The following is a 922746-nucleotide window of genomic DNA, read 5'->3' on the forward strand; positions in this document are numbered from 1 at the left end:
ACAAGACGATCCATGTTGCACCGGAAACAAAGAAACGGATTTTTGAAGTTGCTGAAAAATTAAACTATGATATCAATAAACGAAAATATATCAAAAAGCGAATGCCCTCGATTGGTGTGATCTCTACGATCAGCAAAGCGAGCGAAGAACAAGATGTTTATTATAAAGAATTACGTATGGGGTTGGAAGAAGAAGCCAATCGATTGCATATCGGTATGAATCGGATCTACAATCTCTCAGATGATCCTAAAGAATGGAAAGATTTGGATCAATTAGGTGCGATCATTGTAGTAGGAACAGTGACAAAACAATCGATCACTGATCTATTAGTACAAAATCAGCATTTGGTCGTCGTTGATAACCCTGACATCCAACAAGAAGTCGATATGGTTTATGGTGATCTGGAACGAATGACCAAAGCTGTTTTAGAATTATTTTTAGAAAATGGCCACCAACGGATTGCTTATATCGGAGGCTATCAAGTCGATATGGATGAACGAGGAGGCAAAACGATCAATCAAGATGAAAAACGTGTACGTGCCTATCTACATTTCATGTCCGATCATCAATTACAAGACTACAGCACCCACTACCTTGGAAATTGGACAGAAGAAGACGGCGAACGACTAGCAGAAGAATTGATTCAAACTGCCGATCCACTTCCAACCGCCTTACTTGTTGGCAGCGATCCGATGGCGATCGGTGTTTACCGCGCGATGAAAAAATATCAAGTGAACATCGGCAAAGACATCGTGATCGCAAGTTTTGACAACATTGAAGCAGCCAGTAAATTAACACCTGGATTGACCACCGTCCAAATCAATGCCAAATCCATCGGCAAAGCCGCCGTTCGCTTAGCCGTCGAAAGAATCGATCAAATCCGCGACGAACCAATCATCCTAACCTACCCCACCCGTTTAGTAGTAAGAGAAAGCTTTGTGCCCAAGAGGTCGTGAAAGGCGCGATCAGCACAGAGGCATAAGTAAGAAAAATAGAAAATGGCTTTTTCATTTTTTATTTTTTGTCTTATGTCCGAAGTGTTGCGCCTTGAACACCGTTTATTAGAGGTCGTGAAATAAGCGTTCTGACCTGAGCAGTAAGATAGAAAATCGGAAAATAGCTCCTCATATTTTTCGATTTTTTAGCTTAGTGTTGAAGGTCAGCTCATTGAACACCGTTTACCAGAGGTCGTGACAAAGCCGTTTAGCTCCAAGCAGTAAGGCGGAAGTTGGGAAAATAGCTCTCCATATTTTTTCAACTTTCGACTTAATGTCGTAGGAGTTGGCTTTCGAACACCGTTTATCAAAGGTCGTGACAAAGCCGTTTAGCTCCAAGCAGTAAGGCGGAAGTTGGGAAAATAGCTCTCCATATTTTTTCAACTTTCGACTTAATGTCGTAGGAGTTGGCTTTCGAACACCGTTTATCAAAGGTCGTGACAAAGCCGTTTAGCTCCAAGCAGTAAGGCGGAAGTTGAGAAACCAACTAAAAGAGAAGCCACTGCGAATCATTCATTCGCTCGTGTCTTCTCTGATTTTATATCATAAAAATATACTTAGTTATTTAAACTTAAACTATCTCTTAATTCCAGACTTCTTCTGCAATACTCTTGATCAAGGCGATTTTCTCCCACTGTGCTTCTTCAGTCAAGATGTTGCCTTCTTCAGTTGATGCAAAGCCGCACTGTGGACTTAAACATAGTCGATCCAAAGGGATATAGCGAGTGGCTTCATAGATCCGCTCAATGATTTTTTGGCGGTCTTCAAGTTCACCGGATTTTGAGGTAACTAACCCTAAAACAACGAGTTTTCCTTCACTCACTTTAGCAAGTGGTTCAAATCCGCCAGAACGATCGTTATCATATTCTAAATAATAGGCATGTACGTTTTCGTCCGTAAATAATGGCTCAGCAACCGCTTCGTATCCGCCTGCTGCTGCCCAAGTAGAGTGATAATTTCCACGACAGACATGAGTATTCAAAATCAGATCCTGTGGTTGATTTTCAAGAACCGCATTATTGATTTGTAAATAGGTCTGCGCCAAATCTTTACGAATCTCGCTTTCCTCTTTATCACTCTCTGCTAAAAATCCTTCTGGTAAAGGTGCTACTAATACGCCCCAAGTACAATCATCCAATTGGATCGTTCTGGCACCTGCTTCATATAAGTCAGCGATCACTTGCCGATAAGCGGTAACGATATCTTGAAAAAGTTCTTCGTTTTCTGGATAGATGGCACGAACAAGTGGTAGGATATCAGGACGTAACAGTTCGACTAATAATTGAGCTGGAGATGGTATCGTTTGCTTTACTTTGATTCCTTCACTTGTATGCGCACGCGTAAATCGAAAATGCTCCACAAACGGATGATGCCCTCCGCTGATTTTTTCTGTGACGGTCACTGTTCCTGGACGTGTCTCTTCTCCATGAAATTGATACCCCCGCTCAGGTACAAAAAACTCGATTCCTTGTAAGCCAAAGAAAAAGTCTAAATGCCACCAGCTTCGACGAAATTCACCATCTGTCACCGCATGTAATCCAGCCGTTTCTTGTTTTTTGATCAAATCGATGATTGCCTGATCTTCTACCTCTTTCAGTTCGGCAGCTGAAATAAGCGATTCGCTATATGCCTTTCGTGCTTGTTTCAATTGATCGGGGCGTAAAAAACTACCAACGATATCATAGCGAAATGGGGATGTTGTTCGATTAGTCATAAAAAAATTCCTCCTTATTTTTGCGTAGTAGCAGATAAACGGATGCAACTAAAAAAGCACTCATCCCCTTTGCCAATTTTGACAAAAGGGACGAATGCTTCGCGTTACCACCCTTATTTACATTATTTTCACAAATAATGCCTCAACGATACCAATTGATATCCGGCGAGTTAACGGTCGCAATCCGGTTCTACTGAATTTGAGTAAAACAAGCTCCAAGTTCATCTTCACTAAGGTTTCTGGTCTCCTTTTTCACCGTCCGGAGTCTCTTGATCCTTCGCCCATTAGTTACTCTTCTCTTCTACGCTTTGATATTGTTCAATAATATCGCATGATTCACTAACAATGTCAACTAATTCCCCTCGTCTTCACTCACATCGATCCATGCTCGGTAATATTCAAAGGAAAGATTTTCTTTTGTCGTGTGGGTCAATAAGTATTGACCAATCGTCTGTCCCGATCGATAGCCTTGCTCAAGCAAGCTTTCTTTTACTTTAGATAAATTATTGTTTTTGGTGTTATTCACTTGTACTTTCAATAAAAAGCGTACGTATTTTTTTTCAAGATCATTTTGCCAGATCGTCTGTGATCCTGGGAGTTCTTTCGTGTGTTCGTCCGTACAGAATCCATAAATACTGTTCTGGCTATTTTCTGGAAAATAAATCACAAAACTTGAATAGTTTTTTAGATATTCTTTTGAATAGAGAATGTCATCAGAAGCTGCCACGACAATTTTTTGAAAAGGAATCTCTTCTTCTGGAAATTCATCTGGTTCACTATCGATCATTTCCTTTAACTGGTTTTTTCTTGATAATACTTCCTTATGTTTTTGCTCTAAAATTTTTCGCTCGTCATTTAATCGCTCTTCCGTTTCAGCTAAAGTCTCAAATAGCTCATTCAAGGATTTACTATAAAGATTTTTCATTTGCTTGATTGGAATGTCAAGATTTCGATAAAAATTGATGTCATAGACCTGAAAAATCGCGTCAATATCAAACATCCGATAGCCATTTTCTTCTTGTCTTGCTGCGTGGATCAACCCTTCTGCATCCCAGTAGCGAATCGTTGATCTTGGTATATTCAGCAACTCGGAGACTTCGCCAATTGAATAAAGTTTTTTCATACACTTCACCTCAATGATCAGTGTATGCTTTTTCCTCTTGACCTTCAAGTAGCTTTAAGGTGTAGAATTCGTATTTGTCGGGAAAAAGGAGGAAAACATCATGAACTTGTTAAAAACATCTATCAAAAACAATTAAGGGATTGCTTTACTTACTCTCTTATTTATTTGTTTACAACTTCTAGGAACGCTAGGCGTACCAAAGTTAGTCGCTGATCTCATTGACCATGGGGTTGCTAGCGGTGAAGTGAGTCAAATCCAACAAATCGGGCTACAAATGTTACTTGTTGCCTTACTCGGTTCTTTTGCCGCTGTTGCTTCAAGTTACTATTCTGCGTTGCTAGCTGCAAGATTTGGCTATCAAACACGAGCAACTTTTTTTGATAAATTCCAGCAATTATCGATGAAAGATGTCGACCATTTCAACACCGGATCACTCTTGACAAGAATGACTAATGACGTCGACAACGTACAACAAATGATCGTTATGTTCTGCCAGATGATCATCCCAGCACCAATCATTTCACTTTTTACGATCTTGATGATGTTGGAGCATTCAGTCAAATTGACAGTGATCACACTAGGTTCGATCTTCGTCTATGCGGTAGTCATCTATTTTTTGATGAAAAAAGGAACCCCTTTGTCTTTGAGTATCCAACCAAAAATGGATCGTATCACAACGACGTTACGGGAATTTTTTACTGGCGTGAATATGATCCGTGTCTTCAACAATCAAGACTATGAAGAAAACAGAACAAATCAAACATTTAAAAATTATGCGCAACAAATGATCCGTGTCAATCGAATCTTTGCATGGGTCACACCAATCGCCTTTTTATTGATGGGTATCGTTTATGCCTCGATTCTATGGTTTGGTGGAGGCTTGGTGGCTAACGGCACCTTACAAATCGGGACAGTGACAGCTATTGTGGAATATTCGATGTTAACACTTGCCTATTTGATGATTGCTGCCATGGTGCTTGTCATCGTGCCAAAATCCATGTCATGTCTCAAACGGATCGAAGAAGTCTTACATGCTGACATTGAGATCAAAGATCCCGACAAACAAGAAAAATTGACTTTTGATCCAACAGATGAAGCTTTTTTATCTTTTGAAAATGTTACGTTTCGTTATAACGAAACAGCTGATCCTGTGTTAGAAGCCATTGATTTTGTCGTACCAAAAGGAAAGACGACAGCAATCGTTGGTGGTACTGGCTCAGGAAAAAGTACGATTGCGAAATTGTTGTTACGTCTAAACGATGTATCAAGCGGACAAATCAAATTAGCAGGTACACCGATCACAAAGATGAATCAAGACACACTCCGAAGTTATATCAGCTACGTTCCGCAAAAAGCTTTCTTATTTAGTGGAACGATTTTAAGCAATCTACTGATGGGCAACAAAAATGCTACCGATGAAGAACTGGCGAAAGCCGTCCGTGTCGCACAATTGGATGAAGTCTTAGAAAATCTGCCTGACAAGTTGAATAGCTTTGTTGCCCAAGGAGGCGATAATTACTCTGGCGGACAAAAACAAAGAATGTGTATCGCTAGAGCTTTAGTCAAACCAGCGGAAGTCTATGTCTTTGATGATAGTTTTTCTGCCCTGGATTATCGGACAGATGCGAAATTACGTCGCGCTTTGCATCAAGAAATGGCGGATAAAACCCTGATCATTGTTGCGCAACGACTAAGTACTATCATGAATGCTGACAATATTATTGTTTTAGACCAAGGTCGAATCGTCGGACAAGGAACGCATGAAGAATTATTGAAAACCAATCGATCATACCAAGAATTTGCGAAATCACAAGGTATTTTGAAGGAGGGGTTTGATGGAAATGACTAAAACAACTGTAAAAAAACAAAGCTTAAAACGTTTCTGGAAAATGATCCAACCCGAACATAAAATCTTCTATGGTTCACTACTTTGCAGCTTGATCGGTAACACACTCGTCGTTGCGATGCCTTTGATCATGGGTATCGGGATCGATCAACTTTTAGCACGTATCAAAGCAGTTGGTTTGAACCACATGACTGCAACAGATGTGAAAGAAACATTACTTTTACCTGTCATCCTGTTGGTCCTTTTTTCTTTGCTGAGTAGTGCTACTTCCTTTATCCAAGAATGGGCAATGGCTTCATTGAGTGAGCGTGTTACACTACGAGTGCGTAAAGAAGTCACCAAAAAATTCAAAGCCTTACCGATGGCTTTTTATGATCGACATCAAGTAGGCGATATCATTAGTCGGACAACAACTGGCTTGAATCAACTGTCACAAGTATTGTTAACAGGGATCAATCAATTTTTCACTTCCCTAGTGACGATCCTTTTAGCTGGTATCATGCTGTTTTATATCGATATAAAATTGACTTTTCTTGTCCTGGTTTTGATTGTCACTAGCGCGATCGTCACGACAAAATTTGCCAATAAGAATAAAAAAATATCTGATAACAACCAAGAAGAATTGGGCGAACTTAATAATAAAACGGAAGAATATTTGACTGGTAATCTAGTGATCAAAGCCTTTAATCAGCAAGTATTAGCGATTGAAGAAGTCAAAAAAGTAAATGAAAAACAATCCCAAGCATTCAAAAAAGCACAATTTATGAATTTTGCGATCTATCCAGCGATTCGTTTGATCAATCAATTGGCTTTCATCGTTAGTGCGATCATTGGTGCTTCATCTGTCTTAACTGGTGGCATCACGATTGGTTTCCTGCAAGCCTACTTACAATATATCAATCAGATTTCTGAACCAATTTCTACAGCTTCTTATGTCATCAATTCGGTCCAATCCGCGATGGCTTCGATCGAGCGGATTTTTGAAATCATGGATGAACCTGAAGAAGCAATCGATCGTGCTTTAGAAAGTCCAATCACTCATCCACAAGGAGCAATCGAATTCAAACATGTCCGTTTTGGGTATACACCAGAAAAACCATTGATGAAAGATGTTAACTTCTCCGTGAAACCAAAACAAACAGTTGCGATCGTCGGACCAACTGGGGCTGGAAAAACGACACTCGTCAATCTTTTGATGCGTTTTTATGAAATCAATGATGGCCAGATTTTATTCGACGATCATGACATCACTGATCTGCCAAGGCAAGAGCTACGTCATCTTTTCGGGATGGTTTTACAAAATACTTGGCTATTTGAAGGAACTGTCGCAGAAAACATCGCTTACGGCAAGAAAGATGCAACAAGAGAAGAAATCATCCAGGCAGCTAAGATTGCCCAATGTGATCATTTTATCCGCACCTTGCCTCAAGGATATGACACGATTATTTCAAGCGAAAACGGATCGATCTCACAAGGACAACAACAGCTTTTGACGATTGCGCGGGTCATTTTAGCTAATCCAGCGGTCGTCATTTTGGATGAGGCAACATCGAGTGTAGATACACGTACCGAAGCCTTGATTCAAGAAGCGATGAATGCTTTAACTAAAAATCGTACAAGTTTCGTGATCGCTCATCGTCTTTCGACAATCGAACATGCAGATATGATATTAGTTATGCAAAATGGGGACATCATTGAAAAAGGAACCCATAAAGAGCTACTACAACAACCAACCCTTTACTCAAGCTTATATCATAGCCAATTTCAAAATAATTAAGTAGAAAAAAGCCAACTTCGTCTAGGAATATTCCGAAACGAAGTTGGCTTTTTTGATTGATCGAATCAAGTTTTACGTTTTTTCTTTTTGTTGTAGATGTAAGCAGCAATTGTTCCACTGACGATCGCTAAACCAAGAATGCTGGCGCTCGATTGCAACTCACCTGTTTTTGGTAAGTTTTTCGCCGTATTTTCTTGTGCTTTCTTCTGTTGTGTCGCAGTAGAATTAGCTTGTTTCTTTTCCTGATTTTCTCCGCTTGCGTTCCCATTTCCACCCGCAGCGCCTCGTTTGCTCACTGTTACTTGACTTGTTTCTGAAACTGAGCCATTAGTATAAGTGATCGTGTAAGTTCCTTCTTTGTTCGTATCAACAGTTCCTGATACCATACTTTCATCAAAGGTGACTGAAAATCCTGCACGATTGGTTGCCGAGACGAAACCATCGCTTGGCTTCCACGTATCTCCGATATATAACTGAAGATCTTTCGTCACAATCGTTTCTCCGTTTTCTTTCACGACGACCACTACTTCTTCTGTCGCTCCACCATTAGTATAAGTGAGCGGGTAATCACCTGCTTTTGTTGTATCAACGGTTCCAGTTACCATGCTTTTATCAAAAGCGACCATCTCGCCGTCTTTATTCGTGGCAGACACAAACTGATCACTTGGGTCCCATGTATCCCCGACGTAAATACTACCGTTTTGAGCTTGGATCGTTTCTCTATTTTCAACGACCGTCACTGTGATTCGTTGAGATGCTTCGCCATTCCTATATGTAATGACAAAGTTTCCTGTTCTTCCAGTGTCAACGGTTCCTGAAACCATGCTTTCATCAAATGGAACAGTTTCGCCTGCTCTGTTCGTTGCGGAGACAAAATTGTCACGAGGATGCCAAACATCACCTGTATGGATTCTTGAATCAGTTGCATTGATTGCTTCTTGACTCGCAACGACTGTCACTGTGATTTCATGACTGATTGCCCCATGTGTATAGGTGATTTTGTATTCGCCTACCTGTGTCGTATCGACTTCACCACTGACCATACTCACATCAAACGGAACAGAAGCCCCAGTTTTATCCGTTGCAGAAACAAAATTATCACTTGGCGCCCAAGTGTCGCCAACGATGATCGTTGAATCGACCACTTGAAGAGATTCTTGACTTTCTTCGACAGTGACATTGATCTCTTGACTAGCAGAACCATTGGTATAAGTTACCGGATAGACACCTGCTGTCGTAGTATCGACCTCACCACTGACCATACTTTCATCGAATGGGATCGATTCACCATTTTCATCTGTTGCTAAGACAAAATTGTCGATCGGCTCCCAGCTATCGCCAACATAGATCATTGAATCGACTGCTCGGATCGACTCACCAGCAAGTGGTTGCCATACATAGGTATCTGCCATACTGTTTTGATAAGTCGCCATCAATGAAGAGGAACTTAATACATGGTTACCAAGCGGGATATCTTCAGTACCTGCTCCCACATTTTGCCAATAGCCAGTATGTTCATCTGTTGCTAACAACTCTGGGATATTGGTATCATTTAGTGAGTAAAATTGGACACCTAAAGAGATTTTAGCCAATGAATTGGCACCAGCAAACATCTCTTGCTGCCATTGCACCTTGCCAGTTTTAAAATGTGATAAATCTAGCTCAGTGATATTTTGACAATTTCTAAACATTCCTCGCATAAATCGGAGATTTTCTGTATCGAAACCACTCACATCGATTGCCTGCAAATTGATACATTCTGCAAACATAAAACTCATCGTGGTCACATTACTTGTTGAAAAGTTCGAAACATCTAATTCAGTCAGACCCGAACAACCAAAGAACATATAATACATCGAAGTGACGTTCGTTGTATCGAAGCGGCTCACATCAAGTTTTGTCAAACCTGAACAGCCATGGAACATATAATGCATCAATCTGACATTGCTCGTATCAAAATGAGTCACATCTAGCGCCTGCAATCCTGAACAGCCATGGAACATAAAGGACATATCGGTCGCTTGACTCGTCACAAAACTCGATAAATCAAGTTGACTCAACCCAGAACAGCCACGGAACATATGACTGAAATTCGTCACGTTTGCTGTTTGAAACCCTGTCACATCCAATGATGTTAAAGCGGAACAATCGTAAAACATATAACTCATGTTCGAAACATTCGACGTATCAAAACTGGATAGATCCAATGAAGTCAATGCAGACATGCCATAGAACATATGACTCATGTCACTGACGTTCGCTGTATTGAAACTGCTCAAATTCAATGAGGTCATAGCTGACAAGCCATTGAACATGTAATTCATGGAGCGAACATTTTGGGTATTGAACGTGGTAAGATCTAATGATGTCAGTTGGCGGCACCATGCAAAGAAATAATCCATATTCGTGACTTGACTTGTATCTAAATTACCTAGATTTTCAATCGTCGTTAGCTGATTCAGGTCAAAAAATAACCCTAATGATTCAGCATTTGCGACTACTGGTCCTGTAAAAACGATTTTTTTGATCAGTGAGCGATTGGAAAACCAAGGCGCCCGAGCAGCCATCGTTGTTTCTCCTAAAGTTCCTGAATCTATGTACAAAACGCCTTCCTGGTCGATCCGCCATTGACTAGTACCGAATACACCAGAAATAACTTGATCTTCTACACCCTGTATTTCGCAAACCGTCCGAGCATTGGGATCTGGGATCACTGGTTCATTTGAAGGTGCAGTTACTTCTTCCACAGCTGGAGCAATCGTGGAATCGACAGTTGCTTGCTCTGCCTCAGTCTTGACTTCTTGCGTAACCTCTGTCGTAGGTTCTGTCGGCACTTCTGACGGAACCGTTGCTGAGGATTCTGGGCTCTCACTTTCTTGTTTTTCCGGCTCTTCACTTTCTGCTACTTCCATCGTGACGTCCTCTGTTTGGTCTTCAATCGTCGGACTGGCTACCTCTTCTGTCATTTGTCCACTGTCTAAGTGATCGGCAAATGTAATGATACTCTGTTGGGATGCGTTCATGAGTAATAACATCGAAGCGGTCACTTTTAAGATTTTTCTGTGGTCCATTGCTTATTCAACTCCTCTAATTTAGAAAGATAAAAAAACATCCAACTAAATTTTAACTTATTTCACTAGAGAAAATTTTTTATTTTTTTTTTTTGAAAAAAAAATTTGGAAATGGGTTTGTATTTGAGAAATAAGCAAGCTAAAATAAAACAATCAAAGGAGAATCAAGTAAACGAGAGGAGCAGCGAATGGAAACTTTTTTCAAATTACATGAAAATAAACAATTGCATCGCCAGATCAAGATTCTTACTTATTTGAGAAAAAGAAATGAGATTATTTCAATAACAGAGTTAGTTCAAGAAATAGGCTGTACGCCCCCTACTCTCCGTACAGATATTCAAGCGTTACGTGCGAAGCTACCACCGACGATTCAATTACTTTCAATCAAAATGATCGGTTACCAATTAAAGATTCCTGATGGAGAAACATTGGATACATTTCTTCTACTTCTTGCGAGAGAAACGATCACTTATAAGCTGATTGACCGCAGCCTTCGTGGCTTTCATCAATCGTTTGAAGCCATGCGTTTAGAGTATCATCTATCAAGTTCTGCCTTACGAAAAATCATCCGCCATATGAATCTTGAATTAATCAATCACCGAATCCAATTCTCACCTAAAAACGGGGATCTGCTCGGTAAAGAAAATGATATTCGATTATTCTTTTTTAATTTCTATATGTGCTTTCGCCGAAGCATTGTTACGGATCATACATATTTGTTCTCTCCAGAAACACATAAAGTCATGTTTGCTGAATTGCAGCAAGCATTTGAATCTCACTTACATATTAGTAATTTTCGTGCGATGCTCTGGTTGTCCATCTTAAAAGAACGCTGGTTGCGCCGTAAAAAGGGCGAGATCCCTCAAGAAACATTGACTACCATTCAGTCTAGAAAAAGCTTCAAAAGATTTGAGAAAAAAATCATGCCCTTTTTAAAAAAGACTCTTGGTATTCAGCAGCTTTCTACAAATGAACTTGCATGGGTCTATTTGATTGTTATCCATTGTATTTCCTACAGTTCACCAAAGTGGCACGAATCAATAGCACACACAGCAACGCACTATCAAGAAGAAACAAACATGAAAAACTTGATCAAGCAAAGGCTATCAGAAGAACCATTGATTGATGGTACAAACAACGAGGGCATCGAGCAGATGAGCGCTTATTTAGCCAACCTCCACTTATTAAGAGTCCTCACAGATCAATTTGAGAAGCACTCTCTATCCATCGATCATTTGGTCGATCAACGTTTTCAAAACCTTCACCTTTCATGGGAAAACCGCTTGATTCAGCGGGATTGGCAAGAACTCGTTCCACTGACTCATACAAGAGAAGTTTCATTGTCTTTAAGTATGATCCAATTTTCTACTCAGTACCCGAAAAAAATAAAGAAACAACCAATCATTTTTGCTTTTCACGGGGATGCTGGCTATGACAATTTTTTGATCACGATGATCAAAAAATGGCTACCGCAACAGTACAACGCCCTTTTTCTTATCGACCAACCCGTTACGCAACTAAAAATAAACGAATTACACGCCTCTCTTGTCGTCAGTAATTATGAGTTGGAGAGCACATTATCATGTGAGTTGATCCAAATCGCTCAAGTGCCGACAAAGGAAGAATGGTTGCATTTAAAAAAACAATTGATCGAACGTGCTCTCCATCATTCATTCTTTTGATCAAGCTAACGGAAAGTCACGATCAAATGTACACGATTCAGCAAAAAAATAAGCGTCAAAAGCTACTTTCGGCTTTTGGCGCTTATGGGCTGACCATGTGGCTCCAACTATTGGACACATCGCTTTTTATGAAAAGCGATTACTTGTTATAAATTTTTGGTCCTTTACGCATATTGCGACGATCATTCTTAGGCTCTGCCATTTTTTCCACTCGGCCGCCACCTTGCTTTTTCTTGATTAACTCAAGCATTTTTTCTTTTGAATTCATCTGTATCCCTCATTTACTCTATTCACTTTTTCGCTATCGTGATAAACACTTCGCTATTGTAACACATTTTTACTTGAAAATTTCAAACTTATCGATTTCTTTATGCTTTTCATTATAAAAATGTACAATATCTTTTTGTTCCTCACACGTTAAGATCACATAGCTTTTTTCAGGATAGCGCTTAGGGAAACGGAAACTGCCTGGATTGATACAGAGTACTCCGTCAACCATTGCTGCTTCTCGGACATGGGAATGACCGAAACAAGCGATCTGAGCATTCAGCTCTTTTGCTCGTTTTGCCACTTGTTCAAACGAATATTTGATTCCATGCCAATGTCCATGGACCATATAGATCGTTGTTCCCTTGATCTCATTTAGATATTCTTCTTGAAATGATGAACCATACAGATCACGATTGCCATTCACTACTTGAAATCCAGCTAATGCTGGATGATCTTCTGGTAATTCAGAATCGCCACAATGAAGCATGACATCGACAGTTCCTTCATATTTTCGTCGAAGTGATTGCAGCTCTTCTATCGCCCCATGGCTGTCACTAACAATCAATGCTTTCACCTATGATTCCTCCCGTCTTAAAAATGAATTGATGATGATCAATGTACCTGTTGTAAACAGAACCGTCAAGACAGCCATCGCCATACCTACTGAAACACTTCCTTGTTCAAACTCCCGCATGATGAAAGTGGAAACCACCAATGTATTTGGCGGAGATAAAATACTGGCTGTGACTAATTCACGAAACGATATGATGAAGGTCATCATCCAGCCAACAAAGATCCCACGCAAAAGTAAAGGAAAAATGATTCGTCTAAAAACATAGAAAGGTGTACCGCCAAATACACTTCCTGCCCAAATCAATGAATCAGCAATCTGTGTATAGGAAGAAGTTACGTACTGTACTGAAAAAGGAAGAAAAAGTGTGACATAAGCTAATAGCATGATCCCGATATGGTTGTACAACGGAATGATATGGAAAATACTATTCCAAAAAATCATGATACCAATACTAAAAACGATACTTGGCAACATATCTGGTAACAAACTCATCACGTGTAATACCTTGCGAAATTTGGTTTGGCTAAAGTAAATGATCGAGGCACAGGCGGTACCTAAAACTGCTGCAATCGTTGCAGAAAAAAATGCCAAAAACAAACTATTCCTGAATGCTTGTACCGCGCGAGGATTCTCAGTCAAGAGTTGGCTATAGTGAGCAAGTGTAAAGTTTCCACTAACCATGCCTTGACCTCTTAAACGAATCAATGAGGTCATCACGACTGAAAAATAAGGAATACCGATTGCGACAACTAATAGCGCAATGATATAGCCCCAAGCGGCGATTTTTTGATGCGCGGATAGTTTTTTTTCCACACGTTTCGTGCCTTTTCCACCAACTAATTTATAAGATTTCTTTGCCGTTACATAATTTTGTAAGAACCAAATACAAAAACAGATGAATATCAGTAAACTTGACAGACTGGCGGCTGCATTGAAATTGATTGGAGCAATCGTCGCGTTATGATGAATCGCGGTGACAAAGACAGAAAAACCGATACGTTGACCAATCGTTGCTGGTGTGCCATACTCCGAAACAGCTTTTACAAAGACTAGTAAGGCTCCGATAGCGTAGTTCCCAGTGATCAAGGGTAACGTGACCCGGCGTAACCGATAAAAAAAGCCACCACCAAAGATCACCGCACTCTCGTCCAAGCTAGCCCCAATATTCAATAACGCATTTTTTAAAATCGTCAATATAAAAGGAAAAAGATGAAAACTCATCGTTAGAACGATTCCCCAGAATGAAAAAAAGTTTTCGGAAAAATCACCGGTAAAAGGAAACATTTGCTGAAAGAGACCCCGTCGTTGCGTAAATAAGATCCAGCCCATCGATGCGATATAAGGTGGCGTCATAAATGGAATCAGCAAGACGATATCTAACCATTTTTTCTCGGCGATTTTTGTCCTAACTGTCAAAAAAGCAAGGGGCAAAGCAAGCACAGTCGAACAAATCACGACCGCAATGCCTAATAACAACGTATTTGTGATCGTCTGTAAATTATCCGGATTCATGATAGTCTGGATCGTTTGTCCTACGTCAAGTGTCCCCTCATAAAGTAAGGCGCGATAGAAAATGACACCGATAGGAATTCCCGTCAAGATGAATAAGAGAAGACATATGGGAGCGACCGCCCCATATGTCCATTTTTTAGCATTTATTTTCATTGCGCAGACTCCACAAGTGACAAGAACTCGCTTGTGATATCAGAAGAATGTTCCATCATCCAATCCCAATCCACATCAAGTGTATTGATATCGGCTAAGTTTTCACGTTGCGTACTCGTGATATCACTTCGGCCAGGAATCAAGTAGGCTTCGCTGATCAGCTGTTGCGCACGATCAGATAATAGATAATCCATAAAAGCTTTGGCATTGTCTACATTTCGACTTGAATTGAGGATCATTGCTGGACGTGGATTAACGATCGTTCCACCTTCAGGATAGTAGATTTCTAAAGCTTCTCCTTTACTGATCGAATCATAAGCATTCCAATCCACACCACCAACAAGGATGCCTTTTGCACCAGTAGTTACTTCTTCAAGCGCTGCTGCATTGGCACCTGGTATCGTCATTCCATTCGCGGCTAAGTCCTTCCAAGTCTGCCAACCAGCTTCTTCTCCTTTATTATTGATAAAACCTGCTAAGAAATCTTTAGCAGAGCCAGATCTTTCAGGATCGGGAAAGGCTAATTCATCTTGATACTTTTCAGAAGCTAGTTCATCCCAGTCTGCATCCAACTCCGGGAATAACGTCGTGTTATAAATGACACCGACCGCTGAGCCACTTGCACCAAAGAGCATATTGTCTTCATCCGCCCAACCTTCATGAAGGTTATCTGCACCTTCTGGCGTGTAAGACATCAACGCATCATCAGCTTTCAAACCAAGACCATCACTCCATGAAGCGAGCATGATGACATCTGCTACCGGATTCGCCGATTCCGCTTCGAGACGAGCTAAGATTTCCCCAGTCGTTCCTTGAAAGACATTGACTCTAACTCCTGTTTGCTCTTCAAAGTCCGCTGCCAGCTGATCGCCAAGATTTGCTGGACTTGGCAAGTAGACATACACTTCACCCGACAGATCCGTTGCTTCCGTTTTCTCTTGTGTGCCACTCGTTGATGAAGCATTGGAATCATTTTCTGACGTATCACCACTTGCTGAACCACATCCAGCTAACATGATCGATAAGATACCTACACCTGCGACTAACCATTTTTTCATCGTTTTCTTCCCTCATTCTTCTATAGTATTTGTAAAATATGCTCTTTCTTTACGTAAATAGCTATACTTGTTGATTGCGGTTTATGACTTGAAACGACATACCAGCGTTGTTGATCCTTTTCTAAACAGAGTTCATATCCCTGACCGATAAACTGACTTGAGATCACATCGACCTGATACTTTTCAGCCAACGGATCAGGAATTAAGCTGACTGACTCAGGTCGAAACATTCGGTTCGTATCAAGCCAATTAGAACGGCCGATAAATCGCGCGACGAATTCATTTTCCGGAAAATGATAGATTTCTTCTGGTGTTCCTTTTTGTTGCAACACCGCTTCATTCAACACGATCACATCATCACTCATGCTCATCGCATCCACTTGGTCATGGGTGACGAAAATCGCCGTGATACCGATTTGATTTACCAAATTTCGCAATTCGATCCGCATCTCATTACGAAGTACCGCATCCAAAGCAGACATCGGTTCATCAAATAGTAAACAATTCGGTTCAACTACGATCGCTCGGGCAAACGCCACACGCTGTTGCTGACCACCAGATAATTGATGTGGATATCTTGATTCAAACCCGCTCAATTGAACCGTCTCTATCGCCTGCATCACTCGATCTTTTAACTGGTCTTTTTGTTTGCGCGCTCGTAGTCCGAAAGCGACATTTTCAAATACTGTCAAGTGAGGCCATAGTGCAAAATCTTGGAACACAAAACCTAACTCTCGTTTATCTGGCGAAAGGTTGATTTTTTTTTCTGATGAAAAAACACACTGTTCATCGAACCAGATTTCTCCGGAATCCGGAGTTTCTAAACCTGCGATCATCCGCAGAAGAGTCGTTTTACCACTACCAGAAGGCCCCAACATCGTAGTGATTTTACCTGTTTCAAAGGTCAACTCATCCATATTTGTGACAACCGTTGGACCAAATGATTTTTTCAAATTTTTTATGGTGATCCTCACTCTTGCTCCCCCTAAATGTGCGATGTTTCAGACATTTTGTGTATGTTTATATCTTTGTAAGATCGTTGACGTCCTTAAACCACTCTTTGGTACAACTAGATCATCCATAGTCGAAAGACGAGCGAACAAGTAATCGCGTTGTTTTTCTGTTGCTGCTAGTTCTTGATTTTCTCCAACGAAAGAAGCTTCTACAATATATTCAATTCCTTGACCATCTTCTGTTTTGATCGGTAAAACTTCGATTCTTAATGCATTGCTTCCGCCAAGCTCTGGTACAGAGAACTCATAACGATCAAAATAAACAGGCCCATGGATCAATGTTTGATTGATCAACTGATTGTAATCAATAACCGGCACTAAAGCAGGTTGGTTATCGATCAACAAACGTCGTGCAAGGGATGTATCAGGCAAATCCCCTGGACGTACACCAAGAGGTAAATCGACCGTTTTTGTTGAAGATGTACTTAGAACTGCTGAATCATAGCTCCAATCGATCTCAAATTCCCAGTCCTCTTCTGTAAATCCTTCATTTTCCGCTGTTTTTAAAGCTGCTTGGATACTTCCTTCCGTTACCGGCCAAGCAAGCGGAAATCTTTTTCTATAGGTTAATTGCCAATTATTTTGCCAGTTTCGTTGTCTGATTCGATGAATCCACCCTTGATCATTGAAATCTTGCTCCAATGTATCCATGAATTGCATATCGATTCGACGTTGGCGATTGACAGTTAAATCAAGTGTTTCTAAAAAAGAAGAAGATAATTGACCATCCTCATCTAAAACGAGCGTAGGCTCAAGTAAAAATTTCACTTCTGTATCTACCATTGATTCTGATGAAGCAGAAGCGACATCTTCAGAAAAAAAAGTCAGTGTGCTGATTCCTATCGTAAAAAGTAAAGCTACCATCATCCATTTCTTGTTTGTCATCTTTAACAAATACGTCATCTTACACCTCTTAGCTGTTTATTTTTCTCTGTTACAAATCTATTATAATAATCATTTGTCAATTTCCAGTAAACATCAAGTGAATATCCAGTCAAAAATATGTAAAAATTCTAATATAAAATGTTATTTAAAAGTGTATAGTAAAAAACAAGCTTTCTATTCACTCCTTCACTTATTATGGAGACATTAGTAAAGCACACATAAAAAGCGTTAACAATACACAGCGATTGACTTACTGTATATTTTTAACGCTTTTTATCAATGCCTAATTTATGTTTCCTTTACGAAAACGATGTAAAGAATCGCTATTATTCAATCAGTCATTGAGAGAAGTATCTCGAATCACTAAAGACAATTGGAAGTTTTAAGATAGCCATCGATCAGAATAAATAAAAGTTCACTACCTATCCATTCGAAAGTTCGTTTATTTTTAGTTGTTACAACCGTGCATATATGTGAAGAATCAATACGCTATTATTTCACAACCTTTGGCCCTGCAAACCGATTCAGGATCGGCCCCCAAAGGCTTTTAAAGATCTTTTTATAGTCTTCAAAATCAAACGTTCCACATGTAAAGACTCTTTTAACATTAACTGTTTGTGTTACTTGCTTGTAAATCAGCGGTTTATTAATGATATTTTTTATCATACATTTTTGAATGTCAATTTTGTATTTTATTATTCACTATCTATTTTATAGGAATAAATTTAAAAGATACATGTTATTTTGTAACATCAGAGTTTATCAATTATTTTACTCTCTAAACTTTGAAGGGATAAGAAAAAGACGTTTCCATTGAAAGAAACGTCTTACATTAAGAATTAACCTTTGCGTAGTAATCCGACACATTCCACGTGATGTGTTTGTGGGAATAAATCAACTGGTTGGACTTTTTCTAACTTATAGTCGTCTTCCGCAAATAACTTCACATCTCTGGCAAACGTTGCTGGATTGCATGAGATATAAACGATTCGTTCAGGCGCCATGTCGATTGCTGAATCAATGAAACGAGTATCTAACCCTTTTCTTGGAGGATCGACAACTAAAACGGTTGGTTTGATCCCTTTGTCTTGCCATTTCTTCATAACTGCTTCTGCTTTGCCCACTTCATAATGGGCATTTTCGATTTTGTTTGTCAATGCGTTGAACTGGGCATCTTCGATCGCTGCTGGAACGATTTCCATCCCATAAACGCTTGCTACTTGATCTGCTAAAGATAATCCGATCGTTCCAATTCCTGAATACGCATCGATCACGACATCGTCTTTTTTCAATTCAGCAAACTCGATTGCTTTTTGATACAGTACTTCGGTTTGTACTGTATTGACTTGGTAAAAGGATTTAGAAGAGATACGATACGTTTTACCAAGTAACTGATCTTCGATATACGATTGACCAAAAAGGACTTTCTCTTTTTCACCTAAAATGACATTTGTTTTTTCTTCATTGATATTTTGGATCACTGACACCACTTCTGGTAAAGCTTCATGGATTGCTTCAGCGATTTCTTTCGATTTGAAAAATTTCTCTTTTCGAGTGACTAGAACGACCATCATTTGATGCGTATAATGCCCGCGACGAACGATGATATGACGGATTTGACCTTCATTTTTTTCTTCATTGTAGCCGCGTACTTGGAAACGTTGCAAGATTTCTCTTACCTTGATGATCGCTTGGTCGATTTGTGGATCTTGGATAAAGAAATCTTCAATCTCCACTAAGTCATGACTATTTTTCTTGTAAAAACCAGTTACTAATTCGCCGTCGACACGACGAACAGGAATCTGAGCTTTATTACGATAGCCTGTTGGTTCTGTCATACCGATCGTCGGTTGCACTTGGACTTCAGGCATTTTTGCGATTTTAGTCAGGACATGTTCGACTTGTTTTTGTTTAAATGCTAATTGTTGATCATACTTCAAATGGGCTAAAGGAGCGATTCCTGTACGCAATAAAACGTTACTAGTGATGTCTTGGCGGTCTGGTGAGGTCGTCAACCAGTTTTCCACTTTACCGTAGCCAAATTTATTTCCTGCTTTTACAACGAGGATCTCCACTTGTTCACCTGGCAAAGCATTTTCAATAAATAAAGGATAACCGTCGATTTTGGCAACACCCAACCCTTCATAACTTAAATCGATGATATCAACAGTATACCGTTCATTTTTCTTAATTGTTTGTGTCATTTCATTACTCCTATTCTTCTTGAATGGTTTCTAATTTTGTTCGATCAACAAAGGAAAGAGCTGGGAGATCCATTCATTCCCAGCCCTTTTCAGTCTATTGGAAAAAGCCAGTAATCATAGTGATCCTTGTTTTTTCCTTCTAAGAGTCATCCAATCTTGCTCAGTTCTATTCTTCGTCTGCGATTTTACCATCGCCATCGATATCTTCATCCGTCAAACGTTCTACTTCTTTTACAAATTCTTTGCTGACTTCTTCTAGTTCTTCTTCTTCAGAACCAGTGATTGCCTCATCTGGAATTTGATCGGTGTTTGCATAAAATTCGATATGTTGATGAAGATTTTTGAAGTTCATCGGTGCGTTTCCACCATATTCACCATCTAAATTGATCATGACCGGACGGTTCGCATTGTCTTCTGTCTCTACATAAAGGAAACTTGTTTTCGTGTAGATGACTCTTGGATCGTCTACGTGTTTTCCGCCATTGAGCATCAATGCTGCAATGTGTAGGATCTCGAAAATATTCGCCGTCTTGACGATGATCAAAGAAAATTTCCCATCGTCTAACTTCGCATCTGGGGCAATTTGTTCAAAACCGCCCACAGAGTTCGTCAAACCTAAAAAGAACATGGAGGCATTTCCTTTATATTCTCCTTCATCGTATTTCAAGTGCATCTTGATCGGTTTGACGCGTGGCAACATTTCTGCTCCTTTTGCTAAATAAGCAAGATAGCCAAAAATACTTTTTAATTCAGAAGGCACTTCGTAAGTCAGTTCTGTCAAATAGCCACCAGCTGCAATATTGATAAAATAGCTATTATCAGATTGACCGATATCCATTTTGACTGTTTGGTTCTTTTTGATGACTTCAGCTGCTGCCTTGATATTATCTCGTGGGATCTTCAAGGCGCGAGCGTAGTCATTAGTTGTTCCAGCTGGAATGATCGCCATTTTTGGTCTGACTTCAAGTGGGGCGATCCCATTGACGACTTCATTGATCGTCCCATCGCCTCCCGCTGCAACCACGAGATCAAAACCTGCCTCAGCCGCTCGTCGTGCTTCATTTTTTGCCGAATCCTCTTCTGGAGTCGTTGCAAAAGCACTCGCTTCATAGCCGGACTCCTCCAATGCTTGGAGGATGTCGGCTAGATTACGTTTTAACAGTTCTTTCCCAGAAACCGGATTATAGATCACACGCGCTTTTTTCATAGCATCCCTCTATCGTTTCGCTAATTCTTGATTTAGCAATTTGTTGACCACACCTGGGTTTGCTTGTCCTTTTGTTGCTTTCATGATTTGTCCGACTAAGAAACCGACTGCACGGTCTTTTCCGTTTTTGAAATCTTCAATCGATTGTTGGTTATTATCTAAGATCTCATTGATGATCGGCAATAATTTCGCTGGATCAGATAATTGGACCCAACCGTTTGCTTCAACCACACTTTGTGCTTCTCCGCCATTCATGATCAACTCACGGAAAACTTTCTTCGCAATTTTAGAACTGATCGTGCCATCTGCAATCAAACGGATCATGCCAGCTAAGTTTTCAGGTGTTAATTTCGTTTCAGCTAGCTCTAGTTTTTCACTGTTCAAGTAAGCAGAAACTTCGCCCATCAACCAGTTTGATGCTTGTTTGGCGTCTGCTCCGTTTTCTAATGTTGCTTCAAAGAAATCAGACATTTCTTTTGATAGTGTCAATACTTTTGCATCATACTCTGGTAAACCTAATTCGCGGATGTAACGTTCACGGCGAGAAGCTGGCATTTCTGGTAAGCTTGCTTTTACTCGTTGGATCCATTCGTCATCGATCACGAATCTTGGGATATCAGGTTCTGGGAAGTAACGATAGTCACTTGACCCTTCTTTGACACGCATCAAGATGGTTTTGTTCGTCGTTTCATCGAAGCGACGTGTTTCTTGTTGGATCTCTCCACCAGATAACAATACTTTCGCTTGACGTTTTTCTTCAAATGCTAACCCTTTTTTGACAAATGAGAGAGAGTTCAAGTTTTTCAATTCTGCTTTTGTTCCAAATTCTTCTTGACCATATGGGCGTAAAGAAATATTGGCATCACAACGCATTGAACCTTCTTCCAATTTTACATCACTGACTTCAGTAAATTGGATCACTGAACGTAATGCTTCCAAGTAAGCATAGGCTTCTTCTGGTGAACGCATATCCGCTTCTGAAACGATCTCGATCAACGGTGTTCCTTGTCTGTTTAGATCGACATAAGAATAGCCGCCGATACCGTGCATATTTTTACCTGCATCTTCTTCTAAATGTACACGCTCGATACGGATTTTTTTCTTTTTGCCTTCGACTTCGATCTCGATCCAACCATCATGACCGATTGGTTGGTCAAATTGTGAGATTTGATACGCTTTTGGATTATCTGGATAGAAATAGTTTTTGCGGTCAAAATGCGTATCTTTTGAAATCTCGCAATTCAACGCTAACGCCGCACGCATCCCAAATTCTAAGGCTGCTTTATTCATTACTGGTAAAACTCCAGGGTATCCCCAGTCGATCACATTGGTGTTGCTGTTTGGTTCAGCACCGAAATGCGCAGGAGCTGGAGAGAAGATTTTTGAGTTGGTTTTTAATTCAACGTGGACCTCAAGTCCAATGACTGTTTCAAAATTCATTCGGCTTTCCCTCCTAAAATTGCTGGTTGTTGACGGTGGAACTCAGTTGCTTGCTCAAACGCATAAGCTGCTTGGTACATCGTTTTTTCATCGAAATAATTCCCGATGATCTGTAAGCCGACTGGTAGTCCTTCAGATAAACCAGCAGGAACAGACATACCTGGAAGTCCTGCCAAGTTCACTGGGATCGTCAAGATGTCACTCATGTACATCGTGATTGGATCGTTGATATTTTCACCAAGGCCAAATGCCACAGTCGGTGACGATGGCCCAATGATCAAATCATAGTCTGCAAAGACTTTTTCAAAGTCACGCTTGATCAGCGTACGAACTTGTCCTGCTTTTTTGAAATGCGCATCATAATATCCGGCACTCAATGAGAAAGTCCCTAACATAATACGACGTTTTACTTCTTCTCCGAAACCTTCAGAACGTGAGTTGACATAGACATCATCTAAGTTCTTCACATCTTCTGAGCGGTAACCATAACGGATTCCATCAAAACGTTGCAAGTTAGAGCTTGCTTCAGATGAAGCAATGATATAGTAAACAGCCACACCATATTTTGAATGAGGTAAGCTGACTTCTTCTACAGTAGCGCCTAAAGAACGGAAAGTTTCAGCGGCTTTAAGAATCGCTTCTTTCACGCCTTCGTCGACACCTTCACCTAAATATTCTTTAGGTATAGCGATCTTCATGCCTTTGATGTCACCAGTCAAACCTTCTGCAAAGTTAGGAACAGAGACACCTGATGAAGTACCATCTTTTTCATCGTAGCCACTGATGGCTGTCAAAGCTAATGCATTGTCTTTGACTGTACGAGTCATTGGGCCGATTTGGTCTAAAGAAGAGGCAAATGCAATCAAGCCGAAACGTGAAACGCGACCATACGTTGGCTTCATCCCTACGATTCCATTGAATGCTGCTGGTTGACGGATACTACCACCAGTATCACTCCCTAAAGAGACTGGGATCTGTCCTGCCGCAACAGCTGCCGCTGAACCACCAGATGATCCTCCAGGAACCTTTGTTTGATCCCAAGCATTCTTGGTTTTTTTGAAATAAGAAGTTTCGGTACTTCCGCCCATTGCAAATTCATCCATGTTCAATTTACCAACAGGGATCATATCTGCTTCGTAGACTTTTTCCATGACTGTCGCATCATAGATCGGTTCAAAATTGTAAAGGATTTTTGATGCTGCTGTCGTCAAAAGATCTTTCGTTACGATATTGTCTTTGATACCGATTGGAATACCTGAAAGAACATTGTTTTCGTCGATGCCCTTTTCGTCCAAGGCTTTAGCTTGCGCTAGAGCTTTTTCTTCATTCAATGTGATAAACGCATCGATCTCAGGTTCTGTTTCTTTGATACGATCAAAGGTTGCTTTCACCAGGTCTTGTGCAGTGATTTCTTTTGAAACCAATAAGTCGTGTAGTTCTTCTAATGAACGATTGTATAATTCTGTCATTATGCGCCAGCCTCCCCGTTATCGATGATTGCTGGTACCTTAATGAAACCATCTTCTTTTTCCGGTACGTTTTTCAATAATTCATCTCTGCTCCAACCTAGTTGTGCCCGGTCTTGTCGCATGACGTTGACTGTTTCAACGACGTTTGATGTAAATGGTACGCCTTCAGTATCTACTTCCTCCAGCATTTCTACCATGTCAATGATTTTTCCTAATTGATCAGTAAAACCCGCGCGCTCTTCATCGGCAAATTTTAATTTGGCTAATTTCGCTACATGTTTTACTTGTTCTTCACTAATCGCCATAGTACCCCTTCTTTCTAAATGAAAACTTTGCTTCTTATTTTAACATAAGAAAATCGCATTCTGAAATTCTTTCTTGAAATTTATCTGAAAAACTTAATCTTCTTCACCGACAGGATGACTCTCTGCCAAGGCTTCAGCCATTTGATCTTCCGTCCAGATATCGATTCCTAACTCTTGGGCTTTCGTCAATTTACTCCCTGCATCTTCGCCGGCAACAACGATATCTGTTTTTTTCGAAACACTGCCAGTGACTTTGCCACCTAAGTTCTCGATCGTTTCTTTCGCTTCTTCTCTCGTGAAGCGGGTCAATTTACCCGTCAACACGATCGTCTTATCTTTGAATGGTGATTCAACTTCTTCCAACTGTGTCGAACGAATCCCTTTGTATTCAAGATTGACACCTGCTTGTTTCAGCTCTTCCATCAATTCGTGGACTTCTTCGTTGTCAAAATACGTCACGACACTGTCCGCAATAATGTCACCGATCGTATCTAGCTGAATGATCGATTCAAAATCACTACGACTCAAAGTTTCTAAATCGCCAAAATGCTCTGCTAAGATCTTCGCTGCTTTCGCCCCAACGTGACGGATACCTAAACCAAAAATCAACCGTTCCACCGAGTTATCTTTACTGTTGTCGATTGCAGTCAAAATATTGTTGGCAGATTTTTCTTTGATCTTGTCTAGCGTCAATAGTTCTTCTTCAGTTAGTTTGTAAAGATCTGCAACGTCCGCCACCAATTTCTTGTCGTACATCTGTTCCAAGACTCTCGGCCCTAAGCCATCGATGTTCATCGCATTGCGCGAAACAAAATGGTTCAAGCCTTCTTTCATTTGCGCTGGACATTTTGGATTGATGCAACGCAAGGCAACTTCTTCATCTAAATGGACTAACTCACTGTGACAAACGGGGCAATGCTCGGGCATTGGGTAAGGCTCACTGTCAGCGGGTCGTTTATCTAAAATAACTTGAGCGACTTCTGGAATGATATCTCCTGCCTTATAGATTTGAACAGTATCATTCAAACGAATATCCTTCATTTGGATATAGTCACCATTATGCAGACTCGCGCGACTCACTGTCGTTCCAGCCACACGAACCGGTGTCATGATCGCTGTTGGTGTCACCACACCAGTCCGCCCCACTGTCCATTCGATTTCTTCAATCACTGTTTCCACTTCTTCAGGCGGAAACTTATAGGCAGTCGCCCAACGAGGTGCTTTGACTGTGAAGCCTAGTTGGTCTTGTAATGAAAAATCATTGACTTTTATCACGATGCCGTCGATCTCATAAGGTAAGTCTTTTCTTTTTTCGTGGTACTCTTCAATGAATGCCCAAACTTCGTCGATCGACTGACAAAGACGTTTTTCATGATTCGTATGGAACCCGATCTTATCTAATTCTTCTAAGGCTTCGTATTGCGTAGTGGCTTGCATCGGTCCGAAATCTGCGACGGTATATAAGAACGTATCGAGATTTCTTTTCGCTGTGATCTTGGAATCTAATTGACGCAATGAACCTGCGGCAGCATTCCGAGGATTTGCAAAGACCGTCTTGCCTTCTTCTTCATTTTTTTGATTCAATTTAACAAATGAACGTTTTGGCATAAAGCATTCGCCACGCACTTCAATACTCATAGGTTCTTTTAATTGGATCGGGACAGAACGCACCGTTTTCAAGTTTTCCGTGATATTCTCACCAACAGAACCATCCCCACGAGTGGCACCACGAACAAACTCCCCATTCTCATAACGCAACGACACTGAGAGACCGTCGATTTTCAATTCACAACAATAATCGACTGGATGACCGATTGCTTTTTGAACACGTTGGTCAAAAGCTAACAATTCTTCCTTATTAAAAACATCATTTAAACTATATAATGGAATATCGTGTGTGACTTTTTCAAATGCGGAAAGAATCTTCCCACCTACTCGTTGTGTCGGTGAATCTGCGGTGATCAAATCTGGATATTGCTCTTCGATCGCCACTAACTCAGCATAGGTCTTATCATAGACATAGTCTTCCACTGTTGGTTGGTCCAACACATAATACTCACGAGACCAACGATCTAACTGCACTCTAAGTTCTTCTGCTCTTTTTGTCGCTTCATCGATCGTCATTTCGTGTTCCATCTTTTTCTCCCCCTATTTGAACTAAACTTTTTCGATTGGTGCAAAAGCGGCTAATACACGTTTGACCCCTTGACTTGGAAAAGCAATATCAAGCTCAAGGTCTTTTGCGTCGCCAGTAACTCTGACCACTGTTCCAGGTCCCCATTTTTTATGTTTGACTTTATCTCCAGGCTTCCAACCACCTGTTTCACCACCGGTAGCGACTTTCGCTGAAACACCGGTCTTTGTCGGTTGCTGATACGTCGTTCCAGTTTGTTTCCCGCGAAAAGGTGAAGGCTGCGAAGCACTTGGTGTCGGACGCATCCCATGGATATCCAACAATTCTTGATCGATTTCCTCTAAAAATCGTGAAGGGCGATTGTATTGTGTACGACCATATAGCGTACGTGAAAATGCATTGGTCACAAACAATGCTTCTTCCGCTCTGGTAATTCCTACATAAGCTAAGCGGCGCTCCTCTTCCAATTCACTTTCTTCCATCAATGCTCGGGAAAGTGGGAAGACGCCTTCTTCCAATCCAATCAAAAATACCACTGGAAACTCTAGTCCTTTAGCCGCATGTAAAGTCATCAACGTGACTTGTTTTGTTTCTTCTTCTAAACTATCGATATCTGAAACAAGTGCGAGGTCATTTAAAAAGACGACCAACTTATCTTCTGGTGAGTCGGCATCTTCTAACCCTTCTTTTTCAAACTGCCTATCAAATTCTTGTGTCACCGTCAAAAACTCTTCCAAGTTTTCGATACGTGCTTGTGATTCTAATGTATTTTGGATTTTTAGATCATCTAAATAGCCACTACGTTCCAAGACTTCTTTTGTTAACTCTGTCACTGTCAGATAAGGAATCATTTCAGTCAACTGATGCATCATTTCACCAAAAGAACCTAATTGTGTCCCTGCTTTTCCACCGATATTCGCTAATTCAACATTTCGAGCTGCTTCTAACAAAGGCCACTCGTGCATCGTTGCGAAGCTACGGAGTTTTTCCACTGAACCTGGTCCGATCCCCCGTTTTGGTGAATTAACGATGCGCTCAAAGCTTAATGAATCTTGCGGGTTTGCTATCACATTTAAATACGCCAAAACATCTTTGATTTCTTTACGATCATAGAATTTATGACCGCCAACCATTTTGTATGGGATGTTGGCTTTCAGTAACGTTTCCTCCATCACACGTGATTGCGCATTCGTCCGATAAAGAATCGCAAAATCGCCATAATTCCGATTGTTCGATCGTATTTCTTCTTGCATTCTTTCGACAATGAAACGTGTTTCATCTCGCTCATTATCTGCTCGATAGTAAGTGATTTTATTGCCATCTTGATTTTCTGTCCAAAGGTTTTTCGGTTTACGATTGCGATTGTTTTCAATAACTTGATTCGCTGCATTCAAGATCGTTTTCGTTGAACGATAATTTTGTTCCAGCAAGATCACGGCCGCATCTGGATAGTCTTTTTCAAAATCCAAGATATTTTGCATATCCGCGCCACGCCAACCATAAATACTTTGATCGGCATCCCCAACTACGCAAAGATTTCTAAAACGGCCAGCTAATTGATTGACCAACGTGTATTGCGCATGGTTCGTATCTTGATATTCATCCACATGGATATAATGAAATTTATTTTGATAATACGTCAATGAGTCTGGATGCTCATCAAATAAACGGATCGTGTTCATGATCAAATCATCGAAATCCATGCATTGGTTGTATTGGAGTTCTTTTTGGTATGCCGCATAGCATTTCGCGGCAATTTCTTCATAATAACTGCCCTGCATCTTTGCAAAAGCTTCCGGCGACAACAAGCTGTTTTTCGCTTGTGAGATCGTGCCTAAAAGACTTCTCGGATCGTATTTTTTAGGATCGATATTCAATTCTTTCAAAATCCGTTTCATCAACGATAACTGTTCGGAAGAATCAATGATCGTAAAGTTGCGATTATACCCGATGTAATCGACATCTCTTCTTAAAATGCGGACGCACATGGAGTGAAAGGTCGAGACCCAAACATCTTCTCCACCAGTTTCTAAAATGGCATTGACCCGTTCCTTCATTTCCTTTGCTGCTTTATTGGTAAAGGTGATCGCCAAGATATTCCATGGATTCACTTCTTTTTCTTCAATCAAATAAGCAATTCGGTGCGTAAGTACGCGTGTTTTCCCACTACCTGCACCAGCCATTAATAATAACGGTCCATCCGTATGTAGGACTGCTTCTTGTTGACGAGGATTCATCCCCTTTAGTAAGTTTGCTTTGGATGACATGTACAACATCCTTTCTATTATCAATCCTTCTAATTATAGCATTATCCGGATAGGCAATAAAGTGAAGTTTCTTCATCTTGACGAAAACCTTTGCGAACGACTACTTCTGAAACACTTTCAATAGTAAAAGTACAATCACTTAACAGTACTAACTTATTAGCACCATGAATCGTTCTCTCCATACAAAAAAACTGAAGCGTTGATGCTCGCCTCAGTTCTCTTTCTTCTGTCCATTCATTTGTTCATCTTACGATCAATGATATGATAGCTGATGACTGCGGCTACTAGGAAGATACCTACCCAAGAAACAAACCACGGTTCAGCTTGTTCATTCGTTTTAGGGAAATAATCGATCGTTTGTGTTTCGACTTTGATTGGAACTTGATTCGTATTTTGAGTATCTGTTCGCACAACCGCACTGGTGTCCTTTGTCTGTTCCCGTTGTTCAGAGGAAGACGTCTGATCGGTAGTTGATGTCCGATCATCGGAAGAACTACTTTGTTCCGTAGATGGCTTACTTTCAGTCGGTGGATTGCTATCTTCGGTTGGTGGTTTACTCTCATCAGGAGGCTTGCTTTCTTCAGTCGGCGGTCGACTTTCTAAAACACCTAATTCTCCTTTTAGTTCTATATTTGTGTCCATGATATCCCTTACCTTTCTTAAGTCATTAGATTCCAATCCGAATTATCGTGGGGTCAATTGATAGGTGAATCTGTAACGAACATCGTGTCGTCCGTCAATTGGACCGGAATAATGTCCTCTTAAATAGAGTTTCAATGGATCTTCTAAAAACGGCAGTACTTCGATCGCATTTCCATCGTTGCTACCGACCACTAACGGCCCTGTATGCTGTCCATTCGTAGCGGCTAAATACAATTGCAAGTGTTTCTCTGCACCTGGTACATGGTTATTGACTAAGGTAACCGGGGAATCTATGGATTCTTCTACAACATCAGTGACCTTAAAATCGATTGGGAAATTACTATGGTTAATAATAGGTAGCGCTTTAGCAGATTCATCAAATTCGCCGCTTTCTCGAACATTAAAGAATTTTTCTAGTGGTACTTCGACAGATATTGGATTTTTTGGTACTTCGACCAAAAACTCATGCCAAAGACTTTGACTTGTAAATTTTTGTAACTCCGGATCTTCTTCAATTATCCCTGCTACTCGAACATACGCATAGTACGTTCCAGCAGGTAGTTCCTCGGTTTGCCATGAAGACTCAGTCGTTGAAGATTCAATTGCCAATACACCATTTGTTGCAAGAGTAGCATTGTTTATTTCTTGTTGCGAGCTTATAGTATTTATCGACCTATTTGAAGTTGAACTTGTCCATAACCGACGATCACTAAGTTTCAACTCGTACTTAGTAAGCGGACGACCTGCTGGCTCTACAGTGTTGATCGAAGTTGTTATGTTACTAATCCCTACATCTATTTCGGGTATCGATTTGGCATCTTTAATCACGAACTGTCTATGATAGAGAACCTCTTTCACCTGTGACCCGTAATAGATAACAGATTTCAGACTGAACTCTTGGACTGGTACCTCTTGTACAGCTATGTTTCCAGAAATATCCAAGCTACTTACCTGATATCCGCCTATCTGCCCAAACACCCCATCTTGTCTATTTATATATGGTGCGACACCATGTACAGGTACCATAATAACGCCATCTTCTGATTTCATTCGAAAATATTCTAATTGATTGCTGTATATCCTGAGAAGGCTTGCATTAAGATCTGATTGACTTTCAAAAGATACTTTTGCATCCTTACCAATGTTTATATATGTGAATGGATCAGGCATTCCCTCTAACATAAATAACTCTTGAGAGCCAGGGTGCAGCCTGTATACGGATAGCTGTGCACCTTCTTCAACCATTATATTTATGCTATAAATAGCAGCACCAACATACTCTTTACCAGTCACGATTTCCAAGCTTGCATTATTCTTTATTTCAAGGAGTATCACCGCATTAAAACCAGGAGCATAATTGTCATGATTATTAAATACTGCGTAACCTGTTCCAGTTTCAATATAAGTAGATGAATTTTCTTCAATAATTATATTTGCGCTATTTGTTAAATAAGAATCTGCATTATTGGTTAATACATTGATCTGATTGCTTCCTTTAAATCGAAAATATGACTTGCTATTCATACCATGCCAGATAAGATCAGACGAGTCCGTTCCTCTATTACTATAAAAACTGATATTTTCCATTGTCAAATTGTATATTAGTGAATTGTTATGTGAGTGATCGATCATCCCATAACGGCACTTTCTGCCATATGTTATACCATTTTGATCTACCAACTGACTACTACCAAAATTAATGTTATTAAATGTTACATTTATATTATTTGTTTGAACTGAGAAAAAGCTTGAAGGTAGAGTTCCTTCATTCGGTGCCAACAAATGATAACCTTGACCATCAATTATCGTGTCTTTGTATAGGTTAAACTTATCCGGAACTAAAAGACCACCTGAAGGTACATTCGTTCTAATAATAATATCTGCGATTAAATTAACATGATATGGTCCGACACCTGGATCATCACGAATCGTCTCCGTTACCGCCTGCAACTCCGCAGCCGTCCCAGCCGTAAAAGGATCTTGTTCTGTACCTGTACCAGCATATGCGGTAATCTCTTGCGTTTCATCGTCTATTTTTGTGTCAGGAGAGCGCAGTTCTTCTGGCGATACTTCTCGAGGTGAGGCTTCAGTTGATTCATCATTATCAAGTAACTGATCTAATTTACCAACACCTATCGTTGAACTTTCAGAAGTTCTCTCGGTTTCTTCAGTACTCGGAAGGCTAGTGGCGATGATTACTTGTTCTGCCAATGTACTAAAAATTAATAATAATAAAATCATGAAAATCTTTATTTGTTTCTTCATATCCAGCCTCTCCTTCTCTTTTTGTAATACCTTTGGTTACCAACAATCCTTTAAATTAAACATACATTTTTGATCATTTTCATAACTTTATTTTTACTCTATGTTTTCTCCAGCTATGGTTATTTCTTTACTTGACTAATAATTTATTTGACCTCGCTCCTTTGCTATAACATTAAATTAAGATTAGATTAAGATTACGAAAAAATGATACTATATCCTTTTCTTTTTAGTCAAAACATACTATAGCCCCACTCTTACATAACGATTTTTATATAAAAAAAACTTATTAGATAAACTTCTTAAAAATGAATAAAAATAGATTATCAGTCTATTCAAGTCTATTAAATTGCCATTTTATCCACATAAATATATTTTATATTATTTTTCTCTTAACAAATAATAACAAATAATTTTTTAGTATCATCTATGATACTCTTACTAAAAATCGACATCTAAGCACTCATACATGTGCATTCTGCAGATTAGAATATAATTAAAGAAACTGAAATTTACACAAAAAAAGCAACCATCATCAAGTTGATTTTGGTTGCTTAGAAATGAAAAACGATTTATTTTCATCTGAATAGTCTATTGTACCGTCAACAGATACGTAAATAGAAAGCTTGGGTGATGTTTGTTAAAAATCGGTCCTGAGAACTCTCCGATTAAATAAAGATCATAGGAAGTTTCCCAAAAAGGGAGAATGCCAATTGCGTCGATTTCATTTTCACCAACGAGCATTGGACCAATAGATTGTCCGTCAGTTTTTGACAAATTGAGTATCAATTCATTTTCGCCGTTCACAGATAACTGATCGACTAGAGATATCGTTGCTTCATCCGATTGATCGGTTACTTCTGTGACCGTGAAATCAATTGGGAAATTGCTCTGGCTAACGATTGGTTCAGCCGCATCATTGGCACTGAATGCCCCTGCTTCTTTTGTTCCAAATATCAACTCCAAAGGAACTTCCACACTGATTGGACTTTTTGGTACGACGATCTCTGCTTCAAACCACATGCTCTCCGTCGTGTACACTTGTACGTCCGGGTCATCACTGATAGCTCCAGTCAGTTTAACATACACATAATAGGTGCCTGCCTGTAGTTCTTCATTTTGCCAGACTTGTTCAGTGGATGTATCGACTGCAATTACGCCACTTGTCGCAAGTGTCGCATTTTCGATAGCTGTTTGTGCTTGTGCGTCTGTGATAGCTGCGCCGGTCCATAAACTTTCTTCGCTTAACTTATACTCGACCGTAGTCACTGTCCGTGTAGGCGGATCAAAGCTATTGATTGTTGTCGTCAGTTCACTTTGATTTACTGCTACATCAGGTACATTGCTCCAATCAGTTACTTCGATTCTTTTTTGATAGATTGCTTCCATTAATTGGGGGTTGCTAAAGTAGCTGTTGTTCAATGTGTTGGACGATGGGCCAGCTACTTCTTTTTCCTGCAATTGGCTACTTGCATTTAAATAGCTGAATCGATAGTCTCCAGTTACACTGGTAGTGCTGTCCTGTCGATTAAACGCTAGCGTTCCTGAGAATAAACCTGACCCAGTGGCACCTGCATTTTTAAAGCGAATATAATCCGGAGCATCTACATTTAAAATCACTGAATTTGTTGAATAGAACGGTCCCGTATTGATAAAAGAAACTTGAGCCTCACTGCCCACATTGAAAGTCATAATTACTCCAGTAGTAAAGTGCATCTGGTTCGAACCTACTTGCGTATAGTAAAGTCTTGCACCGTCTGAAATTGTAAAGTCCACACCATTAGAAGCATACGTAAAATATGGTTTAGTCGAAATAATCTCTACTTCCGCATTTTCTTCAATTGTGATTCGTAAACGCCCATCTGTTGGACTACCACCTCCAAAAGCATAAAATAATCCATCTTTAGTATTTGTCTGATGATCAATAATCGTTTTAGAACCTTCCGCAAAAATGACATTATAGCCTTCTAAAAATTCTTCGCTATCCCAACCCGCTCTACCAACAAATGTATTCTCCCCTTGGAAGGTAAAAGTTGACTGTTGATTCCATGAGATAAAAGGCTGAGCGCCTGTTTGGGCATAGTAATTGACATTTTCTAGTATGGCATGGAAAGTCGTTTGATCACTAATCGCCCCAATGATCCCATAATAGGTGCTATTATCATAAATTTGGTTGTTCGCATCCATGAGTGTATCACTACCGAAATTGATATTTCTTAAAGTGACCGTCACACCCGAGGTTTTAGCGCGAAAGCCAGTATCTAGCGCTGCGGTGCTTGAACTATTAGAATACAACATATGAAACCCTTGGCCTTCAATAACAACATCTTTATTGATACTGAACGAATCAGAGTCTTCATAAACGATATTCGCTGTCAATGTGATGTAATAGGGGCCAGGCGTTGTTGCATTGGTAATGGTTTGTAACACGGTGATCAATTCTGTTGCTGAACCAGCGGTAAATGGATCAGCAAATGTACCAGTGCCGCTATAAGGCGAGATTGGTTCTGCTGTAGTTATTACTTCTTCAGACTGTACGACTGGATCGTCACTTTCTTCTGATCTGGTAGCTTCTTCAACCACTTCCTCCGTATTTTCCTGATCCTCATTTTTTCTGTCATCGGTCGAAAAGTCTTCTGTGATTGCTTCTACATCGGAAGACTCCAACTGGGTTTCGACATCTGCATAGATTAAGTGATACGGAAAGAGATGGCTCCATATAAATATAGAAAGCAACAGAATGTTTACTATTTTTTTCATAACGTCCTCCTTTTTGAGGCTAGGCTAAAAAACTTCACACTATTTTTTCAATATTTTAAAAAAACAGTAAGGAAGATTTTGTAAAAATAGCATGGAAAATCAACGAAATTATGAGATAATCATTTAGAAAAAAGAATCAACCTAAGCCTAGGCTTAAATTGATTCTTTCTCTTGCCCCTCTACCACAAAAAGTGACAGAAACGAGTGGAATAGATAGCCATCATGGATTTTTTCTATCTCAATTTATTAGCTTATGGTCTTTCAGGTTGCGACTGATCGCCCATATAAAGCATGCAAGTAGAATAAGCACGAATCCTAAAAGCGAGAGATACATTCCAGTTTGATCATTTGTTTTTGGTAAAGGGTGAACCACCTTCACTTCGGAACGAATCGTTGAATTTGTTTCAGGTGAAGGTGTTTCTTCTTTTGGTGTTGGCGCTTGCTCTGTGACACCTAACATCCCGTTCAATTCAATCGTTGTTGTACTCATGTTATCCCTTCTATCTTAAGTTTAGAAATTCACTGCGTCTAATTGTAGCGTCAGTGTAAATGAAGGATTCGCTTTATCAATAGTAGTTGAATCTACAGAACCACTATAGCTGAATGTGGTAGAACTTGGGTGAGAACCATCGTCATTAGCTGTCAAGTTTCCTTGATTATTTGCTAAAGTAAACAGAATTCCTGATGTTGCAGGTGTAAATGTTCCAAGCACACCATTCGTTATCAAGCTTCTTGCTGATTGCAAAGGTGCTGGCGAAACAAAATTTAAACTAGTGATATCAGAATAATCTCCAGATATACTTGAAAAATTTTGAATTGACACTGAGACTGGTCGACCTGAGTTATTCTCAATGTTATATGTTGGCGAAGCAATGGTAGTTGTTCCGGAAAGATTATAGAAAATCGTTGCTGTATCTAAAGTAACGTTGATCCAATTCGTATCACCTTCCTCAATTTCTTCATCAGGCTTTGTATTGTCTAATCCAAGTGATCCGTTGATTGTGATGTCTGCCGATGAATTTCCAATAACGTCAGTCGCTAAGATCGTTGCTGGTGCTAACGCTCCTAGGCTTGTTCCTACTACTAATAAACTAGATAATAATTTCTTCTTCATTTTGATATTCCCCTATCTATTTTTTTATTTTTATTCGATGACTAATGTCACTCCAGCTGCTACTTGTCCTTTTTTCTGGTTTGTATCTGGATCATACAAACTAAACATTGCTACAGATGGATGCTCTCCTTTCTCTAGTGACTGTTCAAGCGTCACTTCTTTTATTTCATACCCTGGCTGAATAGCTCCAGATGTATAAACAAGTTCATCATTACTCTTTTTCCGTATTTCCACATTGATTGGGTGACCATTTTCGAGTGGATTTTTGATCATCAATTCACCTTGGAGGGTTCGGTGATTAAACGTTGCCTCCGGTGAAATCATTAGATTGAATTTGCTTCTGTCAGCAGCCGTTTGGGCTAATTCGGCTAACTCGTCTTCTGAGATTCGTTGTGCATCTTTCCCGTCTGGCAAAAATTCGCCGCTGACGAGCGTGACCGGCTCAGGTTTTTCTGGAAAGAAATGTTGATAGGCTAGCCAACCGACTATCAGTAATAAAAGTAGTACGAGTATGATGATTATTTGTTTCTTTCGTTTATCTGATGCGTTTTCCATTAGTCCTCAGCTCCTTGTGCAGTTAGTATATAAGTTAATCGAAAATCGGTTTGATGTTTTTTGAAGATGGACCCTCTAAATTCTCCTTTTAGAAAAAGCTCTAAAGGCTCGTCTAAAAACGGCTCTAATGAAACTGTATCTAGCTTATTTTCACCAACCAATAACGGTCCTAATTTTTGTCCATTGGTCACACCTAAATTTAGTACTAAATCATCCTTACCTTCCTCGATGATCTCATCCACTAAAGTGATCGTCGGGTCAACGGAATGGTCAGCAACGTGGGTAACTGTAAAATCAATTGGAAAATTACTATGACTGACGATTGGCTGGCTATGTTCATCTTTATAAAACTCACCCGTTTCACGAACATCAAATAACTTTTCTAAAGGCACCACAACATGGATCGGGCTTCTTTCAATGACGACTTCTTTTTCTTGCCAGAAACTATCACTTGCAAAAAGTAGCTTTTCTGGGTCATCACTGATCGCTGTTGTAACCCGTGCATACACGTAATAAGTGCCTGCACGTAATTCATCGTTTTGCCAAGATAAGTTGGTTGATTTATTTGTCGCAACCATGCCAGGTGTATTTTCTGTTGCCTGTTCGATTGCCGTTTGGGCACTGGTTTCTGTAATCGAAGCACCGCTCCATAATCTTTCCTTGCTAAGTTTATATTCCACATCTGTGACCAATCGCCCAGCAGGATCATACGAATCGATTGTCGTCGTGAGTTTACTTCTGCCAATTCCGACATCCGCCGTATTCGCCAAGTCAAAATTTGTTCGCTTTTTGTAGATCGCATGACGTAACCCGGAGTGACTAAATTGATTGTTTGCTAAAACTCTTGATGATGCTCCTGGAATCCCTCTTCTTACTAGTCGCTGATTTTGATTCATATAGTAAAAGTTATAGCCACCCGTTGCTTCACCCGCACTATCCAGTCGGTTAAAATTCTTGTTTCGTGCAAATAACCCATTTGAACTCGAAAGATTTTGAAAACGAATAAAATCTGGTTCATTCACATTAAAGTTGACGGTATTGCCTGAATTGATCTGACCGTTACTTAAAAAAGTAGCTTGTGCGCCCGGATCGATATTGACAGTCACCGCTTGGTTATTGGAAAAGCTCAAAGGTCGATTGGCTGTTTGTCTATAATGGAACTTAGCATTTTCTGAAATCGTAAAAATCACTTGCGCGTCAAAGGTAAAATGCTGTTTTGAAGAAAGGATATTCACTTCGGCATTTTCTTCCACATTGATTCGTATTCGACCATCACTTCCAGCAGAACCGCCAGTACCAAACGCAAAGATAAAGCCTAAGTGAACATCAGTTTGGTGATCGATCGTTGTTTTTGAACCTTCTGCAAAGGTGATATTATAACCTTCCATAAATTCTTGACTATCCCAACCAGCACGACTAATAAAATGATTTTCTCCTTTGAAGATAAACCGAGATTGTCGATTCCATGTGAGAAGTGGTTGCGCACCCCTCCGTGCAAAATAGTTCACATTTTCAAAAATTGCATCAAAGCGGATATTATCAGTTCCCGCAGATCCTAGGATGCCATAATACGTATTATTGTCATATACTCGTCCAGAAGCATCTGTGAGCGTATCACTTCCAAAGTTCAGATTTCTCAAAGTCGCTTGCACACCAGAAACTCTTATTCTAAAACCTGTATCGCCAGCAGCCGTACTTGAATCGTTAGCATACAACATATGAAATCCTTGACCATCGATGATGACATCTTTATGGATTTCAAATACATCCCAATGATTGTAAAAGATATTGCCTGTTAATAAAATATGATAAGTTCCTGTTCCCGGGTCTGTGCGGATCGTTTGGAGAACACTTCTTAACTCCGCTGCTGTTCCAGCAGTATATGGTTCTTGTTCTGTTCCATTGCCTGTTAATGGCATCAACGCTTCTTTTGCTTCTTTTGCTTCATTTGCTTCATTTGCTTCATTTGCTTCATTTGCTTCATGTCCTTCAGGTGCTTCCTGACTACTATCGATATGTATCTCTTCCTCCTCAATTTCTACGCTCTCTTCAGAGACATCCGTATCAACCTCACCTTCATAATGATACGCTTCGTTATTTTTTAATTCTTCCATCCCCGAATCTGTAGCTTCTGTTCCCTCAATATAAATAACATCTGTTTCTTCTGTGTTCGCATGTAAATCAAGTCCATGCGAAAAAAATAAACAAAATAACCCTAGTAATATTAAGGTTTTTCCCGACTTATACATGTTTCCCTCCTAATGGAATTAAAATGATAAAATAGCGATAATAATATTAAATATTAATAACAAAACGATGATACTATGAGGGAAATAATAAAGTCAAACAATATGTTTTTTGTTTTTTTATACAAAAAAAACACCTTACTAAGAAGTAAATTTCCTTAGTAAGGTATTATGCTTGTAAAGTTATGCTTCACTGACTGTTGGTGATTTTCTCAACCAACCATAAATAACGCCAGATACAACTGCACCAATTGCGATAAACAACAAGTACATCAACGGATGACTTAATAAGAATACAACGAAGATTCCGCCATGTGGTGCTAACAATTTAATGCCGAATGCACCAACTAATCCACCGGTCAATGCTGAACCGATAATGAAACTTGGAATCGCTCTGATTGGATCAGCTGCAGCAAATGGGATCGAACCTTCTGTTACAAACGAAAGCCCCATAACAATATTTGTTAAGCCAGCATCTTGATCTGTTTTGCTGAATTTATTTTTGAACAAACGTGTTGCGACGAAAATCGCTAACGGCGGAACCATCCCTCCTGCCATAACAGAAGCCATTACGACACTACCACCAGTGGCAACCGTTGTTGCTAAAGTAGCTGTACCAAAGACATAAGCTGCTTTGTTGATTGGTCCACCTAGATCGGCAGCCATCATTCCAGCAAGTAATGCGCCTAGTAATGCTGCGTTTGAACCGCTAAGTCCAGACAAGAAAGCGTTCAATCCATCATTGATTGCTTTCATTGGTACGTTGACCATCAACATCAAGAAACCGGTAATCAATAAACCAAAGACAGGATAGAATAAAATCGTTTTGATTCCTTCCAATGATTTCGGTAAGTTTTTGAATAGTTTACGCAAGAAGACGATCACGTAACCAGCTAAGAAACCACCGATCAATGCACCTAAGAAACCTGCGCCACCTGTATTCGCTAATGCTCCAGCGGCAAAACCAACGATCAATCCAGGACGATCACCAATACTTGAAGCAATGAATCCAGCTAAGACTGGTAACATAAAGCCAAATGCCGCTTGACCGATTTGATTGAACCAGCTCGCTGCTTGGTTGTAGTTCCCAAGGTTTGCTAATTGATCTTGTGGTACCCCCATGAATTGGTCGACCATAAATGATAAGGCAATGGCGATCCCGCCACCGATAACGAATGGTAGCATGTGAGAAACACCGTTCATCAAATCTTTATAGATTCGTTGTCCAATCGTACCATCCGCATTTCCTTCATCTGCCGCATTTTCTTTTCCATCACCATGGAAAACTGGCGCTGAACCACTGATTGCTATATTGATCAATTCTTCCGTTTTACGGATACCGTCACTTACTGGGCGATTGACTAATTCTTTTCCGTCGAAACGATTCATTTCGACTTTTTTATCAGCGGCAACGATGACACCGTCTGCACGTGCAATGTCTTCAGCCGTCAAACGATTTTTGATACCTTCAGAACCATTTGTTTCAACTTTGATCTCTACGCCCATCTCTTTGGCTTTTTTCTTCAACGCATCTTCTGCCATGTAGGTATGTGCGATCCCTGTCGGACAAGCCGTTACTGCAACGATAAATTTTTTATCTGGTGAAGAAACTGTTTGCGCTGCTTCTTCTTGTTCCGCTACTGCTTCAGCTTCTTTTTGTTGTTCTGCTGTTTGGAACAATTCTTGGACTTCTTCAGGTGTTGCAGCTTCTTTTAATTTCCCAACAAAATCTGGGTCGATCAGCAAACGTGACAATGCAGCTAATGCTTGCAAATGCGTATCGTTTGCTCCTTCTGGTGCGGCGATCATAAAGAATAAGAAAGTTGGTTGACCATCAAGCGCTTCATAGTCAACCCCTTTGTTACTTTTCGCAAACAAAACAGTTGCTTCTTTCACTGCTGCATTTTTCGCATGTGGCATCGCGATGCCGTCACCTAAACCAGTAGATGTTTGTGCTTCACGAGCTAAAATTCCTTCTTTATAAGTTTCGATATCTGAGATGCGACCTGCATCATACATTTTTTGAACCATTTCATCGATGGCACCTTTTTTATCAGTTGCCTGTAGGTCCATGATCATCGCATCTTTGATCATTAAGTCTTTGATTTCCATGATGTACCCCCCACGATATTAATCAATTTTAGTAATTTCTACTTCTGGTAATAATTCATCGATAAACGAGCGAACCGCTAAATCATCTGAAAAAGCTGTCGCGCTGCCGCATGCCACGCCCCATTTGAATGCTTCCACCGCATCTGCCTGTTTGCTATATGAACCGATAAAGCCAGCAATCATCGAATCTCCGGCACCAACTGAGTTTTTCAATGGACGAACTAAGACGTTTGAACGATAGGTGCCATCTTTTGTAAATAGTAAAGCCCCGTCGCCTGCCATTGAGATCAAGACATTTTTCGCTCCTTCTTCTAATAATTTCTTACCATAAGGAAGGATGTCTTCGACTGAATCAAAAGTTACATTATATAATTCAGCTAATTCGTGATTATTCGGCTTGATCAACAATGGTTCTTTTTTCAAGGCTTCCTTCAAGTCATCGCCCGTCGTATCGATCACAAACTCTGCCCCTTTTTCACGGATGATCTCGATCAACTCTTTGTAGAATCCGGCACGTAAACTTGCAGGCGTACTTCCAGATAACACCACGATGTCGTTTGCTCCAACTGTGGCTAATTCTGCTTTCAAACGGTCGATTGCTTGATCTGAAATCATCGGTCCTTGTCCATTGATCTCTGTTTCAGAATCAGATTTTAGTTTGATGTTGATCCGCGTATCTTCTTCTACTTGCGTAAAAGCGGTCGCGATCTCCTCTTCTTTTAGCCAGTCAGAAATAAAGTTTCCCGTGAATCCACCTAGAAAACCTAACGCAGTCGATTCAGAATCGATGCGTTTCAAAATACGAGAAACGTTGATCCCTTTTCCACCAGGCACTTTGAAATCTTCGGTCATACGGTTTAAATCACCGAGTTTTAATCCGTCAACACGTACGATAAAATCGATTGATGGATTAAGTGTTACTGTATAAATCATTGATTTGCCTCCTTGATTGTTGTCCGTTCGCTATAAGCAGATTGAAATTCTAATGGACAACGTTCGGTTATGATCGTGGCAGCTTGTAGTGGTGCAACAGAAACAAACGTTTGTTTATTGAACTTTGTATGATCAAGTAAAATATAACTATCTTGAGCATTCGCAATCGCTAATCGCTTAACTGCGGCTTCTTCTGGATCTGGTGTCGTAAATCCACGTTCCAGATGTACGCCATTCATTCCCATAAATGCTTTATTAAAATGATAATCACTTAACTGACTGAGCGTGCTTGCCCCTAATACGGCATTTGTTGACAGTTTCACTTGCCCACCCAAGACAATTGTTGGTATTTGCAGATCAACTAAAGCAGAAGCGTGTTTTACCGAATTGGTCACAACAGTTATCTGTTTACCCTTTAAAAATGGAATGATCTCTAAAGTCGTTGATCCTGCATCGAGATAAATGACCTCATCATCATTTACTAGCTCTGCTGCCAATTGAGCGATGACTTGTTTTTCATGAACGTTTTTGAGCGTTTTTTCACTCATATTCTGTTCAAAGCCTAAAAGATCCTCTTTTTTCGCTCCCCCATGGATACGTTGCAATAAACCTTCATCTTCTAATTCTTGAAGATCTCGTCTAATCGTTGATTCAGAAGCATCTAACAAATTAACTAACTCTTGGGACTTGACGATTTTGTGTTGCTCCAATAGTTGCAAGATTTTCTGTTTGCGTTCTTCTGTAAGCATTTCCACGATCACCTCACGATAGATTTTAGCATATTTTATTTTATTATTCAACACAATACGTTCAAAAACATTCAAAAACAATAAAAAACGAGTGTATAGTGATTGATTCCACAAAAAGAAAGCGACATCCCCAAAGCATTTTTTGAGGATGTCACCTTATATCTGCTTGGGAATAGTAATGTTCCCAATTCTTTATTAAGTTATAAAAATCAGTCTTCCAATTCCTGATTGCTCAATTTATAGATTGATTTGAACATCAAGACTGATAAAAAGAACCTTTTGATAATGACTTAATTTTTTTGCATCAATAGGTTCCCTGTTAATTCCGCTTGATCTAACAAGACGACCCGTAGACGTTTTTCTCCTTGGACCGCATCAAAACTTAACCGACCTTTTCTCTTACGGATTCGCTTGAATTTGATCGTTGACAATCGATCGCTGATTTCTTCCATCGGAAAATCGGATAAAAACTTGGTAGGAACGTAAATCCGTAATGAGGTCAGATAATCCCGATACATTTCATCTGGCGCTTCTACGTTTAAATATTCATTGATGTAATAGGCATAAGCATCGATGCCATTATCTAACGTGAAAGTTGGATCGATCACTTTATAACAAATCAACTGACTATGGTTTTCATCGACCCAAGGAAAAAATGCTTGGCGGTTAAGGACGCCTCTCGCTCTTTTTTCTTTATAGTCATAAGTCGCAAAATCATAGTTTCTTGTCACGAAAAATGTTGCTTTTTTCTTTTCTGTTGGTTGCATCAAATGGTTTTGATATTGAACAGATTGTAAGGAATCTTTCGTATAGGCATATTCGACAAATGGTTCCTTCAATAAGCCTACCCCATTATCCCAAGATAAATGATCAAAACCTAATTGATCACGGTAGTATTGTTGAAATTTTAAGTTCGTCTCACTTTGCCAACGGAAAGGATCACGATACAATTGGATACCAATGACTTGATTGTCAAATTGTGTGATCTTTTCCACTTGCTGAACTTCTAAAAATATCTCTTTAGGAATCAAACGATAGTAATAGCTACTATAATACATTTCCCAACAAGAAGTGAAACAACGTCCTTCGACCATCAAATCATAGCCCGGGAACTGGTTGCAATCAACGATCACTTGCCCATCAGACCCTTTGATTTTCGGCAACTTATCGATCATCTGTGAAGATTCAAATGTCAATCGCTCGTCGATCGACTGTGTATTATGGTATAGATATTCTTCGACACTTCTCATATAGGCAAAAATGCCGTGTTTTTGCATTTTTGTTTGAAGATAATTGCGGATCACCGATTCATTTTTTTCGAATATTTTCCAAGTAAACTGATAATCGACTTGAAGGTGGTGGTAGCCAAACTCAAAGCGACAGACGAAATCTCTTTCAATGATTTCAAGCCAACCGATTTCACGATCATCAATTTCATCTAATGCTTGTTTTAGCTTCACCAAGGTATACGGTTCTTTTATCTGACGAGAGGATTGAAAAAATTCAGGGACAAGTAAGATACGAGTAAGTACGGACCAATCATAGGCTTCTTCTTTTTCGTTCTCACGTTCTCTTTTCATGACGAGACGGAGCATCATTTTTCTTTCTGGTACCATCTTTCTCACCTCTCTCAAATCTCTTTATAATCAAATTATAACGAATAATAAAAAAAAACTAAAACTTTTCGTCTTATAGCGCGTAATAAATGGTACCGTGTTAAAATAAGATCAGAGGTGATAAATATGGGATTGAAATTTGAACGTACCGACAACTTAGACAAACTATTCGAATCTTTTGGCGTTGATCCTGAAAAAACCGTCGCTTCAAAAGAAGAAATCGACCGCTTTTTAAAACCAAAGAGCGAACCAAAAAAAGACAAAAAAAAGAAATAAACAAGAAAGACTTGATGTCTTAGTTTTTGAAAGTTCTCCTTTCACACTAAGTCTCAAGTCTTATTTGTTTATTCTGCAATCGCGTCTTCGATCGCTTTCCACGCCTCTTCTTTTCCTTGCTTTGTCACAGAAGAAAACAAGATGAACGTATCATTACGATCAAAATTCAACGCTTTTTTGATTTCGCTTTCGTGTTTGTTCCATTTTCCACGAGGAATTTTATCTGCCTTTGTCGCAACGACGATGACTGGAATATCATAATATTTCAAGAATTCGTACATTTGGATGTCTTCTTGTGAGGGTTTGTGACGAACATCGACAAGTGAGACAACGGCTTTTAGTTGTTCTCTAGATGTCAAATAAGTTTCGATCATCTGTCCCCATTTGGCACGTTCTGTTTTAGAGACTTTCGCGTAACCATAGCCAGGGACATCAACAAAATGCAAGGCATTTTCAATCAAGTAAAAATTCAAAGTTTGCGTTTTCCCCGGTTTTCCTGATGTACGTGCAAGATTCTTTCGATCGATCAATGTATTGATGAACGATGATTTTCCGACATTCGAGCGACCTGCCAAGGCGATCTCTGGTAAATCTGTTTCCGGATATTGTTTTGGTGCAACTGCACTGATCACGATCTCCGCATGATGGACTTTCATATACTCTCTCTCCTTAAAGCGGTATAGCGAATCCGTTCATTTCCGCTTCCTTCGCTAAAATAAAAAGGAGTAGTCGAAAAAGCTTCAAAAACTTTCACGACTGCTCCTTTCATTTTATCCCGCTTTTTTTTCTGAATCTTTGTAGATAACTGTTGGTTTACCGGTAAGTTCGGCTGCTTCTTTAGTAATGATCACTTTCTCGATCGTTTCATCCGAAGGAATATCGAACATGACATCCATCATGATTTCTTCGATGATCGAACGTAATCCACGAGCGCCGGTATTGCGATCGATTGCTTTTTTCGCAATTGCTTTTAGTGCTTCCGGTTCAAATTCTAATGCAGTGTCATCTAGTGAAAGTAATTTTTGGTATTGCTTCACTAAGGCATTTTTAGGTTCCGTCAAGATTCGGACTAGATCGTCTGTTGTCAGTTTTTCTAACGCAGCCATCACTGGTAAGCGCCCGATAAACTCAGGGATCAAACCGAATTTCAATAGATCTTCTGGAATGATATGTTGCATGACACTTTCATTTTCTGAAAGTTTTTGGTTGTTCGTACCGAATCCAATCGTTTTCTCGCCCATACGATTTTTTACGATCGTTTCGATTCCGTCAAAAGCTCCACCGACGATGAACAATACATTCGTCGTATCGATTTGGATGAATTCTTGATGCGGATGTTTGCGTCCACCTTGAGGCGGCACACTCGCAACAGTCCCTTCCAAGATTTTCAGTAAGGCTTGTTGTACGCCTTCACCTGATACATCACGTGTGATCGACACGTTTTCACTTTTACGTGCGATTTTATCGATCTCATCGATATAGATGATCCCTTTTTCAGCACGCTCTACGTTGTAATCAGCAGATTGTAAGAGTTTCAGCAAGATATTTTCCACATCTTCTCCGACATATCCTGCTTCTGTCAAGCTCGTTGCATCGGCAATGGCAAATGGCACATTCAACGTTTTCGCTAAAGTTTGCGCCAAGAAGGTTTTCCCTGAACCAGTAGGGCCGATCAAACAGATATTGCTCTTTTGCAATTCAACATCATCATCTTGCGCTTCTTGATTGACACGCTTATAGTGATTGTAAACAGCTACCGCCAATGAGCGTTTCGCACGTTCTTGCCCAATCACATAATTATCCAATACTTCAAGAATCTCAGAAGGTTTCGGTACTTCGGTAAACTCACGTACAGCTTCTTCGTAAAATTCTTCATCAATGATTTCTTTACATAGGTCAATACATTCGTTACAGATGTAGACCCCCGGACCTGCTACGATTTTCTTTACTTCTTCTTGTGTTTTGCCACAAAAAGAACAGCGTACAGTCTCATTACCACTTGGATTATCATACATGGTCTTCACCCCTTAACTTGCGATGATTCGCAAGAAACTATCAAAGACTTTACAGTCTTTCCCTATCATACCATAATTTAAAAAAAAGCAAAAGTATCAATGAAGTGAAACAAATGAAAGAGTCCGGGCGTCTTCTAAACGCCTGAACTCTTTCCATTCGATGCGAATAAGAATTGTTGTTTCCTTATTCTGCTTCTTTTGCTGTGCTAGTGATCAATTCGATTGCTTTTTTCATGATCACATCATGTTTTAGCATGTCTTCTGTCAATACGCGTTTGATTTGGTCGATCGGCATATTGTAAGTTTCTGCTAATTCTTGGATTTCCGCAGTGATTTCTTCTTCAGTAGCATCTAAGTTTTCAGCTGCTGCTACGGCTTCGATCACAAGGTTTGTTTTTGTACGCATTTCTGCTTCTTCTTCAAACTGCTTGTGCAAGTCTTCTTCTGTTGAACCAGTTAATTGGTAGTACATTTCTGGTGAGATTCCTTGACGTTGCATGTTGTTCAAGAATTCGTCCATTGAACGGTGTACTTCATCGTGAACCATCACATGTGGAAGATCAACGATTTCCGCATTTTCGACTGCTAACTTGATTGCTGCTTCATCTTTTGCATCTTCAGCAGCTTTTTCTTTCGTTTCAGTCAATTCTTTCATGTATTTTTCTTTTAATTCTGCTAATGTAGAAACTTCATCGTCTACATCTTTTGCAAATTCGTCATCCAATTCAGGAACTTCTTTTGTTTTTACTTCGTGAACTGTTACTTTGAAGACAGCCTCTTTACCAGCTAGATCTTCCGCTTGGTAGTTTTCAGGGAATGTCACAGTTACATCTAAGCTGTCGCCTGATTTGTGTCCAACTAATTGCTCTTCAAAACCAGGAATGAATGAACCTGATCCTAATTCAAGTGAATGGTTTTCGCCTTTTCCGCCTTCGAAAGCTTCATCATTGATGAATCCTTCAAAATCGATAACGACAGTATCGCCATTTTCAGCTGCTGCGTCTTCTTTGATCACTAATTCAGCTTGCGCTTCTTGTTCGCGTTTGATGCGTTCTTCAACGTCTGCTTCTGTTACTTCACGGTCTTGTTTTTCAACCACTAGGTCTTTGTAGTCACCTAATTTAACTTCAGGTTTTACAGTAACTTCTGCTGTGATCGTCCAGTCTTGACCTTTTTCCATACTTGCTACGTCGATCTTAGGTTGTGAAACCGGGTCGATTCCTGCTTCTTTGACAGCCGCTTCATAAGCTTCTGGTAAAACAGCGTTCAATGCATCTTCGTACAATGCTTCTTCTCCGTACATACGGTTGAATACTTGACGAGATACTTTTCCTTTACGGAATCCAGGAACGTTCAAGTTTCCTTTTACTTTATTAAAGGCTGTTGTCAATCCTTTTTGGATTTGATCTTGCCCGATCGTAAATGTTAAAACACCATCATTTGTGCCTTTTTTTTCGAATGTTGCAGTCATTTATTTCCCTCCGAGTTTAGAAATTCATTTGATACATCAAAAACGTTTCATGCATACCTTTAAATAGTACACTAACCCTTCCAAATTGTAAACATATTGAACAAATGGAATCCACGTTTTTCATGATTTTTTTTATCTTTTTATCTGTTTTTTTAGGTATTGAATAATAATAGTTCTGTAATTATTTTATTTCTCTTTTCAGCGAATTCTTGTTGCTCAGACGAAGAAAGATCCTCACAAGGCTGATTTGTATAACTAGCTACTGTTTGTTTGAACCATTTATCAAGATCACCGATATAACTATCATAGATCGGATAAACGATCGCAGACTGCATCGTGAACTCTTCTTTTAAGTTCTTGCTCATCAAGGCATCTTCTTGCTCGTAAGCTTCAGCCATTTTTTTGATTTGTTGATAGCTGGTTTGCTCTTCTGGACGTACCATTTTCTTTGGTATGACTTCGATCAATTCCTCGTCGATCGTCAAATAAGCAACTGGTGTCGGTTCTTTAACTTGGACAAGCGATTCAAGCAGCTTTGCCCGTACAAGGACATGGACCGTTTTTAACACGATCAATTTTTTGGCTGTTTGGATAAATTCGTGATAAGGCAATTGCTCGATTTCTTGGATATAACTCAACTGGGTAGTCGGTTTTTCAGAAGGTAGCTTTTCGACTAATTGGTAGATCTCTCGGATCTTCTGTCGTTTCATCTGCCCTACTAATTCTTCTGCCTGTTGGATCTTCAACAAGATCGCTTGTTCAAAATCGTCAGGGAAATCGGCACTTGCAATCAGTTTACGCGCATATAAAAAATCTTTTGCTGTAATCAATAAATCAAAATAAAAAGTGGCCAATTCTTCATTCATTAAATACTGCTTTTCATGTAAAAGTGCTTGATGGAGCGCTTCTTCCCACATATCTAATTCAGATAGTGCCAACACGAACAACGTATTCGATTCAAACGTTGCTTCGAGTTCATAGGCACGTTCAAACAGCTCTTTTGCTTGACTGTATTGATGATTTGCTAATGCTTGTTGGCCAATACGCATCAAATTGTCGTATTTATCAGGAAAATCGATCGGTCTCACTTAGGTTCTTCCCTTCACTGTTTTATCATTTGTCTAACACGACTTATTGAACAATAACCAGCCTTTTCTATACGTAAAAAATCAAGCGTTCATCTCTTGGTTAAATGCTTTGATCAAGTTGATCGTCACCACACTCGTATTGGAGAAATAATCTCCGATGTGCTGCTTTTTCTTGCTGAAAATGACTGGGAGATAACCAATAAATAGTAGTGGAAATCTTAAAATAAAGCGACAAGCGCCCTCACGAACAAGAACGGTACTCCATGACAGCTCTTCTTCATCAAAACTGATCACCCGAATGCCAAAGATCATTTTACCGACCGTCTGTCCGTGATTCCATTTCGTCAACAAAACAAAATAGGCTAAGTAAGCAATCAGTGACAAGGCACCGTAAATACTTAAATAAGAATCAGATACTTGGAGCCAGCCTAAGTTCACAGCAATACCTAACGTTAAGCGGCTGATTGATCCAATACAAATGAGATCGATCAAAAAAGCAGCAAAGCGAATCCAGAAACCGGCAAAGAAATAATTGGGAAAGCGATTGATCGTTGGTTCTTCCGCTTTTTGATCGGTATATTTTTGCCATTTTTTCTGATTTTCTTTGATTTCAGTTTGTGTTAACGGTTTTTCTTCAAAGGAACTCAGTACCTTTTGGGAAAAACTAGGATCAGGTCCGACAGCCGGTTGAGTCGCTTTATCTTGCACTGTAGACTCATGTTCTTCATTTGAACGATGGGAGTTTACTTCACTCGTCGTTTGTCCTTCTGACGTAGTAGCTGCGTCGATCATTTCATCTGTCGTATTATTGCTTTCTTCTACCGTAGAAACTTCTTCCGAGGACAACTCCTTGCTTTCAGATACTTTCGGTTCCCCAATATCCTTTGGCGTTTCCTCGATTGGTGATGAATGAGTAGATTTCTCAGTCATGTTTACTCACCTCCATAAAGATACATTGCTCTTGGAGATTCTGCTGTTCCTAAACTTTCAAGCAATGACAAGATCTGACTAGTTTCAGAAGCTTGTAATCCTTGTAATTCTGCTAATTTTGCGCCAAACCATGTATTGCCAAAGCCGGTCGAGCTCGTTGAATATTCGATCAACTCAGCGTCTTGTAAATCGAGGTCTTCACGCATGGCTGCTAAAGCGTCTGTTGGAAAACCGATTTCGTCTACCAATCCTGCTTCTTTTGCCTGCACGCCGTCGTAGATACGGCCATCGGCAACTTTTTTCACTTCATCTTCTGATTTGTTTCTACCTTCACTCACTATTTTGACAAAACGATTATACGCGTTATCGATATAAGCTTGCAATACCGCATGATCTTGTTCTGTCTCCGGACGAGTCGCTGAACCCATATCTTTTAGCGCACCGCTTTTTACAGTAGTATCTTCAACGCCGATTTTTTCAAGTAAACCCGAATAGTTGAGGCCAGACATGATCACACCAATGGAACCCGTCACTGTTTCTTCCGTTGCAAAGATCTTATCTGCTTGGGCAGAAATATAGTAACCGCCACTGGCAGCCATATTTTTCATGCTGACATACATCGGTAGATCACGTTCTGTCCGAACATTATTTAGTAAGTTGGCAATTTCTGCACTTTCATAAACGCCACCACCAGGAGAATTGACTTCTAAGAAAATCCCACTGACATTTTCATCGGCTTCAATCGCTTCGATCTGTTTCAAAAAGTCTTCATGATTGTAACCTTCAGATGAAAACAATCCTGAAGATCCTCCGCTAGCGATAGCACCATCAACAGATAGTTTTACGATTCGATCCGTACTACTGCCTTCTTCCAATACTACCGGTGTCATTTCTTCATCGCCATATAACCAACTATTGAGACTGCCCATCTGAGCCTCTTCTTGGGGTTGTGTCAAGCTCGAAGAAACGAGTGAAACAACTAATAAACCTGCAGCGATCAATACCGCGATCCAACGTTTTTTATTCATTTTACACTCTCCTAGTATAGATTTCTAATAACGATCACCGCTTCAGAGCCTGGTGTCGCATTCATCTTTTCTGCCTTTTCCTCAAGGGTGTAACCAGTAAATTTTTCGTGGGTCAATTCATCTTCAACGACAAACTGTTGCGCTTGCTCGATTCCGAGCGCATCAGGGGCAATTTCTTGGATACTATCCCAGCCGGTATCCAAAAAGATTTTAGTTTCATCCGTCACACGTTCTGTTTTTTCAAATTCAGCAATTTGTTTTTTTAACATCCCCAACGTCATGATTTCTATTTTCTCTTCCATCTTTTTCCCTCCTATCTATAATTATTGTACCGAACTCAAAGTAAAGAAGATAGTCGAATTTCGTTTTTTTGTTCTTTTCGTTCCCTTTCGATATATACCAATTACATATTTTATCTTTTTTGTTGACAAACCTCACACGTTAACGTTATTATTTTAGATGTTTCCAGGAAAAATACTTTTAGGAGGATAATTAGACCAATAAGGAATAGCGCCAGGTCTGTTTTGACAGATGACGAGGAGAGGGTTTATCGAAACATTCGGCGGATGACCCTAGGGACTGCACTCTAAAAAGAAATATAAAACCTATCTGCGAAGATAGAACAAAAAATTTCTTACGCAGCTGGAAACAGCAAAATCAAGTTTATAACGGAAAGTAGGATGTTTTTTTATGTGCGGAATTGTTGGAATGATCGGATTAGAAAATGTTACCCCAGGATTGATCAATGGTTTAGAAAAATTAGAGTATCGCGGATATGACTCAGCTGGGATCTTTGTCACAAATGGAAAACAGGACCATTTAGTCAAAGCTCGCGGCAGAATCCAAAACCTTAAAGATAAATTAACACCAGAAACAGCTGGTACAGCAGGAATTGGCCACACTAGATGGGCAACCCACGGTGAACCTGCAGAAAAAAATGCCCACCCCCACCACTCACAAAGCGGACGCTTTGTTTTAGTCCATAATGGTGTGATCGAGAATTTTGAAGAATTGAAACAACAATACGTGGCAGCTGATGACTTTATCGGCGAAACAGATACAGAGATCGTTGTTCATGTGATCGAAAAATTCGTAGAAGAAACTCAAGATACACAAGAAGGATTTAAAAAGGCCCTTGAAGTCATCGAAGGTTCATATGCTTTTGCTTTGATGGATCGTACAGCACCAGAAACGATTTTTGTTGCAAAAAATAAAAGCCCTTTATTGATCGGTAAAGGCGAAGGATTCAATGTCATTGCAAGTGATGCCATGGCAATGCTTTCTTATACAAAAGAATTTGTCGAAATCGAAGATCAAGAGATGGTGATCGTTCAAGCGGATGCTATCACGATCCAAACATTGTCTGGCACGATCATTGAACGTGATTCTTATGAAGCACAAGTCGATGCTTCTGATATTGAAAAAGGAACATATCCTTACTATATGTTAAAAGAGATCGATGAACAACCGATCATCATGCGTAAAATCGCTCAAACCTATGTGAATGAAGAAAATGACATTCCTTTGGATCATAAATTGATGGAAGAACTCTTAGCGAGTGACCGGATTTATATCGTGGCTTGTGGTACAAGCTATCATGCAGGTCTAGCGAGCAAGCATTCCTTCGAGCAAATGACTGACATTCCAGTTGAAGTTCATTTAGCAAGTGAGTTTGGTTACACGATGCCTTTACTATCGAAAAAACCATTCTTTATCTTTTTGAGCCAAAGCGGTGAAACGGCAGATAGTCGTCAGGTGCTTGTCAAAATCAATCAATTAGGCCACCCTTCATTGACGATCACAAATGTCGCTGGTTCTACATTATCAAGAGAAGCTGGATTCACTTTGCTGCTTCATGCCGGCCCAGAGATTGCGGTAGCTTCTACTAAAGCATATACTGCTCAAATCGCTGTACTCGCTTTACTTGCAAAAGCAGTCGGGAATAGAAAAGGGAATGCCCGTGCGTTGGCGTTTGATGTCGCTCATGAATTGAGTTTAGTCGCAAATGCGATGGAAACAGTGATTACCCAAAAAGATGAATTACAAGAATTAGCAGCGGAGTTTCTTAATGAAACACGAAATGCCTTTTATATTGGGCGCAGCAATGACCATGATGTCGCTTTAGAAGCTGCATTAAAACTTAAAGAAATCAGCTATATCCAAGCAGAAGGCTTTGCAGCTGGCGAACTGAAACACGGAACGATCGCTTTGATCGAAGAAGGTACACCAGTTATTGGGATCATTAGTGAAGAAGTCACAGGCGCACACACACGAGGAAACTTAAAAGAAGTAGAAAGTCGTGGTGCCAAGACCTTGGTGATTGCTGCACATGGTTTAGAAAAAGAGACAGATCAATTGGTTATCCCCGCTGTCCATGCGTATCTTTCACCACTGGCTATGGTGATCCCTACTCAATTACTCGCTTACTATGCGACATTGCTTCGCGGCTATGATGTAGACAAGCCAAGAAACTTAGCGAAATCAGTAACAGTTGAGTAATCTCTCGCTTACTACTGCTAAATAAATACCGTTCAAAAATCCCTGTAAGAAATGCACTACCGTTTCTTGCAGGGATTTTTTTAACAAGAAAATGAACTACTTCTTTCTCACACGTCGGTTGAAAGCAACTATCGCTAAGAACCTAAAAATAAAAATCAAGCTAATACTCCACAAAAACGCCTGTACTAATGGTGGATTTGGCAAACCTAACAATAACCCTCGTAGCGCTTGGATGATTGGTGTCATCGGTTGATATTCCGCAAACAGACGTATCGCTGTAGGCATGTTGTCAGTCGGCGCAAACCCAGCGCTTAAATAGGGTAATACGGTGGTCAATACAGTGAATAAACTGGCCATTTCAGCTGATTTTGCTAATAATCCAAACAAAACCGAGATCCAAGTAAATGCAAGAATAAAACAAAAAATCAGCAGCCAAGCAACTAGCCATTCCGCAAGATCGGCATTGGGACGAAAGCCAATGAGCCAAGCCACTAGTAAAACGACGAAGCTACTCATCACACTTCGAAGCGCAGCCGCGAATACATGACCATTTAAAAATGCTGACTTTGATAAATTCAGCGTCAAGAGTCGCTCGACCATACCAGAATGTACATCCTGATTTACCACTATCCCCACAACAGAGGAACTTTGAGCAATGCATTGGACTAATACACCCGGTAAAACAAAATCAACATAAGACAACTCCCCCACATCCATGGCTCCGCCAAGTACATATACAAAGAGCAACATCAACAGTACCGGCGTCAATAGTCCACTCATGACCGTTTCTAAGCTTCGCAACGATAACTTCAGATTCCGTTTAAATAATGTATTCGTTTCGCTGATGGTTTTCATTTTAAACTCCTCCTTGTACTAGCTTTAAGAAGATATCTTCTAATGAGGCATTTCTCTGCTGGAAATTAGTGATCGTGATCGGTAGTTGTCTTAATTCGTCTAGAAGATCAACCGAATCGTTGAAAGCATTCCCTACATTGACAGTCACAGAAAGTTTTTCTTCATCCATTGATAATAATCGATGATCCAAATGTGCTGAAAGTTGATAAAAATCACTTTTTGTCAACACATTGATTGCCATCGATTGGCTGTCATATGTGTTTTTAATTACTTGTGGTGTAGCATTCAAAATAATTTTACCTTCATGTAATATCGCCACTTTGTCTGCTAGATACTCGGCTTCCTCCAGATATTGCGTTGTTAAAAAAATCGTACGTCCTGCTGTCGCTGTTTCTTTGATCAGTTGCCAAGTGGCGATGCGGTTTTGTGGGTCTAAGCCTGTTGTCGGTTCATCGAGAAAAATCACTTGAGGGTCACCGATAAAACTCATGGCGATATCTAAACGTCTACGCATCCCTCCTGAATAATTTTTAACTAGGACTTGGCTATGTTTTTGTAAATCAAACCGTTCTAATAGATTCTCGACAACCTTTTCCTTCTCTTTCACATGGCGAAGCTCAGCGATCATTTTCATGTTTTCGTAGCCCGTCAACAGCTCATCCACTGCTGCAAATTGTCCTGTCAAACTAATAGTTTCTCGCACCTTAGCACTCTCTTTTTTTAAATCATACCCGTTGATCCAAGCTTGACCATCATCAAATGGCAGGATCGTTGTCAACATTTTGACAAGTGTCGTTTTTCCTGCTCCATTAGATCCTAAAAGCACAAAAACTTCTCCACGTTCAACTGTAAAATCAACTCCATTTAGTACTTGTTTTTCAGCAAACCTTTTTTTCAGATCGATAATCTCGATTTTTTTCTTTTTTTCCATAGCTTCTTCCTCGTTTCTATAAGATAATTTAACTATATAAAAAATTTCATTCCTGGTTTCTTACAGTTCAATATATTGAAAAAGAAGGTGTGTTTATGAAAACATATGGAAGAACAATCAAAGAGATCCGCTTAAGTAAAGGAATCTTACTCAAAGAACTAATCGATGATCAGCTTTCGATGTCGCTGCTTTCTCAATTCGAAAATGAAAAAACAACGATTTCATGCGAGAGATTTCATCGCTTATTGTCGAAGTTAGAAGTGACCTTTGATGAATTTATCTGGATACAAACTGGCAACACCTTTTCTGCTTCTCAGCTGGAAATTATCGAATATGTCGAATATATGGATATCAATTCCATCACAGAGTGGGCAAAGTTAGAAGCAAAGTATCATGAATTACAGAACTATTATCAGGACAACTATTCTTTAGAACTGGATCATTTGTTACAATTGTTTCGTTTTGATCTAGCCATGAAAAAGGGGATCATCGAAGGCACGCCTCTCTTGACATCCTACCAAAAGCATAGCCACTACTTAGATTCCGCAAAGCACTATTTATTGAATACGGAGACTTGGGGCGTTTATGAGCTGAAATTATTTACCCGAATCGCTGTCGGAATGGAACCTGCTCTTTTGTTTCGCTGTTTGAAACTTGCCATCAAAAAAGGCCAACGCTTTGCCAAAATCTCAGGAAACAAGGATATTCTCTATCAAACTTTTCCAACGATATTTTCGGTCTTTTGTTTATTAAAAGAAGTCGCTTATGCCAAAGATACGTTTGAGTTATGGAAAACACTGATCTTTGAAGAAGAACGGATTGAACAAGCCGTCTTCATGCCATTTTACGAGGGTTGGATCGCATTTTTAGAAGATGATCTGGCGCTTGCTCATCGATTGATGGACCAATCACTGAATCATTTAGAAACATTGGGTATGCTCAAGTCGTTAACAGGCTATCGGAAATTCAAACAACTCATCCTAACAAATAAATTTCCGGGAATCATTGTCAATGATCCGTTATTTGGTGAATTTTTTGATGTGAAAAATTACTAAGCGTCCTTCGTTTGAACATAAAAAAAGAGAATCAACTCCACTTAAGGATTGATTCTCTTTTGCATCGTATGTTTTATTCGATTCCGATCTCAGCTTTGACAACCGCTGCGATCTTGTCAACGTAGTAGTTTACTTTTTCATCCGACGGTGCTTCTGCCATTACACGTAATAACGGTTCTGTTCCAGAAGGTCGAACTAAGATACGTCCTTCACCAGCCATTTCAGCTTCTGCTTCTTCAATGACTTGTTTGATTGCAGGAACTTCCATCGCACCATTTTTGTTGCTTACTCGGATGTTGACTAATTTTTGTGGGTAGATCGTTACTTCAGCCGCTAATTCTGATAGCTTTTTGCCGGTTTGTTTCATGATATTCAATAATTGGATCCCTGAAAGCATTCCGTCTCCAGTAGTATTGAAATCTAAGAAGATCATATGACCAGACTGTTCGCCACCAAAATTGTAATCATTTTTGCGCATTTCTTCCACGACATAGCGGTCACCTACTTGGGTCACGACATCTTTCAAGCCGATTTCTTCAACTGCTTTATGGAAGCCAAGATTACTCATGACTGTTGTGACGATCGTATCTTTTTTCAGACGGTTTTTCGCCGCTAGATACTTCGCACAGATAAACATGATTTTATCGCCATCTACAATGTTCCCTAATTCATCCACTGCAATGATGCGGTCGCCATCGCCATCAAAAGCAAGACCGACGTCTGCTCCTTTTTCGACGACCATTTCTGCTAAACGCTCTGGATGAGTTGATCCCACCCCATCATTGATATTCAAGCCATTAGGATTTGTTCCCATGGTATAGAAATCTGTTTCCAAGTCAGCAAACAAACGGTTGACAGATGTTGCTGTAGCCCCATTTGCGGCATCCACACAGACAGTTAAGCCTGATAGATCGCCATTGATCGTTTGTACTAGAAATTGTGAGTATTTCAATAGACCTTCTGGAAATTCTTCGACTGTGCCTAAGCCTTCAGCTGAAGGTCTTGGCAATTCGTCAACTTCCGCATCTAACAATGCTTCGATCTCTAATTCTTGGTCATCATCTAATTTAAATCCATCTGCACCAAAAAATTTGATGCCGTTATCTTGAGCTGGATTGTGTGAAGCAGAAATCATGACACCTGCGCTAGCTTTTTGCAATCGTGTCAAGTAAGCCACTCCCGGTGTAGAGATCACACCTAATTGAAAAACTTCGATCCCGACAGATAACAGACCAGAAACTAACGCTTCTTCGAGCATTTGACCTGAAATTCTTGTGTCACGTCCAACTAATACACGTGGACGTTTTCCATCTTTCTCATGTTGGCTCAGTACATAACCGCCGCAACGCCCTAATTTGAAGGCTAATTCCGGTGTTAGTTCTTTATTCGCTTCTCCACGGACACCGTCCGTTCCAAAATATTTACCCATAACTGTAAATTTGCTCCTTTAACTTAATTTTCCGATGAATCCTCTTGACTATTCGGTTGACTACTTGATTCTGTCGTCTCGCTTGATGATTCACTCGTCTCTTCACTCGATGTTGACTGCGTCTCTTCCGACTGACGTGTCGTCGATGACGAAGAGTTTGCTGGTGTAGATTCCACACTTGAAGCTGAGCTTTCGTCTGAACTTGAACGGTTCGTATTCCCATCGTCTCTTTGTAGGACCGGTGTGATCTCTACATCGATCGAAGCTGGTGTGATACTAACGCCACTTTCTACCGGTATATCGATTTTTCTTGTCGTACGGTGAACGATGCCAGAAATGTCGATCGGTATCGTAATGCTATTTCCCAGTTGGGCCAGTTGACTTTCTGAACCAGTGACTTCTGCTTCAATGTCAGAAAAACTGAAATCATAACTCTCCACGTTGTTGCCAGGAGTTCCTTGTGCTGTCCCATAAAGTCGAACCGTTTTCGTTGGTTTCGTTACCGTAGCTTTCGCCGTGACTTGGACTGGATCTGAGACGATACTCAAAGGCTCTCCGGCACTATTCAATGCTTGGACCGTGACCTTCGTGTCGATCCCATCATCAGTGATCATCGCAGGATCGATTCTTGCAACGATCTGCTGGATCTCTTCCAGTGTCTGATCACCGGTCGTGACCGACACTTTTTTAGGCGATAGTTCAACATCATTCAATTCAAATCCTGCTGGCGTCGTTTCCGTTTCAAGTAATGGTGTGACATCAAATTCTTTTGTCACTTTTTTCTCGATCGTTACAGTGATGGTATCTGGATCAAGTTTTGCTTTGACCGCACTGCTCAGATTCCTGACTTTCAGCGGCACTTCATGCGTCCCTTCTCCAAGATCTGTCAAATCTGCTGTCACTCGAAACATCCTTGTGTCTTCCATCGCTTCTGCATTCAGCTGCACACGATTGGCGCTGGATAACTTGGCTGTGACGGTACTTTCATAGCCATGGATATAATATTGATCCGTGTCATACAAAAGTTGGACTGACACATCAGAAACGTTTTGCGTATAAGCTTCATTTCCTGATAGAGTATCTTGGACAGATTGGCCATTGGCATTGAAATATAGCACAATACTGAATAATAACGCAACAAACGCATATAAGATACTTTTACGCCTCTCTTTTGAGATCATTTGTGATCCCCTCCCTTAGTCATCACATCTAAGAAGGTTTGGAGCGTATTTTTATTTTTGTTCTTTTCTTCAACGATCAAGTTTTTTCTTAAAATCGTCAAGTATTCTTCTTGAGATAAACCAGGCATCAATTGGTTATCCAACGTAATGCTGACATCTCCTGTTTCTTCTGAGACAACGATCGTGATTGCATCGCTTGCCTCGCTGACTCCGACAGCAGCACGGTGACGGGTTCCGAATTCTTTCGGAATCAACATACTTTCTGATAAAGGCAAGTAGGCACTGGCTACTGCAATCTTTCCATCCTTTACAATTACTGCACCGTCATGCAATGGTGTGTTCGGAATAAAAATATTGATCAGTAACTCGCCAGTGATATCGGCATCTAAAGCAATCCCCGTTTCGATATATTCATCCAAACCTGTATGGCGTTCGATCGTGATCAATGCACCGATTTTACGTTTAGACATATACTGGATCGCTTTGTCGAAAGAAAGGATCATTTGTTCATCTTCTTGCTTCTCACTCTTTGATTGTTTGAAAAGTGAGCTGCGTCCGAGATGTTCTAATCCACGCCGTATCTCTGGTTGAAAAATGACGATAGCCGCAATCACACCATACGTGATCACTTGGTTCATCAACCAAGATAAGGTATGTAGACCAATGATCTCGGCTAAGATCCGAATAACAACAAAAATCCCTACCCCTTTAAGCAATTGGATTGCTTTTGTTCCTCGCAATAGTTGAATGAGTTTATAAACTAAATACCATACAACCAACACATCGAGTATGTTCACCAAAAAATTCTGAGAAAACAAGTCACCGGAAAACATTTGTCGCCAATAATCTAAGTTAAAAAGTTCTCCGATTTGAAATGACATAGACAGCCTCTCTTCTCTTTTGAGATTTCCTCTTTAGTATATCATATGTTTCCCCAGATGAGACTTATCTGCTTGGAATTTCCTAACAAAAATCAATTTTTTCAAGAAATTTACATTTTTTGTTCATTCACTAAAAAGTTGTTTTGTTTAGACCAATTGCTTTATTGATCCTTCTCTTTTCTTCGCTCTGCTCTAGCTGCTCGTCTAGCCGCTCGTCTAGCTTCTGCTTCTGGGTCGATCGTCCGCTCTTTTTTGACTCTGGTTTTTTCGACTTCTGGCTTATCAATAACATCTTCTGGCTCGATTTTGGCTTTGATCTTTTCTAATTGACCAGTCATCGCAGCATAATTATAAAAGCGTTTTTTCGCATCTTGGATCGTTTTGTCGAATAATTGTTCCGCTGCTTGCGGATGGATCGTTTCGAGGGATGAAAAACGGACTTGCTTGCGCATGAAATCAGCCATCATTGTAAAGTCAGGCTTTTTATAATCCAACGTCATCGGTGTTTTATTCTTTGTAAGCAACTTAGGGTTATAACGATACAACGACCAATAGCCTGAAGCTACTGCTTCTTTTGCTTCTTTGATCGACTCTTTCATGCCCCCTAATAAGCCATGAGCAATACAAGGTGTATACGCAATGATCAATGACGGTCCAGGAAACTTTTCCGCTTCTTCAAATGCTTTGATCGTTTGCATTTGGTTTGCACCTGAAGCGATTTGTGCAACATACACATTGCCATACGTCATCGCCATCATGCCTAAGTCTTTCTTCGACGCATATTTTCCATTCGCCGAAAATTTTGCGATGGCGGAAGCTGGTGTTGCTTTGGAGACTTGTCCGCCAGTATTGGAATAGACTTCATTATCCATCACCAAGATATTGACGTCTGCTCCACTTGCTAACACATGATCGATCCCACCAAAGCCGATATCATACGCCCAACCATCGCCACCGATCATCCATTGGCTGTTTTTGACAAACAAATCTTTTTCTTGATAGATCGCTTGTAGTTCAGGAAGCTCTGGCAGTTCAGTTTCGATTGCTGCCCGTAATTTTGCCGCTCGCTGTTGTGTTCCTTCACTTTCGAACATGTGAGTCAACCAATCTTCCATCAATTGACGTAATTCTGCCGAAACTTTTGGCATGACATTTTTCATTGCTTCCGCTAATGCTTCTCGTCTTGTTTGAGCAGCTAAAAGCATCCCGTAACCAAATTCAGCATTATCTTCTAATAATGAGTTCGACCAAGCTGGCCCTTGCCCACAATCATTCGTGGTAAATGGTGAAGCTGGTACGGCTCCGCCCCAAATCGACGAACAACCTGTAGCATTGGCGATCATCATCCGATCACCGAACATCTGCGTCAATAATTTCACATAAGGTGTTTCGCCACAGCCAGAACAAGCACCTGAAAATTCAAGTAATGGTTTGTTGAACTGTGTTGATAACACTGTGTTTTTACCTTTGACTGGATTTTCTTTTTGTCTTAGCGTCATGGCGAACGCCCAATTCATCGCTTGTTTCTTTTGCTCTTCATACGGCTTCATCACTAGCGCTTTGCCTTTTGCTGGACACGCTTCGACACACAAGCCACAACCTGTGCAGTCTTCAACAGAAACTTGGATACGATATTTCAATCCATCTGGTCCACGCATTTCTCGAACAATAAATCCTTCTGGCGCTTCTTCAAGCTCATCTTCGTCTGCTAAAAATGGCCGGATCGCAGCATGTGGACAAACGAACGAACATTCATTACACATCGTACAGCGTTCGCTGATCCACTCTGGAACTTCCAAGGCAACTCCGCGTTTTTCGTATGCTGCTGTTCCTAAAGGCATGTCGCCTCGCGTCATACCATTTTCTGCCAAAGTTCTGACCGAAAGCTGGTTTCCTTCTTGCGCGTTGATTGGTTCAAGGATGTCTCTAACATAGCGATCTTGTGCGTTTGTTTCTTTTTTAGGGAGCTCTAACGTTGCCCATTCAGCAGGTACTTCGACTTTGTGCAACAGTTCCACCGTACGATCGATCGCATGGATATTTTTTTCAACGATCGTCTTTGATTTATGACCATAGCTCTTCACGGCTTCCTCTTTCAAAATAGGCAACACTTCTTCAAAAGGGATGATATTCGCCAATTTGAAAAATGCCGTTTCCATCGCCGTATTGATCCGTCGACCTAAACCGACTTCTTGGGCTAAACGCATCGCATTGATCGTATAAAATTGAATCTCATTTTCTGCTAAATACCGTTTGAGATGAGTCGGTAGATGTGTGGCTAATTGCTCATCTGACCAAAGTGTATTCAATAAGAACGTGCCTTTTGGTTTCAGCCCTTTGACTAAATCATAGCTGTGAAGATAAGCAGGGGTATGACAAGCGACGAAATCCGCATGCTCCACTAAATAAGTCGAACGTATCGGTGTATCCCCAAAACGTAAATGAGAAACAGTCAAGCCTCCTGATTTTTTTGAATCATAGTAAAAATAACCTTGGGCGTATTTGTCCGTATGGTCACCAATGATCTTGATCGCTGACTTATTCGCGCCAACAGTCCCATCAGAACCAAATCCCCAGAATTTTGCTTGGTAGGTGTTCGGTTCTGTCAAATCAAGAGACGGTCCTACTTCAAGAGAACGATAGGTCAGGTCATCAATGATCCCGATTGTAAATCGTTTCTTCATCTCAACTTTTTCTTTTTTCAATTCATCGTAGATTGCAACGATTTGATCAGGTGTGACATCTTTTGAGCCGATCCCATATCGCCCACCAATGACTTTCAGATGACGTTCTGCATCATATAACGCACTTTGAACATCTAGTAATAGAGGTTCCCCTCCAGCTCCCGGCTCCTTGCTACGGTCTAAGACAGCCAGTGCTTTTGTCGAACTAGGCAGTTTTTCGATCAATGTTTCGATTGGAAATGGACGATATAAATGGATATTCAAGAAACCAACTTTTCGTCCGTTTCGATTCAAATGATCAACCGTTTGTTGGATCGTTTGCGCGACTGAACCCATAGAGATAATGACTTCTTCTGCATCTTCTGCACCATAATAAGTGACGAGGTCGTACGCAGTCCCTCGCAATTCATTGATTTTATCCATATATTTTTTGACGATTTGAGGCAAGCGATCATAGTATTGATTGATTGTTTCTCGTTGTTGAAAGTGGATATCAGAATTTTGATTCGTTCCACTAGTCGTCGGTTGGTTTGGATTCATCGCACGTTCACGAAATGCTTGTAATTTTTCTTGATCGATCAATGGGGCTAGTTCATCGTACTCCAACACCTCGATTTTTTGGATCTCATGACTCGTTCGAAAGCCATCGAAAAAGTTGACGAACGGGATCTCTCCTTCTAAAGAAGCAAGATGAGCGACTGGCGCAAGGTCCATTACTTCTTGTACGCTACTTTCTGCAAGCATCGCAAATCCTGTTTGCCGAGCAGCCATCACATCCCCATGATCGCCAAAAATATTCAGTGCATTCGTTGTCACTGCTCGACTAGCTACGTGAAAGACACTCGGTAAAAGTTCGCCAGCTATCTTATACATGTTCGGGATCATCAATAGTAATCCTTGTGAAGCAGTATACGTTGTTGTCAATGCACCGGTTTTCAATGACCCATGAACGACACCAGCGGCTCCCGCTTCGGATTGCATCTCCACGACTTTTACTGGTTGTCCAAAAATATTTTTTTTACCTGAAGCAGACCATTGATCAACAAGTTCAGCCATTGTTGAACTAGGCGTAATTGGATAGATTGCTGCTAATTCAGTAAAGGCATAAGAAATATAGGCAGCTGCTGTATTCCCATCCATTGTCTTCATTTTTCGCATGTTTCATCACCTTTGCTCAATTTATCTAAATTATCTTTACCATTATACCGTAAACGAACCAAGAAAACCTCCTTATTTTGAAAGAAAAATCACATGATGAGGTGATAACAGAAGCACTTCGATTTGATTAACAAGATCGACACTTTGGAAAAAGCTTTTGCATTTTATTATTTAGAGCCTTGCCCATAGACAACTTTTACACAGGAAGGAATATCTGACCGCACACCTTTCTATTTTTTGAACAAATCATTGTCTTTTTTGGTACAAAATTATTACAATAGAAGAAAGAGGTGTTTAAAATATGGATATTTCAATTATTAATGCAACAAAAACAAATACGACGACTGGAATTAGATATGGAAACGAAGATGCGCCCAAAAAAATGATCGAATTTGTCAATCTCGCTTGTCCTTATTGTCGCCAATGGTTTAACGAATCTTTCGATGTTTTAGAAGAAGCAGTTCAATCTGGAAGACTGCTACGAATCATCAAATTATTCGACAAAGAAAAGCCAAGTTTACAAAAAGGAAATGTGATGCACCACCATATCACAACGACGGACGGAGAACGAGCATTAAAACAAATCAAGGCGATATTTGACGCACAAGACGAATGGAAACAACTTGATCTAGCTGGTATCGCTGACTATGCGACTGAAACGCTTGGCTTAACTGAACAAGAAGATAAAGCCGCAACCAAAGCGATCATTGATGAAGCAAATGCTGCGCACATCCAATTCGTTCCAACTGTGATCATCGATGACCACATCTTTGATGAATCGATCAGCCAAGAAGAATTGAGTGAATTGGTGAAATAACACATTATCCAACTTACGGTTGAAATTCAAATCAAAAAACAGACCCAAAGCAACTTCGCTTTTGGGTCTGTTTTTTTGAGGAGCCATCTAAAGAATACTTCATTCGATGACAAGCTACAGTCTCATTTTTTAATTGTTAACGTTGGAGCAAAGAAGTATGTTTGGTTGAACGAAATTGTTGCGGTTTTTCCTGGAGTATTCGTTTGATGTTCTCGATTTTTGAACGTCGCTTGATTTCCTGTTCGATTTGTTTGAATTTTTTTAATTTCTCCACATCTTTTTTCCGTTCATTGATGACTTTGACCCTCTTTTCGTCATTCTGACTTTCTATGACACGAACTGTTTTTTCACTTACACCATGTTTGATGGAATTGGCAGCTGTATCCAAACGACCTCTTTCTGCTAAGATCGCTAACTTTTGTTCGTCTGTGATTCTTCGCTTCGTGTCGGATATTCTTGTTTTGCATTTCATGGATCGTCTCTTACTAACAACCAACGTTTCTTTCACAGAAAGCAAATTAGCAATTTGCCGGTTTGTTTTTCCTGCTCGAATCAATCCCTGAACCGCCTTTGATTGTTCCTCTGATAAATAACCGTTCGTACGTCGTTTGATATTGGGGTACTTAGTCAGATCCGCATGAAGCGTGATTTGATAAATATTGCCCACCGTTGTCTTGAATCGTTTCGCCACGTCTTCTGTTTTTTCACCTTGATTGAGTTTAGTCAAAACCAAATGATTTCTGATTTCATATAATTTACCTGGTTTTAATTTTAGCGTCTTTGTAATCTCCTTCATCGAACGTCCTGCGCTTAATTCGTTTTTAAACTTTGTATATGTATCAACCGGAATAGAAGATAAGGGTTTCCCATCATTCTTAGTATATGTTTTCTCTCTTTTTTTCGGCTGTTTTTGCACACCATTAAGAAAACCGACACGTTGAACTGTATGAATCTTCATATTGAATTTTCTCGCTATAGTATCTGATTGGATTCCTTCCTCCCGATAGACCAAGATCCGCTGATTCCTAATTTTTCTTAATTCATCTTTTGGCGTATAAAATCTACGACTGATTTCTTCGATTGCGTCTTTTCGTTCAAAAGCTTGTTCAATATGACGAATACGTGTCCGATTAACAATCCGTTGATTCATTTTCAATTGTTTCGCAATGTCTCTTGTCGTCTCTCCTCGCTCTATTCTTGAGAGAACTTCTTTTTCCTGCTCCTTGATGTTTTTTAGCCATATTTTGCTTTCTTTGGTCAATGTTTCATTTGGTTCAGAAGGTTGGACATTTTTTTGTCGGATACTTGCGATCTCTGCAACGGATAGACGAAAGGCCTTTGCAATATCTTCTGGATGTGTGTCTCGGAGTCGTTTTAAGATAGATCGTTCACGAATCCTCGACACGTCATTCTCAGACAAGCGCCAGCGATGTGCGATTTTTCTGGGACTCACTTTTTGCAAAAGTTTTTCCACAATTGTCCGATTTCGGATAGCTAGAATATGTTTGGGTTCCATCTGAACTTTTTCAGCGATCGAAGCCACTGGTTCCTTTACTTTCAAACGCTGGTTGATATAATCATTACGCACCCCACGAATATCATCGATCCGCATATTCAATTGGTGAGAAATCTCCTCCATATGGACACCTTTTTTAATCTGTTGCAAGATATGCTTTCTTTTAATATATCTTATTTGCCAATTGGTCAATTGATGTTTCTTGATGATGTACGGGGATGTTTTCCCATTTCTTAAATCCTCTAATACGAATTGCATTTTCGCTTCCGCTTGTGGTTTAGACTCTCTGTTTCTTTTCTTTGCTTTTTTTGTATTTGATTGTTCATCCATTGGTGTTCCCCTCCTTCTTTTGAAAAAAGAATGCGTAGAATTAATTTCTTTCCTTTTTCTGTGTTACTACCGCTGTGCGACTCGTTTTGTTTTTTCGTTTTTTGCTTGTTGAATGATTTTCTTGATATTACCTATTTTCGCTTCTTGTTTCGCTTTTACCATTAATTCTTGAACCTTTTTTCGTGCTTGTATATTTTCTATTTTTCGTCTTTCTTGGATTTCTTTCCCCTTGATTTCTTGGCATCTAGTAGTCAAAACGCGGATCGTCGACTCACTAACGCCTGATTTAGCAGAATTCATGTATGTATTCATGTGCTTGATATCTTCCATGATCTGCTGTTTTTGTTCCTTTGTAACACGGTGTTTCATCTTGAATGTTCCTTTTTGAGATTTCATTTTGGTTTGCACCGATCTGATCAAGGAGGCTTTGATATCTAGCGCTTCGGAGATTTCTCTAATCGACATTCTGCGATTGATGTAATTTCTAATTGCTTTCGCTTGTTCAGGTGTTAAATAATCTAATGTCCGACGCTTGATATTTGGAAATTCGGCCAAATTCCCTCGAAAAATTACTTCGCGAACATTTTTGATATTCATTTTGAATTCATCAGCAACCCCTTGGATATGTTCACCACGGTTCAGTTTTTTTTAAATCTCATCATTTCTCACCTTATAAATCAGTGGAACGATCACCTTTAGCTCTTCTCCTAGCGTCTTCGTTATGTCAGTTTCTTTGATTCGCTTCAAAATCTCTTGTCTCTTCTCTTCAGATACTGTCGAAATATCGGGGATTTTCTGAGAACTTGCTTTCGTACGTTTGATTTTACTCGAAGAATTATTTCTACTCACGATTGAACCGACTCTGGAGCGAGACACATTATATCTTTCTGAAAGAAAAGTGCTTGTCTTTCCTTGATCATTTTGCATCAATACACGAACATCTCTCAGCCGATAGAGTTCTTCGATTTCTATATGGAACCGCTGACTGATTTCTTTACCATCCTGCTTATTTTCGAATGATTTTTCGATTTCACGATTGCGGATATCAATGACCGTTCTTTGGCTGATCATTAATTCTTGTGCCACATCTTTTGTCGCTTTTCCTTCTTCAAGTAAACTTAGTACCTTCGTTTTTCGTTCTTCTAATTGTTCCAAGAGATCTTTGATCGTTATAGAGGAATCACTGATTTCACTATTAGAATTCAAGGAACGTTGCTTGATCAAATATACTTGTTCCATGGATAAATTGAAATCTCTAGCAATTTCCTCCGGATGTTCTTCTTTCAATCGTTCGATGATTTGTTCGTCTCTGATCGAACGAATTTTATCGATCGGTAACTGTGCATCTTTTGCTACTTCTTCGAAACTCAAACCTTTTATCAATTCATTGGCAATTCTTTTATCACGAATCTTTAAAATTTGCTCTTTACTCATCTGTAATTCAGCGACCAATGATGCGACATCTCCTGTTTTTGCCAACGATGTATAAATATAATCATTCCGATATTTACGAACTTGTTCAACCGTCAAATTCAATCGATAAGCAATTGCTTTTTGCCTTTTCTGTCGAATGACTTCTTGGATAGCGAACTTTTTCTTGGCTGCGTATATACGCTCTCTACTGATTTGATACTTCTCCATAATGTCTTTTTCCAGTCGACCTGATACTAACTCTCGATAAATGGATTGATCACGCTTTTCTTTCAGTAGTCTTGTCGGGTACAGTTCATCGATTTTTCGTTTCTTACTTTTCTGCGCTTCTTCCATGATAGAGCCTCCTCATGATTGCTGATTTACATTTATTATAAGTATGTAATGTTCAATCTCGCGCCCATTTTTAGGAAAAAGAAAAAAAAGCGGCCTGACCACATTGTACAGTGCTTCGATGAAACCTAGAAGCTAAGGACAAATGAGTCAAACCACATTGCGTTTGTATCTATTGATCGAATAAAAAGCAATCCATTTTTTTATTAAGATGCTTGTTCTTTTAATTTTTCAGCAAACTCGTTGATTTTACGGATTCGATGATTGATCCCTGATTTTGAGATCGCACCAGATGGGATCATCTCACCTAGTTCTTTCAAGCTGACCTCAGGATGTTGCAAGCGCAATTCTGCGATTTCTTGTAACTTCTCGGGAAGAGCTTGTAACCCTACTCGAGCTTCGATCAACTCGATATTCTCGATTTGCTTTGATGCTGCATCGATGGTTTTATTCAAGTTAGCCGTCTCACAGTTGACTAAACGATTCACTGAATTTCTCATATCACGAACGATCCGCACGTCTTCAAAACGTAGCATCGAATTGGTTGCGCCAATCAGAGTCAAGAAATCCGCAATTTTCTCTGCGCCTTTTAGATAGGAGATATAGCCGTTGCGTCTTTCAAGTGTTCGTGCGTGCAAGCCGTAATAATTCAACATATTACAAATATCCTGATTATGTTGTTCGTAGATCGAATAAATCTCTAAGTGATAGCGACTGGTTTCCGGATTATTGACTGAACCCGAAGCCATAAATGCACCACGCAGATATGAACGCATTTTTTGCGCATTCCCCATGATCTCGTCTGACACATGACCATTGAACATCATACCATCCATGATATCCAAATCCATCAAGACATTTTTCGTTCCTTGCTTCAAGCGAACGATGTAGACGTTGTTCTTTTTCAATTTCATTTTCTTTCGTACGAGTAACTCACTGCGTACTTGATAATGATCTTTTAAAAGTGAGTAGATCCGACGAGCAATTGCGGCATTTTCTGTCTGTACGTTCAAGATGAATTGCTGGTTGACGATGCCAAGCGAACCATTCATACGTAACAATGCGGCTAATTCAGCTTTTGCATGTTCACGATGGACTTCTAAACCAGTCAATTCCTTTTTGACTTCTGCTGCAAAGGACACGTTGTCCACCTCCTTTTGATAAGTTTATTCTTCTTTATTGTTTTGACCCAAAGACTAAGCGGAAAAGTTCTTCAACGACTTTCTCTCCATCATGAAAGACTCCGCCATTTTTCAATTCTAAAAAGTCCGTAGAGATGACTCGACAGTTCTCTTCTCGCAAGCCATTAAAATCATGAGCGACTTGAACAAGGTATTCATCGTAGATTTCTGGATCCATGTAGTCTTCTGGGACTTTTTCTGTGTTCACCAACACTGTATCAATAAAAGGTTGTTCCAAATGTTGATGTAAGACACGGATATGATCCGCATCTGTAAAATGTTCGGTTTCCCCTTTTTGTGTCATGATATTGCAGATATAGACGACCTCTGCTTTAGTTTTGAGCATTGCTTCTCCGACTTCCGGGATTACTAAATTAGGTAAAATACTAGTGAACAAGCTACCTGGTCCTAAGACGACCATATCGGCTTCCATAATCGCCGAAACAACTTTACGTCCAGCTTTCGCTTCACTTTCATCATCTGTATTGCAAACAAATACCCGCTCGATGTTTTTGCGATCAAGCGCGATCTTCGATTCACCGATTGCAGTCGTTCCATCTTTGAACACCGCGTGTAAAGTCAATGGGGTCTCAGAAGATGGATAGATGTGCCCATCTACATGCATCATGCGAGATAAAAGCTGGATGGCTTCATAAGTACTCCCTCTCATTTCAGCGACAGCTGCAATGATCAAATTGCCAATGGTATGATTCGCTAAAAATTGATCTTCTTTTTTGAAGCGGTATTGAAAGATATCTTCATAAAATTGAGGCATATCTGATAATGACACCAAGACATTTCTTAAATCTCCTGGAGGTGCCATTGCAATCGATTTGCGGATCTCGCCACTACTACCGCCATCATCTGCTACGGTCACGATTGCCGTGATATCAGCCCCTTGATTACGCAAACTCTTCAAAATAACAGGTAAGCCTGTACCGCCTCCGACTACAACGATTTTAGGTTTTCGAATTCGGTAAGTTTTCATTTTCATGAGCGATTCACCGTCTCTTTACGCTTGTCTTTGTCACGGTGAGTCACGTTGACTTTATATGTTTCACTAAGCGCTTGAGACAATCTTTCCGTCAAAGCAACCGAGCGATGTTGACCGCCCGTACAGCCGATCGCTACTGTCAAACTGCTTTTTCCTTCTTTGATATATCCAGGCATTACTGTCTTTAATAAATCAAGGAATTTCAAATAAAACAATTCTGTTTCATCAAACGACATTACATAGTCATAAACCGGCTTATCTTTTCCAGTCAATGGTCTTAAATCAGCGATGTAGTGAGGATTTGGTAAAAAACGAACATCCATCACGATATCTGAATCGATCGGTAACCCATATTTGAAACCAAATGACACGAATTCGATACGGAACCCTTGATCATCTTTTGTTTTAAATGTTTGATTGATCTTTTCGCGCAACTGTCGTGGTGTCAAAGTCGTGGTATCGATAATAACAGATGCTTGCGCTTTGATATCATTTAAAATCGCCCGTTCCTTGCGAATCCCTTCCGTCACTAAACCGTCCATCGCCATCGGATGGGTTCTTCTTGTTTCTTTATACCGTGCAACCAATTCTTCGTCAGAAGCATCTAAAAATAAGACAGAAGTATCGATGAAATTTGTATTTTCGATTTCGATCAACATACTTTGGATCTCTTCAAAGAAAGAGCGTGAACGTAAATCCACACCTAGTGCCATTTTTGTGACTTTCCCTGATTCCTTAATTAGTTCCCAAAATTTAGGGATCAATGTTGGGGGCATATTATCGATACAAAAGTACCCCATATCTTCAAAGCTTTGAATCGCCACAGTTTTACCTGCGCCGCTCATTCCTGTAATGATTACTAGTTCTAAATTATCAGCCATCCGTATGGCCTCCTCTCTCGTTCTCCTTTAAAATTATATCATCCCGGGCGTATCATTGCTAGCTCGAATTAAATTCTTTTGTTTTTTTATATATAAAAATAGGAGAAAATAAACATTTCCTTCAAAAAATAAGCGTGGCATCCAAAAATTGAAATGATTTTCGGATTACCGCGCTTATTCGGCTGAACCCATGTGGAACAACTTCAGCCACAACTATTTTTACGATCAATTCGAACGCTTCACTCGTTCGGCCTGAGCAAGCTCGATCGTTCGATCAGCCAGTATCGACTGTGCATCGATCACTGGATAAGGATTGTCAGATGCAACTTCTTGCATTAGAGACAATTCGGTACACCCTAAAATGATCTTCTCACAAGCCAGACGTTCGACTGCTTCTTCTAAAATCTCATAATAGAGTTCTTTATTCAAATGATCAGACTCTTTGATTTCATGATAAATCAAATAATTCACTTTTTCTTGTAGTGCTTGATCAGGGATCACGACTTCAAATCCTAATGCTTTGATCTCTTTTTCATAAACACCAGCAAGAATACTCCCTTGTGTTGCTAAAACAGCCACTTTCCCTGTTGTCTTTTGTCGAACAAGTTCTTTGGCGGCTTCTCGTGGCATATGCAAGATCGGGATCGTTGTCTCTGCTTGCAAGTCATCAAAAAAGTAATGTGCCGTATTGCACGTCAAAACAATGAAATTCGGTTGTAGTAGATTTTGCTTTTTGATGTCCTCTACTAAATAAGGGACTGGATTTTCTTTTGTTTGATCCAAGATGTAGGCCGTTCGATCAGGAACTGTTGCATGATTAAATAATACATAGTTCAAATAATCCTGATCTTTGGCGGCTTTGACACGATGATTGATCAAGCGGACAAAGCTTTCCGTTGCCATCGTACCCATTCCACCTAAGATACTGAAAAAATTCTCCATGAACTAGCCTTCTTTCGAATGAAAGTATTTTTTAAACCTTGGAATATAGTTTCGGAACATATACGTCATCAATAACCAACGTTTCAATGAGTGGTCTTTGTCATAAAAGACGGTCGTTCCATATCGTTTTTCTTTGATCAATTTCAAAGCCTGTTGTTTTTGTTCGTTTTCTTTCGCATAAGTCATAAAGACTTTTTTTGGTACGCCCAACCATAGTTTCGCTTTGTCTGATTGGTTCGTTCCGTATGTTGTTCCAACGAATGGTTCATGAAAAACACGATCTTCTGTTAAAATACGTGCTAAATTCAGTCCATTGAGCGTTACAAAGAAACTGCTTCTTCCTTGACGAAGATTGATCTCAAATAATTTATATTCGCCATCTCGCGGATCATATTTCATATCGAAATTCGCAAAACCAGTATACTCGATCTTTTCTAGAAACGCTTTGATTGTTTGATAGATTTTCTCGTTGTAATCCGGCATGATCACGACATAGTTTCCGATAGAAGCTGGCGTAGGATCTTCAAGTAATGGATGGCCTAGGCACATCATTCTCACTTGGTGTTGCTCATCGACATACGCATTCAATACACGCATGTGACTATCATCGCCTGGAATAAAATCTTGAGCGATCATTTCGCTTGTATAACCCGCTTCATAGATTCGGCCTAATACCAAATCAAATTCTTCACGATTATCAATAATAAATGCTTTTTTACGTCCTTCAAATTGGACAGATAAATACTCGACACTATTTGCCGGTTTCAACGCTACCGGAAAATCGAAAGGCAACTCTTGTTCTAAGCGGCCATTGTTCAACATTTCTTTTCGGATGATCAATGTATTTGGGTAAGGCAGTTGATACTCTTCACATATCTCATAAAAGCTTACTTTATTCACCAATCGTTCAAAGAGTGAATAATCGATATAGGGACAGATAAATGTTTCAGAAAGCTCTTCTTTATGCTGAGAAATCAATTCCGCATATCCGTCGCCACAAGCTATCAGTAAATATTTTTTATTTTTATCCGTATACTTTTCTTTTGCCAAACGTCGCATCGTCTCAATAAAGACCGGATCTTGATCAAATCCTGGAATCACTTCAACGTTGACGATTTTGCTATAGCGGGTAGGCGCTAGTTGGTTCGACGCATAGGCTTGACATACCTTGCCATAAGCTTCATGAAATGAACGGGCCATCCCATAAACGTTCATATCGCTACCTAATAAAATAGGGATAAATGCTTCTTTTTCATTACTGTTCATAATTATCTCTCACTAACTTAATAATCTCTTGTTTTATATTTACACAAGGAATATCATACCATAAAGAAAAAAGCAATCAAAGGAATCTCCTCCGATTGCTCAATTCTTTTTTGAACGGATTGAACTTATAGGAAGTTTTTATCTATACCAATAAGTGTAGAAAGAACTACCATATAAAGTATTCTAGAATACTCGTGAAAAGAAAACAATACATAAAGCTTTCTTTTAATATTTTTTTAACTATAACAATAACGATTCTTATTTTTGCATGATTTTTTTCAAATAATGACCGGTATAGCTTTCTTTTACTTTCACCAATTCTTCTGGTGTACCAGTTGCTAAAATCGTACCGCCACCTTCGCCACCTTCAGGACCAAGATCGATCAAATGATCAGCGGTTTTGATGACATCCAGATTATGCTCGATGACTAAAACAGTATTACCGGCATCAACTAATCGTTGCAAGACATGTAATAAGCGAGCGATATCGTCTGTATGAAGCCCAGTTGTTGGCTCATCTAGGATATAGAAATTCTTTCCATTCGAAATTTTATGCAGTTCACTCGCAAGCTTCATCCGTTGCGCTTCTCCTCCGGATAAAGTCGTTGCTGGTTGTCCCATCGTGACATACCCTAAGCCGACATCGACGATCGTTTGCAGCTTACGATGGATCTTAGGGATCGGTTGGAAAAATTCAACCGCATCTTCCACTGTCATCTCTAAGATATCCGCAATACTTTTCCCTTTATAATGGACTTCCAATGTTTCCGAATTATAACGTTTCCCATGACAGACTTCACAAGGCACATAAACATCTGGTAAGAAATGCATTTCGATCTTGATGATCCCGTCACCACGACAAGCTTCACAACGTCCGCCTTTTACGTTGAAACTGAAACGTCCTTTTTTATAACCACGCATTTTAGCTTCATTTGTTTGAGCAAACAGGTCACGAATATCATCAAAGACACTTGTATAAGTCGCCGGATTACTTCGTGGTGTCCGTCCGATCGGGCTTTGATCGATATCAATAATCTTTTCGATCCCTTCATAGCCAGAAATCGTTTTGAACTTCCCTGGTTTCGCTGAATTACGGTTGATTTTTTGAGCAAGTGCCTTTTTCAAGATACTGTTGACCAACGTACTCTTACCTGATCCAGAAACACCAGTGACCGCCACAAATTCGCCTAATGGGAACTCAACGGAAATATTTTTCAAGTTGTTTTCTGTAGCACCAGTTATCTTGATTGCTTTGCCTGTACCTTTTCGTCTTGTTTCGGGAACTGGGATCGATTTTTTGCCCGATAGATATTGACCAGTCAATGAATGCTTATCTTTTGCCACTTGATCTGGCGTTCCAGCAGAAACGATCTCCCCGCCTTGATGCCCAGCCCCAGGACCAACATCGATCAAGTAATCTGCCGCACGCATCGTATCTTCATCATGTTCAACGACAACTAAGGTATTCCCAAGATCACGCATCTTCTTCAATGAACCGATCAAACGATCATTGTCTCGTTGATGCAATCCGATCGAAGGCTCATCCAAGATATAAAGCACGCCAGATAGATTTGAACCAATCTGAGTCGCTAAACGAATGCGTTGCGCTTCCCCACCTGATAAGGTTCCTGAAGCACGACTAAGTGTCAAATAATCAAGTCCCACATTTTCTAAAAATGACAGACGATCATTGACTTCTTTTAAAATTGGTCGAGCAATGACTTTTTCTTGCTCTGACAATGTCAGATTTTCAAAAAATTCAACGGCATGTTGGATCGACAACTCATTCGTCTGACCGATGTTCGTGCCATTGATTTGCACGGATAAAGCTTGCGGATTCAAGCGATAACCGTCACACGTCTTACAAGTCAATTCTGTCATATAAAGACGCATTTGTTCTCTTGTAAAATCACTGTTCGTATCGTGGTAACGGCGCTTGATGTTCGTCATCACACCTTCAAACGATGTTTCAACATCTCTGACCCCACCAAAATCATTTTCGTAATGAAAATGGAATGGCTCAGATGTGCCGTTCAACACGATTTCTTGATGTTCCAAAGGAAGAGCTTCAAATGGCGTATCCATATCGATTCCATAACTTTCACACGCTTGTGCCAACATTTGTGGATAATATTGCGAGCTGATCGGATTCCAAGGAATGATCGCTCCTTCATTCAACGTTTTGTTTTTGTCAGGGATGACTAGATCGATATCGACTTCTAATTTGACACCCAATCCATCACAATCCGGACAAGCTCCAAATGGCGCATTGAATGAAAATAAACGCGGCTCTAACTCACCGACTGTAAATCCACAATAAGGACATGCATAGTGTTCACTAAAAAGCATTTCTTCTTCACCGATCACATCGATCAGTACGTAGCCATCCGCTAAACGAAGAGCCGCTTCAATAGAATCGAACAAACGAGAGCGCACGCCTTCTTTCACGACGATCCGGTCAATCACGATCGCAATGTCGTGCTTTTTATTTTTTTCTAATTCGGGCGCTTCACTAACGTCATACGTTTCGCCATCGACCCGAACACGGACATACCCTTCTTTTTGGATACGTTCAAAGACTTTTTTGTGTTGTCCTTTTTTCTTAACGACGATTGGCGCTAATATTTGGATCTTCGTTCGATCAGGAAGATCCAACACTTGATCCGCCATTTGATCAACAGATTGACTAGTGATCTCGATATGGTCATTGGGACAGATCGGATGACCGACTCTGGCAAATAATAAGCGCAAATAATCATTGATCTCTGTTACTGTTCCAACAGTTGAACGAGGATTCTTGCTTGTCGTTTTTTGATCGATCGAGATCGCTGGACTGAGGCCATCAATGCTATCGACATCAGGTTTATCCATCTGACCTAAAAATTGACGCGCATAGGCAGATAAACTTTCCACATATCGTCTTTGCCCTTCTGCATACAATGTGTCAAAAGCAAGTGAACTTTTTCCTGAACCGGATAATCCGGTGACGACCACGAACTTATCTCGTGGAATCGTCACATCGATATTCTTCAAATTATGCGCCCTTGCGCCATGAATAATAATTTTGTCGTTAGCCATATGACTTCCTCCTACTCAGATGCTTTTAGTTCAAGAATCATATCACGCACATTGGCTGCGGTCTCGAAATCCAAAGCTTTCGCTGCATCTTTCATTTCTTTTTCTAACTTCATCAATAATGTTGCTTTTTCTTCTCTCGTCATTTCTTCATAAGAGACTTGAACCGTTTCTTTCGCATCATCTTCTGATTCCTTCGTGATCGAGATCAAGTCGCGAATCTCTTTGATGATCGTTTTCGGAACGATCCCGTGTTCTTCATTGTATTGTTGTTGGATGCTGCGACGTCTTGACGTTTCATCCATAGCTAGACGCATGGAATCCGTCACTTTGTCCGCATACATAATTACTTTACCTTCTGCATTACGTGCGGCACGTCCAATTGTTTGGACTAATGAGCGTTCGCTTCGTAAGAAACCTTCTTTATCTGCATCCAAGATCGCGACTAATGAAACTTCAGGAACATCTAACCCTTCACGTAATAAGTTGATACCGACTAAGACATCAAATTCACCTAAACGAAGATCACGAATGATCTCTGTCCGTTCCAGAGTCTTGATATCACTATGCAGATATTTCACTTTGATCCCTAACTCTTTGAAGTAATCCGTCAAATCTTCTGACATTTTTTTCGTCAATGTAGTCACGAATACCCGTTGGTCTTTTTCCACTCGTTCATTGATCTCACCAACTAAGTCATCGATCTGACCCATGATCGGTCGCACTTCGATCACTGGATCTAGTAATCCAGTTGGTCGAATGATTTGTTGGATCACCGTATCTGTTTGTTCATATTCGTATGGCCCAGGTGTCGCAGAGACGTAGACGATTTGATTGACATGCTGCTCAAATTCTTCCAGACGTAACGGACGATTATCTAGTGCAGACGGTAGACGGAAACCATAGTCTACAAGCATTTGTTTTCTCGCTCTGTCTCCATTATACATGCCACGGATCTGCGGCATCGTCACATGGGACTCGTCAATGACCATCAACGCATCCTCAGGGAAGAAATCTAATAACGTATAAGGCGGTTCGCCTTCTTTACGTCCATCCATATGTCGAGAATAATTTTCGATCCCAGAGGTATAACCCATCTCTAACATCATCTCAATGTCATAATTCGTTCGTTGCTCTAAACGTTGTGCTTCTAATAACTTGTTTTCATTACGTAGGACGGTCAAACGTTGCTCAAGCTCTGCTTTGATGTTTGCGACCGCATGTTCCATATGATCATCATCCGTTACAAAGTGAGTTGCCGGGAATATGGCTACATGTTCAGTTTCACCTAACACTTCCCCAGTCAAGGCATTCACTTCTCGAATCCGTTCCACTTCATCCCCAAAAAACTCAACGCGCAACGCACGTTCATCTCTTGAAGCTGGAAAGATCTCCACGACATCACCGCGCACTCGAAAACGACCGCGCTGAAAATCAATATCATTTCGTTCAAATTGGATGCTGACCAAATCTCGTATCAATTGATTACGATCCATCTCCGCCCCTTGTCTGATCGACACCACTTGTTTTTGGTATTCAAAAGGTGAACCTAAACCAAAAATACAAGAGACTGAGGCAATCACGATCACATCATTTCGTTCTAATAAAGAACTGGTGGCAGAGTGACGCAATTTATCGATTTCATCATTGACACTTGAATCCTTTTCAATGTACGTATCACTTGAAGGAACGTAGGCTTCTGGTTGATAATAATCATAATAAGAAACAAAGTATTCGACCGCATTGTTTGGAAAGAACTCTTTGAATTCTCCATATAATTGCCCAGCTAACGTCTTATTATGTGCAATGATCAAAGTCGGTTTATTGACTTTTTCGATCAGATTAGAAATCGTATAGGTTTTCCCTGTTCCGGTCGCCCCTAGTAAAATCTGTGCTTTTTTACCATCATTTATCCCTTCGACCAATTGGTTGATCGCTTCTGGTTGATCTCCAGCAGGTTGGTATTTCGACACCAACTCAAAATGGCGGGAGGTATCTCTTTCAATCATTCTTCGTCCTCCTTTTCATTCATTCCTTCTCTCTTTTCAACAAAAAAGAAAAGGAAAGCAAAGGCATTCCTTGTTTCTCTATTATACCACGGCGAACATACTTTCGCCAATTGAAAGTTTCAGATCTTATTGTAAATCTACCTCGCAAGGTTCGTGTTAGATTTTATTACATAGCATGTAACAAATCGCTACTTTTTTGAATTATTTTTTGTCGGAATCTTGTGTTAAGAATATCTTTTCGCCTATAATGTATTAATGTTGGAAATTATCGAAATTTTTATAGGAGGTTATTTATGAAAAAAAGAAACATGTTACAGACATTCCTTTTCATAATGACAGGACTTGTTACATTCGCACTGTACACACCTGTGCAAGCTGACGAGACGCAATCAACGACATCAAGTAGCGAGACGATGCAAAAAATAGAACCTAAAAAAGACGTTTACGTTATCGCAAGTGATTCAGCCTTTGCACCATTTGAATTCCAAAATGCAGATGGTGAATATGTAGGAATCGACGTCAGCTTGATGGAAGCTATCTCAGAAATGCACGGCTTCAATATTCGTATGGACTTCCGTGGTTTCTCTGCTGCACTACAAGCATTGGAATCTGGACAAGCGGATGGGATGATTGCAGGGATGACGATTACAGATGAACGTAAAAAAACGTTTGATTTTTCAGATCCTTACTTCCAAAGTGGCATCCAAATCGCAGTCAAAAAAGGCAATACTTCAATCAATTCTTATGAAGACTTAGAAGGAAAAACAGTCGGTGCAAAAGTTGGGACCGAAAGTGCAGACTTCTTAGTCGCAAATCAAGATAAATATGGCTACGAAATCAAATATTTCGATGCCGCAGATCAGTTATACGATAGTTTAAGAGTCGGCGCAATCGATGCCATGATGGACGACTACCCAGTAATCGGTTATGCCATCAAAAATGGACAAGAGTTAGAAACACCGATTGAAAGAGAAACTGGCGGCTCTTATGGTTTCGCAGTGAAAAAAGGCGAAAACCCTGAATTATTACAAATGTTCAACGAAGGATTAAAAGAACTAAAACGCACTGGCCAATACGACGAGATCATCAATGAATTCATCTCGACAGACGACAGCGAAGAAGCGCCAGCTGTTGATGAATCAACATTGACTGGCTTGATCCAAAACAACTATAAAGCATTATTAAAAGGGTTATGGCAAACGATCCTATTAACATTGATCTCATTTGCCTTGGCTTTAGTCGTCGGTGTGATCTTCGGACTATTTAGCGTGTCACCAGTCCGTGCATTGCGAACAGTTGCCAGCATCTATGTAGATATCATTCGCGGTGTTCCGATGATGGTACTTGCCTTCTTCATCTTTTTCGGTTTACCAAGTATCGTTGGATTTACGATTCCTGACTTTATCGCCGGGATCATTACATTGACCCTAAATGCGAGTGCTTATATCGCAGAGATCGTACGTGGCGGGATCAACGCAGTCCCTACTGGACAGATGGAAGCTTCACGAAGCTTAGGTCTCTCTTATAACCGCACGATGCAAAAAATCATTTTACCGCAAGCATTCAAAATCATGATCCCATCATTCGTCAACCAATTCGTTATCTCATTGAAAGATACGACGATCATCTCAGCGATCGGTGTGGTCGAATTGTTACAAACTGGACGGATCATTGTTGCTCGTACTACACAAAGTACGTATGTCTACTTGATCATCGCAGTGATGTACTTGATTTTGATCACTGCATTGACAAAATTAGCGAAAGTTTTAGAAAAGAAGGTGAAATAAGATGACAGAAAAAATCTTAGTCGAACATCTTGTAAAAAAATACGGAGACAACACAGTCTTAAATGACATCAACGTATCAATCAACGAAGGCGATGTCGTCTGCGTGATTGGCCCCTCCGGTTCAGGAAAGAGTACTTTTTTACGCTGTTTGAATCGCTTAGAAGATCCGACATCTGGTGATATTATCATCGATGGTGCTCATTTGATGGATAAAAACACAGACATCAACTTAGTGAGACAACACATCGGTATGGTGTTCCAGCATTTCAATCTTTTCCCGCACCTTTCTGTTTTGGAAAACATCATTTTGGCACCTATGGACTTGAAGAAGTTGTCACGTGATGAAGCAGAGAAAAAAGCAATCAAATTACTTGAAACTGTTGGTTTGGAAGATAAAAAAGATATGTACCCAGATAACTTATCTGGCGGACAAAAACAACGGGTTGCCATCGCTCGTGCGTTAGCAATGAACCCTGACATCATGTTGTTTGATGAACCTACTTCAGCCTTGGACCCAGAAATGGTCGGCGATGTGCTGAACGTAATGAAAAAATTAGCCAAACAAGGCATGACAATGGTCATCGTAACCCACGAAATGGGCTTTGCAAAAGAAGTCGCTAACCGCGTGATGTTCATTGATGGCGGAAACTTCCTGGAAGACGGCACACCACAACAAATCTTTGAAAATCCGCAAAACGAACGGACGAAAGACTTTTTGGATAAGGTGTTGGATATCTAATCGAAGAACAAAACTCCTGAAAACATCTGGAAAAATCAGATATTTTCAGGAGTTTCTTTTTATTGATTTTTAGCTAATGTTATATGATCAATCGATACCCATCCTTGCGCTTTGGCATTGACATAAATGCCAATTTCACTCGTACCAGAAGTAATTGGAATATCTTTGATCATCACCTTTGTCCATTCGCCACTTTTACTGATCGTAGCATTCAGCTCTTTACCACCATGATTTTTGATATACAACTGACTAGTGCTCAACTCTCCACCTGCCATCGTATAAGCAGTTAATGTATAGTTTCCCTTGCTTAATCCATTAACCGTTTGATACATCGACATTTGATACGCTTGGTCATCCCAAAATGTTGCTTTGTACGTTCCGGAAAAACCACCAGTTTCAGTTTTCAACGTATCGATTGCTGCACCATTACCTCGCCACACAGACCAGTTCGTCGGTGTATTCGTGAAGCCATTAAGTTCAAAACTTGGATTTTTGAGAATATTTTGCTGTCTTCCAGCTTCTTGAAACGCCTTTAAGCTGGGAAGTGCTTGTCCATTGAAATCAAACATCGCCTGGTTGTCCCACTCATTGCCTGTTTGAGATTGCACACCCAAATAGTTCATTCCAGCAGCTGTTGCCCAAGAGACATTGCCGTTATACCATAAAGGTTCCCAATAGAAAAAGCCATTTCCTTTTTCGTTTGGCACCGTTTGAATGCGTGTCACCAAATCATTTAAATATTCTCGTTGACCTGCTGGTGTTGCAGCATAACCTCCTGCAATTTCTTGTTCTGGTCCAAAAGCATTTGGCATATTATCCGCATTGGCAGTCGTGTGTCCATACGCAGTCTCTACCACGTTGACTTCTTTATCATATCGTGCACTGATCGTGTTCATCGTCGTTTGTAATGCATTCATTGAACCATGCCAATAAGGGTAATAGGAAAGACCGATCAAATCGTAATCTACCCCGCGTTTCGTAATTTCATCAAACCACCAAGTAAAGGCATCCGTATCTCCACCATCGGCTAAATGGAGCATGATTGGAGTATCAACAGGTTGCGTTTCCCTCACTCCACGAATCCCTGATTTCAAGAAATTCGCCAAACGATCAAACTCTCCTCCACCTTCCCCCCATGATTTCCCATCAGGCCAAAGCATCCCACTGTTTAATTCATTTCCGATCTGGATCATGTCAGGATATACGCCGTTGTTTTTCATCTCCGTCAAAACACTTTTCGTATAATCATATAAGGCCGTGTCAAGTTGTTCAAAATTATACTCTTTCCACGCTTTAGGGACATTTTGTTTGCCTGGATCGACCCAGAAATCACTATAATGAAAATCAAGTAACACTTTTAACCCTAAATTTTTTGCGCGTCTTGACAAAGCAATCGTTGTTTTCAAGTCATTTGTGCCTGCACCGTAAGAATTTCCTTGCTCATCATATGGGTTTTGCCATAATCGCAAACGAACATAATTGACCCCATTATTTTTTAAAATTTGCAAGGCATCTTTTTTTACACCATTTTCGTAATAAGACGCTCCGGATTTTTCCATATCAGCTAAAATCGAAACATCTGCTCCGCGAATCAATTCTTTCGCCTCCCCTTGATTTGTTCCGAATGTGAGACTTGCTAATGACACAAGCAACCCTATGACCAACACAAGCCAACCCTTAACTTTGTTCATCCTACGATCTCTCCTTTGATTTAAAATTGATCTAAAACAAACCTTACCGCTTTCTCAGGATCTCTAGTCAAACCAATATATTCTGCACCTTTTGTAGCAATCAATTTGATACCTAAACGATCTGTATCCTCCTTAATGTCTTCATAGTAAGATTGGACTTGTGGCGCCAAAACGATCATGTCAAAATCTGCCATCATTTCATAATGAGAGCCGTAAGCACCTGCTAAGGCACTGATTGGTGCATGAAATTCTTTTGCACCTTCTTTCAGGGCATTGGCAAGCATTGCGCTCGTTCCTGCACCTGCACATAAAACTAATACGTTAATTTCCTTTCCTGTTTCCACTAAATCAGCATTCTCCGTTGCAAGAACTTGGTTACTTGGAATTGTAACAGTCACTTTCGTTTCGTTTTCTTCCGACTCTACTTTCTCCGCTTGTTGCGCTTCTTGCTCAACTAAAGTCGCATCATATGCCTTACAAAACGGGAAATAAATTGCAAAGTCTACGAGAATCAACAGGGCAGCTAAGACAAAAGCTAAGACCCCCATCCCTGTCCCTAAAACTAAACCAATTGGAGCCGGCGTTGCCCAAGGTAAGACATACATAAAACTATTCATCCCAAACACATCAACAAAAAACTTGAATAAGCAAACGTTTACAATCGGAGTCACTAAAAACGGAACAAAGAAATAAGGATTTAAAATCATTGGTGCGGCGAATAATAATGGCTCATTCACTGCAAAACTGACTGGAATCACTGAAGCTTTCCCCACTGCTTTTAATTGTTTCGATTTCGCAAACAGCAAAAAGATAAACGGAACAACTAATGTTGCACCAGTGCCACCCATCGTTCCCACGAAATTTCCTAGACCAACAGTCAATACATGAGAAGCTTGTTCTCCTGAATTGAACAGCTGTAAGTTTGTTTCAACATTCGCATAAATAATTGCGGCAATCGCAGGTTCAACAATTGATGGACCATGCACTCCGACAAACCAGAAAAATGCCATTGCTCCCCATATCACAGCAATTCCTAAATAACCATCCGCAGCAGTAAACAATGGTTGCAATAATGTGATGATTGCTTCTGCAAATGAAATCCCAAAAAAACTACGTGCAACTAGATCGACCAATACTGCCGCAAATACAGAAAAGGAAAACGGAAAAATATCTCTGAATGTTTGAGAAATCGTTCCAGGCACTTCTTTTGGCATTTTGATCGTGATGTCTTTTCGAACACAAAATTTATAAATATTAACGGTAATAAATGCGGCGATAAACGAAGCCAGTAAACCCTTTGTTCCCATATATTCTGTAGAAAAACCACCTTCGATCGGTGAGACACTTAATAAAAGGAAACTAACTAAAGAAGCCAACATCACTGAGGTAGTATTAATGATTTTGTTTTTTGGCATTCTTCGGTTCATTGATTCAGCCAAACAGCGTGCAGTAGTTGTGGATACTAAAATGCCGACAACCCCCATCGAATAATTGTAGATCTTCCACAACCATGTCGATACATCTTCAGGCCACTGAAAACCAAAAATCTCAGGGACTGCCGCAATCAAGATAAAGATACTTGAAAATAAAATCGCTGGCATCGCTGTTAAAAAACCATCTCTTACTGCACCCAAATATATATTACGTGAGATTTTCTCAAAGATTGGTTTACCCTTTTCGATTTGCTTGATAATCCCATTCATGCTTTTCACTCCTAGTGATTATTTGTTTTATAAAGCTCAATAAAATCTTGGATCAAATCTCTTAGCAATAGAGTAGTCATCAAGTGATCTTGTCCATGGATAAAAATAAACCCCATATCCATGTCTTTACCCGAAGCTTCTTCAGCTAAGATTTTAGTTTGTGAATTGTGCGCCAACGTCAAGTTTTCATCTGCATCCTTCAGCGCTTCTTCTACACGATCAAACTTGCCTTGACGAACTTCCCTTAATAATGTTAATAATGTACTTCGTGCATCTCCTGAGTATGCCACAATCTCAAAACCTAACATTTGTAACTCTTCTTTATTCATCTTTCATTCCTCCAACTTAAATGATTGTCTTTGTTTCACTCACAAATTTATACCAATAGGCTGATTCTTTCGGGTAGCGTTTTTGCGTTTCAAAATCGACATAGAATAGCCCATAGCGTTTGTTATAGCCATTTGACCAAGAAAATAAATCCATTAGTGACCATAAAAAATATCCCTTCACATTGACACCATCAGAAATTGCTTGACTCAACGATTCTAAGTAGACTTTTAAATAGTCGATCCGTGGTTGGTCCATGATCACGCCGTCATCGAATTGGTCTTTGAACCCCATCCCATTTTCAGTAATATAAATTTTATTGTAGTGGGGATAATCTTTCTTGATCCGCAGCAATAAATCATATAGCCCTTCAGGATAGATCAACCAATCCCAATCAGTTCTTGGAATCCCTTCTTTATAAATCCGTTCACCAATTCCTTTGACTTTATAAACTGAAGTTCCTTTGTCTCCAGTCCCGTTATGATGAATCGCATTTTCTCCATGATACGCTTTAACAAAGTGACACTGGTAGTGATTTATCCCTAAATAATCATTGCGATTGGATGCACGTTTCATTTCTATCAAATCTTCTTCAGGAAAATCAAAGCTTGCTCCATTTGCTTCACAAATCTCAACAAGTGCCGAAAGTGTTTCTTTTGAATAATAGCCTAAATAAGTGGCATCTAATAGAAAACGAATCGATAATGCATCATCTAAAAAAGCTGCATGTTGATCTTCCTCAGATTCAGATGCTGGATATTTAGTTTCTAAGGAATGAACAACACCGATTTCCCCCTCATATCCATTGTCTTTGAACAAGTTCACTACTCTTGCGTGCGCATACATCATATTGTGTAGGCAAGCAATGATCTTTGTAAAATCATAGGTGATACCGGGAGGGAATATTCCTAGTAGATACTGATTCGTTGCTACCGGATAAATTTCATTGAAAGTACTCCAATACCGAACTTCTTTAAATTCCTCAAAACAAAACTTAGCATATTCAACAAACGCTTCTACATTATTTCGGTTCAAAAAATCTCCTTGATCGAATAAAACTTTTGGTGTGTCAAAATGATGGAGTGTCACAAAAGGCAATACACCATGTTTCTCGCATGAAGCAAAAACTTTATGGTAAAAAGCAACACCTTCTTCATTGGCTTTACCAGTACCTTCTGGAAAGATACGACTCCAGGCAATCGATAAGCGTAACCCGTTCACCCCAAACTTCTCACATAATTCAATATCTTTTTCATATTGATGATAAAAATCACTTGCTGGATCTGGACTGAATCTTCCTTGCCTCTCTAAAAATTCATCCCACGCAACTTCACCTTTTCCGCCTTCCTTCGTTGCACCTTCTACTTGATATGCCGCTGTTGCACCGCCAAAGATGAAATCTTTCAGTAATTTTAGCATTTCTTCCCCTACCTTCTTTTATGCTATTTATATGACAACACGAATTGTAATCGCATTCAAAACATTTGTCAACAATAACGAACATTTTCAATCATAAAAAAGCACATTTTAGTATTTCTATGTGTTTTTATGTTTGTTTATATGATTGTTAATGTTTATACGTGTTTGTTTCTGTTGACTCGTGTTATGCTTTATGATAGATTAATCATGAATTAGGAGTGATGATATGCTAAAAAGAGAGCGCTTACTGATGATTAGTGAAATGGTCAATAAAAAAGGAATACTGACAGTCAATGAAATCATCGAACAATTAAATGTCTCTGATATGACTGTTCGTCGGGACTTAGATGAATTAGAAAAATCAGGAAAACTGCTTCGTATCCATGGAGGTGCGCAAAGCCTAACATATACACTTGATCAAGAATTGTCACATACAGAAAAATCAGTCATGCAAATCAAAGAGAAGCAACAAATTGCCGTGAGTGCTGCTCAACTGATCGACGAAGGAGACACAATTTTTTTAGGCCCAGGAACTACGATCGAGTTATTAGCATCTCACTTGATCCATCGTAAACTGCGGATCATTACGAACAATTACGCCGTTTTTGAAGTTCTTGCTCAAGCAGAAGTACCTGAAATTTTGTTGGTCGGAGGTGACTTCCGAAAAAATACCGGAGCCTTTGTTGGTCCGATCACCAACGACACTCTAAGAAAACTTAAATTTACTAAATCCTTTATCAGTGCAAATGGTGTCCATAATGAAGCTATTTCAACCTACAGTACTGAAGAAGGCGAAGCACAACAGATTGCCCTCAATCATTCGAAAAATAAATTTTTGTTAGTGGATCATCAAAAATTCAATCGTGATGATTTTTATATCTTTTATCAATTACATGATTTTGATTTACTGATTACTGACACTAATATCAAAGAACATGTGAAAGACCACTATTCTCAATATGTTCAAATCAAAATCTCAGAAACACTAGAAAATGAAGTTTAGGAGTGAACTTATGAAAGGAATTATTTTTGATTTTAATGGAACAATGTTCCAAGATTCACATCTTCATGAAGCCGCATGGATTCGAATGATTCATCGTTATTCAAAAAAAGAACTTTCTGACGAAGATATCGTTAAAAACATACATGGTCGAACAAATAGTGAAATATTAGCTTATTTTATATCTCCTACTTTAACAACGGATGAAATAGCAAATTTATCGTATGAAAAAGAAGCTCATTATCGTAGCCTTTGTTTAGAAAAACCTGAAGAGCTAGTCCTCACTGATGGCTTGATTGCGACCTTAGATATATTGAACGAACAAAATATACCTATTACGATCGCTACCGCGACAGTTAAAGAAAATGTCGAATTTTATTTCGAGATTTTTAATTTGTCCAATTGGTTTTCTTTCGATAAGGTCGTTTATGATGATGGTACTTTTCCAGGTAAACCACAACCTGATATCTTTATAAAAGCAGCACAAAAATTAGCACTTGAACCTAAAGATTGCCTCGTCATCGAAGATGCATACTCAGGACTTTTAGCAGCCACACGAGCGAATATCGGTATGATCATCGCAATTGATCCATATGGTAAAAATCGTCAATTATTCTCTGCGAAAGAACTGAGAAAAGATAGCATCATTGAGAATTTTGATAACTTTTATTTTAATTTTTTGACTCCTTCAATTTGATAAAAAAAGATAGACGTATAAACGTCTATCTTTTTTATTTATTTACGCTTTTTTCCACCAAAAGCATCTTTTACCTTATCAAAAAAACCATCTTCTTGTTGCTCTTGAACATGCATGCCGCCAGCTTTAGCAAACGCTCGTAAGGCGTCACGTTGTTCTTCATTGAGGTTCTTAGGTGTAATTAATTTCACGCGTACATGTTGATCGCCAGTTGATCCGCCACGCAATCGTGGAGCTCCTTTGCCACGTAAGCGGAAGTTGGTTCCCGTTTGCGTACCCGCAGGGATCTTCAATTTGACATCCCCATGCACAGTTGGTACTTGGACTTCATCACCTAGTGCTGCTTGCACGAAGCTTAATGGCAATTCGTAATAGATCTCTGAACCATCACGATCGAAGATATCACTTTCTTCTACTCGGAAGACTACATACAGATCGCCAAACGGTCCACCATTTTCACCCGCTTCGCCTTGACCAGCTAAACGCATTTGTTGTCCTTCTTCCACACCGGCTGGTACATTGACTTTGACCGTATGTGCTTTTTTCTCATGACCAGAGCCATGACAAGTCGGACATGGTTCTTTGATTTCTTTCCCAGTACCACGACAAACATCACAAGTTTGACGGCTCATCACACGACCAAGCGGTGTTTGACGTTCCACATTGATCGTACCTGAACCATGACATTTATGACAAGTCGTCGGTTGTGTTCCTGGTTTTGCACCATTCCCACTACATGTATGACAAATCTCTTCACGATTGTATTTGATTTCTTTTTCAATACCAAATATTGCTTCTTCAAATGATAAATTGATCGTATATTGGAGATCCGCTCCTTGTCGAGGGGCATTAGGATCAACTGATCTTCCGCCACCGCCGAAAAATGAATCAAAAATATCTTCAAATCCACCGAAGCCAGCGCCTCCACCAGAGAAGCCGCCAAAACCACCAAATCCGCCACCGCCTGCGCCGTAATTCGGATCAGTTCCGGCATGTCCGTATTGATCGTAAGCTGCACGTTTTTGCGGATCACTTAAAATCTCATAAGCCTCTGAAACTTCTTTGAATTTTTCATCAGCATCCGGCTCTTTATTGATATCTGGATGGTATTTCTTTGATAACTTTCGATATGCTTTTTTAATTTCGTCTTCTGAAGCTCCCTTTGACAGCCCCAAGACTTCATAATAATCACGTTTTGTTGCCATAGGCTTTCCTCCTATTGGTTCTCTTCATTTCCACGTCGTTTGTTATCATATCACACTTTGATCGAAACAAAAACCGGAAATTTTGAAGTATCGACTAAAGAAGAAAAAATCGATCATTGATTTCTATGGCATGAAGAAAAGAAAGTATTTCTCTCCTTGATCCAAAGAAAATCCACAACTGATGACTTATTCCTTTACACTAGTGATGCTTCAATACTCAAACTAAATTCTCCCCTCGGAAATAAGCCGAAGAATCGCGAAAATATGAGAAGCTATTTTCGAATTCTTCGGCTTATTCTAAAGCGGGACTTGACCTCTTTAGGTGAAACTACATGAACTGATTATTTTTTGTCGTCATCGACTTCTTCAAAATCAGCATCTACGACATCATCCGCTCCGCCTTGTGCTGCTTCAGGATTTTCTTGCGCTTGTTGTTGTGCAGCTTGTTCATATAATTTAACTGTCAAGTTTTGCACGATTTCATTCAATGCATCACGTTTTGTTTTCATTTCTTCGATATTGTTTGCTTCTACAGCAGCTTTCAATTCATCACGAGCTGCCTCCGCTTTTTTCACTTCTTCTTCGTCAACTTTACCTTCTAATTCTTTCAAAGTCTTGTCAACTGAGAATAGTAATGCATCGACATCGTTGCGTAGATCAACTTCTTCTTTACGTGCTTTATCTGCTTCTGCATTTGATTCAGCATCTTTTACCATACGTTCGATTTCTTCGTCTGTTAAACCTGAAGAAGATTTGATCGTGATTTTTTGTTCTTTTTGTGTACCTAGATCTTTTGCAGATACATTCACGATACCATTTTTATCAATATCAAATGTTACTTCGATTTGTGGGATACCACGTGGTGCAGCTGGAATATCTGTCAATTGGAAGCGACCTAATGTTTTGTTGTCCGCAGCCATTGGGCGTTCCCCTTGCAATACATGGATATCTACAGCAGGTTGATTATCCGCAGCTGTTGAGAACACTTGTGACTTACTTGTTGGGATCGTTGTATTACGATCGATCAATTTTGTAAATACGCCACCCATTGTTTCAATACCTAAAGATAAAGGTGTTACGTCTAGTAAAACAACGTCTTTCACATCACCAGTGATAACGCCACCTTGGATCGCAGCACCCATTGCTACAACTTCATCTGGGTTTACTGATTTATTTGGTTCTTTACCTGTTTCTTTTCTTACAGCTTCAACAACTGCAGGAATACGAGTTGAACCACCAACTAGAATAACTTCATCGATTTCTGATTGAGATAGACCAGCATCTTTCAATGCTTGACGTACAGGAACTTTTGTACGTTCTACTAGATCAGCTGTCAATTCATCAAATTTCGCACGAGTCAATGTCATTTCTAAATGCAATGGACCTGCATCGCCTGCTGTGATAAATGGCAAGCTGATTTGAGTACTTGAAACACCTGAAAGATCTTTTTTCGCTTTTTCAGCAGCATCTTTCAAACGTTGTAAAGCCATTTTATCTTGACCTAGATCAATGCCGTTTTCTTTTTTGAATTCAGCAACCATGTGGTCGATGATTTTGTTGTCAAAGTCATCCCCACCTAAATGGTTGTCTCCAGCAGTAGATAATACATCGAATACGCCATCACCTAATTCAAGGATCGATACGTCAAATGTACCACCACCAAGGTCAAATACTAAGATTTTTTCATCGCGGTCAGTTTTATCTAAACCATAAGCAAGTGCTGCCGCAGTTGGTTCGTTAACGATACGTTCTACTTCTAATCCAGCGATTTTACCAGCGTCTTTTGTTGCTTGACGTTGTGCATCATTGAAGTAAGCAGGAACAGTGATAACTGCTTTTTCTACTTTTTCACCTAGATAGTCTTCGGCAAAACCTTTGATGTATTGTAAGATCATTGCTGAGATTTCTTGAGGTGTATATGATTTACCTTCAACATCTACTTTATAACCAGCTTCACCGATGTGGCGTTTGATTGAAGAAATCGTGTTAGGGTTTGTCACTGCTTGACGTTTTGCTACTTCCCCTACTTGGATCTCACCATTTTTAAATGACACAACAGAAGGTGTTGTACGATTTCCTTCTGGGTTTGCAATGATTTTTGCTTCGTTTCCTTCTAATACAGCTACTGCTGAGTTTGTTGTACCTAAGTCAATACCGATAATTTTACTCATAATAAACGTCTCCTTATCTTATTACAAAGTTGTTTGTTTCTATTCCATCATGACTTTATTGTGCGACGATGACCATTGTTGGTCTCAATACGCGGTCATGTAATTTATATCCTTCTTGTAGCACTTCAACGATCGTATCAGCCGGTAAATCATCCGTTGCCGGTACCGTTTGAACTGCTTGATGCAATGTCGGGTCAAAAGGTTCTCCTTTTGCAGGGATTTTTTCGATCCCTTCTTCCTTCAACGCATGTTTTAAACTTTCAAGTACCATCTCGACACCTTTTTTCAAGCTTGCGCCTTGTTCATCCGAAACTTCTGTCGCTAATGCACGTTCCAAGTTGTCGATTGAAGGTAACAATTTTTTTGCTAAATCTTGTGAGCGGTATTTTTGCAGTTGCTCACGTTCGTTTTTACCACGATTCGCCATATTAGCGATTTCTGCTCGTGCACGTAAAAACTTATCTTCCATTTCATCAAATTCAGCTTGGAGATTCGCAAGTTCGTTTATTTCTTCCTCTTCTGAAACTTCAACTTCTTCTGTTTCTGGATCAACCTGCGTATCATTCAATTCCTGATCTAATTCTTCCTGGTTTTCTTTCATGATGCAGTCTTCCTTTCCTTATTCAGTCAGATGCTTGATCGCTCAGTTCGAAAAAGAACGATCAGTCACTTTTTCGATTGTTAAAAATCCGAACGGTCAAGCGTGCGGTAATAATCAGCAAGCTTGTACGCCAATTCTTTTCGATAGACATCCACGAGGCCTAACATTTTTGAATAAGGCATACTAGTTGGTCCGAGCAATGCAATCGTCCCACGTCCATGGCCAACGATTTCGTAACTCGCTTGGATCATACTCATATTTTGCAATAGATCATTGCCTAACTCCGAACCGATCTTGATGTGTATCTTACTATCCATCGGTACGATCATCTGTGTCAGTTCGTAAGTATCTGTCATAAATGAAAACATTGACTTGAACTGATCCACATCTTGCAGTGGTTCATAATTTAGCAGATTCATTTGGCCACTTACATAAACTTTATCTTCAAACGCATGACTCAAAACTGTGTCAAAGAGATTAGACATCCCTTCTGTCGTTTGGAAATACTTATGTAAGATCATCGGAATCTCCGTACGCAACTTATTGTATACGGTCACTAACGGGTCACCGACCAAACGATCATTGACAATACGAACCATCTTCTCTAAGTCCTGACTACCTAAGTTTTCAGGAAGAGTAAAAACCTGACTTTCCACATTTCCATTGTCTGTCACCACGATCGCAATGACCTGACGACTATTCAATGGTACGATGCGAAAACCGGTCAAACGGCGATCTTTAATCTCGGGTCCTAACGAAAAAGTAGTGTAACTAGTCAACTCAGATAAGATCTCAGCTGATTGCTTGATGATTTCGTTGATTTCATGGAATTCCTTGTTTAAAGACTGTCGAATTTGGTGCAAATCATCATTTGCTACACGAGCAGGTCGTAAGAGATGATCCACATAGTAACGATAACCCAGCGCAGACGGTATACGTCCAGATGAAGAGTGTGTCTTCAATAAAAGTCCCTCATCCTCTAAAGCCTTCATATCATTACGGATCGTCGCTGGACTTGCCTCGACTCCTTCCGCCATTAACGTTTTGGAACCAACGGGCACCCCACTACTCGTATAGTTTTGGATGATCAGACGTAAAATATCACTTTGTCGCTGTGTCAACATCTTTCTCACCTCTCATTAGCACTCTTATCTTCTAAGTGCTAACCCACTTATAAATATAGCAAGAAGACCAAAAAGTGTCAAGGAAAAGAACCCACTTTTTTAGCACTCTAACATACAGAGTGCTAACCAATTAATGATTGACTCAAATCCCCTTAAAATCAAGCTTTCTCTCCGTAAAACACTTAGTAAATTTGTTTTTTTATCTATCGGTTATAAAAAATTTAAACAATCAATTAAACACTCGGCAACTCTTTATCCAATAAAAACCGCTCGAATACATTATTCCCCAAAAAAGTTCCCTTTTGTGTCAAATACACTCGATCCTTTTCATTCACTAATAGATCTTCCTCCACTAATTCGTCAAGGACAGATTGATACAACGATTCAAGCGATTGGCCATAACGTGCTAAAAAGTGTTGCTTTTCAATGCCCACTTTTTTTCTTAGCCCAAGAAACATCTCTTCTTCGATTTGATTCTTTCGTGACAACTCTTCTTTTTCCAAAACAGGCAATTCACCTTCACGTAACGGACGTAAATAATGTTGGATCGGCCCCTTGTTGCGATACCGAGTATGGTCCAAATAACCACTTGCTCCTGCACCAAATCCGAAGTAATGGTCATTATTCCAATACATCAAATTATGTTGCGATTCGTGACCAGCTATGCCAAAGTTGCTGATTTCGTATTGATGACGTTGATGTTTCTCCATCGCCTCGATCGTTTCTTCAAACATCCGAGTCTCCGTCTCTTGATCCGGCAGCTGCAATCTCCCTTGCCGAACCCAATTCATGAACATCGTTTTGTTCTCTAAAATCAATGAATATAAGGAATAGTGTGGCAAGTCTAGTGCTAATGCCCGCTCCAATGTATCACGATAGCCTTCTAACGTCTGTCCAGGCAACGCATAAATCAAATCTATGCTGACATTCGAGAAATTTTCCGCCTCTAAAAAACGCATCGTTTCATAGACATCTTCTGCCGTATGCTTTCGCCCAATCTTTTTTAATAAACGATTATCAAACGTTTGAACACCCATTGACAAACGATTGACCCCATAATTCTTCATAACTTGTAGCTTTTCTCTCGTCAAATCACCCGGATTCGCTTCAACCGTAAACTCTTTTCCTTCATTAAAAGGTAAAATCTCTCTTGCGCCAGACAGTAACCGATCTAGCTGCTTCGCCGATAACGAAGTCGGTGTTCCACCACCAACATATAACGTCTCCAACTCCTTGACTGGTCGGCGCGCCATCATGATCGCCATTTCTTTTAACAGCATCTCCACATACTCATCGACCGGCTGTCCTTCAAGAAACACTTTATTGAAGTCACAGTAATAACAGATATGTTCACAAAATGGAATATGGATATAAGCAGAAACCTTATGTTCTGCGGATTTGTTTGTTTCTTTCATTGTTTTTTCTTTCTCCTTACGTCAAAAAGTCGTACCGCTTTTCGACCACTCTTTAAACGGTGTTCAAGTGCCAACTCCTTGAAATAAGCTAGCAATTTTCAAAACATGAAAAGCTGTTTCGAAAATTGCTTTCTTATTATCATCGGAGCTAACCGGCACTTTCACGACCTCTTATATACGCATACTAAACGTATTTAACAAACAAATCCACTAAAAAATCCAAGAATCAATTTCTTGGATTAGTTTTTCTTTGGTTGTCGTAGAGACTTGGTTGTAAATTTACAGTGTGGTTTTCATGATTACTCGGATAGAATAGCTTTTGAAAGTTCATTATTTCATTTTGTTTAAAATCATATACCCTAATGTAGAATCATCTACTTATCGAGACCATAAAACACCCATCAACGATTGTAAAATAACCAATAACGTTCAATGACGTCTTTAAATTCCTTCGTAGGATATTTCCCTCTTAAATCAAATTCATGAGTCGTTCCATCTGTAAACTTGATTTCATATTTATAAAGTACTTTATTTTCCGTATCTTCTTGCTTAAAAGAGCCTACATCTGATATTTCATTCCATTTTTTCAAATGATACTTATTGTTTTCAAAATATGCTAACCCATCTTCATCTAACCTATAAATCAATCCATCATATTTTTTTAATCTTACAATGTTGTAAAATCCTGTACTTACTAAACCAAATGAAAGGACACTTATTAAATATACTAAAAATGGTACTCCAGTTAAAACTATTACTAAAAATAAGATACTATTAACCAGCATATCCCATGTATCTTCAGCGCTAAAAAAAGGGTAAAAGAGCCATATAAGTCCGGCTATTGTAAGAGTTATCAATAATACTCCAAAAAATATCATTTTTACTGATTCTCTCCAACCAACTTTAAGCACAAAAGGATCTTGATCTATCATTTTACAAAATCACCTCTTACAAGAATTTTCATAAAATAAATACCTTTTCATTATTCAAAGTCTTAACCAATTGAATTATATTTTTGTTTGCTAAATAATCGAATAAAAATATTTAGCAGACTCAAATCATAGACTGCCAATTCTTAATACTTGAAATTTTAGTCGCTTTTTCTATATAGTTATGAATCAATTTCACATTTTTTTAATATGTATAAATTGCATTTCAAGTATCTAACACACATTTCTACTCCGACAACTGATTTTAAAGATTATTTTTTACATTTACGTTACGAGCAATGTCAATCATCAGCATAATAAACATAATAGGACCAGTTACTCTCACAAAAAATACACCTAAAATTACAGCTAGTAGTGGTACAACACCTAAGCCATTTGGACTTGGATCTAAATTAGGAGAAATTTTAAAAATAACCGAAAATACAATTGGAACAACTACTAAAATAAACAAATTTATTATAAACAACACTATACTTATGTTTCGAATTTTCTTAAACATAAAACACCTCATTTCCAATTTTTCGTTACTTATTATGTATTTAATAAATTTAATCGTTTGTCTAAGGACAAATCTTAACTAGAATAATAAAAAATGGTTATCACTAGTTAAAACGTAATAATATTAAGTTGAGTACAAGAGAAAAAAATCCTATATATACATAAAATCGATATTTAGTTAAATAAGTTTCTACTTTCGTATAATCAGATTTTGATAAACCTTTATCAAGATTTTTTCGTACTATTTTTTTTATTTTCAATAAAAAATTGATACCTATACTGAAAAACATGAGACTTAAGAAACATAAGAGTATTCGAGCCTCTAAATATATCACTTTTACTTACCTAATCCCTTCTTCATATCTACTGTCAAAAGTTTATGTAAAAAAATAGTCTTTTTCGGATACTACATCTAAATTTTCTATAATGACTCTCCAGCTAATGCTTTACCTCGTACTGACGTTATAACACTTTGAGCAACAATAACATTTTCTACGACTCGAGCTATGTTTCACTAATTATTTACGCTGTTTACGATTTGCTGTACTTGTTCTTTTTCAGTCTTTTAATTTTCCCTCCAATTCCTCTAAGTTTCTAGTCATCATATGTACCTTTACAAGCATTGTTAATCAATTTTCGAAGGATATTAAAATGTCTTTTTAACGATAGGATAAATGTTTTACAAAAATCACTCCTTAATTTTTCTGGTTTTGTCATTTATAATTGCTTAAATCCTCAGCTAATTAAGTAGTTTTAGAACGATCTTTCTTTTTTTCTTGGTACCAAAGATATAGAGTATATACCACTAACATGATTACACCAAACGGAGCAGTAATATATATTCCCAACAGCGAAAACCCTATACATGATAATACAATATCACTATCAACAAATTTAGGAAATAAGTTACTCAATACACTCAAAATAAAGGGCATTACAATTAACATAAACGTATTAACACCTAATAGAACTTGACTTATCAAAAACATTTTTTTCATTTGTCCACTCTTTTCTTTTAGTCTATAAGTTCAAACCTGTATTTTTTTATTCTCAACTACTTTCATCAGTTTTCTCCAAAATTACACTGTTGATAAGCTTTAAGGAACGTATGAGCGAGTGACCTTTTGATTTAACGACTTTCTTATAAAAATATACGCAAAAGTTCTGGATTCTATCCTATTAATTATATTCTAATGTTTTTCTCTTTATTCCAGATCAAATTATTTACCTTCTAAAATTATAAAGTATGGATTATTTCTAGTTATACTACATAACTAACTATTACATTTTACGAGGTCTTTTAAGATCATTTCGAGAATCTCTTCTTCTGACATATCACCAGTTATTGTTTTTTCATTGTCTAATCTCAAATAGTCTTTTTCCAGCCACCATTTTTTCATGACTGTTTCACCCCATTGGACACTTTTCTCTCTTGTTTTATGCCGATTCACTGTTTCCTCAAAAGGGATATCAAAGTAATAAATATGCGCATTCTGTTGAAAATTCGTAACTAGCTCAACAAACATCTCTTTATAAATATGACTGCCTAGTATCCCTTCTATCACAATGATTTTAAATTTCCCTTGCCCAAATAATGCGATGGATTGGATCAAGTCAGCCGTAGGATTTTCTATGCGGTCTTTTACGTTGAGGATGTTTAATCTGACTTCATCCTGAGCGATCAGCATCACTTCTCCTCGAGGAAATGATGCTCTAATTTTTGATGCGATGGTAGATTTTCCGCTTGCAGAATTGCCACGCAAAATAATTAATTGACTATTCATTTACTATCCTTCCTTCAGTTTTTATAATTTTTCAAAACAATCATTTCCCCAAGCAGTCCACAGCCTCCTCAAAAGTTGATACAAAATAGAAGTTATTCCCTTTGTTTGCTTCTCGAATAAAATCCTTCAGCGCTTGACTGCCTTCACTAAAATCACCAATGATTGCTAAATGGATATCATAATTGATATATTTTTGCAAAATTTCTCCTGCTATTCCTGAACTTAGATCATAAAATCCATTGATTACGGCTTCTTTCCTTAGAATGATATCAGTTGTTTGATAGTGATAATTTAATGACATTGCCAAATCTAAGGCAGAGGCAGTATCAAAAATCAGTGGTTTATGATTTTCCATTTCAATCACTACGATGTTCTTTTTGTTTTTTTCAACTACGTTTACCAACAATTGTCTCACCTCTTGTTTTTTTTAAGTATATCATAGTGGCGGATTCATTTTTGGAACATTTTACTTACTTGCTGCTTATTTTTTGTTACAAATATGACTGCTAAAAAATCGATAAAAAAATAACTCGTGAAATCCTAAAACTTGAACAGTTTCTTGATTTTTACGAGCTATTTTTTTATGTGCAACCAATTTTGGTTTATTTTATTAATGCAAAAAAATATGAGCAACTTCATACGTTTGTTCTTTTGTTAGAATCACCTATTTAGCGAAGTTCATTGGCAATGCCTTTTCAATCAAAAATGGTCCTGCAAACATAGTATTTCTTATAAAATGACTCCTTCTGAATCTTTATCTGGCAGAAACGCTTCTAATTCTTCTGACTTTTGGAAGAAAGTAATTTCTCCAAAAGTTTCAACGTGTTTGTGGGACCACCTAAAATTTTTTATTGAAACAGAACCGTCACATTTGCTATCGCACGGACTGTTCGCCCATTTGGATAGAAAAGCATTAGTTCTAGCTGGTGTTGACCAACCTTTGATAGAACTTCAGGGTTCAAAATAGTGATTTCAGGGCGATCATTTTCTTCTGTATGGGTGTGATCAACAAAATCAAACGGATCATATGGTTCTCCTAAAACAATCTCAACCGTCTGCCCAACAGGAAAAGCATCTTGTATTGGTACTTCCGCTCCTTTATATTGGTCATACAGCGTGGAATCGATCAAATTTCTCCAATCCTTTGGCATTTTTTCATACTCTGCTGAGGACCAAAACTCAACATTCAATTGACGATCAGGCGTGTCATCACGTGTATTGCCAGAAACATACGTTGTCTCTCCTTTAAAACCTTCAGAAGCTTGATTCATGATCAGCAGCTCTCTTCTGCGGTTAGCAGGAATATTGTGGTAATTGATAAATTTATTATCAATGAATACCCCATTAAATACATTGTCTTTTCCAGTATGCCGATTATACTCTATCCCAATCGCGTATTTATCCTGCCATTCTTTAAAATCAAAGACGTTATTTGCTACTAACCAATTCGATAACTCAGCTACTTGCCCTTGAGCAAAACTATCACCTAGTCCGAATTCTGGTGTTTCGTACATAATAATACCTGTATTACGTAGATAATTATTCATGATCGTGATGTCACGTCCTGATTTGAATTTAAATCCACCATACGGTCCATTTTGCAATCCACGAACGTGATTGCCTACAACCTGAACATTCTGTGATCCTCTTAGATAAATGGCATGATCGCCCACCACACCATATCGATCCTTATTCTCGTACATTTGCTGGAAGAAATTATTTTTTATCAAAACATTTTTCGAATTACTATATGAATTGACAGCACAAGAAAGATAGTTTTGTTCATTATGTTCAAGAGCGATTTGCTTAGACTCTAACGCAGATTGTAGACGATCAATGGTTTTGATGATTTCAGGATTGCTAAAGCTCTTGATTGCCTCTAACTCATTGATCCGTAATCCAAATAGATTATCTGTAATCTCTACATTTTCCATATATTCATATCTTCCAACTGTCGAAAAACCACCAATATAGATTGCACGATTTTCTGTATCTGGCGTTGCATGGTCATGGTCTCTCATAAAGATATTGTTCTGAATGGTTGCCCCATTGGACGTCTGTAAGTTGATCGGGTACAAAGAGACAGGATGATAAAACACATTATCATTGATGGTGATATTATTTGCTAAACGTGTAAAAATTCCTACTCCGTCGAAAAATAATAACTGAATCTCAATATTTTGGCTCGTCTGATAATTTTCATCTGACAAATAAACGTTTTGTCCTGTTTCATTTTTCAATATTGTTGGATTCTCTTCTTCTCCTCTGATCTTGAGGCCACTTCTTAACACTACATTTTTATTGATAATATACGTACCAGCCGGAATATATAGCTGTTTGGTTAAAGAATTAGTGCGATCGATAATTTTTTGTAATGAATCTGACTGATCTTCTAAGCTTCCAAGTTGTAATGCATGCTCACCAAAAATAGTCACATCTGTTGCATCTAACCAATCGGTGTGTTGAGATGAAAAATTTTTTCGATCAACTAACTCATTCGTTGCTTCAGCTTTTGCATTAACTGGTAGGTTTATTAAAAACAGAACCAGAAAACATAGCATCATTTTTAGTTGTAGTTTATTCATTTGACTCTCCAATCTTTTTTCATTTAGACATGTTTAGTTATCATTCTAAATAGAAAGTATTTCGTTATCATTTGGAATAGTGCTACTTTTTCTGTTTCAACACAAGATAAAATAACAAACGATATCCCTTGTAGAGTAGCAAATAAATGAATCGTTCTACAACCAAAAATTTCATTCATGGGTGAAATTTTTGATTTCTTTCACAAAAAGATAGTTAAGTAGAACTACATATTAAAATACCCGACTAAATTTCTCTAGTCGGGTGACAGTTCTATTTGTTATCAATTATTGAAGTTATCTTCAATCTTTTCTCACCATAGACTCGATGCATGGTCCATTGATCAATGAACGGTACCGCTAGATTCATGACAACAATCGCTACTCCAATGCCACCTGGTAAATCTAAGACGATTCTCAAAATGGCACAAACCACACCACAACCGATAGCAAAATAATACTTTCCTTTGTCTGTCATAGGGGAAGTCGTATAGTCTGTAACCATAAAGACCGATGCCATGATCAATGCGCCACTGAGTAAATGTGCTGTGGCAAAAACAAAATTGAACTGGCTATAAATCAAAATCGCAAGATAAAATGCGCTTAGCGTCAATAGAGGAACCAATGGATTGATTATTTTTCGCAGGATCAAGTAACCGCCAGCGATCAATAGAAGCAATTTGCTCGTTTCGCCCATTGGTCCACCTAAGTCGATCCCTAAGAATAGTTTCCACCATTCGGGGGTAGTTACACTAACTTCTCGAGAAAAGTGTCCGAGCGCTACGAGTGGTGTTACAGTCGTGACTACATCTGGTCCTGGGGCGATCCAATTAGTGATCCAAGGAGATAAAAAGAGCTTTAGTAGTACGCGTGCTGCTACTGCTGGATTGATCCAGTTACGTCCTAATCCCCCGCCTAGATGCTTTACAAGAACAATAGCAATAAAATCTCCGATAACTACTGTCCACAAAGGTGCGCTAGTTGGCAACGTCAAAGCGAGGAGCCAACCGGTGATCACAGCTGTTAAATCATTGATCGTAACTGGTTGTTTGGTCGCCTTTTGGACAAGTGTTTCGAGTAACACACAAGTGATAATACTAGTAGTGATCATCACCAAAGAATACCAACCGAAGAAATAAAGCGCGCCGGTCGTTGGAAATAAGAGTGCAATCAACACTTGTTTCATTTTCCACTGACTTGTCCACCCATTACGGATATGTGGCCCATTGACCGTTCCATTACCTGTATATCGTTCACTCATCTTTTTGCCTCCATGATCTGATTTTTAACCGCTCTGATATCTTTTAATAAATCGATTTTTGAAGGACAGATAAATGAGCACGCACCACATTCCAAACAATTTAACGCACCTAGTTGTTCAGCTGTTTGTAGATCTTGATGACGAAATGCTTGGCTGATCAAGATTGGATGTAAGCCGACTGGACAGGCATTTACACATTCACTGCATTTGATACACATTTGTTCCTCAGGAATCGTTGCCTCCCCTTCAGATAATGCTAAAATCAGATTTGTCGTTTTTGTCACTGGTTCGTCTAATGATTGGATCAGTTTGCCCATCATTGGTCCACCGTTTAACATCTTACAAGGTGAGGACGTAAATCCACCACAAGCATCAATCAATGCTTCCACTGGTGTGCCGATCCGTACGCACAAATTTTTCCCTTCTTTGATTGGTGTTCCTGAGACTGTTACAACTCGTTCTACGGAAGCGATTTGTTTGACTGAAGCAATAAAAATACTGTGAACGGTCGCTACATTTAGTGTGATCACACCTAAATCAAAAGGTAGCTTATCCTTAGGAATTTCTTGAGATAATACATGTTTGATCACTAATTTTTCTGCGCCTTGTGGGTATAGATCACCGAGTATATGTAACTGGATACGTGGGTCGGTCAAATTTTTACGCAAATGGGCGATTGTTTCCATTGATGATTTTTCAATCGCAATCATTGCTTTTTTAATTTGATACGTATCTAAAATAAGTTGGATACTTTTTATTATTTCTTCTGTTTTTTCAATCAACAATCGTCGATCACTGGTAATAGCTGGTTCACATTCTGCCGCATTGATGATCAAAGTATGGATAGGTTGTTCGTCATTAGGTTGTAGCTTTACATTCGTTGGAAAGCCAGCACCTCCCATACCAACGATTCCTGCATTTTCTACTATGCTATGTAACTCTTTGTTTTTTGTATGTAATGATTCGATGCGATCTGAGAAGTCATTTTCTATGATAACTACCTTAGTTGATTGATGATTGATCATCCGGTTTTCAATTTTTTTGACGACTCCTGAAACGGAACTATGAACATTGGCAGATATCAGTCCGTCTTTTTCACCAACGATTGTACCAATTGCCACTTTATCACCCACTTTGACCACAACTTTAGCAGGTTTTCCAAGATGCATGGACATTGGTAATATAATTTTTTTCGGTGGTGTTAGTTTCTCAATAACCTTTTGCGCGGTGTCCTTCCTTTTTTCAAGAGGAACGCCACTTAAACGTTTCTTTACTATTATTTTCATTTTTCATTCCCCTAACGATAGATACAAAAGTAATAGATCAAACCGATCGCTACTAATGCTAATTGCATACCTAATCCGATCCATTCATATTTTTTACGATAACCAAATCTTTTCATTTCTCCCCCTATAATAACAAAATATTTTTTATACAAAACAAAATTAAATCTGACAAGCAAGTGAGAAAAATTAATCTCGTTTGCTCAAAGTAAATCTAAAATTTATAATATTCCAGACTGTTTCTAAATACGGCAAAAGAATACAACCTAACATAAAATAACTGTTTTGTGTAAATATAATAACATGTTACGGAGATATATAAAAGAGTATTTTATAAAAATTTTTATCTAATGCTTTTGCTAAATAACAATAAAAAAGTCCTAACTCAAATGTCATTTTGAATTAAGACTTTTTCATAGCTACTGATCGTTATACTTGTTGATTGCATTTTGCACTAAAAGATTTGGTTCATCATAAATTAGATATCTTGTGAGGAAGGTATTACACTGTTTATTTCGCGATTTGTTTCTCCGTATTTTTATCATAGAGAGATTGTTCAAGCAACACTTTCCCATTCGAGAAATATAGTTCTGCATCCAAACACCCATCATCTAGCAAGTGAGTTACCGCGTGTCCCAACTTGATCACAGAAATCCGATCAAAAGCAGTGACCATGGACTGGCCAATCGCTAAATTGTCTAAAACAATGCTTCGGTAGTCTGATAAGGTGGGGCAAAATGTTGCAACAAAAGATTCGATTGAACTAACTGAGCGATTCAGTAAAAAGTACATAGGATGACTGCTCATATGTTTCAACAGATATTTTTTATTCGTCGTTAAATCAAATTCACTAGCAATACAAACATCGATCTCATTCGTCAAAGATAGTTCTTTCGTTACTTTTCCACTGTGAGTATCATCAATTTGGATAAATGTCACTTTTTGGTGAGAATGTCCGGTATCGACGATTCGATCAATCACTTTCGCCACTCCGTTGATAAATGTATCCGAGCCTACTGTATAGTCACCACTTGGATAGTCCAAATAGTTAGAGACTGGCACAGTGATTACTGGAAATCCATGATTGCGTAGTTCATTTGCAAACTCGACACTCATAGTCCCACCTAAGACGATCAAGCAATCGTAGCTATCTTTTTTTAATGATTGTAAAAACTCATACTTTGCTTGATTAGTTACCATACTCAAATACGAACAATCAAACAAATGCCAGTTGTTGGCATTTCGATCCAACTTTGTTTTTATCACTTGTTCTTCGGTGTAACTGATTGCTAGCAATTCGATTTCTTGTTCAGGGGCAGCTAGTGCAATCTGTTCTACCAACCGTTCTGCTCCTTTTACATATCCTTCTATCGATAAAATCCCCACTTTTTTCGCCATATCCGTCTTCTCCTCACTATACTTGTTCATTGATTTTGATTACCAATCCTTTTTAATAAAATACGCATCTTTTTTTCAATTATCGTCTAAATGGTTACGATCGTGATGCACAGATATGCACTATCGATGTAACCGATATCATTTATATGATAAAAAATGAATGGATGTGACTAGATACTTCAATCCATCTCCCGAAAAGCCATTTTTTCTCGCTATTTCTATTTAAGTAAAATATACCATATTTATTCCAATATAGCATAGAGGTTTTTCAAATGACAGAAAAAAGCACAGGGATATCCTATTTCTATCATCTTCAAACCTGTTTTTCACTTCTATCAAAATGAAAAAAGACCGCAAGTTTAACTTGCGATCGATGGATATTATTCTATTTTCGTTCGATAACTCAAAATTAAACAGCTTTAAGCTTTTTGCAAGATCTTCTATACCAGAAAATATGTCAGGATATTAAAAAGTAGAGCTGTTTGATGTTGAATTATCAAACATGCAACAATGTATTTAAACCTTCACTTCACTATGATTGCTCGGTTTAATAGATCCGCTAAAAAATTCTCAATAAATAAATCGGATACTTCTTTTGTATACTCATTCATTTGCTTGAATTTTTCTTTCACTTTTTCTTTGATCTCTGTGAGGGTCTGTTCTTTTTTTAGAAGCTCGAAAATATAGGTCGTTACTTCATTTTCCAATAGAAGGATTCCGTCATCTGCTGATAAATAAATTGTTTTACCTAGTTTTTCATAAGCGATTGCTTTGCTTAACTTCATTGGTTTCTCTCCTTGTATCTAGCTATTCGAATACAATAAAATTTCTCTACTTGAACGGAACGATAATCATCTCTCACCCTTGCATTTATATTTCAAAGACAACAGTATCCTTATTCTAATTGGGTGATTGATTCCTGTATTTACTTTGATTTTAAACATTTAAAAGCGAATAGATAGTTTCTTTCAATTCAAAACGTTATGTAAAATGTATGAATTATTGTATTGAAAAACTATATCATTCTGATTTAAGCCTTGACATCGTTGATTTATTCAATCGATTACTGCGAGACAAATCATAGACGAAGTAATTTGCCTCGCAGATAAGGGAATTTTTAGGAAACTAAAGTTAGTCTATATAAAAAAGGGGAGTTTTTTAGTGTGCTAACTTTGTTTTCTAGAATAAAAAAGAACGGTGTAAGCTTTGTTTTATCTATGAAGCATCTATATCAATTGTATAACATCAATTCGTAATATAGAGTCATTCATCCTTCATAGATAGATTCCTTCTTGTTGACTAACTATCACTTTCCTCCTTTCCATCAATTAGGAAAAACTCATCTCTTTTTTCCTAACTTTAGTATAACGTTATTAATATAAAAGTCAATATATTTGTTAGGAAAATATAGGAACTCAAACATAATTTTCCTATATGTTTCATCTTTTCTAATCTGAGGAAATTTAAGAGTCTGCTGATTTTCCTAATTAGACTTCAGCTATTTTTGAAAGAACATGTATACTGTGCTTTAATTTGTACAATTTTTCGAAATAAATCGATAGTTGAATGATTTACTTGGTATTTTTATTTATTGATAACTATTTGAAAATATAGGAAAACATAACAATAATCTTCAAAACGTATGGTCTTCATACTTTATTTTGAGTATAATAACATGAAAGATGTCCTTGATTTCTTTTTCAGCTATTTTTATTGATTTTATATAATCGATTGTCAATTAGTTTCACAAATCATTGATCTAAATTTACTTAGTAATAGTTATTTTAAACATACAATAAAAGTGAAAGAAGGAAAAAAGATGGGCCCGTATTATTCAGTTAACCAACTTGCCGAGCTACTCGGAGTAACGACTCGATCTGTGCGCAATTATTTGCGTGAAGGCAAACTTCATGGAACAAAAGTTGGAGGAAAATGGCGATTTTCTGAAGAAGATCTGTCAGATTTTCTTCAATTCTCTTTCAAAACGAAACCTAGCTTTGATGGGAGCGATCGAGTAATAGAAAGTGCCGTTGTCCTTAAATTCTATCTTCAGTACGAATCATTAGAGTCTTTGCATCAATTTCGCGATCGGATGATCAGTTATCATCAAGATGTTTATTCAAATAAAGAAGATCGTTACTTCTTTTATAATGTCTTGGATGATGAGTGCGTGGAATTTATTATCAGTGGTAATTTTAATTATGTTCAAAGTTTTGGTGCCTGGTTCAACGAAGCTGTTTTAAAACAAACAGATATCTGGTTGAGTACACCAAAATAAAACATAGTAAGACATTTTATTTCTCAATGTCTTACTATGTTTTTTTCTATATCAACACGGTGATCATGCTTCCTCCGACGATCAAGGCTAATCCGATCAACGTGTATTTCAATTCTTTTTTACTTTTCTTTTCATGTAAAATGACCATACCACCTAGTGTAGAAATCACCACATTCATTTGTGTAATGATGTATGCAGTCGCCACCCCATTGGCGTTTGCAGAAAATATATAAGCAAATGCGGCTAAACTAAAAATGACGCCGACGATCGTTGCTTTCCAACTCTTATCGTCTCCATACGCTTTAGGTTGTTTCAAGACGACGTAGATGGCTGCTGCTAAGAACACACCTAACATTTGTGGAAAGAAGATTGCTACCCCGTCTGCATTGACTAATTTAGGTAATGCACTATATACCCAATAACCGATACTCGTAGAGGCAAGAATCGAAATGCCTTTCGTTATTCCACCTTGTTTGCTTCCTCCATCGGTGATTGCTGTCAATGCCGAGCCAATCACTAGTAAGACGATCGCCGCACCTCCGATGATTTTCCCTGTTGTCCCTGACCATTCACCAAAAGCGAAAACACCGATCAAAGAGGTTCCAACAAGTTGCATCGCAGTCGAAATTGGCATTGTTTTTGAAACACCGATCAAATTGAATGTGGTGTATTGGCCGATTTGTCCAATGACCCAAAATGATCCCGATAAAAGACTGATCAAAAACGTGGAAATTGAAATACCACCTGGTGACATCACCAATTGAACAATCAGGCCAACTAACAATGCCCCTATCCCTGTACCTAATATTTCATTTGTGGGACGCCCACCAATTTTTTTCAAAACAAGCGGTTGGATTCCCCAACCAATCGCTGGTATTAATGCAATCAAGATTCCCATTGATCAATCCCTACCCTTTCCCACCTTGAAATGAAGGATAAAGCGTCATACCACCATCTACAAATAGTGTGATACCTGTGACGTAGCTTGCTTCATCCGAAGCCAACCAGGCAGCGGCAGCCGCAACTTCATTTGGTTTTCCGATGCGTTCCATGGGAATCATGCTTTCTGTTGTCGCTTTTTGTTCTGGATCATCAAATTTTTCGGCATTGATCGGTGTTTTGATTGCTCCCGGACCAATACTATTGATACGTATTCCTTCAGGGGCGTATTCCATCGCAACACTTTGAGTGAATAGTTTGACGCCACCTTTTGATGCAGCATAATGTGAAAAAGTTGGCCATGGGATTTGTTCATGGACGGATGAAAGATTGATGATATTGCCTTTTACATTGTGTTTCTTGAAGTAATTGATGGCCGCCTTTGTTCCTAAAAAGACGCCTGTCAAGTTGACTTGCATCACTGTTTCCCATTCTTCCAAGCTTAATTCATGTGTTGGCTTTTGGTTTTCAGTCCCGGCATTATTGACCCATACATCTAATTGGCCATAAGTTTCAATTGCTTGATCGATTAATGCTTGTACGCCCTCTTCTGTCCCTACGTCAGCTTTGACTGCTACAGCTTCTCCACCCGCTTGTTCAATCGTTTTGACCGCTTCTTCTGCCCCTTCAGCATCGGAATGATAGTTTACGACTACTCGCATCTTTTCTTCTCCAAATCGCTGAGAGATCGCTGTACCGATTCCTTTCGACCCACCTGTTACTACTGCTACTTTGTTTTCTAGTTCTTTATACATCACGGACATCCTTTCTTTATTTACGAAAATAACAAATGTTTTCATTTGTTTATAATCAGCTATAAAGACAGTGTACACTACGCAGTGTGGGGGAAAGCAAATCATACGCACCATGAAAATTGCATAATGATTTTCAAAACAAAAAAAGAGACTGTATGATCAGCCTCTTTCCATTTCAAAAACTTGCTTCAATTACTTCGTCTGTTCAAAAAATTCAGCAGTTATTTGCTCATCTGCTCGCAATTGTTCGATCAAAGCTTCTGCGCCATCAAACTTCACTTGATCGCGAATAAATTCATGCCAGCGAATATAGACATGCTCGCCATAGATATCTTGGTCAAAATCTAAGATATACAATTCGACTGTCAATTCACGGCCATCACCGAATGTGTCGTTATGTCCGATTGATCCCATCGCTGGGTACCAAGTGTCACCAACCTTGATTTCACAAACATAGACACCTACTTTTGGTAAATGAACGGTACTTTTGACTTTGACATTGGCTGTTGGAAATCCTAGTAATCGACCACGGGCATCCCCATGAATAACTACCCCATCGATTTCATAATGATAGCCTAATAAGCTAGCAACAGTTGCAACATCTCCGGCGTCTAACTCTTCACGGATACGTGACGAGCTGATTTTTTCTCCTTCTTGCTGCTCTTTTGGTACAGTAACGACTTCAAAGCGACCTTTCGCATAACCAGGAAGATGAGGAACATCCGCAATCTCTTTCGGTCCGTAGGTATAATCAAAGCCAGAAACAGCATACTTGGCGTTTAGTCCTACGATGTACTGATCCACAAAATCTTGAGGAGCCAGATGAGCAAACGCAGAAGTAAATTCAATTTCGTAAAGATAATCGATACCAAGTTCTGCCATCTTTGCTTCTTTTTGTTCCAAGGTAGTCAAGTATTTAACGTCGCTTGGATTGATTTTTTTAAAGACGATTGACGGATGTTGATTGAATGTCATCAATGCCAATTTCAGACCCTCTTTTTGGGCAATCGTCCGACCGATTTCAATGACTTTCTGATGTCCTAAATGAACACCGTCAAAAAAACCTAAGATCAATACGACGTCTTCTTTCGGAATTTGAGTAGCTTGGTAAGGGTGTCTGATTTTGATGATTTCCATTTTTACATTAAACCTCATTTCTTAAAACTTTGCTTGGTTTCAACTTATTTTTTTCTTTTGGATTTGGTTGGTAGATACTCACTACTTTTCCTTGATAAAAAAGCGCGATTTCTTCTGATGGCATCTCTGGCAGACCAAATACTTGGTAATCTAGGCGCATTCCATTTTTAACTTTTTGCCATACTGCCTCATTGATCTCAACCTGTTTGAATTTCGCCACGCCTGTTTCGATTGGCAGAAGATACTCTTCGATCGTTCCTGCTTCCATATAAGCGGCTACTTGAGCGAGCGTGATTGCTTGTGATTGATCCATCCCCGCACTTGCTGTTCTCGTCAAATCGGACATATGAGCAGGATAGCCTAATTTACTTCCTGTATCAACAGCTAACGTCCGGACATAAGTACCCTTGCCGCATTCTACTTCAAAGCGCCAAGAAATTGTACCTGTTTCCTTTGACCATACAAGCTCACTGGTTCGTTCAAACCGATAGATGTGTGCTGTTCGAACAGGGCGTTCCACTGTTTCGTTATTTCGTGCATATTCGTATAAACGGCGACCGTTGACTTTCACGGCAGAGTACATTGGCGGAATCTGTGTGATCTCACCGACAAAAGAAGCCATCGCTTCATCGATTTGGGCCTCTGTCAACGCTTCGACTACTGCTTGCTGTTCGACGATCTCTCCAGATTTATCTTCGGTGGTCGTACTATATCCAAGGGTGATCTCTCCTTGGTAGGTCTTCCCCGAATCCGTCAAGTATTCAATAACTTTAGTGGCTTTACCAATACAAATTGGAAGAACACCATCCACATCAGGGTCTAATGTTCCCCCATGTCCGATTTTTTTTGTATGTAAAATTTTTCGTAATTTGAATACACAATCGTGGCTAGTCATGCCTCGTTCTTTCCATAAAGGTAATAAGCCTTCCATTATCTGGTCTCCATTCTTTTAAGTATTAACTGAATTATTATAACACAAAGTAGTATAAACTGACGTGTTTGATCGATTAATGTACGATTATTTTGTTTTAGAAACATAAACGTAACAAAAGTTCACACTGTTGTAAATAGAAAGATGGTATTCTTTTGTAAAGGAGGGAGCACCTATGGAAAATCTTTTCTTTGCACCTTTTGATTGGTTATACGGGTGGTTAGCTGGTAAAAAGTAGGCTAACTTTCTGGTCGATCAATCTCTGATCAATGCTTTTAAATCGATGAAAGCTGTTTTCCCCAAAAACGGACAAAGCGGCAAAATTCATCTGCTAGCGATACAGCGAAAAAATTCGAAAATGATTCTTATTATTTTGGATTTTTCCGCTGTATTTCGTGTTTGTTTCTTTGACGATGGACTGACATCAATAATATATAAAAAGAGAGGACGGATACAGTGATCGTATCCGTCCTCTCTTGACTTACGAGACGAAAAAAGTGTTCGTTCGCTTCTTAATCTTTATTTAAATTACGCAATAATTCATCGATGTGATTACCATAAACAACAGATTCATCTAATTCAAACGTCAATTCAGGTGTTTTGTAAATGCTCATGTTATGTCCTAATTCCCGACGAATCAGACCACTTGCTTTATTCAACCCTTCTTGCGCTTTTTTCTTATCTGAAGCTAAGTCAGATAAAAGACTATAATAGATCGTCGCCTGCTGTAGATCACCTGTGACATGTACATCTGTGATCGTTACATTCTCCACGCGTGGATCACGTACTTTTTTGCGTAAGATATCATTCACTTCTTTTAAAATTTCTTGACCGACTCTGCGGTCACGATAGTTAGCCATAATGAGCGGCCTCCTTTTTTTAAATTAGTCTACTTTGACTTCTTCCATGATAAAGCCTTCGATAACATCGTCCACTTTAAGATCATTGAATTTCTCGATCATTGCACCACATTCAAAGCCCATTTTGACTTCTTTCACATCATCTTTGAAACGTTTCAAGCTTGCTAGTTGTCCTTCGTAAATAACGATACCATCACGAATCACACGCACACCGCTATCACGACGAATGTAACCATCTGTTACAAAGGCTCCCGCAATCGTTCCAACTTTTGATACTTTGAACGTTTCACGGACAGTCATTTGACCAGTGATTTTTTCTTCGAATTCAGGATCAAGCATCCCTTTCATCGCTGTTTCGATTTCTTCGATTGCTTTATAAATGATGCGGTGTAGACGGATATCTACTTCTTCCGTATCTGCTTGGATCTTCGCTTGAGGTGTTGGACGAACATTGAAACCAATGATGATCGCATTACTTGCTGCAGCAAGCGTTACATCACTTTCATTGATTGCTCCAACAGCAGAATGGACGATCTTGACACGTACGCCTTCTACATCGATTTTCTTCAATGAAGCAGCTAATGCTTCAGCAGAACCTTGTACGTCCGCTTTAATAATGACGTTGACTTCTTTCAGTTCGCCTTCTTTCAAGCTTTCGAATAGGTTGTCTAATGTCACACGGCTAGTTGCAGCACGTTGCTCTAACATCGCACGTTTGCCACGTTCTTCACCCGCTGCACGAGCTGTTTTCTCATCTTCAAAGACAACGAAACGATCGCCTGCTTGAGGAACATCATTCAAACCTGTGATCTCAACCGGTGTTGCTGGTCCAGCTGTTTTTTCACGGCGTCCTAAATCGTTGACCATCACACGTACACGACCGTAAGTGTTTCCGACAACGATTGGGTCACCGACGTTCAATGAACCTTGTTGAACAAGTAAAGTTGTCACAGGGCCTTTTCCTTTGTCTAATCGTGCTTCGATCACTGTACCGATCGCGCGTTGCGTTGGATCAGCTTTCAAGTCTTCCACTTCAGCAACTAGAAGGATCATTTCTAATAGTTCTTCGATATTTTGACCGAATTTCGCTGAGATCTCGACAAAGATCGTTTCGCCACCCCATGATTCAGGAATCAATTCATATTCACTTAATTCTTGCATCACGTGTTGCGGATTTGCTCCTGGTTTATCGATTTTGTTGACTGCTACGATGATTGGCACGCCGGCTGCTTTGGCGTGATTGATCGCCTCTACTGTTTGTGGCATTACACCGTCATCTGCTGCTACAACTAAGATCGTGATATCTGTGATACTTGCACCACGCGCACGCATACTTGTAAAGGCCGCGTGTCCTGGTGTATCTAAGAATGTGATCGGTTTGCCGTCGATATCGATTTGGTAAGCACCGATATGCTGCGTGATACCACCTGCTTCTCCGCTTGTTACACGAGAATGACGTAACGTATCTAGTAAAGTTGTTTTCCCATGGTCAACGTGTCCCATGATCGTTACAACTGGCGGACGTGAAACTAATTTGTCTGGATCTACTTCGTCCGCTTCAAAGAATTTGTCGATATCCGCGATATCTACTTGGACTTTTTCTTGTGGTTCCATTCCGTAATCTGTTGCTAATAACTCGATCGTGTCTTTATCTAATGCTTGGTTTTGGTTGACCATTACACCTAACATAAATAATTTTTTGATGATCTCTGCTGGTTCACGGTGGATTTTCTTCGCGATATCTGCCACGTTCATGCCTTCTGTATATTCTAATACTTCAGGTAATTCACGGAATTTACGTGGTGGGACTGCTGGCTTGTTCGATGTTTGCTGTTTGCCTTTTTTCCCTTTTTTATTGAAACGATTGCGGTTATTATTGTTGAATTTTCCGCGATTGTTATTATTGTTTCTATTTTGTCCGCCGCCTTGGTTGTTTCCTTGACGGTTTTGGTTACTTCCCTGATTGTTACCTTGGGTAGTACCTTGGCGGTTTTGAGTGCTGCCTTGGTTGTTTCCTTGGCGATTTTGGTTGTTGCTTTGAGTATTCCCTTGACGGTTTTGAGTGTTTCCACCTGTCTGGTTACTCTTCTGATTTGTTGATTGGTTTTTTCCTTGATTCACTTGACCGCTCCCTTGACCGCGATCTTGATAGTTGCGGTTACTTTTATTTTTTTGTTGGTTCGATGGTTCGTTTGTTTTCTTTTGGTTACTTGGCTGCTGTCCGGCTGGTTTTTGGTTTGCTTTTTGTACTGGTTGCTTTTTCTGCTGTGGTTGGTTGAACGCTTGTTGCAGTTTCTTTTCGTCTTGTGTGCTGATCGCACCCATGTGATTTTTCACATCGATTCCAAGTTTCTGCGCTTTATCAACGACCTCTTTACTAGACTTATTCCATTCTTTCGCTAGTTCATAAATTCGTTTATTGCCCATGCAATCACCTTCCTAACCTTCAATTAGCTCCTTGACCCTTTTTGCAAAGCCGGCGTCAGTGATCCCTATCACTTTGCGAGGCTTGCCGATCATCTGAGTGATTTCTTCCTCAGAAAACAGCTCAAAGCAAGGAACTTCGTAATACGAACTCTTATCTTTGATTTTCTTTCTGGTATTCTCACTGGCATCACTTGCGACGAAAACGATCTTCGCTTTTTGGCGGCGGATCTCTCCAATCGTCAATTCTTCACCTGTGATCATTTTTCCTGCACGCATCGCTAATCCAATAAGATTCATGGCTTTTTGCCGATTGACTTGACTCATTCGCCAAATAGCTCTTTTCTGGCTTTTTGGTGTGTGACATAATCCAGCAGTTCTTGATAAAATTCATCTGTTAGCTTAGCTTCAAGTACACGATCCAAGAGATGTTTATCCCATGCTTGTTGTACTTCTTCCGGCTCAAGTGAGACATACGCTCCTCGTCCAGGCATTTTTCCAGTAGGATCGATCGATACCACGCCTTCTTTCGAGCGGGTGATACGGATCATCTCTTTTTTGGGTTTCATTTCACCTGAAACCACAGATTTGCGTAAAGGGATCTTCCTTTGTTTCATCTCTTTGCCTCCTTCACTGACAGTTAAATTTCTTCTTGATCTGTTTCTTCGATCGTTTCATCATTGAATGCAATCGTTTGGTACTCATCATCTGTCAAATCTGATTGGATGATAGCTTCATCATGTTGCTCTTCGGCTTCCACAGACACGCTCTGTGCTTGCTTCTCATAAAATTCAGCCATATCTGATTCTGATTTGATGTCGATTTTGTGGTTCGTCAATTTTGCTGCTAGACGTGCATTTTGTCCACGTTTACCAATGGCTAATGACAATTGGTAATCTGGTACAACGACCGTACAAGCTTTTGGATTTTGTTCGTCGAAAATAACATCAACGACTTGTGAAGGGTTCAATGCGTTGGCAATGAATACCGCAGGATCTTCGTCCCACTCAACGATATCCATGTTTTCGCCTTTCAACTCATTCACGATTGCTTGGACACGTTGCCCTTTAGGACCAACACAAGTACCGACAGCATCGATATTCGGATCAGTTGAACGAACAGCCACTTTTGAACGGTCGCCCGCTTCTCTAGCTACGCTGACGATCTCAACAAGGCCATCATAAACTTCTGGCACTTCTTGTTCAAACAAGCGACGCAAAAGATCTGGATGACTGCGGCTTACAAAGACTTGTGGGCCTTTAGATGTATTCTCAACACGTGAGACGTATACTTTGATACGATCATGTGGTTGATAAAATTCATTTGGCATTTGGTCTTGTTTCGAGAGTACCGCTTCGATTTTACCTAAATTGACGTAGATATAACGTTTGTCTTGACGTTCAACGATCCCTTGCATGATATCTTTTTCATATGCACTGAATTCGTTATAGATGATCGTACGTTCCGCTTCACGCACACGTTGCAAGATCACTTGCTTCGCCGTTTGAGCAGCGATCCGACCGAAATCTTTTGGTGTGACTTCAAAACGGATCTTATCACCGATCTCATAAGCAGGATTGATCAATAAGGCATCTTTTAATGATACTTCTAATTGTGAATCCATCACTTCTTCAGTGACTTCTTTCACGGCATAGACATGGATCTTACCTTTTTTTTGTTCAAATTCTACTTCTACGTTTTGTGCTTGCCCATAATGGCGTTTGTATGCAGAAACTAACGCAGCTTCTAAAGCGTCGATCACGATTTCTTTTGAGATTCCTTTTTCAGCCTCTAAAGCATCTAACGCGTTCAACATTTCTTTACTCATTTTTTCTGTTTCCTCTCCGTGATTAAAATTGGATTGCTAAGCGAGCTTTGGCAATATTCTTACGGTCAAAAACAATTTCTTTTTCCCGTGTCTTTATGCGTATCTTCAATGTAAGCTGTTCAGCATCAAATGATTGGAGAAATCCTTCATATTGTTTTTCTCCGTCAACTGGTTGATATAAAGACACATGGATATACTCTCCTCGTGCTTTTTCATAATCTGCCTCTTTTTTCAAAGGGCGTTCTGCGCCTGGAGATGATACCTCTAGGAAATATGCTTGTGGTATCGGGTCTGGCTCTGTCGTATCAAGCTTTTCACTTAATTTTTCGCTGACAAATGCACATTCTTCAATGTCGATTCCGCCTTCTTTATCTATAAACACTCGTAAAAACCAGCTTTTTCCTTCTTTGACAAATTCTACTTCCACCAGCTCAAACTTTTGTTCATCTAAGATCGGTGTCACCATTTCTGTGACTGTTTCAACGACGCTACTCAAAGATTTCGCCTCCTTAAAATTAGATCCGTAATTCCATTAAAAAGAGTGAGCGAAAATTCCGCTCACTCACAGTTAGTATCATTACCTTAAATAACTATAACATAAATCGCTCTAAATGACAAGCCATATCATTATAACCAACTTGCAACGAGCATTACTACTCTTTGCTTTCATTTTGATTCATTTTCATTTCTCGAATGGACTTTTATAACATATCAAATAACGATAATTGATTTTCGTCGGGTAAATCTTTCAAGACCCCATTTTCCGTCATGTACTCGATCAACGTTTTTGAAACTTTCCCGCGAGTTGCTAAGTCTTCTTTAGATAAGAAAGGACCATCTTTTCTTGCTTCAACGATTTGTTTCGCCACGTTAGTCCCCAAGCTCGGTACAGCGCGGAATGGCGCAATCAGTGTATCGCCTTCGATGACAAAGTTCACTGCATCCGATTTATACAGATCGATCATCCCGAATTTCAGATCACGTTCCAACATTTCATTTGCTAATTCAAGGACAGTCAATTGATTTTTCTCTTTGACAGAAGCATCAAGACCCTTATCCGTGATTTCTTTCATCGCCTCTTTGACGGCTTCTTTCCCTTTACACATCGCGACTAAATTAAAGTCATCCGCACGAACAGAGAAATACGCACAGTAATACAAGATTGGGAAGTAAACTTTAAAGTAAGCGACACGCAGCGCCATCAAGACATAAGCGGCAGCATGGGCTTTCGGGAACATATACTTGATCTTCGAACAAGAATCGATGTACCAGTCAGGTACGTTATTTTCTTTCATGGCTGTCAAATATGTTTCTCGTAAATCATCAGGGATCTTATTCCATAATCCTTTACGCACCGTTTCCATGATCTTGAACGCCATGCCACTATCTAACCCAGCATGGATCAAATAAACCATGATGTCATCCCGACAGCCGATTACTTCAGCAAGTGTTGCATCGCCACGTTTGATCAGTTCTTCTGCATTTCCTAACCACACGTCAGTACCGTGAGAAAGACCAGATATCTGCAATAGTTCCGCAAAAGTGGTCGGATGTGTTTCTTCTAACATTCCTCGAACAAACCGTGTCCCAAATTCCGGTATACCTAAAGTACCCGTTTTAGAATAAATCTGTTCTTGTGTAACACCTAATACGTCAGGTCCGGAAAAGATTCGCATCACTTCTGGATCATCGGTTGGGATTGTTTGGGGATCGATCCCTGATAAATCTTGCAACATCCGGATCACTGTCGGATCATCGTGTCCCAGAATATCAAGTTTCAACACATTGTCATGGATCGAGTGGAAATCAAAGTGAGTCGTTTTCCATTCAGAATTTTGATCATCTGCCGGGTATTGGATCGGTGTAAAGTCATACACATCCATATAATCAGGGATAACGATGATCCCCCCCGGATGCTGACCGGTCGTCCGTTTGACCCCAGTCGCTCCTTTTGCTAAACGATCGACTTCGGCACTACGATAATGCAAATTATGATCTCGCTCAAACCCTTTAACGAAGCCATACGCCGTTTTATCCGCCACTGTACCGATCGTACCGGCACGATAAACGTATTCTTCCCCAAACAATACTTTTGTGTAATGATGGGCTTCTGCTTGGTAGTCTCCAGAGAAGTTCAGATCGATATCGGGTACTTTGTCACCATGGAAACCTAAGAATGTTTCAAAAGGAATATCATGCCCATCTTTATTTAAGCGAGCGCCACATTTCGGACATTTTTTCTCAGGCATATCAAAGCCAGAACCGTATGTTCCGTCTTCATAAAATTCAGAATACTGACAATCTGGACAGTAGTAATGTGGTGCCAATGGATTGACCTCAGTGATCCCTGTCATCGTTGCAACGAAACTCGAACCGACTGAACCACGAGAACCAACCAAATACCCGTCTTCATTACTTTTATGCACTAACTTTTGAGAAATCAAATAAATAACTGAGAATCCATTTCCGTTGATTGAATCCAGTTCTTTTTTTAACCGTTTTTCCACAATATCTGGCAACGGATCACCATATAATTGTTTCGCTTTTGTATAACTTAGATCAGTGATTTCATCTTCTGAACCAGGAATTTTCGGCGTATACAGCTCGTCTTTGACTGGCACGACTTCTTCACAGATATCCGCAATCTTATTGGTGTTTTCAACAACGATCTCTTTCGCTAGGTCTGTTCCTAAGAAAGTGAAGGCAGTTAGCATTTCATCCGTCGTTCTAAAATGAACTTCAGGCAAGCTATGACGATTCAAAGGATTCGCCCCACCCATCGAGTTGACCAAGATTTTACGGTAAATCGCATCTTCTTCATTTAGATAATGCACGTTACCTGTCGCAACAACGATCTTGTCTAACGATTTGCCGATTTCTACTAAATTACGGATGATTTCTTCTAAATCATGTTCATTTTTGACAAGTTCTTGTTCTAACAATGGTGCATAAACAGCTTTAGGCATGACCTCGATGTAGTCATAGAATTTCGCCCGATTACGGGCTTCTTCCACACCTTTTTGCATCATGGCTTCAAAAATCTCGCCTTTGTCACAAGCAGATCCAACTAATAGATCTTGTCGGAATTTCTTCAACTGTGACCGAGGGATTCGCGGCACACGTTCAAAATAATCGACATTGGACATCGAGATCAATTTGAACAAGTCTTTCAACCCGGCTTGATTTTTCGCCAGTAACGTCACATGGAATGGTCGAGCACGCTTGTAAGAATCACCCTCACCGACATGCGCATTTAACTGGTCATGATAATACATCTCATGATTTTCCATCGCTTCTTTGATAAATATCCATGCAAGATGCCCAGTTGCTTCCGCATCATAGATCGCACGGTGATGCTGTTCCAAGCTAACGCCGAATTTTTTCGATAGCACACCTAAACCGAATCGTTTGAATTGTGGATATAAATATCGAGCTAATTCTAGTGTATCGATGACTGGATTCGCTGCTTCTGGGATATTGTATTTCGCATAACTTGTGTTCAAGAACCCCATATCGAAGGCAGCATTATGGGCAACTAGGATTGCGTCTTTTGAAAATTCTAAGAACAACCGTAAAACTTCTTCTTCTGATTTTGAGCCACGAACCATTTCATCTGTGATTCCCGTCAAATCAATCGTCGTTCGTGATAAAGGATGTCCTGGATCGATGAACTCGTCAAAACTTTCAATGACATTTCCTTTGTACATTTTAACGGCGGCTAACTCGATGATCGTATCATAAACAGCGGATAAACCAGTGGTCTCCACGTCAAACACAACATAAGTGGATTCACTTAATGAATCATGGGCATCATTGTAAGCAATCGGTACACCATCATCCACGACATTCGCTTCGACCCCATACAAAATTTTGACGCCAGCTTTTTTACCTGCACTATGCGCTTCTGGAAAAGCCTGTGCTCCGCCATGGTCCGTGATAGCGATCGCTTTATGTCCCCACTTACCCGCTTGAGCAACAAGATCTGCGACACTATTCGTCGCATCCATCGTACTCATGTTGCTATGAAGATGCAACTCAACACGTTTTTCATCTTCAGGAGAATAATCTTTACGTGGCGCATGTTTAACTTCTAAAATATCTTGGGCATTCATCACAAGGTCACGGACAAACGTATCTTCTTGGACACTTCCGCGAACCTTCAACCAATTGCCCGTACTGATAGCTTCAAAGATTTGTTCATCTTTTTCATTGTTTGAAAACTTTTTGACGATAAACGAAGAAGTGTAGTCTGTGATCTTCAATGTCAAAATCTTACGTTTCGAACGAAGCTCACGCACTTCTTTATCAAAAACGTAACCCTCGATGGTTACTCGACGTTCTTCTTCCAAAATATTGATCATCGGTGTGATTGGCTCATCATTTGGAATATTTCTACCTAGTTGGATTGGGCCATCAAGCGTTGGCAACTGCTCTTTGCGCTCTTTTTTCTTTTGTTCATGGACAATCAAACTTTCAGCAGCTTGTTTCATAAATGCTTCCGCTTGTTCTTGTCTTCTTTCTTCAAACAGCTTTAGCACTCTTTCTGCTTGCTGTTCATCGACTTCTGGTTCAATACGGAACTTAGGAAAGCCATAGCTGACAAACAACTGTTCCACTAATGGCAAGTATTGTTGTTTAAGATAACCAATAGCCCCTTCCCCATCCACCGGCAAAATCACCTTATGGTCTTTGATCGTCGGCACTTGTGTCTTTAGAACCTTTTGTACTAAAGGCGTATCGCATTGCTGACTCTCTAATGCTTGTGACCAATAATCTTGCAGAAGTTGCTCATCATACGATTGATCCTCCGCTTGGATCGTGATCTTCACCTCAGCGATCTCTTTAAATGCAAGCATGACATGTTGCATCAACGAGCGATAGATCATGACAGGTAAAATAGCCGGGAACCGTAAAGTAAATTCCCAAAGACGAGATTTACGATGGACGACCACACGTTCCATTTCACCAGCAGAAATAAGCGGATGTGATTTTTCTGTTTCTTCTAATTGGATCTGTTCCAATAACTTCTCAAATAACTCTCGTTTTTCTGACAAAAATATACGCCCTTTCTGTCAAGACCAGAAATCATTCCATTTCCGACCCTTACTTTTCAATACTAACTAGTATAACCCTTTTTGGAGAAATTTTCATCAAGGTTGTGAGAAAGCCGGTCAACTCCAAGTATTAAGGCAGAAATTGAGAAAATAGCTTTTCATATTTTTTCAATTTTTGACTTAATATTGAAGGAGTTGGCTTTCGAACACCGTTTATCAAGGTTGTGAAAGAAGCGCTTTGACCTGAGCAGTAAGATGGAAAATCAGAAAATAGCTTCTCATATTTTTTGATTTTTCAGCTTAGTATTGAAGGTCAGCTTCTTGAACACCGTTTATTAGGTTGTGAGAAAGCCGGTCAGCTCCAAGTATTAAGGCAGAAATTGAGAAAATAGTTTTTCATATTTTTTCAATGTTTGACTTAATATTGAAGGAGTTGGCTTTCGAACACCGTTCATCAAGGTTGTGAAAGAAGCGTTTTGACCTGAGCAGTATGCTTCCTGAACACCATCTCCCACAATCCACCAAAGGAAATGAAAAAGCCGCTTCCGTCTATTCAGAGACCGATACGACTTTTTCATATTTATGCTTATTCGCCTTGATTCAATAAAATCGGTAATGTGTTCACGAGTTCATCTTTACGAACTTCGACCATTTCACCTGTTTTCTTGATTTTTACTTCGACGATTCCGTCTACTGCTTTTTTACCGATCGTGATACGGATTGGACAACCAATCAAATCAGAATCAGCAAATTTTACACCGGCACGTTCGTTGCGGTCATCAACAAGTACTTGATAACCTGCTTCATTCATCGCTTTTTCCACTTCATTCGTCAAATTCGTTTGGAATTCGTCTTTTAAGTTCATTTGTACGACATGTAGATCAAATGGTGCGATGCCTTTTGGCCAGTTAATGCCGTTTTCATCTGCATTTTGTTCAACGATCGCTGATAGCAAACGGCTTACACCGATACCATAGCAACCCATGATGACATGTTTCTCACGACCATTTTCATCAAGAACAGTGGCACCCATCGATTCACTGTAACGTGTACCTAGTTTGAAGATATGACCGATCTCGATTCCACGAGTAAATGCTAATACACCATTATTGTCTGGTGAAGGATCGCCTTCTTGGACAAAACGTAAGTCTTCGTAAGCTAACACGTTAAAATCACGTTCTGGATTGACGTTGATAAAATGATAGCCAGTTTCGTTTGCTCCAGCGATAGCATTTGCCAGATCTTGGACATGACGATCTGCATAGACTTTCACGTCTTCAGATACACCGATTGGTCCAACTGAACCAAAATCAGCGCCTAAATAATTTTTCGCTTCGTCTTCTGTTGCTTCTTCTAAGAAATCTGCGCCTAAGAAGTTTTTCAATTTTACATCGTTGACTTCATGGTCGCCTCGAACTAAAACTAAGACAGGTTGTTCATCCGCTGTGAATAAAACAGATTTAATGATTTTTTGTGGCTGAACATCAAAGAAAGCTGCCACCTCATCGATTGTTTTCACATTTGGTGTTTCTTTCTTTTCCATTTCCAATTGTGTTTCATGCGATTTTTTTGGTACATAATAACTTGTCGCCATTTCTAAGTTAGCGGCATAGTCACTTTCTGTTGAATAACAAATCGTGTCTTCACCGATTTCTGAGATCGCCATAAATTCTTTTGAGTCTTTTCCGCCCATGGCACCACCGTCACCGATGATCGCACGGAATTCCAAACCACAACGTTTGAAGATCTCTGTGTATGCTTTCTCATAATCTTTGTACGTTTCATCCAAGCTCTCTTGTGACGCATGGAAAGAATAAGCATCTTTCATAATAAACTCGCGACCACGTAATAGACCAAAACGAGGACGTTTTTCATCGCGATATTTTGCTTGGATCTGGTAAAGATTCAAAGGTAATTTTTTATATGAATTGACTTCGTCGCGAATCAACTCTGTAAATGTTTCTTCATGTGTTGGTCCTAAAATCATCTGACGATCGTTGCGATCTTTCAAACGATATAGGTTCGGGCCATAGGTTTCATAACGACCAGATTCTTGCCATAATTCAGCTGGTAAAAGCGCAGGCATCAACATCTCCACTGCCCCGATTTTTTCGAATTCTTCGCGCATGATCGTTTTCAATTTTTCTAACACACGATTCGCAAGTGGTAAGTAAGAATAGATCCCAGCTGATACCTGACGGATATAGCCAGCACGTAATAAGATTTGATGACTTAATACTTCCGCATCGTTTGGAACCTCTCTTAATGTTGGGATCAACATTTTTGATTGTCTCATTATATATAAACTCCTTTATTCCTCAAATAATCTAACGCATGTCATTATACCCTACTTTTTCTAGAAAAAGAATCGTTGAATGTCATTCCATGTCACTAATACCATCAACAGCATCAGGAAACCAAAACCAACGAGCGTCAATATGCCTTCTTTTTCCTGACTAAGTGGTTTGCCACGAACACCTTCAAAAATATTCAGTACTAATTTACCGCCGTCTAATGCGGGGATCGGTAATAAATTGACGATCCCTAAGTTCATTGACAAGATCGCCATCAATCCGATGACTGTCATTACACCTTGGTTTGCTGCTTCAGAAGATAATTGGAACATCATCACAGGGCCACCTAATTTGTCTAAGCTAAAGCCTGTAAATAACGAACCTAATGCTTTGAATATTTCTAATGAACTGCTGAATGCACGTTGAGTCCCGCCAATGATTTTATCAAAGAAGCCAGTTTTCATAGGTGCTTGTATCCCAAGCTGACCAATTTTTTCACCGTTTGACTCAACCGATTTCGGCGTTACTTCAATCGTAGAAACTTGACCATTACGTTCGACTTCAAAATCAAGCGGTTTATCTGGATTTTCAGTAATGATCGCTGTTAGATCATTCCATGTTTGGATCGATTTTCCATCCACTTGCAGAATCTCATCATTTTCTTGCAAACCGGCTGCAGCGGCAGCTCCATCCGGCGAAACGACACCGATTTGATTCGTATTTGTGACTGTCACGCCACCTTGCATAAACGCTAACACGATGAATAATAGAATCGCTAAAATAAAATTATTCATCGGACCAGCAAAGTTGGTCAACATCCGTTGCCATAATTTTGCTGATTGGAATTGTACATCTCTCGGCGCAATCCTCAATTCAGTTCCATCTGCCTCAATGATCGAGGCATCGTGATCGACTGCATACGTTACTTCCTGTGTTTCATCGCCATTCACATAACCTGTGATCGTCAGTGCTTCATCAAGATCATAACGGATCAATTCCATTGGGATCGCATTCGTCAATTGGATCTTTTTACTCAAGTTGATTTTCTTTACGACTTGATCTGAATCCATTAAGAGTGACAACGGCATTCCTGGTGCCATTTCCGTTTCGTCATCCCCATTCCCAGCCATTCTCACATAGCCACCGATCGGTAACAAACGCAATGTATAAGTCGTGCCGTCTTTTGCTTGGTGACCGTAGATTTTAGGTCCCATGCCGATGGCAAACTCGCGAACTAGGATTCCTGATCGTTTCGCAAAGAAGAAGTGGCCAAATTCATGTACGATCACTAAGATGCCAAAAACGATAATGAACGTGATAATTGTTCTCATCCTATTCTCCTTTACATTTATCATTATTTTTATTCAGTTAAAATAAAACTACTTAATTTTACCATATTATCCACACTTCACCAAGCACCGATTAAGATGTAAAAAAATAAAAATCCTGTAAAGAATCTCCTCATCGATCATGTCTTGTTGACGCGTAGCTGACTGACCGTTTTGGAAGCTTCTTTTACAGAATTTTTTACTTATATCAATCCAAATAAATACATGACTGGAAAGACGAATAACAGACTATCTAATCGATCTAAGATTCCTCCATGCCCTGGTAAAATATTCCCTGAATCTTTGACCTCATAGTGACGTTTGATGGCTGACTCAACTAGATCCCCAAATTGTCCAACGATCGAAAGGATGATTGTCAGAAGTAACATGATCAGTAATCCATGACCAAACAATTCTTGCGGTGGATATAATAAGAAATACAATAATGCAACAACTACTGCACTAGCGATTCCTCCCAATGCCCCTTCAATCGTTTTATTAGGTGAGATCTCGGGACATAGCTTGCGCTGGCCAAAACGTCGACCAACTAGATAAGCACCAATGTCGGTTGCCCAAACGATGAATAACCCAAACAATAGTACGTTGATTCCTTCTGTACGTGCACTGACAAAGTTCTGAAAGCCAAAACCGACGTACAGACTGGTTACGACTGGAAAACCAGCTTCATCGATCGTGTACATGTTTTTTGAAAAGACGGCTGCGCCTAACAGGATCATCACTGTTAAATAAAATAACATAAACTCATTCGTTTGTTCAGGTAGAAAGAAAAACCATCTTTCTTTCGGCAAAACAAGAAATACTGCTCCGATAGCAGAAAGGATTCCTTCAAAACTTAGTAGTGTCAAGCCTTTCATTCGAAAAAGCTCATAGACACCAACGACTGCTAATAGAGCGGCTACTAATTCAAGACCAATGCCGCCGATCCAAATGATTGGAATAAATAATGCTAACGCTACTACCGCAGTGATCACACGTTGCTTCATGATTGTTCTCCTTTATCTACGCTTTTTACTCCACCAAAACGACGGTCCCGATGTTGATAAGAAGCAATTGCTTCTTCCAAGTGAGCGCCGTCAAAATCTGGCCATAATGCTTTTGAAAAATATAATTCACTGTATGCGATCTGCCACAACAAAAAGTTGCTGATTCGTTCTTCGCCACTTGTGCGAATGACCAATCCAGGATCACGAAGTTCAGGAGGTAAAAATCCGGTCATCAAATGATCCGCAATCATTTCCTCGTCGATTTCTTCCGGAGAAAGATCATTTTCTTTTACCTGTTCACTGATTGCTTTGACTGCCGAGATGATTTCTGCCCGACTGCCATAATTCAACGCAAAGTTTAAAATCATCCCCGTATTATCTTTCGTTTGTTCAATGGCACGACGAACTGCATCTTGTGTATGCGCAGGCAACAACTCTTCGTACCCCATCACTTGGACTTTGACGTTTTCAGCAATCAACTCAGGAACGAACGTATCAAAAAAATCGACTGGTAATTGCATCAAAAAATTGACTTCGTCTTTTGGACGTTTCCAGTTTTCAGTAGAGAACGCGTAGAGTGTCAATACTTTTACCCCAAGACGAGAAGCTTTTTTGGTGACTTTCTTAACAGTTTCCATTCCTTCTTTATGACCGGCTACCCGTGGAAGGCGACGGTTTTGTGCCCAACGACCATTCCCATCCATAATGATGGCGATATGTTTCGGGATATCCCTCTCAGCATCAAAATGGTGTTCACTTTTTTCTTGAATATATTTGTTTTTTTGCGGAAAAAAACGTAACATTCTTTTTCCTCCCATACTAAAAAATTACAGCTATCTCTATTATTATAGCAATATCTGACGTTATTTCCTATGGTATACCCTTTTTTTATGCAAATTCAAAGGATTTTTTAGTATTTCTTAGTCGAAAAGTAAAAAACAGGAGACAGCATTGCTTACTGTCCACCTGTTTTTGTTGATTCTTATACTTCCAGTAATTCTTTTTCTTTGTCAGCAGCAATACTGTCGACTTCTTTGATGCTGTTATCTGTCAGAGTTTGCACTTCTTTTTCTAAGTCACGCAAATCGTCTTCTGTGATATCGCCATTTTTTTGTTGTTTCTTGTATTCATCGATTGCATCACGACGAATATTGCGGACAGCGATTTTCGCATTTTCAGCTTCTTTTTTTACGTCTTTCGCTAATTCTTTACGACGTTCTTCTGTCAACTGAGGAATCACTAAACGGATCACATTTCCGTCATTTGTTGGGCTGATCCCAATGTCACTTGCCATGATCGATTTCTCGATATCTTGAAGGACGCTTTTATCGAATGGCGTGATCATCAATACACGTGCTTCTGGAATTTGGATCGAAGCCAACTGGTTCAACGGTGTTGGTGCGCCATAATAATTAACAGTGATACGATCTAACAAGCTCGCATTCGCACGACCGGCACGGATCTGTCCAAGTTCACGTTGTAGATTTTGTGCTGCTTTTTGCATTTTGTCTTTTGCTTCTGTCATAATTGCATCTGCCATTGTTTATTTCCCCCTTACGGTTGTTCCGATATTTTCACCTAAGATTGCTCGGCGAATGTTTCCATGTTCGTTAAGATTGAATACAAGTAGTGGGATATCGTTGTCCATGCTCAATGAGCTAGCAGTTGAATCCATTACTTGTAATCCTTTTGCAATGACTTCCATATGTGTCAATTCATCGAATTTCACTGCGCTTGAATCGATTTTTGGATCGGCAGAATAAACACCGTCAACATTGTTCTTAGCCATTAAAATAACGTCAGCGCCAATTTCAGCTGCGCGTAATGCCGCAGTTGTATCTGTAGAAAAATACGGGTTACCAGTACCACCGGCAAAAATAACGATACGCCCTTTTTCTAAATGACGCTCTGCTTTACGACGGATATATGGTTCTGCGATTTGTCGCATTTCAATGGAAGTTTGGACGCGTGTAGGAACACCGACATTTTCTAATGTATCTTGTAATGCTAAAGCGTTCATCACAGTCGCTAACATGCCCATGTAATCTGCTTGTGCACGTTCCATCCCCATTTGTGCGCCGATTTGACCGCGCCAAATATTTCCACCGCCGACAACAATTGCCATCTCAACACCTAACTCGTGGACTTCTTTGATTTCTTGGATGATTTCTTTGATAACTGGCGGTTTGATCCCAAACCCTTCATCTCCGGCTAAAGCTTCTCCACTTAATTTTAAGACGACACGCTGATATTTTGGTGTGACCATGTTCATTCCTCCAATATTTTCTATTGACATTCTACCATATCCAGATAGTTTAGGCACGAAAATACCTACACACATCTCTTGCCCTAAAAAAAAGAGCTGTGACGAATGTCGCTGCTCCTCATTTCATTCAAATAAGCGATGTGTCCAATGCGGTCTCAAAGAAAATGAAGAAAACTCTTCACTTTCTTTGGACCAAACATCGTACCCATTAATCAAGTCCGTAAACTGGATTATTTTTTCACTTGGTTCATTACTTCTTCAACAAAGTTATCTTCACGTTTTTCGATACCTTCGCCGACTTCAAAGCGGACAAATGTTTTCACAGTTGCGCCTTTAGAAGCAACGTATTTTTCAACAGTCATATCAGGATCTTTAACGAATGGTTGGTCAACCAATGCGATTTCAGCTTTGAATTTGCTCAAACGTCCTTCAACCATTTTTTCAACGATGTTCGCTGGTTTGCCTTCGTTCAACGCTTGTTCAGTCAAGACTGTACGTTCGTGATCTAATTCAGCTTCAGGAATTTGAGTTTCGTTTACATAACGAGGGTTGATTGCTGCTACGTGCATTGCAACGTCTCTAGCAACTGTATCGTCAGTTGTTCCTTCTAAAACAGCTAATACAGCAATACGTCCACCCATGTGTAGGTATCCGCCAAATGCAGCATTGTCATCTTTTTCGATTACTTCGAAACGACGGAAGCTGATTTTTTCTCCGATAACTTGTGTTGCTTCGATCAAGTCAGATTCAACTGTACCTTTTGATGTTTTGATTTTCATTGCTTCGTCCATGTCAGCTGGTTTGTTTTCAGCAACTAGTTCAGCGATTTCTTTTACTAAATCTTGGAACATTTCGTTTTTAGAAACGAAGTCAGTTTCTGAGTTAACTTCAACGATTGCTGCAGTATTTCCTTTCACTGCAACTGAAGCAAGACCTTCAGCGGCGATACGATCGTTTTTCTTCGCAGCTTTAGCCATTCCTTTTTCACGTAAAAGATCAACTGCTTTTTCAATGTCGCCTTCTACTTCAACCAATGCTTTTTTCGCATCCATCATTCCTACGCCAGTCATATCGCGTAGTTCTTTTACCATTTTAGCTGTAACATCTGCCATTTTTACTTCCTCCTAATTATTTTCTTTAAAAAAAGCTGTTTCAAAGGAGAGTGAGGCTTGTCGCCTAGCCTTTGAAACAGCTCCATCATTTAAAAATTATTCTGCTGAAGAGTTGTCGCCTTCTACAACATCAACGATTTCTTCGATTGAAGTTGCAGTGTTTTCTGCTGAAAAATCTTCTTCAACAACTTGATCTTCCCCTTGATTACCTTCGATGAAAGCATCAGCCATTTTTGAAGTGATCAATTTAACGGCACGGATCGCGTCGTCGTTTGATGGGATAACTACATCGATCTCATCTGGATCGCAGTTTGTATCAACCATTGCTACGATTGGGATATTCAATTTGTGTGCTTCTTGAACAGCAATACGTTCTTTACGTGGGTCAACGATGTACATTACATCTGGAATTCTTGGCATATCAGCGATACCACCTAAGAATTTTTCAAGACGTTCACGTTGTTTGTTCAAACCAGCAACTTCTTTTTTAGGTAGAACAGCAAAAGTTCCATCTTCTTCCATTGCATTGATTTGTTTCAAACGAGCGATACGTTTTTGGATCGTATCCCAGTTTGTCAATGTTCCACCTAACCAACGGTGGTTTACAAAGTATTGTCCAGCACGAGTTGCTTCATCTTTGATCGCTTCTTGTGCTTGTTTTTTCGTACCTACGAATAAAGCAACGCCGCCTTCTTCTGCTACGCTCTTCATGTAATCGTAAGCTGCATCTACTAATTTAACTGTTTTTTGTAAGTCAATAATGTAGATTCCGTTTCTTTCTGTGAAGATATATTTCTTCATTTTTGGGTTCCAGCGACGAGTTTGGTGACCAAAGTGTACGCCGGCTTCTAGTAATTGTTTCATTGAAATTACTGCCATGTTTGTTTCCTCCGATTTGGTTTTTATTTTCCCTCTTCTTGTCTTCCAACTCGCTAGCCAACTTTTTCAAGCACCGACCAACGATCCAACAAGAATGTGGATTTATCGAACAGACGATCAAGATACCCGAAGATAGTCTTTTTCTGCTCAACATTCAATAGTTTAACTGAAAAGCAACGAAATTTCAAGAAAAAATATCAACTTATACGTTTTTTTGTCTTTTCTCTTCAAGACTCTTTTTGATTCTTTTCTTTTGCGAAATTTTTATAAGGCATTCGTGAAAATCGAAAGCTAGATCAAAAATAAAGATGGGCAAATCAACGTTTTTTTGTTATGATACTTGTGAAATGTTTCGTTAAAGGAGAAGTAGGATGCGAAAAAATGAGCGACACATATTAATTAAACAAATCATTGAAGATTATACGATCCGTACACAAGATGAAATGTTAAGCAAGTTGACCGAAATGGGCGTCTCTGCTACACAAGCGACGATTTCAAGAGATATTCGTGACTTAAAAATCGTCAAAGCCCCTGATGAGAACGGGGTGTCCCATTTTGTTCTTTTCAAAGAAAAAGAATCGGCAGAGTCAAAAAGCGAAGATGAAAAGCGTTTGATCCAAATGATTGAAGATATCGTGTTGAAAGTGGAACGTGTCCATTTTTTGACCATCGTCCATACCTTACCAGATAATGCCCCGTTGTTTGCTGCTGTATTAGATGAAATCAAACCGCCACATATCGTCAGTACTATCGCTGGTTTCGATACAACGATCATTATTTCAAAAGATGATGAAGATGCGCAGTTAGTTGAAAAATTTTTGCATCATCCGACTGAAACCTCTATTTTTGACCAATAATCAATAGAAAAAAAGGAGTAGAAATCAATTGCGATTTCTACTCCTTTTTTGTGTCAATCCTCTAGCATTTTTTTCTTTTATATTGGATAAATGAATTTTAACTTATTACATTTTTTCCGGAGCATGCAACCCTAATAGACGTAAATCTTCTTTCAGCAAGACAGTCACCGCATAAACTAATGCTAAGCGTGCTTCTTTTTGTTCATCATCCGCTAAGATTTTTGTATGTGCATAGTATTTGTTGAATGCTTGTGCCAATTTGATTGCGTGTTTCGCAATGATCGATGGCTCATATTTTTCACCTGCTTGAAGCACTGTTTCAGGATATTTCTGTACAAGCTTCACGACTTCCCAACTATTTTCATCGTTCAACGCATAATCTTGTTCTTCAGAAGGGACAAAACCTGCTTTATCTAGCAAGCTCATTGCACGTGCATGAGTATATTGTACGTAAGGTCCTGTTTCCCCTTCAAAACGAACAACTTCTTCAAGATTGAAGTCAAACGTATTCAAACGATCATTTTTCAAATCATGGAAAATAACAGCACCGACACCCACTTGTTTTGCGATGACATCTTTGTTTTCCAAATCAGGATTCTTTTCACTGATTTGTTGTTTTGCTGAGTCGATCGCTTCATTCAATACTTCTTCTAGTAAAACGATTTTCCCTTTACGTGTTGATAGTTTTTTTCCACCTTGTGTGATCAAACCAAATGGGATGTGGTGCATATCATCTGACCAATCAAAGCCTAGTTCTTTCAAAACAGCTTTCAATTGTTTGAAGTGATAGCTTTGCTCATTCCCAACGACATACAATGATTGACTGAAATCATACGTACGTTTACGGTACAAAGCAGCTGCCAAGTCACGTGTGATATATAGTGTCGCACCATCTGATTTTTTGATCAATGCAGGATTTAGGTCATAAGCAGATAAGTCAACGATCTCTGCTCCTTTATCTTCTTGCAAGAGATGTTTTTCTTCAAGTAATTCAACGATCTCATCCATCTTGTCATTGTAGAAAGCTTCTCCGTTCAATGAATCAAAGCGAACTTCTAATAAATCATAGATCTTGTTGAACTCTTTCATTGATTCGTCACGGAACCATTGCCATAGCTCCATTGCTTCTTCGTCGCCTTCTTCTAGACGCTTGAACCAAGAACGAGCTTCATCATTTAATTCAGGTTGTGTTTCAGCTTCTTCGTGGAATTGGACGTATAAACGTAATAACTCATTGATTGGTTCTGCTTTTACCGACTCAGCTGAACCCCATTTTTTGTAAGCAACGATCAATTTACCAAATTGTGTTCCCCAGTCGCCTAAATGGTTGATACGTACTGGTTGATAGCCTAGTTTTTCCATGATGAAACCAATCGAGTTTCCGATCACTGTCGAACGTAGGTGACCCATAGAAATCGGTTTGGCAATGTTTGGTGAAGACATATCGATTGGCACACTTCCTTGGTTTCCGATCGTGCTGTCGCCATAGTGTTCTTTTTCCTTCACTACAGTGCCTAACACTTGCTTACTGATGATTTCTTTGTTCATAAAGAAGTTCAAATATGGACCTACGACTTCGATCTTTTCAAAATTCGTTGCATCGATTTTTTCTGCTAGATCCGCCGCGATCTGTTGAGGTGCTTTACGGAAGATTTTTGCTAATGAGAACGCAGGAAATGCGACATCTCCATGTTCTGCTGATTTTGGATTTTCCAATAATTGGGCAACTTGCTCCAACGTCAAGTCATCTTGTACTACTTCATATAGTGCTTTTGCAACAACATCTTTGTTATTCATCTATTTTCCTCCTATATATTGTTTGCTGTAAAACAAAAAAATCTCTAGCAAATCCATACTTTCCATGAATTTACTAGAGACGAGAATTCCCGCGGTACCACTCCAATTGTCCTAAAAAAGGACCTGCTCCATCTGATATCGGTAGACGACCGTCTGTCTAAAACAGAGTTCTCCAAGTGCGCTTCATTGGGATTTGTTCGTCCGGCTTCCACTCTACCCAGACTCGCTTTGAACGAAATGACACCAATTACTCTCTTGTTCAGCAAACATTGCTCTTATTTAACTTGATTAAATTATAGCAGAAATCCAATCGACTGGCTAGAGTTTTCTTCATAAATAAACGGTGTTCGAAAAGCTGACCTTCAACAATAAGCTAAAAAACCCAAAAATATGAGAAGCTATTTTCTGATTTTCTATCTTATTGCTCAGGTCAAAGCGCTTTTCTCACAACCTAAAATGTCCAGGAGGTCTAAAGGAGAATAAAAACCAACTGGACATTTTATACACACGGTTATAGTAAAACTGTGAGAAAGAGCTTATGCTTCATCCGCAACGATGATCGTTCCTTCTTCTGAAGCCAATAGATTCTCAATGTTTTCTAAAGAAGTAATAATTGCTTTTCCAGCAGGGCGAGCTTCCACAAACGCAATCGCTGCTTCCACTTTTGGCAACATACTTCCTGGGGCAAACTGGTTTTCAGTAATGTACTGTTTCATTTCTGAAACGCCAACTGTTTCTAATTTCTTTTGATCTGGTTTTTGATAATTTACATACACGTTATCGACGCCAGTCAACACGATCAATAAATCTGCACCAATGATCTCAGCTAATTTTTCAGAAGCAAAATCTTTATCGATCACGGCTTCTTTTCCTTCAAGACCTGTCGCTGTTTCCACTACTGGAATACCGCCACCGCCAACAGAAATCGTGATGACACCTTGTTCCACTAATGTTTGGATGACACGAGCTTCTTTGATTGAGATCGGTTTTGGTGAAGCAACAACTTTACGCCAGCCACGACCAGAATCTTCTTTGAACGTTACGGAAGAATCAGCCTTCATTTGTTCATTTGCTTCTTCTTCTGTATAGAAAGGTCCCACTGGTTTGCTCGGATTTTTGAATGAAGGATCATTCTCATCAACGATGACTTGTGTTACTAAAGAAACGACATCTTTATCGATGCCTTTTTCTTTCAACACTTCACCCATTGCATTTTGTAACCAGTAACCGATTGAGCCTTCCGTCATTGCTACACATGTATCCAATGGCATTGCCGGTGTTTTTTCTGAGTCAGCTGCTTGTTGTTGAATCAACAAGTTCCCAACTTGTGGCCCATTTCCATGTGAGATGATCAACTCATCTCCTTGTTCAATAAATTTCACTAAGTATTTTGCTGTTTCCATCAACGCATCTTGTTGCGCTTTTGCACTTGCATCTGTTGATAAAATCGCGTTTCCGCCTAATGCAACGACCACTTTTCTATTTGCCATGTTTATCTCCCTTTCTTTCAGAACATTCTGAATTTTGCCGATGACAAAACAAGCCAGCGTTCCTCTCGAACGATCCTCACGCTGACTCGTTTTGATTATTTACTTGTTAGTGTTTATACACGAGGAATGAATAAGTTTCCTAATGTTGCTGCCATGATTGCTTTGATTGAGTGCATGCGGTTTTCTGCTTGCTCAAATTGGCGTGCATATTTGCTGCGGAACACTTCATCAGTCACTTCCATTTCAGTGATGCCAAAGCGTTCTTTCATTTGCTCACCGTATACAGTCTTAGTATCATGGAACGCTGGTAAGCAGTGTAAGAAGATCAAACGATCTGTATTGTTTGTTTTTTCTACCATATCCATGTTGATTTGGTAAGGTTTCAATAATTTGATACGCTCTTCAAACTTATCTTCTTCACCCATTGATACCCATACGTCTGAGTAAAGAACGTCAGCTCCGTCTACACCTTTCGCTACATCGTCAGTGATCATTAGTTGTGCGCCTGATTTAGCCGCAAACTCTTCAGCCATTTTCACGATTTCTTCTTCAGGTTGTAATTCTTTTGGTGCAACGATACGCATGTTTGTTCCTAAGATCGCACCTGTTACTAATAATGAGTTCGCCATGTTGTTACGGCCATCTCCACAATAAGCAACTGTGATGCCTTCTACTTTACCGAAGTTTTCTTGGATCGTTAAGAAGTCAGCGATCATTTGAGTTGGATGCCATTCGTCCGTTAAACCATTCCATACAGGCACGCCTGAGTATTCTGCCAATTCTTCAACCATTTGTTGGCTAAAGCCGCGGAACTCGATTCCGTCGAACATGCTTCCTAATACTTTCGCTGTATCTTCAGTTGATTCTTTTTTACCCAATTGGATATCATTCGCACCTAAGTATTCAGGATGCGCACCAAGATCGATTGCTGCAGTTGTAAATGCGGCACGAGTACGTGTTGATGTTTTTTCAAATAGTAACGCAATATTTTTTCCTTCTAAGTAATGATGTGGGATGCCACGTTTTTTCAAATCTTTCAAGTGTTGAGAAAAGTCGATCAAATACTGTAACTCTTCCTTTGTAAAATCTTTTTCTGCTAATAAACTTCTTCCTTGAAATACTGATTCTTTCATATGAACATTCTCCTTTAAAATTGTATTCTATTTGATATTTAGGTTAAGAGGAAATCTGATGGCAGCTGACAGTAACTGCCATCAGGAATAAACTATTTTAAATCTTCACGAACTAATGGTTGGCTCATACAACGAGGACCGCCACGACCACGTGACAATTCACTTGAAGTGATTTCCAGCACTTTGATACCGTAGCTTCTCAATAACTCATTGGATACATAGTTACGGTTGTAAGTAACTACTACACCAGGAGCGATTGCTAATGTGTTTGAGCCATCATTCCATTGTTCACGAGGAGCAACAATCGCATCACCATTACCAGTAGGGATCAACACTAGATCATCTAACCCTAAAGCTGATTTCAATGACTCTTGTAAATCATCTGAATGAGAGATCGTGATATCATCGCCAGCTTGTTCAATTGTAAAGACATCCATTTTTCCTTCTTTACTTTGGATTGCTGGGTGGATCGTGAACTTATCATGGTCAACCATTGTAAATACTGTATCTAAATGCATCATCGCACGGTTATTTGGGATCTTGATTGCCAAGACTTTTTCAAATCCTGAATTTTTCGCAAATAAGTGACGTGCTAAACGCTCGATTGCTTTTGCATTTGTTCGTTGTGAGATACCAACAGCGACAACTGTGTCACTAAGGATCAATTCATCCCCACCTTCGATATGGTCTGGATTTTCACGATCCAACCATACCTCAACGCCTTTATTTGCAAAACGTGGATGGTGTTTCAAAATGTATTCTGTGAACATTGACTCACGACGACGTGCTTCAAATGCCATTTTATTCACTGTCATTCCGTTCCCCATTGATGCGGAAGGGTCTCTCGTGAAGTATAAGTTAGGCATTGGGTCCATGTAGAATGGATAATCATCATCAGCTGATAGATCATATAAGCTGCGTGATTTAACATCGATATCTTTTGTACGAACACCAGCCATGATCTTATCAACCATATCTTGTGTATCCATTGATAGAAGGAACTCATGAAGACCATCTCTAACAGCATTTGATGCAATGAAAGATTCGTCTAACATTTTATTTAAAAATTGCTCTTTGACATTGCCAGCATCGATTGCTTCAGCCGCCAATTTTTCTAGATATAATGTTTCTGCCCCTTCACTTTGAAGTACTTGTGCAAATTCATCATGCTCAGCTTGTGCGATCGGTAAATATGGAATATCATCGAACAACAAACGGTCCATAATATCTGGCGTTAGATTTTCCACTTCTTGTCCAGGTCGTTTTAATAATACTGTCTTTAACTTCCCTATCTCAGAGAAAACGTGAATCGGTTTATCCATGTTGTGTTGCCTCCTTCGTTTTGTTTACATTCTTAGAATAAACCGGTTTTGTAATCACTTTCATGCTTTTCTCGCATTTAAAATGAGAAGAATCTCACATTATTAAACATTAATTAAATAATTAAACATTTTTGCAACTTTTATTAATAATTTCTCTTTTTTTTATACTGAAAACTCTCTCAAAAAAATTTTTATTCATCAAAAATTTTTTTATGTATATTTTGAAATTCCAATTAAATTAAGCTTGTTAGCGTTTACTTTATGTATATTATTTGTTTTTTATACAGTTTTATGATAGGTCAACAAATTTTATTCATTCGTTTTGTATAATTCTTACATAATAACAAAGTCTATTGATTTTTTATAATAAATTGCTTTTATCTGCGTGTATTTTCTCTTTTCTATGAAACGTGATTCTACACACAGCACCAAATGGTATTTATGGCTGATCTTTATAAATCGTTATGTCCTCTCTTTTGAAAAATAGTCAAAAACATGAATGTGTTTAAGACTGTTCGTCATTATTTCTTTGGATCTGAATGCTGGTTGATTATTAGATTAATCATTATCCCATTCTAAGTAGTTGAAACAATTCTTTGGCTAGACTTTAGGAAAAGGAAAAATAAGTTTATCTAGTAAATTTTTGTTTCTAAAGGACTGTGCTAAAGCTTTACAAAAGAATTAAAAGAAGTCACAATAGAACTAAAGTATTAATTAGGAAGTAGGAATATCCATGCGTATAAATAAAATCGACTATCATTTTTCTAAACTCAGATATCAACCTGATTTTGAACACTTTACTGATGAGGAATTTGAAGAACTCAAAGAGCAGACTGTCCTACGTTCATATAAGAAAGGACAAGTACTCTTTGATGAAGGAGATGAACGTCAGCGATTCTATGTACTATCAGAAGGCCTGATCCGCTTAGAGCGTTATGACGAAAGCGCCACTTATTACTACTATGATTATGTCACCGCAAATAATCTTTTTCCAATGTCCGGTATTTTTGAAGAAGGAACCTATACGTATACAGCACAAGCCATGACCGATATCGAAACATTTTACTTCCCTGTCGCTTGTTATGAAAAAATCGTCAGAAACAATCCTAGCCAATTGATCTATATGATCCAAAAATTAGCTAAAGTCGTCCAGATGCATGAACTACGCATCCAAATCGGCTTGACTTCCAGTGCCTTTGACCGAGTAAAACAAAACCTATTTGTTTTAAAAGAAGAATTAGGAATCCCTACAGAAGATGGCCACGTATCGATCCCTTACCCTATCACGCTGAAAGAACTTGCTGTGAACAGCGGCACCACACGTGAGACTGCCGGACAAGTCATCAAGCAGCTGAAAGATTCAGGGTTGCTGGATTACGATAAGAAACGATTTACGTTTTGTAAGGAGGCAGTGACGCCGGGGTGGCGGGAGTGATCCGCCAAAGCATTCTACACTAATCAAATAACAATAGATGAGCCAAAGATAGTTTAAATATAAAACTGCCTTTGGCTCATCTTCATTTTTATCTTTAAAATATTCAATAAAAGAAGGAAGTAATTTTTTATTTACTTCTTTTTTCTTTGATAAAAGCAATAATTGGGTTTGTTTTCATCACTGTAGTGAGTACAAAATAGACGAACATAGCGATTAAACCTTGTATTATATTTGTCATTAAACTTGGTGGCATAGCTTGTGTCAACATTCTTGTAATGATCATCATTACAAGTGCTGAAATAAGATAAATAATTATACGACGAAAATTAAAAGAAAAGTTAGTCGACTTGAGAAACGACCTTACTCTCACTGCAGTAACAAAAAACTCTGCCAGTAAATTAGAAATGACGACTCCAAAAAATCCAATAGTTGGTAATAAAATTAAATTACTTATAATATTTATGCCTGCACCAATAATCACAGATTTATTGTATTCTTTTACCTTGCCAATAGGAATAAGGTATTGCCTAGAAACAGCCATGCCTAAAGGAATGATTACAATTAATGGGGTGAAAAACGGAATTACATTATTTATAAATAAAAACTTTTCACCAAAAAACCACGGAACAAGTTTATCATATACAGTTAACATCCCAAACATAATGGGCAAACTAAAAAACAACTGTAAATCAATTGTCTTATCCATTAATTCAACAATACGATGAATACTTTTTTTTGCAAACAAACCACTCATGTGTGGTAGTAAAACAATATCCAGTGTAGTGATGATGGTAATAAACACAGTATTCAGTGTTAATGAGTTTGTATAAAACCCAACTGCTGAAGCTCCTATAAATACGCCCAACAAAGTCTTATTCAAATTCGTGTATAAAGTAATCGCCACTTGTGGTATAAAGAATTCAAAAGAACCTTTGATGTGACTAAAACTTTTTTTTAGGTTAATTTTTTGAAACTTAATATAAGGTTTGATAAAGAACCAAACTAATAATTGTGAAATGAAGGTACCCGTTGTTTGGATCAAAATATAGATACCTACATCATTTGAATCCTTAATAAAAAGCAGTATTAGTACAAAGGTAATTATTTGAACGAATAAACTTGATACACTTGTCAACTTAAAATCTTCAATTCCCATAAAGAACCAGGATATATCGAATAACACTGCTAAAATTGTTAAACTTTGAAAATAAAAATAATTACTGTTAGGTAGAAAGCTGACTACACCAATATAAATAAAAAATACTGTTAACGTCAATATTGCTTTAAACACAACAATTTCCCAAAATAGTTTAGATATATCCTCTTGCCGATTATACGCAAGTGCAATTTCTCTGTTTCCATACATAGCTACGCCTAAACTAGCAACTAATACAAAATATTGTGCGATTGAATTTGTATAATTGAAAATACCTATTCCTGCAGGACCTAACGCCATAGAGACTATCGGTATAGTTACGATTGGAATAACTATTTTCATTATCTGGAATATAGATTGATAAATGAAATTTCGAGCTATGTTTTTCACTCAATCAATCCCTTCTAAAAATGTCTCTGGTATAAACTTTTTCTTCAACGTCAACTAATTCTTCATCAAATCGATTAGATATGATTACATCACTAATATTTTTAAATTCTTCAAGTTCATGAATCACAGGAAAACCAGAAAACTCTGTATCATCTAAAGTAGGTTCATAAACCACAATAGAAATACCTCTCGCCTTCAGTCTTTTCATTACACCCTGAATCGAAGAATAACGAAAATTATCTGAGGCAGCTTTCATTGTTAAACGATAAATTCCTACTACTTTAGGATTTCTAGTTAAAATTTGCTCTGCAATAAAATCTTTTCTAGTCGTGTTTGCATCAACGATTGCACCAATTAAATTACTTGGAACACCACTATAATTCGCACGCAACTGCTTAGTATCTTTTGGTAAACAGTAACCACCATAACCAAACGAAGGGTTATTATAATGTGAACCAATCCTAGGATCTAGTCCGACCCCTTCAATGATTTGCCTACTATCTAAACCATTTGACTCAGCATACGTGTCTAGTTCATTAAAATATGCAACTCTTAGAGCCAAATACGTATTTGAAAATAATTTGATTGCTTCAGCTTCTGTTGAATTTGTTAATAATATAGGGACATCTTTATCGTGTGCATTCTTCTTAAAAAGATTTGCAATTTTTTGCCCTCTATCTGAATTTTCACCAATAACAATTCTTGATGGATGAAGGTTGTCGTATAATGCTTTGCCTTCACGCAAAAATTCTGGAGAAAAGATTATCCGCTCCGTTCCATACTTTTTCTTTAACTCTTCTGTGTACCCTACAGGAACAGTGGATTTGATTATAAAAGTAGCATCCGGTCGAATTGCTAAAGCTTCTTCGATTACTTTTTCAACTGAAGAAGTGTTAAAGTAATTTTTCTTTTCATCATAATCTGTTGGGGTTGCGATAATTAGGTAATCACCAAAAATAACAGCTTCTTCGAAGTCTTTAATAAAATTAATCTTGAGATTATCCTTTTTTAAAAATTCACTGATTTCTTTATCTTCTATAGGAGAGATTCCTTGAATCAGCTGATCTATTTTTTCTGTTACAATATCAAATGCTTTGACTTCCTCGCTTTGGCTTAGAAGTAGTGCATTTGCTAAACCTACATAGCCTAAGCCGAATACTGAGATATTCATATCCTTGTCCTCGTCTTTTCTAAGTTTCTATTTGCTTTTATAAAGTAATATAAATAAGTAACGTTCCACTTTTCTGTAAATGGCACTTTATTTCTTATATTGGTTAACTCTGTTTTTTTCTCTTCATAACACAAGGCGTTATCTGAAGAAATAGCTAGCTGTATTACGGTATAAAGAAATAAGTAATAATATTTTTTTTTAATTTTATTGCAATTTTTTTCGATCCATTCCATTGAAAATTTATACGTGCCACTTCTTCCTACTCGATTTGTTTGCTCCTCATTATGATAGATGACTAATGGTTCCTTGATATGTTTGAAAGAGATTCCTTTATCACTAGCCTGAATGACCCAGTCCCAATCTTGATGTTTAATCAGTTCATTATCGAAGGGTACTTCTTCAAAAATATTTTTTGATCCAAATAATGTAGATGTTTGAATAAATCCGCTTTTCAAACCATATCTATAAGAAAACAAATAATCCACTATGTTTCCATTGCTATTATCGAAGTTTTTTCTTGGTAAAACAACCTCATTAGACTTCATTTTATTTATAACAGAGCAGAATATAATACTTTTATTCTGAAATGATCGACAAAGATTTATTTGCTGTTCGATTTTTTCAGGTAACCACTCATCATCATCATCTAATAATGCAATGTACTTACCTTTTGCCTGATCAATCCCAAAATTTCTAGCATAATTTCCACCTTTTTTTTCTATAGTTTCAAAGCATTCTAAAGGTAAAATACAGTTAGTTTTATAATTCTGTAACATTTTTTTGATTCTATTGTTTACACCATCGATTACAACTACAATTTCAATATCTCTATAGGTCTGTCTCTCAATACTCTTAATAGCTCTTATTAATTCAGTATCCCTATTTACTGTAGTTATAATTGCTGTTACAAGTTCTTCTTTCACCATTATTGATTCGTCCTCTATTTGTTATATTCATTCGATTTAATCCGAATTAGTTGATTTTATTTGTCTTTTATACATTATTTTAGCTGGAACCAAACCTGCAATTATAGGTCTTAGTAAGTAATAATATTTATACTTGGGTATATTCATTAATTTATAGCCTTTATAACGTACTACTATCTCTTCTAATCTATGTTTAAATCGACGTTTATTTTTTATATCATCTATATTCATCTTATATCTTAATAAAGGTTCATTGATATTGGCTCCCAAATAGCCTTTCGAATATCCTCGCATAAACAAATCATAATCTTCAGCTCGAGTGGTTTCTTTAGAAACCCTATATCCGCCCATATCTTTCAAAAAAGATTTTCGAAACATAGTTGCTGGATGAACAAAACTTGATTGCTTCATTAAATCTTTTTTATCTGGAACAGATTTACTAGACCTATTTTTCACAGTAATTTTTTTACCATCAAATATATCTATGTTTGATGAACAAAAGCTATATTCTGGATGCTTATCAAGATAATCCTTTTGTCTAGCTAAGCGCTGTTCGTAGCTAAAATCATCAGCATCCATTCTTGCAATGTACTCACCATTTGCCATATCTATGCATTTGTTTAATGAATATGCAAGGCCTTTGTTTGTAATATTTTTAATAACTATAATTCTACTATCTTTTCTCTGCCATTCTTGTAGACGAACTAATGTATCGTCTATTGAACCATCGTCACATATTATAAATTCAAATTCCTCTAAAGATTGATTCAATATCGATATAATTGCAGAATCTAATTCTTCTTTAAAACTATTTTTCACACTCATTATTACAGAAATCACTACCACACCACCTTTAATTAATGTATGTCATAATTATTTGAGACTTTTTTATCAAATTTATAAAACAATATTGCTAAAACTATCCATAATATTCTTGAATTTTGCAATGAAACTCCGAACGAAAATATGAAAGTTACAATAGATAATGATACTTCCATGTATTGTTTGTGTAATAATTTCGCAAAGAAATTCTTCATAAAAAATATAAAACCTATTATAAGAAATGGTATTCCCCATTCTACAGCAAGCTGTAAATAGGTATTATGTGCTATAGTCGGGCTTCCACTGATTACTCGAGCTACGCTTGAGTAGTCCATAAATCCAATCCCCATAAAATGAGTATCTCTAATAAGTTTATAGGCTGTGTCCCATGCATCTATCCTTCCCGAACCACCTTCAGTAATTGCACCACTAAAATTTTCAAACACAATGTGGATTCGTTCTAATTGTGGAACTGTTTGTGTAAAGGTTAGTAAACTCGTTAGTATTCGATCATAAAATATATAAAATAAAGCCAGACTTCCGCTAATCAGTAAGAACAAAGTAGCTAACTTAGCTGGTGAAAGGCGTTTTTTAAAAATTTTTTCAATACTTAAAATGCTAAGCATAACAATAAAAACAATTAGACCAGTCTTTGAAGCTGATAGTAAAATAGTTATTGGATAAATAACTATTGCCAAAAAATTTGTTGTTTTACGTTTAAATCCTTTAAGATACCAAATACAAAATCCACATATTTGCATATAGGCAAAATAGTTCGGATCATTCATAAACCCTCTCATACGTATCTCACCAAACAAAACGATAGCACGCAGAAACGCCGGGCCGATAAAATAAATCAATACCGATACAGTACCTAAAATCAAGGTTCCATATTTTAATCCTTTAAAAAAGATATCCTTTATTTTGGGATTTACAGTCAAAACAGAAATAAAAAGAATAAAATATAGTAAGCTGATTAGAAACTTTTGAAGCGTAATAAATATAGGCATAAACGATATCGAAATATTCAACCAACTAGTTATTTGCATAGTTGAAAAGAATCGCAAAATCAAAAGTAAAATAAAGTACATTGTAGTTTTTTTTGTTAAATAAATTGAGTTTGTGAAAAATAAAAATATGATTAAAAAAATCATGAAAACATCACTAACAGAAACATTAATACCTAGAAATATCTGTGTAATGTTTACTGTAAATCCAATTAAGAAAATAAATCTATTGATTAATAAATCTCGATATCTATTCTCTTCCATTGATGTTGAAATTTCTGTAAGTTCCATTCTCTTCCTCCTAAAAGGATGTCGATTAATTTCTGTATATTTCGTTAATTTGTTTTGAAACTATGCCCTCGCTATATCCTTTTACTGTTTCATTTGCTCTTTGAATGTATTTATTCATAGGAAGATTATCTGAGAAAACATCTTTAAATAAATCTATTAAGTCAATAGTACTAGTGAATAATATTCCGTTTTCTCCATGAGTAATTAAATCTATATTTCCCCTTATATCAGAAGCCATAACCGGAACCCCATTAGCCATTGCCTCCATAACTGAGACAGGGAGCCCTTCTCTTTTTGAAGGAAAAACAAATAGATCGCTGATTTTCATTATCTCAATAATATCATTTCTATAACCTAGCAGTTCAATTTTATTTGATAGACCAGCCTCGTTTATTTGACGAATCAAATCATCTTCTAGCGGACCGATTCCACAAATCAAATATTTAAAATTTTCATTCTTAAATGCTTTCAATGCTTCAATTACAATCTTATGATTTTTATTGTCATTAAGTTCTCCTACAGATAGAATCACTTTTGTCTCTTGAGCAATTCCCAACTCTTCTCGTTTTTTCATTCTATCAATTGGTCTATCATATTCTTCAAGAGGTAATCCTACGCCATTTACTAAATAAACATTTTTTGCAAAAAAATCCTTTAGCGCACGTTGGTAATCTTCTTGATTTATAGTAATTAGCGTATCTGTATATCTAGATAGATATTTTTCAATTGGATAGTATACAAGCCAGTTTATTATACTTGCGCCTTTATAAAAATGAAAGCCATGGGCAGTATAAAAAACTCTAGACTTCATTTTTTTACATGCTAATCGAGTAATCATTGATGCCACAGGCGTATGGGTATGAACGATATCAAAATTATTTTCATTAATGACTTTCTTAAGTTGTTTGTATGCAGACAAATTATGTTTAGAGAAGGGACTTCTATTAAATGGGACTTTATAAACTTCAACATCATGATCTTGAAAAAATGGCTTCAAAGATTGCTCGATTGAACAAGCAACACTCACCTCATGCCCTTCCTTAATCAACATATCAATATGCGGTATAAGAAATGCATTTAAAGTATTGGATATTGTCGTCACATATAGAATTTTCAGTTTATATCATTCCCTTCAAACTTCTCAATAGTTACACTAGAATTTGAGCTGATTCCTTCATGTCGAATAACTTTCTTAATTGTTGAAAAAAAGATTAGAATATCTTTTTTAAATGTACAGTTTTGCACGTAGTAACAGTCATACTCAAACTTTTCATCCCAGCTAATTGCATTTCTACCCTTGACTTGCGCTAATCCAGTCAGTCCAGGGCGGACACTATGTCTCTTCCTTTGTTCCTCATTATATAATGGTAAATACTCAACTAATAATGGTCTTGGACCCACAAACGACATATCTCCTTTTAAGATATTCCAAAGCTCAGGAAGTTCATCTAAACTGGTTGCTCTTAATAGTTGCCCAAACTTTGTTAAACGTACATCATCAGGTAGATAATTGCCGCTTTCATCTTTTTCATCTGTCATTGTACGAAATTTATACATAGAAAAAATGACTTCATCTTTTCCAGGTCTTTCTTGCTTAAAAATTACAGGAGAGCCTAATTTAAACTTTACTAGCAGAGCTACGAATAAAAGTACAGGTGATAAGAGAATCAGCGCAATAGCTGATAAACATATATCTAATGTTCTTTTTCCCCATTTCTGATATAAACCTTTATTATTCATGATGTAACACTCGCTTTATTGTTTTCACTACTCGATATAAATCTTCATCAGTCATCTTTGTATCGGAGGGTAAACATATACCAGTATTAAACAATGTTTCAGCAACATTACTACCAACATAGTCATATCCTTCGAAAATCGGTTGTAGATGCATTGGTTTCCATACAGGGCGAGCCTCGATGTTTGCTTTGTCCAGTTCATCCATTAACATATTTGTGTCGACATCGGAAAGTAAAATCACACTCAGCCAAAAATTTGGTTTATTCCATTTATTTTCAGGCATGAAAGTAATAGAAGAAATTTCAGAAAGTTCATTTTTATAAAAATCATGGATATACTGTTTCTTTTTGATTCGGTCTGACAACACTTTTAGCTGTCCTCTTCCTATCCCTGCCACGATGTTACTCATACGATAGTTATACCCTATTTCATTATGTTGATAATGTCTTGCTTGTTCTCGCGATTGCGTAGACCAAAATCGGATTTTTTCAACTCGTTCTGGATTATTTGAAACAGCCATTCCTCCACCAGAAGTAGTAATGATTTTATTTCCGTTAAAGGAATAGATACCATATTCGCCAAAGGTACCGGTGTATTGACCTTTATATGTTGTACCTAATGATTCTGCGGCATCTTCGATCAATGTTACTTGATACTCTTTACAAATTTTCACAATTTCGTCTAAATTTGCAGACAGCCCATATAAATGAACCACAATAACCGCTTTTGTTTCCGGATATTTTTCCAACGCGATTTTAAGTTGTTCAGGGTCCATATTCCATGTTTCATAGTCACTATCAACAAAAACTGGTTTTGCACCTTGGTAGATGATCGGGTTTACAGTGGCAGAAAATGTTAACGATTGACAAATGACAATATCGCCTTTACCTACACCAGCAGCTTTTAATGCCAAATGGATAGCTGCCGTACCTGAAGTCAAGGCAGCAGCATGATCAATCCCTACATACTCAGCTAATTCTTTTTCAAAGTTATTCACATTTGCGCCAAGCGGGGCAACCCAGTTGGTATCAAATGCTTCTTTGACGTATTCTTGTTCATAACCTTCATCACTCATATGTGGTGATGCTAATAGTATTCGTTCATTTTCCATCTTCGTCCCAACTTTCAATTATTTTTGCAGGTACCCCCACACTTTTTGTATTGTTTAGAATATCCTTAACAATCACACTTCCTGCGCCTATAATATTTCCTTGGCCTATCGAGACCTGTGGAATCACTTTTGTACCAACACCAATTTCATTTTTATTACCAACTATCGTGTAACCAGATAAATTTACATTTGGATAAATCGAATTATAGTTTCCTATCTGTGAATCATGGCCTATCGTTGAATGGATATTGAACATATTGAAATCACCAATTGATATATCTGCGGTATACGTCGTATAAGGCATCAAGATATTTCCAATACCTAGTTTCACATTCAATCCTACAATAGCCGTAGGGTCAATCAGATTAGGAAAAGTCAGATTATTATTATCTTTTAATTTCAAAAAAATTTTTTCCTTAATAAGTGGGGAAGCAACCCCTATAAATACAGCAGTTTTTTGTTCTACTCTACTTAATCTATCTATTGTTCCAATCACCGGTATGCCAACAATCTGTTCATCTAAAGTTTTTGCATCATCGACAAATGAAACATCGTCATATTCTGAACTTCTGTTTAATAAGAAGGCAATTTCTTTACCAAATCCTCCAGCTCCAACAATCACTGCTTTCATGATACTCCCCCTATTTATTCGAAGCTCTTGCAAATGCCACGACTTCTTTCGCTAATAGTTTATCATCATCAGATAATTTATTTACAAACTGCATAACTTCCTGTATCGGATACCCTTTAATATTCCCAACAAAAATCTTCTCATACACTTGTTCATCATTTCGTTCTTTATCCAACAAAAGCTCTTCATATAATTTTTCGCCAGGTCGGATCCCTGTTTCGACGATTTCAATTTCTTCTTCTGTATAGCCACTTAACCGGATCATGTTTCGAGCAAGGTCTAAGATTTTGACTGGTTCACTCATATCTAAAACGAAGATTTCGCCGCCCTTAGCTAATGCTCCGGATTGGATCACTAATCGGCTTGCTTCTGGGATCGTCATAAAGTAACGGGTCATGCGAAAATCGGTGATCGTGATCGGTCCGCCTTTTGCGATTTGTTCTCGAAACACAGGGATCACGCTCCCACGAGAGCCTAAGACATTCCCAAATCTAACCGCTGAAAATTTTGTACAATTTTCTCCGTTTAAACCTGTAACGATCATTTCTGCAATTCGTTTTGTGGCTCCCATAACGTTTGGTGGATTATTGGCTTTATCTGTGGAAACCATCACAAAATTTTTGACATAAGCTTCTTTAGCTGCTTCGGCAACATTTTTGGTTCCTTTGATATTGTTTTTTACTGCTTCTCTTGGATTGTATTCCATCAATGGCACATGTTTGTGTGCTGCTGCATGGTAGACAATATCTGGTCGATGTTCTTTCATGATATGGAAGATCTTTTCTCGGTCTTGGATATCAGCAATAATTGGAATGATTTCTGTTTCATTATGGGAAGGATCTCCTGATAGTTCGCGATGAATCAAATAAATTGAGTTTTCACCATGACCTAATAAGAGTAATTTTTTGGGTGAAAAAGCAAGCACTTGACGACAAATCTCCGAACCAATAGAGCCTCCCGCTCCGGTAACAAGTATTACTTTTTCTGAGATGTGTGATTTTAATTTATCCAAATCTAATTGGACTTCTTCTCGTCCTAACAAATCAACCACGTCGATTTCTTTTAAACGAGAAACATTGATTTTTCCTGATGCGATTTCTTCAATCGAAGGCATCGTATTCATCTTGACTTCTTTTGTTTCAATCAGGTGGAAAATTTCGCGAATTCTTTTTCGTGGTAAAGAAGGGATTGCGATCGTTACCATATCGATTGACATTTCATCGATCAATCTCGGTAGATCCTTTGTATTTCCAACTACTTTTATCCCTGATAAATACGTTTTGTATTTATTCGGATCATCATCTATAAAACCAACTATTTCCATATCGTTGATGGCTTTTGAACTATTGATACTGTTACTTAAAATACGTCCGCCTTCGCCTGCTCCGATGATCAGTGTTCTATATTTATTGAGTGGTGATCCTTGACGCTGTGCTTTGTGTTCGATATATATACGCCAGAATAGACGACTACTGATGATGAGAAACATCGATAAGACATAAGTTAGTGATTGCAATCTTAAGCTAATTTTTTGCATAAACAAATATTGCACTATAAATGATGAAATAACGGTACAAGTAATGGCTGAAAAAATGGCGGCCATCTCATTTAAATTCGTATATCGATTGATTCGCGTGAATGTTTTGAACAACATGCCATATCCGATGTAAAAGAGGAGGGATACGCCTAAATTCACGGCTAAATAATCTTGATCGATCCCAACAAATGGTGTCATAAAATAATAGCTTGATAATATAGAAATTCCTAATAATAAACTGTCAACCAACACCAAGATGATGACTTTTCTTTTTCTAGTAAGTTCAAACAACCCTTGCGCCCCCTAAAACACTTTTATACAATAGGTCGAAAATCTTTTGCATATACTTGCTCCCCATTGATGATATCTCTTGTAACTTGATCCATTTCTTCGATAACTGTTGGTCCAAATTTTTTCTCTACGATGCTATAAGCTTTCTCCATATAAAAATCCCGATCTTTTCGACTATGGGCATCTGAGGCGATCATCTGAACGAGACGGTTTTGGACCAGTTCTTCACTTAATTTCTTGATCTGTTTGCCATAAACACCTGCAATACTTGGTGCAGTCAATTGAGCCAAACAGCCCATATTCAAATAAGGTAATAACAAATTGGGGTTTTCTTGGAAACCGCGGTTTCTCTCGGGATGGACAATGATTGGCACAATCCCCATTTGTCTTAATTCATAAAATAAACTTTCTGTGTACTCGGGAATATTATTTGTTGGCAGTTCAGCCAACAAATAACGATCGGTGACATCTGCAAAAAGAATCTTGTCCCTGTTGATTTCGTCGATCAAATTTCTGCTTATTCGGACTTCTTGTCCTTCAAATAAAGTTAATGGGATGGACTGTCGATCGAGTTCTTTTTGCAAGTCTTCGACAGCTACTAAAACATCGGCTTTTTCGTTGGAGAAACGTTGGTTGTGATGAGGGGTGCATAAAATGTGGGTGATTCCTTGTCGAACAGCTTCTTCTGCCATGGCAATTGATTCCTTGACCGTTTTTGGGCCATCATCGATACCAGGTAAAATATGACAATGTAAATCAATCATTTCTGCTCACTTCCTCATTAATAATAGTAATAATTGAACTCGGCATTTTTCTTTGCACCATTGTAGACGACACCTAGAATCGTTGCTTGTGCAATCGTTAAAAGTTCTTTTGCTTTGATCAATTCTTGTTTCACTGTTTTCCGTTCGCGTACGACTAAAAGAGTGCCGTCGGTCTTAGCAGCTAAAATTTGGGCATCTGTGACTGTTGCAATGGGTGGTAAATCAAAGATGATCAAATCAAACAATGACTTCAAATGTTCGATCACTTCTTCCATCCGTTTAGAATCAAGTAATTCTGAAGGATTGGGCGGTTTTGGACCACTTGTCATGACCCACATATTTTCCACAGAGCTTTGGTGGTAGTAATTCTCCGCTCTTGCTTCACGATCGCCTAAGAAATTACTTAGTCCATTGACATTTGGCAATTGAAAAGTCAGTGCAACGCTGGGCTTTCTCAAATCAGCATCAACGAGCAATACGCGTTTTCCACTGTTTGCAAAAACAACTGCTAAGTTGGCGGCCGTCGTTGATTTTCCTTCACCCGGTCCTGAGGAAGTCACGACCATTGTCTTCAACTCTCGATCAACAGAAGCAAATTGAATATTGGAACGAATCGTCCGATATTGTTCGGAGATCATCGCATTTTTATCTGTAATACTGAGTAATGAAACAGGTAATATAGTGTTCTTCTTCATAAATAGTTCTCCTTATACACGTTTTCGTGAACGACGGCTTTCTCTTTGGTCGTTTGTTTCAATTGTTTCTACTTGTGTCGGCTGAAACATCCGTCCGTTTTCAAGCTCTTTTTTCGTCATTTCATTGACATCTCCAAGGATCGGCAATCCTAGTTCTTCAGTAACGAAACGTTCATCTTTGACTGTTTTGTCCAACAATTCAAGAAGGAAAGCTAGCCCGATCCCAATCATCAATCCTAATAATCCACCGATTGCGACATTCAACATATTGTTTGGCGAAACTGGTGTTGGATTGCTTTGTGCTGCAGAAGTGATCGTTACTTTATTAACATTCAATACGTCTGCTGCTTTTGATTGGAAGACTTGTGCTGTGACATTGGCAATATCCGTTGCATGATCGGGATTATCGACAGTTGCGACGATTTGGAACATTTGTGAATTTTGTGATTGATTGACACTGATTACTGATTTCAGCTCACCTTTAGTCAGACTTTGTCCATAATTTTGTTCAAGTTCTCGTTGGACATCGTTGATGACGACATCCCCTAAAATCATATCTTTATACGTGTTTATCAACATAACATTTGCGTTGACATCTTGTAGATTGGTATTCGTATTTTCTGCTTTTGACTGAACAATCATCTCAGCAGATGAACTGTACTTAGGTGTGATCAAAAAGAATGTCACGCCTGCAGCTAAAGCAAATCCAGCAAGTGTAGTTGCAAGAATCAGCAACCAACGCTTCCTTAAAATATCAAATAATTCTCCTAGACTAATCGTTTCTTCCATGTTTTCTCCACTTTCTATCGTTAATATCTTTTCTTAACTTTGCGTCTTCTTAATAATTCGCTCAATAACCAGATGATAAAACTACAAATTATGAGCACGATCCCCCATTGAATAAATGTTAAAATGAAATTGGTGAGATACGTAGTTAAAAAATGATAGAGCGACTTAGAATTGATTCCGATACGCTCGACCATTCTGGAAAGGTACACAAAAAGCGGTAACGCTAAAAGCATCAGACCAGCGCCACCAACTGCATAACTTAAATAGCGCAACGCACGATGGAAAAAACGTGTGTCGATAGCAATGATTGCGATCACTAGCAGTGCGGAAACTGTCAGTGTAAAGAAAGTCAATAAGGTCAGCGTTCTCTTGTAGCCCATCACTTGCTTTCCATACGTTAAAAGATAGGGAATCTCAATATATTCACTGTAAGTTTCTATTGCAGATTTCTTCAAATTATCGATGGATTGTTGGGTTTCTGCATTGATTTCATAATCATTTTCTTTCGCATAGTCTTCGATTTTTTTCTGGATCGTTTGATCAACATCTTCTGTCCGTTCAATCATAAAAGGAATGTCGGTGTAGATCGAGCGGATGTAGTGTTCAATATTTGATTGAACGTAGGATTGAGGAACAGCGTCTGCCAATACATCTGCGGGAATATTGCTCCCTCGACCTAAATCGCTGATTCTTTGATTGATTTCTGTGGTGATCGTTTCTGAATAGTTGGCTTCTTCCATGGCTTTTTCCATGAATTGTTGATTGAACAATGTTAGTCTCAATACAACTAAAGTCATGCCGGCAAACAAACTCAAGGAACAGATGAAAGTAAGTACCCAACGGGACCCTTTTTGCATGAATTTTTGCGTACTCATGATTTCCTCCTATTTATTAGGATTGATCAACGGACCGTCAACTAACTCACAGATAACAAAAAGCCGTTCATCCGTCATGCCTAAACTATCAACAGGATAGCATGTATATAGAAGCAGTATTGGTTTATCTTTTTGACTGATCAATTCATTGATTTCCGGATCATCTTTATGACGAATCACCATTTCTTTGACTCGATAACGGTAATTCGCGTAGGTCGTATTCGCTGTTACGATATCATTCGTCTGAATACCGCTCAGTTTACCGAACCCATCAACATTGTGCCCACCAATTAATGAAGTTCCAGTCTCACCTACGTAGACAGAACCCATATATTGTCCGGCACCTTTTCGTAATATCTCATCGGTATCTCCAAAATACAAAGGCACATTCAAATTTAATGAATCCACAATGATCTCACCGTAGCGTTCGCCACCTCGAGGGTAAGTGATACTACTTGATGGTAATTCATTGTTCTCATCTTTTGCGATATCTTCTTCTTTGACAGCTTCAAAGGTCTGTTCATTTGTTTCAAATGTTGGTACATCTGAAAGTAAAAATAAATTGATAGAAGAAGTGGCAAAATGAATGACAGGTCGCCCTATGACGTACATAAGAGAATAGCCTACTGCCAAAAAAAAGACAGGGGCAAAGAGCATTGCCCCTAATCTCTTCAGCAGTTTACGCTTTTTACGCAATTTTCGTTTTTCTTCCTACTACAACCGCACCTGCTGCGACTAATAGTAATGACGTAATTGCTAATGCACTAGCGATATAGTTACCGCCTGTTTGTTTGATTGGAGAGCTAGTGCTAAACGCTGGTGATGTAGTACCATCAGCATTTTTTGCACCGATTTGAATATTGCCACCATTCCAACTTAGTATAACTAACCCTAACGCGTCAGCAACTCTCGTCACCTCTCGTTGGATCTGCATGATGATGTCCCGCGGTAAAGCACGGATCAAATCATCAAGCGTATTGATTCCTGTCATATCTATCGTCACTGAACTTAATAGATTACGCACGTTCTGAATTCCAGTAACGGCTGTTTCTACTTGTGCATCCGTTAAATCATTTTGTTTCAAGTGATTTTCGGCTTGTGTAATGTACGTATCAGGGACAGTAAAATCTTTTCCTTGAATAGTTACAGGTGCTTTCAACAAGTCTAGGATCTGTTGCTCATTCGCAGAAATCGCGCCAGTGGCATCTACAGGTACAGTGAACAATAATGCAGTGAAAAATACAACTAAATATCCGACAAACTTTTTCATCCATTCGACCTCCTTTGCATTGAATTGTGAAAACATTGAATCTTGTAAAAAAACATAGGAAATAACATTATTCTTTATATTTCCTACAGCACTTATACTATCACATAGAATTATATGACACAATTTATATCCCTTGCTTTAACTGATGTTTTTCTGAGGCAATCCACCGCTGAATACGGGACTCTTGGCAAGAATGAAACTAGTTGAATCAATAACTGATACACCATGAGAATAAACTATATCGATATAACCTTTTATAGGACACTCATTTAACTCGCAGTGTTAGGTTTATTACCTAACACTTGCAAGTGAGTTATCTAACACTAAGCTTGGTTCTGCATTTAGTTGATAATTTGCGAGATGCCCTTTTCGCCATTCGATGGAAGCCGCTGCACCGATCATGGCAGCATTGTCGCCGCAAAGACGTAATGGTGGTACGATCAATTCCAATTCGGGTAGCTCAGTTGCCAAGTTTTCTTTCAAACTTTTTCTTAATCCTTGATTGGCAGCCACTCCGCCTGCGAGGATCAATTGCTTCACCGGATAGGTTTTGCACGCTCGGACTGTTTTAGTTACCAACACGTCAACGACGCTTGCTTGAAAGCTTGCGGCTAGATCCGCTCGGTCTAATTCTTCCCCTCGTTGTTCTGCATTATGCACTAAATTAATGAATGCACTTTTTAAGCCACTAAAGCTAAAATCAAAATTATCTTCACGGATCATTGCCCGAGGGAAGTTGTAGGTATCTTTGCCTTGATGAGCCAATTCATCGATTTCTTTTCCACTCGGATAGGTCAATCCTAATACACGTCCTACTTTGTCATAGGCTTCCCCAGCGGCATCATCTCTTGTCTCACCGATGATCTCATAAGCGCCGTCTTCTTCCATATAAACTAACTCCGTATGGCCGCCACTGACCAACAATGCCATCAAAGGAAATTCATATTCTTTTTCAAAACGAGCAGAGTAAATATGTCCTGCCATATGATTGACTGGGATCAAGGGTAAGTGATTTGCCCAGGCAAAGGCTTTTGCTGCCGAGATTCCAATAAGTAAGGAGCCGACAAGTCCCGGTCCTTGTGTGACGGCGACTGCTGTGAGTTGTTCCGCTGTCACTCCCGCCTCAACTAATGCTTCTTCAAGACATAAAGTGATCTGCTCTACGTGATGCCGACTAGCAACTTCAGGGACGATCCCCCCAAAACGTTTATGACTATTGATTTGTGAGGCAACGATATTTGATAAGATCTCTTGTCCATCTTTGACAACAGCTACGCTGGTTTCATCGCAACTTGATTCGATTGCTAGAATCAGTTCTGTTTGTTTTTCATTCAATGTTTCATCGCCTCCGTTTTTAGCTTTGTACACATGATGACCGCATCTTCGACTGGCTCATGATAATAGGCCTTGCGTTTGCCTACTTGGCGAAATTTTTCTGACTCATAAAGATGTTGTGCGGCGACATTCGATTGACGTACTTCTAAAAAGACGCTATAGGCTTGGTTTGCTTTTTCTCGCTGGAGCATTTCTTGTAATAATTGCCTTGCGATACCTTTTTGTTGTTCAGTCGTCAGAACTGCGAGATTCGTCACTTCTACTTCATCAAGCACTCTGGTATATCCAAGAAAGCCAATGATTTTATTCTCTTGGCGAACCACTAAGTAATTGGTTTGTGGTTGTTGGATATCGGTCAAAAATTGTTCTTTTGTCCAAGGTGAACCAGTTGAGAAAGCATCTTCGCTGAGTTGCCAAAGCTCGTATGCTAATTGTTCATCCTTGAAAGCTGTTTTTTCTTCAATCACTTTTTTTCACTCTTCTTTTAATATTTTTACCATGTCCAAGGCGTCTTCATTATTTTCGGTATAATACCCTTTTTTTACTTTCCTCGATTGAAAGCCTAGTTTTCGATATAAACGTTGGGCATTCTGGTTGCTGATCCGTACTTCTAAGGACATTGTTTCACATTGATTATTGCGCGCGAATTTCTCGATCTCATTGATCAAATAGGTTCCGATTTGTTGCCGTTGATAGCTAGGACTGACCGCAATATTCGTGAGATGACAATCTAGTCCTAATATTCTAGAACCAACAAAACCGAATAATTTTTCTTTGTCGAATATCCCTAAATACAAAGTCAAGAATGGAGAAGTCAATTCGGAGATAAACGCCGTTTTTGTCCAAGGTAGTTCACCGAAATAGACTTCGCGTTCGATGCTTAACAGCTCTTTGACGTCATCGACTGTCAGTTCTCTTAATTGGTACTCTTTATCACCAACAGTGATCGTTTTCGGTGGATAATCCTCTTTTTCTTTAAGCATCGTCCGTATATAGGCTTTAAATTTTTTCAACATAGCTTTCTTCTCCTGGCGTATGTGTCTCTAGCCACTTTTCTTCTGCTTCCACTCGTTTTAAGTAACGTGGTAAAAAGGCTTGGATATCGCTGACCGGATGGCTTGAAGCACCTAATTGCGCAACGACGACACCACTAGGAATATCCCAAAGTGGCAAAGTATTACGTTTGGCAGACGGGATTGATTCTGCGATTTCCGACTCAAATTTGTGGCTATCACTACCGACAAAAGTGATCGCTCCATCCATTTGTTTTAATTTCTCCGCTAATTCCGCAAAAGAGATATGGGTGTCTTCTAGAAGTGTTTCCAGTTTCCCATGATGCCAACGATAGGCACCTGCGTAAACATTCTTTCTTCTTGCATCAAACATCGGTACGATGATTCCGTCGATCCCCACACAATTTGCTGCAAGTACGGCAAGGCTGGAAACCCCAACCAATTCTTTATTTAATGTGTAAGCTAATGTCTTAGCAGTTGTTACCCCGATTCTCAATCCTGTATAAGATCCTGGACCGCTTGACACAGCAACTCGGTCGATTTGTTCTGGTGTCAGTTGGCAATCTGAAATCAATTGATCCAGCGCTGGCATCAAGGTTAGACTATGGTTTTTCTTTTTATTTACTTGGATTTGACCTAACACCGTTTGGTCTTCAATCACGCCAATCGTTAAGGTTTGATTTGCTGTATCGATCCCTAATGTAATCATTTGACCGTTCCCTTCTGCTACTCTAATATCGCTTTTCATTGTAGCATACTTCCAGAGAAAAAAGGGAAGGAAAAATCAAGTTTGGCTTATGCCGCAGTTGAAATTTCATCCCTTTCAATGATTGATAACTATTCTTTATTCGTGCCCTGTTTTTGTTGATTCTCGTAAAACAAGTTCAGTGGCGATTGTTATTTTCCTTGCAACTGGTGCAGTCGTATGAATAAGCTGGAGTAAGGTCTCCACAGCCAACTCGCCCATCCATTCGGTATATACTTTGACGGATGATAGTGGTGGCGAAACGTATTTTGCCACGCTGATATCATTAAAGCCAATCACCGAAATATCTTGAGGGATCATTAGACCTGCTTCTTTGATTGCCTTCAATGCACCGATTGCTAATGCGTCATTTGCCGCAAATAGCGCGTCTGGCAACTCCTTTTCTTGTGATAAAAAGTGCCGAACGGCTTGATACCCTGCTTCCACAGAAAAGTCAGCTTCGATGATTCTTCCAGATAGATGCTTCTCTTCATTGATCAATTTTTCAAAAATAGCTGTGCGAGGATCAGTTACCCTTATTCGTTGTTGTTTCGTGTATTCTTTCCCGGCTAGCATGACTACTTGTTTGACTTCTTCTTGCACGAAATGAGCCATCACTAAACGCAGACTTGATTCAAAATCGACCACCAAAGAATCGACGCCAAAAGTTGTGCCATCTGAATCGACAAGCAGAAGGTTTTCTTGTGTACGTTTTAATTCGTTCAATTGTTCATCGTCAAACTTTCCGAGTGCGATGGTTCCATCTGCTGGTTGGTCGCTGATTGCGTCCCATGTATCCTTGATCAAACGAATGTTTGCTTCCTCGGCTTTTTTTTCGATGCCTAGACGTATCGAAAGATAATAGAGGTCTTCTAATTCTTCTTGCGTATCATACCATTGGATCAACTTGATCGTTTGCTTCTCAGAGGCTTGATTTTTATGGTGCTTTGTATAATTCAAGTGTTCCGCTGCTTCAAAAATTTTTTGCTTTGTTTCCAATCCTACTGATAATTTTTCATCATAATTCAGCACTCTGGACACGGTGGCAGGAGAAACTCCCGCCAACTGTGCAATGTCTTTGATTGTGGCCATACGTTCTCCTCCTGTAAGTGACTGATTTCTATAATGTTTCAGTAAAGCGCAAGAACGCAGCTTTTCCTTGCTCATCTCGTTTGAAGACCCCAGCATCTTCTAAGACGCGAGCAAAAACTTTTCCGACAGCTTCTTGGATGACGCCTGTAGCTGTCTCTTCAGTCACATCAGGATGGGCTTGTTTTAATTGATCTGCCCATTCACGGTGATAGTCTGCTACTTGGTTCTCTTCTCCTAGCAAGTAATGCTTCACTTCTTCTAATTCTGTTTTTAAACGAGGCGGCAACACTGCCAATCCCATGACTTCGATCAATCCGATGTTTTCTTTTTTGATATGTTGGATGTCACGATGTGGATGGAAAATACCTTCAGGATGTTCTTCTGACACATTGTTATCGCGCAATACTAAGTCGATTTCAAAATAATCGTCTCTTCTACGGGCAATCGGTGTGATCGTATGATGCGGCGTACCATCTGCTGAAAAAGCAACGACCGATACAGTTTCATCGGAATAGTTCTGCCACTTATTGAGTACAGTATCCGCTGCTTCGATCAATAGCTTTTTATCTGGTGACTGTAAGCGAATCACTGACATTGGCCATTTGACGATTCCTGCAATCACTTGTGGATAGTCACTTAACTTGATCAATTTCTCCATTGGCGCTTTTGCCATCGGAAACTCATGTCGTCCGGCTTGGTAATGGTCATGCGACAAGATCGAACCACCTACGATCGGTAAATCAGCATTCGAACCCACGAAATAGTGTGGCAATACTTCGGTGATTTTCAATAAACGAGCGAATGTTTCTTTTGTGATCCGCATTGGTCGATGTTCTTCCGATAAAATAATCGAATGTTCATTATAGTAGGCATATGGCGAATATTGAAAACCCCAACTTTCTCCGTCTAAGTTCATTCGGATGATTCGATGATTTGTTCGTGCGGGATAATTCAATCTTCCTTTGTAGCCTTCATTTTCCATACATAACATACAAGATGGATAATCCACTTTCACCGCTTTTCTTTCTGCGGCGATCTGTTTTGGATCTTTTTCTGGTTTAGACAAATTGATCGTGATTTCCAAATCCCCATATTCAGAAGGGTACGTGTATACGATATTTTTAGCGATTGCTCGTGTTTTGATATAGTCATTGTTACGGCTCAACTGATAAAAATAATCAGTCGCTTCTTCTGGACTTTTTGAATAATGTTGGGCAAAAAAAGCATTAACAACAGAGGGTGGCGGTGTTAAGAAGTCCATCAGTTGGGCTTCGAACATTTCTCGTTCCGCGACTAAATCGGTCACTTGTCCATTCAATTGTGCTTGTTCAACTAAGCGATGCAACAAGTCCACTGATTCCTCTTGAACTGGACGTACGTCAAAGGCCTCGCCAGCTTCTTCGCCAATAAGTCCTAAAATACGATTTTGTAAGTAAATACGGTCCATTTCCATCCAACCGCCAGAAGCGATGGCTAAAGTGACAAAATCTGCTATCGTTTGACTGATCGTCATTTTCTCTCCACCTACTTTTCATACCCATTAGGATGGCTTTCATGCCATGCCCATGCAGTTTTGATGATTTCTTTCACGTCTGTATATTTAGGCGCCCAGCCCAAGATCTCTCTTGCTTTTTCACTTGATGCAATCAAGCGACTTGGATCTCCTGCTCTTCGTGGCGCGATTTTCGCAGGGATGTCACGACCTGTGACTTCTCGTGCTGCTTCTAGCATCTCTTTCACTGAATAGCCTTTATTGCTTCCTAAATTGAAGAAGTTGCTTTCATTGCCAGCCTTTAGATACTCTAAAGCTAAAATGTGAGCAGCGATCAAATCTTCTACTTGTACGTAATCTCTGATACACGTTCCGTCTGGCGTATCATAATCGTCACCATAAACAGCCAATGCTTCTCGTTGTCCAAGAGCGACTTGTAAGATGATTGGAACTAAATGCGTTTCTGGCGTATGATCTTCGCCGATCGATGCATCCTCTTTAGCACCTGCTACATTGAAATAGCGCAATGCAACGTAGCGCATGCCATAGGCTTCGTCACACCACTTCATCATTTTTTCCATCATCAATTTGCTTTCCCCATAAGGATTTTTCGGATTCGTTGGTGACTCCTCTGTGATCGGCGATTCTTTTGGCTCGCCATAAGTCGCAGCTGTCGAAGAAAAGACGATGCGTTTCACATCAAATTCATGCATCACTTCTAATAACACTTGCATACCATAAACATTATTATTAAAGTAAACTAATGGTTTTTCGACCGATTCGCCAACTAAAGAACTTGCCGCAAAGTGTAAGACACCTTCAATCGTTTCTTTTTGAAAAACAGAACGCAAGAAATCTTTGTCACGAATATCCCCTTCATAAAATCGTGCATCCGTGTGGATCGCTTGGCGATGACCGGTTAATAGATTGTCCACGACTGCTACATCATAGCCCTTTTCAATTAATTGATCGACGGCATGAGAACCAATATAACCTGCTCCGCCTAATACTAAAATTGTCATGTTAAGACTCCTTTATCCATATAATTATATTCGTTATTTATTTTAACAAAAGTGAGGATCAGAAAACAGGGACTTTTTTTGGCAGGACCTTCTTTCGATTTATTTAGTAAATTTATAATAAAACATTTAGTAAACTTTTTCAACATTAACTTGTAAAGGGTTTCAAATAAAATACGAAAGACTAGCGTTTTTCTTTGTTTTGCTTCATAATGAAGAGGTCAAATAGATAAATGAGGTGAATCATTATGAAAAAATTTGTATCAGGTATTTTAATAGGTAGCTTAGCTACTGTAGCAGCTGTTGCTGGATTAGTCACATCTGTAAAGAAAACAGTCATTGATCCAATCGACGAAAAAGAAGCAATGATTGAAGAAAATCGTAAAAAAGCAATGAGAAAACGTGTTTCAAGATAACAGATGATGAAAAAGCGTTTTGACCACTACTCATTCGCTTTTTCTGTCTTATGCTCTAAAAAAGAACGTTCTTTCAAGAAGTGATCACTTACTTGAAAGAACGTTCTTTTTTATGCCTCTTCCGCTAAAATCAATTGCGCGATGTGATCGATTTGCTTTAAATTCCAAAAATCAACATGCGGCCTAGGAACAGAAGCCGTCAACCATTCGACTCCTTCTGTCGGAATACCGATGCAAAACAAATTGTTTTGAACTTCCCCATTTGCATCGATCACATGAGAACTGCTACGCTCCACTGCCACCGCACCAGAAACATATTCTCCGCTTGAATCATGTAACTGGAATGGCTGAAGGATTTGCTTCTCACGTAGATTCTTCAATACCGGATTGCTTGTTGTTTGCAAATCATTTTTTGGTAATCGTGCCTCAATGAGGCAATCGAATGTAAGCTCCCCGTCTTCAAGACAAAAGTGTCCATTCTTTCCGGCAATTGTAAACGGGGGTTCCACCAAACGAAAAATCCCCGCATCGATCAAAGCTGCTAATTCCTGTGTTCTTCGTAAAGGCGGACCAATGGTAAAGAACGCATCAAACGTATTGAACCATTGCCACAAGACTTCTTTGTATTCTTTTGCCGAAAAGACCTCCCACAACATCACTTGATGAACGAGATTACGCCAGTCTTTCAAAGCGTCCAATGTCGCGATCAAAGGTCCGTCAACATTGCCTTTTTGTGCTTCGCTGATCTGATCTTCGATGTATTTCCGACTCATTTCTGGATAAGGCAACGTATGATCGGTCAAGTGATCTAGTAGATCCCAAGACCACAAGTCATGAGATAGTTCAGGATATTGTTGCAGCCATTCGTTTTCTGAAGATACAAGGAAGACTTCTTGAAATTCACTGAGAGAAATCGCTAAACCACGTTCTTCAATCACTTTTTTATAGTAAAATAGCTCAAGTTCTTTCTTTAATTCTGCAAAGAAATCTTGACCACTCAATTTTTTGGTGCGATAGTACGTTTCTAACCGTTCTTGTGTCAGAATAACTGGTTTTGCCACTTCGCCCACTTTTTTCTGATTTCGGCCATGAGGATAATAAGGAAAGCCACGGCGAGAACCACAATATACGATTGGTTCTTCACCAGAAGGTAGATAAACTAATTTCCCTCCCTGTTCTACAAAACGCCCACCACGCTGCTGCGTCAATAAACCGATATAATCAAAGAAACACAGCCCTAAACCGCGAATAAACACTGGCTCTTTCGCAGGGATCATCGATAGATCAACATCCGCAGGGTTTGCTGGTCCTTGATAAAACAAATCGTGCGCAGCAGCATACCCACTCAATTGGCTTTCTTCTGTCGTAAATTCATGTTCCCAGTGACCAGTCGCCAGGATCAGCTGATCCACTACATATGTTTCTTCTATTGTTTCCACGACAAATCGTGTGTCTTTCTTTGTTACTTCAGTGACTAATTGTTGGACATAGTCAAAACGATCAGGAAACCGCTCTTGCAATTCCTCGTAGAACCATTGCAGATAAGCGCCAAAGAACCGACGACTTGTTGGTTGGTTTTCTGATAAGTCAGCCGCTTCACGTAAAAAAACTTCTTTTTCTTTGATATTAGTTTTCTCGAGGTATGAAGGTGCAAGTTCTTTCGCCCATTGATAGAGATTTATCCCGTTAGCGACCACCCCACTGCTACTCAATGTTTCATCCGTGAACATCGTCACTTGTGACGCCAAGGAATTCATCAATACTTCTTTCGGCTGATCCACCCGCCATACTTTACCGCCGATTCCACTTGGATCAAATAGCAGGATCTCGATCTCTTTTTCTTGTTGATTATTATAAAGTAAACGTTCTAACATGCTAAGTCCACGAGGTCCTGCCCCGATAATCCCAATTCTCATCTATCCACCTACCTGTATGTATTCGCTCTACTGCTCACTTCGCTTTAAAAAAATTTTTAAATACTGGAACACTACGACCAGCTATAATCAGAGGTTATACCCTCTGATTCAATCATAGCATAATTTTTCTACGATAAGAAAAAACAACAAGAAAAAAGAGCAAATAACAGCTCTTATTCTTGTTGCTACAAAGGTTATACAAGATGCACGTGGCGCCTCGTTAAATTTTCTTACTTTTGATTTTACCTGACCAGCCGTCATAGCCGCCTTTTAAGATGTAGATATCTTGGTAGCCTGCTTTACGTAATTGGTTGGCTGTACGAATACTCAAACTTTTCTTTTGATCATAAATATATACAGGTTGATCTTTACGAATCGAACCAAGTGAGTTTTTTAGTACTGTATAAGGAATATTTCTTGCGCCTAAAATATGTCCCGCATCAAAGACGTCTTTTTCACGAACATCGATGACTTGTGCACGACGCATGCCTTCACGAAATTCTGCTTCTTCAAGCATTGTCGCTGAACGTTTAGCCATTACTCGCAAGTAAACTTCCCAAAATACGATTGCTAAGATGATCAGTAATAAAATGATGTTAATAATCCATAAAACCATGTCATGCCTCCACGTTATTCAGCATATTTCAAGGCTAATGACGCAGCGCCGATCACGCCTGCTTCATTTCCTAATTCTGCTAATTTGATTTTTGTTGATTCTCTTACTTGAGGGAAGGTAAATTCTTTGAAGTATTTTTCTACGCGACTACGTAAGAATTCCCCAGCAGCGGATACGCCTCCACCAATCACAATACTTGATGGATTCAATGTGTTTCCTAAATTCCCACAAGCTAATCCTAAGTAAAGACAGACACGATCGACGACCATCAAACCAAATGGATCATCTGCTTCTGCTAATTCAAAAACATCTTTACTTGTTACTTCTTCCCCATTATCAAGCATTGCTTTCAATCTAGAATCGCCAGCATATTCTTCTGCTAGATGACGAGCTACTCGAACCACACCTGTGGCACTTGATACGGTTTCTAAACAGCCACGTTTGCCACATGTACATTCAAAACCATTTGGATCGATCGTGATATGACCAACTTCTCCAGCCGCGCCAGTCACACCATGAAGCAAATGACCATCTGCAACGATACCACCACCAACACCTGTACCTAGTGTGATGAACACGACATCAGGATCATTTTCGCCGGCACCTTTCCAACGTTCGCCTAGTGCTGCAACATTTGCATCATTATCGATCGCAAATTTGATACCTGTTCCTTCTTCAATCATTTTTTTGACAAATTGCAACTCACGCCAATTTAGATTATAAGCACCAATCACTGTACCAGCTTCGCTATCTACAGTACCCGGTGTACCCATGCCGATACCGATAAAGTCTTCAGCTTTCATACCGTATAAGTTCAGACGATGATTGATAGATTCAATGATTTCAGGAATAATGTGCTTGCCATCATCCAAAATATTGGTATCGATACTCCATTTCTGTTGAATTTCTCCGTCAGGTGTCAAGATCGCAAATTTTGCTGTTGTTCCACCTAAATCAATCCCAATAATTTTTTTGTCCATGATCAATTTCCTTTCTTTCTGCTCTCTTCGATTCGATGTTCTCTTTTTAAGATGTGCCACGCAGTCATATATGTTTCATGATCGATCAAATGATTCTCATAAAGCTTACGTAATTCGATCGTCATCAATTCAATATCATAAATCCGTGCCCCCACATAAATAAAGATACCAAATCTCTTGAATAGCTGTTGTACGTCGTATAAGCTTTCCATTTAAAGCACTTCCTTCACATTATACAAGTATTCCATAATTTTTTAAACCCACTAAAACACATATTATAAAAAGAAAGAGAAAAACGATGAACGACAAAATACGATGATGGATCGAGTAATCATTGAATCGATCAGGTAACCCTAGTAAATTACCAATCAAGAACCCGCCGATCAAACCGCCAAGATGCCCCAAAATATCTACAGAATTATCTGATAAACCGAATATGAAAGAAAAAACGATGAATAGCATGTAACGACGCACAAGTTGTTTGACGACATAATCGTTTTTATAATGGATACCAAGGACAAACAGTGCGCCAAATAAGCCAAAAAGCGATGTACTTGCTCCACCAGATAATACATTCATTTCATTGAAAGCAAAACTTGCTATATTTCCCATGATACCACTAAGTAAATAAATCAAGAAAAAGCGCCAATGACCGTATACTGTTTCGATTTGTGAACCCATAAAATACAAAACAACGGAGTTCAATACAAAATGCATCATCCCAAAATGAATAAATATCGGCGTGACCAGACGCCACCATTCATTAAAAAAAACAATATGCTGGCCAGACATCCCCAGTTCAAACGCAACGCGATTCCCAGGTAATATCTCCATTGCGATAAAGACGATTGTTTGGATCACTAAAAAGATCTGTGTTAAATATGGCCCATTTAGCCAAGATTTTAAATGAAATTGTTGCTGACGGTTGACTTTCATAAATACCCCCTTGTTTTTTAATCAATCAATAGATGTTGAATTTTTTTATCAAATATTTCTGGTTGCCAATCACTATGAATCATTTCTTTGAAAGCTAAACTACAGGTTTGATGCGGATACTCTTGAAGATAGCGATCATAATACCCTCCACCAAAGCCAATTCTATATCCCTCTGGATGAAAGACGATTCCTGGTACGATCAGCAAATCGATCATTTCTGCCTCATAAAGATGAGTTGACACAGGTTCCAAAACACCAAAATTTGACCGTTTCAATACCGTGTTCTCAGTGTACGCATAAAAAGCCATTTGACGTTTTGGTAATGTCTTAGGGATCACAACGATTTTCCCTGTGGCTCTTGCTTGTTCAATCAACGGTCGTGTATCTATTTCAAATTCATTTGAAAGTGTCAAACCAATGACTTGCGCGTTTTTCCAATAGTCAGTGGCAAACAACTGCGCAGCGATTTTTTGTTCTTTTGTTTTTTTATCGCCACTTACAGCAATTTTTTTCAGCTTATCGATACCAAACTGACGAAGTTTTTCCTTTTTCTGCTTTTCGTCTCCCATATAATCACCTGCCTACCTTCTGTTAAAATGGTAGCGGAAAACGGCGAAAATAGCAATTTAACTTTTTAGATTTTTGCGTTTGTTCGAACTTATTTTAGTTAGAATATCAATCTAGCATAGCTTTACTGAATTTATATTAGTTGAACCATGTTTAACTCGCGACTTCATCATGTAGTTATTTCCATCAAATCCCACAAAAAAAAGACATTCACAAATTAGTGTTGACCGCTACTCATCATTGTGCACAAAGACTCATTCACAGTCTAGGTTTGACTAGTACAGTGCATGAGTCTTGTTTTTTTTAATGCTAAGATTTCATCTAAATGATTCATTTAAATTAAAAGCTTTAGGTATTTATGCAAACTCGTTTTTTACTAATAAAGTCTCTGCTATAGAGTATGTAGTGACCCCAAAAAGTTAGACCAAAAAAGCTAGCTTCTGGGGGTCAGTACAATATTAGGATTCTTCAGAGTATTTCCAATACTTTTCTTTGAACTTTTAAGGGATTTATGTGTATCAAGCATTTCATCAAAATGACCCCACTATTTCTCAGGCTCTCGTCTAAATTGCTTCTCAGCAAACTTATAAATTATATTTCTAAAGTAATTTTAACTCTTTTCAATAATTCTATTAACTCACTATCATCTGATTTTTTTGTTTCTTTTTTTACGTTTTTATCTAAGTAGTTGTAAAAAGTGTCAAAATCTAAATACACTACCTGATTTACTTCTACAGCTGGAGAAGCCAACTCAATCAATACATGTTTGTCATCTAGTGGCTTAGGCAATTGCGCCATATCGTAGTCATCTAAATCATTTTCAAAAGATAAAAAAACAACCTCTTCTCCCCATCCTTCCTTATTAGATAATAAACTTAATACCTTCTTTAGATTTCTATTAGCTGCACAAAAAAAAGTTTCCATAAGGCAATCTATCTCTTGCTCATTTTTTAAAATCTTAAATTCTTCTGTCATCATCTTCACTCCAATCAATAAAAATTAATCTAAAATAGGAAAGAAGTTTTTTACGTTAGTACTTTTAACTTCTTCTAAGTATCCTCGAAATCTTAAACCATTAGAAGCAATACCTTCAATAGTTCGACCATCTGATTGAATTATTCCATTTTCCATCGCTTCTTGTCCCCATCGATATAATTTCTCGTCACTAATTTTAGCAGGATCATAAATTGTTTTAGGTTGCTTGATAGTTTTATAAGATACTGGTTCTAAGATATTTCCAGCAATATCTTTTCTGGGTATTTTATATTCTACTTCATAAACACCATCAATAAAAGAGTGTGGCTTTTTAGAAATAATGAGGGATTCAGGATTAAACCCTTGTTTTTTTAGTGCATTATTGAATTCATCCATATTATGTCCACCAACAACACCCTTTTTAGTATTGACAGTCTCTACATTTTTTAAATGATTCTTTGAGTTATTTCCAAATTTGAAATTATGACCACCATTCGTCTCCTCAATCTTACCACTCTCCACCTCCTTCACACCAGTGGTCGTCAATACTTTGTAAGACGCATAAGTAAAACCCAACACCATCATTGCTTGACCGAGTTCGGATTCGGTAATCCATGTGTAGCCGTCTTTGACATATTGCGAGGTAGAGACGAGACTGCCTACGAGTGGGTCTAGTTTTTCGCCAGTTTCGTAATTAATGCCCTGACGCCAAGCTGCATTGACTTTCTCTTGATAGGTATCATACGTCATGAATTGGATCAGTTCAGGATCTAGGTAATGACCTACTTTCGTGACATATTGATACAGCTCTGGGTTCATGATGCCGTGACCGGATTGCTTGTTCTCAATTTTCCAAAAGACACGTGGATTGCCCTCGCTATCGGAAATAATGAGGGCATAAACATTGTACTTTTCTAGTTCTTTGTTTTTGGTTGGATCGATTCCCTTTTTCTCGTTTTCTGCTTGTTGCCATTTGTCTTGGATCGTGGTTGTCCATGACAGATCTTTCGGCATGGAAAATGTCTTCGTTTGGCTATTCCAAGCAGTTTTTGTTTGGGCGAGGCCTTGATTGACTGCTTGTTCAAGAGAGTTTATCTCGGAAAAGAATTGTGTGGAGCTTTGATTGTAATCTAAAAGCTTTTGGAGTTTCTCTTCCAGCTTTTGTTTCAAGTCATGGTACATCGTGAGTAACAATGTATTTTGATTGAGTTGAAAGCCTTGATGTTCTTCTGGCATATAAGGTGAAAGAAGTAGTTGCCGTATTCCTTCTGCTTGAGTAATATATTGATTCATTTGGCGAATCTGTGCTTCTAATTCGGATTGTTTTAAGCTAATGAAATCAACTTGTTCTATGTATTCCTGCGGAAATCGTTTTGTTGCTTTTTCGACCGCTTCGGAGAGTAAGATCCCTCCTTGGACGAGTGGATAAAGCACTTGAGAAAAATAGGCTTTTGCTGCATCGTACGCTTTTCCCTTGAGATTAGGCGTTTGTAAAGTGAACTGGGTAATCGCTTGTTGGAGATTCTGGTAATCAGTGACTTGTTTTTGGCAAAAGTGACTAGTGCTACTGGCTTGTGTCAGGGAGTCGTTTAGATACATGTCGATACTCATAGGCTCTGTTCCTCCGACATGATTTTTCTTTTCTCAAAAGCAATTTCTTCGAGTTTATTGGTGATTTTTTGTTGCTGGATCATTTCGTGGTGTTGAGACTCATCAAAGCCATTCATCAATCGTCTACTTTGCTGTGAAAATTCTGTGGTGATTGTTTCGATAGATGTAGCGGTATTCGACTTCTGGTAGGACATCTGTAATTGGAATAAGAAGTGCCCAATTCCTTTTAGATGATCCTGATATTCCGAGCGACAGGCATCTAGTTGTTTTCCTTTTCTTTCGTGTCCTTCTCTTTTTGCGAGCAAAAATGTTTCTTCGATATGAAGATCGGTCATTCGTTTCATTAGCGTCTCTCCTTGAAAAGATCTCGACTTAACTGAGTGTCTAGTGTAGAAAAACCTTGGGCGATTGTCTGTAACTGATTGGCTGCACTTGAAATGGCTGTGGCAATTTGGTTGGCAGAGTTTTTAGCAGATGTTATGCTACTTTGAATGTCTTGATTGCCAATAAGCGTGGTTCGTGTGTCATTTTGAAGCGATGTTGATTGTTGTAAAGGTGTGGTTGCACTGTTGATTTTAGAAGTAGACTGCTGGGCTTGTTGAGAATTGCTGCTGAATGTGGTCATCAATTTCCTCCTTTATTCTATAGACTGGGCGTAACGCTTACATATTACATTATAACAATACATAACCTTTCAATGAATAAAAATTTAATTAGATAGGTCCTGTTACTTTATTTCTTATTTGATGACGGTCTTCTTCAATGTACAAAAAACACTGAAGGTAGAATCGCCTTCAGTGTCTCCCTATCCCAACCAATCCAACATTCTGGCTTTCTCTTATACGGATAGTTGTTTCTTTTGAATATGAAATAGTAAGTAAAGAAAGTACGGTGCGCCTAAGACAGCAATCAATATTCCCGTCGGTACTTCCCCATCAGGTAAAATGACTCGGGCAAGAATATCGGCAATATTGACAAAAAGCCCGCCGAACAACCCACTCAATAGGAACGCCCAATGATTTTCTTTACGTACGATGATTTTTGCAGCATGAGGTGCGAGTAAACCAACAAAGGATAAGCTACCCGCTACAGCTACACTGCCACACGCCAAACCGACAGCAAGTAAGAGCAATAATGACTGACTTCGTGACACATTCAGCCCTAAGCTTTGCGCTCGCTCTTGTCCAAATGATAAAAGACCGATTCTGCGACTATAGAAAAACGCCAAGGGAATCAAGATGATCGCCCAAGGTAAAAAGGCAGTAACATAAGGCCAACTTGCACCCCAGATCGAACCCGCTAACCAAGCGTTCACAAAGCCATAATTTTCTTTTGAGATCTTTATTGTACTTAAAAGCATTGCCGCAGAGAAACCCGCATTTACTGCGATACCTGAAAGAAGCAAGCGATTCATTGCTACTTGTCCTGAACGACGATACGCAACAAAATAAACTAAAAAAGCAGCAAACGTTCCACCTAGAAATGCCACGAAAAGTAACAAAAAAGGCGAAGCATGGCTTGTAAAAAAGCCGAGGTATAACATAACGAAAAAACCCGCGCCGGAGTTGATGCCTAAAATACTGGAGTCGGCTAAAGGATTTCTAGTTACTCCTTGTAAGAGGAAACCGGCTATTCCTAAACATGCCCCTGCCAGTAAGCTGATCATCAGTCTTGGCAAACGAAATTCTGTCAAAACCAACTGTTGGACTTGTGTGCCCTTGCCAAACATGACATCTAGTAATTGGTCGATATATAGAAAAGGGGTGCCGATCATTAAACTGATGATTGCAGTCAAAACCCATAAACAGAGTAATAATCCAATGCCCCAATATATTTTTTTCACACGCGTTCCCTCCTAACTTGTACCAATAAGAATGGCACACCAATCAAGGAGATCACTAAGCCGAACGGTGTTTCAAATGGTGGATTGATCATTCGTGCGACAAAGTCGGCTAACATGACTAAGACTCCTCCAGCGATAAACGAAGCTGGTAAGACATAGCGATAATCCGTACCGACAAAGCCACGAACAATTGGTGGTACCATCAAGCCAATAAAGGAAACGGGTCCAACTAAAGAAACAGCAAGCGCAGCTAAGATCGAGACAAAAATGAACACTAAGACACGTGTCCGCTGTGGGTGTCCGCCTAGTGCAATGGCATGTGATTCGCTTAAATGGATCAAGGAAATCGATTTGCCTGACAGAAAAGAGCCAATAACTGCCACTAAATAGATCGGCGAAAGAACGATCAACTGTTGCCAAGTAATATTAGCCGCTCCACCAACGAACCAAAATGTTAAATCTTGTTGTAAATTGAATAGCTGAGTCAACGCTTGGCTGATCGCAGTAAAAAAAGAACTGATCGCCACACCGGCTAAAATCATCTGCATGGTACTAAGCCCGATTTTTGAAAAACTGAAAAAGCCTAAGACGATCATCGTCACGATCAACGAACCAAGTAATGAAAGTAAAAAAATGGCAAATGGCGAAGCTTTTGGTAAAAAGGCAAAGCTAAATGCCATAGCTAGTGATGCGCCAGCATTTATCCCTAACAAGCCTGAATCCGCTAAATTATTTCTAGTGACACCTTGCATCAAAGCCCCACTGAGTGCGAAACAACTGCCGACGATGAATGCACCAACTACACGTGGCAAACGGATATTACGAATGATCTGCTGTGCTTGATCAGTCGCATCAAATTGAAAGAGCGCCTGCCAAACTTCATTGCCTTTAACTGTAGAGGCACCATTATACAAAGCAAAAAAGAAGACGATGATTGCCAATAGCAGAAGTAGCCATAGCGTCATTATTTTTTTCCCTTTTCTCATCATTTCTCCTCCTGTTTCTTGATTAGATCATACGTTAAGAAAACAGGTTTATTTGTCTCAGGTAACTGGACGATTTGTGCATCGATCTCAAAAATCTCTCTCATCCATTCTTTGGTAATGACTTCTTCTGGCGTCCCATCGACAACTAATCGTCCTTCTTTCATCGCGACTAAATAATCAGAAAAACGAGAGGCATGATTGATATCATGGATCGACATCAAGATCGTGGTTTTTTTCATTCGATTGATTTCTGTTAATAAATCTAATATTTCTAATTGATGTGCAGGGTCTAAAAAAGTGGTTGGTTCATCAAGTATCAAGATATCCGCTTCTTGAGCTAACGCCATGGCGATCCAAACTCGCTGCGCTTGGCCACCTGACAGGCTTGCTATATCTCGATCTTTCAATGCGATAAGATTTGTTGCTGTCAATGCCCACTCAATGGCTTGCAGATCTTGATCGTCCATGCCACTAAATAATTTTTGATAAGGATATCTACCATAAGAAACCACTTCTTCTACTGTCATCCCTAATGGATATTCACTCGTTTGAGCAAGTAAGGCAAGTTTTCGTGCTAATTCTTTTGAATGGTAGGTCGTCAATTCACGATCATTGACAAGTATTTTGCCATTTTTTACAGGAAGTATGCGGGTGAAGCTTTTTAATAAGGTAGACTTGCCACTACCATTTGGACCGATCAAACTGGTGATCTTCCCTTCCGGTATTGCGACAGATAAATTTTCAATTATCGTTTTATTGGGGTAACCGGTAGTGATTTCAATGGCATTTAATCTAGACATATACTTCCCCCTCTCATTGAAAATCATTCTCAATTATGACGGTACTTCACAAATTCGTCAAGCATAAATTTCATCGTTTACGCTAGTAAAAAGAGTTGACAGCGCCCTTATCTTGGGGAATAATAGCAATTGAGAAACGTTCTCAATTACATTTGGAGGAAAGACATGAGACTTAAAAATAAACTATTCACAATCTCTAGTGCATTACTGATGGTGGGATTGCTTAGTGCTTGCTCGCCAAGCTCATCAACAACGGAAGAAACAGCTTCTTCAACGACTACCGCTGATAATGGTACACATACGGTGACCGATACATTAGGCCACTCCGTTGAAGTGCCGAACCAACCGAAACGCATCATCGGCAGTTACTTAGAGGATTATCTGATTGCTTTAGGTGAAACGCCTGTCGCACAATGGACAGTCGGTAGCGGTTCGATCCAAGATTATTTACAAGAAGATCTGAAAGATATCCCAACGATTTCCTATGATTTACCTTACGAAAATGTGTTGAGTTTTGAACCTGATCTATTATTGATTTCTTCTTCTGCAACGGTTGAAGGTGGCAAATACGAGCAATATAGTAAAATCGCCCCAACCTACGTCGTTAAAAACGGGACAGATGTCACATGGGAAGAACAATTACAAGACATCGGTAAAGTGTTGAATAAAGAGGATAAAGCCAAAGAAATCATTCAAGACTACCAAGATTATGCGAAAGAAACAAGAGAAGCATTGAGTGACAAGATCAATGGCAAAACAGCCGCTGTCTTATGGGTCACAAATAACTCTGCTTTTATGGTCAGCGAGAACCGTTCAAGCGGACGTATCGTTTATGAAGATCTACAGTTTGGCGTTCCTTCTTTAGTGGAAGAAGTATCAAAAGAAGCAACTTCTGACTGGTCAGCTGTTTCATCAGAAAAATTAGCTGAATTAGACGCAGACTACATCATTTTAGTGAACAGCGATGAACAAGCGGCGATGTTTAACGAACCTACTTGGCAAAATCTGAAAGCAGTGAAAGCCGATCAAGTATTCGAGTTTGGTCCAACTTCTAGCTGGTTATACAATGGTCCGATCGCTAGTCGTCAAATGATCGATGACATCAAAGCAGAGCTAAAATAAAATCAGCTTTAAGTAAAATCATAAAAACAAACGACAATCACCAAATAAATGTATTTGTTGGTGATTGTCGTTTTTTGATGATCATTTTTTCTAGCAATTCCTAAGAACTTCGGTAATCCCGTAACCGATAGCCGACGCCGATCTCTGTGATCAAATATTCTGGGCTGATGGTATTTTTCTCGATTTTTTTACGGATATTTGACATGTTGACCCTTAACACTTGAGAATCGGTTCCATAAGGTCCCCAAACTTCTGACGTTAATACACGATAAGTGACGACTTTGCCGAGATGTTGGAATAAAACGAGTAAAATACGGTATTCATTTTTCGTCAGATGGATCGGTTCTCCGGCTTTTGTCAACAGTTGACTTTCTGTATCCAAACATAATTCTCCGTTCGTAATGATCGCAGGTAATTCTTCTTGTTTACGATGACGAAAAGCTGTTCTGATCCTAGCAAGTAATTCATTCATCCCAAAAGGTTTCGTCACATAATCATCCGCACCAAGATCGAGAGCTTTGACCTTTTCATGTTCGTTGTTACGCGCAGAAATCACGATCAATGGAGTAGCAAGTCGTTTACGGATGATTTTCAATAGCTCGATGCCATCGATATCAGGCAACCCTAAATCAAGCAAAATCAAATCAAAGGAAGTTTCTTGGAACACATTCAAAGCTTCCATGCCTGTTGCCGCTATCGTCACTTGATAGTGTTCTTTTGCTAACACGACTTCCATAAAATCGGTGATTGTTGGATCATCTTCAATCAATAGGACTTTCCTCATGCAGCGCCACCTCCTCACTCTTTTTCAGATAAATACGAACCACTGTTTTTCCTTCTGCTACGGTCATTTCTAGTTTACCACCATGAGCATGGACGATCGTTTTGACAATACTTAATCCAATCCCAAGGCCATTTTTAGAATCGATTGGTACTTCTTCTTCGTTCGATAGATTCATTTGGATTTTTTCATATTGCTTCAACGAGATCTCACCGTCATTTTTTACTTCACAAATGACGTTTTCGCCTTCTTGGTACACGCCGACTTCTACTTGTCCTTTGACTGAGCCATGGCGGAACGCATTTTCCACCAGATTGAACATCGCTTGTTCGATCAATATCGGATCAACTTCTACAAATAAAACAGTCGAAGGTAAATGGACGCGTAATGCTTTATCAGGGTACACCTTCGTAGCATGTTCATACACAGCTTCAATGATTTCTTCGATCGGTTCTGCCGATTTTTTTACTTGCATCGTGTCCATATTGATGCGAGTAATCGAAAGCAGATTTTCCACCATACGGATCAACCACTGAGACTCGGTCTGGATATCGGTCAAAAGCTTTTGCCGCGTCGTTTGTTTCAGCTCTTCATTTGTTTGCAAGAGTGTTTCCGCAATACCAGAGATTGCCGTCAATGGTGTACGCAAATCATGAGAGATCGCCCGCAATAAATTGCTACGGACTTTCTCACGCTCATTTTCTAACTCGATCTGTTCTTTTTCATTTTTAAGCTCAGTTTGCTCTAAAATAACCGCAAGTTGTGTTAATACTAAGCGCAGGTAGTTCAATTGGCTATCCTCGATCGGGAGCACCCGACTGCGACGAATGCCTAACACAGCTAACGTCTTCCCATTTGCAACGATCGGTAAGTAAAAACCTTTTGCCCCACTTAACGTATCAGTGCCATAGCCTGATTCTTTTTGGTTTTTAGCCGTCCAATAAGCCACAGCCGCTTCTTCTGGGTGATCTAATAAGAGCGGTGCTTCTTTCGGTGTATATTGACTTTGCTTCATGGCATGTTTATCAAAGAAAATCACTTCGCGATCTAACAGACGTCCTAAATAAGTCGCCGATAGTTCAACGATTTGTTGCTGGTCTTCTGCTAAAACAAACTGTTTGTTCAATTCATACAAAATTTCCATTTGCTGTTCTTTTTCTCTTGCATGGACCGCTTGCTTTTTCAAACGAACCATTAGATTACTGATCATCAATGCCACGATCAGCATAATGACCAAAGTGATCGGATAGCCTTGTTTATACACGGTCAAGGAATAAAGAGGTTCAACAAAAAACCAGTTAAAAGCCAAGACACTTAAAATGGAAGATAACGCACTCCAAAAGTAACCAGAGGTCAAACGAGCAACAAGTAAAATAAAGAAAATATAGACCAACATCAAGTTTTGTTCCCCAAAGTGAAGATATTGCATCCCTTCAGTTAAAATCGTTGCCACGAAGACACAGATCAATGAAATGGCAAAATCTTTCCCTCCCCCTTCCACTAGTTCTTTGGAATGGGCAAGGAGTGTGGACCGTTTTTCTTTATAAGGAATCAAGTGAAGTTCAGTTTCTGGCAATCGTTTGAGTAAACGTACATCTAACTCTTCTGAAAATAAACGCTCGTACCAAGGCTTTACCAAGTTTTTACCGATGATCAAATCGGTTGCTCCGACTAGTTTAGCATATTCGACGATCGTTTCAAAAGAATGATCCTCCTCGATCACCACGACTTCTGCCCCAAGTTTCTCCGCTAAGTCATTCGTTCCTTGTAAACGGTCATCAGAACGAATGTATAAGACGATCCATTCTGCACCTAGTCCTTGCGCTAATCGTGCGGTCCAGCGAATGCTTTTTTCAGCCATTTTGGGGAAAGCATCTTGAACGATCGTGATCAATTTACTTTGGACACCATTTGTCTTACCGATCACGCGATTGATATGATCCGAAGCCCGCTGGATCGCTAACCCTCTTAATTGTTCCAATTTTTTTGGAATAAAAAAATGTTGCAACGCCCGCTTCGCATTTTCATTGGCGTAGATTTTTCCTTGTGCCAAACGATCGATCAATTCATCCGGTTCAACATCGATGACTTTTAACGTTGCATGCTGGAAAAACGTATCGGGAACCGTTTCTTTTACTTCGATTCCTGTTACTTCTTCAACGATATCATTCAAGCTTTCAATATGTTGGACATTGATCGTCGTATGGACATTGATGCCTGCATTCAATAATTCTTCAATGTCTTGATATCGTTTGCGATTTCTTGACCCTGGAGCATTACTATGGGCAAGCTCATCAATCAACACGATTTCTGGCTGTCGCTTGATGATTGCATCGATATTTGGTTCACTCAAAGTCAACCCTTTATATGTCAGCTCTTTTAAAGGGATCTGTGGTAGCCCCTTTAACAACTCATTTGTATCTGGACGATCATGAGGCTCGATATAACCAACTACGATGTCTTTTCCTAGAACTCTCAGTTCCTGTGCTTCTGCAAGCATCGCATACGTCTTACCGACGCCCGCGGCGAAACCAAAATACACCCGCAGACGCCCTCGACCTTTTTCAGGCTTGTATAATCTCTCTGAAATATTCTGTCTTTCCATCTTTGTTTCTCCTAATCCCTCTGTCCTCTATAAACGATCTAATGACAGATTCAGTTCAAGCACATTGACAAATTTCCGATCCGAAAACCAATCTTTCTGTGCTTTTTCCTGTATTATAGCACGAATCTTAGTCACGTCTTGTCCACGCTCCTTGGCGATCCGTGAGGCTTGACTTTCTGCGGCAGCTACGCTGATATGTGGATCGAGACCACTTGCTGAGTTCGTGACCAGATCGATCGGGATCTCAATTGTTTGATTGTTTTGTTGAGCTAATCTTGTTTTTTCTTCCACTAATTTCTTTTGCTCGACTGACGTTGGTGAAAGTTGTGTTACTTCTTGGTTTCTTCCATTAAAATAAGCAGCTTGTTGAAACGGTTGGCCAATCAATGATGAGCCGACCACCTTTCCTGCAACGACTTCCTGACTGCCGTTGGCTTGATGGGGAAAGAAAAGTTGACCGATTCCAGTAACAGTCACGGTATAAAGCCCACCAAAAAGTAGAATGCTGATAAATAAAAAACTAAGCTGTGCTCTAAGTACCTTTTTCATAAGGGAGTTCCTTCTTTCTGTAAAATGATTCAGTGTTAGATCAAGAAAAAGCTTAAAGCGAGATCGATCAGTTTGATGAATACGAAGGGGGCAATCAAGCCACCTAATCCGTACACTAAAAGATTATGTCGCAAAATCTGACTTGCAGGTTTTTCGGTATACTTGACTCCTTTTAAAGCTAAAGGAATCAAAGCAACAATAATGACTGCATTATAGATAACAGCCGACAAAATCGCTGTAAGGGGGCTACCTAATGCCATGATATTCAACTGCGCCAATTCTGGATAGATGCCATAAAACAAGACTGGGATCACCGCAAAATATTTTGCTACATCATTTGCAATACTGAACGTCGTCAATGCCCCTCTGGTCATCAATAGTTGTTTCCCGATACGAACGACCTTCAATAGCTTTGTTGGACTGGAATCTAAATCGATCATATTCCCTGCTTCTTTTGCTGCTTGCGTTCCGGTATTCATCGCCACAGCAACATCTGCTTGTGCTAATGCCGGTGCATCGTTGGTTCCGTCACCAGTCATTGCGACAAGGTGACCTTTTTCTTGATAATCACGGATCAGATCCATTTTATTTTCAGGTGTGGCTTCAGCAAGAAAGTCATCGACGCCCGCCTCAGCTGCAATCGCCGCTGCTGTCAACGGATTATCCCCTGTGATCATGATTGTTTTGATGCCCATTTTGCGCATGTCAGCAAAGTTTTCTTGCACACCATTTTTAACAATATCTTTTAGATAAATGACACCCATCACTTGGTCATTTTTCACAACAACTAACGGTGTTCCTCCAGCTTGCGCAACTTTCGCAACGATTTGATCACATTCTTCTGGATATTGTCCGCCGCGTGCTTGGACGTATTTCTTCATTGTATCTGCGGCACCTTTACGAATTTGGTCGCCACAATAATCCATCCCACTCATGCGAGTTTGTGCGCTAAAATCAATGAATTTCACTTCTGATTTTTCAAAAACACGTTCTCGCAACGCAAATTTTTCTTTTGCTAAAATGACGATACTTCGCCCTTCCGCTGTCTCATCTGCCAAAGAAGAAAGTTGCGCCGCATCAGCTAATTGTTGCTCTGTGATACCTTTTACCGGTAAAAACTCACTGGCACGACGATTTCCTAAAGTAATCGTTCCTGTTTTATCTAAAAGCAACACATCCACATCTCCAGCAGCTTCGATTGCTCGACCACTCATGGCAATGACATTTTCTTTCGTTAAACGACTCATTCCTGCAATCCCGATCGACGAAATCAATGCACCGATCGTGGTAGGAGCGAGGCAGACAAACAAAGCAATGACAACAATTGTCGCAATCGATTCTCCTTTTCCTGAGAGCATCGTACTTAATTCAGTAAATGGCACTAAACTAACCGAAACAACTAAAAAGATGATCGTTAAAGTGATCAAAAAGATTTGTAAACCAATCTCGTTCGGTGTTTTTTTTCGTTGGGTACCTTCCACCATCGAAATCATTTGATCTAAAAAGGAATGCCCATTCTCTGACGTCACACGGATCACCAAGTAGTCAGAAACAACCGTTGTACCACCAGTGACCGCACTGCGATCGCCGCCTGATTCACGAATCACTGGCGCGGATTCCCCAGTGATGGCACTCTCATCCACTGAAGCAGCGCCTTCGATCACATCTCCATCAGCAGGAATCTGTTGTCCTGAGACTACGTAGATCAAATCACCTTTTTTTAAATCTGAAGATTTGATCTCAATAAATTCTTGATTTTCAATATCTTCTAAGCGGTGGATCTTATACGTGATCACTTCTTTTTTGGCTTGCTTCAAGCTGTTTGCCTGTGCTTTTCCTCGTCCTTCCGCTACTGCTTCAGCAAAATTGGCAAAAAGTAAGGTGATCCATAGTAAGCATGTGATCGTGACTGTAAACCATAAAGGGACAGCCGATTGTTCAAAACAAAGGATCGTAGCCATGATTGCTCCGATATAGACCATGAACATCACTGGATTCTTGATTTGTTGTCGTGGATCTAATTTGATGAATGCTTCTTTCATTGCCCATACATAAATAGTTTTCATTTGATTTTACTCCTTCTAACTTAAGGTAAAATGATCAGCGATCGGACCTAATGCCAATGCTGGTAAAAAGCTCAATGCGCCGACAACGAGAATAACGATCATCAACATGGAAATAAATGTGCCATTCGTTGTTGATAGCGTGCCATCATTGACCGCAATCGTTTTTTTCTTGCCCATGTTTTCCGCTAAGAACAAAATAGCGACTATTGGAATATAACGAGAGCACAACATCAAAACACTTCCCAAAAGATTGAGGAACGGTGTATCAGCTGTCAGTCCAGCAAATGCACTCCCATTATTGTTTGCTAAAGAAGTCACGTTATAAAGCAACTCACTAAATCCATGTGGCCCCTTATTCGTCAACCAAGTTAAGATCTCGGGATGAAGGGAAACTGCCATTGTGCCAAACAACGTCAATAAAACGGGAGTCAAAATTACTAAACTTGCCATTTTAATATCAAATGCCTCGATTTTTTTCCCTAAATATTCTGGTGTACGTCCAACAAGTAAACCGGCAATAAAAACAGTCAACAACAAGAATGCCAACATGCCATATAAACCACTACCAACTCCACCAAAGATGATCTCACCTAATTGCATCAAGAAAAGCGGAATACCACCACCCAAGGGCGTAAAACTATCCAACATCGCATTTACTGAACCATTAGATGCCGCTGTGGTGCTCACTGCCCACAAACTTGACCAACCCACGCCAAAACGTACTTCTTTTCCTTCCATGTTCAAGGAACCAAGGACATTTGCAAAGTTAGGCCCATGGAACTCACTAAATGCTACACCGACGAATGCTGTAAATAGAAAAGCGAGCGAAACAATCAAAATCGTCCGGCCTTGTTTCCACTCTTTGACCCAATAGCCAAAAGCAAAGATCAAAGCAGTTGGTATCAACAAAATGGCGATATTCTCAATGAAATTTGAAAAAATCGTCGGATTCTCAAACGGATGAGCGGAATTAGCGCCGAAAAAGCCACCGCCATTCGTACCTAGTTGCTTGATGGCTACTTGACTGGCTACAGGACCTAAATATAACCACAAGGATTCGCCAGATAAGCCGGTATAAGACATCCCATGACTAAACGTTTGGACCACGCCTTGAGAGATCAAAAGTACGGCAGTAATCAATGATAATGGTAGAAAAATGTAAAGCAAGCCACGGACTAGATCTTGCCAAAAATTACCAAGTTGGCTTGATTTCCTTTGGATGATGCCACGGATCAATGCGCAAAGTACCGCTAAACCTACAGCTGCTGATAAGAAATTTTGAACAGTTAAACCAAACATTTGCGTCGTATTCGAAAGTGTTACTTCTCCAGCGTAAGCTTGCCAGTTTGTATTTGTCACGAAACTTACCGCTGTATTCACCGCTAAATCAAACGGCAAATTCTCCACTCCATTGTTGCCAGGAAGCCACCCTTGAATCATCAAGAGCCCTGTCAAAAATAGCAACGAACAAATCCCTACACCCAACACATGAGCTAAATAGCGTTTGGCAGTCATTTTCTTTTGACTTTCAGAACCAATGATTTTATAGAAAAACCGTTCGAGCGGTTGAATGAAACGAACATATTTCGGTGTTTCGCCTGTCATGATCAACTTGATGTACCACCCAAGCGGTGCGGCTAAAACAAGTAATATAAAAAAGAAAAACAATCCTTGGAATACTGCACTCATCATTGCTCTTCCCCCTTAAATAAAAACCAGAATAGATAACCTAACAAAATAAAACTGATAAAACCTAAAAATAAGATCATGTTCTTCCTCTCCTTTGTTTTTATCATAGACAAAGGGCTATAAAGATAGTGTTAATGTTCTAGAAATTTCTTTATATTTTCTTTATACGATACAAAAACAGCGAAATCTCAAGGACAAACCTTTTCCTGATTTCGCTGTTTCTGTAAAAATCTGTACAAAAAAAGACGTTCCGATCATCTCATGAACATCTTTGTCTGTTTCTTCTTCTCATTTCATTTCTATCACAATAAGCAAATGTTACTTTCTGACCCATTTTTGGAAGCGATGCGCATAATGATTGTCTTGATCCATGATTCCCTCATGTTCTTCTGCTAGCACAAAATCGCTAAAATCGATCTCACCGATATACGTATCTCCTTCAAATTCGCCATCAATCAACGTTCGCCAAATAATCGCTGTTTGAGGTAAAAGCGCTTGAAAGATCCGACTCCCTCCAGAAACATAAATATCTTCTGTAACAGTCTCTTCAAAAGCCAACAATTCATCGATCGAATGCATCACTTCTGCATTTTCTTTGACCTCAAAATCTTCTTGGGTCGTCAACACGATGATATGTCGATAAGGAAGTGATAGATCACCCATTCCTTCATATGTTTTACGCCCCATTACTAATAGACGATCCATTGTATGTTCTCTAAAAAAACGCATGTCATTAGGTAATCGCCAAGGTAATAAGCCATCTTTACCGATCAAGCCATTCTTATCTTGTGCCCACATAGAAATAAACATTCTGAATCGCTCCTTTCCTCTACTACCTATTATACTAAAAATAAAAAAGCTTGGGTACAGACCCAAACTTTTTTAGACGAATTATTTTGTTTCGCGGTGCAAAGTAACTTTACGTTCGCGTGGGCAATATTTTTGCTTTTCCAAACGATCAGGATTGTTACGTTTGTTTTTGTTAGTTAGGTAGTTACGTTCTTTACAAGAAGTACACTCTAAAGTAATGTTTACGCGCATGATTTTCCCTCCCATTTATACTAGAATCCTCTAAGATGACTCTCAGACTTGATTATCTTACCATGATTTTTATCAGATTGCTAGCCTTTTTCACGATTTTGTTAAGTAGTTCTACTTGACGAGCATAAAACGAGTTTCCTCTAAAAACGAAACAGATGATTTTTCTTTTTTACAAGTTGAGATTACACTTGTTATAGTAGTGAAATTCATTCTTTTAGGAGGAATCAATTATGCCTTGGAATATGAAAGACTTTCCACCAGCGATGAAGAACTTAGAAGAGTTGACTAAAAAGAAAGCCATTGATATCGGCAATGCTTTGCTAGATGAGGGTTACCCGGATGATCGAGCAATCCCAATCGCTATCAGTCAAGCGAAAGAATGGTACGAAAGCGCAGATGAGCAAGAAAAAAAAGCTTTTTCAAAAGAGAAAAATCCCCAAAAAGAGGATAAGCATGACAGTAATCCACGAGCATCAAAATTATTAGATGCCAACGTCGAAGTCAAATTTGAAGAAGATCACTGGATCGTTCGCTCAAAAGGCGCTGAAAAAGCTAGCAACCATTTCGACAAGAAAGAAGAAGCCATCGAAAAAGGAAAAGAAGTCGCTCGGAATAAAGAAACTTCTTTGCTGATCTATAAAAAAGACGGTTCATTTGAACGAGAAGTACATTATTGATCGTCAATTTTCAAGTAAATTTGTTTGAACATGGCTCATTCATTTTTAACCGAAATCAGACAGTTATTGCGCAAAAAAAAAACGAAGAACCTATCCAAATCGGATCGGCACTCTTCGTTTTTTGCATTTTTAGAGATAAATTCTTAATCGTTTAAACTGTGACGTATTGGATCGATTCAGCTTGAGGAATCGTTTCATCTACAAAATAAACTTTATACCAAGTCAAGAAACTAAAGATCGTCCAAATCTTACGTTGTTCTTCACTTCGACCTTCATGATGGTCATTTAGTAATTTGATGATTTTATCTTGATCAAAGAACTCTTTCGCAAAATCAGCTTCAAATAATTCTTTGACTTGACGATACCCATGCTCTTCTTTCAACCAAGCTTTGATCGGTACAGGGAAGCCAAGTTTCACACGATTAGACCATTCCTCAGGCAAATGCTTATTCGCAGCTTGTCTAAAGACATCTTTCGTATTGTTTTGATTCAATAGATACTTGCTTGGGATCTGTTGAGCCAATTTCATCACTTCGATATCTAACAATGGTACCCGCACTTCTAGTGAGCTTGCCATTGAAAGTTTATCGGCTTTCAACAAGATATCTTTTGGCATCCACTGATGCAAGTCGACATATTGCATCTTGTTGATCTCATCTTCGATTCCTTCAGTTTTCGCATAATGCTCTGCCATGATTTCTTTGACTGTCGGCGCTTTTTGGAACGCTGGAGTCAACAAGCTAGCCGCTTCGTTTTCTTCAAAGATTCGTGCATGTCCGATGAAATATTCTTTTGCTGGTGCTAAAGATTCATATAAATGGATCCTACCATGGAAGTTACGCATTTTCCCGATTTTTCTTCCTAGATTATAGCGAGTTCCTTTAGGTAATTTTTTCAACCCTTGGGCAATCACTCGGATAAATTTAGAGTTTGTATGGAATCCATATGATTGATAGCCAGCAAATAATTCATCTGCTCCTTCACCGGATTGAACCACACGAACACTTTGCGCCGCAAGATTTGCTAAAAAGTACAGCGGTACACAAGACGGATTGGAATCAGGCTCATCCAAATGATATTGGATCAAAGGAAAAGCTTTAAAGGACATATCGCCGTCGATGACCGCCGCCGTATTATCTAAGTCAAGCATCTCTGTTAATTTACGCGCTTCAATCGCTTCATTATAAGTTTTATCATCAAACCCGATTGAGAATGAATGGTCAGGTTTCAAAACAGAAGTCACATAACTTGAATCGACTCCACTTGATAAAAATGAACCAACTTCGACATCACTGATCGTGTGTGCTTCAATCGATGCTTTGACTGTTTCATCGATTTGATCAATCCATTCTTGACGACTCTTCGTTCCTTTTTCTTCAAAATTCGCATCCCAATACTGTTGGATGTCCATTTGGCCATCTTTGTAAGTGAAATAGTGACCTTCTGGCAAACGATATACGCCTTTAAAGAATGTTTCCCCATTCAAAGGAGAATATTGGAACGTCATATAAGGTTTCAAGGCTGCCTGGTTTAGTTCTTTATTGAAATCTGGATGTGGTAAAAAGCTCTTGATTTCAGAACCAAACATAAATGTTCCATTCATTTCAGCATAATAATACGGTTTGATCCCAAAATGGTCTCTTGCACCGAATAATTCTTTTTTCTCATTGTCCCAAATCGCAAAAGCAAACATCCCACGCACTTTTTGCAATAACTCAGTTCCCCACTCTTCATAGCCATGCAATAACACTTCTGTATCTGCATGAGTTTGGAACACATGACCTGCATTGATCAATTCTTTTCTTAGCGGTTGATAGTTATAGATCTCTCCATTAAAAATAATGATCTTTGTTCGATCTTCATTGTAAATCGGCTGTGTGCCGCCTTCTAAATCAATAATACTTAAACGTCTAAAACCCAAAGCCACATCAGAATCAATGTACTCACCAGAACTATTTGGTCCACGATGAATGATGCGATCCATCATATCATTGATGATTGCTTTTTTATTATCTTTGTCATTAACAAATCCTACGATTCCGCACATTTATTTCACATCCTACTAAAATTACTATTCCATTATTATGTCTACATGAATCTTATCACAGGAAGGCATTCAGAATGAATGATTTCCACTCTTACAATTTCGTCACATGTGAACAAATCAAATGGAAAATCTCTGACTTTAAAAAAAGTAGACTCAACAATTAATTTAACACGTTTTAACCTAGGAAGCTACTGGATTCTCCTACTGTTAACAAATATTTCATGTTATTCATAAATAGGGAGATTTTTGCACACGGACACCCACAAAATAACAAGCGGTTACATTTGCATTTCTAGTCCATGATTCGATTGCTAAATAATAAATTATCTGCGTTTTTACTTACCTCACTCTTTTACATGGAAGTGTAAGAAAAAACTTATGATTGATAAAAGTGTTTTAGCCAAAAAGGTTTATGTTGCCCCTAACACCCCATCAAAAAAGGGCTTATCTACCATGCAGTTTATTTAAAAATAACTAATGAATACCATATTTTTTTGACTTTATCTATACCAAGAAGCAACTTTCTAGAAGCTTAAAAGTCCAAAGAATAACTATAACCTTATATCAAATCACTTGACGAAATGACCGTTTTCATAGATGCTCAATCTAAGAACTTATTTTTGAAGTTAGGACGGGAGACTATGAAAATCGGAAAAGTAATATTAGGAATATTGTTAGGGGTAACAACTATTATCGGGGCGTTCATGTTAGGGCTCATGCTATTTCCATTATTTGCACCAGAAAATAAAGCCGTTCCACCGCAAGAAATAACAAGGCAAGAAACCAACAGTCCACATACGGTAAGTACTAAAGATTCATTGACCACTACAGAAACAACAGGCAATGAAGAACAAGTTTTCTCAAATCAAACACCTAGAGAACAAAATCAATCGCATGATCTAGTATTAGAAAAAGCGTTAAGCACACCCGCCACCCCTTTAACAGCTTTTACTTCAGATCCTTACGGTTGGGATCTAAACCAAGCAAGCATCACAAACGGCACAGCTCAGTCAATCGGTTGGATCCAGGCAGAAGATGCAACTGGACGTATCGAGGTCGAATACCATTGTTTCGCTTGCGACACCAGCTGGGTAGGTAAAAATTACTCTTATGAATGGAACGGACAAACAACTACTACTAAGATCACGCCTTTCACAATCATCGGTACGCCATGTGAACACCAAAAAGCACTCAAAAATAATGGCTATATCAGTTGATTCTTGTAAAATCAAACTTTCATGTATAAACAGTTGCACAGATTACTCATTGATAAAAAGCGCAAAAGCCCAACCGACTGCTTTCATCGTTCTGACTTTTGCGCTTTGAATTGTTCGAATGAATACTTTTACTTATTCAGATAAACGACTACTTCTAGAATGTTCGCTTAGTCAAACCAATTAGTTGTATAACCATGAGAGTAAATCAACTAGTAATTAAAGCTTGTAAAAAACTTCAATCATTCTTTTTTAATTGCAAGAGTTTTTTTTAAACAACCTCTTCCATTATCATGAAAAAATAATACTCTTGATTGCCCATTCTTCCAGTATAATTTACTTATCAACGAGCAAAACGTTGAAATAAATCAGGATGGTAGATAGAGATGGCAATTTATTATTTTAACAAAAAAGCAGATAATCAAGGGAATCACAAAGTCCACGTGATCTCATGTACGCATTGTCCAGAAGATGCCCTTTTTATTGGCGTATTTACTACTTGCGAAGAAGCCTTACATAAAGCAAACCAAACCCACGCATCAAAAAATTTCAATGGGTGTCTTCATTGCTGCAAAGAATGTTATAACGGATAAACGATTAAGGGATAGCTTGGCTATCCTTTTTGTTTGGGGATGATTACGTAAAAATTTGAGTCTAGAACTCGCACAACACATTACTACTTCTCGTCAGAGTTCGAGAATAGGGTTTAAGAATGATTTTTAAGTGCGTTTCGCTTATTATCAGCTTTTTAAATAGATGAAATAAATCTTTTAATTACATATATTTATTGGGGGAACCAAAAGATATACTCTTTTTTATATTTTATTCACTATTTAAATCACTTATAGTGTTACCCTGTAGGACTCGAACCTAAGACCGGAAGTTTATGATCCGTCTTCTCTAACCATCTGAGCTAATAGTACGGTAAGCCCTCACAACTATTGCACACAAAAAGAAGGGTCATAGACTAGATAACAATCGCTTTCATTCTTTTTTTGCGATGGCATATTTATTATTACATAAATCACTAATAAAAAACTATTTTCCATACTTATTAATTTACCTCTTTAAACTTAATGATACCTTTGCTATGATTATTATGGTAAATAAAACAAAGGTTATAAAAACGAAAATATTCTCAAAAAACAAAGGAGTTGTGCACTTATTTTGAATTATTTTAAAAAAAATAAAGTACTGGTTCTCATTGTACTGGTTGCTTTTCTATTGATGTCACCACAAATATATTATCGATCAATCATTGTTGGTCCTGATTGGTGGTTCCATTGGAGCAGATTTTACGAAGCAGCAATGCAAATAAGTAATGGACATTTTAATTACTTCCAATCGATTTATGCTTATAATCAAACTGGAAGAATAATTAATGCTATGTATGGTGCCGATTTTGCCTATTTTCATGGGATACTATTGCTCATTGTAAAAAAATTGGTTTAAAGCTGAATTAATTTCAAGTTTTCTATGTATAGTAATATCGGGATTATCGATGTATAGTCTTTCAAGATATTGTAAACTAAATAGAATAGTTGCAGTTACGAATGCAATATTTTTAATGGGGAATACAACCATCATTTTTTATATAAGTTCTCAAGGTTTTCCTGGTTGGGCTACCGCATTTTTACCCATAGCTTTCATACCCGCTATTAGAATGATATCTAAGGATGAAAAACAGATAAATCCTATTTTTCTTGGAGCATCAGTTGCTTTACTAATTTCTATTCATACGTTTACTACCTTGATGTATGTCATTGCTTTGATCCCGTTCTGGTGTATTGGTTTTTATAAATCAAAAAGTAAATTGTTAATGTTTAGAGATAGCATTTTATCTGTTTTAGTTGCACTTATATTAGCTGGTAATATGTTTATGGGAATCTTAGATGTCAAAACAACTTCATTGATTATGCCGTTTAAAGTACATGATCTCATTGGTACCAGTATGGTTTTATCCGATAGAACGATGGGAAGATATGATTACGGTTTGATATTCTCATTTATATTTCTTTTCCAATTTGCAATTAATATGATGAATTGGAAAAAAATATCTATACTTGAAAAAACAATTATGTTCACCGGTGGATTGTTTCTCCTATTATCTACTAAATATTTTCCTTGGAACGAATTTTTATCTCACTTTCCATCATTAGGAGGATTACAGTTTCCACAAAGATTTAGTGCTATTGCTTCTGTTCTGTTAATTTTAAATAGCGGATTAGTAATAAAAAGAATAATAAATCAAACATCAAAAGAGAATGCAAAAATAGTTATGGCTGTTTTTTTAGTTCTTTCATTAATTAATGTTTCAAGTGGATATTCAGATATGCTTTCGAAAGCAGCTTCATGGAAAACAGATAAATTAGAACTTGCTGGTGATAGGTTAGAAACACAACCTGAAGTAATTAGAAGTAATTTTTCTAGTTCTGATTTAACAAAAGCTTTTGACACAATTAGAAAATCAACAACTGATTATTTACCTAACAATGGGGCTATAGATGCACCTTATAAAGAATATACTAATCAGATATATGACAATCCTATCAACGTAAAAAAAAGTATTACAGAAAAAAATGAATTACAGTTAACTTGGGAGGTAAAAAAATCTGAGAAAGCACAACTTCCTGTATTTGTGTATGAACATAGTACTGTTGAATTAAATGGAAAAAAATTAAATAGGAAAGACTATACCAGTAGTAATATAGGGGCTTTAATTGTAAATGTAAAACCTGGTAAAAATACGGTCATCGTTGGATACAAGCCTTCATTTCTATTCAAGTCCTTTCTTGTCTTAAAAATTATTGCTATTCCACTGACGATAGTTTATTGTTTGTCATATACTTATAGGATGAATAAAAAAAGAAAAGAATAAATAACTCGCTCACTGAAGTGCGCCCCTAAAGTTAGACCAAAATATCTAACTTGGGGGTATTTTAGTGACTAAATACAATTATGCATTAAAAAAACAGGTAGTTGAAGCGTATCACAGAAGCGAAGGCGGTTATAAAACATTGGTAGCTCGGTATAGTATTCCATCCCCTTATAAGGTTGAAAAATAGAGAGAGGCAGTTGATACACTTAGGTTTTATGCTTTGCACAAGAGAAAAACAAACAAAGTTACTCTTCTCAATTCAAACAAGATGTCATACACTTTTATTTGAATAGTGGTAAATCTTATCTTGATGTAGACTTAAAGTTCGGCTTGTACTCGAAAGGTTTAGTTTTATATTGGCCTCAGCCATTCCTAAAAGAAGGAATCCAAGGTCTTTCACCGAAACCGAAAGGAGAATCTTAAATGTCTAAGAAAAGCAAGAAAAAACAATGACGCTTGCCCAAGATCTGGAACTAGAGAATTAGCTGCTTCTCGCAGAACTAGCCTTTGTAACAAAGTTCCGCTCTTTAGAAAGTCGGACAATAATCAGAAAAAAACTGATTATCGTCCAACTTTTTTTGCGTATTTTTGAATTTAATGAAGATATTTTTATTACTGTCACGGAAATTGAAACGGACACTAAAACCTTAACGCCGTTTTTAGACAGTTTTTAGGACAACATAAAGAGCTACCAGAATATATTGTGCCCAATGCAGATTCCGTGAGTTAACAAAATTATATATATATCAATAATGTTCTGCATAAACTTCTTTGATCACCAGCAGTGAGAATTCGTTCGATATAGAAAATTGGCTCTATCTGGAAGAACAACATGAGTATATTGCCCAGCAAACCGACTTGTCCCGTTCAAAGTCTATAGTTGTAGGAAAGATAAAGGCAGGTTTGTCCGAAATTTCAAAGCATAGTGCTAACAGAAGCTTTTGTAAGAAAAAACAGGTTCGATTTACCGTCGATGAAAATTTTGAGAAAGGAGTATTGTCCCACACTCCTTGGTCTCACTATTAGGTCTCGCTTCAAAGGGGTACCCTTTTTTAAAAAGAAAGCTATCCAGCAACTGCCAGATAGCTCACAAACGTTGATATAAAGGAAGGTACGGGACTTGAACCCGTGCACCACATTACTGCGGCTCGCCGGATTTCGAGTCCGGTGCATTACCACTCTGCCAACCTTCCATGCCTACTATTTTTAATCTTTTTCCATAAAATGTCAAGAGAAATTCTAGCGCTGATTTCAAATATATTTGTTTTCTAAAACCACGTTTACACATCACTATTGTTATGTTCAAATACAGAAAACTTTAAAATCACTTAATAAAAAAAACTTCCTCTCTGAGTTTATACTCTCAGAGAAAGAAGTTTACTGCATCACTCTAACGGATTTTTTCTGGATTTTCGATTGCCAATACAGAATCGACCGTTGTTTTGATGATCGAAATGATTTGCTCTTCTGTCGGATGCATAATACTAGAAGACATCAGTGAAGCGATCCCAGTAATCGTTACCCAAGTACCAGTATGAAGTGCATCAATATACTCTTCTGATAGATCTTTGTATCGTGCGTCTTCTTTCAAAAGCTTACGGAAATAATTATAAGAAAAATCATGCATCTTTTGACCATTTCCATGCTCATCGATATATAATGCCATATAAAGGCTATGGTTTTTCTTAGCAAAATAAATGTAATTAAGCCCTAAGTCGATAATCTTATCTCCTGTACGCTCAACAGGAAACACTTCTTCTTCTAACTGTTGGAAGATAACATCTAATAGCGTATTCTTCAAATCTTCCATATTCTTGAACTCTAAGTAGATCGGTTGAGTCGATATTCCCATCTTCTTAGCAATGTTTCTTGCAGTGAAACCTTTGAATCCTTCTTTAGCGACAACTTCGTATGCAGCTTTCAGAATTTGATCCTTCGTATAGACTTTTCTTCTCATAATAAAACTCCCCCACTTCATGCTACAGTCTGTGTTCTTTTATTTTAACCGATAATGATTCATTTTTGCAAATAATATACCTAAATTGTTATATTTTAAAGCATTTATGTGTTTTTTATTGGATTTTCTCAATTTTCTAACAATTTTCCCGCCAAATTTGTTTCCCCTTACAATTTTTGATTTTATGTTGAATTTAAGTTGACCAAAAGTTTTCTTTCAAGTTATAGTTAAATAAAAAGGAAAAGAAGGTGTGTAATGAAGAATAAAAGTGACGTTATTTATATTCATCCTAAAAAAAGAATCATTTCTCAAAGGAAAAACTATTTTTACCTTATTTTTACAGGCGTGTTTTTTTTGATTATTGGATTGCTTAGCGATTCTTTATCGAATAACCTCGTAGGATTAATGGTCATCATGACCTCCCCCAGTAATCTTTTAACAGACTATATTGCTTTAGGTGGATTTGGAAGCGCATTTATGAATGTAGGCTTACTTACACTCTCTTCTGTGTTACTCGCCTATCGCCATAAAGTCATGTTGAATGGTGCGATGTTTGCTTCAATCTTGACTGTCGCAGGCTTTTCTTTCTTTGGAAAAAATCTATATAATTCCATCTCGATCATTCTCGGTGTTTATCTCTATGCTCATTTTATGCACAAGCCATTTTCTCAATATGTGATGATTGGCTTGTTCGGTAGCGCACTCTCCCCTGTTGTCAGCTATATTACGTTCGGGATTGGCTTACCTTTACTTCAAGGTGCCTTTCTTGGGAACTTAGCTGGTTTGATCGTCGGCTTTTTATTGCCGATCTTAGCAGTTCAAACACTTACTTTTCATCGCGGTTTTACACTTTACAATATTGGCTTTACATCCGGCTTGATCGCGATGTTAGTAACAGGCATTCTCCGGCAATTTAGTTACTCGATCGAAGTTCAATCGATTCTTTCAACGGATCATCACCGTGAATTGACCTGGATCATTTTTCTATTCTTTTTATCAACTGCTCTTTGCGGTTTCTTCTTCAACTCATTTAAGTTGAAAGGCTTGCGTGAAATTTTTGAATCATCAGGGAAACTAACAACGGATTTTATTGGTACTGCTGGTATCGGTGCTACTTTGATCAACATGGGCTTAGTTGGCTTGTTACTTTTGTCTTACGTCTTGTTGATCGGTGGGGTATTGAATGGGCCCGTGACTGGCGGGATCATCTCTGTGGCTGGTTTCAGTTCGTTTGGAAGCCACGTAAGAAACTGTTTCCCGATCCTTATCGGTATTTATATCGCTTCTATCTTAGGAACGATGCACGATATGACACAAACGACCATGCTTGTCGCAGCGATTTTTGGCACAGGCTTAGCCCCAATCAGTGGATTTTATGGAGGAGTGTACGGAGTGATTGCTGGCTTTTTACATATTACTCTTGTCCATAATCTCAGTACATTACACGGGGGATTAAATTTATATAATAGTGGATTTTCAACGGGATTCATTGCTGGTATACTAGTGCCTATCCTAGAAAATTTTACGTTTACCGGGAAGGGAAAGAACGCACATGGAAAAAGAGCTATCAAAGAGGATCATTGATGAATTCCTCACGTATTTTTACGAACACGAAATCAATGAGATTCGTATCGGATTAGAATATACCGACGAAGGACTGTATATCGAATTTCAAGGAACCACGATGAATCCGCCAAAAGATTTAAATAATTTAGCAACACTATTGAATACACCTAGAGACCCCAGTATGGAAATCTATTACCACGAACTGCTAGGCACCCCTTCTCACGGTCAAGAATCTTATCGGCTACTTGGAAATTTGATCGATGATGTAGAGATCATGTATGATTCGCCAATTCTGAACATCAAGATTTTTCGTCGAATTGAACTTTAACTTAAATAGGTCACCGAATGAGATCATAAATTTAAGTAAATAAGTCTCTGGTTGGATGTTTTATTTTAACTCATCCTCTATACTTGGTTAGAACTTACAAAATTGTTTGTTGTTTTTCACTTTAAATAGTGGCGAGCGATTACTCACTTCATGTAAAATACAAGTATCAGATGAAAACCTCGAAGGAGTTGACTAGGGATGAACGTTGCAGTATCACGAAAATTAATGAATATCATATCGATCATCGGGATTGGATTCTCAGTGGCAATCACGATTTATTTTATTAATCTAGGCGTATTTAAAGATATAAACGCATTAAAAGGGCTTGTGGGTGATTCAATTATCTTAGGTCCCATTATCTTTATCTTGATTCAAATACTGCAAGTCGTCATACCGATCATTCCTGGTGGGATTAGCACCGCTGCTGGCGTCCTGATTTTTGGTCCTTATGCCGGGTTTATCTATAATTATGTCGGTATTTGTATCGGTTCGATCATCATTTTCTTATTAGGTAGAAAATATGGTAAACCATTTATACTATCGATGATCAGCGACAAAACCTACGATAAATATATCGGTTGGTTGGATAACCAAAGTCGCTTTGAAAAACTTTTTGCACTAGCGATCTTCTTGCCAGTAGCACCAGACGATGCTTTATGTTTGATGGCTGGCTTGACAAACATCTCAGTCAAAAAGTACACTTTGATCATATTGATCGCTAAACCTTTATCGATCTTTTTGTACAGTATGGCATTGATTTATGGTGGCAACTTCCTGACTGGCTTGTTAGGATGATTCCTTAATAGACACACTATGAGTACTGCAAAGAATATTTACTGCAGTACTCCTTTTTTATTTTTTTGCGTTATAATGTTAGGAGTAGGTGATAGTAATGATCGTTTATATAAAACGTAGTTTAGGAAATGCTTGGGACTTCCTCAAAGGGACGCAAGCTTACTTTCGTGACGTAGTTTTGATGCATGGGTTCATCTTATTTATTTGTTTACCTTTGCTTGGAAGTACAACACGTTTGATTTTACAACGTGGGTCGATTGATTATCTCTCCACTGATAATATCCCCACATTGATTTCACAGCATCCAGTCGTTTTTTTCTCCTTGATCGCTGTCTTGTTGATGATTTTACTCCTAGTTTATTTTGAGTTCACTTTTTTACTGATGAGTGTTTATTTTATCAAAAAACAAGAACCGATATCGTTGAAACAATTACTGCAATTGACGATTCGGCAACTAAAAAAAGTTCGTCCGATGATTTTTTTATTTTTCTTGGCTTACTTCTTTCTGATTTTACCAGTCAGTGGAATGAGCTTTAATTCTGATTTACTTTCTAGAATCAAGATTCCTGCATTTATTATCGACTTTATTTTTGCAAACCGCTGGATCGTCGTCAGCTCTTTTCTTTTGGTTTATGTATTCCTCGGCTATATCGGGATTCGTTTGATTTTCTCTTTACCAGAAATGATTTTAAGAGACCGTCCTTTTCGTGAAGCCATTCGAGAAAGTTGGCGTTTGACCAAATCACGATTTTTCGCGATTTCAGGACAGTTCTTGATTATTAGTGGAACGCTTCTCTTGATTTCAACAATCGGTTACTTAGCGATTATCTCCGGTCAGATTTTAGTTGAGTCCTATTTTTCTGAGTATTCATTGATCAGTGCTGTATTTGCAATGACTCTTTTACAAGGCGTCATCTTGTTCAATTTTGTGATGTCGACCGTGGGTATTTTTTATGTCATTGTGGACTTTATGGATGACGAAGGGTTTTTACCCGATATCCCTAGCTGGTTTTCACCACAAGAAGAACCTCAAAAGCATTCTGCTGTAAAGAATACTGCATTGACCTTATTTGCCGTATTTTTTGGTGTCGGTGTGTGTATTTACAATATGAACTACTTGGACTCTGCCTCTGAAACAACCCCCCTCACCATTTCTCATCGGGGAGTTAGCTCTGGGAATAGCGCGCAAAATACGATTGCCGCTTTAGAAAAGACGAGTAAAAATTACCATCCTGATTATGTAGAGATGGATGTTCAAGAAACAAAAGACGGCCAGTTCGTTGTGATGCATGACTTCAATCTTAGAAATCTGACAGGAGTCAATAAGGCACCGCAAGATTTGACACTTGAAGAATTAGAAAAATTGACCGTCACTGAAAATGGTGCCAAAGAACCACTAGTTTCATTTGACTTATATCTAAAACGAGCAAATGAATTAAATCAGAAATTACTCATTGAAATCAAAACGACTAGAAAAGACTCAAAAGATCTAGTCAAAAATTTTGTTAAGAAATACGAAGAGAATATTTTAACACATGGACATATTTTACAAAGTTTGACTTATCAAACAGTTTCAGAGTTAAAAGCTGAAAATCCAGATTTTTATGTTGGGTATATTTTACCTTTTAATATCATTGGTCCTCCAGTTACCCCAGGTGATTTCCTAACCATGGAATACAGTACGATCAATCGTAACTTTATCGATTCTGCCCATCAAGATGGCAAAAAAGTCTATGTATGGACCCTAAATGATTCAGACGATATGAGCCGAATGATGTTTTATGGCGTAGATGGCATCATTACAGATGATATGCAAGCTTTAAATGCTACGATCAAGAACACAGAAGGCGAAATAACCTACTCAGACAAATTATTAAACTTTGTTCTAGGTGTTGGATAAAACAGGCTCTTTGTCAATAAGGACTGATGAGTGCAATCAAGTGAAATCCGGAAGAAGAAGTGAACACTTCTTCTCCGGATTTTCTTCGTTATTTGACGTGAATGACTTGATTCGTCAAAAAGATTCGGATGCGCATGTTCTCAAATGATTTAAAGCCATAAGACACTCGTTTGAGTGTTTTGATGTGGGTGTTTTTTGCTTCAATTTTCCCATTAGAGTAAGGATAAATCAAAGAATGACGAATCCCTTCTTCATAGCTCAGAAGATTTTGTAGTTTTAGCCGAAATTCTTTATCTAATGTTTCTGGTAACTGATGCAAGAGAGTGAAAAATGACTCGTGGTCTTTGTCACGAAAGGCATCCGCTAGTTCATGGAACGCTTGATAGGCGACTTTCAAGGCAGTTGAAGCACTTAATAAACGGTCAAGCACCATGGCTTCTGTCAGGTAAGGATACTTTGGGGCACGAAAGCTACGCCAAGTTTTATATTCTGTGTGGTTGATATTCTTCCGATTTTTGGTGAGTAAGCGCCAATGGCTTTTTAATTTCCTTGGCATTGTCCGATTGCCCGAAGCAATCAGGCGTTTCATTTCACGGACACGAAAATCTTGGAACGCTTGATTCATGTGTTTGACCACATGAAAACGATCAATGACCAGTTTGGCATGAGGAAATACTTTTTTTGTTAGTTGAAAATACGCCGCATTCATATCAGTAACTAAATAGTCGACGTCAGATGGATTCACACATGTCTGGAAATAAGTGGTCAACCGAGACAATTTTCGAGTGGGTAAGATATCAACTAATTGCCCGGTTTCCCCATCGGCACAAATAAAACTCATCTTATCTTCTGAGGATACATGGGAACGAAATTCATCGACCATCAATACTTTGGGCAGGTGGCGCTTGGCTTGTTTTGGTAAATAGGTTTTTAACGACTTCAAAATACGCGTCACCGTTGGAATAGACACCTGGCAATGCTTTGCGATAAAAGATAAGGAGACCTTTTCGGTGAGTAAAGCAATGATTTTCATTTTTACATGCTCGGCAATCGAATGATTTGGCCGAACAAAATAGCTTTGGGCTGTCCAATGGGTATGGCAGTTTCTACAGTGATAACGTTGTTTCTTCAGCCGCATGATTAGCGGTAAATGGTTGAATTGATCGAAACGAATGCAGGTCATTTTCTTGCCATTTTTGACAATGACCGTTTTCCCCTTCGAATCTCTCACGGCAGAGCCACAAGTCAAACAAGCAGAAGTAGGAGGAGCTAACACTGCGTCAATAACTAAAGTATTGGTTTGATGGAACGTTTCGTAAGAAACATCTTGGATGGTTAAATATTTATCTGTTAATCGGAGCATTTTTTTGATAGAATTTTCCATAGAGCATATCGTCCTCTCAGTTGTTTATTTTGTGGTGATTTAATCATACTAGAGAACGATATGTTTTTTAATACCCAAAAAGAAAAAGTGGACTGACGAATCAGAATTGATTCATCAGTCCACTTTATTATAGAGCCATAAAACAAAAGCGTATCGCTCACTGTCCGATTGGATAAGTAAGCGACACGCTTTTTAGTTTATCTTTCTCTTGATTCCTTAATCGCCCGAACGACTGCTAAAACAGCGGGAATAGCAGAAATAACTGCTAGAAAAATACCCAATTTACCAGAATTTTTTCTTTTTTGCATAGCGTTTCGCCCCCTTTCTTTTATTATAATGAACTTTGCGAAATATCTCAAAACAAGTGTTTGCTCGTTTAATTCTTGGATTTCCCACTAATTTACTTCTCCCTCCTTTCAATACCAGTAAACCAAACGTCAGATATGACAATATTGTTTGAACATTCTCCCAAGCTGTTCGTGAGTCTTCATTCAAAAACAGCTACACTTAGATCAAAGAGGTGAATAATAATGGTCTATGTACAAACAGGAGTTTTTTTACTATTAACGATTGGTTTATTGATTGGAATTACGGAAAATTAATCGAGATATCCCTCTCCCCTTTTATGCAACAGCACTTTGATTGCCCAAATTTTGAAATGGTGCTAAACTTGAATTGTATCCGAAAGTTTCACAGAAAGTTTCATGGATACGTTACTTTTCAAGGAAGGGAGGAAACCTATATGACATTCACAAACACAACTATCAGCTATCGTGTAGCTTTTGATAGCTCGACTAACCGCTTCATGGCAATCGATGCAATGAATGAACAACATGTTGCTTATGGGGTCACCATTGAACAAGCAGTAAAAGCATTACACGAATCTAACTAAGGAGTGTCCCTTTTTCATGCCAGCTGATAATTCTATCAAGAAGTAAAAGACGTTTATGGCCAAGTGAGCCACAGAAACGTCTTTTTTGTTTACTTCAAAAAATATTAAACGCAAGTACTACTTACAATAAAATCCACAGTTTATTTTTTACTCCTCCCCTGCTCCTCTGAAAAATCACGCCATTTTTTTAAACGTACTTTAACAAACTCTGGCACAGGAATCCCTAACTTTCGCAAATTTTCAATCACAGACAAACCATAGATTGCACAATACGAGAACACTAAAGCAATCCCAATTGCTTCAAAACCAGTAATCTTTAAATAAGGATATGCAATCGCAACAATAAGAAAAATCATCACGTACTTGACTAGATCTTTCAGAAAAGATTGTTTGCTACGTTTCTTTTTTTCTGTTTTCAAACAAATTCCGCTAATGAAATCAATACATAGAATCAATAAAAATATCTGAATATACACATTACTCCCAAGATTTTTAAACTCATTCAATACCACAGCATTATCTACGATCATTTCCTCACCCTCTACTTTCCAGATTATTTCCCATTATTTTTTAACTCAGCTTGCTGTACTTCTCAATTGTTTGAAATAGTAAAAATATCATCATCTTTGACACAAAATGACTTTTAAGCTATCATAAAATCAATAAAAGAAAAAGAATACGCTTTAACTTAATTGAACTAGCTTGTTTGAACTTCTAAGTTACTGAATTCTTGTCTTTTTAAATGATTAAACGATTGTATAAGTAAACTATAATAGCATAAAAGCTAATTGTCAACTGAAATAACTTTTAAGCTATCTAAAGATCAAGAAAGGTGGTTCCTCATGACACTTGTTACAAGAATCAAACAATTAGCGGAAGAAAAAAAAGTAACCTTTGCTGAAGTCGAACGTGCCGTAGGAATCTCTAATGGGCAAATCAGACGATGGGACCGTGTTTCGCCAAAGTCGGAAAACTTAAAAAAAGTAGCTGATTATTTTGGCGTAACGACTGATTTCCTTTTGGGCAGTAACCAAGCACCGAAATGGGCAAATACAGACGATCTATTTGAATTAGACAAAATGCTTAATTCAAATGTCAACATGGCGTATGGCGGCGAAACATTGACAGAACAAGAAAAGCAACGTGTAAAAGATGTACTGACCGGGCTTTTCTGGGAATTTCGAAAACGCGACAAAGAGAAGTGAGCGTATATGGAGATGGATATTATCAAACTAGTAAGCGAACTGAAGCGCACCTATGATACTGCCAATCCTTTTGTCATTGCTGAAAAATTAGGAATAGAAATCAGATATGTTTCTTTTCTAGATAATCCAAAAGGACAGTTTCAAGAACTATTAGGCTCCCCTATTATCTTATTGAACAACTCACTAAAAGAATCAGAAGAACGTTTTTACATTTGCGCCCATGAACTTGGACACGCCTTGTTCCATCGTGAAATCTCAAGTTACTATGTGTCATCCAGAAACTCAAGAAGCAAATCAGAAAGTGAAGCCAACTGCTTCGCTTCCAATCTGATCGTTTCCTTGTATAAGGAAGATACAGAAACCTATCCAAGAGAAGTCGAGGAGCTGACACGGCTCTATGGACTTCCGGAAAGTTGTTATCGGTTTTTGATATGAAATGGAATAAACTACAGATTTTCGAAAGATGATACTGTAGTTTATTCTATTTTTTAGATCAAAATCATTTTGGATTGTAAGAATTTACTCAGTGTCGTTAGCAAAAAAATACCGAATCATTATAAAAAAAGGTTTTACCAATCTATTTCTCAAAATTAGTAGTTTTCTCTGGTTCAATTTTGATAAATGATGATAAGTAACGCAATAAAAAAAGTAACATTTCCATCTTATATATAACTATTCTGATTTTATTTTTTTTCATATAAGTAAAGCAGCAACTTCGATAACAATCACAAAATTTCTAATAAAACGAATTTCCCCTCTTCTTATTTACTTTACCTAAATTTTTCATAGTCCTTATATAACTAATTTAGTTTATTTTAAACGAAATATGTAAATCCTTGGTGCAAAATCAAATTAATTATCTTTGGTTATATAACGTTTTAAATATGAAAAACGTTGTGTAATATGTACATATATTATTTTACAATAACAAATCATGTGTGCTAACATTTATTTGAAAGCGATTGTAAAAACATCCTGATAATGTGGCTATTTAAAAGAATCTAATGAATAAAATTTACACTATTTTTGAAAGATCAACTGTTCAAGTACTTTTGAAATTTGGGATAATATGCACAAAAATAACATCCGTATCTTTTTTCAAAAAATACAATAATAAAATCTAAAAAATAGCGAACTACACTTAGAAACTTACTCTCGTTTCCTTAAACAAAAAGTGTGAATTTATAGAATTTAGTAGCTAAAAATAAATATTAGAAGGAGGAAAATAGAGAAAATTGAAGCTACTTGGTTTACTTTACAATTTAAAATGAATAACATTCATCAAATTATAAAGGAGTGTTTTATATGAGTACACTATTTGTATTAACATTTTTATTAGGGTGTGTTGGTATCTGGTATTATATTAAAAAAGCACCTCACAAAAGAAACCGGAATCTGTCAATCGCTACTGTCATAATATCTATCTTATTAATAGGAATATTTGGCTCATCGAATGACAGTGCTGATGAGAATACGAAACCAACAACTGTTTCTACCTCAACTGAAGAGACAACAGCTGAAACAGAGCTAATATTAGAGCTCCCTTCAGAAGTTGAAGCTGATGAAAACAGCAATGTTCTTATTACAGGTAAAACTAATCCCGGGGCACACGTTAGTATTGGTATGGGTATTCTAGGTGATTCTACTGAAGCAGATGAGGATGGGAGCTTTAGTCTAGAGCATAGTATTACTGATGATTCAGAGGAAGAATTAACTATCTACACTACATTGAATAATGAATCCAAAAGTACTAAAGTAACAGTAAAACCTAATGCTCAAGTTTTAGCTGACAAAGCAGATGCAGAAGCCAGAAGAAAACAAGCTGAAGAAGAGCAGAAGCAAATCGATGCTCAAAATGAGGCTGAAAAAAAAGACCCTAGTACTTATAATACAGGTATAACCTACGACCAACTCTCTAGAAATCCTGAAGAGTTTATAGGGGAAAAAGTGGTTTTATCCGGAAAAATAATTCAAGTTATGGAAAGTGATGAATATACTCAATACCGTTTAGCAGTTGATAGTGATTATGATAGAGTGGCGCTTATTCAAATATCAAAAGATCAATTATCGACTAGAATTCTTGAAGATGACTTAGTCACTATTTATGGTGAATCTTATGGTCTGATCTCTTATGATTCAGCATTAAGTGGTAAGATTACTGTACCTAGTGTAATTGTAAATATTTTTACACTAAACTAATCTATACTAATTCATAAAACTAAGTAGATATAGCAAATTTAAATTTCGCAAAAAAACGAACTTGCTAAAAACATTTTGTGTCAGCTCCTTACTATATGAAGAAATGATACTGCTATTTAGCTTCATAATTCTGAAACCACTGAGAATGAAAGTAATTAAATCAATCATACGAATTACTAACTCAACAAGGAGTGCTTGTTTATGAAATTTTGCCCTGAATGTGGCTCAAATGTTGTGGAAATGAAATTTTGTCCAAACTGCGGAATGAAGATTCCCCAATCTAACGGAATTAATAATACACCTACAGATAATTTACACTCTAATGATTCTAGTTCAAGATTTGTTGAAAAAGTACTTTGGAGTGGAAAACAGTCAAAACTATTTGGACTTAACGAGAAATTGAGATATAAAGCAACCGATTCAATTGAAGTAAAGATGAAAGAAGACCGCTATGAAATTACAAACTATGTCGTTCGAATAATCCACGAATCTACCACAAAAACAGATGAAGAAGTTTATAATTTTGAAGATATCAAAGATGTTAAAGTTAAACAAACATTGAAGGATAAAGTTCAGGGGATCGGCGATTTGGTTATCTATCTTATGAATGGTAACGAAGTCTATATGAAAGGAATTAATGATCCAGATGAACCAAAGCGTTTGATTATGCAACAGGCACTAGAATATCAAAGATCACGAAATATTATGTATAGAAAAGATTTGTAAAAAAATTGCTAAGGAACAGCAAGCTGGGCGCTTGCTGTTTTTTCTTCCCACAATTTCTTATGATTGTATCGCTTTTCCGATTTCACTTTAAATTTGAAAGCAATAATAATAAAATTTATGGTTCATCTATTAAGTTTTTTTCCAGCACCCTCATTAACCGTCCAAATTGATCTATCTCCTTTGACACTTCCTTGTATCCCCACTTTTCATATAGTCCTTCATGCTGTGTAGTTATATAAACATTTCTAAACCCAATTTCCGTTAATCTACGTTCGCCTATTTCTACTAATTCCTTACTAATGTGATTTCCCCGATATGCTGGTGTGACAAAGACAGTCGCAATATTTGGCGTGTATTCATTCGTGTCGATAATATCTTTTTTGACAAGAGTACAAAATCCCATAATTTCGTCTTTTTCTTTTGCGATAATCACAGATTCCCAATCTGTGAATTCGTGCTTTGCCATTTTATCTGCTGTATACTTTGCTGCCTTCCAATCAAATTGACGAATAGTATCAGCTACTTTAAGCCATTCAGGGTGATCATTCGTTAAGATTATATATTCCATCTACATTTCCTCTTTTCTAATCATTTCAAATATACTTACTTGAGTTGTTGAACCTACCCTAACATTTTAAATAAAAAAACTCAAAAAATCCCCATTCTATGATAATGAGAATTACGATTTCATATATTCATTGAAATATAGATTTTAAACTAATAGTTAATACATTGATTGGCTAAGATTGTCGTATGATAAAAATCTATTGTTTTGCGTACTTCGTAGTTTAAATAAAAAAATAGCTTGATTTATTATGCTACAGTATGTGACGAAATTTCTTTCTGTTTGATAGTATTCTTTGCATTTTAAACTTTTTCATAGTTTTAACTAAAACAGCACAACTTAAAAGTATTAACTTGCTACTTTATTTTTTACATTATTCATATATTAGCAGTATGATAAATAGATAAATAACATATAGGAGATATTATAATGAAAAGATTTTATTCTATTTTTGTGGTGAACAGTCTTTTTTTTACTTGCTTCTTGCGGGACGATCACTTCAAACAATACAACTTCAAGCAGTACCACAGATGTAACGATAAAAAATAAAGCTTCTGCATCTGAAACAAATTCTAATAACCAATTTTCCGAAGGCTCTTCCAGTATTCAAAGTTCTAAGATTCAAGAAACCACAAAGTCTACTCAATCATCTCAGGCAACAACGGAATCGACTATTATCCATTCTAACCCTGTGAATAATTCGCTAAATTCTGAAAAAAAGCAATGCAAGTCCTCATTAGCCTCTCCCCTGAATTACAAAATGATGATATTGTGGTTACATTCTATCAAATGGTTGATTCAGATTATCTATTTAATGCACAAAGTAAATCAATTCTAAGGCAAGGAGGATCCGGATCCATAGGTTTTTATCGAGTTTCTAAACAAGGTGTTGTTACAATAACTGATGCATATGGTAATCCATTAAAATAATTTTAAAAAAAATTTTTATCTAACAGCTGTTAGTGAATTAGATGAATTTTTAAACAGATAAAAAAGCATCTGATCAAGTGGTCCAATTTACATCAAAAAAAGACAGCCAATAACTGGCTGTCTTTCTTCATGTAGTACCATTTGTAGTACTAAAAATAAAGGTTCTATAATATCTAGTGTTGGTGGAAAACAATTTTGTTTTCTGCTAACACTATTTTTTGTAAAAAAAGATAGAAAAAGAGATATCCAAATTGATAGAATTAAGTCGACCAAAACCAACTCATCAAGAAAGGATATCTCCATGGACTATCATACTAAAAAATTACTCGGTTTAACAGATGAAAATATCATTTTCCCTACAGATTGGCTTTCTGAAAAGAAAGAAGGAGGGATTACCTCCCATGTGATTCATGGTCGCTTAGATTACACTCCCTCTTGTTGTACAAGATGTGGGATTAAAAATGAAGGACAAGTAATTAAGTATGGTACTCACCAAACCACGATTCATTTACTGCCGATTCGTTCAAACAAAACTGTCTTAAGTCTTAAAAAAACTCGCTTTCTATGTAAAGAGTGTGGCGCAACTTTCTCCGCTGAAACTTCTTTAGTCGATCGAAATTGTTCGATTTCTGTCGACTTGAAACGAAAAATCATGGCAGAATTAGCGATCAACTCCAGTAGAAAAGACATTGCCATCCGGTACTTCGTATCGGATGTAACGATTTTACGAATCATGAAAGGAGCCGTGAAGAACGTGAAAGTCCGCTTTGACTATTTGCCTTCTGTTCTTTGCTTTGATGAATTTAAAGCGATGAAATCTTGCGTTGGGAAAATGAGCTTTATCTTCATGGATGGTCAAACCAATCAGATTCTAGGTCTTCTTGAAAGTCGTAAACTTGCTTATTTACGTACCTATTTCTCTCGCTACACCCGTCAAGCAAGAGAAAACGTCCAATATATCGTCATGGATATGAACGCTCCTTATTTTGAATTAGCGAAAAGTATTTTTCCCCATGCACAAATTGTCACGGATCGGTTTCATATTATCCAACATATCCACCGGTCATTGAACCATTTACGGATACAAATCATGAACACTTCTCGCAAAAACGATCGCCTGAAGTACAAACGATTCAAACGTTTCTGGAAGTTGCTTCTAAAGGATTCTTATCTATTAAATAGTTCTCATTACCGTTATGATTATTCCTTTAAGCGACCAATGACTGAAAAAGCAATTGTTGATGAACTACTAAGCTATGATTCCACCTTGAAGCTGGCTTATGACACCTGCCAACTCCTTCTTTATCATTATAAACAAAAGGATACGAACTACTTTTTCGAAGTAGTGAACACCTTAGATACACAACTTCCTGAGTGGTTTCGTAAGAAGCTCACTTTCTTCAATAAATATAGAACAGGCATCGAGAATGCCTTTCAAACACCCTATAGTAACGGGGCGTTAGAAGGGACAAACAATAAAATCAAGGTAATCAAACGCGTTGCGTATGGTTACCGTAACTTTCTCCATTTTCGTGACCGAATTTATTTGATTCAAGGATTAGTTTTTCAAGACCAATCCAATACAAAAAAGAATCAATCTAAGCTTCTTTCTGCTTAGATTGATTCACGATGAAATTCTTTCAATTTGAATTCACCAACACTACTTGTCGAAGAGCCAAAATAAAATGGTGCCTACATGTTTTGTAGTCTTCGTTACTAAGAATATTCTCTAAACCCTATCCTACAGGCGTTCGTTCAATTCTTTCGCAAGATCTTCAAACCCTGGTTTACCTAGTAGGGCGAACATGTTTTTCTTATAAGCTTCTACCCCTGGTTGGTCAAATGGGTTGATTCCGTTGATGTAGCCTGAAATGCCGACAGCAATTTCAAAGAAGTACATTGTGTAACCTAAAGTGTAAGCATCCATTGCTGGGATTTTTACTAATAGGTTTGGTACGTCGCCGTCTGTGTGGGCTAATAATGTTCCTTCAAAAGCTTTTGTATTTACAAAGTCAACTTCTTTTCCTTGTAAATAACCAAGTCCATCCAAGTCTTCTGCTTGTTCAGGAATCGTGATCGATTTACGTGGTTTTTCAACTTTGACGATTGTTTCAAAGATATTGCGGCGGCCTTCTTGGATAAATTGACCTAGTGAGTGCAAGTCTGTTGAGAAGTTTGCACTTGAAGGATAGATTCCTTTTTGGTCTTTTCCTTCTGATTCGCCGAATAATTGTTTCCACCACTCAGAGAAGTATTGCATTCCTGGTTCGTAGTTGATCAATAATTCAGTAACTTTGCCTTTACGGTAAAGGATGTTACGCATTGCTGCATATTGGTAAGCTTCGTTTTCTTCAAGTTTGTCACTTGAGTAAGCTTTGCTTGCATCTGCGGCTCCTTGCATCAAGGCATCGATGTCTGCTCCGCTTGCTGCGATTGGTAGTAAACCAACTGCTGTCAATACAGAGAAACGTCCACCAACATCATCAGGAATAACAAACGTTTCCCATCCTTCTGCGTCGGCTTCTACTTTAACAGCGCCTTTTGCTTTGTCTGTTGTTGCGTAGATGCGTTTGTTTGCTTCTTCTTGTCCATATTTTTTAACAAGTAATTCTTTGAATACACGGAATGCAATGGCTGGCTCAGTCGTTGTTCCTGATTTTGAAATGACATTTACTGAGAAGTCACGATCGCCGATCACTTCAATCAAATCAGCAAGGTAAGTTGAGCTGATTGAGTTTCCAGCGAAGAAAATTTGTGGTGTTTGGCGTTTGTCGCTTCCCAACAAGTTGTAGAATGTATGTTGTAGGAAATCGATTGCTGCACGAGCGCCTAAATAAGATCCACCGATACCGATGACTACAAGGACTTCAGAATCAGATTGGATTTTCTTAGCAGCTGCTTTGATACGATCAAATTCTTCTTTGTCGTAGTTCGTAGGTAGGTCGATCCATCCTAGGTAGTCGCTGCCTGCGCCTGTTCCTTCTCGTAATAATTTGTCTGCAGCAGTAACTTGACTCTGCATATAGCCTAACTCATGTTCATTGACAAATGGTGCAACTTTAGAATAGTCAAAATGAATGTGTGCCATTTTTGTTCCTCCTTAAAAGTTTCAATCTACAGATATACTTTACGTTTTTTTTGCTTATTTTTCAAGCAAATATACGAGAAGCTTCTAATATTTACAAGAAACTTCCATTTTTTTAAACTAAGCCTTGCATTGCCATTACTTTTGCGACTTTTTCAAAGCCAGCAACATTGGCACCTAGCAAGAGATTTTTTTCGTTACCAAACTCTTTGGCAGTTTGACGACAAGTTTGATAGATGGTTGCCATGATGTCATCTAGTTCTGTGTCGACTTGGCTGCTTTCCCAAACAAGGCGTTGGGAGTTTTGGCTCATCTCTAGCGCAGAAACAGCAACTCCACCTGCATTGGCAGCTTTTCCTGGACAATACCAGATGTCTGCTTTTTCAAAAACTGAAACGGCTTCAAGTGTCGATGGCATGTTTGCGCCTTCGGCTACGATCTTGACACCATTTTCTACTAAGATCTCTGCCAAATCACCATTGATTTCGTTTTGTGTGGCACAAGGCAAAGCAATATCTGCGGCTTGTTTCAATGTCCAAACAGATTCATTTGCATGATATTCAGCTGACGAGCGTTCTTTGACATATTCTGTTAAACGGGCTCTTTTGACTTCTTTTAATTCTTTTAACAGATCAAGATCAATGCCTTCTGGATCATAGATGTATCCGCCTGAATCGGAACATGTAACGACTTTTCCACCTAGTTCATGGACTTTTTCGATGGCATAGATTGCTACATTTCCACTACCTGAGACAAATACGGTTTTGCCAGCAAATGAATCTTGTTCTTCGTTCAATAAATGTTTTACATAGTAAACCAAGCCGTAACCCGTTGCTTCTGTTCGGATCTTGCTTCCCCAGAAATCGAGTGGTTTCCCTGTCAACACGCCTGCATCGTATTGTTTCAACCGTTTATAGGCACCATATAGATAGCCGATCTCGCGCGCACCAACGCCGATATCTCCAGCTGGTACGTCGATTGAAGGTCCGATATGCTTCGCTAGTTCTAACATGAAACTTTGACAAAAGCGCATGATTTCATTATCTGATTTTCCTTTTGGATCAAAGTCACTTCCGCCTTTACCACCGCCAATCGGCAGACCAGTTAGGCTGTTTTTGAAAATTTGTTCAAATGCTAAGAATTTTAAAATACTCAAGTTGACACTTGGATGAAAACGTAAACCACCTTTATATGGTCCGATGGCTGAATTGTATTGGATTCGATAACCACGATTCACTTGCCAGTTTCCATGATCATCTTGCCAAGGTACACGGAATTGGATCACGCGTTCTGGTTCAACTAATATCCCTAGAATATTTTTTTCAATATATTCTGGATTTTTTTCTAAAAATTGGATGACCGTGGGCATAAATTCATCGACCGCTTGTAAAAACTCGCTTTGGCCTTCATCTTTTTGGTGAAGTTTTTCTTGTATCGATTGTACATATTCTTTTGCATTTGACATAGGTTCACGCTCCTTTATTCTTCTGACTTTATTTTAGCTTATTTCAATCATAGGTCAAAACATTTTCTGCGAATCGTCGTCAAATATGCTACACTCTCTGTGAGGTGAGAAAATGGAAAAAACTTATGACGTGATTGTTGTTGGTGCAGGAACAAGTGGCATGATGGCTGCAATCAGTGCGGCGGAGTATGGTGCGAAAGTCCTGTTGATCGAAAAAAATAAAAAAGCGGGAAAAAAATTATTGATGACTGGTGGCGGTCGATGTAATGTCACAAATAATCGCCCAGTCGATGATTTGATTGCGCATATCCCTGGAAATGGTAAATTCTTATATAGTACGTTTTCTCAATGGAACAATTTCGATATCATGGAATTCTTTGAATCACAAGGGGTTCATTTAAAAGAAGAAGATCACGGACGAATGTTTCCGGTGACGAATAAATCGAAAACAATCATTGACGCATTAGTTCATCGTCTGAATGAATTGAACGTCACGATGTTTTTTGGTGAGCGTGTTGAAAAGTTGATCCATAAAGAGAATCAAATCTATGGTGTACGTACGGAATTTGATGAATTTAAAGCAAAATGTGTCATTTTGACGACGGGTGGTCGAACGTATCCATCGACTGGTGCAACGGGTGATGGATATAAGTTGGTCAAAAAAGTGGGGCATACTGTCACGCCCCTTTATGCAACAGAATCTCCGTTGATCTCTGAGGAGCCTTTTATTGCTGATAAAGTGTTACAAGGTCTTTCTTTACAAGATATTACATTGCGCGTCTTGAATCCAAAAGGAAAAATGATCACGGAACATACGATGGATCTTTTATTTACCCACTTTGGGATCTCTGGCCCTGCTGCTTTACGATGTTCGAGTTTTATTAACAATGAACTACAAAAAACACAAGCGCCTGTCACTGTATCTTTAGATTGTTTTCCGACGAAGTCTGTGCAAGACCTGGTACAAGAGTTAACAGAGTTGAGTAAAGAATCGAAAAAGAATCTAGCCAATGCTTGGCGTGGTTTTCTACCTGAACGTCTGCTACAGTTTTATCTTGAGCGTCTAGAAATGACGGAGTTGACTGGTAGCCAAACAACGGAAAAACAAATTCAGGGGTTTGCTGCATTATGTAAAAATTTTGAGATGTTGATCCACAAGACATTTCCGATCGAGAAATCTTTTGTGACAGGTGGCGGTGTCTCTTTAAAAGAGGTCAACCCGAAAACGATGGAAAGTAAACGATTGAGTGGTTTGTTCTTTGGCGGAGAGTTACTTGATGTCAATGGCTATACAGGCGGCTTTAATATTACTGCAGCTTTTGCTACTGGGCGAGTTTCAGGGATGCATGCAGCGATGCAAAGTCAGTGGTAATAACTAAAAAAGCAAAACAATACTTGAATGTAGTCATCTTTGAAAGGCAACGTGTGTCGTTTGCCTTTCAAGGACGCTCATTCCGTATTTGTTTTGCTTTTTTTAGTTCTAACTCTTGATATCAACAAATGTTGCATTGGTCAACTCGGCGATGGCTTCTGGAGCTAGCTCTATTTGCAGTCCTCGTTTCCCAGCAGAAATGATGATTTGATCATACGTTCTTGCCTGTTCTTCAATAAATGTAGGAAATAACTTTTTCATCCCGATTGGTGAACAACCACCTCGAATATAGCCAGTTGTTTTTTCTAAATCTTTCAGGTGGAGCATCTCCACTTTTTTATTGCCAGATGCTTTTGCTAGTTTCTTTAAATCCAGTTCGGTGCTTCCAGGGATCACAGCGACGATTGGGCCTGTGTTATTGCCGACTGCCACTAATGTTTTAAATATCCTGTCTTCACTTCCAGGCAACTGATCTGCAACGGATGAGGCGCTGATATGGTCTTCATCCCAAGCATATTCATGTTCTGTATAAGCGATCTTTTTTTGTTCGACCATGCGTATCGCATTGGTTTTCACTTGTTTCTTTTTTGCCAAAATCTTCACCTTCGTCTAGCTTAATTTTCATTGAGTAAACTAATGATTTTTTTTAATTGTTTGACTGGTAACTGTCCAGGTGCCGATGCACGTGTCGCGTCTAACGCACCAAATGTGATGGCTGAACCGGTCACGTTGCCAGCAAGTCGAGAGACCATGCCGAGTTCTCCCATCGACATTGTGACTAAAGGCATCGAAACAAACGAATGAGCGCGACGAGTCAATTCCATCATACGTAGAACATCTCGTTCATTATTTGGCATCACAGCAATCTTACCAATACTTGCACCAAAATGTTCCATCATATTCAAACGATACAGCAAAACTGGATCTGCTGGGGTTTCTTTGAAATCATGACTACTGATGACCAGTGGGATCTGACGGCGATGGATATCATGCAGCAGATCTTTGTCCATACTTTCAATTTTGAACAACTCAATATCTAGCATATCCACTAATTCTGTATCGATCAAAAATTTATATAGATCGTGGTAGTCTTTGATTGAGATGTCTTGTGCGCCACCTTCTTCTAAGGTGCGAAAGGTCAAAAGTAAAGGAAGTCCTTCTAGCATCTCATAGATCAATACTAATGTTTCCTTTAATTGTTCGTGATCAAAGACTTCTTGATAACAATCAAGTCGCCATTCTGCTAAATCGGCGCCTGCTTCTCTCGCTAGGATCGCTTCTCTTAAAAGGTCCTCACGAGTCGTGCCAGTCAAGGGCGCACATACTTTTGGACGTCCGGTACCAAATCTTACCCCTTTTACTTGAAACATTGCTTCACGCCCTCTCTATTTTTTTATTTCATATACGAATACCTTTAAATAATTGCCTTCTGGGAAAGAACCAATGGTTTGAAAATCATCAGGCAAACGATACACGCCGCTGATTTGATAATCATACTCCGCTGAGATCAGTTCGTCTTCGATCATCGCTTGAAATTGATCGATCGATACATTGGCTGCATTTGTTGAGGCAATCAAGACGCCTTCGTCTGCTAAGATCGACAAGCTATCTCTGACTAATTCCCCATAATTTTTTGCCACACGAAAGACTTTTTTCTTGTTCCGTGCAAAGCTTGGCGGATCTAAAACGATCACGTCATAAGTAAACCCTTTTCGTTGTGCGTATTTAAAGTATTCAAAGACATCCATAACGATGATTTTGTGTGCATCAGAAGTTAAACCATTGACCTCAAATTGTTCGCGTGTCTTATTTAAGCTTCGTTTCGCGAGATCGACACTTGTCGTTTCTCTTGCACCGCCCATCGCAGCAGCCACCGAAAAAGCACCGGTGTAACTAAACATATTCAACACCGATTTTCCTAATGCCAGTCCATCGATCAAAGCTCCTCTGACTTCTTTTTGGTCAAGAAAAATCCCAGTCATGAGTCCTTCATTCAAATAAGTGGCATAGGTCACTCCGTTTTCTTGGACGAGTAAAGGTTCTTGCGCTTCTTCCCCCGTCACATGCTGGCTCTCAGGTAATCGTGTCGTTTCAAAACGAATTTTTTCGTAAATCCCTACAATTTCAGGATAAGCAGCTTGAAAAGCGTTTAGTAAAACTTCACGAATCAAGTATAAGGTTTCATTGTACCAAGAAAAGACAGCAAACCCGTCATAATAGTCGATGATCAAGCCACCGATACCATCCCCTTCTCCATTGAACAAGCGAAAAGCCGTAGTTTGCTCGTCGTTAAAAAAGCTTGTTCTTTTTTCTCGGGCTGTATGGAATTTTTGTTCAAAAAAGGATTGATCAAATGGTTCATCCTGATCACTTAGTATCCAGCCAATCCCTTTGTTTTGTTTCCCTAAATACCCTTTCCCTATAAATTTACCTTGTTGATCAACTAATTCCACCCATTCTGTTGTTCGTTTCACTTGAACTAGATCTTCTTCTTGGATCAATGGGTAACCTTTTAAAAATTTTTTGACCGCTCTTTTTTTGATTGTTAGTTTCATTGGCTCACCTGCTTTTTCATTCTCCCTTTTAGTATAACAAAAAACAGCCTGCTTGTCTTAGTGATTCCTTGGCCTGAGCCTACTTTCCCTCAGAAAAAGATCATGTACATAGTGGTTCATCCTAAAAGCATGTTTATCTAAAAATGAAGGATATTAAAGAAAATCTTAATCTATTAAGCTTGATTTGTACTTTCAATTGACACTATTTTGGTCTACTAGTAAAATGATGAGGAGTATGTGAGTCGTGAGTATGTTTCATGCCACTCTTTTTTTATGTAAGAGTGCAGAAAGGAAGATTAATTTGAAAATAAAAACACCCGCTTTTTTAAATAAAAGGCTCGGATTTTTTTCTTTACTAGCAGTTTTGTTATGGGTCAAAACAATTGCTACTTATCTATTTGAGTTTCATTTAGGAATTGACAGTGGGATTCAGTACTTCATCTTGTTCATCAACCCAATTGCAACAACTATCCTTCTTTTAGGGATTGCCTTATATGTTAGACGAACGAAAGCAGCGTATATCACGATGCTTGTCATCTATTTCTTGTTGACCTTGCTCTTATTTTCTAACATCATCTACTATCGTGAGTTCACTGATTTTATTACGATCAACGCGATTTTAGGTGCAGGAAAAGTTGCAAGTGGTTTAGGAGAAAGTGCGATACGGTTGTTCCGTCCCTATGATGTCCTTTATTGGATCGATATCGTTCTGATCATTGCCCTTTTAGCAACGAAAAAAATCAAAATGGATGAACGTCCGATCCGCGCTCGGATGGCGTTTGCTTTTTCTACTTTAGCGATCATGATCTTTTCAGGAAATCTCTTTTTAGCTGAAGCAGATCGTCCAGAGTTATTGACACGTACCTTCTCTCGTGATTATTTAGTTAAGTATCTTGGACTAAACGCATTCATGGTGTATGACGGTATCCAAACTTACCAAACGAACCAAGTACGCGCAGAAGCAAGTCCAAATGACATGAAAGAAGTAGCAACGTATGTCAAAGAACATTATGCGCAACCAAACCAAGACCTATTCGGATTAGCTGAAGGTAAAAATGTTATCTATATCCACTTGGAAAGCTTGCAACAATTTGTGATCGATTATAAATTGACCGACGAAAATGGTGTAGAACATGAAGTAACACCTTTCTTGAACAGCTTGTTCCATAGTAATGAGACATTTAGTTTTGATAACTTCTTCCACCAAGTAAAAGCAGGAAAAACAAGTGATGCCGAAACATTGATGGAAAACTCATTATTCGGTTTGAACCAAGGTTCATTGTTCACTCAATTAGGCGGCAAAAATACATTTGAAGCTGCACCAAACATTTTAAAACAAACAAAAGGTTATACAAGTGCCGTATTCCACGGAAATGCTGGTACATTCTGGAACCGTAATGAAACATATAAGAGTTTTGGTTATGATTACTTCTTTGATGCGTCTTACTACGACGTGAATGATGACAACTCATTCCAATACGGTTTACATGATAAACCATTCTTTGAACAATCAGTACCATACTTAGAACGGATGCAACAACCGTTCTACTCTAAATTTATTGCTGTATCCAACCACTTCCCTTATTCAAGATTCACGAATGAGGAAGCTGGATTCCCAGTAGCAAATACAAATGATGAAACAATCAATGGGTACTTTGCAACAGCCAATTATTTAGACCGAGCAGTAGAAGAATTCTTTAACTATTTAAAAGCAAGTGGCTTGTATGAAAACTCAATGATCGTCTTGTATGGAGACCATTATGGTATTTCTAATTCAAGAAACAGATCATTAGCTGAGTTGGTTGGTAAAACAAGTTCAACTTGGACGAATTTTGACAATGCAGCGATGCAACGCGTACCATACATGATCCATCTTCCAGGACAAACAAAAGGCGGGATCAATCATACGTATGGTGGACAAGTTGATGCTTTACCTACACTGCTTCACTTGTTAGGTGTGGATTCAAAAAATTATATCCAACTTGGTCAAGACCTGTTCTCACCAGACAACAATCAATTAGTGGCGTTCCGTGATGGTGATTTTGTTTCACCTAAGTACACATACTACGGTGGCGCGGTTTATCTAACAGAAACTGGCGAACTGCTTTCAGATATGACAGAAGAACAACAAGCAGAAGTCACTGCTTTGCGTGAAGCAGTCAGCAAGCAACTTGCAGTTTCAGACCAAATCAACAACGGGGATCTTCTTCGTTTCTATACAGAAAGTGGTTTAGAACCACTTGATACTTCTACGTTTGATTACAAAAATGGCTTGCAACATCTAAATGATGCTGAACGCGCACTTGGTGATAAATCAACAAGCGTCTTTAGTCAAAACAATGATCAAACAACGCAAAATCTATACGAATCAAAAACGTTCCAGGATCTTCATGGCGTTCCTGATACCGAAGAACCGACGGATAGTGATGATTCAGTAGAAAACAACTAACGAAATCACGTGATTGCAAATACCTTTGTTATCACTCAAAAAAGCACTTGCGAATATTCATTCTGCAAGTGTTTTTTTTGTGTGAAATAATGTCTACTGTTGGTAAGAAACGCTTGTTTGATTGGGCATCGTCCAAACGAAAAGTAATTTACTTTAAACTGTCAGGTAAGATGATCATTCTGTTCATTTTATGGTCATTTCAATCAACGATTCGCCCCCTTCTTTCTTTATTTCGGTTTTTCACTAAATGAATTTCATACTTTATTCATATTCATTTTTTATACTATTCTTGAGGTGAAAAGTATGAATATGATCCGTTATTCTACGGCACGGTTACTTTATTACAAAAAACAAACTTTTTTGTATACTTTATTTTCAAGCTTTTCTGCTTTATTATTACTGATCAGCTTTAACTTATATAATTTACAAACAACTTTACACAAACAAATCCAAGATCGGGTCTTGATGTTTGATGCTTCTGATGTCAAAGAGAATTTACCTTCTTCAGAAACGCTTCAACAAGCCTATCTGATCGTAATCAGTTGTATACTGGCACTGTTTGCATTGTGTTTCTTTTTTTTCTTTTTACACTCACTTTATAAGCATCGCATGGAAATAATTAATTGGCGATTGGCAGGGCTATCAAAACCAAAAATGTTCTTCTTTATTTTTTGGCAATCGTTGATTCCGTTACTCATGAGTTGTCTTGCTGTTCTTTTGCTCGTTTTTGCTTTTCAAAATGGCTATCAAACATTACTTCAAAAAATCAATTTGACCTTGTTGAATTTCTTCGAATTACCAAATCTACCAACTGTCTTTTCATCTGGAAATGGTTTATCGATTTCGATTGACCAAAACACTTTTTTTATGATTGATTTTTTTAGCGATAACTTTTTAACTGATACCTTAAAAGGAATTGGGCAGACGATCATCTGTTTAGTTAGTATTAGTACATTGCTTAGTACCTGTCTATTCATGATTTCAAATCGACTTTTAAAAAGAAAGAAGCTGATCATTGATGAACCCACATGATTCACTGATATCGTTTAACGGTTTTACTGTTTTGCTTGGTTCTAAAGCCGAGCAGCAACTGATTTTTTCAGAGATAAAAGAGCAACTCCTTACTTCTGAACGAACAGATGTGATGATCGTTCAAAAAAACTGGCCCTTCTTCCCTTACCTCAATTTAAAGGAACAAGTATTTTTAGATATCTCTGAAAAACAAAAGAAGTCCAAACAGGAAGATATTCAAAGCAAGCTGATGATCGACTCCTCTTGCTTAAAAAAAGCAGTGGATGAATTAAATACATTTGAAAAAATCAAATTACAACTTATGCACGCGATCCTTGCTGAGAAAACGAATTTGATCATTGAAGATCCTATCGATGATCTTTCGATTACTGAAATCCAAGATCTCTTAGTCCATTTATGTGATCTAGTCAACGAGTTTTCTTTTTCTATCCTTTTATTGACACACGATCTCTCGATTGCGGAAAGTCCATATGTCAACTTTTGTAAAGAAGCAAGTTAAAATTTGATTCTCTTTCAAGCAAAAACGCTAAAGCAAGATTCTTGCCTTAGCGTTTTTTTGTTGTTCAGTTATTCGATCTCCACATCTGGTAGTTTGACAGTAAAGGTCGTTCCTTTGCCTAACTCGCTCGTGACATCAAGCTTTCCTTTATGCAGTCGAACTAATTGTTGGACGATTGGTAAGCCTAACCCAGACTCACCGTATTTGGTATTTTTTCTAGATGGATCGACTTTGTAATAGCGATCCCATATACTTTTCATTTGTTGTTCTGACATGCCGATCCCTGTATCAGTCACTTTGATGATCGTTTCAAGATACCCTTTTTCTAAAGTGACCGTGATCGTGCCATTTTCAGTGAATTGGATCGCATTTTGGATAATGTTGACCATGATTTGCACAAAACGATCATAATCAGCATATACATCTAATTGCTCTGGTGCTTCTAAAATCAATTGGTTGCCCGCAGCTTCTGCTTTTGATTCCAATTGGGCAACGATATTTTTCAAAGTTTCTGTGCCATCAAATTTCTTGATGACCATACTGATTTGATTCGTTCTGATTTTTTCATAATCTAGATTCTCATTGACTAAACGAATAAGACGTTCGGTCTCGTTCTTCATCAACTTGATAGCATTGTCTCGTTGATTTTCTGGGATGGCATTATACTCTAAACCTTCCAACAAGCCATTGATCGTTGTTAATGGCGTCCGCATCTCATGAGACGCATCTGCCATAAATTGCCGGCGACGATTTTCTTGTTCTTCGATTTCTGCACGTGACTCTTTCAGGGAATTCGTCATCTTATTGAAATCGTCTGCTAACTCATCAAATTCATCTTTGTCGTTGACTGGTAACTGCACATCAAAATTGCCGTTTGTCACCTCTTTGGTGGCATTTCTCAATCGATTGATCCGTTTCACTTGGAACGCAGCAAACGCATAGCTGGCAATGATGGCAATAATACTTGAGAAAATGAACCCTTTAAATAGATTCAAGGTCACTGAGCGCACACTATTATCGATGTTTCTTGCAGGTTGGCTGACGACCAGTCCTCCATAAAATTCATGGTTCAAGTTAAAAGGAACCAACGCATATGAGGTGGCTTGATTTTCTCCTGCAATATTTTTATTGGAGGTGAACTTGACTTGTCGGCCATTTTTCAAGCTTTCCCATTGATTGGCGGTGATCGTAAAATTCAAGTAAACGCCAGCGGTTGGATAGATGACACGCTCATACTTATCGATAAAGATAAAGTTGACATTTTGTTCCGTCAACACTTGTTCGGTCAATTCCAAGGCATTTTGGAATGCCTGATCTTGATTGAATTGAGAAAACGTATCTGCAAAAGTTTGCGTCGTTTTTTCCACTGATTCAGCATAGCCAAAGAGTTGTTGGTAATTATTTTCTTCGATCGTCTGCTTCGTCAATTGGGTAAAAGAGATGCCGACGATCAAGATGATCATCGCGATCATCCCACAAAAGGCAAGTAGTTGTTGATATAAATAACGCATCAGGCAACACCTGAATCATCAAATTTATAGCCTACGCCCCAGACTGTTTGGATCACTTGTGGGCCTACTTTCTCAATTTTTTGACGCAGTTTTTTGATATGTGCATCGACAGTTCGTTCATCCCCAAAGTATTGATAATCCCAAACTAATTCCAATAACTGTTCTCTTGAAAAAACTTGTCTTGGTTTTTTTGCTAATGTAAATAAAAGATCGAATTCTTTAGGTGTCAAACCATCGATCGGCTTGTTGTTCAAATAAGCTTCACGTGTTTTCGTATTCATTTTGAAATGATCGGTTTGGATATCAAAGTGTTGATCAGATAAGGTACTTTCTTCTTTCGTTTCCACTAACTCACTGCGGCGGTGTAAGGCCTTCATACGGGCAATCAATGTTAATGGGCTAAAAGGTTTCGTGACGTAATCATCTGCCCCCATTTCTAAACCGATCACTTGATCACTTTCAGAATCACGGGCAGTCAACATAATGATCGGTACAGTACTAGATACTTTGCGGATTTCTCGTCCAACCATCATGCCATCCATTGTCGGTAGATTCAGATCTAACGTGACCATATCCCAGTGCTGTGGATTTTCTAAAAACGCATCTAATCCTTCTTTTCCATCATATTTAAAGGTTGCTTCCCAACCTTCATTCAAAAAAAACATCTGCATCATTTCAGATACGGATTGATTATCTTCAATCATTAAAATGTTCATGCTCGTCTCCTCCATTTTCCAAATCGTAAGTTTGTAATTTCTTTTCTGTTAATATAAAAATCGGCATGATTGGAAAAACTAAGACCAACATTTCAATAATGAAAAAATTTGTATGGCCTGTCGCTTTCAACCAGTACCCGATCAGAGTCATCAATAAACCAAAAAGAAAGAAATATTTTCCGCTCGTTCGTTGGGCGATCTGCCAATGTGCGTCAGATTTAGCAGCACGTTCTGAATGATAACCATATAAAGGCAAGTTACCTTTAGAAGGTAAAATCAAAAATAAGAGACCTATTAAGGTTAAAAAGGCACCTACTGTTAAAAAAATCATTATTTCACTCCCCAATCTCTGTCTATAGTATACTCTAAAATGTTTGTTGAACCAATAAGTTCAGTAATTCTTCACGAAACGTTTGTCTTTTGTTCATTCTTTGATAAGATAAGGGTATTCAATTGAAAAAGGAGTTTTATTTGTGACAAACTATAAAGCAATCACATTTTTTGATCTCGATGGGACTTTACTAGATGGAAATTCTAAAATCACTCCTGAGATCGCCGCAGCCATTCAAGCGCTAAAAGACAATGATATCCTTCCTGTTATCGCTACAGGACGTACAGAAATGGAAATCAGACAAATCATGCGTGATGCGGGTATCACCTCTGCTGCAACAATGAACGGATCGTGTATCAGTGTTGAGGGAGAAGAAATCTATTCTGTTCGTTTTTCTAAGGAAGAATGTCAAAAAATGCGTGACCATATCGAAGAGCAAGGCCATGCACTTTGTTTTTATAACCGAGATAATATTTGGAGTACACATCACACGGAGACTATGAGAAAAGCTTATGGCTTTATCCATTCAGATGTCCCGCCGATCGATCCTTCGGCTTTTCAAGATCATCCGATCAATATGTTGTTGATCCTTTCAGAATCAGGCGACGAATACTATCATGAACATTTTCCAGACTTGACTTTTTACCGCAATAGTCCGTATTCGATCGATACAGTTAAAAAAGGTATTTCAAAAGGTGCTGGTGTCAAACGATTGAAAGAAACTTTAAACTTAGAAAACATTCCAACTTTTGGTTTTGGTGACGGCCCTAATGACTTCGCTTTGCTTCAAGCTTGTGATCATAAAATCGCAATGGGCAATGCGTATGATGAGTTGAAAGAAATTGCCACGTTCATTACAAAGAAAAATACTGAGGGCGGGATTGTTCACGCATTGAAGCATTTTGACTTGATTTGATCGTCTGCTATAGCACAACTAGCTATTTCGATATTCCATCTAAATAACTGAATCTCATAAAAAAGCCCTAGTTATTATCTAAAGTTCAAGGACTCTAACTAGGGCATTGTGCTATACTTTTTTTGACAGTAAAGTTTAATGACGGTGGTGACTTCTGGAAGGTGGTGGTGCTTATGGAAATAAGTACTGAAATCTATGAAAGGAGAAACCTTTTGTCTGCATATGAGACAATTCAAACGATTGTAGCTTTCGGTATGTTTACCATTGCTTTGATCAGTTTGGTTGTGGAACTGCTTAAACATGACAAAACGAAATAGCCGTCACTTTAGCACGGGACGACTATTTCTAAAATAAGAATTACTGTGCCACCGTCTTTAGCGGTGCTGTCAAAAGGAACTGTTGACGCAGTTCCTTTTTTCATTTTTATTATAGCATAGCACGGACGATTCAGCCATTGTTATCTAAACACATGGTCGGAAATTTGATCTAGTCAACATCTCTCAAGTGACAAATAATCACCTTTATTTTTACTATCTCTCAGCAACCTTTAAAACTTAAATACTTGTATTGTAATCAATCGATGTCGATCATCACTTCAACCGTTTGAAGTGGAACGTCATAAAACCGATCTTCGCGACGTCCTAAGAAATCTTTGGCTTGCTGAGGGAATAACGCATAACTCAAAAGATCTTCTGTTGATTTTGCATAGTCGCTGATTTCTTTTTCGAATTGAGGCAATTGTGGTGCCAATAAATCGGCGGGTCGTATAGTGAGTACTTCGTCTTCTCCGATGATTTTTTGTTTGATCTCTTCAGCAATCGGTGCTGGCGGACGGCCATATAGTCCACGGACGTATTCTTTGATTTCAGTTGGGACGAGCTTGTAGCGGTCACCAGAAATCACATTCATCAAGGCCTGTGTTCCTACCATTTGAGATAATGGGGTGACAAGTGGTGGAAACCCAAGATCTGATCGAACTTTTGGTACTTCTGCTAATACTTCCTCATATTTATCTTGTAGTCCTTGTTCGGTCAGCTGGCTTAGTAGATTCGACAACATACCTCCAGGAACTTGATAAATCAACGTTTTGGGTTCGATATCCTTTACTTTGGGATTTAGCATCCCTTCGTTTCGAAAACGATCTCTTAGCGGATTAAAGTATTCTGCTATTTCTGTGATCTTTTTCATGTCTAATCCTGTATCATAGCCCATCTCTGCAAGGACCAAAGCCATTGATTCCGTTGCAGGTTGGCTCGTGCCACCGGCAAAAGAAGAGATCGCTGTATCGATGATATCTGCTCCTGCTTCTACCACTTTTAAATACGTCATTTCGGCGATACCACTTGTGGCGTGCGTATGGACTTCTAAAGGTAATGGGACAGCATCCTTGATCCGACTGATCAATTCATACCCTGTTTGTGGTGTTAGTACTCCTGCCATATCTTTGATACATAAAGAATCGGCACCTGTAGCAGCCATTTCTTTTGCTAATTTAACAAAATAATCGATTGTGTGGATCTCACTGGTCGTGTAAGAAATGGCTGTTTGGCAATGTCCACCAGCTTCTTTGGCTGTCACGATCGATGTTTGTAAATTACGGACATCATTCAATGCGTCAAAAACACGAATAATGTCGATCCCATTTTCGATCGATTTTTCGACAAATTCTCTTACTACATCATCTGCGTAATTTTTATAGCCAAGTAGATTTTGTCCACGCAGTAACATTTGCAGTTTTGTATTTTTTACTTGTGAGCGAATCAGACGCAAGCGTTCCCAAGGGTCTTCATTCAAGTAACGTAAGCAAGCATCAAAGGTTGCACCTCCCCACATCTCTAATGAATGATAACCTGCTTTATCTAGCGTGGTCAAAATCGGCAACATGTCTGCTGTAGTCATTCTTGTAGCAATCAAACTCTGTTGACCATCACGCAAGACAGTTTCCATCATTTGAATTTTTTTCCCCATTTACTCCCTTCCTTTCTCAACGAGTTGTTGGATATGGTTACGTATTTCTTGGAATGGATGTTTCTGTTGACGGCTACATACTTTAGCTTCTTCGGAACAAATGAAACACGTCCGTTGCTTATAGCCCAGCATGTCACGACTGACTGGTTGAAGCTGTCCTTCATCCCAAAAAAGAACGTCTAGATCTACGAGTCGCCCAAAAAGACAAGTTTCTTCAAGTTCGATCATGCGTTTTTTTAGTGTCTCTTTTCTTAATGGAAGAACTAAAAAATACTCGTAACCCGTTTTTTTCTTGCGATACAAATGAACCAATGGTCTGACCTCTGAAACACTTTTTTCGACAGCATCGATCATCACATGAAATACTTGTGCGATTTCTTCTGACGTTTTGACAGGCCCCGGTATATTCATGGTTGCTGAAAGCAATACCGCTTGTGGATTTGCTTTTAATAAATTTTTTTGGATATTCGCCCGTACTTCTTTTGCATGAAGAATTTCTTCATGCGTTACTGTTGGGCCGTCAAATAACATGCTAAACATTTCTGACCACGTCGATCAAGGTACCATCACGATACTCAACTAAAGCAACGACTTTTTCGCCATACTGGATCGGTGATGGTTCTCCAACGATGTCGTATGCTTTTTGTTTCAGTTCGTCAATCGTATACTTAGGAATATCTACTTCCTTGAAATAGTCAATCAGATCTTGGCGTTTAGGATTGATTGCGATCCCTACTTCTGTGACGAGTACATCGATGCTCGTTCCGGGAGTCACAACTGTATTGACATGATCCACGACAGTCGGTATTCGTCCACGAATCAGCGGGGTGATCACCAGACTCATTTTGCAGCCTTTGCTTGTATCTGGATGACCACCCACCGCACCGCGAATCACATCATCTGAGCCGGTCATCACATTGACGTTGTAATCTGTATCGATCTCCAAGGCAGACAAGATTGCTGTATCTAGCTGATTCACCATTGCGCCTTTACTTGCCGGTGAAGCATACATACTCGCATCGATTTCATAGTGCTTGCTATTTTCTCCTAAAGAAATGGCGGATAAATGATCGAAATCTTGGACATCAATGATTTTTTCAACTAGCCCTTCCTCCAATAATTCTGCCATTGCATTTGTAATTCCACCTAATACAAAACTAGCGGTCATTTGATCTTTGAGCATTGCTTCTCGCAAAAAGCGAGTCACTGCCAGTGCAGCGCCACCTGTGCCAGTTTGGAAAGAGAAGCCTTGCTGATAATACGGCGAGTGAGTGATGACTTTTGCAGCATATTCCGCGATCAACAGTTCTTTCGGATTTGTGGTAAAGCGGGTCGCCCCTTTCGCAATCCCTTCAGGGTCACCTATTGCTTCAACTTTCACGACATAATCGACATCCGTCTGCGCAATACTGATAGGCGTATTGGGAAAATCCACCAAAGTATCTGTGAGGATGACGACTTGATCTGCATATTTTGCATCGACCATGGCATAGCCTAATGAGCCACAAGTGGCTTTTCCAGCAGTTCCATTCGCATTTCCGTATTCATCAGAACTTGGAGCGCCTAAAAAAGCCACATCGATAGGCAGATCACCTGTTGCAATAGCTCGCGCTCTTCCGCCATGTGAACGAATGACTACTGGTTTTTCCATCACACCTTCTGAAATGGCAGCCCCTACTTTGTCCCGTAAGCCACTTGTGGTAATACCAGTTACTACTCCATTTTTGATATGCTCGATCAAGGGTTCATGGACATTGGCTATTGAGCTTGGTGCAATCGTAAGGTCTTTGATCCCCATCTGTGCGATTTCTTTCATGACCATATTTAACACAAAGTCCCCTTCACGGAAATGATGATGAAAAGAAATCGTCATGCCGTCTTTCAAACCAGTTTTTTCAATGGCTTCCTTGAGACTCCCAACGATTTTTTTCTCATTTGGCAATACAGGTTTGATTTTCCGACTGGCTTCTTTGTATGTTTCAACATGCGTTAACTCACCTTCGTATAGAAGATGATTTTCCGCTACTGTTTGTGGAATCTCTTTGCCAACTTTATTTACAACCATCCTTAGATTTGCTCCTCTCTGATCAATTTTGCTGCTTTTGCGAGAGCAATCACTCTTTCCGCTCGCTCAACGATCGGTTTATCGACCATCTTGCCATTGACAGAAATCACACCTGAGCCTTTTGCTTCCGCTTCTTGAATGCCCCAGATCACTTCTTTGGCCGCTTGGATTTCTTTTTCTGTTGGTTCATACATCGCATGGACGAAAGGAATCTGACGCGGATTGATCACTGACTTCCCATCAAAGCCCAATTGTTTGATCAGACTCACTTCTTTTTGAAACCCTTCAACATTTTCTACATCGGAATAGACTGTATCGATCGCCGCAATACCAGCAGCTCTCGCTGAATGAAGAATCATATTACGAGCAAAAAATAGTTCTTGTCCATCGGGATATCGTTGCGTTTTCATATTGGTGACATAATCTTCTGCCCCTAATGCGATCCCCACTAAACGGCTAGAGGCATGAGCGATCTCTGTAGCATTCAACACACCTTCTGCGGACTCGATCGCAGCCATCATTTTTGTCGTCCCAACTGGCAGTTGATTCGCTTCTTCGACCGCAGTAATGACTTGATCAACATCGATGATATCTTGCGCTGTTTCTGTTTTCGGGAGTCGAATCACATTGATTCCAGCCAAAATCATTGCTTCAATGTCTTGATCGCCTCCAGCAGACAATGGATTGATTCGAACGACTGTTTCTACTTTGCTGTAATCAAAAGTTTTTAATGCAAAATAAACGAGCAAACGTGCCGAATCCTTTTCTTTCAAAGATACGGCATCTTCTAAATCAAACATGATGGAATCTGCACCATACAATGGGGCATCTCTAAGCATGGCTGCATTTGCACCTGGGACAAACATCATCGTTCTCCTTAAACGTTCCATGAACCGATCTCCTTCCAATCATAACGCTCTTGTTTCGCTGCGCGATAAACGGCTGCCACGGTTCTGGCACGGATCGTGCAATCAAGTGCGCCTTTATCGGCAGCCGTCACTTTTACTCTTTCGATACCTAAATCTTGCAACGTATCCATAATGACTTTTCTGATTTGTTGGCCAAATTGTTTTTCGACACTGCTTGTCAAAGAAAGTTCAATCCCTTTATCTTCCTTTGGATCGATCGTGATCATGATATCGCTTGATTCAATCGTGCCAGCAACTGCACTTTGGTATATTTCCATGTTTAATCACCTCTGTTGTATATGGTTCTTGATATAGTTATAAGTTGAAGCGGGCAAATATGCTTGTAATGTCTCATCATCCGCTTCTTTTAAAGCGCGTCGGACTTTCGTTGCGCTGATTGCTTCATTTTTTATGCGTTTTCTCGGGATAATGATCAGGGAAAGTGATTCTCCAAACACCTTCTTTAAGGTTTCGTTATAGATTTCTGTCACCTTAGAATAAGGTTCTTCACCGACAAATCGGCTTTTGATTGCTAATATTGGTGCAATTTTTTCTTTAAAAAGCTGTGCGTCTAGCGTAGCTTGCGCGATTGTTGCTTTTTCTGTGGCATGGTCTTTTAAAAAATATGCAGGAAATGTGGCGGAAGAAATCAGATAATCTTCTGTTGGTAAAATGGTCACATTAGTTAAATGTGCTACCCCTTGCTTGACCATCTCCAAGCGGTCGTCAAAGGATAATTCTGAGCGATCTTCTGATAAGACGAAAAGATAGACTTGATCTGCTTTTTTTGATGCACATTCAACCAAGTATTGATGACCTTTTGTAAAAGGGTTCGCATTCATCACAATTGCACATCCTGTTCCTTCCTTCTTTTTTTTCTTCAACATGCCAAGATAGTCATGAAAATCCGGTGTCCCATATTCCATAAACAAAATGGTTGCTGTGGCAATGATTTCTTTCAATCCCAGCGCTCGAAAAAATGTTTGATTACCTGGGCTAGTGTAGACAAAGAAATGTCTCCGATTTTCTTCAGACAAATGATTGATCAATTCCTGAACGATTTTTGTTAATAGATTTTCTGATTGATATGTTTTCTCCACAACCAAATATTTCAAGATATTTCTTTCATACGAACCGGTTGCGATCAGTTGTTCTTCTTTATAGATCCCGACTGTATAGTCAACTTTTTCATCGATGGCTAGATCCGCTTGTGTAACTAGCGCGAGCCATTGCTGATATGCTTGCTGATCTTTTTCCAACCATAATCGTTTTATTTTATACATGATCAAACCCTTCTTTTATTTTCGTACTGGAAACAACCGGCTCAAGAGCATCGAAGCAAAATAGATGATCAAGATAACAACGAAAACCCCACCCCATCCTAAAACTAGTAGTTCAAGCGATTTGATTAATTCTGCAGACATTGTCTTTCTCCTTTCTTAGACCAACAAGGCGAGCAATAAGCCACCGGCAATCACTGAAGCAATCTGACCAGACACATTGGCCCCAGCGGCGTGCATCAAGATGAAGTTCTGTGGATCTTCTTCTGTCGCCATTTTCTGTATGACCCGACTAGACATTGGAAATGCTGAGATTCCTGCTGCTCCGATCATTGGATTGATTTTCTCTTTTCGGAATAAATTAAATAGTTTCGCAAACAACACGCCACCGATCGAATCCATAATAAAGGCAACTAGCCCTAGACCAATGACCATCAAGGTATCAATCTGTAAAAATTCTTCATACTGCATTTTGACCGAAATGGATATCCCCAATAAAATACTGATAAGATTCACCAACTCGTTTTGGGCAGTGATCGACAGACGTTCCAATACTCCACACTCCCTCAACAAATTACCAAACATCAAAAAACCGACTAGTGGCAAAGAAACAGGTGCAATCAAGCCGGCGACGACCGAGATCACTAAGGGAAACAAGATTTTTGCTGTTTGCGATACTTCTCCTGCCCGATAAGTCATGCGGATCTGCCGTTCTTTTCTTGTTGTTACAGCTTTGATCGCTACCGGCTGGATGATTGGTACTAATGCCATATACGAATAGGCAGCCACCATGATGGCCCCCATATATTTGGAGTTCAACGTATTCGCGACAAAAATGGATGTTGGCCCATCTGCTGCTCCGATGATCCCGATAGAAGCCGCATCATTCATATCAAACCCTAATAGGATGGCTACAATGATCGTAAAGAAAATCCCAAACTGGGCAGCCGCTCCAAAGAGTAATAAAAACGGATTTTGTAACAATGGGCCAAAATCGATCATCGCACCGATCCCGATGAATAATAAAAGTGGAAACAGCTCCGTTGTGATTCCCATATCAAACAATATTTGGAATGCTCCTGCCTCGCCACCAGCACTTAGAACCCCTGAATTGGGAAAATTGACTAAAATCGTACCTAACCCCATTGGAACAAGCAACGTCGGTTCATATTCTTTTTTGATCCCAAGATACATGAGGACGCCGCCAATCAACATCATCACGATCCGACCCGGCTCTTGCCCCATTCCAATAACTCCTTCAATAAGTGTTTCCACACATGTCACTTCCTTTACCTAATCTAGAGTGAGCCACTCTGCTTTTAAACGATACTTTCTTAACTGATCGTGATAAGTGGATCACCAGGATTCACCATCTCACCTTGGCCAATATGGATACCAGTCACTTTGCCGGCTTTACCAGCAACGATCTCATTTTCCATTTTCATTGCTTCTAAGATCATCAACGGTTGATTGACTTCTACCACCTCACCGATTGAAACTAGTATGCGAGAAATCGTTCCCGGCATCGGGGAAGCCATCGCATCCGCTCCGGCTGCAACTGAGGATTTCACTTCCGGTTCTTTAGGTGATTCCTCCGTCGGAACCGCTGTTTCAACTGGAGTAGCACGTTCAACCATAGGAACAGGACGTGTTTGTGCGCCTTCCCCGATTTCTTCCATTTCCACTAAATATTCTTTTCCATCAATTGAGATTTTGAACTTCCGCAACATTTTTTCTCCTCCAAAATAATTTATTTTTTGGTTATTTTTCGTATGACGAATTGACTATGGGGATGAGCTTCTGCTCCCACAGCCGTAGCAATTAACGAAACCAAAACCATTTCTGGATTTCGTTGCTTTATTTTTTTTATGACAAAGCGACTTTCTGGATAATGTTCCGCTGCTAAACTTGCAGCTATCACACTGACACGTTCAATATCTGCTGGCGATACATCAATGTACGCAGGAACCGCTATCATTTCATCTGTTTCTTCTTTGTTCCTCTCTTCCACCATCGAAGGGGGAGTTTTCATTGCTTGTTGCTGCTTGTTGAATCGTTTTTTAAATAGCCCCATACTTCTTGCTCCTTTCTTCTTTCTATCCTTATTTTCATTATAGGAGGATTGAACCAATTTTGTTTTCCAAAATGAAATAAGATTGTTTTTTTGTTGTTTCTTTTTCTAAAAACAGGAATAAAAAGCACGAGAATCATTGATACAAAAGCTTTTCTATTGAATTAATGTTCTGTTAAGGTACGGTTAAGCATACGCTAAGATTAACTAGACCAAATTGTTTTTTTCATGTTCTTTTTCATCCCTTAATCTATCATCCTTTTAAAATATTGCTTATCCTAGAGTCGTCAAGACGACGTCGATTATAGAAAACACTAATCTTTCTATCCTTTGAAGGGTTTTCTATCCACTTGATTTTGATAACGCTTACAAATAATACAATCAGAAAAGGAGAAGAATATGCTACTAACCGTTTTATCTTATGCGATGATCATTGTTTTTATGTATGTCATCATGAAAAAGAAAATGTCTCCATTTACCTCTCTAGTGGTTATTCCACTTTTGTTTACTTTAGTTGCAATGATTTCCGGTGCTTCAAAGAAAGGAAATATTGGCGATTTTGTATTAGAAGGAATCAAAACAACTTCAAATACAGGAATCATGCTATTATTTGCCATTTTATATTTTTCGATCATGTTAGACGCCGGACTATTTGATCCAATCACAAAGAAAATGATCTATTTTGCCAAAGGCGATCCAATGAAAGTCTTGATGGCAACCGCGATTGTCGCTGCTACCGTCTCCTTAAATGGTGATGGAACAACGACCACGTTGATTTGCTGCTCTGCCTTTATTCCTATCTACAAAAAGTTGAACATGAAAATGATGAACCTAGGCGTATTGATCATTCTGCAAAATACGATCATGAATCTATTGCCTTGGGGCGGACCGACCGCTCGAGCAATGGCTGTCTTAGAAGTTGATGCGGATATTTTGTCTTACTTAGCGCCCGGAATGATCTTGTCTCTACTTTATGTCATCTTTTTTGTCGCCCGCCGAATGGGAAAACAAGAACGGACTCGTTTAGGTATCACTCAATTATCCAATGAAGAAATCGAAGAGATCACTAAGATCACCGATCCTGAAACAGCAAAAATACGCCGTCCTAAGAATTTTATTTTCAATGGGTTCCTTACGATCGCACTGATTGCTTGGCTAGTGGCCAGCTCGTTTATCTCTTCGATCGCCTTGCCTCCGCTTCTCCTATTTTTAGTAGGGACTTGTATTGCTTTGATGGTAAATTACCCCATTCTTAAAGATCAATCAGCACGGATCGGTGCAAATGGTGGCGATGCTGTGCAAGTCGTGATTTTAGTGTTTGCAGCCGGTGTGTTCATGGGCTTGTTCCAAGGATCTGGAATGGCAGAAGCATTAGCAAACAGTTTTACGTATCTCATTCCAAAACAATTAGCCGGCTTCTGGGGATTGGTTATCGCTTTGATTTCAGCACCAGGTACCTTCTTTATTTCAAATGATGGCTTCTACTTTGGGGTATTGCCAGTCTTAGCAGAAGCTGGTCATGCTTATGGATTCACGAATATGCAAATGGCTCTTGCCTCTTTGATGGGTCAAGCCTTCCACTTGCTAAGTCCATTAGTTGCTTTTATCTACCTTCTACTACGTTTGACTGGATTGGATATGGGAAAATGGCAAAGAGAAGCCGGAAAATATGCCTTAGGTATTTTTATTATTTTTATCATCACAATTATCCTTTTAGGACATATGCCGTTTTATATCCCACAATAAAAAAAAATCCGTTCTGAGAAAGACTCCGTAACAACTGAAAATAAGCGATTCGATCTTTTCACTGATACGGAGTTTTTCATAGGCGGTATTACACCATACACTTTATTCCGATTGATCAAACAAAAGTCACTCACTTTTTTCATTCGTTTTTATAAGGCGAACGACAAAACATGATAAACTTATTAATTAATTGGATGATTTAATAGCAAAAGTAGAAATGGGGAGAAAAAAATGAATGAGGTTGTTGAAGCATTACGCAAAAATTTGGATCTAACTCAAAATAAGACATTGAACGTGCTTATTTATGAAGCTTTTCATAAAACGATCATTCTAGGGGATATCCCTGCAAATACACGGATCAACGAAAAAGTTTTAGCAGAAGAACTAAATATCAGCCGGACACCCATTCGCTTAGCCATGAAACAATTAGTCAATGAAAAGTTGGTTCAACATGTGCCTAAAATCGGCATCGTTGTGAAAGGTATCCGCATAAAAGACGCTTACGAAATCTATGACATCCGCAAATCTTTAGACACACTTGCCACGATCAAGGCCATGAACCAAATGACAAAAGAAGACTTCTTCGAGTTGAAAGAGCTATTGTTACAAGGAGAACGTTATAATCAAGCGGACCAAACAGAAAAAGTCCTACAGAATTTCTCGGACTTCAATACTTTCATTTATGAAAAAAGCCAGATGCTCCGTTTAAAATCTATCGTACTAGAGTTACAAGCTTACTTAGTTTATTTTCGTGATATCGCCATTCGTTCATCCAGACGTAGAGATAAAGCCCTTGAAGAACACTGGCTCATCTATCGTGGCATGCAAACGAAAAATGTAGAGCAAATCACTTTGATCACACATGAACATCTTGATCGTTCTTTGCAATTTATTTTAGCTGAAATGGAGCGTAGAAAAATTGACTGATCACGTACTGATACCTTCAATTGCACTTGCTGCAAAACACGCTTTACAATACGAAGTCACATTAAGTCCAAAACCAGGCTTAGTCGATCCATTTTCAAAAGGTGCGCATAACGATATGGATTTTCAGACGTTTCAAACGAGTATTCAAGCGTTATCTCCCTTTTTCTCAAAATATCTTGAAGTTGGGCTTCAGCATAAAGGGAGCAAGAAAAGGTTATTTGAACGTCTACGAACGATCGGCTATCAAGCAGAAAAAATGATGCTTGTTGCAACGAATGGCGTGAATACACATAAAGGTGCGAATTTCTCTTTTGCAGTTATATTGGGCGCTATCGGCTGGCAATTGCAACAACAGTTTATTCAAAAGCTCCCGTTAAACGCTGAACAGACCCAGAAAATTTTACACGTAACTGGTGAATTGACTCATCATTTGATCCAAGAAGATTTTCAAGATCTAACCCGAAAAAAACAAAAAACGCATGGCGAAAAACTTTTTTTAACGTACGGTCTTTCTGGTATTCGAGGCGAAGCATCACAGAGCTACCCTAGCCTTACTTCACTTCTCCTTCCATACCTGCGTTCAACAAAATATGACACAACAGATGAACTATTTTTACGTGCATTAGTGTTGTTGATGAGTGAGATCGAAGATGGAAACTTAGTTCATCGCGGAGGTATTCAGGCGTGGCAACAAGTAAAACAAGAAACAAAAAAAATCCATCAAGCAGACCTTTCGACGAAACAACTACTTGATGAATTAGCTAATTATGATCAACGACTGATCGAACGCAACCTCAGTCCTGGCGGCTCAGCAGATTTACTTTCATTAGGCATGTTTTTCGCTCAATTAGAAGGACTACTCTCTCTGCCAGAAGGCAAAAAAATGTAACCAAGCCCACGAACTGTTTTGAGGTACTGGACATTTTTCGGATCATCCTCGATTTTACTACGCAAGTGATTGATAAAAACCATAAGGGTATTCGCATCCATCTCGCTGTCATGCCAAACACTTTGATAAATTTGTTCTTTAGAAAAAACCTGTTCTGGATTTTCCATAAAAAATTGCATCAATTTGATTTTTTTTGAAGACAATTCAATACACGTATCCTTTTTATATAGCCGATAAAGAGCCTTATCGAAACAAAAATCGCCGACGATGATCTTATTTTTTTTGCATAAGGTCATTTCCTCTTTGATCACCTGATGTCGGTCAAGAATCGCAATCACTTGTGCCTTTAAAAGTGTCGGATTGAATGGCTTAGTTATGTAATAATCCGCTCCCATCTCTAATCCGGTGATAATTTCGATTTCATTTTTATGTTCAGTAAAAAAGACGATTGGCGAGAGCAAATCCTTTTCACGAATCAATTGAACAATATGATAGCCGTCCGTCTGATGTGCTAATCGAATATCTAAAAGATAGAGATCAAAAGTCACTCTAGACATGATATCCAACGTTTTTTCAACAGAATCACTTTGATAGATCAATACGCCTGTTGGTTGCAAAGCCTTCCAAATCATTCTTCTAAACGTTAGATCCTCATCGATTGCTAAAATCTTTTCACTTCTCATTTTCTTTCCTCCTATCGGGTACATCTTTAGAACTAAAAAAATCTCACACTCTTGTCATTACTATTTGATCGAAAAACCAATTGATCACAACATCACAAATCATCTTTCAGTTCTATTATACGCAAAGAAACTTCGAATTTCCGACCGTAAAAAAGAAAATACAATAAAAAAACATTTTTTATCTTGTTGATAGACGAGTCCTTTATAATAAATTACTTTATGGTTTTAGAATCATACCAACTATAAACATCTATCATTAAGCAAAGTACATTTTGACCCTGTTAAAACTTTAAAAGGAAAAACATACTAAAAATAGTGATCAGAATATTTTACCCACTATTTTTAGTATGTTTAATTTTATGTACACTAATTCATTCTAATATAGAATTAAACGCGACTAATGAAGCGAACCTAATCAAGAGTTTTAAAAGCAAAGAATATTACATTAAAAACATTCTGAATCACTCCTAAAAAAAGCTTATTACAGAAAAATAGCCCCACTCCATAAATCTATGAAATGTGGCTATCTTCCTAGGCATAGCGCCCTTCACTAAATAATGTATATCATAGCAAATAGTGTAAATCAATAGATAAATAAATTTTTCATACTATTTTTTTTGAGAATTTTTTCTATATATGGCATAGTCAATGCTAACTACTTAAAATAAAATTCCCGAAACTCGTCATTATTCTAGGCTGGAGAACATATGAGAAATACAAGTACGCTTAGGTCATTCAAATATCCAAACGACTATTCATATCCCTACTCATGTTTTCCTGAAAAGCGGAGTCAAAACCGGAGTCAAAACAAAAAAAATGTAGCAAGAACACTGTACAATCATTGGTACAACAGTGTTTTTGCTACTTAAATGGTTTCTCCGAATGGAGACGGCGGGAGTCGAACCCGCGTCCAAACACATCGCCACTTAAAAATCTACGTTCATAGTCAACTCATTTAGAAGTTCGCTTTACAGCTTGCCGAGTGACAGGCAGTCTGTATCGCTAGTCTGATGTTCTCTTTTTCAACTTACAGACGGAAAGTTGAAACGTATCCCACTAAAGTTAGGACCCTTACTCGAGCACATGGGCGATGCCGAGAGGATCTACGCTAACTGTTTTTAGGCAGCTAAAGCGTAAGAGTTGTTTTCGTTTTTAGCAGTTATATTTAACTGTAACGTTTTAGCGTAGACGTAACCTACGAAACGCAATTCAAGCTCGAACTGTGCCTGTCGAATCCGTAACGTCCCCTTAATAAAAATGGGTTACGGTATTTTTAAGATACTTATACAGTATACCATATATTTCATTTTTTTCAATATGGATGTTTGCTCTTCAAGTAGTCCATTCACTTCTTGAGGCAAACAAGAAAAGCCTAAGGTCTGAATAGACAATGGACTTTTCATGCTCCCTCTTAAAGTGAACGTTCTTTCTACCTTAGACAATCACTTGTTTTAGGCAATTGTTTTTGCAACATTCAATACTGTTTCTTTTTCTGCATATTCTGGCATATTTTTGAACAACTGTTGCAATAATGGGCTTTGGTTATGTCCTTCGATTGCTTGTTCGTCGCGCCAGTTTTCCACCATCGTAAATACATTGACTTGCTCGGTTGACTCATACAATTCATAACTCAAGCAGCCGTCTTCTTTTCGAGTGGCTTCGATCAATTGTGTGACTTCTTCTAAAAATTCAGCGCGTTTTGCTTCTTTAATGGTAAATTTCGCATTGATGATGATCATTTGTCAGTCTCCTTTTCTTTCTATTTGAAAGAAGTGATTTTTTCTGAAGCTAAACGAACAGATTCATATCCTTGATCGACTGCTTTACCGACTGATAAGATCATCACAGGTACATAACGTTCTTTGTCTAAATCAAAAGCTTCTGCCAATTGATCTGCTTCAAAACCGCCGATTGGATTCGTGTCATACCCATGGCTGCGTGCAGTTAGCATAAATTGCATCGCCGCTAAGCTAGAATCGATTTTCACTACGTCATTCATTTGTTCGCGTGTGAAGTTTTTGTAGTAAGGAATGATTGCTGCTAGTTGTTCGTCACGAACTTCTGCGGGCATTTTGCCTTCTTCTACTGCTTGATCATAAATCTCTTCTCCGTACTCGTAGCAGTTCATATCACCAAAAATCAAGACCATGGCAGATGAAGTGTCGTTTTGTTTTGTATTAAAGCGGATCAATGGTTTCAATTTTGCTTTTGCTTCGTCACTTTCAACTACTACAAAACGCCAAGGTTGTAAATTGACAGAAGATGGAGCTGTTGTTGCTTCTTGGATCATTTCCAACATTTCTTCGTGAGGGATCTTCACATTTTCATCGTAAACACGGATCGACTTTCTGCCAAAGACGATATCTGAAAAATCATTGTTTGCTAAAGTTTTATTCATTACTTAACCGCTTCTTTCTTCAATTTGATTTTTAGTATAATTTATCCAGTAATTTAGTCAGTTGATCGATTTCTTCATCTGATAGGGAAACACACAAGGAGTCATCTGATTCTTGATGATTTCTTTCACACGCTGTCAATTCATTTACTGCTTTATTTGATAAGGAAACAAATACTTCACGATTATTGTTTTCGTTTCTTTTTCTAATCACATATCCTTTTTGCTCTAAAATTTTAAGGTGACGTGAAATAGCTGCTAAATCGATTTTTAAATCGCTCTGTAACTTGTTTTGCAAACATTCCCCGTTTTCTTGTAAGAACATCAAGATCTCGTATCTCGTTAAACTAAAACCAGTTTCCTTCTCAAATAATGCGGTTCCTTCTTGACTGATGATCTTTATCTGATAAAGCAATTGACTTAACTTTCTCAGCTCCATATTATTGCCTCCTACTATCATTGACTAATCAATTATTGACTTGTCAATAATATAAATCATTTCCTTACTTTTGTAAAGTAAAAAGAAAAATAAGTATCTGTGATAACATTTGACGTGTTCCTCAAAATCAAATAAACGTTGGAAGCAGAATCGATCTAAAGTATAAAACGGAAGCTACGAAAATTTAAATAACAATTTTCGTGGCTTCCGTCTTTTAATTGTTCAACTATTCGTAGTCGATTTCTTATATGTAGTAAAACTCAATTGATTATGTAAAATATGCGAATTAGTGGAAGTCTGACATTCAAATGTTGCTTATGATGATCAGACTTCCTAATGGTCAGTAGATGTAGTCATACTTTAAGAGACCATCGCTTGTGTATAAAGCTTTGTTGGCGCTTGGAAAACTTGCTCAAAAGCGTTCAGCTCATAAATATCTGTATATTTTGCTACTACTTTGCCACCTTTTTCTAAAATATCCAAATGATCGATACGATCATATTCTTCTACACTCATAATCACACAGTTTTCTAATTTTCCGATTACTTCTCCTACTACTTTGTTTTTGATACCAATTGGATTACATACATATTTTTGTCCTAAAACGATTGTTTCACTTGTCATGATTCATTCTCCTATTTCTTTATTAACATTTTATAAAATGATAATAACATTAAAATTAGATTATGAAAACAAAAATATTCACTAAAACACAAAAAAGTTGAAAAAAAGTGCATTTACACCTTTTTTCAACTTTTTTTCGCTTTATTTCATAACATTTACAGGAAAATCACCTAACAATAACTCAACATATTGTTCCAAAAATTCTTGGTCCAACGCATCATACCCTTCGATCACTCCGCAATCGATATCTAATACGCCGATCAATTGATTCTCTTTGATCATAGGGACAACGATTTCTGATTGAGCCGCTGAATCGCAGGAGATATAATTTTCGTGGGTTTTCACATTGTCAACGATCAATGTCTTTTGTTTTTCTGCTGACTCTCCGCAAACCCCTTTGCCCATTTTGATACGTGTACAGGAGACTTTTCCTTGGAAAGGACCTAAAATCAATTCTTGTCCATCGTATAAATAATAGCCTGCAAAGACTGTTTGAGGTAATGTTTCATTCAATAGCGCAGAAGAGTTAGCTAGATTGGCTAACCAGTTATCTTCCGCTTCTAAAAGACCTTTTTGTTGAAGCAGCAAAATTTCATAAGCATCTCGTTTTTCTTTTTCTGTCCATAACATCCAACATCACTCCTTCTATTCCCAAAATTTTAGCGTAATTCAAGGAGCAATGCTATGATTTATTTCTCGTTCGTACCAATTCGGATCATTCTGCTTGCTCGATTTCAGCCGCTAGATCCGCATAGTCGATTTCCGTTTGGATAAACGTTGGATCGTTCGTTGGAAAATGTTGGATCAACGCATCCATTTGACTGATTTCAACTGTTCCTTCCGAAATCTCAAAATCAAGGATGTGTCCTCCAAATATTTTTTCCTCATCAATAAAATGTAGATGGAAACCGGCGGCTGCTACCCCTTGAAATAGTTCAGGCGTGTAAAAACCGACGATCGTTCCTTGCACATCTGATTGCTGGAATTCAGGTTGCGATTCTGAGATCTTCGCTAAGCGTCGATACGGTTTTTCTTGTTTTGGCATGATCCGGATATGCATGTTTTTAAATAAACCACTGATCTTGACCGCAAAAAAGAGATTTTTTCCGCCTTCTTCTTTGAGGATCTCTTCTTTCAATGTTTGGCTCGCTAAGTGTTGGACTGAAAATGAACGGTCAACTGAAAATGGGGTGATTGCCGCATAAGGAGTAGACTCTTCTCCAGACAAATGGATCAATGCGCCATCAGACCTTCCTTGATAAGCTTTACCATCTAAAAAGATGACCTCCCCGTCCAAGCCGTGTAATGTTCCCAATCCTAGTGTGCCATGTTTTAAGATTTCTGCTATCGACGTAGTGCCATCCATCAACCCCGCCATCAGCGCACCTAGTGTGCCATGTTGGTATAATATTTTCTCTGTCATACGAGCATCCCCTTAATAAAATTGGTCTGGTAAGATTGTTTCGCCTAGTTTTTCATTGTCTCGATAATCGATCGGGATATCGATGATGACTGGTCCTTCTGTTGCAAAGCCTTCTTCTAAAGCGGCTGCCAATTCTTCGGCGTTTCTAACTCGTAACCCTTTAGCACCAAAAGCTTCTGCATATTGAACAAAATCAACGGGGCCAAAATCAACACCTGATGCACGTTTGTATTTCATGATTTCTTGAAATTCAACCATATTATAGCGACCATCATTCCAAATCAAATGAACGATATTCAATTTTTTACGTACAGCTGTTTCTAAATCTTGTGCAGAAAACAAGAATCCGCCGTCTCCTGAGACAGAAATGACTTGTGTATTTGGTCGAACCAACGCCGCAGAAATTGCCCAAGGAAGTGCGACACCTAACGTTTGCATCCCATTACTAAATAGTAAATGACGGGCTTCATAACTTCTAAAATGACGAGCCATCCAAATATAGTGGCTGCCCACATCAACTGTTACGGTCATGTCATCTGTTACTTTGGATTGTAGTGTATTGATCACTTCTAAGGGATGCAAGATACCATCTTCACTGCTTGTTTCACAGATATCTCTTGCTTTTAATTTCTCTTGCAAGGTATTCAAATACTCTTGTGCATCTTCAGAGACTTGTGTTTCTTCTAATGATTCAGTTAGTAAATCTAATGTGGCAGAAATATCACCGATCAATTCTCGTTCAGGTTGCATGTAACTATCGATTTCAGCTGGCGTTTCGTCGATGACGATGATTCGGGCATCTTTTTCTGCATTCCAGTTTCTAGCTTCATATTCAATTGGATCGTAGCCAATCGCAATCACTAAGTCGCTACGTTTCAACAGCATATCTCCTGGTTGGTTGCGGAATAGTCCGACTCTGCCAAAAAAGTGTTCTTCGAGTTGCCGAGAGATCACGCCAGCCGCTTGGAAGGTTTCTACGACAGGTAATCCTGTTTTTTCAACAAGTTGGCGAATCGCTGCTGTTTCCTCTTTGCTTGAGCCACGCATTCCTACTAATAATACTGGTAACTTCGCTTCACGAATGCGTTCGACCAAGTAATCAATATTTTCAGCAGAAGCCGAACCTAGTTTAGGGTCTTGTAATGGCTTGATCACGTCGCTTTTGACTGGTGCATCCACCACATCCTGAGGGATACTGATAAAACTTGCACCTTTTTTCGAGCTTTTTGCCATTCTGTAAGCATTAGCAATGATCTCTGAAATCGTTTCAGGATCTTGGATCTCGGCACTATATTTCGTGATTGGTTCAAATAATGCTGCATTGTTCATGCTTTGATGTGTTAGTTTTAATAAATCGCTGCGTTTAACTTGTCCCGCAATTGCCAATACAGGGTCACCTTCTGCTGTTGCCGTGACTAAGCCTGTCGCTAAGTTACTTGCTCCTGGCCCACTTGTTGCAATCACGACACCTGGTTCTCCAGTAATGCGACCGATTGCTTGCGCCATGAATGCGGCATTTTGCTCATGACGAGTCACGATCAGTTCTGGACCATGATCTTCTAATTCATTGAATACGCCGTCGATTTTTGCTCCTGGAATACCAAATACGTAATCAACTTGATGATTGATCAAACTTTCTACTACAGTTGAAGAACCTTGTTTTTCTTTATTGTCCACAATACATCTTCCTTTTCAAAGCTATTTACATGATTATTACATAATAAATAGAAATTATATTAATACAGTTTTACGAACCTGTTTCATTTATTAGTTTAGCACTAATAGTTGTTTTTGTGTAGTGAGAAGTTCAAAAAAAGACATACATTTTTGTCACTTAGACAAAATGTACGTCTTTTTTTATTGATTCAGATAAGTTTTTCCTAAAATGACTAAGCCGATTTCGTGATCACCCATATCGGCAATTTGCGGTAAGTGTCCCCAAAGCTCATAGCCATTTTTAAGAAATAGTTTTTTGCTTGCTTGATTTACATCAAACACAAGGGCAACGAGCGTACGGATCTTAAGATGTTCCAATTGCGTTTCAACAAAAGCGAGCGCATCTTGTCCTAAATGTTGACCACGCGTGACTGGATCGAGGTAAATACTGATCTCAGCTGTCCGATGATAAGCGGGTCGACCATAAAATTCACTGAGACCGATCCAACCAACGATATGATCGTCATGAGTCATCACCCATAATGGTCGTGAATCGGCGTGATGTGCTTCAAACCAGGGGATTCTCGATTCAACGGTGATTGGCTCTAGGTCTCCCGTCGATCGTTTAGATGCAATCGATTGATTATAGATTTCAACAATGCGCGGTAGATCATCGATCGTTGCATGTGAGTACTTGATATCGATTGGTTCCGCCCCCTTTATTTTTTTGAACAGTATAGCATATTTTTTATGATTGTTATACAACAAAAAAGGGGGCTTTTATTTATTATTTATTTTTCATCCTTTTAGATTGTTGGATGATTTTAAGTGCGCGTTTTCGCGTTTTGATATTCGGGCTTTTCAATCGGCGGTATGCACTTGAAAGATCTTGTTTCTCCATTTTTATCCCACCTCTTCAATTGACTTATTTTACTTCTGTGAATAGCATTTTTTTCCTTAATTTAGGGGAATATTTTTTCAAAGCTAAACGTTCTGGCGTATTTCTTTTATTCTTGCTAGTCAAATAAATCCGCTCACCGGTTTCCTTGCATTCTAATGTAATATTCTGGCGCATCTTTTTTCCTTCTTTCTTTTACTTGATTTGACGATTCAATCGTCGTCTGATTTCAGCTCTTGATCCAACCTACTGACACCGTCTAAATAGTAATGATTACGATTTATAAAAATCAATATACGCTACTAGCATTCTTCTGTCAATAAAAAAACGAATGAAAATTCACTCAAATGAATACACAATCATTTTATACGACCTTAAATAACAAAATAAAAAAGTCACCTCTCTCGATAGGATTGCTCCTTTTTCGAGAAAGGTGATGGCTGTCTATTTCGTTTTATTTACACAAAGCGCTTTTTCTTTTGCTAAAAAGAATGGTCGTAGATACCCGACTGTATTTGATAAAGGAAGCAGTTCTTCATTTAGTTGGATATGCAGCACTTCGGCTAAATACTGTTTACGTGTGATGATGCGCTCCCACATGTCCGGATACTGCTCAGCTAATTCATTTCGCAACCGTTCATCCGCAATGGCGATACATTCTTCCGCACTTACACCGGTATATCCAGCTACCGAAGGAATGATATCTAATTGAAAGATCATACCACTTTGGATGATTTCGTTTGATCCCGAATAGATTGGCGAAGCTAGCCATTCTTCATCCGCTGTCAAATGCCCTGGATTCAAATGCCAGTGATATTGTGCTTGTGGTAAAACGGCTTCAATCAACTCGTACAACTCAGACCCCCGCATCCCGATTTGGATTGCTTCCAACCAACTGACCATCGCTGCATAGTAAGGCTTTGCTACGCGATCGAGATAGTCAGATTGTTCTACTGGTAACTGACTTTCTTCTGCGATCACAAATCCCGTACGACTGGATAAACCACCTTTGAAACCTGTTGTCAATGACATGGGATCGCCTAGTTGGATCGGTTTTGCTGTCGGATAGAGATTCGCATGTTCAAAACGACGACCAGTCGCTGCGATGGTGATCACTGTGTTGGCTTGTCCTTGAGCATTCAATAACTGTCCGATTTCTGACTCTTTCACCTCAGGTTCGATTGCATCCAACGCACGCAACATACAGGAAGAGGCCAGATTTGCACCATATTCGTAGTGTGCCAGTTCATTGGCATTGTTCGTGACGCGTGACCCATTTTCACCAATCAGCACATGTGTTCCATTGACTAAAGAAGTTTCTTTAGGGAGTGCTTGTTTTAACGCCTCAACAATAAAATATGGGACATCGAAGATTTGGGAATTATCTTGTAATGTGGATGTAAAAAGCTTCCAGCCGACTAAGCCGATTTTCTTATTATCTGCTACGTTCAAAGAAGTAAAGATAGCTGATAAGTCTTGTTCATTCGTCATTGGTTGATTTGGCAATGAGAACGCTGGATAGTGGATCAAATCGGCGGTGATCCGCGCATGCGCATTCATTTTCAAGTTCTCATTTCCGAGAATCATCGTGCATTTCCCTGTTTGGTCCAACAGCAACAAGCCTTCTTCAAACCGAGGGATAAATCCAGTAAAATACTCAAAATTACTCCCATGCTCTTTGTCTGCGTAAATCACCAACAGGTCGATTGCTTCTACTCGCATTCGTTCGATCGTTTTGTTGACTCGTTCTATGATCGTTGCATCAGTTAAAAACACGGGAGCAACATCTGGAAAAATCGTTGGTTTTGGTAAAGTCGTTAATTGAATATTTTCTTTTTTCATTTATCATTCCTCGTTTCTATGAGTTGTACATGGTTCTCAGTCAATGCTTTGATTAACTCGTTCGAAGGCTTTTGATCTGTAATCAAATAATCGATCGATGACAGGTCACAAATTTTATAAAAACCGGTCTTATCAAGTTTCGTATGGTCAGCCAGCGCAATCACTGTGCGGCCTTGTTGGATCATCTGACGTTTCACACGCCCTTCTTCTTCCGTGTGGATAAACAACCCATCACTTGATAAAGCAAACACACCAAGTAATGTATAATCTGTCTGGTAATTTTTCAACTGTTCAATAGTTTCTGTGCCATATAAAAACAACTGGGCTTTATGAAGGCTGCCCGGCAATAAAGAAATCGCTGTTTCCGAATAGTTCGCCAATAATAAAGCATGGGATAATGAATTAGTGACTGCTTGTAGCCTTTTATCCGGTAACTGTCTGATCACTGCTTCCACGGTAGTTGAGGAATCAAAGATGATCGATGATGGCTCTTTCATTAGTTGGCGCGCCTTCTCAGCCATTCGCTTTTTTATGTCACTGAGAATCGTTGCCCGCTGTTCATAATCAAAGATCGTTGCTTCTTTTTGGAGGGCTAGAGCACCACCATGCGTTCGTTTGATTTGGTGCTGTTTTTCTAACTGGATCAAGTCGCGCCGAATCGTATCTCTGGAGACAGCTAACTCATCCGCCAAATCTTCGATCGAGGCACTTTTTTCTTGGTCAATGATTTCTTTGATCCGTTGCAAACGCTCTGCTTTTAACATCTAATTCTCCCCCTTTGAACCTAAGATACGCTATATTGCACTTTTTTGCAATATTTTGCATTATTTTTCGCAAAAAAAGAAAGACCAAAATAGTCTTCCTTTTCCCTATTTAGATTCAACTAGTAACGACTTGTTGGGCTTCAATTGTTTCAATCAGTGAAGATAGCTCAGAAAACTGATCAATCACATAGTCTGCGCCCGCTTCCAAATATTCTCGGCGCACTCGTTTGAATAGCGCTTCTTTTTCTGCTTCCGATAATTGCTGATAGGCGTCAAATGAATAACCCGCTTGCGAACTACCTTCAATCACGCCAACAGAAATCACTCCGGCATTTTTCCCTTCTAAAATATCGGAGATCGTATCTCCTAGTTTTAGTACTTCTTGGTTATTTTCCTGTTTGAAATAAGCCAAGTTTGTGAGTAACATTTCCGGCGCAGGACGACCTTTTCCGTCTACCTCATCAGGCGTGACGATGTGATCCGGTTGATACCCTTGTGCGTTTGCTTCTGCAATGACGATTTCCATCATTTCACTTGTATACCCTGTTGTACTGCCGATTTTGATCCCTCGGTTTCGCAAAACAGCAACAGTGTCCAAAACGCCCGGTTTCACTTCTGCATGGTTCGCTAATTGTTGGAACAGTACTTCTTCAAATGTGGCATAGATCGCCTCGATATCTGCTGTTGTAGGTGCCTGTCCATGAGTCTCTAACCAACTCTCAGCAATCCGTGGCATCTCTAGCATCCTCTTGATATGCTCGATTTTTTTCAATCCCATCGGTTCTCTGATTTCTTGCTCCGTCACAGTGATCCCTTGACGCTCAAACGCTTCTCTAAACGCAGCCACCGGTGCCATACACCCAAAATCAACCGCTGTTCCTGCCCAATCTAAAATGACGACTTTAATCATTCTTCAGTTCCTCCATATATTGCTGGATCAAACCAGCTACTTTTTCGATATCTTCCAAATAGATTTCACCAATATTCCCAATGCGGAAACAATCTGTATCACTGATTTTCCCAGGATAAATCGCGTAGCCATGCGTTTTTAAATAGTCATAAAATGCTTGAAATTCAAAATCACTCGTTTCTGGATATTTGAATGATGTGATGAAAGGACCTTGATTGTCACTGACATAGGCTTCAAAGCCGATTTCCGCCATTCGTTCACGTAAACGCTCATTATTCGCATGGTAACGTTGGTAACGAGCAACGATCCCACCTTCTTCTGCTAACTCTTCCAAGGCTTGCCAAAATGCTAATACCGTATGCGTTGGTGAAGTGTAACGCCACTTGCCGTCCACGTCCATTACCCGAAATTGGTCATAAAGATCCATGCTCAACGTACGTGCTTGACCAGCACTTTTTTTCAACAAATCTTTTTGACAGATCACAAAACCAAACCCAGGTACTCCTTGGATACATTTATTGGCACTTGAAACAAGGAAATCAATTCCTAACTCGCCAACAGGAATGGGGATACCACCGAAACTTGACATTGCATCGACGATAAAACACAAGTCATGTTTTCTTGTCAGTTCCGCAATCTCAGGTAGAGGATTCAAAATACCAGAAGTCGTTTCACTATGGATCATCGCCAGTGCTGTGATATCGGGATGCACTGTTAAGAGCTCTTCGATTTTTTCTGCTTGTGGGGTTTCATTTTCAGCAACTTGATAAACCACATGATCAATGCCATGATATTCAGCCATCTGAACCATTCGCTGGCCATACGCCCCATTTGTACAGATCAATAAGCGATCAGCTGGTGTAACTACCGAACTCAAGACAGATTCCACCGCAAAACTGCCGCTCCCTTGCATCAAGACAGCTGTGTACGATTCATTGGAAACTCCAGCAAGATCAAGCAACCGCTGACGGATTGCTTGCGTGATGACCTTAAAATCATCATCCCAGGTACAATGATCGACAAGCATTGCTTCTTTCACCGTACGGCTCGTAGTCAATGGCCCAGGCGTCAATAGTTTATAATTGATTTTATTGTGATTCATTTCTTGCTCATAATGTTCGATTACCTTTGTTTTCCCACTCATTTTTCTTTCTCCTATTCAACTAGACTTGCGTGTTTTTTCAATAGATCTGGTGTTAATGCTTCTGGGAAGACTTTTTGATTCTTCGCAGTTTCAACACCTGTTAAATCATCTGTTTCATACAGTTTGCTTGGATAAAATTGCAATAGATCGGCGCGTCCTTCTTTAAGGATCACATTCAACATCTCTTCTGCTAAAGGATTCGTCTCTTCTCCTTTGTCGATCACCGCAAGTGATTCTGTCAACGCATACGTGCCTTCACTAGGTTCCACAAAATCGATCGGCAAGCCTTCTTTTTTATCCTTGATTGCTTGGTGGCGTAACCCAAAACCTAGTGCCACTTCACCAACGCGAACTTTTTTCAACGGTCCTGAACCAGAAGCTTCGATATGATCGCCCGCATTGTCATAGATATCAGCTAAAATCGATTGTGCTTCAGTCTCACCATATTCATCGATCAATCCTTGGAACAACAACCAAGCAGTGGAAGAATGGTTGATATCAGAAATCGCCAGTTGTCCTTCATAGATAGGATCAGCTAGATCGGCTAAACTCGTCGGTACAGGTAAATCTGCTTCTTCTAAGACCTGCGTGTTATAGAAAATGACACCTTCTTGTGTTGTCATCGGCGCTTGATAATTTGGTAGATCATCGATTGGTTGCATGTCTAGTGATAGTTCTTTGAAGACAGGATCATTTTCTTGAACACCGTCTAGATAAAACGTACTCATCGTGACTAAGTCCGCTTCGATATCTGTCCCTTCTGCCCAAAGTTTGCCGCTCAATTCAGAAGTACCAAAAGATTGCAACAAGTATTGATTCTCAAAACCATTCGCATCAAGGACTTCTTTGATGATTTGCACAGGTTCCTCATCTGCATTGGTGTAAATGATGACTTTGTCTTCACCCTCCGCATTTTCGCTTGCATTTGACGTGCTACACGCCCCTAGAATTCCCAAAGCGCTGACGAATGACAGATAAATCAAACCTTTTCTTACTAATTTTTTCATTTGCTTCAACTCTCCTCATGATTGATTGCGCAAGGATTCTTGCGGTTAAATTAACGAGCAACAATAAAATGGAAAGGATAAAGATTTCAGTAAATCGCCCGAAATGTTGCAATTCTTTGATTTTTGTCGTAATGACCATCGTTCGCGCACTTGTCAGAAAAACGACCGCACTGATCGTCACCATCGAATTGGTAAAATAGTAACAAGCCATTTCCACAATGGTTCGCTTTGAATTTGGCAGAATGATCCGAACCAACGTTTCGAACCAACTATCGCCCATCATCTTCGCCGTATTTTCCCAATTTGGATTCATCTTCAACAAGGCACTTTTTGCTAACTGGTAAGGTGTTGCAAAATAATGGATCATGTTTGCAATCACTAAAATACTGATTGTACTTTGCAGAGTCGTGCCACTAAAAACCAGTAAATAAGCGATCCCTAAGACCATTCCTGGAATCGAATTAGTGACTGAAGCTAAGCTGTCGATCATTTTGAGTATCATGCTCTGTTTCACAGAACGTGCGGTGAAAACTGCTGCTAGATAGGCAATGACCGTCCCCACTAAAGCTGTCCAAAATGCCACGATAAGACCCGTATTCAGCGTCCGACGCAAATCAGACGTTTGCATAAACGCTTCGATATGGCGGGTTGTAAACGTCAAATCAAACGGCCAACCTTCCACAAACGGAATGAGGAACATTACTAGAAATACACCTACAATGAATAATCCACCAATCGTCATACCTATGCTAAAGAGGCAGTCTCTGATACGGTTGCTCTTTATAGATGTGCTTGTACCAGGTGACGTATGGTCGTTTTTTTGGATCTTGCGTAAAAACAAAATACTGATGATCGAAGGAACCAACATGATCAACGCAATGACTGCCCCGCGATTAAAATCTGGGATCGACCCCATAAAATACTCATACAGTAAGGTCGTGATAAATGTTTCTCGACCGCCTACCGCTACAGGAATACCAAAATCAGTAAAACTCATGAAAAATGCTTGGACGAAGGCAACGCCAAATGTTTTGCTTAATGGCTGCAGGATCGTGATCCTCAGCCCTCTCAAAATACCGTCACCCATCAATCTTGATACTGTCAAATAGCGTTTATCCAAATAGTTCATCGCATCGTTCATCAATAAGAAAGTCACTGGGATCGTATAGATCAATAACCCTAAGACCACACCTGATTTCCCATAGATCGAAAATAATTCATGACCGAACAGACGCGTCCATAAGCCTTGACGACCAAAAGAATAGATCAAGACAAACCCGTAAGTGATCGTTGGCAACAACATTGGCAGGAAGAAACATTTCTCGATGATCCACTTAAATCCCTTTGGCAAATTGGTAAAGTGCATGCCATAAGCAAACACAAAACCAAGAAGTGTTGCCAAAAGTGCCGTGATACCGCCAACGATCAGGCTGTTGCTTAGCGCATCCAACCAACCGTAATCTTTTGCGAGTTCTTGAATCAGTTCAAAAGAAAATCGTCCATCTACACTTAATGCCTCTTTTATCACGTTTACTAAGGGATAGAACAACATCAGCGCAAAACTAAACAAGATAAGCGGAGGTAATAACTTTTCTACTTTCAACCTACTCATGAGAAATAAACCACTTTTTCTTGAAGGACTCCTGTTGCTTGCGTAAAGATCCGTTCAATATTTCTACGTTTGATTTTTAATTGATCAACGATAAATGCCTGTACAAAAGGCTCGACAGTATTCGTGACGATTTCTTTTGGCGTACTGTATTGTGCGATCCGCCCATCTTTTAGCACCATGATCTTATCAGAAAGGGTCAACGCTTCTTCCGGATCATGTGTCACGATGATCGTCGTTAAATTCAGTTTTTTGGCAATCGTTTGGATGCGCTCTTTGATCGACTCTTTGATGACACCATCCAAGGCACTCAAAGGCTCATCCAACAATAAGACTTGGGGTTTCATCACCAATGTGCGTCCTAATGCTACTCGTTGTTTTTGCCCGCCTGATAGTTGGTGGATTCGTTTATCTAAATGATCGTTCAAATCTAATAGATCGATCAATTCTTGTAATTCTTCTTTAGAAGTGAGATTTTTTTGTTTTCGCAAACCATAAACTAAGTTTTCATACGCACTTAAATTAGGAAATAAAGCATAGTCTTGAAAAACAATATTAAATGGTCGTTTCTCCATGGCGTGTTTCGTAATATCCTCGCCATCATAAAGTAGTTGACCATTCGTTGGTTGCTCCAATCCTAAGATGATATTCAGTAATGTCGTTTTTCCTGAACCTGAAGCACCGAGTATCGAAACGATCTCTCCTTTATCGATCGATACATTGATTTCTTTTAAAACCTCATGATGATTAAAAGTTTTACTAATACCATCTAGTTTTAACATGCTTTCACTCCTTCGTTCTTTCTATACTGCTAATTGTAGAAAACCATTTTTTACTTCCGATTAACTTTAAGTAAATTATTTGTAGGAATATATATTTTTTATGTAAATTTTCTAATGGTTTTCAGATAAGTATGTCTACAAAAAAACAGTGGCTTGGTATCCAATGCGTCATTTTCAGCATTGAAACCAAACCATTTTTTATTTTAGAACTAATTTTCTTATTCTGTTTGTCAACTTCCTGTAAAGTTGAGGTCAATCAGATAGATGCGCTTCAGCTAACTGGCTGTGACACCTCTTGCTTCCACAATGCACTGACTCTTATGCTTCTGTAAGTGTCTGTTCGATGTTTTTCACAATATTTTCCACCGTCAAGCCATTTTCTGCTAAGAGTGCCGCTACCTCATAGCGGTCGTGGAAAGCTTTATCTAGCCCATAAGTTTGTACATGGATCGCTTCATTGCCTAAATAGCCAGCGACCATTTGGCCATATCCACCTTCCAAAATACCGTCTTCTAGTGTGACGATCAACTGATGCGTTTCTTTCAGTTCATCAAGCAATTCAGTATCTAAACCGGAAATGAATGCTGGATTGATCACTGTGGCTGTCAGTTGGCGTTCTTTTAGTTCAGTCGCAACTTCTTCAGCTAAGCCGTAAAAATTACCCAGACCTAAGATTGCCACTTTTTCACCTTTTTGCATGACTTTGTTCTTATATAACTGACTGTAATCTGTTTGATCCACTTCACCAGTTGATGTCACTGGTCCAACTGGCACTCGGATCGCAACCAATTGATCCGTTTGATCGATCGACCATTCAAGCATCGCTAAGTACTCTTCTTTAGTAGTTGGCGCTAAGTATACCAGATTTGGGATGTGAGTTAAAAATGGAATATCAAAAATCCCTAAATGACTTTCATCATTCATGCCATTAACTGAAGCAAGCGTCACTAAAATCGTTCCTGATAAACGATTCAACGCTAAATCATGTGAAATTTGATCGTAACTTCTTTGTAAAAACGGTGAATGGACCGCCCATACAGGTTTTACGCCACCTTTAGCAAGCCCTGCTGTCATCGTCGCCGCATGCTCTTCAGCAATCCCTACATCCACAAATTGACTACCCACTTGTTGACGTTGTTCCGGTGAAAATAAAATCATCGGTGTCCCTGCATTCACAGCCACGACTGTTGGATCTTCGTTCATTTTTTGTAATAAGAAATCGGTCGTCAAACTGCTGTACGTTTCTGTCGGTTTAGAAGATCTTAAGTATTCCCCTGTTTCTAAGCTGAACGGACCACCCGCATGAAACTTTTCTCGATTTGCTTCTGCATAAGAAAAACCTTTACCTTTGGTCGTGTGGATATGAAGTACGATCGGTTCTTTTTGATCCTTCACTTCTTCAAACAACTCGATCAAAGCAGTTAAATCATTTCCTGCTTCTAAATAACGATAATCAAGTCCTAAAGATTGAAAGAAATTGTTCGTTGCCTGACCATTCGTTTCTCTTAACTCTTTAAGATTTTTATAGAGTCCTCCATGATTTTCCGCAATCGACTGATCATTGTCATTGACAATGACGATCGTATTCGTACCAAGTTCAGAAATATTATTCAAGCCCTCGTAGGCTAAGCCACCTGACAAAGAACCATCACCGATCACTGCAATGACATTCGACGTTTCTTTTTTCAAATCTCGTGCCTTTGCTAACCCATTGGCTAGAGACAATGAAGTTGATGTGTGTCCGATCGTAAACAGATCATGTTCACTTTCTAACGGGTTCGTATAACCAGAAACTTCGTTATAATGCGCTTGAGCCAAAAACGCTTGCGCTCTTCCAGTCAACATTTTATGCACATAGGTCTGATGTGAGACATCAAATACGAATTGATCTTTCGGAGAATCAAACACATAATGAAGTGCTACGGTCATTTCAACGACCCCTAAATTCGGTCCATTATGCCCACCATACTGGCTGATTTTTTCTAATAATGCGGTACGTGCTTCTTCAACTACTTGTTGTAGCTCTTCTTTTGTCAATTGTTTTAGATCCTGTGGACCCTTGATTTGTTCTAATAACATAGACTAACCTCCTTTATTTCTGCTTTATCATACACCTTGAAGCAAACTCCAAGTCAAGTGATTTTTTTAACAAAACATTTTTATTTTTGAAAATTATGTTCTTAGATGATTTTATGCAGTTTCAAACCTAAAGAAAAAAGCCAGAGATCATTTGATCTGTGACTTTCTTCTCTAAATGAATATTATTTCACAATAACCCGACTCATCTTTTTAGGATTTCGCCGTTTCTCACGTACGATTTGATACATGATGATCACGATCAAAACCACGATCACACCTGTTAAAACGTACAGTACTTGCATTTGTTCTCCCAATGGTGGTAGAGCGCTATCTTTAGGTGGTGTACTGGGTGTGACTGATTCTTTTGGATCACTGGGTTTCGGATTTGTCGGGGTTGCTTCCTGCTTATTAGTTGATTCATCTGTTGCGTTCAACTCTAGTTCGCCGATGACTTCTATCGTATTGGCGCTCGCTTCTATATGATTTTCTGGTAACCCAAGAATCAATAGTCCCAAAACCATGAACAAACAAAGAATTGTTTGTTTTTTATGTTTCATCCAATCACCTCACGATTCGAACTATGGATAAGGATCTCCAGCTTCATCTAGTGCTTCAATATTCAATGTCAACGTACTTGCAATCGAGATCGACCCCTTATCTTCTGGGAAATTCAACGTATCACCAACAATTCCATTAAAAGTAAATGTCGCTGTACTATCTCCTTGCAAATCACCTGGACGTGCATTCGGAGAGGCTAAAGTCATTAAGTTTCCTGATAAGTTTGAATTTACGGATCCATTTTCAATCAAAAGATTCGTACTTCCTAAACTTCCAACTAATGACAACTCATCGATTGCTGAGATATCCCCAGAAGACACGGTATAATTTCCTACACTGATCTGTACTGGACGTGCTGAATTATTTGTGATCGTATGCTCTCCACCTTGGATGGAAGTATAGTCTTCTGGTTCAGTGAAGAAGACAGCTTTTAAAGGCAAAGTCACATTTAGCCATTTGTCTGGGTTTCCTGGTTCTGGTGCTCCTGGATCTGTGTTATCAAATCCTAATGTTCCATCGATTTCCACATCTGCTGTAGTATCGATCGACCCACCCAATGAGTTATCGATTGTTTGATTGTCGCCATCGGTAATAATATCCGCTTGAACACTTGCACCTGCTGCCAATACCGTACCACAAATAAATCCTGTTGCTAAAATATTCTTTAATTTCATCAATTTTCTCCCTTTTCTTCTATAATTTTATTCTAAAGCATGACTGCCTTATTTCTTTTTTACTCATTGACATGGATCATGACGTCAACGGTTGTTTTTCCCATCAGTTTTTTATTGTCTAAATCATAAAATTCTAATTCTACTACCCCTGGATATTCCCCACTCGACAGGTTTTTTGTCAAGGTCAATTCGGTTACTTCATATCCAGGTTCTAATAAACCTGTTTCATACAATTTTTCTTGAGAATCTTTCACGGACAATATCGCTTGTTGCCCATAACGATTGGTCGGTAAATTTTGGATCCAGATATTTCCCGTCTTCCCATCGGCATTGATGTTGACTTCTGGATAAACATTGATCGTCACATTACTTTCATCGACTGCTTGATTGGCATATTTCTTCAATTGTTCGCCTGTCATCTTTTCCGCATTTTTGATCTCCGGAAAACCATCTGACAAAATCTGCGTTGGTTGGTTATTGGTGTACCAATACCAACCAATCGCAACTAACGCAAGCAATAATAAAACTAATACAAGTAATCGTTTTTTCTTTTTTTGTTCATTTTTTTCAATTGCTGTTGGTGTTTCTTGCGTTATGATGTTCACCTTCTTGATTTGTTCAATTTGTCATCGCTGCAAAGTGTAAACTTAAATTGCCCGAGACTTTGTTACTCACTGTTACATCACCGAAATAGGTTCCTGTAAATCCTAGCGCCATTTGAGAATCGGGTTGAATGACCTCAGTCCATCGCGCGCCCGTAAAGGTGCTTGATCGTCCCACTAAAGGTTTATCAGACACTGGCTCTCCTAGACGTTGCAAGTATAAAAGCATCGCTTCTTCCCCTTGCACCCCATGCTCGGGTTCTTCTAAAAAGACGACGTTCGATGTACTTGCTAATTCCACATCCTCTTTTGTATGGAATGCTACGGATAGATTTGTTGTTGTCGAGTGATTGATTACTTGGTAATCCGGGCTTATCACTTCCTCTTCAATCACATCAAAGATCATTTTAACTGGTAACGTCACATGGATCGCCGGATCACTTTCTACAACAAAAGGAACAGTATATTCCCATGTAACAGTTTGACCATTCACTAGTTCTTCACTGACAACGATTTTCCCGCTCGTATTCCCTTCCATAGAAGTATCAGGGTATTGACTGAAGCCCTCGATTTTCAATGTAGGATATTGACTGATATCTAAATATCGACTGATTTGTCGATCTAAATCTTCTTGAGTCATCCCTAAAACGGTTTTTTGTTCTCGTGGATTTAAGCGATCAATGGTTAACTGTTCAAATCCGTTCGCAGTGATTTGGTAACGACTTCTTCGCTCCGTCGATCTAGACTGAGCGACATTATTTTGAAAGTTATCTAATCGAGCGCTAGCTTCTCTATGGTATATTTCTACAATTTCGCCTTTCGCAACAGAGATTCTTCGATTTGAACCAAAACTATCCATGATACCCACTCTATCACTTCCATTAGCAGAAAAAGTAACATTTGATGTTTGCTCATTCAACGGGCCATTAGCGATAGTTCCTGAGTTATAGTGCATGATTTGATAGTACATTTCATTCCCAAAATACGAATGAATGGAAACGCCAGATATCAAACTATTATACGTCGCAACAATTTCTGTTTGATCGCTATTCAAACTTAACGTTGCTGCCCGTATATCAGTTCCTTGGAAACTGATTCCTCGTACATTCAACGAATGGCCGAACTGATACGTAACTGGCACGTTAAGCGTTGCTAATATTGTCCCGTTTTTCGACACCTCTACACGTGCTGAATTTCCATTTAATGAATCAGGGAAGCTTACAAAGCGTGCTTCGTAATCATCTGTTTCGCTATGATCTTTATACACAGCCACGAAATCTTTTGCGTCATAATCTTTCTCTTCGTACCCATAGTTCAATACTTGACTGACTGGTTGGATATCAGTGTAATTTCCAATCCCCGTAAAGCCAATAACGCCTTGTCCATTGATGACCCCGATTGAAAAGCGTGTTGCATTGTTACGATTGATCTGGATCGTTCCTGATGCAGCATTTCCAGGCAAATCTGCTTGGTATGGATTAAATAAGCGCATCGATTGACCTGCTAGATCCAATGTCGTTGTTACTTGATTTGTTGATACCGCTCGATCGACTTCTGGTTGGATCGAGTGTAAAAATTCAGAAGGTTGCACGTCATTCGTTTGCCATTTCAAATATGGGTAGGTTCGATTCGCACTGCTCCCCAAAGCAAAGCCTGTCAACCACTTTTCGCCAAATCCAAGCTCACTGATTGTCGCATCGATCAAACCAGTCGTCAGTCGTGCCTCGCCGACACCTGTCGTTGAAGTTTTTCTTGTAGTTGTTGTATCAAAATAGACATTGTTGGCTGTAATTCCTGTTGTTGTATTCGTGATTGGTTGCCCTCCTGTAAATCCAGCAACAAAGAAATTATTTAATTGCACTGTCGCTGCTGAAGCAACCACTCCGATTACTCCATTGCCATTCGTTGAACCAACGCTATAACTATCATTGACACTCAATTGTCCATTTCCTTCAAGCCTACCAATCAAGCCACCAGAACCATCTGTCACACTTCCTAACATATACCCATTGTGATAACTCTCATTGATCGTCACGTTTCCTGATGCACGACCTACAAAACCACCTGCAAAACTGTTTGCACTTCGGATATCACTAGAATTTATACTTCTTTCAATCACTACTCGGGCATTCCCTCCAGTAAGGCCAATCATCCCACCACGATAAGTAGAGGATGCAGAAGCAACCGTTGATTGCGCCTCGCTTTGAGTATCACTGATCGTAATGGTACCCGATGCTTCTCCGATCAATCCACCTAAGTTTAGACTATAATTATTATCACCAGTAAAGCGTACTCTTGAAGTGGTTCGCTCGATCGTAGTCGTTCCTGTCGTACGACCCACTAAACCACCTAGCAGACCATTTGAGGTGTGCGTATGAACAGAGTTTGACAGTAGGCTATTCCTAATCGTCAAACGACCATTATTATTTCCAACAAGAGAGCCACTACCATTTGATTGGTTCGAAGCAATCCTAGTGCTTCGATCAAACATGATGTTTTCCAGTTCAACGACTCCGCCTGTATTGATTTGACCGATCAATCCTGCCGTATAGTTCATAAATGACTGGGATCTGGTATTTCTAACGCTCAAGTTCTCAAAACTCAGATTCTCGATCTGTAAGGAACCAGTGCCTGTTGCTTGGATAAAGCCTAAATCGATTTCTGCACTAGTCAATGTTAAGTTTCTGATCACCGCATGATTACCAATCAGTTTTGCTCCATAGGTTTGTCTGCCAGGGAAGGTCCCTGCATTAGCCATGTCGATTGCGACACCATCTTCTGGCTCGATCGAATAGTTTTCATCATCTCGATCAAAAGGTGCTTGTCTATTCAAAAATCGACTTAGATCTGCAGCTGTTCGAATGACTGTTTGCACATAATTTGCTGTGACAGTAGCATTTTCTATTCCCATTGTAAAAGTAGCGGTGCGATTTGTCTGATTGATATTACTCAATGTGCTTCCCGTTCCAGTGACACTAAAACCAACGAAACGATACCCTTGACTTGGTTCAGCGGCTTGAATCGTCGTTGTTTCCCCTTCGATAAAGTTCGTTAGGTCAGCAGATGGATCGGATGCACTTCCAGTTAACGGATCTCTAGTCAACGTCAATTCCAGCCGGCGTGCGGTAAAACCAACAACACCTTGTGGATTGATGACACCGATTGAAAAGCGTGCCGCACCATTACGGTTGATCGTTCGTTCTCCTGAAGACGCGTTACTTGCCAAGCCAGCTGTATATGGATTAAACAGTTTCAGCGAGCCAGTTTGTAAGTCTAACGTTACAGTCACTTGGTTTCCACTCACCGGACGATCGACCATAGGATTAATACTATTCAAAAACATCGAAGGTTGCGTATTGTTTGTTTGCCAGTTCAAATATGGATACGTTTTATTCGTTCGTTGGCTGACAGAAAAATCGGTTCGCCAACGAGAACCAAACCCTAGTTCATCGGTGGTTGATTCAATCAATTCCAATGTTGTTTTCGCTTCACCGACTCCTGTCGTTGACGATTTGTTTGTGGTACTTGAATCATAGTAGACATTGGTCGCTGTAATACCAGCCGTGGCTGATGTGATCGGTTGCCCACCGGTAAATCCAGCAACATAGAGTTGACTAAGTGTGACCGGATTGTTCATTTGGTTGTTTCCGATCACTCCATTACCGTTCGACGAACCAATGCTGTAACTATCTGAAATAGCTAAAGTGCCATTACCTTCAGAGATTCCTATAAAAGCACCCGTTCCGATCGTTGTACTTCCTTGTACATGTCCATCATGGTAACTTTCCTCGATTCTAGCAGAACCAGATAATCGCCCGATAAAACCACCAACGTAACTGTTATTACCACGCATATCACCAGAGTTGATACTTCGTTGGATCGTGATATTTGCTGAAGCAACGCCACGACCAATAAAGCCTCCTCGGTAAGTCTCATCCGTTGAATTTACAGTGGTACGCGCTTCGCTCTTAGAATCAATGACCGATACTTGTCCACTGGCTTCTCCAACGAAGCCACCGATATTCAACGAGAAATTATTTCCTCCAGTAAAATTCACTCGTGATAAACTATCTTGGATAGTCAATTGACCGATACTAGTACCAACAAAGCCACCGAGCAAGCCATTTGAGGTTTTCGTGCTTAGGGTCCCTGATACACGACTATTCATGATCAGTGTTGTTCCATTATTTTGCCCAACTAATCCTCCGGCTCCATTTGGTTGATTCGCAGAAATCTGGCTCGTTCCATCAATACTGATGTTTTCAAGCTCAGCTGTTCGCCCACCACCTACTTGAGCCATAAGTCCAATATACGTAGTAAACGATTGGCCTCTAGTGCTATCAATTGTCAAACCTTCAAAATGTAGATCTTCTATTCGTGCCGTCCCGCTATTTATCTCACGAATAAATCCGACACTTGATTCACCACCGCGTATAGTTAGATTTTTGATTGTTGCGTTATTCCCTTTCAACACGCCAGTAAAGTTCCCGCGGCCAATAAATTCCCCTTCACCAGACATATCGATTGTTTGACCGTCTACTGGTTCAATCGAATAGGTCTCATCATCTCGATTAAATGGCGCTTGACTATTTAAAAATCTGCGTAGATCTTCCGCTGTCCAAATAACTGTTTGTTGATAATTCGCTGTGACCGTTGCGTCTGCTGTTCCCATCGTGAAAGTAGCCGTTCGATTGACTAAATCAAGATCAGTGATCGTGCTATTCGCACCAGTCACCGTGAAACCATCAAAACGATACCCATAATTTGCTTCTGGAGCAGTAACAACGATCGATTCTCCTTCAAGAAAATTAGTTTTATCAATCACAGGATCACTTGAACTTCCAGCCGCAGGTTGACGGGTCACATTTAAATCCATACGTCGCGCAGTAAAACCAACGACCCCTTGCTCATTGATGACACCAATAGAAAAGCGTGAGGCACCATTACGGTTGATCATTTGTTCTCCTGCTGAAGCATTACTTGCTAACCCTGCGGTGTATGGGTTAAACAGTCGCAGTGAATCATTTTGCAAATCCAACGTCACAGAAACTTGATTGCCAGTCACTGAACGATCGACCATTGGATCGATACTGTTGAAAAACATCGAAGCTTGCGCATTATTTGTTTGCCAACTTAGATAAGGATAGGTCTTATTCGTTCGTTGATTCACGGAGAAATCCGTTCGCCAGCGATTGCCAAAGCCTAATTCACCAGTCGTAGCTTCGATCAGTTCTAATGTCGTTTTCGCTTCACCAACACCTGTTGTTGATGATTTGTTCGTTGTACTTGAGTCATAATACACGTTAGTTGCTGTAATGCCAGCCGTGTCTGATGTGATCGGTTGCTCTCCTGTAAATCCAGCAACAAAAAGTTGACTAAGTGTTACACTATTGGATTCCTGATTCACTCCGATCACCCCATTGCCGTTGGAGGAGCCGATACTGTAACTATCGACAATCACAAGCGAATTATTGCCGTCACCTAAACCAACAAACCCACCAGTTCCCAGACTGGTACTTCCTTGGACATGCCCATTATGGTAGCTTTCTTCGATCCTTGCAGTCCCAGACATGCGCCCGATAAAGCCACCAACTGAACTATTATTTCCTCGCATGTCACTTGAATTGACACTTCGTTGGATCGTGGCACTTCCTGAATGAGCGACTCGAGAAATAAAGCCTCCTCGACTCGTTCCGCTTGCTGAATTGATCCCTGTTCGACTTTCGCTTCTCGAATCAGTGATCGTCACTTGACCATTTGTTTCACCAACCAAACCACCAATATTTAATGTAAAGTTCCCGTTCCCAGTAAAGGTCACTCGAGAAAGACTATTCTCAATTGTTAATTGCCCTTGGTTTTGTCCAACGATACCGCCCATCAAGCCATTCGAAGTACTTGCATGTAACGTTCCTAAAACTTCACCATTTTTGATCGTTGCCATTCCATTGTTGATGCCGATCAAGCCGGCACTTCCATAAGGTTGACTCGCTGAGATTTCACTGTGCTCATCGATTTTGATATTTTCCAGTTCAATCGTCGTACCGCTTGCCACTTGCCCAATCAACCCAGCCGAGTAAAACTGCGTTCTCGTATTGTTGACAGTCACCCGTGACAAAGTTAAATTCTCGATCCGTGATTGGTTGCCTCCATTAAGTGTCTGGATCATCCCAAGTGCCGCACTGGAACCAGCTAATGAAAGATTGGTGATCGTCGTGCCATTACCCATCAAGTTCCCAGAAAATTGACTTCTACCTGTAAAGTTACCTTTTCCAGCCATGTCGATTGTTTGATTTGTCTCTGGTTCAAACGTATAAGTTTGACTATTTGAATCGTATGGAAATTCACTTCGTAAGAATCTTTCTAAATCATCCGCATTGCGGATAACGGTTGATGCGTATTCCGCTGTAACAGTTGCATTTTCACTGCCCATCCTGAATGTTGCCGTGCGATTCGTTAGATCAACATTGGAAATGGTACTATCTGCTCCAGTTACACTAAAACCTGAAAAACGATACCCTGGTAATGCAGGTGCAGCGGTAACGACTGTTTCTTGTCCCATTTGCAAAGTATTTGAACCAGCTGTCGGGTCAGTATTACTCCCGGCTTGAGGATTTCGATTCAATGTGAGTACCTGATCCGCTAGTTCATAACGAGCGGTCACTGTTGCATTTTCGGAACCCATGGTAAATGTAGCAGTGCGGTTGGTTGTATTCACATTACTGATTGTTCCCCCAGTCCCACTTACATCAAATCCTGCGAAACGATATCCAGGAGCTGCAGGAGCCGCACGAACCGTCGTTGTTTCTCCCATCACTAAACTCGTTTTATCTGCTGTTAAGCTTCCTGTGCTACCTGGACCATTATTCTGATTGAGTGACAAAGTTTGAGTAGTTAGCGAATATATTGCCGTTAGAATCGCATCCTCAGTTCCAATAGTCATACTCCCACCTAAGCTAGGTGGTATATGGTTAAGCCAGCTTCCAGCACCTGTGAGTTCAAACCGATCAAACTGATAACCTGGATTGGGCGCTCCGGCACGAATCACCCCCCACGTACCAGGAACCAGTGGTCCTGTTGGAAAGGTCGGTAATACTTGACTTCCTTCAGGAGGTTCAACTCTGCCAGTCACCGTATATACCGGTGGCACATAGGCCGCTTCGGAGAACTCAGTGCGCATTGCTGAAACGAGAGTTTCTCTATGATTTCTATGCCACATTTGTATAAACGAAGAGGAATGATAGAAATATGAATTAACTATCCAACTGACATCAAGTGTAAAAACGTTTGATTGAGCAAATGTACTTCTCCTAACAGATGTTCTTTCTACAACGATTCGATAGGGATGAAAATCTGCTAACACCCCTTCGCTGTCGCCTGAACGAGCCACAGGGTCCTTAAACCCATATGATTCTCTTTCGAAAACCGTAATTCTAAAATTATCACTATTTGCTTGGATCCTTGGGACAAACTCATAGTCACTTCTTACAGGATTCCCCCATATATTAGAACCAGAATTGATGATATCCCCTCCATTTGGAGTATAGATATATTGTCGAGGTAAATAAAATGTCCCTGCAATGGTATCACCAATTTCTGAACCAATCGCATTGTTGCTATTGTCCCAAGCAATAACTGCTCTACTGTCGTTCATCAAATAATTAGAGTATGTTTGTGGAAACTGTGTTCTTCCACTACCACTAGCATTTCCTTTAAGAAAACGAGAAATCCAAAAATTATCTAAGTTCGTCAATTCACCCATTCTGGATGAGATTCCATTTCCATCTAGCAACTCATCTGTTACATCTGGCGTATCTGAATCTTGGATATGTAGATTTTTAATAAGTTCAGCTCGTTCTTCTTCCGTGAATTGAACTGTTGGACTTGACTCTTCTACCACCTCTCCTATTTCTTCTGTTGTCTCAGGTATACCATCTGTCGTTTCGATTTCGGTAATCGAACTATCAATTGTTTCAGCAATCACCCCTACACTATTCCCTAATGACGAGAAGAGCATCAGAACGACCAAAATCATTTGTACTATTTTCTTTCTATAAAAATGAGTCATTTATCTCCTCCTACTCTACACGTGATGCCTCCCGTGTAGTCATCTGCTGATTGTTTTTGGCAGAAAGCTATACTCACTGTTTTTTATGTGTTTTTTCTATATCTTGCGCCTTCTGTTTGATGAAAGCTACAGATACGTAACTGAATATTCTTCCATAACATCGCAACTATAAAAGGTCATTTGATCTCCAACAGTTGTTTATGGTGGCATCTATTCGTTTTTTATTCAACCTACTTTAGGTGTATCACACTCCTTTTAGCTCCGATGAAAATATAATTATAAATAACAAAGGAACACGTTATGGTTTTTAGCTTCCCTTTAGTATAATAACATTAATACACGCATTTTTTATTTTTGTTTTTTTTATAAAGTAGAAAAATTTAACACTCGTTTTTCACTTAGAAGTTGTCAAAACCATATAATAGCAGGGATAAATAAACTTCAAAATCTCTGTTGCAATCAATTATTTTCTTCAACAGAAAAAAATACGAACTTTAAGCCCCGTAATTTTCTATCATCATTTTTTCATAAAAAACAGAGAGATCACTTTCATTTTAAATAACATAATTATTTAAAAAACGTTTATGTATTATTCTAACTTTGACCACATTTGTTTCCTCAATCCATTTTATTTCCAGATTATAATAATTTTTTATTTCAAACAGTTGTTTTTTTTGTATACTTATAATATGCACAAATTCCCCTTGAATCAAAAGTACGATTTTACTTACATAAAAAATAGAAAAATTAGATTGGAAGCCAAAATAATGGAAAATTTACCTATGACTTTGCAACTGGATAATCAGTTCAAGCGTCAATATCAGATTCTGAATATGGTACATATGAACAAAGTAAATCAAATCACTATCAATGATCTCTCAGATAACTTAGAAAAATCGAAACCCACGCTCAAGAAAGATATTGAAGCAATCAACTTAGCATTGGATGCGCATTGCATCTCACTAACGATCGATCAAAAAGGTGCATTATCGATCCAATACAAAAAAGCTTTGACAATCGATACGATGATCACCTTACTGGCAAAGAGAACGATCACTTATCAGCTCATGGATCTACTACTCCATAACGTCACTTACTCAACTGATGAATTAGTGACAGCATTGATGGTCTCTAGAAGTACGATTTTCAAGACGATCCGCCATATGAACAATATCTTAAAAGAATTCAATGTCACGATCACAACTGGGCCGTTGACTTTATCGGGCAGCGAAGAGGATATCCGTTTTTGTTTCTTTGCTTTTTATTCCAGCTTTGGTGATAGTACGATCATTGATGATGATAGCGAACTTGATGCACAGTATTTAGTCAAAGAAGGGCATAAAAGAGATCTCGCTTTTTTACATTTCAGTCATTTCCGCGCTGCGTTATGGTTATCGATTGCCAAAGCCCGATGGAAGTGTAAAAAGTTCTGTAACTTGAATCGTAGAATCAAAGTATTGATCAAGAGTAGTAAAGGCTTCTCTTCACTTGAGCGATTGTTACAGGATTACTATGTTTCACGGTCCAATGAAACACTCTCACTAAATGAAACCATGTGGTTGTATTTGATTTCACTCCACTGCATTTCGTACACACGTCAAAAAAACTTAGATGACGGTCGTTCCTACGCGTTTTATCGGGAAGAAAATCCTAATATTATTGAAGCGATCCATCGTTTTCTAACGACTGTTTTTCCAGAAAAAATGATCGAAGATGGTTCATTAGAAAAAATGGAAGCTTTCTTGGTCAATGTTCGTTTACTTTCTAAAATGAGTCATACATACGAATTACATTCGCCCACGATGATGACGCAAATGAAAGAGCGTCATCCGGAGATCTACCAAGTATGGTATGAAAAACTAACTACGCTAAAAAACAATCCTCTTTTCGGGTTTGTTCATATCGACTATATCGCAGCAGCGTTGACGACGTTTCATGCGTCACTTTTATTAAAACAATCACATCGTCCTTTACGTATCTTATTTACGATCCAAGGACCGCCATCTTTAGATGATTACATCCTGAATGAAATCGAAGCGCTTTTTATGCAACGTTCAACGGTCGAATTTCAAATCGAACAGGCGGTAACGAAAGAATCAATTGAAACGTATCAAGCCGATCTAGTGGTTTGCAATTATGATCTGCATTTGATTGATGAACATACTTGCCAAATCCATCGGATATCGAATATCCCGACGATTGCCGATTGGCGCCTTTTGATGGAGACGATCACTTATTTGTCTCTTCCTAATTATTTAGAAAGCGAATAAAAAAAGTACGATTCATTGGTATATACCCACTATTACAAAAAAGAGTGTCCCGCTTATTGATTGCAGGTCACTCTTTTTGTTATCGTATTCGTCTTATTCGACATCAAAGTTTAGGAAGATTTTTTCTTTTTTTCTTTCTGCTATCTGTAACGCTTGACGATAGTCAGAAATTGGGTAAATAGGTGCTGTATTTAGTAGAGTCAATTGTTTTTGTTCAACCAACTGGAATAATCGTTGAAAAATTTGCTGCCACTCTTCATTTGAGACCGAATCCGCCCAATGCCTTAAATGATAAACTTTAACTTTGATCGGTAATGTATGGATAAACGACCAATCGACCTGGTGACCAGATAGCAATCCGATGGCAATGAACTTCCCATAAGGATGGATCGCTCGTGCCAAGATTTCACCACTTTTCCCACCGACTTGATCGATAGCTGCACGAACACCCTTACCATTCGTATGGGTCAAAATTTGATGCAATGCTGTTTCTTCATCCCAAAGCACGACCAAATCAGCCCCCAATTTAGTCAACTCTTCTTGATATTTTTCATGGCGGACGATTGCAATGACTTTAAAGGATAGGATTCTGCTGAGCTGGATAAAGATTCTGCTAATCGAAGAGTTACCTGCATTGATCAAAAGATAGTCATCATGATTCAACTTTAACTCTTTGGTGCAGATCAGCCAAGCAGTCACAGGATTAATATACATTTGAGCAGCAGTCAAACGAGCGAGCGAGCGAGGAACAACAATTAAGTCATTTTTTGACGATGTGTGATACGTTTGCCAGGTACCCGCGGCTCGTAATGGCAAGACTTGTTGTCCTATCATCGCTTCATCCCGTGGATCGGTCACTTGAACGATTTCACCAACACCTTCATAACCAGCGATCTGTGGTAGGTTGATGCGATGCGCATAGGCGCCATGGATTGGAATCAAATCAGAAGGATTGATTGGAGCGATCAGCATTTTGACCAAGACTTCTCCTGGTCTCAAAGCAAGTGGGTATTCTTCCATCTGGACTACCTCATGGGACAGGCCAAATTCGCGGTAAATCAAACAGCGATTTTTCATATTTTACTCCTTTAACGATCTTTAGCTTCTTTTAACAAGTGTATCATTTACTCGCGACAAAAAGAAGGAGAAGTGACGAATGTCGCTCCTCCTAACTTCTCCATTTCTTAAAATGATTCCTGTCAAAATCAATCTGTCATCAATCAGCCGCTACGACCGTTACCTTGACAGTTTTTTCCCCATGGCCATACTGATTTCCCATAAGTGTCACTTCGTATTCTCCAGGAATAGGCAAAACATTGGTTTGTTTGATTATTGCACCTTTTACAACTTTGCCATCACTATAGACTGTTCGTGCATTGGTCGCTTTGACGATCGATGCTTCATCTGTTTCATCGACTGTAATGACAGCATCTTCTGCCAGAAATGTGTACCCTTCTGTCAGATTCTCAGAACGAACGATCACCTGGACCGTTTTCTCGATATCCCCTTTATCGATACCGATCGTTACTTCATAGTAACCAACTTCGTCTTTAACTGTAGATGCTTTGATGATTGGTTTTGCTTCGACTGGTTGACCAGACAAATCTGTCACAGTGGCCCCGACTGCCGCTAAGATTGTCTGATCATCCGTTTGTCCGATTGTCACGGCTGCATCCCATGCATTTAAAAGATATTCCTGTTGCGGTAAAGATTCACCCATCACTTTGATTTTCACTGTTTTTTCCACATGATCCTCTTGTGCGATACCGATCGTCACTTCATATTCTCCTGGAATATCTTGGACTGTACTGCTTTTGATGATTGGCTCGATTTGCTTTCCTAATGTCTGGTTGAATACAAAAGCATTTGTTGCTATAAGAAGAGAGTTATCATCAATTTGATCAACTGGTACTTCGGCATCGTCTGCTAACAATAAGTAATCAGAACTCGGCTGTTCAGTTTCAGCGCCCTCAACCGTTACATTGACTGTCTTTTCGATAGAAGTATCTTGGCTGATACCTAAAGTCACTTGGTAAACGCCAGCTTCGTCTTTGATCGTTGAATTTTTGACAATAACAGATACCTCTCGCCCTTGACTATCATATGCGACTGCTTTTGTTGCTTCGATGATGGAACGGTCATCTGTTCGTCCAACCGTAGTAAATCCATCATTGGCGTAAAGTTCATAGGACACTTCTGGTTCGGTCGTGCTCTCACCGATGACTGTTACTTGGATCGTCTGCTCAATCGATTGATCTTTATCGACCGCGATCGTTGCTTCATAAACCCCCGCTTTATTCTCAACAGTAGATGATTTGATGATTGGATGAGCTTCGTAAGATAAGAACCCGTTTTGATCCACGACCTCAGCACCACTCGTCCAAAGAATTACTGCTTCATCCGTTTGTCCAACTTGTAGAGTGATTTGTGTTTCCTTTACTTTCAATCGATACTTTGATTGATTTTCTGGATCTTGTACAGTGATCTTCACCGTTTTTTCGACAGAAGCATCTTGGGCGACCCCAAATGTGATTTCATACTCTCCAGGCTTATCTTGGACGGTCGACTGTTTAACGATCACTCTTCCAATTTTTCCTGTTGTACCATCAATGGCAAAAGCTCCTGTTGCCTCGATCAACGATTGTTCATCGGTTTGACCAACATTGACTGTCGCATCTTCAGCAAGCAATTGGAAATCATAAATACCTGTTGTTCCACCATTATCTTGCATGACAGTGACAGTGATCGTTTTTTCAAGACTTAGATCTTTATCCACAGAAATCGTTGCCTGATAGACTCCTGGACTATCTTGGACAGTAGATGACTTGATCACTGCTTTTGCATCTGCTGGTTCGCCGCGATGATTCGTGATCGTTACGTTTGCTGCTGCAATGATCGATGCATCATCTGTTTGGCCCACCATGACATAAGCATCTTGCGCACTGAATGTGTAATTTTCTTTATCTGTGACAGTGACTTTGATCGTTCGTTCCACACGAGCATCTTGATTGATTCCTAGGGTCATCTCGTATTCACCTACTTGATTTTCAACGGTAGAGTTTTTTACGATAACCTCGAATCTTTCACCTTTTTCGTTTCGTGCATAGGCACCTGCAGATTTCAAGATGAAATCTGTATCCGTCTGACCAACTAAGACCGTCACATTATCTGCTATAATCGAATATTTTGTTTCTTCTTTATCCGTCAAAACTGTGACTTTTACGGTTTTCTCCACACTGGCATCTTCTTTTAAGCCAATGGTCAGTTGGTATACCCCCGGTTTTGCTTCAACGTTTGTTTCTATGACATAAGGTGTAAAACCACTTAATGGTTCCCCCTCTTCATCAATGACTTTCGCATCTGCGGCAATCAAGAGTGACATATGATCTGTTTTTTCAGGCAAAACAATCGCATCTTTTACAACTAACTCATACTTTTGTTCTAAGCTATTGATTTGTTCTTGGGCGGAAGTGATCGAGTTTAGTAATGAGTTGTTTAGTTCACTCGTACTTACCGGATCTGCCTCCTTATGCTTTTCTACTGATAACATGGTTGCTGACACACTGGAAAATGGTACCATCATCGTCGACACAGAAAGTCCGAGCAACATCAACTGACACATTGTTTTCCTTTTTTTCATAATGTAGATCATCCTCCTAAAAATTTAACGCAACAATTTCTATGTATAGATATTTTATCTAATCATAGCCCCCTCATATTGGCGCTTTCTACAAAGAAATAACAAGTATCATTTCTTTACACCAAAATAATAACATCTATTATCGTCTGTATTGTGCTTTTTATTTCCAATTACAGAAATAAATTAACACTATAAAATAAAAAATCCTCATCTTTATTTCTCGTTATAAAAAGAACATCAGATTATTAGAATTCTTTCAGTATCTTAAATTTTCTTACTGATTAAAAAAAACAAATTGAACGTTCTCGCATAAGGAAATACGACTTGGACATTACGGATCGTTCGTTTGATGATATACTTGATAAATGAAACCCTTACCAACTATTCACAACAAGCAGTTGAAGGAGGTCCACACTTATGGATACAGCCTATCTATTAAAAAGAAAAATCGTCCAACAAGAACCTATTGATGAGCCAATGAGCTACCTTGAACAGTCTTCGATCGTCAAAAAGTATGAACAACAAGAAAATCTATCTGCCTTAGGAAAGATTTTTGCTTTGATCGGTTTGGCGGAAATTCCTTACGCAAACCAATTGCCAGTTACTCAGTCACTGATCCAATACGTTGATGACCATCTTGCGACAACTGATGGCTTTTCCTATACTGGCAAAGCAGAAGATATCGTCCCTTGTTACAATGCAATGCTACTGGAAGCTTATGTTCGTCTGGGGTTAGGACAGACACCTGCGGCACAGCGAGCGTTGATGTGGATCAAACACTACCAACTATTTGAACGAAACCAAACAACGACTTGGACAGGACGGGGGATTTGTCAACATGGTGGTTGTTTGAGAAAAACACCTTGCTACATCGGTATCGGGAAGAGTGTTCGTGCATTGATCACTTACCAGAAAGTAGTTGATCCAGCTGACCTTAAAGTCAATCAGATGATCGATGAAGGTATAGCCTATATGCAAAAACACCAATGGTTCAAACGGTTATCAAATGAGCAACCCATCTCTGCTCATATTACAGAAAATATGTTTCCACAAGGCTATGTTTTGTCTCTGACAGATCTTGTCTACATTGCTTCTCATCGCAAAGAACTCGATAAAGAGGCATTAAAACCACTGATCGAGTTACTCAAAATGAAACAAACAAAAACAAACGGTTGGAAAAACGAATATATCTATCGCTATAACGGCTATCAACCGTTTAGTTCCCGCCGACAAGATTGTCCGTGGATCACCGAAATAATTTTACAATTTCTGCAATCGAACTCGGAAATACCTTTTTAAAAGAATGGTCGATATATAACAAACGAACGAAATATAAGATTTTTTATCGTTATTAAAAAACGAACGTTCTACATGCTCAACATATCACTAATCACTATAAATCAAGCTTTTTTTGATAAAAACTCCTTATTTTTGAATTTTAACTAAAAAAAATATTTTGTTATGATACTATTATCAGTTTTAAAAATAACAAAAAAATGGTATTATTTGGTTATAAAGATGATAGAGGAGTGAATGACGTTGGTCCAATTAAGTAAGTTTTTATTTTGGTTTCCTTTTAGCATTGCCGCGCTAGCATTCTTTTATTTCTTTAAAATAACTAAGCGCACCTTTTTGATTTTTTTAGCTGCGTGCCCTGTGATTTACTTTATCGTAAAAATCATGGCGTATTACTTTTATGATTCTGTGCGGGTGTTTCTTTATTATGAAATCGGCCTACTGATGTCTGTGATTTTTTTCATCAGTGTGCTGTACTATTTCTATAAGAAACGCTAATTAACAAAAAAGAGATTGTGATCCCTATGCTAAGACTCGTGTTAACATAAGGATCACAACCCCTTTTGATTATTCTTCTTTTTTCTTCTTACGTATGAATAGAAAATAGATCAGCAAGAGAATGATTATTCCAAGTAACACACCGACAACTACATATACCCAAGTTGGGATCGATTGTTGATTGACTTCAGTAATCGCTACCTTATTCACTTCTTTCGCTTCATTTTCACTGATCGTAAACTCGCGATCAAATTCCCACTCATTGTCTTTTGCATCAGCGACTGTCAAATGCAAAGAATAATCCCCTGCTTCTAAACGTTCATTGTCCCAGTCGATTGCAAATCGATACGTTGATAAGGGGGCCATTTGCATATCTTTGTCGTAGGATACTTCTTTTACTGTTTCCCCCGCTGCATTTTTCACTTCAGCATTATATTTCAAATGACCGATTGCATCCATTGTTGGATTCTTCAACGTTGCTACAACACTTGTTTTTCCAAATGAAATCGCTGGTTCGATGTCTTCCAGTTCAAGCTTTCTTTGTACTTCATTCTCATTATTCGTTAGTTTCAATCCTAAAACATAGCCATAATTATTGACGATTTGACCCTCTTGTTCAGCTTGTCCCTCTTTCATAACATGGATCGCTGACAAGATTTGACCGTCGAATTCTTTTTCAGGCATTGTGAGATCTATACTCACTTCTTGTGACTTGCCACCCGCTAAAGTGATACTCTCCGGCACTTTAGCGATCTTGCTTATTTGAAATTCCTCTGGTATCTCTTGATTATCCGCTGGTTGCGTGTAATCAATAAACCCTTGGTCATTCGTGTACGCTTGATTTACTGAGATTTTATAAGTCGACTCTTCATTCGATGTATTCTCTATAAGAAACTTGATTGTTTGTTTTTGACCAGGTTCTAAACGTAGATCAAAATAAGTTAATTTTTTATCGACTTGATTATCGGGAGTAATTGCTTTGATATGAAAGCCTACTTCTGCATCCGTCTCTGTTTCTGCCTCAGCGACTAAGGGAAAGCAAAAAGCAAACAAGAAACAAATGACTAAACTAATTTTTCTCATCACTACACCTCATTTATCGATTCGTTTCCTTTCTTCACATGATCTTTTTATGCGAAAAAAGCGGATAGAAAGAATTGAAGCAATCGACAAAAGCGATTGCTTCAACCTTCGCTCACAATCAGACAGATCAAGAAGCATCTACCGTATTGTACAATTGATAATTGATCGTACCGTTCAAGACATTATTTACTTGTAAGACATTGGTTGGATCGGTAAAACCAATCGCGATCGTTGTCACAGGAGTGGTGATTTGCCCAGTATTATTACCAGCATCTGGTGTTGCAGCTGATCGAGCGACAATCCCAGTTGCACCGGTTCCAACTAATTGTGCGCCGTTGATTTGGAATGAATTTACATCAAATGTTGCTGGCGCAGCTGCACGTGTCAATTGGTTGTTGGCAACAGTTGCTCTTACTGACCATCCTTGAGCGATGCTATCATTTGAAACAACGATATTTCCAGGCGTACCGATCGTTCCTGTACTAAGAGAGTACGTGCTATTTTCAATTTCCGTTTCAAACGCATAACTTGCTGGAACGGCATCGAGTCTTAAATCCCCTGAAGTAGCATCGGTGATCGTCACTGTCGTTGGGGTATTCCCAGTTTGTCCAGGGACTTCTGCTGCGAATGTGGCTACTCCTCCAATATTTACTAAAATCAACCCTGCGAATACTGCACTTAATGTTTTTGTTTTATGGTTCATTTTTATTCCTCCTTGATTTTCAATTAATCTACATCGGCAACCACATTTACGAGGTTGACCGTCTGTATCGCTTTATAGGTTCCACTTGGGCTATTGGCAGGAACGTGTAACAAGATATTTTCTTTTGGGATGACCAATCGATACGTTTGTTTCGTTCCTTGGTTTACTTTGACGAGCTCTTGCGTTTCGCCATTACCGATATCCTCAATATCATTAACTTGATAATCGGTTGGCCCTTCCGCAGTCAAACGGCCATTTTTCATGGAGAGCTTTGCTGCATATTCCTGCTCATTTTTAAAAGCAGATAATGAATAGTCGAGTTTCCAACCATTTTTCCCACTACGATTATCCACCACTTCGATCACTAGATCACGGTCAGCCTGGCGTTCAATGTCCGTTTGTTGGACTGGGTAACGATTAAAGGTTGGCGGTATAACTTCGTTTAGATAAATTTCTGGTTCAATGATTTGAACCTTTATGGCTGATTTTTTCTCTCCATCAACAGACGAGGCTCGAATCCTGGGAGGTGAAGCAAATACCAGGAGTAAGGCAAATAAAAGCAGCCATTTGATTTTACGCTTCATTTCTTCTGTCTCCTTGAAAGATACATCAAGCCAACAAAACCAATGAGTAGTGTCCCAAGGAAAGCAGAAGTTCCATACAATAAACTACCTGTTTTAGGAAGCATTCCACCAAATTGTGAGATAGCATTACCTGAACCATCATTTCCTGTGGGCGCCACTTCGTCTGTTTCATATAATTCAAACTGGATTTCTTTTTGATCTGATGCGACGACCTCATCTGCAAATACAGGAACCGTCCGCATAAAGCCAGTTAACAGAACAAAACTCAGCAGTAACAAAAGAGTTGTAGTTATTCGGTGCATCTCATCGCCTCCTTATTCGATCGTAGCGGTGTTATAAAGCTTCCAATTGGCTGTCGCTCGTCCACTATAGTCTCCGACAGATAGGAGATTTGGACTATTCAGTAAAATACCTGTATTTTCATCCATACTCATCGTGTATTCATAACCACTAGGTGCCACACCGCGAGAATCGAACACTTTGATAGGCGATGTGCTTAATTTTTGTGCTTCACTCGTTGGACTAGTTTTCCAGACGAAGGAGAACGGCGCGTTCGTCCCACTCACAATGGAAAGACCGATCGACCAATCTTTCGTTGTTCGTGGATCTCTCGAATCCCATACTTTCAGATCCATTTGATTCCCCGCATCACGAGCCAGTATGCCTTTACTTTGCCGAACGGTTCGACTCGTCCATTTTAAATTAGTTGGTACTTTATCAAGTCTTAATTCTCCAGTGTAAGTAACTGTTAGATTCAATGAAGCCGCTGGTTCCTCTGGTTTCGTCAGTTTCCCTGAAGAGTAAACTTCGATCACGAAACGGTTATCACCATAATCAAAATATTTTGTAGGAATCGTTAATTGTGTATTTGCGTTAAATCCTGTTGAACCGTTCGTCGTGACATCGGCTATTGGCACATCCGTTAAATAACTCGTTCCTTTTCTGACCTTAAAGCTCAACTTATCGCCTGTATCCAAATCTTTCCAATAAAATGTTTTCTTATAACCCGGATCACGATTGGATGAGATATCCAATGTTTCACTAAAATTTGTCACAGTATTGACATTTTCCCAAGAAAGCGAAGTGAACTGATCGGTTTTACGAACCCAATAATAGACTGTATCTCCATAGTAAGTGACATTTGTTGTATCATTCGGCGTAGTCCCTACTGGATTGGCTAACACTGCCCCTCCATAACTCGTCAAGACATCCGCGGAGAGTGTTTTGGTTGGTGCAGAATAGCTGAGTGTCGCAGAATCACCTGGATTCAGATTGATGGCATTATTGGCAATCGTTGTTACTACGTTGATCACACCAGTCGTTGCATTGTTGGTGACGACTGTCGATAAGTTAGCTGGTGCAATCGTTGTCGTCACACCGGCGGCAGTTGTCTTTGTGATAGTAGGTGTCAAACTTGCATTCGTGGCTAAATTGATGGCTTTTGCATCAAGAACCGTCGTCCATCTCGTCGCATTCAATGCAGCTTCTCCAGCACTGACCTTGATTGTTGATTGGATCTTTGCTGGCTGCTCACTAATCAGGTACTTACTTTTACTCGTATCCGTACTTGGGACAGTCACAGAATTATTGGCACTGTCCAATACTTGGCTTGTCACAGAGGCGCCAATTGGTATGGGCGGTTGAGTAAAAGCGAAACGTACTTGCCCAGAAACAGCACCATTCGCCGCTGTAAATCCCCAATAGGCACGATTATTATTAGCTGATAATTGCAATTCTGAATTCAAATCTGCCCAGGGGATCGTCGTGTCAGCTGTTTTTGTGCCATTTACCGGATTTCTGAAAGAATAGGTAAAATTACGGGTAGTACTGTCAAAATTGTAATTGAACTCATACCACGTACCATCTTGTACATTGGTGCTGACTGCCCCATTTAGTGGGATCAAGCTATTATGTTTGATCCGACCCGAATTGGCGATCGTCAAAGTAAACCAATCATTCGGACCTAGATCTGCATTCACTCCATTCACGGGCTGATACGTTCGACTCAAATTTCCTGGAAACGTATAAGCCATGTGAGGGGTACTTCCAGCAGGTATCTGCGCATCATAACGAGTTCTACCAGTCACTGCATCATTGGCGTACATATCAAATTCAACAGCAACAGAGTTTTTGATTGCGGTTGTCTCAGGGGTTCGTTGCGCTAACAATTCATAATATCCACCGGTCGCACCATAGACACCCAAGTTCTGTCCATCGACACCTACCGCTCGAGAACTCGTTAAAGCAGTTGTTTTTCGAGCGTCATTATGCATCACGAAGGCGACGCCATCTGCTTGCTGCGTCCCAAAATTGACATACACACGTTGTGAAAATGATTTTGTAAAATCTAATCGATAGGCATCATTCGACCAAATCGATGTCCAGTTATTACTACCTGAAAGAGAAATTTGTGAGAAAGGTTTCCCGCCATTATCATTCGTATTCGTGACATTCGATACCACCGCCCCACCATTCGGAGCTGCAAATGCGCCACTGATAGGAATCGCACCAGGTGGGACATACTGAGAACCAGTACCGGTCGCACGAGCTAAAGCTGCTCTTGCAAAAGATTGCCGTTCCGAAGAAGTCTCGGGTTGCTCTTCCTCTGCTTGTGATTCACTTACAGCTGTTTGCGACTCTTCATTTACTTGACTCTCTTCAGTTGGTTTACTTTCTTGCGTGCTACTACTCGTTGTTTCCGTTTGGTCAGTTTCGGTATCATTTGATTCGGTGTCAGCTTCCTGTTGAGCTAACTGAAATAGTTGTCCTTCTTGCGGTGTCAAGTCCTTAAAGGATTGATCTATGGTCTTATACTTGATAAACAGTCGTAAAGGTTCAGCCGTCTTTGTAAAGTACAGCGAAGCAACTTGATCTTCTGTGAGTAACTGCTTTTCCGACAATGGTGCTTCACCTACGAAAAGCGGCATCCTCGTTCCTTTTTCATCAAGGAGAGTAACCTCAAATTGCAACGTTTCTGGTACACTTTTTTCTACGCGAAACTGTATACCTTTAGTTGTCTCTTCAAGATAAAGTGCGACTTCTTCATTTTGCGCTAACGGTTTCGTGGAGTAACTTTGTTCCGTATCCGCGAAAGTAGGGGAGTAAACGCCTCCAAATATGAATAAGAAAAAAAGCACTAACGATGTACAAAAAAGCCTCGAAATCCTCTTTTGGTTTTTCAGTATTTCCATAAAGTTTCCTCCTTTATCCAAACAACTTTCGCTTAGATGACGAAGACTGTCAGACAGTCATTATTTTTTATCGCAAAATTCCATCAACAGCATTTGATTGATAAGCATTTCTAATAAAATATTAACAAAGGTAAGCCAGGTCAAAAACTGTTATGTAGAAATAAAGGGGAGACTATTTTTTTAGGTAAAAATATGTAAATAGAATACTTGATTTAATAAACTTATGATTACAACAGAAGGATAACACACTTTATTTTTGAATTGTATTTTTATGCTTATAACGTGATGTAAATCGATAATATTTGCATAATATACAAGGAAAAGCTCATTCTCAAAAAAATTTATTCAAGTATCCTCAAAAATAAATTGAATAAATGTTCTAGTTCCGCATCATGCCGAGAACAAAAACATCGATCATCTATTATTTTGATCCATCAAAAAAACCACTAGAAAGACTAAATGAATGAGTCAATTCTAGTGGTTCAATTATTTATTTCAATGTAAATGCCAGACACCTACGTTTTTTTCTAGTTCAACGGACTTTTTTCTTCAATCGTTAAACTATTTGATTACAATATCTTCTAGATCAACTAAGCGAGCCCATGTTTGGATTTGCTCTGTAGTGAGGTTCAATGACACGACGGTATGGTGGCCACCACCTGTTCGGATCCACGCACCTACGCCCTCGTGGAAATTCGGTTTGACTTTCCATAGTACTCGTGCGACTGGCAGATGTGGCGCTTCTTCCGTTGGTTCGAATGCTTCAACCTCGTTGATCAATAATTTGTAATGTGTGCCAAAATCCGCCATAGACACTACCACGCCATCGCCGGCTTTACCATCAAAGACAAGACGAGCCGGATCTTCTCGGTCACCCATTGATAATGGTGAAACAACGATTTTTGGTCGATTGACTGCCAACGTAGGATCAACTTCCATCATATGTGATTGTAGGATCGCTTCTTTTCCAGGCGTCAATTCATACGTATAGTCCTCCATGAACCCTGTATTTTCATTTTGAGCCATGATTTTTAGTAAACGATCTAAAGCGGCTGTTTTCCAATCGCCTTCTCCAGCAAATCCATACCCTTCTGCCATCAATCGTTGAACAGCTAAACCAGGCAATTGCTGCATACCGTAAAGGTCTTCAAAGTTGGTTGTAAAGGCATTGTAATTGCCCGCTTCCAAGAAACGTCTGATGCCGATTTCTTGTTTCGCTTGCACTTTGACATGCGCTTCCCATGTCTCATTGTCATAATCAGCATAATCAAATTCATAAAGCTTTTTGTATTCTTCAAATAATGTCTCGACCTCTTCATCAGTGACCGCATCAATCACTTGGACCAAGTCACCGATCCCATAATAATCGACTACCCAGCCAAATTGGATCTGCGCTTCTACTTTGTCTCCTTCAGTCACAGCCACGTTACGCATATTGTCACCAAAACGAGCAACCTTGATCGAAAAGCTTTCATTATAAGCCACAGCCACATTCATCCAATCCGAGATTTGTCGTTGAACATCTTCAGATTGCCAGTGACCTACTACGATCTCATTTTTCTTATTGAGGCGCGCATTGATAAACCCATATTCCCGATCCCCATGTGCCGCTTGATTCAAGTTCATAAAATCCATGTCGATGGTTTCCCATGGAATACTTTCATTAAATTGAGTAGCTAAATGTAACAGTGGTTTTTGTAATAGTTGAGTACCACGAATCCACATTTTTGCTGGGGAGAACGTGTGCATCCAAGTGATCACACCCGCTACTTGCTCTTGGTAATTTGCTTCTTTCATGATCGAAGTGATCGTGTCCGCAGTCACTGCTAATTCTTTTAGTATGATCGGGTAAGGTAACGTTTGTTGATCATTCAGTGCAGTGACGATCGTCTCCGCATTCTTTTTGACCTGCGCTAACGCTTCTTCTCCGTAGAGATGTTGTGACCCTACGACAAACCAAAATTCTTTTTTACTGATCGATAACATACTTTTTACTCCTCTGCTTTTTTATTTATTTTTTTGCCCATAATATGCATCTTTACCGTGTTTCCGTAAATAATGTTTATCCAATATTCGTTGTGGCAAAGCTTCTGAAAAACTATTCAGCTGGCGAGTAAACAAGTTCATTTTTGCCACTTCATCTAAGACCACTGCATTCATCACCGCTTGAGAGGCATCTTTGCCCCAAGTAAACGGTCCGTGACCATGTAATAAAACGCCTGGGATCGCCATGATGTCGATGTTTCGCTGTTCAAATGTTTCAATGATCACATTACCGGTTTCGTGTTCATAGCCAGCATCGATTTCGGCTTGCGTTAAAAATCTGGCACAAGGAACACTTCCATAAAAAGTATCCGCATGAGTCGTTCCCATTGCCGGTAAATCAATACCTGCTTGCGCCCAAATCGTCGCCCATGTCGAATGAGTATGACAGATGCCACCGATTACAGGAAATTGTTTATAAAGAACTGCGTGGGTCGGTGTATCGGAGGAAGGATTCAATTCACCCTCAATGACTCGATTATCCAAATCGACCACGACCATATCTTCTGCTTTCATTTCTTCATAGCTCACGCCACTAGGCTTGATGACGAAATACCCGGTTTCACGATCAAACGCACTGACATTTCCCCATGTATACTTGATCAATCCTTGTTTTGGTAGAGCCAAATTAGCTTGGTAAACCGATTCTTTCAGACTTTCTAACATTTCTTCACTCCTTCTTCCATTGATACGATGGCAGAGGCTTCAATCGGCAATCCTCTTTCATACAACGCAATAAATCGTTCATACCCCTTTAAATCTGCCTCTGTCGGTTTGATCGTTATGCCTTCACTATTTAAAAATACATGCTGTGCTAAAAATTCTTCCAACGACATCGTTTCTGCTTTTTGAAGATATGCTGCTAATAGGGCAATCCCCCAAGCACCGCCTTCTCCAGCTGTTTCCATGACTGTGACAGGTGCTTCCATCGCTGAAGCTAAAATTGTTTGAGCCGCTTTTGGCGTTTTAAAAATTCCTCCATGGGCAACTAAACGATCGATCGTGATTTTTTCAGATTTAAGGATCTCCATTCCTAGACGCATGGCGCCAAACGCACTAGAAAGATGCATCCGCATAAAATTCGCAAGATCAAACTTGCTATCGGGGCGTCGCACGAACAATGGTCTCCCTTGTTCCATTTTTGTGATATTTTCTCCTGAATGATAACCAAAGCTTAGTAGCCCTCCGCAGTCCACATCCGCCTGTAGCGCTTTCGAAAATAGTGTCTCGTAAATTTGTTGGCTGTCGGTCGTCACGCCAAGACTCTCACTGAATTCTTTGAAGATCTTGACCCATGCGTTGATTTCTGAAGAGCAATTATTTGTATGCACCATCGCCACTGGACTTCCGTCAGGTGTCGTTACTTGGTCGATCTCTGGATGGACATTGACTAGCTCTTTGTCTAATACGATCATCGCAAATGCCGAAGTTCCGGCTGACACGTTCCCTGTGCGTAGTCCAACACTATTCGTCGCCACCATACCAGTACCTGCATCTCCTTCAGGCGGACAAATAGGAATACCTGCTTCCAACTGACGAGATCGATCTAAAAGTCTTGCTCCCTTTTCGGTCAGCGTCCCTGCAACTTCACCAGCCAAACGAATCTCGGGAAGAAGTGTTTCTACAGGTTGTAAGAATCCTTCTGTTTTTGCTAAGCGATCAAAAATCGCAAGCTTTTCTGCATCATACCTTTTCGTTTGAGGATCGATTGGAAACATCCCTGAGGCATCTCCAACACCTAATACTTTTTGTCCGGTCAACTGCCAGTGGATATATCCCGCCAAGGTAGTAAAGTAACTAAGATCATTTACATGAGCTTCTTTATTTAAGATTGCTTGATATAAATGGGCAATGCTCCAACGTTGGGGAATCGTATACTGAAACGCCTGACTTAGTTTTTCTTCCGCCTCTGCGGTGATCGCATTGCGCCACGTACGAAACGGTACAAGTAATTCATCCTCTTGGTCGAATGCCAAGTAACCATGCATCATTGCACTAAAACCGATCGCACCGATCGTGGTCAAAGGTGTGTCATACTCCTCGGATACAACTGCGGCTAGTTTCTGATAGCTCGTTTGTAACCCCTTCCAAATCTCATCAAGCGAATAGGTCCAAATCCCATTTTCCAACTGATTCTCCCAGTCATAGCTACCAGCTGCGATCGGTTCATAGTTGTGATCGATCAGTACTGCTTTGATTCTGGTCGAACCTAACTCGATACCCAGTGCCGTTTGCCCAGTCTGAATCGCTTCTTTTCGTTTCAACCTAGTTTCTTTTGTTTCGATTTCAAACGCCCCCTTGGACTCTCTATATGATACCCACAGTATAAAACTTTTTGTACGTACATGTCAATAGTTTTAACGTTATTTGTTCGTACAGAAATATGATTTTTTGTTTATTTATTATGCTTGTTTATTTCATTCATTACATACAAAAAAAGGCAAAGAGAGAAGATTTTTCCCTCTTTACCTTTTTGAAAGATCGAATCGTCCGTACTCAAAACGTTACGATGTTCTAACTGAATAATTTCAGTCCATTCGGTCTGATCTCAGTTTCCGTCAGTAACATTCACTCATTTGTTGAAGCTACCGAATCTCTGATCACCAAGCGAGGCTCATAGACGATATCTTCTCCTTGGTTGCCAGTTTGAATCGTGTGGATGATCCATTCCGCGGCATCTTTCCCCATTTGTTCTTTGGGATGAGCTAAAGTCGTCAGCTTCACTGGTCCTACCTGACTTAAAGAAGAATCATCATTACCGATGATCGACAGTTGTTGTGGCACTTGATAACCGCTAGTGATCACTTCATCGAGCAATTGACTGGCAACTTGATCATTGTAACAAATGAGACCGGTACAAGCTGATTCCTTTAGCTGTTCAAGCACTTTTTCACCGATTTCCCCACGAGAATCTGTCGTGTAGGTAATAATATCTTCTGGTGAAAATTGGACACCATTTGCTTCACACGCTTGAATAAATCCCTTCATTCGATACTTTCCTTGTAAATCATCGATTTTCGTCACAAATAGCAACCGTTGATGACCTTGTTGGATCAAATACTCTGTCGCTTTAAAGCCAACTTTTACATCGTCAACACAAATAGATGCCACCGCTAATTCCTCATACACTGCATTGATCATGACCATTGTAATGCCTTGCTCTCTCAAACGGACATATAAGGCTAAGTTGGGATTGTACTCATTACTTTTTGTTGGCTCTACAATCAAGCCATCCACACCAAACTGAAGCATTTTTTCCAAGCAGTTTTTTTCTTGCTGATGATCATTATTCGTACTTGCCAGCAAAAGTGAATATCCTTGCTCACTCAGCGTTTTTTCGATTCCTCGAATGATCGACGGGAAAATATAATCCGATAGATAAGTCGTGATCACACCAATCGTTTTTTGTTTTTTTCTACTTTCCGATACTTTTTTATACGCATCGTCAACGTAAGTACCTGAACCTTTCTCTTTACGCAGATACCCTTCATTGACTAGTATCGCAATGGCTTGTCTTACCGTGTGACGGCTTACTTGGTACTCTTTTTGTAGTTGGAGTTCAGGCGTTATCGGCTCATTTAGTTTAAAAATCTGTGCAATAATCTTCTCTTTTATTTCATCCGCGATCATTTGATATTTTGTCTTTTCCATGGTTGCTTTGCCAATCCTTTCGACCCGACATAAGTTGTCCGAACAATTATTTTATCCTATTGTAGCACAACTTGTTTGGGAAAGGATCATTGACACGGAAAAAACATCCATAGTTTGCTTTTACTGTTACTGAAATCACGCTTGAAAAAAATTTTCTGTCTTTCTTCACAACAGATTTTTCCAAACCTACTTTCAAAAAAATTTTAAGATATCTGCTAAAACTGCTTCGCCATCAAATGTTTCATAATCTTCTTTACGGATCAATTTGTACGGAACAGCTTTCACCGTTAGAAAGTCTTTTAATCGTGCCACTTCATATTCAGATTGTGGTCCGATCATCAAACCGTCAATGTGTTGATTTTGGATTGCTTGCTCTGCCACGATTGCTGGAGCAGAATATACATGAAGAGGTATCCCTTCTTCATCTGCTGCCTTTTGGATATTTTTAACTAACAATCCTGAGGTGATCCCGGCAGTACAAATCAATAATATTCGTTTTTCCTCTGTTGTTTTCATCTACTCGCCACCTTAAGAGATCTTGCGTTTTTTATTGTAAATATCCAATACGACTGCTAGCAATAGAATCAATCCTTTGATTGCCTGTTGCCAGTCTACGCCGACACCCATGATCGACATCCCATTGTTCAATACACCCATGACTAAGCCACCGACGATCGCTCCAGTGATTGTTCCGATTCCTCCTGAAGTAGAAGCCCCGCCGAAGTAGACAGAAGCCATCGCATCTAATTCAAGTGAAGTTCCTGCCTGTGGCGTAGCAGCATTTAAGCGCGCCGCTAAAATCAATCCAGCCAAGGCAGCCATCACACCCATATTCACAAATACCCAAAAAGTGATTTTTTTTGTCTTTATTCCAGATAATTGAGCAGCTTTCAAATTACCACCGGTTGCATAGATTTGTCGCCCAGCAACTGTTCGATTAGTCAAAAAGCCATATACACCAACGATCACTCCTAAAATGATCAAGATCACTGGAAATCCTTGATAAGAGGCAAAAATATAACTAAGTCCTAAGACAAGAACGATCGTCAATGCCGCTTTGATCAAAAATGCGTTCATCGATGGTACGTCAAATAGATTTTCTTTTCTTCTCGCTCTAGCACGCCACTGCGCAAAAACTAAGCTGACTGCCAACACGACACCTAAAATCAAAGTCAAAAGATGCATCCCAGGAACACCAAACACATCTGGCAAGTAGCCTGTTGAGATTTTTTGGAATCCTCCAGGAAATGGCGCTAACGATTGTCCGCCTAACACAACTTGTGTCAGTCCACGAAACATCAATAGCCCGGCAAGTGTAACAATAAAAGCTGGAATCCCTACATAAGCGACCCAAAATCCCTGCCATGCCCCAATCACCCCACCGACTAACAAGCATAAAGGAATAGCCAACCAAGGACTGATGTTGTTATTGACCATCAGCATACCAGCCATTGCCCCTACAAATGCCATGACTGAACCGACAGATAGATCGACATATCCTAAAAGAACGACCAGAAGCATTCCCGCAGCTAAAATCAAAATATGGCTGTTTTGTAACACAATGTTCGTTATATTCAGCGGTCTTAAAAAGATGCCGCCAGTCATCAATTGAAAAGCAATCAATAAAGCAACCAAGATAATGACCATACTATACTTACTAAAGATATCTAATATCTTTTCTTTTACATTCCAAGTACTTTTTTCCTTACTTTTTTTCGTGACATTCTCCATTACCCGACTGCCTCCTCTTCTTTTGTCATCAGGTTCATCAATAATTCCTGATTCGCCTCTTCTCGAAGCACTTCCCCTGTCATTTTCCCTTCATTCATCGTATAGATTCGATCACACATCCCGATGATCTCAGGCAACTCAGAAGAAATGATGCAAACACACTTTCCTAAGGCGGCCATTTCTTCGATGATCGTGTAGATTTCATATTTTGCACCAATATCGATCCCACGAGTCGGTTCATCCAGAAATAAAATTTCCGGTTCGGTCATCAACCACTTGGCTAAAACGACTTTTTGTTGATTCCCACCGCTTAAACTACCGACGTTTTGGAACACATTCGTCGCTTTTGTCCGCATCTTTTTACGAAAGTTTTCTGCTTCGATGACTTCTTTTTCTTGATCCAAGATGCCACTTCGACTGATTTTTTTGAGGCTGGCAATCGTTGTATTTTCTCTAATATCCATCAAAAGATTCAATCCTACAGACTTACGATCTTCAGATACATACGCAAGTCCATGCTCGATTGCTTGAGAGACATCTTTGATGACCAATTCTTTTCCATCTTTCAATATCTTGCCACTGATATTGCTCCCATATGACCTTCCAAAAATACTCATGGCAAATTCAGTTCGACCAGCGCCCATCAATCCGGCAATACCTACGATCTCTCCTCTTCGGATCGAAAAATCGATATGATCGTTGACGATTCGGTCAGTTGTCAACGGATGATGTACGGTCCAATCTTTTACTTCAAAATAGACCTCTCCAATCTTGGGATGACGATCAGGATAGCGATTTGTTAAATCCCGACCAACCATGCCTTTTATGATCCGCTCTTCACTGATCGCATCGTTTTCTAATGTTTCGATCGTTTGACCATCTCGCAAGATCGTGATTCGGTCAGCTACTGCTACGATCTCATTTAATTTGTGAGAAATAATGATCGACGTGATCCCTTGATTACGAAACTCCTTGATCAATGCCAAAAGATTGGCACTTTCTTCTTCATTCAGTGCGGCTGTTGGTTCATCTAATATGAGCAAACGAACATTTTTGGAAAAAGCTTTCGCAATCTCCACCAACTGTTGATGTCCCACACCGATTTGTGAGACTAATGTATTCGGATCGACTTTCAGTCCCACTGTTTTTAATAGATTTTCGGTTTTTCGTTCAGTCAGATTCCAATCGATGACACCATGCTTTGTTTGTTCATTTCCTAAAAAGATGTTTTCTTTGATCGACAAATACGGACTCAAGGCTAATTCTTGATGAATGATCACGATCCCCTTTGATTCACTGTCTCTAAGATTTTTGAATTGGCATACCTCACCGTCATAGGTGATCTCTCCCGAATAACTGCCATAAGGATACAAACCACTCAACACATTCATCAAAGTTGATTTTCCTGCACCATTCTCACCACAAAGTGCATGGATCTCGCCTCGTTTGATTCGAAGATTCACATTGTTCAACGCACGAACACCAGAGAATTCTTTAATGATTTCTTTCATTTCTAAAATATAATCTGCCATTTTTTCACTTCCTAATCGAGGTTGTGACAGAAGTCTCAACTCCGAAAAACAAGCGTGAAAATCCGTCAACTGTTCTGCCAATCTCTGGTCCTTCACGCTTTTTTTCTGAAAGAGCTACTTCTAGAACACCGTGTATTCAGTTTCAGGGGGACAAGATGACGAATGCCCCAGAACCTATTTGCTGCTACTGACCTAAATCACTCTCACTGTAATACTCCGTATCGATCAACTCTTGTTTGTAGTTTTCTTTGTCAACAGAAACAGGATTTGCTAAATACGTTGGTACGACCTTCACGCCATTATCGTAGGTCTCTTCATCGTTGACTGGCACTTCCTTGTCATTGTTAAGGGCTTCGATCATTTCTACTGTATTATCAGCTAGTACTCGTGTATCCTTAAAAATCGTTTGCGTTTGCTCTCCTGCAATGATCGATTTCACTCCAGCAATCGTCGCATCTTGCCCAGTAATCACCGGTAGTGGTTTATCACTTGAACCATATCCCACTCCTTTTAAGGAGGAAATGATTCCTAAACTGATTGGATCATAAGGTGATAGAACTGCATCTAATTGTTTATCTGTATAATTTGCACTTAATAAGTTATCCATCCGGGCTTGCGCAGTTGAACCATCCCAACGAAGTGTCGCAATCTGGTTGAACTTCGTTTGTCCTGATGAGACGGTCAATTGTTTGCTGTCGATATATGGTTGAAGGATGGACATGACACCGTTGTAGTTGATCAGTGCATTGTTATCATCTGGTGAACCACCAAATAGCTCGATCGTAAAAGGTCCTGCACCATCTTTCAAACCTAATTTATCTTCGATATAAGAAGCTTGTAATACCCCTACGCCGAAATTATCGAAAGTTGCATAATAATCGACATATTCGGAGTTCATCAATAAACGGTCATACGCAATGACTTTGATATCTGCTTGGTGTGCTTTTTCTAATACATCGGTCAATGCCGATCCATCGATCGAGGCAATGACTAACGTATCGACACCTTTTGTAATCATGTTTTCGATTTGTGCCACTTGATTTTCTACTTTATCTTCTCCATATTGCAAATCCGTCTTGTACCCTTTTTCTTCTAGTTGCTTAACGATATTATCCCCATCAGCGATCCAACGCTCCGCAGATTTTGTCGGCATCGAGATCCCTACAAATCCTTTTTCATCCCCGGCTGCACTTCCATTGCTACATCCGGCTAATGTTGTGACTGAGATCAATAAAAAGACAATTGCAACTAACCAATTTTTCCCAACTCGTTTCATCTTTGTCCCTCCAAAACTTATTTGATGGCTTTATTTTACTCATTATATAAAACGCTTTCATTGATTATCTTTTTATATTTCTATAAATTTACGCGTATAATTTCTTCAATTTTATATTTTTCTTCATTTTCTTTTGACAATTCTTGATTTTCTTACGAAATTGACAAACATGCTAATATGAGAACTGGTAACGCTATATGATATAGATAAAAGGGGAGAATGATATGAAGAACAACAGCTTTTTTATCCTGATTGCTTTTTGCTTATTTTTGACCGGTTGTGCTTTTAATGCAAATGAACCTGCAAAAAAAGAATTAACGATCGGCTTTTCTCAAGCAGGCACCGAGAGTAATTGGCGGAAAGCGCAAAATCAGTCCATCAAAGAAGCACTAGAAAAACAAAATTTTCAAGTCCTTCACCGAAATAGTTACTCTGATCCAAAACAACAGATCCAAGATGTGATGACATTTATCGCCTATCAAGTCGATATGATCGTGTTGTCTCCTATCGAAGAAACAGGCTGGGATTCTGTTTTGGAAGAAGCCAAAGAAGCGAATATCCCAGTCATCATCGTCGATCGTAACATCACAACGGAGAAACAAAATCTCTATTTGACCCATATTGGTTCAAGCTTCAAAGCACAAGGCAGCCGAGCTGGGCTCTATGTAACGAATCATTATCAGCAAAAGTCGCAGGAATCGATCCAAGTATTTGAGATACGTGGTTCAGAAAATACATCTCCTACTCGTTTAAGGTCGGACGGATTTTTAGAAACGATTGGACGTGATCCAAGAATCCATGTCACCCAAGTCATCAGCGGCGACTATATTCGATTGAAAGCCAAGGAACAATTCTCAAAAGCGATCGATGAGGGAAAATTAGTTGGGATCGACGTCATTTACTCCCATAACGACGAAATGACTTTAGGTGCTTTAGATGCCATGAAAGAAAAGAACCTTGAAAACAACTTCGTGATCGTCAGCATTGATGCTCAAAAAGAAATGATCGACCAATTAAAAAAAGGAAATGTCAATTGCGTCGTGGAATGCAATCCATTTATGGGTGAATTAGTCGCAAATACCGTCAAACGTTACTTCGAAAAGAAAGCGATTCCAGATGATATCTATGTTTCTGACACTGTTTTTTCAGATCAAAATGATTTTTCAACGATCCCGCCACGCGGCTATTAGGAGGAACACATGAAGAAAAATGAAAGCATCAAAGTCCTACTCCAACATACCAGTTGGCTGATGTTATCTTTAGCAATCGCACCTTTGATCATTAGTATTGCACTTTATACGCATTATCTATTTTCCTATGAGAAAAGTATCCATAATATTTCTATCGCCAATCAAATCGCCAGTACCGTCGAAGAAACCATTATCGAAGAGGCTTTGGGACTGACTTATGGACAGATCACTCCTGAAGAATTCCAAGATAGTAACCAAGTTAGTCGCATCAAAGAAGAAATCAGAGATATCAAGATCACCACTCAAAACTCTCAAGAACTGGCAACACTGAATATCGTTTTACGTTCACTGGACAACGTGACCGATTATTTAGATAAAATCATCGAGAACATCCAACAAAAAAAAGCATTTGCAGAAAATCAAGCGCTGATGCTCCATGTCGAATCGGCGGTCAAACTCGCCCACGATATTTTACAAGACTTTGTTAAAATCGAAATCGATACGGCTTCTGTAAAAAGTGAAGAGGTTCGAAGTTCCTTAGTGATCCTCTCAACGATCGAAGTCATCATTATCGCATTGATTTTCTTATTGACGAGAAGGATCAATACAAAAATGATGTACCAAATCCAACAGCCAATGGATGAAATGGTCAAAATGGCTGATGCTTTAGCAGAAGGACACTTAAATCATCGAATCAAAACGCCACAAAACAATGAGTTGAAAAAACTAAGCAATAGTATGAATGACATGGCTGATAATTTAGTGGTTTTATTAGAGGAAAATGCATTGAAACAATATAACCTTGCCCAAAGCGAAGTCCGAACGCTGCAAGCCCAGATCATCCCCCATTTTATTTATAATAGTCTAGATGCCATTTTAGTTTTAGCAGAAATGGGTGAAATCAAAAAAGTCAAAGAAATGACTTATGCCTTATCTGACTTTTTCAGGATCTCATTAAGCCAAGGAAAAGACTGGATCCCCGTCGAACAGGAAATCAGACATTGCGTCAATTACCTAACGATTTTACAGATTCGCTACGGTGATGAGTTATCCTATCGCTTAGACATCGATCCAAAAGTTCAAAATCATACAATCTTAAAAATGATTCTTCAACCATTGATTGAAAATGCGGTCTATCATGGAACAAAACTTGTTCGCCGTCCAGGGAAAATCATCGTAAAAGCGTATATAGATGTAGAAGGATTGATTCATTTTTTGATCATTGATAACGGCAAAGGTATTACAGAAACCAGACTGAAAGAGATCAATCAGGAACTGGCAGATGGTTTAGATACGAATTTCCATAAAGGATATGGCCTCTTTAATGTCAATAAACGTTTACTTTTGTACTATGGGTCCGATGCAAACATTACGATTACTAGCCGGATCGACCATGGAACAGTCGTCCATGTCATCCTTCCTACGAAAGACTTAGAAGGGAATGAAGCAGATGTATAAAATTTTTATCGCAGAAGATGAACATTTGATTCGAGAATCGTTAAAGAGAATGCTCACTGGATTTTCTAACTTCTTACCACTCGGACCGATCGGTGATGCCAGTGATGGCGAACTTGCTTTAGCAATGATTGCCGAACAGAAACCAGATATCTTATTAACGGACATTCGTATGCCTTTCATGAATGGGCTTGAATTAGCAAATGAAGTAAAAAAACTCCTGCCCGATATCCAAATCATCTTTATCAGTGGCTACGATGAATTCACCTATGCAAAAACGGCCATTCAACTTCAAGCAGCCGATTATTTGTTGAAGCCGATCAAGCCTGATGAATTACAAGAAAGTTTAGAACATATCATTCAAAAATTAGAAGCTGATTCATTGTTGAAACAGGCAAAAGAAACAACTAGTTATTCGCTAGAGGTACAAAAAAATTTCTATTTGAATGCCCTATTCAATAATCAGTTATTACTTTCAGAAGCAATTGATGAAGGTCGTAAGCTCGATCGAGAAATCGCAGGGAACAAATTCATGGTCCTTTTGATTGCCAATCATGCAAATAAATTCTTTTCAGATTATGATGTTTTTCATGAAAAGATGGCAGAACTATTTGATAACGACAAACACATGCTCTTCTCTTCCCTCTCTTCCCGTTTTATCAAATTGCTGATCTTTGATCAAAATGAAGAGATACTCCAGAAGAAAGCGAATCAAGTCGCATTGCTCTCCCACAAAACATTGAGTCATACGACAGATGATCTAGTTATCGCGATCGGTCATCCAGTGCAAAGAATCAGTGAAATTGCCCGTAGTTATGAAACAGCAGTCCAATTGCTCAGCTATTTGACGGTCGATCCTAACCTAAAAATCCTTTCTTATTTGGATTATGAAAAGAAACTCACTAGTTATGGACAAACATTTGACCTAAAAGAATCCATTACATTACTTAGAAAAAGCGAAATTCAACCGTTTATTGAAGAGTTAGTTAAACAGATCGACCAACATGCCGATCCGCTCCTTATTAGACACTTGATCATCAATGAGTTGAACCATCTAGTAAAGATACGTCAAAAACAAAGCAATCAAGTCGTTTCTTTTGCCTCACCAGAAGAGACTCCGGCGATCCTTTCAGAAACGCCACTATTCAAAAAATATCTTGAACAAATGATTCACTTTTTAAAGGAAATGGTCCTTGAGAATCATATGAGTCAATACAAAGAAGTACTTGAGCAATCGATCGAGTATATTGAAATTCATTATTCTGAACCAGAACTTTCATTAAAAGAAGTCGCCGATCATGTCCATTTAAGCAGCTCACATTTTAGCACGATTTTTTCTCAAGCGCTGGGGCAAACATTTATTGATTATCTTACTGAACAACGATTGAGCATGGCGAAACGACTTTTGCGTGAGACAAATTTAAAACTATCTGCGATTGCTGCCGAAGTCGGCTATAATGATCCAAATTATTTTAGTTCTATTTTTAAACGAAAAGAAACTATTTCTCCTAAGGAATATCGAAAAATGAAACAACAACGCGGGCATCTGCTACAAGAAAATAATTATTTAGTCAACAAATAAGCGATGAACAATAGAAATATTTTTTTCAGTTTACTCTGAAAAAGTTGTTACTTTATTGTCCTAACTACTTGCTATAATTATAGAAATAATAGCAAAAAGAAAGGAATGCGCGTGTGAAAGCAGAACTAAAAAAATTACCCGTGATCATCGTTGGAATCATTAGTATTACTGTGGGACTAAACATGTTTTTACTTCCACATCAAATTGCTTCAGCAGGCGTAGGATCAATTGGATTTCTTTTAGAAACAGCTTTACTGATTGATCGAACATTGATTGTTTGGGCAGTCAATATAGCCATGCTTTGCTTGGCTTTTATCTTTTTGGAAAGAGCAGTCTTTTTTAAAACATTAATAGGTAGTTTGATATTTCCGATCATTTTAGCCTACACACCGACTTTATTGATCACCCAGTTTTTCCCAGTCGCTTTAGTTGTCGGTAGTTTTCTATTTAGTTTAGGGATATTCATTCTATACCAAATCGGTGCATCAAATGGTGGAGTGACCGTTCCTCCATTGATATTCAAAAAATATTTTGGGATTGAACATGCCTTAGGAGTTTTATTGACAAATATCGTGATCATTGTCTTAAATCTTGTGATACTTGGAGTCAGACAAGCTGTGATTTCTGCAATCTCCATTTATCTGATCTCTTTTTTCATGAAAAAGTTATTGCAATTCCAAACTCAATTCTTAGCTATTAAGCCAGTCAAGTTGGCTAATGAAAGTACACCAATTCTAAATAAACAACCAAATGAAAATCTTTCTGAATAAACATTCAAACTAACAACCAGTCAAAATAACCCATAAATCCTAAAATAGTATTTTCCTATTTTTAGAGTTTATGGGTTATTTTTTTGTACATTATTTATATGGTCGTAAGGAAATAAAATCATTTCCTCGAAAAATAAAGCGGAATCCATAATCGTACCTTTCATGGATTCCGCCTCATTGAGTCAGCTAGTCTTCTATCTAAATTTTATTTTTTATTTTCTTCTTCTTTTTCCTGTTCTTCCTCTTCTTTGATGACACGTTCGACACGATCTTCATCATTTTGTAAATCACGACGTTTGCGTTTGAAGAGTCCAAAGAATCCCGCAAAAGCAACGAGTATTCCCCCAATGAATTTGCCAAACACGCCGGAAGTTGAACCGGTCTTAGGTAATTGTTTACCTGACGCGTCTTCCGTATCATTTACCGTTTGCGGGTTAGCTGTTTGATCATTCTTTTGTTCATTGCTAGATGATTCATTGTTGGATCTATTATCACTAACTGCTTGATTTGTTGCGCCTAGATTTTCTGTATCAGTAGCCTCGTCTGGTGTTGCAACACTTGAATTTGTTTCGCCATCATCTGTACTTCTTCCTGCTTCTGATGTCGGTGTATCTGGATTGATTTCACCACCACTAGTGTTAGGATCTATTTCTGGCGTCGTTGTGCCGGGATCAGTGGTTTCATCACCTGTACTTGGATCGACTTCTGGCGTCGTTGTGCCGGGATCTGTGGTTTCGTCTCCTGTACCTGGGTCCACTTCTGGTGTCGTTGTGCCGGGATCAGTAGTTTCATCACCTGTATCTGGATCCACTTCTGGCGTCGTTGTACCTGGATCTGTGGTTTCATCACCTGTATTTGGATCGACTTCTGGTGTCGTTGTACCTGGATCTGTGGTTTCATCACCTGTACCTGGGTCCACTTCTGGTGTGGTTGTGCCGGGATCTGTGGTTTCGCCTCCTGTACCTGGGTCCACTTCTGGCGTGGATGTGCCTGGATCGGTTTCACTTCCGCCTCCTGTGCCTGGGTCTACTTCTGGCGTCGTCGTGCCGGGATCCGTTTCTCCGCCTCCTGTGCCTGGGTCTACTTCTGGTGTGGTTGTTCCTGGATCCGTTTCACTTCCGCCTCCTGTGCCTGGATCCACTTCTGGCGTCGTTGTGCCCGGATCCGTTTCTCCGCCTCCTGTACCTGGATCTACTTCTGGTGTTGTTGTGCCTGGTGACGTTTGATCACCTCCGCCGGTTCCTGGGTCTACTTCTGGTGTGGTCGTGCCGGGATCCGTTTCACTTCCGCCTCCTGTGCCTGGGTCTACTTCTGGCGTCGTCGTGCCGGGATCGGTTTCTCCTCCACCTGTACCTGGGTCTACTTCTGGTGTTGTTGTGCCTGGATCTGTTTCGCCGCCACCTGTACCCGGATCTACTTCTGGTGTCGTCGTGCCTGGGTCGACTTGCGGATTAGTTGTATCCGGTGTCGTTGTATCTGGTGAAGCCATATCTGTCATCGAAGAAGAAATATAAGCAAATTCTCCCCCAATTTGATAAATATTGAAGTTTGTATCTTTCACAACGATGGTAAAGTCACTACCGCTACCATTTGCCCCAGTTAAATAACCGGCGTATTGAACGCCATTGACCATGATCGGTTGAGCAACAAACTGATTATATGACACACCATCTACCGTAATATTGACTGTACTTATAACTGAAGAGAAATTCGTTTGAGAAACTTCTCCAGTTTTAACCGTTACTGCTGAATTGGCTGTGATCGTGTGTCCCCCATATCCGCCACCAGAAAATGTTGCGGTTTGATTCCATCCTGCTAAGCCAGCAGCATTTTCGGCAAGATTTCCATCCACTGCTCCTCCGGGACTGATTCCTGATTGAGAACCACTATATGTTGGTGTAGAGATTTCATCTGCATATACTGTATTTGAATCAGCTGTTTCTTGCTGATCTAAACTAACAGTTACATATTCGTATTTCAATGATTCGATCACTTGATCTTTTGCTTGGATCTCATAGTACGTTGTATCTTCATCTGCTAATTGATCAACGAAATTTACTTTTACGTTGATATTTGATTCTTCCGTATTCAACCATGAATCCGTATTTTCAAAACTTCTTACCCCATGTAACGATAAAGCGGTTTGCAAGCTATCGATCGTATCGCCAAACTGCACTGGAGAAACCAAGTAATGACCATTGATCTCTAAAGGCAATCCATGCGTTGATGAAGAAAAAGTAAAATAGCCATCTGCTTGATTTTTACCATGGTCGGTAGAAATCGATTCATCATGATAAACCGCATAATAGGTACTTCCTCCATAAGTGATCGAAAAATTCTTCTCCATCGAATCTTCAAAATCACTTTTGATTTGATCAGTCAACTTCGCTTGTCCATTTTCTGCTTTTACATTCAAAGAGAAGCCAGTATCGATTTTCATATTTCCTAATACTGCCCCATCATCAGCTGTAAAATTGGTACTTTCAGGTTTAGTTTTAGAAGAGAAACTCAATGATTTTTCTCTCGTACTTGCAACTACTTTTGAATCTTTCCAGTTCGCAGAATCTTCATAAGCCTTTTCTTTTGATTCATATAAATGAGGAGAGACCGTTTTATAGTTACCTTCTGAAGTAACTTTCACGTTGGGATTCGCTTTGATCAAATTTCGATAACTTGACATTTTCATTACTTGCGCATCACTTTTAGATAAAGTAGACGTTTGGTAATAGACATCGGCATCTTTGATTCCTAAAATCTGTTGGATATCATAAGCTGTATGACTATCACTGACTTTGATTCCTTCTCCTTCATACATGGATGAAAGTTTTTCTTTACTTGGTAATGTATCCATCAACTTCGCTACATATCCAGTGTTGGTTTTTACACTACTACTTTGACCTTTTTGTAAGGATTGGTTCAATTCATCGACCGAAGTATGCTCGATATCTTGGATCGTATCATCTTCAACGAGTCGTTTTTCAGACAAAGAGGCACTGTCCGCAGAAGCAGAAAGATTCGGGATCGTGACTCCGCCGATAAACGCGCCTGCGCCAACCGTCAACAGCGCGCCAGCTTCAATCATGCGCTTTTGTTTTTTTGACATCTCTTTGTTTGGTTTATTTAACTTCATCTGATTTTTCTTCTTTGCCATCGCGACCACTCTCTCTTTCTTTTTCCCTAACTAAAGAGGCTAATATTTTGGTAAACCCTAAAGGATTCTTATAGCCGTGTTCAAAAAAGAAATCTGTGTACTCTATTTCCGGCACGGTCACGTTTTTCTGGATTGCTAGACTGATGATATTGACGTACTGAGAAATATCAACTGTCCCCAAAACTTGGACTCCTAGGATTCTTTTCGTTTTCTTCTCATAAACAAGATAGATACTTGAATAATGACTTTTTCTACCTTTTTCTGCTGGTGCATATTTCGCAATCGATTCATGGATATATTTACCACCACGCTCTAAATAATGATTCTGATAATGTACCTCATCTGCATCATAACCATATTTTTGGGCTTGATTTAACGTGATTCCTGTATTGGCAATCGTAAATCCGTCCATGTTGAATTTATAGGTTCCAGTTGTCATTGCTACTTCCTGTTTTTTCTCATGGATATTGACAGCAGCAATCAGTCCTTGACGGAATGCATCTGAGGCATGTGGATTATAAATGTTCTCTCCAGTCAAGTCCATGTAAGTAGTCGAGCAATCACCAACTGCCAAAATCGAATCATCGGATGTGTACATATACTTATCGACCACAATTGCGCCACGGTCACCAGTTTCAACTTGTCCAGCTAATAAGAATGAATTTGGACGGAAGCCGACGGAAACAAAGACGCCATCTGCGCGAACTTTCTTCCCAGAAGAAGTTTCCACTTCGATTTTAGGACGGCTCCAAATCTTTTTCTCAATCGTGTGATAGCTTAACACTCGAGTACCAAGTAAAACATCGATACCTTCTTCTTCAAGTTGTTTTTCTACTTCGATTGCAGCGTTTTCATCTAAATATTTATCAAGGATACGGGCATTTGATTGGATCAAGGTCACTTTCATTTTCCGTTGCGCTAAGATCCGCGCAATCTCGACACCGACCAATCCAGCGCCAATCACCACCGCATGATGTGCTTCTGAGATAAATTTTTCGATTGCTTCCGCATCTTTACGCTCTTTTAAAAGAAACAGTGTTTCGTTTAATTTTCCGCCAGTTGGAGGAAGATTAGGATACGATCCAGCAGCCATGATCAATCGATCATAAGATATCTCATGCTCGTGTTGAGTTAAGACATTTCTAAAATTCAAAAGCTTTTTCTTCGCATCAATATTGGTAACTTCTTTTTGAATGCGCAAATCCACCCCTTGAGCAATAATTTCCTGTGGTGTGGCGTAATTTGCTTGGGAGTGGATATCTTGATGCCCCATTAGAAATAATGGGATTGTTTGTGAGACAAAGGTTATCTCGTCTTTTTTTTCGAATACAATGACCTCATCGTCTGGATATTCCTCGCGAATACGAAGTGCTGCGGCAATCCCCGCATGGTTTCCTCCAACAATTATAATCCTCATCAACTGCCTCCTTTAGTTATAAAAGCATGCTATAAATATACACATGGTTATTTTTAATCTACTATTTATATAAATTATATCACTTAGAAAGACTAATTGTCAGTTATAAAGGTCTATCTGGGAAGAGCCAATCAATACAACTATTCCTCCTCTTGCTAATCGAAATCGGTCCATAAAAGAATATAATCATTCTAGTTTCTATTCATAAAAAAACCGTTTATTTTTAGCAAATATCAATTGAAAATCCACTAAAATATTTCAATTTGTGTTTTAAAAACAGAATTATTTTTTTCTAAATATAGAAGAGATATTTTTATGCATAGGATTGGTCTCTTCGAATTTCCCATGCAATCGATCAATGTTTTTACTTCATAAAAAAATATGTATACGACGTTATATTAAACGAGTCATAAACTGGTCGTGACTGACCATTTTATGACTCGTTATTCTTGTTTATTTAAAGAATTTATTCCTCTGAATCTCCTAATGCTTTCACATTTTGGACGTTGAATGTACCTTCCCAATCTTTTTGAAAATTTGTTACCGCCTCTTGTATGGACGGCATACTAAATACTTGTGCAAAAATATCTGGTGACGCCGTCATACTGTGCGCCCCTTTACGGCAAGCTTGATTGACTTGTGCCACATTTTTAAAACTAGCGGCTAATACCTTGCTAGAAGAATGCGTCCGTTTGATTTCCGCTACTAATGCATCGATGATCGCAGCAGCATCGATATTCAGATTTTCCATACGGTTATAATATGGAGCCAAATAATCTGCACCTGCGGCAATTGCTAAGTATCCTTGCATCTCCGAATAGATAGCAGTAGCAGTGACGTTCACACCCTTTTCTTTCAGTTGTTTGATGGCGGCTAAACCGGCTTCATTTACGGGTACTTTGATAAAGATGTCGTTACCAAGCTGATCAAGGATCGCTTGCGCATCAGCTAAGATCTCCTCTGTTGTTTCTCCGACTACTTGAACATGCAAGCTCCCTTTTCCAATGATTTCCTTGATTTCTTTCAAATGAGCAAATAAATCGATTTTTCCTTCTTTTTTGATGATCGAAGGATTTGATGTTACCCCAACTATGGGGAGGATCGATTGGTAATAACGGATTTTCTCGATATTGATCGTATCTAACATAAACTCCATTTCATTCATCCTTTCAACAGATAGTTTTCTCTGTATGTTACTGAATACTGATCTTTGTCTTGATACCGATCTCTGCAATTTCTTTTCCTTCGACGTATAAAGTACCTGGAAGCTCAGGTGTTACCGCGCCATCGAATTTAATGGTGATATGCCCAAGCTCTTTTAGATTATCATTGACCAAACTTCCAACAGAGGTGATACGATAGCTTGTATCATCGACCATCAACTGTTGACCTACTTTGATCTCTCCATGGATGGGCTGAAGTTCGATATTGTAGCAATAAGCCGACAACATATCTGGTGCATCTTTGCCAAACAATATGACGATTTTCTCTTCTTTGAATAGTGCAGCTTCAGCACCGATCGAAGTTACTTTTGTTGAGTAAACTGACATTTTCTTCCTCCTGAATTTAACTATACATCCCAAAACTTGCTATCCACGCAACCAACACTCTTGGGACACCGTTTAAAAAACGTGAATATAAAACGGATGGGACGCCGACTTCCACTGTTTCCGCTTCTGCTTCTTCTAAGCCTAAACCGACCGGTATAAAATCACACGCATTTTGAGTATTGATCGCAAACAACGCGGGTAATGCGAGCTGTGGCGGAATATTGCCTTTTCCGATCTCCACGCCGATCAATGTCCCGATCACTTGACTGATTACTGCCCCTGGACCTAATAACGGAGATAAGAAAGGTAACGAACAGATAAAACCAATGATCATCAATCCCCAAATATTGCCAGCTAGAGGTGCCATGATGTTTGCAAAGAAATTACCGATCCCCGACCCTTGAATGATCCCGATCAGCAATGAAACAAACGCCATAAAAGGAATGACCGTATTGATCATCGTCTGAACACCTTCTCGTGCCGACTGGTTGAAAGTCGCCACTACTTTTCCCGCACCCATACCGATTTTAGCAATAAAATTCTGTTGTTCTGCTTTTTGTTCAGTAATTTTTTTGCTTGTATCGTATTTGTATTCACGGACTGGCGCACTCTTGGTTTCCGGGTTAACAGAATCACTTGCTGTATTTTCTTCAGTAGTCAGTGTGATTTGACTGAGCCCGACTGCTGATACATAAATATCTTCTGTGATGTATTGTGCTAATGGTCCGCTTTTCCCTGTTGGCACGACATTGATCGTAGGGATCCCTTTTTTGGGGTAGATCCCACAGCGCAATGTTCCGCCACAATCAACGATTGCTAAAGCGATTTCATTATCTGGGATAGAAGTTTTGAAGCCATTGACTGCTTCCATACCTGTCAGTTCAACGATTTTATCGACGATCGCTGGTTTTTCTCCGCCACCAGTGATATAAATGAATTTATGTTTCTCTTCTGTTGGTGTGATCACTAATGGTCCACCGAATCCACCAGTTCCTTTTACCACTCGAATACTTTGATAGCTCATCTTGATGCCCTCCTTATTCTGTTACTGTTTCTACTGTTTTACTAAGGGTGATTCCTTGTTGTTTACACACATAAGCCGTGGTAAAGTCTGTTACCCAGCCCCCGATAAAATTCATAAGAATACCGACAAACATATAACGTACAGCTAATTCCATTGAATTGAGTCCTAAGGTTGTGATTCCTTGTGCGATACCTAACCAAACGAATAATTCACCTGGATTGATGTGAGGAAAGACTCCATTACTTGTATGACAAAATTGTGCCTGAGAAGCATAATAGCTTGGCTTATAATATTCTGGCAAAAAGCGTGCCATTGTAAAAGACATCGGATTTCCTAACATGAAGGCAGATAAAAAAGGTAAGATCAAATATCTTGTGACTGGATTTTTTGTCGATAGTTTGGCTACTTTAGTCACTCGTTCTTCACCTAAGAATGCAATCAGCGTGTTCATGGCTACCATTAAAATCAACACTACTGGAACGATTCCGGTCATCCAAGAGATAAATGTATCCGCACCAGTTTCAAATAAACCGATGAAGCCTTCTGCAAATTTTGTGATGTATCCCATTATTCAACACTCCTTTTTCTTGATAGATATTGTTTTTTCCATAAACTGAACTGAATGCCCAGCATAGTCAGTGGAGATGGTAGAGATTCTTCTTGATAATTCCCTAATTCGACTCGTAGATAAATTTCTCTGGCATTTAACATCGCTTGTTGGACTAATTTATTTTCGTTGCGGACAAGCGGATGATAGTTGTCGATGTAGTGGATATCTGTGCCAATGTATTGTGGCAATAAACGAAACTTTGCCAAGACAGTTACTCCTTGCATTTTTCGTGCTTCTATAATGATGCCACTTTGATCCACAGCAAACATGACGATCGTTCCAGCTTTGATTTTCCCGGCTCGTCGTCCGATAGCCACTTTGCCTTTTCTACGCATTTCTACATAGATCTGATTAAAGTGCTTGATTTGCTTCATGCCAAATACTACTTGCAAGCCATAAGCAAGAAGTGCAAATGCACCGAACACATAAATGAAATTCATGTAATGATCCCCTTTCTTCTCATCCAACATTGCAGCCCCACCAAATCCTTCAAGCCACATAACTCACTTCTAAACTCTGGATCACCAATCACAGCGAAAAGTTGGTCGTATAATTTTAACAATTCTTTTTCTTTTTTAATCGTCAGATCTTGAGGGATTGCTAACAACAAAACAACTTGGACTTGTCCGTTGATCGTCGAAAGTGTATTTCTAAAAATCCCCACCGATAAAATGATTTCAGCAGATTTTTTATTGATAGCATGAGGAAAGGCGATCCCATATTCAAAAATCGTGCTTTTTAGTTTTTCACGTACAAACAAATGCGTTATAAATTCCTGATCGACTAATCCTTTTCTTTCAAGAGACACAAGCATGTCCGTCAGATTTTCCTTATACGTTTTCTTATCATCTAAAACTTCAAAATCTAGTTTTAAATGATCGTGGTTGGCAGCTCTCAATTTTTCGGCTTTACGCCATTCTTCTTGTAACCAAGTCTCGTTGAATAAATTGGTTAAACGGATGATTGGAGTATGTTTCTTCACATTTTTTAGAGGAATCGTTGTAAAAACAGCAAAATACTGGTCTAGATTCTCTTTCTGGTATTCCTCTTCAGAAAAATGGACCAGGTTTATCTGAGGACCTAAAACCCGTTCCAACTGACGACGGATGATCAACGCAGTACCTTTACCAGTATTGCAGACAATCGCAATTTCTTTATGCTCGTTGGTACTTGTTTGTCTTCTTAATGCTAGTTCAAAATAAAAAGCAACATAACTGATTTCTACAGGTGGAATGGCTCGTTCTAACCGCTCACCGATCTGCTGTAGCCCGATTTTTGCTAATTCGTAAGCTAAAGGATATTGTGATTCGATTTCACCGTAAAACAAATCTTGAAGCTCCACCCGGAAAATCAAACGATTCAACATGTAGCGAAAGTGGTCTTTTATTTCGTAATATAAGAAAGATTCATCAAGCTCTACTAATAAAGATTCGTGGACTTTTTCCATCATCTGTTGAAATAATCCTTCGATTTTTTGCTCCTCCATGGACGTTTGATCCATACTATCGATCCCACTTAAATTAAGAGGGAAACTGAGAAATGCTTGCTCTGTTTGACTTAGCGTGATGCTATACTCATATTCCAAATGATGGATCAACTCGATAAAATCAGGATGCTCCGTCATAAGATCTATATACTCATGTGGCAAATCAACTAAAATATTTCCCTGGAGCAGTCGTTTCATTGTTATAGAGATCGTTTTTTTCAAGAGAAGTTCTTGCGTTTTAGGCAAACTAAAATTTTGAATCAAGTTTTCAACGTAGTGTTTCGTATGTGCTGATAATGGGTGTTCTGCAAAATATTCTTGCACATAATGAAGGTGTAAAAGTCGTAGATCAAGTTCTTGCCCAACCATACGCAATCCACGATTCGGCGTTCCGATCACTTCCACATTAAAAGAGGCGATCAACTTTTTCATCACTCGTAGGTCTTTGACAACGGTACTTCGACTGACTCCTAACGCCTCGGACAGATCATCGATCAGCACAAAATCTTTTTGCTCGATCAATTGTTTGACGATAAAGAACACCCTTTTACTACTAGAGTTGAAATCGCTCTTTCGTTTCAAACTGCCGTTCATTATCAGATCAAATTTTTCAAAGTCTTCAATTTCGATATGAAAATCATTTTTATGTTGAACGATTTCTGCAATTCCAATCAATTCTTCGTTTAAAGACTCAATGCTGGTTTTCACTGTTTGGGTACTTGCGATCAGCTTTTGTTTCAAACCGCCGATCGTCATTTCTTTATGGGTAACCAGTAATTGCAGAATTTGATACCATCTGTTCACCAGCGTCATTTACTTCCCCCACTTTTTTATCCTCGAGTTTTTCCTCCAGCTACATTGGTCGTCACACCTGTGATATAACTCGATCGATCAGATAGATAATAACTGACTAAATCTGCGACTTCTTTTAATTTTCCACTTCGACCTAATGGAATCGTACTCGTTTTTGCATAACCAGCTCTAAGCTCTTCCACTGTGAGACCCCGAGTATAAGCAAGGGCTTCTTCATAAGAAAGCGTGCGTAAGCCCGTCTCCTCCATGATCCCTGGAGCAACTCCTATTACCCGAACATTGGATTTTCCTAACTCCTTCGCCCAAGAACGAGTAAAGCTGTTAACAGCTGCTTTCGTTGCCGCATACGCACTTTGCCCCTCCGAACCTTCAAGCCCTGATTCAGAAGACATGTTGATGATCACGCCTTGTCCTTTTTCAACTAAGATTCTACTGACTGCTTGAGTCATCAAGTACAGCCCTTTTTGATTGATTGCGATGATTTTATCAAATACTTCATCAGATAATTCATATTTCCCATGTGCTTGCTTTTTATCCACTAATAATCGTGGAATATTGATGCCTGCATTATTGACTAAGCCATCTATCGTACCAAAGTGTTCCTTCACTTTTGCTACGCCAGTTTCGACTTCTTCCCGCGATGTTATGTCGGTTTTCACGAATAATAACCGTGGATGGTTCAATGTTGAATCTCTAATATCAAAATTTGCTACATTGACGTTTTGTTCCAATAAGCTTTCGACGATGCTTTCTCCAATACCCGAGGAACCTCCTGTGACAATAACCGTCTTTTCCTCTATGTTTAGCCAATTTGTCATAACCTATCACCTCTTTTTTTGTTTACGCTTTCAGTATAGCTACGTATAGAGAAATAATTAAGTCAGACTTTTTTTGAGTTTCCAAAAAAAATCTGACTTAATGTATTTTTTATTGAGTGATAGCTAAGTGACTGACCATTTTCTTTGCTATTCTTCTGTAATTTCTTTTAACTTTCAATTTAGTATCGCTACTTACCTGCCGATTTTTTTCGGTGCAACCAACTGATACCTACTGTCAAAACGATGGCCATACCTAAACCGATCAAGACATTCGAGTACATCGCTTGTTCCGCTGTTTTCGGAAGGTTACTTGCTTTTCCATGATGTTTTATTGGTACTTTTGTATAGGTGATTTGTTTTACTTTACTCACTTTTGGCACTGCTTTAGTTGTTACTACTTCTTTTGTTTGGCTGATTGCTGGGATCTTCGTTCTTTCAGTGATTTTCGTTTTTTCTATTTCTTTCTTTCCTTCTGTTTCCTGAATAGGAGGTGTCACCGTTTCGCTGATTTTTGGTATTTTTTCCCACTGTGCAGTATAAGTCATATCACCATCCACAAACTCACTCACCGTTGGCGTCCAACCAAGGAATTTATATCCTTCTCTCGTTGGTGTTCCGCTAAAGCTAGGAGTTGCCATTCCTGCGCTTAGATCTGAGAATACTTGATCATCGAAAACGTTCTCATTTTCAACGCCATCCGTATAAACTACTCGATAAGTTATTTCTTTTGTGATTATCGGCTCCCAAACAGCGGTATAGGTCACATCTCCAGTCACTACATCCGTAACTTCCTTATCCCATCCTTTGAAGATATAGCCCTCTCTTGTTGGAGTCCCATTGAATATTGGTGTTGCAGAACCAGCTGTTAAATTTGAAAATACTTGATCCGCAAAAATCTCTTCCCCAGATACACCGTCTGTATAGCTGACTTGATAAGTCGGAATCGGTTCCCATGTTGCTGTATAGACAACGTCACTAGTGACTGTTTCGCTGACGCTCGGACTCCAACCAGCAAATGTATAACCTTCTCTTGTAGGCTCTGCGCCAAAACTTGGCGTAGCTGCTCCTGGTTCGATTCGGATAAACGTTTTGTCCTCAAATATGACCTCATCCTCTACTCCATCTACATAACTCACTGTATACGATTCGATTGGTGTGAATGAAACATTTACTGTGACTGAGGCAAGACGTGAGGCATTCGATGCTTCTGTAGGTAAAGAAACATGGATCTCAAGCATGTTCACATCACCAATCTCACCTTCGATTAGAAAAGGCACACCGATCATACGAACACTTGGATCTAGGTACGGGCTCGTATTACTGAATAGATCACCGACCTGATATTCCCCCAATGAGCCACCATTTAGAAAAACTTCCAACTCCATCTCACTAGGGTTTCTTCTTTCCGTATCCGTGTTATCCAGCGTAGATAAATCGACCATGACCATTGCCACACCGCTTTGTTGGTTTTGGGATAACAATCTCACTTGTGTTGAAAATATCCCAGGAGGATTTCCCGGGGTAATTTGTGCACCATTAAAATGCTACGGAATCATCGCATCTTCCCCGACAGAATAAAAATCAATACCATTTGCAGAATATGAAACCTCCGAGTTGACGATTGGCGTTGCTGCAAATACGTTTGGGCTAAAACCTAGAAAGACCAGAAATACAATAAAACAAGACACTATCTTTTTCATGATACTCCTCCATTCTGACATGAAGTCAAGAATCACATTGTGTTGTACTCCATAACTTTGCTCAATACCGAACAAAGCGAAGTACATGTGTTTATAGTTTATAAACCCTACCTTTTTTGAAACCATTTTAGTGATAGCTACTCAACCACCAATTTAATCTCCTACCTTCTATTTAATCGTGTTGTACTAGTTGCTTTTAATCTATTGTAAATATCATAAAAATATAAAAGCCGATTATTAATATTTAAAAACGTTATTATTATACTTTCTAATTGATATTTTTTAACTACCTTGAAAATCAATTATTAGTTTACTGTCAAGTTAATTATAGCAAATTTTACATTAAAATTGTATGAGTTTTTTATAAAACACGCTCAAAAACACTTAATCTATTGAATTAAATATCTTCAAACATTTCTTTTCTTCGTCTATCATTTTTGAATAAAATCACCTGTTATCTAACTTATTTCTTGCTTATTTTTTTGTAAATAGTTATAAAAAAACTCAATAACGTTATTTTATTTACAAATTTTAATTTACAATCACTTGCTATTTTCTATCTTAATTGATTATTTTGATCGAAAAAGTAAAACAAATGATTGCTCCTATATTTATAACAATTCACTTTTTTTCCAAAAACTCACAGAAAAATAAGCAACAAGATACGAAAACATCTACAGTTTCCTTATCTCGTTGCTTATTTATTTTAGCTAAGGCTTCGATAAAATTGCTTTAACTTTTCTTTTTCTTCTTTTGTTAAATCTCGTGCACGCTTGCCTTTCATTGCCCCTTCGATACCATAAAGCATTTGTAGACATGCGCCACTGTCCACCTTTTGTCGAATCTCAAAGAATAATTGTTCCGTCCCTTTTTCTTTGAGTTGTTCTTCCGTCGTCACACCAATCGTTCGTAAATTTTCTTCAAGCACTTTCCCGATATTCGGTAGATTTCCTAATTCTGTCATAGAATCCTCCTTCATAAGTTTGGTTTTTATATGTTGCATAATAACTGAGCTTGATCATTCGTTTTTCTTTAGTATAGCATTTTGTGAAATGCGATACCCTTCATTTAAGGACATTATTGAGAATTAATAAAGTAAGCTGTTACTATTATCCGTTCAATGATAGGCAAGTTCTGCAAAACTTGATTCTTTATTTTTTTTCAGATATGATTAACTAGTAACCGAATATGATTTTGTTTGCGGGGGGACGTTATTACGTTGAGAAGGTAAAACCTGACCCTTTGAACCTGTTGGTTGATACCAGCGTAGGGAGCAAATGTCCTTTTTGTTGATGCGAAATCGAAACAATCAAGGCATTCTTCTATACTGGAAGAATGTCTTTTTTTCTATTTTAAGGAGGAACCTGATGAAGAAAGTACTAAGTATTGCCGGTTCAGATTGTAGCGGTGGCGCCGGTATCCAAGCCGATTTAAAAACATTTGCCGCTCATGGTGTTTACGGCATGTCGGTGGTCACCTCAGTCGTTGCTGAAAATACCGCTCGTGTGATTTCATATCAAGACATCTCACCGACGATCATCAACGAACAAATGACAGCTGTTTTTGAAGATATCTACCCAGACGCTGTCAAAATCGGGATGTTGTCTTGTGCAGATACCATGTTAGCTGTCGCTGATGGTCTTAAAGAATGGCAACCTAAACATGTGGTTTTAGATCCTGTGATGTATGCGAAAAACGGGAACGCACTGATGGAGCCTAAAGCGATCGACACATTGATTGCAGAGGTCTTACCATTGGCAACATTGATCACACCAAATATTCCAGAAGCAGAAAAAATCGTGAATCGTTCGATTTCTTCAGTGAAAGAAATGGAGCGAGCAGCAAAAGCCATTCATGAAATAAGTCAGAGTGCGGTTCTGATCAAAGGCGGTCATCGTTCAGGTGAAGCTACTGATGTCTTGTTTGATGGGGAAAACCTATATTCCTACAGTTCAGCACGTATCCCCACAAAAAATACTCATGGAACTGGTTGTACCTTCTCTTCTGCAATCGCTTCACAACTTGCCTTGGGTGCAACATTGGAACAAGCAGTTTCAAAGGCCAAAAAATATATCACCATGGCGATCGAGCATTCACTAGAATTGGGCAAAGGACATGGTCCGACCAATCATTTTTATTCGCTTTATCACAATGGCTTAAAGGAGGAGCAAAACGAATGAACACATTTTTAGAAACAGCTGTAGAGACGGTACGTACGAACAATCCTTTGGTCCACCATATTACCAACTATGTGACTGTCAACGATTGTGCAAATTTGACACTTGCAATCGGTGGCTCACCGATCATGGCGGATGAAGTGCTGGAAGTGATGGAAATCACAGGGATGTCACAAGCATTGGTACTAAACATGGGAACGTTGAACGAACGTACGGTAAATTCCATGCTTTTAGCTGGACAAACAGCTAATAAAAAAGGGATTCCAATCATTTTTGATCCCGTTGGCGCAGGCGCATCTGACTTCCGTAATGAAACAGCCAGATCGATCATTAATATGCTGAATTGTGCCGTGATACGTGGTAATATTTCAGAAATCCGCTTCTTAGCCGGAATCACAAGTTCCACAAAAGGTGTCGATGCCTCGGCGAGTGATACAAGCTCGATTGAAGAAGCACAACTGATTGCAGATCAATTAGCAACAGCGCATAAATGTATCGTAGTGATCACTGGTGCTGTTGATGTGATTTCTGACGGACGACGAAACATCTTAGTGCATAATGGTTGTGCTGAAATGAGTAGAATCACTGGTACCGGTTGTATGCTCACCTCTTTGATTGCTAGCTTTTGTGGTAGTTTCCCCGATCAACTCTTCTATGCAGCCGCTACAGCTGTTTTAGCAATGGGCATTGCAGGAGAACTTGCTTTCGAACAAACAACAGGTACCGGAAGCCTTCGTGTCGCGTTGATCGATGAGATCAGTCGTATCGACCAACAAACATTGACCCAACGAGGAAATTATGTTGAAAAATGACATCGATTATCGTTTGTATCTCGTCACAGATCAGTCACTGCTAAAATCACATACACTTCAAGAAGCAGTGAAACAAGCACTTGATGGAGGAATCACCGTCTTACAGTTGCGGGAAAAAGCAGCCAGCTCACGTGACTTTTTTGAAGAGGCTCATCGTCTCAAAGAATTGACAGATTACTATGGAGTTCCGTTGATCATCAATGATCGCGTAGATATTGCATTAGCTTGTGATGCAGATGGTGTACATGTTGGTCAAACAGATTTACCTGTTGCTATGGTGAGAAAAATGATCGGACCTGAAAAAATCATCGGTGCTTCCGTTCAGACCGTTGAACAGGCGATTTTAGCGGAAAAAGCCGGTGCGGATTACTTAGGTGTAGGTGCGATGTTCCCCACCTCTACCAAGTCAGATGCAATTGAAGTAACAAAAACTGAACTAAAAAATATTCTTCAAAATGTTTCGATTCCTGTTGTTTTGATCGGTGGACTCAACGAACGGACGATTGCAGCATTCAAGGACTTCCCGATCCAAGGTTTTGCCGTTGTTTCAGCGATCTTGGCAAAGCAAGAAATCAAAAAAACAACTCAAGAACTTTTCACCCAAATCAACAAATTCATCAAATAATAAAACAAAAAAAGCAATCTGCGTAAACGTTCATATACATTTACACAGATTGCTTTTTACCTTGTGACTCATTTCAAACTTTTCAAATGATTTTCAACGAGATAAGCTGTTTCTTCAATCGATTTATCCGACACATCGATCACAAAATTGCCATAGCGATCGAAAATCTCTTGGGAGTATTCCAATTCTTTATTGATCGTTTCTAAATTATTGTAGCTAGACGTTTGATGTAATCCTAAAGAATCTAAGCGATTGCTACGAATTCTCACTAGATTTTCTGGATGGCAGATCAAGCCGACGATTTTCTTTTTGTCTACTTCTTCTAATACTTTTGGTAAAGGGACTTCAGGAATCAACGGAAGATTTGACACTTTATAGCCTTTATTTGCCAAATACATACTCAACGGCGTTTTTGATGTTCGAGAAACGCCAAGAAGGACGACATCCGAATCTAAGAACCCTTTTGGATCTTTTCCATCGTCATATTTAACCGCAAATTCGATGGCAGAGATCCGGTTGAAGTACTCTGTATCTAATTTATGGACAGCACCTGGTTCTTCAATCGGTTGCATCCCTGTTTTTGCATGGATGATCTCAAATAGCGGATGCATCAAATCGATATAGAGTAAGCCTGTTTTTTTACTGAAAGCTTTGGCAGCTTCTGATAATTCCAGATTCACTAGTGTGCTGATCACGATCGCTTTATCACGCAATGCATCTGCTAAGATAGGTAACAGTTCTTCTTTCTTGTTCACAAAAGGAAATTTATAGTTATTATTGAATACCAAATTAGGATACTGGACCATCACAGCAGATAACAATTTTTGCGATGTTTCACCTAGTGAATCTGAGATAGAATAAACATTGACTTCATTTTGCATGTAAAAATCCCCCTATCGATTTCGTTCAGCATTTCTCGCTTGCTGAGTAATAAAATTCAATACTTTTGATTTAGTGATCTTCCCGATTACTTTGCTTTCATCCGCTTCATCGACAACGGGTAGAGAGTCTACTTCAAAATCTTGAAGAATCGTTGCCGCTTCCAATATATCGGTATGCTTCGTACAAGTTTTGATGTGCGGTGTCCGAGTCATACAAAGAGCGACAGGTGTGTGATCGATCTCTGTATTCAGTGAAGCACGCAATAAATCTTTTCGCGACAATACGCCGACCAATTGTTTGTTTTCATCAATGACATAAATCGAGCCGACATCATACACGAACAACGTTGTGATTGCATCTCGGATCGAAGTATTCAAATCGATCAGTAAAGGCGGTACCATGACCTCACTCACTTTTACTGTGAACGTTTTAAAGAAAAAAAGCGTTTCTAAGTCTGAGCCAGTGTAGGTATAGCCGATCTTGGGCGTTGCTTCAAGTATACCGGCCATCGTTAAAAAAGATAAATCCGACCGTAATGTCGCTCTGGATACGTCTAAGAGTTCAGAAATTTTTTCTCCACTGACAGGTTGTGTTTTTTTGACGATCTCAATGACTTTTTTTTGTCGTTCACTTAATTTCATCTTAGCCTTTTCCTCCCTCCTTCGTTTACATTATTTATTATACACATATATAAAGCGATTTCAAAATAAATTTGCGTTTTATTTTTCTAATTGACAGATATATATGAGTCATATTAAGATGTATTTATACAAAATATGACTCACATTAAATCAATGGAGGCTCATCTCATGGAAAAATGGATTTATGATTTTAGTGAAGGTAGAAGTAAAGATAAAGCATTATTAGGTGGAAAAGGTGCAAATCTAGCGGAAATGACACACTTAGGCTTGCCTGTTCCTTCTGGCTTTACTTTGACTACGGAAAGTTGTATGCGCTATCTTAATGATGCTACTTTCTTTGAAAAACATTTGGCAGCAGAGCTTCGTACAGCGATCAAACGCTTGGAAGTTGAAACCAACAAAACATTTGGGAGCGACGAGGACTTATTATTAGTTTCAGTCAGAAGCGGTGCCGTCTTTTCTATGCCTGGTATGATGGATACGATTCTTAATCTAGGGTTGAATGATTCACGTGTCCGGACGCTCGCAGAACAAACCAATTTATCCTTTGCATACGACTGCTATCGTCGTTTGTTACAAATGTTTGGCGACGTTGTTTATGGTATCCACAAAGAAAGCTTCAATGTTTTACTGACAGAAGCAGAAAAAGCAAACAATAAATCTGTCGCTGATTTCAACGAACAACAACAAGTATCTTTGATCGAAAAATATAAAGAATTATTTAGTAAACATAAAAAAGTATTTCCTCAACAGCCAATGGATCAGTTGAAAGAAGCGATCCAAGCCGTCTTTCATTCTTGGAACAATCCACGAGCGAATGTTTACCGTGAGTTACATGGTATCGCCCATGATTTAGGAACAGCCGTCAACGTTCAGGAGATGGTTTTTGGCAATAGCGGAAATGAAAGCGGTACAGGCGTCGTATTCACTCGGAATCCGTCAACTGGTGAGAATCAGCTCTTTGGTGAGTTTCTTTTGGATGCCCAAGGAGAAGACGTGGTGGCTGGTATTCGTACACCACAACCGATCCAAGAATTAAGTGAGCGCCTGCCAGATGTTTATCAAGACTTCTTGCACTACGCACAAATGCTAGAAACACATTACAAAGACATGCAGGATATTGAATTTACGGTAGAAAATGGCAAACTATTTATTTTACAAACGAGAAATGGCAAACGAACAGCGAAAGCTGCTTTAAAGATCGCGACTGATTTAGTTGTGGAAAAGAAACTTACAAAAGAAGAAGCTTTGATGCGCATGGAACCAGAAATGATCGATCAACTGATCCATCCAATTTTTGAACCCACTGCCCTCAAACAAGCAACTGCTTTTGCACAAGGTTTACCAGCTAGTCCAGGCGCCGCAACGGGTGAGATCGTCTTCACCGCAGAAAAAGCAAAAGAACGACATGAACTAGGAAGTAAAGTCATCTTAGTTAGGCAAGAAACCTCACCGGAAGATATCGAAGGAATGATCGTGAGTGAAGCAATCGTCACTAGTCGTGGTGGGATGACTTCTCATGCTGCTGTGGTTGCCCGAGGGATGGGAACTTGTTGCGTAACAGGTTCAGAGGCCTTGACGATCGACGAAGAAACAAAAACTGTCATAACGAAAGACGTTCGACTAACCGAAGGCGACATCCTCTCGGTCAACGGCAATACCGGCGAGATTTATTTAGGGGAGCTTCCGACAGTCGTTGCAGAAAACAATCAAGATCTAGCTTTATTTTTATCCTGGGCCAATGAAGTTGCCGATTTGGACGTACGTGCTAATGCTGAAACATTAACTGATTTACGAACAGCTCTTGATTTTGGTGCTACAGGAATTGGTTTAGCACGGACTGAGCATATGTTTTTTGGAGAAGAACGTATTTTAGAAATGCGTCGTTTGATTTTAGCTGATAATACCCAAGAAATGACAACCGCTTTGACAAAGTTATTAGCATTCCAAGAAGATGATTTTTATCAGATGTTCCAAACGATCCAAGAGAAACCGATGGTCATTCGTTTGCTTGACCCACCGATGCACGAGTTTCTCCCCCATGATCCGCAAGACATTCAACAGTTAGCAGAAAAATTGGGTCAGCCAGTCAATGAATTAAAAACTAAAATCGAAGCCTTGAAAGAAACCAATCCGATGTTAGGGCATCGAGGGTGCCGACTAGGGATCACTACGCCTGAGATCTACCAGATGCAAGTCAAAGCGATCATGCAAAGTGCCATTCGCCTAAGACAAGAAGGTGTACCAGTTATCCCAGAGATAATGATCCCGTTGATCGCTGAAAAGGAAGAGTTAGTACATCTCAAAACGCTGTTGATCGAAACGATTGAAGCAACTTTCAACTCACAAAATAGTTCACCGTTTCCATATGAGATCGGTACGATGATCGAATTACCTCGCGCTTGTTTGATTGCCGATCAATTAGCAGAACAGGCTGATTTCTTCAGTTTTGGTACAAATGATCTCACCCAAATGACCTATGGCTTTTCCCGTGATGATATCGGAAAATTCATCAATCGTTACCAAGAAAAAGCAATCATGACACAAGATCCGTTCCAACATTTGGATCAACAAGGGGTTGGTCAATTAATCAAAATCGCTGTCTCGAATGCTAGAAGAATCAAACCAGAGCTATCGATCGGCATTTGTGGAGAAGTTGGCGGAGACCCACAGTCCATTCCATTCTTTCAAGCGATCGGAATCGACTATGTCTCTTGCTCCCCTTACCGGATTCCCGCTGCTCGATTAGCCGTAGCACAGGCTGCGATCTGTAGTCGTCGATCTTAACGATTTGATTCTTTACATTTGATTCCAAAAAAGTAACCACAGCCAACGCAGCGAACGTTTAGGCTGTAGTTACTTTTTTCGATTAGATTATTTAGCATGAGCGATTTTTTGCTAGTTTACCATTGTTTATTACTTGTTTGATTACGCAGTCAATTTACATACACTGATCCTTGAATTCATCGTTGATCTTCAATTCTTTAAACTATTTTGTAGAGGAATCTCTGAAATAAAATGTTTTATGAACATTACTCTAATACTTAAAACATTTGCAATTAAAACTAAGTAAAGTTAGGGGAAACACATTTTTCAATATCTTTCTCTCATTTTATTTTGCAGAATTTTAACCAGATTATTCCCTTAATATTAGGCACTCTCTTATCAAAAAAATGTCTCAAAATTTGTCCAACATTTTGACTAAACTCAACCGAAATATGCTATTTTTACTTACATCTCTCTTTGATGATTTACGTAAGGCTGAGATTTTTCATTCTTACATATATAATTATATCTAACACAACTTTTGTCACCAACAGACCGATAAGTATTAAGGTAATATTTGCAACAAATGAGTGGAAGAAGAACATATTATCTCGGCTCATCCACAACATCACCTTATCGATTTCAAATGTGTTGATTGGGAAGAGATACAGTATTTTATTTGGTACTCCTGATATAAAAACATGTGTCAGTGGTTGCGGAATGACAAAGACTCCTAACGAAATGGCTAAAGCACTAAACGGCGAACTACTCAAACTTGAAATCAACATAGTTACGCCAGCGATGAACAACAATCCTATTAAATGGAAAGCAACACCGAACATGTAACCTTGGAGCATATTCCATTCCAGTGGAAAATCAAAAACCTTCCAATCCAAGTTGGCTTGGATGCTCACATCCCACCCACTAAATCCATAATAAATGCCAAATATTATTAAAATTATTAATTGAACAATAAAGAAGGAAGCTATTGCCATACCTGTTCCAACTAGGATCTTAGATGTTGTCATTTTTGTTCTACCGTATCTTGTAGACAACAACAAAGGAACAATATTTTTTGAAGTATCATTCGCAAAGAGCATCGAGCAGAATAGAATAACAAATAGTGAAACTGGAACAAAAGCAGTGGCGGTGACATTAAACAAATCCGTCCAAGTCTTAAAATTCCCTATTTTGATTGGAAAGCTTACTTTTTTAAAACCCACATCTTCCATAGATAAAAGATTCACATCGTCAATGGTATACTTTTGACCATCCCTAATGGTATTCGTCATTTCAACATAAACATCTTGCTCCTCTTGATTTGTGAATGTATCTACCACTGACCATTGAAAATAATCAAATATTTGATTATTTTTTATTTTCTTATCCTGATAAATTTTCAAATAGTCTGATGTAATCTTTTTAATCTTTTGATCTGTCAACTCTCCCTGATACTCATCTGTAAAATCTAGATATCTTTCAATTGATTCCCTACCCGAAACATCAGTAATATTTTTAGCTCCCCTAAGTTGCGAATGATAAAAGCCAATATAAACTATTGCAAAAAGGCTCAATAACAGGACAAATCCAGCTCCGATAAACGATTTATTTCTCAATATTTTTTGAATTTCAAATTTAAAAATCTGCATTAGTTTGATCATCCGTTCTAAAATAATATAAATACAAATCTTCCAAGTTTGCCTTCACATGGAAAGCATTATCATTTGGTTTTACGGCCGAAATTATTCTTAATAAGACACTATCATCTACATATTTTTGATTGCTTACAAGATATTTTTGATAATATGAATTAATCTCGTCAAGCGATGTTTTGACTTCCCACACACTGTTTTCGATATTAGCCATCAATTGAGTTACTATTCCTCTATCTTGAATCACACCTTTATTTAAAACCAACACTTCATTCGAAATATATTCCACATCAGATACAATGTGAGTAGATAAAATGATAATTTTATTCTCTGATAGGGAGCTGATTAGGTTTCTGAATCTCACTCGCTCTTTTGGATCTAATCCTACTGTTGGTTCATCAAGTATCAGAATTTCAGGATCATTAATCAACGCTTGGGCAATTCCTAATCTTTGTTTCATACCACCCGAATACTTCTTTATTTTTTTATTCTTTTGATCTGAGAGACCAACTAATTCAAGCAATTCCAAACATCGTCTTTTTGCTAGTTTTCCTCTCAATCCTTTTAATGCTGAGATATAAAGCATAAATGTTATCCCCGTAAAATCTGGATAATAACTGAAATCTTGTGGTAAGAAACCGAGAATAGATCTGAATGCTTCACTGTCTGCTGTTACATCCTTGCCGTTATATAAAATTTCTCCACCATCAGATTTAATCACTCCGCAAATCAACCTAAAAAGGGTTGTTTTTCCTGAACCATTGGCTCCAAGTAAACCATAAACCCCTGAATTTAGAGTCAGAGAAACATCATTTAAAGCTTTTATTTCATCGAATTTCTTAGTAATATTCTTTATTTCTAATTTCATATAAAATCACCTCCCATATTATGTTTCTTTAACATTTCGCTTATCAATGCAAAAAGTCCAATTAAAGTCCCCCCATAAATAATCGCCCAATAAGAAAGTGGCAAACTATAAATATTGAACATTCCTTCAATAATAATCGTTGCTGCCACTAGTACCCCTGAACTACTCCAAATCAATATGTTCGACAAGTTGTTTCGCATTAGAGTAAAAATCGAGAATAAAACAATACAGAAAATATTAAATGGCACGAGAAGATACAACACAAAATAAAAAAAAGAAATAGGGAATAACTGTTTACCCGCCATCGCAAGAATCACTATCAAAAGGAAGTCAAATAAACCAAAAATAAGCATTTTCATCGTTGTATGCTGCCTTAAATCATATTTAAACGTCTGCTCTAGCTCCCACATATTACTCGTGAAGCTTTTAAATAGCTCATCTGTAAAAAATATCACTGAAAATAGAACCATTACCGTTAGCCCTCTCAGAACATTCTCATAGCTCATTTCACCCTTTGAGAATATAAGAAACAAGGAGAATCCTATAAGTGTAAATTGAATACTCCACAATTTCCATCCCACAAACTTAATTGATGATAAAAATAAACCTAAATAAGATTTTCTTGAAATTTGGTTTTTAAGCATTTGTTTTTTTCCCAATTTCATTATTCTTTTTTTTGCTTCTTGGGTAGAAGTATCATTTTTCAGATAGTCTCTATTCAAAATAATATTCCTCCTTTTTCAGTATTCGTTTCATCTTGACTAGTCCCTGTTGAATCCTTGATTGCGCTGTTGGCACACTCGTTTTAGTTACTTGTGCTATTTCCTTAATTTTCATATCATAGAAAAATTTTAATATGATTGCTTCTCTTTGATATTCTGGAAGTTGGTCTAACGCACGCTGAATGATCCTACTTTGTTCATTTACAAAGTCAACGTTATAGTCCTGCTCATCTAACTCTTTATTGTAAGATTCATCAAATACTACTTCGTCAAAATCATTTTTCTTGCTGTAGCTATTACACGTATTCACAGCAATGGTGAAAAGATAATTGAAAAAACTTCCTGAGAATTTATAAGAATCGATACTACTTATTACTTTCAAAAACGTTTCTTGAGTCAAGTCCTCGGCTAATCCACTTTTCCCAAAAAATCTTCTTTTACAATAATTGAAAATTTTGTCATAATACTTCTCAACAAGTTTTTCCCAAGCGCCAACATCTCCTGACTTTATTTTCAGGATAATTAGATAGTCTTTGATCTTTCTCACCTACCTCTCTTTCAATCTATCAAGGAGTCAGAATCCGCTTGTATCTACTTTATTTTTGCAACTCTTACTTCTAAAACTGTTCTTCTTACCTTGCCATAACCCCAGGCAATAATGAGTGGAGTTATCACTCCAATCGCCGTACGAAATAAGCCGGTAAGAGGAGTAATCTCGTCATGCCATAAATTAAAAATTTGAATAGGCATCATGTGTAGCAAAAATACACTTTGACTATAAGGTTTCAACTTTTCAAAACCGCTGATTTTATTTTTCGAAATAACTAATAGCCCAAACAAACACATCGTCAATGGAATAGTGAAGTACATGAAGTTCTTATCAACTCCTTGATTTTGAAATACGATCATCCCCTCAAATAAGCCAATAAGAACTGTAAATACCAATCCATAGAAAAGTAACTTGAAGTGTTTTTCTAATCTACACTTATTATCCGCCAAAAAAAAGCCTATGATAACAAATAGTGGACTAAAAAATAAGCCGTTTCTTGTAGTTACAAACACACTGAAATATTTTTCCATGTATGAAACTATGAGAGGATTAGAAAAAAATGCTGAATATGTTTCAATAGAACCAATTGAAAAGAGCAGGAAACAAATGAAAAACATCCATCTATAACCTATTTTTTGAACCAAGTACTTCACAACAACTAACGAAAATACTAAGGCAGGAAAATACCACAAATGATAGAAGCTCCCACTATAAAAGAAGCTGACAACTAGTACTATGGGTAGTAATCCCCAATGAAGATGGACTGTCTGTTGTATTAACTGAATGCCAAGGGGTATGTAAAGTATAAATGTCATTGTATAGAGACGTACTATCTTTCTCAGCCACTTTTGGGAATACTCTTCTCTTTTGCTATTCAATCGAAAGAAGTACGCATTATTCACGAAGAAAAACGGAACCGCAATTCGACATACCATGCTTTTCACTACAAAATGCAATGTCGGATCACTAACGATCGTGCCAGAGTGAACAACCACAACACACACGGATGCAATGAACTGGGCAATGTATAGATTCTGATTTTTGTTCTTCATAACTTCTCCTTATAACCTTACTCTTACATCGGTAATTAACTACAAAACACAAAAAATCATTTAAAGATTAGAAAAATCTAATAAATTTAAACAACTACCGAATGAAAAAACTCTTTAATCGTTTCTCTCATTCGGTAGTTTCATTTTTATCTTAAGTAAACATCGCTCTGAACATTTGGTTTTGTTTTAACAGCTCAGAGTTTTCGGCAACGTTTGTGACCATTCCGTTTTCAATCACAATAGACTTTTCAAAGTGATTTAGCACCGACGAACTATGTGTAACACAAATCACTGTCATCTCCTTTAACTCTGACCGGATAAAATTGAAAATACGATCCTCAAAAATCTTATCAATGTTACTTGTAGATTCGATAATATAAAGGGTTTTACCTATTTCTAAAAATTTTCAATCTTTCTATACGTAAAATCACATTGAGTACAGACATTAAGAAAATTTCAGCCTCATTTTTGGATAATCCACTGAATGTCAAGCTTGGTATACTTTATTCACCGAAGAGCTCTTTACCGAGGCATTGACGCCAAAAGTAACGTTAGTGTCAGAGATAAACTGTTCCATATCTAGCGCTAAGATTATTTGATTGGATGGTATGATTTTAAACATAAGGTATACTCTTTTTAATTAGATTGCGTCACTTTAATCATACAAGGTTGTGTGCTTTTTTATGTTCCATAATTTTCCAAAAAAAAGTAACCACAGCCAACGCAGCGAACGTTTAGGCTGTGGTTACTTTTTTAGAGTTAGACTATTTTATTTCTTTTTTCTTTTATTCTGGAGCTTCTCCTTTTCACGGATTCTCTTTTCTTGAAAGCTCAACTCTTTTTGTAATTTCAAATAGTTCATATAGCGATTTTCTGATAGTTCGCCACTCTCGATTGCTTGTTTGATTGCGCAGTCAGCTTCTTGATCATGTCGGCAATTCCTGAATCGACAATTGAAGGAGAGTTGAACAATATCCTCAAATTGGCTATCTAACTGCTCTTCTTGGAATGGTTGGAATTCTCGCATTCCTGGAGTGTCGATCAAAAATCCACCGGTTGGTAACGCAAGTAATTCTCTATGTGTCGTGGTATGGCGTCCTCTATCATCTTCTTTTCTGATTGCTGACACGTGCATGGTCTCATTCTGCACCAATCGATTGATGAGCGTTGATTTCCCTACACCCGAGGAACCAACGAGTGCGCCTGTTTGCCCGTCTGCTAATAAGTCTGCGATTTGTTGGATACCTTTATCATCGCCAAAACTAGTAACAATAATATCTGTCGTTAACGCATACAGTGGAACGAAATATAGATCGATCGTCGAACATAGGTCAGCTTTCGTAAGAATGATCACTGGTTTAGCGCCACTTTGTTTACCTGCGACTAAATAGCGTTCGATTCTTCGTAGATTAAAATCGTTATTTAAACTACTCACAATAAAAAGCCAATCGATATTCGTTGCGATGATTTGTTCGTCGGAACGGTTGCCCGAGGTTTTTCTAGAAAATTTAGAGAATCGTTCTTCGACAAAATGAATGATGCCTTTATTATCCGGTAATAGTTGGAATTTCACCCAATCACCAACAACCGGTAATTCACTTTGCGAAGCCGCTTGGTGTCTCAGTGAACCCGACAATTTTGCTGAAATTTCTTCATCATTACTCAGAATATGGTAGGTACTTCCATAACTAACTGTAATCCTACCACGAGTAAGTGAAGCATGATGTTTGTTTGATGTCATATTGATACTCCTTTGATAGTTAGAAATAAAAAAAACTTTATGACCCGCTCATTTGCGAATCACAAAGTTATCAACATTCCATCACTATCGTTAGCATTTACGATCAATACTAGACAACTATCCATGGTGAGTATGATAAATTCAAGTTCACAAAGAGCTTCGGTTGGTTGATATTTTTTTCATTATACTCACCTTCTTTCATTTGATTTCACTTTTACTATAGCATAGCTGGTACCACGGCGTAAACAGATTTCTAACGACAAAAAAAGAACCCTTGAAAATTCAAGGGTTCTTCCTCTGTCTGATAATAAGAAATTAACGACGGATTTCTTTGATACGAGCTGCTTTTCCGTGTAATGCACGTAAGTAGTACAATTTTGCACGACGTACTTTACCGTAACGGACAACTTCGATTTTCGCAACACGTGGTGTGTGCAATGGGAATGTACGCTCAACGCCTACACCGTTAGAAACTTTACGTACTGTATAAGTTTCGCTGATTCCAGCACCACGGCGTTTGATTACAACACCTTCAAATAACTGGATACGTTCACGAGTACCTTCGACAACTTTCGCGTGAACACGTACAGTGTCACCAGGGCGGAAAGCTGGGATGTCAGAACGTAGTTGTTCTTTTGTTAATTCTTCGATTAATGGATTCATTGTTTTCTTCTCCTTATTCCAAACATTCTTATGAGTAGTTTCTCACAGCGGAACATCGTAATAGTTAAGTGTTTTTACACTCACCATAGAATACTATCACATTCCACAGTGAGTGTAAAGAAAATTTTCGATTTTTGTGACACATCAAGCTTCTTCTTTTTTGATCTCAGAGAGCATTTTTTCCATTTGTGGGGTCATTTCGAGTTTTTCCAACATATCAGGGCGTCGCAAATATGTCCGACGTAAGGATTCTTTTAGTTTCCATTCTTCAATCAATTTATGATTGCCGTTGGTCAATACTTCTGGCACTTTCATGTCTTTGAATTCTGCTGGTCTTGTATATTGTGGATGTTCAAGTAAACCAGTAGAATGAGAGTCTGTTTGTGCAGACGTTTGATTCCCTAACACATCAGGCAATAGGCGAACAGTAGCATCGATCATGACCATTGCGCCTAGCTCGCCACCTGTCAGGACGTAATCACCTAGTGATACTTCATCCGTTACAAGTGAGCGGATGCGCTCATCATAGCCTTCGTAATGCCCACAAATAAAGATAAGGTGTTCTTCTTCAGAAAATTCTTCTGCCATTTTTTGGTTGAATGGTTTCCCTGCCGGATCAAGTAGAATCACCCGTTTTTTTGTTTCTGGATGTTTTTCCTCGATTGCTTTGATATTGTCATAGATCGGTTGGACTTTCAATAACATGCCTGCCCCACCACCATATGGATAATCATCAACCGTTTGATGTTTGTTATCCGAATACTCACGGAAATTTGATACATTGATTTCTAGCAATTCTTTTGCGACGGCTTTTCCAATGATCGATTCGCCCATCGGCCCTTCAAACATTCGTGGAAAAAGAGTCAATACGTCAATCTTCATCATCGATCAATCCTTCTAATAATGTCACACGGACCAAGCCATTTTCAACATCGACTTCTTGAACAACGGAATCGATATAAGGAATCAGTGCGTCTTTTTTCTTTGGTCGTTGGATGACCCAAACGTCATTTGCACCAGGCGATAAAATCTCTTTGATTTTTCCTAGTTCTTTTTCGTTTTCATCGATCACCTTTAGTCCAATGATTTCATGGTAATAATACTCATTTTCTGTCAGTTCGACCAAATCTTCCTTTGAGACACGTAAAATGCCATCGCGGTATTTTTCAACATCATTGATGGAAGGATGATTTTCAAAGCTGAGTAAATCAAAGTTTTTGTGTTTTCGATGGCTCTTGACCGTTAATTTTACGGGTGCTTTTCCTTCTTGGAAGAGTGTCAAGATTGATCCTTTTTTATAGCGTTCTTCAGGAAAATCTGTGGTTGAGATGACACGGACTTCGCCTTTGATTCCTTGAGTATTTACAATCTTGCCAACATTTAGATATTCAGTCAACTTTTGTCCTCATTTCTTTCATGATTCTTGTCACTCTGCTCATTCGTTCTTCTCTTGCTTTCAGTTCCAGAGTGCATCTACAGTTTCCTGTTTATTTTAGCATGCGGCACTCGGCAATTCTAGTCTTCTTTTATTGTTGTTCCATCGAAACAGCCATTTTTAGTGCATTCATTGAATCTTGGTTCGTGATCGTATAAACAGTGGTTGGTTTTTGCCAAATGATCCGCGTGTTTTGACTCGTCCCGTCGGTCATATTGATTTCAATGGTTCCGACCTTTTCTGGGGCTGGTAATCGTGCAGATTCTAAGTAAGTCACGATCTGTTTAGCCAAAGGAACGGGATCTTGCCCTTCTATATTGCTGGCACGTATGCGTAAACGCCAATTTCCTTCTTGCCATTCAAGAATCGAAGAACCAGCAGCGCCTTGTTGATAGCCGACGATGTTATAGCCGAGATCGACTTGTCTGCCACCGGTATCGATCGTAAATGGCTGGATGGTATTCAGTGTTTCTTGGGAAGACGCGAAGCCATCTTGATAAAGATAAGAGGCGATTGGTTCTGCTTGATTCAATGATGCGTCATTCAACGGTAGTGCTTGCTCTGATTGATAGTATAAAACAGAAAAACCTTGTTTTGTCATGGTTGCTGCAATGTTCAAATGAGCTGATGCAGTTGGGATATCCTGCGGCATTGGTGTACCAGGATGTTCTTTTTTTAATTGCTCGAAGGCAGTTTGAGTCGAATTTTCTTGTGTACTTGTACTCGTTTCAGCTGACGAAGCAGTTGTCTCATTACTACTTGTGGAAGATGAACTCATTTCTTCATTTGAAGTACTTGCTTCTTCCTTTGAAGTACTTGTTTCTGTCGTACGAACACTTTCATTTGTTGTTTCTTGGGTCGTTTCTCTTGGTGCTTGACAAGCACCTAGTAAAGCGACTGCAAACAAACTGACCAAACCTATTTTTTTCATTAGAAACACACTCCTCTCTTACTATTAAGGATACGCTTTGTACCTATTTTTGCCAAATAAGACCTCTAAGGAATATAAAAAAAACTGTTTCGCAAAAACGAAACAGTTTATTCCTTATTGTCGATGATATTCAAACGCACTTTTTTCGGTGCGTTGATCCGTACTCCGTAAACGATCGTGCGGATTGCTTTTGCAACTCGCCCTTGTTTACCGATGATACGACCGATATCTTCGGGAGCCACCGTTAGATTATATTCGTAAAAATCTTGCGACTCAACGACTTCTAACTGGACCTGATCAGGATAAGTAACTAACGGACGAACGATTGTTAAGACTAATTCGCTTAAATCTTTCATATCCGGTCACCTTATTTCTTTGAGAATTTAGCTTCATGATGTTTTTTCATAACGCCTTCTTTTGAAAGGATGTTACGTACTGTATCTGAAGGTTGTGCACCTTTTGATAACCAGTCAAGTACTAAATCTTCTTTTAAAACTACTTCTGCAGGGTCTTTCAAAGGATTGTAAGTACCTACAGTTTCGATGAAACGTCCATCACGAGGAGAACGTGAATCAGCTACGACGATACGGTAAAAAGGACTCTTTTTAGAACCCATACGTTTTAAACGGATTTTAACTGCCATTATATATTTCCACCTCCATTGTTTTATTCACAAGATGTAGTGTACCAGTTTTTTTTTACCCTGTAAAGCTTTTTTTCTTTACAGTCTGATTTTTTTCAACTTTTATTGTTCCTTGATTTAGATAGCGAGTTTTTCAATTACTTCTATAGTGATAGAGAGATGATTGAGATTGCTTTCCTTATCCTTCCAAATAGCCGATTTCTTAACTATTTTCTTACTTAATCTCTCACAATAAATAACCTAAGTCTTTTTATTTGCTCGGTTTACTTATTTTTAGTAAGATAAATATAGAAAGTTTGAAGGAGGAATTGTTTTATGACAAAGAAAATTGGTTTTTTCATCGGAAGTTTAAGAAAAGATTCATACAATAAGAAAGTTGCAGAAACTTTTGCGGACTTATTACCGGAAGGATACGAGCCTGTATTTATAAAAATCGATGACCTTCCTTTTTATAACGAAGACATTGAAACACCTGAGCAAACACCTGCCGAATGGACACGTTTCCGTGAAGAGGTCAAAGATTTAGACGGCGTGATATTTGTGACTCCTGAGTATAATCGTTCCGTACCAGCTGTATTGAAAAACGCATTGGATGTTGGTTCACGTCCTTATGGTCAAAGCGTTTGGGATAAAAAACCTGGGTTAGTAGTTACTGCTTCTCCTGGTGGCGTCGGTGGTTTTGGGGCAAATCATCATTTGCGTCAATCATTGGTCTTTTTAAATGTTCCAACATTACAACAACCAGAAGCGTATATCGGAAATATCACTAACTTACTTGATGAAGATGGCAACATTATCCAAGGAACTGTTGATTTCTTCCAAACGATTTTAGATGCGTATCTTGATTTCGCTGAAAAATTGAACGCTTGATATTACCTATGTTTACAAAAAAACCACGAAACAGCTTTTAGTTTCGTGGTTTTTCTTTGTAAACAACGGCTATTTTTTCCGATAATGCAGTTCGATAAACTCACCAAAGCGTTTCGTGTCCACCAATTGATACCGCTGTACATAGTCTCCTTCTTGAAAAAGACGAATCCCTTTCCCAAGTAATACAGGAGCAATTTGAATGTACCATTCATCGATCAGTTGATGCTCAATGATCGGTTTAAGTAGACTTCCTCCACCAACTAGCCAGATCCTTTGTTCGCTAGATTCCTGCAATTCTTTGATAAAACGAACAGGATCTTCATGAACGACTGTCGCATCCTCTAACTGTAATTCTATATCTGTCGAAAATACATAATTATTTTTTTCTGGATAGATCTTGGCTGTATCTAAATATTTTTTTGCTTCTTCATAGGTTTTTCTGCCCATGATCGTCGTATCGATCGTTTGGTAGAATGCATCATAGGTCGTTTTCTCTCCTGTTGGCGTATCAAAGAGCCACTGCAAGTCATCGTTGCTTGTGGCTAAATAGCCATCCAGACTGATTGCACCATAAAAAATGACTTTAGACATACATGCTCCTCCTTTAAGGTTTGACTTCTCCGTGACGGAAACAAGTCACTAAATGATCGTTGATGATCCCTACTGCTTCTAAAAAGGCATAGATAGTCGTACTGCCAATAAATTTGAATCCCCGTTTTTTCAGGTCTTTGGCGATACGATCAGAAAGTTCGCTAGTGGTTGGCACTTCACTTTGGTCTTTGTAATTACCGGTGACAACTTCACCATCCACAAAAGACCAGAGATAATCAGAAAAACTTTGTCCGGTTGCTTGCATTGCAAGTACTGCTTGTGCGTTAGTGATCGCGGCTTCGATTTTCCGACGATTACGAATGATGCCTTTATTATCCAGCAATTCTTCGATCTTGTTGTCATCGTATTTGGCAACTTTTTCAAGGTCAAACTGATCATAGGCTTCATCAAACGCATCACATTTATTCAAAATCGTTTGCCAGCTAAGTCCTGCTTGGTTGATATCGAGCATCAATTTGCGGTATAGTCTTTGGTCATCGTATTCAGGTACGCCCCAAACTGTATCATGGTAGGTGCGCATGTTTTCAGTTGATTCACTCCATGGACATCGTTTCATCGATTTCATCTCCCTCTCTCTTTAACATCTTAAAACAGTGGATAAAAAAACTCCGAAGACAAAACTAGATACGTCTTCGAAGCTTTTTTCTACGTGGTCACCGATTATTTCTTTTTCTTCTTTTTCTTTTTGTTTTTCTTCATCATGCGATTCATCGCCATTTTTCCTAGCTTCCCTTTGACACCTGTGCCAAACATTTGGTCCATGCCAGGAATGTTCATGTCCCCTTTAGACATTTGTTGCATCATCTTACGGGATTCTTTGAACTGCTTGATCATGCGATTGACTTCAACGACGCTGTTTCCTGAACCAGCAGCGATCCTGCGGCGACGGCTTGGATTCAATAGATCTGGATTTTCACGTTCAGCAGGGGTCATTGAATAAACCATTGCTTTTTTACGTTCCACATCTTTTGGATCGACCTTGATGTTTTCGATCCCTGGCATTTGATTCATTCCGGGAATCATTTTTAGCAGGTCTTCGATTGGTCCCATGCCCATCACTTGATCTAACTGTTCGATGAAGTCATTGAAATCAAATGAGTTCTCGCGCATTTTTTGCGCAAGCTCTTCTGCTTTTTTCTCATCATAGTCTTGTTGCGCTTTTTCGATCAGCGTCAACATATCCCCCATACCAAGGATACGACTAGCCATTCGATCTGGATGGAAGACTTCTAGGTCAGTCAACTTCTCACCAGAACCGATGAATTTGATTGGCGCACCAGTAACGGAACGGATCGACAGCGCAGCACCCCCACGAGTATCCCCATCTAATTTTGTGATGACGACCCCAGTGATTCCTAACTGTTGATTGAAGCTATCCGCAACATTGACCGCATCTTGCCCGGTCATCGCATCGACGACGAGTAAGATTTCGTTTGGCTGCGTCAAGTCTTTGATTTGTTTCAATTCATCCATCAATGTTTCATCGATGTGTAAACGTCCGGCTGTATCGATCAAGACGTAATCATTTTTCTTTTCTTTTGCGAGTTCCATCCCTTGGCGAACGATTTCTACTGGACTAACATCCGTACCCATATCAAACACAGGAACATCTAATTGTTGTCCTAAAACTTTCAATTGGTCGATCGCAGCAGGACGATACACGTCACCGGCAATCAATAAAGGGCGAGCATTTTCGTTTTTCTTCAAATAGTTCGCTAACTTACCAGTAAATGTAGTTTTACCTGCCCCTTGTAAACCGGCCATCATGATGACTGTCGGGATCTTAGGTGATTTATTTAGTTCAACGGTTTCTGATCCTAAAGTGATCGTTAATTCTTCGTCAACGATTTTTACGATTTGTTGCGCAGGTGAAAGACTATCGAGTACTTCTGCACCGACAGCGCGTTCCCGCACACGTTTTGTAAAATCTTTGACGACTTGTAAGTTGACATCGGCTTCTAATAACGCAAGACGGATCTCGCGCATCATTTCCTTGACGTCAGCTTCAGAGACTTTTCCTTTTTTTCGTAACTTTGACATCGCCTGTTGCAGGCGTTCAGTTAAGCTTTCAAATGCCATATTTTTTTCATTCCTTTTTGTTATTCTTCGATTTCTTGGATCTTTTTGATATATCCTTGAAGCGTTTGGTCTTCAGGATACTGTTCATTGATATAGTTCGTCAATTCCGTCAACAACTGTTCACGAACGACATAATCAGAAAAAAGATGGAGTTTTTTTTCGTAATTCTCCAAGATCTTGCTCGTACGTTTGATATTATCATAGACTGCTTGACGACTGACTTCATATTCTTCAGCTATTTCTCCCAGTGAAAAATCATCTGCATAATATAATTCCATATAGTTCATCTGTTTTTCAGTCAACAGTGTCGAATAAAATTCAAAAAGAGCATTCATCCGATTGGTTTTTTCAATTTCCATTCAACTCACCTCGTTGATCCATCCACTCTTCTTCTGAGCAGACACTGATTTTTTGTTGGAGAAAATAGGCGGTGGCTACGCCAGTGCCTTCTTTCAACGTTCCAGAAAAAGTGCCGTCATAAATGCTTGTCGAACCGCAAGAAGGACTATTTGCTTTTAGGATCAACGTTGAGATCTGTTTTTCCTTGAGTCGTTGATAGGCTTTGATTGCCCCATTTTTATACACTTCGGTGACATCTTCGCCAGAGACCGTCAAAACTTTTGCCCGCTGATGCCAAACATCAAATCCATCACCGCCAACGATTTCTGCTGGTTCTCTTGGAATGGGCAAGCCCCCTGCTACTTCGGGACAGATCATGATCGCTTGACCTTCTGCCACGAGTTTTTTTAATGCTGGGATTGCTTTATCTCGACCATCATAACGACACAAAACACCACCTAAACAAGCACTGATTCCGATCATCGTACGTTTTCTCCTTTAACTGAGCAAATTGCTTTTATATTATACCATTTATTTAGCTGGTTAAATAGTCCTTGACCCTGATTCTGTGCTAAAATAAAAGAGATGAAATTTATCAAAAGGAGAAATTATGAAAAAAGTATTAGTTGTCGATGACGAACCCTCAATTGTAACATTACTGACTTTCAATCTTGAAAAAGAAGGTTATAAAGTAACCAGTGCCGCTGATGGTCAAGAAGGTCTTGATCTTGCCCTGGAACATTCATATGATTTCATTATTTTAGATGTGATGCTCCCTTCGATCGACGGAATCGCGATCACTCAAAAACTCCGTCAAGAAAAAAATGAAACACCGATATTGATCCTGACCGCTAAAGATGACCAAGTCGATCGAATCATTGGACTTGAGATCGGCGCAGATGATTATTTGACAAAACCTTTCAGTCCACGAGAAGTCCTTGCACGGATGAAAGCAATCTTTCGTAGGATCGAACCACGAAAAACACAACCGGATGAAGCTGAACCAGAATATTTATCGATTGGACAGATCAGAGCTGATTTGACGAACTATCAAGTCACGATCGAGGATCAGCCGATCGAACTGACGCCAAAAGAATTTGAACTGCTCGTTTATTTCATGAAACGCAAAGATCGAGTGATCGATCGAGATACATTATTAGATCGTATTTGGAATTTTGATTTCTCTGGACAAAGCCGGATCGTGGATGTCCATGTCAGCCATTTACGAGAAAAAATCGAGCGTGATCCGAAGCATCCAAAATATTTACTGACTGTTCGGGGCTTTGGTTATAAATTCCAGGAACCAAAACGATGAAAAGACAATGGAAAAAATTCTCCGAGCGCTTATTCTTTCTCCTCCTATTGCTTGGCTTATTTATTGGTGGATGGCAGATCATCTCCCATTATTTCCAACAACAGATCATTGAACAGCAAGAAAGTTATTTGACAAAAAAGGCCCAGCTCTTAGCACGTCAATTAGACGTTGATGACCCTACTTCCGCTAGTAATAAAACAGTATTGGAAGAATTCGTCCATCAATCCAACGAGCGGGTAACATTGATCGATCAAACTGGAAAAATCATCTTTGATACAGAAGATCGTGGTTTGAATGAGCAACGGAATACACGACCAGAAATCAAAGCGGTTTTAGAAGGAAGCACACTTGGTACTTCTTTGCGTAGAAGTGATACATTGAATGAAGAATTGCTTTATGTTGCCTTGCCACTAAAAGTCAATGGCAAACTTGTAGCGATCATTCGCATTGCGGAACCTACGAGCGGCTTTCTCCCTCGAACAGAAAGTTTTCGTCGCTGGGTATTTGGCTTCTTCTTAGTATTCTTCCTTTTATTGACCTTTATGATCTATTATCTGATCTATCAAAGGAACCAACCGCTCAAAACGGTGATCCCTGTTTTGAAAAAGATGGTCAAAAATCCAGAACAGACAGAGATCATTATGCAAACTTCTGATCAGTGGGAAGAATTATACCAGACGATCAATGGCTTGAGTGAACAAATGACTAAAATGTATCGTGCCTATACAACAACAGAAGAGCAACTGTACAGCTTATTGAATGAATTGATGATCGGTGTTTTTCTTATCGATTCCAACGCAACACTACGGCTACTCAATCCTAAAATGCAAGTTCATTTAGGTGTGAAAGATTATCAAGAAAATCAACATTACACAGAAGTGATCCGTGAACCAAAATTGATCCAGTTGATCCACCAAGTGTCTCCGGCTGAACCGATCGTCCACCAAGAAGTTACGATTGCAGACGGTACGCAAACCCTTGATATCAGCTTGCGTTATTTCAATAGTTCAGAAGAAACTGGTCAGATTTTAGGCGTTGCTTACGATCTGACCAAAGTCAGACATTTAGAAAAAATGCAAAAAGATTTTGTCGGCAATGTTTCTCACGAATTAAAAACACCTGTCACTTCTCTGATCGGTTTTACTGAGACTCTATTGGACGGGGCAAAAGAAGATCCTGAAACACTGACAGAATTCTTATTGATCATGCAAAAAGATGCGATTCGTCTGGATAAACTGATTCGAGAAATCATCCAGTTATCAAAAGATGAAGATAGTTTACATGAAACACAAACGATCTATATGGAGCCTTATTTCCAACAAGTGATCCAAAGCTATCAACCGATGATCCGTAAAAAACAATTGACGATCAAATTGCTTGGCGAAAACAATGCCTTTACGACACATCCTGATTTGCTTTATCCGATCATCAAAAACTTATTTGAAAATGCGATCCAATATTCAAAAGAAGAAAGTGAGATCATTATTCGCTACGAAAGTCACGAGCAACTGATTTTCTCTGTACAAGATTTTGGGATTGGTATCGATCGTGAGGATCAAGAAAGGATCTTTGAGCGTTTTTATCGTGTGGACAAAGCACGCAGTCGACATTCCGGTGGTACTGGACTTGGGCTATCGATCGTGAAAGAATACGTCAACTTGCTTCATGGAACAGTTGAAATCGAGAGTCACCCTGGTGTCGGCTCTACCTTTATTGTCACCATCCCTAAAATCAATTAAGGTGAGTAGCGATAAATAGAATAAGCGTCCCTCTCCAAAAAACAGAAATGTTTTCGGAAAGGGACGCTTTTTTGTCTCTTTACTATCAGTAACTCTTTACTTCCCTCTTCTTAAAGAGGCATAGACTTTTCGCCAACGTTTTTTCGTATGCGTCGCATCGATTTTATCTAAATGCAGATATTTTTCCACGAAGAAAGTCAACTGTCTAAAGATCGATTCCGCTGCGAAAAAGAGAATAAGTACTAATAAGATAGAAACTGGCGAGATGGCTGAAATCGAGAACAACTTATGCAAGAAGACAACAGAAAAGAAGATACCACTTGCACAAAATAGCATGATCCTTGTGCGGAATTGATTCAATGGTTGACAGATTTTATAAAGGACTAAAAAGCCAACGACGATCAACAACATCGTAGAAGCTGTTGACGTATCGGTTTTATTTAGATTTAAAATCGAACCGCCCACCACTAACGCACCAACGACCATCATGTCGGTCAAGCCTCCAGGAATCGCTTTTTCCAAAACATTCTCAATAAATCGACCTTGGATGCGGTTCTCATTTTCTTCCAGTGCCAATAAAAAGGAAGGTAAACCGATTGTAAATAAGCTGATCAACGTGATTTGTGAAGGTTCCAATGGATAAGTGAAGGCAAACAAGACAGAGAAAACAGATAGTAAAAATGAAAAGATATTTTTTACTAAGAAAAGACTGGCAGAGCGTTCGATATTATTCACTACGCGCCGTCCTTCGCCGACGATCTCTGGCATTTTAGAAAAATCTGATTCCAGCAAGACGACTTGTGCCGCTTGCATTGCCGCCTCATTTCCTGATGCCATCGCAATACTGCAATCTGCTTCTTTCATCGCCAAGATATCATTGACACCATCACCGGTCATTGCAACGGTATGATTCTCTTTTAGTAAACGAACAAATTCCTTTTTCTGTTCTGGTTTGACACGTCCAAAAACTGTGTATGTTTCCATTGCTTCTGGAAATTCCTCTTCGCTTAACAAAGAAACATCTACGTATCGCTCCGCGTTCATAATACCCGCTTGTGTTGCTACGTGGGATACAGTCGCTGGATTATCACCCGAAATCACTTTGATCGCCACTTCTTGTTTCTTGAAATAATCAAACGTTGCTTTAGCTTCTTGTCGGATTGGATTGGCAATCAGTAAATAGCCTAAAGGAATCACTGCTTCTTCCAAAACTTCTTGTGAAAGTACACCTTGATATTCACCAAAAACTAATACACGATACCCTTGGCTTGTGTAGGCGTTGAATTCAGGCGCATAATTTGGAAATGCTTCTCGTAAGACCATTTCTGGCGCACCGAGAACATATGACTTCTCCCCAAATGTCACGCTGCTATATTTTCTAACGGAAGAAAACGGGAAGATCTGCGTTGCTTTTTTGTCCGAATGCTTCGTGAAATAGTTTTTGATTGCCTGCATCGTCTCGTTGTCCGCTTCGACAGCTTGCGCATAATCACCAAGCAATTCGTCCAAATGTTCCGCCGTTTGTTTCGCTAAAGAATTTTCTGGAAGTACCACACGCTGAACATCCATCGCATTTTCTGTGATCGTTCCTGTTTTGTCGACACATAAGACATCCACTCGTGCTAATGTCTCAATACTCTTCATGTCATGAAGTAAAACTTGTTGTTTTGCTAAACGAGTGGCACTCATTGCTAAGGCGATCGTCGTAAGTAGGTAGAGTCCTTCTGGTATCATACCGATCAACGCTGCTTCCATCGAAACAATACTCTCTCTCAACGAATTGCCATTGTAAAAATAGCTTTGAGAAAACAAAGTCAGTCCAATAGGAATAATGATGATTCCGACCCATTTGATGATTTTATTCAATGAAGCAATCATCTCCGACTGTTCCCCAGTGCCCATCTCTTTGGCTTGGATCGTTAATTTAGCGATATACGATTCATTTCCGACTTGAGTCAATTGAACGAGCGCTTGACCCGCAATGATGAAGCTACCAGACATCAGTTCGTCACCGATTCCTTTGCTGATCTCATCTGCTTCACCAGTCAGTAACGCTTCATTGACTTGTAAACTCCCCTCAACGATCTTCCCATCCGCTGGAATCTGGTCTCCTGTTTTTAAAATGACAAGATCATCGAGAACCAATTCTTCGATATTTATCTTCTGCTCTTGCCCATTGCGTAGTACCTTGACTGTTGCGGCATGAAGCATACTCAATTGATCTAAGATTTTTTTTGAATGGATCTCTTGATAGATGGCAATTCCTGTATTTGCTAGTATAACTGGTAAGAAAGTCAAATTTTTATAGGAACTGACAACGCATAATAAAATGGCTAAGACTAAAAAAATCAGATTGAAGTAAGTGAAGACATTTTCCATAACGATTTGTTTGTTCGTTTTAAATGTAGCGTTAGTCGCCTGATTGACAGCACCAAGACGTATTCTTTCCTTTACTTGTGCGTCTGTCAACCCTTCATTTGTGTTAGGATCGATACGTTCTAATTGTTCCAACATTTGCTGTGCATGAATTTTTCGTTGTTTTTCTTTTCTTTTCATAACTAATCCCTCAACTTTTTTTCTACTCTTTAACCATACGTTATTTTGTCAAATTAATCCTCAGATATAACTGATATTCTTCTTTCAAAACTGTCATATGGAAAAAAACGAAAAGGAAAATTGAACGATACAATCTTTTGGCAACAAAAAAGCTTAGATTCTCAACGAGAATCTAAGCTTAATGATCAATGGTAGTCGTTATGATAGTTGTTTAGATTGAAAGATCGGATAATTGACGATCTTATGATAAGTTACCTTCTGCATCACGTTCAACTTGCATCAAGCTGATTGGCAAGTAACCAAGATCTCTAACTGGTCCTTCTTGAACTGCGTCAGTCATCATGAAGTCTAAGAATTTCTTCACTTCTGGTTCTGGTTCGCCTTTTGTATACATATGCTCGTAAGCCCAAATTTCCCAGCTGTTGTCTGAAACATTTTCAGGAGTTGGTTCTACACCGTTGATTTTTAATGCTTGTGTCGAATCATCCAAATATGAGAATGCCAAGTAGCTGATTGCACCTGGTGTTTGTGCTACGATCTGACGTACTGTTCCTGATGAATCTTGTTCTTGAGATTGTACTGGCACTGCACCATCTAATGCCCAGTATTCAAATGTCGCACGAGTTCCACTTCCGTTTGCACGGTTGATAACGTTGATTTCTTGATCTGCTCCACCTAATTCACTCCAGTTAGTGATTTCGCCAGTGAAGATGTCGATCAATTCTTCTTTTGTAATATCTTCAACACCTGTATCTTTGTTTACGATTGGTGCCATCCCAACAACTGCTACACGATGGTCAACTAATGCACTCGCATCGATCCCATCTCTTTGCTCTGCAAATACATCAGAGTTTCCGATCGTTACAGCGCCTGCTGCAACTTGGCTAAGTCCTGTTCCACTTCCGCCACCTTGGACAGAGATTTGATAGTTGGGGTTATCTTGTGTGAACATTTCTTGCGCAGCGTCCACTAAAGGTTGCAAAGCGGTTGAACCGACCGCTACGATTTTTACTTGATCATCCGAACTAGCTGAGTCGTTTGCTGCTGATCCATCTGTACTTCCTGAACCAGAACCACATCCAGCTAAGATAAAACCTAATACTCCTAAAGAAAATAAAACTTTTTTCATTTGTATGCCCCTTTCTTAGTTACAAATTGATTGTATCAGGGTACTGTAAATCCTACATATTGAATATGTAAAGTTATTGTTAAGTTGTGTAAATATCTCGTAAAATAAAAAAACGTCCGAGAAATGGACGTTTGCGAAAAAACTATATTTTTTCTGCTAATAAAGATTTTTCACGGATCTCCGTATAATAGAATAGAACAACTGCTAGAGATAAGGAAGCAATCGCTAGATAAAAACAAGGTTTGATGGTCAAAAAGTACATCGAAGAATAAGCTGTATCTTTAAGTCCACTTTCACTTAATCCATTAGGGCCGATGATGATTCTCGGTAACATCGAGAAAAAAGATGTAAAGACGAGCATCGACGAAAACTGGATCAAATGCCAATTATACTTCTTTATAAATGTTTTTGAAACGATCAGGTTCACACTGATCAGAAAATAAAAAAGGGTCAAGGTTGGAAAATTTTTGGAAATAATAAAGCCACTTCCATTGATGATGCCCAGAATCTCGGCACCTTGTACTACTGCATTCACCCATGTAAAAGGTAAAAGAAAAATCGGGAAAAACCAAAGAAACAAATACAATTGTTCTAGTTTTATTCTCTTTTTCATAAAAAACCTCCCAAAAGACACTCCATCTATCATACTATATTCTAATTCTCTAAAAAAACTAAGGGGATAGACTAGTTTTTTAAGAATAAAGCAATGAGAGTTTATTCATTTAATTCAGAATATTGCCAAAAAGAATTGATTATTTTATGTTTGATTTTACAATAAAAATCGTGGGGAAATTATTTGGGGGAATGTATTTTTGCGATTACTTTACATAAAAAAACTAGTCTATTTATTGTTGTGTGTGCCATATCTTTATCTTGCTCTGCTTTTTGATTATTATTATCATTCAGTTAACCTATTCATCGTATTGATATTTTTGGCTTTTCTCTTGGGCTTTGCTTTAAGCCGAGCCAATCGCTTAAGGACGTTGTTGCTTGGCAATCTTTGCTCTACGTTGACATCTTATCTGCTTTTTGCAAAATGTACAGAATGGCATTTTTTGTACCAACCTTTTTCTCCCGAAAAGCTCATCTTACTACTTGCTGGTCTTTACTTATTGCCACAGTTATTAGGGATCGTTTGGGGAAATATCTTTGTTCGTTCACATAGTCAAGCACGGTAAGCACTCGCTTTTAAAGACAAAAAAAGTAAAGCATCCGTAACAGCAACAAGCTGGGGAATGCTTTACTTTTTTGTTGTTTTTGATTTGTTCCACTAATTAACAAGAGATTACTGTCAATCGATGACAATATTTTTTAGATTTCATGTAAATATATTTTTTTGATGATCAACTTATCAAATAGCTGCGATTGACTATCTTGTTCGCCGATGATTTCTGCGATCACGATTTTGCCATTTGGTTTTTTCCTTAATTGATAATTGATTTTACCCGTTTCGGTTAATTCATTAAGCATATCGACAACTCCGCCAAAACCGGTCTTCTTCGTAATGAAGCCTAATGCGACCATTCGTTCATCAAGATTTTTCGCAGAGATCGACACACCAGTGACTAAATATTGCTTTAAAGCACTCACCAATTCATCTAATGATTCAGAAGTTGAAACGATCGCTGTGCGATTTTTCGGGAATGATTCGTTGGTAGCTGGCCCACTTACTTCTATCTCTTCAGTTTCTGTTGTAACAAGTTGGCGCAACGTAGCCAGCTCCTGCAATAACGTTTCATATTGCTCTTGTGTCAACATGACACCAGCAACTTTTTCTCGATTAAAAATATATACGCCCGTTTCAGCTTTTCTAGCTTGGTCAAACACATCCATCGGCGATCTTTTTACTTCTGTAATCGAAGATGTAGGTACTTCTAGTTTCTTTAATTCCAATGGATACCCTCCTTTGTTTTTCCAGTCCATTATAGCATATTCTATCGGTCGATGATTCGTTTACTCGTAAAAGTTATCTTCGTGTTGATCCAATAATCGATGTCTGACAATAGTCTTTCGATCCCTAAGGAATCCTGATAAAAATAAGTTTTCTGGTCACTGTTGAGATTTGCGGAGAAAAAGTGATCCGTAATGACAAGTTGGGCATAACTAGGTGGTTTACTCCTTGTACATACGTGGATCGATGTTCGTTTACGATGACGCAACGTTTTATCTAAAATCGCAGCAAGTCGCCTAGCTTCTTCATGGTCATACCGAAAAAAGAAAACGATCTTCACTTCTGGTGCATACATTTCCAGATATCCTCGTTCATTCAATAATTTCAGTAACATATTTGCCCATTCGATCGTTGGTTGAAACAAAGCCTGTTGCAACGCGAAACGGAACTGGCTTGATTTTTCAATAAAATTAGGGATCGTCTCTGCTAATACTTGGTAGGCATGCGCTTCTTCTGGAGTAAAACGATTATGTAGTCCGATGGAATATTTCAACCACTCTTGAAATAGTACTCTCGTGATTTTCTTTTTGTTGGAACTTTCGAAATCATTCGTCAACCAAAATAACGAATCTAATTTTTCTGTGACGATCGCTAGTTTTTGATAAACAACGGTTTTTTCGATTCTTTGCCAACGTTTATCCGTGATCAAATGGCTATTCAATCGCAGGATCGCTCGATAATTTTTTTCTTTGGTTGAAAGTTTTTTTTCAGAGCGAAAGAGTAGTTCTGGAAAAAGTTCAAAGAAGAATAAACGATTATTTGCGAAAATCTCAATCTCTGAGTGTTGGGAGCGGCGATCCAGTAATTGGATGAATAGCTCTGAAAATGTCTGGTCATGGTCTTCCTTGAAAAAACTTGGAAATTCTTTTAGAAAGCAAAAAAGTAAATATCTGATTTTTCGTTCCGAGCCATAGATTTGCCTTTTTTTATAGGAAAAGGAAAGATGATAATCACCTAACCATTTTTTCAATCGTTCTTGTGCGGAACGATCATATTCAAATGAAAACTTCTTTTCTAGAATCAGATCTCGTAGCAAACAAAAAGAATCCGATCGAATCAAAAATTCGAATAAAAGGAAGGGTTCGTTGTACGCTTGATGGTACACCAATTGGACTTCTTTTTTCTCATATGCCAACTCTAACGGATAATCTTCTGATTTCAATCGTTTCAGATAGCGGTCGACCGTTTTGACATCTACACCCATCCTTTGAGCCAGATCACTCTTCTTCCAGCTCAGATCCTTCATTTGATTGATCAATAAAAAGAGATTCTGTGCTTGTTTTGTTAGTAGTTTTTGCCAGTTCATTCCTTCGCCTCACTCTATTATTAGTCTTTTCAAAGCTATTTATCTAAAACTCCGAAAATGTCTCTTTTATAAAGTACGCAAAGAAATAATTTTTATTTTTCTTCTTTTTCTTGTTTACAAAATTTACTGTAACTTAACCCAGCATGTATCGTTTCTGTAAAGTGGTTTGACGACAAAAAAAAGAGGAACGATTGTCCCTCTCTCCTATCAAGTTGATCATTCTTTGATTTTCAACGTCAATGCATTAAGTGCCACAACGACGGTACTCAATGACATCAACACAGCTCCTACAGCTGGACTCAATAAAATCCCGATTGGTGCGAGAATTCCTGCTGCTAAGGGGATGGCAACAATATTGTAACCAGCACCCCACCATAGATTTTGGATCATTTTCTTTCTTGTTTGTTTTGCAAGATCCAAGAAATGCAAGATATCTTTTGGATCGCTGTTGATCAACACAACATCCGCTGAATCAATGGCGATATCTGTTCCTGCACCAATGGCCATACCGATCGTTGCACGCGCTAAACTTGGTGCATCATTGATTCCGTCACCGACCATGATGACTTTTTTGCCTTGTTCTTGATAACGTTTGACGATGGCTTCTTTGTCGTTTGGCAACAATCCGCCATAATACTCTTCGATCCCTAAGTATTGCGCAACGACTTCTGCTGCATGTTGATTGTCTCCTGTCAGCATCACCGGAGTAATTTTTCTTTCTTTAAGACTTTGAATAAAGCTTTTCGCTTCTGGTTTGATGATATCGCCTAAGGCAACCAAACCAACCAAACGATCATCGATCAATAGAAAACTGACTGTATTTCCTTGTTCTTCATAAGGCGTCAAGCGTTCTTTTGGGAACGCAAGTCCTAAACGTTTGATTTCTTTTTCGTTAACTACTTTGATCGTTTTATCTGCTACTGTTCCAGTCAAGCCGACACCTGAAAGATTTTTTTGGTTTTCGGCTTGATAAGGAGAAATATTTTGTTCTTTCAAATACCGCATGATACCAATCGCTAACGGATGGTTGGCATTCGCTTCTAAGGCACCTAGATATTTCAATAGTTCTTCTTCGGAATAACTATCGTCCAAACGTTCAACACCGGTCACAGTAAATTTTCCTTCAGTTAATGTCCCAGTTTTATCCAACATGATAACATCAAGTTCATTGGCTTGTTCTAATGCCTGACGACTTTTAAGCAACAGTCCATTTTTAGCCGCAATGGAAGTCGAACGTGCAACAACTAGAGGTATCGCTAAACCTAACGCATGCGGACAGGCGATAATAAAGACGGTGACCATTCGTTCTAATGCAGTTGGTAGATCGGTCAATACAAGCCAAACAACGAAGGCTAAAATTCCTGCGACCAACGCCACATAAAACAACCATTTCGCCACTTTGTCAGATAGCGATTCTAATTTGGATTTTTCTCCTTGTGCTTGACGAACCATATCCATGACTTTGGCTAAATAACTATTTTCACCTGTTCCAGTTACTTCGATCTCGATAGTGCCATCGCCATTGATCGAACCACCGATCACTCGATCATCGACTTGTTTTTTGACTCCTTTTGACTCACCCGTTACGGCAGATTCGTCGACGATCGTTTTCCCTTTGAGAATCGTCCCGTCGGTTGGCATTTTATCTCCTGCTCGAACGACTAAGCGATCGCCCTCTTGCACTTCTTTTAAGGAAATTGTTTCTTCAGTCCCATCTGTTCGTAATCGTTTGACGGTTTCTGGTAATAGTTCTGCTAATTTTTGTAAAGCATTACTTGCATTAGAAACGGCACTCATTTCGATCCAATGCCCTAATAACATGATGACGATCAACGTTGCTAATTCCCAGAAAAAATCCATCACATGTGTATGCGGATTGATGAGATTTGCAATAAAAGAATAGAGACTGTACACATATGCTACAGTGATCCCCATAGCAATCAACGTCATCATAGCAGGACTTTTTTGTTTTAGTTCCATCTTAGCGCCACTTAAAAACGGTTGTCCGCCGTAGATGAATAAAATCGTTGCTAGGATCAAAACGATCCAATCAGAGCCAGGAAAAGTCACTTGGAAGGGAAATTCCATGCCCATCATCGGAGAAAACAAGATAATCGGAATCGCTAGCAACAATGACAACCAAAATTTTTGTTTGAAATTCCCCATGTGCATCGAATGATCCATCCCACCGCCCATATGGTCATGCCCCATTGCCTCGTGGTTCATTTTTTCATGATCCATGCCCATATGAGTCATCTGTTGATGGTCCATCTTATTTGTCCTGTTCGTTTGTTGCTTCGTTTCATCATGATGATGTTCGTGCATCTTTCCTTTTTCTTGCTCGTTCATTTTCATCCTGTCCTTTCCTTTTTTGAACCGCTTATTTCTTCATTTTTTGGTTTAGACTCAATGAATTTAGTAATACACTGATTGAGCTGAACGCCATCGCTCCTCCGGCGATAATTGGATTCAATAGGCCAAAAGCAGCAAATGGGATACTGACAACATTATAGATAAATGCCCAAAATAAGTTTTGTTTGATTTTTTTCAGAGTTACACTTGAAAGCTCGATCGTTTGTCCAATCGATGACAGTTGACTATTCATCAACGTCACATCAGCCGTCTCCATGGCAATATCTGTTCCACTGCCCATGGCGATGCCGACATTTGCTAACGCCAATGCGGGTGCATCGTTGATCCCATCACCAACCATACCTACTTGTTTTCCTTCTTTTTGCAGTTTTTCAACATAGCCTGCTTTTTCGTCAGGTAACACTTCAGCAAAGATGTTTTCAGCTGGAATACCAACTTCTTCTCCAATCGTTGTTGCGACAGATTGATTGTCCCCAGTGACCATATAGACTGCCAAACCTTGTTCTTGTAACTGTTTGATCGCCAGTTGCGCGTGTTCTTTGATTTGGTCAGCGACAGCGATCAAGCCCAATACTTGTTTGTCATCTGCGAGAAACATCACGGTTTTTCCTTGACGTTCTAATTGTAACGCTTGTTCTTGATAAGCTTCAAATGAAACGTTCATCTCCACCAAACGTTTTCTTGTACCAATAAAATAAGATTTTCCATTGACTTCTCCGCTGATCCCAGCACCCGGATGCGCTTTAGCCTGAAGGACAGGTAGTGTAGGAATCGATTGTTCTTTTCCATAATTGACGATTGCTTTTCCTAGAGGATGCTCTGACCCTTGCTCTAATGTCGCTGCAATCGCTAAAACTTCTTCGTCACCGATCACGTCTGTAACGACTGGTTTTCCTTGCGTGATCGTGCCGGTCTTATCTAAAAGGATCGTGTCAAGATGTGTCGCAGCTTCTAGTGCCTCGCCACCTTTGATCAAAATGCCCTTTCGTGCGCCTAAACCGGTGCCAACCATGATAGCCGTTGGCGTAGCCAAGCCTAATGCACAAGGACAAGCAATCACCAGAACTGACACACTATGGATCACCGCAAGTTCCCAATTGCCTGTAAATATTCCTGTTAATACTAAAGTGAAAAAAGCGATAACTAACACGATCGGTACAAAAATACCAGAAATCTTATCAGCGATTTTTTGGATCGGTGCTTTGCTTCCTTGTGCATCTTCCACCATTTGGATGATTTGTGAAAGCACCGTGCCTTTGCCCACTTGGGTCACTGTCATTTCAAGAAGACCGGTTGAATTGATCGTTCCACCAAAAAGCAAATCACCTGGCTTTTTCTCAACTGGCACACTTTCACCCGTCAACATCCCTTCATCGATCGCACTGTCGCCTTTTATGACTTTTCCATCTGTTGGGATTTGTTCCCCTGGGCGAACCAATAAGACATCCCCAATAACGACCTCTTCGATCGGGATAGTCTTTTCTTCGCCATTTTTGATGATTTGAGCTGTTTTTTTCTGGAGAGACATCAACTGTTTGATTGCATCACCAGTTTTACTTTTAGCCGTATGTTCTAAATACTTCCCTAATAAGATCAGCGTGATGATCATATTACTACTCTCAAAATACAGATCTGAAGAATGTGTACTAAAGAAGCCATTGTACACACTTAGAACAAACGCAGCAGTCGTACCGATTGCAACCAAGACATCCATATTTGGTGCATTCGTTTTAATGGCATGATAGGCACCTTCATAAAAACGCCAGCCAATATAAAACTGGACAGGAATCGCCAAGATCAGTTGGACCCATGGATCATGGAAGAAGTGGACGAGATTTCCGTGGAAACCTAACATCATGGCAATCATTGCGATCATCATAGGAAAAGTTAAAATAGACCCTATGATGACATCACGTTTCATGTTTTTTAAATAGGTGCGTTTTTCTTCAGCAATTTTTTGCTTATGTGCCTCGTCATATAAAATCGCCCCATAACCAATCGTTTCGACACTTCGAATCAAATCTTCGATGGATACTTCTTGATAATTGATCGTCGCCTTTTCTGTTGCTAGATTGACCGTAGCGGTCAAAACTCCGGGTTGTTCTTTCAATTCCTTTTCGATGCGTGCTGCACAATTTGCGCAAGTCATTCCAGTAATCACGAGTGTGTCTTTTTTAGCTGTATTCTCCATCAAATCACCTCTGCTTGGTAACCTAGATCATTGATTGCTTGACAGATCGTCACCGGTTGGATCACCGTTTCATCTAACGTTACAGTTCCTATCTCTTTTTTTAAGTGAACGTTGACTTTTTTTACACCTGGTAATGCCTTTACTGTCTCTTCTACTCGTGAAACGCAATGGTTACAGCTCATTCCGTTGATTTTTAATTTTGTTTTCATCTTTTCTTTCCTCCTAGTCGTGTTGGTGGCAATTACATTGTCCTGGGATACAATTGCACTGGATCGTTGCTACGGGTTCTTTTTGTTTTAGCTCTGCCAGGATCTGATCGATGTCCGCTTGCGTCAAAGTTGCTTCTGAAACAAGGTCTGCAATCGTCTCTCCGACTTTCTTAGCACAAATATGTGAGAATAAATTTTCTGCGGCACTTTGCACCGTTTCCGATTCAGACACCGCTGGATGATAGATAAATTTTTTCCCTTCTTGTTCTGTCCAAATCGCTTCTTTTTTGACAAGGCGCCCTAAGAGCGTTTTGACCGTTGCTGATTTCCACCCCATCGATTCTGAAAGGATCTGTGTGATTTCTTGGGCAGTGGTGTTGCCTAATGTCCACACCACACGCATGATCTCCCATTCTGAATCACTGATTTTGATTGGCTTTTTCAATGCTTCCATATGTATCGCCCCTTTTCCGTTTACAAACGTAAACTTAATTTCTACCTAAAGATTACACTTGTAAACGAAAGTTGTCAACTACTTTTGTTTCGCCATTTTTCTAAAAATGCTTTTTGCTGATGTGGTCCATCTAAAATAACTACTTTCGCCATTGCATCTTGTTCGGTTAGCATTTTAAGAGCCAATGGTTCTTTTTCTTTTCTGTAGCGCCAAACATACCGCAAAAAATCCAGATACTCCTGATCGAATTTTTCTTTGAATTCTTCTGGAACATCTGGACGTGTACGTTTATCTAATTTGCGTTTGATCGACCGCTTGATTACCCGATAGATTGCATGGTGTCTCGGCAAGCGAAGCAATAGGATCAAGTCCGCTTGTTCGATTCGCTCTTTGGCGATTGATAGATAGTTCCCTTCGATGATCCAATCGCTATTATCTGCCATAAAACGTTCTTGTTCCTGAAACAACCAACGTTCCGCTTCTTTACCATAATCCGTTTTGAGCCACAGCCGATCAAGTGCTAGAAGTGGGCTTCCTGTCATTTTTTGCAAACTTCTGGCAAGCGTAGATTTCCCAGCACCAGATTGTCCCATGATCATGATTTTCATCTTTTGCCCCCCTTAAATCAGTTTTTCTTTATTCTACCTTTAATCCGTAATAACGCAAAAAGAAACCGAATCAATCGTTGCATTGATTCGGTCATCACTATTGTTATAGTTGAGTAACTGGTTGTTTCACTTCATTTTTCTTTTTATCACGACGTGCGATCGCTGGCAAGATCATGCCTAGTAAAATCAAGATGATCGGTGTCACGATATTTGAGATCAATTGGAACCACCAAGCTTTTGGATCAGCGGCGTATTCCACTTTTGGAACCATTCCCAAAATACATGCAAACGCAGTGAAAGCAAAACACCAAGCACCAAAGATGAAGCCAACTTTTGGATTTTTCACGAATTTATATTCAGACGTGAATTTTTTGTATGCTTTGTTCAACATCATGTATGCTAAGAATACCCACAAGTAACGCATTGGCATAACGACTGAATTCAAGTTCGTCAACCATTTGACTAATTCATTCATATCTTTGATACCGACGATCGGTAAGAGGATGATGATCCCTACTAAAATACCTGTGAACATATAACCGTTCACTAATGTACCTTTGCTGTTGCGTTTACGTAACCAGCTTGGGACAAACTCTGGATCTGCATCCGCTAATAAAATCTTCAATGGCGCATCGATTGAAAAGGCCAAGGCAGAGATCTGACCGACCATGTTCGTCAACGCATAGATGATCATCAACAGATTACCAATACCGTAATAGTTACCTAAGATTTGGAAGGCACTGTATGCACCATTTGCCATTAAATCTTTTGGAATATTATCACTTGCAAACAACATACCCATTGCGACAGAACCTAAAACGGCACAGATTCCTACCATTGCAGCTAAGAAAATCATCCCTTTAGGAAATTCTTTTGCAGGGTTACGCGTTGAATTAACATAAGGAGAGATTTTTTCAGCGCCCCCTACAGCAAAAACAAGCATGGAAACAGTTGTGAAGTAGCCAAAATCAAACTTAGGAATATACGTTTGGACTTGATTCATATTCGCTGTCGCAAATTCCATCGTTGGATTGATGAATGGTGCAGTGACAGCAAGTAAAATGAATAATAATGACATGACAAACATTGCTGTACCCGCTAAACCACCAATTACTTTCAACGTAGATAAACCTTTAGTTGATAAATACAAGAAAGCTAAGAAAATGATCAATGAGATAACTGCGACCATTTGGACGGACATCGTATTGACGATATCGCCATTCCCTTGGACTGCCCACCCAGCAGCAATCAAGATTGCTTGCGGTTTTTGTGCTAAATATGGAATATGCACGACCCAGTAAGTCCAAGCAGCATAGTAAGCTAAGCGTTTATTTGACGTGGTATTTTCTACCCAAGAACTAACGCCACCTTTACTATCTTTAAATGCTGATCCTAATTGACCAACGATCAGAGCATAGGGGATAAAATAAATTGCTAGGATCAATAACCAAGAAGTGATTACTGAAATCCCTTGTTGCGCGTAGTTATTGACGACATTCCCCATACCCCAGACCATGTTGAATGCAATCAATGCTACTGTAAACCAGCGCAGTTGTTTTTCGTTCATCTGATTTCTCCTTTAAAAATATTTAATAATTAATCATTGACTATCATATTCAATTTTTTTATTGTTTACAACACTTCGTTATTTTATTTGTGGATTATTTTAGGTAAAACACATTGTTTTTACATTTTCTTTTCATTTTAGACTAAAACTCCCCTTATATAAGCGCATAAAAAAGATTTATTTTCTAACTATTTTGGAATTTTCAGAACAATTAAAATATTCCAGTTATTTTAAGCGCAAAAAAACCACAGTCCTCACTTTACTGATTCCTGTGGTTTATCGTTGCTTTTTTGAATATTTTGTTTACTTTTTGACAGAGAGGCCACGCATCGCATTTAATACAGCGATAAGCGTCACACCGACATCGGCAAAGACGGCATTTCCCATCGAAGCATAACCGATTGCACCAAGAATCAACACGATCACTTTTACGCCGATAGCAAACGCGATATTTTGCTTGACGATTCTCAACGTTTTTCTTGAAAGTTTGATTGCCTCAGCTAGTTTTGATGGTTCATCGTTCATGATCACGACATCGGCTGCTTCAATTGCCGCATCACTGCCCAAGCCTCCCATAGCGATTCCGACATCCGCTCGAGCTAAGACTGGGGCATCATTGATCCCATCGCCGACAAACGCGGTTTTTTGTGATGTGTCGTGCATCAGCGCTTCTAACTTCTCAACCTTATCTTCGGGAAGCAGTTCACTATAGACTGTATCGACCCCTACCTCTTTTGCGACTTGTTCCGCAATGCTTTGAGCATCTCCAGTCAACATCGCCGTCTTTTTGACACCGACTTGCTTCAATGTCTCGATTGCTAATGTTGCATCTGGTTTGATCGTATCAGCAATGACTAAATACCCAATTACTTGATTATCGATCGCTAAATAAATCAAAGTGCCGATTTCATGAGGATTTGCTTGCTTGATTTTAAAACGAGCGAGTAATTTTTGATTGCCGACAAGTACATCTCGTCCTTCGATTTGTGCTTTGATTCCTTCACCAGCAATTTCTTCTGGTGCTTCAATCTCATATATTAACCCACTATATGCATCCATGACCGCCTTAGCAATTGGATGTGTCGAAAGATTTTCAAGACTGGCAATGTACTTCATGAACGCTTTTTCGTCCATGTCTGAAACGATTTTTTGTACCGAAAAATCACCCTTCGTCAATGTGCCTGTTTTATCAAATACGACCGTTTCTGTACGAGCTAAAAGTTCTAAATAATTGCCGCCCTTTACGAGTATCCCTTGTTTACTAGCTCCTCCGATCCCGCCAAAAAAGCTAAGTGGGACAGAGATCACTAACGCACAGGGACAAGAGATCACAAGAAACGTCAACGCTCGATAGATCCATTCAGAAAATCCTCCCCCAAAAAATAATGGTGGGACGATAGCTAAAAGAACAGCTAGAGCGACAACGATCGGCGTATAATAACGAGCAAATTTAGTGATAAATTTTTCAGCTGGTGCCTTTTTACTACTTGCTGTTTCGACTAATTCCAATAATTTACTGATTGTCGAATTTTCATAACTTTTTACTACTTCGATCGTTAATGGCTGCGTCTTGTTGATAAAACCACTTAGTACTGTTTCTCCATTTATAACTTCTTTTGGCAATGATTCTCCTGTCAATGCTGAAGTGTCCACGAGTGATTGCCCTTTGATGATCTTTCCATCTAACGGAATCCTTTCACCAGGTTTGACCATGAGCGTTTCACCAATCTGAACTTCTTCAGGTTGCATACTTACTAAGCCACTTTCAGTGATCACATGTGCAATTTCTGGTCGGATCGCCATCAAGTTGCGAATCGAGCGACGTGACTGATCGACAGCGAAATGTTGAAAATATTCGCCAATTTGATAAAACAACATCACAGCGACTGCTTCTGGATATTCACCAATCAACATCGCACCGATCGTTGCAATCGACATCAAGAAATTTTCATCAAATACCTGTCCTTTACGAATATTCACGATTGCTTGTTGAATGACATCAAATCCGATGAGAACAAAAATGGCAAAGAACGTAATGAAACGGATTGGCTCTGCTGGTTGCCATAAAAATAAGACGAGTAAGCCAAGTGAAGCAAGTACGATCCGCCATAGCGTCGTATTTTTTTCGCTTTCAACTTGCTTATTTTTCAGTTGCGGATTTTTTTTCACTTCTGTAACTGTCACATCTGGTTCTAAACGATTGATTTCTTCTTTTGCTTTCTCCTCAATCGCTGAAATCATTGTTTCATCCGCCTCGATCATCATTTTACCAGTCGCAAAATTGACTGTTGCCTCTTTTACACCAGGTATTGCTTGTACTTTCTTTTCAATTTTCATCGCACAATTTGCACAATCTAAACCTTGTAATTGATAACTTTTCATTTTAAGTCCCTCCTCACTAAACATATGAATATCTCTTCATAAGTTATTATACATGAGTAATCATTCATATGTCAAATGATTATATTAAAACTGCTCATTTTAAGAAAAATCCGAAAATTCATTATTTCTTCAATGGATAAAAGAAGTTGTTTATGTAAAAGTCACGAATGGTAGAATCCATTAACAAGTCTCTTCTTTTAGCTAAAAAAATGACCAAATAAATGATGGATATCACTCGCTACACAAATAAACTCTTTTGTACGATCGTACAAAAGAGTTTATTTAGATCTTAATTATACGATTTCTGCTCCAAATGGCATCAATGCTAATCGTGCAAGTTTAAAGGATTGTTTTGCAAATGGAATACCGATGATCGTGATGCATAGTAAAATCCCACTGATCACATGCCCTAAAGCAATTGGTAATCCTGACACGATCAGCCAAATGATATTGACGATCAAGGATACACCGTTGTTTGTATAAATGACTTCTTTACCGAAAGGGGCAAAAGACAATGAAGCGATTTTAAAGCATTGTAAGCCTATTGGTATCCCAATGATCGTGATACACCACAATACTCCAGCTAACGTCCAACTCAGTCCTCCGAGCAAACCACCAAAAATAAACCAAATAATGTTTCCGATACAACTCATTTCTTATTTCTCCATTCTAACGAAAGTCCTATTCTAAAATCCATTGAAATCGACTCTCTTGATTTTACGTTTTTTTGCTTCTAACAACCACTGCTCCATAAATTGAGCAGCTATGATTCGCTCTTGGTCCCCTGCCACAAATACCGTTCTCACGAGTGTGTCAGCTTTCGGATCAGCCTCTGTGGTTTTCACTTGTCTCACTTGGCTAAAGGCAAGAATCGTTTGTTTTTCTATCTCCTCTTGTTCTGCCACAAGTGATATATTTAGTGGATCTTTTATGTCTTCCAACATTTGTTCCTTCAAAAAACGATCATCTTGCTGTCTGATCAATTCATTGATCTTTGGTAGATCTGCTTTGGTTGCTTGCCGGATGATCACTCAAACCACTCTTTTCTTTTCATGACCGTTTCCATCCAACTATTCGCAATCGTTTCATGTCCGAGTACTGTCGGATGAACGCCATCATCTCCTGTATATTTTTCATAGCCATAGGAGATCCCTAAAGAATTCAATCGTCCATCTAACGGTACAAAGACTGCTTGATATTCGTATGCTAACTGACGGATCAAATGGATCTTCGGATCAAGATCGCGACGCCAAGTTCTACGATCATCAGGTTCTGGCAAAACAAATGGTTCCATCAAGACGATTTTTTTGATTCCATTTTCAACTAAACGATCAAGCAAATAGCGATAATCTGCTTCAAATCGAGCGAGCGACTCCTTTGTCGCAAAAGCTGTAGGTTCACCTACATTGTGCCATGTATCATTAATACCGATCAAAATCGAGACGATGTCGGGCTTTAACTCAAGGCAGTCTTTCTTCCAGCGGTTTCTCAAGTCTGCTATCTTATTGCCACCGATACCTCGATTGAAAAATACCCATGATTTTTTTGGGTCACTTGCCGCCAATTTTGCTGCTGTCAATAGCGCATAGCCATGTCCGAGATCATCCGTTCCTCTGCCAGCATCTGTAATACTATCGCCAATGAATAAAAGTCGTTGTTCCATCACACACCCTACTTTCCATTCCACTTTTAGGTTATTATCCCATAGTCGTCTGCCCAAAGAAAGGAAGAATCGCCACCTTAGTCATTTTTAATATCCTCTTAAATAAAATAAGATCCACGAAAATTCAATGAACAATTTTCGTGGATCGCGTCTTATATTATGGGTAAATACGATTTAACAAACGTGGGAATGGGATAGCTTCACGTACATGGTCGATTCCTGAGATCCAAGTCACTGTACGCTCTAAACCTAAGCCAAAACCAGAATGTGGTACAGAGCCGTATTTGCGCAGATCTAAGTACCATGAGTATTCTTTTTCGTCTAAGCCATGGTTTTTGATTTGTTCTAATAAGAAATCATAGTCAGTCGCACGTTCACTTCCGCCGATGATCTCGCCATATCCTTCAGGTGCGATCATATCTGCACAAATCACAACATCTTCTCTTGTTGGATGTGGTTTCATGTAGAATGGTTTGATTGCTTTAGGATAGTTCAAAATAAAGACTGGTTGCTCAAATGAGTTGGCAATAAAAGTTTCGTGTGGTGAACCAAAGTCATCGCCCCACTCGATATCGTCAAACCCGTTTTTCTTCAATAATTCGATTGCATCATCATATGTGATACGTGGGAAAGGTAATTTTGTATAAGTTTTCAATACTTCTTTGTCACGTTCTAATACGTCTAAAGCATACTCACAATTATCTAGAACACTTTGGACTAAAAAGGCAACGTATTGTTCTTGCACTTCTAAGCTTTGTTCTTGGTGTGTAAATGCCATTTCAGGTTCGATCATCCAGAATTCGATCAAATGACGACGTGTTTTTGATTTTTCAGCACGGAAAGTCGGTCCGAATGAGAATACTTTACCAAATGCCATTGCTGCAGCTTCCATGTATAGCTGACCACTTTGTGAAAGATAAGCTTTTTGATCGAAGTAATTCGTTTCAAATAAGTCCGTTGTGCCTTCTGGTGCTGAACCAGTCAAGATCGGTGGATCGATTTTAACGAATTGGTTGTTGTTGAAAAATTCGTAGGTTGCACGGATGATTTCGTTTCGAATCTGCATCACAGCATGTTGGCGAGAAGAACGCAACCATAAGTGGCGATGATCCATCAAGAAGTCTGTCCCATGTTCTTTTGGTGTGATTGGGTAATCGTGGCTTTCGCTCACTACTTCAATATTCGTGATCCCGATCTCGTAGCCGAATTTTGAACGGCTGTCTTCACGGATCTCACCTGTAACAAGGATCGACGTTTCTTGAGAAAGATTTTTTGCTGTTTGGAAAACTTCCTCTGGTACTTCGCTTTTTACAACAACACCTTGGAAAAATGCTGTACCATCTCGTAATTGTAAAAAGGCGATTTTTCCACTTGAACGCTTATTAGCGACCCAAGCACCGATCGTTACTGTTTCGCCTACATGTTTTTTTGAATCGATGATTTGAATTTGTTCCACGTAAAATTCTCCTTTATCCTATACTATTTCTATTGGTTTTGACTTTTACTCTCAATAAAACGGCGAATACGGCGGATGCCTTCTTCTAGCGTTGCTAAATCTGTCGCATAACTCAAACGGACATTTTCCGGCGCACCGAACCCTTCACCAGTCACCAAAGCAACCCCTGCTTCTTCCAGTAAGTCCTCGACCCATGGTGTGACTTGCTCATAACCACACATTGCCAGCGTCTCTTTGACATTTGGAAACAAGTAAAATGCGCCTTGTGGCCTCTTGACCGACATACCTGGCAGATCAGCAACCAGTGGAAATACGATATCCAGACGTTCTTCAAATGCTTGACGCATCTCTTCAACAGTGTCTTGTTCACCTTGTAAGGCTTCAACAGCCGCATATTGACTCACAGCAGTTGGATTACTCGTTGATTGAGAAGCAATCGCGATCATGCCATCAATGATATCCTGATTACCGACTGCATAACCGATACGCCACCCCGTCATTGCGTAGGTCTTAGATACACCGTTGATGACGATCGTCTGTTCACGTATCTCTTCTGAAATCGATGCTATTGGAGTAAACTCATTGTCATTATAAACTAATCGGCCATAAATATCATCAGCAACTATTAAAATATCATTTTTTACTGCCCATTCACCAATGGCTTGTAGTTCTTCTTTTGTATAGATCATCCCTGTTGGATTCGAAGGAGAGTTGATAATAACTGCTTTTGTCTTGGAAGAACGAGCTTGTTCCAATTGCTCAAGGGTCACTTTGAAATCATTGATTTCTTGACCAGTAACAAAAACAGGGGCTCCTTCTGCTAGTTTGACTTGTTCACCATAACTTACCCAGTAAGGCACTGGAATAATGACTTCATCTTCTGGATCAAGGATCGTTTGAAACAGCGCATAGAGTGCAAATTTTGCCCCATCCGTCACTATCGTCTGTGAAGATTCATAGGTCAAGCCATAATAGGTTTTCAGATAAGAAACGATTGCTTGTCTTAATTCTGGAATACCTGCTGTAGGCGTATAATAACTGGCTTTTCCATTCTTGATCGCCTCGATTGCTGCTTCTTGGATATTTTCAGGCGTAGCAAAATCAGGTTCTCCTACGGTTAGGCTGATAATATCTTTTCCTTGTGCTTTCAATGCCTTTGCTTTTGCCGCAGTGGCTAGTGTGACAGAAGGCTCTAAGCGTTCCACTCTTTTTGACTGTTTCATCCCATCTATCCTTTCGTTCTTCTTTTCTACACCCCGCTGATGACTTTGACTTCTTCTCCTGTTTCAAAGGAAAGCAAATAATAATTCAACTGATCATCTGATGTTTTGGCAATGACTTCCCATACTGGTTCGTCTTGATACATCCCTAAAGAAGCTTTTTCCACTTGTTGATCAGGATGTTGCTTACTGATTTCTTTTCTGGCAGCTTCTTCCGTCAAGCCTGCTTTTTGATCTAATACCTTCACGCGCTCCCCTGATTTAGGAATGATCACTGCAATATCTTGTCCTTTATCATTTTGTCCTGTTAATGAAAAATAAGTGGCTTCTCGAGTAAACCAATAAAATTGGTCGACTTCTTCAAGGTTCGCATATTGTTCCGCCAACTTTGTCGCCTCTTGCTTTGCTTGCGTCATTGGTCGTGTCGCACGCAGATAAAAAATAGTACTGATCACGATCACTGTCAATAAGGCAATGATCAATCCCAATAACACGCGATTGATCGTATGTTCTTTGTTTGTCTGATTCTTCAAGGACCGTCGCTCCTTCTTTTTTCATTGATGTTCATTATAACAGATTTCGAGGCAAAAATAGTCCTCGATTATGGCTTAATTTCTTCGTTTTTCTTTAAGAAATCATGGATGTCCTGACAAATTTCTTCAAAAGAAGCTTCTTGGATAGGCACTTTTTTAGGTAGCGCATGGATGATCCGTGCCCCATATTTTGCAGTCACCAATCGGCGATCTAATATCAATAAGACTCCCTTATCCGTTTCTGAACGAATCAAACGCCCTAATGCCTGTCTCACTTTCAACGCTGCTTTTGGTAAAGATTCTTGATAAAACGGATTGATTCCTTCAGATTCTAAATACGCATTTCTTGCTTTGACCATCGGACGTTGTGGGTGATCAAATGGAAGACGCGTAATCACAACTAATTGTAACGCATCTCCTGGTAAGTCTACCCCTTCCCAAAAGCTATCTGCACCAAATAGCACACTCATTTCAGAAAGTACAAAGCGTTTCAATAACTTCTCACGACTGCCACCGATCCCTTGCGCTAAAATCTCTCTTCCTTGTTCAAGCATCGTCAAATGCATCCGTTGATAGACCTTTTGCAAGACATCATGGGAAGTAAACAAGACAAGGATTGGTCGTTTTTCTTGTCGGATCAATTGGTAGAGGACATCTGTGAGATAGTCGACATATGCTGTGCCACTTAATTGATTGATTTCTGGCGCTTCTTTCGGCACATAGATCCTTGCTTGTTCCTCATAATCATAAGGAGAAGCGATGACTTTTAAAGGTGTTCCTTCAATCCCTAATCGTTTCGCCAGATATTGGCGATCTGGACCTACTTTTAACGTTCCTCCTATATACAAGATCCGCTCATAGCGTTGATACCAGACAGTATTAGGAATCAATGCCGCAGTGAAATCGTGGAGGTGGAACATCGTCTGTTGAGGGGTAGCAGCCGGAACGAACCAATGGACTAAGCTTTCTTGCCAGTTCTCCAGCCATTCTTCCATAAAAATTGCTTGTTGCTCCAAGCGATCAAATAACGCATACAGGCTGGCTAGATCAACCCGCATTTGTTTCGTCCAGCTTTCTTGAAGCACCTCTACCCCTGCACGAATCCTGTCCTGCAATTCCTTTATTTCTTGGTAAAAAAGATGAAGATGATCGATGGCTGTACTTGCCTCAAAAGATAGTTTCTCTATATCTGTTTTCGTAATCATGACTTCTTCAGGATAAGCCTGTCCTTTTTGTGGCGGGACGATCTCAAGTAACCCCTCAGCTAAAAAAAGCTGTGCTTCCCGAAGTGCGGTCAACTCTTCTTTATAGATATCCAGCCAACGCTGCCCCTCATGATTTTTAGGGAGGTACCCTTTGAAGCGATCAAAAAGACGATCCGGTTCTTCGAATAATTGTACTTCTTTATTAAAATAGCTCAAACTAAACCGTTGATCATTGACTTTTTCTGCAATTTCAGGCAGATGATGTGCTTCATCGATCAATAAATAGGGACTCTCAGGTAACAAAGGTGTTTTTCTTTGCGTTTCTTGGACTAAGAAAGCATGATTGACAATCAAAAAGTTACTCTCTTTGATTTGTCTATGCAAAAAGCGGATAAAATCTTGTTCGTAAAATGCTTGTTTTTTTGCTAAAAAATCGATGCCGCGATGGGAGACATCTGTAAAAAATGAATGATTCAAGTTCGTTAAATGTAATTCATCTAAATCCCCAGTTTTCGTTTGCGTCAGCCAGACAAGAACAGTCATTTGGTAAAGGGCATACTGTTTTTGTTCTTTCGGTTCAAGTAGCGTCGCTTTAAAACGTTGCAGATCAAGATAATGGCGATAGCTTTTGATGATCGTTGCCTGGATCGGTTGGTCGAATAATTGATTCAACAAGGGAATATCTTTTTCCATGATCTGCTCTTGTAAAACAAGGGAGACCGTACTGATCACCACCGGCTTCTCGGGTGTAGCGAGATAGCTGAGCGGCAACAAATAGCCAATGGTTTTTCCCATACCAGTTGCTGCTTCGATCATCAAATTTTTTGATTCATCTTTGGTAAAATGATCGTAAACAACATTCATCAAGCGATTTTGTTCTTTCCGATACATCAATGTTTTGCCAAATATTTTTTCTTTTGCCTGTTTTTTTCTTGGATAGTCTTTTTGACCGTAATAGACTTCTGAAAATAATTCGACTTCTTTTTTTTGTAAAGCGATCCCTTCAACGATTTCTATTTCTTCCGATAACGGGGCTGGCTGTTCTCTCATTTCATTGGTGATTTGTTCGATGAATAGCTTGGTATCCATTCCAGTATGATTGCTTAACTTCACGATTTGTTCCAATGTCACTAAAGGTAGCTGGCGCATTCGTTCTTCAATCAATAAAAGCAATTGTGCGGTGACTTCAGCATCACTATCAGCTTGATGAGGATTGTCATGGATAAAGCCCAGGCTTTCTGACAAATCAGCTAAACGAAAGCTTGGCTCAGTCGGCAAGAATATTTGCGCCAACTCAACGGTATCGATACCAGGTATCTTTAATTTTGGTACACCACAACGAGCTAATTCATGGTTCAAAAACTGATAATCAAAATAAATATTATGCGCCACGAAAATGGTATCCGCTAGAAGGTTGTAAATCGTTTGTGCTACATCTTCAAAATAGGGTGAACGATGAACACGTTGATTGGTGATCCCTGTCAAATTCTGGATCTGTTTTGAGATTTTACGTCCAGGATTGATATCCATAGAATAACGAGAAGTGATCCGCCCATCTTCAATCATGACACATCCAAATTGGATAATGCGATCTTCTTTTGGATTTGTCCCAGTCGTCTCAATATCGACGACTGCATAAGTTTTCGGTTTCAACATAGCTTCCTCTTCTCTTCCCTCTAGTCTTCTTTTGAAATTATACTACAAATCACCTAAAAATTCTTAGGAAATCAACCTCAAACGAACGCCTAGACGATCAATTGCCCTCTAAAGAAAACAATGCGTGGGTGTTATACCTTCTATCTCTCCACGACTCAGAGATAATTTATCTTTCTTGTATTCCTTAGTTAGACAGAATCCGACAGTGAATAAGCAGAAAACACAAAAAAGCCCAGACCGCTAGAAACTAGCAGACTGGACTTTTATTTAGTAGTGGGTTAATTAAGCTTTAACAACGTTAGTTGCTTGAGGGCCACGTTGACCTTCTTCAACATCGAAGTTTACTGTTTGGCCTTCTTCTAAAGTTTTGAATCCATCACCTTGGATAGCTGAGAAATGAACGAATACATCGTTTCCGTTTTCTGCTGTAATGAAACCGAAACCTTTTTCTGAGTTAAACCATTTCACTGTACCTGTTTCCATAATAAAAATCCTCCTTGTGTATCAAACACATATTTTGCAATTACTTGAATGGTGAATATCTGGAAGATGTTTATTTGAAACAAGCTACCAAGATTACCGAACAAAAACTACATAGTTATTGTAGCACATTAATTACAGTTTAGCTAGTAAATTTTCGACTTTTTTTATTTTTTCTTCATTCTTTTGCTTATTTTCCAAAAAAAAAACGAACGTTTTGAATTTATGGTAATAAAAAATTCAGTTTTAAAATAACCGTGCCTCCGACTGAAGCTCTTCGAAAAATAAGAAAAGCCATGAAATCAAATGAATGATCTCATGACTTTTCTTTTGTAAGTGTACTGGACTAGGACCTAATAACGCAAGATTGCAGTCAGGCTCTTTTCGTCTGGAGCGTCTTTTTGATCCAGAATAAAGACTTGTCCGCCATTCGTGATCACGTCATCCGCAAGTTGGTTCAATACTTGGCGACGATCATATTCCGTTTCTGGATCTTCACCAAATCCGTTAGCAAGATTAGATGTAGCGATAAATAAGTGGGAAAGTTTCCCTTCTTTTGCTGCCGGCACGATATCGACCAATTGATCGAGGAATTTTTTATCCAATAACTGGTTGTAGCTGCTTGCTTCATTCGCTACTAGTTGTTCCGATAATTTTTTACTACCTGCTTCAATTTCTTTTAATGAAAGTTGGGCAGGTGAAGCGGAGATGGCAACATCTGAGCGGAAATAAGGATTTTTTGCTACTTTTTTGAACATGGTTTGATTCTCAGGTAAAGCGTATAAGAAAATCGGCCATTTCTCAGGATTATCAAATGTATCTCTGAGGAATTCATCGACCGCTTGATAATAGTTGACCCAGTCGATCTCCACTTCCTCGTCTTTCGGGTTCACACCATGGAAATTCGATCCTTCACTTCCATTTGAAGAATAATTGATCCCTCCACCTGTCAGCTCAGACCCTAATGCAGTGACCACATCTGTTGGTGCGCCTTCTGGCAGATCAATTTCTTTGATTTGTTTGTTGCTTACTTCGTAAAGCTTCATTGAGTCACGATTCAATCCTAGTAAATAGTATGAGTAATTAAACTGTCCATTTTTGATGATCGCTAATAAGTAAGGAAGATCACTTACATAATATTGATCGTCTACCGCAATACTCAAACGATGAACAATCGTACTGTCTGTAGACAAAATGACTGCAACACTTGCAGTGGCACTACGCCAAAATGAAGCATCTTCTAATAGTTGATCGATCTTTTTTTGAAAGATTGACCAATCATGCTCCGCATATTTCTTTTCAAAACGTTTTTTTGCTTCTTTTGCAAAGTTCTTGAATTTGATCTGATCTTTTTCCACATCTTGATGTGCAACGTGAGTATTTAGCATAATAGTAATAAATGGTCCTTTGACACCTTCTGAAGTCAGTTGTGACAGTAACGCTCTATCCTTTTTCGCCATAAACGTACCCCTCCTAAAAAATCATTTCTTCAATACTACTAACTAAAGTCTACCACAACCATTTTTATCCATAAAACAAAATGGTCCCTAAAAGAAAAAACGTTTCCAATCCAACCATAGCCAATCATTTATTTCTTCAATGATTCTTCAAAATTTCCTCAATGATTCGTTACACTTCACAGCCAAATTATTCATACATCCATGCTAAGATGAAAAAAAGTAGAAATCGAGGTGTTTTTATGCAATTATTGATGATCTTTAGTTTACTAGGGCTGACCGCTTTATTTGTATTCACTGCCTTTCGTCTAAATGAACCTGAAGTACAACCCGTTCGGATCAAAAAGAATCAACGTTAAGCTTCTTGGGTGTGTTCGTTTTGTTTATCTAAAGTTTTTTTCAGAAAGATTGAAACTACGTACGCTCTCTGATAAAATTTTAATTTGTAGCAAATCAAATTAGAAAACAAGGAGATTGGACATGCGCACTAAGAAAACACATTTCGTTTTACTGTTGGCAACGCTTCTTTTGACGTTAGGAACGTTTCTGCCAACTTTATCCGTACATGCAGATGATACATTTTCTGTGAATTCCCAAGCAGCATTTGCGGTGGACGCAACAAGCGGAAAAATTTTATACAATCAAGATGGGGATAAAACAATGGGGATCGCATCGATCTCAAAAATCATTGGATTATACATCGTACTCGACCAAGTGAAAGAAGGAAAATTATCTTGGGACGATGAAGTGGCAATCTCCGATTATGCTGAAACCCTAAGTATCGCACCCAATTTATCAAATGTTCCCTTACATAAGGAGAATACCTATACTGTAAAAGAACTTTTTGACTCTGCCTTCATCCAATCAGCCAATGCTTCAATGGTCGCTTTAGCTGAAAAGATTTCTGGTAGTGAAACAGCCTTTCTGACTGTCATGAATGATCAATTAAAAGAATGGGGCATTGAAGATGCAACGATCGTCAATGTTTCTGGTCTAAACAATGTTTACCTTGGTGCAAATCGCCCAGAAGGTACTGGCGAGACAGATGAAAATCAAATGTCCGCAAAAGATGTAGCAATCATCGCACGTCACCTATTACTAGATTTTCCTGAAGTACTAGAAGTAACAAGTACAGCCACAAAAATGTTTGGTGAAAATACTCAATCACCGGTTGAAATGGTCAACTGGAATTGGATGCTTCCAGGATTTATCAACGCAAAAGAAGGCGTTGATGGACTGAAAACTGGAACCACTGATTTTGCTGGCGCTTGTTTTGTTGGTACGATCGAAAGAGATGGCAAACGCATTATCACTGTCGTATTGAATGCTGAAGGCCATGAACTAAACCCAAGTGTTCGTTTCACTGAAACAGCTCGCTTGATGGATTATTGCTATGATAACTGGTCAGTCAAAGAAATCGGCAAATCAAATGCAAGTATCCCTTCCCTTGAATCGATCAATGTGAAGAACGGGAAAGAAACTTCTGTCAACGTCGTATTGAAAAGCCCTGTCAGTGTCTGGGTCAGAAACGACATGGATACTGGTCAATTGACGATCACACCAAAAATCGATGAAGAAAAAGTAAAAGACAATGAACTTGAAGCACCGATCGTCAGAGGCACAAAAGTTGGTACAGCAACGATCACTTTAGCTAATGATCAATTAGGCTACTTAGAAGACGATGCCTCTCCTAGCACAGACATCATCACTGCTAGTTCAGTTGAAAAAGCCAATATTTTTGTGATTGGCTGGCGTAATGTCACTAACTTTTTCAGTAATCTATTCTAGATAAAAACTCTTGATCGATTGCATCAAATAGCTACCCAAACGATAAAATTTGGTTCTTCGTCATGTTACGACGTGGATCAATGCCAAAATTATCGTTTGGGTATTTTTTTGCTTATTTCAGAAAATAAATGTAATTTATATTTTTTCTTTTTTTATAACAGCTTTTTTGTTCATTTTTCGTTATACTGTAAAAGATAGATGGTTACTTGAAGGGTTGTTCTTTGAGGGGCAAGTAACACTATCATTTCGTGTGTATAAACTCATCGGTTTTCTGCTATCTATCCCTAGCAGTGATGACTGCACGTTTAGAAAAAGGAGTTGGTTCTATGAATTTAACAAGAGATTTGATTTTTTCGATTCTCTATATTTTAGGGATGACTGGCATCATCACCTGGCGTCGAAAACAAAAAGACCCGGCGCTATTCTTTTATTGTGGTACTTGGACATTTGCATTGATGCTCACGTATTTCATTGTGTTAGAGATTTTTTTTGCAAGTTTTTATTTCTTGATTCCTCTAGCCTTCTTTAGTATTTTTGCTTTTTTTTACTTTACAGAAAAACGACGGCTCATGAATGGATTGATCTTCAATTTATTTTTAGTCAGCTTTGGCACTTATTTATTACTCTTACTCTCTGAGACCCAAAACGTCTTTATCGGTGGTATTTTCGCCTTGATAGCAGTGCCAGTTGTATTGATTTTATTATTTGGTGTTTATATTTTAGTCGTCTTTCTGGTTTGGAATGGGATCATCGTTCTAAAGAGAGAATCTAGGTCTCTAGCAAATCTTTTGACCTTACTACTAGGAATCGCTTTGATGCTTTATGTAGGGACTGCTACCTTTTTGATTAGTTACTTGCCAGCATGGATCAATGTGTTTCTTTCTGGTATAGCAGTTATTTTGATTTATCTATTTATCGTCTTCTATAATTTTATGACCGTTTCTTTCTTATATCAGTTCAACCGACCACGATATAATCAAGACTATATTATTGTTTTAGGCGCAGGACTGATCAACGGTGAGCGTGTTTCCCCTCTCCTAGCCAAGCGAATCGACAAAGCCATCGCTTTTTATTGGGCGCAAAGTCATGCTACTCTAAACCCACCGACACTTTTGATGTCAGGGGGACAAGGTGCAGACGAAAAATTGCCTGAAGCAATTGCGATGAAAAATTATGCGTTAGAAAAAGGGATTCCTGAAAGAGATATTTTGGTTGAGACTAATTCGACTACCACTTTAGAAAATATGCGTTTCTCTAAAGAGTTGATGGACCGAGAGTCTGGTGGCGGTGCTTACCGTGCCATTTTCAGTTCGAATAATTACCATATTTTCCGTGCAGGACTATTTGCGAAACAAGCGCAACTAAAAGCAAATGGCATTGGCGCAAAAACAGCCTTTTATTATTTGCCAAATGCTTTTCTGAGAGAATACATTGCAATCTTGATGCTCCACAAAAAACGTCATATGATCGTATGTGGCACAATCGTTGGCTTTTCGGTCTTGATGGCCTTGCTTACATTGATCGTCTAAAAAAAGAAGTTGCTGAAATAGCAACTTCTTTTTTTAATATGAGATCACTCTTTTGTTTTCCTCTGATTTTTTTCCACTGGTAAAAATAAAATCCCTTTTTTGACCATCACTTTTTGTGCCGAATAGATCCCGTAGTTTCCTGAACACATGAAACTAATCAAGCAAATCATAAAAAAGAAACTAGCTGCTTCACCACCAAAGAGTTCGATCCCCATGATAAAACAAGCAATTGGCGTATTCGTTGCACCAGAAAATACCCCAATAAATCCTAAGGCTGCAAGAAAAGGAATCGAAACATGTAAAAGTGGTGCTAATGCTGCACCTAAAGTTGCACCGATCTCAAATAAAGGCGTCACTTCACCGCCTTGATAACCAGCCCCTAGTGAAAGGACAGTAAAGCCCAGTTTCCCAATAAAATCATATGCGTTGGCTGTTCCTGCAAACGCATCTTGTAACAAAGGCAGGCTAAGTCCTAAGTAGCGTTGGGTCTGGAAGATAAGTGCGACAATAACGACGATGCCCCCACCAATAAAATTTCTAACTACTGGGTCTTTGAACCATTTCGTATACACTTTTTTCAAAAAGACGATCGAGCGGCTAAAAACCCAACCTATCAATCCAAAAGCGATCCCTGCCACCATCAATTTAGCAAATAGTGCGGGACTCCAGACAGGAATCTCCCCCATTGCGTAATGGACATGCGTGACTCCGATACTCTCCGTCACAAAATTTGCAAACAAGGCAGCAAAAAAACTAGGAAAGATTGCTTCCGTTCGCATTTTACCGATTGCTAATACTTCAAGCCCAAAGAGTGTGCCAGCTAAGGGAGTCCCAAAAACAGAACTAAAACCAGCGCTTATTCCACTGACGATCAGTACTTCTCGCTCAATACGACTTAATTTCAACCCTCTAGCAAGATTTTCAGCCAAAGCACCGCCCATTTGGACCGCCGTTCCTTCTCGACCGACTGAACCGCCAAAGAGATGTGTCGTGATCGTACCAAAAAGCGTCAAGGGAATCAATCGAAGGGGGATCTTTTCTTCTCCACCATTTCCTTGATCAATCACCAGATTGTTTCCACGACTAGCATTTCCACCGTACCGTTGATATAAAAAAGCAAATAATGCCCCACTGATCGGTAATAGATACAATAGCCACGTATGAGCTTCTCGTAGATTTGTTACCACCGTCAAGCTATTCAGAAAAAAAGCTGAAAGTCCTCCCATCAATAGGCCCAAACAGGCAGTGATCACTAGCCATTTGATCATATACGTGATTATTTTGATTGGATTGTACAACCATTGTTCCATTTTTTTCATTCCTTCCCACAAAAAAAGCCTACTAAAAAAACGGATTCTCCGATTTTTAGTAGGCGTCATTAGTCATCTATCGATCGACATTTAAAGGTGAACACCATCACCTATTCATTTACGGAAAGTTTATCATACCTTCTTAGAAAAAACAATGACACTATTTCTCTTTCTTCACGATTTCTGTAAATTCATAGAATGGTGCTAACTTTACAAGTTGTTGATTGCATTGATCGCTATCGTGACAAATATAATTCCCTTTTTTGGTATACGTGCCATCTGATCCAGATTTCGTTGTGGAAAGAAACATTGCAACATTTGAGGTCTTATGACAAATCGCACACACCCCTTTGATGATCGTCGGTGAAAGTGTTCCATGCACCCCTTTTAACTGGTCATTCTCGTAATAAAGCAGATATTTCTTTTGTGTTCCTGGGTCGTTCCAACCAACATACGTGTGTTGTTTCAGATCTAAGATTTGCCAATCTGGTTGTTTCAACTTTTTCACTTTTCGGAATATTTTTTCCACTTGGATTTTTGATGGTTGCTTGAATGGCGCAACATGTTCTTTCAAACGCTCGAGCAATTCTGCTGCTTTTTCTTTTTTCAAGTTCGTATCCATGATCTGCTGCACAAATGGTTCAAGTAAAACGATTGCTTGCGGATCATTTTCTACTACCTCATTGATTTTTTCTGTTGCTAACGCTTGGACTGTCGCGACAGTTTTTTTGTCATTCACTGAATGATACACATTCAGTAATTGCTCGATTTCTCGTTTAATAAAGAAATATTGATAGGTTTTAATTGTTGTTTCCATGATTTTTTGAGTCCTTTCTTCTTTCAAAAGTAGCTACTTTGAAGAAAAAAGTGTCCTTCAACAAAGTTAGCTTAATAACTGAAGTCCTTGAACTCTGCTAAATAAGATACATATGGCATCTTATCATCACCCCCTTTATGCTTTTTTCATTTATGTACAGTTACCTAATAAAGAGTTAACCTTATCTCTCTTATTTCGTCAACTACTTTCGTACAAAAAAACAGTCAAAGAATGCCCAAAATCGGGTTCTTTGACTGTTTCGATCCGGCTGGTCAATGGGTTAAACCGATTGTTCTTTACCAAAATATCGTTGCCATTTTTGTTTCATCGTATCTGTTACCGGTTGTGCCGCTTCTTTCACTGCACAATACTTGTCCACAAATGTCACAATGTAGCTTTCTTTGTATTTTGGCGGAGCGATCGTTGCGCCCCACATGTGTTTCAAAATGATGTCGCGTTCTAAATCAGAAAGCTCTGTGATCTTTTCTGCATTTTTTACAGCGATTCTTGGATGCACATACGCATGTGTTCCTTCATCAAATTTTGTCGTACGCCAGTCATAGTAAAATAGGTCATGTAAAAGTCCTGCACGTGCAGTTGCTCTTGCATCTCCACCCCATTTTTTTGCTAATTTGTAGCTATAGTAAGAAACACTGATCGAGTGTTCCAATCTTGTCGAATGTACATGTTGAATATAGTCAGCTAATTTTTGCACAGCTTCTGTTTCTAATAGATCTTCGATATAAGACATGTATTCTTCGTCTTCACGCCATTTTTCTGTCATAATTTTCGATCTGCCACCTTTTTGAATTTCATTTATCGTTGAAATTGTACATAGTATATCACTCGCGTTCGGAATATTCTAGTGAGGTTGACTAAAAATCCAAAAAGCTTAATAGTTCCTTAATCAAGAAGAGAGATGATACAACAATATCCCCGTAGCAACACCGACATTCAATGATTCGGCATGCCCATTCATTGGGATATAGATATTTTTATCGGTCAACGCTAGCAACTCTGATCGCACCCCTTGTCCTTCATTCCCCATAATGATCACATAATTTTTTGTTGGAATGACTTCAGGTAAAGAAATTGCCTCTTCATTGAGTTCTGTTCCATAAATCGCAAACCCTTTTGCTTTTAATTCAGGTATGAGTGCGTCTAATTCTTGCACGATGACGGGTAAATGGTAATTGCTTCCTTGCATACTTCTCAATACTTTGGTGCTATAAATATCAGCTGTTCCTTTACCCAAGATGACGCCGGCTAAACCAAACGCATCGGCTGTACGGATCATTGTTCCGACATTTCCAGGATCTTGGACATTGTCTAATAGCAACCAGCCGCCGGTATCGATTGATGACTGGCTGACTTCTAATGGCATTACTGCCACGATTCCTTGTGGTGTCGGTAAGTCAGAAATCGCTGCCATCACTTCATCCGTGACTAAGAAGTGATTCAATGCGTGTTGCTCGACCCATGCCCCCCACTCTGACCAGCCTTTTTCTGTCAGAAAGATTTCTTTCGGTATAACTTGGGAGTTCACAGCTTCTTCGATCAAATGGAACCCTTCAAGCAGGTATTCCTGACCTTCTTCACGGTGCTTCTTTTTATGTAATTTTTTTAATTCCTTGATTCTAGGATTTTTTGCTGATTGAATTTTTTTCACGTTTTTCCACCTCACTTTATTATAGCATGGAATCAATCTTGGAGCTTGTTAGTTTTTGAAAAAATCGTTATCATAAATTTATAACTAAAGGAAAGAGTGGTGCTTTAGATGAAAAAGGTAAAAATGAATGTACAAGGTCGTGTCCAAGGTGTTGGTTTTCGCTATATGACGAAAATGGTGGCTGATCAATTAGGTGTGACTGGTACAGTTAAGAACGAAGAAGATGGTTCGGTGACGATCGAAGCCGCTGGCGAGGAATCAGTTATTGATCAGTTCATTAAAGAAGTCAAGCAGTCACCTAGTCCAAGCGGTCGTGTCCAATATGTCGATCTGCAAGAACATCCGATGATGGAGGAACGTAAAAAATTCGATGTGATTGGCTAAACTTAGTGATTCGTCTATCCCTATCTCCTAATTTTGGCAGCGGTCTACTAAAAATAGCGAAGGCTCGTGTTTTTTAATTGTATGTGATCATGTACCTTCACTTGATTGACTCGTCTTACGAGGATTATTTGAATTTTCTATGAAGTTCATTGAATTATTCACATATTTTTAGTATAGTTAAGCTTGTGTAAAAATTTTAAAAGAGGAAGTATTTTATGAATAAATGGAAAAACTGGTTACTAGGTTCTGGTCTTGTAACACTCTTACTTTTCTTATCTGGCTGTGTCAGAATGGATGCTGACGGAAACCCTGATACATCTGGGATCATTTATCGAGTACTCGTGCAACCTATGGGACAAGCGATTACATATCTCGTGCAGAATTTCAACTGGTCATACGGTTGGGCTGTTATCTTGATGACTGTGATCGTCCGAATCATCATTTTACCTTTAGGAATCAGTCAATCGAAAAAAACAATGATCCAGTCTGAAAAAATGCAAGCATTGAAACCTCAAGTCAGTGCCGCCCAAGAAAAATTAAAAGCGGCAACGACACGTGAAGAACAAATGGCTGCACAAGCAGAAATGCAACAAGTCTATCGCGAAAATGGTTTAAGTATGACTGGTGGTATCGGTTGTTTACCTTTATTGATCCAAATGCCGATCTTCTCAGCGCTGTACTTTACTGCTCGTTACACAGAAGGTATCCGTGAATCGACTTTTTATGGTATTGATCTAGGAAATCCAAGTTTAGTTTTAGTTGCGATCGCAGGGATCGCTTACTTGCTCCAAGGATATATCTCAACGATCGGTATTCCTGAAGAGCAAAAGAAAACAATGCGTACGATGTTGATCGTGTCGCCAGCGATGATCGTTTTCATGTCGATCAGTGCCCCTGCCGGAGTAACACTTTACTGGGTAGTCGGCGGTATCTTTAGTTGTCTCCAAACATTTATTACAAATGTCATCATGAAACCACGACTAAAAGCACAGGTGGCAGAAGAATTAAAACAAAATCCACCGAAACAAGTCGTGACACCTCGAAAAGATGTGACACCTGAAGAAACAACGAAATCAACGAAAAAAATCAATTCACAAGCAACAGCGAATAGAAACAATACTAGCGGGCGTAATGCTGGCAAACAACAACGTAAAAAATAAAAGAGTTTGGGATGTGTAAACATCCCAGACTCTTTTTGCTCTACTTGGCTTTACTTTGTAATGATTTGATCTAGACTTGCAATACTTAATGCCATATCAGCAATTTCTTGTAACTGCGCTAGACGATTATTGCGGACAGCTTCATCTTCGACCATTACCATCGTTTGATCGAAATACTGATCGATAACTGGTCTCAAGCTAACTAATTGGTCATAATTCTCTTTGAGTGTCCGTTCAGCAAACTGAGCTTTCACTTCTTCGACCGCTGCATACAATGCTTTTTCTGCTTCATTTTCAAATAAGCTTGGATCTACTTCAACTGTCGTGCCTTCCGCTTTTTTCGCTAGATTCATCACACGTGTCAAAGCTTCCATTGATGGTTTGAAGTTTTCATCTTGTAGACGTTCTTTCAATAGACGTGCTGCTGCAAATACTGTAGTCAAATTGCTTTCTTTTGCATTCAAGACAGCATCGATCACATCATGGCGAATGGCTTTTGTTACCAAACGTTGGCGCAAACGTCCTTTGATAAAGTCAATGACGTCATTTCCTTGAACAAATGCTAAACCAAAACGCTCTTGGTTTTCATTGATTGCATCATTTACTTCTTGTTGTAATTGTGCCAATGGGAACGCCCACTGTTTTTCTTCAATGATTCGAACGATACCATAGGCTTGACGACGTAATGCGTATGGATCGTTTGATCCGCTTGGTATCATTCCTACAGTGAAGAAAGAGAAAATACTATCTAGTTTATCCGCAATCGCTAAGACCGCACCAACAGCTGTTTCTGGTAGTTCACCTTCACTGGCGATCGGCAAGTAGTGTTCCCGGATCGCTGTCGCAACTGCTGGATTTTCTCCGTGCAACAACGCATATTTTTCACCCATGATCCCTTGAAGTTCTGGGAATTCGCCAACCATGTTCGTGACTAGGTCAAACTTGTAGATTTCTCCTGCACGTTGTAAGTCAGAAAGTTCTTCTGAAGATAAACCGACTGATTGACCAATCACTGATGAAATCACTTGTACACGTTGCATTTTTTCATAAATGCTACCGATTTTTTCATGGAAAGTGACTGATTTCAATTTATTGACATAATGTTCGATCGGGAATTTTTTATCTTCATTGTAAAAGAATTCCGCATCTTCTAAACGAGCAGTCAATACTTTTTGATTCCCACGAACAACGTTATCTAACTTCACACGATCGCCGTTTCGTACAGCGATAAAGTGTGGCAATAGTTGTCCTTTCGCATTTCGCACATCAAAATAGCGTTGATGTTCCTTCATTGAAGTCAAAAGAACTTCTTCAGGCACAGACAAATATTTTTCTTCAAAGTCACCGGCAAAGACTGTTGGATACTCCACTAGATTATTGACTTCTTCAAGTAGGTCTTCATCAAAATCGATATGCCAGTCATTTTCTGTTGATAATTGAGTGGCTTGTTCCATGATCATTTCTCTTCTCTTTTGTGGAGAGGCAATCACAAATTGCTCAGATAGTTTTTCTTCATACTCCCCTGGATGGGCAAATGTGACTTCTTCTCCTAAGAAACGATGCCCACGAGAAGTACGTCCAGTTTTCACATCTAAAAATTCAAATGGGATGACGTCTTCTCCTAATAAAGCCACGATCCAGTGAATTGGGCGGATGTATTCAAAGTCAAATGAAGACCAGTGCATCGTGACAGGGAATGTCATACTTTTAATCACATCGATCAGTCCTGTTAAGACTTCGATGGCTGGTTTTCCTTGTGTATATTTCGTGACATAAACGTATTCTACGCCTTTGATTTCTCGGAAAGTGATATCGTCTGTTGTCACTCCTTGTCCACGAACAAATCCTTGCGCTGCTTTAGACCAGTTACCTTCTGCGTCTAAAGCAATTTTTTTCGCAGGTCCTTTTACTTCTTCTTCACTATCCGCTTGACGTTCGGGTACGTTTGTTACTTTGATCGCCAAACGACGTGGTGTAGAGAATGTCTCAATTGCATCGTAAGTCAATTGATTGGCTGTTAAAAAAGCTGCTGCTTTTTCTTCTAATTGTTTCATGCTCGGTGTCACTACATGCGCGGGCATTTCTTCCAAGCCGATTTCTAATAATAAGTCTTTAGCCATCTTATTCAGCCTCCTTAACGGTCGTTGATTTTTCTGTTTGATCGTTCAGCAGTGGGAATCCAAGTTTTTCACGTTCTGCGACAAAGATTTTTGCTACAGATTTCGCCATATTACGAATACGTGCCAAGTAACCGGCACGCTCAGTCACAGATACCGCACCACGGGCATCTAATAGATTGAACGTATGGCTGCATTTCAAGATATAATCATATGCTGGATGAACCAGATTTTCTTCAATGCAACGTTTCGCTTCTTTTTCAAAACGGTCAAAGTTGCTTAACAGTAATTCTTGATCACTGACTTCAAATGAATATTTTGAGTGTTCGTATTCTGGTTGTTTGAAGATCTCTCCATATTTGACACCTGCTGACCATTCAAGATCATAGACACTTTCAACTTCTTGGATGTAAGAAGCTAAGCGTTCCAATCCATAAGTGATTTCTGAAGTGACTGGTTTACAAGGCAAGCCCCCAACTTGTTGGAAGTACGTAAATTGAGTGATCTCCATACCGTCTAACCAAACTTCCCAACCAACACCGGCACAGCCCATCGAAGGATTTTCCCAGTTATCTTCAACAAAGCGGATATCATGTTCCAACGGATCGATCCCTAATAGTCGCAAGCTTTCCAAATAAAGTTCTTGGATATTTTCTGGTGATGGCTTCATTACGACTTGGAATTGATGATGTTGGTACAAACGGTTAGGGTTTTCGCCATAACGACCATCGGCTGGTCGACGTGACGGCTCAACATATGCAGCATTCCACGGCTCTGGACCGATTGCTCGCAAGAAAGTATATGGGCTCATTGTGCCCGCCCCTTTTTCTGTATCGTATGCTTGCATCAGCATACAACCGTTTGAAGACCAAAATTTTTGTAATGTCAAAATCATTTCTTGAACTGTTTGCTTCTTACTCATAAAATTACCCCTTTCATCTTAACCAAGAATCAAAAATAGTAACAAAAAAAGTCCCTATGTTTGCATAAACAAACATAGGGACGAAAATGTTCGCGGTTCCACCCTACTTCCGAGTCACTCGGCAGCTTCGTTGATCGTACTCACAAGTGCCTCTTCAAAAATCGTTTGCATCCGGCTCACACTCTCCCGAACTCGCTTGTGCCACATGATTTCCTACTGATCTTGATCATCGTACGTATTTGATTATTGAATGTACTTCATCAGTTACACTCATCTATTGAAAAAATAATCGTTACTATCTAGGCTTTATAATAGACGGTAACTAGCTACTTTGTCAAATATTTTTGAAAAAAAGTGCTTTGTTTCAATTTACCGATCATTCTTCGGTGGGCTTCTCCTGATTTCGATCATTCGCTGGTTTCATGATATGCTCCCAACTTTTCATTTGATCGATAAATTTTTTACTTTTTAAATGGATCCCGACGTATTCTTCATATAGCAGATCGATCAATTGACGAATTTTTTGCTTCGTTTCTTCTTTGACATTGATCCCACTGATACGATCATACGAAATCGCCGAAAACATCCGTACAAAGTAGACTGCTCGCGGGTCGGCATGATAGCGATGATGATCTAACTCCCAGTGGTTTTCACATAAGACACCGCCATATTTTGATGAGTAATCAAATTTTCCTTGAGTCTGCCCACATACCGCACAATGCGTCCAAACTGGCGAGATCCCAAAGCGTTGCAACAATTGGATCTCAAAGATGTTGGTAATGATCTCTGGGTCATCCCCTTGATCCATACGTTGTAGTGCTTGATGGGTAAATTGAAACAGATTGGGATCATATTGTCGATCCTCGATTGCCGCATCGACTAAGTTCAACAAGTACGTCCCATAACCGCTAAGAAAGATATCTTCTTGGATCTTACGAAACGAATGGACATCTTTCACGCTGTTAACAAAGGACAATCCTTCATTATGAAAATGACCGATATAGACTGCTTCCGTAAAAGGGAGCAAAGCCGGCGCGATCGGCTGATTTTGACGATGGATTCCCTTGACGTAAAACATCATTTTACCTGCCGATTCTGTAAATATCTTAACTAATTTATCTTTTTCCTTGTAGTTCCGGCTTGAAAGGATGATCCCTTTTGATTCTGCAAGCTGACTCATCGTCACGCCTCCTCTGATTTAAACATCGACTGCTTTTTTAATAAGCAAGAAAGTAGGAAAAAGTCATGCGAGCATCTAAGACAAAATTACTAGGCTCTTTTTGTCTTAATTGCTTCCATGACTTATTGATCTTTTACGCTACAACTAGATAAACGGTGTTCGAAAGCTAACTCCTACGATATTAAGCCAAAATTTGAAAAAATATGAGAAGCTATTTTCTCAAATTCTTTCTTAATACTCGGAGTTGACCAGCTTTCTCACAACCTTGTTTAGTACTCGTCTTGACGATACCCAAAATCTTGTAAATAAACTCGCTTGTCTCGCCAATCTTTTTGGACTTTGACCCAAAGCTCTAAAAAGACTTTATCCCCCAACAGGTTCTCAATATCTCTTCGTGCTTTTGTGCCGATATCCTTCAGCATCTTACCGCCTTTGCCGATAATGATCCCTTTTTGACTATCGCGCTCCACGATGATCGTCGCTTGGATATGGATTTTATTGTTCTCATTGCGTTTCATTGTGTCGATCACTACTGCAACTGAATGCGGGACTTCATCTCGTGTTAAGAATAAAACTTTTTCTCGGATCAATTCAGAAACGATAAAGTACTCTGGATGGTCTGTCACTTGATCGTCAGGGAAATATTGTGGCCCTTCAGGCATTTCATCCACTAAAACATCCATCAAACGCTCCACATTGTTTCCTTCTGTAGCAGAAATCGGCACCACTTGTGCAAAGTCCATTTGTGTCGAATAATCTTCAATGATTCCCAATAGCTCATCAGGATGAACCTTATCGATCTTATTGATGACCAAATATACCGGTGATTGAACATTTTTCAATCGTTCGATGATAAAATCGTCACCTTTTCCTCTTTTTTGATCGGCGCTGATCATAAATAATACCGCATCGACTTCACGTAATGCACTATAGGCTGTTTCTACCATGAAATCACCTAAGCGATGTTTTGGCTTATGGATCCCTGGTGTATCAATGAAGATCAATTGCGCTTCAGGAGTCGTATATACTCCTTGAATCTTATTTCTCGTCGTTTGCGCTTTATCACTCATGATCGCGATTTTTTGACCAACGATCCGATTAAGCAATGTGGACTTACCAACATTTGGTCGCCCAACGATTGCGACAAATCCAGATTTATGTTCTGACATAGTTACTCTCCTTTTAATTAAAAAACAGTTGATAGATTTTTGGACCAAATAAAATGATCCCGACGATCACAGCAAAACAAGCTGTCAAAAGCACCGCACCAGCTGCCATATCTTTGATTTTTTTTCCAATTGGATGAAAATGGAAGTCTGTGAACATATCGACTACATTTTCAAACACAGTATTCATGATCTCAACGATCCATACGAGAAAGACTGAAAGGAGCAACCAGAGCCACTCCATTCGGTCCAACTGAAAGACGACGCCCATCAGCAATGCAATGATGCCAAAAGCAACGTGTTTCTTCATATTTCGTTCTTCATCGAAAACTGTTTTAACGCCTTGTAAAGCAAACTCCACTGACATCCAAAAATGTTTGTTTTTATCTGCCTTTTGTTCTTCTTTTCTACCTTTTAAGTCCATAAGCATCTAAAATCTCTTTCTGTAGTCCAAACATTTCCGCTTCATCTTCAGGTGTCATGTGATCATAGCCATTGATGTGTAAAAAGCCATGCACGGCTAAGAATCCTAATTCACGATCATAGGAATGACCGTATTCTTCTGCTTGTTCTTTTGCTCGATCGATCGAGATCATGATATCGCCTAACACACGAGGCATTGGCTCATCGTCCTCTTCAAAAATCACCGGGATCTCATCTTCAACCTCATCTTCTAATGCAAAACTGATCACATCAGTTGGTGCATCTTTGCCACGGTACGTACGATTGATTTCCTGAATAGACGGATTATCCATGAACGTGACCGACATTTCTGTTTCATCTGATAAAGAAAGTTTTTTTGCGGCAAATTGAAGAAGTTCTTCGATTTCTTTGATTTTCGTTTCAGATACAGTATTTGTTTCATCGATAAATGTAATATCCATTAGGCATCGCTTCCTTCTTGCTATTCTTTTTCTTGTTTCATTTTTTCTGCTTCAGATTTCATCTTAGGGTATTTGATCCTTGAATGGAAGGTACTGCTCAAGCCGCTAACAAGGGATTTTTCCACTTTGCGGATTTCTTTGAGTGTCAATCCACTGTCATCTAGCTGTCCATCAGAAATTCGTTCTTCAATCAAATTATGCACAAAAGCCTGGATTTTTTCGCTCGTCGGATGATCCATTGCTCGCACAGCGGCTTCGCAACTATCCGCAATATTGACGATCCCAGCTTCGCGGGTTTGTGGTCTTGGTCCAGGATAACGGAATTGTTCTTCCGTTACTTCCGGGTTACGTTCTTTTGCTTTGATGTAGAAATAACGCATCAAGGTCGTCCCATGATGTTGCTTGCAAATATCGATCACCATTTGTGGCATATCGTATTCTTCTAAAATTTTAGCGCCATCTGTCACATGCCCAAAAATAATCTGTTTACTATCTTCAGGAAGTAAAAAATTATGCGGATTTTCTGCGCCAGAAGGCAGGTTTTCGACGAAAAAGCTAGCATGTTTGATTTTGCCGATATCGTGGTAGTAACAAGCTACTCGGGTCAATAGTGACCGCCCGCCGATCTCAGCGACTGCATTCGCACTTAGATTTGCAACCATCATACTATGGTGGTAAGTGCCGGGTGCTTCTTCTAGTAATTGCTTCAACAATGGATGATTTGGATTACTCAATTCATTCAAAACGATCACACTGTCGTCATTTACCAATAATTCGATATATGGATGTAATCCGATCGTCAAGAGATAAGATAGGAATGCACCCATGAAACCACACACTAACGTCAACCAAGTCGTACCATCACTAAAACTCATTCCTTGATAAACCACTAGAACGACATCCATCAATAATGGAAAGACAACGACCCACATGATTGCTGGAAACCATTGTTCTGAAATCCGTTGACGCTTCAAGATCGCTGCTAAAAAGCCAGCAAAAAGATACGAGATCAAAATAACGGTCAAGAAATTCGTACCAATCGAATTATAAAAAATGAACAGCGCTGAAACTGCCTGGAATAACGCAGCCATGATACCTGCTCTTCGATTTAGGAAAAAGTTCAACACAAGCGGTACGAACGCCGCTGGATAAAGCAGCGGAATATAAGTTGCTTGTTCTGTTTGAAAGACTTGGAAAAATTTCATCAATAAAATACTGATGGACATGGCTGTCACATAAAAAAGAATATATTCTGTTCGTTTGAATAGATCTTTATATTGGAGTGAGTTGTAGAATAACACGCCAATTTGTAACAATACCGCTAAAATCATTGCGACAAGTGGAAAAATTGAGGTAGATTGACTCGTCAACCCTAGCAATTCTAACTTTTTCATCGCGGTTGCATCGATCTGGTTTCCTTCACGAACAATGATCTCCCCTTGGAAAATCATGACAGGTTGAATCGAATCTCGTGCCTCTTGCTTCAATTCTTCTGTCCGCTTCTCGTTTAGAATGTCATTGACAACGATTCCCTGATCCACTAAGTAACGGATCATTTCTTGTTGTTCAGCCGAAACATTCAAATATTGGATCTTCTCGTCTGCTTCTTGTTTGAAATTGTCCAGATCACTTTCTCGAACTTGCTTACTCATTTGTTCGTCGATCAATTTCAAGCTTTCATCACGAATCGTCGTGATCTCACTATCGGACATATCCATGATCGTTGAGTAAAAACTATTTGGTAATTTCTGATAGAATGCGACATCATCAGCATTTGAATTTTCAAATATTCGTTTCAAAGCTGCTATCCGTTCTTCTACGGTTGGTTTTGGTACATTTTCATCTTCTTTTGCCTTACTGACTTTCTCTTCGTATTGCTTGTCGATCGTGTCATTGGCACGCCTGATCAATACAAATAGTTGATTGATACGACGATCTTGTTCAGAAGCTAGATCACTTTGATAAGTGTATTCAGGTGTGACCGCTTCAGCAGCTAACTTCCTTTTTTGCTCTGTTTCTTCCGTGTTCTCAATCGTTTTATTGGCACGGATACTTTCTTCTGCTACTTGTCCTTCTCTAAAATCATTGGGCTTTTGTTTTACACTGCTAAACATTATCCCACACATCAAAATGAAGAAAAGCAATAAGAGAAATGGAGCAGCAGCTTTACCTAGTTTCGCTTGAAGGTGCTGCAATATTTTGTTCAACATGTGGTAATCCTCCTAAAAAAGCTATTCCTGATGAAGATCCGCTTTTTCATAAGCTTTGATGATTTCTGCCACGACAGGGTGACGAACGACATCGCTAGCTTCAAAATTCACAAAATCGATTTTTTTGATTTGTTTGAGTGTTCGTTCGGCATGGATCAATCCACTCATTGTCCCTTTTGGCAAATCGATCTGGCTCGTATCCCCATTGACGATCATTTTTGACTGATAACCAAGACGAGTCAAAAACATTTTCATTTGGGCAACCGTCGTATTTTGGGCCTCATCTAAAATGACAAAAGCATCATCTAAGGTTCTTCCACGCATATAGGCAAGTGGGGCAATTTCAATGATTCCTCGCTCCATCAAACGATTCGTATGATCTAATCCAAAAATTTGATACAAGGCATCATACACGGGACGTAAGTATGGGTCGACTTTCTCTTTTAAATCTCCTGGTAAGAAACCAAGATTCTCCCCTGCTTCAACGGCTGGACGAGTCAAAATGATTTTTTGGACTTCGCCTTTTTTCAACGCAGCAATGGCTAGTACGACAGCCAGAAATGTTTTTCCGGTGCCGGCTGGTCCTACACCAAAGACAACATCATGTTTTGCTACAGAATCGACGTATTTTTTTTGTCCGCTGTTTTTGACACGGATCGGTTTGCCGTTCCGGTCTTTGACGATTTCTTGTTCATACATCTCAACAAAATAATCCAGCGTCCCTTTTTGCGCCATTTTTAATGCTGTGACTACATCAGGCATACTGACATGGATTCCTCGTTTGATCAATTCTTGTAATGTTCGAATCACGGAAGCAGCCAAAGAAATATCGGTTTCGTCACCGATGATCTGGATGACTTCCCCTCTTGCATGGATCGTCGTTTCAGTTGTTTCTTCGATCAGTTTGATATGTTTATCATGTGATCCTAAAAGCATACTGACATCATCAGCAGCTGTTAATCTAATATCCAAAGAACTAGACTCTTCTGTCAAAAATAGACATCTCCTTTATTTCAAATCGTTCCTACCTATTCTACCATAATCACGAAAAACTATATAGCGAATAAAATGCGACGTTTTTACAAAAAGATGTTACAAATAAGAATCAACGATTGATCAAGCGGTCTAGACATTAAAATCAGTACTTTATTACTTAAAAAAATTTGGTTCTATAATATCTAGTGTTGGTGGAAAACAATTTTGTTTTCTGCTAACACTATTTTTTGTAAAAAAAGATAGTAAAAGAGATATCCAAATTGATAGAATTAAGTCGACCAAAACCAACTCATCAAGAAAGGATATCTCCATGGACTATCATACTAAAAAATTACTCGGTTTAACAGATGAAAATATCATTTTCCCTACAGATTGGCTTTCTGAAAAGAAAGAAGGAGGGATTACCTCCCATGTGATTCATGGTCGCTTAGATTACACTCCCTCTTGCTGTACAAGATGTGGGATTAAAAACGAAGGACAAGTAATTAAGTATGGTACTCACCAAACCACGATTCAATTACTGCCGATTCGTTCAAACAAAACTGTCTTAAGTCTTAAAAAAACTCGCTTTCTATGTAAAGAGTGTGGCGCAACTTTCTCCGCTGAAACTTCTTTAGTCGATCGAAATTGTTCGATTTCTGTCAACTTGAAACGAAAAATCATGGCAGAATTAGCGATCAACTCTAGTAGAAAAGACATTGCCATCCGGTACTTCGTATCGGATGTAACGATTTTACGCATCATGAAAGTAGCCGTGAAGAACGTGAAAGTCTGCTTTGACTACTTGCCTTCTGTTCTTTGCTTTGATGAATTTAAAGCGATGAAATCTTGTGTTGGGAAAATGAGCTTTATCTTCATGGATGGCCAAACCAATCAGATTCTAGGTCTTCTTGAAAGTCGTAAACTTGCTTATTTACGTACCTATTTCTCTCGCTACACCCGTCAAGCAAGAGAAAATGTCCAATATATCGTCATGGATATGAACGCTCCTTATTTTGAATTAGCGAAAAGTATTTTTCCCCATGCACAAATTATCACGGATCGCTTTCATATTATCCAACATATCCACCGGTCATTGAACCATTTACGGATTCAAATCATGAACACGTATCGCAAGATCGATCGCCTGAAGTACAAACGATTCAAACGTTTCTGGAAGTTGCTTCTAAAGGATTCTTATCTATTAAATAGCTCTCATTACCGTTATGATTATTCCTTTAAGCGACCAATGACTGAAAAAGCGATTGTCGATGAACTACTAAGCTATGATTCCACCTTGAAGCTGGCTTATGACACCTGCCAACTCCTTCTTTATCATTATAAACAAAAGGATACGAACTACTTTTTCGAAGTGGTGAACACCTTAGATACACAACTTCCTGAGTGGTTTCGTAAGAAGCTCACTTTCTTCAATAAATATAGAACAGGCATCGCGAATGCCTTTCAAACACCCTATAGTAACGGGGCGTTAGAAGGGACAAACAATAAAATCAAGGTGATCAAACGCGTTGCTTATGGTTACCGTAACTTTCTCCATTTTCGTGACCGAATTTACTTGATTCAAGGATTAGTTTTTCAAGACCAATCCAATACAAAAAAGAATCAATCTAAGCTTCTTTCTGCTTAGATTGATTCACGATGAAATTCTTTCAATTTGAACTCACCAACACTACTTGTCGAAGAGCCAAAAATTTATATGATAAGGAAAAAACTGTTTTATTGAGGATTTCTCATAGAAACACAAAAAAACTACGGACATTTTCATGTCCGTAGTTTCATTTGCTAAGATTAAGACTGCAATAGTTCTTTTACGATAGCATTGACTTGGTTTCCATCTGCTTTTCCTTTGACTTTAGGCATGATGACTCCCATGACTTTACCAAATTCTTTTACAGATGAAGCACCTGTTTGCGTGATCGCATCTTGAACAAGTTGTCGAATTTCTTCTTCAGAAAGTTGTTCTGGCATATACTTTTCGACTATCACAATTTCACTTTTCACTTTTTCAGCTAAATCGTCACGTCCAGCTTCCTCGAATTCATGCAAAGAATCACGGCGTTGTTTCATTTCGCGAGACAACACTGTTAGTTCTTCTTCTTCTGTCAAGTCGTGACCTTCTTTAATCTGCTCGTTTTGTATAGATGACTTGATCATACGAATCACCTGTAAAGATTCTTTATCTTTAGCTTTCATCGCTGTCTTCATGTCATCGTTCAATCTACTTAGTAGTGACACACTACCAACTCCAATTCATCAAAGAACTAGAATTTTTTGCGTTTTCTAGCTGCTTCAGATTTTTTCTTACGCTTTACACTTGGTTTTTCGTAGAATTCACGTTTACGAGATTCTTGTAAAGTACCCGCTTTTGACACGGAACGTTTGAAGCGACGAAGAGCATCGTCAAGTGATTCGTTTTTGCGAACGACTGTTTTTGACATATTAATTCCCTCCCTCCGAGCTTAAAAAGTAACCGTAATTGTTATTGAAATGTTAATCTCAAGAAACAAGACTGTTCTATAAACATTATAGCTAATGCAGTTTTGACCGTCAAGAGAATCTTATGTTTTTTTTAAATATTCAATTGTTATTTTATTGAAAATTATCATTGACAGCTCTCACAGCGACCAAATATTTCAAAACGATGCCCTTCAATGGTACATCCACTTAATTGCTCTTCGAAGTAATTCATTGGGCACATATGGATTTCTTTTGTCACACCACAAACGGTACAAATAAAGTGATGATGGTGTCCGATCTCGCCTTGGCAACAATGGAAACGGAATTTCATCTCTCCATTTAAATCGGTTTCTTCCAAAAGGTCCAACTCTGAAAAATCGTGCAAATTACGATAGATCGTGTCATAGCTGACCCCTTTAAATTCCTGACTCATATAATCAAAGACTTCCTTTGCAGAGACATACCGATTGCGTTTTATCAAATAAGCGAGCAATGCTTCCCGCTTTTTGGTGTATTTAAATCCGTTATTTTTCAATGTTTCTAAAGATTGTTCGATCAATGTTTGTTTATTCATGATTATCCCCCAAATCAAAATGATTACGAAGTATGGATACTTGAGTATGGTATAATAAACCTAAAAAAAAAGCAAGTGAGGTTTTTTATTTATGACTGCCGAATCAAACGAAGTCGTTACCTTCTTTGTCATTTCAGACTCCGCAGGTGAAACAGCGACAAAATTAGCCCAAGCCACGATGGCGCAATACCCGTCGATCGAATTTAGTTTATTTCGACGAACTTTTGTGACAGACCCGGATACGTTACAGCGTGCGCTAACGGATGCCTTGGCAGAAAAAGCGTTAGTGCTTCATACTTTGATCAATCAAGAATTAGTCGACCTGACCAATGAGTTTTGTCAAAAAAACAAGTTATACAGCTTTGATGTATTGACACCTCCGATTGCCGAGATCGAGCGCTTGACTGGCATCAAACCGACACGTCAACCGGGAGCACTTCATCTCTTGAATGAAAATTATTTCAAGCGTATCAAAGCAATGGAATTTGCAGTGAAATACGATGATGGCAAAGATCCTCGTGGTTTTTTAGAAGCCGATGTCGTCTTACTTGGTGTATCTAGAACTTCTAAAACACCATTAAGTTTGTTTTTAGCCAATAAGAATCTAAAAGTTGCGAATCTACCGCTGATTCCACAAGCACATATCCCTAAACAGTTGTGGGAAATCGATCCGAAAAAAATTGTTGGTTTAACAAATAATCCAGATATTTTAAATAACATTCGTAAAGAACGGATGCGTTCGTATGGTCTTAACCCGGATACTGCTTATTCAGATATTGAAAAAATTCGTGCAGAGCTGGAATTTGCCAATGAACTTTATGAGAAATTAGGTTGTGTGGTCATCAACGTTGCCTCTCTTTCTATTGAAGAAACGGCTTCATTGATATTAAACGAGTTGGAATTGGAAGACCATAGCTATTACGGTACGGAAACATCTGAAGAAAAATAGTTCAACTCTCTTTAGATGATAAAAACAGGATTTGAATCCGCTGATGCGTGGATCAAATCCTGTTTTTCGTCTATCAAGTTAATTTTTTTGATGCGCTACATGCTTGATCGTTTGCTCTAAAATATCCAAAACGTGGAAGTCATCTAGACTATAAAGGATCGTTTTCCCTTCACGTCGGGATTTCACCACATGATTTTCACGCAGTAAACGTAACTGATGGGAAACAGCCGATTGTTCCATTTGAACTGCTTGACTGATCGACGTAACATTCTTTTCACCATCTTTTAGATAAAGTAAAATATTCAAACGTGTCGGATCACTTAATACTTTGAATAGTTGACTCACTTTATCTACTTGTATGTGTTGATTGATTGCCAACAGCTTCACCTCCGTCAAAAAGACTGACTACTAAAGTGTACCACTTTTTTCGTCAGTCTCAACTATTTATTCTTCTGTCATTGATTTGATGCTGGCTTCAAACGCAGAGATTTTTTCTTGGGCTGCTTCATTTGAATCACCTTTGACACCAATATAAAATTTGATTTTTGGTTCAGTTCCAGAAGGACGGATCGCAATCCAACCATCTTCCTCCAATGTGTATTTCAAGACATCTGAAGGTGGTGTCGTCAATTTTTCTGTCTGGCCATTTGCATCTGTTCTTGTTTGTGCTTTGAAATCTTCTGTTTGTAAGACTTTTGCTCCGGCAAATTCAGTTGGTGCATCGTTTCTGAATTTCTCCATCAATTGGGCGATTTTCGCTGAACCTTCTTGGCCACTCATCGTAACTGAGATTGTTTTTTCTGCATAGTAGCCATAAGTTTCAAAAATCGATTGTAAGCCGTCATAAAGCGTCTTATCTTGTTTTTTATAAAATGCTGCAACTTCGGCTAATAATAATAGCGCTTGGATCGCATCTTTGTCGCGAACGAATGGTTTGACCAAATAGCCGTAGCTTTCTTCAAAACCAAACATAAATGTATGGGAGTCTGTCTCTTCAAATTGTTGGATTTTTTCAGCAATAAATTTGAAGCCAGTCAAGACGTTCATCATTTCTGCCCCGTAATGTTTGGCGATCGCTGTTGGCAATTCACTTGAAACGATCGATTTCAAGACTGCTGCATTTTCTGGTAACGTTCCTTTTTCTTGATGTGCTTCCAAAATATATTGAACGAGCAATGCACCGATTTGATTTCCTGTCAGCACTTTATACGAACCATCTGGCAAGCGCACAGCTGCACCTAGTCGATCGGCATCCGGATCAGTAGCGATCAGTAGGTCTGCGCCTTCTTTTTCGCCTAGACGGATCGCATATTCAAAAGCAGAGTGTTCTTCTGGATTTGGTGATTTGACGGTAGTGAAATCTGGGTCAGCGACCGCTTGTTCAGGAACCAAAACGAATTGTTCAAAGCCTGCTTGAGTCAACGCACGCTCGCCTAACATTTTGCCTGTACCATGTAACGGTGTGAAGACTAGCTTCAACTCTTTCCCTAATGTTTCTACTAATTCATGATTGATCGTCACTGCTTTGATTTCTTCCAAGTATGCTTGATCGATTTCTTCGCCGATGATCGTGATCAAATCACTATTTTTTGCTTGTTCTTCCGCTAAAACTTCCACTTTCAATGGATTACTTACGTTGCGGACATATTTTGTCAATGCGTCTGCATCAGCAGGTGGCATTTGTCCACCGTCTTCGCCATAGACTTTATAACCGTTATATGCCGCAGGATTATGAGAAGCTGTAACCATGATCCCTGCAAACGCGTTAAGATGACGAACTGCAAAAGAAAGCTCTGGTGTTGGACGTAAGCTTTCAAACACAAAAGATGGAATCCCATGTTGTGCTAAAGTTTTCGCCGCTTCCATCGCAAATTCTGGCGATTGATGGCGTGAATCATAAGCAATTGCCACACCACGTTTTTTGGTTTCTGTTCCTTGTTCATCCATAAATTGCGCAAGTCCTTCTGTGGCTTGACGTACTGTATAGATGTTCATTCGATTGATACCAGGACCTAAGATCCCGCGCATTCCTGCTGTTCCAAATTCCAAAGGTGCGTAGAACGCATCTTCTAATTTTTCAGGATTTTCACTTAATTCTTTTAATTGTTTTTTTAAATTTTCTTCTAATGATTCTTCAGTTGCCCATTGCTCGTAAACTTGTTTCCAAGACATGAAGCTGACACCTCTTTCTAAAAATATGTTCCTTTCTAAGTATAGCATTCTCTTTTTAGATAGCAAAGCATAAGAAAAGGTTGTGAAAGAAGCGTTCTGCACTAAGGCACAAGAGAAAAAAATCGAAAATGGCTTTTTCATTTTTGATTTTTTTCTCTTGTGTCCGAAGTGTTGCTTCTTGAACACCGTTTATCTAGGTTGTGAAAGAAGCGCTTTGCCCGGAACACATTTTGTCTGGGAGGTAAAAAAATAAGCCTTGCCAGCCGAGAATAGTTTTACCTATCTCGGTCATGGTATGGCTTATCTGCAAAGGTGTTACTTTGGGAACACCTTTTATTCCGTTTTAAAGTTAGAAACAAAAATGAATTTTATTTTTGTTCCAGACACCTTATTACGCTTTTGTTTCTTCTAAAGATTCCAAGTATTTATAAACTTGTTGTCCGGCAATCCCACCATCACCAACTGCTGTGGTGATTTGGCGTAAGTCTTTTTCTCTTACATCGCCAATAGCAAAGACACCAGGCATATTCGTGCGCATGTCTTGATCAGTTGGTATCCAGCCTGCATCATTTGTTAGTCCCGCTTTACGGAAAGGTTCTGTCAATGGATCTAACCCAACGTAAATGAACACGCCATCTGCTGCTAACTCGATTGGTTCACCAGTTTTTGCATTGTGGCCTTTGACACCAGTCACGACCATCTCATTACCGATGATTTCATCAGTGATCGTATCCCAAACAAAAGAGATTTTTTCATTGGCAAATGCACGATCTTGAATGATCTTTTGCGCTCTTAATTCGTCACGACGGTGAACAACGATGACTTCTGAAGCAAATTGTGTCAAATATACCGCTTCTTCTACAGCAGAATCGCCACCACCGATCACAACTAATCGTTTGTTACGGAAAAAGGCTCCGTCACAAACCGCACAGTAAGATACACCACGTCCGGCATATTCTTCTTCGCCTGGTACACCTAGTTTACGATGGATACAACCAGTTGCGATGATCACTGTTTTCGCTTCATAGCTTTTGTCTTCACAAATGACTTCTTTGTAATTGCCATGATCTTTGATATCTTGGACGATACCATAGATGTTTTCGGTACCAAATCGTGAAACACCTTCATACATTTTATAAGCAAGATCTGGACCCATGATCGAGTCAAATCCAGGATAGTTTTCGACTTCTGCGGTATTGTTCATTTGTCCGCCAGGTGCCCCTTGTTCGATCATTGCTACAGATAAGTTTGATCTTGAAGCATATAAAGCAGCTGTCATTCCAGCAGGGCCTGCGCCAATTACGATTACATCATACATATGTAGATTCCTCCGTTTTAAAAATCAAGTAAGCTTACTTTACAGCCAATCACATAAAAAGTCTATTGTTCTGCCTACGAGTCTCGAATAGATATATTATACTCGAAATCGATAGACAAAAACAATAGACTTTAACATTACATCTTATTCGTTCGCCAGGTTTTCTCCATTTGAGGCAATCACTTGTTTGTACCAATCAAATGATTTTTTCTTTGTTCGTTTCAATGTACCATTGCCTTCATTGTCACGATCAACATAGATAAAGCCGTAGCGTTTTTTCATTTCACCAGTTCCAGCAGAAACTAGATCGATACAACCCCAAGTCGTGTACCCTAAAAGATCGACACCATCAAGTTCAACTGCATCTTTCATCGCTTGGATGTGTGAAGCAAGATAAGAAATGCGGTAGTCATCGACAACATAACCATTCTCATCTGGAGTATCCACAGCACCTAACCCATTTTCGACAATAAACAATGGTTTTTGATAACGATCGTAAATATCGTTCAATGTTACACGCAACCCTAGTGGATCAATTTGCCAGCCCCATTCACTTGCTTCTAAATAAGGATTTTTCGTTGATTCAAAAATATTTCCGGCTGTTTGTTCGAGTAGTTTAGGATCTGTTGTTGAGACCCGAGAAGAATAATAAGAGAACGAAATGAAATCAACCGTATGTTGTTTCAATAATTCTAAATCTCCTGGTTCCATCTTGATCTCGATTCCTTGTCGCTCCATTTCTTTTAGCGCATACGCAGGATATTCCCCTCTTGATTGTACATCGATAAAGAAATAGTTTTCACGATCTGCTTGGCGTGATGCCCAGACATCTTCTGGTTTGCATGAGTAAGGATAATAAGCTCCCGCCGCTAACATACAACCGACTTTATTTTCAGGGTCAACTTCATGAGCAATCTTTGTGGCGATCGCACTCGCTAGCAATTCATGATGGGCAGCTTGATATTTGATTTGTTCGACGTTATCGCCTTCTTCAAAATACAAGCCAGCGCCCATAAATGGTGCATGTAAGATCATGTTGATCTCATTGAACGTCAACCAGTATTTCACTAATCCTTTGTAACGGTTAAAAATCACGTGACAAAGATTTTCATAAAAACCAACTAATTCTCTTGAACGCCATGCGCCATATTCTTTGATCAAATGCATTGGACAATCAAAGTGTGTGATGGTGACTAATGGTTCGATCCCATATTTCTGACATTCTTTAAAGACATCTTCATAGAATTTCAAACCTTCTTCATTCGGCTCTTTCTCATCACCCATTGGAAAAATTCGGCTCCACGCAATCGATAGACGATACGTTTTAAAGCCCATTTCTGCAAAAAGAGCGATATCTTCTTTGTAACGATGATACATATCGATTGCTTCTTTTGCTGGATAAAAATGTTCATCATCAAATTCAAACATCTTTTGTTGCCCAGTGATCACCGGAAAACGATCTGGACCGATTGGCACGACGTCTACATTCGCTAAACCACGCCCACCTTCATCGTATCCTCCTTCACATTGATTGGCAGCTGTTGCGCCACCCCATAAAAAGTCTTTTCTAAATCCCATCGTTACACTTCCTCCACTACACGTTTTTCTGACAATTCTCTTGCCAGTTCATCTTGTACTTCGATACCTTCTGCAATCAAGCGATCGATTGCTTCTTTAAATTGTGGCAAATACTCTTGGTGAGCAATAAACAACTCATCCATCATACGTTTTGCTGTTGCGCCAGAACGAACCAACGGATTGATCGTAAAGGCTTGTAATGCCGTGCCATAATCACCTGTGACAGCAGCTTCGATCGTCAGCAATTCCATGTTTTTCATCACTTGTAACCAGCCACGTTCAGCTGGTGGTAATGATCCAAATGCAACATTTCTTGCTCCTTGCGCTCCTACATAGGCTGTTACTTCGACTACACAGTCCGCTGGTAGATCAGGAACCGCGCCATTGTTTTTCGTTGAGACCACGATTTGGGTTTCTTTATTGCCGTAAATCGAAGCAATCGTTTCACATGCCGCATCCGAATAATAGGCACCGCCTCGTTGTTGTAATTGTTCTGGTTTGTGATCAAGTTGTGGGTCTTTGTAAAGTTCAAACAACTCTGCTTCTGTTTGTTTGACTTGCTGTGCCCGAGTGCCGATCGTGCGGTATTCTTCTAACGCATGAGCCAACATTTCTTCTTCACGATAGTAATAGCGGTGATACCCACAAGGAATCATTTGCATTTGGTCAAGTTGCTCTCTGAAAAATGGTACATCAAAAATATTTTTTGGTAATCCATTATCTTCGGCATAAAGTTGTTCGATCAGATCTCCTGTCCGATCATTTCCATTGGCATCCGCTACTTTGTGCCAATGGAAATGGTTTAGTCCAGCAAATTTATAGATCAAATCTTCTTTCTTTTCACTGATCATCACCGGTTCTGTCATCATCGCCATGACTGGAACATTGCATAAACCAATGACTTTATCCCATTTTCCACAACGAACGACTGCTTCAGTCACCATACCACTTGGATTGGCAAAGTTGATCAACCAAGCATTCGGACAAAGACGTTTCATATCTTCTACGACTGCTAAAATGATCGGGATCGTACGAAACGCTTTGAACATGCCGCCAGCACCATTCGTTTCTTGTCCCAACATGCCGTAATAAGCAGGAATACGTTCATCTTTCACACGAGCATCTAACTGACCGACGCGAAATTGTGTGGTGACAAAGTCAGCATCTTTCAACGCTTCTTCACGATCTAACGTTGCGTAGATTTTCACGTCGTAAGGAGAAGCATCCCACATCCGTTGAGCCATTTCACTGACGATCGCTAATTTTTCACGACCAGCTTCAACATCAACTAACCAGATCTCACGAATCGGTAATTCATCGTAACGTTTGATAAATCCTTCCATTAACTCTGGTGTGTAGCTACTTCCGCCACCAATTGTCGCAATCTTGATTCCTTGATTCATATCCTCACTCCTTCTTCTTTTTTACAACTCTATTATCATTTTTGTAAATAAAAGACACAATACTTTTTAATTACTTTGCATATTCATTTACAAAATGAGCGATTATCTTGCGATTATTTGTAAATTTATTGCGCATAACAGAATACTGATCTACGGAGAAAATATTTGATTAACCAACATTTTATATTACATAACCTCAAAAGATAGACTCTTAAATTAGGGGATTCCTTTTATTGACACACCGAATAATACCGTTTACAATTATTTTACATATTTTTCATAAAAAACGTAAAAAAGAGGATAAAATCATGCTATTAAAGGAAAAGCTCAAACAAATCAACTTCTCACCTTCAGAAAGTGAAGTTATTCGCTTTCTTCAAACAAATGAAACAACGTTAGCCGATCAAACAATTCAACAAATTGCAACGACTTGTTACGTCCATCCTTCTACGTTGATTCGGATCGCTAAAAAAATGGGGTTTCACGGGTGGGTCGATTTTAGAGATGCGTTCATTGCCGAAACCGAATACCTTCAAGGGAATTTTCAAGAAGTAGATGCCAACCTCCCTTTTTCCGAAAATGAGGGAATCATGACGATCGCCAATCGAATTGCATCCCTTGAACGAATGACGATCCAAGACACCTTATCGTTGTTGTTGCATGATGATCTCCAACAAGCCAAACAGCTTTTGTTACGTTCCAATAAGATTGTTTTATTTTCTAGTGATACCAACACACTGATCGCTCAATCATTCAAATTGAAGATGAATCGCATCAAGCAGGAAGTGACCATTGTTCCGACTTCTGGCGAGTCTTATTATGACGCCTACAATTGTCAGCCTGAGAACTGTGCGATCTTGATCTCTTATACTGGTGAAAATCAGATGATGTTGCGGACTGCTGAAATATTGAAGGAAAAGCATGTGCCGATTTTATCGTTGACAAGCATTGGTGAGTCGAGCTTATCAACAGCAAGTGACGTCGTGCTGCGGTTGACCACACGAGAACGGTTGTACTCAAAGATCAGTAGTTTCACGATCAATACGTCGATTTCCTATTTGTTGGATGTTCTGTATAGTTGTGTCTTCGCTGAACACTACCGCGAAAACCTCGATTATTTGATTGAAGTCGGTCAAAAAGTCGACACCCGCCAAATCAGCTCGTCGATCATGAAAGAAGAACTCTTCACTGATCCACTCGAGCCAGGTGATTAGGTCGTGTGCCAAGCTGAAAAGCAACTCCTTTAGCAACGAATAAATGACTTCCTCAGAAAAAACCGTAACATCCAAATCATGAGGGAGTTCCTCGGATGTTACGGCTTAATTCTCGGAGAGAGACCTTCCGAACATGATTATCTGTGGAAAAATGCTTGGTGTCTTTTATTCATCCCTTAGAAAACCTTGATTTTATAGGTTTTTTACTCAGTTATGTCAGGGCGGTGATCAACTCATCCCCACTTGTCACGATCTTCGATTGATTCTCGACGATATCTAGATAATCTGCTGAATTTGTAATAATGACAGGGGTTTCTACACTGTATCCTTCACTTTCAATTGCATTGATATCAAAACGCAATAAGACGTCCCCTTGTTTCACCGAATCCCCTTGTTTCACAAATGCTTCAAAATGCTTTCCTTGTAATTGTACCGTATCTAAACCGACATGGATCAACAGCTCTAAACCACTTGCGGAAACTAAACCGATTGCATGTTTTGATGGGAATAAGGTCATCACAGTTCCGTCAAATGGTGCCACGACTTCGCCTTTTTCTGGGTAGATCAAGATGCCACGACCTAACGCACCTTTGGCAAATGCCTGGTCTTTTGCTTCACTTAATGAAGCAATCCCGCCTTGAATCGGTGTTTTAACGATTTCTTTGATTTTACTTTCTTTTTTCTCAGCCACGACTTCTTCCGTATCTTTCCAGAATAAGAAAGTCAAAGTAAAACCAATGACTGCAGCAATCACGATACCAATAAAGGCATTGTACATCCCACTTGCATCACTTCCATCAATGAAGTTGACTACCCCAAAAATACCTAAGCCACCCATTGTGTAGCCTGTCGTACCACTCATCATGAGGAAGATCCCAGAAAGTGAACCGCCGATCATTGAATAGATAAATGGCATTTTTTTAGGAAGTGTGATTCCATAGATTGCTGGTTCTGTAACACCAAAGATCCCTGAGATAAACGCAGGCATACATAGAGCTTTCATTTTTTTATCTTTAAATTTGAAATACATCGCTAACACAACTGCGGTCTGTGCGAAGCTTGCCCCATAAACAGCTACTAACATTTGGCTTGAGCCGTTTTGTGTCACCTGCATGATCGCTAAAGGAATGATACTCCAGTGTAAACCAAAGATGACCAATACTTGCCAGAAGAAGCCAAGAACACCACCATAAAGGGCAGGTGAAAAGGCCATCAACGCTTCGAAACCAGCACTTAACCAGTCTGTCAATAAGCTAACGATTGGGCCGATAACTAAAAAGCCGATCGGTAATGCAATCAATAAGACCATAAATGGCACAACGAACGTTTGAACAACTGCTGGCACGATCTTCTTCGCTAATCTTTGGACTTGTGCCGCAAATGCAATAATAAAGATGACGGGAACGACACTGGATGTATAAGAAGCGCCCACCCATGGGATACCTAAGAAGCTCTCATAGGCAGGTAAACCTAAAAGACTAAATGGTGCGGCTGCCCCTTGATTTGCTGCTTCAAAGCTACTTTGTAATACGGGTCCTTGAACCGTCGGATAGACTAGGGCTGCACCGATCACGATCCCGACCATTGGATTCAATTTGAATTTTTTGGCTGCTGTATAACCTAAAATGACGGGCATGAAATAAAAGATTGAATCGCCGATCCCATTCAGCATGATATAATTTCCAGAAGTCTGTTCATAAAGTCCTAAGAAAACGAATAAAGCATTTAACCCTTTGACCATACCGGCAGCTGCTAATGCTCCTAAAAATGGTTGGAAACAGCCACTTAGAATATCGATCAAGCGATTAAAGATATTTCCCTTGGCAGGGGCTAATTCGGCATCTTCAGAAATGCCTGCCACACTCAATACGTCTGCATATACGTCTGGCACATGATTACCAATGACTACTTGATACTGCCCACCGCTTTTCATTACGGTCACGACACCATCCATATTCTTCAATACTTCATCTGCCGCTTTGCTCTCGTCTTTTAATCGGAACCGTAAACGAGTCACACAATGCGTCAAACTACTGATATTTTCTTTGCCGCCAACATATTTGACGATTTCTTTTGCTAAGTCTTGATATTTTCCCATGTTTTCTTCCTCCAATTGTTTGATTGAAGGTTTAGCCAACTGAATGTCACTATCCTTTGTTACTCCTTCAATAAAAAATCCGTCCCTCCTTTTAATGATTTTTCAAATGATCATTGTCTGCTAAACGAGCCAAATGGATCGTTAAGTAGACAATTTCATCGTCAGACATATGATAATTGAATGTTTCCTCTAAAAATAAAGCGATTTTATCCACACAACCTGAAGCAGTCTGGTATTTTCGCTGGATCATCTGGATCAGCTCTTCTTCGACTTCCCCCTCATGGGTAAGAGAGGTATTCATGACACGATTCAGAAAAAAACGCAGATGTGTCACAAAACGGAAAAAATATATCGATTCTTCATCGAATGGTGTTTGATAATAATAGCGAACGATATTCAAAATATCTTGAATGGTTTTCGTAAACTGGTACATATTATTCATACGGTCTTGCTCAGATTGGGCATTGACTAAATGAAGCGCAATGAACCCTGCTTCGTTTTCAGATAAATCAAAGCCATATTTATGGTGGACTTTTTCGATCGTTTTTTTACCTATTTGATATTCTCTAGGAAATAATTGCTTGATATCATAAAGTAAAACATTGGATAACCCGACCCCTGTCTTATAACGTTTGATCGCATTGTATAGATGGTCGGTCAACGAAATGTAGATTGACTCATTCAACGTCACATCAAGGGTTTCTTTCGTATACTCAATGATTTCGTAGGATAGTTCGAGATATTCCATGGGGATATCCTCTGCTAATTTTTGAAAATGCCTAGACAGTCCATCATCTGTCAAATAAAATTCCTTATCGACACACGTTTCTGAAATCGAATCACCAATCTTTTTTTTAAATGCTAATCCTTTTCCCATGACGATCATTTCTCGATTCAACTTATCCCTTGTGACAACGACATTATTATTTAGAATTTTTTCAATCCGCATAATATCCCCTTTCTATGATTGTCACTCCCAATAAAAACAAAAAAACCCAAAAAGTCGGCCATGGCGTCTATTCATGGTGACTAATTAGGTTTAGCTTGCGTGATGCAATCACTATCCAACATTATATTCTTTTCTTCATATTAGCGAACTATTTTCAAAATGTCAACGCTTTCTTTTTGTTGTTTTACTATTTCCAAAAATATTTTTACGTGTGTACTCAGAAGCTACCACTTCACTATCAAAATAAGGAACGATAAAAGAACAACAAGCTGTCCCCTCCAAAAACGTAAAAATTTTTCGGAGGATGCAGCTTGTTTGTCAACATTGACTGATTTTTCCTCACCTGATTGATCGGTGATATACAAAAACTTCAGTTCTGCTATTATTCACTTTGTAATTTGTACATATCGGCGTATAGCCCTTCTTCAGCTAATAGTGTTTCGTGGTTGCCGCGTTCCACGATATGGCCTTTGTCTAAGACAAGGATCAATTCGGCATCGCGGATCGTTGACAGTCGATGGGCGATTGCGATCGTCGTTCGTCCTTGGCGCATTTTTGCAAGCCCCTCTTGGATCAACACTTCTGTTTCCGTATCGATATTCGCTGTCGCTTCATCAAGGACTAAGATTTTAGGGTCAGTAACAATCGTTCGCGCAAACGTAATCAATTGACGTTGACCACTCGAATAGCTCGCTCCTCTTTCGATCACTTTTGAGTGATACCCTTTCGGCAATTCTTCGATGAACTGATTCGCTTGGACAAACTCCGCAGCCGCTTTGATTTGCTCATCTGTGATATCGGGGTCCATCATACGGATATTCCCTGCAATATCACCATAAAATAAGAAAGCATCCTGCAAAACTAAGCCCATTTTTTTCCGTAATTCCTCGATTGGATATTCACGAATATCATGATCATCGATCAAAATCTGCCCTTCATAAAACTCATAAAATCGCATCAGCACATTGATGATCGAACTTTTCCCACTTCCAGTATGACCGACTAATGCGACTGTTTCTCCTGGATTTGCAACAAATGAGATATTGTTCAATACATTGTTTTTTCCATCATAAGAAAAGCTGACATTACGAAACTCGATCTTCCCAGCAGTGATTGTACGATCCGCTGTTTCGTTTTGCTGTGGGGCATATTCTTCCGTATCCATGATCTTCAAGATACGACTACCCGCGACCGTTCCGTCTGTAAAGACACTCAAGAAGTCCATCATTTGTGACATCGGGTTAAAAAATCCTTGCACATACGTCGTGAAGGCAAAGATCAAACCGACTTCAACTGGTGAATTCAATGCATCAAGTCCGAATAAGGTCAATGTCAAAGCAATCGCTAAGGCATATAGAAAACTGATGATCGGACTCAAAAGAATCGAGTTTGTCTTGATCATGGCATAGCGTGTCGCAAGATATTCTTCATTGACTTCCTCAAATTCCTTTGCCAAACGTGATTCTTGACGGAATTGTTGGATGATACGCATCCCAGAGATCGATTCATTCAATTTTGTATTCAATTGACTCAAACGTTCACGCATATTGCGATAGATCCTTGAACTGAATTTTTGATAATACCAAATCACTACACCAAGGATCGGCAAGAAGATCAAGCACCATAACGCGATTTTTTCATTGATCTGAAACATTGCGATAAATGAGGAGACGACCGCAAAAATACCTGTTAAAACCATTAGAAAAACATACCAAAATTCAAAAAGTGTCTCAGTATCATTCGTCACACGAGATACAGTGGAACCTGCGGGTGTTTGATCGAAGTAACGCATACCTAACGTATGAAGTTTCTCAAATAACTTCACACGGATATGCTGATACGTCTTCAATGAAGCCATCGAATATAAATACCATTGGAAAAACCAAATGATACTTTTGACAATGACCCCAAAAAGATATAACCCAGCAAAGAAAAGAATGACTTGAGTTGTCGCTGACTGCTTGGCTAAATGCTCATCCATGAATGTTTGGATGATCCTCGGCAAAAGAACATTGATGACTGACAGTGCGAAAGCAAATAAAATTGCAATGATGAATGTCGAGCGAAAAGGTTTCGCAAAGTGCATCAAACGTTTGATGATCGAGGCTTGTTCTTTGAAGGTCATGGATTTTGACCATTCTGACTGATATTGATCTTCCATTATTCACCGCCTCCTTCAATTTTTGCTTCTAATTGTTGCTTCTGCCACATTTGTTCGTACCACCCACCAAGAGCTAGTAATTCTTGATGTGTCCCACGTTCAACGATCCGTCCGTGATCGACAACGATGATTTCATTGGCATGCATGACACTACTTAAACGATGCGCGGCAATGATCGTTGTTTTGTTTTTCCGTTCCGCTTTAAGGTTACGCAAAATCGCTTCTTCTGTTTTTGCATCGACGGCAGATAGTGCGTCATCCAAAATCAATAATTCTGGACTTTGGATCAATGCACGAGCGATCGACAAACGTTGCTTTTGTCCGCCAGACAAAGAAACGCCACGTTCACCGACCATGGTCTGATAACCTTCTGGTAAACCTTTGATCTCTTTATTGATATACGCCAATTCCGCTGCTTCTTCCACTTCTTCTGGTGATTTTTGTGGATTGGAGAATCGGACATTATCTAAGATCGTCATCGAAAACAAGAAATGATCTTGTGGTACATAACCGATCGAGCGTAATAACGCATCCAAGGAGTAGTCTTTGATCGTTCGTCCGCCAAACTTGATTTCTCCTTGGTAATGGTCATATTCGCGCATCAATAATTTGATGATCGTAGTCTTGCCGGCTCCTGTTTTACCAACGATCCCTAACGTGTCACCTTCATTGATCGCAAATTTGATGTGTTCTAACGCTGGTTGTTTATCGTCAGGGTAAGTAAATTGCGTGATTGCAACATTCAACTCCCCTTTAGCGGGTGTGTTTTCTGCCCCAGTTTTTTCGACAATGTGTGTTTTTTCATGCAATAACTCATTGACACGATCATAGGAAGCATTCCCACGTTCTAACACGTTGAATAAACGTCCGATCGCAAACATTGGCCAAACAAGCATCCCAATATAACTGATAAATGAAACCATCTGCCCAATTGAAATCGTACCATTCAGTACATAACGTCCACCTAAAATGATCGTCGCCACATAAGACAAGCCAATGATCAATGTGATGAATGGATCAAAAAGCGCATCTAAAAAGTTTACACGCTTATTTTTCTTGATGGCATCATCGATTTTTTCTTGGAAGTCTTCCAAGTCCTGTTTTTCTTGTCCAAATGTTTTGATCACTTTGATACCTGTGATACTTTCTTGCGTTTTATCATTGATACTTGAAAATGCTTCTTGTGAATCACGAAAAGCATCATGTAATTTTGAACCTAAGATCCTTGAAGTGACCGCCAGTAAAGGCAATGGAATCAAGGCAATCAGTGTCAAACGCCAATCAATGAATAGAACCATCGCAATAATCGTCGTCCCGCCAGTAATCACTGAATCTGCAAATGTTAAAATTCCAGCACCTGCCACATTTTGGATTGCGTTCAAGTCATTTGTTGCATGAGCCATCAAGTCGCCTGTTCTGTATTTTTGATAGAACAAACTATCCATTCGAGTAAAATGGGCAAATAGGCGTTGACGTAATTCTTTTTCAAGTCTTGCTGCACTTCCCCAAATGTTCATTCGCCAAATATAGCGGAATAAATATTGTAAAAAAGCAGCTACGATCAGTACCCCGATCCACAATGAAATGATTTGCATCGAGATATTTTGATCGGCGATCTCATCGATGATGATCCCAATGACTTTAGGTGGGATCAATTGTACTAATGCGACCGCGAACAAAGAACATACGCCAATCAAATAGTGCTTTTTCTCTTGTTTAAAAAACCAACCCAATTTTCTGAAAATCGACATATATTTCCTCCTTCTAACTCCTAAAAATTTCATTTTACTTCAGAGGTCGAATTGCGTCCTCTGATATCGTTGATCACAATCGAAAAAATCTGATCATCATACTTTTATAAAATAATTGCTTAACGGCGTAAATGAATGCGCTTTTCTCATTTTGAGAAAAAGAAAAAAGCGAGCTGAAATCAATCAGCCCGCTTTTTGATGTTGTCGGCCAAGAACCTACTTCTTCCCTTGGTTCTTCATCTGTTGCATCATCTGACGAATTTTCTTTTCAGACGGTTTTTGCCCCATAGACATCATCATTGATCTTAACATTTCCTCATTAACGGGAGGATTTTTTTCTAAGTAATCTTTCATATATTTACGCGCAAGAAAGAATCCACCGACTGCGCCGATTAATAATGCAATAACTGCAATAAGTACAACGATTCCTGTTGATACCATGTAAATCTCTCCTTTCCTTTTCCTAATTGCTCTCAATGATACATTCTACTAAAACTTACAAAAAAAAGAAAGGCGTTTTCTTAATAATATGTAAAAAAAAGTCATTTTTATTTCATGATTATCCAAAAAGGCCTGATTTAGAAAGTAAGCCACATTTAATTTTTAGGTTAACCGAATTTTTTTCTTTTATTTTTTTGTTTCTGGGTGTAGAATGAATTCGAAAAGAAATAGAAAGGTGGTTTTCCTTTGAAGAATCACGAAAAGAATCATAAATGGATCGAACATACTAATGGGTTATCCCTTTCAGAAGTAAACGGCACAGTCAAAGTGCCAAAAGGAAAAAGTTTCTTTCGCACTTTGCTTGCTTATTCCGGCCCCGGCGCACTCGTCGCAGTCGGTTATATGGACCCCGGCAATTGGTCAACCTCGATCACCGGCGGACAAAATTTTCAATACTTATTGATGTCAGTCATCCTGATGTCCAGTTTGATTGCCATGTTGCTACAATATATGGCTGCCAAACTTGGGATCGTTAGCCAAATGGATTTGGCACAAGCGATACGCGCTCGGACAAGCAAAACATTAGGAGTCATTCTCTGGATTTTAACAGAGTTAGCGATCATGGCTACAGATATCGCCGAAGTCATCGGTGCCGCAATCGCTCTTTATTTATTATTTGATATTCCTTTGGCAATCGCTGTCTTTATTACTGTTTTGGATGTCTTTGTCTTGCTCCTTTTGACAAAGATCGGTTTTCGGAAAATCGAAGCATTAGTCGTTTGTTTGATTTTCGTTATCCTGTTTGTCTTTGTCTATCAAGTCGCTCTTTCAAATCCTGATTGGGCTAGTTTGTTCAAAGGATTTATTCCTAACAGCCAAACATTTGCGGAAGAACCAAAAATCGGTGGAGAAACACCATTGACAGGCGCTTTAGGGATCATCGGTGCGACAGTGATGCCCCACAATCTTTATTTACATTCTGCTGTTTCTCAAACACGAGAGATCGATCGAAAAGATCCAGAAGATATTGCAAGAGCCGTTCGTTTCTCTACTTGGGATTCAAATATTCAATTGACAATGGCTTTCGTCGTCAATGCTTTACTGTTGATCATGGGGGTTGCGGTCTTTAAAACTGGCGCCGTACAAGACCCTTCATTCTTCGGCTTGTATGAAGCACTCTCTGATCCTTCTGCCATGAGTAACGGTGTCTTGATCGCCGTAGCAAAATCCGGAATTTTATCGACCTTATTCGCAGTGGCACTGCTTGCTTCCGGTCAAAATTCAACGATTACCGGTACCTTGACTGGACAAGTCATCATGGAAGGCTTTATCCATATGCGTATGCCGATTTGGTTGCGTCGCTTAGTGACTCGACTATTATCCGTCATCCCAGTACTTCTTTGTGTCTTGTTCACCAGCTCAAAAGGTACGATCGAAGAACATACAGCATTGAACAATCTAATGAATGAATCTCAAGTTTTCTTAGCCTTTGCTTTACCTTTTTCAATGATTCCTTTATTGATGATGACCAACAGCCAAGCAGAAATGGGCAATCGTTTTAAAAATTCACTCATTGTCAAAATACTCGGCTGGTTTTCCGTTATCAGTTTGACGTACCTAAACTTACGTGGTCTCCCTGGACAAATCGAAGCCTTTTTCGGCGATCAAGCTTCCAGTGCGTCTATCGCCCTTGCTGATCGGATCGCTTACATCATCATCGTGGCGGTTCTCGCTTTACTCGCTTGGACGATCGTGGATCTTTATAAGGGAAATAAACGCTATGCCGAACGATTACAAGAGTTGTCTTGATCAGCTGTTTTTAAACTAAATAAAAAAAGCTTAGATAGCCAAAAATATGTTTAGACATTTTTGGTTACCTAGGCTTTTTTCTTTGTCTGAACTTTTTCCAGTAAGATTACACTTTACTGACTGATCAGGCTTCTACATCTGCTAATAATTCTGGGAATACTTCCGGATCAAAGCTTTCAGCTTTGAACATTGCGATTTCTTTGCCATAAGGAGCATAGGCTAATTTTTTATCTTTACCCACATATGGTGTTTCAAGAATCTTTGAAACATCTTTGAACATCGGCTCATGGACGATTTTATTCAAGGCGTCAAAGCCGATCGTACCAAATCCAATATTGGCATGGCGATCTTTATGTGAACCTTGTGGATTTTTTGAATCATTGATGTGTAAGACTTTTAAACGATCTAAGCCGATCACTTTATCGAACGTTTCCATTACGCCATAAAAATCATTTGCCACATCATAACCGGCATCGTTGGTATGGCATGTATCAAAGGTCACTGACAGTTTTTCATTCAATGTTACCCCATCAATGATTTGTGCCAACTCTTCAAACGTACGACCGATCTCTGTACCTTTTCCCGCCATCGTCTCCAAAGCGATCTGAGCGGTCTGTTCTTTCGTCAAGACTTCGTTTAGGCCTTCAATGATCCTTGCGATTCCTGCCTCTGCACCAGCACCGACATGGGCACCTGGATGTAAAGTGATCTGAGTAGCACCTAATGCTTCCGCTCGAACGATCTCTTCTCTTAAAAACTGGACAGCAAAAGGAAACATCTCTGGTTTGGTTGTATTTCCTAAATTGATGATATACGGTGCATGGACTACTATATTTGTCAGACCATTTTCTTCCATATATTTTGTTCCAGCTTCAATATTCATTTCTTCAATTGATTTTCTTCGGGTATTTTGTGGTGCCCCCGTATAGATCATAAATGTAGAAGCCCCATAACTCGCTGCTTCTTCTGCTGCACCTAATAACATCTTTTTACCGCTCATGCTGACATGTGAACCTAATAACATCGTGTTACCTCCTATAAAGCCCTCTCGGCTGGTCGCTCAGTGAATGGATTTTCTCACTCTACTTTTATCTTAACTGAAACTGATTTGAAAGAAAAGTTTGAAAACTGTCCATTGCTCGGAGCATAAGTAAAATAACCATGGTATTCATTAATATTTTCTCAAAATCAGTATTCGAAAATAGCAGAAAAAAAGCCATGTCTGTTTTTTTGTTCTATTATTTGCTATAATTAGCGAAATAAAACCATTAGTTGAGGTGAAACCTTTGCCACGTAATAATACACGAAGAAAACAAGCACGACGAACAAAAGAAAAGTGGTTTGTTCCTAAGGTCATTTTTCGCGTTTTTCAATCATTAACCGTTTTTATCATGGTTCTTATCATTCTATTCGCTGCATTAGGTGTGGGAGTTGGCGCCGGCTATTTTGCGTATCTAGTTGAAGATACAAAGCTTCCTTCCAAATCTGAGTTACAATCTGAGCTAGGCAATATAACCGAAACATCAAAACTTGTCTATGCTGACAATACAGAGATTTCGACGATCCAAACTGATTTGATGCGTACAACTGTGCCTTCAGATCAAATGTCTCCTTATTTAAAATCTGCGATCATCAGCACAGAAGATGAATATTTCGAAGAGCATAAAGGCTATGTTCCTAAAGCAGTGATCCGAGCGCTCTTCTCTGAAGCAACTGGGATTGGTTCATCCGGTGGATCGACACTGACACAGCAGTTAGTGAAACAACAGATCTTGACTGATGAAACAACCTTCAAACGTAAAGCAAATGAGATTTTGTTAGCTGCTCAAGTCGAGAAGCACTTTACAAAAGATGAGATTATTTCAACTTATTTGAATGTCTCGCCTTTTGGAAGAAACAATAAAGGACAAAATATTGCCGGTGTCCAAGAAGCTGCACAAGGGATCTTCGGCGTCAATGCGAGTGATCTATCTTTACCGCAAGCCGCATTTATCGCAGGCTTACCACAAAGTCCGATCACTTACAGCCCGTACACAAATACAGGGGCATTGAAAGAAGACCTATCTGCTGGTTTAGAAAGAAAAGACATCGTGCTATTTAGCATGTATCGTGAACACCAAATCACGAAAGAAGAATATGAAGAAGCAAAAGCCTATGACTTAACCCAAGATTTCTTAGGTCAACAAGTGGCAGAACAAAGTGACCGCGACTTCTTATATTACACAGTGATGAATGCTGCGACAGATATCATTGCGAGACAATTAGGAGAAAAAGACGAAGCAGATCTTTCTGATGCAGATGTCTACAATGCATACTATCAACGCGCAGAACAAACGATCCAAAATCAAGGCTACACGATCCATTCAACGATCGACAAAGACATCTATGAAGCGATGCAAGCAGGCGTTGCCAATTTTGGTTACTTACTTGATGACGGAAGAGGTACTCCTGTTGAGACTGGTAACGTTCTGATGGACAATAAAACAGGCCGCGTGTATGGTTTTGTCGGTGGTCGTAATTATGCATTGAATCAAAATAATCATGCTTTTGATACTCAAAGACAAGCAGGTTCATCGATCAAACCGATGCTCGTTTATGGTCCAGCGATCGATATGGGCTTAGTTGGTTCTGAATCACGTGTTTCTGATTATGAAACCACTTGGCAAGAAGGCGCGAATGCCGGTGAAGACATCGTTAATGCGACAAACAAAGGTTCAAATACCTTCCAAACAGTGCGTGAATCATTGGAATGGTCGAACAATATTCCTGCCTACCACTTATATCAAGACGTTTTGAATAATGGTGGCTCAAAGCAATACGCATATGAAACATATTTATCAAAAATGAACTATCCAACAAATGCCAACTGGGGCGTTGAATCTGCACCACTTGGAACAGTTGATGTAACGACGCTTCAACAAACCAATGGCTTCCAAACATTAGCAAACAATGGTGAATTCCAGCAAGCATATATCATTGATTCGATCACTGATAACGATGGAAATGTCATTTATCAGCACGAACACAAACCAGTACGTGTCTTTTCTGAAGCGGCTGCTTCGATCGTCAATGACATGATGCGTAGCGTCATCGATGAAAAGATCACTACACCATTCAAAGATGATATCTCTAGCCTTAATGGAAGTTTAGGTCAAGCGGACTGGATCGGTAAGACTGGATCAACGAATGAATTCCGTGATTCTTGGTTAGTTGTTTCCACACCGTCTATCACGATCAGTAGCTGGGCTGGACACGACGATAACACCGGAATGGATTCTCAAGCGAGATTCCGTTCTTCAAAATATCTCGCAAACTTGATCAATCAAGTGTATCAAGTCAACCCGTCGATTTTCGGTACTGATCAGAAATTCTCACTCGCTTCTGATGTGAAGAAAGAAGATGTCGCTGCCTTTACAGGACAATTACCTGGAAAAGTAACAGTTGACCGCAGATCCATCAATACACCGAGCAAAACTGTCGAATCACTTTGGGCAAAAGACGGTCCTGAGAAAAGCACCTTCAAATTTGGTGTAGGTGGAACGGATGAGAACTATAAAGATTACTGGAACACTGTCGGCACATTTGAACGTGAAAATCCACAGAACAAAGATGACGACAAAGACGACGATTAAAAAAGTCTAAGGTAACTACTCTTTCTCAAAATAAAATGAGTCTGATTTTGATCAAACACGTCAAAATCAGACTCATTTTTTTGTTTTTCTTTATGGAAACAGCAGAAACCCACTTCTATTTTCACACAAAAAAGTGGCTGAAATGAACTTTTTGTCATTTCAGCCACTTTGATCATCGTTTTTAAGAAATAAATCTTTGGAACGCTAACTCAACCGTCTTATTTTGTAGAACCTTTTTCTTCGATTCCATATGGTAAGATGATCGTTTTTTCTTCCACTTCTTCTTTATTCATCATTTTTGTCAATAGACGCATCGATACTGCACCTAAGTCATACAATGGTTGAGTAATACTTGTCAAACGTGGACGAGCAACTTCTGTTAATAATGAGTTGTTGCTTGTGATGATCTCAAATTCTTCTGGCACTTTCACACCGCGGTCGATCAAGCCATCTAAAATACCGATTGCTAATTCATCATCAGTAACATACACAGCAGTTGCCCCACTGTTGTAGATGCGATCGACTAATGACAAGCCATCTCTGAAATTATAGCTTGATTCAAAGATCAATCCTTCGCTGTAAGTCAGACCGTTTTCTTTTAATGCTTCTTTGTAGCCTTTCAAACGGTTTTGCCCGTTGATTGGATCAATCAATGCACCACTGACAAAAGCAATTTTTTTGTTGCCATTTTTAGCTAATTTAGTCACTGCATCTTTTGTTGCTGAAGTATAGTCGATATTGACACTACCTACTTGCTCGTCTGGATCGATCGAACCAGCTAAAACGACAGGAGTTTTTGAACGTGAGAACTCACCACGGATTTCATCTGTGATATGGTGGCCCATGAAGATCACACCGTCCACTTGTTTTGCTAACAAGTTGTTCAATACGTTCACTTCTTTTTGATCATTTCCGTCTGAATTTGCCAAGATGATATTATATTTGTACATTGTCGCAACATCATCGATCCCACGTGCTAATGAAGCAAAGAACATATTGCTGACATCTGGGATAATAACCCCAACAGTTGTTGTTTTTTTACTTGCAAGTCCACGAGCGACAGCATTTGGACGATAATCTAAGCGATCAATAACTTCCAATACTTTTTTTCGTGTCGCAGGTTTTACATTTGGGTTCCCATTGACAACACGTGAAACAGTAGCCATCGAAACATTTGCCTCTCTCGCTACGTCATAAATAGTGATAGTTTGTTTTTCCATCGTTGTTCTCCTATTCTGTTTTTATATCTTTTCTGAAAATACGATTTACATTTCTAAAACAGGATATCAAAGATTGACAGAAATTGCAACCGTTTTACTAGCGTTTTCATGAAAAAAAACACCTTTTTCACTTTTAGTCAATTGGTCTTTTTTTATAAGAGTGGTACAATGAATTATCGAAACATGTCATAAATGTGAAAGAAGGATGTCCAAATGAATCTTGAAAAAATCAACGAATTACGCCAATGGATGGCCCAAAAACAAATCGACCTTGCTTATATCAGTGATCCAGGTCATATCGCCTATTTTTCCGGCTATGAAAGTGAGCCACATGAGCGTGTCCTCGCGCTGTTCCTGCCACTTGAGCAAGATCCTTTCTTATTCACGCCAGCTTTAGAAGTAGAAGATGCGCAAAATAGCAGTTGGTCTTATGATGTACGTGGATACCTTGATAGTGAAGATCCTTGGGTCTTGATCGGTCAGGAGATCCGCACACGTTATCCACAACTTAAAACGATTGGGATCGAAAAAAATGCGTTGACGGTTGACCGCTTTGATGCGTTATCACAACAAATGACAGGTACTGTTCAGTATGCTGATCTGACTCCTGCTATCCAACGATTACAATTGATCAAAACAACAAAAGAAAAAGATCAATTGATTGCCGCAGGAAAATGGGCAGATGTTGCTTTTGAGATTGGTTTTCGTTCGATCAAAGAAGGTGTCACGGAACAAGCAATCATTGCTGAAATCGAATATCAATTAAAAAAACAAGGTGTTTCTCAAATGTCTTTTGATACATTGGTCTTAGCTGGGACAAATGCCGCAAGCCCTCATGGAACTCCTGGCAGCACGACGATCCAACCCAATGAACTGGTCTTATTTGATCTAGGCGTCGTATGGGATGGCTATTGCAGTGATGCCACCCGAACTGTTGCTTACCAAAAGCCAACGGAATTTCAAGAAAAAATCTATCAAATCACACTTGAAGCACAATTGGCAGCCCAAGAAGCAGTTCGTCCTGGGATAACAGCCGCTGAACTCGATCAAATCGCTCGAAACGTGATTGAAAGCTACGGCTACGGCGAATATTTCAATCATCGTTTAGGACACGGCATCGGCACGACTGTCCATGAATATCCATCCCTTGTAGCTGGCAATGATCTAGTGATTGAAGAAGGCATGTGTTTTTCATTGGAACCTGGTATTTACATCCCAGATCAAGTCGGCGTAAGAATCGAAGATTGCGTCTATGTCACAAGCAACGGCTGCGTGCCATTTACAACAACACCAAAAGAATTATTAGTAGTGGAGTAAGGTTGTGAGAAAGCCGTTCAGCTCCGAGTATTAAGACAGAACTTGAGAAAATAGCTTCTCCTTAAAAAAGCGAAAAATCCCCAAAAAATAGGAAACTATTTTCGGGGATCATCGCTTTTTTTCAATGAGAAATATCTGATTCATCATGTACTCGGTTTTTGCTGTTGACTTGATAATTGTTTCTTCAAGTAAAATTTTGTCGTCCCCACAAAAGGCATATCTTCGACCGAAGCAAATACGTCAAAACCGTATTTTTCATAGAATCTTCGTGCCTGATAATCTTGGGTATTGACCGTCATATACAGGCATTGATTTTCCAAGGCTTCTTGTTGAACGGCTTCGATCAATTGTGAGCCGATGCTTTCATGACGGTGCGATTGTTCTACACCGAGCAATGAGAGGTGCAAGGTATTCCAAAATAAAGATGCCACTGCTCCTCCGAGCCATTTTTCATCCTTGATGGCACTGATCGAAATTATCTTCGCTGTTAAGGGTTCATTTCCAGTAAAAGATTGCGTATATTGCTCGTTCAATACTGCAATGATTTTCTTTTCGTTTTTTTCAGTATCGCTTTTCTTGATTTCAAACATCGATAAACTCCTTCCTTAACTTCATGATAGAAGAGTAAAAAAGGCACGAAACAGATGGACATCTGATCGCGCCTTTTTGCTTTTACTGGTTACTCTTGCTTATTTAAATGTATCTTTTAAGTCTTCTTTTGCACTCGCTGCATCTTCTTTTGCCATCTCAGACAAGATTTTTGCATCTTCGGCAACTGGTTTCGCTTCTTCGATACCTTCTTTGATCGTGCTACCCGCTTGGTCTGCTGTATCTTTGACATCGATCAAGATATCGTCTTTAGCAGATGCTGCAGTATCGCCTAAGTCAGCAGCAGATTTTTTGAAGCGATCAGATAGATCAGCTGATTGTTCTTTCAATGTAACTAAAATATCTTCAGATTCATCTCCTGCATCTGCTGTAGCGTCTGAAACTGTTTGTTTTACATTGCCAGCTAAGTCGCCAGCTTGTTGTGAAAGATCGTGTGCTTTTTCTTTTGCAATGCTTGTAAATTCAGTTGATTTTTCTTTTGCCATATCTGTATAATCAGAAGCCATATCTAGAAAATCATCTGCTTGTGCTGCTAATTCATCACGTAATTCTTTACCTGATTTTGGTGCAAGTAATAAAGCTGCCACCGCTGCTGCTGTCCCACCAATCACTGCACCTAGTAAAAATCCACCTTTTTTTGCCATGATCATTTTCCTCCTGTCGTATCTGTTGTTGGTTTTTTATGTTTGAAGAATTTCATTGCAGTACCACCGACTTTTCCGGCAACAGTTGCTTTTGCTGTTGTTTTCCCGATGCCACCGACTTTCGTTACGATGTTTCTACTTGAAGAATTCAATTCTGACACGCTCTCGCTCAAATCAGCGACAGCCGTAAATAAAGGATCGATCGTTGCTACTTTTCCATTGATATCATTCAACAATTCGTTACTTTTTACTAACAAGCCCTCGACTTGCCTCGATAAAAGATCAACATCCTTTGTAACGACTTCGATCGTTGTGTTTGCTTCATTTACGGTTTGTTCCGCTTTTTCAATCGTTTTTGCTAATCGAATCAATACGCGTACTAGAAAGACCACGAGTATCGCAAAAGCAATTGCTGCAATCAAGCCAGCAATTTCTCCAACTGTCATAATCAAGCCCCCTTCTCCTCTTCTTGCTATAAGGATAGCATTTTCGTATTTTTTAAACAAATATAAAATAGCAAAACGCTTCAACTACCTACAGTTTGATCAGCAGCTGAAGCATCTCGCTTGTTTATTTTTTGTCGGTTGATTGAGAAGTTTCTGTTGGTTTATTTAAAGATGTAGGAGCCTCTGCTGCTAAAGACTTACCTAATGACATGATATATTCTTTTAATGGTCCACCCACTTCTGGATGCGTCAATCCATATTCGATGCTCGTTTTCATAAAGCCAAATTTATCGCCCACATCATAACGTTTTCCAGTAAACTTACGAGCGAAAACGCGTTGTGTTTTATTCAATGTATCGATTGCATCTGTCAATTGGATCTCGTTACCTGCACCTGGTTTTTGTTCTGCTAACACATCAAAAATCTCTGGTGTCAATAAATAGCGTCCAATAATTGCTAAATCACTTGGTGCTTTACTTGGTTCAGGTTTTTCAACAAAATCTTTTACATTGAATAAACCGTCTTCTAATTCTTCTCCTGGATTGATGATCCCATATTTAGACGTATCTTTATGTGGTACTTGCATGACGGCGATCGTTGATGCATGTGTACGCTCGTAGTCATCGATCAATTGTTGTGTCAATGGGATTTCATCTTCCATGATGTCATCGCCTAACATGACAACGAATGGTTCATTTCCGATAAATGCTCTTGCTTGTAAAACAGCATGTCCTAGCCCTTTAGGATGCGATTGACGAATGAAATGAAGATTGACGTCAGTTGTTTCTTCAACTAATTTCAATAATTCAGTTTTTCCTTTTTCGCCTAAGTTCGTTTCCAATTCAATATTTGAGTCAAAATGATCTTCGATTGGACGTTTTGCTTTTCCAGTGACGATCAAGATATCTTCAATTCCTGATTTCAACGCTTCTTCTACGATAAACTGAATCGTTGGTTTATCAACGATCGGTAACATTTCTTTTGCCATCGCTTTTGTTGCAGGTAAAAATCTTGTTCCTAAACCTGCTGCTGGAATAACTGCTTTTTTTACTTTCATTTTTTTCTCTCCCTTAAAAATGTTAGTGAAATTCATTCTCTTGTTTGCCATCGCGCAACATGATTTCTGTTGCTGCTTCATTTATGTTTTTGTGCTCATACAGCACTTCATAAATCGTTTGAGTGATCGGCATCTCGATCCCCATGGTCTCAGCTAATTCTTTAGCTGCTCGTGTGGTCTGCACACCTTCCACGACCATGCCCATATTGTCCAAGACTTCGTTTAACTCATGGCCTTGTCCAAGGAGATTACCAGCACGCCAATTTCTTGAGTGGATACTTGTACAGGTGACGATCAAATCTCCGACACCGCTTAGTCCTATGAAAGTCAGAGGATCCGCGCCCATTGCGACACCTAAGCGGCTGATTTCAGCTAATCCCCTTGTCATGATGGCCGCTTTGGCATTATCACCAAAACCTAGTCCATGGATTGCACCCGCTCCAATAGCAATGATGTTTTTCAAAGCGGCACCCATTTCAACCCCAATAACATCAGGATTCGTATAGATGCGGAAATAATGATTCAAAAACAATGTTTGAACAAATTGAGCAGCTATTGCTTCTGTACTTGCTGCTGTGATCGTCGTGATATCCCGACGAGCCACTTCTTCAGCGTGACTTGGACCAGATAAGACAACAATTGCTTGTCTTTTTTCTGCTGGGATCTCTTCTGCTAATACTTCAGAGATCCGCTTGTGTGTCCCTTGTTCCAAACCTTTACTTGCATGGATGATCACTGGTTTTGTCTGCAATACTTGGACAAGGTCCTGACTGACAGAACGAATCGCTTTGGTTGGTACTACGAACAACACAGCGTCTACATCAGAAACTGCCTCAGCCATGTCTGTATAAGCGATGATCGATTCGGGCAATTGGTGATTTGGCAAATAACGCTCATTGGTATGCTTTTGATTGATTTCAGTGATCTGTGAGGCACGATGCCCCCAGAGTCGAACGTCATGACCATTTTCAGCTAGCACTTGTGCTAATGCTGTTCCCCACGAGCCAGCACCTAAAACCGCTACCCTATATCTCATTTTACCACTCCTGCAAATTTTTTCATTTTTTTCGACTTGGACCTTAGATAATCAATTGATTTTTCCCTAAAGATCGGTCGTAATCCGGTACATTTCCTTTTTTTCGACGTAAAATGAATAGCACGATCGCTCCGATGAAAAGTACAGCGGATAGAAGCTGCGATACTCGAATCACATCAAAGAGGTAAAGACTATCCGTTCTCAGACCTTCAATGAAGAAACGACCAAAACTGTACCACATCAAATAAACAAGTGCGACTTCACCTTTTTTCAAAAGATGAGTTTTTTTTCGTAACAGCAAGAGAATGATCACGCCAACAAGACTCCACAACGATTCATAAAGAAACGTTGGCTGGCGGTAAATGCCATCGATATACATATTGTCGATGATAAAATTTGGCAAGTATAAGCTTTCTAAAAAACTTCTCGTTGTATCTGGGCCGAATGCTTCATGATTCATGAAATTCCCCCAACGTCCGATTGCTTGTGCTAACAAAACACTTGGTGCCGCAACATCTAAGAATGTCCAAATATCAATAAAGTGATATTTGGTATAAAAATATAACGTGATTCCACCAGCGATCAAACCGCCATAAATCGCTAAACCACCTGAGCGAATATTGAATATCTGGATGGGATTTTCGATATATTGTGGCAAGTCGAATAATATATAATACAAACGCGCTCCGATGATCGAAAGGGGTAATCCCCATAACATAAAGTCAGTGACATCTTCGGCTTTCATTCCAACTCTTACTGCTTCACGGCTGCTTAACCACATGGCAATGATGATGCCTGAAACAATGATCAACGCGTACCAGTAAATAGGGATTCCTAAAAGGTCAAAGGCGACCCGATTGATTTGTGCAACCATGCTTTCACTCCTTGGTATTATTGTCCGCCTGAATTTTCTTCGATCAAACGGCTCAATCTTTCTTCAAATGTTTTCGTTGCATCGAATCCCATTGTTTTTGCACGGAAATTCATCGCAGCAACTTCAATAATGATTGCGACATTTCGTCCGGTTTTCACAGGGATCTTGATTTGTGGAATCCCAACTTCTGCAATTTCAACAGAGGTATCTTCAGAACCTAAACGATCATATTTTTTATCTTTCGCCCAAGCTTCCAAGTAGACAGCTAATTGGACTTGCATCGAACCTCTGACTGCACTAGCTCCAAAAAGATTCATTACATCAATGATCCCGATGCCACGGATCTCAATCAAATGTTCAAGGATCTTTGGTGGCTCCCCAATAACGGTCAGTTCATCTTGTTGATAGACATCTACTCGATCATCTGCAATCAAACGATGGCCTCTTTTGATCAACTCTAATGCCGTTTCACTTTTCCCGATGCCACTATCTCCTTGTATCAAGACACCCAACCCATAGACATCGACTAATACACCGTGAACACTTGTCCTAGGTGCTAATCGTCCATCTAAATAACTTGATAGCTCACCTAGCAACCGTGAAGTTGAAATTGGCGAGCGCAAGACTGCCATCCCGTGTTCATTTGCTGCTTGGATCATTTCTTCTGGCGCAGCTAATCCTCTAGAGATGATAAATGCTGGTATATCTTCACTACATAAGCGACGCATGATCATTAAACGCTCTTCTGGCATCATACGTTCTGCGAAGCTGATTTCTTTACTCCCAAATAACTGTAGTCGATCATGAGAATAATAATTAAAATAACCGGTCAATTCCAAACCAGGTCTGGAGATATCACCAGTTACGATGACACGATTTAAACTTTGCTCGTCACCAGTGACGATTTCTAATGATAGTTTTTCTACTAATTGGCTAACTTTTACCATTTCTGCCATTCGTGTACCCTCATTTCTATTAAACTGTTCTCTTTTATTTTATCATTCTATCGAAAAAAGTACTACCAATAAAAAGAACAAAGGATATCCTTTTCATTACACTCGTTTTTTCTATCAGTCGTTAAAGAAGAAAGCGCTATTAAAACTCCACTAAATAATAAGAGGAAGCGACATTTGCCACTTCCTCATTTGTCTTATTCTATGATGATACAATGTTCTTTGCATTGTTTTCTAATGGTTCTTGTCGAAATTCCGTTTACTCACCACGATATTTACGAATGACATGATCACTGCAATCACCAACGCTGAGCCAAATGACGAAAAGCTGAAATTAGCTGCTCCGACAAAGAAGGAGGTCATTTGTAAAATCAGTGCGTTGATAACAAAAGTGAACAAGCCGAAAGTCAATAAAGTAATCGGGATGGAAAAAAACATGATAAACGGTCTGATCAATAGATTCAATACGGAAAGAACAAAACTAGCCACGACTGCCGTCCAAATACTATTTACAAAAATCATATTTGGAAAGATGACTGCCAGAGAGATAAACGTCAGCGTACTAACAACAATACGTTGAAGATAAGACATTAAAAGTCACTCCATTCGTCATCGTTGATTTTCTCTGCCTCTTTTCGTTTATTGGTTTGTTCTCTGTAGTTATTTTTTTGATAATAATCGTTGTCATGTCCATAACGTCGTGAATCTCTTTTTCCTGACGGCACAAGTAAAGCCAACAGAATATATAAAATAATCGGGCTTCCAAATGCAACTAAACTTAAAAATACGTAGATTACACGTACTACTGTTGGGTCAATACCGATATATTCAGCGATCCCTGCTAAAGTACCAGTCAATACGATATTTTTATTTGATTTTGTCAACTTTTTTCTCATTATCTTTCACCTCTGTTCTACTATTTTAATGGAAGAAAACTGGTCTGACAATCTTACTTCAAAAGATTTATTGAATCGTAAATCTTTTTGATTCATATAAGTACGATTTTCGCTTCGAGCTTCCCCTTTTCAGAAAGTCGAAGCGAAAGAAATTATTTATCTGTGTCTTTTAGATAGATGCTACCTGTTGTCGTAGACAATTGGATATTCGCCATTTCATTTTCAGAAAGACGACGGAATTCTAACATTTGATTCGTGCGCTCTTTCTTTTCACGAATCACTTCATAGTCAGAAAGACGACTATTGATACTACCTAGGCTAGTTTTTGCATGTCCGTCCATACCGATAGTCGTTGGCAATGCAACTTTTACGTTCCCGTTGACTGAGCTTGCTTCGATTTTTTTCAAACGATCTTCTCTTACAGTCAAGCGAACATCGCCATTGACTAATGAAATCGCTAAGTTTTCAGGTGTTGCCCCAAAAGTAACTGTGCCATTGACAGTTTCAATGATGGAATCTAAGATATCGCCATTACGTACGTCGATATTCCCATTCACTCCACCAATCTCAAGCATCGTTGCGGCCATTTGTTCAACCACGATATTCCCATTCGTTGACTTCATGTAAATATCTTTGACATCTAAATCTTCAACTTGGATATTACCATTTAGCAATTTGATTGCTGTGTGGTCGTATGTGCGTTTTGGTAAGTAGAAAACTAGATCAGCACGCACGCGTTTGTTCGGGATTTGGAACGAAATGTGTTCATCGTTGACTTCGATCTGGCTACGTTCAGCAAATGCTTCATAAGGCTCAGCACCCATTTTTCCATAAAGCTTGATTTTCGCTTCCACTTTTACGTCTTCGCTATCCCAAGTCTTCACAGTCACGTTTCCGTTTGCTGCTTTGATGTCGATGATACTTGCTTGTGGTGCGCTGTAGTAAAATTCATGCTCGAATTTAGTCGTAGCGATTCCAGGTACACGTAAGCTGACATCTTTCCATTCCATATTGTCATTGACTGTTACAGATACAGTTTGGAAGGTTTTCTTTAAGAATTTACCTAACTGCGTTCCAGCTTCAGTCATTTTCTCGCCAACTTGGTTCAACGTATCGTTGGCTTGTTCTTTCCAATCTTCTGGTAAGTCAAATTTTTCAGCAAACGTATCTTTTTTCTCGTTCCACTGATTTTTACGGATATCTTTCAACTCAGCTTCAAGCTTGATGCGTTCTTCTGATAAAAGATCGCCAGCTTCTTCTAGTTCTTTGATTTCTTGTTCAAGTTGTTGGCGTTGTGCTAACTCTTCTTCAGACAATTGATCTAACTCTTCTTTTGTATTCAATTGCATCAATGTTTCCTGTTTTTCATTGCGTGCAATTTTATTTTCAAAAAGTTTTGCGTTGACTTCATCCAAGTGAGCAGAAGCTTTGTTTGCTTCAGTTGCCAACTCATCTAAGATTTTTTCTAGATTTTCTTGATCTTCTTGTTCTTTTTGTTTTGGATCTGCTTCTACCGTTTCACGTTCAGCTCTGCCATTTTCAAGTTCATCGATCAAGCGACTCGCTTCATCTGTTTCTTTATGATTAGCATGTACACGATCTGCCTCTTTTGCGATTTGCTTTTCGTCTTTTTCAGTTGCCATACTCTCCAATAGGTCTAAGCCTTCTTCTGTTGAAAGGATGCCCTTTTTAACTAGTTCTAAAATACGTTCTCTTTCTTTCATGGAAATTGCCTCCTTATAGCAAAAATTGTTTGCAAGCTTTTCCTTACATACATATTATGCAATGGTTTGAAGAAAAAGTCATAGGACTTAAGTTGTAACTTTCTCTCATTCTTAGGATGATTTTTCTTGCCGAGTGAAAAAAAATGAAGAAATGACTGATGTTATCGGTAAAACAAGGATTGCTGCACTTGTCGTGATCATTACTGTTACATATTCTAAAACGAACGTTTTTTCGTTGATCAATTGTCCAAAAGATAATTCTAGATCGATAAACCATAAAATCAGCGCTAAACAATTTCCCATAAAAGCAAAGACCAATGTCGTCACTGTGGTCGCTAAGATTTTTCTGCCGATCCGCAGACTTGATCTTACTAACTCACGATAGGTTTGTACTGGATTTGCAAGGTATACCTCATAGGTCGCACTGGCGATCGATACACTTGCATCTAAGACTGCCCCGCTCACACTGATCAATAAAATCGCCCGGGTCAATGCGAGAAAATCCAATGACACATGTAAATCAAAACCTGTCAGCTCATCTAATTCGATTCTTGTAAAACCTTGTATCGCCAATTCAGATAAAAGTGGCGTCACGAATAAAAAGACAACTAGAAAGAATACTACACTAACAAATGCTGCTTTCATCTTTAAGTTATAGCCGTTAACAAAAAACAACGTCACACAAGTGATCAATAAAAAGATACCCACAGCACTTGGCAATACTGGCAAACGAAAATGGTAAAGAAGCAATAAGAGAAAAAACAAAAGTACATTGGCAAACAATCCTAAAATCGTATACAGACCATTTTTGCCTCCCACTAAAAAAATCAAAAGCACTAAAAGAAGTGTCAATAATAATAGTACATTCATCGACTCGCCCTCCGATAGTTCAAATGACCTAAGTAACACAAGAGGGAGATCGGAATCGAAAGGACGATTCCCAGACTCCCGCTGATCACCCGTAACAATTCCAACGAAAGATGCAATTCAATTGCATCTCTCAAAGGCCAACCGTTACTAAAGTAAACAAGTAACATGGGGATCGTGCCGCTAATATAAACGAATAGTAAAATATTGGTCATCGAGCCGATCACATCTTGCCCGACCATTTGACCGGACTGCCACAATCGTTTCATGGTTAGGTTTGGCTGTTTGCTCACCAATTCATCCAAAGTCGTCGTGACAGTTACGACCGTATCCAACACACCACCGGTCATTCCGACTAATAAACTAGCCAAAAAAACGGAACGATAAGGTCGAGTCAAGTAGCTCATTTCCTCATAACGCAAGCCATTATCATTTAAGTATTCCATTACCAATAAACAAATTAGAAATGCGATACCTACACTACTAATAGTCGCTACGATTTTTACCAGTCCGCTTTTTTGCCAACCATCTAACGCAAAAACACCGATGATCGTCCCTAAAAAGACAAAAAGCATACTCGTCATAACTAATGATATTCCTTGTGTCTGTGTGAAGCCTTGCAGAAGGAATATCAGTAAAAAGAGATTGAGACCCACGCTGACCAAAGTGAACACCCCTGCTTTGCCGCCGATGAATAGTAACGCACATATAAATAAACTTGTAAAAAGAAACATCCAACCATCATTCTTTTTGCTCATTATTTGCCATTCATCCCCGATTTTTCTTACGAGATAAAGTTGATCAGGTTGGACTTTCGCGTGTTCGATTTGATTTTCTTGATACGGAACAGCCAGAGTAAGAATCGTTCCTTTCGCTTCTGTATTCATTAATTCCCCTTTGATCACTTGTTGTTCCTCTTCTATCGAAGCTTGCTGGACTTGCATGATTGGTTCTTCATACCAAAATGTCGTGTTTTGGATTGCCCATGCGGCGAGGAAACAACTACAAAGGATCAAACATTTGATCAATAATCGAATTTTATTCTGCATACGCCTTCCTTTCATAGGTTGTGAAAGAAGTGGTCAGCTCCGAGAAATAAGCGGGAAGAACCGAAAATTGTTCTTCAAATTTTTGGGGCTTCCCGCTTATTTCTGAAGGAGCTACTTCTTGAACACCGTTTATCTGGGTTGTGAAAGAAGTAGTCAGCTTCTTGCACACCATTTTTTCAGTTTTAAGGGCACAAGACACTTATGTCCAAGATTCATGAAATTTATAAAATGGTCAACAATGAGCATCAGTCATCACCAAATTACAAATAATCATTCCCTACTTAATGTAAAAGCCAACCTCCAAAAATAGGACTCTATTTTCGGAGGTTGGCTTTTATCTCTCAGAAATCCTGCTCAGCATTTGATAAAAATCAATTGATGCTTTTTATCGTTGATTAGACTCTTCGTTATGGTTTGTGTTCAACTCAGTGATTTTACCTGTGGCTAGATACACGATCCATTCACAGATGTTTGTTACGTAGTCACCGATACGTTCTAAATAACTTGCCACGTTCACATAGTCTGTTCCACTGATCACTGTTTCCGGATTGGATTGCATGTTTTTGATCGTTGCATTATAGATGCGATTGAACGATTCATTGACACGATGGTCCATGTTTGCAATCGTACGTGCGTCTTTCTCATCTGTTTTAACATAAGCGACTAAGACGTTATCCACCATTTTTTTAACGTAATCTGACATATCAGAGATTTCTTTTTCGATTTCAGGAATTCGTGTTTCTCCTTTAAGACGAATCGTTGATTTGGCGATCGATACAGCATGGTCAGCCATACGCTCTAGATCTGAACTTGCTTTCATTACTGTGATGATCGTCCGTAGGTCGGTCGTCACTGGTTGTTGTAAAGCAATCATTTCAAAGCTTTTTTTCTCTAAGCGTGTTTCCATATCATTGATCAAAATGTCATTTTCAATCACTTCTTTTGCCAGAACCTTGTCGTGTTTTGTGTAAGAGCGCACTGATTTATGCACGGCATTACTGACCATCATTCCCATTTCGTAAAATTGATTATGAAGGTTCAATAATTCTTCTTCAAATTGTGTTCGTAACATCCTCTTTCCTCCTTATCCGAATCGTCCTGAGATGTAATCTTCGGTTTCTTTTTTCTCTGGATTCATAAATATTTTTTTCGTATTGTTGAATTCAATCAAATTGCCATCTAAAAAGAAGGCTGTTTTGTCTGAAATACGTGATGCTTGTGACATATTGTGTGTCACGATGATCATTGTGTAGCGTTCTCTTAACTCTAACAACATACTTTCTATTTTACCAGTAGAAACCGGATCTAGGGCACTTGTTGGCTCATCTAGCAAAATAATGTCGGGATTGACTGCCAACACGCGGGCGATACAAACACGTTGTTGTTGTCCGCCGGATAAAGACAACGCACTTTTATGCAGTTTATCTTTAACATCTTCCCACACAGATGCTGCTTTCAAACTTTCTTCGACTACTTGGTCTAAAACTTTTTTGTCTTTTTCCCCTTTGATCTTCAATCCATAGATGACATTTTCATAGATGGAAAAAGGGAAAGGATTGGGTTGTTGGAACACCATGCCGATTTCTTTACGTAGGCCAACGATATCCGTTTTAGGACTGTAGATATCTTTGCCTTTATAAACCACACTACCAGTGATCGTCACACCTGGGATCAAATCGTTCATACGGTTCAATGAACGTAAATAAGTTGATTTCCCACAACCAGATGGTCCGATCATCGCCGTGATCTCGCCTTTATTGAAACTTAGATCAATGCCTTTCAAGGCTTCTTTTTCCCCATAATACAGATGAAGATCTTTTGATGAGATAATTTCTTTTGTCATAGCAAGTCCTCCGTCTTAACCAAAATGACCGGACACATAGTCTTCGGTTGCCTGAATCTTTGGTCTAGTAAATATCTTGTTCGTCTTGTCATACTCGATCACATTTCCAAGATAGAAGAAAGCAGTATAATCACTGATACGGGCAGCTTGTTGCATATTGTGCGTTACAATGATGATCGTATAATCTTCTTTTAAATTGACTAATGTTTCTTCTACCGTCCCTGTTGAGATCGGATCTAAGGCACTCGCTGGTTCATCAAGCAACAAGATGTCAGGTTTCATTGCGATCGCACGAGCGATACATAGACGTTGTTGTTGTCCACCTGAAAGTGCCAAGGCACTTTTGTGTAAACTGTCTTTTACTTGATCCCATAACGCTGCTTGCTTCAAACTCGTTTCAACGATTTCATCTAATTTTTGTTTATTTTTCTCACCGTGTTGTTTCAGTGCAAATGTGATATTGTCATAGATCGATTTACTAAATGGGTTCGGACGTTGGAACACCATACCGATTCTTTTACGCATTTCGTAAACGTCGATTTGCGGTGCATTGACATCAACTTCTTTGTACATGATTTTTCCGGTGATCTTCGTATTAGCGATTCCATCATTCATCCGGTTCAACGAACGAAGGTACGTAGATTTCCCACATCCTGATGGTCCGATCAAAGCCGTGATCTTGTTTTTTTCAAATTCAAGATCGACCCCTTTGATGGCTTCGTTATCGCCATACCATACATGCAAATCATCTGTATATAGAGCGACTTCTTTTTCAGTGCCCATTTTGATGATGTTGGTTTCATTCATATTATATTCTTTCATTCTGCTTCTTCTCCTTAAGCTGAAGTCATTTTACGGTGCAGACGTTTTCCGATTGCTCGAGCACCAAAGTTGAATAGTAACACTGCAATGATCAATACCGCAGAAGCTCCTGCTGAAACGGAAACGCCATCTGGCATCGTTCCTTCTGTATTGATTTTCCAAATGTGGACAGCTAGTGTTTCAGCTTGTCGGAAGATACCGATCGGGCTGGAAATGCTCAATGGATTCCAGTTGGTAAAATCTAAGGCTGGTGCACTTTGACCAGCTGTGTAGATCAAAGCTGCGGCTTCTCCGAAAATACGACCAGAACTTAGGATGACTCCTGTTAGAATCCCTGGTGTCGCCTCAGGAACGACCACACGAAGCACTGTTTCCCAACGAGACAAGCCTAAAGCTAAACCGGCTTCACGTTGTGTGTAATGGACAGCTTGTAATGATTCTTCGACTGTCCGAGTCAACAAAGGTAAGTTGAAGACTGTCAAGGCTAAGGCACCTGAAATAATCGAGAATCCATATTGGAATTGGATAACGAAAACCAAGAAACCGAATAAACCGACAACGACAGAAGGTAATGAGCTAAGGATCTCGATCGATGTGCGGATCACATCTGTCAACCAGTTCTTCCCTGCATATTCAGACAAGTAGATCCCTGCACCAAGTGAGATTGGAAAACTAATGATCATTGTGATGATCAGTAAGTAGATAGAGTTGAATAATTGGATCCCGATCCCGCCGCCTTCTTGATACGCTTTTGACGGTTCAGTCAAGAATGACCATGAGATATGTGGAATACCGCGAACTAAAATATAAAGAAGCAACGCAGCGAGGATCAGGACAATGATGCCTGAAATCACATATAAAACACCTGTTGCTATTTTATCAGAACGTTTTGCATTCATTATTTCAATTCTCCCTTCTTACCAATCAAGCGGATAACGATATTAAAGAATAATGACATCAAGAGTAAGATCAGAGCCAATGACCAAAGAACATTATTTTCAACAGTTCCCATGATCGTATTCCCGATACCCATTGTCAAGATCGATGTCAGCGTCGCAGCTGGTGTTGTAAAGCCTGTTGGCATCAATGCAGCATTACCGATAACCATTTGGATCGCCAAGGCTTCACCGAAAGCACGAGCCATCCCGAAAACGATTGCTGTCAAGATTCCTGGAACTGCCGCACGTAAAACTACTTTATACGTTGTTTGCCATCTTGTCGCTCCCAATGCAAGCGAAGCTTCACGATAATGTCTTGGAACAGCTTTTAATGCATCGACAGTCATTGTCGTAACTGTCGGTAAGATCATGACGAACAAGACAAATGTTCCGGCTAAAATACCAAAACCAGTTCCACCGAAAATGCCACGGATAAATGGAACGATGACTGATAGACCGATAAAACCATAAACAACTGAAGGAATCCCTACAAGTAGCTCAATGACCGGTTGTAAAATCTTTGTTCCGTTTTTGGGTGAAATTTCCGTCATAAAAACGGCTGCACCGATCGCAAACGGTGTTGCAATGATAGCAGATAAAAAAGTGACGATAAACGAGCCCGCGATCATCGGTAGGGCTCCAACCATTGGTTTGCCATCCGGCCCTAACGCACTCGGATTCCAATTTGTTCCAAACAAGAAATCAAAGATATTGATTTTATCAACAAAAAAGGTCGCTAACCCTTTGCTGGCAACAAAATAAAATATTGCTAAAACAACCACTACGATCAACGCAATACATAAAAAGCTGATAAACTTTCCACGTTGTTCCATTTTCGAGCGCTTGGATTTAGTTACTAGTGCTTTTTTTACATCTTCCACAGATGATTCCTCCTTGGTCCTTTAACATACCTATACAGTCTACTAAGCGAATATCAATTTGATTTTAATAACATGTAAATTTTTTGCTAACTTTGTAAATTTTGTGTAAAGATGGTTAATTCACCACATTACCTTCCCAATCACGTTCAACTTCCATTCTGGAAACCGGAATATAGCCTAGATCACCGACAATATTGTTTTGTACTTCATCAGACAAGATGTAAGCTAAGAAGTCTTTCGTCAATTGACTTGTTTCTTTTCGTGTATACATATGTTCATATGCCCAGATCGTCCAATCATTTGTCGTTACATTCTCTTCAGTTGGTTCCACACCGTCGATTTTCAATGTATCTACATCTTTTGATACATAAGAAAAGGCCACGTAGCTGATTGCTCCTGGTGTATCAGCAACGATTTGACGAACCATTCCACTAGAATCTTGTTCTTGTGAACGAATCGCTGTCTCGCCGTCTAAGACCCATTTTTCAAAAGTAGCTCTAGTTCCACTGCCTGCTGCGCGGTTCAAGATGACGATGGGCTGATCTTTCCCACCTAATTGTTTCCAGTTCGTTAGTTCACCAGTAAAAACTTTTCTCAAATCTTCCATTGAAATGTTTTCGATACCGACTTCTTTATTGACGATCGGTGTGATACCGACAACTGCCACTCGATGGTCGATCAATGCAGCTGCATCGATTCCTGATTTCTCTTCTGCAAACAAATCAGAATTCCCGATCTCCACAGCTCCTGATTGGACTTGAGATAAACCAGTCCCGCTTCCTCCACCTTGTACATTGATAAATTTACCAGGATTTTCTGACTGGTAAGTTTCAGCAACCGTCTCCACTAAAGGCTGTAAAGCGGATGATCCGACCGCTGTGATTGATTCTCCTTGATCGACTAGGTTTGAACACCCAGACATTGTTATGGCTAGTACAATCATTGGTAATAATAAACGTAATTTTTTCATTAGAAATCTCCTTCAATCCTAAAGTAAATCCATTTTAACATTTTCATTATTACTTGAAAATCAATTGATTTTATTAAATAACAAATAATTTAATATAATTGAAAAAAATACTATCTCAATAAATTTTTCTATGCTATACTGGCATTGAAATGTGTCTCTGTACCAAGCAAGCATTAACTTATTTCTTGCTTTCCCCAAAAAACAAGAAATACCCCAAAAGTTAATTCCCGCTCTTGCGAGACGCTTTCTCCATTTCTTGTAATGAACTACAGAAATGGCCCCGATAGAAAAGGACATGAAAATCTACTCTAACGAGTCTATTTCATGTCCTTTTTTGTTCACTTTTTTACAAGAGTGGGGAGACAAGACGAGCCAGGCCCTCTTTTAGCTTGATCACCAAACCTCGTGCCTCATAGCGTTCTTTTGTCAGGCGCTCAGAAACTTTCGCATCCTCAAAAAAAGCACCGCGAACTTGCGTGGCGAGTCGTTCATCATAGATCAATGTATTCACTTCAAAGTCTAGACGGAAAGAACGCACGTCGATATTTGCAGATCCTACGGAAACGATGCCGCTATCGATGATCATTGTTTTCGCATGGATAAAACCATTTTCATAGGTTTCGATGATTGCACCATATTCAATCAGTTCTGCAGCAAAAGAATATGTTGCCCAATAGACTAATGGATGATCTGGTTTGTTAGGAATCTGTAAATGAACTTTCACGCCCGACAATAAAGCCAATTTCAAGGCTTCATGAATCGATTCATCTGGAATATAATACGGTGTTTGGATCAAAATCTCTCGTTTAGCAAGTGAGATCATTTTAAGGTACGTCATTTTGATCTGTTCATGTTCTGAGTCTGGACCACTGGTTACGACTTGTAAAGCAATCTCCCCGCCTGAAGCAATGCTTGGGAAATAGCGTGCCGCATAGTTTACTTCTTTTGTATGTTGGGAATTCCAGTCCATCAAGAAACGGTTTTGTAACGCATAGACTCCTTCACCATAGATCCGTAGGTGATTATCTCGCCAATAACCAAATTTTTGTACGAGTCCCAAATACTCATTTCCGACGTTGAATCCACCGGTATAACCAATCTGTCCATCGATCACTACGATTTTTCGGTGATTGCGATAATTGATCCGCGGGTTCAAATAAGGAACAAAAAGCGGGAAAAAGAAAGCCACTTCTCCGCCAGCTTCCTTCAACTCATGGAAGAACTTAGACGAAACTTCTGTTGATCCCCACGCATCTAACAAGACCCGCACTTGAACGCCTCTTTTTGCAGCCGCAGTCAATGCTTGGCATACTTCAACGCCTAAGCTATCACTACGATAGATATAATACTGTAAATGGATGTGATCGGTCGCTTGATCGATATCCTCGATCAGACGGTCAAATTTCTCACGACCATCGGTAAATAATGTGACATCATTACTTGTGGTGTACAAGGTGCTTTCACCAACAGTCAACATGTAGATCAACTGTTTTACATCAACTTGTCCAGTAGGCGGGTGCGGATAAAGCCCGCGCATCAATGCCTGCCGATCCTCTTCAATCTCTAAGTTCTTCCCGATCTTTCCTTGGATCTTCAAATCAAAAATCTTATCTTTTGAAATGCCTCGCCCAAAGAATATGTAAAGGAAAAAACCAAGGATCGGGATAAAAGTCAACACCAGCAACCATGCCCACGTCTGAGCAGTCTCTTTTCTTTCTGTAAATACGATTACTAGAGATAATAGTGTATTCGTAAGTAGCAAGATCGTTGAAAAATTATCAAAAATAATATCCATTGTTTCACCTCTTGTCTGGCTATCTTCTCTAGGATAGCGAAGTTGTTTTGTTAAGTAAAGAAAAAGTATCGATTTACCTGTTATATGCTTTGGTCAGAGCGTTTTTCAGCCTAGACAAACAACTTCCCTAATAAAATAAGAAGAATTTTACGTACAAAAAAACCAGCAGGATCGCTCCCACTGGTCTGTTTCATATCGTAAATTAAAATTTCAAAAATCTTCTCATTGAAATAATCGAACCTAATGAACCAATGATGACACCAATACCGGCCATCAATACGTCGATTTTCCAAACGATCTCCTGTGGCTGTATCAACGAGTAATTTGAGCGCAACAAGGTTGGATTGAGTAAACCATAGATTTGTTGATACCCAAATGTAATGATCAATACAGGAAGAATCGCACCGATCAAACCGATCCAACCACCTTCCAAGAAGAACGGCCAGCGGATATAGCCATTTTTGGCACCAACTAAGCGCATGATCTGGATTTCTCTTTGGCGGGAAATGATCGTAATACGAATCGTATTTGAGATCAAGAACATCGCAACGAACAATAGTAATGCAGCAGCTGCTAAGCCCCACGTACGAACAGCAGCGGCGATATCAAAGATACGGTCAGATGAAGTTCCGCCGTAATCCGAACGGAAAACATTTTTCAACTTCGCTGCTTCTTCAGAAACTTCTTTTGTATGTGAAGGTTCTGTCGTTGTTACTACGTACACATCATACAACGGATTGCCGTCCCCTTCAAACAAACTCCATGAATCACCCATTTGATCTTGGATTTTCTTTAATTCCTGATCTTTACTTGAAAAATCAACGTTCTTGACATGATCAAGCTCTTTCAACTCTTTTTCGAGTGTTTCCATGTCTTTTTCACTTGTTCCGATATCAACGAATACTGAGACATCTACGTTGCCTTCAATATCTTCAGCTAATTTAGTCGCATTCATGATGATCGCCATAAATACACCGACTAGTGTCAATGTGATCGTTACTGCACTGATCGAGGCGATCGTCATCCAACCGTTTCGTTTTAAACTTTTGATACTTTCTAATAAATGGCGGAAAAAGGTTCTAATCATCGTATCCATATTCCCCTTCCGCTTGGTCACGAATAATCCGGCCATTCTCAATAGCGATTACTCGGTGACGAATTGTATTAACGATCGTACTATTATGTGTCGCCATAACGACAGTCGTTCCTTGTGCATTGATCCGATCCAATAACTTCATGATCTCCCATGAGTTTTCCGGATCCAAGTTTCCTGTCGGTTCATCTGCAATCAGTACTTTCGGTGTATTCACGATCGCTCGTGCAATCGACACACGTTGTTGTTCCCCACCTGATAGTTCACTTGGGAAAACACGTACTTTATGCTTCAAGCCAACGAGATCTAACACTTCCATTACCCTTTTTTTAATGTCGCGAGGCTTTCTGCCGATTACTTGCATCGCATAAGCGACATTTTCGTATACCGTTTTTCGAGGTAATAATTTATAGTCTTGGAACACTACTCCAATTTCTCTACGTAAATAAGGTACTTCACGATCCTTGATTTCCATTAGATCATGGCCAGCAACGTTCAACGTGCCTTTCGTTGCTTTTTCTTCTCGGTACATCAACTTGATGAATGTAGATTTACCAGCACCAGATGGTCCTACTACATAGACAAACTCTCCTTGGTCAATGACGATCGAGAGATTTCGGATAGCCGTGGTACCATTTGAGTACTTCTTCATTACATCCTTCATTTCAATCATGGCGTTCTCTCCATATCTTTTCAGTCTTTAGTCATTATAGCATGGGAATGTTTCAGCTTGCTTGCGAAATCTTACAATTTTATTTCAATTTACTGCCAAGACGATCATCTCTTAAATGTGCATTTTTAAGTAACCATCGATGAACGGGTCTAATTCACCATCCATCACCGCTTGAACATTACCTGTTTCTACATTTGTTCGGTGATCTTTGACCATTGAATAAGGATGGAAAACGTAAGAACGGATCTGTGAACCCCATCCGATTTCCATTTGTTCGCCACGTAGCGCCGCTGCTTCTTGTTCTTTCTTTTCTACTTCTAGTTGATAAAGTTTGGCTTTCAGCATCCCCATCGCTTGTTCGCGGTTTTTTAATTGTGAGCGTTGTGCCTGACTGGCAACGACAGTACCTGTTGGCAAATGAGTGATTCGAACCGCAGATTCAGTTTTATTGATGTGCTGTCCACCAGCTCCACTTGCGCGATAAGTGTCGATCTTCAAATCATCAGGGTTGATCTCGATATCGATCATGTCGTCTAGTTCCGGCATCACGTCCACCGAACAAAAGGATGTATGTCGGCGTTTCGCAGAATCAAACGGTGAGATCCGGACTAAGCGATGCACCCCTTTTTCCGATTTCAAATAACCATAAGCATTATGCCCTTTGATCAACAATGTCACACTTTTGATACCCGCTTCATCACCTGCTTGATAGTCTAACATCTCTACTTGGTAACTGTGTTGCTCTGCCCAACGTGTGTACATGCGCAACAACATACTTCCCCAGTCTTGAGACTCTGTTCCACCAGCACCTGGATGAAGCTCAACGATCGCATTGTTGCGGTCATAAGGTCCATCTAATAACATCGCTAATTCATAAGTCGTCATCTTTTCTGCTAAAAGGCTGATTCGTTCTTGCGCCTCTTCTTGCATTTGCGCATCTGGCTCTTCTTGTAACATTTCCACCATCAACTCTAATTCTTCTAACTCTTGAGCAAGTTCATTGAACTGGTCATAGGTTTCTTTGTTTGCGTTGTTTTCATTGATTACTTTTTGTGCAGCTTCACTATCATCCCAAAAACCTGGTTCAGCCATTTTTGCTTCTGCTTCAGCAATATCTTCTTCCAGCTGATCTAAGTCAAAGAGACCCCCTAAAACTTGTGACTTTCTCTTGCATTTCGGTTAGGAGGTTTCGAATCTCAGAAATTTCCATTTCGATTTCCTTCTTTCTGTCTAATCTTCATTGTTTAGTCTACCAGAATCTTGTGCGAACAGAAAGAATAAGATGCGACTGCACGTGCTTCTTCCTCTCACCCAGTTCTTATAAGATAGTAGAGATTTGTGTGTGCCAAAAGCAACCTCTTCGGAAATAAGGTGAAATCCACAAAAATTCAACGAACAATTTTTGCGGATTCCACCTTATTATTAGAGGCTGAATATTTCTTGATCTCAGGGTATCCATACCAATCGAAAATTGGATTTTAGGAATACCCTAACTATTTTTGTGTGTAAAGAGAATCGCTCAGAAAGGTGTGAGCGAAGTTTTCTCTTCTATATTTTTCAAGTAGCGCTAATCAATCTCAATGATTTATTTTTCTGATCATTAAAGGTTAATTAGCATTTTTACCATGACAGTTTTTGAATTTCTTGCCACTGCCACATGGACATGGGTCGTTACGTCCCACTTTGTTGACGTTGACAGGTTGTGATTTCACATTCAAGCGACTGTTTTCTTTCGCGTCACCTTCCGTTGGTTGAACAGGTTGTCCTTGAGACACTTGTTCACGTTGAACGTTTTGACGGATCTCAGCTTTCATAAAGATACGTGTCACTTCATATTCGATTGCACCGATCATGTCTTCAAACATTTTATATCCTTCTGTTTGATATTCAACAAGTGGATTGTTTTGTCCGTAGGCACGTAATCCAATCGATTGACGCAATTGATCCATCGCATCGATATGATCTGTCCATTTAGAATCGACAACACGCAAGATCACAACTTTTTCAAACTCAAGCAATTGCTCAGGGCCATTTAGTTGTGCTGCTTTCGTGTTAAAGATTTCTTGCGCTTTTTCATTTAAGAAATCTTTGATTTGTTGTGGTGTCTTGCCTTCTAGATCAGCCATTGAAATGCTGTCTTCATGGACAAGTGTACTACCGGCAAAGTCAACGATCCCTTCAAGATTCCAGTTTTCTTTTTCAAGTTGTGTATGTGCATCCACCACTCGACTGATCGTGCGTTTGACCATATTCATCAATGGTTCAGATAAACTTGTTTCTTCCATGATCACGTCTTGGCGTTGTTTATAGATGACTTCACGTTGTTCACGCATCACGTCATCGTATTGAAGAACGTTTTTACGTGTATCGTAGTTGTTTCCTTCGACACGTTTTTGCGCAGATTCAACTTGTTTCGTCAACATCTTGCTTTGGATCACTGCATCTTCTTCACCGATCTTCATGCGTTCTAAGAATGCTTTGATTCGTTCTGAACCAAATCGTTTCATCAAATCATCTTCAAGAGACAAGTAGAATTGTGACATCCCTGGATCTCCTTGACGACCTGCACGTCCACGTAACTGGTTATCGATACGTCTTGATTCATGACGCTCTGTACCAATAACAGCTAAACCGCCTAACTCACGGACTCCTAAACCTAACTTGATATCCGTTCCCCGTCCGGCCATGTTCGTCGCGATCGTCACTGCTCCTTTTTGACCAGCATTCATGATGATCTCGGCTTCTTTAAAGTGGTTTTTCGCATTTAAGACTTCATGAGGGACGCGTTCTCGGTTCAATAGATCAGAAAGCAATTCAGATGTTTCAACTGCAACCGTACCTACAAGAACGGGTTGACCTTTACGGTAACGATCTTTGATGTCTTGAACGACTGCATTGAACTTGCTTGTTAATGTTGGATAAAGTAAATCTGGACGATCATCACGAATGACTGGACGATTTGTAGGGATTTGAATAATTTGGATGTTGTAGATTTCTCTAAACTCTTCTTCTTCAGTCTTCGCTGTCCCTGTCATACCAGATAATTTTTTATACATACGGAAGAAGTTTTGGAAGGTGATCGATGCCATTGTTTTAGTTTCATCTTCGATCTCCACGCCTTCTTTTGCTTCGATTGCTTGGTGCAATCCGTCAGAATAACGACGTCCATCCATGATACGACCAGTAAATTGGTCAACGATCATTACTTTACCGTCTTGAACCACATAATCGATATCTAAGATCATGATATAGTTCGCACGTAATGATTGATCGATATGATGCGTCAAGGCAGAATTTTCGATATCGTATAAGTTATCCAAACCGAAAGTTTCTTCTGCTTTTTCGATCCCTGATTCAGTCAAACTGATTGTTTTTGATTGTACGTCGATCTTATAATCTTCTTCTTCTTTCAAGCGTTTGACAAAGTTATCTGCACGAGTATATAAAGCAGTTGATTTTTCTGCTTGTCCAGAAATAATCAATGGTGTTCTAGCTTCATCGATCAAGATCGAATCGACCTCATCGACGATTGCATAGTTCAATGGACGTTGTACCATTTGATGACGGTATACGACCATGTTATCTCTCAAATAGTCAAATCCTAGTTCATTGTTCGTGCTATACGTAATGTCACAATTATAAGCTTCACGTTTTTCGTCTGCTGATTTTGAATTGATATTCAAACCAACTGTCAAACCTAAGAAGTTATATAATTCACCCATTTCATTGGAGTCACGAGTGGATAGGTATTCATTGACTGTGACAACGTGAACGCCTTCTCCTGTCAAAGCATTTAAATAAACAGGCATCGTAGCAGTCAAGGTTTTCCCTTCACCGGTACGCATCTCTGGAATATTCCCATCATGAAGGACGATCCCCCCCATCAACTGGACAGGATAAGGGTACAAACCCAATACGCGCTTCGCTGCTTCACGAACCACTGCGAAAGCTTCTGGTAAAAGTTGATCTAATGTTTCCCCTTTTTTATATCTTTCTTTGAATTCTGTTGTTTTTGCTTGTAATTGTTCATCTGTTAATGCTGCCATTTCATCAGCATGAGCTTCGATTTTTTTTACAATACTTTCTAAACGTTTTAGTTCTTTCTTATCATTTTCGATAATCGAACGAATAAAATTGGCCATGCGTTGTGTAATCTCCTTTTATATAATATCCAAACTATGTAGACTCTTTTCCTATTTTATCATTAGTTGTGGATAAATGAAATAACTTACGTCAATTAAAGTAATATCTTCATAATTATTTCATATTCTTTTTCATATGCTCAAGCGAAAAAAAAGCTTGCAGTAGCCATCATAGGCCACTGCAAGTTTTTTTCATGTTATTATTTCGTTATTTATCAATCAGTTTCGATCAATCCATATTTGCCATCTTTACGACGGTAAACAATGCTTGTACCATTCGTTTCAGCATCTTCAAAGATGAAAAAGTTATGGCCTAACATATTCATTTGTAAGACTGCTTCTTCGCTGTCCATTGGTTTCAATGACAAACGTTTTGTGCGAACGATATCTAATTCAGATTCGTTTTCTTCTTCGTCTTCATTGTTGAACATAACCGCAGCGTTCGCTGTGTTCAAGCCTGTTTCACGAGATTTACGATTGATTTTTGTTTTGAATTTGCGGATTTGACGTTCCAATTTATCAACAACCAAATCAATACTTGCATATAGATCTGGTGAAGTTTCTTCGGCACGTAATACGAGATAAGGTAATGGAATCGTAACTTCCACTTTTGCTGTTTTTTCAGTATAAACTTTTAAATTCACATGCGCCGTAGCATCGGGAGCATCGCTGAAATAACGTTCTAATTTCCCTACTTTTTTCTCAACGTAGTCACGAATCGCTTCAGTTACTTCGATATTTTCGCCGCGTACATTATATCTAAACATAAAAACTACCCCTTTCATCTACCACAATCAAGAAGGAGAAGGACCACTCTTTCCCTCTTCTTATATCCATTATATCGAACTCCTAGGCTTTTGCAAACTAAATCGCTGTCATTTTACGATGGTTTCTATAAAAAGCTTATCTAGCAAGTGAGAACGTCTGTACTTTATTCGGTGACTGCGGAAAGAGGCATGAGGCTGCATGAAACATTGTTTGACCAGTCGTGTAAACATCGTCGATCAACAAGATATTTTTTCCTTCGATTTTATTTTTATCATCTTGATATACGAACGGCTGTGGCGTAGCAAGACGTTGTTCCCTTGTCTTCTTTGCTTGTGGTGTCTGGTGTTTTTCTCTCAGCAATAATTCTTGAAAAGGAAGTCCTGCAGCTTTCAACATTTCGCTGACTTGATTGAACCCTCTTTCTTTGATTCTTTCCTCAGACAATGGAATTGGACAAAAAATAAACGACTTGTAGCGTTTTTTTAATTCTTGCAATTCTACGATAAATGTCTGTGCCAACTGGATGTTTCCCATAAACTTATACTGTTTGAGCCAAGCTTGGAACGCTTTATCATAATGGAACAAAGCTCGATGGCAAAATGCATAGTTAGGATGACGCGCAATCCAAGTCAAACAGTCTGGACAATACCTGCTCTGAGCAATATCAAGGTTACTCACTCCTTTTTGACATCCCTGGCAGTGACGGTTGTCTTCTTGTTGGATACGTTGGAATAAGGAATGACAGGCAGCGCAACATCTAGGGATTTTTGCCAGCCCAAGCAATTCACTTAATTGCAAATTTCTGATGGATGGTTTCTTACAATAGACGCATTTCATCACGTTGCGCTTTTCCTTTTCGGTTCATTTGCTTGATTTCTTTACATGCTTTTGCAATCGCCAGTGTTTTTTCTTCATACAAGAAATAGACTTTGCTATTCGTAAATCCTCCCTTTCGATCCGCCCGCCCTGCGATTTGGACTAGGGACGATTTGCTGAATACAGGGTGGTCAGCACCTAAAACGATGACTGAGATTCGCTCAAAGGTCACACCACGCTCTAAGATCATCGTAGTCAAAAAAAGATCGTATTGCTGTTCTCTCATACTCTGGACTTTTTGGCTACGCCTCTCATCTCTTGAGGAGGCAGATACAATGCGACATGAAAGTTGGTTTTTCAACTGATTTTCCAGTTGTTCCATTAATTGGATACTTGGGCAAAACAACAAGACGTGATTCTCTTTGATCAGTTCATGGATCAAACGGCGCAACGGTCGGTTTTTTCTTGGGTGCAGACAGCGACTCGCCCACTTGTTCCAAAAAAGCAAGCTAGGTTCCGGCAATAACCGTTGATGAAAGCGCAAAGCCAGCTGGTGGATAGCCATCGTGGTTCGACTTTTTTTCAATAATCGGTCGTCTGGTGTCGCGCTTAAATAGATCAGTTTTCCGCTTGGTTGCAAAGCTGTTCTCACTGCGTAATTCAAGCCTTGATCACCAACAAATGGAAAAGCATCGACTTCATCGACCACTAATAAGGCAAATGCCTGATAAAAACGGTACAACTGATGCGTTGTGCAGATCACTACGGAACTGTATCGATAAGGTTCTTTTGCTTTTCCATGAAGCAAACCAATCGTTTCTTCAGGAAACACATTCACTAGTCGGAGATATAGTTCCTGACAAACATCGATCCTTGGTGAGGCAATAGCGACTCTATTGCCTTTTTCTAATGTCTTGCGGATACTCTCGTAAAGCATTTCAGTCTTACCTGATCCTGTGACTGCCCATACCAAATGCTGACCAGACTGCTCACTGAGTTCACTCGAAATCCGTTGTTGCAACACTGTCAGTTGTCCTGCCCAGCAGTATTTTACACGGCGTTCCTGCCCCTTTGGTTGTTCGAATAAGTAGAGTTGTTGCAAGGTATCGCAACGCCCTAAAAGTAGACAATGGGGACAGTAATAACAAGATTCGTTGATCTTTGCTTCTTGCAATGGCGTTCTTTGGCTGCAACGATTGCAGTAAACTTGCTTTCTTTTTAGTGTGACTGCATCGACCACTTTATACTTTGATTCCGTAAAATGATGTTCATTCCCGTCGACTTCTCTCGACAATAAACGGCGCCCATGAAAATCCTCCACTTGCATGTTCAATTCTCTCCTTTCGTAAAATAAATACGATAAAAAAAAGATTCTCACGTGCAAAAGAGATACAAAAAAAGTATGAAACTGAAGTCTGAGAAAAAAGTAAAATTTACTTTTGCTGTATACCTAAAAAACGAATAAACGGCGGGAGCAGAAGTAACCTCTTCGGAAATAAGACGGGAACCACAAAAATTTGAAAAGCAATTTTCGTGGTTCCCGTCTTATTTCTCGAGGCTGAACACTTCTGTCCCGACCTCTCAGATCATACTGATATATGTAGCTAGTCCCTGGAACTGGACTAAAAGCAAGTGCTTGGATCTTCATCGAGTCGAAGAATAGTTATTCGTCAAACAACCAGCTGGATTTGACTAATTGGTTAAATACGATAAATTCTTTTTCTAGATTGATCACAACGACTTCATATCCTGCATTGATCCAACCATAGGCTCCTTTTTCAGGATGTTTGTAATCATTTGCCCACCAATCCGTACTTTCTCGCGCAGAACGGGGCAAGGCACTGCTTGGAAAAAGCAATTCATCGATTTGAGTGAAAGTCAACGTGATCTGAGAACCACCATTCGTTTTTAAATAATGAGTGATTGCATCATATTTTTTGACTCGTTCTTTCATTTTTACGCCCCCTCTCTTTTCTTCATTATCCCATATTCCTTTCGTTAAGCAACTATTAACATAATTGAAATGAAGAAAAAAATTCTCTATACTTGAAAAGAGAGAAGAACAAACAAATGAAAGTAGTGAGACAGATGTTAGAACGTTATTATACGATCAAAGAAAATGGTCAAAGTGAACTCGAAATAAAAAAATCACGTTTTATCTGTTCACTGAAACGTGTCGAAACGGAAGAAGAAGCCAAACAATTTATCCAAGAAACAAAAAAAGAACATTGGAAAGCCAACCATAATTGCAGTGCCTTCGTCATCGGTGAAAAAAATGAAATCCAACGAAGTAGTGACGACGGAGAGCCGAGCGGGACTGCCGGTGTACCGATGTTAGAGGTCATCAAAAAAAATGAATTGATCAATGTCGCGGCTGTCGTGACTCGTTATTTTGGCGGAATCAAACTAGGCGCTGGAGGTTTGATCCGAGCTTATGCGCACTCGGTTTCCCACGCATTGCAGGAAATCGGAATCGTTGAAGGGACATTACAGCAAGAGTTGTCGATTCATCTTGCCTATCCACAGTTAGGAAAAATAGAGAATTTTTTAGAGCTCCAGCAGGTCAATGTCAAAGAGATCCTCTATACGGATAAAGTGATCGTTGTTTGTATGGTCAACGAAAAAGAAATCACTGCATTTCAAGAGTCGATCATTGAGCTATTGAGTGGTCAAGTGAACTTTACTGAGGGAGCTGTCTCCTATTATGAACAGCTCGTTCAACCAAAAGATTGATTTAAGCACTGTATAACAAAAACCAGAGAGTAGGCAATAGCATCGCAGCCTCCTATCCTCTGGTTTTTTGTTCGCGTACGATCATCTTTCTAAATAAAATTCAAAACGATCACCCACGTATTGCGTACGTACGTATTCAAAAGGTGTACCATCTTCGAAATAAGAGATTTGTCTTAATCGTAAGACCGCATCTCCTCGTTTGACATCCAAATATTCAGCAATTTTTTCTGAAGCTAGGACTGCTGAAATCGTTTGTTTGGCCGCACCGATTTTATTCCCTCTTTTTTCTTCAAGGGTTCGATAAAGCGACTCTGTAATCTCCGCTTTGCTGTACCCATTGATGATTTTTTGAGGAATACTGGCAATCTCAAAACAAATCGGAATATCATCAGCAAAACGAATACGTTCCATTCGTAAGATCGTATCCTCTTTATTTAGTTGCAATTTTTCCATTTCGCTTGAACTTGGTGAAGTCAGAAAATAAGAAATCGTTCGACTGGATGGCACACGATTTTGTGACTCCATGATTTCGGTAAAACTTGTTGCGCCAGACATTTTTTCTTGAACCTTTTCTCGTGCAACGTAAGTTCCCGAACCGATTTTTCTTTCAAGAATCCCTTCGTCTGCTAAGTTTTGGATGGCTTGTCTTAAAGTCATTCGACTGACATTGAACTTAATGGCTAATTCTCTTTCTGAAGGAAGACGATCCCCGATCTTCCAAACGCCTTGCTCGATTTCACTTTTGATTTGATCATGGATTTGTATATATACCGGTAATTGATTCGACATAACATCTACCCGCCCTTTCATTTCTTTTATTATAACTGGTATATACCTAATTCACAACCAAAAAGAGTAAACGGACACTGTTCGCTAAAGTACAAACAAACTGACGTACCAGCCTTTATCTAAGTTTCCTTGATTATCAACTCTACTAAAGTATCAGTTTAAAGTAACACGCGCGCTTGATTATTACTCAGTAAATAGGCGATTCATCCACGGAAGTCATCCTACAAACTATTGATTCAAGGCTTTCGTTGCAGTCGCCATCATCAAACGAATACGATTCAGTTGATTGACTACCGAAGCTCCTGGATCATAATCGATTGCTGTGATATTAGCTTTAGGATAACGATAACGCAATTCTTTGAATACCCCTTTTCCTACCACATGATTCGGTAGGCAGCCAAATGGTTGCATACAAATGATATTCGCGACATCGTTTTCCAACAATTCAATCATTTCTCCTGTCAAGAACCACCCTTCACCCGTCTGATTACCGATGGAGAGAATCTGACTTGCTTCCTCTGCTAATTGACTGATCGGCGTTATCCCATCGAAACGTTGCGATTGTCTTAACACTTTATCCATTGGTTTGACCACTTGTTCAATCAATCGAATAAGAAATTGAGCGACCCATTTACTTTTTTTCGCATGACCTAAATGTTCATATTTCCAAACTTGGTTGTATAGCGAGTAATTCATAAAACCCATGATGTCAGGTACAACGACTTCAGCACCTTCTTCTTCTAATAGACGAACGATATTATTATTGGCTGTCGATGAGTATTTGACGAGTATTTCTCCAACGATCCCTACTTTCGGTTTCGTTTGATTGGTTAGCGGGATCGTATCAAAATCACGAATGATTTTTTCCATATTACGGTTGAATCGTATCAGAGAACCATTTTTCACATTGCTTTTTACTTGTTCAAGCCAGTCACGGTGTAACTTATCGACTATCCCTTTTTCGATCTCATAAGGTCTCGTGCGGTAAACGACCCGCTCAAAAAGATCGCCATATAAAAATGCGACAGCTAAACGTTTCAATAAAGGCAAAGTGAACGTAAAGCCTGGAGATGACTCGACTCCTTGATTGCCGAAAGAAACAGAAACGACTGGAATTTGCGGAAATCCCGCTTCATCAAGCGCTTTTCGCAGAAGTGGAATATAATTGGTAGCTCGACACCCACCGCCTGTCTGTGTCATCATCACACTCGTATGTGCTAAATCATATGCTCCGCTTTCTAATGCTTCTACTATTTGTCCAATTGAAATAATCGCTGGATAGCACGCATCATTGTTGACATATTTCAAACCCACATCAATGGCATTTCCACTTTCTTCTGGCAAACAAACGACTTGATACCCTGAAGCATTCAATGCGACATCGACTAAGCCAGATTGATGGATAGGACTTAACATGGGTAACAATAGCGTATGCTTTTTCTTCATTTCTTTGGTAAACGTGATTTTCTTAGGTTCCGCAAATTGCTTCGTCGGATAGAACTGTTGTTTTGTTCGTTCATTGACCGCCGCTTTTAGTGAACGCAAGCGTATCCTGATTGCGCCTAAATTTGCGCCTTCATCGATTTTCAATACCGTGTACAATTTGCCATATTGCGCCATTATTTCTTCGACTTGATCCGTTGTCACCGCATCGATGCCACAACCGAAGGAGTTTAATTGCACGAGTTCTAACTCGTTGGACTTGGCAACGACTCTTGCCGCGGCATACAGTCGTGATTGATAGACCCATTGATTGACTACACGTAACTGACCGACATCTCCTAGATGGGCAATACTGTCTTCTGTCAGGACATGAAAACCTTCTTGTGTGATCAACTCTGCGATCCCATGATTGATTTCTGGATCGAGATGGTACGGACGCCCTGCAAGGACGATACCCCGTTCATTGTTTTCGTGAAGCATCCTCAATGTTTCTTCGCCCTTCTTTTGAAGATCTTTTTTAAACCTTGCTAATGCTTCGTATCCTTGATGTAAGGCTTCTGCTATTTGTTCTTTTGAAAAACCGTAGTCAGCAAATGTTTGATGTAACGTTTTTGCGACAGATGCTTCATTTGCTAGATTCAAAAAAGGATGACGGTAATCGATTCGCCCTTCACGAATCACATCGATATTGTTTTTAATGACATCTGGATAGCTTTGGACGATGGGACAATTAAAATGATTGTCCGCTTGGCGATTCTCATTTTGCTCAAAAATCACACCAGGATAAAAGATACAAGAAACACCAGCATCGATCAATGATTGGATATGACCATGGGCGAGCTTCGCTGGATAGCAGACAGTATCACTAGGAATCGTGTCAATCCCTTGTTCATAGATTTCCTTACTCGAACGAGGCGACAAGACCACTCGAAAGCCTAATGCCCGAAAGAACGTCTGCCATAACGGAAAGTTTTCATACATATTCAACACTCTTGGAAGACCGATCTCGCCATTGACAGCTTCCGTTTTTCGCAATGGCCGGTAACGAAATAACTGTCGGGATTTTTCAGCCACTAAATTGATTTTCTTATCCGCTTTTTTGATCTTGATCTGTGCACCACGTTCACAACGATTCCCAGAAATCAACTTTCTGCCATCTGAAAATAAAGTGACAGTCAATAAGCAATTGTTCTCACATAACCCACAGTGCGTCAATTCTTTTTCTGTCGTCAATTGCGACAATTCTTCTAATGAGAGTAGTTCACTCTTTTCGCCTTTTTGGTAGGCTTCTAATGCAATCAAAGAAGCACCATATGCGCCCATCAATCCTGAGATCGACGGGCGAACGACCTCACGCCTACTGATTTTTTCAAAAGCTCGTAAGACTGCATCATTGTAAAACGTTCCGCCTTGGCAAACGATTTTACTGCCCAAATCTTCTGGTTTTCTGATTTTGATCACTTTGTACACCGCATTCTTGATCACAGAATAAGAGAGTCCAGCTGAAATATCTCCAACCGAAGCCCCTTCTTTTTGTACCTGCTTCACTTTCGAATTCATGAAGACCGTACATCTTGAACCTAAGTCTACTGGATGTTTGGCAGTGATCGCCGCTTTAGCAAAATCTTGGATCTCGTATCCCAATGATTTGGCAAATGTTTCAATAAATGAACCACAGCCCGAAGAGCACGCTTCATTCAACTGGATCGAGGATAACGCGCCGACCTTGATCGTCATTGCCTTCATATCTTGTCCGCCGATATCTAAAATAAAATCAACACCTGGTTGAAAAAAATTCGCTGCTTTGTAATGCGCCATCGTCTCGACTTCGCCGATATCGATCTTCAAGGCACTCTTGATCAACGCTTCGCCATAGCCAGTCACTACTGCTTTTCCGATAAAGCAGCCTGTAGGCATTTGTTGGTACATGTTTTTCAATACACTGATCGTTGTTTCTAAGGGCTGACCTTCATTGTTTCCATAAAACGAGAACAATAGATCTCCTGATTCATTGATCAAGGTGACTTTCGTCGTGGTCGAACCCGCATCGATGCCTAAAAATGCCACCCCATGATGAGTAGCGAGGGGACGTTCTTTCACTGTTGCTTTTTCATGCCTAAGGTGAAACTCATTTAACTCTTGTTCTGTCTGAAAAAGAGGCGCTAAAGAACGAGAACTATCAAGCGACTCTTTGTTTTGACTTTTCAACTTCTGGATCAATTGACTCAATATCTCTTCCTCAGAAGCTTTTGCGTGATACGCTGCACCTAGCGCAACGAATAGTTGAGGATTTTCTGGAAAAATCACATCTTCTGATGAAAGATCAAGCGTTTCAATAAAGCGTTGACGCAATTCAGACATAAAATAAAGTGGTCCACCTAAAAAGGCGACCTTCCCTTTGATTTTTCTCCCTGCTGCTAAGCCGGCAATCGTTTGATTGACGACAGCTTGGAAAATACTTGCGGCGATATCCGCTTTAGCTGCTCCTTCATTGATCAAAGGCTGTACATCTGTTTTAGCAAATACACCACAACGAGAAGCAATCGGATATAGCTGTTGATAGTTTTTGGCTAAGTCATTCAGGCCATTCGCATCTGTTTTTAAGAGTGCAGCCATCTGATCGATAAATGCCCCTGTCCCACCTGCACAGCTACCATTCATCCGTTGTTCTAAAGAAGAACCAAAAAAGGTGATTTTTGCATCTTCTCCACCTAATTCGATGGCCACTTCTGTTTCAGGGATTCTTTCTTCGATCGTTTTTGTACAAGCAATCACTTCTTGGATAAATGGCAATTGCAACTGTTCCGCTAAGCCCATACCACCAGAACCTGTGATCGCAAAAGCAATCGCCTGATCTTGGAGCTTGGCTTGGGCCTCTTCTAATATATTGATGGTTGCTTTTCTAATATCTGCATAATGTCGTTCATATTTAGTAAAAAGAGCTTTTCCGTCTTTATCCAGGATCACTAATTTTACTGTCGTAGATCCAACATCGATACCTCCGTACATTTTCATCGACTCGCCACCTTCTTAAAAAAGACACTTTGTTGAATATTGAACAAACCGTCTGTTATACTACATATATCTATTTTAAAACCTTTTTTATCGATTACAATAAGCAATAACCGTCCGTTTGTGAGATAAACAACAATTGTGAACGATTTGTCGACCAAAAGTGAGGAGATTTTGATGATGAAGAAAAATGATCTTCGAGTGAAGCGTACCAACAAAATGATTATTGAAGCGTTCTTACGTTTACTAGAAACAAAAAGCATGGAACAGATCACGATCCAAGAGATTGCAGATGAAGCAATGATCAATCGGGCAACTTTTTATGCCCATTTCAAAGATAAACAAGATCTTTATGAACATTTATTCCACATCGCTATCCAGACCTTTACTTCGATCTTAGACTTAGAACCATTGATGGAAGGGAATAAACTGAAGTTGAAACGGGTCAATCGGGCATTGACTCAAATTTATCAATTGATTGCTGAAAACAAAGCGATATTTATAACGACGTTAGATGGCACGTCGATCGAGTTTTTCAGAAAGAAGTTAAAAATTTTTTTGTCGGATAAATACGCCACCATTTTTGACCATTTGAGAATCACCGAAAACGAATTAGAGGTACCCATTGACTTTATTACGGAGTACATGACTGCCATTTTCACTGGCACTTTACACTGGTGGGTCACAAGTGATACGGACATGACACCAAAACAATTGGCCGCTTTAGTCATCAAATTAGTTGGTAATGGTCACTTGACCGTCTTAGGTATTGAGATTGAAAAATAACAAAAACTCTGAAGAACACAAGATTATGTGAACTTCAGAGCTTTTGTTATTCTTAACGATTTTTAGACAACCATTTCTTCGTATGATTCGTCGGACGTTTTGCTTTGATTTGGACAAACTTTTCTGATTTCTTCGGTACTTGGATCTCTACATTGTACTTTTCTGATTTGATCAGGTCGTAAATTTTTTCTGCTGTTTCATCTACTTTTTGTTTCCATTTCATTTGTGCCGCCTCCTTTTTTCTTCTTATATCTACTCTAGCCTATAATAGAAAAATCAGCAAGAAACAAGGTGTTTTACACAAAAAAAAGAGTGATCTTCGACGGATCACTCTAGAAACTGGGGTAGCTGGATTCGAACCAACGCATGAGGGAGTCAAAGTCCCTTGCCTTACCGCTTGGCTATACCCCAATGAAATGGAGGAGAGTGGATTCGAACCACTGAACCCTAAGGAACGGATTTACAGTCCGTCGCGTTTAGCCACTTCGCTACTCCTCCGAAAGGTTTGTATCAACCTGACTTAGTTATAATACCTAATTTTCCAAGTGATTGCAACCCTTTATTGAAAATTTTTTTGATATTTTTTTATTCGTGTAGATTCCAATGACGAATCACTGTTTCTATCGCATTTTCAAGACTTTTTTCTTTACCGAAATCTTCTTCGCCCAAGAAAATCTCAAATTCTTTGGGCCCATAAGCTAAAATTTCACCAATCATTTTTTTACCAATAAATAACTGTGTTACATCATATGTGTTCCCTTTGATCGTTTTTTTGATCTCTTCGGTACGCACTTCAATATCTTTATTCTTTTTTGACATCATTCTCCACCTCCTCAATAGTTTATCACATTTGACGGCAGAAAACATTCACTGTGTGTTTTCTAACTGATAATTTATTTCATAGATTCTTGTTGTGCTAAATAATTAGCTGCTGCTCCTATTAAATTCGCATCATTGCGATATTCACATAAAGTAATCATCGGATCAAAATCATTTAACCCAAAATGAGATGTCAATTTTTTCATGCGTTGATTGATTTCTGACAATAACCCTTCTTTCGCTGAGATGCCGCCACCTAATACGATTATTTCAGGATCAAATGAAAATTGGATACTAAATAATCCTTTAGTTAAATAATCATAAAAAGATTCAACTTCTTCCTGTGCGATTGGATCACCTTTTTCAGCTAATTCAAACACTTCTTTTCCACTAAAGGTATGTTTATCTAAGCCTTTGCGCTCACAGTATCGCCACGCCATTTGGACGGCTGTCCCTAACGTACTGAAGGTATGCTCACCATTCAGAAACATCAAGCCAAATTCACCGCCATATAGATGGGCACCTTTATTCAACTCGCCATTGGTGAACATTGCACCCCCTACTCCTGTACCGATCACAACGAAAGCAACATTTTGATAGTCACGAGCAGCACCTTCATAAAATTCAGCCATACCCGCGCAATTCGCATCATTTTCCATAGCAACTGATAGGCCAAATAATTCTTGCAATTCAGTATAAATATCGAAGCCATGGATATAAGGGATCGCGCTGATGCCTTCAATCACTTGTCGCTCACTATTAACTACACCAGGTGCGCTAAAAGCAACCCCGCTGATTGCTACTTCTTGTGACAATCGTTGGAATACCGATAATAATTGCGCTTTCATTTCTTCCCATGTAGCCGGTGTCGTGAATTGATCTTTGTGCGTAAGTGTTTCTTGTTCCCAATAACCATACTTGACAGCTGAACCGCCAAAGTCGAATGCTAAAATACCCATTTTTACTTCTTCCTCCTCAGTACTTGATTTCCCTTATTATGAAACGCTTTCTTTTTTGAGTTACAGTTTTTTGGCTAAGGTTACTTGATCTCTGAGAAGGATTCCTTCTTCATAGATTGGTTCTGGATAGTTATTGATAAAGTAATCCTTTTCCCTTGATACTTCTTCAAATCCTTTTTTCTGATAAAGATGTAACGCTGGATTGGTGATACTTCCTGTACGGATCAAGATTTTTGTTTGTTGCCCACTTTCTTTGCTCAAGCGTTCGATGGCATGATCAAGCAGCTTACCTCCGATGCCTTTCCCTTGATGCGCATCAGCAACAGAAACATTCATGATCTCAAATTCTGTGTCTCTAATTTCATAAACAAGTACACCAATCACTTCATCTTGCTCTTTCCAGATAAAACCATCGCCATTTGTGACATACGCCATCACTTTATCTTTGTCAGGATCTGCTTCTAATAGCAACGCCCATGGCAAATCATTTTTGTTCAATTGTTCAAACATCTTATTCTCCTATCTTGAAAAATCAGTGCCTTTTTTTCGTGTATTTTTTGTATTCTGGCATTTCTTTATCTTCTTTATTACGAGTCAAGCGAAAGTTCCGAGGAACATAATCGATTCCGCCTTTCACAAATGGATGGCAACGAAAGATCCGTGCTGTACCCATCAGTGTTCCTTTAAGCGCGCCATGCACTTGGATCGCTTGGATCATGTAATTAGAACAAGTTGGATAGTATCGGCAACTTGGCGGAAAAGCAGGCGAAATAAACCGCTGATACCCTCGGACTAAATAAATCAAAACTTTTTTCATATTTTCATCTCCATAAAAAAGAGGCAAGACAGTAGCTGCCAGCCTCTTTATTTTATCTTATCTACTTCTTAGTGTACATACTTAACTAAAGAAATCGAAGATATGCAACCATAAGCTCGGTTGAAAGACCTTAAATGGACTTCCACCGCCAATCAAACCATATCCGATCATTGTCCCAATGATGAACAGCAGGAGTACAAGTAATATGACAGCTAAAATTTTTACCATACTTATTAAAATATAGCGTGAATTCGTCATCTCTCGTCACATCCTTAAGCGATTGTTTGTGGTGCTTTTTCGATTGGTGTTTCTTCTACGTTTACTCGTTCCACATCTGCACCTAATTGTTGCAATTTAATATGGAAATTATAATAGCCACGATCTAAATATTTAAGATTACGAACGCGTGTGATGCCATTTGCTTTCAGACCGGCTAAGACAAGTGCTGCTGCTGCTCTTAAATCTGTTGCATAAACTTCAGCACCTTGTAATTCATGATTGCCATCCATGATCGCAATATTGCCATCGATTTTCACATGTGCATTCATTCGGCGCATTTCTTCTAGATGTTGGAAACGGTTCTCAAAGACTGTTTCAGTCACAACGCTCGTTCCTTCTGCAACCAATTGGATAGCAGTCATTTGTGCTTGCATATCCGTTGGAAACCCTGGATGAGGCATTGTCTTAACATCTGTCGGTAAAATGTGTTTTGGACCGATGACACGAACGCCACCAGCTTCTTCTGTGATCGTTGCGCCCATTTCGATCAATTTAGAGATCAATGGACGATTATGCTCAGAAATGGCATCAGCGATCAATAAGTCGCCTTCAGTCATTGCTGCTGCTACCATAAAGGTTCCAGCTTCAATACGGTCTTGGACGATCGAATGATTGACTGCATGCAAATGATCCACGCCTTCAATACGCATCGTTTCTGTACCAGCGCCATAAATGTTTGCACCCATTTTATTTAAGATATTCGCTAAATCGACGATCTCAGGTTCACGTGCAACGTTTTCGATGATCGTTGTGCCTTTTGCTTTGACAGCAGCCATCATGATATTTTGTGTCGCACCAACACTTGGGAAATCAAGGTAAATCGTATTTCCAATCAGTTGATCCGCGATTGCTTCGATATAACCATTTTTTTGAATGATTTTTGCTCCCAATGCTTGGAAGCCTTTCAAGTGTAGATCGATCGGACGTTTTCCAATCGCGCATCCACCAGGCATCGCAACTTTTGCATGACCATTTCTAGCTAGTAATGGTCCCATTACTACGATTGAGGCACGCATTTGGCTTACGTATTCATAAGGTGCTTCAATTTCTAATTCTCTCGATGCATCAAGTGTCACACGATTATTTTCTTCATCAAACGCTACATCTACGTTCAAATGACGGATCACTTGATTCATAGTGAACACGTCAGAAAGAATTGGCACATTATCTAAAACGGTTGTTCCTTCTTCAGCCAATAAACTTGCGGCTAAAATCGGTAAAACCGCGTTCTTTGCTCCTTCAATCTTTACTGTTCCTTTTAATTGATTGCCACCTTTTACGATGATCTCTTCCATGTTGTTCCCCCCAAAAAAAATCCGTTGAGTATACATTCGCTCAAAATCTTTTTTATTATATCACTTCTTGTTTTAAAATAGTACCTTTTTTTAAAATTATAGGCTGACGAAAAGATTTCGACATAGCGCAATGATCTCTAAGAAAAAACTGCTCGCTGTATACCCTAAAAAAATTGAAAAAAGGACAATTGCCATTCTAATTTGTGTCGTATACATTGACCGAAAAAAAGCGTCAACGCGTAAAGAACGCAAAGACCAAAAGGCTAAGTAAATAAATGCCAAGTGACTAACGATCCGAATGATTGCATCAATACCATATACTTGCATCATTACGCCCTTTCTAACAAATGTTTTTTGATAACTAACACACTGATGATACCATAAATTTTATAAAAGTAGAAATTATTGGTTGCAAAAATGATAAATATCTGTAATTTTCTTGACAAACTCTGAAAAATGAATGAAAAAAACATTCATTTACATCATATATAATAAATTTAAATTCATTGATTATTAAGGACTAGCGATGATGAGTTATAGCAACGAAATTAACTTAGAGTTTTTTAATATGGTGTACTGCAAGCAATCAGCACTGTGTAAAAAAAAGAAGAGAACGAGACACTCATGGAAGCTGATGCATCCAAAGGTATCTCGTTCTCTTCTTTTGGAGTTGTTCACTCCATTCAATTACTACTTAGTTGATCAGTAATTACTTATGCTTCGATACATTGATTCGGTTCACTGCTCGGTGTAAAGCAACAGTTGCCCGTTTCAATTCATTCTTATCTTCTTTTTGTTTGGCTTCTTCGATTTGTCGTTCAGCACGTTGTTTTGCACGTTCTGCTCGAGATACATCGATATCTCGTTCACGTTCCGCACTATCAGCGACGATTGAAACTAAGTTATCACGCACTTCCATGATGCCGCCATTGACAGCGATCCAGTCAACGTGTGTATCTGAATCTGTCCGTTTCACACGCACTTCATCGATCGTTAATGGCACGATGATGGGCGCATGTTGCGGTAAAATACCTAGTTCGCCGGCAGTAGTTCGTGCAACAACGATTGCCGCATGGTGATCATAAACTAAACCATCGGGAGTAACCACATTAACAGTTAAATATTGATCCATGGGGCACCCCTTTCTAGTAGCCTAGTTTTTTCGCTTTTTCGACAACGTCTTCGATTCGGCCCACACTACGGAACGCTTCTTCAGGAAGATCGTCGTATTTACCTTCAAGGATCTCACGGAAACCTTTAACCGTTTCTTCGACCGGTACGTAAGAACCTGGAAGACCTGTGAATTGTTCAGCTACATTGAAGTTTTGTGATAAGAAGAATTGGATTCTACGCGCACGTGAAACCAACACTTTTTCTTGATCCGATAATTCATCCATCCCTAAGATAGCAATGATATCTTGCAATTCACGGTAACGTTGTAGTACGTGTTGGACTTCAGTTGCTACTTTGTAGTGTTCTTCTCCAACGATTTCAGGTGACAACGCACTGGATGAAGAAGCAAGTGGGTCAACCGCTGGGTAGATCCCTTGTTCTGTCAATTTACGTTCTAAGTTCGTCGTTGCATCTAAATGGGCAAATGTCGTTGCTGGCGCTGGGTCAGTATAGTCATCCGCTGGTACATAGATTGCTTGGATCGACGTGATCGAACCTTTTTTCGTTGAAGTGATCCGTTCTTGAAGTTGTCCCATTTCAGTAGCTAACGTTGGTTGGTAACCAACCGCTGATGGCATACGTCCTAACAAGGCAGATACTTCTGAACCTGCTTGTGTGAAACGGAAAATATTATCAATAAATAAGAGCACATCTTGTCCTTCAACATCTCGGAAATATTCCGCGATCGTCAAACCAGTTAGTGCGACACGCATACGTGCACCTGGTGGCTCGTTCATTTGTCCGAACACCATCGCTGTTTTTTCGATAACGCCAGAATCTTTCATCTCATAGTATAGGTCATTCCCTTCACGAGTACGTTCACCTACACCGGTAAATACTGAGATCCCACCATGCTCTTGGGCGATGTTGTGGATCAATTCTTGGATCAGAACGGTCTTACCAACACCGGCACCACCAAACAATCCAACTTTCCCACCTTTTAAATAAGGTGCTAATAAGTCAATAACTTTGATCCCTGTTTCAAGAATCTCTGTACTTGTACTTAATTCATCAAAATTTGGTGCTTTTTTGTGGATCTCACTTCTTTGCGCATCTTCTGGAAATGGTGTTTCTAAATCGATCGTTTCGCCCAATACGTTGAACACACGACCTAACGTTTCTGTTCCAACTGGTACAGAGATTGCTTTACTTGTGTCAATGACTTCCATCCCACGTTGCAATCCATCAGTAGATTCCATTGCAATCGTACGGATCACTCCGTCACCTAATTCTAACGCTGCTTCAAGAACAACTTTTGATTTTTTCTCATCATTTTTATAAACAACTAATGCGTTGTTGATATCTGGTAAGGATTGGTCTAAAGAAAATTCCACGTCGACAACGGGACCGATTACTTGAACAATCTTGCCTGAACTCATCTTTTTTCCTCCAATCTCCTTGCTATTCTAGTGCCGATGCTCCGGCAACAATTTCGGTAATTTCTTGGGTGATCGCCCCTTGTCTTGCACGGTTGTATGAAACCGTCAAATCATCGATGATATTCGCAGCATTATCTGTTGCGGTTTTCATAGCGGTCATACCAGCAGCATGTTCTGCGGTTTTCGCATCGACGATCGCGCCATAAATCAAACTTTCGGCATACTGCGGCAATAGTTGAGCCAAGATTTCTTCTTTCGAAGGTTCAAAAATATATTCTTGCTCAAAGCTTTTCGCTTCGCCCGGATCTAAGTCTGAAATTGGCAACATTTTTTCTACACGAAATTGACTAGTCAATGAATTGATGTGATGGTTATAACATACATACAATTCGTCGAATACTTCATTTTGATACATGGTTGTTGCCATGTTCACGATTTTACGAACCTCATCAAAGCTAGGTTGATCAGACAAATTGCGCAGTTCATACGCTAAGTTGATGTCACGAGCTTTAAAGAAATCCGCTCCGGTACCGCCAATAGCGATCATGACATATTCGTCTGGTGATTGATGGTCTTCTTCCAAAATAGACATGGTCTGTTTCAAAATAGAACTATTGTAGCCACCAACTAATCCACCATCAGCTGTGATCACGATATATCCGGTTTTTTTAACTGGTCGACTGATCAGCATACTATTATAATTGACATCTCCTCTTGGATTAGAAGAAGCAATGTCAGTTAATTGTGTCGCTGTTAGATGCGTAACGATTTCTCTGACCTTGTTGGCATAAATCTGGAACTTCTGTGAAGAAGCTTCAGATTTTGTCAATTTAGAGGCTGAGACCATTTGCATGGCACGAGTGATTTGGCTCGTCTTTTTCGTTGACGCGATTCGTGTCTTGATTTCATTTAATGAAGCGCCCATTCATCTCACCTCACTATGCATTTTGAATGGATTTCAATTTGTCTTCTGTTGAAGAATTGTTACCTTTTGTTGCCATAAAAATATCTTTGTATTCTTGGATCGCTTGATTCAACGCTTCTTCTTCTGGAAGATCTTTCGTTGTACGGATCGTTTCAAAGAGATCAGCATGGTTTGTTTCTAGATATTCAAATAATTCATGTTCAAAGTCTAAAATGCTATCAACAGGGATACTGTCTAAGTAACCGTGTGTCAACGCATATAAGATGACTACTTGTTTTTCTACTGCAAGAGGTGCATGTAATTTTTGCTTCAAGATTTCCACAGTACGACGGCCACGATTCAATTTCGCTTGTGTCGCTGCATCTAGATCAGAACCAAATTGAGTAAATGCTTCTAATTCACGGTAACTTGCTAAGTCTAGACGCAATGTTCCGGCAACTTTTTTCATTGCTTTGATTTGCGCTGAACCACCAACACGGGAAACAGATAAACCTGCATCAACGGCTGGACGTGTTCCTGCATAGAATAAGTCACTTTCTAAGAAGATTTGTCCATCGGTGATCGAGATCACGTTTGTTGGGATATAAGCAGAGATATCGCCGGCTTGTGTTTCAACAAATGGCAAGGCAGTCATTGATCCTCCGCCTAGTTCATCACTTAATTTCGCTGCACGTTCTAACAAACGAGAATGCAAGTAGAAAACATCCCCTGGATAGGCTTCGCGGCCTGGTGGACGGCGAAGTAATAAAGAAAGCTCACGATAGGCAACCGCTTGTTTTGATAGATCATCAAAAATGATCAATACATGTTTGCCGTTATACATGAATTCTTCACCCATAGCTGTACCAGCGTAAGGTGCGATGTATAGCAATGGTGCAGGTTGTGAAGCCCCCGCATTGACTACGATCGTATAATCCATTGCGCCATATTTTTTCAGTGTTTCTACTTGGGTACGTACCGTTGAATCTTTTTGTCCAATCGCTACATAGATACAGATCATGTCTTGACCTTTTTGGTTGATGATCGTATCGATTGCAATCGATGTTTTCCCTGTCTTACGATCACCGATAACTAATTCACGTTGTCCACGTCCGATCGGTACTAATGCATCGATAGCTTTCAAACCTGTTTGCATCGGTTCATTAACTGATTTACGTTGCATAACACCAGGAGCCATCGCTTCGACTGGACGAGTTTTGTCAGTCACGATTTCTCCTAGACCATCGATGGGCTGTCCTAAAGGATTGACGACACGGCCGATCATAGCGTCACCAACTGGTACTTCCATGATCTTTCCTGTACGTTTTACTTTGTCCCCTTCACGAATGGATTCAAAATCTCCTAAGATAATGATTCCGACATCATTTGATTCCAAGTTTTGTGCCATACCATATGAACCGTTTGAAAATTCAAGTAGTTCACCACTCATGGCATTTTCAAGTCCATGTGCACGTGCGATCCCGTCACCAACATAAGTGACTGTACCGATTTCTTCGACTGAAAGCACGTTTTCATAATGTTCGATTTGTTCTTTAATCAAGGCACTAATTTCTTCTGCTTTGATAGCCATTCGATTCACCTACCTCTTTGTACTATCTATTTAATTGATTACGCAATTTTTCCAACTGCGTCCGAATGCTTCCGTCGATCACTTGATGATCTGCTTCCACAATTGCCCCACCAATGATCGTAGAGTCGACTAGTTGCTTCAACTCAACCGTTTGGTAGTTCATTGTTTTCGCGACATTTGCTTCAAGTCTGCTCAATTGTTCCTCTGAAAGTGGGACTGCGGTAGTCACACTTCCTAGTAACAAGCCATTGTTTTCATTGTAACGATGTTCATACTCGTCGATCATCAAAGGTAGATCGTTCATACGATTGTACATGAACACGACTTCTAAAAAGTTTTTAACCATTCCTTGATAGCCACTGACTAATTTATCCATGACCAATCGCTTTTCATGAGGCTCTAAACGAACATCACTAAGGATACTCCCTAACTCAGGGACATCGGAATAGATTTTACGTAGACTAAGAAGTTCTTGATACACTTCTTCCGAATTATTTGAATCGATCGCCAGTTCAAATAATGCTTTTCCGTAACGTCTACCTACTGTATATTTATCTAGTTTCATTTGACGAACCTAGACCTTCGATATATTGATTGATTAAAGATTCATGCATTTCTGGAGATAATTCTTTATTCAAGATTTTTTCCGCAATTTGAAGAGAAAGATCGGCTACATCGTCTTTGACTGAGTTCAAGGCAGTATCACGTTCCATCGTGATATCCGCTTGCGCTTTATTTTTCAGACGTGCAACTTCTTCTTGTGTTTCCTTCAAAATATTTTGGCGGCTTAATTCTCCACTTTCTTTCGCATTTTTGATGATATCCGCAGCATCAGAGCGAGAAGCCAACAATTGTTGTTCACGTTCTTGTTCTAATTTTGCTGATTTGATGCGAGATTGTTCTGCAGAATCTAAATCATTGGCGATCTTATCTTCACGTTTTTTCAAAATATCGCTGATTGGTCCCCACGCAAAGTGTTTTAATAGGACCATTAATATCAAAAATGAGCCGCTGACAACGATGATATTACCTAACATCGGATTGCCAACTTCTGCAATTGCCAATTGATTCAGCATAGGTTAGCCTTCCTTTCTCTGAGAATCCAGTTTTTTTAGGTTGCGTAACTATCGATAAAGATTCGATCGTTTTTTGTCGATCACGCAACCTCAGCATTTTTATTACACACCAAAAACTAGGATCAAGGCGATAACAACACCTAGAATAGGAACGGCTTCGACTAAGGCTACCCCGATGAACATTGTTGTACGTAATTGACCTGACATTTCAGGTTGACGTGCCATTGATTCGATTGTTTTAGAAATTACTTGACCATTACCGTAACCAGCTCCGATAGCTGCTCCTAAGATTGCGATTGCTGCTGCGATATAATTCATAATTTACTTCCTCCTAAAATAGTTTAAATAGTCATTAAATATTTTTTACTCTTCTACTTCGATTTTGTGACTCATATATACCATTGATAAAGTGACAAAGACAAATGCTTGGATGCTTCCGATAAATAATGAGAACGCGATCCAGACCATCTCTAACGGAATTGCTAATGGCAATGAGAACCAGCCTAAGCTTGTCATCATTTTTGCGATCAAAGTTAGCAATACTTCTCCCGCATAAATATTCCCATAAAGACGTAAAGCAAGTGTTAACAAGTTTGTGAACTCTTCGATCACCTTCATTGGAAACATAAAACTATAGGGTTTTAGGAATGAGTTGACAAAATAACCTTTGAAACCGAGCTTCTTCACCCCGAATAGATGAGTAAGTGTGATCATAATAAATGCCAATGTTAAAGTTACAAACGGGTCTGCTGTCGGACTTTTCCAAAGTGTCGTTTCGCTACCAGGTAAGACGATTTTTGTAACTAAACCGATATTGTTTGCCACAAAAACAAAGAGGAATAATGTAAATGCCAACAAGTGAAAATTATTCAATTCTTTTCTAGGCACATTATCTGTAACGATTCCTCGTGTAAAATCAATGACCCATTCAAGTGCATTTTGCTTTCCAGTTGGCTTCATTTTTAGATTTCTAGTAAAGAAGTAAACTAAAAAGAAAACGATCAAACAAGTTAACAACACCATCAAACAAACAGTCCCATCAAACCAAACGGGTCCAATATGGAACGTTAGCGAGCGTTCATCCAATCCATTTCACCTCTTTTCCCAAAATTTCACATAAAATCAATTTCATGTGTGTATCTGGTTTTTCTTTATCGGTTTCTAACCAAACGGTATCATACCACCATGAAACAGAAATTTCAAAGCATTTTCATGAAAACTAGACATTTTTTTATTTCAGTCAAAAAATCATAAAAAACACGGATGATACAATGCCATGAAACCGAGGAAAAACCTTTGATAATCATGTTTCATCAGATTAAATGCTAACAAATTTTATCACTAAGTAAATCTAAAAGCACCGAATATGCGAAAAAGGATAATGAAATTATCTAGAGAAATTTTTTAATGTTCGATCAATTTGACGATCGACATCTTTTCGCTTCAAATCTTCTCGCTTATCATACGATTTTTTCCCTTTAGCTAAACCGATCAAGACTTTCGCATAGCCATCTCGAATATAAACTTTTAAAGGAACGATCGTTATACCAGTGTTCTTAGTTTCACTTGATAAACGTGCGATTTGCTTTTTATGCAGTAACAACTTTCTAGTTCTCAGTGGATCATGATTAAAGATATTCCCTTGTTCATAAGGGCTGACATGGACATTATGCAAAAAAGCTTCGCCATTTCTAACACGAACAAATCCATCTTTTAGATTGATACGACTATTACGAATAGATTTGATCTCTGTACCTTGTAAAACCATTCCTGCTTCCATTGTGTCGATGATCGAATAATCATGGCGAGCTTTTTTATTTTGTGCAATCAATTTTCCCTCGCCTTTTGGCATTCTACATTCCCCCAATTCATTTTTTGATTATTTTTTCTTCTTTTTCTTGTTGATGCCTTTGTAAAAAGGTTTTTTCCCTTTTTTACCCTTTTCTTTTTTTGGACCATATTTACTATCGGCCTTTTTTGGACGTTTTTTCTTATCCATTTGCCGGTCACTTGTTTTTCTTGAAGGTCTGCCTTGTTCTTTTCTTCTTGCCTTCGGTGCTTCCAGCGGCGCCAATTCCTCCGCAGCGACTAATTCAAAATCAACTGCACGCTCGGTAGGATCTGCTTTGACTACTTTGACACGTACTTTTTGACCGATCTTGAATGTCAATCCTGTCCGCTCACCCACTAAGGCTAGATGGTTTTCAATATAGTGGAAATAATCTTGACGCAATTCATTGATGTGGATCAATCCTTCCACGGTATTAGGCAGCTCGATAAACAGCCCAAATTTCACCACAGAACTGATGATACCATCAAATTCTTCGCCAACCTTATCCATCATGAATTCAGCTTTCTTCATTGAATCGACTTCACGTTCTGTTTCAACTGCACGACGTTCCATTTTCGAACTATGATCCGCAATGTCAGGCAGTGTTTGTTCCCAATACTCTTGATTACTTTCACTTGGATCTTGACCATAGGAACGAATCAAACGGTGGACGATCAAATCTGGATAACGACGGATCGGTGACGTGAAATGCGTATAATATTCTGCTGCTAACCCGTAATGTCCAAAATTGTCCTCAGAATAGCGTGCTTGTTGCATACTTCTCAACAACATGGTATTGATCACAGCTGATTCAGGTTTTTCCTCGACGTCTTCGATCACTTTTTGTAAGTCCTTAGGTGTGATCGTTCCCTTTGTTCCTTTGACCAAAATCCCTAAAGCAGAGGCAAAATCAAAGAAACGTTGCATTTTCTCTTCTTTTGGTTGCTCATGGATACGGTAAATAAAAGGGAACTTCCCACGAGAATAATGTTCTGCCACCGTTTCATTGGCCGCCAACATAAAGGATTCGATCAACCGTTCACCTACGCCACGACTCCGCAATTGGATATCTTGAGGGTGACCTTCTGGATCAACTAAAATCTTAGCTTCACGATCCTCGAATGAGATTGCGCCACGTCGGATACGCATCGTTTCTAAAATCTCATGCAACTCACCCATCGCCTGGAACATAGGGACCAAAGACTCATACCGAGTCATCGTTTCTTCATCTTGTTCCTCTAAGATTTGATTCACTGCGGTATACGTCATCCGCTCAGTCGTTTGGATCACACTTGGGAAAATTTCATGAGAAATAATGTTCCCAGTAGGATCGATCTCCATTTCGCAACTCATCGTTAACCGAGGTACCTTAGGATTCAACGAACAAATACCGTTTGATAACCGCTGTGGAATCATTGGGATCACGCGATCTGTTAAATAGACACTCGTTCCACGTTCATACGCTTCACGGTCTAATTGACTGCCTTCCGTTACATAATACGAAACATCCGCAATGTGAACGCCTAAAAAATAATTCCCATTCGCTAATTTTCTAACAGTGACCGCATCATCTAAATCTTTGGCATCTTCCCCATCGATCGTCACGATCAATTGGTCACGTAAATCTCTGCGGCCAATCAAATCTTCTTCACTGATACTATCTGGTACGGCATCGGCTTCACTCAATACGTCATCAGGAAATTTAGTCGGGATTCCGTTAGCCACGACGATCGATAAAATATCCATTCCAGGATCATTTTTATGTCCGATGACTTGTTTGATGATGCCTTCTAAACTTGTCGCGTAGCTTTTTTCCGGATAATGTGTCAATTCGATCAACACGATGCTTCCATCTACTGGGCGGACACCTTCTGCTGCGGCATAGACTTTGAATTGATTCATTTTTTTATCTTTAGGGATGACTACCCCATAAAGATCTGTTTCTGCCATTTCGTCATCCGTATAAGCAATGAACTCTCCCGCGATTTGCGTAGTTGCTCGTTGACGAATTTCAACAACTTTCCCTTCCGCTCCACGATCTGTAAAAGCATCCGCCGTTTTGACGATATCGATCGCAACAGTGTCTCCATCCATCGCATATCCTGTTGCTTCCTTAGGGATATATACATCATCTTCTTCAGGGTCGATCGTCACAAAACCGAATCCTCGCTCGTTTGCGCGAAAGATCCCTTCGATCAAAATCGGCTGAAGCGGCAGTTTGACTTTACCTTTTTTCGTAAAGACGATACTTTGTTCTCGTTCCATCTGTGCGATGGTTTGTACTAATAATTTAAAATCTTCACTTTTTTGAAAGCCTAGCCCTTCGGCAATCTCTTCCATCGAAAAACTTTTCTTTCGACTACTTTCAATAAAGAAGAGGATTTTTTCTTTTAATGTTTCTTTTGTCATTTTTACTCCTCATTCCAAGGTAAGTTCTCTAGAAAATCCAACACATCTTTTTCAAAGGCTTTTCTTGCTACTCCTACTGTGATCACATGTTTGCTTTCAGGATACCAATGTAGGGAAATACCCGTATGTGCAAGTTTTTTGGCTGTATCATAGACACCATAAGGATCAATCATTTCATCTTGACCCGCTTGAGCCATGAAGACAGGCGTTTGGATATCTGACAACTTACTTTCTGTAATTGCTGCTTGTTCTTGAATGTCTCTTAACTGTTGCTCTACACGTGGGCGGAAAGCGACGACTTTTTGTTCGATCGTTTCCTCAGATTCTCCAGCAATTTTCAAGACATGACGTACATAGTTCTCAAAGTTTTCTGGCACATGGTTTTCTACTGGAGAAATCGGCGAGCAGAAAAAGCCGCCGCCTACCAGAGAAATCTCTGATAATGCTCGAACTGCAAAAATGCCTCCCATCGATAATCCTAAAACGGCGATGTCAGAAAATCCTTCCTCATGCAGAAATTGAAGCGCTTGTTTTGTATCTTGCCACCAAGTTTCAGCATCTTGATCTAAAATCTCGTTTGGTGCAAGCGTCCCATGCCCAGTAAAAGTGGGCGCATAAATCGTATAGTTTGATTTTTCTAAAAAACGAGCTAACATTCGTACATCGTTCGGACTACCCGAATACGCATGTAATAAGAGAACTGCGCGCTTCCCATGTTTTTCATAAATAGGTTGTGGTAGACTTTTCATTTAATTCACCTCATTAGCCTTATTTTACCATAGTTAACAAATACCTTCTTATATAACGGTCCCTTTTCTATTCAACAAAAAAGGTCTGGGATAATTTCGTTTCCCAGACCCTCTATTTATTTGAAAAATCGATGAACCTTCAATCTATCCTCTAAATCTGCTCTAAGCAAAGAACCACTTCTGCTCTTTGGTTTTAAACGATTTACTTAGAAGATAAAAATGCAAGTACGAATAACAAAATCATCCATACAGCGCCCATAACAGCTGTCGAGCGTTGCATTACTGCTTCAAATCCACGTGCTTTTTGCTTTCCGAATAATTGATCTGCTCCACCTGTAAATGCACTTGCTGCACTATTTTGTTTGCTTGGTTGCATCATGATCGCGATGACCATCATAATTGATATAACGATAACGATCCCTAAAATAATATTATACATCAAACAGCCTCCTTTCTCAAAATATCGTCCTTCTAACTTTATCACATAACACGCCTTGTGACAACAGTGTTTCATCAGATGGTCGATGTTTTAAAGCACACGATTGGAGGGCTCGCTAGTTGATTCTCTAAGGAACTGCGATAGTCTTCAGTTTTTCCGCATTCTTTGGTATTTATTTACGCCAAACATCCTGATATTCAGCTTTTCTTTCAAACTCTGCTTTCGCATACGGACATAGTGGGATCACTTTTTTACCCGTACGTCTAGCTACGTCCACTCCGGTCGCAACCAGTTTTTCTGCTAATTTCTGTCCTCTAAAAGCTGGATCAACAAATGTGTGGTCAATGATCATAATATCCGGACCGGCATCAGACCAAGTCATTTCACCAATTTCTGTTTGTTCATCATCGAACAGTACTAAACGATTCTTTTCTTCTTTGATTTCCATTTTTTCACGCTCCTTATTCTTAAATAACGAACACTATTTTTACACTCTTTGATTTTACCAGTCCTATTTTTTTCAGACAATCATTTGTACTTATAATTGCACTCTTTGTTCAATGAATGAGAAAATCACTGTCCAGTAAGTATCTGGATCTTTGCTGACCGCTTCTAAATGCTCTGCTCCCGGCACTAGCAATAAGGCTTTATCTCCTGCTGTCGCATTTTGGATCGTGTACGCTGCTTCCATTGGCACAAAATGATCATGTTCACCATGGATGATCAGCACTGGTAAATGGTTGCTTCCTAATTGTCTCGTAGCAGAAGCTTGTTTCAAAGAGTAGCCAGCATACTTTTGGGCATATCGATTGGCATATCTCATGATGATTTTTTTCGGAAACGCCGTTAACTTACTTAACATATAACGAAATTCTGAATAGACCGATACAAAACCACTATCAAGAATCAAGCCTTTCACCGCACTCGGCAGCTTTTCTCCGCTAGCCATCATGATTGTCGAAGCACCCATGGAGCCTCCATGGAGTAGAATCGTAGCTTCTGGTTCTTTTTTTAAGATTTCATTGATCCAGAGAATCAAATCCAAGCGATCCAACCAGCCCATTCCAATGATTTCTCCTTCACTTTCCCCATGCGCACGTAAATCTGGAATCAAAACATTGAAACCTTTCTCTGCGTATTTCTTTCCAATGTAAGACATGTCTTTTTTGCCTGTACTACGATAATCGTGAACACAGATCACCCATTTTCCTTTGTTTGCATAAGAAAAGAACATTCTGCCTTTTAGTTTCAATCCTTCATGGCTTTTAGTCGTCACACTTTCGCCCTTTTGCCAAAAGTCTTCCGCTAAGTCTTCTAACTTTTGCCGTTGTTCATCGACCGTCGTCAAAGAAGCTGGGTCCATCAATTGATGCCCTGTTTCTTCATACCAAGGATAGCCTCGTTGCAATCCTATTTTGATCAATTTTTTAGCATATAGATAAGCAACAAAATGATAACTAACGATCATTAATAACATAATTAGTAAAATATAAAAAACAACCACTTGCATCCCACACTTTCTACTTGATCAGCCAAACAAAAAAACAAGTCTATAAAAAAGAAGCAATCTCAGGAAGCCTGGCATTTGAATTTTATAGCCTTCCACTTATTCTCAAATTGCTCACTTCATTTTTTTCGCTTAGTTCAAGTTTATCTAATACATGGTACTCTAAGGTTTGTACCATATCCAATTCACGGTTCATTTCCATTGTACCATTTTCTATAAAAGAGGCAGACAACGAACTATTGATATGTTCTGTTTTTTTATATGTCGATCCATTTGGAGAAGATTCTCTTCGTTCTTCTCACATACAGATCTTCTGAAAAAAAGATTAATTATTTGCATAACATTTACATTCGTCTTAAAAATAAGTATACTAATGCCGTGCATTGGAATCAAGGGTGGACCCCTTGGACTGGTTCGGAAACTTCCCAGGATAAAAAACTAAGTGTCTCTATAGAAAGGAGATTGGAAATAATGCGAAAGGTTATTATTGATTGCGATCCTGGTATCGATGATACATTAGCGCTCTTATTTGCATTAAAATCACCAGAAATCGAAGTTGTCGCAATCACCACCGTTTGTGGAAATGTTCCCGTTCATTTGGGAACAGAAAATGTGATCCGTTGTTTAGAACGCTGCGATCGACTAGACATCCCTGTCTACCAAGGTTCAGCAACCCCTCTAAACACACCATTTATCAGCGCACAAGATACACACGGCATGGATGGTCTTGGGGAAACAAATTTCCCGTTAGTATCAGATAAACAAGCTGAAACGATCCATGCCGTTGATTTTTTAGCGAATTATTTTGCTGAGAAACAAGATACTTCGTTGATTGCGTTAGGGCCACTCACAAATGTCGCCTCTGCTTTACAGAAGAACCCACGAATAGGAAACCAGATGGATCGGTTTGTTTCAATGGGCGGGACATACAAAAGCCACGGCAATTGTTCACCTGTAGCAGAATACAATTACTGGTGTGACCCTGATGCAGCTGCCTATGTCTTTGAACATCTAGGGCAAATGATCGAGATGGTTGGCTTAGATGTCACACGAGAAATCGTCTTTACGCCGACGATCCTAGAATACTGTTGCCAACTTGCGCCACAAGAAGGAAACTATTTAAAAGCAATCACACGTTTTTATTACGACTTTCATTGGCAGCAAGAACGCATCCTCGGTTGTGTCATCAATGATCCTTTAGCAGTTGCTTATTTCATCGATGAACAACTATGCCAAGGTTTTACTAGTTATACCGCTGTGGAAACACAAGGCATCAGTCGTGGTCAAACCTTAGTTGATTGTCACGATTTTTGGCAGAAAAAACCAAATAGTCTGATCATGACAGATGTTGACACCTCTCTTTTTTTCCGGAAGTTTTTAGCCGTTCTTTTAAATGCACAAGAAGAATTGATAAAAAAAGATCTGGAAAGATTAAAGATGGGATGAAATGAAGATGACACAAAAGAAAATCACAACAAGAATGATCACAATCATGGCATTAAGTATCGGAATCAACTTTCTCGGCGGAACGATCGCTTTATGGCTCCGATTACCCATTTATCTTGATTCAATCGGCACGATTTTTGCCGGTGCCTTACTTGGACCAATTCCCGGCGTTTTGACAGGATTGAGTAGTAGCTTACTTAGTGGCGTGACAATGGACATGTTCTCTTTGTACTACTCGCCGATCCAAATCATCACAGGATTGCTCGCAGGTTTGATTTTACCTAAGAAGTTGCATGAGCATGGACTGAAAAGCCGACTTTCATTATTAATATGGACATTCGTGATCTCAGCGCCTGGAACCATTCTAGCTTCACTTATCACGATTCAATTATTTGGTGGTATCACTTCATCTGGTTCAAGCACCATCGTTCAACTTCTTTACGGATTGGGGCTAAACCAAGCAGCCAGTGTCACCATCGTTCAAGCCGCAACAGATTATTTAGATCGTTTGCTATCCGTCCTTGTCGTTTCACTTGTCGTCTTGAAACTACCTAATCAAGCAGTGGCAAAATCAAGAACTCGTTGATGAAGTGATAGAAAAAACGATTATCGCTAAGTAATAAGAAACACTGCTTATTAAATACCGTTTATTCAATGAGTTACAAGATGACGCTTCTCACAGGCAGTTAAATAAAATACCCGAACGATCGAACAGTTTCTCTGCATTCTAGCAGAAATCCCTTCGCTATCGTTCGGGTATAATTTTTATCCAAAAACTTTCTATACTGTTTGACTGGAATAGAAAAACATAAACGCCTTATGATATCATTCCACCAATAAAGCTTTATCTTCGTCTTTGAGCATCTTCTCTCGGTCTTTGTACTTGATTGGTCGAATAACTTTACAAGGATTCCCCGCAGCGACCACATTTTCTGGTATGTCTTTTGTCACGACACTTCCCGCGCCAATAATGCTATTTGCACCGATCGACACACCTTGCAACACATGCACTCCCGCACCCAACCAAACTCGATCTCCAATATGAATCGGTTTCGCATAAACGACATGATCAGCGCGTTCGAACGGATCTTCTGCATGATTGGCTGCATACAAACCAACTCTAGGCCCTACATAAACATCATTCCCAATCGTCACTTCATGGCAATCCAGAATGATCATGTCATGGTTGAGATAAACATTGTTTCCTATAGAAATATTGAACCCAAACTCACATTGGAAATTCGACTCAATATAGACATTTTCACCCATTGAAGCAAACAGATCCCGCAAAATCATATACTTGTAATGATTTTCAGAATTCACGAGAAAATTGTATCTTCTACATTGTCTCAACGCATGATTTCTTGCTTGTACAACTTTTAAGTCCATATCATCATATGGTAACCCTGTATTGGTTAGTCCTTTCACATCATCTTCGCTCATCTTTTTCCTCCTAGAACTTAAGTGCTTACACGTATTGTACCAGAAAGTCGTCTTTCTATAAGGAAGAGCGATTTGTGAAAAAACATGGAAGTTTTTTTCTAGTAATTTATTTCTTGAATTCTTTCTCTTTCTGTTCGATATGACCTTGTTAACTCCTGCTCTTTTTCATCTAATTGTTGCGCATAATTTTGAGCTGTACGTATGAGATCATGATCTATCGTCTCCATTTGATGATAGAACTGTCGACTATCCCAATGATGATTCTTCGTTAAATACATGATTTTTTGTACCAATTGATCAGTTTCTTTCCTAAAATTTACTAGCTGATTATCTATTTCTTCTTGCTGACGGTGTATCTGACGTTTATTTTGGTAGAACTGTTCTTCTAAATGTTGTAGTTTCCGTTGTTTCTCAACTGTCTCCATTTTTTATCCCCTTTTCACAGGTGTGATCAATGTTGGCTGTTTCATTTGCTTCACATACTGTTCTGCTGCAACCGCACTTTCCCCTTCTAACGCGCCTTTCAAATTAGTCGGTAAAACACTATTTGTTTGTTGATACATTCCTTCTGATATTTCTTTTAAGGATTCGATCGAGGTTAACTTTGTCTGGCTGATTCGACTTTCTTTTGCAAGAATAAGTGCTTTTATAGCTACTCGTTCCCGTTCTTTTTGTTCTTGTCCAAGTCTCTCTAGAAATTCTTGTAATTCTCTATCTTCCATCGCTAAACTCCTTTCACTTGATTTTAAATAAATTATTTCCTGCATGTCTGTCGTATTCTGAGAGATTATTTGCTACTACTGACATTTTGTTACTAAACTCTCCCAACTTCTCTTTGTATTGCTTCACTTGATTCGTATTTAATGAGGCTTGTCCACTGTCCCATAAATTATTTTTTCCATAAGGTGAAATCATGTCTTGCACTTCCCAATAAGTCAAATAATTTCTAATCATTCCTGCACCATCTAATAATTCTTTCGCTATTGCATTGATTTCATCTTCAAATTCTTTTTGTGCATTTTTGAAGATCATCTCGTACTCTTCCCCTATATTTTTTGCCTTTTGGATGATAGTCTGAACTAGTTCGGACTGTAAAGTGATTTTTTTAGAACCTGAAGATTTAGAAATTTTTTTATGTAATTCGTTGACTGTCTCATTCCACTCACCAGCAACTTTTGCTTCTGCAATAATCTTGGCATATTCTTTTTCGAAATCTTTATATTCTCCAGATAGCAACAGTTTTATGACTTCTGTAAAAGATAACCCGCCTTCTGGTGTTTCTTTTACTAAACGATTCAAATATTTATCGATCAATTGAGAAACCTTTATACCTGCAGCAAAAATGTAACCATGTTCGTTTAAATTCGCCTCTTTAAGTGTCCCATCAGGATTTATTTGAAACTGTCCAAAATCATGACTCGAGCCGTCTTTATCTTCCATATCAAATGTGGTGTTAAACGATTTAGGTAATAAATAGCGGACATTACCAATCTCATCTACCCCAGGCTTATTTCTATTTAACATCGAAACAATATCAAAAGCGTTGACATAATAGTCGATTTTTCCTTGCTCTTCCAACATTTGGATATTTTTTTGTGCCTGTTCAGACATTTTATTAATACTTTCACGTGCATCAGGTCCTTGAAACAAAACAACCTTGTCGATTTTGGCAATATCTTTTTCAGGGAGATTCACTACAGCTTGAATCGATACCATCGTTCCCAAAGAATGACCTGTGACAGCCATTGTAGCATTGGGTGCTTCTGTAGCCATTTCCGTTATCTTCTGGTGCATGGCTTGATTTGCTAATTTTGCCTGCGGAATATAGGCATTTTTTGTGGTAAACGCCTGATTATTATGCCACCAGTCATTGAGATTCAAGTTACTTGAAGAAATACCATCACTGCCTCTAGTGACAAAGTAAGTGTGTTTGGTCTCTATAGATAGCTTAGGCGTGTCCGTTACATAATAAGCATTGAAGCCAGCTTTCTCATCCGTCAAAAGGCCTTGCTTATATGTGTTTTTCACATAGCTTTGCACTTCATAGCCTCCATTTACTTTCGGCACTCGTATGTTTCCTAACTCTTTGACTGTTTTTACGGTGGTATCGGGTTGGAGATAAACCACACCGTTGTTGGGTAACCGTTTACCTCCTTTTGTTAACTTTCTATTAATTTTTTTATCTTTAGAGAAGTCAAATTTTCTTTTTACCTTTATATTTTGGTAATTTGTAAAAGAATTGGGTCGATTATTATAAGCACTTTCTGCTAGGCTAGCAAAAATATTATCAAAACTCTCTAAATTACTCATAAATTCTACCTCCTACATATAATGAGCTTAGAAGCCCTATTGTATCAAGTTCAGGCATATTTTTTTCATCAACTCCAAAACTTAATATAAAGTTTGACTCCTCAATATCATTAAATTTCCCATTAATGGTCAGTAATTTTCCAGCTCCCATAGGTGTTCCATTACCTATATCCTCAACTTTTAAACTATCCCATTCATACCTAACACTTTGAATCTTTACATTTTGAGATTTCACATACTCTGTCATTTTGCTTTCATGTTCTTTTAAAAAAGCTATTTGTCTTTCTTTTTCTGTTGGTTCGCTCATTTTATTCACTCCTATCGTTGTCAAAAGGACTAATAATACACCTATACTTACTGAAATCAACCATTTTTTCTTTACCATTTGATTATCCCTCATTCCTTGATCTTCTAATTTTTGTGTATGTTCTGACAGTCTTTCGATATTTCACCTAATTGGGCCCTTAAAACATAACAACTTTGTCGATTTTAACATTGTCTATTATTCGAGAACATTTATTAGTATGTACTTTACTCTGTTTACTTTTGGAACACCTATTTCTCCTAACTCTTTGACTATTTTTACGGTAGCATCAGTTGGAGGATAAATTTTACCGTTATTTGGTAACTTTGCTTCCTCATCAGTTACATCCCTATATTAATCAATCTCTTCAATAGAATAATCAAATTCCACTTGATTCATACTATTTCAATATTTCTAAATAGTATTAGGCGGACTATTATAGCTACTTTCGACTAAATTGGCATAATATTATTGAAATTCTCTAGATTTCTCATAGAAGCATCCCCCCAATTCTAAAAGAATTAAAAGCAGTCATACTTCCTATCACTGGCATTCTATTTGTTTTTTCAAGACTGAATTGTAAATAAAAACTGGAGTCAGGAATATGATTGAATTTTCCTTCAATTGTGAGTGCTTCTCCTGCCCCAAAAGGAAGTCTATTTCCAATCATAATAACTTCTACACTTTCCCAGATATATTGAACGCTTATGATTTTATCATTTTGTGACTTTACATATATGGTCATTTCTTTTTCATGTTCTTTCAAAAAAGCGATTTGTTTTTCTTTTTCCGTCGGTTCTATTATTTTTTTCATTCCTAGCACGCCTAAAAGGATTAAGATGATAGTCAAACTTACTACAATAATTTTCTTCTTTTTCCCCACCTATTTATGCTTTTATCTTTATGTAATCAATAGTTACAAGCATACGTTATATTTTTGATCTCATTTCTTCTTGATGTTCGATTAAATGCCCTGACTATACCAAATTTAATATTCATTTGTATTTCACCTTATTGAAAGCTTTTAATTTTAGTAGGATTTGAAATATTATCAGTATAAATATATATTTCAAACCCATCAATCTTTTTATCTGTTTCATCAAAAAGACTGATATTGACAGCTATGGATTTAGGCCTAAACGCCATGCCCTGTACAACTCGAACTGTTTCCCATTCATACTCAATATTTTTAATTTGATAATTTTTTAAAATTACGTAATCGTTTCTTTCCTTAACATATGCTGTAATTTTTTTCTCGTGCTCTTTCAAAAAAGTTATTTGTCTTTCTTTTTCTGTTGGTTCGCTCATTTTATTCACCCCTATCATTGTCAAAATGACTAATAATATACCTATACTTACTGAAATCAACCATTGCTTCTTTCCCAATTGATTATCCCTCATCCCCTGGTTTTCCAATTTTTAACTACTTTCATACATAAGTATCGGGTTAAAGTAGACTGTGCTTACAGGTTTTTCATAACTATTTTTTTTATTTGTAAAAATGGAAAAATTTTTATGAATCATCTAAGTTCACCACTAGTTAACTCCTCCATTGCTTCTTCAAAATTATTGGTCGCTATCTCTTCTATCTTAGTAGGTTTTATTAAGTTATTTGGTAAAACTTGAATTGCTCCACCATCTATTTCATTTTTATCAATGTCATATAACTCAATATCAACTATGTACATTTTTTGGGTAAAAGCTCCGCTATCCTCTATCCTAAATGATTCCCAATCATATTTAATAATAGCTATATTGATTTGTGAATTTTTCTCTATAATGTACTTGGTTAATTCTTCTTCATGTTCTTTCAAAAAAGCAAGCTGTTTTTCTTTTTCTGTTGGCTCATTCATTTTATTCATACCTATTGTTGTAAAAAGGGCTAATAGAAAACATACGCTTACTAGAATCAGCCATTTTTTCTTTTTCCCCAATGGATTATCCCCTCATTTTTTTCCAAAGATTCATAAGCAAAACTATTTAGTTTTACTTTGTGCGGTCTTTGAAATCAAATTACATAAACATTTAAATTGATTTTGAGATTAGTCATTTATCTACATCATTCAAGATCTTTATTCTAAAATATCATTCGTAGTCCACATATCATTTATAGCAGAATACTCATTATTTACATCAATGACTAAAGTATTTCCTTTATTATAGTAGTTTTCTGCACTACTTTTTTTCTTATCAATAACATCAAATTTGATTGCCAGGGTTGGCCTTGAGAATGCCATACTTTGACTGTGTTCTACAGATTTCCAATCATATTTGATTTCGATTTCTGAATGACTTTCTTGTTTTATATACTTAGACAATTTCTCTTCATGTTCTTTTAAAAAAGCAATTTGTTTTTCTTTTTCCGTCGGTTCCATTATTTTTTTCATTCCTAGCGTGCCTAATAGAACTAAGGTAATAGTCAAACTAACTACAATAATTATCTTCTTTTTCCTCACAAGGCTTTCTCCCTTCTCTAACTGCAACTATAGTAATCATAGTTAGCATTGATCGTATACATTTTTTCTATCTTCTTAGGCCTATTAACATCATCTGGATTTATAGCGAAACCAAATGAATTTATTTCCTTGTTATTCTGATCAATAATTTGTATTCGAATAATAAAAACCTCACCGGCACCTTGCGGAAGTCCATTCCCCACTATCTCTTGCTCTAGTGAATCCCAATCAAACACAACTTTATTAACGATTTCATTTTGCTGCTTTACAAATTCTGTCATTTCTTTTTCATGAGCCTTTAAAAAGACTATTTGTCTTTCTCTTTTTGTTGGCTCGTTTATATTCTTTAATCCTATCGTTGCTACAAGGATTGCTACTATACTTATACTTACTAGGATCAACCATTTTTTCTTTCCCAATTGATTATTCCCCATTCCTCGATCTTCCAAATTTTGGATATGTTTTTGTATATGTTCAGTCAATCTATCAATACTATCATCTGTATCAGGGATTTTTTTAACAAAACTGCGTTTTTGATTTTAGCAATATTTTTATTCGAGATTCTTTTTGGTATATAATTGTGCAAAATCAGCATATAGCTTGATTCTCTATATCAGCGATTAAGTTCCTCATTATTTATTTGTTGTCCATAATGTAAAGTTGACATATCAGGTATATTATTTTGATTTAATTCTATATCCAGTCTGAAATCCATATATGGCTTATTATTTACAAATCCAAAAATTTGAATTTTTTTGCCAGCTCCACTAGGAAGACCATTTCCGATAACTACTTGGTTAACATTATTCCAATCATAATTAATCGCTGTTACTTTTTCCCCTTCGGATTGATTAATATACTCCGTCATTTCCTTTTCATGTGCTTTTAAAAAGGTTATCTGTTTTTCTTTTTCTGTAGGTTCGCTTATTCTAATAATTCCTATCGTTGTCAAAAGAACTAATAGTATACCTACACTTACTGGAGGCAACCATTTTTTCTTCTTTTCCAATTGAATATTCCCTCATTCCTTACTCTTCAAATTTTCGGATACTTCTTGTGTATGTTCTGACAGCACAGCAATACTTGATAGTATTTGCTACTTGTACTACTATTTACTTATCTGCTTCGTTCATTATTACTATACGTAATTTTTGTCTATTAAAATTAAAATTTATTGGATAAGAAGCATATAGGTCGTATACGGATGGTTTTAGTCTTATACGATCATAAAGAAATGCTTATTTCGTCGAACCATTTTACAGAGGGAGGCAATTATGTTAAGAAAAACAAGTTTAGTAGTTGGTTCTATTGTTCTAGGAATTTTAGGTTTTAGCCCGATGCTATTATCAGTCGTTCGAAAAAACGACGTCAACGGGGATACAAAATTAAATCCAAAGTATTATGATCAGTTAGAAGAGCCTCTGTTTATTTCGGAAAATAAAAAAAATAAATGATTGTTCGTTTTGTAGACGATACCAGACATGTCTTGGTATTGTCTTTTTTGATATGGATGTGACCTTTACTGTTTGATATATTACATAATAAAGTAAATAGGCTATAATGAACTTGACCACCTCTTTTTAACAATACACAGGAAAACTCACTATATTCATTACTCAAACATCATTCGGAGGTGACTCGTCATGAAGAACCAACTTGCTTTTAAATTTTTACCCAAGTTATGGACTTCTATTTTGTATCTTGTGGTGATTGCTGCTGGATCTTTTATGTATTTATCAAAACATTGGGATATAACGATTTTCACCTCGATTTATTCGGATTTTTATCTTCATATTTCAAACTTTTCAATTAGTTTGATTTTAGGTTTGATTCCTTATTTTTGGTTATTGATGGGTGCAAAGTTCAATTATATCATCATTTTTTCTTTACTTTTACTTGTAGCAAATGCGCTATGTGAAACTGTACTCGGGTTTATAAACACGCCGGATATCATTGATATGTATTTTGGCTTTGCTGGAACCGGAATTTCTTTTCTCACATTATTGATCATTTATAAATTTGGCCTTTCGCCTAATAGCGAAAAACGAGAATCGCAGCCTTAGCTGTTGATTCTCGTTTTCTTATATTTAAGATAAAGTATTACACTTATGACAATCAATAGAGTAGAAAAAATGATTAATAAACCAATCACCCATATATTGTTGCTTTGATTGACAACAACATGATTCGAGCCGTTTGTTTGTTCAATCAATTGTTCAAGTGCCTCTTTTGTATAGCTAAATCTAGTTATTTTCTCCTTGCCATCAACAGTTATGATGAATTGATACTCCCCAGATACCAATTCTGCATCACTAACTAAGGGCAGATTCAGCTTTGTTTTAGTCATTGGAGTTAATGCAATTGCGCGTGTCTCAATTTCCCCTTCAGAAATGATCTCCCCGTTTGGATTGATTACTTTATATGGTCCATTTTCCGCAAAAGTCACCGTAGGATTATTATTAAGTACATAGTAATCAAGTTTTATAGCATCCTGTGAGTTTACAAATTCAAACTCATCATATGTTTGTTCCTTTTCAGTATCTAGTTCATTCATTTTAAGGTGAAACAGGAGTACTTTCTCATAAACATGAACGATATCTACGGAATCTTCATTACTTTGCTCACTTAGAGTTTGAGAGAAATTCACCCCACCTAAAACTTCCCCATCAAGTTCTTCAGTGATATTGAGCGAAATTATGATCGTTTCGCTTTGATTCGCTTCAACTTTTATTTTTCCATCTTCAAGTTCACCATTCTCAGTAGCTATCTTCACATATTTGGCTAAGTCATAATTTTTATCTAAAAGATTTTCTTTGTTTTCCACATAAGTGACACTTCCCATCGTAGATAATGCAACCGATGGAAAGACGGCAATGTCTAAGTCTTTGTCGCCTATATTTGTAATTGTTGCTGTAAATTCATAGTTCTTATTAAGTTCTGGACTAAATTGTATATAGCTATCGCTGATCTCGTATTCTTTAGGTTGTACATCTACTAGAATCGATGCTGGATTTTCCTCGGAAGCATCAACCGGTTGTATGTAAAATAAACATCCTATGAATAATACGAGAATAATAGAAGAAACGCGAAATAACTCATATTTTTTTATTAAACTGTTTTTTATCATCATGGCTCCTATCCAATCTACCAAGAACAGTATTCTGGATTTTGCTAACATTTCTCAGCTTCTATCCAGTATTCCTGTATTCAAGTATTTATTTTCCTAGTAGCGCAAGAACTAGCAGAACCTGTTAACCTAGTTTTGCAATGATCCTTGCTTGAACAACTGTATTTAAATTGTCCCAGTGATTTTTATTATGGATATCCCTAAAGAAAGCAAAATCCTGTGATTCTTCATGAAACAAAATGCCATCAGAGACTAGAACGTCAGCTCCCTCAATAGTAGAAGTAAAGTTAATGATTTTCCTATTAAATATAGTCAGTAATTTATTTTGGATCACTGGTACATATTCAGGATGGTGTAACATTGAAATAGCGATGATCACTGTCTCGCTATTTTGGATAGGCAAATAATAAGATAAGATGTACGCTAACTTATTCGCAAATATCTGTCGATCGCCAACTTTTAAATCCCTATTTTCAACTATTTTTAATACTAGATTCTTCACTTCCTGGATTCTACTGTCAGGACTATGTTGATTGGCCATTCCTTTCAAATTTTCAAAATAAATATTTTTATATGCCCAACTATTAATGACACTTTCATATAAAATCACATTTTCAACTTCAGGCTTTATATTATATTTATTTGACAACGTTTCTACGACATCAATCGAAAAATCAACGATCTCATTACTACTGATTCGTTTGAATTTTTCACCTAAAAATATTTTATCTCGCTTACTTGTCGTTTCAGGTATTAGAAGTTGTCTGCAAAAATAGAAGAAAGCAATTTCTTTTTCCCTATCTTCGATATTTCTAGTTGGTATTAGTTTGGTCAATGAATCATCTTCGTACAACTCTTTCATATTATCGAATATCTCTAGCGCTTCTTTCTCTAAATCTTGCACGAGATACCCACGAGAAACTGCATTTTCAAGTATCGAGAAAAGAATATCATGCTTCACTTTAGTTGTTTTTAAACTTCCATAGCCATCTCCCACTAAATCAATGTTTACTCTTGTCTGGCTATCCGCAAAAACATTATATGCCATAACTTGTACTAAATAATGATACGTTCTGATGGACTTCTCGTTTCCTTCCAAAGAAATTGATTCGAAGTTACTATGAATAGTGATTGGGATTTTTTGTTTCTGAAAAATGTCTTTCAGCCGACTGATCAATTTATAGCAATAAGACTTACTAAACATCAACTTATCAGAAATATCCACTACCCGAGTTTTTCGATGTTTCAAAAGATACAGCAACAATTGAAAATAAGGTGATTCATTAAAAAATTTTTTCTTCAAATTGACAAATACTTGAAGCAATACTTCCTGATTAAATCCTTCGATTAAACCGATCGTACCTTTTTCTAGCAAAAAGAAAGAGGAAAATGTGAAATCCAATTGTTCGAAGTTTTCTTCGAGTTCAACTAGTAATATTTTCGTTTGATACATCGTCAAGTTTAATTCCACGCTCAATTTATTTAATGATAAATATTTTTCTGTTACTAGAACTGTAAATAACTTCAACATTTCGCTTTGCTTTTTTGTTAAGTAATGGCTACTAAATGTATCCATTATATATTCCATGTGTTCTACCAACCTTCATGTTAGAGGATTCTAGACTAAGAGAAATTTACTTAGTCAGAATATTTCATTTTATTTTCCGTGAACGATGCCGCTGTTTCCATGTTCTACTTGAATTGCTAGCGTTTTTTCCTGCCATATACAGACTGTTTTTGTTGCTGAAACCGTGAATTTTTGAGCATGTATCCCTAACTTTTAACTAGATGATGTTTTTAACAATAGCCACTTATATCTACTAAGTTTCTTACTGTCAGATCAATCAACTATAATGGAAACAGCTTGCTGCATGAAAGAATAAAAGAAGGAACACTGATTCGCCAATCAACAAGAACATTTTTTATTGATCGTATCAGCATTTCTTCTTTGATTATTCTATAGGACAGATGAAAGGATGTAAGTATTCCATATAGCACCCCATACTATTTTGTCTACTTCGTACCTTCCGCTCTTTTTATCTATCACTCCATTAACAACTGGCAATAATTACTTTTACTCAGGATTACTCCCCCAAGGATTATTCACTTCTTGTGCTGTTAAAATGATTTTGACGCTATCATCTCTGTTTGATCGCCAGACATAATCATTTGCATCTAAAATGACATCGAAATCTTTTTCAATTTTCGTTGAGCTCATTCTCATTACCTGTTGTGCTTGAAGATACGGATTAGAAGGCTGTACATCTAGTCCATTCCCATATTGGTCAAGTTTTGCAAAAATGTTCACAAAAACATCTTCAGATTTTGTATTATTTACTGTGGCGGTTGCTTTCAAGGTCTTCGTTTGTTTTCGTACATCTGAATTCAAGTCAAAATCTGATAGTTTGAAATCCACTTTATTCGTTGTGCCTTCGTCGAAAGTGATCGCTAATTTTCCTTCTTGCACTTCAATCGGAATTTGTTTTTCACTATTTACCTCGGATGCATTTACCAAGAGTGGTTTACTACCTACTAACAACAAAGTTGATAATAGAATTGTCATTGATACCTTTTTTTTCATTGTTGGATAGCCCCCAGAATTTAATATTTTTTTCACAAAATCAGTTTACATTAAATTCCCGTGGACGGTTTATCCGAACATTCAACTCTTTTTTTAAAAAAGGATAATCCTTCCCATAATTCTTTGTTACACGATCGAAACTTAACATTTCCTATGAACTAGATTTACTATTTTTGTTTACTTGTAAGACACATCTCTAGGTCTTTGACTCAAGAAGTTTTCATTTCAATTGTTCTGTCAGTCATGGTTGCCAAAAATAATTCAAATGACTGCTGGTGCTTCAGTAGATGACTGCTGATCTTAGTCCTTACACTCATTTTTGTTAGAACAGGATATTTCACATGTTTTTGCTTATTTAAACACATGTGCGAGTGACGTCAATAATAGCTGGCGCATTGATTGAGGATGAAAAACAGATGATGAGGATGAAATAATGAGGAATTGTTCGTCGTGTTGAGTATCAATAGACTATAACATAGTAGAAACCAAAAAGAAAGGTTATATATTTTTCGGTTTTCATATCGTAAAAAGTCGAATCGTTTTCACAGTGCGATTGTTTTCACCGTCCATGATCAAACCTATTGACTACGAACTACCTTACTTATAGTTGATTGGTCGCTTTTATCTCTAAGAAAACCAAAAAAATACCCCTCTCATGTCATACGACACAAGAAGGGCATTTTTACAATCATTTGATTATTTGTTTTTTAAGTTGTAGAAAGATTTCAAACCTTTGTACTCTGCAACTTCACCAAGTTGGTCTTCGATACGTAATAATTGGTTGTATTTCGCAACACGGTCAGTACGTGAAAGAGAACCTGTTTTGATTTGGCCAGCGTTTGTTGCAACTGCGATATCAGAGATTGTTGAATCTTCTGTTTCACCAGAACGGTGAGAAACTACTGCAGTGTAACCAGCTTCTTTAGCCATTTCGATTGCTTCGAAAGTTTCTGTCAAAGTACCGATTTGGTTAACTTTGATAAGGATTGAGTTAGCAATTCCTTTTTCGATACCTTCAGCAAGTTTTTCAGTGTTTGTTACGAACAAGTCGTCACCCACTAATTGAACTTTGTCGCCTAGAACTTCTGTCAATTTCTTGAATCCGTCCCAGTCGTTTTCGTCTAATCCATCTTCGATTGAGATGATTGGGTATTTAGATACTAATTCTTCGTAGAATTTGATCATTTCGTCAGTTGTTTTTTCGCCTTCGCCTGAGTCAGCTAATACGTAAACACCTTTTTCTTTGTCGTAGAATTCTGAAGAAGCAGCGTCCATTGCAAGAACAACGTCTTTACCAGGAACATAGCCAGCTTTTTCGATTGCTTCGATGATTACTTCGAAACCTTCTTCGTTTGAACCAAGGTTAGGAGCGAATCCACCTTCGTCACCAACTGAAGTTGCTAATCCACGAGATTTCAAGATTGCAGCTAATGCATGGAATACTTCCGCACCCATACGTAAAGCTTCTTTGAATGTTGGCGCGCCAACAGGCATGATCATGAATTCTTGGAAGTCGATTGAGTTATCCGCATGTGATCCACCGTTGATGATGTTCATCATTGGAGTTGGCAATACTTTTGTGTTAAATCCGCCTAGGTAGTGGTATAAAGGCACTTCTAGGTAATCAGCAGCTGCACGAGCAACAGCGATTGATACGCCTAAGATAGCGTTCGCGCCTAATTTACCTTTGTTAGGAGTTCCGTCTAAAGCGATCATTGCTTTGTCGATAGCCATTTGGTCACGTACATCGTAGCCAATGATTGCTTCAGCAATGATGTTGTTTACGTTGTCAACAGCTTTAATTACACCTTTACCGCCGTAACGAGCTTTGTCTCCGTCACGTAATTCAACTGCTTCGTATTCACCAGTTGAAGCACCTGAAGGAACCATTCCACGGCCGAAAGCACCGCTTTCTGTGTATACTTCTACTTCGATTGTTGGGTTACCGCGTGAGTCTAGAATCTCGCGAGCGTAAACATCAGTAATAATTGACATGTTTTGTCTCTCCTTTGAGTTTGGTTTTTTCCTAAGGGATTTCCCTCATATACGATTTTAGTTAATTTTGTGTCTTAGTGCAAACATTTCTTGCATTTTTCACAAATTTTCAAGAATTATTTTACAGCGTCAAGTAATGCTAAGAATGAATCCGCTTCTAAGCTAGCTCCGCCAACTAATGCGCCATCCACATTTTCTTTCGCCATGTATTCAGCAATGTTCTCAGGTTTTACAGAACCACCGTATTGGATGCGTACTGCTTCTGATACTTCTTTGCCGTAAAGTTTTTCAACTGTTTGACGTACCACGCCACAGATTTCGTCAGCGATTTGAGCATCTGCTGATTTACCTGTACCGATTGCCCAGATTGGTTCGTAAGCAATAACTAGATTACTTACTTGACCTTCTGTTAAGCCTTCAAGTCCAGCAGTGATTTGTCCTTCGATCCACTCAGCAGTTTTGTTTGCTTCGTAAGTTTCTAATGACTCACCACAGCAAAGAATTGGGATCATGCCGTTTGCGAAGATTGCTTTTGCTTTTTTGTTGATGTCTTCGTCAGTTTCGTGGAAATATTCACGACGCTCTGAGTGTCCGATGATCACATATTGAACACCTAAGTCAGCTAAAGCTGCTGGAGATGTTTCACCAGTGAATGCACCTGAGTTTTCCCAGAAAGAGTTTTGTGCAGCGATTTTTAATTCTGTACCTTCAGCTGAAGCCATTAATTCTTGTAAGAATAATGCTGGAGATCCAATAACTGAATCTACTTTATCATTTGAAGGGATGTTGTTTTTTACTGCTTCTGCGAAATCTTTTGCTTCAGATGCAGTTTTGTTCATTTTCCAGTTACCAGCGATAATTGGTTTACGCATGATATGCACTCCTATTCAGAATGAAAGAGGACCACAGATTTGAGCAATCTGTTGGTTATCCTCTCACCATTTTATTTGTTCATTGATTTAATGCTTATTTGTCGTTGATCGCAGCTAGACCAGGTAATTCTTTACCTTCAAGCAATTCTAAACTTGCACCGCCACCTGTTGAGATGTGAGTAAATTTATCTGCGAAACCTAATTGTTCAGCAGCAGCTGCTGAGTCACCGCCACCGATGATCGTTGTTGCATCTTCAAGGTTAGCGATTGCTTCACAAACACCGATCGTACCTTTGGCAAAGTTACTCATTTCGAATACGCCCATTGGTCCGTTCCATACAACTGTTTTTGCTCCTTGCAATGTATCAGCAAATAGTTTAACAGAAGCAGGTCCGATGTCTAATGCCATCAAGCCTTCAGGAATGTCGCCTTCGATGACTTGTGTTTCCACATCATTTGAGAATTCAGGCGCACACACGTTGTCGATCGGTAAAACTAGTTTGTCGCCAGCTTTTTCGATCAATTCTTTTGCTAAAGCTACTTTATCCGCTTCAACTAAAGAGTTACCGATTTTGATGCCTTTTGCTTCGTAGAATGTGTAAGTCATTCCACCGCCGATCAAAATTTTGTCTGCTTTAGGAATCAAGTTTTCGATGACACCGATTTTATCTGAAACTTTCGCTCCACCTAAGATCGCGATCATCGGACGTTTTGGTTCTTCGACTGCTTCGCCGATGAATTTGATTTCTTTGTCCATCAAGAATCCAGCAACTGTTGGGATACCTGTTGAAGCGATCCCTACGTTAGAAGCATGCGCGCGGTGCGCTGTACCAAAAGCGTCATTGACGAATACATCGCCTAAAGAAGCCCAGTATTTACCTAAGTCAGCGTCATTTTTGCTTTCTTTTTTGCCGTCGATGTCTTCAAAACGAGTGTTTTCAAAAACAACTACGTCGCCATCTTTCATGTCAGCAATCGCTGTTTCCAATTCTGAACCACGAGTTTCAGGAACGAAAGTCACTTCTTTACCTAGCAATTCGCCTAAACGTTTTGCAACTGGTGCTAAAGATTTTCCTTCTTTATCTTCTTCTGTTTTCACACGTCCAAGGTGAGAGAAAAGAATCGCTTTTCCGCCTTGCTCCAACACATAATTGATTGTTGGTAACGCTGCTTTGATACGTGTATCATCAGTGATGACGCCGTCTTTCAAAGGAACATTGAAGTCAACACGGACAAGGACTTTTTTATCTTTTAAATCAATATCTTTGACTGTTTTCTTAGCCATTTGATTTCCTCCTAAATAAACATCTTATCAAAAAAAGCGGAGAAGCGCGATTGCTTCCCCGCTTTTAAGTGTACATGGATATAGGTTACACTTGTACGATTTATCTTATAAGTTAGCGAAGTATTCTAAAGTACGTACTAATTGTGCAGTGTATGACATTTCGTTGTCGTACCAAGCAACAGTTTTAACTAATTGTTTGTCGCCAACAGTCATTACTTTTGTTTGAGTAGCATCAAATAATGAACCGAAAGTCATACCAACGATATCTGAAGAAACGATTTCGTCTGTGTTGTAACCGTAAGATTCGTTTGCTGCTTCTTCCATTGCTGCATTAACTTCATCAACTGTTACGTTTTTATCAAGAACTGTAACTAATTCTGTTAATGAACCTGTAGCGATTGGTACACGTTGAGCAGCTCCGTCTAATTTACCGTTCAATTCAGGGATTACTAAGCCGATAGCTTTAGCAGCACCTGTTGAGTTAGGAACGATGTTTGCAGCAGCAGCGCGTGCACGGCGGAAGTCACCTTTAGGATGAGGTCCGTCAAGAGTCATTTGGTCACCTGTGTAAGCGTGGATAGTTGTCATTAATCCTTCAACAACACCAAATTTGTCGTTCAATGTTTTAGCCATAGGAGCTAAACAGTTAGTTGTACATGAAGCACCAGAGATAACTGTTTCTTTACCAGTTAATGTTTCATGGTTTGTGTTGTAAACGATTGTTGGTACATCATCGCCACCAGGAGCTGAGATAACAACACGTTTAGCACCAGCTGTTAAATGTTTTTCAGCAGCTGATTTTGAAGTGAAGAAACCAGTACATTCTAGAACGATATCTACGCCTAGTTCGCCCCAAGGTAATTCTTCAGGGTTACGGTTAGCTAAAACTTTAACTTCTTTTCCGTTTACGTTGAATGAACCTTCGTGAACTTCAACTGTTCCGTTGAAACGTCCTTGAGTTGTATCGTATTTTAACAAGTGTGCCAACATTTTAGCATCTGTCAAATCGTTGATTGCTACTACTTCGATTCCATCTACATCTTGGATACGACGGAATGCTAGACGTCCAATACGTCCAAAACCATTAATACCTACTTTAACTGTCATTTAAGATTTCCTCCTTATGAAAATCAAAAAAATATTTATTTTAAAGGGATACCCCTTTTAAAATCTCATTTGCAGCGGCTTCATCGGTAATGAGCCACGTTTGTTTTGGTGCATTATTCATATACGCTCGAATCGCTTTGGCTTTGGCTTTCCCTCCTGCAACTGCAAGAATGATGGGAACCTTTGCTAAGTCTTTTAATTCGATGCCGATTCGAGGGACTTTATACACCACTTCTCCTTTTTCATTGAAGAAATAGCCAAAAGATTCCGCAACGGCATTGGCCTGTTTCAACATCAGCAATTCTTCTTCATTCATCTTTCGTCGCGCTGCCATATGCAACGCCCGTCCAATACTATGAATAACACAATTTGCCTCACTTATCAAGTTTAACACTTCTTGTATAGACGGCTCATTGAGTAGTGAATTGTAAGTAGCCAAGCTTAATTGTTCCGGCACATACAATGCTCGGTGTTTTCCATTTGCCTTTGTAGCCATTCTAGCACTGACTGAGTTCGCTTGTACAGTAATCGCCTCGCCGATCCCACCTCTTGCGGGTACAAATAAGTTATGGCGTTTGCTATTTTCTAAGCTGGTCAGTTGCTCTGCGACGATCGCCATCGTTGTTCCTCCCATGACTGCGATGATATTATCACCTTCTGGAAGTAATAGATTCAAAGATTCGTCCAAGGCTTCGCCAAAAGCATCTGCTACTTTTGGTTGTTGTTCACTGTTTCCAGAAACAACGATACAGCGCTGATTCCCAAAATACTCAGATAGTTTCATTTCGATCTGATGCATTCCTAGAAGTTGGTCCATAAAGCTTTCGAGGCTTTGATAGACTTCTTCTCCCTTTTTTGTCAGCGTCATACCACTTTTAGAGGCGTTGATCAGTTCAAGTTGTTTGAGCAAATCCGTTTCTGTTCGTAAAACACGTTCGGTCATGCCCATGCTTTCCGATAAACTACGACGACCAATTGGCTGCATCCAGTAAATATTGCGCAAAATCTTATAACGTTCTTGCAAAACATCCATGATGTCTGGTGCAACAGCTTCAATCAGTTTCAATTCATCTAACATAGCGATCTCCTTAGTTGGACACTTTTTGTCCAATGTAGACTCAAAACGACCCATGTGATCTAAAAAAATAAATCGGACTTTCCAACTTGCACGTTCTCATATAGGAAAATCTCAACCTCACATGACTTAGTCTACCAGTTTTATCCTTTTTTATCAACAAAAAAAGACTAGAAAAATGTTTAAGATTCTTCTAGTCTTGCTTTCCTTTACTTATCATACCGTTTTCTTTTCGATGAACTAGGGATTCCTAACAAGTCACGATATTTAGCAACTGTCCGGCGAGAAATCGAAATTTTCTCGTTTTTAAGCAGTTCAACTAATTTTTGATCTGATAATGGCTTGCTTTTATCTTCAGCATCCACCAATTCTTTGACTTTTTTCTTAGCTGTATCAGCGGATAGGTCTTCGGAACTTTCTGTGTTTGTCGGTTGCAGTCTTGTTGTAAAAAACTTTCTCAATTCAAAGACCCCGAACTCGGTTTCAAGATATTTGCCATTCACTGCTCGACTGACAGTCGATTCATGGACATCGATCTCTTCTGCTACCTCTTTTAAGGTCAATGGTCGAATCGGACGTGCTACGTTCGTAAAAAACTCTTTTTGGCGTGAAACGATGATCTGTGCTACACGCATGATCGTATCGCCCCGCTGTAAAATCGTTTTTTGTAGCCACTCAAATTCTTGTTTACGTTCTTTTAGATAGGCTTGCGTTTCTTTGTCTGCTTTTTTTTGCATTTGTTGAAAATAAGCTTCTTGAAAGCGAACATTCGGTTGATTGCCACGATTCGAGACGACTTGGACTTCTTCACCTTGCACAATGACTTTGACATCTGGAATGATATACAAGCCACTACTATGGTCAAATACTCTGCCAGGGCTTGGACTAAGGGTTTGGATATAGTCGAAGATCCGTTGCACGTCGCTTAATGGAATCGAAAAATGTTGCGCGATCTCTTTCCATTTGCGATCCACTAACTGATCGAACCATTCTTCCAAGACGATGTAAGCCAATTCGGGGGCATAATCATCTCTTTCTGTTTGTAACATCAAGCATTCTTGTAAACTTCGGGCACCAACACCCGCGGGTTCTAATTGTTGTATCAATGTCAACGCATCAAGCATTTGGATTGGTGTCGCATTGGTCTGATGAATCGCTTCTTCTAAAGGAATCGTCAAAAAGCCATTCAGGTCAATGTATTCAATCAGATATAAAATCAACTTTCGTAAAAAAGTATCTCGGTAGTTCAAATGGACTTGATCGATCAACGATTCAAAAAGTGAACCTGTCGTATCAGGAATTTGGTTCAGATAACTCGTTTCTTCCCCATCATAACTAGTGCTTCGTTTTTGATAATCGGGTTGCCAATCCGGTTCGACTACTTCTACTAAGGGGTTTTCCAATGCCTGGTTTTCAACAAAAGCTAAAAGCTCTTCGCTGTTGTACTGCAAGACTTGGATGGACTGTTGTAGTTGCTGTGTCATGGCAAGTTTTTGTGTTTGTTGTTGTTTTTGTGAAAAATTTTGTTCAAATTTCATTTTTTTGCCCATTCCCCTTGTAATTTATTTTTGATTTCGATACAATTGTTGCAGTGCTTGCGTCCTTAGTGTAGTGGATATCACGTAAGATTCCGGTTCTTGAGACGGGGGTTCGATTCCCTCAGGACGCGTCTAATGTTATCTTAGCATATTTGCAAGGATTTTGCTTTCAAAATTCTAAGAAAAAAGCGGTTTTCCTATCTAGGAAAACTGCTTTTTTTGATTTCTTTATGGGATTGATTTATTTTTGATGACTGACTGACTTTCTTTCCATACATCATTCTATATTTGCCAAATATTATTCTTTTATATGACCTTCAATGAAAAATATGAATAATAGAACTAACCTCTTTTTCAACAAATCAGATTCCATCATCGTTTCTTTGCTATTTAACTTATTTTCACACTTGGCATACTTAATAAAGAGATCGAGACAACAGTGTTTTACCCAGAGAAACAGACGCTTATCCACAAAAATTGTTCTTCAAATTTTGTGGATGGCGTCTTATTTTCAAGGATGTTGCTTCTATAGGCCGTCGTTTATTCGATTTTATGATAAAGTAAAAAGTCAATTTTACCTTTGTCCTAGATACTTTTCAGTTTCATTAAAAATCCCTACTTGTTCTTTTTGCTTGAATTAGCAAAATAGACGAGTGAAAATCCTACATACATACCTAGTGTTATCCACCACTTAAATTGTCTATTTAATAGATGAGATAGACCCCAGTTAAAAAGTAATACTAGTAGAAAAGCACCCAAAATAATTTTAAGGTCCTTCATAATTACCCCACCTTTATAACATTAAAAATTAATACGTCCATTATTGGGGACTTTATCACGTTGATCCCAATATTTGGCTAAATAAGCACCTGGAGAATTCAAATTAAACACAAAATCAATTACATTTTGTGTGATAAATCCACCAACCATTCCATATTTTATTAACGCTGCTTTTACTGCAGATATAGCAGCATGTTTTCCAACTTTTTTCATAGCCGCAGCAAGTCCTCCAATAGCGCCACCAATAGCTATCCCAATCGCAGTATCAATAAATGCTCCCATTTGATTGACAGTAATTCCTTGCCAAGGTGATCTCAGCGCTAATGATGGGTCTGTTATGTATACACCTTGATCCGTACTAATTGGATCTATAGTATAATCTCCTCGCAATTGTTTATAAACACCATCTCGGAGATATTCCTTAGATAATTCTGGATAATTTTTAGATATTTCAACAACTAATTGTTCTACTTGTTCTTCATCAAATGACTCTTCAGACTTCAAATCTACATACACCTCTTCAGTGTAATTATCTGAAGCGTAAACACTAACTCCTGATGGTACTATACTTCCTAACATCAACAATAACAAAAAAAAACGATACTTTTAAACTGAATACTTTTTTCATGATAACGCCTTCTTCCTGTTTATGATTAAATATAGTGTTACATTTAGAATTTTATCAAAAGAAGGACCTAATTTAATATTTATCATAAAAAGGGCTGTTAGAGTCATTTGTGTTCAAATTATCAAACTAATTTTCTAAAATCGTTAACTAGTATTTTTGGGGACAAAATCATGATACCAAAATACCGTAACATAATACGTCAGTATGTCGAGTTACTAATCACTCGTTTTTTCTTTTAATCAACTTACTCATCATGGGATTTTAAAAAGTAAACCAATCTTCTATGTAACTATAGTAGAAATGATTTGATAAAGGTCCAGGATCATAGCGCTCTGTCACACCATCGCCTCGACGAAGTGTTAAGCCGTTTCTTAAAGTTGCTGTTTTTTGATCATAGAAATCACCATTTATCGTATAGAATATCCGGTTAGGATCTTCTAAATAGGCAAATACATCCCCCGAAAAATGTTTCTCCAATCCTGGGTTAGTTGTTTTCAACTGGACAGACAAAATCGACTTGATTGCCCGAAAATCTCCACTTTCACTCGTTTCACAGTACAACAACAAACTTGGTTGGTATACTCTGTTAACAGTTATGTTTTGAGAAAAGACACGATAGGTTGTGCCATTATGTATTGCGCTTTGCGCCATTTGCTCAGTATAGCCTATATGTTTTCTTGCTTGTTCTTCGGTCAGTTGAAACTCTCTTGAAATGACACGAAGCAGTTGATCAAAGTCCAAATTACTGGACATCGTTCGATATGTATTTGCTTCACTTTGTATTGAAAGATTTAAAGACGTTTGCTCTTTTGGTGACAGATTGACCAACAGGAACAACGCAAATAAAACACCAAGACAACTGATTACTTTTATTCGTATTGATTTTTTCATCGATTACTCCTATTTATTTGTTATTCTTCTGTCTATTATCATAATCGGAAATAGCCACTGACGCAAAGAAAACTTTTATAAAACAATTGTTTTTATTTTTGACTTCTCCTTTCAACAGATTTTTCACAAGAAAAAAGAGCCGTTGCTTCGGCTCTTCAACAGCTTTTCGCTTTTTAGTCATATGGGACATAATTTTCCATACGTTCTTCTTCGTTCAACTCCTCATTTTCAATCAACATATTCATGCCGCCCATCAATTCCGAACTCATCGGACCATTCACAGATAAGTCATGTCGCTGGATCATTTGTTGATATTCCTCTGCACTGATCACTGCTCCAGTTTTCAGATTTTTATACTGCTTCGGCGTTTCCTCAACTTCATCGTCCAATTTTGAAAAATCAGTTTCTTTGTAAGTGACAAAGTAGCCATGAGAAAGTTTCTTTTTGACCACTTCATTACATTCAGGACAGCGGATCGGCATTTCCTTTTCCTGGTGTTCCACGACGTTACTTACTTCATTATAATAGAATTTCGTCTGACAATTGGGACATTTTAGTTGATCATCTAACATATCGATCGTCTCCTTCTATTTTGATTATCGTGTCTCAGTTTCGTTTTCATCATACTCCTTTTTACAGGAAATGAAAAAAGATTCGCTGAGATGAACTAGTTCTTATGATCAAGAACACCGAGTATTGGTAGAAGCACTACTTAGTCAAACACAAAAAAACTGCAAGTATGCTTAGTTATAAGCAACTTGCAGCTTCGAGTAGTTTCCCTTTTTATTCTTCTGGGAAATCTTCGTCTTCGAACTCTTCATCTTCTTCATCATCATCGTCTTCGATAATGCTTAGATCTTCTTCGATGTTTCCTGGGATTTCTTCTTCATCATCACCAGTATCAGCACCGATTTCTTGTAAGTCAGAGTTGTATGCAGCGATTTCTTCATCATCGTCGTCTTCGTCTTCAAATAGATCATCATCGTCTTCATCAGACAAATCAGTATCTTCTGGGTCGTCATCATTATAATCGATGGCATCTTCGTCATCATTGATAAAGGCATTGACTTTTTTGCGTTTACGACGACGTGGTGTATCCTCGTCTTCTTCGTCGATTCCATGGTTGACTTCTTCATCGATTGAATCAATGGCATACCATGAACGCAAGCCCCAACGATTGTCGCCTAATGAAATAAAGCTACCGTCAATATTTAAGTCAGTATAAAATTGTGCGAGTGAATCACGAATGTCACTATCTGATTTGCCAAGATAAGTTTGGATCTCATTTGCTAAATCAGAAAAGTCCATCACATCACCACGCTGCTCTAAGATCGCGTGTGCGACTTCGATCATTGATAATTCGTTTTTGTTTGCACCTTCAAATACACTAATTTCCAATCAGGACACGTCCTTTCACAGTCTACTCCTTATCATACAAAATCACAGGTAAAAAATCAAACGTTTCTTTGCTATTTTATGCAGTAAAATCTAAGACCATCTCATATTCACCTATTTTTTCTATTCCCATGAATAAATCGTACTCGATCATGACTTTGCCAGCGGTTGGTCGATCTTTTAGACTGACGTGTAATTCCTTCGTGAATGTGTCGACTTGAATCATTCCGTAAGGGGTCCGATAATGAGTCTCCAGGCGTTCACGATAGGCAAATTTCAAACGCATACGCATTTCACCAGCACGGATCAATTGTACGTGCCCATCTGGCATGATCTTGATCGTGACAGGAATCTCTTCCTGTCCTTCTTGGATCTCTTTATAGCGTATGTATAAGGTATCGCCAATTTTGACCATCTGTCCTTTCAGATCAAAATAAAAATCTTGTTGTTCTCCTTGTTGTTTCACCTTCGTACGTAATTGTATCGAAATCGGTAATCCAGATCGTTCCATTAGACATTCTCCTTTTCTCATAGCTACATTGTTCCCACTTTCCATTGATTTGTCAACCGACAGGTCTAAAGAGCGGATAACTTTTTTCCTCTCTTCTTTAATAATTTGGAGTATAATGAAGGAAGTGGGCGTGATACTCCTATTGTATTATAACGATTTGGTGGCTGTGACATGAGCCTCTCGTCACACCTAAGTTCAAATAAAAGATAGGTAAAGCACCCGTTCTCAAACAGATTTAACTAGGAGCTGAGTACATGACATCCATCATTTTGGATCAAGAAGTCTACCACACAAATGATTTTTCTCCGTTTGCTTTAACGGATATTTTAACAGAGAATTCAAAAAAAAAGCAACAAACTTTTCTACATTTTTGGCAATATCAACAGACAGTTATTCTTGGTATGAAAGATACTCGGACACCCTTTTTAGCTGATGGGATAAAGGCTATCCAACATGCGGGATTTACTCCAGTGATCCGCAATGCCGGTGGACTTGGCATCATTTCGGATCAAGGAATCTTGAATATCTCATTGATTTTCCCGCAAGAGGATGAGAATAAGATCTCGATCGATGAAGGCTACGAAAAGATGCTCGCTCTGACTCGCCAAGCTTTTCCTGTTTACGCCGACAAAATAGAAGCCTATGAAATCAAAGAGTCCTACTGTCCAGGTACGTATGACCTTAGTATCGATGGTAAAAAATTTGCCGGGATTGCCCAACGTCGCATTAAAAACGGGATTTCAGTCATGATGTACCTTAGCGTGAATGGTGACCAAGAAAGACGTGGCGAATTGATGCGGCAATTTTATCAACAAGCGTTGAAAGAACAATTTGGTACGGATGGCTACCCTGCCGTGAGACCAACCAGTATGGCGACATTAGAAGAGTTATTCGCTACGTCATTGACGATCGTGCAAGTAAAAGAGTCATTTATCAAGGCATTTGATACAATGTATCCAACAAGTATTTCGATGGACTCTGACGCTTGGCAAAAAGCCAATGTCTCACCCGATGAGTGGCAAGTACAAATCGAACGTATGAACCAACGAAATGCACTAAAGGAGGTGGCTTATGACAACACCTTATAAATATAAAATGTTACCGATGGAAAAAGTGTTTAGAGATCCTGTGCATAACTATATCCATGTGCAGCATCAAGTAATTTTAGATTTGATCAATTCTAAAGAAGTCCAACGATTACGGCGGATCAAACAACTCGGTACTTCGTCATTTACTTTTCATGGCGCAGAACATAGTCGTTTTACTCATTCGTTGGGTGTATACGAAATCTCTCGTCGCATCTGTGATATTTTTTCAAGAAATTTCTCCATTGAAAAAATCGGTCCTTCTGGTTGGGATGATCGGGAACGTTTAGTCACATTATGTGCCGCCTTACTCCACGATATTGGTCACGGACCTTATTCACATACATTTGAACATATTTTCCAAACCAATCATGAAGCAATCACTGTTGAGATCATCACTTCGCCAGAAACCGAAGTCTACCAGATTTTGAATCGTGTCGAAGAAGGCTTCCCTGAAAAAGTGGCTAGCGTGATCCAAAAAACCTATCCAAATCCACAAGTCGTCCAAATGATCTCTAGTCAGATCGACGCTGATCGCATGGATTACCTTTTACGTGATGCCTACTTTACCGGTACGGAATATGGGACATTCGATTTAACGAGGATCTTGCGTGTGATTCGCCCCTATCAAGGAGGCATCGCCTTTTCTATGAATGGGATGCATGCGGTAGAAGATTATATCGTCAGTCGTTATCAAATGTACGTCCAAGTGTATTTCCATCCCGTTTCCCGTGGCATGGAAGTTGTGTTAGAGCATCTATTGCATCGCGCCCATGAACTTTATCATCAAGAAGATGATAGCTTTGCACGACATTCACAGCTCCTTCTACCATTTTTAGATGGTACCTTTAGTTTAGAGGAATATCTCAAGCTAGATGATGGGGTGTTGAATACTTGTTTCACGCAATGGACGGACTCGTCTGATCCGATCCTCAGTGATTTAGCCAAACGTTTTTTGAATCGTAAACCATTGAAATCCGCGATGTTTTCTGGTGATCGTCAGTCGCCATTGATTGCTGAACTGACTTCTTTAGTTGAAAAAGTGGGCTACAATCCTAACTATTATACGGCGATCAATTCCAGTTATGATCTTCCTTATGACTTTTATCGTCCTGAAGAAGGCAGACATCGAACACAAATCGAAATCTTGCGAAATGACGGAACTTTGGTAGAATTATCAGAGGTCAGTCAATTAGTTGCTGCATTAGCAGGGCAAGAACAAGGAGATGAACGTTTCTTCTTTCCAAAAGAAATGGTTGATCCTTCCTTGCGTAATCACTATGATCTTTTTGACGAAACCTATCAAGAATTTGCGCGTCATATCCATAATGGCGCATTGATTGAAGAAATAAACTAACTAAGGAGAACATTATGTCTATCAAATTAGTCGCTATCGATATCGATGGCACCCTTTTAAATGAAAAAAGAGAAATCACACAAGAAGTCAAAGAAGCAATTGCAAGCGCTGTGGAAAAAAACGTGGCGATCGTCCTATGTACAGGTCGACCTCTTCCAGGTGTCAAAAATCAATTGAATGAATTAGGATTATACCAAGATAATGATTATGTGATCACTTATAATGGAGCTTTGGTCCAACAAACAAAATCAGGTAAGATCATCGCTCGTCATGGCTTGACTTACGAAGATTTCTTAGAGATCGAAGTGATGGCAAGACGTGTAGGCAGTCATTTACATTCCATCGATGATCAAACGATCTATACTACAAATCGTGACATCAGCCCTTACACTGTCCATGAAGCATTTTTAGTCAATATGCCGTTGAAATATCGGACAGCGGATGAAATGACCCCTGACATGAGTATCGTGAAAATGATGATGATCGACGAGCCAGAGATTTTAGATGCGGCAATCGCTCGTTTACCGCAAACATTCCGCGAAAAATATACGACTGTCAAGAGTTCCCCTTTCTATTTTGAGATCTTGAACAAAGAGGCAAGTAAAGGAGCGGCTGTTGCTAACTTAGCGCAACATCTAGGAATCAATCAAGATGAGATCATGGCGATCGGCGATAACGAGAATGATCTGTCGATGATCGAATACGCTGGATTAGGTGTGGCAATGGGAAATGCTGTGCCATTGATAAAAGAAGCTGCCAACGTGATCACTGCAACGAACGATGAACACGGTGTTGCCGAAGCAATCAAAAAATATGTCTTATAAGACCAATGAATAAGAAACAGCTCATTGAGAGGGTCGAAATGCTGACTCTCTGATGAGCTGTTTTTTGCTGTTCAATTGTTCAGCGCTAGCCATTGCTCGACTGCCCAACGGTGGCTCCCTCGCTTCAATTTCTCCAAAGCAGTTTCAGGAGTGACCCACCAGATCGATTGATCTGTTTCAATTGGTTCCCCCACCTCCTGCCAGCTTTTTGCCACGTAAAAATAGCCAGGATTATGATAATATGTTTTTCGATGCTTTGAGTAAAAATACTCTGCGGCTTCGCCTAAATAACAAGCAATCTCCGCCCTTATCCCCATCTCTTCTAACAATTCACGAGCAATCGCTTCTTCGTTGGTTTCTTCTCCCTCTTTTTCACCTCCAGGTAGAAAAAAGGCACCATTTGGCGCTTCGATCATTGCGATTTTCTCATGTGATTCGACAATGATATACGCTGCATAACGGTCTTGGTAGTTTGCAGACTCGTCTTTTTCGCCAAACATTGGTTTTTCCATAGGTTATATCCTCTCATCTTTTTCTTTCTATTCTACATGAGAGTTTTCTCATAAACAAGCACAAACCCATATTGTACATGTATTTTTTGATATGATAAATAGGAAAAGGTAGAAACAGAAAGGAAGATTTATTTATGAAAATGGCTCATACTTGCGTACGTGTAAAAGATCTTGATGCTTCTTTAGAATTTTATCAAAAAGCATTTGGTTTTGAAGAAAGTCGCCGTCGTGATTTTCCAGAAAACAAATTCACACTGGTTTACTTGACTTTACCAGGAGATGATTACGAATTAGAGTTGACTTACAACTATGACCATGAAGGATACGACTTAGGAAACGGCTATGGTCATATCGCTATTTCAGCGGATGACTTGGAAGCACTTCATGAAAAACATCAAGCAGAAGGCTTTAACGTGACTGACTTGAAAGGACTTCCTGGAACTGCTCCTTCTTATTACTTCGTTGTCGATCCTGATGGCTATAAGATCGAAGTAATCCGTACAAAATAAAACGTTGCAAAAAAGCAGAGGAAGCTTACACGTTGTGTTTGCTTCTTCTGCTTTTATTTTTGATCAGTCACAGTTACCCGATCAGTACACTTTCTTCTGGATATTTATATTTTGCTTCTGTTCGATTTCCTTTGACAAGTAAAGAGAAAAAGACAGTCAAAATGCCTACACGTCCAATATACATCAATGACATGATGATCAGTTTTCCGATTTCTGTCAGGTCGGGTGTCAGTCCCATCGTCAAACCGACTGTTCCAAATGCTGAGAACACTTCAAAAGCGATGTATTCGATGCCTGAAGTCTCTGGGATCGTCTCCGTCACAGACAAAACCATTATCGCTAACATACATAAAGATAATGTGATGAAGAATAACGTTAATGCCCGAAGCACTGCTGCTGGACGAATCGTTCGTCCAAAAGCTTCTGCTCTTGTTTTTCCTTTAAACGTCGCGTGCATTTGAATCACTAAGATACCTAACGTGGTGGTTTTTAGTCCGCCCGCTGTTGAACCTGATGTTCCACCGATATACATCAAGATCATTGTCAGCATCAATCCTGCATGACTCATTTGTAAATAGTCGATCGAATAGTAACCGGCTGTTCTTGGTGTGACACTCATGAAGAACGTATTTGCTAAACGTTCCAGATAAGTTCCTTCAACTAGATGGATGCCATTTCGTTCTGTAAAGAAAAAGACAACAAAACCGCCCACTAATAACACGCCAGTCACGATCAATGCGATTTTTGAGTGCAAGGTGATTTTTTTCACCTTATGATAGCTGAGTAAATCACGCCAGACAATAAAGCCTAACCCGCCAGCAATGATCAACGCAGAAACCACCATTAGTAAATAGACGTTTGGCTGATCATCAGCCAAGCTATTACCTAATAAGTCAAAACCTGCATTACAAAAACTCGACACCGCATGAAAGATACTGAACCAAATCCCCTTTGCCCAGCCGTAGGTCGGTACAAACGTGAAACTCAATGCAAAAGCACCCAGCGCTTGGATCACCAGCGCAAATTTCAAGATATAAAGCATCAAACTCATCACGCCAGACATGATTTCAAGGTTCAGAGCTTCTTTTAATAAGATCCGCATACTAAAACTGACTTTTTTCTTAGCTACTGCAAAGAAAATAATAGGGATCATCATAAAGCCTAAACCACCGATCTCAATCAAGATCATGATCAAAAACTGCCCTGCTTCGTTCCAATGTGCTGCCGTGTTCAAAGTGGTCAACCCAGTGACACAAACAGCTGAAGTTGCGGTAAACAATGCGTCGATGTAATTGGTCGCTTCACCGCTCTTACTGAAAAAAGGCAAAGAAAGTAAGCTGCCACCAACCAAAATCAAAAGAAAAAAGCCAACAGCGATCAATTGGACTGGTGACAGTTGCTTTGTGAACTTCTGTTTAATTCGAATCACTCCTCTAAGGGTACTAACCCTCTTCGTAAAGAACATAGAAAAGCAGCTATATTCCCACAGATATAAAAAGAAATCTATTGATAACTCCCTATTTTTATTCTTTATCTTACCCTGTTTTTGTTATTCTGGCAAAGAATTTGAGACTTTTACATCCCTTCTATCGCTTCGTTTGCTTTCAGTAATTTTCAACCAACGAGGGAAAAACAAAAATACAAAATAAGAAAAAACTCCTATTGAAGTAAGCCATAAACGTCAAAACAGAAAAAATATTTTAGCGTCTACAACTTATTCTTCGGAGTTTAGTACGATCGAACGATAAAGTGATTGGAACTACTTAATCATCGTTCCCCATATTTTTTACTTTGATCAAACGAGTCACTTCCGCTCGTTCATTTTCTTCTAACTTCATTTTGATATAATAGATCGTTTCTTCCAGTTGCGGGATCGTCATGTACTCTAATGCATTGACTCTTCGACGTGTTTTTTCGATTTCACCAGCCATCAATTGACAGGTCTTCTCGATTTCCGTCAACTCAAGCAGCTTAGGAAGAAATGAGGTGAAACGATCGATCGAACGATCTAATTCCGCATTTGAATTCAAATAGCCATATTCTACAGGTGCTTCGCCTAACTGTTCGTCGTATTCAAAATTCATGATTGGGACTTTGACGCTCATGATGTTTTTTTCGATCACAGATAACTCGACATTTTCTGCTGGCAAGACAAACAATTCATCAATGAATGCTTCAGGCAATGAAGCTTTCGCAAGGACAAAATCGCTCATAGCTGCGGTTATTTCTTTTTCTACTGTATGGCGCAATTCATTGTTTTTGCGAATCAGTAAGATGAATTGACGCATCAATTCATCTTGCTTATCTTTTAACAGTTTGTGCCCTCTCGTCGCGGTCGTCAATTGTTTTTTGAGTCGTGTCAATTCCATCCGTGTCGGATTAACATTTAATCGAACCATCTGACACTCACTCTCCTTCTGGCAGGTACTGGTCAAGCAAATCGTCTTTGATCCGTTTTAATTCTGTTCGTGGAAGCATCGCTAAAAGCTCCCAGCCAAGGTCTAACGTCTCAGTGATCGAGCGATTCGTATAAAAACCTTGATTGACATATTCTTTTTCAAAACGTTCCGCAAATTTTGCATAGATCTTGTCCACATCTGACAACGCAGATTCACCTAAAACAACAGCTAGTTCCTTCGCTTGTTTTCCTTGAGCATATGCCGCAAACAATTGGTTCATGGTTGCTGCATGATCTTTTCTCGTCTTTCCTTCACCTGTCCCTTTATCTTTTAACCGAGAAAGGGAAGGCAACACATCGATTGGCGGTTGGATCCCACTCTTATACAATTCCCTCGTCAAAATGATCTGTCCTTCAGTGATATAGCCAGTCAAGTCAGGGATGGGATGTGTCTTATCATCTTCTGGCATGGTCAAAATTGGGATCTGTGTCACAGAACCTTTTAAGCCACGAATGCGCCCAGCACGTTCATATAAAGTTGCCAAGTTGGTATAAAGATACCCTGGATATCCACGTCGACCTGGTACTTCCCGACGTGCCGCTGAGATTTCTCGCAACGCTTCGGCGTAGTTGGTCATATCCGTCATGATGACTAAGACATGCATTCCTTTTTCATAGGCTAAATATTCAGCCGCAGTCAAAGCCATGCGAGGTGTTGCGATCCGTTCGATGGCTGGATCATTTGCTAAGTTCATGAACATCACAGAGCGATCGATCGCCCCTGTTTGGCGGAAATCTTCCATGAAGAATTCTGCCTCTTCAAAGGTGATCCCGATTGCTGCAAAAACAACGGCAAAATCATCGGAAGAATCCAGCACTGTTGCTTGTCTTGCTATTTGGGCTGCTAATTCTTTGTGTGGCAATCCAGAGCCAGAAAACACTGGTAATTTTTGTCCTCTGACCAACGTGTTCAAATGATCGATCGCCGAGATTCCCGTTTGGATAAACTCATCGGGGTAATCACGCGCCACTGGATTGATTACTTCGCCATTGATGTCCAAGTATTTTTCTGGCAAGATTTCTGGCCCATTGTCTTTTGGTCGACCTAACCCGTCAAATACACGACCGATCATATCTTCAGAAACCCCTAATTCCAATGGATGTCCTAAAAAGCGGACGGATGAATCTCTGAGGTTGATTCCACTCGTTCCTTCAAAGATCTGGACCATCGCTTTGTCTTCTTGTACTTCGAGTACTTGTCCACGACGAATCTCGCCATTTTGCATACGTACTTCGATCAATTCTTCATATTTTACACCAGCGACTTTTTCTACCACCATCAAAGGACCGACCACTTCGCCAATCGTTCGATATTCTTTAATCATCGGTCATTCCTCCTTCTGAAACGATTGCTTGGATCGTTGGTTTGATACTTGCTTGGATCTCATCTAATTTGGCTAATTCTGTTTCCGGCACGAATTTGCTACGGCCGATCCGTTCTCTCAATACGACAGTTCCTTTCATGATCTCACTCAAATAAGCACCTAATGAGATCGCCTGACGTGCTTCTTCGCCAAAGGAAAGAACTAATTTCAACATTTTGAATTGTTTTTCTCTGGAAGTAAATGTATCCACATCATCAAAGGCATTTTGCTGTAAATAATCTTCACGAATGGATTTGGCTACTTCAAGAGTCAAACGATCGTTGTCAGAAAGTGAATCGACACCGACAAGGCGGACGATTTCATTCAGCTGTTCTTCTTGTTGTAAGATACGCATTCCTTCTGCTACCATCTCTGACCAATTCTCTTGTAGGATCTGATCCATATAACGTCCGACTTCTGATGAGTAAAGAGAATAGCTTTGAATCCAGTTGATCGATGGGAAATGACGCTTTTGCGCTAAACTAGAATCTAGTCCCCAGAATACTTTCACCACACGTAACGTATTCTGTGTCACTGGTTCTGAGACATCTCCACCAGATGGCGAAACTGCACTGATTGCTGTAATGCTTCCTTCACGTTCTTCAGAACCTAAAGCAATGACACGTCCTGAACGTTCATAATATTCTGCTAAGCGAGAACCTAAATAAGCAGGATACCCTTCATCGCCAGGCATTTCTTCTAAACGTCCACTCATCTCTCGTAACGCCTCTGCCCAGCGAGACGTTGAGTCTGCCATGATCGCCACATCATACCCCATATCACGGAAATATTCCGCAATCGTGATCCCTGTATAGATCGACGCCTCACGAGCTGCTACCGGCATATTCGACGTGTTGGCGATCAATACGGTACGTTCCATCAATGATTCCCCTGTATTAGGATCGATCAATTCTGGAAACTCATTCAATACATCCGTCATTTCGTTGCCACGTTCGCCGCAACCGACATACACGACCATGTCCACATCCGCCCATTTGGCGATTTGGTGCTGAACGACTGTTTTACCGGCACCAAAAGGACCAGGAACAGCGGCAGCTCCGCCTTTTGTCACTGGGAAAAAGGTATCGATGACCCGTTGTCCAGTGATCATCGGTGCGTCTGGATTCAGTTTTTCTTTGATAGGGCGACTACGTCTGACCGGCCATTTTTGTAGCATCGTCAATTCACGTAAGCCGTCTTCCGTCTCGATCACGCAGACTACTTCATCAATCGTAAATGAGCCTGCTTCGATTTTAGTGATTTTTCCTTTGACACCATGAGGTACCATGATTTTGTGTTTGATGATCTTCGTTTCATCCACAACACCAATGACATCTCCTGTGCGAACTTCTTGTCCAATTTCAGCAGTTGCTTCGAACCACCATTTTTTTTCGTGGTCTAATGCAGGTAATTGCACCCCACGGCTTAAAAAGTTGCTTTGTGTCAACTCCATAAATGTATCTAAAGGACGTTGAATCCCGTCAAACATTTGTGAAATGATCCCCGGTGCTAGTTCAACTGATAAAGCTTCCCCTGTTGAACGTACTGGTTCGCCAGGGCCGATCCCTGAAGTTTCTTCGTATACTTGTATTGATGCGACATCTCCACGCATCTCGATGATCTCACCGATTACTCCTAACTCTCCCACTAAGCACATATCTTGGATACTGGCATCTGACATATTTTTTGCCATCACGAGAGGGCCGGAGACTTTTATGATTTTTCCAATTTGCAATGCACTATCTCCTTTACATTCTATAAGATATTTTGTCCAACTGCTTTTTCCACACTCTTTTGGATCTCTGCCACACCGATCCCCATCGTTCCTTGATGGCTAGGGATAAGGACGATTGCGGGTGTCATCGATTCTTTGTAACGTTCAATCGTTTCAGGTGTCAATGTTGCCGCTTGTTCGGTCACATAAATGACACCATACGAGTTTTTTGCCATTCGTTCGATGGCGCTCCTCACATCTTGTGGTTCTGTCGCATATTGCACATCAAATCCAAATAATTTAAATGGTAAAACAGAATCTTTGTCGCCAACGACACCGATTTTATGCGTCATAGACTTGTCTCACCCTTTCTCTGATCGTTTCATTATCGAACTGATTTTTTTTGCCGATCACTAATAGCCGAAGATTTTTGCTCTCGATTTCTTTTGCATTCAAGAAAGCAAGTAAAGGCAACGGACCAAAAGCTTGCGTCTGTGCTGCTTGATAAAGTGAGGACAAGTAGTTGTCTTTGATTTGTTCAAGTTGCACAAAATCTAATTCACCTTCACGGACAGCTGGCTCAATCAATTCACGATAATCCGTTGTTTGTAAAAAGGATAGGTACGCCTCGAGATCACTTTTGACAAAAGTTAAAAACGCTTCTTTCGGAATGCTTCCTGAACTTGATAGTACTGCCGTCATAAACCCGCTCGAACGTTGCTGTAAGATGCCTCGTGCCATCGTTGTGATATTGGTCAAATCGATAAATGCGATGATTTCTTCCAGCAATTCCGGATAGCCGAGTTTCTCTCCAAGACGGCGTTGTTCCGTCAAGAAATAGCGGTCATAGATGACATCGATCCCTTGTAGTACCGATGATTCTTCACAATATTCATGGACTTCACGAATACTGTCCAACAACTGCGGTGGCAATTCTGTAGAAGTTTGTGTATGGATCGCCTGCTTCAATGTTTCGCAAGAATAAAACCCATCATTACGATAGAGATGATCCAAATTTTTGCCAGTCATCTCCGCTTTGGTCAAGACTTTTAAATTATGGAACGTATAGCGCATCGTATAGACCCATACGACTTCGGGTTCTGGTGCTGATTCTTTCAACCAAGTAAATAATTTAGCTGATTCCGCTAACAGATTTGCCTCAAAATCGCGTTCAAAGCCTTCATAGATGTAAGGATGGTAAATCGTTGTTTTTAAAATCTCCCCTAGTGCTTCCAATGACTTTGCTTGAATCATGCGTTCGAAGTCTTCTTTTGATAAGAGTTCTAACTCTCTTCCACGAATCAAGGGATTTAATTCATGATATTCCATTCAACGATCCCTCCTTACTCGAATAGTTGTTTCGCAATCTCAAAGCGCATTTGTTCTTGCACTTCTTGAACCAGATCACTGTAGATAAAATTGTATTGGACACCTTGATCATCGATCAAAAATCCCGCTTCTTTTGCAATCGTTCGTTCACCCAAGTGCAAGGTGAAGGGCAAGATTTGATTCCACGTTTCCAACACTTCATTTGTTAGAATGGCAGCAGACTTTTCTCCAGCAAATAAGGAAACATCGCCAGACAAAGATAATGTCTGCACCATCTCGAACATGAAAGAAAGTTGGTCTTCTACTGACCAGTTTTCTAATTCTTGCCGAGCTTCAGTAAACAAGCGATGTAAAAACTCTTGTTTTTCATTAAGTGTCGCTTGACGTACTTCGACCTGTTGGCGATTTCTTAATTGACGATAATTTTTTTCGATTTCTTCAAGTTCTCTCGCTTTTGATTTTTCGTATTCTGCTTCTAAACGCGCACGTTCGCTTGTTACTTGCTGATCGATTTTTTCACGCTCTGCTTTTTCAAACGCCGCTCGTTCTGCTTCTGCTGTTTCATTCATTTGCTGAATGATGTTATCAATGGCGTTCATTTATTTTCCTCCTCGTTTAAGCATTCAACACTAATAAGAAAGAAATAACGAATCCTAAGATTGCGTATGTTTCAACCATCGCAGCATAGATGATCCCTTTTGTTGCATGTTCTGGTTTCTTCGCTAAGATTTGGATACCCGCAGCAGCCACTTTCCCTTGGGCGATACCAGAAAACAAACCAGTAAAGGCGATCGGTAGTGAAGCGCCTAAGAAATTCAATCCTTGGACAACGGACATATCTCCGTTTAGATTGATGAAGATCAAGAAGGCGATAACGAATCCATAAAGACCTTGCGTACCAGGTAGTAATTGTAAAATCAACGCTTGACCGAATTTTTCCGGTTGACTCGTCGTCAATGCTGCAGCAGCCTCACCAGTCATCCCTACACCTTTAGCTGAACCGATACCAGAAAAAATCGTTGCTGTTGCCATTGCTAATACCGCAAATACCATTCCACCATTTTGAGCAATTAAGTAATCCATCATTTTTTAAATTTCCTCCAACTTTTTTCTATTTTTTCTTATGATTGATATTGACATATTTTTCCGCTGTTTTCAGTGGATCGAAGGCTCGTCCGCCTCCGGTATAAAACTTGCCGAAAAATTCGACATACTGCAATCTTGCCCCATGCACGTAAGCACTCAGCAAGGTTAAGAACATATTCAACGCATGTAAGGCAATGATCAATAAGATCCCTACACTGAAACGAGCTGCTGGCGGCATAAAAGCAACCAACATGTTGAAAGCTGCGCCGATGCTCCCTCCAGAGATCCCGAGTGCCATCAAACGTGTATAACTCACTAGATCACCGATATAACCAGTCAACCCATACAAATTGTACGCACCTTTTGCGGCGCCTTTGACTTTTGAAGAAGATTGAAAAATCGGAATAAACAAAATACACAGCGCTGAAAAAATCGCCAGTCCTGCACCTAGATACACAAATGCGGTATTTTTGACAAGCATACTGCCGATCAGTACTAGAACAAGCCCGACTAAGATTCCTTGCCATGCGAACCCGTCATTGACCGCATCTAGATAATCTTTGCGCTTGATATGTTCTTTTGCTGCCAGAAACAACCCGACTAGGATTTGAATAAATCCAAAGATGACAGATAAGATCAAGATCGTATTCACATCTTCAGTCGTCGACAGCAGTGGAAACGGCAAATGAATGCCAGCGATTTCGGTTGGTAGTGCTTGTCCGAAAAACGAACTGTAAATAAATCCCCAAATGATCGACGGAATCGCTAGGATCTCGAAAAACTTAACAAACCGTTGCATGCCTCGTGGCAATACCAGTAATTTTTGAGCAATGATCGCACCCAATAACATGAGTAGTCCATAACCGATGTCAGCCACCATCATCCCAAAAAAGACGAGGTAAAAAGGCGTCATCCATGGGGTAGGATCGATTTCATGGTATTTGGGCAAACTGTACATTTCCGTCAGCAGCTCAAATGGTGCCACGATTGGATGATTTTTTAATTTCGTTGGGACTTCTTGATCGATCTCTTCTTCTGTCGGCTCTTCAAAGCTAAGATAGACTTCATCCGCTGATAATGTCGCTTCTACCAATTGGATCAGTTCTTGTTTTTCTTCTTCTCCGACCCAGCCTTGGACGACGATCAAGTAAGGCGCCATGACAAATCGATCTTTCACCGCTTCGCGTTCTACCATTGCTAGTAAAATCTCCTCCGCCCATTCCAACTCTTGGATGTAGCTACTGCAACGACCGATTTTGATCGCTAATTTTTTTTGTGCTTCATCGCACGCTTGCAACTCTTGTTTGACTTGCTGTAATTGTTCTTTAGGCGAGCGTTCATAAGGATAAGTTTCTTTCACAAAGCCATAACGAGTAGCGATCTCTTCCACAGCAACTGCTACTGTTTTTAGTACAACATACGTCAAGTAGACGAAATGATCGGTTTCGCTGATTTCTTCCACATAGACTTCTGGGACTTTTGCTAATTCTTCTCTAAACTCTGTTGCATTCGCAACGCTGATCGTTCCCATCACGACGGTTGTTTGCCGACTACTAAAATTTTGAGGTGTGAAGTCTAAGTTTGACCAGTGCGTCAACCATTCTTCTTGCTCTGACAGTTGTTCTCGTTTTTCTGACAGTGTTTCCCATTGTTTTTTCAAATCCAGTACTTCAGTTAATCTCTTCGTAAAATCTTCTTCCGAATAATCCGCTTCTAGCTCTTCCAAAGACAATTCTCTTCGTTTGAGATGTTGCTTTTTTTGTTGCTTGTCTCCATGGTGATCAATGAATTGAACAGCTTCTCTGGTTTGCATGATACGGCTAGAGAGTGCATTGAGGACCGGTTCTTTTTCAAAAATCGTGGCCTTAGGAAAATAAGTATCGACCCATTCATTATTTGTCTTTTCTTGAAAAAGATCGCGGATCTCGACGTTTTGGTTCCCTTGGATCGTTTTCAGCAATGCCTCTTGGTTACGTTTATCGGAAATAAGAGTGACTTTTTCCATCTTAGTGACGGCCATAAGTTTCTTTCACCCTTTCAATGATCGCATCAACCGCTTGCTTTCGTTGCTTCTCATATTGTTCTTGCACAATGGATTGCAACCGTCTGGCATCTTCGTTCAATTTATTTTTTTCAGCAGCCGCTTGTTGCTGTTCTGCTTGTTTTTTTTCTTCAAGCAACTGTTCTAATCGTTGTTTTTGATCCGCACGAAGTTGATTCAATTCTGCTTCTTTGATTTGTTGGTAATCTTTTAGCTCTTGCTGAAGCTTTTGCATGGTTTGTTCATTTGCTTTTTCAGCTTGTTTGATTTTTTCTAAGGCTTCTAGCACATTTCCCACATCCTTCCTCTAAAAAAAAGAGGTACATTCTTTCTTTTTTCATTGAAAGTATGTACCTCTAAAAGATAACTTTAGATAAGCTAGGCACTTTCAAAAACATGTTCTTCTCACCCCTTGAAGAACCAGATCCTTGAAGCTTGCGCCCAACCTTTTTTATTTATTTCTTACCTACAATTATAACAAAACGAGGGGAAATTTCAACTATCTGATAAGGTTTCTTCCTCAAAAAGGCTATTACCGATAGTAAATGTGCAAGTTTAGATAATCTTCTTTCCTATTATATAATCACGTACGTTTTATAAAACAAATGTTTTTATTTTTTCTAAAGTATTGCTAAAATAATACTAGTGAATGAATGGAGGAAAATGTATGCAACAAAAAATCGGTATCGTGGCTAATCAGTTATTACGAGCAACAGAAACTTTCCAAGGGAATCAAGTCACTTACACTCCCCAAGGCTTTGTTAATGCAGTGAAGCAAGCAGGGGGCTTACCGGTACTTATACCTATTTCTTCCCCAGAGACTGCTAGCGATTATATCCAGATGGTCGACAAAATACTTCTTGCCGGTGGACAGGATGTTAGTCCTTCACTTTATAATGAAGCGCCTCACCCTAAACTGACAGAAACGAATCTGGATCGGGATTTGTTCGAGCAGGCGTTGATCAACGAAGCCTTGAAGCAGAACAAACCAATCTTAGCCGTATGTCGCGGGATGCAATTATTGAATGTCGCTTTAGGCGGCAATCTTTATCAAGATTTGACGTTGTATCCGAATTGGTCAGTAAAACATGAACAGCAACCCACTCCTCCACAATTTGCGACCCATGAGATCACAGTGGAACCAGATAGTTTGCTTCATGAGTTACTTCCTACTTCTTACTTTGTGAATTCTTATCATCACCAAGCAATAAGAGATCTCGCGCCCACACTGAAAGCAACGGCGTATTCGCCTGATGGATTAGTCGAGGCTGTTGAAAGCAATGAAGCAGAGCAACGAATACTTGGTGTACAATGGCACCCTGAACTGATCCACCAAAAAAATCCATTGGATCAAAAATTATTCGATTATTTTGTTCAATCGTTGTGATCGACACAAAATAGATAAAACGCCCAACTAGAAGAAACATGTTGTTTCGACTAGTTGGGCGTTTCATTTAATTCCTGCAACAAATCTCAATCATTCATTAACTCTTGCGATATTCAAGTAATTTTTTTAGTTGTTGGATCTGACGTTGTAAGTCATTTCCTTTTGTGGTGTCTCGATTTAATTTTCGTGGCAGTTGTTGATCAATGACTTTTTTGACTTCTGCTAAACCATTCGCCGTTTCAAATTGTTCTTCGATCCCTAAAAAAGGATAATGCGTCACGATTTGAAACCCATAAGAGTTACATAGCAATGAGTAGCCAGCAATTCCTGTCGTTTGTTGATATGCTTTGGATAATCCGCCATCGATCACGAAGACCGTCCCATCGGCTTTGATCGGCGACTCTCCTTTTTTTACTTTGACAGGGGTGTGTCCATTGATGATCACTGAACCAACAAGAGAAACGCCAAATTCACGCCGGACTTTTTGACTCAACCACTCAGTATCTCGTAACCGATAATAGGGATTACTGACTTCTACATGTGTTTCTTTTTCTGCTAAATAATAACGCTCAAACGTCGCCATCTTGCTTTTACCAAATAGCGGAGAATATGGACCGCTCCAAGCATACCAGATCAAATCAGTCGCCAAATCTTCTTTTTCTCTCGGTGATCGGGCACTTTCACGAATCTGTTCCTCGAAGAAAGCCATCAAACGTTTCCCCTGATAAGTCTCATTTCCTAATTTAAAAGTTAGAAACTCCCCATTCTCATCTACTGGCATACATCCATGGAATAGCACACTCTGATTCGTGACTAGGTACATTCTTCCCTTTTCTAAAAGGAAAGCCATATGCTTTTACATACGAAGCGAATGCTGAAAAGAATACATCAAGGTATCAATCACTTGTCGCTCTTCTTCCGTCAAGCGATTTGGCTGCTCCACGGCGATCGTCTGGAAACAAGGATGATGGATCGTGTATTCTTTATCATCTAATCGTAAATGATTCTTTTCGTAATCGATGCTCATGAGTAAATCTCGATCGGCCATCTCAAATTCTGGACGTCGTTCTAACAGTTGCGATTCTAACTTGAATTGCATGATCGCAAGCGCTTGATGGATCTTCTCCATTTCTTCTCTTTCACGTTCCGTCGAGTCTTGCATATTTTTAGGCGTAAACAACGGATTCGTCTGGTACGTGTCTGTCGCAAACGAACATAAAGGACGAAGATTTAGCGCATATTCTTTTTCTAATTCAAACAAATAATTATACCGCGCAGCGATACGCAACAAGGTCAATAAACAAGTTTCAGAGCCACAATAAGCACCCAACCACAAAATATCATGATTTCCCCATTGGATATCAGTCGAAGGAAGTTCCATCAGGCGATCCATCACTTTAGCAGCTTGTGTCCCCCGATCAAAGATATCTCCGACTACGTGGACATGATCGATCACCATTCGCTGAATCGTACGGGCTAATTTTTTTAAAAAGCGTTCTTCTTCATTCATCTCGATCAGCTGATCAACGATTTTACGCACATAAGATTTTTTTCCTTGCACACGATCATCGATGTACAGTAATTCTTCAATAATATAACTATATTCTTTAGGCAATCCTTTTCTTACTTTTGACCTTGTATACTTGATAGAAGTGAATCGCAATAATTCGATCAACTGATGGATCAATGTCGCTTTGTCTTCATTTTCATACCAGTCAGTCGCTAGTGCGTACTCTGGATAAGCAACAAAAATCGTTAATCGTTTCATTTCCTCTTCACTCAAACAATCTTGAAACAAATCTTTGATTTTCTCACGCAGATTCCCTGAACCATTTCTTAAAATGTGATCAAACGCGGGAAACTCACCATGAATATCACTTAAAAATAATTCAGTTCCTTTGGGTAGTTGCAAGATCGCTTCTAAATTGATGATCTCCGTAATGACTTCTTCTTTTGTTGGAAATTTTTCTGACAATAACTCTAAATATTGATCCATCCAAACGCCTCCAAAATTGGTATACCTAAAATTATAGGATACATATCAACTTATTTCAACAAATACAGTAAACAAAACCATAAATAGGTATATGAGATACCGTCAAAGATACTTAAAAGAAGCCTCCGAGATACTAGCCCCAGCATTCTCCTTAACTTTAGATGATCGGTATGGCAAAGTTAACTTCTTCATAAAAAAGAGGCATCCGAAAATTATTAAAATTTTCAGATGCCTCGTCTTATTTTAGCTGAACACTACTTGTCACAGCTTTACGCTTTATTTCTTTTCCGTTCATTCTTCATGATCGAAATCGATTGTTTCAATGAAGTCCAAATACCACCTTCACTGTATACAAGAACGTTTGACTTATACATATTCGCAGATAGGAACATCAATACAAATGTGATGATCACTAACACGACTAGTGAGATCAATGCGCCACTTATTTCAACCGTTTCATTTGCCAAGCGGATTGGCATGATATAAGAAGATAAAAATGGAATATATGACGTGATGCGAATCACGATGTTATTAGGATCAGATGCGCCAAGGATCAAGCCGAGCATATACCCACCTAAAGAAAGGTAAGTTACTGGTAGGATCGCTTTTGCTGTATCTTCGGCTTTGTTGACTAATGAACCACACAATGCCGCTAAGACAGAGTAGATCAAGATACCAAAGAACATGAATAGTAGAGAGTACCATAAGAATGGACCGAAAATACTATCGAGAGAAATCCCATCTAGTACATTTTTTACGATCTCCATATCTTTGAACTGGTTGAACCCTACAGCAAAGATGATGCCGTATAAAGCCATTTGAGTGACGGCTACTAATAGTACACCGGTCAGTTTACCATAAAAATGTTTTTGAGCCGTGGTACTAGATAAAATCACTTCCATGATTCTTGTGCCTTTTTCTGAAGCAATCTCTTGTGCAATGATTTGTGCATACGTCAAAATGATAATAAATAAAATGATCGTAGCCACATAGCTAACTGCATATTGAACCGCTGAGTTATCTTCTCCAATTGTCATTTCACCATTTGCATCGAAGCTGACTTTTTGTCTTGAGAATGACGCCGGTTGGCTTAAAGCCGCCACTTCTTCTGGAGAGATCCCTAAACTACTTGCCCGCATCATCGACTGTAAGCCCGTCAACTGCTGTTGGATCAACAGTTGTGTAGCTTGGCCTAATGAGTTTTCACTGAATAATTCTCCAGTTACTTCGCCATTATCTGTTGTGACGACCATATAAGCATCGATTTTTTCATCAGATAACTCACTTTTAGCTTCATCTTCTGATGAGAAAGCTTCAAAGTGGAAATCCCCCATGTCTGATTGGCTCAAATAATCAGTGATTTGTTGATCTTCAGCAATCACACCGATTTTATCTGTTTCGCTATTTTGTTGCGCAAAATTCCCTGCCAAATAGATAACACCCATCAAGATAAATGGTACAAGGATCATAATAATAAACGAAATCGATTTCACATTTTTCAAATATACATCTTTAGTGATGATCCAAAACTTACGCATGTAGCTCACCTGCTTTCATCTTGAAGATTTCCTCTAAAGTAGGTGGTTGTTGATTGAACATCGGGATATAACCAAATTGTGTTGCCCGAGTAAAGATCTCTTTTCCGACATCTGGATGATCTAGCGTGATCTCCAACGATTGATCTTCACGAAGAACCACTTTTTGAACGCCTTCGATTTCTTCAATTTCTTGTTGCGACAAGCCAGATTCCAAAAACAGCTTTGTCCGTCCAAACGCTTCACGAATCTCGTGGACTTTTCCATCTAACACCATCTCGCCATTACGCAACATGATCAAATGGTCACAAATCTTCTCAACATTGTCCATGTTATGACTGGAAAAAATGACACATGAGCCATTCTTCTTCAACTCAATGATCCCATCTTTCAGTAACTCTGCATTGACTGGGTCTAAGCCACTGAAGGGTTCATCTAAAATGATCAGCTTAGGTTCGTGGATCAGTGTTGCAATCAGTTGGACTTTTTGCTGATTCCCTTTTGATAAGGACTTTACTTTATCTGTTTTCTTTCCTTTTACTTGGAATTTCTCCATCCAAAAGTCGATCTTCGGTTCAATCTCTTTTTTGGTTTTCCCACGCAATTCAGCAAAATAGATCAACTGTTCTTGAATTGAGACTTTGGGATAAAGCCCTCTTTCTTCAGGTAAATACCCAATGATATCGTAATCTTTTTCACTCAAGTGATGACCATTCCATAACACTTCTCCTTGATCTTGCGTCAAAAAATCTAAAATCAACCGAAAAGTCGTTGTCTTCCCTGCACCATTTTGCCCAATCAATCCCATGATTTTCCCGTCAGGTATTTGAAAAGAAACGTGATCAACAGCTGTATAACTGCCAAACGTCTTTACTAAATCCTTTACTTCTAACATTTTTTCACTCCTTTATCCTAAACTTCTATATCCATTACGTGACAACAAAAAAATAATTGCGAAACAAAAACTATTGTTATTGTTTTTTATTGTACATATGAAAATGATAGGACACTTTACAGTTTTTGTAAAGCGCCCTCAATCCAAATTTTTTTCAACTTTCATGCAGTTTATTGAATACATTTTGTGCCACATTTTTCGGTAGACCAATCTCTTGTAATTCTTCGATCGATGCTGCGGTGATGTTTTTTAACGATTTGAACTCTTTTAACAACATTTTTTTCCGTTTTGGACCTAATCCTTCAATTTCATCCAAGCGCGAAGCAAAACTATTCTTACTACGTAGTTGGCGGTGAAATGTGATCGCAAACCGATGGACTTCATCTTGGATGCGTTGCAATAAAAAGAACTCCGGCGAATTTCTTTCAAGGGGTACGACTTCCAATTCATTTCCGAACAATAATTCATTTGTTTTATGTTTGTCGTTTTTAGCCATCCCAGCTACTGGAATGTCGATTCCTAATTGATTTTCGAGAACATCTTTTGCTACATCCACTTGACCTTTCCCACCATCGATCAAAATAAGATCAGGTAAAGGAAGTTCTTCTCGTATCACCCGAGCGTAACGACGGTAGATCACTTCTCGCATGGAGGCATAGTCGTCTGGTCCGACAACCGTTTTTATTTTATATTTTCGATACTCTTTTTTTGCTGGTTTTCCGTCGATAAATACGACCATGGCAGCAACTGGATCAGTCCCCATAATATTAGAGTTATCAAACGATTCGATGCGGATAGGTGCTGGAATGTTCATAGCATTACCTAGACGTTCGATGGCACCAATCGTTCGTTCTTGTTTTCTAGCAATTAAATCAAAGCGTTCGTTCAATGCGACTCTTGCATTTTTACTGGCTAGCTCCACTAATTTTTTCTTTTCACCACGTTTTGGTTGGATGACCTTAGTCGCTAACAATGCTTCCACACTTGGCTGATCGATCGTATCAGGAATCACGACTTCTTTTGGAATGAAGTGTTCATTTTCTTGATAAAATTGACCGATGTACGTTAAGAAATCTTCTTCAGCTTCATTATAAAAAGGAATGATCGATACATCTCGTTCAATCAACTTTCCTTGACGTACAAAGAATACTTGGACACACATCCACCCTTTGTCAATCGCATAGCCAAAGACATCGCGATCGATCAAATCGGTATTCGTCATTTTTTGTCTTGTCATGATCGTTTCGATCGCTCTGATTTGATCTCGGTATTCTGCTGCTTTTTCAAATTCCATATTTTCTGCCGCTTTATTCATTTTCTCATGGATCTCAGTTTCGATTGTTTCATAACCGCCATTCAAAAAGCGTTTGACTTCATTCACGATGCTGGTATATTCCGCTGGATCTACATCAAAATAATAAGGACATAAACACTGACCTAAATGATAGTAAAGACAAGGTTCCTTTGTCTGACTGGGTTTGCATTTTCGCAGTGGAAATAAACGATCTAAAATCTTTTTCGTTTCATTCGCTGCACCTACGTCGGGATAAGGTCCGAAGTAAAAAGCTTTATCTTTTAAGACCTTCCGAGTAATCACTAACCGTGGATATTTTTCATTCGTGATTTTTAAAAAAGGATATGTTTTATCATCCTTTAGCATAATGTTGTACTTAGGATCATTCTTTTTGATCAAATTGATTTCTAAAAGTAAAGCTTCGATATTAGATTCTGTGACGATATATTCAAAATCCTCGATCTCACTGACTAATCGCTCGGTTTTCGTGTTATGACTTCCCGTAAAATAGGAACGCACACGATTTTTCAAGACCTTGGCTTTTCCTACATAAATGATCGTGCCGTTTTTGTCTTTCATCAAATAGCAGCCAGGCTGATCAGGTAGTAATGCCAATTTATTTTTTATTCGTTCATTCATGATGACTGCTCCTTTACATTTCCGATATCGCTATTATAACAGAGGTTGGAAGAGAAGTACCAAGGGAAGAGAAATAAGAATGTTTTTTAAAAGTCTGTTCTGTAAAACTTTGTTTCTCTTCCCGATTTTTCAAAAAAATTACTTCTAGCTCGCTTGATCTACTTTTTGTATTTCACAGCCCCAGCCCTTTAGATGGTTTTTAAGTCGCAAAAAAACCGAGACAGCAATCCATATGATTGTTGTCTCAGTCTGATTTAGTGGTTACTTATCTTATAAGTGTTGGGCAATCATTTGACGTAATTGCTCTTTTGATTGGACACCGATCGCTTTTTCGACTACTTCGCCGTCTTTTTTCAAAAGTAATGTTGGAATACTCATGATCCCGAATTGTTGAGGCGTTTCAGGATTTTCATCAACATCCATCTTCACGATTCTGAATTCATCTTCATCGTATTCTTCTTCTAGTTGGTCTAGAATTGGCGCTTGCATTCGACAAGGTCCACACCAAGTTGCCCAAAAGTCGATCAAAACTAATCCTTTATCTGTTTCTTCGTTGAATGTTGCATCTGTAATTACTTGAGCCATATCAAAGACCTCCATTTATTAGTCTATTCTTAGTATAGCACTATTGATGTTGAGATACGAGCTATTTGCTTACCTTTAGTAAGTTTTATTTAAATTTAACAATCGTCGCACCATTACCACCTTGGTTTCCTGGCGCAAAATCAAAGCTCTTCACACTGCGATGATTTTTCAAATAATCGGTGATTCCTGTTCTTAATGCACCTGTCCCTTTTCCATGGACGATCGTTACTTGAGCATAGCCAGCTAAGATTGCCGCATCTAAATATAGATCGACTTCATTCAGTGCTTCTTCATAGCGTTTCCCACGAAGATCAAGTTGGTTAGAGACCGCTGAATTAGCATCTGAGCGAACAGTATGGATCACTCGTTGTTGTGGTTCTTTTTGTGGCGCGATCGGTGTCAATTCGCTTTCAGAGACATTCATCTTTAAGATACCAATCTCCACCTGCCACTGGTTGCCATTTTTACGTAATAACGTACCACGTTGCCCATAAGTCGTGACTAACACTTCATCACCTGGTTTTAACGTTTTCTGTTCTTTCGCTTTTTTCAAGACTTTATTTTTCTTCAGTTGTTCTTCTTGATGCAAGTTTGCCAGTTGTGATTTTGCATCGATCAATTGATGCTCCTTCACTGTCCCTTGTCCTACTTGTTTTTGTAAATTGCGAATATCTGCGATGATTTTTTCTGCATTCTCTTCTGCTTCAGAAACGAGCGCATTGGCTTTTTGTTTTGCTTTTGCCATTTCTTGTTCACGTTCTTCAAAGAAGTAACTGTATGCTTCTTTCAAATCATTGTAAAGGCGTTGCGCTTCATCGACATAATGACGCATTTCTAAATATTCTGTTTCTGCCATTTTTCGACGATTTTCTAAGTCAGTGATCATTTCGTTCAGGTCTTGACTTTCATCATTCATCAATTGCTTTGCTTCATCGATGACTTGGTTGTCTAACCCTAGACGACTTGAAATCTCAAATGCATTACTTCTACCCGGTACACCGATCAACAGACGGTAAGTCGGGCTAAGGGTATCCACATTGAACTCCATACTTGCATTGATGGTATTTGAACGATTGTAGCCATAGACTTTCAATTCAGGATAGTGAGTCGTTGCCATCACGTATGCTGATTTCTTTCCAAGATCATCTAAAATAGCGATCGCCAAAGCCGCACCTTCTTGCGGATCAGTTCCCGCACCTAGTTCGTCAAATAAAACTAAACTTTTTTCATTGACTTTTGAAAGGATATCCACAGTGTTCGTCATATGTGAGGAGAAAGTCGATAAACTCTGTTCGATCGATTGTTCATCCCCGATATCTGCAAAAATATCTTCAAAGATCCCGATTTGGCTCTCTTCATCCGCTGGGATCGGTAAACCTGCTTGCCCCATCAGTTGCAATAAGCCGAGTGTTTTCAAGGTGATTGTTTTCCCACCAGTATTCGGCCCAGTAATGACGATGGCTTGATAGTTTTCCCCAATCGAGATATCGTTTGGCACAACTTTCTCTTGATCAATCAACGGGTGTCTAGCTTGCTTCAAATCAACAATGTTTTCTGTGCTGATCGTTGGCACGATCGCCTTCAATTCTTTCCCAAAACGTGCTTTCGCATTCATCAAATCCATTTTACCGATGACAAATGCATTGTGGAGGATCTCTTGACGATGAGGGACTAACTCTGCTGATAATTCACTTAAAATTCGTTGGATCTCATTGCGTTCCGCGATTTGGTACTGGCGCAAACGATTATTCAATTCAACGACTTGTTTTGGCTCGACGAATAATGTTTGACCCGAAGAACTTTGGTCGTGGACGACACCACCAAAGACACCACGATATTCTTGTTTTACTGGAATAACATAGCGATCATTTCGCATCGTGATGATGGCATCGCTCAGGTATTTGGCATTTTTTCCACGGACGATCCCATCTAGTTGTTCTCTGACCGCTTGTTCACTTCTCCGGATATTTTGGCGGATCGTCTTCAACTCAGGAGACGCATCGTCTGTCACCCGGCCATCATCGTCGATTGCTTCTTTCAAGCGACGACTTAGTGAAGGAATCGCAACTAATTGATCGGACCAAAAATAAAGACGTTCAAACTCGATTTCGCTATCTGCTAGATCATCAATGAAACGACGTAATTCGCTAGTGGTAGAAAGAACGCGTGACACTTGTGCGAGTTCAAGCCCATTCAGATCAGCACCGATCTCGATTCGTTTCATATGGGGGCGAATATTTTCTAATTTAGGGATCGGGATACCGCCACGTAGGCGTTGGACTTTTAGACCATCCTCCGTTTCGTTTAACCAGTATCTGATCGTTTCTTCTTCATTCACTGGCACAAGTTGAGCTAATTCTTCTTGCCCTTGTGCTGTGATCACGAACTGTCGCACTTGTTGTTTTACTTTTTCAAACTCTAATGTTTCAAGGATACGTTTATTCATTTTTTTCACCTTACTTTCACTAAAAAAGAGGCAGAGGGCTAAGCAGTCTACAAGACTAACCGACACCTTCATAGCCTCTGTCATTGACAAGAAATAATCTCTTACTTAATTGATCACTTGTGTCACCCATAGATCATAGATCCTATTTGCTAAAATCGGTGTTCGCTCGACCATAAATGTCGCCAGGTTATTGCCGCTGAATTGATTTTGGATAAATCCTACTGGAATAAACGTCAGCAAACGCAAAACTAAAAACAACGAAATATAGGTAATGATGACGGACAAGACTCCTCCTGCCACCCAATCCAATTGTTTGAGTACTGGAATGAACGTCAATCCGTGCGCGAAAACCCCGATGAATCGTGTAATCAGCCAACCGACAAATAAAATGATCAAGAACGCCACACCTGCATAAAAAGCTTCATCTAATTTGAACGAAAACGCTTGATCAAAAAAAACTAAGTTAGAATTAGCTGTTACCGCAGGATAAGGAATAAATAATTGCAGATGACTGGCTAAGGTTTTGTAATAGGTTTGCGCTACTAGAAACGATACAAAATAGCCAATCAGATAGATGGCTTGTAACGCAAAGCCGCGACTTGCCCCAGAAAAAAATGCAATCAGCAAAATAAATAAAATCAAAAGACTAAGCATACATTCTTCCTTTCTCTTCTATATAATACTTATTATATCAGTTCGAAGATCTTTGTTTGATTTGATCTTTTCTTTTTTCGTTTAAAATCTGTTGAGCTTCCACATGATTTTTGATCTCATGGTCGCTTCCACTTTCTTTTAATACTTCTCGTGCTTCATTTTCAATCGCTTCGATTCGTTTGATGCGATTCTCCATTTCTGTGTATCTGACCATTTTTTGTTTCAGTTCAGTGACTTCTTTGATCAATTTCAGATTCTTTTCCTGTCTTTTCAATTGATCTGAAAATGCATTGACTGCTAATAAAATAGCTGCTTGTTCATTGTCTAATTGAGGGGACAATTCTTTTAATTCAGCTAATTGTTCATTGATTAGTTTCGTGACCATATCCATATGCTGTTTTGACTCTTGCCCGATAATGGTATATGTTTGATCTGCAATCACAGCTTTATAGCGTGTTTTTTCATGTGACATATGAATCCGTCTCCTCCTATTGCCAAAAATATTAACTAGTGTACCATATAGTTAAGTAATTAACTGTACACATAAGGCTTCATTATAAATACTTTACTATTATATGATAAACTTTGCAAAAATGCTATGTGTGCATTGATTTCAAATCAGCTGGACCTAGTCAAAAAAACCTTTTCACACAGCTTGATCGAAACAGGAGGAATCAACAGTTAAATTAAGTCTATAGATACCTATAAAATTAGCATCTAAACTGCAAGATATGGCGTATTTTTAGTTATGAAAGGATAATGATAACGTCGATTTAGTTGAACAATTGCCAATAAAGTCATCGGTCTACAAATTTTTTTGACTGGGAACTATTCTTAGTATCAAAGCTTTAGCAGTTGCCTAAACAGCTGAATCTACAAAAAGAGGGACGAAATAGTAAGAAGAAAATTGAACGCTTTTGTGTCGGTTACAGCGCAAAGCTTCTCAAAAATGCGAGATGAATAAGGAGGGAACCCTATTTGTCAAAACATGTAACATCTATAAATTAAAAAAATGACAGATACAGCGAAAACAAGCAAATCTTCGTCAGAACTCTATTCATCAAACAACGACAGAGATCGTGAAAACCAAATGATCAAAAATTGTTGCTGAAACATTGGATGTAAAGGTCATGATGAAAAATAAGCATTTAACCAAATCAGTAGCGAAAGTTCTATGGATTCAAACGTCAGTTTCAATAGAAATTTGAAAATGATGGCCTTGAGTGAATAGAAGCAGATCGATTTTATCTAAGTTCTAAACGATGCCACAAAGATTGGACATAAGAAAATAGGTTTAAAAATGTCTGATCGCAATGATCATTACGAGAACTGAAGTTATACAATAGATCGAGGTAAGACCAGTCTGAATTTAGCGAGTTATCGTAATTGATTTACGGTTTTTTAATCAAATAAAAACCTAGAATGATAGGATTCGTTGTATCCGAATTAACGCCTGTGGAGTGTCAGAACAAACGAGAGTAGCAAGAAAGTGGCAAAATCGGACACGGAGAAACAGGAATCAAACATTGATCTGACAACTTTTATTGTTGGTTAGAAATATTTATAGATTTTTTGGCAACGGAACGAATGAGTAATATTATCTTAAAAGTAACACCAAATCAACTAGCAACGATGAAAGACGCCTATCGTGCGTTTTTAGTACAAAAGCCAATCCCTTATACCCATTTTTCAGCTAAGAAAAATGGAACGACGATCACCGCCTATACGTCAGGTAAAGTGATGTTCCAAGGAAGCGGCGCCGAACAAGAAGCAGCCAAATGGGGAACTCCCCTTGCGCCAAAAAAATCATCTCAAGCTGGCGCTGGTTCTGCTTCCTTACCAAAGGATTTACAAACGCTCTCTGTGTTGGGTAGTGATGAAGTCGGCAACGGCAGCTACTTTGGTCCATTGACTGTTTGTGCTGCTTATGTAGACCAGACAAAACTTAAAGAATTACGCACATTAGGTGTCAAAGATTCAAAAAAACTAAAAGATGCGCAGATTATCCAATTAGCCAAAGTGTTAAAGGAAACAATCCCTTATCAATTATTGGTTTTACCGCCTAAAAAATACAATGAGATCCAACCCACGTACAATGCAGTGCGGATGAAAGTTGCTTTGCACAATCAAGCCATCCACTTATTGTTACAAAAGATTGCGCCTGTCAAACCGGATGCCATTTTGATCGATCAGTTCACACCGGAAGCTAACTTTAAAAAATATGCCCGCTCAGAAAAAAATCAAATACAAGAAAAACTTTACTTTGTAACGAAAGGTGAACAATATCATTTAGCGGTTGCTGCAGCCTCGATCATTAGTCGAGCAAGCTTTTTAGAAGAGTTGGATAAAGCTTCCGCTGAACTTGGGATCACTCTCCCATCTGGCGCTGGTACAAAATCTGATCAAGTAGCTGCAGCCATCCTAAAAAAAGATGGCGAAGCTTTATTGGCAAATTATGCAAAATTACATTTTGCGAATACGGAAAAAGCAAAAAAACTTGCCAATTAAGTATTTGTTATAAAACTCTTGCAATTAGAATTGCAGGATCAATCAATTGATTTTTTACGTCACTATTTAAAACAAAGATCCTCGTTGCGTATTGTTTGAACAGCAACGAGGATCTTTGTTTTTTTTAACGGTTCATAAAAATATAGCTAACTGTCCACTCAAAAATACAAGTTAATTAATCAAATCCCATGGTCCCCATTGTTGCGTTCCGGGCTCATCACCTCGTGTCCACCACTTCGCTTGATACGTATGCCCTAAGTGTGTGACTCTGTCCCCAGCAACATAGATTTGTGTCTGATCCCACGCCGGGTATCCAGGCGTAACAGTATCTAACGTTTGAACGATCACCGGTTGACTGGCAGCCGAGACATTGTTTGACGCATCAAAGGCTTTGACTGTATAAGTGTATACCATATCAGGTGTTAACCCGGTATCTGTAAAGGATGGTGTACGTGGTTGTCCAACTAATTGACCATCACGGTAAACATAGTAACCAGCTACTCGGTGATTATCCGTCGAAGCTGTCCAACCCAATGTCACTTCTGTCGCATCTATTGCTGTTGCTGCCACATTAGTTGGAATCGATGGTGCTTCGACATCAGAAGGATCTGGGTCTTCTGCACCAAAAATCACTTGGTGATTGATCTCGATACCATCCGTACCAATTCGTTGGCTTAAAGTCATCGTGTCGAAATGATCCACCGAAACGACGGAATCATCGGATTGTAGTCGGAAATCATAAGAATCTCCTGGCGCGATTTCTCTTCCATCATAAACAGAAGATAGATCAACAGTCACTGTGCTGTCATCCATAGTGACAGTTCCAGCTTTATAATCGCCTGCACTTAATGTTTCATTGCTATTCAGATCGATCGTAAATTTAGGCAATTTAACTGTTTTCTGGGCCGCTTCAACAGCGCTTAATACAGTAGATGACTCTGTTAATGTTTCATTATTTGTTACCGTGATTTCGTATCCGCTTACATTGTTTTCAGTATAAGGAATGATTTCAACGTCGATAGCTAAAGGTGCAGTGACGATTTCATGCTGTGGTAATGGCGTATTACCAAATAATCCATCTTTGATCGCATTCGTCAGCTCATCACGCTTTGTACTCGTGGTTTCTTTGTCTTGTGACTGCATCCAAGAAATCACACCACCCAATTCTTCTTCCTGCACATATTGCGTTTTGTATCCGATCGAGCGCACATTATCGAAACTGAAAAATTCACCTGTTTCTGAACTATACATGTAAGGCGCCTTTGCGACATCGTCCCAATATTCAGTCAATCCACTTGTCGCATTGATCAAATCTGGAATATTGCGGTAAGGCCAAACACCACCGGCTCTACCACCATCGCCTACTACTAATGGACTTTTATTTTTCGCACCGAAAGTTGGTGAAAGATCGGCGTTTCGATTGCTTTGTTCGGCTGTTTGGAACAATCCAGGTAGTAAAGGATCATTGCCCTCTGCTACTTCATGCCAACCACGTGTGTAAAAAGCAGCACCGATTACGATTTTCTCAGCTGGAGCACCTTCATTTCGTAAAAATTGGACCGTCTGATCGACTGAAAGGCCTTGGTTATAATTAGGATCAGCCGGATTGCCATAAAGTGCGGTATGATGGCCACTGCGATCTCCCCAGCCACCGTTCATGTCATAGGTCATGATATTGGCAAAATCAACAACTTCAAATAGACCGTCAATATCGATCCCAGCAGTTAGTCTGCCTTGAGATGCAGGTAGTGCTACTGATAACTCATAGGTTTTCCCTAATTCTTCTCCTTGTTCATCAATGGATTCACGAATCTCATTAAGTAAAGTAATATAATTTTCTTTATCTTCTGGTATCGCATGTGGCGTTCCTTCATCGTTGACATTATCTACCAAGTCAGGCTGGCGAACGTCAACAGGATACTCCCAATCGACATCGACAAAATCCATATTCGTGTATTTGATAAATCGAGTGACATTTTCTACCAAATTCTGTCGTTTGACTGGATCAGCGGCTACTTCAGAAAAATCACCTGATTTAGACCAACCACCTAAAGAAACCCCAATTCTCATATTTGGATTTTTTCCACGCAGATCCTGAATGGCATTCAAGATACCCGAGCTTGCTGAGTTCCACTGAACTCCTGTTTGTCCAACAGGCGCACCTACCGCTGCATCAGCATCCGTAAATTCTAAATCCCCATTGCTGTCAAAATCTAAAAAGGCAAAGTTCAAGTGAGTGATTTGATCGGCAGGAATATCTTTAGGATAGAAATTCCCTTCTCCACCCCAAATCGACCAATCCCCATAGTACATGACGTTACGATAAGGAGCCTCTTGTGTTTGTTGAACCTCTTCAGCATGAACCTCAGGCGCCTCAGAAAATGCTGGAAATGCCATCGAAACAACCGAAGAAAATAACAAAGCGACCAAACTGACTTTCTTTATTTTTTTCATATTTTTCTTTTCTCCCTTTTCATCATTTTTGTTAGCGAAAAAAAACACGATTAAATATTATGGATTTTTAGTTATTTTACCACTCCTTATCACATTAGAAATTAAGTAAAAAAATATTATAAATCTATTACAAATATGAATTTAACATTATTTTATTTTTAATGCAAATATTTGCAATCGGTTTCAAATTTATTTTTTTAGTTATTTTAACTAAATGAACTTTGCATTTATTTTAACTAACATTTTTTTTGAGATGAATCTTAGAAAATAAGATAAATAACAAAATAGAATAACGATACGTAAAAAAAGAACAAGGCAAGCAGCCTTGTTCTTTTTAAATCTAGATTAGCCAATCAGTTCCCATGGTCCCCATTGTTCAGTTCCTGGCTCGTTACCTTGAGTCCACCATTTTGCGCGATACTTGTTGCCTTTATGAGTGACTACTTCTCCTGCAACATAACCTTTTTTACTATCCCAATCGCCTTCGATTGACGGAGTTGTTTCATCTGAATCGATTAATTCCCATGGTCCCCATTGTTCAGTCCCTGGCTCATTGCCACGAGTCCACCATTTTGCACGGTATGTTTTGCCTTTATGAGTCACTACGTCTCCTGCATTGTAATCTTTCTTCGGATCCCATTCACCTTCAGCTGGCGGAGTTGTTTCTTCTAAAGTTTTGACAACTAGTGCTTTACTTTCTTCTGAAACATTTCCTGCTGCATCAAATGCTTTTACTGTATATGTGTATTCGGTATTTGGTGTCAAACCAGCATCAGCAAATGTAGTTGTTGCTGTTTGACCTACTTGTTTGCCATCACGGAAAACATAGTAACCTGCTACTGCTACATTGTCAGTTGAACGAGTCCAAGACAATGAGACATTTTTCTCACCGATCGTTGAAGCTTTCAAATCTACTGGAATTGAAGGTGCTTCTAAATCTGCCGGTGCTTTTTCTAATGTTTTTACAACTAATGCTTTACTTTCTTGTGACACATTTCCCGCGCGATCAAATGCTTTTACTGTATATGAATATTCAGTATTTTCAGTTAGACCTACATCAGTAAATGTAGTTGTTGCTGATTGACCTACTTGTTTGCCATCACGGAAAATATAGTAGCCCGCTACTGCTTTATCATCTGTTGATTTTGTCCATGATAGTGAAACATTTGTTTCGCCGATCGTTGTAGTTGTAAGACCTGTTGGTACTGACGGTGCTTCTGTATCCGGTGTACCTGGTTCAGTTGTTGAGCCTTCACCAAAGATGACTTGTTTATTGATTTCAATTCCTTCATCACCAATTCTTTGGCTTAAAGTGATTGAGTCGATATTGTCAACAGCGACATCTGCTTCAGCAGCGCTTGAGCTTAATCTGAACTCATAAGATGCACCTGGCTTGATTTCTTTCCCATCGTAAACAGAAGACAAATCAACGATTGCAGCGCCATCCACGTTTGTTACTTTACCTGCTTTGTAATCGCCAGCGCCAAGTTTTTCATTTGTCGCCATTGGAATCACTAACTTAGGTAATTTGATTGTTTCTTGTGAAAATTCAACTAATTTCAATACAGAAGAAGTTTCTTCCATTTTTTCCTTGTTCGTAATTTTTACATCGTAACCACTCACGCCATATTGTGTATACGTTGAGATCTCAACATCGACATCCAATGGCGTACTCTTGATTTTAAATTCTGGAAGTTTTTCACTGCCAAACAATCCTTGTTTGATTGCATTGGTCAATTTATCGCGTTTTGTTCCAGTTGTTTCTTTATCTTGTGATTGTTGCCATGAAATGATTCCACCAAGTTGATTTTCTTTCACATACTCAGTTTTATAAGTGACTGATTTTTCATTTTCATAAGTAAAGAATTCGCCAGTTGTTTCGCTGTACATAAATGGCGCTTTCGCTACGTCATCCCAATATTCTTTCAAGCCAGAAGTATTGCCAAGTAAAGTTGTGATATCTCGATATGGCCATACACCACTTGCGCGTCCACCGTCACCTACTGTTAATGGATTTTTATTTTTTGCTCCATAACTTGGTGTTTGGTCCGCATCTTTATTTGATTGTGTTGCTTTTTGGAATAATCCTGGAGTTTCTGCATTGTCCCCTTTTGCTACTTCGTTCCATCCACGAGTATAGAATGCTGCACCAATAACGATTTTCTCTGAAGGCGCACCTTTTTCACGTAGGTATTCAACTGTTTGGTCAACAGAAAAACCATTGTCATAGTTAGGATCATCTGGATTTCCATAAAGTGCTGAATGGTGACCACTTGTGTCCGCCCATGCACCAGTTAAGTCATAAGTCATGACATTTGCGAAGTCTACAACTTCAAATAATCGTTTTACGTCGATTCCTGAATTTAATTTTCCTTGTGCTGCTGGTAATGCCACAGACAATTCATATGTTTTACCTAATTCTTCACCTTGTTTGTCGATCGTTTCGCGAATTTCGTTCAATAATGTTATGTAATTTTCTTTGTCTTCTGGTTTTGCGTGTGGTGTTCCTTCGTCATTTTTGTTATCCACTAAATCTGGTTGACGAACATCGGCTGGATACTCCCAGTCCACATCCACAAAGTCCATATTTGTATACTTAATAAATTTTGCGACATTATCTACAAGGTTCTTACGTTTCGTTGGGTTTGCTGCTACTTCAGAGAAATCACCTGATTTAGACCAACCACCTAATGAAACACCAATTTTCATGTTTGGATTTTTTCCACGTAAATCTTGAATTGCATTTAAGATACCAGAACTAGCAGAATTCCATTGTACGCCCGGTAATCCAACAGGTGCGCCAGTCGCTGCGTCTGCATCAGTAAAGACTAACTCGCCATTACTATCAAAATCTAAAAAGGCAAAATTCAGGTGTGTCAATTGATCAGCTGGGATATCTTTTGGATAAAAGTTTCCTTCGCCGCCCCAAATCGACCAGTCACCATAGTACATTACGTTTCTATAACTTGCTTGCTGTTCAGTCTGTTGGATTTCTTCAGCATTCACTACAGACAATTGTCCAACTGTAGGAAGTGCTGTTGAAACAACAGAAGAAAATAACATTGCTGCCAACCCAATTTTTTTAACACTTTTCATTTTTAACTCTCCCCTTTTTTTACCCTATTCACTTTTCAAAAAACAGTTTATGTAACCAAAAAACACACAAATATGTTATTCATTCCCCCTCTATTTCTTTCAAATAGTGAGTTAAACTCATGAAGCTTGTGTTGCTAAAAAAATATTATCACCTGATAATAGCCTTTTCAAGCGTTTCCTTAAAATTAATTTATAAATCGATTAAAACACAATGGTTATATTTCTATTTTATAATTGTTATTATTAAAAATCTTTATATTCCTTATTTTTTAACTCTTTTTCTCAATTACCATATAAATTAGATATCACTCATTATTCTAATCTAAAAATAACAATCATCTAAAAAAGAATAACAAAAAAACTTCAAAAGAATCAAAAAGACTCTTTTGAAGTTTTTACTCAGCTAATACACCGTGAAGATATAAATCGATCAATTGTTCGACACTAAATGGATTTTCAAGTGAATTTGACGATTCCGTAATGTATGGTGCTAACAGAAGAAAAAAATGTTTTGCAGCTATTTCTGTTGTAACATGCGTACGCATCAAAGGCTGATTTGTCGAAAAGATCACTTCAAATGGTTCACGATAACTTTTTTTCCACAAGCTAAAAAGATGATTTCTCGTCTCGGCAGAAAGGTTTGATTTTAAATCATGGTGCATCATAAAAAGGTCTAAAAGATGGGTATCGATCAAATACTTCGTCATTTTAGTCAAAGATTGTTTAAAATCAAGTTTATTCTCTTCTAAAATCGCTCTTAAGTCTGTACCTACAGTACTCAAATGCTCTTCTAAAACTGCACAATACAATTTTTCTTTATCACTAAAATAATGATAAAGGTTTGGTTGGGTAATTCCAGCATTTTTGGCAATCTCCCGTGTTGAAGTTCCTTGATAGCCTTTTGACATAAATAAACGATTCGCTTCTTTTAAAATTTTCTCTTGTGTATCCTTATTGTATCGATGGACCAAATTTTACACCCTCTGACTTATTTTTTTTCTTGAAAGACACCATCTTCTATCATAAATACTTTATCACATCTGTCAATAAGTCGGGTATCATGAGTAACCATAATGATTGCTTTATTTTTTTCCTTCGATTCTTTCGCTAAGATCTCCACAACTTCTACTGCTTTTTCCGAATCTAAACTAGCCGTTGGTTCGTCCGCTAAAATGATGGAAGGATCATTATAAAGTGCTCGGGCAATTGCAACTCTTTGTCGTTCGCCACCTGAAAGATCTTCTGGATATTTATTGAGTAGTTTATCGACACCAAGTTGTTCGAACAATTGCTTCGCTTCGTCTTGTCGATTTTCGTGTTTGATTTTATCGACTAACATCAGTTGCTTCTTGACGGTCAAAAACGGGACCAGATTGGACGCTTGAAGAATAAAACCGATTTCCTTGAAGCGTAATTTTACCCTTTTTTTCTCCGGTTGTTCACTGAAATCTTCTCCATTGATTTTCACGATTCCCTTATTGGGTGTCTGTAAACCTCCCGCAATCGTCAAGAAGGTACTCTTTCCGGAACCAGATGGTCCAATGATCGCGACAAATTCTCCTTTATCGACACTCATATTTGTTTTTTTCAGCGCTTGGATGGTTTGATCACCATCTTTAAAGCTTTTTTCAACGTCTATAAATTCAATTGCTTTCATTTTCCATTCCCCTTTCTATCCGATTGCTTTTAATGGATCGATTTTTACGATCGTTCTCACTGAGAAGAGTGCCCCTAAAATGGCGACAATCAACATCATCACACTAATGACACCGAAAAACAGCCAGTTACTTTGGAAAGGAACGGCATCGGGTAAAACAAGCGAGGTAACGAACGTTCCAAATAATCCAAGTGCCACACCGAAAAACGAAAGTAAGAATGTTTGTGCAACCACTGAACGGGCAATAAATCCGCCTGTGACTCCTTGTGCTTTAAGTACACCGAAAATATTGATTTTTTGCATTGTCAAAACATAGATGAATATGCCGATCACGATTGCAGCAATCACGATCAAAAAGCCGATCATGAAACCAAAAGTCAATACTTGCGCATTGTATCCTGGTAATTCATTGATAAATTTGGATATACTGATCTTTTCCAAATCACTTGGCAAGTTTTCGACATCTCCTCGGACAACTACTGCATTGATACGTGCATTCTCAGTCGCATCTTCTTTTTCAAATCGAATCTCTTGATATGCATTGATCGTTGTATAAACAACTGGCGAGACATTGAATTTTGCATTTTCAGTGAAACCAGTCAACTTGAACGTCTTATCGCTTCCTGATAATTTGATCGTATCACCGATATCTAACCCATATTCTTCTTTTAAACTGATATCACCAACCGCTTCATCATTTGAATTGAACTCTTCTCCTTCCACGATATTGGGCATAATAAATTGATTTTGATCGATCCCGAAAAAACTAACATTGACTTTATCTGCATCAGGACGATCTGGACTTGTAACTACGCCAGGTGTTTGAGCTAGATAAGCAACTTGATCACCTTTCACTTCTTCTGCTGTCTTTTTCGTGATCATTGACATCCCTAAGTTTGTGTTGGCATCCTTCGATAAGACAATAGTATCAGCTTCCCATTTATCCACAGCAGTACGATTGTCTTGTGCTAAACCATAGGCTAATCCCGTCAAAAAAAAGACAAGATAAGCTATTAGAAACATCACACCTGTCACTAAGGCATAACGTAATTTTGAATGAATAATTTCATTTAGTGCTAAAAACATAAAAATACCTCCTAAAAATTTATCAAGTGATAAACATATCTTATCGCTTGATAAATTTTTAGAGGAGTAATCTGCTCAAAAACAATATTATCGTTCGTTTGGCTCTACAAAATAAAAATCTGTGTGTTTTTTTACAATTAAAAGCCAGCTTCTTTTAATTTCGGCAATAGATAGTTCTTCGCCTCTAAAATTTGCTGTTCATAATCGTGATCCGCACCGCTCCACATTTCGATCAGGAAAGTTCCCTCGTAGTTCAAGCGTTTCAACGTTTGAAGCACACCAGTAAAATCAACACAGCCTTGCCCGAAAACTACTTCTCGAAACTTTCCTTGACTATTAGTAGTTACTGATTGCGTATCTTTTAAATGGATCGAAGTGATATACTCGATTCCTTGTTCAAGTTCAACAGAAACATCATTTTCAGGCCATGCAGATAAATTGCCTAAATCAGGATATACTTGTAAATAAGGGGATGGGATTTGTTTTTTTAAGTACATAAATTTACGTATCGAATTCATGAATGGGTCATCCATGATCTCGACGGACAAAATGATCCCATACTGTGCTGCCTCTTTGATACTAGCACGCATCCCTCTAATAAAAGACTCCCTTGTTTCGATTGATTTTTCCTCATAGTAAACATCGTATCCGGCTACTTGTATGATCCTGATACCTAACCGATACGCAAGTTTTATCGCTTTTTTCATCATGGCCAATGCTTGTGCTTGTTTGTCTCTATCCGCTGAACCAAAAGGAAAACGCCGGTGGCCACTCAAACAAAGGGAGTGGATAGAGATACCCGAAGCGTCGATCGCTTGTTTTAAACGAGTGATTTGTTCATCCGACCAATCTAAACGTGCCAATCGTTCATCGCTTTCATCGATTGACATTTCCAGAAAATCAAACCCTAAGTTTTTGACTGCATCTAGCCGCTCTTGCCATGTCCAGTTACTAGGCAACGCCTTTTCGTATATCCCGATCCTCACCATCTCATTCTCCCCATAAACGTTTGATTTCTGCTTGGAATGCCTGAGCTTGATTAACAGGATCTGCACTTGCCGTCAATCCCCTACCCACAATAAAGTGAAAGATCGGCATCCCTTGGAACAACGCTAAAGTTGAAATCGAAAGCCCTCCAGTCACAGACACGTCAAAGCCTAAATCGATCAATTGTTGAACTAGCTTTAAATCTTTTTCTCCCCAAACTTCACCCGCTAACAAAGCATCTCGACTTTGATGATAGACTACTTGAGAAATCCCAATCTCTCGCCATTGTCTGGCTTGCTCTAGCGTCCACTCCCCGTATAATTCAACTTGAAGTTCTTTGACTTTCTTTTGCGCAGCTCGCATGGTGGGCAATGAGGCACAACAGATCACTGTCATGAAATCAGCTCCAGCTTTTGCTACATTCTCAGCTACCGTTTCTCCAGCATCGGCACATTTCGTATCTGCAACGATTGTTTTTTCTGGAAACATCTCTCTGATACATTCGATCGGCTTCTTGCCTTCTTGAAGACAAAGGATCGTCCCTACTTCGATCACATCAACGATTTCTCCGATCCTTTTGACATCTGCTAAAGCAGAGGCTAAGTTGTTATGATCTAAAGCGATTTGTAATTTTGGTCGTTTCATTTATTTCTCCTTTGATTGCCATTCATTGTATAATTCTGTTTCCTTGAATTTCTCGCAGATTTCCGTTGGTGACATGACATTTTTGATCCCAACAACTGTCACGCCTCGCTCAATTGCTTGTATAAACATCGGCATAAAATTAAGTGGTGTAAATACGACATCATACTGACTCGCAGAGCTTTTCCCTTCAGAAATCGGACAATGATGAATTTTGGTAATTGTAATATTTAGTTCTCTCATTGCTTTTTCTACACTACGCATCATCATTAAACTTGTACCCGAGCCATTCGCACATGAAACTAAAATTCTCAATCAAATCTCCTCCAATCAATTGTTTTCTCCAAAATTCTCTTTATATTTTTGATAATCCTCGACGATCAAAAAATACCCTTCTGGATTTTTTCGATATTGCAGTTGAGGAATAAGCAACAGACCAATAACGACTAGTACGACTCCTACATACCCTAAAAATTTCATCAATACAGTAAATGCTGGCCAAGCACTCGCCCAGTCAAACATCCCAATATAGCCACCATAGCGAGATAACCCGATCCATGTTGCAAACAGAGCAGAACCACCGACTTGGATCAATCCTGATAAGAATGGGAACAAGCATGCCGCTTTAAAGCCCCCACGATTGTTAGAAAACACAGCTATTACCGCATTGTCAAAAAATAATGGAATGAACCCAGCGATCACGATCGTTGGTGATCGGAATAAGATCAATAAAATGATCATTAAGAATTGACCTAATGCCCCAAATAAAAATCCTATCGTTACAGCATTTGGTGACCCAAAGCCAAAAGTCGCAGCAACATCGATCCCTGGCACTGCACCTGGTAAAATAGTATTCGAAATCCCTTGGAAAGATTGTGTCAATTCATCCACGAAAGTCCGTACCCCAAGTTGCAAAATCGCTAAATATACAGCAAAATTCAAAGAAGTTGTCAGGATATAGAAAAGGAAACTTTGTCCTTGCACCATAAACTCTGATTCGATCAGGTACTCTTGTCCTAGTACCAACAATATGATGCCAAAGAAAAACAACATCAATAAAGAAGTCGCTACCATATTCTCATTGAAGATCGATAAGAAACCAGGAAGTTCCATATCTTCCAGTTTTTTATCGGCTTTTCTATTCCCCGATTTTTTACGACTATTTTTTTGCCACCATTTTGCTAGCGTAGAAAAGATATACACCCCAAACATCTGTTGATGAGCAATTGCAAAACCAGCCCCATCGGTTAGTTCTTGCGTCACACCAACAGTCAAATTAGAAGCAACTGCCCAGTAACAACCTAAAATAATACCCATAAATACTAATACTTCTACTCTCCCTAACTCAGGAAAACAGAAAAGTAAAATCCAAAACGCTGTCGCTGCTTGCTGGATTTGGACATTACCGGTCGTAAATACAGCTCGAAGTTTTGTATATTTTTGGAAACGAACTAGCAGGATATTCAAAACAAATGCAATCAATAATAAAATCATTACATCACTGAATGTTCGCCCGAACGTTTCCATCAATCCCGCATCTACAGCATTTTGACCAAAGTATGGATCGGTCACCATCGATTCAAGGTTGAATCGATCCTTTAATCCAACCAAGATCGGGCGAAAATTATTCACTAAACCTCCTGATCCAACAGCTAAGATCAGATAACCTACAGTAGCTTTCAAAAAACCAGCTAAACATTCATATATTGGTCGACCAAGGAGTATATACCCTAATAAAACGATCGAACCGATCAAGTAAGCTGGCTGCGTCAATATGTTTGTCGCAAAATACGTCCATATCTCCATAAAGATATCTCCCATATTTTCCCGTTACCGAAAACCCTCCTAAATCCTCCAAAAACGTTGACTTATTTTTTTAGCGAGTAGGTTTTCAGTTGGACGGACTCCCTCCCTTACATCCTATTTTAGTTTATAAATTTTTATGTTAGACTAAAGCTTTCCCATCAGTCATATGCAACAAGCAATGGGCTACTTCTACCTATGCTTGGTCATATTCTTCCATGACTACTTGGTAATCTTCCAGCGACTCCGTTGCAAGTAGTGCTTGAATCAATCCTTCTTGCATCAGCAATTCCGATAATGATTGGATGTTACTCAGATGCTGCTCTGGTTCTTTTGCTGCTAAAGTGAAAAATAGACTGGCAGACTTTGAGTCATCTTCAAAAGAAACTGGCACTTTCATTTTGGTAAATGCAATCGCTGTATCGAATACATTCGAGTTCCCTTGCATGGCATGAGGCATCGCTACATGAGGAGCAATCAGGATATATGTACCATATTCTTCGACACAACGAATCATTTCTTCAATATAGGTAGGAGCAACGATGCCTTTTTCTAATAAGAGACGACCACTCTCCTCAATTGCTACTCGCCAATCATCGATCTCCGTTTCTACATAATTGACTAATCCATTTTCATAGAAATATCTCAACATCTCCACAAACTGTATCAAGCAGTTTTTAAACTATGCGACAATAATATGTTCACATTACGTGAAGCCTTTGTCTTGCAATCACTGACTTTGATACGTTTTTCCTCCTCTCATTTTTTTTCATCGAGAAAAAATCTCGATTTTGCTGATTTTTTAAAAAATATAGTGCTCGATTTACTATAAAAATGATGGAAATGGCGTATCATTTTCTTGGGTGAAGACATCATGGAAACCACGATCAAAATTGAATGCTAGATCTTGTTTGTTATCTGGATACGTATACTTCCCCCCCACTTGCCAAATATAAGGAGAAAACTGATAAGCTAATCGATCTTTTTTCATTCGCCATAATTGAGTGATCTCGCTAGGATCAGCCATAAAATTTGACCAAATATCATAATGGACTGGGATCACTACTTGAGCTCTTAGCGATTCTGCCATCCTCAATAAATCACTGGCAGTCATCTTATCTGTGATACCTCGCGGATTTTCTCCATATGCACCTAAACAAACATCGATTTGATGTTCATTCCCATGTTTTGCAAAGAGATTGGAATAATGAGAGTCTCCAGCATGATAGATTGAACCGCCAGAAGTTTTGAACAGATAATTGACAGCGATCGTATCCATATCTTGAGGAAACTGCTCTTTTAGTCGGACATCAGGATCATCATGTGTGATCAAAGCTGTCCGATCAAACGCTTCTAGCGCAACGATCTCTACTTCATTGATCCTGACTACATCACCAGGTTTGACTACATCTGTCTTTTCTTTCGGTATCCCCCAAGAAAGCCATGTTTCTACCACTGCTTTTGGTCCGATAAATTTTGCTTTTGGGCAATTTTGATGAACAGCTGCGGCAGTGTGGATATCTAAATGATCAGAATGGATATGTGTCACGACTAAAGCATCCACGTCTTTGATTTCAAAAGGATCGATCACGAAAGGTTGTGTACGTAAATTCGGTTGCATCTTTTCCGTGCCGCTCATCCGCATCATCTGGTGCCCTTTTTTCATTTGTCCATTCCCATGTGTTCGTTTTCCTGTCCCACACCATAAGTCACAAAGGATATTCGTGCCTTCATGTGTCTTCAACCAAATACCTGTACACCCTAACCACCATATAGATACGCTATTTTCTTTTACTTGTTCCATTTCGATTTCTTCGTTCAGGTAAGTTCCCCATTCTGGGAAAGTCGACAGTAGCCAACTTTCTTTTGTTACTTCTGTCACATCCATGCGCCATTTCCCCCTTTTATGTTCGGTATACATAAATAATAGAGCGCTATCATAACGATTGGAATAGCTTTATATGACTGTTATTACTTTATGTGATTGTTTCAAATTTTTTTATGCTCGTTTAGCTATAATCAGTCATATAGAAAAAAACACAATAGAAAAGGAAGGAATGCTATGAAAAATTCTCGGTTGATGATTGAAAAAAGACGGAATGAAATTCTTGATCTACTACAAGGACGTGAACAGATGACGACGATTGAACTAGCTGAAAAACTCCAGGTATCACTGAGCACGATCCGTCGTGATCTAACATTATTAGAAGAGAAAAATGAAATCATACGTGAACACGGTCACTGTCTTTTCAACTATGACAATCAAATGAATTTTGATCTTTCAGGCCCAACAAGGATCAAACATCAGATTGCTCGTTATGCCAGTCAGTATATTGGGGATTATGCCACCGTCTTTATCAACTCAAGCTCCACTGCCTTAGCTACCTTGGATTATCTGGAATCAAACCACGTCACGATTGTTACGAATAATTTGAAAGTTGTTTCCTCTGTTAGACCAGGCAATTATAGTTATATCCTCACTGGTGGTGAACTACGCGTACCTAAAGAAGTGTTGGTGGGTGATATTGCCGCTCGGACATTAGCCGATATGAATGCTGATGTCTGCATCATTGGGTGTAGCGGAATAGACTTGAATAATGGGGTTACAACAAAAATATTGAATGAATCTAAAATCAACGAATGGATGATCAAAAAAAGTATCAAGTGTCGCATCCTCGTTGCAGATCATCGCAAGATTGGACAGACCGCACAATTTAAGATTGCTGATATCTCAGCATTTGATTATTTGATCACTGATCAATACTGTTCGCCCAAACTTGCAAAAAAAATCGAACAATTAGGTGTCTCTGTTATTCGAGTCAGTTTGTCATAAAAGAAAATTTTCACAAAATAGTCAACAGATAAAAAACAGAATCCATTTAAATCAATTTTTTATTTTAAGTATTTTAAACGCCCATAGACTCATCTAAAGCAATAGTTATTCAATAAATAAGAATAAAATAAAACAGATTATTTGCCTGTTTTAAAAACAAGGTGTAGCATAAAAATGTAAACGCTGACAAAACATTTTTTATTGATCGATATTCGGAAAGAAGGATTGTTTTATGGAAAAAATTTATCAAGCTGGCTCACAAGAAGGTCAGATTAATTTTATTAACACAGAAGATTTAGAAATGGCTGCGGCACAAGTGATTCCTACTGGTGGATACGGCTATATCAGTAGCGGTGCTGGTGATTTATATACGTATCAAGAAAATGTGCAATCATTCAATCATCAATTGATTATTCCTCATGTTTTAAAAGATGTAGAAATACCAGATACAACTACCTACTTTGACCAAGAAACACTAACTGCACCAATCATCATGGCTCCTATTGCCGCTCATGGCTTAGCTCATACACAAGCAGAAAAGGCTTCAGCTAAAGGAGTGGCAGATTTTCATACGATTTATACAGCGAGTTCTTACGCTTCCTGTACGTTGGAAGACATTCGTGAAGCTGGTGGCCCAGATGCACCGCAATGGTTTCAGTTTTACATGAGTAAAGATGATGCCATCAATCTCGATATTTTAGAGATGGCAAAACGCAATGGCGCAAAAGCTATCGTCTTGACCGCTGATGCTACAGTTGGCGGAAATCGGGAAACTGATTTGCGGAATGGCTTCACCTTCCCTTTACCAATGCCGATCGTTCAAGCCTATCAATCAGGCGTTGGCCAAACGATGGATGCTGTATATAAATCTTCCAAACAAAAGTTAAGTCCAAAAGATATTGAGTTTATCACTACCCATTCTGACTTACCAGTTTATGTGAAAGGTGTCCAATCAGAAGACGACGTTTTTCGTTCTTTAGATGCCGGTGCAAATGGCATCTGGGTATCCAATCATGGTGGACGTCAATTAGATGGTGGTCCAGCCTCTTTTGATTCCTTAAAATATGTAGCAGAAGCAGTTGATAAACGTGTGCCGATCGTTTTCGATAGCGGTATTCGACGTGGACAGCATGTCTTTAAAGCAATCGCTTCTGGTGCTGATCTAGTTGCTATCGGCCGTCCTGCTATCTACGGTTTAGCCCTTGGAGGAAGTACAGGCATCCACCAAGTATTCGACTTCTTCAAGAAAGAACTCGAAATGGTCATGCAACTTGCGGGAACTCAAACAGTAGAGGACATCAAAAATGTGACATTACGTGAAAATCGTTTCCACTAAACCGAAGAATCAAAAAAACAACTCCAATGTCTTTTGACGTTGGAGTTGTTTCTATAATAATGAGATTTTTTACTTAGCTAGCCATTTCTAGAATTCTCTAGATATACGCTTCCCCTCTTGCAAATAAGGTCGCTTCTCCACTGATCATCACTCGGTCACCCAACCACTGACACGTCAAATACCCTCCTCGTGGAGAAAGCTGTTGCGCAATGAATTGATCTTTTCCAAGTTTTTTTGCCCAATAAGGAATCAAGTTGGCATGTGCTGAACCACATACTGGGTCTTCATTGATCGTTAGTTTTGGGAAAAATGTTCTAGAAACAAAATCTTCATTCTTACCCTCGGCGGTAACAATTACTCCAACTCCTGCTTGCAATTGGGTCATTGCAGTATAATCAGGTGACAGATTTGCCACGGTTTCTTCATCTTCTAAAACAAAAAATAAGTCTCTAGCAAGATACGCCTCTAGTATTTTTACACCGATTGCTTGCTCATATTCTGGTAATATAGCGATTGGTTGAGGTAGAATACTTGGAAAATCCATCGCATATCTTTCCTCTTTCTTCGTCACAAATAACTCACCACTTTGCGTGGAAAATGAAATCGTGTCTTCCGTGATGCCATAGAAATTGAATAAGACAAACGCGGTTGCTAAAGTCGCATGGCCACATAGATCAATTTCACGATCCGGAGTAAACCAGCGCAATTCATAACTCTTCCCTTTTTTTACAGTAAAAGCGGTCTCAGATAGATTATTTTCAATTGCGATTTTTTGCATGGTCTCATCTGATAACCACTTATCCAAGACATATACCGCCGCAGGATTTCCTTTGAAAACCTCATTTGTGAAGGCATCAACTACATAATAAGATAAATTCATTTCAAAACTACTCCTTTATTTTTTCATAAATGTATTCGGCACAGCATAAATCTTCTACTGCTAAGCCCACAGCATCAAATATCGTAATACTTTGTTCGTCTGTACGACCATTTTTCTGATGAGTAACTAATTCACCTAACGATCCGAGAATCGCTGTTTCAGTCAATACACCTTCTGCTAAGGGAATCAAGTAATCGCCACTTTCCCTTTTTATTGCTTGATAATCATCTACATATAATTGGCCAAACGCCATCAAATCACTGGCTAACTCACGTGTATCGGGAGTGAATGTCCCGATCGCATTGATATGGGTACCTGGTTGAATATTCTTTCTTGACAAAATTGGCGTTTTACTTGAGGTCAATGTACAGATAATATCTGTTTCTTTCGTGGCTTCCTCTAGTTTTGAACACTCAATAAAAGTTAGTTCAGGGTAATCTTCTTGGTACTGTAAAATAAATTGTTTTCGTCGCGTTTCATCTAAATCATAGACAAACACACGCTGAATTGCTCGAACACAAGTAATAGCCGCTAGATGTGAAGCCGCTTGTTGCCCAGCTCCGATCAATGTCAGCGCATTTGCTGATTTCTTTGCTAAAAATTTCGTAGCTAAAGCTGAAACTGCCGCTGTTCGTATCCAAGTTACGGCGTTTGCATTGACCATCGCAACGGGTTGTCCGTTTTTTGAATCGAAAAGTAAAACTTCTCCTAAGTGAGAAGGCAAATTTTGTTTGTGGTTATTTGGAAAAGCTGTGATGATTTTGGAACCAAAGTAACGATTCTTTCCTAAATAAGCAGGCATCATAGCAAATACATTATGATTCTCTCCATCAGGTAATTGTTGGACCATTCGTTTTTCTTGAGAAATCGTTCCTGCTTGAAAATCTTTAAAACACTGTTCCATCACTTTGATTGCTTCTATAAAACTCAACTGAGTGATTACTTCATTACTATTGATTATTTTCATGTTCCATCTCCTTTTTCTTTATCCTAATCCTCGAAAACAATACATTCAATGATATAATTGTATGGAATACAATTTTTGAAAGAAGGAACGAGCATGTCAATCAATTCTTATGAGAACTATCCACTGACTTGGCGTCCAGATAAAACAAAATTACATCGCCCAATCTATCAATCACTCATCACGCAATTAGAGACTGATATCTTATCAAATAAATTACAGAAGAATACAAGGTTACCTTCCCAAAGAGAGCTCGCTGACTTTTTAGACATCAATTTTACAACGGTGGGACAAGCCTACAAGTTAGGATTAGAAAAAGGATTACTCTATACGAACATCGGAAGTGGCACATTCGTATCGCCAAATGCGTTCACATCGATCACGATTTCTTCCGACCAAGTGCCCGATCATATCATTGATTTTGGTTTAGTTAGTTCTTTTGAACAATGCAACGAAATGATTACTCCATTTATCCAAGCAGCCTCACAAAACCACGGGATCAGCGGGCTGCTTAGCTATCGTGAGCCTTTAGGTACGAATTATCAATTGACGATTGCCAAAAATTGGTTGGAAACACAAAGCGTCTACACCTCAAATGAACAGATCGCCATTGTCTCAGGCGTTCAAAATGGCTTGGCAGTCACTCTCGCTGCTTTGTTCTCTCCTGGAGATCGTTTGGCAGTTGATCGCTATACTTACTCGAATTTCATTGAGCTTGCTCAACTTTATCATATGGAAATCGTGCCAATCGATTTTGATGATAATGGCATGCTGCCCGAATTACTTGAACAAGAATGCCGCAAAAAGAAGATCCATGGTATTTTTCTGATGCCTTCATGTAATAATCCTATTGGTTTTCAATTGTCAGAAGAACGCAGGCTACAATTAAAAGAAGTGATCTTGAAAGAACAATTGATCGTGATCGAAGACGATATCCATTCTTTTATGACCACTTACAATCAAAAGACATTACTTCCTTCATTCCAGCAATTACTCCCCGAACAAACCATTTATCTTGCAGGAATGACAAAGTATATATGTGCAGGATTGCGTGTCGCTTTTCTAGTATTTCCTGAAAAATACAAAGAAAAGATCCAACAAGCGATTTTCAATATCAATGTCAAAACCTCTAGCTTAGAGGCTGAGATCATCACGCAAATCTTATGTTCAGAAACCGCACAGAAAATACTTGAAAAAAAAGCCAATTACACAAAGCAAGCAAACGAAACATTCGATACATTTTTCAACTTGCCTCGTCCGACCAATCCACTTCCTTTTTATCGGCCTATCGCTGTTCGTGATGACCTATCTCCACGAGCGATCGAACAAGCTTTCTTAAATAAAGGGGTTCGTGTTTATCATTCGCATCGCTTTACGACACATCCACAAGATGATCCTTTCATTCGAATTGCTTTATCCTCTAATCCTTTGGAAGTTTTAACAAAAGGGCTTGAGATCGTCAAAAAAGAAATCATTCACTTCCAACGGTGACTGATTCCATAAAGTCAACACAATTCCACTGACTCTTTTTATTTACTCCCGATCAGAACCACATCAAAGGAGGTCGAGACAAAAGTAAATTTTACTTTTGTCTCAGTTTCCTTTTTTTCTTTTGTCATATAAATAAAATTTATCATAACTACCTATTTTGACTATAGTCAGTAGTGAATCCTATACTTCGTATGTATTAAAACTTAGGAGGAATTACTTATGATTACAGGGTTAAACTTATTAAATAATCCATTTCTAAATAAAGGAACTGCTTTTACAAAAGAAGAACGTAAAAAATATGGGATTGCTGGCATGCTTCCAAGTACTGTCCAAACATTAGAACAACAATCGGTTCAAGCATATGGACAATATTTAAGTAAACAAACTGATTTAGAAAAACGTATTTTCTTAATGAACTTATTCAATACTAATCGTACATTGTTCTATAAATTGATGGGCCAACATTTAGTCGAATTCATGCCTGTAGTATATGATCCAGTTGTTGCAGATGCGATCGAACAATACAATGAAATTTTCTTAAAACCACAAGATGCTGCATTTCTTTCAATCGATGAACCAGAATTGATCAAAGAAAGCTTAAAAAATGCCGCAGACGGTCGTGATATCCGTTTGATCGTTGTTACTGATGCAGAAGGAATCCTTGGTATGGGTGACTGGGGCGTTAACGGTGTTGACATCGCCATCGGAAAATTGATGGTTTATACCGCAGCTGCTGGTATCAATCCAGCGCAAGTATTACCTGTATCGATCGATGCTGGTACCAATAACGAAGAGTTACTAAATAATCCATTATACTTAGGAAACAAACATGCTCGTGTCGAAGGAGATTCTTATTATGAATTCATCGACCAATTCGTTTCATCTGCTACAGAATTATTCCCTGAATTATTGCTACACTGGGAAGACTTTGGTCGTGGCAATGCCGCAACGATCTTAGAAAAATATGAAAATAAAATCACAACATTCAATGATGATATCCAAGGAACAGGTATTGTCGTACTAGCCGGAGTATTAGGTGGATTGAATATTTCTGGTGAATCTTTGAAAGATCAAACGATTCTAACATTTGGTGCCGGAACTGCTGGTGTCGGTATTGCTAATATCTTATTAGACGAAATGATCCGCCAAGGTGTACCCGAAACAGAAGCACGTAAGCACTTCTACCAAGTGGACAAACAAGGGCTATTATTCGAAGATACTGAAGGCTTGACTCCTGGACAAATTCCTTTTGCACGTCAACGTTCTGAATTTGCCAACAGTGAAGAATTAACAAATCTAGAAGCAGTGGTCAAAGCGATTCATCCAACAATTATGATCGGTACATCTACTCAACCTGGAGCATTCACTGAAGAAATCGTCAAAGAAATGGCAAGTCATACACCACGACCAATCATCATGCCTTTGTCTAATCCAACAAAACTTGCAGAAGCAAAAGCAAAAGATTTGATTGAATGGACAGACGGAAAAGCATTAGTCGGAACAGGTATCCCTGCGGATGATGTAGAATACAATGGAGTGACTTACCAAATTGGACAAGCAAATAACGCATTGATGTATCCAGGATTAGGACTAGGCTTGATTGCTTCAACCGCAACTCGTGTCAACGCTGAAATCATCTCACAAGCAAGTCGTGCATTAGGTGGGATCGTTGATGTCACAAAACCAGGCGCAGCTATTTTGCCTCCTGTTGCAAGAATCACTGAATTTTCACAAACAATTGCTGAAACAGTCGCTCAATCAGTCGTTGATCAAAAATTGAACCGTGAAGAAATCACAGACATCAAAGTAACTGTCGAAGCAGCAAAATGGGTACCTGAATATCAAGATCTAGAAGCTTAACTCGCTTGATCTGCTAACTACTCTTTCATAACTATTTGCTACTCAAACATTTCTTATCAAAAAAGACTTGAAGTAGCAAATACGGCATACATCAAAGCCTTGGATCTGTACGAAACGAGAAAATAGGAAAAACAACGATTTCTCAACGAATAGATCCAAGGGGTGTTTTCTGCCGTAAACTATTGAAAATGATTAGCGTCTAGAAGCAAGCGATTTTATAAGTATTTGCAATTCTCGTTAATCAAAGAAAGGATCTGTAAGGATGTTACATCAACAAAAAGCGACTGCTACAGTCACTAAAACAAAAAAAGAAGGCTTTTGGGACACAAAGATCAGTGGCGTCAGCTTACCGCTCTATTTGATCATGGTTCTCGTCTTGATTGTTGCGATGGCATTAGGTAAATTGCCAACGAACATGATCGGTCCTATTGCCGTACTCGTCATTTTTGGGAATCTATTCCATTTTATCGGCACAAAGATCCCCATCGTTAAAAGTTATTTAGGTGGTGGCTCTGTATTTGCGATCTTTGCTTCCGCAGCAATTGCCACATTTGGTATTTTGCCTGATTATGTAGTGAAATCAACTGAAAACTTTGTCAACAACATGGGCTTTTTAGATTTTTATATCGCTGCATTGATTACCGGAAGTATTCTAGGCATGAATCGTAAATTATTGATGAAAGCTTCCGTCCGTTTTATTCCTGTTGCACTTATTTCCATGGTCGTATCATTTTTTGCTGTTGGTCTAGTCGGAATGTTGATTGGTAATGGCTTTGCAAACTCAGTATTGTACATCTCCTTACCCGCAATGGCTGGCGGTGTAGGTGCTGGTGCTGTTCCACTATCAACAATCTATGCAAACGTCTTAGGAACAGATGCTTCTGCTATTATCTCACGTTTGATCCCTGCCACAGCAATGACAAATGTGCTAGCCATCATCGGTGCCGCTTTAGTTGCTCGTGCCGGACAATCTATGCCAAAATTGAACGGGAACGGCAAACTAATGGAAAAAGGAGATCTAGGCGACGGAAAACCACGCGACGTGAAACCTTCTATCCCACAATTAGGTGTTGGTCTAATGGTTTCGATCACCTTCTTTATCCTTGGTCAAATCTGTAATTTCTTTGTACCAAAAGTTCATGCGTATGCTTTTATGATCATCATCGTAGTAATTTGTAAAATCACCAATATTCTTCCTGAGTATTATGAAGATGCAGCCATCATGTTCAACAACTTGATCGTTAAAAACTTAACGGCAGCTGTCTTAGCAGGAATCGGGATTGCCTTATTGAACTTAAATGTTTTAGCTTCTGCTCTTACATGGCAATTCGTCGTCCTTTGCTTAACAAGTGTCATCGTCATCTCACTCGTTTCTGCTTTTGTTGGTCGTCTATTCGGACTTTATCCAATCGAATCAACGATCACAGCAGGGTTATGTAACAATTCAATGGGAGGAACAGGAAATGTTGCTGTTTTATCCGCCGCAAATCGTATGGAATTGATTGCTTTTGCTCAAATGGGTAATCGTTTAGGCGGCGCAATCGTCTTGATTATTTCAGGATTTTTGATGCAACTATTCTCTTGATTCTCATGAATAAAAAACTTCTCGATCAGTAGTCGGGAAGTTTTTTTATATTGTACGATTCAACATTCTTTTAGAAAATGTTTTTGCCATTTTGTTGAATGATAGCCGATACACTCGTAAAAATGATGCGCTTCTTTTCGATGTTCGCCAGAATTTAGTCGAACGCCATGGTAGCCTCGCTCTTTTCCTTGCTTTTCTATCCTATCCATCAATTGCCTACCAATCCCTTGTTTTTGGACGTTTGAAGAAACCGCTAATGCTAAAATATTGAACATCGTTGGACTTAGCAACGTTTCGTACTTCTGCGCATGTACATATCCTAATACTTTCCTTGTACTATCTTCTTCATAAACTTCAATGACATACATTTCTGGTTGAGCTAAGATATTCTTCAATTGTTTCGTCGTTTCCACCAGAGCTATTTCATACCCTAATTCTTCCTTATTAAGCTGATTTATCGCTTCTGCATCTTCCAAACGAGCAGTTCTAATCATTTGATCCTTCCTTTCTTTGTTGTGTTTTATGTACTGAGCTAAGGATAGTATGTTTTTTTCTATGGAAATAGTATTTGATTCATTCTCAAGTAGGTTTTAAAAAAATTCATGATGCAATATGTTTATTCTCATTATTTAAAACTTACGTACCCGAAAATATAGTATTTTTACGAAAAAGGGAAGGAATTCAATTATTGAAACGCTCACTTAGACATGAAGAATGGTATCAAAAAAATTGGCAATTGAAATATATGTTCACGATTTTCTATCAACTGATTGACTTTTTGTAAAAAAATCTATAGTATAGTTTGTGAAGAAAGAGCAGGTAATGCTGCCGCTCTACACTTATGCGTGCATGAGAAAGAGTGCTAGGATACATGAGTAAGGCCAACTATCAAATATGATAGTTGGTTTTTTATTTTATCTCAAATGTTAATTGTAGTAAGAATAAAATTTTTCATAATATTATTGTCAGTTAATAATGGAGATTAGATATCAAATGTTCCTATAAAGTTACATCGACTTCTACAACAATTATATTTTTAAGGAAAGGTAAATCTTTCTGAGAAAGTGTCTACTTTTTTGTATTAATTCAAAAAAACACTAAAAAGTTTATGAAATACTCTTTCGGCTCTATAATAAAGTGGACTGATGAATCAATTCTGATTCGTCAGTCCACTTTTTCTTTTTGGGTATTAAAAAACATATCGTTCTCTAGTATGATTAAATCACCACAAAATAAACAACTGAGAGGACGATATGCTCTATGGAAAATTCTATCAAAAAAATGCTCCGATTAACAGATAAATATTTAACCATCCAAGATGTTTCTTACGAAACGTTCCATCAAACCAATACTTTAGTTATTGACGCAGTGTTAGCTCCTCCTACTTCTGCTTGTTTGACTTGTGGCTCTGCCGTGAGAGATTCGAAGGGGAAAACGGTCATTGTCAAAAATGGCAAGAAAATGACCTGCATTCGTTTCGATCAATTCAACCATTTACCGCTAATCATGCGGCTGAAGAAACAACGTTATCACTGTAGAAACTGCCATACCCATTGGACAGCCCAAAGCTATTTTGTTCGGCCAAATCATTCGATTGCCGAGCATGTAAAAATGAAAATCATTGCTTTACTCACCGAAAAGGTCTCCTTATCTTTTATCGCAAAGCATTGCCAGGTGTCTATTCCAACGGTGACGCGTATTTTGAAGTCGTTAAAAACCTATTTACCAAAACAAGCCAAGCGCCACCTGCCCAAAGTATTGATGGTCGATGAATTTCGTTCCCATGTATCCTCAGAAGATAAGATGAGTTTTATTTGTGCCGATGGGGAAACCGGGCAATTAGTTGATATCTTACCCACTCGAAAATTGTCTCGGTTGACCACTTATTTCCAGACATGTGTGAATCCATCTGACGTCGACTATTTAGTTACTGATATGAATGCGGCGTATTTTCAACTAACAAAAAAAGTATTTCCTCATGCCAAACTGGTCATTGATCGTTTTCATGTGGTCAAACACATGAATCAAGCGTTCCAAGATTTTCGTGTCCGTGAAATGAAACGCCTGATTGCTTCGGGCAATCGGACAATGCCAAGGAAATTAAAAAGCCATTGGCGCTTACTCACCAAAAATCGGAAGAATATCAACCACACAGAATATAAAACTTGGCGTAGCTTTCGTGCCCCAAAGTATCCTTACCTGACAGAAGCCATGGTGCTTGACCGTTTATTAAGTGCTTCAACTGCCTTGAAAGTCGCCTATCAAGCGTTCCATGAACTAGCGGATGCCTTTCGTGACAAAGACCACGAGTCATTTTTCACTCTCTTGCATCAGTTACCAGAAACATTAGATAAAGAATTTCGGCTAAAACTACAAAATCTTCTGAGCTATGAAGAAGGGATTCGTCATTCTTTGATTTATCCTTACTCTAATGGGAAAATTGAAGCAAAAAACACCCACATCAAAACACTCAAACGAGTGTCTTATGGCTTTAAATCATTTGAGAACATGCGCATCCGAATCTTTTTGACGAATCAAGTCATTCACGTCAAATAACGAAGAAAATCCGGAGAAGAAGTGTTCACTTCTTCTTCCGGATTTCACTTGATTGCACTCATCAGTCCTTATTGACAAAGAGCCACTCTTTCGAAGAGAATAAAAATTTACAATTACTAAAGTAAAAGAAAAAGCTGAACCCCTACCATCAAGGGTTCAGCTATCATTCCGGAACTATTCTTCTTCTTCAGCCATGAATGTATTGAAGACTTCTTCAATCATGTCCCATTCAGCGTCTGTTTCGATTTGTTCTAGTTCGCCTTCTGTGCCATCTTCGTTTTCCACATAGGCATAAGCTTGTAATTCTACGTCTTCATCTTCTGGTACACCAGCTGGATAAAGTAATACATAGTTACGGCCAAATTCTTCTTGTCCATCAACTGTCAACAAGATTTCGTATAATGTTTCATTTCCTTGATCATCGACTAATGTGATATGTTCATGTCCTTCATGATCATGTGTATGATTGTGTTCTGCCATTAGAACCCCTCTTTTCCATTTTTTAAAATAGTTGTTTCCCCGAACCATCTAAATAATTTTGTAAAATCATCACCGCAGCAAGCTTATCGATGACTTTTTTTCTTTTTGCTCTTGATGTATTCGCTTGTTCGACCAACATGCGTTCTGCTTGTACTGTCGTTAGTCGTTCATCTTGATACTCGACTGGTAGAGAAAACATTTCTTTGATTTTTTCTCCATAAGCCATTGAGCTTTCTGCTCTAGGACCGATTGAGTTATTCATGTTTTTCGGCAAACCGACAACAAAACGATCGACTTCGTACTGTTTGACTAATTCTGCCAATCGATCGAAGCCAAATTCTTCTTTTTCTTCGTCGATACGAATGATCTCTACGCCTTGTGCAGTCCAGCCAAAAGGATCACTAACAGCGACGCCTACTGTTTTTGAGCCGACATCCAAGCCCATCACTCTCATAGATTCACTCCATGATTTGAGAGATAGTCTTTAACGATCACTTCCATGATTTCATCGCGTTCATGACGACGGATCAAATTCCTTGCATCACGATAACGAGGAATGTAGGCCGGGTCTCCAGAAAGCAAGTAGCCCACAATCTGGTTGATTGGATTGTAGCCTTTTTCTTCCAAAGCCCGATAAACGATCGCTAATGTTTCGCTGACTTCTTTTTTACGACTATCATCAAAACCAAAACGTACGGTTTCATCTGTAAAACCCATGATTCTACACCTCTTTCCGCAGGGTAGTCAAATTACCCTCTACACCCTTTATTTTACTCGAAATGTGGCAAAACTACAAATAAATATTCTAACTTAGTCAGAAATATAAAAATAATAATGATTTCTTATTTTGATTGTATCGATTCCAACATTTGTGAGTAGACTTTCTTACAGTATACGTGATATTGACTTAAAAATAAGCCTTTTCTCTGTTTTTTCAAAAAATTCACAAAATATTCAAATAACGGACACGCATTGATTATGTTTTCTTGGCTTGACCCGTTTGATAGTTGATCGTATAGCCATCTTGGACATTATAAATAAAAACATTGAAAGAGATTTGGTTATCTTCAATACTTTGTGCCTCTAACTGAACACCTCGTGCCACTAGTTCATCATCTTCAAAATGTGGGGTTACTCGATAGCGAACATGATGATTTGTTTCTTTGATGTATGCGGCAATATCGTTCTCATGTGCAAGCATATAAGGGGTATTTAACGAACGTGTCCCCGTCATCAGATTTTTGATGTTATTATTTTGTCCAGTCAGCTGAAAACCTATCAAATGGCTTCGATTGTACAACCACTGTCCATCACTTAATTTTTTTTGCTTCCAACCTGTGGGATCGATATAAAGAGACTCACGCTTTTCTTTAGGAAACATCTTTTTTCCTAACATGGCATTTGCTTGGCCCACGCGATTCAAGCGGTCGATATCGGAATAGCTTTCCCACGTTCCTTTTTCTAAACTCAGTTCTTCTTCTGTAAAGGTTGGTTTATTGTGATTGATTTCGATTTCTTGATGTGTTCCATCATATTCTGGAACATTCGCTACTTGTGACACTTGAGGTTTTGAATCAAATAAACCTGTAATCTGTTGAATGAGATCAGAGTCTTTCTGGGTAGTGGAGATCCCTAATGCGCCCGCTAAAAGGGCAACAGCGACTCCTACGATTGCTTTCGTTGTTTTTTTGTTCATATATCTACTCCTTTATTCCGTTGAACTCCATAAATCTTAACATACGTTCCCCTTTTTATAAATAGAGAAGTACTTTAACTCCTTCAAAAGTTAGATACGCACTTTTTAACAAGTTACTGAAATAAACGTGTAAAGGACATTTGATATCGCTCGTACGTTAAGTCGCTGAAAATTGGAGAAACGCTGTTCTTAAAAAAATGACAATCAGAAATAAGCGTGCATCCTCAAAATTGGCAGAGCAATTTCAAGAATCCACGCTTATTTCTCGGAGTTGAGCACCCAAATGAATACTTTATTTTTCCTATGACTATCTGTTCATTGCCTGTTCAATCATCGCCACTGTTGCTTGTGGATCTTCTACACCTATGATTAGACGGCTGAATTCTTCATCTTTTAATGTGATCACGACTGCATCTTCTTTTCTCTTCAGATCATAGAATATTTTGTTTGAGTCTTGGACAAACGTCCCTGCAAAGTAGTGACCATATGCGTCAACACCTACTCTTTTTTCACCAAATTTTGGTGTATCTTCCCACACATCCGGATCGGCTGTGGCCCCCATCACATTGGTCAAAGGGGTAGCGATCTCACTTTTCATCGCCCAAAGTTTTCTTGCTCCTTCCATGCTGATGATCAATTGATCATTTTTGATTTCAACTTTAGCCATTTTCTACTTCTCCTCTCTTTTGATAAGATTCCCTCGAAGCATGATTCGCTTGGCAATGATCGTCTCAATCGGAATCTTGTTCTTCTTTTCTAATTCGGCGATGACATTCGTTGCGAGTTTGTTCACTTCCTTGTCATCAGCTGACCGTTCTAATAAAGCAACGATCAACAAATCAATCAATCCTTCTTCACTGCTAGCGTCACATTCTGCCACATAGTTGAAGCAAGTTCTAAATAAACCAGCTTTACTATAATAAGCAGAATATAAACTGCCTCGAAGCAAACCAGTGGCTTTTACCAACTGACTGATTGATGTTCCTGCATACCCATTTTTAGCAAATACTTTGGCTGCTTCTGTCAAAACTGTTTCTTCATTAAATTCTCTTGTTCTTCCCATATCTTGATTATGCCATATTCTTGAACGATTGGTCAACAATATAGAAGAAAGCTTTCTTTATCTTAAACATTTGAAGATACTTCTCATATTTAAAAGGCAATTTCTCTTTTTATACGTTTTATCGTTTTTTTGTAGTAAAATAAATTCAAGAAAACAATCATTGGAGAATTTATCATGCCAGAAAGAGATTTGGATTTATTACTTAATACCTGTTTGCTAGCCGGAAAAATCATGACGGAAAGCAATGCAGAGATGTACCGTGTAGAAGATACGATGAGCCGGATCGCTTCAGCTTCAGGAAATTATCGCTTAGTCAGCTATGTGACCCAAACAGGGCTATTTATCGGCTTTGATCGGACTTCTACGATCCGTATGGAACAAATCACTAAGCGGACGATCAATTTAGAAAGAGTCGTCAAGGTCAATAACTTATCGCGAAAGTATGTCGCCAATGAATTGACTTTGGAAGAACTCTATCAAGAGTTACAAGAAGTCGAGAAAGATCGGCGGATGTTCCCAGTATGGCTGCAAATCATCAGTGCTGCGATCATTAGTGGTACGATCATGATTTTATTTGGTGGTGAATTGCAGGATTTACCGATTACTTTGCTGATCGGTGGCGTTGGCTACATTGTTTATCTTTGTAGTTTACGATTTTTTAGGATCAAGTTTTTAGCTGAATTTCTATCCTCATTGATTATCGGTATTGCCGCCATTTTGAGTGTGCGTCTAGGGATCGGCCTCAATCAGGATTTGATCATCATTGGGTGTGTCATGCCATTGGTTCCTGGTGTTCAGATCACCAATGCGATTCGCGATTTGTTAGCAGGCCATTATGTTTCAGGCGTTTCTCGTGGAGCCGAAGCCATGATGACTGCTGCAATGATCGGCTTTGCGATCGCCTTTATCTTTCAAATTTTCTACTAAGAAAGGAATTTATCCATGTGGCATGTAATCATTCAATTTTCTTTTAGTTTTTTAGCGACTGCGGCTTTTGCAATCATCACCAACGTTCCCAGAAGAGCTTTGATCTGGTGTGGTTTTGCTGGAGCAATCGGTTGGATGATCTATTGGTTGTGTCTGGATATGGGCGGTGGAGCGGCTTTAGGCTCATTATTAGGTTCATTAGGTGTTGCTTTTGCTAGTGATCTTTTTTCTAAGCAATTGAAAATGCCGGTCACGATCTTCAATATTCCTGGCATGGTACCGCTAGTTCCTGGAGGATTAGCCTATCAAGCAGTTCGCAGTTTAGTTACGGGTGCTTATCAAGATGCGGCATTTTTCACTGTTCAAGCCATCATGATCGCAGGGGCGATTGCCTTAGGTTTAGTGATCTCTGAGGTCTTCAACCATAATATCCGCAGTTTCAAGCTGAAACGTGAATCAATCGTATTGAAACGCCGCAAGAAAAAATGATTTTTAGTTGTTGCGGCATTTTATTTTTACAGAAAAAAGCGAGAAAAGACTAATCTTACAAAGATTTTGTCTTTTCTCGCTTTTTTATCTGGATAGTCGTATCAAAACTCTGTTTCACAGGTTCAGCTAAAATGCCCGATACACATACTGATTTTCAGGCGCAGTGATTTTCTCTGCTTTTGTCACAACGACTGAAGGAATCTCTCGTTTGAATGGCTGGTAAAAATCCGTTTGGATCGTTCCTTCAACTTTGTACCAATCATCATTTTGCACGGTCATTCCCTCTGGCAGATGAGTCAGCAAGCCAAACACGCCTGAATCGGCAACACAATGAATGATCCCAAATCGAAAGAGAAATGTATCAGTAACATTGTCATTTTTCGACTGATAGATAAAGCCTTCATAAGAAACTTTTTTACCAATAAATTCACTTGGATAATTGTAGATCAATTCCATGATCTCCAAATAGTTCTCATCAGTGATCACAATCTTTTGCTCGTCCTCATACTTATCTTTCAACTCATTCATCTGGTCTTGATAATCAGATTTATTGAAATAGATACTGGTATCCGGCTTCAGATATTGCGTTTGTATTTGTGGATCACCGACAGATTCTTTACTTAATGGGAAGTTGAAGCCTTTCGCTTCAACGATCGTCGTGTTTAGGCTGACAGTCGGAAATAATGTGCCTACGACGATTGGCAGTGCCAATAAAAGATAAGCAATCAATCGTTGATACGGTTTGCTTAATCCGTGATCATGCGAATCATGTGACTCATGCGCTACTTTTTTTCCATCTGCTTTTACCCAAAGATATAACTGGACTAAAGCTAATAAAGCCGATAAAACCATGGACAATACTGCCAAATAACGATAATGGACATTGATATATTGATCTAAGCGCCCTGATACTTGAAGATACATCATCATTTCAAAATAACCAGATAAAATCAAAAATCGCAGCATCTTTCTCCTCCTAAATAAATAGTGTAAAGCCGATCACACTTAATGTGACCAGACCGATCAATAAAACGATGAAGCGAGTCTTGAAGTAACGTTTCATCATCAATAGGTTTTTGATATCCACCATTGGTCCAAAAACTAAAAATGCAACAACTGGTGCTGTACCAAAAAGACTTAGTAAAGAAGAACCAATAAAAGCATCTGCTTCGGAACAAAGTGACATTGTGAACGCCAATAGCAGCATGATCAAAATAGCTAATAATTTTGTTGATCCTAAAGTCAGCATCACTCGAGTAGGTAAGTAGGTTTGCATTGCCGCTGCAATCAACCCACCAAGGATCAAATAGCGTCCTGTATCGAAGAATTCATCAATCGAATGAGTCAAGACATGTAAGACTTGATGACCCCATTTGCGTGGGCCAACTGACTCGTTTTCTTCATGTGTATGGTGCGCAGGTTCAACTACCTCTGGATCAAACGGAAATTTTAAAATCGTTCCTTTTTGGATATAGGCTAACCAAATACCTACGATCAACGCTACTATGAAACTGCCCAACATACGAAGTCCCGCCATCTTCCACGTGTTACCGAATGCAATAAATGTTGAAAAGATCACGACTGGATTAATGATCGGTGCAGTCAACATAAAAGCAAAAGCGGTGTGCACGGGAACACCTTTTTTAACGAACTGATGCACGATGGGAATGATTCCACATTCACAAGAGGGAAAGAAAAAGCCTAGAATCGAACCAACGATAATGGATAAAAAGCGGTTTTTAGGTAGCCACCGCTTCACACGTTCGGGGGTCAAAAATACTTGTAGTGCGCCTGAGATGATACATCCCAATAATACAAACGGCAAGGCTTCGATAACGATCGACAAAAAAATCGTCCCCATCTGCAATACCGAATTTGGAATAAATGAAAACATATAATTTCTCCTTGTCATTTGAACTTCATTCGCCCATCAATATACGCTTTTCTACGGCAAAATACAAGAAACCTTAAATTTTTTTCAGAAGTTTAAGAAATCAAATAAGCTTTTTTATTGACATTCTCCTCTTATGGATTTATTTTTAGCACAGTCAAGAAATCGATTCATCCCAAAAATCAGCGAATCCTTGTCACCTTTTTTGATTTGCTCATGGTTGAATCCTTTTTCACAAACGAATTAATGAACTACCAGAAGCAACTTTGAGGAGCTATCATAATGAAAAAAACGATTGATTTATCTGAAGTCCAAAAGACGATCCAAGAAGAACCGACTGTCGTTGTGGCGATTTCCACACCCGATTGCAGCGTTTGTCATGCAGTAGTTCCAAAGCTAGAACAGCTATTGACCCATTATTCTTTTCCAGCGTTCCATTTAGATGCCATTAAAACTCCAGAAGTTGCTGGTACATTTCAAGCCTTGACCGCACCAGTGATCTTGCTCTTTCATCGTGGAAAAGAAGTCGAGCGCCAAGCACGGTTTATTCGTTTTGAAGAACTGACAAAACGCTTAGATCAACTAAGTCTATCCGGTGATCAAGTCAGCTACGATACTTTATTCGAGTAATATAAAAAGCTACAAGTCATTTTCATACACGAATGACTTGTAGCTTTTTTAGTTAAACACCCATTAAATAACGAGCGGTGATCGATTGTTTACAAGTACTGATATTTTCAGGGATTCCTTCATAAAGGATCTCTCCTCCACGTATTCCCCCATCTATCCCTACGTCGATCAACCAGTCTGCCGCCTTCATGATCTCTAGATTATGCTCAATGACGATGACTGTATTGCCTTTATTGACCAACCGTTCGATGATGTCCAAAATACTCTTGATATCTGCCATGTGTAAACCTGTTGTAGGCTCATCCATAATGTAGATATTCCCTTTTTTGCTTAACTCCTTCGCAAGTTTCAAACGTTGACATTCTCCACCAGACAACGTATTCAATGGTTGTCCTAGTGTCATGTAGCCTAATCCTACTTCTAAAATTTGCTTTAGTTTTCGTTGGATCGATTTTTCTTCAAAGAATCCCACAGCTTCAGTAATACTCATTGCCAGCACTTCATCAATCGATTTCTCTTTTAATTTATATTGATACACTTCTTCTTTGAACCGTTTGCCGCCACAAGCTTGGCAAAGGATCTCAACAGAATCCATGAAAGATAATTCCATTTTGATATGGCCATGTCCTTTACATGTTTCACAGGCGCCTTCTGAATTATAAGAGAATAGTCCGGCAGACACATTATTTTCTGCCGAGAAAACCTTACGGATATCATTCATGATCCCTGAATAAGTTGCTGGATTGGAACGAATATTCCCTGCAACAGCTGACTGATCGATCGTGATCGCCTCTGGATATTCTTTCGCAAACACCCCATTCACCAAACTACTCTTGCCTGATCCTGCCACTCCTGTCACTACTGTAAAAACACCTAAAGGCACTTTAAGAGAAGTATTTTTCAGATTATGCAAGGTAGATTTTGTCGTCTCGATAAAGTCATTCGTCTTTCTAGGTTCAGATTTGAAATCTGCCATTTGACCAAATGCTTTCCCAGTCAACGTATCTGAAACGAGTAACCCTTCGTAACTCCCTTCATAGGTGATGTGGCCGCCATTTTTTCCAGCTCTTGGTCCTACGTCAATGATATGATCTGCCACTTTGATCACATCAGGGTCATGTTCTACGACGATCACTGTGTTTCCTTTATCGCGCAACTTGATCAACAACTCGTTCAACCGATGGACATCTCTTGGATGCAGACCAATGCTTGGCTCATCAAAGATATAGATGACGTCGTTCAAACTAGAAGATAAGTGCTTGACCATTTTCACTCTTTGACTTTCTCCTCCAGACAAGGTTGCTGTCTCCCGATTTAAAGAAACATAGTCTAAACCGATGTTGATCAGGTCTTGCAAACGTGATTGTAGATTTTTCAATACTGGTTGGATCATTTCATCTGTGATCTCGGATAATATTTCTAAAAGTTCATCCAATTGCATCGCTAAGAAATCCGCGATGGAGTAGTCGTTGATCTTACAATCTAATACTTTTTGGTTGAAGCGTTTCCCCTGACATTCTGGACACGTTTGTTCGTCCATAAAAGCGGCAATTTTTTTCTGAGTTGTCGCAGAGCTTTCATTTCCTCCTTTGATATTCGAACGATTGAAACGAGCCACTAATCCTTCGTAGGTCGAACTCATCCCTTCCATATATAACGAATCGATTTTTTCTCCAGAAGCATACAGGAATTTTGCCATTTCCTCTTTTGAGTAGTCCTTCAGAGGTTTATCATTATCAAAAAAACCTGTGTTCGTGAAAGATTTCAATAACCAAGAACCAATTTTGTAACCCGGGAGTAGGATTGCTCCTTCATTCAATGACTTTTCTAGATCTAGTGCTTTGTCGAGATTTAACCCCACGATTCGTCCGATTCCTTCGCATGCCGGACACATTCCGTGAGGATCATTGAATGAAAAATTCCAAGCAGGGCCTAAGTAGGGTGTACCAATACGAGAAAAAAGTAGGCGGATCAGTGGATTGATATCTGTGATCGTTCCTAATGTCGAACGAGAATTCCCCCCTAGACGGCTTTGGTCTACGACGACTGCCATGGAGAGATTATCGATAGCATCAGCTTCTGGTTGACTATACTTAGGTAGGAAATTCTGTACGAATTTAGAAAAATTTTCGTTGAGCTGTCTACCAGCTTCTTGCGCAATCGTATCAAAAACGATTGAAGATTTACCTGAACCGGAGACCCCTGTAAAAATCGTGATTTTTCTTTTTGGAATCTGTAAATCAAAACCTTTTAGATTATTCTGCCTTGCATTATGTATCTTGATATATTCCTGCATTGCTGATCCTCCCGTATGCGCTTGATATTTTTTAGTGAACTATTATTATAACATAGAAACAAGGGATTCCTATAGTATATTTTCAAGATACTCTTCTTTTGCCAATCAAGTTTATCTCAGGAATATAAGCAATCCCCGCTTTCATTTCTTTTCTTTATTATTTTCAAAAAAATATATAAAAAAACAAACTATTTTTTCTTATGACCAGAAAAAAATAGTTTGTTTACTTAATTTGAACATTCTTTGCTTCTTTTTATTCGTGTTCTTCATTTTCATGCAAAGACGAGTCGGAATGCAAGAAATAGATCAATGTCTGTAATTCGTTTGTTAAATCGACATTTTGGATCAATACTTCTGTTGGTGCATTTAGACGAGCAGATGTAAAGTTCAATATCCCTTTAACACCAGCTTCTGTCAAGCGGTTCACAACCTCTTGTGCCTTTTCGGCAGGAATCGTTAAGATTGCGACCTCGATTTGCTGGATCTTGATTTGTTCGATCATATCATCCATCGGATATACAGGGATGCCATCCACGATGCGACCGACGATTTCAGGGTTAACATCAAACGCACAGCTGACACGGATACTATTACTTTGGTGGAATTTGTATTTCAATAAAGCACTTCCTAGATTCCCCACCCCGATCAATGCGACATTCGTCAATTGATCATCATTCAATGTTTTTGCAAAGAAATGCATCAAGTCCTCTACATCATATCCATAGCCGCGTTTACCTAGTTCTCCAAAATAGGAAAAGTCCCGACGGATCGTTGCGCTATCTACTTGGACTGCTTCACTTAGTTCAGTTGATGAAACTTTTTTCTTGCCTGCGTTATTCAAAATTCTTAAATAACGATAATATAAAGGAAGGCGTTTTGCCGTTGCCTTTGGAATTATATGGTCTTTCACTTCATTACCTCCACAGTATTTCTTCTCGATTTATACATCATATCAGTACTTGCACAAAAAAATCAATTTCGTTGCTCGTATATTGTGAATTTTTATTCTTATTCTCATTTTGGCATCCACTTAGAATCTCGCAGTAACTATGAATTTATGGTAGACTACAATAGAAAAAACAAGAGAAAATTCTAGGAGAATTCACAAAGTAGAAAAGAGGATTCGATGATACTATTACAAGCTAATCAAATCGCCCGCCATTTTGGCGCAGAGATTTTATTTGAAAATATCCACTTAGAGATCCAAACTGGCGCCCGTATTGCCTTGGTTGGAAGAAATGGTGCCGGTAAATCGACATTATTGAAGATCATTGCTGGTATCGAAGCGCCAGATTTAGGGAATATTGCAAAAAATAAAACAGCTACCCTTGGCTATTTAGCCCAAGATACTGGGTTAGATTCAACTGAAACCGTCTGGAATGAGATGCTAAAAGCATTTGAAGACGTGCGTTTGATGGAACAACGAATGCGTGATCTTGAAGTGTTCATCAGTGAAGGTGAGCCTGATACACCAGCTTATCAATCTTTCTTGAAAGAATATGATAAATTGCAGCATGATTTTTCTGATAAGAATGGCTATAGTTACGAAAATGAGATCCGTTCTGTATTGCATGGATTCAAATTTGACCCATCTTTTTATGATCAAAAAATCGACACGTTATCAGGTGGTCAGAAAACAAGACTAGCTCTTGCTAGGATGCTTTTGCAACACCCAGACATCTTGATTCTGGATGAGCCGACCAACCACCTGGATATCGAAACTCTAGCTTGGTTGGAAAACTATTTACAAGGTTATACCGGTGCCTTGCTAATTGTTTCCCATGACCGATACTTCTTGGATAAAGTTGCGACTGAAGTCTATGAGTTGAGTCGCAAAAAGATGCGTCATTATAAGGGTAATTATTCTAAATATTTGGATATGAAAGCTGAACAGCTGGCTTCAGATTGGAAAGCTTATGAAAAACAACAGACAGAAATCAATAAACTAGAAGACTTCGTTGCCAGAAATCTTGTACGTGCCTCAACGACAAAACGCGCACAAAGCCGTCGCAAAGCATTAGAGAAAATGGAACGTCTGGATCGACCACAAGGAGATGAGAAACAAGCACATTTTCTATTCCATGTGGCAAAACCCTCTGGAAATGTCGTCTTACAAGTAGAAGATGCCGCGATTGGCTATGATGGAACGGTCTTATCGGAACCAATCAACTTGGATATTCGCCGTCAAGAAGCGATCGCCTTGGTTGGTCCGAATGGAATCGGCAAATCCACGTTACTGAAATCGATCATACAAAAATTACCTTTTATTCGTGGAAAAGAAACACTGGGTACAAATGTCAGCATCGGTTATTATGACCAAGGTCAGGCAGAGCTGAATACCAACAAAACGATCCTCGCAGAACTTTGGGATGAGCATCCAACAGTCCCTGAAAAAGATATCCGTTCAATTTTAGGTGCCTTTTTATTTTCTGGTGAAGACGTAGAAAAAACGATCCCCCTATTAAGTGGTGGAGAAAAAGCCCGGGTTGCACTAGCTAAACTAGCAATGAACCAAGAAAACTTTTTGATTTTGGATGAACCGACCAACCACTTAGACATCGACAATAAAGAAGTATTAGAAAATGCGTTGATCGACTATGAAGGAACATTACTCTTTGTTTCCCATGACCGTTACTTTATCAATCGTATCGCCACAAAAGTGATTGAACTTTCAGAAAATGGGAGCAAAGTCTACTTAGGTGACTACGATTATTATTTAGAAAAGAAAAAAGAAGAAGAAGAGATTGCTGAACTAATAGCGGCTGAACAGCCCGAAGTGAGCACGCCTTCGACCAACAAGTCCACGTATTTCCAAAGCAAAGAGCAACAAAAGTTGATTCGGAGCTTGCAACGTAAAATCACACAAATCGAAGAAGACATGGCTAAACTTGAAGAAACTGTGGAAGAGCTTGAACAACAGATGGTCTCCCCTGCTGTTTTAGATGACCATGTCAAATTGAATGAACTAAATCAAGCGCTTGATGAAGCCCATCAACAACAAGAAGAAAAGTTGACTGAGTGGGAAAACTTAAGTCTGGAGTTAGAAGAAATCGAAACGATTCAGTAAGATCGTTCTCTCGATCTTCGATAAAAAAAACGCTGAAGCTGGCCATACTGCCATCTTCAGCGTTTTTTTAGACTTGATGATGTAAGTCAAAAACATGTTTCAATTCGACCGATACTGGCGAATGGTCTGGATTTGTTTCCATAAGATCTTCCATGTACACCCACCACTTTTGATTGATTTCTGTTTCTGGTACCTGACGCCATTTTTCTTCATCTTCAATCTCTAAATAGCCAAAAAGTGCATTTGTTTCTGGATCAAGAAAGATTGAATAGGAATGCGCGCCATGTTCAGCTAACATCTCACGCATCTCTGGCCACAAATCATTGTGCCGTTTCAGGTACTCTGCTTCATACCCTGGGTACAATTTCATTTTTACTGCTTTTTTAAACATTTAAATTCCCCTTTCACCATTTGTTTTTCTTGATGTGGAACAGTCATCATCTGTTGTTCTTAGCTACTTCTATATTTTCTAATTTACAGCAAGCGTTTACAATAGCAAAAACAAAGGATAACGGTGGCAGATTCACAGGATTTTTTCAGAGAATAAAAAAAGTGACCGCGGTGGGTAGCCGCGGTCTAGGAGTTTATTTTTACTTGAGGAGTAAAAATGAAAAAGTATAGGGTTGTTGGTTGGTATGTATATAGAATAGAAGATAAGTTTGAAGAATTCCTCTATAAATTTTGTCTTTTATTAGGATAATTCTTTAAGAAAAAGTAAAACAGCGATTATTACAGTTATTTACTGATAAATGAATCATCCTATAGGATAACTTTTACGTGTTTACAAACCATCTTAACGATGATAACCAAAATAATCGCCTACTCTTTTGCTGGCTTTCTTATCCGCTTTTATTTGCTGCATCAAGAGATTGACTTTCTGTCGATTTTTGAAATTAAGCTTTCTTAGTTGGCGTCGAATAAAGACGAATCGTCTTCTCTTCATTGATTTCTGATTATTTTTATAAACGGTTATTTTCGGGTTGCTGTTTTTCATTGCTTTTTTATTATTATCGTTCGCACTCTCTTTACCAGCAGCAATCACTGACGATAATTGGTTGTGTTTGTTTAGATTGCCTTTTGATACTAATTTTTCTCGGTCATTAAAATCTTTAGGCTTTTCTATGATCGTCATCTTTCGATTCAGAACCACTGCTGGTTCAATTACCCCCATTCGCCTAGTCCTAGGTTCTTGATCGATTAAATCATTTATTTTGGATGCACGTTCTGTTGGCGAGTTATAAACTAGATCTTCCTTTGGATCCATTACTTGTGCTGCAACTTTCTGCAAATGATTTTGGAGTATTGGATTTAGCATAAAAAAGGCTGTTTTCGCTCGATTGATTACTTCTTCTCTTGTCTCCTCATTCATCTGCAGATTAAATTCCGGCTTATCCAAGCAAATAAGGAGGACTTCTTTTCGTGTAGCGATCTTTTCTTCCAGTAATAGAATCAATTGTGTATGAACCCCAGCATCAACATTTGCTTCCATTGTTTTAATTTTCTGTTGCTGGTATCCATGAAGTTTCTCTGAATCGATATTTAACCATAAATGCAGATAATCCGTTAAATAGAAATTATCTTTAAAATACTCGGTCATTTCAGCACTCAACACAGGTTGTTCTTCATTTTGACAGGACATCGCAATTTCTTGTGCATGCTGCAGACGCTCAATTGCCGCTTCCTTACTTGATGGAACACTTCCAGGTATCTGGCGCTTTTGATACCTTGCTAATTCATCTCTGATATTCCCCGAAAATTGATCTAAAGAAGGCTGTTGACTTTCAATCGTCACCGCTGATTCTTGCGTCTGAGTAAAAATATTTCTGATACGTTGGCTGATTCCCATAGTATCCCTCCTCATTTCTAGTTGATAAAATGAGTATACAGTTTGAAAATCGTTCCGGTCGCCCTTCTTTTCTTAAAACTGAAAAAAATGACTTGGGGGTTTCATTAAACATGGCCAATACTTTTTAAGTAAACAACAGATCATTCCAAAAAAACCGCCATGGAATGATCTGTTGTTCTTCATCTTTAAGAGAGGCGATGCCCCACTCTTTTATTTCATCAACTATACACTTCTTGTCTATTCCTTCTCGTATAACCATACACTGCCAAACTAAGGAAGAATAGAATATAAATAATCAAGATGAGCATTTCTCTGTGGTTGCCTTCCCAGGTTTGCCCCGATTGGAAATTTTTGATCATCGTCAAAATCCAATATTGTGGGGTGATCATCGAAACTTTCTGCATGAATTCTGGCATTACCTCATGTGGGATCAAAGCACCTGACAGTAAACTGGTAACAGTGATCAAGATGCTTTGTAAAGCCGCTGCAACGTTCGTACTTGATGCGAGTACACCAATAGCAATCGACCAACCTACCGCTAGTATACTGAATAGGGTCAGTAATAAAATCAAATCAAACGCACTTAACCCAGGATCGATATCGAATAGACCTGTCATGACGATGACCGCTAAAATCACTTGGATCAGCATAGCAAACATCGCAAAGATCGTTGTGCCAATAAAATAAGTACTTTTAGCAATAGAAGTAGTCATCAAGCGTGTATAAATTTTATTCCGTCGCTCTTCTTGGATAGTCGTCGTGCCAAAATTTCCTGCTTGAAATAAAAGCATCATCAATAAAAAGCCGATGATTTGAACCGACATTTGTTCAGTCGTGGCTCTTTGATCCACTTGACGGATCTCGATTTCTGTCGGTTCCTTCAAGCGGTCAAGCAATTCACCTTCTCCTCCTGCTTCTGCTAATGATTGGATGCTGGCAACCTCTGCTAATGCACGTTGAACTAACCGATCCACATTATTTAGCAGTTCCCCTTTTTGAAATGTCCGTAGAGAAAGTTCCGGAGTTTCAGCAACATTTTCTTGATACCCCTCAGGAATCGTAATGACTGCCACCGCGTTTTGTCGTGAAAGCACTTGATCGATATCTTCTACCGAGGCAATTTTCTGAACAGCCACACGTTTTTCTAAACTCTCAATAAGCAACTCACTGTAGGATGAGCGATCTTGATCCACTACCCCGATCGTCAGCAAATTCGTTTCTTGATCGCCATAGGCAAAAAGATAAAGTACGACACTTAAGAAAGGAATCCCGATAAGAAATAAAATTTGTAATGGGCGATTTCGCCAAAGAACGAACCGTTCTCTAATGACCCAAAAGATATCTTTCATTAGAATACCTCCCTTTTATCTAAAATAACGACTGACAATGTGAGTAGGACGAGCAATATGCCAACATTCCCATAAATACCTACCCAATGCAATGGATTATCCGTCCATAGGCTTTCTCTTACTGATGCTAAGACACAGCCTAGTGGTGAGAACCTCATCATTGTTTCATTCGTTGGAAAATATGCGCCTCCTAGAAAGCCAGTCAATTGGATAAAGATCTGCGTTGTGCTAGATCCAATTCTTTTTTCGCCACGATCCCCAACAGTTTCTAAAAATAGACCTAGTGCTAAAAAACTTCCCATAAGGGCAACGAGATTAAAATAAGAAAAACCAAATCTTAAATACCAAGGTACATCAAATAAAAATTGAGAAAGGAGCATCAAGAGCAATACGACGCACATCCCAAAAACAAAATGGCCGAAAAATGTCGATAAAATAATTTTTTTACGGCTAAGTGGCGTGACTAATTCTCTTTGCACCGTTCCATGTTGCCGTGCTTCGCGAAACATGCTTAGTCCAGTTTCAGAAAAATATAATACAAAGAGACTGATCATCGCAATCGCATAATATTGGTAAGATGTGGCGGTCTCTCGTTGATTTTCCTGATCGATAACGATCGCATCCGTAAACTGATCAGCTGAAACTAAGCCAGTGGTTGGTGGTAATTGTTGTTCCATAATGATACTTTGACGTTTGATTTCCTGTACGATTTCTACTAAATAGCTTTGAAGTATCGTTTTTTCCACGTTGGACAGTTCCCGACTCTGTACCTCGACATGGTCTGAAAAAGACAAGTAGGCATCCGCCGTTTGTTTTCTTATATTCGCTAATCCCTCTTTTTTATTTGCCACTTCTTCAAAATGGATGGTGCCGTCAGTAAAAGAAGTCACCTGTTGGAAGATTCCCCGAACTTCTGGATCGTCGATTTGATATTGTACAGTCAAGGGTTCTATATCAGATACAAAATCATTATTGAACACACCTTGAAGCACTGCCCCGAGAATGAACATCAACGTAATCGGAAAAGCAACAAAATAAATATAATTAGATTTTTCACGTAAACTTTGTATCAGGGTTCGAATAATTATTTTTTTATTCATGATCGCTTCTCCTAATCTCTTAGCGTGCGTCCAGTCAGACTCAGAAAAACTGTTTCTAGATCCGGCGCTTGTTGTAATACATCTACTACCCTGACTTCCTGCTTGATCAATAACATCAAAATCTGGTTCAACAATTTACTTTCAAGCAACGTCATGATCTGCAATTGTTGTTTTTCGAGTGACACATTGATAACTCCATTGATATCACTGATTTCTTGGATATTTAGCGATTCTGGATTCTCCACGGTGATCTGTAGGTTGATTTTATCTATTACAAGACTCACTAAATCTTCCTCGCTGCCGAAAGCAATCACTTGGCCTTGATCGATAATGACGATCTCATCTGCCAAACGCGCAACTTCTTCCATGTAGTGACTTGTGTAGATGATCGTCGTGCCGTTTTCTTTCATTTTTTCGATTGCTGATAAGATATAATTTCTAGATTGTGGGTCGATTCCGACCGTCGGCTCATCCATGATCAGTAAAGCAGGTCGATGGGCAATCGCCATCGCAATATTCAACCGTCGTTGCATCCCACCAGAAAAAGCACTCGGTCGTTCTTTTCTTCGTTCATATAGATCAACCGTTCGCAGTGCTTGTTCTACACTATTTTTTAATTCTTCTCCTCTGATTCCATAGAGTCCACAAAAAAAGCGAACATTTTCTTCAGCCGATAGATCATAATAAATCGCTAGGTCTTGTGGAACCACGCCTAATTTTCTTCTAAGTTCTCTTTTTCGTTCGCTCATCTCTTCTGAAAACAACTGAACAGTTCCCGATGTTTTATTCAACAGACCAGTGATCATATTGATCACGGTTGACTTCCCTGCTCCGTTTGGTCCTAACAATCCTAAAATCGTTCCTTCAGGCACCTCAAATGATACATTGTCCACAGCAACCTTCTGTCCAAACTTTTTAGTCAATTTTTGCACGCTCAATACATTCATCTAATCACTCCTTTCTTATATTCTATAAAAAAAAGAGGAACTGCAGTAGTACAGTTCCTCATGATTTATGAATTAGAAATCTCATGTTCTTGCTCAAAAGGTAAAATCGTAGTGATCTGAAACCCATTCGTTCCATCAATCAACAATTTACCATTCAACACTGCTGTTCGCTCTTCCATTCCTAAAATACCAAGCCCTTTACGAATGTCTCCTGCACTTGCTCCATTATTTTTAGATTCAAAACGCAAAAATTTTTGATAGACATGTAAACGTACCGTTACAGTCGAAGCTTCACTATATTTCAACGTATTCGTTAAAAACTCCTTCAAATTTGCAGCAATGACTTGCCAGTGGAAGCGACTGATTTTATTTAAAGCGCCACTATATTGAAAATCGACAATGATTTGATGGCTATCGGAGAAACGTTGAAGTTCCGCCTTGACTTTATTGATATTGAAAGATTCATTTGTAGGACGTTCATCATGTAAAAGATTGCGCACTTCTTGGATCGATTTTCTTAAAATATCACTCGACTGGATCAACAATCGCTGCGCTTGTTCTGGCTGGTTTTTATTAGTGACTTTTGCTGCTTCTAATTGGATCAAACAGCTCGTCAAGTCGTGCCCTAGATGATCATGTATCTCATGGATGATCCGTTGTCTCTCGACTAATGTTGCTTCTTTTTGCATGACTTCCGCATTCAACGTACTTTGCGAAAAAAGTTTGGATAACTTGTTTCGTTCGATCCGCAAATAATCCGAAGAAATAGTCAGTTCTTCTTGCTCTTTCGTCATCTTTTCCGCAGACCAAATGATACTGATCATCCCACTTACCCACAAAACAAATAAAAAGTACAGCGAAGAAGAAAGAAAGAAACTCCCCACACTATAACTGATCAACCCTATAAATAAAAGCAACCACGGTTTTTCCAAACAAAAATAGCCTTGTAGCAGAGAAAGTGGCAACAAAAAAATCACTTGTTCGACAAAAATCAAACTTAACAAAACGCTGATCAATTGCAAAACAACAAACCAAGGACGATAACTTTGAAAGCTTTCGCCTAAGAAGAATAGTGCTAACCATGCCATACTTAAACCAATCACGAACATCAATGTTTGTGAAGAGGTTTGATCGATCGTCAGTCCGATCAAGCCAATGATCGACAACAAATTGATCGATAATCTGATTGCTTGCATCTATGTCATTACCTCGCCAGTGAGAACGTAGATCGCTAGTTGTGTGCGATGATCCAAGTTCAATTTTTTTAAAATCATTGAAAGATTATTATGGACAGTTCCTTCGCTTAAAAATAGTGTTTGCGCGATCGCTTTATTCGTCATACCTTTTGCGACTAAATGGGCGATCTCTTGCTCGCGCTCTGTTAATACAGTTAGATTCGCTTCTTGATTGTTCTTCTTGGCTAAGTGTTGTGTTGCTTTCACAAGGATTTCTTTTGAAAGGATCGTTTGTCCTTGTAACACACTTTTAATTGCTTGGATCACTGCTTCTGGAGGAGTTGTTTTTAAAAGATAACCACTCGCACCATTGCATATTCCTTCATCTATGTAGCGATCTTCATCAAAAGTAGTTAGAATAATGACGGGTATCTGGTATTCTTCCGTGATCTGCTTCGTAGCAGTAACGCCATCCATTCCCGGCATACGCACATCCATCAATACGATATCCACTTGGTTTTCTTTACAAAATTGAATGGCTGAATCCCCATCATGACAAATGCCAACCACTTGAAAGTCTGCTGCACTTTCTAATATGATTTTCAAGCCACTTGTAATCAGCGCACTATCATCTACTAATAAAATTTTTGTCATAGCGATTCTCCATGTTTTATTTTAAACAAATAGGTACAGCGAGAAAAAGCGAGTAAACAGTGTATCAATTTACTTTTGGTTAAATCATTCGAATCGTCATCTCTGTCTCAACACTTCTTCTTTCTTTTTAGTATACTAGAAAGAATAGGTAAATAGAAGTACGAGTCAGCAGGTCTTGATCGTTATCGGGTATGACACAATCATCTTTAGAAGATAAGAAAAAACCCAAAAACTAAAAGAAACATTTTTGGGTTTTTTCAGCTTGCATCTATGACTATCTTAGTCTTATTTCTTATACCATCGTTTCATTATCTTTCTTACGTTTCAGCCAACTTGCTAGAGCGGTACCTACCGCACCAAAGCCTAACAATGCAAAAGCACTAACTACTTCACCTGTATTCGGTAATTTACCACCTCTGCCAGTACTAGTCGCTGCAGCATTAGTACCACTTCCATTGCCGCTTCCCCCATTTGGAGTTGTACCAGGTTGATTGTTCCCAGGTGAATTATTACCGGAAGGATCACCAGTGTTATTCCCAGTATTTCCACCAGGTCCTCCGTTTCCGCCATTCCCACCATTACCACCTGAACGCGCTGTGGTAAGAACGATTGGGTCAGATTCTTCCCCTGCTGAAAAGTTCGTACTCTCGTCTGAAATAGCAGTAATCCAATAGCTCGTATTAGGACTTAATCCCACAAACGCCCCATCCACCGCGGCTATCCCATCTGCATAAGCAACTACTCGTGCAAGAGGATTAGCTTGAGGGTCCGTATCATAGATCAGGAAAGTCACATCTTGAAGCAACTCCTCTGCATGGTCATGGTACCAATGTTCACCAGGTGTATCTGGTGTATCATCATGATGAAGCAGCGCTGTCCCTGCAATCGTGATCACTTCATGCGTATTGTTTTGTGCTGCTAGTTCTTCGTCAATTCTCAAGTAAGCCCCAGCTGCTTTTGTAATCGCTTCGACTTCAAAGAGATCCTCAATCAGGTAGGTATCCTCTCCGTTAGTTGGTAAGCTTGTTACATCATAATTAGAAAGATCGATCGTTCCCCAATCAAGTGTCCAGTTTGCCCCTTCGATCGTATTTGTGCCCGCAACACTATCTTTATATTTGAAGTCTCCTTCTATCCAAGTCGCTTCATCGCCTGGCGCTAAGCCAGTCAGTGTTGGCGCATCAAAACGATCGATGTCTGTCGTTCCATTGAATGAACGAGCAAAAACCGTCCCTTTTTCTAGCGTAATTTCAGCTGGAGTAACTTCTACAGTTGCTTTATTCCAATGCTGTCCAGGTTCTAGCACAGTCAGACGTCTGAGTGGTGTAGCAGTAATTTCATAAGTGCCAATACTTGTCACCTCTAAAATCAAATATTGACCATCATCTGAGAGACGGAACCCATCTGCATCTGTTCCAAAAAGATAATCAGCAGGATTGCCACCACGTCCAAATACAGAGAACGCATCAGAAAGGAGAACTTTTGTCTCTCTTCCACCATATGGAACTTCGATCGTTTCACCTAATGCATCAATCGGTAACGTATCGACTTCATTACCTATTCCTAACTTAGGATAATTTGTCGTAGTATCCCATATCCAAGTACTACCGAAATCCCATCCATTGGATTTATAGGTACTTTGTGTTCGTAATTCAATGACATCTAACGGTTCGAGAACATCTGGGGTGATTTTGCCCTCCACACGTTCTCCACCGGCTAACACTTTAGAATTATTATAGTAATAACTACGAATACTATAATTTTCTAAATTGAAATGGTGGACATTTGTCTCTCCAATGACATCCCCCATCGCGTAGCTATTCTTTGGCCTATATTGACTAGATTTCCCAACAAATCCGCCAACAAAATCGATCCCAACGACATGCCCAGTGCTATAGCTCCGAGCGACCTCCTTCGCAAGAGCCTGGATCTCTCCGATAAAACCACCAACCTTATTTATTCCAGTGACATCGCCAGTCGCATAAGAATCAACCACTGTACTAGAAGTAAATTGTGTGCCAATCAACCCACCATGTCCCTCGCCTCCTGAGCTAGTGACATTACCTGTCGCATATGAACGACTGACATGCCCATAATGATTATAGCCAATCAAACCGCCGACAGCCTGGTTAGTGTCATTTACATCCCCATTAACTGTAACTGTCGCAGAAGATGAGGAACGAATCACAGCGGTACCATAAGTATTAATCGGTATAAATCCGACTAGCCCCCCTACATAGGTACTACTAGTTTCAATACTTCCACCAATAATAGCAGAATCAGCGACAGTTGTTGGTCTCGTTACATCACTGATTCTGCCAATCAATCCGCCGGTAGCACCTCCGCTGCCTCCTCCGATGACAAGTGGATTTTCTAATGTGACTCCGGAAATTCTTGCACCCTCAGTCACGCCAAAGAACCCACGATTGTCTTCATCACCTGATTGTACGCCCGTAGTCACTCTCATATTACGAATAACTGTTCCAGGCGTGGCTATAAAACTTCCTGTGAATTTTGTTGCTGAAGTTGCCCCATAGCCCACAGGAATCCAGTCTGAAGTTAACGTGATATCATTCATCAATTGGTAGTGAGCGGTTAAATCATTTCTCATTTCATTTAATTGAGCTTCAGTGGTGATTTGGAATGGAGAGTCGATAGAACCATTACCTCCCCCTGAAAATAAAGGTTCAATAGCCATTCCATTTGTCTCATCGAATTCTTCAGACAGTGAGAACTGATCTTCTAGACGATCTGTCGCTTCCTCTTGAGCGGTTGCTTCACCCGGTACACCACTACCACTTTCTGTTTGACTTACCATCTCATCATTCTCTAAAGCGTTTGCAAAAGTTGGTACTGTTTGCGCCAACAACATAGAACTCAGAAGGATATTTGCAATCAGTTTTTTCTTGCTCAACTTAACCATAAAAACCCACCCTTTCATTTCTAACTATTTTTTAATTAACAACATTATTATCTCATAAAATAATAATAAATTGAATTTTTTCGCTGTTTTAAAGCTTATTATAATTAGATAACTCTAATTATATAATAACATTTTTATATTTATTTATTATGTGAATTTTTAAATTTCATCGTAGTGATTTAGGTTAGCGCCTCTGCAATAATTTGATAACGAATGATATTAAAACATCATAATGTTTATCCCCACTCATTTAATTCTCTACAAAAAAATGAGATCCCTCAGATAATTGAGCGACCATCGATCAATTGACTTTATTTCACTGATTATTTTTCCTTGGTATTCCACTCAAATCACTTGATATAAAACGATGCCTAGGAAAAAGGAAATAGACAATACTAAAAAAGATTGAGATAATCACAGTCAGTTTTCAAAAATAGTCCAAAACTTAAAATCTAAACAGCTATTTTAAGGTCATAGGAATATTTATTGAATCTGCCTATCATTATCTCAATCTCATTCTTCAAATTATCGTTTAATTTTTTTTCTTACCTTTCAACCAACTAGCCAAAGCTGTACCTACCGCACCAAAGCCAAGCAGTGCAAACGCACTTGCTACTTCACCTGTCTTCGGTAAATTACCACTTCTGCCATTAGTTCCGGCTGATGCAGCATTCGTAGGAACACTTCCGTTACCACTTCCAGAAGTATTTACACTTCCACCATTTGGAGTAGGGGTAGTTCCAGATTGATTGTTCCCTGACTGATTGTTCCCTGACTGATTATTGCCAGTTTGATTGCTTCCTGAAGGAGCGCCAATGTTATTTCCTGTGTTTCCTGTATTTCCACCAGTGCCTCCGTTATCTCCACCATTATCTCCGTTTCCTCCATTGTCTCCTGAAAGTGACGTAGTAAGAACGATTGGATCCGATTCTTCCCCTGCGTTAAAGTTCGCACTCTCATCTGAAGTTGCAGTTATCCAATATGTGGTATTCACACTTAACCCTACAAATGCCCCGTCTACTGCCGCTACGCCATCTGCATAAGCAACCACTCGTGCCAATGGATTCGCTTGTGGATCTGTGTCGTAAATCAAGAAGGTCACATCTTGAAGTAACTCCTCTACATGGTCGTGGTACCACTGTTCACCAGGTGTATCTGGTGTCTCATCGTGATGAAGAAGGGCAGTACCCGCAATCGTAATCACTTCATGGGTGTTGTTTTGTGCCGCTAACTCTTCATCGATTCTTAAGAAGGCACCTGCTGCTTTGACGATTCCTTCGACCTCGAATAAGTCGGTCACTTGGTACTCACCATTTTCATTTGCTGATACACCAACGACTTCATAGTTTTCTTGATTCACGGTTCCCCAATCAATCTGCCAACTATCCCCTTCGATCGTATTCGTTCCAGCAATAGGATCAGTGAACTGGAATACCTCTTCCTGCCAATTGATTTCGTCACCTTCAATTAAACCCGATAACGTTGGACGTTCAAAATCAAGGATTTCTCTTGTTCCATTAAACGTTTGCTCAAATACCCTGCCTTTTTCCACAGTGATTTCAGCTGGAGTCACTTCAATCGTTGCCCTACCCCAGTTTTGTCCGGGTTCTAATGTGGTTAAACGTCTCAACGGAACCGCAGTGAGTTCATAAACACCCACACTGTCAATCTCCATGATCAAGTCATTGCCATCTTCGGAAATACTGATTGCTCCGCCACTCGACTCAATAAGAAAATCTTCAGGATTGCCGCCTCGACCAATCAAAGAGAAGACTTTTGCCAATGGAATGCGCGTTTCTGGTCCACTATACGTCACTTGAATCGTTTCTCCTAGCGCATTCATTGGTAATGTATCGACTTCATTACCTAATCCTAACTTGGGATAGTTTGTTTCAGTATCCCAGAGCCAAACCGAGTTGAAATCCCAGCCATTCTCGATATAGGTCGTTTGCGTACGTAACTCGATGACATCAACCGGTTCAAGTATACCAAGATCATCTGGTAGTTGTTCAGGAACAGCCCCACCGTCTAAAACTTTTGCAAGATGATAGTAGTAATTATTTACCTTATTTCCTTCACCACCACCAAAAACATCAACATTCCCAGTTCCACTAACATCACCCATTGAATAACTATTTTGAATGGTAGTTGCTCCCAAAGCTCTACCTACGAAGCCCCCAGTATAATTTGTGCCGATAACATTTCCTGTACTATAACTTCGCTGCGTCTCAAGAACGCCACTATCGATCATCCCCACGAGCCCACCTGTATTTTCATTTCCGTTTACATTCCCGGTGGCATAAGAATCGTAGATAGCTGCATCAGAATCGTTTAAACCGATAAGTCCACCTGTATAGTCACCACTACTAGTGACATTTCCTGTCGCATAGGAGCGAGTGACCCTTCCACCAGAATTGTTACCAATCAAACCACCTGTATTCACCTGGGTACTTGTCACATCTCCAGTGGCATAACTGTCGATTATTTGCCCGCTAGTACTTACGCCAAGCAAGCCACCTACTCCTTGACTTCTGATTGAATTAAACCTAATACTAGCGGAAGAAGAGGAACGAGAAACAATACTGGCTCCTGCGTAACCAATTAAACCACCAATAAAACCATACATCGTTGATTCGATGCTTCCGCCAATAATCCTAGAATCACTCACTCTAGTAACAGAATCGGTAGAATCTCTGACACGTCCGATCAATGCCGCAGTTCCAGCACCATCTCCTGCCACAACTCGCGGATTTTCAATAGTGATTCCAGAAATCGTAGCCCCATCGGTTGTCGCAAAAAGACCTCTATAGCCTTGCCCTGACACGGTATCAGACGAATTAGCCGTAATCGTTAAATTCCTGATCACAGTGCCAGGTTCAGCGGTCAAACTGCCTCTAAAATTTCTATTTACAGCGTCAAACGACGTAGAATAATAACCGACAGGAATCCACGCTGAAGTTAATGTAATGTCATTCATGATTCTATAATGCGCTGTCAGATCCGCTCGCATTTCATTCAACTGTTCTTCATTCGTTATTTGATAAGGTGAAACAGCTGTTCCATCTCCTACACCCGTAAACCTTGAACTGACCGAAATTTCTTCCAAATCTTCGTTCTCTTCTTGCGACTCAGCTATTGGTTCGGCAAACGTTTCTGCTTCATCCATCTCAGGTAAGTCTGCCTCTTCCGGTTCATCAGACAAAGATAAAGGTTTTTCTGGAAATGGTTCTTCTGCGTTTTCCTCAGTTTCTACCCTGATATCGCTCGCATCTTCCAATGCCTCTACCTCATTGGATTCAACCTCATTATCCATGATTTCATCTTTAAGATTTTCTATTTCATCTAACTCTTCGACTGTTTCCTCATTTTCAGCTACTGGGTGATTCATTGGATCGACACTATCTAAAACACTTGCAAATGTCGGTGCAGTTTGTGCTAACATCATCGAACTTAAAAGTACACTTGCAAGCAGTTTTTTCTTGTTCAACTTCCTCATAGAAAATCCACCTTTCAAATTATGATTTAAATCATTATTCACCTAATAAAAATAAGAGAGGCAAGTGAAATAAAACAGAAAACTACTCGAAAAAAGAGATTGAAACAAGGATGCATAATTTCTAAAAATAGTCCAACACCTAAAACTAAAAAGCTGATTTAAGGATTTGAGGATTACTTCTTGAGCCTACGCATAATTATCTCAATCTCACTTTTCAAATTATCGTTTAATTATTTTTCTTACCTTTCAACCAACTAGCTAGAGCTGTACCTACAGCACCAAAGCCAAGCAGTGCAAACGCACTTGCTACTTCGCCTGTCTTCGGTAAATTACCACTTCTGCCATTACTTCCGGCTGATGCAGCATTCGTAGGAACACTTCCGTTACCACTTCCAGAAGTATTTACACTTCCACCATTTGGAGTAGGGGTAGTTCCAGATTGATTGTTCCCTGACTGATTATTGCCAGTTTGATTGCTTCCTGAAGGAGCGCCAATGTTATTTCCTGTGTTTCCTGTATTTCCACCGGTTCCTCCGTTATCTCCACCATTATCTCCATTTCCTCCGTTTCCTCCATTATCTCCTGAAAGTGATGTAGTAAGCATGATTGGGGCAGATTCTTCCCCTGAGCTAAAATTCGTACTCTCATCTGAAGTCGCAGTGATCCAATACGTGGTATTCGCACTTAACCCTACAAATGCCCCGTCTACTGCCGCTACGCCATCTGCATAAGCAACCACTCGTGCCAATGGATTCGCTTGTGGATCTGTATCGTAAATCAAGAAGGTCACATCTTGAAGCAACTCCTCTGCATGGTCGTGGTACCACTGTTCACCAGGTGTATCTGGTGTCTCATCGTGATGAAGAAGGGCAGTACCCGCAATCGTAATCACTTCATGGGTGTTGTTTTGTGCCGCTAATTCTTCGTCGATTCTTAAAAAGGCCCCTGCTGCTTTGACGATTCCTTCGACCTCGAATAAGTCGGTCACTTGGAAATTATCACTTTCATCAGCTAATACACCAACGACTTCATAGTTCTCTTGATTTACGGTTCCCCAATCGATTCGCCAATTATCACCAGTAATCGTATTTGTCCCCGCAATGCTATCAGTAAATTGGAATAGCTCTTCCTGCCAAGCGATTTCATCGCTTTCGACTACCCCTGATAACGTTGGAAGCTCAAAATCAGTAACTTCCGTTGTTCCATTAAAAGTACGTTCAAATACTCTTCCTTTTTCTACTGTAATTTCAGCTGGCGTTACTTCAATCGTTGCTTTCCCCCAATTTTGTCCAGGTTCTAATGTCGTTAAACGACTTAAAGGAACCGCAGTGATTTCGTAAATTCCTACACTGTCGATCGCCATGATCAAGTCATTTCCGTCTTCAGAAATACTGATCGCTTCACCATCCGATTCAAAAAGGAAATCTTCAGGATTGCCGCCTCGACCAATCAAGGAGAAGACTTCCGCTAACGGAATGCGCGTTTCTGAGCCACCATAAGTTACCTGGATCGTTTCACCGATCGCATTGATTGGTAACGTATCGACCTCAGTTCCTAATCCTAATTTAGGATAATTCGTTTCTGTATCCCAGACCCAAACGGAGTTGAAATCCCAAACATTCTCGATATAGGTCGTTTGCGTACGTAACTCGATGACATCAAGAGGCTCAAGTTTACCCATATCATTCGGTAGTTGTTCTGGGGCTACTCCACCGTATAAAACTTTCGCAAGATGATAGTAGTAATTATCGACAATAGTTCCGCCTATACCAAAAACATCGACATTCCCAGTTCCACTCACATCTCCCATTGCAAAACTGTTTCGGATCCTAACTGATGCTCCAGACACTCTGCCTACAAAGCCTCCTGTGTAGTTTGTCCCAACGACATTCCCTGTACTATAACTTTGTGCAACTTCAATTACCCCAGTATCGAGCATTCCAACTAATCCACCAGTATATCTACTACCTTGTACATTCCCTGTAGCATAAGAATCATAGATAGATGCCGTATAAGAATTTCCTCCAATAAGGCCGCCAGTGTAATCACCACCACTAGTTACGTCTCCGGTTGCATACGAACGCTTGATCGTTCCACCAAGATTATAGCCAATCAACCCTCCTGTATGTGCTCGGTTACTAGTTACATTCCCTGTAGCATAGCTATCGATGATTTGACCACGACCACTTACTCCAATCAAGCCACCTGTTCCTTCACTTGTTGTTGCAGCTAACGTAACAGTAGCTGAGGAAGAGGAGCGAGAAACAATACTATATTCGGAGTAACCAATCAACCCTCCAATATATCCCTGTACGGTCGACTCAATATTCCCACCAATAACCTTAGTATCACTCACCATTGTAACAGCATTTGGCGAATCTATTACACGTCCGATTAACGCACCTGTTCCAGCACCGTCTCCCGCAATAACATTTGGATTTTCGATAGTGATTCCAGAAATCGTCGCACCATCAGTTGTTGCAAAAAGCCCTCTATACCCTCGAGTCGCTGCTGTATCCGGTGAATTAGATTTGATTGTTAAATTCCTGATCACAGCACCAGGTTCAGACGTCAAACTACCTCTAAAATTTCTATTTATAGTATCATACGATGTAGAATAATAGCCGACTGGTATCCACTCTGACGTTAAGGTGATATCATTCATAATTCTATAATGCGCAGTCAGATCGTCACGCATGGCATTCAGCTGTTCTTCATTTGTGATTTGATAAGGCGAGACAGCTGTTCCGTCTCCTACACCGGTAAATCTTGAACTGATCGAAGCCTCTTCTAAGTCTTCGTTCTCTTCTTGCAACTCAGGCATTTCTTCGACCAGTATTTCTACTTCATCACTTTCAGACAAGTTTGTTTCTGCCAGTTCGTCAGACGAAGGTAGCAAATCCTCTGCTAGCACTTCTTGTTCGATTTTCTCAGTCGCTACCACTATATTGCTCTCATCATCTAGAATATCTGGTTCATTTGATGACACCTCTTCATCTATGATTTCATCGATAAGATTTTCCATTTCATCTAATTCTTCAATTGTTTCCTCTGCTTCAGTGACTGTGTGATTGATTGGATCGATATCTTCTAAAACGCTTGCAAAAGTCGGTGCTGTTTGTGCTAACACCATCGAACTTAACAGCACACTTGCAATCAGTTTTTTCTTGTTCAGCTTAACCATAAAAAACCACCTCTTATTTTCTAATTATATTTTAATTTATATGTAAATTATCTCATAAAACTTTCTTTAAATGAATTTTTTTACTGTTTGAAAAGCTTTTTGTATTAGATAACTCTAATTATATTATAACCTTTTGTTTTTTATTTCATTACGTAATCGTTAATATTTAATCGAAAAGATTTTAGCCTTTCGTTACTTGGAAATAGGAAAACATGCGATATTAAAACATTGTTATATTTAACTCGACTCTCTCAATTATCCACTTAAATAAAACCGCTTACAAAAATAAGTCAGAAGCTATCCTCGGCAACACATTTACCGCTCAACTCCTAAATACTTGTTTATTAACCTTTGCCATTATTCCAGTTGATAATGGTTATAATGTTTTTCAAAAACAAAAAAAAACAAGAAAATAATAACAAACAACCCATTCCACAAACAATTAAATGATTGGACAGATCGTTGATATTATTGATATCACTGAGAGTCTAACACTAAGATACCATCCAATAGACATGAATATTTATTCTTCCAACAAATGATCTAACACCTGAATTTCGTTATTTTATTTTTAGGAAATACCAACCTTTCAACTGATACACATAAGAAAAAAATCGATCGAAATACATCAGAAAATAAAAAAAGAGATTGAGAAATAGGTCAACAAGAAGATTTTTTGAATCTGCTCACCATTCTCTCAATCTCATTCTTTATATTATCGTTTAATTCTTCTTACGTTTCAGCCAACTAGCTAACGCTGTGCCTACCGCACCAAAGCCAAGCAATGCGAATGTACTCGCTACTTCACCAGTTTTCGGTAAATTACCACTTCTGCTATTATTTCCGGCTGATGCAGCATTCGTAGGAATACTTCCATTACCATTTCCAGAAGTATTCACACTTCCACCATTTGGAATCGTCCCAGTTTGGTTGTTGCCTGAAGGAGCGCTGATATTATTTCCAGTGTTTCCGGTATTTCCGGTGTTTCCGGTATTTCCGGTATTTTCGCCGGTACCTCCATTGCCCCCGTTATCTCCACCATTATCTTTGTTTCCTCCATTGTCTCCTGAAAGTGACGTAGTAAGAACGATTGGATCCGATTCTTCCCCTGCGTTAAAGTTCGCACTCTCATCTGAAGTTGCAGTGATCCAATACGTGGTGTTGGCACTTAAACCTACAAATGCGCCGTCTACTGCCGCTATCCCATCTGCATAAGCAACCACTCGTGCCAATGGATTCGCTTGTGGATCTGTGTCGTAGATCAAGAAGGTCACATCTTGGAGTAATTCCTCTGCATGGTCATGGTACCACTGTTCACCAGGTGTATCTGGTGTATCGTCGTGATGAAGAAGCGCTGTTCCTGCAATCGTGATCACTTCATGGGTATTGTTTTGTGCCGCTAGCTCTTCGTCAATTTTCAAGAATGCACCATTTGCTTTTGTAATTGCTTCTATATCAAAAATATCGGTGACAAGGTACTCGTCAGATCCAATAGTGGGCAATCCTGTAATAACGTAGTTGGAGTTGTCGATCGTTCCCCAATCAAGTGTCCAGTTTGCTCCTTCAATCGTATTTGTGCCAGCAGCACTATCCGTATACTGGAAGTCTCCTTCTATCCAAGTCACTTCATCTCCTGGCGCTAGCCCACTTAATGTTGGCGCATCAAAATGATCGATTCCTGTCGTCCCATTAAAGGCACGACTAAAGACCGTTCCTTTTTCTAGAACAATTTCGCTTGGAGTGACTTCAACGATTGCTTTATTCCAATTCTGACCAGGTTCTAACGCAGTCAGACGGCTGATTGGTGTAGCCGTAATCTCATAGGTACCAATACTCGTGATCTCCAAAATCAAATAGTCGCCATCATCTGAAAGACTGACCCCATCCGCATCTGTTTCAAAAAGGTAATCTTCTGGATTTCCGCCGCGACCAAATAAAGAAAATGCCTCAATGAGCGGAATCCTTGTTTCTGCTCCACCATACGGAACTTGAAGCGTTTCGCCTAACGCATCGATCGGTAACGTATCGACTTCGCTACCTAACCCTAGCTTAGGATAATTTGATGCAGCATCCCAAACCCAAGTACTACCAAAATCCCAACCATTCGCTTCATAGGTACTTTGTGTTCGCAATTCAATGACATCTAACGGCTCAATGACGTTTGGGGTAACTTGTCCAGTCACTAGCATACCTTGAGAGCGCACTTCAGCATTATTATAGTAGAAGTTATTGCTATTCGTACCGCCTAAGCCAAAATGGTCTACATTGGCATCTCCCGTTACATCACCCATTCCGAAGCTATTTTCGATTGTCAAATACCCAGCATTACCGACAAATCCGCCGACATAACTAGTACCAACTACGTTTCCTGTACTATAGTTGCGTGCTACTTCGATTGCGTAAGAATCAATAGCTCCGATGAATCCACCGACATTCGCTCGCCCAGTGACATTCCCGGTCGCATAGGAATCGACTACTGTACTATAGAAATCTTGCCCACCGATCAAACCACCAATGTTATTATTACCTTGACCATCGACATTTCCTGTGGCATATGAACGACTCACATTCCCCACACTGTTTAAACCAATCAATCCACCTGTATTGGTTGCGTTTGCTGTGACATTGCCTGTCGCATAACTGTCCTCTACTACATTCCCATTTATTCCGATCAAACCGCCCACTGCTTGAGGGTACATGTTAGGATTCGCATTTACTGTGATCGTTGCTGAAGAAGAAGAACGAAGAACCATAGTACCAGAGACCCTATTCGCCATGTAGCCAACAAGCCCACCAACACTCCCACCAGTCGCTTCGATAATTCCACCACTGATAGCAGAATCAGTGACGGTTGTTGGATTCCCAGATTGATCGTTGATTTGTCCAATCAACCCTCCAGTATTGAGCCCATTCAGCCCGCCCACAATGTGCGGCTTTTCCAAAGTGATCCCTGAAATCGTTGCGCCATCTACTACACCAAAAAATCCTCGATTGCTCACATCACCAGCTTGCGCACCAGAGTTAACTCTCACATTACGGATAACTGTCCCAGGTTCAGCTGTAAAACTTCCAGTGAATTTTGTCGCTAAAGTTAATCCATATCCAACTGGTATCCACTCTGAAGTGAGTGTGATATCATTCATCAATTGATAATGCGCCGTTAAATCATTTCGCATTTCATGTAATTCAGCTTCAGTAGTGATTTGGAATGGTGCGCTGATCGAACCATCACCCGCTCCAGAAAAGTAGGATTCAATCACCGTTTCATTTTGCTCTTCCAGTTCTTCCAACAATGTCTGCTGCTCTTCAATCAGCTGTTCGGTTGTCTCTACTGTTTCTTGGTCAATGTCTTCAGGAATGGTTTCCACATTACTTGCTTCTTCCTGAACCTCTAATTCGTCGGGTGTCACTTGATCAATCAAAGTCTCATCGTTACTATTTTCTATTTTTTCATCTATTGACTCTGCTTCAATCACAGTTTTCCTGTTTGGATCACTCTCTTCTAAAGCGCTTGCAATAGTAGGCGCTGTTTGCGCAAATACCATCGAACTTAAAAGCACACTTGCCATCAGTTTTTTCTTGTTCAACTTAACCATAATAATCCGCCTTCCTAATTCTAATCTTATTTTAATTTATATATTAATTATCTCATAAATTGATTTAAAATTGAATTTTTTAGCTATTTAATAAACTCTTAAAATTAAAGAACTCTAATCATTTTATAATTTTATGTTTTTTATTTATTATGCATAATTTGATATTTAATAAAAAGTTTTTTTATATTACTTTCCTTGAAAACAAAGCAACGATTGATATTAAAATATTGTTATGTTTAATGTCATTCCTTTGATTCCAATTTAAATAAATCCGTTTACATTCTTTGGATAAAAAACTATCGATATGCTACTGATTACATCGCAGTTAAAATACTTTTCCATAAACATTCTTTTTTAATGTATCTATTGGAAATTATAATGTTTCCAGATGATAGAAAAACACTCCACATTTGAAGTATCGTCTTTTTTTTAGAAATAAAATGATAAGAAAGGTCTATTTTTTTTCAAATAAGTGATCGAGAATAATCGATTTATTATCCAGAAATCACGAATATTTATTCCTTCAAGCAATAACCGATAGTTTATCATCGTTATTTTAGTTTCATCATTAAATCCCTCTCGTAACAGGTTAATGTACACCAAAAAAATCACTCAAAGCTTACTGTAGCTTCGAGTGATTCTTGATTATATTTTTCAACCATTTTTTTCATTGATCAAATATCATAACAATCAGTCAAACAAAATTTACTTTTTCAATTGTCACTCTATAGTGATCTCGTCCCCTAATTCAAGTGTCGGAAAAACTTTTGGCTCCACTAAAATTGCTCCAGGAAGGATCTCATTATTTTCAGTTTCTCTAAAATAAACCGAGATATGTCCTAGTGATTCGTAATTCGCATTCGCGTCTGAGCCAACTTCAAGTATTCGATATTTATTTTGACCAATTTTTAGCGTAGCGTTTTTTCTCAACACATTCTCTGGCTTTGTCACGTTCTCATGGATCACACAAATATCTCTTAATTCAGGTGGTGCTTCAGGTCCAAAAAGAACCAATAAAAATTCTTCAGCAAAATCTTCAACGATATGACCAATCTGAGTTATCTTCGTTTTATGCATCGTCAGCCTCCTAATCTTACGCGAATGTTTCGTCCTGCAATCGACGGATCTTGAACACTGTTGTCGATTCATCCAGTTCGATATCGTCCATTGTCAAGAACGCACCATCTTTGATGTCACGTTTTGCTACTGAACCACCGCCGACTAATCCGATTGGCACATTGCCATTTTTCTTCATGTCTGCATGTGTCTCAAGTACACCTCGAACACAATAACCACCGATGCCATCAATTTTCTCACCTGCTTTGATATCACGCTTCGCTACAGCAACTGTTTCAGAAATTGGTGCGCCCATAGGCACGATAGCTGTATCGTTTTCCAAGACTGCTCGAGCAATCGTCAATGGTGTTTCTAAACTGCATAGATGATACGGACGGTATAAGAGGTGATGATCTCTCTCCCCTTTTTTCATTAGATAGTTCAATTCATGCTGGACGCCTTCATTTTGTCCCTTAACGATACAGAAGATTCCTGGCGCAATGCCATCCACATACTCAACCACACCAAAATTATTTAAGATCCCGCCATTTTCTTTCAAGTCTAATTTCTCGACAGTGCCATCTAAATCAGCCGCAATCCCATGCATCCCCACAACGTCTGGTAAGTAGCCGATCGCATTTGAAAGAAGATTCATTTCTGCCATCGTTTTAGTGCCGTCTTGGAAGGCTGCCAACATGTGGCTGTTCATTCCTTTTGCATCAGCTTCCGCTTGAGCTGTATCAGGATTAGCGTTTACTTTCAGCGCATTGTTTTTTCCTTTTCCTGCGACTAATACCTCCATCCCCATACTCTTAGCAAATTCGTACATCTGAACGGTTGCTGCAGGCTCATCCCCATCTGATCCTGTGTAGATCAATCCAGCCGCATCATAAAGCTGTTTCATCAATGGCCCGACTGTAATGTCGATTTCCACGTTCAATAAAACTAAGTGTTTTTTCGCAATCAATGTTGCTAAAGCAATTTTGGCTCCAGCCTCCGGTACTCCAGTGGCATCAACAATAATTTCTACATTATCGGAATTGACGATTTCTTTGAAATCTGTACTGGTCAGAATATTGATTTTCTGCTCTGCACTCGCATTGTATGCATCTGCTGCTCGTTTTGCCGCGTCCAGATTGATATCACTGATTCCGCCAACGATCATACCAGGAATCGTTGAGATTTGTGAGACCATTCCAAACCCCATTTGTCCTGCACCAATGACGCCCACTTTGATTGGCGCACCATCTTTTTCTCTTTGTAAAAGCTTTCCATATAACGTCATTATTGTTCCTCCAAAATAGTTTATTTTCTTTCACTTGCAATGAACTCGATTGCTTGTGTGAGTGCTTCTCCATATTTTCCGTTCAGAAGGTGTTCAGGGATGTCCGTAATTGCTTGCCCATTTACTTCTTCAAATGGTTTGAACTTTGCAAAGATCGTTAAGCCAGACATCACTTGACACTCTTTTATCACACCATCAAGGCTGGTGACCATCAACACAATGTTTCTTTTTTTGAATATACTTTGCGTCATACCAATACCGAAATATCCTTCTGAATTGTTTTGAATGATCTGATTGACTGTCTTTTTGTAGTAATTAGAATGTCTGATCGAAGTCATAACATTCAAACCAAGTAGTATAACGACGAGCAGCACTAAACGAATTTCCCCCATAGCTCACACTCCTGTCTTTTAAAGATATTCATTCACCATGCGATTAGCTAAAATCTTCGGTGAGTTGGCAAAATTTCCAATTGTCGATCCAGCAATATGTGGTGTGATGGTGACATTTTCTAAAGCCAAGTATGGATGATCAGCCGGCAACGGCTCTTGCTCAAACACATCTACTGCGGCTCCAGTGATTTCTTTTGTTTGCAAAGCTTCGATCAAATCATTCTCGTTGATCAATCCTGATCTCGCACTGTTGATGATAACCGCAGAGTCTTTCATTTTTTTAAAATGTTCTTTGTTGATCATATTTTTTGTTTGCTCCGTCAAACGATAGTGCATCGAAATGATATCTGCTTGTTCAATCAGTTCGTCTAGAGAAACTTGAGTATCCTCTGTTTCTCCTTTGAAATAATCATCAAAGAAAATGATTTTCCCACCAAATGGACGTATCAAGTTCGCAACTTTTTGACCAATTGCCCCGTACCCGATCAAACCGACAACAGATTCTTTCAACTCAGGGGTCAAAACACCGTTTGGATAGTGTTTCTCCCATTCACCATTACGCAATTTCCCATCCGCTCTGGCAATATTACGGATCTCAGAAAGCATCAAGCCTACTGTATATTCCGAAACACTTGTCTCACTACGTCCAGGCGTGTTGAAAACGGTGATTCCCTTTTCTTCCGCATATTCGCGATTGACATTTTCAATACCAGCACGTAATACCCCAACAAATTTTAATTTTTTTGCCTGATCAATGACTTTTTTTCCTACAGGAGCGAATTGCGTGATCAAGTAATCGTACGCTTCGATTCCTTCCATTAAATAGTCCGGGAGATCTACTGATTCACTGCCTTGTTTTTCCAAAGTGATATTGTCTTTTTGCAAGGCTTCCAAATCAGCATGTTGCCACTCTTTGACTTCCACTTCGATGCCTTTTTCCTTTAATAACGCTAAACCGTCATCCATCATTTTTTTATCAATGAATAAATCTGCAATTGCCAAACATTTCATCACTTGCTCGCTCCTTTTGAATTAATCTAACGTGACTGATACTCGGTAGTTTCCTGGTGTGCTTGCTGTCTCAAAAGCTTTTTGGATATCATCTAATGGGATGTGTGTCTCCACCAGTTTTGAAACATCGACTCTGCCAGTATTCAACATTTGTGCCGCATCGTAAAAATCTTCTAATGTAGAGCCATATGTTCCAATCAACTCTAGGCGCATATAATGGACCTTGTTTGGATCAACATCCATTTCTGGCGCAGGGTACCCCGCTGCATACATCGATATTTTCCCATCTTTTGGCTTGACCATTTCTAGTGCTTGATTGTTAGCAATTGTTAGCCCAACTGCAACGATCACGATATCTGCACCTTTCCCATTGGTTAATTCTTTTACTCGTTGAACAGGGTCTTCTTTCTTAGGGTTGACCACTTCAAATCCCATAGATTCAGCAATCTCAATTTTCTTTTCCATCAACTCGGAAACAATGACTCTCGCACCAAATGCACGAGCTGTTTCAGCGTTGAGTAAGCCCATTGTCCCTCCGCCGATCACAACGACGGTATCTGTACCAGATTTGATTCTCAATTTTTTCATATTCTGGATCACTGAGGAAAGTGGTTCAACAAATGCTGCTTCTGAAGGCGCTAGATCCGGACTCATCTTGACAAAGCTTTTTGCTTTTCTGATAAAATAGTTCGCAAATCCAAAGATCCCATAAAATTCATCGGAATAATTTTTGCCAAATTGCTTGATGTTTTCACAACCAGTGACTTCTCCATGCTTACATTCATCACAATAGCCACAGTAATCATAGATCACACTCACACGATCTCCAACTTCAAACGTTGCGCCGACTTTACTTCCTTTTGCTACGATCGTTCCTGCCCCTTCATGACCTCCTGCCATTGGATAGCCTTGGTGTTCTCTTAACCCTTGCCACTGTTGGTAATCCGTTGTACAAATATTGCATGCGTCTTGCTTTACCAAAATCTCATCATCTAATAACTCTGGCATTGGAATTTCTGTTACTTTTGCATTTCCTTTTTCTGCTAAATATGCGAATTTTATTTTATTGGGAATCATCTTTCCACCTCGATTTTTATTTTTATAGTCCAAACGACATAAAGTAAGCAACTACAACTGCTAATGGACCGGTAATCACGCGAGAAAATAAGATGGCAGGAACGCCAGAAGAAATCGTATCAGGATTTGCTTCTCCTAAAGTCATACCAACTGGAGCGAAATCACAGCCAACTTGAGAGTTGATAGCAAATAGAGCGGGTAAAGCATAATGCGCCGGTATGGTACCGTTTGCAATTTCTGTCCCGATCAGCAAGCCGATCACAGATGCAATAACTGCCCCTGGAGCGAGTAGTGGTGAAAGAAAAGGCAAACTCGTGATCAGACCTAAAACAACTAAACCAATCAAACTTCCAGCTAATGGTGATAAGACTCGAGCAATCAGATTTCCGATGCCAGTGTAATTGATGATCCCGATCAAGGTAGCGACAAAAGCCATGAAAGGAATAATATTCGTCATCACTGTATCGATCGTTTCACGCCCTGCTTGGTACATGATATTGATAAATGTCCCAGCCCCACGCCCGATCATATCGATAAATCCGAGGAATCCTTTTCTTTTCGTTGAATCTGTCGAAGCTTCCGCAGTAGGCGCTTCCGTTTCATCGACTGCCTTTTCCTCTTGTAAGCCTTCAGTTAAAGTAGTTGGTGCAGTTTGGATCGCTTCATCCGGCAACTCACCATCGACTAGCTGTAAATCATTCACCGTAGTCCCTGATACAAAGATATCTTCAGTCATAAATTTAGCTAGCGGACCCGAAGGCGCTTGCAATTTAACGTTGATTGTTGGGATACCCATGCGAGGATATGTGCCACATCGAGCGGTTCCTCCACAATCAATGACAGCGGCAAGTGTTTCTTCTTTTTCAACTGGATTTTTGAATGAGTCAACTGCGGTCGTTCCTGTTAATTCTGCAATTTTTTCCGCTACAGGATGGATGCCTCCACCTGTGACACTGATGATATATTTCTTTTTATGATCAGGAACTAAGGTCAAAGGTCCACCCCAGCCACCATTTCCTTTATTAACGATTACTTTATTTCCCATTCGCTCTCCTCCTATTTCATTCAGGCATTCACAGCTTTTTTCTTGTCACGACTTGCTAATACAGCGGCGATTCTTTCAGTCAAAATCCCACGAATCAAAATAATCACAAAACCCGCTAAGAGGTAGCGTAAGCCCAATTCGCTCTGATTTCCTACTTGAGCATATCCAGAAGCGACGCCCAGGAAAACGAATAACTCTGCTGAGTTCGCATGAGGAAAGAGTCCAACGATCGGATGTAACATGGAAACTGTTGAATCATAATACGCTGCTTTATGTTCCTCCTTTAAAAAGCGACCAAATGTATAACACATCGGGTTTGTCAGGAAAAAACAAGCTAAAAATGGAATCAAAGTGTATCTAAGAATCATGAATTTTGTACATACTTGCATAAATCCAAATACTCGGTCTTCACCGATGATCTTGATTAAAGCGTTTACAAACAAGATCAAAGTAATCAAAAGCGGCACTATCCCAGTCAGAAACCCCATAAATGTGTCTGCTCCAGCTTGGAACATCCCGATGAAACCGTCTGAAAGCTTTACTAAAAAATCCATAACCTTCCTCCTATGATAAAATTTGCTCTTTAATATCAAAAGACACGATTTGTGTCATTCGATACCTTCGAACTCATAATACCAAGTGACACATTTCTTGTCAAATGGTATTTTCTTTTATTTTTAAATTATTTGGTATAAAATTGATGTAATATTACGAAGAATCCAGTGACCACAAAGGAGAAAAAAATGAATAAATCTGAAGAACGAAACTTAATCAAAGTTGCTACCCTTTATTACAAAGAAGGTTTGACACAAGTCGAAATATCAAAGAAAATGGGCGTTTCTCGATCCTTGATTTCAAAATGGTTAGTTGCTGCCAGAAATCAAGGATTCATTGAATTCTTCTTCAATAGCGAAGAAGTTTATTCCGTCAATCTAGAAAATCAATTGGAAAAAAAATTTGGTTTAAAATCAGCCACTGTTATCGATACAAATAATTTATCTACTTCTGAGATCAAAAAATTGCTCGGTCAGACAGCCGCCTTATCGATCAAAAATAAAATCGAGACAGTCCATTCGATTGGACTGTCTTGGGGGAAATCAATCCAAGCATTAGTCTCACAATTTCCATTTGAATCTTATCAAAATAAAGTGTTTATTCCCCTGATTGGTGGAATGGGTACAGATAATTTTGAAGTTCATTCGAATCATCTATGTTATGAATTTGCGAAAAAAACACGAAGCTCATCTAAATATTTATATGCACCCGCTTTGATCAATGATCCCTCTGCAAAAAAAGTGCTGGAGAACAATCAAAACATCAAAGAAGTGTTGGAAGAAGCCAAACATGTCGATATGGCAATCGTCAGTATCTCTTCCCCACAACACAGAAATACGATGCAAGACATGGGCTATATTACAGACAAAGATATCGCTGAGCTTCTTGAACTGGATATCGTTGGTGATATCAATTCTCGCTTCTTCGATAAACAAGGAAAAGAAGTCAATCACTTGTCAAATACCAATGTGATCGGTATCAGCATCGAAGATTTGAAGAAAATTCCACAAGTGATTGCCATTGCATATCAAAAAGAAAAGTGGTCAGGGATTTACTATGCGTGTATCAATCATTTGATTACTGATTTGATAACAACTGATGAGATCGCGAATGAGATTTTGAATGCAGAATTGTAATTTAGTTTTTTTGAAAAAAAATAAAAAAACCTAGTTATTATCCAAAGTTCAAGGACTCTAACTAGGGCGATATGCTATACTTTTTTAGACAGTAAAGTGAAATGACGGTGGCGACTTCGAAAAAGGTGGTGGTGCTTATGGAGATAAGTACTGAAATCTATGAAAGGAGAAGCCTATTTGTCCGCATATGAAACAGTCCAAACAATTTTAGCTTTCTGTATGTTTACCATCGCTTTAGTTGGCTTGGTTGTTACAATGCTGAAAAATGACAAAGAGAAGTAACCGTCACTTTAGCGAGCCGAGGGTTACTTCTCTTTGAGTTAACTATTACACTTACCACTAGCTTTTAGCGGTGCTGTCAAAAGGGAGCTGTTGACGCAGTTCCTTTTTTCGTTTTTATTATAGCATAGTTTCGGCTTCTTCTTCAATTCTGATTTTTTATTAAGCAGATTTTATGGAGATAAGTACTGAAATCTATGAAAGGAGAAGCCTTTTGTCTATTGCATCAACGCTAGAGCTAATGATTCGTTTCAGTTTATTTACCGCAACTCTGATCTTTGGCATCCTAACCTTGACCAACAAAAACGACAAAAAGAAATAGCCGTCACTTTTTTCCGGGAGACGTCTATTTCAAATTAAAATATAATTCTGTCACCGGTTTTAACGGTGCTGTCAAAAGGGAGCTGTTGACGCAGTTCCTTTTTTCGTTTTTATTATAACACAGCTTCGGCTTCTTCTTAAATTCTGATTGATATTTTAGGAATAATTTATAGGAATAAATAATTTGCAAAACAAAAGCAACTATTGTCCCTATTAATATCTTATTGATACAAAGATTGTCTTTCTTGCTACTGATTTAGATCTCAGTAGTTATCATCCAATAACCACTGTATCAAATTTACATGCGCAATTCCATCGACATCACTTGTAAATGGATCGAGTGTTAAAACCATTTTGTCATAATTATCGGCAATCTCCTTCAAGGGGCGAAACTCTCGCTCACGTGTTTCAGGGGAAGCTAATAAATAACTAACTTGAATATATTTACGGTCGATTTTTGTTTCCGTTTTGCGTTCAGCAATGAAGTCTATTTCGTATTGATTCGTTTTTCCAACTGACACCTCATAGCCTCGTGCCATCAATTCCAACAATACGATATTCTCTAGCACAAGCTCAAGATCTTCTTCATTTCTACCGATAATCGCTTGTCTTAATCCATGGTCTACAACATAATATTTTTCTTGAGAAGCCAAAAATTTTTTACCTTGAACGTCATATCTTTTTAATGGAATGATTGCGTAAGCATCAGTAGCAAATCCTAAATAATTGAGAATTGTCGTTGGCGATACTTTAAGACCCACATTTTTCAAATATTTTGTTATCGAGTTTGCTGAAAAAGTTCTTCCAACATTTCCTAAAACAAAATTCAATAATCTTCTTAATAATTCAGGATCTCTGATATTTTCTCTTTCGATAATATCCTTCAAAATAATTGAATTATAAACATCACTTAAATAATTTAATCGATCCCGATATTGTATATTTTGAAATACTGGAAAGGGCATACCACCTTCAACTAAATAAGATTGAAATAAATCATTTTCACTCCTATTATCTCCAATACTACGCCTTCCTTCAACATATTCTAAAAATTTAAAAGGATAAATTTCAAATTGAACGTATCGCCCACTAATCAGAGTAGACAATTCACCAGATAACAGTTTTGCATTGGAACCTGTAATATAAATATCTACTCTACTTTTATAAGTTGCACGCAAAGAATTTATCACTTTTTCAAAATGATTAACTTCTTGAATCTCATCTAAAAAAATGTATGTTTTCAAATTAGTTTGAGCTATTTTTTTTTCTATATAGTCATTTAGTGCATGGTATTCTAAATATGGTTCAAAGATTAATTCTTCAAAATTAATAATAATAAATTGCTCTTCTTTTACCCCTTTTGCCTTTAAATAGTTTTGAATCAACTCTAGCATAATGGATTTGCCTGAACGTCGAACTCCTGTCATCACTTTGATCGGTTCAGTGTCAACAAACGGTATAATTAATTCTAAATAATTTTTTCTAACAATCATAATCTCACCTCTTTGTTTCCATTATAATGGAAACAAGATGCATTTAACAGGTAATTATCCATTATAATGGAAACTATGATCCTGATTTATAGCAAGAAATGAGTGGACTACTTTCTAACTCTCGTTTGGAAAAATTAATTGCTTTCTTTTGAAAAACATGAGTATTAAAATTTTTACTTCCTCTTCTATAATATCTCTCTTTAGTTATTACTAGTTAGGCTTGCTTGTATTTCATCCAGAGAGTAAAACTCTAACTTATATTGAATTTTTTGATTAGTGATTTTACTCTAATTCTACATGCTAAAATCAAATAAACTAAGTTACATAAATATCTTAAATAGTTGCAAAAATCTAAAAGAATCATTGTAGATTATTAAGTTTGTTTCTTGAATTTGATTACTTCTGCCATCGTCTTATTTTACACAACGGAATCCTAAGTTATTTGCAGCAGACATACCTGAATTCCCATTACGTGCTGCAATCCGATATCTTTTACAGTAAGAATAATGACAGAGGAAAGAACCTCCTCGTGTTGCGTAAAAGTTATCATCTACTTGTTGATATGCTTGCCAAATTTCTTCACTCGTTGTTGTTTGAAATTTTTTCAAATCAACTCGTGCTGGATTGCTACACCATTCCCAGACATTTCCAATCGCTTGATACATCCCTAGTCCATTTGGCTCGTACCATTTGGCTGGTGCTGTATTCGTGAAACCATCGTCTTTTGTATTCGTGTGTGGAAAATCCCCTTGCCAAATATTTGCTCGATGTTTACCAGCTAAGATAAATTCTTCATCGCCCCATGGATACCGCTCATTATTTGTCCCGCCTTTAGCTGCAATCTCCCATTCCATTTCACTTGGTAAACGTTTGCCCGCCCATTTACAATAAGCAATCGCATCGTTACGAGAGACTTGTACAACAGGATGATCCATACGCATTTCAATCGTTGAATCTGGACCTTCTGGATGACGCCAATCAGCACCAGCTACAGCGTACCACGATACCATATTGGAAACTAATTGACTTTTCATCCGTGTTTGTTCACTCAAAAAATAGTGAAAGACAAACGACCAACCAAAACGTTCAGCCTCAGTTACGTAACCTGTTCCCTCAATAAATTTAGCAAATTCAGCGTTCGTTACAGTCGTCTCATCCATCCAAAAGGTTGGAACTATAACCGATAAACGAGGTCCTTCATGGTCTGCTTCAAAACCGTCTACGTGATTTGTTCCTACGTTATAACTTCCACCAGGTATTTTTATCATTCTTGTCACTCCTTATAGTAGCTGAAAACCGTTATAACAATTAATCAACAATACACAAATAATGACTAATTGGAACACCGTTGTTACTTTTTTCTCAGATAGCACATTGCTTAACTTCGCTCCTAACATCCCACCGATAATCGCAGCAGGCACAATATATATCAATATAGTTAGATCGAAATTGCCAAAACCGGAAGACACCCCCATCGTCACTAGATTAGAGAGTTGGGAGAAGAAAATTGTACAAATCGAGTACATCGTTGCTTCTTTTATTGAAACCGAGAACATTAACATTAGTAAAGAAACATTAATTGGTCCGCCTCCAATGCCTAGAAGACTAGCAAAAAAGCCTAAGATCAGACCACAAAATAAATACCAAAAACTGTATCTTAATTGGAAGTTTTTCCAATCGTATGTTGTATAGAAAAAAGCAAATAAGAGCATAATTATCGTTAGGATAATTTGAATCATCTGAACGGCATCATCATTTGCAAAAATTCGTAAGAAGTATTCAAATGTACTATTGCCTAAAATTCCGCCTAGTACTGCACCTGTGGATACCAAAACAACAATCTTCCAATTGATTTTCCGCCCACTCATTAGTTGGCGACTTGTCGAAACAATTGACATCGTAAAAACAGCAACTGACGAATAGAACGAAATTGCCGCCACTGTGTGCGCGCCGATAAAATCAAAAATCGGCTTGATTAAGACTCCGCCACCCATGCCAGAAACAGCCCCGATCGTATTGGCGGTTACAATCACAAAAAAATAAATGATTCCAACAATCATGCGTAAACCTCCTGTAATATCCCTAAAATTTCATCTATTTTTGGAACAAATTCTTTTAATAGAGAGGCATAACCACAAAAATCACGTTCATCTACATACATTGCATCTTTCATCCTCTTACAGCCTCCGCGGCACATTTTAATAAAGGGACAGATTTGACATTTTTCAGATAAAGGATCTCTTTCGCAAAGAAATTTTTTTGAAACATTTTGCGAAAATAATTCCCGCAATGTTTGTTCTTGAATATAACCCATACGATACTCATCCAAGACATAAAAATCACAAGGATAAACACTCCCATCAGCTTCAATAACATACTGCACCTGACAATTTCCTAAAATACCACACGCTGTTATTTGTTGACGAACCAATAAATTCAAGATATCGTCAAATAGCTTGATACTTATGTAATTCCCCTGCCGAAGTTCAGCAAGCCATAATTGAAAGATTTGATGATAAAAACTTGCAAAACGCTTAGGTGTCAATGCATAGCTATTTCGTTTCAATACGTCTAAATCATCCAGACACGGAATAAATTGAACATAACTAATCTGTTGTTCTTTAAGAAAGTGAAACACTTTCTTCGCTTCTTTCGCCAACGGATCAGTTAATACGCAAAGTACATTGTAATCGATTTCGTAACGATCAAACAGCTCTTTTGTTTGAAGAACACGGTGAAACGTTCCTCGACCTCTAGGATCTACTCGATTCAAGTCATGATAGAGGGGATGTCCATCAATTGACAACCCCACTAAAAAATTATGTTGTTTAAAAAATACACACCATTTCTCATTTATCACTGTACCATTCGTCTGTATCGCATAACGGACATGCACACGTCTACCTTGTTTTTCAATCAACTCAGTTATATTTTGAAAATAGGATAACCCTGCTAAAGTTGGTTCTCCTCCTTGAAACGCCAGTGTTAACTCATCACCATCTTCTAAATCTTTGTAAATATTCGCAATCATTTGTTCAGCAACATCAGCTTTCATTTTTCCATAAGAACGTACTTCACGTAATGAACTGACATTAGCATAAAAACAATACTTGCATCGTAAATTACAAAGCGCTGAAGCTGGTTTGATCAACACGGAAATATGTTTCAAGGTATATCCCTACTTTCTTCTAAATTTTCTCCATTTGTCGCAATTCTTCTTTATACCAATCAAATGGTTTTTCTTCGAACAATCCAATGTACCATTCCCTTGGTAATATAAATCGATACAAATAACCCCATAGAGTTTACTCATTTCCCCAGTTGTAGAATCTTCTTTTATTTCCCCAATTTCTGCTAATTTGCTACTTGCCACGATTTGGTTATGCCAAGCTTGAATCATATTTGTGAAATCATCAGAACCTCTTTGTTTAAGCATCTCTTGGTTCAAAACCGAAGCATGTAGGCCTGAATGAACTTCATTAAATGTCATCCAGTATTTCACTTTTTGGAAATTCACCCATGTTTCTCGATACTTCGGTTGTTTATTTGAATCATTATTACCGTTTGTCACGTTTCATAGGTACATAATCTGTTGTCTCCATATAAAACTGTGTAACTCGATTTTTCATTTTTTGAACTAACTCTTGGTATTCATCTAAAACCGCTAAATTATTGATTTCCATTGGGTCTTCGGCAGTATTATACAATTCATCTGTTTCATACAGACGCATTGTGTATTTAAAATCTCCCATTTTACACATGACTGCTTTTGTATGCTCTGGACCTTCACTGTATTGTGTTGATAATCGTGGCCAGTAAGGAGATTCTGGTCCATGACCTAACTCCATCGCCTGTCTCTCACCGTGAATACGTCCTCCTTCACAGAAGACCGCATCTTTGTGTTCTTCGTCACCAGCTACTACATGTAATAGTGACTTACCAAACTGCGTATACGATAAGTCGATCTCTGCCATTTCAGCAATCGTAGATGGTAAATCCAGCAATTCAACTTGTGCTTTAGAAATACGTGGTTCTACTACTAATCCTTTTGCAGGCTTAATCAATAAAGGTACATTCGAAATCGGATCTTCAAAACAGTTTTGAACTTTTTCCGTAATCGTATAATCTCCTGTATAATCACCATGATCACTATAGATGATCAAGTTCGTATCGTCATATAAACCCGACTTTTTCAATTTTTCTTTAATCAACCCTACTTGATGATCAAAACGAGAAACCATCGCTAAATAAGTTCCTCTCAATTCATCAAAACGCTCCTCTGACCAGCCGTTTAATTCTTGTCGTTCATTAATACTGTATAGCATCGAAGCCTTGTTTGGAACCTCTTGAATATTTGGACGACGCGGAGGCAGCTTACTTCGATCAATATTTGAATACCACGGGTCTTCACAGGCATATGGCGGATGTGGAAATGAAATAGTACAGTAAACGAAGAATGGTTTATCTGAAGATTCTTTACTACGACGTTCGATATACTCCAATGCTTTTTCTACACAGTTCCAATCTGTTTTTCCATAGCCTTCTCCATCTGGTAATTTCCCCATATAAAAAGAGTAATAAGTATCTCCTGATAACATTTTATCGTATAACTTTTTACTCTCTTCATTCATCTCAGCAGAGTGATTCATCTGATTATTTTCAGCATCACGCATATTCTCGTTCGTAATGCCATCATAATATTCATCACAATATTCTGTTTTTGTGCGGTCGGCAGGCACCACATCATTGCGACCAATCCAGATAACTTCGTAACCATTATTCTTCATTTCCTTCAAAATATTGGGTTCATCTTCACGTTGTAAATAATGCATCGTACGATGTCCACTCACATGTGGATATAAGCCTGTTAAAAAACTATTTCTAGAAGGTACGCATACTGGATTTTGACAGTATGCGTTCTCAAAAGAAACTCCTTCTGAAACTAGATCATCTAAATTAGGTGTAATGGATGCTGGGTTCCCCATATGTGCCAACGAATCATTACGCATTTGATCGGCTACAAACAAAAAGATATTTTTCTTGCCACTCATTTAAACTCCTCCTAGGCGATAACTGTAAATAAATTATTTGAAATATTTACATTCTTTTCTTCTGAACTTACAACTTCTAAATAATGTTTTGAATTCGCAATAATTACTGGTGTCTGCAATGAATACCCCGCAGCTGCAATCGCATCAATATCAAATATTAATAGCAATTGACCTTTTCTCACTGTATCACCTTGTTTTACAGCTGGATCAAAGTATTTTCCTTGTAGATTCACTGTATCCATACCAATATGAATCAATAGCTCAATTCCTTCATCGGTTGTTAGACCAAGAGCGTGATATGTTGGAAACAACGTTGTCACCTTACCATCTGCTGGTGCGTAGACTTTCCCTTCAGTTGGCAAAATTGCTACCCCTTGACCAAGTAAACCTGTCGAAAACGCAGTATCAGATACTTTACTTAGAGGTATCACTTCACCTTTGATTGGTGTATCCAGTTCATATAAAACTGTTTGACCTAAAGCTGCATTGACAGGAATACTCTCTTTTTCAGTAACTTCATCTGTTTCTTCATCCAATTTGGGATTATAAGAATAGAAGTAAGTAATTAAGAATCCTACGACAAATGCAACTCCACAAGCAATTGCAAATCCAATGAAACTATTATCGAAACCAACTTCAGGGTTGATAAATCTTGGCAAGGCAAAAATCCCTGTTCCTCCATTAATGTACACTCGTGTGTTAAAAATCCCCATAATTGCGCCGGCAATGGCAACTGCCAGCGAAGTAGTATAGAAAACTTTTTTTCTAGCCAATGTTACACCATATAATGCGGGTTCAGTAATTCCGAATACTGCGGACAAAGCTGCAGGAAAAGCGATTTCTTTTAGTCTTTTGTTCTTTGTTTTGAAGAAAACTGCAAATGTCACACCTGCCATTGCCAAAGGTGTTGCAAGGCCAGCCATCATAACTACGTCATATCCTAGCGTTGCATAGTTATTCATTGCAATTGGAACAAATCCCCAATGCAAACCAAACATAATAAAGACTTGCCAAAAGCCGCCAATCACAATTCCTGCGATGATTGGACTGAAATCATTTGCTGCTGATAACATTTGTCCAAGAAACAACCCCACCCAAGTTGTAATAGGCCCAACAACTAAAAATATTAAAGGGACTGTAATAATCAATGTTAGAAATGAAACAAAGAAACTACGCACCATACGAGGAATAACTCTTGTTAAAAAATCCTCAAATTTAGCAGCTAAATAAGTTCCTGCAATGATAGGAATAACACTTGAAGCATAGTTCATCAAAATTACTGGTAATCCTAAAAATTTGATATAGACTGGGGATTCAATGACTGTTCCTTGAAATAAAGTGAATAACGCTTCCCCTCCAGCACTATTTGCTGCAACAATTGATGGATACACTAATGCAGCACCAATAGCCATACCAATAAAGGGCTTCCCTCCAAATTTACTCGATGCTGTATAACCTAAGAACAACGGAAAGAAATAAAAGAGACCGTCACCAGTAGCATTCAAAATCAAATATGTTCCTGATGTTTTATCAATTAATTCAAAAGCTGCTAGTAAAGCTAATAATCCTTTGATCATACCGGCGGCCATCAAAACATTAATGACTGGAGTAAATACGCCGGATACAATATCAATGAATTTATTTAAAATCCCTTTCGGCTTATCTACATCATTTTCCGAAGTTGATGCATCTTTGATTCCAGCTAACTCTACAAATTCTTTATATACTTCTCCAACATGATTTCCAATGACTATTTGATACTGACCGCCACTTTGAACAACCGTTACAACCCCTGGAATCTTTTTAATCGCCTCTGTGTTTGCTTTCGATTCATCTTTTAATTTGAAACGAAAACGAGTCATACAATGTGCTAAAGCATTGATATTTTTCTTTCCTCCAATATTTTCTAATATTTGTTCATTTAATTCTTGATAATCCATCACAAACATCCTCTCCAAAAATTTGTATAAATAAAAAGCAAGACTAAACAAAGTTGTCTCACTACAACTTCGTCAAGTCTTGCCTGCATGACCAGTAACACCTTGAATTATTTCTCTATTAATTTTTGTACATGTAGCGTTAAATATAATTGTTCTTCATCAATTAATTCTTTTTTTAAATATTTGCCAATCAGCAAGGTTGTTTCATACGCTTCAGGATATTTTTCTATCACATGAACCAATAACGGGTTACTCGAATTTTCAGTTGTACGAGTTTCCAAGCGTTTAAAGAAAAATCTTAGATGTGTCACAAACCGATCGAATGATAAACTCGTTTCATCAACATCCACGTGGTTATGCATCCTAATAATAGTTAAAATATCTCGAATCTTGTGGGTTAATGATTGAATGTTTTCAACTCGCTCGTCACTATTTAATTGTGCATTGATAAAGTGCATTGCAATGTTACTTGCTTCATAATCATCGAGTGTTGTTTTAAATTTTTGATTAATCAATTGAACCGCATATTCCCCCACCAAAAATTCATTTGGGTAAAACTTACGAATTTCCCAAAACAATTGATTATTCAAATGTAACCCTTCTTTTTGTAGTCTCACACTGTTATAAAGGTGATCCGTTAATGAAATATAAATAGAATCGCTTAACTCATATGTGATTTTTTGTTTTCCATATTGGATAATATCGTCTGCTAACTTCGCATATTCGACCGGCATATCCTGTAACAAATTCATCAAACGTTCTGTTGATTGTTTCTGCAACACAAAAACCCGCTCAATTTTCTTTTCATCTGCTTCTTGTCCAGGTTTTATCTTAAAGCCAATGCCTGTACCGATCCAGATATAATCTTTTGCCCCTTCACCTACCAACACCGAATTATTGTTTAGTATCTTTTTAACCTTCAAACAAGATTCCACCTCCTAAAAAAGGCCATACCTTAACACACACGTAATTATATACGCGCATACTAAGGTATAGCCTGCTTTACCAGTAACTACCCATTCAATTGACTAAATGGTATAATAAAATCTACATAAAAGCAAGCGTTTTCTAAATTTTATTTAGGAAGAAAGATGTTTTTTTATCCTTGGTTATCTCCGCAAACGAAGGTTTGCTCTTCAATTATCACCGGTCTCTTCCCCCTTGAATGCCAATCTTCATTGGCGCTACTGCTTCATCCATTAGTATTTCTAGGTGGAGTACACTTGTTATAATACACCACATCAGTAAATCGAGATATACTCATTCCTTCTCTTTTCGTGATCTATACAAGACACAGAAATAGCTAATAAATAAAGATTTTTAAGTATTAAACAGTGAGAGAAATATTGGAGGAAAAAGATGAAAGAACAAAAAAACGGCTATAAAGCCGTTTTTGAGAGAAAATCGTGAAACTGATGATGACAAAGGTAAATGAAGACACCCTGAAATTATTGATGCTGTCTGATTACCATTGATTGGATTACTGCTATTTCCGATACATCTTGAACTCCAAGAATAAATCATTATAGATCCCTAGATATTCCGACCCGAGATTTTCATAAACTTCAAGATGAGAAATCGTTTCATCGGATGGATAGAATTGTTCATCTTCTGAGATTTCTTTTGGTAATAATGCTTTGGCTGCTTTGTTTGGTGTGGAGTAGCCGATATATTCTGCGTTTTGCGCAGCATTCTCCGGATCAAGCATGAAGTTGATGAAATCATACGCACCTTCTTGGTTTTTCGCTGTTTTCGGCATGACGATATTATCAAACCAAAGATTCGATCCTTCTGTTGGGATCACATAATGTAAATGTTCGTTTTCATACATCATGTCAGCTGCTTCACCTGAGAATGTCACAGCAACTGATGCTTCTTCGTTGATCATGTACATTTTGATTTCATCTGCAACGATTGCTTTGACGTTTGGTGTCATTTTGTTCAACTTTTGAGCCGCTTCATTCAGTTCAGTCATATTTTTACTGTTCAAAGAATATCCTAAACTATTTAAAGACAAGCCCATCACTTCTCTCGCTCCGTCGATCAACATCAAACTATCTTTTAATTCTGGTTTCCATAAATCGTCCCAGTGCTTGATTTCTTCTTCGTTGAAAACTTTGTCGTTATACACGATCCCCAGTGTTCCCCAGAAGTAAGGAATCGAATATTTATTGTCCGGATCGAAATCTAGATTCAAAAAGCGATCATCGATGTTTTCCAATCCTTTGATTTTACTGTGATCCAAAGGCATGACTAGTTTTTCTTCGATCATTTTTTGGATCATATATTCACTCGGAATAGCAATATCATAATTAGTCCCACCTTGTTGGATCTTGGTAAACATCGCTTCATTCGAGTCAAACGTTTCATAATTCACTTTATAGCCGGATTCTTGTTCAAATTTCGTGATCAAACTAGGATCGATGTAATCGCCCCAATTATAAATCGTCACGATTTTAGCCCCACTCATTCCACTTGCTCGTTCTAATTGCCGAACACTCACAAGCAATACGCCAATGATCAAGATAATACCGATAAGCAAAGATTGTAATTTTTTCATCGTAAACGAGCCACCTCCTCACGGTTGCGGCGATTTTTTTTCAATCGTTTTGGTCGGTTTTCTTTACTGATAAAGTAATAACCGATCACCAATACCATTGAGAACAAGAAGACCAGTGCGCTCAACGCATTGATTTCTAAACTGATACCTTGCCGTGCTCTTGAATAGATCTCAACAGATAAGGTAGTAAAGCCATTACCTGTCACAAAGAAAGTGACCGCAAAGTCATCCAGAGAATATGTGAATGCCATAAAGTAGCCGGCGATGATTCCTGGAGATAAAAATGGTAAGATAATATTTTTTACTACTTGGAAATTGTTTGCACCTAAATCTCTCGCAGCATCTACCATCGAGTCGTTCATTTCTTGTAACTTCGGCAAGACCATCAAAACAACGATTGGGATACTAAAGGCGATATGTGAAAGCAACACACTTTGAAATCCTAAGCCAAAGCCTAATAGCGTAAAGAAAATCAGGAAGCTTGCACCGATGATCACATCAGGCGAAACGAGCAAAATGTTGTTCATACTCAATAATGCAGTTCGTGCCTGACGTTTTTTTGTGTAATAGATCCCCATCGCGCCAAACGTTCCGATGATCGTTGCGATCAATGCGGATAAGAATGCCAACATAAACGTATTCAATACGATAATGATCAGTCGTGTATCTTCGAATACTGCTTGATAGTTTTCCCAAGTAAAGCCGGTAAAACTATTCATTGTTCCGCCTTCATTGAAGGAGTAGAATATCAAGTAAAAAATCGGCAAGTACAACAACAGAAAAACAACCGCTAAATAAAGGTATGACCATTTGAATTTTTTTCTCATGAGCGGCCTCCTTTTTTCTTCTCACCTGTCAGTAACATCACGACGAACATGGCAATGATCAAAATCACACCGATCGTTGAACCCATGCCCCAATTTTGTGTGACTAAGAAATGCTGCTCGATAGCTGTTCCTAGTGTGATCACTCGGTTTCCGCCAATCAAACGAGTCAACATGAATAAGGACAGTGAAGGAATAAATACTGCTTGTACCCCACTTTTCACCCCGTTCAGTGATAACGGAAAAATCACACGGCGAAACGTTTCGAAATTACTGGCTCCTAGATCTTTACTGGCACTTACTAACGAAGGATTCATTTCTTCTAACGCGTTGAAGATCGGCATGATCATAAATGGAATCTCGATATATGTTGCCACAAACAAGAAGCTAAAATCAGTAAATAAAATCTGTTGCGGCCCGATACCGATGAACTCAAAAAAGTGATTGACACTGCCATGGATACTAAAAATCCCAATAAAAGCATATGCCTTCAACAGTAAGTTGACCCAAGTCGGTAAAATGATCAACATCAACCAAAGCTGTTTATGTTTTAATTTTGTTAAAAAATAAGCAGTCGGATAGCTGATCAACAATGTGAATAATGTAATCAAGAACGCATACCAGACCGAATTGATCGTCATGGCGATATAAGTCCCTGAAGTAAAGTAAGCGGCATAGTTGCTTAATGTAAACTGACCACTCATATCAAAAAAAGATTGATAGATGATCATCAAAACAGGCGCAATCACGAATAATCCAAGCCATAAAACATAAGGGATGGAATAGATCCTACGCATTGTTCTCATATTCTCTCCCCCTATTCTTCGTAGCTTTCCAAACGTGCATCGAAGTCTTCTTCCGACTCATTGAAACGCATGACATGGATGTCTTCTGGTTCAAAAGCTAGACCGACTTGACTACCTTCACGCGCTTTTTTCGTTGAATGGACCATCCATTCATTTTGTTGCTCATCATAACAAATGATCTCATAATGCACGCCACGAAAGAGTTGAGTGTCCACTGTTACGACTAATTTTCCTTTGTCTGGTGTAGTGATCGTCAAATCTTCTGGACGGATGACGATCTCCACTGGTTCATTCACTCGCATCCCACCATCGACACACTCAAATTGTTTACCAACAAATTCAACCAAGTTATCTTCGATCATAACACCGTTGACGATATTACTTTCCCCAACAAAATCTGCCACAAAATGATTGATCGGTTCATCATAAATATCTACAGGGGTACCGCTTTGGACGATTTTCCCTTTGTTCATCACAAAAATCTCATCACTCATCGCTAATGCTTCTTCTTGATCATGCGTAACGAAAATAAAGGTGATCCCTAAGCGTTGTTGAAGTTCTCTCAACTCATATTGCATATCTGTACGTAATTTCAGATCCAAAGCAGATAATGGTTCATCCAATAACAAAACTTTCGGTTCATTGACGATTGCTCGGGCGATAGCTACCCGTTGGCGCTGACCGCCAGACATTTCGCTGATTTCTCGTGTTTCATATCCTGGTAATTGCACCATGCGCAATGCATCTTTGACTTTTTTTTCGATTTCCGATTTTGGCATTTTTTTGATTTTCAAGCCAAAAGCAACGTTGTCAAATACATTCATATGAGGAAATAAGGCATAGTCTTGGAAAACCGTATTGACTTGGCGTTTATTCGCCGGTAGATCATTGAGTCGCTTTCCTTCAAAATAGATATCTCCTTCGGTTGCTTCCGTAAATCCTGCAATGATTCGTAAAATCGTTGTTTTTCCACAACCGGAAGGCCCTAACAATGTATAAAATTTCCCTTGTTCGATCTCAAAACTGACTTTCTTCAAAATTGTTTCATCATCATAGCTTTTTACGACCTGATCGAATGATATGATTGGTTTTCCCACTTTTTCTGCCCCCTATATTACAAGTATGATTCGGTTGCGACGATCAATACTTTTGTTTGTTTTCTTTGGTGATTACGTAATTGGTGTTGTGTCGTTGCCTGATAGTACATTGATTGACCTTTTTTCGCTACATACTCTTGTTCACCTAAGCTTAGTGCGATTTCTCCTTCTAAAACAAAAATAAATGTTTCTGAAAGGGAAGGTTCAAAGGTTTTATATTCACCAGCAGTATCAAAAGTCAATAACACTGGCTCCATTTCTTTTTCATTTGAATCTGTCACTAACCATTCTAGCTCGTACCCATTTTCCTCATCATAATAGACGGTACGGTCTTCCTTTGTATAGACGATAGGAAGGTTGGCTGTTTCTTGATGAAAAAAAGCTTCTGGGGTAACTCCCAATACTTCAAGAATAGAGAAAAATGTTTCCATCGATGGTGAACTTAAATCCCGTTCAAGCTGCGAGATATAGCCCTTTGATAAATCCGTCCGCTCCCCTAATTCTTCTTGCGTTAAATTTTTTTGGATGCGCAGATTTCGTAACTTCTCACCAATTTCCATTTGTCTCCTCCTACGTGAAGTTTTCTAATAGTAAACTCCAGGTTTACTACCACCTGTAATAGTATACAAACTTCAGCCAAAAAAACAACCCTTTTGCTTGAAATTTTCTCGTACTTTTTTCAGTTGCTTCTACTATTTTTTAATAGAAATTAATCAGCAAACTACTAGAAAATGAAACGCTTTATGGTATGATTAAGGAAAATTTCGAAAGGAGCACCTTCTATCTAATGAACACATTCAAACAGTTTCAAGTAAACAATGAACCAGCTTTCCATACAAGCATTGTCGACAAAGAATTTCCCGAACTGACTAATAATGAAGTTTGGATAAAAATCGCATACTCAGATGTCAATTATAAGGATGCGTTGGCTTGTAGTGAAAATGGCCAAGTGATCCGTACCTATCCAATGACTCCCGGCATTGATTTTTCCGGAGTCGTCATGAAAAGTTTAGACAAACGATTCCAGCCCGGAGATCAAGTTTTAGCAACTGGCTATGGAATAGGCGTTAGCCAACCTGGCGGCTATAGTGATTATCAAAAAATCACTGGAGATTGGCTTGTTCCTCTCCCTGAAACGATGACACTTCGTCAAGCAATGGTTTTAGGAACAGCTGGTTTGACTGCCGCCCTTTGCGTGAATGCCTTACTTAGTCAAGGAATGAAAGCAGATGACCATATCGTCGTGACAGGTGCATCTGGTGGAGTAGGAAGTGTTGCCATTGCTATGTTACACAAAATGGGCTTCAAAAAAATCACTGCATTTTCGAGAAAAGAAGAAGCGCAAACGTGGCTACAAAAACTAGGGGCGACTCAAGTGGTGCATCCTGAAGCCTTTCTACCAGAAAAAAGTAAACCTTTGGATAAACAACAAGTGGATTATGTGATCGACACTGTTGGGGGAGAACTGCTCACTCGCTTATTGCCTTTGATTGCCTATGATGGCGCTGCTGCACTATGCGGCAATGCAGGTGGGATCAAATTAACAACGACTGTGTTACCTTTTATTTTAAGAAATATCCAGCTGATCGGTATTGATTCAGTCAACGTCCCTCATGAAAAACGCTTGAATATCTGGCAACAATTAGCCGATCTTTCTGTGACTGATCACTTAGTCGTGAACGAGATCACCTTAGAACAATTGGAAGAAACGACCAAAAAAATCCTTGAAGGGACACATCAAGGAAGAACGCTTGTCACTGTAGGTGAAACGGTATGAAGGTATTGATCACAGCTGGTGGCACAAGCGAACGAATCGATCAAGTCCGCTCGATCACGAACCATTCAAGTGGACGCTTAGGAAAAGCAATCGCAGAAGCCTTTCTGACACACCCTTCTGTGACGATCGACTACGTAACGACGCAACTCGCTGTAAAACCTAGCGATTCTGAACGTTTGACATTCCATCTCATCGAATCTACACAAGAATTACTAGATACATTCGAACGATTGATGCAAGAAAAGAGCTACGACGCGATCATCCATAGCATGGCGGTCAGTGATTTTACACCGGCTTTCAGTCTGTCTGAGCAACAGTTGGCTGAGCGCTTGAGTAAAGAATCATTGACTCCCGATTCCTTGTCTTCTTGGCTTGAAGCAACCGAACAAAGTGTAAGCAAAGAAGCGAAGATCTCATCGGATACGGACTATCTAGTTTTGACCTTGAAGAAAACACCAAAAATCATTCGTTCTTTACGCCAATGGCAACCCAAAGCTACGATCGTTGGGTTCAAATTATTAGTCGATGTCTCAAAAGAGCAGTTATTAGAAGTAGCTAAAAAGAGCTTGATCACCAATCAAACCGATTATATTTTAGCTAACGACTTGACACAGATCAATGAAACACGCCATCATGGCTACTTGTTGTCTAAAAATGGAGAAGTTACAGAAGCCTACACTAAGCAAGAGATTGCGCAATGTATCGTCTCTACGATCTTAAAATAAGGAGGAATCCAGAAATGAAAAAAATCCTATTGGGCGTATCTGGTAGTATTTCTGCATATAAGAGCGCAGATATCACGAATCAACTTGTCAAACTCGGTTACCAAGTCGATGTGATCATGACGAAAAGCAGTACAAAATTTATTACACCTTTAACTTTGCAATCTTTATCTAAACGTCCTGTCCACACGGATGTCATGCAAGAAAACGATCCTTCAGTCATCAACCATATCGAGCTAGCCAAGCAAGCCGACTTATTTTTGATTGCACCAGCTACTGCAAATATTATTGGAAAGCTGGCAAATGGTTTAGCCGATGATCTACTATCTACGGTTGCCATGGCACTTTTACCCGAGACACCAAAATTGATTGCGCCGGCAATGAATACTAATATGTATCAACATCCGATCAATCAAAGAAATCTCGCCACTTTAAAAGAAATCGGTTATCAGGAAATTGAACCACGAGAATCACTTTTAGCTTGTGGAGATTTCGGCAAAGGTGCTTTAGCAGATAACCAAATCATTATCGACCAAATCACACTTCTGCTTAATCAGAGGTCGGTCTAGTATTTAAGGAGTTATGATGAAAAATACCAAAAACTTTACTTTGACTGCTATGTTTTTAGCTATTATGATTTTACTGGCTGTTACGCCTCTCGGTTTTATCCCGATTGGCCCGATCAATGCGACAACGATGCATATCCCGGTCATCGTCGCATCAATCGTTTTAGGCCCACGACTAGGTGCTTTTCTCGGAGGGACATTTGGCGTGATCAGTATGATCCGCAGTACGTTCATTCCAACACCTCTGTCTTTTGTTTTCTCACCGTTTATTCCAGTGATTGGTACTGATCAAGGAAGTTGGAAAGCATTGATCATTGCTTTGATACCAAGGATCTTGATTGGCGTTGTTCCGTATTTTGTTTATAAAGGCATCCAAAAGTTGACGAAGAACAAAGTTAGTCCACTTTCATTGTTTCTTGCTGGGATCGCTGGTTCTCTAACTAACACGATTTTAGTGATGAACTTGATCTACTTTCTTTTCCAACAAGATTATGCCCAAGTCATCGGAAGCAACATCAATGCTGTCTACTCCGCCATTCTTGCAGTTATCTTTACTAGTGGCGTGCCAGAAGCGATCGTTGCAGGTTTAGTCACAGCTGCGGTCTCTACTGCTTTGCTGCGAATGATGCGTTAATGATACGATCGAAAAACCAAAAAAGAGTGAGGCATCCTGCCCGCTCTTTTTTGGTTTTTATTGATAAGTGTTCAGTCCTGAATTTTTTATCTTTTGATGTTACCATGAATAATACAGCTAAGTAGTGAAAGGATGAGGAATATGAATATTTTTGTAGTAGGAGCAAATGGACAAATCGGTCGTCATTTGATCCAGAAACTAGGAACAACAGAACATCAAGTTTACGCAGGTGTGCGAGATGTTGCCAACCAAGCAATTTTTGATGAAGAAAACATTGCCTATGTTCCCTTCGATTTAACGTGGTCCTCAGAAAAAATGGCAGAAGCCTTTCAAGACAGTGATCTTGTCATTTTTACTGCTGGTTCTCAAGGAAAGAATCTTTTACAAGTCGACTTAGATGGCGCTATCAAAACAATGATCGCAGCAGAGCAAGCAAATATTTCTCGCTATTTGATGATCAGTGCGGCGTTTGCAGACAATCGTGAAAAATGGCCTGAATCAATGACGGATTATTACATTACTAAATATTACGCTGACGAATGGTTGAAAAATCAAACAGCATTGGATTATGTTATCCTCCAACCTGTAGCTTTGACCAACGATGAAGAAGTCATGACGATCCAGTTAACGAAACCAAATGAAAAACCAGCTCAAACAATTACAAGAAAAACGGTAGCAGAAGTATTAGCTGCGTTAGTGGATCAACCAACAATATCAAAAACAACCGTTGTTTTATCTGAAGGATCAGCTACAGTTCCAGACGCAATCAAACAACTTGCTGAGGAGGCTTGATGATGCGTGCAATTTCTATGAAAAAACCCGGCTCGGTAGACGTTTTGACCGAAATCGATGTCCCTAGACCTGTTCCAAAAGCTGGGGAACTATTGCTGAAAGTCCACACCGCTGCGGTCAATCGGACGGATATCATGCGTCGGGAAAACACTGCGCTTCAAGCACCTTATCCTATTCTAGGTGTTGAAGTTGCCGGTGAAGTCATCGAGAATGCCAGCGATCATTCTGAGTTTTCAATCGGAACGAGAGTTTATGGTTTAGTGAATTTAGGTGGTTACGCAGAATATGCCGTTATTCCCGCAGATCGAGCGATCATTTTACCTGATTCGCTTGACTACGTATCAGCCGCTGGTATTGCTGAAGTTTTCTTAACTGCCTATCAAACCTTGTATTGGTTAGGAAAACTGCAAAAGAGCGAGACTGTATTGATCCATGCTGGCGCAAGCGGTGTTGGTACCGCAGCGATCCAATTAGCCAAACAACATTCACAAGCCCGTGTCATCGTGACTGCAGGTTCAACTGAAAAGTTAGACTTTTGTAAAAAGCTCGGCGCAGATGAAGTGATCAACTATAAAACACAGGATTTTGCGGAAGAAGTCCGTAAGCTGACAAATGGCAATGGCGTTGATGTTCTTTTGGATTTTATCGGCGCTTCGTATTGGGAAAAAAACCTGGCATCGATTGCCATTGATGGTCGCTGGGTCTTGATTGGCACACTTGGAGGGACAACAGTTGAGTCTCTTGATCTAAGAGTGTTATTGCAAAAAAGAATCCAATTGATTGGCACATTATTGACTCCAAGAAGTGACGAATACAAAGCAAGATTAACTCAAGAGTTTATGGAAACTATCGATCCTTATTTTGAGACCGGAGCAATCCGTCCGATCATCGATCGTACATTCCCATTAGCAGAAGCAAAAGAAGCCCATGAATATATGGAAGCAAATAAAAATGTCGGAAAGATTATTTTGACAGTTAGTGAATGAGCTTGTTCGGAAAGAGTCAGCTCTGGAATGACATTTATTCAACTATAGTGATGTTTAAAAAGAGAACCTAAGGCATGCGCCTTAGGTTCTCTTTTCTCGTTATTTCTATGCTTATTTAGAAACAAATTTTGCTGCTTGTTGTCCTGCCTGTCGACCGAAAATAATGATTTCCGCTACAGAGTTTCCGCCGATACGGTTTTCTCCGTGTAAGCCACCAGTGACTTCACCTGCTGCATAAAGGCCAGTGATCGGTTCTCCATCTTTGTCTAAAACTTCTGTATTCGTATTGATCTTGATGCCACCCATTGTATAGTGGATCCCAGGTGCGATCTTGATCGCATAGTAGTTTGGTTTTGAAAGGTCGTGTTCCATTGCTGTTGTACGACCAAATGCTGTATCTTCTTGATTCGCCACTTCTTCGTTCCAAGTTGTAACTGTTTGAGCCAATGTCTCTGCTGGTAAGTTGATTTTCTCTGCCAATTCTTCAATCGTCTCACCTGTAGTGACATAGCCTTTTTCATCATAAAACTCAATTGCTGTCGCACGGTCACGGACGCCTTGATCAAAAATCAAATAAGCAGATTTTTCTGGTAATGCAGTGATTGCCGCTGATACCTTGTCACGAGTATTCATTTCGTTGACAAAACGCTCACCATCTTGATCAACTAAGATCGCTCCTTCGCCACGCACAACTTCTCCAATCAAGAACCCTTCGTCTTGTTGAACAGTTGGATGGATTTGGATCTTATCCATATCGACTGTTTGACCGCCTAATTTTTCGATCATCTTGATGCCGTCCCCTGTTGATCCTACTTGGTTCGTTGTTACATAACCTTCTAGATCTGGGCGGTAAGTTTGTATATATTCTTCACTGGCACCAAATCCACCAGTTGTAACAACTACCGCTTTTCCGCTGATTTCTTTTGGCTCTTCCCCTTGGACTTGAACCGTTACTTGGTTGACTGTATCACCTGTTTTTTGGATATCTGTCACTTCTGTATTTACAAAAATCGGGATTTGACGTTCATGGACATTTCGTAATAACCCATCCACTAGATAGCCACCGATAGCCGATCCGTCAGAAGGGCGATGTGTACGTCTTTCGCTCATTCCACCAGTGATCGTCAAGTTATCTAATTTGATGCCATTTTCATCCAACCATTCAATTGCAGAAGCTGAATGATCAACAAAATAGCGTAACATTTCTTTGTCATTTGTTCCATTAGCGCCTGCTAATGTCTCTTCATAAAAAGCATCATTGGAATCAGTGATTCCTTCTTCTTCTTGGAACTTGGTTTCAGATGCGTTCATCCCACTTGAAGATTTTAACGTATTCCCACCAGCAACTGGCATTTTTTCAAAAATGACTGGATTCAAGCCTGCATCTTTTGCTTCGATAGCAGCCGCCATACCAGCCCCGCCTCCGCCAACGATGATCAAATCGTATTCGTCTTTCATTTCAGCTGGATTTGTGTAAGTTTGAGCAGACGCTCCAGATGATACTTCTGTTGATTCTTTTGTGGAAGAGCTACTGGATGCAGATTTGCTTTCATCAGGCGTACAGGCACCTAAGGCAAAAATTGCTGTAACTGTCAGTAACCCTTTAATTGTTTTCTTCATAGTTGTCCTCCTAAAATTTAACACTTACTCCATCATAAGTGATATCATTCACAAATTCAACAGACAATTTATTTTTTTCGAACTTCTGTTATCTTCATCTTTTATAAATAACCAGTAATATTTCAACGTTTTCAATATTAAACTAGTAACTATCAAAAAGTAAACGGATTTCTTGAATAAATAGCCAGTCCAAAAAATTTTTTCCTTTCGTTACAAACAGAAGATTTGGGCTTTTGTCGCTAGACAAGTATAATCGGTATGAACCACGAAGGAGTTAATTTATGAAAGTAATCAAACATTTTTTTACCAAAGGAAGTAAGTCAGCCGGGAAAGTCACTCATGCAATCTATATCATTTTACGGGTCATTGTTGTAGTCATGTTAGTCGACCAAGTGATTGACCGTAATATGGGGAATATCATGCTCTTATTATTGACTTTATTATTATTTGAGATCCCCTATCTACTAGAAAAGTTATTGAAGATCCAAATCCCCAATACGTTAGAAATCATTATCTTGTCCTTTATTTTCAGTGCCACTGTCTTGGGTGAATTAAGTGACTTTTATGGCTATTTTTCACTTTGGGACACAGCTTTACACGCATTGAGCGGTTTTCTAGCAGGTGGTGTTGGTTTCTCGCTTGTTTATCTCTTGAACAAAAATACCAAAACCATGAATTTGACCCCGTTGCTAGTCGCATTAGTCTCTTTTTGTTTTTCAATGACCGTAGGAGTCTTTTGGGAATTTATCGAATTCTCAGCGGATCAAGTCTTACAGATGGACATGCAAAAAGACAACTATGTTGACCAAATCAATAGCGTCAAGCTGAGTGAAGATGGCAATACTGTATATACGATCAAAGATATCCAACAAACAACCGTGACCTACAAAGATGAAAATGGCAATGCCAAAGAATTTGTTATGAATGATGGCTATTTAGATATCGGGATCTTAGATACTATGAAAGACTTATTCGTCAACTTTATTGGCGCACTCGTTTTCAGCATCTTCGGCTATCTTTATACTCGAAACGATTATCGAAAATTTACGTTCATTCGAAACTTCATCCCTAGAAAAAAAGGAGTAACTACGCGAATGGATACTGCTGGAAACAAACAAAAAAAATAAGGTTGAGCTTTTGCTCATCCTTATTTTTTTACTTTCGAGGATAAGATATCCATTACTTTCTGATAATCCGAATTCACGCTGCCATCAAAGTTATCAGGAATAAATGTAAACCCTAAGCTTTGATAAAGTTTAATCGCTGGGTGACTCCACGTCTGTGTATGCAGATAAACGGGGCTTTGAGAGGTCAACTGTTGAAAGCGGCGTAGCACTTCGATCGTCAGACTTCGCGCGATCCCTTTTCCTTGATGTTCCGGTTTGACCGCCAACCAATGAAACAGAGGATATTCTTCTTCACGAAGCTTCCACCAAGCAGTGCATGTCGCAACGCGTTCATTTTTTTCGTTGACTACAAAAAACATACGCTTTGTCAATTCTTCTTGATAAGGTGCAAAGGCTTGATCAAAATAAGCTAGCGCCTCATCAATTGAATCAAATTCACCGACCGCAGTCTCAATAGCCGCCCAATCTTTCTCTGCTCCTGGTCGATACTTTTCAAAGTGATACTGCTCATTCAGCGGATAATCTGGCAACACTTCCTCTAAGGGGCGCGTCATCCAAATTTCAGCGTAAGGCAGTTGCTTATCTAACATCGCTGCACCCACTTTCATTTAACTTCTTTTTTCACCAATGATTCGTACTTCTGTTTCTAGTGTCACACCAAACTTCTCTTTGATCACTTCTTGGATATGGGCGATCAGTTCAGTATAATCTGTCGCTGTGGCATGATCGATATTGACGATAAAGCCAGCATGTTTTTCCGAGATTTGTGCGCCGCCCCATTTCAAGCCTTGTAATCCTGCTTCTTGGATCAGTTGTCCGGTGAAGTGGCCCACAGGTCGTTTAAAGACACTGCCGCATGAAGGGTATTCCAATGGTTGTTTGGATTCACGCAATTGTGTCAACTCATCCATCCGCCCCTTGATCAGCTCATAATCACCAGGTGTCAATTGGAAGCGTGCTTCTAAAACGATCGCATCCATCTTCTGTAATTCACTATGTCGATAAGAAAATGCCATTTCCTCATTTGTCAGCGTTTGGATCGTACCGTCGCTTAATAATAAGTCGACTTCTGCAAACACGTCCTTGATCTCACCACCGTAAGCTCCCGCATTCATGTAGACCGCTCCACCGATACTTCCAGGAATCCCGCAGGCAAACTCGAATCCTGTCAACGACTCGGCTAATGCTGCATAGGTCGTATCGATCAACTTCGCACCCGCTTCTGCGATGACCATCGTGCCTTCTACTCGGATCTGGTTCATCTCCGTCAGCATGATCACTACACCACGAATTCCACCGTCTTGGACGATCAGGTTACTTGCATTTCCTAACACTAGCCAAGGGACTTCGTTTTCTCGACAATAATCAACTAGCTGCTTGACTTCTGATTTTGTTTTTGGAAAAGCTAACACATCTACCGGACCACCGGTTTTAGTAAATGTATAATGTCTTAATGGTTCATCAAGCAACAGATTCAACTCTGGATTTTTTCTTACGATATCTTCTTTATTCACTGAGGACTTTCCTTTCTTTTCAAACGTCCTCATCATTCTATCACGCTTAAAACAATCTTGCCAGTCTTGCTCAAAGCTGATGACGATAAAGGTTATTCAACATTTCTTCACAAAGCGCATGGCTGTCGTAAATGCCAGTTTGTTTCAACTTTTCTTTGTCTGGTGTCGTTTGTTGGATCTCTTCAAAAAATCTTTCGACCATTGGCACAAAGCCGCGTTTGCTCAATGTTGTTTCCCAATCACCGAATTTTTTCATTTCTGTCGTATTTGATTTACGGATGACTAAGTCTGTCAGATCGCTCAACTCATACGTTCCCTCTTTACTCGTCACTTGGTAAGTTTCGGTATTTGCACCACTTGCAAGATCCATCGTGACGATCGCTGTTTGATTCGCTGTTTCAATTTGCAACGTCGCCACTTCCATAAAGCCTTCTTTTTCTCGAATGTGAGAACTTGCTTTGATCATAGGCTCATCCAATAAATATACTGCTGTATCTACCAGATGCAGAAATAGATCGTAAATCACAAAAGCAGTCGTTTCTTTTGCTGCAATGCGATTTTTTTGTAACTGGATCAAGCGCTTTTCTGGAATCGCTTTTAATTGTTCGACCATTGGCGCAAATCGACGATTGAAGCCAACCATCAAAGTTACTTGGTGCTGTTTTGCCAATTGCTGTAACTCTTCGATTTCTCGAAGATCAACACTTAACGGTTTATCGATATAAACATGGATCTTATTTTCTAAACATTTTTTTGCCAGTTGAAAATGAACGCTTGTCGCCGCATGGATCATACATGCTTCGATTCCTTGTTCGACTAGCTCATCAAGCGATTCATATAAATGAGTAAATCCATAGGTTCTCTTCAGACGTTCTTTTGTTTCCTGATTACGTGTCGCAAAATAAAAATCGATCATTCCTTGTTTTTCTGCATATGTGGGCAAATATGCTTTTTCAGCAATATTCCCTACTCCTACTACACCAATTTTCATCTTTTCCCTCCTAGTATCTATTATTACTCTTATCTTACACTATTTTTAATAAAAATGAGGTACAATATAATCGCATAGATACGATAGAGAAGGAGCGTGTTTTTTTGAAACTGATTTCGTGGAACGTTAATGGTTTAAGAGCCATCGTCAATAAAAATTTTTTAGAAACATTCAAGGAATTTGATGCAGATTTCTTCTGTCTCCAAGAAACAAAACTACAAGAAGGACAAATCGATTTAGATTTACCTGGGTACCATCAATATTGGAATTATGCGGTTAAAAAAGGATATTCAGGTACCGCGATTTTTGCGAAAGAACCGGCATTGAACGTTTCTTATGGCATGGGGATCGATGTGCATGATCAAGAAGGACGTTTGATCACATTAGAATATCCAGAATTTTACTTAGTGACTTGCTATACGCCAAATTCACAGAATGAATTGAAACGACTGGATTATCGCTTAGAATGGGAAGCTGCTTTCTACGATTATCTAGAAGAGTTGAAAAAACAGAAATCGGTAATCGTCTGTGGAGATCTAAATGTTGCCCACGAGAAAATCGATTTGAAAAACTGGAAAACAAACCAAAAAAGTGCTGGTTTCTCAATTGAAGAACGAGAAGCGTTGACCCATTTACTTGATAATGATTTTGTGGATACTTTCCGTCACTTCTATCCAGACCTAGAGGGTGTCTATTCTTGGTGGAGCTACCGCTTCAATGCACGAAAAAATAATGCAGGTTGGCGTATTGATTACTTCTTGACGAGTGAAGATTTGACGTCACGCTTAGTTGATGCAAAAATCCATACCACGATTTTAGGTAGTGACCACTGCCCTGTCGAACTGATCATCGAATAGCAAATAGGGATAGCAACGGAAGAAATTGGGTAGCCCAATTTCTTCCTGAGATCCTTGAACCTGACAGAATTTACTTTTTTACATAATGTTAAACGCTATTTCTTTTTTTAGAAATTTATGTTATGGTTTATTTTTTAAAGGAGGCTTATTTGAACATGAATTTTATCGCGATGGACTTTGAAACTGCGAACCATCAATCCCATAGCGCTTGCTCTTTAGCACTTGTGAAAGTGGAAAACAGTCAGATTGTCGATGAATTTTATACCTTGATCCAACCAGAAACACCATTTTTCTGGCGTAATATCCAAATCCATGGTATCCGTCCTGAAGATGTACGTCAGGCACCTAAATTTCCAGATGTTTGGCATAAAATCGAAAAGTATTTCCAAAAAAACCGATTAGTTGTTGCCCATAATGCTGCCTTCGATACAAAAGTATTGGCTGGTTGCTTGGATTACTACCAACTGCCCCAACCTAATTATCTTTCGTTATGTACGGTCAAAACAAGCCGACGATTATTTCCTGAAATGCCTAACCACCGATTAAATACGGTTTGCGAGAATTTAGATATCACATTGAAAAATCACCATGATGCGTTAGAAGATAGCCGAGCTTGTGCGGAGATCTTATTGTATCAGGAAAAATATTTCGGGACAGACCCTTTGAAAAAATTAGTGACAGTAAAATAGTTCTACTAGCTAAATGGACGATCAATGTGTCTAAAAATAAAACAAGAACCTGAAAAGTGGTCGACTTTTCAGGTTCTTGTTTTGTAGAATCATCTTCACTTCATGCCTCAATCGTTCTTTTCATCTTGATCGTTGGCACTTTATCTTGTTCGATTAATTCAATATTGCTTCGTGCTTCTTCTTGAAAGCCCATTTTATGATACAGGTGGATTGCTCGCTGGTTATCGGCCAATACGTCTAGAACCAACGTATTAAAGTTTTCATTTTCCGTTGCCCAGATGATTGCCTCTTCTAAAAGGATCGTTCCTAAGCCCATCCCCCAATATTCTTTCAAGATACTGATTCCTATTTCACCTTGTTCAGTTAACTCAGACTTAGGGGCAACAGAAACGACACCGATCACTTGTTCATTAATCAGGGCTAAAAACAATAAGTGTTCTGTGCTTTCTTTTATTCGGGTCAACTCAACTGCGAGCACTTCTTTACTCATTCCAAGCGAACGCTCATCAATAATAAAGTAATCCGTCTCTTGTTTCGCTTGATTTAGCATCTTTAATAATCCTTGGGCATCCTTTTCATCGGCTTCTTTGAGCGTCAATTCGACCTCACTTGTCATAGCTACCCGCCCATGCTTCAAGAATACGCTTCTCAAACGCTTGACTCTCTGATCCATATGATTGGAATTTCACATACCTTTTTTCTAATTCTGTATCACTTTTTTCAAGAATCAGTTCCAAATAATCTTCAGGTAAAGCATCTTCTAATAAGTTTCCCCATTCGATGACAGATAGTCCCTCACCTTCAAAATATTCATCCAAACCTAGATCAGCACCGCTAGCAGCAACACGATAAATATCCATGTGATACAAAGGTAATCTTCCTTGCGTATATTCTCGAATGATCGTATAGGTAGGACTTTTGATCATTTGATCGATCCCTAATCCTTTAGCTATTCCTTTAGTCAGTGTCGTTTTACCTGCACCAAGATCGCCAGTCAAGACTAGGTTATCTCCTGGATGAGCAACTTTTCCGATGATTTCTGCTAGTTGATCAGTCATCGCTACACTTGTTAATTCAATCATCTTCATTTCTCCTCATTCTTTTTTGTCAGTATAACGTGTAATCCAACAAAAAAAAAGAAAAGAGTCAGGAATCATCCGTTCTCCCTTTCTCTTTTCCTTTTATTTACACTGTTCGATTAATCTAATAATGTTTGTGCGCCTGTAATGATCGCTAATTTGTAAACATCTTCTTCATTGGCACCACGAGATAGATCACTTACTGGTTTGTTCAAACCTTGTAAGATTGGGCCGATTGCTTCAAAGTTACCAAAACGTTGGGCAATCTTGTAGCCAATGTTTCCTGATTGTAATTCTGGGAAAACAAAGACAGTTGCTTGACCAGCGACTTTAGAGTCAGGAGCTTTCAATTGTGCGACTGCTGGTACGTATGACGCATCAAATTGCAATTCGCCATCAATCGTATATTGAGGTGCTAATTCTTTCGCAATTCTAGTTGCTTCAACAACTTTGTCTACTTCAGGAGCTGCGGCAGAACCTTTTGTTGAGAAACTCATCAAAGCGATCTTTGGATCGATATCAAATAATTCAGCTGTTTTTGCTGACTCAACAGCGATTTCTGCTAATTCTTGTGCATTTGGATTTACATTGATTGCACAGTCAGAAAAGACATATTTTTCTTGATCTCTTCCGCGAACCATGATCATTGCACCACTTGTACGGCTTACACCTGGTTTTGTTTTGATGATTTGTAGTGCTGGACGTACTGTATCTCCAGTCGAATGGATCGCACCAGAAACCATACCATCAGCAATGCCCATATATGTAAGCATTGTTCCAAAATAATTGACATCTTTTAGGATTTTTTCAGCTTGTTCTTTTGTTGCTTTTCCGTTACGTCGTTCAACAAAAGCTTCAACCATTTCATCCCATTTTTCATAATCATTTGGATTGATGATCGTGAAGTTAGATGTTTGGATACCACGTGCGTTGGCCGCTGCTTCAATCTCTTCTTTACTACCGATCAAAATCGGTTCAACTAATTCTTCTGCTTTTAAACGTGCTGCTGCTCCTAAAATTCTTGCATCCGTTGCTTCTGGAAACACGATTTTGATCCCGCGACGTACAATTTTAAATCTTAAACTATCAAACAATTCCACAAGATGACCTCCAGTTATTTTTATTAACTACCATGATACACTATTATTAAAAAAAAGAACAGTTTTAAATTTCTGTATCAGTCAAAAAGTGGATAATAATTAACTTTTTCACATAATCTGAACAAACTGCACTATAACAGGAAAGCGGTGTATCATTACACTGTTTTAGGCAGTTGCCAATCAATTGGCGTTTCCCCTAATGCAAGCAACGCATCATTCGTTTTTGAAAAAGGTTTTGAGCCAAAGAAACCACGATGGGCAGATAATGGGCTTGGATGAGGCGCTGTTATTATAATGTGACGACTCTTGTCGATCATTTTCATTTTTTCCTGCGCTGGTTTGCCCCAAAGAATAAACACGATCGGTTTGTCCCGTTCGTTCAGTTTCTCAATCACCGCATCGGTCAACTGTTCCCAGCCTTTCCCACGATGTGAATAAGCTTGTCCTTCTCTGACAGTTAGTACGGTATTCAATAGTAGAACCCCTTGTTTGGCCCAACTTACTAAATTTCCATGCCCCACTGGTTCGATCCCTAGATCATTCTTCAATTCTTTGTAGATATTGACTAAAGATGGTGGTGTTTTTACTCCTGGCTGTACGGAAAAAGACAGACCATGTGCTTGATTCACGCCATGATAAGGATCTTGTCCTAAAATCACTACTTTCACTTCTTCATAAGGGGTCAGTTCTAACGCTTCATACACATGGTACATATCGGGATGGATTTTTTGAGTTGCATACTCTTCTTTCAAAAAATTTCGTAAACGCTGATAATAGTCTTTTTCAAACTCATCAGCTAATCGATCTTGCCAACTATTGTGGATGATTTTTTTCAAATTCCCCACCTCCTATTTTCCAGAATAACTCACAAATTATTTGTTAACAAGTCAAAATCTTCCCTCCTAGTTCGTATTAGTATGTTAAACTAGGGAAGAGAAAAGGAAAGGAACGGTAATGACATGATCAAACTAATTGCCTCTGATATGGATGGCACTTTACTCGATGCACATATGGGTATCTCAACAGAAAATACTGACGCGATCCGCTTGGCAAACGAGCTAGGCATTGAATTTATGGTAGCTACTGGACGTAACGCTCAAGAAGCACGAGCAGCTTTAGATGAAGTAGGAATCGAATGTGCGATGATCACTTTGAATGGCGCACAAGTCTATGACAAATCAGGAAAATCGCTTTTTACAGTACCGATTCCAAGTCCCCAAGCAATGACTGTAATGGATATTTTAGACGCAAATGGCATTTATTATGAAGTAGCAACAAATCAAGGGCTATATTCTGAAAGCCAACCGAAGAGAATCGAAAGCTTCGCCTCTTCCATTGCGACTCATATGCCTCACTTGACTTATAAAATGGCGATTGCCATGGCTTCCGCTAATCTTGAACTTTTACACATCACTTATGTTGATAGCATACGTGAATTATTACTTGATGAAAAATTAGAAGTGTTAAAAATCATCTGCTTCCACACAGAAGGGGCACGCATTTTAGGACCTGTCGGGAAAGAAATCAGTAGTTTAGGCGAACTGGCAGTGACTTCTTCTGGACAAAACAATATTGAGATCAATCATAAGAATGCTCAAAAAGGAATCGCAGTGGCGCACGTCGCACATGAACGTGGTATCACTTTAGACGAAGTGATGACGATCGGGGATAATTTCAACGATGTCAGCATGTTGCAAACCGCTGGCGTTAGTTTCGCCATGGGAAATGCAGAAATTGAAGTCAAAGATTACGCAAAATACGTAACAGATACAAATCTTGAATCAGGTGTTGGCAAAGCCATCTTGCGCGCAATCAACGAAAATCTATAGTTGTTTGAAGAAAAGAGGGGAACAAACATGTCAGAATTTTTCATTCAGGAAAAACAGCTGAGTCGTGCTACTCGGACGATCGTCAAAGACGAAAAAGGGAAATCACTTTTTTTGATGGTCGGCCGCTGGGGAACGAAAGGAGATGCGTTGTCTCTTTATGCCATGAATGGTGATCTAGTAGCACATATCAAGCAAATCAGCCTGACATTTGGTACACGCTTTGAACTTTACAAAGATTTCGAAAAAGTCGGTACGATGCAAAAGATTTTCAATTGGCCAGGAGATTTTTATTATATCCGCCGATTACATTGGACTGTACAGGGAGATATCTATAATCACCGCTATCAGATCCAACATTTCAATGAACCCATCATGGAAATGGACAAAGCAACGCTCTTTACCGGTGATTACTATGTTCTTGATATCCCCAATGAAGAGAATGCCCCTATTTGTATCTGCATCGCTGCTGTCCTTGATTATTGGCTCTATCGAAAAAACAAAGACAAAGAAACACCTCTTTCTTATCGCTTTGATGTTAACTAAAAAAGAACACAAGGAATCCCTTGCGTTCTTTTTTTTACACATGTTTTCTTCTATAGAAAAGAAGTGTCACTACATAAATCAGCATTGTACCTACCATGATCCACAAATTATTTCTTTCCCCATTTGTTTTAGGGAAAAATTGTTGGTTTTGTGATTGTCCATCTTTAGCTGAAGGACCACCATTATTGCTGTTTGATCCAACAACTACCCCTACTTTGTTTTCACTTCTATCGGTCCCCACAGTATCTACTCCATCGCTCTCTGTTGTCACTTTTTCGCTGTTCACAGGTTCTTCAGAGGTATTTGTTGATGAAAAACTGCTAGTGGTAGTAGTGTCTGAATGATGCCCCCGGTTTCCTGAATCCGAGGTGCTTTCACTTGTGCTTGGCTCGGTACTGCTTTCACTTGTGCTTGGTTCCGTACTGCTTTCGCTCGTGCTTGGTTCCGTACTGCTTTTACTTGTGCTTGGTTCCGTACTGCTTTCACTTGTGCTTGGTTCCGTACTGCTTTCACTTGTGCTTGGTTCCGTACTGCTTTCGCTCTTGCTTGGTTCCGTACTGCTTTCACTTGTGCTTGGTTCTGTACTGCTTTCACTTGTGCTTGGTTCTGTACTGCTTTCGCTCGTGCTTGGTTCTGTACTGCTTTCACTTGTGCTTGGTTCTGTACTGCTTTCGCTCGTACTTGGCTCTGTACTGCTTTCACTCGTGCTTGGTTCTGTACTGCTTTCGCTTGTACTTGGTTCTGTAATGCTTTCACTTGTGCTTGGTTCTGTACTGCTTTCGCTCGTACTTGGCTCTGTACTGCTTTCACTCGTGCTTGGTTCTGTACTGCTTTCGCTTGTACTTGGTTCTGTACTGCTTTCACTTGTGCTTGGTTCTGTACTGCTTTCACTTGTGCTTGGCTCTGTACTGCTTTCACTTGTGCTTGGTTCTGTACTGCTTTCACTCGTGCTTGGCTCGGTACTGCTTTCACCTGTCTTATCATCCGTATCTGTGGCAAGAAAAATTTCATTTGGATCCCAACGGTTTGTTGTGGCATTTAAAGTAACATTTTTCCCAATGATCGTTCCATACTGACTTTGGTTGACCGTGATATCCGAACAAGGGGCAATAATCGTTCCTTGAAATGGTGCATCAATTGTCAGTTGTCCAGTTTTAGTCCCAAAATTCCAAGAAATATTGGCATCAGAAAAATCTTCTGTTTGATGGTTTGAGCGATCATTATATTGGATTTGTGAATGCACAGTGAAATCTTCTGGCACATCCACAACGTTTATGACAATCACTTTCCCATCAGGATTATTGATTCGCAATGGTGTGTTCTTTGCAAGAACCGAAGCATCCACGTTGATGATCAAAGGTTCATCACCTTCAATACTTGTACAATCGATCACACGATTATTCATGTCGGGAAAATCAGCAGTTGTATATGTTTTTGATGAGTCTGATGTCATCAGCTTATCTGAAGCTTCAATCAATCGTTCAAATTCCTTTTCAAAATCAATATATTGTTGACCTGGTTGATCTTGATAGAATTCATCTTGTGTTAGATGATCCAATCTCGTCCCGTTGACCACAACTTTATCATTTTCACTCGTGACCACATTTCCCGAACCCACAATAAATTCATTCACGCGGGTATCAGAAGCAGAGGTCTCGACTGAACTGCTAATGTTCTCTATAACCTGTGCATAGTTGATCTCGTTGTTTAAATCTCCTGTAGTGATCGAGGTACCGAAATTATTTGTGGCTGATAACACACCCGTTGCTACATTGCCCTCTGTATGCGCATTGATCGTTGTTTTTTCTTTTGCGAATACATGGAACTGAGAAGCAATTCCTAGTAGTCCATAATCACCAGTCAAATCATCATAGACACTTCCTGGATCTTGTGGAATAAATGTTTCGGCAATTACTTGGATTGGAAAACACAGATTGATCACCAAAGCCGATAGTAGGAATAGATTCAAAAACTTGTTCTTAAACATAATTTCATCTCTTTTCATAAATATATGAATTTCCATAACATAAAAACATTTGTTATTATAGTCCTAAAAGTTAATAAAATAAACACCTTTTCTGAAACTTTTCTAGAAATTAACAATTTATTGAAATCTTGTTTATAGATGATTCCTATTCACCACCACTTTTATAGCTATTACTTTGTTATAGTTTAAAAATAATCCAGAAGTTTTTAGCTTTGTTCCATCTATTCAAAATAAAAAAACGAGCGAAATTTTAACATCATACGTCAAAATCACACTCGTTCATCATTATTTATCATAGTATCGTTTCTTACTTTTTTAAAAGCTTTTTATCTTGTAATGTATATATTTCGTCACAAATATTAGCTACGGAAAAATCGTGTGTTACCATAATAAAACTAGTTCTTGTTAATTCAATTCTCTGAAAGATATTTAAAACCATCGATTCAGTTTCAGCATCTAAAGAACCTGTGGGCTCATCCGCTAAGATCAGCTTAGGTTCCGTAATAAGTGCTCGTGCAATTCCCACTCTTTGCTTTTCCCCTCCAGATAGATAGAAAGGATTTTCTAACAATAAATCCTCAATAGCTAAACTTTGGGAAACAGCCTGAACTTTTTGGTCAATTATTTTCTTTTCGATTCCTAAATATTTTAAAGGTAAAGCAATATTATCAAATACATTTTTACTCTCGATCATAGGATTATTCTGGAAAATAAATCCAATATTATTTAAGCGATTGGCGCTCAACTCATTCGCACTCATTTTTCTAAGGTTTTTATCTTCAAAGAATATATTTCCTGTATCTGCTTTGATAAGACCAGCAATCAATTTTAATAAAGTGGTTTTACCACTCCCGCTTTTCCCCATGATCGCTATTTTTTGCCCCTCGTTTAGATCCAAATTCAGGTGTTGAAATAATTCTTTCTTATTCCGGCCATCTCTTATTTTAAGGGAAACATCCTGTATACTAATCATTTGTAATTCTCCATTTTCTAAGAATGATAGTTGATATTAAAAAGAATAAAAAAAGTAAAAGTAAGGACAAGCTGAGTAAACGAATAAAGAGACCAAGTGTCACTTCCCCTAAATAGTTAGCTAAAATTAAACTTACACATAGAACAAAGGATAAAAGCAATATTTTTTCTCCCATGATATAATTACGAATTTCTTTTTTTGTCGCTCCAAACAACAAATGTAATTGGTATATTCTTTTATCTCGATACATTTCTAAACAACAAAAAACAATAGTTATCAACACTAATATAATTATTGAAAAAGAGACAACTAATTTTAGTAATTCATTGTTTTTAGTGATTGTAAATAAGAGTGACGATAAATGAAATCCTGATTCACCTATTAAATCGACTGTCCCCACTTCATATGTCGCAGAAATATCATTTACTAACTTATAAACTTTTTCCTGAGAGAACGATTCTGGAACTTGAAAGTAGCCATTGATCCCATTTAGAAAATGTTTTTGAAAAAATGAAAATTCTTCTTCACTGATTTTTTGAGGTGCATGTTCGATAAATGGCAAAATCATATAATGGTCTAGCACATAGTCTTCGTACTCGTTAAAAGTAATCCTTTCTCCTTTTTCAACGAAACCAATGACCTCTGCCTCAAATTCTTTAAAAAGATAAGATAGCTGTATGTTATCTCCCATAGAAAAATGATCGGAGTAACTATCCCCTAAGATAACTGAGATTTTCCCACTACTATATTGATAATCATCCTGAGAAAAAGAATCTCCAGTGGCTAGTCTAAGCTTGAAGCGTTTCAACGCATGATCGTTTATCTGTAAAGATTTGAAAGGGATCTCTTCTTTACCCAAACTTCGATCAAAACCAACAATTTGCTCGTAATTTTCGATAAAATGAGTTGGTAAATCTTTATCCTGCAAATAATTGATACTTTGACTACTCACTATCTGATAGTTTCCTATTTGGCTGTCCATTAATTCTTTGTACATAGCATTCAGATAATTAACGCTCTGAAGATTCTTTAAAAAGTTTTCTTCTTTTTCCCCAATAAGCGTGTCTACCAACTTAAAGGTTTTTGTGTTTCCTACAGACAGCCTATGCTCTTCATTATGATTCTCTTGAAACATGACAGTTGAAATAGATAGTGTCAAAAATGAAAATAGTAAAAACAGTCCATAAAAGAATAGCAAATACTTTTTTCTTTTTACAGATTCAAGAACCTCTACTATAAGATTATTTAATTTCATCGATGTTCCTCCAATTCCGTATAAAAAGAAAACTAAACAGAAGGACTGAACATCCCACGATAAGCATTTGCGAAGAAATATAACTAACAACAAATATAGTTATCGAATCATAAATGGACTGTTTGAACGGTAAATAGACTCCTCCAAAAACAAGAATACTCTCAATTACCCAGAAGAAGAATAAGTGTTTCACTTCTTCTAAGAGCACAGTATTTCTCGATATCCCTATCGTTTTTTTCAGCGATCTTGTCGACTGAGTTAATGTTAAATAAAACAAGACACACATCCCAATTGCTAATAAGCATAGTACTTGAAATGAATATCGCAACACTTGATTATTATTTTCTAAATTTTTCGCATTATAGGATCTGGTATCCTCCGAATAAGTAATAGCTGCTATACCATTCATCAACTCACTTTTTAGCTTTTCCATCGTTGCCTTATTAGAATTGATTTGATACACTCCATTGGTTTGATTTCCTTCTAATGAATTGATATTTACCAAAGCTGTTTTTGATAAATTTTTTGCATAGCGGCTATCTAAGATACCAATAACTTCGTATTCTTTTTCTTCAATATGTATAGTTCCTGTATCTGTATTTGCCAATCCTTCCCCAATGATTGCTCTGTTTTTTCCATCATAAAAATCCTCTCGCACAAAACTTCTGCCTTCAATCAGCGGAAGATACCAATCATAATTCGTATAAATAGCTTTAAAATAGAAGTTGCTTTCTAAATTTTTAACAACCAAAATATTTTTTTGATCCTCTAATAATTCTCGCCATTTTTCAGAATCTATCTTTTGGTTAGCGATGAGACGAACTGTGTCTTTAGAAGTAAAATGATTCGATACAAAATCTAAATTTCTTTGATTATAAACATAAAATAAAGAAAAAACATTTATCAAAGTAGCAATCAAAAATATCATATTTATAATGAAAAAGAGTATTTTTTTCAATTCGTTTTCCTCTTTTCTAAAAATCGATGTGTGAAAAATGGTTGCCCTACTATCGTATTTTTATCAGCTAGTTTTTCGCCAATCCCCCTTCTCCTTTCATTCATCCATCAAAAATCCCGAAACTGATCCAGTCGCTAGTACAGATTATGTACAATAAAAAAAGCCGAAGCTTATTGCATCTACTAAAACCAACGATCAAATCCTTTTCTCGGTCCGTGAAATTTTCCTAGTAAAAAATCTATACCAATCTTACTGTATCACATAAAAGAAATAATTTTTTACATTGATCAGAAATTACTGCTTTGGAGTCATAATCGTTCTTCCTGATTACCTGCTTCTAGCTGACAAAAAAGAACAACAAAAAAGGCTGTTTACGGATTTCGTACCAGCCTCTCTTTTCAAACGATTCATTTAAAAAATCACTCGACGATTTTCTTTTGCATATGATCATAAAGATGCCCACTGATCGTACGTTCGCCCACTACTTTGAAGCCATGACGTTCGTATAATTTTCTAGCTTGCGGGTTTTGCTTATCGCAGCTTAGTCCAATGGCATCGCGGTTTTGTTTTTTTACGATCGGAGGTAATGCTTCTAGCAAAGAGGAACCGATTCCTTGTCCTCTAAATTCTTCAGAAACACAGATCGAATCTAAATACCATTCATCAGGAAAGGTTTCTCTATCCGCAAACATTTCCACCTGTTCATAAATACCATGTTTTTGCAACACTTTCTCTAATGGTTGATCGATAAACGACTCTTCTTCGTCTGTATAACCATAAGCAATCCCTGCTACCTTGCCTTCTCGCTCGTCAACGATCCCTCTTGTATAGCTGTAGCGATAGTCTGGATCTGTGATTGCTTCTTCTAATATTTCCAATGTTTTTTCTTCTCCGTACTTTAAAAGAAAGGGTAGATCCATATCTTTCAAAATAACTAAAATAAGCGGAGCAATCGCTGCCGCATCTTCTTTTCTTGCATTACGAATCATTTCTGACACTCCTTTTTTTCATTCTAACACAATGAAATCTAAGAGCAAAACAGCTAATTTAGATAATCCTCGATTTTTTGTGTCACAAAGTACCCATTCGAAACGATTGTTTTCGCTTCAAAGCGGCAATAGGGACAAACGATCGGCATCTCTTTTTTTACGTGTTCTACGATATGGTTTACTTCTTCATAAGTGAATTTTTTTCCACAGTTTGGACAAATCATTTTTTGCATGATTTCCTCAATCCCTTCTTTTTTTTACACTTTTAGCTTACTCTTAACTACCAAAAAAGAGAAGTGAAACCCCTTCTCTTTTAAGCGCTGATCAACACGTCTTCTAAGTGATTCTTGCCATCTACGGCTATCCGATAATACAACTGACCACTTTTTGTTGTGATTTCCCAACTTTTTGCTTTTCCTTGCTGTTTTCCGACTTTATGGACCGCTTCTTTCATAGCAGTCTGCGGATGTTTCACTTGCTGGATCGTTTTTAAACTAAAGAATTGCCCTGGCTCTTTCTGACTTTCTTCCACAACTCTTGACTTTCCTGAGATTGGGTTCACTGTTACGACGCGATCAGGAGTATAAAAAATATACTCATACATTTTTTTGTTACTTTGTTCTTCCTTTAATTGGTTGAACTGGATACGGCTGACTTTCTCTTCTTGGTATTCGTCTCGTAAGATAGTCACTGCTTTTTGCAATGAAACTTGATATTCTTGGTCACTGATGTCATCAAAGGAAAAGTTTGCATCCAATAGTCCTAATAGAGCGGCTAAGCTGACAATGATGGCGATCGACGTTGCAATGATTATTTTTTTCATTCGATTCTCTCCCTGTTTTCTTTTTAGAATAGCAAGAATCATAAAAGAAAAAAATCGAATGAAAGGAAGAAAAAGTGACAAATTTGTTACCTATTCATGTAATTCGAGGGGCAAACCGTCTGGATCAAAAAAGAAGGTCATTTTTTCTCCTGTAAAGGTATCGATGCGGATCGGTTCAGTTTCAATGCCCAGTTTTTGCAATTCAGCTACGGTTTCTTCAATTCTTTCTACTTTGAATGCTAAGTGTCTCAAGCCGCAAGCTTCTGGATAACTTGGTCTTTTAGGTGCATTTTCAATGCCGAAAATCTCAAGCTCCATCTCACCTAATTTCAAATCTAATTTATAATCTCCACGGTCTTCTCGATAATTCTCACGGATAACCTCAAACCCTAATAAATCAACGTAAAAAGTGCGTGACTTTTGATAATCTGACACAATGATTGCGACATGGTGGATCGTTGTTAAATTCATCTCTACACTTCCAATCTCTTTGTTTCCTTTATCTTATCAGGACTTATAGGAAGAACAAAGATTTTTCTCCCTCAACACAAAAAAACAGGAGCCACATCGCGTGGCTTCCCCTGCTTTTTCATCGTTTGTAATGCAAATGTATTTTTTCAGAAAACAATCAAATCGAATAATAACATATATTTTTTTAAAATGAAAGACTAGAAATATTTTTTTAAAGGAATACAATAATTTGTGTTCAGAAAATAATAAAACACTATATATTGTGTTCCAAGGAGTTTTTTACATGCGTAATTATCTAAAATTTTTAACTCATCAATTGAAAGGCTGGCCTCAACAGAATTATTATTTATTCTACTTTAGTTTAGGATGCCAAGTGATGACTCTAGTCAATCAGCCAATCACTTGGTTAGCGATCATTACCTTTATCGGTACTAATTTAGGTGTATTATGTATTTTATCGATCAACGCCGCCAAATCAGTCAATGGTATCTTAGGGATACTTTCTGCTCTTTGTTTTATTATCGTTGGTTTTTCTGCTAAAAATTACTTGAGTATCGGTGAACAGATTGCCTATATGGTTACTTTAGATATCCCTGTATTGTTAAGTAAAGAATGGAACCATAATATGGCTTCTAAAATTCGACAATTTAGTGGAAAAAGTTGGTTGATCGCCATAGCTGGTACTATTTTGGTTTACTTGGCGTCTGGTTATTTGATTGGCACGTATACAGATGATCCTCGTCCTTGGATCGATGCGATTGCTTTTTCAATTAGTCTGTCTGCTGGTATCATTAGCTTCCTTCGCTACAACAACCAATATTATTGGTGGCTTGCTTCCGGTCTTGCACAAATGGTTCTCTGGTATGTCTCATATACTCATGGTTCTGCTAGTTTAGCGATGTTTATCAATAGCTCAGTTTACTTGATCAACGACTTATTAGCCTTTACTGTATCCCCTTGGTACAACAAAAAAGAAAGAGAACGAATGCAACGAATGGAAGCGGAATACTTTTCACATCATGTTTCTTGAGACTTGCACTAGAAATTAATTTGTTCTTTCAAAATCATTAGCAAAGCGAGAAAATCACCAAAAATAGATTGGGACTTTTCTCGCTTATTTCTAGGTATCGACACGTTATGATTCTCTCAATAGTTCGAGACCACTAGAACAATTCCTTGATCAACATTCTAGTCTCTTCATCCATCGTTTGTATCACTGATTCCAATTCTTGGAATTTTTTCAATGCAAGCTGTTGTTCTGAAGTAAATACATAGTTTGCTTGTCCATATGCTTCCATCAAAGAGCGGACGGATTGCTGTTTGAGTTTCTTTGCAAGTTCTTGCCATTCTATTTCTGACACTGTTTTTGTTGCAGCTTGCTGTTTTTCTTCACGTTCCTTGCGTAAAGTCTTTAGAAAACCATTCCTCATTACCCGAGGAATGCTATCGAAAAAACCAGTTGTAAAGCCATAACGTTGATATTGTTGCCAAACAAAATGATAAATTTGTGGTTGGATAAAACGTTGCTCTTTTGCTAATCGGTTAACATCCAAATGCTTTTCTTCCCTTGATCCTTCTCTTAGATCAGCAATAAACTTTTCAAAAAAAGCAACAGAAGGGTGGCTTGCTTCTTCAAATGAAACAGACGACCAATCTTTTTGGAGAAATAGTTGATAATTAGATAAGAAATTCTCAACATCTTTCGTCAATTCTTCTGAAAAGTCCTCAAACAATGTTTTTTTCCCAAGGAATTTTTTCGGCTTATCTTTCGTTTGATATCCCACCTGCTGGATATATTTTTCCATTGCTTGATAGTCTGCTAAATAAATCGGTAATTGCGCTTGGCGAAATTCAGCGATTCGTGTAGTCAGCTTTTTGTCGGGAAGAATGGGCTGTTTAAGGCGCCGATTATGATACAGCATCAAACAATATTCTTGCCAAAGGCGCTCTGGAAAAGCAATATTTTGTTGTTTTAGCCATAGGATCTCATCAAGTGCCAGATCCACTTTCGTCATCCCTTGATTAATAGATGCTGCAACTGTAGGACTAACATGTAAATGTTCAGCAAAATGATTGATTCCTAATTTTAGCTCTTTGCCCGTTTTCGACGAACGAACGATATATTGCACTTTCAATTCACGCCCACATTCACAATACAGTTTCTGTTGCCTTCTTGATGTACGAAAAAAAGGATTGATCTTGAAGTCAGAAAAAACCCAATCTGTAGCTGCCAAATAATTTTCTTCCAAAAAACGAGAATGGATCAAATAGCGGCGATGTTGATCAATGACGATTCGTTGCTCTTTCGTCAACCGCTCGTAGATTTCCCATCGTTGGCTACTTGTATACTGTTTTGAGATTTTTATTGGATAGTGTTGCTTGAGTTCTTTAGGAAACCACTCGTCAAAAATGACTTGCCAACTTTCATTCATCGCTTGCACCTGCTTTTCTAAATAGGGATGTAAAATAAATCAAAAGAGCAACAAAAAAGCCGAAAATAGTGTTTCGGCTTTTCGCTGTCTCATACGTGACATTTCTAAACTAGCGTTCAGTCGCATCAGCCACTTCTATTGATTCAACTTGCGATCAATGAGTTGTTCCTGCATTGCCTGAAATGTCTTCTTTGTTGTTTACTGCCGCTTCTACCGCATAAGTCAATGAAGATGCAATATCATCAAGTGACATCGCTGGTGTCCCTACAGGACGATCAATGACTTGATCTGGTGAAAATGGCACATGGATGAAGCCGCCACGAATCGTTGGGAATTCTGTTTCGATCAAGTGTAGCAATCGATACATGATGTCATTACAAACAAATGTACCGGCTGTATAAGAAATATAAGCTGGTAATCCATGTTCTTGTACATTTTTTGTCATTGCTTTGATCGGTAATGAGGTAAAGTAAGCAGCTGGTCCGTCTGCTTCTAATGGTGTATCAAAAGGTTGGTTGCCTTCGTTATCTGCAATACGTGCTTCTGCAAGATTGATTGCTACTCGTTCAAAAGAAATTGCTGAACGTCCCCCTGCTTGACCGACACAAATCACGATCTCAGGTTGATGTTCTTGGATGGCTTCTTTCACGACTTGCCCACTCTTACCAAAGACAGTGGGAACTTCCAATTTAATGATTTCTGCGCCGGCAATCTCAGACGGCATTTTTTTGACTGCTTCATAGGCAGGATTTACTTTATCTCCACCAAATGGATCAAAACCAGTTACGAGTACTTTCATGTTCCATTCCTCCATTATTCTATCAATTTAATACGTCATTTCATCATCAAAAGATTTACTCAACCAACAAACAAAAATTTGTTAGTTGTGACGCGATCCAGCACTTGGAATCATTCGTTCCTATTCGAATGGTTCAGTGTCTGTCCATTTTAACAAAAAATGGACAATATTGAAATGTTTTGATGTTCGGAAAAAGAATCAATCTTCTCCATATTTAACGGAAATCGTTGATTCTTTTTCGCTCAATAAACTTATTTAAATAAAATCATATATACGATTTGGAAAACGAGCATGAATACAGCAACAAACAATTGATTCTTGATCACGCCGTATTTATCTTTCATTTCCAACATTGCTACTGGTACCACATTAAAGTTGGCAGCCATTGGTGTTAGCAATGTTCCACAGAAACCACATGTCAATGCGACCATTCCGATCAGCGCTGGATTAGCTCCTTGACTAAAGACAAAAGGAGCACCGATACCTACTGTCATGACGGTGATTGCCGCAAAAGCATTCCCCATGATCACTGTAAATAGAACCATTCCTAACGCATAGATGATGATCCCAATATTGACATTCCCTTCAGGAACGATCGTACCGACAGCACTGGAGATCACTGTACCAACTCCTGCACTCGTGAAGACCGCACCAAGTGAAGCTCAACATACTTAAAGGACCAACTGTCCCTAACATGTCTGATGCATCATCTAAGAAGGTTGTTGGGCGGTTGTCTCTTGAAAAGAACATCAAGATCAGCATCGCTACGAATACCCCCACACCAACACCGACTAAAGCACCTAAATCAGTGAACAGGGCGAATAAAATGGCAAAGATCCCGATACTCAATGCGGGAATAAAGATTTTCATGCCTAACTTGTCTGACATCTTTTCCATATATTCTTTTGATGGCAAACGACTTGCACCCTTGCTCACCTTTTTCGTGATAGCTGGGATCGTCATCGCGAAAATCAATACCCCATTGGCAATTGGCGATATCCAACGACCAGCAGCAATCACGACACCCAAAACTGTCCAGAAAAAGGCAGAACCAAATCGATGAGGGTTACTTTTATCAAAAGCATTACGAAGACCTGTATAGATCAAAACTAGCCCCATCAAGATATATAAGATTTCTAATAATTTTTCACTTAGTAATACTTCAGAATTTGTAAAAAAGTCTAAAAAACCCATCTTATTTCTCCTTTCCTGGATAGTATTTCTTCGCTAATTTCTTTTCTTTTAAATAGAAATAGACACTCGCTACGATCAGCGCAGTGATTGCGACTGGTATTTGCACCAACGCCAACTGACCAAGGGTAACTTCGTAGCCTAAATCTTTCAATGTGGATTGAACCAATAAAGCACCCGCACCACCGATAAATAGCACTTGCCCAAAGAACCAGCAGATATTCTCCATTGCTGAAGACATCCCTTTTAATTCCTCTTCATGTTCAGGATTAACTGTTAATCCTTTTGATTCCACAGTACCTAACGCCATCGGCATGATGATTGGACGGACAAAGCCGGCTACACCACCGAAACTAACGTTGAAGGCTGCAAAGATCATTCGGAAAACACCATAAATATCGATGATCATTCCAGCTGATACCTTCTTGAAACGTTTGATCAACGTTGCAGCAGATTCCTTCAGACCATTGCGTTCTAACGTACCAGTTGCTAACATAATGATAATAAAAATTGCCATTCCTCGGTTATTTACAAAGCTTGTACCTAAAGTTTCTAGCATTCCTTCAAGTCCTAAACCACCAGTAAAAGCTGTCACGACTAACGCAACCATGACGATCAAAATCGAATCTAACTTGAAAGCAAAACCAAGAATAACAATCAGTACGCCTAAAAGGCTAAGATAATTTTCCATCCGTTTTCCTCCTAAAAATTACATGATATTTTTTCATTATAAAATAAAATCGACTGAAAATATAGAGAAATCTTACAAAAAAATTTTTATATTGCAAAAATTCTGTCAATTCTATAACAAAGAAGCCATTTTATGCGTACTCTACGGCTGTTCTCTTCCTTACACTACATAACGACCCTTTGTTATTGACTACTTAACTAAAATATAGTCATTAATATCGATCATAAAAATAAACGAGGAGACTACAAATAGTAAAAAACTATTTCTAATCACCTCGTTTGTTTCATTGAATATAGCTTAGTTGATCAAGGTATAGATCAAGTAAATGATCCATAGATGTATCGGATAGAACAAATAGAAGAAATACTTGTCAAATGCGCGTCCAGTCCCTCCTAGTTTTCCATTGTACAAAATAATGAACGGAATGACTGTTACCATCATGAATTCGTTATCGAACGTCAAAAACTGATACAATGATTGGTAATCAGGCATTTGTGTATAAGATAAGATAGCTAAGCAAAATAGAATCAGCGTATATACAAAAATACCTACTATCAATTTCCCGTGTTCTTTTTTCTCACGGAAGAAGTACATCAGCAACAACATCGGAACTAAATAAATGCCCCCTTCAGAAAAAGCCACAGTGATGAACATCAACACAAGTGCTGCTACTGAAAGTATTACCTTTCTCCAAATCGTCCCATTCATTATAGAAAGAACCCACATCAAGCAAAATAGTAAGAATAATGTCAAAAAGATATTATGTGGCCCTAAAAATAAAAAATAGTTTGGCTGATTATTGTACGAACTAATGTAATTTCCTGTTGCTAAATTATAGATAACATTTCCAATAGCCACTACAAAAGCCGCCATTCCTAATCGTTTTGCATATTGATATTTACTGTGCGTATACTTGAAACCTTCAACTAATAAAAACACAAATAATGGCGCAACGAAACGTCCTAACCATGAAACCCAACTAGGCAACCCTAATTGCATCCCGAAATAACTATTGATATGATCAACGACCATAAAGACAATCGCTATCCATTTCAATTGATAGCTCGTCAACCCTTTTACCCTCATATATTTCCTCCTTTTTTCTGTGACTCACAAAACAAGTATAGACAATCGTCTTATCTTTCGACCATCTTTCTCTCAATATTTTCCCTTACAAAATTGTTTGTTTGATCAATCATTACAATCGTCCTGAGAACGATCCTTCTTTTTATCCTTTTATCGGGTAACAGACACGAAAAAACATCTGAGAAATGACCATGATCTGGACAATCTCTCAGATGTTATTGAGTAAAACAAAAATAGTAACTTAACTTTGCTCTAAAGATGTAACACTCCAGTTGCAAATAATGCCGCTGCTACTATCCCAAAAATCGATACTAATGAAAGCAATAGATAATCAAGTTTTGTCTGTGGAGTAGCTTGTTGTTTTTCTTTTCTTGCTTTGAGATAAAACAAGATACCTGGTAAAAACAATACAAGAACGAGCATCACTTCATTGAAAGCGACAAATAACATCGCCCAAACTTGAAAAGCACTTGCTAATAGCCCAACAAAGAACTGGACCCACTCTTTTCTTTGATAAGAAAGTTTCATTTGATACAATCCTAAAAACAGCCATGTAAAGAAGATCGCTGCTGTTCCGAGTGTGTAAGCAAAGTTATAGGCACTATCGGTAAACAATAGAGAAAGTAAAAAAGCATTTGTACATATAGTCGTTAATACGATCGCATATGTTGGTGCCCCTTTTTTATTGACTTTCCCCCAGCGTGCCGGCAATAATCCGTCATCCGCCATATTGCGCATCGTTTCGATCGGTAGGATCGTCCAAGACAACCATACACCGACCAAGGAAATGATCAAGCCACCATTGATCACGATGGCGCCCCATTTACCAACCATCATCTCAAACACATAGCCCATCGCAGGTTGCGTTTGTATCGTCTGTAGTTCCTGCATCGACATCGTGCCATAAGGTAACATGGAAACTAACACATAGATAACAATCAAGCCAAAAATACCTAAAATCGTGGCTTTTCCAACATCTGATTTTTTCTTTGCTCGTGAACCAACAACAGAAGCTCCTTCGATCCCTACAAATACCCATAGCATCACCATGATACAACTGAGAATCTGTCCTGAGAAAGGAACCGGTTGTCCATTCGCATTCAAGATGATCTCACTTGAAAAATTATTGATAAATTGTTGCAGTGAGAAGGTACTGATTGCAACGATAATAAATAAAAACAGAGGGACTAACTTACAGATCGTCACGATTGCATTGACGTAACTTGCATTTTCGACGCCGCGATTGACAAGCCAAGCATATCCCCATAAAAAAATCGTACTGACAATGACTGAGGCAATATTTTGCCCGCCATCAAATATTGGAAAGAAGTAACCTAGCGCACTCATCAATAAAGTAGCAAAGGCCACATTTCCTAACCAACAAGTCAGCCAATACCCCCAACCACTGATAAATCCTGCAAATCGACCAAAACCAGCTTCGGCATAACTAAAAATACCACCTTCTAACTCTGGTCGTTTTTTATTGATATTATTGATTGACAACGAGAGCATCATCATGGCAGACCCAACTAACACCCAGCTGAATATTGCCGGGCCACCAGCCGATCCTGAGATGTCGGTCATAATACCGAAAACGCCACCTCCAATCGCCGACCCAATCACTAAGGCCGCTAACGGGATCAACCCAATACCTTTTCTCTGTTGCTCTGTGTCCATGTACCCATCCTCCAAAATAAAACGCTTTTATATGCAAAGTATAGCAAATCTTCGTTCCATTTATTTCTTTCAAAAAAATTCTAATTGAAATTTAATTGTAACTACTTTTTTCTAATTATACAAGGAAAGTGAATGCTCATTTCATTTTTCTTCCCTACCTAAGAAACAAAAAAATGCTATACTAGTTAAGAATGATTGGAGGACGAGATCATGAATATCTTATATATCTCAATTTCTGGTAATACCCGAGGATTCGTCAAAAAATTAGCGGCATTTGCTGCGGAACAGCATGACATAGATGCTTCACTTCCCTTAGTCGATTTGAAGGAGATCCATGAAAATAGCGACTTTGAAAAAGAAACTGAACCTTTTTTTACCTTTGTACCTACTTATTTAGAAGGAGGTAATGGCATCGATAGCGGTGATCAGGAGATTTTGACAGAGACTATGCGTGAATATTTGGAATACCAAGAAAATCATACGCTTTGTCTTGGTGTCATCGGTAGTGGGAACAAAAACTTTAATCATCAATATTGTTTGACAGCAAAACAATATGCTGAACAATTTGGCTTCCCTATGGTAGAAGACTATGAATTACGTGGTACACCAACAGATGTCGAAAGAATCTATCGGGCCTTAGTTGACCGTTATAAAGCATAACAAAAAGCGCAAAATCGAAAGGATTTTGCGCTTTTTGTTATTTCACACTTTCAACATCCATTACTGGTGTTTTTGCTTTTGCTTCACCTGTATGTGTCAAAACAAACGTATGGACATGTTCCATATTAGTCAATAGAACCATCATAGCGGTTTCTTTTCCGGCATCTTTGATCGCAGCTAGATCAACTTCGGCTAACAACGTATCTTTTGTGACAGTCTGTCCTTCACTCACTTTTATATCGAATGGGACTCCACCTAATTCAACCGTATTGATGCCCATATGCACCAAGATCTCTAACCCATCAGAAGTGGTCAATCCGATGGCATGTTTCGTTGGGAAAATCGAGCTGATGACCCCTGAAGTTGGGGCATAGATCTGACCGTTGATCGGTTCAACGAAATAACCTTCTCCCATCATCTTTTGAGCAAAAACAGGATCACTCGCCTGTTCGATTGGTTGCACCGTACCGTCCGCTACTGCATATAGTTGAACTGCTTGTGTTTGACTAGGCAAAACAGTCGAAGATTCGACATAATCAGAAGTTTCTTCTGCGATTTCTTCTTTCAGCAATTGTTCTTTTGGAATACCGAAAAAGAAAGTAGCTAAAAATCCGCCAGCATAAGCGGCCAATAACCCAAGAACGTAGCCAAACCATTTGCCATTTGAAATCAAAGGAATCAACGCTGCACCAGAAGGGCCAATGGCAATCGCACCAATATTTCCGATCAAACCGATCACCGCACCACCGATACCGCCTCCGATACAAGCAGTGATAAACGGACGGCCTAAAGGTAACGTTACACCGTAGATCAACGGTTCACCGATTCCTAAAATCCCAACAGGCAAAGCCCCTTTGATCATCTCAGTCAATTCTTTGTCTTTTTTACATCTAACCCATAATGCTAAAGCTGCCCCAACTTGTCCTGCACCTGCCATCGCCAAAATAGGTAATAGTAATGTATAGCCTGTTTGATCGATCATCTGTGCATGGATCGGAGTTAAAATCTGATGCAAACCAAACATCACCATTGGTAGGAACAATGTACCTAACACAAATCCGGAAAAGGCTCCGCCCACGCTAAGTACCCAATTGATTCCACCAACCATGCCATCTGAGATAAAGCCTGCTAATGGCATGATCAAGAATATCTCGATCAAACCAATCACGATCAATGAAAGGGTTGGTGTGACAATGATATCTACCGCATCGGGAACGATTTGGTGCAATTTCTTTTCGACGATCGAAAGCAACCAAACCGCAAAAATCACTCCAAGGATACCACCTTGTCCCGCAGCTAAGGGCTGACCAGTGAATAAGTTCGTTAAAGGCGCTTCTGGATTCATTCCCAACAACATAACAACCGCACCGATGACACCACCAAGCGTAGGAGTTGCGCCAAATACTTGAGCCGCATTGATCCCAGTGTAAATGACAAGATAACTAAACATCCCGTTTTTAAGAATGTTCATGATATCGATGTACTGTTGCCAAGTCGCACCATCAATTGTTCCAGCTGTTACGAGATTGGTCAATACCGCAGCAATCCCCGCAACGATCCCTGTACCAACGAAAGCTGGGATCATTGGGACAAATATATTAGAGATATCTTTTAAAACTGATTTGATTTTCGATGGCTTCTGTTTTGATTTTTGCGCATTTTTCATCGCTTGCGCCCGTTCATTGACTTTGTCTTTCCCTGATAAGCCAACAGAAGAATCAGGGGTTCCAGGGATTTTTTCTCCTAATTTTACACCAGCTTGATCCACCATTTCTTGTGCGACTTTGTTCACTTTTCCCGGTCCGATGATCACTTGTAACTGTTCATCCTCTACTACTCCCAGCACTCCTGGTATCGCTTTCAACTCTGATACATCAACAAGCGATTCATCGATGATCTTCATGCGAACTCGGGTCATACAATGGACAACGCTGTCTACATTGTCCATCCCACCTGCTCCAGCATAAATTTGTTTTGCCAGTTCTGCTAAAGTCAATTCATTTTTTCCCATTTCCACTTCCCCCTTACAACGTTCGTTTTACAAAGCCGTCTGCCTCAGCTAGTTTTCTTTTTGCTGTTTCTTTGTCACTATTCGTCAATAACATAACGATGGCTAGTTTAACATTTTGTTCCGCTTCATGAAAGTATTTTTCCGCTGTTTCATAATCCGCTTCTGTCGCTTCCATGATGATCCGTTTCGAACGTTCGACTAATTTTTCATTTGTTGGCTTAACGTCGACCATGAGATTATTGAATACTTTTCCGATACCGATCATACTGATTGTAGAAATCATATTCAAAATCAATTTCTGAGCAGTTCCAGATTTCAAACGTGTCGAACCTGTTAAAAATTCTGGTCCGGCATCCACTTCAATCGGAAAATCAGCATGTTGACTGATTTCAGCCTCTTTGTTACAAGAAATCGTCGCTGTTTTTGCACCAATCGAACGGGCATAATCTAGCCCGCCAATCACATAAGGCGTACGACCACTAGCAGCGATACCTACGACTAAATCATTTTCCGTTAAGTTCAACCGGATCAAATCTTCTTTCCCTAATTCAAGTGAATCTTCAGCGCCTTCAACTGCGACAGTCATAGCCGCTTCGCCACCTGCAATCAAACCAACGACCATTTCAGGTGAAACGCCAAACGTTGGTACACACTCCGCAGCATCCAATACGCCTAATCGACCGCTTGTCCCAGCACCCATATAAATCAAGCGCCCCTCTTTTTTAAAAGAAGCAATCGCTGCTTCAATCACTGGTTCAATACTTGGTAATTCTTTTGCGACTGCCTTAGCAACTTCGTGGTCTTCTTGATTCATTAAACGAGCCGCTTCTGCAACACTCATTTCATCTAAGCCAAATGTTTTTTGATTTCTACATTCTGTTGTTAATTTATCTAAATCGATATTCATTTCTCAATTCCTTCTTTACATATAAATTTATAGATCGTCCCTGCGTGGATATGTTGGATCAATGGTAAATCAGCCGAGATCACTCGTGCCACACAATTGACCTTTTCATCTGCTGGTAAATCTTCTTTCATCAATTGGATTTCTCCCATGTAGCGCAGATACCTTTCATTATCTAACGTGATCGTCCCCTTTATCCGCTCATCAGTTTGACGAACAGGAATATGAGGAATTTCCTTAAATCGAGCATCCGCGCTACGCACGACTGATTTAGCTTCATCTTGTCGATTCGTATGTGTGCCTAAAATGGTTGGTCCAAATTGTGTATCCAACAATGCGACATGCAATAAGATACCGCCTGTTTCTTGATAATAGGCAAATTGTTCGCGCACAGTCAGTGAAAGTCCGCCGTCCCCAATATAGATCAGATCTGTTCCGCATGAAGCCAAGTCTAGTGCGGCTGCTAAAGGATGTTGATTACGATGCTCTTCTAACGTCGGAAGTCCTTTGTATAGCGGTCCTCTCAACACCTCATCACCAGGTACAAAGCCTTGGACTGTAAATCCTTGCTCTACTAACCATTGATTTTTTCGCTTGTACCAAGATTTGTCCAAACCTGTTTCCGGACGTGGATAATAATTGTGCCAAGCTTCCATCTGATTAAAATCAGCACCCGCTTCTTTTAACTCTTGCACATCTTGTTCAGTGATCGTACTTGCATTCAAACTGATTTTTAATTGATGCGACCACTTCGCAATCTGCTCATTCGATAGATGATAATCCATCCGCAGACCTGTCACACCAATCTCTTTTAGTGGCGCAAGATTTTCTAAGGAGAAACCTGCCAACTCTAATGCCTTCCCCGATATATCGACCATCAATTCCAATCCGTGTGATTTCGCTACTTTTCCAAGTTCCGTCAAACGCCTTTTATATGCTGAAGCATCATCTTCTGGAATATGCATCGAGGTAAAAATACCGATAAATCCTTTCTCCGCCATCTCATGGATATACACTTTCGTTTCATCAGACATTTCTTGATTCATAAATACAGAAAATCCAAACATGTACTCCCCCCCATTCATGTATCCGCATTCATTTATAAACTGATTATACTTCTTGTGAAATGATTTTTCAACCTAAATATAAAATATGTTAAATTTTATTTCTTTCGAGTGTAAAAAATAAAGACTATCCAACGAGATCCTATAACAATTCCACACAAAAAAAGTGTCTGGAACAAAAATAAAATTCATTTTTGATTCTAACCTTAAAAACGAATAAATGGTTTTCCAGAAGCAACTCCTTCAGAAATAAGCCGAGAAACCCAAAAATTTGAAGAACAATTTTCGGGTTTCTCGGCTTATTTCTCAGAGTTCGACACTTCTGTCACAACCTCTTTGATCGATTATTCAGTTGATTATTTCTAATAGAATCCTTTTTCAGTTTATGTAATTATAAGATGATTGTATTTCTTTGACTAACCCTTGTCTAACGCTTTTTCTTGTTCATCCAAAGCTAACGACACTTTGTCGCCGAATTGCCCTTTAAGCGCCTCCTTCAATCCCTTATTTGCTGAAGAAATCGTGCGTTTTGCTCTATTGGTTTCGTTCTTTCCAGATTGATTTACGCTTCTCCTTCTGCCCCCCTTCTCACTTTTCAGTGCGATTCCAAGTGAACGAGTTAGGTATTTCTCCATATCTTTCTGATAATTCTCCCACCATTGATCAATCATTTCAAACATCTCAAGACCTCCATTCTTTTAATTCAATTGCGCCAGTTTCTTACGATAGCTCTGCTCATTATCTTCTAAATCAAGCTGGATTTTTTTTCGCTGATGGATCAATTCCGTCGCCAGATCCTCTTCTAAACGAGAAATCATGATACGACCATAATTTAGCGCCTCTTGTGGTTCAGAAAAAGATTGTAAAATCAATCGGAGATCTTTATAAGTCACTTCTGCTAGCTCATGGACTTTTCTTTCTGTTGTAACCAATACTTCTTCTTGCTCTGATAATCTTCGTTTCGTTGCTTGATATGTTTCATAAAGCTGTATTTCCTTACTCAATTTTCCTCTCCTCCTTTTATACGCCAAACAATTGATTCGCTAATTCTTTGTCACGTGCCACCATCTCATTGATTTTTTGGGTAATTTCATCAGCAAGCGATTGAAACTGTTCCGACAGCTGATCGATCTGGCGGATTTTATCCCTAAATTCCTGGGTTGGCTCATCGACGATCTCCCATTTTGTACAATCAACTTCGGCTAATGTTTCAATTACCTCGTTATACGTCAAATGGGGCGTATAATTGCGTATTCTTCCCAACCAGTCATTCCACAACTCTTCCAACTCCGTGATCCCGTTTTGGTAAATCACGCGAACATTAACCATCGCCTCATCAAATTTACTTGCTGCGGTCCGCACTACAGCCAACGCTTGACTATCCTCTAAATAAATTTTTTCTGATTGAGAAAGCCCGCCGCCACTTCCAGTCAGCTTCTGCCGTAACTCTTGTAATGTCAAGAATTCTTTGATTTGAACTTTAAGCCACTCATTTTCTTCTTTCAAACGCTTGATTTCATCTAGCGTATGCTCGCCACTGACTGCTAGTAGTTTGATCCTTGCTTCGTTTTTTAAAAGTGTTTGTTGCCACAAAGTTGGGGCTAATAAGATATCTCCATTGGCATCGACGTATACGATGATCTGGCCATGCTTATCGATATAATTTCCCTCTTCATCAGTTTTGAATTGGTCCAGCGAATGGCCAAATGTTTCCCAGCCCGAATTATCGATTCCAATACTATTGATTTGAAGCATCCCTTTCCCACCAGTCAAAATCCCACTCGTGACAACATCCGAGGTGTCGTAGATATTGATCAAAGTACCGGGATGATTATCCAATAATGCTAGCGCAAGCCCTGGTCCTGCCGCACCGTACGTCACGCTGTCATAACCATTGAGTCCTGCGACAAAAAGTGCTTTAGCTCCACCTAATGAGTGCCCCGTCGTTGAGATCGTGTACCCCTCTGACTTAGGATACTGCTTTTCAATTTCACGGGCATAGTTCAAAGCGGAAAAAAATGCTCCATCTGGATGTTTATTACTTCGACCAATTTCCTCAAGGTTTGTATGCCAATCTTTGAGCGAAGTCGTGCCAGCATAGGCAATCGTAAGGTTTTTGGTGATGACGGAGTCGGGGAAACCAGGTACTTTTCTTAATTGCTGTTCAGTATAACCAAGATATTCCTCTTTTATTTTAGCAACTACCATTGCTTGCATACTATTTTTCTTTGGCTTAGATTCATTGCCGATTTTGTCTTTATTTGTATCTACTGTGTTTATAACTATATAGGGGATTTCTTTTACTAGATGATTTACTTTTATTAATCCATGTTCAACTTCATATACAGAGTCAGATAGCCACCTATTTGGTTCCATCAATCTATCCCTCCCTCGTAATAGACAATTTGCTCATCTGCCAGAATCGAATTTATTTTTTCTTTTCTTTTTGTTATATAATAAGGACCATTTCCAGTACTATCAGAAATCATGTATATAGGTTTATTTATTTCTGCAGAAATAGTACTTAAACTTACCTCCTCCTCATATACTCCATTTACTGTGAAATAAATGGTCAAGAAATTCATTGGGCTGACCGAATAACCCGTAAACTCAATTTTAGTTATCGCAGAATACTCTCTGACCTCCAATAATGCTTTCAAGTATTCTTCCGTTGTCATTTCTCCTTGTCCATAGTCATATTTCCTGAAGACTTCTTCTTCTTTCTCCCGGTTGTTTATATAGAGCCAATAATTGTTATACACATAATTCGCCAAATCTTTCTGTATTTCCAGCAATTCTTGGCGATCTTCTTCTCTTTTATCCATCTGCATCTTCCCTCCGATTCCTCCTAAAATAATGATTACTAACACACCTAGCCAATGCCATTTCTTCATATATCTTCCTTTCAGATTTCATTTAGTTTTATATATGATCAGAATAAGCTTCTTACTTATTCTGGAATTTTTTTATGTTAGATATAACTCTTTTTATAGTTATGTATGGCCACATAAAAATTAATTATTTTAGTAAGTACTTTGTCATTGCCTTTGATTGTTGCGACAAGAAGTGTGCTTAGCTCCACCTACTGAGTACCCTGTCGATGAAATCGTATAATACTCTAACTTTGGGTAACGACGGAGTCGGGGAAGCCAGATAATTTTCTTAATTCATTATCATTAAGTTTTTTGAATTCTTCTTTAATTTCTGCTACTACCATTGCTTGCGTACTATTTTTCTTTGATCGAGATTCATTACCGATTTTGGCTTTATCTGTATTTAAAGTTCCTATAACGATATGGTTTGTTCCAAGAGGTCTATCGCCATAATGTACATTGCCACTTTCTAATTGATATATAAATTTAGATAAGTATCTATTTTGATCCATTAATTTATTCCTCCTGTATAATAAACAATTTGATCATCTGAGATATCTAGTTTTTTTTCTTCCTTTCTTTCATCAATAAAATATGGTCCTTTACCTCTGCTACTAGTTATTCTGTAAATAAACTTATCTGTTTCTGCAGATTTCGTATCTAACCATACTTCTTCTCGATAGACATCATTTACTGTGAAATAGATAATTAATGAATTCATTGGGTCAATAGAATATCCAGTAAATGTTATTTTGTTTATATCAATATATTTCCTAACATTGACAACTTTTTCTACATATTCTTCTGTTGTCAGATCTCCATTACTATATTGTTGTGTAAATCTATCAGTTTCCTTATCATTCGTCGTATATAACCGATAGTTATTGTACACATAATTCGCCAAATCTTTCTGTATTTCCAGCAATTCTTGGCGGTCTTCTTCTCTTTTATCAATATATATCTTTCCTCCGATTCCTCCTAAGATTATGACCACTAACACACCTAGCATAAGCCGTTTTTTCATATATCCTCCTTTCAGACTTCATTTAGTTTTTTATATAATCAGAATAAGCTCCTTACTTACTCTGGAATTTTTTTATGTTAGATATAATCTTTTTTATTGAACACTCTGATTTTGATAGTTATGTATGGCCACGATAAAAATTAATTATTTCAGTAAGTACTTTGTCATTGCCTTTGATTATTGCAACAAGAAGTGTGCTTTAGCTCCACCTACTTATCACCATGTCGTTAAAATCGTATCCCCCCTCTAACTTTGGGTAATGCTTTTCAATTTGGCGACATAGTTCAAGGTGAAGAAAAATACTCCATTTGAGTGTTTATTGTTCTCCCAAATTTCCACGAAGTTTGTATGCCAATCTTTGACCGAAGTCGTGCCAGCATAAGCAATCGTAAGTTTTTTGGTGATGACGGAGTCGGGAAAGCCTTTGATTTTCTTTAGATCTTCATTATCAAGTGCCTTATAACGATCCTTAAGTTCAGCAACAACCATTGCTTGTGTACTATTTTTCTTTGGTTTAGATTCATTGCCGATTTTGTCTTTATCTGTATTTAAAGTTCCTATAACGATATGGTTTGTTCCAAGAGGTTTATCGCCATAATTTACCTTGCCACTTTCTAATTGATATATAAATTTAGATAAGTATCTATTTTGATCCATTAATTTATTCCTCCTGTATAATAAACAATTTGATCATCTAAGATATCAATCCCTTTTTCTTCCTTTATTTCATTAATAAAATAAGGTCCTTGACCTCTGCCACTAGTTATTCTGTAAATAAACTTATCTGTTTCTGCAGATCTTGTGTCTAACCATACTTCTTCTTGATAAACATCATTTACTGTGAAATAGATAATTAATGAATTCATCGGGTCAATAGAATATCCAGTAAATTCTATCTTTTCAATATCTGAATACTCTCTGATACTCAACATTTTTTCTAAATATTCTTCCGTCGTTATTCCTCCTTCTTTTTGATATTCCTCTACGATTTCCTCTTGTTTCTCACTATCTCTCGTATAAATTCGATAGTTATTGTACACATAATTCGCCAGATCTTTCTGTATATCCAGCAATTCTTGGAGATCTTCTTCCCTTTTATCCATATACATCTTCCCACCGATTCCTCCTAAGATAATGACCACTAATACAACTAGCCAAACCCGTTTCTTCATATATCCTCCTTTATTTAAAAGCATCTTTTACTCCATATTATTTTCTAGCATCGAGTTATCCTCTTTTTAGTTATGTACGTCTTTTCTACTGAATCGTTTTTATGTAATCTTTCTCACGATTCATAAGTTCGTATCGCTAGGATTGATATCAAATGTTTTTTAATAAAAAAAGACATCTAAAACAGAAGGATTTCTGCTTTAGATGTCTTTATTACAATCTGATTATTCGCTAACTGTTACGTCGCCTGTTACTGATGCGTCGTTTTCGTCAAGTTTTGCTGAATCTTGGTATTCTTGTTTTTCAAATGTTACGTTACCTTCAACTTTTGCTCCGTCTAATACAAAGCCATTTGCTTTAACTAGTACGTCACCTTTGATTGTTCCGTGAACGATATTTGTGTTTTCTGATTCAACGATCAATGTCGGAACAGTCACTGTGTATTCAGCTGTTACGTTACGGTCATCGTCTTGTGAGTACAATGCGATTTTACGGTAGATGTCTGCACTTGCATCGTCTTTGTCATGGAATTCACCCGCGATTGTTACATCGTTTGAGAATGTCACATCACCTGTTGCTGCAACGATCCAGTTGCCGTCAGCTGACATTGCTTTTTCTAAAACAGTTGGGTCATCACTGATTGAAGCAGTTGATACAACATCTGCTGAGCTTTCTGTTGTACTTACTTCTGTTGTTGATGAAGCTGAGCTAGAATTAGATGAATCATTGTTGTCAGCACCACACGCTCCTAAAGCCAAAAGTGCTGTTGCAGTTAAACCTAATAAAGATAATTTTTTTGATAGCATGAAATTTCTTCCTCTCTTTTTGTATTCCTATGGAATTATACCATGAAAGCGTACTTATGTGAAATAATCTTCATGGAAAGAAAAAATAAATTATTTTAGAAAAAAGTTTTACGATAACATTCTCTAGTTATTTTGTTACATCCCTGATAAATTACAGCTATTCAAAGGTAACCAGTTCCGTATTATCAACAAAAAAGTCAAAGAATGTATCATTCGGCATAGGGTGAAAATACGCATTGATGATTCGGATCAGTGCATTATGGCAGACAAGCAAGTAAACATTTTCCTCGTCTTCTAAGCACTCTTTTAGTAACGGTGTGATCCGTGCATATACATCTAAAACCGATTCCCCGTTTGGGAACCGTACTGCAAAATTTTGGCGAGCTTCTTGAAAGTCTTTGTCTTCGCTAGGACGTCCGTCGTAATCGCCAAAGTCCATCTCGATCAAACGATCATCCACTGTCATTGGTAGATTGACTTTTTTTGCTACCGCTTGCGCAGTATCGCGCGCGCGTTGTAAAGGGGAATGAATGATTTTTGTGATCGGCACTTCCAATCCTGCCACTTTCTCAGCAAGTTTTTCTGCTTGTTGTTTGCCTTTTTCAGTTAATTCGATATCTGCATGACCACAAACTAACCCTTGAGCATTCCAAGTTGTTTCTCCGTGTCTAGTGATATATAACATTAAATAACTCTCCTTTGTTTTATGCTCATTCAATTCTATCATACAATCCCGATTGAAATGAACCATCCGCTTAGAATCGGTCTCGGTTAAGCTAGTACCAGTTATTTAATAGTATCTTTATTTTATTCTTTGTAAGTCGATCCTTTGCGTAGCAACTTTTTCTAAAAATCGCTGATCATGGTCGACGATCAACATCGCTGGTTTGACTTGCAATAATAATTGTTCGATTTGTTCTTGATTGAAGACATCTAAATAATTCAATGGCTCATCCCAAATGTAAAGATCAGTGGATTGCGCAAATGATTTGGCTAATTCGACTTTTTTTCTTTGACCCATACTCATGTTTTCAATGCGCGTATGGAATACGTCTCTTTCCATTCCTAATTTACGTAGATTATTTAAAAAGAGTTCAAGGTCTAGCTGATGGTTTTGTGCAAAGCTTGTTAATGTACCGGTATTATCTTCATAGTTTTGACGAACGTAACTGATACTAACTGTTGCTGGACGCAGGACTTCTCCCTTAGCTTGACCGTTAAAGTCTCCTAATAAATACTGGATGATCGACGATTTCCCACTACCATTAGGCCCAGTTATTGCGATACATTGTTGCTGCTCGATACTAAAGCTAACGGGTTCAAAAAGCATCTCTTCATAACCAAGCTGTAGATTTTCCACGGTCAATAAGCGTTTATGATGAGACTGATTCGGAAACATATTCAATGGATCGATATACTCTAAATCTTTTAATAATTTTTCTTTCTCGCTAATTTGGTTCTCCATACGATTCACGATCGCCTTGGATCGTTTCATTGTCCGTGCAGCATCCGCTCCGATTGAGCCACGGTCGACTCGCCGTGCTTCGGTATCAATAAAACCGACACGTTTTTTTGTTTTATCTCCTTCACGTGAACGTGACCACTCAGCTTTTTCAGCTGCCGTTTTCTTCAAGCGAGTGACTTCTTTTTTGATTTTTTGATTTTGAGCTAATTCAAATTCGTCTTTTCTACGCTTTTGTTCTTCATAGATCGAATAGTTTCCTTGATAGATTTCTAACTGACTTTTTTCGATGACCAAAATATGATCGACAACTTCGTCGATAAACTGGCGATCATGACTGACAACGATAAAGCCTTGTTTTTTCTTATGCAAGTATTCTGCTACTTGACGGCGACCAAGGACATCGAGGTGATTCGTTGGTTCATCGATCAGTGGGAAATGTTGATCATCCGTAAACAAGAGCGCAAGTAATACTTTTGTTTTTTCTCCACCAGATAAGGACGCATACGGCCGCCAGAGTATTTCGGGATCAGTTTGCATCAACATCAATTCACGTTCGATCTCCCACAGCTCACAGTTTGAGAGTTCTAACAAGACATCATAGGTCAGTTGGTTTGTTTCCTTTACCTGTTGCGGAAAATAAACAAATTCTTGTTGATGGATCACTTGTCCCTGATAGGGTAATTTGTTTTGTAAAATGTTCAGTAAGGTTGTTTTCCCTCGACCGTTTCGACCAATCAGCCCTAGTTTCCATGTCGTATCAATATTTAGCTCAGCTTGATCGAATAGCATATTTTCTTGGCTATCATAGCCAAATGTTAATTGTTTTATTTCGATTTTAGACATTTATCTTCACCTCGTTATAAAAAAGACCAGTCCTATTTTCAGAACTGGTCAAAGAAGATGAGTACAAAAAAGAGACCCACTCATTGAAACTAGCCAATTCTGAAAATCTGCATACTACGCCCTTGATCGAACAAGGTATAGTTAAAATGCAGCTTCAAACAATTGACTTAGTTTTTCAATGCGCGGATCCCTCACTTTGTCTTTATTTGCCATTAGATTACCACAGACGATTTAAGACTGTCAACTGGTAGATCATCGAAATATTCCGCTGATTGCTTGTGAGAGTAATCTGGCGCTTTCTAATGTTTCCTGATGATCCAATGCTTTTTCAAGAGAGATCGGGCCTGTCTGAATACTAAATACACTGGGAAGAACCGACGCTAGTTCACCTAATTCTTTCTCACGGCTTCCGCAGATCGCCACGATTTTTTTGCCGTGTTTTTTAGCGAGCAATGCTACACCGTATGGCACTTTTCCATGGATCGTTTGTTGATCGATTCGGCCTTCTCCTGTGATCACGATTTCTGACTCTTTGATTTTAGCTTCTAAGTCGACTAATTCAGAAACAAGCGTGAAGCCCGATTTCATCTCGGCTCCGACAATCGCTAAAGCGCCACCGATCCCACCAGCGGCACCACTGCCAGCTAGCTGATTCAAATCGATTGCTGTCTTTATTTTGATTTGTTCAACGATTTTTTCTGCTTGTTCTTCTAAACAAGCTAATGTCTCTGGTGATCCGCCCTTTTGTTTGCCAAACATTTGGGTAGCGCCTTGTCCGCCAGTATAAGGATTCGTTACATCTGCCGCAATCGTCACAGTTTGATTGATTTTCATTAATTGCGACAAGTCGAGTTCATTGATCGTTAATAGAGGATTCCCTTCTGTGACACCATTTAATTTGGCTCCTAAAGACTGTAACAGACCTAAGCCGCCGTCAGAACATCCACTTCCGCCTAGTGTAACAATGATCTCATCGACGAACTGATTCAAGGCATCTTTGATCAGCTCTCCTAACCCAAAACTAGAGGCTAGTCGGATCGTTTGATCGGTGGGTTTGGTCAGCAAGTCTAAGCCAATCACTTCTGTGGATTCAATGATCGCTAATTTACGGTTCTTTTTTTGTGTCAACAAGTAGCGGCACTCTTTTTTCCGAAAAAGTAAATCTGGACAAGAAAGTGTTCGCCACTCACCACCTAATGTAGCGTAAATGGCTTCAGCAGTTCCTTCACCGCCATCAGCAATTGGTTGATTGATTTTTTGTTCTGCCTCACCCCAACCTTCCAATACTGCTTGGTTGAGTTCTTTTGAAGTTGCACTGCCTTTGAATGAATCGATCGCCGCAAGTAATTTCATACTGAAACTCCTTTTTTCGTGATTATTGAATGAAGTGTTTTCTTTTACTATATCATATCTAACGTGCTTCAATACCACTGTACTCATAGATTGAAAATACTTCAGGATCAACATCAACAAAGCGCTGTACCCAATTTTCCGCATCAAAAAATTCAATGATTTCGCGATCGACGGTTTGATAAGGGCTACTTAAAAACGCCGGAAGTTCTTCCAAGTTTCTTTCTCCCAATAAGAAGATATTTTGTGGGTTATAGAAACGATAACCAGAAATCGCTTTGTTATCAGTAACTAATTTTTTATTGAAGAAAATTGATTCGAATGTTCTTAAAGTTACACCGCTTTGACCTTCCCGCAACAATTCCAAGATCCCTTTAGAACCATTCGTCTTTTGCAAGTATTCTGTATAGGTCAAATATCCCTCTTGATCATTTCCACGACTTGGTAAAATATAAAAATTGGTTGAGACACCTAACTGTTCAAATGCTGATCGGTAATCATCTGCTCGTTGTTTTCTGCCGTTATCAGTGGCTCCAAAAAATAAATCAGTCGTGACTTCAGCTTTTGGCAAAGGCATGTCTTTTGAATAAAAAGAACTGTTATGCTTGATTCCCAATTTTTTGGCTTCTAAAATATCGAAATGGAAAATGTCATCAATTGCTGTTTCTGCTTCCGCTTTCTTCAATAACTGATGATGCTCTTCTTTAAAATGGTTCCAAAAGAATAGAATGATCTTCGCCTGTGTGTGTGGCCGAATACGAGAAGCAAATGCGACATCAAACCCATAATCTAAAAAGATAATTAGTTTATATTGCTTGAGTTGCTGTTGGAACGATGACATAAATGAATCATCCATTAAATCTTTCGCTGAGATGACATCCATCGTTTGCAAAGATGGGAAAAAATATAATGCTTTATTTTTCGCTACAAGTAATCGTTCGTGTTGGGTCATAGTCATCAACTCCTTATTTATACTTCCTTGAATCAAACCGATTAAGTATGGGTTTCCTCTAATAATAGCCCTGTATGAAAGGAAAAAGCGAATGAAACGCTTTCGTTTTAAGTGATTTCCCATAGAAATATAACAATAATTATCTAAACAAATAAGAGTTCTATGATTTTTTCATTAAAAGATACAAAAAAGTTTTCAGAATAGTTGTAATTGTCAGATAATTTGTTATGATAGACAATATTATTTTACGACCGATTGATTTTTTTCATTCATGTTTTAGAAAAGAGGATGTTTATGGAAAGTACAGAACAAACAAAGTTAAAAAAACAACTTAGTTCCAGACATATCACCATGCTTGCCCTTGGTGGCGCGATTGGTGCTGGTTTATTTAAAGGAAGTGGAGAAGCCATTGGTATCGCTGGTCCTGCTGTTTTATTTGCTTTTTTGATTGGTGGCGGCATTTTATTTATTGTCATGAGTGGCCTAGGTAAGTTGGTTTTAGACGGTGGCGATACGCAACATGGTTTATCTGGTTTGATTCGTCCTTACTTGGGCAATCATTCCGCAGACTTCGTTGACTGGGTCTATTACTCGATGTGGATGATCAATATCATCGCTGAAGCTGTAGCGGCGGCATCATTTTTACAATTATGGTTTCCGCATGTCCCCGCTTGGTTTTTCATTTTACTTTTGGCGATTTTAACAACTTTGATCAATCTTTACTCCGTTCGTTTGTTTGCTGAAACAGAGTATTGGTTAGCTTTTGCGAAGATCAGTGTCATTGTTTTAATGATTCTTTTTGGTCTTTATCTCGTTGGACAACAAATGCTGGGAACTGGGATTTTTCCTACATTAAGTCAGCTGACTGATCACGGTGGTTTCACTCCTCACGGATTAAAAGGGGTTGTTAGTTCTTTACTTGTAGTCATCTATTCATATGGCGGATCAGAATTGATCGCAATCACAGTCAGTGAAGCAGATGATCCTAAAAAAGCGATACCTAAAGCAATCAAAGGCGTTATGGGCCGAATCGTTTCCTTCTATATTATTCCACTTTTCTTATTACTGATTCTTTTTCCTTGGAATACTTTAGCTGGTTCATCGGTTAGTCCTTTTGTCTTAGTTTTTGAACAGATGAATATCCCTTTTGCTAGTGATATCGTGAATTTTGTCATTGTCTTGGCACTATTTTCATCAATCAATTCGGGGGTTTACGCCTCTTCTCGGCTATTGTTTTTCCGTTTGAAAGACAATAAAGGATCAGCTAAAAAGCTGGCAAAATTGAATAAGCATTCGGTTCCGCAGCGTGCTGTACTATTTTGTACAAGTGTTTTATACCTTGGCGTTATCCTTTCTTATTTCGTTGGTGATAAACTCTTTAGTTATTTAGCTGGTTCCCTTTCTTATACGGTACTGGTGATCTGGTTGATGATCAGTGCAGCCGCCTTTCGTTTGGCTTTAAAGAAAGGCACTTGGAAAGCAAAAGGCTTCAACCTATTTGCTTTAGTTGCATTGACCTTGATTTTGATAGGGATCCTAATGACAAATTCAATCGGTGTGACCGTACTAACTGCTCTACTATATGCTGGTATTTTCTTTAGCTATCAAAAGAAAAAGGATGTCTTTGTCATAGATAATGAACCCTTCTCTTCTATTTAAACAGCTGAAATATGATTAAAACTTCCCCTTGAACGAGCCAGGACTATCAAAAGTCAGTCACTTGACTTTTGATAGTCCTGGCTTCTTTATAGGCAAATCAACAAAAAAACTGCTCGCTCATTTTTTGTGTGCACTTCATTTGCTTTGTGCATTTATTGCTGAGATGATAGTCTTGTAAAAAGTAAAAAGGGGTTTTATTTATGAAAAAGTACGGGAAATTTTTGTTAATGATCATTGTTTCAACAGTTATTATGTTCGGGATGATGTATCTAAATGTTTATTCGATCGACCATCTTTTCTTTAGTCGGACAAGGGTCTTTATGGCCTTGATGATGGGTGCTGTCATGGCAATCATCATGTTACTTTTTATGTGGAAAATGTATGAACATAAGAAGCTGAATATCATGATCTTAACGATCAGCTTGTTGGTGTTTGGTGGTTCGTTGTTCATGGTCCGTAGTCAAACGACGGTTGATGATGTGGCATGGATGAAAGCAATGATCCCTCATCACTCCATTGCTATTTTAACAAGTAAGCGTGCCAATCTAGAAGATCCTGAGGTCAAAAAGTTAGCAGAAAAAATCATCGAAGCACAAGAAAAAGAAATCGATGAAATGAAGGAATTGATTGATCGCTTGGATTGAGGTAAAAATAATTATTCCTGTCAAAAAAACAGCCACCTGATCATACTGGTGACTGTTTTTTATTTTATTTTTTTACATCGTATCCTTCACAACGCTCAAGTTTTCCTTTTCTTCTTTCTTTTTAGCAATCCCTAGTCCAGTCATTGCACTAACCATTGAAAAGACTGGAGAAAGCAAGCTGAAGAAGACGAATGGTAAGTAAGTCATGGTTGGGATACCAAACGTGCTGGCGACAAAACTGCCGGCAATGCCCCAAGGAATGAGGTAGTTGATGACTGTTCCTCCATCTTCTAACGTACGACTCAAAACAGTTGAATCAAGGCCTGCTTTCTTGTACGTTTCTTTAAAGGCATTTCCTGGTAGAATCACCGATAAAAATTGTTCGCCGATAAACAAATTCACACCGATACTTGTCATCAGTGTCGTAAAAATCAATCGAGGAGTCGTTGTCATTTTTTTCGATACGACCTCCATCACCGTAGAGATCAAGCCGAATTCAATCAATAGTCCACCCAATGAAAGCGTAAGAATAATCAACGAAACAGTCGGCATCATACTTTCGATCCCCCCACGACTAAGTAACGCATCGATTTGTGCGTTTCCAGTCTCAGAAAGAAAACCAGATTCAAGAACTGTTGCTAAGCGTGTAAATGAAGTGCTTGGTGTCTGGATAAAGATCATTCCAACGGCGACAGCTACATTCAATAGGATCGTTAAGATTGCTGGCACTTTTTTCCATGCACAAATCAGCATCAAGAATAAAGGTAGTAATGACCAGATCGAAATCGTAAAGTTGTTTTCTAAAATCGTGGTCACATTTTGGATTTCCGCCAAACTCGCACCTTTATCTGTGTGCCCTAGAAATGCAAACAGAACCAAAGAAACAAAAAATGCGGGAAGCGTTGACCACATCATATGTTTAATATGTTTGAAAAGGTCGGCATCAACGATTGCTGCTGCCAGATTGGTCGATTCAGATAATGGCGACATTTTATCTCCAAAAACTGCCCCAGACACGATGGCACCCACTACTAATGCTGGATTCAATCCCAAAGTTGTACCGATTCCGAAAAAGGCGATCCCGATCGTTGACATGACTGTAAAGGCACTCCCAACTGCACTTCCGACGATCGCACACACAACAAAAACTGATGGCACAAACCAAGGAACGCTAATGATTTTAAACCCATAGACCATCAATGTTGGAATGATACCAGCTTGGATCCAAACAGCGATCAATGCGCCGACTAAAATAAAGATAAAGATCGGAATGATACCCGGTTTTAGTCCGTTGATGATTCCTTCATGCAACATATCTGTTGGATGCTTTTTCACTACTGCATACACCATCACCATACCAATGGCAATCAAAATCGCGATATTCGGTGAAATCTTAAATCCTACTACTCCAATTGCAATCGTTGCTACGATAATTATTAATACACTTACTGCTTCAATAAAGCTAGGTTTTCTTATTTTTTCCATATCCATTCTCCTTTTTTAAGTTACTTAAGTCTTAAAAAAGAGTAGATATCGAATGACTCCGCCACAATTCATTTTGCGTTTCCTCCCTAATAAAAATACAAAAAGATCTGTTTTCAACTAAGGACGAATTTCTCCGCGGTACCACCTTAATTAAAAACAGATCTGTTTTTCACTTTGATTTGAATGATTTAATTGTTAAAACTTTTCCTGTAATTCATAAATTTGGCTTGATCGGTTCGCAGCAACCACCGACTTTCTGAACAAAACACCAAACCTACTACTGGATGAAAAGTGAACTTTCATGAAGTTTACATGTATCTTTGCAATTTGTCAATCTAAATGTTTTTTTACAAATGTTTTGATTCACGTTCATCCAATAGCTATCTTCTCTTATTTCGTTGCAAGGATTGCTTGATGTTCCTGTTTGATTTTCTCTAGCAATTCTGGCTTTTCAAATAGATCCAAAGCAGTGTTTGCCAACAATTCAGCAGCAATCGCAATGGAAGCTAACCCTTTTTTACTGCGAGCAGCCGCTTTGAATTCTTCGGAGTGACCGGCGATATATTCATCAGAAATCGACACGGTTGGTTGGATCGTCGGAATCACATGGCTCACGTTCCCAACATCAGAAGAACCAAGACTTGTCTGTTCTTTCGTTTCGATTTCTTTATCAGGTACGCCCGCTGTATTGGCATGACTGAAAAACAGTTCATCAAAGGATGGTGTCACGATCACATCATCCACAGAATTTTGGAATAACCCAAATTCATAACTTGTTCCCGTACTTAAAGCCGCGCCTTTTACAATATTTTCGACTTTTTGATACACTTCATTCAATGTCTGACGATTTTTTGCTCGCAAGTAAAATCGTCCTGCGGCATATTCGGGGATCACATTCGCAGCTACACCACCATCGGTGATGATGCCATGGATATTGACGTCTTTTGGCAGTTGCAAGCGCAATGCATTGATACCATTAAAGACTTGGATCAACGCTTCCAAAGCATTCACTCCTTTTTCCGGTGCTGCAGCAGCATGGGAAGCTACGCCATGAAACTTGATATCCACCGGATCATTAGCTAATGATTCAGTCGTTTTACCATAACGGTAAGCTGGATGGACACATAGAGCCGCATCTACATCTTCAAAAAAGCCTTCTCGAACAAAACTTCCTTTTGCAGAGCCGTTTTCGCCACCCTCTTCTCCAGGTGTGCCATAGACACGGATCTCTCCACCGATCTCAGCGATTCGGTCCCGTAAAACACTTGCGGCTAATACAGAATAGGTGCCAAATAAGTTATGCCCACAAGCATGACCGATCCCTGGTAACGCGTCAAACTCTGCTAAAAAAGCAATCGTCGGTCCTGGTTTTCCTGAACTGTATCGAGCATCAAACCCTGTTCGATGACCAGCAACATCTTTTGTAACAGAAAATCCTTCTTTTTCCAGTTGTTTGATCAAAGCGTCTGAAGAATAAAACTCGTAGTTGCTTACTTCAGGATGGTCATGGATATCTAAAGCTAATGCTTGATATTCAGCTAACCGTTGATTGATTGCTTCCTTAAATGAATGTGTGGTTAATGTAGATGTTGTCATAGTAACTTCCTCCAGTTCGATTTTTTATTTTTTACCAAATGTTTCCCAAGCGGGTACGCTCGACCCTTTTGATGTTTCTTCGATGACTTTAGCTGTTTCTTCGGTTTGATAAGTGTCAACGATCTTCTGATAGATTTCGTTATTTTCATCTTCTTTTCTTGCCACAATGATATTGACATATGGTCTAGCACTGTCATCTACTGGTTCTAAAAAGATCGCATCACTTGTTGGTGTCAAACCTGAATCTACTGCGACACCACTATTGATCACTGAAAGATCAACGTCGCTCAAGGCACGAGCTGTCTGTGACGCATCTAATTCAGAAATATCTAAGTTCTTGGTATTTTCAGTAATATCTGAAGTGGTCGGCGTTTGTTCTTTTGCTGGATCTACTTTGATCAAACCAGCTGTTTGTAGCAATAGCAACGCACGTCCTCCGTTTGTTACATCGTTAGGAATAGCTACTTTTGCACCATCCTTTATATCATCGATCGATTGGATCGTGTTTGAATAAATCCCTAAAGGTGCATTCACTGTATTACCGATCGAAACGAGATCTGTTCCGTGTTCTGTATTATAGTTATCTAAAAAGAACTGATGCTGAAAAGCATTGAGATCGATCGAGCCATCTGCTAATGCGGCATTTGGTTGATTATAATCCGTGAACTTCACATACTCGAGTTCAATGTCTTCTTTTGCTAACCGTTCTTTGACATCATCCCAAACATCGGTATCTTCTCCGATGACTCCAAGCTTCACTGTGGTTTGTTTAGTTGTATCTGTTTCGGCATTTCCTTGGCTACATCCCGCCAACCAAATAAGTGCAACAAAAGCGAGTACTGTATAACGAATGATTTTTTTCATGATGATTCCTCCAGTTTAATGTGATATTTTTTTGATCAATAAATTGCTGATCCACTGACTTAAAAAAACAAGGATCAAGATCAGCAACGTCGCAACGATGGTCACGTCGGTTTGAAAACGATTATACCCTCGAGAGATAGCTAAGTTCCCTAAACCACCAGCACCCACTGCACCTGCCATGGCCGTCAAACCAATGACGTTGATGATCGTCAACGCAGAGACACGAATGATTCCCGGTAATCCTTCGATCAAGTAGACTCTAAAAACGATCCCTAAAGGACTTGTTCCCATCGCTTCTGCGGCTTCGATGACTCCAGGGTCCACTTCAAGTAATGCATTTTCCACTTGGCGAGCAAAAAATGGGACAACCCCAAAGATCAAGGGGACTAAAGCAGCCTTAGCACCGATCGTCGTACCAACTAAAAAGCGGGTCGTCAATGCTAGTAAGGAAAGTAAGATGATAAAAGGGATCGAGCGGACAACATTGATGACTTTGTCTAAAAGCTCATAAAGCAGCCGATTTTCAAGCAGTCCTTTGGGGCGTGTCACGACTAGGACGATCCCAAAGCCAAGACCAATCACGCCTCCGATCAAAGCGGTCCAAAAAGACATATACAACGTCTGTTTCGTCGCTTCAATAAATTCATCCGGTATCGAGTAGACATTCGGTAAATAAGTTTCAAAAAAATTAGTCATATCAGCGGCCTCCTTGGATAACTTTCATTTCTTTACTTGCACCATTTTTTTGCAGGATCGTCGCTTGTACTCCTGAATCTATGAGATAAGTCAATGCTTTTTCTCGTTGATGGACTTCTCCTGATAAAGTGACGATCAAACGTCCTAATGGCGTTTCTTGTAACAGTTCGACATTTCCATATAAAATATTCGCACTGACTTGATATTTGCTATAAAGTTGCGCGATCAACGGTTCATTTGTCTGTGTACCGACATAGTTTAATTCGACTAACCATTTATTGGTCAACTGATCTGCGAAAGCACTGTGTGAGCGAATCGTTTCTAATGCTTGATCAACGTGAGTAGCTGTTCGAATAAACTCTTTCGTCAAGACTTCTTTTGGTGCGCTGAAAATTTGAACACTACTTCCTTGTTCAATCACTTCGCCATTTTCCATCACAGCGACTTTGTTGCAGATTTCTTTAACCACTTGCATTTCATGTGTGATCAAAACGATCGTCAAGCCTAATTGCTGATTCAATTTTTTCAATAAAGCTAAAATCTGGTGAGTCGTTTTTGGGTCTAAGGCACTCGTTGCTTCATCACAAAGCAACACTTGTGGATCGCTGGCTAATGCTCGAGCAATGGCGACTCGTTGTTTTTGTCCTCCTGAAAGTTGTTTTGGATAAGCCGTCGCTTTTTCTTCAAGTCCGACCAATGCCAAGAGTTCATTGACTTTTTGACGACGCTCCTGTTTCGATTTTTTCGTGTATTTCAACGAGAAATCGACGTTGTCAAAAATCGTACGACTTTCCATTAGGTGAAAGTGTTGAAAAATCATCCCGATCGATTTTCGTTCTTTTCGTAATTCTTTCGGAGATAGTTTCCCTAACTCTGTGCCATTGATAATAACTTTGCCGCTTGTGGGTTTTTGCAAAAGATTCATGACCCGGACCAACGTACTTTTCCCTGCACCTGAATACCCAACGATGCCGTAGACATCTCCTTTCGCAATCGAAAGATCCACGTTTTTCACTGCTTGGATCGTCTTTTCTTTTTGTTGGAAAGAAACATTTATTTCTTGTAATTCAATCATTTTTACTCCTCCTTCGATTTGACGATAAAAAAGGCATCCTCAAGAAAATGACTCATCACTTTCTTGAGGACGCCTTTTTGCGTGTTACCACCTCATGTTCAAGTTACACTCACATGTAACTCCTTTTCAAGTACAAACATACTCTAGCAAGCTAACGGTTGCGACCGTCACCGCCTTACAAAGTTGCTCGGGGTGAATTGCTCAATAGCCATTTTCCAAATCTTCCACCTTGCTTCTTCTCAGCTACCGAAGCTCTCTGTTAAAGGTTTTTGTATCTGTACTTACTATTTCAACGCAAAAAATATATAAAAAAAATCCTTTTATCAGCAGATATATCTGCTGATAAAAGGACGACGTATCGTGGTACCACCTTTATTCGGAAGTTTCCTTCCCTCAATCCAACATCTCTTAACGAGAGATTGGCTGTTCGTTTTAACGGTCGAACATTTCCGAACTTGCCTACTTATCGACAAGTTATTCTCCAAGGCCATTTTTCAACTTTTCTTACTTGACTCTTTACACCAACCAGAGTCTCTCTTTGAAGTTTCCAAGCTTACTTTCCTTATCAACGAATCTATATTTTGTTGTTGAGAACACTTTATCTAAGTAAAAACAAAAAGTCAAGCAAGAAATTTAAAAAAAATCATTTGCTTGATCTATAAATGGATAAAATCCTTGATAATACTACATTTCCAGCATTTTAATTTTTTTCTTTTTGCTTCTCTAACATCTCCAACACTGTCAATAGATCCTTGCCTTCCGCTAAAATAGACAAATCTGCCTTTTCACTTTCAGTATAGGCTCGATCAAAGCTTGAATCTGGAATCAAAACGACACCCATTCCTGCTCGTGATGCTGAGGTTGCGCCAACTAATGAATCTTCGACTGCAAATGCTTCTGACGCTATTAATCCAGACCGCTCTAAAGCAGTTAGGTAAGGAATTGGTGAAGGTTTATTTTCAGACACTTCATCCCCAAAGGTATATGTATGAAAATAAGGCTTCAAAGAAAATTGATCCAAAATATTTGTTGCTCGTTTTGTAACTGTTGTGGTTGCTAAACCAAGGATAAGTTTTTGTTCCCTCAATTCTTTTAGTACTTCTTTTGCATAAGGTTTTAGCTGGATTGCGCCACTATGCAGTTGTTGATAAAAATACTCTTCTCTTTTTTCACGAACGTTTTGCACCATCTCTGGTGTTCCCGCCATTTTTATCAACAGATCATAGCTTTGTTTCCAATTTTTTCCGCCCCACGAATCAACGACTGCTTTAGGTATTTCAATGTCAAATTGCTTGAAGCCCCATAACCATCCGTCGCGGTAAGTCTTTTCTGTATCAACTAATAATCCATCTAAATCAAATATTGCACCCTTCATATCCACTGATCCTTTCAAAAAACAATACATCTAGTGTATCATGTTTTCACATCCAAACCAATGGACTTCGTAGCATTTTTGTTATGGTCGATCATTACGCCAGTCAAGAAAATCAGTTATTCAGATTCATTTTAGTTATTTTATTTCTACGTATCCTTAATAATTGATTCGTAAAATTAGCCCAATCGACTGCTCGCGGAGGAACTAACCAAATGATCTGGAACAAATCCCCAGAAGAGCAGATTTCTTTATCTGTTAAAAGAAGGTCAGTTTCTTCATCTGCTTTCGTTTGATAGATGATATTCAAATCCGAGATTTTCTGGATGTTGCCTTTGATCAACGCATTGAACTGGGGACCAAAAGAAAAATCAATACAAATCCGAAGTGGTTTCAGTTGTTGATCGATCGGTAATGTATCCATCATGACTAGCACATAGTGGAAAAACAGAAATTCTTTTGCCGCCCAGATTTGCTTATTCGCTTTATGTTTTTGAATATACTCTCGACAAAACAAAAAGTACTCTGGATACATTTCATAAAAATAAGTGACGTCCAAATTGTTATTGTCATCCACATTTTCCTCTTTGAAATATTTGATTTTCAAATGTAAGACCGTCAACTGTCTTCTGATTTCCTTTAACTGATTTTCTGATAGAATAAATGATTGCCCAAGTTCTTCAAGAAATAACTCGTTCAACGCGAGTATTTCCTTTTGCGCTACTCCCTCAATAAGTTCAGGATCATTGATGGCTCCTTCGACAACAAGATAAGCAAAAATTTGTTGTGCTTCAATCAACCGCTCTTTTTCCGTGTCGATCTTCGCCTCTTTTTCCAGCCAAGAATAAATGATCCCAAAGAAATCATTTTTTTGTAACGTTTTTTTATTGAACGTCAATCGAGCTTTTTTATTATCGGACATTCGCCAGCCATTCTTTATGCGAATCAAACTCACTGAAAGAAAATGCTGAAGTTTGGATTCACTAAACCCAGTAAATGAAGCGGCAAATTTCGGCTCTAGTGCCCGAATCAATTCTTCTACTTGTTTCGTGATTTCTGCTGGGTATTGAGAATAAGACCGTCCGTATAATTTAGTGAAATAAAACGTCACTAATCCACGTACAGCCCCTTCTTCTCCACTTAACAAAAATTTCTTTGTGACCGTTAAATCTTTAGCGTCTAGTCGTGTGCGCATGTCTTTCAACTTTTGATAGACGAGCGGATGACTGATATAATTTTTGATCGCATAGTCGTTCACAGATTCGAACGTCTCAAAAAAGATTTCTTGCAGCATCAAAAAACCGAAGGAATGACGAACATACATTTCACCTAGAATCGTCGAATTTCCTCGACCACTCTCGATCAGTCTCACATTATTTCCTTCAAAAAATAATTGAAATTCATCCGTTAGCCCATAATCCACGAAATCATGCGACAATTCTTCCATTGACTTATTCAGCAAAAAATAAGAGATATCCAATTCTTCTAACACTTTTTCATGATTTTCAACTAAAAGCGGCTTTGTTTCCAAATAACGTAGCAACTCTAACTTGCGTTGTGCTGACTTATCTAAAAATAGTTTGAACATTTTGATTTCCTCTACCTTCTGGTTTTTCTCCATAGAGTATCGTACCTGAAAATAAATAACTCATTGCTGCCAATTGACCATTCTCTGAATTAGCGGAACCAGCCCCACTTGACTGCGGTAACATCACTTGATTATGTGGGTGGTTATCAGAAAAAAAATCATCATCTAAGGTTATTTTACGTGATGTACTAGCTATTTGGCTAATAATATTATTCTGGTTATCCAATAATTTTGGTCTAGGTGATTTTTTTTCTTTAGGGATTGAAAGATTTGGATAGAACAATTCATTTTCTTCTTGTTTTTTCACTTCTTGCTTATCGTTATTTATAATTGCAATATCTTGTGATTGTTCAGTTTGTTCAACTTCCGTCTCTTCCTCGCCTGTTACAGGTAATTCGGGAGTGAATGGTTCAATTTGGATATGTTCTGTCGGATTCAATGGATCATAAATGATCGTTTCTGCATGTGTGTATACTGAAGATTCGAAGTAGACGACAGCAAATAAAAGTGTTCCTAATATCGCGATTTTTTGTCTTTTCATTTTTTCTCCTCTTTTTTGATCAGTCGTCTTAAATAAATAAAATTATGTGATTCAAGCAAAAATTGTCTGACTGATCTTGTCCATTTGATCAGTCAGACGTTTTTTTATCAGGGATTGATATTATTTATTTTCAGATTTCTCTTCATCTTTTTGTTTTTTTCTTTTCCAAATAATAAAAATCAGTAAAAGAAGCAATAATAATAAGATACCGAATAATACATACATCCACGTATTGTCTTGTTCGATCGTCACATCTTTTTCATTTAACTCTCTAGCCACTTCGCCTTTTATTTCAAAGTCTTTTTCAAATTCCCATTTATATTTATAGGTTTCCTCAGTTCCGCTAGAAGTTTTAACTTTATACTCCCCGTCTTCTGCTTTTTCACCGTATGCAGTCATCTTCATCGTATACTTACCCGCTTCCAACTTTTCACCGTTCAATGAAATCGGATAATCAAAGTGAGAATTAGGTGCCATTTGCATGCTTTCCGTTTGACTCTCATATAGCGTTTCATCTGATCCTTGTTTCGTGATCGTTGTTGCTACATTCAATTGATTCAAATAAGCTGCTTCAGGATTTTGCAAATGAACATTGATCACATTTCTAGCATTGACTTGTGCTGGTTCCACTTTCGTTGCTTTCAGGTCAGGTTGGACTGCTGTCATCGTTTGACGGATCAATAACGCCACCACATAAGAGTATTCATTTTTGATTGCTAATCCCTTATCTTCTGACGAAGAATCTTGCGTGTCATCAGACTTTTCTTTAAAAGTGATCCCGCCTGCCATAACGCCATCAAATTTTTCTGCTGGCATAGTCACAGTGATTGGCACTGTCACCTCTGCATGTTTTGGTAAAGTTACTTCAGGTTCAGCTTTCGCATAATCCTTTAAATTATAAACTAAACTGTCATCGGGTTCAATTTTATTTTCACCATACTCCACCACACCATTCAAGTTGGTCGTTGCACTATTGATGGTCGTTTCGATCGTTAAATCTTTGTCTGTATCATTGCGTAATTGGACTTCGATTGTTTGCTGCTTATCGGGCTCCATCAATAAATCAAAATAGGTTTTTTCTTTATCGATTTGGTTTTCCGGAATGACTGGCGTCACGGCAAAATTAAATTCTGAGGCAAAAGCTGATTGACCTGGTAACACACTTATCATGGCAACAAAGAGACTGACAATAAGGATAAATCTTTTTTTCATAATTTTTTTAACTCCCTGATAAATTAGATGTTAGGTGAGGGTATAGAAGAAGTGTCTAGCTCCGAGAACGGCAACTTCTGGCACTTCTTCCTCTCGCCGTGATTAAGGTCAAAACAAGTCTTTTACACTTGTTTTGACCACGATTATTTCTTTTAGTTTCCTGGTGCGTCTGTTAAAGTCCAAGTGAAAGTTGTTTTGTAAGCTTTCGCGTATTTTGTTGTTGAACCTGGCACTTCTAATGCAATACTGTTTTTTGCAGTATCAACTGAATTTCCCCAGTCCATCAAATACGTTCCGGCACCTTCACCGTCTTTTGCGCTCATAACTAATGATTCACTACCGCTTGGGTCTAAGCTGAAAGTTGCAACGCCTGTTGGTTTTGCTGATTGTGAACCAGTCACGACATTACCGTTTGATAATGTGATTTTTGCACCAGTCAATTCTTGATCTTCTGCTGTTTTGAATTGTGCATTTTGTTTCACTTTCAATGTCCAACCTGTTTCAGTTCCGCGGTTGTCAGATACTTGAACAAAGTTTGGTCCTTCTTTTTCAACATCACTTGCATCTTTATATTTTTGTGCTGCAGCATAGTATGTTTGTGTTGTAGATGTGATTTTTTGTTCCCCAAATGCTAGACTTGAAGCAAAGTCGATTGACAATGGACCGTTTGTACCTGGTTCTGGTTTACCGTCTGGTGTTGTTGGGTCAACAGGTGTCACCGGTTGTTCAGGATCAAGTGGATCAACTGGATCAGTTGTATCTGTATTTGGTACATAATTGATGACACCGTTTGATGTATATTCCCCACCATCAGCTGCTGCTACGCTAACTGTGCTGAATACTCCGCCTAATAACATTGTTGATAATAAGATCATTTGTGATTTTTTCATTTTGATTTTCTCCATTCTTAATTTCCTGGTGTATCAGATAGATTCCAGGTTAATATTGTTGAATATGTGACCGCATCTTTTGGTGTTTTACCTGGGATGGTCAATGACACACTTTTTGTGATCACTGAGGACACATCTTTATTTCTTTGGTCTTTTGTTGTGACTGTCTCCACTTTGTCACCCCATGCTTCGATCCATGTCCCTGAACCAGCATCTGATTCTGCACTTAGTACGATCGATTCTGCCCCATTTGGATCTAAGGCGATTTCAGTGGTAGCAGTTGGTGCAGCTACACCTTCTGCATTTGATTTAACGACTGGATCCAGTAATTGGATCACTGCACCAGTCAAAGTTTTGTTTAATGTTTCATCATTCTGGAATTGACCGTTTTGACATACTTTCAATGTCCAACCGGCATTGTTGCCTCGGTGATCAGACACTTGAACATAATCCGGTGTCACTAGATCAGAAAGTGAGCCATCGTCATTTACATACGTTTGTGCTTTGGCATAATACGTTTCTGTTTTGTTCGAGATCTTATTCATACCGAAATCAAAGCTTGAAGCAAAGTCAATCGATAGAGGGCCTTTGGTTCCTGGTTCTGGATCCGTTCCATCTGGATTGGTTGGATGAACCGGTTTATCTGGATCTGGGTCTATCGGATTGACTGGCTCAGTTGGATCAGTATCCGGTACAAAATTAACGGTACCATTACTTTCGTACTTCGCCTGATCGACCGCTTGGACGGTAGTCGTTACTCCTGTCAAAAGACTAATGATCATTAAACCACTTACTGTTTTTTTCATGCGATCCTCCAAAGTGATTTATTTCCTAAGTCTTTTGGTTTATGGTGCAGGAGTAGATTTAAGGCTCCATGTCAACGTTGTGCTATATTCTTTCGCCAATTTGACTGTTTTACCTGGTACATTAAGTTTTACAGCACTTGCACCTTCTGTAGAATCTGTACCAAATTTGTAGATCCAAGTCCCCATTCCTTTACCTGCATCCGCAGTCATCAAAACTGATTCGCTACCAGGTGTCAATGTGTTTTGAGTCACTAGGTCTGGTTTGTATTGATCATCCATGATCGATGCGCTTGCGCCATTACTTAATGATAGAACCGCGCCAGATAATTCTTCGTCTGCGGCAGTTTTGAATTGGCTGTCTTGAGTCACAGATAATGTCCAACCTTCTTGTGTTCCACGTTTGTCTGTTACTTGCACGTAGTTTGGACCGTCAGTACCATCTTTGAATGTTTGGATCTGTGCATAGTAGTCTTTAGTTACAGTAGTGATTTTTTGTTTCCCAAATTGAAAGCTTGAAGCAAAATCAATTGATAGAGGTCCATTTGTACCTGGCTTTGGTCCAGTTGGATCAGTTGGATCAACTGGCTCTACCGGATTTGTTGGATCAGTTGGGTCAACTGGATCAGTTGGATCTGTATCTGCTTCAAATGCGATCACACCGTTTGTTTCATAGCTTGCAGTTTCATCTGCAGCAAACACTGTGCTTGTTCCTAATAATGTACTGAATAAAATAATCCCCGCTGTTAACATCGTTGTCTTTTTCATTTTTCTCTTTTTCTCCTTTTCATAACAATAATTAGCAATACGATCAATAGAAGGAAGCTTCCAATCATCGTAAATTGTTTACTCACATAATCCCCAGTTTTTGGTAACTGTTTGCTATCTCCTTGCGACACTTCATTTGGATTCGCATTTATTTCATTTTCTCCAGAAGGTGATTGATTTTCTTGGGAAGAACTAGGCGAAGTAACATCACCTACTCCTTCTTCAGAACTTGAACTGCTTTCATCCTCTGGATATTCGTAAGTGCCATAAAAACCTGTAACACCTTCACTTTTGATTGATTGATCCTCTTCTGCGAAACCAATTGGTGTCAGACTGAAAAGTAGTCCTAACATCAAGAGGATCTTCCACCTTTTTTTCTTCATTTTACCCACCTTTTTCTCTAACGTTATGCTTTTTCCTATGGATTACCTGGTGCTGAAACTAACGACCATGATAATGTTCCTTGGTAACTTCCGACTTTTTGTTTTTCCGGAGGAACAGTTAACTTGAGCCCTTTGTTTTTCGCTTGATCCCATTCTTGATTCACAAGATATTCGCCATTTGTCGTTAATGTCTTTTCTTCCACGATCACTGCATTTGGTCCAAGCACTGTATTTGTTGTCCCATCTGTGAATGAAAGTGCGTTAGAAAGTTGGGTGTTTCCAGAAGTCAAAGGTTGTTTTTCAGTGACTGTCAATTGCCAGTTGTCTCGTTCGGAACCTCTTGTATCTTTTACAATCAAATCACCTTCGATCAGTGGCCAATAGGTTTGAGTCGTTGACTTGACTTTTTGCGTTTCGAAATTCATCGTTTTTGGTACTTCTTTTAATTCCAAAGTGCCGGTAATTGCTACATTGACTGTTTTTTCAGCCGTTATGCCATTTAATTGATAGCTATACGTCGTTGAAACATTTTTTAAGACTTCTGCTTCGGTCGTATTCTTGATCGCTGAAAACGTCGCGTCCGCTAACGTTGGCACTTGATTGGCACTACCGTCTGCTAAAATGACTTGCGCCATGGTTCGTTGAGCCAAATCTTGTTGTGCCGACAAAGCATTGGCATCTGCTAAGCTCATACGAACATCCTTTGCATAGACTGCAAAATAGCGATCGCTTGAAATCTCTGCTTCATTTTTCACAACGATCAAGTTTGCTTGTTGTTCCTTTTCATTTCCAGTCGTGCCGACTTTGTAATCAATGACATGTTTTCTTGAAACTTCATCTGTCGCTAATGGCTGTTTGATTTCATCCATCACATCAGCTGTGATTGAATCGGTAAAGAACGGACGCCCTTTGGCTTCCATTAGTGATAAGATGGATTGTTCATCAACTAAATCGGCTGCTTCTTTTTCAGAAATGATCACATTTCTAGCTGAAAGCTCTGCTTCATTTGAATATTTTACTTTGACTTCATAGCTGTATTCGCTATCTGGCGATTGCCAATCAATCGTTGAAGAATCTTTTTGTTCCCCAATCGTTGTAGGCGCCTCACCATTTTTTGAACTAGTGATTTCAGCTTGGTACAACCATGAACCAGTTGCTTGTGTTTCAGGCTCAAAGCTCAATTTTGGCGTAATACCCTTTCCTGAGGGAATCAGCAAACGTCCTTTTTGAACTTTCGTACCCGCCGTTTCGGTTCCCCAAGCATTCAAGACTAACGGTGCATTTCCTTCTTTCACTTCACTGACATTGTGGAAAATGCTTCCTTCACCTTGCGCAATTCCTGGATTTTCTACTTCATAATCGATGATCGAACCAGGAATCGCGATACCATAACCACTACCCGTTTTCGAAACATCATTATCCCCGATGAAGCTTTTTCCAGTTGCTTTTTCCGTCCCTCTAAAATTCAAAGGTGTAAGTTTCGTGGCATTCGCAATCGTTGGATTGATCGTCAAGACTTGATACGCTTTATTTGCACCGAACCACGTACCGGTACTATCTACTTGTGTTGCTGAATCTCCAGTAGTTGGTTTGATCCAGACTAATTCATCTTTTGCTGGATCAGGAAATTCGATATCTGAAATATTGACTTTTCCTGTTCCCGGAATCGTTTCTAAAGTAGCTTCATCTTCAATAGTCAATTTAGCTGCTGAAACTAAATTACTAGAATTTGACACGCCGATCCCTGCATTTTTTGAAAGATGGATATCCCCAAATGAATGATAGGTCGTTGCATGATTGGCTGCCGTAGCAGATAACCCATTTTTGATATTTCCGCCGTTTGCCATCAATTTCAATCCGTTCGTGACGTTTAGTTCAGTAAAATTGACGATTCCTAAGCCAGTAAGATTGAGTGGATCTGTTTGATATTTGCCCGTACCGTCCACATTTTCACCAAAATTGAACACTACTTTGTTTGTGCTGGCACTAGCAATCGTATTTGTAAAGTTATCACTTGCTGAACCACCAGATAAACCATTGATGCTAGCAGCACCTTGAACATTTGCCGTAACATTTCTCAAAATTTTTCCACTGCTGATGTTTGAATATTGTGTAGCATAGAGATTACCGATACTAGAACCGTCCGCTTGGATATTCATCTTGATCGACCCATTTTTAGTGTACGTAGCGTTCGTTCCGCCATCGCCATAAATGCTCGCACCGTTTAATGAATCAACACCTGGTTTGGTAAAAATATTCAAGGTAATCGTATTATCGGTATTGGTTCCCAAGGTCGTGTTTTGTCCATAAGGTCGCCCACCTGTAATATAGGTGTTACCCGGTAATTTGAATTCACCATCATAGTTTCGTAAATCAATGAGTAGACTTGCATTTCCAAGTAGTGTACCAGAGTTCGTAATACCGCCGGAAAATCCATTAGAACCCGTCCGCGGAGTACCAGAGAAGTTACCACCATAGATTCGATTATCTGAATTCCCAGTAATCGTATGATCACCACTAGCTCCATATGAAGCACCCATCGATGCATTGATGACTCCTTCATAGACTGTGACACCAACATTCCCTATATCTTTGGCATCATTCCAACCACCGCCGGATAAGAACCAGTCTACTTGCCCATTATAAACAGTCGTTTGTCCGTTGCCGTATACACGAGCTCCGTTATATCCAGTACCTTCCAATGTATCTGTGATCCCGCCATTCAGCGTATTAGAACTATTTCCTTCGATAACTCCAGAATAAGATCCCCCATACGTCCAACGTGCGATCGTATTATTCAAAACTGTTTTGGTATCTCCTTTGATGTAGATGTCCCACGTATTGTTCGTAGCAGGGTAGCCACCGCCACCTACAATATCCCAGCCAGAGTTATTTCCTCGACTTTTATTTGTTGTCGAATAATCAAAGCTAGTTGGTCTAGAACCAGAATAAGCTAAGCCATCTCCTCCGGCAGAACCATCCGCATTCGCTGTACCTACTTCAATCGTTGTGTTTCCTTCTATATAACCACCACGCCCAGCTGCTGTTGAATAGATAGAAGAATTATTAAACGAACCACTAACTAATTTTGAAGTAATATTTCCAAATACTTTAAATGTAGCCGCAGCTTTTGCTAGATTGGCTCTTTGATCCGGTGTGTAGGCGTCATAGGTTGCCTCATTCGATGCTCCAATACCGCTTTTATTAAACTTTTCGACATTGTTTCCCGCTCCTCCGTTAAAATCATTGATTCCACCGGCAGATGAGGTGCCTGCTTTGATCGTATTCGTGATATTCCCAGTGACCGTACCGCTGTAACGATTGCCACCTTCAAATTCTGCCCGTCCAGCACTATATGAGCTGCTATCTAAATTCGTTTCGATTCCGTCAGTTGAACGATTGGTACCGATATTTCCTCGAGAAGATCCACCGATAAATCGCTCGCCATTTCCATACCAGCGACCATAACCAGAAATGTTGTTCGTTACTTTTCCACCAATGTCCCCATAGATGACACCGCCATAATAAGTACTTAGTTGAAAGGCTGTCCCACTATTTTTGATAGCAATATTCGTGGATACATTTCCAGTAACATTCGCTGTATTCGTCGTACTTGTTCCATTTCCACCACCGTATAGATTCGTGATCCGTCCGCCAGCATTATTGATCACAGTAGAGACGTTACCATCAACGGTCCCGATGTTCGCTCCCCCAGCCAGTGTAGCGATACCACTGTTCGTGTTGTTGATGATGATGCTCGTGTTTCCTTTCAGCGTTCCACCATTTTGGTTTCCACCAAAGATATTCCACGTACCTGAACCTGTCGTATTGACCGTAATGACCGGATTTCCTACGACATCCCCTGAGTTTGCTCCACCATAAATTGAAATACCGTTACCGACTGATCCGCCGTTTAGATTCAAGCTATGCCCGTTCATATAGAAGTAAGTGCCGGTATAATTGATATTTCGTAAAGTGATTGTTGAACCAAAGTAAGCATTCGCAGTAAAAGCAAGTGTTTTTGCGCCAGATGGCACGGTTAAATCTTGTGTGATCGGATCGTCTGAATGTCCAGTGATCACTAAGTTGTTCACTTTATCTTTTAATGAAGCAAATGTAGAATTTGTTGCATCAACTGTACTTGGAATCGTGTTCGCAACTGTACCAGCTGTTAAAGTGACGTTTGCCCCGACATACATGACATAATCTTGCATATTGCCTGCCTGATACAAATCATTTAACGCCGTTTTCACTCCAGCATCTGATGCTGCATAGGTTTGGTACGGCTGAGTAGCATCTGTCGGACTTGGTACAACGAGTACTTTTGTCTTATCTGCTGTTGCAATCGTATCTTTGATTGAAGCATCTGTACTTATCAATGCACGGATTGCTTGCTGTTTGAATATCGCTTTTAGTTGGAGATCCTTCGTCACCGTTACTTGGCTAAGTTCTTCATTTGTGTAAAGCTTGCCATCCATTTCCCAACCACTGAATGATTGTTCTGCTGACAAACTTGGTATATCACTACTTGAAATTTTTTCGTTTTCCTTAACTGTCAGTTCTTTGACTTCATCACCTGATTCGAATAAATGATTGCTGTCTGTTGTGAATGTTAAAGTAAAACTTTTTTCTTCAGTCGTAGATTCTTGTGTCTGTTCCTCTGAAGAAGGTGACGTCTCTGACTGTTTCACCTCCTCTTTTACTGTTTCTGTTGTCTGTGTGACTGTCTCTTCACTTTGCATAGTCGAATCAACTGACTCATCTGTTTGAGTTGTGGGTGATTGAGTAAGTTGAGTATTTTCAGTATCCACTGCCTGTACGACTGCCGGCAATGGAGAAGTTACCCCTGCAAAGAGAAGCATTGCGGCAACACACATAACAATATTTTTTTTCATTTTATCTTCCCTTCTGCTTCACACAACAAGATCAACTTGTTGATAATTATTATTGCTTGCTTGATTCTTTTTGTATTGTATACTGTTGGATCTGGTTATTTTTAAAAAAAATTTCTCTGTTTCAGAAAAACGATTAATTTTTCTTTGAGCATATTATTTGACTTTTAAAAATAACAAGTGATTTTTAAAAGGGTAAAAAAATATAAAAAAAGCTGATATATCAATATTTACCGAACATGGTGAATATGCTATATTTTTAATTTCCTTCTTATTTAATTTATATTCATGAAAACAAAATGATAGTTTCATGAATAATGAAGGATTAATTTACAAATGAATTTTTTAACCACAGATTTTTTTGATAAGTTTCTGTTGTTTTTTTATTCAATTTCAGCATTGTTATGTTACTCTTTTTAATCAATAATTTAAAAATAACCATGATACCTCTTCTAAGAATCTAGAGATTCACTCAAATAAACATAAGGAGACAGCCAAATCACTTTCAGCATTTTTCTTCGGTTGATTGCTATTTTTCTAAAAATCATCCATCAGCCCCTATCTTTAAACACAATACACCATTTTAGAAACAAGGATTTCAGAAATAAGCCATCATTCATAAAAATTTGTAACACACAATTTTTCATGAATGATAGCTTATTCCGTTTGGATACTTCAACGTCAAGCTCATATGCTCAACCTTTAATCTCTGACGTTCTTGACTCAAATATTTGTAAATACCTTTTCACACACATGTTGCAGAACGTTTCTCTGCTATCTAAACAAACAGACGTAATCAGTAAAACCTATTAAAACTATTTGTGTCCGTATCCCCAAATACACTCACTAATAGCATCTATTCTAATCGATACATCATTCCCGCCTTTGCCGAATAACCGATTTCAAGCATACTCTTGCTATTGTATCTTCCAAGAGCATTTCCCCAATGGATTTCTTCGTTTTATCCGCCCTTCACCTCCTTGTCCCGTTGCGAGTAGAGACATGAGACAAATGATCTATGTAATACAATGGTTGATCTAGTTGCTGATATCAATGGTTTATGGTTATCTAGCGTTTTTTTAAATTAAGCAATTTGATCATTCATCGCATAATAGATTGTTTATCCAACTTAGCAATAGCTGGCAACGGGTAATATTTGATTGTGTTTATACAATCGCTCAAACATATTGTATAACGCATGTTTCCATTATATTTAAATATAATTTATCAATTTTTTTAAAAATCATTTAAATATAACTATTGAAAACGCTTGACTTTTATAATAAGGCGGATAAAAAAATAGATTAGGCATCTAAAATACCTAATCTATCAGCTTTTTATTTTGAAGTTATCCTGTCACATTCCACGAAACTCTATATATAATAAGTGAGATAATCAAAATGAGAATCGTCTTTTCACTAGAAATACATCTAAAAATTCTCTTTTTTGGGACAAAAGCACAGAATATGCTTTTTTATAGTAATTCGCCAAATTTATTGATATAGATTTTTTTGATGAATGTAACTAATCCTAAGTAAGCGATGACGGTCACGATCAACCAAATCCAATAGTTTGCTGGTAATGGTAGTAAACCTAGTCCTTGACCAAAATTAGTAAACGGTAAAACAGAACCGACTAGAATACCTAGTGTGGTGATTGAAAACATGATAAAAGTAGCATTACTTTGTAAGAATGGCACTTTAGGTGTACGTAACGCATGCAATACAAGGGTTTGAGTCCATAAAGACTCAACGAACCAGCCCGCATGGAACAATGCGATAAATAGGACTTGTTGTGAACCTGTCAATGTATGGTAACTGCCACCAACGACCGCTGGACAAATCACAAAGTACATCAATAGATACGTCGTGATGTCAAAAATAGAACTCGTCGGTCCGAAGTATACCATGAATTTTCCAATACTTGATGCTTCCCATTTTTTAGGTTCATGCAAATACTCTTTGTCCATTCTATCCCACGGTAATGAGATACAAGAAACATCATATATCAAATTCAAAAATAGGATTTGTAGTGGGAGCATAGGTAAAAATGGAAGGAATGTGCTCGCAACTAAGACAGAAAACATATTTCCAAAATTTGAACTAGCTGTCGCTTTGATATATTTCATAATATTACCAAACGTTTCTCTACCAGACAGTAACCCTTTTTCTAAGATCATCAAATCTTTTTCTAATAAGATGACATCTGCTGATTCTTTGGCAATATCTACGGCTGTGTCTACTGAAATTCCAATATCCGCAACTTTCATCGCTGGCGCATCATTGATACCATCTCCTAAGAAACCTACTGTATGCCCATTATTACGCAATGCTGTCGTTAACCGAGCTTTTTGTTGAGGATTCAATTTAACAAAGACATCATGCGCTTCAGCTACTTTTCCTAATTCCTTGTCAGACATCTCAGCAATTTTCTCACCAGTGATCAATTCATTGATTTGCAAGCCTACTTGACGACAAACAGAGCGAGTGACTAATTCGTTATCACCTGTTAGTACTTTGACAGCAACGCCATGATCTTTTAATGCTTTCAACGCTTGCTTAGTTGTTTCTTTTGGCGGATCTAGGAAAGCAAGATAGCCAATCAAGACCATCTCTGATTCGTCTTTCACTGAAAATTCCCCAACTACACTTGGATTCGTTTTTTGTGCAACACCGATGACACGTAAGCCATCTTCATTTAAATCTCTAACTTTTGCCAAAACTGTTTCTCTTTGTTCTGCGGTCAATGGTTTGACTTCACCACCAAGGTCGATATAAGAAGAGATGCTTAACATTTCTTCGATCGCACCTTTTGTGATCATTTGGGTTTTCCCAGCTGGATCTGCTACCACGACACTCATTCTTCTACGTTCAAAATCAAAGGGGATCTCATCTACTTTTTGGTAACGGATCTGCTCTGTATCTAACGACTCAACAGCTTCGTCAATAATCGCAACATCTAAAAGGTTTTTTAAGCCCGTTTGATAGTAACTATTTAAATAGGCGTGGCGCAATACGCGCTCGTTTTCATTTCCTTCACAATCCATGTGATATTCTAAAATAATCTTGTCTTGCGTCAATGTTCCAGTTTTATCTGTACAAAGTACATCGATCGCACCGAAGTTTTGAATGGCATTCAGATTTTTGATGACTGTTCCTTTTTTCGCCATCGCACTAGCACCTTTCACAAGGTTTGTCGTAACGATCATCGGCAACATTTCTGGTGTTAAGCCAACAGCGACTGACAAACCAAACAAGAATGCTTCTAACCAATCTCCTTTTGTAAAACCATTGATCACAATGACAGTTGGTGCCATCAACGCCATAAATTTGATCAACAACATCGATGTTTTTTGGATACCTAGTTCAAAGCTTGTTTTCACAGGTTTTTGTGATAAGTTTTGCGCCACATGACCAAACATCGTATCGTTTCCAACAGAGATGATAATGCCTTCTGCACTACCACTGATCACATTACTTCCCATAAATGCAATATTTTCATAACTTGTTTCACTTTGTGTTCTTCCAGAGCAAACAGTTGCATGCTTTTCAACCGGATAGCTTTCGCCAGTCAATGCAGCTTGTGAGATAAATAAATCTTTGGCAGAAAGTAACCGCATATCCGCTGGGATCATATCCCCTGCAGATAAACGTACTTGATCCCCACAAACGATTTCTTCCATGGGAATTTCTTTGTATCCACCATCTCGTTTAACTGCCGCTGTTACCTTGACTAATGATTTCAACTTTTCAGCAGCTTGGTTTGAACGGACGGATTGGATCAAAGTCATCGTGCCGCTGACTAGCACCATCGCGAAAATGATAATCACACCAAACAAATCTTTATCTGCTGGAGCGGCTAATACATACTCGGTGATATAAGAAATAATTCCTAATGCAATCAATACTAACGTAAAAGGGGTGATAAACGCTTTGATCGCTTCTACAATAAAAGGCGTTTTCTTTCCATATGAAATACTATTATTTCCATAAGTTTCTCTTAGACTTTCGACTTGTTCTGTAGACAAGCCTTTTTGTGTTGTATGAAATAAGTCGAATAACTGTTGCTTGTTTTTACTAGCAAAGCCAGCATAGACTTTTCTTGTTTCTTTCTTTTTTTCCATCTTGTGATTCTCCTTTGATCTTTAGGTTGTGAGAAAGCCGTTCAGTTTCAAGTATTAAGGCAGGAATTGAGAAAAATAGCTGCTCGCATTTTTTCACTTTTTGACTTGATATTGAAAGAACTGACTTCCAAACACCGTTTATTTGGTTTTAAGAGACAAACAAGACTGATGCCCCTGAACCATTTTTACTTAATCAACGGAGACAGAGTGTTTCAAAGGCGCTGAGAACAGATAGATAATAGTCTCAACAGACCAACGCTTTGTCTCCTTGTACTCCTGACTGTCATCCATTTGTTCTCATCTCCTTTCGTTTACTAACTTTACTTCCTTGTCTGATTACTTGATACTTCAACTTCCCAACTAGATCACCCTCAAACACTTCTTTATTTGAAAAACTGGTCGGTGACAAACAAAAAACCTTTCGCCAAAACTCAGCGAAAGGTCAAAAAAGTGCACAAAAAAAAGCGTGGTTGATCTACTCGTTGAGTTTTGGCACTATACAACGTAAAAAGCAAAAGAGCTTTTAGCTACCTTATGAAAAGCCTTATCTCGACAATTCCTGTTCTACCCATTGGCGTCTCTCGACATTTTTGGGCAGTAGCCTATGTTTGTATAGGAGCCTCACCTAACAAATCTTATTCAGTTTTTCCTCACCTAATGTAACAACTATTTGACGGAATGTCAAACACATTTTCAAAAAATAAATGAAAGTATAAGGGATTCGTTTGTCATGCTTTCTTTCTCTAGGTATAATGAGCATATCACAACAGTTAGGAGTGAAGAATATGGAACGTACACTTGTTATTATCAAACCTGATGGGGTAAGACGTCATCTGGTCGGTCGAATCATCCAGCGATTTGAAGAAAAAGGATTCGCCATAGCTGAAATGAAATTCGCTACGATGACTGAAAAACTAGCGAAAGAACACTATCAACATCTCTCTGGTCGAAGCTTTTTCGAGGACTTGATCGACTACATGACTTCTGGACCAGTCGTTTTTCTGGTATTAACAGGTGAAGATGTGATCGATCTCGTGCGTAAAATGGTCGGTGCAACAAAAGCAGCAGATGCCGTTCCTGGGACGATCCGGGGCGATTTTGCCTTACCTGGTACAGAAAACATCATCCATGCTTCGGATTCACGAGATGCAGCGAATACTGAGATCACACGTTTCTTTCCACCATTCGATACGAAAAAAGTAGAAGAGCCAAAAAAATGAAGTCTATGGCCGTTGACTGCTTGATTTCGTGAAATTTATTTTTGTTTTTTACCAGTACTTCTGAGATAGGTCACGCTTAACACGTTCAGCGAGAGCTTTGACTTAATACTAGAGGTACTGGTTTTCCTTTTGCATTAAGCCAAATATCCACTTGGATCTACTCTCTCTAACGTCCTATCGTTTGGTTTGGATCGACAATAATTTCTTTTCCAACTCTTCTCGTTCTTCTTTTCCTAATGTATATTCGATCACCGCAAACAATGACTGACATTCCCCTTCTTCCGTCGGTTCCCCCAATGCAGTTGCGATCAAATGCCGATAGTAATCAGACATCAAACTCTCGTAAATAGCTGCTCTTTTGGGTTTTAAAGCTAGGCAACGATACATATCCTCATTGATACTTCGAGCTTTTTTGTATCTTTTTTTGTCGATGTAATAGACAGTCAAATTCTTCAAAAAAAGGAACAAACACTGATCATATCCTGACTTCATGGCTTTACGCATTCTTTTTTTGATTTTCAAGTAATTGTTTTCGATAAATGAATCACTGAAAATAAACGGAAATTCTGCTAACAAGTCAAGTTCATATCGACCAAATTCTTTCATTTTCATAAAATAATCTTCGATCATCCGTATCTCATATCCTAAAAACTCCACTTGGATGTCTGGCTTCACATGTGATTTCCAATACATATGTATATTCAGTACGAGATAATACAGATCAGCTGTCCGTTTGAATTGCTTGCGATTATCTGCGATTTCTTTGTAAGGATCAAAATCTTCCTCCTGTACCTTGTTCAACAAATTGCGTGTTTTTCTCGTTTTACGTGGTTCTTCCAATTGGTTTCTTAGAGATTCATATTCTGTCAGCGTGATATTCAATCGATCAAGAAAAGCCATTAGCGTTAAAAAAGAAATTTTTTTGATCGTTCGACTCTCGATGCCAACTAGTGAAGTTTTTGAACAGATCCCCTCTGCCAATTGTGACTGTGTCAGCTTCCGACTCACCCGTAATTTTTTGATTAATTCTCCATCGTGCATAAGATGATGCCTCCTTTAGTGTGTGCATTTTTCAATAAGATTCTCTTAGTAAGATCAACGATCGTAAAAAGAAAAGAACTATCGAAATATTTATTGCATTCACTAATTAAGTACGCATAAATGAAAAAATATTTGAATATCAATAAAAAAACTTCTAAAAAGTGAGAAAACTCAACTTTTTAGAAGTTTGTTAAGGTTGTGAGAAAGCCATTTAGCTCCGAATATTAAGGCAGAACTTGAGAAGATAGCTTCTCATATTTTTTCAAGTTTTGACTTAATATTGAAGGAGTTGGCTTTCGAACACCGTTTATCATAGGTTGTGAAAGTAGCGGTATTTATCCGAGTCTAAGGATTATCCACTGCCCCATTATCTGCTGGGTATAGGTTCGTTGTCGTCTGATCATGATTTTTAGAATAGACACTCGTTGAAGCGGAACCCTTTTCTTTTTCGATTTGTTTATTTCGTTCTACTTGGTTCTTATAGTCATACTGTGTAGGATCGATTGTTTTAAACCCATTTGGCACATAGAAGCGCAAGAGATTTTCTTGGTTGAGTTTATCCGAAAGACTCAAAGCTGTTTTTACTTGGTTTTGTTCTTTTTCTACCTTTTGTTCGGCTGTTTGATTCGCTTCAAGCAGCTGTCCTGTTTTCGTATCGTAGATTTTCCCACCTAGTACTGTGTAATCTGGAGCAACAAAATTCCCATTTCTAAATGCCACGACTTGATCATGTTGCGGTGAAAGTAGATCTGTACCAAAATGGATGTAATTATTGTCTTCGACTCCTAGTAAGTGGAGTAAAGTTGGTAGAACGTCGATCTCGCCACCATACTCATGGTTAACTGTTCCTTTTGTGTAACCTGGGATATGGAACATCAAGGGTACTCTTTGCATTTGGGCATTGTCAAAATCACCCCATGTTTCTGGATCTTTCCCCAGTGCTGAAGCAAGGTCTTTATTATCTGTGTTTGAGATACCAAAGTGATCTCCGTAAATCACAAACATCGAGTGATCATAAATCCCCGAAGCTTTCAAATACGTAAAGAATTGTTCGAGTGATTGATCCAAATAATGGGCTGTCCGCACATAGTTATCCACCGTGCTATTTCCCGTATCCAATGAAGGAAAGTCAAAATTTTTGTCATCTGTATAATAAGGTGTGTGGTTCGTTACTGAAAGAAACTTCGCATAAAATGGTTGTTGCAAATGTTCTAAATAGTTTGCTGATTCCCGAAATAGATCTTTGTCTAAAATCCCATAGCCGAGCATTTCATCTGAATCATCAAAATAAGACCGGTCAAAGAAATTTTCATAGCCTAAATTTTTATACACATGGTCACGATTCCAGAAACTACCAACATTCCCGTGAAAAACTGCGCTAGTATACCCTTGGGTTTGGTCCAAGATCGCTGGAGCAGCTTGAAACACATTATCAGATCCTAATTCTGTAAACAGCGAACCTTGAGGTAAACCAAACGTTCCGGTTTCCAACATATTCTCAGCATCACTGGTTTTTCCTTGCCCAACTTCATGGAAGAAATTATCAAAACTAATCGTTCCTTGATCGGTGAAAAGACTATTTAAAAAAGGAGTGACTTCTTGTCCATCGACTTTCATATTGATCAAAAATTGTTGAAAACTTTCTAGATGCAACACGATCACATTTCTTCCTTTTGCCAGTCCAAACATCTCTGGATCAGGGGCAGCATAATGCGATTTCGTGTAATCAAGGACTTCATCTAGTCCATTACTACTTGCATGTGCTCTGACACTACTAGTGATTCCCGTTTTTATCCCGTCATAAATCGTATACGCATCAAGTCCAAGATATTTCACGATATAAGAACGGTCAAAGGTTCGTTGCAATAATTGCGGACGATTTGCTTCACTCATTGCAAGATTGCCAGAAAAAATCAAGGCGGACAAACAAGTGACCGCGATTGCAACTGGCTTGCGTATCGGCTGTGCTTTAAGAGGTACTTTTTTTACCAATACACGAATCAACAGAAAAGCAAAGACTGCGATATCCACCCAATAAAGGATGTCATGTGGTTTCATCAAAGAAAAAGAGCTACCAGATAACCCTTGAGACACCTTAGAGAAACCTAGAGCTGATTTAACGGTGATAAAATCTGTAAATTCACGATAAAAAATAATATTCAAATACAGCAATAACGTATTTAAAAAATCGATGATAAATAATACGATCAAACTTGTTCTGATCTTTTTAAAATACAAAGAAATCCCAAAGAATAATAGCGTTGTTGCAATCGGATTGATCCATAAAATAAAAGATTGGATACTACCTTCTACCCCTAAAGAAAAATCGGTGTAGTAAGCAAAAATCGTTTTCATCCAAAAGAAAAAGCCAGCAATCAAAACCACTAGTACTTGATGTTGGCCAATTTTTTTTAGCTGTGTCAAAGTCACCACTTCTCTCTAAATTATTATTCCTGTCTATTTTGCTCCTAAAAATTCGATTTTTGCTAAAAAAGTTTGATTTTTTACTCTTTTTTATAAATTAATAACTTGCGTTTTCTAGCTAGATTTTTCTCGTTTAAAAAGCCACTTCTTCTAAAACAAGGTGGTATCTACAAAATTTTTGTAGATACCACCTTGTTTCTTAGTAATGAATCCCTCTATTACAAGCTCTTCAAATGGCTAATCTCAATAGCCCTTTGAACTTTTTTCACGTAGCTACACCGTTCTCACTGCTAAGGTTCAGTCACTGTGACAGAACTGGTCGTACTGGTCGTCTCATCAGAAACAGAATCTGATGTCGTTTCCGATATTTCTTGGATTTCTTCTGTCGTTTTCTGCCATTCAGCTAAACGTTGATCGACCATCTCTGGGTCTACTTTTTCAGAATAACTCGATGATACCTTCCCGTTTTTTAGCCGAGCGACTTTTTGCTTATCATCAGTCAACAGCAAAACGGTCAAGTGCTTATCCCCGTGTTGGACTTGTCTGATTGAAATGGCACTTAAGACATCATTCACATTGATGAATTGATTTTTTTCCTTGTCTTTTGGCAGATAAATCTCTAATTCACCCTTTTCGTAGTTTGCTACGACTTCGTAGTCTGCCCACCAATAGGTTGAAAATTCTTTTTTGAATTCATCTACTGAAGCTTTATTTGCAATGGTTTTTTCTGGTTCTTCATGAGCGAGATCAGCGGTCAATTTACCAGAAATTACTGCGGATAATATAAGTATTATAAAAAAGCCAACTAACCAAAAGAGAAGAAAAGGCCTTTTTTTTCGCATACCTTCTTCCACTCCCATTCAAATTTACCTAATCTATTATATACAAAAAATGAAACATTAAGCGTAGAAATTAAAGAAAAAGATAAAAAATAACGAAAAATTATTTTTTTAAAAGAAAAAAATCCCGAGATCATCGTCAATCTCGGGATGATATTTTTAAATTAAAAAATATCAAAAAAGAACAAATTTCTAATCAAACAGAGAATCCATTTTGTTCAGATACTTCTTTGAACCAGTATCCAGATTTTTTGATCGTTCGTTTGCCATCTGCTAGGTCAACTGAAATAAAACCATAGCGATTCTTATAAGCATTCGTCCATGACCAATTGTCCATACACGTCCACATATGATAGCCTAAGCAGTTCGCTCCTTCTTCGATTGCTTGATGGACATATTTTAAATGTTCTTGAACAAATTCGATGCGGTAATCATCATGGATCATCCCATCTTCTTCAATAAAACGTGCTTCATTTTCAACACCCATGCCATTTTCTGAGATAAAGCAGTCGATATTACCATAGTTATCACGAACATTGATCAAAATGTCGTAAATGCCTTGTTCATAGATTTCCCAACCGCGATAAGGATTCATTTTACGTCCCGGCATTTCATAGTTATCAAAGTAATCTTCTGGCATTGGACCGTTCTTGTGATCAACTGCTGATTCTTTTGCTTTTACTCGCCGTGGTTGGTAATAATTGATACCTAATAGATCGACAGTATTATTTTTGATGATCGCTAAATCTCCTTCTTCCATCTCAGGAAGAATCGCGAGGTCTGTCACGATTTCAATCAATTCTTGTGGAAATTCCCCTTTGACCGCAGGATCTAAAAAGGAACGATTGAAAAAGGCATCAGCAATTTTGGCTGCTTTCACATCTTCAGGATTGTTTTCATCTCTTGGATAACTAGGCGTCAAATTCAAAATGATCCCGATTTTTCCATCTTGCTCAGACTCATGATAGGCTTTGATAGCTAAAGCAGAAGATAACGCCTCATGATAGCCAACTTGGACTGCCTTTTTCATATCTGATTCTTCAGGATAATGCCAACGATATAAATAACCAGCCTCAACAGGAACGATCGGCTCATTGTGCGTGAACCATTTTTTTATCTTTGTCCCGAATAATTCAAAACAAGTTTTAGCATATGTCTCATAGGCTTCGACAGTTTCACGAGCCAACCAACCACCTTTTTCCTGAAGGTACATCGGCATATCAAAATGATACAAATTGACAAATGGCTCGATGCCATGAGCAATCAGTTCATCAAAATAGCTGTTATAAAATGCGACTGCTTGTGGATTTACGTTACCTGTTTCATCTGGAATCAAGCGACTCCATTGAATAGATGTTCGAAATGAATTATGACCAGTCTGTTTCATCAACTGCACATCTTCTTTATATTTTGTATAAACTTGAGACGCTTTTCCTGGACCTACTTGATCAAAGAATTTTTCTGGCTCTTTTGAAAACCAATAATCAAAAATATTGTCGCCTTTATCATCGCCAAGTATGCGTCCTTCTGTTTGTGGTCCACTAGCTGCGGAACCCCACCAAAATTTTTCTGGAAATTGATAAGTTGTCATCTTTGCACCTCATTGTTTTTTTTCATTTATGTTTTTTTATGTTGCGCACTTTCAATATAGCAAACGTTTTCTCAGTTTACAACCATTATTATAAAACGTTTTCTATAAAAAGACTAGACCAATTCAAAGAAAAAATGTACGAAGTGATCTTCTCACTTTTTTCATTTGACAAGTCGAGCATAATGGCTTTTTTCTCCAACGTTGAAATACAAGAATCATTTTCTAGAGCTACCGGTAAAGCCAATCGCCCTTGCCAAATAGCACGGCGTATCTTGTCCCCTTTATTTCATATTACTGGATTCAATGGTATAATCACTTTATCCAATCTACTGGGGGCATTATTTTGAAAAAAACACTGATTTGCTTTACGTTGATTTTTGCTTTGTTCACTTTTTCTGGGTGTAGCCAAGCAAATCAATCAACTGAAGAAACAACGAATACCACCACTTTTCAGGCGGATGAATCTGATATAAAAAATAGTACCTATACGCTGAAGGTCCGAAAAAATATGGACTTAGCCAATGCGGAAATCATCTTTAAGGACGATACGATGGAATGGACCCGTACGTATGCAGAATCTGCAACTGATACGGCAAATTCTTCTCAAGAGAAAATCGTTCTAACCGATGTCAAGATCACGACTGAAGATGAACAGTATACGATCGTTGGTAAAAAAGATGATAAGAACCAAACTTTTCATTTTAGAAAAATCGGAAACTTCCGTATAGAAGACGAGGAAGGCAATATCTATACTTTATAGAACCATTGCACAATAAAGAAGCAGCAGACTGACAGTTTATTAGTCGGTCTATCTGCTTCTTTTATCGTTTTACATTCTTCTATAATAGACGAATATCATTTATAAAAAATTCTAAGTTTTCTTAATTTATTTTGTTTCTATTCTGTGTTTCTGCTATAGTAAAGAAGCACTTGATATATTAAGGAGAAAAAATATGCATACAGCAAATACTCAAGATTACTGTGCTTGTACGACACCCCAAAACGTACATACAGAAATCAACGACCAAGGAAGAGCCAATTTTTGTGACCATTGTCACAAAATGATCGAAGGCTCAAATCAACCTTTTGACTTTTCTATAAAGGAAGAAGAAGCGCATAAAGAAACGAGAAAATAGACAAGCATCAAAAAAAGTCGTCACTGACCACAGTGGCGACTTTTCTCTTACATAGTATTCACTAGTCTAACTTTTGACCTTTTGCGTGTTGATTGTCGGTGTAGTAACTTCCAGCTTGTTGCTCTTCTAATTCAGCTAACTTCGCTTCGATCTGTTCAATCACCACTTGTGCATCTTCAGGTCTTTCGACAAAATCGAAGGCATCTCCATCGATTTGGATCTTAGGACAAACATCGAAGTCTTCATACCATTGATCATATCGTTCATTTAATGATCGGTAATACTGATAAAGTGTTTCATCACTTTCCAATTGTTCATACTCACGTCCACGTTTTTTGATTCGTTCCAGCATCGTATCAAGAGAAACTTTGATATGCACGAGTAAATCTGGTCTTTTTTTAGGAGCAACATCATCTAATTCATGAAGCATCGTGTCCAATAAGTTATCGTATTGTTGAACTTCAATGTCTGATACACGTCCTAGATCAGCATTTAGATGAAACAATAAACTGTCTTCATAGATCGAACGATCCAATACGTTGTCGTCATGGTTCAAGGCATTTTTCATTGCTAAAAAACGTTTATTTAAAAAGAAAATTTGCAATAAAAACGCATATTGTTCTGGATTTGAGTAAAACAAAGGTAGTACCTCGTTGTCCTCTACATTTTCATAAAATGGTTTTGAATCAATCTTTTTGGCAAGCATGTCGGTCAAACTGCTCTTTCCTGCACCAATTGTTCCTGAAATCAATATCACTGACATCTAATCCCTTCTCATTCTATAAGTATTCGCCTTTATAGACGCTTTTTGGCAACATCTTGAAATCATATGTTTCGATTGCTTCGATCGATTTTACATATGAATGCAAACTTTGTGTGATCATCAAATTAGTCGGTACACTTTCTTCTTGGAAAATGATGATCGGTTTATCCATCATCGTGGCAACGCCTAATTCATAAGCAGTACCTGGATCGATCGTCTGATGTTCAAAATCTAATATCCCCACAACCAAATCTGCTGCCTGTAACTCTTTCATATCTCTTTCGTAGACCTCTTGTGCCCATCCTTCACTGAACATCTCATAATTACTATGTTGATGGTGCCTTGGTGAATAAAAACTATCCATTGTAGGATTGGCAGTCAATGCCTTTTCAACACGAGCAATGCGCTCGGTTTGTTCTTCTGAAAAAAAAGGTCCTGCTAAATAAATATAACTCATTATTTAATCTCCTACATCATTGATTTTGTTTGTTCTTCTACTGCACATAATTGATCGATCAACATAAAAGGATCATTTGAAAAATAAAGTTGATCTAGCCATTTTTCTGACATGAATCCTTCATTCACAAAATGCCCAAGCAAATCTTTCAAATTTGAATAATACCCCTGAACATCCAAGATACCGATCGGCTTTTCTGGAATCAAACCGATGGCCATCCATGAAAGCAATTGTGAGAATTCTTCCAGTGTGCCCAGCCCACCAGGATATACCAACACTGCATCACCTTGTTCAAATAGTAATTCTTTACGCTTATCGATCGTTTCCGTTGGAATAAACGTCGTTACATCTGTTTTAGGTAATTCGTCAGAAAACAGCCCCACAGGATAGATCCCCGTTACTTGTCCGCCATTTTCTAAAATCGTGCGACTAAATACACCCATAATACCGGAGTTTGAGCCACCATATACTAATTCGATTTGTTTTTCTACCATATATTTTCCAATCGTTTCAGCCAAAAGAAGATATTTCTGATCGTGTCCGAAACGGGAACCACAAAAAATTGTTAACTTCAAAAAAACACATCCTCACTTGTAGAACTACCTTTATTCTACTCTTGTTTTTTTAAAAGAAAAGACTAGATTTTGTTATCATTTAGTGTTATATAAAACAAAAAACACTATATATAGTGTTTTGACTTCAAATGATTTTTATTCTGATTATGTTGAACGGCTTTTTTAAAATAACTAAAAATAATAAATATGTAATGACTTACTTCGTACTATTTTCTTTCTTTCGACTTTCTTATGGATAACATTTCACTTCTTTACAAAAAGCGAATGCTCTTTTTTTCTTTTGTTATCTTTCATTTTTATCGTTCACCAAGTTTTTCTAGGATGGTTCTACAAAGGATAGAAAACAGCTAAATGATTGATGAAGTCAGACGCACGACTTGCCTTGATCCTTGAGAACTGTCTGGAAAAATCAATAAGAGATTACGCGAATGGCGTCATTCAAATTCTTACTTTTCACCACTGCGCTCAAAGATCAATCGTCCTTGGGTATACGTGTTGGACAAAAAAAGAAGAGCGAACGATTGTCCCTCTTCTTTTTGGCACAGTAAATAAAAGCCCATACATTTTATTCATTTTGTCGACAAAAAAGCTAGCAATCTCTTTTAAGATTCGATACAATGAACTCGGTCGATGGTTTCCATTGACTATGGCAAACTTGATTGGTCAATGCGTTGACTACTCAAGCCCTCAATTTTTAGCTGCCACTAAAAATTGGGGGGCCTTTTTTTATTTAACTGTTTCTATCTGCCACTTATGATACTGATTCCCAGATAGAGAGTCAAGCGAATCTGAAAAGCTACGAAAAACTGTACCGTTTTTCTCCCAGTTTTTTGTATAACTTTCATTATCGATTCAAATCGATCGTTGGGTGAGACAATAACTGGTCGACTTGCTTCCTAGTCGTCAACGGCACATCCCCTTGGATCGTATGAGCTAAACGGGAATTTCCTAAAGCAAACTCAACAGATCGATCCAATGACCAATTTTCACTATAGCCTAATAAAATCCCCGCAGCAAATGCGTCACCTGCCCCGATACGATCTAAGCTATCGAGTGTATACCTCTCTGTTTCGATCCATTCTGTTGGACTCAACAGATATCCACTAAGTTGTTTTTTCTCGTCGGTTGTGTGTCGCGTCGTTCCAGCAAACCACTCGATTTGATAATGGCTCAAGAATGCTTGGAATGAGCGAATTTTAGCCGATTGACTGGACACATCCATCGACCACTCTAACAATTCAGATAGATCACGAACGGAGCCAAAGATGACATTGCAATAGGGAAGTATTTCTTGATAGCGTTCTTTCATCACTCGTTTTTTATCTGGCTCTTGGTTTAGACTAGGGCGAAAATTAAAATCAAAACAGACTTTTTTTCCTTGCTCATGTGCAGTTTTTGCCACAGCGATCGCTACTTCCGCTGAATGTTCATTTAGGCTCAAACTGATGCCACAGATATGGACCAGATCAATTGTTTCGACAAAGTCCGCAATCGCATAATCGGTGATCATTGCCAAACCAAAAGAACTATTTTTACGATTTTGATAGGTGATTTCTGTTGGTCTGACTCCGTATCCCATCTCAGCAAAATAAGTACCGATATGTTGCTCTTTTTGGATCACATACCTTGTATTGATACCCAAACTCTTCAAGTTGGCCAATGCAGCATCTCCCAAACGATTATCTGGCAATGCCGTCAATAAGTAACTTTCTACTCCGAAGTGTGCTAAATTTCCGACTAGATTCACACCTGTTCCTGTATACGCCATCCGCAAGGTGTGCGTCTGTTCTAACAGGAGAGCTTCAGGTGGTGTCAGCCTCAACATCACTTCACCAAATGCGCCGATTTTCATGATCACTCACCTGTTTTCACTAAATTTTTCATCATATCCAACAGTTGACGAACTTCTTGTGGTCGGGTATCACCTGTTTCTGGATCAATGATCGAACTATACACATGAGGGATGATTTTTTTGACTCCTGCATCGACTGCGATCTGAACGATTTCTTCAAAGTTTGTGAGATCGATTCCACCTGTTGGTTCCAAATAAAAATCAAATGCTGCGCAAGCTGCTGCAACTGCTTCATATTCTTTCTTATGCGCTAAGCCTTTCATTGGAAAGTATTTGATCGAGCTGCCACCCATGTCCTGTAACAAACGAATGGCTGTTTCGATCGGAACCATTGCGGCAGGACCTTGGCTACTCAAAGGACCCGTCGCAAGATTGACGTAGCCTTCTTTTCCAGTCGGGGAAACTAAACCATTGACGATCGTCTCAGATTGCCCTAAGACCGCCCGAGAAGCGCCCACACCTGTAAATACTTGATTGACATGTTGAGGTTGTAGTACTTGTGCTAAGCGAGTCACCATTTGGCTTTGGTTTGGATCACCAGCACCTAAACCAATCGATAAAGCATTATTAGTTGCTTCTTGGTATTTTTTCATATCTACAATCGCTTCGTCATCACTCGGATAATTTTTAGATAAGACACCTAATAGGATATGCCCTTCCGCTGCCTCGTAACATTCTTTCGCATTTTCGACAGAATTAGCCAATACATTTAGACAAATTCTATCTTCAAGATAATTTGGGGTCAATGACATCATGATTACTCCTTTGATTGTAAGATTTCTTTTAGTCGGTAGATGATTTTATCCATCTCTTTTTGTGTCACAGAGCGAATATCGAACTCGATGATTCCATTGTTCGCTTGGTAGTCTCTTGTATAAATTACTGGTGCTTTTTCTTTTAGCTGCTTAATGATATCCATTGCTGAGCCCTTAATGACTTGGATACTCGCTCGATAGATTTCCCGACCAGCTGGATCTTGAACGACCTTAGCCTCGATACCCGGAAGTTTTTCGAGTGCTTCAACAAATGGTTGAACTCTTTTTTTCATCGATTCGCCTGACTCACTGCCATTTGTTAAATAATCATCGACTGCTTGGACAAATCCTAGAACATTTTCTTTACCGATTTTCATTGAGCGACCAATCCCTTGCGACTGAAGACGTACCCAAGAAACAAGCGGCTCTTTGCCGATCACCATGCCGGCACTTGGACCTTCAATGGCTTTGGCACCTGAATAGATCACTAGATCAGCGCCTAGTGCAGTATATTTCAGCAAGTCTTCTTCAGCTGCTGCATCAACGATTAATGGTAACTCGTACTTATTAGCGACAGCAACGGCTTCCGCCACACTCAGCATACTTTTTTGTACCGTATGATGACTTTTGATGTACAAAATAGCCGCTGTTTGTTCAGTGATCATCTGTTCGATATGTTCAGGTGTACATTGGTTCGCATACCCCGCCTCGATGACATGCCCGCCACCTTGTTGGATCATCAACTCTACTGGCACACCGTAATCGACATTATGTCCCTTTGGTAAGATGATTTCTCTGCGTTTGATTGTTTCATCGTAAGGATGATGCACATGATACAACGAACCTTGACCGATGACAGCAGCTACCGATTGAGCGATGCCAGCAGAAGCCGAAGAAACGATTTGAACATCGTCCACTTCTAATTGCTCCGCCAAATAGGCACCGGTTTTCTTCATCAGGTCGGCCATTTCAAAAAAGTGTTCGCCCCCAAAACGTTGGGCTTCTAACACCGATTCGGTCAAAGTGGAGACACCTAAGATCGTCATCCGACCAGAAGCATTGATCACTTCATTCAAACCAAATTTTTCATAAGTTACAGTCATAGTTGATGCCTCCTACAATCACATTTACAGGGATGATTTGCTGCATGGTCGTACGTGTATTGCCATTCGAATCTGTCAATTGCTTTTCTTGGTCATGAAAAGTATAGATCGTAAAATCTGCATCAAAGCCTTCTTTGATGTGACCTTTCGTTGTCAAATTGAACTGCTTCGCCGGCGCACTTGTTACTTTTTCAAGGATTTCTTCCCAAGAATAACCAACGACAAACAGTTTTTCCATAGTCGTCGCTAAATCATACACTGGTCCATTTTTGCGATTTCTAATGTAAATATCTGTACTGATCGAATCGGCTTTGATCCCTGCTTGAAGTGCAGCTTCAGCGACATCAAAATTGAAACTATCCGTGCCATGCCCGATATCAAACACGATCCCATCAGTAATGGCTTTTTTGACAAACGGTTTGATTTCGTTGGTCGACTGATCGATGATGCCGTTAGATTTCCCATTGAAGCAATGAGTCATCACATCATTTTTCTCCAGATTCGCTAAGATTTCTTCTAAGTTCGGCGGAGCAGAACCAATATGGACCATTAAAGGCAAGCCATCATTTTGGCTTTGGATTTTCTTTGCTAATTTTAAAGGTGTGATGCCATTTTCACCCACGACCGTTTTACTCATCCGTGCTTTAAGCCCTACAATAAAATCAGGCAATTCTTCTAGTTTTTGATGAACCAGTTCATTTTGGATTTTTGACAAATCTGCTAATTCATCTTGTTCAACAATACCCCATTTGGAAATATTCAGTAAAGCGAAAACATTTGTTTTTGCTTGTTTCGCGTGTTCATAAAAGGTATGGATGTTTTCTGCACCCGTTGTCCCAGCATCGATAACCGTCGCAACGCCTTTTTCTATCCCGATTTCATCTGGATAATCATAGTATAAAGTCATTTCCTCAAAACAATGGACATGGTCATCGATCCAACCTGCGGATAAATACTGTTCATCTGACAGTATTAGTTCTTGTTTTGCCGACTCTTCGATCTGCTGACTGATCAGCGCGATCTTGCCATTCTTCACACCGATGTCCACTGGATCTTTTCCTAACTCTCTGCCATTTCTTATGATTAAATCAAACATCGCAAACGCCTACTTTTCTTTAAATTTGAATTTTGACCAAGGATGGACGAAAGATAATAACACTTGTTCATCCGCAACTATGGAACCGACTTTATTTTTTCTTGGATCGTGATGTGGCGTTAATACGATCTGTAACTCATTTTTGTATTTCCCAAAGTGATCATTTCCAATAACTACGTCACCTGGTTGAAACAGCTCTTCATTGTCATGCGGAGGATTGGCATCCGCTTGATACGTTTTTCTTACTTCAGTTGAACGGATCACTTGTTCCGTAATATCACCTCTACGCACGTGTTGCTCGTCCAAAACGATCGTTCGCTCAACTTCATTGATCTGAGGAAGAAAATCAATCGCCAAAACAGTCTGATATCGATCGATTGCACCTAGAGCTTGCAACTCTTCTTCTGAAGCATAGGCATTGCCGATAATGACATCATCGATGAGATTGGTCGCAAATAAATGCTTGGCAGCTGGAACAACGCCTAACTGGCGGTGCATTTCCAATGTCGGTAATCCATCATTCACATCCCAAGGACCGATCGTTCCGGTTTGAGAAGTGATAAACGCAGCAGTGCGGATGCCTTGGCGTTTAAAACGACGACTGCACGATTCAAAAAATTCATATGGAAGTCCTGTTCCTGCTTGCGGATAAAAGTTATGGCAGCCGTATAAAAATGGTGTATTTGCTTGGTGACTCAAAATATTTTCTAAATAAGCCACATCATTACTCATGTTCAATTCAATCGCTAACTGGTAGGGATTGTAAGTCAGCAATGCTTCTTTTCTGCCATCAAACCCGAGGTCCAGACGAATGCCGTCTGCCCCTAATTCATGAAAGAAACTCATATCATCATAAGAAATATCTAACTGTTCAAAAATCGAGGGTGCCACATCTAAAATCGTTTCAAAGCCAAGAGAGGCAGCATATTCGATCAATTGTTGAAATTTTTGTTTGACTTGTTCTGTATCTTCAGTTATTTCTAACATGCTCATAAAAATTCGAGTAAAACCGTATTTATGTGCCATTTCAAGATACGCACGATCTTCTTGGGGATCGCTATGATCAGGGTAAAGAGAGATTCCTAGTGAACGTTTCATATTTATTCCTGCTTTCTTGTCTATTTACTCGTTTGTGATACCATTTGTGATCTGGATTGAGTCTTGTTCTGCTTTTTCTTCTTCTTGTTCTCGTGCCAACTGTTGTTTCTCAAAGACTTTGAAAAATGGATAGTAGATCGCAAGCGTGATGAAGAAGTTGAGTACTACTAATAGACCCGCGGCCACACTCCAATTCGTACTCATCCAAGCCGCAATAGGCGCTGGCATCGCAAAAGGCAATCGGGCAACCATCATTGGTACTAATCCACTTACCGTCAGGATATAAGATAAGGTCGTTGTTACTAATGGTGCTACGATAAACGGAATCCCTAAGACTGGATTCATAACGATTGGCGCTCCGAAAATCATCGGTTCATTGATATTGAACAAACCAGGTAAGATCGATAACCGACCTAAACTCTTCAAATATTTGGATTTGGAAAACATGAACAAGACGACTAATGCAAGCGTCGTACCCGCTCCACCGATCCAAACAAACCATTGTAAAAATTGTTCTGTAAAAATATTGGGCATGTCATGGGCATTCGTTCCTGCATTGAATGCATCGATATTTTCAGCGATCGAGATATCCCAAAACGGACGGATCACTGGTCCCATGATCGCTGGTCCATGGATCCCTAACACCCAGAAGAAACAAATCAAGAAGACTGTAAGTAGTCCACCAAATAAACTATTTCCTGCTAATACCCCTTTAAGCGGCATCAATAATTGACTCAAGAAACCATTTAAATCAAAACCAAGTAAATGACGGATGACCCAAAAGAAAATCAAGATCACGGCTCCTGGGATCAATGCGACAAATGAATTGGTTACTTCTGGCGGTACGCCATCTGGCATTTTTATCGTTATTTTCTTTTCAATAAAGAAGCGATAGATTTCTACGGATAATATAGCTGTTACGATGGCCCCAAATAAAGAACCTGAACCAAGATTAGCAATATTGATGTAGCGACCGGCTGAGATTCCTTCAAGGTCCTCCAACACTTGAGTTGGCGGCGCAGCGACGATCAAAAACGACATCAAAGCTAAGATCCCAGCAGTTAATGAATCTAAACGATAACTCTTGGCTAATGAAGAGGCAATCCCGAAGGTAGCATATAAAGCTAAGATCCCCACTGTATAACGAAACGGAATATCTAAAATTGCACGATATGGTTCAATGACCGAAGCGACTGACTCGATCGGAATATTCAATAAGATCGTAAAGAATGACCCGACAATCGTTAATGACATCGTCGCGATGATCCCTTTTCGAATCGCTGTCATATGACGTTGTGTACCGATCCGATTCGCCACCGGCATAATTTTTTGTTCAATCAACCCTACAAATTTATCCATGTGTTACTCCCCCTTTTACCAAAACATTATAATGTTTAAATAAAAGATAACATATTAACGATGTAATGTAAACATTTTCATTAAAATATATGATTATTCTGACAAAAAAGTGTCGGGGGCAAAAATACATTTTGATTTTAACCTTAAAAATGAATAAACAGTGTTCCAGAAGCAACTCCTTCAGAAATAAGCCGAGACTCCCAAAAATTTGAAGAACAATTTTCGGGTGTCTCGGCTTATTTCTCGGAGCTGGACACTTCTGTCACAACCTCATTGCTATTGTCTATGTTTCATAATTGATATGATAAGGATGGAGATCTGTATGATAAATCGCTTCTGAATACTCAACCACTTCTTTATCTTCCGTCGTTGAGCGACGTGTTCGCTTGATCGCGATTTCTGAATCTGTCTTCAACAATTCTTTTTCTTCATCTGTTAAAAACGTAGCAGAAAAATCATCTGAAAAAGAGTCGATGATATGGTTATTTTGCGTTAACAACCGATATAATGATTCTTTATCAAATTCTTTTTGTTTCATTTTATTCATATCTTTTGGCAAATAGTGAACAAAATAGATATACGGTTGATCATTCAAGTAGTACAAACGCTTGAAGCATACGGCAGCTGAGCCGAACATCGAATACAACGGATCATCTTTTTTGATGCTGATCTTTTCTAAACCAATCGTTTCCTTACGGACTTCATATTGAGAATCCTTTAAGATCTGTGTAAAACTTTCCGCTTTGGATAATCGATTATATGGACGATTGCTTAATACCGTTGTGCCTCGACCACTTTTCTTTTCGACATATTCATCCGTCGCTAATAACTCGATCGCTTTACGAACAGTGATTTTACTCACTTGGAACAATTCTTCTAATTCATTTTCAGTCGGTAACATACTCCCCACCGGATATTTTCCTGAAAAAATATCCTCTTTTATCTTGTCTGCTACTTCTAGATATAATACACGCGTTCTTTTCATGGCTTCACCTTTCACCTTTATGTTAGTAAAAGAATAACATAAATAAACGGAAAAAAAAATAGAAATATTGATAATTGGTCTACCTAAGCACAAATAATAAGCTTAGACATAACAAAACGTCTAAGCTTATTCTTATACTTTTTTAGTACCTTTGTTATATCCTTGATTTAATAACATAATCGTCAATTATAAAAACATATAGAATTTTATTCATATTTGCATACGATTGTTAAATATGCAAGGTTTCGTTTCTTCAAACGCTTTCCTATCAAAATGGCCCAGTCGTTATTTTTTATAATTCTTCGCCGTTCGTTTTTATGACTGCTTTGTACCAATCAAAAGATTTTTTCTTTGAACGCGTTAAAGTGCCATTTCCTTCATCATCGAGATCAACATAGATAAATCCGTAGCGTTTGCTCATTTCACCTGTCGATGCACTAACTAAATCAATACAGCCCCATGGTGTGTAGCCCATCAAATCGACGCCATCGGCAACTGCGTCGGCCATCGCTTCAATATGACGACGTAAGTAATCGATACGATAGTCATCATTGATCGTTCCATCTTCTTCCACTTTATCGATGGCTCCCAAACCATTTTCGACAATAAACAGTGGTTTTTCATAGCGGTTGTATAATTCATTCAATGCCACACGTAAGCCTTCAGGATCGATTTGCCATCCCCACTCACTTGCTTCAAGGAATGGATTTTTCACCCCACCTAGTAAGTTCCCATTCGATGTGTCCGCATCTGGATTCGTTTCATCGATGGCTGATGACATATAGTAACTAAAGCCGATATAGTCGACTGGATATTCTTTTAGTAATTGGAAATCTTCTTCCGTTTGCTCTAATTTGTCAACGTCTACCCCATATTTTTTATACGTACGTGCTGTATAAGCTGGATATTCTCCACGTACTTGCACATCTGTACAGAAGAAGTTGAACTCTTGGTTTTGGATTAATGTAGCGACTTGATTGATCGGATTTGCATCGATACTATAAGTCGTTGCATAGATGATCATGCAGCCTACTTGGATATCAGGACGCAACTCGTGTGCGATTTTCACCGCTTTACTGCTAGCGACAAACTGATTGTGCCATGCTTGAAAAATGTTTTGGTAGTCACTTGCCCCATTACTTTTAACTAACCCTTGACTCAATGCTGGGAAATGAAAAGCAGAGTTGATTTCGTTGAACGTCATCCAATATTTCACTTTACTGCTGTAACGTTCTAATACGGTACGAGCAAAACGTTCATAAAACTCGATCAATTGTCGATTTTTCCACCCACCATATTCTTTTGCCAAGTGTAACGGCATTTCATAATGAGAGATCGTAATGACTGGCTCGATATCATAGCTCAAACAAGTATCGATCAACTCATCGTAAAAAGCTAAGCCAGCTTCATTCGGTGTTTGTTCATCCCCTTGTGGAAAAATACGTGTCCAAGCAATCGAAAAGCGATAACTTTTAAAACCCATTTCCGCAAATAACGCGATATCTTCTTTGAAGCGATCATAGTGTTCGATCCCACGATGGTTTGGATAAAGGTATTTCTCCTCATCGATCGTCCAATCAAATTCTTCACTGCCGATAACCGCAAAACGTTGTTTTCCTCCAGGCATTGCATCTGCTACTGATAAGCCTTTGCCATCGCGGTCAAAAGCGCCTTCTAATTGATTTGCGGCTGTTGCGCCACCCCATAAAAAGTCTTTTTTGAATCGTGCTACCATTGTTGGTTTCCTCCTTTTATTTTACAATTGCCAGAAAATCTTCATTAGCAATAATTTCTTGTTGATCAAGTTCTAATACATCTGCAAAGCGATCAGTATTTGTTACGACAACAGGGGTGATGACGCTATAGCCTGCTGCTTTTATTTTCTCAATATCAAAGCGGACAAGCAAGTCCCCTGCTTTTACTTTATCTCCTTGTTTGACGAACGTTTCGAATCCTTCACCGTTCAATTCCACAGTATCCATCCCGATGTGCATCAAAATCTCAACTCCATCTGTCGTTGTCAAACCAACTGCATGACCTGTTGGAAAAATCGTCGTGATCTCCCCTTCTGCTGGAGCAACTAATTCGCCTTTTTCAGGATCAATAGCGATCCCTTTTCCCATTGCGCCAGAAGAAAAAACTTTATCCGGTACTTCTGTTAATGGCAAAACTTTTCCAGTCAATGGGCTTTTCAAGTTGTGACGTGCGGTACTGATCGTATCACCTGTCGTTGTTTCTGTTTTTTCTAATTTTTGGTCCTGTACTTCCTCATCAAAGCCAATCAAGTAAGTACCGATAAAGCCAAGAACAAAGGCAACAGCCGTACCGATAACTGCCATTGTGACACTTGATTCAAGTGCTGGATCAGTACTGATAAATGTTGGGATCGTTAGTAAACTGATCAAGCCACTAGAGAATGCTTTAACTCCGGCAAAACCAATGATTCCTCCACCGATACCGCCTGAAATACAAGCAACGATAAACGGTTTTTTCAATGGTAAAGTAACACCATAAACAGTTGGTTCAGTGATACCGAAAAATGAAGTGATCATAGAAGAGATCCCTAATGAACGCAATTTTGAATCTTTCGTGCGTAAAGCGACACCTAGTGCTGCACCACCTTGTGCCAAGATTGCTGGTAAAAGCATTGGCATCAAGACATCAAACCCATATTGTTCAATATTCAAGAAGATGATTGGCACAAAGCCCCAGTGCATCCCGAACATAACTAACACTTGCCACATACTACCCATGATGACCCCAGCAACTAATGGACTGAAGCTGTAGATCGAGTTGAATAAGCCACCTAACGCATTACCGATAACGGTTCCAATTGGTCCTAATACTAAAAATGTTAAAGGAACCATCACTAACAAGACGATCATTGGTACAAAAATCATTTGTAAAAATTGTGGAATGACTTTCTTCACAAGTGGTTCAAACTTACTTTGTACCCATACAGCTAAAATAATCGGAATAACAGAAGAAGTATAACCAGATTGAGACAAGATCACTGGTAGACCGAAAAAGTCAACTGCCGTCCCTGAACCTGCTAACTGTGTGATTGTTGGATAGACTAACGCCATAGCGATCGCTACCGATAAAAACTGATTGGTCTTGAATTTCTTTGCAGCCGTAAAAGCTAACATCACTGGTAGGAAAGTAAAGACTCCGTCTGCTGCTGCAAACAAGATTTGATAAGCGCCGCTATCAGCTGCCAACCAACCTAATACTGTCGCAAGTGATAAGAAACCTTTCAATATCCCCGCTGCTGCCATTGCACCTAAAAACGGTGTAAAGATACTTGAAATAATATCGATCAATCGATTCAACGGATTTTTACTTGTATCTTCACTATCTGAATTTACGCCTTCACCTAAACCTTGTTCATCAACGATTGCTTGGTAGACATCCGACACATTACTGCCGATCACGACTTGATACTGGCCGCCACTTTGCACGACTTGGATCACATCTGGATCATTTTTTAATTTCTGTGTGTCTGCCATTGATTCATCTTTTAATTTGAAACGTAATCTTGTCGCACAATGCACTAAACTATTTACATTTTTTTCTCCGCCTACGGCTTCCCAGACTCTCCGTCCTACTGCTTGATTATCCATATTCGTTCCTTCTTTCTTTTTGATAAAAAATAAAAAACCTAGATTGAAAAAACGGTCACGTGTCTAGACGTGTCCATATTTTCAATCTAGGTTTTGCCTGCCTGATCCAGTAACAATCCTTATGATTGGGTTTGTTTTTCTGTTACTACGCGTTGGATGTGGATCGTCAGATAGATTTGTTCTCCTGGTCCCATCTCTTTTTGTTGCGTTTGTACAAGATATTCATTGATACGTTCCACACAGCGAAACGCTTTTGGGTACTTTCCTTGGACGAGTGCATAAAGAAATTCGTCTTTCTCGTCCGATGTTTCATCTTTTAAATACCGTTGCGTGAAAAATTGTAAATGTGTGATGATTCGTTGATAATTCAAGGAATCTTCATCGAAGACGATACCGAAAAATTTACTGATGATACTTAAGATATCTCGCACCATTTTCGTTGCCGCCATCGTTACTTGCATATCCCCATTCCCTTGTTCACTATTGACGAAATGAAAGGCAATGAAACCTGCTTCATCCGCTGGCAAACTCACACCAAGCTTTGCTTCAACTAGTTGAAGGGCTTGTTTAGCTGCTTGATATTCTTTTGGATAAAACTTTTTGGTTTCAAATAGTAAAGGGTTAGGTAATTCGATGTTTTCTTTTGCCCGACTGATCGCATAATGGATGTGATCTGTCAGTGTTAAATAGATGTTTGGCGACAATTGTATTTTTAGTTGTTCTTCCGCGAGATCCACGATCTGTTTCACAAGCTCGATTTCTTCTAGCGGGACATCCGCCATCAATTGTTGGAACTGATGCGTGGTAAAAGAATCTTTTAACACAAATTCTTTTTGGATCGATTCATTAGGGATCGTATCGCCTGATTTTTTTTGAAAAGCAATGCCTTTCCCCATGCAGATGATTTCTTCGCCTAATTCATTTTTTGAAATGACGACATTATTATTCAAGACTTTTTCTATGACCATCTACATCGCCCTCCCAACTAAAAAATAAAAAAAACCTAGAATCCGCCCGTAAGTACTAGCTGAATTCTGGTTTTGCCTGCCGAACAGTAACAATCCATCGATTAACTACATTTACTATATCACTATTACATTAGTTATGCAACCCTTTTCATAATTTTTATTTTTTTAGAAAGGAATAACTTTTCAGCATCCTATAAAAACAATCTTGGCAACATACGAATAAAATAAGGCAACTTTTGAAAAAATAAAAAAACTATTTTCTCAAAAGTTGCCTTATTAGTTGGAGGTGAACGGCTTTCTCACAACCTCTCTTAAAACGTTCTCGTTGGCATATCAAAGGCGTTTTTCATTTCTTGGGTTGCTTCTTTCATTGGTGTGATGCTTTCGAGTTCTCCTTGGACGACTAAGCGTGTGATGGCATCCATGTCACCACAAGTGATTAAGGTGATCAATTCTTTTCCTTCTTCGATATTCAATAATTCTGTTGCCGAAGGATCGACTTTTTCTTTAAATGTCGCTTTGTACGTATAGACATTTTCTAAATCGACGATATAGATTTTATCCCCTAAATTTAGATTTTCTAATGGGGTAAAAAGTAGTTCTGGATTGTTAGCACGGTGACTGGCTAAGGCGTAGTTCCCTTTCCCCATTTCTTGATCCGGATCTAAAGTTCCTGCTCCGTATAATAAGTTCGCATTATCCAATCCTCTAAAAATCGGTAAGTTGATCGAAACGGATGGTACAGCGATACTTCCGATGACCGGTAGATCTGGTCGATTCAATTGGGCTCTCAATACCGCTTCTGAACTCATTGACTCGACCGAATCAAAGTCAAAGTTTGCGTCTTTTTGATTGTTTTTTACGATATCTTCACGAGATACGTTAGCGATGGCGTACGCATCTCCGGTGTTTTTAACAAAAAAGTCTTTGATCTGTTCATTAAAAATCAAAGCTAATCCTACTAATAATAGTAGAAACAACAGGAAATTGACGAGCCACTTTTTGACTCTTCCCTTTTTATTCATCTCTTTTCCTCCAATCATGCTCTACCTATGATAGCTCCGTATATTTTTCTTTTTTATCTTTACTTTTTTCTACTGGATATTTACGTGCATTCTTTTGTAACTTCTCTTCAATGATCGTGTCGATATCTAAATTTAGATTGTCCGCCATCATATAAGAGTAGATCAGCACATCTGCTAGTTCTTCTTTGATTCGCTCAAGTTGAGCCGTTGTGACTTCTTCTGGTTGCTTCCATTGGAATAATTCCAATAGTTCTGATGCTTCTAAAGAAATCGAAATCGCCAAATCTTTTTCATTATGAAATTGACGCCAATTCCGATCATCTCTAAAGCGGTTGATGTTTGCCATACTTTTTTCCATTGATCTTCTCCTACTTTTAAATCGAGTTACTTCAATCATACCATGTTTAGAGAAAAAATAGTTTAGACTTATTTTAATAATCTATTCTATTTTTTATAAAAAAAGAAACATCATATAGTAGCTTTAAAATAGTAAATATATTTGTTATGTAAGTTGGGGGCTGATTTCGCCCCTTTTTAATGCTTCTGATACAACCTCAATCTGTTCTTATGTTTAGATCGATCTCCTATTGTTGTAAGCTCGTTTTTAGATCTCTCACTCCTGATAAAGTCATCAAGACAACCAAACTGATTAAATAAATACCACTTAAAAATAGAATCACCGCCGTCAAACTATAATGATCCATTAGAAATCCGATCACGATCGATGAGAAACCACCAACTGCACGGCCTAAGTTCATGATAAAGTTATTCGCTGTTGCACGGATCTCGGTTGGATACAAACTACTGATGATTGCACCATAACCACCATACATACCATTGATGAAGTAGCCCACGACTACTGCTGCTGCAACTAAACTCCATTGACTATGCGCAAGGACAAGCAAAAAGACAGACAGAGAGGAACAAATCAAGAATAAGCCAAACGCTAATGTTGGACCAACTTTATCCATGATGATCCCGAATGTCATCATTCCTAATGACATACCTAAAATCGTGCTGATCATCCATAAAGAGGAGCCAGATACCGATAGACCAAGTTGTGCTTGCATGATCGAAGGCAGCCAATTCATCAACCCAAAGTAGCCGGCGATCTGTACAGTAACCATTAAGCTTAAACCTGTTGTTTGCCACGCCAATTGCTTCGTTTGGAACAAATGACTAAGCTTTGTCTTTTTACCAGTTTCTTTTGTTTCCTCAAATGCTTCTGGTTCTTTTAACCCTTTTCGAATAAACAAAACCATCAAGACCGGTAATACACCGATGACGTAAAGCATTTTCCATCCAAATAAAGGAATGATCACCGCTGCTAAGATTGCTGCCAGAGCTGCCCCAACTTGTGCACCAATAGCGGCAACAGAAGACGCACGGCCGATTTGTTTCTTTGAAAAGCTTTCAGAAATCAGAGACATACATGCGCCGTATTCCCCACCAGCGCCGATCCCTGCGATGAGGCGAAAGAGATAGACAAGATAAATATTCGATGCAAAATACATTAATAATGAAGCAATTGAGAACAAAATGACGGTTTGTGAAAACACTTTGACTCTACCGTATTTGTCTGCCATCAATCCAAAAAAAATACCTCCAACGAGCATCCCTAAATTAGTGATCGTTGCAATCAAACCTGCTTGCGTTCCACTAATATTAAAAGTTGCAATCATTGAAGATAATGAAAAAGCTAAAAACATAATATCCATATTTTCTAAAGCAATACCCGCCGATGTTGATAATAATACCTTTCGTTGATACTTCGTCATTTTTCTTCCCCTTTTCTTTTAAATAACCCTAAATTGTTAAAATCATATCTAAAATTTAAGAAAAAATCAAGAACTTTTTCAGTATATACGAAAAAAGGTTATTTCTTCTTTTGTAAACTATTGTTTTTTTCAATAAGTGGCGATTTTACTAAAGCCCTTTCCCTTTACACTTATGAAAGCGGATGCTATATTTTTGGTAGAAATGGGTTATTATTGTTTTCAGATTGGAGTTTTTGACAAATGGATAAACAAGAATTTTTAGAAACAATCAATCAGGGATTGATCGTTTCTTGCCAAGCATTACCTGGCGAAGTTTTTTATTCAGAAGAAGGTGGTTTGATGCCTTATTTTGCATTAGCCGCAAAAAAAGCTGGAGCAGTTGGCATTCGGGCAAATTCAGTCAGAGATATTTTAGAGATCAAAGCGACAGTTGATTTGCCGATGATCGGCATCATCAAACGAGACTATCCTCCTGAAAAACCGTTTATCACCGCAACGATGAAAGAAGTGGATGAGTTAGTAGCAACTGGTGTCGAAGTGATCGCACTTGATTGCACGTTGCGCAAGCGACATGACGGCTTATCGATCAACGAATTCATTGAACAAATCAAAACAAAATATCCTGATCAATTGTTCATGGCAGACATTGCTACATTTGAAGAAGGAATCAATGCACATAAAGCCGGGATCGATTTTGTCGGAACGACATTAAGCGGTTATACCGAAGAAAGTGAAGAAACAGACGGTCCTGATATGGTCTTGATCAAACGCCTCCTAGAAGCAGATGTGTCTGTGATTGCAGAAGGAAAAATCCATACTCCACAACAAGCCAAGGAGATCCAAACTTTAGGCGTAGCTGGAATCGTGGTTGGCGGTGCCATTACCCGCCCCCAAGAAATCACGCAGCGATTTGTTGATGCGCTAGATTGATCAACACTATAAAAATATACTGCTGTCTTTCAGTCACAGCTAACCGTTACAATTTTGATGTTGGTAAAATCTGCCAACATCTTTTTTTAAGCAGTCGAAAAAATGATCCATACCTCAGAGATTTTTATGTACATAAAAAAACGCTCTTCCAAAAGCGCTAAGGTAATCGCGCCAATGAAAGAACCGTCTTTTTAGCTGGGGGGCTAAGTATCGGATAAAAATAGAAGATAAAAATCTAGTTTGCTTGCATCTGAGCATCTAATAATAGCTCATCAGGAAATTCACGCACATTGGACATCATACATTCGCCAAAATAATCTGGACCGTTTTTCCCTTTAAAATCAGAACCGCCGAAGCAACGAATCTGGAAGCGTTCAATCAGCTCCTGTACCCTTCTTTGATCTTTCAGGCTATGTTCTGGATGGTATTTTTCGATGCCATGGATGCCAAATGAAGCGAGTTCAGGAATCAGATCAAAACTATCCAATTTTCCTGGATGAGCGACAACTGACATGCCTCCACCTAGCTTGATGGCTTGGATGACTTCATAGACATCGATCATTTCGGTCTCTTCTTGACCAAAATCATTTTGTTTGAATAACTTGCGGTAAAGATGCCCGTTGATTGATGTATCATATCCTGCTTTGATCAGTGCAGAGACAATGTGTTGTTTGTAAAGAGCAGGCGCCTGTTTTGCAAACTGTCGCACCTGTTCTTCTTTGATACGAAATCCTTCAGTTTGGATTCGTTTCAATTGGCGCAGTGTGTTTCTCGTGCGTGCCGCACGCAAAGGTTCACACAGCTGCTCGATGTACTGATAATTCGTCAAGTTATATCCTAAGATATGTACCTGTTGATGGCGTTTGAAATCGTAAGCAGTCACTTCGATACCTTCAATAAAATTGATTGGAGAAGGAGCGAAGACCTGTCTGATTTGAGCTAATCCTGCCGAAGTGTCTTGATCCACGACGGACAGGATATTTATTTGATGCTTTAACGCTAATTTGAGTAATTCTTCTGGCGAACTACTGCCATCTGAAAAATAGCTATGAATGTGTAAATCTGCTTTCACTCGACTTTCTCCTCTCCTTTTCCCAATCAATTTTTTGTTCTCAATCAAGCATGGATGATATATTTTTTCCGTAGTCTGATCGCCACGACTTCCAAGATCGCTACCACTGCTAAAATCATATACACCAATACACCGATCTCATGAAAATCAAAATAAAAACTACTTGTCATCGCGAGTTGGAAGCCTAATCCACCCGCTCCAGCGGCGGCACCAACAGCGATTGCATTCGTAAAGTTGATCTCGAAGCGGATAAACAACCAAGAAAGTAAGGCTGTCATACAAGAAGGGACGATTGCTTGGAAAACAATGTGCCACCAACTTGCGCCACACGCACGTAACGCTTCGATCACGCCAGCATCGATTTCTTCGATACTCTCAGAAAAGACTTTCGTTAGATAAGCAATCGTATGGAAAGACATCCCAATGATTGCCGCATTGGCGCCTAAACCGATCAAAATCGAGAAAATCATGACCCATAAGATCGTCGGCACCGCCCGAATGAAGGACATCACTGTTCGGATTGCGTTTGAAATGCCCGAATGGCTGATATTCCTTGCTGTGAACAATGCCATCAAGAAAGCTGTTACTCCCCCGAGCAATGTGGTGATCACTGCTAGACCGACTGTCACCCCTAAAGCTTGCAACAAGGTTTCCAATGAAAAACGTCCAGAAAGTCTTGGCTGGAGAAAAATCCGTTGCAAGTCTGTAAAAAATTGTCTCGTCGCATCTAGCAATACAACCTCTCCATAATCCATCGTTAATAACGTATAGATCGATACACCGGTCAGTAGAGTAAACAAGACCCAAGGTACGACCCGATACGTTTTCCATACACGAATCCGGATTTTCTTTTTTGAGTTTCGTCTGATTTTTGTTGGTTGTGTCAAGACGGTTTCTGTCACCGCCAATTCAAGCTCACTTTGTCGTTGGACCATATCAGTGAATCATCCTCCTAATTTTATTGGACGAAAGTTCCAATGCGATCACGATGATGACGATCGTCAAGATGACCATTCCTGCCATATCGTAGCGAAATTTCTTATAATAGAGATCAAATAGAAAACCAACCCCTGTTCCTGTTAGTATGCCGACTAATGTCGCATCACGGATATTGTTTTCGATCATGAATAATATCCAACTGATCAGCTGACCAAAGACCATGGGTAAGACACCTTGGAAAATGATCGCAAAGTAAAAAGCACCAGTCGCTGTCATTGCTTCCGTGATACTACCAGCGACCTCATCAATCGTTTCCATAAACGAGCGTGTCAAGTAACCGTATGTCGTAAAGGTGATCGCTAAATAGCCGGTAAATTCATTTTGCTTGAAGCTCAATAGTAAGACCATTGCCCATACGACGATCGGGATATTCCTGAAAAAGCTAGCAAATACCCTTGCAATTGTTTTTGTCGCTTTATTCAGACCAGTCGTTTCCGAGCCGATGATTGCGGTGATCAATGAGAGCACTGTAGCAGTCATCGTCGCTGTGATCGACAGCAAGACCGTTTCTACTAATTTAGATAAAATCAATGGCAATGATTGGATCGAATTTTCTGTCGGGATAAAATTGGTGAACAGCCAGACAAAACTCTGAGGAATAGCTACAGCCGCCGTCCCAAATTGAAAACCAACAAATTGCGAAAAGACAACGTACACGACAACAAAGCTGAAGAGTGTCACAAATAACAACTGCTTCTTTTTTCGAAAAAGATCTTGATTCAGCGCCTTATCCATCGACACCCCTCCTATACTAACAATTCGTCTGACTGATAAATCTGATTGATCTCTGTTGTTGTCAGTTCTTCTGGTTTTCCTGAGAACACGACATTGCCACTGTTCACACCAATGATTCGATCAGAATAATCGATTGCGACTTCTACTTGGTGGAGATTGACTAAACAAGCAATCGCCAATTCTTTTGTCACTTGTTGCAAATAATCCATCACGACTTTTGAGGATTTAGGGTCTAAAGAGGCAATCGGTTCGTCACATAAGATCAATGCAGGACGTTGCATCAATGCGCGAGCAATACCGACACGTTGTTTTTGTCCACCACTCAATTCATCACAACGCGTATACGCAAACTCTGACAAGCCGACTTTTTCTAATAAATCGAAAGCTTCCTGTTTTTCTGCTTCGTTATAGACTCCAATCGATCCTTTCACGACAGACTTATATCCAAGTCTGCCATGAAGGACATTTTCAACGGCTGTGAGGCGACTGACTAAATTATAATGTTGGAAAATCATACCGATCCTTCTACGTTTCAAGCGTAACGACTTCTTCTTTAGATGCTGCATATCTTCTTCTTCAAAGTAAACGGCTCCTTCATTCGCAGAAATCAACTGATTGATACAACGCAAAATCGTGGATTTTCCTGCACCAGAAGGTCCGATGATCGAAACAAATTCTCCTTTTTCTAGTTGAAAGGAAATATCTTTTAGCGCTTGTTTTCCGTTACTATACGTTTTTGAAATCGAGTCTACTTGTAATAGCATGGCTCGTCCTTTCTACTTCTTAGCGAAGTGGGTCATAGAAACTGTCAGTGACTTCAACGAACTGTTCATCGGCTTCTTTCTGGAATAGCCCAACTGATTCAGAGTCTTTCGGTGAAAAGATTGCTTCATTGTTTGTCACTTCCTCACTCATCATTGCTTGAGTGATTTTATCGACGGTTTCTTCATCCAAATTATCTCTGTTGGCAACGAGTGGACCGTTCAACACAGGGATCGAATGGATCACACGTGCTTTTTTCCCTCTCACTGTATCAAATGGTGCCTCTGCATCTGCTTTGACTTGGTAAACGACACCCGCTTGATTTGCTTCACCTTCCACGACATCAAAATATTGAGCCATGTTCATAAATGCTGCTACGTCGGCATCACCTTTAAGCAAGTTCACCGCAGATCCTTGGTGTGAACCACCGAAAAGTACTTTATTGAAGAAGTCACCATCAATGATCAACTCATCTGAGCTGCCGAGTCCAAACTGATCAACGATTGCTTGACTTGGTACTCTAAAACCAGAAGTGGAAGAATTAGATACAAATGAAAAAGTTTTGCCCTCGATTGGTTCAAGTGTATATTCGCCATCTTCTTGGTACTCTTCCGTATCTTCTTCGTTAACTACGATAAAACTGTAATACACAGCATCTTCCAGCGTGCCACTCGCGCCTGAATTTGTTAGAAACGCTTGAACATTTTCATTTTTACGATTGGCTTCAATATAACCATCTGGTCCCATATACGCTAAATCTACTTGTCCGTTCGCAATCGATTCGATCACGATATTATAATCTGTACTAATAACGATCTCGACATCTCTACCTGTTGCTTCTGATACGATCGTTTGGATCTCATTTCTTGATTGTTCAAATTCACTTGCTGATTCATTTGGATAAAAAGCAATCTTGATTGGTTCGGAAGAATTCTGACTTTCGCCATCTGCTTGAGCATTGGAATTACACCCAGCTAATAAAAATAAACCGGTCATGAAAAACATCGCACTAATAACTTTCAATCGTCTTTTATTCCAAAACATGTGTGGTAAACTCCCTTGTTTTTTATTTGGTACATCTCTTATTTTATGGATTCAATGTAAATTTCTAATGGACTTCACGATAGGAGTAAATGAAGATTGTAAATCATTTGTAAAACAAGGGTTCTTTTCTTTGATACCCAGACACATTGGTACGTCTGTTCTTTAAAAAAAATCAGTGAAAAACTTCAAGCGATCCTCTTAACAAATTCATCGAACATTTACAAAAAAACGCAAAAATAAAGGACGATCCAGTGATTTTGTTCACTCACTCAATCGTCCTTTTTCGATTTTCGATCGTCCTGTTCTTGATTTTACACCGTTGGTCTAGTTGCGATTGAGACACAGTTTACTCGCTTTTACTTTTAGCAATAAACCGATAAATGAGACGGTAATACTTGGATCGTTACCGGAAGCTTTGTTCCTTCATCGCCATCGATATTTGTTGCTAACTCTTCTTCATCTACTAAAGAGATCACTAACTTCTCTGCTGTCTGATAAGCAAGATTTTCAGTCGTCGCATCGACGCCTTTGATCAGATCAGGAACGGCTTTTAAGGTATCCATAAATGAACGATCTTTCAAATATACGAAGTGCAGCTTACCATCATTGATTTCGGCTTTTGGTAAAAGTGTTTCAAAGCCACCGACTGAGTTCGTCAAACCGATCAACAGTGTACTACTTTCGATTTCTTCATCTACACCGTCAACTTCTACACGGAACGTATAGGATTGCGTATTCGTCAGTTGCTTGAAACCTGAAACAAAATAAGCCATTTTGCCTAGTTTGGTTTTCTTTTCAGGATCAACATCATTGATGGCTTCTGGAATCGTTCCGATCGCAACAACGTTCATAAAATATTGATCATTGATCTTACCAATATCTAACGACTTGGTTGATTCGATTGAAAGATGTTCCAGCGCTTCTTCAGGTTCTAATGGAATGTCCAACGCTCGGGCTAAGTCATTCACTGTGCCCAATGGAAAGAAGCCAAAATTGGGGCGATGCGCTTGTTCTGCCAAGCCGCTGATAGCTTCATTCACCGTACCATCCCCGCCCATCGCAAAGACACTATGGATTTGATCGGCGGCAGCTTCTTGCGCAAACTTCGTCGCATCCCCACTTTTTTCCGTATGCAAAACTGTCACTTCATCAAAAAGAGTACGCAATTTGTTTTCTGCCATTTCTTCATATTCTTTTGCTTTTTCTCCTCCAGAACTAGGGTTAACGATCAGCAATGCTTTTTTCATACGATTTCTTCCTTTCTTGTTTGTTCTTTCTATTACAATAACATAAAACAAGAAAATTCTAAGTGATGATGCTACAAGAGAACACGCTAAAAAAGCCGTAGATCCTGAATACAGCATCCACAGCTTTTCAATAGTTATGATTGATTTGATGTAACAAGTACTGTCGCGCGAAACGCACCACATGACTCACTAAGAAAAGCCATTCGGAAGCACGGCTTATTCGGCTTTAACATCTCGTTGATCTACTTTCATGATCTCTTGTATCGATACTTGAAATAAAAAATAAACACTCACTTAAATTGATTATTGCACCTATCCATTTTTTGTTGAGGTCATGACGTTCGATCACTCATAAAACCAAATAAGCGGTGCTTCCGAAACACTTAGCTTATTGTGATTGCCAGTCTGCTGGATAAGTCACGTAGATAAAACGTGCTTCCCCAGTTACTGAGAACTGGATACTCGTACTTTTCGGAATCAAGATCAGTTCGCCAGCTTTTGCAGAGACTTTACGCCCGTCGATCAATATATCTAGCTGACCAGAAATCACGTAATCGATTTCGTCATATTCCAATGTCCAGTCAAAAGTCGTATCCGTCATTTCCATGATGCCGCAACCAAGGCGTGGGCTTTCTTGTAATGAAAAGAGATCTTTCGTGTATACTCGATCCGCAGGGTTTCCTGTATCAAGACGATCTTCTTCAGAGACAGTCATTTCTGCTAGTCTAATTGAAGCCACTCCACTAGGATCGACCTGTTTTGCCGGCATCAATTTTTCCATCACTAATTGTCGTACTAAGTTTTCGATCATTTGACGATCCAATTCTGCCATTTTCGTTACGCTCCTATTCTACGATCGTTTGCTCTTTTGCAGTCGTTTTTTCTTTTACAGTTACTTCTTTTTCTTTTCCTAATAAACGATTCGCCATGAACACTGCCACAAAGATCGCAGTGATCCCGCCAACGATTTTTCCGACCATCATCGGGAAAATCATTTCTTTTGCCACACCGGCAGTGAAGCCTAAGTGATCGCCTAAGATGAATGAAGCAGACACTGCAAATGCCACGTTGATGATTTTTCCACGGCGATCCATATCTTTCAACATTTGGAACATTGGAATGTTGTTTGCTAATGTAGCCACCATGCCGGCAGCTGCAATTTCATTCATGCCTAACACTTTTCCTAATTTCATCAATGGTTTATTGAATACTCGCGTGATCACAGCGACTAAACAGAATGCACCGGCTAATGTCAATGCAATATCACCAACTACTTCAATCCCTTCTGTAACTGGAGCAATTCCTGGAATCAATGTGATATCGATCAATTGTTGGATCGCACCAACGATCAAGCCAGCGATTGCAACGATCACTACACCTTTACCAAAGACATTGAACCCTTTGATCATTCCTTGTGGCGCTAACCATAGACCTACAATGATCAAAGCTGCAACGATCACGATCGGTAATAAGTTTGGTAAAATCATGCTCAATGGCATACCCGCAACTAAACCACCCGCTAACAAGCCTAGTGGAATTGTGATGATTCCGCTCAATACACCTGTTGCTAAGTATTGTTGATCTTCTTTTTCAATGATTCCTAAAGCAACAGGGATCGTGAACACTAAAGTTGGTCCCATCATTGCGCCTAAGATCGCACCGGCGAACAAGCCAGCTTGTGGATCATGTGCCATTTGTTGTGCCAAAGCAAATCCGCCCATATCGTTTGCTAACAAAGTCGTCGCAAACATGGAAGGGTCAGCCCCTAAAAATTCATATACCGGTACAACGATTGGGCTAAGAACCGTTGCAAGAACAGGTGCTAATGTGATGATCCCGACCATTGATAAGGCTAATGAACCCATCGCCATCAAACCTTCTTCAAATTGTTCCCCTAATCCTAATTTGTTCCCGATACATTTATCGATCCCGCCGATAACCATAAAAAGAACCATGATATACATAATGATTTCATTGATACTCATCGTAAATCTCCTTTATTCTTCAATTGAATCAATTACACCGACAATCATTGCATCAATAGGTGTATCTGGATCACCAGCTGAAATTCTGGCAGCTTGCCCTTTGCTGATCAATACCTTGTCACCGACACCGGCACCGGCATTGTCTGCTGCGACAATAAATCCTATTTTCGTTTCTTTCTCATCTAATACATCGACCATCAGTAATTTCCAACCATTTAGTTTTTCATCTTTTCTGGTCGACCATAGACTTCCAGTCACTTTCCCTAATAGCATACGTGATCCCTCCTCATTTGAATAAACGATTTCTTAGCGCATATTCCTCTGCTAAGGGTGTCAACCGTTCTTGACTCGTTAAATCTATTCCATTTGTTTGTTGCAATCGCTGGATCAATTGCTTCTCCGTCACATACTTCCGGCTAGGCAACTCCTTCGCTAACGGCTTTTTCCGGCAACTCGCTAAAAATGCGTCGTAGCCTGTGTTTTCCTGTTCGAAAAAGTACATCCCGTAGCGTTCGCATTGCTTTGCTAGTTCATTGACTTTCTTTTTTAAGTGATACTTCATTTTGCTCGAATCATTCGCTGACTCAGCTTGCAAAACTAGTACAGGCTTTCCTGCGAACAAAAAAGAAAGGATACTCGTCGTTTGATGATCTGTCGGAAGTAATTGAGCGATAGCAGCCAACTGAGAAAGACTGACGTGTGGGACAACTAAGCCATCACATTTTGTTGGATCTTGCCCTTCTATCCAATCGACCATTGATAGATCAGCGAATAACGTTTGAGGATAACCTGCTTTTGCCTCTGTCAACGCTAACTGATAGTCAGCTGGAGGCAATCGTTTCATCAGCATTTCTGTGACTTGCTGAATCACTTTTTCAATCTCCGTTACCTTCACGAAATCCCCTCCCTATTTACAAATATAGCCACGATCTCCTTTGTTCAATCCACAAGCATTTGCTTCATCGTAATCAATGTGCATATACGTTGCAAAATCTGGACTGACGCGAACCACGACATCATCAAAGATCAGTGGACGACTTGCTTCCACACGTACTTTCACTGTTTGACCATTGACTACTTGATTTTTATCTGCATCTTCTGGTGTCATGTGGATATGTCGTTTTGCTACGATCAATCCTTTATCTAGTTGAACAGCTGACTCACCGTTCATTAAGACAACACCTGGTGATCCTTCGATTTTGCCACTTTCTCTGACAGGCACGCGACTACCTAAAATACGTGTATCCGTCATCGATACTTCGACTTGTGACTCGGCGCGTTCAGGTCCTAAAATAACGACATTTTGGAATAAGCCTTTTGGCCCTGCGACAGTGATCCGCTCTTTGCAGACATACTGACCGGGTTGAGACAATTCTTTTACTTTCGTTAATTGGTATCCAGGACCAAATAATGCATCGATATCTTTACGGCTCAAATGCACGTGTCTTCCTGAAGCTTCTACTTCAAAAGAATTTTGCTGTGACTGGATACGTTGGACTACTTCATTGATAATTTCATTTAAATGATCCAATCGGTTCATCTCCTACTCGTTTTTCGGCAGTTGAATAATACTTTGCAATTCTTCTGCCCATAACATAAAAATAGCTAAGTATGCTGGAAGTTCTGCTTCCAACAATTGACTGACTTTTTCTACTTGATACTCGATCTCATTGATTGAATAGCGCAAGATTCTTCGTTGCAAGGGGGAACGATAGATCATTCCTGAAAGTCGAGGTGGATGAGCTGAGAGCGTTTTCCCATCGAATCGACTAAAGTTTGCTAACCACTCTTGCTGATATTCTAAATACAACCAACCTTCAGCATACATATCGTTTTCTTCCAATAGATGAAAGAACAGCAGATTTTTCAGCTTCTTTATTTCTAAACAGATTTTTCGTTGCACACTTGGCAGCAACGTTTCTTGTTCAAAAAGAGGTTGCTTCGATTGCCCCATTGGAGAAGAAACGAGATTTTCTCGCATGAGCGGAATATGATGTTCACGTAAATAGCTAGAAGCTGCGGGAGTCAAAAGACAATCTTTTGAAACGACGAAAGTGCTTCCTGATTGGATTTCTTTCTTCCGAAACATGTGCCGTAACTGGTCTTCTGTGATTACACCCATATGACGCTCTCCTTTCTCCAATGGATTATTTCAAAGCATTGATCTCGTCTTGGAAACAAGCCAAATGAGCCAAAAATATAAGGAGTATTTTCGGTTCATTTGGCTCTTGTTTCATTTTAGACGTCTCTTACGATGATTATTCAGCAACTTTTGGTAAAATCGCATCTACTTCAGTGTGAGGACGTGGGATCACATGAACAGATAATAATTCACCTACACGTTCAGCAGCAGCAGCACCAGCATCAGTTGCTGCTTTTACAGCGCCAACATCGCCACGAACCATGATTGTTACTAATCCGCCACCAACTTGTTCTTTCCCGATCAATGTTACGTTTGCTGCTTTCACCATTGCATCTGCTGCTTCAACAGCACCTACTAATCCACGAGTTTCGATCATTCCTAAAGCGTTTGTACTTGACATTATAAATTCCTCCTATGGTATGTTTATCATTAATATATATATTACATATTATTGTAATCGAGCTAATACTTGGGCAACGAGTGTATCGATCAACTCATCTTTGTTGCCCGCTTGGTTGTTTGTTTCTTGTGTTGGCATTTGAGCGCCAGCGCCAAATTCTTGACGGATATCTGCTAAATCAGTGACACCGTAAGCGACACGTCGAACATTGAATAGATTTTCTACGCCGATGTTGTCAGAGGTAGAACTGCCACCAACTGCGCCACAGCCTAGCGTTAATGCCGGCACTAAGCCAGTTGAAGCCCCAATTCCTCCTAATGAACCTGCTGTATTGATCAACAGACGAGAAACTGGTTTTCTTAAGCCGAATTCACGGACGACTTCTTTGTTTTCAGTATGGATACACATTGTGTGTCCTGCACCTTCACCTTTTAAGATCTCAACGGATAGATCGCAAGCTTCTTGCCAGTTTTCAACCGTGTAAAAGGCGATGATCGGTGCTAATTTTTCTCTTGAGAATGGATACTTGATCCCAACATTGCTTTCTTCTGCCACGATCAGACGACGATCGAATGGGATATTCAAGCCAACTAATGAAGCAATATGGCGAACAGAACGGCCAACAATTTGCGGATTCATCGTGCCATTTGGTCGTAAGATGAAACGAGATAATTTATCCGCTTCGTCTGGACTCAAGAAGTAAGCACCTTGTTTGATCAATTCAGCTTTAACTGCTTCACGATTGACTTTTTCCACGATGATCGACTGCTCTGATGCACAGATCGTGCCATTATCAAATGTTTTAGAATCCATGATGCGTTTCACCGCCATTGGGATCAATGCGCTGCGTTCGATATACGCAGGGCCATTTCCTGGACCTACGCCGATGGCTGGCGTTCCTGAAGAATACGCCGCTTTGACCATGGCGTTACCACCAGTAGCTAAGATCAAGTTCGTATCTTTATGCGTCATCAATTCTTTTGTTGCTTGCATCGTTGGTGTCGTGATCACTGACACGCTCTCTTTTGGTCCACCCGCAGATTCAACCGCTGAACGGATGATTTCAACTGTCGCTTGGATCGATTGTAAGGCGTTTGGATGTGGCGAGAAGACGATACTATTCGCCGCTTTCAATGCGATCAAGGCTTTATAGATCACTGTTGAAGTTGGATTTGTCGATGGGATCAATCCAGCAACCACCCCAACAGGTACGGCAATCTCCGTTACCTTTTTCTGTGGGTCATCATTGATGACACCTACTGTCTTCGTATTTTTGAATTCTTCATAAACGATTTTTGAAGCAAAAGCATTTTTGATGATTTTGTCTTCATAGATCCCGAAGCCAGTTTCTTCATTCGCCATTTTTGCTAGACGCTCACGCTGTGCGAATGTTGCGTCTGAAACTGCTTTGACGATTTGGTCGATTTGCGTTTGCGAAAAAGTTTCTAATACTTTTTGTGCATTCTTTGCAGCTGCGATCAAATCTCTCGTTTCTTGAATCGAGCGTAAATCTTTATCCACTATAGGGTCACTCCTTTAATTTCTGCCATGATCGCCTCTACTAATGCTTGTTTGCTTGCAGATTTGATTTCTGATGGTTTTAATTGTTTGACATTCAATTTGTAGGCTTCTTTTCGTAACTCAGCAACACGCTTTGCTTGTAATTCTGCCCGACGATCTTTTGTTTCACTGACCTTCTCTGATTCGACCGGAGCTTCAACTTGTACTGGCGCTGCGGGTTCTACCAAGTGTTCAAGCGTTACTTCTGTGACACTTTCTTCTGCTTGTGGTTTTTGAAAAAGAATTTGTGTCTGTTCATCAACACGTGAGATCACATGATGTGAGATCAAGCAGTTTAATTGTTTCGCTATAACCACACCGGCATCGACTGCTGCATTGACAGCTGCAACATCCCCGCTTAGTTGGACGGTTGTTAGGCCGCCTTTGATGATCTCCGCATTCAACAAATTCACATCTGCTGACTTCAAAGCCGCATCGCTGACACTGACTGCGCCTAAAAATCCGCGAACTTCAATCATTCCAATCGCATTCATTCGTGACACTCCCTTAGTAACTCAACGGATTTTCTGCGATCCGTTGAACAACTTGTTCAAAAGCAGTACAAGCTGCTTTACATGCTGATTGACTACCAGTTAAAAGTGCCCCACCAAAGTTTGTTTCAGATGGTGGTCCGAAGAAACTACAGATTTCAACATCCGCTGCTTTCAATGCTGCATCTAGTGCAACCATTGCTTCTAAAGGCGGCGCGATCAAGTAAGCAATTGCTTCGCCTTCACGAATGTTTGCTTCTTTTGATAAATATCTTCCAGAACGAGAAACCACATGGGCAAAGTACACGATACTATCATCGTCATTTGCGCTGATAAAGCTTGCTTCTTGTTCGATGACTTGTGTCACTACGGACAGTCCGCTTGTGATCTCTGCCGGACTTGGTCCAGCGATGATCCCGATCACTTCACCTGCTAGTTTTGTAGAGGCATTCGCCGCTCCAGCATACATACTTTTTGCATAGACAACTTCTACTTCCGCAGCCTTTGTTGCTTCATCTAAAGCCACATAAGTCACATCATCACAATCTGATGTCACGATACCTAATGAGCGCATCCCTGGTGTCAGGCCAAATTGCTCTGCTAATGCAGCATCTACATTTGGAATAACTTGAACACTTAAGACGTTTGCGCCTAAACGATCATTTTTCATCGATTATTCTCCTCCTATTCGGCTTCTTTCAACTCGATACCAGATTTTTTCTTATCTAGCATTTTTTTGATCAATTCCGCGATATATGCACCGGCCTCAACCGCTGGTGTTCCACCTTTATGGATGTTTGAGATCACGGTACGACGAGCTTCTGGCATTCCTACTGTTGGACGGTAGGCAACATACGCACTCATCGATTCTGCTGTTACAAGTCCTGGACGTTCGCCAACTAATAGACATACTACTTCGGCATCAGTGATTTCACCGATTTGATCCATTGACGGCACACGGCAATATTTGACGAAGACCACTTGATCAAAATCTAAGCCATACATTTTTAACCCTTGCTTGATCGCAGGTAGTACTTCTTTGATATTTGCCCCGATAGCCGCAGAACTTAATCCATCGCCAACAACGATCTGCACTTTGGCTTTTGGTGTTGTTTGTTGTTTGATTTTTGCGCTGTTTTCTTCATCAAATTGACGGCCAAAATCTGGGCGAGTCAAGTATTCGTCTTTTGTTTTACAGATCGTTTGTGTCGAAATGAAGCCCATTTCTTCCACTAACTGTGGATCAACATCAGAGAATACCGCATCTTGTGCTGCAGCATGGTCCGCACGAAAACGCAAGGTTGAAGAAGTCAGATAACGAGTTCCTGTACGTCCTACACCGATACGAGCAGGCGTGAATGCTTTCATGCGTAAGTAGCCTGCTTCATCTTTTGCGTCTTTGACTAAAAGCTGTTTGCGTAGATCTACTTCTGTGATGTCATCGATCATGCCTTCTTCTACTACTGGTGCTGTTGTTGTCATCGTAGTTGTTGTAGCAACTGGCGCTTTTGGTTGTTCCGTTGGTTTTTCACCGGCTACCATTTCACTTAACATTGAAGTGATCATTTCTTTCAATTGTTGTTCGTTCATTTTTTCTTGCACCCCACTTATTTGATAAATACTGAAGCATCGCCGGCTAGGCTTGTTAATTTACCATTTTCCATCAAGCCCATTTTCTCCATCCAACCTTCAAATTCTTTGATTGGACGTAAACCGAACAATTCACGGACTGTAGCTGTTTCATGGAAACCTGTTGTTTGGTAGTTCAACATCACATCGTCACCGTGAGGGATGCCCATGATATACGTACATCCAGCTGATGTTAATAACACAGATAAGTTTTCCATATCATTTTGATCTGCTTTCATATGGTTCGTATAACATACGTCACAACCCATTGATAAACCAGTTAGTTTACCCATGAAGTGATCTTCTAAGCCTGCGCGAATCACTTGTTTTGAATCATACAAGTATTCTGGTCCAATAAAACCGACAACTGTATTTACAAGGAATGGATCGAATTTCTTCGCTAAACCATAACAACGTGCTTCCATCGTCACTTGGTCTGCCCCAAAATGGGCTTCAGATGACAGTTCAGATCCTTGACCTGTTTCAAAATACATCACGTTAGGACCAGCTGCTTGTCCACTGCTCAATGCTAAAGCTTGTGCTTCAGCCAACATTTCCGCGTTTAACCCAAATGCTGTATTCCCTTTTTCCGAACCAGCAATCGATTGGAAAACTAAACCCGTCGGTGCGCCTTGACGCATTGCTTCCATTTGTGTCGTCACGTGAGCTAAGACACAGGTTTGTGTTGGAATATCCCATTCACTACGGAATTCTTCAAATTTATCTAAACAACGTTTCACACTTTCTGTGGAGTCATCAACTGGATTCAAACCGATCAGTGCATCACCGGCGCCGTAAGATAAGCCTTCCATGACAGAAGCCATGATACCATCCACATCATCTGTTGGATGATTCGGTTGTAGACGATTTGAAAAAGTACCGGCGCGACCGATTGTTGTATTCGCTGTTTTTTCGATGTGGATTTTTTTAGCTCCCACGATCAAGTCCATATTTGACATCAATTTGCAGACTGCCGCGATCATTTCAGAAGTCAATCCGCGAGAGATATGTTTGATTTCAAAATCTCCTGTTTTATCAGAAAGGATATATTCTCTTAATTCTGAAACTGTCCAATGTTTGATCATGCCGAAAATGCGCATGTTGACTTGGTCGATAATGATACGTGTCACTTCATCTTCATCATAATCAACTACTGGATTGTTGAATAAGTCATTTAATGTCAGATGAGATAATACAACTTTTGCTGCTACTCGTTCTTCCGCAGAAGTTGCTGCAACACCAGCTAATTTATCTCCTGACTTTTCTTCATTTGCTTTAGCCAACACTTCTTTGACTGAAGAAAACTGATAGGTTTTGCCAAATAATTTTGTTTTTAAAATCATTTTTCTTGTCGCTCCCTTAATTAAATACTAGTGTTTTGACAACTACCGGTAACACTGCGCCTTCAGCTACAGGTTGCCCGATATCGATATAATCCCCATTTTCTACTTTGACGGAATCAATGCAGATGAAAGGATAATTCCCTGGTAAATACGCATGTAATGCATGCCCTAAAGCTTTCGCCATGTCTTCGTCCACCATGATGACCAGTGGGATATTCTCTGTGATCAAGGCAGATAATCCTTGAACGATCCCATCCGCATATCGTTGGACGTCGGCAAATGTCGGGTTCACGATCCCCTTCATCGCTAAAGCGATCTGCGGCGTTTCTTCCAGTCGATGCCAAGCAAGCTTTTCATCGATTCGTTCCCCCATTTTCTCAGCCTCTAAAGACTCATCTTCTTGGGAAACTTTTAAAATCGGAATATTTTTGATTGGCAAGATCTGCTCATGATAAGCGATCGTGCTTCCGCTAATATCTGCAGTGTGCGATCCTGCGCCAACAACCGTTGCCCGAATGGTCTCATTACTTTGTAACACTTCTTTTTCTTTGAAGATCTGGGATTTTCGTAACGCTGCCCCTAATAACATTCCAATATCGCCATACTTGAACGTATCGGTTACTTCTTCGACCAAGCAATCCGCTACGCCACCAGAAAAGGTAACGATCGGGATTTCTTCATCTAAACGTAACCCTCGATTGGTGATAAATAGGTCATAAAAACGACTTCTTTCACCGATCCCCACACTGTTTTCTAAGACTTTTACTAGCTCATCGATCACCGGTTGGATCGCTGTGACAGAAGCTTTCATACCAATTTTTAATGGTAGTCCCAACTGCCCGATCATGTCTGTGATCTTTGGTGAGATGTAAGAAATATTTCCTGCTTGATCGACCTTGATCAGTCGACCACCGATATCAAAACAAGCAGTATCATTGATTTCATCATCAGTGAAGACAACTAAATTACTCGTTCCGCCTCCGATATCGATATTGACGACCGAAGTATGACGCTTTTTCGAATACTCTTGGGCGCCTGCTCCTTTACCAGCAATGATGCTTTCAAGATCTGGACCAGCCGTAGCGACCACGAAATCTCCAGCAAAACCACTCAACGCTTGTAATACTTTACTGGCATTGGCTTTACGAGCTGTTTCACCGGTGATGATCACTGCACCCATTTGGATTTGTTGTTTCTCGATCCCCGCTTGTTGATATTGTCGGGAAACAAACGCTTTGATTGCTTCATCATCAATCATTGTCTGATTGATCAAAGGAGTGAAGATGATTTCACTGCGATAGATCACTTCTTTTTCTGAGATCGTGATCCTTGGAACAGAAAATGCAGAGGCAAAATTTTCGATCGTCAGCTCTGATAAAACAAGTTGCGTCGTCGAGGTACCTAAATCGATCCCTACAGTTAGAATTTTTTCTTTTGCCATCGTTTTTTCTCCTTTCTGCAAACAAAAAATGCTTAAAGACAGCCTAGAATCTCTTCTACGCATCTTTAAGCATCGTTGCTTTTTCACCGAACAACATCTTTGGTGTTCTGTTCAAAATAGAAACAAGTTTTTGTTCCTTTGTTGGATGATTCAATTTTCACTTTCCCTTTTAGCTTATCTTTGATATAGCTATTCACGATCATCAACCCTAAACTTGTTTCTTTGTTTCGGTTGACATCATAGCCATTGCCATCATCTGTAACAGTGATCGTAATGACTTTATTTTCGATTTCTCCGCTGACCTCAACCATTCCACTTTGATCTGGCTCAAAGGCATGATCAAAGATATTTTGGAGTAACTCATTGACGACGAGCGAAATGGAAACCATTTGGTCACTGGAAACAGTGATCGTCGGATCAACTGTCAAATTCAATTGCACTTTTTCCGGATTAAAAATATGGCGGAAATTGTACATCACTGCCTCAGGCATTTGTCGCAAGGAAACATTATCCTCTACTTGCTTGGACAATAATTCATGTGTCGTCGCAATCGCCATGATCCGGTTCACACTTTCTTTCAGTACTTTACTAGCCTCTTTGCTAGTGGTACGGCGTGCTTGGATCCGTAATAATGAAACGACGGACTGTAAATTGTTTTTGACTCGGTGATGGATCTCTCGGATCGCCACCGATTTTGATACGATTTCATCTTCTTTCTTTTTCACTTCTGTATTATCTTGAATAATCATTGCTACTCTCGATCCTGCATCAATCCAAACTTTTCGAATATTAAAGTAATAATTTAAATACGCTGTATCTAATTCGATCAACCGATTTTCGGTTTGGTCATTCATCTGATAAAGAACATATTCGAACGTTGTGTAATCAAGAGAAAGATTGTCATAGTGCAAATCATTGATCATTTCACGATAGCCTAGTTTTCGGTATAGTTCTTTTGCGCGATGATTCGCTAAGACTAAGTTTCCAGTGGCCGTATCAAAAATCAAGACCGCTTCAGCTAACTGGTCCATGATCAACGGATCGAATGTAGATTCGATCGCAAGTGTTCCTTGTTCTTTTGACTGTGATTCCTGTCGTTCAACTGCCCCAATCGGTTGCTCGACTCCCTCTTCTACGATGATCACACCGATTGTTCGTTGTTCATTTCGAATCGGAAAAATATTTTGCTTGATCAAGCGATTTTCTTGTGTGACTGCTAACAAGCCAATACTGTTCAAGCTTGTTTCCATGGTACGTAAAACACCAGGTTCATTTTTTAATAACGCTTCTTTTCCGACAACTTCATGTTTATATAATGAGGGAATACATTTTGGTTTCTTATGATAGACAACTAATGCTTCTTTCGTCATTTCATTAAAGACATCGATGAACACATCTGCCGTCTCATAATGCTTAGACTCTGTTAAATAAGCACTCGTCCGACAAAGCTCTTGAATATCTGATTGGGTTAGATTTGTATAACGCTGACATAATGTATTGATTCGTTCCATTATTCATCATCCATAATAATCAATTCTGCGATTTCACTCATACGTGCGCGTTTGTTCATACTTAATGTACGCAACATTTGATAAGCTTCTTCTTCAGAAATATTATTTTCTTTTGCTAAGATCCCTTTTGCCTTTTCCACAACTTTTCGCTCTTCCAATTTCAATTGTAGTTTGTCGATCTGTTGTAACAGGTTTTGAGTTTCTTTTCCTCTAGCGATCCCCATCTCGATAGTTGGGATCAAAGATTTTGAATCTAATGGTTTTACAAGATAACCGATTGCGCCTAATTTCTTTGCTTTCTCCGTATTTTCTTGATCACTGTAAGCAGAAAGAAACACGATACTACCTGCTAACTGATCTTGGATGATTTTTTTACCAGATTTCAGACCATCTAAAATCGGCATTTGGATATCCATCAATACGAGATCCGGCTTAGTCTCTTTACAAACTTCGATTGCTTCAAATCCATCTGCGGCTTCCCCAACAACTTCATAACCAGCTTCCAGTAGAATATCTCGAGTATCCAATCGTGTGATTGGCTCATCATCTACTATCACAATTCTGCCCTTCATATTCAATACGCTTTGTCTCCCCCGAACTAAGTTCTTGTAATTTCACACGTCACAGAGAATTGCAAAATCTGTTTGAGTCCATCCAGTACAGCATGTAATGCTGCTTCAACAGAACTCACGTCGCCAGAGATAACTACTGAACCAGAGAAACGATCGATAAAGCCGATCGTGATATCGCCACTTTTCGTTGCAATATCAACAGCGATGATTGCAGCTTCACTTGGCGTGATCGTTAAGATCCCTAAAGCATTGCTTGTGCCTGCTGGTAATCCTAATTTCGTATAGACTTCCTTGTCGGGACTTGCAATGATGTGGGCTAAAGTAACTTGTTTTCCTGGGACGTATTCTTGGATCATTCGTTGTTTTTCTTCCAAGCAAGACTCGCTCCTTCATTTTAAGCAATAAAAAATCCTCAATAATAAGCGATAAAGTATTTACTTTACGCTCGTTATTAAGGGCATCATTGCTCTTAAATTTTGAAGCACTCCGTTGTGCTCATTCATTATATGTTAGCCATTTCACGATGTCAAATTTTATAAGATTGCTTTTAATATTGCTCTAACGCCTTTTTCATCTGCTTGACGAGGATTGGTTCTCGTACAGCCATCTGCTAAGGCAGAAGTCGCAATTGCTTCTTCATGTGACAACACTTCTTTTGAAGACAAACCATACTCACTCAATGTCGCTGGCATGTCTAATTTTTCTCGCAACTGTTTGATCAGACGAATCAAGTTTTGTACCCCTAAGCGAGGATTCTTCGTTTGTGTGTTACTGATACAGTTCGCTAATGCCGCATATCTTTCAGCTACTTCTACTTCTGTCACTTGACCGTTGCCTAAACCACTATTATAGGCAATCACTTCTGGAAGTAAGATGCCATTGATGCGACCATGTGGCACATGTAAACGAGCGCCAGCCGCATGAGCGATCCCATGGTTCAAACCTAGTGAAGTCGAATTGAACGCCATGCCTGCCATACAAGAAGCTAAGTGCATTTGTTCTCTGGCTTCTTTGTCTTGACCATTTTTGTATGCTCGCTCTAAGTATTCAAAAACTAAAGCAACCACTTTTTCACATAAGGCATCTGCTACGCCATTTGCTTCTGTTGAAACGTAGGATTCAATGACATGTGTCAGTACATCCATTCCTGTATCCGCAGTGATTTTCGGTGGAACACTCATGACTAATCCTGTATCTAAAATCGCAACATCTGGTTGAATTTCATCCGTTACTAACGGGATCTTCAAGCCTAATTCACTGATCGTGATCACAGAGAAATTTGTTACCTCAGACCCTGTCCCACTTGTCGTTGGAATCGCAATAAATTGTTCCGTCAAAAGATCCATTGTCTTTTGTCCAAAATACTTCATTGCTTTCGCTGCATCGATTGCGGAGCCGCCACCGATTGCTACGATCACTTCACTTTGGAAGCTTTCCATTTCTTTGATTCCTGAAACGATCTTATCAAGTGGTGGATCAGGAACAATATCACTAAATACATGGTACTGGTTTAAATAAGTCGTTACTTGCTCCACCATGCCGTTTTCTGCCATAAATGGATCAGTAACGATGAACACACGCTTTTCTTTCACATTTTCAAGACTTTGTAACGCATCTTCGCCCACAATGATCTGTGTCGAGAATTGTATATTTTCCACGAACATTCCTCCTTGAAACCAAAATAAAAGAGACTTCAAACCAATGGAAATAAAACATCCATTTGTTTGAAGCCCCTTTGCTTCTTTTACAATCCATACAACAGTGTATGGTGTCTATTCTGTAACAATCGATTAACACATGCGCCGGGAATCAGCAGTACGCCATTGTACTTGAAATCTCTTTCCCCATTGAAAGACCAGCCCAATATTCCATACACATCATCGTGCTATGTGTGGGATTGAATCAAATATTCTTGGGCTGACTTTCAAAAAACGTCATTTTTTAGCAACACCCTGTTTTGCCTCGAAACAGTTTGCCCAATAATGAAAAATAAGAAAAGACCTGACTTAAAAGCTCTAAGGCTTTATCACAGTGGCGGGACCGTGCCAGCATCTCACTGGCTTCCATTCGTATCTTTCATAAACATTTGATTAATCTACATGCACTTTATCACACTGTTTGTGAAAAATCAAACACTTTTTTTATAAACCTTCTTCTTTTATTTTATGAAAAACTTTCTCTCCTCTAGTGTAAAAAACATCTTCTTGCCCCATTTGCACGTTCATATAACGCGCCAACGCATAGAAATAATCAGACAAACGATTCACGAACACGATTACTTCGGGATTGATTGCCGCAGTAGCACTTAAACGAACGATATGACGTTCCCCACGGCGAGCAATCGTCCGCGCTACATGGATCATACTCGCGCCTTGACAACCACCAGGTAAGATAAATCGCTCAATATCCGGTGATTGTTGGGTATAGAAATCGATCCGTTCTTCCAGCCAAGTCACACTTTCTTGTTGGACTTTAAGTGGTCGTCCATCTTCTAACACCGTAGATAGATCCGTTCCTACATCGAATAATAGTTGTTGCAATTCTTCTAACTCTTGCTTAAAAACGTCTTGTTCTTTTGACAATTGACTGATCGTATAGCCTAACCATGAGTTCAACTCATCGATCGTTCCATAACTTTCCACACGATCTGAATCTTTGGATACACTATGTCCACCAACTAATTTCGTCATTCCTTTGTCGCCTGTTTTTGTGTAGATTTTCATGTTTGTCCTCCTAAATATTGAACCAAATCTTCGAGTCCTGTTTTTTCTACTGACGATACTTCAAATAGTTTCGTTGCTCCAGCTGCAAGCAACTGTTCACGTACACGTGCCAACTCTTTCTCGTCTGTGACTAGATCCACTTTAGTCATGATCCCGATCACTTCTTTTGGAAAGATATGCCCAAAACCAGGTGAAAAAATCTGTTCTTGGTCTAATGCACTTTGGACCAAACCGATCACTTCCGCTTCTGCCGCCGTCACAGTCAACGCAGAGTAGTATTGGCGATGTAGAATAAATTCACCCGGCGTATCGATCATCTCAGGATGAAATTCTACTGCTTGAGTTTTATCGTAAACAATTGCTTCTCCACGTAGGCTTGACAAAGAGTGGTCTTCCCACAGCCAATCGCGCCCATCAAAATGATTCTCTTCATTGATTCCCTCCATAAAAAAAGCCTAAAAAAGCAGAATAAACTCTACTTTTTTAGGCGCCATTGCCATATTTATCCGCACACATCGTTGTGTGTTTCTTTTCACCAGTGTAATCGCTTCTCTCAGGTTTGTCAAAATAAATCTTGTGCTACAGCGATGAAAAAGTGTTTTGAGATCCATCGTCTTTTACCAAAATTTGAAGTTAACTTCAAATTTATCAGAAATAATGATTTTTTTGAAGTTAACTTCAAATATGCTATACTTATATTAAGAATATCTTATCGAAGGAGGGATTACTTTGTTTCAGCGACCTCACTATTTAAATCAACTGATTCACTTACAAAACACTGATTTCATCAAAATTATTACTGGCGTTAGACGTTCAGGTAAATCGGTATTACTTATGCTTTATCAACGCTATCTATTGGAGCAAGGTGTTGAATCAAACCACATTATTTATATCAATTTTGAATCATTCAATTATCAAGTAGTCACAGATGCAGAGAAATTTAGGAACGTGCTAACACCATTGATTCCTCAAGATGATAAAAAAATTTATTTTTTATTTGACGAGATCCAACTTGTCGACGGATGGCAACGTGTTGTCAATGGCATAAAAACTAGCTTTGATTGTGAGCTAGTCATCACTGGTTCCAATGCAAATATGTTGTCTGGGGAACTTGCAACTTTACTTAGTGGGCGATACATTGAGATTCCCATCTATCCGTTATCCTTTGAAGAATTTCTATCTGTAAAAGACATTGCAAAAGATTCTCGGTTCGTCGATCAAGCATATCAAGAATATGAAAAATATGGTGGTTTTCCCAGTGTGGTGTTAGCAGATGAAAGAATCAAAGATACGATTTTGTCAGGGATCTTTGATACGATCGTCCTGAACGATGTTGCCTTGCGTGCCAGCGTAAAAGATGCAACTGTATTGAAATTATTGATTCGTTTTTTTGTCAGACAATGTTGGACAACTCGTCAATGCGTCAAGAATTGCGAATACATTAAAAAGTGAAGGCATCTCAACGAGCACGCACACTGTCAATCGCTACTTGGACCTATTAGAACATGGTTATCTCTTTTATCGTGCGCAACAGTATGATATTAGAGGGCGAGAATATTTAAGAACGAATGGAAAATATTTCATTATCGATGCTGGATTACGCAGAAATGCGGTAGGAAGAAAAGACGGTAATTATAGTAATCGCTTAGAAAATATTGTATATATCGAATTACTAAGACGAGGTTATCTAGTAGACGTTGGGCGTATTGATAATCAAGAAATCGATTTTGTTGCAAAAAAATTGGATGAAACACTCTATATCCAAGTAACCTATGAACTTCCCAACAGTAATCGTGAAACTGACAACTTACTTCATATCAAAGATAATCACAAAAAGATAGTGATTACCGGTAAATATTATGAAACCCACCAAGTAGACGGGATACCGATTCGATACATCGTTGATTGGCTACTTGATAAATAATTGTCGTACACAGGCTCGATTCAACTAAATAGACGAACGCCTAGAAAAGTAACCACTAATAATTACTTTTCTAGGCGTATTTTTTACTTATGAACTTAATGTTCGAGCTTCTAACTTTTTCCTAACGCACGATCGAACGTGACATCATCGCGATCGTGTGACGATTCCCACGGATCGCACGGCTCATCGCCATGATATTTTCTACAGGAGCGATTCCTGAATAGCCGGCATCGCCGATGTGTTGGATATCAACACCGCAAATTTTATTTTGGATCGCAATTTGTTTGATCGTGTCAGAATCACTTGACTCTTGGCTCGTACCAATTGCTGACATCACTAACGCGCCAGCGGCATGGATCACTTTGACAGCCGCTTTTAATTCACTATCATCAAACCCGGGAACTGTTCCTACTGCAGGAACTAAGATCACATCTGCACCTGCTTCGATAAAGGACTTGATTGCCTCTAGGTCCGCTACCGGTTCATCGACACCCGCACCGTGCATTTTCCCAGCAATGATCATACCACCGAAGTATTCTTTTGCCATTGAGATGGCTTTTGTAATGGCATCATTCGTCACACCGCTTCCTGGATTTCCTGTCAAACAGATGAAATCCAGTCCTTGTTTCTTAGCAGCTTCCATTGTTTTACGAGTGGCTTGACGACCAACTGGAATATCCAGGCGGTCTTCTGCCATCTTCGCCTCTAAATCAACAGGCTCAAGATTCGCCCCAATTGGTCGACCAACTACTTCTCGTAACGTTTGGATGATCGGCTCACCATCTTTACCCTTCAAACCTGAAACAACTGGTTCTAACGCATCAAAAGCATTCAATAAAATCAAATCCGCACCATACGCACGGGCAATTTCAGAGTTCGTGACATCTTCAATGTTACTGTCACGGATCACTACGTTTTCAGAACAAATGACACGTCCCTCACTTGCTTTGATTGATTGTTTCAACTCTGCGCCAGTCATTGCCATGATCTCTGATGCTTGCGCACTAATAAATCGTTTTACCATTTTTTCCACTCCTTAAATGTCTTGCATTTCATTCATGCGATTTTGTTTTTCCATTACACCGAAGAACGGCAGATAAATCAAAATATTTAAAATCAAGCAAATGATTTGGATGATCGAACCTGAGATATGACCACCAGTAGCTAAGAAGCCAGAAATCACAGGTGGCATGGTCCAAGGAACAGCAATTCCTACCGTACCGTGAACGAAACCAAGTGACATTGCAAAATATGTCACGACTGCATTGACCATCGGTGCCAAAATAAACGGAATCAACAATGTTACATTCAATACGATCGGCATCCCAAACATTGCTGGTTCATTGATATTGAAAATACCTGGAGTCAATGTCAAAGGAACCATTGTTTTTGTCATTTTTGATGAATTTTTTCTCAAACCAACGATTGCTGCGGCAATCACTAAACCTAGCGTAGCTCCGCCGCCACCCATATACACAAAGTTTTCCATAAATGGTTGTGTAATGATATGGGGTAATTTTTCCCCAGCTTCTACAGCGACACGGTTCGCATCTGTATTCATCAACCAGATCGGCATGATCACAGAATTCACGACATTGGCACCATGGATACCCATGAACCAAAACAATGAAACTAAGAAGATCGACACTAACGTACCACCTAATGTTCCGCCAAGTAACCCTAGAGGTCCACCGAAGATTTCCATCAATAATTGGTGGATATTTCCTGAACCCCAATCAGTCATTTGGAAGATCGCATAGATAACCAACCAAAAAGTCAGGATCGATGCACCTGGGATCAAAGCAGAAAAACTTTTCGCAACCGCTGGTGGAACAGAATCCGGTAAGCGGACTTGGATATTGTGATCAATGAACCATTTGAAGATCAATGTTGAAATAATTGCAATCACCATTGCCACAAAAAGACCTTGTGCCCCCATAAATGCAGTTGGAATACCAACACCGTCATCTGATACAAGGTTAGGCGTCACTAGTAAGAAAGAAGAAATCGAAATGATACCTGCGGATACTCCGTCTTTTTCATACTGAACAGCCAACGCATTCGCAATCCCAAAAGCCGCAACTAGACCCATGATCCCAAAACTAGCAGTGACCCCTTTATTCAAATAAGCATCAATTCCATTTGCACTTAAAAAATCCGTCCAAGCATCGACTGGAAATGAAGAAATAATCAAAAATAATGACCCGGTAATAATCAATGGTAAAGCAAGGGTGATCCCATTTCGAATCGCAATCAAAATCTTATTATTCGAAACTTTAGCAGCAATTGGCAACATCTTATTATTTATAAATTCGTTCATCTTTATCTTCTCCTATCTTAACGATTGTGACGCTACGCTTGAGTAACCAAAATAGCTCTTCACACCCCGTACTATAGCGGAAAAATAAAGCCCTTACAAATCGCAAAATGAAAGAAAAATTAGTTTTTATCATCATTTTCTAACAAAAAGGGATTATAAGTTAGTTTTTACCTTAAAATAAGCCACTTATCCAGCTACTTCTGAGAAACTGGTATGGTATAATACATACCAAATAGCACAGAATAAATTTTTCCTCATGAATCCCGATAGAAAGGCAAGGAACTATATTTGAGTAAATATGAACAACTAGAGAACTTGATTCTCGAACGAATCCATCACGGAGAATATCCTCCCGAATCTTTCTTGCCAAGTGAAAGAAAATTGATGACTGAGTTTAAGGTGACGCGTGATACGATTCGTACAGCACTAAAGAGTTTAGAAGCCACAGGGTATATCGAAAAAATCCCTGCACGAGGCAGTAAAGTGGTCGCACATGATAAAATTGATTTTTTTGTTAGTGATCTGTCAGGAACTTCAGAAAAATATCATTCCGAAAATCATTCATTCGATACAGAGATCTTGTCCCTAAAAAAAATCATCGTGGATGAGCAGCTTAGAGATAATTCAGGTTTTACCTTAGGGGAATCCGTCTGGTATTTGCTTCGTCGCCGGCTGTTGAATGGTCGGGCACTGATTTTAGAAGTGGATTATCTGCGTACCGCTGTCGTTGCTGATCTAACAAAAGAAATCATCAACCAATCGTTGTATCGCTATCTTGAAAATCAACTACATTTGAAATTGAATTGTTCAAAAAAGGAAATTTCCGTTGAGAATATCACCGCACCTGTTGCACAGCATTTAGATTTAGGAAAACATGACAAAAATATCTTTGTTGTCAGGAATTGGGCCTATTTGACCGATTATACTCACTTTCAATATACAGAAAGCTGGCATCAAGTTGATTCATTCAAATTCGTATTATTGGCTGATCGCCCCACTAATTGACTCTTGCTTGGATGATCAGCTCTAAAACCGAAAACATGCGACCAGTTCAAGAAAGATTTCTTGATTTGGTCGCATGTGTTTATTTTATCGAAGTCCTTACGATCTCAAGTACTACTTGGCTCAGTTTGAGACGGTCAACCACAGTAAATGTCTCACTATGACGTACTCGTGATATGTGCTTCAACTGGATTGTGCGCTTCTGTTTCACCAGTAATCGTATAGCTATTCGTACTTTCTTGTTGTAATGAACCCGCATCCCAAGTGACGGCGGCAATTTTACCGATTTGATAAGGTTCTCCTGCTCCATTAACGAGTTCATACGTTTGACGGATTTCTTGCGGCAAGTCTAAGCGCTCAAGCGTTCCTTCAGGGTCATTAAGATCGATCGGCTGGTCCGTTGTGATTTCTAGCGGAAGATTCGTTGGCTTATTCTGTCCTGTTTGCCAATTTGGGATTTCACGAACGCCACTGCCATCATTGATCACGCCATTCATCATCCATGTATTATCCACGATTTGACTCGCGCCAAAGGAAGTCGGATATGTTCCTTTAGGCCCCGTCGCATTCCAAAAATAATTTTCACAAAACTGCCAAATCTCAATAGCCCTTACAAGTGAACTGCCAATCAGAGCTTTCGCTTCGTCATAGAAGCCTCGATTGATCACCCCATACGTCAACAAGGAGCTTGGTGCCCATTTCAATACAGGGAAACCACACAAGGCTAAGGACGGATCAATAATATCCACCACAAACTGAGTCAATTGGGTAGCTTGTGCTGAAGGTAAGTCTGGCAATACTAGCCCACTACCGATCATATGTGGTAACTCAGTCGTTGATCCTGAAACTGGCGGCTCAGAAAGATGTCCATTATTTCCATGGATGAATTTCCGCTCATCCAAGTTGTCTGGATCAATATCGACACAACCAATAAAGAAATATTGCCAAATACCACGCTGATAGTTGGCATCTGGAAGATTTGCTCCGTTGCGCAAAACTTTGCGATTCGTGTCACTGTTTGTACTATTTTGAGGATAAGAATACCACGCCTCATGTGACAATGGATCACAAAACATCCAATAGGAATAATTCGCCAGACTTTCTTCGTGACGCGCTTCCCAATACGCAACTTCATCTGCATACAAACCGCCTAATTCCTGACAGATTTCAATGATAAACTTCGTATCATAGATAGCAGAAATCATAAACTCTGAATCAACTTCATTTGCTACATTGATTGTTTCGTAGACCCATCTTGGATTATCAAGCTTCCACTCCAGATGACGTTTTAGAGCGGGATACATTGCGTCAAGCCTTGCTGCATCGGGTGAAAGCGAATGGATCATCCAAATCGTTTGCGCCATACGAACAGGCAATACTTCCCCAGAAAGAAAGCCATTGGCATCGACCATGGACATGAACCCTTCCATCCCACTCCAAGCAATCGACGGATTGATATACATCAAGTCTTGGATTTGAAGAAGTCCCTCCCAACAATTGTTCGCAGGTGTCATCGAAGCGCCCGCGCATTGTCTACTCGGTTTTCCAAGCGATTGTTGCGTGAAAGCATACCCTGTTTCTTCAGTAGGTGCCAAAATATTCCCAATCAAATGTGTCCAGCCGGCATAGTACAGTACCCGATGTTTTTCAATTGTCACTACTTCATGATGATAAACAGATGGATCTGAAACACCCCATGTTTGTGGAGCCGGTACACTTGCTAATAACTGATCCCAATACGTTTTTCGAGCAGCATAGTGTTCTTGGATCGACAACGCACCCGTTCCGATTCCGACCCCACGCAATGCTCGTGTGATTGCCATCGTTACACCTTCTTCTTTTGTGGCATAGCCGATAACTAAAGCAATCGAAGAAATCGTCGTAGGTATTTGATATTTCCCACGACCTTCTATAAATGTTGGTGGGATGATTTGTGCTGTCGCATCCGCATCGATTTGACCACTTTCTGTTAAGGCAACGACTTTGATCGCCGTTTGGAATAAATTCTGATGCCAATCAGCAAATTGTGTATCATTTTTTACGACAACTTGATTCGAGGATTCCCAAGTACATTTCAAATTATTCGTTTGATAATCGGTCGCTGAAGTCGTCGAATCACTCATTTCGATCTCAAAAAAATCACCAGAAACCTGACTGAGTGTGATGATGCGACCAAGTGTTGATTCGTCAATAAAGAAATCAGTTGTGGCGATTTGCCCGCCACCTGGTACTTCACCCGATAGCATCACTTTGTGAGGATACCACGCAGATCGTAGACTCTCCTCACTTACTTGGACCCCATCAATACTCAAAAGGGCATTCAACGAAGAGTCCTGAAACCCGGATTTCTTTTCTCTTATATACTCACCATTTATCATTGTCTTGTTTGCATTCCCGCGAATGCCGTAATAAGCGCCAAATCGCAAGTCAAAAGAGGTTTCCACTGGTGTGATCGCTTGATTATCAAAGTTGTATTCTGGATTCGTCACTAGGCGACTAAATGGCAAGGTCAAATTCCGATGTTCCTTCATCGTTGCTGAATTTACTGGATCATCATTTCTCAACTCATCCACGTTGATTGTTGGATCTCCGCCAAAATCAACTCCCGCAATCGTTCCTGTCACTTGCGACGGTAGCGCTAATGGGATGTCGTAACTTGGCTGACTTCTGATAATCGTGCCTAAATCAATTGATTCTCCAACATTTCCTCGGAAAGTAAAAATAAGCATGAACGTTTTTTCAATGACGATTGGATCATTCCAATCAGACAGTGCTTCTGCCCCAGCTATCCCTTTGATTGAATAATTGAACTTTTCTAGAAAACGACTATTTGCTGCGGAGGATTCCTCTTGTAATAGGATCTCTTGACTTCCGTTTTCCACATCTTGAACAGATAATGCCCACGTCAATCCTTCCGTCACCGAACGAATCTGAACCATCAAGTCAGAATATTGCCAAGTAGAATAAGTAAACACTTTCGTTAAACGTGCAGTTGTATCAGTTAATGTGATTTTAGCCCCAACAGAGCTGTACGCAATTTCTGCATTCGTCAGCGCCCACCCTCGATCTTGGGTAAAATCCTCTAAAACAATTTCATCTACTGGTTCTTTAGGTCCTGGTGCTTGTGTTACGCTAGTTTTTTGATTATTTACTAAAAAAGTCTGCTCTAACATTCGTTTCCCCATTTCTTTGATTCGCCACAGTAACATGCAATTGACAGTCGAATAGACACCGACAAAGACATTCTTCAATCAACATCCCCACACCCTAAGAAAACGCATACAATTCAAACAGAAGTTGAACCTCCTCCCCTTTACTTTTCAATTAAAGTATAAAGGTTTGAAAATTAGAACTCAAAGAATATCTTGATTCTTCCAGATTGATTTTAAAATGGATTTACCAATAAAAAAAAAGAAAAGATATCTAAAACTCAAGCAACGTAAGACAATCAAATACTTACCTTGTTGAATCCATCAATATCTTTTCTTTGTAAAATTTTAATCTAAAACGCTTGTTTCTTTAGTTATTATTTCCGAACAATACTAGAGCAGGATCAATCAATTGCGCTTGTGCTAAGCTGTTGTCACGACTGATCTCAAAGTGCAGATGGCTACCTGTACTGTTTCCGGTAGAACCGACAAACCCAATGATTTGTCCTTGTTCGATCTCATCGCCAACTTTCACGATGTATTCTTGTTGGTGCGCATAAAGTGCAGTCGTGCCATCTTCATGTTCGATCGCTACATAGTTCCCCCATGAAGGATGGAATTCTGCTCTGATGACAGTACCCGCTTTGCTGGCATAGATCGGCTCCCCTTGAGGTGCTGCAAAGTCTAACCCACGGTGGAATTCACCGCCACGAGGACCGAATGGGCTAGAGATCGTAAAGTTTCTTAATGGTACGATATATCCTTCTTCATTGATCTCTGGTCCAGCAACTTCTTTGTCATATTGTTCTAAGTCATAGGTTTCAATCAAACCATTTAGTTTTTCGTTATATCTTGTATCTGTCGCATAACGACCTGTTAAGAATTCTGTTGCTTCTTTGTAAGTTTCTGCATTAGATTTCCAAACGCCAGAATAGAATTCGCTGTCGCCAGTCAAGCCTTCTCGCATTAATTTCGCGTAATCTTCTAGGCTTTCCTCATAATTTTCGTATCTTCTGAATGTTGCTTGGATCGTATACAATGTACCATCCCCAGCATCTTCTTGTGTCGCAAAAGTCACACCATTGCCATTATGTGTACCTTTGATTCCAAAAAGATTGTAGTTCGGTGATTGTGCCAATTGGCTTTGACCACTAGCAGATTCTAAAATTGCTTGGGCGATCATCACTGATGCGTACAAATCATTTTCTTGCCCGATTTCTCGAGAAGATTCACCGATTTTGCGAATGAAGCTCTCAACTGATTCATCTTTTTCAAAATGGATCGATCCTTCATCCGTTTCTTGACTTGATGGCACAAGATCTTGGATCGGTGTTGTTGCAGAAGGTTGACGTACCTCTTGAACAACCGGGGCCGCAGGAGCAGGCGTTGTTTCCACAGGTGTAGCCGGAGCTGTCACTGGTGGAGTTGGCTGACTTGGTTGTGGCGTTGGTTGTGTTTCACCTGTAGAGCCGCCAGTTGGTGGTGTTGTTGGTTTTTCCGGTTGACTCGGCTGCGTTGGTTCTGTTGGCTTCGTCGGTTCCGTTGGTTTTGTTTCTTCCGGTGGCGTACTCGGTTCAGTCGGTTCTGAAGTATCAGGTGTTGTTGGTTCACTAGAGTCGCCAGTAGATGGCGGAGTTGTTTCTTCTGAACCATCCGTTGTTGTATCTGTTGTGTTATCTTCACCTGTCGTGTCAGACGAGTCAGTTGTTGTTTCCGTTTGATCATTTGAAGTAAATGATTCATGGTTTTCAGTTGTTGCTGGTTGCTCTGCAGAGAAAACTTGTTCATCTGCTAATACTTGTAAAGGCGTAGTCAGTAGCATTTGTGAAAGAAATACAAATGAAACTAACTTATACGTAGACTTTTTTTTCAATTTTTTTTCATCCTTTTCTTTAGTTAGTTTTAAGATACATGGAAGTTATGAATTTTTTGTTAAAAAAATAATAATTTTTATAAAGTAATAACGATTATTTATCTCATATTTGACATTTGACAGCTTTTAATAACTAGCGTTAAGTGAAAATATTTTATCAATCATTGAGATAATACGAATAGACATTAACTTTATTATAGTTCATTTTAGCAGGAATAAGAAGGATTACGCAGTCCATATTTTTTCATAATTTAGCGCAATTTTTGAACTTGACATCGTTACCCCTTCTTTCTTTTAAACTCTGATAGCCTCGAGATATCTAGCAAAAATAGCCCTCCAAATAATGCTTTACAACGATTTGGAGGACTATCTCTACTAAATTTGTGATCGATAAAAGATAGTGAAACAAATAATCTAAGTTCGTCTGTTACAAATTAAATACAGTTTAGTTATTCAGTTTTTATCATTTAGCGATATTATTGTTTTCTTTTCTTTACTGCTATGACCAGCACAACTACTACCAAGATCCCCCCTAGAGCAATCAGTGTATAAGAAACAACTTCTCCCGTTTTAGGTAGGAATGACTTTCTTGTCTCCTTTTCCTTTGGAGTGGGTTTTCTCGGCTCTGGTCGATCAGGCACGTCTTTTCCTGGTACAACTGGCACGTCTGGCTTATTCGGTTTATCTGGATCTTCCGGAATGACTGGTACTTCTGGTTCATCTGGCGGTGTCACGTGATCATCCACTGTCGCGATGTTCAAGATTTCTTTTCCTGACACAGCTTCGTTATTCACTTTGACTTTAAAGACGATCGTTCGAACTTTTGTGTCGTTGATCTTGCCATATTCGGCGGTGATCGTGCCATCTTTTGCAGTCAAACTTGTTGGTTTTGGATCGTCCCCTTCGCTAGTCAAACTTCCTTCGACATACGTCAAGCCTTTTGGTAACTTATCAGTCACTGTCACTCGGTTCAAGACGCCGTTTTCTATCGTGTTGTGGAAACTGATGCGGTATTCTAGCTCTTCACCGATTTTGGCTCTTTTCTTGTTGACTGTTTTTTCACTTACAAGTTTACCATCTAAAGTTTGTGGTTTATCTGGATCTTCCGGAATGACTGGTACTTCTGGTTCATCTGGCGGTGTCACATGATCATCCACTGTCGCGATGTTCAAGATCTCTTTTCCTGATACAGCTTCGTTATTCACTTTGACTTTAAAGATGATCGTGCGAACTTTTGTGTCGTTGATCTTGCCATACTCGGCGGTGATCGTGCCATCTTTGTAGTCTAAACTTGTTGGTTTTGGATCGTCCCCTTCGCTAGTCAAACTTCCTTCGACATACGTCAAACCTTTTGGTAGCTTATCGGTCACTGTCACTCGGTTCAAGACGCCGTTTTCTATCGTGTTGTGGAAACTGATGCGGTATTCTAGCTCTTCACCGATTTTGACTGTTTTCTTGTTGACTGTTTTTTCACTTGCCAACTTTCCTTCTGGACTTTCCGGAATAACTGGTACTTCCGGTTCATCTGGCGGCGTCACATGATCATCGACTGTCGCAATATTCAAGATTTCTTTTCCTGACACAGCTTCGTTATTCACTTTGACTTTAAAGATGATCGTGCGAACTTTTGTGTCGTTGATCTTGCCATACTCGGCGGTGATCGTGCCATCTTTGTAAGTTAGACTTGTCGGTTCCGGCTGGTCTCCCTCACTTTTCAGGCTACCTTCCACATAGGTTAACCCTTTAGGCAACTTATCGGTTACTGTCACTTGGTTCAAGACACCATTCGTCACTTTATTACGGAACGTGATGCGGTATTCGATTTCCTCCCCAATTTTTGGTGCTTGGTTATTCACTATTTTCGTTGTTTCCAGTTCCCCCGGTGTTTCTTCTGGAATCACTGGGATTTCTGGTTCATCCGGTGGATTGATATGGTCATCGATTTTCGCTTTATTGACGATTGTTTCGCCAACTTTCGCTTCTTCGTTGACTTTCACTCGAAAGACGATCGTGCGAACTTTTGTATCATTGATCTTGCCGTATTCGGCAGTGATCGTACCGTCTTTGTAGTCTAGACTGGTTGGTTTTGGATCATCACCTTCACTCGTCAAGCTACCTTCGACATACGTCAAGCCTTTTGGCAAGTTATCGGTTACTGTTACTTGATTCAAGACACCGTTCGTCACTTTATTACGGAACGTGATACGGTATTCGAGTTCCTCACCAAGTTTTGGTGATTGGTTATTCACTATTTTCGTTGTTTCCAGTTCCCCCGGTGTTTCTTCTGGGATCACTGGGATTTCTGGTTCATCTGGCGGATTGATATGGTCATCGATTTTTGCTTTATTGATGATCGGTTCACCAATTTTAGCTTCTTCGTTGACTGTTACTCGAAAGACGATTGTGCGAACTTTTGTATCATTGATCTTGCCATATTCGGCAGTGATCGTACCGTCTTTGTATGTTAGACTTGTCGGTTCCGGCTGGTCTCCCTCGCTTTTCAGGCTACCGTCAACATACGTCAAGCCTTTTGGCAAGTTATCCGTTACCGTTACTTGATTCAAGACACCGTTCGTCACTTTATTACGGAACGTGATGCGGTATTCGATTTCCTCACCTAGTTTTGGTGCTTGGTTATTCACTATTTTGGTTGTTTCCAGTTCTCCAGGTGTTTCTTCTGGGGTCACTGGAATCTCTGGTTCGTCGGGCGGATTGATATGATCGTCGATTTTCGCTTTATTGACGATTGTTTCACCGACTTTTGCTTCTTCATTGACTTTCACTCGAAAGACGATCGAGCGAACTTTTGTATCGGTAATTCCTTTGTATTCAGCAACCATTTGGCCATTTTCCATAGATAAGCTTGTTGGTTGTGGGTCATCCCCTTCACTTTTCAGACTGCCTTCAACATAGGTCAAGCCTTTTGGCAATTCGTCCGTCACCGTCACTTGTTTTAGGACACCGTTCGTTACTTTGTTACGGAAACTGATACGGTATTCGATTTCATCCCCCAGCTTCGGTGATTGGTCATTCACTACTTTTGTACTTTCTAAGACACCTGGCGTTTCCACTGGGGTCACTGGTGTTTCTGGTTCATCTGGCGGATTCGTGCCATCATCGAGCGTTGCTTTATTGACAATCGTTTCACCTGTTTTAGCTTCTTCATTGACTGTCACTCGAAAGGCGATCGAACGAATTTTTGTATCACTGATCTTGCCATATTCTGCGATGATCGTACCGTCTTTGTAACTTAGATTTGTCGGTTGTGGATCGTCCCCTTCGCTAGTCAAACTACCTTCGACATACGTTAACCCTTTCGGCAAGTTATCCGTTACCGTCACTTGTTTCAGCACACCGTTCGTTACTTTATTACGGAAGTTGATCCGATACTCGATTTCGTCACCGATTTTTGGTGATTGGTGATTGACCGATTTCGTACTTTCTAACTCACCTGGCGTTTCCACTGGAGTCACTGGTGTTTCTGGTTCGTCTGGCGGATTGATATGATCATCGATTGTTGCTTTATTGACGATTGGCTCGCCAACTTTCGCTTCTTCATTGACTTTGACTCTAAAGACAAGCGAACGCACAGTAGTGTCTGAGATCTTACTATATTCCGCGGTTATTACTCCATTTTCTATACCTAAACTCGTTGGTTGCGGATCCGCACCTTCACTTGTCAAACTACCTTCGACATACGTCAAGCCTTTTGGCAACGTATCAGTAATCGTCACTCGGTCGATCACTCCGTTAGTGACTTTGTTACGGAAACTGATACGGTATTCGATTTCGTCACCAATTTTTGGCGATTGATGATTGACTGTTTTCGTTACTTCTAATTGTCCAGGTGTTACTACTGGTGTGACTGGCGTTTCTGGTTCGTCTGGCGGATTCGTACCATCATCGAGTGTTGCTTTATTGATGATTGTTTCACCAACTTTTGCTTGCTCATTGACTGTCACTCTAAAGATGATCGTGCGGATTTTTGTATCACTGATCTTGCCATATTTTGCCGTGATCGTCCCGTCTTTATACTCTAGACTCGTCGGTTGCGGATCGTCGCCTTCATTTTTTAAGCTACCTTCAACATACGTCAATCCCTTAGGCAAGTTATCTGTCACTGCGACTTGCTTCAAGACGCCATTTTGGATCTTATTACGGAAGGTGATACGGTACTCGATTTCATCACCGATTTTTGGCGATTGGTTATTGACTGTTTTCGTACTTTCTAATTCTCCTGGTGTTTCTTCCGGTGTGACAGGGATTTCCGGCTCATCCGGTGGGTTCGTGCCATCATCGATCGTTGCTTTATTGACGATCGTTTCACCGACCTTCGCTTCTTCGTTTACTTTTACTCTAAACATGATCGTACGAGACTTCGTATCAGAAATCTTGCCATACTCTGCTATCAGTTTTCCGTTTTCCATCACTAACTTCGTCGGTTGCGGATCGTCCCCTTCGCTGGTCAAACTACCTTCGACATACGTCAATCCTTTAGGTAAGTTATCGGTTACCGTGACTTGCTTCAAGACGCCATTTTGGATTTTATTGCGGAACGTGATATGGTATTCGATTTCCTCACCGATTCTTGGTGATTGATGATTCACTATTTTCGTGCTTTCCAATACACCTGGTGTTTCTTCCGGTGTCACCGGCGTTTCTGGTTCATCTGGCGGATTCGTACCGTCATCGATCGTTGCTTTATTGACGATCGTTTCGCCAATCTTCGCTTGCTCATTGACTTTTACTCTAAAGACGATCGTACGGGTTTTCGTATCACTGATTTTGCCATATTCAGCAGTGATCGTACCGTCTTCATAACTTAGATTTGTCGGTTTCGGATCATCGCCCTCACTGGTCAAACTACCTTCGATATACGTTAAACCTTTTGGTAAAGTATCTTTGATCGTGACTTGTTTCAAGACACCATTTGTGACTTTATTACGGAACGTAATACGATATTCGATCTCATCTCCTAGTTTTGGTGATTGATCATTCACTGACTTGTTGCTTTCCAATACACCTGGTGTTTCTTCCGGTGTCACCGGCGTTTCTGGTTCATCTGGCGGATTCGTGCCATCATCGATCGTCGCTTTATTGACGATCGTTTCGCCAACTTTCGCTTGCTCATTGACCTTTACTCTAAAGATGATCGTGCGGGTTTTCATATCGCTGATCTTGCCATATTCAGCGGTGATTGTACCGTCTTTAGCAGTTAGATTTGTTGGCTGGGGATCGTCCCCTTGACTCGTTAAGCTGCCTTCTACATACGTCAAGCCTTTTGGTAAAGTATCCGTTACCGTCACTTTGTTTAAAACGCCGTTAGTTATTTTATTGCGGAACGTGATGCGGTATTCGATTTCCTCGCCAAGTTTTGGCGATTGGTTATTCACTATTTTCGTACTTTCTAATTCTCCTGGTGTTTCTACAGGTGTGACAGGAACTTCTGGTTCAATTGGTGGATTTTCGCCATCGTCAACGATTGCTTTATTGATGATTGCTTGTCCTGCAACAGCTTCTTCATTTACACGTACTTTAAACGTAATGGATCGTGTAGCTGTATCAGCGATTCTTGGATATACAGCAGTTATTTTTCCATTTTCAACAGTCAGTGACGTTGGTTTAGGTTCATTGCCGCTACTTGCGATGCTGTTTTCCACATACGTCAAGCCTTTAGGTAAACTATCCGTGATCGTGACTTGATTTAGAGCACCATTTTCTACCGTATTCTTAAAGTTGATCGTATAGTCGATTTCTTCGCCAATTTTCGGTGATTGATTATTGACTGTTTTTGTACTTTCAAGCTTTCCTGGCAACTCTTCTTTTTCTACTTTTACTTCAACAACATTTGATTGATTCTCAAGTGCTGTATTCGTTGCTGCATCTGTTCCTTGCACAGTTGCGCGATTAGGGATCAATTGCTCGGCAACGGCTGTATTATTGATTTTCGCTTGGAATTCATACACTGTTTCAGCAGTCGTTCCTTTGTAGCTACCGCCGTTGGTTGCATTAGCGCCTTCACCAACACGAACAGTCATTGTTCGGTTAGCTGACGTATATTCCGCTTGATCATCGCCAGAGGCATCTGTTTTTTTACCAGCATTTGGCCCACTAACGACTGACAAAGAGCCAGGAACATAATCCAAACGGCTATCTAACACGTCTTTAGACAATGTATTGACAGCTTCTGAATTTTCCTTTGTGTTTTTCACATGCACACGATACGTAACTGTATCGCCGATTTTGTAGGTCTCTTTAGGATTCATGATTTCTTTTTTGATTTCTAGCTCAGGAATTTCAGCATTGACAGAGAAACCAATCGCATTGGTAGAATAGTCATCTCCTGTACTAGTAGTTCGGAAACTGATTTGATTTTGGCCATTTCGGATCAGTCCTTCGGGTAGCGAGAGACGATCGATATCGATATCTAAAAAGTTCGGATGTCCTGGATTGAATTGGCCTGGATACTTGTCAACCATATGCTGATCATTATCCGAAACTGTGGCGTTCATGACATTTCCAGCTGGATTGATCGTATTGATGATATTAACAAAATTCCCTGCACTATTTTTGATTTGCGCATTATCACCAGTAAAATATTTATCCCCTTGTACAGTAAACCAAGTGACAATTGGTTCTAGTTTCCCTTGTTTGGCTGTAACAAAATCTTTCATAACAAACTCATTATTAGTTCCAGCTTTATTCCCTCTAGCACCATAGTAAACATTAAATGCTCGAGAATGCTTTGCTTGATCTTTTGTTACAATGAATAAACTCCAACCACTGAAATTATAAGATTGATATTTTCCATTTAAACTATTAGTCATCGGAATATCGGCTAAAGTGTACCCACCAGTTGCGCTTTTATCTCCTTGAATGATCGAAGTAACATCCGCGTAATTTGAAAAACCTGTATTGTTATAGCCGAAACCTTGTCCTGGGTTCGTCGCATCTTGGTCAATCCGATGATATCTTTGTGGTGCTACTCTTTGTGATGTACCATTTGGCGTAGTAAATTTGACTGGTGCGCTGATTTCTTCATCTGTAAGGTTTACTCCAGCAGGGCCTTTATAACGGGAAGAACTCCAAAACAATCCCGCCCAGGCAATCTCTTTCGCACCATCTAGATCAATATATGCGCGACTAGAATTATAAGTTGTCGGGTCGCCATCCACATCCGCAAATTCTAATATAAAGTTATTGATTGCATAGACGCTACTAGCAGCTCTAGTATTTAAAAAAATATTTGCTCGATACTCTTTTTCATCGAGAATTTTTAAATTAGTATTTCCTGTAGAAAAAAGTTCTCCTTTGTGCACACTATTATAGATTGGTTTATCAAAGCCTCGTCCTGGTGTTGGTGCAAGTCGAGGGCCTTGAGGCATAGCTGCCTGAGGTACTCCAGGGTCGGGGTCCTCTGCTTCTTCACTTGTTGACTGTGACTCTTCTGTTTTTGTTTCTTCTGTTTGCACAGTCGATTCTGGTTCTGACGTGGTTTCTTTGGTTGATTCTTGGATCGGTTGATTGGATATTGATGATTCTGATGGTTCTGATTGTGCGGTAGATTCTTGTATGGGTATTGAGGTACTACTCGTTGGGGCAAATTCTTTTCTGGGAAAGTTGAGCTTGACCTCACCTAATTTGTTTTCTGCTTCTTTGATTTCCACCAATAGTTGAGTCTCAGATCGATTCGTTTGTTCCCCGGTAATGGAAAGTTTTCTTGTTTCATTTGGTTGAAGCGTAGCAATTCGTAATTGCGTCCCCTTTTCTTTTTCCATCTTTTCAAACGATACGATTGGATCAGTCGATTCAACTACCTTCTGTTCATTTTTTAGTGTTTGCTCATCAAATTTAACAGGTGTATCGTTTTCATTTTTTTGATGAATGATCAACTGGTTGATGGGTGTCGTACTTTTGTTCGTCACCTCATAATGAACATCTACTAATTGCTGATTTTCTGCATTTGTTTCAGTATCTGCTTTGACATAAAGCCTTTCAGAGTCAAACACATTTTCTTTAGGCGGTGCTACGCCTTCTGCAAACACACTCGTAACAGGCAACAGATTAGCTACCAACAACATAACAACAGCTAAATAATTCAATGGAACTCTATACACTTTTTTCATTTTTAAAATAACCTCCTTCCACCCACTATATAATCGTTGTTTCAATAACACAAAAGAAACGGTTTGGAAGATGAGTATTTTCTCATATATAAAATTACGAACCTTATTTATATGGCAATAAAACAAATAATTTAGTAAAAAAAAGAGAGTAGTTAACAACTAATATGCTATTTTATGTTTTAAAAATAGAACTTTCTTCCTATATATATGTAAAAAAAGCTACTGTACAAACTGCCTAATAAGCGAACGACTTTTTGCTAACACCACTTTTTTTTAGTAAAAGAAAGAGTGCAATCATTTGCTTGAAGAAAGAAAAAAGTCAGAAATTTCTAAATATAAAACGTTCAAAAACGCCTATTTTATAGGAAAAAATGGTAATTTTTCCGATTTAATCAATCGAATCTCCAATTTTATCACCTCATAACGTTATGAATAAAACGATAGATTGTTATGTCAGTCAAAACAAAGAATTAGATTCGTCTTGATTTTAGACAAACCGAAGCATCTGTCTAGCTAAAATTATTAGATAAGTTATTAATAGTATTATTCTCCATCAATCAATCCATTTTGTATTACTATTCAAAAAAAGGATTATATTATTGGATATAAAAGATAAAAAAACAAATATATACACATTTAATTCTGATTTACAATAACAAAATAAAAAATAAACAGGACTAAAATACCTAGTCATTAGATAACAATTTATAATAAATTAGAAAAGCTCTCTCTTTTCTAATTGTCCATTAATTTTATGAACGTAAGGTTTCCATGCTGATAACGTTATGTTTTAGTATGTTCATTCTTTCTACAAAAAAACCAAGCGACTCTTCCGTTCAGAAGTGTAACCTGGCTTTTCGTATTATTTATAAAATATCCACTAGTTGCTGAAATCCCTTCTGTAATCGAAGCAATTTTGCTTGTGCAGAAGCTTGGTTTGTATCTTTCACTGAGTAGTAGATCTTAAACTTCGGTTCTGTGCCTGATGGTCGTAGGCATAGCCATGAACCATCGGTAAATATATATTTCAACACGTTAGAAGTAGGTAGCTCAATGAGGGTCGATTGTTGATCTGGCGTGGTTCTTAGTGAACGTGCATAATCTTCTGTACACGCTAGCTTAAACTCCCCCAAATGTGAGAAGGATTGCGCCCTCAGACGATCCAATCGTCGATTCATCTGTGAAATACCATCTTTTCCAGAAAAAACCTGTGTTTCCAAATATTCTTGATAGTAACCGTATTCCTCATAAAGCACATTCAAGCGGTCGATTAGATCTTGTCCCAATAGTTGCTGATCAAGTGCGGCTTCTGCTAATAGTACTGCTGCTTGGATCGCATCTTTGTCTCTCACAAAAGGTGCGATCAAATAGCCATAGCTCTCTTCATACCCAAACAGAAACTCTTTCCCATGCTGTTCTTCTGATTGCTGGATCTGTTCCCCGATGAATTTAAATCCTGTCAACGTATTTCGTGTTTCTATCCCATGTGCTTGCGCAATTTTTGAACCTAATTCTGAAGTGACGATCGTTTTAGCGATAAAGTAGTTCACCAACGATTCTTGATTTTGCTGTTTCATTCGAATCAAGTAATCCAACAAGAGTGCCCCGATTTGATTGCCTGTAAGAAAATACGGTTCTCCGTCTTTCAAGACAACGACACCTAAACGATCTGCATCTGGGTCTGTTGCTAATATCAACTGTGCATCCTGTTTTTTTGCTTCAGTGAGTGCCAACGCAAACGCCTCTTTATCTTCTGGATTAGGCGACGCTACCGTTGAAAAATCCGGATCAGGTAAAGCTTGCTCTTTGATGATCTGCAAGTTAGAGAAACCGATTTGCTTAAATGCTTTTTGCATAAGGCGATTGCCTGCCCCATGTAACGGCGTGTAGATCAAGTTAAGTTGAGAACCAAATCGTTGGATCTTTTCTTTACTTTGAATGACTGCTGTCAACTGTTCCAAGTAAAGAGTATCAACTTCTTCGCCAAAAAGCTGGATCAGCTGATCCTCTCTATATACAGCTAAGGAATCTGCTTCAATCACTAATTCATTCGGGCCATTTTCTAAAAGTTCCGTCAGTCTCTCTGCTGTTTCTAAAGTGATTTGTCCACCATCTGGCCCATAAACTTTGAAGCCATTGTATTGTTTCGGATTGTGGCTAGCCGTGATCATCACTCCTGCATATGCTTGATAGTGACGTACAAGAAAAGACAATTGTGGTGTCGGACGTAAGCAATCGGATAAGTAAACTTTGATCCCTTGGCTTGCCAATACACGCGCCGTCCATTCCGCAAATTCCTTTGAACCATGACGATTATCAAATGCAATCACTACTCCTTGATTCGCCGCATTTGTTTCAAGAATGTAAGTAGCTAAACCAAAAGCAACTCGCTTGATCGTATAAACATTCAGCCGATTCGTGCCGACTCCGAGTTCCCCTCGCATCCCACCTGTGCCAAAGGTCAAGTACTGATAAAAGCGATCTTCGATTTCTAGCGGATCAGAAAGAGCAGCCAACTGCTCTTTCATCGCTTCATCTAAAGAGGGTTCATTAAGCCATTCTTGGTATTTTTGTTGCCAAGTCATGCATGTTCCTCTTTCATTTGATCTAAAATCTCCTTGATTGAAAGCGTGCAACCAGCCATTGACGTATCAGCGACACCGTAATACATCGTCAATTGATCGCCCTCAAGTAATGCCCCACAACCAAAGACCACATCTCCAAAGAAACCATTCTTTTCATACTCTGCTTCTGGCTCCATAATCGGCTGATGACTTCTGGCAAGCACTTTCGTTGGATCTTCTAAATCCAAGAGCGCAGCTCCCATACAGTAGCGATGTTGCGCAGTCGCTCCATGGTAAATGATCAACCAGCCTTGCTCTGTTTTGATAGGCACTAGCCCGCCACCGATCCGACCGCTATCCCATGTATTTTCTCGAACACCTAATAAATGATGATGATTTCCCCAACTCAATAAATCGGGTGAAGAAGCAATCCAGATGTCATAATTTCCGATACTTTTTAAGGATGGGCGATGCAACGCATAGTACTTCCCATTGATTTGTTCGGGAAAAATCAACACATCTTTATTTTCTGGCGCAAAAATATTCCCTAGATCTTGATAGGATCTGAAATCTTTTGTTGAAACTAAAGAATCACAAACACCCATCGGAGAAACCGAACTAAAATTGACGTAGTAGGTATCACCAATTTGTGTACAACGCGCATCTTCTATACCATAAGTTTGATATTCATTAAACGGATACAAAAACGCTTCTTCGTCGATCGTAAAATGATGACCATCTTTACTGCGCGCAATCCGAATGTAAGACAAAGAAGTTAAATATTCAAAACGATCTAACTGATCTTTTTTACGGATCATTCGTGGGTCTTCAAAGTCATAGCTGTCATCCTCACGATCAAAAGATAAGATTTCCATTGTTTGGGTCACTGGATCATAAACAGGCGCTTTGATCACCTTTGGATCTTCCGAGATCGGTCGCTCTGCAACTCTCAACAAGAGTAAGACTTCCCCTTGGTAATAAGCAACTCCCCCATTGAACGCACCAATCACTTCATATCCGTCATGTAACGGTTTGATATCTTCAGGTGTAATCAATGGATTTTCTTTAAAACGTTCTATTTTCATCTTCACTTACCTCTACTTAAATGGATTTTCAATTTCTAATTTTTGTGCGCCAGCATCACTGATCCCAGCATATAAAACCGCCTGTTCAGAAATCAGGTGCAAGCCACCGCTAAAGACCACATCCACAAGATCCGGTCGTTTCGTTGGCCCTTTAGCAAAATCTTTTCTTTCGGCAATGATGCGCGCATGCTTCATCTCATGCGTACTGCGATCAAAAGAAAAACGCATCGCATAATAATGACGATCGCCTTGCTCATCAAAATTGGCAATATGACCTAAGACCCAAATCTTGCCATCGATCTCAAAAATTTCATTCGCACCGCCCCACTCTTCATCAGAAAATTGGTTTGCTAATAATGGCGCTTCTTCGATTTTTTTGATCGATAAATCAGCCAAATGATCGATCACACAAGCCCCAATCTTGCCACGACCGCCTTTTTCTCCTTGTGGACGTGTCATGACCAAGATTTCGCCAGTGGCCAATTGCTTCAACCGTAAGTCTTTCATTCCCCACGGACCTTCAAACAATTGGTGGGCAGTTGCTGTATCTTCTAAACGATAAAAAATAGTCCGCCATTGTGCCTGACCTTCTGGCAAGAAAATGACTTCCACTCCGCCTAAAATCACTTGCCCATCAATCACCGTATAAAAAGGATCTTGTAGCGGCAATTGGATGCCATCAGAAATCTTTGCCCATGTATTTTTAGCTGTTTCTCTAAACAAGTAAACAGTTGAATGCTCGCTCTCTCTAGCTTCTACACGCCCAGCTAGCACCACTTCTCCTGCTAACTCAAATGGAGCGGTAATGTTGTAGACATCCTTCGTCCCCACACCAGTAAATGTCAAAAATTCCGCTTTTTTCATTTGCTCAAATTTACTTTTTCGATAGTCTTCAATTAAGTTTTTTATTTTGATCATTGCTCTTCCTTTCCAATCCAACAGCTTTTTGGCGGCACTTGGACCCATTGACGATCTTCGCTCAGCACACCTTTGCCATAAATCGTTTGAACTTTTTCTGAAATATTCTGTTTTACAGACGAATCGCTAAAATTCAGTAGCACAGATAAATGCTTGACTTGATAGCGGATACATCCATTTTCCAACTGAATATTCGTCACTACTTGAAAAGGCCCCTCCGCTTTACGCAACCGAATCAATTCTTGATAGACAGAAGAAATCAATTCCCCTTCTGGATTTATCGGACTCGACCCGATCCACCCAGTTTGTTGACTCGCTCCCCAAGGAATCATCCCCCGTGAGCGGTCGCGATTCACTTCGTTAGCAAATAAAAGTGCCTGTTGCGTCTCTACAAATAGACATTGTTCATGATATTTATTCTTCGCTTGGATATCACGAATCTCTGAAATATGCGATGGAAGATAATCCCCGACGCCTTGTTCCTCCCCTTGGAATAAGAAGGGCACGCCACGATTGATCAATAGAAAGACGGATAACAATTCATACGTCCCACGATCTTCTCGTGCCAATCGATTCCATGACCGGCTCATATCGTGACTATTGAAAAATAAAGTAGGGAGATAGTTGCGTGCATTCATCTCTTGGAATTCATGCGTCAATAGCTTCAAATCCAAATCTTCAATACTCCCTAAATTAAAGTTGAATGCCGTATCAAATCCTGCCTCTTCCACATAACTAGAAATCACTGATAATTGATCCGAACTGATCTCAGCCACGGTAAAAATATCTGGATCGACTGTTTTGAGCCATTGATTCATTTCTTTAAGCACTGCCATCACGCCAGGTTGATTGACATCATAAAGATGCACCTGTTTGCCATCCGCATCGATTGGATTATCCGCAAAGGTATCACTCACCGTTAGATTATTGATCACATCAAAACGAAACCCATCCACACCGATTGCCAACCAAAAAGACAAGACATCATAAATCGCCTGCTTCACTTCAGGATTCCGCCAGTTCAGGTCTGCCTGTTCTTCTGCAAAACTGTGATAATAATACTGATTCGTCCGTTGATCCAGTTTCCAAGCACTGCCACCAAAAAAACTTTCCCAATTAGTCGGTTGATTCCGCCAAATATACCAATCACGTTTCGCACTCTCCAGACTCGCACTGGATTCAATAAACCACGGATGTGCCGTTGATGTGTGATTGAAAACCACATCAATAATCACTTTGATCGATAACGCATGCGCTTCTTCCAAAAGCGATTGAAAATTTTCCAAACATCCATATTGCGGATCAACTGCACAATAATCTGAAACGTCATACCCATTATCGACCCTTGGCGAAGGATAAAACGGCGTGAGCCACAAAGCATCGATGCCCGCTTCTTTTAAATAAGGCAACTTCTCTCGGACACCATCAATATCCCCGATCCCGTCGCCATTACTATCCGCAAAAGAAGCGAGATAGATTTCGTAAAAAACTGCATTTTTCCACCACATCGTTTAGCCCTCTTACTTCAATGTAAATTGCATACCATCTTGGAATCGTTTTGAAAAAATCAAAAACAAAACGATCAATGGTAAAGTCAACAATACTGACGCCGCATACATCGGTCCCGGAAATGTGCCATAGGGGCCAAACATTTGCGAAATCAAAACATTCAGTGTCACTGTGCTATCACTTTTCGACACGATCATATCCCACAATAAATTCGTCCAACGGTCGGTAAACAAGAACAAGAAAATCACTGTCGTAATCGATTTAGACATCGGTAAAACGACTTTGAACAAAACTTGCATCTCCGTGGCACCATCCAGCTTTGCCGCTTCAATCAGTGTATTAGGAATCGCCTTGAAAAAGTTTGTATACATAAAAATCGCCCATAAACTGATTGCTGTAGGAATGATCATTCCCGCATAAGAATCCAGCAAGCCCACTCTCGTCACCATTAAAAACTGCGGGATCAGTAAAATGATTGCCGGAAAAAACATTTGGAAAAGAATAAAATTGTTCACTAATTTTTTTCCTTTAAACTCGATCTTTGCCAACGCATAACCGACCATCAATGCAAACAACATCATTAAAACAGTCGCTATTGTCGCCACGATCGTCGTATTGATAAACGCCCCAAACCACGGAACATCCGCAGAAGTCGGTGAACCACCGAAGAGCCAAGTCCAAGAACGTAAACTATACTCTGTCGGGAAAATGCGACGATCCACTTGATCCCAAGCTGCAAAAGAATGCATAACTAAGTACACAAAAGGAAACGTCATGATCAACATCACGAGCGTCGTTACAACATAAAGAACCGCATTTTTACCTTTTGTCCGTTTATGACCAACCATTTTTCTCCCCCCACTTTTCTAATAGTTTACGAATCACACCGATCGAAGCAAACGTCACGACAGAAGCCATCAACGCAACCGCTGAAGCATACCCTGAACGTAGATTGACAAACGCTTGATTGTAGATCTCCATTTGCCACGTATTCGTAGCAAAATTCGGCCCCCCACCAGTCAGTTGATACACTTCCGTAAAGATCCCAAAACTAATTCCCACAGCAAGAACGGTCACCGTGAAAAATGCCGGATAAAGCATCGGGAACGTGATCTTCCAAAAACGCGTCCACGCACTTGCTCCATCGATCGCCGCAGCCTCATAGACTTCTTTATTGATATTTCCCAAACCAGAAATCAAAATCAATCCATAATAGCCAGACATCTTCCAAGCAATCATCAGTGAAACAATAAAAATCGACGTCTGAGGATTCCCTAACCAATCAATATCCCAGCCCATTCTCGTACGTAAAAACGTATTAAAAGGACCATTATATGAAAGCAATCCTTTCACGATCAATGAAGTCACGACCCCACTCGAAAGATAAGGTAAAAAGAAGGCAACCATGTACAAGCCTTTAAACTTAGGCAAACTATTCACTAACAGCGCGATCATCATCGATAAAATCAATGCCATCGGAACAAACACAAGTAGAAATTTATAGGTCACCACAAACGCCGCTCGAATCGCCGGACTATGAAACGCATCGATAAAATTTTTGAACCCAACAAATTCAACCGTTGGCGAAATCATATTCCAACTCGTCAGTGCCAGCCAAAACGACCAAAAAAGCGGCAATAAAAAGAAAATCACAGTAAAAATCAGGTATGGACTGGTAAATAACCAGCCCAACTTTGTATTTTTGTTCATTATTGAAGCGCCCCTTCAACCGCTGATTTGGCGTCTTCTGTTGCAGTCTTCGCATCCTTTTCTCCACGAATTACTGGAACCCAAGCTTGTTCCCCAAACGATTGTTGGATTTCATTGAATTTTTCATTATCCATTGCCGGTACAGCAAACGGTACATTTTCTGCGTATACTTTCATCGCTGGATTTTCTTCAAAGTATGCAGCAAATATTTCATTTTCTTTCGCATCATCTCTCGCCGGAATCAATGACGTCATCTCTAGTAGCTTCATGTCATGATTATCATCAGAATAAACAAATTCTAAGAAAGCCATCGCAGCTGCTTGTTCTTCTTCAGTTGCTTGCGCGTACATTACGATCCCTTTCGCATCTGCATACGTTGACACCTCTTCAACATCTGCTAACGCATCCGGCACAACCGGCGTAGTTACTGTATAGTTTTCACCAAACGTCAACTCAGGATATTTCTCATCCCAATTCGGGAACGTCCATGGACCTAAGTCAGTCATGATACTATCCCCATTTTCAAACGGATCCGTCGCTTCACCTGTTCGCAAAACATTCGCATCTGCTAATTCACTCATCAACTCAAACACATCCGTCATTGCAGCCTCATCCGCAGAAAACTTCCCATCCTCTACAAAACTACCACCTTCACTTGCCGCATTGTACAACGGGAAGAAGTCAAACCAACGCATCCAAGCTGTCGGATCAGCCAAGTCTCTTTTCGCCCATAAAGCTTTATCTGTTTCCTGAACCTTCTCTACAACCTCTAACAACTCAGAATACGTTTTTGGAACCTCAGAAAAGCCAAGTTCTTCTAACAAATCGATTCGCCAACCAAATAAAATCGGATTTGAATACACCGGTAATACATATTGACTATCATCAGAAAACTTCCAGCTCTCAATCGTCTTACCCATGTGTCTCGCTTCCACGATCGAATCAAATTCACTATGTTGATTCAACGGTAAAATCGCTTCACTAGCAGCCAATTGCGCCGCAAAACTACGATTCACATTTTCAGACAACGTTGGCGCCGTATTCGATGCAATCGCACTTTGGATCGTCGCTTCAGAAGATGGACTTTCTTTCATCTGAGTCACTTCAACAGTGATTTCATCATTTTGCGCCTCAAATTCTGTCGCCATTTCTTGCCAATATCTCAGCTGAGTCGGATTAGGTGCCGCCCAAAAAGTAATTTTTGTTTTCCCATCCTCTGAGCCAGAATCCCCACTCGTCGTTTGATTGCCACAGCCTGCAAGTAAAACAGTTCCTGCTAATACAGTCGTAAGTCCCAAAAATATTTTCTTCATCTTCATGAATCTTCCTCCTTGGTTTGTAAACGGTTTCTTATAACTGCGACAATCATACCATCTGTAATTACGGTTGTCAACATTACGTAATTAACATTACAAAGTTACATTTGTAATCTTTTTAGGTGATTATTTTAGATGTACTATGTTATAATCAATATAAACATTACGAGAAATTAGGTGAACTTATGAAAAAAGCTTCGATGCAAGACATCGCTGATGCACTAGGAATCTCTAAAAATTCCGTTTCGCAAGCACTCCGAAACAAACCAGGTGTCAGCCAACAAACCAAACAATTAGTAAAAAATAAAGCCAACGAACTAGGCTATCGTTACCAAACCGTCACAGAAGACACCACGATGAGGTTTCTTTTGATGGCAACCGAATTTGCATTTTCTCAAACAAGTTTCTTCGGCGAAATCGTAAAAAGCGCAGAATCTGCCGCACAACAAGCACATATCAAATTAGACACGTATACCTTAACCGATGAAACGCTAAAACAAATGATCCTACCAGAACACATCAATGAATATGACGGTATTTTAGTACTTTCTCATAGTAACAATGACTACATAAAACAAGTGATTGCTACAGGAATCCCCGTCACGCTGATCGATCATCACGATCCCGAATTACTCGCGGATGCCATATTGTCCAAAAATACCGACGGCACGTTCCAAGCCATTTCATTACTCATTGCTAACGGCATGAAACGAATCGGATTCATCGGAGATACCTCCTTTTCGCCAAGCTATCTCGAACGCTACCGCGGCTACCATCGCGCCTTAGCAGAACACGGCATTTCACGAGAGCCAGAAATCGAGATCACCGAAATCGAAGAATCCCAAGGCGCTTTGTTCAGTCGCTTAAAAAGCATCGAGCAAATGCCCGACGCTTGGTTTTGTGTCAATTCAGGATTAGCCTTCATGCTCAACAGCTATCTCCAATCCGCTGGCTATACGATACCAGAAGACATCAGTATCATTTGTTTTGACGAAACAGAATTCACACGTATGGCGGTGCCACGCTTGACCAACGTTGCCACCAACTTGGAATTCATGGGCCAACTCGCCATCCGAACCTTGTTACACCGCATCAATCATCCAGATGAGCCGATCATCCACCAACAGATCGTACCGGAGTTGAATATTTGGGGGTCGGTGAGGGTTGATGAGGAGTAGAAAAAAGCACTGGAACGCCAACGAGGTGTCCCAGTGCTTTTTCATTCTTTCATCATTAAATAAGATATGTTACATCTTTTTAATCACTATCTTCTAACTATTATCCTTACCCATTTATTATTTATTCAACAAATCGTCATACTTACTTTATCCGCTATGACTCAATTGAGATAAACTGTAAATTAATCATTATTCATAGCTAAACGAATGAATGTGATTCTTTTTCTTTTATAAACACCCCGTAATTAGAAACAAACTATAATTCTTGCCATAGTTATCTTTTTTTAACTTTTTTTCTTAACATTAGCAATAAAACCTAACACTATTACACTCAATCCTAAAGCACTTTTCTTTGCTGTCTTGCGATATTCTCTAAATTTCCGTTCATGCTCTCCACAAAATAAAGATTTATTTACATATATTTCTTTTTTGCATCCAGGTACTTTACAAAGTTTCAGTTGTGAGTTTTTCATTACTCTTTCCTCCAATTTCATATCCTTGAATCTCATGAACCAATACATCTATCTTAGTTGAAATATCCGTCATGATTTCATTTACACATCCTGAATCACCTTGATGCGCATTATCAATTTTCCATGCTAATGTATGCCCCGAATCATCAAGTTTTTTTAATAGGGTCTGCTCGATGAAGGAATGGTAATTTGACAATGTCGCTAATAATGCCTGATCCTCTGCTACAGCACTATACGCAACTAAATTCAGTTGCACAGCCGAGTTTAAATAGCCAATAGATTGTTGAAGCAATCGTTCAATTCTTTTCGCGTCTTTCGATTTTATTTTGATATTAGTAAAATCATGAGCATCTTGATAAATAGCAAACATTAATTTTGCGATTGTATCATTATTAGTTTTAATCGCAGAAATCAAAAGTTCCTTCTTCAACTCGCTATCGTGCGAAACAAGCCCTTCAATCACAAGTTGCCTAGCACTGTGGAATCCTGAGAAGCGATCATTATATTGCCCTTGCTCCACACGCTCAACGAGCCTATTTAAATCCTCAATCTTCTCTGTTATAGCTGCTAATTGCCCTTGAATTGCAGAAAGCTCTGGTAAATTTCCTAGCTTTCTTACCGTTCGTTCATCCAATGTTACCGTACTCTTCGTTCTACCCGTCAAAGTATCCTTGATGATAGCATATGTTTCTCCGGTTTTTTTACGTATTCCTAATGACCATTCTCCTGAAGTTAATTTTTTCTTTGCTAAATCAGAAAAGTTCGCTACATATTCTGTCTCTCCCTTTTCTAAAAGTTGTTTTAGTAACTTAGCTTCTGATATATGGCTAAATAGTTCATTTTTAATACTCTTAATAATAGATAAACCAACAGCCTCTTGTAGAGGAAGAAGTGAATACGAACTAAAATCATAATTGTATAATTCTTTATTTGTTACATTAATTGATAACTCAGTAGTTGTGGGCAGATTGATTTCAAAATCATTCACTGGTTAATTTCACCGCCTTATGATTATAAATATACTTAGTTATATTGTAGCATGATCTAAGGAATTTTTTGAGAAAGTGGGGTGTTTTGATGGTATAGGATGATTGGGAACAGCGTAAGTTGGGGGACTTAGGTTCTGTCGCAATGAATAAACGAATTTTTAAAGATCAAACTTCGGAAAATGGAGAAGTTCCATTTTTTAAAATTGGGACTTTTGGAAGTTATCCTGATGCTTTTATATCTCGAGAACTATTTGAAGAATATAAGTCGAAATATCCGTATCCTGAAGTTGGAGATATATTGATTTCTGCTTCGGGAAGCATTGGTAGAACTGTAGTATATCAAGGAGAAGATGAGTATTTTCAAGATAGTAATATAGTTTGGTTAAAACATAATGGTCACTTAGATAATAAATTTTTACAGCAATTTTATTCAATTGTTAAATGGCAAGGTTTAGAGGGGAGTACAATTAAACGGTTGTATAATAAGAATATTATTGATACAAACATAAAAGTTCCTACTCTGGATGAACAAAATAAACTAGGGGTTTTTTTTGAGCAATTGGACTATACTCTTGCTCTTCATCAACGTAAGTTAGAGCTACTGAAGCGACTAAAGCAAGGATTTTTACAGGTTTTATTTGCGAAGGAAGCAACTGTTCCGAGGGTGCGTTTTGCTGGTTTTACCGAGGAATGGGAACAGCGTAAGTTTAACGACTGCTTTAATTTTCCTGTATCTACTAATTCACTATCACGGGCAATGTTAAATTATGATAGTGGAGAGATTATGAATATTCACTACGGAGATATTTTAATTAAATATTCTACTATTCTGAATGTTAAAAAAGCTGAGATTCCATATATTACTGGAGGAGAGCTAGAAAAATATATATCTAATTTATTAGAGAATCAAGATTTAATTTTTGCAGATGCAGCTGAAGATGAAAGTGTAGGAAAAGCTGTCGAAGTTAGTGGAATTACCAATGAGAATCTTGTATCAGGGCTCCATACTATAGTTGCAAGAGCTAAAGGAGAAAAAGTTCCTTTTTTTTGGGGATATTATATAAACTCAGACATTTATCACAGACAACTTTTAAGATTAATGCAAGGATCTAAAGTATCGGCAATCAGCAAAGGAAATCTACAAAAAACTAATGTCTCATTTCCAAATCGAATGAAAGAACAACAAAAAATCGGTACTTTCTTCAATCACCTTGACAATACTATCACTCTTCACCAAAATAAAATTTCTCAATTAAAAAATCTAAAAAAAGCATTCCTACAAAAAATGTTTATATAAAAAAGGCGCCCCGCGCCTTTTTTATTATACAAGAGAAGATAAATGTCGCATAATCTTATCATTGTCTTGATTTTCTAGTTCTTGAATAATATGCAAATATGTTTCTTGGGTTGTGGTCATGCTAGAATGTCCTAATCTTTTAGCTACACTTGCGATCGAAACACCTGCAAATAACAATAGAGAGGCATGTGTATGTCTTAGAGAATGAATAGTGATCACAGGAATGTTTGCATTTGTACATAATATCTTTAGTCGGTTATTTATCGTTGAATTAAACACCCGCTTCTTAACAAAAATTGGTTTCTCTGGGTCTAAGTCTTTTACTAATTGTGAAAATTGCATAGCTAATTGCCAATCCATCTGTATTTTTCGAATGGAAGAACTATTTTTAGTTGGTTGAAATTCTCCTGTAGACTTGCGATAATTCCATGTTTTAGTAATAAGTATCTTCTGATTAAAAAAATCAAAATCCTCAGGTGTAAGAGCCAATGCTTCAGAAAATCGTAAACCAGTTTTTGTTACCAATAAGATAAACCAATCCCAATTTAATTCTTGTCTTAAATCTAATTCTCTCAACAATAACTGAATCTCATGTTGATTTAAAAACTTTGGCTTTTTCTCTTTAGGTGCTTTCCCTTTTATGATAATTTTCCGAGTAGGATTTTGGGATAAAATACCTTCATCCACTGCATCTAAAATAGCCCCTTTTATTTGATGATGAAAATCCATCGTAGTTTGCTTCTCGTGATCTTCTGCATATGCATTTAATAAGCTTTGATAGCTTCTTCTATCCAAATCACAAACTCGCATATCCGGAGCTAATTTAGTGACCCATTGTAAACTCATGTAGTATTTTTCTAAGGTAATGGAACGAATTGAGCCAACTTTATATAATTCAATCCATTCTTCAAAATATTTGTAAAACAACTGCATTTTTCTTTTTTTCAATAGAATAACCTCCTAATAATTTTGATGTTACTCTTTAATTATTAGGAAGTTTAGTATATTTGGGAAGGTAATTTTTTAGATAAACATTGATTGAAGGAGTGCTTTTTTTAGATTTTTCAGTTGAGAGAGTTTATTTTGATTAAGAGCGAGGGTGTCGTCGAGTTGTTTGAAGAAGATGCCTATCTTCTCTTGCTCTTCAATACTTTTAGGAACCGTTAGTTTTTTTACTAATAAATCTGATTTAGTCATTCCTTTAATAGATGTACCTTGGATGTTGTTCAAATCTTTTTGGAGCATTGTATATAAAGAATAAATTCCAAAATATGGATCAACTTGTAGCTCTGAAAGTGATAAAAAATCTTGACTAGTAGCATACTCAAAAGACATCAGCGCTAATTTTCCAACCCCTACACGTGTTACTATCGCAATTGAATTTGAAGGAATAATTTTTGTGGCAGACTTTTGAACAGCTTCGTCTGTAATCCTTTTTTTTGGAGAAACATTGAACAACCTATTTGTTTCTAAATCACTACTTTGAATCCATGGAATATCACCATTCCAAAATTTTTTTATACTAGTTTTAGGTGTACCTCCACCATAAGTGTCTTTTGCAATTTGAACAACCTTACGCTGTTCCCATTCCTCGGTAAAACCAGCAAAACGCATCTTTGGAACGTTTGTTTCATTCGCAAATAAAACCTGTAAAAAACCTTGCTTTAATCGCTTCAGTTGCTCTAACTTACGTTGATGAAGAGCGAGAGTGTCGTCAAGTTTCTGAAAAAATGAACCGATTTTTTTTTGTTCTGTTATATCAACTGGAAATTTAAATTCCCTTTCCTCCATATTTCCCTTAGTAATATGGATCATTGTGGAACCATTAGTACTTTGTTTTATTCTTTCTTTATCAGTAAGTAACCATGTATATAAATAGTGTTTATCAATCGAATTATCAGTAACTTCGAGTTTCCATATATGATAATGATAGATTACTTTTTCTTCATTCCAAATTTCAGGCCCAAAACTAGTAGCCCAAAGATATAATAGGTCTCCTGAATTAGCATATTTGTTTTCATCAAGTTCTAGATTTGAATAATACCACTTGTCATTAGTATTGAAGTTACCAACTCTTAAGACTCTATATTTACCAACATCAAGTAATTCCTGTTGTTTATATGCTTTACCATTCAAAAATTTTACACAAGTTCCCAACTTACGCTGTTCCCAAGCATCACTAAACCCTTCAAACCGAAGCATTGGAACATTTTTCTTACTCATTATTCAAACACTCCTTTTGCTGCTTCAATCAAATCTTTCGTATCAGGAGTAACTGCTAATTCATTCAACATCGATAAAAATTCTGATTCTACTTGGTTTATTTCAGCGTTTAATTTAATGATCTCTTTACTAACTTCAACAATATCGATTGGCTCTTCTTCTTCAAAAGTATCGACATAACGTGGGATATTCAGGTTGTACTCATTCTCTTTGATTTCATCTAGCGTAGCTAAGTGCGAATACTTTTCAATTTCTTTGCGATGAACTACTGTGTCAACAATTTTATCCACATCTTCTGAACGTAATCGTTTTTGATTTTTCAACTTCTCAAATTCTTTACTTGCATCTATAAACAATACATCTGACTCCGTACGATTTTTTCTCAAGATTAAAACACAAACGGGAATAGAGGTATTTAAAAATAGCTTATCAGGAAATCCGATAACCGCTTCAATTTGATGTTTATCAATTAGCGCTTTACGAATTCTACCTTCGGCTGCACCTCTAAATAAAACACCATGCGGTAAAATGATTGCCATTCGTCCATTATCTTCTAAATGATATAAACAGTGTAGTAAGAAGGCATAATCTGCCTTTGTTTTTGGCGCAACTCCGTACTCACGCCAACGAGGATCATCTTCACGGTCTTTACTGTTCCAGTGAGCTGAATACGGTGGATTAGCCATCACTGCATCAAACATTCGAGGATTATCCTTTCCCTCAACCACACCATCTGGCCAGTCACTTTCTAGTGTGTCTGCATGATTTATACTGATATCATTATATTCGACCCCATGCATCATCAAGTTCATTCTAGCTAAACGGTAAGGTGTTGCATCTTTTTCTTGACCATAGTATTTGATCATGCCACGTTTATGTGAATTTTTCATATAACTAGCAGTCGTCAAAAGTAAAGAAGCTGACCCGACTGTTGGATCATATATAGAGAAACGTTCTTCATTTTCTCTACCATACGTTAAAATCCGAGCCATGATTTCAGATATTTCTTTTGGTGTATAATATTGCCCCATATCAGATGCTAAGACTGTAGCAAATTGTTTTACCAAATATTCATATATATCGGACATCGCATCATCGCCACCTGATAAATCAAATTCAGGAGAAGATAACAATTCAATCATTGAAATCATTACACTTGCTCTAGCTTGCGCATTGGCACCTAAGTCTGCACTGTCAAAACGCATTCCGTCAAAAACACCTTCAAAGTCACCTTTTGCAGCAAAAGCAATTTGCTGATTAAAATGCCCAAATGTCTCTGTCATTAGTCCGATACTAAACTGATCTTCATCAATCGCTTTTTTCCAATCAGAAAAGAAATTACCTGGTTGTATCGCGTAACCAAGATTTTTTTTCATGTAGTCCAAACTTTTAACTGGATCTTGTGCATAAATACTTTCCCATGTTTCTCCACGTAAAACATCCTTTAGCCAATTTTTAGCTTTCTCAGAAAGATATTTATAAAATAGAAGTCCAAAAATATAATCCTTATATGCTGTTAAACCAATTTGTCCTCGTGTTTGATTGAGCATCGCCCACATCTTATTTTGTTGTTCTGTAGATAAAGCCATGATTCTTTTGACCTCTTTCTATTCCATTATTTTATTTAAAATCTTTCAAAAAAATTCAGTAAAGAATCTTCAAACTCCGACGCCTCGAAAAACCCGATATTCTCAACCTGCTCAATTCGATGAACAATATCTGCAAGTTCGGGATTTTCTATTAGTGTGTGTCCAGGCATATACGCCTCATATGCTTCTAAAATAAGATTACTATTGATATCGTTATTTGCAGCCCATCGACGAATCTCCAGTTCTCGACGCTCATTACGTTTTTTCATTCTTGTATTTTGAAGCGTTTCGGTTGTAAAATGTTTTGTAATTTCACCTGATTCAATTTCATCAACAATTTCATTGATTTCTTGACGACTTTCTTCATCCATTGGTGTAATATGTTTTTCAATTGCTTCTTTGTTCGTCGTGCTTTTATCATCCATAAATGTATTAAGTAGTTCAACTAACATGTCATAATCAATAATTTGGTGGCTATACAGTTCAATACCAACTTTTATTTCAGTTAAATCTGGACGCTCTTTTTCTGGTAACCGTTCTCTCGCATCATTTAGACGAGCTTGCAACGCACCAAACTCTTCAATACTAGATATATTTAGACGAACCATGTTACCAGTTGGATTGTTGTCTGCATCTAATTCTTCGATTTCACTGCCTAATTCATACCCTTGTTGTATCAATCTTTGAACCTTATTTTGAGTAGAAAGCCCTAGATTTACAAACTCTTTTAAGTCATTGAATCCACGGGGAATTTGGCTAAAATCATTACCAGCAAGTTCTTTCAATCTTGCAATAAATTCTTCTAGTTCAAGAATTTGATGACTTTGTGGTTTAGCTAATATATCGTCATTTCGTAAATCTTTTCCTTCTTCATCAGCAGATTCTTTTTCTGCCTCTTCTAAAGTATCATTACCACCTTTTGTATAGATGCGTAAAGCATTCTCAACAAATCCTTGCATTTCATCTCCTTGTCGATAGAAGCGCACTTTTCCATGCGGCTTACTATTACGATCAAGCGTTCGATTTGTTCGAGACATGGCTTGAATGAGCATTCCTTCTTTAAGCATTTTATCCATGTAGATCATGTTGATATACTTAGAATCAAACCCAGTTAATAGTTGGTCTGAAACGATTACTAAATCTAACCGATCTAGATAATTCCCTTGATTGTATGGCTTTTTCCGAGCAAGTCTTTTGGTGATATCCAACATATATGCACGGGCGGGATCTTTTGCATCCAGAATACTAGGGACACTGTACTTTTCAGTATATTCTTTGATTGCTTTTTTTAGAGCTTCATTCTGTTCCTTTGTACCGTGTTCATTGGACTCATCCCGTGAGAAAGTCATTGCAACATTAAGATATGGTGCTTTAGCTTTAAAAATATTGTAATAATGTATGACTGCTTGTTTTCCTGAGACAGCAAGCATTGCTTGAAACGCATTTTCTTCACGTCGTCCAGCGATTAAAGCACCACTTGAAGTCTTCTTCCAATTCTCAAGAATATCTTGGACTACTTCTTGCCTATAGACATCACTTTGATAAATTTCTTTTTCATAGTCTCTTTCAGAGAACTCCTCAACTGGGTTTTCAATCACCCAATGCGGCTTGAAGTAAGTTATATCGAATCCTAAAACATTGCCATCTCCAATAGCATCTTTTATAGAATATGTGTGCAATCTTTTGCCAAAAATGTCATGCGTCGATATTTCCCTGCTTGTCTTTATATCATTTATCTCATCGCTATAAAAATTTGGTGTGCCAGTAAAACCAAACCAGGTTGTTTTTTTAAATGCTTTTTTTATCAACTTAACCGAATCACCGCTTGCACTTCGATGGGCTTCGTCCATGATAATCACGTTCCAATCATCATTTTCCAATCCTTTTTTTACTGCTTTTGTTAATCCTTGAACAGAAATCAATAAAATTTGTGAAGCACCTTTATGTTGCAATTCACGTTTAAGTTCATGCCCATTAACTTTTTTGATGCGCTTTTTAAAATGGATATATGCAAAATCTTTAAAGTTTTCCAGTGTTTGATCTATAAGATCGACTCGGTCGACGATAAACAATACATTTCGAATTCTTGGTGATGAGGCTAATAACTGAGCCACCTTAAAGGATGTCACCGTCTTACCTGAACCAGTGGTATGCCAAATATAGCCACCTTCTTTTTGGATTAGCCCGCTTGCTTCCATGTCTTTCATACGTTGCAATATTTGCCGTGTTGCTTGAATTTGGTAACTTCTCATTACCATTAAATTATCATTTGAGGCATCGGGTATCATATTAACAGTAATCAATCGGTGTAACGCAGGAATCCCCATCACTTGATGCACAAATTCAAATGCATCAGTGATATCTCTATTATTTTCATCTCGCCACCCAAATACAAATGTTTTATTATAATTTTCAAAAGCATTCGGTCTTGCAAAATAATGAGCTGAATGTTGACTCAAAATAAATTGTACTTGAACAAAAGCAAATAATCCTTGATATAATCCATCTCCATGATAGCCTTTTAACTGTTCAAAAGCTCGCCATTGATTTTGTAGATGTTCGTCCTTTTCTTCAATATGACAAACTGGTATACCATTTATTAACAACGCAATATCAATGATGCGCTTAGTTGATAAACCTTTCGGCAATTCTGTGAAACTTACTTGACTCACAACTTCATAACGAGAACGACCGCCTGCTACATCGTCCTCATAGAAAATTTCAACTTCCAAACTTGAACCATCGTCACGTGTGATAGGAATCGATCCTACACCACCTGCCCCAATTAACAAAAGTTGAGCATCATAAGGTGTCTTGATTCGTTGTAATTCTTGCAGAATCAGACCAAATTCAATATCAGATAAAGGTACACCATTTAATTTGTGTGCATTTATTTGATTTAAAACTTCACGCCAATGATGTTCAATTGTTTTTATACTGGTATTAGACAGATCCTTTCGATAAGTCCAACCTTCAGCTTCTAGCTTTTTAATCAAAGCCGCCTCAAACTTTGCCTCTGCCATCTCATCGTTCCTTTCTATTCTTATTATTCAATTTTCTAGTGATTTTCAACTTATTTTAACTTACGCTGTAATGCTGCGAGAGTTAGAATACACAATTTTATTATACCATGCTTATACAAAACATAGGTTTTAAAATAATGAAAATAAAAAACAAGAGAAACCTATATAAGGGCAGATCTGGTTTAGACCAAGCTGTTTATCTTTGAAAAATTATTCATTTAAAGAACACTTAATACTTATAGTTGACTTTTATTATCTTTTTAACGTTCGCTTCGTGAAATCATTGTAATAAATCTATCTTTTTATTTGAATCATTACTTTATTATCTTGTTTAACAAGTTTTTATTTCTCTAAAACATAAAAAGAAAGAATATGAAAGAACCATTCTGAGATTCCTCTTAATCAACATCCTTTGAAAAGAAGTTACACTAGTCAATCTAAGCTTGTTTCTGCTTAAATCGACCATCAAAATTTATAGGTTCTATAATATCTAGTGTTGGTGGAAAACAATTTTGTTTTCTGCTAACACTATTTTTTGTAAAAAAAGATAGAAAAAGAGATATCCAAATTGATAGAATTAAGTCGACCAAAACCAACTCATCAAGAAAGGATATCTCCATGGACTATCATACTAAAAAATTACTCGGTTTAACAGATGAAAATATCATTTTCCCTACAGATTGGCTTTCTGAAAAGAAAGAAGGAGGGATTACCTCCCATGTGATTCATGGTCGCTTAGATTACACTCCCTCTTGTTGTACAAGATGTGGGATTAAAAATGAAGGACAAGTAATTAAGTATGGTACTCACCAAACCACGATTCATTTACTGCCGATTCGTTCAAACAAAACTGTCTTAAGTCTTAAAAAAACTCGCTTTCTATGTAAAGAGTGTGGCGCAACTTTCTCCGCTGAAACTTCTTTAGTCGATCGAAATTGTTCGATTTCTGTCGACTTGAAACGAAAAATCATGGCAGAATTAGCGATCAACTCCAGTAGAAAAGACATTGCCATCCGGTACTTCGTATCGGATGTAACGATTTTACGAATCATGAAAGGAGCCGTGAAGAACGTGAAAGTCCGCTTTGACTATTTGCCTTCTGTTCTTTGCTTTGATGAATTTAAAGCGATGAAATCTTGCGTTGGGAAAATGAGCTTTATCTTCATGGATGGTCAAACCAATCAGATTCTAGGTCTTCTTGAAAGTCGTAAACTTGCTTATTTACGTACCTATTTCTCTCGCTACACCCGTCAAGCAAGAGAAAACGTCCAATATATCGTCATGGATATGAACGCTCCTTATTTTGAATTAGCGAAAAGTATTTTTCCCCATGCACAAATTGTCACGGATCGGTTTCATATTATCCAACATATCCACCGGTCATTGAACCATTTACGGATACAAATCATGAACACTTCTCGCAAAAACGATCGCCTGAAGTACAAACGATTCAAACGTTTCTGGAAGTTGCTTCTAAAGGATTCTTATCTATTAAATAGTTCTCATTACCGTTATGATTATTCCTTTAAGCGACCAATGACTGAAAAAGCAATTGTTGATGAACTACTAAGCTATGATTCCACCTTGAAGCTGGCTTATGACACCTGCCAACTCCTTCTTTATCATTATAAACAAAAGGATACGAACTACTTTTTCGAAGTAGTGAACACCTTAGATACACAACTTCCTGAGTGGTTTCGTAAGAAGCTCACTTTCTTCAATAAATATAGAACAGGCATCGAGAATGCCTTTCAAACACCCTATAGTAACGGGGCGTTAGAAGGGACAAACAATAAAATCAAGGTAATCAAACGCGTTGCGTATGGTTACCGTAACTTTCTCCATTTTCGTGACCGAATTTATTTGATTCAAGGATTAGTTTTTCAAGACCAATCCAATACAAAAAAGAATCAATCTAAGCTTCTTTCTGCTTAGATTGATTCACGATGAAATTCTTTCAATTTGAATTCACCAACACTACTTGTCGAAGAGCCAATTTATACGCACTAATAAATTTTTAAAAAAAATGATGTTAAAACTAAGTACAAAAGACAATACTTAGTTTTAACATCATTAATCCTAAAAATAGCTTCGCTTTTACCCGTTACTATCTACCCTTTCGGAAGGGGCATTTCATCTAAAATAAGGGTATCACTCCAAATGTTGACTGGTCAAGTATTTAATTAAATGTATTTCATGTATATAGATCTGGTTTACGCCATACTATTTATCTTTACAAATTCAATAATTAAAAAAATACCAACTACATTGATTACTATAATATAACTATTACTTCTAGTTGACAGTTATTAAAGTATTTATTTCTTCAAATTTCCATATTTTCAACTATTCCATTTCTCCCCTAATTTTCATCACTTCTTTGTCAAAATCGGAAACGATTTCTGCCGCTGTTCTTCCTGTAATCGCATAGTGGAATTTGTTTTGTACAGTTGCATAAAATTGCTTTGTTACCTCCGCATTTTTATCATAATCATAAGAAATTTCTGCAAAAACATCAGTGATTTGTTGCCAGATACGGCGCTCACTTGCACGAATCGAGCGAACCGTTTCGAGTAACTCTCGGAAGTAGTCTTTACTAAACGCATGTTCACCTTGTTTCATTCGTTCAACATCAATTTTAAATCCTTTTCGAATATAGTCTTTTAAGACATCCGTTGCCCAAATGCAAAATTTCGGTGCTTTTTGTGAGTTGACACGATAACCAATAGAAATAATTATATCAAGATTATAAAATGTGGTCGCCCTTTTTACGGACCTTCCCCCCTCATTTTGAACTATTTCCATTTTGGAAACAGTTCGATCTTCTATCAGTTCACCAGAATCAAATATATTTTTCAGATGTTTACTAATTGCTGGAATGCCAACATCAAAAAGCTTCGAAATTGTCTTTTGTGTTGCCCAAATGGTTTCATCTTGCACCACTACTTCCACTTTCTTCATACATCAAAAATTGGATTTCATTCAATTTGATTGTTCTCCTTTCTTGATTCCACCTGTATTTTATAAAAATAGTTGCTAAAATTGTCACGATACTTGATTCTGATCATATGTAACTCGAACGAACATTGTTCTTACTTGGCAACTCCCTAAAATATTATCTTCAACTGATTTATTTGTATTATAGCAAATAATCGTGTCACTTATATATACGCCAAATAATACGATAAAACGATTATGTATAAAAAAAACTAAGACTTCGCTCAAAGTCTTAGTTTTTTGGCTCTATAATAAAGTGGACTGATGAATCAATTCTGATTCGTCAGTCCACTTTTTCTTTTTGGGTATTAAAAAACATATCGTTCTCTAGTATGATTAAATCACCACAAAATAAACAACTGAGAGGACGATATGCTCTATGGAAAATTCTATCAAAAAAATGCTCCGATTAACAGATAAATATTTAACCATCCAAGATGTTTCTTACGAAACGTTCCATCAAACCAATACTTTAGTTATTGACGCAGTGTTAGCTCCTCCTACTTCTGCTTGTTTGACTTGTGGCTCTGCCGTGAGAGATTCGAAGGGGAAAACGGTCATTGTCAAAAATGGCAAGAAAATGACCTGCATTCGTTTCGATCAATTCAACCATTTACCGCTAATCATGCGGCTGAAGAAACAACGTTATCACTGTAGAAACTGCCATACCCATTGGACAGCCCAAAGCTATTTTGTTCGGCCAAATCATTCGATTGCCGAGCATGTAAAAATGAAAATCATTGCTTTACTCACCGAAAAGGTCTCCTTATCTTTTATCGCAAAGCATTGCCAGGTGTCTATTCCAACGGTGACGCGTATTTTGAAGTCGTTAAAAACCTATTTACCAAAACAAGCCAAGCGCCACCTGCCCAAAGTATTGATGGTCGATGAATTTCGTTCCCATGTATCCTCAGAAGATAAGATGAGTTTTATTTGTGCCGATGGGGAAACCGGGCAATTAGTTGATATCTTACCCACTCGAAAATTGTCTCGGTTGACCACTTATTTCCAGACATGTGTGAATCCATCTGACGTCGACTATTTAGTTACTGATATGAATGCGGCGTATTTTCAACTAACAAAAAAAGTATTTCCTCATGCCAAACTGGTCATTGATCGTTTTCATGTGGTCAAACACATGAATCAAGCGTTCCAAGATTTTCGTGTCCGTGAAATGAAACGCCTGATTGCTTCGGGCAATCGGACAATGCCAAGGAAATTAAAAAGCCATTGGCGCTTACTCACCAAAAATCGGAAGAATATCAACCACACAGAATATAAAACTTGGCGTAGCTTTCGTGCCCCAAAGTATCCTTACCTGACAGAAGCCATGGTGCTTGACCGTTTATTAAGTGCTTCAACTGCCTTGAAAGTCGCCTATCAAGCGTTCCATGAACTAGCGGATGCCTTTCGTGACAAAGACCACGAGTCATTTTTCACTCTCTTGCATCAGTTACCAGAAACATTAGATAAAGAATTTCGGCTAAAACTACAAAATCTTCTGAGCTATGAAGAAGGGATTCGTCATTCTTTGATTTATCCTTACTCTAATGGGAAAATTGAAGCAAAAAACACCCACATCAAAACACTCAAACGAGTGTCTTATGGCTTTAAATCATTTGAGAACATGCGCATCCGAATCTTTTTGACGAATCAAGTCATTCACGTCAAATAACGAAGAAAATCCGGAGAAGAAGTGTTCACTTCTTCTTCCGGATTTCACTTGATTGCACTCATCAGTCCTTATTGACAAAGAGCCAGTTTTTTTACATATCAACTTTTGTACTTTTCCTTACCCTTCCCCCAACTTCTCCCAAATCTCACTCTGCTCCTGAAAATGCTTCACTAGATCCACATCAAAGATATCTTTGAGTAGTTTCCTTGAAGCTGTTTCCAGAAATGGGCCTTGCTTGATGATTTGGCCTGCTTTCATGAATAGGACTTGATCACTTAATGACAGGGCTAAGCGGATGTCGTGGAAGACTCCAATGATTGTTTTGTCTTGGTTCTTGCCCCAGTCTTTTAAATAGCCGATGAGTTCGAGTTGGTGTTTGATATCTAGATGATTATTGGGTTCATCTAATAATAGGATATCTGGGTCTTGTGCTAATACTTTGGCAAGGAAGACGCGTTGCTTTTGGCCACCAGAAAGTTGGTTGACTGGGTGGTCTTTCAATTCTAACAGATTGGTTAGTTCCAGACATTCCATGACTTTTTCTCGGTCTTCTGCTGTCGTGACTGACCATAGTCCTTGTTTGATGTGCGTATAACGCCCCATCATGACGGTTTCATAGACGGTGTAATCAAAGGCAATGGTTGAAAACTGGCTGAGTAAGGCGACTTTGCGTGCAGCTTCTTTGCGTTTCATTGTACGGACTTCTTTTCCATCGATCGTGATTGATCCTTCGTAGGAAAGAATGCCCGCAATTGATTTCAATACGGTCGTCTTGCCACAGCCATTAGGTCCTAGGATACATAGGTTCTCACCTTTTTTCAGCTCAAAGGAGACTTCTTTGATGATTTTTACTGAGCCATAGCCAGCTGTGACTTGCGATAGCTTCAAGGTCATCACTTTTCCTCCTTTAGCGGTAATTTCTGCTGACAAAAGGAATTTCTGTTACCTCGTCTTCTCGGTTGAATTTCATCGCAATCATGAAGAAATAACCAGACAATAAATTAAAGAAGTCTAGCAAACCTGAATCGACTTTTTTGCCTTGATAAAGATGGCGGTACAACAAACGAACGATTACTTTACAATCGACACGTAAGATATGTGCTAATGCGCCTCGTTCGCTTCCTTGAGGTAAGAAGAATGGTCCGCTTTGGTTTGTTCTTTCTGCATTCAATTCATCGACACGACTCTTTAACCAGGCGATTTCTTCTTGTGTGATCGTCATTTTTGTACGCACGCATGCATTGGCATGGTAAACGAATTCACCGATTTTCTCTAACTCCTCGTAAAAAGGAGAGTTTGCACATTTTGCGCGCAACAAGCCGATTTCTGACGATAAGCGATCGGTGTGTAATTCATAATCACATCGTAAATCATCTGCATCGTCTGCTAAAAATGGATAAGCCTCATATGGGCTGCGATAAATATCTTTCATAGTTGTAAAACACTCACTTTCGTTTGAAATAAACATAGGCAAAAAATGGCGCACCGATCAATGCGGTGACAGCGCCGATCGGGATTTCTTGGGGAGATAATAGCGTTCGAGAAATCGTATCACCGACGACCATCATACTACCACCTAACAGTGCTGCTCCTGGAATGACCCAGCGATGACTGGCCCCGAAATAGCGGCGGATGACGTGAGGGGCAATCAAGTCAACAAATCCGATCACGCCGACAAATGAAACCGCACTTCCTGCAAGCAATGCTGCAAGCACCATGACCCATAACTTGATCGTTCGGACATCTACACCAGAAATCATTGCTTCTTCTTCACCTAAAGATAACACATCTAAGCTACTAGCAGAAAACCATAGAGCGAGAGTCCCGATCAGTAAAATGGGTAAAAAGATTTGGATTTTTGCCCAAGTACTTCCTGAAAAGCTACCCATTTGCCAGAAGACTAATTGCTGTAAATGGTCTTTGAATAATGCCGTGACGATCGTTAACATCGCGCCCACAAATAAGGTCATGACCATTCCCACTAAAATAACTGTTTGGTTCGATAATTGCTGATCCAATCTTTGACTCATCATCAAGACAATAAAAACAGTTGCTAAACCAAAAATAAAGCCTGTCAGAGGTAATGTAAAATTCGGGAACAACGGTAAAGTGATCCCTGAGACAATGATCAACGCAGCGCCAAGTGATGCCCCTGATGACACACCTAGCGTATAGGCAGAAGCCAATGGATTGCCTAAAAGGGATTGCATGACTGTTCCACTTACAGCCAACGCAGCACCTACAAGAAACGCCAAAACCACTCTCGGCAGGCGAACCTGCCAAAGAATGGTGACGATCGTTGCATCTAGCTGTTTGTCTCCTTTTGAAAATAATGCTTGGATCAAGATATCAAAAGGAATGGATACACTTCCGATTTTGATCCCAAAGAATACTACGATGATACTTAAGACAACTGCTATCAGCAACCGACTTTGTTTATTCATTTTCCAACGATTTGTATTCATCAGGGTAGATTGCTAAAGCCATTTCTTTTAGGGCTTTTGTCATATGATGGTTAGGTAAAGAACTCGCAGCGTTATCGATGTAGTATACCGCTTCATTTTTCACCGCTGGCACGTCTTTCCAACTTTCACGATCTAAGATTTCTTGCACTGCATCATCCAAGTAATTCACGTTTGTCAAAATCACGTCTGGCTTGCTAGCAATCGCCGCTTCTTCTGTTACTGGAATCCAGCTTTCTTGATCTGCAAATACATTTTCTGCACCGACAAGTTCAATCATTTCATTCAAGTAAACGCCTTTACCAAAGCTATAAATTTCAGGTAATGCACTGATTTCAAATAATACTTTTTTCTTATCTGTAATCGTTTCGCCAATTTCTTTGATCTCATCGATCTCTTTGTTCATTGTATCGACTAATTCTTGTCCTTTTTCATGCTCTTTTAAAGTGTCAGCGATAAATTGGACATCCAAAGCAATATCTTCAATGGTATTACTAGTTGGAATATTTACGACAGTAATTCCTGCATCTTTTACTTGTGACCAAACGTTTTCAGAGCCATGTAGACTAATATCTGAAACATAGATCACTTGTGGGTTCAACGAAATCAATGTTTCTGCATCCACAGCCATCATATCGATTTGTGGCAACTCATCGATATCTTTCGTCATTGCTGGGCTTTGTGTGTCAACAGCTACTAATTGATCTTTACGTCCTAGATCATCGATCACTTGTGTTACTGAAGGTACTAGAGAAACCATCTTATCTACTTCTTCTGGAATCTCGATTTCTTCGCCACCACGATCTTTTGTTGGTAGAGCAACTTCTGAAGCTGTTGTTGTTTCTGCTGTTCCGCTTGTTTGATCATTATTATTTGAACAAGCACTTAAACCAAAGACTACGCTCAATCCCAACACAGCAACTAATTTCGATAATTTTTTCATCATCTATTCCCACTTTCCTTGACTCATTTTTACTTTTCCCAGTGATCACTTTGTTTACGATAGCCCTTTCATTTCCATACCCTTATCAAGCAAACTCTTTTAAAAGTAATAAAAAACTGCCTTTCCTTTTACAGGAGAAGACAGTTTGATCCATCGCACAACAAAACGCTTGATCTTTCTCCTACAAAAGAACATCATTGCCGTTAGACCGGTCTCCTGACTTGGCTTCTTTTTACTCCCAACCCTTCCAGAATGCTCTGTGGTCATGTTGGTTTCATCCCCCTTACAGTAGGTAGGTCTGTAGAGGACTTTCACCTCTTTCCCTGACATCTAATCGGCTATTTATTTTTAAATTTACTTTTATTCAATCATTTATCTTTTGGAAAATTTTAGCTATACCAACAAAAGTATCTCCGCCAATACTTTAACATATGGGTTTCATAAAAGATATACGAAAATCAAGCGAAAAGAGCTACAAAACACCTTACTTTCAACAAAAATATATTATTTTCTGTTTTTTAAAATGGCATTCATTTATATTATAAAAAACTGATGACACTGTAACATTCGTTGATTTATCTAACGTTTTTTATTTTAATAAAACAAAGCTCTTGATAGGCATTCCTATCATGTAAGTGTAAGGTAAAAGGACAAGAATTTGTTAAAAAACATGCAAAAATTTCATATGTTATTCATTAGAATAAGAAAAGATTTATCAGATTAAGGCTATTCATTTTAATATTCAAGCCAAAATTTATATTTAGATAGACGTTGATACCAAAAATTTTAGGCTAGTTCTTCTCTTTTATTTCTTTGGCTGTTCCTTTGATATGCTTGTTGAAATATTTCTCTCCATACCATTCTAATTGCCCTTTCCCTTCCCACTCACGATACTCTTCTTGAAACTTATTTTTATAGTATCCATACAATAAATACGGAAAGGAAATATGCACCTCTGCTGCAGTAAAACTGATATTTACAATCATCCACATTATTACGGTACTTGAAATAGTAGTAATATCCGAGGAATCATTTAGTCCACTAGGAAAAATAAAATTTAAAAGTAGTATTATGGCCCAAAAGATTCCACCAAGTTTATAGCTAAAGGTGATTATTCTTTCAATAAATTTTGAAAATTGATTTTTTGACTCGTGGTTACCGAATAATTGTTTAGCAAGACCATACAATTTTTTCTCAAAAATGATATAACCACTTAAAATCTGAAACAAAATTAAAATAAGTATGCCAAAAATCGTAAGTGGTTCGATAAAGAATGTAATGAAGAACAAATTTATGCTTAGCATCAGCCAAATCATGTAGATGTTTAAATTAATAAAAATAAAGTAAAATCTCGTTCCATCATTCATCTTAGTGATCATAAAAATACTAATTATTGAAAATATCAACAAACCAAACCAAAAAATAGGTATTGAAACAAAATTAACTTTTGGTTCCTTAAATAATTGATGTAACACTTCATTTTCCATCCAAGAATTAATTAAGTAGTAAAATCCGTAGATAAGTAAAATCATAAGTATATAAATAATTAATTGAAATAGAGGATGAAGGTTTCTTTTCTCTTGCTCTTGTATCTTAATACCAGCATACAAATCTTTAACAAAACGATCATCTTCTAAATGTAAACTTTCCTCAAAAGTAGCTGAAAAAAATCTTTTGATATTCATTGTCCTACTCCTCTATAACTAGGTATATATACAGAATTCAGTTTTTTACCAAAAGGTTTTCCAGAAGCACTAACATTCCAGTTTATACTTCTTAACTTAAAATTATCCAACTCTAATTTATTGTTACTTTTTTTATTATCTTCTTTTTGATAAACTGAATTCTTCCATTTATCATATCTGTCGGGCCATATTGACTGTACAATTGAATTTCCTAAACCAAAAAGCCCTCCAACAACACAGCCTACAAAAGCGCCAGTAGCATTACCTGCTCCTGGTACAATAGTCCCCACAACCCCACCGATTTTAGCGCCTATAGTCATCCCCTCCAACGGTCCTATACTTTTAACCATATCAATCCCTCCGCCCTTTACTGCTTTTCCTACACTACCTGTTTTTCCATACTCATTTACTGCACTTGAAACAAATGTCACACCTAATTGTGCATAAGTAGCTACTTGGCCTGCCGTTCCTATTCCTTTGGCGATACCCCATTTTTTAGCTCCTTGTATCAAATGGGAGTTCTTCAAGCCTTCGCTGACGTAGGTTTTTACGGGCGAGGTAAACTTAGTAAAATTTTGATAGGCCTTACCTATCGTATCGATTTTAGGAATCCATTTTCCTTGAGCAACAGTTTTACCTAACATTTCGTATTTTGTAAGAAAACTAAATAATCTAGTTTTCATACCCGAAGGTAGATAATTGGTAAGCATCCAAAATTCATCGTTGGATGCCAGCTTGTTTACTAATGCATCAGGATAATTTCTGAGCAACATTTCAAGTCGTTTGATTGCATGGGTTTTCCCTTCTTTTAGAGGTTGAACTAATTTTTCAATTTCCGCATACAGTTCTAAGAAGGCATTAGTTGAAGATTCTTCCAGCAATGTCTGTCCGTTTGGTTTGTACTTCTCGAACCAACTTCCATCCACCCCTTTCGGCAATGTATAACTTCCATCTGCCTTTACGGTAGTTTGATTCAGGACTAAGACACTTTGCATGGCGAGTTTTAATTCCAGTAGACTGTTGTTGAACAGTCCACTGGTTTGAGAGTTAAAGGCATTGAGTTTTTGCTGTTTGCGTTGCAACTTGTAGATGTCTTCTTGTAGGCTGTCTGACATTCTCATCAGGTTGCGATGGAAGTCGGTCAGCATTTCTGTGATGCCTGGTAAGATGCTTATATTAGCGATGTGTCTGATCGTCTGCGCATGGTTTTCAATCGATTGTTTAGCAAATGATTTAGCACGAATCTGTCCGCTTAAATTCTCTTCGTCCAAGTATCCTTCACTAGAAACGATTTGATGCGCGGCGGAGTAAAGATTCAGATCTGATTGAATTCCTTGTACCGCATTGTTTACCCGATTGACTGTAGGAATGATCAATTCAGAAAACAGTCCTTTACCGGCTTGATAAGCTGCTCCGGAGAGTATTTTTCCGTCAACTGCTTGAACAATTTGTTGGCTACCTGTTCGTAGTTGGTCGATCGTTGTACGAGCAAGTGATAAATTAGTGGTCATATTACTTATTAAGTTAGAAGATTCGGTGGCTGAATAGATTAATCCCATAATTTTTGTCCTTTCAATTAGATAAGTGATGGCTGTCTATTATTAATGTAATACTTGATAGTATTTTCTCTCTGTACTTCTATTTATTTACCCCCATCTACTTCATTCATTATTACTATACGTAATTTTTTCCTATTTAAATTAAAATCGTTTGGATAAGAATCATCTACGTCGTATACGAACACTTTCAGTCTTATACGCACACAAAAACAGCCCTAAGATACTGGCATTCAATAAGTATCTAGGGCTATATTTTGCTATTTAATCATTTTTTATCAATCGTTTCTACGTATCATAATTATCATTTAGTACCAACTCGCTTCATCTTGTATCATTTACCAGTTTATCAGCACGCTCATATCACTCCTAAAATAAGTCTACAGGCTGATGGCTAGCGTCTCCTTCTATGAGATGATTATACAGACTAAATAATCATTAACTTAAGGAAAGAAGGCGAAAAAGATGATAAAACAAATCGGATTCTGGGAATCTATCGTAGATATCTTGACTTTAAAACCTGTATTCTTGGTAGGACTATTAATTTTGGCAAGTTTTTTATTTTGGTTCACCAGAAAAAACAAAGGTTCTTTTAAATTGGTAAGTATTCTATCAGCACTTCTATTGTTTTATTATATGTGTGTGACATTCTTCAATGTGTTCGGTGTTCCTACGCTTTATGGATTAAACAGGATCAGTGGGTTCGGCGAAAATATTTTCAATCCAAACATCAATCTTGTTCCTTTCATTGATGGAATAAATACAGGATATATTCTCAATATTATTTGTTTTATACCAATCGGATTTTTATGTCCGTTAATTAGTCCCACGTATAGAAAATTCAGTTATTCTCTTTTATTTGGCTTTTGCACTTCTTTATTGATTGAACTGAGTCAACTGTTTACGGTAGCTAGAGCAACAGATATCGATGATTTAACTTCAAATGTACTAGGGATGATTTTAGGTTATTGCCTAATTCAAGTAATTTTAAAAATGTTCAACCATTCGTCAAATAAAATCCTTGATAAAACGACTGATTTTTCATGGTCAATACCTGTATTCGTCGTTTTTATCGCTTTTATTAATACATTTTTTAGTTAATGCTTAATACCTTAGAAGCAACATCTATATAAAAAGATAAGAGCCCCCAAAATTGTTCTTCCAATTTTGGGGGCTCTTTCTTTTTATCATTCTGTTCCGTTTGTTTCAATCACTCTTTTATACCAATCAAACGATTTCTTTTTGTATCTGTTCCTGGTGCCTTTTCCTTCATCATCCAAGTCAACATAGATAAATCCATACCGTTTCGACATTTCGCCGGTAGAAGCGCTAACTAGGTCGATTGGTCCCCAAGAGAGATAACCGAGACATTCGACATAATCTTCGGTGATTGCTTTTTTCATTTCTGAAATATGGAGGTTAAGATAATCGATCCGATAGTCATCATTAACAATATTTCCTGGCTCTAATACGTCTTCAGCGCCTAGCCCGTTTTCAGTGATCATTAGTGGCAATTGGTATCTTCTGTACAACCAATTCATCGTATAACGTAAGCCAACGGAATCAATGGCCCAGCCCCAGTCTGACAGTTCAAGATACTGATTTTGGATGCCCCCAAAGAATGCTTCGTTCTCTTTTTGTTCATTCGGAGTGACACTGGACATATAATAATTCAAGCCAATATAGTCGATCGTTCCTTGTTGGAAATCTTTCGCATCCGTTTCATGTTGTTCGATTACGATACCTTGTGCTGAAAACTCTTTTAATTTGTATTGTGGAAATTTGCCACGACACATTACATCCATTTGATACAATTCTTTTTCATTTTCCAACAAGTTGTTTAACATCGTTTCTGGTTTACACGTTTCTGGATATTGCGGATTGATACCAAAGACACACCCAATTTTGAATTCGGGATTGATTTGATGTCCCAGCTTAACGACTTTTGCACTAGCAAGTGCCGTATTGTAAGCAATTTGTGCGATTGCTTGTTTTGGATTTTCAAGTTCTTCAAACTTAAGACCAGAAATGTAGTACGTAAAAAATTCCGCAGCTTTTGAGTTCGGGTCCAAATGATTGATTTCATTGAATGTTGCCCAATATGTCACTTTGCCGTTCAGACGTTCAAACAGTGTTTGAGCATACTTTTCAAATAAAGCAACTAGTTTGCGACTCGTCCAACCTTGGTATTTTTCGATCAAGTTAGCTGGTAATTCAAAATGAAAGAATGTGATGATCGGTTCAATACCATGTGCAAGTAAAGTGTCTACTACATTTTCATAAAAGTTCAAGCCTTGTTCATTTGGTTCAGGATCATCACCGTTCGGAAAAATCCGTGTCCAATCGATTGAGATTCTTAGTGCTGTAAATCCCATTTCCGCAAATAGTTGAATATCCTCTTTGTAACGATGATAAAAATCAATCCCTGTATGAGAAGGATAAATGAATCCTTCTTTCAGTTCTTTGTGGATTTCTCGTGGTGTGTCACGAGTGCCTTTCGTCACTAGATCCATATTGGAAATTCCTTTTCCGCCTTGATCCCATCCACCTTCGCTTTGGTGGGCTGCGATACTACCGCCCCATAAAAAATCTGTTTTCATCCTTTTACCTCCTAAATAATCACTGCTAACACTTGATTCGTACTTTCATCAGCCAACGGTACGACATCTAAAAAGTCTGCGCTATTCGTGACAACGACCATCACTGTTGGATCAAAACCAGCTGCTTGGATGGCAGAAAAATCAACTGTTGCCAACACATCGCCAGTCTTTACCTGATCGCCGACTTTTACATAACTAGTAAATCCTTTCCCTTCAAGGTTTACTGTATCGACGCCCACATGGATCAATACTTCTACTCCATCTTCTGTCTTGATTCCATACGCATGTTTTGTGGGGAAAACTACGGTGACTTCTCCTGCAATCGGTGCAAAAATTTCGCCATTTTCTTCATCTGGAATCACTGCAAACCCTTTACCTAAAGCGCCTGAAGCAAACGCACTGTCTGAAACTTGACTCAACTGGATGACCTCACCTGAACTAACATTTTCCAGTGCGATTTGACCAGCTTTCGTCAGAGATTTTTCTTTTTCAGTTGCTTTATCTTCTTGTGGCATCCCTAGCCCATAAGCAACAGCTCCAGCTAGAAGAAATGCTGTAACGCATGAAATGATCATCCAAACAAAGTTGGCTGTTCCACCAATCAAGAAAGCGGGCAATCCTGCTAGCCCCCAAGCCATTGTCCATGCTTTGACACCGGCTAATCCTGCAATCAAACCGCCAATTCCACCACCAACAATCACGGCGATAAACGGACGGCGATATTTCAAGAAAACACCAAAAATAGCTGGTTCTGTGATTCCCATGACCGCTGAAAAACCAATCGTTCCAAATGTCGCTTTTTCTTTCTCTTTTTTCGTCTTCAAGAAATAACCAATCATCGCTCCAGCAACGGCAATATCCGAAATGGTGGCAGCTCCAGTAATCACAGGGTCATAGCCTAGTTCCGCAAAGAAAGTCAATCCGATCGGGAATAAGAAATTCGCAGCACCTAAGACGATCAAGAACGGTTGGAAAGCTGCATAAAGCATCACAACGATCCAATAGCCGATATTTTCAGACAACAATGTGAACACCCAAGAAATCCCTGAACCGATCCACATACCGACCGGCCCAAAAACGGTCAAGAGAACGGGCAATACGATCATCAAGGAAACAGCGGGAACAAAAAACAGCTGAATCGCTTTCGGCACTACTTTTTCTAACTGAGTAGTCACAAATTTCAACAAGGCGATCGCTAATAAAATCGGAATGAATGTATGAGAATAGTCAATCACAGGTAATTGATAGCCAAACAAACTTAACCCTTCCGCACCAGTAATATTTGAAGACATCACAGTTGTGGCTAAAACAGTTGCGACATACGGATTGACGTTCAATCTTCTAGCTGATGAAAAAGCAAAAAAGATCGGTAAGAAGGTGAAAATCGACGTTTGTAATGTCTGGAAAATTTGGTACGTTGGACTTTCTGCTGAAACGATTCCCGTCAAAGAAAGCAAACTCAAAATCCCAGCAATCATCCCTGCCGCAATCAACACTTCGATAATTGAAGTCATTGATTCAGAAACGACCGACAACACTGCTGTCGGGACTTTCTTCCATGTTAATTTTTCTTTCTCAGGAGTATCCTCACTTCCACTCCCTAAGCCTGCTAATGACATAAATTCATTGTAGACTTCCGTGACATGCGTACCGATAATGACCTGATACGCCACATCATTAGATACAACGTCAATCACGCCGTCTAGTTCTTTGATTTCTTCTGTTTTTGCTAAGTCGCGATTATTTAATGTCAAACGTAAACGTGTGACACAATGGGCAGCAGCTACAATATTTTCTTTTCCGCCAACCAATTCAATGATTGCTTTATTTAATTTTTCATATTTCATCTGTTTTTCCAATCCTTTCTGTTAGTCGATTGATGTGCATCATCAAATACGTTTCTTCATTCATGGAAATATCTGCTTTAAACTGGTGCTTGATATAGATTTTGATTTTTTGGACTGCTTTGAACGCTTCTGGATATAACTGACTGATTTGTTGATACAATAAAGAGATATTTCCTTCTGACTGTGCCAATTCACTTTTGATGATCCGCTGGATAAAGTATTGTAAATGTGTTGAGAACCGCATAAAATTTGTCGAAGATTCATCAATTTTAAATGTGTAGTGTTTTTCAATAATAGAGACAATATCACTCAATGTCTGCATCTCCAGTAACCGGTCAGATTTCTTATTGTCCCAAAAGTTGATGAAATGCAAAGCGATAGAAGCCGCTTCATCACTTGGAATACTGAGATTTTTTTCTTTCTCGATCATCTGGAGACTCTCCAGTGCGAGCTCAAAATGACGAGGATAAAACCTGCGAATATCCCAAATCAATGGACTTGCAATAAACTGATTCTTTTCAGCTCGTTCTAAAAGAAACTCTAAATGATCCAGTAATGTTAGTGTTAAGTAATCACTCACTTTGATGCCAAGTTTTCTCTCTGCATTTTCAATGATCCGACTAATCAAAAGAATGTCATTTGAATCAGACTTTGAAAGCAAGTAACTAAAATGCTCCAACATTTCATAAGAATCCAAAATATACATTTTTTCGATCTCATCTTCTGAAACCTGTTGGCCTTTTTTCTTACGAAAGCCGATGCCCTTGGAAACAATAAAGACCTCATGTCCGCCCTTTTTGATCAATGCCACATTGTTGTTGATTATCTGTATTATTTTCACTTGCCCTATTCTCCTTTCCTAAAAAAAAGAACTCAAAAAAGATTTAAGGGCCGCTGCCTTAAAATCTTTTTTGAGTTCTGCCTGCATTGCAGTAACATACTCGCATTTAATACTGCCGCGTATTAAATGGGTTCTTCTTTTTATTGATGATATATAATTAATAATAAATGTGTTTCGCAGAAATGTCAACGCTTTCTTTACTGGTACATAACAAAAAGGAATGATTATCAGCCAATTTTTTCTATTACACCATTGGTTGTTTCACCCATCTATTATTTGATTTATTTCATTAAAACAACTGCAGCAAGTCCTCATCTATAAGAACTTTCGTCGGGATCTTACTCTTTTTTTATGCCAACGTATCGCTCCATTTCCTGCACATCGTACTTCTTTGGCTCCAATCCTCCACTTTACTAACTTTCTTGGATAATGTCTCATGTGCTTCTTTTAGCCATGGATGAACAACTTTGACACCTTGATCCAATATATATTCAATATAATACAAAGCAGCACTTTCTAAAGAATCTTCAAGTGCTAACATCAAACCGTCTAGATATGGAGGAATGCCTTTTTGATCCCAACTTATTTTATCTGCCACGAACACAACTAAGTCTAGTTGAGAATACTTTCCTTTTAAAGTTGTATGACATTCAATTGCCGATAATATCTCGTTGTCAGTGATTTTAAAAATCTTTTCTGCCATTCTTTTTGAAATCTTCTGGTGAATGATCATTGGAAATATCAGCTCTTCTTGATTTAGTTCTATCCCCATTTCTTTTGCTATGGTAATTCTACGATCGTTTGGATAGATTGCGGATACATCGTGTAAATAACCCGCTATTTTGGCTTTTTCGCTATTGATATTGTAATTTACAGCAAGTTTCTCCGCACAGTCTCCGACTGCTATACAATGTTTATATGTTTCTATATGGTCATATCCCTCAAGAAAACGATAAACATCATCTTTTAATGCCAAACTATTTACCATTGTCATTTATTCCTCCATTTATTTTCTATATGTATTTTTCAAATAAACTATTCACTACTTTTAGTTTTTAAATCAACCATTAAAAGCAAGCACCACCTCTAAATAATAACATACTCCCTGCTTACTTTACCTTATAGGAAAATAGTTACTCTTAGTTAAGTTGATTATACAAAAAAGAACCCCCATTTCGCCCTATTGACCAAATGAACGTCCTCTTTAATAATTCTTCTTACACCAACTCTTGCCCTATTCTGCCGACATCGCTGCCATTGTGATGTAGTTGTATGGCTGGTTGAAGTGTGGCAAGAAGAAGATGTCTAATAGTTTCAACTCGTCGATCGTTACTTGTTCTTGAATAGCCAAAGAGAAGAGATGGATAGCCATGGAGATATCCATCTTTGAGGATAGCTGTGCGCCGACTATTCGGCGTGTGGCTTTTTCATAGACGATCCGAATCTTTACTTTCTCGTTGTCTTTCATGAATGTTGGTTTTTGATTGTCTTCATAATCGGTATACAATACGTCCATGCCTGCTTTTTTAGCTGCTTTGACTGTCACGCCGGTTGATACCATATGTAGCCCAAAAATGGAGATGCCATTTGATCCTTGTACGCCGATGGCATTCAGCTTGCTGCCAGCAATATTGTGTCCTGCAACAATTCCTGAGCGTACGGCATTGGTTGCTAAAGCAATATAGGTATCTTTTTGTATCGCATTTGAATAGATCGTGGCGCAATCGCCTACTGCGTATACGTCTGGATCGCTTGTTTGTTGTGTTGCATCCACAAAATAAGCGCCATTACTGAAGGTTTCTAAATGATTTTTTCCGAGCGCATTGTTTGGTAAGAATCCGATGGCATTGATGACTAAATCGACTGGATATTCTTGTTTATTGGTGACAATGGCTTCAACTTTTTCAGTTCCTTTGTAAGCTTTCGCAAGTTCTTCAAAATGTAACTTGATGCCATGGTCTCCTAAGTTTTGATCCATTTGCGTTGCAAACTCTGGGTCATAGTAGCTGCGTAACGCGCCTGCTTCGCCATCGAATAAGTGGACGTTTTTGCCTCGGCGTTGCATGGCTTCGGCTATTTCGACACCGATGTAACCGGCACCTACTACAGCCACATTTTGGATATCTTTACGCTCCAATAAGGTATCGATAATCTGGGCATCTTGAAAGCTTTTTAAAAAGTGGATGTTTTTCAAGTCTTTGCCTGGGACATTCGGCGAGATGGGGCGAGAGCCAGTTGCGAGGACTAGTTTGTCGTAAGTCTCACTGTAAGCTTTTGTTTGGCTTTTACAATAGATTTTTTTGTTGACAAAATCAATCATTTCTACCTCTGTCTCTAATGAGATCTTAGCGCCTTTTTCTTCAAATGCTTCTTTATTGGTATAGAATAGCTCTTCATAAGAATCGATTTGTCTTCCTACCCATAGAGCGGTGCCACAGCCTAAATAACTGAGGTTTGAATTTTTATCGATCATCACTACTTCATGGTCTGTTTCTTGAGATAACAATACGTTTGCCGTTGCGATCCCGGCATGGTTTGCTCCGATGATTACTGTTTTCATGTGCTTACTCCTTTACCAAGAGATTGATACAGAATTATTTCGCTTCGAGAAACAAGCGTATCCACAAAAATCATTCTTCTGATTTTTGTGGATGCCGTTTCATTTTTTGAAGAGATTCCTTCTGTTACTACTGTTTTTATATTAAATCGAATATCGAATCTTTATTTCTACGCTTGTACGGGTAGGATACTTTCTACTTCTGAATGTGGACGTGGGATGACGTGAACGGATAGTAATTCGCCAACACGCTGAGCTGCTGCGGCACCGGCATCTGTTGCGGCTTTGACTGCACCGACATCGCCACGGACCATGACTGTAACAATTCCGCCGCCGACCATTTCTTTTCCAACTAATGAGACATTTGCCGCTTTGACCATTGCGTCTGCTGCTTCGATCGAGCCGATCAAGCCTTTTGTTTCTACCATTCCTAAAGCATCTGATTTCATTCTATTTTCCTCCGATTTATATTAATTTTTTTGAATAACAATTTTTGTGTTTGGTGTGACACCCAAGGCATTGGCTTCTTCTGTGTCGATATGACATTCGAGCCCAGAATTTTCTACTGCTCGAATGACTACATGATGTAATGAACCACCTCTTGGTCCTGCAAAATTGATTGTTACTTCTTCCCCATCTGTGACGCCAAATCTTCTTGCTTGTTCAGGTAACATATGGATATGTCTTTTCGCGACGATCACACCTTCTTGTAACTCCACTGAGCCATTGGGTCCGATGAGGGTTGCTCCGGCAGAGCCTGCTAAATCCCCGGATAAACGAAGAGGTGCTTTGATGCCTAACTTAAACGAGTCACTTTGCAAGATTTCAACTTGCGATTGGTTTCTTACTGGTCCTAAAATACGGACTTTTTGGATCACGCCTTTAGGTCCTGCAAGCATGATTTGTTCTTTGCACGCATATTGCCCTGGTTGGGAGAGATCTTTTAATTTCGTTAATTGATAGCCTCGCCCAAATAGCTTGTCGACATCTCCTTGTGCAAGATGTACGTGTCGATTGGAGATCCCTACTGGAATTTCGTCGTTTTCGTGGCTCTTTTCCTGAGTTTGTTGCAGGGGTGATAACTTTTCTAGTAAGACACCTAATAGCTCTTCATAATTTTCCATCGTCTTCTCTCTCTTCGTTATTGATTCATCGCCGCCAATACTTGACGAACCATATTTGCCAAGTCTTCGATTTCAGGATCGGATTGGATCGGCGATCGTTGACTGGTCGGTTGTTGCATTGGTACAACCGAACTGCTTGTTTCTTCTTGGAATGTCGGATCATCTTTTGCTAATGTGGTCACATCTTTCAGTCCATAAGCGACTTTCTTGATATTCAATAGATGCTTCGGTCCAACGTTTTCTGACACCGAGCTACCACCAAATGTTCCGCAACCTAACGTAAATGAAATGGGTAGCCCCGTGCTGATCCCTGTACCTCCTTGGCTTCCGCCTGTGTTGACTAAGATTCTGGAGGCTGGTTTTGCGGCAAATTTCAACACGATTTCACGATCATTTGTATGGATGCTCATCGTATGCCCAATCCCATTTTGCAACAGATCAATACTTAGTTGACAGGCCTCTTCCCAATCATTTACCACATAAAAGGCTAAGACTGTCGTCAATTTTTCATATGAAAGTGGGTAGTCTGGTCCAACACCGCCTTGTTCGCCAATCAACACTTTCGTACCTTCGGGAACAGCGATATTTGCTGCTTTTGCAATTACTTGTGCGTCCCGACCAACAAATTTGGCATTCATGGTATGACCATTTTTAAACAGTAGTTGACATACTTTGGCTGTTTCTTCTTTCGACATAAAGTATCCGCCTTGCGCTTTTAGCTCGCGGATCACCGCTTCTTGGTTAGAATGTTCGCAAATAATTGCTTGTTCAGAAGCGCAGATCGTTCCATTGTCGAATGTTTTAGAAGCCATGATCATAGCTACTGCCGACGCCACATCTGCTGTTTTTTCAATATAAGCAGGTGAGTTACCAGCTCCTACGCCTAATGCTGGTTTACCGGAACTATAGGCTGCTTTGACCATTCCTGGCCCACCTGTCGCAATGATCAAACTGACTTCATCCGCATGTAAAAGTGCATTTGTTCCAGCCATCGTCGGAAGAGATAAGCAACTAATGATTCCTTCTGGTGCTCCTGCTTCAATAGCCGCTCGATTTAATAGGTCGGCTGCTTTTTTTGTACAATCCAATGCGGCTGGATGTGGAGAGAAGACAATGGCGTTTCTTGATTTCAACGCAATCATCGCCTTGAAGATCACTGTTGAAGTCGGGTTTGTTGAAGGAATGATCCCCAACACAAGTCCAACTGGTTCAGCGACATCGAAAGTGCCATTGGCTTCATTTTCATCGATGATACCGATTGTTTTTTGATCTTTGATTTCTTCATACAGCAAAGTAGAAGCTGCATGATTTTTGTAGGTTTTATCCGTGATTTTCCCGAATCCGGTTTCTTTCACTGCTCGTTTGGCTAAATCAACGGCGTGTTTACTTGCAGCGGTTTTCATCTTTTGTAAAATACGGTCGATTTGTTCCTCTGTGAATGTTGCGATCTGATTAGCTGCAACTTTTCCTTTTCTTGTTAATTCACGCGCTTCTTGTATTGATCGTAAATCTTTATCAACTATTTCCATCTGGGCCCCTCTATTCATTTATAATTAATAAATCGATCAAGTCTTGAATCAGGTTTGCTTTACTCATCGGCTGGTTTTCAATTTTTAGAGGACTAATGGAGTCTTACCTTTAGTTGCTAACACGTAAGCCTTATCCTTCACGATCCAGTCCAAACTTGTATTTTGTGGGATAAAGATCGTATCTCCTTGACTTGCGACAAACCGTTCACCAGAAATCAGCAGTTCGACCTCGCCTGAGATAATGTAATCAACTGAGTCTTGGTCGCTTTGTTCACTGAAGCAAGTTTGTTCAAAGAAAATCAGCTCTGTGGTCAAATCACGCTCTTTCGTGCGCACGATTTCTTGCCTCTTTATCCGTTTATTGTCTTTATCAGGCTGTAACTTAACAGTGTTGCCTTTGACGATTTTCAAGCCATTCTTGTGGTAACTCGCTTCATAGGGCTGCTCTTTCGTTTCCGCTAAAAATCGTTTCAACAAAGCAATCAAGTCTTCTGTTGAACATCCACCTATTTTTGTTTCTTGCCACTTTTCTTCTGAGCAAGCTGTTTCTTTCAACTCAATCTGGTATTCTTCTGCTAAATCTTTTGCTGCGGGCGTAATAATCGTTTGACTATCAACGAAGATCGATCTGACACCTTCTTCGTGATAGTTCGCTACTTCCTTTAAACTAATCAATTTTTTCATTTTGTCACACTTTCCTTAGGCAGATTCACAGCTTTCATCAATAATCCCGACGACTGCTGCATCAACTGGAATCAGATCATCTTCAAGCATTCTGCGAGCGGCAGATCCCATGGTCACGATGACTCGATCCCCGATTCCTGCACCAATGACATCACAGACGATCAATCGTTCCCCCGCTCGTGCGCCTCCAGAAATTTCTGCAATCATCAACTTCAAGCCATTTAATTTTTCAGATTTACGCGTGGCCCATATCGTATCGATCAACGTTGCAATCACCATTTTCTGGTCTTCTCTTTCTTCTGGATTCCTTCAATCGCAGCAGTCACTGAGGCTGTATCACCAAATATAGCGAGCATCACCACATTTTGTGGACAGCTTCCTCGAATATCTTCGACGGTCACACCGACCGTTTTTTCAGCCACATCTGCCGCACAGACCATTTCGATCAGTTTTCCTTGGACTAGCCCAATAGCATCAGGTTTTTCCAATGTATCCTTTGATCCTTTTCGTCGATTGATGATCGCTAATGTGCCTTCTCCAGGCGATTGTATGATTCGACAATCCATTAAAATCACTCCTATCCTATCACTTGATCCGTACAACTTAATGCAATGCCTAATGGTGTTACAAACATTGGATTTACTGGCTTATACGTTTTGATTCCTGTGGTTGTTTGGATGACTTGCTCAATATTTTTTAAACACGCCGTTCCTCCGACCAAATAAATGGCAGGTATCTGGTAACCCTTTGTTTGCTGAACGATGATCGAAGCAATCTTTTCAATGACAGGTTTTAAAGTGACCAGCAGCTCATCATGATGCTTTGGCTCTCGTTTATAGGTTTCTGCTTCTTGAAATGAAACCTTGTAAGAACCCGCGATCACTAAGGATAAATGCGTGCCTCCTGTCGCTTCGTCCGCAATTTTTACCACCTTAGAATTTTCTAAAATCGAAATGCCTGTCGTGCCTCCACCAATGTCTACGACAGCTCCTTCCGTCACTTGCAACAGCTGGTTGGCCGCAGTTGGTTCGTCCAATAAATTGGTCAACTCAAAACCAGCACTTTGAACGACATTTTTTATCGCACCGCCATCAAGTTCATCTGTTCCTGGTGGGAGAGAAGCCGCCGCATAAACAAGTTCAGTGTTTAGTTTTTCTTCGAGCTCTTTTTTTAATTCTTTGACGATCTCTACCGCACCAATATAATCAACGATCATGCCATCTCGCACGACATCCGCATAACGATAAGCCCCGGCAACTGGCTGATGCTGTTCGTCTAATACAGCTAGGACAATACAAGCAGTACCTAAATCGACCCCTGTATAATAAATACGCGAAGGATGGCGTTTCGGTTGTTGGATCGTTTCTTCAAATGCAGCAACAAAGCGATTACACTGCTCCATATACTCGTTCATTGGCCAACTCCTACTAATTGTTTGCTTAATTCATTCACCTTTTTAGCTACCGTTTGCAGCACTGCCTGGCATTGCGGATATTTGGCATAGAACAAATGAATGAAAGCGTCAATTTTTTTTAGTTTGATGAATAATTTCCCATGGTGGCTAAACAGATGGACCGCCTCTAGTTCAAAGGCTGGCGACTCAAAGACTGGCTCCCCACAGTCTTGCTTCTGATCATCTGCTGCTTGTCCTAACGTTTCATTGAGTGCTTCTCCTAACTTCAACAGCTCTTGGCTCATCGCCACAGAATGCTCCATGGCTAGGATCGCGGCTTCATATAATTCACAGGAAAGCCAATTTTTGTAAAAGAAAAACTCTGGCGCCAACTCAACGGATCGTAATGCTTTTTCTCCTGTTTCTTCCAAGATCAAGTTTACTTTTTTATCTGCCAAAAATTGCTTTCCTTCAGGGGTCAAACGTTCCCCAGACTTTAACGTAAATTCGTGGAAAGGTACTTTTCGGTAGATTGTTCTTAGCTCGTTTTCCGTGATAAAATGCATGGATTACCACCTCTTAGTAACTCCCTATAGATTTTTTCTAATTCTTCTTGTGTTACGTTTCGAGGATTTGTTGACGTACAAGCATCTTTCAACGCTTTTGCTGCCATCTCTGGGATCGCGGCTTCAAAACTTTCAGGATCGATGCCACACTCACTGATCGTTTTTGGTAAATCTAACTGTCTCAATTTACGATTCAAACCAGAGATAAACGCGTGGACGGATCCTTTAGGTGTCCCCGCAGTGAAGCCCAATAATTGTGCAATTCTTTGATAAACCAAAAGACTCGGACACTCGTTGTCTAATGCTAATCCCGCATTATAGTTGATCACATGAGGAAGTAATAAGGCATTGGCTCGGCCATGTGCAATATGGAATTTCCCACCTAAAGCATGAGCTAAACTATGGCAAATACCTAACGACGCTTCGCTAAAAGCGATACCTGCTAAACAAGAGGCATTGTGGATCGTTTCTCTTAATGCTAAGTCTTCCCCATCGTTAAATACATCCACGAGTTTCTCCCAAATCATTCGTAGTGCTTTTTCGCCACACGCATCTGTAAAATCAGTGGCCTTTGTCGATGCTAAAGCTTCTATGCAATGAGTAAAAACATCTATTCCAGTATCTGCTGTGACAACTTTCGGGACACTCACTGTCAACTCAGGGTCTAGAATCGCCAGATCCGGAATCATCTGCTCATCAACCAAGGCATATTTGCTTTCATTTTGTGGGTCAGAAATCACGGAGAATGCCGTTACTTCACTGCCGGTGCCACTCGTTGTCGGAATACAAATAAGTTGGATTGCTTGCGTCTGATCCGTTAGTTGATACATTTGTCTAATTACTTTTGCTGCATCCATCGCAGAGCCGCCACCTAGCGCGATCAAACAATCTGGCTGATGTTTGATCACTTCGACTAATCCTTTTGTGACGACCTCTATCGTAGGATCAGGAATAATTTCTGAGAATATGGGACAGTTGATTTGTTTGGCTTCAAATCGTTCAACTACTTGACCAACTGTGCCATTTTCCACCATGAATGGATCGCAAATCAGTAAAGGCTGGCGAATCGGTCGATTATCTAATTCCTTTAAGGTCCCTATTCCTGTAACAATCTTTGTAGGCATTTTGAATTGTTTGGACAAGGAAACTCCTCCTTTCATTTATAAATCAGGGTTCGTTACCCCGCTGGTAGAACGTGTTGTTACACTAACTATTCAAACTTGATGGACAAATACGGTTTCAAACAACCAATTTCCACCAGCTCGTGTTCAGCTTGTTCCACTGTTTTTTTCGTTTCCTTTGATACATGAGTGACGATGACCCCTTTTTTAGGTCGTTTAAATACGCGGGCAAAACCTGGCGGATAGCGTTTTTTATGGTTTAATGACACTAAAAACAGCACTTTTTGTGCATCTTGCTGTAACGCAATGATGTGTTTATGCATCCACGGACACGCAAGGTAAGCACTTGGTACTAAGATGGTTTTATTGGTGTAGAGAAGATTGGCTACTTTTCGAATGGGTTGATCGGTTCCTTCGATCTTTTGGGCCAGCTGACGATTTTCCTCATCTTCTGCACCAATGATCAAGAGGCGTTTTTTCATGATCGGGTCACAGAAACGACTTCAAAGCCCAATAAGTTTTTCAACCCAGAAACCACCGATTCCAACGCTACTTCGACACTTTGGACATCGCCATTCAATAAAACAGAACCAGTAAAGCGATCTAAAAACCCAACTGTCACATCCGCACTTTTCCCAGCAATATCAGCAGCAATAATAGCCGCTTCGTAAGGAGAAATCGTCAAAATACCAATAGCTCCATTATTTTCTACACCTAATGATTCATAGACCACTTCAATCGGAGCGGCGATCACATGTGCTAGAGTGACTTGTTTCCCAGGCACTGATTCTTCAATGATACGTTGCGCAATTATTTCAGACATTTACTCACCTCTCTAGTGTCGAATGACTTGTACAGGAAAATCGTACTCTTTGATCCAGTTTTCAATGCGATCCAAGTCTGATTCTAAAAGAGACGGATCGCCTTCTACAGGATATTCCATACCAAGCTGACCATATTTATTGACTCCTAACTTGTGGTATGGCAACAGATCGATCCCTTTGAAGTTTGGGTACTCCTTGTAAGGAAGTAAGAAATCAATGATTTGTTGGATCTCTTCGCGACTGTCATTGATCATCTTCAACATCGGCATCCTGATTTGTATTTCATGCCCTTCTTCTAACAATTTTTTTAAATTCTCTAAAATCCGTTCATTGCTAATGCCCGTAAGTTCGTTATGCCTGATTGGGTCCATATGTTTTAAATCGAATAAGAACAAATCGACATATTCAGCAATCGCCATGATCCGATCCATCCTTGAATGCCCGCAAGTTTCGATCGCCGTATGCAGACCGTCTGCTTTACACGCTTGTAGGAGCGCCAGAGCTGCCTCTGGTTGAGCGGTACATTCCCCGCCACTGAGTGTCACCCCACCGCCAGATTGCTCATAAAACATATCATCTTCGTGGATGACTTCCATCAACTCAGAGATCGTTCTGATTTCCCCTGTGATATTCAATGCCGCCATCGGACACACACTGACGCACGCACGACAACCATTACATGCGATGTCGCGTCGTACTTGATGCGTACCTTCTTCGTCCATATAATGGATGCCCATCGGACACACATCGACACAAGCTCGGCAGTCACTACAAACACTTTCTTTATACATCACTTGAAATTTTCGCTCGATGCCTTCAGGGTTGGCACACCACTGACAACGTAACGGACAGCCTTTAAAGAAGACGATCGTACGAATTCCTGGCCCATCATACAAGCTATATTTTTGTACATTGAAGACCAATGCCGAGCGCTCAATGAGTCTAGTGTTTCGTGTGGCCATTTTCTTCAGCTCCCATTGCTAAAACTTCGTTAACATTGTCCGGCTGATGATCTCATCCTGTACATCTTTACAAAGTTCTACAAAGAATGCACTATAACCAGCAACTCGCACGATCAAGTCCCGATATTCTTGCGGATTTTTTTGCGCCGCTAACAATGTCTCATTATCTAAATAGTTAAACTGCATTTCTCCATTACCTAAAACACTTGCTGTCTTCAATAAGGTGATCAAACTTTCCTCCCCTTGTGGAGTGTTCAATATCCCAGTCATGATCTTGAAATTATGGACCATTCCTAGATTCATCGTATCGTTTGCCATTTTCGAAATCGATTTAACGATCGCTGTCGGACCTTTGAAATCGGCTCCTTGCGTTGGACTGATTCCATCGGATAATGGTATCCAAGCTTTACGACCGTTAGCAGAAGCCCCTGTGATTTGACCTAATGGTGTATTGTTTGAGATCGATAAGGTGCCATGACACAACTCTGAGAATAATGTTTTATACTTGCGATGCTCCACTTCGGTAAAATGGATCAAATCCGCTGCGATCAAATCCGCATAGTCATCATCATTCCCAAACTTAGGCGCATTCAAACAGTCTGTTCGTACTTGATCGTAGCCAACAAAATCCGCTTTTAATGCTCGATTCAATTCTTCCAGCGTATATTTCTTTTCCTCAAAGACAAGCTTCTTGATTGCCGCCATTGAATCAGCGTAAGTTGCTAAGCCTGACCAGACGACCCCTGGGCCAAAGTTATACATGGCGCCCCCAGCTGAAACATCTTTTCCATTTTCCATACAGCCTTCATACATGATCGACATCAATGGTTTAGGTGCCAACTCTCTATGGACTCTTTGGGTAATGACCGTCGCAACAGAAGACCATTTGGTGACATAACGGATCTGTTCTTTGACCGCTTCTTCAAATTGTTCATACGTTTGATAGGCAGAGATCGCTCCTAAATCAGGGGTCACTTTTTTTCCATGCCATAGCGGCACACCATGATTCAAGACTAATTCGATACAAATCGGCCACTGGGTATAAGCGGTTGATGTCCATTGGTACAAACGGCCTGACTTTTGCGGTTCCACACAACCCATCAAACAATAATCACGAGCATCTTCGACTGACACGCCTTTTGCTAACATCATTTTGATATGAGTATCATCAAAGTGACATGCTGGGAAGCCGATTCCCGCACGAACGACATCAACGATTTTTTTCAAGTATTCTCTCGGTGAACGGTTATGGATGCGACACGCTAACGAAGGTTGATAGACTTTTACATGACGGACAGCATCCATCAATAGATACGTAAGCTCATTCGTTGCATCACGCCCTTCTCTCGTCACTCCGCCCACACACATGTTGACGAAAGGTTGATACCCAGCGAAGAATTTCGAACCTCCTTCACTTGTGATCCACATCATTTCTGACATTTTGATCAACATACAACCCGCCAATTCAAACGCTTCATGGTTGGTTAAACGACCTGAATCAAGATCATTTTTGAAGAATGGATACATGTATTGATCCACTCGGCCAATCGACATGCCTGTCTGATTTTCTTCCACCACTAATAACGATTCGATCGTCCAAACCGCTTGGATCGCTTCCCAAAATGTTTCTGGTTTGTTCGCTGGAACTTTTGCGTTCACCTCTGCGATTTTTTGCAATTCCATTTTCCGTTTCGGATCAGTTTCTTTTTCAGCAAGCGTTCTTGCATATTCAGACATCCGTTTCGCATAGATCATGACCCCTTCAGCCGTTTCGATCTGCGCTTTGTAGAAATAGATTTTTTCCATATCGTCTGGATTGGCATAATCTAAAGCAGCTAGTTTTTCCTGCGCCTCTTTTTGGATATCTAACATGCCTTTTTTCATCAAGATGACATCGTATCCAGGATTCGAATCCCCACCGCCGTTCAATTGATGATACGAACAATCGGCAACATAGGATTCACCAGAAAGCGCCCAAACACCCGCTTCACGAAATTGATCTTCGCAATGTTCATCCACTGATTTTCCTTTCCAAAACGGGAACAGCTCTTCGCGCATGATCCGTTTATCTTCCTCGGAGATATGGAAAGGATCTTGCGGTCGTGAGGAGATCGTGTCGATTTCATCCTCCATCCAACGCCAAGCAATATCTGGAGAAAATGCTCCGGCACGAGGCGCGCCGTTTGGTGCACCCACGATCAACTCATTCTCTTGGATCACTAAAGGGGCTGTCTCACAACAACGCTTGAATGATTTTCCACGTAAGACATCCTTAGGCATTCCTGGATTTTCTTTTGCCAGCTCCGTGATGACCCTTGCACGATGCGTCGTGATCGTTGGAACTTGTTTTAAATAATTTTCCTTCAAGGCACGAAGACGTGGGGTGATCTGATTTGGAACTAGGGTTTCATCGCACACTGGATCATTTTTAGGAACGGATTCCGTATGATCTGCGACTGTTGCAAACATCTTCATTAAGGCTTGACGTTCTTCTACACTTAGCTCTTTCGTTGCTTCAGCCAGTTTTACTGAGAACTCTTTTATATCCATCTTTTTCCCTCACTTTTCAACAAATTGTTTTTCCATCATTTTCTTCAAAACTTTTTCAAGCAATTGGGCTTGCACCTGACTATCTTGCACATGATCAACCGTCGTCTTCTCCTCAAGAAAAGGATTAGACGCATAGCTGATTTCACGCGTGTAGGTCAGGTTCGCTGCTGTGATATTCTCAGCACTGATCCCATGCCCCCTTGTAAAACCGCCTAAAATAGGTGACAGCTGTAAAGTTGAACCAAGCCCCATACTTGAAAAACTGGCAGCCGCATTGACCACCATTCGCGCCACTGGTTTTTTCAAAGCAAATTCATTCACCACTGCTTGTTCCTTGGAATGAATAGCCAATGTATGGCCATTATTCTTCTCTTGAAGTAAATAGATCGCCTTCTCACAAGCGTGTCGCCAATCTGGTTCTCGATAAAAAACTAAAACTGGACAACTCATCTCATGTACAAAAGGATCTTGATCATGTAAATAACTTTGTTCAGAAACTAAGATCCGGATGTCTTTTGGTAAATCGATCCCTGCATTGCTCGCCAACCATTCGGCACTTTTTCCTACGCAAGCTTCTTGAATGTCCCCATTTATGGGCTGTAATAAGGCAACTAGTTTCGCTTCTTCTTCTTTTGATAAAAAGTACGCGCCATTTTCGAGCAATTCGTTTTTTACTTGCTCAGCAACGATACTTTCGACAATCAAATATTGTTCTGATGCAGGCAACAACCCATGATCATAGGCACGACTTTCAATGATCGATTTCACCGCATATGGAACATCCGCAGAACGTTCAATAAAGACTGGCGTAGCACCAGAAGCACCATAAATAATTGGTCGTTTAGGAATGGTTGTGTCGATGTATTTTTTTTGCCCTAAAACCAAAATCATAGATGCCATTGGACTATTGATCAGCTCTTCTCCCCCACATTCGGTCAAATAATCGATACAGCAGATACTGCCTCTAGGAAGTCCAATCTCTCGCCCAATCTGTTGGATTTTTTTGATCACCAGAGAGGGTGTTTTCGTCGCTTTCTCATGCGGAACAGCAATGATTGCATTCGCTGATTGAAGCCCTGCAAACAGACTATATAAAGTGTTGATCACCACATTTTCTGAAGGTAGAAAGACTGGGATCACTCCTAACGGCACACCCACTTGCAAAATTTTCCCCGCAGAATCTTTTGCTGTGGCACCAATATATGTTCTCGTTCCAATCTCAGCTTCCATTGCCCTCAAAAACTGTAGAACAAATGCTTCTTTCTCTTTCTGACAGCCTTTACCTGTTTCTTCTATTTCACAAGCCACGTACTCCGGAATCAACGGTCGAATCTCCTGGATCATCTTTCGTACGATGTTATGGAAAAACTCTTGACTATACTCTTTCATTAAAAACTGCGCATCTTTCGCTGTTTCTAAGGCGATCCGCGCTTCTTGGATCGATAGTAAATCTTTATCTACCTTGTGCATTTATGATGCCTCCCCCTCCTCTTCAGGTAGAAGATCGAGTAACTGGTAGCGCTCAATAACTTTATTCAAATCGATATGTGGACTAGCAATCACCACTGAGCTATAAACCTCGGCATTCATTTTTTCAACCGCAGCAACACCAGCTTCAACAGCCGAATGACAAGCGGCAACATCCCCTTGGACAATCACTGAGATATACCCTGAGGCCACATTTTCATAGCCAATCAACTCGACGTCTGCCGCTTTACACATGGCATCACAAGCTTCTAAAACAAAGACCAAGCCAAATGTTTCGATCGCACCGATCGCTTCATATGTTTTCACTTGATTTCCCTCCCTCACTTAAGCCTCTACTGCATGAACAGAGACGATCTCTCCAACAGACGAAACAGGTCTAGGCATCACATTTTGTGCCGTCAGCTTACCAATCTCACTGGCAACCTTTGCTCCTGCTGCGACAGAAGCCTCGACCGCTGCCACATCGCCTTTGATCATGATCGTCACTAACGTAGAGCCAATGTTCTCATAGGAGATCAACTCGACATTCGCTGCTTTTAGCATTTCATCTGCTGCTTTTAAAGCTGGTACTAACCCAATCGTTTCTACTAAACCTAACGCTTCTTCCCCGCGATACTTCAAGTGATTTCCTCCTTATGCCGTTCGATATTTCTTATCCACATATTTTTCAACCGTTGCCTTGCCTTCTTCTGTCATACGATAAAAACAAACTAACTCCTCTTTTTCGTCCACTTCATAGCTCGTAAGCTCAACTAAGCCATTCGCCTCTAGCGCCATGATATGTTCGATAAATAATTTTTTATTGAACTGTCTTTCTTGACCATAAGTGGGAGCTAATCTCGTCATGATTTGATCCACATTCAATTCTTTTTCACCATATAACTCATTCAATACGGCAGTTCGACTAGGTAAAAGCATGTTAGACTTCCTCCTTTTTAAATAGATCAAGTGGATTCATCGTAACTAAGATCGCTCCCAGAACGATAATGATCGAACCAATCACCATTGTTGGCGTCAGTGCTTGATCCAAGAACATCACACTGAAGATCACACCCCAAAAAGCATAGGTAACATTCAATGACATGCCCACAGCTGTTCCAACCATTGCATTTGATTTATACCAAGTTAAGAAAGACACACCAGCGCTCAATCCAGACAGTAATAACCATAAAATAGGCATACCCGCAGCCAATGTGCCAGCAAACAAGTTCAAGCCACCGATGATTGGCAAAATGATCACGATGACAAATAAGCCTGAGATCAACTGACGAAGATTCACAGCAACATCTGTATCGATCATTGCACCACCAAAACTTGAAAAGACACCCTCTAGTCCCCACGAGATCGCCGCAATAAACGCGCAAATGATTCCCAAAGTAAAGTTAGGCGCGCCTTCTGGTGTCACTATATTGATGATGACTGCTCCAGCCACAACAACGAACATCCCAAAAACGATGCGCCGCGTCGGTGTTTGTTTCAAGAAAATCCAGGAAAACAACGCCCCAAATAGCCCACACGTAGCTGAGATAGGAATCGCATACGCCCCAGCCATTGCTAGGCCGACTAAATAAGCACCATTCGCCACAGGTCCTCCTAACAGAAAACCAATAACGAGCATTTTCCCTGGTTTTGTCGCTAACATCCGGCGAAGTTCTTTCAGCTTCCCTTGCTTTGCGTTATAAAATAATAGAAAAATTCCAGCAAAAAAATCATTCAATCCTGAACAAACAAACGGAGCTGCTAAAATCCCCGCCGCACTGACCAACGGATCATAGCCACTGGCAACCACGACCAACGTCGAATAGATGCCGTAAGTAATCCCTGAAACAAGCCCATTCGTGATTCCTTTTACGCGAAATCCTTTATTCGCCTCTTTCATTTTTGTAGCCGCACTGACATAAGAAATACTTTTTCCAGTATCCATTTCTTCATTTCCTCTCATCGAAATTTCAGTAAAATTATTTATTTGGTAAAATCGATTCTACTTCTGCATGTGGTCTAGGAATAACATGAACAGACAATAATTCACCCACACGTTCTGCCGCCGCAGCTCCCGCATCCGTCGCCGCTTTTACCGCACCAACATCCCCTCTCACTAAAACAGTGACGATTCCACCACCAACAAGCTCTTTTCCAACCAGTGAGACATTCGCCGCTTTCACCATGGCATCTGCCGCCTCGATCGAACCAATCAATCCTCTTGTTTCTACCATTCCTAATGCATCATGCTTCATCTTTTTTATTCCTTTCGCATTTAATTAAAGCGCTTTATTTTTTTACTAGCACAATCTTATTTCCTTACCTTAAGGGAACAGTCAATGCTTTTTTTGTTCTAGTACAGAAAAATGTGTAATTGTAACAGTTGCCACTCTGAGATATTTTTTTCTAATTGAGAATAGAAAGGGAAATTCATTATAGAACCCTTAATAAATCAACACTTGATAATTATTCTCAATTAACTACTCCTCAATAAAAAATTTCCTTTTAGTACACAAATAAAAGAGCACTTCACTGAGAAAGAGAAAATATCCGTCAATATTGCTCAATATTTCACTTTTCAGATCGTAAAAGAACGATTCATATCATTAAGCAAATATCTAAAAACCTTTATTTACCAATACTTACTCGATCTAAATAGAAAAATTACCCTTAAGGACAACCTTCCAAATAAATTCACAAAACAAGGAGAAATCGAACGCTTTTTCTCTAAAAGGACGGAGATAAGCAAAACAAATAAGACGAAAATTACAAACTGACACCGTCATTTCGTAATTTTCGTCTTATTTTTATTCAAACTCTTACTCTTTCCATCTACCGTGTTCAATTGTTGACTTTCTTTGCTGGTATCAATAGCTCGACAACAAAGCTATCTTCGTTCATTGTTGACCAATAATCCACAAGATGACGTTCGTAAACCTTATCTTCACATTGATAACGATGTTCTTTTGCCCACACCCGCATATTTTTATACTGCTGACCGATCAGCGATAAGTCACCAATATGATAACTCGAAAGGAAAAACTGCCCCCCAATCGACTGAGTCGGCATCTCTCCCGCCACTCGACCCACTGGCTTTTGCATGATTTTCACTTTTGAGCTGTGATACTCTTCCCTGTTTTTACATCCTTCAAACCCAAGGATCACCGGCCCCATGATCTCACAATTGTGGGACTCTAAATAATTCACCCAGGGAATATTGATGACTGCGTCCATATAGTTTTGGTTAAATTCTTGCTCTATGTAGACATAGGTTTCTTCCTCTAAATACTTCACATTGATCTCTTGTAACTGATTAGAAGCCACTATATTACCTTCTCTAATCATCCCTAACCATTCTGCGATTGCGCCATAACTATTGCGAATTCTTCTTTCTTCTTGCTTTAGCTCTTCTAATTTCGTCAAAAAAATATTTTCTTGTTCATGATAAAAATAGTTCTCTGTATTTTGGGCAATCTTCATCTCCTGCAATTTGAACCCCATCTGCTTATAGTATTTGATCACAGGGATACTATTCATCGTCTGCTCCGTATAATAACGGTAACCGTTTTCAAAACACACGTGATCTGGTTTCAACAAACCAAGTTGCTCGTAATAGCGCAATGTTTTGCGGGAAACATTACATATCTTCGCAACCTCACCAATCGAGTACATCGGACCAACATCTGAAAAATCCTTCGTTTTTTTCATTCAAACATCTCTCCATTTGACACAACCACTTACATTATCAAAAATATATGGGCACTTGTCAAGGAGAAGTCAAAGGGAATGTGCGTGCGAAAGGGGGTTTTCGTTCATTCGACATTTTCTTGAAGTAGGAAATCATGATATGCCTTGCAACATTATTTTTATCTTATTTATACGGTTAGCAAACAAACCACTCGTTTGTGCGTTGAACTCGTGTCGTTTTCTTAGTTGATTTGTAAGTGGTCGATATCTTGTTGAAATCTATCAATCTTCATTCCAAATCTCATTGTAAAAGATCAAATGTGATAATGCCGGGGTAGCTCTTAGGTAAAAAAATGCAAAAGAAAAAGGCTTACGCCCTTTACCAAAAAACTATGCGGAGTGTCTCTCTCTACGCCATGCGATTGCAATGTTGTTCAGTCACACATTCTACAATACCGTACCAGTCGGAGCGACCGCTGGCATATTGTAGCTTTACGAGATGTGGTCAGGCATGACAGCCTACAAATTCCACAGGGGCATTCGGTATATTTTGATTATGATTAGTATCAACATATACCGCCTTCTGCTACTCTCACGCGTTTCTTGTCTTATAGATTATTTCTAATCACTTCACGGCGAAGGACTTCTTTGGATGTTTCCATCAGTGTGAAATGCCAATCCCTTAGCAAATCTCTTCACGGAGAGGCTAAGTCTTGTCAACTTAGCTTTCTATTGTCGTCCCGACAAGTTCGCTACCTTACATTTGGTCACACTTTGCACACGTTCTTTGCGTTCCAATGCTTTTACACTGGCTTTCCTCTTGTTACCAAGAATACTCACTTGATACGCAACAGTATCCCATTACGACATCAACAACGACTTATTCCCAAACGTTCCTTGACGAGTTGCTTAAACTCTTATACACAAGGTTCTGCATCAGTTTTTTGATAAAAAGAATAAACCTTTTAATATTTTCAGGATAATTATTTTCCCATATATTTAACTGACATCAACGATATCAATCTTACTCAACTTTATCATGAGTTTACAAAATTTTCGTTCCTTAAATTTAAAAAAATGAAAAAAAGTGGAACGATTATCAGATGTTTTCTGATGATCGTTCCACACTCTTTTACTTGATTGAACTCTTCAGCAGTCCTTATTGACCAAGAGACCGCATAACCAATTTGTTTACCCCACAGACTCTTCCATATTGGAATCGGCTTCTAAACCAATGTCATTAACTATCAAACCCAGTTATTAAAAGTTCTTATAGGAGTTAAAGAGTCAATATTTATCAACTATTACCAAATTAAGATGGTCAAAACCTGGTCAGTTTTGATGTGTTATTGGGAGCCAAATATAGATATGCTTTGAGGCCTGTCTATTGATTTTTATCCTACATCTGTAGTCAATTAATTTATTCTCAGTTTTTCATTTTTTTCTAATAGTCATTTTCATCTATATCTATAGAAGAGATTATAATTTCTTCTATTTCTTCATCAGTTAATTCTTGTTCTTTTTCTAATTCGTTTAAAATATTAATAAGTTCTTTTCTTGTTACATAAGTGTTATTTTGCAAAATACCTTGAGCTATTAGTTCATACTGATAATTTGAATCATAAAAAGAAATATTTTTTCTTTTTAACTCTTTAAAAAAAGGACTTTTTTGAGCTTCAACAAATTGTTCATTTTTATTTCCACCAGTGTTTAACCATTTATGAAAGTCTATTTCATAAGCTAAAAGCCAAACTTCACTATTCATATTTTCTTCAGCGTTTCCAACAAAATATTCTTCTTTGAATTTTTCTCTAAACTTTGATAATTCTCGTTTAATACCGATTTCGTTTTTTCTCTCAGACAATACATCCAGCAAAATAATAATAGCTATCCAATTTTCAGATCTTAGTATTTTTTTTATATAATCTAATGACATAGAAAAACCTAACGATTTAAACATCCAAATTATCCAAATTATTTCTTCGTCACTTCTCAGGTGAAGATGGTTATCAATAACAGAATATAAAATCCTTTTTAGTTGTGTCTTTCTTACAAAAGAAAAATTGTTTTTCAGAATGATTACTAAATTTTTTGTAAGAATCGGAAACTTTATCAATAGGTTGAACAATATAGGTTCAATAGAATCCCACTCATCTTTTGTAAATGTATTCGTTCTTATAATTTTTAATACGTATTTAATTATTGATATATCCTTATATTTATGATATTCGATAATTGATTTTTCAAGTAATTTCTCAATATTTACTGATGAGTAAATTTTTATCTCTTCAACCCATGATTTTCCATATACAAACGGGCTTTCAATTATTTCAATCTTATTCTCATTTAAAACTAACTCGTATTTATCCAGCTCTTCTCTAAAAATAGAAATTATGGATTCAATCTGGGCTCTGTCTTTTGTAAAGATAAAATAATCATCTACATAACGTAGATAGTCAATTTTAATATCTCTTTTTTTTATTTCGTAATCTACAGAACAAAGTAAGATTTCTGAGACTATTCTTGATACAGCATTTCCAACTAATATTCCGTTTGTTTGTAAATCATTCAATAATTGAATACTTGCATCAATTTTATTTCCCAACAAATCTAAATTCCTAGTATTTGATTTTGATAATTTCTTGCTGTGGATAGCCCAAGAAATGCTATGGGTATATATACTATCAAAAAAAAATTGGATATCTAATTTCAAACCAAACAAATTATCCTTATACAATTTTTTTACTTCTTTCTTTACCTCAGAAAAATTAGTAACCTTTCTATCATATGCTTTACCATAACTGGTACTCTGGTTAGAAGGTGCTGTTAACGAATTACTGGTTTTATCAAAAATTTCAAATAGCTCAGTTTGATTCTCAACTAATATTTTTGCAGCGTTAATATATTGATATGGATTTGGAACTGCAAATCGTCTTCTTGAAGATATAGTTTTAAACCCATTAAAAATTAGTGGTTTTGACGGTTTTACTTTTTCATAATTTACTTTCTCAATAATAGTTTCTATATGTTCCGATAATAAATCTGAATTAAAACTGGGAGGCAATTCACTTGGTATATATTCATATTTTATTAACTTTTCTATGTCTAACATATTCTCTCCTTCATGAATTTTATTCAATACTGATTCAAACCTCAATTTTCAATAGATAAGATTTTATAAATTTCTTAGTTTTTCTTTTTCATATTGTAATAAATTACTATTAGACGAGTTAGCAATCTTTTTTGATATATTTATCACTTCTTTTAATGATAATCCTTCAGATAACATTGGTACTATTTTTTTTATTGCACTCGCAGGGACGCCCATATCCAGTAAAATCGAAAAATTTCCATCAACTCCTTCATTTTCAAGTTGAGATGAAGCATAAGAATAATCTCCTACATTCGAAATATTATTAATTTTACATATTTCTTTTTGCAATGAATTAACAACATCAAGCCATTTAGGAACTTTATATGAAATCCAATGTCTTTGTTCTCGGTAACAATTACTAATAGTTTGATCTAGTATTTTTTGAGTTTGCCAATTCGGATTTTGCTCTTTAATATATATATATTCTTGACTTAATATTTCGTTAAATGAAGAACTATTGAGATATTTAAACGCAACAACTGGCAATTTATTTCGAGACATTGGCCTTGTAGTCTCAGTTTCTTTTAATAAATTATCCCAACAAATACCCAATATATATTTAATAGCCTTGAAAGAAGGTTTTCCAGTCCATAAAACTAACTCTGGCTGTGTCTGTATCTTTTCATATAAATCATTAATTATTTTCTTTTGACCTTCTACAGAAACAGCGTTTTTCTTTATTATTGGCAAAAATTCCTTATCATACTCTATCAGTTCTTCATATCTCTTTATATTTTTGGGAAGTAATTCTTCTTTATCAAAGTTTATTAATATTTCATCAGATATTTTTTCTTGATCATAGAATGGCATATCTAACTCTATTTCAGTCTTTGGAGGAATTTTATGAAAAACATAAACTTTCCCTGTATAGTGCTCTAATAATCTACCTGCTCTACCCTTTATATTAGAAAAATCGAAGTAATCAATTTCATTTGGACCTTTCTTTTTATCAAAAATAAATACATTTTTTGCTGATGTATTTACGCCTTCTATAATAGTAGATGTGCAGAATAATACATTTAGCTTATTATAATTAAAATATTGAATTATGGAGTGTGTTAAATGCTTGGGAATAGTTCCAGAATGAACACCTATTTTTTGTAATAACAGCCTATTGTAACTCCAATTACTATTGATATTTTCAGAAATCCATTCATTTATTGGTAGTAGCTCTTCTTCTTCCAGATAGTTATTTAGTTTTAAAAATTCATAGTACTTTGTAGCCAACCTAAATGCTCTATCAGGTGACGATGTATATACAATGGATTGTTCATTTTTTTTACAGTATAAAAGTTCAAAAAGTTTTTCTTCTCTTTCCATTTCTTGTTTGCGCTTCCCATCATTTTTGTAATTGATGTTTACTAATTCGACTTGTGCGTCTACAAGAGAATAATTTGTCTTAATAAATTTAGCATTGTATTTTTTCTCAAAACCTCTAGAAATTTTATCAATATTTGGTCCAATAAAATAAAATGCTGTATCTTGTCTAGCCAAAATTTTTTTTATAGCAATGTTTAAGACATCAGATCGTTCATCATCTCTATAGGAGCTTATTTTATAAAACTCATCAAGAACACAATAATCAATCTTAGGAAGATTAGGAAATTCTATTACTCTTTCAGCAGTTAAAATGAAAATATTTTTCTCTTCAACTTGCTGAGAAGTATTAACTACCATGTTATAATTTTTATATTTTTTTAATTTCAACCTAGTTTCATTAATCAAAGCTAGTGTAGGTTGAATAATTAATATATTATCGTGTTTATTGCAAGCGACTATCTCCTCAATCAGTAAACTTTTACCAAAACTAGTCGGTGCACTAACTATTAAATTTTGCTTCTTTTTTATCAAATATGATAACGCTTTCTGTTCTTTATGAAAAACTATATTATCAATATACTCGGATCGATGAAAAGAACGTCTAATTTCAGACGTGTTATCCATTCTTTCTTTAATGTAAGGATAGAAACCCTGACTTTCAGCTAAATCACTCCATATTTCCTTTGTATTATCATCAACACTATCCCAAATTTCGTATATATGAATTATTATCTTTCTAGCATAACTATTTCTATTTGACAAAGACAAATTCGATACATATTTTGCAAGAGAAAAACTCTCATTAAGGTCTAGTTTATTTACTTCATAAATATTTACTATATCCCAATTCACCTTTATTTAACCTCCTAATGCTTGAATCAGAGTTAATTTTGAATGCAACTTTGATATAATTTCTTTTTTACTTTTTAAAGGCATCAATATCACTATAATATTTAGTTTATTTATAAGAGGATGCTCCTTACTTTTTTCATCAAATCTTTTTTTTAATTTATAAACTTCATCTTCAAACTCTTTAGAAAATTTTTCAAAATCTAATTCATATGAATCCAGTGTCGATGTTTCGTATGCACAAAACATCGGAATTACTATATTATTTAGTTGCTCCGAGAGACTTGTATATCTATTCAACAATTCAATCCAATGTTCAGAATCAAATCCCATAGAATCCAGCATTTCATATGAATCTGTTATTCTTTTGGATATTATATTGAATTCACTATTAAAATAATCCGTATTAAAATGTTCAAAAAGATCTTGTGCTAGTGCATCAACTCCATTTATTCCACTTGTGTATATCTTAGACTCCCCAAGCCAAAGAGTCATACTTTCAGTATTAATATGTATAGAATCAAAGCCATGAACAGCGTGTCCGAATGAATCTTTAAAATGGATTTTAGCTATCAAGGGATTAGTATTAAATAAATACTTTAAAATTGAATGAAGAAATAATTCCCCAAATTCACCTCTTCTTAAATATTTATTATCAAATTTATCATCAATAGACTCACCTTTTTTATACATTTCTGCTACTTCTCTGTATTCAGTTATCTTATATATTGATATTGCTGCCTCAACTAGAGTATTTAAAATCTCATCTTGAGGAACATTTTCACCTCTATGGAAGCCAAAAGCAAAACTTGGTATTTCTTCACACATGATTTGTACAAAATCATCAATCCTTTGCTGCAAGATGTCTTTTCCACAAATATCAAAATCAATATGATAGGAATAAAAATTAGCTTCTGATATTTTACAAGATAATATTTTCTGAATCTTATTTTTTTTGTTCATAATTACTATCCTCACATTTTTTGTTAAATATATTCTCTCATTAATAGTAAAATAACACAAGTTAGAAAAACATAAAAAAAACACCATAATATTAAAATGAAATATTTGTAGATCTGTTTCAGCTGTAATAACTCCAAAGACTATGTAATACTTTTTAATGATTTTCAACCAAAATCTATTTTTCGTTTCATTTACATATGAAACACAAAAAACCTTGTATATCAATATTTATAAAGCTGTGTTTCATTTCGTTTCATATATCAAAATTTATTAACCTTTTTCAAAAGCCAAAAAAAGAGTAATCCAGGTGAGCCATATAAATCTTTTAAAGGATACCCTTAGTACCGTCAAATAACAACAAGGTGTGGTTATCTATTCTATTCATTCTATTCATCTTATAATTCTACCAAAGTTATGATCAGCTTGAGTTGGTTGTCCATCAACTCAAGTAAGAGCGTAATCCGTTTTCAGTGGCTTTTTTAAGCTTACTGTTATCTCTTCTCCCACTTTCTGCTGAACAGATAAACTAATTGACTTCAGATATTCAATTGCTTCTGATATAGCTTGCTTATCATTTGAAATAGACTCATCAACATAATAAGTAATCCTTGTTGTACCATTGCTATCATTTACAGCTGTTAGATGGACTTTATAAGGCTAATGACCATAGTTACTGATAAAGTAGCTGAGTTACTCATCTTTGGACACTTTTGATTTCACATCATCAAACCCTATACTACTATTCACAATATTACTAAAACCATCTCTAAGTTCTTTAATCTCTGTTTCTTTAAAGTATAAGTAATTATTCGGATTCCCTTGATTCTGACTAGTTATTAATACTTTGGCTACTCCTGAATTAATGGTAAAGAAGTAAACATGCTTCGGTAAGAAATCTTGTGTATCTGCATCCAAATAAACTACTACTAAAGAATAACCTGATTCTTTTTCACTACTTTCTGACCAGTTTAAAACTATTGGTGTGTTATCACATTTATTGTTATTAAGAACCGAGTCAGGGAGTTGTAAACCGTATAAACCAATCTAATTATTCGGACTTCATTGTTTATACATCTGATCATTGCTTGTTCCCAAGTATTCATAAAGCAATTAAGCTGGGGCATTTCTAGTATACAGCCAAAACAAAAAAGCTAGAACCCTTATATATCAAGGTTTCTAGCTCCTATAACATGGTTACCCAACTGACCCTTCCATCTCATAACTAAATATATATAGGTAGTGTCAATTGATTTCAATTTAATAAAAGTCCCTATTTAACAGTATTTTTTATGCCAAAACAGAAAATACGTTCCCCTGAATTTACTTGCTTTTATATTTTTTTGTGGCAAATTTGTGGCAAAAATAATGTTATTGATTTCATTTTAAGTCACTATGACTACATGCCTTTGCCGTAGTCAAGAAACATTGGTGGCTGTTTTAGTCCAACAAAAATACCCGCTCGAAAAGAGCGGGCTACCTTAGGATAAAGAATGTTCTGAATGTGGATACTTACATTTTACTATCTTTTTAAATTTAGATTCAAATAATATGTTCGTTTATGTAATCCGCTCCAAAGAGCGGGTTGTGAAAAAGCAATGTTGTTAGGTGATACAATAAGGTTACTATCATTTTAATTATTATTCAACTGTTTTGGTTTTCAGTGGTTGTATCTATTTTTTAAAAGACAATCACTCTGAAAAGTAGCTATCTCATTGAAAATTAAGACCTTCGAAATAAGTAAATTGTCTTAAGCTATAACAATTCTAGTGACTCTCAAATGAAGCTTTCCAATCATACATACCTCTTTATCTTTTAATTCCTTACGAAAATGTAATGAATAAATCGGACAAAAAAATGGTTAGAAAAAAATTTTTTATAGATAATTAAATGTATCAAAATTAGGAGGTATTTATATGCCAATACTCAAATCTGCTAATCCTTTAAAAGCAATCTCTTTATTAGTAATCGGTGCTCTTGGCACAGCTATATCGGTATTGCACATCACTTGTATCTATATCTTTCATATGGGTGTTGCAGATCCGAACATCCCTCTGTTTAGATTTTTTGAAAAATTTGCTTCTGCTACTTCATCTATCCTTCACATTTCTTCCGACAATCTTTATTTATCATCTCTCTCGTTATTTATCATTTTTTCAATTATTGGATTATTTTTCAATATCTTCACTAATAATAATAAATTGATTTCCATTTGGATTTTAGGAATAAATTTACTTTTTTCTCTCCCTACACTCTTTTATTTCTTCGTTGCATGGGGGATGAATCAGTAATTCTTCCATTGTTAGCACAAATTAAGAAATAGAAAGAGGGTTCCAAAATGACTAATAAAACAGATCGTTTATTAATTGCATTGCAGTCATATCAAGAAGTTTGCTGGATAAATCCAAATTTTGGAGAAAGAAAAACTTCATGTTTTACCATAAATGATGTGATAGACGCTTCTAAAAGGCTACAAAGGTTTGCTCCATACATTGCTAAAGTTTTTCCTGAGACTAAAGCTACTGGTGGTATCATCGAGTCAGAATTAGTTGAGATTCCTAACATGTTGGATAAAATAAAAGAAAAAGAACATTTCGAAACAAACAGTAAACTATATTTTAAATGTGACAATAATCTCCCTGTATCTGGTTCAATTAAAGCCAGAGGTGGAATCTATGAAGTTTTGACGTTTGCTGAAAAAGTTGCGCTGGATTCTGGAAAACTAACAATTGATAGTAATTATGCTATTCTAGCAAATGATGAATTCAAAAATATTTTTTCTAATTATTCAATCGCTGTGGGTTCTACAGGGAATTTAGGTCTTAGTGTCGGAATCATGGGAGCAAAGTTAGGGTTTCAGACGACTGTCCACATGTCTAATGAAGCAAAAAGCTGGAAAAAGCGTTTGTTGAGAGAAATAGGCGTTGTTGTCAAAGAGTACGAAGGTGATTTTAGCAAAGCTGTAGCTTTAGGGCGAGCAGAAACAGTAAACAAATTCCACAGTTATTTCATCGATGATGAAGCTTCAAAAGATTTATTTCTAGGATACTCTGTAGCTGCACTGAGACTACAAACTCAATTAAAAGAAAAAAATATTGAAGTATCTGAAGATCATCCTCTATATGTCCATCTTCCTTGTGGTGTAGGTGGTAGTCCAGGTGGAATTGCCTTTGGATTGTCCTGCATTTTTGGTGATGCTGTAAAAATATTTTTTGTAGAACCTACTCACGCTCCGTCAATGTTACTTGGCCTGTACACAGGATTACACGACAAAATTTCAGTGCAAGATATTGCAATCGATGGTAAGACAGCTGCTGATGGATTAGCCGTCGGGCGCCCCTCACATTTAGTCGGCAAGATCATAGAACCGATTTTATATGCTAGTTCTACTGTTCAAGATGAAAGATTATATCAATATCTAACATTGCTTGCGGATAGTGAAAACATCTATGTGGAACCTTCATCCGCTGCTGGGATTGCATCATTTGTGAATATAAATCGAGCATTCGCATTGAAAAAAACTTGGATAAAGTCTGGCACACACATAATTTGGGGAACGGGTGGTAATATGGTTCCAGAAGAAGAAATGGCTCAATATTACAAAAAAGGATTGTCTTTACTTAATTTCTAATTATGTAACAATAACAGCAAGTTCAAGTCATTAATCTCGCTAAAAGAACATCGATAACAAAAATACTCAGTTATCGATGTTCTTTTTTTTACGGCAATGCTGGGTTACTAGATCATCGCAGGCTAATCTAGCTTACATTTGCTAGATTATTATGATTTGATTCTTTGTTCGTAATATTTGGTTTTTTTCTATTTTGAGAATTGCTTTCATTTTTTGGTTTTACTTTTTGGCTCTTCTTTTCTTTACTATCACTTGACTGTTTATTCTCCTGTTCATTTCTCTTGTTATTAGATTTTTCTTTTTTCTTAGTACCATTTGTGTCACTACTTTGTTTTTTTCTAGGGATCTGTTGTGATTGCTTTGGCGAATGGCTCTTTGGCTTTTCCGACGCTTTAGGACCACACGCTGCAAAACTAACTGTTGCTAAAATTCCTAGACATGCTAATAAAAATTTCTTCATATTGACCACTCCTATCATTTTTTTGGTACACTTAGAGTGTATTAAAAAGAATAAATTAAACGATGTCTATTTGCTTAAGTCATCAATAAGAAGCGCTTACAGTATTGTCACAACATTTTTTAATCATCCATAGATACGTTTAAATGATTAAGATTATTTCAATTTAGTACGCTGTAGAGTAAAAAAAAATTAACATTTTTACAAAACATGAACTTTTTATGAGCTTTTTTTAGTTTTAAACAATTTTCCTAAATTTGGTTTTTTCTAACCAAAATGATTTATTCGCTCTAAACTTTTACAAAGAAAAATGAGGAGGTTATTGTATTGAACGCTAATCGATTAAATACTTCGTCTACACCGATCATCTTATTTTTTATCGGTGGATTAGGTACTCTGTTTTCTTTTTTTAATCTAGCTGATTTTCTAGTTTTTGATGTAGGAATATTAGAACCATCGATACCAATATATGTCTATAATTTTTATCATATCTTATCCGTATCTGCTTCTAACCTTTTATTTTTTTCAGCCAATCAAATATATTTAGCCCTAATTGTTCTTACAATCACGATTCCAGTTATTATGCTCTTAATAAATATTAAACAAAATAATTTAAAATAAGATTCAATATTTTTACTCCTATTAAATCTAATTTTTTCACTTCTAATTATTTACCTACTATTTTTCTTTAAATAAGTGGTCCAATTGACATTATATTTTCTGTAAAACTAACTATATTATTATAAAAAAAATACCTACTCCAAAGAGTAGGTATTAAAAAAACCGTATGGTTAGGATTGTATAATTCTTTTGTTGTCTAAAATACGTATAATATAATTAGTAAAGAGAGTATTGATATGCATGCTATCCCACTTCCCCCAAAAGTTTTTAGCTATTGATACTCTCTTTTTATAATGGCACCTACATGTATTTTAAGGCTAACCTAATAAAAATGCAAACGCTTGATACGTGTTTAGAAATTCTTAACATTTAACTAATCTCGCGTTAGAAAATAATTCTAATCACGAAGATTAGGTTCTGATGAACATTTTTATTTGATAACAAAAATTACCTTAATCACAGCATATATATGCTGTGATTAATATAAAAAGGTATACACATTCTTCTAATTTATATCTTTTATTCTATTATTGTATAATCAAATTTTAATTTATTAAATAAAGAACAAAAAGCTTTGTGAATCTGTAAAATCAGTATATTATATATGGAATCACCCTATATAAATCATATGTAAACGTTATATAAAATTAAAATACATTCATTATTTTTGTTATCATTAGATAATTATTGTAGTTTGGTCTACCCTAATAATAGAGAAGCGCTTCTCTAAATTATATTACGAAAGGTAGATTACAATGAAAAAATTTATTTCTTTAAGTTTATCAGCACTTGCTCTATCTTCTTTTCTTGTATTCAATGCTACTCATGCTAATGCAGCAGAAAATAATTATGAAAACAACTATAATTTGAATATAAGAAGTATGATTTCTATTGAATCTCAACAAGGATTTAGTCCTTTTTCAGACGCCTTCCAACCTAATATTATAAATTTTAACCAAGTAACTAATAGATTTGACTTTAGATATGGGATTAATCCTATAAATCCTGGGATCCATCATTTTGATAGAAACACCTTAACTGGTGTCACTTCTCGAGGAGATCATGTATTACTTAATAATGGTCAAATTGAGGGAGGTTCTATAGTATTTGATGTTGTTCATCAAGTTACAATTCCTAATTTTAGAGATTTTGAATATTTCAGAATAGATGTATCGTACAGAGATGCTCTATGGAATCAGAGAAGAGAAGCTTCAATGACTTTTCGAATTAATTAGCGATACTTTAGCACACCATCTCATAGAGGCGGTGTGTTAATTTTTTAAGATTTTTTAAGTTCATTTTTACTAATAAGCGAGTTACTGAATAATACAGAAAAAAGACCCACTCCGGAGAATGGGCTGTAAAAAAACATTATTGATTTAGTGATCGTATAAGTTTTCTCCCATAGTCTTACTTAGTTAAGGTATAATTGATCCCATGGATAGTAACATTTCTAATCGTACTTGGCCATCCTTTACTATTCCACTTTCCGCTATTTGCTTGTTTTTCTATTTGTGCTGCGCCCTGACCATAAAATTTTGCTTGGTTTTTGTTATACCACGGATCATTGTGGGGATTCGGACTTAGTTGATATCTATGCTTCCCCGGATTAATTTCGTATCTCCTGTTTGTTCCACCAAAAGATGCTTCCATCCATTTATAAGTATTACCTTCTATTTTCATAGAACCTGTGATTATAAACGGTTCAACATCTCGTACTTCTTCGTAACTAGTTGGTGTTTGAGTTTGCGCTTCTACCTTATTAACGCTCTCGAAAAGACTACCACCTAAGAAAACGCTTAAACCCAGGAAAATAAATAAATATTTTTTCATATAAACCTCTCCTATCTTTATTTTTTGCTGACATCATTTTTTTAGTATCGATACTTTTTTATAACAATACCCACTGTTAGTTTAAGGGTGGCCTAAAATTATTGCAAACGCTTACTGTTTATTTAAGAATTCTTAATCTTTGATTAATTCTAATCAAAAAAAAGACCCACTCCGGAGAGCGGGTGGATATAAAAAAAAACTAATCAATGGTTTCAAGGACACTTTTAGATTACTATGATTTTATTTATTGTTCAAGTCATGTGCTTTTCTTATCGCTTGTTCTCTTATAATGGTTAGGTGCCGATTGAAGATTTGAGCGAGTTACTACAATCGATTAAAAAACAAAAATTTCCTATCTAACTAAGGACAGGACTTCTAGTATTTTTATTTTTTTGTTCTTTGCTTACTACGCTGATTACTTTTCTTCACTGCTTTTGCAGCAACAACGCTTGATAACAAACCGTCACCCATTACTTTATCTGTAGCCTTTTTGGTAACTTTGTACTTCACTGCCGATTTTAGAATACTCAATAGCACGCACCTCCTCTTATACATTCAAATAATATGATAGATTTAAGAATTTTATATGAAATTTGAGATAATTTAACCATAAGTTGTAAAATATTGTTATATGATTTGAGTTGATTTTTTCTTGATTTTTATTCTATACTTTTTTAAGTTTCACGAGGTTTACAACCGATTGGATAATTCATCAGAAAAAACTTGATGTTGATCAATCGAATTGAAGCGTATTCACGATGTGTTGTATACTATTTTCGCTATTAATATTAGACTTTGCAATCATGGGTACTTGGTTAATACCTGCACTTCCTTATATTTATGAATCTTCAAAAATTGACGATGACTATTTGGAAGTATTGTTTTTATTTATTGTTCAAGTCATGTACTTTTTGATCAGAGAAAAACTAGCTATATTATCAATGGCTAGGTTTTGATTCGGAATACAAACGAGTTGCTACAATTAATTGAAGAACGTAAAAAAGACCTCTTCCACGATTGATGGGCGAGTTTCTTTTTGTTCAATATTTATTCTTCCTTGCTACCATTTCATTTGATATGATAATTTTGTAACGGAAATTATTATGGAATGAGGAATAAAAATGAAAAAGTTTAGTTGGTTAGTTTTATCTGGGGTATTTCTACTGATGTTGTCGAGTTGTTCAACTAATAAGAAAGACGACAGCTCTGAAACATCTTCTACTTTAAGTTCAACAACCTCTGAAAATACACAAACTACTGAGACAACAAGCATTGAAGAAACAACTTCTACTGAACCAGTTCAAACTACTGTCCAAAATACAACTACTTCGACTACTGTCGTGCAAGAAGAAAGTTATGAAGAAATGAAACAACGTACGCTAAATTCTACGCATGCTGAAAGAGCGAGTTGGAGCGATGAAGAATGGGAAGCTTTTGGAATGGCATTGTACGAAAATGGATTAGCTTTAGACGATGCTGGCAACATCATTACTCAAGCTGAAGCTGAACAACAGGCTACTGCAACACAAGCAGCTCAATCTGCAGAACCATCAACTTTGACAGAATTCATCAATAAATATGGGATGTCTCCAGTTGCCTATAAAATGCAATATGAAGGCATGAGCGAAGAAGAAGCTTTACAAAGCACACCAAATGATATGAAATCCTCTGGAGAAATACAAAGAGGATTTATAGAGTACGGTATTCAATAAATCGTCCAATAATAAAATTTATATTATAGAACATAAAACCTCGCTCACGATAAATGAGCGAGGTTTTTTATATGTACCCTGTAGGACTCGAACCTACGACCGGACAGTTATTAACTCGCCATATGCTCTGCCTAACTGAGCTAAGGGTACAAATTATTGTCAAAAGAGTCGTCAAAACTATTATCTGGTAGATAATTTATTTATTGTGGTAACAAGCTTCTTGCCACTATTACTTCAATATATATAATCGTAAATATAAATAATGAAATAGTTATAGCCAAATTGTATCGAATAATTTTTGTTATTGTCAATGTCACAGATTATTCCTTAATCTAAATTTACAAACACTCATACATTCTTCATTCTTATTACATCCCAATAGTAGTGAGAAGCAAACGGGAGTTCATGTAGATATAATAAAAAAAACGATTATTTATCAATCCTAGAGATGTCGATTTAGTATAAGCTGTTGCTTATTCACTTTAGATTATTTAAATCGAATCAGATTCACTTAGACAAAAAAACACCCGCTCATATAAGAGCGGGCTACCTTAGGATAAAGAATGTCTGATGTGGATACTTAAATCTTACTATCATTTTACTTTAGGTTCAAATAATATGTTTTTTTATGTATACCACTCAGAAGAGTGGCACGGACGTTAACATATGAATATATATGGTCAAGTTCACATTACTAGAGTTTGACCCCGCATTCAAGTAATACGCTTTCCTTGCTGTTTAAAACACATGTGATAGAATCATAAAAAGAGTACCAATGCGCACGCTGAAAACTTCCCCAAGTTTTTAAAACTTTGTCCATTGGTACTCTTTTTTTAGAATGATTCCTATTCACACCTTATGGGTAACCAGTGATTATTGCAAGTACCTTGTCTTAATCTGAGAATTCTTAAACTTTGATCGAATCTTATTTTAAACAAAAAAATACCCGCTCATAAAGAGCGGGCCACTAAAGGATTCAATCCGCATTAGTGAAGCTAAGTAAAGCTTACTACCATTTCAGGCTATGTTCAAATAATATGTTCTTTTATGGACCCCGCTCCAAAGAGCGGGATGTAAAAAAAGCAATGTTGTTAGGGTGATACAATAAGATTACTATCTTTTTATCTATTATTCAACTGATATAATCATTTTGCTGCCTAAAATACGTATGATATAATTATTAAAGAGAGTATCGATATACCCACTATACACTTCCCCCAAGAAGTTTTTAGTTGTCGATACTCTCTTTTTATGATGGCGCCTACGGGTAGTTTAAGCCTGGTCTAAAATTATTGCAAGCGCTTTTCTTTTGTTTAAGAATTCTTAAACTTTGATTAATTCTAATCAAAAAAGACCCACTCCGAAGAGTGGGCGGGTATTAAAAAACGAATTCTTAGTACTGAGGATAAATTAAGGGTACTATGATTTTATTTATTGTTCAAGTCATGTGCTTTTTTGATCAGAGAAAAACTCGCTATATTATCAATGGTTAGGCCTTGATTCGAAATATAAACGAGTTGCTAAAATTAATTGACGAACGTAAAAAAGGACCTATTCATAATTAGATGGATAAGTCCTTTTTAGAATTTAAAATATTTTTGTAGTTTAATTTAGATACGCAACAATCTATATTGTTTTATATTCAAATTTCTTTAATAAAGAGTCTAGTCGATGAACTAAATCATCATAAGAAATAATATCAGCAATATGTTTATACTTTCTTCTTAAAATTTCAAAATCTCTTAGTTGATCTGCATTTAATTTGTTTGATCTCCCTAAAATAATTATTCCCCTAGGATTTCTTATATAAATGTCAAGTTCCTCTTGAGTTTGATTAAATATTTTGTTCTTTATTAGTTTCTCAGAATTTTTTGCAGTTCTACATAGGTGATAAATATATTTTTCTATCTGCATTAATGTGCCTGTTAGTTCTTTAGAAGCATAATAGTTATTTCTATATTGAGTTTTTGTCATTATAGGAATATTATATGATTTTTTTATTTCAGCTATGTCTATATTTCCGTTTACATCAATAAAAATAAAATCAGGTCTTTTATCACCCTCATCAGTTTTTATGACTGGTTCTTCAACAACTGATTGATACATTGGAAAAATAAGAGTAAGAATCTTTGCAATTTCATTTTGCCAATCTTTTTCTGAATAAATAGTTTCATTTTCTAACATTTTTACCAGTTTATTTTTTATATATAGATACTTTAAGTATTCGTTTTCTGCTATTTCTTTTTCTGTTATTATATCTTTATGATCTGTAATAAAAGTGTTCTTATTTTTCTTTGACATATAATTTTCGTAGACAATATGATTTTCTTTTTTAGTTAATAAATAATCTTGTATTAGAACCCCAATTCTCATATAAGAATATAGATACAATTCATGTTTATTTGGAAATTTTTTTATTAATTCTTCAAAAATATTTTCAGGTAAATTTCCGTTTTTACCACCTATAAATAAATCTTCATCGAGTATATCATCTATTTTTTTCATTATAGATATATTTTCATGCGCTACGAAATAAGATATATCCGTCTTCATATCTTCATAAATAAAAATATTGTGTTCTATTCCTAATACTTTATTATTTAAATGATAATAGTCTCCATCTTTTTTTCCAATTTCAAATTCAATAGAATTTTCCTTATCTTCTAATATCTCATTATTTGAGATGGTAAACGTTCTTTTTACAGTATAAGAGCCATCCTGATTTATTTTTTCAAAAATAAAGGATGTATTCTCTGCGTATGGGGTATATTCACAAATCAAATTTTCATGATTTTTCGCTACTTTCAACACATTTGCCACTATCTTCACTTCTTTTCAATGTATTTTATACATTATAATTTTTAAAGTAAGATTCCTAAGATTGTCCACTATCTTTATTAAACTAATAAAAATATATATTCAATAAAAAAACCACTCTGATAAGAGTGGCCCACAGAGTACGGCGTACTTCCATTACGCTTAATAGCTATTATCGTATCTCCCGTGTCGGCAGTATAGAATAGTTCTATCTGTAACCATATCATAAATCAGTCAACAAATAAATGCAAGTATATTACAAATAAAAATATAACTTTTATGGCAATCTTAAACATGAATGCTGAGGCATATTTCTCATCCCAGGATCATTAATTTTAAAGGATGTCCATAATCTATTTGCCAAAATATCGCTAGCTTGAATTAAGTAGTTACATTTAGAATCACAATAACTAACTTCCACTTCAAGAGCTCCATGCCAAATTGGTTCATAAAATACTCCATAATTAAAATTGTGTATTCCATTCTTCAATTCTTCATAAACAGATTCTTCAAAATTGTAGTAACCATTGCTTGCTGTTGCTTGTTCATCAACACATATAAATAACTTTAAATTTCCCTCAGGATCTAATAAACCTTTATTAATAAATAAGTTTATTTTTTCCTTGACTAACCTTTTCAGTACATAGTCCTTATATCTATGTATTGATTTCTTATTATCCAAAATACTATCTTGTACTCTGCTTATATCCACACTTAGGCCCATACTATGTTCATTTTTTAAAACTCGGTATAACTCATACTTATCTTTTCTCTCTAATACGCAAGCTTTCAATTCTCCGTTTATCATTTTTTGTTTTTTTATCCTTTTAACCACGCCCTTGTATTTTCTTTTCGCAATTTCTTTGCTCTCTTTATTAAAGAAAGCATACCCCGCATATACAAAAAATCTGTTAGGTGCTTTCCTATGTAAAACTCCTGAATCATCAAAAAACAAATATACTTCTTGCATGGACCTAGTCTCCGATCAAATTGTCATAATATCATTTTACAATCTTTATAAAAATTACACAACCTAACAGTTGCTATATACTAATTATGTATCCCCCTCAAAACGAGGGGATATTTTTTTATCGCTTAGGAATAGTCAAAACATACTCTGGAAAACGAATATCCACTGTTTGTCCATTGATCGTATTTCCGTTCGAATCATTTGTTCGTCGTAACATCGGAAAGACTCTTTTCCCTGCAAATTTACGGATATCTAGTGTGCCATCCAAACCAAATCGCAGGCCGCTAGGTAATCCATAGGCTGCATTCACATCATCTCTAATAATACCGGCTGAGCGACAACGTCCAATTTCAACATCCGGATTGTCGGCTTCCATCCAGAAGACATATCCTTGATTTAAATGAGCTGCACCGTTGATAGGCACTAACCAAGCACCAATTCGAAAAATACCAAGAGATAGCTCATTAAACACTTCTAACTTACCTACATAATTACCAACGGTTTTTGGTGGGCTCGCTAAAATAATTTGATCATGTGTTAAGTTATTCCCCGCTCGTAATCGTTCACGAACCGTATTCATATTGATACCCGGACAGATATTCGAGGCATGACCGCTGAATTCGTTATGACCTAATACATCATTGACGGATAAACCAAAACGTTGCATCGCCGCCTTTGCTCGTTCTTCAAATGCTTTTTCTTGTTCAGCTGTAAATGAACTATTCCCAACAAGGCAAATATGGTAAGTTGGTGTATTATGTCCGCCCACACCATTTGTCACATCATTATCGAAGTAACACCATTGAACGGTACCATCGCGTAAAATGATTTCATGATACCCACCTGTCCCCCAGCCTAATGTGCCATTCCAATGATTCTGAAATGCCCAAACGTCTCCAGTAGGTGTTGCGGAATGGTGACGAGCAATTTTAGTTACTTGAGAAACATTTCTTTTGGCATTGGTTGGTCCTAAAATTCTTGAATCGCCTCTTAAATCTTGGATTTTTGTCATAATCAATTCCTCCTAATTTTTTATATAAAAAAAACAGCCCTTTGGCTGTGTTTTTCCTTTGCTAATTTGTCATTCTTCCGACTGAATAACACTGTTTCCTAAATCAAATAATCCACCAGCGGCTAATCCTGAAACAGCTCCGGCCCATGCGTAAATCGCTAAATCTTGTGGTGCTAGGGTCACTGCGTATAAAACACCTAACAAAATACCCGCAATCACATTGATCACGGGCAAGAGTTTGTAATCCTTCATTTGTGTTTTAATTAACCCCGTGACACCGACGACTAGCGGTGTAATAATACTTGCAGCAGCTAAGATTTCTGTCATTTTATTTTCTCTCCTTTCCAATTTGCTTAAAAATAGATCTGATTTGTTCTTCGATAATTGAAAGCCGATTGCCATACTCAGCCTGGCTTTTTTCTACCCGGATGATCGTATTTTCTAATTTTCCTAACGTGTGATCAAGTTTCGTGAACATCGCATAAAATTTCGCCACGCCCACCATCAACGATCCACCGAGTGTTAGGATCGCGATCCATTCTCCGATTGTAATCCCCTCCATAAGTACCCTCCTATTCTTTTTTAACTAATAAATTAGTCAGAAATACGTTCGTTAATATATTCCGGTGTGACATCCCAGCTATAATCATTTGGGTTACTACTATCTTTCAAACCTTCACCAAAATATTTATATTCCGAAATATTTGGAGTGGCTATATCACCTTTTTCTATTTTTAATGATTCAATCGTTGCTTGCCCCATTGTAGCCTGAGGAAACTGATAAATTTGTAACGTACTAGGGGAAACACTCCCATTCAAGTTCACTTCTGAAGGAGTGAATGCCAGTCGCCAAGTATCCGCAACTCCTTCTACTATTTCCATGTCCCCAATATTAGAGGTACTATTCGGACCAGTCGTGTATACCCTAAATGATTGCGGACCTAATTTGGTCCCTTTCAAAGTTAAGGTATATGTTTGGTCAGCAATAAATGGTTCAATCATTTCAGCAGAATAAACTAAATACTGTCGACTACTTATCGGGAAATTTTGTTCTTTGTTTGCTAGATTTTCGTTCAAGGAAATCTTCGACATCTGATACGGTTCAACAAGTAGATTGGGTTGATAAGGTGTAGCAATCGATCCTTCTTCTACCTTTATATTTCGAAGAGAGATTTTCCCTTTAATTCGACTCGAGGCTGTAACATCTTGTAAGACTACATACCATTGTTGAGGCAGTGTCGTAGCATAAGTTGCTATTTGCGTACCCTTGATTGTCTGCCAGCTATTAGTAGAGGTAGGTGTTGGTCTATCTGTAGCCAACATAACCTGTCCCCCAGGCAAATAATTAGTAGTTAATCGAATATTAGAGGCATCTCCCTCTATACCTTCGTGCAGCATAATCTCGGCGCTAATTGTGTATCTCTTTCCATTTTGAAGAGCAGGTAAGCGCATGCTTGTATTAAATTTAGTTAGTTGCGCAGATCCGTCCAATATGAAAATGATCTCGCCATCTGGTCCATCTTCAACTGTAGCTCCATTTCCCGATGTAAAATGAGCAGCTGTAATCTTTGGTAATAAATTGGCATTCCCTGAATAGTCATAATTCCCAAAATCAATACTGTTTGAGTACATCTTTTTAAGTTTTCCGAGTTCACCAATTTTTTGATTTGTCTCATTTACTTTATCTTCAATTTTTTCTACTTTTTGCTGTAATTGAAATAATTGTTCATTTGATTTATCGATAACTTCTTTCACAGCTTCGCGTAGATCCTCAAATCTTTTCACGTAAAACGACGCCATCTCATCAAGCTTTTGATCAATCCATGATTCTTGAAACTGAGTGCTAAACACTGGGTAATCCAGCGATTGTCCATTATGAAATTCTACATAAACATAAACCAAGACCTGACCAGAATAGGCGTACATATAGTTGGGCAACATTACACTTACCTTACCTTGTTTAGCGTCTTCAATTGCGACCGATCCGTCGGCACTTTCTAACAAAAATGAACAATCAGCGTTCACAAAGTAAAAGCCTAAAATAACATTTGTTTCAGACAGGTCCAGCGGTTCTCCTTCTAATTGGAAGTTGATCACTTTTTTTGCCACGTGTTGATCATAAGTGAAAAATTCCGTATTGGTTGGTATTGGAGAAACACGTTCGTCAGTCGTTTTATTTAGAGTAATCTCACTCGTTATATAGAGTTCTTCCATCTTACATCTCCTTTCAAATCTTATTTTGTAAAACCTATTATTCTTTCTCAACATTTATCCTTATGCTGTTAGAACTTCTTTAATATATACTTGATCAACGCCCCATGCATTCACTGAGCTGGTCGTAAAATTAGTTTCTGTCACAAGCGTTACTCGATCGCCGGCATTAAATTTTCTTGCCATGAACCATCCAACATCATTCCGCCAATTTAACGTTCCTGCTATACCAGCTACACGCCAGTCACTAGCTCCGTTCACACGCATTCCAAGATAAGCATAATAGCTGGCATTGTTCGTTTGGCATGTAAATTTCCCTGTGAATTGGAGTGTACAATCTTTTAAAATCGTTAAGGTTTTAGTATCTTCAGATAATGAAAAAAAATTATTATTTTTGGAACGATTATTATCATAAGCATACGGTCTACCCCAATTTAAAACAGTGCCATTTGAAACAGGCACTCCTGCTAATCGTCCACCATTTAACGTAATACCAAAGGTTTCTTGGGCTAAGCTATTACCATTGTGTAAAGGGCGTTCAAGGAAGTTCTTCCTCCCTTTAATTTCTTGAGGTTCCGCTGTATTCACATAATTCTCCGCCCTCATTTCCTCTATCCAAGGCGAAATTGTTCCATCTTTTAATGTCAATCTGCGTGCTGCAAACTGCATATCTTTGTCCGAATAAACAAATTGAATACTATCCGCCGATTGTTGTCCCGCTTCTTTACCTGGAACTGAAGTAACAATAATTCCACTCTCTTTCAAGTTTTCGGGTAATTGATCATAGTCTGTCATCAACTTAGATTCCTCTATACTTAAGGAAAACGTTCCACTAAATTTCGATAATATTAGATATGATGTCGGCGTCGGCGTTAAATTATTTAGACTTAATGATCGACCATTATCAGCTGTCAATTTTACTCGCTGAAATTGAGAGGCTGTTTTCTCAATCTCATCTAGTTGGTCTTGAACTTTCTCTAAAGAGTCTGCTGCATTACTGGCTATTACATCAATCTCTTTTTTTGCATTAGTAGCCGTATCATTTAACGAATTTTTAATCGAAGTTGACTCTTTCGCTAAGTCTTCTTTCGCAGCTGTTACTTTCTTATCTATTGTTTGATCAGCTTGTGTTACTTTTTGTTGAATATTATTTTCATAGGAATGCATTAATTTTTCAAGATTATTTATTTCTGCGTCGATTATCGCTAATCGTTGTATCAGATCATCTTTTATCCTATCTCCTACTTCTTCTGTGATTTTATCTATTTCCAAACTCTGGATTTCTTGTTGAATTTTTTCTAAATCATCTAATATTTCTTTCAGTTGTTCCCAAGCTGGTTCCTTCATTAACTCTTCGACTTGTGTGTTCAACTCATCTAACGTTTCCTTGGACGCTTCTCTTACATAAGATAATTCTTTCTCTTGAATTTGTCTGATTTCTTCAATCAACTTATTGAATTCAACGATAATTAATTCTGCTTCTGGTGCTGTCATGTCAACAGTGCCTAAAACTTGCAATGAAAAATCTTGTGTGGTCGCTTTTTGATTCTGCTGAATGATAGAAAAATGAGCTAGATGATAAAAACCAATATGATCAAAACCATTTTTTGGAAATGTGTAGGTAAATCTTCCTGAGGGAGCGTCTATTGAAGAAACGCCATCTGTATTAGAGATCCTCGAACCACTGGGCGTCATACCTTCGAACTTTATCGTTGTGTTCGCTAAATTAAAAGGTTGCCCCTTATTAAAGATATGGACACGTACATTATTCATTCCATTGTCACCTATGCGTCCATAAATAATCGGGTTTACTCGATAGTCAATTGTCGTTTTAGCGATGTCTAAATATAGATCATATTTCATTATTCACCCCTCCACTCTTTCCATAATAAAATTCAATTTTTCTTCTAAGCTTTCTATACGTTTTTCTTGATCTTCGACAATTTCAATCAATTCTTGATTAGTTTTTGTATTTAAATGGATCTGCTTTGTTTGATTGATCAGTAAATAACGTGAACCTTCTTCTACATTTTGTTCTTGTAAAAATGCAGAACTTTGTGCCGCAATACCAAATTGTTTTCCTTGAGGATTTTTTCTGGCTACAACATTTTTTTGAATGGAAACTTCTGGACTATCATCAACACCAATTTCTTCTACTACTCTCTTTTGACTTGGCCTGTAATCTTCTTTCCATTCAAAATCTATCACTTTAATTTTTTTAGTTTCTTTAATTCCATTTACTTTTGAAGGGGTAATATTTTTTTTCAATCGAATGTCTGATTGTCCTGTAATAGAAAAACCATTCATATGAATATTGGAATACACTTGATAATTCACATTATTGGAAACCGTAAAGCTTCCAGCACGAACTCGACAATTCAACAATTGTGCTGTTTCAATGTGATGGTTATTAAAGAGTGTTCTTGTTTGATCTATTCGCGCATTACTACCACTGTGAACAATTAAACGGTTTGTATAAAGACTATTGTTGCTTGACTGTGAACCCAAAGCTACATTACTCCCATTGACTGCAGAAAAATGCATCTGCCATTGACCAGTTCCGGCATTGGTTCCTGCTGCTAAAAGACCCGATTGGACGCCTGATTCGTTAAAAAAGGTGATACTAGCCCTACCTAGTCTCATTGCTTCTCTGTTATTTGCATGATAAAAAGTAAACGAATTTCCTGACAACAACATCTGTCGAACATTTGAAATAAATGACGTGATTTCTCCATTTTGTAATAACAGTCTTCGAGAACTGCCGGTTGTCTCAAAAGTACTTCCTGAAATTGCCACCCCTATAATGTTGATTGCCCTTAGCGTTCCTGTAGTTATTCTATCTGCAACAATCGCACCATTATTGGTCATTGCTAAACCGTAATTACCATTGTATCCTGTTGAACTAAATCCTAATCCACCAGCATTCCATCGCCATACATTACGTGCGGTATTGATATTTTCCGTATCCATGATAAGTATCTCTTGCGGTTCCGATAAGGACGGATGTATAACCACGTGTCCTTTTGGTGGATTATTTAAAATATTGGAAGCTTCTTTTTGTGCCTGTTGCAGCCATTTTATTCCATTTTCTAATCGTTCTCTCTCTTTTTCTTGTTCTTTGATGGATGAACTCATCGTGCCTCTAATATCACCTATTTCTAATGAATCATACTCATCTAAAAGAACGTTCCAGACTGTGCCAACTATTTTTGCTGTGGTATTAATCTCAAGTTCATTAAATGCAACTGTTACTATATCGCAAAGCTCTAATTCCTCTAATAAAGCATGTTGTTCATTCATTGTCGCTTTAGCTAAATCGACATACTTTAGCTTAAGATTCACATGTGGCACGCCAACTTGATTATTTTGAATAAATTGCGTTGTTAACGTTCTTAATTCTGCGACCGATTGAGGCTCTTTATCACTGAAATCGACCATTTGAATTAGCCTGTCCGGAAATTTATCTAGATGAGGGCCATCAATATAAATTTCCGGAAGTAGTAATACTTCTCCATCTTTTTCAGGATCTCTTGCATAGGGATAGACCGACGTATATGTGCTTGCAATACTATTTTCTTGAACCAAATCTTTCAGATTTTTTCCGTAAGAAATGACCACTCCTGAGTTTTTCCCAGCACTACTCATTAATCGAATTTCATTGTTATCAAAGATATATTCTCCACCGAAATTTTGTAAGATTGAACCCTGCTTTCCACCTAAAGCTTCTTGTGCATTTTGAAAATGGCCAATTTCCGAAAAATCTATTGAAGCGTTTGTTCCCACATCACTATATACTGATAGATCTCGTCGGGGTACTAATAAATTAAGCCATTGATTTAAAGCGAATTGAGCAGATACTCCAGAAAACTGGCTCCCTTTCAGAATGCCAGTTTTACCCACGATTGCACTGATATGTTCAGCATAAATCGTTACAATACCATTTTGTGGTTTAGTTACCCTTACAATTTCAAATCGTTGGCTTTTTGATCGTTTTCCAGGACCTACATCTGCTACAACCTTTTTCCCTGGTTCTAATTCTTTAAACAAAGGAGAAAACATTGGATAAGTGAAAGTCAAAAATGGAAAATCATTTCTAATCCTCGTTACCAACACTTTTCCTGCATGAATTAAAGGTCCGATTCCTAATGTTGTATAGTCATTATTGTTCTTATTATATAAAATAGGTATGCTCATATAGCTATCGCCCTCCATCTAGGTGTGATTCGCACATTAGTCAACTGATTAGTAAATGTGATCGTAGTCAGCCCAGGGTTTAATATGGGCGGATGGTAGCCATCTGTATGGATAAGGATACTGCTTGAAAGATTGATATTTCCTTCTCGATAGGCTAATCCGTTCTCACTATCTATTGTGACTAAACCTGTTCCTGCGGAACGCAAAATACGGTATTGTCTCCCACCTATACTTAATGTCGCATCTGAAGTAGCGTTATAGTGGAATTGAATAAGGGGATATGCAATTTCTAGCTCTGGATTTTCAAGCTGAATACCACTTTGAATACTTCTAGGTTGCAATCCGGCTATGCTATACATTACAGGTGCAAAGCGAAAAGGAATTCGTATATCCATCCAATCTTTTGACTGATCAGCAATAGTTATTTCTTCATAACAGATCGCTTGATACATATAATTAGGATTTAATGATAGAAAGAAAGGTTGATAATTTTTGGGCTCTTTTACCCAACGATTGATTGTTTGTAGTTGTTGCATAAGTGATTGATCATTTTGTCGTTGTATTTCAACAGGAAATATTTTTTTGATATCTTTGTAACGGTTCTCACTATAAACCAAGCTTCCTTGTCGAGCGTCAACTTCTTCAAATTGAAGTGCTGCTTCCGGTGAAACAAAATAAATGTCATCCAAAAATGTCATTCGGTGTTGTAGTGATGACTGTCCATTAAATTCAAAATAGGGTTCGTTAGACATCTCTTAACGTCCTCCTTAATTCATCAGTTGTATTCTGAGCTAAATCTTTTGCTAACTCCTCGATGTCACGATCATCAACGATTGTGATTTCGCCAAAATGTATATCAATATGAGGAGTGTTATGGATCGTTCGATTAGTAGTACGTGATTCATTTGTAGAAACTGGCAGAGCTCGACCAAAATCAGCGTTCCCTGCAATCGCCACCGACTCAGCTTGAATATTCGGCAAGACAAGCTGGGCACCTAAATCCTCAATGGCATCTAACGCTAAATGCTTGAATCGCTCAATCCCTTCACCAACTCCGGCAGGGATCCACCGTCCCACATCCATCTCCATCACTTTGGATGGTGAATTGATATCTAAAGCTCGTTGCATCGTTTGTGCCACTTGATTAGCGATGGAAGCTGCATTGCTAAGAACTTGAGCTTGCCCGGCAATTAATCCATTGTTTAAACCGATCATAGAGTTTTGACCGATGCGATAAAATTGATCAGGCAAATGACTCATCTGATCCGGCATGCGCTGCGCACCATTACGGATTGTGTCGTTCGCATCTCGCATCCCATCACTGTAGGCTTGATTTGATTCACGCATGATTGCTGTGGCAATCTTAGGAAGACTTTGTAAAGTTTTATCTATTTCCTTAGTCAGTTTTTCAAAAACTTCCTGCATTTTTTTAGATCCCTCATTGGATGTTTTGACCATCGCTTCCGTCATTTTATTGATTTCAGAAACTGCCTGAGGGGCGGTATCAGCGATACCTTGGCTTGTGCCTTTACCTACCTTTTCTCCATGTTTTTGGTATTCTTGTTGATTCATGTGTGTGGAAATTTCATTCCCTGGTACTAATGCAATTTCTTTCGCTGCTTTTTGGACAGCCCCTTGACTATCCTTTATTCCTTTGGCAGATCCGGCACCAACATTTTGACCATTTTTATTGTAGTTACTAGCAGTCATTTCGTTGTTTAAAATATTTTCTGGAACCATCGCAATCTCTTTTGCTGCAGATTCTACTTGTGGTTTTCCTTCACGTACACCTTGACTTGTGCCTTCACCAACAGGATGCCCCAGAGAAATATATTTATCGATCCCCACGGTTTCTCTAATCGTTTGTTCCGGAACATTAGCTACTTCTTTAGAAGCTTCTTCTACCGAAGTAATATTATCTAAAATTCCTTGCCCAAATTTTGTTGGTGGTGCTGCACCCATTGAGGCGTAGTCTGTTTGTTCTAGGTGAGGGCCCATCACTCTCTCTGGCGTTTGAGCAACTTCCTTTGCTGCTTCCTCTACTTTGGGGGTTGCTTCTACCATCCCACCTCCAATTTCTTCGACAGGTTGACGTCCCCACTGGGCAAAGTATTGCCCCTCTGTTCCTCTCCGTAAAGATGCCTCACTTTTTTCTGGAACTAATCCAAACTTTTCAGAAACAGTCTCCGTTTCTTCACCAACAATATTTGCCATACTCGCCATCGCTTGCTTCATCGTTGCATCCGCAGTCCCATTTAAATCACTAATGTGCTGTTGTGCTGTTTCTGGTAATTTACCTAATTCAAGATCTAAATTTTCAACAAACCACGCCGATTGTTCAGCTGACATTTTTGGTAGGTCCTCCATATGAAGACCCATTTGTTCCAGAAGGCTTTTTGTATGTTCTCCACCTAACTCCGCTAATGAACCAAGATTCAGTCCCATCTCATCAACCATTTGCTGTGTTTGAAGCGCACCCGCCGGGCCTAGCTTTTCAAGTTGCATAATAATGCCATCATCTACACCGGCCTTCGCCAAAATGGCAACATTGGTCGACCAAGTTCTCATAGCTTCAGCATTTTTTTGTAGATTTCCCTTCATTTGATCCAAGCTGATTGCTTCTTGTTGTTCAATCTGCTTAAAAGCATTCCCTGATTCTTCTACCAGCTTTTTGTACATGCTATTCATAGATTCCAAGGCAGCTTGTTGTGCATCAGATAGAACATTCCATGAGGTAATCATCTGTGAATTAGCTTCTGAGACTGTCTCTGCGACTGCTCGTCTTTTCTCTTGCTCCTCCGTGTACAATTGATTTCGTTCAGATTGATTTTCAACAAGTAAACTTTGAAGTTCATCTTCCTTCTGAGAGAGTCCTTCCAGTGATTCTTTAACCTTTTTCTTTCCATCCACGCCAGATTCTGAGGCTTCTTGCTCCAATCTCATACGTTCTTTGGCTACTTCAGTTAATGAGGATTCAATGTCTGCAGCTTCTTGATTCAACGTCTTTTGTCGTTCGGTTAGCCGATTGACTTCTTCCATTCCTTTAGAAGCTTCAATTCGTTTGTTTATTTCTTCTGTGGTTGCATTAAGCAGGCCTGTTTCTTCGTCGTAAGAGAGATTTAGACCAGTCACTGAATTATTCAGTTCATCAACTGTATCAGCCATCAATTTTTTATCCGCAGCCGATTTATCTTCAATTGCTGAAAGCCTTTGTAATTCAGCTACTAGATCCTTGTTTCTTTCTGTATTCGACTCGATCACTTTAGCTTGTGATTCAAATTCTTTTGCACTGGACTGGGTTGACTTTTCTACGCTATCAAGATCGCCTTTTAATCCATCTAATTCACTAGCTAATTCTTTGGCTTTTTTACGAGCTGCAAAGAAATCTATGCCCATTTTGGCGGCCGCAACTCCAGCTAAACCAAGTGCAACCGCAGTGCCTGCGACCACAGGATTTAACAGAATACTAGCAGCCGCTAATGCTTTCTTCGCTACTGCAGAAGCACCAGCAGCAATCGCATAGGTTTTTTGGGCAGCTGCTGCCCCTTTTAGTGAAGCTGCATTGGAAATGTTTGCTGCGACAACCGCTTTAGTGGTGGTGGCGTTCTGTAAGTTGAGACTGATTCCCAGTTTTGTAGCAACTGCATCAACTTTTTTAGCCATCGTCGCACCAGAAGTTGCACCGGTCAGGTATTTCAACATCTGAACATAAGATGCTGTAGCAACTGCTGCTTTCTGTACAATCAGTAGTCCACCAAATGCAGTTCCTAATCCGATAATTACAGGCGCTGCCGTCACAGCTGCGTCTTTCACAGCAATAACCCCACCAGCCATCATATCAATAGCCGAAACAACCGGAGGGATGACACCAGCGATACTATTCAACGCCCCTTCAAAAGTTTTACCAAACCCTTGAATATTTTCTTTCATTGAGCCAAAGCGAGTTTTGCCAAATGCCTCGTCCATAGATGCGATAATGTTTGCTGTTCCTCGACTTGTTGCAGTAGCCATATTGGCAAACGACCCTGCCCAAGTATCCCCAGCTTGTTGAGCCATCCCAGAAACCGAGGTGAATTCATTCCCACCATCACGCATCGCCTGTTCAACCGTATCAAAAAACTCATTGGCACTAATTTCGCCATCACGCAACGCATCTCGAATACTCTGCATACTCATGCCAGTTGCATCTTCATAGATTTTCCAAGGATCAACACCACGACGGACCATCCGATCCATTTGAGCCATGTTTACGGTACCGGTGGCTCGCATCTGGATCATGGCATCCATCACATTATCCATTGTTTCTGCAGCGCCATCACCATACATGGCAACTGCATCACCCCAGATTTGATAACTTTTCGTCGATTGTTCTAATGAACCATTTTGCATAACTAAACGTTGAACGGTCTGTGCCGCACTATCAAGCATGTAGTTTGTACCAACAACGACATCTCGAACGCCTTCCATCCCTGCAGCGGCTTCTTCTGAGCTACCAGTTAATCGAGTCATCGTATTTTCAAAGTTATTCAAAGTATCAATACGACCAAATGCACCATCTAATGAACCTTTAGCCATCGTTAGTGCTGTAGTTGCTCCTTTTGTGATCAACATCGCTGCGCTTAATTTCCCAACACTACCAGTTAACAGATTGGCACTAGGATTAGGCTTCTCAAAAGAATCACCTAACTTACTCCCAGTGGTATCTGCGTACTCTTGTAGGGCCAATAAATGCCCCTTCATAGCATCAACGGCAGATCCTAATGCACTTGATCCATGTTTGGCTCCGGCTTCAATACTTTCTGAAATGCTTTTCCCGGCTTTGGTAGCAGACAGTTCCACAGGCGGTACCATTTTCGAAGCTGTTTTCCCAATACTTTCCGTGGCATTATTGGCTTGTTTAGCGCCAGATTCAAACGATTCAGCAATTGCTCGACCTGATTTGTTAGAAAAACTCTCCACACTATTTAGTAACGAACTTCCTGATTTACCAACGCTATCAAGAGCTGCAATTGATGATTTCGCTCCGGAATCAAAATTTTCAGCAATGCTTTTCCCGGCTTTTGTGGCTGATAAATCGACTTGCGGTACCATTTGATTCACAGATTTCGTAATAGAATCTGTAGAAGTTTCAGAATCCTTAGCAGCACTTAGAAAAGTTTCACTAATACTACGCCCCATTGTTGGTGCAGAAGATTCCACAGAAGAAACCAAGCTTGTGACTGATTTAACGACACTTTCATTGGCCTGATTGGCATCCTTGGCACCTGTATCAAAGTTATCACCGATTGACTTACCAGCTTTAGCTGTTGCAGATTCGGTCGTCTTTCCTAAACCTGATACGGTCTTTTCGACAGAATCTACTGCTTGATTTGCCGATTTTGCTCCTGATTCAGTATTCGCACCCATGTCAGACCCGACTTTTTTCATGACATCATCGGCATTTTTACCCAGTCTGGAAAAGCCTTGTTCGACCGTGTCAATTTCTTTCGTGACCTGTTTGCCGTTGACGATTATGTCGATCGTTACCTTACCATCACTTCGACTCATCTTCTTCACCTTCTTTCGGTAGTGCATAGAGTTTCTTCAATTTTCTTAGTTCATCTTTTGCTTCTTTATTTCCTTTTCCTGTTGGCATTTTCCTCGTCCTTATCGACACGATCTGTCTAAACCTAGTTTCATCTGGTAATCCTCCAAACAAGGCAATAAACTTCTCCCATCGCATCTTCCCTCGTTCCTCAAATAGATCGATACCGTATGATTGATAAAATGCTGCGTAAATATTTGGCGCATCATAATCAAAAGAAAAATGCTGGTCCGCAATCTCTTTCATTTTTGGTTTTAATTGGTTGCCCTTCTTGTCATAACGTGGCTTTGGTTTTTCCCAAATATCAAAAGTTTCCAAGATTGATAAAAAAATCGTATTTTGTGTTTCAATGTCATACAAAAACGAAACACCTAATAAAAGCTGTAAACCCAGAACAATTTTTTCTGGTTCCGTCAAAATCGGATCCTTTAACAAGTCAAAAAGACGTAGCACCGTATCGAAAGAAAGATCGATCGGATAACTAACGCCTTCGATTTCCACCGTGTCTTCTAATCGATACTGTAGTTTCATTGCTCTATCCTTCTAAGTAACGCTGCATTTTATCGAAGAATTGTTTTTTTCGTCCGCCAAGCTCTTCTCCTACTGCGGAACAAATCTCCATGTAGTACTCAGAGATCAATGTGTAGTCAGGCGAAAGCTTAAACAACTTGTTAAATGCGCCATCTCCTAAAAGCTGATCCATCACTTTTTCTAATTCTTCATGCGCCTTCCTGTCAGCTGTTTCCGGTTTGATCATCTCTTTTTCCAGTTTTTCAGTGATCTTTGCAGACTTTGTCGCATAATTTGAAACTAATTTCCAAAAGGCTTCTGCTCCTTTTTCGGATGTATCAATATAAAATGTGTGTTCGCCAATCTCAATTGGTAGTTGTGTTTTTTTCACTTGGATTTTTACCATGTTTGTTTCCTCCATTCGTTGGTATGTAAAAAAGAGAAGCGATAATCGCTCCTCTTACTTAGTCTCTTCTTTCTTGTTTGCTTTAGTGTTTGTTGGTGCAGAATTCAAAGACACATCTGCGTTATTACCACCGGATCCCGGAACACCTTCCGTCGGTGTTGCATCGAAGGTAATTGTACAAGAAAAATCTTCCGTTGCATCCGCTGCACCAGATCCAGCCACAATGTCCGTCACTGTCGCATGTCCAGTCCATTGTTTTGTCTTGTCAGCACTGACAACACGATGCCAAACTTTACGACCAATGCCGGTTTTATACTTCATGTCTGCAATAATTTTTTGTGCTTTATCTTCAGAATCATAGTCACCAGATACGTTATAAGCTCCAGATACACTATTGACCATGTTTGTTTTCACGCCGTTGTAGTAAGCTTTTTCCTCTGTTGTTTCCGTTGTCGCATCAGAAATGTCTTCAATTCCATCTGCCAATTCTACCCACGCAGCTTCTGTTGGTGGTGTAGCGATATTCGTAAATGGCGCAATAAAATGACCACGTTCACTGTTTACATTTTTCATTTAGTCTTCACTCTCCTGTGGTTTATTTTTAAAATAGAGTTTTGCTTGGACGACTAATCGATAATAGAAGAACTTTTTATCGTCTTGACCAAGCAAAAAGGGTTCATTGGAAATTGTCAAAGCCATGAATTGATAAGAACCATCTTCAGATGGGATAGATTTCACATTTTCTAAAATCTCAGAAAGCTGATAGATGACACGGTCGCCAGAAAAGTTTTGGGTCTTGAACCGAAATTCAAACGGCAATTCCTTGACCTTGTCCCCATTCATGTACGATTTGACTGTTCGGCCTCCCGGTAGTGGTACCAACCGAATTGACTCCTCCTGATCGATGGCTTGGATAATCACCGGCACATCGATTTTACTGGCTACTTCCTGTAGCCGATCTATAAAATCCATTATAGTTTCGCTCCAATCTTAAATGCCTGTAACCAATCACTCATGAATAAGGGTTTCGCTGCTTCATCCCAAAATGGACCGGTTCCGGGCTGCTTATTGACAAATGGGATCCATACACCAGTTACTGGATGCTTTCGGCCGCCATAATACTGCGGACCTGCATATGGCGCATCAAATATCAGCTGACTTCCCCGACCAGATACTTGGCCAGTGTCACGCAAATGCATCGTGTCCCATGGCACCACATTTTCGTTCATGGTTTGTAGCATCCGGTTGGCCATGTTCAACTGACCAAGCCCCAAGTTATCTTCACTAAGCTTTGATCGGACACCACCTAGATCAATGTCAATCTTGATCCCACTCATCAGACCACCTCAATTTCATAGCCGAAAGGATCAGGTGAATCAGCATTCAGCGGTACAACTTTTGCGATAGTGTAATGTTTGCCAAAGATCTCAATTTGGTCTGCAACTGAAAATTCTGGTAATGGTCCAGTGTATTTCTTCACCATAGAAATCAATGCATTGGGCGTTTGTACTTTCCCATCGACATCCCTCGGCTCAAACTTGACTGTGTCATCAAAGCGGACATGCTCAATGACAAGCTCATCCTCAAGAATAGGCTCACCTCTTGGGGTTACACCAATTTTCTTCCGATAGATCATTGCATGAGGGAAAAAACGTTTTGGTGGCATTCTCATCGACTCACCCCACGATATAACAGGCCTGTGCCAGATAACTGCAGCATAGCGTCCCCAGAAAGCAGGGATACTTCGTTTGTCGATGACGAACCACCTTTGCTTTTAGAAACACTCATCCGACCAATGGACCAGCTGTCAGGCTCTTGCATGCCGAACGTTGTAGTGGCCTCAGCCTCATGCATGTACTCAATTTGATAAGCAACAGCCAACTTGAATGCATCGCGCCGCATCGGAATATCTGACTCGAGATCATTCCTCTGATAAAAACGTCTCGTTTGGATGTCCAACAATGCACTAGCTTTTCTCAGAAACTTTCGGAAATCTTTTTCAGTCAGTTCTGTTTCTTTATCCACCAAGCGTTTATACTCTTTAAGAGACAAGTAGCCACATGGCTCGATGCTTTCCTGATCGTCAAAGATTTCATTCAACGGCTTACGTCTTATTCGTTCCATGGTTTCACCTCCATGAAAAAAGAGAGTGGTTATTCACTCTCTTTTAACAGCTCAATTAATTCTGGTTTCTTGGCAGTTGATGGATACTCAATGCCAAGACGATCTAACTCAGCTCTAAGCTCATCAACTTTCATGTCATCGATGACAAATGATTTACCTTCTACCCCAGACTTCCCCGGTTCTTCCGGGGTCATGCTTTTGGGTCATCATAAGAGATATAGATTGCTGGACGTGCTTTCTTAAGTACCAAGCAATCGTAATAATCCAACCCTTTGATGGTGTCACGGTAACCGCCACGATCCTGGTCAGCAGGGACCAAATCAATCGTATTGTACTTCTCGATTGGCTTAGCAACGGTGATAGGTGTCATAATGAAATTAATATGCTTGTCTTCATCGACCTGCAACCGATTTTTAGCAACCTTTTGGATGATGATGTTCGTGCCATCAAGCATCTCGACACGACGATCGATACCATTAAATTGAACAGTGTTGGTGGTAAAAGTTTTAGAAACGCCATCTGCATTCTTCAATGCTTTGTAGGCATCACTAGACATAAATGCCACAAACTGACCAATGACTTCTGTGTCAGTCATGTACGCTTCAGCATCGTCGAAGCTATCTAAAATATTAGATTTAGTGATTGTTTCTTTGACCGTTTTTCCTTTGTAAACATTATCAGAAGTATCAAATCCGGCTTCAAGTAAACGTGCAACAGCGGTTTGATCTTTCTCAGGAATCGTAACCAATCGAGTGTGCTCTTCAATGACAGCACCTACTTGATAAGCTGCATTTTCCGATTGATCTAAGCGATCCATGTCGTAGCCCATCCAACGTTCCTTTTCCAATTTTAAAGTTGATTTCTCAACGGAGATATTGTTCCGTTCGTTTTCTTTATTCCGCTTATAATCGGCAGCCGTAAATCCTTGCATTTCATTTACACGTACTTCGTGAGTACCCACAAAATCAGCTTCCGTGATATCTTTTGCCCCTTGGGTCAATACTTCCCATACTTGCGACTCAGCTGCAAATTCCTTGTCGATTTTCGCTAAATCTTTACTGTCTAAAATTACTGGCATTTAAACCACTCTCCTAATTATTTTTTGTTCTTGCAATATTCTCTGCTAGATTATCTTTCCAGCTTTTTTCTTTAGGTGGCTCACCACCACCTGTATTACCAGCAGCCACAAACTGCTTTTTCTTTGGCTGTGGTGCAGGATCGCTTGATTGAAACAAATAGCCTTCATCTTTTTTCAGTGAGGCTACTTTATCATCTAATCCCTTGACCCCTTCGTCAGTCATTTCCAATTCATCTGCCTTCAACAAAGCTTTCACAGCTGTAATGTTCTTAGCTCCAGCTTGTGTTAAAGCTAATTCGATCGCAGCGTTCTTACGATCTGCTAGTCTTTCAGCGGTTACGGTTTCTAACTGATTTTTATAGTCATCAATTTGTTTTTGCAGATCTTCATTTCCACTGTTTGATGCTTTCAACTGCTCAACAAGCGCATTTGCGGCGGTTAAATCTTCGTTTGCAGTTTTTAGCTTTTGAGACTTATCGTTAAAATCAGCTTTAGGCACAGCATTTTTCGGGAATTCTGATTTTATTTCTTTTGTCGCTCCGTCTAGATCAAACTTCCCATCCTCTCCGACGTGTTTTGATAAAATTTCTTTGATCCATTCCATGATTCATTCTCCGTTCCTTTTTATTCTGGTTGGTACCAGTTTAGAGTGTGAGTTATACCGCTCACTCGGTAGATAAACAGTTTAATGTCATATTCAGGACAAAATAAAAGCCTAGCAAGCTAGACTAAACAAATCAAAATCCTCAAACTTCAAAGCAAGACCAATTTCATAAAATGTTAGTAAGATTTCAGATAAGCTCAATTTGCTTTAATCCTCCACCATACTTTCTCCTTCTATGAATACACTTGCTCTCTCGAATAATCCCGACGTAACAATTGATCATGCTCATTGATAAAAGTACGCAGTGCTGCTTGACGTCGTCTGACCAGTTGTTTGAAGTGCAGAACATCTTCTTTGTTGTCCATTGTCGTTGCTGCGTTCAATTGCCGCTTAGCACGTCGAATAGCGACTTCCATGCGGCGCTGTTTTGCAACTAAGTCCGCATTGTCAATCGCTTGTTTTGGATCATATTGCTTCATGTGAATATCAAGATCCGGATCATAGATTTGGATGTACAATCGATGTCGACAATTAATACCTTGGGTTCCGTCAGGCTCACCGTATCCATAATCATAGATCGATGAAATATGACGTAATTCTTCCGGCGCATCCTCTTTACGGACAAGCAAGACCCATCCGCCTTGGATATGGGCACAGTGTGGTCGTGCAGCCATATGGCTACTCATTAGCGCTGTGACAATTCCATGCTCTAACCCTCGCTTAAGTCGCAGATCCTGATAGACTCGATGCGTTGTGGTTTTCAAAACCATCCGAACGTAGCGCTCAAGGCTCCATTCACGCCCTGCCTTGTCGACAAAGGTCGTCATCACCCCTTTTTCCACCATCGCATAGATCGATTCTCTAAGCGCCAGTTGTGGCGTTTTAGTGCCGCCAATGATTTTGGCCGCAGTATCGTTTAAAACTTGTTGATACATCTTAGCCAGTGGATTATTCGGATAATTAGTGTCGATCAGCGTTTGATTGACATGATTGTCAAGATCTCGCCATTGCTGATTGAGATACGACTCCATCACATTGTCAATCTCAGTTCGTGATGGCGGTTCTTTTCCAGTTTGTTGAGATAAGTTTTTGTCAAGATCTGAAATGACTTCAAACCCCATATCCACTATGATTTTACGTAGCTGATCATAAGAATACTGACTTGTTTCATTGACCAATTGCTGCAACGATTGCGGATTCAAAAGGTTTAATTGATGCATCTTTTCAATTTTCCAATGAAAAGCATTGTCCTCATTCAAAGGCATTCGAGTTGGCATTTTCAAATGCTTGACAAGCATCCTCATGATCTCATCTTCCATCGCCATATAAGCATCTTGAATGTAAGAAGCCTCAATATCTAACTGGTTAGGTGTAATGGCCATTCAATCACTCCTCGAAGTCTTCGTATCCAGAATCTCGTATTTTACCAGTAGTCTCATCAACTACATCTAATTGCGCTTGTCGGTAAAGATCTTTTGCCTTACTTTCAGGCAACTTCATTATTTTGGCTAAAGTTAACCATCCGGGAATCAGCCCATCATTTTTCAGTTCACGATAATAATCAGATTCTGACTTTTTATCTAAGAAGATGCCATCATCAAAGTTCACACCGATCTCTTCACGATTTGGAGATTCACCACTAAATAGTGGTTTCCCGTCAACTTCTGTGGCTCGACCTAGCTCACACAGCGCTAGCACAACATCCCGAATGAATTCCTCTAATTCGGTTGTTTGTTGGTTCCTTGATTGATACGTTTGCGAGTTCTCGCTGATTACCTCAGTTGCCGTCTTATTCGTAGTACGTACCCCGGCACCATCGAAAACGAACGTACCAGTCGACAGCCCCACTTCCATTTCTAGAAGTCGCAAGCGATGATTAATTGCTCCAATGTATTGTTCTGTTCGAATTTCATGAGTTAAATCCGTAATCTTAAAATCATCTGGTTTAGATCCGGGAATAACCACATAGAAATCATCGTTTGGGTCAAAGGTCAAATCAATATTTCCAGTCTCTTTGTTGGGTACACCATCCAGCATCGATTCAGGAACAGCAACTCGCCGTTTTCCCACATCAATTTCATGATCAAACGCATCCAACGCTTTGTTTAGTCGATCAAGTGTTCGTTTACAGTTATCGTACACACCAACACCAAGTGGTGAGTATGGGTTGATATTGTTAAAACCAGCTGTCTTGAAATAAGAGAAGATAGGGCGTTCAATTTCTTCCCCATGCCTCGCTGGATCCAACTCTGCATATTGTTCCAAAGTGTCCAACGATACCTGCATTCCTAAAACATTATATTTTTCACTTTCATAAAGCTCATTGAGCACCCAATACTCTCCGTCGATCCACTGGTGAAACTCAAGTAGCGTGTAAAAGAATGTTTTGGAGCCTTCAGTTTTGATGGTTTTAAACGCAATCGCACACTGACTGATTTTATTGGTGCTACTCTCCAATGGGTAAAATGCGTCAGGCAGTGCCCATGAGAACTCAATTTGTCCTGATTGGTCATTGAAATAAGGTCGCACAACTAAGCCACCAAGAGCCATTGCTGGTTCAAGATACTTACTGAGATTACGCTTGAAGTCGTTATGCTGAAACACAGACTCTATCCAAGCACTTGCTTCATCATATTTTTTTGATTTATCATCTTTTCCGATCGTGATTTCTGCCTGTTCATTGAACATTACCTTCGCATATTCAGAAGCAACCTTGCGGGCCATATTGATATTCGCCTTTGCTATCTGATCATAATTACAATGCATGTACCCTTGGTAATAGAGCAAGCTGTTTTGAATACGATCATATTCTTCACGACTCATTTGAATCTTTGGATGATCTAAAATACTTTGAAGCTCTTTTTTCGCTCCTATTGCAACCGCCCCCTTTCCAAAAACTCTTTTTATTGCTTGCCAAAATGACACCCGATCACCTCCTGCTAAAGAACATAGCGTTTCGTAAAGTAATTAATCGCATAACGACATTCGTCTAATGCATGGTTGTTTTTATCCACTGGGTAGCCCGAATCATTCCGAACGTACATTCCTAATTCCTTGATGAAATGATAGTGACCATACTTGCCATCATGATCGTAAAGAAAAAAGCGTCCTTTTGACAAGGCGCTTTGCATACGTTCGATACCTATTTCAATTTTAGTGCCATTGCTGGTTACTTTGTCTTTTGAGTTGTTGTCTGCTTTTGTTGTGACGATTCCTAACACACGTAATTCCTCACTCAATGACTTACAAGCTGGATCGACAAAGAATTTTGAATGCTTAGGCAGCCATGACCACTCTTTATAACACCATTCTTTAAACTGCCTAATTTCCTTGGCATACTCACTCATCGCTTTCGTGACACCCGTGTCGGCACCACTATGGTAGAAGTTAGCCATCCGATAGAGATAATATTTTCCGTCTTTCCATGTAACGAGATTTAAGGAACAGGTAGTTGCATCACTTTGTCCGCCGTCTGCACTAAAGAATGCTTCTACAGGCTTGCCGATGATTCCCTTCGACAGATGAGTATCTTCGTTAAACATTGAATAGATCACACCTTCAGGCATCACACGATCACCTAGCCAATCTCGTTTGTAAAGATACTCGGAGACTTTACATTCCGCTTCCCATTCTTTCAAAGCTTGTTTCGTTAAAATAGGATTATCTTGTGGTCGCCAATGACGAAACTTAAAAGACCCAGTTTCTATAAAGGGTTTAAGAGTTTCTATGTTCGGATGATTTGGTGCTGGCGGATTCTGTTCAGCGAGATGATAACGAAAACTAGAAGCTTTAGTCCGACGAAAAGCCTCATCTATAACTGCTTTGTTAAGCAGATTGAATTCCAAAAAAGTGACAGTTCCAAATGACATACCAGTGATGGCACCGACAGCATTTACTTTTCCGCCGCCTTTATAATAGATCCGCTTTTCTCCCTCTGGTAGATTGATCCATAAATGATCTCCATGCTCATCGTGTCGAATTTCAGCACAGCTGGCAAAGATATGTTCCAGTCCGAATCCTTCACAATCCATAAACATTCTGTAGGCTTGTTCTTGGTTATAAGCAAGCACAAGATGATTCGTATCGGGATGTCCTGCGTATATTAACGCCATCTTTTGAGCATCTGACATCGTCTTACCAGAACGAATCGTTCCCTCGTTCAATTCCATCCGAATTCCCTTGAGCGATTGGAAAATATTCTCTTTTTGCTTAGTCGATAGTTTCAACTGGCTCATCTGCATCACTCTCCTCATCTTTCTTTATTGGACCAATAAGCGATTGGCCGATATCAATAAGGCCTTGTACTTTACTCTGTTCTTTTTCATTTAACACCAGCTTAGATGCTTTATTTTCGATAATATCAGCCTCAGATTGAACTTTGCGAATCTGAGCTTGTTTCAATTCATCAACGGTGAAGAACTTCAGTAGTTCAGACATAGCTTTTTGTTTGTCATAAAGTTTGACAGAAACACCATCTTTGCCTTTTTTGACCTCTTGAATAAGTGTGCCATCTACTTCTTCACTATTTTTCAATGCAACTTGAGATGACTTGTATGTTTCCAAATCTCCAGTGAACTCGTTATAAACTTCTTGCTTTTCACCCTTATCATCATAGGTATATAGTTTGTGTTCGGATGATGAGAACTCAACAAAATCAGTGATATCAGCAAACGCTTGCTTTGCATATTCTTTTATCAAATCTTTTACATCAAGAAACATATCTTGCTGCAGTTCTGCCTTCAGTCTTTTCAACTCGATCTTTATGCTATCTTTTGCTATCAATCTTATGCTGTTAGACCTAGCGGAATTATAATCGCATCCATAAGCCTGTTGATATGCCTTAGTAGCGTTGAAGCTTTGTAGATAATAAAGACAAAACAGTTTTTGCTGCTCTGTCAGATCATTATTATCTATTACTGGATGCACCTCTTTTTTGTGTACAACCTTTTCTTTTTTTGTTGCACCCTTTTTTTCAGGAAAACCATCCCACTTTCTAGACTTCCAAGACTTAACTGTATTGATAGATACATCGTATTTAGCGGCTATGTCTTTGTACTTCATGCCGCTTTGATAATCTATGTATGCTAGTTCCCACTTTTTCACACTACACACCACCTCACATTCTTTGCTGGTTAAGTTTTGTTTCATAAAATTATACGGTCAATACTGCATCTGTACTTCTTAATAGCTTCCTAGTTTGAGCAACTTAGTGTAATCATTGCTTTCTTTCACCTTACATATCTCCTTATGTTCCTCTGAATGTTTTCATCGTTCCAGACTCCATGACCACAATAGCGAAGCTTGCAACCATCAATTTCGATAGGTGTAGCTTCTCTAGTCATTTCGATAATGGAATATCTATTCTTAATCTGAATGGATAAGACAATGCGTGATGGATCATCTTGGCTAGGTTGCGGATACCTATTAGATAGTGATACGTACCAGTAATTTCTCATCACGTGGCCTTCTCTCTATCTGAGATCAAATCATTGTAAAGAGCAGTAGCTCGTTCCTTTCCAACACGTAATCTCCGTTGAATAGTTCCAATCGTAAATACTTGACCTTGACCAACTTCTTCAAAGCCCTTCTTTAATTGTTACATTTCCTCAAAATCTTTATCAGTGTATTGTTTCATGAGTTTATTCCTCCTTTAATGCATAATAAAAAGACCACTCAACGAGTGATCTAATATATAATAAAGAAGCCACCGAATCACGATGGCTACATAGTTTATTCTCCATTTACTCTTTTAATTATCTCAGATAAACGAGGAATCAATGATGGCCCTGGACATTCTGTCGATGACGGAGAGTTTCCTTCGGCACACTGGTGACCTACGATCCTCATTTTTCTACCATACCGCTTATTAATATCTTTAATTAGTTTAACTAATGAGTCTACCGTCTTGTCACTTACTTTCCAATCTGGTGCTGTTGAAGTATTACAATTCTCAATACCTATAGAGTAAGAATTTGCTTTTCCAGCGTGCCATGCTCTTTTTTCTTCTCCGACATATGCTCTGATTTCTCCGTCCGGTCCTATACCATAATGAGCTGATGCTTCTCGCTCACGCCAAACTTCAGGTACACCATCATAATTAGTCATAGCCATATGATGAATAACAACTGTTGTAATCTCAGTGCCATTTCGACTATTCCATCTTTCCTCGCCATCGTTAACAAACTCTTCAAATTGATAAGGTGTAGCAAGTGGACTAATAATCGTTGTCATAAATCTATCCTCCTTGATTTTTTCGTAAGCACTTACATAACTAGTATAAAAGTTATTTACTTTAAATTTCCATCGAACAGACTATCAAAAATGTCACATTTATTATTTTGCTGTGAGATATTAGTAGAAATTTAAGAAAGTTTAATTTACATTATTGATTCTCGTATTATTTCACTATTCGAATACTATTTTTTATCTATAATATTTGAACTACTCTAGTTGGATTATCTTCATTTGGCTATGAATATCTATTGATTAGTTATCAGTATCAGGAGTTTCTCATTATGTAACTAAGTTGGCGAAGTGTTGCTGATTTTCTTATGAGTGTCAATAATGATTTTACTAGCTATTAATGTCCGTTTTTTGTAATTTTTTTACTATAATCATTTACTTATACTAGCAGAAACTAGTATATGCTTTTTTGATATAATTTGATTTTTGGCCTGTGACACATCTTGGATTAGCGTGTAATCTACCTCTAAAATATTTACCTAGTTTTCATAATTTCCTCCTAAGATAATGGTAGAAAGACTTTGTAGCATCCAAGTTTGTCTCATACACTCTAAGTGATGGACTTTCTCCTAGACGATATGAGTTGATCAAGCGTTGTAAAAAAATATATATTGTATTACTTACAAGTCTTTACCTTGTACCTTCTAATCATTCATCTGATTTAACTTTTTCATGACTTTTTATCCTTTCGCTGTATAATAGAGTAAAAAAGAGAGGTAAGTAAAATGCCTTACTATGTGATCAAAAAGAAAAAGTTAAAAATATCGAATAATCGATTCGTCATTCACGAATGCACTTGCCCTCGTATTAAACAGAAAGATGAAATCACTGCTATCGGGTATCATACAGAACATAATGATGCTCTTCTCTCTATTAGCTTAAAAAGACCCTCAGACGAATTTTTATTTTGTAGCTTTTGTTGCAAAACTCGAATTATAAGTAAATAGGCCCTACAATCTGCCAGATTTGATACCGGCAAATTTTTATCTCAAAACAAAAAGCTATCCTTTATAGAACAGCTTCTCTAATATCTTTTAACTTAACTACTGCTACCTTATTGCTGTCGTCCACTAACTCGACGACTGCTGTTCTTTCTATAATATTACGAATTTTGATTTTATAAAGTTCTTTTTCTCCGACTACTTTAGCCATGTAGATGCCATCTTTTTTCAATTCACTAGTTTCGAACATAAATCGTTACACCTCTGAGAACATTTTTTATACAGGATAAACAACTTTTGATAATTAGTAAAGTATATTCACATTGTAGATATAAACAAATCAAACAACCTTACACAGGCCTGACGTCTGCTTCTCGTCCTTACCACATTCTCAGTTGCTATTGTTATGGGTCAGATACTTATTACACTGACCGGTGTTAAATAAGTCCTCCCAAAGTCGCTGGAGTGGGATTGCACCACACACAAGAACTTACTAAGTTCTCACGAGGTTATTCACCATTGACTGTTGCGTCTCCTAATTCCGCCACAGCGACATAATAAGAATAGACAGCAACAGATGAACTATCCGCAGGAGCTAAACCCCACATACTTTAGTTTATTTGTTGCTGTCTATCAAAGCTTAATTACAACGATGAGGGAGATTTCCTCCCTTCAAATTGTTTTTGTCGATGTCCTGTTTCCTAATCTTTCGACACTATCATAATAAATCATTTTCTAGGTAGTTGATTGGTATAAAAAGGAAAGCATTTGGGTAGTAAATGGGTATAAAAAGTGTAAAAACTGGCTACTTAAAAGCAACCAGCTCTAAGGAAGAAGCAAATTGAATGATGATTTTGTTCGATTCTACTTTTACAGATTCCTCGCTCGTATTATTTCTTTGAGCAGTTACATAAATAGACATACCGTTGATATAGCGATCATAAAATATCTTTTTCCGTCTTTCCGTTACATCAGGCTTATGCGGATGCTGAATCGCGGAATAACCACGAATGAACAGTTTATGCAAATATTCAAATTCTTCTTGCGCTTCCTCTTTTTCAATCAACATTCGTTCTGCTTCAAATGTATTATTTGCTGTAGAAGGTGGAACCAAGGAGTAAGATGCTGTTACTTTAGGCTCCCGAGGTTGACCTATCCTACATCTAGCTGACAGATATGCTGAAAGAAAAACACCAACATTATGTTTTGTGTTATCCATATCCACATCTTTTGCCTCTGGTGTCTCATATTTCTTTACATCGAAAAGTACCATCCATTGATTCCTCCATTTATGATATAATAACTGTGTCGGAATTATTACTTAAGGTCGGAGGAATCCGGCTTTTTTAATACCAAATACTACACTACATTAAAGAGCATAGTATTTGGTAAAAGAAACTGATATTAGATAATTTATCTATCTTTAGTTGGTTTCAATATTATCCTTACTAATAAGGTTGCTTGCCCCTGAAAAGTTTGTATTGCTACTTCGACTTGAACTTATGATGTTGCTCACGAAAATGATATCATTTGCGTTTGTTGTGAATACTGAAATTCTTGTAAGAGACTGAAAATGGTTGTTATTAATACTAATTTTACTGCCAACTGCTACACGAATCACAGCATTATCAGTATCCCATAATCTTTTATTAACATAGAACATATTATTAGAGATATTCACATCGATGCATTCTGCGAGAAATACTCCGTGAGTTCTTGCACCTATGAGGTGGTTTCCTAACAGAGTGATTCCCTCTGCCGAAGAAAGCTGAATTCCATAGACTGTATCTTCTACATTGTTAGTTTGATCAATCAAGTTGTTCGTAATAATTAAATTTTCACCATTTCGAATGACTATCCCTAAAGTTTTGATACAGGTATTTTTTTCAATTATCGCACCTTCTATACGTCCAAAATGACCTCGTAATTCTATTGCTCTTCCGTTAGTATTGGTAATACGATTGTTTGTAATAACGTATTCTTTAGCAACTGGAAGGTTAGTTCCCGAAGTTCCTCCTGTTGAAATACCTACACCCGTGATATTCTTTACAAAGTTATCAGAAATAGTCATATGCATTCCACGAGTATTTATCCCACTAGCACACCCTTGAATAGTATTCCCATTAAAGTTCCAGTACATACAAGGTTCATGGCACCCCAGTGCATAGCCCACTCGGCAATTGGTACATATATTAGAACTAACACTAATATGATGCGGTGCATGATTTCCTCCTGTTACTCCATGTCTACAATTGTCAAAAAAGTTTTTCTCAATTCGTCCATAGCATGACGAAGAAATCACAGCTATACCATAACCACTATTAAAGTTATCAAATAAGGGACTTGTGCTATTAAGCAAGTAGCTATTCATAATGGAAAATAAATATGTTCGAGTCATCTGTATACCAATGTGCTCCGCACCATCGATAGTTACTTGATCAATTTTTGTGTTCAGGCCATAGTTGATATTAATACCTGAATGCACACTACCGACACCACCTAATATAATTTTTAGCTTTTTAATTTCCACATTACTAACTGGCTCATATATTTCTGCTCGAAGATTATCATCATGCATATAATCAAAGAGTAGCCCACCATCTATCTCAATTGTTCCATCCTGAATATCAACATTTACAATTTTTTGAATCTCTTCTTTGAATGGAAGAAGTCCAACTTCTGTTTCACCCTGTCTTTCATTACTGATAATTTGTACCATTCGTCCAGTTCTCGCTTCAAAAATATCTCCAGTAACTGAAAGTTTCGTTTGCCCTTCACCCAAATCAGTAGATACTTTTAAGTTTCCTACCTGATTTCCTGAAGCTCTCAATAGAAAAGGACGTTGATTAATGTCTCCATGTGCTAACCCACGACCATCTAAGATTGTTCTATCACCAACACCTTCAATTGTTACGTTTGATGGAACAAACAAGGTTTGATTTATAATAAAAGTTCCTGCTCCTAGTCGAAGAGTTCCTCCACCTTGCATTCCTAAATCATTTAACAAATTCTGTAAATTTTCAGCATCTGCCGATGGTGTTCTCGTATCTAGGTCAGTTGGTTTCATTTCAGAAGGGGATAGATAGATTATTTCATTTGCTTTATTAATATTTGAACTCATAATTGTTCACTCCTAATTTTATGATATTTTTTTATTTATATAAAAATCATTTGTATTTTCAATCTTTATATACTAGGATCGCGGATTCTGATTACATAAATAAAATTTACTTCACGCTTATTTATTTTCATAAATTTTCCCCTCTTCATCTAGATTATTTTGTAAATTGACCTAGCAAGTCCACCCTCGATGTAAACGATAACAAGCGTTTATCTTATTTCATCCTAAACTAGTGATATTTACCAATATTTTGATTTATTGTATAAAGCTATTATTGACATTCTAAAGTTAGACGCTATAATAAGTGGTTCTCAGTTGTTAATCAGAAAAAGGATGTGAAGCTATGTCAATTAAACAAATGGAGTATACAAAAAACAAAGAATTAACTTTATCTGAATTAGAGTCATATACAAAGAAAATTGTCCCTGAATTAGAGCAAGAATATCAACAAATTAGCTTTGTTTACGAATCAGAAGGTGTTGTTTTGGGTAGAATTGTTGGTTTTATCCACTGGGATCATCTACAAATTGAACTTTTCTATGTTTCCAATAATACTCAAGGGCAAGGGATAGGTACAAAACTACTAAATCATGTGGAGTCTATCGCTAAGCAACAGAACAAATCTTATATTTTCTTAGAAACAATGAGTTTTAATGCACCAAAATTTTATGAAAAACATGGTTATGAAGTAGTTGGCAAAATTGTTAATTCACCTATGGAAAACCAGATTAGATTTTTCTATAAAAAAGATATTTATATATGATCATTGACAATTAAGATCAACTTTCAGTTGGTCTTTTATAGTTTCTCCTGATCGATTACTTACTGCACTTCCTCATACCCGTAATTGCAGTAATTGTAAAAAATTTCTTTTGCCTCTTCTACAATTTTTTCTTCTGTCGCATCGTCTTCTACTTCGAAATACTCCACCGCCCCAACGCCAGCCCAGCAAGTCTCTATATCGATACGTATTTTTTTCATCGATGTTCCTCCTTCATAAAAACTAACCAATGTGTTTTTGTTCACTTGCTTGAATATATCAGAGTTTCAATCTTATTATTCGTCTCTAAATCTCTAACGTGTTAGCGTTAATTTGTGGGGGATTTAGGGGGTGGCTCATTTGTTTATAACTGCAAAAGTTATCTTTTGGGTGATAGTTATTCTTTTCGTCCTAGTTATTTGTAGATTTGCAAAATGTAATGCTCAATGTTACACAATGTTTCTTTTTGCATGTCCGATTTTTTATTTTATAATTAAAATATTTAACTATGGACTTGATCAATCGTTATCTGTTTTTATTAGATATTTGATTGGCCTATTTCTCGCAGTTGTTACTTTTATCGCATATCTAATCTATCGCTTTAAAAAGTAACAACTAAACCAGTCTTTATGGCTGGTTTCTTAGTCTATTGCTTCGATAATTCACCATTCTCGTATATATTTCCGATAACTTCGTGGTTAGTTGCTTCTGCATATGATTCCCCAGTATTTCTATGACCTAATCTGTAATCACTTTTCTTTAATACAACTACAAAGCCAGCTTCTTGTTGCAGATAAGTTACATAGCCGGTTAATCCATTTGAGTTTTTTATAATATCCCTCTCAAAAGTCTCTACACCGTTCTTGTCTTTTAGTCCTGTGGATTGCATGAGTTCAGCTTGTTCACCAACCTCAAAAACATCGCACCAGTCGTCCACGGTAACATGAGGACCTTCAATCCCTAGGAAACTATGCCCTCGTGTATCAAATGCTAAAACATCTTGCATTTCCTGTTCATCTTTCAATCATGCTCTAAACTTTGGTATCATTTGCTGTCCTCCAACTCAAGATACTTTCTTAAACTACGAAGCCCTTTTCCACGTTTTTTCGTTTTACGTTCAATCCATGTTCCTGTTGTTCCCCAGTAGTCAATGGTCCCCTTATGTGTATTGATTGAAAATTGGTGATTGCTTTGGTAATGGGTAAACTCGAATCCCAGCGCTTTAATATTTTTTGTAGCTGAATCCCCCATTCTTTTAACATGCTGTTTTCGACGTTCTTTAAGATAGGGTTTTATGTCTCTCCAGTATTCAGCCAAATCACTCATTTGCTGTCCTCTTTCTGTAACTCACCATAAATGGAACATCTACGACGAATTGCTTTTACTCTGCGTTCATTTTCGAGCGTAGGTTGTATTTTATATGCTCTTTTTGCACCCTTTAGGTGATTTCGAGCACCTCTTAATGCATCTGAATATAATTCTTTTGGTGCATCCATTTATTGTTCCTCCTACTTATTTTCTGTCATGGTGAAAGGTACAATGCTCTCAGGCATATAGTTGACTTCATATTTGTATTGGTTCACTTCAGCGCCAGCGAGATCTTCTATCACGTACATATTGAACTGCGTCATATTGATTAAATGCTTTTTGTAAACTCCTTCTTCCGTTTCGACTAGTATCTCAAGCTTTTCAGAATTACTAGTGTTTACCGAAATTCTTCCAATAACCTCAAACTCTACCGTGTTAGATAATGTGTTCATAACAGCGACACGACGAATTACATTGAAGTTATCTGCTTCTTGGCTTACATTATGAGACACTTTCGTAGCTTGACGACATGCCGATAAACTAAAAACCATTCCTATAGTCACAATGAGCATAATTAGTTTTTTCATTTGCTGTCCTCCAGATCACTAGACTTCACAAACACCCCATCAATCATTTGCCCAGTACGTCCTTTGATTTCTCCCCATGCCTGTTCTAAGCACTCTTCAGCAGTCAACCCATGTTGCATAGCTAAAATGATAAGAGTAACAAGCGTGTCTCCGATACCATCTTTTACGGCTTCTAAATTGCCACGAGCCATGCTAGCGCCGACCTCTCCAAGTTCCTCAATTACCTTCAACATCTGTTTCTCTGGTTGTGCCTGATCCAAACCTTTATTTTTAGCCCATTTCTCAATATTCATTGTCAGCTCGTTCATTTTTCTTCCTCCATGTATTTAAATTGCCGCCCCTTAGAATCAATATCCATATGCTTCGCTCTACTCCATATGATATTTTTTGACAGCCCAGTAATTTCTGTTAACTGTTCAGCTGTGCCTGTAACTAGAATTCTGTCGCCATGCCAAATTGCAATTTTCCTCGGCGTTTTTCTTCTAAGCTTCTCAGTCCATATCTTTTTACCAAGCTTTTGTACTTCTACGATGATTTTTTCATCTTCTTGCCAAAATTCCGTACTGGTTAATTCAGCAATTCGTTTCATTGCTGCTTTCTTATCGATCCTGACAGTCTCCTTTCAATAATTTGAGTACTTGATCAAGTGCGCTCTCACGTCCGCCGTGAAATGTATTTAACCATTTGTCTTCATACGAAGCGCTTTGCCTCATCGCTTCTTTGTGCATTAGCTCCACTTGGGCTTTCAACTCATTAATTTCCATGACAGTACCCTTATCTTTCGAGTTCTCTTAAATGTGCTTTTAGTCCTTTGATACATTCCCAAAAAAGCAATTTCATATAAGCTGTTTCCCTTAGTTTTGTACGATCAATGTAAAAAGCATAATAATGACGTAATTTCGCCCAACATCTACGATCATTTTTGATCTGTTCGAGATTAACTGCTGCCAGTTGATCATGTACGATTCCTAAAATGTCATACTCCTCATCTTTTTTGTACTTAGCGATTTCTTTAATTAATCCTAAGTAGTCAAAATTAATATCCAAATCTTCTCCCCCTTACGCTTCATCCCATCGGGGCTTATTTGATCGTTCTAGCGCTTTTTTCTTTTGATAGGCTTCTTGGTCGATTGCCCATTCAGGAAGTGTCTCTCGTCTTCCTGTGCGCTTGTAGCTACTATTAATCTTCTTAGGCTCACTTTTTTCTTTCCTTGCCCAGCTTCGAATAGTGGCCAAGTAATTTTTATAAGTTTTACCAGCTGATTCACAATACTCGGATAACCGTTCAATCTTTTCTTGATAATCATTAGGGAATTCTGTTTTGAGTTTCTCCATTTGGTCATCTGACAAGAGAACATTTTTATATTCCCCGTATTTATGACGGATGGGCTTAGCCTTCGATTTTTTCGAAGGCGGTAACTCTCTTATATATTCTTTTGTATTATTAAATGTATTATTAATAGATGTATTATTATCTTGATAGATTTCTTGATGACCCCCCGCCAAATTTTCTTGGTGACCCCCACCAAGAATTCTTATATACCTAGCCTCGATTTCTTTACTACCCTCTTTGTACTTAACTTCTCGGTAGATATAGCCTTTTTCTTCAAGTGACTTTAGCCAATTCTGAATTGTTGGCTTACTTACTTTGTATTGATTGGCAAAGTATTCATTACTAGCCCAGCAATAACCTTTTTCATTACACAAAGCTGTGATTTCTCCATAAAGAAGTTTTGCACTAGGTATCAATGAATCGTCATATCTAACATTTGCAGGTATGATAGCGTAATATCCTCTGTGATCCACTTTTTATCCTCCAATATTTAACTTTTTGATCGTTTCTTGATTTAACTTAATCCCTTTGATTTGGTACTTATTTTTAAAATTAGTTACACCGATTTGATGTTTTTCTGTGTGGTGTATTCTGCAAAGTCCTGCGTAAGTGTATTCTGAATGATCAATTTTTTTACGTTTTCGTCTACCCAATGCTTTATCGAAGTGATCAATGTCAGCTCCTGTTCTTCCACAAATACAACAGACTCTTTTCGTAATACACTTGTAGAAGTAGTATTCTTGATTCGCTGGTAAGATTTCATAGCCTTCTTTGAATGGAATATGATGTTCAAAAATAAAATCTATAATGATGTTCGCTAAGATATTCGCATCGCTCACGGTTGTACTAGAATCATCTTTCAGGCTTATTTTGCGCCCTGTGACACCTTCAAAACGGAAATAGAAGAATTCCTTCCAGAAGTCCGTTGGTGTGCCCGTATCGATGAATATATCCCCTATGAGCACATAGATGAAATTTCTTTGTTGGATCGTGAAGCGACGTGGATCAATAAAGCGAATTTCAATGATCCGATCACCTTCATAGCCTTCGTACATCGTTTTAAGTCGTTCAATGTTTACTTCTTCGTTGATTGTTGCGGCAATGTCTTTTCTATTGAACTTTCTAAGAACTGCTGAATAGGAATCGATTAATGAATTAAACACTTACATCACTTCTTCTTGTTTAATTCATTTCGTTTTTTAGCAATTGCTCTTTCCAACAGCCCACATTGTTCATAAGATAACTGTTCAAGACTTTCCACATTGTCAGCAATCAGCCCTAGTTTCGCAGTCTGCTCGTTTACAAAATCAATTAACATCGGAGTCATATCTTCTCCCATTTCTTCGTTGAATATCCCTAGGATTTCTTCCAACATATTTAATTTTTTTATGTCGATTCTCTGTGGTGCAGGTATATCCTCGCCTTGATAGACATACAATCCTAAACCATGTAACGCTAAGGCCTTAACAAAACATCGTTTAAGTGCATTATTTATCTGAGTAGCATTTGGTTTTATGACCGCTTTGTTCGTATAATCAGTTACTGGAAAAAGCTCAGTTTCTGTGATTCCATGGATCGTTACAGACACCGAAACATAGACACCCGTTTCATCTAATAAATAGGGTTTAAACTCTTCCACAAGAAAATCTTGATGGGTTCCTGAAACAACACTAAAGTGTTTATATTCGTTAATCGTTACTCTTGATTTTGGATCACTTTTTTTCATGATCTCCCAAGCGCGTGCCCACGATAAATAATCAAACTGTCCTTTCTTTTTTAAAACTTTATCTAACTTTTTACTTGATAGTTTTTCAAAATTCGTGATATTTTTTGCTTCACTCATAAAACTTCGCCTCCATATCAGCGATATATTTTTTTCCTTGCCCGTAGTATGAGATATCGATCAAATTTCCTCTCTCGTACTCTTCAAGCGCATCAATCAAGCCATCTTCGATGACGTAGATATATTCTGGTTTATTTGAATGTTTTGATAGATGGATAAGATAGATATGATCCCAAAGACTCATAAAGTTTCCCAGATCATCTTGATCACATGCTAGTTCTTCATCCGTCAAAAGATTTCGTCTGATTTTCTGGTTGTTTGTTTCTTTAATATTCACTTTTCCCCAAACGGGGTTAGTCAAATATTGATCTAGAGTGGAAAGTTCGTTTTCCATATGTTAAAATCTCCTTAGTTATGATTTATTTTTGGACACGATTTTGCTTGCCGGCGATCGTGTCTTTTTTTAGTATGGTCAATTCTCGCATTAATATATTTCCCCTTTTTTGATATACTTTAGAAGTAAACAATTTGATAATTTTAGAGAAAGAGGTAAAAATACATGTATGATAATATATTTCATATCGAAACTTTTAGTGTCCACGACAAAGATAAGAAAGTAATAAATGAGTTATTAAAAGATGGTTGGCGAATTCTGTCTATCGTTCAAAATAGTGAACACGATAACTATTCATATGGACAAGTTATTCTTGGTGCTTCTGAGTTAGCCTTTCAAAAAAACAACTTAGCTATTATGAAACAGAAAAAATTAGAGCAAGAGGCCGAACGAAAAAGATGTAAGCAAACTAGATGGACAGACATGTCTTCAGTCAATAATAATTCTGAAAATACTCTCATTTCTATAGAAGACGACTCTTTACCGTTTTAATTTTTGTACTCTTCTTCATATAATTCCCAATTATCAAATTTTTCTTCCACGGTGACAGGCCTGTACGATGATATATTTGTTGTTTTTTGCTCTGAGTTACTTGCGATAACTTGGAGCAAATCATTTGTTTTCTTTAGTTCAAATAAAATTTGTTTTAACATTTTTTCGTTCATTTTTATCTCCTCCATGCTTTTTGCTTGTCAATGTATTGTTGGCTTAAGAAAGTTGGTTTATTGCCACACCACCATCTATCAGCAATCATTTTTCCTTTCTTCAAAACTTCTTTTCGATCCATACGTTCTCCTTTCTTTCGAATCTAATAGGTTCATCAAAACCATTAAACTTGCGAAAATACTCCCTCCCACTACGCTGTAGTGCGCTACTAGTACGAGTAAACCTAAAATGACTCCGATAAAAAGCGTGTCTGTCTTTTTCATAGTCTTATCTCCCTATTTTTAATTTCTAACTTGCGTAAATCTTCAAGCTCATTCGCAATCAGCTCTGCTTGTCTATCTGAAAGCTCATCGGCTTTTCTGAGTGCTGCACGATCATCCTGTAATTCTTTTCTACGTAGCCTTATAAGATTGAGAATTTGGTGTTCTTGTTGTACTGTGTATGCCATCAAATTACCTCCTATATATCCGTATTCAGTGTCGAAAATTCGCAATTCTATCTACGACATCAAATTTGATTCCTCCTCATCCCTGCTTGTGCAGGTTCTCGTTATTGTTGTGCCTATGAGATTCTTCTTTTTGGTATAATTTAATTATCAGCACTGCAATGCTGAAATAATCGAAAGGAGAATACTAATTGAAAAAATATATAATAAGCTTTCGTTATCTTGAAGTCGCTGACCCAGAGCTAGCTATCAAGATTCGCGCAAAGATTGAGTCTTTGTCACCCGATACATGGATTCACGTTTTGGAAAATCAATTGTTAGTTCAATCTGAAAAAAATATTGAAGAAATATACTCGTATCTATCATCAGAGCTAAAAAATGTACGACTTTCAATTGCACAATTTGATAAGATTTTCATAAACGATGGTTTTATGAGTGAACTTGAATCCCGTAACTACTAGAATCTCGCTCGCCTAACATAATCTTCGTACAGAGCGATGTATTCTTTTTTTGAAATTGGCGGCCTTTCAAAAGTCATTCCTGAAAAAATAGATGACTGTTCATCAGAATCTGTTACTTTTTCAACATTCAATTCATGATGCTCCTTACTGCCTCTAATAGTAGGGAGCGTTTTTACTATTTCTTCTGCAAACTCTAGCTTTTCAACTAATTCCTTTGCATCTTTCAATTGCTCTATGGTTAATTGGATTTTTTCACTAGTTAGGCAAACAACAGCATCATCCTCGTTTATGACAGTTGAACCCAAATCTCTTGCAGCATTTAGAAACATCTCAGCGCCTTCCATCATCGTTTCCCACACTTGCCATTTTTTCTCTAATTTTTTATTGATTTTCATTCTGTTACCTCCTATGCGAGTTGTTTTTGTTCGATTAAAGGAAGTATTCCGTTATCCTTCAAAAGTTGATAGATAAAAATATGACCTTGTTGTGTCCACTTAGTACTAGGTTTCAAATTCTCGCTACCTTGTACTGGGATCATCTCGGTATGTGTGTAGCCCTTGTCTTGGTGTTTGCGATAAAGTAACCAAGCATTACCTTGACGGTACTGAACACCTAAATCATGCAATAGATTGTTCATCTTGGTTGCGCTCATGCCGTAATTTTTAGCTATGATACTGATTGTCATAAGGCTTTTGTTTTTTAAAATGTTGTCATAGTACTCCGCTTTGGGTTGTAACTCATTTACCCGTTGTTCAGCGACTAATCGTAAAGCACGTTCCTCTTTAAGTTTGGTTGCTACTCCGATAAGTAAATCTGGGTTATTTAGCAACTCATCTGTTGCATAAATACCGTGTTTACGGATTGCTGGTAGGACTTCGCTTGTCACCCAGCGTTTGAACTTTTTTGCTGACGGCAAGTTGCTACCAAAAATCAAATCATAAACTCCACTTTCGTTTATTAAAGTTGGATACTGGTTCCTTCCTAATTTATCTTTAAAAGATGGGGTGGTGTTTTGGCACCCTATGATTTTGTCTTCATTTTCAACGTGTTGTTTTAAAGCGTTATTCGAATCTTTAAACCCTAACGCTGTTGCAACATCTTTCCCTACAAAGTATGGTTCATCATTTGCTAAAACCGTTCGAACCTCGTTTTGTTCGAAATTAAAAATTTGTGGTTGATTCATTGTGTTGCCTCTATTCTCTAATAATCTGGTAAATCATCAAATAATCGTTTTAAAAACGGGCGGATATTCTCGGCATCGAAAAGCCATTTACCATCTGTGTCTTTTTTAGCTAACTTGTTTTTCCGAACATATGGGTCATCGACGATGTATTCCATTATCCACGCTCGTTTTCTACGAGTAATTTTTTCCATGTCAGCAATAGTTAAAAACTGTGGTCGTAAATACTGTTCGAACAATTCTTTGAGGTATGTGTCTGCATATTCTTTCCAGTAAGCGTCATTAACCTGAATATCCACCGTCACTGACTGTTTTTGTTGTGGAAACATAGATTACGCCCCCTTTACTATTGCAATCTGTAAATCGTTGGCAATTTTACGTTTGTATTCCTGGGCTTTAGGGCCTTTTTGAACACCTTCTACAATTTGCTTGGCGTATGTCGGTGAAGTTCCGATTAATTCGCCAAGGTATTTCCAGGTTTTATCTTGACGTTTCATTTGAATCAGGACCATTTCATGAAAATCTTCAATGACCATAACGTCACCTCATTTCTCATATATTTAAGCTAGAAATATAGCTAGAAATTAAACTAATTATTGACATTTTTAAACTATAGTGTAAAATAAAACCATAGCTAAATAAGACTGAAAAAAAGCCTATAAATCAGTATTTCTAAGTTTGCCGACCTCGAAATTTTTTGATTTTTATTGGTACTATTTAGTTTTGTTTCTAGCTAAATAACTAGCTTATGAATACAGTATATTAGACTATAGATTAATTGTCAAATTAATTTTAATCAAAAGTTTAATCGCCTGTGTTCTCTATTGAGGAGAATCTTGAGATGACGGTATTTGATAGAGTAAAAAAACTAGCTGATAAACAAGGAATTTCTATAAATACTTTAGAAGAACGAACTGGATTCAGTAAAAATTACTTGTATTCTTGGAAGAAAAAAGTACCTAGTGGCAATAATCTAAAAGTTATCGCTGACTACTTCGGCGTAACAACTGACTACCTATTAGGACGCACAGACAACCCTAATCCGATACAGGAACGTGTGCCTGACGATTTAGACAAGATGCTCGACAACGCTATGACTTTTGGTGGTAAACCACTAACCGAGATAGATAGAGCGGCAATTCGCGCTTATATAGAAGGTAGACAAAGTTCGAAGTGAGGTGAGTGTATGCAGTTATTAGAAACGGTACTTAATGAATGTGGCGTAGGTATTGCTTATGTTGAAATGGAATCAGATGGCTGCTATATCGAAGAAGAGCATATTATCTTCGTTAACTGCAGCCTCTCGCAAGAAGACAGAAGAAGAACAATTTATCATGAAATAAAGCATGTTGTAGATCACAAAGAATTTATTGAGCTCTACAAGATATTTTATTTCAGAACTAAAATGGAATATGAAGCTGATCGATTTATGATTGAGAATTTACTCTACGATTTTTTATCTGAATGTCATATCGATCCATATCAAATAAACATTTTTTCATTTATGGACTACTATGAACTAGATTACAATTGCGAATCTACTATCAGAAATCTTATTTTAGAAATGGTAAGAAACGAAGTTGCAGTTTAATTATTATTTTTTTGCCCGAAAAACGAACATACATTCTTGAGAAGGGATTCATTATGTCCGAAAAAAATTTGATTATACCAAACGGTTTTTTACTACAGAATGAAGCAAAATTTAATATTGACATGGATAACTACTTAAATTTAATACTAACAAATGATGTTTTGTCTCAAATAGAAATATCCGAAGGAGATATTGCGTTAGTAAAAAACAACAGACTTTTAAGATAGAGAGTTAGCAGTGTTAGAGTCCTAGAATGTCTAAGAAAGGTGTTGATTATCATGGCTAGTATCAAGCAACAAGAAAACGGAAAGTGGCGTTTTCGTATTCGATATAAAGATAACGGAAAATTTAGAGAAGTTTCGAAAAGTGGGTTTAGAACAAAGAGGGATGCACAAGCTGCGGCAAATGAACTTGAAAGACAATATAATAACGGTATTCAGATTGGAGCTAATAACATATTGATGGCCGACTATTTGGAGGACTGGCTCGAAGTTTACAAAAAACCAAATATAAAACAATCAACTTATCTTAGGTTAGAACGTTCCATAAGACTTCATATATTACCTACGTTTGGAATGATGAGTTTAAAGGAAATAACCCGTACAGATATTGTTAAGTGGGTAAATGACCTAGACACAACAAAGCAACAAACAAGAAACACAATTCGATCAAATCTAAATGTGTTACACGATGCATTAGAGACTGCAGTCTATGAACTCAACTATCTTGAAAAAAATGTTGCCAAAAAAATAAAACTCCCAACCGCTAAAGAAGAACAGAAATTGAAATTCTATTCTAAAAATGAGCTTGCTCAAATGTTAGAATACTTATCCTCTTATAAATTAGGTAAATACGCTCATTCTATTCAATATTACGTCTTATTCTACCTGTTAGCGAGTACTGGTCTCCGATTAGGCGAAGCTTTGGCGTTAGAGTGGTCAGATATTGACGGAGATAAATTATCAGTAAACAAATCACTATCTTACGATGATCATAACAATTCCATAATTACGCCACCTAAATCAAAAACAAGTATTCGTACGATCAAAATTGATGATCGTCTTGTTCACCTGCTAAAGAAACATAAAATAAACAAGAATGAATGTATTTTGAGGTATCGATCATACGATAGCCCAATAAATGAATCTATGGTATTTTCAAACGAAAACGGCAACTATTTGCGCCATTCAGTTGTTAGAGAATTTTTCTATAAAACATGTGAACGTGCGAATGTCCCTGTACTTTCCCCTCATGCTTTGCGGCATAGCCATGCAGTTCATTTACTAGAATCCGGGGCAAACATAAAGTATGTCAGTACTCGACTTGGGCACAGCACTATAAGTGTGACTGCTGACATTTATATGCACATTACAGAAAAAATCGAAGATGATTCTTTAAAACTCTACCAAAACTATATGAACGAAAAAGGAGCACTCAAAGAGCACTCCTAAATTTTTTTATTATTTTTGTGGCAAATTTGTGGCAAATGTCAATCACCCACCCCATGAAAAGCTTGAAATCATTGGTAATTTAACCTTAACCAACGCTGCCTTCCATCTCATAACTAATCAACCGGTTCAACTCTACCGCATATTCCATCGGTAGTTCTTTGGTGAATGGTTCGACGAAGCCCATGACGATCATTTCTGTGGCTTCGGATTCGGTCAAACCGCGGCTCATGAGGTAGTAGAGTTGTTCTTCTGAGATTTTGGAGACTTTTGCTTCGTGTTCCAACGAGACTTGGCTGTTGTGGATCTCGTTGAATGGGATGGTATCCGATTTGGACCATTCGTCCATGATGATGGTATCGCATTCGATGTGAGAGATCGAGCCGGCACTGTCTTTTGCAAAGGTGACTTGGCCTCGGTAGTTTACTTCGCCGCCGTCTTTTGAAATTGATTTTGAGACGATCGAGCTTGAAGTGTTTGGTGCATTGTGGATCATTTTTGCGCCTGTGTCTTGGATTTGGTTGGCTCCGGCAAATGCGATGGATAGCATGGTGCCTCGTGCGCCTCGTCCGTCTAAGTAGACACTTGGGTATTTCATGGTTGTTTTGGCTCCTAAGTTGCCGTCGATCCATTCAACGGTTGCGCCTTCGTAGGCTTTTGCTCGTTTGGTTACGAGGTTATAAACGTTGTCGGACCAGTTTTGGATTGTTGTATAGCGGCAGTAGCCGTCTTTACGGGTAAAGATTTCCACGATGGCTGCGTGTAGGCTGTTGCTTGAATAGGTTGGTGCAGTACAGCCTTCGACATAGTGGATGCTTGCGCCTTCGTCAACGATGATCAACGTACGTTCGAATTGGCCGGTGTTTTCGGCGTTGATTCGGAAGTAGGTTTGTAAGGGGACATCGACTTTGACGCCTTTTGGTACATAGATAAAGGTACCGCCTGACCAAACAGCTGAGTTTAATGCGGCTAGTTTATTGTCTGTTGGTGGCACAAGTTTTGAAAAGTATTCTTTGAATAGTTCAGGATACTCTTTTAGTGCATAATCTGTATCGGTAAAGACGATGCCGAGTTTTTCGAATTCGTCTTTCATATTGTGGTACACGACTTCTGATTCGTATTGGGCAGAAGCGCCGGCTAAGTAAGCACGTTCGGCTTCTGGGATACCGATTCGTTCAAAGGTTTCTTTGATTTTTTCTGGTACGTCATCCCAATCGCGGGCTGGTCGGTCACTTGGTTTTTGATAGTATTTGATCGCATTGAAATCAATGTCAGATAAGTCTGGTCCCCAATCTTGCATGGGCATTTTGTTGAATGCTTCTAGGGATTTCAAACGGAACTCTAACATCCATTCTGGTTCTTCTTTGATTCGTGACATTTCCCGAACGACTTCTTCGGTCAAGCCTTCTCCTGTACTAAAAACGGGTTCCACGTCGTCATGGAAACCAAATTTATATTCTTCTAATTCTGGTACGCCCATTTGCTCACTCCTTTTCCTTGTGCTCATGATGGACGGTTGCAGTACCGTCTTCTTCCATTGCTTTGCCTAGTGCTTTCCAGGCAAGTGTCGCGCATTTGATGCGAGCAGGGAATTTTGCGACGCCACTTAACATGGCGGCGTCCCCTAGTGGTTCAAGGTCTGCGACTTCTTTTCCTTGGACGAGTAGTAAAAAGTCGTCCGTCAATTGCTCTGCTTCTGCAATTGTTTTGCCAATGACAGCGTCTGTCATCATCGAAGCACTGGCTGTACTAATGGAACAACCACTACCGTCAAAGGCGATATTGTTGATTTTGCCGTCTTTGATCTCGACTTGTAATTCAATGACATCCCCACAGGTGGGATTATTCATTTCGATCGTGTTCGTAGACTCCGTCAATTTGCCACGATGATGTGGATGGGATGAATGATCTAAAATCACGTGACGGTAAAGATTGTCTAATTTAGATAGCGCCATATTGGAAAAACTCCTTTGTTGCAAGGATTGCTTGGACTAAACGATCGGCATCTGCTTTTGTGTTATAAAGATAAAAGCTAGCACGAGCTGTCGCAGCAACGCCTAGATACTTCAATAATGGTTGGGCGCAATGATGACCGGCACGAACAGCGACGCCTTCCATATCAAGGGCTGTCGCTACATCATGAGGATGTAGATTTTCTAAATTAAAGGAAATCACGCCTGTACGATGCGCTGGGTCTTTGGGTCCATAGATCGTCAAGCCTTCGATTGCTTGTAGTTTAGGTAAGACATACCCAACTAGTTCGGCTTCATATTGATGGATGCCTGCTAAACCAATGGATTCAAGATAATCGATGGCTGCGCCGAGTGCGATCACACCGGCAATGTTCGGTGTGCCTGCTTCAAATTTCCATGGAAGTTCTTTCCATGTGCTGTCTTGTAGGCCCACAAAGTCGATCATTTCTCCACCGAATTCAACGGGTTCCATTTGTTCCAACCATTTCCGTTTTCCATATAATACACCTGTTCCGGTCGTTGCGCACATCTTATGTCCGCTAAAGGCAAAGAAATCACAGTCTAAAGATTGAACATCGATTTTGATATGTGGGGCAGATTGCGCACCATCGACAACCAAAATCCCGCCTTTTGCATGAACGATCGTTGCCAACTCTCGGATCGGATTGATGACACCTAACACATTGGATGCATGGGCGACAGATACGATCTTTGTCTTTTCTGTGATGATCGATGCAGCATGTTCGAGGTCAAGAAATCCTTCTTCGGTCAATTCGATGTATTTCAAAATGGCGCCAGTTCGTTTTGCCAGTTGTTGCCAAGGAATGATGTTGGAATGATGCTCCATATAAGAGATCACGATCTCATCACCGGCTTTGACAAAGGCGTCACCGTAGCTTTGCGCTACCCAGTTCAAACTGGTGGTTGTTCCACGTGTGAAAATGATCTCGGCAGTCTCTTGGGCATTCAAAAAACGGCGAACTTTTTCTCTGGCAGCTTCATAATCATGGGTTGCTCGCTCGGCTAACGTATGCACGCCACGATGGACGTTGGCATTGTTGGCGGAGTAATAATGAGTCATGGTCGCTAACACTTGTTTTGGTTTTTGCGTAGTCGCTGCATTGTCTAAATACACCAAGGGTTCGTCATTGACTTCCTGAAATAAGATTGGGAAATCTTGACGGATTTGTTCTGGAGAAATCATACATTTAACTTCCCTTCAATAACTGCCACTAGTTCTTTGCGCACCGCTTCTACTGGGATCGCAGTTAGGACAGAGCCTAAGAAACCACGAATGACCAAACGTTCTGCTTCTTCTTTTCGTAAGCCGCGACTCATCAAATAATACATTTCTTCTGGATCGACACGACCGACACTTGCGGCATGTCCTGCTGTGACTTCGTGTTCATCGATCAACAAGATCGGATTGGCATCGCCTCGTGCTTTGTCTGAAAGCATCAAGACACGGCTTTCTTGTTGGGCATCGGCGCCTTTGGCTTTTTTCAAGATATGACCGATTCCATTGAACGTCAACGTTCCGCGTTCTCGAATCACGCCATGTTGCAAGATATGACCGATCGTATGTGGTGCTTTGTTTGTCACACGTGTATCGATTCCTTGCGTTTGTTTTCCTGAGCTGATCGCAACGATCTTGACTTCAGCATGTCCGCCTTCACCGACTAGATCTGAATCAAAATCGGCGACGATATTGCCGTCATTCATGACTCCGATCGCCCAGTCTACAAAGGCATCACGTAAAATGTGGCCACGACGGTTCATATAAGCCGTGACGTTTACGCCTAATTGATCGACTGCTGCATATTTGACTTTTGCGCCAGCTTTGGCAATGACTTCAACGATGATGTTCCCAGAGATTTTTTGTAATTCTTCTCCAGTTGTTTGGAAACGTTCCAAGTAAGAGAATTCACTATGTTCATCTGCGACGATCAATACGTGTTTAAAGAAGTGTTGCGCTACTGTGCCTTCTTGGATAAACAAGGATTCGATCGGTTCTTTGATCACTACGTTTTTTGGTACATATAAGAACAAGCCACTGTTCATGAATGCCGCATGAAGCGCAGTTAATTGGTCTTCATCCATTTCCACAGCTTTTGTCATGTAATACTCTTGGACTAATTCAGGGTATTCTTGCATCGCAGTGAATAGATCTGTGAAGATCACTCCTTGTTCCGCAAGTTCGGCAGATAATTGTTCAAAGACAGTCAGGGTACCTTGTTGCACGACTAAGGGGTTGTCTTTCATCGCATCGAATGCAGCAACATTCCCTGTTTCAGGTATCTTGTCAGTCAACTCATTGATTGAAAACAATGGCCAACGATGGAATTTCACACGCTCGATTTGTGGCAAGGGTAGTTCATCTGCTTTTTTCAATGCCTCTTGACGAAGCGTCGTCATCCATTCTGGTTCGCCTTTACTGAATGAAAAATCTGTGACAGCGTCAAGATGATCGAGCCATTTATTGTCTTTCATAGATGTGCTCCTCCTTACGCTTCTTCTTCTTTGTAGTCGATTCCTAATTCTTTACTGATGCCCGCATATCCTTCGGCTTCTAAGCGTTTTGCTAGATCTGCACTGCCAGTCATCACGACACGACCTTCCATCATGATGTGGACCACGTCAGGTGTGATGTAGTTTAACAAGCGTTGGTAGTGCGTGATGATCAACGCGCCAAAGTTGTCGCCACGCATTTCGTTCACACCTTTTGCTACGACTTTCAGTGCATCGATATCTAAACCAGAATCGATTTCATCTAAAATCGCAAATGTTGGTTCTAACATCAATAATTGTAAGATCTCATTTCGTTTTTTCTCCCCACCAGAAAAGCCTTCGTTCAAATAACGTTCAGCCATTTCTTCTGGCATATTCAAAAGTGCCATTTTTTCATCTAATTTTTTCAAAAATGACATGACAGAAATCTTGTCGTCTTCTGGACGAGTCGCATTGATGGCTGCACGCATAAATTCGGCATTGGTGATTCCTGGGATCTCACTTGGGTATTGCATGGCTAAAAACAGTCCTAAACGCGCACGTTCGTCTACTTCTAGCTCTAAGACATTTTGTCCATCAAAAAGGATCTCGCCTTCAGTTACTTCATAATTCGGATTTCCCATGATCGCAGCAGACAAGGTCGATTTACCTGTTCCGTTCGGACCCATGATGGCATGGATTTCCCCTGTTTTCATTGTTAAATTCACGCCTTTAAGGATCTTCTTGTCCTCAATTGACACATGTAGGTTTTTTATTTCTAAGACAGACATGCAAATTCCCTCCATATTCTGATTCGTTCTCACTTATTTTAGACTAATTGAGAATGAAGCGCAACGCCTCAACCAGTTAAAAATGTCATAATTTCGATTTATTTCAAATAAATCATCGTTTTTAATTGATAATCTTTATAAACTAAATAAAATAATTTCTGTTCGTTTTTTCTCAAAAAAAGTCTGGGAAAAATTCCCAGACTTTACCTGTTTTATTTCGCATCCGCATCGACAGATTTCACGGAGCCTTCCCATTGTTCTTCGATCCATTGACGAACGTCTTCTTGGTGTAGCACTTCGATCAATTTTTTGATCTTGTCGCTGTCTTCGTCGCCTTTACGTGTCGCAATGATGTTGACATATGGTGAGTTGTCTTTTTCTAGTAATACCGCATCTTCTAACGGATTCAATCCTGCACCGTAAGCAAAGTTTGCGTTGATGGCCACTAGATCGCCTTCGTCATTTTGGTAAGTAGAAGCCAATAATGCTGGATCGATCGTGTGATTGAATTTCAAGTTTTTAGGATTTTCATCAATATCATCGAATGTTGCTGTTTCTAAATCAACACCGTCTTTGACTGTGACTAAACCAGCGTCTTTCAAGATCGTGATGATACGGCCCCAGTCAGATTCTGAATTTGATGTGATGATCGTTGCGCCATCTTCTAATTCAGAAATGTCTTTGATTTTTTGTGAGTACAAGCCCATTGGTTCGATGTGGACAGCACCTGCATTGACAAAATCGTACCCTTTTTCTTCAATTTCTTTGTTCAAGTAAGGAATGTGTTGGAAATAGTTCGCATCGATATCGCCTTCTGATAATGCTTGGTTTGGCAAGACATAGTCGTCAAATTTGACGATCTCTAAATCAATGCCTTCGTCTTTCAAGATTGGCTTCACATGCTCTAAGATTTCCGCATGTGGCGTTGGTGATGCGCCGATTTTCAAGGTTGTATCGTCTGATGCGTTTGATGAATCACTACTGCTTCCGCCGTTTCCACATGCGGCTAATCCGACTGTCAGTAAAAGTGTTGCTGCAAATCCAAAAATTTTCTTTTTCATATCCTATATCCTCCTATTTCCTACTATCTTTTATCTGTTTTCTTCGTTAAGAAATCCCCGATTCCTTGAACAATAAATACGATGACTAAAATAATCAAGGTAGCGACAAAAGTCACTGTTAAATTACCACGTTGGTAACCTTCTTGCCAAGCCAAGCCACCTAGACCGCCGGCACCGATTGCTCCTGCCATGGCAGTGAAACCGATCATCGAGATCGTGGTAACAGTCAAGCCTGAAATCAAAGCTGGCACACTTTCAGGGATCAAGACTTTCCAAATGATTTCCCAATAACTCGCGCCCATCGCATCCGCGGCTTCTAACACGCCAGGACTGACTTCTCGAAAGGCAATTTCTACAAGCCGAGCATAAAAAGGTGCAGCGGATAAGACTAGCGCTGGAATCGCTGCTTGTGCGCCTAGCATCGTTCCCACGATAGCTTTCGTAAAGGGAATGATCAAGACCATCAAGATCATGAATGGTGTCGAACGGAAAATATTACTGATGATCGAAACGATTCCGTAAATGATCCGTGCATAAGGTTTGTTTTTACGACCGATCGAATAAAGGATTAAGCCGAGGATCAACCCGATAAGTGTCACTAAAACCATGGAGATCAACGTCATGTATAACGTGTCCATGATGGCTTGTTGCATCGTTTCCATGTTGATTTGGCTGAAATCAAGGTACGTTTCTGTGAAGCTTTTATCCATGATGGATCACCTCCACTCCGACGCCTTGTTCTTTAATGAAAGTTTCTGCTTGGTCCAATTCTTTTTCCTCTCCGATCATCAAGGTAGTCAGTGAACCAAACGAGCCTTCTTTCGTTTGTTTGATTTTCCCATAAACGACGTTGATATCGACATTGTAGCGACGGATCGCTTGAGAAATCACTGGTTCGTTGGCATTCGTTTCATTGAAAGTCAATGTCACTAAACGACCATCAGGATTTTCTTTGATCAACTCTGCCAATAACTCCGTAGATTCGGCTTCTGGTTCGATGTCTTGTTGGACGAAGCGTTTCGTCACTTCTTGTTGTGGATGACGAAAGACGGATAGCGCATCGCCTTCTTCAACGACTTGCCCACGTTCCATTACTGCTACTTTGTTACAGATTTTACGGATAACGTTCATTTCATGCGTGATCAACACGATCGTTAAATTCAATTTTTTGTTGATTGCCAACAATAGATCTAAAACTTCTTCTGTTGTTTGCGGGTCTAACGCACTAGTGGCTTCATCACAAAGTAAGATTTCCGGGTCATTTGCTAAGGCACGAGCAATCCCGACTCTTTGTTTTTGTCCACCGGATAATTGTGCAGGATAGGCTTGGCCTCGTCCTTCTAAACCGACTAAACGGAGCAATTCTTCCGCTCTTTCTTTCCGTTGTTGTTTTGGTACACCGGCTAATTCTAGCGGTAACTGGATATTTTCTAATACGGTACGTGACCACAACAAGTTGAAATGTTGAAAAATCATGCCGATTTTTTTACGAAATACTCGTAATTCTTTGTTTTTTAATTTGGTAATGTCTTGGTCGTTGACAATTACTTGACCATCCGTAGGTAATTCCAAGCCATTCAACAAACGGACTAAGGTACTCTTACCCGCACCGGAATAACCGACGATACCGTAAATATCACCTTGTTCCACTTGTAGTGAAACGTCGTTGATAGCGTGGATCGTACCATGTTTTCCGCCAAATGTTTTCTTGACATTCGTCAATTGGATCAATGACATATCGTTCACATCTTTCTTTTCTGATTTTCTCTTAGGCAACAAAAAAACTTCCGTCCTTTGCGCTTAGCAAAAGGACGAAAGTTTAGACTTCCGTGTGACCACCTTGATTCGCTGCTATTTCACAATAACAACCTCGATCAGTACTTGACTCTAGTCGCATACTGCTGTGCTATAACGGGCACTCCCGTAGTCAGTTTGCTTGCGCTCACTCACTCTGCTCTAAGACCATCTTCCATCTCATTTCCGTTACCCTTTCACAGCAAACCGGGCTCTCTTGAAACATCTGTGACATGTACTCTTCTTATCAAAGCTTTCGTTATGATTGTTTATGATTATAGCAGTTACAAGAATCGGTGTCAAACGTTTATTTGAACACTTTCGTTCTTATAATGCGTCGAATTCTGCTGCATCGACATCTTTAAAACTCAATAACCAAGCAGTCATTTCATCTTCATCATTCAAAACTGCGATATTTTCGCCGATTTTTTCATTGACAGATGAAACTGTTCCTGACAATGGACTTGCAAATTCAGTCACTGCTTTTTCTGCTTCTACTTCAACTAGTGCATCGCCTGCTTGATAGGATTTGCCGATTTTCGGTAAGTTAGCAAATGTGATCTCGCCTAGATCTTCTTGCGCTTCTTTTGTCAAACCTACGCAGTATTCTTTTCCATTAAATAAAATCCAAAGGTTATCTTTCTTCTTTAAGTGTTTCCCAGCCATTTTAATTAAATGCTCCTTCATATATTTTTTCGTTAAAACCGATTGTGACTAATTGATTGTCTTTGACGATCAATGGTCGTTTGATCAACATGCCATCTGTCGCTAACAGCTGACTTGCTTCTGCGATCGATAGTTCGTCGATTTGATCTTTTAGACCAAGTTCACGATACTTCATCCCGCTTGTATTAAAGACACGGCGAAGCGCAACATCTGAATGCTTCAACCATGATTCGATCGTTTCTGCTGTCGGGGTATCTTTGACCATATCGATCGCTTGATACGCCACTTGATGGTTGTCGAGCCAAGCCTTAGCTTTTCGACAAGTCGAACACTTTGGGTACTCATAAAAAGTAAACAACTTGCGTTACCTCCTAGATTTTTTTACCGGTGCTTCGTTTTGATAACGCATAGATAAAATCAATCCGATCCCGATCATATTTCCTAAGATCGATGAACCACCTTGACTGATAAATGGTAATGGAATCCCTGTTAATGGTAGTAAACCGATATTTGCCCCAATGTTTTCAAACACATGGAATAAGAGCATCATGATCAAACCACTTGCGATATACGCATAAAACTCATTATTGGTATCGAAACAGACACGTATCATACGATAAATCAAAATAAAATACAAGAAAATGACAAACGCGCCACCGATAAACCCAAAATTCTCACCGATGACAGTAAAAATCATATCTGATTCTCTGACTGGCACATAGATGTTGCTGACGTTGAAGCCTTTTCCGAACATCCCACCTGTCCCGATCGCTAAGATCCCTTGGGCCGGTTGGAAACTAAAGCCTGACGTATCATGAAATGGATCAAGCCATGAATCGATCCGAGCAAATTGGTAAGACTTAAACCCTACAGTATAAAGAAACTCTCTTCCTGATTCTGTCGTTACAAGAAAAATCGTGCCAGCACCGACAATAAATGCAAAAGCAAAAACCGGTCCGATGATTTTCCAAGAAATCCCAGACATCAAAAAGACGCCACCAAAAATTGCTAGAAAGACAAGCATCGTTCCGAAGTCTCGTTGTGCCATGACTAAGGTGATCACAGGGATCGAAATGATCATCAGTTTCGCAATCAGCCAAAAATCAGATTTGAGTGTCCGAACTTTGACTTGCGTGTTGTGCTTCGTTACGATCAATGCCAACATCAAAATATAGGCAATCTTCATCAGCTCGGCTGGTTGGAAAGTGACATTACCGAAGCGGAACCAGTTTTTTGAACCGGTACTTGCTGCTAAGTTCTGATCGTAAAACTTCAAAAGCAACCCCATGACCAGTAACCCTGCCCCATACAGATAAGGCGTTAATTTCCAGATCCATTTCGAGTTGATCCGCATGACGACAGCAATCGCGATTGCGCCAACGATGTACCAAATAATTTGCATGCCCACACCTCTAGCCACTGAAGGCCCGTTTGGATCATGTGTCAATGCAACATATAAGGATAAAATCCCAATCAAACATAATAAAAATACCGGTAGAATGACTCCGTAATCGATACGGTTATCATTTGAAGTTTTTATTTTTTTTTCCATTTTTCATCCCTTTTCCTAAAAACCATACTGCCCTATATTATAGCTGTCTCCTTCTATAAATGAAAGCCAAAGCAAATGAGATTTGCGAAAAATTAATCTTATTCGTTTCTCTTTATTCTTTCTTAAGATAAAAGCGAGAGAAGCACAAGAATGAAGGACTAAGTTCTCTTTATTTTTAAATCATCTTTTCCTTCTCATAAAAGTTCAGGATCTCATTTCCTACTTCTAATAGGCGTTCAGATGTCAGATGGGTCCGCTGAATCAAATAAAACTGCCGAGATTCAGCTAACGGTTCAACGTGTACTCCTGCTGGTACTGCTCGTTTAGATAACAAAGAACGACCAATGCCTTCTTTCAACATTGCCACAATCACTTCATTGCTTTTTACGCGCATTTTCTTTCCTTGGATATTCTTTTCTTCAAAATAGCGTTGCGTGTAATGAAACACGCCTGAAGACGTTTCTCTGACTAACCACAGTTCGCTCTTGGGGTCACCTGCGACGACTAATTCGTCTTCAAGCAAAGAAAATCGTTGGACCCCTGTTGTCTCTAAAGGTTTTTCGATAAAACCAAAATCAGCTTCATGTTTTGCCACTTGATCCAAACTTTCATGAGAATTTGCAAAAGCAATCGAGAAGTTGATTTTTGGAAAACGCACGAGCAATTCTTTCATCAATTGGGGCAATACATAAACAGCAAACGTATGGGAAGCAACGATCCGACACATTTCCTCCTCATTTTTTTCATCCGCTAATTGTTGCTGCGTCTTCTCCCATTCTTCTAATAAGACCAGTGTCCGTTCATACAGTAAATCAGCTTGCTTTGTCGGCTTCATTTCCTGTCGCCCATTGCGTTGGAAAAGCTCCACCCCTAAATCTCGTTCCAATTGTTTGATCTGATTTGACACAGCAGGTTGAGACAAATAGAGCAATTCAGCGGTTCGAGAAAAATTTCTTGTTTCATAGACGACACGAAAAGTTGTTAATAATTTAAACATCTAACCACTTCCATTATCTTTTTTTATAGTAACTATAATAACTATTTGATTTAAATATATCAAAAAGACTCTATAATGAACAGTGTAAGGAAACGGTTGTGAGACCTTCAGTTACACACACCGCACAACCTTCCAGACAGCTTACTGCAACGATAAGGAGAAGTATCCATGCGATTTGTTTTTTCCCATTGAAAAACTTTACTATTCTTCGTAACAAGCAGTTTTCATCGTTGGCTACTTATCGTTGCAACGAGCTTGTCTTTTATTTTTTAGCGAAAAGGAGAGTAATGTATGAAGCATTTCTTGAAGATTGTTCCGATCCCGATCTGTGGGTTGATCCTTGGATTAACTTCTTTAGGGAATCTTTTAAAAGACTATCATCTGACGCATGTAGGGAATTTCGTTGGCGCGATCGGTATGCTATTGATGCTGTTGATCATCGGCAAACTGGTTCTTTTGTTTGAACACACGAGACAACATTTATATGACCCAATCGTCGCTTCTGTCTCGCCAACCTTTACGATGTCTTTGATGGTCATCTGCACCTATTTTATTTCTTTCAAATCAATTGCGCCCATTGTGAAGTTGATTTGGTTAGCGGCAGTGATTTTCCAAATCGTTTTGGTTCTTTACTTTAATTATCATCATGTGGTAAAAGCTGATTTGTCATTGGAAGCTATTTATCCAAGCTGGTTTATCGTGTATGTTGGTTTTGGTGTCATCACAGTAACCGCAGGAAACTTTTCTCCTATGATTGGTAAGATTTTCTTTTGGCTTTCTTTAGCTTGTTATGTCATCTTGTTGCCAGTGATCATCCACCGGATTTTCTTTATTAAAAAAATGGCACAGCCAACCTTGCCATTGATTGCGATTCTCGCAGCACCCGGTTCATTGTGTCTCACTGGTTACTTAAAAAACTTTGCAGATCCAAATCTTGCCTTAGTGGTCACACTGTTCCTTGTTTCTCAAGTTCTTTACTTTATCGTTTTAGCTATGCTGCCACGTTTATTATTACTCGATTTTTATCCAAGTTACGCAGCATTTACTTTCCCACTAGTGATCTCTGCAACAGCAATATTTACTGCGACAGCTTATTTCCATCAATTAGGCTTTGCGACAGGGATCTTGGACGGATTGAAAGTCATCGAATGCTTGATTGCTTGCGGTATGATCGTTTACGTTTTAGGACACTATACCATCTATTTAATAAAATAACATAGTCAACATAAACATCACCTTTCAAAGGGATTGATAGAATAAACCTCCCCTTCTGTCTTTTTCGTTCGGTAAAAAGGCAGAAGTTTTTTTTACATTCACTAAGAAAGGATTAAATGATACTATATTTTAGACAGACTTCTTCTTACATGAAAGGAAACAATCAGATGAATGCTTTATTAACTTATATAAAAACGTTGAAAAAATTTGGTGCCCGGAAAATTCTACCTGGCCTCCTACTCGCCTTTTCTGTCGCCGTCATCAGTCGGCTGCTAGCGCCCTTCGTCCCTCATCTCGGTGCCGGGACAGTTGCGATTTTACTTGGTATCATTTTAGGAAACACACTTTTCAAGCAACCTAAACTTGCGGTTGGGACAAAATTTGCAGAAAGTAAACTATTGGAATGTTCCGTTTTCTTACTTGGTGCGACTGTCACGATCCAAACCATCGCACAAATTGGTATCAAAGGTGTTACTTTTGTACTTCTACAAATGACCGTTACGATTATCGGCGCTTATTTTATTGGTAAGAAATTATTGTTTAGTGACACCTTCTCCTTGATGATGGCTGGCGGGAATGCCATTTGTGGTTCTTCAGCCATTGCCTCGATCGCCCCCGTGATCCATGCCGATGATGAAGAAAAAGGCCAAGTCATCACATTAGTCAATCTGCTCGGAACGGTGATGATGTTGACACTTCCTTTCTTAGGACTACAATTATTCGGTGGTAATTTGATTGAGAAAAGTGCCCTTCTTGGTGGAACTTTGCAATCGGTCGGACAAGTTGTTGCTGGTGCAAGCTTATTGGATGCTTCAGTCGTGCAATTTGCGATGCTGTTTAAAATCATGAGGATCATGATGCTCGTGGTCGTGGTCTATCTCTTTGAAAAATTTATGACAAAAAAACAACCGGTTGCCCCTTCTGCGTATACGCCGAAAAACAATAGACGAAAACTACCATTACCATGGTACGTCTTAGGCTTCTTGATTGTTTGCTTGATCAACAGCTTTTTCACCATTCCCCATGTGATCGATCAAAGCGCTAGTTTTATTAGCGGATGGTTCGAAGTCACTGCATTAGCAGCCATTGGTTTGCGTTTGGATTTCGCAAAATTCATGAAAGAAGGCACGCGTTTCTTGACGTATGGCTTAACTGTTGGACTCTTACAAACGATCATGGCGTTATTCTTTATTTGGTTGATCAAACTATAAGACGAAAAAACATCAACACGCTGAAGTAAAATAAGTTCAGCGTGTTGATGTTTTTTAGTTATACGTTTCCGTCACAATCAATGAAGTAATACATTTTCCAGTACTAATAGTTGCCGTTTGATCACTAACCCGTTCTCAGCTTTTCCCATATACCCAGTCAATTGACCATTTTGTCCGATCACTCGATGACAAGGAATAACGACTGGAAGAGGATTCAAGCGATTGGCTTGTCCAATGGCACGAGCCGCTTTTGGTTGGCCAATGGCTTCTGCTACTTGTTTATACGTTCGACTTTGTCCATAAGGAATCCTTGTGAGGACTCGCCAAACCTTTTGTTGAAAAGCTGTCCCTCTCTTGAAAGATAAAGGTACAGTGAACACTTGTCTTTCACCTGAAAAATATTCTTCAAGCTGTTGTTTTGCTAAAGATAGGATTTCAGCATCTGCTTCTTCATTTTCGGGAATCCATTCAAAAGAGACAGCAGTTAACCCTTTTTGATCTGCATCCAGCCACAAAGGGCCGATCATAGTTTCGATTCTCATCTCTGTCCGCCCATCCTCATAAGTTGGGCGTTCCTCCTCATCGGTTATTTCCCTAATCATCTATGATTCGTAAAAAAAAAGCAACCTAAAAGTTTATTTAATGCCACAGAGATGGTACACTGAATAAGGCACTTATAACATCTATTATCTTTGTTATTTAAGCATACTTTTGTTTATATAAGATATATGAGAAAAACATGCTTGAAAGGAACGAAAATATGAAAATATCAATTGTCATCCCTTGTTTTAATGAAGAAAAAACTGTCCCACTTTTTTTTGATGAAGTCGAAAAATTTCGTGGCGAATATGAATTCGAGTACTTGTTCATCGATGATGGATCAAGCGACGGTACATTGGCAGCTATTAAAGAATTAGCAAACGCACATGAATCCGTTCGTTTTGTCGCTTTTTCACGAAACTTTGGAAAAGAAGCCGCACTATATGCCGGACTGCAAGCTTCCACAGGAGATCTAGTCACTGTCATGGACGTCGATTTACAAGATCCTCCGGAATTGTTACCAGTAATGATCGATAAAGTCATCCACTCCGATATCGATTGTATCGGTACGCGCCGTTCCACTCGAGAAGGTGAACCAGCAATCCGTAGTTTCTTTGCGAAGAAATTTTACCAACTGATCAATCGAATCAGTGACACAGAGATGGTCGATGGGGCAAGAGATTACCGCATGATGACTCGCCAAATGGTGGATGCCGTTTTAGAATTAGCTGAATACAATCGCTTTTCAAAGGGACTATTCAGTTGGGTAGGCTTTAAAACGGAATATCTCTCATTTGAAAATCGTGAACGAGTAGCCGGCGAAACTTCTTGGTCTTTTTGGAAATTATTCAATTATTCAATCGACGGCATCGTCAATTTTTCTGACACTCCATTGACGATTGCCTCATTTGTTGGCGCATTGTCATGTATCGGTTCAGGAATCGCTATCCTCTTTATTATTCTACGAGCATTATTATTTGGCGATCCAACATCCGGTTGGCCTTCACTCGTCTCGATCGTTTTATTCATCGGCGGGATCCAACTACTTTGCCTTGGTATCATCGGGAAATACATCGGGAAAATCTTCCTTGAAACAAAAAAACGTCCGGTCTATATCGTACGGGAAACTGAAAAACAAAAAGCCCACCAACTTGGTGAGCAAACAGACAAGTAATTAATGAAGAAGGCTATCCTTTAAATTAGAGGGTAGCTTTTTTTACTCTCCTCTTTAAATTTTGGCATATTTATATACGTCTAATCTATTAATATAAAGAAGCAAATACTTTAAAATCGCTTATTCATGACTTGTAAATAGTTTTAGTACAAAAATACTTGTTTATGCGATTATTTTTTTCATAGGATACATAGTCACTTGATGCTCTTTCACTTCCTCACTGAATAAAAACAATTTATCTGCTTCGATCCTGTACTTATGATCTTTGATCACATTTGCATAGTTCACACTTGCTGGATTTGGTTCTAAATAGAAGTTATCTTGATTAACTGAATATATTCCAGCATACTCTATCAGCCCAGACAGATTGATTCGCTGTACTTCACCTAATTCATTGAAGATCAAGATACCTCCACCCTCCAGTTTCTAGGAATACTTGATCAAGAGATCTTGTAACTGATCATGGGAGATATCACTTTTTATTTTTAATTTCTGATATGCTTCATCGACTTGTCCAGAGACAGGAAAAGCTTTTTTGTATTCCTCGAATGTTAGATCTTCTGAATCAGCTATTTCCTGTGGTTGAGAGCTTTCTTTTGTTTCTGGAATGTTGTCACTCATTTCAGATTGTTTTGTATTTGTTTCGCTACTGCAACCGACCATTAGTAATAGAAATAGTAGAGTGGATATTATTCGCTTCTTCATTCTATTTGATTATTCTCCTTTCGTTTCAAACAGTAAAGTAGTTAAATTATTAATAGCCTATTCAAATAGTTAATTGATATAATCCAATTTTGTAAAATCAGTTCTACGTACAACACTATTTTGAAAACTTCTCTAATTGCTTTATCGATTCATGCTTTACAAGTTAGAACGTGTGCTAAATTTTTACTAATCCCTTTGACTACTTCCCTTCAATTAATTCACTGCCAATTTTTTATCCTTGATTTCAGAAACTCTCTTCACCAAAATAATAGAGCATAAAAATGGGCGCCATCTTCTTATTATGTACATTTACATAAATATAAATATGTAATATTAGTTATTTAATATTTACATACTTTCTATTCATTTCTGCTCAAGTTATCTACTTTTATGTACATGTGATATGAAACAAGAATTTAGAATCATGCATGACAAAAGGCAAAAATATATGTTCCTATTTTTGCCTTTTATCTCGTATTTATAAAGAAAGTGATTTTGACTTGTAACTCCCTATCGATTGCAGTTCACCTTTTATCCTAAACTCTCTGTCAATCGCCGCAATCCTTCTTCCAATTTCTTCCGTGGACATCCCACATTCAATCGTAAAAAATTACGACTGGTTTCTCCATACACTTCGCCAGACATGATTGCTACCTTTCCACGTTCGATCATGCGTTGTTGAAGCTGTTCCATATTGAATGGTACTTGCGAACAATCGAGCCACATCAAGTAGGTGGCTTCGCTTTTTGTCACGATGATTTCTGGATGATGTTGTTTGAGGTACGTAGTGACAAAAGCAATATTGTCATCAATGTACTGATTGAGTTCAGTGACCCAACTGCCTTCCTTTTCATATGCTGAAATCGTCGCAACTAATCCAAAAATACTCGTTGAGCTGAGTCCATCAGCTTCTTTCATCTGATGCAAAAATCGTTGACGTAAAGATGGATCTGGGATCAATCCGTAAGAAAAAATCAACCCAGGAAAATTAAAGGTTTTACTTCCTGATGTGACGACTGCGACATTTTTTTGGATGAATTCTGTCAATGGTCGATGCTGTTGTCCTTTTCTTAGAATGTCCATGTGGATCTCATCCGAAATGATGAATACCTCGTTTTTTTTGGCAAGCTCGATGATGTTCACTAATTCCTTTTTTGTCCACACTCTACCTGTTGGATTATGGGGACTACACAACAACAAAATTTTATTCTCAGGTCGCTCAAGTAACTGGGACAAATTTTCAAAATCCAATTGGTAGGTGCCATTTTGATAGATCAATTCATTCATTACTAGCTTACGATCATTTCCAGCAATCAGTTTATAAAAGGCATCATAAGCCGGTGTCTGTATAATGACGCCTTCGCCAGATTCACTTAATAAGCAAATCAATTGTTTGATACTATAGATAACGGAAGGACTATACACCAACCAGTCTTCGTCGATCTGGTGTCCAAAATGCTCTTTGTACCAATGAGCAACTGCTGCTTTGAAATCTGAGTGATTCCAACGAGTATAACCAAAAATTGGATGTTGTAACCTTTCTAGGAGCGCAACTTCAACGCCTGTTGGTACTTTAAAATCGGTATCAGAAATCGTAAACGGCAAGAGATCATTTTTACCGAAGCGATCTTCAATATAATCCCACTGCGTACAATACGTCCCTTTCCGATCGATCTGTTCATTGAATGACATCTTCTACACTCTCCTGACCTTAGAACGACAAGATATCATCCAATTGATTTCTTACGGTCGTCACTTTTGTTCCTATAATGACTTGCACATTCGTATCATCCAAGTGGACCACACCTAATGCGCCTAATTTTTTCAGTCGGTCATCGTCAACGATCGATCCGTCATTCACCACTAACCGTAGACGCGTAATACAATTATCTAAAGAAGTAATATTCTCAGCACCGCCTAAAGCAGCCAAGATCCCATGTGCATCAACTATGCTTTTTCCTTTGTAGGAGACTTCTTCTTCCGTATATTCTGTCTCAGCAGTCGCTTCTTCACGTCCTGGTGTTTTCAAGTTTTTGCGTAAAATCACTGTTTTGAACGTAAAATAATAAATCCCAAACCAACAAGCCCCCACAAGTAAAACCAGCCACCATTTGGTGTAAGAGCCTTGCATAACTCCGAAAATAATAAAGTCTAAGATGCCACCATCGGTATTACCAATCGTTACCCCTAATAGACTCATGACCATAAACCCGGCACCAGTCATCAATACGTGGAAGCCCCATAGAAGCGGACTGATAAATAGAAATAAGAATTCGATCGGTTCGGTGATCCCTGTTACAAAGGTAGCGATCACACCTGAAATCAGCAAGCCTTTGATTTTCGAACGATTCTCTGGCCTTGCCGTTTGATACATCGCAAGAGCCGCGGCGGGAAGCCCAAACATAAATGTTGGCATTTTCCCTTGTGAAAGAAAAGCAGTGGCACTAGGCGAGATCGTCAGTCCTTGTTGCAATTCATTATAAAAAATATTTAGTGCGCCAAAGACTTCTTGTCCGTTAATGACCTGACTTCCGCCAGCTTCTGTAAATCGGATCATCGATACTAAAATATGATGTAAACCAAATGGCAACAATAGCCGTTCTCCTGAACCGAATAAGAATGGTCCAAAAGCCCCAGAACGTTGGATCAAATTTCCGATCCCAGTGATCAACATGGCAAAAATTGGCCAAACCATTGGAATCAACACACCAACGATTGCTAAAGTTACTGAGGTAATGATAGGCACGAAACGTGTTCCTGAGAAAAAGGCAAAACTATCTGGTAATTGAAATTGGTAGAATCGCGTATGCAGCTGATAAACGATCAGCCCGACAATGATCCCACCCAATACACCCATGGATAAAGTTTGGATGCCAAAAACCATTTCTTGACCTGCTTCACGTAATTGTTCACTCGCTGCCAATTGATTCGTTTCTTGCAAATAAAAATTGATCGATAATTGCATCACTACATACCCGACAAAACCTGAAAAAGCAGCCACACCTTTTTCTTTACGTGCTAAGCCTAATGGTATCGCCATCGCAAACATCACAGGTAAATAGCTAAACGCAAACCCGCCGATCGTGGACATAAACCGAAAGATCACCTGTAACCAACCAGCACCTAAAAATGGAAAAGCAGTGATTGCTGATTCAGCGGAAAAAGCACTCCCGATTCCGAGGAACAATCCCATGAAGGCTAACAGTGCGACGGGCAACATAAACGTTTTTCCTAACCCTTGAAAAATCTCCATCCAACTTGCTTTCTTTCCTTTTTGCATTCCTTTGACCCCCTTACTCTATTTCTTACCCTTAAAATGTAAGCGATGACAAAAGCGGTTGCAATAGTTCCTGTACATGTAGAATAAGCATTCATAAATTAGAATCTTCATTCTGCGAGGCCACTTGTTTCGCATAGTGGATCATCAAAATATCTAATAAAATGTCCAATGAAACTCTTGGACTTAAATCAATATTTTGATGATAGATCGTCAACATTTCCGCAATAAACGCGACCGTCGATAATTCTTCTAATGAACTTGTGGGTTGACCAATAAAGGAAAGTAACGGAACCTTTCGCTCCTTTAATCGTTTGGCATAATCGAGCATTCCTAATGTTTCACCACTATGACTAATAAAAATCGCAAGATCTTCTTTTCCTAGCTGTTTACTCACTGCCCGCAACTCGTCCCAATCGGTTGAATGCCCCACATTTTTACCAAGAAAATGCAATTTTCGATTAAGCGAAACAGCGACAGGTATGCTTTGTCCTAAGGCAAACAGTTCAATGCGTTGTGCTTGTCTAATCATGTTGCTTGCCTGATCGATTTGTTTTGGCTCGATTTTATCTAAAGTCTCCGTAAACTGGCGAAGAATCTCATTGATCAACGGCTTGAATTCATTTGATGAATCAGTTGGATCACTCGTTTCTTCTAAAGATCGATAACTTTTTAGTGCGAATTTAAATTCTTGAAAGCCTTTGAAGCCAAGTTTTTTTGCCATCCGCGTAATAGTCGATTGACTCGTAAATGTCTCGGTCGCTAATTCTTCGGCTGTCATTGAGGAAACTTTTTTTGATTGATGTAAACAATAATCTAAGATATTTTTTTCCACTTGATTCAATTCAGAAAATTTATATTGGATCCTCTTATAAAATTGGTTCATCGTTTTCTCCCATTCCGGCAGTCTCTCGCCTATTCACTATAGGTTCTGTTTTCTTATTATTGTACCCAAGAAACCAATAAAAAACGAGTGTTCAAAATAAACGTTCTAGAAATAAAAAATCCACGAAATCTAAAAAAGATTTTCGTGGATTCTTGTCTATTATTTTAATGATTTTGCTGCTGCTTCATCTAAAATCACTGTGATATTTGGATGAGTCATCAAAATGGATGCAGGAATTTCCTCTGTTACTGGTCCTTCAATGACTTGTTTAATAATCTCTGCTTTATGTTCCCCATTAACGATCAATACTAACTGTTTCGCTGCCATGACCGTCTTTGGTCCAAATGTCACGAAGTAATCCCCAGGTTCTTCTCCCAGATGTTCTTGCAACGATTCGTACATCTGATCTCCAGGAATGACTGGAATACTGTATGTTTCCTTGCTAAAATCCGTGTATCCTGGCATATTCCCGCAAAAATGACCATCCTCACCAAGCCCCATCAAAACTAAATCCAAGCCACCTACTTGAGCAATTTTTTTGTCAATCTCCTGATAATTCTCAATAGTCAATTCGTGAATATTCTCAGCAGCAACTCCGATCGGATCATAAAGAGCTTTTTTTAGTCCTGACATAGTCAATCCATACTGCTTATCCTTCAGCGCCACTTCATCAAAATTATAATAATGGATCATAGATGTATCCATCTGTAATTTACTAAGCTTATCAACCAAAATCTCATAAGCCATCTTAGGCGAATTTCCTGTTGTCAAAGACAAGTTCACTCTTCTATGCTTCAACATCTTCTCTAAGACGATCCCTGCTGTTACTTCACTAAGTGTTTCATAATCTTTTGCAATCACTAAATCCATTGCTGTCACACTTCCTTTCAATCAATCATTTAGTTAAAGTTTAACAGTCTGAGGGCGTTTTTGGTAGCGTTTTCTGTTAAATAGAATTTTTAAAGAATAAAAAACAATTATTTGTTGTTATAACATCTGTATCATCTTGCTCCAATGCATTTGTAATAGATTGTTTTCTTTCAAAAATTTATTTAAAACTACTTTTCAAAACAAAAATATACATAACATTTTAATTGAAATATCTCAAAAAAATAACAACCATTTCTTATCTATTTTTTTTACATAACTGATGGATTTTGCTACGATTATAGGGAATAGTAAGGTAAAAAACTAATCATCAATCAATAAAATAATATAACTGTCAAAATTTACGGCGTAAAAAGAAAACGATTCTAAGTAATCTGAAATAGTTTTTTTATCAAATAAAGAGAATCGTTTAGAAAATTTGCTAGGATTTACAACACGTTTATGCTAATTAAAATACATCATTAAGAAGTGAGGGTAATATGTATGTTTAATCAAAAATTTGGTTTTATACCTAAAAAAACAGTTAAGTTTGACGGATCAGTAGTGAGCATAGGAAACTTTGATATTACTAAAGAAGACATAGTTTGTGTATATTTCCGTCCTTTTAATTTTTCAAAAAATGAATGGGGAACAGTCTATTTTTCGCTAAATGGCGAAGATTACGACTCAGCAAAATTAACTACAAAAAATGTTTTCAAATTTACAAAAAAACAAACAGATTCGGTTTGGGATTTTCTTAATCTCTTAGATATTGAAGTTGTTCAAAAGCCTAATGATCTCGGCGCTGTTCCCTCGACAATAAGCACTAGATCAAATCAGGTTGTTACATGTCCAAACTGCCAATCAATGAACCTAAATTTTATGCAAAATAATCGAAAAAATTTTTCTGTAGGTAAGGCAATCGGCGGGGCTGTTTTAACGGGTGGCATTGGGACTCTAGCTGGATTTGCTGGGAAGAAAGGAAATAATCAATGGCATTGTACTGATTGTGGAAATATATTTGAAACTAGCAATAAAAAATAATTTTCGACCCTCCGTTCAAATATAAATAAACAATAGACTTATTTTGTCACACCTATTGTACTAAATAGAATCGATTCAATCATGAATATTGAAGAAAAAGCAGCTAAACAATTCAACTCAAAAGCACCAATAAAATTGCAGAAACTACAGTAAAAAGAAAAAACATTCATTGAATCAAATGAATGAACTTTTCGTTTTCAAAAATCTCTGCCCACAAACCTAAAAAAAGTAAAAAATACTGTCAATATCTCGAAATAATCTTTGATAGGACGGTGTTTATTTAGTATACCAACTGTAGAGATCGAACCTACAACCTACGCATTACGATTAACTAACCTCTATATTTATAAATCTTAACTTTGATAAAACAACTACTTTATCACATATATTTTTTTATATTTACTTTTCATCAAATAATTTAGACATTTTTAGGCCTATAAAAATAGCAAGTAGCTTGAACGCCGGTCTATTTGCTTTGGAGGATAATTCTTTTATATCATCAGTTGTAAAAGGAATTGATGCTACACTTCCTAAGGATAATGAAATGAATCATCAATAACAATAGAAGACTAGTGATTATCTCCCTCTTCATAACTAATTTGAGTCTGTAGAAATAGTTTAGGCAAAAATTAAGTTCAGGATATGTAATTAGGACAAATACTATTACTAGTATGGACATCATTTTAGCAGTTATATTACCGAGTAAGAATCAAATGAAGAGCGTTGGCAAGGATTTTTTATTTTGTATTATATGATATCATGGGATACTTGTGAGAAATTCATGAAGAGCCTGATAGCTTTTTCAGAAGCATTTATAGTAACATTAGAGATTGAAGATTTATATAACTTGATAAAAGACCTAGATTCTGCCGAAGATTGATAAAGGCAGAACCTAGGTCTTTTTCAGTCTAAAATAGTTTTTAAATTTCCCCTCCGAAAACCGGGAAAAAACTAGAGTCACCATAATCTTGAATCTGCTCGATATGTTTTAATTTTTCCATATCTTCTTCGCTTATCACAAAATCAATCTCCGCATTCATCTTCATATGTGCAAGATTAGCCGTTTTTGGTAAAACAACAGTTCCAAGTTGAAGATCATAGCGAATACACAATTGTGGAACTGAGACGTGGTATTTTTCTGCTATTTTCTGAATCGCTGGATTTTTCAATGCTTCTCCATGAGCAATTGGAGAATAGGCTTCCACTAAAATATCATTGTGTTGGCAAAATTCAATTAATGAGGACGGTGTATTGCTGATATGAACTAAAATTTGATTGACCATAGGTTTGATTCTGCTATTATCTAAAATATTTTGCAAGTCATCTTCTAAAAAATTAGATACGCCGATTGCTCTAACTTTCCCCTCATCGTAAGCATCTTCTAACGCTCGCCACACTTCAATATTTTCTTTGAAATAGCGATTTGCTCCACGAAATTCTTTCCACGGTTGTGGGCTATGAATGATCATTAAATCAAGATAATCCAACCCCATTTTTTCAAGAGTTTCATCAATTGATTTTGCTGCACTATCATAGCTTTTTTCTTCCGCAGCTATTTTGGACGTCACAAAGATTTCTTCACGAGCTATATTGCTTTCACGGATTCCTTTACCGACACCCACTTCATTTCCATAAGCTTGCGCAGTATCAATCAAACGATAACCAACTTTCATGGCATCTTTTACTGCTTTATCAGCTTCTTGATCTTCAATAAACCAAGTACCCAATCCCAATTTAGGGATTTTATTCCCATTGAAAAGTGTATAGTACTCTTGTAACATTTCGTATCACTCCTTATAAATTATTATAGACCTCATCTGTTACTTCTTCTAACCATTCAGAGCTACCAGCTGTGATCGCAATATGTGTAAACCAACTATCTTTAGTAGCCCCATGCCAATGTTTAACTCCGTCTTTTATAACGATTACGTCACCTGATTTCAAATGTTGTGCTTCTTTACCAAACTCTTGGTACCAACCTTCGCCACCGGTGACCAACAATAATTGATAACCATCATGATGAATATGCCAATTATTACGACAACCTGGTTCAAATGTCACATTGCCGACATTCACTGAGATTTCTGAATCAGCCACTAACATTTCCAAATAACTTTGGCCTATAAAATATTGCGCATATTCATCGTTTTTTTTACCGATTGGAAAAATACTGTCATTTTTTATTTCTTCATTTTTGATCATTCTTGTCTCCTCTTCTCTAATCGTTATAAATTTCTTTTGCTAAATTAAACGCTGACCATGCTTTGGGCCATCCAACATAAAAAGACAAATGTGTAATCATCTCGGAAATTTCTTCTTTTGTAATACCATTGTCTCTTCCTATTTTCATATGAGCTGGTAGTTGCTCAAAATTACCACCAGCTATTAACGCTGAGATAGTGATCAAGCTACGTTGATGGGGTGCCATTTCTTTTTCCCGAGCCCATATTTCACCAAATAATACTTCATCATTTAACTCTGCAAATTTGGGTGCAAATTCACCTAAAATATCATGTCCAGCTGTTTGTTTTTGCATGCTTTAAATCCTCCTGTCTATTATTTGATTCATAAAATTGAATGAGCCAATTTTCAATCGCTTTATCTGACCGAAGTACTCGTGAGCCTCTGATCGGCAATCCAGTTTTAATCGTACTGGCGGGAGCAAGTATTTTTAAATCAAGTAAACTTCGCCCAAAGCCACTTCCTTCATGGGTACAAAAAGGATAGATCAACTTATTAGCCAAATCTGTTTCTTGTAAAAAAGACACAATAGGCTTCGGCAATGTTCCTAACCAATTTGGGTATCCTAAAAAAATGGAATAAGCGGAAGCAATATCCTTTTCAAGCGGATAGATAGCCCCACGGTCATTCAGATCGTTCAGTTTTTTCTCTGCTTCAATCTTCACTAATAACTCGGTATATTTTTGTGGATAGGCTGTAACGGGGACAATTTCTACACACGGACATTCCAGCTGACGGCTGATTTTATAAGCGACTGTTTCGGTATTTCCTACTTGAATAGATTGAATCTTCCCATTGATTAAATGCTCTCCTCTATGAGAAAAATAAACAACAATTGGCAACTTATCACTCCCTAAAAAGGCTGTAACATATCTCTTATACAAGTTATGTTACAGCCTATTTATCCATATATCCAATACCTATTATAAAATCAGCTATGCCTTAAAAGCATGGTTAAAGGTGTCGATAAATTGTTTGACTAAAGGTGAAATCACACGATTCTTCCTCCATACCAACACACAATTTGTTTTAATTTCCGGTTCCAATAAAATAAATCGAGTACTTTCTGTCATACGATCAAGGACTGCCCCTTCAATTGTAAGTGCAGCTCCCACCTGGTTTTCAACCAGAGAAAATGTATTAAAAATAAGATTAAAGGTGCCCGCAATTGTTAATTCTTCAAGTGGTTCACACATCCATTCGGCTAGCATCTTCTGAACCTCTGCTCGTTGAGAAATCAATAATGGTACTCCAGAAAGATCATCTGGGGTTATCTTGTCTTTTTGTGCGATAAATAAATTTTTTGACACAAGTAAGCCCCAACGTTCGGCACGTGGTAGTTGCAAAGAGAAGTACTTTGCAGTATTTATTGGTTCTAATAAAATTGCAAGATCTAATAATCCTTTATCTAGCTTTTCGCTAATATCGTCACTTGTTCCACTGTATAAATGAAAAGACACTTGAGGATAATCACTGATAAATTCTTCCAGCATCATAGCCAAAGTGTCAGAGTTATCAGCTTCTACGCAACCAATCAGTAATTTACCACTCAATAATTCATTTTTGTGGTTTCTAAATTCTTCTTCTGTTTGTGCTGTCAATGAGAGTATCTCTTCTGCTCGGTTTTTCAGAAGGAAACCGGCTTCCGTCAAAATCATTTTTCTACCACTGCGAGTAAATAGAGTGACTTCTAACTCTTCTTCCAATTCCTTCAATTGTCTACTTAATGTCGGCTGAGTAATGTTTAAGTCTTTTGCCGCTTGAGATATGGTTCCTTCATTGGCAATTGCCAAAAAGTATTTCAGTAATCTAAGTTCCAATACATTTCCTCCTTTACATATACTTTTCTCTGATTTCTTTCTTTTTCAGAGCATCACTAACTAGTTAGCGAATTTATGATTTGTTTCATATCACGTACAAAAACAAGATACTCTTTTTTTATTTTTTAATGCTATATTTAACGTATGACAATATTTAATATCGACACTGTAATTGTATCCTAAAAATAGAATACCAATACATAATAATTTTTTTATTAGTTCTTATACAAGTTATGAATAATTCTTTCCTATAATGTATATCACTTTTCTTTTGATACCCATAAAACAATTCGTCTATTTTGATGTAGCCTAAATAGACACTAGCAGATCATTGAAAAATCTAGATGTGATTTTTTTGAAGAAAAAATTGGACAGAAACCATTATTACCTACGTAACAATTTTACTTATTAAAAATACCTGTCAAGACAATTCTTGCCAGGTATTTTTAATACTAACAACTGCTTTTAATATACTCAGTAAACTGAAGGTTAGTATATCCACAGTAAAATCATTATATTTAAAAAATAATAGTTCTTAAATTTGGTGTGATAGAGAAATCATCTCAATTAACCCTTGAGCAGCTTCACTACCTTTATTTCCTGCCTTCGTGCCTGCTCTTTCAATTGCTTGCTCAATAGTTTCTGTGGTTAATACACCGAACATCACTGGAATATTGGACTCTAAGTTAATATGTGCGACCCCTTTGGCTACCTCATTGGAAACTAATTCGTAATGAGTAGTTGCACCTCTGATAACTGTCCCCAACGTGATCAATCCATCATAACTCTCCTTTTTGCTGAGTTTTTTAGTAATAAAGGGGATTTCAAAAGCTCCCGGTACCCAATAAATATCGATTTGCTCTTCTTTCACACCATGTCTTTTTAAATTGTCCAATGCGCCTTGTAACAATTTTTGATTGATAAATTCATTAAATCGCGCGACTACTATTCCTATTCGAAGATCCTTTGTCGAATAATTTCCCTCATAAATCGTCATGTCTTTACTCCTTTTTTATACTGATAAGTAATGATTGAACTTATCTTTTTTTGTTTTTAAATAGGCTTGGTTTTCCTTTTGCGGAGTGGTTTCAATTGGCACTCTTTCTACAATCGTAATTCCACTTTGTTGTAATTCTGTTACTTTATCGGGATTGTTTGTTAGTAACCGAACAGAAGTTGCACCAATTGTTTTTAATATATCTGCTGCAAAATGATAATCCCGTTCATCTGGAGCAAAGCCCAATTCAATATTTGCTTCATACGTATCAAATCCTTGTTCCTGCAATTGATAAGCTTTTAACTTATTTTTCAACCCAATTCCACGACCTTCTTGACGAAGATAAAGAATAGCTCCAGTCCCCTCTTTTGCAATCATTCTCATCGCTTCATGCAACTGTTCACCACAATCGCAACGATGAGAACCAAAGACATCACCGGTTAAACATTCTGAATGAACACGGACCAATGTAGGCGACTGATTATTTTGAATATCTCCTTTTGTTAGCAATAAATGCTCCAGTTTGTCTCCATCTTCATAAATAGTCAATTTGAAATCACCATAATCTGTCGGTAAATTTACTGTTATATGACTACTTTCTTCTAAAAAATTGACCAACTCATCAATAGTGATCAAGGGTAATTGCCATTCTTCAGATAAACGTGTCAGATCTTTCATCCTTGCCATGGTCCCGTCTTCTTTCAGGATCTCACAAATATAAGCGGCCTCTAGACTATTCGCTAATTTGGCTAAATCAATTGCAGCCTCGGTGTGTCCTCGACGTACAAGCGTTCCACCCTCTACACTAATCAAAGGAAAAATATGTCCCGGTCTAAGAAAATCATTTGATTTCGAGTGAGGATCAGCCAATGCTTTAATGGAAGTAGCTCGATCAAATGCTGAAATACCAGTCTCCGTATGTTTATGATCCACACTAATCGTAAAAGCTGTACCAAACGCATCAGTATTATGAGTTGTCATTTCTCCTAAAGATAAGTGGTGCGCAATGTTCTTAGATATTGGTGCACAGATTAATCCTCGACCAAATTTGGTCATGAAATTAACCGACTCTGGTGTCACATATTCGGCTAAACCAACCAAATCCCCTTCTGATTCTCTATCTTCATCATCAGCTACAATGATTAGTCCACCCTTTTTCAAAGTATTTATTGCTTCATTAATATTACTCATAGTAAGTCCTTCTCCTTGTACATCTCAAATTTATTACTCTGTGCCTTTACATATTTTCCAACGATATCCGTTTCTATGTTCACAAGATGTCCTACACCTAAATTCCCCAGATTTGTCAAAGATTTGGAATGTGGAATCAGACTAACTGAAAAGCTTGCTGTTGTTGTATTCGTAACTGTTAAACTTACTCCATTAATTGCAATTGATCCTTGTGGAATGATCTCGCCTGCATATTTGGTTGGATACGCGAATGTCAAAACTAATGCGTTTTGATTCTCTACTTTCTTGATCAACCTTGTAACAGTATCAATATGTCCTGCAACAAAATGACCTTCAAAGCGTTGCGTTATGGAAACTGCTCGTTCTAAATTTACCCTATCTCCAACTTTTATGGTGGAGATAGTGGTACGTTTAAAGGTTTCAGGCATTATTTCAGCTTTAAAAACAGTACTTGAGACCTCAATAGCCGTTAAACATACCCCATTGACTGCCATACTATCACCAATTTTATAATCACGTAGGACACTGTTGGAAGCTTGAAAAGTGAGTTGGATCATTTGTTGGTTTCGTCTAATTTCTTTGACTATTCCTTGTTCAATGATTAATCCTGTGAACATCGCTTTCGTTTCCCCCTAACTCGAATGTCTTCTCCAAGCTGTTCAACTTCCAAAAATTCCAATTGTTGGTCTTTAGAATCTAAACGTTCACTATGAAAGGACATCGGACTTTTTCCACCAAAAAGTTTGGGTGCAATATAACTGATGACTTCATCCCAGAGATTTTCTGCTAAAAAAGCATCATGGATTTTCGCTCCACCTTCAATATATAACGACTGAACACCTTTCTTTCTCATGATCTCAATAAAGAATGCAAAAGAAAACTTAGGTGTATAAAAAATGGTTACATGGGGAAATCGTTCCTTTAGCCTAGAATTTTCCGTAAATATCCAGACCGGACTTGTTCTCGTTTGAAAAAGATCGAGTTTAGGACTTTTAATGATACGTCCTCTACGATCCAAAACAATGCGTACTGGTGGGAAGATCGTTGCGGCATCAGGTAATAAACGAGGGTTATCAACTAGAACAGTTTCGCTCCCCACCACGATTCCTTGATATTCTCCTCGCTCTTTGCGTACTCTTGAGATTGCCTCTTGACCTGTTATTGAGTATCGAGAATCTTTCTTTATAGAAATTTTCCCATCTAGTGTAACGGCTTGTTTTAATGTGATGTAAGGACGATCCATTTCAAAAAAATGGTTATAAAAAGGATTCAGTGCTCTACATTTCTCTTCTTCTACTCCTACAATTACTTTGATTCCATGCTTTTGTAAAAATTTTCTGCCTTTTCCTGCTACTAAAGGATTTGGATCAAGTTGGCCTATGACTACCGTTGTAATACCAGACTGAACAATGGCTTGCGTACAAGGTGGCTGCTTTCCTTGGTGGTTACAAGGTTCTAAAGTAACATATAAAGTTGAATCAAACAGTTCTTCGGGGGAACTACAATTTTGCATAGCATTTATTTCAGCGTGAGTTTCGCCATAATGTAAATGCGCACCTAGTGAGATTAGCTTTCCTTCTTTGACAATCGCCGCTCCAACTAATGGATTGGTAAAGGTCTTTCCCTTTCCTTTTCTTGCCTCTTCAATTGCAGCTAACATGAAAGACTGGTGCATATCAATTCCCCCTTTCAACAAAAAATGCCCTGTGAAATTAATCACAGGGCATAACTAAATAAACCTAAAGATAATCGATTTTAATACAAATAAAACCGATCTTCAGTCGATTTTTCTTCTCCCATCCAGACTTTAACTGTCGGTGCCAGATTTTCACTGGCTCAACCACAAAAATGTAGTTCACGGACTTCGAGTAAACTCGTCACCGTCGGTCGGGAATTACACCCTGCCCCGAAGAAATATTCAATTCGTTTAGAGTATATTCTTAAAGCTCATATGTGTCAACCTAAAAAAAACATAAAATTTAAATGTAGGTCGGATGTCAACATTTAATTGGTGTGAATTGTGTGAATAGAATACCGTAATATGTCTATAAAATGGGCACTAATAAAACATTAAAAAAATTTTCCGACCTATGATTAAGGTTCGTTTTAAATAATCAAGAAGAACAGGTAAAAATTTTGAGAGTTGTTTCTTTTCCTGTCTCATTAATCAATCAAAATGAACAATTGGAATAAAATTATTGCAAGTAGGCATTTTTAGTCATTCCCTTTTCGACAAAAACAAAAAGCAGTCAAATCAAAGGCGTAAAAACCTTGATATGACTGCTTTTATCGTATGCCAGCTATAGGGATCGAACCTACGACCTACGCGTTACGAGTGCGTTGCTCTACCAACTGAGCTAAGCTGGCGTTTCCAAATGAAATTATAGTCGTTATGTTAGAAAATGTAAAGAGTAATCTGGAAGTTTTTTCTGCTTTCATGATTTTTTTCAACAAATGTGCTATAATTATAAATGAAAGGCAGGTTTTATGAAAATGGCAACTTTTGGAAAATTTGAGACAAAGGTCGAACCGTCAGAATTTGGAGAAAAATTTACCACTGATACACATGTTACCTTTATGCTTCATGGAAAAACGCAAACCGGAACGATTTCCAAGCAATTGAAAAATTCTGCTGTTGTTGCAATTGATGAAACGAACGAGAATGCCGATTTGATGACCCAAAGTAAAGGTGTCATCATTATCAATTACAAAGATATGCATAAGATTTAGTTTTTCAACCATCCAGCAATTGGATGGTTTTTATTATATAAATGACAAAAAAATCTGGGAGGAATCCCAGATTTTTCTTGTCATTGATTTCTCTTATTTAGTGCCAAACAAACGGTCGCCAGCATCGCCTAAACCAGGAACGATGTAACCTTTGTCGTTTAATTTTTCATCTAATGAAGCAGTATAGATATCAATATCTGGATGTGCTTCTTGCAAGGCTTTAACACCTTCTGGAGCTGCAACAAGGCACACAAATTTGATGTTTGAAGCGCCGCGTGCTTTCAAGGCATCGATTGCCATGATCGCTGAGCCACCTGTCGCTAACATTGGGTCAACTACGAATAATTGGCGTGCATCAATATCTTCTGGCAATTTAACAAAATATTCATGAGGTGCCAATGTTTCTTCGTCTCTGTATAATCCGATATGACCGACTTTAGCCGCTGGGATCAATTCTAAGATTCCGTCAACCATTCCAATACCTGCGCGCAAGATTGGGATAATGGCTACTTTTTTACCAGACAATGTTTTTTGTGTTGTTTCTGTGATTGGTGTTTCGATGACGATATCTTCAAGTGGCATATCACGTGATACTTCATATGCCATCAGCATAGCGATTTCATCAACAACCTCACGGAAAACTTTTGTACCACAATTTTTGTCGCGAATAATCGTTAATTTGTGTTGGATCAATGGATGGTCGATTACTTGAAATTTGCCCATTTTTTTGTCTCCTTTTTCTCTCGTTTCTTTTTAATTGTAAAACAAAATCACTGGCTTGACTAGTATTACCCGTCATTTTTCTAAAGAAAATCGAAGAAATAAAAAAACAAAGGCGTGTTCTTTTAAAAATCACCAATAAATAACAGAAACGCCTGAAAATCAGACGTTTTTTGTTATTTTTTTATTTTATTACTGGATAAAGATGACAAAAAAACAACTATTTTTTTAGCCATTCTGTCGAAAGAGTCATCGCTGCTCGTGTCGCATTTGTTTGATCCATCGCATTCACCATGACAAAATCATGGATGATACCTTGGAAACGTGCTTGTGTCACTTCAACACCTGCTTCACGAAGTTTTCTAGCATATGCTTCTCCTTCATCTCTTAACACGTCTGCTTCTCCTGTCAAGATCATTGCAGGTGGTAGCCCTGTTAGTTCTTCTTTACTTGCACGTAAAGGAGAGGCTGTGATTTCTGCTCGTTTCTCTTCGTCTGTCGTATATTGATCCCAGAACCATTGCATTCCTTCTTTTGTTAAGAAATAATTTTCTGCAAATTCGTTATAAGAATCGGTATCAAAATTCGCATCAGTTACTGGATAGTATAATAATTGTTTTTTGATTGGTAATCCTTGACGTTGCTTTGCAAGAATCGTCATTACTGTTGCCATATTCCCACCAACGGAATCGCCTGCGACTGTCAGGTTCTCAAGATCCAAGCCTTTCGACTCAGCGAGCTCCGCAAGTTTTTGTAAAATAGCGTAGTTTTGTTCAATGGCAATCGGATATTTTGCTTCTGGTGATCGACTGTACTCAGGAAAAACCACGATCGAGTTCGTTCGAACAGCCAATTCTCGAATCAATTTATCATGTGTCTTGGCACTGCCAAATACCCAACCAGCGCCGTGTATATAAAATATGACAGGTAATTTTTCAACATTTCCTTCAGGACGGATAAAGCGCACATTGATTTGTCCCCATTCATTGGTATCGATTTTCAAATCTTCGATATCCACAGGTAATTTTTCCACAGAGGAGCCTTGAACTTCTTCTAGAAGATCACGTCCTTCTTCTGGAGGTAACTCATAGATTCGCGGGTGCGGTGCATTAGCATCACTAAACTCAATTGCTTCTTTTTCTAATGAAATTCGATCAGTCATACGGATTCCTCCCTAAATTGAATGCAACAAATAAAATTACACCTCATATACTAGAGAGCAACCAAACAAAAGTCAAAAAATCAGATTGAAGAGGTTGTGAAAGAAGCGATCAACACCAAGGCATAAGACAGAAAAAAAGGTGAGCCAATCGAACATCTGCATGTTTGATCGACTCACCTTTTCTGATTTCTAACATCTTTATTGTTTGATACGATTTATTTTTTATATAAAGGGAATTTCTCTGTTAATTCACGTACGCTTGTACGGACTTCTGCTAATTGAGCTTCGTCATCTTTTGCTTGTAGGGCTTTGACGATCAACTCAGCAACTTTTGCTGCATCTTCTTCACGGAAGCCACGAGTAGTGATGGCTGGTGTTCCGATACGGATACCACTTGTTTTGAATGGGCTAAGTGTTTCAAACGGAATCGAGTTTTTATTGACAGTGATATGGACACTATCCAAAATAGCTTCTGCTTCTTTTCCGTTCAATTCTAAGTCACGTACATCGATCAAAATCAAATGGTTATCTGTAGCACCTGAGATCACGCGTGTACCGATCGATTGATTGAATACTTTTGCCATCGCTTTTGCATTAGCAATGATTTGTTCGCTGTATTCTTTAAAATCGGGAGTCAATGCTTCTTTGAATGCGGCTGCTTTTCCGGCAATCACATGTTCCAAAGGTCCACCTTGGATTCCTGGGAAAACGGCACTATTGATTTTTTTCGCTAATTCTTCATCGTTAGTCAAAATCATCCCGCCACGAGGTCCTCGTAATGTTTTATGTGTAGTCGTTGTTGTGATATCTGCGTAAGGGATCGGGCTTGGATGCACGCCAGCTGCCACTAGACCTGCAATATGTGCCATATCGACCATCAATTTTGCTCCGACTTCATCGGCGATTTCTCTGAACTTTTCAAAATCGATCGTTCGGCCATATGCACTTGCTCCTGCTACGATCAGCTTGGGTTGGTGTTTTCTAGCTAAGATACGTACAACGTTGTAGTCAATGACTTCTGTTGTTGGATCTACGCCATAAGCCACGAAGTTATAGGTTTTTCCGCTAAAATTGACAGGAGAACCATGTGTCAAATGTCCACCAGCTGAAAGATCCATTCCGAGGATCGTATCTCCTGGTTCAACTAGAGCAAGGTATGCCGCTGTATTGGCTTGTGAGCCAGAATGTGGTTGGACGTTGACAAATTTCGCATCAAATAATTCTTTTGCGCGATCGATTGCCAGATTCTCAACGATATCCACAAATTCACAGCCACCATAATAGCGACGACCTGGATAACCTTCTGCGTACTTATTCGTCAAAATACTTCCTTGTGCCGCCATCACAGCTTCAGAGACAAAGTTTTCAGAAGCGATCAGTTCCAGATTATATTCTTGTCTTTCCTCTTCTTTTGCGATTGCCGCCCATAGATCAGGGTCAAACGTTTTGTAGTCTACCACAAACAACAACTCCTTTTCATTATGTGTCAACATCTCTAAATTTCAAATGAATGTTCAGTATATTTGACTTTTTTTGATGCTAACCTGTGCTTACTAGTTAAGAATACGAACATTAATTCTCAAATAGCAATTTTAGTTTGTTTCCTAGATTGTATCATAGAATGATTTTGCAGCAATCACTTCTGGATCATTTTTTAAAATAATTTTGTCCTGCGGCTTTTTTCAGCCGATTCATATACGCAATTCCTAGACCTTCTTCAGGTGCGACTTGCACTAAAATCAAATCAAGTGCTAATCGCTCATCGTCCAAGCCACGTAATCCTGCAAATAGTCCTTTTGTGGCAGCTTCTACTGAATCATCGTAATACATGTAAATTGCTGCGACATCTTTACGGACTTTCTCAGCAATCATCGGTCCAGCTAAAACTCCTGTACGTAATCCTTGTTCTTTTGTCCAGGCAATCGCCTCTGACCAATCCTCTTCTTCGACCATCAATACTCGTGTATCTGGTGAGTAATGTTTGTATTTCATTCCAGGAGATTTTGGCGTTTCTGATTCTTTTACTAAATGCCGATCTGTTGCGACTGGACTCTTGACTACTGCTTCTAGCTGTTCTTTCGTGATCGCTCCTGGTCGTAAGATCATTGGTGGTGCAGATGGATCACTTAAATCGATCACTGTCGATTCCACACCGATTCTTGTTGCCCCGTCGTCAATGATTCCTGTGATTTTTCCGTTTAGATCATGAAAGACATGGTCTGCTGTGGTCGGACTTGGTTTCCCTGAAGTATTGGCACTTGGACCTACAAGTGGTACACCTGCTAATTGGATCAATTCTAATGTTTTTTTGTTATCTGGCATACGAAATGCAGCTGTGGATAACCCTCCTGTGACAATCCCCGGTAAACCCCCTTTTTTGATTTGAAAGATCAAAGTCAGTGGTCCTGGCCAGAAGTTTTTCACAATTTGCTCTGTTAGTGGGTGAAAGTTGTCCACAAACTCTTTTACTTGTTCAAACGAAGCCACATGGACGATCAATGGGTTGTCTTGTGGCCGACCTTTCACTGTAAATACTTGCTTGACCGCTTCTGGTAAAAGAGCATTAGCGCCTAGTCCATAGACAGTTTCCGTTGGAAAAGCGACTAGATTTCCTGCTGCTAATTCCTTGGCAGCTTCATTCAGTTGTGTTTCATCATATTTTCTTGTTTCCACAGTCTATCCACATCCTCTTTTTTCAAAATCCTTGTTTTATCCCATTTCTTCTTCTAGTTATACACAAATTGTTGATAACTAGTTTGTCAATAGTGGATAAGTATGTTGATAACTAAAATATTCGTTTTCATCCTTATCAAATCAGTGTTTTTTTATTATAAAAAAACAGAAAAAAATTTTTTCATCCACAAATCAATCAGTGACAAAAATCATGCGATCATTGCCTGACAGATCTTTTTTGATCCGTACTTTTTTTGTAGGAAAGGCTTGTTGCATGATTTCTTTGACTGCTTCTCCTTGTTGGAAACCGATCTCTAAAAATAGTTGTCCATCACTGGCTAAGACTTGTGCAGCTTCCTGTGCGATTTTTTGATAGATCGCTAAACCTTCTTCTTCAGCAAATAATGCCATCTTGGGTTCAAAGGTTCGCACGCTTTCATCCATCACTGCCCATTCCGAGTGACTGATGTATGGGGGATTTGAAATGATGACATCAAAGGTTTGATCCATGACAGGTTCTAACGTATTGCCATGATAAAAATCGATGGTCGTTTGTTCATTTTCTGCATTTTCCTTCGCTACAGCTAGTGCTTCTAAAGATAAGTCAATGGCTGAGACGTGCCAGTTCTTTCTTGCGGCTTTTAAACTGATTGCGATTGCTCCTGTCCCTGTACCGATATCTACTACATTTAATGTTTTTTCACTTGTTTCAGCTAAACAAAGTGCAACTAATTCTTCCGTTTCTGGTCGAGGGATCAAGGTTGCTTCCGTGACTTTCAAGCGGTGATCGAAAAATTCAGCATAACCTAATAAATAGTGAGGCGGATAATGTTGCGCTAGTCGTTTCATATCTGCATCGATCATAGCTTGATCCTCGGTTGTGATTGGTTCATTCATCCGCATGAGCCAATCAAGCTTTGTCCACTGCTTTCTTTCGAGAAAGACAAATTGGATATTATAGCCTTCCACGCCTTGTTCTTCTAAAAAAGAAGAAGCCCGTGTGAGGACTTCTCGATAGGTTTTATCCATTTTGCATCTCTTCCAACTTAGATGTTTGATCATACACGATCAATGCGTCAACGATCTCATCTAGTTTTCCAGCTAAAATCTGATCTAATTTTTGGATCGTCAAACCAATACGATGGTCTGTCACACGATTTTGCGGGAAATTATAGGTACGGATACGCTCTGAACGATCGCCAGTTCCTACCGCAGATTTACGATTCGCATCATATTCGCTTTGCGCTTCTTGTTGGATTTTATCATAGACGCGCGCACGTAAGACTTTCATCGCTTTCTCACGGTTTTTCAATTGTGAACGTTCATCTTGCATCGCTACCACGATCCCTGTTGGCAAGTGTGTCAAACGTACCGCAGATGCTGTTTTGTTGACGTGCTGTCCACCAGCTCCAGAAGCATGGTAAATATCGATACGGATATCTTTGTCCGCCAATTCGATTTCTACTTCTTCTGCTTCAGGCATGACCACGACTGTCGCTGTTGATGTATGGATCCGTCCTTGAGATTCTGTTGAAGGTACGCGTTGGACACGATGTGCGCCACTTTCATATTTTAATTTCGAGTAAACATTCTCACCTGAGATCATCATGATGACTTCTTTGTAGCCACCGATCCCTGTAACACTTGCTTCTAAAACTTCTGTTTTCCAGCCTTGTCCTTCCGCATATCGTTGATACATCGAGAATAGATCGCCAGCAAATAGTGCAGCTTCGTCTCCTCCAGCAGCTCCTCGAATCTCCATGATGATGTTTTTATCATCGTTTGGATCTTTTGGTAATAATAAAATCTTGATTTTTTCTTCTAGCTCTTCTTTTTCTTTTTTCAAATCAGCTAATTCTTCTTTAGCCATTTCTGCCATTTCGTCGTCTAACTTTTCACCAAGTAGTTCTTCCGTATCTTTGATACCTTGAACAACTTCTTTGTAACGACGATAGACTTCAACCGTTTCACGTGTGTTTGCTTCTTCTTTTGACAGCTGCATGAAACGTTTCGTATCTGAAATCACTTCTGGGTCACTCAGTAGTTCCCCAAGCTCTTCGTAACGGTCTTCGATTGATTGTAATTGATCGTACATGCTTAATCTCCTTCTGTGATCATCAATGGATGAAAATAGTGTTTCCGACATACTGGATAGTAGGCTTCATTTCCGCCGATTTGGACTTGGTCGCCTTCGTATACCGGTGTTCCGTCTATATAGTGTAAATTCATCATTGCTTTTTTATGGCAGAACCAGCAGATCGTTTTCATTTCTTCAATTTTGTCTGCATAAAGCAATAAATACTTCGATCCTTCAAATAATTCATTTCTAAAATCATTTTTTAATCCGAATGCCATCACCGGAATATTTAGTTCATCAACGATTCTCGTGAATGCTAAGACATGTCCTTTTGTTAAGAACTGCGCTTCATCGATCAACACACAGTATGGTGGATGTTCCATCTGTTGGATGACTTTAAATACATCGGTCGTTTCAAAAATAGGGATTGCTTCACGTTTCAGGCCGATTCTGCTTGAAACTACGCCAACGCCATCTCTCGTATCGATTCCGCTGGTCATCAAAACAACCGGTTTATTTTGTTCCTCATAATTATGTGCAACTTTTAAAATCTCGATTGTCTTGCCGCTGTTCATTGCGCCATACTTAAAAAATAGTTGTGCCATGTCCTCATTCACCTTCCAGTTTGTTCCTATGGTATTATACTTGATTTTAAATCATTTTTACAGTGAGAATTTTTGAAAGGGATTTTCTATGGAAGAAATAGCCAAATTTATATTATAGAAAAAGAACTCAGACGCGATTCTTTTGGTATAATCGAATGAAAAATAAAGGAGGACACTTATGTCCGAAATATTCCACCAAATGGCGAACCACTATGATACCCCCGAACGAATCCAATTAGCAGCCACGATTCGTTCAGCGATTGAAAAAGAATTTTCTGAACAGACTCATGACCAGAAATTGATCGATTACGGTGGAGGAACTGGTCTCGTCACGTTACCTCTTGCCTCATGTTTTAAAGAACTGATCATCATTGATTCAGCCGCAGGAATGTTGGCAATGGCTGACAAAAAAATCAAAGAGACAAATCAAGCAAATGTGCGAACGGTCGAAGTGGATGCCACAATGGAGTTACCGGAAGAGAAAGCCGATATCCTTCTACTATCTTTAGTCTTGTTGCATATTCCAGAAACGAATGTCATTTTAAAACAGCTTTTTCACATGCTTCAGCCAAGTGGAAAACTTTATATCGTTGACTTCGATAAGAACGAAAACATCCAACATCCAAAAGTCCATAATGGCTTTGACCATGAGGAGTTGAGCGAACAATTAAAACTCGCTGGATTCAACTCAATTTCTATCCAAACATTCCATCACGGAAAAAAACTGTTTATGAAACAAGATGCTTCTTTGTTTTTAGCAATAGCTAACAAAGAATAGGGATTTTTTATTCAGAGGAAAAATCGAAATATCTAAACAATACTCAAAAAGCCGAAAATAATTTCTTATATTTTCGGCTTTTTGCGTATTTATATATACATTCCTAAGTTGAATGTTGTCATCGCGAGGATCAACTAGTCTGACGATTCTGTTGAAGAATCTGTGGACGCATCGGTTGAATTTCCGCTTGTTGATGGTTCTGTCATTAACCCGCTTAATACATTTTTGAAATCTTCATCCTTGATTTTAACATTTGCTTTTTTCAATTCATTACGCACAACTTCTTGTACGAATGTTGGATCTGCTATTTTTGTCTCTGTTGCTATTTTTTCTAGTTCTTCTTTATATTTCGACATATCATTGCCTTTTTCTTGTTGCTTGACCATTTTCACTAGATAATATTCCGTTGCATTCGTAGAGGAATTGACTGCGGTGATGACATCAGACACTTCCTCATTTTTAAGCTTGAATGCCGCTTGTTTGACTTCCGTCGGCACACTTGTGGACTGCGAATCAAAGGTGATGGTGCCACCATTTTCTTTTGTCGCTTCATCCGTCGATTTTTCTTTCGCTATTTTCGCAAAGTCGCCACCATCATCAAGTGATTTTTTGATTTCCTTGGCGTCATCTTCACTCGTTACTTTGATCAATTGCGCCTCTACTTCTGGGTGGAAGGATTCCCAGGCTGTTTTAAGATCTTCATCAGTCAAATCGACATTTGCTCGTAGACCTGCTTTATAAGCTAATCCTTTTTTTATTTCTTCTTTATAAGTTTCAGTCGTATATCCGGCTAATTTCAATTGAGAATCAAAGGAATCACCGAGTGCTTCTTTACTATCGTTGTATTCTTTTTCCACATCTTCAGCTGAAACTTTGTCGCCATAATTTTCTTCAAAAATTTGGAAAATGATCAAATTTTGGACGGCTGTTTCTGCACCATTTATTTTTTTCAATTGGTCGACCAATTCTTGTTCTGAGATCGTACCCCCTTTATAGGTCACTGCGGCTTGATTTGTCGAATTTGGTGTACATGCAGAAAATAAAACTAATCCTGATGATACGGCTAATACTGAAATAAATTTTTTCATGCGGTCACTCCTATTAACTATTTATAATTACATTGATTCTTTTATTACTTTATATGTAATTTTTGAACAAAATTTGAAGATGAGTCAATCTTATCGAAATTTTAAAATCAGTGTGCATACTAAAAAGAGCGTGGACAAACATCTGAGGGTTATCAATGCCCTAGTCGTTCGTTCCACGCTCTTCTAAATTTTTTTAAATAATGTTGATTCTATTCAATGGCCAATAACGGAAAACGACTTTTCCTTGGATCAAGTCTTCATCGACTAACCCAAACATACGGCTATCTTTTGAAATCAAGCGATTGTCCCCAAGTACCAAGTATTGTCCTTCAGGAACAGTGAATTCGAAATCACTAGTGAATGTTTCAGAATTTTCAGCTTGAGATTGAAAGGCTGAATTATACGAATATTCATCTTGCAGTTTATCTTCTGAAAATTCTTTTTTGTACTCATCTAAATAAGGTTCATCTTGCTTTTCCCCATTGATGTATAGCTGATCATTTTCCATTTTTACCGTATCGCCTGGCATACCAATGATTCGTTTCACGATCATCCGTTCTTCGTCCCCAGGTTCTTTTGTTGTAATGATATCCCAACGATCAAGATCTGAAATTTTTGATGAAATCAAACGTTGTCCGTCATGTAATGTGGGATCCATTGAGTGACCACTGACTGTGACTGGTGTAAAGACATAGACTCTTGCCAAGATGATGGCTGCTAACACAACGATGAGGATGCCCCAATTTTTCAAAAAGTTTTTCACTCTGTACCTCCTATTTAATCAAAGATTCATATGTTATTTTTATTTACTTGTTAACTATTCTCTATTTTACAGTTTTTATCAATTAAAAGAAAGAATAAGTATCAGCTCATGTATCGATAATGAGCCTAGTATTGTGAAAGCAGTGTGCTTTACCCTGTATTCTCCGTACAAGAGCTGAATAAACGTTCATGGGGCGAATCCCAAACTATATCTTAGCTTTTTTTCTTCGTTGGCTTCGACTATAAGTGACTTCACCTTCTTGTTCTTGTGGTTGATTTTTCTTGATGATCAACTTCAAACGATAAGGCTCGTGGTATCTAAGACCATCTTTGACGAAATCACCACCCGCAATGAACAAGCCAACTGGCTCAATATGATCTTCTGGAGAGTCGACCTTGATCGTTCCGACTTTTTCCATGCTGGAATAATTACGACCGATACTTAACTGATAGGTTTTGTCAGAGACTTTTTTCACGTAATAATACGGATAAAGTGTATTTCTATCGATCAAAAATCCGTCCATCCGTCCAAGTTCATTGACACTGATTTCCCCTTTTTCAATCAAATAGTGCATATTCTCTGCTAACTTCAATTGGTAGTCTTCATCAAATAGAACATTTGCTTTTTCCGTGTTGACTTTGTCGATGCTTCCGTTATTCCCACGAACGGTTTCCCCTTCGATATTGAACGCTTCATCGGGTAGATACTTCACGATCACTTGGGTCACATCGGCTTTTGAGTTTTTATCAAAAAAGTAATAAAACACATTTAAAACGGTGAAGTATAAAAGTGCTAAAAAGCCTAATCCATATAAAAAGAATTGCAAATAGTTTTGGTTTTGCCATAACCCGTAAACAATTCGTAAAAGATAGACGGTTGGAATCACACTTAATACAGTATAGCCTCGGTTCAAATATTTAGGACTGATATCTAAATAGCCTAAAAACTTGTGTATCCCGTTGATGATATCTAATATAAACGTCATTCTTCGTCACCTGCCTGTTGATTATACATCTGTGTTTCAGCTGAATTTTCTGTAGGTGTATTATTTTCATTCATGTTGCCTTCACTTGGTGTAGAAGAGCTTGGCGTTGTGCTACTTGGTGTTGTTTCACTTGGTGTCGTCTGTGAATCGATATCATTTTCTTCTTGGCTTTGAGGTATCGAGTCGGTTGTATAGCTTGAATCACCCTCGTTGACCGAACTTTCCGGTATTGAGTGTTGATTATATGTTGAATTAGTTGTTTCTTGTTCGACCGTCGTCGGTGTTGTTTCCACCGTATCAGTCGTTTGTCCTACTCCTTCATTTGTGGAAGTCGTGGTAGTCTCTGTCGTCGAACGGCTTGGCGCACGATAGCTGGAACTATTAACGATGCCTGTCGTGGTAGCAACAATCGTCGAAATCGTCAATACAGCGATCGGCTTTAATATAGGTGCTACTTTCCGCATATTCTCTCATCCTTTTTTCTTGTTGCCCTTAAAGTCCTGATTTTCTGGCAAAAGTTTATTTTTTCTCACAGTTCTTCTTTAGTTTTACCATAAATTTCTTATTTTTTTCTTATTTTTTCATGAAACTTTTGTGTAGATTTACTCGCTGAGCTTTTTAAAAGTGATTAGACCACTTTTTATTTGTTGATAACTCTCATTATATCACTGATTGCCTTCGAAGTTTTCTAGCAAAATCCTCTTCATTACAAGCGACTTTTCCAATAACTAACATTCTGGTAAATTTTAGTTTTATTATTTCTTTGTGTATTTATTTTAATGTCGGTATACTGGAAGAAACACTTAACAAGGAGGATCGAATTTGTGCAATTGAATCTTTTTTTTCGAAAATGGCGAAGGCGGAGCGAAAGATACGCTTCCAGTCACTTTTCTTCTATCCAAATCATCGTATTTTATTATATTTTAATGACATTGATTTCTTTGGGCTTGTTTTACGTCCCATTTTTTCGAAACCCAGATAGTCACGTACCTTTTATCGATATGCTTTTTATGGCAATCAGTACGATCAGTGTAACGGGGCTTTCAACATTTGACATCCATGCGATTTTTAACAATAACGGTATTATTTTACTTGAGGTCTTGTTTCAGGTAGGCGGTCTCGGGATCATGATGATCTCAACAGCATTTATTATCTTTTCTAAACGTCGGATCACGTTACGTCAGAGACAATTGATCATGACAGATATGAACCAACCACGCTTGTCTGGTATCGTTCGTTTGATTCGGATCACTTTTGTCATACTGCTTTGGTTCCAGTTACTATTTGGTGCCTTGTTCTCAGTCTATTTTTATCTGCGAGGTTATTTTGATCATTGGCATGAGGCTGTTTTCCATGGATTTTATCAAGCCATTTCTGCAGTCACCAATTCCGGTTTTGACATCACTGGCGATTCGATCAAACCCTTTGAACATGACTACCCTTTTTTATTTTTGATCATGTTTCTGATTTTTATTGGTGGGATCGGTTTTCCAGTATTGATGGAATTTAGAGAATGGCTTTTGTATCGAAAAACAAAAGCGAAGATTCCTTTTCGGTTTTCCTTATTTACGAAGCTTGCGGTGTTGGCTTTTGTCATCTTATTCGTAAGTGGGACTGTCTTGATTTATTTACTTGAAAAAAATCATCTGTTCCAAGATTTGCATCCGAGTGTCCAGTGGATCAATTCCATGTTTTATTCCATGACAACTCGAAATGCCGGTTTACAGATCCATGATCTCGGTGACTTCCAAATCACTACATTGATCGTCTTTTCTTTATTGATGTTTATTGGTTGTAGTCCGAGTTCTGTCGGCGGGGGTATCCGAACGACGACGGTAGCGATCATTGGTTTGTATCTTTACTCGTTTTTGAAAAGTGAAGACAATATCAATATTTTTGGTCGCCGAATCGATGAAGATGATGTCCGAAAATCAGTGGTCGTCTTTATGCTTTCCTTAGGGATGTGCTTTTTCTGTATCCTCTTTCTCTCCGCTACGGAGAAGCAACCGCTCATCTCGATTATCGTGGAGGTCACTTCTGCTTTTGGAACAACTGGACTTTCACTAGGTATCACCGGTGATCTATCGCCACTCGGTAAAATCACGATCGGTGCTTTGATGTTCATTGGGCGTATCGGTATGTTGTACACACTAATGTTATTTGTACCAAAAGAAACACGAGATTTAGGTTATGAATATCCGACCGAGAAAATCATTATCGGTTAAGCAAACCTATGATTCGTCCGGAAAAATCGATGGTAAGAAGCAAGGAAGCGATGATTATTCGTTTTCTCGCTTCTTTCTTTTTTGTTTTGCTAACAATATAAAGTTTTGTAAAATAAGACAAAGCAATTTAACCTTTTTTTCAACATATGGTATGATTAGTTGAATTTATTAGTAATTATGACGTTTTGGAGGTTACATAATGGGAATACGCAGTCAGTTTGCGATTGCAGTTGGTAAAACCGCACAATGGGGACTAAAAACATTCTTCAAGGGAGGATCAAGCTTACCCGGTAAACTTGCTTTATCGATCGATCCTCACATTTTAGATACATTAGCAAAAGACTATCAAGTCGTTGTCGTAACCGGAACAAACGGCAAAACGTTGACAACCGCTTTGACGGTCAATATTTTACGACAACAATTTGATGAAGTCTTGACGAATCCTACTGGCGCAAATATGGTCCAAGGAATCGTTTCAACTTTTTTACAAGCAAAAGCTGGAAAAGGGAAAAAGAAATTTGCAGTATTAGAGATCGATGAAGCCAGTCTAAGTAGAGTGACTGAATACATCAAACCTGAGCTATTCTTGTTCACAAACATTTTCCGTGACCAAATGGATCGTTACGGTGAAATCTATACTACTTATAAAATGATCGTTGATGGTGCGGCAAAATCACCAGAGGCAACGATCATCAGTAATGGCGATTCACCGATTTTCAATTCAGTCGAGACAGTCAATCCTAGAAAATATTATGGATTTGATCACGAAGAAGACCGCGAACAGATGGCGCATTACAATACAGATGGCGTGTTGTGTCCAAAATGTCATCATATCTTGCATTACAAAATGATCACTTATGCAAACTTAGGTAAATACTACTGTCCAAATTGTGATTTCAAACGTCCAGAACTGGATTATCGTTTGACAGAAATGAAACGCATGGACAATAAATCAGCTGATTTCGTCATCGACGGCAACGAATATGGCATCGAAGTTGGTGGGATGTACAATGTCTATAATGCTTTAGCGGCTACAGCGGTTGCTGAATATTATGGGGTCGTTCCAGAAAAAATCAGACAAGGCTTAGGCTACGATGAAAAAGTATTTGGTCGTCAAGAAGTGATCCAGATCGGCGGCAAATCTTGCACATTAGTCCTTGTCAAAAATCCTGTAGGGATCAACCAAGTCATCGATATGATGGGACATGCGCCTTATCCATTCTCATTAGTCGCCCTACTAAATGCGAACTACGCAGATGGGATCGATGTAAGCTGGATCTGGGATGGTGAATTCGAACGTTTTGCAGAGATGGAGATTCCTGCTGTGATTGCTGGTGGTGATCGCCACACCGATATGGCACTACGTTTGAAAGTAGCTGGTATCGCAGAAGACAGATTGACACAATCAAAAGAATTGACGGAAGTCATTGAAAAAATCAAACAACTACCGACAGACCATGTCTACATCTTAGCGACATATACAGCCGTTTTACAATTACGAAAAGAATTAGCGAGTCAAGGCTTTATCAAAGGAGGCATGAATCGTGGCTAACTATGAATTACGTATTGCCCATCTCTATGGGAATCTGATGAATACTTACGGCGACAACGGGAATCTACTGATGCTCCAATATATCGCCAAAAAAATGGGCGTCACTTCTCACACCGAGATCGTCAGCATCCATGAACCCTTTGAGGCAGACAAATATGATTTAGTGTTCTTTGGGGGTGGTCAAGACTTTGAGCAAATGATCATCTCAAAAGACATTCAAGAAAAGAAAGAATCATTGATCAACTATATTGAAAATGATGGTGTGATCCTTGCCATTTGTGGCGGTTATCAACTTCTTGGCCATTATTATATGGGCGCAAACGGCGAAAAAATCCAAGGAATCAGTGCGTTGGATCATTATACGTTGAGCCAAGAGAATAATCGCTTTATCGGTGACATCGTGATCCACAACGAAGAATTCAACGAAACTTATTATGGATTTGAAAATCATAATGGTCGAACATTTCTTGGTGAAGGCGAACGCCCACTTGGAAAAATCGTCAAAGGTCAAGGCAATAATGGCGAAGATCAATCAGAAGGTGTCATTTACCGCAACGTTTTCGGCTCCTATTTCCATGGTCCGATCTTAGCCCGCAATGAGCATTTAGCAGAACGTCTGGTTCGCTTAGCGTTAGAGAATCGTTATGGAAAAGAACTTGATCTACCAACCGTTGCCGCAGCCCCGATCAAATGATTAGGTACTGAATGATCAACTGGAAAAAATAAAACAGCTAAAAACCTCCCAAAATATCTGAGATATTGTGGGAGGTTTCTTCACTGTCTACTTTTATCGCCTATCGATCTTCTCGATCATCAAGCAACTTGTTTCGCATAACGCATCACATTTTGTTTGATGTTACTGATGGTCGTTGGATCATGGATACCTGTGACTTCTTGGATCAACTGCTCCATGTTCTCTTGGACTTTCATCTCTTGTAGCTGACGACTTTGCTCATCTTCTGGATCATAGTAGTTAAAAATGATGCCCATCGTAGCTGTCAAATGCGGACAAGTCAAATTGTATTCTTGCAACTCACGAACGGGACGAGTAAAGCGTTCTTGATACCCTAATTTACGTAAAGGTGTTCGTGCAACACGAGTGATCGCATCTGAGATATATTTATTTTGGAAGCGTTGGATGATCTTCTCAATATATGCTTCGTGTTGTTTGTTATCAAAGCCCCATTTTGCCTCAAGTAGACTTCCTGTTTCTTGAAGTACTGATTTTAGTTGAGCAACAACTAGTGAATCTTGCATTGCCTCGTCGATCGTGGCATATCCTAATAAGGCACCGGTATAAGCCACTGTCGCATGTCCTGTATTTACACTGAATAGTTTACGTTCAATGTAAGGTTCCAAGTCTTTGACGTATAGTACGCCATCTAACGAAATCTCTTTATTTTTTCTTTGAGTGTCATCAATGACCCATTCTTTGAACGGTTCCACTTGCACGAATAAAGGATCTTCATGGTGTTGCATCGGTACGATACGATCCACTGCTGCATTTGGGAAACCAATCCATTTATCCGCAAATCCACTATCAGTTAGGTACTTATATACTTCCGTTTTTAGGTGCTGTGAGCCGCCAATCATGTTTTCACAAGCGATGATGTCTAGGGGTTGCTCATTGCCCACTTGTTCTCTTTGTTCGATACCTTTTGCGATCAACTCTGCAATGAATGATAAAATATTTGGACCAATTGCTGTAGTGACAAGATCTGCTTGCGCAATTTCTTTGATTACTTGTTCAGGCTCTTTTTGGTTGTTCAATCCTCGAACCTGTTCAACGATGATCTGCTCTTTAGATTCATCGGCTAATTCGATCTTATAACGTCCTTGTTTGTTCAAAGCATCAATGAGTGGTTGATTGACATCAACAAATGTGATCTCAAAGCCATTTTCTGCTAAAATCTCACCTATAAATCCTCTGCCGATATTACCGGCCCCAAAGTGTACTGCTCTCATTCTTCTTCTCTCCTTAGGCAATTGCTAGATTTTGTGTGACTTCTTCTTTACTCAACGCATCTGCCAGTTGGACGACATTATCCATATCGCTACAGTATAGAGCGATTTGTTGGACCAACTGTAAATGCTCTTCTCCTACTCCGGCGATCCCAAACAGAACGGTCGCGATTTTTTCTTCTTGCTCTGTCCCGAAATTGACGCCATCTGGTACTTGGATCACACAAATCCCTGATTTTTTGACAAAGGTTTTAGCTTCATCTGTTCCATGAGGGATCGCAATGAAATTCCCCATATAAACAGACAACATTGCATCACGTTCCACCATCGCGTCAATATAAGGTTCCTCGACACAACCTGCTTCGACTAATTTTCTACCACAGTATCTGATTGCCTCTTCTTTTGTTGCAAAAGACTTATTCAACTCGATCATATCAAATGCTAATTCAGACATTTTACTTCCTCCTCTAAGCTACTTTTTTCAAATAATGAGCAATCGTTTCATATTTTTGCGGGCTGACCATTGTTGCGACAGAAAAATGAAGCGAATGCGGAGCCACTGAACGTGCTTCCTCAGATAACGATTCTTTTGATACGATCAACGTGTTCGGATGTTCCGTCAAATCATCGATATTGATTTTTTTCAAAGGAATCTCTAATTGGTTTTTCTTCAAGATATCTTTTAGTAATGATAGTCCCATTGTGGCAGAACCGGAGCGATCATCATGAACAAGTAAAATCTCTTTGACGTTTTTAAGTTCAGCTAAATCTAGATCTTCCGGTGAAGGCGCGGCTTGTTCCGTGACTTGTTGTTCTTCTTTACTCCCTAAAGCTTGAATGATTTCATCATATTTTGGTGAATTCAAAAAGTTTTCAACTGCAACGAAATGAGCATTTGGCGCTTTTTGTTTTGCCCGTTCCTGTAACTCGACTTGTGTGACGATCAATACGTCTGCTTCATCAGACAGTTGACTGATTGCTTGATTGGTCACTGTTTGAGGTAAGTGATGCTCTTGTACTTTTTTTCTTAATAAGGAAGCGCCCATTGCACTTGATCCCATACCAGCATCACAGGCGAAAATGATTTTTTTGACTGCTGAAAGCGCGGGTTGTCCTTGAGTTGCTGTTCCAGTTCCTTTGGCTTGCTGTTTTGCTTGGCGAGTCGCTTCAACTGATTTTTCAAAGTCTTCACTGGTTTCTTTTGCATCAGCTTTTAGAATGACCGCAGAGATCCCGAAAGAAACAGCTGTTGCAGCGACGATCCCTAGAATAACTGGTAGGTATGCACTTAGCGGTGCCATTGCTAAAATTGCAATGATCGAACCCGGTGAAGCCGGTGCGCGTAATCCAGCATCCATCAATTGGAAAACGAAACTGCCTGTCATCCCACCGAAAATCACTGATAAGAATAATAACGGTTTCATCATCACGTATGGGAAGTAAATCTCATGGATCCCACCTAAGAAGTGGATGATGATTGCGCCAGGTGCAGAAGATTTTGCTGCCCCTTTACCGAACATTGTGAAAGCTAACAATACACCTAGCCCAGGTCCAGGGTTTGATTCCAATAAGAAAAGGATCGATTGTCCTGCGGAAGCTACTTGTTCTGTGCCTAAAGGTGTCAAAATACCGTGATTGATCGCATTATTCAAAAATAGAATTTTAGCTGGCTCGATAAAAATACTTGTCAATGGAATCAAATTTGCATTTAAAATTGCTTCAACGCCTGTTGCCATCGCTTGCGTCAATGTATCGACCACTGGACCAATGGCAGAAAAGCCAAGCAATGCTAGCGCAAAACCGATCAATCCTGCAGAGAAGTTATTGACCAACATTTCAAACCCTGATTTGATATGCTTTTGAAAAATTTGATCGAATTTCTTGATGGCATAGCCACCTAATGGACCCATGATCATCGCACCAAGCATCATCGGGATATCTGTTCCGACAATCACACCCATCGTTGCGATGGCTCCTACGACTGAACCACGATCACCACCGATGACTTTCCCTCCGGTATAGCCGATCAATAGCGGGATCAGATAGGTCAACATCGGGCCTACCATCGAAGCAAATGCTTCATTTGGTAAATAGCCATCTGGAATAAATAATGCCGTAAGGACACCCCAGGCAATCAATGCTCCAATGTTTGGCATCACCATACTGGATAAGGTACTTCCTAACTTTTGTACTTTTGCTTTGAATGAAATTTTATTTTTTGGCATCGTCTTTTCCACTTCAACCGCTCCTTTTTCTCTTTCTTTAACCAAATTGTATCCGCTTACGAACGAGATAAATAGTCGGACTTTGGCACGATCATTTGTGCCAAAATATGGAGGATTGAAAAGGACTGTGGTGATGCAAGATATTTGACATTTCTTAAAGACATAGAAACAATAGCTCTTTTTCTATCTTTGGGTATATTGTAAAAACCTCATCCAACAGGCTGTAGCATTGTTGTGCTGTCGGGCATTCTTCTCATTCTACTGATTCCCCCAAACGAGCCAATCGCTCTTCCCAAAGTTTTACACTGTCAGAACGATCAGAAGAATCCTCATAGAAGCGAATAAAATCTAAGATAATGGCTGCTTGCTCGATATAAGCCGCCATCACCGCTTTCAATTCTTCCGTCTGGATATTTTGAGACAGCTCTTTCGCCTTGTCTATTTCTTTTTCTTTCAACCAATCAAGACTTTCTTGCAAATAAAACTGATCGATTGTCAAAGTAATCTCTGGCTGGTTTATATGGCGATTCAACACAACTGCTTCTTCGATTTGTTCAAGTTCCAAATAGGCAATTGCCAACTTGACTTGGCGTTGTTCTGTTAATTGTTCCACGTGGGTCACAATCACTGTTTCCCAATCTTTCTGATAAAAAGCTAGATCGAACGTCGCATTTCCTGTTGGTCTTTGCTCGTTCAGCTTCTCAACCCAAGAAAATTCCTGTTGTTCCACTAAATGATCGAGCAATTGTTGATACTGATCCGGATATTTTTCAGCAGCTTCGTCATATGCTCCTGCTTCGACTAGTGACTGCCATGAAATGTTCTGAGAGTCCTCAGTTACTTTTGGTTCGTTATTTGCACTTTGTCCGACAAACATGCTGGCACCTCGTATAACAACAAAAACGATTACTCCACTGAGAAGTAATCGCTGGATGATCTTTTTCCAATCAATTCGTGATAACTGATACTTTTTCCACCTATTGCTTGGATCAGTGAAAAGCATCTTCTTTTCTGTTTTATTTGTTTCTTTGACTTTCTCCCAGTCTGAATCTAATACTTCTTCAATCTCCTCAGTTAATGGAAATTGTAGAATCTTCTCCAGCAAAAGTACTCCCTTACGATCATAAATACGTAGGCGACAATGTCCTTGTATGTTTGCCATCAAGACCCGGCGGTTTTCAGTTTCTAAATATTCCAAAGCCTGAAACAAATCTAACTGGGTTTCTTCTACTTGTAAGTGATGAATCTGGTCGATGATTGCAGTTTCTTTCGCCATACGCTGCCCTCCCTTATTCATTTTGTTTCTTCCATCGTACATCGTGTCCATCATCCAACTGTCACGTCATCTTGAAACAAAACCAACTGCTCAAGATCATCTAATAAAAAGCGATGATCGTCAGTCTCATAAAGATACGTTAGTTTTACGCCCACACGATGGCGGATCTCTTTTTTTACAACATCCCCTTCTTCATTCAATAAAGAGGTCGTAAAATCAACCAGACACAGAACTTCGATCACTTCATCATTTGTTTTTTTGAAATAATGCTCGCTCGTCAGCCATCGACTAAATCCAAAACGTTGCGGGATATGCGCTTTTTTAAGCTGTTCTGCTTTTGCCTTTTCCTGCATGTTATTCGATAGAAAATCAACGTATGTGGTGTAATTCTCACCGACTGTTTCAAACGTATAATATGCTTGCAAAAATTCTTTCACTTGTGCTTCTGAAAGTTGGCCGGCTTTCTGTTCAGATTCTTGCCTTTTTTCTTGTGAACGAGAACCGACAGACCAGCCAATGCTAAAAGTAATCCCCCCTATCAGTAAAATAACAAGAACAAGAGAACGAAAACTGGATGTTAGGTTCATTTGATTTCTCCCATCAATCGATAGAAATAAACAGGAGCCAATTGGAAGTCACCCGCATATCCTTCAAATGGTGTGATGACGATATCTCCTTCTTGACCATAGCCGCGAGAAGTAGCAGGAGTACAATGAAGGATCGTTTTGCCTCCTTCATCCAAAAATATGCCTGTATGACCATAACTGCCTAAAGAGTGTCCTTTCTTTCCCCAAACAAACAAATCACCCGCTCTTACATCTTCACGACTGATTGGCATTAGGAGCGTTCCTTCTAAAGAATATAATGTCTCAGTGCTCCCAAGTTGAACAGGCAGACCTACGCCTCTCATCGCCCAGAAAACAAAAGAGGAGCAATCATGATAAGGAAAGGTTCCGCGTTCAAATCCTTGCGAGTATTGAACATTTTTACGATACAATGTTCTTGCTTGCGCCAACACCTGTTGACGAAGCGTGTGATCTGCTTGCCAGAGTAAGCTCATATCTTTACTGCCGCCTAGTTGGACAAATAATTCTTTGATCGTTGGTACCCAATATTGGTTTAAGCCAAGTGGATCATTGCTTGCACCTACAGGACAGTAGACACTTCCAAGTTGCTCTACTGTCAGCAGTCTTTGAACGACGATCAATTGATTCAGCGTTCGGGCAGTGGCCGCGATCCCTTCCTCAAGTGTGTGATAGGAAAGCAACTCATTTTCTCGCATCAAGCCCCCTGGATTGTTCTTTTCACGAATCCCTTCACTCGTCCCCCAAGCAGTTTCGTGGATCATGATCGCAGCTAAAACGATTGGTGAAATCTCATTGTCTTTAGCTGCTTGGATGATCGTCTCTGCCTGATCGCTAAATGCATGACAATGAAGCAAAATCACTTCTCGAAATTTCTGTTCATTGAAGGTAGTCCCTATGCCACTTGAATCGAACAGCCCCTGATCGTTATCGATTACGTTGGGGAAATAAAACGCAGGATTGACTGTGTCACCTTTTTTATGATAAGACAAGTGCAATTCATCTTGTTTCACGCGACCGATCTCTTCACCTTTCGAAACAGTTTGTCCCTCACTTGCTGTAATGACGACATCGTGATAAGTAATTTTCTGGTGATTTGTTGTGATTGTTACATTCTCTTGATCTCTTGTAATATCTCCTCCAATGGCAGCGACTAAGATCTCGTTTGGTTCTGTCTGGATAACTATTCCCTCAAATAGTCGCTTTTCCCGATCCGTTGCGTAATACCCAAAACGTTGTGTTATACGCACTGAATCTTCCTCTTTCAATGGATTACTCAATTCAGTCAAACTGGCATAAAGACCAATTTCCGCTAACAACTGCCGTCTTTCTTGCCACTCTGGCGTCCAAGTGATCACTTGAGACAATGGTCGTGACATTACTTTCACTTGTTCCTCCTTGCTATCTATTTGCCACAACTGTTGATGTAGCTCTTTGATCGTTTCTTTGAGTCCATCTGGTGTGTCCAATCGGTAATCCCCATAAGCCAAATCTAAATATACTAACACCTCATCTATATCAGTTCTTATCACAACTTCATTTGAAGTTACCACTCGATCATTCACTAAAATCGGTTTCTCTGTTGTTTTTAATTCCAATGTCAATTCAGCGTCTAATTCGGTTAAGTATTTCCAGACATGTGTCAATTCAAACTCATTAGTTTTGACGGTGGCAGACGAAACAAACCCGATCATGCTGAAGAAAAGAAAAAATATTAGGCTACTTGCACCAATAAATATATACGGAGTGACTTTATTGATGCGTAGGCTTTTATTTTCCACCAAAGAAAAGTCAGCTTTTTTTTGATGGGAACCACTCATCCCTCTTATAGGATCGCCAATTTTTCTACGCAGAAAATGACTGATATTCCTTCGTTGATTTCTTTCTCTCTTGTCCGCTTCTGTCGTTATCTTAGATTGAGTCATGGCGATACTTCCTGTCGCAATTTATGGCGTTCAACAGGGTCGGTGGTGATCAATTCATAAAGTTTTGTTGTTGCGTCCACAGTATTTGAGAAAGGAACGATCGCATTCCCCGCACGTATCAGTCCGGCTCCTTTAATTGGATTGATCAATTGTTTTTGTTGCTGATAAGAAAGACTGAATAAAGTAGACAGCTCATCTAGGTCACTTTTTGCTTGTTTGAGCATGATGATAAATTCCGTATTACTTAACATCCGGCGGGCTTTATCTGACAATAATAATGTTTCAACATTTTGAGTAATCCCGGTAGCGATCGCTCCCCATTTTCGGATTCGACTCCAGAGTTCAAAAAAATAATTTTCACAGTAAGGATCATTTAGCAGTAGCTGCATTTCATCGATATAGATCCAAGTAGTGATGCCTCGGTCACGATTACGAACAACTCGATTCCATACTTGTTCCAAAACAACCATCATCCCAAATGTTTTCAATTGGCTTCCTAGTTGTTTCGTATTGTAGATCACAAAACGTTTATTCAAAGAAACGTTAGTTGTTTGAGAGAAAATCGACAGTGAACCTTCGATGTACAACTCTAGATCTAACGCTAGTGTTTGCGCTTCTGCTTCTGGTTGTTCTTTTAAAAGTGGAAACCAATCTTCCGCGAGTGTCGGCGCTGTCTTTTCTAAGGTTGGTTGGAAATTGAAATACGTCAAGCGAGTGACTCGATCGATGATTGAACGTTGTGCTGAATTTAACCCAGTGGGGCCACCAATCAATGCTTCACAAGCAGTCAACAAAAAATCAGCTTTCAATTTGATCGGATCAGCCTCTCCCTTTAAGTCTTCTGAACTATCTAATAAGTTGATGAATGTATCTGTATTTGGGGCGATATTGATGATTTGAGCATCAAAATCATTACCGATGACCGTATCTTCGTCTTCCGGATCAATCGAAATGACCTCATCTTCTGGATTTTTAAGTAACGTCGTGATTACTTCATATTTTTTGGCTACACCTTTCCCTGAACCAGAACTACCTAAAATCATGCCACTCGGCGTGTTTAGCAATTTACGATTGATTCTGACACTATTCTTGGTTGTTTGATTTTGCCCATAGTATTTCCCATCGCTATGGTCGAGATCTTGTGCGGAAAAAGGGATAAAGATTGCTGTACTTTCTGTCGTCAGCGTTCGTTGCTGCTCGATCCAATTCTTGCCTAAAGGTAAAACTGAATTGAACCCTTCATCTTGTAGATAGTCCAACGCATTGAAAGTGCAACGATTTTTACGTCCGATATGTTGTACTTGTTCCGCAATATCAGCAAGTTGTTCTTTTGACTGAGCGCGAAAATAAACTAAGAAGGTGACAAAATATAATTTCTGTCCTGTTTTGACTAAGTCATCTAATAAAGCTTCAGCTTCCTTGATACTATTGGTCAATTCATAGGGAATGCTCGAATAAGGATCATACCCTTTTTGTGTTGCTCTTCTTTCCGCAGCCGTTTTATCTCCTTCCATGTACGCTTTTTTTATTTGGATCAGTTGATTCGCTTTTTCGGAATCCACTGGATCAATGTGGATCGATAAACATAGCTCTTCACCAATATCCATCAATTCTAAAATCAGCTTATCAGACAGCTTAGTGGGATACTCTTTCAAATAAAGTACTTGGGCGTAATTTGAACCGAGTTCGAAATAGTCTTTTGCTTTAAAGTTAAAACTTGATGGCGTCACAACTGCTTTTGTGGATAAACGGCTATAAACCAAATCTATATAATTGAATTGGAATAATTCATTGGGCTTGATCAATTCATGGAGAAGCTGCAACCGTTCTTTTCCAGAAAGAAGTTGACTACTCGACTCGATTTCTGACAGGCTATTGCTGAGTTGTTGTTCGATGCGCTCAAGCGAACGTTTGGCTTGAGCATAATCAGTGGCTTGTGTGGTGAATGTTACTATATTCTGTTTACTAAAGTTCCTGCCGCCTTCTGTCATTGTTTGCCGAAGCATTTCATTCAATTCCTGTCGATAGATATCCTGTCTTTCCCCTGTTTCTTCATAAAACAATTGCTTTTCCAGGTCCTTTTGTTCGATGCGCTTCTTTCGCAAGGTGATCGTTAGGTGCGTTCGCTCATCACAGCTATCTAGCAAGGTACAATACCTTTGAAAAATAGCTTGTTGTTCTTCTTTCGGTGCAATTTGATAATTGACATCAGAAAACTGGATACTTTTGGAGTAGTAGCCAGAAGGAAGTTCACAAATCCCACTTTCATACATTTTTTCATAACGGATCTTCCCCTGTGCATGTTTGGGAGGTGCTGATTTCCGCTCTTTTTTTCCTCTTTTTTTCTTTTGCTTGTGTAATAATTTGGCTAATGAAGATTTCTTAGTTCCCTTGTTCACTTCGATGTTTCTCTGTTTTATTGTTTTTCCTCGTTGAAATCCCCTCATGTTCTTCCTCCAAACGAGCATTTTGATAAGGATAGTGCTTTGTTGCGATAAAATGACGCCAACGAATAAAGAGATATTTTTCCAAAGGTAACTGATTTTTTTTGATCCAACCAACAGATAGAATCGGACTGGTAAAAAACATCAATATAAAGCCCAGATCATCGATAGAATATCCCCAAACAAAATGATTGAGCAGACCGATCGGCAAAATCACTACTAGTGTTAAAGCGATCACGATGATCTGCCTTAGTGAGAAACCAAAAAAGATTTTTTCTTGGTATTCTTTGATTTCTTTTCTAATTACTACTTCTACTGCCATATTTCCACGCCTTTCTTCACTCATGCTGCAACGATGATCGCTTTAGACCATTTCAATGTATAGAACAAACACATAGATAGTGCCAGGCAATTGCCAACGATTGCGCTGATCACGGCAATCATTCCTTGCTTCTCATCAAATGAAAAAACAGTACTCACTAGAAGCGGATAGATATTCAACACGATAAATAGCAAGACTCCTTGTAAAGATGCCGCGCCAAAAAGCTTTAAAAAATTCTTTCCGACATGTCCGATTTCTGTGTTTACTAAAGCAACGATCGGTAAAGGTGAAATACTCAAATAAAGATACATTTCCAAAAAGCGTAAAAAGATCAGCACTTGCGCAAGGACGCTGACAATGATCGATAGGACTAATGGAACGAGTAAGATCATCAACAACGTCATTTTCTCGAAAAAACCTAACTGAGCAATTTGCTCCATCACACCGACAATATCCATTGTTTGATCCGTAACACCTGGGATTTCCAATTGATTGATGCCTTGGCTAACAAAGATACCCACATCCATAATGGCATTGAGAAAAACCATCAAATGCCGTAAAAGCAATACGGTCAAGCCGATTTTGATAAACAATGGTAAGAATAGATCCAGACCACCAAATTCTGACTGTTTCCCGTATAAGCGATGCGTGAGTTGCTGGAATTCGATCAATAGTAGGAAACCTAACAGTGAATACGCGATAGGTTTGACGACACTTTCCATGATCGTCACGCTGTAACGATAGATTTCCGGCAAATAATGTTCTAGGTTTTGCAACAGACTGTTTTTATGATTCGTCGATAAACTTAATTGTTCTGCCATTGTTTGTAGTAGAAATTCTATCGCACCGTCCATTCACTTCTGTCCTTTCACATCGAAATATTCGTGATCCACGCACCGGCAGCTAAAACCACTGCTCCACCAACGATTTGAAAAATGGCATGTTGCATACCTGGACCATTGTGTTCCTTGATTGCAACGCCTAATTGGATGATGCCCCAGACAGTCAGTAAACTGCCTGCGGTAATGATTCCATTGGAAAATAGTGACATTGCTTGATTGAAATATTCCATTCGTTTCTCCTTATTCGCTTGGTATCTCTGATATTTCTGAATTCTTCTCTAACACGATGACATGAAAAGACACTCGCGTTTCTGTAAACGAATCTTTGATCGACAAATAAACAGGATAGCTTCCAGGTATGTCCCAAGCGATTTCTTCTATGACTTCAACATCTGCTATGCTCAAGTTCTCTTCACGATCGGTCACGGAGATACCTGCTAGTAAATCCAGTTTCTCTTCACCTACAACGATTCTCTTATCCTCAATTCCAGAAAATACAGGAGGCTCATTGACTACGTGGACGCTCCCAAAAGTTCGAGTGATTTTTCCATGTGTATCTTGGACCTGAAGAGGAAAACGATAGATACCTGATCGTGAAGTGTCGACTTTCTGCCAAAGTGGCACATCGATCATCACTTGTAGTTGATCTACCGAATCTTCACGATCTCCCAGAATCAGTGTTGCCAAATAGCTTTCTTTATTCCATTCACTAAAAACAGGGAGCGTCATATGCGTATTTGTGACTGTGGGCGCTTCGTTCGTCAAATGAATATGGACGGTGCGTTCAATTGCTCGCTTGCCATAACGATCCACCACATTCCCGATTCTTACAGAGTAGTTTCCCGGCACCTGGGGATCAAAATCAGATGCCAAGATATTTTCCGAAGTAAGATTGATCGCGCCATCTTCTTGATCACTTGCTGAGAAATAATCCAATAAAGAGAATGACTGATTGACAGGAAAGACGAGCTGATTGGGGCCAACGATCATTGGTGCTTCATTCGTGATCGTCACATTGGTTGTCAAACTGGTACTTGCACCAAATTGATCTGTTACAGAATAAATGACTTCATAACTTCCTTCTTTTTCTGTTTGGAGTGTCGTTTCTACTTGGATTTCTGCGGTCAATTCACCATCTTCTTCATCGTAAGCAAAAACCCCTGCCAATAAATCAATACTCGAACCGATCGCTACGTGTTGACTTTTCTTTTCCTGTTGAATGATTGGCGAGTGATTAAAAAGAAAAGTTACAGTCGCAACACTCACGTTTCCTTTTGAATCAATTGCTGAAATCTGCATGGTTTGATAACCCGTTTGGTTCGGATCGATGGGGGTATAATGGATCTGCGGATTGGGATCGCTCCCTTGAACGAAAGTAAAATAAGCAAATGGATCAATCGCTGTTCCTCTAGGTAAAATGTGCAAGGGGGCATTGACATGAACGATAGGCCCTTGCCACTGATCTAATGCCTCTGGAGTAACAGGTATATTAGGAGTCATTGTTTGCTCGAATTCTCTTGGCTGATGCGTTTGGTTACTTCTTACAACTGTGCTTTCGACGATCTGAGGTACTGTTGTTGCTTCAAGATACGCGATTCTTAGCCGCTTTGTTTCATCTCTGATCGCGGCTTCAGAGGGTTGATTCATTGGCCTTCTCAATTGAGCAGCAAACTCAAACAAATGAGCAGTGTGATCCTCTTTTTTTAGATCGCTTGATTCTGATTTCTTCACTCTGATTTCTTGATTCTTTCTGCTTACTGTGGAGTCAGCCGTTTGCGGGACTTCTGTTTCTCTTGGTTTGCAGCCGCTGATCAGCAATACAATTGAACAACTCAATAGGAATAATCCGAACCTCATATGTGTGTTTTTCCTAGCCATTCATTTCACTCCTTTTTTTGTTTATAGAATACAACGCCACCTATTCCTAGAAATAGGGTACCTATCCCTACAAGAAACGAAGAGCTCCTGCTGTTTGTTTTCGGTAGTTCTCGAGTGTTTTCCTGCTTTTTAGTCTCTTCTTTTTTCTCTTCTTTTGGTGTTTTGAAGTGAACCGTTTGTTCCTTATTGGTTAAGTCATCTTCTCTGGCAACTTCGTTTTCTTGCTCAGGCTCATAGTATAAAATATGCGTGGCAATCAATTGGTCCTTGTCTTTTAGCGTATTGGCTTTCAGTTCAAAAAACACTTCAAACTGATCTTCTTTACTCTTTGATGTATACGTTGAGATTGCTTCGGCGATGAGTTCTTCTGTGTCCACTTTGCGATACTGCGTCACTACGGTATATACATGACCGATTTCGATGGCTGGTCCTTCGACCCAAACCACATCTTTCAAGCGATTGTCTTTTGTCGGATCAAGTTCCTTGGTTCCATCAATGGAGGTGAACAAACTCGTTAAGGCTAATTTTTCTCGTTCGTTATAAGCTTCTAATACGATCAACTCCCCATCTTTCTCAACAGTCACTGAAAAATCAACCGGTTCTTCTAATGGTAAGTACCCTTCTAAGGGCTTTCCTTCGATCAATTGATACTCTCCATAAGGCAAATCTATTACGTCGATTCGGCCTTCTTCATCCGTTAAATATTCCTCAATGAATTGAAGTGTTTGCTCGCCATTTTCTGCTTTTCCTAACTGATATAAACCAAATGGTACATGCGCCAAAGGAGATTCATTCAACCGATCCCGCTTGATCAACGCAATCGATTGCCTTGCTAAACGATTCGGAACTTCTATACGAATCAACGCGTGATGGTGCTCTGCCGTTACACTGAAAATCAATGGTTCTTCTATTGGCAGATAACCTGCTGGTGCTTTGATCTCATGAAGCTCATAGCGATCGACGCCCCAGGGTAGACTCTCGGTTGTGACTAGTTCTCCTTTTTGATTGGTTTCAAAAATCTCAGTTTTTTCTGTATCATTCGGACGGGTCATGAATACAAATGCTCCTTGACCCTCATTTGCCCAAGTATCAAAAATCTTGAACTGTGCACCTGCATATGGGATTTGTTCACCTGTTTCTTGATCAATCTTGATGAGATGTACGCGTGATTCGATGATTTCATCTTCTAACAAAAAGAAATGGGTATAACCTTCCTCACTGATCGTCACTTCAAAAGGTTCGATGATCAAATAGCCATCTGTTCCTTTTGTTTCGGCAATCGTATACGTATCATAGGGTAAATCTGTAAATTTGAAGTAGCCATTTTTTTCAGTGATTTGGACATATTCTTTTCCTGTCGCATGTGCGGAGGCTGTCAGCTCAATGCCTTCAAGTGGTGGTTTCTGGTTCGTTTGACTAGTTGTCAATGCTTGTAATGCCTCGAAGATAGAAGTAGGAATAAGTGGTTTTGATCCAAATTTATACCCTTCAATATGACCTTTGATGACACGGTCTGTGACTGTTTTTCGATGGATAGCTACTGTTTCATTTTGTCCTGCATAAGTCAAATGGATCGGGTAGATCGTCGGATCTAAGTTATAGCCTTTTGGTGGAATGATTTCTTGTAAATGATAGGTTCCTAGTTTCAATCCTTTGAGCTCAGCTGATGCCTGCCCATCCATCTCTTCCATCGTCAATTCAGCCACGGTTCGACCATCTTCATCCGTTAATTTATAAACTGCTCCAATCAACTGAGCACCTCCTTGAGGCAGATCACCGGTTTCTTCGTCTTCTTTAATAACAATCAAATTGGCGGTCTGTTCCTGATTGTCTAACGTGACACTGGTCAATTCATTCACTTTTACAGTGACTGTCTGGGGGGCTGGATTTAAAACATAGCCGTCTGGCGCTTTGATTTCTTGGATCGTAACGATCGTATCGACCAACAAATCATGCCAAATAGCAATTCCCTCGACATCTGTCGTCAATTCTTTTTGCTGTCCTTCTGAAGTCGTGAAACGAAAAACAGCTCCAGCTAATGGTTGTTTCGTTTGTTGATCGACTTTTCGGATAGCTGCATGGCCATATTTTTGTACGCGAAGCTGAAAGGAAGTTCTTGTGAGCTGTGGCACTCTGCCTACCACCATATTTTGTGTATAAGGGTGTTGGTACACGACGATCGCGCCTTGATAACTACTAGGGATATGATAATCAAATGCGATCTCGCTTGCTTCTGATGCCTCTTTAGTCGCAGTAACGGTTACTTGATTCCCTTGCTTTTCAATGGTGACTCCATTGACTGATTGCACGGGAGATGAAGCATAATTTGAAAATGCTCCAGACGTATCGGTGAATGTTTGGCTTTCGCCGACTTTTATATTCATAATATGTCCATGAAAACTAGGTTGGGTATAGAACCGTTCCACTTGTTCCATCACTGTTCGTTTGAATGTTTGATAATCACTCATGGTCAAAACGCCGGAGATATTGATAGGTGTGATCCCTTGTTGCTCCCAAGCAAGTAGTTGAGTCATCAACTCTTTTTCCATCGTGTAAGTTGTCGCAATGACGCCATAGTACTTGATCAAAGAGATTTTCTTTAATAATTCTGTATTCTGGATACTTGAAGTGTAGCCATTATTTTCACCGATATTGAGAGCCACACCCTGCTCCAAACATAGAGCAATCTCACCATTCACTCGTTTTCCATACCACCCGTATTCTCTGCCACCGTTTGATAGCTGGATATCAATATTAGGGATATGGATCGCTGGATCAACAACGACACTTTCATTGGCAAATGGGTCAAGCAATCTTGGCGAGCGTTTATGAATCGCCTCTTCGATATAATTCGTAGAGCTTATGGTGATCAATTTTCCGTTCGGTCCTTGGATCAGTTGGTGGTCTTTCTTGAAGTTTTCCCAAGTGTCTTCTTGTGCGGTTGGTTGTAAGCTCGTGCGTGTCATATAGTTGGGGAAAGATGCAGTGATTGGTTGATAGGCGGGGACACCAGTCAACGTTTCTGCTGAGACTGGTATGCCTTTTACTTGAGTCATCATAGAAAATAAAATGATGAGTGGTAAAATCAAGAATAGCAAGTTAGAGTATCTCCTCATTTTTTAACTCCTTTCATTTGATAAAGTGGTCGCTTGATCTTGTAAAGTGAGAAAGTTGATTCAATCACCCAGCTGTTGCTTATTGAAATCAAGTAAGAAATCTCACCTCGTTTCGGAGCACCTCCTTCACTATATAATTACGATTTTGGCGAGATTCTCCCAAAAAAATCGAAAAAAAATGACCAATCAAATGATTGGTCGTCGCGTATTTTACGTCAAAATTCCTCAGCTTGTTTTAAAATCTGTTGGATTTCCTCTACTGTTTGTGCATCACTCAATGCCATTACTTGATCGACATCGGAACAAAAGAATGCAAGTTCTTGTAAACTTGTTAATTGTTGGTTTTCTCTCATGATCACAGCAAACAAAATCGTTGCGATCTTTTTTTCACCATTTATCCCGAAATCAACGCCATCAGGCACTTGGAACAAAAAAATACCTTCTTTAACAATCTGTTCATCTTGTACTTTTCCATGAGGGAGTGCCACAAAATTGCCGATATAGACACTTGTTGCTTCTTGACGGGCAATCATCGCATCGATATATTCCTTTTGGATGACTCCTTTTTCCAGTAACTGCTCGCCAATCGTCTGGAGCGCGTCTTCCCAACTACTAAACTGTTGGTTCAGCCAAATGTGTTCCGTTGGAATTTCAAGCATCTCTATCCCCCCTTTATTTTTTAATTTCGTCGATCAAAATTTTAGATAATAACTGATAAATGATTGCTTCATTACCTGAACGAAAAATCTCTGTATTCAAATCGTTCATGATCAATGCACCGCTGATTTTTCCAAGTAATTTCCCTGTGGCTTCGTCAATCGGGGACGGTGCTAACATCACAAGCATTCTTGATAAATCGACTTTTGTTTTATCCATTCCTTCAATTTCTAATACCTGTTTCAATTGAAAGATACAAAATAATGGTGCCGTGATCTCAGAACTAGACGTATGGAACAGTCCCATGTTGGTATGAGGTAATCCAATTGGCGCTTGTTGATATCTTTTTATTAAACGATGAAAAACTTTGTCCTTATCTTGCACCAATCCTGTAGGTAAATAGTCAAAAATACTGTTTAAAGTCGCTTCGACTGTTGCTGGATTGTCTAGCTCTTGAATGAAGAAATGCTGGAGTAATCGATTGATTTTACTCATCATCGATACCGTCTCTTCATACGTATCTTCGATAACCGTAGGCTGATCGCCTAACCGGACGTTTGCCGTTCGGTGTTCGGTCAAACGTGCAAATTCTGCTTTTAATTGCTTGATTTCTTCTTCAAGAAGCAATGGTGAAACCAACAGATATTTCCCGTCATAGCCACTTAAAATCGAAGTAGAAATGACCAGGTCATATTCTTCTTCTAAATTGATTTTCTTTAAATCAGCGATTCGATAAAAATGGATGTGTTGAATAAATGGGAAATATCTTTTTAGTTTTAATTCAAGCATGCTTGTCGAAGCTAAGCCACTAGGGGAAAAACCTGCGATTTTGATCGTACTGTCCTTTGGCGTTTTTTCCAATGAGTTGGCAAAGTGAAGAACCATATAAGCAATTTCTTCTTCAGATAGTTTCTTTTCTTGGAAGATCCGTTCGATTCCTTGACGGATTGCTTGTGCAATGTCTTGATACTGGACCATGATTTTTTCTAAGATTGGGTTAGTCAACTGCTCTTCTTGAAGGACTGCTCGAGAAAATACGCCTGATAAATGCGTCAACAACATTTTGTATAGTGTTTCATCTTGATAAAATGGATTATTCGTTGCTTCACTCACGACTTGGATCAATTGCTTCACAAGATAAGCGAGTTGCGTATCAAAGGTTTCTTCAAAGAAATTCTGATCAAACGAATTGGAGAAATCATTTAACATACTAGCAAAAAAGACGATTTCATTTACTGGATAGAGTTGTTGGGTCTCCTTTGCAATTTTGGAAAATAAAGCTTTTGCAATACGTAATAACTCTTTATTTACTAGCCCTGTGTAGGTTTCATTCGTTAATACTTGATTTTGTTTGACACGATCGATCGTGATACTGAGGATCAAAACTAAATGTTCCAATTTACGGTCACTTAGCTCTTTCTTTTGCTGAACCAATTCTTCACGTACTACTTGACGCGCAAGGAGTAAACTCTCTGTCGTGATGAATTGAAAAAAGAAATTGGTTGTCTGCTCAAATTGCAGCAAATGAAACACTTCATACGCATTGATTTCCAACTCTAAGATATTTGCAATCAATAATCTTCGATATTTTTCCGGTCCAGTGATTTCATAGCCACGGTTGCGCGTGATCGTTAATGGAAGTTGTTGCATACTTGTTTCCAGTTGCTTGATATCAGCATAAAAAGTCGTGTTACTAATCAAATACTTTTCTAAAAAATAACCTAAAGATAAAGGTTCCTTGGTGAGTAATATTTCCAATAAAATCGCATGTTGTCTTTCAGTTGTCGATAATTCCAACTCTGTTTCATTTACTAGTTGACGCAGTTGTGCCATTGTTTCTGGTGTTGCTTCAATCGCAAATGAGCCACGCGCTATTTTTTTCAATGAAGCATCTGCTTCGTGTAAAGATTGCTCTAGCTGCTCCAATTCACGATACACGGTACGTTTGCTGACACGTAAAACATTGACCATTTTTTGGATGGAAACGGGCGTCGGACTATTGATGAGTTCTGTCAATAGTTGTTTTTCTCTTGGTGACAAATACATCCTTATCCACTTCCTTTACTAATGATAGATACGATTTAGTACTGACAAAATGATCAATGATCAACAAATGATCCACGAATTGTTCAAGCTGATACGCTTTTGCCAAGCTTTCACTCGCAAGATAGATGGCTTCTTCCTCAGGTACCAAATCTTCAACAGCTGTTTTTTTCACGGTTAGATCGATTTGATATTCTTTTGCTAGATCCATTAAAATCGTCATCCCCATCGTTTGTGAGCCTCGCCGCTTTTCTTGATACAGAAAAACAACTGTGATTCCCTCTTGTTTTTTGATTTCTCGTTTCTCTTTGATCTGTTCTTCAGCGATCGTTTGATGGAGTTGTTGTTTGATCAATGGTAGATACGATTCAACTTCTAAAAAATGCTCAACAGCAATGAGCTGGCTCTCTTTCGCTTTTTCTTTTGCTGTGGGGAGAAGTGCTTTTTGGACGATCACCAATTGTTTTTCATGATTCCTTAAATCGTAAATCGATCGATAATCAATAGGCATGTTTATCCCTTGTGCCATCAGCTTTTTCTTCAAAATAGCTGCGCCCATTGCGCTAGAACCCATCCCAGCATCACAAGCAAAGATGATTTGATTGATTGGCTCTTGATTCATCGGTTGGCTCCTTTCCGGAATGACTGACTCCCCAGGTTTTCTTTTTTTCATGAATAGTAGGGCACATATAAATGTAGCAAGCGCACTAAGAACAATCCCCAAAATGACACCTGCGAATTGTGAAGGTGACGTATTTGCTAAAATAATCACCAATGATCCTGGGGAAACGGGTGCATTCAAACCACTGTCAAATAGTTGGAACACAAACGTTCCTGTTGCCCCACCGACCATGACTGCAAAAAAAAGAGCGGGTTGCATCAAGACAAAAGGAAAATAAATCTCGTGGATTCCTCCAATGGCTTGGATCATCAATGCACCGCCTGCTTTGAGACTTTTTTCTCGATCAGCAGCAAATAAAAATGCACTTAAAATCCCTATTCCAGGACCAGGATTGGCTTCCATCAAAAATAGAATCGAATGTCCTTCCTGTTGCGCCATTTCCATCCCTAAAGGTGTCAAGATCCCATGATTGATGACATTATTCAAAAAGAAGATTTTTAACGGTTCTAGTACTAAACTGACGACAGGCAATAAATGTTGCGCAATAAGCCAATGAACAAAGCGACCAACATAGGATAAGCTTCCTTCCACAAGTGGTTGGATCACTAGTATGCCTAAAAGACAAACAACACCGCCAATTAGTCCAATCATCAAGTTATTCACTAACATCTCATAGCCAGGTTTGACTTTGGGGACCAACCAGCGATCCACCCGATAAAAAATGGCTCCCGTAATCAGACCGATGATCATCGCGCCAAATATTTGTGGCAGATCAGAAACGACGACCATCCCAATAACCGCAACACCGCCTGCTACCGCCGCTTTTTGATCAAAAAGCTTTGCCCCAGAATAACTGATCAAAATGGGCAGTAACAGATAGATCAACCAGTCAGTAACATGAACCAGTGTCTGTTTTAAATCCCCTGATGTGATCGTTGTCAGAATCGATAACAAACCCCAAGCAATAAAAATACTAAGATTTGGCATGATCATTTGTTTAAAATAATGTAATAACTGGCGAAATCCTTTCAATTTCGAGCCATAATGAGCAGGAAGCGCATTCAAATTCTCCCCCACGTTGACCAACTGCCCTTTCTTGTTCAGCAGACTGCGCTTTTGCTTTTTTCAGATAGCTCTATTCTAACAGTTTCTGTTATCTTTTTTCCACAAAAAAAATTGGGCAAGTAACATCTGTTACTGCCCAATCTTTGAAATAGGATCTATGGTGAGGTGGTGATAAGCAGTGATTAGCGAAGATGTATATTTTTGATCACCGTTTATCGAGGTATTTGTCTAAATTGTAATAAAGCTTTTATTCGATTCTAGAAAATAATCACTACTTGATGACACTGATTTTTTCTTAAATAAGAACAGTCATTGTGGCTGCTACTAAAATAAGGACCAAACCAATGATCGTGACGGTCATTTCTTTTTTCGTTTTCTTTTGTCCTAAGAACCAGATACCGGTCAATGTTGCTAGAACGACCGAAGTTTGAGACAAGATAAAGCCAGTAGCTAAACCATTCATATTAGGTTGTGCTGAGATCAAATAAGTCAAAGCGGCAAAAGCGAAAAAGAAGCCAGAAAAAATTTGTTTGTAAGAAACAATTTCAGTGAAAGCTGATTTTTCGTGTCCTTTCATACTTAATACGGCCGTATAGATGACTGCTACCAAAACCATACCGATTGCTTGTGGCAAGAAAGCGTGCATTCCATCGATCGATGTTGCTTGAGGTGCGGCTGAATATGCCCAATAACCAATTTCGCCGACTGCTAATAATAAAACAGCTTTCTTCAATAAACTGCTGTTTTCCTTGGTTTTTTTCTCGGTCCAAACAGTCATCCATGCGCCTAAAATTATCAACACCAATGCTAAGCCACCAAGCACTTTAGCTGTTGTTCCGGGCCAATTTCCTAATGCAAACACGCCCCATAAGGAAGCTCCTAGTAGTTGAAAAGCTGTCGTGATCGGCATCGCGCGAGACGAACCAATCAATGTGAAGGATTGGAAGGTAATGATTTGAGCAGTTGCCCAACCAACACCTGAAAGAATAGAAAACACTAGATCCATTCCAGATGGCAATGCCATCCCATTGATCATGGCAAAAATAAGTGCAAATATCAAAGTTCCTATCGTTGATCCTAGAATTTGGTTTACAGGACGGCCGCCGATTTTCGAAGCAATCGTTGGATAAAGCCCCCACCCTAATAATGGCCCTAAACCGATCAATAATGCTGTTGCATTCATTCGTTACATCTCCTTTTTTAGAATACGACGCCACTTTCTAATAAAATATTCGCATACGGCGTCATTTCACCTGTGCGAATAAACGCGTGACAATTGTTTAACTCTGCTTTCATTTCACTATGTGGGATAAAAGTAATCGGTGTATCCGGCATTTCTTTTTGGATTTCTGAAAGAATAGCAGGATTCTCTTTTTTGATTTCTTCTGCTAAATAAATGCGCTGTACAGCTAATTCTGATAATACATTGCGTAAAACTTCCATAAAGCTAGGAACACCTTGTGTGACTGCCAGATCGATTTTTTCAGTCGTCATCGGTACAGGCATCCCTGCATCCCCAATGCTTAATTTATCAAAATGTCCCATTTGAGCAATCACTCGTGAGATATCTGAATTGATTACTTTTGTTTTCTTCATTGTTGTTTCATCCTTTCGTCAATCAAATTAATTCATGTTTATACGGAATCGAAGGTTGTGCGCCAAAACGTTGAACCGTTAAAGAAGAGGCTTGATTTCCATAGCGGATAGCTTCTTCTAAGTTACTGAAATCTTTCGTTAATACACTACTCATCGCTCCGATAAATGTATCACCGGCAGCCGTTGTATCCACCGCATGGACTTTAAAAGCTGGCACGATCCCACTTGCACCATCAGCAATATCGTAGTAGGCGCCTTTGCTGCCGATCGTAATGATCACGGCTTCAATTCCTAATCCATGAAAGACTTGTGCCGCCTCTTTCAAACTCTTTTCATCGGTAATGGTAATACCTGTTAAGATTTCCGTTTCTGTTTCATTTGGAATGATCATGTCTGTCACTGCTAATAACTCGTCAGGAACGTTTTCTAGAGCAGGTGCGGGATTCAAAATCGTTTTCACTCCATTAGCCCGGGCAATCCGAAATGCTTCGACCGTTGGTTCTATAGCGCTTTCAAACTGTGCAATAATAAAATCGCTTTTTTGGATGATTTCTTTATTTTCTTGAACTTGTGCTACGGTAAACGCGTTGTTTGCACCAGCATGGATCATGATGCTATTTTCGCCTTGATCATCAACAATGATATAGGCTTGACCAGTCGCTTGATTGTCTAATGTCGCTACACCACTTATATCGATTTCTTCTTGTTCAAGCAATTCTGTCATCGTTTTTCCTGCTTCGTCTCTTCCAACGCCACCAATAAAGTAAGTTTTTGCATCAGAACGTCTGGCAGCAACAGCCTGATTCGCTCCTTTACCTCCGCCAGCTGAAAAAGTTTCTTTCGTGTGGATCGTTTCACCCGGTTTTGGCATGTAGGTCACACGAATCGTCCGATCTAAATTGATACTTCCGATAACTGTAACAGTATTCATCGTTTCCCTCTCCTTTTGGAAAAATCTTTAAAACGTTTTATTAAAACGTTTTAACTCTACGACAAGAATATAACATACTTTGTAAGTGATTTCAAGAAGTGATATTTTTCCAATGAAATTTCATTCACTGTCTTTGGTTTATTGATAAAAAAAACGAGGACCCCGAAAATTTGAAAATCGATTTTCGGGGTTCTCGGAGCTGAACACTTCTGTCACAACTTTTTTCCTATTCTTTTTCTCCTGGTTCAGAAGCGATGATCGACAATTCGCCTTGAACTTTCCACTCTGTGATATCGCTTGGTAAAATCGCACTTGTTCCTTTTTCTAACGGATATGTTTGATTGTCTACGACCAATTCGCCTGCCCCATCGATCACTGTCATCAATGTATAAGGCGCTTGTTTTTTGAAGGATGTGATTCCTTTGATGTCCCATTCGTAAACATTGAAAAATTCTGTTTCCAAATAAGTCACGATCGAAGAGTTTCCTTGACGGATCTCTTTGATCTGCAATTCAGGGGCTTGTGCTGGCACGGTTGTCACATCGATTGATTGTTGGATGTGTAATTCTCGTGTGTTCCCTTGGTCATCTTTACGATCATAATCGTATACACGATAAGTCGTATCTGAGCTTTGTTGTGTTTCTAAGATCATGATCCCTTTACCGATGGCATGGATCGTTCCACTTGGAACATAGAAAAAATCACCTTTTTTGACAGGAACTTTTTTCAACAGATCATCCCAGCGACCGTCTTTGATCATTTCAGCTAGCTCTTCTCGAGTTTTTGCATGGTGACCATAAATGATTTCTGCTCCTGGTTCCGCATCAATGATGTACCAGCATTCTGTTTTTCCTAACTCGCCTTCATGCTTCATACCATAAGCGTCATCAGGATGTACTTGGACAGATAGATCATCTTCTGCATCTAGGATCTTGATCAATAAAGGAAAAACAGGTTCCGTTGGTTGACCGAACAATTCTTTATGTTCTTTCCATAGATCATCTAATTTCCAACCTTTGAATGGGCCATTTTCAACGACACTGACGCCATGAGGATGTGCGCTGATCGCCCAATCCTCTCCAATTTTATCGTTTGGGATATCAAAGCCAAAAACACTACGTAATCGACTGCCTCCCCAGATTTTTTCTTGAAAAACAGGTTTTAAAAATAATGGTTCTTGCATACGTCAAACTCCTCTCGATTTTCAATGCTATTATAGCATTATTTTCAGTGTAACGCTTTCTCTTCTAAATAAATTTCAATGATTTCATCGCGACATTGAAGATATGCTTCACGATGATCGTTTGGATGCAAGCGATTCGATAAAAAGATGAACGCTTCTTGGTCGATCGGATCGATCAGGAAAAAGGTTCCTGTATACCCTGTATGGAACAATAGTGGATGTCCATCTTTTTTATCTTGTTTTAGATCCCATCCTAGTGAACGACCACCTTTTCCAGTCGGGGTATGATCCGCTAATAACGAACGGATCGTTGTTTCCTCTAAAAAATGGCCTGCATCAAGTTTGCCATAACGGAGATACATTTGGACGAATTTCTGACAATCCGCCAGATCAATAAATAGACCTGCATTTCCCGCATGTTCTGCCAATACTCGCGCTTTTGGATCATGTGTCAAGCCATGGATCACCTCACCAGAAGGGAGTTGTTCAGTCGGAACGATCTTTTCTGAAGGACGGGGTAAGAACAAGCTGTTCATCATGCCTAATGGTGCCAATACTTGTTCTTCAAAAAGCACGACTGCATCTTCTTGAAAAATCTCCTCTAACATCAAGCCTAATAAAATCGTGCCTGCATCCGTATAACGGACGTCTATCCCTAATTGATCGCCAGGTTGAAGTTTTAAGTAAGCTGCAATCAACTCGGATTGTGAAAGACGATCTCGATCCGGAATAAATGTTTGGATGTCTGAGGTATGCGTCAACAAATGACGAATCGTGATCGTTTGATTCTCAAAAGTTGGCAAATACGTATGCAACGGTTCATCTAATTCGATTTTTCCATCTTCGAGCAATCGCAAGACAAGACTTGTCGTTGCTATCACTTTTGTCAGTGAAGCCGCATCAAAGAGTAAGTCTTCTGTCATCGGTTTAGTTGTCGGAATGATTCGTGCATCACCTGCGATCACCTTTTCAACCTCTTCTCCTTTGATAAAAGCGGCAACGATTCCTGGGTAATATCCCTCATTCATTTTTTTTAGTATCGCTTCTTTTGTTTTAGGGTACATAGTTTCTCCTTGTTTGTCTCTGGATGTACTTATTTTTCTATCCAAGCATAATTCTTTCTTCGATCAGAATCAATTGTTTTTCATGTTTGATCCGCTATTTAACTTCTGGAATAAAAAAAGCAGGAAATCCTCAGCCTCAGCTGAACTTTTCCTGCTTTTTCCAACGGTCGAGCAATCGACAAAGCCTAGCAACTGTTCATTGGATGATATTGGTTGCTTTTGTTTCGTCTACGAACCACCATTCGATGCCGACAGCATCATACAAAGTCAAAACTTTTTGTTTTTTGTCGATGTAAAAATCAATCGTTTCTTTGTTCAAATGTTCAATCAAACGTTGCATACTTTCTGGATCAATGACAAATTTCAAAAAGTCTAATCCTAGGACCTCATCCGTCGGTAAGGCGATCACTGGGCTGTCAGATTGAGTCAGTCCTACATGAAAATCACCTTTATTCAAGATAAATTCTTTTTCTTCCTCTTTATGGACGGTCAAACCTAAAAGTTCTGATAGAAACTCTTGTTCCTTTTCCATATCTAAGACGTTTAGGTGGACTTTTTGGAAATAAGTACCAGCGGATAATTTCGTGAAGCGCTCATTTGATTGTCGCAATAGTGCTTCTTGATCTAATTGTTCCACCACTTGTTGCTGTAAAGCTTCTGGTGCCTCATGATAGATCTCTAAAAAGTTACCTTCAGGATCCTTTAATAAGATACCGATGCGTCCGTCACTTTCCAATGCTTCTTCGATCGTTTGATTCGTTTGACGAATGCGGTAAAGCACATCTGCCATCTCCTCTAACGTTGGAATGATCAAAGAAAAACGATTGAGCTTTTTGACTTCCCCAAAGTGATCATTTGCTCGTGGACTTTCCTCTAATAATAACAGCTCGCTGTCATTTTCTACCGTACCGAAAATCGCTAATTCATTTTCTTCCCTCTTTAAATCAAAACCGATCGTGTCTTTATAAAATTCGATCATTTTATCACGGTCTTTTACACGTATTGCAATACTTTTCAAATAAGTAGTAGACCCCAAATCAAAAACTTTCATAATTTCTTGCTCCCCTCTACGTTAAGCTTTATTTTAACGATGCTTCTCTTTTCTTTCAAGCAATATCTTAGTTTTTGTTGAATTAATTCTCAGATTGTCTTATTTTTCATCTAATTATCCGATTCGGCAGACAAAAAATCTTCTTTATGTAAAAAAAGCGGCGTCTTTTCGATAAAACTTTTTATCTTTCAAACGCCGCTTTGATAACCCTATAAGGATTATTATAACCTATTATATCTTATTATGAAGCTTCTTCTGTAAACTGACTGTTGTATAGATCTGCATAAAACCCATCTTTTTCCATGAGCGTATCATGATTGCCTGTTTCAACGATCGAGCCTTGATTCATCACGATGATATTATCCGCATCACGAATCGTTGATAGGCGATGAGCTACTACAAAGCTGGTACGGTTTTTCAATAAGCGGTTCATCGCTTTTTGGATCAAGATCTCCGTACGTGTATCAACACTTGATGTTGCTTCATCTAGGATCAAGACATCTGGATTTGCTAAGAAAGCTCGAGCAATCGTGATCAATTGACGTTGCCCTTGTGAGATATTACTTGCATCTTCGTTTAATATCGTATCATAACCATCAGGCAATTTACGAACAAATTCATCAACATGGGCAGCTTTAGCGGCTTCGATCACTTGTTCATCTGTCGCATCATCGTTCCCATACTTGATATTATCATAAATCGTTCCAGTAAACAGCCATGTGTCTTGAAGGACCATTGAAAATTGGGCACGTAAAACATCACGAGAAACGTCTCTCGTATCGACACCGTCATAACGGATACTTCCGCCTGAAACATCATAAAAACGTTCCAATAAATTGATCAAGGTCGTTTTACCAGCACCAGTCGGACCAACGATTGCAACCATTTCTCCCGGCTTCACATCCAGATTGAAATCCTTCATCAATAAATGGTCTGGTGTATAACCAAACTGTACATTTTCAAAACGAACTTTGTACGGTGTGTTTTCTTCGACTGGAAGACCAGATTTTTCATTCGTCATTTCTTCTTCGTCTAAGACTTCAAAGACACGTTCGGCAGAAGCGACTGTTGATTGGATCGTATTCATCAAGCTTGCCAATTGTGTGATTGGTTGAGAAAATTGTGTCGTATATTGTAGGAATGCTTGTACATCCCCTAATGCCATATTCCCATTTGCTACTTTGATCCCACCAAGAACAGCCACAAAGACGTAACCTAGATTTTTAACGAAGTTCATCAGTGGCATGATGATCGCTGAGATAAATTGCGCTTTCCAACCAGCTGCATATAAGTTTTGATTTTCAATTTCAAAGACTGCTTGGTCTTTTGCTGTATGGTTAAACGTTTGGACGATCGTATGTCCTGCATAAGTTTCCTCTACTTGGTTGTTTAGCAACCCTAAACTCTTTTGTTGATCTGCGAAGAAAACTTGTGACTTCGGTGCAATGACCATGACAATGATCAAACTTAATGGAATCATCAACAATGCCACTAATGTCAATTGCCAGCTGATGGATAGCATCATGACGATGACCCCGATCAGTGTGACTGCACTTGTAACAAATTGAGTCAAGTTTTGTTGTAAAGTGCTGGCAATGTTGTCCATGTCATTGATTGCTCGAGACATGATATCACCATTCGTATGTGTATCATAGTAAGAGATCGGTACACGGTTCATTTTTGTCTCTAAATCATGGCGTAACTCATAGACTGTACGTTGAGACACGCGCGTCATGATGAACTGTTGTAAGAAGTTGAACACTGCCGAAATCAAATACATCACAATAACTGTCGCAATGATTTGAGCAATCTTGTCAAAATCGATCGGGAATTTCGTGACTTGTTGCCCTTCTTGCATTTGTCTTGCACCAAGCATGACGCCGTTGAAGATTTCTGTTGTTGCTTTCCCTAAGACTTTTGGTGTTTGGATCTGGAAGACGACAGCTGCAATCGCTAAGACAAATACAGCGATGATCGCTACTGAACGCTTAGACATATAGCCAAATAACCGTCGAACAGTCCCCCAAAAGTTTTTTGCTTTTTCTCCTTTAGCACCAATGTTTCGTCCTGGTCCACCACCCATTGGGCCTTGAGGAGGTCGGTTGTTTGTTTTACTCATGCTAAATCCTCCTCTCTCAATTGTGAGTTGACGATTTCTTTGTAGGTTTCATTTGTCGCTAATAACTCTTTGTGCGTGCCTTTTCCGACAAGTTTTCCTTCATCTAGTACTAAGATCGTATCTGCATCCATGACTGTACTTACTCGTTGAGCCACTAAGACAGTGATACTTTCTTTCATATTTTCTTTTAGTGCTTGACGAAGTTTCGCATCTGTTTTGAAGTCTAATGCGGAGAATGAATCATCAAACACATAGATGTCTGCTTCTTTTACTAAGGCGCGAGCGATTGCTAAACGTTGTCTTTGACCACCAGAGAAATTCCCGCCACCTTGTTCTACGTGACTGTCTAATCCATCTTCAAGTTCAGAGACAAAGTCTTTTGCTTGAGCGATCTCTAAGGCTTTCCAGATCATCTCATCTGTTGCATCCTCTTTTCCGTATTGCATATTTTCACGGATCGTTCCGGAAAACAGAACAGCTTTTTGAGGGACAAAGCCCATCAATTCACGCAAGTTGTATTGCGTCATGTCAGAAATACTCGTTCCATTGATGGCGATCTCACCAGATTCGATATCATATAAACGTGGGATCAAGTTCACTAATGTCGTTTTTCCTGAACCTGTTCCGCCAATGATAGCGACGATATCTCCGGATGATGCGTCAAAGTCAATATTTTCCAATGCTAGTTTTTCTGCACCGTGGTAACGGTAATCGACTTGCTTGAATGACAACGTTGCATCTTTGCCCGCTAAACCGACTGTTTTTGGTTGTTCTGGGTCAACGATACCAGCATCTTCTTCCAACACTTCATTGATCCGATCAGCCGATGCTTGGGCACGAGGAACCATGATAAAGATGGCGGACAGCATCATGAAACTAATCAAGATCTGCATCGCATAGGTCATGAAGGCAATCAGATTTCCGACCTCTAATGTCATATCTGCTATGTAGTGCCCACCAAACCAAGTGATTGCTACGTTCGTTCCACTCATGATCAATGTCATCAACGGCATCATCAATGCGACGATCGTGTTGACTTTGATTGCCGTATTTGTATAATCCTTATTCGCCATATCAAAACGATTTTCTTCAAAACGCGTTTTGTCGAAGGCTCGGATCACACGTACACCTGTTAATCCTTCACGAAAAACAAGGTTTAAACGGTCAGTTTTCTTTTGCATACTTTTGAATAGAGGAACTGCAAAATACATGATTCCGCCGATCAAAATAACCATCACAGGAATCACGACTAAGAATATTCTTGTTAATTCATGATCTTTTTGATAAGCAAGGATACTTGCTCCAACAAGAGTGATCGGTGCATTGATCATCATGCGTAAAAACATTTGCATCACAAGTTGGATCTGTGTCACGTCGTTGGTCGTACGAGTGATCAATGAAGCAGTGCCGTACTTGTCGAATTTGTCTTTCGTTAGATTTTCGGCTTTTTGATAGACTTCTGTTCGCAATTGTTTCCCTAATTTTTGTGATTCGCGTGTAGCAAAAAAGGTATTAGCAATAGCGGCAAAAATACTGATCAAAGAAAATCCGATCATGACAAATCCCGTCTGCCAAATGTAGTCTACGTCACCTTTTGCTACTCCTTTGTCAATGATGTTGGATGTTAATGTTGGCAAATAAAGATCTGCTAACACTTGAATAACCATGAAGACCGTGGCAGCGATCGCTGAGGTCAATGAAATTCGTTTGACAATTTTTAGCATTCGTTCCCCTTCTTTCTATTTATCAGCGCCATTTTTTATCCATGACAGTTTTAGATTGAATTCTGCAATGGCTTGTTCAACAGAATACTCCTCAGAAGTTGAAAGTGATTTATAGGCATGGGCAATCGTTGTAAATACTGTACTCATGACTAATTGAAACAATAATTCCATTTCGTGATCGTCTTTTACTCTAAGCTTGGAACGATCAATCAAACCAATCAACTCTTTAGACGTTTTTTGATGATTTTTATGCGGTGATGGCCGATGTCCTTGTGGATGCGGCACGACTTTTCGTGAAGCCCGATAATCCATATGCATAAACAGATGTTTATAGAACGCGGCATTTTCACCTTCTAGAATATCTCGGATCATTTTTCCAAAATACCGCTCAAAACCGATAAATAAATCTCCTTTTGACTCTTTGATCAATTGGATCATATTTTTTGTACTGTCACTACGTACAGTTTCAAAATAATAATAATAGAGATCTTCTTTATCCTCGAAATATTGATAAAAACTACCACGAGAGATCCCAGCAAGTTTCACGATCTGAGCAATCGAAGCTTCATTCAATGGTACTCTTGAAAATTCAACCCTGGCAGCTTCTAATAATCTTTGCTGTTTTTCTTCTGGTAGATGAAAAAAAGTCTGTGTCGGCATCGTTGATTCCTCCCCACATAAAAATGACACACTGTCATATGACACCTTGTCATTATAACACCATCCGATTGTTTTGCAAGTCATTTACAACTTTTTTTCATATTTATTAAAAAAAGAATAAGTTGAGTAAAAAGATTTGTTTCTCCTATTCTCTGCATCTAAAATAGGATCATTATAAAAAAAGGATGAACGCCATGATCAAATCAATAACCGTCCATGAACTCTATTTTGTCTATCAGAAAAAAGATGTCATGATTTTAGATATCCGCAAGACAAACGAGTATATAAAAAAACACTTAAGCCATTCCATATCCATTCCTGTTACCAGTTTATCCGCACAATTAAATAATCTGGATGTAAAAAAAAATTATTATATCGTTGGGGCATCGAATGATACGGCACAACAAATTGCTGCTTATCTATCAAAAAATGGGTTTCAAGCGACGTATGTTATCGACAACATGAAGTTGTTTGAAAACCGCGAACTAACTAGCTCCTTTTGATATTCAAAAAAATAACTTACTTTTTATCAGTAAAAATACTTGATAGCCTTTTCTGTTTAAAGTAAACTGGTATTGTTAGCGGTAAAGTTAACAATTACGACTAAAGGAGAGAGATTATGGCATCAGTATTAGTAATCAAAGGACATCCATTAACTGCACAAGAATCACGTTCAGTTAACGCATTAACTAGTTTTTTAACTAGCTACAAAGAAAAACATCCAAGCGACGAGGTAACTGTTTTAGACCTTTATCGTGATGATATCCCAGAAATTGATGAAGAATTGCTTTCTGGATGGGAAGCGCTTCGTGCAGGTGCAGATTTCTCTAGTCTATCTGAAAACCAACAACAAAAAATTGCTCGTTTCAACGAATTGACAGAGCAATTCCTAGCAGCAGATAAAATCGTTATTGCCAACGCTTTATGGAATTTGAATATTCCTACAAAATTAAAAGCTTGGTTTGATACGGTCAATGTTGCTGGTAAAACTTTCAAGTATACAGAAAACGGTCCTGTTGGCCTAGTTACTGGAAAGAAAGCATTACACATCCAATCAAATGGCGGCGTCTACAATGGACAAGACTTTGCTTCTCAATATGTTAAAGCAATCTTGAATTTTGTCGGCATCGAACAAGTCGACCAATTATTTATCGAAGGTATCGACTATACACCGGATCGTGCAGAAGAATTGATGCAAGCTGCATTAGATAAAGCAACCGCATTCGGTAAAGACTTCTAGTCACGATCGATTAACTGTTTCTCTTGAACTTGTGGAGAAAAAAAGACTTCATGAACATTCATTGCGAATGTTCATGAAGTCTTTTTTATTGGTTAGACAGAGTTGATTGATCTAAAAAACGATTAACCATATCTAATATTTGATAGAGATATCAGTTCCTGCAGTTTTTTGGAATAAGCTTCATCTAACGAGACGCCATCTTTTTTTATTGCATTCGCTATTTCTACATTCATACGGCTTAGTAGTAATGGCGCTGAAGCTCCTTCATTTTGTAGATTTCTTAGATTGGATTTTAGTACCACTCTAAGCGATTGGCTTTCCGAATTTACCTCTAAGTCATCGATTAATTCCGTTATTAACGCTTCTGCTTTTTTGCGTCGATCGTCTCCACCAGAAAACCAGCTTAGATTACTCATTTACTTATGCTCCTTATCTAGCTTTTCAAGGAAGAATATCGTGATTTTTGATACTTAAAATAAAGTGTTTCTAACAGAACTAATTCTTTTTGCTATTCCTTCTTGAACCAAGTAAATAGGCAATGGAGAAACCTATGAACATACCTAAAGTGAGCCACCATTTGAATGGTCTATCCAACAAATAAGCTAGCCCAAAGTTTAAGAGCAATGTTAAAAGAAAAGCGCAAAAAATCATTTTCCACTCTTTCATATGTCCTCCATTTTTATACTATAGGGTCAAGTTAGTTCAAGATAAGAAAAAATCACTTTCTTTTAAACGATATTTGTCGCTTTAATTCTCAACATTGCGAACATAGTCATCAAAATACTTGATCAAATCATTTTTGATTTTTTGATATTCTTCTTCGCTATACTCTTTGTCTTCTATTTTTCCTTGAAAAAATGGAATCTCTAATTCTTCACGTAATCGGTCTAATACTTCTTCTTTATTCATGTCAATACTCCTTAATCAAAATAAACGCAGACACACTCTGGTGCATAAATGTCTTTTTGGATCAATGTTAATTTTCCATTCTCAGCATCACGTTTGTACAAAGTAAGATTGTCTGTATTCTGATTCGCACATACCACGTAGTCATTCGCTGGATCTAATGCAAAATCTCTTGGGAAATCCCCTTCAGTTGAGATTGTTTGTACGTTTTCTAACTGTGAGCCATCTTCATTCACAGCGAATACGGCAATTGAATTATGTCCACGATTTGATGCGTAGACATAGCGTCCATCTTTGGAAATACGGATGGCAGCACCACCGTTTTCATCGGTGAATCCTTCAGGTAATGTACTGATTTTTTGTACCTCTTTGAATTCGCCAGTTTCTTCATCGTATGAAAGTACGCGGACTGTACTATCTAACTCACCAAATAAATAGGCGAATTGATTATTCGGATGGAAAACTAAATGACGTGGCCCTGTTCCCGGCTCTACTTCTAAAACTGCTTTCATAGTCAATTTGCCATGTTCATCTACATCATACGTGTATACGCGGTCCGTTCCTAGATCACACACTGCCAATCGTTGATCAGGTGTTAAATCTGTGTAATGGACATGTGCATGATCTTGGTTTTTGTGTGGGCCAGTTGGTTCTTGATGAAAGACTGCATCTGTCGCCTCTAAACTACCGTCTTCAGAGATACGATAAACATTGACTTCTCCTTTATGGTAATTTGCGCCATAAACAAGTTGACGTTTTTCATCAACTGTCACGTAACACAATGGGGCACCGGCTTCTGTTACCGCATTCAAAAAATTGTACGAATGATCATACGCACCTACGCCACCTAAGCCATCGACACTTGTTACCGTGTAAAGATTTCCTGCCTCGCTTTTTGCTACATAAGTGGGGCTATTTTCTTTTGTCACTAATGTTAGATTTTCTAAAGTTCCTTTATCTGTATCTAATTCGATTTGATAAATGCCTTCACTTTTTCGTCTTGTGTATGTTCCTAGAATGATTTTTTTTAACATTTTGATCCTCCTCAAAATAAGAATTCTAATTTATTCTATCATACATCCATTCATGACGGTAATCAAAGAGAATATGTTATACTGTTTTTGTAGCGATAGAATCATTGATTTTTGTAGGAGTAAAGGAGAGAAATGAAATGACTCAAGCAACAATAACAGAAATAGGGACATCAGCAATCAACCCAGAAGAATCGATGCTGATTTTATTTGATCAGTCAGCAACCTCTGCGCTGCGTGACTATACGATCATTCAAGAATTTAGCACAAAAGAGAATTTTTCTCTTGAAACAAATGATTGGATTTCTTTTGATCATCAGGAATATACGATCGAACATGTTGGTCCGTTAGCCAATGAAAATCTAACAACGGTTGGCCACGTGACTTTGGTTTTTGAAGAACCGCCAAAAGGGGACAAAATCGTCAATGGGATCTACCTGTCCCCGTATCAATTGCCAGAAATCAATGTTGGCACAATAATCAATTATAAGCAGGTGAAATAAATGGCAGAGGACAAAAAGAGAAAAATCAAACCTGCCTCTTGGTTTTGGCGTTGGTTCTTAAACAATCAAGTAGTCACAGCTTTATTAGTTGTTCTTTTAGTCCTACTGATTGTTTTCCTATTCACTAAAGTTTCTTATCTTTTCGAACCAATTTGGCAGTTTCTAGCAATTGTAGGTTTACCGATCATTTTAGCGGGTATCCTATATTACCTGATGAATCCTGTGGTCGATTATTTGGAAAAGAAAAAGATCCCCAGACTTTATAGCATCATCGGACTATTTATACTCGTAGTCGCTTTGATCGTATGGGGAAGTGTCGTGATCATTCCTAAAATCCAGGAACAGACCGTCAGCTTTGTTAGCAATTTCCCACAATATGTTGAAACGATCGATGACAAGTTAACAGAGATCTTACGTGACCCACTATTCAATCAATTTCGAGAACAACTCGAAAAAACTGGCGATCAGTTTATGAATTCTGCCGGAGATATTTTACAGAATCTATCGAAAACGACTGTCCAAAGCTTAGGTAGCTTTGTTGGTGCAGTAGCAACGATCGTCGTTGCTGTCTTGACGATGCCGTTTATTTTGTTTTATCTGTTGAAAGATGGGAAACAATTAGCGCCTTACTTGGTGAAATTCTTGCCTACTCGGATGAGAGTACCAACTTTGAAAGTATTAGGTGAGATGAATGATCAGGTTTCTTCTTACATTCGAGGACAGCTGACTGTCGCTTTTGCGGTTGCAATCATGTTTATGATCGGATTTGCGATCATCGGCTTAGAATATGCTGTTACCTTAGGGATCATTGCTGGTTTCTTGAATTTGATTCCTTATCTCGGTTCATTCCTAGCCATGATACCTGCTGTCTTTTTAGCGATTGTCGCAGGTCCAGTCATGTTAGTCAAAGTACTGATCGTTTTTGCATTAGAACAAACGATTGAGGGCCGTTTGATTTCGCCGCTTGTACTAGGGAATCAGCTGTCGATCCATCCAGTGACGATTTTACTTGTCTTATTGACATCTGGAAAATTATTTGGTGTGATCGGGGTGATTTTAGGGATTCCTGTCTATGCCGCAGCGAAAGTATTGATTTCTCACATCTTTGAGTGGTACACCACGATTTCTTCTCTTTACGAAGAAAAACATCAAGAATAAATAAATCCGAGACGTTTGAGAATAGGAAACCTATTTTCAGTCGTCTCGGATTTTTGATTATTTCATTAATAGATTAGTCATTTTTTGGATAGCTGCTGAAATATCATCTGTTGCTTGGTCTTGTTTTGCTTCTGACGCATCAAATTGTGCTGTATCGATGCCTTTTTCCGGTTCGATACTTTGAGTCATCTCTTCACAACCAGCTACATAATTTTTGTACGCTTTTTCAAAGTTCTTATGGATACCCATCACTTTTGCTGGCGGACGCAATGTACTGATTTTCTTCAGCATCGTGCGATATTTTTCAGTGCCTTTTTCAAATAAATCGACAGTCTCAACTAACTCTTCTCGCGTGAGATCAGCTGTTTTGTTTTGATCGATTGCTTCTCTGATTTTTTCGTATTTAGGGTGCATCGTTTCGCCGATTGCTTCTGTTTCTTTGACGATTTTATCGACAGTCTGCACATAATAACCGAGATTCGGTAACATAGGTTCTCCTACTTTCTTCATTTTCTTTCTCTATTTTACCTGCTTTTTCTAGTAGAAAACAAGTCATTCTATAAATAAAATGTTATTTTTATCGTTTATTTCTCATAAAAACCTGTATCCAAACTATATTGTTCCCCTGAAACTAGATCATACTGGATCAAGCGATACGCCTCGTAGACTTCCTCTTGTGCCCGATTCAGCTGAGCTTCTTTTCCCCACTGGCCATTTTGAAAATACAGTTCGCGTTCAAATGCTGGGATGGCTGACTCCATTTCAAGTAATAATTGATAAAATCCAGTGGTCTTTAGATTCGTTTGTTCTAGTAGACTTGCTGCAAAATAAAATGGACTAGTGACTGCATCATTTGTATCTCGTTTCTCTAACTTGCTAGCTGTATCAAACATTAAAAACTCTGTTTGATGTAACGCCTGCTTCTCATTTTTATTTTTGATCTCATCTGAATAGATCCCAGGTAAGTGATCGCCCCAAAACACGACCAATGTTCTCCTTGAAGTATCTTTCAGCGCTTCAGTGAATGCTTTCAACGCTTCACTACTATAAGCAATATCTTGCAAATAATTATTGAGGGTATCCGTTCCATTATTATCTTCTGTCGTAGCAGAAAAATCTAGTTGCGAATACTTGCCTGCATAAGGCATATGCGTCTGCATCGTGACTAGATGGATAAATTGCGGTGTTTCTTCATCTTTCAATAAATCCAAGATTTCTTTATAGGCAGATTCATCGGAAATATAAGGATTATTATCAATGGTATCCGTATAAGTCATATTCCTCTCACTGATAAATGAATCAAAACCTAATGTCTGATAGACATCTTCACGCTTATACATAGATGTATTGTACGGATGGATCGCCGTTGTTTGATAGTTCTGTGCATTGAGTGTCGACACAAGCGATGGTAATTGATCAAGCTTTGGAACGAGCATCGTATAAGGCGTGGTCATTTGACCATTGAATAATGCCATTGATAGACCCGTCAACGCTTCGAACTCAATATTCGCTGTTCCACCACCATAATTTTGAGAAAGCATCCGGCCACTATAGGTTTGATTCGCCACTTCACGATAGTCAGCTAACGGATCACCTGTCACTGTTACACCATTTAGATGACTTGGATCTGAAAAGCTTTCGCTCATCACATAAATAATATTTGGCTGCTCATCGCTTGCCGTTTGATTTTTTTCATCTGCTTTTGCTTGATATTTCTCAGTGATCTCTTTGATTTTTTCTTTTGAATAGCCTTCAGGTCTTTCCATTGGCTCGACTCTTAGATTATACAAAAAGCCACCAATAAATCCTGTATTATAATAATTCATTTTCTGACTGTATGGAATCCATAACGCCGTTTGATTGTAGGCTTTACGCAACAAATTATTTGGATTATTGAAATTACTGAAATAGCCCATCATTGCGACTGTCATGACTAAAGTTAACACACGGTAGATTTGGAATGTCCGGTCTTTTTTGAAACTACGGACAATTGCCCAAACTACACCACCAAAGGCGAGTGCCGCTACTAGCATCAACCCGATAAAAATCGGTGTTCCTGTCATGTCTTTTAATAAATTGAACTCTGTGATCATCTTGAGGTCATCTGGATAGATCGGTTCTTGACGATAGCTCATTTTCAAGTAATTCGCAAAACCTAAAATACCGATACTTACGAGATAAAAAAGCAGACCGAAAATATAAGAACCTGCAAAAGCGACCATAAATAAAAAGACCGTGAGTAACACGAAACAAGCAAGTAAGAATTTTTCTGTGTGCCAAGAAAAAGAAAATTTCAAGGCTAGATCAACAGAAAGATTATTCTGGCACCATTGCAAATATAAATTACTTAAAAGGATCACTAAGACTGTTACTACCCCAAGAGTAGTGATTCGTAGAATATTTTGTTGTTTGGTTGAAAGCTTATCTAAATATCTTTTCAAGAGAGCGCTCCTTCACTTTTTCTAAACTACTTTAACGCCTATTTTATTCTAGTCGCTCCTCAAATGAAAGTAAAGTTCAAAAAACAAACAATTTTTACTATCAATTTTATAAAAAAATAAATAGAAAACAAAAAAAATCGAACGCTGTCTTCGGCTTCTTCCAACACAAAGAATAAGCGGTAATAGTCCAAAATTTGAAGAACAAATTCGGCTATTACCGCTTATTTCTCGAAGTTGATCTCTTCTGTCACTTTGCTTGAAATGACGCGCGCACATCTGCCGCATATGCTACTGGTTCACCAAAAACCGGGAATCCTTCTGTATCCCATGAAAATACTTGTGCGTTGGCATGGCGATTCGGATTATTCAGTGGATCGATTCCTTCATTTTTTTCTGGTCGTGCGTGATAAACTAATACATCTTCCTGACCATCTTCTGAGAGAGTAAAGGAGTTATGTCCTGGTCCAAATTGTTTATTTTCCTCAGAAGAAACAAAGACCGGTTCAGAATGTTTATGCCACGAATAACCGTCTAATAAATCAGTTGACGCCTCTGCCCATAATAGCCCCATCGCATAATTTTCATCTGTGGCACTACCTGAGTAAGTGATGAATATCTTCCCATTACGAATCAATACGGCGGGGCCTTCATTAACTGAGAATCCTCGTTTCTCCCAAGGAAATTCTGGGATCGCTAACAGCAATTGTTTGCCAGTCAACGTCCAAGGATTCGCCATTTCTGATAAGTAGAGGTTGGAGTTCCCAGGAATCCGAGGATCTAATTGCGCCCACACATAATACAACTTCCCTTGATGTGTAAAAGTCGTCCCGTCTAAACTAAATGTGTCTGCGGCAGTAATGATTTGTCCTTTCACTTCCCAATCGGTATTCATAGGGTCAATTGAAGAGTTCTCAAGGACGAACATTCGATGGTGATGCTCTCGGTCACGTATCTCTGCATGATCACTCGCTGCAAAATAGATGTACCATTTTTCTTGGATATAATGGATCTCCGGAGCCCAGATCAACTGGCTCATCGGTCCAGTTTCCGGCGCATGCCAAACCAGTAACGTTTCTGCTTCTTTCAAGCCATCGATCGTTTTCGCACGTCTCACTTCAATCGACTGGTAACCAGGTAAAGAACCCGTAAAATAATAGTATCCGTCCGTATGCTTGTAAATCCAAGGATCAGCTCTTTCAAGAACGATTGGATTCATATACATTGTTTTTTTCATAAAGGTCCCTCGCATTTTATTAGTCTGATGACATTCCAAGAATATGCTTCAAGCACTACGTGGATCTTGTTCATTTCGTTTACAGCGATTTCTTGTTGCAATGGTTGAATCGTATCCGGTGCTTCTTTCGTATTTTTATCAAGCAGATCATTACTCTTTAAGACGAGTTGGACCGCCTTAGTTTCCAGATCAAAATCATGCGTTGTCGTGATCGTTACTTCCTCTTCTGTGCGATTCACTAGAAACAATACGATTTCATGATCGTTTTCGACCACTACGCTGTCAATGATCGAAACCACTTGCCCATCCACACACTCATAAGTAGGACAAACCATCTGTTGGTCTAATACTTGCCCTTTCGCATAGTTTGCCAAGTGCTGCATTACGTAGTACGTTGGATTCACCCAGGCACTGCCATTTTTTTCCGTTAGAATAAGCGGGATCGTATTGACTAGGAGGGATTGACAAGCAATTTTCACACGGTCAGCATGTCGCAAAATCGCAAGGCCCAACGTTCCAAATAATAAGGTATCTTCCATTGTGAAATGGCACCAATCGATCGGTGAGCCGACTTGAAATTTTTGATGGACTTGGTCTGGTTGGCTATGGACATTCCATTCATCAAAAGCTAAGTACATTGTCTTATCGCTACGCAAATAGCCTTTGACGTAATCACACGTCGCAATGATTTCTTCAATCTGTCGGTCAAATCGCTCGGCTTTCGCTAAGTATATCTTCGTATCCGCTCGTTCGTTTTTCGGTGGCTTCGTCAAATCGTCTTCATCATATTTATCGATGTAATTGTGTAAAGCAATATAGTCCACATTTTCATAGGCTTCTTCTAAAGCAATTCGGTCCCATTCAGGATAAGAGGCTAAACGCGGTGTTGAACTGCCCACTAGGATCGTTTCGATGGATTCATCCACTAATTTCATCGCTTTGGCAGCTTCATTAGCTAAGCGACCATACTCATATGCACTTTTTGCGCCAATTTGCCACGGCCCGTCTAGTTCATTCCCTAAACACCAAAGCTTCACATCAAAAGGCTTCTGCTGCCCATTTTTTTGCCGTAACTCACTCCACGAGGTACCTTCAGGAAAATTACAATACTCTACTAGATTACGCGCATCATCGATCCCTTTTGTCCCTAGATTCACTGTCATGATCGGCTCCGCTTCTACCATGTCTAACCATTGGAAAAATTCATGTAGCCCGAATGTATTCGGTTCGATCCCTTGCCATGCAAGATCGATTTTTTTTGGACGATCACTGATTGGTCCGATCGTATCTTGCCAATCATAGCCTGACGTGAAATTTCCTCCAGGATAACGGATCACACCTAAAGACAGCTCTTTCACATAAGAAAGCACATCCTGTCTAAATCCATTCGCATCAGCGGTTGGATGATCTGGTTCATAGATCCCGTTATAGACCACACTTCCCATGTGTTCGACAAATGAGCCGAAAAGTCTTGGACTGATCGTCCCTTTAGAGAAACCTTTCCGCACGTCTATCTCTACTTTTTTCATTGCCACACTCCTTTTCTCTTCCTACTCCCCATCAACTGATCGATCAACCACCAAACCCCACCGGCTAACACAAAAATAATCGGGGGAAACATAAAAACAAGTACCATAAAAACCAACAACACCCCACAACAAAGCAGATTTCTCAAAAAGTTGAGCAATACCCATAACGTACTTTCCTGAAAGAGCTGCTTCAAAGAAATCGTTTCATCTTTTGCCAGACGATAGCTCCATGAAAGCAAGAACATCGTAAAGACCATCGTTGCCAAGTAACCACTAATCACTAAAAGCACATCAGATTCTTGGAACATACGATTGATCGAGAAAAAAATGAGGATCGTTAAAGCGCTCATCAATGATTGGAGAATAAACTTTCTTTTGAAACCTTGTAAAAACGAATAGCAAACATGACCGGATTCCCCATATTTCCATTTATTCAACGTCGTAAACACTCCTGTAGTAGCAGATACCACTGTGACCAAAGGTAAAGAAACGACTACCCACAAAATACCTAATAAGATATGATCGGAAATTTGGATCAATTGACCATACCACTTTGTTTCGACTAATTTCATTTTCTCACTCTTTCATGCCAGACATAGCAGTTCCTTGTACAAAGTATTTTTGAGCAAAAACATAAATAATCAATAACGGTAACATCGAAATCACTGTTCCAGCCATTACTGGTCCATAAAACGAGATGTTTTGTCCTGTGAATAACGCCAATCCCGCAGGCAACGTCCGCATTCTCGAACTTGTTGTCAAGATCAATGGGTAAAGTAAGTCATTCCAACTGTTCATCAGCGTGAAAATCGCCAATGACAACAGTGTCGGCTTACTCAACGGCAACATGATTTTCAAGAAAATCTTGAACTCACTCAAACCATCGATACGTGCGGCCTCTTCCAATGAATCAGGTAAGGTCACAAAGAACGACCGCATCATAAATATCCCAAAAGCAGTAGTCATGCGAGGAATGATCAATCCGGCATACGTGTCTAACATGCCTAGAAAATTCGCTTGGATAAACAGTGGGATCATGAAGACTTGAAAAGGGATCATCATCGTTAACAAAACAAAGTAAAACAACACCGATTTCCCTTTGAAACGCATTCGTGCAAACGCATATCCTGCGAGAGAATCAAAGAACACAGAAGTGATCACTGTCCCACCTGCAAAAATTACAGTGTTTTTGATATAGTCCAATAACGGAATCGTCGTCCAGACCTTGATATAATTGTCAAACGTATATTCATCTGCAAAAATTCTCGGGGGAAATGAAATGATGTCTTTTTCATACTTGAACGAGGAAATGATCAACCATAAAAAAGGAAATGCAATAATCAACAATACAAGCAACATTCCCACGACACGTAGCCATTTCTTCCCATCGAACTTTTTCCGTCGATTCGCTTCAACTGCTGTATAACTTTCCGAAAGCATCTTGTTTCCCCCTATTTCATTTGTTTTTCTTTTCTGCCCATGTACAAGTTTGTCGAAATGGCGATCGCCGCAACGATGACAAACAATACGGAAGATAATGCGGACGCATAGCCCAATTCATACGGTGCAGTAAAACCTCGACTATAAATATATTGGACAGCTGTTTCCGTTTTGAACTGTGGACCACCGTTCGTCGCCACATAGACTTGGTCAAATACTTGCATGGAACCAATCAGATTAGTCAATATACAAAAACCAAGGGATGGAACGATCTGCGGTAATGTGATATTAAAGAATTGTTGACGATTCGTTGCGCCATCCATTTGAGCCGATTCGTAAAGCGAAGGTGAAATCCCTTGAATTGCAGTAATCAAGATCGTCATGGTGACCCCGAAATTTTTCCAAACTGTCATAAGCGCCACCGTTGGCATCGCTAAGGTTGGGTCACGGAAAAATTGCGGAATCGGCAAACCTACTTGTGAAAAGAGATAAGGAATCGCTCCAACGTTTGGATCAAGCAACATCGAAAAGATGATCGCAATAGAAGTGAGCGAGCAAATCACAGGAATATAAAATGTTGACCGACAAAAACGATTGAAACGGGTATTTTTCGACAAAATAACCGCTGCTAATAAGCCAACGATAATCTGTGTAGGAGTTTCAAGTAAGGTAAAATACAATGTATGCAAAAGTGAATTGACTGCACGTTCATCCTCAAAGATCCGTAAAAAATTACTCATGCCTACAAACTCTCTGGAAGTAAAAAAGATGTTCAAATCAGTAAAACTGATTGCGAATGTACCAATCAGCGGTACTACTGTGAATAACAGTAGAATCAAAAAGGATGGCACTAAAAACAAATACGCCGCTCGATCCGGTCGGTTCCAATATCTGGATAATGCTTTCATTTTCGTCTATTCCCCGTTGCCAAAAATCTATAAATATTTCTAACCAACTATAAAAGTTGTCAGATCAATGTTTATTTCCTGTTTCTCTGTGTCCGATTTTGCCATGTTCTCGCTACTCTCGTTTGATTTAACACTCCACAGGCGTCAATTCGGATACAACGAATCCTATCATTCTACGATTTTAATTTGATTAAAAACATGTAGATCAAGCACGATAACTCGCTAAGTTCAGACTGGTATTGTCATCCAATGTTTCTACAACGATTTTTGATCGTTTGGTTTTCACGATTTTTGTCGTTGATGGCTGGCTGTGGTTCTGACGAAGATTTGCTAGTTTTCGATGTATCTGTCGATTTTTTTAATTTATAGATGTTACAAGTTTGACAAATCGGTTTCCCTCCTTATTCATCTTGTATTTTTGAGAAGTTTTGCGTTGTAACCACGCAAAAGCGCTCAATTTGCTTATTTGTTTCTATTTAGTCAATGCTTTTGTAGATGCTGCCATTCGATAGAACTGCTCTAGCTTTGATATTAGGATAGTTTACCAGCGAAAGAAATTCGTAAATTGGTATATTCATTTTCATTGGAAATTCTTCAACAAAATCGAGTGCTACTTTTTCCTCTCAAAACTAAAATACGCATATTTAAAAGATTACCCACTAATTTTATAGGTATTTATAGATTTAAATTAGCTATTGTAGCCCCTCTTTTTTATTTGAATGATTTCCTAAATAAACATCTCTAGCTATAAAACCCAGAAAAAAACATAGGAAATGTGTTCTATATGAAACAAGGCGAAAGCGATAAAAACTGCTTTCCATTTTAATCTCTTCCGCCTTATTTACTACGAGGTCATTTCTGTTCTCTTCGTCGATTCGATGCCATGGGAAGTTGTTCCTCGATCATTCTTTCAATAAGTCATTGATCTTATCATCTGCATCATTCATCAATTTCTCTGGATCTTCACCCGCCAATAATTTTTCGATCAACGGATTGATGATATCATTATTGATCGCTGCAATCTTCGTGAATCCTGGGAGGAAAGGTTCAGCATATTCCATTTGTTTCGATAGTTCCGAAACGATAGGATCATTCTTCACTTCTTCATCTTCTGCAACAGAGGATAGATATGCAGGGAAGCCATTTTCAATGCTCCACTTTTTACCGATTTCGCTTGTATTCCAATATTTTAGGAATTCGTAAATCGCCTCTTTTTTATTGCTATCTGTACTTGCTGGAATTGCATAACCCACACCATCTAAAATCGCGGTTTTCTCACCGTCAGCACTAGCTTGTGGC

836 protein-coding genes, 6 tRNA genes, 1 other RNA gene, 9 pseudogenes, 7 riboswitches and 4 other annotated features (2 of these 863 running past the window's edge) are annotated in these 922746 nt (G+C 38.8%); of the genes and pseudogenes, 142 read left to right on the forward strand and 710 right to left on the reverse strand.

Features of this window, described 5'->3' with window-relative positions; genetic code table 11:
- On the forward strand, positions 1-956 hold the 3' portion of the coding sequence (locus IGL24_RS08225; RefSeq protein ID WP_207700185.1) for a LacI family DNA-binding transcriptional regulator. 73 nt of this gene lie to the left of the window's left edge; 956 of the gene's 1029 nt are visible here — the last part of the coding sequence; the start codon falls outside the window, past its left edge; it ends in the stop codon at positions 954-956.
- Between the two features lie 622 nt (positions 957-1578).
- Here IGL24_RS08225 and IGL24_RS08230 read toward each other — a convergent pair.
- Together IGL24_RS08230 and IGL24_RS08235 are read right to left on the reverse strand one after the other, a co-directional pair.
- A complete protein-coding gene (locus IGL24_RS08230) occupies positions 1579-2709 on the reverse strand; it encodes a 5-methyltetrahydropteroyltriglutamate--homocysteine S-methyltransferase (RefSeq protein WP_207699858.1) in 1131 nt (376 codons plus the stop codon).
- A gap of 83 nt (positions 2710-2792) precedes the next feature.
- Positions 2793-3022 (reverse strand) — a binding site (T-box leader).
- 39 nt (positions 3023-3061) lie between these two features.
- On the reverse strand, positions 3062-3832 hold the full coding sequence (locus IGL24_RS08235) for a MerR family transcriptional regulator (RefSeq protein ID WP_207699857.1): 771 nt from the start codon (positions 3830-3832) through the stop codon (positions 3062-3064).
- A gap of 139 nt (positions 3833-3971) precedes the next feature.
- Between IGL24_RS08235 and IGL24_RS08240 the strand changes: the two genes are divergently transcribed.
- Both IGL24_RS08240 and IGL24_RS08245 read left to right on the forward strand, forming a co-directional pair.
- Entirely contained in the window at positions 3972-5681 is a 1710-nt protein-coding gene (locus IGL24_RS08240; RefSeq protein WP_429968515.1) for an ABC transporter ATP-binding protein, read from the forward strand.
- On the forward strand, positions 5668-7455 hold the full coding sequence (locus tag IGL24_RS08245; RefSeq protein WP_207115324.1) for an ABC transporter ATP-binding protein: 1788 nt from the start codon (positions 5668-5670) through the stop codon (positions 7453-7455). The genes IGL24_RS08240 and IGL24_RS08245 overlap by 14 nt, the downstream gene beginning before the upstream one ends.
- Positions 7456-7520: 65 nt before the next feature.
- Here IGL24_RS08245 and IGL24_RS08250 read toward each other — a convergent pair whose 3' ends face one another.
- Entirely contained in the window at positions 7521-10526 is a 3006-nt protein-coding gene (locus IGL24_RS08250) for a bacterial Ig-like domain-containing protein (RefSeq protein WP_207699855.1), read from the reverse strand.
- Positions 10527-10714: 188 nt separating this feature from the next.
- Between IGL24_RS08250 and IGL24_RS08255 the strand changes: the two genes are divergently transcribed.
- Positions 10715-12208: a helix-turn-helix domain-containing protein gene (locus tag IGL24_RS08255; protein ID WP_207699854.1), complete on the forward strand. Its 1494-nt coding sequence runs from the start codon at positions 10715-10717 to the stop codon at positions 12206-12208.
- A 139-nt stretch (positions 12209-12347) separates the two neighbouring features.
- Here IGL24_RS08255 and IGL24_RS08260 read toward each other — a convergent pair whose 3' ends face one another.
- From IGL24_RS08260 to IGL24_RS08375, 24 genes are all read right to left on the reverse strand, one after another.
- The gene (locus IGL24_RS08260; protein WP_277989376.1) at positions 12348-12476 is read right to left on the reverse strand and encodes a hypothetical protein; all 129 of its coding nucleotides are present in this window, start codon (positions 12474-12476) and stop codon (positions 12348-12350) included.
- Positions 12477-12545: 69 nt separating this feature from the next.
- A complete protein-coding gene (locus IGL24_RS08265) occupies positions 12546-13052 on the reverse strand; it encodes a YfcE family phosphodiesterase (RefSeq protein ID WP_207699853.1) in 507 nt (168 codons plus the stop codon).
- Positions 13053-14717, reverse strand: a complete 1665-nt coding sequence (locus IGL24_RS08270; RefSeq protein WP_207699852.1) for an ABC transporter permease — start codon at positions 14715-14717, stop codon at positions 13053-13055.
- Positions 14714-15775, reverse strand: coding sequence for an extracellular solute-binding protein (locus IGL24_RS08275; RefSeq protein WP_207699851.1), 1062 nt, complete (start codon positions 15773-15775; stop codon positions 14714-14716). Before IGL24_RS08275 ends, IGL24_RS08270 begins: the two co-directional genes overlap by 4 nt.
- 20 nt (positions 15776-15795) lie before the next feature.
- Positions 15796-16749, reverse strand: coding sequence for an ATP-binding cassette domain-containing protein (locus tag IGL24_RS08280; protein ID WP_207699850.1), 954 nt, complete (start codon positions 16747-16749; stop codon positions 15796-15798).
- A gap of 27 nt (positions 16750-16776) precedes the next feature.
- On the reverse strand, positions 16777-17691 hold the full coding sequence (locus tag IGL24_RS08285) for a hypothetical protein (RefSeq protein WP_207699849.1): 915 nt from the start codon (positions 17689-17691) through the stop codon (positions 16777-16779).
- Between the two features lie 821 nt (positions 17692-18512).
- On the reverse strand, positions 18513-19877 hold the full coding sequence (gene rlmD, locus IGL24_RS08290) for a 23S rRNA (uracil(1939)-C(5))-methyltransferase RlmD (protein WP_207700108.1): 1365 nt from the start codon (positions 19875-19877) through the stop codon (positions 18513-18515).
- A 166-nt stretch (positions 19878-20043) separates the two neighbouring features.
- Positions 20044-21084 (reverse strand): diacylglycerol kinase, encoded by a 1041-nt coding sequence (locus IGL24_RS08295; protein WP_206856076.1) that lies wholly within the window; start codon positions 21082-21084, stop codon positions 20044-20046.
- Between the two features lie 9 nt (positions 21085-21093).
- Complete coding sequence (gene gatB, locus IGL24_RS08300) at positions 21094-22524, reverse strand: Asp-tRNA(Asn)/Glu-tRNA(Gln) amidotransferase subunit GatB (RefSeq protein ID WP_206856073.1); 1431 nt, start codon at positions 22522-22524, stop codon at positions 21094-21096.
- The gene (gene gatA / locus IGL24_RS08305) at positions 22521-23993 is read right to left on the reverse strand and encodes an Asp-tRNA(Asn)/Glu-tRNA(Gln) amidotransferase subunit GatA (protein WP_206856072.1); all 1473 of its coding nucleotides are present in this window, start codon (positions 23991-23993) and stop codon (positions 22521-22523) included. The genes gatB and gatA overlap by 4 nt, the downstream gene beginning before the upstream one ends.
- Entirely contained in the window at positions 23993-24298 is a 306-nt protein-coding gene (gatC, locus tag IGL24_RS08310) for an Asp-tRNA(Asn)/Glu-tRNA(Gln) amidotransferase subunit GatC (protein ID WP_010735262.1), read from the reverse strand. The genes gatA and gatC overlap by 1 nt, the downstream gene beginning before the upstream one ends.
- Before the next feature lie 93 nt (positions 24299-24391).
- Positions 24392-26434 carry an NAD-dependent DNA ligase LigA gene (gene ligA / locus IGL24_RS08315; RefSeq protein ID WP_207700107.1) on the reverse strand — a complete coding sequence of 681 codons (2043 nt, stop codon included), beginning with the start codon at positions 26432-26434 and terminating at the stop codon, positions 24392-24394.
- 21 nt (positions 26435-26455) lie between these two features.
- The gene (gene pcrA / locus IGL24_RS08320) at positions 26456-28699 is read right to left on the reverse strand and encodes a DNA helicase PcrA (RefSeq protein WP_206856064.1); all 2244 of its coding nucleotides are present in this window, start codon (positions 28697-28699) and stop codon (positions 26456-26458) included.
- Positions 28700-28933: 234 nt separating this feature from the next.
- A complete protein-coding gene (locus IGL24_RS08325; RefSeq protein WP_206856062.1) occupies positions 28934-29341 on the reverse strand; it encodes a hypothetical protein in 408 nt (135 codons plus the stop codon).
- Between the two features lie 42 nt (positions 29342-29383).
- Positions 29384-31606 (reverse strand): hypothetical protein, encoded by a 2223-nt coding sequence (locus tag IGL24_RS08330; protein WP_207700106.1) that lies wholly within the window; start codon positions 31604-31606, stop codon positions 29384-29386.
- 588 nt (positions 31607-32194) lie between these two features.
- The gene (locus IGL24_RS08335; protein WP_207700105.1) at positions 32195-34363 is read right to left on the reverse strand and encodes a hypothetical protein; all 2169 of its coding nucleotides are present in this window, start codon (positions 34361-34363) and stop codon (positions 32195-32197) included.
- Positions 34364-34601: 238 nt separating this feature from the next.
- Positions 34602-34853: an LPXTG cell wall anchor domain-containing protein gene (locus IGL24_RS08340; protein ID WP_207700104.1), complete on the reverse strand. Its 252-nt coding sequence runs from the start codon at positions 34851-34853 to the stop codon at positions 34602-34604.
- 21 nt (positions 34854-34874) lie between these two features.
- Positions 34875-35477, reverse strand: coding sequence for a hypothetical protein (locus IGL24_RS08345; protein WP_429968429.1), 603 nt, complete (start codon positions 35475-35477; stop codon positions 34875-34877).
- A gap of 30 nt (positions 35478-35507) precedes the next feature.
- On the reverse strand, positions 35508-36032 hold the full coding sequence (locus tag IGL24_RS08350; RefSeq protein WP_206856048.1) for a hypothetical protein: 525 nt from the start codon (positions 36030-36032) through the stop codon (positions 35508-35510).
- Entirely contained in the window at positions 36032-38281 is a 2250-nt protein-coding gene (locus IGL24_RS08355; protein ID WP_429968430.1) for a hypothetical protein, read from the reverse strand. The genes IGL24_RS08350 and IGL24_RS08355 overlap by 1 nt, the downstream gene beginning before the upstream one ends.
- Before the next feature lie 180 nt (positions 38282-38461).
- Positions 38462-40390, reverse strand: a complete 1929-nt coding sequence (locus IGL24_RS08360) for a PTS fructose transporter subunit IIABC (protein WP_207700212.1) — start codon at positions 40388-40390, stop codon at positions 38462-38464.
- A gap of 18 nt (positions 40391-40408) precedes the next feature.
- Positions 40409-41323: a 1-phosphofructokinase gene (gene pfkB / locus IGL24_RS08365; RefSeq protein ID WP_429968431.1), complete on the reverse strand. Its 915-nt coding sequence runs from the start codon at positions 41321-41323 to the stop codon at positions 40409-40411.
- Positions 41320-42072, reverse strand: a complete 753-nt coding sequence (locus IGL24_RS08370) for a DeoR/GlpR family DNA-binding transcription regulator (RefSeq protein WP_207115305.1) — start codon at positions 42070-42072, stop codon at positions 41320-41322. The genes pfkB and IGL24_RS08370 overlap by 4 nt, the downstream gene beginning before the upstream one ends.
- Positions 42073-42362: 290 nt before the next feature.
- Entirely contained in the window at positions 42363-43688 is a 1326-nt protein-coding gene (locus tag IGL24_RS08375) for a hypothetical protein (protein WP_207700214.1), read from the reverse strand.
- A gap of 126 nt (positions 43689-43814) precedes the next feature.
- Here IGL24_RS08375 and IGL24_RS08380 point away from each other — a divergent pair, with 126 nt between their 5' ends.
- A complete protein-coding gene (locus tag IGL24_RS08380) occupies positions 43815-43964 on the forward strand; it encodes an SPJ_0845 family protein (protein WP_206856032.1) in 150 nt (49 codons plus the stop codon).
- 68 nt (positions 43965-44032) lie between these two features.
- Here the strand turns inward: IGL24_RS08380 and yihA are convergent, their stop codons facing one another.
- From yihA to IGL24_RS08415, 7 genes are all read right to left on the reverse strand, one after another.
- Complete coding sequence (gene yihA / locus IGL24_RS08385; RefSeq protein ID WP_207115302.1) at positions 44033-44620, reverse strand: ribosome biogenesis GTP-binding protein YihA/YsxC; 588 nt, start codon at positions 44618-44620, stop codon at positions 44033-44035.
- 114 nt (positions 44621-44734) lie between these two features.
- Positions 44735-45979 (reverse strand): ATP-dependent Clp protease ATP-binding subunit ClpX, encoded by a 1245-nt coding sequence (gene clpX / locus IGL24_RS08390; protein WP_206856026.1) that lies wholly within the window; start codon positions 45977-45979, stop codon positions 44735-44737.
- A 184-nt stretch (positions 45980-46163) separates the two neighbouring features.
- Positions 46164-47450 carry a trigger factor gene (gene tig, locus IGL24_RS08395; RefSeq protein ID WP_207115301.1) on the reverse strand — a complete coding sequence of 429 codons (1287 nt, stop codon included), beginning with the start codon at positions 47448-47450 and terminating at the stop codon, positions 46164-46166.
- Between the two features lie 152 nt (positions 47451-47602).
- Positions 47603-48538 (reverse strand): hypothetical protein, encoded by a 936-nt coding sequence (locus tag IGL24_RS08400; protein ID WP_207700215.1) that lies wholly within the window; start codon positions 48536-48538, stop codon positions 47603-47605.
- 81 nt (positions 48539-48619) lie between these two features.
- A complete protein-coding gene (locus IGL24_RS08405; RefSeq protein ID WP_242699792.1) occupies positions 48620-49330 on the reverse strand; it encodes an RDD family protein in 711 nt (236 codons plus the stop codon).
- Positions 49331-49470: 140 nt separating this feature from the next.
- Complete coding sequence (sppA, locus tag IGL24_RS08410) at positions 49471-50496, reverse strand: signal peptide peptidase SppA (protein WP_207700217.1); 1026 nt, start codon at positions 50494-50496, stop codon at positions 49471-49473.
- A gap of 11 nt (positions 50497-50507) precedes the next feature.
- Positions 50508-50798 carry a hypothetical protein gene (locus IGL24_RS08415; protein WP_206856016.1) on the reverse strand — a complete coding sequence of 97 codons (291 nt, stop codon included), beginning with the start codon at positions 50796-50798 and terminating at the stop codon, positions 50508-50510.
- A gap of 388 nt (positions 50799-51186) precedes the next feature.
- Here IGL24_RS08415 and glmS point away from each other — a divergent pair, with 388 nt between their 5' ends.
- A complete protein-coding gene (gene glmS / locus IGL24_RS08420) occupies positions 51187-52995 on the forward strand; it encodes a glutamine--fructose-6-phosphate transaminase (isomerizing) (protein ID WP_207700218.1) in 1809 nt (602 codons plus the stop codon).
- A 96-nt stretch (positions 52996-53091) separates the two neighbouring features.
- On the opposite strand, the gene IGL24_RS08425 is transcribed toward glmS, so the two are convergent.
- Positions 53092-53850: an ABC transporter permease gene (locus IGL24_RS08425; RefSeq protein WP_207700219.1), complete on the reverse strand. Its 759-nt coding sequence runs from the start codon at positions 53848-53850 to the stop codon at positions 53092-53094.
- Between the two features lies 1 nt (position 53851).
- On the reverse strand, positions 53852-54781 hold the full coding sequence (locus IGL24_RS08430) for an ABC transporter ATP-binding protein (protein ID WP_429968432.1): 930 nt from the start codon (positions 54779-54781) through the stop codon (positions 53852-53854).
- A gap of 95 nt (positions 54782-54876) precedes the next feature.
- On the opposite strand from IGL24_RS08430, the gene IGL24_RS08435 reads away from it, so the two are divergent.
- Positions 54877-55836 (forward strand): helix-turn-helix domain-containing protein, encoded by a 960-nt coding sequence (locus IGL24_RS08435; RefSeq protein WP_207700221.1) that lies wholly within the window; start codon positions 54877-54879, stop codon positions 55834-55836.
- Positions 55837-55909: 73 nt separating this feature from the next.
- Here IGL24_RS08435 and glmM read toward each other — a convergent pair whose 3' ends face one another.
- From glmM to nifJ, 4 genes are all read right to left on the reverse strand, one after another.
- On the reverse strand, positions 55910-57265 hold the full coding sequence (glmM, locus tag IGL24_RS08440) for a phosphoglucosamine mutase (RefSeq protein WP_206856006.1): 1356 nt from the start codon (positions 57263-57265) through the stop codon (positions 55910-55912).
- Between the two features lie 23 nt (positions 57266-57288).
- Positions 57289-58446: a CdaR family protein gene (locus IGL24_RS08445; RefSeq protein ID WP_206856003.1), complete on the reverse strand. Its 1158-nt coding sequence runs from the start codon at positions 58444-58446 to the stop codon at positions 57289-57291.
- A complete protein-coding gene (gene cdaA / locus IGL24_RS08450; protein WP_010735241.1) occupies positions 58443-59327 on the reverse strand; it encodes a diadenylate cyclase CdaA in 885 nt (294 codons plus the stop codon). Before cdaA ends, IGL24_RS08445 begins: the two co-directional genes overlap by 4 nt.
- A 161-nt stretch (positions 59328-59488) precedes the next feature.
- Positions 59489-63169 carry a pyruvate:ferredoxin (flavodoxin) oxidoreductase gene (gene nifJ, locus IGL24_RS08455; protein WP_207700222.1) on the reverse strand — a complete coding sequence of 1227 codons (3681 nt, stop codon included), beginning with the start codon at positions 63167-63169 and terminating at the stop codon, positions 59489-59491.
- 301 nt (positions 63170-63470) lie between these two features.
- Here nifJ and IGL24_RS08460 point away from each other — a divergent pair, with 301 nt between their 5' ends.
- Positions 63471-63986 carry a DsbA family protein gene (locus IGL24_RS08460; RefSeq protein ID WP_207115292.1) on the forward strand — a complete coding sequence of 172 codons (516 nt, stop codon included), beginning with the start codon at positions 63471-63473 and terminating at the stop codon, positions 63984-63986.
- A 136-nt stretch (positions 63987-64122) separates the two neighbouring features.
- Here the strand turns inward: IGL24_RS08460 and IGL24_RS08465 are convergent, their stop codons facing one another.
- From IGL24_RS08465 to uvrB, 10 genes are all read right to left on the reverse strand, one after another.
- Positions 64123-65832, reverse strand: coding sequence for a response regulator transcription factor (locus IGL24_RS08465; RefSeq protein ID WP_207115291.1), 1710 nt, complete (start codon positions 65830-65832; stop codon positions 64123-64125).
- A 66-nt stretch (positions 65833-65898) separates the two neighbouring features.
- Positions 65899-66429, reverse strand: a complete 531-nt coding sequence (locus IGL24_RS08470) for a hypothetical protein (protein WP_207700223.1) — start codon at positions 66427-66429, stop codon at positions 65899-65901.
- A gap of 51 nt (positions 66430-66480) precedes the next feature.
- Complete coding sequence (locus IGL24_RS08475) at positions 66481-67599, reverse strand: LuxR C-terminal-related transcriptional regulator (protein ID WP_207700224.1); 1119 nt, start codon at positions 67597-67599, stop codon at positions 66481-66483.
- Positions 67600-67802: 203 nt separating this feature from the next.
- On the reverse strand, positions 67803-68738 hold the full coding sequence (whiA, locus tag IGL24_RS08480) for a DNA-binding protein WhiA (protein WP_010735234.1): 936 nt from the start codon (positions 68736-68738) through the stop codon (positions 67803-67805).
- Positions 68739-68772: 34 nt separating this feature from the next.
- Entirely contained in the window at positions 68773-69771 is a 999-nt protein-coding gene (locus tag IGL24_RS08485) for a gluconeogenesis factor YvcK family protein (protein ID WP_206855984.1), read from the reverse strand.
- Positions 69768-70652, reverse strand: coding sequence for an RNase adapter RapZ (rapZ, locus tag IGL24_RS08490; RefSeq protein ID WP_010735232.1), 885 nt, complete (start codon positions 70650-70652; stop codon positions 69768-69770). Before rapZ ends, IGL24_RS08485 begins: the two co-directional genes overlap by 4 nt.
- A gap of 225 nt (positions 70653-70877) precedes the next feature.
- Positions 70878-71594 carry an amino acid racemase gene (locus IGL24_RS08495; protein ID WP_207700225.1) on the reverse strand — a complete coding sequence of 239 codons (717 nt, stop codon included), beginning with the start codon at positions 71592-71594 and terminating at the stop codon, positions 70878-70880.
- A gap of 3 nt (positions 71595-71597) precedes the next feature.
- Positions 71598-72863: a D-aspartate ligase gene (locus tag IGL24_RS08500; RefSeq protein WP_207700235.1), complete on the reverse strand. Its 1266-nt coding sequence runs from the start codon at positions 72861-72863 to the stop codon at positions 71598-71600.
- 255 nt (positions 72864-73118) lie between these two features.
- Positions 73119-75938, reverse strand: a complete 2820-nt coding sequence (gene uvrA, locus IGL24_RS08505) for an excinuclease ABC subunit UvrA (RefSeq protein ID WP_207700226.1) — start codon at positions 75936-75938, stop codon at positions 73119-73121.
- Between the two features lie 11 nt (positions 75939-75949).
- Entirely contained in the window at positions 75950-77944 is a 1995-nt protein-coding gene (gene uvrB / locus IGL24_RS08510; protein ID WP_207115287.1) for an excinuclease ABC subunit UvrB, read from the reverse strand.
- Between the two features lie 293 nt (positions 77945-78237).
- Between uvrB and IGL24_RS08515 the strand changes: the two genes are divergently transcribed.
- Entirely contained in the window at positions 78238-79731 is a 1494-nt protein-coding gene (locus IGL24_RS08515; RefSeq protein ID WP_206855972.1) for an amino acid ABC transporter substrate-binding protein/permease, read from the forward strand.
- Position 79732: 1 nt separating this feature from the next.
- On the forward strand, positions 79733-80470 hold the full coding sequence (locus IGL24_RS08520) for an amino acid ABC transporter ATP-binding protein (RefSeq protein WP_206855969.1): 738 nt from the start codon (positions 79733-79735) through the stop codon (positions 80468-80470).
- Between the two features lie 59 nt (positions 80471-80529).
- Here IGL24_RS08520 and IGL24_RS08525 read toward each other — a convergent pair whose 3' ends face one another.
- The 5 genes and pseudogenes from IGL24_RS08525 to lacG form a co-directional block, all read right to left on the reverse strand.
- Complete coding sequence (locus IGL24_RS08525) at positions 80530-82161, reverse strand: glycoside hydrolase family 53 protein (protein ID WP_207700228.1); 1632 nt, start codon at positions 82159-82161, stop codon at positions 80530-80532.
- Positions 82162-82181: 20 nt separating this feature from the next.
- Complete coding sequence (locus IGL24_RS08530) at positions 82182-82559, reverse strand: lactose/cellobiose PTS transporter subunit IIB (protein ID WP_429966356.1); 378 nt, start codon at positions 82557-82559, stop codon at positions 82182-82184.
- A 29-nt stretch (positions 82560-82588) separates the two neighbouring features.
- Positions 82589-83864, reverse strand: a pseudogene (locus IGL24_RS08535) (PTS transporter subunit EIIC); the annotation flags it as partial.
- 11 nt (positions 83865-83875) lie between these two features.
- Entirely contained in the window at positions 83876-84193 is a 318-nt protein-coding gene (locus IGL24_RS08540; RefSeq protein WP_206855965.1) for a PTS lactose/cellobiose transporter subunit IIA, read from the reverse strand.
- 16 nt (positions 84194-84209) lie between these two features.
- On the reverse strand, positions 84210-85610 hold the full coding sequence (gene lacG, locus IGL24_RS08545) for a 6-phospho-beta-galactosidase (RefSeq protein ID WP_429968433.1): 1401 nt from the start codon (positions 85608-85610) through the stop codon (positions 84210-84212).
- A gap of 226 nt (positions 85611-85836) precedes the next feature.
- Here lacG and IGL24_RS08550 point away from each other — a divergent pair, with 226 nt between their 5' ends.
- Both IGL24_RS08550 and IGL24_RS08555 read left to right on the forward strand, forming a co-directional pair.
- Positions 85837-86613: a DeoR/GlpR family DNA-binding transcription regulator gene (locus IGL24_RS08550; protein WP_207700231.1), complete on the forward strand. Its 777-nt coding sequence runs from the start codon at positions 85837-85839 to the stop codon at positions 86611-86613.
- A 10-nt stretch (positions 86614-86623) separates the two neighbouring features.
- Positions 86624-87307 carry an HAD family hydrolase gene (locus IGL24_RS08555; RefSeq protein ID WP_206855960.1) on the forward strand — a complete coding sequence of 228 codons (684 nt, stop codon included), beginning with the start codon at positions 86624-86626 and terminating at the stop codon, positions 87305-87307.
- A gap of 38 nt (positions 87308-87345) precedes the next feature.
- On the opposite strand, the gene dnaJ is transcribed toward IGL24_RS08555, so the two are convergent.
- The 14 genes from dnaJ to IGL24_RS08625 form a co-directional block, all read right to left on the reverse strand.
- On the reverse strand, positions 87346-88512 hold the full coding sequence (gene dnaJ / locus IGL24_RS08560) for a molecular chaperone DnaJ (RefSeq protein ID WP_206857188.1): 1167 nt from the start codon (positions 88510-88512) through the stop codon (positions 87346-87348).
- A 341-nt stretch (positions 88513-88853) separates the two neighbouring features.
- A complete protein-coding gene (gene dnaK, locus IGL24_RS08565) occupies positions 88854-90683 on the reverse strand; it encodes a molecular chaperone DnaK (protein WP_010735218.1) in 1830 nt (609 codons plus the stop codon).
- A 55-nt stretch (positions 90684-90738) separates the two neighbouring features.
- Positions 90739-91284: a nucleotide exchange factor GrpE gene (gene grpE / locus IGL24_RS08570; RefSeq protein WP_206857187.1), complete on the reverse strand. Its 546-nt coding sequence runs from the start codon at positions 91282-91284 to the stop codon at positions 90739-90741.
- An 80-nt stretch (positions 91285-91364) separates the two neighbouring features.
- On the reverse strand, positions 91365-92408 hold the full coding sequence (gene hrcA, locus IGL24_RS08575) for a heat-inducible transcriptional repressor HrcA (protein ID WP_206857185.1): 1044 nt from the start codon (positions 92406-92408) through the stop codon (positions 91365-91367).
- Between the two features lie 233 nt (positions 92409-92641).
- Positions 92642-93823, reverse strand: coding sequence for a radical SAM family heme chaperone HemW (gene hemW / locus IGL24_RS08580; protein WP_207700232.1), 1182 nt, complete (start codon positions 93821-93823; stop codon positions 92642-92644).
- A gap of 401 nt (positions 93824-94224) precedes the next feature.
- A complete protein-coding gene (locus IGL24_RS08585; protein WP_207700233.1) occupies positions 94225-94755 on the reverse strand; it encodes a hypothetical protein in 531 nt (176 codons plus the stop codon).
- A 262-nt stretch (positions 94756-95017) separates the two neighbouring features.
- A complete protein-coding gene (locus tag IGL24_RS08590) occupies positions 95018-95272 on the reverse strand; it encodes a hypothetical protein (protein ID WP_429966317.1) in 255 nt (84 codons plus the stop codon).
- Between the two features lie 1273 nt (positions 95273-96545).
- The gene (locus tag IGL24_RS08595; protein WP_206857176.1) at positions 96546-97055 is read right to left on the reverse strand and encodes an AAA family ATPase; all 510 of its coding nucleotides are present in this window, start codon (positions 97053-97055) and stop codon (positions 96546-96548) included.
- Between the two features lie 40 nt (positions 97056-97095).
- On the reverse strand, positions 97096-97470 hold the full coding sequence (locus IGL24_RS08600) for a DUF4180 domain-containing protein (RefSeq protein WP_429968434.1): 375 nt from the start codon (positions 97468-97470) through the stop codon (positions 97096-97098).
- Between the two features lie 433 nt (positions 97471-97903).
- Positions 97904-99640, reverse strand: a complete 1737-nt coding sequence (locus tag IGL24_RS08605; RefSeq protein ID WP_207115279.1) for a glycosyl hydrolase family 28-related protein — start codon at positions 99638-99640, stop codon at positions 97904-97906.
- 271 nt (positions 99641-99911) lie between these two features.
- Complete coding sequence (locus IGL24_RS08610) at positions 99912-100898, reverse strand: RnfABCDGE type electron transport complex subunit D (protein ID WP_207700385.1); 987 nt, start codon at positions 100896-100898, stop codon at positions 99912-99914.
- Positions 100895-102184, reverse strand: a complete 1290-nt coding sequence (gene rsxC, locus IGL24_RS08615) for an electron transport complex subunit RsxC (protein WP_207700384.1) — start codon at positions 102182-102184, stop codon at positions 100895-100897. The genes IGL24_RS08610 and rsxC overlap by 4 nt, the downstream gene beginning before the upstream one ends.
- A gap of 507 nt (positions 102185-102691) precedes the next feature.
- Complete coding sequence (locus tag IGL24_RS08620) at positions 102692-103579, reverse strand: 6-phosphofructokinase (protein WP_207700383.1); 888 nt, start codon at positions 103577-103579, stop codon at positions 102692-102694.
- A 524-nt stretch (positions 103580-104103) separates the two neighbouring features.
- Positions 104104-104364: a PqqD family peptide modification chaperone gene (locus IGL24_RS08625; RefSeq protein WP_206857169.1), complete on the reverse strand. Its 261-nt coding sequence runs from the start codon at positions 104362-104364 to the stop codon at positions 104104-104106.
- 1034 nt (positions 104365-105398) lie between these two features.
- On the opposite strand from IGL24_RS08625, the gene IGL24_RS08630 reads away from it, so the two are divergent.
- Positions 105399-105857, forward strand: coding sequence for a helix-turn-helix domain-containing protein (locus tag IGL24_RS08630; protein ID WP_206857168.1), 459 nt, complete (start codon positions 105399-105401; stop codon positions 105855-105857).
- Between the two features lie 46 nt (positions 105858-105903).
- Here IGL24_RS08630 and IGL24_RS08635 read toward each other — a convergent pair whose 3' ends face one another.
- From IGL24_RS08635 to rpsB, 19 genes are all read right to left on the reverse strand, one after another.
- Positions 105904-106755, reverse strand: a complete 852-nt coding sequence (locus IGL24_RS08635) for a GRP family sugar transporter (protein WP_207115532.1) — start codon at positions 106753-106755, stop codon at positions 105904-105906.
- Positions 106756-106765: 10 nt separating this feature from the next.
- Positions 106766-107551, reverse strand: coding sequence for a glucose-1-dehydrogenase (locus IGL24_RS08640; protein WP_207700070.1), 786 nt, complete (start codon positions 107549-107551; stop codon positions 106766-106768).
- A gap of 192 nt (positions 107552-107743) precedes the next feature.
- Complete coding sequence (gene ribF / locus IGL24_RS08645; protein WP_206857160.1) at positions 107744-108688, reverse strand: riboflavin biosynthesis protein RibF; 945 nt, start codon at positions 108686-108688, stop codon at positions 107744-107746.
- 7 nt (positions 108689-108695) lie between these two features.
- Positions 108696-109619, reverse strand: coding sequence for a tRNA pseudouridine(55) synthase TruB (gene truB / locus IGL24_RS08650; protein WP_207115534.1), 924 nt, complete (start codon positions 109617-109619; stop codon positions 108696-108698).
- 512 nt (positions 109620-110131) lie between these two features.
- Entirely contained in the window at positions 110132-110479 is a 348-nt protein-coding gene (rbfA, locus tag IGL24_RS08655) for a 30S ribosome-binding factor RbfA (protein WP_010735198.1), read from the reverse strand.
- Between the two features lie 24 nt (positions 110480-110503).
- Positions 110504-112906 carry a translation initiation factor IF-2 gene (infB, locus tag IGL24_RS08660; protein ID WP_207115535.1) on the reverse strand — a complete coding sequence of 801 codons (2403 nt, stop codon included), beginning with the start codon at positions 112904-112906 and terminating at the stop codon, positions 110504-110506.
- Positions 112907-112918: 12 nt separating this feature from the next.
- A complete protein-coding gene (locus tag IGL24_RS08665) occupies positions 112919-113230 on the reverse strand; it encodes a YlxQ-related RNA-binding protein (protein ID WP_206857152.1) in 312 nt (103 codons plus the stop codon).
- A complete protein-coding gene (gene rnpM, locus IGL24_RS08670) occupies positions 113227-113520 on the reverse strand; it encodes an RNase P modulator RnpM (RefSeq protein ID WP_086283647.1) in 294 nt (97 codons plus the stop codon). The genes IGL24_RS08665 and rnpM overlap by 4 nt, the downstream gene beginning before the upstream one ends.
- Before the next feature lie 23 nt (positions 113521-113543).
- Positions 113544-114731, reverse strand: coding sequence for a transcription termination factor NusA (gene nusA / locus IGL24_RS08675; protein WP_207700071.1), 1188 nt, complete (start codon positions 114729-114731; stop codon positions 113544-113546).
- Between the two features lie 22 nt (positions 114732-114753).
- Positions 114754-115227 carry a ribosome maturation factor RimP gene (rimP, locus tag IGL24_RS08680; protein ID WP_010735193.1) on the reverse strand — a complete coding sequence of 158 codons (474 nt, stop codon included), beginning with the start codon at positions 115225-115227 and terminating at the stop codon, positions 114754-114756.
- 205 nt (positions 115228-115432) lie between these two features.
- The gene (locus IGL24_RS08685; protein WP_207115537.1) at positions 115433-119785 is read right to left on the reverse strand and encodes a PolC-type DNA polymerase III; all 4353 of its coding nucleotides are present in this window, start codon (positions 119783-119785) and stop codon (positions 115433-115435) included.
- 586 nt (positions 119786-120371) lie between these two features.
- Positions 120372-122081 carry a proline--tRNA ligase gene (locus IGL24_RS08690; RefSeq protein ID WP_207115538.1) on the reverse strand — a complete coding sequence of 570 codons (1710 nt, stop codon included), beginning with the start codon at positions 122079-122081 and terminating at the stop codon, positions 120372-120374.
- Positions 122082-122141: 60 nt separating this feature from the next.
- Positions 122142-123410: an RIP metalloprotease RseP gene (gene rseP, locus IGL24_RS08695; RefSeq protein WP_207115539.1), complete on the reverse strand. Its 1269-nt coding sequence runs from the start codon at positions 123408-123410 to the stop codon at positions 122142-122144.
- Positions 123411-123610: 200 nt separating this feature from the next.
- A complete protein-coding gene (locus IGL24_RS08700; protein WP_207700072.1) occupies positions 123611-124411 on the reverse strand; it encodes a phosphatidate cytidylyltransferase in 801 nt (266 codons plus the stop codon).
- Complete coding sequence (locus IGL24_RS08705) at positions 124408-125214, reverse strand: isoprenyl transferase (RefSeq protein ID WP_206857143.1); 807 nt, start codon at positions 125212-125214, stop codon at positions 124408-124410. Before IGL24_RS08705 ends, IGL24_RS08700 begins: the two co-directional genes overlap by 4 nt.
- A 179-nt stretch (positions 125215-125393) precedes the next feature.
- A complete protein-coding gene (frr, locus tag IGL24_RS08710) occupies positions 125394-125951 on the reverse strand; it encodes a ribosome recycling factor (protein ID WP_206857141.1) in 558 nt (185 codons plus the stop codon).
- A gap of 3 nt (positions 125952-125954) precedes the next feature.
- Positions 125955-126677, reverse strand: coding sequence for a UMP kinase (pyrH, locus tag IGL24_RS08715; protein ID WP_206857138.1), 723 nt, complete (start codon positions 126675-126677; stop codon positions 125955-125957).
- 230 nt (positions 126678-126907) lie between these two features.
- Positions 126908-127789, reverse strand: coding sequence for a translation elongation factor Ts (tsf, locus tag IGL24_RS08720; RefSeq protein ID WP_206857136.1), 882 nt, complete (start codon positions 127787-127789; stop codon positions 126908-126910).
- 96 nt (positions 127790-127885) lie between these two features.
- Positions 127886-128668 (reverse strand): 30S ribosomal protein S2, encoded by a 783-nt coding sequence (gene rpsB, locus IGL24_RS08725; RefSeq protein WP_010735184.1) that lies wholly within the window; start codon positions 128666-128668, stop codon positions 127886-127888.
- Between the two features lie 371 nt (positions 128669-129039).
- Between rpsB and IGL24_RS08730 the strand changes: the two genes are divergently transcribed.
- Complete coding sequence (locus IGL24_RS08730) at positions 129040-129525, forward strand: arginine repressor (protein ID WP_206857135.1); 486 nt, start codon at positions 129040-129042, stop codon at positions 129523-129525.
- Positions 129526-129630: 105 nt separating this feature from the next.
- Here the strand turns inward: IGL24_RS08730 and argS are convergent, their stop codons facing one another.
- The 4 genes from argS to arcA all read right to left on the reverse strand — a co-directional run bounded on the left by argS (position 129631) and on the right by arcA (position 135267).
- Complete coding sequence (gene argS, locus IGL24_RS08735; RefSeq protein WP_206857134.1) at positions 129631-131322, reverse strand: arginine--tRNA ligase; 1692 nt, start codon at positions 131320-131322, stop codon at positions 129631-129633.
- A gap of 536 nt (positions 131323-131858) precedes the next feature.
- Complete coding sequence (gene arcC, locus IGL24_RS08740; protein WP_207115540.1) at positions 131859-132812, reverse strand: carbamate kinase; 954 nt, start codon at positions 132810-132812, stop codon at positions 131859-131861.
- Positions 132813-132925: 113 nt separating this feature from the next.
- Positions 132926-133945, reverse strand: coding sequence for an ornithine carbamoyltransferase (gene argF, locus IGL24_RS08745; protein WP_206857121.1), 1020 nt, complete (start codon positions 133943-133945; stop codon positions 132926-132928).
- 92 nt (positions 133946-134037) lie between these two features.
- The gene (arcA, locus tag IGL24_RS08750) at positions 134038-135267 is read right to left on the reverse strand and encodes an arginine deiminase (RefSeq protein WP_206857118.1); all 1230 of its coding nucleotides are present in this window, start codon (positions 135265-135267) and stop codon (positions 134038-134040) included.
- Between the two features lie 733 nt (positions 135268-136000).
- On the opposite strand from arcA, the gene IGL24_RS08755 reads away from it, so the two are divergent.
- Positions 136001-136702, forward strand: a complete 702-nt coding sequence (locus IGL24_RS08755; protein WP_206857110.1) for a Crp/Fnr family transcriptional regulator — start codon at positions 136001-136003, stop codon at positions 136700-136702.
- Positions 136703-136829: 127 nt separating this feature from the next.
- On the opposite strand, the gene IGL24_RS08760 is transcribed toward IGL24_RS08755, so the two are convergent.
- The 23 genes from IGL24_RS08760 to galE all read right to left on the reverse strand — a co-directional run bounded on the left by IGL24_RS08760 (position 136830) and on the right by galE (position 158867).
- The gene (locus IGL24_RS08760) at positions 136830-138248 is read right to left on the reverse strand and encodes an oligosaccharide flippase family protein (protein ID WP_206857109.1); all 1419 of its coding nucleotides are present in this window, start codon (positions 138246-138248) and stop codon (positions 136830-136832) included.
- 4 nt (positions 138249-138252) lie between these two features.
- Complete coding sequence (locus IGL24_RS08765) at positions 138253-139419, reverse strand: nucleotide sugar dehydrogenase (RefSeq protein ID WP_206857100.1); 1167 nt, start codon at positions 139417-139419, stop codon at positions 138253-138255.
- A complete protein-coding gene (locus IGL24_RS08770) occupies positions 139416-140345 on the reverse strand; it encodes a glycosyltransferase family 2 protein (protein ID WP_206857097.1) in 930 nt (309 codons plus the stop codon). The genes IGL24_RS08765 and IGL24_RS08770 overlap by 4 nt, the downstream gene beginning before the upstream one ends.
- A 36-nt stretch (positions 140346-140381) precedes the next feature.
- Entirely contained in the window at positions 140382-141185 is an 804-nt protein-coding gene (locus IGL24_RS08775) for a glycosyltransferase (RefSeq protein ID WP_206857096.1), read from the reverse strand.
- Between the two features lie 17 nt (positions 141186-141202).
- A complete protein-coding gene (locus IGL24_RS08780) occupies positions 141203-142465 on the reverse strand; it encodes an O-antigen ligase family protein (RefSeq protein ID WP_206857095.1) in 1263 nt (420 codons plus the stop codon).
- Between the two features lie 25 nt (positions 142466-142490).
- Positions 142491-143567, reverse strand: coding sequence for a glycosyltransferase family 4 protein (locus tag IGL24_RS08785; RefSeq protein WP_206857092.1), 1077 nt, complete (start codon positions 143565-143567; stop codon positions 142491-142493).
- An 11-nt stretch (positions 143568-143578) separates the two neighbouring features.
- A complete protein-coding gene (locus tag IGL24_RS08790; RefSeq protein WP_206857091.1) occupies positions 143579-144205 on the reverse strand; it encodes a sugar transferase in 627 nt (208 codons plus the stop codon).
- Positions 144198-145316, reverse strand: a complete 1119-nt coding sequence (locus IGL24_RS08795) for a DegT/DnrJ/EryC1/StrS family aminotransferase (RefSeq protein ID WP_206857089.1) — start codon at positions 145314-145316, stop codon at positions 144198-144200. Before IGL24_RS08795 ends, IGL24_RS08790 begins: the two co-directional genes overlap by 8 nt.
- Positions 145306-145947, reverse strand: a complete 642-nt coding sequence (locus IGL24_RS08800; protein ID WP_206857087.1) for an acetyltransferase — start codon at positions 145945-145947, stop codon at positions 145306-145308. Before IGL24_RS08800 ends, IGL24_RS08795 begins: the two co-directional genes overlap by 11 nt.
- Positions 145948-145957: 10 nt before the next feature.
- Positions 145958-147775 carry a polysaccharide biosynthesis protein gene (locus IGL24_RS08805; RefSeq protein ID WP_207699725.1) on the reverse strand — a complete coding sequence of 606 codons (1818 nt, stop codon included), beginning with the start codon at positions 147773-147775 and terminating at the stop codon, positions 145958-145960.
- A gap of 23 nt (positions 147776-147798) precedes the next feature.
- On the reverse strand, positions 147799-148539 hold the full coding sequence (locus IGL24_RS08810; protein WP_207699724.1) for a tyrosine-protein phosphatase: 741 nt from the start codon (positions 148537-148539) through the stop codon (positions 147799-147801).
- Positions 148540-148556: 17 nt separating this feature from the next.
- Positions 148557-149234, reverse strand: a complete 678-nt coding sequence (locus IGL24_RS08815) for a CpsD/CapB family tyrosine-protein kinase (protein ID WP_207699723.1) — start codon at positions 149232-149234, stop codon at positions 148557-148559.
- A 12-nt stretch (positions 149235-149246) separates the two neighbouring features.
- Positions 149247-150023 carry a YveK family protein gene (locus IGL24_RS08820; RefSeq protein ID WP_207699722.1) on the reverse strand — a complete coding sequence of 259 codons (777 nt, stop codon included), beginning with the start codon at positions 150021-150023 and terminating at the stop codon, positions 149247-149249.
- Between the two features lie 20 nt (positions 150024-150043).
- Positions 150044-150898, reverse strand: a complete 855-nt coding sequence (locus IGL24_RS08825) for a hypothetical protein (RefSeq protein ID WP_206857077.1) — start codon at positions 150896-150898, stop codon at positions 150044-150046.
- 9 nt (positions 150899-150907) lie between these two features.
- Positions 150908-151555, reverse strand: a complete 648-nt coding sequence (locus IGL24_RS08830; RefSeq protein ID WP_207699727.1) for a class D sortase — start codon at positions 151553-151555, stop codon at positions 150908-150910.
- A gap of 31 nt (positions 151556-151586) precedes the next feature.
- Entirely contained in the window at positions 151587-152168 is a 582-nt protein-coding gene (locus tag IGL24_RS08835) for a hypothetical protein (protein WP_207699721.1), read from the reverse strand.
- 291 nt (positions 152169-152459) lie between these two features.
- On the reverse strand, positions 152460-153503 hold the full coding sequence (gene tsaD, locus IGL24_RS08840) for a tRNA (adenosine(37)-N6)-threonylcarbamoyltransferase complex transferase subunit TsaD (RefSeq protein WP_207699720.1): 1044 nt from the start codon (positions 153501-153503) through the stop codon (positions 152460-152462).
- Positions 153500-153970, reverse strand: coding sequence for a ribosomal protein S18-alanine N-acetyltransferase (gene rimI, locus IGL24_RS08845; RefSeq protein WP_207699719.1), 471 nt, complete (start codon positions 153968-153970; stop codon positions 153500-153502). Before rimI (IGL24_RS08845) ends, tsaD begins: the two co-directional genes overlap by 4 nt.
- A gap of 6 nt (positions 153971-153976) precedes the next feature.
- Positions 153977-154519, reverse strand: coding sequence for a ribosomal protein S18-alanine N-acetyltransferase (rimI, locus tag IGL24_RS08850; protein ID WP_207699718.1), 543 nt, complete (start codon positions 154517-154519; stop codon positions 153977-153979).
- A complete protein-coding gene (gene tsaB / locus IGL24_RS08855) occupies positions 154503-155225 on the reverse strand; it encodes a tRNA (adenosine(37)-N6)-threonylcarbamoyltransferase complex dimerization subunit type 1 TsaB (protein ID WP_207699726.1) in 723 nt (240 codons plus the stop codon). The genes rimI (IGL24_RS08850) and tsaB overlap by 17 nt, the downstream gene beginning before the upstream one ends.
- A 135-nt stretch (positions 155226-155360) precedes the next feature.
- A complete protein-coding gene (locus IGL24_RS08860; RefSeq protein WP_207699717.1) occupies positions 155361-156353 on the reverse strand; it encodes a LacI family DNA-binding transcriptional regulator in 993 nt (330 codons plus the stop codon).
- Positions 156354-156381: 28 nt separating this feature from the next.
- Positions 156382-157866 carry a UDP-glucose--hexose-1-phosphate uridylyltransferase gene (gene galT, locus IGL24_RS08865; protein ID WP_207699716.1) on the reverse strand — a complete coding sequence of 495 codons (1485 nt, stop codon included), beginning with the start codon at positions 157864-157866 and terminating at the stop codon, positions 156382-156384.
- 11 nt (positions 157867-157877) lie between these two features.
- Positions 157878-158867, reverse strand: coding sequence for a UDP-glucose 4-epimerase GalE (gene galE / locus IGL24_RS08870; RefSeq protein ID WP_206857054.1), 990 nt, complete (start codon positions 158865-158867; stop codon positions 157878-157880).
- Between the two features lie 245 nt (positions 158868-159112).
- Between galE and IGL24_RS08875 the strand changes: the two genes are divergently transcribed.
- Positions 159113-159280 (forward strand): DUF3042 family protein, encoded by a 168-nt coding sequence (locus IGL24_RS08875; RefSeq protein ID WP_207699715.1) that lies wholly within the window; start codon positions 159113-159115, stop codon positions 159278-159280.
- A gap of 110 nt (positions 159281-159390) precedes the next feature.
- Here IGL24_RS08875 and IGL24_RS08880 read toward each other — a convergent pair whose 3' ends face one another.
- The 13 genes from IGL24_RS08880 to IGL24_RS08940 form a co-directional block, all read right to left on the reverse strand.
- Complete coding sequence (locus IGL24_RS08880) at positions 159391-161196, reverse strand: FAD/NAD(P)-binding protein (RefSeq protein WP_207699714.1); 1806 nt, start codon at positions 161194-161196, stop codon at positions 159391-159393.
- Between the two features lie 220 nt (positions 161197-161416).
- Entirely contained in the window at positions 161417-161812 is a 396-nt protein-coding gene (locus tag IGL24_RS08885) for a rhodanese-like domain-containing protein (RefSeq protein ID WP_206859021.1), read from the reverse strand.
- Positions 161813-161826: 14 nt separating this feature from the next.
- Positions 161827-162792 (reverse strand): ROK family glucokinase, encoded by a 966-nt coding sequence (locus IGL24_RS08890; protein ID WP_019723942.1) that lies wholly within the window; start codon positions 162790-162792, stop codon positions 161827-161829.
- A gap of 2 nt (positions 162793-162794) precedes the next feature.
- Positions 162795-163004 (reverse strand): YqgQ family protein, encoded by a 210-nt coding sequence (locus IGL24_RS08895; RefSeq protein WP_207699713.1) that lies wholly within the window; start codon positions 163002-163004, stop codon positions 162795-162797.
- A gap of 19 nt (positions 163005-163023) precedes the next feature.
- Positions 163024-163728 (reverse strand): rhomboid family intramembrane serine protease, encoded by a 705-nt coding sequence (locus IGL24_RS08900; RefSeq protein ID WP_207699712.1) that lies wholly within the window; start codon positions 163726-163728, stop codon positions 163024-163026.
- 17 nt (positions 163729-163745) lie between these two features.
- Complete coding sequence (locus tag IGL24_RS08905; RefSeq protein WP_207699711.1) at positions 163746-164297, reverse strand: 5-formyltetrahydrofolate cyclo-ligase; 552 nt, start codon at positions 164295-164297, stop codon at positions 163746-163748.
- Between the two features lie 589 nt (positions 164298-164886).
- Positions 164887-165270, reverse strand: a complete 384-nt coding sequence (locus IGL24_RS08910) for a hypothetical protein (protein WP_429966318.1) — start codon at positions 165268-165270, stop codon at positions 164887-164889.
- 24 nt (positions 165271-165294) lie between these two features.
- Complete coding sequence (locus IGL24_RS08915; protein WP_207700399.1) at positions 165295-166881, reverse strand: EndoU domain-containing protein; 1587 nt, start codon at positions 166879-166881, stop codon at positions 165295-165297.
- Complete coding sequence (locus tag IGL24_RS08920; RefSeq protein ID WP_207115236.1) at positions 166878-167225, reverse strand: DUF3958 family protein; 348 nt, start codon at positions 167223-167225, stop codon at positions 166878-166880. Before IGL24_RS08920 ends, IGL24_RS08915 begins: the two co-directional genes overlap by 4 nt.
- The gene (locus tag IGL24_RS08925; RefSeq protein ID WP_207700398.1) at positions 167225-167506 is read right to left on the reverse strand and encodes a TIGR04197 family type VII secretion effector; all 282 of its coding nucleotides are present in this window, start codon (positions 167504-167506) and stop codon (positions 167225-167227) included. Before IGL24_RS08925 ends, IGL24_RS08920 begins: the two co-directional genes overlap by 1 nt.
- 213 nt (positions 167507-167719) lie before the next feature.
- Positions 167720-168724, reverse strand: a complete 1005-nt coding sequence (locus tag IGL24_RS08930) for an iron chelate uptake ABC transporter family permease subunit (protein ID WP_207700397.1) — start codon at positions 168722-168724, stop codon at positions 167720-167722.
- Positions 168721-169710, reverse strand: a complete 990-nt coding sequence (locus IGL24_RS08935) for a FecCD family ABC transporter permease (RefSeq protein ID WP_207700396.1) — start codon at positions 169708-169710, stop codon at positions 168721-168723. Before IGL24_RS08935 ends, IGL24_RS08930 begins: the two co-directional genes overlap by 4 nt.
- Entirely contained in the window at positions 169710-170510 is an 801-nt protein-coding gene (locus IGL24_RS08940) for an ABC transporter ATP-binding protein (protein ID WP_207115240.1), read from the reverse strand. The genes IGL24_RS08935 and IGL24_RS08940 overlap by 1 nt, the downstream gene beginning before the upstream one ends.
- Before the next feature lie 165 nt (positions 170511-170675).
- On the opposite strand from IGL24_RS08940, the gene IGL24_RS08945 reads away from it, so the two are divergent.
- Positions 170676-171632 carry an iron-hydroxamate ABC transporter substrate-binding protein gene (locus IGL24_RS08945; RefSeq protein WP_429968435.1) on the forward strand — a complete coding sequence of 319 codons (957 nt, stop codon included), beginning with the start codon at positions 170676-170678 and terminating at the stop codon, positions 171630-171632.
- Positions 171633-171732: 100 nt separating this feature from the next.
- On the opposite strand, the gene IGL24_RS08950 is transcribed toward IGL24_RS08945, so the two are convergent.
- The 7 genes from IGL24_RS08950 to rpmG (IGL24_RS08980) all read right to left on the reverse strand — a co-directional run bounded on the left by IGL24_RS08950 (position 171733) and on the right by rpmG (IGL24_RS08980) (position 180378).
- On the reverse strand, positions 171733-172416 hold the full coding sequence (locus IGL24_RS08950) for a response regulator transcription factor (RefSeq protein WP_207700394.1): 684 nt from the start codon (positions 172414-172416) through the stop codon (positions 171733-171735).
- Positions 172394-175018 (reverse strand): sensor histidine kinase, encoded by a 2625-nt coding sequence (locus IGL24_RS08955; RefSeq protein ID WP_206859043.1) that lies wholly within the window; start codon positions 175016-175018, stop codon positions 172394-172396. The genes IGL24_RS08950 and IGL24_RS08955 overlap by 23 nt, the downstream gene beginning before the upstream one ends.
- 27 nt (positions 175019-175045) lie before the next feature.
- Positions 175046-175567 carry a potassium-transporting ATPase subunit C gene (locus IGL24_RS08960; RefSeq protein ID WP_207115244.1) on the reverse strand — a complete coding sequence of 174 codons (522 nt, stop codon included), beginning with the start codon at positions 175565-175567 and terminating at the stop codon, positions 175046-175048.
- Between the two features lie 35 nt (positions 175568-175602).
- On the reverse strand, positions 175603-177633 hold the full coding sequence (kdpB, locus tag IGL24_RS08965; protein WP_207700393.1) for a potassium-transporting ATPase subunit KdpB: 2031 nt from the start codon (positions 177631-177633) through the stop codon (positions 175603-175605).
- Positions 177634-177648: 15 nt separating this feature from the next.
- Positions 177649-179325 (reverse strand): potassium-transporting ATPase subunit KdpA, encoded by a 1677-nt coding sequence (gene kdpA, locus IGL24_RS08970; RefSeq protein WP_207700392.1) that lies wholly within the window; start codon positions 179323-179325, stop codon positions 177649-177651.
- A gap of 315 nt (positions 179326-179640) precedes the next feature.
- Complete coding sequence (locus tag IGL24_RS08975) at positions 179641-180132, reverse strand: dihydrofolate reductase (RefSeq protein WP_207700391.1); 492 nt, start codon at positions 180130-180132, stop codon at positions 179641-179643.
- Positions 180133-180213: 81 nt separating this feature from the next.
- A complete protein-coding gene (gene rpmG, locus IGL24_RS08980) occupies positions 180214-180378 on the reverse strand; it encodes a 50S ribosomal protein L33 (RefSeq protein ID WP_373865805.1) in 165 nt (54 codons plus the stop codon).
- A 215-nt stretch (positions 180379-180593) separates the two neighbouring features.
- Here rpmG (IGL24_RS08980) and IGL24_RS08985 point away from each other — a divergent pair, with 215 nt between their 5' ends.
- Positions 180594-181040 (forward strand): DUF2188 domain-containing protein, encoded by a 447-nt coding sequence (locus IGL24_RS08985; RefSeq protein ID WP_207115247.1) that lies wholly within the window; start codon positions 180594-180596, stop codon positions 181038-181040.
- Between the two features lie 151 nt (positions 181041-181191).
- Here the strand turns inward: IGL24_RS08985 and asnB are convergent, their stop codons facing one another.
- Positions 181192-183087: an asparagine synthase (glutamine-hydrolyzing) gene (asnB, locus tag IGL24_RS08990; protein ID WP_206859051.1), complete on the reverse strand. Its 1896-nt coding sequence runs from the start codon at positions 183085-183087 to the stop codon at positions 181192-181194.
- Between the two features lie 641 nt (positions 183088-183728).
- Between asnB and IGL24_RS08995 the strand changes: the two genes are divergently transcribed.
- The 4 genes and pseudogenes from IGL24_RS08995 to IGL24_RS09010 all read left to right on the forward strand — a co-directional run.
- Entirely contained in the window at positions 183729-184304 is a 576-nt protein-coding gene (locus IGL24_RS08995; protein WP_429968436.1) for a hypothetical protein, read from the forward strand.
- Between the two features lie 1164 nt (positions 184305-185468).
- Positions 185469-185753, forward strand: a complete 285-nt coding sequence (locus IGL24_RS09000) for a hypothetical protein (protein ID WP_207700390.1) — start codon at positions 185469-185471, stop codon at positions 185751-185753.
- A 115-nt stretch (positions 185754-185868) separates the two neighbouring features.
- Entirely contained in the window at positions 185869-187179 is a 1311-nt protein-coding gene (locus tag IGL24_RS09005) for a hypothetical protein (RefSeq protein WP_207700389.1), read from the forward strand.
- 632 nt (positions 187180-187811) lie between these two features.
- Positions 187812-188099: pseudogene (locus IGL24_RS09010) on the forward strand (IS5/IS1182 family transposase); the annotation flags it as partial.
- A 185-nt stretch (positions 188100-188284) separates the two neighbouring features.
- On the opposite strand, the gene IGL24_RS09015 reads toward IGL24_RS09010, so the two are convergent.
- Together IGL24_RS09015 and IGL24_RS09020 are read right to left on the reverse strand one after the other, a co-directional pair.
- Positions 188285-188372: transfer RNA gene (locus tag IGL24_RS09015), tRNA-Ser, on the reverse strand.
- A 197-nt stretch (positions 188373-188569) separates the two neighbouring features.
- A complete protein-coding gene (locus IGL24_RS09020; protein ID WP_023519894.1) occupies positions 188570-189136 on the reverse strand; it encodes a TetR/AcrR family transcriptional regulator in 567 nt (188 codons plus the stop codon).
- Between the two features lie 255 nt (positions 189137-189391).
- Here IGL24_RS09020 and IGL24_RS09025 point away from each other — a divergent pair, with 255 nt between their 5' ends.
- The 4 genes from IGL24_RS09025 (at position 189392) to IGL24_RS09040 (ending at position 193725) form a co-directional block, all read left to right on the forward strand.
- Positions 189392-190720: a DUF1576 domain-containing protein gene (locus tag IGL24_RS09025; protein ID WP_207700388.1), complete on the forward strand. Its 1329-nt coding sequence runs from the start codon at positions 189392-189394 to the stop codon at positions 190718-190720.
- The gene (locus IGL24_RS09030; RefSeq protein ID WP_206859057.1) at positions 190689-191030 is read left to right on the forward strand and encodes a hypothetical protein; all 342 of its coding nucleotides are present in this window, start codon (positions 190689-190691) and stop codon (positions 191028-191030) included. The genes IGL24_RS09025 and IGL24_RS09030 overlap by 32 nt, the downstream gene beginning before the upstream one ends.
- 198 nt (positions 191031-191228) lie before the next feature.
- Positions 191229-191825, forward strand: a complete 597-nt coding sequence (locus IGL24_RS09035) for a TVP38/TMEM64 family protein (protein ID WP_206859058.1) — start codon at positions 191229-191231, stop codon at positions 191823-191825.
- Positions 191826-191925: 100 nt separating this feature from the next.
- Positions 191926-193725, forward strand: a complete 1800-nt coding sequence (locus tag IGL24_RS09040; protein ID WP_207700401.1) for a glycerophosphoryl diester phosphodiesterase membrane domain-containing protein — start codon at positions 191926-191928, stop codon at positions 193723-193725.
- Between the two features lie 88 nt (positions 193726-193813).
- Here IGL24_RS09040 and IGL24_RS09045 read toward each other — a convergent pair whose 3' ends face one another.
- On the reverse strand, positions 193814-195109 hold the full coding sequence (locus IGL24_RS09045) for an ISL3 family transposase (RefSeq protein ID WP_207115953.1): 1296 nt from the start codon (positions 195107-195109) through the stop codon (positions 193814-193816).
- 742 nt (positions 195110-195851) lie between these two features.
- On the opposite strand from IGL24_RS09045, the gene IGL24_RS09050 reads away from it, so the two are divergent.
- Positions 195852-196001, forward strand: a complete 150-nt coding sequence (locus IGL24_RS09050) for a hypothetical protein (protein ID WP_206859059.1) — start codon at positions 195852-195854, stop codon at positions 195999-196001.
- A gap of 140 nt (positions 196002-196141) precedes the next feature.
- On the opposite strand, the gene IGL24_RS09055 is transcribed toward IGL24_RS09050, so the two are convergent.
- Positions 196142-196531, reverse strand: a complete 390-nt coding sequence (locus tag IGL24_RS09055) for a phage holin family protein (protein WP_206859060.1) — start codon at positions 196529-196531, stop codon at positions 196142-196144.
- Positions 196532-196843: 312 nt separating this feature from the next.
- On the opposite strand from IGL24_RS09055, the gene IGL24_RS09060 reads away from it, so the two are divergent.
- From IGL24_RS09060 to IGL24_RS09075, 4 genes are all read left to right on the forward strand, one after another.
- On the forward strand, positions 196844-197206 hold the full coding sequence (locus tag IGL24_RS09060; RefSeq protein WP_206859061.1) for a helix-turn-helix domain-containing protein: 363 nt from the start codon (positions 196844-196846) through the stop codon (positions 197204-197206).
- Between the two features lie 6 nt (positions 197207-197212).
- On the forward strand, positions 197213-197641 hold the full coding sequence (locus IGL24_RS09065; RefSeq protein ID WP_019722947.1) for an ImmA/IrrE family metallo-endopeptidase: 429 nt from the start codon (positions 197213-197215) through the stop codon (positions 197639-197641).
- A gap of 870 nt (positions 197642-198511) precedes the next feature.
- Positions 198512-199405, forward strand: coding sequence for a hypothetical protein (locus tag IGL24_RS09070; protein WP_429966320.1), 894 nt, complete (start codon positions 198512-198514; stop codon positions 199403-199405).
- A 201-nt stretch (positions 199406-199606) separates the two neighbouring features.
- The gene (locus IGL24_RS09075; protein WP_207700456.1) at positions 199607-200131 is read left to right on the forward strand and encodes a zinc ribbon domain-containing protein; all 525 of its coding nucleotides are present in this window, start codon (positions 199607-199609) and stop codon (positions 200129-200131) included.
- Positions 200132-200246: 115 nt separating this feature from the next.
- Here IGL24_RS09075 and IGL24_RS09080 read toward each other — a convergent pair whose 3' ends face one another.
- On the reverse strand, positions 200247-200699 hold the full coding sequence (locus tag IGL24_RS09080; protein ID WP_207700455.1) for a GNAT family N-acetyltransferase: 453 nt from the start codon (positions 200697-200699) through the stop codon (positions 200247-200249).
- Between the two features lie 1228 nt (positions 200700-201927).
- On the opposite strand from IGL24_RS09080, the gene IGL24_RS09085 reads away from it, so the two are divergent.
- Positions 201928-203244, forward strand: a complete 1317-nt coding sequence (locus IGL24_RS09085) for an ISL3 family transposase (RefSeq protein ID WP_207699991.1) — start codon at positions 201928-201930, stop codon at positions 203242-203244.
- A gap of 123 nt (positions 203245-203367) precedes the next feature.
- Here the strand turns inward: IGL24_RS09085 and IGL24_RS09090 are convergent, their stop codons facing one another.
- Together IGL24_RS09090 and gdhA are read right to left on the reverse strand one after the other, a co-directional pair.
- Positions 203368-204714 (reverse strand): glucose-6-phosphate isomerase, encoded by a 1347-nt coding sequence (locus tag IGL24_RS09090; protein ID WP_206859076.1) that lies wholly within the window; start codon positions 204712-204714, stop codon positions 203368-203370.
- Positions 204715-204826: 112 nt separating this feature from the next.
- Positions 204827-206176, reverse strand: a complete 1350-nt coding sequence (gene gdhA, locus IGL24_RS09095; RefSeq protein WP_207699989.1) for an NADP-specific glutamate dehydrogenase — start codon at positions 206174-206176, stop codon at positions 204827-204829.
- Positions 206177-206288: 112 nt separating this feature from the next.
- On the opposite strand from gdhA, the gene IGL24_RS09100 reads away from it, so the two are divergent.
- Entirely contained in the window at positions 206289-207548 is a 1260-nt protein-coding gene (locus IGL24_RS09100) for an NAD(P)/FAD-dependent oxidoreductase (RefSeq protein ID WP_207699988.1), read from the forward strand.
- A gap of 108 nt (positions 207549-207656) precedes the next feature.
- Here IGL24_RS09100 and ybaK read toward each other — a convergent pair whose 3' ends face one another.
- The 3 genes from ybaK to IGL24_RS09115 are packed head-to-tail and all read right to left on the reverse strand — an operon-like array spanning position 207657 to position 210103.
- On the reverse strand, positions 207657-208142 hold the full coding sequence (ybaK, locus tag IGL24_RS09105; protein ID WP_207699987.1) for a Cys-tRNA(Pro) deacylase: 486 nt from the start codon (positions 208140-208142) through the stop codon (positions 207657-207659).
- 20 nt (positions 208143-208162) lie between these two features.
- The gene (gene aroD / locus IGL24_RS09110) at positions 208163-208918 is read right to left on the reverse strand and encodes a type I 3-dehydroquinate dehydratase (RefSeq protein WP_207115005.1); all 756 of its coding nucleotides are present in this window, start codon (positions 208916-208918) and stop codon (positions 208163-208165) included.
- Positions 208919-208933: 15 nt separating this feature from the next.
- The gene (locus IGL24_RS09115; protein WP_207699986.1) at positions 208934-210103 is read right to left on the reverse strand and encodes a class I SAM-dependent rRNA methyltransferase; all 1170 of its coding nucleotides are present in this window, start codon (positions 210101-210103) and stop codon (positions 208934-208936) included.
- Between the two features lie 301 nt (positions 210104-210404).
- Between IGL24_RS09115 and IGL24_RS09120 the strand changes: the two genes are divergently transcribed.
- The 3 genes from IGL24_RS09120 (at position 210405) to IGL24_RS09130 (ending at position 214083) form a co-directional block, all read left to right on the forward strand.
- Entirely contained in the window at positions 210405-212552 is a 2148-nt protein-coding gene (locus IGL24_RS09120; protein WP_207115003.1) for an LTA synthase family protein, read from the forward strand.
- Between the two features lie 303 nt (positions 212553-212855).
- Positions 212856-213584 (forward strand): hypothetical protein, encoded by a 729-nt coding sequence (locus IGL24_RS09125; protein WP_207699985.1) that lies wholly within the window; start codon positions 212856-212858, stop codon positions 213582-213584.
- On the forward strand, positions 213571-214083 hold the full coding sequence (locus IGL24_RS09130) for a hypothetical protein (protein ID WP_206859091.1): 513 nt from the start codon (positions 213571-213573) through the stop codon (positions 214081-214083). The genes IGL24_RS09125 and IGL24_RS09130 overlap by 14 nt, the downstream gene beginning before the upstream one ends.
- 68 nt (positions 214084-214151) lie before the next feature.
- Here IGL24_RS09130 and IGL24_RS09135 read toward each other — a convergent pair whose 3' ends face one another.
- From IGL24_RS09135 to IGL24_RS09145, 3 genes are read right to left on the reverse strand one after another with little or no spacing between them, the layout of a single operon-like run.
- Complete coding sequence (locus tag IGL24_RS09135) at positions 214152-215594, reverse strand: sensor histidine kinase (RefSeq protein WP_206859092.1); 1443 nt, start codon at positions 215592-215594, stop codon at positions 214152-214154.
- Positions 215594-216310, reverse strand: a complete 717-nt coding sequence (locus tag IGL24_RS09140) for a response regulator transcription factor (RefSeq protein WP_206859094.1) — start codon at positions 216308-216310, stop codon at positions 215594-215596. Before IGL24_RS09140 ends, IGL24_RS09135 begins: the two co-directional genes overlap by 1 nt.
- Positions 216291-216641: an SdpI family protein gene (locus IGL24_RS09145; protein WP_206859096.1), complete on the reverse strand. Its 351-nt coding sequence runs from the start codon at positions 216639-216641 to the stop codon at positions 216291-216293. The genes IGL24_RS09140 and IGL24_RS09145 overlap by 20 nt, the downstream gene beginning before the upstream one ends.
- Before the next feature lie 142 nt (positions 216642-216783).
- Here IGL24_RS09145 and IGL24_RS09150 point away from each other — a divergent pair, with 142 nt between their 5' ends.
- Together IGL24_RS09150 and pepG1 are read left to right on the forward strand one after the other, a co-directional pair.
- Positions 216784-217557 (forward strand): Cof-type HAD-IIB family hydrolase, encoded by a 774-nt coding sequence (locus IGL24_RS09150; protein WP_207699984.1) that lies wholly within the window; start codon positions 216784-216786, stop codon positions 217555-217557.
- Positions 217558-217730: 173 nt separating this feature from the next.
- The gene (gene pepG1 / locus IGL24_RS09155; RefSeq protein WP_207699983.1) at positions 217731-217874 is read left to right on the forward strand and encodes a type I toxin-antitoxin system toxin PepG1; all 144 of its coding nucleotides are present in this window, start codon (positions 217731-217733) and stop codon (positions 217872-217874) included.
- Between the two features lie 256 nt (positions 217875-218130).
- On the opposite strand, the gene IGL24_RS09160 is transcribed toward pepG1, so the two are convergent.
- The 10 genes from IGL24_RS09160 to IGL24_RS09205 are packed head-to-tail and all read right to left on the reverse strand — an operon-like array spanning position 218131 to position 225852.
- Positions 218131-219525: an oxaloacetate decarboxylase subunit alpha gene (locus tag IGL24_RS09160; RefSeq protein ID WP_207699982.1), complete on the reverse strand. Its 1395-nt coding sequence runs from the start codon at positions 219523-219525 to the stop codon at positions 218131-218133.
- A complete protein-coding gene (gene citX / locus IGL24_RS09165; RefSeq protein WP_207699981.1) occupies positions 219526-220065 on the reverse strand; it encodes a citrate lyase holo-[acyl-carrier protein] synthase in 540 nt (179 codons plus the stop codon).
- A complete protein-coding gene (citF, locus tag IGL24_RS09170) occupies positions 220058-221590 on the reverse strand; it encodes a citrate lyase subunit alpha (RefSeq protein WP_429968437.1) in 1533 nt (510 codons plus the stop codon). Before citF ends, citX begins: the two co-directional genes overlap by 8 nt.
- Positions 221591-221592: 2 nt before the next feature.
- Positions 221593-222480 carry a citrate (pro-3S)-lyase subunit beta gene (citE, locus tag IGL24_RS09175; RefSeq protein WP_207699979.1) on the reverse strand — a complete coding sequence of 296 codons (888 nt, stop codon included), beginning with the start codon at positions 222478-222480 and terminating at the stop codon, positions 221593-221595.
- Positions 222468-222776 carry a citrate lyase acyl carrier protein gene (gene citD / locus IGL24_RS09180; protein WP_207699978.1) on the reverse strand — a complete coding sequence of 103 codons (309 nt, stop codon included), beginning with the start codon at positions 222774-222776 and terminating at the stop codon, positions 222468-222470. Before citD ends, citE begins: the two co-directional genes overlap by 13 nt.
- A 6-nt stretch (positions 222777-222782) precedes the next feature.
- Entirely contained in the window at positions 222783-223781 is a 999-nt protein-coding gene (gene citC / locus IGL24_RS09185; RefSeq protein WP_207699977.1) for a [citrate (pro-3S)-lyase] ligase, read from the reverse strand.
- 15 nt (positions 223782-223796) lie between these two features.
- Entirely contained in the window at positions 223797-223922 is a 126-nt protein-coding gene (locus IGL24_RS09190) for an OadG-related small transporter subunit (RefSeq protein ID WP_277989388.1), read from the reverse strand.
- 15 nt (positions 223923-223937) lie between these two features.
- Entirely contained in the window at positions 223938-225053 is a 1116-nt protein-coding gene (locus IGL24_RS09195) for a sodium ion-translocating decarboxylase subunit beta (protein WP_207699976.1), read from the reverse strand.
- A gap of 59 nt (positions 225054-225112) precedes the next feature.
- A complete protein-coding gene (locus IGL24_RS09200; RefSeq protein ID WP_207699975.1) occupies positions 225113-225508 on the reverse strand; it encodes an acetyl-CoA carboxylase biotin carboxyl carrier protein subunit in 396 nt (131 codons plus the stop codon).
- A gap of 20 nt (positions 225509-225528) precedes the next feature.
- Positions 225529-225852: a hypothetical protein gene (locus IGL24_RS09205; protein ID WP_242699765.1), complete on the reverse strand. Its 324-nt coding sequence runs from the start codon at positions 225850-225852 to the stop codon at positions 225529-225531.
- Positions 225853-226248: 396 nt separating this feature from the next.
- Here IGL24_RS09205 and IGL24_RS09210 point away from each other — a divergent pair, with 396 nt between their 5' ends.
- The 3 genes from IGL24_RS09210 to citG all read left to right on the forward strand — a co-directional run bounded on the left by IGL24_RS09210 (position 226249) and on the right by citG (position 229411).
- Entirely contained in the window at positions 226249-227595 is a 1347-nt protein-coding gene (locus tag IGL24_RS09210; protein ID WP_207699974.1) for a CitMHS family transporter, read from the forward strand.
- A 231-nt stretch (positions 227596-227826) separates the two neighbouring features.
- On the forward strand, positions 227827-228522 hold the full coding sequence (locus IGL24_RS09215; RefSeq protein ID WP_207699973.1) for a GntR family transcriptional regulator: 696 nt from the start codon (positions 227827-227829) through the stop codon (positions 228520-228522).
- A complete protein-coding gene (gene citG / locus IGL24_RS09220; RefSeq protein WP_207699972.1) occupies positions 228515-229411 on the forward strand; it encodes a triphosphoribosyl-dephospho-CoA synthase CitG in 897 nt (298 codons plus the stop codon). Before IGL24_RS09215 ends, citG begins: the two co-directional genes overlap by 8 nt.
- On the opposite strand, the gene IGL24_RS09225 is transcribed toward citG, so the two are convergent.
- The 24 genes from IGL24_RS09225 to IGL24_RS09340 all read right to left on the reverse strand — a co-directional run bounded on the left by IGL24_RS09225 (position 229366) and on the right by IGL24_RS09340 (position 257565).
- Complete coding sequence (locus IGL24_RS09225) at positions 229366-230094, reverse strand: response regulator transcription factor (protein WP_207114999.1); 729 nt, start codon at positions 230092-230094, stop codon at positions 229366-229368. The two genes, citG and IGL24_RS09225, sit on opposite strands and share 46 nt — an antisense overlap.
- An 880-nt stretch (positions 230095-230974) precedes the next feature.
- Positions 230975-231342, reverse strand: a transfer-messenger RNA (tmRNA) gene (ssrA, locus tag IGL24_RS09230).
- A 203-nt stretch (positions 231343-231545) separates the two neighbouring features.
- Complete coding sequence (locus IGL24_RS09235) at positions 231546-231833, reverse strand: putative quinol monooxygenase (RefSeq protein WP_207699875.1); 288 nt, start codon at positions 231831-231833, stop codon at positions 231546-231548.
- 20 nt (positions 231834-231853) lie between these two features.
- Positions 231854-232492, reverse strand: coding sequence for a nitroreductase family protein (locus IGL24_RS09240; protein ID WP_206859135.1), 639 nt, complete (start codon positions 232490-232492; stop codon positions 231854-231856).
- Positions 232493-232523: 31 nt separating this feature from the next.
- Positions 232524-232928, reverse strand: a complete 405-nt coding sequence (locus IGL24_RS09245; protein ID WP_207699876.1) for a MarR family winged helix-turn-helix transcriptional regulator — start codon at positions 232926-232928, stop codon at positions 232524-232526.
- A gap of 360 nt (positions 232929-233288) precedes the next feature.
- Positions 233289-233552, reverse strand: coding sequence for a hypothetical protein (locus tag IGL24_RS09250; protein ID WP_206859139.1), 264 nt, complete (start codon positions 233550-233552; stop codon positions 233289-233291).
- A 141-nt stretch (positions 233553-233693) separates the two neighbouring features.
- Complete coding sequence (locus tag IGL24_RS09255) at positions 233694-234182, reverse strand: GAF domain-containing protein (protein WP_206859141.1); 489 nt, start codon at positions 234180-234182, stop codon at positions 233694-233696.
- 85 nt (positions 234183-234267) lie between these two features.
- Positions 234268-234975, reverse strand: a complete 708-nt coding sequence (budA, locus tag IGL24_RS09260) for an acetolactate decarboxylase (RefSeq protein ID WP_207699877.1) — start codon at positions 234973-234975, stop codon at positions 234268-234270.
- Between the two features lie 12 nt (positions 234976-234987).
- On the reverse strand, positions 234988-236652 hold the full coding sequence (gene alsS / locus IGL24_RS09265) for an acetolactate synthase AlsS (protein ID WP_207699878.1): 1665 nt from the start codon (positions 236650-236652) through the stop codon (positions 234988-234990).
- 180 nt (positions 236653-236832) lie between these two features.
- The gene (locus tag IGL24_RS09270) at positions 236833-237336 is read right to left on the reverse strand and encodes a GNAT family N-acetyltransferase (RefSeq protein ID WP_207699884.1); all 504 of its coding nucleotides are present in this window, start codon (positions 237334-237336) and stop codon (positions 236833-236835) included.
- Between the two features lie 82 nt (positions 237337-237418).
- A complete protein-coding gene (locus IGL24_RS09275) occupies positions 237419-237532 on the reverse strand; it encodes a putative metal homeostasis protein (RefSeq protein WP_104870956.1) in 114 nt (37 codons plus the stop codon).
- A 24-nt stretch (positions 237533-237556) separates the two neighbouring features.
- Positions 237557-237706 (reverse strand): 50S ribosomal protein L33, encoded by a 150-nt coding sequence (gene rpmG, locus IGL24_RS09280; RefSeq protein WP_071866836.1) that lies wholly within the window; start codon positions 237704-237706, stop codon positions 237557-237559.
- 267 nt (positions 237707-237973) lie between these two features.
- The gene (locus IGL24_RS09285) at positions 237974-239371 is read right to left on the reverse strand and encodes an aminopeptidase P family protein (RefSeq protein WP_207699879.1); all 1398 of its coding nucleotides are present in this window, start codon (positions 239369-239371) and stop codon (positions 237974-237976) included.
- On the reverse strand, positions 239368-240135 hold the full coding sequence (locus tag IGL24_RS09290) for a DeoR/GlpR family DNA-binding transcription regulator (protein ID WP_207699880.1): 768 nt from the start codon (positions 240133-240135) through the stop codon (positions 239368-239370). The genes IGL24_RS09285 and IGL24_RS09290 overlap by 4 nt, the downstream gene beginning before the upstream one ends.
- Positions 240136-240250: 115 nt before the next feature.
- Positions 240251-241045, reverse strand: a complete 795-nt coding sequence (phnX, locus tag IGL24_RS09295) for a phosphonoacetaldehyde hydrolase (RefSeq protein ID WP_207699881.1) — start codon at positions 241043-241045, stop codon at positions 240251-240253.
- On the reverse strand, positions 241038-242147 hold the full coding sequence (phnW, locus tag IGL24_RS09300; protein WP_207699885.1) for a 2-aminoethylphosphonate--pyruvate transaminase: 1110 nt from the start codon (positions 242145-242147) through the stop codon (positions 241038-241040). The genes phnX and phnW overlap by 8 nt, the downstream gene beginning before the upstream one ends.
- Positions 242148-242200: 53 nt before the next feature.
- Positions 242201-243196 (reverse strand): extracellular solute-binding protein, encoded by a 996-nt coding sequence (locus IGL24_RS09305; RefSeq protein ID WP_207699882.1) that lies wholly within the window; start codon positions 243194-243196, stop codon positions 242201-242203.
- Positions 243123-244808, reverse strand: a complete 1686-nt coding sequence (locus tag IGL24_RS09310; protein ID WP_207114993.1) for an ABC transporter permease subunit — start codon at positions 244806-244808, stop codon at positions 243123-243125. Before IGL24_RS09310 ends, IGL24_RS09305 begins: the two co-directional genes overlap by 74 nt.
- Positions 244805-245587: an ABC transporter ATP-binding protein gene (locus IGL24_RS09315; protein WP_206859158.1), complete on the reverse strand. Its 783-nt coding sequence runs from the start codon at positions 245585-245587 to the stop codon at positions 244805-244807. Before IGL24_RS09315 ends, IGL24_RS09310 begins: the two co-directional genes overlap by 4 nt.
- Before the next feature lie 318 nt (positions 245588-245905).
- Positions 245906-247666, reverse strand: a complete 1761-nt coding sequence (locus IGL24_RS09320) for a 1-deoxy-D-xylulose-5-phosphate synthase (protein WP_207114992.1) — start codon at positions 247664-247666, stop codon at positions 245906-245908.
- Between the two features lie 182 nt (positions 247667-247848).
- Positions 247849-248223 (reverse strand): hypothetical protein, encoded by a 375-nt coding sequence (locus tag IGL24_RS09325; RefSeq protein WP_206859160.1) that lies wholly within the window; start codon positions 248221-248223, stop codon positions 247849-247851.
- Between the two features lie 21 nt (positions 248224-248244).
- Positions 248245-248898: a hypothetical protein gene (locus tag IGL24_RS09330; RefSeq protein WP_206859161.1), complete on the reverse strand. Its 654-nt coding sequence runs from the start codon at positions 248896-248898 to the stop codon at positions 248245-248247.
- 59 nt (positions 248899-248957) lie between these two features.
- A complete protein-coding gene (locus tag IGL24_RS09335; protein WP_207114991.1) occupies positions 248958-249503 on the reverse strand; it encodes a hypothetical protein in 546 nt (181 codons plus the stop codon).
- A gap of 13 nt (positions 249504-249516) precedes the next feature.
- The gene (locus IGL24_RS09340; RefSeq protein ID WP_207699883.1) at positions 249517-257565 is read right to left on the reverse strand and encodes an InlB B-repeat-containing protein; all 8049 of its coding nucleotides are present in this window, start codon (positions 257563-257565) and stop codon (positions 249517-249519) included.
- Between the two features lie 767 nt (positions 257566-258332).
- Between IGL24_RS09340 and IGL24_RS09345 the strand changes: the two genes are divergently transcribed.
- Complete coding sequence (locus IGL24_RS09345; protein WP_207115619.1) at positions 258333-259835, forward strand: helix-turn-helix domain-containing protein; 1503 nt, start codon at positions 258333-258335, stop codon at positions 259833-259835.
- 93 nt (positions 259836-259928) lie between these two features.
- On the opposite strand, the gene IGL24_RS09350 is transcribed toward IGL24_RS09345, so the two are convergent.
- Together IGL24_RS09350 and IGL24_RS09355 are read right to left on the reverse strand one after the other, a co-directional pair.
- Positions 259929-260912, reverse strand: a complete 984-nt coding sequence (locus IGL24_RS09350) for a zinc-dependent alcohol dehydrogenase family protein (RefSeq protein WP_242699776.1) — start codon at positions 260910-260912, stop codon at positions 259929-259931.
- A gap of 139 nt (positions 260913-261051) precedes the next feature.
- Complete coding sequence (locus IGL24_RS09355; RefSeq protein ID WP_207700040.1) at positions 261052-263475, reverse strand: hypothetical protein; 2424 nt, start codon at positions 263473-263475, stop codon at positions 261052-261054.
- A gap of 417 nt (positions 263476-263892) precedes the next feature.
- Between IGL24_RS09355 and IGL24_RS09360 the strand changes: the two genes are divergently transcribed.
- Positions 263893-264774, forward strand: a complete 882-nt coding sequence (locus IGL24_RS09360; RefSeq protein WP_207115621.1) for a hypothetical protein — start codon at positions 263893-263895, stop codon at positions 264772-264774.
- A 564-nt stretch (positions 264775-265338) separates the two neighbouring features.
- Here the strand turns inward: IGL24_RS09360 and IGL24_RS09365 are convergent.
- The 13 genes from IGL24_RS09365 to chvE form a co-directional block, all read right to left on the reverse strand.
- Positions 265339-266352, reverse strand: a complete 1014-nt coding sequence (locus IGL24_RS09365; protein ID WP_242699818.1) for a DUF916 and DUF3324 domain-containing protein — start codon at positions 266350-266352, stop codon at positions 265339-265341.
- A gap of 127 nt (positions 266353-266479) precedes the next feature.
- The gene (locus IGL24_RS09370) at positions 266480-267055 is read right to left on the reverse strand and encodes a hypothetical protein (protein ID WP_206859171.1); all 576 of its coding nucleotides are present in this window, start codon (positions 267053-267055) and stop codon (positions 266480-266482) included.
- Positions 267056-267078: 23 nt separating this feature from the next.
- Positions 267079-267639 (reverse strand): WxL domain-containing protein, encoded by a 561-nt coding sequence (locus IGL24_RS09375; RefSeq protein WP_207115623.1) that lies wholly within the window; start codon positions 267637-267639, stop codon positions 267079-267081.
- Positions 267636-267941 (reverse strand): LPXTG cell wall anchor domain-containing protein, encoded by a 306-nt coding sequence (locus tag IGL24_RS09380; RefSeq protein ID WP_207700413.1) that lies wholly within the window; start codon positions 267939-267941, stop codon positions 267636-267638. Before IGL24_RS09380 ends, IGL24_RS09375 begins: the two co-directional genes overlap by 4 nt.
- Before the next feature lie 12 nt (positions 267942-267953).
- Positions 267954-270830 (reverse strand): lectin-like domain-containing protein, encoded by a 2877-nt coding sequence (locus tag IGL24_RS09385; protein ID WP_207700414.1) that lies wholly within the window; start codon positions 270828-270830, stop codon positions 267954-267956.
- Positions 270831-271391: 561 nt separating this feature from the next.
- On the reverse strand, positions 271392-272816 hold the full coding sequence (gene araA, locus IGL24_RS09390) for an L-arabinose isomerase (protein WP_207115626.1): 1425 nt from the start codon (positions 272814-272816) through the stop codon (positions 271392-271394).
- A 21-nt stretch (positions 272817-272837) separates the two neighbouring features.
- On the reverse strand, positions 272838-273539 hold the full coding sequence (locus IGL24_RS09395; protein ID WP_207115627.1) for an L-ribulose-5-phosphate 4-epimerase: 702 nt from the start codon (positions 273537-273539) through the stop codon (positions 272838-272840).
- Positions 273533-275158 carry an FGGY-family carbohydrate kinase gene (locus IGL24_RS09400; RefSeq protein WP_207115636.1) on the reverse strand — a complete coding sequence of 542 codons (1626 nt, stop codon included), beginning with the start codon at positions 275156-275158 and terminating at the stop codon, positions 273533-273535. Before IGL24_RS09400 ends, IGL24_RS09395 begins: the two co-directional genes overlap by 7 nt.
- A 283-nt stretch (positions 275159-275441) precedes the next feature.
- Complete coding sequence (locus IGL24_RS09405) at positions 275442-276524, reverse strand: GntR family transcriptional regulator (RefSeq protein ID WP_207700343.1); 1083 nt, start codon at positions 276522-276524, stop codon at positions 275442-275444.
- A gap of 192 nt (positions 276525-276716) precedes the next feature.
- Entirely contained in the window at positions 276717-277040 is a 324-nt protein-coding gene (locus tag IGL24_RS09410; protein WP_206859185.1) for a PTS sugar transporter subunit IIB, read from the reverse strand.
- Positions 277041-277052: 12 nt separating this feature from the next.
- Positions 277053-278255, reverse strand: coding sequence for a multiple monosaccharide ABC transporter permease (mmsB, locus tag IGL24_RS09415; protein WP_206859186.1), 1203 nt, complete (start codon positions 278253-278255; stop codon positions 277053-277055).
- Complete coding sequence (gene mmsA, locus IGL24_RS09420) at positions 278255-279787, reverse strand: multiple monosaccharide ABC transporter ATP-binding protein (protein WP_207700342.1); 1533 nt, start codon at positions 279785-279787, stop codon at positions 278255-278257. The genes mmsB and mmsA overlap by 1 nt, the downstream gene beginning before the upstream one ends.
- Positions 279788-279971: 184 nt before the next feature.
- Entirely contained in the window at positions 279972-281063 is a 1092-nt protein-coding gene (gene chvE, locus IGL24_RS09425) for a multiple monosaccharide ABC transporter substrate-binding protein (RefSeq protein WP_206859192.1), read from the reverse strand.
- Between the two features lie 224 nt (positions 281064-281287).
- Here chvE and IGL24_RS09430 point away from each other — a divergent pair, with 224 nt between their 5' ends.
- The 4 genes from IGL24_RS09430 (at position 281288) to IGL24_RS09445 (ending at position 286060) form a co-directional block, all read left to right on the forward strand.
- Complete coding sequence (locus tag IGL24_RS09430; RefSeq protein ID WP_207700341.1) at positions 281288-282253, forward strand: ABC transporter substrate-binding protein; 966 nt, start codon at positions 281288-281290, stop codon at positions 282251-282253.
- 9 nt (positions 282254-282262) lie between these two features.
- Complete coding sequence (locus tag IGL24_RS09435) at positions 282263-283711, forward strand: sensor histidine kinase (RefSeq protein ID WP_207700340.1); 1449 nt, start codon at positions 282263-282265, stop codon at positions 283709-283711.
- On the forward strand, positions 283704-285290 hold the full coding sequence (locus tag IGL24_RS09440) for a response regulator (RefSeq protein WP_207700339.1): 1587 nt from the start codon (positions 283704-283706) through the stop codon (positions 285288-285290). The genes IGL24_RS09435 and IGL24_RS09440 overlap by 8 nt, the downstream gene beginning before the upstream one ends.
- Before the next feature lie 113 nt (positions 285291-285403).
- Positions 285404-286060, forward strand: a complete 657-nt coding sequence (locus IGL24_RS09445) for a YitT family protein (protein WP_207700338.1) — start codon at positions 285404-285406, stop codon at positions 286058-286060.
- A gap of 205 nt (positions 286061-286265) precedes the next feature.
- Here the strand turns inward: IGL24_RS09445 and IGL24_RS09450 are convergent, their stop codons facing one another.
- The 12 genes from IGL24_RS09450 to IGL24_RS09505 form a co-directional block, all read right to left on the reverse strand.
- Positions 286266-289211, reverse strand: a complete 2946-nt coding sequence (locus IGL24_RS09450) for an LPXTG cell wall anchor domain-containing protein (RefSeq protein ID WP_429966322.1) — start codon at positions 289209-289211, stop codon at positions 286266-286268.
- Positions 289177-290628, reverse strand: coding sequence for an FAD-dependent oxidoreductase (locus tag IGL24_RS09455; RefSeq protein WP_207116071.1), 1452 nt, complete (start codon positions 290626-290628; stop codon positions 289177-289179). Before IGL24_RS09455 ends, IGL24_RS09450 begins: the two co-directional genes overlap by 35 nt.
- A 466-nt stretch (positions 290629-291094) precedes the next feature.
- Positions 291095-291784, reverse strand: a complete 690-nt coding sequence (locus IGL24_RS09460; RefSeq protein ID WP_207116072.1) for a fructose-6-phosphate aldolase — start codon at positions 291782-291784, stop codon at positions 291095-291097.
- 37 nt (positions 291785-291821) lie between these two features.
- Positions 291822-292178 carry a PTS glucitol/sorbitol transporter subunit IIA gene (locus tag IGL24_RS09465; protein ID WP_206858637.1) on the reverse strand — a complete coding sequence of 119 codons (357 nt, stop codon included), beginning with the start codon at positions 292176-292178 and terminating at the stop codon, positions 291822-291824.
- A 16-nt stretch (positions 292179-292194) separates the two neighbouring features.
- A complete protein-coding gene (gene srlE, locus IGL24_RS09470; protein ID WP_207700306.1) occupies positions 292195-293202 on the reverse strand; it encodes a PTS glucitol/sorbitol transporter subunit IIB in 1008 nt (335 codons plus the stop codon).
- 13 nt (positions 293203-293215) lie between these two features.
- Positions 293216-293770, reverse strand: coding sequence for a PTS glucitol/sorbitol transporter subunit IIC (gene srlA / locus IGL24_RS09475; RefSeq protein WP_206858633.1), 555 nt, complete (start codon positions 293768-293770; stop codon positions 293216-293218).
- Complete coding sequence (locus tag IGL24_RS09480) at positions 293770-294252, reverse strand: transcriptional regulator GutM (RefSeq protein ID WP_207116074.1); 483 nt, start codon at positions 294250-294252, stop codon at positions 293770-293772. Before IGL24_RS09480 ends, srlA (IGL24_RS09475) begins: the two co-directional genes overlap by 1 nt.
- Positions 294249-296111, reverse strand: coding sequence for a BglG family transcription antiterminator (locus IGL24_RS09485; RefSeq protein ID WP_207700307.1), 1863 nt, complete (start codon positions 296109-296111; stop codon positions 294249-294251). Before IGL24_RS09485 ends, IGL24_RS09480 begins: the two co-directional genes overlap by 4 nt.
- A gap of 17 nt (positions 296112-296128) precedes the next feature.
- A complete protein-coding gene (locus IGL24_RS09490) occupies positions 296129-296929 on the reverse strand; it encodes an SDR family oxidoreductase (protein WP_207116076.1) in 801 nt (266 codons plus the stop codon).
- 188 nt (positions 296930-297117) lie between these two features.
- Entirely contained in the window at positions 297118-298416 is a 1299-nt protein-coding gene (locus IGL24_RS09495) for an InlB B-repeat-containing protein (RefSeq protein WP_347564944.1), read from the reverse strand.
- A gap of 57 nt (positions 298417-298473) precedes the next feature.
- Positions 298474-298629 (reverse strand): hypothetical protein, encoded by a 156-nt coding sequence (locus tag IGL24_RS09500; RefSeq protein ID WP_242699801.1) that lies wholly within the window; start codon positions 298627-298629, stop codon positions 298474-298476.
- 706 nt (positions 298630-299335) lie between these two features.
- Positions 299336-299593, reverse strand: coding sequence for a TfoX/Sxy family DNA transformation protein (locus IGL24_RS09505; protein WP_207115954.1), 258 nt, complete (start codon positions 299591-299593; stop codon positions 299336-299338).
- A 228-nt stretch (positions 299594-299821) separates the two neighbouring features.
- Positions 299822-299919: riboswitch (TPP riboswitch) on the forward strand.
- Between the two features lie 77 nt (positions 299920-299996).
- On the opposite strand from IGL24_RS09505, the gene thiD reads away from it, so the two are divergent.
- From thiD to thiE, 3 genes are read left to right on the forward strand one after another with little or no spacing between them, the layout of a single operon-like run.
- Positions 299997-300809: a bifunctional hydroxymethylpyrimidine kinase/phosphomethylpyrimidine kinase gene (gene thiD, locus IGL24_RS09510; protein ID WP_207699629.1), complete on the forward strand. Its 813-nt coding sequence runs from the start codon at positions 299997-299999 to the stop codon at positions 300807-300809.
- Complete coding sequence (thiM, locus tag IGL24_RS09515; RefSeq protein ID WP_207699630.1) at positions 300806-301618, forward strand: hydroxyethylthiazole kinase; 813 nt, start codon at positions 300806-300808, stop codon at positions 301616-301618. The genes thiD and thiM overlap by 4 nt, the downstream gene beginning before the upstream one ends.
- The gene (thiE, locus tag IGL24_RS09520) at positions 301605-302243 is read left to right on the forward strand and encodes a thiamine phosphate synthase (RefSeq protein WP_242699720.1); all 639 of its coding nucleotides are present in this window, start codon (positions 301605-301607) and stop codon (positions 302241-302243) included. Before thiM ends, thiE begins: the two co-directional genes overlap by 14 nt.
- A 68-nt stretch (positions 302244-302311) precedes the next feature.
- Here thiE and IGL24_RS09525 read toward each other — a convergent pair whose 3' ends face one another.
- Positions 302312-303124: a pyruvate, water dikinase regulatory protein gene (locus IGL24_RS09525; RefSeq protein WP_207699631.1), complete on the reverse strand. Its 813-nt coding sequence runs from the start codon at positions 303122-303124 to the stop codon at positions 302312-302314.
- A 12-nt stretch (positions 303125-303136) separates the two neighbouring features.
- Positions 303137-303766 (reverse strand): helix-turn-helix transcriptional regulator, encoded by a 630-nt coding sequence (locus IGL24_RS09530; RefSeq protein WP_206856181.1) that lies wholly within the window; start codon positions 303764-303766, stop codon positions 303137-303139.
- A gap of 168 nt (positions 303767-303934) precedes the next feature.
- Between IGL24_RS09530 and ppdK the strand changes: the two genes are divergently transcribed.
- Positions 303935-306553, forward strand: coding sequence for a pyruvate, phosphate dikinase (gene ppdK / locus IGL24_RS09535; RefSeq protein WP_207699632.1), 2619 nt, complete (start codon positions 303935-303937; stop codon positions 306551-306553).
- A 464-nt stretch (positions 306554-307017) separates the two neighbouring features.
- Here the strand turns inward: ppdK and IGL24_RS09540 are convergent, their stop codons facing one another.
- The 12 genes from IGL24_RS09540 to rpsP form a co-directional block, all read right to left on the reverse strand.
- Positions 307018-308181: an ABC transporter permease subunit gene (locus IGL24_RS09540; protein ID WP_207699633.1), complete on the reverse strand. Its 1164-nt coding sequence runs from the start codon at positions 308179-308181 to the stop codon at positions 307018-307020.
- Positions 308168-309052 (reverse strand): ABC transporter ATP-binding protein, encoded by an 885-nt coding sequence (locus IGL24_RS09545; protein WP_207115960.1) that lies wholly within the window; start codon positions 309050-309052, stop codon positions 308168-308170. Before IGL24_RS09545 ends, IGL24_RS09540 begins: the two co-directional genes overlap by 14 nt.
- On the reverse strand, positions 309049-309774 hold the full coding sequence (locus IGL24_RS09550; RefSeq protein ID WP_207115961.1) for a hypothetical protein: 726 nt from the start codon (positions 309772-309774) through the stop codon (positions 309049-309051). Before IGL24_RS09550 ends, IGL24_RS09545 begins: the two co-directional genes overlap by 4 nt.
- Positions 309767-310321, reverse strand: coding sequence for a sigma-70 family RNA polymerase sigma factor (locus IGL24_RS09555; RefSeq protein ID WP_207115962.1), 555 nt, complete (start codon positions 310319-310321; stop codon positions 309767-309769). The genes IGL24_RS09550 and IGL24_RS09555 overlap by 8 nt, the downstream gene beginning before the upstream one ends.
- Positions 310322-310365: 44 nt before the next feature.
- Positions 310366-311376 (reverse strand): acyltransferase family protein, encoded by a 1011-nt coding sequence (locus tag IGL24_RS09560; protein WP_207115963.1) that lies wholly within the window; start codon positions 311374-311376, stop codon positions 310366-310368.
- A gap of 769 nt (positions 311377-312145) precedes the next feature.
- Complete coding sequence (rsgA, locus tag IGL24_RS09565; RefSeq protein ID WP_207115964.1) at positions 312146-313117, reverse strand: ribosome small subunit-dependent GTPase A; 972 nt, start codon at positions 313115-313117, stop codon at positions 312146-312148.
- Between the two features lie 315 nt (positions 313118-313432).
- A complete protein-coding gene (gene rplS / locus IGL24_RS09570) occupies positions 313433-313780 on the reverse strand; it encodes a 50S ribosomal protein L19 (RefSeq protein WP_002286913.1) in 348 nt (115 codons plus the stop codon).
- Between the two features lie 144 nt (positions 313781-313924).
- Positions 313925-314662, reverse strand: coding sequence for a tRNA (guanosine(37)-N1)-methyltransferase TrmD (gene trmD / locus IGL24_RS09575; RefSeq protein ID WP_207699644.1), 738 nt, complete (start codon positions 314660-314662; stop codon positions 313925-313927).
- The gene (gene rimM, locus IGL24_RS09580) at positions 314652-315176 is read right to left on the reverse strand and encodes a ribosome maturation factor RimM (RefSeq protein ID WP_207699634.1); all 525 of its coding nucleotides are present in this window, start codon (positions 315174-315176) and stop codon (positions 314652-314654) included. Before rimM ends, trmD begins: the two co-directional genes overlap by 11 nt.
- 130 nt (positions 315177-315306) lie before the next feature.
- Positions 315307-316146 (reverse strand): hypothetical protein, encoded by an 840-nt coding sequence (locus IGL24_RS09585; protein WP_207699635.1) that lies wholly within the window; start codon positions 316144-316146, stop codon positions 315307-315309.
- A gap of 107 nt (positions 316147-316253) precedes the next feature.
- A complete protein-coding gene (locus IGL24_RS09590; protein WP_206856194.1) occupies positions 316254-316502 on the reverse strand; it encodes a KH domain-containing protein in 249 nt (82 codons plus the stop codon).
- An 11-nt stretch (positions 316503-316513) separates the two neighbouring features.
- Complete coding sequence (gene rpsP / locus IGL24_RS09595; protein ID WP_010735006.1) at positions 316514-316789, reverse strand: 30S ribosomal protein S16; 276 nt, start codon at positions 316787-316789, stop codon at positions 316514-316516.
- Between the two features lie 315 nt (positions 316790-317104).
- Here rpsP and IGL24_RS09600 point away from each other — a divergent pair, with 315 nt between their 5' ends.
- Positions 317105-317659, forward strand: a complete 555-nt coding sequence (locus IGL24_RS09600) for an NADPH-dependent FMN reductase (protein WP_207115966.1) — start codon at positions 317105-317107, stop codon at positions 317657-317659.
- A 69-nt stretch (positions 317660-317728) separates the two neighbouring features.
- Here IGL24_RS09600 and IGL24_RS09605 read toward each other — a convergent pair whose 3' ends face one another.
- The 5 genes from IGL24_RS09605 to IGL24_RS09625 all read right to left on the reverse strand — a co-directional run bounded on the left by IGL24_RS09605 (position 317729) and on the right by IGL24_RS09625 (position 321172).
- Positions 317729-318250, reverse strand: coding sequence for a dihydrofolate reductase family protein (locus IGL24_RS09605; protein WP_207699636.1), 522 nt, complete (start codon positions 318248-318250; stop codon positions 317729-317731).
- Positions 318251-318263: 13 nt separating this feature from the next.
- Positions 318264-318827 (reverse strand): DNA-3-methyladenine glycosylase I, encoded by a 564-nt coding sequence (locus tag IGL24_RS09610; RefSeq protein WP_207699637.1) that lies wholly within the window; start codon positions 318825-318827, stop codon positions 318264-318266.
- 104 nt (positions 318828-318931) lie between these two features.
- Positions 318932-320350 carry a signal recognition particle protein gene (gene ffh / locus IGL24_RS09615; protein ID WP_206856202.1) on the reverse strand — a complete coding sequence of 473 codons (1419 nt, stop codon included), beginning with the start codon at positions 320348-320350 and terminating at the stop codon, positions 318932-318934.
- 20 nt (positions 320351-320370) lie between these two features.
- Entirely contained in the window at positions 320371-320709 is a 339-nt protein-coding gene (locus IGL24_RS09620) for a putative DNA-binding protein (protein ID WP_010735001.1), read from the reverse strand.
- Entirely contained in the window at positions 320699-321172 is a 474-nt protein-coding gene (locus tag IGL24_RS09625) for a DUF523 domain-containing protein (protein WP_207699638.1), read from the reverse strand. Before IGL24_RS09625 ends, IGL24_RS09620 begins: the two co-directional genes overlap by 11 nt.
- Before the next feature lie 127 nt (positions 321173-321299).
- On the opposite strand from IGL24_RS09625, the gene IGL24_RS09630 reads away from it, so the two are divergent.
- Together IGL24_RS09630 and IGL24_RS09635 are read left to right on the forward strand one after the other, a co-directional pair.
- The gene (locus IGL24_RS09630; protein ID WP_207115970.1) at positions 321300-322004 is read left to right on the forward strand and encodes a response regulator transcription factor; all 705 of its coding nucleotides are present in this window, start codon (positions 321300-321302) and stop codon (positions 322002-322004) included.
- A complete protein-coding gene (locus tag IGL24_RS09635; protein ID WP_207699639.1) occupies positions 322001-323743 on the forward strand; it encodes a sensor histidine kinase in 1743 nt (580 codons plus the stop codon). The genes IGL24_RS09630 and IGL24_RS09635 overlap by 4 nt, the downstream gene beginning before the upstream one ends.
- A gap of 96 nt (positions 323744-323839) precedes the next feature.
- Here IGL24_RS09635 and IGL24_RS09640 read toward each other — a convergent pair whose 3' ends face one another.
- From IGL24_RS09640 to IGL24_RS09650, 3 genes are all read right to left on the reverse strand, one after another.
- Positions 323840-326299, reverse strand: a complete 2460-nt coding sequence (locus tag IGL24_RS09640; RefSeq protein ID WP_207699640.1) for a cation-translocating P-type ATPase — start codon at positions 326297-326299, stop codon at positions 323840-323842.
- 241 nt (positions 326300-326540) lie between these two features.
- On the reverse strand, positions 326541-327428 hold the full coding sequence (locus IGL24_RS09645) for a phosphate ABC transporter substrate-binding protein PstS family protein (RefSeq protein ID WP_207699641.1): 888 nt from the start codon (positions 327426-327428) through the stop codon (positions 326541-326543).
- 142 nt (positions 327429-327570) lie between these two features.
- Complete coding sequence (locus IGL24_RS09650; protein WP_207699642.1) at positions 327571-328041, reverse strand: hypothetical protein; 471 nt, start codon at positions 328039-328041, stop codon at positions 327571-327573.
- Positions 328042-328240: 199 nt separating this feature from the next.
- Between IGL24_RS09650 and IGL24_RS09655 the strand changes: the two genes are divergently transcribed.
- On the forward strand, positions 328241-328606 hold the full coding sequence (locus IGL24_RS09655) for a hypothetical protein (RefSeq protein ID WP_429966323.1): 366 nt from the start codon (positions 328241-328243) through the stop codon (positions 328604-328606).
- A 133-nt stretch (positions 328607-328739) separates the two neighbouring features.
- On the opposite strand, the gene IGL24_RS09660 is transcribed toward IGL24_RS09655, so the two are convergent.
- From IGL24_RS09660 to IGL24_RS09745, 18 genes are all read right to left on the reverse strand, one after another.
- On the reverse strand, positions 328740-329321 hold the full coding sequence (locus IGL24_RS09660) for a type II toxin-antitoxin system Phd/YefM family antitoxin (protein ID WP_206856220.1): 582 nt from the start codon (positions 329319-329321) through the stop codon (positions 328740-328742).
- A 41-nt stretch (positions 329322-329362) separates the two neighbouring features.
- A complete protein-coding gene (locus IGL24_RS09665) occupies positions 329363-330685 on the reverse strand; it encodes a hypothetical protein (RefSeq protein WP_206856222.1) in 1323 nt (440 codons plus the stop codon).
- 216 nt (positions 330686-330901) lie between these two features.
- Positions 330902-333010, reverse strand: a complete 2109-nt coding sequence (gene copB, locus IGL24_RS09670; RefSeq protein WP_242699744.1) for a copper/silver-translocating P-type ATPase CopB — start codon at positions 333008-333010, stop codon at positions 330902-330904.
- A gap of 55 nt (positions 333011-333065) precedes the next feature.
- Positions 333066-335249 (reverse strand): heavy metal translocating P-type ATPase, encoded by a 2184-nt coding sequence (locus IGL24_RS09675; RefSeq protein WP_207699807.1) that lies wholly within the window; start codon positions 335247-335249, stop codon positions 333066-333068.
- Positions 335249-335458, reverse strand: coding sequence for a copper chaperone CopZ (copZ, locus tag IGL24_RS09680; RefSeq protein ID WP_207699808.1), 210 nt, complete (start codon positions 335456-335458; stop codon positions 335249-335251). The genes IGL24_RS09675 and copZ overlap by 1 nt, the downstream gene beginning before the upstream one ends.
- Before the next feature lie 13 nt (positions 335459-335471).
- Positions 335472-335912 carry a CopY/TcrY family copper transport repressor gene (locus tag IGL24_RS09685; RefSeq protein WP_207699809.1) on the reverse strand — a complete coding sequence of 147 codons (441 nt, stop codon included), beginning with the start codon at positions 335910-335912 and terminating at the stop codon, positions 335472-335474.
- A 74-nt stretch (positions 335913-335986) separates the two neighbouring features.
- Positions 335987-336520, reverse strand: coding sequence for a topology modulation protein (locus IGL24_RS09690; protein WP_207699810.1), 534 nt, complete (start codon positions 336518-336520; stop codon positions 335987-335989).
- A 103-nt stretch (positions 336521-336623) separates the two neighbouring features.
- Positions 336624-338087, reverse strand: coding sequence for an APC family permease (locus IGL24_RS09695; RefSeq protein WP_206856235.1), 1464 nt, complete (start codon positions 338085-338087; stop codon positions 336624-336626).
- Between the two features lie 303 nt (positions 338088-338390).
- A complete protein-coding gene (locus IGL24_RS09700) occupies positions 338391-340469 on the reverse strand; it encodes a heavy metal translocating P-type ATPase (protein ID WP_207699811.1) in 2079 nt (692 codons plus the stop codon).
- A 293-nt stretch (positions 340470-340762) separates the two neighbouring features.
- Positions 340763-341122, reverse strand: coding sequence for a YccF domain-containing protein (locus tag IGL24_RS09705; RefSeq protein ID WP_207699812.1), 360 nt, complete (start codon positions 341120-341122; stop codon positions 340763-340765).
- Between the two features lie 33 nt (positions 341123-341155).
- Positions 341156-341500: a hypothetical protein gene (locus IGL24_RS09710; RefSeq protein ID WP_207699813.1), complete on the reverse strand. Its 345-nt coding sequence runs from the start codon at positions 341498-341500 to the stop codon at positions 341156-341158.
- Positions 341497-342132, reverse strand: a complete 636-nt coding sequence (locus IGL24_RS09715) for an SGNH/GDSL hydrolase family protein (RefSeq protein ID WP_206856242.1) — start codon at positions 342130-342132, stop codon at positions 341497-341499. Before IGL24_RS09715 ends, IGL24_RS09710 begins: the two co-directional genes overlap by 4 nt.
- A 157-nt stretch (positions 342133-342289) precedes the next feature.
- Positions 342290-343588: an asparagine--tRNA ligase gene (gene asnS / locus IGL24_RS09720; protein ID WP_206856243.1), complete on the reverse strand. Its 1299-nt coding sequence runs from the start codon at positions 343586-343588 to the stop codon at positions 342290-342292.
- A 29-nt stretch (positions 343589-343617) separates the two neighbouring features.
- Positions 343618-344811, reverse strand: a complete 1194-nt coding sequence (locus IGL24_RS09725) for a pyridoxal phosphate-dependent aminotransferase (protein WP_206856244.1) — start codon at positions 344809-344811, stop codon at positions 343618-343620.
- A gap of 26 nt (positions 344812-344837) precedes the next feature.
- On the reverse strand, positions 344838-345341 hold the full coding sequence (locus IGL24_RS09730) for a DUF5590 domain-containing protein (protein ID WP_207699814.1): 504 nt from the start codon (positions 345339-345341) through the stop codon (positions 344838-344840).
- 68 nt (positions 345342-345409) lie between these two features.
- A complete protein-coding gene (locus IGL24_RS09735) occupies positions 345410-348199 on the reverse strand; it encodes a helicase C-terminal domain-containing protein (protein ID WP_429968516.1) in 2790 nt (929 codons plus the stop codon).
- A gap of 285 nt (positions 348200-348484) precedes the next feature.
- Entirely contained in the window at positions 348485-348685 is a 201-nt protein-coding gene (locus IGL24_RS09740; protein ID WP_005875554.1) for a cold-shock protein, read from the reverse strand.
- A 350-nt stretch (positions 348686-349035) separates the two neighbouring features.
- Positions 349036-350142: a hypothetical protein gene (locus IGL24_RS09745; protein WP_207699815.1), complete on the reverse strand. Its 1107-nt coding sequence runs from the start codon at positions 350140-350142 to the stop codon at positions 349036-349038.
- Positions 350143-350619: 477 nt separating this feature from the next.
- Here IGL24_RS09745 and IGL24_RS09750 point away from each other — a divergent pair, with 477 nt between their 5' ends.
- Positions 350620-351927 carry a serine hydrolase gene (locus IGL24_RS09750; RefSeq protein WP_207699816.1) on the forward strand — a complete coding sequence of 436 codons (1308 nt, stop codon included), beginning with the start codon at positions 350620-350622 and terminating at the stop codon, positions 351925-351927.
- A gap of 326 nt (positions 351928-352253) precedes the next feature.
- Positions 352254-353456, forward strand: coding sequence for a YdcF family protein (locus IGL24_RS09755; protein WP_207699817.1), 1203 nt, complete (start codon positions 352254-352256; stop codon positions 353454-353456).
- A gap of 44 nt (positions 353457-353500) precedes the next feature.
- Here the strand turns inward: IGL24_RS09755 and IGL24_RS09760 are convergent, their stop codons facing one another.
- From IGL24_RS09760 to IGL24_RS09775, 4 genes are all read right to left on the reverse strand, one after another.
- Positions 353501-354766 carry a voltage-gated chloride channel family protein gene (locus IGL24_RS09760; RefSeq protein ID WP_206856249.1) on the reverse strand — a complete coding sequence of 422 codons (1266 nt, stop codon included), beginning with the start codon at positions 354764-354766 and terminating at the stop codon, positions 353501-353503.
- A gap of 52 nt (positions 354767-354818) precedes the next feature.
- Positions 354819-354886: riboswitch (Fluoride riboswitch) on the reverse strand.
- 40 nt (positions 354887-354926) lie between these two features.
- A complete protein-coding gene (locus IGL24_RS09765; protein ID WP_207699818.1) occupies positions 354927-355583 on the reverse strand; it encodes a FusB/FusC family EF-G-binding protein in 657 nt (218 codons plus the stop codon).
- A 280-nt stretch (positions 355584-355863) separates the two neighbouring features.
- Positions 355864-356367 (reverse strand): HD domain-containing protein, encoded by a 504-nt coding sequence (locus tag IGL24_RS09770; protein WP_206856255.1) that lies wholly within the window; start codon positions 356365-356367, stop codon positions 355864-355866.
- 123 nt (positions 356368-356490) lie between these two features.
- The gene (locus tag IGL24_RS09775; RefSeq protein ID WP_207699819.1) at positions 356491-357252 is read right to left on the reverse strand and encodes a TrmH family RNA methyltransferase; all 762 of its coding nucleotides are present in this window, start codon (positions 357250-357252) and stop codon (positions 356491-356493) included.
- A gap of 108 nt (positions 357253-357360) precedes the next feature.
- Here IGL24_RS09775 and IGL24_RS09780 point away from each other — a divergent pair, with 108 nt between their 5' ends.
- Positions 357361-357636, forward strand: a complete 276-nt coding sequence (locus IGL24_RS09780) for an acylphosphatase (RefSeq protein ID WP_207114920.1) — start codon at positions 357361-357363, stop codon at positions 357634-357636.
- 215 nt (positions 357637-357851) lie between these two features.
- Entirely contained in the window at positions 357852-358796 is a 945-nt protein-coding gene (yidC, locus tag IGL24_RS09785) for a membrane protein insertase YidC (RefSeq protein ID WP_207699820.1), read from the forward strand.
- 50 nt (positions 358797-358846) lie between these two features.
- Here yidC and glyS read toward each other — a convergent pair whose 3' ends face one another.
- From glyS to IGL24_RS09825, 8 genes are all read right to left on the reverse strand, one after another.
- On the reverse strand, positions 358847-360916 hold the full coding sequence (glyS, locus tag IGL24_RS09790; RefSeq protein WP_429968438.1) for a glycine--tRNA ligase subunit beta: 2070 nt from the start codon (positions 360914-360916) through the stop codon (positions 358847-358849).
- 1 nt (position 360917) lies between these two features.
- Positions 360918-361835: a glycine--tRNA ligase subunit alpha gene (gene glyQ / locus IGL24_RS09795; RefSeq protein ID WP_207114923.1), complete on the reverse strand. Its 918-nt coding sequence runs from the start codon at positions 361833-361835 to the stop codon at positions 360918-360920.
- Between the two features lie 376 nt (positions 361836-362211).
- A complete protein-coding gene (gene recO, locus IGL24_RS09800; protein ID WP_207114924.1) occupies positions 362212-363015 on the reverse strand; it encodes a DNA repair protein RecO in 804 nt (267 codons plus the stop codon).
- Between the two features lie 269 nt (positions 363016-363284).
- On the reverse strand, positions 363285-364184 hold the full coding sequence (gene era / locus IGL24_RS09805; RefSeq protein ID WP_206856271.1) for a GTPase Era: 900 nt from the start codon (positions 364182-364184) through the stop codon (positions 363285-363287).
- A 13-nt stretch (positions 364185-364197) separates the two neighbouring features.
- Complete coding sequence (locus IGL24_RS09810; RefSeq protein ID WP_206856274.1) at positions 364198-364611, reverse strand: diacylglycerol kinase family protein; 414 nt, start codon at positions 364609-364611, stop codon at positions 364198-364200.
- Complete coding sequence (gene ybeY / locus IGL24_RS09815) at positions 364589-365065, reverse strand: rRNA maturation RNase YbeY (protein WP_206856277.1); 477 nt, start codon at positions 365063-365065, stop codon at positions 364589-364591. The genes IGL24_RS09810 and ybeY overlap by 23 nt, the downstream gene beginning before the upstream one ends.
- 20 nt (positions 365066-365085) lie before the next feature.
- Positions 365086-367275 (reverse strand): HD family phosphohydrolase, encoded by a 2190-nt coding sequence (locus tag IGL24_RS09820; RefSeq protein WP_206856279.1) that lies wholly within the window; start codon positions 367273-367275, stop codon positions 365086-365088.
- A gap of 21 nt (positions 367276-367296) precedes the next feature.
- Positions 367297-368268, reverse strand: a complete 972-nt coding sequence (locus IGL24_RS09825; protein WP_207114925.1) for a PhoH family protein — start codon at positions 368266-368268, stop codon at positions 367297-367299.
- Between the two features lie 313 nt (positions 368269-368581).
- Between IGL24_RS09825 and IGL24_RS09830 the strand changes: the two genes are divergently transcribed.
- The gene (locus IGL24_RS09830; RefSeq protein WP_429966297.1) at positions 368582-369898 is read left to right on the forward strand and encodes an ISL3 family transposase; all 1317 of its coding nucleotides are present in this window, start codon (positions 368582-368584) and stop codon (positions 369896-369898) included.
- 161 nt (positions 369899-370059) lie between these two features.
- On the opposite strand, the gene IGL24_RS09835 is transcribed toward IGL24_RS09830, so the two are convergent.
- The 3 genes from IGL24_RS09835 to IGL24_RS09845 form a co-directional block, all read right to left on the reverse strand.
- Complete coding sequence (locus IGL24_RS09835) at positions 370060-370506, reverse strand: GatB/YqeY domain-containing protein (RefSeq protein ID WP_207114926.1); 447 nt, start codon at positions 370504-370506, stop codon at positions 370060-370062.
- 26 nt (positions 370507-370532) lie between these two features.
- Complete coding sequence (rpsU, locus tag IGL24_RS09840; RefSeq protein WP_002356740.1) at positions 370533-370709, reverse strand: 30S ribosomal protein S21; 177 nt, start codon at positions 370707-370709, stop codon at positions 370533-370535.
- A 164-nt stretch (positions 370710-370873) separates the two neighbouring features.
- Positions 370874-371302 (reverse strand): Fur family transcriptional regulator, encoded by a 429-nt coding sequence (locus IGL24_RS09845; RefSeq protein WP_206856288.1) that lies wholly within the window; start codon positions 371300-371302, stop codon positions 370874-370876.
- 91 nt (positions 371303-371393) lie between these two features.
- On the opposite strand from IGL24_RS09845, the gene IGL24_RS09850 reads away from it, so the two are divergent.
- Positions 371394-372251, forward strand: coding sequence for a pyruvate, water dikinase regulatory protein (locus tag IGL24_RS09850; RefSeq protein WP_206856290.1), 858 nt, complete (start codon positions 371394-371396; stop codon positions 372249-372251).
- A 78-nt stretch (positions 372252-372329) separates the two neighbouring features.
- Here IGL24_RS09850 and IGL24_RS09855 read toward each other — a convergent pair whose 3' ends face one another.
- From IGL24_RS09855 to IGL24_RS09875, 5 genes are all read right to left on the reverse strand, one after another.
- Positions 372330-372629 carry an ArsR/SmtB family transcription factor gene (locus IGL24_RS09855; protein ID WP_206856292.1) on the reverse strand — a complete coding sequence of 100 codons (300 nt, stop codon included), beginning with the start codon at positions 372627-372629 and terminating at the stop codon, positions 372330-372332.
- Positions 372630-372695: 66 nt separating this feature from the next.
- Positions 372696-374423 carry a phospho-sugar mutase gene (locus IGL24_RS09860; RefSeq protein ID WP_207700099.1) on the reverse strand — a complete coding sequence of 576 codons (1728 nt, stop codon included), beginning with the start codon at positions 374421-374423 and terminating at the stop codon, positions 372696-372698.
- Between the two features lie 391 nt (positions 374424-374814).
- Entirely contained in the window at positions 374815-375741 is a 927-nt protein-coding gene (gene trxB / locus IGL24_RS09865; RefSeq protein WP_206853733.1) for a thioredoxin-disulfide reductase, read from the reverse strand.
- A gap of 144 nt (positions 375742-375885) precedes the next feature.
- Positions 375886-377319 carry a 6-phospho-beta-glucosidase gene (locus IGL24_RS09870; RefSeq protein ID WP_206853731.1) on the reverse strand — a complete coding sequence of 478 codons (1434 nt, stop codon included), beginning with the start codon at positions 377317-377319 and terminating at the stop codon, positions 375886-375888.
- A gap of 2 nt (positions 377320-377321) precedes the next feature.
- Positions 377322-378722: a 6-phospho-beta-glucosidase gene (locus IGL24_RS09875; protein ID WP_207700098.1), complete on the reverse strand. Its 1401-nt coding sequence runs from the start codon at positions 378720-378722 to the stop codon at positions 377322-377324.
- A gap of 308 nt (positions 378723-379030) precedes the next feature.
- Here IGL24_RS09875 and IGL24_RS09880 point away from each other — a divergent pair, with 308 nt between their 5' ends.
- Positions 379031-379936, forward strand: coding sequence for a MurR/RpiR family transcriptional regulator (locus IGL24_RS09880; protein ID WP_207700097.1), 906 nt, complete (start codon positions 379031-379033; stop codon positions 379934-379936).
- 211 nt (positions 379937-380147) lie between these two features.
- On the opposite strand, the gene IGL24_RS09885 is transcribed toward IGL24_RS09880, so the two are convergent.
- The 5 genes from IGL24_RS09885 to IGL24_RS09905 form a co-directional block, all read right to left on the reverse strand.
- Positions 380148-382034, reverse strand: coding sequence for a beta-glucoside-specific PTS transporter subunit IIABC (locus tag IGL24_RS09885; RefSeq protein WP_207700096.1), 1887 nt, complete (start codon positions 382032-382034; stop codon positions 380148-380150).
- Positions 382035-382125: 91 nt separating this feature from the next.
- The gene (gene licT, locus IGL24_RS09890; RefSeq protein WP_206853722.1) at positions 382126-382983 is read right to left on the reverse strand and encodes a BglG family transcription antiterminator LicT; all 858 of its coding nucleotides are present in this window, start codon (positions 382981-382983) and stop codon (positions 382126-382128) included.
- Positions 382984-383365: 382 nt separating this feature from the next.
- On the reverse strand, positions 383366-385144 hold the full coding sequence (locus IGL24_RS09895) for an ABC transporter ATP-binding protein (RefSeq protein ID WP_206853721.1): 1779 nt from the start codon (positions 385142-385144) through the stop codon (positions 383366-383368).
- Positions 385144-386895: an ABC transporter ATP-binding protein gene (locus IGL24_RS09900; protein WP_207700095.1), complete on the reverse strand. Its 1752-nt coding sequence runs from the start codon at positions 386893-386895 to the stop codon at positions 385144-385146. Before IGL24_RS09900 ends, IGL24_RS09895 begins: the two co-directional genes overlap by 1 nt.
- A 216-nt stretch (positions 386896-387111) precedes the next feature.
- The gene (locus tag IGL24_RS09905) at positions 387112-387336 is read right to left on the reverse strand and encodes a YneF family protein (RefSeq protein ID WP_206853717.1); all 225 of its coding nucleotides are present in this window, start codon (positions 387334-387336) and stop codon (positions 387112-387114) included.
- Between the two features lie 246 nt (positions 387337-387582).
- Between IGL24_RS09905 and IGL24_RS09910 the strand changes: the two genes are divergently transcribed.
- Positions 387583-389145, forward strand: a complete 1563-nt coding sequence (locus tag IGL24_RS09910; RefSeq protein ID WP_206853715.1) for an Nramp family divalent metal transporter — start codon at positions 387583-387585, stop codon at positions 389143-389145.
- Positions 389146-389269: 124 nt separating this feature from the next.
- Here the strand turns inward: IGL24_RS09910 and IGL24_RS09915 are convergent, their stop codons facing one another.
- Positions 389270-390169: a deoxyribonuclease IV gene (locus IGL24_RS09915; protein WP_206853714.1), complete on the reverse strand. Its 900-nt coding sequence runs from the start codon at positions 390167-390169 to the stop codon at positions 389270-389272.
- Between the two features lie 262 nt (positions 390170-390431).
- Here IGL24_RS09915 and IGL24_RS09920 point away from each other — a divergent pair, with 262 nt between their 5' ends.
- Positions 390432-392777 carry a transglycosylase domain-containing protein gene (locus IGL24_RS09920; RefSeq protein ID WP_206853711.1) on the forward strand — a complete coding sequence of 782 codons (2346 nt, stop codon included), beginning with the start codon at positions 390432-390434 and terminating at the stop codon, positions 392775-392777.
- Between the two features lie 218 nt (positions 392778-392995).
- Here IGL24_RS09920 and ccpA read toward each other — a convergent pair whose 3' ends face one another.
- Complete coding sequence (gene ccpA, locus IGL24_RS09925) at positions 392996-393997, reverse strand: catabolite control protein A (protein ID WP_207114933.1); 1002 nt, start codon at positions 393995-393997, stop codon at positions 392996-392998.
- Between the two features lie 213 nt (positions 393998-394210).
- Between ccpA and IGL24_RS09930 the strand changes: the two genes are divergently transcribed.
- Positions 394211-395314, forward strand: a complete 1104-nt coding sequence (locus IGL24_RS09930; protein WP_207700094.1) for an aminopeptidase P family protein — start codon at positions 394211-394213, stop codon at positions 395312-395314.
- Between the two features lie 143 nt (positions 395315-395457).
- Here IGL24_RS09930 and IGL24_RS09935 read toward each other — a convergent pair whose 3' ends face one another.
- The 27 genes from IGL24_RS09935 to IGL24_RS10065 form a co-directional block, all read right to left on the reverse strand.
- Entirely contained in the window at positions 395458-395904 is a 447-nt protein-coding gene (locus IGL24_RS09935; RefSeq protein WP_207700382.1) for a GNAT family N-acetyltransferase, read from the reverse strand.
- A gap of 99 nt (positions 395905-396003) precedes the next feature.
- Positions 396004-396567: a YtxH domain-containing protein gene (locus tag IGL24_RS09940; protein WP_206853702.1), complete on the reverse strand. Its 564-nt coding sequence runs from the start codon at positions 396565-396567 to the stop codon at positions 396004-396006.
- A gap of 2 nt (positions 396568-396569) precedes the next feature.
- A complete protein-coding gene (locus tag IGL24_RS09945; RefSeq protein ID WP_207114935.1) occupies positions 396570-397013 on the reverse strand; it encodes a DUF948 domain-containing protein in 444 nt (147 codons plus the stop codon).
- Between the two features lie 124 nt (positions 397014-397137).
- Positions 397138-398070 carry a UTP--glucose-1-phosphate uridylyltransferase GalU gene (galU, locus tag IGL24_RS09950; protein WP_207114936.1) on the reverse strand — a complete coding sequence of 311 codons (933 nt, stop codon included), beginning with the start codon at positions 398068-398070 and terminating at the stop codon, positions 397138-397140.
- 22 nt (positions 398071-398092) lie between these two features.
- Positions 398093-399106, reverse strand: coding sequence for an NAD(P)H-dependent glycerol-3-phosphate dehydrogenase (locus tag IGL24_RS09955; protein ID WP_207700381.1), 1014 nt, complete (start codon positions 399104-399106; stop codon positions 398093-398095).
- A gap of 43 nt (positions 399107-399149) precedes the next feature.
- Positions 399150-399980: a prolipoprotein diacylglyceryl transferase gene (gene lgt, locus IGL24_RS09960; RefSeq protein ID WP_206853692.1), complete on the reverse strand. Its 831-nt coding sequence runs from the start codon at positions 399978-399980 to the stop codon at positions 399150-399152.
- 17 nt (positions 399981-399997) lie between these two features.
- Complete coding sequence (gene hprK / locus IGL24_RS09965; protein ID WP_207700380.1) at positions 399998-400936, reverse strand: HPr(Ser) kinase/phosphatase; 939 nt, start codon at positions 400934-400936, stop codon at positions 399998-400000.
- A gap of 231 nt (positions 400937-401167) precedes the next feature.
- Positions 401168-401524 carry a phage holin family protein gene (locus IGL24_RS09970; RefSeq protein ID WP_206853688.1) on the reverse strand — a complete coding sequence of 119 codons (357 nt, stop codon included), beginning with the start codon at positions 401522-401524 and terminating at the stop codon, positions 401168-401170.
- Positions 401524-401829 (reverse strand): PspC domain-containing protein, encoded by a 306-nt coding sequence (locus IGL24_RS09975; RefSeq protein ID WP_206853686.1) that lies wholly within the window; start codon positions 401827-401829, stop codon positions 401524-401526. The genes IGL24_RS09970 and IGL24_RS09975 overlap by 1 nt, the downstream gene beginning before the upstream one ends.
- Positions 401830-401981: 152 nt before the next feature.
- Positions 401982-403553 carry a daptomycin-sensing surface protein LiaX gene (gene liaX, locus IGL24_RS09980; protein ID WP_207114939.1) on the reverse strand — a complete coding sequence of 524 codons (1572 nt, stop codon included), beginning with the start codon at positions 403551-403553 and terminating at the stop codon, positions 401982-401984.
- A 111-nt stretch (positions 403554-403664) separates the two neighbouring features.
- Positions 403665-404423 carry a YibE/F family protein gene (locus IGL24_RS09985; protein WP_206853672.1) on the reverse strand — a complete coding sequence of 253 codons (759 nt, stop codon included), beginning with the start codon at positions 404421-404423 and terminating at the stop codon, positions 403665-403667.
- Positions 404420-405469 carry a YibE/F family protein gene (locus IGL24_RS09990; RefSeq protein ID WP_206853670.1) on the reverse strand — a complete coding sequence of 350 codons (1050 nt, stop codon included), beginning with the start codon at positions 405467-405469 and terminating at the stop codon, positions 404420-404422. Before IGL24_RS09990 ends, IGL24_RS09985 begins: the two co-directional genes overlap by 4 nt.
- Positions 405470-405854: 385 nt before the next feature.
- The gene (phoU, locus tag IGL24_RS09995; RefSeq protein WP_206853669.1) at positions 405855-406541 is read right to left on the reverse strand and encodes a phosphate signaling complex protein PhoU; all 687 of its coding nucleotides are present in this window, start codon (positions 406539-406541) and stop codon (positions 405855-405857) included.
- A 12-nt stretch (positions 406542-406553) separates the two neighbouring features.
- Positions 406554-407312 (reverse strand): phosphate ABC transporter ATP-binding protein PstB, encoded by a 759-nt coding sequence (gene pstB, locus IGL24_RS10000; protein WP_206853667.1) that lies wholly within the window; start codon positions 407310-407312, stop codon positions 406554-406556.
- Between the two features lie 15 nt (positions 407313-407327).
- On the reverse strand, positions 407328-408134 hold the full coding sequence (gene pstB / locus IGL24_RS10005; protein ID WP_206853665.1) for a phosphate ABC transporter ATP-binding protein PstB: 807 nt from the start codon (positions 408132-408134) through the stop codon (positions 407328-407330).
- 14 nt (positions 408135-408148) lie between these two features.
- Positions 408149-409033, reverse strand: coding sequence for a phosphate ABC transporter permease PstA (gene pstA / locus IGL24_RS10010; protein ID WP_206853662.1), 885 nt, complete (start codon positions 409031-409033; stop codon positions 408149-408151).
- Positions 409033-409953 (reverse strand): phosphate ABC transporter permease subunit PstC, encoded by a 921-nt coding sequence (gene pstC, locus IGL24_RS10015; protein WP_206853658.1) that lies wholly within the window; start codon positions 409951-409953, stop codon positions 409033-409035. The genes pstA and pstC overlap by 1 nt, the downstream gene beginning before the upstream one ends.
- A gap of 115 nt (positions 409954-410068) precedes the next feature.
- Positions 410069-410923: a phosphate ABC transporter substrate-binding protein PstS gene (locus tag IGL24_RS10020; RefSeq protein WP_206853655.1), complete on the reverse strand. Its 855-nt coding sequence runs from the start codon at positions 410921-410923 to the stop codon at positions 410069-410071.
- A gap of 346 nt (positions 410924-411269) precedes the next feature.
- Entirely contained in the window at positions 411270-412718 is a 1449-nt protein-coding gene (gene cls, locus IGL24_RS10025) for a cardiolipin synthase (RefSeq protein ID WP_207114943.1), read from the reverse strand.
- Positions 412719-412920: 202 nt separating this feature from the next.
- Positions 412921-413805, reverse strand: a complete 885-nt coding sequence (gene ftsX, locus IGL24_RS10030; protein ID WP_277989366.1) for a permease-like cell division protein FtsX — start codon at positions 413803-413805, stop codon at positions 412921-412923.
- On the reverse strand, positions 413798-414484 hold the full coding sequence (gene ftsE, locus IGL24_RS10035) for a cell division ATP-binding protein FtsE (RefSeq protein WP_206853647.1): 687 nt from the start codon (positions 414482-414484) through the stop codon (positions 413798-413800). The genes ftsX and ftsE overlap by 8 nt, the downstream gene beginning before the upstream one ends.
- Before the next feature lie 111 nt (positions 414485-414595).
- Positions 414596-415694, reverse strand: a protein-coding gene (prfB, locus tag IGL24_RS10040) for a peptide chain release factor 2 (protein WP_207699418.1) whose coding sequence is annotated in 2 segments (ribosomal slippage) — positions 414596-415621 and positions 415623-415694 — 1098 coding nt in all. Because the reading frame shifts where the segments join, the coding sequence is not laid out codon by codon here.
- Between the two features lie 397 nt (positions 415695-416091).
- On the reverse strand, positions 416092-418626 hold the full coding sequence (gene secA, locus IGL24_RS10045) for a preprotein translocase subunit SecA (protein ID WP_207699419.1): 2535 nt from the start codon (positions 418624-418626) through the stop codon (positions 416092-416094).
- Positions 418627-418841: 215 nt separating this feature from the next.
- Positions 418842-419393 (reverse strand): ribosome hibernation-promoting factor, HPF/YfiA family, encoded by a 552-nt coding sequence (gene hpf / locus IGL24_RS10050; protein WP_010734910.1) that lies wholly within the window; start codon positions 419391-419393, stop codon positions 418842-418844.
- Between the two features lie 136 nt (positions 419394-419529).
- Positions 419530-420231 carry a ComF family protein gene (locus IGL24_RS10055; RefSeq protein ID WP_207699436.1) on the reverse strand — a complete coding sequence of 234 codons (702 nt, stop codon included), beginning with the start codon at positions 420229-420231 and terminating at the stop codon, positions 419530-419532.
- Entirely contained in the window at positions 420212-421537 is a 1326-nt protein-coding gene (locus IGL24_RS10060; protein WP_207699420.1) for a DEAD/DEAH box helicase, read from the reverse strand. The genes IGL24_RS10055 and IGL24_RS10060 overlap by 20 nt, the downstream gene beginning before the upstream one ends.
- Before the next feature lie 336 nt (positions 421538-421873).
- Positions 421874-422164 carry a DUF7662 domain-containing protein gene (locus tag IGL24_RS10065; protein WP_010734907.1) on the reverse strand — a complete coding sequence of 97 codons (291 nt, stop codon included), beginning with the start codon at positions 422162-422164 and terminating at the stop codon, positions 421874-421876.
- A 134-nt stretch (positions 422165-422298) separates the two neighbouring features.
- Between IGL24_RS10065 and IGL24_RS10070 the strand changes: the two genes are divergently transcribed.
- Positions 422299-422943: a YigZ family protein gene (locus IGL24_RS10070; RefSeq protein ID WP_206853755.1), complete on the forward strand. Its 645-nt coding sequence runs from the start codon at positions 422299-422301 to the stop codon at positions 422941-422943.
- An 81-nt stretch (positions 422944-423024) separates the two neighbouring features.
- Here the strand turns inward: IGL24_RS10070 and IGL24_RS10075 are convergent, their stop codons facing one another.
- A complete protein-coding gene (locus IGL24_RS10075) occupies positions 423025-423732 on the reverse strand; it encodes a GntR family transcriptional regulator (RefSeq protein WP_207699421.1) in 708 nt (235 codons plus the stop codon).
- Positions 423733-423960: 228 nt separating this feature from the next.
- Complete coding sequence (locus IGL24_RS10080; protein WP_207699422.1) at positions 423961-428190, reverse strand: 2-hydroxyacyl-CoA dehydratase; 4230 nt, start codon at positions 428188-428190, stop codon at positions 423961-423963.
- A 174-nt stretch (positions 428191-428364) separates the two neighbouring features.
- On the opposite strand from IGL24_RS10080, the gene IGL24_RS10085 reads away from it, so the two are divergent.
- Positions 428365-428973, forward strand: a complete 609-nt coding sequence (locus IGL24_RS10085) for a TetR/AcrR family transcriptional regulator (protein ID WP_206853617.1) — start codon at positions 428365-428367, stop codon at positions 428971-428973.
- Positions 428974-429025: 52 nt separating this feature from the next.
- On the opposite strand, the gene IGL24_RS10090 is transcribed toward IGL24_RS10085, so the two are convergent.
- The 24 genes from IGL24_RS10090 to IGL24_RS10205 all read right to left on the reverse strand — a co-directional run bounded on the left by IGL24_RS10090 (position 429026) and on the right by IGL24_RS10205 (position 446197).
- Positions 429026-429196, reverse strand: a complete 171-nt coding sequence (locus tag IGL24_RS10090; protein ID WP_206853615.1) for a hypothetical protein — start codon at positions 429194-429196, stop codon at positions 429026-429028.
- 116 nt (positions 429197-429312) lie between these two features.
- Positions 429313-429384: transfer RNA gene (locus IGL24_RS10095), tRNA-Gln, on the reverse strand.
- Between the two features lie 6 nt (positions 429385-429390).
- Positions 429391-429471: transfer RNA gene (locus IGL24_RS10100), tRNA-Tyr, on the reverse strand.
- A gap of 87 nt (positions 429472-429558) precedes the next feature.
- The gene (locus tag IGL24_RS10105; protein ID WP_206853613.1) at positions 429559-429795 is read right to left on the reverse strand and encodes a DUF2969 domain-containing protein; all 237 of its coding nucleotides are present in this window, start codon (positions 429793-429795) and stop codon (positions 429559-429561) included.
- A gap of 71 nt (positions 429796-429866) precedes the next feature.
- Positions 429867-430751 (reverse strand): ROK family protein, encoded by an 885-nt coding sequence (locus IGL24_RS10110; protein WP_207699423.1) that lies wholly within the window; start codon positions 430749-430751, stop codon positions 429867-429869.
- A 60-nt stretch (positions 430752-430811) separates the two neighbouring features.
- The gene (locus IGL24_RS10115) at positions 430812-431261 is read right to left on the reverse strand and encodes a GNAT family N-acetyltransferase (RefSeq protein WP_206853609.1); all 450 of its coding nucleotides are present in this window, start codon (positions 431259-431261) and stop codon (positions 430812-430814) included.
- A gap of 22 nt (positions 431262-431283) precedes the next feature.
- Positions 431284-431568 carry a membrane protein insertion efficiency factor YidD gene (yidD, locus tag IGL24_RS10120; RefSeq protein WP_206853606.1) on the reverse strand — a complete coding sequence of 95 codons (285 nt, stop codon included), beginning with the start codon at positions 431566-431568 and terminating at the stop codon, positions 431284-431286.
- A gap of 81 nt (positions 431569-431649) precedes the next feature.
- Positions 431650-431826 carry a DNA-directed RNA polymerase subunit beta gene (locus IGL24_RS10125; protein WP_207114951.1) on the reverse strand — a complete coding sequence of 59 codons (177 nt, stop codon included), beginning with the start codon at positions 431824-431826 and terminating at the stop codon, positions 431650-431652.
- Between the two features lie 14 nt (positions 431827-431840).
- Entirely contained in the window at positions 431841-433142 is a 1302-nt protein-coding gene (gene murA, locus IGL24_RS10130; protein ID WP_207699424.1) for a UDP-N-acetylglucosamine 1-carboxyvinyltransferase, read from the reverse strand.
- 96 nt (positions 433143-433238) lie between these two features.
- Positions 433239-433469 (reverse strand): DUF1146 family protein, encoded by a 231-nt coding sequence (locus tag IGL24_RS10135; RefSeq protein WP_207699437.1) that lies wholly within the window; start codon positions 433467-433469, stop codon positions 433239-433241.
- A 382-nt stretch (positions 433470-433851) separates the two neighbouring features.
- The gene (locus tag IGL24_RS10140; RefSeq protein WP_206853600.1) at positions 433852-434274 is read right to left on the reverse strand and encodes a F0F1 ATP synthase subunit epsilon; all 423 of its coding nucleotides are present in this window, start codon (positions 434272-434274) and stop codon (positions 433852-433854) included.
- A gap of 13 nt (positions 434275-434287) precedes the next feature.
- Positions 434288-435694 carry a F0F1 ATP synthase subunit beta gene (atpD, locus tag IGL24_RS10145; protein WP_206853598.1) on the reverse strand — a complete coding sequence of 469 codons (1407 nt, stop codon included), beginning with the start codon at positions 435692-435694 and terminating at the stop codon, positions 434288-434290.
- A 22-nt stretch (positions 435695-435716) separates the two neighbouring features.
- Positions 435717-436619 carry a F0F1 ATP synthase subunit gamma gene (locus IGL24_RS10150; protein ID WP_206853596.1) on the reverse strand — a complete coding sequence of 301 codons (903 nt, stop codon included), beginning with the start codon at positions 436617-436619 and terminating at the stop codon, positions 435717-435719.
- Positions 436620-436632: 13 nt separating this feature from the next.
- Positions 436633-438189 carry a F0F1 ATP synthase subunit alpha gene (gene atpA / locus IGL24_RS10155; RefSeq protein ID WP_206853594.1) on the reverse strand — a complete coding sequence of 519 codons (1557 nt, stop codon included), beginning with the start codon at positions 438187-438189 and terminating at the stop codon, positions 436633-436635.
- A 22-nt stretch (positions 438190-438211) separates the two neighbouring features.
- Entirely contained in the window at positions 438212-438754 is a 543-nt protein-coding gene (atpH, locus tag IGL24_RS10160; protein ID WP_207699425.1) for an ATP synthase F1 subunit delta, read from the reverse strand.
- Positions 438741-439265 (reverse strand): F0F1 ATP synthase subunit B, encoded by a 525-nt coding sequence (gene atpF, locus IGL24_RS10165; protein WP_206853590.1) that lies wholly within the window; start codon positions 439263-439265, stop codon positions 438741-438743. Before atpF ends, atpH begins: the two co-directional genes overlap by 14 nt.
- A 102-nt stretch (positions 439266-439367) precedes the next feature.
- The gene (gene atpE, locus IGL24_RS10170) at positions 439368-439583 is read right to left on the reverse strand and encodes an ATP synthase F0 subunit C (protein ID WP_010734886.1); all 216 of its coding nucleotides are present in this window, start codon (positions 439581-439583) and stop codon (positions 439368-439370) included.
- Between the two features lie 45 nt (positions 439584-439628).
- Positions 439629-440351, reverse strand: coding sequence for a F0F1 ATP synthase subunit A (gene atpB, locus IGL24_RS10175; protein WP_206853587.1), 723 nt, complete (start codon positions 440349-440351; stop codon positions 439629-439631).
- A gap of 301 nt (positions 440352-440652) precedes the next feature.
- Entirely contained in the window at positions 440653-441117 is a 465-nt protein-coding gene (gene smpB / locus IGL24_RS10180; RefSeq protein ID WP_019723750.1) for an SsrA-binding protein SmpB, read from the reverse strand.
- Between the two features lie 27 nt (positions 441118-441144).
- Positions 441145-443505, reverse strand: a complete 2361-nt coding sequence (gene rnr, locus IGL24_RS10185; RefSeq protein ID WP_207699426.1) for a ribonuclease R — start codon at positions 443503-443505, stop codon at positions 441145-441147.
- Positions 443506-443507: 2 nt separating this feature from the next.
- Positions 443508-444254 (reverse strand): alpha/beta hydrolase, encoded by a 747-nt coding sequence (locus IGL24_RS10190; RefSeq protein ID WP_207114954.1) that lies wholly within the window; start codon positions 444252-444254, stop codon positions 443508-443510.
- 202 nt (positions 444255-444456) lie between these two features.
- Positions 444457-444693 carry a preprotein translocase subunit SecG gene (gene secG, locus IGL24_RS10195; protein WP_010734881.1) on the reverse strand — a complete coding sequence of 79 codons (237 nt, stop codon included), beginning with the start codon at positions 444691-444693 and terminating at the stop codon, positions 444457-444459.
- Between the two features lie 172 nt (positions 444694-444865).
- Positions 444866-445141, reverse strand: coding sequence for a GNAT family N-acetyltransferase (locus IGL24_RS10200; RefSeq protein ID WP_206853578.1), 276 nt, complete (start codon positions 445139-445141; stop codon positions 444866-444868).
- Positions 445142-445231: 90 nt separating this feature from the next.
- Positions 445232-446197 carry an alpha/beta fold hydrolase gene (locus tag IGL24_RS10205; protein ID WP_206853752.1) on the reverse strand — a complete coding sequence of 322 codons (966 nt, stop codon included), beginning with the start codon at positions 446195-446197 and terminating at the stop codon, positions 445232-445234.
- Between the two features lie 406 nt (positions 446198-446603).
- Positions 446604-446648, forward strand: a riboswitch (PreQ1 riboswitch).
- Positions 446649-446671: 23 nt separating this feature from the next.
- Between IGL24_RS10205 and IGL24_RS10210 the strand changes: the two genes are divergently transcribed.
- Together IGL24_RS10210 and IGL24_RS10215 are read left to right on the forward strand one after the other, a co-directional pair.
- Complete coding sequence (locus IGL24_RS10210; RefSeq protein ID WP_429968439.1) at positions 446672-447646, forward strand: nucleoside hydrolase; 975 nt, start codon at positions 446672-446674, stop codon at positions 447644-447646.
- Positions 447647-447653: 7 nt separating this feature from the next.
- The gene (locus IGL24_RS10215; protein WP_207699428.1) at positions 447654-448232 is read left to right on the forward strand and encodes an ECF transporter S component; all 579 of its coding nucleotides are present in this window, start codon (positions 447654-447656) and stop codon (positions 448230-448232) included.
- Between the two features lie 239 nt (positions 448233-448471).
- Here the strand turns inward: IGL24_RS10215 and IGL24_RS10220 are convergent, their stop codons facing one another.
- From IGL24_RS10220 to IGL24_RS10270, 11 genes are all read right to left on the reverse strand, one after another.
- Positions 448472-449089 (reverse strand): sugar O-acetyltransferase, encoded by a 618-nt coding sequence (locus IGL24_RS10220; protein WP_207114956.1) that lies wholly within the window; start codon positions 449087-449089, stop codon positions 448472-448474.
- Positions 449090-449187: 98 nt separating this feature from the next.
- Positions 449188-449514, reverse strand: a complete 327-nt coding sequence (locus IGL24_RS10225) for a hypothetical protein (protein WP_207699429.1) — start codon at positions 449512-449514, stop codon at positions 449188-449190.
- A 3-nt stretch (positions 449515-449517) separates the two neighbouring features.
- Complete coding sequence (locus IGL24_RS10230; protein ID WP_206853570.1) at positions 449518-449811, reverse strand: hypothetical protein; 294 nt, start codon at positions 449809-449811, stop codon at positions 449518-449520.
- Positions 449812-449824: 13 nt separating this feature from the next.
- Positions 449825-451399, reverse strand: coding sequence for a cutinase family protein (locus IGL24_RS10235; protein ID WP_207699430.1), 1575 nt, complete (start codon positions 451397-451399; stop codon positions 449825-449827).
- Positions 451392-451784, reverse strand: coding sequence for a hypothetical protein (locus IGL24_RS10240; protein WP_242699692.1), 393 nt, complete (start codon positions 451782-451784; stop codon positions 451392-451394). Before IGL24_RS10240 ends, IGL24_RS10235 begins: the two co-directional genes overlap by 8 nt.
- A 409-nt stretch (positions 451785-452193) precedes the next feature.
- Positions 452194-452586, reverse strand: a complete 393-nt coding sequence (locus IGL24_RS10245; RefSeq protein WP_207699432.1) for a hypothetical protein — start codon at positions 452584-452586, stop codon at positions 452194-452196.
- A gap of 128 nt (positions 452587-452714) precedes the next feature.
- Complete coding sequence (locus IGL24_RS10250) at positions 452715-453119, reverse strand: hypothetical protein (RefSeq protein WP_429968440.1); 405 nt, start codon at positions 453117-453119, stop codon at positions 452715-452717.
- 104 nt (positions 453120-453223) lie between these two features.
- Entirely contained in the window at positions 453224-453637 is a 414-nt protein-coding gene (locus IGL24_RS10255; RefSeq protein ID WP_207699434.1) for a hypothetical protein, read from the reverse strand.
- Positions 453638-453775: 138 nt separating this feature from the next.
- The gene (locus IGL24_RS10260) at positions 453776-454159 is read right to left on the reverse strand and encodes a hypothetical protein (protein ID WP_429966324.1); all 384 of its coding nucleotides are present in this window, start codon (positions 454157-454159) and stop codon (positions 453776-453778) included.
- Positions 454160-454176: 17 nt separating this feature from the next.
- Positions 454177-454593 carry a hypothetical protein gene (locus tag IGL24_RS10265; RefSeq protein WP_429966325.1) on the reverse strand — a complete coding sequence of 139 codons (417 nt, stop codon included), beginning with the start codon at positions 454591-454593 and terminating at the stop codon, positions 454177-454179.
- Positions 454594-454772: 179 nt separating this feature from the next.
- On the reverse strand, positions 454773-455168 hold the full coding sequence (locus IGL24_RS10270; protein ID WP_429966326.1) for a hypothetical protein: 396 nt from the start codon (positions 455166-455168) through the stop codon (positions 454773-454775).
- A 265-nt stretch (positions 455169-455433) separates the two neighbouring features.
- Between IGL24_RS10270 and IGL24_RS10275 the strand changes: the two genes are divergently transcribed.
- Positions 455434-455613 (forward strand): hypothetical protein, encoded by a 180-nt coding sequence (locus tag IGL24_RS10275; protein ID WP_206853557.1) that lies wholly within the window; start codon positions 455434-455436, stop codon positions 455611-455613.
- Positions 455614-455802: 189 nt separating this feature from the next.
- A complete protein-coding gene (locus IGL24_RS10280) occupies positions 455803-456222 on the forward strand; it encodes a hypothetical protein (RefSeq protein ID WP_206853554.1) in 420 nt (139 codons plus the stop codon).
- On the opposite strand, the gene IGL24_RS10285 is transcribed toward IGL24_RS10280, so the two are convergent.
- The 9 genes from IGL24_RS10285 to rpoN all read right to left on the reverse strand — a co-directional run bounded on the left by IGL24_RS10285 (position 456219) and on the right by rpoN (position 467739).
- On the reverse strand, positions 456219-457310 hold the full coding sequence (locus tag IGL24_RS10285) for a WxL protein peptidoglycan domain-containing protein (RefSeq protein WP_429968441.1): 1092 nt from the start codon (positions 457308-457310) through the stop codon (positions 456219-456221). The two genes, IGL24_RS10280 and IGL24_RS10285, sit on opposite strands and share 4 nt — an antisense overlap.
- 100 nt (positions 457311-457410) lie before the next feature.
- Positions 457411-458874, reverse strand: coding sequence for a helix-turn-helix domain-containing protein (locus tag IGL24_RS10290; protein WP_207114961.1), 1464 nt, complete (start codon positions 458872-458874; stop codon positions 457411-457413).
- Between the two features lie 486 nt (positions 458875-459360).
- Positions 459361-459867: a hypothetical protein gene (locus IGL24_RS10295; protein WP_206853548.1), complete on the reverse strand. Its 507-nt coding sequence runs from the start codon at positions 459865-459867 to the stop codon at positions 459361-459363.
- Positions 459868-460563: 696 nt separating this feature from the next.
- A complete protein-coding gene (eno, locus tag IGL24_RS10300) occupies positions 460564-461862 on the reverse strand; it encodes a phosphopyruvate hydratase (RefSeq protein ID WP_206853545.1) in 1299 nt (432 codons plus the stop codon).
- Positions 461863-461978: 116 nt separating this feature from the next.
- A complete protein-coding gene (gene tpiA, locus IGL24_RS10305; RefSeq protein ID WP_206853542.1) occupies positions 461979-462734 on the reverse strand; it encodes a triose-phosphate isomerase in 756 nt (251 codons plus the stop codon).
- Positions 462735-462828: 94 nt separating this feature from the next.
- A complete protein-coding gene (locus IGL24_RS10310) occupies positions 462829-464019 on the reverse strand; it encodes a phosphoglycerate kinase (protein ID WP_010734863.1) in 1191 nt (396 codons plus the stop codon).
- A 105-nt stretch (positions 464020-464124) separates the two neighbouring features.
- Entirely contained in the window at positions 464125-465126 is a 1002-nt protein-coding gene (gap, locus tag IGL24_RS10315) for a type I glyceraldehyde-3-phosphate dehydrogenase (protein ID WP_206853540.1), read from the reverse strand.
- 40 nt (positions 465127-465166) lie between these two features.
- On the reverse strand, positions 465167-466258 hold the full coding sequence (locus IGL24_RS10320; RefSeq protein ID WP_206853537.1) for a sugar-binding transcriptional regulator: 1092 nt from the start codon (positions 466256-466258) through the stop codon (positions 465167-465169).
- Between the two features lie 152 nt (positions 466259-466410).
- On the reverse strand, positions 466411-467739 hold the full coding sequence (gene rpoN, locus IGL24_RS10325; RefSeq protein WP_206853532.1) for an RNA polymerase factor sigma-54: 1329 nt from the start codon (positions 467737-467739) through the stop codon (positions 466411-466413).
- Positions 467740-467798: 59 nt separating this feature from the next.
- Here rpoN and IGL24_RS10330 point away from each other — a divergent pair.
- Positions 467799-467870, forward strand: a tRNA-Arg gene (locus IGL24_RS10330).
- Between the two features lie 670 nt (positions 467871-468540).
- On the opposite strand, the gene IGL24_RS10335 is transcribed toward IGL24_RS10330, so the two are convergent.
- From IGL24_RS10335 to IGL24_RS10360, 6 genes are all read right to left on the reverse strand, one after another.
- The gene (locus IGL24_RS10335) at positions 468541-469110 is read right to left on the reverse strand and encodes a hypothetical protein (RefSeq protein ID WP_429968442.1); all 570 of its coding nucleotides are present in this window, start codon (positions 469108-469110) and stop codon (positions 468541-468543) included.
- Positions 469111-469408: 298 nt separating this feature from the next.
- Positions 469409-470038, reverse strand: coding sequence for a hypothetical protein (locus IGL24_RS10340; RefSeq protein ID WP_207699498.1), 630 nt, complete (start codon positions 470036-470038; stop codon positions 469409-469411).
- 13 nt (positions 470039-470051) lie between these two features.
- Positions 470052-470219 (reverse strand): hypothetical protein, encoded by a 168-nt coding sequence (locus IGL24_RS10345; protein WP_429968443.1) that lies wholly within the window; start codon positions 470217-470219, stop codon positions 470052-470054.
- Positions 470212-470610, reverse strand: coding sequence for a hypothetical protein (locus tag IGL24_RS10350; protein WP_206853527.1), 399 nt, complete (start codon positions 470608-470610; stop codon positions 470212-470214). The genes IGL24_RS10345 and IGL24_RS10350 overlap by 8 nt, the downstream gene beginning before the upstream one ends.
- Before the next feature lie 211 nt (positions 470611-470821).
- The gene (gene rpoE, locus IGL24_RS10355; RefSeq protein ID WP_108143628.1) at positions 470822-471436 is read right to left on the reverse strand and encodes a DNA-directed RNA polymerase subunit delta; all 615 of its coding nucleotides are present in this window, start codon (positions 471434-471436) and stop codon (positions 470822-470824) included.
- A gap of 76 nt (positions 471437-471512) precedes the next feature.
- Entirely contained in the window at positions 471513-471944 is a 432-nt protein-coding gene (locus tag IGL24_RS10360; protein WP_066026358.1) for a DUF1934 domain-containing protein, read from the reverse strand.
- Positions 471945-472198: 254 nt separating this feature from the next.
- Here IGL24_RS10360 and IGL24_RS10365 point away from each other — a divergent pair, with 254 nt between their 5' ends.
- The 3 genes from IGL24_RS10365 to yidA are packed head-to-tail and all read left to right on the forward strand — an operon-like array spanning position 472199 to position 475210.
- Positions 472199-473032 (forward strand): lipoate--protein ligase family protein, encoded by an 834-nt coding sequence (locus tag IGL24_RS10365; protein ID WP_206853525.1) that lies wholly within the window; start codon positions 472199-472201, stop codon positions 473030-473032.
- Positions 473016-474386, forward strand: a complete 1371-nt coding sequence (locus IGL24_RS10370) for an HD domain-containing protein (RefSeq protein WP_206853523.1) — start codon at positions 473016-473018, stop codon at positions 474384-474386. Before IGL24_RS10365 ends, IGL24_RS10370 begins: the two co-directional genes overlap by 17 nt.
- 14 nt (positions 474387-474400) lie before the next feature.
- Positions 474401-475210, forward strand: coding sequence for a sugar-phosphatase (yidA, locus tag IGL24_RS10375; RefSeq protein WP_206853522.1), 810 nt, complete (start codon positions 474401-474403; stop codon positions 475208-475210).
- A gap of 71 nt (positions 475211-475281) precedes the next feature.
- Here yidA and IGL24_RS10380 read toward each other — a convergent pair whose 3' ends face one another.
- Positions 475282-475722, reverse strand: coding sequence for an NUDIX domain-containing protein (locus IGL24_RS10380; RefSeq protein ID WP_206853519.1), 441 nt, complete (start codon positions 475720-475722; stop codon positions 475282-475284).
- 134 nt (positions 475723-475856) lie between these two features.
- Between IGL24_RS10380 and gloA the strand changes: the two genes are divergently transcribed.
- Entirely contained in the window at positions 475857-476231 is a 375-nt protein-coding gene (gene gloA / locus IGL24_RS10385) for a lactoylglutathione lyase (RefSeq protein WP_206853516.1), read from the forward strand.
- Positions 476232-476304: 73 nt separating this feature from the next.
- On the opposite strand, the gene IGL24_RS10390 is transcribed toward gloA, so the two are convergent.
- The 10 genes from IGL24_RS10390 to IGL24_RS10435 all read right to left on the reverse strand — a co-directional run bounded on the left by IGL24_RS10390 (position 476305) and on the right by IGL24_RS10435 (position 486521).
- Entirely contained in the window at positions 476305-477651 is a 1347-nt protein-coding gene (locus IGL24_RS10390; protein WP_429966358.1) for a TrkH family potassium uptake protein, read from the reverse strand.
- A 343-nt stretch (positions 477652-477994) separates the two neighbouring features.
- Positions 477995-478630 (reverse strand): V-type ATP synthase subunit D, encoded by a 636-nt coding sequence (locus tag IGL24_RS10395; protein WP_207699499.1) that lies wholly within the window; start codon positions 478628-478630, stop codon positions 477995-477997.
- Between the two features lie 7 nt (positions 478631-478637).
- Positions 478638-480014, reverse strand: a complete 1377-nt coding sequence (locus IGL24_RS10400; RefSeq protein ID WP_207699500.1) for a V-type ATP synthase subunit B — start codon at positions 480012-480014, stop codon at positions 478638-478640.
- On the reverse strand, positions 480007-481788 hold the full coding sequence (locus IGL24_RS10405; RefSeq protein ID WP_429968444.1) for a V-type ATP synthase subunit A: 1782 nt from the start codon (positions 481786-481788) through the stop codon (positions 480007-480009). Before IGL24_RS10405 ends, IGL24_RS10400 begins: the two co-directional genes overlap by 8 nt.
- Before the next feature lie 20 nt (positions 481789-481808).
- A complete protein-coding gene (locus IGL24_RS10410) occupies positions 481809-482120 on the reverse strand; it encodes a V-type ATP synthase subunit F (RefSeq protein WP_206853505.1) in 312 nt (103 codons plus the stop codon).
- Positions 482110-483096: a V-type ATPase subunit gene (locus IGL24_RS10415; RefSeq protein WP_206853502.1), complete on the reverse strand. Its 987-nt coding sequence runs from the start codon at positions 483094-483096 to the stop codon at positions 482110-482112. Before IGL24_RS10415 ends, IGL24_RS10410 begins: the two co-directional genes overlap by 11 nt.
- Before the next feature lie 14 nt (positions 483097-483110).
- Positions 483111-483695: a V-type ATP synthase subunit E gene (locus IGL24_RS10420; RefSeq protein WP_206853500.1), complete on the reverse strand. Its 585-nt coding sequence runs from the start codon at positions 483693-483695 to the stop codon at positions 483111-483113.
- A 16-nt stretch (positions 483696-483711) separates the two neighbouring features.
- The gene (locus IGL24_RS10425; RefSeq protein ID WP_206853497.1) at positions 483712-484182 is read right to left on the reverse strand and encodes a V-type ATP synthase subunit K; all 471 of its coding nucleotides are present in this window, start codon (positions 484180-484182) and stop codon (positions 483712-483714) included.
- A gap of 25 nt (positions 484183-484207) precedes the next feature.
- The gene (locus tag IGL24_RS10430) at positions 484208-486202 is read right to left on the reverse strand and encodes a V-type ATP synthase subunit I (protein ID WP_429968445.1); all 1995 of its coding nucleotides are present in this window, start codon (positions 486200-486202) and stop codon (positions 484208-484210) included.
- Positions 486189-486521, reverse strand: a complete 333-nt coding sequence (locus IGL24_RS10435; protein ID WP_339092624.1) for a hypothetical protein — start codon at positions 486519-486521, stop codon at positions 486189-486191. Before IGL24_RS10435 ends, IGL24_RS10430 begins: the two co-directional genes overlap by 14 nt.
- Before the next feature lie 101 nt (positions 486522-486622).
- Positions 486623-486670 (reverse strand) — a sequence feature (sodium ion sensor (DUF1646 type); this cis-regulatory element may regulate processes involved in with the transportation of sodium ions).
- Positions 486671-486890: 220 nt separating this feature from the next.
- Between IGL24_RS10435 and IGL24_RS10440 the strand changes: the two genes are divergently transcribed.
- Positions 486891-487610: a gamma-glutamyl-gamma-aminobutyrate hydrolase family protein gene (locus IGL24_RS10440; RefSeq protein ID WP_206853492.1), complete on the forward strand. Its 720-nt coding sequence runs from the start codon at positions 486891-486893 to the stop codon at positions 487608-487610.
- A 97-nt stretch (positions 487611-487707) separates the two neighbouring features.
- Here the strand turns inward: IGL24_RS10440 and IGL24_RS10445 are convergent.
- The 8 genes and pseudogenes from IGL24_RS10445 to zapA all read right to left on the reverse strand — a co-directional run bounded on the left by IGL24_RS10445 (position 487708) and on the right by zapA (position 498126).
- Positions 487708-489606, reverse strand: a pseudogene (locus IGL24_RS10445) (fructose-1,6-bisphosphatase).
- 269 nt (positions 489607-489875) lie between these two features.
- A complete protein-coding gene (locus tag IGL24_RS10450) occupies positions 489876-491144 on the reverse strand; it encodes an ABC transporter permease (RefSeq protein WP_207699501.1) in 1269 nt (422 codons plus the stop codon).
- Positions 491137-492036: an ABC transporter ATP-binding protein gene (locus IGL24_RS10455; RefSeq protein WP_206853486.1), complete on the reverse strand. Its 900-nt coding sequence runs from the start codon at positions 492034-492036 to the stop codon at positions 491137-491139. Before IGL24_RS10455 ends, IGL24_RS10450 begins: the two co-directional genes overlap by 8 nt.
- A 154-nt stretch (positions 492037-492190) precedes the next feature.
- Positions 492191-493969, reverse strand: coding sequence for an excinuclease ABC subunit UvrC (uvrC, locus tag IGL24_RS10460; protein WP_207699502.1), 1779 nt, complete (start codon positions 493967-493969; stop codon positions 492191-492193).
- A gap of 270 nt (positions 493970-494239) precedes the next feature.
- Positions 494240-494554: a thioredoxin gene (gene trxA, locus IGL24_RS10465; RefSeq protein ID WP_206853482.1), complete on the reverse strand. Its 315-nt coding sequence runs from the start codon at positions 494552-494554 to the stop codon at positions 494240-494242.
- Between the two features lie 85 nt (positions 494555-494639).
- A complete protein-coding gene (locus IGL24_RS10470; protein ID WP_207114970.1) occupies positions 494640-497000 on the reverse strand; it encodes an endonuclease MutS2 in 2361 nt (786 codons plus the stop codon).
- Positions 497001-497105: 105 nt separating this feature from the next.
- The gene (locus IGL24_RS10475) at positions 497106-497654 is read right to left on the reverse strand and encodes a CvpA family protein (RefSeq protein WP_206853478.1); all 549 of its coding nucleotides are present in this window, start codon (positions 497652-497654) and stop codon (positions 497106-497108) included.
- A gap of 37 nt (positions 497655-497691) precedes the next feature.
- Entirely contained in the window at positions 497692-498126 is a 435-nt protein-coding gene (gene zapA / locus IGL24_RS10480) for a cell division protein ZapA (RefSeq protein WP_206853476.1), read from the reverse strand.
- Between the two features lie 1115 nt (positions 498127-499241).
- Here zapA and rnhC point away from each other — a divergent pair.
- On the forward strand, positions 499242-500162 hold the full coding sequence (rnhC, locus tag IGL24_RS10485) for a ribonuclease HIII (RefSeq protein ID WP_207699503.1): 921 nt from the start codon (positions 499242-499244) through the stop codon (positions 500160-500162).
- Positions 500163-500333: 171 nt separating this feature from the next.
- Here rnhC and IGL24_RS10490 read toward each other — a convergent pair whose 3' ends face one another.
- From IGL24_RS10490 to ulaG, 11 genes are all read right to left on the reverse strand, one after another.
- A complete protein-coding gene (locus IGL24_RS10490; protein ID WP_429966327.1) occupies positions 500334-502616 on the reverse strand; it encodes a glycosyl hydrolase family 18 protein in 2283 nt (760 codons plus the stop codon).
- A gap of 345 nt (positions 502617-502961) precedes the next feature.
- Positions 502962-505712: a glycosyl hydrolase family 18 protein gene (locus tag IGL24_RS10495; protein ID WP_429966328.1), complete on the reverse strand. Its 2751-nt coding sequence runs from the start codon at positions 505710-505712 to the stop codon at positions 502962-502964.
- A gap of 395 nt (positions 505713-506107) precedes the next feature.
- Positions 506108-506683 carry a TetR/AcrR family transcriptional regulator gene (locus IGL24_RS10500; protein WP_206853468.1) on the reverse strand — a complete coding sequence of 192 codons (576 nt, stop codon included), beginning with the start codon at positions 506681-506683 and terminating at the stop codon, positions 506108-506110.
- A gap of 17 nt (positions 506684-506700) precedes the next feature.
- The gene (locus tag IGL24_RS10505) at positions 506701-507369 is read right to left on the reverse strand and encodes an ABC transporter ATP-binding protein (protein ID WP_206853466.1); all 669 of its coding nucleotides are present in this window, start codon (positions 507367-507369) and stop codon (positions 506701-506703) included.
- A gap of 15 nt (positions 507370-507384) precedes the next feature.
- The gene (locus tag IGL24_RS10510; RefSeq protein ID WP_207116023.1) at positions 507385-508455 is read right to left on the reverse strand and encodes an ABC transporter permease; all 1071 of its coding nucleotides are present in this window, start codon (positions 508453-508455) and stop codon (positions 507385-507387) included.
- A 137-nt stretch (positions 508456-508592) separates the two neighbouring features.
- Positions 508593-509444: an L-ribulose-5-phosphate 3-epimerase gene (locus IGL24_RS10515; protein WP_207699506.1), complete on the reverse strand. Its 852-nt coding sequence runs from the start codon at positions 509442-509444 to the stop codon at positions 508593-508595.
- Position 509445: 1 nt separating this feature from the next.
- Positions 509446-510087 carry a 3-keto-L-gulonate-6-phosphate decarboxylase UlaD gene (locus IGL24_RS10520; protein WP_207699507.1) on the reverse strand — a complete coding sequence of 214 codons (642 nt, stop codon included), beginning with the start codon at positions 510085-510087 and terminating at the stop codon, positions 509446-509448.
- The gene (locus tag IGL24_RS10525) at positions 510088-510399 is read right to left on the reverse strand and encodes a PTS sugar transporter subunit IIB (protein WP_206853458.1); all 312 of its coding nucleotides are present in this window, start codon (positions 510397-510399) and stop codon (positions 510088-510090) included.
- A 15-nt stretch (positions 510400-510414) separates the two neighbouring features.
- On the reverse strand, positions 510415-511905 hold the full coding sequence (locus IGL24_RS10530; protein ID WP_207699508.1) for a PTS ascorbate transporter subunit IIC: 1491 nt from the start codon (positions 511903-511905) through the stop codon (positions 510415-510417).
- A gap of 178 nt (positions 511906-512083) precedes the next feature.
- On the reverse strand, positions 512084-512539 hold the full coding sequence (locus IGL24_RS10535; protein ID WP_207699509.1) for a PTS sugar transporter subunit IIA: 456 nt from the start codon (positions 512537-512539) through the stop codon (positions 512084-512086).
- 174 nt (positions 512540-512713) lie between these two features.
- Entirely contained in the window at positions 512714-513775 is a 1062-nt protein-coding gene (gene ulaG / locus IGL24_RS10540) for an L-ascorbate 6-phosphate lactonase (RefSeq protein ID WP_207699510.1), read from the reverse strand.
- A 174-nt stretch (positions 513776-513949) separates the two neighbouring features.
- On the opposite strand from ulaG, the gene IGL24_RS10545 reads away from it, so the two are divergent.
- Both IGL24_RS10545 and IGL24_RS10550 read left to right on the forward strand, forming a co-directional pair.
- Positions 513950-514720, forward strand: a complete 771-nt coding sequence (locus IGL24_RS10545; protein WP_207699511.1) for a DeoR/GlpR family DNA-binding transcription regulator — start codon at positions 513950-513952, stop codon at positions 514718-514720.
- Between the two features lie 232 nt (positions 514721-514952).
- Positions 514953-516056, forward strand: a complete 1104-nt coding sequence (locus tag IGL24_RS10550; protein WP_207699512.1) for an alpha-hydroxy-acid oxidizing protein — start codon at positions 514953-514955, stop codon at positions 516054-516056.
- 97 nt (positions 516057-516153) lie between these two features.
- Here IGL24_RS10550 and IGL24_RS10555 read toward each other — a convergent pair whose 3' ends face one another.
- Both IGL24_RS10555 and IGL24_RS10560 read right to left on the reverse strand, forming a co-directional pair.
- Positions 516154-516936: a PhzF family phenazine biosynthesis protein gene (locus tag IGL24_RS10555; RefSeq protein WP_429968446.1), complete on the reverse strand. Its 783-nt coding sequence runs from the start codon at positions 516934-516936 to the stop codon at positions 516154-516156.
- 7 nt (positions 516937-516943) lie between these two features.
- A complete protein-coding gene (locus IGL24_RS10560; RefSeq protein ID WP_207699514.1) occupies positions 516944-517903 on the reverse strand; it encodes an ornithine cyclodeaminase family protein in 960 nt (319 codons plus the stop codon).
- Positions 517904-517996: 93 nt separating this feature from the next.
- Between IGL24_RS10560 and IGL24_RS10565 the strand changes: the two genes are divergently transcribed.
- The 3 genes from IGL24_RS10565 (at position 517997) to IGL24_RS10575 (ending at position 522836) form a co-directional block, all read left to right on the forward strand.
- On the forward strand, positions 517997-519391 hold the full coding sequence (locus tag IGL24_RS10565; RefSeq protein WP_207115688.1) for a PLP-dependent aminotransferase family protein: 1395 nt from the start codon (positions 517997-517999) through the stop codon (positions 519389-519391).
- Between the two features lie 219 nt (positions 519392-519610).
- Positions 519611-521251, forward strand: a complete 1641-nt coding sequence (locus tag IGL24_RS10570; RefSeq protein WP_207699515.1) for a malolactic enzyme — start codon at positions 519611-519613, stop codon at positions 521249-521251.
- A 262-nt stretch (positions 521252-521513) separates the two neighbouring features.
- Positions 521514-522836, forward strand: a complete 1323-nt coding sequence (locus tag IGL24_RS10575; RefSeq protein WP_207699516.1) for a 2-hydroxycarboxylate transporter family protein — start codon at positions 521514-521516, stop codon at positions 522834-522836.
- 59 nt (positions 522837-522895) lie between these two features.
- Here IGL24_RS10575 and IGL24_RS10580 read toward each other — a convergent pair whose 3' ends face one another.
- Entirely contained in the window at positions 522896-523330 is a 435-nt protein-coding gene (locus IGL24_RS10580; protein ID WP_207699517.1) for a GNAT family N-acetyltransferase, read from the reverse strand.
- 766 nt (positions 523331-524096) lie between these two features.
- Between IGL24_RS10580 and IGL24_RS10585 the strand changes: the two genes are divergently transcribed.
- Positions 524097-525392, forward strand: a complete 1296-nt coding sequence (locus tag IGL24_RS10585) for an ISL3 family transposase (RefSeq protein WP_207115953.1) — start codon at positions 524097-524099, stop codon at positions 525390-525392.
- A gap of 174 nt (positions 525393-525566) precedes the next feature.
- On the opposite strand, the gene IGL24_RS10590 is transcribed toward IGL24_RS10585, so the two are convergent.
- The 6 genes from IGL24_RS10590 to IGL24_RS10615 form a co-directional block, all read right to left on the reverse strand.
- On the reverse strand, positions 525567-525872 hold the full coding sequence (locus tag IGL24_RS10590) for a DUF1292 domain-containing protein (RefSeq protein ID WP_010734809.1): 306 nt from the start codon (positions 525870-525872) through the stop codon (positions 525567-525569).
- A gap of 22 nt (positions 525873-525894) precedes the next feature.
- Entirely contained in the window at positions 525895-526326 is a 432-nt protein-coding gene (gene ruvX, locus IGL24_RS10595) for a Holliday junction resolvase RuvX (protein WP_206853431.1), read from the reverse strand.
- Positions 526323-526589, reverse strand: a complete 267-nt coding sequence (locus IGL24_RS10600) for an IreB family regulatory phosphoprotein (protein WP_002290885.1) — start codon at positions 526587-526589, stop codon at positions 526323-526325. Before IGL24_RS10600 ends, ruvX begins: the two co-directional genes overlap by 4 nt.
- 259 nt (positions 526590-526848) lie before the next feature.
- Positions 526849-527568, reverse strand: a complete 720-nt coding sequence (locus IGL24_RS10605) for a DNA/RNA non-specific endonuclease (RefSeq protein WP_207699526.1) — start codon at positions 527566-527568, stop codon at positions 526849-526851.
- 307 nt (positions 527569-527875) lie between these two features.
- Entirely contained in the window at positions 527876-528235 is a 360-nt protein-coding gene (locus tag IGL24_RS10610; protein ID WP_206853424.1) for a hypothetical protein, read from the reverse strand.
- A 3-nt stretch (positions 528236-528238) separates the two neighbouring features.
- Complete coding sequence (locus IGL24_RS10615) at positions 528239-528631, reverse strand: helix-turn-helix domain-containing protein (RefSeq protein ID WP_207114836.1); 393 nt, start codon at positions 528629-528631, stop codon at positions 528239-528241.
- Between the two features lie 174 nt (positions 528632-528805).
- Here IGL24_RS10615 and IGL24_RS10620 point away from each other — a divergent pair, with 174 nt between their 5' ends.
- The gene (locus tag IGL24_RS10620; RefSeq protein ID WP_429968447.1) at positions 528806-529558 is read left to right on the forward strand and encodes a threonine/serine exporter family protein; all 753 of its coding nucleotides are present in this window, start codon (positions 528806-528808) and stop codon (positions 529556-529558) included.
- A gap of 15 nt (positions 529559-529573) precedes the next feature.
- Positions 529574-530047 (forward strand): threonine/serine exporter family protein, encoded by a 474-nt coding sequence (locus IGL24_RS10625; protein ID WP_207699524.1) that lies wholly within the window; start codon positions 529574-529576, stop codon positions 530045-530047.
- Between the two features lie 126 nt (positions 530048-530173).
- On the opposite strand, the gene IGL24_RS10630 is transcribed toward IGL24_RS10625, so the two are convergent.
- The gene (locus IGL24_RS10630) at positions 530174-531013 is read right to left on the reverse strand and encodes a TIGR03943 family putative permease subunit (protein ID WP_207699523.1); all 840 of its coding nucleotides are present in this window, start codon (positions 531011-531013) and stop codon (positions 530174-530176) included.
- 10 nt (positions 531014-531023) lie between these two features.
- Positions 531024-531941: a permease gene (locus IGL24_RS10635; RefSeq protein WP_207699522.1), complete on the reverse strand. Its 918-nt coding sequence runs from the start codon at positions 531939-531941 to the stop codon at positions 531024-531026.
- A 279-nt stretch (positions 531942-532220) separates the two neighbouring features.
- Here IGL24_RS10635 and IGL24_RS10640 point away from each other — a divergent pair, with 279 nt between their 5' ends.
- On the forward strand, positions 532221-532568 hold the full coding sequence (locus IGL24_RS10640) for a thioredoxin family protein (RefSeq protein WP_207699521.1): 348 nt from the start codon (positions 532221-532223) through the stop codon (positions 532566-532568).
- Between the two features lie 52 nt (positions 532569-532620).
- On the opposite strand, the gene IGL24_RS10645 is transcribed toward IGL24_RS10640, so the two are convergent.
- Entirely contained in the window at positions 532621-534864 is a 2244-nt protein-coding gene (locus IGL24_RS10645) for an ATP-binding cassette domain-containing protein (protein WP_207114841.1), read from the reverse strand.
- Positions 534865-535117: 253 nt separating this feature from the next.
- Positions 535118-535774 (reverse strand): redox-sensing transcriptional repressor Rex, encoded by a 657-nt coding sequence (locus tag IGL24_RS10650; RefSeq protein WP_206853406.1) that lies wholly within the window; start codon positions 535772-535774, stop codon positions 535118-535120.
- Positions 535775-535990: 216 nt separating this feature from the next.
- Between IGL24_RS10650 and IGL24_RS10655 the strand changes: the two genes are divergently transcribed.
- Entirely contained in the window at positions 535991-537931 is a 1941-nt protein-coding gene (locus tag IGL24_RS10655) for an ABC-F family ATP-binding cassette domain-containing protein (protein ID WP_207114842.1), read from the forward strand.
- A 67-nt stretch (positions 537932-537998) separates the two neighbouring features.
- Here the strand turns inward: IGL24_RS10655 and rhaM are convergent, their stop codons facing one another.
- The 18 genes from rhaM to srlA (IGL24_RS10745) all read right to left on the reverse strand — a co-directional run bounded on the left by rhaM (position 537999) and on the right by srlA (IGL24_RS10745) (position 564621).
- Positions 537999-538322, reverse strand: coding sequence for an L-rhamnose mutarotase (rhaM, locus tag IGL24_RS10660; RefSeq protein WP_207114843.1), 324 nt, complete (start codon positions 538320-538322; stop codon positions 537999-538001).
- A gap of 402 nt (positions 538323-538724) precedes the next feature.
- The gene (locus IGL24_RS10665; protein WP_207114844.1) at positions 538725-539777 is read right to left on the reverse strand and encodes a hypothetical protein; all 1053 of its coding nucleotides are present in this window, start codon (positions 539775-539777) and stop codon (positions 538725-538727) included.
- 218 nt (positions 539778-539995) lie between these two features.
- Positions 539996-541126, reverse strand: a complete 1131-nt coding sequence (locus tag IGL24_RS10670) for an ABC transporter permease (protein WP_207114845.1) — start codon at positions 541124-541126, stop codon at positions 539996-539998.
- The gene (locus tag IGL24_RS10675; RefSeq protein WP_207699520.1) at positions 541126-542226 is read right to left on the reverse strand and encodes an ABC transporter permease; all 1101 of its coding nucleotides are present in this window, start codon (positions 542224-542226) and stop codon (positions 541126-541128) included. Before IGL24_RS10675 ends, IGL24_RS10670 begins: the two co-directional genes overlap by 1 nt.
- Before the next feature lie 11 nt (positions 542227-542237).
- The gene (locus tag IGL24_RS10680) at positions 542238-543173 is read right to left on the reverse strand and encodes an ABC transporter ATP-binding protein (protein WP_207114847.1); all 936 of its coding nucleotides are present in this window, start codon (positions 543171-543173) and stop codon (positions 542238-542240) included.
- 65 nt (positions 543174-543238) lie between these two features.
- A complete protein-coding gene (locus tag IGL24_RS10685) occupies positions 543239-544369 on the reverse strand; it encodes a sensor histidine kinase (RefSeq protein ID WP_206853387.1) in 1131 nt (376 codons plus the stop codon).
- A complete protein-coding gene (locus tag IGL24_RS10690; RefSeq protein WP_207114848.1) occupies positions 544370-545002 on the reverse strand; it encodes a response regulator transcription factor in 633 nt (210 codons plus the stop codon).
- Positions 545003-545294: 292 nt separating this feature from the next.
- Positions 545295-547925 carry an LPXTG cell wall anchor domain-containing protein gene (locus IGL24_RS10695; protein WP_207699519.1) on the reverse strand — a complete coding sequence of 877 codons (2631 nt, stop codon included), beginning with the start codon at positions 547923-547925 and terminating at the stop codon, positions 545295-545297.
- A 532-nt stretch (positions 547926-548457) separates the two neighbouring features.
- Positions 548458-551421 carry a GLUG motif-containing protein gene (locus tag IGL24_RS10700; RefSeq protein ID WP_429968448.1) on the reverse strand — a complete coding sequence of 988 codons (2964 nt, stop codon included), beginning with the start codon at positions 551419-551421 and terminating at the stop codon, positions 548458-548460.
- A gap of 226 nt (positions 551422-551647) precedes the next feature.
- Entirely contained in the window at positions 551648-554605 is a 2958-nt protein-coding gene (locus IGL24_RS10705; protein WP_207114851.1) for a GLUG motif-containing protein, read from the reverse strand.
- Positions 554606-555327: 722 nt separating this feature from the next.
- Positions 555328-558201 (reverse strand): GLUG motif-containing protein, encoded by a 2874-nt coding sequence (locus IGL24_RS10710; RefSeq protein WP_429966330.1) that lies wholly within the window; start codon positions 558199-558201, stop codon positions 555328-555330.
- 720 nt (positions 558202-558921) lie between these two features.
- A complete protein-coding gene (locus IGL24_RS10715) occupies positions 558922-559278 on the reverse strand; it encodes a PTS glucitol/sorbitol transporter subunit IIA (protein ID WP_207116114.1) in 357 nt (118 codons plus the stop codon).
- A 16-nt stretch (positions 559279-559294) separates the two neighbouring features.
- Positions 559295-560542, reverse strand: a complete 1248-nt coding sequence (locus IGL24_RS10720; RefSeq protein WP_207699456.1) for an NAD(P)H-dependent oxidoreductase — start codon at positions 560540-560542, stop codon at positions 559295-559297.
- A gap of 20 nt (positions 560543-560562) precedes the next feature.
- Positions 560563-560934, reverse strand: coding sequence for a transcriptional regulator GutM (locus IGL24_RS10725; RefSeq protein WP_207699457.1), 372 nt, complete (start codon positions 560932-560934; stop codon positions 560563-560565).
- 18 nt (positions 560935-560952) lie between these two features.
- Positions 560953-561945, reverse strand: coding sequence for a 2-hydroxyacid dehydrogenase (locus IGL24_RS10730; RefSeq protein ID WP_242542694.1), 993 nt, complete (start codon positions 561943-561945; stop codon positions 560953-560955).
- 21 nt (positions 561946-561966) lie between these two features.
- The gene (locus IGL24_RS10735; RefSeq protein WP_207699458.1) at positions 561967-563022 is read right to left on the reverse strand and encodes a zinc-dependent alcohol dehydrogenase; all 1056 of its coding nucleotides are present in this window, start codon (positions 563020-563022) and stop codon (positions 561967-561969) included.
- Positions 563023-563044: 22 nt separating this feature from the next.
- Positions 563045-564067: a PTS glucitol/sorbitol transporter subunit IIB gene (srlE, locus tag IGL24_RS10740; RefSeq protein WP_207699459.1), complete on the reverse strand. Its 1023-nt coding sequence runs from the start codon at positions 564065-564067 to the stop codon at positions 563045-563047.
- A gap of 20 nt (positions 564068-564087) precedes the next feature.
- A complete protein-coding gene (srlA, locus tag IGL24_RS10745; RefSeq protein ID WP_206858672.1) occupies positions 564088-564621 on the reverse strand; it encodes a PTS glucitol/sorbitol transporter subunit IIC in 534 nt (177 codons plus the stop codon).
- A 189-nt stretch (positions 564622-564810) separates the two neighbouring features.
- On the opposite strand from srlA (IGL24_RS10745), the gene IGL24_RS10750 reads away from it, so the two are divergent.
- From IGL24_RS10750 to IGL24_RS10760, 3 genes are all read left to right on the forward strand, one after another.
- Complete coding sequence (locus IGL24_RS10750; RefSeq protein WP_207116127.1) at positions 564811-565758, forward strand: sugar-binding transcriptional regulator; 948 nt, start codon at positions 564811-564813, stop codon at positions 565756-565758.
- Positions 565759-565917: 159 nt separating this feature from the next.
- On the forward strand, positions 565918-566040 hold the full coding sequence (locus IGL24_RS10755) for a putative holin-like toxin (protein ID WP_429966331.1): 123 nt from the start codon (positions 565918-565920) through the stop codon (positions 566038-566040).
- A 172-nt stretch (positions 566041-566212) separates the two neighbouring features.
- Entirely contained in the window at positions 566213-566359 is a 147-nt protein-coding gene (locus tag IGL24_RS10760; protein ID WP_242543332.1) for a putative holin-like toxin, read from the forward strand.
- A 262-nt stretch (positions 566360-566621) separates the two neighbouring features.
- Here IGL24_RS10760 and IGL24_RS10765 read toward each other — a convergent pair whose 3' ends face one another.
- From IGL24_RS10765 to IGL24_RS10825, 13 genes are all read right to left on the reverse strand, one after another.
- Positions 566622-567851: an ATP-binding protein gene (locus tag IGL24_RS10765; protein ID WP_207114697.1), complete on the reverse strand. Its 1230-nt coding sequence runs from the start codon at positions 567849-567851 to the stop codon at positions 566622-566624.
- A gap of 413 nt (positions 567852-568264) precedes the next feature.
- Positions 568265-569119, reverse strand: a complete 855-nt coding sequence (locus tag IGL24_RS10770; protein ID WP_207700017.1) for a formylglycine-generating enzyme family protein — start codon at positions 569117-569119, stop codon at positions 568265-568267.
- Between the two features lie 12 nt (positions 569120-569131).
- Complete coding sequence (locus IGL24_RS10775) at positions 569132-569908, reverse strand: TSUP family transporter (protein WP_207114699.1); 777 nt, start codon at positions 569906-569908, stop codon at positions 569132-569134.
- Complete coding sequence (locus IGL24_RS10780) at positions 569908-571020, reverse strand: radical SAM/SPASM domain-containing protein (RefSeq protein WP_207114695.1); 1113 nt, start codon at positions 571018-571020, stop codon at positions 569908-569910. Before IGL24_RS10780 ends, IGL24_RS10775 begins: the two co-directional genes overlap by 1 nt.
- 9 nt (positions 571021-571029) lie before the next feature.
- The gene (locus IGL24_RS10785; RefSeq protein ID WP_207114694.1) at positions 571030-571341 is read right to left on the reverse strand and encodes a hypothetical protein; all 312 of its coding nucleotides are present in this window, start codon (positions 571339-571341) and stop codon (positions 571030-571032) included.
- A 67-nt stretch (positions 571342-571408) separates the two neighbouring features.
- A complete protein-coding gene (locus IGL24_RS10790) occupies positions 571409-572902 on the reverse strand; it encodes a sulfatase-like hydrolase/transferase (protein WP_206858690.1) in 1494 nt (497 codons plus the stop codon).
- A gap of 11 nt (positions 572903-572913) precedes the next feature.
- Positions 572914-574842, reverse strand: a complete 1929-nt coding sequence (locus IGL24_RS10795) for a beta-glucoside-specific PTS transporter subunit IIABC (RefSeq protein ID WP_207114692.1) — start codon at positions 574840-574842, stop codon at positions 572914-572916.
- 107 nt (positions 574843-574949) lie between these two features.
- A complete protein-coding gene (locus IGL24_RS10800) occupies positions 574950-575765 on the reverse strand; it encodes a PRD domain-containing protein (protein ID WP_206858704.1) in 816 nt (271 codons plus the stop codon).
- A 563-nt stretch (positions 575766-576328) separates the two neighbouring features.
- Positions 576329-577402, reverse strand: coding sequence for an ABC transporter substrate-binding protein (locus tag IGL24_RS10805; protein ID WP_207700016.1), 1074 nt, complete (start codon positions 577400-577402; stop codon positions 576329-576331).
- Positions 577399-578229, reverse strand: coding sequence for an ABC transporter permease (locus tag IGL24_RS10810; RefSeq protein WP_206858717.1), 831 nt, complete (start codon positions 578227-578229; stop codon positions 577399-577401). Before IGL24_RS10810 ends, IGL24_RS10805 begins: the two co-directional genes overlap by 4 nt.
- A complete protein-coding gene (locus IGL24_RS10815) occupies positions 578226-579032 on the reverse strand; it encodes an ABC transporter permease (RefSeq protein WP_206858719.1) in 807 nt (268 codons plus the stop codon). The genes IGL24_RS10810 and IGL24_RS10815 overlap by 4 nt, the downstream gene beginning before the upstream one ends.
- Positions 579033-579043: 11 nt before the next feature.
- A complete protein-coding gene (locus tag IGL24_RS10820; protein WP_206858722.1) occupies positions 579044-580129 on the reverse strand; it encodes a polyamine ABC transporter ATP-binding protein in 1086 nt (361 codons plus the stop codon).
- Between the two features lie 17 nt (positions 580130-580146).
- Positions 580147-580689, reverse strand: coding sequence for a helix-turn-helix domain-containing protein (locus IGL24_RS10825; RefSeq protein ID WP_206858725.1), 543 nt, complete (start codon positions 580687-580689; stop codon positions 580147-580149).
- 227 nt (positions 580690-580916) lie between these two features.
- Here IGL24_RS10825 and IGL24_RS10830 point away from each other — a divergent pair, with 227 nt between their 5' ends.
- From IGL24_RS10830 to IGL24_RS10855, 6 genes are all read left to right on the forward strand, one after another.
- Positions 580917-581906: an acryloyl-CoA reductase gene (locus IGL24_RS10830; RefSeq protein WP_207700015.1), complete on the forward strand. Its 990-nt coding sequence runs from the start codon at positions 580917-580919 to the stop codon at positions 581904-581906.
- Complete coding sequence (locus IGL24_RS10835) at positions 581903-582631, forward strand: phosphopantothenate--cysteine ligase (protein ID WP_207114689.1); 729 nt, start codon at positions 581903-581905, stop codon at positions 582629-582631. Before IGL24_RS10830 ends, IGL24_RS10835 begins: the two co-directional genes overlap by 4 nt.
- Before the next feature lie 14 nt (positions 582632-582645).
- The gene (coaC, locus tag IGL24_RS10840) at positions 582646-583197 is read left to right on the forward strand and encodes a phosphopantothenoylcysteine decarboxylase (protein ID WP_207114688.1); all 552 of its coding nucleotides are present in this window, start codon (positions 582646-582648) and stop codon (positions 583195-583197) included.
- A 16-nt stretch (positions 583198-583213) separates the two neighbouring features.
- On the forward strand, positions 583214-583828 hold the full coding sequence (locus IGL24_RS10845) for an ECF transporter S component (RefSeq protein WP_207700014.1): 615 nt from the start codon (positions 583214-583216) through the stop codon (positions 583826-583828).
- 141 nt (positions 583829-583969) lie between these two features.
- On the forward strand, positions 583970-584620 hold the full coding sequence (locus IGL24_RS10850) for an NAD(P)-binding oxidoreductase (protein WP_206858747.1): 651 nt from the start codon (positions 583970-583972) through the stop codon (positions 584618-584620).
- 2 nt (positions 584621-584622) lie between these two features.
- Entirely contained in the window at positions 584623-585606 is a 984-nt protein-coding gene (locus tag IGL24_RS10855) for an NAD(P)H-quinone oxidoreductase (RefSeq protein WP_207700013.1), read from the forward strand.
- A gap of 111 nt (positions 585607-585717) precedes the next feature.
- Here IGL24_RS10855 and IGL24_RS10860 read toward each other — a convergent pair whose 3' ends face one another.
- Positions 585718-587226: a flavocytochrome c gene (locus IGL24_RS10860; RefSeq protein WP_207700012.1), complete on the reverse strand. Its 1509-nt coding sequence runs from the start codon at positions 587224-587226 to the stop codon at positions 585718-585720.
- Between the two features lie 281 nt (positions 587227-587507).
- Here IGL24_RS10860 and IGL24_RS10865 point away from each other — a divergent pair, with 281 nt between their 5' ends.
- Positions 587508-588353, forward strand: a complete 846-nt coding sequence (locus tag IGL24_RS10865) for a hypothetical protein (protein ID WP_206858756.1) — start codon at positions 587508-587510, stop codon at positions 588351-588353.
- A 20-nt stretch (positions 588354-588373) separates the two neighbouring features.
- On the opposite strand, the gene IGL24_RS10870 is transcribed toward IGL24_RS10865, so the two are convergent.
- The 3 genes from IGL24_RS10870 to IGL24_RS10880 all read right to left on the reverse strand — a co-directional run bounded on the left by IGL24_RS10870 (position 588374) and on the right by IGL24_RS10880 (position 590858).
- A complete protein-coding gene (locus tag IGL24_RS10870) occupies positions 588374-588943 on the reverse strand; it encodes a GNAT family N-acetyltransferase (RefSeq protein WP_207700018.1) in 570 nt (189 codons plus the stop codon).
- Between the two features lie 18 nt (positions 588944-588961).
- A complete protein-coding gene (murB, locus tag IGL24_RS10875; RefSeq protein ID WP_207700011.1) occupies positions 588962-589867 on the reverse strand; it encodes a UDP-N-acetylmuramate dehydrogenase in 906 nt (301 codons plus the stop codon).
- Between the two features lie 70 nt (positions 589868-589937).
- Positions 589938-590858, reverse strand: coding sequence for a Gfo/Idh/MocA family protein (locus IGL24_RS10880; protein ID WP_206858760.1), 921 nt, complete (start codon positions 590856-590858; stop codon positions 589938-589940).
- A gap of 104 nt (positions 590859-590962) precedes the next feature.
- Here IGL24_RS10880 and IGL24_RS10885 point away from each other — a divergent pair, with 104 nt between their 5' ends.
- Both IGL24_RS10885 and IGL24_RS10890 read left to right on the forward strand, forming a co-directional pair.
- Positions 590963-591715 (forward strand): exodeoxyribonuclease III, encoded by a 753-nt coding sequence (locus IGL24_RS10885; RefSeq protein WP_207700010.1) that lies wholly within the window; start codon positions 590963-590965, stop codon positions 591713-591715.
- Between the two features lie 155 nt (positions 591716-591870).
- Positions 591871-592404 (forward strand): 3'-5' exonuclease, encoded by a 534-nt coding sequence (locus IGL24_RS10890; RefSeq protein WP_207114683.1) that lies wholly within the window; start codon positions 591871-591873, stop codon positions 592402-592404.
- 100 nt (positions 592405-592504) lie between these two features.
- Here IGL24_RS10890 and IGL24_RS10895 read toward each other — a convergent pair whose 3' ends face one another.
- The 4 genes from IGL24_RS10895 to IGL24_RS10910 form a co-directional block, all read right to left on the reverse strand.
- Positions 592505-593020, reverse strand: a complete 516-nt coding sequence (locus IGL24_RS10895) for a GNAT family N-acetyltransferase (RefSeq protein ID WP_207114682.1) — start codon at positions 593018-593020, stop codon at positions 592505-592507.
- A complete protein-coding gene (gene tsaE, locus IGL24_RS10900; RefSeq protein ID WP_206858776.1) occupies positions 593010-593486 on the reverse strand; it encodes a tRNA (adenosine(37)-N6)-threonylcarbamoyltransferase complex ATPase subunit type 1 TsaE in 477 nt (158 codons plus the stop codon). Before tsaE ends, IGL24_RS10895 begins: the two co-directional genes overlap by 11 nt.
- A 116-nt stretch (positions 593487-593602) precedes the next feature.
- A complete protein-coding gene (gene pta, locus IGL24_RS10905; RefSeq protein ID WP_010734762.1) occupies positions 593603-594583 on the reverse strand; it encodes a phosphate acetyltransferase in 981 nt (326 codons plus the stop codon).
- 155 nt (positions 594584-594738) lie between these two features.
- Positions 594739-595419 carry a uracil-DNA glycosylase gene (locus IGL24_RS10910; protein WP_206858781.1) on the reverse strand — a complete coding sequence of 227 codons (681 nt, stop codon included), beginning with the start codon at positions 595417-595419 and terminating at the stop codon, positions 594739-594741.
- Between the two features lie 123 nt (positions 595420-595542).
- Here IGL24_RS10910 and IGL24_RS10915 point away from each other — a divergent pair, with 123 nt between their 5' ends.
- Positions 595543-596412 (forward strand): Cof-type HAD-IIB family hydrolase, encoded by an 870-nt coding sequence (locus IGL24_RS10915; RefSeq protein WP_207114681.1) that lies wholly within the window; start codon positions 595543-595545, stop codon positions 596410-596412.
- 27 nt (positions 596413-596439) lie between these two features.
- Positions 596440-596955, forward strand: a complete 516-nt coding sequence (locus IGL24_RS10920) for an LURP-one-related/scramblase family protein (RefSeq protein WP_206858783.1) — start codon at positions 596440-596442, stop codon at positions 596953-596955.
- Between the two features lie 34 nt (positions 596956-596989).
- Here the strand turns inward: IGL24_RS10920 and IGL24_RS10925 are convergent, their stop codons facing one another.
- The 8 genes from IGL24_RS10925 to gloA2 all read right to left on the reverse strand — a co-directional run bounded on the left by IGL24_RS10925 (position 596990) and on the right by gloA2 (position 604411).
- Entirely contained in the window at positions 596990-598942 is a 1953-nt protein-coding gene (locus IGL24_RS10925; RefSeq protein WP_429966332.1) for a hypothetical protein, read from the reverse strand.
- A gap of 307 nt (positions 598943-599249) precedes the next feature.
- A complete protein-coding gene (locus IGL24_RS10930; RefSeq protein WP_207115885.1) occupies positions 599250-599915 on the reverse strand; it encodes an ABC transporter ATP-binding protein in 666 nt (221 codons plus the stop codon).
- Complete coding sequence (locus tag IGL24_RS10935; RefSeq protein WP_207700314.1) at positions 599908-601170, reverse strand: hypothetical protein; 1263 nt, start codon at positions 601168-601170, stop codon at positions 599908-599910. The genes IGL24_RS10930 and IGL24_RS10935 overlap by 8 nt, the downstream gene beginning before the upstream one ends.
- The gene (locus IGL24_RS10940; RefSeq protein WP_429968449.1) at positions 601157-602098 is read right to left on the reverse strand and encodes an ABC transporter permease; all 942 of its coding nucleotides are present in this window, start codon (positions 602096-602098) and stop codon (positions 601157-601159) included. The genes IGL24_RS10935 and IGL24_RS10940 overlap by 14 nt, the downstream gene beginning before the upstream one ends.
- Positions 602099-602547: 449 nt before the next feature.
- Positions 602548-603117 (reverse strand): GNAT family N-acetyltransferase, encoded by a 570-nt coding sequence (locus IGL24_RS10945; RefSeq protein ID WP_206853965.1) that lies wholly within the window; start codon positions 603115-603117, stop codon positions 602548-602550.
- Between the two features lie 53 nt (positions 603118-603170).
- Positions 603171-603350, reverse strand: a complete 180-nt coding sequence (locus tag IGL24_RS10950; RefSeq protein ID WP_019723704.1) for a hypothetical protein — start codon at positions 603348-603350, stop codon at positions 603171-603173.
- A gap of 80 nt (positions 603351-603430) precedes the next feature.
- Positions 603431-603940 (reverse strand): hypothetical protein, encoded by a 510-nt coding sequence (locus tag IGL24_RS10955; RefSeq protein ID WP_206853967.1) that lies wholly within the window; start codon positions 603938-603940, stop codon positions 603431-603433.
- A 90-nt stretch (positions 603941-604030) separates the two neighbouring features.
- The gene (gene gloA2 / locus IGL24_RS10960) at positions 604031-604411 is read right to left on the reverse strand and encodes an SMU1112c/YaeR family gloxylase I-like metalloprotein (protein ID WP_206853970.1); all 381 of its coding nucleotides are present in this window, start codon (positions 604409-604411) and stop codon (positions 604031-604033) included.
- A 283-nt stretch (positions 604412-604694) separates the two neighbouring features.
- Between gloA2 and pnuC the strand changes: the two genes are divergently transcribed.
- Entirely contained in the window at positions 604695-605441 is a 747-nt protein-coding gene (pnuC, locus tag IGL24_RS10965; protein WP_206853973.1) for a nicotinamide riboside transporter PnuC, read from the forward strand.
- Between the two features lie 133 nt (positions 605442-605574).
- Here pnuC and IGL24_RS10970 read toward each other — a convergent pair whose 3' ends face one another.
- The 6 genes and pseudogenes from IGL24_RS10970 to IGL24_RS10995 all read right to left on the reverse strand — a co-directional run bounded on the left by IGL24_RS10970 (position 605575) and on the right by IGL24_RS10995 (position 612287).
- Positions 605575-606843 (reverse strand): hypothetical protein, encoded by a 1269-nt coding sequence (locus IGL24_RS10970; protein WP_207700316.1) that lies wholly within the window; start codon positions 606841-606843, stop codon positions 605575-605577.
- 154 nt (positions 606844-606997) lie between these two features.
- On the reverse strand, positions 606998-607642 hold the full coding sequence (gene pcp / locus IGL24_RS10975) for a pyroglutamyl-peptidase I (protein ID WP_206853976.1): 645 nt from the start codon (positions 607640-607642) through the stop codon (positions 606998-607000).
- A gap of 251 nt (positions 607643-607893) precedes the next feature.
- Positions 607894-608836, reverse strand: a pseudogene (locus tag IGL24_RS10980) (DUF979 domain-containing protein).
- A 1-nt stretch (position 608837) separates the two neighbouring features.
- Entirely contained in the window at positions 608838-609524 is a 687-nt protein-coding gene (locus IGL24_RS10985; RefSeq protein WP_104776690.1) for a DUF969 domain-containing protein, read from the reverse strand.
- A 297-nt stretch (positions 609525-609821) separates the two neighbouring features.
- Positions 609822-610610 (reverse strand): TraX family protein, encoded by a 789-nt coding sequence (locus tag IGL24_RS10990; RefSeq protein ID WP_206853981.1) that lies wholly within the window; start codon positions 610608-610610, stop codon positions 609822-609824.
- Between the two features lie 252 nt (positions 610611-610862).
- On the reverse strand, positions 610863-612287 hold the full coding sequence (locus tag IGL24_RS10995; protein WP_206853984.1) for a basic amino acid/polyamine antiporter: 1425 nt from the start codon (positions 612285-612287) through the stop codon (positions 610863-610865).
- A gap of 210 nt (positions 612288-612497) precedes the next feature.
- Here IGL24_RS10995 and nrdI point away from each other — a divergent pair, with 210 nt between their 5' ends.
- Positions 612498-612947, forward strand: coding sequence for a class Ib ribonucleoside-diphosphate reductase assembly flavoprotein NrdI (gene nrdI, locus IGL24_RS11000; protein ID WP_206853986.1), 450 nt, complete (start codon positions 612498-612500; stop codon positions 612945-612947).
- Between the two features lie 37 nt (positions 612948-612984).
- Here nrdI and IGL24_RS11005 read toward each other — a convergent pair whose 3' ends face one another.
- The 16 genes from IGL24_RS11005 to IGL24_RS11080 all read right to left on the reverse strand — a co-directional run bounded on the left by IGL24_RS11005 (position 612985) and on the right by IGL24_RS11080 (position 627409).
- Complete coding sequence (locus IGL24_RS11005; protein WP_207700317.1) at positions 612985-614958, reverse strand: glucose PTS transporter subunit IIA; 1974 nt, start codon at positions 614956-614958, stop codon at positions 612985-612987.
- 13 nt (positions 614959-614971) lie between these two features.
- Complete coding sequence (gene murQ, locus IGL24_RS11010) at positions 614972-615865, reverse strand: N-acetylmuramic acid 6-phosphate etherase (RefSeq protein WP_206853989.1); 894 nt, start codon at positions 615863-615865, stop codon at positions 614972-614974.
- The gene (locus tag IGL24_RS11015; protein WP_207115890.1) at positions 615862-616929 is read right to left on the reverse strand and encodes a DUF871 domain-containing protein; all 1068 of its coding nucleotides are present in this window, start codon (positions 616927-616929) and stop codon (positions 615862-615864) included. The genes murQ and IGL24_RS11015 overlap by 4 nt, the downstream gene beginning before the upstream one ends.
- Before the next feature lie 413 nt (positions 616930-617342).
- Entirely contained in the window at positions 617343-617606 is a 264-nt protein-coding gene (locus IGL24_RS11020; protein ID WP_207115891.1) for a hypothetical protein, read from the reverse strand.
- 18 nt (positions 617607-617624) lie between these two features.
- Positions 617625-617930: a hypothetical protein gene (locus IGL24_RS11025; protein ID WP_207115892.1), complete on the reverse strand. Its 306-nt coding sequence runs from the start codon at positions 617928-617930 to the stop codon at positions 617625-617627.
- A 16-nt stretch (positions 617931-617946) separates the two neighbouring features.
- On the reverse strand, positions 617947-619302 hold the full coding sequence (locus IGL24_RS11030; protein ID WP_207115893.1) for a lipase family protein: 1356 nt from the start codon (positions 619300-619302) through the stop codon (positions 617947-617949).
- The gene (locus tag IGL24_RS11035) at positions 619302-619820 is read right to left on the reverse strand and encodes a hypothetical protein (protein ID WP_429966333.1); all 519 of its coding nucleotides are present in this window, start codon (positions 619818-619820) and stop codon (positions 619302-619304) included. Before IGL24_RS11035 ends, IGL24_RS11030 begins: the two co-directional genes overlap by 1 nt.
- Positions 619821-620044: 224 nt before the next feature.
- Complete coding sequence (locus IGL24_RS11040; protein WP_207115895.1) at positions 620045-620311, reverse strand: hypothetical protein; 267 nt, start codon at positions 620309-620311, stop codon at positions 620045-620047.
- On the reverse strand, positions 620311-620823 hold the full coding sequence (locus IGL24_RS11045; RefSeq protein WP_207115896.1) for a hypothetical protein: 513 nt from the start codon (positions 620821-620823) through the stop codon (positions 620311-620313). The genes IGL24_RS11040 and IGL24_RS11045 overlap by 1 nt, the downstream gene beginning before the upstream one ends.
- A gap of 246 nt (positions 620824-621069) precedes the next feature.
- Positions 621070-621480, reverse strand: coding sequence for a hypothetical protein (locus tag IGL24_RS11050; RefSeq protein WP_207115897.1), 411 nt, complete (start codon positions 621478-621480; stop codon positions 621070-621072).
- Complete coding sequence (locus IGL24_RS11055) at positions 621480-622019, reverse strand: hypothetical protein (protein WP_347401522.1); 540 nt, start codon at positions 622017-622019, stop codon at positions 621480-621482. Before IGL24_RS11055 ends, IGL24_RS11050 begins: the two co-directional genes overlap by 1 nt.
- Positions 622020-622217: 198 nt before the next feature.
- A complete protein-coding gene (locus IGL24_RS11060) occupies positions 622218-622799 on the reverse strand; it encodes a polymer-forming cytoskeletal protein (protein ID WP_206854009.1) in 582 nt (193 codons plus the stop codon).
- 157 nt (positions 622800-622956) lie between these two features.
- Complete coding sequence (locus IGL24_RS11065; RefSeq protein ID WP_206854011.1) at positions 622957-623484, reverse strand: histidine phosphatase family protein; 528 nt, start codon at positions 623482-623484, stop codon at positions 622957-622959.
- Positions 623485-623601: 117 nt separating this feature from the next.
- Entirely contained in the window at positions 623602-625107 is a 1506-nt protein-coding gene (locus IGL24_RS11070) for an Lsa family ABC-F type ribosomal protection protein (RefSeq protein ID WP_207115898.1), read from the reverse strand.
- Between the two features lie 252 nt (positions 625108-625359).
- Positions 625360-626460: a glycerate kinase family protein gene (locus IGL24_RS11075; RefSeq protein ID WP_207115899.1), complete on the reverse strand. Its 1101-nt coding sequence runs from the start codon at positions 626458-626460 to the stop codon at positions 625360-625362.
- A 58-nt stretch (positions 626461-626518) separates the two neighbouring features.
- A complete protein-coding gene (locus IGL24_RS11080; protein WP_207115900.1) occupies positions 626519-627409 on the reverse strand; it encodes an oligosaccharide biosynthesis protein Alg14 in 891 nt (296 codons plus the stop codon).
- A gap of 294 nt (positions 627410-627703) precedes the next feature.
- Between IGL24_RS11080 and IGL24_RS11085 the strand changes: the two genes are divergently transcribed.
- Complete coding sequence (locus IGL24_RS11085; protein WP_206854020.1) at positions 627704-629068, forward strand: amino acid permease; 1365 nt, start codon at positions 627704-627706, stop codon at positions 629066-629068.
- Between the two features lie 200 nt (positions 629069-629268).
- On the forward strand, positions 629269-629712 hold the full coding sequence (locus IGL24_RS11090) for a DUF305 domain-containing protein (protein ID WP_206854022.1): 444 nt from the start codon (positions 629269-629271) through the stop codon (positions 629710-629712).
- Between the two features lie 72 nt (positions 629713-629784).
- Here IGL24_RS11090 and nhaC read toward each other — a convergent pair whose 3' ends face one another.
- The 15 genes from nhaC to mgtA all read right to left on the reverse strand — a co-directional run bounded on the left by nhaC (position 629785) and on the right by mgtA (position 652000).
- Positions 629785-631197: a Na+/H+ antiporter NhaC gene (gene nhaC, locus IGL24_RS11095; protein ID WP_207699995.1), complete on the reverse strand. Its 1413-nt coding sequence runs from the start codon at positions 631195-631197 to the stop codon at positions 629785-629787.
- A gap of 390 nt (positions 631198-631587) precedes the next feature.
- Positions 631588-632793 carry a M20 family metallopeptidase gene (locus IGL24_RS11100; protein ID WP_207115901.1) on the reverse strand — a complete coding sequence of 402 codons (1206 nt, stop codon included), beginning with the start codon at positions 632791-632793 and terminating at the stop codon, positions 631588-631590.
- 24 nt (positions 632794-632817) lie between these two features.
- Positions 632818-633657, reverse strand: coding sequence for a MetQ/NlpA family ABC transporter substrate-binding protein (locus IGL24_RS11105; protein ID WP_207115902.1), 840 nt, complete (start codon positions 633655-633657; stop codon positions 632818-632820).
- Positions 633658-633672: 15 nt separating this feature from the next.
- Positions 633673-634353 (reverse strand): methionine ABC transporter permease, encoded by a 681-nt coding sequence (locus IGL24_RS11110; RefSeq protein ID WP_206854032.1) that lies wholly within the window; start codon positions 634351-634353, stop codon positions 633673-633675.
- Between the two features lies 1 nt (position 634354).
- On the reverse strand, positions 634355-635428 hold the full coding sequence (locus tag IGL24_RS11115) for a methionine ABC transporter ATP-binding protein (RefSeq protein ID WP_207115903.1): 1074 nt from the start codon (positions 635426-635428) through the stop codon (positions 634355-634357).
- Between the two features lie 62 nt (positions 635429-635490).
- Positions 635491-635730 (reverse strand) — a binding site (T-box leader).
- 41 nt (positions 635731-635771) lie between these two features.
- Positions 635772-636006, reverse strand: a binding site (T-box leader).
- Positions 636007-636128: 122 nt separating this feature from the next.
- Positions 636129-636803, reverse strand: coding sequence for an HAD family hydrolase (locus IGL24_RS11120; protein WP_206854037.1), 675 nt, complete (start codon positions 636801-636803; stop codon positions 636129-636131).
- Positions 636804-636915: 112 nt separating this feature from the next.
- Positions 636916-638388, reverse strand: coding sequence for a helix-turn-helix domain-containing protein (locus IGL24_RS11125; protein ID WP_206854039.1), 1473 nt, complete (start codon positions 638386-638388; stop codon positions 636916-636918).
- Entirely contained in the window at positions 638366-638929 is a 564-nt protein-coding gene (locus IGL24_RS11130; protein ID WP_207699996.1) for a hypothetical protein, read from the reverse strand. The genes IGL24_RS11125 and IGL24_RS11130 overlap by 23 nt, the downstream gene beginning before the upstream one ends.
- 120 nt (positions 638930-639049) lie before the next feature.
- Positions 639050-640141, reverse strand: a complete 1092-nt coding sequence (locus tag IGL24_RS11135; RefSeq protein ID WP_206854042.1) for a DUF916 and DUF3324 domain-containing protein — start codon at positions 640139-640141, stop codon at positions 639050-639052.
- A gap of 152 nt (positions 640142-640293) precedes the next feature.
- Complete coding sequence (locus IGL24_RS11140) at positions 640294-641031, reverse strand: WxL domain-containing protein (RefSeq protein ID WP_207115905.1); 738 nt, start codon at positions 641029-641031, stop codon at positions 640294-640296.
- A gap of 17 nt (positions 641032-641048) precedes the next feature.
- On the reverse strand, positions 641049-641837 hold the full coding sequence (locus IGL24_RS11145) for a WxL domain-containing protein (RefSeq protein ID WP_206854046.1): 789 nt from the start codon (positions 641835-641837) through the stop codon (positions 641049-641051).
- Positions 641838-641876: 39 nt separating this feature from the next.
- Entirely contained in the window at positions 641877-642602 is a 726-nt protein-coding gene (locus IGL24_RS11150; RefSeq protein WP_207115906.1) for a WxL domain-containing protein, read from the reverse strand.
- Positions 642599-642985: an LPXTG cell wall anchor domain-containing protein gene (locus tag IGL24_RS11155; RefSeq protein WP_206854052.1), complete on the reverse strand. Its 387-nt coding sequence runs from the start codon at positions 642983-642985 to the stop codon at positions 642599-642601. Before IGL24_RS11155 ends, IGL24_RS11150 begins: the two co-directional genes overlap by 4 nt.
- A gap of 35 nt (positions 642986-643020) precedes the next feature.
- A complete protein-coding gene (locus IGL24_RS11160; RefSeq protein WP_207699997.1) occupies positions 643021-647880 on the reverse strand; it encodes a hypothetical protein in 4860 nt (1619 codons plus the stop codon).
- A 1471-nt stretch (positions 647881-649351) separates the two neighbouring features.
- On the reverse strand, positions 649352-652000 hold the full coding sequence (gene mgtA, locus IGL24_RS11165) for a magnesium-translocating P-type ATPase (protein WP_207699998.1): 2649 nt from the start codon (positions 651998-652000) through the stop codon (positions 649352-649354).
- Positions 652001-652467: 467 nt separating this feature from the next.
- Positions 652468-652640, reverse strand: a riboswitch (M-box (ykoK) riboswitch).
- Positions 652641-652785: 145 nt separating this feature from the next.
- On the opposite strand from mgtA, the gene ndk reads away from it, so the two are divergent.
- The gene (ndk, locus tag IGL24_RS11170) at positions 652786-653220 is read left to right on the forward strand and encodes a nucleoside-diphosphate kinase (protein ID WP_206854059.1); all 435 of its coding nucleotides are present in this window, start codon (positions 652786-652788) and stop codon (positions 653218-653220) included.
- 174 nt (positions 653221-653394) lie between these two features.
- Here ndk and IGL24_RS11175 read toward each other — a convergent pair whose 3' ends face one another.
- The 4 genes from IGL24_RS11175 to IGL24_RS11190 form a co-directional block, all read right to left on the reverse strand.
- Complete coding sequence (locus IGL24_RS11175; protein WP_206854064.1) at positions 653395-654261, reverse strand: helix-turn-helix domain-containing protein; 867 nt, start codon at positions 654259-654261, stop codon at positions 653395-653397.
- 345 nt (positions 654262-654606) lie between these two features.
- A complete protein-coding gene (locus tag IGL24_RS11180) occupies positions 654607-656685 on the reverse strand; it encodes an LTA synthase family protein (protein ID WP_206854066.1) in 2079 nt (692 codons plus the stop codon).
- A gap of 290 nt (positions 656686-656975) precedes the next feature.
- Positions 656976-657527: a hypothetical protein gene (locus IGL24_RS11185; RefSeq protein ID WP_206859508.1), complete on the reverse strand. Its 552-nt coding sequence runs from the start codon at positions 657525-657527 to the stop codon at positions 656976-656978.
- A gap of 193 nt (positions 657528-657720) precedes the next feature.
- The gene (locus IGL24_RS11190) at positions 657721-659115 is read right to left on the reverse strand and encodes a glycoside hydrolase family 1 protein (protein ID WP_207700347.1); all 1395 of its coding nucleotides are present in this window, start codon (positions 659113-659115) and stop codon (positions 657721-657723) included.
- Between the two features lie 343 nt (positions 659116-659458).
- Between IGL24_RS11190 and IGL24_RS11195 the strand changes: the two genes are divergently transcribed.
- Both IGL24_RS11195 and IGL24_RS11200 read left to right on the forward strand, forming a co-directional pair.
- Complete coding sequence (locus tag IGL24_RS11195) at positions 659459-659875, forward strand: hypothetical protein (RefSeq protein WP_206859512.1); 417 nt, start codon at positions 659459-659461, stop codon at positions 659873-659875.
- A 193-nt stretch (positions 659876-660068) separates the two neighbouring features.
- Positions 660069-660251 (forward strand): hypothetical protein, encoded by a 183-nt coding sequence (locus IGL24_RS11200; protein ID WP_206859513.1) that lies wholly within the window; start codon positions 660069-660071, stop codon positions 660249-660251.
- A gap of 61 nt (positions 660252-660312) precedes the next feature.
- On the opposite strand, the gene IGL24_RS11205 is transcribed toward IGL24_RS11200, so the two are convergent.
- From IGL24_RS11205 to IGL24_RS11280, 16 genes are all read right to left on the reverse strand, one after another.
- A complete protein-coding gene (locus IGL24_RS11205) occupies positions 660313-661014 on the reverse strand; it encodes a deoxynucleoside kinase (protein WP_206859515.1) in 702 nt (233 codons plus the stop codon).
- A gap of 16 nt (positions 661015-661030) precedes the next feature.
- Positions 661031-661471, reverse strand: coding sequence for a nucleoside 2-deoxyribosyltransferase (locus tag IGL24_RS11210; RefSeq protein ID WP_206859517.1), 441 nt, complete (start codon positions 661469-661471; stop codon positions 661031-661033).
- An 11-nt stretch (positions 661472-661482) separates the two neighbouring features.
- Entirely contained in the window at positions 661483-662046 is a 564-nt protein-coding gene (locus tag IGL24_RS11215) for a TIGR00730 family Rossman fold protein (protein ID WP_207700346.1), read from the reverse strand.
- Positions 662047-662890: 844 nt separating this feature from the next.
- Positions 662891-663898: a sugar kinase gene (locus IGL24_RS11220; protein WP_206859520.1), complete on the reverse strand. Its 1008-nt coding sequence runs from the start codon at positions 663896-663898 to the stop codon at positions 662891-662893.
- A 2-nt stretch (positions 663899-663900) separates the two neighbouring features.
- Positions 663901-664650 carry a 2-dehydro-3-deoxy-phosphogluconate aldolase gene (gene dagF, locus IGL24_RS11225; RefSeq protein ID WP_429968450.1) on the reverse strand — a complete coding sequence of 250 codons (750 nt, stop codon included), beginning with the start codon at positions 664648-664650 and terminating at the stop codon, positions 663901-663903.
- A gap of 5 nt (positions 664651-664655) precedes the next feature.
- On the reverse strand, positions 664656-665756 hold the full coding sequence (locus IGL24_RS11230; protein ID WP_207700183.1) for a DgaE family pyridoxal phosphate-dependent ammonia lyase: 1101 nt from the start codon (positions 665754-665756) through the stop codon (positions 664656-664658).
- Entirely contained in the window at positions 665740-666852 is a 1113-nt protein-coding gene (locus IGL24_RS11235; RefSeq protein WP_207700182.1) for an amidohydrolase/deacetylase family metallohydrolase, read from the reverse strand. The genes IGL24_RS11230 and IGL24_RS11235 overlap by 17 nt, the downstream gene beginning before the upstream one ends.
- Before the next feature lie 9 nt (positions 666853-666861).
- The gene (locus IGL24_RS11240; RefSeq protein ID WP_207700181.1) at positions 666862-667950 is read right to left on the reverse strand and encodes a DUF871 domain-containing protein; all 1089 of its coding nucleotides are present in this window, start codon (positions 667948-667950) and stop codon (positions 666862-666864) included.
- A gap of 24 nt (positions 667951-667974) precedes the next feature.
- Entirely contained in the window at positions 667975-669309 is a 1335-nt protein-coding gene (locus IGL24_RS11245) for a PTS sugar transporter subunit IIC (protein WP_207700180.1), read from the reverse strand.
- Between the two features lie 283 nt (positions 669310-669592).
- Complete coding sequence (locus IGL24_RS11250; protein WP_207700179.1) at positions 669593-670294, reverse strand: GntR family transcriptional regulator; 702 nt, start codon at positions 670292-670294, stop codon at positions 669593-669595.
- A 292-nt stretch (positions 670295-670586) separates the two neighbouring features.
- Complete coding sequence (locus IGL24_RS11255; protein ID WP_207700178.1) at positions 670587-672029, reverse strand: glycoside hydrolase family 1 protein; 1443 nt, start codon at positions 672027-672029, stop codon at positions 670587-670589.
- Between the two features lie 16 nt (positions 672030-672045).
- Positions 672046-673917 (reverse strand): beta-glucoside-specific PTS transporter subunit IIABC, encoded by a 1872-nt coding sequence (locus tag IGL24_RS11260; protein ID WP_207700177.1) that lies wholly within the window; start codon positions 673915-673917, stop codon positions 672046-672048.
- A gap of 119 nt (positions 673918-674036) precedes the next feature.
- The gene (licT, locus tag IGL24_RS11265) at positions 674037-674885 is read right to left on the reverse strand and encodes a BglG family transcription antiterminator LicT (protein WP_206855857.1); all 849 of its coding nucleotides are present in this window, start codon (positions 674883-674885) and stop codon (positions 674037-674039) included.
- Between the two features lie 311 nt (positions 674886-675196).
- Entirely contained in the window at positions 675197-675910 is a 714-nt protein-coding gene (locus IGL24_RS11270) for a class A sortase (protein WP_206855859.1), read from the reverse strand.
- A 25-nt stretch (positions 675911-675935) separates the two neighbouring features.
- Complete coding sequence (locus IGL24_RS11275; protein ID WP_206855861.1) at positions 675936-676268, reverse strand: nucleotide pyrophosphohydrolase; 333 nt, start codon at positions 676266-676268, stop codon at positions 675936-675938.
- Between the two features lie 226 nt (positions 676269-676494).
- Positions 676495-677688 carry an MFS transporter gene (locus IGL24_RS11280; RefSeq protein ID WP_207700176.1) on the reverse strand — a complete coding sequence of 398 codons (1194 nt, stop codon included), beginning with the start codon at positions 677686-677688 and terminating at the stop codon, positions 676495-676497.
- Positions 677689-677928: 240 nt separating this feature from the next.
- Between IGL24_RS11280 and IGL24_RS11285 the strand changes: the two genes are divergently transcribed.
- Positions 677929-678618 (forward strand): N-acetylmannosamine-6-phosphate 2-epimerase, encoded by a 690-nt coding sequence (locus tag IGL24_RS11285; protein ID WP_206855865.1) that lies wholly within the window; start codon positions 677929-677931, stop codon positions 678616-678618.
- Positions 678619-678853: 235 nt separating this feature from the next.
- On the opposite strand, the gene IGL24_RS11290 is transcribed toward IGL24_RS11285, so the two are convergent.
- The 25 genes and pseudogenes from IGL24_RS11290 to eutP form a co-directional block, all read right to left on the reverse strand.
- Positions 678854-679690, reverse strand: a complete 837-nt coding sequence (locus IGL24_RS11290; protein WP_206855866.1) for a PHP domain-containing protein — start codon at positions 679688-679690, stop codon at positions 678854-678856.
- A 44-nt stretch (positions 679691-679734) separates the two neighbouring features.
- Positions 679735-680625 (reverse strand): PhnE/PtxC family ABC transporter permease, encoded by an 891-nt coding sequence (locus IGL24_RS11295; RefSeq protein WP_207700175.1) that lies wholly within the window; start codon positions 680623-680625, stop codon positions 679735-679737.
- 1 nt (position 680626) lies between these two features.
- A complete protein-coding gene (locus IGL24_RS11300) occupies positions 680627-681424 on the reverse strand; it encodes an ABC transporter permease subunit (RefSeq protein ID WP_207700174.1) in 798 nt (265 codons plus the stop codon).
- Between the two features lie 11 nt (positions 681425-681435).
- The gene (phnC, locus tag IGL24_RS11305; RefSeq protein ID WP_207700173.1) at positions 681436-682188 is read right to left on the reverse strand and encodes a phosphonate ABC transporter ATP-binding protein; all 753 of its coding nucleotides are present in this window, start codon (positions 682186-682188) and stop codon (positions 681436-681438) included.
- Positions 682189-682207: 19 nt separating this feature from the next.
- Positions 682208-683230, reverse strand: a complete 1023-nt coding sequence (locus IGL24_RS11310) for a phosphate/phosphite/phosphonate ABC transporter substrate-binding protein (RefSeq protein WP_206855875.1) — start codon at positions 683228-683230, stop codon at positions 682208-682210.
- A gap of 362 nt (positions 683231-683592) precedes the next feature.
- Positions 683593-684477, reverse strand: coding sequence for a diacylglycerol/lipid kinase family protein (locus tag IGL24_RS11315; protein WP_206855877.1), 885 nt, complete (start codon positions 684475-684477; stop codon positions 683593-683595).
- 388 nt (positions 684478-684865) lie between these two features.
- Positions 684866-685309: a cupin domain-containing protein gene (locus tag IGL24_RS11320; RefSeq protein WP_071867206.1), complete on the reverse strand. Its 444-nt coding sequence runs from the start codon at positions 685307-685309 to the stop codon at positions 684866-684868.
- 13 nt (positions 685310-685322) lie between these two features.
- Positions 685323-686462 (reverse strand): ethanolamine utilization protein EutH, encoded by a 1140-nt coding sequence (gene eutH / locus IGL24_RS11325; RefSeq protein ID WP_206855879.1) that lies wholly within the window; start codon positions 686460-686462, stop codon positions 685323-685325.
- A gap of 12 nt (positions 686463-686474) precedes the next feature.
- Complete coding sequence (locus IGL24_RS11330; RefSeq protein ID WP_071867208.1) at positions 686475-686735, reverse strand: EutN/CcmL family microcompartment protein; 261 nt, start codon at positions 686733-686735, stop codon at positions 686475-686477.
- Positions 686736-686748: 13 nt separating this feature from the next.
- The gene (locus tag IGL24_RS11335) at positions 686749-687357 is read right to left on the reverse strand and encodes a hypothetical protein (protein WP_207700172.1); all 609 of its coding nucleotides are present in this window, start codon (positions 687355-687357) and stop codon (positions 686749-686751) included.
- Between the two features lie 12 nt (positions 687358-687369).
- Complete coding sequence (gene eutD, locus IGL24_RS11340; RefSeq protein WP_207700171.1) at positions 687370-688002, reverse strand: ethanolamine utilization phosphate acetyltransferase EutD; 633 nt, start codon at positions 688000-688002, stop codon at positions 687370-687372.
- A 3-nt stretch (positions 688003-688005) separates the two neighbouring features.
- Positions 688006-688584, reverse strand: coding sequence for a hypothetical protein (locus IGL24_RS11345; RefSeq protein WP_206855885.1), 579 nt, complete (start codon positions 688582-688584; stop codon positions 688006-688008).
- A gap of 136 nt (positions 688585-688720) precedes the next feature.
- Entirely contained in the window at positions 688721-689005 is a 285-nt protein-coding gene (locus tag IGL24_RS11350) for a BMC domain-containing protein (RefSeq protein WP_010734677.1), read from the reverse strand.
- A 48-nt stretch (positions 689006-689053) separates the two neighbouring features.
- On the reverse strand, positions 689054-690529 hold the full coding sequence (locus tag IGL24_RS11355) for an acetaldehyde dehydrogenase (acetylating) (protein WP_206855952.1): 1476 nt from the start codon (positions 690527-690529) through the stop codon (positions 689054-689056).
- A complete protein-coding gene (locus tag IGL24_RS11360; protein ID WP_207700170.1) occupies positions 690526-691059 on the reverse strand; it encodes a BMC domain-containing protein in 534 nt (177 codons plus the stop codon). The genes IGL24_RS11355 and IGL24_RS11360 overlap by 4 nt, the downstream gene beginning before the upstream one ends.
- A 13-nt stretch (positions 691060-691072) precedes the next feature.
- On the reverse strand, positions 691073-691726 hold the full coding sequence (gene eutL, locus IGL24_RS11365) for an ethanolamine utilization microcompartment protein EutL (RefSeq protein ID WP_010734672.1): 654 nt from the start codon (positions 691724-691726) through the stop codon (positions 691073-691075).
- 14 nt (positions 691727-691740) lie between these two features.
- Positions 691741-692646 carry an ethanolamine ammonia-lyase subunit EutC gene (gene eutC, locus IGL24_RS11370; protein WP_207115508.1) on the reverse strand — a complete coding sequence of 302 codons (906 nt, stop codon included), beginning with the start codon at positions 692644-692646 and terminating at the stop codon, positions 691741-691743.
- 17 nt (positions 692647-692663) lie between these two features.
- The gene (locus IGL24_RS11375) at positions 692664-694028 is read right to left on the reverse strand and encodes an ethanolamine ammonia-lyase subunit EutB (protein WP_206855894.1); all 1365 of its coding nucleotides are present in this window, start codon (positions 694026-694028) and stop codon (positions 692664-692666) included.
- A 16-nt stretch (positions 694029-694044) separates the two neighbouring features.
- The gene (eutA, locus tag IGL24_RS11380; RefSeq protein WP_207700169.1) at positions 694045-695469 is read right to left on the reverse strand and encodes an ethanolamine ammonia-lyase reactivating factor EutA; all 1425 of its coding nucleotides are present in this window, start codon (positions 695467-695469) and stop codon (positions 694045-694047) included.
- An 83-nt stretch (positions 695470-695552) separates the two neighbouring features.
- Positions 695553-696980, reverse strand: a complete 1428-nt coding sequence (locus IGL24_RS11385) for a sensor histidine kinase (protein ID WP_429968451.1) — start codon at positions 696978-696980, stop codon at positions 695553-695555.
- A complete protein-coding gene (locus IGL24_RS11390) occupies positions 696980-697552 on the reverse strand; it encodes an ANTAR domain-containing response regulator (protein WP_206855903.1) in 573 nt (190 codons plus the stop codon). Before IGL24_RS11390 ends, IGL24_RS11385 begins: the two co-directional genes overlap by 1 nt.
- A gap of 26 nt (positions 697553-697578) precedes the next feature.
- Complete coding sequence (gene eutS, locus IGL24_RS11395) at positions 697579-697926, reverse strand: ethanolamine utilization microcompartment protein EutS (RefSeq protein ID WP_023520162.1); 348 nt, start codon at positions 697924-697926, stop codon at positions 697579-697581.
- A 159-nt stretch (positions 697927-698085) separates the two neighbouring features.
- On the reverse strand, positions 698086-699210 hold the full coding sequence (locus tag IGL24_RS11400; RefSeq protein WP_207115510.1) for an iron-containing alcohol dehydrogenase: 1125 nt from the start codon (positions 699208-699210) through the stop codon (positions 698086-698088).
- A 284-nt stretch (positions 699211-699494) separates the two neighbouring features.
- A riboswitch (adenosylcobalamin (AdoCbl) riboswitch) is annotated at positions 699495-699644 on the reverse strand.
- 49 nt (positions 699645-699693) lie between these two features.
- Positions 699694-700275, reverse strand: a complete 582-nt coding sequence (locus IGL24_RS11405; RefSeq protein ID WP_207115511.1) for a cob(I)yrinic acid a,c-diamide adenosyltransferase — start codon at positions 700273-700275, stop codon at positions 699694-699696.
- Between the two features lie 71 nt (positions 700276-700346).
- A pseudogene (gene eutP, locus IGL24_RS11410) lies at positions 700347-700708 on the reverse strand (EutP/PduV family microcompartment system protein); the annotation flags it as partial.
- A gap of 296 nt (positions 700709-701004) precedes the next feature.
- On the opposite strand from eutP, the pseudogene IGL24_RS11415 reads away from it, so the two are divergent.
- Positions 701005-702199 (forward strand): annotated as a pseudogene (locus tag IGL24_RS11415) (ATP-binding protein).
- A 121-nt stretch (positions 702200-702320) separates the two neighbouring features.
- Here IGL24_RS11415 and IGL24_RS11420 read toward each other — a convergent pair.
- Together IGL24_RS11420 and IGL24_RS11425 are read right to left on the reverse strand one after the other, a co-directional pair.
- Positions 702321-703223, reverse strand: a complete 903-nt coding sequence (locus IGL24_RS11420; protein WP_207700166.1) for a haloacid dehalogenase-like hydrolase — start codon at positions 703221-703223, stop codon at positions 702321-702323.
- Between the two features lie 12 nt (positions 703224-703235).
- Positions 703236-704519 (reverse strand): PTS sugar transporter subunit IIC, encoded by a 1284-nt coding sequence (locus tag IGL24_RS11425; protein WP_207115515.1) that lies wholly within the window; start codon positions 704517-704519, stop codon positions 703236-703238.
- 288 nt (positions 704520-704807) lie between these two features.
- Here IGL24_RS11425 and IGL24_RS11430 point away from each other — a divergent pair, with 288 nt between their 5' ends.
- Complete coding sequence (locus IGL24_RS11430; protein WP_429968452.1) at positions 704808-705524, forward strand: UTRA domain-containing protein; 717 nt, start codon at positions 704808-704810, stop codon at positions 705522-705524.
- Between the two features lie 155 nt (positions 705525-705679).
- Here IGL24_RS11430 and IGL24_RS11435 read toward each other — a convergent pair whose 3' ends face one another.
- From IGL24_RS11435 to IGL24_RS11480, 10 genes are all read right to left on the reverse strand, one after another.
- Entirely contained in the window at positions 705680-708772 is a 3093-nt protein-coding gene (locus IGL24_RS11435; RefSeq protein WP_207700165.1) for a hypothetical protein, read from the reverse strand.
- 268 nt (positions 708773-709040) lie between these two features.
- Positions 709041-710543, reverse strand: coding sequence for a peptidoglycan DD-metalloendopeptidase family protein (locus IGL24_RS11440; RefSeq protein ID WP_206855923.1), 1503 nt, complete (start codon positions 710541-710543; stop codon positions 709041-709043).
- A gap of 476 nt (positions 710544-711019) precedes the next feature.
- Positions 711020-718669, reverse strand: a complete 7650-nt coding sequence (locus tag IGL24_RS11445) for an isopeptide-forming domain-containing fimbrial protein (protein WP_207115517.1) — start codon at positions 718667-718669, stop codon at positions 711020-711022.
- Between the two features lie 866 nt (positions 718670-719535).
- Positions 719536-721254, reverse strand: coding sequence for a phospho-sugar mutase (locus IGL24_RS11450; RefSeq protein ID WP_207115518.1), 1719 nt, complete (start codon positions 721252-721254; stop codon positions 719536-719538).
- Positions 721251-722318, reverse strand: a complete 1068-nt coding sequence (locus tag IGL24_RS11455; protein ID WP_207115519.1) for a BtaManbiosPhlase — start codon at positions 722316-722318, stop codon at positions 721251-721253. The genes IGL24_RS11450 and IGL24_RS11455 overlap by 4 nt, the downstream gene beginning before the upstream one ends.
- A 12-nt stretch (positions 722319-722330) precedes the next feature.
- On the reverse strand, positions 722331-723182 hold the full coding sequence (locus IGL24_RS11460) for a DUF1861 family protein (protein WP_429968453.1): 852 nt from the start codon (positions 723180-723182) through the stop codon (positions 722331-722333).
- Positions 723183-723232: 50 nt separating this feature from the next.
- Positions 723233-724744, reverse strand: coding sequence for an alpha-amylase family glycosyl hydrolase (locus IGL24_RS11465; protein WP_207115521.1), 1512 nt, complete (start codon positions 724742-724744; stop codon positions 723233-723235).
- Positions 724745-724756: 12 nt separating this feature from the next.
- Entirely contained in the window at positions 724757-725593 is an 837-nt protein-coding gene (locus tag IGL24_RS11470; RefSeq protein ID WP_207115522.1) for a carbohydrate ABC transporter permease, read from the reverse strand.
- Positions 725580-726455 (reverse strand): carbohydrate ABC transporter permease, encoded by an 876-nt coding sequence (locus IGL24_RS11475; RefSeq protein ID WP_242542537.1) that lies wholly within the window; start codon positions 726453-726455, stop codon positions 725580-725582. The genes IGL24_RS11470 and IGL24_RS11475 overlap by 14 nt, the downstream gene beginning before the upstream one ends.
- Positions 726455-727774 (reverse strand): ABC transporter substrate-binding protein, encoded by a 1320-nt coding sequence (locus tag IGL24_RS11480; RefSeq protein WP_207115523.1) that lies wholly within the window; start codon positions 727772-727774, stop codon positions 726455-726457. The genes IGL24_RS11475 and IGL24_RS11480 overlap by 1 nt, the downstream gene beginning before the upstream one ends.
- Positions 727775-727956: 182 nt before the next feature.
- Here IGL24_RS11480 and IGL24_RS11485 point away from each other — a divergent pair, with 182 nt between their 5' ends.
- On the forward strand, positions 727957-728949 hold the full coding sequence (locus IGL24_RS11485) for a LacI family DNA-binding transcriptional regulator (RefSeq protein ID WP_207115524.1): 993 nt from the start codon (positions 727957-727959) through the stop codon (positions 728947-728949).
- Between the two features lie 284 nt (positions 728950-729233).
- On the opposite strand, the gene IGL24_RS11490 is transcribed toward IGL24_RS11485, so the two are convergent.
- Both IGL24_RS11490 and IGL24_RS11495 read right to left on the reverse strand, forming a co-directional pair.
- Positions 729234-729422: a hypothetical protein gene (locus IGL24_RS11490; RefSeq protein ID WP_207115525.1), complete on the reverse strand. Its 189-nt coding sequence runs from the start codon at positions 729420-729422 to the stop codon at positions 729234-729236.
- Positions 729394-730410, reverse strand: coding sequence for a hypothetical protein (locus IGL24_RS11495; RefSeq protein WP_207115526.1), 1017 nt, complete (start codon positions 730408-730410; stop codon positions 729394-729396). Before IGL24_RS11495 ends, IGL24_RS11490 begins: the two co-directional genes overlap by 29 nt.
- A gap of 98 nt (positions 730411-730508) precedes the next feature.
- Here IGL24_RS11495 and IGL24_RS11500 point away from each other — a divergent pair.
- A pseudogene (locus IGL24_RS11500) lies at positions 730509-731708 on the forward strand (restriction endonuclease subunit S); the annotation flags it as partial.
- 24 nt (positions 731709-731732) lie between these two features.
- On the opposite strand, the gene IGL24_RS11505 reads toward IGL24_RS11500, so the two are convergent.
- From IGL24_RS11505 to IGL24_RS11520, 4 genes are all read right to left on the reverse strand, one after another.
- Positions 731733-732641: a site-specific integrase gene (locus tag IGL24_RS11505; protein ID WP_066026636.1), complete on the reverse strand. Its 909-nt coding sequence runs from the start codon at positions 732639-732641 to the stop codon at positions 731733-731735.
- A gap of 90 nt (positions 732642-732731) precedes the next feature.
- Positions 732732-733931, reverse strand: coding sequence for a restriction endonuclease subunit S (locus IGL24_RS11510; RefSeq protein ID WP_207115528.1), 1200 nt, complete (start codon positions 733929-733931; stop codon positions 732732-732734).
- Positions 733931-735520, reverse strand: a complete 1590-nt coding sequence (locus IGL24_RS11515; protein WP_207700162.1) for a type I restriction-modification system subunit M — start codon at positions 735518-735520, stop codon at positions 733931-733933. Before IGL24_RS11515 ends, IGL24_RS11510 begins: the two co-directional genes overlap by 1 nt.
- A gap of 35 nt (positions 735521-735555) precedes the next feature.
- Positions 735556-738543 carry a DEAD/DEAH box helicase family protein gene (locus IGL24_RS11520; RefSeq protein ID WP_207700161.1) on the reverse strand — a complete coding sequence of 996 codons (2988 nt, stop codon included), beginning with the start codon at positions 738541-738543 and terminating at the stop codon, positions 735556-735558.
- A 618-nt stretch (positions 738544-739161) separates the two neighbouring features.
- On the opposite strand from IGL24_RS11520, the gene IGL24_RS11525 reads away from it, so the two are divergent.
- Positions 739162-740478: an ISL3 family transposase gene (locus IGL24_RS11525; protein ID WP_207699991.1), complete on the forward strand. Its 1317-nt coding sequence runs from the start codon at positions 739162-739164 to the stop codon at positions 740476-740478.
- Between the two features lie 456 nt (positions 740479-740934).
- Here the strand turns inward: IGL24_RS11525 and rhuM are convergent.
- Positions 740935-741529 (reverse strand): annotated as a pseudogene (gene rhuM, locus IGL24_RS11530) (RhuM family protein); the annotation flags it as partial.
- 390 nt (positions 741530-741919) lie between these two features.
- Between rhuM and IGL24_RS11535 the strand changes: the two are divergent.
- Positions 741920-743215: an ISL3 family transposase gene (locus IGL24_RS11535; protein ID WP_207115953.1), complete on the forward strand. Its 1296-nt coding sequence runs from the start codon at positions 741920-741922 to the stop codon at positions 743213-743215.
- 117 nt (positions 743216-743332) lie between these two features.
- On the opposite strand, the gene IGL24_RS11540 is transcribed toward IGL24_RS11535, so the two are convergent.
- From IGL24_RS11540 to IGL24_RS11565, 6 genes are all read right to left on the reverse strand, one after another.
- Positions 743333-744109: an ABC transporter ATP-binding protein gene (locus IGL24_RS11540; protein ID WP_207700434.1), complete on the reverse strand. Its 777-nt coding sequence runs from the start codon at positions 744107-744109 to the stop codon at positions 743333-743335.
- Positions 744110-744122: 13 nt separating this feature from the next.
- Positions 744123-744647, reverse strand: a complete 525-nt coding sequence (locus tag IGL24_RS11545) for an ATP:cob(I)alamin adenosyltransferase (protein WP_207116013.1) — start codon at positions 744645-744647, stop codon at positions 744123-744125.
- Between the two features lie 13 nt (positions 744648-744660).
- On the reverse strand, positions 744661-745659 hold the full coding sequence (locus IGL24_RS11550) for a FecCD family ABC transporter permease (protein ID WP_207116016.1): 999 nt from the start codon (positions 745657-745659) through the stop codon (positions 744661-744663).
- Positions 745652-746620, reverse strand: a complete 969-nt coding sequence (locus IGL24_RS11555; RefSeq protein WP_207116017.1) for an ABC transporter substrate-binding protein — start codon at positions 746618-746620, stop codon at positions 745652-745654. The genes IGL24_RS11550 and IGL24_RS11555 overlap by 8 nt, the downstream gene beginning before the upstream one ends.
- Before the next feature lie 189 nt (positions 746621-746809).
- Positions 746810-746970: riboswitch (cobalamin riboswitch) on the reverse strand.
- Positions 746971-747411: 441 nt separating this feature from the next.
- Positions 747412-748305 (reverse strand): hypothetical protein, encoded by an 894-nt coding sequence (locus tag IGL24_RS11560; protein WP_207116012.1) that lies wholly within the window; start codon positions 748303-748305, stop codon positions 747412-747414.
- Entirely contained in the window at positions 748302-749864 is a 1563-nt protein-coding gene (locus IGL24_RS11565) for a hypothetical protein (RefSeq protein ID WP_429966337.1), read from the reverse strand. Before IGL24_RS11565 ends, IGL24_RS11560 begins: the two co-directional genes overlap by 4 nt.
- A gap of 462 nt (positions 749865-750326) precedes the next feature.
- On the opposite strand from IGL24_RS11565, the gene IGL24_RS11570 reads away from it, so the two are divergent.
- On the forward strand, positions 750327-750962 hold the full coding sequence (locus IGL24_RS11570) for a VanZ family protein (protein ID WP_207700274.1): 636 nt from the start codon (positions 750327-750329) through the stop codon (positions 750960-750962).
- 86 nt (positions 750963-751048) lie between these two features.
- On the opposite strand, the gene IGL24_RS11575 is transcribed toward IGL24_RS11570, so the two are convergent.
- The 29 genes from IGL24_RS11575 to IGL24_RS11715 form a co-directional block, all read right to left on the reverse strand.
- Positions 751049-752461 (reverse strand): family 1 glycosylhydrolase, encoded by a 1413-nt coding sequence (locus IGL24_RS11575; RefSeq protein WP_207700275.1) that lies wholly within the window; start codon positions 752459-752461, stop codon positions 751049-751051.
- A gap of 11 nt (positions 752462-752472) precedes the next feature.
- The gene (locus IGL24_RS11580) at positions 752473-754308 is read right to left on the reverse strand and encodes a beta-glucoside-specific PTS transporter subunit IIABC (protein WP_207700276.1); all 1836 of its coding nucleotides are present in this window, start codon (positions 754306-754308) and stop codon (positions 752473-752475) included.
- Complete coding sequence (locus tag IGL24_RS11585; protein ID WP_207116007.1) at positions 754298-755149, reverse strand: PRD domain-containing protein; 852 nt, start codon at positions 755147-755149, stop codon at positions 754298-754300. The genes IGL24_RS11580 and IGL24_RS11585 overlap by 11 nt, the downstream gene beginning before the upstream one ends.
- A 349-nt stretch (positions 755150-755498) precedes the next feature.
- Entirely contained in the window at positions 755499-756143 is a 645-nt protein-coding gene (gene yqeK, locus IGL24_RS11590; protein ID WP_429966338.1) for a bis(5'-nucleosyl)-tetraphosphatase (symmetrical) YqeK, read from the reverse strand.
- Positions 756144-756383: 240 nt separating this feature from the next.
- Positions 756384-757709, reverse strand: a complete 1326-nt coding sequence (nox, locus tag IGL24_RS11595; protein WP_207700109.1) for a H2O-forming NADH oxidase — start codon at positions 757707-757709, stop codon at positions 756384-756386.
- A 167-nt stretch (positions 757710-757876) separates the two neighbouring features.
- Entirely contained in the window at positions 757877-758155 is a 279-nt protein-coding gene (locus IGL24_RS11600; protein WP_207116005.1) for a BMC domain-containing protein, read from the reverse strand.
- A gap of 21 nt (positions 758156-758176) precedes the next feature.
- On the reverse strand, positions 758177-758830 hold the full coding sequence (locus IGL24_RS11605; protein ID WP_429968454.1) for a phosphate propanoyltransferase: 654 nt from the start codon (positions 758828-758830) through the stop codon (positions 758177-758179).
- Positions 758831-758847: 17 nt separating this feature from the next.
- Positions 758848-760359: an acetaldehyde dehydrogenase (acetylating) gene (locus IGL24_RS11610; RefSeq protein WP_207700111.1), complete on the reverse strand. Its 1512-nt coding sequence runs from the start codon at positions 760357-760359 to the stop codon at positions 758848-758850.
- Between the two features lie 84 nt (positions 760360-760443).
- Positions 760444-761043 carry a hypothetical protein gene (locus IGL24_RS11615; RefSeq protein WP_207700112.1) on the reverse strand — a complete coding sequence of 200 codons (600 nt, stop codon included), beginning with the start codon at positions 761041-761043 and terminating at the stop codon, positions 760444-760446.
- Positions 761044-761058: 15 nt separating this feature from the next.
- A complete protein-coding gene (locus tag IGL24_RS11620; protein WP_207116001.1) occupies positions 761059-761322 on the reverse strand; it encodes a EutN/CcmL family microcompartment protein in 264 nt (87 codons plus the stop codon).
- Complete coding sequence (locus IGL24_RS11625) at positions 761316-761609, reverse strand: BMC domain-containing protein (protein WP_207116000.1); 294 nt, start codon at positions 761607-761609, stop codon at positions 761316-761318. The genes IGL24_RS11620 and IGL24_RS11625 overlap by 7 nt, the downstream gene beginning before the upstream one ends.
- An 11-nt stretch (positions 761610-761620) precedes the next feature.
- Positions 761621-762457 carry an ethanolamine utilization protein EutJ gene (gene eutJ / locus IGL24_RS11630; RefSeq protein WP_207115999.1) on the reverse strand — a complete coding sequence of 279 codons (837 nt, stop codon included), beginning with the start codon at positions 762455-762457 and terminating at the stop codon, positions 761621-761623.
- Positions 762454-763002, reverse strand: a complete 549-nt coding sequence (locus IGL24_RS11635) for a hypothetical protein (protein WP_207115998.1) — start codon at positions 763000-763002, stop codon at positions 762454-762456. The genes eutJ and IGL24_RS11635 overlap by 4 nt, the downstream gene beginning before the upstream one ends.
- Positions 762975-764126 carry a 1-propanol dehydrogenase PduQ gene (locus IGL24_RS11640; RefSeq protein WP_429968455.1) on the reverse strand — a complete coding sequence of 384 codons (1152 nt, stop codon included), beginning with the start codon at positions 764124-764126 and terminating at the stop codon, positions 762975-762977. Before IGL24_RS11640 ends, IGL24_RS11635 begins: the two co-directional genes overlap by 28 nt.
- A gap of 86 nt (positions 764127-764212) precedes the next feature.
- Entirely contained in the window at positions 764213-764590 is a 378-nt protein-coding gene (locus IGL24_RS11645; RefSeq protein ID WP_429968456.1) for a EutP/PduV family microcompartment system protein, read from the reverse strand.
- 11 nt (positions 764591-764601) lie between these two features.
- Complete coding sequence (locus IGL24_RS11650) at positions 764602-764946, reverse strand: BMC domain-containing protein (RefSeq protein WP_207115995.1); 345 nt, start codon at positions 764944-764946, stop codon at positions 764602-764604.
- Between the two features lie 12 nt (positions 764947-764958).
- Positions 764959-765909 carry a choline TMA-lyase-activating enzyme gene (cutD, locus tag IGL24_RS11655; protein WP_207115994.1) on the reverse strand — a complete coding sequence of 317 codons (951 nt, stop codon included), beginning with the start codon at positions 765907-765909 and terminating at the stop codon, positions 764959-764961.
- An 18-nt stretch (positions 765910-765927) separates the two neighbouring features.
- Positions 765928-768459, reverse strand: a complete 2532-nt coding sequence (gene cutC, locus IGL24_RS11660) for a choline trimethylamine-lyase (protein WP_429968457.1) — start codon at positions 768457-768459, stop codon at positions 765928-765930.
- 9 nt (positions 768460-768468) lie between these two features.
- Positions 768469-769929, reverse strand: a complete 1461-nt coding sequence (locus tag IGL24_RS11665; RefSeq protein ID WP_207700114.1) for an aldehyde dehydrogenase family protein — start codon at positions 769927-769929, stop codon at positions 768469-768471.
- Complete coding sequence (locus IGL24_RS11670) at positions 769930-770253, reverse strand: BMC domain-containing protein (protein ID WP_207700115.1); 324 nt, start codon at positions 770251-770253, stop codon at positions 769930-769932. It abuts the gene before it with no gap.
- Positions 770254-770271: 18 nt separating this feature from the next.
- Entirely contained in the window at positions 770272-770568 is a 297-nt protein-coding gene (locus tag IGL24_RS11675) for a BMC domain-containing protein (protein WP_207700116.1), read from the reverse strand.
- Between the two features lie 12 nt (positions 770569-770580).
- Complete coding sequence (locus tag IGL24_RS11680) at positions 770581-770865, reverse strand: hypothetical protein (RefSeq protein WP_207115989.1); 285 nt, start codon at positions 770863-770865, stop codon at positions 770581-770583.
- 1 nt (position 770866) lies between these two features.
- Positions 770867-771871 (reverse strand): DMT family transporter, encoded by a 1005-nt coding sequence (locus tag IGL24_RS11685; RefSeq protein WP_207700117.1) that lies wholly within the window; start codon positions 771869-771871, stop codon positions 770867-770869.
- A 34-nt stretch (positions 771872-771905) separates the two neighbouring features.
- Positions 771906-772181, reverse strand: a complete 276-nt coding sequence (locus IGL24_RS11690) for a BMC domain-containing protein (RefSeq protein ID WP_010769770.1) — start codon at positions 772179-772181, stop codon at positions 771906-771908.
- A gap of 586 nt (positions 772182-772767) precedes the next feature.
- On the reverse strand, positions 772768-773634 hold the full coding sequence (locus IGL24_RS11695; protein ID WP_207700118.1) for a MerR family transcriptional regulator: 867 nt from the start codon (positions 773632-773634) through the stop codon (positions 772768-772770).
- Between the two features lie 1423 nt (positions 773635-775057).
- The gene (locus tag IGL24_RS11700; protein WP_207115986.1) at positions 775058-776725 is read right to left on the reverse strand and encodes an RNA-directed DNA polymerase; all 1668 of its coding nucleotides are present in this window, start codon (positions 776723-776725) and stop codon (positions 775058-775060) included.
- Between the two features lie 63 nt (positions 776726-776788).
- Positions 776789-778939: a DEAD/DEAH box helicase gene (locus tag IGL24_RS11705; RefSeq protein WP_429966339.1), complete on the reverse strand. Its 2151-nt coding sequence runs from the start codon at positions 778937-778939 to the stop codon at positions 776789-776791.
- Positions 778940-778945: 6 nt separating this feature from the next.
- Complete coding sequence (locus tag IGL24_RS11710; protein WP_207700300.1) at positions 778946-779899, reverse strand: HamA C-terminal domain-containing protein; 954 nt, start codon at positions 779897-779899, stop codon at positions 778946-778948.
- 690 nt (positions 779900-780589) lie between these two features.
- Positions 780590-780943, reverse strand: a complete 354-nt coding sequence (locus tag IGL24_RS11715; RefSeq protein ID WP_207115803.1) for a DUF4767 domain-containing protein — start codon at positions 780941-780943, stop codon at positions 780590-780592.
- Positions 780944-781812: 869 nt separating this feature from the next.
- On the opposite strand from IGL24_RS11715, the gene IGL24_RS11720 reads away from it, so the two are divergent.
- Together IGL24_RS11720 and IGL24_RS11725 are read left to right on the forward strand one after the other, a co-directional pair.
- Positions 781813-782187 carry a hypothetical protein gene (locus IGL24_RS11720; protein WP_062804789.1) on the forward strand — a complete coding sequence of 125 codons (375 nt, stop codon included), beginning with the start codon at positions 781813-781815 and terminating at the stop codon, positions 782185-782187.
- 47 nt (positions 782188-782234) lie between these two features.
- Positions 782235-783527: a D-serine ammonia-lyase gene (locus tag IGL24_RS11725; RefSeq protein ID WP_206859614.1), complete on the forward strand. Its 1293-nt coding sequence runs from the start codon at positions 782235-782237 to the stop codon at positions 783525-783527.
- Positions 783528-783654: 127 nt separating this feature from the next.
- On the opposite strand, the gene IGL24_RS11730 is transcribed toward IGL24_RS11725, so the two are convergent.
- Entirely contained in the window at positions 783655-783987 is a 333-nt protein-coding gene (locus IGL24_RS11730; protein ID WP_096081696.1) for a hypothetical protein, read from the reverse strand.
- 324 nt (positions 783988-784311) lie between these two features.
- On the opposite strand from IGL24_RS11730, the gene IGL24_RS11735 reads away from it, so the two are divergent.
- Complete coding sequence (locus IGL24_RS11735) at positions 784312-784605, forward strand: hypothetical protein (protein WP_206859615.1); 294 nt, start codon at positions 784312-784314, stop codon at positions 784603-784605.
- A 755-nt stretch (positions 784606-785360) separates the two neighbouring features.
- Positions 785361-785840, forward strand: coding sequence for a hypothetical protein (locus IGL24_RS11740; RefSeq protein WP_206859617.1), 480 nt, complete (start codon positions 785361-785363; stop codon positions 785838-785840).
- 175 nt (positions 785841-786015) lie between these two features.
- Here the strand turns inward: IGL24_RS11740 and IGL24_RS11745 are convergent, their stop codons facing one another.
- Positions 786016-786438 (reverse strand): hypothetical protein, encoded by a 423-nt coding sequence (locus tag IGL24_RS11745; protein ID WP_429968458.1) that lies wholly within the window; start codon positions 786436-786438, stop codon positions 786016-786018.
- A gap of 384 nt (positions 786439-786822) precedes the next feature.
- Positions 786823-786969 (reverse strand): hypothetical protein, encoded by a 147-nt coding sequence (locus IGL24_RS11750; RefSeq protein ID WP_206859619.1) that lies wholly within the window; start codon positions 786967-786969, stop codon positions 786823-786825.
- A 590-nt stretch (positions 786970-787559) separates the two neighbouring features.
- On the opposite strand from IGL24_RS11750, the gene IGL24_RS11755 reads away from it, so the two are divergent.
- Positions 787560-788150: a hypothetical protein gene (locus tag IGL24_RS11755; RefSeq protein WP_206859621.1), complete on the forward strand. Its 591-nt coding sequence runs from the start codon at positions 787560-787562 to the stop codon at positions 788148-788150.
- A 72-nt stretch (positions 788151-788222) separates the two neighbouring features.
- Here the strand turns inward: IGL24_RS11755 and IGL24_RS11760 are convergent.
- From IGL24_RS11760 to IGL24_RS11910, 31 genes and pseudogenes are all read right to left on the reverse strand, one after another.
- Positions 788223-788300 (reverse strand) — tRNA-Ile (locus tag IGL24_RS11760).
- Between the two features lie 1476 nt (positions 788301-789776).
- On the reverse strand, positions 789777-790958 hold the full coding sequence (locus IGL24_RS11765) for a Shedu immune nuclease family protein (protein ID WP_429968459.1): 1182 nt from the start codon (positions 790956-790958) through the stop codon (positions 789777-789779).
- Between the two features lie 286 nt (positions 790959-791244).
- Complete coding sequence (locus IGL24_RS11770; protein ID WP_206859438.1) at positions 791245-791937, reverse strand: DUF3800 domain-containing protein; 693 nt, start codon at positions 791935-791937, stop codon at positions 791245-791247.
- Positions 791938-792055: 118 nt separating this feature from the next.
- Positions 792056-792949 (reverse strand): peptidoglycan recognition protein family protein, encoded by an 894-nt coding sequence (locus IGL24_RS11775; protein ID WP_206859439.1) that lies wholly within the window; start codon positions 792947-792949, stop codon positions 792056-792058.
- 69 nt (positions 792950-793018) lie between these two features.
- On the reverse strand, positions 793019-793276 hold the full coding sequence (locus IGL24_RS11780; RefSeq protein WP_023520194.1) for a holin: 258 nt from the start codon (positions 793274-793276) through the stop codon (positions 793019-793021).
- Between the two features lies 1 nt (position 793277).
- Entirely contained in the window at positions 793278-793511 is a 234-nt protein-coding gene (locus IGL24_RS11785) for a hypothetical protein (protein WP_206859441.1), read from the reverse strand.
- Between the two features lie 32 nt (positions 793512-793543).
- Positions 793544-795163: a BppU family phage baseplate upper protein gene (locus tag IGL24_RS11790; RefSeq protein ID WP_206859442.1), complete on the reverse strand. Its 1620-nt coding sequence runs from the start codon at positions 795161-795163 to the stop codon at positions 793544-793546.
- Positions 795164-795223: 60 nt separating this feature from the next.
- Entirely contained in the window at positions 795224-797023 is a 1800-nt protein-coding gene (locus IGL24_RS11795; RefSeq protein WP_206859443.1) for a BppU family phage baseplate upper protein, read from the reverse strand.
- A 3-nt stretch (positions 797024-797026) separates the two neighbouring features.
- The gene (locus IGL24_RS11800; protein ID WP_207699865.1) at positions 797027-799354 is read right to left on the reverse strand and encodes a phage tail spike protein; all 2328 of its coding nucleotides are present in this window, start codon (positions 799352-799354) and stop codon (positions 797027-797029) included.
- On the reverse strand, positions 799351-800106 hold the full coding sequence (locus tag IGL24_RS11805; protein ID WP_206859445.1) for a phage tail protein: 756 nt from the start codon (positions 800104-800106) through the stop codon (positions 799351-799353). Before IGL24_RS11805 ends, IGL24_RS11800 begins: the two co-directional genes overlap by 4 nt.
- Positions 800099-804901, reverse strand: coding sequence for a tape measure protein (locus IGL24_RS11810; RefSeq protein WP_339092776.1), 4803 nt, complete (start codon positions 804899-804901; stop codon positions 800099-800101). The genes IGL24_RS11805 and IGL24_RS11810 overlap by 8 nt, the downstream gene beginning before the upstream one ends.
- Positions 804888-805469, reverse strand: a complete 582-nt coding sequence (locus tag IGL24_RS11815; protein ID WP_206855051.1) for a Gp15 family bacteriophage protein — start codon at positions 805467-805469, stop codon at positions 804888-804890. The genes IGL24_RS11810 and IGL24_RS11815 overlap by 14 nt, the downstream gene beginning before the upstream one ends.
- A gap of 4 nt (positions 805470-805473) precedes the next feature.
- Positions 805474-805854, reverse strand: coding sequence for a hypothetical protein (locus IGL24_RS11820; RefSeq protein ID WP_242543245.1), 381 nt, complete (start codon positions 805852-805854; stop codon positions 805474-805476).
- A gap of 54 nt (positions 805855-805908) precedes the next feature.
- On the reverse strand, positions 805909-806427 hold the full coding sequence (locus IGL24_RS11825) for a phage tail tube protein (RefSeq protein WP_023520360.1): 519 nt from the start codon (positions 806425-806427) through the stop codon (positions 805909-805911).
- Positions 806428-806826 (reverse strand): minor capsid protein, encoded by a 399-nt coding sequence (locus IGL24_RS11830; RefSeq protein WP_206855055.1) that lies wholly within the window; start codon positions 806824-806826, stop codon positions 806428-806430. It abuts the gene before it with no gap.
- On the reverse strand, positions 806826-807191 hold the full coding sequence (locus IGL24_RS11835; RefSeq protein WP_206855059.1) for a minor capsid protein: 366 nt from the start codon (positions 807189-807191) through the stop codon (positions 806826-806828). The genes IGL24_RS11830 and IGL24_RS11835 overlap by 1 nt, the downstream gene beginning before the upstream one ends.
- Positions 807191-807526, reverse strand: a complete 336-nt coding sequence (locus tag IGL24_RS11840) for a putative minor capsid protein (RefSeq protein WP_206855061.1) — start codon at positions 807524-807526, stop codon at positions 807191-807193. Before IGL24_RS11840 ends, IGL24_RS11835 begins: the two co-directional genes overlap by 1 nt.
- A complete protein-coding gene (locus IGL24_RS11845; RefSeq protein ID WP_206855064.1) occupies positions 807523-807978 on the reverse strand; it encodes a hypothetical protein in 456 nt (151 codons plus the stop codon). Before IGL24_RS11845 ends, IGL24_RS11840 begins: the two co-directional genes overlap by 4 nt.
- A 29-nt stretch (positions 807979-808007) precedes the next feature.
- Positions 808008-808172 carry a HeH/LEM domain-containing protein gene (locus IGL24_RS11850; protein ID WP_206855068.1) on the reverse strand — a complete coding sequence of 55 codons (165 nt, stop codon included), beginning with the start codon at positions 808170-808172 and terminating at the stop codon, positions 808008-808010.
- On the reverse strand, positions 808169-809056 hold the full coding sequence (locus tag IGL24_RS11855) for a capsid protein (RefSeq protein ID WP_206855069.1): 888 nt from the start codon (positions 809054-809056) through the stop codon (positions 808169-808171). Before IGL24_RS11855 ends, IGL24_RS11850 begins: the two co-directional genes overlap by 4 nt.
- Before the next feature lie 13 nt (positions 809057-809069).
- A complete protein-coding gene (locus tag IGL24_RS11860; protein ID WP_010733985.1) occupies positions 809070-809660 on the reverse strand; it encodes a phage scaffolding protein in 591 nt (196 codons plus the stop codon).
- Between the two features lie 233 nt (positions 809661-809893).
- Positions 809894-811042, reverse strand: a complete 1149-nt coding sequence (locus IGL24_RS11865) for a phage minor capsid protein (RefSeq protein WP_206855071.1) — start codon at positions 811040-811042, stop codon at positions 809894-809896.
- Positions 811043-811046: 4 nt separating this feature from the next.
- Positions 811047-812585, reverse strand: coding sequence for a phage portal protein (locus IGL24_RS11870; RefSeq protein ID WP_206855073.1), 1539 nt, complete (start codon positions 812583-812585; stop codon positions 811047-811049).
- Between the two features lie 14 nt (positions 812586-812599).
- The gene (locus tag IGL24_RS11875) at positions 812600-813895 is read right to left on the reverse strand and encodes a PBSX family phage terminase large subunit (protein WP_206855075.1); all 1296 of its coding nucleotides are present in this window, start codon (positions 813893-813895) and stop codon (positions 812600-812602) included.
- The gene (locus IGL24_RS11880; protein ID WP_206855077.1) at positions 813870-814763 is read right to left on the reverse strand and encodes a terminase small subunit; all 894 of its coding nucleotides are present in this window, start codon (positions 814761-814763) and stop codon (positions 813870-813872) included. The genes IGL24_RS11875 and IGL24_RS11880 overlap by 26 nt, the downstream gene beginning before the upstream one ends.
- Before the next feature lie 125 nt (positions 814764-814888).
- Positions 814889-815116, reverse strand: coding sequence for a hypothetical protein (locus IGL24_RS11885; RefSeq protein ID WP_084812820.1), 228 nt, complete (start codon positions 815114-815116; stop codon positions 814889-814891).
- Positions 815116-815295 (reverse strand): annotated as a pseudogene (locus IGL24_RS11890) (hypothetical protein). Before IGL24_RS11890 ends, IGL24_RS11885 begins: the two are co-directional and overlap by 1 nt.
- A 95-nt stretch (positions 815296-815390) precedes the next feature.
- A complete protein-coding gene (locus tag IGL24_RS11895) occupies positions 815391-815891 on the reverse strand; it encodes a peptidoglycan recognition protein family protein (RefSeq protein WP_206855079.1) in 501 nt (166 codons plus the stop codon).
- Between the two features lie 1020 nt (positions 815892-816911).
- Entirely contained in the window at positions 816912-817094 is a 183-nt protein-coding gene (locus tag IGL24_RS11900; protein ID WP_206855082.1) for a hypothetical protein, read from the reverse strand.
- Positions 817095-817649: 555 nt separating this feature from the next.
- Complete coding sequence (locus IGL24_RS11905) at positions 817650-818117, reverse strand: ArpU family phage packaging/lysis transcriptional regulator (RefSeq protein WP_206855084.1); 468 nt, start codon at positions 818115-818117, stop codon at positions 817650-817652.
- Positions 818118-818267: 150 nt separating this feature from the next.
- Positions 818268-819965, reverse strand: a complete 1698-nt coding sequence (locus IGL24_RS11910) for a right-handed parallel beta-helix repeat-containing protein (protein WP_206855088.1) — start codon at positions 819963-819965, stop codon at positions 818268-818270.
- Positions 819966-820308: 343 nt separating this feature from the next.
- Here IGL24_RS11910 and IGL24_RS11915 point away from each other — a divergent pair, with 343 nt between their 5' ends.
- Entirely contained in the window at positions 820309-820728 is a 420-nt protein-coding gene (locus IGL24_RS11915; RefSeq protein WP_206855091.1) for a GNAT family N-acetyltransferase, read from the forward strand.
- Between the two features lie 59 nt (positions 820729-820787).
- Here IGL24_RS11915 and IGL24_RS11920 read toward each other — a convergent pair whose 3' ends face one another.
- The 13 genes from IGL24_RS11920 to IGL24_RS11980 form a co-directional block, all read right to left on the reverse strand.
- Positions 820788-820946, reverse strand: coding sequence for a hypothetical protein (locus IGL24_RS11920; RefSeq protein WP_206855094.1), 159 nt, complete (start codon positions 820944-820946; stop codon positions 820788-820790).
- A 425-nt stretch (positions 820947-821371) separates the two neighbouring features.
- A complete protein-coding gene (locus IGL24_RS11925; RefSeq protein WP_242543250.1) occupies positions 821372-821731 on the reverse strand; it encodes a YopX family protein in 360 nt (119 codons plus the stop codon).
- 38 nt (positions 821732-821769) lie between these two features.
- Complete coding sequence (locus IGL24_RS11930; protein WP_206855098.1) at positions 821770-822051, reverse strand: hypothetical protein; 282 nt, start codon at positions 822049-822051, stop codon at positions 821770-821772.
- Positions 822048-822221: a hypothetical protein gene (locus IGL24_RS11935; protein ID WP_179099921.1), complete on the reverse strand. Its 174-nt coding sequence runs from the start codon at positions 822219-822221 to the stop codon at positions 822048-822050. Before IGL24_RS11935 ends, IGL24_RS11930 begins: the two co-directional genes overlap by 4 nt.
- Before the next feature lie 12 nt (positions 822222-822233).
- Positions 822234-822620, reverse strand: a complete 387-nt coding sequence (locus IGL24_RS11940) for a hypothetical protein (protein ID WP_034687964.1) — start codon at positions 822618-822620, stop codon at positions 822234-822236.
- Positions 822617-822928 (reverse strand): MazG-like family protein, encoded by a 312-nt coding sequence (locus IGL24_RS11945; RefSeq protein WP_206855101.1) that lies wholly within the window; start codon positions 822926-822928, stop codon positions 822617-822619. Before IGL24_RS11945 ends, IGL24_RS11940 begins: the two co-directional genes overlap by 4 nt.
- Positions 822925-823227 (reverse strand): hypothetical protein, encoded by a 303-nt coding sequence (locus tag IGL24_RS11950; RefSeq protein WP_206855180.1) that lies wholly within the window; start codon positions 823225-823227, stop codon positions 822925-822927. Before IGL24_RS11950 ends, IGL24_RS11945 begins: the two co-directional genes overlap by 4 nt.
- Positions 823220-823384, reverse strand: a complete 165-nt coding sequence (locus tag IGL24_RS11955) for a hypothetical protein (protein WP_206855104.1) — start codon at positions 823382-823384, stop codon at positions 823220-823222. The genes IGL24_RS11950 and IGL24_RS11955 overlap by 8 nt, the downstream gene beginning before the upstream one ends.
- 10 nt (positions 823385-823394) lie before the next feature.
- On the reverse strand, positions 823395-823667 hold the full coding sequence (locus IGL24_RS11960; protein ID WP_242543248.1) for a hypothetical protein: 273 nt from the start codon (positions 823665-823667) through the stop codon (positions 823395-823397).
- Between the two features lie 12 nt (positions 823668-823679).
- Positions 823680-824426, reverse strand: a complete 747-nt coding sequence (locus IGL24_RS11965) for a helix-turn-helix domain-containing protein (protein ID WP_206855107.1) — start codon at positions 824424-824426, stop codon at positions 823680-823682.
- Positions 824427-824429: 3 nt separating this feature from the next.
- Positions 824430-825116, reverse strand: coding sequence for a putative HNHc nuclease (locus IGL24_RS11970; RefSeq protein WP_206855110.1), 687 nt, complete (start codon positions 825114-825116; stop codon positions 824430-824432).
- A gap of 5 nt (positions 825117-825121) precedes the next feature.
- Positions 825122-825796: a DUF1071 domain-containing protein gene (locus IGL24_RS11975; RefSeq protein ID WP_206855112.1), complete on the reverse strand. Its 675-nt coding sequence runs from the start codon at positions 825794-825796 to the stop codon at positions 825122-825124.
- Positions 825789-826130, reverse strand: coding sequence for a hypothetical protein (locus IGL24_RS11980; RefSeq protein WP_206855115.1), 342 nt, complete (start codon positions 826128-826130; stop codon positions 825789-825791). The genes IGL24_RS11975 and IGL24_RS11980 overlap by 8 nt, the downstream gene beginning before the upstream one ends.
- 165 nt (positions 826131-826295) lie before the next feature.
- Here IGL24_RS11980 and IGL24_RS11985 point away from each other — a divergent pair, with 165 nt between their 5' ends.
- A complete protein-coding gene (locus IGL24_RS11985; RefSeq protein ID WP_206855118.1) occupies positions 826296-826622 on the forward strand; it encodes a hypothetical protein in 327 nt (108 codons plus the stop codon).
- Here IGL24_RS11985 and IGL24_RS11990 read toward each other — a convergent pair.
- Positions 826619-826795: a hypothetical protein gene (locus IGL24_RS11990; RefSeq protein ID WP_206855121.1), complete on the reverse strand. Its 177-nt coding sequence runs from the start codon at positions 826793-826795 to the stop codon at positions 826619-826621. The two genes, IGL24_RS11985 and IGL24_RS11990, sit on opposite strands and share 4 nt — an antisense overlap.
- A gap of 260 nt (positions 826796-827055) precedes the next feature.
- Positions 827056-827244 (reverse strand): hypothetical protein, encoded by a 189-nt coding sequence (locus tag IGL24_RS11995; protein ID WP_010733950.1) that lies wholly within the window; start codon positions 827242-827244, stop codon positions 827056-827058.
- 188 nt (positions 827245-827432) lie between these two features.
- Between IGL24_RS11995 and IGL24_RS12000 the strand changes: the two genes are divergently transcribed.
- A complete protein-coding gene (locus tag IGL24_RS12000; RefSeq protein ID WP_023520241.1) occupies positions 827433-827702 on the forward strand; it encodes a hypothetical protein in 270 nt (89 codons plus the stop codon).
- Here the strand turns inward: IGL24_RS12000 and IGL24_RS12005 are convergent.
- From IGL24_RS12005 to IGL24_RS12020, 4 genes are read right to left on the reverse strand one after another with little or no spacing between them, the layout of a single operon-like run.
- The gene (locus IGL24_RS12005) at positions 827699-828097 is read right to left on the reverse strand and encodes a hypothetical protein (protein ID WP_096081726.1); all 399 of its coding nucleotides are present in this window, start codon (positions 828095-828097) and stop codon (positions 827699-827701) included. The genes IGL24_RS12000 and IGL24_RS12005 overlap by 4 nt on opposite strands.
- A gap of 11 nt (positions 828098-828108) precedes the next feature.
- Positions 828109-828885, reverse strand: a complete 777-nt coding sequence (locus tag IGL24_RS12010) for a phage antirepressor (RefSeq protein ID WP_096081727.1) — start codon at positions 828883-828885, stop codon at positions 828109-828111.
- A gap of 17 nt (positions 828886-828902) precedes the next feature.
- Entirely contained in the window at positions 828903-829211 is a 309-nt protein-coding gene (locus IGL24_RS12015; RefSeq protein WP_206855124.1) for a DUF771 domain-containing protein, read from the reverse strand.
- 3 nt (positions 829212-829214) lie between these two features.
- Complete coding sequence (locus IGL24_RS12020) at positions 829215-829418, reverse strand: hypothetical protein (protein WP_169058977.1); 204 nt, start codon at positions 829416-829418, stop codon at positions 829215-829217.
- A gap of 305 nt (positions 829419-829723) precedes the next feature.
- On the opposite strand from IGL24_RS12020, the gene IGL24_RS12025 reads away from it, so the two are divergent.
- From IGL24_RS12025 to IGL24_RS12040, 4 genes are read left to right on the forward strand one after another with little or no spacing between them, the layout of a single operon-like run.
- On the forward strand, positions 829724-830059 hold the full coding sequence (locus tag IGL24_RS12025) for a helix-turn-helix domain-containing protein (RefSeq protein WP_126134307.1): 336 nt from the start codon (positions 829724-829726) through the stop codon (positions 830057-830059).
- A gap of 9 nt (positions 830060-830068) precedes the next feature.
- Positions 830069-830473: an ImmA/IrrE family metallo-endopeptidase gene (locus IGL24_RS12030; protein WP_206855127.1), complete on the forward strand. Its 405-nt coding sequence runs from the start codon at positions 830069-830071 to the stop codon at positions 830471-830473.
- Positions 830474-830526: 53 nt separating this feature from the next.
- Positions 830527-830700 carry a hypothetical protein gene (locus tag IGL24_RS12035; protein WP_206855130.1) on the forward strand — a complete coding sequence of 58 codons (174 nt, stop codon included), beginning with the start codon at positions 830527-830529 and terminating at the stop codon, positions 830698-830700.
- A 51-nt stretch (positions 830701-830751) separates the two neighbouring features.
- Positions 830752-831924 carry a site-specific integrase gene (locus IGL24_RS12040; protein ID WP_086335101.1) on the forward strand — a complete coding sequence of 391 codons (1173 nt, stop codon included), beginning with the start codon at positions 830752-830754 and terminating at the stop codon, positions 831922-831924.
- Between the two features lie 85 nt (positions 831925-832009).
- Here IGL24_RS12040 and sufB read toward each other — a convergent pair whose 3' ends face one another.
- The 12 genes from sufB to IGL24_RS12100 form a co-directional block, all read right to left on the reverse strand.
- On the reverse strand, positions 832010-833401 hold the full coding sequence (sufB, locus tag IGL24_RS12045) for a Fe-S cluster assembly protein SufB (RefSeq protein WP_207699959.1): 1392 nt from the start codon (positions 833399-833401) through the stop codon (positions 832010-832012).
- Between the two features lie 4 nt (positions 833402-833405).
- Entirely contained in the window at positions 833406-833876 is a 471-nt protein-coding gene (sufU, locus tag IGL24_RS12050) for a Fe-S cluster assembly sulfur transfer protein SufU (RefSeq protein ID WP_019723681.1), read from the reverse strand.
- Complete coding sequence (locus IGL24_RS12055; protein WP_207699958.1) at positions 833863-835098, reverse strand: cysteine desulfurase; 1236 nt, start codon at positions 835096-835098, stop codon at positions 833863-833865. Before IGL24_RS12055 ends, sufU begins: the two co-directional genes overlap by 14 nt.
- Positions 835095-836384 (reverse strand): Fe-S cluster assembly protein SufD, encoded by a 1290-nt coding sequence (gene sufD / locus IGL24_RS12060; protein WP_206855137.1) that lies wholly within the window; start codon positions 836382-836384, stop codon positions 835095-835097. The genes IGL24_RS12055 and sufD overlap by 4 nt, the downstream gene beginning before the upstream one ends.
- Positions 836385-836398: 14 nt before the next feature.
- Positions 836399-837172, reverse strand: a complete 774-nt coding sequence (gene sufC / locus IGL24_RS12065; protein ID WP_195339005.1) for a Fe-S cluster assembly ATPase SufC — start codon at positions 837170-837172, stop codon at positions 836399-836401.
- Between the two features lie 212 nt (positions 837173-837384).
- On the reverse strand, positions 837385-838233 hold the full coding sequence (locus IGL24_RS12070; protein ID WP_207115796.1) for a MetQ/NlpA family ABC transporter substrate-binding protein: 849 nt from the start codon (positions 838231-838233) through the stop codon (positions 837385-837387).
- A 23-nt stretch (positions 838234-838256) separates the two neighbouring features.
- Positions 838257-838943 carry a methionine ABC transporter permease gene (locus IGL24_RS12075; RefSeq protein ID WP_207115797.1) on the reverse strand — a complete coding sequence of 229 codons (687 nt, stop codon included), beginning with the start codon at positions 838941-838943 and terminating at the stop codon, positions 838257-838259.
- Positions 838936-839970 (reverse strand): methionine ABC transporter ATP-binding protein, encoded by a 1035-nt coding sequence (locus IGL24_RS12080; RefSeq protein WP_206855184.1) that lies wholly within the window; start codon positions 839968-839970, stop codon positions 838936-838938. The genes IGL24_RS12075 and IGL24_RS12080 overlap by 8 nt, the downstream gene beginning before the upstream one ends.
- A 384-nt stretch (positions 839971-840354) precedes the next feature.
- The gene (locus IGL24_RS12085; RefSeq protein WP_207115798.1) at positions 840355-840693 is read right to left on the reverse strand and encodes a glycine cleavage system protein H; all 339 of its coding nucleotides are present in this window, start codon (positions 840691-840693) and stop codon (positions 840355-840357) included.
- 1 nt (position 840694) lies between these two features.
- On the reverse strand, positions 840695-841051 hold the full coding sequence (locus IGL24_RS12090) for an arsenate reductase family protein (protein ID WP_206855145.1): 357 nt from the start codon (positions 841049-841051) through the stop codon (positions 840695-840697).
- 6 nt (positions 841052-841057) lie between these two features.
- Entirely contained in the window at positions 841058-842245 is a 1188-nt protein-coding gene (locus tag IGL24_RS12095) for an FtsW/RodA/SpoVE family cell cycle protein (RefSeq protein WP_206855148.1), read from the reverse strand.
- 175 nt (positions 842246-842420) lie between these two features.
- Positions 842421-843242 (reverse strand): LysR family transcriptional regulator, encoded by an 822-nt coding sequence (locus IGL24_RS12100; RefSeq protein WP_207699957.1) that lies wholly within the window; start codon positions 843240-843242, stop codon positions 842421-842423.
- Between the two features lie 291 nt (positions 843243-843533).
- Between IGL24_RS12100 and IGL24_RS12105 the strand changes: the two genes are divergently transcribed.
- Positions 843534-844457: a TDT family transporter gene (locus IGL24_RS12105; protein ID WP_207699956.1), complete on the forward strand. Its 924-nt coding sequence runs from the start codon at positions 843534-843536 to the stop codon at positions 844455-844457.
- A 167-nt stretch (positions 844458-844624) separates the two neighbouring features.
- Positions 844625-845668, forward strand: coding sequence for a YeiH family protein (locus tag IGL24_RS12110; RefSeq protein ID WP_207699955.1), 1044 nt, complete (start codon positions 844625-844627; stop codon positions 845666-845668).
- Between the two features lie 77 nt (positions 845669-845745).
- Here IGL24_RS12110 and IGL24_RS12115 read toward each other — a convergent pair whose 3' ends face one another.
- Positions 845746-846210, reverse strand: coding sequence for a methylated-DNA--[protein]-cysteine S-methyltransferase (locus IGL24_RS12115; RefSeq protein ID WP_207699954.1), 465 nt, complete (start codon positions 846208-846210; stop codon positions 845746-845748).
- 218 nt (positions 846211-846428) lie between these two features.
- Here IGL24_RS12115 and IGL24_RS12120 point away from each other — a divergent pair, with 218 nt between their 5' ends.
- Entirely contained in the window at positions 846429-847382 is a 954-nt protein-coding gene (locus IGL24_RS12120) for a glycosyltransferase family 2 protein (protein ID WP_207699953.1), read from the forward strand.
- 162 nt (positions 847383-847544) lie between these two features.
- Here the strand turns inward: IGL24_RS12120 and IGL24_RS12125 are convergent, their stop codons facing one another.
- The 6 genes from IGL24_RS12125 to IGL24_RS12150 all read right to left on the reverse strand — a co-directional run bounded on the left by IGL24_RS12125 (position 847545) and on the right by IGL24_RS12150 (position 853120).
- Complete coding sequence (locus IGL24_RS12125) at positions 847545-847787, reverse strand: hypothetical protein (protein ID WP_242542425.1); 243 nt, start codon at positions 847785-847787, stop codon at positions 847545-847547.
- A 21-nt stretch (positions 847788-847808) separates the two neighbouring features.
- Positions 847809-848087, reverse strand: coding sequence for a hypothetical protein (locus IGL24_RS12130; RefSeq protein ID WP_242542426.1), 279 nt, complete (start codon positions 848085-848087; stop codon positions 847809-847811).
- A 531-nt stretch (positions 848088-848618) separates the two neighbouring features.
- The gene (locus IGL24_RS12135) at positions 848619-849779 is read right to left on the reverse strand and encodes a MalY/PatB family protein (RefSeq protein ID WP_207115117.1); all 1161 of its coding nucleotides are present in this window, start codon (positions 849777-849779) and stop codon (positions 848619-848621) included.
- 19 nt (positions 849780-849798) lie between these two features.
- Positions 849799-851367, reverse strand: a complete 1569-nt coding sequence (gene malX, locus IGL24_RS12140) for a maltose/glucose-specific PTS transporter subunit IIBC (RefSeq protein ID WP_207115118.1) — start codon at positions 851365-851367, stop codon at positions 849799-849801.
- A gap of 91 nt (positions 851368-851458) precedes the next feature.
- Entirely contained in the window at positions 851459-852250 is a 792-nt protein-coding gene (locus IGL24_RS12145) for a MurR/RpiR family transcriptional regulator (protein WP_207115119.1), read from the reverse strand.
- A 159-nt stretch (positions 852251-852409) separates the two neighbouring features.
- The gene (locus tag IGL24_RS12150) at positions 852410-853120 is read right to left on the reverse strand and encodes a glucosamine-6-phosphate deaminase (protein ID WP_207115120.1); all 711 of its coding nucleotides are present in this window, start codon (positions 853118-853120) and stop codon (positions 852410-852412) included.
- A gap of 501 nt (positions 853121-853621) precedes the next feature.
- On the opposite strand from IGL24_RS12150, the gene IGL24_RS12155 reads away from it, so the two are divergent.
- Entirely contained in the window at positions 853622-854161 is a 540-nt protein-coding gene (locus IGL24_RS12155) for a hypothetical protein (RefSeq protein ID WP_207115154.1), read from the forward strand.
- Positions 854162-855081: 920 nt separating this feature from the next.
- Here the strand turns inward: IGL24_RS12155 and IGL24_RS12160 are convergent.
- The 10 genes from IGL24_RS12160 to IGL24_RS12205 form a co-directional block, all read right to left on the reverse strand.
- Positions 855082-855942 (reverse strand): aldo/keto reductase, encoded by an 861-nt coding sequence (locus IGL24_RS12160; protein WP_207115121.1) that lies wholly within the window; start codon positions 855940-855942, stop codon positions 855082-855084.
- A gap of 13 nt (positions 855943-855955) precedes the next feature.
- Positions 855956-856363, reverse strand: a complete 408-nt coding sequence (locus tag IGL24_RS12165; protein WP_207115122.1) for a cupin domain-containing protein — start codon at positions 856361-856363, stop codon at positions 855956-855958.
- Between the two features lie 16 nt (positions 856364-856379).
- Positions 856380-856697, reverse strand: a complete 318-nt coding sequence (locus tag IGL24_RS12170; protein ID WP_207115123.1) for a carboxymuconolactone decarboxylase family protein — start codon at positions 856695-856697, stop codon at positions 856380-856382.
- The gene (locus IGL24_RS12175) at positions 856672-857244 is read right to left on the reverse strand and encodes a flavodoxin family protein (protein ID WP_207699952.1); all 573 of its coding nucleotides are present in this window, start codon (positions 857242-857244) and stop codon (positions 856672-856674) included. Before IGL24_RS12175 ends, IGL24_RS12170 begins: the two co-directional genes overlap by 26 nt.
- A gap of 93 nt (positions 857245-857337) precedes the next feature.
- Positions 857338-858222, reverse strand: coding sequence for a LysR family transcriptional regulator (locus IGL24_RS12180; RefSeq protein WP_207115125.1), 885 nt, complete (start codon positions 858220-858222; stop codon positions 857338-857340).
- A 535-nt stretch (positions 858223-858757) separates the two neighbouring features.
- Entirely contained in the window at positions 858758-859219 is a 462-nt protein-coding gene (gene ribH / locus IGL24_RS12185) for a 6,7-dimethyl-8-ribityllumazine synthase (RefSeq protein ID WP_207115126.1), read from the reverse strand.
- A 15-nt stretch (positions 859220-859234) separates the two neighbouring features.
- A complete protein-coding gene (gene ribA, locus IGL24_RS12190) occupies positions 859235-860410 on the reverse strand; it encodes a GTP cyclohydrolase II (protein WP_207115127.1) in 1176 nt (391 codons plus the stop codon).
- Positions 860407-861027, reverse strand: a complete 621-nt coding sequence (locus IGL24_RS12195; RefSeq protein WP_207115128.1) for a riboflavin synthase — start codon at positions 861025-861027, stop codon at positions 860407-860409. The genes ribA and IGL24_RS12195 overlap by 4 nt, the downstream gene beginning before the upstream one ends.
- Complete coding sequence (ribD, locus tag IGL24_RS12200) at positions 861012-862085, reverse strand: bifunctional diaminohydroxyphosphoribosylaminopyrimidine deaminase/5-amino-6-(5-phosphoribosylamino)uracil reductase RibD (RefSeq protein WP_207115152.1); 1074 nt, start codon at positions 862083-862085, stop codon at positions 861012-861014. The genes IGL24_RS12195 and ribD overlap by 16 nt, the downstream gene beginning before the upstream one ends.
- Positions 862086-862194: 109 nt before the next feature.
- Positions 862195-862328: riboswitch (FMN riboswitch) on the reverse strand.
- 376 nt (positions 862329-862704) lie between these two features.
- Positions 862705-862777, reverse strand: a tRNA-Thr gene (locus IGL24_RS12205).
- A 120-nt stretch (positions 862778-862897) separates the two neighbouring features.
- Here IGL24_RS12205 and IGL24_RS12210 point away from each other — a divergent pair.
- Complete coding sequence (locus tag IGL24_RS12210) at positions 862898-863140, forward strand: hypothetical protein (RefSeq protein WP_206855304.1); 243 nt, start codon at positions 862898-862900, stop codon at positions 863138-863140.
- 93 nt (positions 863141-863233) lie between these two features.
- Here IGL24_RS12210 and upp read toward each other — a convergent pair whose 3' ends face one another.
- From upp to IGL24_RS12245, 7 genes are all read right to left on the reverse strand, one after another.
- Positions 863234-863863, reverse strand: coding sequence for a uracil phosphoribosyltransferase (upp, locus tag IGL24_RS12215; RefSeq protein WP_010736621.1), 630 nt, complete (start codon positions 863861-863863; stop codon positions 863234-863236).
- 217 nt (positions 863864-864080) lie between these two features.
- Entirely contained in the window at positions 864081-865022 is a 942-nt protein-coding gene (locus IGL24_RS12220) for an alpha/beta hydrolase (protein ID WP_207700007.1), read from the reverse strand.
- Positions 865023-865237: 215 nt separating this feature from the next.
- A complete protein-coding gene (gene glyA / locus IGL24_RS12225) occupies positions 865238-866482 on the reverse strand; it encodes a serine hydroxymethyltransferase (RefSeq protein WP_206855301.1) in 1245 nt (414 codons plus the stop codon).
- Between the two features lie 187 nt (positions 866483-866669).
- Positions 866670-867695, reverse strand: a complete 1026-nt coding sequence (locus IGL24_RS12230; RefSeq protein WP_207115130.1) for an L-threonylcarbamoyladenylate synthase — start codon at positions 867693-867695, stop codon at positions 866670-866672.
- A 192-nt stretch (positions 867696-867887) separates the two neighbouring features.
- Entirely contained in the window at positions 867888-868724 is an 837-nt protein-coding gene (gene prmC, locus IGL24_RS12235) for a peptide chain release factor N(5)-glutamine methyltransferase (RefSeq protein ID WP_207115131.1), read from the reverse strand.
- Positions 868717-869790, reverse strand: a complete 1074-nt coding sequence (gene prfA, locus IGL24_RS12240) for a peptide chain release factor 1 (protein ID WP_206855294.1) — start codon at positions 869788-869790, stop codon at positions 868717-868719. The genes prmC and prfA overlap by 8 nt, the downstream gene beginning before the upstream one ends.
- Positions 869791-869792: 2 nt before the next feature.
- A complete protein-coding gene (locus IGL24_RS12245; protein ID WP_207115132.1) occupies positions 869793-870377 on the reverse strand; it encodes a thymidine kinase in 585 nt (194 codons plus the stop codon).
- A gap of 178 nt (positions 870378-870555) precedes the next feature.
- Between IGL24_RS12245 and IGL24_RS12250 the strand changes: the two genes are divergently transcribed.
- On the forward strand, positions 870556-871155 hold the full coding sequence (locus IGL24_RS12250) for a class I SAM-dependent methyltransferase (protein ID WP_207115133.1): 600 nt from the start codon (positions 870556-870558) through the stop codon (positions 871153-871155).
- 134 nt (positions 871156-871289) lie between these two features.
- Here the strand turns inward: IGL24_RS12250 and IGL24_RS12255 are convergent, their stop codons facing one another.
- From IGL24_RS12255 to IGL24_RS12270, 4 genes are all read right to left on the reverse strand, one after another.
- Complete coding sequence (locus tag IGL24_RS12255; protein WP_207115134.1) at positions 871290-872243, reverse strand: peptidylprolyl isomerase; 954 nt, start codon at positions 872241-872243, stop codon at positions 871290-871292.
- A 193-nt stretch (positions 872244-872436) separates the two neighbouring features.
- Positions 872437-873006, reverse strand: a complete 570-nt coding sequence (gene lepB / locus IGL24_RS12260; RefSeq protein ID WP_206855288.1) for a signal peptidase I — start codon at positions 873004-873006, stop codon at positions 872437-872439.
- A 205-nt stretch (positions 873007-873211) separates the two neighbouring features.
- Positions 873212-873991 carry a DUF6681 family protein gene (locus IGL24_RS12265; protein ID WP_206855286.1) on the reverse strand — a complete coding sequence of 260 codons (780 nt, stop codon included), beginning with the start codon at positions 873989-873991 and terminating at the stop codon, positions 873212-873214.
- Complete coding sequence (locus IGL24_RS12270; RefSeq protein ID WP_206855284.1) at positions 873988-874455, reverse strand: hypothetical protein; 468 nt, start codon at positions 874453-874455, stop codon at positions 873988-873990. Before IGL24_RS12270 ends, IGL24_RS12265 begins: the two co-directional genes overlap by 4 nt.
- Before the next feature lie 360 nt (positions 874456-874815).
- Between IGL24_RS12270 and IGL24_RS12275 the strand changes: the two genes are divergently transcribed.
- From IGL24_RS12275 to IGL24_RS12285, 3 genes are all read left to right on the forward strand, one after another.
- Positions 874816-876216: a potassium transporter TrkG gene (locus IGL24_RS12275; protein ID WP_207700006.1), complete on the forward strand. Its 1401-nt coding sequence runs from the start codon at positions 874816-874818 to the stop codon at positions 876214-876216.
- A 199-nt stretch (positions 876217-876415) separates the two neighbouring features.
- Entirely contained in the window at positions 876416-877768 is a 1353-nt protein-coding gene (locus IGL24_RS12280; protein WP_207115136.1) for a Mur ligase family protein, read from the forward strand.
- Positions 877761-878462 (forward strand): type 1 glutamine amidotransferase, encoded by a 702-nt coding sequence (locus tag IGL24_RS12285; protein ID WP_206855277.1) that lies wholly within the window; start codon positions 877761-877763, stop codon positions 878460-878462. The genes IGL24_RS12280 and IGL24_RS12285 overlap by 8 nt, the downstream gene beginning before the upstream one ends.
- A gap of 119 nt (positions 878463-878581) precedes the next feature.
- Here IGL24_RS12285 and IGL24_RS12290 read toward each other — a convergent pair whose 3' ends face one another.
- The 24 genes from IGL24_RS12290 to IGL24_RS12405 form a co-directional block, all read right to left on the reverse strand.
- Entirely contained in the window at positions 878582-879733 is a 1152-nt protein-coding gene (locus tag IGL24_RS12290) for a mannitol-1-phosphate 5-dehydrogenase (protein WP_207700005.1), read from the reverse strand.
- 13 nt (positions 879734-879746) lie between these two features.
- Complete coding sequence (locus tag IGL24_RS12295; protein WP_206855271.1) at positions 879747-880184, reverse strand: PTS sugar transporter subunit IIA; 438 nt, start codon at positions 880182-880184, stop codon at positions 879747-879749.
- A gap of 13 nt (positions 880185-880197) precedes the next feature.
- Positions 880198-881967 carry a PTS mannitol-specific transporter subunit IIBC gene (locus IGL24_RS12300; RefSeq protein ID WP_207115137.1) on the reverse strand — a complete coding sequence of 590 codons (1770 nt, stop codon included), beginning with the start codon at positions 881965-881967 and terminating at the stop codon, positions 880198-880200.
- A 241-nt stretch (positions 881968-882208) separates the two neighbouring features.
- On the reverse strand, positions 882209-883231 hold the full coding sequence (locus IGL24_RS12305; RefSeq protein WP_207115138.1) for a hypothetical protein: 1023 nt from the start codon (positions 883229-883231) through the stop codon (positions 882209-882211).
- A 50-nt stretch (positions 883232-883281) separates the two neighbouring features.
- A complete protein-coding gene (locus IGL24_RS12310) occupies positions 883282-883818 on the reverse strand; it encodes a hypothetical protein (RefSeq protein ID WP_207115139.1) in 537 nt (178 codons plus the stop codon).
- Positions 883815-885740 carry a peptidoglycan amidohydrolase family protein gene (locus IGL24_RS12315; RefSeq protein WP_207700004.1) on the reverse strand — a complete coding sequence of 642 codons (1926 nt, stop codon included), beginning with the start codon at positions 885738-885740 and terminating at the stop codon, positions 883815-883817. The genes IGL24_RS12310 and IGL24_RS12315 overlap by 4 nt, the downstream gene beginning before the upstream one ends.
- On the reverse strand, positions 885737-888139 hold the full coding sequence (locus IGL24_RS12320) for a VirB4-like conjugal transfer ATPase, CD1110 family (protein ID WP_429966359.1): 2403 nt from the start codon (positions 888137-888139) through the stop codon (positions 885737-885739). Before IGL24_RS12320 ends, IGL24_RS12315 begins: the two co-directional genes overlap by 4 nt.
- Positions 888123-888506, reverse strand: coding sequence for a PrgI family protein (locus IGL24_RS12325; protein WP_207700002.1), 384 nt, complete (start codon positions 888504-888506; stop codon positions 888123-888125). Before IGL24_RS12325 ends, IGL24_RS12320 begins: the two co-directional genes overlap by 17 nt.
- Before the next feature lie 20 nt (positions 888507-888526).
- Positions 888527-889360 carry a hypothetical protein gene (locus IGL24_RS12330; RefSeq protein ID WP_207115143.1) on the reverse strand — a complete coding sequence of 278 codons (834 nt, stop codon included), beginning with the start codon at positions 889358-889360 and terminating at the stop codon, positions 888527-888529.
- Positions 889361-889374: 14 nt separating this feature from the next.
- Positions 889375-889578: a hypothetical protein gene (locus IGL24_RS12335; protein ID WP_206855256.1), complete on the reverse strand. Its 204-nt coding sequence runs from the start codon at positions 889576-889578 to the stop codon at positions 889375-889377.
- 10 nt (positions 889579-889588) lie between these two features.
- Positions 889589-891226 carry an immunoglobulin-like domain-containing protein gene (locus IGL24_RS12340; RefSeq protein WP_429968460.1) on the reverse strand — a complete coding sequence of 546 codons (1638 nt, stop codon included), beginning with the start codon at positions 891224-891226 and terminating at the stop codon, positions 889589-889591.
- A 5-nt stretch (positions 891227-891231) separates the two neighbouring features.
- Positions 891232-894342, reverse strand: a complete 3111-nt coding sequence (locus tag IGL24_RS12345; protein ID WP_207700000.1) for a SpaA isopeptide-forming pilin-related protein — start codon at positions 894340-894342, stop codon at positions 891232-891234.
- 215 nt (positions 894343-894557) lie between these two features.
- Positions 894558-895001: a PTS sugar transporter subunit IIA gene (locus tag IGL24_RS12350; protein ID WP_207115145.1), complete on the reverse strand. Its 444-nt coding sequence runs from the start codon at positions 894999-895001 to the stop codon at positions 894558-894560.
- A 13-nt stretch (positions 895002-895014) separates the two neighbouring features.
- Positions 895015-897045, reverse strand: a complete 2031-nt coding sequence (locus IGL24_RS12355) for a BglG family transcription antiterminator (RefSeq protein ID WP_207115146.1) — start codon at positions 897043-897045, stop codon at positions 895015-895017.
- The gene (locus tag IGL24_RS12360) at positions 896996-898657 is read right to left on the reverse strand and encodes a PTS transporter subunit EIIC (protein ID WP_207115153.1); all 1662 of its coding nucleotides are present in this window, start codon (positions 898655-898657) and stop codon (positions 896996-896998) included. Before IGL24_RS12360 ends, IGL24_RS12355 begins: the two co-directional genes overlap by 50 nt.
- 367 nt (positions 898658-899024) lie before the next feature.
- Positions 899025-899912 carry a ribose/proton symporter RbsU gene (gene rbsU / locus IGL24_RS12365; RefSeq protein WP_206855246.1) on the reverse strand — a complete coding sequence of 296 codons (888 nt, stop codon included), beginning with the start codon at positions 899910-899912 and terminating at the stop codon, positions 899025-899027.
- A 17-nt stretch (positions 899913-899929) separates the two neighbouring features.
- Entirely contained in the window at positions 899930-900325 is a 396-nt protein-coding gene (gene rbsD, locus IGL24_RS12370; RefSeq protein ID WP_206855244.1) for a D-ribose pyranase, read from the reverse strand.
- Positions 900326-900347: 22 nt separating this feature from the next.
- On the reverse strand, positions 900348-901256 hold the full coding sequence (rbsK, locus tag IGL24_RS12375; RefSeq protein ID WP_207115147.1) for a ribokinase: 909 nt from the start codon (positions 901254-901256) through the stop codon (positions 900348-900350).
- Positions 901257-901482: 226 nt separating this feature from the next.
- The gene (gene manA, locus IGL24_RS12380; RefSeq protein WP_207115148.1) at positions 901483-902439 is read right to left on the reverse strand and encodes a mannose-6-phosphate isomerase, class I; all 957 of its coding nucleotides are present in this window, start codon (positions 902437-902439) and stop codon (positions 901483-901485) included.
- A gap of 44 nt (positions 902440-902483) precedes the next feature.
- Positions 902484-903503, reverse strand: coding sequence for a serine hydrolase domain-containing protein (locus tag IGL24_RS12385; RefSeq protein ID WP_206855239.1), 1020 nt, complete (start codon positions 903501-903503; stop codon positions 902484-902486).
- A 196-nt stretch (positions 903504-903699) separates the two neighbouring features.
- Positions 903700-904554 carry a VOC family protein gene (locus IGL24_RS12390; protein ID WP_207115149.1) on the reverse strand — a complete coding sequence of 285 codons (855 nt, stop codon included), beginning with the start codon at positions 904552-904554 and terminating at the stop codon, positions 903700-903702.
- A 241-nt stretch (positions 904555-904795) separates the two neighbouring features.
- Entirely contained in the window at positions 904796-906673 is a 1878-nt protein-coding gene (locus IGL24_RS12395; RefSeq protein WP_206855235.1) for an ABC transporter ATP-binding protein, read from the reverse strand.
- Positions 906670-908397, reverse strand: a complete 1728-nt coding sequence (locus IGL24_RS12400; RefSeq protein WP_206855234.1) for an ABC transporter ATP-binding protein — start codon at positions 908395-908397, stop codon at positions 906670-906672. Before IGL24_RS12400 ends, IGL24_RS12395 begins: the two co-directional genes overlap by 4 nt.
- Positions 908398-908412: 15 nt before the next feature.
- A complete protein-coding gene (locus tag IGL24_RS12405) occupies positions 908413-909057 on the reverse strand; it encodes a TetR/AcrR family transcriptional regulator (RefSeq protein WP_206855232.1) in 645 nt (214 codons plus the stop codon).
- A 194-nt stretch (positions 909058-909251) separates the two neighbouring features.
- Between IGL24_RS12405 and IGL24_RS12410 the strand changes: the two genes are divergently transcribed.
- Positions 909252-909560 carry a rhodanese-like domain-containing protein gene (locus IGL24_RS12410; RefSeq protein WP_207699999.1) on the forward strand — a complete coding sequence of 103 codons (309 nt, stop codon included), beginning with the start codon at positions 909252-909254 and terminating at the stop codon, positions 909558-909560.
- 116 nt (positions 909561-909676) lie between these two features.
- Complete coding sequence (locus IGL24_RS12415; RefSeq protein ID WP_207115151.1) at positions 909677-910297, forward strand: NAD(P)H-dependent oxidoreductase; 621 nt, start codon at positions 909677-909679, stop codon at positions 910295-910297.
- Between the two features lie 122 nt (positions 910298-910419).
- On the opposite strand, the gene IGL24_RS12420 is transcribed toward IGL24_RS12415, so the two are convergent.
- From IGL24_RS12420 to IGL24_RS12430, 3 genes are all read right to left on the reverse strand, one after another.
- Positions 910420-910713 carry a bacteriocin immunity protein gene (locus IGL24_RS12420; RefSeq protein ID WP_206856861.1) on the reverse strand — a complete coding sequence of 98 codons (294 nt, stop codon included), beginning with the start codon at positions 910711-910713 and terminating at the stop codon, positions 910420-910422.
- Positions 910714-911044: 331 nt separating this feature from the next.
- Positions 911045-911206, reverse strand: a complete 162-nt coding sequence (locus IGL24_RS12425; RefSeq protein ID WP_206856863.1) for a hypothetical protein — start codon at positions 911204-911206, stop codon at positions 911045-911047.
- 11 nt (positions 911207-911217) lie between these two features.
- Complete coding sequence (locus IGL24_RS12430) at positions 911218-912237, reverse strand: lactonase family protein (protein WP_207700211.1); 1020 nt, start codon at positions 912235-912237, stop codon at positions 911218-911220.
- Positions 912238-912374: 137 nt separating this feature from the next.
- On the opposite strand from IGL24_RS12430, the gene IGL24_RS12435 reads away from it, so the two are divergent.
- A complete protein-coding gene (locus IGL24_RS12435; protein WP_207700210.1) occupies positions 912375-912737 on the forward strand; it encodes a PTS glucitol/sorbitol transporter subunit IIA in 363 nt (120 codons plus the stop codon).
- A complete protein-coding gene (locus IGL24_RS12440) occupies positions 912738-913895 on the forward strand; it encodes an AI-2E family transporter (RefSeq protein WP_207114701.1) in 1158 nt (385 codons plus the stop codon).
- Positions 913896-913952: 57 nt separating this feature from the next.
- Here the strand turns inward: IGL24_RS12440 and IGL24_RS12445 are convergent, their stop codons facing one another.
- The 8 genes from IGL24_RS12445 to IGL24_RS12480 all read right to left on the reverse strand — a co-directional run.
- A complete protein-coding gene (locus IGL24_RS12445) occupies positions 913953-914384 on the reverse strand; it encodes a hypothetical protein (protein ID WP_207114729.1) in 432 nt (143 codons plus the stop codon).
- A 95-nt stretch (positions 914385-914479) separates the two neighbouring features.
- Positions 914480-916336, reverse strand: a complete 1857-nt coding sequence (locus IGL24_RS12450; RefSeq protein WP_207700209.1) for an LTA synthase family protein — start codon at positions 916334-916336, stop codon at positions 914480-914482.
- 247 nt (positions 916337-916583) lie between these two features.
- Positions 916584-917570, reverse strand: coding sequence for a glycoside hydrolase family 43 protein (locus IGL24_RS12455; protein ID WP_207700208.1), 987 nt, complete (start codon positions 917568-917570; stop codon positions 916584-916586).
- Positions 917567-919099 (reverse strand): alpha-N-arabinofuranosidase, encoded by a 1533-nt coding sequence (locus IGL24_RS12460; RefSeq protein WP_207700207.1) that lies wholly within the window; start codon positions 919097-919099, stop codon positions 917567-917569. The genes IGL24_RS12455 and IGL24_RS12460 overlap by 4 nt, the downstream gene beginning before the upstream one ends.
- On the reverse strand, positions 919096-919671 hold the full coding sequence (locus IGL24_RS12465) for a DUF624 domain-containing protein (RefSeq protein ID WP_207700206.1): 576 nt from the start codon (positions 919669-919671) through the stop codon (positions 919096-919098). Before IGL24_RS12465 ends, IGL24_RS12460 begins: the two co-directional genes overlap by 4 nt.
- Positions 919672-919675: 4 nt before the next feature.
- Positions 919676-920539 carry a carbohydrate ABC transporter permease gene (locus tag IGL24_RS12470; protein ID WP_206856872.1) on the reverse strand — a complete coding sequence of 288 codons (864 nt, stop codon included), beginning with the start codon at positions 920537-920539 and terminating at the stop codon, positions 919676-919678.
- Between the two features lie 11 nt (positions 920540-920550).
- A complete protein-coding gene (locus IGL24_RS12475; RefSeq protein WP_206856873.1) occupies positions 920551-921447 on the reverse strand; it encodes a carbohydrate ABC transporter permease in 897 nt (298 codons plus the stop codon).
- Between the two features lie 902 nt (positions 921448-922349).
- Positions 922350-922746: the end of an ABC transporter substrate-binding protein gene (locus IGL24_RS12480; protein WP_207700205.1), read on the reverse strand. Its footprint extends 875 nt past the window's final position; the window shows 397 of its 1272 coding nt (coding positions 876-1272); the start codon falls outside the window, past its right edge; it ends in the stop codon at positions 922350-922352.

This window comes from Enterococcus sp. DIV2371 (assembly GCF_050498525.1).
GTDB classification, from domain to species: Bacteria; Bacillota; Bacilli; order Lactobacillales; family Enterococcaceae; genus Enterococcus_B; species Enterococcus_B mangumiae.

What these genes read in the sequence shown, in the direction of transcription:
- IGL24_RS08230 (WP_207699858.1), bottom strand. Translation starts at nt 2,709, where the DNA reads ATGACTAATCGAACAACATCCCCATTTCGCTATGATATCGTTGGTAGT.
- IGL24_RS08235 (WP_207699857.1), bottom strand. Translation starts at nt 3,832, where the DNA reads ATGAAAAAACTTTATTCAATTGGCGAAGTCTCCGAGTTGCTGAATATA.
- IGL24_RS08245 (WP_207115324.1), top strand. Translation starts at nt 5,668, where the DNA reads ATGGAAATGACTAAAACAACTGTAAAAAAACAAAGCTTAAAACGTTTC.
- IGL24_RS08250 (WP_207699855.1), bottom strand. Translation starts at nt 10,526, where the DNA reads ATGGACCACAGAAAAATCTTAAAAGTGACCGCTTCGATGTTATTACTC.
- IGL24_RS08255 (WP_207699854.1), top strand. Translation starts at nt 10,715, where the DNA reads ATGGAAACTTTTTTCAAATTACATGAAAATAAACAATTGCATCGCCAG.
- IGL24_RS08260 (WP_277989376.1), bottom strand. Translation starts at nt 12,476, where the DNA reads ATGAATTCAAAAGAAAAAATGCTTGAGTTAATCAAGAAAAAGCAAGGT.
- IGL24_RS08270 (WP_207699852.1), bottom strand. Translation starts at nt 14,717, where the DNA reads ATGAAAATAAATGCTAAAAAATGGACATATGGGGCGGTCGCTCCCATA.
- IGL24_RS08275 (WP_207699851.1), bottom strand. Translation starts at nt 15,775, where the DNA reads ATGAAAAAATGGTTAGTCGCAGGTGTAGGTATCTTATCGATCATGTTA.
- IGL24_RS08285 (WP_207699849.1), bottom strand. Translation starts at nt 17,691, where the DNA reads ATGACGTATTTGTTAAAGATGACAAACAAGAAATGGATGATGGTAGCT.
- rlmD (WP_207700108.1), bottom strand. Translation starts at nt 19,877, where the DNA reads ATGACACAAACAATTAAGAAAAATGAACGGTATACTGTTGATATCATC.
- IGL24_RS08295 (WP_206856076.1), bottom strand. Translation starts at nt 21,084, where the DNA reads ATGAAAAAAGCGCGTGTGATCTATAATCCGGTTTCTGGGAAAGAACTG.
- gatB (WP_206856073.1), bottom strand. Translation starts at nt 22,524, where the DNA reads ATGAATTTTGAAACAGTCATTGGACTTGAGGTCCACGTTGAATTAAAA.
- gatA (WP_206856072.1), bottom strand. Translation starts at nt 23,993, where the DNA reads ATGACAGAATTATACAATCGTTCATTAGAAGAACTACACGACTTATTG.
- gatC (WP_010735262.1), bottom strand. Translation starts at nt 24,298, where the DNA reads ATGGCGATTAGTGAAGAACAAGTAAAACATGTAGCGAAATTAGCCAAA.
- ligA (WP_207700107.1), bottom strand. Translation starts at nt 26,434, where the DNA reads ATGGAACACGAAATGACGATCGATGAAGCGACAAAAAGAGCAGAAGAA.
- pcrA (WP_206856064.1), bottom strand. Translation starts at nt 28,699, where the DNA reads ATGTCATCCAAAGCAAACTTACTAAAGGGGATGAATCCTCGTCAACAA.
- IGL24_RS08325 (WP_206856062.1), bottom strand. Translation starts at nt 29,341, where the DNA reads ATGGACACAAATATAGAACTAAAAGGAGAATTAGGTGTTTTAGAAAGT.
- IGL24_RS08330 (WP_207700106.1), bottom strand. Translation starts at nt 31,606, where the DNA reads ATGAAGAAACAAATAAAGATTTTCATGATTTTATTATTATTAATTTTT.
- IGL24_RS08335 (WP_207700105.1), bottom strand. Translation starts at nt 34,363, where the DNA reads ATGAAAAAAATAGTAAACATTCTGTTGCTTTCTATATTTATATGGAGC.
- IGL24_RS08340 (WP_207700104.1), bottom strand. Translation starts at nt 34,853, where the DNA reads ATGAGTACAACAACGATTGAATTGAACGGGATGTTAGGTGTCACAGAG.
- IGL24_RS08345 (WP_429968429.1), bottom strand. Translation starts at nt 35,477, where the DNA reads ATGAAGAAGAAATTATTATCTAGTTTATTAGTAGTAGGAACAAGCCTA.
- IGL24_RS08350 (WP_206856048.1), bottom strand. Translation starts at nt 36,032, where the DNA reads ATGGAAAACGCATCAGATAAACGAAAGAAACAAATAATCATCATACTC.
- IGL24_RS08355 (WP_429968430.1), bottom strand. Translation starts at nt 38,281, where the DNA reads ATGTATAAGTCGGGAAAAACCTTAATATTACTAGGGTTATTTTGTTTA.
- IGL24_RS08360 (WP_207700212.1), bottom strand. Translation starts at nt 40,390, where the DNA reads ATGGAAATCAAAGACTTAATGATCAAAGATGCGATGATCATGGACCTA.
- pfkB (WP_429968431.1), bottom strand. Translation starts at nt 41,323, where the DNA reads ATGATTTATACAGTAACACTTAATCCATCAATCGATTTTATCGTACGT.
- IGL24_RS08370 (WP_207115305.1), bottom strand. Translation starts at nt 42,072, where the DNA reads ATGCTTACAGAAGAACGCAAACAGAAAATCTTGCAACTATTGGAGCAA.
- IGL24_RS08375 (WP_207700214.1), bottom strand. Translation starts at nt 43,688, where the DNA reads ATGGTACCAGAAAGAAAAATGATGCTCCGTCTCGTCATGAAAAGAGAA.
- IGL24_RS08380 (WP_206856032.1), top strand. Translation starts at nt 43,815, where the DNA reads ATGGGATTGAAATTTGAACGTACCGACAACTTAGACAAACTATTCGAA.
- yihA (WP_207115302.1), bottom strand. Translation starts at nt 44,620, where the DNA reads ATGAAAGTCCATCATGCGGAGATCGTGATCAGTGCAGTTGCACCAAAA.
- clpX (WP_206856026.1), bottom strand. Translation starts at nt 45,979, where the DNA reads ATGTATGATAATCCAAGTGGTAATGAGACTGTACGCTGTTCTTTTTGT.
- tig (WP_207115301.1), bottom strand. Translation starts at nt 47,450, where the DNA reads ATGACTGCAACATTCGAAAAAAAAGGCACAAATGATGGTGTTTTAACA.
- IGL24_RS08405 (WP_242699792.1), bottom strand. Translation starts at nt 49,330, where the DNA reads ATGATCGACGCAGCTACTACGTCAGAAGGACAAACGACGAGTGAAGTA.
- sppA (WP_207700217.1), bottom strand. Translation starts at nt 50,496, where the DNA reads ATGAATAAAAAACGTTGGATCGCGGTATTGATCGCTGCAGGTTTATTA.
- IGL24_RS08415 (WP_206856016.1), bottom strand. Translation starts at nt 50,798, where the DNA reads ATGGAAGAGAAAATAGAAATCATGACGTTGGGGATGTTAAAAAAACAA.
- glmS (WP_207700218.1), top strand. Translation starts at nt 51,187, where the DNA reads ATGTGCGGAATTGTTGGAATGATCGGATTAGAAAATGTTACCCCAGGA.
- IGL24_RS08425 (WP_207700219.1), bottom strand. Translation starts at nt 53,850, where the DNA reads ATGAAAACCATCAGCGAAACGAATACATTATTTAAACGGAATCTGAAG.
- IGL24_RS08430 (WP_429968432.1), bottom strand. Translation starts at nt 54,781, where the DNA reads ATGGAAAAAAAGAAAAAAATCGAGATTATCGATCTGAAAAAAAGGTTT.
- IGL24_RS08435 (WP_207700221.1), top strand. Translation starts at nt 54,877, where the DNA reads ATGAAAACATATGGAAGAACAATCAAAGAGATCCGCTTAAGTAAAGGA.
- glmM (WP_206856006.1), bottom strand. Translation starts at nt 57,265, where the DNA reads ATGGGTAAATATTTTGGAACGGACGGTGTCCGTGGAGAAGCGAATAAA.
- IGL24_RS08445 (WP_206856003.1), bottom strand. Translation starts at nt 58,446, where the DNA reads ATGATCTCAAAAGAGAGGCGTAAAAGTATCTTATATGCGTTTGTTGCG.
- cdaA (WP_010735241.1), bottom strand. Translation starts at nt 59,327, where the DNA reads ATGTCATTTCAAATCGGAGAACTTTTTAACTTAGATTATTGGCGACAA.
- nifJ (WP_207700222.1), bottom strand. Translation starts at nt 63,169, where the DNA reads ATGCGAAAAATGAAGACAATGGATGGGAATACAGCAGCTGCCTATATT.
- IGL24_RS08460 (WP_207115292.1), top strand. Translation starts at nt 63,471, where the DNA reads ATGGATATTTCAATTATTAATGCAACAAAAACAAATACGACGACTGGA.
- IGL24_RS08465 (WP_207115291.1), bottom strand. Translation starts at nt 65,832, where the DNA reads ATGGATGAACAATCAAATACAAAAAAAGCAAAGAAAAGAAACAGAGAG.
- IGL24_RS08470 (WP_207700223.1), bottom strand. Translation starts at nt 66,429, where the DNA reads ATGAATATCAAAAATGTTCGCGAAGTAATTTTTCGAGGGAATTTGGCC.
- IGL24_RS08475 (WP_207700224.1), bottom strand. Translation starts at nt 67,599, where the DNA reads ATGGAAGAAGCGCAGAAAAGTAAGAAACGAAAAATCGATGAACTGTAC.
- IGL24_RS08485 (WP_206855984.1), bottom strand. Translation starts at nt 69,771, where the DNA reads ATGAAAATGAAAACTTACCGAATTCGAAAACCTAAAATCGTTGTAGTC.
- rapZ (WP_010735232.1), bottom strand. Translation starts at nt 70,652, where the DNA reads ATGGCTGATAATTTAGAACTAGTAATCATTACAGGAATGAGCGGCGCA.
- IGL24_RS08495 (WP_207700225.1), bottom strand. Translation starts at nt 71,594, where the DNA reads ATGGAGAATTTTTTCAGTATCTTAGGTGGAATGGGTACGATGGCAACG.
- uvrA (WP_207700226.1), bottom strand. Translation starts at nt 75,938, where the DNA reads ATGGCTAACGACAAAATTATTATTCATGGCGCAAGGGCGCATAATTTG.
- uvrB (WP_207115287.1), bottom strand. Translation starts at nt 77,944, where the DNA reads ATGATTGAAAGAGATACCTCCCGCCATTTTGAGTTGGTGTCGAAATAC.
- IGL24_RS08515 (WP_206855972.1), top strand. Translation starts at nt 78,238, where the DNA reads ATGAAAAAAAGAAACATGTTACAGACATTCCTTTTCATAATGACAGGA.
- IGL24_RS08520 (WP_206855969.1), top strand. Translation starts at nt 79,733, where the DNA reads ATGACAGAAAAAATCTTAGTCGAACATCTTGTAAAAAAATACGGAGAC.
- IGL24_RS08525 (WP_207700228.1), bottom strand. Translation starts at nt 82,161, where the DNA reads ATGAACAAAGTTAAGGGTTGGCTTGTGTTGGTCATAGGGTTGCTTGTG.
- IGL24_RS08540 (WP_206855965.1), bottom strand. Translation starts at nt 84,193, where the DNA reads ATGAATAAAGAAGAGTTACAAATGTTAGGTTTTGAGATTGTGGCATAC.
- lacG (WP_429968433.1), bottom strand. Translation starts at nt 85,610, where the DNA reads ATGCTAAAATTACTGAAAGATTTCATCTTTGGCGGTGCAACAGCGGCA.
- IGL24_RS08550 (WP_207700231.1), top strand. Translation starts at nt 85,837, where the DNA reads ATGCTAAAAAGAGAGCGCTTACTGATGATTAGTGAAATGGTCAATAAA.
- IGL24_RS08555 (WP_206855960.1), top strand. Translation starts at nt 86,624, where the DNA reads ATGAAAGGAATTATTTTTGATTTTAATGGAACAATGTTCCAAGATTCA.
- dnaJ (WP_206857188.1), bottom strand. Translation starts at nt 88,512, where the DNA reads ATGGCAACAAAACGTGATTATTATGAAGTCTTGGGGCTGTCAAAGGGA.
- dnaK (WP_010735218.1), bottom strand. Translation starts at nt 90,683, where the DNA reads ATGAGTAAAATTATCGGTATTGACTTAGGTACAACAAACTCAGCAGTA.
- grpE (WP_206857187.1), bottom strand. Translation starts at nt 91,284, where the DNA reads ATGAAAGAAAACCAGGAAGAATTAGATCAGGAATTGAATGATACGCAG.
- hrcA (WP_206857185.1), bottom strand. Translation starts at nt 92,408, where the DNA reads ATGTTGACACAGCGACAAAGTGATATTTTACGTCTGATCATCCAAAAC.
- hemW (WP_207700232.1), bottom strand. Translation starts at nt 93,823, where the DNA reads ATGAAAGAAACAAACAAATCCGCAGAACATAAGGTTTCTGCTTATATC.
- IGL24_RS08585 (WP_207700233.1), bottom strand. Translation starts at nt 94,755, where the DNA reads ATGATAGATCAAGATCCTTTTGTGCTTAAAGTTGGTTGGAGAGAATCA.
- IGL24_RS08590 (WP_429966317.1), bottom strand. Translation starts at nt 95,272, where the DNA reads ATGTTTAAGAAAATTCGAAACATAAGTATAGTGTTGTTTATAATAAAT.
- IGL24_RS08595 (WP_206857176.1), bottom strand. Translation starts at nt 97,055, where the DNA reads ATGAATAGTCAATTAATTATTTTGCGTGGCAATTCTGCAAGCGGAAAA.
- IGL24_RS08605 (WP_207115279.1), bottom strand. Translation starts at nt 99,640, where the DNA reads ATGAATAAACTACAACTAAAAATGATGCTATGTTTTCTGGTTCTGTTT.
- IGL24_RS08610 (WP_207700385.1), bottom strand. Translation starts at nt 100,898, where the DNA reads ATGAGTGAACGATATACAGGTAATGGAACGGTCAATGGGCCACATATC.
- rsxC (WP_207700384.1), bottom strand. Translation starts at nt 102,184, where the DNA reads ATGAAAATAATAGTAAAGAAACGTTTAAGTGGCGTTCCTCTTGAAAAA.
- IGL24_RS08620 (WP_207700383.1), bottom strand. Translation starts at nt 103,579, where the DNA reads ATGGCGAAAAAAGTGGGGATTTTATCGATAGAAGGATATGTAAAAGGA.
- IGL24_RS08625 (WP_206857169.1), bottom strand. Translation starts at nt 104,364, where the DNA reads ATGAAGTTAAGCAAAGCAATCGCTTATGAAAAACTAGGTAAAACAATT.
- IGL24_RS08630 (WP_206857168.1), top strand. Translation starts at nt 105,399, where the DNA reads ATGGGCCCGTATTATTCAGTTAACCAACTTGCCGAGCTACTCGGAGTA.
- IGL24_RS08635 (WP_207115532.1), bottom strand. Translation starts at nt 106,755, where the DNA reads ATGGGAATCTTGATTGCATTAATACCAGCGATTGGTTGGGGAATCCAA.
- IGL24_RS08640 (WP_207700070.1), bottom strand. Translation starts at nt 107,551, where the DNA reads ATGTATAAAGAACTAGAAAACAAAGTAGCAGTAGTAACAGGTGGGTCG.
- ribF (WP_206857160.1), bottom strand. Translation starts at nt 108,688, where the DNA reads ATGGAAATCATCAAAATCAGACACCCTTACCAAGCTACTCAAATTCCG.
- truB (WP_207115534.1), bottom strand. Translation starts at nt 109,619, where the DNA reads ATGGAAGGCTTATTACCTTTATGGAAAGAACGAGGCATGACTAGCCAC.
- rbfA (WP_010735198.1), bottom strand. Translation starts at nt 110,479, where the DNA reads ATGGCTAACTATCGTGACCGCAGAGTCGGTCAAGAAATTTTAAAAGAA.
- infB (WP_207115535.1), bottom strand. Translation starts at nt 112,906, where the DNA reads ATGGGCAATAAACGAATTTATGAACTAGCGAAAGAATGGAATAAGTCT.
- IGL24_RS08665 (WP_206857152.1), bottom strand. Translation starts at nt 113,230, where the DNA reads ATGAGTCAAGTCAATCGGCAAAAAGCCATGAATCTTATTGGATTAGCG.
- rnpM (WP_086283647.1), bottom strand. Translation starts at nt 113,520, where the DNA reads ATGAAACAAAGGAAGATCCCTTTACGCAAATCTGTGGTTTCAGGTGAA.
- nusA (WP_207700071.1), bottom strand. Translation starts at nt 114,731, where the DNA reads ATGAGTAAAGAAATGTTGAACGCGTTAGATGCTTTAGAGGCTGAAAAA.
- IGL24_RS08690 (WP_207115538.1), bottom strand. Translation starts at nt 122,081, where the DNA reads ATGAGACAATCAAAAATGTTGATCCCAACATTAAGAGAGGTTCCAAAC.
- rseP (WP_207115539.1), bottom strand. Translation starts at nt 123,410, where the DNA reads ATGAGAACAATTATCACGTTCATTATCGTTTTTGGCATCTTAGTGATC.
- IGL24_RS08700 (WP_207700072.1), bottom strand. Translation starts at nt 124,411, where the DNA reads ATGAAGCAACGTGTGATCACTGCGGTAGTAGCGTTAGCATTATTTATT.
- IGL24_RS08705 (WP_206857143.1), bottom strand. Translation starts at nt 125,214, where the DNA reads ATGTTACGTTTTTTTCCGCAAAAAAACAAATATATTCAAGAAAAAAGT.
- frr (WP_206857141.1), bottom strand. Translation starts at nt 125,951, where the DNA reads ATGGCAGATGCAATTATGACAGAAGCAAAAGACAAAATGCAAAAAGCA.
- pyrH (WP_206857138.1), bottom strand. Translation starts at nt 126,677, where the DNA reads ATGGTCACACCAAAATATCAGCGTGTCGTCTTAAAATTAAGTGGAGAA.
- tsf (WP_206857136.1), bottom strand. Translation starts at nt 127,789, where the DNA reads ATGGCAGATGTTACAGCTAAAATGGTAAAAGAACTACGCGATATGACT.
- rpsB (WP_010735184.1), bottom strand. Translation starts at nt 128,668, where the DNA reads ATGGCAGTAATTTCAATGAAACAATTACTAGAAGCCGGCGTACACTTT.
- IGL24_RS08730 (WP_206857135.1), top strand. Translation starts at nt 129,040, where the DNA reads ATGCGAAAAAATGAGCGACACATATTAATTAAACAAATCATTGAAGAT.
- argS (WP_206857134.1), bottom strand. Translation starts at nt 131,322, where the DNA reads ATGAATAACAAAGATGTTGTTGCAAAAGCACTATATGAAGTAGTACAA.
- arcC (WP_207115540.1), bottom strand. Translation starts at nt 132,812, where the DNA reads ATGGCAAATAGAAAAGTGGTCGTTGCATTAGGCGGAAACGCGATTTTA.
- argF (WP_206857121.1), bottom strand. Translation starts at nt 133,945, where the DNA reads ATGAAAGAATCAGTATTTCAAGGAAGAAGTTTATTAGCAGAAAAAGAT.
- arcA (WP_206857118.1), bottom strand. Translation starts at nt 135,267, where the DNA reads ATGGATAAACCGATTCACGTTTTCTCTGAGATAGGGAAGTTAAAGACA.
- IGL24_RS08755 (WP_206857110.1), top strand. Translation starts at nt 136,001, where the DNA reads ATGCGTATAAATAAAATCGACTATCATTTTTCTAAACTCAGATATCAA.
- IGL24_RS08765 (WP_206857100.1), bottom strand. Translation starts at nt 139,419, where the DNA reads ATGAATATCTCAGTATTCGGCTTAGGCTATGTAGGTTTAGCAAATGCA.
- IGL24_RS08770 (WP_206857097.1), bottom strand. Translation starts at nt 140,345, where the DNA reads ATGGTGAAAGAAGAACTTGTAACAGCAATTATAACTACAGTAAATAGG.
- IGL24_RS08780 (WP_206857095.1), bottom strand. Translation starts at nt 142,465, where the DNA reads ATGGAACTTACAGAAATTTCAACATCAATGGAAGAGAATAGATATCGA.
- IGL24_RS08790 (WP_206857091.1), bottom strand. Translation starts at nt 144,205, where the DNA reads ATGAATAATAAAGGTTTATATCAGAAATGGGGAAAAAGAACATTAGAT.
- IGL24_RS08795 (WP_206857089.1), bottom strand. Translation starts at nt 145,316, where the DNA reads ATGGAAAATGAACGAATACTATTAGCATCACCACATATGAGTGATGAA.
- IGL24_RS08800 (WP_206857087.1), bottom strand. Translation starts at nt 145,947, where the DNA reads ATGAAAGCAGTGATTGTTGGAGCTGGAGGATTTGGTAAAGAAATTGCC.
- IGL24_RS08810 (WP_207699724.1), bottom strand. Translation starts at nt 148,539, where the DNA reads ATGATTGATTTACATTGTCATATTTTACCTGGTATCGATGATGGCCCA.
- IGL24_RS08815 (WP_207699723.1), bottom strand. Translation starts at nt 149,234, where the DNA reads ATGAAGAAGAACACTATATTACCTGTTTCATTACTCAGTATTACAGAT.
- IGL24_RS08820 (WP_207699722.1), bottom strand. Translation starts at nt 150,023, where the DNA reads ATGGAAGAAACGATTAGTCTAGGAGAATTATTTGATATTTTAAGGAAG.
- IGL24_RS08825 (WP_206857077.1), bottom strand. Translation starts at nt 150,898, where the DNA reads ATGAGTACGCAAAAATTCATGCAAAAAGGGTCCCGTTGGGTACTTACT.
- IGL24_RS08830 (WP_207699727.1), bottom strand. Translation starts at nt 151,555, where the DNA reads ATGCTCTTTGCCCCTGTCTTTTTTTTGGCAGTAGGCTATTCTCTTATG.
- IGL24_RS08835 (WP_207699721.1), bottom strand. Translation starts at nt 152,168, where the DNA reads ATGAAAAAGTTTGTCGGATATTTAGTTGTATTTTTCACTGCATTATTG.
- rimI (WP_207699718.1), bottom strand. Translation starts at nt 154,519, where the DNA reads ATGTTGAAAAAATTTAAAGCCTATATACGGACGATGCTTAAAGAAAAA.
- tsaB (WP_207699726.1), bottom strand. Translation starts at nt 155,225, where the DNA reads ATGATTACATTAGGGATCGATACAGCAAATCAAACCTTAACGATTGGC.
- IGL24_RS08860 (WP_207699717.1), bottom strand. Translation starts at nt 156,353, where the DNA reads ATGGCCACAATCAAAGACATTGCACAGTTGGCGGGAGTTTCTCCTGCC.
- galT (WP_207699716.1), bottom strand. Translation starts at nt 157,866, where the DNA reads ATGACGATCAGTCAAACGATAGCAGATTTTGTCACTTTAGCCATCGCT.
- galE (WP_206857054.1), bottom strand. Translation starts at nt 158,867, where the DNA reads ATGACAATTTTAGTATTAGGCGGAGCAGGTTATATTGGTTCTCATGCC.
- IGL24_RS08875 (WP_207699715.1), top strand. Translation starts at nt 159,113, where the DNA reads ATGAAAAAATTTGTATCAGGTATTTTAATAGGTAGCTTAGCTACTGTA.
- IGL24_RS08880 (WP_207699714.1), bottom strand. Translation starts at nt 161,196, where the DNA reads ATGAGAATTGGGATTATCGGGGCAGGACCTCGTGGACTTAGCATGTTA.
- IGL24_RS08885 (WP_206859021.1), bottom strand. Translation starts at nt 161,812, where the DNA reads ATGGTTTTATGGATTATTAACATCATTTTATTACTGATCATCTTAGCA.
- IGL24_RS08890 (WP_019723942.1), bottom strand. Translation starts at nt 162,792, where the DNA reads ATGGACAAAAAAATTATTGGGATTGATTTAGGTGGAACAACAGCAAAA.
- IGL24_RS08895 (WP_207699713.1), bottom strand. Translation starts at nt 163,004, where the DNA reads ATGGAAAGCTTATACGACGTACAACAGCTATTCAAGAGATTTGGTATC.
- IGL24_RS08900 (WP_207699712.1), bottom strand. Translation starts at nt 163,728, where the DNA reads ATGAAAGTCAACCGTCAGCAACAATTTCATTTAAAATCTTGGCTAAAT.
- IGL24_RS08905 (WP_207699711.1), bottom strand. Translation starts at nt 164,297, where the DNA reads ATGGGAGACGAAAAGCAGAAAAAGGAAAAACTTCGTCAGTTTGGTATC.
- IGL24_RS08910 (WP_429966318.1), bottom strand. Translation starts at nt 165,270, where the DNA reads ATGACAGAAGAATTTAAGATTTTAAAAAATGAGCAAGAGATAGATTGC.
- IGL24_RS08915 (WP_207700399.1), bottom strand. Translation starts at nt 166,881, where the DNA reads ATGAGTATCGACATGTATCTAAACGACTCCCTGACACAAGCCAGTAGC.
- IGL24_RS08920 (WP_207115236.1), bottom strand. Translation starts at nt 167,225, where the DNA reads ATGAAACGAATGACCGATCTTCATATCGAAGAAACATTTTTGCTCGCA.
- IGL24_RS08925 (WP_207700398.1), bottom strand. Translation starts at nt 167,506, where the DNA reads ATGACCACATTCAGCAGCAATTCTCAACAAGCCCAGCAGTCTACTTCT.
- IGL24_RS08935 (WP_207700396.1), bottom strand. Translation starts at nt 169,710, where the DNA reads ATGAGAAAAGGGAAAAAAATAATGACGCTATGGCTACTTCTGCTATTG.
- IGL24_RS08940 (WP_207115240.1), bottom strand. Translation starts at nt 170,510, where the DNA reads ATGTCTAGATTAAATGCCATTGAAATCACTACCGGTTACCCCAATAAA.
- IGL24_RS08945 (WP_429968435.1), top strand. Translation starts at nt 170,676, where the DNA reads ATGAGACTTAAAAATAAACTATTCACAATCTCTAGTGCATTACTGATG.
- IGL24_RS08950 (WP_207700394.1), bottom strand. Translation starts at nt 172,416, where the DNA reads ATGAGGAAAGTCCTATTGATTGAAGATGATCCAACAATCACCGATTTT.
- IGL24_RS08955 (WP_206859043.1), bottom strand. Translation starts at nt 175,018, where the DNA reads ATGGAAAGACAGAATATTTCAGAGAGATTATACAAGCCTGAAAAAGGT.
- IGL24_RS08960 (WP_207115244.1), bottom strand. Translation starts at nt 175,567, where the DNA reads ATGAAAAAGGTACTTAGAGCACAGCTTAGTTTTTTATTTATCAGCATT.
- kdpB (WP_207700393.1), bottom strand. Translation starts at nt 177,633, where the DNA reads ATGAAAACTATTTATGTATGGGCAATGAAAGAAGCATTCATCAAATTA.
- kdpA (WP_207700392.1), bottom strand. Translation starts at nt 179,325, where the DNA reads ATGATGAGTGCAGTATTCCAAGGATTGTTTTTCTTTTTTATATTACTT.
- IGL24_RS08975 (WP_207700391.1), bottom strand. Translation starts at nt 180,132, where the DNA reads ATGTTTATTTCTATGTGGGCACAAGATAAGAATGGCTTGATCGGTAAA.
- rpmG (WP_373865805.1), bottom strand. Translation starts at nt 180,378, where the DNA reads ATGGGAGGGAAAATCATGCGCGTAAACATTACTTTAGAGTGTACTTCT.
- IGL24_RS08985 (WP_207115247.1), top strand. Translation starts at nt 180,594, where the DNA reads ATGCCTTGGAATATGAAAGACTTTCCACCAGCGATGAAGAACTTAGAA.
- asnB (WP_206859051.1), bottom strand. Translation starts at nt 183,087, where the DNA reads ATGTGCGGAATCGTAGGATTTGTTAATGACAAAGATAATAAAAAAGCA.
- IGL24_RS08995 (WP_429968436.1), top strand. Translation starts at nt 183,729, where the DNA reads ATGAAAATCGGAAAAGTAATATTAGGAATATTGTTAGGGGTAACAACT.
- IGL24_RS09005 (WP_207700389.1), top strand. Translation starts at nt 185,869, where the DNA reads ATGGGGAATACAACCATCATTTTTTATATAAGTTCTCAAGGTTTTCCT.
- IGL24_RS09020 (WP_023519894.1), bottom strand. Translation starts at nt 189,136, where the DNA reads ATGAGAAGAAAAGTCTATACGAAGGATCAAATTCTGAAAGCTGCATAC.
- IGL24_RS09025 (WP_207700388.1), top strand. Translation starts at nt 189,392, where the DNA reads ATGAAGAATAAAAGTGACGTTATTTATATTCATCCTAAAAAAAGAATC.
- IGL24_RS09030 (WP_206859057.1), top strand. Translation starts at nt 190,689, where the DNA reads ATGGAAAAAGAGCTATCAAAGAGGATCATTGATGAATTCCTCACGTAT.
- IGL24_RS09035 (WP_206859058.1), top strand. Translation starts at nt 191,229, where the DNA reads ATGAACGTTGCAGTATCACGAAAATTAATGAATATCATATCGATCATC.
- IGL24_RS09045 (WP_207115953.1), bottom strand. Translation starts at nt 195,109, where the DNA reads ATGGAAAATTCTATCAAAAAAATGCTCCGATTAACAGATAAATATTTA.
- IGL24_RS09050 (WP_206859059.1), top strand. Translation starts at nt 195,852, where the DNA reads ATGACATTCACAAACACAACTATCAGCTATCGTGTAGCTTTTGATAGC.
- IGL24_RS09055 (WP_206859060.1), bottom strand. Translation starts at nt 196,531, where the DNA reads ATGATCGTAGATAATGCTGTGGTATTGAATGAGTTTAAAAATCTTGGG.
- IGL24_RS09060 (WP_206859061.1), top strand. Translation starts at nt 196,844, where the DNA reads ATGACACTTGTTACAAGAATCAAACAATTAGCGGAAGAAAAAAAAGTA.
- IGL24_RS09065 (WP_019722947.1), top strand. Translation starts at nt 197,213, where the DNA reads ATGGAGATGGATATTATCAAACTAGTAAGCGAACTGAAGCGCACCTAT.
- IGL24_RS09070 (WP_429966320.1), top strand. Translation starts at nt 198,512, where the DNA reads ATGAGTACACTATTTGTATTAACATTTTTATTAGGGTGTGTTGGTATC.
- IGL24_RS09075 (WP_207700456.1), top strand. Translation starts at nt 199,607, where the DNA reads ATGAAATTTTGCCCTGAATGTGGCTCAAATGTTGTGGAAATGAAATTT.
- IGL24_RS09080 (WP_207700455.1), bottom strand. Translation starts at nt 200,699, where the DNA reads ATGGAATATATAATCTTAACGAATGATCACCCTGAATGGCTTAAAGTA.
- IGL24_RS09085 (WP_207699991.1), top strand. Translation starts at nt 201,928, where the DNA reads ATGGACTATCATACTAAAAAATTACTCGGTTTAACAGATGAAAATATC.
- IGL24_RS09090 (WP_206859076.1), bottom strand. Translation starts at nt 204,714, where the DNA reads ATGGCACACATTCATTTTGACTATTCTAAAGTTGCACCATTTGTCAAT.
- gdhA (WP_207699989.1), bottom strand. Translation starts at nt 206,176, where the DNA reads ATGTCAAATGCAAAAGAATATGTACAATCGATACAAGAAAAACTTCAC.
- IGL24_RS09100 (WP_207699988.1), top strand. Translation starts at nt 206,289, where the DNA reads ATGGAAAAAACTTATGACGTGATTGTTGTTGGTGCAGGAACAAGTGGC.
- aroD (WP_207115005.1), bottom strand. Translation starts at nt 208,918, where the DNA reads ATGTTTCAAGTAAAAGGGGTAAGATTTGGTACCGGACGTCCAAAAGTA.
- IGL24_RS09115 (WP_207699986.1), bottom strand. Translation starts at nt 210,103, where the DNA reads ATGAAACTAACAATCAAAAAAAGAGCGGTCAAAAAATTTTTAAAAGGT.
- IGL24_RS09125 (WP_207699985.1), top strand. Translation starts at nt 212,856, where the DNA reads ATGAATATGATCCGTTATTCTACGGCACGGTTACTTTATTACAAAAAA.
- IGL24_RS09130 (WP_206859091.1), top strand. Translation starts at nt 213,571, where the DNA reads ATGAACCCACATGATTCACTGATATCGTTTAACGGTTTTACTGTTTTG.
- IGL24_RS09135 (WP_206859092.1), bottom strand. Translation starts at nt 215,594, where the DNA reads ATGCGTTATTTATATCAACAACTACTTGCCTTTTGTGGGATGATCGCG.
- IGL24_RS09140 (WP_206859094.1), bottom strand. Translation starts at nt 216,310, where the DNA reads ATGAACATTTTAATGATTGAAGATAATCAATCCGTATCTGAAATGATG.
- IGL24_RS09145 (WP_206859096.1), bottom strand. Translation starts at nt 216,641, where the DNA reads ATGATTTTTTTAACAGTAGGTGCCTTTTTAACCTTAATAGGTCTCTTA.
- pepG1 (WP_207699983.1), top strand. Translation starts at nt 217,731, where the DNA reads ATGGAAATAAGTACTGAAATCTATGAAAGGAGAAACCTTTTGTCTGCA.
- IGL24_RS09160 (WP_207699982.1), bottom strand. Translation starts at nt 219,525, where the DNA reads ATGGGGAAAAAAATTCAAATGATGGAAACTGTCTTGCGTGATGGTCAA.
- citX (WP_207699981.1), bottom strand. Translation starts at nt 220,065, where the DNA reads ATGTTTAGCATGTTATTTGACGGCCCAACAGTAACGCATGAAGAAATT.
- citF (WP_429968437.1), bottom strand. Translation starts at nt 221,590, where the DNA reads ATGGTTGTAAATAAAGTTGGCAAAGAGATTCCACAAACAGTAGCGGAA.
- citE (WP_207699979.1), bottom strand. Translation starts at nt 222,480, where the DNA reads ATGGAACGTTTAAGGAGAACGATGATGTTTGTCCCAGGTGCAAATGCA.
- citD (WP_207699978.1), bottom strand. Translation starts at nt 222,776, where the DNA reads ATGGAAATATACCAAAGTGCAGTTGCTGGCACGATTGAATCAAGCGAT.
- citC (WP_207699977.1), bottom strand. Translation starts at nt 223,781, where the DNA reads ATGTATAAAATAAAACGATTATGGTTGGAAAAAGATCAGCAAGCATAT.
- IGL24_RS09190 (WP_277989388.1), bottom strand. Translation starts at nt 223,922, where the DNA reads ATGTCTGCAGAATTAATCAAATCGCTTGAACTACTAGTTTTAGGATGG.
- IGL24_RS09200 (WP_207699975.1), bottom strand. Translation starts at nt 225,508, where the DNA reads ATGTTGCGGAAGTTCAAAATCTCAATTGATGGAAAAGAATATTTAGTG.
- IGL24_RS09205 (WP_242699765.1), bottom strand. Translation starts at nt 225,852, where the DNA reads ATGGGGCTATTTAAAAAACGATTCAACAAGCAGCAACAAGCAATGAAA.
- IGL24_RS09210 (WP_207699974.1), top strand. Translation starts at nt 226,249, where the DNA reads ATGCTACTAACCGTTTTATCTTATGCGATGATCATTGTTTTTATGTAT.
- IGL24_RS09215 (WP_207699973.1), top strand. Translation starts at nt 227,827, where the DNA reads ATGAATGAGGTTGTTGAAGCATTACGCAAAAATTTGGATCTAACTCAA.
- IGL24_RS09225 (WP_207114999.1), bottom strand. Translation starts at nt 230,094, where the DNA reads ATGAGAAGTGAAAAGATTTTAGCAATCGATGAGGATCTAACGTTTAGA.
- IGL24_RS09235 (WP_207699875.1), bottom strand. Translation starts at nt 231,833, where the DNA reads ATGATCATCATCAATGCGAAATTTACCATTAAAGAAGCAAAACGCGCT.
- IGL24_RS09240 (WP_206859135.1), bottom strand. Translation starts at nt 232,492, where the DNA reads ATGAATAAAACTTTAGCAAACAATGATTTTTCAGATATCGTCTTTGGC.
- IGL24_RS09245 (WP_207699876.1), bottom strand. Translation starts at nt 232,928, where the DNA reads ATGGAGCTGAGAAAGTTAAGTCAATTGCTTTATCAGATAAAGATCATC.
- IGL24_RS09250 (WP_206859139.1), bottom strand. Translation starts at nt 233,552, where the DNA reads ATGACAAGTGAAACAATCGTTTTAGGACAAAAATATGTATGTAATCCA.
- IGL24_RS09255 (WP_206859141.1), bottom strand. Translation starts at nt 234,182, where the DNA reads ATGTTATGGACAGAAAAAGAAAAACGAGATGCTTATGAAATTTTGCTG.
- budA (WP_207699877.1), bottom strand. Translation starts at nt 234,975, where the DNA reads ATGACAGAGAAAATATTATACCAACATGGCACACTAGGTGCGCTGATG.
- IGL24_RS09275 (WP_104870956.1), bottom strand. Translation starts at nt 237,532, where the DNA reads ATGGAGAAACAAGATCTTTCAAGTGCATACCGCCGATTGAAAAGCCCG.
- rpmG (WP_071866836.1), bottom strand. Translation starts at nt 237,706, where the DNA reads ATGCGCCAGAATATTACATTAGAATGCAAGGAAACCGGTGAGCGGATT.
- IGL24_RS09285 (WP_207699879.1), bottom strand. Translation starts at nt 239,371, where the DNA reads ATGAAAAAAGAAAATATTCAATTAACGACTTTACCAAAACCAACGATT.
- IGL24_RS09290 (WP_207699880.1), bottom strand. Translation starts at nt 240,135, where the DNA reads ATGTTAAAAGCAGAGCGTTTGCAACGGATCAAAGAAATCATTGACCAA.
- phnX (WP_207699881.1), bottom strand. Translation starts at nt 241,045, where the DNA reads ATGATTAAAGTCGTCATTTTAGATTGGGCAGGAACAGCGGTTGATTTT.
- phnW (WP_207699885.1), bottom strand. Translation starts at nt 242,147, where the DNA reads ATGAATCACAATAAAATCAATTATAAACTATTGACGCCTGGGCCATTG.
- IGL24_RS09305 (WP_207699882.1), bottom strand. Translation starts at nt 243,196, where the DNA reads ATGAAAAAATTAGTAAGAAAAGGTTTGATTTATCTGTCATTCGTCAGC.
- IGL24_RS09310 (WP_207114993.1), bottom strand. Translation starts at nt 244,808, where the DNA reads ATGAGTAGGTTGAAAGTAGAAAAGTTATTACCTCCGCTTATCTTGTTT.
- IGL24_RS09315 (WP_206859158.1), bottom strand. Translation starts at nt 245,587, where the DNA reads ATGTTAAAACTAGATGGTATTAGTAAAACTTTTAATCATCATGAGGTT.
- IGL24_RS09320 (WP_207114992.1), bottom strand. Translation starts at nt 247,666, where the DNA reads ATGTTATTAGAACAAATCAAGGGTCCACAGGATCTAAAACAATTGACA.
- IGL24_RS09325 (WP_206859160.1), bottom strand. Translation starts at nt 248,223, where the DNA reads ATGAAACATAAAAAACAAACAATTCTTTGTTTGTTCATGGTTTTGGGA.
- IGL24_RS09330 (WP_206859161.1), bottom strand. Translation starts at nt 248,898, where the DNA reads ATGAAATTAAAGAATATTTTAGCAACAGGATTTATTTGTGGTACGGTA.
- IGL24_RS09340 (WP_207699883.1), bottom strand. Translation starts at nt 257,565, where the DNA reads ATGACTCATTTTTATAGAAAGAAAATAGTACAAATGATTTTGGTCGTT.
- IGL24_RS09345 (WP_207115619.1), top strand. Translation starts at nt 258,333, where the DNA reads ATGGAAAATTTACCTATGACTTTGCAACTGGATAATCAGTTCAAGCGT.
- IGL24_RS09350 (WP_242699776.1), bottom strand. Translation starts at nt 260,912, where the DNA reads ATGAAAAATCGCTGTTTGATTTACCGCGAATTTGGCCTGTCCCATGAG.
- IGL24_RS09355 (WP_207700040.1), bottom strand. Translation starts at nt 263,475, where the DNA reads ATGAAAAAAAGGAAAACAATGTGTCAGTTGATGTTGCTCGGACTTTCT.
- IGL24_RS09360 (WP_207115621.1), top strand. Translation starts at nt 263,893, where the DNA reads ATGGATACAGCCTATCTATTAAAAAGAAAAATCGTCCAACAAGAACCT.
- IGL24_RS09365 (WP_242699818.1), bottom strand. Translation starts at nt 266,352, where the DNA reads ATGAGAAAAATTAGTTTAGTCATTTGTTTCTTGTTTGCTTTTTGCTTT.
- IGL24_RS09370 (WP_206859171.1), bottom strand. Translation starts at nt 267,055, where the DNA reads ATGAACCATAAAACAAAAACATTAAGTGCAGTATTCGCAGGGTTGATT.
- IGL24_RS09375 (WP_207115623.1), bottom strand. Translation starts at nt 267,639, where the DNA reads ATGAAGCGTAAAATCAAATGGCTGCTTTTATTTGCCTTACTCCTGGTA.
- IGL24_RS09380 (WP_207700413.1), bottom strand. Translation starts at nt 267,941, where the DNA reads ATGCACCGAATAACTACAACTCTTTTGTTACTGCTGAGTTTTGTTCTG.
- IGL24_RS09385 (WP_207700414.1), bottom strand. Translation starts at nt 270,830, where the DNA reads ATGGAAATACTGAAAAACCAAAAGAGGATTTCGAGGCTTTTTTGTACA.
- araA (WP_207115626.1), bottom strand. Translation starts at nt 272,816, where the DNA reads ATGTTATCGATCAGTAAAAAAGAATTTTGGTTTGTCGTAGGGTCACAA.
- IGL24_RS09395 (WP_207115627.1), bottom strand. Translation starts at nt 273,539, where the DNA reads ATGTTAGAAAGTCTGAAAGAATCGGTTTACCAAGCTAATTTGGCTCTA.
- IGL24_RS09405 (WP_207700343.1), bottom strand. Translation starts at nt 276,524, where the DNA reads ATGGAAAAGACAAAATATCAAATGATCGCGGATGAAATAAAAGAGAAG.
- IGL24_RS09410 (WP_206859185.1), bottom strand. Translation starts at nt 277,040, where the DNA reads ATGAAAACAACAGAGGAAAAACGAATATTATTGATTTGTACTGCCGGG.
- mmsB (WP_206859186.1), bottom strand. Translation starts at nt 278,255, where the DNA reads ATGGAGAATGTCACGAAAAAAAGTAAGGAAAAAAGTACTTGGAATGTA.
- mmsA (WP_207700342.1), bottom strand. Translation starts at nt 279,787, where the DNA reads ATGGCAGATTATATTTTAGAAATGAAAGAAATCATTAAAGAATTCTCT.
- chvE (WP_206859192.1), bottom strand. Translation starts at nt 281,063, where the DNA reads ATGAAACGAGTTGGGAAAAATTGGTTAGTTGCAATTGTCTTTTTATTG.
- IGL24_RS09430 (WP_207700341.1), top strand. Translation starts at nt 281,288, where the DNA reads ATGAAGAACAACAGCTTTTTTATCCTGATTGCTTTTTGCTTATTTTTG.
- IGL24_RS09435 (WP_207700340.1), top strand. Translation starts at nt 282,263, where the DNA reads ATGAAGAAAAATGAAAGCATCAAAGTCCTACTCCAACATACCAGTTGG.
- IGL24_RS09440 (WP_207700339.1), top strand. Translation starts at nt 283,704, where the DNA reads ATGTATAAAATTTTTATCGCAGAAGATGAACATTTGATTCGAGAATCG.
- IGL24_RS09450 (WP_429966322.1), bottom strand. Translation starts at nt 289,211, where the DNA reads ATGGCAAAGAAGAAAAATCAGATGAAGTTAAATAAACCAAACAAAGAG.
- IGL24_RS09455 (WP_207116071.1), bottom strand. Translation starts at nt 290,628, where the DNA reads ATGAGGATTATAATTGTTGGAGGAAACCATGCGGGGATTGCCGCAGCA.
- IGL24_RS09460 (WP_207116072.1), bottom strand. Translation starts at nt 291,784, where the DNA reads ATGGAGTTTATGTTAGATACGATCAATATCGAGAAAATCCGTTATTAC.
- IGL24_RS09465 (WP_206858637.1), bottom strand. Translation starts at nt 292,178, where the DNA reads ATGTCAGTTTACTCAACAAAAGTAACTTCGATCGGTGCTGAAGCTGCA.
- srlE (WP_207700306.1), bottom strand. Translation starts at nt 293,202, where the DNA reads ATGAGCTATCAAAGTATTCGAGTGGTAAAAGGAACTGGTGGATTCGGT.
- srlA (WP_206858633.1), bottom strand. Translation starts at nt 293,770, where the DNA reads ATGGGATACATCACAAAATTTGCAGAAGGCTTCATCGGTTTATTTGAA.
- IGL24_RS09480 (WP_207116074.1), bottom strand. Translation starts at nt 294,252, where the DNA reads ATGAATTTCATTTATGTGTTCGGTGCATTTGCACTTCTTGCTTATGGC.
- IGL24_RS09485 (WP_207700307.1), bottom strand. Translation starts at nt 296,111, where the DNA reads ATGACGCTGGTGAACAGATGGTATCAAATTCTGCAATTACTGGTTACC.
- IGL24_RS09490 (WP_207116076.1), bottom strand. Translation starts at nt 296,929, where the DNA reads ATGACAAATTGGCTAAACATAGAGGAAAAGACGGTTATTGTCACAGGA.
- IGL24_RS09500 (WP_242699801.1), bottom strand. Translation starts at nt 298,629, where the DNA reads ATGAAAAAGATAGTGTCTTGTTTTATTGTATTTCTGGTCTTTCTAGGT.
- IGL24_RS09505 (WP_207115954.1), bottom strand. Translation starts at nt 299,593, where the DNA reads ATGACAGAATTAGGAAATCTACCGAATATCGGGAAAGTGCTTGAAGAA.
- thiD (WP_207699629.1), top strand. Translation starts at nt 299,997, where the DNA reads ATGAAGAAAGTACTAAGTATTGCCGGTTCAGATTGTAGCGGTGGCGCC.
- thiM (WP_207699630.1), top strand. Translation starts at nt 300,806, where the DNA reads ATGAACACATTTTTAGAAACAGCTGTAGAGACGGTACGTACGAACAAT.
- thiE (WP_242699720.1), top strand. Translation starts at nt 301,605, where the DNA reads ATGTTGAAAAATGACATCGATTATCGTTTGTATCTCGTCACAGATCAG.
- IGL24_RS09525 (WP_207699631.1), bottom strand. Translation starts at nt 303,124, where the DNA reads ATGCAAAATGAAGTCAATGTTTATTCTATCTCAGATTCACTAGGTGAA.
- IGL24_RS09530 (WP_206856181.1), bottom strand. Translation starts at nt 303,766, where the DNA reads ATGAAATTAAGTGAACGACAAAAAAAAGTCATTGAGATCGTCAAAAAA.
- ppdK (WP_207699632.1), top strand. Translation starts at nt 303,935, where the DNA reads ATGGAAAAATGGATTTATGATTTTAGTGAAGGTAGAAGTAAAGATAAA.
- IGL24_RS09540 (WP_207699633.1), bottom strand. Translation starts at nt 308,181, where the DNA reads ATGCAGATTTTTAAATTTGAAATTCAAAAAATATTGAGAAATAAATCG.
- IGL24_RS09545 (WP_207115960.1), bottom strand. Translation starts at nt 309,052, where the DNA reads ATGAAATTAGAAATAAAGAATATTACTAAGAAATTCGATGAAATAAAA.
- IGL24_RS09560 (WP_207115963.1), bottom strand. Translation starts at nt 311,376, where the DNA reads ATGAAGAACAAAAATCAGAATCTATACATTGCCCAGTTCATTGCATCC.
- rsgA (WP_207115964.1), bottom strand. Translation starts at nt 313,117, where the DNA reads ATGACATCAAACAAACATCATGCTTCACTTACTCGTGGTAGGATTACA.
- rplS (WP_002286913.1), bottom strand. Translation starts at nt 313,780, where the DNA reads ATGAATCCATTAATCGAAGAATTAACAAAAGAACAACTACGTTCTGAC.
- trmD (WP_207699644.1), bottom strand. Translation starts at nt 314,662, where the DNA reads ATGAAGATTGACGTATTGACTCTTTTTCCACGAATGTTTGAAGGGCCG.
- IGL24_RS09585 (WP_207699635.1), bottom strand. Translation starts at nt 316,146, where the DNA reads ATGAAAAAAATAGGTTTGGTCAGTTTGTTTGCAGTCGCTTTACTAGGT.
- IGL24_RS09590 (WP_206856194.1), bottom strand. Translation starts at nt 316,502, where the DNA reads ATGAAAGATTTAAGCGAATTAGTCTTAACAATCGTTCGTCCGTTAGTT.
- rpsP (WP_010735006.1), bottom strand. Translation starts at nt 316,789, where the DNA reads ATGGCAGTTAAAATCCGTTTAAAACGTATGGGTTCTAAAAAGAGTCCT.
- IGL24_RS09600 (WP_207115966.1), top strand. Translation starts at nt 317,105, where the DNA reads ATGACAAAGAAAATTGGTTTTTTCATCGGAAGTTTAAGAAAAGATTCA.
- IGL24_RS09605 (WP_207699636.1), bottom strand. Translation starts at nt 318,250, where the DNA reads ATGTCTAAAGTCATTTTTTATGGTGCAATCAGTCTGGATGGCTATTTA.
- IGL24_RS09610 (WP_207699637.1), bottom strand. Translation starts at nt 318,827, where the DNA reads ATGAAACGATGTCCATGGAGTGAATCAACTGAAAACATGCGCACCTAC.
- ffh (WP_206856202.1), bottom strand. Translation starts at nt 320,350, where the DNA reads ATGGCATTTGAAAGCTTAACTGAACGCCTGCAACAGGCGATGTCAAAG.
- IGL24_RS09620 (WP_010735001.1), bottom strand. Translation starts at nt 320,709, where the DNA reads ATGGAAATTGAAAAAACCAATCGGATGAATGCTCTTTTTGAATTTTAT.
- IGL24_RS09625 (WP_207699638.1), bottom strand. Translation starts at nt 321,172, where the DNA reads ATGATCGGAATCAGTGCTTGTTTAGGTGGTGTTTTGTGTCGTTATGAT.
- IGL24_RS09630 (WP_207115970.1), top strand. Translation starts at nt 321,300, where the DNA reads ATGAAAAAAGTATTAGTTGTCGATGACGAACCCTCAATTGTAACATTA.
- IGL24_RS09635 (WP_207699639.1), top strand. Translation starts at nt 322,001, where the DNA reads ATGAAAAGACAATGGAAAAAATTCTCCGAGCGCTTATTCTTTCTCCTC.
- IGL24_RS09640 (WP_207699640.1), bottom strand. Translation starts at nt 326,299, where the DNA reads ATGAAAAGAAAAGAAAAACAACGAAAAATTCATGCACAGCAAATGTTG.
- IGL24_RS09645 (WP_207699641.1), bottom strand. Translation starts at nt 327,428, where the DNA reads ATGAAAAAAGTTTTATTTTCTTTAGGAGTATTAGGTTTTATCTTAGCT.
- IGL24_RS09650 (WP_207699642.1), bottom strand. Translation starts at nt 328,041, where the DNA reads ATGAAAAAGAGAATAAAACTAGAACAATTGTATTTGTTTCTTTGGTTT.
- IGL24_RS09665 (WP_206856222.1), bottom strand. Translation starts at nt 330,685, where the DNA reads ATGAACTGGCAAAAACTACTAACAAAACAAGCACAGAATCTCTTTTTA.
- copB (WP_242699744.1), bottom strand. Translation starts at nt 333,010, where the DNA reads ATGCACGAACATCATCATGATGAAACGAAGCAACAAACGAACAGGACA.
- IGL24_RS09675 (WP_207699807.1), bottom strand. Translation starts at nt 335,249, where the DNA reads ATGGAGAATACAGCTAAAAAAGACACACTCGTGATTACTGGAATGACT.
- copZ (WP_207699808.1), bottom strand. Translation starts at nt 335,458, where the DNA reads ATGAAAACAAAATTAAAAATCAACGGAATGAGCTGTAACCATTGCGTT.
- IGL24_RS09685 (WP_207699809.1), bottom strand. Translation starts at nt 335,912, where the DNA reads ATGGAAGCATTGAAAAAGCCAATCAAAATCAGTGATTCAGAATGGGAG.
- IGL24_RS09690 (WP_207699810.1), bottom strand. Translation starts at nt 336,520, where the DNA reads ATGAAAATCATGATCATGGGACAATCTGGTGCTGGGAAATCTACGCTT.
- IGL24_RS09695 (WP_206856235.1), bottom strand. Translation starts at nt 338,087, where the DNA reads ATGAACGAAAAACAACTGCGCTGGTTTACAGTAGCATTGATTGCATTC.
- IGL24_RS09700 (WP_207699811.1), bottom strand. Translation starts at nt 340,469, where the DNA reads ATGAAAAGTTATCAATTACAAGGTTTAGATTGTGCAAATTGTGCGATG.
- IGL24_RS09705 (WP_207699812.1), bottom strand. Translation starts at nt 341,122, where the DNA reads ATGAGTTGTATCGGAAACATTATTTGGTTTATTTTTGGTGGTTTGCTC.
- IGL24_RS09715 (WP_206856242.1), bottom strand. Translation starts at nt 342,132, where the DNA reads ATGGAACAACGACTTTTATTCATTGGCGATAGTATTACAGATGCTGGC.
- IGL24_RS09725 (WP_206856244.1), bottom strand. Translation starts at nt 344,811, where the DNA reads ATGAAACAGTCAAAAAGAGTGGAACGCTTAGAGCCTTCTGTCACACTA.
- IGL24_RS09740 (WP_005875554.1), bottom strand. Translation starts at nt 348,685, where the DNA reads ATGGAAACAGGTACAGTGAAATGGTTTAACTCAGAAAAAGGTTTCGGT.
- IGL24_RS09745 (WP_207699815.1), bottom strand. Translation starts at nt 350,142, where the DNA reads ATGGCGAAAAAGGATAGAGCGTTACTGTCACAACTGACTTCAGAAGGT.
- IGL24_RS09750 (WP_207699816.1), top strand. Translation starts at nt 350,620, where the DNA reads ATGCGCACTAAGAAAACACATTTCGTTTTACTGTTGGCAACGCTTCTT.
- IGL24_RS09755 (WP_207699817.1), top strand. Translation starts at nt 352,254, where the DNA reads ATGAATTTAACAAGAGATTTGATTTTTTCGATTCTCTATATTTTAGGG.
- IGL24_RS09760 (WP_206856249.1), bottom strand. Translation starts at nt 354,766, where the DNA reads ATGGAACAATGGTTGTACAATCCAATCAAAATAATCACGTATATGATC.
- IGL24_RS09765 (WP_207699818.1), bottom strand. Translation starts at nt 355,583, where the DNA reads ATGGAAACAACAATTAAAACCTATCAATATTTCTTTATTAAACGAGAA.
- IGL24_RS09770 (WP_206856255.1), bottom strand. Translation starts at nt 356,367, where the DNA reads ATGACAGAAAAATGGCGTGAAGACGAAGAATACATGTCTTATATCGAA.
- IGL24_RS09780 (WP_207114920.1), top strand. Translation starts at nt 357,361, where the DNA reads ATGAAAAAGGTAAAAATGAATGTACAAGGTCGTGTCCAAGGTGTTGGT.
- yidC (WP_207699820.1), top strand. Translation starts at nt 357,852, where the DNA reads ATGAATAAATGGAAAAACTGGTTACTAGGTTCTGGTCTTGTAACACTC.
- glyS (WP_429968438.1), bottom strand. Translation starts at nt 360,916, where the DNA reads ATGGCTAAAGACTTATTATTAGAAATCGGCTTGGAAGAAATGCCCGCG.
- glyQ (WP_207114923.1), bottom strand. Translation starts at nt 361,835, where the DNA reads ATGAGTAAGAAGCAAACAGTTCAAGAAATGATTTTGACATTACAAAAA.
- recO (WP_207114924.1), bottom strand. Translation starts at nt 363,015, where the DNA reads ATGAGTCAGCTTGCAGAATCAAAAGGGATCATCCTTTCAAGCCGGAAC.
- era (WP_206856271.1), bottom strand. Translation starts at nt 364,184, where the DNA reads ATGTCAGAACATAAATCTGGATTTGTCGCAATCGTTGGGCGACCAAAT.
- IGL24_RS09810 (WP_206856274.1), bottom strand. Translation starts at nt 364,611, where the DNA reads ATGCTTATGGACTTAAAAGGTAGAAAAGAAGAACAAAAGGCAGATAAA.
- ybeY (WP_206856277.1), bottom strand. Translation starts at nt 365,065, where the DNA reads ATGGATATTACATTTATCGATGAAACAAATACTGTATCTGAAACGAAA.
- IGL24_RS09820 (WP_206856279.1), bottom strand. Translation starts at nt 367,275, where the DNA reads ATGTTGAACAAAATATTGCAGCACCTTCAAGCGAAACTAGGTAAAGCT.
- IGL24_RS09830 (WP_429966297.1), top strand. Translation starts at nt 368,582, where the DNA reads ATGGACTATCATACTAAAAAATTACTCGGTTTAACAGATGAAAATATC.
- rpsU (WP_002356740.1), bottom strand. Translation starts at nt 370,709, where the DNA reads ATGTCAAAAACAGTCGTTCGCAAAAACGAATCACTTGACGATGCTCTT.
- IGL24_RS09845 (WP_206856288.1), bottom strand. Translation starts at nt 371,302, where the DNA reads ATGAATAAACAAACATTGATCGAACAATCTTTAGAAACATTGAAAAAT.
- IGL24_RS09850 (WP_206856290.1), top strand. Translation starts at nt 371,394, where the DNA reads ATGACTGCCGAATCAAACGAAGTCGTTACCTTCTTTGTCATTTCAGAC.
- IGL24_RS09860 (WP_207700099.1), bottom strand. Translation starts at nt 374,423, where the DNA reads ATGTCTTGGAAACAAGTTTACGAGCAATGGGCAACTGAAGAATCATTA.
- trxB (WP_206853733.1), bottom strand. Translation starts at nt 375,741, where the DNA reads ATGTATGATGTAATCGTAATTGGCGCAGGCCCTGCTGGAATGACAGCT.
- IGL24_RS09870 (WP_206853731.1), bottom strand. Translation starts at nt 377,319, where the DNA reads ATGGGATTTAGAAAAGACTTTTTATGGGGTGGCGCAACAGCTGCCAAT.
- IGL24_RS09875 (WP_207700098.1), bottom strand. Translation starts at nt 378,722, where the DNA reads ATGAATCAAGGAATCAAGATTGCGACAATTGGTGGCGGAAGTAGCTAC.
- IGL24_RS09880 (WP_207700097.1), top strand. Translation starts at nt 379,031, where the DNA reads ATGCTATTAAAGGAAAAGCTCAAACAAATCAACTTCTCACCTTCAGAA.
- IGL24_RS09885 (WP_207700096.1), bottom strand. Translation starts at nt 382,034, where the DNA reads ATGGGAAAATATCAAGACTTAGCAAAAGAAATCGTCAAATATGTTGGC.
- licT (WP_206853722.1), bottom strand. Translation starts at nt 382,983, where the DNA reads ATGCGGATTGAAAAAATTCTAAATAATAATGTCGTTGTCACAAGGGAT.
- IGL24_RS09895 (WP_206853721.1), bottom strand. Translation starts at nt 385,144, where the DNA reads ATGGAAGATCAATATCAGTCAGAATGGTCAAAATCCATGACCTTCAAA.
- IGL24_RS09900 (WP_207700095.1), bottom strand. Translation starts at nt 386,895, where the DNA reads ATGTCGATTTTCAGAAAATTGGGTTGGTTTTTTAAACAAGAGAAAAAG.
- IGL24_RS09905 (WP_206853717.1), bottom strand. Translation starts at nt 387,336, where the DNA reads ATGGTATCAACAGGAATCGTTGTACTTATTGCAGTTATTGCATTATTA.
- IGL24_RS09915 (WP_206853714.1), bottom strand. Translation starts at nt 390,169, where the DNA reads ATGTTATTAGGTTCACATGTCAGCATGAGCGGTAAAAAGATGTTATTA.
- ccpA (WP_207114933.1), bottom strand. Translation starts at nt 393,997, where the DNA reads ATGGAAAAACAAACTATCACTATTTATGACGTAGCGAGAGAGGCAAAT.
- IGL24_RS09930 (WP_207700094.1), top strand. Translation starts at nt 394,211, where the DNA reads ATGAATCTTGAAAAAATCAACGAATTACGCCAATGGATGGCCCAAAAA.
- IGL24_RS09935 (WP_207700382.1), bottom strand. Translation starts at nt 395,904, where the DNA reads ATGTTTGAAATCAAGAAAAGCGATACTGAAAAAAACGAAAAGAAAATC.
- IGL24_RS09940 (WP_206853702.1), bottom strand. Translation starts at nt 396,567, where the DNA reads ATGGCAAAAAAAGGTGGATTTTTACTAGGTGCAGTGATTGGTGGGACA.
- IGL24_RS09945 (WP_207114935.1), bottom strand. Translation starts at nt 397,013, where the DNA reads ATGACAGTTGGAGAAATTGCTGGCTTGATTGCAGCAATTGCTTTTGCG.
- galU (WP_207114936.1), bottom strand. Translation starts at nt 398,070, where the DNA reads ATGAAAGTAAAAAAAGCAGTTATTCCAGCAGCAGGTTTAGGAACAAGA.
- IGL24_RS09955 (WP_207700381.1), bottom strand. Translation starts at nt 399,106, where the DNA reads ATGAGATATAGGGTAGCGGTTTTAGGTGCTGGCTCGTGGGGAACAGCA.
- lgt (WP_206853692.1), bottom strand. Translation starts at nt 399,980, where the DNA reads ATGGTTGCACAAATCAATCGGGTCGCCTTTGACCTTTTAGGAATCCCT.
- hprK (WP_207700380.1), bottom strand. Translation starts at nt 400,936, where the DNA reads ATGGCAGAAATGGTAAAAGTTAGCCAATTAGTAGAAAAACTATCATTA.
- IGL24_RS09970 (WP_206853688.1), bottom strand. Translation starts at nt 401,524, where the DNA reads ATGTCTTATCTTCAACGTATTGTTGTTAGTACGCTGACGTTTATCTCT.
- IGL24_RS09975 (WP_206853686.1), bottom strand. Translation starts at nt 401,829, where the DNA reads ATGAGAAAAAAGTTGACAAAATCAAATAAAAATATCGTATTGACTGGT.
- liaX (WP_207114939.1), bottom strand. Translation starts at nt 403,553, where the DNA reads ATGAAAGAAAGAGAACGTATTTTAGAACTAGTTAAAAAGGGCATCCTT.
- IGL24_RS09985 (WP_206853672.1), bottom strand. Translation starts at nt 404,423, where the DNA reads ATGAATGTACTATTATTATTGACACTTCTTTTAGTGCTTTTGATTTTT.
- IGL24_RS09990 (WP_206853670.1), bottom strand. Translation starts at nt 405,469, where the DNA reads ATGCAGAATAAAATTCGATTATTGATCAAATGTTTGATCCTTTGTAGT.
- phoU (WP_206853669.1), bottom strand. Translation starts at nt 406,541, where the DNA reads ATGTTACGAACACAATTTGAAGAAGAATTATTGAACCTTCATAATCAA.
- pstB (WP_206853667.1), bottom strand. Translation starts at nt 407,312, where the DNA reads ATGACAAAAGAAATTATCTCATCAAAAGATCTTCATCTGTATTATGGG.
- pstB (WP_206853665.1), bottom strand. Translation starts at nt 408,134, where the DNA reads ATGAAAGAATATAATATGAATGAAACCAACATCATCAAAATGGGCACT.
- pstA (WP_206853662.1), bottom strand. Translation starts at nt 409,033, where the DNA reads ATGAATGCAAAACGTTCTGATAAAATAGCAACAGGTGTTTTATATGTG.
- IGL24_RS10020 (WP_206853655.1), bottom strand. Translation starts at nt 410,923, where the DNA reads ATGAAAAAATTACGTTTATTATTACCAATGATTGTACTAGCCATAACA.
- cls (WP_207114943.1), bottom strand. Translation starts at nt 412,718, where the DNA reads ATGGATATTATTTTTGATAATTTTTCAACGATCTTGCTACTTACGAAT.
- ftsX (WP_277989366.1), bottom strand. Translation starts at nt 413,805, where the DNA reads ATGATTAGAACCTTTTTCCGCCATTTATTAGAAAGTATCAAAAGTTTA.
- ftsE (WP_206853647.1), bottom strand. Translation starts at nt 414,484, where the DNA reads ATGATTGAAATGAAGGATGTAATGAAGAAGTACTCAAATGGTACCACG.
- secA (WP_207699419.1), bottom strand. Translation starts at nt 418,626, where the DNA reads ATGGCCAATTTTATTCGTTCGATTATCGAAAATGATAAGAAAGAACTA.
- hpf (WP_010734910.1), bottom strand. Translation starts at nt 419,393, where the DNA reads ATGTTTAGATATAATGTACGCGGCGAAAATATCGAAGTAACTGAAGCG.
- IGL24_RS10055 (WP_207699436.1), bottom strand. Translation starts at nt 420,231, where the DNA reads ATGAAATGCGTCTATTGTAAGAAACCATCCATCAGAAATTTGCAATTA.
- IGL24_RS10060 (WP_207699420.1), bottom strand. Translation starts at nt 421,537, where the DNA reads ATGCAAGTGGAGGATTTTCATGGGCGCCGTTTATTGTCGAGAGAAGTC.
- IGL24_RS10065 (WP_010734907.1), bottom strand. Translation starts at nt 422,164, where the DNA reads ATGAAAGAACGAGTCAAAAAATATGATGCAATCACTCATTATTTAAAA.
- IGL24_RS10070 (WP_206853755.1), top strand. Translation starts at nt 422,299, where the DNA reads ATGTTAGAACGTTATTATACGATCAAAGAAAATGGTCAAAGTGAACTC.
- IGL24_RS10075 (WP_207699421.1), bottom strand. Translation starts at nt 423,732, where the DNA reads ATGTCGAATCAATTACCGGTATATATACAAATCCATGATCAAATCAAA.
- IGL24_RS10080 (WP_207699422.1), bottom strand. Translation starts at nt 428,190, where the DNA reads ATGAAAATGTACGGAGGTATCGATGTTGGATCTACGACAGTAAAATTA.
- IGL24_RS10085 (WP_206853617.1), top strand. Translation starts at nt 428,365, where the DNA reads ATGATGAAGAAAAATGATCTTCGAGTGAAGCGTACCAACAAAATGATT.
- IGL24_RS10090 (WP_206853615.1), bottom strand. Translation starts at nt 429,196, where the DNA reads ATGAAATGGAAACAAAAAGTAGATGAAACAGCAGAAAAAATTTACGAC.
- IGL24_RS10105 (WP_206853613.1), bottom strand. Translation starts at nt 429,795, where the DNA reads ATGATGTCAAAAAAGAATAAAGATATTGAAGTGCGTACCGAAGAGATC.
- IGL24_RS10110 (WP_207699423.1), bottom strand. Translation starts at nt 430,751, where the DNA reads ATGGGTATTTTAGCATTCGACTTTGGCGGTTCAGCTGTCAAGTATGGT.
- IGL24_RS10115 (WP_206853609.1), bottom strand. Translation starts at nt 431,261, where the DNA reads ATGTTTGAACAATTGAACAAAAATGATTTGCCATGGGCGTTGCTATTA.
- yidD (WP_206853606.1), bottom strand. Translation starts at nt 431,568, where the DNA reads ATGAAAAAAGTTTTGATTTATTTAGTCCGAGGGTATCAGCGGTTTATT.
- IGL24_RS10125 (WP_207114951.1), bottom strand. Translation starts at nt 431,826, where the DNA reads ATGACGAATTCACGCTATATTTTAATAAGTATGGTAAAAATTTTAGCT.
- murA (WP_207699424.1), bottom strand. Translation starts at nt 433,142, where the DNA reads ATGGAAGAGATCATCGTAAAAGGTGGCAATCAATTAAAAGGAACAGTA.
- IGL24_RS10135 (WP_207699437.1), bottom strand. Translation starts at nt 433,469, where the DNA reads ATGCAAGTATATGGTATTGATGCAATCATTCGGATCGTTAGTCACTTG.
- IGL24_RS10140 (WP_206853600.1), bottom strand. Translation starts at nt 434,274, where the DNA reads ATGGATCAATATTTAACTGTTAATGTGGTTACTCCCGATGGTTTAGTT.
- atpD (WP_206853598.1), bottom strand. Translation starts at nt 435,694, where the DNA reads ATGAGTTCAGGCAAGATTGTTCAAGTAATCGGTCCCGTTGTCGACGTG.
- IGL24_RS10150 (WP_206853596.1), bottom strand. Translation starts at nt 436,619, where the DNA reads ATGGGCGCTTCATTAAATGAAATCAAGACACGAATCGCGTCAACGAAA.
- atpA (WP_206853594.1), bottom strand. Translation starts at nt 438,189, where the DNA reads ATGGCTATCAAAGCAGAAGAAATTAGTGCCTTGATTAAAGAACAAATC.
- atpH (WP_207699425.1), bottom strand. Translation starts at nt 438,754, where the DNA reads ATGAAACTAGATAAATATACAGTAGGTAGACGTTACGGAAAAGCATTA.
- atpF (WP_206853590.1), bottom strand. Translation starts at nt 439,265, where the DNA reads ATGCTGAATCAATTGGCAATTGCAGAAGTTGGCAATCCGATGTTAGGT.
- atpE (WP_010734886.1), bottom strand. Translation starts at nt 439,583, where the DNA reads ATGAATTATATCGCAGCAGCAATCGCAATCTTAGGAGCAGCTATCGGA.
- smpB (WP_019723750.1), bottom strand. Translation starts at nt 441,117, where the DNA reads ATGCCAAAAGGCGAGGGAAAATTGATTGCACAAAATAAAAAAGCTCGC.
- rnr (WP_207699426.1), bottom strand. Translation starts at nt 443,505, where the DNA reads ATGACAAAAGAAACATTAAAAGAAAAAATCCTCTTCTTTATTGAAAGT.
- IGL24_RS10190 (WP_207114954.1), bottom strand. Translation starts at nt 444,254, where the DNA reads ATGAAAAGTCTACCACAACCTATTTATGAAAAACATGGGAAGCGCGCA.
- secG (WP_010734881.1), bottom strand. Translation starts at nt 444,693, where the DNA reads ATGTATAATATTATTTTAGGGATCGTTATCGTTATATCAATTATGATG.
- IGL24_RS10200 (WP_206853578.1), bottom strand. Translation starts at nt 445,141, where the DNA reads ATGGAAATCAAAGAAGAAAAGAATCGTTTAGTACTGTTCGATGATGAA.
- IGL24_RS10210 (WP_429968439.1), top strand. Translation starts at nt 446,672, where the DNA reads ATGCGAAAGGTTATTATTGATTGCGATCCTGGTATCGATGATACATTA.
- IGL24_RS10215 (WP_207699428.1), top strand. Translation starts at nt 447,654, where the DNA reads ATGACACAAAAGAAAATCACAACAAGAATGATCACAATCATGGCATTA.
- IGL24_RS10220 (WP_207114956.1), bottom strand. Translation starts at nt 449,089, where the DNA reads ATGAGCGAAGATGATGTGAAAGGACTAACCAATACAGGGTTACCATAT.
- IGL24_RS10225 (WP_207699429.1), bottom strand. Translation starts at nt 449,514, where the DNA reads ATGGAGACAGTTGAGAAACAACGGAAACTACAACATTTAGAAGAACAG.
- IGL24_RS10230 (WP_206853570.1), bottom strand. Translation starts at nt 449,811, where the DNA reads ATGGAAGATAGAGAATTACAAGAATTTCTAGAGAGACTTGGACAAGAA.
- IGL24_RS10235 (WP_207699430.1), bottom strand. Translation starts at nt 451,399, where the DNA reads ATGAGTAATTTAGAGAGTTTTGATAATATTTTTGCTAGCCTAGCAGAA.
- IGL24_RS10240 (WP_242699692.1), bottom strand. Translation starts at nt 451,784, where the DNA reads ATGGTAAAGAAAAAATGGTTGATTTCAGTAAGTATAGGTGTATTATTA.
- IGL24_RS10265 (WP_429966325.1), bottom strand. Translation starts at nt 454,593, where the DNA reads ATGGGGAATAATCAATTGGGAAAGAAAAAATGGTTGATCCTAGTAAGT.
- IGL24_RS10275 (WP_206853557.1), top strand. Translation starts at nt 455,434, where the DNA reads ATGTTAAGAAAAACAAGTTTAGTAGTTGGTTCTATTGTTCTAGGAATT.
- IGL24_RS10280 (WP_206853554.1), top strand. Translation starts at nt 455,803, where the DNA reads ATGAAGAACCAACTTGCTTTTAAATTTTTACCCAAGTTATGGACTTCT.
- IGL24_RS10290 (WP_207114961.1), bottom strand. Translation starts at nt 458,874, where the DNA reads ATGGAATATATAATGGATACATTTAGTAGCCATTACTTAACAAAAAAG.
- IGL24_RS10295 (WP_206853548.1), bottom strand. Translation starts at nt 459,867, where the DNA reads ATGAAAAAAAAGGTATCAATGACAATTCTATTATCAACTTTGTTGTTA.
- eno (WP_206853545.1), bottom strand. Translation starts at nt 461,862, where the DNA reads ATGTCAATTATTACTGATGTTTACGCTCGCGAGATTCTAGACTCACGC.
- tpiA (WP_206853542.1), bottom strand. Translation starts at nt 462,734, where the DNA reads ATGCGTAAACCAATTATCGCTGGTAACTGGAAAATGAACAAAACTGCA.
- IGL24_RS10310 (WP_010734863.1), bottom strand. Translation starts at nt 464,019, where the DNA reads ATGGCTAAGAAAACAGTCAAAGATATTGATTTAAAAGATAAAAAAGTC.
- gap (WP_206853540.1), bottom strand. Translation starts at nt 465,126, where the DNA reads ATGACAGTTAAAGTAGGTATTAATGGTTTTGGACGTATTGGACGTCTA.
- IGL24_RS10320 (WP_206853537.1), bottom strand. Translation starts at nt 466,258, where the DNA reads ATGGGTCGTTTTGAGTCTACATTGGACAAAAAGTGTCCAACTAAGGAG.
- rpoN (WP_206853532.1), bottom strand. Translation starts at nt 467,739, where the DNA reads ATGAAATTTGAACAAAATTTTTCACAAAAACAACAACAAACACAAAAA.
- IGL24_RS10340 (WP_207699498.1), bottom strand. Translation starts at nt 470,038, where the DNA reads ATGAAAAAATCAATACGAATAAAAGTAATCAGTTGTCTTGGTGTTTTA.
- IGL24_RS10345 (WP_429968443.1), bottom strand. Translation starts at nt 470,219, where the DNA reads ATGACTAAAAAGCGAAAAGCTGTTGAAGAGCCGAAGCAACGGCTCTTT.
- IGL24_RS10350 (WP_206853527.1), bottom strand. Translation starts at nt 470,610, where the DNA reads ATGTTAGATGATCAACTAAAATGTCCCAATTGTCAGACGAAATTCTAT.
- IGL24_RS10360 (WP_066026358.1), bottom strand. Translation starts at nt 471,944, where the DNA reads ATGGAACGATCTGGATTACCGATTTCGATACAATTACGTACGAAGGTG.
- IGL24_RS10365 (WP_206853525.1), top strand. Translation starts at nt 472,199, where the DNA reads ATGACATCCATCATTTTGGATCAAGAAGTCTACCACACAAATGATTTT.
- IGL24_RS10370 (WP_206853523.1), top strand. Translation starts at nt 473,016, where the DNA reads ATGACAACACCTTATAAATATAAAATGTTACCGATGGAAAAAGTGTTT.
- yidA (WP_206853522.1), top strand. Translation starts at nt 474,401, where the DNA reads ATGTCTATCAAATTAGTCGCTATCGATATCGATGGCACCCTTTTAAAT.
- IGL24_RS10380 (WP_206853519.1), bottom strand. Translation starts at nt 475,722, where the DNA reads ATGGAAAAACCAATGTTTGGCGAAAAAGACGAGTCTGCAAACTACCAA.
- gloA (WP_206853516.1), top strand. Translation starts at nt 475,857, where the DNA reads ATGAAAATGGCTCATACTTGCGTACGTGTAAAAGATCTTGATGCTTCT.
- IGL24_RS10395 (WP_207699499.1), bottom strand. Translation starts at nt 478,630, where the DNA reads ATGGTTCGATTAAATGTTAATCCGACACGGATGGAATTGACACGACTC.
- IGL24_RS10400 (WP_207699500.1), bottom strand. Translation starts at nt 480,014, where the DNA reads ATGATTAAAGAATATCGAACGATTGGCGAAGTGGTCGGTCCTTTGATG.
- IGL24_RS10410 (WP_206853505.1), bottom strand. Translation starts at nt 482,120, where the DNA reads ATGACGCATAAAATCGGTGTCGTTGGCGACAAAGATTCTGTTTTACCA.
- IGL24_RS10415 (WP_206853502.1), bottom strand. Translation starts at nt 483,096, where the DNA reads ATGGAATATCATGAATTAAATCCCTTGATTCGTGGAAGAGAGTTAGAA.
- IGL24_RS10420 (WP_206853500.1), bottom strand. Translation starts at nt 483,695, where the DNA reads ATGAACGCCATTGATAACATCATTCAGCAAATGAATGAAACAGCAGAA.
- IGL24_RS10425 (WP_206853497.1), bottom strand. Translation starts at nt 484,182, where the DNA reads ATGATGGATTACTTAATTGCTCAAAATGGTGGAATGGTATTTGCGGTA.
- IGL24_RS10430 (WP_429968445.1), bottom strand. Translation starts at nt 486,202, where the DNA reads ATGGCCGTCACTAAGATGGAAAAAGTCACTCTTATTTCCGATAAACGT.
- IGL24_RS10440 (WP_206853492.1), top strand. Translation starts at nt 486,891, where the DNA reads ATGCAACAAAAAATCGGTATCGTGGCTAATCAGTTATTACGAGCAACA.
- IGL24_RS10450 (WP_207699501.1), bottom strand. Translation starts at nt 491,144, where the DNA reads ATGCGTAAGTTTTGGATCATCACTAAAGATGTATATTTGAAAAATGTG.
- IGL24_RS10455 (WP_206853486.1), bottom strand. Translation starts at nt 492,036, where the DNA reads ATGTTAGAAGTAAAGGATTTAGTAAAGACGTTTGGCAGTTATACAGCT.
- uvrC (WP_207699502.1), bottom strand. Translation starts at nt 493,969, where the DNA reads ATGAATGAACGAATAAAAAATAAATTGGCATTACTACCTGATCAGCCT.
- trxA (WP_206853482.1), bottom strand. Translation starts at nt 494,554, where the DNA reads ATGGCTCAAGTAATTACAGATGCAACATTCAACGAAGAAACAGATAAA.
- IGL24_RS10470 (WP_207114970.1), bottom strand. Translation starts at nt 497,000, where the DNA reads ATGAATAAACGTATCCTTGAAACATTAGAGTTTGAAAAAGTAAAACAA.
- IGL24_RS10475 (WP_206853478.1), bottom strand. Translation starts at nt 497,654, where the DNA reads ATGCTTAGTCTTTTGATTTTATTTATTTTGCTGATTGCATTTTTTTCT.
- zapA (WP_206853476.1), bottom strand. Translation starts at nt 498,126, where the DNA reads ATGTCACATGAAAAAACACGCTATAAAGCTGTGATTGCAGATCAAACA.
- rnhC (WP_207699503.1), top strand. Translation starts at nt 499,242, where the DNA reads ATGAGTAATATTATCTTAAAAGTAACACCAAATCAACTAGCAACGATG.
- IGL24_RS10490 (WP_429966327.1), bottom strand. Translation starts at nt 502,616, where the DNA reads ATGAAAAAAATAAAGAAAGTCAGTTTGGTCGCTTTGTTATTTTCTTCG.
- IGL24_RS10495 (WP_429966328.1), bottom strand. Translation starts at nt 505,712, where the DNA reads ATGAAAAGTGTTAAAAAAATTGGGTTGGCAGCAATGTTATTTTCTTCT.
- IGL24_RS10505 (WP_206853466.1), bottom strand. Translation starts at nt 507,369, where the DNA reads ATGAAAGCAATTGAATTTATAGACGTTGAAAAAAGCTTTAAAGATGGT.
- IGL24_RS10510 (WP_207116023.1), bottom strand. Translation starts at nt 508,455, where the DNA reads ATGTTTTTAGCACTAAATGAAATTATTCATTCAAAATTACGTTATGCC.
- IGL24_RS10515 (WP_207699506.1), bottom strand. Translation starts at nt 509,444, where the DNA reads ATGGTGAGGATCGGGATATACGAAAAGGCGTTGCCTAGTAACTGGACA.
- IGL24_RS10520 (WP_207699507.1), bottom strand. Translation starts at nt 510,087, where the DNA reads ATGAAACGACCAAAATTACAAATCGCTTTAGATCATAACAACTTAGCC.
- IGL24_RS10530 (WP_207699508.1), bottom strand. Translation starts at nt 511,905, where the DNA reads ATGGGAGATATCTTTATGGAGATATGGACGTATTTTGCGACAAACATA.
- IGL24_RS10535 (WP_207699509.1), bottom strand. Translation starts at nt 512,539, where the DNA reads ATGTTGAGATATTTCTATGAAAATGGATTAGTCAATTATGTAGAAACG.
- ulaG (WP_207699510.1), bottom strand. Translation starts at nt 513,775, where the DNA reads ATGGATGTGACAGAAGTAACAAAAGAAAGTTGGCTACTGTCGACTTTC.
- IGL24_RS10545 (WP_207699511.1), top strand. Translation starts at nt 513,950, where the DNA reads ATGAAAAATTCTCGGTTGATGATTGAAAAAAGACGGAATGAAATTCTT.
- IGL24_RS10550 (WP_207699512.1), top strand. Translation starts at nt 514,953, where the DNA reads ATGGAAAAAATTTATCAAGCTGGCTCACAAGAAGGTCAGATTAATTTT.
- IGL24_RS10555 (WP_429968446.1), bottom strand. Translation starts at nt 516,936, where the DNA reads ATGAATTTATCTTATTATGTAGTTGATGCCTTCACAAATGAGGTTTTC.
- IGL24_RS10560 (WP_207699514.1), bottom strand. Translation starts at nt 517,903, where the DNA reads ATGAAAATAATCAATAGTAATGAAGTAATCACTCAGTTGAGTTTTATA.
- IGL24_RS10565 (WP_207115688.1), top strand. Translation starts at nt 517,997, where the DNA reads ATGTCAATCAATTCTTATGAGAACTATCCACTGACTTGGCGTCCAGAT.
- IGL24_RS10570 (WP_207699515.1), top strand. Translation starts at nt 519,611, where the DNA reads ATGATTACAGGGTTAAACTTATTAAATAATCCATTTCTAAATAAAGGA.
- IGL24_RS10575 (WP_207699516.1), top strand. Translation starts at nt 521,514, where the DNA reads ATGTTACATCAACAAAAAGCGACTGCTACAGTCACTAAAACAAAAAAA.
- IGL24_RS10580 (WP_207699517.1), bottom strand. Translation starts at nt 523,330, where the DNA reads ATGATTAGAACTGCTCGTTTGGAAGATGCAGAAGCGATAAATCAGCTT.
- IGL24_RS10585 (WP_207115953.1), top strand. Translation starts at nt 524,097, where the DNA reads ATGGAAAATTCTATCAAAAAAATGCTCCGATTAACAGATAAATATTTA.
- IGL24_RS10590 (WP_010734809.1), bottom strand. Translation starts at nt 525,872, where the DNA reads ATGGCAGAACACAATCATACACATGATCATGAAGGACATGAACATATC.
- ruvX (WP_206853431.1), bottom strand. Translation starts at nt 526,326, where the DNA reads ATGAGAGTGATGGGCTTGGATGTCGGCTCAAAAACAGTAGGCGTCGCT.
- IGL24_RS10600 (WP_002290885.1), bottom strand. Translation starts at nt 526,589, where the DNA reads ATGGGTTTTACAGATGAAACCGTACGTTTTGGTTTTGATGATAGTCGT.
- IGL24_RS10605 (WP_207699526.1), bottom strand. Translation starts at nt 527,568, where the DNA reads ATGAACAAAAAAACAACGAAAGCAATCGTAGGAGTCGCTGTTGCCCTT.
- IGL24_RS10610 (WP_206853424.1), bottom strand. Translation starts at nt 528,235, where the DNA reads ATGGCTAAAGTTGAAATCAAAAATGATCAATTGATCATCAGCATGGAA.
- IGL24_RS10615 (WP_207114836.1), bottom strand. Translation starts at nt 528,631, where the DNA reads ATGGGAAGAACAAGAGAATTTAATGAAGAAACAGTTTTGACAGAAGCA.
- IGL24_RS10620 (WP_429968447.1), top strand. Translation starts at nt 528,806, where the DNA reads ATGCCAGAAAGAGATTTGGATTTATTACTTAATACCTGTTTGCTAGCC.
- IGL24_RS10625 (WP_207699524.1), top strand. Translation starts at nt 529,574, where the DNA reads ATGTGGCATGTAATCATTCAATTTTCTTTTAGTTTTTTAGCGACTGCG.
- IGL24_RS10630 (WP_207699523.1), bottom strand. Translation starts at nt 531,013, where the DNA reads ATGCTGCGATTTTTGATTTTATCTGGTTATTTTGAAATGATGATGTAT.
- IGL24_RS10635 (WP_207699522.1), bottom strand. Translation starts at nt 531,941, where the DNA reads ATGTTTTCATTTATTCCAAATTCGGTATTGCAGATGGGGACGATTTTT.
- IGL24_RS10640 (WP_207699521.1), top strand. Translation starts at nt 532,221, where the DNA reads ATGAAAAAAACGATTGATTTATCTGAAGTCCAAAAGACGATCCAAGAA.
- IGL24_RS10645 (WP_207114841.1), bottom strand. Translation starts at nt 534,864, where the DNA reads ATGCAGGAATATATCAAGATACATAATGCAAGGCAGAATAATCTAAAA.
- IGL24_RS10655 (WP_207114842.1), top strand. Translation starts at nt 535,991, where the DNA reads ATGATACTATTACAAGCTAATCAAATCGCCCGCCATTTTGGCGCAGAG.
- rhaM (WP_207114843.1), bottom strand. Translation starts at nt 538,322, where the DNA reads ATGTTTAAAAAAGCAGTAAAAATGAAATTGTACCCAGGGTATGAAGCA.
- IGL24_RS10665 (WP_207114844.1), bottom strand. Translation starts at nt 539,777, where the DNA reads ATGGGAATCAGCCAACGTATCAGAAATATTTTTACTCAGACGCAAGAA.
- IGL24_RS10670 (WP_207114845.1), bottom strand. Translation starts at nt 541,126, where the DNA reads ATGAAAGATATCTTTTGGGTCATTAGAGAACGGTTCGTTCTTTGGCGA.
- IGL24_RS10675 (WP_207699520.1), bottom strand. Translation starts at nt 542,226, where the DNA reads ATGAATAAAAAAATAATTATTCGAACCCTGATACAAAGTTTACGTGAA.
- IGL24_RS10680 (WP_207114847.1), bottom strand. Translation starts at nt 543,173, where the DNA reads ATGAATGTATTGAGCGTGCAAAAATTGACTAAAAAGTTTGGACAGAAG.
- IGL24_RS10685 (WP_206853387.1), bottom strand. Translation starts at nt 544,369, where the DNA reads ATGCAAGCAATCAGATTATCGATCAATTTGTTGTCGATCATTGGCTTG.
- IGL24_RS10690 (WP_207114848.1), bottom strand. Translation starts at nt 545,002, where the DNA reads ATGACAAAAATTTTATTAGTAGATGATAGTGCGCTGATTACAAGTGGC.
- IGL24_RS10695 (WP_207699519.1), bottom strand. Translation starts at nt 547,925, where the DNA reads ATGGTTAAGTTGAGCAAGAAAAAACTGATTGCAAATATCCTTCTGAGT.
- IGL24_RS10700 (WP_429968448.1), bottom strand. Translation starts at nt 551,421, where the DNA reads ATGAGGAAGTTGAACAAGAAAAAACTGCTTGCAAGTGTACTTTTAAGT.
- IGL24_RS10705 (WP_207114851.1), bottom strand. Translation starts at nt 554,605, where the DNA reads ATGGTTAAGCTGAACAAGAAAAAACTGATTGCAAGTGTGCTGTTAAGT.
- IGL24_RS10710 (WP_429966330.1), bottom strand. Translation starts at nt 558,201, where the DNA reads ATGGTTAAGTTGAACAAGAAAAAACTGATGGCAAGTGTGCTTTTAAGT.
- IGL24_RS10715 (WP_207116114.1), bottom strand. Translation starts at nt 559,278, where the DNA reads ATGCATAAAACGAAGATAACTCAGATTGGTCATATCGTTGAAGATTTT.
- IGL24_RS10720 (WP_207699456.1), bottom strand. Translation starts at nt 560,542, where the DNA reads ATGACGTTATATGGAAAGCTTTTACAAAGAGAAAAAGATGGTGCGCCA.
- IGL24_RS10725 (WP_207699457.1), bottom strand. Translation starts at nt 560,934, where the DNA reads ATGGGGGAAATTCGTTTAGTGCTGCTCGTCGTTATACTACTTGGTTTG.
- IGL24_RS10730 (WP_242542694.1), bottom strand. Translation starts at nt 561,945, where the DNA reads ATGAAATGTTTGGCAATTGCAGATTTATTCATTGATAAAAAAATGATG.
- IGL24_RS10735 (WP_207699458.1), bottom strand. Translation starts at nt 563,022, where the DNA reads ATGATTCCCAATAAAATAAAATTCGCATATTTAGCAGAAAAAGGAAAT.
- srlE (WP_207699459.1), bottom strand. Translation starts at nt 564,067, where the DNA reads ATGGGAAATAAAGTAATCGTTAATAAAGGAAATGGTGGCTGGGGTGGA.
- srlA (WP_206858672.1), bottom strand. Translation starts at nt 564,621, where the DNA reads ATGGATTTTTTAGTAAAGCTTTCAGACGGTTTCATCGGGATGTTCCAA.
- IGL24_RS10750 (WP_207116127.1), top strand. Translation starts at nt 564,811, where the DNA reads ATGAATAAATCTGAAGAACGAAACTTAATCAAAGTTGCTACCCTTTAT.
- IGL24_RS10755 (WP_429966331.1), top strand. Translation starts at nt 565,918, where the DNA reads ATGAAAGGAGAAGCCTATTTGTCCGCATATGAAACAGTCCAAACAATT.
- IGL24_RS10760 (WP_242543332.1), top strand. Translation starts at nt 566,213, where the DNA reads ATGGAGATAAGTACTGAAATCTATGAAAGGAGAAGCCTTTTGTCTATT.
- IGL24_RS10765 (WP_207114697.1), bottom strand. Translation starts at nt 567,851, where the DNA reads ATGATTGTTAGAAAAAATTATTTAGAATTAATTATACCGTTTGTTGAC.
- IGL24_RS10770 (WP_207700017.1), bottom strand. Translation starts at nt 569,119, where the DNA reads ATGATAAAAATACCTGGTGGAAGTTATAACGTAGGAACAAATCACGTA.
- IGL24_RS10785 (WP_207114694.1), bottom strand. Translation starts at nt 571,341, where the DNA reads ATGACATTTAATGAAGTTCATTCAGGCCTACATGCTTCGGTTTTGAAC.
- IGL24_RS10790 (WP_206858690.1), bottom strand. Translation starts at nt 572,902, where the DNA reads ATGAGTGGCAAGAAAAATATCTTTTTGTTTGTAGCCGATCAAATGCGT.
- IGL24_RS10795 (WP_207114692.1), bottom strand. Translation starts at nt 574,842, where the DNA reads ATGGATTATCAAGAATTAAATGAACAAATATTAGAAAATATTGGAGGA.
- IGL24_RS10805 (WP_207700016.1), bottom strand. Translation starts at nt 577,402, where the DNA reads ATGAAAAAATTACAATCTTTGCTTATCGGTATTATCTTGATCATTGGC.
- IGL24_RS10810 (WP_206858717.1), bottom strand. Translation starts at nt 578,229, where the DNA reads ATGAGAAAAAAATTCAAATGGTCATACCTTTATTTAGCGGTTGTTTTT.
- IGL24_RS10815 (WP_206858719.1), bottom strand. Translation starts at nt 579,032, where the DNA reads ATGAGAACAATGCGTAGGATCTATTCCATCCCTTATGTTTTATGGCTT.
- IGL24_RS10825 (WP_206858725.1), bottom strand. Translation starts at nt 580,689, where the DNA reads ATGGAAATTGGTGAGAAGTTACGAAATCTGCGCATCCAAAAAAATTTA.
- IGL24_RS10830 (WP_207700015.1), top strand. Translation starts at nt 580,917, where the DNA reads ATGAACACATTCAAACAGTTTCAAGTAAACAATGAACCAGCTTTCCAT.
- IGL24_RS10835 (WP_207114689.1), top strand. Translation starts at nt 581,903, where the DNA reads ATGAAGGTATTGATCACAGCTGGTGGCACAAGCGAACGAATCGATCAA.
- coaC (WP_207114688.1), top strand. Translation starts at nt 582,646, where the DNA reads ATGAAAAAAATCCTATTGGGCGTATCTGGTAGTATTTCTGCATATAAG.
- IGL24_RS10845 (WP_207700014.1), top strand. Translation starts at nt 583,214, where the DNA reads ATGAAAAATACCAAAAACTTTACTTTGACTGCTATGTTTTTAGCTATT.
- IGL24_RS10850 (WP_206858747.1), top strand. Translation starts at nt 583,970, where the DNA reads ATGAATATTTTTGTAGTAGGAGCAAATGGACAAATCGGTCGTCATTTG.
- IGL24_RS10855 (WP_207700013.1), top strand. Translation starts at nt 584,623, where the DNA reads ATGCGTGCAATTTCTATGAAAAAACCCGGCTCGGTAGACGTTTTGACC.
- IGL24_RS10860 (WP_207700012.1), bottom strand. Translation starts at nt 587,226, where the DNA reads ATGAAGAAAACAATTAAAGGGTTACTGACAGTTACAGCAATTTTTGCC.
- IGL24_RS10865 (WP_206858756.1), top strand. Translation starts at nt 587,508, where the DNA reads ATGAAAGTAATCAAACATTTTTTTACCAAAGGAAGTAAGTCAGCCGGG.
- IGL24_RS10870 (WP_207700018.1), bottom strand. Translation starts at nt 588,943, where the DNA reads ATGTTAGATAAGCAACTGCCTTACGCTGAAATTTGGATGACGCGCCCC.
- IGL24_RS10880 (WP_206858760.1), bottom strand. Translation starts at nt 590,858, where the DNA reads ATGAAAATTGGTGTAGTAGGAGTAGGGAATATTGCTGAAAAAGCATAT.
- IGL24_RS10890 (WP_207114683.1), top strand. Translation starts at nt 591,871, where the DNA reads ATGAATTTTATCGCGATGGACTTTGAAACTGCGAACCATCAATCCCAT.
- IGL24_RS10895 (WP_207114682.1), bottom strand. Translation starts at nt 593,020, where the DNA reads ATGACAAGTGAGGTCGAATTGACGCTCAAAGAAGCCGATGAAAAGGAT.
- tsaE (WP_206858776.1), bottom strand. Translation starts at nt 593,486, where the DNA reads ATGATTGAATTAACAAGTGTAGCGATGACTGATCAACTAGCAGAAATC.
- IGL24_RS10915 (WP_207114681.1), top strand. Translation starts at nt 595,543, where the DNA reads ATGATCAAACTAATTGCCTCTGATATGGATGGCACTTTACTCGATGCA.
- IGL24_RS10920 (WP_206858783.1), top strand. Translation starts at nt 596,440, where the DNA reads ATGTCAGAATTTTTCATTCAGGAAAAACAGCTGAGTCGTGCTACTCGG.
- IGL24_RS10925 (WP_429966332.1), bottom strand. Translation starts at nt 598,942, where the DNA reads ATGTTTAAGAACAAGTTTTTGAATCTATTCCTACTATCGGCTTTGGTG.
- IGL24_RS10930 (WP_207115885.1), bottom strand. Translation starts at nt 599,915, where the DNA reads ATGATTAGTATACAGGATGTTTCCCTTAAAATAAGAGATGGCCGGAAT.
- IGL24_RS10935 (WP_207700314.1), bottom strand. Translation starts at nt 601,170, where the DNA reads ATGAAATTAAATAATCTTATAGTAGAGGTTCTTGAATCTGTAAAAAGA.
- IGL24_RS10940 (WP_429968449.1), bottom strand. Translation starts at nt 602,098, where the DNA reads ATGATATTTTTGATTGCTACTTTGATAAATGTTTTTTCTTTATTTTAT.
- IGL24_RS10945 (WP_206853965.1), bottom strand. Translation starts at nt 603,117, where the DNA reads ATGATTCGTAATGCAAGAAAAGAAGATGCGGCAGCGATTGCTCCGCTT.
- IGL24_RS10950 (WP_019723704.1), bottom strand. Translation starts at nt 603,350, where the DNA reads ATGCAAAAAATGATTTGTCCAAACTGTGGAAAAAAATTCACTTATGAA.
- IGL24_RS10955 (WP_206853967.1), bottom strand. Translation starts at nt 603,940, where the DNA reads ATGAAAAAAATAATCATTGCAACGTCGATCGCCATCATTGTCAGCTTA.
- gloA2 (WP_206853970.1), bottom strand. Translation starts at nt 604,411, where the DNA reads ATGAATTTAACAACGATCCACCATGTCGCAATCATTGTGTCAGATTAT.
- pnuC (WP_206853973.1), top strand. Translation starts at nt 604,695, where the DNA reads ATGCGTAATTATCTAAAATTTTTAACTCATCAATTGAAAGGCTGGCCT.
- IGL24_RS10970 (WP_207700316.1), bottom strand. Translation starts at nt 606,843, where the DNA reads ATGAATGAAAGTTGGCAAGTCATTTTTGACGAGTGGTTTCCTAAAGAA.
- pcp (WP_206853976.1), bottom strand. Translation starts at nt 607,642, where the DNA reads ATGAAAGTACTCGTAACTGGTTTTGATCCATTTGGTGGAGATAAAGTA.
- IGL24_RS10985 (WP_104776690.1), bottom strand. Translation starts at nt 609,524, where the DNA reads ATGGAAAATTATCTTAGCCTTTTAGGCGTACTGATTGTTATTCTTGGT.
- IGL24_RS10990 (WP_206853981.1), bottom strand. Translation starts at nt 610,610, where the DNA reads ATGAGGGTAAAAGGGTTGACGAGCTATCAATTGAAATGGATAGCGATT.
- IGL24_RS10995 (WP_206853984.1), bottom strand. Translation starts at nt 612,287, where the DNA reads ATGGACACAGAGCAACAGAGAAAAGGTATTGGGTTGATCCCGTTAGCG.
- nrdI (WP_206853986.1), top strand. Translation starts at nt 612,498, where the DNA reads ATGAATATCTTATATATCTCAATTTCTGGTAATACCCGAGGATTCGTC.
- IGL24_RS11005 (WP_207700317.1), bottom strand. Translation starts at nt 614,958, where the DNA reads ATGGGAAAAAATGAATTGACTTTAGCAGAACTGGCAAAACAAATTTAT.
- murQ (WP_206853989.1), bottom strand. Translation starts at nt 615,865, where the DNA reads ATGAATATCGATTTAGATAAATTAACAACAGAATGTAGAAATCAAAAA.
- IGL24_RS11015 (WP_207115890.1), bottom strand. Translation starts at nt 616,929, where the DNA reads ATGTTTGGATTTTCTGTATTTATGAATCAAGAAATGTCTGATGAAACG.
- IGL24_RS11020 (WP_207115891.1), bottom strand. Translation starts at nt 617,606, where the DNA reads ATGTTTGAAATGATTGATCAATGGTGGGAGAATTATCAGAAAGATATG.
- IGL24_RS11030 (WP_207115893.1), bottom strand. Translation starts at nt 619,302, where the DNA reads ATGGAACCAAATAGGTGGCTATCTGACTCTGTATATGAAGTTGAACAT.
- IGL24_RS11035 (WP_429966333.1), bottom strand. Translation starts at nt 619,820, where the DNA reads ATGAAGAAATGGCATTGGCTAGGTGTGTTAGTAATCATTATTTTAGGA.
- IGL24_RS11040 (WP_207115895.1), bottom strand. Translation starts at nt 620,311, where the DNA reads ATGGATCAAAATAGATACTTATCTAAATTTATATATCAATTAGAAAGT.
- IGL24_RS11045 (WP_207115896.1), bottom strand. Translation starts at nt 620,823, where the DNA reads ATGAAAAAACGGCTTATGCTAGGTGTGTTAGTGGTCATAATCTTAGGA.
- IGL24_RS11050 (WP_207115897.1), bottom strand. Translation starts at nt 621,480, where the DNA reads ATGGATCAAAATAGATACTTATCTAAATTTATATATCAATTAGAAAGT.
- IGL24_RS11055 (WP_347401522.1), bottom strand. Translation starts at nt 622,019, where the DNA reads ATGCTTTTAAATAAAGGAGGATATATGAAGAAACGGGTTTGGCTAGTT.
- IGL24_RS11060 (WP_206854009.1), bottom strand. Translation starts at nt 622,799, where the DNA reads ATGCTATCAAAAAAATTATCTTTATTAGGTTTAACTGCAACAGCACTT.
- IGL24_RS11065 (WP_206854011.1), bottom strand. Translation starts at nt 623,484, where the DNA reads ATGTTATATATCACTAGACACGGAGAAACAACTTGGAATGCTCAAGGG.
- IGL24_RS11070 (WP_207115898.1), bottom strand. Translation starts at nt 625,107, where the DNA reads ATGTCTAAAATCGAAATAAAACAATTAACATTTGGCTATGATAGCCAA.
- IGL24_RS11075 (WP_207115899.1), bottom strand. Translation starts at nt 626,460, where the DNA reads ATGAAATTACTTGCGGCGATCGATTCATTCAAAGGCAGTGCAACTTCA.
- IGL24_RS11080 (WP_207115900.1), bottom strand. Translation starts at nt 627,409, where the DNA reads ATGACCCAACACGAACGATTACTTGTAGCGAAAAATAAAGCATTATAT.
- IGL24_RS11085 (WP_206854020.1), top strand. Translation starts at nt 627,704, where the DNA reads ATGGAAAGTACAGAACAAACAAAGTTAAAAAAACAACTTAGTTCCAGA.
- IGL24_RS11090 (WP_206854022.1), top strand. Translation starts at nt 629,269, where the DNA reads ATGAAAAAGTACGGGAAATTTTTGTTAATGATCATTGTTTCAACAGTT.
- nhaC (WP_207699995.1), bottom strand. Translation starts at nt 631,197, where the DNA reads ATGGAAAAAATAAGAAAACCTAGCTTTATTGAAGCAGTAAGTGTATTA.
- IGL24_RS11100 (WP_207115901.1), bottom strand. Translation starts at nt 632,793, where the DNA reads ATGACAACATCTACATTAACCACACATTCATTTAAGGAAGCAATCAAT.
- IGL24_RS11105 (WP_207115902.1), bottom strand. Translation starts at nt 633,657, where the DNA reads ATGAAAAAAATCATTCGTTATACAGTACTCGCTTTTGTTGCACTTATT.
- IGL24_RS11110 (WP_206854032.1), bottom strand. Translation starts at nt 634,353, where the DNA reads ATGACTAATTTTTTTGAAACTTATTTACCGAATGTCTACTCGATACCG.
- IGL24_RS11115 (WP_207115903.1), bottom strand. Translation starts at nt 635,428, where the DNA reads ATGATTGAATTACAAGAAATAAATGTTTCTTTCCAACAAAAAGAAAAG.
- IGL24_RS11120 (WP_206854037.1), bottom strand. Translation starts at nt 636,803, where the DNA reads ATGAAGGGTGCAATATTTGATTTAGATGGATTATTAGTTGATACAGAA.
- IGL24_RS11125 (WP_206854039.1), bottom strand. Translation starts at nt 638,388, where the DNA reads ATGTTCAAACTATTTTTAGATAAGTCAGCACAACGCAAGTTAGAGTTG.
- IGL24_RS11130 (WP_207699996.1), bottom strand. Translation starts at nt 638,929, where the DNA reads ATGAAAAGACAAAAAATCGCGATATTAGGAACACTTTTATTTGCTGTC.
- IGL24_RS11135 (WP_206854042.1), bottom strand. Translation starts at nt 640,141, where the DNA reads ATGAAAAAAAGATTTATCCTTATTGTCAGTCTCTTTGTTGCCATGATA.
- IGL24_RS11140 (WP_207115905.1), bottom strand. Translation starts at nt 641,031, where the DNA reads ATGAAAAAATCACAAATGATCTTATTATCAACAATGTTATTAGGCGGA.
- IGL24_RS11145 (WP_206854046.1), bottom strand. Translation starts at nt 641,837, where the DNA reads ATGAAAAAAACAGTAAGTGGTTTAATGATCATTAGTCTTTTGACAGGA.
- IGL24_RS11150 (WP_207115906.1), bottom strand. Translation starts at nt 642,602, where the DNA reads ATGAAAAAGACAACGATGTTAACAGCGGGGATTATTTTATTCAGTACA.
- IGL24_RS11155 (WP_206854052.1), bottom strand. Translation starts at nt 642,985, where the DNA reads ATGAAGAAAAAAAGGTGGAAGATCCTCTTGATGTTAGGACTACTTTTC.
- IGL24_RS11160 (WP_207699997.1), bottom strand. Translation starts at nt 647,880, where the DNA reads ATGAAAAAAAATATTGTTATGTGTGTTGCCGCAATGCTTCTCTTTGCA.
- mgtA (WP_207699998.1), bottom strand. Translation starts at nt 652,000, where the DNA reads ATGGAAAAAAAGAAAGAAACAAGAAAAGTCTATGCTGGCTTTGCTAGT.
- ndk (WP_206854059.1), top strand. Translation starts at nt 652,786, where the DNA reads ATGGAACGTACACTTGTTATTATCAAACCTGATGGGGTAAGACGTCAT.
- IGL24_RS11175 (WP_206854064.1), bottom strand. Translation starts at nt 654,261, where the DNA reads ATGCACGATGGAGAATTAATCAAAAAATTACGGGTGAGTCGGAAGCTG.
- IGL24_RS11185 (WP_206859508.1), bottom strand. Translation starts at nt 657,527, where the DNA reads ATGCGAAAAAAAAGGCCTTTTCTTCTCTTTTGGTTAGTTGGCTTTTTT.
- IGL24_RS11190 (WP_207700347.1), bottom strand. Translation starts at nt 659,115, where the DNA reads ATGACAACTTATCAATTTCCAGAAAAATTTTGGTGGGGTTCCGCAGCT.
- IGL24_RS11200 (WP_206859513.1), top strand. Translation starts at nt 660,069, where the DNA reads ATGCATACAGCAAATACTCAAGATTACTGTGCTTGTACGACACCCCAA.
- IGL24_RS11205 (WP_206859515.1), bottom strand. Translation starts at nt 661,014, where the DNA reads ATGTCAGTGATATTGATTTCAGGAACAATTGGTGCAGGAAAGAGCAGT.
- IGL24_RS11210 (WP_206859517.1), bottom strand. Translation starts at nt 661,471, where the DNA reads ATGAGTTATATTTATTTAGCAGGACCTTTTTTTTCAGAAGAACAAACC.
- IGL24_RS11220 (WP_206859520.1), bottom strand. Translation starts at nt 663,898, where the DNA reads ATGAAAATCGGCGCATTTGGTGAAGTGATGTTGAGGCTGACACCACCT.
- dagF (WP_429968450.1), bottom strand. Translation starts at nt 664,650, where the DNA reads ATGTCATTGACCCCAAATTATCTTGAAGATAGAATTTGTCTAAATGTA.
- IGL24_RS11230 (WP_207700183.1), bottom strand. Translation starts at nt 665,756, where the DNA reads ATGACTGTAACTTATGAAAAATTTGGTTTGAATGAAGTGATCAATGCT.
- IGL24_RS11235 (WP_207700182.1), bottom strand. Translation starts at nt 666,852, where the DNA reads ATGTTTGATTTAATCATAAGAAATGGCAGAGAGTTAGGAAAAGATCCA.
- IGL24_RS11240 (WP_207700181.1), bottom strand. Translation starts at nt 667,950, where the DNA reads ATGAAACGTTCACTAGGAATCTCTCTTTACCCTGATCATAGCGATCCC.
- IGL24_RS11245 (WP_207700180.1), bottom strand. Translation starts at nt 669,309, where the DNA reads ATGGATAAATTTGTAGGGTTGATTGAACAAAAAATTATGCCGGTGGCG.
- IGL24_RS11250 (WP_207700179.1), bottom strand. Translation starts at nt 670,294, where the DNA reads ATGAAAAGAACGCGTGTATTATATCTAGAAGTAGCAGACAAGATAAAA.
- IGL24_RS11255 (WP_207700178.1), bottom strand. Translation starts at nt 672,029, where the DNA reads ATGGTAGCACGATTCAAAAAAGACTTTTTATGGGGTGGCGCAACAGCC.
- IGL24_RS11260 (WP_207700177.1), bottom strand. Translation starts at nt 673,917, where the DNA reads ATGGATAATCAAGCAGTAGGACGGAGAGTCTGGGAAGCCGTAGGCGGA.
- licT (WP_206855857.1), bottom strand. Translation starts at nt 674,885, where the DNA reads ATGGTCATAGAAAAAGTCTTGAATAATAATGTCGTCATTTCAAAAAAT.
- IGL24_RS11270 (WP_206855859.1), bottom strand. Translation starts at nt 675,910, where the DNA reads ATGAATAAAAAGGGAAGAGTCAAAAAGTGGCTCGTCAATTTCCTGTTG.
- IGL24_RS11275 (WP_206855861.1), bottom strand. Translation starts at nt 676,268, where the DNA reads ATGGAAAAAAGTATGGCAAACATCAACCGCTTTAGAGATGATCGGAAT.
- IGL24_RS11280 (WP_207700176.1), bottom strand. Translation starts at nt 677,688, where the DNA reads ATGACGAAGTATCAACGAAAGGTATTATTATCAACATCGGCGGGTATT.
- IGL24_RS11285 (WP_206855865.1), top strand. Translation starts at nt 677,929, where the DNA reads ATGGATAAACAAGAATTTTTAGAAACAATCAATCAGGGATTGATCGTT.
- IGL24_RS11295 (WP_207700175.1), bottom strand. Translation starts at nt 680,625, where the DNA reads ATGGTCCAACGACAAAGTGAGCTTGAATTGGCGGTGACAGAAACCGTC.
- IGL24_RS11300 (WP_207700174.1), bottom strand. Translation starts at nt 681,424, where the DNA reads ATGGATAAGGCGCTGAATCAAGATCTTTTTCGAAAAAAGAAGCAGTTG.
- phnC (WP_207700173.1), bottom strand. Translation starts at nt 682,188, where the DNA reads ATGCTATTACAAGTAGACTCGATTTCAAAAACGTATAGTAACGGAAAA.
- IGL24_RS11310 (WP_206855875.1), bottom strand. Translation starts at nt 683,230, where the DNA reads ATGTTTTGGAATAAAAGACGATTGAAAGTTATTAGTGCGATGTTTTTC.
- IGL24_RS11315 (WP_206855877.1), bottom strand. Translation starts at nt 684,477, where the DNA reads ATGAAAAAAGCATTGCTGATCGTTAACCCTAGTTCTGGAGGAGAAAAA.
- IGL24_RS11320 (WP_071867206.1), bottom strand. Translation starts at nt 685,309, where the DNA reads ATGGCAGAATTGGATCGTCAAATGATCGAAAACTTAGTACGACAATTA.
- eutH (WP_206855879.1), bottom strand. Translation starts at nt 686,462, where the DNA reads ATGAGTATCAATGAAATCATTATGTATATCATGGTTCTTTTTATGGTT.
- IGL24_RS11330 (WP_071867208.1), bottom strand. Translation starts at nt 686,735, where the DNA reads ATGCTATTAGGGAAAGTGACTGGAAGTCTATGGTCGACCAGAAAAGAT.
- eutD (WP_207700171.1), bottom strand. Translation starts at nt 688,002, where the DNA reads ATGAACCGATTGGATCATTTAAATGAAATTATCAATGAAGTAGTCCAA.
- IGL24_RS11345 (WP_206855885.1), bottom strand. Translation starts at nt 688,584, where the DNA reads ATGGGTGTAATCACAGAAGACCAGTTACGGCACATGTTTCGGAAGAAA.
- IGL24_RS11350 (WP_010734677.1), bottom strand. Translation starts at nt 689,005, where the DNA reads ATGTCAAGTACAAACGCTTTAGGAATGATCGAAACTCGTGGATTAGTA.
- IGL24_RS11360 (WP_207700170.1), bottom strand. Translation starts at nt 691,059, where the DNA reads ATGAATGCGATTGGAATGATTGAAGTTCGCGGATTTTTAGGCGCAGTC.
- eutL (WP_010734672.1), bottom strand. Translation starts at nt 691,726, where the DNA reads ATGAAAAATGATCGTTTAGGCGCAAACGTCTTAAGTGTTCAAGTTATT.
- eutC (WP_207115508.1), bottom strand. Translation starts at nt 692,646, where the DNA reads ATGAACGAACAACAATTGAAAGAAATGATCACTTCAATGTTAAGTGAA.
- IGL24_RS11375 (WP_206855894.1), bottom strand. Translation starts at nt 694,028, where the DNA reads ATGATTTTAAAAACAAAATTATTTGGCAAAACCTATCAGTTTTCTTCA.
- eutA (WP_207700169.1), bottom strand. Translation starts at nt 695,469, where the DNA reads ATGGCAAAAGAAAAAATTCTAACTGTAGGGATCGATTTAGGTACCTCG.
- IGL24_RS11385 (WP_429968451.1), bottom strand. Translation starts at nt 696,980, where the DNA reads ATGGAACGAATCAATACATTATGTCAGCGTTATACAAATCTAACCCAA.
- IGL24_RS11390 (WP_206855903.1), bottom strand. Translation starts at nt 697,552, where the DNA reads ATGAAGGGCAGAATTGTGATAGTAGATGATGAGCCAATCACACGATTG.
- IGL24_RS11405 (WP_207115511.1), bottom strand. Translation starts at nt 700,275, where the DNA reads ATGAAAATCTACACAAAAACAGGCGACAAAGGAATGACGAAATTAGTT.
- IGL24_RS11420 (WP_207700166.1), bottom strand. Translation starts at nt 703,223, where the DNA reads ATGGTAAAACGATTTATTAGTGCGCAAGCATCAGAGATCATGGCAATG.
- IGL24_RS11425 (WP_207115515.1), bottom strand. Translation starts at nt 704,519, where the DNA reads ATGAACGAATTTATAAATAATAAGATGTTGCCAATTGCTGCTAAAGTT.
- IGL24_RS11445 (WP_207115517.1), bottom strand. Translation starts at nt 718,669, where the DNA reads ATGAAAAAAGTGTATAGAGTTCCATTGAATTATTTAGCTGTTGTTATG.
- IGL24_RS11450 (WP_207115518.1), bottom strand. Translation starts at nt 721,254, where the DNA reads ATGACTTGGCAACAAAAATACCAAGAATGGCTTAATGAACCCTCTTTA.
- IGL24_RS11455 (WP_207115519.1), bottom strand. Translation starts at nt 722,318, where the DNA reads ATGAAAATAGAACGTTTTAAAGAAAATCCATTGATTACACCTGAAGAT.
- IGL24_RS11460 (WP_429968453.1), bottom strand. Translation starts at nt 723,182, where the DNA reads ATGAAAAAAGCGGAATTTTTGACATTTACTGGTGTGGGGACGAAGGAT.
- IGL24_RS11465 (WP_207115521.1), bottom strand. Translation starts at nt 724,744, where the DNA reads ATGTGGTGGAAAAATGCAGTTTTTTACGAAATCTATCTCGCTTCTTTT.
- IGL24_RS11470 (WP_207115522.1), bottom strand. Translation starts at nt 725,593, where the DNA reads ATGGTTGGTCATAAACGGACAAAAGGTAAAAATGCGGTTCTTTATGTT.
- IGL24_RS11475 (WP_242542537.1), bottom strand. Translation starts at nt 726,455, where the DNA reads ATGAACAAAAATACAAAGTTGGGCTGGTTATTTACCAGTCCATACCTG.
- IGL24_RS11480 (WP_207115523.1), bottom strand. Translation starts at nt 727,774, where the DNA reads ATGAAGATGAAGAAAATATTTTTGGGACTTACGACTGTATTAGCAGGA.
- IGL24_RS11485 (WP_207115524.1), top strand. Translation starts at nt 727,957, where the DNA reads ATGAAAAAAGCTTCGATGCAAGACATCGCTGATGCACTAGGAATCTCT.
- IGL24_RS11490 (WP_207115525.1), bottom strand. Translation starts at nt 729,422, where the DNA reads ATGAAAAACTCACAACTGAAACTTTGTAAAGTACCTGGATGCAAAAAA.
- IGL24_RS11505 (WP_066026636.1), bottom strand. Translation starts at nt 732,641, where the DNA reads ATGCAGTTGTTTTACAAATATTTTGAAGAATGGATTGAATTATATAAA.
- IGL24_RS11510 (WP_207115528.1), bottom strand. Translation starts at nt 733,931, where the DNA reads ATGAGTAAGAAAAATGTTCCAATGCTTCGGTTTGAAGGGTTTAGTGAT.
- IGL24_RS11515 (WP_207700162.1), bottom strand. Translation starts at nt 735,520, where the DNA reads ATGGCTTTATCTACAGAACAACAAAATAAGATGTGGGCGATGCTCAAT.
- IGL24_RS11520 (WP_207700161.1), bottom strand. Translation starts at nt 738,543, where the DNA reads ATGGCAGAGGCAAAGTTTGAGGCGGCTTTGATTAAAAAGCTAGAAGCT.
- IGL24_RS11525 (WP_207699991.1), top strand. Translation starts at nt 739,162, where the DNA reads ATGGACTATCATACTAAAAAATTACTCGGTTTAACAGATGAAAATATC.
- IGL24_RS11535 (WP_207115953.1), top strand. Translation starts at nt 741,920, where the DNA reads ATGGAAAATTCTATCAAAAAAATGCTCCGATTAACAGATAAATATTTA.
- IGL24_RS11540 (WP_207700434.1), bottom strand. Translation starts at nt 744,109, where the DNA reads ATGACCTTGAAGCTATCGCAAGTCACAGCTGGCTATGGCTCAGTAAAA.
- IGL24_RS11545 (WP_207116013.1), bottom strand. Translation starts at nt 744,647, where the DNA reads ATGAAAGATATTTATCGCAGCCCATATGAGGCTTATCCATTTTTAGCA.
- IGL24_RS11550 (WP_207116016.1), bottom strand. Translation starts at nt 745,659, where the DNA reads ATGAATAAACAAAGTCGGTTGCTGATAGCAGTTGTCTTAAGTATCATC.
- IGL24_RS11555 (WP_207116017.1), bottom strand. Translation starts at nt 746,620, where the DNA reads ATGAAAAAATTATCGAAATTAGTTGCTGTGTTGGGATTGAGCGTAGTC.
- IGL24_RS11560 (WP_207116012.1), bottom strand. Translation starts at nt 748,305, where the DNA reads ATGAATATCAAAAGATTTTTTTCAGCTACTTTTGAGGAAAGTTTACAT.
- IGL24_RS11565 (WP_429966337.1), bottom strand. Translation starts at nt 749,864, where the DNA reads ATGGGATTAATCTATTCAGCCACCGAATCTTCTAACTTAATAAGTAAT.
- IGL24_RS11570 (WP_207700274.1), top strand. Translation starts at nt 750,327, where the DNA reads ATGATAAAACAAATCGGATTCTGGGAATCTATCGTAGATATCTTGACT.
- IGL24_RS11575 (WP_207700275.1), bottom strand. Translation starts at nt 752,461, where the DNA reads ATGAAAACAGATTTTTTATGGGGCGGTAGTATCGCAGCCCACCAAAGC.
- IGL24_RS11580 (WP_207700276.1), bottom strand. Translation starts at nt 754,308, where the DNA reads ATGAAATATGAAAAATTAAATAAAGCAATCATTGAATTGGTTGGCGGA.
- yqeK (WP_429966338.1), bottom strand. Translation starts at nt 756,143, where the DNA reads ATGACAATGGTAAATAGTTTGGCATTAAAAGATGATGTTTATCGTTTT.
- nox (WP_207700109.1), bottom strand. Translation starts at nt 757,709, where the DNA reads ATGAAAACAGTAATCATCGGAGCAAACCATGCCGGGATCGCAACGGCA.
- IGL24_RS11600 (WP_207116005.1), bottom strand. Translation starts at nt 758,155, where the DNA reads ATGAAATCAGATGCTTTAGGAATGGTAGAAACAAAAGGCTTGATCGGC.
- IGL24_RS11605 (WP_429968454.1), bottom strand. Translation starts at nt 758,830, where the DNA reads ATGGAAAATTATGAAGAGCTATTAGGTGTCTTACTAGAAAAGTTATCA.
- IGL24_RS11610 (WP_207700111.1), bottom strand. Translation starts at nt 760,359, where the DNA reads ATGGAAATAGTTGATAAAGATTTACGATCAATACAAGAAGCGCGTGAA.
- IGL24_RS11615 (WP_207700112.1), bottom strand. Translation starts at nt 761,043, where the DNA reads ATGAAAAAATTGATTAGTTTAAAGGAAGTAGCGAACTATCACGAAGAA.
- IGL24_RS11620 (WP_207116001.1), bottom strand. Translation starts at nt 761,322, where the DNA reads ATGGTGATTGCAACGTTGATCGATACGATATGGGCCACGCGTAAATCT.
- IGL24_RS11625 (WP_207116000.1), bottom strand. Translation starts at nt 761,609, where the DNA reads ATGGATTGTCGAATCATACAATCGCCTGGAGAAGGCACATTAGCGATC.
- eutJ (WP_207115999.1), bottom strand. Translation starts at nt 762,457, where the DNA reads ATGAACGAGTATATGGAGCAGTGTAATCGCTTTGTTGCTGCATTTGAA.
- IGL24_RS11635 (WP_207115998.1), bottom strand. Translation starts at nt 763,002, where the DNA reads ATGCATTTTATCACGGAAAACGAGCTAAGAACAATCTACCGAAAAGTA.
- IGL24_RS11640 (WP_429968455.1), bottom strand. Translation starts at nt 764,126, where the DNA reads ATGCCTACAAAGATTGTTACAGGAATAGGGACCTTAAAGGAATTAGAT.
- IGL24_RS11650 (WP_207115995.1), bottom strand. Translation starts at nt 764,946, where the DNA reads ATGTCTGAAATAATTGCGCAACGTATCATTGAAGAATCAGTGCCTGGG.
- cutD (WP_207115994.1), bottom strand. Translation starts at nt 765,909, where the DNA reads ATGGCCACACGAAACACTAGACTCATTGAGCGCTCGGCATTGGTCTTC.
- cutC (WP_429968457.1), bottom strand. Translation starts at nt 768,459, where the DNA reads ATGGATATAAAAGAGTTCTCAGTAAAACTGGCTGAAGCAACGAAAGAG.
- IGL24_RS11665 (WP_207700114.1), bottom strand. Translation starts at nt 769,929, where the DNA reads ATGCACAAGGTAGATAAAGATTTACTATCGATCCAAGAAGCGCGGATC.
- IGL24_RS11680 (WP_207115989.1), bottom strand. Translation starts at nt 770,865, where the DNA reads ATGCTTTTACCTAGTCGAACTGCCGTATTGAATGAGTTATATGGTGAA.
- IGL24_RS11685 (WP_207700117.1), bottom strand. Translation starts at nt 771,871, where the DNA reads ATGGATACTGGAAAAAGTATTTCTTATGTCAGTGCGGCTACAAAAATG.
- IGL24_RS11690 (WP_010769770.1), bottom strand. Translation starts at nt 772,181, where the DNA reads ATGAAGCATGATGCATTAGGAATGGTAGAAACAAGAGGATTGATTGGT.
- IGL24_RS11695 (WP_207700118.1), bottom strand. Translation starts at nt 773,634, where the DNA reads ATGAAAAAAACGAAGGATTTTTCAGATGTTGGTCCGATGTACTCGATT.
- IGL24_RS11700 (WP_207115986.1), bottom strand. Translation starts at nt 776,725, where the DNA reads ATGTTAGACATAGAAAAGTTAATAAAATATGAATATATACCAAGTGAA.
- IGL24_RS11710 (WP_207700300.1), bottom strand. Translation starts at nt 779,899, where the DNA reads ATGAACAAAAAAAATAAGATTCAGAAAATATTATCTTGTAAAATATCA.
- IGL24_RS11720 (WP_062804789.1), top strand. Translation starts at nt 781,813, where the DNA reads ATGCCAATACTCAAATCTGCTAATCCTTTAAAAGCAATCTCTTTATTA.
- IGL24_RS11725 (WP_206859614.1), top strand. Translation starts at nt 782,235, where the DNA reads ATGACTAATAAAACAGATCGTTTATTAATTGCATTGCAGTCATATCAA.
- IGL24_RS11730 (WP_096081696.1), bottom strand. Translation starts at nt 783,987, where the DNA reads ATGAAGAAATTTTTATTAGCATGTCTAGGAATTTTAGCAACAGTTAGT.
- IGL24_RS11740 (WP_206859617.1), top strand. Translation starts at nt 785,361, where the DNA reads ATGAAAAAATTTATTTCTTTAAGTTTATCAGCACTTGCTCTATCTTCT.
- IGL24_RS11745 (WP_429968458.1), bottom strand. Translation starts at nt 786,438, where the DNA reads ATGAAAAAATATTTATTTATTTTCCTGGGTTTAAGCGTTTTCTTAGGT.
- IGL24_RS11755 (WP_206859621.1), top strand. Translation starts at nt 787,560, where the DNA reads ATGAAAAAGTTTAGTTGGTTAGTTTTATCTGGGGTATTTCTACTGATG.
- IGL24_RS11770 (WP_206859438.1), bottom strand. Translation starts at nt 791,937, where the DNA reads ATGCAAGAAGTATATTTGTTTTTTGATGATTCAGGAGTTTTACATAGG.
- IGL24_RS11775 (WP_206859439.1), bottom strand. Translation starts at nt 792,949, where the DNA reads ATGACAAAAATCCAAGATTTAAGAGGCGATTCAAGAATTTTAGGACCA.
- IGL24_RS11780 (WP_023520194.1), bottom strand. Translation starts at nt 793,276, where the DNA reads ATGACAGAAATCTTAGCTGCTGCAAGTATTATTACACCGCTAGTCGTC.
- IGL24_RS11785 (WP_206859441.1), bottom strand. Translation starts at nt 793,511, where the DNA reads ATGGAGGGGATTACAATCGGAGAATGGATCGCGATCCTAACACTCGGT.
- IGL24_RS11790 (WP_206859442.1), bottom strand. Translation starts at nt 795,163, where the DNA reads ATGGAAGAACTCTATATAACGAGTGAGATTACTCTAAATAAAACGACT.
- IGL24_RS11795 (WP_206859443.1), bottom strand. Translation starts at nt 797,023, where the DNA reads ATGAAATATGATCTATATTTAGACATCGCTAAAACGACAATTGACTAT.
- IGL24_RS11800 (WP_207699865.1), bottom strand. Translation starts at nt 799,354, where the DNA reads ATGAGCATACCTATTTTATATAATAAGAACAATAATGACTATACAACA.
- IGL24_RS11805 (WP_206859445.1), bottom strand. Translation starts at nt 800,106, where the DNA reads ATGTCTAACGAACCCTATTTTGAATTTAATGGACAGTCATCACTACAA.
- IGL24_RS11810 (WP_339092776.1), bottom strand. Translation starts at nt 804,901, where the DNA reads ATGAGTCGAAGTGATGGTAAGGTAACGATCGACATAATCGTCAACGGC.
- IGL24_RS11815 (WP_206855051.1), bottom strand. Translation starts at nt 805,469, where the DNA reads ATGAAACTACAGTATCGATTAGAAGACACGGTGGAAATCGAAGGCGTT.
- IGL24_RS11820 (WP_242543245.1), bottom strand. Translation starts at nt 805,854, where the DNA reads ATGGTAAAAATCCAAGTGAAAAAAACACAACTACCAATTGAGATTGGC.
- IGL24_RS11825 (WP_023520360.1), bottom strand. Translation starts at nt 806,427, where the DNA reads ATGAAAAATGTAAACAGTGAACGTGGTCATTTTATTGCGCCATTTACG.
- IGL24_RS11830 (WP_206855055.1), bottom strand. Translation starts at nt 806,826, where the DNA reads ATGGATTTTATAGATCGGCTACAGGAAGTAGCCAGTAAAATCGATGTG.
- IGL24_RS11835 (WP_206855059.1), bottom strand. Translation starts at nt 807,191, where the DNA reads ATGAGTGGGATCAAGATTGACATTGATCTAGGTGGTGTCCGATCAAAG.
- IGL24_RS11840 (WP_206855061.1), bottom strand. Translation starts at nt 807,526, where the DNA reads ATGAGAATGCCACCAAAACGTTTTTTCCCTCATGCAATGATCTATCGG.
- IGL24_RS11845 (WP_206855064.1), bottom strand. Translation starts at nt 807,978, where the DNA reads ATGGAACGAATAAGACGTAAGCCGTTGAATGAAATCTTTGACGATCAG.
- IGL24_RS11850 (WP_206855068.1), bottom strand. Translation starts at nt 808,172, where the DNA reads ATGACCCCGGAAGAACCGGGGAAGTCTGGGGTAGAAGGTAAATCATTT.
- IGL24_RS11855 (WP_206855069.1), bottom strand. Translation starts at nt 809,056, where the DNA reads ATGCCAGTAATTTTAGACAGTAAAGATTTAGCGAAAATCGACAAGGAA.
- IGL24_RS11860 (WP_010733985.1), bottom strand. Translation starts at nt 809,660, where the DNA reads ATGGAATGGATCAAAGAAATTTTATCAAAACACGTCGGAGAGGATGGG.
- IGL24_RS11865 (WP_206855071.1), bottom strand. Translation starts at nt 811,042, where the DNA reads ATGGCCATTACACCTAACCAGTTAGATATTGAGGCTTCTTACATTCAA.
- IGL24_RS11875 (WP_206855075.1), bottom strand. Translation starts at nt 813,895, where the DNA reads ATGAGCCAGTTGAAACTATCGACTAAGCAAAAAGAGAATATTTTCCAA.
- IGL24_RS11885 (WP_084812820.1), bottom strand. Translation starts at nt 815,116, where the DNA reads ATGAGAAATTACTGGTACGTATCACTATCTAATAGGTATCCGCAACCT.
- IGL24_RS11895 (WP_206855079.1), bottom strand. Translation starts at nt 815,891, where the DNA reads ATGACAACGATTATTAGTCCACTTGCTACACCTTATCAATTTGAAGAG.
- IGL24_RS11900 (WP_206855082.1), bottom strand. Translation starts at nt 817,094, where the DNA reads ATGTTCGAAACTAGTGAATTGAAAAAAGATGGCATCTACATGGCTAAA.
- IGL24_RS11905 (WP_206855084.1), bottom strand. Translation starts at nt 818,117, where the DNA reads ATGGTACTTTTCGATGTAAAGAAATATGAGACACCAGAGGCAAAAGAT.
- IGL24_RS11910 (WP_206855088.1), bottom strand. Translation starts at nt 819,965, where the DNA reads ATGAGTTCAAATATTAATAAAGCAAATGAAATAATCTATCTATCCCCT.
- IGL24_RS11915 (WP_206855091.1), top strand. Translation starts at nt 820,309, where the DNA reads ATGTCAATTAAACAAATGGAGTATACAAAAAACAAAGAATTAACTTTA.
- IGL24_RS11920 (WP_206855094.1), bottom strand. Translation starts at nt 820,946, where the DNA reads ATGAAAAAAATACGTATCGATATAGAGACTTGCTGGGCTGGCGTTGGG.
- IGL24_RS11925 (WP_242543250.1), bottom strand. Translation starts at nt 821,731, where the DNA reads ATGCAAGATGTTTTAGCATTTGATACACGAGGGCATAGTTTCCTAGGG.
- IGL24_RS11930 (WP_206855098.1), bottom strand. Translation starts at nt 822,051, where the DNA reads ATGAGTGATTTGGCTGAATACTGGAGAGACATAAAACCCTATCTTAAA.
- IGL24_RS11935 (WP_179099921.1), bottom strand. Translation starts at nt 822,221, where the DNA reads ATGGATGCACCAAAAGAATTATATTCAGATGCATTAAGAGGTGCTCGA.
- IGL24_RS11940 (WP_034687964.1), bottom strand. Translation starts at nt 822,620, where the DNA reads ATGAAAAAACTAATTATGCTCATTGTGACTATAGGAATGGTTTTTAGT.
- IGL24_RS11945 (WP_206855101.1), bottom strand. Translation starts at nt 822,928, where the DNA reads ATGAACGAGCTGACAATGAATATTGAGAAATGGGCTAAAAATAAAGGT.
- IGL24_RS11955 (WP_206855104.1), bottom strand. Translation starts at nt 823,384, where the DNA reads ATGGAAATTAATGAGTTGAAAGCCCAAGTGGAGCTAATGCACAAAGAA.
- IGL24_RS11975 (WP_206855112.1), bottom strand. Translation starts at nt 825,796, where the DNA reads ATGAGTGAAGCAAAAAATATCACGAATTTTGAAAAACTATCAAGTAAA.
- IGL24_RS11980 (WP_206855115.1), bottom strand. Translation starts at nt 826,130, where the DNA reads ATGGAAAACGAACTTTCCACTCTAGATCAATATTTGACTAACCCCGTT.
- IGL24_RS11985 (WP_206855118.1), top strand. Translation starts at nt 826,296, where the DNA reads ATGTATGATAATATATTTCATATCGAAACTTTTAGTGTCCACGACAAA.
- IGL24_RS11990 (WP_206855121.1), bottom strand. Translation starts at nt 826,795, where the DNA reads ATGAACGAAAAAATGTTAAAACAAATTTTATTTGAACTAAAGAAAACA.
- IGL24_RS11995 (WP_010733950.1), bottom strand. Translation starts at nt 827,244, where the DNA reads ATGGCATACACAGTACAACAAGAACACCAAATTCTCAATCTTATAAGG.
- IGL24_RS12005 (WP_096081726.1), bottom strand. Translation starts at nt 828,097, where the DNA reads ATGAAAATCAATAAAAAATTAGAGAAAAAATGGCAAGTGTGGGAAACG.
- IGL24_RS12010 (WP_096081727.1), bottom strand. Translation starts at nt 828,885, where the DNA reads ATGAATCAACCACAAATTTTTAATTTCGAACAAAACGAGGTTCGAACG.
- IGL24_RS12015 (WP_206855124.1), bottom strand. Translation starts at nt 829,211, where the DNA reads ATGTTTCCACAACAAAAACAGTCAGTGACGGTGGATATTCAGGTTAAT.
- IGL24_RS12020 (WP_169058977.1), bottom strand. Translation starts at nt 829,418, where the DNA reads ATGGTCATTGAAGATTTTCATGAAATGGTCCTGATTCAAATGAAACGT.
- IGL24_RS12025 (WP_126134307.1), top strand. Translation starts at nt 829,724, where the DNA reads ATGACGGTATTTGATAGAGTAAAAAAACTAGCTGATAAACAAGGAATT.
- IGL24_RS12030 (WP_206855127.1), top strand. Translation starts at nt 830,069, where the DNA reads ATGCAGTTATTAGAAACGGTACTTAATGAATGTGGCGTAGGTATTGCT.
- IGL24_RS12035 (WP_206855130.1), top strand. Translation starts at nt 830,527, where the DNA reads ATGTCCGAAAAAAATTTGATTATACCAAACGGTTTTTTACTACAGAAT.
- IGL24_RS12040 (WP_086335101.1), top strand. Translation starts at nt 830,752, where the DNA reads ATGGCTAGTATCAAGCAACAAGAAAACGGAAAGTGGCGTTTTCGTATT.
- sufB (WP_207699959.1), bottom strand. Translation starts at nt 833,401, where the DNA reads ATGGGCGTACCAGAATTAGAAGAATATAAATTTGGTTTCCATGACGAC.
- sufU (WP_019723681.1), bottom strand. Translation starts at nt 833,876, where the DNA reads ATGGCGCTATCTAAATTAGACAATCTTTACCGTCACGTGATTTTAGAT.
- IGL24_RS12055 (WP_207699958.1), bottom strand. Translation starts at nt 835,098, where the DNA reads ATGATTTCTCCAGAACAAATCCGTCAAGATTTCCCAATCTTATTTCAG.
- sufD (WP_206855137.1), bottom strand. Translation starts at nt 836,384, where the DNA reads ATGAAAGACAATAAATGGCTCGATCATCTTGACGCTGTCACAGATTTT.
- sufC (WP_195339005.1), bottom strand. Translation starts at nt 837,172, where the DNA reads ATGTCTGTCTTAGAAATAAAAAACCTACATGTGTCAATTGAGGACAAG.
- IGL24_RS12070 (WP_207115796.1), bottom strand. Translation starts at nt 838,233, where the DNA reads ATGAAAAAGAAAATTTTTGGATTTGCAGCAACACTTTTACTGACAGTC.
- IGL24_RS12075 (WP_207115797.1), bottom strand. Translation starts at nt 838,943, where the DNA reads ATGGATAAAAGCTTCACAGAAACGTACCTTGATTTCAGCCAAATCAAC.
- IGL24_RS12080 (WP_206855184.1), bottom strand. Translation starts at nt 839,970, where the DNA reads ATGTCATTGATCCAATTGACGAATGTCAAGAAAACATTTGGCGGAAAA.
- IGL24_RS12085 (WP_207115798.1), bottom strand. Translation starts at nt 840,693, where the DNA reads ATGGCTGGGAAACACTTAAAGAAGAAAGATAACCTTTGGATTTTATTT.
- IGL24_RS12095 (WP_206855148.1), bottom strand. Translation starts at nt 842,245, where the DNA reads ATGGAAAAAAAAATAAAAACTTCAAATGATAACCGTATCGATTACGGA.
- IGL24_RS12100 (WP_207699957.1), bottom strand. Translation starts at nt 843,242, where the DNA reads ATGTTTAAATTATTAACAACTTTTCGTGTCGTCTATGAAACAAGAAAT.
- IGL24_RS12105 (WP_207699956.1), top strand. Translation starts at nt 843,534, where the DNA reads ATGAAGCATTTCTTGAAGATTGTTCCGATCCCGATCTGTGGGTTGATC.
- IGL24_RS12110 (WP_207699955.1), top strand. Translation starts at nt 844,625, where the DNA reads ATGAATGCTTTATTAACTTATATAAAAACGTTGAAAAAATTTGGTGCC.
- IGL24_RS12115 (WP_207699954.1), bottom strand. Translation starts at nt 846,210, where the DNA reads ATGAGAATCGAAACTATGATCGGCCCTTTGTGGCTGGATGCAGATCAA.
- IGL24_RS12120 (WP_207699953.1), top strand. Translation starts at nt 846,429, where the DNA reads ATGAAAATATCAATTGTCATCCCTTGTTTTAATGAAGAAAAAACTGTC.
- IGL24_RS12130 (WP_242542426.1), bottom strand. Translation starts at nt 848,087, where the DNA reads ATGAAGAAGCGAATAATATCCACTCTACTATTTCTATTACTAATGGTC.
- IGL24_RS12135 (WP_207115117.1), bottom strand. Translation starts at nt 849,779, where the DNA reads ATGTCATTCAATGAACAGATCGATCGGAAAGGGACGTATTGTACGCAG.
- malX (WP_207115118.1), bottom strand. Translation starts at nt 851,367, where the DNA reads ATGCAAAAAGGAAAGAAAGCAAGTTGGATGGAGATTTTTCAAGGGTTA.
- IGL24_RS12145 (WP_207115119.1), bottom strand. Translation starts at nt 852,250, where the DNA reads ATGAACCAATTTTATAAGAGGATCCAATATAAATTTTCTGAATTGAAT.
- IGL24_RS12150 (WP_207115120.1), bottom strand. Translation starts at nt 853,120, where the DNA reads ATGGATTTAGTGATTGCAAAAGATTATGAAACACTTAGTGAAGTAACA.
- IGL24_RS12155 (WP_207115154.1), top strand. Translation starts at nt 853,622, where the DNA reads ATGTTTAATCAAAAATTTGGTTTTATACCTAAAAAAACAGTTAAGTTT.
- IGL24_RS12160 (WP_207115121.1), bottom strand. Translation starts at nt 855,942, where the DNA reads ATGTTACAAGAGTACTATACACTTTTCAATGGGAATAAAATCCCTAAA.
- IGL24_RS12165 (WP_207115122.1), bottom strand. Translation starts at nt 856,363, where the DNA reads ATGATCAAAAATGAAGAAATAAAAAATGACAGTATTTTTCCAATCGGT.
- IGL24_RS12170 (WP_207115123.1), bottom strand. Translation starts at nt 856,697, where the DNA reads ATGCAAAAACAAACAGCTGGACATGATATTTTAGGTGAATTTGCACCC.
- ribH (WP_207115126.1), bottom strand. Translation starts at nt 859,219, where the DNA reads ATGACGATTTATGAGGGAAATTATTCGACAAAGGATCTTCGAATAGGA.
- ribA (WP_207115127.1), bottom strand. Translation starts at nt 860,410, where the DNA reads ATGAGTAATATTAATGAAGCAATAAATACTTTGAAAAAGGGTGGACTA.
- IGL24_RS12195 (WP_207115128.1), bottom strand. Translation starts at nt 861,027, where the DNA reads ATGTTCACAGGATTAATCATTGAACAAGGAATAGTCAAAGAAATTAGA.
- ribD (WP_207115152.1), bottom strand. Translation starts at nt 862,085, where the DNA reads ATGCACCAGTCTTTCATGTTAGCTGCAATTGAAGAGGCAAGAAAAGGA.
- IGL24_RS12210 (WP_206855304.1), top strand. Translation starts at nt 862,898, where the DNA reads ATGAAAATGGCAACTTTTGGAAAATTTGAGACAAAGGTCGAACCGTCA.
- upp (WP_010736621.1), bottom strand. Translation starts at nt 863,863, where the DNA reads ATGGGCAAATTTCAAGTAATCGACCATCCATTGATCCAACACAAATTA.
- IGL24_RS12220 (WP_207700007.1), bottom strand. Translation starts at nt 865,022, where the DNA reads ATGACTGATCGAATTTCATTAGAAAAAGAAGCAATTGAGTTTAGTGAT.
- prmC (WP_207115131.1), bottom strand. Translation starts at nt 868,724, where the DNA reads ATGGATAAAACCTATCGAGAAGTCCTCACACGGGCTTCTTCTTTTTTA.
- prfA (WP_206855294.1), bottom strand. Translation starts at nt 869,790, where the DNA reads ATGTACGATCAATTACAATCAATCGAAGACCGTTACGAAGAGCTTGGG.
- IGL24_RS12245 (WP_207115132.1), bottom strand. Translation starts at nt 870,377, where the DNA reads ATGGCACAACTATTTTTTAAGTATGGCGCAATGAACAGCGGCAAGACA.
- IGL24_RS12250 (WP_207115133.1), top strand. Translation starts at nt 870,556, where the DNA reads ATGTCCGAAATATTCCACCAAATGGCGAACCACTATGATACCCCCGAA.
- IGL24_RS12255 (WP_207115134.1), bottom strand. Translation starts at nt 872,243, where the DNA reads ATGAAAAAATTTATTTCAGTATTAGCCGTATCATCAGGATTAGTTTTA.
- IGL24_RS12265 (WP_206855286.1), bottom strand. Translation starts at nt 873,991, where the DNA reads ATGACGTTTATATTAGATATCATCAACGGGATACACAAGTTTTTAGGC.
- IGL24_RS12270 (WP_206855284.1), bottom strand. Translation starts at nt 874,455, where the DNA reads ATGCGGAAAGTAGCACCTATATTAAAGCCGATCGCTGTATTGACGATT.
- IGL24_RS12280 (WP_207115136.1), top strand. Translation starts at nt 876,416, where the DNA reads ATGGGAATACGCAGTCAGTTTGCGATTGCAGTTGGTAAAACCGCACAA.
- IGL24_RS12290 (WP_207700005.1), bottom strand. Translation starts at nt 879,733, where the DNA reads ATGAGAGCAGTACACTTTGGGGCCGGTAATATCGGCAGAGGATTTATA.
- IGL24_RS12295 (WP_206855271.1), bottom strand. Translation starts at nt 880,184, where the DNA reads ATGTCTGAATTAGCATTTGATATGATCGAGTTGAATAAGTCTTTTGCA.
- IGL24_RS12305 (WP_207115138.1), bottom strand. Translation starts at nt 883,231, where the DNA reads ATGGCGAAAGAAACTGCAATCATCGACCAGATTCATCACTTACAAGTA.
- IGL24_RS12310 (WP_207115139.1), bottom strand. Translation starts at nt 883,818, where the DNA reads ATGAACCTAACATCCAGTTTTCGTTCTCTTGTTCTTGTTATTTTACTG.
- IGL24_RS12315 (WP_207700004.1), bottom strand. Translation starts at nt 885,740, where the DNA reads ATGACTCAATCTAAGATAACGACAGAAGCGGACAAGAGAGAAAGAAAT.
- IGL24_RS12325 (WP_207700002.1), bottom strand. Translation starts at nt 888,506, where the DNA reads ATGGCAGTAGAAGTAGTAATTAGAAAAGAAATCAAAGAATACCAAGAA.
- IGL24_RS12330 (WP_207115143.1), bottom strand. Translation starts at nt 889,360, where the DNA reads ATGGACGGTGCGATAGAATTTCTACTACAAACAATGGCAGAACAATTA.
- IGL24_RS12335 (WP_206855256.1), bottom strand. Translation starts at nt 889,578, where the DNA reads ATGGAATATTTCAATCAAGCAATGTCACTATTTTCCAATGGAATCATT.
- IGL24_RS12340 (WP_429968460.1), bottom strand. Translation starts at nt 891,226, where the DNA reads ATGGCTAGGAAAAACACACATATGAGGTTCGGATTATTCCTATTGAGT.
- IGL24_RS12345 (WP_207700000.1), bottom strand. Translation starts at nt 894,342, where the DNA reads ATGAGGAGATACTCTAACTTGCTATTCTTGATTTTACCACTCATCATT.
- IGL24_RS12350 (WP_207115145.1), bottom strand. Translation starts at nt 895,001, where the DNA reads ATGCTTGAAATTCCAACGGAACACATTTGGCTGAACCAACAGTTTAGT.
- IGL24_RS12355 (WP_207115146.1), bottom strand. Translation starts at nt 897,045, where the DNA reads ATGTATTTGTCACCAAGAGAAAAACAACTATTGACAGAACTCATCAAT.
- IGL24_RS12360 (WP_207115153.1), bottom strand. Translation starts at nt 898,657, where the DNA reads ATGATCATGCCAAATCTTAGTATTTTTATTGCTTGGGGTTTGTTATCG.
- rbsU (WP_206855246.1), bottom strand. Translation starts at nt 899,912, where the DNA reads ATGAATGCAACAGCATTATTGATCGGTTTAGGGCCATTATTAGGGTGG.
- rbsD (WP_206855244.1), bottom strand. Translation starts at nt 900,325, where the DNA reads ATGAAGAAAACAAAAGTAATCAATTCAGATATCTCACGAGTGATTGCT.
- rbsK (WP_207115147.1), bottom strand. Translation starts at nt 901,256, where the DNA reads ATGAATACTGTTACAGTTATCGGAAGTATCAATTTAGATCGGACGATT.
- manA (WP_207115148.1), bottom strand. Translation starts at nt 902,439, where the DNA reads ATGCAAGAACCATTATTTTTAAAACCTGTTTTTCAAGAAAAAATCTGG.
- IGL24_RS12385 (WP_206855239.1), bottom strand. Translation starts at nt 903,503, where the DNA reads ATGTACCCTAAAACAAAAGAAGCGATACTAAAAAAAATGAATGAGGGA.
- IGL24_RS12390 (WP_207115149.1), bottom strand. Translation starts at nt 904,554, where the DNA reads ATGAAAGTTTTTGATTTGGGGTCTACTACTTATTTGAAAAGTATTGCA.
- IGL24_RS12395 (WP_206855235.1), bottom strand. Translation starts at nt 906,673, where the DNA reads ATGAGTAAAACAAACAACCGACCTCCTCAAGGCCCAATGGGTGGTGGA.
- IGL24_RS12400 (WP_206855234.1), bottom strand. Translation starts at nt 908,397, where the DNA reads ATGCTAAAAATTGTCAAACGAATTTCATTGACCTCAGCGATCGCTGCC.
- IGL24_RS12405 (WP_206855232.1), bottom strand. Translation starts at nt 909,057, where the DNA reads ATGCCGACACAGACTTTTTTTCATCTACCAGAAGAAAAACAGCAAAGA.
- IGL24_RS12410 (WP_207699999.1), top strand. Translation starts at nt 909,252, where the DNA reads ATGATCAAATCAATAACCGTCCATGAACTCTATTTTGTCTATCAGAAA.
- IGL24_RS12415 (WP_207115151.1), top strand. Translation starts at nt 909,677, where the DNA reads ATGGCATCAGTATTAGTAATCAAAGGACATCCATTAACTGCACAAGAA.
- IGL24_RS12420 (WP_206856861.1), bottom strand. Translation starts at nt 910,713, where the DNA reads ATGAGTAATCTAAGCTGGTTTTCTGGTGGAGACGATCGACGCAAAAAA.
- IGL24_RS12425 (WP_206856863.1), bottom strand. Translation starts at nt 911,206, where the DNA reads ATGAATAAAGAAGAAGTATTAGACCGATTACGTGAAGAATTAGAGATT.
- IGL24_RS12430 (WP_207700211.1), bottom strand. Translation starts at nt 912,237, where the DNA reads ATGTTAAAAAAAATCATTCTAGGAACATACACAAGACGAAAAAGTGAA.
- IGL24_RS12435 (WP_207700210.1), top strand. Translation starts at nt 912,375, where the DNA reads ATGACTCAAGCAACAATAACAGAAATAGGGACATCAGCAATCAACCCA.
- IGL24_RS12440 (WP_207114701.1), top strand. Translation starts at nt 912,738, where the DNA reads ATGGCAGAGGACAAAAAGAGAAAAATCAAACCTGCCTCTTGGTTTTGG.
- IGL24_RS12445 (WP_207114729.1), bottom strand. Translation starts at nt 914,384, where the DNA reads ATGTTACCGAATCTCGGTTATTATGTGCAGACTGTCGATAAAATCGTC.
- IGL24_RS12455 (WP_207700208.1), bottom strand. Translation starts at nt 917,570, where the DNA reads ATGAAAAAAACAATGTATATGAATCCAATCGTTCTTGAAAGAGCTGAT.
- IGL24_RS12460 (WP_207700207.1), bottom strand. Translation starts at nt 919,099, where the DNA reads ATGAAAAAAGTAGAGATAGACGTGCGGAAAGGTTTCTCTAAAGGGACG.
- IGL24_RS12465 (WP_207700206.1), bottom strand. Translation starts at nt 919,671, where the DNA reads ATGAAATTAGTCGAAACAAAGTGGTATGGTCAATTGATCCAAATTTCC.
- IGL24_RS12470 (WP_206856872.1), bottom strand. Translation starts at nt 920,539, where the DNA reads ATGCTTTCGGAAAGTTATACAGCAGTTGAAGCGAATCGACGGAAAAAG.
- IGL24_RS12475 (WP_206856873.1), bottom strand. Translation starts at nt 921,447, where the DNA reads ATGAAAGCATTATCCAGATATTGGAACCGACCGGATCGAGCGGCGTAT.